The 877858-nt window shown below is 54.8% G+C and carries 936 protein-coding genes, 11 tRNA genes, 1 rRNA gene, 1 other RNA gene, 5 pseudogenes, 6 CRISPR repeat arrays and 1 riboswitch (2 of these 961 running past the window's edge); of the genes and pseudogenes, 488 read left to right on the forward strand and 466 right to left on the reverse strand.

Annotated elements, in window-relative coordinates:
• Positions 1-393 carry the beginning of a hypothetical protein gene (locus FH039_RS06120; protein WP_139681689.1) on the reverse strand. The gene continues 1287 nt to the left of window position 1, outside the view, so 393 of the gene's 1680 nt are visible here — the first part of the coding sequence; the start codon lies at positions 391-393; the stop codon falls past the left edge of the window.
• A gap of 114 nt (positions 394-507) precedes the next feature.
• On the opposite strand from FH039_RS06120, the gene FH039_RS06125 reads away from it, so the two are divergent.
• Positions 508-1971 carry a DHH family phosphoesterase gene (locus tag FH039_RS06125; protein ID WP_139680601.1) on the forward strand — a complete coding sequence of 488 codons (1464 nt, stop codon included), beginning with the start codon at positions 508-510 and terminating at the stop codon, positions 1969-1971.
• Here FH039_RS06125 and FH039_RS06130 read toward each other — a convergent pair whose 3' ends face one another.
• From FH039_RS06130 to FH039_RS06150, 5 genes are read right to left on the reverse strand one after another with little or no spacing between them, the layout of a single operon-like run.
• Positions 1972-2181 (reverse strand): PRC-barrel domain-containing protein, encoded by a 210-nt coding sequence (locus FH039_RS06130; RefSeq protein ID WP_139681690.1) that lies wholly within the window; start codon positions 2179-2181, stop codon positions 1972-1974.
• A gap of 41 nt (positions 2182-2222) precedes the next feature.
• Positions 2223-2759, reverse strand: a complete 537-nt coding sequence (locus FH039_RS06135) for a hypothetical protein (protein ID WP_139680602.1) — start codon at positions 2757-2759, stop codon at positions 2223-2225.
• Positions 2756-3394, reverse strand: a complete 639-nt coding sequence (locus FH039_RS06140) for a DUF120 domain-containing protein (protein ID WP_139680603.1) — start codon at positions 3392-3394, stop codon at positions 2756-2758. Before FH039_RS06140 ends, FH039_RS06135 begins: the two co-directional genes overlap by 4 nt.
• Positions 3391-3966 (reverse strand): endonuclease V, encoded by a 576-nt coding sequence (locus FH039_RS06145; protein WP_240703180.1) that lies wholly within the window; start codon positions 3964-3966, stop codon positions 3391-3393. Before FH039_RS06145 ends, FH039_RS06140 begins: the two co-directional genes overlap by 4 nt.
• 33 nt (positions 3967-3999) lie before the next feature.
• Complete coding sequence (locus tag FH039_RS06150) at positions 4000-4647, reverse strand: translin family protein (protein WP_139680604.1); 648 nt, start codon at positions 4645-4647, stop codon at positions 4000-4002.
• Positions 4648-4974: 327 nt separating this feature from the next.
• On the opposite strand from FH039_RS06150, the gene FH039_RS06155 reads away from it, so the two are divergent.
• A complete protein-coding gene (locus FH039_RS06155; RefSeq protein ID WP_139680605.1) occupies positions 4975-6192 on the forward strand; it encodes a methionine adenosyltransferase in 1218 nt (405 codons plus the stop codon).
• A gap of 68 nt (positions 6193-6260) precedes the next feature.
• Here the strand turns inward: FH039_RS06155 and FH039_RS06160 are convergent, their stop codons facing one another.
• Positions 6261-6482 carry a hypothetical protein gene (locus tag FH039_RS06160; RefSeq protein ID WP_139681692.1) on the reverse strand — a complete coding sequence of 74 codons (222 nt, stop codon included), beginning with the start codon at positions 6480-6482 and terminating at the stop codon, positions 6261-6263.
• A 131-nt stretch (positions 6483-6613) separates the two neighbouring features.
• On the opposite strand from FH039_RS06160, the gene FH039_RS06165 reads away from it, so the two are divergent.
• Together FH039_RS06165 and FH039_RS06170 are read left to right on the forward strand one after the other, a co-directional pair.
• Positions 6614-7162: an adenylate kinase family protein gene (locus tag FH039_RS06165; protein ID WP_139681693.1), complete on the forward strand. Its 549-nt coding sequence runs from the start codon at positions 6614-6616 to the stop codon at positions 7160-7162.
• A gap of 49 nt (positions 7163-7211) precedes the next feature.
• The gene (locus FH039_RS06170; protein WP_139680606.1) at positions 7212-7868 is read left to right on the forward strand and encodes a metallophosphoesterase; all 657 of its coding nucleotides are present in this window, start codon (positions 7212-7214) and stop codon (positions 7866-7868) included.
• A 3-nt stretch (positions 7869-7871) separates the two neighbouring features.
• Here the strand turns inward: FH039_RS06170 and FH039_RS06175 are convergent, their stop codons facing one another.
• The 4 genes from FH039_RS06175 to FH039_RS06190 all read right to left on the reverse strand — a co-directional run bounded on the left by FH039_RS06175 (position 7872) and on the right by FH039_RS06190 (position 11458).
• Positions 7872-9041 (reverse strand): pyridoxal phosphate-dependent aminotransferase, encoded by a 1170-nt coding sequence (locus FH039_RS06175; RefSeq protein WP_139681694.1) that lies wholly within the window; start codon positions 9039-9041, stop codon positions 7872-7874.
• 146 nt (positions 9042-9187) lie between these two features.
• On the reverse strand, positions 9188-9589 hold the full coding sequence (locus tag FH039_RS06180) for a PIN domain-containing protein (RefSeq protein WP_139680607.1): 402 nt from the start codon (positions 9587-9589) through the stop codon (positions 9188-9190).
• Positions 9577-9804, reverse strand: a complete 228-nt coding sequence (locus FH039_RS06185; RefSeq protein ID WP_139680608.1) for an AbrB/MazE/SpoVT family DNA-binding domain-containing protein — start codon at positions 9802-9804, stop codon at positions 9577-9579. Before FH039_RS06185 ends, FH039_RS06180 begins: the two co-directional genes overlap by 13 nt.
• A gap of 40 nt (positions 9805-9844) precedes the next feature.
• Positions 9845-11458: a carbamoyltransferase family protein gene (locus FH039_RS06190; RefSeq protein ID WP_139680609.1), complete on the reverse strand. Its 1614-nt coding sequence runs from the start codon at positions 11456-11458 to the stop codon at positions 9845-9847.
• Between the two features lie 91 nt (positions 11459-11549).
• Here FH039_RS06190 and FH039_RS06195 point away from each other — a divergent pair, with 91 nt between their 5' ends.
• Complete coding sequence (locus FH039_RS06195) at positions 11550-11951, forward strand: pyrolysin (protein ID WP_139680610.1); 402 nt, start codon at positions 11550-11552, stop codon at positions 11949-11951.
• 66 nt (positions 11952-12017) lie between these two features.
• Here FH039_RS06195 and proS read toward each other — a convergent pair whose 3' ends face one another.
• Positions 12018-13466 carry a proline--tRNA ligase gene (gene proS / locus FH039_RS06200; RefSeq protein ID WP_139681695.1) on the reverse strand — a complete coding sequence of 483 codons (1449 nt, stop codon included), beginning with the start codon at positions 13464-13466 and terminating at the stop codon, positions 12018-12020.
• Between the two features lie 125 nt (positions 13467-13591).
• Between proS and FH039_RS06205 the strand changes: the two genes are divergently transcribed.
• From FH039_RS06205 to FH039_RS06240, 8 genes are all read left to right on the forward strand, one after another.
• A complete protein-coding gene (locus FH039_RS06205; protein ID WP_139680611.1) occupies positions 13592-14593 on the forward strand; it encodes a 2-hydroxyacid dehydrogenase in 1002 nt (333 codons plus the stop codon).
• A gap of 10 nt (positions 14594-14603) precedes the next feature.
• Complete coding sequence (locus FH039_RS06210) at positions 14604-15599, forward strand: M42 family metallopeptidase (protein WP_139680612.1); 996 nt, start codon at positions 14604-14606, stop codon at positions 15597-15599.
• Between the two features lie 30 nt (positions 15600-15629).
• A complete protein-coding gene (locus FH039_RS06215; protein WP_139680613.1) occupies positions 15630-16394 on the forward strand; it encodes a sulfite exporter TauE/SafE family protein in 765 nt (254 codons plus the stop codon).
• Between the two features lie 69 nt (positions 16395-16463).
• Positions 16464-17216: a sulfite exporter TauE/SafE family protein gene (locus FH039_RS06220; protein ID WP_139680614.1), complete on the forward strand. Its 753-nt coding sequence runs from the start codon at positions 16464-16466 to the stop codon at positions 17214-17216.
• A gap of 31 nt (positions 17217-17247) precedes the next feature.
• Entirely contained in the window at positions 17248-17529 is a 282-nt protein-coding gene (locus tag FH039_RS06225; protein ID WP_139681696.1) for a hypothetical protein, read from the forward strand.
• Positions 17530-17590: 61 nt separating this feature from the next.
• A complete protein-coding gene (locus tag FH039_RS06230) occupies positions 17591-18805 on the forward strand; it encodes a coiled-coil domain-containing protein (RefSeq protein WP_139680615.1) in 1215 nt (404 codons plus the stop codon).
• Positions 18806-18838: 33 nt separating this feature from the next.
• Positions 18839-19678: a helix-turn-helix transcriptional regulator gene (locus tag FH039_RS06235; RefSeq protein ID WP_139680616.1), complete on the forward strand. Its 840-nt coding sequence runs from the start codon at positions 18839-18841 to the stop codon at positions 19676-19678.
• 188 nt (positions 19679-19866) lie between these two features.
• The gene (locus FH039_RS06240) at positions 19867-21192 is read left to right on the forward strand and encodes an ATP-binding protein (protein WP_139680617.1); all 1326 of its coding nucleotides are present in this window, start codon (positions 19867-19869) and stop codon (positions 21190-21192) included.
• A gap of 55 nt (positions 21193-21247) precedes the next feature.
• Here the strand turns inward: FH039_RS06240 and metG are convergent, their stop codons facing one another.
• Entirely contained in the window at positions 21248-23479 is a 2232-nt protein-coding gene (metG, locus tag FH039_RS06245; RefSeq protein ID WP_139681697.1) for a methionine--tRNA ligase, read from the reverse strand.
• Positions 23480-23638: 159 nt separating this feature from the next.
• Here metG and FH039_RS06250 point away from each other — a divergent pair, with 159 nt between their 5' ends.
• Genes FH039_RS06250 through FH039_RS06260 form a run of 3 tightly spaced genes read left to right on the forward strand, consistent with a single transcriptional unit; the run spans position 23639 to position 24678 of the window.
• Entirely contained in the window at positions 23639-23986 is a 348-nt protein-coding gene (locus FH039_RS06250) for a 6-pyruvoyl trahydropterin synthase family protein (RefSeq protein WP_139681698.1), read from the forward strand.
• 36 nt (positions 23987-24022) lie between these two features.
• On the forward strand, positions 24023-24205 hold the full coding sequence (locus FH039_RS06255; protein ID WP_139680618.1) for a hypothetical protein: 183 nt from the start codon (positions 24023-24025) through the stop codon (positions 24203-24205).
• Positions 24202-24678: a PIN domain-containing protein gene (locus FH039_RS06260; RefSeq protein ID WP_139680619.1), complete on the forward strand. Its 477-nt coding sequence runs from the start codon at positions 24202-24204 to the stop codon at positions 24676-24678. Before FH039_RS06255 ends, FH039_RS06260 begins: the two co-directional genes overlap by 4 nt.
• A gap of 158 nt (positions 24679-24836) precedes the next feature.
• On the opposite strand, the gene FH039_RS06265 is transcribed toward FH039_RS06260, so the two are convergent.
• From FH039_RS06265 to FH039_RS06315, 11 genes are all read right to left on the reverse strand, one after another.
• Positions 24837-25310 (reverse strand): DUF192 domain-containing protein, encoded by a 474-nt coding sequence (locus FH039_RS06265; RefSeq protein WP_139680620.1) that lies wholly within the window; start codon positions 25308-25310, stop codon positions 24837-24839.
• A 48-nt stretch (positions 25311-25358) separates the two neighbouring features.
• The gene (locus tag FH039_RS06270) at positions 25359-25919 is read right to left on the reverse strand and encodes a 2-oxoacid:ferredoxin oxidoreductase subunit gamma (RefSeq protein WP_139680621.1); all 561 of its coding nucleotides are present in this window, start codon (positions 25917-25919) and stop codon (positions 25359-25361) included.
• On the reverse strand, positions 25916-26761 hold the full coding sequence (locus tag FH039_RS06275) for a 2-oxoacid:ferredoxin oxidoreductase subunit beta (protein WP_139680622.1): 846 nt from the start codon (positions 26759-26761) through the stop codon (positions 25916-25918). Before FH039_RS06275 ends, FH039_RS06270 begins: the two co-directional genes overlap by 4 nt.
• Positions 26762-27910, reverse strand: a complete 1149-nt coding sequence (locus FH039_RS06280) for a 2-oxoacid:acceptor oxidoreductase subunit alpha (RefSeq protein ID WP_139680623.1) — start codon at positions 27908-27910, stop codon at positions 26762-26764.
• The gene (locus FH039_RS06285; RefSeq protein WP_139680624.1) at positions 27907-28419 is read right to left on the reverse strand and encodes a 2-oxoacid:ferredoxin oxidoreductase subunit gamma; all 513 of its coding nucleotides are present in this window, start codon (positions 28417-28419) and stop codon (positions 27907-27909) included. Before FH039_RS06285 ends, FH039_RS06280 begins: the two co-directional genes overlap by 4 nt.
• A gap of 2 nt (positions 28420-28421) precedes the next feature.
• A complete protein-coding gene (locus FH039_RS06290; RefSeq protein WP_139680625.1) occupies positions 28422-28799 on the reverse strand; it encodes a HEPN domain-containing protein in 378 nt (125 codons plus the stop codon).
• Positions 28796-29077 carry a nucleotidyltransferase domain-containing protein gene (locus FH039_RS06295; RefSeq protein ID WP_139680626.1) on the reverse strand — a complete coding sequence of 94 codons (282 nt, stop codon included), beginning with the start codon at positions 29075-29077 and terminating at the stop codon, positions 28796-28798. The genes FH039_RS06290 and FH039_RS06295 overlap by 4 nt, the downstream gene beginning before the upstream one ends.
• Before the next feature lie 5 nt (positions 29078-29082).
• The gene (locus tag FH039_RS06300; protein ID WP_139680627.1) at positions 29083-29934 is read right to left on the reverse strand and encodes a 2-oxoacid:ferredoxin oxidoreductase subunit beta; all 852 of its coding nucleotides are present in this window, start codon (positions 29932-29934) and stop codon (positions 29083-29085) included.
• The gene (locus FH039_RS06305; RefSeq protein WP_139680628.1) at positions 29934-31124 is read right to left on the reverse strand and encodes a 2-oxoacid:acceptor oxidoreductase subunit alpha; all 1191 of its coding nucleotides are present in this window, start codon (positions 31122-31124) and stop codon (positions 29934-29936) included. The genes FH039_RS06300 and FH039_RS06305 overlap by 1 nt, the downstream gene beginning before the upstream one ends.
• 2 nt (positions 31125-31126) lie before the next feature.
• Positions 31127-31399 carry a 2-oxoglutarate ferredoxin oxidoreductase subunit delta gene (locus FH039_RS06310; protein ID WP_139681699.1) on the reverse strand — a complete coding sequence of 91 codons (273 nt, stop codon included), beginning with the start codon at positions 31397-31399 and terminating at the stop codon, positions 31127-31129.
• 150 nt (positions 31400-31549) lie between these two features.
• Positions 31550-32524, reverse strand: a complete 975-nt coding sequence (locus tag FH039_RS06315; RefSeq protein ID WP_139680629.1) for an archaeosine biosynthesis radical SAM protein RaSEA — start codon at positions 32522-32524, stop codon at positions 31550-31552.
• A 90-nt stretch (positions 32525-32614) separates the two neighbouring features.
• On the opposite strand from FH039_RS06315, the gene FH039_RS06320 reads away from it, so the two are divergent.
• The 10 genes from FH039_RS06320 (at position 32615) to FH039_RS06365 (ending at position 38678) form a co-directional block, all read left to right on the forward strand.
• The gene (locus tag FH039_RS06320) at positions 32615-32803 is read left to right on the forward strand and encodes a hypothetical protein (RefSeq protein ID WP_139680630.1); all 189 of its coding nucleotides are present in this window, start codon (positions 32615-32617) and stop codon (positions 32801-32803) included.
• On the forward strand, positions 32784-33251 hold the full coding sequence (locus FH039_RS06325; RefSeq protein WP_168188380.1) for a type II toxin-antitoxin system VapC family toxin: 468 nt from the start codon (positions 32784-32786) through the stop codon (positions 33249-33251). Before FH039_RS06320 ends, FH039_RS06325 begins: the two co-directional genes overlap by 20 nt.
• Positions 33248-34024, forward strand: coding sequence for a 5'/3'-nucleotidase SurE (gene surE, locus FH039_RS06330; protein WP_139680631.1), 777 nt, complete (start codon positions 33248-33250; stop codon positions 34022-34024). The genes FH039_RS06325 and surE overlap by 4 nt, the downstream gene beginning before the upstream one ends.
• Positions 34025-34150: 126 nt before the next feature.
• A complete protein-coding gene (locus tag FH039_RS06335; RefSeq protein WP_139680632.1) occupies positions 34151-35485 on the forward strand; it encodes a hypothetical protein in 1335 nt (444 codons plus the stop codon).
• A 4-nt stretch (positions 35486-35489) separates the two neighbouring features.
• The gene (locus FH039_RS06340; RefSeq protein ID WP_139680633.1) at positions 35490-35960 is read left to right on the forward strand and encodes a hypothetical protein; all 471 of its coding nucleotides are present in this window, start codon (positions 35490-35492) and stop codon (positions 35958-35960) included.
• A 51-nt stretch (positions 35961-36011) separates the two neighbouring features.
• A complete protein-coding gene (locus FH039_RS06345) occupies positions 36012-36278 on the forward strand; it encodes a hypothetical protein (protein ID WP_139680634.1) in 267 nt (88 codons plus the stop codon).
• Positions 36253-36726: a hypothetical protein gene (locus FH039_RS06350; RefSeq protein WP_139680635.1), complete on the forward strand. Its 474-nt coding sequence runs from the start codon at positions 36253-36255 to the stop codon at positions 36724-36726. The genes FH039_RS06345 and FH039_RS06350 overlap by 26 nt, the downstream gene beginning before the upstream one ends.
• Positions 36727-37307: 581 nt before the next feature.
• On the forward strand, positions 37308-37721 hold the full coding sequence (locus FH039_RS06355; RefSeq protein WP_240703181.1) for a hypothetical protein: 414 nt from the start codon (positions 37308-37310) through the stop codon (positions 37719-37721).
• A 27-nt stretch (positions 37722-37748) separates the two neighbouring features.
• The gene (locus FH039_RS06360; protein ID WP_139680636.1) at positions 37749-38210 is read left to right on the forward strand and encodes a hypothetical protein; all 462 of its coding nucleotides are present in this window, start codon (positions 37749-37751) and stop codon (positions 38208-38210) included.
• A 258-nt stretch (positions 38211-38468) separates the two neighbouring features.
• Positions 38469-38678, forward strand: coding sequence for a hypothetical protein (locus FH039_RS06365; RefSeq protein WP_139680637.1), 210 nt, complete (start codon positions 38469-38471; stop codon positions 38676-38678).
• Between the two features lies 1 nt (position 38679).
• Here the strand turns inward: FH039_RS06365 and ftsY are convergent, their stop codons facing one another.
• Positions 38680-39663 carry a signal recognition particle-docking protein FtsY gene (ftsY, locus tag FH039_RS06370; RefSeq protein WP_139681701.1) on the reverse strand — a complete coding sequence of 328 codons (984 nt, stop codon included), beginning with the start codon at positions 39661-39663 and terminating at the stop codon, positions 38680-38682.
• Between the two features lie 163 nt (positions 39664-39826).
• Positions 39827-40276 carry a hypothetical protein gene (locus FH039_RS06375; protein WP_139681702.1) on the reverse strand — a complete coding sequence of 150 codons (450 nt, stop codon included), beginning with the start codon at positions 40274-40276 and terminating at the stop codon, positions 39827-39829.
• Positions 40277-40398: 122 nt separating this feature from the next.
• Between FH039_RS06375 and FH039_RS06380 the strand changes: the two genes are divergently transcribed.
• Genes FH039_RS06380 through FH039_RS06395 form a run of 4 tightly spaced genes read left to right on the forward strand, consistent with a single transcriptional unit; the run spans position 40399 to position 45132 of the window.
• Positions 40399-41628, forward strand: a complete 1230-nt coding sequence (locus FH039_RS06380) for a BMP family lipoprotein (RefSeq protein WP_139680638.1) — start codon at positions 40399-40401, stop codon at positions 41626-41628.
• 42 nt (positions 41629-41670) lie between these two features.
• Positions 41671-43209, forward strand: a complete 1539-nt coding sequence (locus tag FH039_RS06385) for an ABC transporter ATP-binding protein (protein WP_139680639.1) — start codon at positions 41671-41673, stop codon at positions 43207-43209.
• Positions 43190-44239 carry an ABC transporter permease gene (locus FH039_RS06390; protein WP_139680640.1) on the forward strand — a complete coding sequence of 350 codons (1050 nt, stop codon included), beginning with the start codon at positions 43190-43192 and terminating at the stop codon, positions 44237-44239. Before FH039_RS06385 ends, FH039_RS06390 begins: the two co-directional genes overlap by 20 nt.
• Positions 44239-45132: an ABC transporter permease gene (locus tag FH039_RS06395; protein ID WP_139680641.1), complete on the forward strand. Its 894-nt coding sequence runs from the start codon at positions 44239-44241 to the stop codon at positions 45130-45132. The genes FH039_RS06390 and FH039_RS06395 overlap by 1 nt, the downstream gene beginning before the upstream one ends.
• Positions 45133-45210: 78 nt before the next feature.
• Here FH039_RS06395 and FH039_RS06400 read toward each other — a convergent pair whose 3' ends face one another.
• Complete coding sequence (locus FH039_RS06400; RefSeq protein ID WP_139680642.1) at positions 45211-46203, reverse strand: metal ABC transporter solute-binding protein, Zn/Mn family; 993 nt, start codon at positions 46201-46203, stop codon at positions 45211-45213.
• A 92-nt stretch (positions 46204-46295) separates the two neighbouring features.
• Here FH039_RS06400 and FH039_RS06405 point away from each other — a divergent pair, with 92 nt between their 5' ends.
• Entirely contained in the window at positions 46296-48083 is a 1788-nt protein-coding gene (locus tag FH039_RS06405) for a DUF4932 domain-containing protein (protein WP_139680643.1), read from the forward strand.
• Here the strand turns inward: FH039_RS06405 and FH039_RS06410 are convergent.
• The 3 genes from FH039_RS06410 to cysS form a co-directional block, all read right to left on the reverse strand.
• Positions 48062-48379 (reverse strand): hypothetical protein, encoded by a 318-nt coding sequence (locus FH039_RS06410; protein ID WP_139680644.1) that lies wholly within the window; start codon positions 48377-48379, stop codon positions 48062-48064. The two genes, FH039_RS06405 and FH039_RS06410, sit on opposite strands and share 22 nt — an antisense overlap.
• 12 nt (positions 48380-48391) lie before the next feature.
• Positions 48392-49039, reverse strand: coding sequence for a phosphoribosyltransferase (locus FH039_RS06415; protein ID WP_139680645.1), 648 nt, complete (start codon positions 49037-49039; stop codon positions 48392-48394).
• Positions 49040-49128: 89 nt separating this feature from the next.
• Positions 49129-50559: a cysteine--tRNA ligase gene (cysS, locus tag FH039_RS06420; RefSeq protein ID WP_139680646.1), complete on the reverse strand. Its 1431-nt coding sequence runs from the start codon at positions 50557-50559 to the stop codon at positions 49129-49131.
• 185 nt (positions 50560-50744) lie between these two features.
• On the opposite strand from cysS, the gene FH039_RS06425 reads away from it, so the two are divergent.
• Genes FH039_RS06425 through FH039_RS06450 form a run of 6 tightly spaced genes read left to right on the forward strand, consistent with a single transcriptional unit; the run spans position 50745 to position 55905 of the window.
• Entirely contained in the window at positions 50745-51779 is a 1035-nt protein-coding gene (locus tag FH039_RS06425; RefSeq protein ID WP_394344264.1) for an FKBP-type peptidyl-prolyl cis-trans isomerase, read from the forward strand.
• Positions 51780-51822: 43 nt separating this feature from the next.
• The gene (locus tag FH039_RS06430) at positions 51823-52731 is read left to right on the forward strand and encodes a hypothetical protein (RefSeq protein WP_139681703.1); all 909 of its coding nucleotides are present in this window, start codon (positions 51823-51825) and stop codon (positions 52729-52731) included.
• Positions 52732-52739: 8 nt separating this feature from the next.
• Positions 52740-53342, forward strand: a complete 603-nt coding sequence (gene mrtA / locus FH039_RS06435; RefSeq protein WP_139680648.1) for a CPBP family archaeomyxosortase MrtA — start codon at positions 52740-52742, stop codon at positions 53340-53342.
• A gap of 46 nt (positions 53343-53388) precedes the next feature.
• On the forward strand, positions 53389-54141 hold the full coding sequence (locus FH039_RS06440) for a heparan-alpha-glucosaminide N-acetyltransferase (RefSeq protein WP_139680649.1): 753 nt from the start codon (positions 53389-53391) through the stop codon (positions 54139-54141).
• 38 nt (positions 54142-54179) lie between these two features.
• On the forward strand, positions 54180-54794 hold the full coding sequence (locus tag FH039_RS06445) for a hypothetical protein (protein ID WP_139680650.1): 615 nt from the start codon (positions 54180-54182) through the stop codon (positions 54792-54794).
• Positions 54772-55905, forward strand: a complete 1134-nt coding sequence (locus FH039_RS06450) for a hypothetical protein (protein WP_139680651.1) — start codon at positions 54772-54774, stop codon at positions 55903-55905. Before FH039_RS06445 ends, FH039_RS06450 begins: the two co-directional genes overlap by 23 nt.
• Here FH039_RS06450 and thiD read toward each other — a convergent pair.
• The 3 genes from thiD to FH039_RS06465 form a co-directional block, all read right to left on the reverse strand.
• A complete protein-coding gene (gene thiD / locus FH039_RS06455; protein WP_139680652.1) occupies positions 55874-57169 on the reverse strand; it encodes a bifunctional hydroxymethylpyrimidine kinase/phosphomethylpyrimidine kinase in 1296 nt (431 codons plus the stop codon). The two genes, FH039_RS06450 and thiD, sit on opposite strands and share 32 nt — an antisense overlap.
• Before the next feature lie 4 nt (positions 57170-57173).
• Complete coding sequence (locus FH039_RS06460) at positions 57174-57923, reverse strand: sulfide-dependent adenosine diphosphate thiazole synthase (RefSeq protein ID WP_394344266.1); 750 nt, start codon at positions 57921-57923, stop codon at positions 57174-57176.
• A 115-nt stretch (positions 57924-58038) separates the two neighbouring features.
• Positions 58039-59628 (reverse strand): hypothetical protein, encoded by a 1590-nt coding sequence (locus FH039_RS06465; RefSeq protein ID WP_139680653.1) that lies wholly within the window; start codon positions 59626-59628, stop codon positions 58039-58041.
• 143 nt (positions 59629-59771) lie between these two features.
• Here FH039_RS06465 and thiC point away from each other — a divergent pair, with 143 nt between their 5' ends.
• The 4 genes from thiC to FH039_RS06485 are packed head-to-tail and all read left to right on the forward strand — an operon-like array spanning position 59772 to position 63234.
• Positions 59772-61052, forward strand: a complete 1281-nt coding sequence (thiC, locus tag FH039_RS06470) for a phosphomethylpyrimidine synthase ThiC (RefSeq protein WP_139681705.1) — start codon at positions 59772-59774, stop codon at positions 61050-61052.
• Between the two features lie 6 nt (positions 61053-61058).
• Complete coding sequence (locus FH039_RS06475; RefSeq protein ID WP_139680654.1) at positions 61059-61718, forward strand: phosphoribosylaminoimidazolesuccinocarboxamide synthase; 660 nt, start codon at positions 61059-61061, stop codon at positions 61716-61718.
• Entirely contained in the window at positions 61715-62647 is a 933-nt protein-coding gene (locus FH039_RS06480; protein WP_139680655.1) for a formate--phosphoribosylaminoimidazolecarboxamide ligase, read from the forward strand. The genes FH039_RS06475 and FH039_RS06480 overlap by 4 nt, the downstream gene beginning before the upstream one ends.
• Positions 62644-63234: an IMP cyclohydrolase gene (locus FH039_RS06485; protein WP_139680656.1), complete on the forward strand. Its 591-nt coding sequence runs from the start codon at positions 62644-62646 to the stop codon at positions 63232-63234. The genes FH039_RS06480 and FH039_RS06485 overlap by 4 nt, the downstream gene beginning before the upstream one ends.
• Here the strand turns inward: FH039_RS06485 and FH039_RS06490 are convergent.
• A complete protein-coding gene (locus tag FH039_RS06490; RefSeq protein ID WP_139680657.1) occupies positions 63224-64519 on the reverse strand; it encodes a sodium:solute symporter family protein in 1296 nt (431 codons plus the stop codon). The genes FH039_RS06485 and FH039_RS06490 overlap by 11 nt on opposite strands.
• Positions 64488-64676 (reverse strand): hypothetical protein, encoded by a 189-nt coding sequence (locus FH039_RS12255; protein ID WP_139680658.1) that lies wholly within the window; start codon positions 64674-64676, stop codon positions 64488-64490. The genes FH039_RS06490 and FH039_RS12255 overlap by 32 nt, the downstream gene beginning before the upstream one ends.
• A gap of 186 nt (positions 64677-64862) precedes the next feature.
• On the opposite strand from FH039_RS12255, the gene FH039_RS06500 reads away from it, so the two are divergent.
• The gene (locus FH039_RS06500) at positions 64863-66713 is read left to right on the forward strand and encodes a prolyl oligopeptidase family serine peptidase (protein ID WP_139681706.1); all 1851 of its coding nucleotides are present in this window, start codon (positions 64863-64865) and stop codon (positions 66711-66713) included.
• Positions 66714-66826: 113 nt separating this feature from the next.
• Complete coding sequence (locus FH039_RS06505; protein WP_139680659.1) at positions 66827-67846, forward strand: adenylosuccinate synthetase; 1020 nt, start codon at positions 66827-66829, stop codon at positions 67844-67846.
• Here FH039_RS06505 and FH039_RS06510 read toward each other — a convergent pair.
• From FH039_RS06510 to fba, 11 genes are all read right to left on the reverse strand, one after another.
• Positions 67843-68643: a hypothetical protein gene (locus FH039_RS06510; protein WP_139680660.1), complete on the reverse strand. Its 801-nt coding sequence runs from the start codon at positions 68641-68643 to the stop codon at positions 67843-67845. The genes FH039_RS06505 and FH039_RS06510 overlap by 4 nt on opposite strands.
• 6 nt (positions 68644-68649) lie before the next feature.
• Positions 68650-69426 (reverse strand): alpha/beta hydrolase, encoded by a 777-nt coding sequence (locus FH039_RS06515; protein WP_139680661.1) that lies wholly within the window; start codon positions 69424-69426, stop codon positions 68650-68652.
• Between the two features lies 1 nt (position 69427).
• Positions 69428-69832 (reverse strand): type II toxin-antitoxin system VapC family toxin, encoded by a 405-nt coding sequence (locus FH039_RS06520; protein WP_139680662.1) that lies wholly within the window; start codon positions 69830-69832, stop codon positions 69428-69430.
• The gene (locus FH039_RS06525) at positions 69829-70113 is read right to left on the reverse strand and encodes an AbrB/MazE/SpoVT family DNA-binding domain-containing protein (protein ID WP_240703182.1); all 285 of its coding nucleotides are present in this window, start codon (positions 70111-70113) and stop codon (positions 69829-69831) included. Before FH039_RS06525 ends, FH039_RS06520 begins: the two co-directional genes overlap by 4 nt.
• Before the next feature lie 101 nt (positions 70114-70214).
• Positions 70215-70868, reverse strand: a complete 654-nt coding sequence (locus FH039_RS06530) for a hypothetical protein (protein WP_139680663.1) — start codon at positions 70866-70868, stop codon at positions 70215-70217.
• 1 nt (position 70869) lies between these two features.
• A complete protein-coding gene (locus FH039_RS06535) occupies positions 70870-71154 on the reverse strand; it encodes an iron-sulfur cluster assembly protein (protein ID WP_139680664.1) in 285 nt (94 codons plus the stop codon).
• Entirely contained in the window at positions 71144-72136 is a 993-nt protein-coding gene (locus tag FH039_RS06540) for an ArsA family ATPase (protein ID WP_139680665.1), read from the reverse strand. Before FH039_RS06540 ends, FH039_RS06535 begins: the two co-directional genes overlap by 11 nt.
• A gap of 9 nt (positions 72137-72145) precedes the next feature.
• Positions 72146-72436, reverse strand: coding sequence for a hypothetical protein (locus tag FH039_RS06545; RefSeq protein WP_139680666.1), 291 nt, complete (start codon positions 72434-72436; stop codon positions 72146-72148).
• A gap of 36 nt (positions 72437-72472) precedes the next feature.
• Positions 72473-74233 (reverse strand): carbon starvation CstA family protein, encoded by a 1761-nt coding sequence (locus tag FH039_RS06550; protein ID WP_139680667.1) that lies wholly within the window; start codon positions 74231-74233, stop codon positions 72473-72475.
• Positions 74234-74406: 173 nt separating this feature from the next.
• Positions 74407-76194: a pyruvate/oxaloacetate carboxyltransferase gene (locus FH039_RS06555; RefSeq protein ID WP_139680668.1), complete on the reverse strand. Its 1788-nt coding sequence runs from the start codon at positions 76192-76194 to the stop codon at positions 74407-74409.
• A 120-nt stretch (positions 76195-76314) separates the two neighbouring features.
• Positions 76315-77160 (reverse strand): class I fructose-bisphosphate aldolase, encoded by an 846-nt coding sequence (gene fba, locus FH039_RS06560; protein ID WP_139681708.1) that lies wholly within the window; start codon positions 77158-77160, stop codon positions 76315-76317.
• Positions 77161-77257: 97 nt separating this feature from the next.
• Between fba and FH039_RS06565 the strand changes: the two genes are divergently transcribed.
• The 4 genes from FH039_RS06565 to FH039_RS06580 all read left to right on the forward strand — a co-directional run bounded on the left by FH039_RS06565 (position 77258) and on the right by FH039_RS06580 (position 81672).
• Complete coding sequence (locus tag FH039_RS06565) at positions 77258-77980, forward strand: biotin--[acetyl-CoA-carboxylase] ligase (RefSeq protein ID WP_139680669.1); 723 nt, start codon at positions 77258-77260, stop codon at positions 77978-77980.
• A 103-nt stretch (positions 77981-78083) separates the two neighbouring features.
• Positions 78084-79376 (forward strand): dicarboxylate/amino acid:cation symporter, encoded by a 1293-nt coding sequence (locus tag FH039_RS06570; protein WP_139680670.1) that lies wholly within the window; start codon positions 78084-78086, stop codon positions 79374-79376.
• A gap of 125 nt (positions 79377-79501) precedes the next feature.
• Positions 79502-80974, forward strand: a complete 1473-nt coding sequence (locus FH039_RS06575) for an exodeoxyribonuclease VII small subunit (protein ID WP_139680671.1) — start codon at positions 79502-79504, stop codon at positions 80972-80974.
• A gap of 59 nt (positions 80975-81033) precedes the next feature.
• Entirely contained in the window at positions 81034-81672 is a 639-nt protein-coding gene (locus FH039_RS06580) for an alanyl-tRNA editing protein (RefSeq protein WP_139681709.1), read from the forward strand.
• 7 nt (positions 81673-81679) lie between these two features.
• On the opposite strand, the gene FH039_RS06585 is transcribed toward FH039_RS06580, so the two are convergent.
• Positions 81680-81907 (reverse strand): hypothetical protein, encoded by a 228-nt coding sequence (locus FH039_RS06585; protein ID WP_139680672.1) that lies wholly within the window; start codon positions 81905-81907, stop codon positions 81680-81682.
• A gap of 102 nt (positions 81908-82009) precedes the next feature.
• Here FH039_RS06585 and FH039_RS06590 point away from each other — a divergent pair, with 102 nt between their 5' ends.
• Positions 82010-82369 (forward strand): hypothetical protein, encoded by a 360-nt coding sequence (locus FH039_RS06590; protein WP_139680673.1) that lies wholly within the window; start codon positions 82010-82012, stop codon positions 82367-82369.
• Positions 82370-82443: 74 nt separating this feature from the next.
• A complete protein-coding gene (locus tag FH039_RS06595) occupies positions 82444-86478 on the forward strand; it encodes a bifunctional RecB family nuclease/DEAD/DEAH box helicase (protein ID WP_139680674.1) in 4035 nt (1344 codons plus the stop codon).
• A 50-nt stretch (positions 86479-86528) separates the two neighbouring features.
• Here the strand turns inward: FH039_RS06595 and FH039_RS06600 are convergent, their stop codons facing one another.
• From FH039_RS06600 to FH039_RS06610, 3 genes are read right to left on the reverse strand one after another with little or no spacing between them, the layout of a single operon-like run.
• Positions 86529-87824: a DNA-3-methyladenine glycosylase I gene (locus tag FH039_RS06600; protein WP_139680675.1), complete on the reverse strand. Its 1296-nt coding sequence runs from the start codon at positions 87822-87824 to the stop codon at positions 86529-86531.
• 40 nt (positions 87825-87864) lie between these two features.
• Positions 87865-89553, reverse strand: a complete 1689-nt coding sequence (locus FH039_RS06605) for a tetratricopeptide repeat protein (protein WP_240703183.1) — start codon at positions 89551-89553, stop codon at positions 87865-87867.
• Complete coding sequence (locus FH039_RS06610; RefSeq protein ID WP_139680676.1) at positions 89486-90469, reverse strand: ADP-ribosylglycohydrolase family protein; 984 nt, start codon at positions 90467-90469, stop codon at positions 89486-89488. The genes FH039_RS06605 and FH039_RS06610 overlap by 68 nt, the downstream gene beginning before the upstream one ends.
• Positions 90470-91129: 660 nt before the next feature.
• On the opposite strand from FH039_RS06610, the gene FH039_RS06615 reads away from it, so the two are divergent.
• Positions 91130-91369, forward strand: a complete 240-nt coding sequence (locus tag FH039_RS06615; protein ID WP_139680677.1) for an addiction module protein — start codon at positions 91130-91132, stop codon at positions 91367-91369.
• Here the strand turns inward: FH039_RS06615 and FH039_RS12580 are convergent.
• The 9 genes from FH039_RS12580 to FH039_RS06660 all read right to left on the reverse strand — a co-directional run bounded on the left by FH039_RS12580 (position 91338) and on the right by FH039_RS06660 (position 105605).
• Positions 91338-91637 carry a type II toxin-antitoxin system RelE family toxin gene (locus FH039_RS12580; protein WP_139680678.1) on the reverse strand — a complete coding sequence of 100 codons (300 nt, stop codon included), beginning with the start codon at positions 91635-91637 and terminating at the stop codon, positions 91338-91340. The two genes, FH039_RS06615 and FH039_RS12580, sit on opposite strands and share 32 nt — an antisense overlap.
• A 1034-nt stretch (positions 91638-92671) precedes the next feature.
• A CRISPR array of direct repeats spans positions 92672-92982; the repeat unit is 29 nt; unit sequence GTTTCCACACAACTCTGTTCTACGGAAAC.
• A gap of 409 nt (positions 92983-93391) precedes the next feature.
• Complete coding sequence (gene csx1, locus FH039_RS06625; RefSeq protein WP_139680679.1) at positions 93392-94672, reverse strand: CRISPR-associated CARF protein Csx1; 1281 nt, start codon at positions 94670-94672, stop codon at positions 93392-93394.
• On the reverse strand, positions 94669-95877 hold the full coding sequence (gene csm5 / locus FH039_RS06630; protein WP_139680680.1) for a type III-A CRISPR-associated RAMP protein Csm5: 1209 nt from the start codon (positions 95875-95877) through the stop codon (positions 94669-94671). The genes csx1 (FH039_RS06625) and csm5 overlap by 4 nt, the downstream gene beginning before the upstream one ends.
• Complete coding sequence (csm4, locus tag FH039_RS06635) at positions 95874-96719, reverse strand: type III-A CRISPR-associated RAMP protein Csm4 (protein WP_139680681.1); 846 nt, start codon at positions 96717-96719, stop codon at positions 95874-95876. The genes csm5 and csm4 overlap by 4 nt, the downstream gene beginning before the upstream one ends.
• Complete coding sequence (csm3, locus tag FH039_RS06640) at positions 96719-97591, reverse strand: type III-A CRISPR-associated RAMP protein Csm3 (protein ID WP_139680682.1); 873 nt, start codon at positions 97589-97591, stop codon at positions 96719-96721. The genes csm4 and csm3 overlap by 1 nt, the downstream gene beginning before the upstream one ends.
• Entirely contained in the window at positions 97591-98151 is a 561-nt protein-coding gene (gene csm2 / locus FH039_RS06645; protein ID WP_139680683.1) for a type III-A CRISPR-associated protein Csm2, read from the reverse strand. The genes csm3 and csm2 overlap by 1 nt, the downstream gene beginning before the upstream one ends.
• Positions 98148-100487 carry a type III-A CRISPR-associated protein Cas10/Csm1 gene (gene cas10 / locus FH039_RS06650; protein WP_139680684.1) on the reverse strand — a complete coding sequence of 780 codons (2340 nt, stop codon included), beginning with the start codon at positions 100485-100487 and terminating at the stop codon, positions 98148-98150. Before cas10 (FH039_RS06650) ends, csm2 begins: the two co-directional genes overlap by 4 nt.
• Before the next feature lie 4 nt (positions 100488-100491).
• Positions 100492-101205: a CRISPR-associated endoribonuclease Cas6 gene (gene cas6 / locus FH039_RS06655; protein WP_139680685.1), complete on the reverse strand. Its 714-nt coding sequence runs from the start codon at positions 101203-101205 to the stop codon at positions 100492-100494.
• 152 nt (positions 101206-101357) lie between these two features.
• Positions 101358-104145: a CRISPR direct-repeat array (repeat unit 31 nt; unit sequence GTTTTCCACACAATTCTGTGACTACTGAAAC).
• Between the two features lie 467 nt (positions 104146-104612).
• Positions 104613-105605, reverse strand: a complete 993-nt coding sequence (locus FH039_RS06660; protein WP_139680686.1) for a TIGR01177 family methyltransferase — start codon at positions 105603-105605, stop codon at positions 104613-104615.
• A 157-nt stretch (positions 105606-105762) separates the two neighbouring features.
• On the opposite strand from FH039_RS06660, the gene FH039_RS06665 reads away from it, so the two are divergent.
• The 6 genes from FH039_RS06665 to FH039_RS06690 all read left to right on the forward strand — a co-directional run bounded on the left by FH039_RS06665 (position 105763) and on the right by FH039_RS06690 (position 109632).
• Entirely contained in the window at positions 105763-106107 is a 345-nt protein-coding gene (locus FH039_RS06665; RefSeq protein WP_139680687.1) for a ferritin family protein, read from the forward strand.
• 156 nt (positions 106108-106263) lie between these two features.
• Positions 106264-106680 carry a hypothetical protein gene (locus FH039_RS06670; protein WP_139680688.1) on the forward strand — a complete coding sequence of 139 codons (417 nt, stop codon included), beginning with the start codon at positions 106264-106266 and terminating at the stop codon, positions 106678-106680.
• A gap of 21 nt (positions 106681-106701) precedes the next feature.
• Positions 106702-107751, forward strand: coding sequence for a hypothetical protein (locus FH039_RS06675; protein WP_139680689.1), 1050 nt, complete (start codon positions 106702-106704; stop codon positions 107749-107751).
• A complete protein-coding gene (locus FH039_RS06680; protein ID WP_139680690.1) occupies positions 107748-108491 on the forward strand; it encodes an ABC transporter permease in 744 nt (247 codons plus the stop codon). The genes FH039_RS06675 and FH039_RS06680 overlap by 4 nt, the downstream gene beginning before the upstream one ends.
• Positions 108488-108925 carry a hypothetical protein gene (locus FH039_RS06685; RefSeq protein ID WP_139680691.1) on the forward strand — a complete coding sequence of 146 codons (438 nt, stop codon included), beginning with the start codon at positions 108488-108490 and terminating at the stop codon, positions 108923-108925. Before FH039_RS06680 ends, FH039_RS06685 begins: the two co-directional genes overlap by 4 nt.
• Positions 108922-109632 (forward strand): ABC transporter ATP-binding protein, encoded by a 711-nt coding sequence (locus FH039_RS06690; RefSeq protein WP_139680692.1) that lies wholly within the window; start codon positions 108922-108924, stop codon positions 109630-109632. The genes FH039_RS06685 and FH039_RS06690 overlap by 4 nt, the downstream gene beginning before the upstream one ends.
• A gap of 3 nt (positions 109633-109635) precedes the next feature.
• Here the strand turns inward: FH039_RS06690 and FH039_RS06695 are convergent, their stop codons facing one another.
• From FH039_RS06695 to FH039_RS06705, 3 genes are all read right to left on the reverse strand, one after another.
• The gene (locus tag FH039_RS06695) at positions 109636-109983 is read right to left on the reverse strand and encodes a hypothetical protein (RefSeq protein ID WP_139680693.1); all 348 of its coding nucleotides are present in this window, start codon (positions 109981-109983) and stop codon (positions 109636-109638) included.
• A gap of 4 nt (positions 109984-109987) precedes the next feature.
• Positions 109988-110560, reverse strand: coding sequence for a molybdopterin-dependent oxidoreductase (locus tag FH039_RS06700; RefSeq protein ID WP_139680694.1), 573 nt, complete (start codon positions 110558-110560; stop codon positions 109988-109990).
• Positions 110561-110654: 94 nt separating this feature from the next.
• A complete protein-coding gene (locus tag FH039_RS06705) occupies positions 110655-111182 on the reverse strand; it encodes a GNAT family N-acetyltransferase (RefSeq protein WP_139680695.1) in 528 nt (175 codons plus the stop codon).
• Positions 111183-111236: 54 nt separating this feature from the next.
• On the opposite strand from FH039_RS06705, the gene FH039_RS06710 reads away from it, so the two are divergent.
• Complete coding sequence (locus FH039_RS06710; protein ID WP_139680696.1) at positions 111237-111716, forward strand: ferritin family protein; 480 nt, start codon at positions 111237-111239, stop codon at positions 111714-111716.
• A 110-nt stretch (positions 111717-111826) separates the two neighbouring features.
• Here the strand turns inward: FH039_RS06710 and FH039_RS06715 are convergent, their stop codons facing one another.
• Both FH039_RS06715 and FH039_RS06720 read right to left on the reverse strand, forming a co-directional pair.
• Entirely contained in the window at positions 111827-112477 is a 651-nt protein-coding gene (locus FH039_RS06715) for a hypothetical protein (RefSeq protein WP_139680697.1), read from the reverse strand.
• Between the two features lie 113 nt (positions 112478-112590).
• Positions 112591-112968 carry a Fur family transcriptional regulator gene (locus FH039_RS06720; RefSeq protein ID WP_139680698.1) on the reverse strand — a complete coding sequence of 126 codons (378 nt, stop codon included), beginning with the start codon at positions 112966-112968 and terminating at the stop codon, positions 112591-112593.
• 103 nt (positions 112969-113071) lie between these two features.
• Here FH039_RS06720 and dps point away from each other — a divergent pair, with 103 nt between their 5' ends.
• From dps to FH039_RS06735, 3 genes are all read left to right on the forward strand, one after another.
• Positions 113072-113623, forward strand: coding sequence for a DNA protection during starvation protein (dps, locus tag FH039_RS06725; RefSeq protein WP_013466635.1), 552 nt, complete (start codon positions 113072-113074; stop codon positions 113621-113623).
• A gap of 43 nt (positions 113624-113666) precedes the next feature.
• Entirely contained in the window at positions 113667-113969 is a 303-nt protein-coding gene (locus tag FH039_RS06730) for a ferritin family protein (RefSeq protein WP_139680699.1), read from the forward strand.
• Positions 113970-114089: 120 nt separating this feature from the next.
• Entirely contained in the window at positions 114090-114539 is a 450-nt protein-coding gene (locus FH039_RS06735; RefSeq protein ID WP_240703305.1) for a ferritin family protein, read from the forward strand.
• Between the two features lie 63 nt (positions 114540-114602).
• Here the strand turns inward: FH039_RS06735 and FH039_RS06740 are convergent, their stop codons facing one another.
• The 12 genes from FH039_RS06740 to FH039_RS06795 all read right to left on the reverse strand — a co-directional run bounded on the left by FH039_RS06740 (position 114603) and on the right by FH039_RS06795 (position 123315).
• Positions 114603-115124: a ferritin family protein gene (locus FH039_RS06740; protein WP_139680700.1), complete on the reverse strand. Its 522-nt coding sequence runs from the start codon at positions 115122-115124 to the stop codon at positions 114603-114605.
• Between the two features lie 3 nt (positions 115125-115127).
• Entirely contained in the window at positions 115128-115478 is a 351-nt protein-coding gene (locus FH039_RS06745; RefSeq protein WP_139680701.1) for an iron-sulfur cluster assembly protein, read from the reverse strand.
• 3 nt (positions 115479-115481) lie between these two features.
• Positions 115482-115841 carry an iron-sulfur cluster assembly protein gene (locus FH039_RS06750; RefSeq protein WP_139680702.1) on the reverse strand — a complete coding sequence of 120 codons (360 nt, stop codon included), beginning with the start codon at positions 115839-115841 and terminating at the stop codon, positions 115482-115484.
• Positions 115842-115874: 33 nt separating this feature from the next.
• Positions 115875-116459 (reverse strand): hypothetical protein, encoded by a 585-nt coding sequence (locus FH039_RS06755; RefSeq protein ID WP_139680703.1) that lies wholly within the window; start codon positions 116457-116459, stop codon positions 115875-115877.
• Between the two features lie 130 nt (positions 116460-116589).
• Positions 116590-116937, reverse strand: coding sequence for a class II SORL domain-containing protein (locus tag FH039_RS06760; protein WP_139680704.1), 348 nt, complete (start codon positions 116935-116937; stop codon positions 116590-116592).
• A 10-nt stretch (positions 116938-116947) separates the two neighbouring features.
• Complete coding sequence (gene rd, locus FH039_RS06765; protein ID WP_088180549.1) at positions 116948-117109, reverse strand: rubredoxin; 162 nt, start codon at positions 117107-117109, stop codon at positions 116948-116950.
• Positions 117110-117188: 79 nt separating this feature from the next.
• Complete coding sequence (locus FH039_RS06770) at positions 117189-117704, reverse strand: rubrerythrin family protein (protein WP_139680705.1); 516 nt, start codon at positions 117702-117704, stop codon at positions 117189-117191.
• 91 nt (positions 117705-117795) lie between these two features.
• Entirely contained in the window at positions 117796-118878 is a 1083-nt protein-coding gene (locus FH039_RS06775; protein ID WP_139680706.1) for an NAD(P)/FAD-dependent oxidoreductase, read from the reverse strand.
• 22 nt (positions 118879-118900) lie between these two features.
• Entirely contained in the window at positions 118901-120130 is a 1230-nt protein-coding gene (locus FH039_RS06780; protein ID WP_139681712.1) for an FprA family A-type flavoprotein, read from the reverse strand.
• Between the two features lie 99 nt (positions 120131-120229).
• Complete coding sequence (locus tag FH039_RS06785) at positions 120230-120682, reverse strand: peroxiredoxin (RefSeq protein ID WP_139680707.1); 453 nt, start codon at positions 120680-120682, stop codon at positions 120230-120232.
• A 45-nt stretch (positions 120683-120727) separates the two neighbouring features.
• Positions 120728-121606, reverse strand: coding sequence for a thiamine pyrophosphate-dependent enzyme (locus tag FH039_RS06790; RefSeq protein WP_139680708.1), 879 nt, complete (start codon positions 121604-121606; stop codon positions 120728-120730).
• Positions 121603-123315 carry a 2-oxoacid:acceptor oxidoreductase subunit alpha gene (locus tag FH039_RS06795; protein ID WP_139680709.1) on the reverse strand — a complete coding sequence of 571 codons (1713 nt, stop codon included), beginning with the start codon at positions 123313-123315 and terminating at the stop codon, positions 121603-121605. The genes FH039_RS06790 and FH039_RS06795 overlap by 4 nt, the downstream gene beginning before the upstream one ends.
• Positions 123316-123503: 188 nt before the next feature.
• Between FH039_RS06795 and msrA the strand changes: the two genes are divergently transcribed.
• The 17 genes and pseudogenes from msrA to FH039_RS06870 all read left to right on the forward strand — a co-directional run bounded on the left by msrA (position 123504) and on the right by FH039_RS06870 (position 137145).
• On the forward strand, positions 123504-124529 hold the full coding sequence (gene msrA / locus FH039_RS06800; RefSeq protein WP_139680710.1) for a peptide-methionine (S)-S-oxide reductase MsrA: 1026 nt from the start codon (positions 123504-123506) through the stop codon (positions 124527-124529).
• Positions 124530-124566: 37 nt separating this feature from the next.
• Positions 124567-125103 (forward strand): DUF998 domain-containing protein, encoded by a 537-nt coding sequence (locus FH039_RS06805; protein ID WP_206206145.1) that lies wholly within the window; start codon positions 124567-124569, stop codon positions 125101-125103.
• Between the two features lie 81 nt (positions 125104-125184).
• Positions 125185-125661, forward strand: a complete 477-nt coding sequence (locus FH039_RS06810) for a hypothetical protein (protein WP_139680711.1) — start codon at positions 125185-125187, stop codon at positions 125659-125661.
• Positions 125600-126739, forward strand: a complete 1140-nt coding sequence (locus tag FH039_RS06815; RefSeq protein WP_139680712.1) for an SLC13 family permease — start codon at positions 125600-125602, stop codon at positions 126737-126739. Before FH039_RS06810 ends, FH039_RS06815 begins: the two co-directional genes overlap by 62 nt.
• A 192-nt stretch (positions 126740-126931) precedes the next feature.
• Entirely contained in the window at positions 126932-127144 is a 213-nt protein-coding gene (locus tag FH039_RS06820) for a FeoA family protein (protein WP_139680713.1), read from the forward strand.
• Positions 127145-127378 (forward strand): FeoA family protein, encoded by a 234-nt coding sequence (locus FH039_RS06825; protein ID WP_139680714.1) that lies wholly within the window; start codon positions 127145-127147, stop codon positions 127376-127378. It abuts the gene before it with no gap.
• Entirely contained in the window at positions 127371-129377 is a 2007-nt protein-coding gene (feoB, locus tag FH039_RS06830) for a ferrous iron transport protein B (RefSeq protein WP_139680715.1), read from the forward strand. Before FH039_RS06825 ends, feoB (FH039_RS06830) begins: the two co-directional genes overlap by 8 nt.
• Positions 129374-129793 carry a hypothetical protein gene (locus tag FH039_RS12140; protein ID WP_168188382.1) on the forward strand — a complete coding sequence of 140 codons (420 nt, stop codon included), beginning with the start codon at positions 129374-129376 and terminating at the stop codon, positions 129791-129793. Before feoB (FH039_RS06830) ends, FH039_RS12140 begins: the two co-directional genes overlap by 4 nt.
• Positions 129790-130980: a coproporphyrinogen-III oxidase family protein gene (locus FH039_RS06835; RefSeq protein WP_168188383.1), complete on the forward strand. Its 1191-nt coding sequence runs from the start codon at positions 129790-129792 to the stop codon at positions 130978-130980. The genes FH039_RS12140 and FH039_RS06835 overlap by 4 nt, the downstream gene beginning before the upstream one ends.
• Positions 130977-132116 carry an ABC transporter substrate-binding protein gene (locus FH039_RS06840; RefSeq protein WP_139680717.1) on the forward strand — a complete coding sequence of 380 codons (1140 nt, stop codon included), beginning with the start codon at positions 130977-130979 and terminating at the stop codon, positions 132114-132116. Before FH039_RS06835 ends, FH039_RS06840 begins: the two co-directional genes overlap by 4 nt.
• Positions 132117-132121: 5 nt before the next feature.
• Positions 132122-133096, forward strand: a complete 975-nt coding sequence (locus FH039_RS06845; RefSeq protein WP_240703184.1) for a FecCD family ABC transporter permease — start codon at positions 132122-132124, stop codon at positions 133094-133096.
• Positions 133087-133518 carry a flavodoxin domain-containing protein gene (locus FH039_RS06850; protein WP_139680718.1) on the forward strand — a complete coding sequence of 144 codons (432 nt, stop codon included), beginning with the start codon at positions 133087-133089 and terminating at the stop codon, positions 133516-133518. Before FH039_RS06845 ends, FH039_RS06850 begins: the two co-directional genes overlap by 10 nt.
• A complete protein-coding gene (locus FH039_RS12480; RefSeq protein ID WP_276607299.1) occupies positions 133515-133646 on the forward strand; it encodes a hypothetical protein in 132 nt (43 codons plus the stop codon). Before FH039_RS06850 ends, FH039_RS12480 begins: the two co-directional genes overlap by 4 nt.
• Complete coding sequence (locus tag FH039_RS06855; protein WP_139680719.1) at positions 133633-134391, forward strand: ABC transporter ATP-binding protein; 759 nt, start codon at positions 133633-133635, stop codon at positions 134389-134391. Before FH039_RS12480 ends, FH039_RS06855 begins: the two co-directional genes overlap by 14 nt.
• Positions 134392-134625, forward strand: a complete 234-nt coding sequence (locus tag FH039_RS06860; RefSeq protein WP_139680720.1) for a DNA-binding protein — start codon at positions 134392-134394, stop codon at positions 134623-134625.
• An 89-nt stretch (positions 134626-134714) separates the two neighbouring features.
• On the forward strand, positions 134715-135071 hold the full coding sequence (locus FH039_RS06865) for an ArsR/SmtB family transcription factor (protein ID WP_139680721.1): 357 nt from the start codon (positions 134715-134717) through the stop codon (positions 135069-135071).
• A pseudogene (locus FH039_RS06870) lies at positions 135071-137145 on the forward strand (heavy metal translocating P-type ATPase). The gene FH039_RS06865 and the pseudogene FH039_RS06870 overlap by 1 nt, the downstream one beginning before the upstream one ends.
• Positions 137146-137157: 12 nt before the next feature.
• Here FH039_RS06870 and FH039_RS06875 read toward each other — a convergent pair.
• Positions 137158-137775 carry a GNAT family N-acetyltransferase gene (locus FH039_RS06875; RefSeq protein ID WP_139680722.1) on the reverse strand — a complete coding sequence of 206 codons (618 nt, stop codon included), beginning with the start codon at positions 137773-137775 and terminating at the stop codon, positions 137158-137160.
• A 53-nt stretch (positions 137776-137828) separates the two neighbouring features.
• On the opposite strand from FH039_RS06875, the gene FH039_RS06880 reads away from it, so the two are divergent.
• The 7 genes from FH039_RS06880 to FH039_RS06910 all read left to right on the forward strand — a co-directional run bounded on the left by FH039_RS06880 (position 137829) and on the right by FH039_RS06910 (position 141352).
• Entirely contained in the window at positions 137829-138074 is a 246-nt protein-coding gene (locus tag FH039_RS06880) for a hypothetical protein (protein ID WP_139680723.1), read from the forward strand.
• Positions 138075-138272: 198 nt separating this feature from the next.
• On the forward strand, positions 138273-138938 hold the full coding sequence (locus tag FH039_RS06885; protein ID WP_139680724.1) for a hypothetical protein: 666 nt from the start codon (positions 138273-138275) through the stop codon (positions 138936-138938).
• A gap of 2 nt (positions 138939-138940) precedes the next feature.
• Positions 138941-139267 carry a hypothetical protein gene (locus FH039_RS06890; RefSeq protein ID WP_139680725.1) on the forward strand — a complete coding sequence of 109 codons (327 nt, stop codon included), beginning with the start codon at positions 138941-138943 and terminating at the stop codon, positions 139265-139267.
• A 66-nt stretch (positions 139268-139333) separates the two neighbouring features.
• Positions 139334-139567: a hypothetical protein gene (locus tag FH039_RS06895; protein WP_139680726.1), complete on the forward strand. Its 234-nt coding sequence runs from the start codon at positions 139334-139336 to the stop codon at positions 139565-139567.
• A gap of 114 nt (positions 139568-139681) precedes the next feature.
• The gene (locus tag FH039_RS06900) at positions 139682-140149 is read left to right on the forward strand and encodes a hypothetical protein (RefSeq protein WP_139680727.1); all 468 of its coding nucleotides are present in this window, start codon (positions 139682-139684) and stop codon (positions 140147-140149) included.
• A 9-nt stretch (positions 140150-140158) separates the two neighbouring features.
• Positions 140159-140551, forward strand: coding sequence for a hypothetical protein (locus FH039_RS06905; protein ID WP_139680728.1), 393 nt, complete (start codon positions 140159-140161; stop codon positions 140549-140551).
• A 243-nt stretch (positions 140552-140794) separates the two neighbouring features.
• Positions 140795-141352 carry a DUF302 domain-containing protein gene (locus tag FH039_RS06910; RefSeq protein WP_139680729.1) on the forward strand — a complete coding sequence of 186 codons (558 nt, stop codon included), beginning with the start codon at positions 140795-140797 and terminating at the stop codon, positions 141350-141352.
• A 209-nt stretch (positions 141353-141561) separates the two neighbouring features.
• On the opposite strand, the gene FH039_RS12260 is transcribed toward FH039_RS06910, so the two are convergent.
• Positions 141562-141744, reverse strand: coding sequence for a hypothetical protein (locus tag FH039_RS12260; protein ID WP_139680730.1), 183 nt, complete (start codon positions 141742-141744; stop codon positions 141562-141564).
• Positions 141745-141759: 15 nt separating this feature from the next.
• Here FH039_RS12260 and FH039_RS06920 point away from each other — a divergent pair, with 15 nt between their 5' ends.
• From FH039_RS06920 to FH039_RS06930, 3 genes are all read left to right on the forward strand, one after another.
• Positions 141760-143688 (forward strand): heavy metal translocating P-type ATPase, encoded by a 1929-nt coding sequence (locus FH039_RS06920; protein ID WP_240703185.1) that lies wholly within the window; start codon positions 141760-141762, stop codon positions 143686-143688.
• Positions 143689-143863: 175 nt separating this feature from the next.
• A complete protein-coding gene (locus tag FH039_RS06925; protein WP_139680731.1) occupies positions 143864-144085 on the forward strand; it encodes an SHOCT domain-containing protein in 222 nt (73 codons plus the stop codon).
• Positions 144086-144230: 145 nt separating this feature from the next.
• Positions 144231-144572, forward strand: coding sequence for a hypothetical protein (locus tag FH039_RS06930; RefSeq protein ID WP_139680732.1), 342 nt, complete (start codon positions 144231-144233; stop codon positions 144570-144572).
• A gap of 4 nt (positions 144573-144576) precedes the next feature.
• Here FH039_RS06930 and FH039_RS06935 read toward each other — a convergent pair whose 3' ends face one another.
• Entirely contained in the window at positions 144577-145167 is a 591-nt protein-coding gene (locus tag FH039_RS06935; RefSeq protein WP_139681716.1) for a TRASH domain-containing protein, read from the reverse strand.
• 115 nt (positions 145168-145282) lie between these two features.
• Between FH039_RS06935 and FH039_RS06940 the strand changes: the two genes are divergently transcribed.
• The 5 genes and pseudogenes from FH039_RS06940 (at position 145283) to FH039_RS06960 (ending at position 152460) form a co-directional block, all read left to right on the forward strand.
• Positions 145283-147682, forward strand: a complete 2400-nt coding sequence (locus FH039_RS06940) for a heavy metal translocating P-type ATPase (protein WP_139681717.1) — start codon at positions 145283-145285, stop codon at positions 147680-147682.
• A 10-nt stretch (positions 147683-147692) separates the two neighbouring features.
• Complete coding sequence (locus tag FH039_RS06945; RefSeq protein ID WP_139681718.1) at positions 147693-147998, forward strand: thioredoxin family protein; 306 nt, start codon at positions 147693-147695, stop codon at positions 147996-147998.
• Between the two features lie 189 nt (positions 147999-148187).
• On the forward strand, positions 148188-150632 hold the full coding sequence (locus FH039_RS06950; protein ID WP_139680733.1) for an NHL repeat-containing protein: 2445 nt from the start codon (positions 148188-148190) through the stop codon (positions 150630-150632).
• A gap of 44 nt (positions 150633-150676) precedes the next feature.
• Positions 150677-150871 (forward strand): annotated as a pseudogene (locus FH039_RS06955) (ABC transporter permease); the annotation flags it as partial.
• A gap of 191 nt (positions 150872-151062) precedes the next feature.
• On the forward strand, positions 151063-152460 hold the full coding sequence (locus tag FH039_RS06960; protein ID WP_139681719.1) for a hypothetical protein: 1398 nt from the start codon (positions 151063-151065) through the stop codon (positions 152458-152460).
• A gap of 43 nt (positions 152461-152503) precedes the next feature.
• Here the strand turns inward: FH039_RS06960 and FH039_RS06965 are convergent, their stop codons facing one another.
• Positions 152504-153154, reverse strand: coding sequence for a peroxiredoxin (locus FH039_RS06965; protein ID WP_139680734.1), 651 nt, complete (start codon positions 153152-153154; stop codon positions 152504-152506).
• Positions 153155-153373: 219 nt separating this feature from the next.
• Positions 153374-155284 carry a molybdopterin-dependent oxidoreductase gene (locus FH039_RS06970; RefSeq protein WP_139681720.1) on the reverse strand — a complete coding sequence of 637 codons (1911 nt, stop codon included), beginning with the start codon at positions 155282-155284 and terminating at the stop codon, positions 153374-153376.
• 98 nt (positions 155285-155382) lie between these two features.
• Here FH039_RS06970 and ribD point away from each other — a divergent pair, with 98 nt between their 5' ends.
• Genes ribD through ribH form a run of 4 tightly spaced genes read left to right on the forward strand, consistent with a single transcriptional unit; the run spans position 155383 to position 158633 of the window.
• On the forward strand, positions 155383-156465 hold the full coding sequence (gene ribD, locus FH039_RS06975) for a bifunctional diaminohydroxyphosphoribosylaminopyrimidine deaminase/5-amino-6-(5-phosphoribosylamino)uracil reductase RibD (protein WP_139680735.1): 1083 nt from the start codon (positions 155383-155385) through the stop codon (positions 156463-156465).
• Complete coding sequence (locus FH039_RS06980) at positions 156446-157003, forward strand: riboflavin synthase (protein ID WP_139681721.1); 558 nt, start codon at positions 156446-156448, stop codon at positions 157001-157003. The genes ribD and FH039_RS06980 overlap by 20 nt, the downstream gene beginning before the upstream one ends.
• A complete protein-coding gene (locus FH039_RS06985) occupies positions 157000-158160 on the forward strand; it encodes a bifunctional 3,4-dihydroxy-2-butanone-4-phosphate synthase/GTP cyclohydrolase II (RefSeq protein WP_139680736.1) in 1161 nt (386 codons plus the stop codon). Before FH039_RS06980 ends, FH039_RS06985 begins: the two co-directional genes overlap by 4 nt.
• Before the next feature lie 11 nt (positions 158161-158171).
• On the forward strand, positions 158172-158633 hold the full coding sequence (ribH, locus tag FH039_RS06990; protein WP_139680737.1) for a 6,7-dimethyl-8-ribityllumazine synthase: 462 nt from the start codon (positions 158172-158174) through the stop codon (positions 158631-158633).
• 100 nt (positions 158634-158733) lie between these two features.
• Here ribH and FH039_RS06995 read toward each other — a convergent pair whose 3' ends face one another.
• From FH039_RS06995 to FH039_RS07035, 10 genes are all read right to left on the reverse strand, one after another.
• The gene (locus FH039_RS06995) at positions 158734-159306 is read right to left on the reverse strand and encodes a DNA replication complex subunit Gins51 (protein WP_139680738.1); all 573 of its coding nucleotides are present in this window, start codon (positions 159304-159306) and stop codon (positions 158734-158736) included.
• Positions 159307-159347: 41 nt separating this feature from the next.
• Positions 159348-160097 carry a DNA polymerase sliding clamp gene (locus tag FH039_RS07000; RefSeq protein ID WP_139680739.1) on the reverse strand — a complete coding sequence of 250 codons (750 nt, stop codon included), beginning with the start codon at positions 160095-160097 and terminating at the stop codon, positions 159348-159350.
• A gap of 2 nt (positions 160098-160099) precedes the next feature.
• On the reverse strand, positions 160100-160270 hold the full coding sequence (locus tag FH039_RS12145; protein ID WP_168188385.1) for a hypothetical protein: 171 nt from the start codon (positions 160268-160270) through the stop codon (positions 160100-160102).
• Positions 160267-160599, reverse strand: coding sequence for a transcription factor S (locus FH039_RS07005; RefSeq protein WP_014011749.1), 333 nt, complete (start codon positions 160597-160599; stop codon positions 160267-160269). The genes FH039_RS12145 and FH039_RS07005 overlap by 4 nt, the downstream gene beginning before the upstream one ends.
• A 159-nt stretch (positions 160600-160758) precedes the next feature.
• Positions 160759-162150, reverse strand: a complete 1392-nt coding sequence (locus tag FH039_RS07010; protein ID WP_139680740.1) for an ATP-binding protein — start codon at positions 162148-162150, stop codon at positions 160759-160761.
• 86 nt (positions 162151-162236) lie between these two features.
• The gene (locus FH039_RS07015) at positions 162237-162665 is read right to left on the reverse strand and encodes an immunoglobulin-like domain-containing protein (protein ID WP_139680741.1); all 429 of its coding nucleotides are present in this window, start codon (positions 162663-162665) and stop codon (positions 162237-162239) included.
• On the reverse strand, positions 162662-163132 hold the full coding sequence (locus FH039_RS07020; protein ID WP_139680742.1) for an immunoglobulin-like domain-containing protein: 471 nt from the start codon (positions 163130-163132) through the stop codon (positions 162662-162664). The genes FH039_RS07015 and FH039_RS07020 overlap by 4 nt, the downstream gene beginning before the upstream one ends.
• Before the next feature lie 13 nt (positions 163133-163145).
• Positions 163146-163658 carry an immunoglobulin-like domain-containing protein gene (locus FH039_RS07025; protein WP_139680743.1) on the reverse strand — a complete coding sequence of 171 codons (513 nt, stop codon included), beginning with the start codon at positions 163656-163658 and terminating at the stop codon, positions 163146-163148.
• A gap of 88 nt (positions 163659-163746) precedes the next feature.
• A complete protein-coding gene (glyA, locus tag FH039_RS07030) occupies positions 163747-165036 on the reverse strand; it encodes a serine hydroxymethyltransferase (RefSeq protein ID WP_139680744.1) in 1290 nt (429 codons plus the stop codon).
• A 133-nt stretch (positions 165037-165169) separates the two neighbouring features.
• Complete coding sequence (locus FH039_RS07035; protein ID WP_139680745.1) at positions 165170-166366, reverse strand: aromatic amino acid transport family protein; 1197 nt, start codon at positions 166364-166366, stop codon at positions 165170-165172.
• 153 nt (positions 166367-166519) lie between these two features.
• Between FH039_RS07035 and cobB the strand changes: the two genes are divergently transcribed.
• The 6 genes from cobB to FH039_RS07065 are packed head-to-tail and all read left to right on the forward strand — an operon-like array spanning position 166520 to position 170084.
• A complete protein-coding gene (cobB, locus tag FH039_RS07040; protein WP_139680746.1) occupies positions 166520-167275 on the forward strand; it encodes an NAD-dependent protein deacetylase in 756 nt (251 codons plus the stop codon).
• Entirely contained in the window at positions 167272-167682 is a 411-nt protein-coding gene (locus tag FH039_RS07045) for a DUF3783 domain-containing protein (RefSeq protein ID WP_139680747.1), read from the forward strand. The genes cobB and FH039_RS07045 overlap by 4 nt, the downstream gene beginning before the upstream one ends.
• Positions 167683-167735: 53 nt before the next feature.
• The gene (locus tag FH039_RS07050; RefSeq protein WP_139680748.1) at positions 167736-168464 is read left to right on the forward strand and encodes a TIGR02253 family HAD-type hydrolase; all 729 of its coding nucleotides are present in this window, start codon (positions 167736-167738) and stop codon (positions 168462-168464) included.
• Positions 168421-169002, forward strand: a complete 582-nt coding sequence (locus FH039_RS07055; RefSeq protein ID WP_139680749.1) for an ASCH domain-containing protein — start codon at positions 168421-168423, stop codon at positions 169000-169002. The genes FH039_RS07050 and FH039_RS07055 overlap by 44 nt, the downstream gene beginning before the upstream one ends.
• 48 nt (positions 169003-169050) lie before the next feature.
• Positions 169051-169626 carry a phosphatase PAP2 family protein gene (locus tag FH039_RS07060; protein WP_139680750.1) on the forward strand — a complete coding sequence of 192 codons (576 nt, stop codon included), beginning with the start codon at positions 169051-169053 and terminating at the stop codon, positions 169624-169626.
• On the forward strand, positions 169623-170084 hold the full coding sequence (locus FH039_RS07065) for a COG2426 family protein (RefSeq protein ID WP_139680751.1): 462 nt from the start codon (positions 169623-169625) through the stop codon (positions 170082-170084). Before FH039_RS07060 ends, FH039_RS07065 begins: the two co-directional genes overlap by 4 nt.
• 10 nt (positions 170085-170094) lie before the next feature.
• Here FH039_RS07065 and FH039_RS07070 read toward each other — a convergent pair whose 3' ends face one another.
• Positions 170095-171375, reverse strand: coding sequence for an MFS transporter (locus FH039_RS07070; RefSeq protein WP_139681722.1), 1281 nt, complete (start codon positions 171373-171375; stop codon positions 170095-170097).
• A gap of 204 nt (positions 171376-171579) precedes the next feature.
• On the opposite strand from FH039_RS07070, the gene FH039_RS07075 reads away from it, so the two are divergent.
• The gene (locus tag FH039_RS07075; protein ID WP_139680752.1) at positions 171580-172779 is read left to right on the forward strand and encodes an MFS transporter; all 1200 of its coding nucleotides are present in this window, start codon (positions 171580-171582) and stop codon (positions 172777-172779) included.
• 11 nt (positions 172780-172790) lie between these two features.
• On the opposite strand, the gene FH039_RS07080 is transcribed toward FH039_RS07075, so the two are convergent.
• From FH039_RS07080 to crcB, 11 genes are all read right to left on the reverse strand, one after another.
• Positions 172791-173870, reverse strand: coding sequence for an AAA family ATPase (locus FH039_RS07080; protein WP_139680753.1), 1080 nt, complete (start codon positions 173868-173870; stop codon positions 172791-172793).
• 143 nt (positions 173871-174013) lie between these two features.
• On the reverse strand, positions 174014-175336 hold the full coding sequence (locus FH039_RS07085; protein ID WP_139681723.1) for a TldD/PmbA family protein: 1323 nt from the start codon (positions 175334-175336) through the stop codon (positions 174014-174016).
• A 10-nt stretch (positions 175337-175346) separates the two neighbouring features.
• Entirely contained in the window at positions 175347-176768 is a 1422-nt protein-coding gene (locus tag FH039_RS07090) for a TldD/PmbA family protein (protein WP_139681724.1), read from the reverse strand.
• 243 nt (positions 176769-177011) lie between these two features.
• Positions 177012-177596: a hypothetical protein gene (locus FH039_RS07095; protein WP_139680754.1), complete on the reverse strand. Its 585-nt coding sequence runs from the start codon at positions 177594-177596 to the stop codon at positions 177012-177014.
• A 35-nt stretch (positions 177597-177631) separates the two neighbouring features.
• Complete coding sequence (locus FH039_RS07100; RefSeq protein ID WP_139680755.1) at positions 177632-177925, reverse strand: MazG nucleotide pyrophosphohydrolase domain-containing protein; 294 nt, start codon at positions 177923-177925, stop codon at positions 177632-177634.
• 41 nt (positions 177926-177966) lie between these two features.
• Positions 177967-178647 (reverse strand): aspartate/glutamate racemase family protein, encoded by a 681-nt coding sequence (locus tag FH039_RS07105; RefSeq protein WP_139681725.1) that lies wholly within the window; start codon positions 178645-178647, stop codon positions 177967-177969.
• A 114-nt stretch (positions 178648-178761) separates the two neighbouring features.
• A complete protein-coding gene (locus tag FH039_RS07110; protein WP_139680756.1) occupies positions 178762-179568 on the reverse strand; it encodes a mechanosensitive ion channel family protein in 807 nt (268 codons plus the stop codon).
• A gap of 61 nt (positions 179569-179629) precedes the next feature.
• On the reverse strand, positions 179630-180844 hold the full coding sequence (gene coaBC / locus FH039_RS07115; RefSeq protein ID WP_139680757.1) for a bifunctional phosphopantothenoylcysteine decarboxylase/phosphopantothenate--cysteine ligase CoaBC: 1215 nt from the start codon (positions 180842-180844) through the stop codon (positions 179630-179632).
• Between the two features lie 125 nt (positions 180845-180969).
• Positions 180970-181494 (reverse strand): hypothetical protein, encoded by a 525-nt coding sequence (locus tag FH039_RS07120; protein ID WP_139680758.1) that lies wholly within the window; start codon positions 181492-181494, stop codon positions 180970-180972.
• 200 nt (positions 181495-181694) lie between these two features.
• The gene (locus FH039_RS07125) at positions 181695-182072 is read right to left on the reverse strand and encodes a DUF190 domain-containing protein (protein WP_139680759.1); all 378 of its coding nucleotides are present in this window, start codon (positions 182070-182072) and stop codon (positions 181695-181697) included.
• 4 nt (positions 182073-182076) lie between these two features.
• Complete coding sequence (crcB, locus tag FH039_RS07130; RefSeq protein ID WP_139680760.1) at positions 182077-182448, reverse strand: fluoride efflux transporter CrcB; 372 nt, start codon at positions 182446-182448, stop codon at positions 182077-182079.
• Positions 182449-182604: 156 nt separating this feature from the next.
• Between crcB and FH039_RS07135 the strand changes: the two genes are divergently transcribed.
• From FH039_RS07135 to FH039_RS12395, 4 genes are all read left to right on the forward strand, one after another.
• Complete coding sequence (locus FH039_RS07135) at positions 182605-183366, forward strand: cation:proton antiporter domain-containing protein (protein WP_240703306.1); 762 nt, start codon at positions 182605-182607, stop codon at positions 183364-183366.
• A 68-nt stretch (positions 183367-183434) separates the two neighbouring features.
• On the forward strand, positions 183435-184745 hold the full coding sequence (locus FH039_RS07140) for an RNA-guided endonuclease InsQ/TnpB family protein (protein ID WP_139680761.1): 1311 nt from the start codon (positions 183435-183437) through the stop codon (positions 184743-184745).
• A gap of 62 nt (positions 184746-184807) precedes the next feature.
• A complete protein-coding gene (locus FH039_RS12390) occupies positions 184808-185080 on the forward strand; it encodes a cation:proton antiporter domain-containing protein (protein WP_240703186.1) in 273 nt (90 codons plus the stop codon).
• Positions 185038-185346 carry a hypothetical protein gene (locus tag FH039_RS12395; protein WP_240703187.1) on the forward strand — a complete coding sequence of 103 codons (309 nt, stop codon included), beginning with the start codon at positions 185038-185040 and terminating at the stop codon, positions 185344-185346. Before FH039_RS12390 ends, FH039_RS12395 begins: the two co-directional genes overlap by 43 nt.
• A gap of 87 nt (positions 185347-185433) precedes the next feature.
• On the opposite strand, the gene FH039_RS07150 is transcribed toward FH039_RS12395, so the two are convergent.
• Positions 185434-186300 (reverse strand): prenyltransferase/squalene oxidase repeat-containing protein, encoded by an 867-nt coding sequence (locus FH039_RS07150; RefSeq protein ID WP_139680762.1) that lies wholly within the window; start codon positions 186298-186300, stop codon positions 185434-185436.
• A gap of 24 nt (positions 186301-186324) precedes the next feature.
• A riboswitch (Fluoride riboswitch) is annotated at positions 186325-186399 on the reverse strand.
• A 95-nt stretch (positions 186400-186494) separates the two neighbouring features.
• Here FH039_RS07150 and FH039_RS07155 point away from each other — a divergent pair.
• Positions 186495-187190, forward strand: coding sequence for a zinc metalloprotease (locus tag FH039_RS07155; protein WP_139680763.1), 696 nt, complete (start codon positions 186495-186497; stop codon positions 187188-187190).
• A gap of 29 nt (positions 187191-187219) precedes the next feature.
• Here the strand turns inward: FH039_RS07155 and FH039_RS07160 are convergent, their stop codons facing one another.
• Positions 187220-187684 carry a peroxiredoxin gene (locus FH039_RS07160; RefSeq protein ID WP_139680764.1) on the reverse strand — a complete coding sequence of 155 codons (465 nt, stop codon included), beginning with the start codon at positions 187682-187684 and terminating at the stop codon, positions 187220-187222.
• A 94-nt stretch (positions 187685-187778) separates the two neighbouring features.
• On the opposite strand from FH039_RS07160, the gene pyk reads away from it, so the two are divergent.
• Positions 187779-189215 carry a pyruvate kinase gene (pyk, locus tag FH039_RS07165; protein WP_139680765.1) on the forward strand — a complete coding sequence of 479 codons (1437 nt, stop codon included), beginning with the start codon at positions 187779-187781 and terminating at the stop codon, positions 189213-189215.
• Positions 189216-189280: 65 nt separating this feature from the next.
• Here pyk and FH039_RS07170 read toward each other — a convergent pair whose 3' ends face one another.
• The 4 genes from FH039_RS07170 to FH039_RS07185 are packed head-to-tail and all read right to left on the reverse strand — an operon-like array spanning position 189281 to position 192465.
• On the reverse strand, positions 189281-190606 hold the full coding sequence (locus FH039_RS07170; RefSeq protein ID WP_139680766.1) for a TldD/PmbA family protein: 1326 nt from the start codon (positions 190604-190606) through the stop codon (positions 189281-189283).
• 2 nt (positions 190607-190608) lie between these two features.
• Positions 190609-190836, reverse strand: coding sequence for a DUF2283 domain-containing protein (locus FH039_RS07175; RefSeq protein ID WP_139680767.1), 228 nt, complete (start codon positions 190834-190836; stop codon positions 190609-190611).
• Positions 190833-191096, reverse strand: a complete 264-nt coding sequence (locus FH039_RS07180) for a DUF4258 domain-containing protein (RefSeq protein ID WP_276607300.1) — start codon at positions 191094-191096, stop codon at positions 190833-190835. Before FH039_RS07180 ends, FH039_RS07175 begins: the two co-directional genes overlap by 4 nt.
• Before the next feature lies 1 nt (position 191097).
• Complete coding sequence (locus tag FH039_RS07185) at positions 191098-192465, reverse strand: TldD/PmbA family protein (RefSeq protein WP_139680769.1); 1368 nt, start codon at positions 192463-192465, stop codon at positions 191098-191100.
• A 370-nt stretch (positions 192466-192835) separates the two neighbouring features.
• Here FH039_RS07185 and FH039_RS07190 point away from each other — a divergent pair, with 370 nt between their 5' ends.
• The 3 genes from FH039_RS07190 to FH039_RS07200 all read left to right on the forward strand — a co-directional run bounded on the left by FH039_RS07190 (position 192836) and on the right by FH039_RS07200 (position 193873).
• On the forward strand, positions 192836-193207 hold the full coding sequence (locus tag FH039_RS07190; protein ID WP_139680770.1) for a hypothetical protein: 372 nt from the start codon (positions 192836-192838) through the stop codon (positions 193205-193207).
• A 68-nt stretch (positions 193208-193275) separates the two neighbouring features.
• On the forward strand, positions 193276-193485 hold the full coding sequence (locus tag FH039_RS07195; protein ID WP_139680771.1) for a hypothetical protein: 210 nt from the start codon (positions 193276-193278) through the stop codon (positions 193483-193485).
• A gap of 34 nt (positions 193486-193519) precedes the next feature.
• Positions 193520-193873 carry a cupin domain-containing protein gene (locus FH039_RS07200; protein ID WP_139680772.1) on the forward strand — a complete coding sequence of 118 codons (354 nt, stop codon included), beginning with the start codon at positions 193520-193522 and terminating at the stop codon, positions 193871-193873.
• Here FH039_RS07200 and FH039_RS07205 read toward each other — a convergent pair.
• Both FH039_RS07205 and FH039_RS07210 read right to left on the reverse strand, forming a co-directional pair.
• Positions 193866-194615 carry a hypothetical protein gene (locus tag FH039_RS07205; RefSeq protein ID WP_139680773.1) on the reverse strand — a complete coding sequence of 250 codons (750 nt, stop codon included), beginning with the start codon at positions 194613-194615 and terminating at the stop codon, positions 193866-193868. The genes FH039_RS07200 and FH039_RS07205 overlap by 8 nt on opposite strands.
• A complete protein-coding gene (locus tag FH039_RS07210) occupies positions 194615-194848 on the reverse strand; it encodes a hypothetical protein (RefSeq protein WP_139680774.1) in 234 nt (77 codons plus the stop codon). The genes FH039_RS07205 and FH039_RS07210 overlap by 1 nt, the downstream gene beginning before the upstream one ends.
• A 79-nt stretch (positions 194849-194927) precedes the next feature.
• On the opposite strand from FH039_RS07210, the gene FH039_RS07215 reads away from it, so the two are divergent.
• Positions 194928-195620, forward strand: a complete 693-nt coding sequence (locus FH039_RS07215) for a cysteate racemase (protein WP_139681726.1) — start codon at positions 194928-194930, stop codon at positions 195618-195620.
• Between the two features lies 1 nt (position 195621).
• Here FH039_RS07215 and FH039_RS12485 read toward each other — a convergent pair whose 3' ends face one another.
• Both FH039_RS12485 and FH039_RS12490 read right to left on the reverse strand, forming a co-directional pair.
• Complete coding sequence (locus FH039_RS12485; protein ID WP_338064615.1) at positions 195622-196002, reverse strand: CorA family divalent cation transporter; 381 nt, start codon at positions 196000-196002, stop codon at positions 195622-195624.
• Positions 195972-196604, reverse strand: coding sequence for a CorA family divalent cation transporter (locus FH039_RS12490; RefSeq protein ID WP_276607301.1), 633 nt, complete (start codon positions 196602-196604; stop codon positions 195972-195974). Before FH039_RS12490 ends, FH039_RS12485 begins: the two co-directional genes overlap by 31 nt.
• A 129-nt stretch (positions 196605-196733) precedes the next feature.
• On the opposite strand from FH039_RS12490, the gene FH039_RS07225 reads away from it, so the two are divergent.
• Positions 196734-197927 carry a redox-regulated ATPase YchF gene (locus FH039_RS07225; RefSeq protein WP_139681727.1) on the forward strand — a complete coding sequence of 398 codons (1194 nt, stop codon included), beginning with the start codon at positions 196734-196736 and terminating at the stop codon, positions 197925-197927.
• Between the two features lie 17 nt (positions 197928-197944).
• Here the strand turns inward: FH039_RS07225 and cyaB are convergent, their stop codons facing one another.
• Genes cyaB through FH039_RS07240 form a run of 3 tightly spaced genes read right to left on the reverse strand, consistent with a single transcriptional unit; the run spans position 197945 to position 199492 of the window.
• Positions 197945-198475: a class IV adenylate cyclase gene (cyaB, locus tag FH039_RS07230; protein WP_139680775.1), complete on the reverse strand. Its 531-nt coding sequence runs from the start codon at positions 198473-198475 to the stop codon at positions 197945-197947.
• The gene (locus FH039_RS07235) at positions 198475-198963 is read right to left on the reverse strand and encodes an Lrp/AsnC family transcriptional regulator (RefSeq protein ID WP_206206146.1); all 489 of its coding nucleotides are present in this window, start codon (positions 198961-198963) and stop codon (positions 198475-198477) included. Before FH039_RS07235 ends, cyaB begins: the two co-directional genes overlap by 1 nt.
• Complete coding sequence (locus FH039_RS07240) at positions 198941-199492, reverse strand: UbiX family flavin prenyltransferase (RefSeq protein WP_139680776.1); 552 nt, start codon at positions 199490-199492, stop codon at positions 198941-198943. Before FH039_RS07240 ends, FH039_RS07235 begins: the two co-directional genes overlap by 23 nt.
• Positions 199493-199597: 105 nt before the next feature.
• Between FH039_RS07240 and FH039_RS07245 the strand changes: the two genes are divergently transcribed.
• The 6 genes from FH039_RS07245 to FH039_RS07275 all read left to right on the forward strand — a co-directional run bounded on the left by FH039_RS07245 (position 199598) and on the right by FH039_RS07275 (position 209324).
• Complete coding sequence (locus FH039_RS07245) at positions 199598-200401, forward strand: DNA integrity scanning protein DisA nucleotide-binding domain protein (RefSeq protein ID WP_139681729.1); 804 nt, start codon at positions 199598-199600, stop codon at positions 200399-200401.
• Between the two features lie 476 nt (positions 200402-200877).
• Positions 200878-206318: direct repeats of the CRISPR family, unit length 30 nt; unit sequence GTTGCAATAAGACTCTAGGAGAATTGAAAG.
• 148 nt (positions 206319-206466) lie between these two features.
• Entirely contained in the window at positions 206467-206766 is a 300-nt protein-coding gene (locus FH039_RS07250) for a hypothetical protein (RefSeq protein WP_139680777.1), read from the forward strand.
• Complete coding sequence (locus tag FH039_RS07255) at positions 206748-207578, forward strand: DNA-3-methyladenine glycosylase family protein (RefSeq protein ID WP_139680778.1); 831 nt, start codon at positions 206748-206750, stop codon at positions 207576-207578. The genes FH039_RS07250 and FH039_RS07255 overlap by 19 nt, the downstream gene beginning before the upstream one ends.
• Positions 207575-207907 (forward strand): hypothetical protein, encoded by a 333-nt coding sequence (locus FH039_RS07260; RefSeq protein WP_139680779.1) that lies wholly within the window; start codon positions 207575-207577, stop codon positions 207905-207907. The genes FH039_RS07255 and FH039_RS07260 overlap by 4 nt, the downstream gene beginning before the upstream one ends.
• A 59-nt stretch (positions 207908-207966) precedes the next feature.
• Entirely contained in the window at positions 207967-208929 is a 963-nt protein-coding gene (locus tag FH039_RS12400) for a HEPN domain-containing protein (RefSeq protein WP_240703188.1), read from the forward strand.
• Complete coding sequence (locus FH039_RS07275) at positions 208926-209324, forward strand: hypothetical protein (RefSeq protein ID WP_139680780.1); 399 nt, start codon at positions 208926-208928, stop codon at positions 209322-209324. Before FH039_RS12400 ends, FH039_RS07275 begins: the two co-directional genes overlap by 4 nt.
• A gap of 119 nt (positions 209325-209443) precedes the next feature.
• Here the strand turns inward: FH039_RS07275 and FH039_RS07280 are convergent, their stop codons facing one another.
• Entirely contained in the window at positions 209444-209950 is a 507-nt protein-coding gene (locus FH039_RS07280) for a type II toxin-antitoxin system VapC family toxin (protein ID WP_139680781.1), read from the reverse strand.
• 59 nt (positions 209951-210009) lie between these two features.
• On the opposite strand from FH039_RS07280, the gene FH039_RS07285 reads away from it, so the two are divergent.
• The 4 genes from FH039_RS07285 to FH039_RS07295 are packed head-to-tail and all read left to right on the forward strand — an operon-like array spanning position 210010 to position 212593.
• Positions 210010-210777, forward strand: a complete 768-nt coding sequence (locus FH039_RS07285) for a LamB/YcsF family protein (RefSeq protein WP_139681731.1) — start codon at positions 210010-210012, stop codon at positions 210775-210777.
• A complete protein-coding gene (locus FH039_RS12495) occupies positions 210774-210905 on the forward strand; it encodes a hypothetical protein (RefSeq protein ID WP_276607302.1) in 132 nt (43 codons plus the stop codon). The genes FH039_RS07285 and FH039_RS12495 overlap by 4 nt, the downstream gene beginning before the upstream one ends.
• Positions 210906-210909: 4 nt before the next feature.
• Positions 210910-211596: a 5-oxoprolinase subunit PxpB gene (gene pxpB / locus FH039_RS07290; protein WP_139680782.1), complete on the forward strand. Its 687-nt coding sequence runs from the start codon at positions 210910-210912 to the stop codon at positions 211594-211596.
• Positions 211589-212593 carry a 5-oxoprolinase subunit C family protein gene (locus tag FH039_RS07295; RefSeq protein WP_139680783.1) on the forward strand — a complete coding sequence of 335 codons (1005 nt, stop codon included), beginning with the start codon at positions 211589-211591 and terminating at the stop codon, positions 212591-212593. The genes pxpB and FH039_RS07295 overlap by 8 nt, the downstream gene beginning before the upstream one ends.
• On the opposite strand, the gene FH039_RS07300 is transcribed toward FH039_RS07295, so the two are convergent.
• The gene (locus FH039_RS07300) at positions 212590-213024 is read right to left on the reverse strand and encodes a UPF0179 family protein (protein ID WP_058939473.1); all 435 of its coding nucleotides are present in this window, start codon (positions 213022-213024) and stop codon (positions 212590-212592) included. The two genes, FH039_RS07295 and FH039_RS07300, sit on opposite strands and share 4 nt — an antisense overlap.
• Before the next feature lie 30 nt (positions 213025-213054).
• On the reverse strand, positions 213055-214095 hold the full coding sequence (locus tag FH039_RS07305; protein WP_139681732.1) for an NAD(P)-dependent glycerol-1-phosphate dehydrogenase: 1041 nt from the start codon (positions 214093-214095) through the stop codon (positions 213055-213057).
• Positions 214096-214167: 72 nt separating this feature from the next.
• On the opposite strand from FH039_RS07305, the gene FH039_RS07310 reads away from it, so the two are divergent.
• The 4 genes from FH039_RS07310 (at position 214168) to FH039_RS07325 (ending at position 216528) form a co-directional block, all read left to right on the forward strand.
• Complete coding sequence (locus FH039_RS07310; protein ID WP_139680784.1) at positions 214168-214980, forward strand: DUF63 family protein; 813 nt, start codon at positions 214168-214170, stop codon at positions 214978-214980.
• A gap of 1 nt (position 214981) precedes the next feature.
• Positions 214982-215752 carry a bifunctional fructose-bisphosphatase/inositol-phosphate phosphatase gene (locus FH039_RS07315; protein ID WP_139680785.1) on the forward strand — a complete coding sequence of 257 codons (771 nt, stop codon included), beginning with the start codon at positions 214982-214984 and terminating at the stop codon, positions 215750-215752.
• On the forward strand, positions 215742-216359 hold the full coding sequence (locus FH039_RS07320) for a rhomboid family intramembrane serine protease (protein WP_139680786.1): 618 nt from the start codon (positions 215742-215744) through the stop codon (positions 216357-216359). The genes FH039_RS07315 and FH039_RS07320 overlap by 11 nt, the downstream gene beginning before the upstream one ends.
• A gap of 61 nt (positions 216360-216420) precedes the next feature.
• A tRNA-Met gene (locus FH039_RS07325) sits at positions 216421-216528 on the forward strand.
• Positions 216529-216646: 118 nt separating this feature from the next.
• Here FH039_RS07325 and FH039_RS07330 read toward each other — a convergent pair.
• Positions 216647-217792 carry a DUF763 domain-containing protein gene (locus FH039_RS07330; RefSeq protein ID WP_139680787.1) on the reverse strand — a complete coding sequence of 382 codons (1146 nt, stop codon included), beginning with the start codon at positions 217790-217792 and terminating at the stop codon, positions 216647-216649.
• Between the two features lie 170 nt (positions 217793-217962).
• Here FH039_RS07330 and serK point away from each other — a divergent pair, with 170 nt between their 5' ends.
• From serK to FH039_RS07345, 3 genes are all read left to right on the forward strand, one after another.
• Entirely contained in the window at positions 217963-218691 is a 729-nt protein-coding gene (gene serK, locus FH039_RS07335) for an L-serine kinase SerK (protein WP_139680788.1), read from the forward strand.
• 148 nt (positions 218692-218839) lie between these two features.
• Positions 218840-219289 (forward strand): DUF835 domain-containing protein, encoded by a 450-nt coding sequence (locus FH039_RS07340; protein ID WP_240703189.1) that lies wholly within the window; start codon positions 218840-218842, stop codon positions 219287-219289.
• A 44-nt stretch (positions 219290-219333) separates the two neighbouring features.
• A complete protein-coding gene (locus FH039_RS07345) occupies positions 219334-220002 on the forward strand; it encodes an HAD family hydrolase (protein WP_139681733.1) in 669 nt (222 codons plus the stop codon).
• Here FH039_RS07345 and FH039_RS07350 read toward each other — a convergent pair.
• From FH039_RS07350 to FH039_RS07360, 3 genes are read right to left on the reverse strand one after another with little or no spacing between them, the layout of a single operon-like run.
• Complete coding sequence (locus tag FH039_RS07350; RefSeq protein WP_240703190.1) at positions 219896-220762, reverse strand: oxygen-binding di-iron domain-containing protein; 867 nt, start codon at positions 220760-220762, stop codon at positions 219896-219898. The two genes, FH039_RS07345 and FH039_RS07350, sit on opposite strands and share 107 nt — an antisense overlap.
• A gap of 1 nt (position 220763) precedes the next feature.
• The gene (locus tag FH039_RS07355; protein WP_139680789.1) at positions 220764-221555 is read right to left on the reverse strand and encodes a hypothetical protein; all 792 of its coding nucleotides are present in this window, start codon (positions 221553-221555) and stop codon (positions 220764-220766) included.
• Positions 221552-221866: a hypothetical protein gene (locus tag FH039_RS07360; protein ID WP_139680790.1), complete on the reverse strand. Its 315-nt coding sequence runs from the start codon at positions 221864-221866 to the stop codon at positions 221552-221554. The genes FH039_RS07355 and FH039_RS07360 overlap by 4 nt, the downstream gene beginning before the upstream one ends.
• Before the next feature lie 232 nt (positions 221867-222098).
• Here FH039_RS07360 and FH039_RS07365 point away from each other — a divergent pair, with 232 nt between their 5' ends.
• From FH039_RS07365 to FH039_RS07400, 7 genes are all read left to right on the forward strand, one after another.
• A complete protein-coding gene (locus tag FH039_RS07365) occupies positions 222099-223115 on the forward strand; it encodes a hypothetical protein (protein WP_139681734.1) in 1017 nt (338 codons plus the stop codon).
• A gap of 5 nt (positions 223116-223120) precedes the next feature.
• Complete coding sequence (locus tag FH039_RS07370) at positions 223121-224017, forward strand: zinc ribbon domain-containing protein (RefSeq protein WP_139680791.1); 897 nt, start codon at positions 223121-223123, stop codon at positions 224015-224017.
• 10 nt (positions 224018-224027) lie between these two features.
• The gene (locus FH039_RS07375; protein WP_139680792.1) at positions 224028-224522 is read left to right on the forward strand and encodes a hypothetical protein; all 495 of its coding nucleotides are present in this window, start codon (positions 224028-224030) and stop codon (positions 224520-224522) included.
• A 1-nt stretch (position 224523) separates the two neighbouring features.
• Entirely contained in the window at positions 224524-225528 is a 1005-nt protein-coding gene (locus FH039_RS07380) for an SPFH domain-containing protein (RefSeq protein ID WP_139680793.1), read from the forward strand.
• 103 nt (positions 225529-225631) lie between these two features.
• Positions 225632-227974: an ABC transporter substrate-binding protein gene (locus tag FH039_RS07385; RefSeq protein ID WP_139680794.1), complete on the forward strand. Its 2343-nt coding sequence runs from the start codon at positions 225632-225634 to the stop codon at positions 227972-227974.
• A 727-nt stretch (positions 227975-228701) separates the two neighbouring features.
• Positions 228702-228920, forward strand: a complete 219-nt coding sequence (locus FH039_RS07395; protein ID WP_139680795.1) for a division/cell wall cluster transcriptional repressor MraZ — start codon at positions 228702-228704, stop codon at positions 228918-228920.
• A complete protein-coding gene (locus FH039_RS07400) occupies positions 228917-229333 on the forward strand; it encodes a type II toxin-antitoxin system VapC family toxin (protein WP_139680796.1) in 417 nt (138 codons plus the stop codon). Before FH039_RS07395 ends, FH039_RS07400 begins: the two co-directional genes overlap by 4 nt.
• A 21-nt stretch (positions 229334-229354) precedes the next feature.
• On the opposite strand, the gene FH039_RS07405 is transcribed toward FH039_RS07400, so the two are convergent.
• The 3 genes from FH039_RS07405 to FH039_RS07415 all read right to left on the reverse strand — a co-directional run bounded on the left by FH039_RS07405 (position 229355) and on the right by FH039_RS07415 (position 235457).
• On the reverse strand, positions 229355-230374 hold the full coding sequence (locus FH039_RS07405) for a M42 family metallopeptidase (protein ID WP_139680797.1): 1020 nt from the start codon (positions 230372-230374) through the stop codon (positions 229355-229357).
• 51 nt (positions 230375-230425) lie between these two features.
• Positions 230426-231307: an AEC family transporter gene (locus FH039_RS07410; RefSeq protein ID WP_139680798.1), complete on the reverse strand. Its 882-nt coding sequence runs from the start codon at positions 231305-231307 to the stop codon at positions 230426-230428.
• Positions 231308-231404: 97 nt separating this feature from the next.
• Entirely contained in the window at positions 231405-235457 is a 4053-nt protein-coding gene (locus FH039_RS07415) for an MMPL family transporter (RefSeq protein ID WP_139680799.1), read from the reverse strand.
• Between the two features lie 117 nt (positions 235458-235574).
• Here FH039_RS07415 and FH039_RS07420 point away from each other — a divergent pair, with 117 nt between their 5' ends.
• The 7 genes from FH039_RS07420 (at position 235575) to FH039_RS07445 (ending at position 241256) form a co-directional block, all read left to right on the forward strand.
• A complete protein-coding gene (locus FH039_RS07420) occupies positions 235575-236063 on the forward strand; it encodes a PadR family transcriptional regulator (protein ID WP_139681735.1) in 489 nt (162 codons plus the stop codon).
• A gap of 144 nt (positions 236064-236207) precedes the next feature.
• Complete coding sequence (locus tag FH039_RS07425) at positions 236208-236618, forward strand: ArsR/SmtB family transcription factor (protein ID WP_206206147.1); 411 nt, start codon at positions 236208-236210, stop codon at positions 236616-236618.
• Positions 236615-237916: a hypothetical protein gene (locus FH039_RS07430; RefSeq protein WP_139680801.1), complete on the forward strand. Its 1302-nt coding sequence runs from the start codon at positions 236615-236617 to the stop codon at positions 237914-237916. The genes FH039_RS07425 and FH039_RS07430 overlap by 4 nt, the downstream gene beginning before the upstream one ends.
• A gap of 6 nt (positions 237917-237922) precedes the next feature.
• Positions 237923-238060 (forward strand): hypothetical protein, encoded by a 138-nt coding sequence (locus tag FH039_RS12150; RefSeq protein ID WP_168188386.1) that lies wholly within the window; start codon positions 237923-237925, stop codon positions 238058-238060.
• Entirely contained in the window at positions 238057-238710 is a 654-nt protein-coding gene (locus tag FH039_RS07435; RefSeq protein ID WP_139680802.1) for a DUF4097 family beta strand repeat-containing protein, read from the forward strand. The genes FH039_RS12150 and FH039_RS07435 overlap by 4 nt, the downstream gene beginning before the upstream one ends.
• Before the next feature lie 63 nt (positions 238711-238773).
• The gene (locus FH039_RS07440) at positions 238774-240015 is read left to right on the forward strand and encodes an MFS transporter (RefSeq protein ID WP_139680803.1); all 1242 of its coding nucleotides are present in this window, start codon (positions 238774-238776) and stop codon (positions 240013-240015) included.
• The gene (locus FH039_RS07445; protein WP_139680804.1) at positions 240012-241256 is read left to right on the forward strand and encodes an MFS transporter; all 1245 of its coding nucleotides are present in this window, start codon (positions 240012-240014) and stop codon (positions 241254-241256) included. Before FH039_RS07440 ends, FH039_RS07445 begins: the two co-directional genes overlap by 4 nt.
• On the opposite strand, the gene FH039_RS07450 is transcribed toward FH039_RS07445, so the two are convergent.
• Positions 241249-241764, reverse strand: a complete 516-nt coding sequence (locus FH039_RS07450) for a cob(I)yrinic acid a,c-diamide adenosyltransferase (RefSeq protein ID WP_139681736.1) — start codon at positions 241762-241764, stop codon at positions 241249-241251. The two genes, FH039_RS07445 and FH039_RS07450, sit on opposite strands and share 8 nt — an antisense overlap.
• Positions 241765-241934: 170 nt before the next feature.
• Here FH039_RS07450 and FH039_RS07455 point away from each other — a divergent pair, with 170 nt between their 5' ends.
• Complete coding sequence (locus tag FH039_RS07455; protein WP_139681737.1) at positions 241935-244385, forward strand: Gldg family protein; 2451 nt, start codon at positions 241935-241937, stop codon at positions 244383-244385.
• 45 nt (positions 244386-244430) lie between these two features.
• Here the strand turns inward: FH039_RS07455 and FH039_RS07460 are convergent, their stop codons facing one another.
• From FH039_RS07460 to FH039_RS07475, 4 genes are read right to left on the reverse strand one after another with little or no spacing between them, the layout of a single operon-like run.
• Entirely contained in the window at positions 244431-245258 is an 828-nt protein-coding gene (locus tag FH039_RS07460; protein WP_139680805.1) for a translation initiation factor eIF-2B alpha/beta/delta subunit family protein, read from the reverse strand.
• A 5-nt stretch (positions 245259-245263) separates the two neighbouring features.
• The gene (locus FH039_RS07465; RefSeq protein ID WP_139680806.1) at positions 245264-245542 is read right to left on the reverse strand and encodes a hypothetical protein; all 279 of its coding nucleotides are present in this window, start codon (positions 245540-245542) and stop codon (positions 245264-245266) included.
• Complete coding sequence (locus FH039_RS07470) at positions 245539-245727, reverse strand: hypothetical protein (RefSeq protein WP_139680807.1); 189 nt, start codon at positions 245725-245727, stop codon at positions 245539-245541. Before FH039_RS07470 ends, FH039_RS07465 begins: the two co-directional genes overlap by 4 nt.
• A gap of 45 nt (positions 245728-245772) precedes the next feature.
• Complete coding sequence (locus FH039_RS07475; protein ID WP_139681738.1) at positions 245773-246528, reverse strand: molybdopterin-binding protein; 756 nt, start codon at positions 246526-246528, stop codon at positions 245773-245775.
• A gap of 156 nt (positions 246529-246684) precedes the next feature.
• Between FH039_RS07475 and FH039_RS07480 the strand changes: the two genes are divergently transcribed.
• Positions 246685-247689 carry a phosphorylating glyceraldehyde-3-phosphate dehydrogenase gene (locus tag FH039_RS07480; protein WP_139680808.1) on the forward strand — a complete coding sequence of 335 codons (1005 nt, stop codon included), beginning with the start codon at positions 246685-246687 and terminating at the stop codon, positions 247687-247689.
• Here the strand turns inward: FH039_RS07480 and FH039_RS07485 are convergent, their stop codons facing one another.
• Genes FH039_RS07485 through FH039_RS07495 form a run of 3 tightly spaced genes read right to left on the reverse strand, consistent with a single transcriptional unit; the run spans position 247690 to position 249905 of the window.
• The gene (locus FH039_RS07485; RefSeq protein WP_139680809.1) at positions 247690-249057 is read right to left on the reverse strand and encodes an ATP-binding protein; all 1368 of its coding nucleotides are present in this window, start codon (positions 249055-249057) and stop codon (positions 247690-247692) included.
• A gap of 55 nt (positions 249058-249112) precedes the next feature.
• Entirely contained in the window at positions 249113-249397 is a 285-nt protein-coding gene (locus FH039_RS07490; protein WP_139680810.1) for a DUF167 domain-containing protein, read from the reverse strand.
• Between the two features lies 1 nt (position 249398).
• Entirely contained in the window at positions 249399-249905 is a 507-nt protein-coding gene (locus FH039_RS07495) for a DUF402 domain-containing protein (RefSeq protein ID WP_139680811.1), read from the reverse strand.
• Between the two features lie 58 nt (positions 249906-249963).
• Here FH039_RS07495 and FH039_RS07500 point away from each other — a divergent pair, with 58 nt between their 5' ends.
• Together FH039_RS07500 and FH039_RS07505 are read left to right on the forward strand one after the other, a co-directional pair.
• Complete coding sequence (locus FH039_RS07500) at positions 249964-250266, forward strand: nucleotidyltransferase family protein (RefSeq protein ID WP_240703191.1); 303 nt, start codon at positions 249964-249966, stop codon at positions 250264-250266.
• Complete coding sequence (locus FH039_RS07505) at positions 250259-250603, forward strand: HepT-like ribonuclease domain-containing protein (protein ID WP_139680812.1); 345 nt, start codon at positions 250259-250261, stop codon at positions 250601-250603. The genes FH039_RS07500 and FH039_RS07505 overlap by 8 nt, the downstream gene beginning before the upstream one ends.
• 2 nt (positions 250604-250605) lie before the next feature.
• On the opposite strand, the gene glyS is transcribed toward FH039_RS07505, so the two are convergent.
• Together glyS and FH039_RS07515 are read right to left on the reverse strand one after the other, a co-directional pair.
• Positions 250606-252318, reverse strand: a complete 1713-nt coding sequence (gene glyS / locus FH039_RS07510; protein ID WP_139680813.1) for a glycine--tRNA ligase — start codon at positions 252316-252318, stop codon at positions 250606-250608.
• Positions 252319-252414: 96 nt separating this feature from the next.
• Positions 252415-254703, reverse strand: coding sequence for an alpha-amylase family glycosyl hydrolase (locus FH039_RS07515; protein ID WP_139680814.1), 2289 nt, complete (start codon positions 254701-254703; stop codon positions 252415-252417).
• 151 nt (positions 254704-254854) lie between these two features.
• Between FH039_RS07515 and FH039_RS07520 the strand changes: the two genes are divergently transcribed.
• The 5 genes from FH039_RS07520 (at position 254855) to FH039_RS07540 (ending at position 257413) form a co-directional block, all read left to right on the forward strand.
• A complete protein-coding gene (locus tag FH039_RS07520; RefSeq protein WP_014011940.1) occupies positions 254855-255085 on the forward strand; it encodes an LSm family protein in 231 nt (76 codons plus the stop codon).
• Positions 255086-255110: 25 nt separating this feature from the next.
• Complete coding sequence (locus FH039_RS07525) at positions 255111-255302, forward strand: 50S ribosomal protein L37e (protein WP_139680815.1); 192 nt, start codon at positions 255111-255113, stop codon at positions 255300-255302.
• An 86-nt stretch (positions 255303-255388) separates the two neighbouring features.
• Positions 255389-256759 carry an MATE family efflux transporter gene (locus FH039_RS07530; RefSeq protein WP_139680816.1) on the forward strand — a complete coding sequence of 457 codons (1371 nt, stop codon included), beginning with the start codon at positions 255389-255391 and terminating at the stop codon, positions 256757-256759.
• Between the two features lie 47 nt (positions 256760-256806).
• The gene (gene vapB, locus FH039_RS07535; protein ID WP_139680817.1) at positions 256807-257028 is read left to right on the forward strand and encodes a type II toxin-antitoxin system VapB family antitoxin; all 222 of its coding nucleotides are present in this window, start codon (positions 256807-256809) and stop codon (positions 257026-257028) included.
• A complete protein-coding gene (locus FH039_RS07540; protein ID WP_139680818.1) occupies positions 257015-257413 on the forward strand; it encodes a type II toxin-antitoxin system VapC family toxin in 399 nt (132 codons plus the stop codon). Before vapB ends, FH039_RS07540 begins: the two co-directional genes overlap by 14 nt.
• On the opposite strand, the gene FH039_RS07545 is transcribed toward FH039_RS07540, so the two are convergent.
• Positions 257410-258504: a VIT1/CCC1 transporter family protein gene (locus tag FH039_RS07545; RefSeq protein WP_139680819.1), complete on the reverse strand. Its 1095-nt coding sequence runs from the start codon at positions 258502-258504 to the stop codon at positions 257410-257412. The two genes, FH039_RS07540 and FH039_RS07545, sit on opposite strands and share 4 nt — an antisense overlap.
• A 132-nt stretch (positions 258505-258636) precedes the next feature.
• Between FH039_RS07545 and FH039_RS07550 the strand changes: the two genes are divergently transcribed.
• Entirely contained in the window at positions 258637-259440 is an 804-nt protein-coding gene (locus tag FH039_RS07550; protein WP_139680820.1) for a PIG-L deacetylase family protein, read from the forward strand.
• Here FH039_RS07550 and FH039_RS07555 read toward each other — a convergent pair.
• From FH039_RS07555 to bgaS, 3 genes are read right to left on the reverse strand one after another with little or no spacing between them, the layout of a single operon-like run.
• Positions 259433-259882, reverse strand: a complete 450-nt coding sequence (locus FH039_RS07555; RefSeq protein WP_139680821.1) for a type II toxin-antitoxin system VapC family toxin — start codon at positions 259880-259882, stop codon at positions 259433-259435. The genes FH039_RS07550 and FH039_RS07555 overlap by 8 nt on opposite strands.
• A gap of 2 nt (positions 259883-259884) precedes the next feature.
• Entirely contained in the window at positions 259885-260094 is a 210-nt protein-coding gene (locus FH039_RS07560) for a hypothetical protein (protein WP_139680822.1), read from the reverse strand.
• Positions 260091-261545, reverse strand: a complete 1455-nt coding sequence (gene bgaS, locus FH039_RS07565) for a beta-galactosidase BgaS (RefSeq protein ID WP_139680823.1) — start codon at positions 261543-261545, stop codon at positions 260091-260093. Before bgaS ends, FH039_RS07560 begins: the two co-directional genes overlap by 4 nt.
• A 207-nt stretch (positions 261546-261752) precedes the next feature.
• On the opposite strand from bgaS, the gene FH039_RS07570 reads away from it, so the two are divergent.
• The 8 genes from FH039_RS07570 to FH039_RS12530 are packed head-to-tail and all read left to right on the forward strand — an operon-like array spanning position 261753 to position 270882.
• Positions 261753-263645, forward strand: coding sequence for an ABC transporter substrate-binding protein (locus FH039_RS07570; RefSeq protein WP_240703192.1), 1893 nt, complete (start codon positions 261753-261755; stop codon positions 263643-263645).
• A 37-nt stretch (positions 263646-263682) separates the two neighbouring features.
• Entirely contained in the window at positions 263683-264675 is a 993-nt protein-coding gene (locus FH039_RS07575; protein ID WP_139680824.1) for an ABC transporter permease, read from the forward strand.
• Between the two features lie 2 nt (positions 264676-264677).
• Entirely contained in the window at positions 264678-265616 is a 939-nt protein-coding gene (locus FH039_RS07580) for an ABC transporter permease (RefSeq protein WP_139680825.1), read from the forward strand.
• A gap of 1 nt (position 265617) precedes the next feature.
• Positions 265618-266589 carry an ABC transporter ATP-binding protein gene (locus tag FH039_RS07585; RefSeq protein ID WP_139680826.1) on the forward strand — a complete coding sequence of 324 codons (972 nt, stop codon included), beginning with the start codon at positions 265618-265620 and terminating at the stop codon, positions 266587-266589.
• On the forward strand, positions 266586-267548 hold the full coding sequence (locus tag FH039_RS07590; RefSeq protein ID WP_139680827.1) for an ABC transporter ATP-binding protein: 963 nt from the start codon (positions 266586-266588) through the stop codon (positions 267546-267548). The genes FH039_RS07585 and FH039_RS07590 overlap by 4 nt, the downstream gene beginning before the upstream one ends.
• On the forward strand, positions 267549-268529 hold the full coding sequence (gene glmD, locus FH039_RS07595) for a glucosamine-6-phosphate deaminase (RefSeq protein WP_139680828.1): 981 nt from the start codon (positions 267549-267551) through the stop codon (positions 268527-268529). It abuts the gene before it with no gap.
• Positions 268529-269920, forward strand: coding sequence for a beta-galactosidase (locus tag FH039_RS12525; RefSeq protein ID WP_338064595.1), 1392 nt, complete (start codon positions 268529-268531; stop codon positions 269918-269920). Before glmD ends, FH039_RS12525 begins: the two co-directional genes overlap by 1 nt.
• Positions 269917-270882 (forward strand): beta-galactosidase trimerization domain-containing protein, encoded by a 966-nt coding sequence (locus FH039_RS12530; RefSeq protein WP_338064596.1) that lies wholly within the window; start codon positions 269917-269919, stop codon positions 270880-270882. The genes FH039_RS12525 and FH039_RS12530 overlap by 4 nt, the downstream gene beginning before the upstream one ends.
• Before the next feature lie 13 nt (positions 270883-270895).
• Here FH039_RS12530 and FH039_RS07605 read toward each other — a convergent pair whose 3' ends face one another.
• The 3 genes from FH039_RS07605 to FH039_RS07615 are packed head-to-tail and all read right to left on the reverse strand — an operon-like array spanning position 270896 to position 273064.
• The gene (locus tag FH039_RS07605; protein ID WP_139681741.1) at positions 270896-272041 is read right to left on the reverse strand and encodes a tRNA (guanine(10)-N(2))-dimethyltransferase; all 1146 of its coding nucleotides are present in this window, start codon (positions 272039-272041) and stop codon (positions 270896-270898) included.
• A gap of 46 nt (positions 272042-272087) precedes the next feature.
• On the reverse strand, positions 272088-272354 hold the full coding sequence (locus FH039_RS07610; protein WP_139681742.1) for a 50S ribosomal protein L35ae: 267 nt from the start codon (positions 272352-272354) through the stop codon (positions 272088-272090).
• Positions 272355-272395: 41 nt separating this feature from the next.
• Entirely contained in the window at positions 272396-273064 is a 669-nt protein-coding gene (locus FH039_RS07615; RefSeq protein WP_139680829.1) for an HAD family hydrolase, read from the reverse strand.
• 119 nt (positions 273065-273183) lie between these two features.
• On the opposite strand from FH039_RS07615, the gene pepQ reads away from it, so the two are divergent.
• Together pepQ and FH039_RS07625 are read left to right on the forward strand one after the other, a co-directional pair.
• Positions 273184-274230, forward strand: coding sequence for a Xaa-Pro dipeptidase PepQ (pepQ, locus tag FH039_RS07620; protein WP_139680830.1), 1047 nt, complete (start codon positions 273184-273186; stop codon positions 274228-274230).
• 215 nt (positions 274231-274445) lie between these two features.
• Positions 274446-275519 (forward strand): mRNA surveillance protein pelota, encoded by a 1074-nt coding sequence (locus tag FH039_RS07625; RefSeq protein WP_139680831.1) that lies wholly within the window; start codon positions 274446-274448, stop codon positions 275517-275519.
• Here the strand turns inward: FH039_RS07625 and FH039_RS07630 are convergent.
• Genes FH039_RS07630 through FH039_RS07650 form a run of 5 tightly spaced genes read right to left on the reverse strand, consistent with a single transcriptional unit; the run spans position 275512 to position 278415 of the window.
• On the reverse strand, positions 275512-275880 hold the full coding sequence (locus tag FH039_RS07630) for a HEPN domain-containing protein (protein ID WP_139680832.1): 369 nt from the start codon (positions 275878-275880) through the stop codon (positions 275512-275514). The two genes, FH039_RS07625 and FH039_RS07630, sit on opposite strands and share 8 nt — an antisense overlap.
• Positions 275877-276194, reverse strand: coding sequence for a nucleotidyltransferase domain-containing protein (locus tag FH039_RS07635; RefSeq protein WP_139680833.1), 318 nt, complete (start codon positions 276192-276194; stop codon positions 275877-275879). Before FH039_RS07635 ends, FH039_RS07630 begins: the two co-directional genes overlap by 4 nt.
• Before the next feature lie 25 nt (positions 276195-276219).
• Positions 276220-277218, reverse strand: a complete 999-nt coding sequence (locus FH039_RS07640) for an AIR synthase family protein (protein ID WP_139681743.1) — start codon at positions 277216-277218, stop codon at positions 276220-276222.
• Positions 277187-278014, reverse strand: a complete 828-nt coding sequence (locus FH039_RS07645) for a 7-cyano-7-deazaguanine synthase (protein WP_139680834.1) — start codon at positions 278012-278014, stop codon at positions 277187-277189. Before FH039_RS07645 ends, FH039_RS07640 begins: the two co-directional genes overlap by 32 nt.
• A 38-nt stretch (positions 278015-278052) precedes the next feature.
• The gene (locus tag FH039_RS07650) at positions 278053-278415 is read right to left on the reverse strand and encodes a DUF4870 domain-containing protein (protein WP_139680835.1); all 363 of its coding nucleotides are present in this window, start codon (positions 278413-278415) and stop codon (positions 278053-278055) included.
• Between the two features lie 221 nt (positions 278416-278636).
• Here FH039_RS07650 and FH039_RS07655 point away from each other — a divergent pair, with 221 nt between their 5' ends.
• The 10 genes from FH039_RS07655 (at position 278637) to FH039_RS07700 (ending at position 288086) form a co-directional block, all read left to right on the forward strand.
• A complete protein-coding gene (locus FH039_RS07655; RefSeq protein ID WP_014011926.1) occupies positions 278637-278864 on the forward strand; it encodes a FeoA family protein in 228 nt (75 codons plus the stop codon).
• Between the two features lie 10 nt (positions 278865-278874).
• A complete protein-coding gene (gene feoB, locus FH039_RS07660; RefSeq protein ID WP_139680836.1) occupies positions 278875-280851 on the forward strand; it encodes a ferrous iron transport protein B in 1977 nt (658 codons plus the stop codon).
• Positions 280852-280860: 9 nt separating this feature from the next.
• Positions 280861-281124, forward strand: a complete 264-nt coding sequence (locus FH039_RS07665) for a DNA-binding protein (protein WP_139680837.1) — start codon at positions 280861-280863, stop codon at positions 281122-281124.
• 188 nt (positions 281125-281312) lie between these two features.
• A complete protein-coding gene (locus tag FH039_RS07670) occupies positions 281313-282554 on the forward strand; it encodes a sugar phosphate nucleotidyltransferase (protein WP_139680838.1) in 1242 nt (413 codons plus the stop codon).
• Positions 282555-282714: 160 nt separating this feature from the next.
• The gene (locus FH039_RS07675) at positions 282715-284067 is read left to right on the forward strand and encodes an NfeD family protein (RefSeq protein WP_139680839.1); all 1353 of its coding nucleotides are present in this window, start codon (positions 282715-282717) and stop codon (positions 284065-284067) included.
• Entirely contained in the window at positions 284068-284913 is an 846-nt protein-coding gene (locus tag FH039_RS07680; RefSeq protein ID WP_014013630.1) for a slipin family protein, read from the forward strand. It begins immediately after the preceding gene.
• 173 nt (positions 284914-285086) lie between these two features.
• The gene (gene minD, locus FH039_RS07685) at positions 285087-285866 is read left to right on the forward strand and encodes a cell division ATPase MinD (RefSeq protein WP_058939462.1); all 780 of its coding nucleotides are present in this window, start codon (positions 285087-285089) and stop codon (positions 285864-285866) included.
• Positions 285866-286114 (forward strand): hypothetical protein, encoded by a 249-nt coding sequence (locus tag FH039_RS07690; RefSeq protein ID WP_206206148.1) that lies wholly within the window; start codon positions 285866-285868, stop codon positions 286112-286114. The genes minD (FH039_RS07685) and FH039_RS07690 overlap by 1 nt, the downstream gene beginning before the upstream one ends.
• 89 nt (positions 286115-286203) lie before the next feature.
• Complete coding sequence (locus tag FH039_RS07695) at positions 286204-286452, forward strand: hypothetical protein (RefSeq protein WP_139680841.1); 249 nt, start codon at positions 286204-286206, stop codon at positions 286450-286452.
• Between the two features lie 122 nt (positions 286453-286574).
• The gene (locus FH039_RS07700; RefSeq protein ID WP_139680842.1) at positions 286575-288086 is read left to right on the forward strand and encodes an AMP phosphorylase; all 1512 of its coding nucleotides are present in this window, start codon (positions 286575-286577) and stop codon (positions 288084-288086) included.
• A 13-nt stretch (positions 288087-288099) separates the two neighbouring features.
• Here FH039_RS07700 and trm5b read toward each other — a convergent pair whose 3' ends face one another.
• Positions 288100-289095 (reverse strand): tRNA (guanine(37)-N1)-methyltransferase Trm5b, encoded by a 996-nt coding sequence (trm5b, locus tag FH039_RS07705; protein ID WP_139680843.1) that lies wholly within the window; start codon positions 289093-289095, stop codon positions 288100-288102.
• Positions 289096-289318: 223 nt separating this feature from the next.
• Between trm5b and FH039_RS12405 the strand changes: the two genes are divergently transcribed.
• From FH039_RS12405 to FH039_RS07725, 4 genes are all read left to right on the forward strand, one after another.
• Positions 289319-289603, forward strand: coding sequence for a hypothetical protein (locus FH039_RS12405; protein ID WP_240703193.1), 285 nt, complete (start codon positions 289319-289321; stop codon positions 289601-289603).
• 37 nt (positions 289604-289640) lie between these two features.
• Entirely contained in the window at positions 289641-290030 is a 390-nt protein-coding gene (locus FH039_RS07715; protein WP_139680844.1) for a hypothetical protein, read from the forward strand.
• Positions 290027-290308, forward strand: a complete 282-nt coding sequence (locus tag FH039_RS07720; protein ID WP_139680845.1) for a type II toxin-antitoxin system HicA family toxin — start codon at positions 290027-290029, stop codon at positions 290306-290308. The genes FH039_RS07715 and FH039_RS07720 overlap by 4 nt, the downstream gene beginning before the upstream one ends.
• A 125-nt stretch (positions 290309-290433) precedes the next feature.
• Positions 290434-290664, forward strand: coding sequence for a hypothetical protein (locus FH039_RS07725; protein ID WP_139680846.1), 231 nt, complete (start codon positions 290434-290436; stop codon positions 290662-290664).
• Between the two features lie 279 nt (positions 290665-290943).
• On the opposite strand, the gene FH039_RS07730 is transcribed toward FH039_RS07725, so the two are convergent.
• Positions 290944-291021, reverse strand: a tRNA-Glu gene (locus FH039_RS07730).
• A 97-nt stretch (positions 291022-291118) separates the two neighbouring features.
• Here FH039_RS07730 and trm10 point away from each other — a divergent pair.
• Positions 291119-292231 (forward strand): tRNA (guanine(9)-/adenine(9)-N1)-methyltransferase, encoded by a 1113-nt coding sequence (gene trm10, locus FH039_RS07735; RefSeq protein ID WP_139681744.1) that lies wholly within the window; start codon positions 291119-291121, stop codon positions 292229-292231.
• Positions 292232-292276: 45 nt separating this feature from the next.
• On the opposite strand, the gene FH039_RS07740 is transcribed toward trm10, so the two are convergent.
• The 13 genes from FH039_RS07740 to FH039_RS07800 all read right to left on the reverse strand — a co-directional run bounded on the left by FH039_RS07740 (position 292277) and on the right by FH039_RS07800 (position 308000).
• Complete coding sequence (locus FH039_RS07740) at positions 292277-294943, reverse strand: valine--tRNA ligase (RefSeq protein WP_139681745.1); 2667 nt, start codon at positions 294941-294943, stop codon at positions 292277-292279.
• Positions 294944-295163: 220 nt separating this feature from the next.
• The gene (locus tag FH039_RS07745; RefSeq protein WP_139680847.1) at positions 295164-295616 is read right to left on the reverse strand and encodes a hypothetical protein; all 453 of its coding nucleotides are present in this window, start codon (positions 295614-295616) and stop codon (positions 295164-295166) included.
• A gap of 81 nt (positions 295617-295697) precedes the next feature.
• Entirely contained in the window at positions 295698-296144 is a 447-nt protein-coding gene (locus FH039_RS07750) for a hypothetical protein (RefSeq protein ID WP_139680848.1), read from the reverse strand.
• The gene (locus FH039_RS07755) at positions 296128-296691 is read right to left on the reverse strand and encodes a hypothetical protein (RefSeq protein ID WP_139680849.1); all 564 of its coding nucleotides are present in this window, start codon (positions 296689-296691) and stop codon (positions 296128-296130) included. The genes FH039_RS07750 and FH039_RS07755 overlap by 17 nt, the downstream gene beginning before the upstream one ends.
• Complete coding sequence (locus tag FH039_RS07760; protein WP_139680850.1) at positions 296688-297497, reverse strand: class I SAM-dependent methyltransferase; 810 nt, start codon at positions 297495-297497, stop codon at positions 296688-296690. Before FH039_RS07760 ends, FH039_RS07755 begins: the two co-directional genes overlap by 4 nt.
• Positions 297498-297546: 49 nt before the next feature.
• Complete coding sequence (locus tag FH039_RS07765; protein WP_139680851.1) at positions 297547-298503, reverse strand: hypothetical protein; 957 nt, start codon at positions 298501-298503, stop codon at positions 297547-297549.
• Positions 298500-299762, reverse strand: coding sequence for a DUF58 domain-containing protein (locus FH039_RS07770; protein WP_139680852.1), 1263 nt, complete (start codon positions 299760-299762; stop codon positions 298500-298502). The genes FH039_RS07765 and FH039_RS07770 overlap by 4 nt, the downstream gene beginning before the upstream one ends.
• Positions 299762-300736: an AAA family ATPase gene (locus FH039_RS07775; protein WP_139680853.1), complete on the reverse strand. Its 975-nt coding sequence runs from the start codon at positions 300734-300736 to the stop codon at positions 299762-299764. Before FH039_RS07775 ends, FH039_RS07770 begins: the two co-directional genes overlap by 1 nt.
• Complete coding sequence (locus FH039_RS07780; RefSeq protein WP_139680854.1) at positions 300733-301770, reverse strand: hypothetical protein; 1038 nt, start codon at positions 301768-301770, stop codon at positions 300733-300735. Before FH039_RS07780 ends, FH039_RS07775 begins: the two co-directional genes overlap by 4 nt.
• Positions 301757-305317: a transglutaminase domain-containing protein gene (locus FH039_RS07785; protein WP_139680855.1), complete on the reverse strand. Its 3561-nt coding sequence runs from the start codon at positions 305315-305317 to the stop codon at positions 301757-301759. Before FH039_RS07785 ends, FH039_RS07780 begins: the two co-directional genes overlap by 14 nt.
• Positions 305318-305440: 123 nt before the next feature.
• Positions 305441-306397 carry an aminotransferase class I/II-fold pyridoxal phosphate-dependent enzyme gene (locus FH039_RS07790; protein WP_139680856.1) on the reverse strand — a complete coding sequence of 319 codons (957 nt, stop codon included), beginning with the start codon at positions 306395-306397 and terminating at the stop codon, positions 305441-305443.
• Entirely contained in the window at positions 306382-307266 is an 885-nt protein-coding gene (gene cbiB / locus FH039_RS07795; protein ID WP_139680857.1) for an adenosylcobinamide-phosphate synthase CbiB, read from the reverse strand. Before cbiB ends, FH039_RS07790 begins: the two co-directional genes overlap by 16 nt.
• The gene (locus tag FH039_RS07800; RefSeq protein WP_139680858.1) at positions 307254-308000 is read right to left on the reverse strand and encodes a uracil-DNA glycosylase family protein; all 747 of its coding nucleotides are present in this window, start codon (positions 307998-308000) and stop codon (positions 307254-307256) included. Before FH039_RS07800 ends, cbiB begins: the two co-directional genes overlap by 13 nt.
• A gap of 60 nt (positions 308001-308060) precedes the next feature.
• Between FH039_RS07800 and cobZ the strand changes: the two genes are divergently transcribed.
• From cobZ to FH039_RS07815, 3 genes are read left to right on the forward strand one after another with little or no spacing between them, the layout of a single operon-like run.
• Positions 308061-308483 carry an alpha-ribazole phosphatase CobZ gene (cobZ, locus tag FH039_RS07805; protein WP_139680859.1) on the forward strand — a complete coding sequence of 141 codons (423 nt, stop codon included), beginning with the start codon at positions 308061-308063 and terminating at the stop codon, positions 308481-308483.
• A complete protein-coding gene (gene cobS / locus FH039_RS07810; protein ID WP_139680860.1) occupies positions 308480-309175 on the forward strand; it encodes an adenosylcobinamide-GDP ribazoletransferase in 696 nt (231 codons plus the stop codon). The genes cobZ and cobS overlap by 4 nt, the downstream gene beginning before the upstream one ends.
• 49 nt (positions 309176-309224) lie before the next feature.
• The gene (locus tag FH039_RS07815; protein WP_139681746.1) at positions 309225-309416 is read left to right on the forward strand and encodes a DUF2281 domain-containing protein; all 192 of its coding nucleotides are present in this window, start codon (positions 309225-309227) and stop codon (positions 309414-309416) included.
• A 46-nt stretch (positions 309417-309462) separates the two neighbouring features.
• On the opposite strand, the gene FH039_RS07820 is transcribed toward FH039_RS07815, so the two are convergent.
• From FH039_RS07820 to FH039_RS07830, 3 genes are all read right to left on the reverse strand, one after another.
• Positions 309463-309693 (reverse strand): type II toxin-antitoxin system HicA family toxin, encoded by a 231-nt coding sequence (locus tag FH039_RS07820; RefSeq protein ID WP_139680861.1) that lies wholly within the window; start codon positions 309691-309693, stop codon positions 309463-309465.
• Complete coding sequence (locus tag FH039_RS07825) at positions 309690-309917, reverse strand: type II toxin-antitoxin system HicB family antitoxin (RefSeq protein ID WP_139680862.1); 228 nt, start codon at positions 309915-309917, stop codon at positions 309690-309692. Before FH039_RS07825 ends, FH039_RS07820 begins: the two co-directional genes overlap by 4 nt.
• Positions 309918-310027: 110 nt before the next feature.
• Entirely contained in the window at positions 310028-311161 is a 1134-nt protein-coding gene (locus FH039_RS07830; protein ID WP_139680863.1) for an MJ1477/TM1410 family putative glycoside hydrolase, read from the reverse strand.
• Between the two features lie 50 nt (positions 311162-311211).
• Here FH039_RS07830 and FH039_RS07835 point away from each other — a divergent pair, with 50 nt between their 5' ends.
• Both FH039_RS07835 and FH039_RS07840 read left to right on the forward strand, forming a co-directional pair.
• On the forward strand, positions 311212-311751 hold the full coding sequence (locus FH039_RS07835) for an NTP transferase domain-containing protein (RefSeq protein ID WP_139680864.1): 540 nt from the start codon (positions 311212-311214) through the stop codon (positions 311749-311751).
• Positions 311752-311787: 36 nt separating this feature from the next.
• A complete protein-coding gene (locus FH039_RS07840) occupies positions 311788-312006 on the forward strand; it encodes a hypothetical protein (RefSeq protein ID WP_139680865.1) in 219 nt (72 codons plus the stop codon).
• Here FH039_RS07840 and FH039_RS07845 read toward each other — a convergent pair.
• Positions 312003-313454 carry a cobyric acid synthase gene (locus tag FH039_RS07845; protein ID WP_139680866.1) on the reverse strand — a complete coding sequence of 484 codons (1452 nt, stop codon included), beginning with the start codon at positions 313452-313454 and terminating at the stop codon, positions 312003-312005. The genes FH039_RS07840 and FH039_RS07845 overlap by 4 nt on opposite strands.
• A gap of 68 nt (positions 313455-313522) precedes the next feature.
• Between FH039_RS07845 and cobT the strand changes: the two genes are divergently transcribed.
• Positions 313523-314533, forward strand: a complete 1011-nt coding sequence (gene cobT, locus FH039_RS07850; protein ID WP_139681747.1) for a nicotinate mononucleotide-dependent phosphoribosyltransferase CobT — start codon at positions 313523-313525, stop codon at positions 314531-314533.
• Here cobT and FH039_RS07855 read toward each other — a convergent pair.
• From FH039_RS07855 to FH039_RS07865, 3 genes are read right to left on the reverse strand one after another with little or no spacing between them, the layout of a single operon-like run.
• Positions 314508-314675 (reverse strand): type II toxin-antitoxin system VapC family toxin, encoded by a 168-nt coding sequence (locus FH039_RS07855; RefSeq protein ID WP_139680867.1) that lies wholly within the window; start codon positions 314673-314675, stop codon positions 314508-314510. The genes cobT and FH039_RS07855 overlap by 26 nt on opposite strands.
• On the reverse strand, positions 314665-314871 hold the full coding sequence (locus FH039_RS07860; RefSeq protein ID WP_139680868.1) for a hypothetical protein: 207 nt from the start codon (positions 314869-314871) through the stop codon (positions 314665-314667). The genes FH039_RS07855 and FH039_RS07860 overlap by 11 nt, the downstream gene beginning before the upstream one ends.
• A gap of 29 nt (positions 314872-314900) precedes the next feature.
• Positions 314901-315494: an adenosylcobinamide amidohydrolase gene (locus FH039_RS07865; protein ID WP_139680869.1), complete on the reverse strand. Its 594-nt coding sequence runs from the start codon at positions 315492-315494 to the stop codon at positions 314901-314903.
• Between the two features lie 101 nt (positions 315495-315595).
• On the opposite strand from FH039_RS07865, the gene FH039_RS07870 reads away from it, so the two are divergent.
• Genes FH039_RS07870 through FH039_RS07880 form a run of 4 tightly spaced genes read left to right on the forward strand, consistent with a single transcriptional unit; the run spans position 315596 to position 317782 of the window.
• The gene (locus tag FH039_RS07870; protein WP_139680870.1) at positions 315596-316111 is read left to right on the forward strand and encodes a MogA/MoaB family molybdenum cofactor biosynthesis protein; all 516 of its coding nucleotides are present in this window, start codon (positions 315596-315598) and stop codon (positions 316109-316111) included.
• 35 nt (positions 316112-316146) lie between these two features.
• Entirely contained in the window at positions 316147-316299 is a 153-nt protein-coding gene (locus FH039_RS12155; RefSeq protein WP_168188387.1) for a hypothetical protein, read from the forward strand.
• Positions 316296-316589, forward strand: coding sequence for a PIN domain-containing protein (locus FH039_RS12410; protein WP_139680871.1), 294 nt, complete (start codon positions 316296-316298; stop codon positions 316587-316589). The genes FH039_RS12155 and FH039_RS12410 overlap by 4 nt, the downstream gene beginning before the upstream one ends.
• A gap of 2 nt (positions 316590-316591) precedes the next feature.
• Positions 316592-317782: a molybdopterin molybdotransferase MoeA gene (locus FH039_RS07880; RefSeq protein WP_139680872.1), complete on the forward strand. Its 1191-nt coding sequence runs from the start codon at positions 316592-316594 to the stop codon at positions 317780-317782.
• A gap of 1 nt (position 317783) precedes the next feature.
• Here FH039_RS07880 and FH039_RS07885 read toward each other — a convergent pair whose 3' ends face one another.
• The 3 genes from FH039_RS07885 to FH039_RS07895 form a co-directional block, all read right to left on the reverse strand.
• The gene (locus FH039_RS07885) at positions 317784-317999 is read right to left on the reverse strand and encodes a hypothetical protein (protein WP_139680873.1); all 216 of its coding nucleotides are present in this window, start codon (positions 317997-317999) and stop codon (positions 317784-317786) included.
• A 348-nt stretch (positions 318000-318347) separates the two neighbouring features.
• Positions 318348-319442, reverse strand: a complete 1095-nt coding sequence (locus FH039_RS07890; protein WP_139680874.1) for a DUF835 domain-containing protein — start codon at positions 319440-319442, stop codon at positions 318348-318350.
• Positions 319443-319695: 253 nt separating this feature from the next.
• A complete protein-coding gene (locus FH039_RS07895) occupies positions 319696-319905 on the reverse strand; it encodes a hypothetical protein (protein WP_139680875.1) in 210 nt (69 codons plus the stop codon).
• Positions 319906-320137: 232 nt separating this feature from the next.
• Here FH039_RS07895 and FH039_RS07900 point away from each other — a divergent pair, with 232 nt between their 5' ends.
• Complete coding sequence (locus tag FH039_RS07900) at positions 320138-321388, forward strand: HD domain-containing protein (protein WP_139681748.1); 1251 nt, start codon at positions 320138-320140, stop codon at positions 321386-321388.
• A gap of 21 nt (positions 321389-321409) precedes the next feature.
• Here FH039_RS07900 and FH039_RS07905 read toward each other — a convergent pair whose 3' ends face one another.
• A complete protein-coding gene (locus FH039_RS07905) occupies positions 321410-322366 on the reverse strand; it encodes a transcriptional regulator (RefSeq protein WP_139680876.1) in 957 nt (318 codons plus the stop codon).
• Positions 322367-322411: 45 nt separating this feature from the next.
• Here FH039_RS07905 and FH039_RS07910 point away from each other — a divergent pair, with 45 nt between their 5' ends.
• Genes FH039_RS07910 through tiaS form a run of 3 tightly spaced genes read left to right on the forward strand, consistent with a single transcriptional unit; the run spans position 322412 to position 325671 of the window.
• On the forward strand, positions 322412-322963 hold the full coding sequence (locus tag FH039_RS07910; protein WP_139680877.1) for a GNAT family N-acetyltransferase: 552 nt from the start codon (positions 322412-322414) through the stop codon (positions 322961-322963).
• A gap of 36 nt (positions 322964-322999) precedes the next feature.
• Positions 323000-324355 carry an alpha/beta hydrolase-fold protein gene (locus FH039_RS12160; protein ID WP_139680878.1) on the forward strand — a complete coding sequence of 452 codons (1356 nt, stop codon included), beginning with the start codon at positions 323000-323002 and terminating at the stop codon, positions 324353-324355.
• 29 nt (positions 324356-324384) lie between these two features.
• Positions 324385-325671 (forward strand): tRNA(Ile2) 2-agmatinylcytidine synthetase TiaS, encoded by a 1287-nt coding sequence (gene tiaS / locus FH039_RS07920; protein ID WP_139680879.1) that lies wholly within the window; start codon positions 324385-324387, stop codon positions 325669-325671.
• Between the two features lie 161 nt (positions 325672-325832).
• Here the strand turns inward: tiaS and FH039_RS07925 are convergent, their stop codons facing one another.
• The 3 genes from FH039_RS07925 to FH039_RS07930 form a co-directional block, all read right to left on the reverse strand.
• On the reverse strand, positions 325833-326990 hold the full coding sequence (locus FH039_RS07925) for an ATP-binding protein (RefSeq protein WP_139680880.1): 1158 nt from the start codon (positions 326988-326990) through the stop codon (positions 325833-325835).
• Positions 326991-327076: 86 nt separating this feature from the next.
• Positions 327077-327241: a hypothetical protein gene (locus FH039_RS12165; RefSeq protein ID WP_168188388.1), complete on the reverse strand. Its 165-nt coding sequence runs from the start codon at positions 327239-327241 to the stop codon at positions 327077-327079.
• Entirely contained in the window at positions 327238-328248 is a 1011-nt protein-coding gene (locus FH039_RS07930) for a deoxyhypusine synthase (RefSeq protein WP_139680881.1), read from the reverse strand. Before FH039_RS07930 ends, FH039_RS12165 begins: the two co-directional genes overlap by 4 nt.
• 70 nt (positions 328249-328318) lie before the next feature.
• Between FH039_RS07930 and FH039_RS07935 the strand changes: the two genes are divergently transcribed.
• The 6 genes from FH039_RS07935 to hepT (FH039_RS07960) are packed head-to-tail and all read left to right on the forward strand — an operon-like array spanning position 328319 to position 332346.
• A complete protein-coding gene (locus FH039_RS07935; protein ID WP_206206149.1) occupies positions 328319-329125 on the forward strand; it encodes an SDR family oxidoreductase in 807 nt (268 codons plus the stop codon).
• A gap of 23 nt (positions 329126-329148) precedes the next feature.
• The gene (locus FH039_RS07940) at positions 329149-329781 is read left to right on the forward strand and encodes an isochorismatase family protein (RefSeq protein ID WP_139680882.1); all 633 of its coding nucleotides are present in this window, start codon (positions 329149-329151) and stop codon (positions 329779-329781) included.
• On the forward strand, positions 329763-330587 hold the full coding sequence (locus FH039_RS07945) for an NAD(P)/FAD-dependent oxidoreductase (RefSeq protein WP_139680883.1): 825 nt from the start codon (positions 329763-329765) through the stop codon (positions 330585-330587). Before FH039_RS07940 ends, FH039_RS07945 begins: the two co-directional genes overlap by 19 nt.
• Positions 330571-331518 carry a radical SAM protein gene (locus FH039_RS07950; protein WP_139680884.1) on the forward strand — a complete coding sequence of 316 codons (948 nt, stop codon included), beginning with the start codon at positions 330571-330573 and terminating at the stop codon, positions 331516-331518. Before FH039_RS07945 ends, FH039_RS07950 begins: the two co-directional genes overlap by 17 nt.
• Positions 331519-331562: 44 nt before the next feature.
• Positions 331563-331976 (forward strand): nucleotidyltransferase domain-containing protein, encoded by a 414-nt coding sequence (locus FH039_RS07955; RefSeq protein WP_139680885.1) that lies wholly within the window; start codon positions 331563-331565, stop codon positions 331974-331976.
• On the forward strand, positions 331945-332346 hold the full coding sequence (gene hepT, locus FH039_RS07960) for a type VII toxin-antitoxin system HepT family RNase toxin (protein WP_139680886.1): 402 nt from the start codon (positions 331945-331947) through the stop codon (positions 332344-332346). Before FH039_RS07955 ends, hepT (FH039_RS07960) begins: the two co-directional genes overlap by 32 nt.
• Here hepT (FH039_RS07960) and FH039_RS07965 read toward each other — a convergent pair.
• On the reverse strand, positions 332340-333482 hold the full coding sequence (locus FH039_RS07965; protein ID WP_139681750.1) for an amidohydrolase: 1143 nt from the start codon (positions 333480-333482) through the stop codon (positions 332340-332342). The two genes, hepT (FH039_RS07960) and FH039_RS07965, sit on opposite strands and share 7 nt — an antisense overlap.
• A gap of 118 nt (positions 333483-333600) precedes the next feature.
• Positions 333601-334500 carry a M48 family metalloprotease gene (locus FH039_RS07970; RefSeq protein WP_139680887.1) on the reverse strand — a complete coding sequence of 300 codons (900 nt, stop codon included), beginning with the start codon at positions 334498-334500 and terminating at the stop codon, positions 333601-333603.
• A gap of 520 nt (positions 334501-335020) precedes the next feature.
• Here FH039_RS07970 and FH039_RS07975 point away from each other — a divergent pair.
• On the forward strand, positions 335021-336685 hold the full coding sequence (locus FH039_RS07975) for an ABC transporter ATP-binding protein (RefSeq protein WP_139680888.1): 1665 nt from the start codon (positions 335021-335023) through the stop codon (positions 336683-336685).
• Positions 336686-336709: 24 nt separating this feature from the next.
• On the opposite strand, the gene FH039_RS07980 is transcribed toward FH039_RS07975, so the two are convergent.
• Positions 336710-337588 (reverse strand): zinc metalloprotease HtpX, encoded by an 879-nt coding sequence (locus tag FH039_RS07980; protein ID WP_139680889.1) that lies wholly within the window; start codon positions 337586-337588, stop codon positions 336710-336712.
• 102 nt (positions 337589-337690) lie between these two features.
• Positions 337691-339343, reverse strand: a complete 1653-nt coding sequence (gene thsB / locus FH039_RS07985; protein ID WP_139680890.1) for a thermosome subunit beta — start codon at positions 339341-339343, stop codon at positions 337691-337693.
• 177 nt (positions 339344-339520) lie between these two features.
• Here thsB and FH039_RS07990 point away from each other — a divergent pair, with 177 nt between their 5' ends.
• A complete protein-coding gene (locus tag FH039_RS07990; protein ID WP_139681751.1) occupies positions 339521-340189 on the forward strand; it encodes a Kae1-associated kinase Bud32 in 669 nt (222 codons plus the stop codon).
• A gap of 125 nt (positions 340190-340314) precedes the next feature.
• Here FH039_RS07990 and FH039_RS07995 read toward each other — a convergent pair whose 3' ends face one another.
• The 3 genes from FH039_RS07995 to FH039_RS08005 form a co-directional block, all read right to left on the reverse strand.
• Positions 340315-341574 (reverse strand): methyl-accepting chemotaxis protein, encoded by a 1260-nt coding sequence (locus FH039_RS07995; protein WP_139680891.1) that lies wholly within the window; start codon positions 341572-341574, stop codon positions 340315-340317.
• A gap of 140 nt (positions 341575-341714) precedes the next feature.
• Positions 341715-343445 carry a P-loop NTPase family protein gene (locus FH039_RS08000; protein ID WP_139680892.1) on the reverse strand — a complete coding sequence of 577 codons (1731 nt, stop codon included), beginning with the start codon at positions 343443-343445 and terminating at the stop codon, positions 341715-341717.
• Between the two features lie 77 nt (positions 343446-343522).
• A complete protein-coding gene (locus tag FH039_RS08005) occupies positions 343523-343894 on the reverse strand; it encodes a DUF2095 family protein (protein WP_139680893.1) in 372 nt (123 codons plus the stop codon).
• Between the two features lie 62 nt (positions 343895-343956).
• Between FH039_RS08005 and FH039_RS08010 the strand changes: the two genes are divergently transcribed.
• The 3 genes from FH039_RS08010 to FH039_RS08020 are packed head-to-tail and all read left to right on the forward strand — an operon-like array spanning position 343957 to position 345392.
• Positions 343957-344394 (forward strand): GIY-YIG nuclease family protein, encoded by a 438-nt coding sequence (locus FH039_RS08010; RefSeq protein ID WP_139680894.1) that lies wholly within the window; start codon positions 343957-343959, stop codon positions 344392-344394.
• Position 344395: 1 nt separating this feature from the next.
• On the forward strand, positions 344396-344584 hold the full coding sequence (locus FH039_RS08015) for an antitoxin family protein (protein WP_139680895.1): 189 nt from the start codon (positions 344396-344398) through the stop codon (positions 344582-344584).
• Between the two features lie 49 nt (positions 344585-344633).
• Entirely contained in the window at positions 344634-345392 is a 759-nt protein-coding gene (locus tag FH039_RS08020; protein WP_139680896.1) for a geranylgeranylglyceryl/heptaprenylglyceryl phosphate synthase, read from the forward strand.
• Between the two features lie 3 nt (positions 345393-345395).
• Here the strand turns inward: FH039_RS08020 and FH039_RS08025 are convergent, their stop codons facing one another.
• From FH039_RS08025 to FH039_RS08035, 3 genes are all read right to left on the reverse strand, one after another.
• Positions 345396-345635 carry a hypothetical protein gene (locus FH039_RS08025; protein WP_139681752.1) on the reverse strand — a complete coding sequence of 80 codons (240 nt, stop codon included), beginning with the start codon at positions 345633-345635 and terminating at the stop codon, positions 345396-345398.
• 108 nt (positions 345636-345743) lie between these two features.
• Complete coding sequence (locus FH039_RS08030) at positions 345744-346469, reverse strand: endonuclease III domain-containing protein (RefSeq protein ID WP_139680897.1); 726 nt, start codon at positions 346467-346469, stop codon at positions 345744-345746.
• Complete coding sequence (locus FH039_RS08035; protein ID WP_139680898.1) at positions 346435-346866, reverse strand: DUF6849 domain-containing protein; 432 nt, start codon at positions 346864-346866, stop codon at positions 346435-346437. The genes FH039_RS08030 and FH039_RS08035 overlap by 35 nt, the downstream gene beginning before the upstream one ends.
• Before the next feature lie 88 nt (positions 346867-346954).
• Between FH039_RS08035 and FH039_RS08040 the strand changes: the two genes are divergently transcribed.
• The 5 genes from FH039_RS08040 to FH039_RS08060 all read left to right on the forward strand — a co-directional run bounded on the left by FH039_RS08040 (position 346955) and on the right by FH039_RS08060 (position 350323).
• The gene (locus tag FH039_RS08040) at positions 346955-347419 is read left to right on the forward strand and encodes a PadR family transcriptional regulator (protein ID WP_139681753.1); all 465 of its coding nucleotides are present in this window, start codon (positions 346955-346957) and stop codon (positions 347417-347419) included.
• Positions 347406-348383: an ATP-binding cassette domain-containing protein gene (locus FH039_RS08045; RefSeq protein WP_139680899.1), complete on the forward strand. Its 978-nt coding sequence runs from the start codon at positions 347406-347408 to the stop codon at positions 348381-348383. The genes FH039_RS08040 and FH039_RS08045 overlap by 14 nt, the downstream gene beginning before the upstream one ends.
• 4 nt (positions 348384-348387) lie before the next feature.
• Positions 348388-349152 carry an ABC transporter permease gene (locus tag FH039_RS08050; RefSeq protein WP_139680900.1) on the forward strand — a complete coding sequence of 255 codons (765 nt, stop codon included), beginning with the start codon at positions 348388-348390 and terminating at the stop codon, positions 349150-349152.
• Positions 349153-349225: 73 nt separating this feature from the next.
• Positions 349226-349768: a hypothetical protein gene (locus FH039_RS08055; protein WP_240703194.1), complete on the forward strand. Its 543-nt coding sequence runs from the start codon at positions 349226-349228 to the stop codon at positions 349766-349768.
• Between the two features lie 48 nt (positions 349769-349816).
• On the forward strand, positions 349817-350323 hold the full coding sequence (locus FH039_RS08060) for a hypothetical protein (protein ID WP_139681755.1): 507 nt from the start codon (positions 349817-349819) through the stop codon (positions 350321-350323).
• Here the strand turns inward: FH039_RS08060 and FH039_RS08065 are convergent.
• Positions 350313-351548, reverse strand: coding sequence for a phosphoglycerate kinase (locus FH039_RS08065; RefSeq protein ID WP_139680901.1), 1236 nt, complete (start codon positions 351546-351548; stop codon positions 350313-350315). The two genes, FH039_RS08060 and FH039_RS08065, sit on opposite strands and share 11 nt — an antisense overlap.
• A 145-nt stretch (positions 351549-351693) precedes the next feature.
• Here FH039_RS08065 and FH039_RS08070 point away from each other — a divergent pair, with 145 nt between their 5' ends.
• The gene (locus FH039_RS08070) at positions 351694-353832 is read left to right on the forward strand and encodes a restriction endonuclease (RefSeq protein WP_139680902.1); all 2139 of its coding nucleotides are present in this window, start codon (positions 351694-351696) and stop codon (positions 353830-353832) included.
• Here the strand turns inward: FH039_RS08070 and FH039_RS08075 are convergent, their stop codons facing one another.
• The 8 genes from FH039_RS08075 to FH039_RS08105 all read right to left on the reverse strand — a co-directional run bounded on the left by FH039_RS08075 (position 353833) and on the right by FH039_RS08105 (position 362980).
• Positions 353833-354456 carry a hypothetical protein gene (locus tag FH039_RS08075; RefSeq protein ID WP_139680903.1) on the reverse strand — a complete coding sequence of 208 codons (624 nt, stop codon included), beginning with the start codon at positions 354454-354456 and terminating at the stop codon, positions 353833-353835. It abuts the gene before it with no gap.
• A 170-nt stretch (positions 354457-354626) separates the two neighbouring features.
• Positions 354627-356636 carry a metallophosphoesterase gene (locus tag FH039_RS08080; RefSeq protein ID WP_139680904.1) on the reverse strand — a complete coding sequence of 670 codons (2010 nt, stop codon included), beginning with the start codon at positions 356634-356636 and terminating at the stop codon, positions 354627-354629.
• Between the two features lie 64 nt (positions 356637-356700).
• A complete protein-coding gene (locus FH039_RS12535) occupies positions 356701-356955 on the reverse strand; it encodes a DUF447 family spectrin-like domain-containing protein (protein ID WP_338064597.1) in 255 nt (84 codons plus the stop codon).
• On the reverse strand, positions 356952-357296 hold the full coding sequence (locus FH039_RS12540; protein WP_338064598.1) for a DUF447 domain-containing protein: 345 nt from the start codon (positions 357294-357296) through the stop codon (positions 356952-356954). Before FH039_RS12540 ends, FH039_RS12535 begins: the two co-directional genes overlap by 4 nt.
• Before the next feature lie 31 nt (positions 357297-357327).
• Positions 357328-358392 (reverse strand): ABC transporter ATP-binding protein, encoded by a 1065-nt coding sequence (locus tag FH039_RS08090; protein ID WP_139680905.1) that lies wholly within the window; start codon positions 358390-358392, stop codon positions 357328-357330.
• A 10-nt stretch (positions 358393-358402) separates the two neighbouring features.
• Entirely contained in the window at positions 358403-360241 is a 1839-nt protein-coding gene (locus FH039_RS08095) for an ABC transporter permease (RefSeq protein ID WP_139680906.1), read from the reverse strand.
• 150 nt (positions 360242-360391) lie between these two features.
• On the reverse strand, positions 360392-361834 hold the full coding sequence (locus FH039_RS08100) for an ABC transporter substrate-binding protein (RefSeq protein WP_139680907.1): 1443 nt from the start codon (positions 361832-361834) through the stop codon (positions 360392-360394).
• 87 nt (positions 361835-361921) lie between these two features.
• Positions 361922-362980, reverse strand: coding sequence for a CGP-CTERM sorting domain-containing protein (locus FH039_RS08105; RefSeq protein WP_139680908.1), 1059 nt, complete (start codon positions 362978-362980; stop codon positions 361922-361924).
• A 162-nt stretch (positions 362981-363142) separates the two neighbouring features.
• Between FH039_RS08105 and FH039_RS08110 the strand changes: the two genes are divergently transcribed.
• The 3 genes from FH039_RS08110 to FH039_RS08120 are packed head-to-tail and all read left to right on the forward strand — an operon-like array spanning position 363143 to position 367409.
• Positions 363143-364270 carry a tyrosine--tRNA ligase gene (locus FH039_RS08110; protein ID WP_139681756.1) on the forward strand — a complete coding sequence of 376 codons (1128 nt, stop codon included), beginning with the start codon at positions 363143-363145 and terminating at the stop codon, positions 364268-364270.
• A gap of 28 nt (positions 364271-364298) precedes the next feature.
• Positions 364299-364772: an Lrp/AsnC family transcriptional regulator gene (locus FH039_RS08115; protein ID WP_139680909.1), complete on the forward strand. Its 474-nt coding sequence runs from the start codon at positions 364299-364301 to the stop codon at positions 364770-364772.
• Positions 364773-364793: 21 nt separating this feature from the next.
• Positions 364794-367409, forward strand: coding sequence for a DEAD/DEAH box helicase (locus FH039_RS08120; RefSeq protein ID WP_139680910.1), 2616 nt, complete (start codon positions 364794-364796; stop codon positions 367407-367409).
• Between the two features lie 4 nt (positions 367410-367413).
• On the opposite strand, the gene FH039_RS08125 is transcribed toward FH039_RS08120, so the two are convergent.
• Positions 367414-368220 carry a DUF63 family protein gene (locus FH039_RS08125; protein ID WP_139680911.1) on the reverse strand — a complete coding sequence of 269 codons (807 nt, stop codon included), beginning with the start codon at positions 368218-368220 and terminating at the stop codon, positions 367414-367416.
• Between the two features lie 101 nt (positions 368221-368321).
• On the opposite strand from FH039_RS08125, the gene FH039_RS08130 reads away from it, so the two are divergent.
• Positions 368322-368708, forward strand: a complete 387-nt coding sequence (locus FH039_RS08130) for a hypothetical protein (protein ID WP_139680912.1) — start codon at positions 368322-368324, stop codon at positions 368706-368708.
• Positions 368709-368759: 51 nt separating this feature from the next.
• A complete protein-coding gene (locus tag FH039_RS08135) occupies positions 368760-369395 on the forward strand; it encodes a hypothetical protein (protein ID WP_240703195.1) in 636 nt (211 codons plus the stop codon).
• On the opposite strand, the gene FH039_RS08140 is transcribed toward FH039_RS08135, so the two are convergent.
• The 3 genes from FH039_RS08140 to FH039_RS08150 are packed head-to-tail and all read right to left on the reverse strand — an operon-like array spanning position 369392 to position 371707.
• Positions 369392-370153 carry an energy-coupling factor transporter transmembrane component T family protein gene (locus FH039_RS08140; RefSeq protein ID WP_139680913.1) on the reverse strand — a complete coding sequence of 254 codons (762 nt, stop codon included), beginning with the start codon at positions 370151-370153 and terminating at the stop codon, positions 369392-369394. The two genes, FH039_RS08135 and FH039_RS08140, sit on opposite strands and share 4 nt — an antisense overlap.
• Complete coding sequence (locus FH039_RS08145; protein WP_139680914.1) at positions 370150-370941, reverse strand: energy-coupling factor ABC transporter ATP-binding protein; 792 nt, start codon at positions 370939-370941, stop codon at positions 370150-370152. The genes FH039_RS08140 and FH039_RS08145 overlap by 4 nt, the downstream gene beginning before the upstream one ends.
• Positions 370928-371707, reverse strand: coding sequence for a biotin--[acetyl-CoA-carboxylase] ligase (locus FH039_RS08150; protein WP_168188389.1), 780 nt, complete (start codon positions 371705-371707; stop codon positions 370928-370930). The genes FH039_RS08145 and FH039_RS08150 overlap by 14 nt, the downstream gene beginning before the upstream one ends.
• Before the next feature lie 70 nt (positions 371708-371777).
• Between FH039_RS08150 and FH039_RS08155 the strand changes: the two genes are divergently transcribed.
• A complete protein-coding gene (locus tag FH039_RS08155) occupies positions 371778-372296 on the forward strand; it encodes a biotin transporter BioY (RefSeq protein WP_139680915.1) in 519 nt (172 codons plus the stop codon).
• A gap of 7 nt (positions 372297-372303) precedes the next feature.
• On the opposite strand, the gene FH039_RS08160 is transcribed toward FH039_RS08155, so the two are convergent.
• Both FH039_RS08160 and mobA read right to left on the reverse strand, forming a co-directional pair.
• A complete protein-coding gene (locus tag FH039_RS08160; RefSeq protein WP_240703196.1) occupies positions 372304-373035 on the reverse strand; it encodes a pyrolysin in 732 nt (243 codons plus the stop codon).
• A 406-nt stretch (positions 373036-373441) separates the two neighbouring features.
• Positions 373442-374038 (reverse strand): molybdenum cofactor guanylyltransferase, encoded by a 597-nt coding sequence (mobA, locus tag FH039_RS08165; RefSeq protein WP_139680916.1) that lies wholly within the window; start codon positions 374036-374038, stop codon positions 373442-373444.
• 114 nt (positions 374039-374152) lie between these two features.
• Here mobA and ppcA point away from each other — a divergent pair, with 114 nt between their 5' ends.
• From ppcA to FH039_RS08190, 5 genes are all read left to right on the forward strand, one after another.
• A complete protein-coding gene (gene ppcA / locus FH039_RS08170) occupies positions 374153-375577 on the forward strand; it encodes a phosphoenolpyruvate carboxylase (protein WP_139680917.1) in 1425 nt (474 codons plus the stop codon).
• A gap of 5 nt (positions 375578-375582) precedes the next feature.
• On the forward strand, positions 375583-375903 hold the full coding sequence (locus FH039_RS08175) for a hypothetical protein (RefSeq protein ID WP_139680918.1): 321 nt from the start codon (positions 375583-375585) through the stop codon (positions 375901-375903).
• A gap of 61 nt (positions 375904-375964) precedes the next feature.
• A complete protein-coding gene (locus FH039_RS08180) occupies positions 375965-376426 on the forward strand; it encodes a DUF1931 family protein (protein ID WP_139680919.1) in 462 nt (153 codons plus the stop codon).
• Between the two features lie 88 nt (positions 376427-376514).
• Complete coding sequence (locus FH039_RS08185; RefSeq protein ID WP_139680920.1) at positions 376515-377318, forward strand: DUF4855 domain-containing protein; 804 nt, start codon at positions 376515-376517, stop codon at positions 377316-377318.
• A 149-nt stretch (positions 377319-377467) separates the two neighbouring features.
• Positions 377468-378166: a hypothetical protein gene (locus tag FH039_RS08190; protein ID WP_139680921.1), complete on the forward strand. Its 699-nt coding sequence runs from the start codon at positions 377468-377470 to the stop codon at positions 378164-378166.
• 55 nt (positions 378167-378221) lie between these two features.
• On the opposite strand, the gene FH039_RS08195 is transcribed toward FH039_RS08190, so the two are convergent.
• Entirely contained in the window at positions 378222-380120 is a 1899-nt protein-coding gene (locus FH039_RS08195) for a dipeptidyl-peptidase 5 (protein ID WP_139681760.1), read from the reverse strand.
• Positions 380121-380238: 118 nt separating this feature from the next.
• Between FH039_RS08195 and FH039_RS08200 the strand changes: the two genes are divergently transcribed.
• The 9 genes from FH039_RS08200 to FH039_RS08230 all read left to right on the forward strand — a co-directional run bounded on the left by FH039_RS08200 (position 380239) and on the right by FH039_RS08230 (position 389348).
• Positions 380239-381384: a hypothetical protein gene (locus tag FH039_RS08200; protein ID WP_139680922.1), complete on the forward strand. Its 1146-nt coding sequence runs from the start codon at positions 380239-380241 to the stop codon at positions 381382-381384.
• Positions 381385-381622: 238 nt separating this feature from the next.
• A complete protein-coding gene (locus FH039_RS08205) occupies positions 381623-384055 on the forward strand; it encodes a tRNA(Met) cytidine acetyltransferase TmcA (RefSeq protein WP_139680923.1) in 2433 nt (810 codons plus the stop codon).
• A gap of 146 nt (positions 384056-384201) precedes the next feature.
• Positions 384202-384714, forward strand: a complete 513-nt coding sequence (locus tag FH039_RS08210; protein ID WP_139680924.1) for a TIGR00288 family NYN domain-containing protein — start codon at positions 384202-384204, stop codon at positions 384712-384714.
• Complete coding sequence (locus FH039_RS08215; protein WP_139680925.1) at positions 384711-385223, forward strand: TIGR00288 family NYN domain-containing protein; 513 nt, start codon at positions 384711-384713, stop codon at positions 385221-385223. Before FH039_RS08210 ends, FH039_RS08215 begins: the two co-directional genes overlap by 4 nt.
• Before the next feature lie 40 nt (positions 385224-385263).
• Entirely contained in the window at positions 385264-386196 is a 933-nt protein-coding gene (locus FH039_RS08220) for a calcium/sodium antiporter (protein ID WP_139681761.1), read from the forward strand.
• A 108-nt stretch (positions 386197-386304) separates the two neighbouring features.
• A complete protein-coding gene (locus FH039_RS08225) occupies positions 386305-387444 on the forward strand; it encodes a thiamine ABC transporter substrate-binding protein (RefSeq protein WP_139680926.1) in 1140 nt (379 codons plus the stop codon).
• A gap of 111 nt (positions 387445-387555) precedes the next feature.
• On the forward strand, positions 387556-387705 hold the full coding sequence (locus FH039_RS12170; protein WP_168188390.1) for a hypothetical protein: 150 nt from the start codon (positions 387556-387558) through the stop codon (positions 387703-387705).
• A 180-nt stretch (positions 387706-387885) separates the two neighbouring features.
• A complete protein-coding gene (locus FH039_RS12175) occupies positions 387886-388041 on the forward strand; it encodes a hypothetical protein (protein WP_168188391.1) in 156 nt (51 codons plus the stop codon).
• The gene (locus tag FH039_RS08230; RefSeq protein WP_139680927.1) at positions 388038-389348 is read left to right on the forward strand and encodes an RNA-guided endonuclease InsQ/TnpB family protein; all 1311 of its coding nucleotides are present in this window, start codon (positions 388038-388040) and stop codon (positions 389346-389348) included. The genes FH039_RS12175 and FH039_RS08230 overlap by 4 nt, the downstream gene beginning before the upstream one ends.
• Before the next feature lie 20 nt (positions 389349-389368).
• On the opposite strand, the gene FH039_RS12415 is transcribed toward FH039_RS08230, so the two are convergent.
• The 3 genes from FH039_RS12415 to asnS all read right to left on the reverse strand — a co-directional run bounded on the left by FH039_RS12415 (position 389369) and on the right by asnS (position 391498).
• Positions 389369-389710 (reverse strand): GNAT family N-acetyltransferase, encoded by a 342-nt coding sequence (locus FH039_RS12415; protein WP_240703197.1) that lies wholly within the window; start codon positions 389708-389710, stop codon positions 389369-389371.
• A gap of 367 nt (positions 389711-390077) precedes the next feature.
• Positions 390078-390154 (reverse strand) — tRNA-Arg (locus FH039_RS08240).
• Positions 390155-390205: 51 nt separating this feature from the next.
• Complete coding sequence (gene asnS, locus FH039_RS08245) at positions 390206-391498, reverse strand: asparagine--tRNA ligase (RefSeq protein WP_139680928.1); 1293 nt, start codon at positions 391496-391498, stop codon at positions 390206-390208.
• Positions 391499-391736: 238 nt separating this feature from the next.
• Here asnS and FH039_RS08250 point away from each other — a divergent pair, with 238 nt between their 5' ends.
• A complete protein-coding gene (locus FH039_RS08250) occupies positions 391737-392999 on the forward strand; it encodes an amidohydrolase family protein (RefSeq protein WP_139680929.1) in 1263 nt (420 codons plus the stop codon).
• On the opposite strand, the gene FH039_RS08255 is transcribed toward FH039_RS08250, so the two are convergent.
• From FH039_RS08255 to FH039_RS08345, 18 genes are all read right to left on the reverse strand, one after another.
• A complete protein-coding gene (locus FH039_RS08255) occupies positions 392980-393399 on the reverse strand; it encodes an NfeD family protein (RefSeq protein WP_139681762.1) in 420 nt (139 codons plus the stop codon). The two genes, FH039_RS08250 and FH039_RS08255, sit on opposite strands and share 20 nt — an antisense overlap.
• Positions 393400-393417: 18 nt before the next feature.
• A complete protein-coding gene (locus tag FH039_RS08260) occupies positions 393418-394374 on the reverse strand; it encodes an SPFH domain-containing protein (RefSeq protein WP_139681763.1) in 957 nt (318 codons plus the stop codon).
• A gap of 171 nt (positions 394375-394545) precedes the next feature.
• Positions 394546-396336 (reverse strand): protein kinase domain-containing protein, encoded by a 1791-nt coding sequence (locus tag FH039_RS08265; protein ID WP_394344281.1) that lies wholly within the window; start codon positions 396334-396336, stop codon positions 394546-394548.
• A 50-nt stretch (positions 396337-396386) separates the two neighbouring features.
• A complete protein-coding gene (locus FH039_RS08275) occupies positions 396387-396692 on the reverse strand; it encodes a PEGA domain-containing protein (protein WP_139680931.1) in 306 nt (101 codons plus the stop codon).
• A gap of 88 nt (positions 396693-396780) precedes the next feature.
• Complete coding sequence (locus FH039_RS08280; RefSeq protein ID WP_139680932.1) at positions 396781-397287, reverse strand: PEGA domain-containing protein; 507 nt, start codon at positions 397285-397287, stop codon at positions 396781-396783.
• Positions 397277-398434, reverse strand: a complete 1158-nt coding sequence (locus tag FH039_RS08285; RefSeq protein ID WP_139680933.1) for an ATP-binding protein — start codon at positions 398432-398434, stop codon at positions 397277-397279. The genes FH039_RS08280 and FH039_RS08285 overlap by 11 nt, the downstream gene beginning before the upstream one ends.
• A 1-nt stretch (position 398435) precedes the next feature.
• Positions 398436-399002: a hypothetical protein gene (locus FH039_RS08290; RefSeq protein ID WP_139680934.1), complete on the reverse strand. Its 567-nt coding sequence runs from the start codon at positions 399000-399002 to the stop codon at positions 398436-398438.
• 5 nt (positions 399003-399007) lie between these two features.
• On the reverse strand, positions 399008-401752 hold the full coding sequence (locus tag FH039_RS12420; RefSeq protein ID WP_240703307.1) for a serine/threonine-protein kinase: 2745 nt from the start codon (positions 401750-401752) through the stop codon (positions 399008-399010).
• Positions 401749-402495, reverse strand: a complete 747-nt coding sequence (locus tag FH039_RS08300; RefSeq protein WP_139680935.1) for a PP2C family protein-serine/threonine phosphatase — start codon at positions 402493-402495, stop codon at positions 401749-401751. Before FH039_RS08300 ends, FH039_RS12420 begins: the two co-directional genes overlap by 4 nt.
• Positions 402495-406217 (reverse strand): PEGA domain-containing protein, encoded by a 3723-nt coding sequence (locus FH039_RS08305; RefSeq protein WP_139680936.1) that lies wholly within the window; start codon positions 406215-406217, stop codon positions 402495-402497. The genes FH039_RS08300 and FH039_RS08305 overlap by 1 nt, the downstream gene beginning before the upstream one ends.
• A complete protein-coding gene (locus FH039_RS08310) occupies positions 406193-407389 on the reverse strand; it encodes an ATP-binding protein (protein ID WP_139681765.1) in 1197 nt (398 codons plus the stop codon). Before FH039_RS08310 ends, FH039_RS08305 begins: the two co-directional genes overlap by 25 nt.
• 132 nt (positions 407390-407521) lie before the next feature.
• On the reverse strand, positions 407522-411454 hold the full coding sequence (locus FH039_RS08315; RefSeq protein WP_139680937.1) for a PEGA domain-containing protein: 3933 nt from the start codon (positions 411452-411454) through the stop codon (positions 407522-407524).
• Positions 411441-412055 carry a DUF342 domain-containing protein gene (locus FH039_RS08320; RefSeq protein WP_139680938.1) on the reverse strand — a complete coding sequence of 205 codons (615 nt, stop codon included), beginning with the start codon at positions 412053-412055 and terminating at the stop codon, positions 411441-411443. The genes FH039_RS08315 and FH039_RS08320 overlap by 14 nt, the downstream gene beginning before the upstream one ends.
• Positions 412052-412648 (reverse strand): chromosome assembly protein, encoded by a 597-nt coding sequence (locus FH039_RS08325; protein WP_139680939.1) that lies wholly within the window; start codon positions 412646-412648, stop codon positions 412052-412054. The genes FH039_RS08320 and FH039_RS08325 overlap by 4 nt, the downstream gene beginning before the upstream one ends.
• 43 nt (positions 412649-412691) lie before the next feature.
• Entirely contained in the window at positions 412692-413081 is a 390-nt protein-coding gene (gene mntA / locus FH039_RS08330; RefSeq protein ID WP_139680940.1) for a type VII toxin-antitoxin system MntA family adenylyltransferase antitoxin, read from the reverse strand.
• Entirely contained in the window at positions 413059-413487 is a 429-nt protein-coding gene (hepT, locus tag FH039_RS08335) for a type VII toxin-antitoxin system HepT family RNase toxin (RefSeq protein WP_139680941.1), read from the reverse strand. The genes mntA and hepT (FH039_RS08335) overlap by 23 nt, the downstream gene beginning before the upstream one ends.
• Positions 413488-413497: 10 nt before the next feature.
• Positions 413498-415345, reverse strand: a complete 1848-nt coding sequence (locus tag FH039_RS08340; protein WP_139680942.1) for a hypothetical protein — start codon at positions 415343-415345, stop codon at positions 413498-413500.
• A gap of 1 nt (position 415346) precedes the next feature.
• A complete protein-coding gene (locus tag FH039_RS08345; RefSeq protein ID WP_139681766.1) occupies positions 415347-415862 on the reverse strand; it encodes a hypothetical protein in 516 nt (171 codons plus the stop codon).
• A 311-nt stretch (positions 415863-416173) separates the two neighbouring features.
• On the opposite strand from FH039_RS08345, the gene FH039_RS08350 reads away from it, so the two are divergent.
• The 4 genes from FH039_RS08350 (at position 416174) to FH039_RS08365 (ending at position 421196) form a co-directional block, all read left to right on the forward strand.
• A complete protein-coding gene (locus tag FH039_RS08350; protein WP_139681767.1) occupies positions 416174-417307 on the forward strand; it encodes a pentapeptide repeat-containing protein in 1134 nt (377 codons plus the stop codon).
• 330 nt (positions 417308-417637) lie between these two features.
• On the forward strand, positions 417638-419533 hold the full coding sequence (locus tag FH039_RS08355; protein WP_139680943.1) for a phosphoadenosine phosphosulfate reductase domain-containing protein: 1896 nt from the start codon (positions 417638-417640) through the stop codon (positions 419531-419533).
• Between the two features lie 47 nt (positions 419534-419580).
• Positions 419581-420441: a helix-turn-helix transcriptional regulator gene (locus FH039_RS08360; RefSeq protein ID WP_139680944.1), complete on the forward strand. Its 861-nt coding sequence runs from the start codon at positions 419581-419583 to the stop codon at positions 420439-420441.
• A 140-nt stretch (positions 420442-420581) separates the two neighbouring features.
• Positions 420582-421196, forward strand: a complete 615-nt coding sequence (locus FH039_RS08365; RefSeq protein ID WP_139681768.1) for an HVO_0476 family zinc finger protein — start codon at positions 420582-420584, stop codon at positions 421194-421196.
• Positions 421197-421272: 76 nt separating this feature from the next.
• Here the strand turns inward: FH039_RS08365 and FH039_RS08370 are convergent, their stop codons facing one another.
• Together FH039_RS08370 and FH039_RS08375 are read right to left on the reverse strand one after the other, a co-directional pair.
• Positions 421273-421743 carry a PIN domain-containing protein gene (locus tag FH039_RS08370; RefSeq protein ID WP_139680945.1) on the reverse strand — a complete coding sequence of 157 codons (471 nt, stop codon included), beginning with the start codon at positions 421741-421743 and terminating at the stop codon, positions 421273-421275.
• Positions 421740-421937 carry a hypothetical protein gene (locus FH039_RS08375; protein WP_139680946.1) on the reverse strand — a complete coding sequence of 66 codons (198 nt, stop codon included), beginning with the start codon at positions 421935-421937 and terminating at the stop codon, positions 421740-421742. Before FH039_RS08375 ends, FH039_RS08370 begins: the two co-directional genes overlap by 4 nt.
• A gap of 115 nt (positions 421938-422052) precedes the next feature.
• Between FH039_RS08375 and rpl7ae the strand changes: the two genes are divergently transcribed.
• The 5 genes from rpl7ae (at position 422053) to ndk (ending at position 424789) form a co-directional block, all read left to right on the forward strand.
• Positions 422053-422424: a 50S ribosomal protein L7Ae gene (gene rpl7ae, locus FH039_RS08380; RefSeq protein WP_139680947.1), complete on the forward strand. Its 372-nt coding sequence runs from the start codon at positions 422053-422055 to the stop codon at positions 422422-422424.
• A gap of 75 nt (positions 422425-422499) precedes the next feature.
• Complete coding sequence (locus FH039_RS08385) at positions 422500-422712, forward strand: 30S ribosomal protein S28e (RefSeq protein ID WP_014011629.1); 213 nt, start codon at positions 422500-422502, stop codon at positions 422710-422712.
• Positions 422713-422717: 5 nt separating this feature from the next.
• Positions 422718-422924, forward strand: coding sequence for a 50S ribosomal protein L24e (locus FH039_RS08390; protein WP_139680948.1), 207 nt, complete (start codon positions 422718-422720; stop codon positions 422922-422924).
• A 103-nt stretch (positions 422925-423027) separates the two neighbouring features.
• A complete protein-coding gene (locus tag FH039_RS08395) occupies positions 423028-424212 on the forward strand; it encodes a V4R domain-containing protein (RefSeq protein ID WP_240703198.1) in 1185 nt (394 codons plus the stop codon).
• Positions 424213-424264: 52 nt separating this feature from the next.
• Positions 424265-424789, forward strand: a complete 525-nt coding sequence (ndk, locus tag FH039_RS08400; protein WP_139680949.1) for a nucleoside-diphosphate kinase — start codon at positions 424265-424267, stop codon at positions 424787-424789.
• Here ndk and FH039_RS08405 read toward each other — a convergent pair.
• Positions 424786-425604 carry a hypothetical protein gene (locus FH039_RS08405; protein WP_139680950.1) on the reverse strand — a complete coding sequence of 273 codons (819 nt, stop codon included), beginning with the start codon at positions 425602-425604 and terminating at the stop codon, positions 424786-424788. The genes ndk and FH039_RS08405 overlap by 4 nt on opposite strands.
• Before the next feature lie 93 nt (positions 425605-425697).
• Here FH039_RS08405 and infB point away from each other — a divergent pair, with 93 nt between their 5' ends.
• A complete protein-coding gene (infB, locus tag FH039_RS08410) occupies positions 425698-429123 on the forward strand; it encodes an intein-containing translation initiation factor aIF-2 (RefSeq protein ID WP_139681770.1) in 3426 nt (1141 codons plus the stop codon).
• A gap of 85 nt (positions 429124-429208) precedes the next feature.
• Here infB and FH039_RS08415 read toward each other — a convergent pair whose 3' ends face one another.
• Together FH039_RS08415 and FH039_RS08420 are read right to left on the reverse strand one after the other, a co-directional pair.
• Complete coding sequence (locus FH039_RS08415; protein WP_139680951.1) at positions 429209-430522, reverse strand: RNA-guided endonuclease InsQ/TnpB family protein; 1314 nt, start codon at positions 430520-430522, stop codon at positions 429209-429211.
• A gap of 163 nt (positions 430523-430685) precedes the next feature.
• A complete protein-coding gene (locus tag FH039_RS08420) occupies positions 430686-432074 on the reverse strand; it encodes a dolichyl-phosphate-mannose--protein mannosyltransferase (protein WP_139680952.1) in 1389 nt (462 codons plus the stop codon).
• Positions 432075-432135: 61 nt separating this feature from the next.
• Here FH039_RS08420 and FH039_RS08425 point away from each other — a divergent pair, with 61 nt between their 5' ends.
• Positions 432136-433287 (forward strand): methyltransferase domain-containing protein, encoded by a 1152-nt coding sequence (locus FH039_RS08425; protein ID WP_139680953.1) that lies wholly within the window; start codon positions 432136-432138, stop codon positions 433285-433287.
• Here the strand turns inward: FH039_RS08425 and FH039_RS08430 are convergent.
• Positions 433282-433470 carry a PCNA-inhibitor gene (locus FH039_RS08430; RefSeq protein WP_139681771.1) on the reverse strand — a complete coding sequence of 63 codons (189 nt, stop codon included), beginning with the start codon at positions 433468-433470 and terminating at the stop codon, positions 433282-433284. The genes FH039_RS08425 and FH039_RS08430 overlap by 6 nt on opposite strands.
• Positions 433471-433629: 159 nt before the next feature.
• Here FH039_RS08430 and glmS point away from each other — a divergent pair, with 159 nt between their 5' ends.
• Positions 433630-435438, forward strand: a complete 1809-nt coding sequence (gene glmS, locus FH039_RS08435; RefSeq protein ID WP_139680954.1) for a glutamine--fructose-6-phosphate transaminase (isomerizing) — start codon at positions 433630-433632, stop codon at positions 435436-435438.
• A gap of 10 nt (positions 435439-435448) precedes the next feature.
• The gene (locus FH039_RS08440; protein WP_139680955.1) at positions 435449-438313 is read left to right on the forward strand and encodes a peptide transporter; all 2865 of its coding nucleotides are present in this window, start codon (positions 435449-435451) and stop codon (positions 438311-438313) included.
• Between the two features lie 6 nt (positions 438314-438319).
• Here FH039_RS08440 and FH039_RS08445 read toward each other — a convergent pair whose 3' ends face one another.
• The 4 genes and pseudogenes from FH039_RS08445 to FH039_RS08460 all read right to left on the reverse strand — a co-directional run bounded on the left by FH039_RS08445 (position 438320) and on the right by FH039_RS08460 (position 439955).
• Complete coding sequence (locus FH039_RS08445) at positions 438320-438724, reverse strand: ParB/RepB/Spo0J family partition protein (protein ID WP_206206150.1); 405 nt, start codon at positions 438722-438724, stop codon at positions 438320-438322.
• Positions 438721-439391 (reverse strand): annotated as a pseudogene (locus tag FH039_RS08450) (class I SAM-dependent methyltransferase). Before FH039_RS08450 ends, FH039_RS08445 begins: the two are co-directional and overlap by 4 nt.
• Complete coding sequence (locus FH039_RS08455) at positions 439392-439673, reverse strand: MTH1187 family thiamine-binding protein (protein ID WP_139680957.1); 282 nt, start codon at positions 439671-439673, stop codon at positions 439392-439394.
• Entirely contained in the window at positions 439674-439955 is a 282-nt protein-coding gene (locus tag FH039_RS08460) for a MoaD/ThiS family protein (protein ID WP_139680958.1), read from the reverse strand.
• 61 nt (positions 439956-440016) lie between these two features.
• Here FH039_RS08460 and FH039_RS08465 point away from each other — a divergent pair, with 61 nt between their 5' ends.
• A complete protein-coding gene (locus FH039_RS08465; protein ID WP_139680959.1) occupies positions 440017-440769 on the forward strand; it encodes a hypothetical protein in 753 nt (250 codons plus the stop codon).
• On the opposite strand, the gene FH039_RS08470 is transcribed toward FH039_RS08465, so the two are convergent.
• The gene (locus tag FH039_RS08470; RefSeq protein WP_139681772.1) at positions 440732-441406 is read right to left on the reverse strand and encodes an adenylate kinase; all 675 of its coding nucleotides are present in this window, start codon (positions 441404-441406) and stop codon (positions 440732-440734) included. The genes FH039_RS08465 and FH039_RS08470 overlap by 38 nt on opposite strands.
• A gap of 109 nt (positions 441407-441515) precedes the next feature.
• Between FH039_RS08470 and FH039_RS08475 the strand changes: the two genes are divergently transcribed.
• On the forward strand, positions 441516-442025 hold the full coding sequence (locus tag FH039_RS08475) for a hypothetical protein (protein ID WP_139680960.1): 510 nt from the start codon (positions 441516-441518) through the stop codon (positions 442023-442025).
• On the opposite strand, the gene moaC is transcribed toward FH039_RS08475, so the two are convergent.
• From moaC to FH039_RS08495, 4 genes and pseudogenes are all read right to left on the reverse strand, one after another.
• The gene (gene moaC / locus FH039_RS08480; protein ID WP_139680961.1) at positions 442010-442489 is read right to left on the reverse strand and encodes a cyclic pyranopterin monophosphate synthase MoaC; all 480 of its coding nucleotides are present in this window, start codon (positions 442487-442489) and stop codon (positions 442010-442012) included. The genes FH039_RS08475 and moaC overlap by 16 nt on opposite strands.
• Before the next feature lie 783 nt (positions 442490-443272).
• Positions 443273-443802: pseudogene (locus FH039_RS08485) on the reverse strand (stage II sporulation protein M).
• A gap of 19 nt (positions 443803-443821) precedes the next feature.
• Positions 443822-444034 carry a hypothetical protein gene (locus FH039_RS08490; RefSeq protein ID WP_139680962.1) on the reverse strand — a complete coding sequence of 71 codons (213 nt, stop codon included), beginning with the start codon at positions 444032-444034 and terminating at the stop codon, positions 443822-443824.
• Positions 444035-444075: 41 nt separating this feature from the next.
• Complete coding sequence (locus tag FH039_RS08495; RefSeq protein WP_139680963.1) at positions 444076-444321, reverse strand: hypothetical protein; 246 nt, start codon at positions 444319-444321, stop codon at positions 444076-444078.
• Positions 444322-444487: 166 nt separating this feature from the next.
• Here FH039_RS08495 and FH039_RS08500 point away from each other — a divergent pair, with 166 nt between their 5' ends.
• The 4 genes from FH039_RS08500 to FH039_RS08515 are packed head-to-tail and all read left to right on the forward strand — an operon-like array spanning position 444488 to position 449493.
• Positions 444488-445465: an ABC transporter permease gene (locus FH039_RS08500; protein ID WP_240703199.1), complete on the forward strand. Its 978-nt coding sequence runs from the start codon at positions 444488-444490 to the stop codon at positions 445463-445465.
• A 4-nt stretch (positions 445466-445469) separates the two neighbouring features.
• Complete coding sequence (locus tag FH039_RS08505; protein WP_139680964.1) at positions 445470-446393, forward strand: ABC transporter ATP-binding protein; 924 nt, start codon at positions 445470-445472, stop codon at positions 446391-446393.
• Entirely contained in the window at positions 446390-448573 is a 2184-nt protein-coding gene (locus FH039_RS08510; protein ID WP_139680965.1) for an NEW3 domain-containing protein, read from the forward strand. The genes FH039_RS08505 and FH039_RS08510 overlap by 4 nt, the downstream gene beginning before the upstream one ends.
• Positions 448570-449493 (forward strand): ABC transporter permease, encoded by a 924-nt coding sequence (locus tag FH039_RS08515; RefSeq protein ID WP_139680966.1) that lies wholly within the window; start codon positions 448570-448572, stop codon positions 449491-449493. Before FH039_RS08510 ends, FH039_RS08515 begins: the two co-directional genes overlap by 4 nt.
• Positions 449494-449563: 70 nt before the next feature.
• On the opposite strand, the gene FH039_RS08520 is transcribed toward FH039_RS08515, so the two are convergent.
• The 6 genes from FH039_RS08520 to FH039_RS08545 are packed head-to-tail and all read right to left on the reverse strand — an operon-like array spanning position 449564 to position 454941.
• Complete coding sequence (locus tag FH039_RS08520) at positions 449564-452377, reverse strand: RtcB family protein (RefSeq protein ID WP_139680967.1); 2814 nt, start codon at positions 452375-452377, stop codon at positions 449564-449566.
• 36 nt (positions 452378-452413) lie between these two features.
• The gene (locus FH039_RS08525; RefSeq protein WP_139680968.1) at positions 452414-452878 is read right to left on the reverse strand and encodes a methyltransferase RsmF C-terminal domain-like protein; all 465 of its coding nucleotides are present in this window, start codon (positions 452876-452878) and stop codon (positions 452414-452416) included.
• Positions 452875-453810 carry a tRNA (cytosine(49)-C(5))-methyltransferase gene (locus FH039_RS08530; RefSeq protein WP_139680969.1) on the reverse strand — a complete coding sequence of 312 codons (936 nt, stop codon included), beginning with the start codon at positions 453808-453810 and terminating at the stop codon, positions 452875-452877. Before FH039_RS08530 ends, FH039_RS08525 begins: the two co-directional genes overlap by 4 nt.
• Before the next feature lie 9 nt (positions 453811-453819).
• Complete coding sequence (locus FH039_RS08535; protein ID WP_139680970.1) at positions 453820-454248, reverse strand: archease; 429 nt, start codon at positions 454246-454248, stop codon at positions 453820-453822.
• Entirely contained in the window at positions 454245-454712 is a 468-nt protein-coding gene (locus FH039_RS08540; RefSeq protein ID WP_139680971.1) for a type II toxin-antitoxin system VapC family toxin, read from the reverse strand. The genes FH039_RS08535 and FH039_RS08540 overlap by 4 nt, the downstream gene beginning before the upstream one ends.
• Entirely contained in the window at positions 454681-454941 is a 261-nt protein-coding gene (locus tag FH039_RS08545; RefSeq protein ID WP_139680972.1) for a ribbon-helix-helix protein, CopG family, read from the reverse strand. Before FH039_RS08545 ends, FH039_RS08540 begins: the two co-directional genes overlap by 32 nt.
• 89 nt (positions 454942-455030) lie before the next feature.
• Here FH039_RS08545 and panB point away from each other — a divergent pair, with 89 nt between their 5' ends.
• Positions 455031-455888 carry a 3-methyl-2-oxobutanoate hydroxymethyltransferase gene (panB, locus tag FH039_RS08550; protein WP_139680973.1) on the forward strand — a complete coding sequence of 286 codons (858 nt, stop codon included), beginning with the start codon at positions 455031-455033 and terminating at the stop codon, positions 455886-455888.
• Positions 455889-456557 carry a glycosyltransferase family 2 protein gene (locus tag FH039_RS08555; RefSeq protein ID WP_139680974.1) on the forward strand — a complete coding sequence of 223 codons (669 nt, stop codon included), beginning with the start codon at positions 455889-455891 and terminating at the stop codon, positions 456555-456557.
• A gap of 30 nt (positions 456558-456587) precedes the next feature.
• Here the strand turns inward: FH039_RS08555 and FH039_RS08560 are convergent, their stop codons facing one another.
• The 3 genes from FH039_RS08560 to FH039_RS08570 are packed head-to-tail and all read right to left on the reverse strand — an operon-like array spanning position 456588 to position 459235.
• Positions 456588-457769: an RNA-guided endonuclease InsQ/TnpB family protein gene (locus tag FH039_RS08560; protein WP_139680975.1), complete on the reverse strand. Its 1182-nt coding sequence runs from the start codon at positions 457767-457769 to the stop codon at positions 456588-456590.
• Positions 457750-458358 (reverse strand): IS607 family transposase, encoded by a 609-nt coding sequence (locus tag FH039_RS08565; protein ID WP_139680976.1) that lies wholly within the window; start codon positions 458356-458358, stop codon positions 457750-457752. The genes FH039_RS08560 and FH039_RS08565 overlap by 20 nt, the downstream gene beginning before the upstream one ends.
• 34 nt (positions 458359-458392) lie before the next feature.
• On the reverse strand, positions 458393-459235 hold the full coding sequence (locus FH039_RS08570) for a DMT family transporter (RefSeq protein WP_139680977.1): 843 nt from the start codon (positions 459233-459235) through the stop codon (positions 458393-458395).
• Positions 459236-459458: 223 nt separating this feature from the next.
• On the opposite strand from FH039_RS08570, the gene FH039_RS08575 reads away from it, so the two are divergent.
• Positions 459459-459896 (forward strand): hypothetical protein, encoded by a 438-nt coding sequence (locus FH039_RS08575; RefSeq protein WP_240703200.1) that lies wholly within the window; start codon positions 459459-459461, stop codon positions 459894-459896.
• A gap of 368 nt (positions 459897-460264) precedes the next feature.
• On the opposite strand, the gene FH039_RS08580 is transcribed toward FH039_RS08575, so the two are convergent.
• Both FH039_RS08580 and FH039_RS08585 read right to left on the reverse strand, forming a co-directional pair.
• A tRNA-Thr gene (locus FH039_RS08580) sits at positions 460265-460341 on the reverse strand.
• Between the two features lie 40 nt (positions 460342-460381).
• Positions 460382-461197, reverse strand: coding sequence for a phosphatase PAP2 family protein (locus FH039_RS08585; RefSeq protein ID WP_139680978.1), 816 nt, complete (start codon positions 461195-461197; stop codon positions 460382-460384).
• A 108-nt stretch (positions 461198-461305) separates the two neighbouring features.
• Here FH039_RS08585 and FH039_RS08590 point away from each other — a divergent pair, with 108 nt between their 5' ends.
• Together FH039_RS08590 and FH039_RS08595 are read left to right on the forward strand one after the other, a co-directional pair.
• Entirely contained in the window at positions 461306-461752 is a 447-nt protein-coding gene (locus tag FH039_RS08590) for an HAD family hydrolase (protein WP_139680979.1), read from the forward strand.
• Positions 461753-461758: 6 nt separating this feature from the next.
• The gene (locus FH039_RS08595; protein WP_139680980.1) at positions 461759-462394 is read left to right on the forward strand and encodes a YigZ family protein; all 636 of its coding nucleotides are present in this window, start codon (positions 461759-461761) and stop codon (positions 462392-462394) included.
• Here the strand turns inward: FH039_RS08595 and FH039_RS08600 are convergent.
• Together FH039_RS08600 and FH039_RS08605 are read right to left on the reverse strand one after the other, a co-directional pair.
• On the reverse strand, positions 462387-463250 hold the full coding sequence (locus tag FH039_RS08600) for a hypothetical protein (protein ID WP_139680981.1): 864 nt from the start codon (positions 463248-463250) through the stop codon (positions 462387-462389). The genes FH039_RS08595 and FH039_RS08600 overlap by 8 nt on opposite strands.
• 49 nt (positions 463251-463299) lie before the next feature.
• Positions 463300-464133, reverse strand: a complete 834-nt coding sequence (locus FH039_RS08605; RefSeq protein WP_139680982.1) for a hypothetical protein — start codon at positions 464131-464133, stop codon at positions 463300-463302.
• A gap of 118 nt (positions 464134-464251) precedes the next feature.
• Between FH039_RS08605 and FH039_RS12425 the strand changes: the two genes are divergently transcribed.
• Positions 464252-464434 carry a hypothetical protein gene (locus FH039_RS12425; protein WP_240703201.1) on the forward strand — a complete coding sequence of 61 codons (183 nt, stop codon included), beginning with the start codon at positions 464252-464254 and terminating at the stop codon, positions 464432-464434.
• A 47-nt stretch (positions 464435-464481) separates the two neighbouring features.
• Positions 464482-465381 carry an AAA family ATPase gene (locus FH039_RS08610; RefSeq protein WP_240703202.1) on the forward strand — a complete coding sequence of 300 codons (900 nt, stop codon included), beginning with the start codon at positions 464482-464484 and terminating at the stop codon, positions 465379-465381.
• Here the strand turns inward: FH039_RS08610 and FH039_RS08615 are convergent.
• The 3 genes from FH039_RS08615 to FH039_RS08625 all read right to left on the reverse strand — a co-directional run bounded on the left by FH039_RS08615 (position 465368) and on the right by FH039_RS08625 (position 469323).
• Positions 465368-468067: a DEAD/DEAH box helicase gene (locus FH039_RS08615; protein WP_139680983.1), complete on the reverse strand. Its 2700-nt coding sequence runs from the start codon at positions 468065-468067 to the stop codon at positions 465368-465370. The genes FH039_RS08610 and FH039_RS08615 overlap by 14 nt on opposite strands.
• Positions 468068-468111: 44 nt before the next feature.
• A complete protein-coding gene (gene cas6, locus FH039_RS08620) occupies positions 468112-468900 on the reverse strand; it encodes a CRISPR-associated endoribonuclease Cas6 (RefSeq protein ID WP_139680984.1) in 789 nt (262 codons plus the stop codon).
• A gap of 183 nt (positions 468901-469083) precedes the next feature.
• Positions 469084-469323 (reverse strand): hypothetical protein, encoded by a 240-nt coding sequence (locus FH039_RS08625; protein ID WP_139680985.1) that lies wholly within the window; start codon positions 469321-469323, stop codon positions 469084-469086.
• 487 nt (positions 469324-469810) lie between these two features.
• On the opposite strand from FH039_RS08625, the gene cas1 reads away from it, so the two are divergent.
• The 10 genes from cas1 to FH039_RS08675 all read left to right on the forward strand — a co-directional run bounded on the left by cas1 (position 469811) and on the right by FH039_RS08675 (position 483528).
• A complete protein-coding gene (cas1, locus tag FH039_RS08630; RefSeq protein WP_240703203.1) occupies positions 469811-470782 on the forward strand; it encodes a CRISPR-associated endonuclease Cas1 in 972 nt (323 codons plus the stop codon).
• Positions 470779-471045, forward strand: coding sequence for a CRISPR-associated endonuclease Cas2 (gene cas2, locus FH039_RS08635; protein ID WP_139680986.1), 267 nt, complete (start codon positions 470779-470781; stop codon positions 471043-471045). The genes cas1 and cas2 overlap by 4 nt, the downstream gene beginning before the upstream one ends.
• A 9-nt stretch (positions 471046-471054) precedes the next feature.
• Positions 471055-472164, forward strand: a complete 1110-nt coding sequence (gene cmr1, locus FH039_RS08640) for a type III-B CRISPR module RAMP protein Cmr1 (RefSeq protein WP_139680987.1) — start codon at positions 471055-471057, stop codon at positions 472162-472164.
• Positions 472161-475007, forward strand: a complete 2847-nt coding sequence (gene cas10 / locus FH039_RS08645; protein WP_139680988.1) for a type III-B CRISPR-associated protein Cas10/Cmr2 — start codon at positions 472161-472163, stop codon at positions 475005-475007. The genes cmr1 and cas10 (FH039_RS08645) overlap by 4 nt, the downstream gene beginning before the upstream one ends.
• Complete coding sequence (gene cmr3 / locus FH039_RS08650) at positions 475004-476059, forward strand: type III-B CRISPR module-associated protein Cmr3 (protein WP_139680989.1); 1056 nt, start codon at positions 475004-475006, stop codon at positions 476057-476059. The genes cas10 (FH039_RS08645) and cmr3 overlap by 4 nt, the downstream gene beginning before the upstream one ends.
• The gene (csx1, locus tag FH039_RS08655) at positions 476056-477588 is read left to right on the forward strand and encodes a CRISPR-associated CARF protein Csx1 (RefSeq protein ID WP_168188394.1); all 1533 of its coding nucleotides are present in this window, start codon (positions 476056-476058) and stop codon (positions 477586-477588) included. Before cmr3 ends, csx1 (FH039_RS08655) begins: the two co-directional genes overlap by 4 nt.
• Entirely contained in the window at positions 477588-478589 is a 1002-nt protein-coding gene (gene cmr4, locus FH039_RS08660) for a type III-B CRISPR module RAMP protein Cmr4 (protein ID WP_139680991.1), read from the forward strand. The genes csx1 (FH039_RS08655) and cmr4 overlap by 1 nt, the downstream gene beginning before the upstream one ends.
• Entirely contained in the window at positions 478589-479155 is a 567-nt protein-coding gene (cmr5, locus tag FH039_RS08665) for a type III-B CRISPR module-associated protein Cmr5 (RefSeq protein WP_240703204.1), read from the forward strand. Before cmr4 ends, cmr5 begins: the two co-directional genes overlap by 1 nt.
• Entirely contained in the window at positions 479152-480231 is a 1080-nt protein-coding gene (cmr6, locus tag FH039_RS08670; protein WP_139680992.1) for a type III-B CRISPR module RAMP protein Cmr6, read from the forward strand. The genes cmr5 and cmr6 overlap by 4 nt, the downstream gene beginning before the upstream one ends.
• A gap of 671 nt (positions 480232-480902) precedes the next feature.
• Positions 480903-481942: a CRISPR direct-repeat array (repeat unit 29 nt; unit sequence GTTTACGCAGAACATAGTTGTTTGGAAAC).
• Between the two features lie 140 nt (positions 481943-482082).
• Positions 482083-483528 (forward strand): CRISPR-associated ring nuclease, encoded by a 1446-nt coding sequence (locus FH039_RS08675; protein ID WP_139680993.1) that lies wholly within the window; start codon positions 482083-482085, stop codon positions 483526-483528.
• Here FH039_RS08675 and FH039_RS08680 read toward each other — a convergent pair.
• The 3 genes from FH039_RS08680 to FH039_RS08690 form a co-directional block, all read right to left on the reverse strand.
• The gene (locus FH039_RS08680) at positions 483515-484000 is read right to left on the reverse strand and encodes a hypothetical protein (protein ID WP_139680994.1); all 486 of its coding nucleotides are present in this window, start codon (positions 483998-484000) and stop codon (positions 483515-483517) included. The two genes, FH039_RS08675 and FH039_RS08680, sit on opposite strands and share 14 nt — an antisense overlap.
• Positions 484001-484242: 242 nt before the next feature.
• Positions 484243-485340, reverse strand: coding sequence for a hypothetical protein (locus FH039_RS08685; RefSeq protein WP_139680995.1), 1098 nt, complete (start codon positions 485338-485340; stop codon positions 484243-484245).
• A gap of 73 nt (positions 485341-485413) precedes the next feature.
• Complete coding sequence (locus FH039_RS08690; protein ID WP_139680996.1) at positions 485414-486532, reverse strand: hypothetical protein; 1119 nt, start codon at positions 486530-486532, stop codon at positions 485414-485416.
• A gap of 61 nt (positions 486533-486593) precedes the next feature.
• Here FH039_RS08690 and FH039_RS08695 point away from each other — a divergent pair, with 61 nt between their 5' ends.
• The 3 genes from FH039_RS08695 (at position 486594) to FH039_RS08705 (ending at position 490899) form a co-directional block, all read left to right on the forward strand.
• Complete coding sequence (locus tag FH039_RS08695; RefSeq protein WP_139680997.1) at positions 486594-488369, forward strand: ribosome biogenesis/translation initiation ATPase RLI; 1776 nt, start codon at positions 486594-486596, stop codon at positions 488367-488369.
• Between the two features lie 222 nt (positions 488370-488591).
• Positions 488592-489767: a cell wall-binding repeat-containing protein gene (locus FH039_RS08700; RefSeq protein ID WP_139680998.1), complete on the forward strand. Its 1176-nt coding sequence runs from the start codon at positions 488592-488594 to the stop codon at positions 489765-489767.
• 139 nt (positions 489768-489906) lie between these two features.
• The gene (locus FH039_RS08705; protein ID WP_139680999.1) at positions 489907-490899 is read left to right on the forward strand and encodes an AIR synthase family protein; all 993 of its coding nucleotides are present in this window, start codon (positions 489907-489909) and stop codon (positions 490897-490899) included.
• 4 nt (positions 490900-490903) lie between these two features.
• Here the strand turns inward: FH039_RS08705 and FH039_RS08710 are convergent, their stop codons facing one another.
• Positions 490904-491776 (reverse strand): type I restriction enzyme HsdR N-terminal domain-containing protein, encoded by an 873-nt coding sequence (locus tag FH039_RS08710; protein WP_139681000.1) that lies wholly within the window; start codon positions 491774-491776, stop codon positions 490904-490906.
• Positions 491777-491859: 83 nt separating this feature from the next.
• Between FH039_RS08710 and FH039_RS08715 the strand changes: the two genes are divergently transcribed.
• From FH039_RS08715 to FH039_RS08725, 3 genes are read left to right on the forward strand one after another with little or no spacing between them, the layout of a single operon-like run.
• Positions 491860-492651 carry a class II glutamine amidotransferase gene (locus FH039_RS08715; protein WP_240703309.1) on the forward strand — a complete coding sequence of 264 codons (792 nt, stop codon included), beginning with the start codon at positions 491860-491862 and terminating at the stop codon, positions 492649-492651.
• A 44-nt stretch (positions 492652-492695) separates the two neighbouring features.
• Positions 492696-493103 carry a CBS domain-containing protein gene (locus FH039_RS08720; protein WP_139681778.1) on the forward strand — a complete coding sequence of 136 codons (408 nt, stop codon included), beginning with the start codon at positions 492696-492698 and terminating at the stop codon, positions 493101-493103.
• A gap of 5 nt (positions 493104-493108) precedes the next feature.
• Positions 493109-494620 carry a metallophosphoesterase family protein gene (locus FH039_RS08725; RefSeq protein WP_139681779.1) on the forward strand — a complete coding sequence of 504 codons (1512 nt, stop codon included), beginning with the start codon at positions 493109-493111 and terminating at the stop codon, positions 494618-494620.
• Here FH039_RS08725 and FH039_RS08730 read toward each other — a convergent pair.
• Both FH039_RS08730 and FH039_RS08735 read right to left on the reverse strand, forming a co-directional pair.
• Positions 494610-495500: a 2-phosphoglycerate kinase gene (locus tag FH039_RS08730; RefSeq protein WP_139681001.1), complete on the reverse strand. Its 891-nt coding sequence runs from the start codon at positions 495498-495500 to the stop codon at positions 494610-494612. The genes FH039_RS08725 and FH039_RS08730 overlap by 11 nt on opposite strands.
• The gene (locus FH039_RS08735; RefSeq protein WP_139681002.1) at positions 495497-496804 is read right to left on the reverse strand and encodes a 2,3-diphosphoglycerate synthetase; all 1308 of its coding nucleotides are present in this window, start codon (positions 496802-496804) and stop codon (positions 495497-495499) included. Before FH039_RS08735 ends, FH039_RS08730 begins: the two co-directional genes overlap by 4 nt.
• A gap of 180 nt (positions 496805-496984) precedes the next feature.
• On the opposite strand from FH039_RS08735, the gene FH039_RS08740 reads away from it, so the two are divergent.
• On the forward strand, positions 496985-497164 hold the full coding sequence (locus tag FH039_RS08740; protein ID WP_014011829.1) for a hypothetical protein: 180 nt from the start codon (positions 496985-496987) through the stop codon (positions 497162-497164).
• Between the two features lie 76 nt (positions 497165-497240).
• On the forward strand, positions 497241-498122 hold the full coding sequence (locus tag FH039_RS08745) for an MBL fold metallo-hydrolase (RefSeq protein ID WP_139681003.1): 882 nt from the start codon (positions 497241-497243) through the stop codon (positions 498120-498122).
• Here FH039_RS08745 and FH039_RS08750 read toward each other — a convergent pair.
• From FH039_RS08750 to FH039_RS08760, 3 genes are all read right to left on the reverse strand, one after another.
• Positions 498109-499386, reverse strand: coding sequence for an ATP-binding protein (locus FH039_RS08750; RefSeq protein WP_139681004.1), 1278 nt, complete (start codon positions 499384-499386; stop codon positions 498109-498111). The two genes, FH039_RS08745 and FH039_RS08750, sit on opposite strands and share 14 nt — an antisense overlap.
• 89 nt (positions 499387-499475) lie before the next feature.
• Positions 499476-500117 carry a CRISPR-associated protein Cas4 gene (gene cas4, locus FH039_RS08755; RefSeq protein WP_139681005.1) on the reverse strand — a complete coding sequence of 214 codons (642 nt, stop codon included), beginning with the start codon at positions 500115-500117 and terminating at the stop codon, positions 499476-499478.
• A gap of 177 nt (positions 500118-500294) precedes the next feature.
• Complete coding sequence (locus tag FH039_RS08760) at positions 500295-500630, reverse strand: PIN domain-containing protein (protein ID WP_139681780.1); 336 nt, start codon at positions 500628-500630, stop codon at positions 500295-500297.
• Positions 500631-500757: 127 nt separating this feature from the next.
• Here FH039_RS08760 and taw2 point away from each other — a divergent pair, with 127 nt between their 5' ends.
• The 10 genes from taw2 to FH039_RS08805 all read left to right on the forward strand — a co-directional run bounded on the left by taw2 (position 500758) and on the right by FH039_RS08805 (position 512962).
• On the forward strand, positions 500758-501597 hold the full coding sequence (taw2, locus tag FH039_RS08765; RefSeq protein WP_139681006.1) for a tRNA(Phe) (4-demethylwyosine(37)-C(7)) aminocarboxypropyltransferase Taw2: 840 nt from the start codon (positions 500758-500760) through the stop codon (positions 501595-501597).
• A gap of 250 nt (positions 501598-501847) precedes the next feature.
• Positions 501848-503749, forward strand: coding sequence for an aldehyde ferredoxin oxidoreductase family protein (locus FH039_RS08770; RefSeq protein WP_139681007.1), 1902 nt, complete (start codon positions 501848-501850; stop codon positions 503747-503749).
• Between the two features lie 84 nt (positions 503750-503833).
• Positions 503834-505384 (forward strand): N-6 DNA methylase, encoded by a 1551-nt coding sequence (locus FH039_RS08775; protein WP_139681008.1) that lies wholly within the window; start codon positions 503834-503836, stop codon positions 505382-505384.
• A gap of 42 nt (positions 505385-505426) precedes the next feature.
• On the forward strand, positions 505427-505612 hold the full coding sequence (locus FH039_RS08780) for a hypothetical protein (RefSeq protein ID WP_139681009.1): 186 nt from the start codon (positions 505427-505429) through the stop codon (positions 505610-505612).
• Positions 505613-505786: 174 nt separating this feature from the next.
• The gene (locus FH039_RS08785) at positions 505787-507061 is read left to right on the forward strand and encodes a restriction endonuclease subunit S (protein ID WP_139681010.1); all 1275 of its coding nucleotides are present in this window, start codon (positions 505787-505789) and stop codon (positions 507059-507061) included.
• A gap of 20 nt (positions 507062-507081) precedes the next feature.
• On the forward strand, positions 507082-507237 hold the full coding sequence (locus FH039_RS12180) for a hypothetical protein (RefSeq protein ID WP_168188395.1): 156 nt from the start codon (positions 507082-507084) through the stop codon (positions 507235-507237).
• A gap of 116 nt (positions 507238-507353) precedes the next feature.
• Positions 507354-508556: a hypothetical protein gene (locus FH039_RS08790; RefSeq protein WP_139681011.1), complete on the forward strand. Its 1203-nt coding sequence runs from the start codon at positions 507354-507356 to the stop codon at positions 508554-508556.
• Between the two features lie 203 nt (positions 508557-508759).
• Entirely contained in the window at positions 508760-509368 is a 609-nt protein-coding gene (locus FH039_RS08795; RefSeq protein ID WP_139681012.1) for a nucleotidyltransferase family protein, read from the forward strand.
• Positions 509361-512309 carry a type I restriction endonuclease subunit R gene (locus FH039_RS08800; protein WP_139681013.1) on the forward strand — a complete coding sequence of 983 codons (2949 nt, stop codon included), beginning with the start codon at positions 509361-509363 and terminating at the stop codon, positions 512307-512309. Before FH039_RS08795 ends, FH039_RS08800 begins: the two co-directional genes overlap by 8 nt.
• On the forward strand, positions 512300-512962 hold the full coding sequence (locus FH039_RS08805) for a M48 family metallopeptidase (RefSeq protein ID WP_139681014.1): 663 nt from the start codon (positions 512300-512302) through the stop codon (positions 512960-512962). Before FH039_RS08800 ends, FH039_RS08805 begins: the two co-directional genes overlap by 10 nt.
• Before the next feature lie 202 nt (positions 512963-513164).
• On the opposite strand, the gene FH039_RS08810 is transcribed toward FH039_RS08805, so the two are convergent.
• The 19 genes from FH039_RS08810 to eif1A all read right to left on the reverse strand — a co-directional run bounded on the left by FH039_RS08810 (position 513165) and on the right by eif1A (position 532236).
• Positions 513165-513250 (reverse strand) — tRNA-Ser (locus FH039_RS08810).
• Positions 513251-513266: 16 nt separating this feature from the next.
• Positions 513267-513575: a 30S ribosomal protein S10 gene (rpsJ, locus tag FH039_RS08815; RefSeq protein WP_012571711.1), complete on the reverse strand. Its 309-nt coding sequence runs from the start codon at positions 513573-513575 to the stop codon at positions 513267-513269.
• Positions 513576-513626: 51 nt separating this feature from the next.
• Positions 513627-514913 (reverse strand): translation elongation factor EF-1 subunit alpha, encoded by a 1287-nt coding sequence (gene tuf / locus FH039_RS08820; protein ID WP_139681015.1) that lies wholly within the window; start codon positions 514911-514913, stop codon positions 513627-513629.
• Positions 514914-515099: 186 nt separating this feature from the next.
• The gene (locus tag FH039_RS08825) at positions 515100-516494 is read right to left on the reverse strand and encodes an ATP-binding protein (RefSeq protein WP_139681016.1); all 1395 of its coding nucleotides are present in this window, start codon (positions 516492-516494) and stop codon (positions 515100-515102) included.
• Positions 516495-516637: 143 nt separating this feature from the next.
• Positions 516638-518836: an elongation factor EF-2 gene (locus tag FH039_RS08830; protein WP_139681017.1), complete on the reverse strand. Its 2199-nt coding sequence runs from the start codon at positions 518834-518836 to the stop codon at positions 516638-516640.
• A gap of 136 nt (positions 518837-518972) precedes the next feature.
• On the reverse strand, positions 518973-520049 hold the full coding sequence (locus FH039_RS08835; protein ID WP_139681018.1) for an HD domain-containing protein: 1077 nt from the start codon (positions 520047-520049) through the stop codon (positions 518973-518975).
• A gap of 9 nt (positions 520050-520058) precedes the next feature.
• Entirely contained in the window at positions 520059-520322 is a 264-nt protein-coding gene (locus FH039_RS08840; protein ID WP_139681019.1) for a type II toxin-antitoxin system RelE family toxin, read from the reverse strand.
• Positions 520312-520497 (reverse strand): hypothetical protein, encoded by a 186-nt coding sequence (locus FH039_RS08845; protein WP_139681020.1) that lies wholly within the window; start codon positions 520495-520497, stop codon positions 520312-520314. Before FH039_RS08845 ends, FH039_RS08840 begins: the two co-directional genes overlap by 11 nt.
• A 52-nt stretch (positions 520498-520549) precedes the next feature.
• A complete protein-coding gene (locus tag FH039_RS08850; RefSeq protein WP_139681781.1) occupies positions 520550-521356 on the reverse strand; it encodes a GTP cyclohydrolase IV in 807 nt (268 codons plus the stop codon).
• 61 nt (positions 521357-521417) lie between these two features.
• A complete protein-coding gene (locus tag FH039_RS08855) occupies positions 521418-522194 on the reverse strand; it encodes a DUF4129 domain-containing protein (protein ID WP_240703205.1) in 777 nt (258 codons plus the stop codon).
• Positions 522195-522217: 23 nt separating this feature from the next.
• The gene (locus tag FH039_RS08860) at positions 522218-523618 is read right to left on the reverse strand and encodes a 5-methylcytosine restriction system specificity protein McrC (RefSeq protein ID WP_139681021.1); all 1401 of its coding nucleotides are present in this window, start codon (positions 523616-523618) and stop codon (positions 522218-522220) included.
• On the reverse strand, positions 523615-525729 hold the full coding sequence (locus tag FH039_RS08865) for an McrB family protein (RefSeq protein ID WP_139681783.1): 2115 nt from the start codon (positions 525727-525729) through the stop codon (positions 523615-523617). The genes FH039_RS08860 and FH039_RS08865 overlap by 4 nt, the downstream gene beginning before the upstream one ends.
• Before the next feature lie 53 nt (positions 525730-525782).
• A complete protein-coding gene (locus tag FH039_RS08870) occupies positions 525783-526181 on the reverse strand; it encodes a DUF1699 family protein (protein WP_139681022.1) in 399 nt (132 codons plus the stop codon).
• 4 nt (positions 526182-526185) lie between these two features.
• Positions 526186-527433: a DUF530 family protein gene (locus FH039_RS08875; protein WP_139681023.1), complete on the reverse strand. Its 1248-nt coding sequence runs from the start codon at positions 527431-527433 to the stop codon at positions 526186-526188.
• Positions 527430-528590 carry a DNA topoisomerase IV subunit A gene (locus FH039_RS08880; RefSeq protein ID WP_139681024.1) on the reverse strand — a complete coding sequence of 387 codons (1161 nt, stop codon included), beginning with the start codon at positions 528588-528590 and terminating at the stop codon, positions 527430-527432. The genes FH039_RS08875 and FH039_RS08880 overlap by 4 nt, the downstream gene beginning before the upstream one ends.
• On the reverse strand, positions 528583-530280 hold the full coding sequence (gene top6B / locus FH039_RS08885) for a DNA topoisomerase VI subunit B (protein ID WP_139681025.1): 1698 nt from the start codon (positions 530278-530280) through the stop codon (positions 528583-528585). Before top6B ends, FH039_RS08880 begins: the two co-directional genes overlap by 8 nt.
• Positions 530281-530282: 2 nt before the next feature.
• Positions 530283-531029, reverse strand: a complete 747-nt coding sequence (locus tag FH039_RS08890; RefSeq protein ID WP_139681026.1) for a KH domain-containing protein — start codon at positions 531027-531029, stop codon at positions 530283-530285.
• An 11-nt stretch (positions 531030-531040) separates the two neighbouring features.
• On the reverse strand, positions 531041-531817 hold the full coding sequence (locus tag FH039_RS08895; RefSeq protein ID WP_139681027.1) for a serine protein kinase RIO: 777 nt from the start codon (positions 531815-531817) through the stop codon (positions 531041-531043).
• A gap of 44 nt (positions 531818-531861) precedes the next feature.
• Positions 531862-532236 carry a translation initiation factor eIF-1A gene (gene eif1A / locus FH039_RS08900; protein WP_139681784.1) on the reverse strand — a complete coding sequence of 125 codons (375 nt, stop codon included), beginning with the start codon at positions 532234-532236 and terminating at the stop codon, positions 531862-531864.
• A 208-nt stretch (positions 532237-532444) separates the two neighbouring features.
• Here eif1A and FH039_RS08905 point away from each other — a divergent pair, with 208 nt between their 5' ends.
• Genes FH039_RS08905 through rnhB form a run of 3 tightly spaced genes read left to right on the forward strand, consistent with a single transcriptional unit; the run spans position 532445 to position 534757 of the window.
• On the forward strand, positions 532445-533239 hold the full coding sequence (locus FH039_RS08905; protein ID WP_139681785.1) for a metal ABC transporter ATP-binding protein: 795 nt from the start codon (positions 532445-532447) through the stop codon (positions 533237-533239).
• Positions 533236-534057: a metal ABC transporter permease gene (locus tag FH039_RS08910; protein WP_139681028.1), complete on the forward strand. Its 822-nt coding sequence runs from the start codon at positions 533236-533238 to the stop codon at positions 534055-534057. The genes FH039_RS08905 and FH039_RS08910 overlap by 4 nt, the downstream gene beginning before the upstream one ends.
• A 4-nt stretch (positions 534058-534061) precedes the next feature.
• Positions 534062-534757: a ribonuclease HII gene (rnhB, locus tag FH039_RS08915; RefSeq protein ID WP_139681029.1), complete on the forward strand. Its 696-nt coding sequence runs from the start codon at positions 534062-534064 to the stop codon at positions 534755-534757.
• Between the two features lie 52 nt (positions 534758-534809).
• Here rnhB and rlmD read toward each other — a convergent pair whose 3' ends face one another.
• The 3 genes from rlmD to FH039_RS08930 all read right to left on the reverse strand — a co-directional run bounded on the left by rlmD (position 534810) and on the right by FH039_RS08930 (position 538043).
• Positions 534810-536075: a 23S rRNA (uracil(1939)-C(5))-methyltransferase RlmD gene (gene rlmD / locus FH039_RS08920; RefSeq protein WP_139681030.1), complete on the reverse strand. Its 1266-nt coding sequence runs from the start codon at positions 536073-536075 to the stop codon at positions 534810-534812.
• Positions 536076-536286: 211 nt separating this feature from the next.
• Entirely contained in the window at positions 536287-537174 is an 888-nt protein-coding gene (locus FH039_RS08925) for a nucleotide-binding protein (RefSeq protein WP_139681031.1), read from the reverse strand.
• Positions 537174-538043, reverse strand: a complete 870-nt coding sequence (locus FH039_RS08930) for a nucleotide-binding protein (RefSeq protein ID WP_139681032.1) — start codon at positions 538041-538043, stop codon at positions 537174-537176. The genes FH039_RS08925 and FH039_RS08930 overlap by 1 nt, the downstream gene beginning before the upstream one ends.
• Positions 538044-538115: 72 nt before the next feature.
• On the opposite strand from FH039_RS08930, the gene FH039_RS08935 reads away from it, so the two are divergent.
• The 3 genes from FH039_RS08935 to FH039_RS08945 are packed head-to-tail and all read left to right on the forward strand — an operon-like array spanning position 538116 to position 539439.
• On the forward strand, positions 538116-538523 hold the full coding sequence (locus FH039_RS08935; RefSeq protein ID WP_139681786.1) for a NifB/NifX family molybdenum-iron cluster-binding protein: 408 nt from the start codon (positions 538116-538118) through the stop codon (positions 538521-538523).
• Positions 538524-538526: 3 nt separating this feature from the next.
• Positions 538527-538958 carry a methyltransferase family protein gene (locus tag FH039_RS08940; protein WP_139681033.1) on the forward strand — a complete coding sequence of 144 codons (432 nt, stop codon included), beginning with the start codon at positions 538527-538529 and terminating at the stop codon, positions 538956-538958.
• Complete coding sequence (locus FH039_RS08945) at positions 538906-539439, forward strand: DUF2250 domain-containing protein (RefSeq protein ID WP_139681034.1); 534 nt, start codon at positions 538906-538908, stop codon at positions 539437-539439. Before FH039_RS08940 ends, FH039_RS08945 begins: the two co-directional genes overlap by 53 nt.
• Here FH039_RS08945 and FH039_RS08950 read toward each other — a convergent pair.
• Positions 539436-540097 (reverse strand): annotated as a pseudogene (locus FH039_RS08950) (MBL fold metallo-hydrolase). The gene FH039_RS08945 and the pseudogene FH039_RS08950 sit on opposite strands and share 4 nt — an antisense overlap.
• Before the next feature lie 83 nt (positions 540098-540180).
• On the opposite strand from FH039_RS08950, the gene tsaA (FH039_RS08955) reads away from it, so the two are divergent.
• The gene (tsaA, locus tag FH039_RS08955) at positions 540181-540669 is read left to right on the forward strand and encodes a tRNA (N6-threonylcarbamoyladenosine(37)-N6)-methyltransferase TrmO (RefSeq protein ID WP_139681035.1); all 489 of its coding nucleotides are present in this window, start codon (positions 540181-540183) and stop codon (positions 540667-540669) included.
• 34 nt (positions 540670-540703) lie between these two features.
• Here the strand turns inward: tsaA (FH039_RS08955) and FH039_RS08960 are convergent, their stop codons facing one another.
• Positions 540704-542182, reverse strand: coding sequence for a sodium/proline symporter (locus FH039_RS08960; protein ID WP_139681036.1), 1479 nt, complete (start codon positions 542180-542182; stop codon positions 540704-540706).
• A 505-nt stretch (positions 542183-542687) separates the two neighbouring features.
• Here FH039_RS08960 and FH039_RS08965 point away from each other — a divergent pair.
• The 7 genes from FH039_RS08965 to FH039_RS08995 all read left to right on the forward strand — a co-directional run bounded on the left by FH039_RS08965 (position 542688) and on the right by FH039_RS08995 (position 546405).
• Entirely contained in the window at positions 542688-543305 is a 618-nt protein-coding gene (locus FH039_RS08965) for a NifB/NifX family molybdenum-iron cluster-binding protein (RefSeq protein WP_139681037.1), read from the forward strand.
• A 56-nt stretch (positions 543306-543361) separates the two neighbouring features.
• Entirely contained in the window at positions 543362-543583 is a 222-nt protein-coding gene (locus FH039_RS08970) for a hypothetical protein (RefSeq protein ID WP_139681038.1), read from the forward strand.
• Between the two features lie 55 nt (positions 543584-543638).
• Complete coding sequence (locus FH039_RS08975; protein WP_139681039.1) at positions 543639-544103, forward strand: NifB/NifX family molybdenum-iron cluster-binding protein; 465 nt, start codon at positions 543639-543641, stop codon at positions 544101-544103.
• Positions 544104-544236: 133 nt separating this feature from the next.
• Entirely contained in the window at positions 544237-544425 is a 189-nt protein-coding gene (locus FH039_RS08980) for a hypothetical protein (protein ID WP_139681040.1), read from the forward strand.
• Positions 544426-544441: 16 nt separating this feature from the next.
• Positions 544442-545458, forward strand: a complete 1017-nt coding sequence (locus tag FH039_RS08985) for a hypothetical protein (protein WP_139681041.1) — start codon at positions 544442-544444, stop codon at positions 545456-545458.
• A gap of 63 nt (positions 545459-545521) precedes the next feature.
• Entirely contained in the window at positions 545522-545821 is a 300-nt protein-coding gene (locus tag FH039_RS08990; RefSeq protein WP_240703310.1) for a nuclear hormone receptor family protein, read from the forward strand.
• Between the two features lie 5 nt (positions 545822-545826).
• On the forward strand, positions 545827-546405 hold the full coding sequence (locus FH039_RS08995; protein ID WP_139681043.1) for a DUF998 domain-containing protein: 579 nt from the start codon (positions 545827-545829) through the stop codon (positions 546403-546405).
• Here FH039_RS08995 and FH039_RS09000 read toward each other — a convergent pair.
• Positions 546402-546824 (reverse strand): PPC domain-containing DNA-binding protein, encoded by a 423-nt coding sequence (locus tag FH039_RS09000; protein WP_139681044.1) that lies wholly within the window; start codon positions 546822-546824, stop codon positions 546402-546404. The two genes, FH039_RS08995 and FH039_RS09000, sit on opposite strands and share 4 nt — an antisense overlap.
• Positions 546825-546880: 56 nt before the next feature.
• On the opposite strand from FH039_RS09000, the gene FH039_RS09005 reads away from it, so the two are divergent.
• Positions 546881-547453 carry a hypothetical protein gene (locus FH039_RS09005; protein ID WP_139681787.1) on the forward strand — a complete coding sequence of 191 codons (573 nt, stop codon included), beginning with the start codon at positions 546881-546883 and terminating at the stop codon, positions 547451-547453.
• On the opposite strand, the gene FH039_RS09010 is transcribed toward FH039_RS09005, so the two are convergent.
• Together FH039_RS09010 and FH039_RS09015 are read right to left on the reverse strand one after the other, a co-directional pair.
• Positions 547450-547881, reverse strand: a complete 432-nt coding sequence (locus tag FH039_RS09010) for a chromate resistance protein ChrB domain-containing protein (protein ID WP_139681045.1) — start codon at positions 547879-547881, stop codon at positions 547450-547452. The two genes, FH039_RS09005 and FH039_RS09010, sit on opposite strands and share 4 nt — an antisense overlap.
• Positions 547882-547976: 95 nt before the next feature.
• Entirely contained in the window at positions 547977-548435 is a 459-nt protein-coding gene (locus FH039_RS09015; protein WP_139681788.1) for a 6-pyruvoyl trahydropterin synthase family protein, read from the reverse strand.
• Between the two features lie 93 nt (positions 548436-548528).
• On the opposite strand from FH039_RS09015, the gene FH039_RS09020 reads away from it, so the two are divergent.
• The gene (locus FH039_RS09020; protein ID WP_139681046.1) at positions 548529-548882 is read left to right on the forward strand and encodes a DUF134 domain-containing protein; all 354 of its coding nucleotides are present in this window, start codon (positions 548529-548531) and stop codon (positions 548880-548882) included.
• A 573-nt stretch (positions 548883-549455) separates the two neighbouring features.
• Here FH039_RS09020 and FH039_RS09025 read toward each other — a convergent pair.
• Positions 549456-549662: a hypothetical protein gene (locus FH039_RS09025; protein WP_139681047.1), complete on the reverse strand. Its 207-nt coding sequence runs from the start codon at positions 549660-549662 to the stop codon at positions 549456-549458.
• A 1001-nt stretch (positions 549663-550663) separates the two neighbouring features.
• Complete coding sequence (purB, locus tag FH039_RS09030) at positions 550664-552019, reverse strand: adenylosuccinate lyase (RefSeq protein ID WP_139681789.1); 1356 nt, start codon at positions 552017-552019, stop codon at positions 550664-550666.
• 192 nt (positions 552020-552211) lie between these two features.
• Here purB and albA point away from each other — a divergent pair, with 192 nt between their 5' ends.
• The 3 genes from albA (at position 552212) to FH039_RS09045 (ending at position 553846) form a co-directional block, all read left to right on the forward strand.
• On the forward strand, positions 552212-552487 hold the full coding sequence (albA, locus tag FH039_RS09035; protein ID WP_014011661.1) for a DNA-binding protein Alba: 276 nt from the start codon (positions 552212-552214) through the stop codon (positions 552485-552487).
• Between the two features lie 109 nt (positions 552488-552596).
• A complete protein-coding gene (locus FH039_RS09040; protein WP_139681048.1) occupies positions 552597-553262 on the forward strand; it encodes an ArsR/SmtB family transcription factor in 666 nt (221 codons plus the stop codon).
• 50 nt (positions 553263-553312) lie between these two features.
• A complete protein-coding gene (locus FH039_RS09045) occupies positions 553313-553846 on the forward strand; it encodes a CBS domain-containing protein (protein WP_139681049.1) in 534 nt (177 codons plus the stop codon).
• On the opposite strand, the gene FH039_RS09050 is transcribed toward FH039_RS09045, so the two are convergent.
• Positions 553836-554378, reverse strand: a complete 543-nt coding sequence (locus FH039_RS09050; RefSeq protein ID WP_139681790.1) for an NTPase — start codon at positions 554376-554378, stop codon at positions 553836-553838. The two genes, FH039_RS09045 and FH039_RS09050, sit on opposite strands and share 11 nt — an antisense overlap.
• Before the next feature lie 56 nt (positions 554379-554434).
• Between FH039_RS09050 and mtnA the strand changes: the two genes are divergently transcribed.
• Complete coding sequence (mtnA, locus tag FH039_RS09055; protein ID WP_139681050.1) at positions 554435-555508, forward strand: S-methyl-5-thioribose-1-phosphate isomerase; 1074 nt, start codon at positions 554435-554437, stop codon at positions 555506-555508.
• Here the strand turns inward: mtnA and FH039_RS09060 are convergent.
• Genes FH039_RS09060 through FH039_RS09065 form a run of 3 tightly spaced genes read right to left on the reverse strand, consistent with a single transcriptional unit; the run spans position 555492 to position 556385 of the window.
• On the reverse strand, positions 555492-555908 hold the full coding sequence (locus FH039_RS09060; RefSeq protein ID WP_139681051.1) for a type II toxin-antitoxin system VapC family toxin: 417 nt from the start codon (positions 555906-555908) through the stop codon (positions 555492-555494). The two genes, mtnA and FH039_RS09060, sit on opposite strands and share 17 nt — an antisense overlap.
• A complete protein-coding gene (locus FH039_RS12185) occupies positions 555899-556063 on the reverse strand; it encodes a hypothetical protein (protein ID WP_168188396.1) in 165 nt (54 codons plus the stop codon). Before FH039_RS12185 ends, FH039_RS09060 begins: the two co-directional genes overlap by 10 nt.
• Positions 556064-556109: 46 nt before the next feature.
• Entirely contained in the window at positions 556110-556385 is a 276-nt protein-coding gene (locus tag FH039_RS09065; RefSeq protein ID WP_139681052.1) for a hypothetical protein, read from the reverse strand.
• Positions 556386-556504: 119 nt separating this feature from the next.
• On the opposite strand from FH039_RS09065, the gene FH039_RS09070 reads away from it, so the two are divergent.
• From FH039_RS09070 to FH039_RS09080, 3 genes are read left to right on the forward strand one after another with little or no spacing between them, the layout of a single operon-like run.
• On the forward strand, positions 556505-557641 hold the full coding sequence (locus tag FH039_RS09070) for an iron-containing alcohol dehydrogenase (protein WP_139681791.1): 1137 nt from the start codon (positions 556505-556507) through the stop codon (positions 557639-557641).
• A gap of 29 nt (positions 557642-557670) precedes the next feature.
• Positions 557671-560436: a DEAD/DEAH box helicase gene (locus tag FH039_RS09075; protein WP_139681053.1), complete on the forward strand. Its 2766-nt coding sequence runs from the start codon at positions 557671-557673 to the stop codon at positions 560434-560436.
• A 53-nt stretch (positions 560437-560489) separates the two neighbouring features.
• Entirely contained in the window at positions 560490-561572 is a 1083-nt protein-coding gene (locus FH039_RS09080; protein WP_240703206.1) for an AAA family ATPase, read from the forward strand.
• Here FH039_RS09080 and FH039_RS09085 read toward each other — a convergent pair.
• The 5 genes from FH039_RS09085 to FH039_RS09105 form a co-directional block, all read right to left on the reverse strand.
• Entirely contained in the window at positions 561553-561903 is a 351-nt protein-coding gene (locus FH039_RS09085; protein WP_139681054.1) for a hypothetical protein, read from the reverse strand. The two genes, FH039_RS09080 and FH039_RS09085, sit on opposite strands and share 20 nt — an antisense overlap.
• 189 nt (positions 561904-562092) lie before the next feature.
• Positions 562093-562533 carry a hypothetical protein gene (locus FH039_RS09090; protein WP_139681055.1) on the reverse strand — a complete coding sequence of 147 codons (441 nt, stop codon included), beginning with the start codon at positions 562531-562533 and terminating at the stop codon, positions 562093-562095.
• 44 nt (positions 562534-562577) lie between these two features.
• Positions 562578-563894: an ATP-binding protein gene (locus FH039_RS09095; protein WP_139681793.1), complete on the reverse strand. Its 1317-nt coding sequence runs from the start codon at positions 563892-563894 to the stop codon at positions 562578-562580.
• 79 nt (positions 563895-563973) lie between these two features.
• On the reverse strand, positions 563974-565038 hold the full coding sequence (locus tag FH039_RS09100; RefSeq protein WP_139681056.1) for an AAA family ATPase: 1065 nt from the start codon (positions 565036-565038) through the stop codon (positions 563974-563976).
• A 66-nt stretch (positions 565039-565104) separates the two neighbouring features.
• Positions 565105-566160, reverse strand: coding sequence for a M20/M25/M40 family metallo-hydrolase (locus tag FH039_RS09105; RefSeq protein WP_139681794.1), 1056 nt, complete (start codon positions 566158-566160; stop codon positions 565105-565107).
• Between the two features lie 148 nt (positions 566161-566308).
• Between FH039_RS09105 and FH039_RS09110 the strand changes: the two genes are divergently transcribed.
• Both FH039_RS09110 and FH039_RS09115 read left to right on the forward strand, forming a co-directional pair.
• Positions 566309-567028 (forward strand): MBL fold metallo-hydrolase, encoded by a 720-nt coding sequence (locus tag FH039_RS09110; protein WP_139681057.1) that lies wholly within the window; start codon positions 566309-566311, stop codon positions 567026-567028.
• Entirely contained in the window at positions 567028-567273 is a 246-nt protein-coding gene (locus FH039_RS09115) for a DUF504 domain-containing protein (protein ID WP_139681058.1), read from the forward strand. Before FH039_RS09110 ends, FH039_RS09115 begins: the two co-directional genes overlap by 1 nt.
• Here the strand turns inward: FH039_RS09115 and FH039_RS09120 are convergent, their stop codons facing one another.
• Positions 567274-568227: a DUF835 domain-containing protein gene (locus FH039_RS09120; RefSeq protein ID WP_139681059.1), complete on the reverse strand. Its 954-nt coding sequence runs from the start codon at positions 568225-568227 to the stop codon at positions 567274-567276.
• A 73-nt stretch (positions 568228-568300) separates the two neighbouring features.
• Between FH039_RS09120 and FH039_RS09125 the strand changes: the two genes are divergently transcribed.
• The 4 genes from FH039_RS09125 (at position 568301) to FH039_RS09140 (ending at position 583667) form a co-directional block, all read left to right on the forward strand.
• The gene (locus FH039_RS09125) at positions 568301-569059 is read left to right on the forward strand and encodes a YchF/TatD family DNA exonuclease (RefSeq protein WP_139681060.1); all 759 of its coding nucleotides are present in this window, start codon (positions 568301-568303) and stop codon (positions 569057-569059) included.
• Positions 569060-569071: 12 nt separating this feature from the next.
• On the forward strand, positions 569072-569371 hold the full coding sequence (locus FH039_RS09130; protein ID WP_139681061.1) for a DUF3216 domain-containing protein: 300 nt from the start codon (positions 569072-569074) through the stop codon (positions 569369-569371).
• Between the two features lie 227 nt (positions 569372-569598).
• Positions 569599-574662 (forward strand): Ig-like domain-containing protein, encoded by a 5064-nt coding sequence (locus FH039_RS09135; RefSeq protein ID WP_139681062.1) that lies wholly within the window; start codon positions 569599-569601, stop codon positions 574660-574662.
• A complete protein-coding gene (locus FH039_RS09140; protein WP_139681063.1) occupies positions 574599-583667 on the forward strand; it encodes a PGF-pre-PGF domain-containing protein in 9069 nt (3022 codons plus the stop codon). Before FH039_RS09135 ends, FH039_RS09140 begins: the two co-directional genes overlap by 64 nt.
• Before the next feature lie 35 nt (positions 583668-583702).
• Here the strand turns inward: FH039_RS09140 and FH039_RS09145 are convergent, their stop codons facing one another.
• Positions 583703-585253, reverse strand: coding sequence for a dihydropteroate synthase-like protein (locus tag FH039_RS09145; RefSeq protein WP_139681064.1), 1551 nt, complete (start codon positions 585251-585253; stop codon positions 583703-583705).
• A gap of 87 nt (positions 585254-585340) precedes the next feature.
• Here FH039_RS09145 and FH039_RS09150 point away from each other — a divergent pair, with 87 nt between their 5' ends.
• The 6 genes from FH039_RS09150 to FH039_RS12190 are packed head-to-tail and all read left to right on the forward strand — an operon-like array spanning position 585341 to position 593262.
• Positions 585341-587011, forward strand: coding sequence for an ATP-binding protein (locus tag FH039_RS09150; protein ID WP_139681065.1), 1671 nt, complete (start codon positions 585341-585343; stop codon positions 587009-587011).
• A 15-nt stretch (positions 587012-587026) separates the two neighbouring features.
• Positions 587027-588433 (forward strand): metallophosphoesterase family protein, encoded by a 1407-nt coding sequence (locus FH039_RS09155; RefSeq protein WP_139681066.1) that lies wholly within the window; start codon positions 587027-587029, stop codon positions 588431-588433.
• Positions 588430-591093, forward strand: a complete 2664-nt coding sequence (rad50, locus tag FH039_RS09160; RefSeq protein WP_139681067.1) for a DNA double-strand break repair ATPase Rad50 — start codon at positions 588430-588432, stop codon at positions 591091-591093. Before FH039_RS09155 ends, rad50 begins: the two co-directional genes overlap by 4 nt.
• Positions 591080-592306: a DNA double-strand break repair nuclease NurA gene (locus tag FH039_RS09165; RefSeq protein WP_139681068.1), complete on the forward strand. Its 1227-nt coding sequence runs from the start codon at positions 591080-591082 to the stop codon at positions 592304-592306. Before rad50 ends, FH039_RS09165 begins: the two co-directional genes overlap by 14 nt.
• A complete protein-coding gene (locus tag FH039_RS09170) occupies positions 592306-593034 on the forward strand; it encodes a DUF72 domain-containing protein (protein WP_139681069.1) in 729 nt (242 codons plus the stop codon). Before FH039_RS09165 ends, FH039_RS09170 begins: the two co-directional genes overlap by 1 nt.
• Positions 593035-593085: 51 nt before the next feature.
• Positions 593086-593262: a hypothetical protein gene (locus tag FH039_RS12190; RefSeq protein ID WP_167890957.1), complete on the forward strand. Its 177-nt coding sequence runs from the start codon at positions 593086-593088 to the stop codon at positions 593260-593262.
• Positions 593263-593319: 57 nt separating this feature from the next.
• Here FH039_RS12190 and FH039_RS09175 read toward each other — a convergent pair whose 3' ends face one another.
• Positions 593320-594630: an RNA-guided endonuclease InsQ/TnpB family protein gene (locus FH039_RS09175; RefSeq protein ID WP_139681070.1), complete on the reverse strand. Its 1311-nt coding sequence runs from the start codon at positions 594628-594630 to the stop codon at positions 593320-593322.
• Positions 594631-594775: 145 nt separating this feature from the next.
• On the opposite strand from FH039_RS09175, the gene FH039_RS09180 reads away from it, so the two are divergent.
• Positions 594776-595036 (forward strand): PIN domain-containing protein, encoded by a 261-nt coding sequence (locus tag FH039_RS09180; protein WP_139681071.1) that lies wholly within the window; start codon positions 594776-594778, stop codon positions 595034-595036.
• A gap of 114 nt (positions 595037-595150) precedes the next feature.
• On the opposite strand, the gene FH039_RS09185 is transcribed toward FH039_RS09180, so the two are convergent.
• The 3 genes from FH039_RS09185 to minD (FH039_RS09195) form a co-directional block, all read right to left on the reverse strand.
• Positions 595151-595393: a hypothetical protein gene (locus FH039_RS09185; RefSeq protein ID WP_139681072.1), complete on the reverse strand. Its 243-nt coding sequence runs from the start codon at positions 595391-595393 to the stop codon at positions 595151-595153.
• A 113-nt stretch (positions 595394-595506) separates the two neighbouring features.
• A complete protein-coding gene (gyaR, locus tag FH039_RS09190) occupies positions 595507-596514 on the reverse strand; it encodes a glyoxylate reductase (protein WP_139681073.1) in 1008 nt (335 codons plus the stop codon).
• 48 nt (positions 596515-596562) lie between these two features.
• Positions 596563-597300 carry a cell division ATPase MinD gene (gene minD, locus FH039_RS09195; protein WP_139681074.1) on the reverse strand — a complete coding sequence of 246 codons (738 nt, stop codon included), beginning with the start codon at positions 597298-597300 and terminating at the stop codon, positions 596563-596565.
• Positions 597301-597382: 82 nt separating this feature from the next.
• On the opposite strand from minD (FH039_RS09195), the gene FH039_RS09200 reads away from it, so the two are divergent.
• Genes FH039_RS09200 through FH039_RS09215 form a run of 4 tightly spaced genes read left to right on the forward strand, consistent with a single transcriptional unit; the run spans position 597383 to position 600292 of the window.
• Positions 597383-599191, forward strand: coding sequence for a PINc/VapC family ATPase (locus FH039_RS09200; protein WP_139681075.1), 1809 nt, complete (start codon positions 597383-597385; stop codon positions 599189-599191).
• A gap of 46 nt (positions 599192-599237) precedes the next feature.
• A complete protein-coding gene (locus FH039_RS09205; RefSeq protein WP_139681076.1) occupies positions 599238-599471 on the forward strand; it encodes a hypothetical protein in 234 nt (77 codons plus the stop codon).
• Positions 599464-599688 (forward strand): hypothetical protein, encoded by a 225-nt coding sequence (locus FH039_RS09210; RefSeq protein WP_139681077.1) that lies wholly within the window; start codon positions 599464-599466, stop codon positions 599686-599688. Before FH039_RS09205 ends, FH039_RS09210 begins: the two co-directional genes overlap by 8 nt.
• A gap of 43 nt (positions 599689-599731) precedes the next feature.
• Complete coding sequence (locus FH039_RS09215) at positions 599732-600292, forward strand: Maf-like protein (RefSeq protein ID WP_139681078.1); 561 nt, start codon at positions 599732-599734, stop codon at positions 600290-600292.
• 454 nt (positions 600293-600746) lie between these two features.
• Positions 600747-602318: direct repeats of the CRISPR family, unit length 30 nt; unit sequence GTTGCAATAAGACTCTAGGAGAATTGAAAG.
• Positions 602319-602440: 122 nt separating this feature from the next.
• A CRISPR array of direct repeats spans positions 602441-602738; the repeat unit is 30 nt; unit sequence GTTGCAATAAGACTCTAGGAGAATTGAAAG.
• A 76-nt stretch (positions 602739-602814) separates the two neighbouring features.
• On the opposite strand, the gene FH039_RS09220 is transcribed toward FH039_RS09215, so the two are convergent.
• Positions 602815-603471: a PHP domain-containing protein gene (locus FH039_RS09220; RefSeq protein WP_139681079.1), complete on the reverse strand. Its 657-nt coding sequence runs from the start codon at positions 603469-603471 to the stop codon at positions 602815-602817.
• A gap of 121 nt (positions 603472-603592) precedes the next feature.
• Between FH039_RS09220 and FH039_RS09225 the strand changes: the two genes are divergently transcribed.
• The 8 genes from FH039_RS09225 to FH039_RS09260 all read left to right on the forward strand — a co-directional run bounded on the left by FH039_RS09225 (position 603593) and on the right by FH039_RS09260 (position 611174).
• Positions 603593-604024, forward strand: coding sequence for a cobalamin B12-binding domain-containing protein (locus tag FH039_RS09225; protein ID WP_139681795.1), 432 nt, complete (start codon positions 603593-603595; stop codon positions 604022-604024).
• Between the two features lie 47 nt (positions 604025-604071).
• A complete protein-coding gene (meaB, locus tag FH039_RS09230; protein WP_139681796.1) occupies positions 604072-605031 on the forward strand; it encodes a methylmalonyl Co-A mutase-associated GTPase MeaB in 960 nt (319 codons plus the stop codon).
• Positions 605028-605429 carry a methylmalonyl-CoA epimerase gene (gene mce / locus FH039_RS09235; RefSeq protein ID WP_139681080.1) on the forward strand — a complete coding sequence of 134 codons (402 nt, stop codon included), beginning with the start codon at positions 605028-605030 and terminating at the stop codon, positions 605427-605429. Before meaB ends, mce begins: the two co-directional genes overlap by 4 nt.
• A gap of 174 nt (positions 605430-605603) precedes the next feature.
• Complete coding sequence (locus FH039_RS09240) at positions 605604-606029, forward strand: DUF835 domain-containing protein (RefSeq protein ID WP_139681081.1); 426 nt, start codon at positions 605604-605606, stop codon at positions 606027-606029.
• A gap of 97 nt (positions 606030-606126) precedes the next feature.
• Complete coding sequence (smc, locus tag FH039_RS09245; protein WP_139681082.1) at positions 606127-609693, forward strand: chromosome segregation protein SMC; 3567 nt, start codon at positions 606127-606129, stop codon at positions 609691-609693.
• A gap of 5 nt (positions 609694-609698) precedes the next feature.
• Positions 609699-610103, forward strand: a complete 405-nt coding sequence (locus FH039_RS09250; RefSeq protein ID WP_139681083.1) for a HEPN domain-containing protein — start codon at positions 609699-609701, stop codon at positions 610101-610103.
• Entirely contained in the window at positions 610093-610509 is a 417-nt protein-coding gene (locus FH039_RS09255; RefSeq protein WP_240703207.1) for a nucleotidyltransferase domain-containing protein, read from the forward strand. The genes FH039_RS09250 and FH039_RS09255 overlap by 11 nt, the downstream gene beginning before the upstream one ends.
• 5 nt (positions 610510-610514) lie before the next feature.
• Positions 610515-611174: a segregation and condensation protein A gene (locus tag FH039_RS09260; protein ID WP_139681084.1), complete on the forward strand. Its 660-nt coding sequence runs from the start codon at positions 610515-610517 to the stop codon at positions 611172-611174.
• Here FH039_RS09260 and FH039_RS09265 read toward each other — a convergent pair.
• The gene (locus tag FH039_RS09265) at positions 611171-611602 is read right to left on the reverse strand and encodes a hypothetical protein (protein ID WP_139681085.1); all 432 of its coding nucleotides are present in this window, start codon (positions 611600-611602) and stop codon (positions 611171-611173) included. The two genes, FH039_RS09260 and FH039_RS09265, sit on opposite strands and share 4 nt — an antisense overlap.
• Before the next feature lie 133 nt (positions 611603-611735).
• Here FH039_RS09265 and FH039_RS09270 point away from each other — a divergent pair, with 133 nt between their 5' ends.
• Together FH039_RS09270 and FH039_RS09275 are read left to right on the forward strand one after the other, a co-directional pair.
• Positions 611736-612152, forward strand: a complete 417-nt coding sequence (locus FH039_RS09270) for a DUF5658 family protein (RefSeq protein WP_240703311.1) — start codon at positions 611736-611738, stop codon at positions 612150-612152.
• A 3-nt stretch (positions 612153-612155) separates the two neighbouring features.
• Positions 612156-614501, forward strand: coding sequence for a DEAD/DEAH box helicase (locus FH039_RS09275; protein ID WP_139681086.1), 2346 nt, complete (start codon positions 612156-612158; stop codon positions 614499-614501).
• A gap of 100 nt (positions 614502-614601) precedes the next feature.
• Here FH039_RS09275 and FH039_RS09280 read toward each other — a convergent pair whose 3' ends face one another.
• Both FH039_RS09280 and FH039_RS09285 read right to left on the reverse strand, forming a co-directional pair.
• Positions 614602-615180, reverse strand: coding sequence for a potassium channel family protein (locus tag FH039_RS09280; protein WP_139681087.1), 579 nt, complete (start codon positions 615178-615180; stop codon positions 614602-614604).
• A complete protein-coding gene (locus FH039_RS09285; RefSeq protein ID WP_139681088.1) occupies positions 615173-615781 on the reverse strand; it encodes a potassium channel family protein in 609 nt (202 codons plus the stop codon). The genes FH039_RS09280 and FH039_RS09285 overlap by 8 nt, the downstream gene beginning before the upstream one ends.
• Positions 615782-615889: 108 nt before the next feature.
• Between FH039_RS09285 and FH039_RS09290 the strand changes: the two genes are divergently transcribed.
• The 4 genes from FH039_RS09290 (at position 615890) to FH039_RS09305 (ending at position 620162) form a co-directional block, all read left to right on the forward strand.
• On the forward strand, positions 615890-617083 hold the full coding sequence (locus tag FH039_RS09290; protein WP_139681798.1) for a magnesium transporter: 1194 nt from the start codon (positions 615890-615892) through the stop codon (positions 617081-617083).
• Positions 617084-617851 (forward strand): sugar phosphate isomerase/epimerase family protein, encoded by a 768-nt coding sequence (locus FH039_RS09295; protein WP_139681089.1) that lies wholly within the window; start codon positions 617084-617086, stop codon positions 617849-617851. It abuts the gene before it with no gap.
• Positions 617852-617954: 103 nt separating this feature from the next.
• The gene (locus FH039_RS09300; protein ID WP_139681090.1) at positions 617955-619373 is read left to right on the forward strand and encodes an acetate--CoA ligase family protein; all 1419 of its coding nucleotides are present in this window, start codon (positions 617955-617957) and stop codon (positions 619371-619373) included.
• A 27-nt stretch (positions 619374-619400) separates the two neighbouring features.
• On the forward strand, positions 619401-620162 hold the full coding sequence (locus FH039_RS09305; protein WP_139681091.1) for an acetate--CoA ligase family protein: 762 nt from the start codon (positions 619401-619403) through the stop codon (positions 620160-620162).
• Between the two features lie 11 nt (positions 620163-620173).
• Here the strand turns inward: FH039_RS09305 and FH039_RS09310 are convergent, their stop codons facing one another.
• The 11 genes from FH039_RS09310 to FH039_RS09355 all read right to left on the reverse strand — a co-directional run bounded on the left by FH039_RS09310 (position 620174) and on the right by FH039_RS09355 (position 626691).
• The gene (locus tag FH039_RS09310) at positions 620174-621127 is read right to left on the reverse strand and encodes an MFS transporter (RefSeq protein ID WP_168188397.1); all 954 of its coding nucleotides are present in this window, start codon (positions 621125-621127) and stop codon (positions 620174-620176) included.
• 23 nt (positions 621128-621150) lie between these two features.
• Positions 621151-621279: a hypothetical protein gene (locus FH039_RS12500; RefSeq protein ID WP_276607303.1), complete on the reverse strand. Its 129-nt coding sequence runs from the start codon at positions 621277-621279 to the stop codon at positions 621151-621153.
• Between the two features lie 37 nt (positions 621280-621316).
• Positions 621317-621658, reverse strand: coding sequence for a hypothetical protein (locus tag FH039_RS09315; RefSeq protein WP_139681093.1), 342 nt, complete (start codon positions 621656-621658; stop codon positions 621317-621319).
• Positions 621655-622473: a cysteine synthase family protein gene (locus tag FH039_RS09320; RefSeq protein ID WP_139681094.1), complete on the reverse strand. Its 819-nt coding sequence runs from the start codon at positions 622471-622473 to the stop codon at positions 621655-621657. Before FH039_RS09320 ends, FH039_RS09315 begins: the two co-directional genes overlap by 4 nt.
• Positions 622474-622633: 160 nt before the next feature.
• Positions 622634-623224: an adenine nucleotide alpha hydrolase family protein gene (locus FH039_RS09325; protein ID WP_139681095.1), complete on the reverse strand. Its 591-nt coding sequence runs from the start codon at positions 623222-623224 to the stop codon at positions 622634-622636.
• 42 nt (positions 623225-623266) lie between these two features.
• Positions 623267-623821 carry a DUF998 domain-containing protein gene (locus tag FH039_RS09330; RefSeq protein ID WP_139681096.1) on the reverse strand — a complete coding sequence of 185 codons (555 nt, stop codon included), beginning with the start codon at positions 623819-623821 and terminating at the stop codon, positions 623267-623269.
• A gap of 11 nt (positions 623822-623832) precedes the next feature.
• A complete protein-coding gene (locus FH039_RS09335) occupies positions 623833-624246 on the reverse strand; it encodes a PIN domain-containing protein (protein WP_240703208.1) in 414 nt (137 codons plus the stop codon).
• Positions 624247-624251: 5 nt separating this feature from the next.
• Positions 624252-624503, reverse strand: coding sequence for a hypothetical protein (locus tag FH039_RS09340; RefSeq protein WP_139681098.1), 252 nt, complete (start codon positions 624501-624503; stop codon positions 624252-624254).
• A 58-nt stretch (positions 624504-624561) separates the two neighbouring features.
• Positions 624562-625707, reverse strand: a complete 1146-nt coding sequence (gene thiI / locus FH039_RS09345; RefSeq protein ID WP_139681099.1) for a tRNA uracil 4-sulfurtransferase ThiI — start codon at positions 625705-625707, stop codon at positions 624562-624564.
• Positions 625708-625711: 4 nt separating this feature from the next.
• Positions 625712-626038 carry a hypothetical protein gene (locus FH039_RS09350; RefSeq protein WP_139681100.1) on the reverse strand — a complete coding sequence of 109 codons (327 nt, stop codon included), beginning with the start codon at positions 626036-626038 and terminating at the stop codon, positions 625712-625714.
• Between the two features lie 44 nt (positions 626039-626082).
• On the reverse strand, positions 626083-626691 hold the full coding sequence (locus FH039_RS09355; protein WP_139681101.1) for a nitroreductase family protein: 609 nt from the start codon (positions 626689-626691) through the stop codon (positions 626083-626085).
• 95 nt (positions 626692-626786) lie between these two features.
• Here FH039_RS09355 and FH039_RS09360 point away from each other — a divergent pair, with 95 nt between their 5' ends.
• The 3 genes from FH039_RS09360 to FH039_RS09370 all read left to right on the forward strand — a co-directional run bounded on the left by FH039_RS09360 (position 626787) and on the right by FH039_RS09370 (position 630349).
• Positions 626787-627500: a maleate cis-trans isomerase family protein gene (locus tag FH039_RS09360; protein WP_139681102.1), complete on the forward strand. Its 714-nt coding sequence runs from the start codon at positions 626787-626789 to the stop codon at positions 627498-627500.
• Between the two features lie 85 nt (positions 627501-627585).
• Positions 627586-628965 carry an ADP-specific phosphofructokinase gene (pfkC, locus tag FH039_RS09365; protein WP_206206152.1) on the forward strand — a complete coding sequence of 460 codons (1380 nt, stop codon included), beginning with the start codon at positions 627586-627588 and terminating at the stop codon, positions 628963-628965.
• A 67-nt stretch (positions 628966-629032) separates the two neighbouring features.
• Positions 629033-630349, forward strand: coding sequence for an ATP-binding protein (locus tag FH039_RS09370; RefSeq protein ID WP_240703209.1), 1317 nt, complete (start codon positions 629033-629035; stop codon positions 630347-630349).
• On the opposite strand, the gene xerA is transcribed toward FH039_RS09370, so the two are convergent.
• Entirely contained in the window at positions 630300-631142 is an 843-nt protein-coding gene (xerA, locus tag FH039_RS09375; RefSeq protein ID WP_139681103.1) for a site-specific tyrosine recombinase/integron integrase, read from the reverse strand. The genes FH039_RS09370 and xerA overlap by 50 nt on opposite strands.
• 1 nt (position 631143) lies before the next feature.
• A complete protein-coding gene (locus FH039_RS09380; RefSeq protein WP_139681801.1) occupies positions 631144-632040 on the reverse strand; it encodes a toprim domain-containing protein in 897 nt (298 codons plus the stop codon).
• A gap of 99 nt (positions 632041-632139) precedes the next feature.
• On the opposite strand from FH039_RS09380, the gene FH039_RS09385 reads away from it, so the two are divergent.
• The gene (locus tag FH039_RS09385) at positions 632140-633378 is read left to right on the forward strand and encodes a glycosyltransferase (protein WP_139681104.1); all 1239 of its coding nucleotides are present in this window, start codon (positions 632140-632142) and stop codon (positions 633376-633378) included.
• Here FH039_RS09385 and sfsA read toward each other — a convergent pair.
• On the reverse strand, positions 633375-634082 hold the full coding sequence (sfsA, locus tag FH039_RS09390) for a DNA/RNA nuclease SfsA (protein ID WP_139681105.1): 708 nt from the start codon (positions 634080-634082) through the stop codon (positions 633375-633377). The genes FH039_RS09385 and sfsA overlap by 4 nt on opposite strands.
• 200 nt (positions 634083-634282) lie before the next feature.
• On the opposite strand from sfsA, the gene FH039_RS09395 reads away from it, so the two are divergent.
• The 3 genes from FH039_RS09395 to FH039_RS09405 all read left to right on the forward strand — a co-directional run bounded on the left by FH039_RS09395 (position 634283) and on the right by FH039_RS09405 (position 637434).
• Positions 634283-635536 carry an ATP-binding protein gene (locus tag FH039_RS09395; RefSeq protein ID WP_139681106.1) on the forward strand — a complete coding sequence of 418 codons (1254 nt, stop codon included), beginning with the start codon at positions 634283-634285 and terminating at the stop codon, positions 635534-635536.
• Positions 635537-635589: 53 nt separating this feature from the next.
• Positions 635590-636636, forward strand: a complete 1047-nt coding sequence (locus tag FH039_RS09400; protein ID WP_139681107.1) for a M42 family metallopeptidase — start codon at positions 635590-635592, stop codon at positions 636634-636636.
• Between the two features lie 99 nt (positions 636637-636735).
• Positions 636736-637434 carry a hypothetical protein gene (locus tag FH039_RS09405; protein WP_139681108.1) on the forward strand — a complete coding sequence of 233 codons (699 nt, stop codon included), beginning with the start codon at positions 636736-636738 and terminating at the stop codon, positions 637432-637434.
• Here the strand turns inward: FH039_RS09405 and FH039_RS09410 are convergent.
• Complete coding sequence (locus FH039_RS09410; protein WP_139681802.1) at positions 637424-637756, reverse strand: hypothetical protein; 333 nt, start codon at positions 637754-637756, stop codon at positions 637424-637426. The two genes, FH039_RS09405 and FH039_RS09410, sit on opposite strands and share 11 nt — an antisense overlap.
• A 49-nt stretch (positions 637757-637805) precedes the next feature.
• Here FH039_RS09410 and FH039_RS09415 point away from each other — a divergent pair, with 49 nt between their 5' ends.
• Entirely contained in the window at positions 637806-639713 is a 1908-nt protein-coding gene (locus tag FH039_RS09415) for a helicase C-terminal domain-containing protein (protein WP_139681109.1), read from the forward strand.
• Here FH039_RS09415 and FH039_RS09420 read toward each other — a convergent pair.
• From FH039_RS09420 to FH039_RS09430, 3 genes are all read right to left on the reverse strand, one after another.
• On the reverse strand, positions 639706-640068 hold the full coding sequence (locus tag FH039_RS09420; RefSeq protein WP_139681110.1) for a hypothetical protein: 363 nt from the start codon (positions 640066-640068) through the stop codon (positions 639706-639708). The two genes, FH039_RS09415 and FH039_RS09420, sit on opposite strands and share 8 nt — an antisense overlap.
• A 156-nt stretch (positions 640069-640224) precedes the next feature.
• Positions 640225-640312: transfer RNA gene (locus tag FH039_RS09425), tRNA-Leu, on the reverse strand.
• A 44-nt stretch (positions 640313-640356) separates the two neighbouring features.
• Positions 640357-641103, reverse strand: coding sequence for a DUF835 domain-containing protein (locus tag FH039_RS09430; RefSeq protein WP_139681111.1), 747 nt, complete (start codon positions 641101-641103; stop codon positions 640357-640359).
• A gap of 114 nt (positions 641104-641217) precedes the next feature.
• Between FH039_RS09430 and FH039_RS09435 the strand changes: the two genes are divergently transcribed.
• The 3 genes from FH039_RS09435 (at position 641218) to FH039_RS09445 (ending at position 643903) form a co-directional block, all read left to right on the forward strand.
• A tRNA-Lys gene (locus FH039_RS09435) sits at positions 641218-641295 on the forward strand.
• Between the two features lie 69 nt (positions 641296-641364).
• Positions 641365-642639: a DEAD/DEAH box helicase gene (locus FH039_RS09440; RefSeq protein ID WP_240703210.1), complete on the forward strand. Its 1275-nt coding sequence runs from the start codon at positions 641365-641367 to the stop codon at positions 642637-642639.
• A 175-nt stretch (positions 642640-642814) separates the two neighbouring features.
• A complete protein-coding gene (locus FH039_RS09445; RefSeq protein WP_139681112.1) occupies positions 642815-643903 on the forward strand; it encodes an AAA family ATPase in 1089 nt (362 codons plus the stop codon).
• A 958-nt stretch (positions 643904-644861) separates the two neighbouring features.
• On the opposite strand, the gene FH039_RS09450 is transcribed toward FH039_RS09445, so the two are convergent.
• Both FH039_RS09450 and tgtA read right to left on the reverse strand, forming a co-directional pair.
• Positions 644862-644938, reverse strand: a tRNA-Val gene (locus FH039_RS09450).
• Positions 644939-644976: 38 nt separating this feature from the next.
• The gene (tgtA, locus tag FH039_RS09455) at positions 644977-646719 is read right to left on the reverse strand and encodes a tRNA guanosine(15) transglycosylase TgtA (protein ID WP_139681113.1); all 1743 of its coding nucleotides are present in this window, start codon (positions 646717-646719) and stop codon (positions 644977-644979) included.
• Positions 646720-646821: 102 nt separating this feature from the next.
• Here tgtA and FH039_RS09460 point away from each other — a divergent pair, with 102 nt between their 5' ends.
• Positions 646822-647451 carry an IS607 family transposase gene (locus FH039_RS09460; RefSeq protein ID WP_139681114.1) on the forward strand — a complete coding sequence of 210 codons (630 nt, stop codon included), beginning with the start codon at positions 646822-646824 and terminating at the stop codon, positions 647449-647451.
• Positions 647448-648698, forward strand: a complete 1251-nt coding sequence (locus tag FH039_RS09465; protein WP_240703211.1) for a transposase — start codon at positions 647448-647450, stop codon at positions 648696-648698. Before FH039_RS09460 ends, FH039_RS09465 begins: the two co-directional genes overlap by 4 nt.
• Positions 648699-648719: 21 nt before the next feature.
• Here the strand turns inward: FH039_RS09465 and FH039_RS09470 are convergent, their stop codons facing one another.
• The 4 genes from FH039_RS09470 to FH039_RS09485 form a co-directional block, all read right to left on the reverse strand.
• Positions 648720-649628: an inorganic phosphate transporter gene (locus FH039_RS09470; protein ID WP_139681804.1), complete on the reverse strand. Its 909-nt coding sequence runs from the start codon at positions 649626-649628 to the stop codon at positions 648720-648722.
• Between the two features lie 92 nt (positions 649629-649720).
• The gene (locus FH039_RS09475) at positions 649721-650770 is read right to left on the reverse strand and encodes a glycosyltransferase (RefSeq protein ID WP_139681115.1); all 1050 of its coding nucleotides are present in this window, start codon (positions 650768-650770) and stop codon (positions 649721-649723) included.
• Positions 650771-650858: 88 nt separating this feature from the next.
• Positions 650859-651560 carry an RAD55 family ATPase gene (locus FH039_RS09480; RefSeq protein WP_139681116.1) on the reverse strand — a complete coding sequence of 234 codons (702 nt, stop codon included), beginning with the start codon at positions 651558-651560 and terminating at the stop codon, positions 650859-650861.
• Positions 651561-651680: 120 nt separating this feature from the next.
• Positions 651681-652985, reverse strand: coding sequence for an RNA-guided endonuclease InsQ/TnpB family protein (locus FH039_RS09485; RefSeq protein WP_139681117.1), 1305 nt, complete (start codon positions 652983-652985; stop codon positions 651681-651683).
• 150 nt (positions 652986-653135) lie between these two features.
• Here FH039_RS09485 and FH039_RS09490 point away from each other — a divergent pair, with 150 nt between their 5' ends.
• Both FH039_RS09490 and FH039_RS09495 read left to right on the forward strand, forming a co-directional pair.
• Entirely contained in the window at positions 653136-653432 is a 297-nt protein-coding gene (locus FH039_RS09490) for a hypothetical protein (protein WP_139681118.1), read from the forward strand.
• A 53-nt stretch (positions 653433-653485) separates the two neighbouring features.
• Positions 653486-654418 carry an SDR family oxidoreductase gene (locus tag FH039_RS09495; protein WP_139681119.1) on the forward strand — a complete coding sequence of 311 codons (933 nt, stop codon included), beginning with the start codon at positions 653486-653488 and terminating at the stop codon, positions 654416-654418.
• On the opposite strand, the gene FH039_RS09500 is transcribed toward FH039_RS09495, so the two are convergent.
• Both FH039_RS09500 and pfdA read right to left on the reverse strand, forming a co-directional pair.
• Entirely contained in the window at positions 654393-656075 is a 1683-nt protein-coding gene (locus FH039_RS09500; protein WP_139681120.1) for a DUF2341 domain-containing protein, read from the reverse strand. The genes FH039_RS09495 and FH039_RS09500 overlap by 26 nt on opposite strands.
• A gap of 88 nt (positions 656076-656163) precedes the next feature.
• Positions 656164-656604 carry a prefoldin subunit alpha gene (gene pfdA, locus FH039_RS09505; protein WP_139681121.1) on the reverse strand — a complete coding sequence of 147 codons (441 nt, stop codon included), beginning with the start codon at positions 656602-656604 and terminating at the stop codon, positions 656164-656166.
• A 270-nt stretch (positions 656605-656874) separates the two neighbouring features.
• Between pfdA and FH039_RS09510 the strand changes: the two genes are divergently transcribed.
• Positions 656875-657585 carry a TIGR02253 family HAD-type hydrolase gene (locus tag FH039_RS09510; protein ID WP_139681805.1) on the forward strand — a complete coding sequence of 237 codons (711 nt, stop codon included), beginning with the start codon at positions 656875-656877 and terminating at the stop codon, positions 657583-657585.
• A gap of 100 nt (positions 657586-657685) precedes the next feature.
• On the opposite strand, the gene pgsA is transcribed toward FH039_RS09510, so the two are convergent.
• From pgsA to FH039_RS09525, 3 genes are read right to left on the reverse strand one after another with little or no spacing between them, the layout of a single operon-like run.
• Positions 657686-658252, reverse strand: coding sequence for an archaetidylinositol phosphate synthase (gene pgsA, locus FH039_RS09515; RefSeq protein WP_139681122.1), 567 nt, complete (start codon positions 658250-658252; stop codon positions 657686-657688).
• A 9-nt stretch (positions 658253-658261) separates the two neighbouring features.
• Positions 658262-658798 (reverse strand): tRNA (cytidine(56)-2'-O)-methyltransferase, encoded by a 537-nt coding sequence (locus tag FH039_RS09520; RefSeq protein WP_139681123.1) that lies wholly within the window; start codon positions 658796-658798, stop codon positions 658262-658264.
• On the reverse strand, positions 658795-660402 hold the full coding sequence (locus FH039_RS09525; RefSeq protein WP_139681124.1) for a transglutaminase-like domain-containing protein: 1608 nt from the start codon (positions 660400-660402) through the stop codon (positions 658795-658797). The genes FH039_RS09520 and FH039_RS09525 overlap by 4 nt, the downstream gene beginning before the upstream one ends.
• A gap of 51 nt (positions 660403-660453) precedes the next feature.
• Here FH039_RS09525 and FH039_RS09530 point away from each other — a divergent pair, with 51 nt between their 5' ends.
• The 8 genes from FH039_RS09530 (at position 660454) to FH039_RS09570 (ending at position 669158) form a co-directional block, all read left to right on the forward strand.
• Complete coding sequence (locus tag FH039_RS09530; RefSeq protein WP_139681806.1) at positions 660454-661233, forward strand: SAM hydrolase/SAM-dependent halogenase family protein; 780 nt, start codon at positions 660454-660456, stop codon at positions 661231-661233.
• Positions 661234-661800, forward strand: coding sequence for a nicotinamide-nucleotide adenylyltransferase (locus tag FH039_RS09535; RefSeq protein WP_014013529.1), 567 nt, complete (start codon positions 661234-661236; stop codon positions 661798-661800).
• A gap of 113 nt (positions 661801-661913) precedes the next feature.
• A complete protein-coding gene (locus tag FH039_RS09540) occupies positions 661914-662591 on the forward strand; it encodes a hypothetical protein (RefSeq protein WP_139681125.1) in 678 nt (225 codons plus the stop codon).
• 367 nt (positions 662592-662958) lie between these two features.
• Positions 662959-664470, forward strand: a complete 1512-nt coding sequence (locus FH039_RS09545) for a radical SAM protein (protein ID WP_139681126.1) — start codon at positions 662959-662961, stop codon at positions 664468-664470.
• Complete coding sequence (locus FH039_RS09550; protein ID WP_139681127.1) at positions 664451-665674, forward strand: hypothetical protein; 1224 nt, start codon at positions 664451-664453, stop codon at positions 665672-665674. Before FH039_RS09545 ends, FH039_RS09550 begins: the two co-directional genes overlap by 20 nt.
• The gene (locus FH039_RS09555; RefSeq protein ID WP_139681128.1) at positions 665671-666351 is read left to right on the forward strand and encodes a hypothetical protein; all 681 of its coding nucleotides are present in this window, start codon (positions 665671-665673) and stop codon (positions 666349-666351) included. The genes FH039_RS09550 and FH039_RS09555 overlap by 4 nt, the downstream gene beginning before the upstream one ends.
• 19 nt (positions 666352-666370) lie before the next feature.
• On the forward strand, positions 666371-667267 hold the full coding sequence (locus tag FH039_RS09560) for an ABC transporter ATP-binding protein (protein ID WP_240703212.1): 897 nt from the start codon (positions 666371-666373) through the stop codon (positions 667265-667267).
• Between the two features lie 514 nt (positions 667268-667781).
• On the forward strand, positions 667782-669158 hold the full coding sequence (locus FH039_RS09570) for an ATP-binding protein (RefSeq protein WP_139681129.1): 1377 nt from the start codon (positions 667782-667784) through the stop codon (positions 669156-669158).
• A gap of 2 nt (positions 669159-669160) precedes the next feature.
• On the opposite strand, the gene FH039_RS09575 is transcribed toward FH039_RS09570, so the two are convergent.
• Complete coding sequence (locus FH039_RS09575) at positions 669161-670333, reverse strand: MFS transporter (RefSeq protein WP_139681130.1); 1173 nt, start codon at positions 670331-670333, stop codon at positions 669161-669163.
• 56 nt (positions 670334-670389) lie between these two features.
• On the opposite strand from FH039_RS09575, the gene FH039_RS09580 reads away from it, so the two are divergent.
• A complete protein-coding gene (locus tag FH039_RS09580) occupies positions 670390-671103 on the forward strand; it encodes a hypothetical protein (RefSeq protein WP_139681131.1) in 714 nt (237 codons plus the stop codon).
• On the opposite strand, the gene FH039_RS09585 is transcribed toward FH039_RS09580, so the two are convergent.
• Positions 671046-671546, reverse strand: coding sequence for a GNAT family N-acetyltransferase (locus FH039_RS09585; RefSeq protein ID WP_240703213.1), 501 nt, complete (start codon positions 671544-671546; stop codon positions 671046-671048). The genes FH039_RS09580 and FH039_RS09585 overlap by 58 nt on opposite strands.
• Positions 671547-671608: 62 nt before the next feature.
• Here FH039_RS09585 and FH039_RS09590 point away from each other — a divergent pair, with 62 nt between their 5' ends.
• Positions 671609-672712: a beta-galactosidase gene (locus FH039_RS09590; RefSeq protein WP_168188398.1), complete on the forward strand. Its 1104-nt coding sequence runs from the start codon at positions 671609-671611 to the stop codon at positions 672710-672712.
• On the opposite strand, the gene FH039_RS09595 is transcribed toward FH039_RS09590, so the two are convergent.
• Together FH039_RS09595 and FH039_RS09600 are read right to left on the reverse strand one after the other, a co-directional pair.
• Complete coding sequence (locus tag FH039_RS09595) at positions 672709-673341, reverse strand: GNAT family N-acetyltransferase (RefSeq protein WP_139681133.1); 633 nt, start codon at positions 673339-673341, stop codon at positions 672709-672711. The two genes, FH039_RS09590 and FH039_RS09595, sit on opposite strands and share 4 nt — an antisense overlap.
• Positions 673319-674167 carry a GNAT family N-acetyltransferase gene (locus FH039_RS09600; RefSeq protein WP_139681134.1) on the reverse strand — a complete coding sequence of 283 codons (849 nt, stop codon included), beginning with the start codon at positions 674165-674167 and terminating at the stop codon, positions 673319-673321. Before FH039_RS09600 ends, FH039_RS09595 begins: the two co-directional genes overlap by 23 nt.
• A 65-nt stretch (positions 674168-674232) precedes the next feature.
• On the opposite strand from FH039_RS09600, the gene FH039_RS09605 reads away from it, so the two are divergent.
• Entirely contained in the window at positions 674233-674736 is a 504-nt protein-coding gene (locus FH039_RS09605) for a hypothetical protein (RefSeq protein WP_139681808.1), read from the forward strand.
• Between the two features lie 71 nt (positions 674737-674807).
• Here FH039_RS09605 and FH039_RS09610 read toward each other — a convergent pair whose 3' ends face one another.
• From FH039_RS09610 to FH039_RS12435, 4 genes are all read right to left on the reverse strand, one after another.
• The gene (locus FH039_RS09610) at positions 674808-675254 is read right to left on the reverse strand and encodes a hypothetical protein (RefSeq protein ID WP_139681135.1); all 447 of its coding nucleotides are present in this window, start codon (positions 675252-675254) and stop codon (positions 674808-674810) included.
• A 12-nt stretch (positions 675255-675266) separates the two neighbouring features.
• Positions 675267-676139 (reverse strand): hypothetical protein, encoded by an 873-nt coding sequence (locus FH039_RS09615; protein WP_139681136.1) that lies wholly within the window; start codon positions 676137-676139, stop codon positions 675267-675269.
• Between the two features lie 252 nt (positions 676140-676391).
• The gene (locus tag FH039_RS12430) at positions 676392-677075 is read right to left on the reverse strand and encodes an MFS transporter (RefSeq protein WP_240703312.1); all 684 of its coding nucleotides are present in this window, start codon (positions 677073-677075) and stop codon (positions 676392-676394) included.
• Positions 676978-677553 (reverse strand): MFS transporter, encoded by a 576-nt coding sequence (locus FH039_RS12435; RefSeq protein WP_240703214.1) that lies wholly within the window; start codon positions 677551-677553, stop codon positions 676978-676980. The genes FH039_RS12430 and FH039_RS12435 overlap by 98 nt, the downstream gene beginning before the upstream one ends.
• Positions 677554-677680: 127 nt before the next feature.
• Between FH039_RS12435 and FH039_RS09625 the strand changes: the two genes are divergently transcribed.
• Genes FH039_RS09625 through FH039_RS09640 form a run of 4 tightly spaced genes read left to right on the forward strand, consistent with a single transcriptional unit; the run spans position 677681 to position 679388 of the window.
• Positions 677681-678217: a class I SAM-dependent methyltransferase gene (locus tag FH039_RS09625; protein WP_276607315.1), complete on the forward strand. Its 537-nt coding sequence runs from the start codon at positions 677681-677683 to the stop codon at positions 678215-678217.
• 25 nt (positions 678218-678242) lie between these two features.
• Positions 678243-678683, forward strand: coding sequence for a winged helix-turn-helix domain-containing protein (locus FH039_RS09630; RefSeq protein ID WP_139681137.1), 441 nt, complete (start codon positions 678243-678245; stop codon positions 678681-678683).
• A 10-nt stretch (positions 678684-678693) separates the two neighbouring features.
• Positions 678694-679176 (forward strand): hypothetical protein, encoded by a 483-nt coding sequence (locus FH039_RS09635; protein WP_139681138.1) that lies wholly within the window; start codon positions 678694-678696, stop codon positions 679174-679176.
• Positions 679173-679388 carry a hypothetical protein gene (locus FH039_RS09640; protein WP_240703215.1) on the forward strand — a complete coding sequence of 72 codons (216 nt, stop codon included), beginning with the start codon at positions 679173-679175 and terminating at the stop codon, positions 679386-679388. Before FH039_RS09635 ends, FH039_RS09640 begins: the two co-directional genes overlap by 4 nt.
• 244 nt (positions 679389-679632) lie before the next feature.
• On the opposite strand, the gene FH039_RS09650 is transcribed toward FH039_RS09640, so the two are convergent.
• Genes FH039_RS09650 through FH039_RS09670 form a run of 5 tightly spaced genes read right to left on the reverse strand, consistent with a single transcriptional unit; the run spans position 679633 to position 682983 of the window.
• Positions 679633-680883, reverse strand: a complete 1251-nt coding sequence (locus tag FH039_RS09650; protein ID WP_240703216.1) for a transposase — start codon at positions 680881-680883, stop codon at positions 679633-679635.
• On the reverse strand, positions 680880-681509 hold the full coding sequence (locus FH039_RS09655) for an IS607 family transposase (RefSeq protein WP_139681140.1): 630 nt from the start codon (positions 681507-681509) through the stop codon (positions 680880-680882). The genes FH039_RS09650 and FH039_RS09655 overlap by 4 nt, the downstream gene beginning before the upstream one ends.
• A gap of 39 nt (positions 681510-681548) precedes the next feature.
• A complete protein-coding gene (locus tag FH039_RS09660) occupies positions 681549-681926 on the reverse strand; it encodes a GNAT family N-acetyltransferase (RefSeq protein WP_139681141.1) in 378 nt (125 codons plus the stop codon).
• A gap of 9 nt (positions 681927-681935) precedes the next feature.
• A complete protein-coding gene (locus FH039_RS09665) occupies positions 681936-682592 on the reverse strand; it encodes a hypothetical protein (protein ID WP_139681142.1) in 657 nt (218 codons plus the stop codon).
• Between the two features lies 1 nt (position 682593).
• Positions 682594-682983, reverse strand: coding sequence for a hypothetical protein (locus FH039_RS09670; RefSeq protein WP_139681143.1), 390 nt, complete (start codon positions 682981-682983; stop codon positions 682594-682596).
• 402 nt (positions 682984-683385) lie between these two features.
• On the opposite strand from FH039_RS09670, the gene FH039_RS09675 reads away from it, so the two are divergent.
• Positions 683386-684264, forward strand: a complete 879-nt coding sequence (locus FH039_RS09675; RefSeq protein ID WP_139681144.1) for a M23 family metallopeptidase — start codon at positions 683386-683388, stop codon at positions 684262-684264.
• Here the strand turns inward: FH039_RS09675 and FH039_RS09680 are convergent.
• Complete coding sequence (locus FH039_RS09680; RefSeq protein WP_240703217.1) at positions 684199-685170, reverse strand: hypothetical protein; 972 nt, start codon at positions 685168-685170, stop codon at positions 684199-684201. The genes FH039_RS09675 and FH039_RS09680 overlap by 66 nt on opposite strands.
• A 111-nt stretch (positions 685171-685281) precedes the next feature.
• Here FH039_RS09680 and FH039_RS09685 point away from each other — a divergent pair, with 111 nt between their 5' ends.
• The 6 genes from FH039_RS09685 (at position 685282) to FH039_RS09710 (ending at position 689848) form a co-directional block, all read left to right on the forward strand.
• Positions 685282-686616, forward strand: a complete 1335-nt coding sequence (locus FH039_RS09685) for a TldD/PmbA family protein (protein ID WP_168188399.1) — start codon at positions 685282-685284, stop codon at positions 686614-686616.
• A complete protein-coding gene (locus tag FH039_RS09690) occupies positions 686617-687822 on the forward strand; it encodes a TldD/PmbA family protein (protein ID WP_139681146.1) in 1206 nt (401 codons plus the stop codon).
• On the forward strand, positions 687819-688124 hold the full coding sequence (locus FH039_RS09695; RefSeq protein WP_139681147.1) for a hypothetical protein: 306 nt from the start codon (positions 687819-687821) through the stop codon (positions 688122-688124). Before FH039_RS09690 ends, FH039_RS09695 begins: the two co-directional genes overlap by 4 nt.
• A gap of 228 nt (positions 688125-688352) precedes the next feature.
• Positions 688353-689018, forward strand: coding sequence for a carbon-nitrogen hydrolase family protein (locus FH039_RS09700; protein ID WP_139681148.1), 666 nt, complete (start codon positions 688353-688355; stop codon positions 689016-689018).
• A 47-nt stretch (positions 689019-689065) separates the two neighbouring features.
• Positions 689066-689395 (forward strand): methionine--tRNA ligase subunit beta, encoded by a 330-nt coding sequence (locus FH039_RS09705; RefSeq protein WP_139681149.1) that lies wholly within the window; start codon positions 689066-689068, stop codon positions 689393-689395.
• Positions 689396-689848: a protein-tyrosine phosphatase family protein gene (locus tag FH039_RS09710; protein ID WP_139681150.1), complete on the forward strand. Its 453-nt coding sequence runs from the start codon at positions 689396-689398 to the stop codon at positions 689846-689848.
• Here the strand turns inward: FH039_RS09710 and FH039_RS09715 are convergent.
• The 4 genes from FH039_RS09715 to FH039_RS09730 are packed head-to-tail and all read right to left on the reverse strand — an operon-like array spanning position 689835 to position 691999.
• Complete coding sequence (locus tag FH039_RS09715) at positions 689835-690398, reverse strand: nitroreductase family protein (protein ID WP_139681151.1); 564 nt, start codon at positions 690396-690398, stop codon at positions 689835-689837. The two genes, FH039_RS09710 and FH039_RS09715, sit on opposite strands and share 14 nt — an antisense overlap.
• Before the next feature lie 41 nt (positions 690399-690439).
• A complete protein-coding gene (locus FH039_RS09720; protein WP_139681152.1) occupies positions 690440-691189 on the reverse strand; it encodes an MBL fold metallo-hydrolase in 750 nt (249 codons plus the stop codon).
• A gap of 44 nt (positions 691190-691233) precedes the next feature.
• The gene (locus FH039_RS09725; RefSeq protein WP_139681153.1) at positions 691234-691611 is read right to left on the reverse strand and encodes a nucleotidyltransferase domain-containing protein; all 378 of its coding nucleotides are present in this window, start codon (positions 691609-691611) and stop codon (positions 691234-691236) included.
• Positions 691583-691999 (reverse strand): HEPN domain-containing protein, encoded by a 417-nt coding sequence (locus FH039_RS09730; RefSeq protein ID WP_139681154.1) that lies wholly within the window; start codon positions 691997-691999, stop codon positions 691583-691585. The genes FH039_RS09725 and FH039_RS09730 overlap by 29 nt, the downstream gene beginning before the upstream one ends.
• Before the next feature lie 51 nt (positions 692000-692050).
• Here FH039_RS09730 and FH039_RS09735 point away from each other — a divergent pair, with 51 nt between their 5' ends.
• Both FH039_RS09735 and FH039_RS09740 read left to right on the forward strand, forming a co-directional pair.
• On the forward strand, positions 692051-692512 hold the full coding sequence (locus FH039_RS09735) for a Mut7-C RNAse domain-containing protein (protein ID WP_139681810.1): 462 nt from the start codon (positions 692051-692053) through the stop codon (positions 692510-692512).
• A 32-nt stretch (positions 692513-692544) separates the two neighbouring features.
• The gene (locus tag FH039_RS09740) at positions 692545-693246 is read left to right on the forward strand and encodes a 6-hydroxymethylpterin diphosphokinase MptE-like protein (protein ID WP_139681155.1); all 702 of its coding nucleotides are present in this window, start codon (positions 692545-692547) and stop codon (positions 693244-693246) included.
• Between the two features lie 14 nt (positions 693247-693260).
• Here FH039_RS09740 and FH039_RS09745 read toward each other — a convergent pair whose 3' ends face one another.
• Both FH039_RS09745 and FH039_RS09750 read right to left on the reverse strand, forming a co-directional pair.
• Positions 693261-694568, reverse strand: coding sequence for an ATP-binding protein (locus tag FH039_RS09745; protein ID WP_139681156.1), 1308 nt, complete (start codon positions 694566-694568; stop codon positions 693261-693263).
• A gap of 93 nt (positions 694569-694661) precedes the next feature.
• Positions 694662-695489, reverse strand: a complete 828-nt coding sequence (locus FH039_RS09750; protein WP_139681157.1) for a hypothetical protein — start codon at positions 695487-695489, stop codon at positions 694662-694664.
• Between the two features lie 62 nt (positions 695490-695551).
• Here FH039_RS09750 and FH039_RS09755 point away from each other — a divergent pair, with 62 nt between their 5' ends.
• Positions 695552-695767 (forward strand): LSm family protein, encoded by a 216-nt coding sequence (locus tag FH039_RS09755; protein ID WP_139681158.1) that lies wholly within the window; start codon positions 695552-695554, stop codon positions 695765-695767.
• Positions 695768-695776: 9 nt separating this feature from the next.
• Positions 695777-696511 carry a molybdopterin-guanine dinucleotide biosynthesis protein B gene (mobB, locus tag FH039_RS09760; RefSeq protein WP_139681159.1) on the forward strand — a complete coding sequence of 245 codons (735 nt, stop codon included), beginning with the start codon at positions 695777-695779 and terminating at the stop codon, positions 696509-696511.
• Between the two features lie 2 nt (positions 696512-696513).
• Here the strand turns inward: mobB and FH039_RS09765 are convergent, their stop codons facing one another.
• Complete coding sequence (locus FH039_RS09765) at positions 696514-696912, reverse strand: M67 family metallopeptidase (RefSeq protein WP_139681160.1); 399 nt, start codon at positions 696910-696912, stop codon at positions 696514-696516.
• 64 nt (positions 696913-696976) lie between these two features.
• Here FH039_RS09765 and FH039_RS12195 point away from each other — a divergent pair, with 64 nt between their 5' ends.
• Positions 696977-697126: a hypothetical protein gene (locus FH039_RS12195; protein ID WP_168188400.1), complete on the forward strand. Its 150-nt coding sequence runs from the start codon at positions 696977-696979 to the stop codon at positions 697124-697126.
• A gap of 193 nt (positions 697127-697319) precedes the next feature.
• Entirely contained in the window at positions 697320-697469 is a 150-nt protein-coding gene (locus tag FH039_RS12200; RefSeq protein ID WP_167889535.1) for a hypothetical protein, read from the forward strand.
• 1 nt (position 697470) lies between these two features.
• Here FH039_RS12200 and FH039_RS09770 read toward each other — a convergent pair whose 3' ends face one another.
• The 4 genes from FH039_RS09770 to FH039_RS09785 all read right to left on the reverse strand — a co-directional run bounded on the left by FH039_RS09770 (position 697471) and on the right by FH039_RS09785 (position 702345).
• A complete protein-coding gene (locus FH039_RS09770; RefSeq protein WP_139681161.1) occupies positions 697471-697968 on the reverse strand; it encodes a transposase in 498 nt (165 codons plus the stop codon).
• A gap of 62 nt (positions 697969-698030) precedes the next feature.
• Positions 698031-700418, reverse strand: a complete 2388-nt coding sequence (locus FH039_RS09775; RefSeq protein WP_139681162.1) for a CDC48 family AAA ATPase — start codon at positions 700416-700418, stop codon at positions 698031-698033.
• Between the two features lie 196 nt (positions 700419-700614).
• Positions 700615-701100, reverse strand: a complete 486-nt coding sequence (locus FH039_RS09780) for an Hsp20/alpha crystallin family protein (protein WP_139681163.1) — start codon at positions 701098-701100, stop codon at positions 700615-700617.
• Between the two features lie 360 nt (positions 701101-701460).
• The gene (locus FH039_RS09785) at positions 701461-702345 is read right to left on the reverse strand and encodes an MBL fold metallo-hydrolase (protein WP_139681164.1); all 885 of its coding nucleotides are present in this window, start codon (positions 702343-702345) and stop codon (positions 701461-701463) included.
• Positions 702346-702407: 62 nt separating this feature from the next.
• Between FH039_RS09785 and FH039_RS09790 the strand changes: the two genes are divergently transcribed.
• The 8 genes from FH039_RS09790 to rpl18a all read left to right on the forward strand — a co-directional run bounded on the left by FH039_RS09790 (position 702408) and on the right by rpl18a (position 709417).
• A complete protein-coding gene (locus FH039_RS09790) occupies positions 702408-703346 on the forward strand; it encodes an ABC transporter ATP-binding protein (RefSeq protein ID WP_139681165.1) in 939 nt (312 codons plus the stop codon).
• Positions 703343-704155 carry an ABC transporter permease gene (locus FH039_RS09795; protein WP_139681166.1) on the forward strand — a complete coding sequence of 271 codons (813 nt, stop codon included), beginning with the start codon at positions 703343-703345 and terminating at the stop codon, positions 704153-704155. The genes FH039_RS09790 and FH039_RS09795 overlap by 4 nt, the downstream gene beginning before the upstream one ends.
• A gap of 87 nt (positions 704156-704242) precedes the next feature.
• Positions 704243-705931, forward strand: a complete 1689-nt coding sequence (locus tag FH039_RS09800) for an acyl-CoA mutase large subunit family protein (protein ID WP_139681811.1) — start codon at positions 704243-704245, stop codon at positions 705929-705931.
• Positions 705932-706002: 71 nt separating this feature from the next.
• A complete protein-coding gene (locus FH039_RS09805) occupies positions 706003-707925 on the forward strand; it encodes a CGP-CTERM sorting domain-containing protein (protein ID WP_139681167.1) in 1923 nt (640 codons plus the stop codon).
• A 94-nt stretch (positions 707926-708019) separates the two neighbouring features.
• Positions 708020-708175, forward strand: a complete 156-nt coding sequence (locus FH039_RS09810; protein WP_014013574.1) for a 50S ribosomal protein L39e — start codon at positions 708020-708022, stop codon at positions 708173-708175.
• Positions 708176-708185: 10 nt separating this feature from the next.
• On the forward strand, positions 708186-708455 hold the full coding sequence (locus FH039_RS09815; RefSeq protein ID WP_088180792.1) for a 50S ribosomal protein L31e: 270 nt from the start codon (positions 708186-708188) through the stop codon (positions 708453-708455).
• Positions 708456-708482: 27 nt separating this feature from the next.
• Positions 708483-709169, forward strand: a complete 687-nt coding sequence (locus FH039_RS09820) for a translation initiation factor IF-6 (protein WP_139681168.1) — start codon at positions 708483-708485, stop codon at positions 709167-709169.
• A 17-nt stretch (positions 709170-709186) separates the two neighbouring features.
• Entirely contained in the window at positions 709187-709417 is a 231-nt protein-coding gene (gene rpl18a / locus FH039_RS09825) for a 50S ribosomal protein L18Ae (protein WP_139681169.1), read from the forward strand.
• 70 nt (positions 709418-709487) lie between these two features.
• Here rpl18a and FH039_RS09830 read toward each other — a convergent pair whose 3' ends face one another.
• Positions 709488-710090, reverse strand: a complete 603-nt coding sequence (locus FH039_RS09830) for a DUF7411 family protein (protein WP_139681170.1) — start codon at positions 710088-710090, stop codon at positions 709488-709490.
• Positions 710091-710186: 96 nt separating this feature from the next.
• On the opposite strand from FH039_RS09830, the gene FH039_RS09835 reads away from it, so the two are divergent.
• From FH039_RS09835 to FH039_RS09865, 7 genes are all read left to right on the forward strand, one after another.
• On the forward strand, positions 710187-710435 hold the full coding sequence (locus tag FH039_RS09835; protein WP_139681812.1) for an AbrB/MazE/SpoVT family DNA-binding domain-containing protein: 249 nt from the start codon (positions 710187-710189) through the stop codon (positions 710433-710435).
• Complete coding sequence (locus FH039_RS09840) at positions 710432-710827, forward strand: type II toxin-antitoxin system VapC family toxin (protein ID WP_139681171.1); 396 nt, start codon at positions 710432-710434, stop codon at positions 710825-710827. Before FH039_RS09835 ends, FH039_RS09840 begins: the two co-directional genes overlap by 4 nt.
• Positions 710828-710889: 62 nt before the next feature.
• Positions 710890-711306 carry a YhbY family RNA-binding protein gene (locus FH039_RS09845; protein ID WP_139681172.1) on the forward strand — a complete coding sequence of 139 codons (417 nt, stop codon included), beginning with the start codon at positions 710890-710892 and terminating at the stop codon, positions 711304-711306.
• A 3-nt stretch (positions 711307-711309) separates the two neighbouring features.
• Positions 711310-711762: a 30S ribosomal protein S19e gene (locus FH039_RS09850; protein WP_139681173.1), complete on the forward strand. Its 453-nt coding sequence runs from the start codon at positions 711310-711312 to the stop codon at positions 711760-711762.
• 208 nt (positions 711763-711970) lie between these two features.
• Positions 711971-712309: a DNA-binding protein gene (locus FH039_RS09855; protein WP_139681813.1), complete on the forward strand. Its 339-nt coding sequence runs from the start codon at positions 711971-711973 to the stop codon at positions 712307-712309.
• Between the two features lie 17 nt (positions 712310-712326).
• Entirely contained in the window at positions 712327-712605 is a 279-nt protein-coding gene (locus FH039_RS09860) for a hypothetical protein (RefSeq protein WP_058938945.1), read from the forward strand.
• A gap of 38 nt (positions 712606-712643) precedes the next feature.
• Positions 712644-713543, forward strand: a complete 900-nt coding sequence (locus FH039_RS09865; RefSeq protein WP_014013583.1) for a transcription initiation factor IIB — start codon at positions 712644-712646, stop codon at positions 713541-713543.
• A gap of 13 nt (positions 713544-713556) precedes the next feature.
• Here FH039_RS09865 and fen read toward each other — a convergent pair whose 3' ends face one another.
• Together fen and FH039_RS09875 are read right to left on the reverse strand one after the other, a co-directional pair.
• Positions 713557-714582, reverse strand: a complete 1026-nt coding sequence (gene fen / locus FH039_RS09870) for a flap endonuclease-1 (RefSeq protein WP_139681174.1) — start codon at positions 714580-714582, stop codon at positions 713557-713559.
• A gap of 48 nt (positions 714583-714630) precedes the next feature.
• The gene (locus tag FH039_RS09875; RefSeq protein ID WP_139681175.1) at positions 714631-715119 is read right to left on the reverse strand and encodes a phosphate-starvation-inducible PsiE family protein; all 489 of its coding nucleotides are present in this window, start codon (positions 715117-715119) and stop codon (positions 714631-714633) included.
• Between the two features lie 196 nt (positions 715120-715315).
• Here FH039_RS09875 and acs point away from each other — a divergent pair, with 196 nt between their 5' ends.
• Together acs and FH039_RS09885 are read left to right on the forward strand one after the other, a co-directional pair.
• Complete coding sequence (gene acs, locus FH039_RS09880; protein WP_139681176.1) at positions 715316-716710, forward strand: acetate--CoA ligase alpha subunit; 1395 nt, start codon at positions 715316-715318, stop codon at positions 716708-716710.
• A gap of 96 nt (positions 716711-716806) precedes the next feature.
• A complete protein-coding gene (locus tag FH039_RS09885; protein ID WP_139681177.1) occupies positions 716807-717514 on the forward strand; it encodes a metallophosphoesterase family protein in 708 nt (235 codons plus the stop codon).
• Positions 717515-717525: 11 nt separating this feature from the next.
• Here FH039_RS09885 and FH039_RS09890 read toward each other — a convergent pair whose 3' ends face one another.
• The 3 genes from FH039_RS09890 to FH039_RS09900 form a co-directional block, all read right to left on the reverse strand.
• The gene (locus FH039_RS09890) at positions 717526-717846 is read right to left on the reverse strand and encodes a PRC-barrel domain-containing protein (RefSeq protein ID WP_139681178.1); all 321 of its coding nucleotides are present in this window, start codon (positions 717844-717846) and stop codon (positions 717526-717528) included.
• Between the two features lie 75 nt (positions 717847-717921).
• Complete coding sequence (locus tag FH039_RS09895; protein WP_139681179.1) at positions 717922-720435, reverse strand: CDC48 family AAA ATPase; 2514 nt, start codon at positions 720433-720435, stop codon at positions 717922-717924.
• Entirely contained in the window at positions 720432-721199 is a 768-nt protein-coding gene (locus tag FH039_RS09900) for a hypothetical protein (protein WP_139681180.1), read from the reverse strand. The genes FH039_RS09895 and FH039_RS09900 overlap by 4 nt, the downstream gene beginning before the upstream one ends.
• A 130-nt stretch (positions 721200-721329) precedes the next feature.
• Between FH039_RS09900 and FH039_RS12205 the strand changes: the two genes are divergently transcribed.
• From FH039_RS12205 to FH039_RS09915, 4 genes are all read left to right on the forward strand, one after another.
• On the forward strand, positions 721330-721482 hold the full coding sequence (locus tag FH039_RS12205; protein WP_168188401.1) for a hypothetical protein: 153 nt from the start codon (positions 721330-721332) through the stop codon (positions 721480-721482).
• 72 nt (positions 721483-721554) lie between these two features.
• The gene (locus tag FH039_RS09905; protein ID WP_139681181.1) at positions 721555-722757 is read left to right on the forward strand and encodes a molybdenum cofactor synthesis domain-containing protein; all 1203 of its coding nucleotides are present in this window, start codon (positions 721555-721557) and stop codon (positions 722755-722757) included.
• A 74-nt stretch (positions 722758-722831) separates the two neighbouring features.
• Positions 722832-724199, forward strand: a complete 1368-nt coding sequence (gene serS / locus FH039_RS09910) for a serine--tRNA ligase (protein WP_139681182.1) — start codon at positions 722832-722834, stop codon at positions 724197-724199.
• 84 nt (positions 724200-724283) lie between these two features.
• Positions 724284-725540, forward strand: a complete 1257-nt coding sequence (locus FH039_RS09915; protein WP_139681183.1) for an ATP-binding protein — start codon at positions 724284-724286, stop codon at positions 725538-725540.
• Here the strand turns inward: FH039_RS09915 and FH039_RS09920 are convergent.
• Positions 725537-726241, reverse strand: coding sequence for a nucleotidyltransferase domain-containing protein (locus FH039_RS09920; protein ID WP_139681184.1), 705 nt, complete (start codon positions 726239-726241; stop codon positions 725537-725539). The two genes, FH039_RS09915 and FH039_RS09920, sit on opposite strands and share 4 nt — an antisense overlap.
• Positions 726242-726322: 81 nt before the next feature.
• Between FH039_RS09920 and FH039_RS09925 the strand changes: the two genes are divergently transcribed.
• A complete protein-coding gene (locus FH039_RS09925) occupies positions 726323-726745 on the forward strand; it encodes a hypothetical protein (RefSeq protein WP_139681185.1) in 423 nt (140 codons plus the stop codon).
• Positions 726746-726760: 15 nt separating this feature from the next.
• Here the strand turns inward: FH039_RS09925 and FH039_RS09930 are convergent, their stop codons facing one another.
• The 7 genes from FH039_RS09930 to FH039_RS09960 all read right to left on the reverse strand — a co-directional run bounded on the left by FH039_RS09930 (position 726761) and on the right by FH039_RS09960 (position 734056).
• Positions 726761-727933, reverse strand: coding sequence for a hypothetical protein (locus FH039_RS09930; protein WP_139681186.1), 1173 nt, complete (start codon positions 727931-727933; stop codon positions 726761-726763).
• An 84-nt stretch (positions 727934-728017) separates the two neighbouring features.
• Positions 728018-729037: an L-threonylcarbamoyladenylate synthase gene (locus FH039_RS09935; protein ID WP_139681187.1), complete on the reverse strand. Its 1020-nt coding sequence runs from the start codon at positions 729035-729037 to the stop codon at positions 728018-728020.
• A gap of 35 nt (positions 729038-729072) precedes the next feature.
• Positions 729073-730116 (reverse strand): glycosyltransferase family 4 protein, encoded by a 1044-nt coding sequence (locus tag FH039_RS09940; RefSeq protein WP_168188402.1) that lies wholly within the window; start codon positions 730114-730116, stop codon positions 729073-729075.
• 38 nt (positions 730117-730154) lie between these two features.
• The gene (locus FH039_RS09945) at positions 730155-731375 is read right to left on the reverse strand and encodes a hypothetical protein (protein ID WP_139681188.1); all 1221 of its coding nucleotides are present in this window, start codon (positions 731373-731375) and stop codon (positions 730155-730157) included.
• Positions 731376-731517: 142 nt separating this feature from the next.
• Entirely contained in the window at positions 731518-732960 is a 1443-nt protein-coding gene (gene asnB / locus FH039_RS09950; protein ID WP_139681189.1) for an asparagine synthase (glutamine-hydrolyzing), read from the reverse strand.
• A gap of 176 nt (positions 732961-733136) precedes the next feature.
• Positions 733137-733706, reverse strand: a complete 570-nt coding sequence (locus FH039_RS09955) for an ASCH domain-containing protein (RefSeq protein ID WP_139681190.1) — start codon at positions 733704-733706, stop codon at positions 733137-733139.
• A gap of 5 nt (positions 733707-733711) precedes the next feature.
• Positions 733712-734056 carry an ASCH domain-containing protein gene (locus FH039_RS09960; RefSeq protein WP_139681815.1) on the reverse strand — a complete coding sequence of 115 codons (345 nt, stop codon included), beginning with the start codon at positions 734054-734056 and terminating at the stop codon, positions 733712-733714.
• A 90-nt stretch (positions 734057-734146) separates the two neighbouring features.
• On the opposite strand from FH039_RS09960, the gene FH039_RS09965 reads away from it, so the two are divergent.
• Both FH039_RS09965 and FH039_RS09970 read left to right on the forward strand, forming a co-directional pair.
• Positions 734147-734314, forward strand: a complete 168-nt coding sequence (locus FH039_RS09965; RefSeq protein WP_139681191.1) for a class III signal peptide-containing protein — start codon at positions 734147-734149, stop codon at positions 734312-734314.
• A 9-nt stretch (positions 734315-734323) separates the two neighbouring features.
• Entirely contained in the window at positions 734324-735538 is a 1215-nt protein-coding gene (locus FH039_RS09970) for an A24 family peptidase C-terminal domain-containing protein (protein ID WP_139681192.1), read from the forward strand.
• Positions 735539-735686: 148 nt separating this feature from the next.
• Here FH039_RS09970 and FH039_RS09975 read toward each other — a convergent pair whose 3' ends face one another.
• The 18 genes from FH039_RS09975 to FH039_RS10060 all read right to left on the reverse strand — a co-directional run bounded on the left by FH039_RS09975 (position 735687) and on the right by FH039_RS10060 (position 751304).
• Complete coding sequence (locus FH039_RS09975; protein ID WP_139681193.1) at positions 735687-736319, reverse strand: HAD-IB family phosphatase; 633 nt, start codon at positions 736317-736319, stop codon at positions 735687-735689.
• Positions 736320-736358: 39 nt separating this feature from the next.
• A complete protein-coding gene (locus FH039_RS09980) occupies positions 736359-737012 on the reverse strand; it encodes a protein-L-isoaspartate(D-aspartate) O-methyltransferase (RefSeq protein ID WP_139681194.1) in 654 nt (217 codons plus the stop codon).
• Positions 737013-737058: 46 nt separating this feature from the next.
• Positions 737059-738993 carry a CARDB domain-containing protein gene (locus FH039_RS09985; RefSeq protein ID WP_139681195.1) on the reverse strand — a complete coding sequence of 645 codons (1935 nt, stop codon included), beginning with the start codon at positions 738991-738993 and terminating at the stop codon, positions 737059-737061.
• The gene (flaJ, locus tag FH039_RS09990) at positions 738990-740717 is read right to left on the reverse strand and encodes an archaellar assembly protein FlaJ (protein ID WP_139681196.1); all 1728 of its coding nucleotides are present in this window, start codon (positions 740715-740717) and stop codon (positions 738990-738992) included. The genes FH039_RS09985 and flaJ overlap by 4 nt, the downstream gene beginning before the upstream one ends.
• Positions 740718-740729: 12 nt before the next feature.
• A complete protein-coding gene (locus tag FH039_RS09995) occupies positions 740730-742367 on the reverse strand; it encodes a type II/IV secretion system ATPase subunit (protein WP_139681197.1) in 1638 nt (545 codons plus the stop codon).
• Between the two features lies 1 nt (position 742368).
• Complete coding sequence (locus FH039_RS10000; RefSeq protein WP_058938576.1) at positions 742369-743067, reverse strand: ATPase domain-containing protein; 699 nt, start codon at positions 743065-743067, stop codon at positions 742369-742371.
• Between the two features lie 51 nt (positions 743068-743118).
• Positions 743119-743595, reverse strand: a complete 477-nt coding sequence (locus tag FH039_RS10005; protein WP_139681198.1) for a flagellar protein G — start codon at positions 743593-743595, stop codon at positions 743119-743121.
• A complete protein-coding gene (locus FH039_RS10010; protein WP_139681199.1) occupies positions 743595-744071 on the reverse strand; it encodes a flagellar protein in 477 nt (158 codons plus the stop codon). Before FH039_RS10010 ends, FH039_RS10005 begins: the two co-directional genes overlap by 1 nt.
• Positions 744072-744098: 27 nt before the next feature.
• Positions 744099-745481 (reverse strand): FlaD/FlaE family flagellar protein, encoded by a 1383-nt coding sequence (locus FH039_RS10015; RefSeq protein WP_206206153.1) that lies wholly within the window; start codon positions 745479-745481, stop codon positions 744099-744101.
• Positions 745482-745484: 3 nt separating this feature from the next.
• Positions 745485-745964, reverse strand: a complete 480-nt coding sequence (locus FH039_RS10020; RefSeq protein ID WP_139681200.1) for a flagella accessory protein C — start codon at positions 745962-745964, stop codon at positions 745485-745487.
• Positions 745965-745978: 14 nt separating this feature from the next.
• A complete protein-coding gene (locus FH039_RS10025) occupies positions 745979-746773 on the reverse strand; it encodes a flagellin (protein ID WP_139681201.1) in 795 nt (264 codons plus the stop codon).
• A 9-nt stretch (positions 746774-746782) separates the two neighbouring features.
• Positions 746783-747448 carry a flagellin gene (locus FH039_RS10030; protein ID WP_139681202.1) on the reverse strand — a complete coding sequence of 222 codons (666 nt, stop codon included), beginning with the start codon at positions 747446-747448 and terminating at the stop codon, positions 746783-746785.
• A 55-nt stretch (positions 747449-747503) separates the two neighbouring features.
• Entirely contained in the window at positions 747504-748199 is a 696-nt protein-coding gene (locus FH039_RS10035; protein WP_139681203.1) for a flagellin, read from the reverse strand.
• A gap of 14 nt (positions 748200-748213) precedes the next feature.
• Positions 748214-748873 (reverse strand): flagellin, encoded by a 660-nt coding sequence (locus FH039_RS10040; protein ID WP_139681204.1) that lies wholly within the window; start codon positions 748871-748873, stop codon positions 748214-748216.
• 246 nt (positions 748874-749119) lie between these two features.
• Positions 749120-749506 carry a DUF2283 domain-containing protein gene (locus FH039_RS10045; protein ID WP_139681205.1) on the reverse strand — a complete coding sequence of 129 codons (387 nt, stop codon included), beginning with the start codon at positions 749504-749506 and terminating at the stop codon, positions 749120-749122.
• Positions 749487-749828: a hypothetical protein gene (locus tag FH039_RS10050; RefSeq protein ID WP_139681206.1), complete on the reverse strand. Its 342-nt coding sequence runs from the start codon at positions 749826-749828 to the stop codon at positions 749487-749489. The genes FH039_RS10045 and FH039_RS10050 overlap by 20 nt, the downstream gene beginning before the upstream one ends.
• A gap of 181 nt (positions 749829-750009) precedes the next feature.
• Positions 750010-750963: a class I SAM-dependent methyltransferase gene (locus tag FH039_RS10055; RefSeq protein ID WP_139681207.1), complete on the reverse strand. Its 954-nt coding sequence runs from the start codon at positions 750961-750963 to the stop codon at positions 750010-750012.
• Between the two features lie 11 nt (positions 750964-750974).
• Positions 750975-751304: a helix-turn-helix domain-containing protein gene (locus FH039_RS10060; protein ID WP_139681208.1), complete on the reverse strand. Its 330-nt coding sequence runs from the start codon at positions 751302-751304 to the stop codon at positions 750975-750977.
• Between the two features lie 375 nt (positions 751305-751679).
• Between FH039_RS10060 and FH039_RS10065 the strand changes: the two genes are divergently transcribed.
• On the forward strand, positions 751680-752759 hold the full coding sequence (locus FH039_RS10065) for a hypothetical protein (protein WP_139681209.1): 1080 nt from the start codon (positions 751680-751682) through the stop codon (positions 752757-752759).
• Positions 752760-752768: 9 nt separating this feature from the next.
• On the opposite strand, the gene FH039_RS10070 is transcribed toward FH039_RS10065, so the two are convergent.
• Entirely contained in the window at positions 752769-753209 is a 441-nt protein-coding gene (locus FH039_RS10070; protein WP_139681210.1) for a chemotaxis protein CheW, read from the reverse strand.
• Between the two features lie 5 nt (positions 753210-753214).
• A complete protein-coding gene (locus FH039_RS10075) occupies positions 753215-754447 on the reverse strand; it encodes a methyl-accepting chemotaxis protein (RefSeq protein WP_240703218.1) in 1233 nt (410 codons plus the stop codon).
• Between the two features lie 242 nt (positions 754448-754689).
• Here FH039_RS10075 and FH039_RS10080 point away from each other — a divergent pair, with 242 nt between their 5' ends.
• From FH039_RS10080 to FH039_RS10125, 10 genes are read left to right on the forward strand one after another with little or no spacing between them, the layout of a single operon-like run.
• Positions 754690-755553 (forward strand): CheR family methyltransferase, encoded by an 864-nt coding sequence (locus tag FH039_RS10080; RefSeq protein WP_139681211.1) that lies wholly within the window; start codon positions 754690-754692, stop codon positions 755551-755553.
• Positions 755528-755890 carry a response regulator gene (locus tag FH039_RS10085; RefSeq protein ID WP_139681212.1) on the forward strand — a complete coding sequence of 121 codons (363 nt, stop codon included), beginning with the start codon at positions 755528-755530 and terminating at the stop codon, positions 755888-755890. The genes FH039_RS10080 and FH039_RS10085 overlap by 26 nt, the downstream gene beginning before the upstream one ends.
• Before the next feature lie 12 nt (positions 755891-755902).
• Entirely contained in the window at positions 755903-757015 is a 1113-nt protein-coding gene (locus FH039_RS10090) for a protein-glutamate methylesterase/protein-glutamine glutaminase (RefSeq protein ID WP_139681213.1), read from the forward strand.
• A complete protein-coding gene (locus tag FH039_RS10095; RefSeq protein WP_139681214.1) occupies positions 756987-759290 on the forward strand; it encodes a chemotaxis protein CheW in 2304 nt (767 codons plus the stop codon). The genes FH039_RS10090 and FH039_RS10095 overlap by 29 nt, the downstream gene beginning before the upstream one ends.
• A complete protein-coding gene (locus FH039_RS10100; protein ID WP_139681215.1) occupies positions 759280-759912 on the forward strand; it encodes a chemotaxis protein CheC in 633 nt (210 codons plus the stop codon). The genes FH039_RS10095 and FH039_RS10100 overlap by 11 nt, the downstream gene beginning before the upstream one ends.
• Positions 759909-760604 (forward strand): chemotaxis protein CheC, encoded by a 696-nt coding sequence (locus FH039_RS10105; RefSeq protein WP_139681216.1) that lies wholly within the window; start codon positions 759909-759911, stop codon positions 760602-760604. The genes FH039_RS10100 and FH039_RS10105 overlap by 4 nt, the downstream gene beginning before the upstream one ends.
• 3 nt (positions 760605-760607) lie before the next feature.
• Positions 760608-761096, forward strand: a complete 489-nt coding sequence (locus tag FH039_RS10110; RefSeq protein ID WP_139681217.1) for a chemotaxis protein CheD — start codon at positions 760608-760610, stop codon at positions 761094-761096.
• Between the two features lie 14 nt (positions 761097-761110).
• On the forward strand, positions 761111-763354 hold the full coding sequence (locus FH039_RS10115) for a methyl-accepting chemotaxis protein (RefSeq protein ID WP_139681218.1): 2244 nt from the start codon (positions 761111-761113) through the stop codon (positions 763352-763354).
• A 46-nt stretch (positions 763355-763400) separates the two neighbouring features.
• Positions 763401-764153, forward strand: a complete 753-nt coding sequence (locus FH039_RS10120; RefSeq protein ID WP_139681219.1) for a hypothetical protein — start codon at positions 763401-763403, stop codon at positions 764151-764153.
• 21 nt (positions 764154-764174) lie between these two features.
• The gene (locus tag FH039_RS10125) at positions 764175-765200 is read left to right on the forward strand and encodes a CheF family chemotaxis protein (protein ID WP_139681220.1); all 1026 of its coding nucleotides are present in this window, start codon (positions 764175-764177) and stop codon (positions 765198-765200) included.
• Positions 765201-765217: 17 nt separating this feature from the next.
• On the opposite strand, the gene FH039_RS10130 is transcribed toward FH039_RS10125, so the two are convergent.
• Positions 765218-766498 carry a CGP-CTERM sorting domain-containing protein gene (locus FH039_RS10130; RefSeq protein ID WP_139681221.1) on the reverse strand — a complete coding sequence of 427 codons (1281 nt, stop codon included), beginning with the start codon at positions 766496-766498 and terminating at the stop codon, positions 765218-765220.
• A gap of 71 nt (positions 766499-766569) precedes the next feature.
• Here FH039_RS10130 and FH039_RS10135 point away from each other — a divergent pair, with 71 nt between their 5' ends.
• The gene (locus FH039_RS10135) at positions 766570-767316 is read left to right on the forward strand and encodes a PH0542 domain-containing protein (RefSeq protein ID WP_139681222.1); all 747 of its coding nucleotides are present in this window, start codon (positions 766570-766572) and stop codon (positions 767314-767316) included.
• Here the strand turns inward: FH039_RS10135 and FH039_RS10140 are convergent.
• Positions 767281-768324, reverse strand: coding sequence for a coiled-coil domain-containing protein (locus FH039_RS10140; RefSeq protein WP_240703314.1), 1044 nt, complete (start codon positions 768322-768324; stop codon positions 767281-767283). The two genes, FH039_RS10135 and FH039_RS10140, sit on opposite strands and share 36 nt — an antisense overlap.
• Positions 768325-768405: 81 nt before the next feature.
• Positions 768406-768527: ribosomal RNA gene (gene rrf / locus FH039_RS10145) — 5S ribosomal RNA — on the reverse strand.
• A gap of 55 nt (positions 768528-768582) precedes the next feature.
• On the opposite strand from rrf, the gene FH039_RS10150 reads away from it, so the two are divergent.
• Positions 768583-770118 carry a hypothetical protein gene (locus tag FH039_RS10150; RefSeq protein ID WP_139681224.1) on the forward strand — a complete coding sequence of 512 codons (1536 nt, stop codon included), beginning with the start codon at positions 768583-768585 and terminating at the stop codon, positions 770116-770118.
• A gap of 4 nt (positions 770119-770122) precedes the next feature.
• Positions 770123-770542, forward strand: a complete 420-nt coding sequence (locus FH039_RS10155) for a ribonuclease P protein component 4 (RefSeq protein ID WP_139681225.1) — start codon at positions 770123-770125, stop codon at positions 770540-770542.
• Here the strand turns inward: FH039_RS10155 and FH039_RS10160 are convergent.
• Entirely contained in the window at positions 770524-771105 is a 582-nt protein-coding gene (locus FH039_RS10160; protein WP_139681226.1) for a cyclase family protein, read from the reverse strand. The two genes, FH039_RS10155 and FH039_RS10160, sit on opposite strands and share 19 nt — an antisense overlap.
• Before the next feature lie 142 nt (positions 771106-771247).
• Here FH039_RS10160 and FH039_RS10165 point away from each other — a divergent pair, with 142 nt between their 5' ends.
• Both FH039_RS10165 and tsaA (FH039_RS10170) read left to right on the forward strand, forming a co-directional pair.
• Positions 771248-772513: an adenosylhomocysteinase gene (locus tag FH039_RS10165; protein ID WP_139681818.1), complete on the forward strand. Its 1266-nt coding sequence runs from the start codon at positions 771248-771250 to the stop codon at positions 772511-772513.
• Between the two features lie 28 nt (positions 772514-772541).
• A complete protein-coding gene (gene tsaA / locus FH039_RS10170) occupies positions 772542-772964 on the forward strand; it encodes a tRNA (N6-threonylcarbamoyladenosine(37)-N6)-methyltransferase TrmO (RefSeq protein ID WP_139681227.1) in 423 nt (140 codons plus the stop codon).
• An 18-nt stretch (positions 772965-772982) separates the two neighbouring features.
• On the opposite strand, the gene FH039_RS10175 is transcribed toward tsaA (FH039_RS10170), so the two are convergent.
• The 7 genes from FH039_RS10175 to FH039_RS10205 all read right to left on the reverse strand — a co-directional run bounded on the left by FH039_RS10175 (position 772983) and on the right by FH039_RS10205 (position 779273).
• Positions 772983-773999 carry an AAA family ATPase gene (locus FH039_RS10175; protein ID WP_240703315.1) on the reverse strand — a complete coding sequence of 339 codons (1017 nt, stop codon included), beginning with the start codon at positions 773997-773999 and terminating at the stop codon, positions 772983-772985.
• Between the two features lie 54 nt (positions 774000-774053).
• On the reverse strand, positions 774054-775088 hold the full coding sequence (gene wtpC / locus FH039_RS10180) for a tungstate ABC transporter ATP-binding protein WtpC (protein WP_139681229.1): 1035 nt from the start codon (positions 775086-775088) through the stop codon (positions 774054-774056).
• The gene (wtpB, locus tag FH039_RS10185) at positions 775081-775833 is read right to left on the reverse strand and encodes a tungstate ABC transporter permease WtpB (protein WP_139681230.1); all 753 of its coding nucleotides are present in this window, start codon (positions 775831-775833) and stop codon (positions 775081-775083) included. The genes wtpC and wtpB overlap by 8 nt, the downstream gene beginning before the upstream one ends.
• 39 nt (positions 775834-775872) lie before the next feature.
• The gene (gene wtpA, locus FH039_RS10190; protein WP_240703316.1) at positions 775873-776886 is read right to left on the reverse strand and encodes a tungstate ABC transporter substrate-binding protein WtpA; all 1014 of its coding nucleotides are present in this window, start codon (positions 776884-776886) and stop codon (positions 775873-775875) included.
• Between the two features lie 146 nt (positions 776887-777032).
• Positions 777033-778382 (reverse strand): ATP-binding protein, encoded by a 1350-nt coding sequence (locus FH039_RS10195; RefSeq protein ID WP_139681232.1) that lies wholly within the window; start codon positions 778380-778382, stop codon positions 777033-777035.
• Positions 778383-778404: 22 nt separating this feature from the next.
• A complete protein-coding gene (locus tag FH039_RS10200) occupies positions 778405-778962 on the reverse strand; it encodes an HD domain-containing protein (protein ID WP_139681233.1) in 558 nt (185 codons plus the stop codon).
• A 2-nt stretch (positions 778963-778964) separates the two neighbouring features.
• Entirely contained in the window at positions 778965-779273 is a 309-nt protein-coding gene (locus tag FH039_RS10205; RefSeq protein ID WP_139681234.1) for a GTP-binding protein, read from the reverse strand.
• A 49-nt stretch (positions 779274-779322) separates the two neighbouring features.
• On the opposite strand from FH039_RS10205, the gene FH039_RS10210 reads away from it, so the two are divergent.
• Positions 779323-779880 carry an Era-like GTP-binding protein gene (locus FH039_RS10210; RefSeq protein WP_139681235.1) on the forward strand — a complete coding sequence of 186 codons (558 nt, stop codon included), beginning with the start codon at positions 779323-779325 and terminating at the stop codon, positions 779878-779880.
• Here the strand turns inward: FH039_RS10210 and FH039_RS10215 are convergent.
• The 3 genes from FH039_RS10215 to FH039_RS10225 are packed head-to-tail and all read right to left on the reverse strand — an operon-like array spanning position 779877 to position 781833.
• Complete coding sequence (locus FH039_RS10215) at positions 779877-780281, reverse strand: secondary thiamine-phosphate synthase enzyme YjbQ (protein WP_139681819.1); 405 nt, start codon at positions 780279-780281, stop codon at positions 779877-779879. The two genes, FH039_RS10210 and FH039_RS10215, sit on opposite strands and share 4 nt — an antisense overlap.
• On the reverse strand, positions 780281-780574 hold the full coding sequence (locus tag FH039_RS10220) for a hypothetical protein (RefSeq protein WP_139681236.1): 294 nt from the start codon (positions 780572-780574) through the stop codon (positions 780281-780283). The genes FH039_RS10215 and FH039_RS10220 overlap by 1 nt, the downstream gene beginning before the upstream one ends.
• Positions 780553-781833: a prenyltransferase gene (locus tag FH039_RS10225; protein WP_139681237.1), complete on the reverse strand. Its 1281-nt coding sequence runs from the start codon at positions 781831-781833 to the stop codon at positions 780553-780555. Before FH039_RS10225 ends, FH039_RS10220 begins: the two co-directional genes overlap by 22 nt.
• Positions 781834-781949: 116 nt before the next feature.
• Between FH039_RS10225 and FH039_RS10230 the strand changes: the two genes are divergently transcribed.
• Positions 781950-783050, forward strand: a complete 1101-nt coding sequence (locus tag FH039_RS10230) for a TRM11 family SAM-dependent methyltransferase (protein WP_139681238.1) — start codon at positions 781950-781952, stop codon at positions 783048-783050.
• On the opposite strand, the gene FH039_RS10235 is transcribed toward FH039_RS10230, so the two are convergent.
• Positions 783047-783475: a CoA-binding protein gene (locus tag FH039_RS10235; protein ID WP_139681820.1), complete on the reverse strand. Its 429-nt coding sequence runs from the start codon at positions 783473-783475 to the stop codon at positions 783047-783049. The two genes, FH039_RS10230 and FH039_RS10235, sit on opposite strands and share 4 nt — an antisense overlap.
• 60 nt (positions 783476-783535) lie before the next feature.
• Here FH039_RS10235 and FH039_RS10240 point away from each other — a divergent pair, with 60 nt between their 5' ends.
• Positions 783536-783979 carry a hypothetical protein gene (locus tag FH039_RS10240; RefSeq protein ID WP_240703219.1) on the forward strand — a complete coding sequence of 148 codons (444 nt, stop codon included), beginning with the start codon at positions 783536-783538 and terminating at the stop codon, positions 783977-783979.
• On the opposite strand, the gene FH039_RS10245 is transcribed toward FH039_RS10240, so the two are convergent.
• From FH039_RS10245 to FH039_RS10260, 4 genes are read right to left on the reverse strand one after another with little or no spacing between them, the layout of a single operon-like run.
• Entirely contained in the window at positions 783951-784346 is a 396-nt protein-coding gene (locus FH039_RS10245) for an NfeD family protein (protein ID WP_338064600.1), read from the reverse strand. The two genes, FH039_RS10240 and FH039_RS10245, sit on opposite strands and share 29 nt — an antisense overlap.
• A gap of 2 nt (positions 784347-784348) precedes the next feature.
• Positions 784349-784996 (reverse strand): M48 family metallopeptidase, encoded by a 648-nt coding sequence (locus FH039_RS10250; RefSeq protein WP_139681239.1) that lies wholly within the window; start codon positions 784994-784996, stop codon positions 784349-784351.
• Positions 784990-786348, reverse strand: coding sequence for a glycerate kinase type-2 family protein (locus tag FH039_RS10255; protein ID WP_139681240.1), 1359 nt, complete (start codon positions 786346-786348; stop codon positions 784990-784992). The genes FH039_RS10250 and FH039_RS10255 overlap by 7 nt, the downstream gene beginning before the upstream one ends.
• A 29-nt stretch (positions 786349-786377) precedes the next feature.
• On the reverse strand, positions 786378-786797 hold the full coding sequence (locus tag FH039_RS10260) for a DUF371 domain-containing protein (protein WP_139681241.1): 420 nt from the start codon (positions 786795-786797) through the stop codon (positions 786378-786380).
• A 108-nt stretch (positions 786798-786905) separates the two neighbouring features.
• Between FH039_RS10260 and FH039_RS10265 the strand changes: the two genes are divergently transcribed.
• Positions 786906-787109, forward strand: coding sequence for a 30S ribosomal protein S17e (locus tag FH039_RS10265; RefSeq protein WP_139681823.1), 204 nt, complete (start codon positions 786906-786908; stop codon positions 787107-787109).
• A gap of 45 nt (positions 787110-787154) precedes the next feature.
• Here FH039_RS10265 and FH039_RS10270 read toward each other — a convergent pair whose 3' ends face one another.
• The 3 genes from FH039_RS10270 to rbcL all read right to left on the reverse strand — a co-directional run bounded on the left by FH039_RS10270 (position 787155) and on the right by rbcL (position 789848).
• Positions 787155-787751 carry an ArsR/SmtB family transcription factor gene (locus FH039_RS10270; protein WP_014013476.1) on the reverse strand — a complete coding sequence of 199 codons (597 nt, stop codon included), beginning with the start codon at positions 787749-787751 and terminating at the stop codon, positions 787155-787157.
• 83 nt (positions 787752-787834) lie between these two features.
• Positions 787835-788416 (reverse strand): thymidine kinase, encoded by a 582-nt coding sequence (locus FH039_RS10275; RefSeq protein ID WP_139681242.1) that lies wholly within the window; start codon positions 788414-788416, stop codon positions 787835-787837.
• 97 nt (positions 788417-788513) lie between these two features.
• Positions 788514-789848: a type III ribulose-bisphosphate carboxylase gene (gene rbcL, locus FH039_RS10280; protein ID WP_139681243.1), complete on the reverse strand. Its 1335-nt coding sequence runs from the start codon at positions 789846-789848 to the stop codon at positions 788514-788516.
• Between the two features lie 391 nt (positions 789849-790239).
• Here rbcL and hpkB point away from each other — a divergent pair, with 391 nt between their 5' ends.
• The gene (gene hpkB, locus FH039_RS10285) at positions 790240-790443 is read left to right on the forward strand and encodes an archaeal histone HpkB (protein WP_014013473.1); all 204 of its coding nucleotides are present in this window, start codon (positions 790240-790242) and stop codon (positions 790441-790443) included.
• A gap of 44 nt (positions 790444-790487) precedes the next feature.
• Here the strand turns inward: hpkB and FH039_RS10290 are convergent, their stop codons facing one another.
• The 3 genes from FH039_RS10290 to FH039_RS10300 are packed head-to-tail and all read right to left on the reverse strand — an operon-like array spanning position 790488 to position 792230.
• Complete coding sequence (locus FH039_RS10290) at positions 790488-790982, reverse strand: metallophosphoesterase (protein ID WP_139681244.1); 495 nt, start codon at positions 790980-790982, stop codon at positions 790488-790490.
• 9 nt (positions 790983-790991) lie between these two features.
• Positions 790992-791903: a transcription initiation factor IIB gene (locus tag FH039_RS10295; RefSeq protein WP_139681245.1), complete on the reverse strand. Its 912-nt coding sequence runs from the start codon at positions 791901-791903 to the stop codon at positions 790992-790994.
• Between the two features lie 6 nt (positions 791904-791909).
• Positions 791910-792230 carry a Gar1/Naf1 family protein gene (locus tag FH039_RS10300; RefSeq protein WP_139681246.1) on the reverse strand — a complete coding sequence of 107 codons (321 nt, stop codon included), beginning with the start codon at positions 792228-792230 and terminating at the stop codon, positions 791910-791912.
• A 122-nt stretch (positions 792231-792352) separates the two neighbouring features.
• Here FH039_RS10300 and FH039_RS10305 point away from each other — a divergent pair, with 122 nt between their 5' ends.
• From FH039_RS10305 to FH039_RS10315, 3 genes are all read left to right on the forward strand, one after another.
• Positions 792353-793201, forward strand: a complete 849-nt coding sequence (locus FH039_RS10305; RefSeq protein WP_139681247.1) for a PfkB family carbohydrate kinase — start codon at positions 792353-792355, stop codon at positions 793199-793201.
• Positions 793202-793268: 67 nt separating this feature from the next.
• Entirely contained in the window at positions 793269-793778 is a 510-nt protein-coding gene (locus FH039_RS10310) for an NUDIX domain-containing protein (protein ID WP_139681248.1), read from the forward strand.
• A 4-nt stretch (positions 793779-793782) separates the two neighbouring features.
• Positions 793783-794139, forward strand: a complete 357-nt coding sequence (locus FH039_RS10315; RefSeq protein ID WP_139681249.1) for an Mth938-like domain-containing protein — start codon at positions 793783-793785, stop codon at positions 794137-794139.
• Here FH039_RS10315 and FH039_RS10320 read toward each other — a convergent pair.
• Both FH039_RS10320 and FH039_RS10325 read right to left on the reverse strand, forming a co-directional pair.
• Entirely contained in the window at positions 794129-795592 is a 1464-nt protein-coding gene (locus FH039_RS10320) for a hypothetical protein (RefSeq protein WP_139681250.1), read from the reverse strand. The genes FH039_RS10315 and FH039_RS10320 overlap by 11 nt on opposite strands.
• A 9-nt stretch (positions 795593-795601) precedes the next feature.
• Positions 795602-796363: an ABC transporter ATP-binding protein gene (locus FH039_RS10325; protein WP_139681251.1), complete on the reverse strand. Its 762-nt coding sequence runs from the start codon at positions 796361-796363 to the stop codon at positions 795602-795604.
• Between the two features lie 314 nt (positions 796364-796677).
• Here FH039_RS10325 and FH039_RS10330 point away from each other — a divergent pair, with 314 nt between their 5' ends.
• Positions 796678-799104 (forward strand): hypothetical protein, encoded by a 2427-nt coding sequence (locus FH039_RS10330; RefSeq protein WP_240703220.1) that lies wholly within the window; start codon positions 796678-796680, stop codon positions 799102-799104.
• Between the two features lies 1 nt (position 799105).
• On the opposite strand, the gene FH039_RS10335 is transcribed toward FH039_RS10330, so the two are convergent.
• The 3 genes from FH039_RS10335 to FH039_RS10345 are packed head-to-tail and all read right to left on the reverse strand — an operon-like array spanning position 799106 to position 800447.
• Complete coding sequence (locus FH039_RS10335) at positions 799106-799543, reverse strand: type II toxin-antitoxin system VapC family toxin (protein WP_139681253.1); 438 nt, start codon at positions 799541-799543, stop codon at positions 799106-799108.
• Positions 799540-799728 (reverse strand): antitoxin family protein, encoded by a 189-nt coding sequence (locus FH039_RS10340; RefSeq protein WP_139681254.1) that lies wholly within the window; start codon positions 799726-799728, stop codon positions 799540-799542. Before FH039_RS10340 ends, FH039_RS10335 begins: the two co-directional genes overlap by 4 nt.
• A gap of 35 nt (positions 799729-799763) precedes the next feature.
• The gene (locus FH039_RS10345; RefSeq protein WP_139681824.1) at positions 799764-800447 is read right to left on the reverse strand and encodes a diphthine--ammonia ligase; all 684 of its coding nucleotides are present in this window, start codon (positions 800445-800447) and stop codon (positions 799764-799766) included.
• Between the two features lie 60 nt (positions 800448-800507).
• On the opposite strand from FH039_RS10345, the gene FH039_RS10350 reads away from it, so the two are divergent.
• From FH039_RS10350 to FH039_RS10380, 7 genes are all read left to right on the forward strand, one after another.
• A complete protein-coding gene (locus FH039_RS10350; RefSeq protein WP_139681255.1) occupies positions 800508-802199 on the forward strand; it encodes a prenyltransferase/squalene oxidase repeat-containing protein in 1692 nt (563 codons plus the stop codon).
• Between the two features lie 3 nt (positions 802200-802202).
• A complete protein-coding gene (locus FH039_RS10355) occupies positions 802203-802946 on the forward strand; it encodes an MBL fold metallo-hydrolase (RefSeq protein WP_139681256.1) in 744 nt (247 codons plus the stop codon).
• 75 nt (positions 802947-803021) lie between these two features.
• Positions 803022-804170, forward strand: coding sequence for an inositol-3-phosphate synthase (locus FH039_RS10360; protein WP_139681257.1), 1149 nt, complete (start codon positions 803022-803024; stop codon positions 804168-804170).
• Positions 804171-804221: 51 nt separating this feature from the next.
• On the forward strand, positions 804222-804824 hold the full coding sequence (locus FH039_RS10365; RefSeq protein WP_139681258.1) for a DUF4443 domain-containing protein: 603 nt from the start codon (positions 804222-804224) through the stop codon (positions 804822-804824).
• Positions 804825-804828: 4 nt separating this feature from the next.
• A complete protein-coding gene (gene pyrF, locus FH039_RS10370; protein ID WP_139681259.1) occupies positions 804829-805476 on the forward strand; it encodes an orotidine-5'-phosphate decarboxylase in 648 nt (215 codons plus the stop codon).
• 2 nt (positions 805477-805478) lie between these two features.
• A complete protein-coding gene (locus FH039_RS10375) occupies positions 805479-805997 on the forward strand; it encodes an RNA-binding protein (protein WP_139681260.1) in 519 nt (172 codons plus the stop codon).
• Between the two features lies 1 nt (position 805998).
• The gene (locus FH039_RS10380) at positions 805999-806457 is read left to right on the forward strand and encodes an adenylyltransferase/cytidyltransferase family protein (RefSeq protein ID WP_139681261.1); all 459 of its coding nucleotides are present in this window, start codon (positions 805999-806001) and stop codon (positions 806455-806457) included.
• 133 nt (positions 806458-806590) lie between these two features.
• On the opposite strand, the gene FH039_RS10385 is transcribed toward FH039_RS10380, so the two are convergent.
• From FH039_RS10385 to FH039_RS10400, 4 genes are all read right to left on the reverse strand, one after another.
• Positions 806591-806935 (reverse strand): CopG family transcriptional regulator, encoded by a 345-nt coding sequence (locus tag FH039_RS10385; protein WP_206206154.1) that lies wholly within the window; start codon positions 806933-806935, stop codon positions 806591-806593.
• A complete protein-coding gene (locus FH039_RS10390; RefSeq protein WP_139681263.1) occupies positions 806922-807692 on the reverse strand; it encodes a ParA family protein in 771 nt (256 codons plus the stop codon). Before FH039_RS10390 ends, FH039_RS10385 begins: the two co-directional genes overlap by 14 nt.
• 34 nt (positions 807693-807726) lie before the next feature.
• Positions 807727-808980, reverse strand: a complete 1254-nt coding sequence (gene ftsZ, locus FH039_RS10395; protein WP_139681264.1) for a cell division protein FtsZ — start codon at positions 808978-808980, stop codon at positions 807727-807729.
• Between the two features lie 66 nt (positions 808981-809046).
• Entirely contained in the window at positions 809047-809238 is a 192-nt protein-coding gene (locus FH039_RS10400) for a ribbon-helix-helix domain-containing protein (protein WP_139681265.1), read from the reverse strand.
• 209 nt (positions 809239-809447) lie between these two features.
• Between FH039_RS10400 and cgi121 the strand changes: the two genes are divergently transcribed.
• The 9 genes from cgi121 (at position 809448) to FH039_RS10445 (ending at position 820150) form a co-directional block, all read left to right on the forward strand.
• On the forward strand, positions 809448-809855 hold the full coding sequence (gene cgi121, locus FH039_RS10405) for a KEOPS complex subunit Cgi121 (RefSeq protein WP_139681266.1): 408 nt from the start codon (positions 809448-809450) through the stop codon (positions 809853-809855).
• 85 nt (positions 809856-809940) lie between these two features.
• Entirely contained in the window at positions 809941-811119 is a 1179-nt protein-coding gene (locus FH039_RS10410; RefSeq protein WP_139681267.1) for a pyridoxal phosphate-dependent aminotransferase, read from the forward strand.
• Between the two features lie 10 nt (positions 811120-811129).
• Positions 811130-811393 (forward strand): TMEM165/GDT1 family protein, encoded by a 264-nt coding sequence (locus FH039_RS10415; protein ID WP_139681268.1) that lies wholly within the window; start codon positions 811130-811132, stop codon positions 811391-811393.
• A gap of 12 nt (positions 811394-811405) precedes the next feature.
• Entirely contained in the window at positions 811406-812611 is a 1206-nt protein-coding gene (locus FH039_RS10420) for an MFS transporter (protein WP_139681269.1), read from the forward strand.
• Complete coding sequence (locus FH039_RS10425) at positions 812601-812930, forward strand: hypothetical protein (protein ID WP_139681270.1); 330 nt, start codon at positions 812601-812603, stop codon at positions 812928-812930. Before FH039_RS10420 ends, FH039_RS10425 begins: the two co-directional genes overlap by 11 nt.
• A 100-nt stretch (positions 812931-813030) precedes the next feature.
• Entirely contained in the window at positions 813031-814155 is a 1125-nt protein-coding gene (locus FH039_RS10430; RefSeq protein ID WP_139681825.1) for a tungsten cofactor oxidoreductase radical SAM maturase, read from the forward strand.
• A gap of 111 nt (positions 814156-814266) precedes the next feature.
• A complete protein-coding gene (locus tag FH039_RS10435; RefSeq protein WP_139681826.1) occupies positions 814267-816084 on the forward strand; it encodes an aldehyde ferredoxin oxidoreductase family protein in 1818 nt (605 codons plus the stop codon).
• A gap of 272 nt (positions 816085-816356) precedes the next feature.
• Positions 816357-818333 carry a S8 family serine peptidase gene (locus FH039_RS10440; protein WP_139681271.1) on the forward strand — a complete coding sequence of 659 codons (1977 nt, stop codon included), beginning with the start codon at positions 816357-816359 and terminating at the stop codon, positions 818331-818333.
• Between the two features lie 38 nt (positions 818334-818371).
• Positions 818372-820150, forward strand: coding sequence for a hypothetical protein (locus FH039_RS10445; RefSeq protein ID WP_240703221.1), 1779 nt, complete (start codon positions 818372-818374; stop codon positions 820148-820150).
• On the opposite strand, the gene FH039_RS10450 is transcribed toward FH039_RS10445, so the two are convergent.
• Both FH039_RS10450 and bpsA read right to left on the reverse strand, forming a co-directional pair.
• Positions 820139-820822 carry a nucleotidyltransferase domain-containing protein gene (locus tag FH039_RS10450; protein WP_139681272.1) on the reverse strand — a complete coding sequence of 228 codons (684 nt, stop codon included), beginning with the start codon at positions 820820-820822 and terminating at the stop codon, positions 820139-820141. The two genes, FH039_RS10445 and FH039_RS10450, sit on opposite strands and share 12 nt — an antisense overlap.
• Positions 820819-821874: a N(4)-bis(aminopropyl)spermidine synthase gene (bpsA, locus tag FH039_RS10455; protein ID WP_139681273.1), complete on the reverse strand. Its 1056-nt coding sequence runs from the start codon at positions 821872-821874 to the stop codon at positions 820819-820821. Before bpsA ends, FH039_RS10450 begins: the two co-directional genes overlap by 4 nt.
• A 109-nt stretch (positions 821875-821983) precedes the next feature.
• On the opposite strand from bpsA, the gene FH039_RS10460 reads away from it, so the two are divergent.
• From FH039_RS10460 to FH039_RS10470, 3 genes are all read left to right on the forward strand, one after another.
• Positions 821984-822724, forward strand: coding sequence for an ATPase (locus FH039_RS10460; protein WP_139681274.1), 741 nt, complete (start codon positions 821984-821986; stop codon positions 822722-822724).
• Between the two features lie 63 nt (positions 822725-822787).
• Positions 822788-823321 (forward strand): metal-sulfur cluster assembly factor, encoded by a 534-nt coding sequence (locus FH039_RS10465; RefSeq protein WP_139681275.1) that lies wholly within the window; start codon positions 822788-822790, stop codon positions 823319-823321.
• Between the two features lie 132 nt (positions 823322-823453).
• Positions 823454-823657 (forward strand): ferredoxin, encoded by a 204-nt coding sequence (locus tag FH039_RS10470; protein ID WP_055430304.1) that lies wholly within the window; start codon positions 823454-823456, stop codon positions 823655-823657.
• Between the two features lie 88 nt (positions 823658-823745).
• Here the strand turns inward: FH039_RS10470 and FH039_RS10475 are convergent, their stop codons facing one another.
• Positions 823746-824918: a nicotinate phosphoribosyltransferase gene (locus tag FH039_RS10475; protein ID WP_139681276.1), complete on the reverse strand. Its 1173-nt coding sequence runs from the start codon at positions 824916-824918 to the stop codon at positions 823746-823748.
• Positions 824919-825006: 88 nt separating this feature from the next.
• Between FH039_RS10475 and FH039_RS10480 the strand changes: the two genes are divergently transcribed.
• Entirely contained in the window at positions 825007-825804 is a 798-nt protein-coding gene (locus FH039_RS10480) for an SDR family NAD(P)-dependent oxidoreductase (RefSeq protein ID WP_139681277.1), read from the forward strand.
• On the opposite strand, the gene FH039_RS10485 is transcribed toward FH039_RS10480, so the two are convergent.
• Positions 825796-826695, reverse strand: a complete 900-nt coding sequence (locus tag FH039_RS10485; RefSeq protein WP_139681278.1) for an MBL fold metallo-hydrolase — start codon at positions 826693-826695, stop codon at positions 825796-825798. The two genes, FH039_RS10480 and FH039_RS10485, sit on opposite strands and share 9 nt — an antisense overlap.
• 63 nt (positions 826696-826758) lie before the next feature.
• Between FH039_RS10485 and FH039_RS10490 the strand changes: the two genes are divergently transcribed.
• The 3 genes from FH039_RS10490 to FH039_RS10500 all read left to right on the forward strand — a co-directional run bounded on the left by FH039_RS10490 (position 826759) and on the right by FH039_RS10500 (position 829162).
• Positions 826759-827715, forward strand: coding sequence for a hypothetical protein (locus FH039_RS10490; RefSeq protein WP_139681279.1), 957 nt, complete (start codon positions 826759-826761; stop codon positions 827713-827715).
• A gap of 369 nt (positions 827716-828084) precedes the next feature.
• On the forward strand, positions 828085-828453 hold the full coding sequence (locus FH039_RS10495) for a DUF302 domain-containing protein (protein WP_139681280.1): 369 nt from the start codon (positions 828085-828087) through the stop codon (positions 828451-828453).
• Between the two features lie 244 nt (positions 828454-828697).
• Positions 828698-829162 carry a hypothetical protein gene (locus tag FH039_RS10500; RefSeq protein WP_139681281.1) on the forward strand — a complete coding sequence of 155 codons (465 nt, stop codon included), beginning with the start codon at positions 828698-828700 and terminating at the stop codon, positions 829160-829162.
• A 21-nt stretch (positions 829163-829183) separates the two neighbouring features.
• Here the strand turns inward: FH039_RS10500 and gltA are convergent, their stop codons facing one another.
• Both gltA and FH039_RS10510 read right to left on the reverse strand, forming a co-directional pair.
• Complete coding sequence (gene gltA, locus FH039_RS10505) at positions 829184-830623, reverse strand: NADPH-dependent glutamate synthase (RefSeq protein ID WP_139681282.1); 1440 nt, start codon at positions 830621-830623, stop codon at positions 829184-829186.
• Positions 830624-831466 carry a sulfide/dihydroorotate dehydrogenase-like FAD/NAD-binding protein gene (locus FH039_RS10510; RefSeq protein ID WP_139681283.1) on the reverse strand — a complete coding sequence of 281 codons (843 nt, stop codon included), beginning with the start codon at positions 831464-831466 and terminating at the stop codon, positions 830624-830626. It abuts the gene before it with no gap.
• Positions 831467-831670: 204 nt separating this feature from the next.
• Here FH039_RS10510 and FH039_RS10515 point away from each other — a divergent pair, with 204 nt between their 5' ends.
• Positions 831671-832456 carry a 4-phosphopantoate--beta-alanine ligase gene (locus tag FH039_RS10515; protein ID WP_139681828.1) on the forward strand — a complete coding sequence of 262 codons (786 nt, stop codon included), beginning with the start codon at positions 831671-831673 and terminating at the stop codon, positions 832454-832456.
• A 2-nt stretch (positions 832457-832458) separates the two neighbouring features.
• On the opposite strand, the gene FH039_RS10520 is transcribed toward FH039_RS10515, so the two are convergent.
• Positions 832459-833190, reverse strand: a complete 732-nt coding sequence (locus FH039_RS10520; RefSeq protein WP_058938382.1) for a helix-turn-helix domain-containing protein — start codon at positions 833188-833190, stop codon at positions 832459-832461.
• A 102-nt stretch (positions 833191-833292) separates the two neighbouring features.
• Here FH039_RS10520 and dph5 point away from each other — a divergent pair, with 102 nt between their 5' ends.
• Together dph5 and FH039_RS10530 are read left to right on the forward strand one after the other, a co-directional pair.
• On the forward strand, positions 833293-834087 hold the full coding sequence (gene dph5 / locus FH039_RS10525; protein WP_139681829.1) for a diphthine synthase: 795 nt from the start codon (positions 833293-833295) through the stop codon (positions 834085-834087).
• 42 nt (positions 834088-834129) lie between these two features.
• A tRNA-Val gene (locus FH039_RS10530) sits at positions 834130-834207 on the forward strand.
• A gap of 823 nt (positions 834208-835030) precedes the next feature.
• Here FH039_RS10530 and FH039_RS10535 read toward each other — a convergent pair.
• The 5 genes from FH039_RS10535 to ffs form a co-directional block, all read right to left on the reverse strand.
• Positions 835031-835108 (reverse strand) — tRNA-Gly (locus tag FH039_RS10535).
• An 8-nt stretch (positions 835109-835116) separates the two neighbouring features.
• Positions 835117-835193: transfer RNA gene (locus FH039_RS10540), tRNA-Phe, on the reverse strand.
• Between the two features lie 89 nt (positions 835194-835282).
• The gene (gene queC / locus FH039_RS10545; RefSeq protein ID WP_139681830.1) at positions 835283-836002 is read right to left on the reverse strand and encodes a 7-cyano-7-deazaguanine synthase QueC; all 720 of its coding nucleotides are present in this window, start codon (positions 836000-836002) and stop codon (positions 835283-835285) included.
• A gap of 155 nt (positions 836003-836157) precedes the next feature.
• Positions 836158-837063 carry a dihydroorotate dehydrogenase gene (locus tag FH039_RS10550; protein ID WP_139681284.1) on the reverse strand — a complete coding sequence of 302 codons (906 nt, stop codon included), beginning with the start codon at positions 837061-837063 and terminating at the stop codon, positions 836158-836160.
• Between the two features lie 96 nt (positions 837064-837159).
• An RNA gene (ffs, locus tag FH039_RS10555) (signal recognition particle sRNA) lies at positions 837160-837473 on the reverse strand.
• Positions 837474-837597: 124 nt separating this feature from the next.
• On the opposite strand from ffs, the gene FH039_RS10560 reads away from it, so the two are divergent.
• From FH039_RS10560 to FH039_RS10575, 4 genes are read left to right on the forward strand one after another with little or no spacing between them, the layout of a single operon-like run.
• Positions 837598-839034: an FAD-dependent oxidoreductase gene (locus tag FH039_RS10560; protein ID WP_139681285.1), complete on the forward strand. Its 1437-nt coding sequence runs from the start codon at positions 837598-837600 to the stop codon at positions 839032-839034.
• A complete protein-coding gene (locus FH039_RS10565) occupies positions 839031-839537 on the forward strand; it encodes a 4Fe-4S dicluster domain-containing protein (protein WP_139681286.1) in 507 nt (168 codons plus the stop codon). Before FH039_RS10560 ends, FH039_RS10565 begins: the two co-directional genes overlap by 4 nt.
• A complete protein-coding gene (locus FH039_RS10570) occupies positions 839534-839806 on the forward strand; it encodes a (2Fe-2S)-binding protein (RefSeq protein ID WP_139681287.1) in 273 nt (90 codons plus the stop codon). The genes FH039_RS10565 and FH039_RS10570 overlap by 4 nt, the downstream gene beginning before the upstream one ends.
• Entirely contained in the window at positions 839799-840965 is a 1167-nt protein-coding gene (locus tag FH039_RS10575; protein ID WP_139681288.1) for an NAD(P)/FAD-dependent oxidoreductase, read from the forward strand. The genes FH039_RS10570 and FH039_RS10575 overlap by 8 nt, the downstream gene beginning before the upstream one ends.
• Positions 840966-840970: 5 nt before the next feature.
• On the opposite strand, the gene FH039_RS12505 is transcribed toward FH039_RS10575, so the two are convergent.
• From FH039_RS12505 to FH039_RS10590, 3 genes are read right to left on the reverse strand one after another with little or no spacing between them, the layout of a single operon-like run.
• Complete coding sequence (locus FH039_RS12505) at positions 840971-841228, reverse strand: type II toxin-antitoxin system VapC family toxin (protein WP_139681289.1); 258 nt, start codon at positions 841226-841228, stop codon at positions 840971-840973.
• Positions 841225-841413, reverse strand: coding sequence for a PIN domain-containing protein (locus tag FH039_RS12510; protein ID WP_168188403.1), 189 nt, complete (start codon positions 841411-841413; stop codon positions 841225-841227). The genes FH039_RS12505 and FH039_RS12510 overlap by 4 nt, the downstream gene beginning before the upstream one ends.
• Entirely contained in the window at positions 841403-841612 is a 210-nt protein-coding gene (locus tag FH039_RS10590) for a hypothetical protein (protein WP_139681291.1), read from the reverse strand. The genes FH039_RS12510 and FH039_RS10590 overlap by 11 nt, the downstream gene beginning before the upstream one ends.
• Before the next feature lie 98 nt (positions 841613-841710).
• On the opposite strand from FH039_RS10590, the gene pyrH reads away from it, so the two are divergent.
• The 8 genes from pyrH (at position 841711) to FH039_RS10630 (ending at position 850265) form a co-directional block, all read left to right on the forward strand.
• Positions 841711-842388 carry a UMP kinase gene (pyrH, locus tag FH039_RS10595; RefSeq protein WP_139681831.1) on the forward strand — a complete coding sequence of 226 codons (678 nt, stop codon included), beginning with the start codon at positions 841711-841713 and terminating at the stop codon, positions 842386-842388.
• Between the two features lie 79 nt (positions 842389-842467).
• Positions 842468-845137, forward strand: coding sequence for a pentapeptide repeat-containing protein (locus FH039_RS10600; protein WP_139681292.1), 2670 nt, complete (start codon positions 842468-842470; stop codon positions 845135-845137).
• 45 nt (positions 845138-845182) lie between these two features.
• On the forward strand, positions 845183-845392 hold the full coding sequence (locus tag FH039_RS10605) for a hypothetical protein (RefSeq protein WP_139681293.1): 210 nt from the start codon (positions 845183-845185) through the stop codon (positions 845390-845392).
• On the forward strand, positions 845389-845655 hold the full coding sequence (locus tag FH039_RS10610) for a type II toxin-antitoxin system RelE family toxin (protein WP_139681294.1): 267 nt from the start codon (positions 845389-845391) through the stop codon (positions 845653-845655). Before FH039_RS10605 ends, FH039_RS10610 begins: the two co-directional genes overlap by 4 nt.
• Before the next feature lie 60 nt (positions 845656-845715).
• Positions 845716-847035, forward strand: coding sequence for an NAD(P)/FAD-dependent oxidoreductase (locus FH039_RS10615; RefSeq protein WP_139681832.1), 1320 nt, complete (start codon positions 845716-845718; stop codon positions 847033-847035).
• Position 847036: 1 nt separating this feature from the next.
• Positions 847037-847966, forward strand: coding sequence for a UbiA family prenyltransferase (locus FH039_RS10620; protein WP_168188404.1), 930 nt, complete (start codon positions 847037-847039; stop codon positions 847964-847966).
• Positions 847944-849689, forward strand: coding sequence for an endonuclease/exonuclease/phosphatase family protein (locus FH039_RS10625; protein WP_139681833.1), 1746 nt, complete (start codon positions 847944-847946; stop codon positions 849687-849689). Before FH039_RS10620 ends, FH039_RS10625 begins: the two co-directional genes overlap by 23 nt.
• 36 nt (positions 849690-849725) lie before the next feature.
• Positions 849726-850265, forward strand: coding sequence for an RNA 2'-phosphotransferase (locus FH039_RS10630; RefSeq protein ID WP_139681296.1), 540 nt, complete (start codon positions 849726-849728; stop codon positions 850263-850265).
• Here the strand turns inward: FH039_RS10630 and FH039_RS10635 are convergent.
• The 5 genes from FH039_RS10635 to FH039_RS10655 form a co-directional block, all read right to left on the reverse strand.
• Entirely contained in the window at positions 850249-851484 is a 1236-nt protein-coding gene (locus FH039_RS10635) for an MFS transporter (RefSeq protein WP_139681297.1), read from the reverse strand. The genes FH039_RS10630 and FH039_RS10635 overlap by 17 nt on opposite strands.
• 241 nt (positions 851485-851725) lie before the next feature.
• On the reverse strand, positions 851726-852886 hold the full coding sequence (locus tag FH039_RS10640) for an NAD(P)/FAD-dependent oxidoreductase (RefSeq protein WP_139681298.1): 1161 nt from the start codon (positions 852884-852886) through the stop codon (positions 851726-851728).
• A gap of 1 nt (position 852887) precedes the next feature.
• Positions 852888-854375, reverse strand: coding sequence for an FAD-dependent oxidoreductase (locus FH039_RS10645; protein ID WP_139681299.1), 1488 nt, complete (start codon positions 854373-854375; stop codon positions 852888-852890).
• Between the two features lie 136 nt (positions 854376-854511).
• Entirely contained in the window at positions 854512-856131 is a 1620-nt protein-coding gene (locus FH039_RS10650; RefSeq protein WP_139681300.1) for a sodium/proline symporter, read from the reverse strand.
• Entirely contained in the window at positions 856128-856307 is a 180-nt protein-coding gene (locus FH039_RS10655) for a hypothetical protein (RefSeq protein WP_139681301.1), read from the reverse strand. Before FH039_RS10655 ends, FH039_RS10650 begins: the two co-directional genes overlap by 4 nt.
• Before the next feature lie 180 nt (positions 856308-856487).
• Between FH039_RS10655 and FH039_RS10660 the strand changes: the two genes are divergently transcribed.
• The gene (locus FH039_RS10660; protein WP_139681302.1) at positions 856488-856973 is read left to right on the forward strand and encodes a hypothetical protein; all 486 of its coding nucleotides are present in this window, start codon (positions 856488-856490) and stop codon (positions 856971-856973) included.
• A gap of 102 nt (positions 856974-857075) precedes the next feature.
• Here FH039_RS10660 and FH039_RS10665 read toward each other — a convergent pair whose 3' ends face one another.
• From FH039_RS10665 to FH039_RS10675, 3 genes are read right to left on the reverse strand one after another with little or no spacing between them, the layout of a single operon-like run.
• Entirely contained in the window at positions 857076-857468 is a 393-nt protein-coding gene (locus FH039_RS10665) for a HEPN domain-containing protein (protein ID WP_139681303.1), read from the reverse strand.
• Positions 857465-857785 (reverse strand): nucleotidyltransferase domain-containing protein, encoded by a 321-nt coding sequence (locus FH039_RS10670; RefSeq protein WP_139681304.1) that lies wholly within the window; start codon positions 857783-857785, stop codon positions 857465-857467. The genes FH039_RS10665 and FH039_RS10670 overlap by 4 nt, the downstream gene beginning before the upstream one ends.
• 58 nt (positions 857786-857843) lie before the next feature.
• Entirely contained in the window at positions 857844-859010 is a 1167-nt protein-coding gene (locus FH039_RS10675; RefSeq protein WP_139681305.1) for an OBG GTPase family GTP-binding protein, read from the reverse strand.
• Positions 859011-859129: 119 nt separating this feature from the next.
• Between FH039_RS10675 and FH039_RS10680 the strand changes: the two genes are divergently transcribed.
• The 6 genes from FH039_RS10680 (at position 859130) to FH039_RS10705 (ending at position 862613) form a co-directional block, all read left to right on the forward strand.
• The gene (locus FH039_RS10680; RefSeq protein WP_139681834.1) at positions 859130-859582 is read left to right on the forward strand and encodes an Lrp/AsnC family transcriptional regulator; all 453 of its coding nucleotides are present in this window, start codon (positions 859130-859132) and stop codon (positions 859580-859582) included.
• A gap of 74 nt (positions 859583-859656) precedes the next feature.
• On the forward strand, positions 859657-860157 hold the full coding sequence (gene pfpI, locus FH039_RS10685; RefSeq protein ID WP_139681306.1) for a deglycase PfpI: 501 nt from the start codon (positions 859657-859659) through the stop codon (positions 860155-860157).
• 109 nt (positions 860158-860266) lie between these two features.
• Positions 860267-860992 (forward strand): hypothetical protein, encoded by a 726-nt coding sequence (locus FH039_RS10690; RefSeq protein WP_139681307.1) that lies wholly within the window; start codon positions 860267-860269, stop codon positions 860990-860992.
• A gap of 33 nt (positions 860993-861025) precedes the next feature.
• Positions 861026-861457: a PspC domain-containing protein gene (locus tag FH039_RS10695; RefSeq protein WP_139681835.1), complete on the forward strand. Its 432-nt coding sequence runs from the start codon at positions 861026-861028 to the stop codon at positions 861455-861457.
• A gap of 1 nt (position 861458) precedes the next feature.
• Positions 861459-861686, forward strand: coding sequence for a hypothetical protein (locus FH039_RS10700; protein WP_139681308.1), 228 nt, complete (start codon positions 861459-861461; stop codon positions 861684-861686).
• On the forward strand, positions 861687-862613 hold the full coding sequence (locus FH039_RS10705; protein ID WP_139681309.1) for a triphosphoribosyl-dephospho-CoA synthase: 927 nt from the start codon (positions 861687-861689) through the stop codon (positions 862611-862613).
• Here the strand turns inward: FH039_RS10705 and FH039_RS10710 are convergent.
• The 4 genes from FH039_RS10710 to FH039_RS10725 all read right to left on the reverse strand — a co-directional run bounded on the left by FH039_RS10710 (position 862597) and on the right by FH039_RS10725 (position 865026).
• Positions 862597-862878, reverse strand: coding sequence for a family 4A encapsulin nanocompartment shell protein (locus tag FH039_RS10710; RefSeq protein WP_058939337.1), 282 nt, complete (start codon positions 862876-862878; stop codon positions 862597-862599). The genes FH039_RS10705 and FH039_RS10710 overlap by 17 nt on opposite strands.
• 48 nt (positions 862879-862926) lie before the next feature.
• Positions 862927-863805 carry a hypothetical protein gene (locus FH039_RS10715; RefSeq protein WP_139681310.1) on the reverse strand — a complete coding sequence of 293 codons (879 nt, stop codon included), beginning with the start codon at positions 863803-863805 and terminating at the stop codon, positions 862927-862929.
• A 122-nt stretch (positions 863806-863927) separates the two neighbouring features.
• Positions 863928-864569 carry a neutral amino acid NAAT transporter SnatA gene (gene snatA / locus FH039_RS10720; RefSeq protein ID WP_139681311.1) on the reverse strand — a complete coding sequence of 214 codons (642 nt, stop codon included), beginning with the start codon at positions 864567-864569 and terminating at the stop codon, positions 863928-863930.
• 40 nt (positions 864570-864609) lie between these two features.
• The gene (locus FH039_RS10725; protein ID WP_139681837.1) at positions 864610-865026 is read right to left on the reverse strand and encodes an OsmC family protein; all 417 of its coding nucleotides are present in this window, start codon (positions 865024-865026) and stop codon (positions 864610-864612) included.
• Between the two features lie 59 nt (positions 865027-865085).
• Here FH039_RS10725 and FH039_RS10730 point away from each other — a divergent pair, with 59 nt between their 5' ends.
• Positions 865086-865928: an SPL family radical SAM protein gene (locus tag FH039_RS10730; protein ID WP_139681312.1), complete on the forward strand. Its 843-nt coding sequence runs from the start codon at positions 865086-865088 to the stop codon at positions 865926-865928.
• Here the strand turns inward: FH039_RS10730 and FH039_RS10735 are convergent.
• The gene (locus tag FH039_RS10735; protein WP_139681836.1) at positions 865855-866742 is read right to left on the reverse strand and encodes a gamma-glutamyl-gamma-aminobutyrate hydrolase family protein; all 888 of its coding nucleotides are present in this window, start codon (positions 866740-866742) and stop codon (positions 865855-865857) included. The two genes, FH039_RS10730 and FH039_RS10735, sit on opposite strands and share 74 nt — an antisense overlap.
• Positions 866743-866808: 66 nt before the next feature.
• Positions 866809-868065 carry an aminotransferase-like domain-containing protein gene (locus FH039_RS10740; protein WP_139681313.1) on the reverse strand — a complete coding sequence of 419 codons (1257 nt, stop codon included), beginning with the start codon at positions 868063-868065 and terminating at the stop codon, positions 866809-866811.
• A gap of 238 nt (positions 868066-868303) precedes the next feature.
• Here FH039_RS10740 and FH039_RS10745 point away from each other — a divergent pair, with 238 nt between their 5' ends.
• Positions 868304-869272 (forward strand): ribose 1,5-bisphosphate isomerase, encoded by a 969-nt coding sequence (locus tag FH039_RS10745; RefSeq protein WP_139681838.1) that lies wholly within the window; start codon positions 868304-868306, stop codon positions 869270-869272.
• Between the two features lie 56 nt (positions 869273-869328).
• Here the strand turns inward: FH039_RS10745 and FH039_RS10750 are convergent, their stop codons facing one another.
• The gene (locus tag FH039_RS10750) at positions 869329-870171 is read right to left on the reverse strand and encodes a hypothetical protein (protein WP_139681314.1); all 843 of its coding nucleotides are present in this window, start codon (positions 870169-870171) and stop codon (positions 869329-869331) included.
• A 331-nt stretch (positions 870172-870502) separates the two neighbouring features.
• On the opposite strand from FH039_RS10750, the gene FH039_RS10755 reads away from it, so the two are divergent.
• From FH039_RS10755 to FH039_RS10785, 7 genes are all read left to right on the forward strand, one after another.
• Entirely contained in the window at positions 870503-871777 is a 1275-nt protein-coding gene (locus tag FH039_RS10755) for a C/D box methylation guide ribonucleoprotein complex aNOP56 subunit (RefSeq protein ID WP_139681839.1), read from the forward strand.
• Positions 871778-871782: 5 nt separating this feature from the next.
• Positions 871783-872463, forward strand: a complete 681-nt coding sequence (locus tag FH039_RS10760) for a fibrillarin-like rRNA/tRNA 2'-O-methyltransferase (RefSeq protein ID WP_139681315.1) — start codon at positions 871783-871785, stop codon at positions 872461-872463.
• Positions 872464-872482: 19 nt separating this feature from the next.
• Entirely contained in the window at positions 872483-872926 is a 444-nt protein-coding gene (locus FH039_RS10765) for a hypothetical protein (RefSeq protein ID WP_139681316.1), read from the forward strand.
• A 111-nt stretch (positions 872927-873037) separates the two neighbouring features.
• Entirely contained in the window at positions 873038-874090 is a 1053-nt protein-coding gene (locus tag FH039_RS10770; protein ID WP_139681317.1) for a hydroxymethylglutaryl-CoA synthase, read from the forward strand.
• Between the two features lie 10 nt (positions 874091-874100).
• A complete protein-coding gene (locus tag FH039_RS10775; protein ID WP_139681318.1) occupies positions 874101-875261 on the forward strand; it encodes a thiolase domain-containing protein in 1161 nt (386 codons plus the stop codon).
• A gap of 1 nt (position 875262) precedes the next feature.
• Positions 875263-875667, forward strand: coding sequence for a Zn-ribbon domain-containing OB-fold protein (locus FH039_RS10780; RefSeq protein ID WP_139681319.1), 405 nt, complete (start codon positions 875263-875265; stop codon positions 875665-875667).
• A 62-nt stretch (positions 875668-875729) separates the two neighbouring features.
• Positions 875730-876590, forward strand: a complete 861-nt coding sequence (locus FH039_RS10785) for a DMT family transporter (RefSeq protein WP_139681320.1) — start codon at positions 875730-875732, stop codon at positions 876588-876590.
• Between the two features lies 1 nt (position 876591).
• On the opposite strand, the gene FH039_RS10790 is transcribed toward FH039_RS10785, so the two are convergent.
• Together FH039_RS10790 and FH039_RS10795 are read right to left on the reverse strand one after the other, a co-directional pair.
• Positions 876592-876885: a hypothetical protein gene (locus FH039_RS10790; RefSeq protein WP_139681321.1), complete on the reverse strand. Its 294-nt coding sequence runs from the start codon at positions 876883-876885 to the stop codon at positions 876592-876594.
• A 9-nt stretch (positions 876886-876894) separates the two neighbouring features.
• Positions 876895-877392, reverse strand: coding sequence for a GNAT family N-acetyltransferase (locus FH039_RS10795; protein WP_139681322.1), 498 nt, complete (start codon positions 877390-877392; stop codon positions 876895-876897).
• Between the two features lie 70 nt (positions 877393-877462).
• Between FH039_RS10795 and FH039_RS10800 the strand changes: the two genes are divergently transcribed.
• On the forward strand, positions 877463-877858 hold the 5' portion of the coding sequence (locus tag FH039_RS10800) for a multiprotein bridging factor aMBF1 (protein ID WP_139681840.1). 144 nt of this gene lie beyond the right edge of the window; 396 of the gene's 540 nt are visible here — the first part of the coding sequence; its start codon is at positions 877463-877465; its stop codon lies off the right edge, out of view.

Genomic DNA, 877858 nt, shown 5'->3' on the forward strand with positions numbered 1-877858 from the left:
TCCCTCGCTGAGGACTTTGAAAAGTTCGCCCAGCGGGACTTTTGGGGTCTGAGTGTATGCGTCGATATTATCAGCCACGGACAGTTTGAGCTCGAGTTCATCGAGGATATAAACGTCAACGACCATTGGTTTGCCAATGGATGACTTCAGCACCCTGATTGCTTCCTCTCCCGAGAGGTTCTGCTTCGTGTCAATCACGAGACACTCCGCTGCAAGCACCTTTGACCTGTCAAGGAGGACGGTTATGTAATACTTACCTTCCGCGCTCCTGGCAAATATCTTTAGAAAAGCCCCGTTGCCCTGGGAAAGCGCCTTTTGAACGAGCGCTCCCAGATCCCCTGCGGAGGTTGCTACCACGTTCTCCATGGAGGGTCCCTTGTCCGGCAGCTGCATATCCATCACCATTAGCTATATATATCCTTCAGCCAAAAAATCCCAGAGAGGAATTCACCGTCCTAGTATATCGGCGCTTGTATTTAAACATTATTGTGCAAAAAGGTGGGGAACATGCGGGTGCTGGTACTCGGAGGCGGGGCAATCGGCAGGGCGATGGCCGATTCTCTTAGGGGGGAGTTTGAAGTTGTGGTGGTAGAGAAGGACGAAATCCGCGCCAGGGCCCTTGAGGAGAGTGGTTTTCATGTTATCCACGGGGATTTTTCATACACCGCCACCCTCCTGAAGGCGGGGGTTGACAAAGCCGAACTCATCATAATAACCACAATGAACGTTGATGTAATCAAAAAAACCGTCTACGTGATAAGGACCAACAACAAAGACGTGCCCATCGTTACGGTTCTTCCCGATGATGTTGGCCTGGATGACCTCGTTTCCCAGATAAACGATGAGTACGAGGCAGAGGTTAAGGTTGACTACGCTGTCTCGCCCAGGAGTGCATTGAAGGATGCCCTAATCAGAACGGTTGGTAGGATTGGCGAGCGGAAAAACGCCAACCTGCTGGTCAAGAAGCTAAAGGAGCTCAGGAATCAAGCAGACTCCCTTCTGATAGTCATGCACGACAACCCCGACCCGGACGCAATAGCCAGCGCGACTGCCCTGAGCGTCATAGCCCAGACCCTTGGCTTCAAGACCCAGATAGTCTACGGCGGCGAGATAGCCCACCACGAGAATAGGGCCTTCGTGAACCTTCTCGGCATCGACCTCAGGAAGGTCTCCCGGGGTTCCTACGAGCTGAAGCGCTACCCGTTTATAGCCCTCGTGGACTGCCAGCCCAACGGCAACCTCACGACGCTTGATCAGTCCGATTACAAGAAGATAAAGATACTCATCGACCACCACCAGATACTCCAGCACCTTCAGGAACTCATCCCGGAGGACGCTTTCCTCGACATACGGCCCGATGTTCACTCCTCCGCCGCGATCCTCGCAGAGTACCTCAGGATGCTCAACATCTCCCTGTCTCCACTCATGGCCACCGCCCTCTTCTACGGCATTTACATCGACACCAAGAAGTTCTCCAAGCTGAGCCACGTTGACCTCAGGGCCATCGAGTTCCTGGCAGGCAAGGTGGACTACGAGCTCCTTGACAAGATAGAGCACCCGGACATAAGCACCGAGACGGCCGAAATTCTGGCGAAGGCAATAATGAACAGGCGCATCTACAAGAACGTTGTCGTCAGCAACGTGGGCTTCATCACCAACCGCGATGCCATAGCGGAGTCAGCTGATTTCCTCCTCCGCCTGGAGGGCATAACCACGGTCCTCGTCTTCGGCATAGTGGACGACAGAATAGAGATCTCCGCCAGGACCCGCGACGTCAGGGTTAACATCGGGGCGGTCCTCAGGGAGGCCTTCGGTGACATCGGAAGCGGTGGAGGCCACTCCAGATCTGGCGGGGCGAGAATCCCGCTTGGAATCTTCAAGCTCGCCAAGGACAAGGGCTCGCTCCTCAGGCTGGCGGAGGAGGCCATAACGGAGAAGTTCCTGGAGGCACTAAAAGTTAAAGAAGGCTGATCACTCCTCTTTTGCCTTTACGAGTATTATATCACCTATCGCGGTGACCCTGTTGTAGGGCACGCCGACCTTTTCACTCGGCAGTCCAAGGGCCAGCACCTTTCCCTGGCCCCTATCAATATCGATCAGAATCTCGTCGACGTAGCCGACGTAGTAGCCCTTGGTGTTGTATATCTGCTTCCCGTAGAGCTTTGAGAGGCGCATCACCATTTTAATCACCGGAGTAGGTTGTGGACGGACGTATTTAAACATTACCTCCGGGGAATGCTCTTGGCCACCTCGAAGGCCCACCTCGCAAATACCGCGAAGAAGGCCAGCACCGCCCCCATGACCCCTACGACGAACAGGCTCGCAACGGCGCCCTCGGTGCCCTGGAGGGGTTCGTACCCTTTGAAGGCCAGCATTGCCACGGCGAAGCCGCCGAAGTAGCCGAGCGGAACGAGGAACATGTCCAGGTAGCTGGAGGGACCCAGGATCATCATGACCGCCATGACGACGGCTATGAACGCGTACGCCCCCGAGGGGCCAACGTCCCTCACCGTCCACAGACCCGCCAGCAGGGAAGTGGCCAGAAAACCCATGGGGAACGCGTATGCAGAGGCCCTGACGTTAACGGGGTATCTGAGGCCCAGCAGGACTCCCGCGAGCAGGCCGACGTATATCAGGTACACGAACCCCTCGTTTCCAGCATTGGGCGAGTACATGGCCACCGCTACCGCAAAGCCTATGAACGAACCCACCCCTGCCCAGGCAAGGAGCGACCTCCAGTTCACATCCCGCGGGTTCATGATTTCACGACCTTTATCGTTATCTTTGAGCCGTCCTGAAGGTTCAGCTTCTCCCTGAGGTAGATGGGGGCCACTATTTCCGCTATCTTCGGTGGATGGACCGTTCGCGAGGGGATAACTATTGCACCCTCAGCGTCCCCTATCCTAACCCGGTATGCTTTGACGTCTCCGAAGGTCCTCCCATCCTTTACGAATCCCGGAAGGATGACCGGCCTGACGCCGCATAAGGCATCGAATACAGTCCTCGGGAAGATAACGCGGATGTTCAGCGTTCCGGGGTACGGTTTGAAGCCCAGGTACTCCTCGATAAGCTGGGAGTACTGCCTTACGTAATAGGCCCCCTCCCCTATTCCAGAGATGACCTCGCCGATTATAACGCCGTTGTAAAGGACGCCCGATATGGCATCGCAGAGTTCCTCCAGAAAGGCCAGACCGCTGGGGCTTATCTCGACGTAGGTTTTCTTCCCCTCGACGGACTTTTCTATGAACCCCTCCCCCTCCATGTCCTCGAGGAGCCTCAGAACGGACTGCGGGGAAACCCCGAGCTCATCGCCCAGGTCCCTTAGCGTCACCTTGACCTTCTCTCCAATAGCCCCCCTTTTGGCCAGCAGGATGAGCAGTCTTACCCTCTTCATAGCGTTTCCCTCTTCGACAGTCTGTCAGCGAGCCTGAGCGGTCTGGGATAACCCCCCTCAAGCAGAGGCTCGATGATTCTCACCGCGGATTCCAAGTCGATTAGATGGCCGACGCTTACATAAGCTTTTCCCATCCGCTTGAACAAGCCTTCCGGCGCACCTCTCAGGGGGCCCTTGGCAACTCCTATGGTTGGCCGTCCGACCAGCAGACCAATGTGAGAGGCCAGTCCGTAGCCACGCGGGTGCGCCCTTCCGTGTCCCTCAACGAGGAGGAGGTCGAATTCCTCACCGCGGAGCACCATGAGAACCGGCCTAGTTTCTCTCAGGAAAAAGTATGTGGGAATGTACGGAAACGTGACATCAACCACGGCCGTTTTTGATCCCAGGACCTCGCAGTCCGGAAAGGTGCAGAGAACCAGGGCCGCCCTTGCCATGTTCCCTCTGTACGACACGTCCACTGCGGCGACAACCCGTACATTCCCGGGATCAACTGGTCTCTCCACGACCCTTCTGGCGAGTTTCGCCTGGGCCGCGGCGATCCTCTCAAGTTTTTTCTGCAATTCGGTAAGCACATAATCACCGAATTATGTTTTTATGCAATTGCTTCATTGGTTTGTTCCGTCTTCCCGTTTTTCCAGCGCCCCGGCCGCAAGGTCGAGTTTTGTCTCCAGGCTTTTACTCAGCTTTGCCCTCATGAGGTCTTCGAGGGTCCTTTCAAGGATGTTCCGTGCCTGGTCCTGCTTTCCCCTTACGTTCACGAGCCCCTTTGGATACTCCAGCGTCATCAGCTCCTCGTAGGTCTTCTCCATGGTGCGGTAGGTTCTCTCCGCCCCCTCGAGGTTCCCGTCGAGGAGGAGCAGCAGGAAGTGCCTCCTGAGCTCACCGATGAAGTCCCCGATACCGAGGGCGTAGTCGGCGTGGGGAACCCCAAGCTCTCCCGGCGATGGCCACTCCTCCCCGGTCATGTACGCGAAGAACAGGCTGGCCTCAACGAACTCCTGATGGGCGCTCTGGACGTAGCCAGTGTGGTAAAGGTCGGGATGGTCCTTCAGCTTCCTCCTCAGCTCCTCGACCTTCTCGCGGACGAGTCTCAGCCGTTTCTCAGCCTCCTCAACCTCTCCCCTGTGCAGGGCCTTTATCGTATCCCCGCTCATCCTGACTATCTCCCTCGTCAGCCTCAGAGCCTCCTCCCTGAGCGAATCCTTCTCATCGAGAACCTCCCTAATCTCGGCGATTATTTCCTTCAGTTCCATGATCTCACCGGAAGAAGTTCAACAAAGGGGTTAAAAATGTGGGCTCGGCCCATCTCCATCCCTCATCGGCGGCCGGACGGCGTCCTCCGGCGGTCCGGAGGGCGAGCCCTGTCCGCCCGGCATCGTCGCACCCGCTCATCGCTGCCCGAACGCTCCCGGGACCGGGCCGCCGGGCGTCGTCGGATGCTCATGCGAATGATTTTCGGGGAAAATTTTAAGGGTTTCGGAATAAATAACTGACAGGAATATTCGGCTCTCGAATTCATGCCGAAAAGTATATAAACGGATGCACAGACCCGACCATACAAACCCCCAGAGGTGACGCTCATGGCTGAGAAGGTCAGGAACATAGTTGTTGAGGAGCTTATGAGGACCCCCGTTGAGATGCAGAGGGTCGAGCTCGTTGAGAGGAAGGGTATAGGACACCCTGACAGCATTGCCGACGGCATAGCCGAGGCGGTCAGCAGGGCGCTCAGCAGGGAGTACGTGAAGAGGTACGGCATCATCCTCCACCACAACACCGACCAGGTTGAAGTCGTCGGCGGTAAGGCCTACCCGCGCTTTGGCGGCGGTGAGGTCATCAAGCCGATATACATACTTCTCTCAGGTAGAGCGGTTGAGATAGTTGACCGCGAGCTCTTCCCGGTTCACGAGGTTGCCATCAAAGCCGCCCGCGAGTATCTCAGGAAGGCCGTCAGGCACCTCGACCTCGAGAACCACGTCGTCATCGACTCCCGCATCGGACAGGGCAGTGTGGACCTCGTCGGTGTCTTCAACAAGGCCAAGGAAACCCCGATCCCGCTCGCCAACGACACCAGCTTTGGCGTCGGCTACGCTCCGCTCAGCGAAACCGAGAGGATAGTTTACGAGACCGAGAGGCTCCTCAACAGCGATGAGTTCAAGAGGAAGTACCCGGCGGTTGGTGAGGACATCAAGGTCATGGGCCTCAGGAAGGGCGATGAGATAGACGTCACCATCGCGGCCGCCATAGTGGACAGCGAGGTTGCCAACCCGGATGAGTACATGGCCGTCAAAGAGGCCATCTACGAGGCGGCCAGGGGAGTTGCCGAGGCCCACACCGAGAGGAAGGTCAACATCTACGTCAACACCGCCGACGACCCCGAGAAGGGCATCTACTACATCACTGTCACCGGAACGAGTGCCGAGGCCGGTGACGACGGTAGCGTTGGAAGGGGCAACCGCGTGAACGGTCTCATAACCCCGAACAGGCACATGAGCATGGAGGCTGCCGCAGGAAAGAACCCGGTCAGCCACGTCGGAAAGATTTACAACCTCCTCTCGATGCTCATAGCCAACGACATAGCGGAGCAGGTTGAGGGTGTCGAGGAGGTCTACGTCAGGATACTCAGCCAGATAGGCAAGCCCATCGACGAGCCGCTCGTCGCGAGCGTCCAGATAATCCCGAAGAAGGGCTACCACCTCGAGACCATCCAGAAGCCGGCCTACGAGATAGCCGACGCCTGGCTCGCCGACATAACAAAGATACAGAAGATGATTCTCGACGATCAGCTCAACGTCTTCTGATTCCTTTCTCTTTCCAGGTTTTCTAAGCCCGAGATCTGATCGGGAGTTTAAAAGTTTTGGAAGAAGCCTCAGACGGCCGGGTAGCCGCTCTGCTTGAGGACCCTTATGAGCTTCGCCTCTTCGAGCGCTATAGCGACCTTCTCTTTCTTGACCTTGGCGAGCTGGGAAGCGGCGGCCTTCTTCTGCCGGGCCATTCTCACGAGGCGGGCCTCCTCGAGGGCGAGAAGCTCCTTCCTCTTCTTAACAACCTCAAGCCTCTTCTGAAGTAGGGTGGATTTCAACTTCTCCATAGATATCACCTAAACTCTTAGGCGCTCCCGGCCCTTATAAGGTTTTCGATAAATGCTACATGTACATTCGGCAATTGACGGAAGACAAGGATATAAGCCCCGGCGTGTATCCCGCACCCGGTGAAGTGAGGATGATAATAGCGGTAACCGGAACGCCGGGGGTCGGAAAGACCACCGTATCAAGGCTCTTAAGCGAGAAACTTGGCTACGAATACGTGGGCGTTAAAGAATTCGCCAGAGAAAAGGGTATCGGCGAGATGGTAGGAGACGAGCTGGAGATAGATGTCGATGAGCTGGCCGAAGCCATGTTGCGGGAGTTTCACGGGAGGGATGTTGTGATAGATGGCCACCTCAGCCACTTTGTACCGGCGGACGTCGTAATAGTCCTCCGTGCCGATCCCAGACTCGTTGCTGAGAGACTGATGGAACGGGGCTACTCGAGGGAGAAGCTCGCCGAGAACGTCGAGGCGGAGCTGGTGGACGTCATCTTGGTCGAGGCCCTCGAGGAAAACGAAAACGTTCTGGAGATTGACACGACGGGAAAGACCCCCGGCGAGGTTGTGGAGGAGATATCCGAACTCCTTGAAAGGGGAATTAAAAGGCGGTTTGGAATCGTTGACTGGAGCGGCGTGTATGACGAGGTGCTGCCATACCTGCGGCTGGGGAGTGGTCGGATGTGAGCGCTTTCCCCACGGAGAAACGGGGGCGTACCAGTGAGGAGGTGGTAACGTGAGGATCGTGGCTGTCACGGACATCCACGGAAACCGGAGCAAGGTCGGAAAACTCGTGGAGACCCTTCGTGGGATGGACTTTGACATCCTGGCGGTGGCGGGAGACCTGACCCACTTTGGAAGTGCGGAGAGGGCCCGCGAGGTCCTGACTCCTCTGATGGAACTGGGAAGGCCGGTGGTTGCGGTTCACGGCAACTGCGATGGGCCGGACGTTCCTCCTTTTCTGGAGGGGATAGGGGTATGGGCCCACGACAGGCGCGTTGAAATCGGGGGCGTTGGAATCGTCGGTATCGGAGGCTCAAACATAACCCCGTTCCGCACGTTCTGGGAGCTCACGGAGGACGAAATTGAGGGGATTCTGGAGCGGAACTACCGCGACGGGGACGTGATACTCTCCCACGTGCCCCCAAAAGATACGAATGCAGACCGCGTTCATTCGGGCCTCCACGTGGGAAGTCCAGCGCTGAGGGGGTTTATAGAGAGGAAAGAACCCCCGCTCGTTCTCACCGGCCACATCCACGAGGCGAGGAGCGTCGATAGAATCGGTGAAACAGTGATCGTGAATCCCGGTCCCCTCTTCAGGGGATACTACGCCGTTGTGGACTATGATGCGGAAAAGAAGAGGGTGGATGGTGTGGAGCTGGAGAGGCTTTAGGCCTCAGACCAGTCCCTTCTCCTTCAGAACTTTTTCCATCCTGTCCATGGCCTCTTCAAGCTGCTCGTAGGCCGTCGCGTAGCTTATCCTGATGTAGCCCTCGCCGGCGTTTCCGAATGCGCTTCCCGGGACGACCGCGACCCTTGCCTCCTTGAGCATCAGCTCGCTGAACTCCTTGCTGCTCAGACCGGTGTCCCTAATGCGCGGGAAGATGTAGAAGGCACCCTTGGGCTTGACTGTTGGAAGTCCCATCTCGTTCAGGCGCTTCCAGACGAGGTTCCTCCTGCGGTCGTACTCCTGCCTCATCTCCTCGACGGCTTCCCAGCTGCGCGGGTCGTGGATGGCCTTGGCGGCGGCGTACTGGACGAACGTAACGGGGCAGGTGGCGTTGTACATCTGGAAGCGCGCCATCTTCTCGATTATCCAGGAGGGAGCCGCGACAAAGCCGAGGCGCCAGCCGGTCATGGCAAAGGTCTTGGAGAATCCGTTTATGGTTATCGTGCGCTCGAACATGCCGTCGAGGGAGGCTATGCTGTGGTTCTTGACGCCGTCGTAGACGAAGTGCTCGTAAACCTCGTCGCTGAAGACGATGAGGTCGTGCTCAACGGCGAAGTCGGCTATCTCCTCGAGGTCCTTCTTGGTGAGAACTGCTCCAGTCGGGTTGTTGGGGCTGTTGATGATGAGCGCGCGGGTCTTCTCGCTCACATGCTTCTCAAGGTCGTCCACGCTCAGTCTGAATTCGTTCTCCTCGTAGGTCGGCACCTCAACGGGCTTTCCGCCCGCCAGGATGACGGCAGGGGCGTAGCTGACGAACATCGGGCTCGGAATGAGGACCTCCTCACCCTCTTTGAGGAACGCGGCGAGGCCCAGAATGAAAGCCTGGTTGGCGCCCACGAGGATCATTATCTCGCTCCTCGGGTCAGCCTCGATGCCGTTCTGCTTCCTGAGCTTCTCCGACACGGCCTCGCGGAGCATCATGATTCCCGCGTTCGGGCTGTAGTGGGTCATTCCCTTGTCAAGGGCCTCCTTGGCGTACTCTTTTATATGCTCTGGAGTATCAAAGTCCGGCTCACCTATCCCAAGTGATATCAGGCCTTCAACACCCTGGGCGAGGTCAAAGAGCTTTCTAATCTCAGAAGGGTTGACGAGTTCTAACCTGTCGCTCAGCGCCATGAGCATCACCGCTCTTCCTTAGAGGCAATGTTTATAACTTTACCTCAACGAAAAGATGTTCATCGAAGTGCTTAAGAGGTCATGAAAGAACCCAATAGGTCATTAAAAGAACAACTTTAACACAAGCCCCATAAGCCCTTAAAGCCCTACGGAAGAACTTTAACGCCCATTCTCCCGGCCAACTTCCTGAACTTAGAGTCGAAGGTTACCAGAACGCCCTTCTCAAGGGCGTGGGCTAAAATCATCGCGTCGTTGAAGCGAGAGAGTGGAAGTTTCTCAACCTTCAGTATCTCAAAAGCCTTTTTCACGATTTGTGGATTATCGTTGAGCCCCCTGAACCTCGGGTCATCGAGGTAGCCCTTCAGAACTTCCCACGTCTCATCAACGGAAAACCCGTTGTTCTTGAAGAACCAGACGAACTCTTGGAGGACTATCGCGGGTATATACCACGTGTCGAGGGACTCCAGGACATCTTCTGCCTCGCTGTGAAACTCGGAGTCCTCGAAAGTGTCGTGGATGAGGACGTTAGTATCTATCACTCCATGCATTCCTTCATGCCCCCCTCGATGCCCCTCTCAATTTCCTCCGGAGGGAGCTTTCTTCCAAGCCTGAGTCTTTTTCTCTTCCGCTCTAGCCTTTTCAGGACTATCCTGTCGCCCTCGAGGTGAACTTCGAGGAGCTCCCCTTCCCTTATCCCGAGCGCCTTTCTAATCTCCGCCGGAATCGTTATCTGATAGTTGCGGGTTACTTTGGTAATGCTCATACTATGCCCACCTTCATAGTAGGTTCATCGGCCTACTATATTAACCTTTCCACACCGCAAACCCTTCAACCATCAGGACATCCAGTCCGGCCGTCCGGAACGTCCTCAGTGCATCCTCAGGTGAGCAGACTATCGGCTCGCCATGCATGTTGAAGCTCGTGTTCAGCACCGCGCCCAGGCCCGTCTCCCGCTCGAAGGCTTTGATTACGCCGTAATAAGCTGGATTGGTTTCCTTCCTTACGGCCTGAGGTCTGGTTGTCCCGTCCACGTGAACAACTGCCGGAGCGGCTTCTCTGAACTCCTCGCTCGCCGTGTAGCTCATCGTCATAAACTCGTTTGGCCTTCCGCCGAGGTCTTCAAGGTATTCTCCAGCTCTTTCCCACAGCAGGGAAGGGGCAAAGGGCTGGAAGACGTCGCGCTTCAAAGCCACGTTGAGCCTTTCCTTGACGCCCTCATTCCTCGGGTCGGCTAAAATGGAGCGGTTGCCCAGGGCCCTCGGTCCAAACTCCATCGCCCCCTGGAAGAATCCAACCAGCCTGCCCTCAACGAGGGCGTCCGCGACGAGGCCCGGGACATCGTCCACCTCCTCAAACTCAACGCCCTCCCCCTTCAGGAACTCTTCAACTTCTTCCCTTCCGTAGGATGGGCCGAGATAGACGTGCTCAAGTTTGAAGGACCTCCACTTCCCGTCGAGCCTCTCGAACTGGGCTTTCACAAAAACCGCGGCGCCGAAGGCCAGACCACCGTCGTCCATCGCCGGAAAGACCCAGAGGCTGTCGTCCCCAAAGACATGGCGAAGAACAGCGTTCGCCTTGACGTTCTGGGCAACTCCACCCGCGTAGGCAACTGGAATGCCCCGTCCCTTGAGCTCAAGGCCCATCTCCTCAATCAGCCTTTCCAGGTGCGCTTGGGCGCTGGCGGCTATCTCTATGGCCTTTTTCTGAAGCTTGCCCTCAAGCTTTCCGCGCTTCATCTGGAGGGCTATCTCCCTGGCGTGTCTGAGGGGGTAATCGAAGAGCTCCGCCAGCTTCCTCGTCGCTTCGACCCCGATTACTCCGAGATGGTTGTCGAAGCTCAGCCCGTTGAGCTCTATTATTGAACTCAGGTCGTAGGCTGGTTTCCCGTATGCCGCCAGGCTCATGACCTTGCCCTCGTGCCGCATGGGCTTGAACCCCAGAAGCTCGGTAACGGAGGCGTAGAAGTCCCCGAGGGAGTCGATGTAGGTGCTCTGGGCTATCCTGACCATCTCTCCGTTTCTCGCCACGTATATCGAAGAGCTCAGCCCGTCTCCCGCGGCGTCTATGCTCACCGCGAGGGCATCTCTCCAGCCGGAGGTGTAGTAGGCGCCCGCGGAGTGGGCCAGGTGATGCTCGACGAAGATGACTTTCTTCTTGAAGTCCTCTCCGAATATTCCCCTGAGGTTCTCCTCCAGCTCAAGCAGGCGTTTTTGCTTCCTGAATATGCCAGCGACCGCTATGGCCTCAACATCCCCCGGCGATGCCCCTGCAATTTCGAGGACTTTCGCCACGCTCATCCTTGGAAAGCCGCGGTACTTCTTGATCCTGTCCAGTCTCTCCTCGTTTACCGCGAATATCCTTCCGTCGTCTATCAGCACCGCACCGGCGTCGTGACCGTCGTGGATTCCAAGTATCATGGTGGTTCGTTCGATGCTCTTTTTTTAAACGTTGGGGGAGGGAAGAATTTAAAAATGCTGCCCGATGAATACATTTGAAGGGGGTGGAAATATGAAGAAAGTTGCAGCAATCCTTGCCATTTTGATGGTTGTGATGGTCCCCTTTGCGGGGGCCGCAACCGCGGCGAAGCCCCAGGACTCAAGGGGCAGCATAATAACGCAGACGAAGCTGTGGTACTACCTCTACATCGGGGGGGAGTCCAAGTTCCACAGGCTCTACAATGAGAGCGTCAGCGCCGGCATCGACAACACCACTCTCCAGGCCGCGATGCAGCTCTACGAGAACGCCAGTGCAGAATACAAGGTTGCCCTGTCCTACGGCAACCCCCTCGAGTCCAAGAACATGGCTTGGCTTCCGTTCATCGTCCACATGAGGAAGGCGTACATTACCCTCAGGGACGCCATTTCGCTCCTTGAAGATGCCCTCAAGGGGCTCGAAGCCCAGAACGCCTGATCCTTCTTTTTTTGCTCCTTGTCTTTCTTAGGATAAAATCAGAAGAAAAAATCTGGGGCTGGAGGCTCAGTAGGTTCTCGCGAACCTCGCTATAAACTTGGCCTCCCTGCCGCAGACGGGACACTTCTTGCCTTCGGGGGCTTTGGCCTTCTCCTCTGGGTAGGGCGTTCCAAGCATCTTGGCATCGAGGGCTTCCTCCATCTCGAGACCGCAGCTCTCCTCGCCGCACCAGGGGATCTCAACAATGCCGCGTCTGTCCTCGAAGACGGCCTTAGCCTCATCTATTGTCTCGACGCGCTTTATGTGGCTCTCAAGGAACTCCTTTGCTCTGCTGTGAAGGTTCTCGTGGATCGCGTCCAGGGTCTTCCTGACCTCCTCAGCAATTCCCTCGCGCTCCACCACGAGCTTCTCAAGGGTGTCGCGCCTCGCAAGAACGGCCTTCTTGCCCTCAACGTCCCTCGGGCCGACTTCCACGCGGAGGGGAACTCCCTTGAGCTCCCAGTCGTAGAACTTCCTTCCGGGCCTTATGTCACGCTCGTCAACGTGGACCCTTATCCCCTCTGCCTTCAACTCCTCCGCTATCTCACGGGCGTAGGCGAAGACATCGGCCTCGGCGTTCTTCTTGGGGATTGGAACTATAACCACCTGTACCGGGGCCACCGTCGGGGGCAGAACCATTCCCCTGTCGTCGCCGTGGATGGCTATGACCGCTGCCAAAAGGCGCTCGCTCATTCCGAACGTTGTCTGGTGGGCGTACTCGTGGTCGCCGCTCTCGGTCTCGTACTGGATGTTGTAGGCCTTCGCGAAGTTCTGGCGGTAGTTGTGCATCGTGCCTATCTGGAGGGTCCTTCCGTCGGGCATCATGACCTCTGCGCCGAGGGAGTAGTAGGCTCCGGGGAACTTGTCCCAGTCAGGTCTCTTGGAGATAATGTAGGGAATCGCGAGGAACCTCGCGAGGTTGTCGAATATCTCGAGGTCCTCTTTTATCTGCCTCTCCGCATCCTCAAAGCTGTCGTGGGCGGTGTGGGCCTCAAAGAACCTGCTTATCTCGCGGACGCGGATGAGCGGTCTCGTGTGCTTGGTCTCGTAGCGGTACGTGTTAACTATCTGGTAAACCTTGAAGGGCAGGTCGGCGTGAGAGCGAATCCAGAGCGAGAACATTGAGTACATAGCTGTCTCGCTCGTCGGTCTGAGGATCAGCCTGATATCGAGCGGGTCGTGGCCGGCGTGGGTGACCCAAAAAACTTCTCCCTCGAAGCCGGCTATGTGCTCGGCCTCCTTCTGGAACTCGGTCTCAGGGATGAGAGCCGGGAACAGAACCTCATCGTGGCCCGTTCTCTCCATCTCGGAATGGACGAAGCGCTCGATGTTTCTCATTATCTTGAGGCCGTAGGGCAGCCAGATGTTCATTCCCTTGACCGGATAGCGTTTGTCCTGAATTCCAGCGGTCTCGATAAGTTCGTTGTACCACTCGCTGAAACTCTCGCTCCATTTCTTCCGCTCAACCTTACTCATCTGCACCACCTAACGGGAGAAACCGAAAAAGTTTTTAAGTTTTCCCGGTGCTGGCTCGGCTTTTTGACGAATCCCATGCAAAAGCCTTATTAGGACCGTTTCGATAAGCATCTTAAGGTGATAACATGAGGCCGAAGGTGGCCGTTCTCTTTAAGATGAAGAGCAAGCCCGTTGAGGAGCTCAGGAAATACGCGGACGTCGAGTTCATCCTGTATCCGGACGTAGATGAGCTGAAGGATCGGATTGGGGAGTTTGACGGCGTCATAATCTCCCCGCTGAACAGGTTTCCGCGCGAAGTCATCGAGGGGGCCGAAAGGCTAAAGGTCATCAGCTGCCATTCAGCAGGCTACGATCACGTTGACGTTAAAGCCGCAACGGAGAGGGGGATATACGTTACCAAGGTTGCTGGAGTCCTCAGCGAGGCCGTCGCGGAGTTCGCCGTTGGCCTGACCATAGCCCTCCTCAGGAAGATCGCCTACTCCGACAGGTTCATCCGCGCCGGGAAGTGGGACTCCCACAGAACCGTCTGGAGCGGGTTCAGGGACATAGAAACGGTCTACGGGAAGAAAGTTGGAATCCTCGGCATGGGTGCCATAGGAAAGGCCATAGCGAGAAGAATGAATGCGATGGGCACGGAGATACTCTATTGGTCCCGCTCTCAGAAGCCCGATATTGAAAAGGAAGTCGGGGCGATTTACAAGCCACTCGACGATGTCCTGCGGGAAAGCGATATCGTGATTCTGGCCCTGCCGTCCACACCGGAGACGTATCACGTCATAAACGCGGAGAGGCTGAAGCTTCTCGAAGGCAAATACCTCGTCAATATCGGCCGCGGGACACTGGTGGACGAGAAGGCCCTCGTGAAGGCCATCGAGGAAGGAAAGCTGAAGGGATACGCGAGCGACGTCTTCGAGAATGAGCCGGTTCAGGAGCACGCGCTTTTTGACTACGAATGGGAGACCGTTCTAACGCCCCACTACGCGGGCCTCTCAAGGGAAGCGATGGAGGACATGGGCTTCCAGGCGGTTGGGAATCTCCTCACCGTTCTCCGCGGTGAAGTTCCAGACACTCTGGTGAATCATGAAGTGCTCGGAATCCGTCCGCCGGAGAAGGTAAAGATGCTCTGAGGTGGTTGTGATGCTCGTTGATGAGCTGAGGGAGATAACTCAAATCCCCGGTATTTCAGGCTACGAGGAAAAGGTCGGGGAGAAGATAGCGGAGTGGATTGAGCCCTACGCGGACTACACGGTTGACACCATCGGAAACCTCACCGTCGAGCTCGGTGAGGGCGAACTCAAGGGCATCTTTATGGCCCACATGGACGAGATTGGGCTTCTCATAACGGGCATAAGACCGGACGGAAAGCTCACCTTCAGGAAAATCGGGGGCATTGATGACAGGCTCCTCTACGGAAGGCACCTTGACGTCATCACCGAGAACGAGAAGCTCGACGGCGTTATCGGAGCACTTCCGGTGCACTTAAACCTTGAAAGAAAGTTTGACACGGTTCCCTGGAGCAAACTGGTCATAGACATCGGCGCCGAGAGCAGGGAGGAGGCAGAAGCCCTTGGCGTTAAGGTGTTGGATTATGCGGTCTTCAAGAAGCACTTTGCCGTTCTCAACAACCGCTATGTCTCGACCCGCTCCCTTGACGACCGCTTCGGTGTCGTCGCACTGGTTGAGGCAATAAAGGACCTCGTTGACCACGACCTCGATGGAAGGTGGATCTTCGCCTTCACAGTGCAGGAGGAAATAGGCCTCAAGGGAGCGAAGTTTCTGGCCGAGCATTACACTCCAAAGTACGCCTTTGCCATAGACTCCTTCGCGTGCTGCGGCGATATAACCGGAGACGTAAGGCTCGGAGGAGGTGCCGTGATAAGGGCAGTCGATAACTCCGCGATTTACACTAGGAAGCTCGCCAGAAAGGTTGCCGGGATAGCGTCGAGGAACGAGATTCCCCTTCAGGTGGGCGTCACAGGCGGCGGAACGGATGCGTCTGTGTTCCAGGGCAAGAGCGAGGTTTTAGCTTTGAGCGTTCCGATAAGGTACCTCCACAGCGAGGTCGAGACCCTCCATCTGGCCGACCTCGAGGCGCTGATAAAGCTTATAGAGGCGATAGCGTTTGAACTATAAGCATTAAATTAGAAAACTGGAGGTGATTCTTTGCTCAAATACCTCGGTTACTTCGCGGTCGGAGTCTTTATCGGCATCCTCGCGGCCCTCTTTGGCCTTGGAGGAGGGTTCCTGATAGTCCCTACACTCAACTTCCTCGGCGTTGAGATACACCACGCCGTCGGAACTTCCAGTGCGGCCGTCGTCTTTACCTCCCTCAGCTCGGCGATAGCGTACTCAAGGCAGAAGAGAATACACTATAAAGTCGGCCTCCTTTTGGCCTCAACGGCCGTAATAGGAGCATACATCGGCGCGTGGATGACCTCCTTTATAAGCGCCGCCCAGCTAAAGGTCATCTTCGGCGCGGCCCTCGTTGTAGTGGCCATCAGGATATACAGGAAGAAGACGGCCGAACCAAGCGAGGTTAAGCTTGAGGAAGTTGAGGTCAACTACAAGCTCGTCCCCATAGGTGGGTTCTTTGCCGGAATTGCCAGCGGCCTCCTTGGCGTTGGCGGGGGAATAATCAACGTGCCGTTTTTAACGTACCTTGGCCTACCGATACACTACGCGGTCGCTACCTCAAGCTTTGCGATAGTCTTCACAGCAACCGCTGGAGCGCTCAAGCACTACGCCATGGGCAACGTGGAGACACAATGGCTGGTCCTCCTCGTTCCGGGCCTCATCATAGGCGCCCAGCTCGGTGCGAGGATAGCGAAGCGGACGAGGGCATCTTCCCTAAAAAAGGCCTTCGCCGTTGTCATGGCCCTCCTTGCCCTGAGGATGATACTGAAGGGCCTTGGACTTCCTGTCCCGTGAGGCCCTCTTCTCCTTTGATTACCCTGCTAAATTATATAAACCCTCCCGGGGATACCGGGCCGATGCGGAATGCTTAACCCCATAATAGCCGTTTTGATGGGTGTTCTCATAGGTGCAATAGCCGGTCTGTTCGGGGTCGGAGGCGGGTTCCTCATAGTCCCCTCGCTGGTGTTCCTAGGACTGCCCATCCACGTGGCCATCGGAACCAGCCTCGCGTGCATAACGATAAGCTCCCTGTCATCGGCCTACGCCCACATCCGGGCAGGCAGGGTTCTCTACCGCGTGGCTTTCCTGAAGGAGGTCTTCTCAATTCCGGCCGCGGTGATAGGCGCGTATCTCTCGGGAATGCTGAACTCAAACGTCCTGGAGGCTGTATTTGGGCTTCTCCTAATCTACGTTGCCTACGTCTTCGTCAAAAGGAACGACTTAAGAAACCGCGGGGAGGCTCTGAGGATAAACTACCGGAAGGTCCCACTGATAGGTGCCCTCTCCGGCCTGACTTCAGGACTCCTTGGGGTCAGCGGGGGCGTACTGAACGTTCCCCTCTTTCACACCCTCGCGGGCCTCCCCGTGAACTACGCCGTCGGAACGTCCAGCCTCGCCCTGTTCTTCACTGCCCTAGTAGGAACGGTTACTCACATAGGACTCGGACAGGTGAACCTCCAGACGGCTCTCCTGCTCTCCCCGGGTCTCATAATAGGAGCCTCCATAGGAGCCAGACTGGTTCCAAAGCTTCATCCAAGGCGGTTTAAGATACTGTTCTCGGCACTTCTGATACTTGTCGCGGTGAGGCTCCTCATCAGGGCACTCAAAGGTTTTTAACGTTCAACCTCAATTTCCCCCGGTGAGAAAGATGTCGGAACTTTTCGAGAAAATCAAGGCCGAGTACGGCGTCGAGATAAAGGATGAGCGCGACATGACGAACGCGTGGAGGCTCGTTGAGGCCCTTAAGGATAAGGGCTGGGTGGTGTACATCATCACCGCTAAGGGTCGCGAGCAGGTCGATGCATGGCACCCGAACTACGGAAGCCTGTACGCCCAGTTCGGCGAGATTCCACATTTTAAAAACGTGGTGGAAGGCATATGCGTTACAGCACTCCATATAAGGGAGCTTGAGAAGAATGGAACGCTCTGAAACGTTCGTTCCGCCGGAGTCCTCAAATAGGTTTGGGGCGTAGCGTTCATCGGTGATGCCCATGAACGGGATGAAGGGCTTTGCACTGGCCCTGGCAATATTGCTGGTTGGAAGTGTGATACCCCTGGGACTGGCAGAGAGCAACGGCACGAGCAACGCCACCGGAAGCTACACCGGAGCCCTGGACAACAGCACCCGGGAGATGGTGATAGCGGGTCAGTTGATTGATCAGCTTCAGAGGCTGAGCAAGTTCGCCGAAGATAAGATAGAACCCATAAAGGACAAGCTGCCCGAGAACTCGACGATACTGACCCACTACGAGCTCGCAGAGGACTACAAGGAAAAGGCAGTGAGCGAATACGAGGCCGGCGACTACTACAGCTCGATACTGGACAGCCTCACCGCTATGCACCACTACAAGGTTGCCCTCTCAGCGCTCAAGGAGGCCAAAGAGAAGGTTCAGGATGTAAGGGAACGCATCAAAATGGAAATCGAGCGCCTCAGTGAGTACTTCAGGTTCGTTGAGAAGACCATAAGGCTGGCAGAGAACCAGGGAATAGACGTGAGCAACCTCACCGCACTTTACAACGAGACCAAGGATGCCTACAAAGTTGTACTGGATGAGCTCAAGGCCGGAGACTACGAAAAGGTGAGGGCAGACTATGAGATTGCCAAGGAGAAGAAGTCCCTCCTCGACGAGGAGCTGAGAAAGGTCCGCGAGGAGCTCGCCTATGCCAACGCCGATAAGATCGTCAAGGATTTCCTGATGAAGGGCGAGAAGGGAATGGAGATAGCTCAGAAGGCAATCGAGGTCGGGGAGGGGAACGGCTACAACGTGACGGAGCTCCAGGAGAGGCTCGATGCATTCTCGGAGGTTTACAGTCAGGTCAAGGCTCTCGCCGACGAAGGCAAGTGGGAGGACGCCCTCACCGTCATGAAGGACAACAGGGAAACAATAATTGAGTTCCACAGAGCTGTTGAGTTCGTACTCAGGAAGGTTCGCGAAAGGGAGCTCGATGAAAAGCTGAAGGACGTTCGCGCCTTCCTCAGGGAGATGAACGAGGGGATTCAGAAGGACGCAAAGGCGCTTCGCGAGCTCAAGAACAGGGGCGTCGACACCACCCGGGCAGAGGTTCAGCTGAAGGTGGCCTCCCAGGAGCTCAGGATAGGCGTCGAGCTTCTAAAAGCGAAGAAGCCCCTCCAGGCCAAGGCACACTTTGCAATAGCGCTGGACATGCTCCACAGGGTGGATGAGTTCATACTCGCCCACTCCTGACCTTTCCTTTTTAGTTTATGGAGGGATGCTTAAATGAGACCCAAATGGATCCCAATCCTCATGATGATAACGCTCATCCTCCTGCCAGGGGTTAGTTCCTATACCGTTTCATCCCTGGTTTTGACGGTTTACAATGACGGCTACGTCAAGGTTGAATATGAACTCCTGCCCGCGGAGTATTCATCCCAGATTGAACTTCCCCTCCTCGGCAACCATTACGAGAACGTCATCGTTGAGGACGGGAGCGGAAACCCCCTCAACTTCAGGCTTGAGAACGGAAGCCTTCTCATCTATTCCGGGGATGCTGAGGTAGTCAGGGTCTCCTACTACACCCCTGACCTGACCGTGAAGCAGGGCATGGTGTGGACGCTTAACGTCGCGACCAATGATTCCTTCACAGTTGTGCTGCCCGAAAACGCCATAGTGGTTGACCTGAGCGACATACCGCTTGAGATAGCCGGGAACTCAATAACCATGCCCCCCGGAAACCAGAGTGTTTCCTACACACTCAACGGAAGAGGGGCTGAGGGTGGAAATGGAACGGGGAGTTCGGAGTATCTGCCAATCTTGGCGGGTCTCGGCGTGGTCGGGGGTTTAGCCTACGCCCTCTGGAGAAGGAAAGGCGGAGGAAAATCAATGCCAAGCCGTGAGGAGTTCCAGGCCAGGCTTGAGAACCTCGACCTCAACGAGGAAGAGAAACGCGCGCTACTATACATCTTTGACAAGGGTGGAAAGGCCAGTCAGGCGGAGGTTCGTGAAGCGATAGGCCTGCCCAAAACCACCGCATGGAGGATGTTCAAGCGCCTTGAGCGGAAGGGTCTGGTGAAGGTTCTTAAGGGCAGGAAGGAAAACTGGGTGGAGCTTAGGTTTTAAGGTTTAAAAAGCTCCGCTTTTCTGAGTTTTCTTTTTTGTTCCAGGGAATAAATGAACATCGGTACTGGTCCATTCAATTCCTTAACGTTCTCTCATCGAAACCATTCCACCGGCCAATAACCGCATGGCCCAAAATGCTGTAGAAAGATTATTATACTTTGCCAACATCATTTCTTAGCGGTGGTCCCATGTTCGTGAACAGGGAACGGGAGCTGAAGTTCCTCGAAAGGAAGTGGAGCGATGATGGAGCACAGCTCATAATCATCTACGGGAGGAGAAGGGTTGGAAAGACCATGCTCCTCAAAGAATTCCTTAAGGATAAAAAGGGCGTTTACTTCCTCGCTACCGCCGATTCCATGGGCGAGAACGTTAAAGGACTAGCAGAAAAATTCTCGGAGCTTACGGGGAGAGAATACTTCAAAGACGTGAGAGATTTCGGAAAGCTCTTCCGCTACCTTGCCGATGAGATAAAAAACGAGAGGGTCGCCGTCGTTCTGGACGAGTTCCAGTATCTCATGAGCCTTGAGTCCGGAATTTTAAGCGTTCTCCAGAAGGCCTGGGATGAGCATCTCAGGGATACCGGAATCTTTCTCGTTCTCTGCGGCTCTTCAATAGGGATGATGGAGAGAACGCTTGAGTACAAGAGCCCGCTCTACGGGAGAAGAACTGGCCAGTGGAAGGTCGAGCCCTTTGACATCAGAGCTATAGCGGAGATGCTTTCTGATAGGGACATGGAGGAGATTGTAAAGTTTTACGCCGTTTTCGGCGGCGTTCCCTTCTACCTCGACATCGTGAAGGATTTAAGCGTTGAAGAGGCCATAAGGGAGAAGGTTCTGAGGAAGGGTGAGGTCCTCTATGAGGAGCCGGAGTTTCTCCTGAGGGAAGAGCTGAGGGAACCAAGGACGTACAAGCTGATACTCAAAGGTCTGTCCCTCGGGTACGAAACCCTCGGGGAGCTGGTTAATTTTACGGGCCTCGACAGGGGGAATCTCTCGAGGTACATTGACACACTTGAAAGGCTCGACCTAGTTGGCTACGAGCTCCCATACGGAAGGAGGAAGAGGGGGCGCTACTACATCAGGGACAACTTCTTCAACTTCTGGTTCCGCTTTGTGTATCCCAACTTAGCCGATTTGGAGCTTGGCATGGTTGATGATGTCTGGGCTAAGATTGAGAAAAGCCTGAACGCCTACTACGGCAAAATGTTCGAGAGGCTCGTGAGGGAGATGCTAAGGATGAAGATACTCGACTTCGGGCAGAAAAAAGTCGCAAGGTGGTGGCACAAGGGGGAGGAGATTGACGCGGTTGTGGAGCTTGAAGACGGCCTGCTCTTCGTCGAGGTGAAGTGGAGCGAGCTGAAGAGAAAGGATGCGGAAAGGGCACTTGAAGAGCTGAAGAAAAAGGCAAACTCCTTTGACGTGAAAGACAAAAGGTTTCTGCTCATTGCCAGAAGAATCAGGGGAAAAAGCAACGAGATGATGGACCTGAAAGACCTTGAGGAGTTAATACGCTGAAATCCTGAGCATTTCAAAGCCTGTTAAAAGTCCAATAGGAGAAAAAGAAAGGGGCTTACCTTATCCCTGCTCCCAGTTTTATCTCCTTGTCCGGCATCAGCAGGGCGACGTTCTCTCCGTCGTCAGCAGCGAGGAGCATTCCCTGGCTCTCAACGCCGCGGAGCTTCTTGGGCTCGAGGTTGGCTATGATGACGACGTAGTGGTTGAGCAGCTCTTCCGGCTTGTAGTACTTCTTCAGTCCGGCGACGAGCTGCCTGACCTCGTCGCCCAAATCGACCTTGACCACGTAGAGCCTGTCGGCGTTCGGGTGGTCCTTGACCTCGATTATCTTCCCAACCCTCAGGTCGAGCTTCATGAAGTCGTCAAAGCTTACGTATCCCATTCTTTCACCTTCCTCCCTTTTCTTCGCCTTCTCCTTCTTCGAGGCTTTTCCGGGCTTTTCAGCTTTAGCCCCCATTTCATCCCCGTAGATGCTCTTAAGGATTGCCATGGCCTCTTCCCGTTTGGCCTCCCCGAAGCGCTCTAGAGCTACCTTCACAACGTCGTCCCGCTTGTAGTACTTCTCAAGGAGCAGTCTCGCGCTCTTCGGGTTGCCCCGGGCTATGTAGTTCACGATGAAGTAGATTATGTCCTCATCCGTCACCTTCTTGAACATCGGAGTGGCTTTTCTAACCCTGTGTCCGGCCGGAATCTCGGTGAACTCCCAGCGCTTGAGTTCCTCGAGGTTGAGGAGGTGCCATATCTTCTCGCTGGCATCGGGGAGGAACGGCTCCAGCAGGATTCCAAGGGCCTTGACTATCTGGAGTGAGATGTTCACAGTGGTTGCAGTTCTTACGCGGTCGGTCTTGGCGGTCTTCCACGGTTTCTGGTAGTCGAAGTAGCGGTTGCCGAAGATTGCCAGCTCCATGACCCTCTTTAACGCGTCCTTGAACTTGTATTGAGCTATCAGCTTTCCGGTCTCCTCGAAGGCCTTCTCGATTTCCTCGAAGGCCCGCCTATCAAGGTCGTCAAGCTCGCCCCTTTCGGGCACGACTCCATCGAAGTAGCGGTTGGCGAAGGTCATCGCCCTGTGAACGAAGTTTCCGAGGTTGTTTACCAGCTCCTCGTTTATCTTGCTCTTGAAGTCGGCGAAGCTGAAGTCGCTGTCCCTCATTTCGGGCATTATGGCCGTGAGGTAGTAGCGGAGGTAGTCCGCTGGGAAGGCATCGAGGAACTCGTGAACCCATATCGCCCAGTTCCTGCTCGTTGAGAACTTCTTGCCCTCCAGATTGAGGTACTCGTTGGCGGGGATGTCATAGGGGAGAAGCCACTCGGCCTCGATGTCCTCATCCCTGTACTTGCCGTAGGCCATCAGGAATGCCGGCCAGAATATCGCGTGGAAGGGCACGTTGTCCTTGCCGATGAAGTGTATAACTTTCGTCTCACCATCGAAGTTGAGCCAGAACTTCTTCCACTCGTTCTCCCTTCCCTCCCGCTTCAGGTGCTCGATGGTGATCGAGATGTAGCCTATCGGGGCCTCGAACCAGACGTAGAGCACCTTTCCTTTAACGTCCTCGTCGTCGAGCGGAACCGGAATGCCCCAGTTGAGATCCCTCGTCATGGCCCTCTCTTCGAGGCCCTCATTAATCCAGCCGAGGACGGTGTTTCTGACGTTGGGCTTCCAGTGCTCCTGGCTGAGAACCCACTCCTTCAGCCGCGCCTCGAAGTCCTGCATCCGGATGTAGTAGTGGGCGGAGTCTTTTGTGGTGATTGGATTGCCGCACAGGTTGCAGCGCGGGTTTATGAGTATCTCCGGTGTCAGTGGATGGCCGCAGACCTCACACTGGTCGCCGCGCTGGTTCTCGGCGCCACAGTATGGGCAGGTGCCTATCACAAATCTGTCCGGGAGGAACATCTTGTCATGCTCGCAGTAGGCCTGCTTGGTGACCTTCTTGACCAGGTGGCCGTTTTCCAAAGCCTTGAGGAAGAACTCCTGGCTTACCCGGTAGTGAACCGGAAGCTCGGTTCTGCCGAAGTAGTCGAAGCTTATCTTGGCCCTCTTGAAGGTCGTCTTTATGTGCTCGTGGAACTCGTCGACGATTTCCCTGGCGCTCCTGTTCTCCTTGAGCGCGCGGAATGTTATCGGCGTCCCGTGTTCATCGGTTCCACAGACGAAGAGCACCTCCTCGCCCTTCAGTCGGAGGTAGCGCACGAAGATGTCCGCTGGAAGGTATGCCCCTGCCAGGTGTCCCGCGTGAATCGGACCGTTAGCGTAAGGAAGGGCTGACGTCACCATGTACCTGACCATTTTAACCACCGTCCGGCAATGGATTCAGAGCCTTATAAGACCTGCGGGTTTTAAACATTACGGTGGGTTATTTTCAGTTGCTCAAAATATGTTGAGTTATGCATAATCTCTGCCCAAAGGTTTTAGTTTGGATGGCATCCATGAAGTGCGGTGACCCTCATGAAAGCCAGAATCATCGAGCGCTTCAAATTTGAGGCGGCCCATGCGGTCCTGATTGACGGAAAGCCCGAGGAGATACACGGTCACACCTTCAGGCTTGAGGTGGCCGTCGAAGGTCCACTGGAGAACGGCTACGTGATGGACTTCCTCGAACTGAGGGGGATTATGAATGAAATCATCGAGAAGCTCGACCACAGAAACCTGAACGCCCTCTTCGAAAACCCCACCACGGAAAACATCGCCCTCTGGATAGCGGGAGAGGTGGAGAAAAGGCTTCCTGACGGCGTAAGGCTCCACAGGATAGTCCTCTGGGAGGGCGAGGAGAACGGGGTGGAGTTTGAGTTCTGAGAAACGTTTTTATCTCCCGTGTGGAAGTTAGAAATGGTGAACGGGATGTCAGAGGCTACGTCAGAACGGATGTTAAAGCTGTATTCTCATCTTTTCAAAGAGGCTCTCGAACTTAAGAAGCTTATCGAAGTAAAGAAAAAGGAAGTTAGACCCGGAATGTTTGGAAAGGGGAACGTTGAGGAGTTCAAAAAGTACCGGCTTGAGGTGTATGAGAGGTGATCTTCATAGACTCAAGCGTTTTCTACAACTACCTTGTCGAAACCAGCCTCACCGAATATGCCATTGATGTTCTTGAGTCCCGGGAAGGGAAACTAACTTCAGACACCGTCGTTGATGAGCTATTCTACGCGCTTATCCGGAAGCTTGGAGAGAAGGAGTACAACGCAAGGTCAATCTGGAAGGTCAAGGAGCTTCTCAGAAACGACGCCGAGTTCAGGAGACGTGCTTCTGATGTTATATCTGACATATTAGCACTCCTTGACGCAAAAGATGTTTTACTTGTCTCTGACTCCCGGGACTGGCTGACCGTTGCCACCCTCGTCCACGACTACTCCTTGCTCCCTCACGACGCCAGAATCCTCGCCACCGCTTTGGAGTATAACTGTGATAAGCTCGCCACCCTCGACGAGGACTTTGGGACGGTGAAGGATGTTATCCGGCTCGCTCCGGAGGGGTTCTGGAGGAAGGATTAAATCTCCCGGGGACGAAGGTAGGTGGGTGAGAAAGAGGCGTGAAGGGGAGCTGAGAAGGCTCGTTGAAGAGCTTGTCGCCCTGATGAAGACCCCGTGAACCACAAGGTTTTTTCATTTTAGGCCCTGTATGTATGAAAAGAACCTTAAGTCCTCCAGTTCTACCGTGACTCTACCCTAACCTCACGCACGCTCTCCGTGAGCGCCATTCCATTTGTTCCCTTCTCGAAGGAGAGACCGTCGGGCAAAGATACCTTAACCGGCACGGCTTTTTTCTTCTCCTCGCTGGGGCTCCAGCTTATTAAATCGCCCTCCTCAACGTCGAGCGTTTTTATCAGCCCCACAGGCCCTTCAATTATATACTTGGCTGGCCCTTTCGGGGCGTAGAGCCGCCATCTCCGGGCGGTTTTGAAGTCCACCACCCGTCTCGCAGAATCAAGCCAGATGACGTCTATATCGCTGAGCATAAAGAACATATGAATCGACGCATTGGCCTTTGTTTCAGCAGGGAGGATAAAAACGAGGGCATAGTTGATGTTTTTAACCAGCATTAATCCCCTGAAGCGCTTAAAGAAGCTGTCCGCCAGCTTCACGGGCCCGTGCCACGTTCTCTCCTTGGTCTCGTTGATGAGCATGGTAAGAAATGGGAGCGTGAGTTGATAAGTTTTTGGGAAAGAAAGGAGCTAGAGATCTCCAGCCTTTGCCTTCTCCCCAAGCTCGAAGCCCCTGTGGAGCGCCCTGAGGTTTATCTCCTCGGTGCCCTTGGGGACCGCATCCAGAACGGCCTTCTCTATGGCATCCCTGCTCACGACGCCGGTCCAGGCCGTCAGGATCCCTAGGGTGAGGATGTTCATGGTGAGGCTCAGTCCGGTGGTTTCCTCGGCTATCTCCGTGAGCGGCAGCGAGACCACTTCAAGGTCCTTCTCGAACTCCCTATCGCGATGGGGAACGAGCTCCTCCTCGACTATTATGCGGGCACCCTTCCTGACGGTGTGGAGGTACTTGTTGTAGGCCTCCTGGGAGAAGAAGACTGCACAGTCGGGATTGAGGGTCTTGGGGTAGTCTATGGGCTCGTCGCTTATGACCACCTCCGCCTTGCTCGCTCCTCCCCTTGATTCCGGCCCATAGGCCTGTGTCTGAACGGCGTAGAGTCCCTCGTAGACTGCAGCAGCTCTCCCAAGAATGACGCTCGCTAAAATGACTCCCTGACCGCCGAAGCCGCTGAAGAGTATCTCCTTCCTCATTCTTCCCACCCCATCATCTTCTTGGCGCGCTTCTTGTAGGCCCCGTACTCCCTCACGAGACCCGGCCTGTCCCTGTCTGCGAACTCGCCGATGACTATCTTGCCCTCGAGCTCCTCCGGCGGCATCTTCTTCGCCTTCGCGAGCGGGACGGTTATCTTCTGGTACCAGCGGAGCAGTTCCGGAGCGGTCTTCATTCTGTTCCTCCTTCCGAAGCTTATCGGGCACGGAGAGAGGAACTCGACAAGCGTGAAGCCCTCCTTCTGGAGTGCCTTCTTGATGCTGTTGATTCCCTGGAGGTAGTTGAAGACGCTCCATCTCGCCACGTAGTTGGCTCCAGCCGAGACTGCCAGATCGGCTATGTCGAAGGGATTCTCGAACTGGCCGTAGGGAGCAGTAGTTCCGCGCAGGCCCTTAAGGGCCGTCGGCGCGACCTGGCCACCGGTCATTCCGTAGGTGAAGTTGTTGATGAGGATAACGGTTACGTCGAGGTTCCTCCTGATGGCGTGGATGAAGTGGTTTCCTCCTATGGCTGCGGCATCGCCATCGCCCATGAAGGCGATTATCTTGAGGTTCGGGTTGGCGAGCTTTATGCCTGTGGCGAAAGCCAGGGCCCTTCCGTGGGTCGTGTGCAGGCCGTCGAAGTTGACAAAGCCAGGAACGCGGGAGGAACAGCCGATTCCGCTGACCCAGACTATCTCGTCCGGGTTCAGCTTTAGGTCGTCTATCGCACGGAGCGTGTACTGTAAAGCTGAGCCAATTCCACAGCCCGGACAGAATATCGTCGGGAGCATGTCCTTTCTCAGGTACTTGTCGCGAATCTCGTAAGCGGATTTCAGGTACATTCAGCCCACCACCCTCTCGACTATCTCCATCGGAGTGTGAACCTCGCCGCCTATCTTTGCTATGAGCTCGACCTCCGCCTTTCCGTTGGCGCCCTCTTTGACGAGGTGGTAGAGCTGTCCGAGGTTCATCTCCGGGACGTATATCTTCCTCACGCGCTCGGCAAGCTCCTCGATCATGTCGAAGTCAAAGGGCCATATCGTGTTGAGCTTGAGGAGGCCTGCCTTAACGCCCCTCTCGCGGAGTATCTTAACGGCCCTCACAGCCGAGCGGGAGACTATGCCGGTGCTTACTATCGCCACCTCGGCGTCATCGAGCTCGAAGGCATCGTAGGAGATGATGTCCTCCCTGTTGCGCTCCAGCTTTTCGATTATTCTACGTATGAGCTTCTCGTGAACCTCCGCATCGACCGTCTTGGGCCTTCCCCTCTCGTCGTGGGTGAGGCCGGTGACGTAGGTTCTGTACCCCTTGCCGAATATCGGCATCGGCGGCACGCCGTCGCCGTGTATGTCCCCGAAGGGATACTTGGCCTCCTCCTCGTTGGCAGGAAGCTTGCGGTCGATTATCTCGACCTCCCCTGGTGTGGGGATGTAAACGCGCTCGCGCATGTGGGCTATCTCCGCGTCGGTGAGAAGAACGACCGGCGTCCTGTACTTCTCGGCCAGGTTGAAGGCCCTTATCGTCAGGTCGAAGGCCTCCTGGACGGTTGAGGGACTGAGGACTATGAGCGAGTGGTCGCCGTGGGTTCCCCAGATGGCCTGCATTATGTCGCCCTGGGCCGCGAGGGTCGGTTGACCCGTTGAAGGCCCACCGCGCTGGACGTCCACGACAACGACCGGGGTTTCAGTCATTATCGCGTAGCCTAGGTTTTCCTGCATGAGGCTGAATCCCGGGCCGCTCGTTGCCGTCATAGCCTTCGCTCCAGCCCAGGAGGCGCCTATTATCGCCGCCATGCTCGCCAGCTCGTCCTCCATCTGTATGCTCACACCGTCCACCAGCGGCATGTAAAGGGCCATGGCCTCGAATATCTCGCTCGCAGGTGTGATGGGATAGCCCGCGTAGAAGCGGCATCCCGCGAGGATCGCCGCCCTCGCTATCGCCTCGTCCCCCTGAATGAAATCGCTCTTACCGACCGGAAACGGGTATCTCATCTGCATCCCTCCTCGTAACCGACCCTGAAGGCTTTGATGTTTATATCCTCGGTCCCCTTGGGAACCCTCCTTCTTATGGCCTCCTCGACGTTTTCCTTCTTCACAATACCGGTTTTCGCCACGAGATAGCCGAGGGCGACCATGTTGACGGTGAGTGCCAGACCCGTGCTTTCCTCCGCCAGGCGCGTGAACGGGGCACCGATGTAGTCCCTATCGGGCTTGACCAAGTCCGTGTCTATGATCAGCAGCCCGTCTTCCTTAAGCTCGTCCTTTACTGTGTCGTAGCCTAGCTGGGCGAGGGCAACGAGAACGTCGGCCTTCGTCACGATTACATCGTAAATGGGCTCCTTTGAGATTATCACGTCGGATATTGAATGACCCCCCCTGCTCGCGGAGCTGTAGTCCTGGGTCTGGACGACGTTGAGGCCCTCTATCGCAGCCGCCTCTCCGAGTATGACACCGGCCAGGACAACGCCCTGGCCACCTATGCCTGCGAACCTAACCTGCATTTTCACACCCCCAAGTAGGATTTCGCAAACTCCAAGAACTCACGGGCGTATTCCAAAACTTCATGTGCTTCTTTTTCGGTGTACTCGATGAATGCGTCGTAGTCAGCCGTGTGTCTCATGTTCAGAGCCTTTGAATATCCTGTGTATAATCTCGGAGGCATCTCTCCAGTTTTAACGAATTCCTTGCCGAGCGCTGCATGGACTCCAGCGTGTCTCCTTGGAGTAATTCCCTTAGCCAGCAAAAGGGCCCTTGCACAGTAGAACATGGCGTAGTATGCACTGGAGATGGCAAGGCTATAGTACCCACTCTCAAAGAGCTCGCCCGTGGCATTTAGTCTTTCTTCAGCCTTCTTGATTAGCGCGTGTATTTCGTCGTTCATACTGCGATGCCCTCCGACTTGGCCGTTCTGTAGAGACTGTCCCTTTTTATGTGCGGCACTATCATGACCGAGACCCCAAGTTCAAGCGTCATATTTGCGCTGAGCTCTGCTATAATCTCCCAGTCCTCCGGTTTAACCTCATCTTTGAGGATTACGAGAATGTCCAGGTCGCTGTCCTCTTTAAAGTCTCCTCTGGCCCTTGAACCAAATATTATAACCTCCTCCACCCTGTCTCCAAAGGCGTCCCTGATTTTCTTTCCAACGCCCGCGAGCTCCATATTCCTCACTCCTTAAGGCCGAAGTGCTCCTGAACTTCGTCTATGAGCTTGTTAAGCTCTGTGATGAACTCGGGCCTCTCCCTGTTGACGAACTCGCCGATGACGAACTTGCCCTCGAGCTCCTCCGGGCTCATGTTTCTGGCCTTGCTAACCGGAACCGAGTTCTTGAGGAACCAGTGGAGCATCTCGGCCGGCTCCTTCATCCTGTTCCTCCTTCCGAACTGGACCGGGCACTGGGAGATGACCTCAACGAGCGAGAAGCCCTTAACCTGGAGGGCTTTCTTTATGCTCTCGATGAGCTGGTAGACGTGGGCGGTTGTCCAGCGGGCAACGTAGCTCGCTCCGGCGGCAGCAACAGTCTCAGAAATCTGGAGAGGGTGTTCTATGTTTCTGTACGGGCTGGTGGTGGTTTTGGCGCCGAAGGGCGTCGTTGGGGCCACCTGTCCGCCCGTCATTCCGTAGATGAAGTTGTTGACGAGGATTACGGTTATGTCTATGTTCCTTCTCGCGGCGTGGAGCAGGTGGTTGCCGCCTATGCTCGCCAGATCACCGTCACCGCTTATGACGACGACCTTCTTGTCCGGAAGGCCGACCTTAACGCCAGTGGCGAAGGCAATCGCCCTCCCGTGGGTCGTGTGGAGGGTATCGGCTAAAAAGTACGGTGAGGCTATCCATGCGGAGCAGCCTATACCGCTGACGACGACGAGATCCTTCGGGTCGAGTTTGAGGCTGTCTATCGCGTTCGCGAAGGCGTTGAGGACGGTTCCGCCGCCGCAGCCGGGACAGAGGGCCGTGGGTAAAGCCTCCTTGCGGAGGTACTTAACCATCGGATAGGTGGAGTATATCTTCTTCGCCATCAGGCAACACCCCTTATCTCGCGGAGGATTTCCTCAACGGTCAGAGGCACTCCGCCAATTTTGTTCACGCCCTTGAGGAGAACGTCGTCGTTGACGTAGCGCTCGACTTCGATTATCATCTGACCGAGGTTCATCTCGGCGACGAGTATTGTCCTAACGCGCTTTCCAAGCTCCCTCATTCTCTCCGCCGGGAACGGGTGGACGGTCTTCGGCACGAAGAGGCCGACATTTATTCCCTCTTCTCTCGCCCTGAGAACCGCCCCAAGGGCCGGACGAGCGCTAACGCCCCAGCTGACGACGAGTATCTCGGCATCGTCCGTGAAGTGCTCCTCGTACTTCTCGTAAACTTCGCGGTTCTTCTCGATCTTGCGGTGGATTCTCCTCACGAGCTTATCGTGGACCTCGGGGGTGTAAACATCTCTCAAACCGTTCTCCTTGTGGGTCGAACCGGTGACATGGGTGAAGTAGCCGTGGCCAAAGAGAGGCATCGGCGGAACGCCGTCCCCGTGGGGGTCGCCGAAGGGGAGCCTTGCCTCTTCTTCATTCTGTGGAAGCTTGCGGTAGGCAATTTCCACTTCCTCGATGTCCGGAATTTTTATCTGCTCCCTGGTGTGAGCTAAAACCCCATCGAAGAGCACCACAACTGGAGTTCTCAGCTTTTCGGCGATGTTAAAGGCCCTTATGGTCTCCCAGAAGGCGTCCTGCCCGCTCGTTGGAGAAACGGCAACGATTGGGTGGTCCCCGTGCGTTCCCCATCTCGCCTGGAAGAAGTCGCCCTGAGCTCCCTTCGTGGCCTGTCCGGTTGAGGGGCCGCTCCTCTGGACGTCGACAAGAACGAGCGGGGTTTCGGTCATCACGGCATAGCCTAGGTTCTCCTGCATGAGGCTGAATCCGGGTCCGGCAGTGGCGGTCATAACCTTAAACCCGGTCCATGAGGCGCCGACCATCGCGGCTATGCTCCCTATCTCGTCCTCCATCTGGAGGTAGTAGCCGCCGAGCTTCGGCAGTTCTCTTGCCATAGTCTCAGCTATCTCGCTGGATGGGGTTATCGGGTAACCCGCGTAGAAGCGGCACCCTGCGAAGAGAGCGCCATAGGCTACAGCCTCATTGCCCTGCATGAAGTAGTTGCCCGGTTTGTAGAGCTTTCTAATGAGCCTGAGCTGTTCAGGCTCGTCTCCACGAATAATCATGCTCACCACCTTACCGCGATGGCGAAGTCAGGGCAGAGCAGTTCACAGAGCTTGCACTTGACGCACTTCTCAGCATTAACCGGAACCGGATAGTGGACGCCCTTCTCGCTGAGCTCTTTGCTCCATTCAAACACTTTTCTCGGGCACATCTCGACGCAAATGCCACAGCCCTTGCACAGAAAAGTGTCCACGTCGATTTCAACGATTCCTTCCGCCTTGCCGGTAACGAGGTAGTCAGACCTCTCAACCACGGTTTTCCCTTCGACATCTGCCATAAGCATCACCCGCGATTTGCTAAGCCCTTTTACGTTTGTCAACATTTAAAGCTTTCGTGAGGGCTCATAAATGAGCATCAAAGAATCACGAGAGACGTTATAAGGCCGGCGAAAAGAAAGCATGAAAATTCTTTCAAAAGCGAAATAACTTCACCACGTCAGCAGTTGCCAGTCGAGGAGGCCGTTCTCAATTATGTACTCCCATCTCTCGCGGCACTCTGGCTTGAGGTTCTCGATGTGGCTCAAATCCTGCGTCGCCGAGAACTTCTTTATCGCCCTTCCTATGGTCCGGTCGTAGTCCGTGAGGCAGTTGTGCGGACCGCGCCTTGAGCCAGCCCCCACTGGGTCGCTCAGGATCCTCTTGTTCGGGAAGCGCTTCTTCGCCCAGATAAGGACCTCGACCGCGCTCCAGAGCCACGGCGGACGGTACTCCTTTTTCTCCCAGAGCCGTTCATAGAGCGTCCCCTTCTGGATGTCGGTGATGTTTATCGAGAAGGTGTCGGTGTATGGCTCGGCTTTTATTATGCTCTCCTTGGCGTCCTCTACCCCGTCGCGTTCGGAAAGGAAGATGGGCTTCAGCAGGAGGTAGGTCTTGACCTTGGCCCCGGCTTTGCGAGTTATCTCTGCAGCCTTAACGAAGTCTTCAAAGGTGTTGCCCTTGTTGATCGAGACATCGGCGATGTCGTCGTTTGCCGTCTCAAGGCCTATTGCCACCTCGAAGTGTTTATCGGGGACTATTTCGGCCAGCTCTTTAACCGCGTCGTAGCGGACCAGCTCACTCCTGCTCTCTATCACTATCTCCTTGACCTCGTCCAGAGCGGCCAGAATCTCGAAGATTCTCCTCCTCGTTTCGGGCTTAAGCTCCCCGTTGTCAAGGAACGAACCGGAGGTAAACATTCTAACCGCGAAGGGTCCCTTTTTGCCTTTGATTTTCTTAAGGGCTTCTCTAACGTAGTCCACTATCGCCTCCTGGCTCCACTTCACCTTCGGTGCGGCCGTTGGGTAGGCGCACATGTAGCAGGCCTGGTTGATCCTGAAGCGATAGCAACCTATCGTGGGCAGGATTATGAAGAGTGCCGTTCCGGGCTTTCCGGCGACGTTGTCCTCGCTCGTCCAGTATGTCATTCTCTCACCTAAGCCTCGCTGGAAGTTAGGGTTTTTAAAGGTGAGGGAAGGTTTAAATCGGTTCGGGTTAAGTTCTATTTCGGTGAGAAGATGGAGGAAGTTGAAAAGATAATCGCCCGCCACAAGAACGAGGATCCGATATGGCTTGATATTCAGCTGGCAATTCTACTGGGCAAGATCGACAAAAAAGAGGCCCTAAAAAGGGCCAAGGGAGTCATGAAAACCTCCAAATCCTGGCAGGAGCTGGAGGCGGAGATGTATGATGAGCTTGTTCCTTGACAGCAACGTCTTCGTCGAGTACATTAAAGGAAATCCAGATGCATCGACACTCCTATCTACGGTAATAGATGGCGAGTTTAGACTGTTCACAAACGAGACAGTTTACAACGAGGTTCTTTTCACATACCTGCGCTCAAATATTGGAGGCTACTGGATCCTCAAAAGGAATAGGGAGGATGTTAAGAAGACCGCAATGCTGTTTATTCATCAGGTTCTGCCCATTTTAAGTTCGACGAATTTCCTCGATACAACTCATGAGATTGCCCTCATGTCGATTAAATTTACCGCCGAATACGGCCTTCTTCCAAGCGACGCCCTAATCCTCGCAACCGCAAAGTACTACGGTCTTGACGGCATCGTCAGCCTTGACTCTGATCTCCTTCAAGTTGCACCCAAGGAGGGACTGCTCGCCATTTCAAAGGTTGATGACTTGAGGGAAGGAGAATGAGAATCCTCATCACGAACGATGACGGGATTTATTCCAGGGGCCTGAGGGCGGCTGTCGAAGCTGTGAAAGACCTCGGGGAGGTTTACGTGGTCGCGCCGCTCTTCCAGAGGAGTGCCAGCGGAAGGGCCATGACCCTTCACCGTCCCCTCAGGGCCAAGCTCGTTGACGTCCCCGGGGCGAAGATAGCCTACGGCATAGATGGAATGCCGACGGACTGCGTAATCTTTGCCCTCGCACGCTTTACCGATTTCGACCTCGCCATAAGCGGGATAAACCTCGGTGAGAACCTCAGCACTGAGATAACCGTTTCGGGAACAGCTTCAGCCGCTATAGAGGCAGCCACCAACGGCATTCCGAGCATAGCGATAAGCCTTGAAGTCAGCAGGGAGAAGTATAAGTTCGGCGAGGGGAGCGAGGTTGACTTCTCCATAGCCTCGCACTTCCTGAGGAAGGTTACGCGGGCCGTTCTAAGGGATGGTCTTCCCGAAGGCGTCGACATGCTCAACGTGAACGTTCCGGACGATGCGACGCCCGAGACTGAGATAGCCGCCACGAGACTTGCCCACAGGATGTACCGACCGACGGTCGAGGAGCGCATAGACCCCAAGGGCAACCCGTACTACTGGATAGTCGGCAGGAAATGCCGGGAGTTCGAGCCCGGAACTGACGCCTACGCCCTCAAGGTTGAAAGAAAGGTCAGCGTGACCCCAATAAACATAGATATGACCGCGCGGGTGGACTTTGAGAACCTATACAAACTTTTAATCCTTTAATACATCTTTACGTTTTATAGTATGCAATTGTATTCATTAAGTTTAGTTTGGGGAAGAGTAATGTGCCGACTTATTAACTTTTGTCCACACAAGATTTATTAAGTGTATTGGAGAATATATCCACTGGTGGTTCCCTTGAAGAAGTGGCGGACGATGGCATTTGCAGTCCTTTTTGCGGTTTTAGTTTTGAGTAGCCTCACTGGAGCTTTAAGCATGGTTCCCCCGAAGGGCCACACTGGTTCCGTCACGCCAGCTGAAGCCACGTCTGTCGCTCAGAGACACCTGCAGTGGGCATCTTCAAACCTGCCCGGATTTGAAGACTGGAAGAACGCAAAGCTTTCCCAGCCTGTGGTGTACTACTTCCCCAACGGAACCAAGAGCGCCTACGAGTTCACCGTGCTGGTGAACGGAAAGCCCAATGGATTCATACTCGTGGCGGCTCAGAGGTACATGCCCCCCGTTCTTGAGTTCAGCAAAGGCGAGGCACCCAGCAAAAGGCTGGGAAGAATCACTGCGACCAGAATAAAGGGCTTTTCAACGGAACGGCACAGGTTGCTCTATTACGGGGCGTTAAGCTATAGTGTGGAGCTAAAAAACGGAAAGGCCATGGACATCTACGGCAGACATATTCCTGTCCCAAAAACTGTAGGACTCTCATTCTCTCCAAAACGTGTAGCAGACGCATGGGGAGCCTTTGAGACTCCCTCAGCAAGTGAACCTATGGTTGAGATTCTCTCAGAAGACATTTATACCAAAATCATACCTAACGTTCCGGTGTGGACAGAGGACTCATACTTTGGAGACCCGGGAAATGGGTATATTAGCTATCCAAACAATGTCGGGCCAAGCGCTGACCCCTGGGACGCATGGGACGGGTGCACTCCAATTGCCGCGGCCCAGATTATAGCGTATTATGAGCACCCAGAAATCTATGAAAACGGTTATTACACTCAGGAATACAAGGAGTACATGACGTCTTTGGTTGATATCCTCCACTACACCATGGGAACGTTTGATAAGGAAGGCAATCCCGGACAGACTTACGTGTGTGGGAGACGGGGCCCTGATGCATGTGATGGCATTGAAGCATTTGCCAGCGAATATCAAAAACTGAAGAACGAAGGAATTGTTTCGTGGTCTCTCGTCCACAGTTACGATGCACAGCCAACATGCACATGGGGTTTGTGCTGGTTGCATGCATACATAAACGCGGATGATGTCATTGATGAAGTTAACGCCCACAGACCTGCCCTACTCCAGTTAGACAATGGTGGAATTGCAGTGGATAGACAAAAAGCATATGGAAACCATAGCGTGGTTATAGTTGGGTACGTTGGAAACAGCTACACCATCGACTACGTAGTGATCCATGATGGGTGGGACATGAGCGAGCATTATCTCGCGTGGGGCAACTGGGGCTCAGATACTCACCTCGTGAAGGTAATTCCTAAGAGGAGGTGAATTCATGAGACTTCGCTCGCTCCTCTATCTTTTCCTCTTCCCTGCATGGGAGTTCCTGCTCATGATCTTACTTTCCCCAGGATATTATGTTAAAGCATCCTGCCTTCAGATACATCCATATCCAATCTGCGGCTTTCACTTTAGCCCGTCGGCAACTTTCGTCCTCCTCGTGACGGCACCGTTCTTAATCTCAATTATCCTCGGTCTCTGGAAGAAATGGGACGAACTCGTAGCATTTGGAGTTCCTTCCTTTGTCGTTGTTTTAGTAACGATTATCCTCCTGTATCTCTTCGAAAAGTCATGGATTTCCTTTTTCGTGCCCGTAATAGTCTCGGTGGTCCTGTATAGCCTCCCATGTATAAGACTGGACGGCCCTATAAAAAGAGCGGAAAGGCTGGTATGGATAGCCACGTCACTCATAGTCTCGTTTATCCTCTGCATTATGGTGTGGAATGGCATATCAATAATGGTATAGAAGAATTTTATAACAAAGGATGTCGTATTTACTGCAGATGGAGGGGGCTTAATGAGGAAATTCCACATTGTCTTCCTGTTGTTGGTTGTCACATTGGCGTTGATTGCCGCGAAAGTCTCTCAACATCCAGAAAAAAGCCAGTGCTTCTCAACGGTGCCTGTGAACGTCAGCGATGTTAAGCCTCCCATCGTCAGCGGGCCGGGGTTCCCGCCGAGCTACAAGTTCGGGGGAATAACATTGGATGAGGTTGTAAACGGAAGCCCCCGACACGTGCTCCCCGGGTTTTTTGGCTTTGAAAACGGCGTCGTGGCCCCTTGAAAAGCCCGCCTGCTACTTTAAATCCCTGGAAGGCGTTTCCGAGAACTGGACTGGGATTATAGCACCCGGCCTGAACGTTGAAGGAGTTGAGCTCTCCGGAACCCTCCACATGGCCGTTTACTTGTATCCGTTGGAGGAAACGGCAATAATATCCAAGGTGAATTACGGGGAAACGCCGGAGAAGTCAAAGATAACCGAAGCATTTCGGCTCAAGTATAAGGAACCCCCCAGTGAGATCGTGGACGCCTACATTTCCAAGCTTAAGGACTCGGGCTATACCGCCGTCAGGGAGCTTTCCGGAGGTCTTTTCAAGGGTTGGATTTTCAGGAAGGGAAATAATTACCTGCTCGTGCTTAAGGTTAGAGACCAGGGCAACCTGTACCTGCTCCTCGCCAGAGGTAATGAGAGGGACATCAAAAAACTCGCTGACTCAATTTCCCTTATGTGAGGTGATGTGGTGGTGAGGCTCAGAGGGCCCCCTCCTCCACATTTTTGTCCTCGTCTCAGCAACGGCGTGGGAGCTTGTACTTGCCTATAATAGTCGGGCCATCAGTGAGTATTATGTTGAGAAAGGCACAATTTTTTTTGAGAACTGGACAGGTGGGACAGGGGGACCCTGCATTTCTTGGAGCAAATACTCCCCCTCATTAGAGTTTGTTCTCCTAGTCCTACTCCCTACACTCGTCCTGATTATCTTATACCTTTGGTTTAAGGAGCCCGCCCTAAAGAAATCGGCACTCTCAATAGGGTTGCCTGTTTTGTCAGTGATTGTTATCTATTTTAAAACTACAGGACCGGGTGTTTTATTGGTTCTGATTGTTGTCTCGGCTGCGGTTGGTGGAGTAGTTGGGAAAGACAAGTGGGAAAAAGTGCTACTCAGTATTGCGGGCTTTCTACCAAGCCTTATAATAGGTATGATAATAGCGGCTGAACTCACAGCCGTATGGTGTTAATAAGGGGTGAGTGAACCCATGAAACTCAGCCCTCTCCTTTACCCTTTCTTCTTTCCAGCATTGGGAGTTCCTGCTGATGGTTTTACTTCCACGGGAGTACTACGTCGGGGTTTCCTGCCTTCAGAGGCATCCGTATCCAATATACACTTTTCACTTCAGCCCATCACCAGCGTTCATTCTCCTCGTGATAGCGCCGTTTATAGTCTCAATTGCTCTTGGCCTTTGGAAAAAATGGAGTGAGTTCATAACGTTTGGAACTTTTTCGCTCGCCGTTGTCGTAGTAACGCTTCTGCTCCTTTACCTCTTCGAAAAGTCTTGGATTCCCGTTGCCAGCCCCATAGTTACATCGGCAGTATTGTATGGCCCCTTCTGTGGGAAGATGAAGTGCCCAACAAGGGAAGAAAAACTAGTGTGGGTAGCGACGTCGCTCATGACCTCGTTCATCCTCTGCATTATGGTGTGGGCGGACATCGGGAGCAGTATAAACTGAAAATCCAGCCAGTATGGGGGTGAGCCTGTGAAACTCAGAGAACTTCACATTTTTGTCCTTGCCTCAGCAATGGCGTGGGAGCTTTTCCTCGCATACAACGCACCCCAGCTGGACGACTACTACATCAAAGGCGGAATGATTCATCTGAGCAGTGGAGTCATCAAATGCTGGAGGGAGTACTCACCATCATTAACTTTTGTTATTCTCGTTCTCCTCCCCGCTCTCGTCTTGCTCGCCCTGTATCTCCTCTTCAAGAAAGCCACCCTAAAGAAATCGGGTCTCGCGATTGGAGTGCCCGTTCTGTTGGTGGTTCTCGTCTCCCTCATAAACCCCGATAGTTCTCTCTTGGCCCTGCCCGTCATCTCCGTCGGCGTTGGTGCTGTGCTCGGGGAAGGAAAAGGGGAGAAGGCGTTGCTCGCTATCGAGGGCTTTTTGCCGGGTTTTGTTGTGCTTACGATAATACTCGGCGGGCTTGCGGTCAGTTGCTGATGGAAGGGGAAGCACCATGAGACGAGTCATGCCATTCCTGCTCCCCATCGTCGAGTTCGCACTTGCCTTTGCCGTCCCGCGAGAGGACTACGTGAAGGCCCTCTGCTGGTCGAGAAGCCCTCCCGCCTGTTCCTTCGAGTTCTCTCCCTCCCCGGTCTTCTTCTTAGCCGTTGCGCTTCCTTCGTCCTTCTCACGGTTCTCTCGCTCTGGAGAACCTGGAGGGAAACCGCCATTCTCTCGGGCTCCGCTGGAGTCGCCGTGCTCATCGGTACCGCGCTCTTAACCTTCCAAGAAGAAACTGCTCTGCTGGCCGTTCTAATCCTCTCGCCCCTTCTCCAGTGGGTGTTTGCAAAAGTTGCGGGGGCTCAAATCGAAAAGAAGGGAGGAGCTCTCCGGACGGTCCCAGCCGTCCTGAGCTTCATCGCCGTCTCGATTGTGGTGCGCATGGGTCTAGCAGTGAGTATATGATTCACCCCTCTCCAAAAATCCTCTCCACAAACCACTTCTCGTCGAAGGGCCTTAGGTCGTCGTAGCCCTGACCAACGCCGACGAAGAGTATCGGCGCTCCAATCGCGTGGCTTATGCTCAGAGCCGCACCGCCGCGGGCGTCAGCATCGAGCTTGGTGAGGATTACGCCGTCTATCTTAACCGCCTCGTTGAACTGCTTCGCCTGCTCTACTACTGAGTTGCCGGCAAGGCTGTCGCCGACGAATATCACCAGGTCCGGCTTGGTTACGCGCGCTATCTTCTTCATCTCGTCCATGAGGTTTCTGTTCAGCTCGTTCCTCCCGGCGGTGTCTATGAGGACGACATCCAATCCCCTGGCCTTTGCATGCTGGATCGCGTCGTAGGCAACCGCAGCTGGATCTGCTCCGTAGGAGTGCTTGATGACCTTGACGCCGACGCGCCTTGCGTGCTCCTCGACCTGCTCTATCGCTCCAGCCCTGAAGGTGTCGCTCGCGGCTATGACGACGCCGAGACCGTTCTTCCTGAGCCAGTGGGCGAGCTTGGCTATGGTGGTCGTCTTTCCGGAGCCGTTGAAGCCCACGAAGGCTATGACGAAGGGTTTCTCCTCCTTGGACTTGATGAGCTCGATGAGGTCTATCTTCTTCTCGGGGGTTAGAATCTCCAGTATCGCCTCCCTGAGGCCGTCCTCAATGAGCTTGCCTTTGTTGGTTCCGATGCGAACTTTCTTCCCAACGAGATTCTCATTGATTTTCTCCCTCAGGGCTTCCACGGTTTCGAGGGCAACGTCCGCCTCCAAAAGTTCAATTTCCAGCTCGTCCAGTGCCTCTTCAACGTCCTTCTCCTTTATCTCAACCTGGAGGAGCTTTTCAATGAACCCCTTTTTTTCCTCTGGAGTCCCCTTTTCAAGGGTCTTCTCTTCCTCCTCTATCTTCTCTTCAACGGTCTTTGTGAACTTCTTGAGCTTTTCCCGGAGTTTTCCGAACATCTTCACCACCTGATGAGCGAGCGACTTAAGCCTATATAATTATTATGATAATTATTATGAAGTGCCCTCGGCGATAGCTGGTGTCATCACACCTCAGACCCGAAGCCACTCGTCATCGGGCGGGGGTGTCTCATCCCCGGAGTTTATAAACCGCACGCGCCATTCAGTACCTCCTGACGTAGGTTTTGCTCTCGACTATTCGCCCGTCCTCCAGACGCATCACATCGACCCTTTCGAACCCGACGGTTTCCCTCTTGTATGCGATTAGATAGTCAATGAAGTCCTTGATTCTGTAGCGCGTTATCGAATCCTTCACGTACTTGTGTTCGTACAGCAGGATGAGCTTGTCCATGTGCTCTCCCAGCCACTTCTGGAGCCTTTCTCTCTCGGCCTTTGAGCGCGAGAGGGGATTGATTATCAGGTACACATCGAAGTCGTCACTCTCAAACGGTGGGCCGATGTAGACGTCACCGTTCACCTGGAATGGAAGGTATTCAGCAAGCACGCGCCTGCCGTCCTTGCTCCAGGCATTGATGTATATTTTCGCAAGCCTCTTCCCGTCTCCAGTTATTAAAACGGCTCCCGAGTTCAGTTCGGCTATTTTCTTCAGCATGGTCATCACAAAAAACTTTTACCGGGTGGTTAAAATCCTTTCTCAAATTTTCGGTTTTTCTGTAACCGCAAACTATATATTCCGTCTGGAGTTATACCTTTGAAAACTCGTGGGGTGTTAGCATGAAGAAATGGTTAAGTCTGTTTTTAATAGGCCTCATGGCCCTCAGTGTCGTGGCCAGCGGCTGTATATCCCCCGGTGGGGAGGAGTCCACCAAAGGCGCCATCGCCATCGTCTATGATGTCGGCGGGAGGGGTGACCTGAGCTTCAACGACATGGCCTACCTCGGTGCCAGCAAAGCGGCGAAGGACTTCAACCTCGACCTCGTTGAGCTCCAGAGCAACAGCGAGGACGACTACGTTAAGAACCTCGAGACCCTTGCCGCCCAGAAGAAGTACCTCGTTATCATAGCCGTGGGCTTCATGATGACCGACGCCGTTAAGCAGGTCGCGGATGAGTATCCCGACCAGAAGTTCGCCATCATCGATGGTTACATCCCTGACAAAGACAACGTCATGAGCATCCTCTTCAAGGAGAACGAGGGATCGGCCCTTGCCGGTGCACTCGCTGGCCTCATAGCGGCCAACGACGGCAAGGACAAGGTCGGCATCGTTCTCGGAATGGAGATACCCGTTCTCTACAAGTTTGAGGCCGGCTACCGCTTCGGTGTTAAGTGGGCCGAGGACTACTACAAGCAGAAGGAGGGCAAGGACGTTACCGTGGACGTTATCTACCAGTACACCGGAAGCTTCGGCGACGCCGCCAAGGGTAAGGCGGCGGCGAGGGCCCAGCTCGCCCAGGGCGCCTGGGTTATCTACCAGGTCGCCGGCGGAACCGGACTCGGCGTCTTTGATGCGGTTGGAGAGGTCCTTGACTCCCAGGGCAAGAAGATGGGTCCGCCCTTCGCCATCGGTGTTGACTCGGCCCAGGACTGGATCAAGCCGGGCGTCATAATAGCCAGCATGATGAAGCGCGTTGATGTCGGTGTCTACACCGCCGTCAAAGACGCCGTCGAAGGCAACTTCAAGGGTGGCATAGTCGAGCTTGGCCTTAAGGAGGACGGTGTTGGCCTCAGCACCGTTGACGACGTTATGGCCATGTTTGACTCCCTGCCCGAGGACACCCAGCAGCAGAAGCTCAAGGATCTCGGCTTCAACAGCAGGGACGAGCTGAGGCAGTACCTCGAGGACACCAGGAAGCAGGTTCCCGACTGGATCTGGGACGCCGTCAAGGAGCTTCAGGGCAAGATCACCACCGGCGTGATCAAGGTTCCGGCTCCCATGGATCAGGACGGAATTGGGGCAGTTAGGAACGCCAAGACCTGGCAGGAAATGATGGAACTCGCCAAGTGACCCTTTAATTTTCTTTTCTCTACTTTCAAAGGGGGTGCGGCAATGGAGAGAACACCAATAATCGAGATGAAGGGAATCGTCAAGGTGTATCCGGACGGCACGAAGGCCCTCAAAGGTGTTGATCTTACGGTCAATAAAGGCGAGATTTTGGGTCTCCTCGGTGAGAACGGTGCCGGAAAGACCACCCTCATGAAGATCCTCTTCGGGATGCTCCATCCCACGTCGGGTAAAATTCTCATCCGGGGCGAAGAGGTTCGCTTTAAGAGCCCCTCCGATGCCATCGCCCACGGCATCGGTATGGTTCACCAGCACTTCACGCTCGTTGAAGTTTTCGATGCCCTCCACAACATAATACTCGGAATGGAGGGCCACGGGGCGTTTTCTAAGATAGACGTTTATAGGGCAAGGGAAAGGCTCCAGAGTCTCATGGACGACCTGAACTTCCAGGTGCCCCTCGAAATCCCCGTCGAGGACCTCCCCGTTGGTGTTCAGCAGAGAATAGAGATCCTCAAGATGCTCTACCGCGACGTTGATGTCCTCATCCTCGATGAGCCCACGGCGGTTCTCACGCCCATAGAGGTTGAGGAGCTTTTCCGTGTCCTGAGGCAGCTCAAGGCGGAGGGCAAGACCATCATCTTCATCAGCCACAAGCTCAACGAGGTCATGGACCTCACCGACCGCGTCACAGTTATCCGAAAGGGCGAGGTCATCGGAACTGTCAACACGAGCGAGGCAACGCCCCAGCTCCTTGCCAAGATGATGGTTGGCAGGGACGTTGTCCTGAAGATAGAGAAGCCTCCAAAGGAGGCAGGGGAGCCGATTCTCCGCGTCGAGAACCTCAAGGTGATGGGTGACCGTGGCGAGATTGCTGTCAACGGCCTCTCGTTCGAGGTCCGCGCCGGCGAGATATTTGGAATAGCGGGCGTCGAGGGCAACGGCCAGACCGAGCTGATTGAGGCGATTTCCGGTCTCCGAAAGGTGGAGAGCGGTAGAATATACCTTCAGGGCAAGGACATCACGGGCAGGGGGCCAAGGGAGCTCTACGACCTCGGAATGGCACACATACCCGAGGACAGGACTCACATGGGCCTCATACTGGACATGACCGTCACGGAGAACTCCGTCCTCGGCCTCCACTGGCATCCCAGGTTCCAGCGCTTTAAGGGCGTTATAAACTGGAGCAAGGCCAGAGAACACGCCAGGTCGCTCATAGAGCAGTTCGATATCTCCGCCCCGGGTACTGAGGCACCGGTTAAGTCCCTCAGCGGTGGAAACCAGCAGAAGCTCATCGTTGCGAGGGAGGTCAGCAAGGAGCCCATATTCATCATAGCGGCCCAGCCGACGCGCGGTGTCGATGTCGCCTCGACGGAGTACATAAGGAACTACCTCGTCAAGCTCAGAAACGAGGGTAAAGCGGTCCTTCTGGTCTCGGCCGATCTGGACGAGGTTCTTCAGCTCAGCGACAGGATGGGAATAATCTACGAGGGCGAGTTCATGGGCGTTGTGAAGCCCGAGGAAGTGAACACGGAAGAGATAGGAATGATGATGGGAGGTATCCGCTATGAAGAAATCAGGAAGTGAGTCCCTGAAGTCAATAAACCTCCGTCCCTTCGTCGAGAGCCTCATAGCCATACTCGTGGGTTTCATCATCGGGGCGCTAGTCCTCCTGGCCTTCGGCTACAACCCGTGGTCCGCTTACTACTGGCTCTTCCAGGGCGCCCTTGGGTCCACGTACGGAATAGCGTCCACGCTCAAGTACGCCACCCCGATAATGCTCACTGCGCTCACGTTTGCAATCGGCACGAGGACCGGAATCTTCAACATCGGTGCGGAGGGCTCCTTCTACTTCGGCGCCATAGCGGCTGTGATATTCACCAACGTCTGGGACAACATGCTCTTTGGCCTCGCCATGGGCATGCTCCTCGGAGCACTCTGGGCCCTCCCGGCGGCGGTGCTCAAGGTCTACCGGGGTGTGCATGAGGTCATATCCACGATAATGCTCAACTGGATCGGCTGGTTCTTCGTGCTCTGGCTCATAGTCGGCCCCTACGCCAACCCCAGCGACCCCAACAAGACCATCAGGATACCCGTTGATGCAAGGCTTCCCATCATCGGCTACGGACTTTCGATAGCCATAGTCATCGCGGTAGTTGCCGCGGTGCTCACCTACTTCCTGCTCTGGCACACCACGATGGGCTTCGGCATGCGCGCCAGTGGAATAAACCAGAAAGCCGCACGCTACGCGGGGATGAATCCAAAGATGGCGGTCATGTGGTCTTTCCTCATCGGCGGTCTCCTCAGCGGCCTCGGCGGTGCCATGAAGATCATGGGAGAGGGACCCAGCTACGCCATCAGCCAGGGCGGTGCGAACATCTACGGCTTCGGTTTCGACGGAATAGGCGTTGCCCTCGTCGGCAGGAACCACCCGGTCGGCATAATCCTATCGGCGATATTCTTTGGAATGCTCCGCGCTGGAACCGCCCTGATGCAGGCCCAGGCCCACGTCCCGCTGGAGATCATCAAGGTCATACAGGGAATCATCGTCATAACCGTCGCCATCCCGAGCCTGTACGACCTGGTTAAGAAAGCAATCCACAGGGGGGCTGCCTGATGGACGTTGGATCCGTGCTCTCCATCCTGATAACCTCCCTAATGGCCATGGTGCCCATAGTGCTCACGAGCGTTGGCGCCGCGTGGAGCGAGAGGGCCGGAGTTGTCAGCATCGGCTACGAGGGTGTTCTGCTCATGAGCGCCTTCTTCGGTGCAATATTCGCCGAACTCACCAGCAACGCAGTGGTGGGACTGCTCGGCGGCATTTTCGTTGGAATACTCCTTGGAATGCTGCACGGTGTCCTCACCGTCTACCTCAAGGGAGACCACGTTATCCCCGGTATAGGCATCAACCTGCTCGCCATGGGTGTCGTCCCCTTCGGTATCCTCGCCTACTGGGGAACCGCCGGCCAGCACCAGCTTCCACACGACGCCCAGATGTGGCACTTAAAGACACCCTACGGTGAGCTCAGTCCGATGGTTCCCGTGACCATCATCATCGCGCTGGTCACCTGGTGGGTGCTCTTCAAGACCCCGCTCGGACTCCGCGTGCGCTCCGTCGGTGAGAACCCGGAGGCAGCCGATGCCCTGGGTATAAACGTCGAGAAGTACAGGTTCTGGTCAACGGTCTACGGACACGCCCTGGCCGGCCTCGGCGGAGCGTTCATGAGCGTGGACTGGCTCGGCCTCGTGCACAAGACCATGTCCGGAGGCAGGGGTTTCATAGCCCTCGCCAACATGGTCTTCAGCGGCTGGAACCCGCTCGTCTCCCTCATCGGCGGCTGGCTCTTCGGATTCTTCGACGCCCTTGCCGCATGGCTCGCCCCGAAGCACATAATCCCCGGGCAGTTCATCCTGATGCTGCCCTACATAATGACCCTCATCATCGTGGCGGGCATCATCGGCAAGGCCAGGCCGCCGAAGTGGGACGGAAGGCCCTACAAGAGGGAGTGACCCATCTCTTTTCTCTGCTCTTTATTCCCTATGATGGCAAAACACGGCCACAATGGGGAAAAGAAAAGTGAATCCGAATCATCTCTTGAGTATGACCCCGAGGGCAACGCCGAGGACTATGCCGACGACCAGGGAGAGCGCCACGTACCTTCCCACATCGTCCCTCTGGGCCGGCAGGGTTTCTCCCGGCCTGCCGCCGAGGGCCTTAATCACCGCCGCGCTGTTCTCGATTAGAACCTCCGTGTAAGGTCTGTCGCTCCAGAAGACCGTTATCTCGGCGAGCGGCTTCCCGCTCTTTGCCGCCAGCTCCTTCGCCGCGTCCTTCATCTGGTCGGGGCTGTCGAGGGCGTAGACCACGAGGTCGGTTCCTTCGGCGGTTCCGAGGAGCTCGTCGATGCCTATCGCAGGAACCTCCTCCTCGGGCTTTATTGAGGCAGCTGCCCTTATCCCGAGCCACTCGATGGCGTACTCGTCGGGCGGCATCTGGATGACGGCGGTTTTGTTGCCCTCAACCAGCGCCCTGTACGCCTCCACTATCGCCTCGACCCTGCTCTCGAAGTCCCTGTAACTCGCCCTGTAGAGCCCCGCTTGGGTGGGGTTGGCCCTCTCGAGCGCCTTTTCAGTCGCCCTCGCTATGGCCAGGGCGTTGGTCGGGTCCAGCCAGACGCCGTGGGGGTTGTCCTTGTCGTTGTACCAGTGCTCGGGGAGATAGCGGAAGCCCTCGCGCTTGTAGTCATCGAGGAAAAGCGCCTCCCCCGTTATCGTTCCCTCCTCCTTCAGCTCGGCTATCTTCTTCTCCACGGGCAGGTGGCCGCCGGTGGTTACTATCACGTCGGCTTTCCTCAGGAGTTCGATCTGGCTCGCGGTCAGCTGGTACTCATGGGGATCCGCGCCGGGGGGAATTATGTAAACCACATCCACGGAGTCCCCGAAGGCGTCCTGAACTATTGAGGCAATCGGGGCTATGCTGGTAACTACGAGGGGTTTCTCTGAGGAGGCCCCGGCGAAGGGGATGAGCCCTGCCGTCGCGGTTAGTAAGATGAGTGTGATAACCAATCCTCCCGCCCTCATTTTCGGTCACCCGAACTCTTCTTCCGAAATCGCTTTAAAAAGCCCTCGGAAGCTTTAAATACCAGTTGCCCGAAATACCACAGGGTGTCGTGATGAAGCGACTGTGGGCTTTAATAATCCTGTCGCTCTTCATCGGAGCGGCCGCGCCGCAGGTGACCGGCTACGATGTGACCGAACGGGTGAGCGTTGAGATAAGTCCCAACTCCGAGCTGCTGAGCGTCGTTTACTACCTCGCCTTTGGCCACGACCCCTTCGTCGTAGACCGCGGGGGCTACCTCGATGAAGTTGATTCATATTTCGCCCCCTACAGGAACCACCGCGCGGTTCAGATGCTGCGGGAGCACCTTGAAAAGGCCTCTTCCATCTCGGAGAGGGACATGAGGCTGTTCTACATCGAGTATTATCTCCTCCTCTGCACGGAACCTCCTGAGCTCCAGCCCTGGGGGAACATCGACGACCCCTGGACGCTCGACTTCATCGGGGCATTGAGGGACTTCGCCAGGGAGAGCGACTTCATGACCTTTTACAGAACCCATCAGGATTACTACCTGGAAGACCTCCGGATATACGAGAACGCCCTCTCGCTCCTCCCGCCGGACGAGTTTCTGAGCAGATACACCGACGCTTCCAACGTCCGCTTCGAGTTCCTGCACCCGTTCCTGGTGGCGATACACGGCCACAGCTTCAACCCCGTCAGGGACGGCGTCCAGATATACGGGGCTGGGGGAATGGTACCCCTCGTTAGGCGCGACCCCCAGAGGACGGTTTGGAGCTACAAGACGGCGAGGGACACGATGTTCGGCCTGCCCCTCAACAGGGACTACGTGAACAACACGGGCCTTGACGAGCTTATCTACCTGGGCTTCGTCTACCACGAGCTGGGCCACGACATCACCCTGCCGGGCCTCTACGCCAACTACGGCGACACTTACTCCCTGGCCTACCTGGAGGACACCATTGAGGAGGACATGCCGTACCTAGCGCGCTACGACATTCACTTCTGGGACCGGACGGGAATGATATACGAGGGCTTCGCTGACGGCTGGCTGGACTTCGCGCTCTCCAACGTGGACCCCGACTACGCGGCCTTGGCGGTGTGGCTCCAGAGGGCCTGGGGCGAGTTCTGGATAGACGAGGTGCTCCGGCTCTACGGCAGGTACGCGGCAATGAGCGTCCAGAACTCCGTTCCCCTCAACGACTACGTGGACGAGATGCTCGTTGATCTGAGGACGATGATTCCCCCCGAGAACGCCGGCAAGCTCTACGACGAGCGCGTCCCGGTGACCCCGCTGAGGGCCTTCGACAGGGGTGCGGTGAAGGGTAGAGTAGTGATAGTTTACGGAACCCAGAACCCCGACCCTTCGGGGGTCGAGAGGGACAGGGAGACGGCCGATACAATAGCCCAGAACCTCAGGGTCTTTTACTCCCAGTGGAACGGGACGGTGGAGGTTTCGATCAAGGCGGACGTGAACGTCACCGACGAGGACCTGAACTCGAACCTGGTGTTGGTCGGAGGGCCCTACTCAAACTCGCTCGTCGATGAGCTGGACGAGGGCTTTCCACTGCGCTTTGTGCCCGCTGGAGACGGCCACTGGATCCTCGAGAGGAACCCCGACTGGGAGGTTTACTCCTACGTTCTAACCAGCAATGAGGAAGACCCCGTTATCACGGGGGAGCTCGAGGACATCACGGGAACCGCCGCAATAATGGCCGTGAGGAACCCACACAACCCGGCCAATTACATCGTCTGGGTGGCGGGGGAGAACAGGAACCTGACGGCCCTCTTCCAGAACCCGACGTACTACCTGAGCAGCTACGAAATATGGAGTGAAAAGGGAATAGAGATGGGGTTCTACGTTCAGCCGCTGGCGTCTTCCTGAGGGAGGCTTTCCCTTTTTCCATTTCCGTTGCTCTTGATGTGAGGCTTGCCGATGGCTATGGTGAAGCCCTTGAAGCTGTCGTCCTTTCTGTTGAACTCTATCGCCAGCGGAAGGCCGTTGTCCTCGTTGAAGACGATCCTCACGATCCTCGCCCGGGAGTGGTCGTTGAGGTAGTCCTCTTTGAGACCGTCGTAGTTCTCGAGCACCTCGTCTATGCTCTCGCTGTGCATTTCGTAGATTTCCCTGGCGTAAACGCTGTGGTTTTTGATTTCCTGAACCCTCTTTTCCCGGTCCAAGCTATCACACCCTCAGGCTTTGCGCCAGGCTCCCTCGCGGAACTTAAAAACTTTCCTGCGCTCCGCCATTCTGAGTGCTTCCTCAAGCTTGCCCTTCGGGACTTCCATCCCGTGGAGCTCCTTGAACAGGTCGATGATTTCATCGGTTGTTAAGGCTTCCTTCTCCTCAAAGAGGTTGCCAACGAGGTTTATCATGTCCTCAACGAAGTTCCACGGGAAGACTATCCACGCCCAATCGATCTCCTCGCCGTAGTAGTCGGGCTTGAAGCGCGAACCCCTGATGGTGAGGAGCGTGGCGACCCTTATCTCGGCCGGCCCCTTGCCCTCGATGTAGTTCCTGGCGAGCGTTAGGCTCTCCCCCGTGTCGCTGATGTCGTCGACGATTAGAACCTTCTTGCCGCCCAGGTCGTAGTTGCTGCCGTACTTGAGCTTTGCCTTCCCGTCCGGGGTCGCTGTGACGCCCCAGTGCTCGACCTTGAGGCTGACGAGGTCCTTGATGCCGAGGTAGTCGCAGTAGAGCCTCGCTGCAACCCAGCCGCCCCTGGCAAGCCCGACCACAACATCGGGCTTCCAGCCGTCTTCGAGAATCTTCCAGGCACCTTCCTTTGCCCACCTTTCTATGTCGTCCCAAGAAGCGAGATAAGCCGGAAACTTCTTCATTGGATTTCCCTTAATTGAGCGGAGGGAAGGGTGTATTTAAGTGTTTTGCTCCCGGGCGTTGATTGGGAGATGATAAAAAAGGTTGGAAATCAGACCTTAACCCTCTTCCAGACCGTTCCCTGCGGGGTGTCCTCGAGCTGAATCCCCATCTCCCTGAGCTCTGCCCTTATCCTGTCGGCCAAAGCAAAGTTGCGCTCCTTCCTGAGCTGGGCGCGGACGTCGATGAGGAGCTGGATAAGGGCCTCCTCCTCGCCCGCCCTCTGCTCCCTGAAGTAGTCCTCGAAGATGCCGAAGACCTCGCTTACGATCCTGAAGAACTCCAGCGCCTTGCGGAGGATGCTCTCCTTCGGCTTTTCAGCCTTCGTTAGATACCTGTTGACTGCGTTGCTCGCCTCGAACACCGCCTTCAAAGCCTCGGCAGTGTTGAAGTCGTCGTCCATGGCGCTGTAGAACTTCTCCCTCGCGTTCCTTATAGCCTCGTAGGCCTCGAACTCTTCCTGACCCCACTTGAATGCTATATCGGCCCGCTCCATGGCCACGCGGATGTTCTCGAGGGTGTTGTAGAGCCTCTCGAGGTTGTTCCTAGCGTGCTCTATGCCCTCCTCAGTGTAGTCGAGCGGCGAGCGGTAGTGCCTCTGGAGGATGAACAGCCGTATGACCTCGGGGTCGTAGCGCTCCAGCATTTCTCTGATGGTCACGAAGTTGCCGAGGCTCTTGCTCATCTTCTCCCCGTTCACCATCAGGAAGCCGGTGTGGAGCCAGTACTTGACCCACTCGTGCCCTGTGCAGGCCTCGGTCTGGGCTATCTCGTTCTCGTGGTGCGGGAAGATTAGATCGTTGCCGCCACCGTGGATGTCGAAGCTCTCGCCGAGGTACTTGGTGCTCATCGTGGAGCACTCTATGTGCCAGCCGGGCCTTCCCTCGCCCCAGGGGCTTTCCCATTTGGGCTCCCCGGGCTTGGCTTTCTTCCAGAGGGCGAAGTCCTCGGGATTCTTCTTGCCCTCGCCGGGCTCAACGCGAGCGCCCTTCCTGAGCTCCTCGAGCTTTATCCCGCTCAGCTTTCCGTAGTCCCTGAACCTCTGAACCTCAAAGTAAACGCCGTCGCTTCCCTCGTAGGCGTAGCCCTTCTCCTGGAGCTTCCTCACGAACTCTATAATGTCGTCCATGTGCTCGGTGACGCGCGGATAGACGTCGGCGGGCTTGACCTTCAGGGCCTTCATGTCCTCAAGGAAGAGGCGGAGGAACCTCTCGGCAAGCTCCCTCGGATCCTCGCCGGTTTCATTCGCCCTGCGGATGATTTTATCGTCGATGTCGGTGAAGTTCATGACCATGAGAACGGTGTAGCCGCGGTGCTCAAGGTATCTCCGGATAACGTCGAAGGCCACGTAGGTTCTGGCGTGGCCGAGGTGAGTGTAATCGTAAACCGTTGGCCCACAGACGTACATCCTGACCTCCCCGTCTCTCAAAGGCCTGAACTCCTCCTTCCGCTTTGTCAGGGTGTTGTACACTCTTATGGCCATCTTCTCACCACCGGGGGAACTTCGTGAAGCCCTTTTATTAGGTTATCGCCTTCATCATGGCCAGATTTGTGTACGCGGCCCGTTCTTTTTTGAAAGTCTGGGAGCGTGTGTGCACGGCCGCCGGCAAAAGCTTAAAAAGCAACCCTCTCAATCCGGGGTAGAGCAGGAAAAAGGAGGTTACGATGATGAAGGTTCAGAAGGGAGACGTCATAAGGCTTCACTACACCGGAAAGGTCAAGGAGACCGGCGAGGTCTTTGACACCACCTACGAGGAGGTTGCCAAAGAAGCCGGAATCTACAACGAGAACGGTATTTACGGCCCGGTTCCGATAGCCGTCGGCGCCGGTCACGTTCTCAAGGGCCTCGACGAGCAGCTTGAGGGCCTCGAGGTCGGAGAGAAGTATGAGATAATAGTTCCGCCCGAGAAGGGCTTTGGAAAGCGCGACCCCAAGCTCATAAAGACCTTCACCCTCGGCCAGTTCAGGAGGCAGGGCATCTACCCGTTCCCGGGAATGCCGGTTGAGATCGAGACCGAGGGCGGCAGGAAGCTCAAGGGCCGCGTCCTCACCGTCAGCGGCGGCCGCGTGAGGGTTGATTTCAACCACCCCTACGCCGGCAAGCACCTCATCTACGAGGCAGAGGTTGTTGAGAAGATTGAGGACCCGATAGAGAAGGTCAAGGCCCTGATAGAGCTCCGCATGCCCCGGGTGGACACCGGGAAGGTCATCATCGAGGTTGGCGAGAAGGACGTTACCGTGGACTTCAGCAACGCCGGACTTGAGAAGAACACCCTAGTCCTCGGAGAGATACTCCTCGAGAGCGACCTCAAGTTCATCGGCTACGAGGAGGTCAACTTCAAGCCGGGCGTTGACGAGCTCCTCAAGCCGCCCGAGGAGAAGGGCGAGGAAGTCGTGGAGCTCGAGGAAGAGGTCAGCGAGCCCCTCCTTGAGAAGGTTGAGGAGAAGGCTGAAGAGGCCAAGGAAGAGCCTGAGGCTGAGGCGAAGCCGGAGGAAGCCACCGAGGAGGAGCCCAAGGAGAAACCGGAGACCAAGGGGGCTGAGGAGGCGGAGAAGGAGAAGAAGCCCAAGAGGAAGACTACGAGAAAGAGCACCAAGGGCAGGAAGACCAGGAGAACGACGACCAAGAAGACCACCAGCAAGAAGAAGACCAAGGTGGTCGAGGAGAAGAAGGGCGAGTCCACAGCCAAAGACTCGGAGTGAGGTTTTTAATCCCTCACTTTTTATATCTATTCTGGTGTGGTGCATGGTCAGCGAGGAGAGGCTTAGGATACTGCTGGAGGACCTCGGCTCGAAGTTCGTTAAGGATGACATTCCAAAGATTCGGAGTGCGCTGCTGGCCCTTCGAAAGGTGAGTGAAATCCCGGTCTCCCGTCTCAACCCTTCGACTGGGTATCATCCGGTGGTGATTTTCAAGAGGAGATTCGGAAGGATTCAAAAGGAGGTTCCCGTCTCCATCGTGGACCTGAAGGTTCTCAACAGATACAACATGCCCGGATGGCGGAGGGAGATTGAATTTTGGCTCGATAATGATGTGGCCCTTCAGGACAGCATCATGGGAATAGAGGCCCTCATGATAGGCGACCCCAGACAGCTGAACAGGCTGGGCGATGTCCTTCGTCGGATTCTTCAGCAGATGAATTATCGTCCGCGGAGGCTGATTCTCTTCTACAGCACAATCTACATGGACTTTGGGGCGGACCGGTACATTCAGATAGACCTCCGCGGGGGAGACATGGAGCTGACGCTGATAAATATGAAATTAAGCGAGGCATCCAGCTATCTCGGAAGGGCCATAACCGGTATAGACTCCTCGTTCGGCAACAAGAACATGGAGTTCTATAAGCTGCTTTTTGCATACGCGACTGAAACACGGAGCTCTTTTGACTGGTTTTTCCACAGATACATATACCCTCGGCTAAATCCGGAGCAGAAGGAGTTCTTTGAGGAGATGCAGGACTACAGGAACTTCCTCACCCTCCTCTACTCCTACATGAACCGTCTCAACAAGGACCGGATTGGAACGGAGGTTGGCATAAGGGTCATCAGAAGGGCCAATCCAAAGAGACCGCTTGAAATAGGCATAGTGTTCACGAACCGGGGCATAGAGATAAGGAGGTACGCAAACAACGTCCAGATAAGCTTCATGGTGTGAATGCCCCTATGAAACTCAGACGCAACCCGTACGTTCTCTACGCGCTTTCCCTACCATTTATCATCGCGGTCCGCTACAGCGGCGGCGGGCTCTTCCTCTGGGCGGGCTACAACGTCCTGTTCTATTTCGCCCTCCCCCTAGTCCTGGCGTATGCCCTCGGTTTCGAGCGGGGGGAGCTGGGGGTTCGGGCGGGCAGGCTTTCTGAGTACCGATGGGCCCTCTTCCTTTTCATCGCCACAATCCCTCTGAGCATCTACGGCACGACGATTCCGTCGATGAAGGAGTACTATCCAATATTCGAATACTCTGGACCGCTTGATTTCATCGTCAAGGAGCTGGCGGTAGGGGTGATAATGTTCGCCCACGAGGCTTTTTACAGGGGAATACTGCTCTTTCCCCTCGCCAGGAGGAACGAGTGGCTCGGGATTCTGGCGCAGGATGTTCCCTACGCCCTCGTCCACATTGGAAAGCCGGGCATAGAGGTTCCATATTCGTTCGTGGCGGGGATAGTCTTCGCCAAGCTTGACCTTCGGGCCGGAAGCTTCCTCCCCAGCTTTCTCCTCCACTGGCTTGGCTCGGTGCTCTTCGACGTCCTGTGCGTCCTCCTATAGGCTAGGATGGCGAAATAGCTATTAGGGATCAGCCCCAAGAAACCTTATGCTGGGCGCCGAAGTGTACCTGAAGGGCCGGTACTGGGAGGTTGACCTCCTCCGCGGCATCGGAATAACGATGATGGTGGTCTCAAACTTTGTCACAGACCTCTGGCTCTTCCTCAACTACTCCGGGCACCGCACGTTCTGGTTCGCCTTCGCAGTTGTCACCGCCTCGATATTCGTCTTCACATCTGGCCTCTCGTTCTGGATAAGCTATTCCCGAACGGTAAAGAGAAACCCCCAACCGTACATGAAGTATTTCCGGCGCTTTCTCAAGCTATTTGGCCTTGGTATGCTCATAACCCTCGTCACCTCCCTTCTCCCGGGTGAAATGACGATTCACTTTGGAATCCTCCACTTCCTCGGCGTGGCGGCTCTCCTGGCCATTCCATTTCACCGGTTCGAGAGAAAGAACCTTTTCTGGGCAGTCTTTTTCATCCTCGGCTATTTCCTGGTGAGCAGCCTCCACGATGGCCTCTGGCTCCTCCCCCTGGGCATTACGCCCGAGAACTACTTCGCTCCCGATTACTTCCCGATTTTTCCCTGGTTTGGAGTGTACCTGCTCGGAATGACCGCTGGGAGCGTTTTCTACCCCGGGGGAACAAGAAAAATGCATCCTTCCCTGCCGCAGAGTCCCGCGATTCACTTCCTAACCTTCGCTGGCAGGCACACGCTGGCAATATACCTGCTCCACCAGCCGGTTCTCGTGGGCCTGCTGAGGCTTGTCCACGGGCCTATCCCGGGGCTTCCAATTTAACCGGAAAATTTAAAAAGTTCGTTCCAACTTTGAATCGTATGAAGGTGGAAATCGAAGCGTTTATGGAGCCTCCTTCCATTGAAGAGTGCCTGAGAAAGGCCGCGCTCGACGCGCTGGTGGACGAGACGGTCAGGGTCAGGGGAGATTTCGTTAGTGAGCTTTTCCACCCAGGTCCGTGGGAGAGGTTTAAGGAATGCACCCGGCCAAAAGCGAGCGTCGAGTTCTCGGTGGGCGGGTTATTCATCGCCCGGGGTGAGGAGGACTACCTACGGTTTGCGGAGGGAATTTTAAGCATCGGGGCCGTCGCAAGGGGCAGGTTTGAGGTGGCCTTAAGGCTGGCGGGGCTTACGGAAACGCACCTCTTGGCGGACCCCGTGGACGATGGAGTCCAACTGTCGTTCGCGGGCTTCTACGGCATGGTAAGGCTCTCCGAAGGCGGGATAACCTTCTCGACGGAAGAGAGCACCGTGCAGGTGCCTCTTGAGGACTACCTCGGCGCCGAGGAGCGCTTTCTCAGTTCCCTCGCCTTCGACCTCAGGGAGCTGTTCGAGACCTGCTCAAAGCACGGACTTGAGAGGGCGTTCCTCGAGAACACCCGGCCGGTGAGGCTTCTCCTGAAGGTGATTGGCTATGAGAACGGGGTGGGACGTTGAGGTAACGCGGGAGTGGCTACTCGAAAATCTCCTGGAACTCTCGAGGTCGGGCGACTTCCTCGAGTACTCCCGGAAGGACTGGGACGACTACGGGGTTCTAAGCCTCTGGCAGGGCGACCTCCTCGTCTTCGGGGCGGACGTTTTCCTCGGCCAAGCTCTCGAAGAGCTGGCCCTCCTGAACTTCCACCTGCTCGGGACTGAGGCACCGCTCGACCTTGGAAAGCCGCGGACGGGAAAGCTTGAGGGGAGGCCCTTCCACCGGGCCCTCGCGGGAAAGAACTTCGACGCGTTCTTGGGGGAGCACCTGATATTTAGCCTCGGCTCCTACGACCCCTGGATAGACCTGCACGTCGTTGATGACGGGAAGACCCTGGGGATCCTTTCCCTCGAGTGGTACGGACCGCACCAAGAGCTGTACTTCGAGGTTCCCAAGGAGGAGTGGCTCGACTCAACGGTGAGGCTCTTCACGATGGTCGTTAGGGACTTCGAGAGGATGCGGGGGACGCTTCTCAGGCACGGCCTCATTGAGGCACCTCAAAAAATCGGGCGCTACCGGGTAATCCTGAGGAGCCTTCTCGACGCGTATCCAATAGACCTCGACGCCCTGCCACCGGCTTACGCCCCCTGGGAGGTGGAGGAAGTCCTGAGAACGGCCTCGAACTTCCTGTTCCGGGGGAGTGCCGAAGGGGCAAAGTGCGTCCTCGACTCGCTCGAAAACCCCAACCACTACTGGCAGGCGCTCTCCAGAATCCACGGGAAACCGGAGACCCTCGAGCGCCTCTACCGCCTCCTTGATGAGCCATACCGCTCTGAGGCTCTGGCCCACCTGGCATACCTATACACTGTGGATGGAAAGCCCGGGGACGGATCGAGGATCGCGGAGGAGCTAAGGAGCGATGCAGCCCACTGGAACCTCGCCTTGGGACTTCTCAGAGTGGAGTGCTATGAAGAGGCCATAGCAACTGCGGAAAGAATCGAAAACGCCTGGCTTAGGGGAGGAGTTCTCATCAGGGCCTACCTCGATCGGCCGGAGCTGGCCGAGGAGATAAAGGGGATAGCGCCGGAGCACGTTAGAGTCTTCATCGAGGAAAGGGAGAAAGGAGGACATTGACCCTTTTCACGACCTCCCGCGCGTCCCTTCCGAAGATTAGAACCATCGGCTCCTTGCCCCAGTCCCCGAGGTGGTAGATTAAATCGGGCCTCTCTCCAGCCCTCTTAACGGCCGTCTCTATTCCCCATTCCATCGTTCCCCTCCCGGCTCTCTTTACCTCCTCCGGCTCCTCCCTGCGGTCGTAGAAGGAAACGACGAGGCCGAGCTCTTTGGCCCGCGCTATCAGCTCTTCCGAATAGCACAGGTTCAGGACGGCCCGGGTTTCTGGGTAGAACTCGCGCATCCTGAGCAAAGCCCTCCTCAGGTGGTCGCTGGCGTTAAGTTCCACGGGGCCAACAGGCTTTACCGTTTTTCCGTAGCGGACGATTCTGCCCTTAACTGCGAAGACTTCGCCGAGGGGAGTCGCGAGCGCGAAGTTCGTTCCCACCTCCGGAACGTGGGAGTTTAACTTTTCCCCGAGCTTCACCAGCTCTCCAACGGCCCCTTCAAGCTCTTCCCTGGCCCTCCAGCGGTAGGCATCTCTCTGGAGCTTCCAGAGGAGATTGACGGCCTTCGCTTCGGCCTTTGAGAACCTTATGGCGCCTTCGACGAAGCTCTTAGCATTTTCCACTGCCTCGGGAAGCTCAAACTCCTTCGCCAGAAAAGCGGCCAAGGCTGACGAGAAGGCACAGCCCGTCCCGTGGGTGAAGCCATCAACCCTTTCCCCAGGAAACTCAAAGAACTCCCCGTTCCAGTAGAGGACGTCGGTGAAGTTGAGATGCCCGCCCTTAACTACAACCGCTTCCGCTCCAAGCTCCTCCGCCATGGCCCTCGCCGCTTCTCTCATGTCTCCAACCGAGCGGATTTCGATGCCCGTAAGTGTTTCTGCCTCGGGGACGTTGGGGGTGACTATCGAGCCACTCACGAGGACCTTGAGCGACTCGACGTCATCAATGAGCCTCTCACCGGTGCTCGAAGCCATCACCGGGTCGAAGACCCTCGTTAAGTCCTCCGTCTCCTTGGCAACGACCTTGGCTATCTCCCCGCTCCCAAGCATGCCCACTTTGACTGCCTTAATATCGAAGTGCCCCTTAACGGCCCGTATCTGGTCCCTCACGACCTCCACTGAAAGAGAGAAATAGCCGGAAACCTTCTCGGGGTTCTGGTAGGTGACCGCTGTAAGAATTGGGAGCGGGTGCTCCCCTAAAGCCGAGACCGTCTCGATGTCAGCCTTCAGTCCAGCTCCCCCGCCGGTGTCGAGGCCCGCTATGATGAGAACGGCCATTCCATCACCTCAGCTTTTCGAGAATTTCGAAGGCCGCTTTCCTCCCGCTGAGGAACATTCCGCCGAATATCGGGCCCATTCTCGGGGCACCGCTTATCGCGTTCGCGGCCATTCCGGTGACGTAGAGGCCGGGGAAGATTTCCTTCGTGTGCTTTACGGTGAGCTCTTCGCCCCTCTCGGCCCACATCGGGCCCTCTCCGGGAACCTCAAGCAGGCCGCGCCTGACGAGGTGTTGCGTAATCTGCGCCCCGTGGCCCGTCGAATCGATTACAAACTTCGCCTCGACGGTGAGCGGGTCCACGTGGAGGCCCGTCATGAGAACCGGCGTCCAGTTGATTACGATTCCGGCCACGCGGTCGTCCTTGAGAACCAAGTCCTCGACCTCAATCATGTTGAAGAACCTCACGCCGGCTTTGACGGCCTTGCTCGCTATTGTCGTTGCTGTTTCGATAGCATCTGCAACGTAGAGGCCGTTTTTAAAGGGCTTGTACGTTATCCCGAACTCGTCGAGGATTTCCCTGGCTTCCTCCTGGACGACTATCCTGTTGAAGCCCATCGCGCCGCCCCAGATTCCGCCGCCGGTGGAGAGCTTCTTCTCGAATATCGCAACCTTTGCCCCGTTCTTCGCCAGGTAATAGCCTGCAACCATCCCCGAGGGGCCCGCGCCGACTATCGCCACGTCAAGGCTCAAACTCTCAAGAAGCTCGGCCGTGTAGGCCTCTATTATCGCCCTGCTTATCTCTATTTCTCTCATCACGACCACCCAAAAACCTTTTAAGGCTCGCTAAAAACTGAGTTTTGAAATTTAAAAACTTTGTTATAAGTGGGTTTTAAACCGGCAGAAAATGCGAGTAGCGAAAAAAGAAAAATCAACGGTCATGCCCGGTGTTGATATTATCCGGGCAGTAACCAGTACGCGGGTCACAGGGCGGGCTGTAGCCAGGATCCCCTGGGATGAAGATATCTCCAAACATTCCAGTTAGGGGGTACTTGTCACCTTTGTACTCAAATGCCACTTTACTGGAATATATTGTGACGCGTACGTTGGTATCTTTGTACTTTTCTTTCAATGCCATTGAAACACTTACTAATGAAGATATCCTCGTTTCTTTAGTTAGCCCCACTCCAATTGCTAATGTGAAAGGTGCGATTTTTGTGTTTCCTCCGCCAATGACTCCCAGCACTGGTGCTGAAGCTGAAAACAGTGGTAGGGTATTTACTCTATGACTAAAGTAATATGTGTTGGTGAGAAGCCCTCCCTCGCTTTCCATAACGCCCTTGGGAGTCCAGTACCTATGTACAAACAGCATCGTCCTGCTCATCGGTCCTCCGTTCTCCCTTGGCCATCCGGGTTCTACGAACTCTCTCAGGCGCATGTCCTTTTCATCTGGTTTCCCCAAGATAACGTACGCGTAGGTGTCGAGAGGTTTTTTGTTCCAGACCTCACCATTGATGTAATCAACTCTATAGAGCTGGTACTTGGCAAACGTCACGCTACCCCTAATTCCGGCCCCAATAACGGAAGGCGAAGTTAACTCTGAACCCCATATCTTAATCGTTGATTCAGGGATCCTGAGGGAGTTTTTATTTATTACATATGAATGCCCAAGTATCTTTCCTTCCACTGAGCCACTGACACTTCCTTTTTCAATGGCTCCCACCGCAGAGAAAGCTAGCTCCGCGTTATTGTCTGATATTGCATCGTAGTTTAAGGAGATAAAAACGTTATTTACCTTATCAGTGTCTCCAGTTACTTGAAACGCAGCCACCGGAATGATGCTGGCTGTTCCTAACGTCTTCTCGTGAAGCCACTCAAAACAGTACCACGTCCGATCGCCACCTTCATAGAACACTGGCGAACAGGAAGACTCAAGAAGTGATAATCTCTCAGAGGAGATGCCAATGGTTTCTCTGGTTTCCTTTGAGGTTACCCTCCCATGATCTCGTAGCATCCTCATGACTTCTCCCTTGTCGTAAAGTCTGTCAATAGCATTGCCGTCGAGTTGGACCTTGATCGTCATTCTGGATACAATCCCGTTAACCGTGAGGGGAACCGTTTTCATGAAGTAATTCAGATTGCCATCTCTGTCAACAGTAGTCCCCAGCAGGAGCAGGGAAGGTTTCACGCTCCCCGGGTCGATGCTTTCGGCCGTTAAGTACTTGCTCCATTCGCGCATGGCATGGAGTACACGGTAAAAGTCTATTGAGATCTTGCCCTTACCGGAATAAACTCCGAGGTCCATCAGAGAGCCGTTGGGCATAAGCATTGAGATCGTAACCGTCGCCGGGTCATCGGTGGGCAGTTCAACCTCGAAGGAGGGCTCGAAGATAAAGTTCCGGTAGTAATCCACCCTCGTCCCGTAGTATTCGGTGGACTTCACTGGAATCTGGGAGGCTGCAAAAACCGACGCTGACACCACGGCAAGTATCAGGAGAAAGACTATTGCCACTCTTTTCACAGGATCACCTAGATAGTTTATAGTATCTACAACTTCAAAAAGTTTTCGGTTGAGCGCCCAAAAACCTTTTAAGCCGCGCTCAAAACTAAGTTTTGAGATTTAAAAACTTTGTTATAAACGGGTTTTAAAACCGGGTGATGGGAATGACCCAGCTTGAGGAAGCTCAAAGGGGAGTAATCACGGAGGAGATGAAGTTCATCGCCGAGAGGGAGGGAATCAGCGCCGAGAAGCTCAGGAGGAGCGTCGCCAAAGGCCATACTGTCATCTTCCGCAACGTCCGCCACGACTGGGTTAAGCCCGTCGCTGTCGGCAACGTCGTCCGCGTGAAAATCAATGCCAACATAGGCACCTCCCGCGACATCGTCGACCTCAAGGCCGAAATAGAGAAGGCTAAGGTCGCTGTCAAGTACGGGGCCGACACCATAATGGACCTCTCCACCGGCGGCGACCTCGATTCGATAAGGAAGGCCATAATGCACGCCGTTGACGTGCCGATTGGGACGGTGCCTATTTACCAGGCGGCGGAGGAGATGTTGGCAAAGGGAAAGGCAATCATCGAGATGAGCGAGGACGATATGTGGAAGGCCGTTGAGAAGCACTTCAGGGACGGCGTTGATTACACGACGATTCACGTTGGAGTCACGAAGGAAGTCGTCGAGAAGATGAAGGGTACGAAGAGAATCGTCGGCATGGTCTCGCGCGGGGGGACGTTTTTAGCTGCCTGGATACTTCACTGGGGCGACGAGAATCCTTTCTATAAAGACTACGACTATCTGCTTGAGCTGGCCAGGGAGTACGACGTCGTTCTCAGCCTCGGCGACGGGTTGAGGCCTGGCGGACTGCCAGATGCTGGCGACGAGCTTCAGATAGCGGAACTCTACACCCTCGGGAGGCTCGTTAGAAAGGCCAGGGAAGCCGGAGTTCAAACGATGGTCGAGGGGCCAGGCCACGTTCCGATAGACCAGATAGGGGCCCAGGTGAAGCTCGCCAAGATCGCCACGGACAATGCTCCTTTCTATGTGTTGGGTCCGATAGTTACCGACGTTTTCCCAGGCTACGACCACATCACGGCTGCCATAGGCGGAGCAATAGCCGCCCTGAACGGCGCCGACTTCCTCTGCTACGTAACGCCGGCGGAGCACCTCGGACTGCCGACGGTGGAGCACGTGAGGGAAGGGGTTATAGCCGCCAGGATAGCCGCTCACGCGGTGAACCTGACACGCTTCGAGGCCGACTTTAGGAAGGACTACCTCATGAGCCTGGCCCGCGGTAAACTCGACTGGGCGGGACAGTTCGAGCTGAGCCAGGACAGAGATAGATTCATCGAAATAAGGAAGGAGAGACCGACAAAGACCGAGGCCTGCTCGATGTGCGGCGACCTCTGCGCGATAAAGCTCATCAACGACATGCTGAGGGATGGGTGAGGCGGAGTGAGGCTCATCTACCGCGGCAAGACCAAGGACGTCTACGAGGACGGCCCCCACCTAATCTTCCACTTCAAGGACACCGTCCTTGGCAGAGCAGGGAGAGAAGACAGCGGGGGCAACGAGGTAATCGGTGAGAGGGAGGGAAAGGGAAGCATTGTCCTGGAGCAGACGGAGTTCTTCTTCCGCCTTCTTGAGAAAAACGGCTTAAAGACGCACTTCGTCGAGCGGATTGACAGCAGAAAAGCCCGCTTCCTGAAGGCAGAGAGGATTCCGCTGGAGGTCGTCTACCGCGAATTGGCCTATGGGAGCTTCCTGCTGAGGTACGGGCGCTGGGTAAAACCCTTCCAGAGGCTTGGAATGGTTGAGTTCACGCTGAAGGACGACTCCCTCGACGACCCGATCATAGCTGAGGAAGCAGTGGCTGCCCTCGGAATCGCGAGCGATGGGGAGCTTAGAGAAATGAAGTCAATCACGAGGAAGGTCGCGGAAATCTTAAGGAAGTTCTTCTCCTCAAAGGGCCTCCAGCTGGTGGATTTTAAGCTCGAGTTCGGGAGGCTGAATGGAGAGATTCTGGTGATAGACGAGCTCAGCGGCGACACTATGCGCGTTGCCAAAGGCGGGAGAATCCTGAGCAGGGAGGAACTGTTGGAGGTGATTGAATGATTATCTCGACGATAGCTTCGCACTCCTCCCTCCAGATTCTCCTTGGGGCTAAGGATGAGGGATTCAAGACAAGGCTCTACGTGAAGCCCGAGAGGAGGGCCTTCTACGCCTCCACGAGGCTCGCGGACGAGCTTGTCGTTACGGAAGAGATGGGCGCGATTCTTGAGGACGATGGAATAGTAATTCCGCACGGCTCCTTCGTCGCTTATCTCGGGCTTGAGGCAATAGAGAACGCCAAAGCCAAGTTCTTCGGCAACAGGCGTTTCCTCAAGTGGGAAACCAGCTTTGAGCTCCAGGATAGGGCCCTTAAAAAGGCCGGTATTCCGATGGTTGAAGTCATCGAGCCCGGAGAGGCCAAGCCGGACGAGCTTTACTTTGTCCGCCTTGAGGGACCGAGGGGTGGAAGCGGGCACTTCTTGGCTTACGGTTATGAACTGGAGGAGAAGACCAAAGACCTGAGCGAACCCTACAGGATTGAACGCTTCACAGACGGAGTTTACCTCTACGTCCACTTCTTCTATTCGCCGATTTTAAACCGTTTGGAGCTCTTTGGCGTTGATGAGCGCCTGGTCATTGCGGACGCAAACAAGAGGCGGCCCTTCAGGACCCTCCCCTACACCATAGCGGGAAACAAGGCAGTAGCGCTGAGGGAGTCGCTCATTCCAGTGCTCTACGATTACGGATTGGCTTTCGTCGATGCCATGGAAGAGCTTGAACCTCCCGGCATCATAGGACCCTTCGCTCTCCACTTCGCCTACGATGGTGAATTCCGCTGCATAGGCTTCGCCTCGCGCATAGACGGCGGCAGCAATGCCAAACACTGGTACTCGGCCCTCTACTGGGAGAGGCCGATGCTCATGGGCGAGAGGATAGCGCGCGAGATTAAGCTGGCCCTCGAGGAGGACCGCCTCAGGGAGGTGGTAGCTTGACGTACACCGGAAGGACCCTCGGAATCGGTCTGATGAACGGCAAGCCCTTCGCATTCTACCTCCTCTGCTCCCGTTCTTTTCCCCAGAGGAGGGCAGTGGTGAGGAGAAACGCGGTTTACATTGAGAACTTAACGGAGACGGACAACCCCTACGTCAGCTACCCAGTCGTGAGGCTCCTCGATGACTACGCCGTCGTGACGAACGGCCTCCAGACGGACTTCATGGCCCAGGCCCTTGAGTGGGAGAGCCCGAGGAAAGCCCTGGTTCATGTCCTGGATGTACTCGACTACGAGCGCGATTCCTACTCAACTCCGAGAATAGCCGGGATAATTGAACATGGAAACGGTAAGGGCTGGCTCGGCTTCGCCGGGAGGGACGAGTTCTGGGTTAAATCGCTGGAGCTGGAGGAGGGGACGGCATTCGTGACGGCGACCTACGACCTTGGCTTCGTCGAGCTCGATTTCCCACCCTTTTCAACGGCGGAAGGGCTTGCTGGGAGAGTCATGGGGCTGCCCTTCGAGAACAAGGTTCTGGCGATTGGGGTCGTGGAAGAGAAAAAAGGATGGAGGCTGGCCGTCAGCCCCTGACCGAAAAGGCCTCCTCCAGCTCCCCCTCAAGCGGCTCTGCCCTGGTGGCGAGGCTCACGAGCACCATAACAACGGCGGATACCAGTGCTCCGCTGACGTAGATGTACTCCCAGTACTGGAAGGACACGACACCGGTTATTCCCAGCACCGCGGCCAGGGAACCGGCCGCCATGCCGGCCAGAGCGCCCTCCTTCGTGGCCCGTCTCCAGTAAATGCCGAGCACGAGGGGTATGAAGACGCCGGAGGTGTACACATCGTAGGAGTATATCAGCAGCTCCACGATCCCCTGGATGGTGAGCGCCGCCACCAGGGAGAGCAGGCCAATGGCGACGGTGGTTATCACCGAAAGGTTCAGCAGCTTCTTTTCGTCGGCTTTGGGGTTGATGAAGCTGGCGTAGATGTCCCTCACCATGTGGGATGTTGCCGCGGATAGAAGGGAATCCGCGGTACTCATCACCGCGGCCAGGACGGCCGCCACGAAGATCGCTCCCACGCCGCTCCCGAAAACCGTAATGACCAGCGCGGGCACGGCGGTCTTCGGTGAGTTTATTATCGACTCCGGGTTGCCGGAGAGGGCTATGGCGAGCATGCCCGCAAGTGCCGGCAGGAACGAGAGTGCCATGAGCAGAGCGCCGGCGTATATCGCGCCCCTCCTTGCCGTCTTCTCGTCCTTCGCCGCGAACAGCCGCTGATAAAAGTCCTGGCCAATGAGGGTGTACATTACCGTGGCCAGGAGCGTCAGGGCCAGGAGAGATGCTCCCAGCGAGGTGAGGCTGAAGTAGCTTGAGGCCGGCTGGGGAAGGCCCTGGATGCCCTCCAGCGCACCCCTCAGACCGTTTATTCCCCCCACCTTTATGAGGCCGAGAACCACGGCCACGAAGATTCCAACGCTTCCGATGATTACCTGAACGAAATCCGTAAGCGCCACCGCCCACAGTCCTGAAAAGGCCGTGTATGCTATGAAGACCAGCGTCGCAAGCACCGCTCCAGCCGTGCCGGGCAGTCCAATCGCCTCGAAGATCGCCGAGGCTGCCCAGACCTGTGCCCCCAGTATGCCAACGAGCGCCAGGAGCGACAGCAGGGCCGCCAGCAAGCGGATGGTCTTGCTCCTATAGCGCATCTCCAGAACGTCCGGCACGGTGTAAAGTGCCAGCGCGCGCATGGGCCTTGCAAGGGTCAGACCGAGAACCAGAAGCCCCAGGCCGCAGGCGAAGCCGTACCAAATTCCACCTAACCCGTACGTTGCTCCCCAGCTAGCTCCGCCCAGGATGAAAGCCACCACCATAGTGAGTGGCTGCAAGGGTTCCTACGCTAAGTCCCAGTCCCAGCCTCCTTCCGGCGAGCAGGAAGTCGGCCGAGGTTCTGATGTACTTCCGCGCGTACGCTGATATCGCTAGCATCGCTCCCATGTAAACCGCTATTGTCGTCCATATTGCGTCCATTTCCAACACCTCAACGGGACGGTCGGGAGAGATAGCATCCCAATATAATTTTTTTCCATGAAATCATGGAAGAACGACTAAATAGACAACTTACTTGCGGCGGTTTCTGTCGTTTTGACATATCACTTTTCGAGCTTCACCGATACTCTTATTAGCGCTAAAGCCTTCATCTTAATGGTGATTCTCATGGAGGACCAGTACATGTGGATGGAGAACCTAGAGGATGAGCGCGTTTTAAAGGTGGTCGAGGAGGAAAACAAGCGTTTTAGGGAGTTCATTGGGGGACTGAGCGACGAGCTTTTCCCCGAGGTCTGGGAGTACTACTCAATGCCGACGCTCTACGGTGCGAAGCTCACCGAGAAGGGCATCATAGCGATGTACAAGGAGAGGGAGAGACAGCTTATCAGATGGCTCGGTGGAGATGTCATAGTTGATTCCAAGGCCCTTGAGGAGGAGCTTGGCGATGAGGTCCTGCTTCAGGGCTTCACCGCCGACGGAAAGGGAAGGTTCCTCGCCTACAGCTTCTCCATCGGAGGCGCCGATGAGGGGATAACCCGAATCATAGACCTCAAAACAGGAAAGCTCATCGACGAGATGAAGCCCTCGGTCTGGAACGTGACCTTCCTTGAGGACGGATACTACTTCTCCCGCTTCTACCGGCACGGTGAAACGCCCGACGGGGTTAAGGCTCCAGCGGTGAGGCTCTTCTGGAAGGATGGGAACGGGGAGAAGATGGTCTTCGGAGAGGGCCTCGGCTCCGGCTACTTCATCGGGCTGAGGAAGAGCACCGATGGAAAGACTGCGATGGTAACGGTGACCTTCGGCTGGAACAGGGCTGAGATATACGTCGGGCCGATAGCGGAGCCGGACCGGTGGGAGAAGGCCTACTCTGCAGAGGTTCCGGCGGAGCCGATCGATGTAATCGACGGAAAGCTCTACGTCCTCACGAGGGAGGGGAGGGGCCTCGGAAAGGTAATAAGGGTGGAGGACGGAAAAGTTACCGAGGTCCCCCCCGAAGGCGAATTCCCGCTGGAGTGGGCGGTCATCGTGGACGGAAAAATAATCGCCGGCAGGCTCGTCCACGCGAGCTACCGCCTTGAGGTCTACTCCCTGGACGGCGAAAAGCTTGACGAGGTGACCTTCGACCTTCCGGGGAGCGTCTATCCACTCGACGCCGACGGGAAGAGAGCTTTACTCCGTTACGAGAGCTTCACGGTTCCCTACAGGCTCTACGGGTTCGATGGAGAGCTCAACCTCATAGGGGGGCAAGAAATTGAAGGTGACTTCAGGGTCGAGGAGGATTTTGCAGTCTCCAAAGACGGAACGAGGATTCACTACTTCCTCGTTAGGGGCGGGAGGGACGAGAAGAAGGCATGGGTCTTCGGCTACGGCGGCTTCAACATAGCACTAACCCCGAGGTTCTTCCCGCAGGCTATACCCTTCATAAAGCGCGGCGGGACATTCGCCATGGCCAACCTCCGCGGCGGTTCCGAGTACGGCGAGGAGTGGCACAGGGCGGGAATGAGGGAGAACAAACAGAACGTCTTCGATGACTTCATAGCGGTTCTGGAGAAGCTCAAGGCAGAAGGTTATAGAGTTGCCGCGTGGGGCAGGAGCAACGGCGGGCTTTTGGTTTCTGCCACACTCACCCAGAGGCCGGACGTTATGGACGCCGCGCTGATAGGCTACCCCGTCATAGACATGATGCGCTTCCACAAGCTCTACATCGGCAGCGTTTGGATCCCTGAGTACGGCAACCCCGACGACCCGAAGGATAGGGAGTTTCTGCTGAAGTACAGCCCTTACCACAACGTTGACCCTGAGAAGAGCTATCCCCCGACGCTTATCTACACCGGCCTCCATGACGATCGCGTTCATCCGGCACACGCCCTCAAGTTCTTCATGAAGCTGAAGGAAATGGACGCGCCCGTCTACCTCCGCGTGGAGACCAAGAGCGGCCACATGGGTGCTTCACCCGAAACGAGGGCGAGGGAGCTGACGGATTTGCTCGCGTTCGTGGTGAAAATCCTTTCTTAGCTTTCTCCATTTTTCAGTTCAACGTTTTTGGAAGGGTAGATGATTTTGATAAATTTCTGTTAAATTCGAAACCGTTATAAGTCCCCTATTGACTTAAATCTGGGTAAGGAGCCATGCCGAGCTACATCGTTGTTGGCGGTCAATGGGGAGACGAGGGCAAGGGCTCCGTTATAGCGTACCTTGCCCTGAAGGACGAGCCTGAGGTCATAGCGCGCGGTGGCGTTGGGACGAACGCGGGCCACAGCGTTTTTATCAACGGCAGGAAGTATGCGGTCAGGCAGCTTCCAACGGCGTTCATCCAGACGAAGGCCCGGCTTCTCGTGGGTGCGGGCGTTCTGGTTGATCCCCGGGTGTTCTTCCACGAGCTTGAGCATCTTAAGGACTTCAACGTCGCCGAGAGGGTTGGCATCGACTACCGCTGTTCCATAATCGAGGACGAGCACAAGAAGCTCGACAGGAGCAACAGCCACCTCCACGACAAGATAGGCACCACCGGAAGCGGCTGTGGGCCGGCGAACGCCGACAGGGTCATGAGGCGGGCGAGGCTTGCAAAGGACGTCCCCGAGCTTGAACCCTACCTGGCTGATGTCGCCGCGGAAGTGAACGACGCCCTGGACGAAGGAAAGCTCGTGCTCGTCGAGGGGACGCAGGGCTTCGGCCTGAGCCTCTACTACGGAACCTATCCCTACGTGACCTCGAAGGACACGACCGCTTCAGCCATAGCGAGTGACGTTGGAATAGGCCCGACGAGGGTCGATGACGTCATAGTCGTCTTCAAGAGCTTCCCGACGAGGGTCGGCGAAGGGCCGTTCCCGACGGAGATGAACCAGGAAGAGGCTGAGAAGCTGGGCCTCGTTGAGTACGGGACCGTCACAGGGAGGCGGAGGCGGGTCGGCTGGTTCGACTTCGAGTTCGCCCGCTACTCCGCGAAGCTCAACGGCGCGACGATGCTCGCCCTGACGATGCTGGACAAGTACGACAAGGATGCCTTCGGTGTCACCGACTACGACAAGCTTCCTAGGAGGGCCAGGGAGTTCGTTGAGGAGATTGAGGAGCGCGTCGGTGTTCCGGTTGGACTCATCAAGACCGGGCCCGAGCTGGAGCACATAATAGACAGAAGGGAAAACATCTAGCCCTCGAGAAACTCCAGAATCATGCCCCTGACCTTTTCTTTCTCCAGTTTTGCTATTTCCTCAAAGGAGAGCGTCTCTTCAAGCCACCTGATGAACCTGTAGCCGAGATAGTAGCCGGTGAACTTCATTCCGAAGAGCTCGTACCACGAGCCAAAGAACGGGTTCAGGGGTTCGTTTTCCCGCACCCTCCTTGCGAACTCCTCCTTAATGCGCCGCTCGTTTCTCGTGCACCATTCGAACCATCCATCATATTCGAGGTGCCATGGCCTCCCCGTTATGCTGTCCTCCACCCTCTGGGCGAACCCCTCCGTATACAGTCCCATAATGGCGTTTTCTTCGAGCTTTTCCAGGTCCTCGTTCCTCATGAGCCAGTGCACAAGATGTCCGAATTCGTGCGCAATCAGTCCAGCAATTCCATCGTACCATCCAAGCTCGGCTACGGCTTCCAGGCCAAAAAGAATTGCAGGCTTTCCTTTGAATTCTGTCACCCACCCGGCCCCGTTTTCAAGGCCGACGTATATGACGATGTTGTAATCGTCCTGTGTGATTCCGAACAGCCGCTCAATATAGGCGGCAATTTTTGGCAGTGCCCCCATGAAGCACTCGTATGCTTTATTGAACTCCTCTGGCTTCCTCTTGTCCAGCAGCCTCAGATAATCCCTCCAGCTTGCCCCGTACCCTGCATAGTCCGCTTTAATTTTTTCAAAGAGTTCCGGATAGCCACTGATGTATGCGATCCAACCCTCCGGGCTCCCGTCCCAGCGTTCCATAAAATCCTGGAAGGTGTCGAAGATCATGAGAATTCACCCTGTGTGCCTCACCATCCACTCAACCACCGTTCGGTGGAGTTCATCCGCCCACTCGGGGTCCTCGAATATCTCGTGGTAGGCCCCCTCGAATTCTTTAATCGCCTTGTCCTCAACTGCCAGCTCCTCAAAAAGCCTCCTCGAGCCCCCGGGCGGTGTTATCACGTCGCCCGTGCCGACGATTAAGAGGATTGGAACCTTTATCATCCCCGCGTCCCTGTGGGCCAGTTCCATGTTCTCGAAGATGCTCCTTCCGAGCTTTGCGGAAATCCTGTCGTGGACGAGTGGGTCTTCGACGTAGCGTTTCACCGCTTCGGGGTTCCTGGAAAGCAGCTCCGGCTTCAATCCGTTGGAGAGAACAACCCCTGGGGCCACCTTTCCAAGGAACTTCGCGAGGGTTACCATGAATCCGGGCGTTTCGGGGCTTTTGGCGAGGGCCGGCGAGGACGCTACCACGCCCAGTATTTTATCGGGCCGTGTCTCAGCGTATCTGATGACGGTTAAGCCGCCGAGGCTGTGGCCGAAGAGGAATGGGTTTTCGCCGATTTCGTCTATTATCCCGTCGATTATTTCCATAGCTTCTTCGACACTCGTATGCCCCCTCTTGCCGGGGCTCTTCCCGTGGCCGGGCCAGTCGAAGGTGTAGACGGCGAAGCCGGCATCGTTGAGCTCTCTGATTAATCTCCCGTACCTTCCGCTGTGCTCGCCGAGGCCGTGGACGAGAACGACCCAGCCGAGCCTCGGTTCGCCGAACCTGGCCTTGTAAACCTCCATCTCAACCACCCAGCCAAATTCTCTTGAGTGGAAGCCTGTCAAAATCCTCATCCTCGCTCACTATTGCCTGAAGGCCGTTGTTCTCTATGACTGCAACGTGAAGGGCATCGGAGGGACGGAGGTTGTATTTGAGGATTATTTCTCTGGCAGTTATGTAATCGAAGACCCCCAGAGGGAGAACTTCGACGTAGGGAAGGACTTTCTCGTCTATGAACTCAATAGAGAGTTTGTATGGGACGTCGTATTTCCTCCTGGCAACGTGGATGGTTTCGTCAAGAACCAGCGCGCTTGTGTAAAGGCTGTGATTCTCAATCAGCTCGGCGTAGAACTCCACGATTTTCCGCTCAGCTTTGGGTGTTCTGGTTAGGAGGTAAACGAGAAGGTTTGTGTCGAGGAAGAGCTTCATTCTCCAATCCCCCAGACCTCGTCGAACTCATCTTCGAGGCTTATACCTTTAAGTTCGCCGAGTTTGGCGGGTTTTCCCTTGGCCCTCTTGTGCTTCCATTCGAGGAGCTCTTCAATCAGCTTTTCTTTACTCTTCTTGGGCATTATTATCAGCCCCCTCTCCGTCGGCTCGACTATCACCTCCCCACCTTCCTTTATGCCATAAGCTTCCCTGAAAACCTTGGGGATGACTATCTGTCCCTTCGGCCCGACCTTGAGGCGGATACTAACCAATGGTATCACCGTGTATAACTTATGGTCTAACCATAAAAACGTTGCCTGATAATGGTTCGGGCTTTCATCCCTTCCCTTTCGGAAAGGAACCTCCTCGATTGGTCAAAATGTCAAGAAGAGAACGGGCTCTCCCTGAGCCTCTCGTTTGCGAACCGGACGATTCTCTCGACATCCTTCCCTATCGTTTCAGGTTCGGGCTTCATCTGGACGTAGAACACGTTGGTCTTCGGCGTTAGTGAGACGTGCTTGATGTTGTGGGGGTTCGATAGGCTCTCGATAAGGGCCCTCAGGTTCTCCACGTCCCGCTTCTTCTCGTACAGGGCCTCGTACTGCTTTCCGGCTATCTCTATGACCTCCTTCCTGAGCAGCTCCTCGTTATCTATTCCCGGCCTCATCCGGTAGTAACCCTTCTGAATGAGGTGGGCCTCCCTCTGTATGTCCGAGAACGGCTTGATAACGAGGTACAGCTTGTCGTGCCGGCTCGTTATCAGCGCTATCGGGAAGTAAAGGAGGCTGTGTCTGGGCAGGAGCGTGAGGGTGTACTCGAACTTCCTGATGTTGTCCCTGTTGACCTTGTACTCGGCGCGGAAGCCGATGTAGCCGCCGAGCCAGGTGTAAAGCTCGTCCTCAGGTTTGATTACATCCTTGACGGCCCGTATGTAGTGTTCCATCAACATGAGGTTCAGCTTCCGCCCCCTGTAGAACTGAAGGGCGGAGATGCCGGCGATAAGGAATATCGCGACAAACAGTACCTGATTGTCCATCTCAATCCTCCTCCAGCGGATAGTACCTTTCGAGGGTTCGTGCATCGAGTACCTCAAGATTGGCGACATCATCGAGGGCATTAACAACATCCCTCACGATCCGCCAGCGAACGGGCCAGCTGAGGGCGTTCTGAAACGGGTGATGCAGGCCCTCGGAGAGGCGGAGGTATACCCTGACGCCCTCCTCGTCGGCTTGAACTTTAACGAGCCCGAGGCTCACTATATCCACCTCGGTTATGGGGTCCTTCACCCTTTTAAGCCTCTCGTAGATTTCTTCACTCTCCAACTATCGTTCCCCCGAGGGTTCTGAGACGCTCCAGCCCGCGGGGTTCCTCCGCGAAGACGGGTATCCTCACAACCTCGATTCCCCTGAACTTCCTCCCCACCTCGCCGAGAACCCGCTCCTGGGCCTCCAGCTTGGCCTTCAGCTCCGGAACCTCCGTCCTCAGCTCCAGGACCTTGTTCATGACGATCATGTTGAAGGGAACCCTAAACTTCTTCAGGCTTTTGTAGGCCCTCTCCGTCTCGTAAAGCGGGAGCATCTCGGGGTTCATCACCGCCACGACGCTCGTTTTCTCGGGGTCGGTTATAACTCCCTCAACGAAGGCCACCTCTTCGCGGTACGACTTCAGCTCCTTCATTACTGCGTCGTCATCCTCCCTCGTGGGCAGCTTTATCTTCTCGCCCTCGACGGTGAACTCCTGATCTCCATGGATGTTGGCTATTGCGGCGCGTCTGTCGAGTATGGCCTTCCTTATCTCGATGAGTTTGTCCGTCCAGATTAGGGAGATTTTGGGGAGCGCGAGAACCCTCAAGGTTAACCCCGTTGGAGGGGTGTCAAAGATTATAACGTCCCACTCATCTCCCTTCGCGAGTATCTCCCTCACAGCCTCCAGCGTTGCGTACTCCTCGATTCCTGGAGAGTAGCTCAGAACCTCGAAGTACTTCTCCAGGTTTATGACCGTTAGGTAGCGGTACGTGTGCTTCATGCTCTCCTCCAGGTGCTTCAGATAGGTCTTTATCAGCTTCTCCATGTCAAGTTCACTTGCATAGAGGTTCTCGGCTATTCTCTTTGGTTTGTCCTTCAACTTCACCATCAGCACGTCACCGAGGTTGTGGGCCGGGTCTAGGGAGACGATGAGGGTCCTGTAGCCCCTCTCCGCGAGCGCCGCGGCGGCCGCCGCCGAACCCGTTGTTTTCCCAACTCCACCCTTGCCTATGAAAAAGACGACGCGGTAGCCCTTTTTGGGCAGGAAGAACTCCCTCATGGGACCACCTCACGTGATTTCAAACATCCCAGCCAGCTCGCCGAGCACGTCGTCCATGTCCACCGCCCTGCGCTGCATTACGTACAGCTCGCGCGTCATGTGCGGCAGTATCCTTATCACGAGCGTCGTCGGCGGACTGGGAATTCCAACGAAAGCTCCCATTAGCGTGAGCGCGAAGACGTTCTCAAGCTCCCTCAGCTCGAATTCGAGGTACTCGGTTGAGTTCTGCTTGAATGCCCCGAAAAAGCCCTTTAAGAAGGCCCTAACGTTCTCTAGCGGGTCTTTTTCTTTCTCCGTCATTTTCACCACCCGAGAATTGAAAAATAAAGAAAGACGTCAGGCCGCGCTCGCGGCGTACTCTTCCCCGGGCCTCTTCCAGGCAACCCAGAAGTCCCAGGCGAGGAGCAGGTTGAGGAGCAGGCTGACCACGAGCGCGCCCTTGACAGCTATGAGGTACTGGCCGACCATCGGCACGTAGATGAGGTACCAGATTATCGCCGCCGTCACCGTGATCCAGAGGAAGAGGGCAGGGATTAGAACCGCCCAGCTCCAGTTTCCAGCTCTCTGGACCTTTGCAACCCAGAGCGCGGCGGTCATCATGGCTATACTGGCGAGCATCTGGTTCATCGCACTGAATGCCGGCCAGATGACCTTGTAGCCGGCTCCCCAGGCGAGGTAGGTTCCAAGGCCGGCGATGATTATCGACGCGACCCACTTGTTGGTAACGAGCTTCATGGCGCCCTTGCTGGTGTCGGAGATCATTCCAAAGAGCTCCTGCCAGGCGAAGCGGCCGAGCCTCGTGGCCGTGTCGAGCGATGTGAGGGTGAACGCTGAGACCCAGAGGGTCGCGAAGGTCTTTCCAAAGGTTTCGCTGACGCCGTAGAACTCGCTGACCGCCTTGGCGTAGCCTCCGAGGAAGGTGCCGAGACCGCCGACGTTGATGTAGTTGAGTCCCCACTCGGTGGGATCACCGCTGAGGCCCGTAAGCTGGACTCCGTAGACGGCTATGGAGGTGATGACGATGGTGGAGAGGAATCCTTCGGTGAACATTCCACCGTAACCCACCATCAGGCCGTGGATCTCATTGTCAAGCTGTTTCGAGGTGGTTCCGGAACCCACGAGCGAGTGGAATCCGCTGAGGGAACCGCATGCTATGACGAGCGGTATCGTGGGCCAGAAGGGCGATGCCACCGGAACGGAGCCGTCGGCGGTGATTCCCTTGATGACGTTGGCGCTCCACATGGTGTACGCGGGGGCGGCAAAGTCCTTGGCCAGGAATATGAGGGCTATGCCGCCGAAGAGCAGGCCGAACCACAGGATGTAGGCGTTGAGGTAGTCCCTGGGCTGGAGGAGTATCCAAACCGGGAGCGAGGCCGCGATTATGATGTAAACCATGAGGATTATGTTCCAGTAGTGGTAGGCGGTTGTGTAGGCGGCCGAGGTTGGGTCGGTCTGGCCGTCCACGAAGACCAGCGGGTACTTGAGACCGACCCACACTGCTATGATGAGCAGGATTATGCCGATTATCGTTGCCAGCTTGAACTCCATCTTGACCTTGTACATTAGGTATCCCAGTATCACCGCGACGAGCAGGAAGAGGAGCGTCGCGGTTGCGGCCTGGGGCGTTACGGTGAGCAGCTTGGCGGTGACGGCAACGAAGGCCGCGACGACGAGCAGCAGGGCGAACCAGATGTATACCTCGAAGGATATGCCCGTTTTCCTGCTCATGAGCTTTCCGGCTATCCACTGGACTGACTTACCATCGTAGCGAACCGATGACATCAGTGCCAGATAGTCGTGGACTGCACCGATGAAGACGTTTCCGAACCAGACCCATATGAGTCCCGGAAGCCATCCCCAGGCCATTGCCAGGGCGGGACCAACGATCGGGCCCGCTCCCGCTATCGATGCAAAGTGGTGGCCGTAAAGGACAAGCGGGTGTGCCGGAACGTAGTCAACTCCGTCGTAGAGCTTGTGGGCCGGAGTCGGCCTGTTGGGGTCGGCCTTGACGACCTTGCTCTGAAGGCTCTTGCCGTAGCTGAAGTACATGGCCAGGTATATAACACCGGCCAGAAGAACTATTACAGCGGAGTTCATGGTTGCACCTCCATGTATATTCTGCGCTGTGATGTACACTTTTTAAATATAAATGCCTTTCGGCAAAAAACTGAACCTTTTTCGTTTTTAAACTGATAGTTGGAAACCCGGCCAGAAGCTTGCTGATAAAACCTTTTGTGTACTCCCGCAAAAGTGAGAAGGAAGGAGATTCCTCACCTTAGCTCTATGAGTGGTTGTCCGGTGTCTACTGTGTCGCCTTCTTTGACTAGGATTTTTTTGACTACTCCATCCTTTGGGGCGGGAATCTCGTTCTCCATCTTCATTGCCTCGAGGACGACCAACCCCTGACCGGTTTTGACCGAGTCTCCCTCCTTGACGAGTATTCTCAAAATCTTGCCGGGCATTGGGGCAGTAACAAGGCCCTCACCGGCAGGAGCGGGAGTCGAGACAGGAGCAACCGAAGCCGGAGCAGGGACCGCCGTGGGGATGGGTACAGGGGCAGTGGCTGTTTTCGGAGCACTGGGTGGAGTCGAAGCCCCCGCTATCTGGGGCAGGTACCTGAGGGCACTCAGGTCGATGCCCTCAACGCCGACCTCGAATTCGACGCCGTCCACGTAGACCTTGAACCTCTGAACCGTGGGCGGCAGCTCAGGCTTCTTCCTGCCCTCCTTCCTGGCCCTGAAGAACTCCCTGGCTATCTGCGGGAAGAGGCAGTAGGTCAGAACATCCTCCTCCCTCTCCAGGTAGCCCAGCTCCTCAAGCTCCTTTCTGCATTTCTCCAGCGCGGGTGCGAGCAACTCTCCAGGTCTTACGGTTATGGGTTCCTCCTCCCCCAGGACCTTTGCCCGCAGCTCGGGGTTTATCTCCCCCGGCGGCCTTCCGTAGAGTCCCTTGATGTAGTTCTTGACCTCCTCGGTTATTCTCTCGTACCTTCCAAAGAGGACGTTGAGAACCGCCTGCGTTCCGACTATCTGGCTGGTCGGCGTCACCAGCGGCGGCCATCCAAGGTCTTCCCTGACGCGCGGTATCTCCTCCAGAACCTCCTGGAGCCGGTCTAAAGCTTTCATCTCGCCGAGCTGGCTTATGAGGTTGGAGTACATCCCGCCGGGAACCTGGTACTTCAGAACGTAGGGGTTCACCATGAGGGCCTCCCTGTGGAGCATTCCTGAGTATTTCTCGTCTAGGAGCCTCTTCAGGTACCTCGAAACCTCGTGGATGAGCTCCCTGTCGAGGTGGCTCCCAACCGCTTCCGGCAGGGCGTGCCAGATGGTCTGTATGCCCGGTTGAGCCGTTCCAAAGGCGAGTGGACTTATCGCGGTGTCTATGTAGTCCGCCCCGGCCTCGACGGCCTTGAGGTACGTTGCGACGGCCATTCCGGTGGTGGAATGGGTGTGAACGTTTACGGGAACACCGTAGCGTTCCTTTATCTCGCTCACCAGCTCATAGGCCTTCCAGGGCGTCAGCAGGGCCGCCATGTCCTTGATGGTGATGACATCAACGTCCAGGGCGAGCAGTTCTTCCACCTTCTTCATGTAGTACTCGAGCGTGAACACCTTGCCCGTCGTGTAGGCTATCGCACCCTGAACCTCTGCGCCAACTTCTTTCGCCTTCCTTATCGCCACCTCCATGTTCCTGACGTCGTTTAGGGCATCGAATATTCTGAAGATGTCTATTCCGTTCCTGTGGGCCAGCTCGACGAATTTTTCGACCACGTCGTCCGGATAGTGGCGGTAGCCGACGACGTTCTGCCCGCGGAGGAGCATCTGAAGCTTCGTCTTCCTTATGTGCTCTCTGAGGAGCCTCAGCCTCTCCCAGGGATCCTCCCGGAGGTAGCGGATGCAGACGTCGAAGGTAGCTCCTCCCCAGACCTCCATGGAGTAGAAGCCGATTTTATCCATCTTCTCGGCTACTGCCAGCATGTCGTCAGTTATGAGTCGCGTCGCTATGAGGGACTGGTGAGCGTCCCTAAACGTTGTATCTATTATCTCAACCCTGCTCATACCCCCACCTCCATCCCGGGCTACAGTCAGCCATTTAAAAGTCTAACGACGTTCGGTGGAGAAGAATTCGACAGAAGACGAAATGATGTCGCGCCGGAAAATTTGAAAATTGGTGAGGGCTCAGAGGAGCCCCTCAGCTTTCGCCGCTTCCTCAGGGTCCTCGTTGCGGTGGACGACGCGGAGGAGTGCCTTTATAAACGGCTCCGGGTCTTCACGCTGGAAGATGTTTCTTCCAACGACTGCTCCGGCTCCGCCGGCCTCTATAACATCCCAGACGAGCTTGAGGAAGTCCACGGGGTTATCGGTCTTCGCCCCGCCGCTCAGCAGGACAGGAACTCCTGCGGCGGCATCAACGACCTTGGCGAAGGTCTCCCTCGAGCCGGTCCAGTAGGTCTTTATCATGTCCGCGCCGCTCTCGACCGCGGCCCTGGCACCGTACATGACGACGCGGTAGTCCTCCTTTTTACCGTACTTCTCGTTTATGTAGGGCCCGCGCGGGTAGGCGAACTGGACGACCGGGAAGCCGAGGTCGTGGGCGTAGCTCGCTATCTCCGCGAACTGACGCATCATGGCATCTTCCTGTGGGGAACCCCAGTAAACGGTGGCAGCGATAGCGTCGGCGCCGAGCTTCACCGCATCCTCGACGTAGCCAAGCTGGCTCTGAAGGAGCTGGTCGTCCTTCGGGCGGAGGTTCGTCTTGCTGGTGAGCTTTATCATCAAACCTCTGTCGGGCTTCACGTCGTTGCCGGCTATTCTCGCGAGCCCCGGGAGCATCATGACGCCGTCGATTCCGGCCCTCATGACCTTCTTTATGATAATCCTCGGGTTAACGTGCTCCCAGTGCTCCTCGAAGTCCGTCGGCCCGTGCTCGAAGCCGTGATCCATGGCGAAGATGAGGGCCCTCCCGTCCCTCCTGAAGAAGCGCTTCATCCTCCTCCTTATACCCACGTTCTGGTATGCATCCATACTAATCACCGGGAGTGATATATTCTTTTGGGGATTTAAGGTTTTCCTTGACGGAAAGTTGTTTAAGTCAGAACTGAGAAGTTCCACCGGTGATTCGATGCCAGAACCGGACAGTAAGCTTATCGGTCGTAAAATAATCCGCCTGCCTGAGGTTGACTCCACCAACGAGTACGCGAAGCGAATAGTGCAGGATGTCCCGGAGGGAACGGTTGTCGTGGCGAAGCGGCAGACCGCCGGAAGGGGCAGGAAGGGCCGCTCCTGGACCTCCCCCGAGGGCGGTCTCTGGATGAGCATTATTCTCAAGCCCCCCAGGGTCGATCCAAGGCTCGTCTTCGTCGGGGCGCTGGCGGTCGTCGATACGCTCGCGGACTTCGGAATAGAGTCCGGGATAAAGTGGCCCAACGACGTGTGGGCTGGTGGCAGGAAGATATCGGGAATACTGACCGAGGGAAAGGCCGGGGAGTACAGCATACTGGGAATCGGCCTCAACGTGAACAACGCCATCCCAGAGGAGCTCAGGGAAAACGCTGTGTCGATGATGCAGTTTACCGGCAGGGAGCTGCCGCTCGACGCCGTTCTTGAGAGGCTCCTGTTCCACCTGGAGGGATGGTATAGGGTTTTCCTCGAGAGGCCGGACCTGCTGATGGCGAAGGTTCGCGAGAGGGCGTTCATACTGGGGAAGGCCGTCACCGTAACCGAAGGTGATGAGAAAATCTCTGGCATGGCACTGGACATACTGGACGATGGCTCATTACTCATGAGCATTGACGGACAGTTAAGGAGGATCCTGTATGGGGACGTTTCGCTGAGGTTCTTCTAGGTTCTTTGTCATTTTGTCAATATTTGGCGGATAAAATTAATATATCATCTCGAACTGATTGATTTTGCTGGCAATCAGTCAGCCCAATAAAGGGGGTGGAACAGTGGGAAAGGGACTTCTGAGGAGGTATCTGGACTACCCGGTTCTCTGGAAGATACTCTGGGGCCTCATTCTGGGCGCAGTGTTCGGTCTGGTGGCGGCCCACTTCGGCTGGCAGGACGCGGTTGAGACGTACATAAAGCCCTTCGGCGACCTCTTCGTCAGGCTCCTGAAGATGCTCGTCATGCCGATAGTCCTCGCGTCCCTTGTGGTGGGTGCATCAAGCATCAGCCCCGCCAGGTTGGGCCGCGTGGGCGTCAAGATCGTCGTTTACTACCTGTTTACCTCGGCGTTTGCGGTGTTCTTCGGCCTGCTCATGGGCAACCTCTTCCATGTGGGGAGCGGGGTTGACCTTGGAACCGGCGCCGGCAAGGCCATCGAGGCCCAGCCGCCGTCCCTGGTTGACACTCTCCTGAACATAGTGCCGACAAACCCCTTTGAGTCGCTCTCCAGCGGTGCGGTTCTTCAGACGATATTCTTTGCGATAGTCCTTGGGATAGCCCTCACGTACCTCATCAACAGGGAGGACGAGAGACTCAGGACGGCAGGAACGACACTTCTCAGGGCCTTTGACGGCCTTGCCGAGGCGATGTACCTCATAGTTGGCGGTGTCATGCAGTACGCACCGATAGGCGTCTTCGCGCTCATAGCCTACGTCATGGCAATCCAGGGTACGAAGGTCATCGGGCCGCTGACAACGGTCGTTCTGGCGGTTTACGTCGGTTTGGTCCTTCAGATACTGCTTGTTTATGCCGTTCTGCTCAAAATCTTTGGTATCGACCCGGTGAAGTTCCTCAAAAGGGCAAAGGACGCCATGCTGACGGCCTTCGTCACGAGGAGCTCCAGCGGAACGCTGCCGGTCACGATGCGCGTTGCGGAGGAGGGGATGGGCATCGACAGGGGAATATTCTCCTTCACGCTGCCCCTCGGTGCGACGATAAACATGGACGGAACCGCGCTCTACCAGGGGGTTACGGTCCTGTTCGTCGCATACGCCATCGGCCAGCCGCTTTCACTGAGCCAGCAGCTCGTGGTTGTTCTCACGGCGGTTCTGGCCTCGATAGGAACTGCAGGAGTTCCCGGAGCTGGGGCGATAATGCTCGCCATGGTCCTCCAGAGCGTTGGCCTCGACCTCACTGCCGGAAGTCCGGTAGCCCTCGCCTACGCCATGATACTCGGCATTGACGCCATCCTGGACATGGGCAGGACGATGGTGAACGTCACCGGCGACCTCGCGGGAACAACGATAGTTGCCAAGACCGAGGGAGAGCTGGACGAGTCGAAGTGGAAGGGCTGATCTCTGGTTTTATTTTCCTGTTCCTGCCCTTTCCAGGGTTTTCCTTTATCCGGGTTCTTGGGATAAAGTTAAATACCCCGGTGAGGCGCTATTTACCAGCAGAGATGAAATGGAGGTAGTGCCTAATGAAAAGAGTCTTTGCGGTTATTTTTGCGGCGATTCTTCTGACGTCTGTCGTTGGCCCGAACTTCGCGCTTGCCGGGGATGCGACCCCCGTGGTCTACAAGCAGGACTTCACGTTCAAAATAGTCCTCCTGCCCAACGGCAGCGCCAACATCACCATGACGAGCATCTGGCTGGGGCCGAAGGAGGAGATCGATAAGCAGATAGAGAAGATTCTCAACGAGACCCAGAACGGCAACATGACGATGGAGGAGGCCATAGAGAAGTTCGAGCAGGAGCAGCTCGCCCGGTACATCCAGGGGCTCACCCGGGCAGGGGTAAAGCTGGTGAACGAGAGCATGAAGTCCTACGGCATAGAGGAGGGCAACAACATAACCCTCGTCTTCAACGCGATAGCCCTCGACTACGCCAGGTACTACTCGTATGACCACTACTGGGAGCTCTGGATCGACCCGACTCGGGGATACGGCTCCATGATGGTTCCAGATACCGGGTTCCCCTTTGGAGTCGAGGCCAACAACACGTTTATAGTTGTTCTCCCGCCCAACGCGACTTTGCTCAGCTACCCCAAACCCTTCGTCAAGCAGTACAACCAGAGCAGGTTCGCGGTCGAGTCGAGTGCTGAAGGCGATACCGTCATCGTTCGCTCCCGCATATACCTCGAGCCCTGGCTGACCCCGGACGGTTTTAAGTCTCTCTTTGGGGACTACGGGGACTACTACATCCGCTACAAGACCCCCTACGAGGGAGTCGAGCACTACGAGAAGAGCGTAACCAACGAGTACGTTACCATTGACGTGTACTCCAACGGCACCGTCAGGCTGCACATGAAGGACGAATACGTGGAGCCCCTCAGGGACGTCATCGCCAGAAAGGCCGAGATAGTGTCGTACGGAGTTCAGAACGTTACTGAGTACATACTCAGGACTTACTCCCTTGCGCTCGGCTACCAGGGTGCCATAGTGGACGGTGGTAAGGTCACCATCCTCGGACTCAACGAGACAACCGCGCCCCTTGTCATCGACGCAGAGTACATGCTGAGGAACTTCACCAAGTACGAGAACGGGTCGTACGTCTACACCTTTGATCCAACAATGGGAATGGCCCAGAGTCTCCAGGACAGGAGCGAGTACGAGGTAAACAACACCCTGCACCTCACCCTCAACCTGACCGACGGCGGGGAGTTCATCGAGGTGCCCGACAACATCAGCACCGAGGTCAAGGGCAACCGCTTTACCATGACCGTTGTCCGCAGGGGAAACACCCTGGAGATTGTCTCCAACGTTTACATCCGCTACGGCGCCCAGCCGGAGGACGTGAAGGAGCTTTTGGCCAACCGCACCAGCGCAACGGTAAGGTACACCCTGGCGGCTGAGGAATCAAACGGGGGAATGAGCGACACAGGGAAGATGGCCGCGGTCATCGTCGCGGCGCTTATCGTGGTTCTGGCGGTGGCCTTCTGGAAGAGGCGCTGAGCCTTTTCTTTTCGATATTCATTTAAATGCTGAAGCCAAACTCTTCTGGGGTGATAAAGGTGACCCGCAAGCTCTACTACGAGGATGCCTACCTGAGGGAAGCGAAGGCGAAGGTTCTTGAGGTTAAAGAGAACGCCCTCCTCCTCGACCAGACGGTATTCTACCCAACCGGCGGCGGCCAGCCCCACGACAGGGGAACCATAAATGGCGTTGAGGTTCTGGACGTCTATAAGGACGATGCCGGCAACGTCTGGCACGTGGTAGCCGAACCCGAGAAGTTCAAGCCCGGCGACGAGGTTGAGCTTAAAATCGACTGGGACTACCGCTACAGGCTCATGAGGATCCACAGCGCGATGCATCTCCTGGAGCACGTGCTGAACGAGGTTCTCCCCGGCGAGTGGGAGCTCTACGGCAGTGGCATGAGCGTCCAGAAGGGCCGCTACGACATAACCTACCCGGAGAACGTGAACCAGTGGAAGGAGCAGATTATAGAAACCTTCAACAGGCTCGTTGACGAGGGCGGCGAGATGAAGATATGGTGGGAGGGCGAAACGCGCTACACCCAGATAAGGGACTTTGAGGTAATCCCCTGCGGAGGAACGCACGTGAGGGACATAAGGGAGATAGGCCACCTCAGGAAGTTCAAGCGCTCCAGCCTCGGAAAGGGGAAGCAGAGGCTGGAGATATGGCTTGAGTAAGCCTTTGTCAGTCATCTTTAACTTTTCTTTTAGTGGGCTTCATCGTGTCAGGAACCGCTACGAAATGGACTCTCCCACTAAACCTCCTAAGAAGTTCCTCGGCACTTTTGATATGATAGTGCTCAAGGAATCTTTTCATAACACCTTCCCGAACCTCCCATATTATCCTGTCGTCTTCCATGATGCCTACTAAGTCATACCCACATCCGGATAGTTCGTAAAGTTTTACCCTCAATGTTACCACCTACTCTCTTTGGACTTGACACTATTTGAATTTAATTATCCCACCAGCCGAAACTTCTTTTAAGTGATGCAGACATCACATAGTGGGGATAGCATGATGAAACTTCCGGAACTGAAACCAAATGAGATTGCCCGCTTTTTTGAGCTTTACGAGTGCCCTCAATACATAAAACTCCTTTATGAGAAAAAGAGTGGCAAACTTGACAACTATTACTGTGTATTGGGTATCAAAAGTCGCGTGGACGATGTTCTCGTTAGTTGGGGTGCCAAATTTGAAGAGATTCTCCTCGAGGAGTTACAGGCATTGTTTTCCAATTCAGAGTTTTACGGCCTCTTTAAGAAAACAAAAACCGAAAAATCTCCTAGTCGAGTATTCTTCGAAAGGAATTATCCCGACACCTGTGTTTACATTGACTCGGAAAAGGATTGTGTAGAAAAAAGCAAGAGCTATTAAGAAATCTATCCCGGGAAGTCCCAACCATAATCTATCAACCCTGTCTAAAAGGAACCATTGGAGCATTTCCCGTCGTGGGAAGGGCAGACTTCATTGTGGCGGTTCCAGAAAACGAACGTTTCACCTTTTACGTTTTGGAGGCCAAATTCACAAAAGAGGAGAAGCTTTTCCATAGATTCCAAGCGATAATTTACGCTTATCTCCTGAATCAGGTTTTAGACGGCCTCAAAATCGATGGAGAAATAAAGTTGGCGGTTGTAACCAAGGGAGCCCCACTAACTGAGTGGCCACCGACGGGAACCCTGAGCTTTCCCCAGGAGGTAGAGGAGTACATTTTAACCCTAGAGAACAAGCTGGGAGAAGACGGCCCGTTTTATGCCATGTTGAACTCAGAAAAAGCCGACCTCTGGCTTACAATGAGGTGCGCTGAGTGTCCATTCGAACCCGTCTGCATAGCTAAAGCCGTTGAGAGAAGAGACTTGGGGCTTCTTGGAATTCAGCCGGGCTATCAAAAAGTTTTCAGAGAGGCGGGAGTCAAAACCATTAATGACCTTGCCGATCTCTACGAGTTTCCCGTTGATAAGAAGGGTCGTTCATGGCCCACTAATTTCAAACGTCCCATAACCAAAAAACCTGAGGTAGTTGCCCACATAGTTGGAAAGACTGAACTCAGCAATCTTCCTAAGCTTTCTAAGATGGCTCAGGTAATAAAAAAGGAGATTGAGAGAAAAACAAATGACGTCAGACCCGAATTTATCCCCGGAACTGGCTACAGCTTGCCTGTAGAGAATGGATATTTTTACCCAGAGAACTCGCTTGTCAGGGTTTATCTCTTTGTTCAGCACAATCCGATACACGACACTCTGATTGGAATATCCGGCGTTGTGGAGAACTCCGATTCCAAGCGGATAAGAGTCTTGGCCGAAGTCGCTGATGAAATTCCAGAGGGAGAAGAAGAGGCCCTCAAAATGGAGAGGAACCTCCTAGTGAAATTTTTCACAGAAGTCCTCTATGCCATCATAGATGTTGCGCCAAACTTAGAGGGACAATATTATCGTGACCCTTACGCGAGAAACAAGAAGGGGGAACCCGCTTTCATGGTGGGTTCACGTGACGATGTGTTTCTCCACCTGTACTTTTACAGTAGATTTCACAGAGACAAGCTAATGGAGGCAGTGAAACGTCATAGGGAAGTCTACGGTATGAATGCCATCCGCTCATTTCTGAGTCTCCGGAAGGCGATTGACCAAGAAGGATATTCAATTATCAAGGATGAACTGATAAAGCGTCATGCCCTTAGGTTCCCTCCGGGACTGGGGATAATTCCTGTGGTTCACCAATTTCAGCTTAACTGGGGGGAGGCTCCAGAAGAGTACCAGGGCAATGCACCCAGTTGTTCACATGGGGGTTGGTTTAGATGGAATGGGTTAGAAGAAAAGTTTGAGGACCTTTTCAGGTTCCTCGTTGAGAAGGATGAAAATGGCCGGTTGATACTGTTTAAGGAAGATAACTCGTGTCCCCTGTACAACATAGGAAAACACTCATTTGGGGGATATGGAAGGATTCCACCCCTTTATCCTATCTTCCATAGGGAAGACGAGCAAGTGCCGCTTTACGTGATATGGAATGCATTTACCAAGAACAAACAGGAGGAGCTGAAACATCTACTCAAGTACTTAGCGCTTGCCGTTAGGCATATTGAGCGTTCAATACCTGAAAGCACAAAGGACAGGTTTGTTAAAAAAACTCCGTTTAGCCTCCAGGACCTCGTCGATTTTAACATAGAGAATGTCAGTCTGGCGGAGGTTCTTGAAGAATACCAGAAACTCGAGTACAGCAAAAGGAAAGAGGAACTCCAAACTCACCACCGGCTTCCTCTCTCAGTTCGCGTGTTGAGTGGACGTAGCATAGTGATTAAGATCTCTAAGGTGGAAAAAGATAAGGGCAGGAAGATAAAAATAATCGGGCATGTAGTCCTTCCGCCAACCGACGATGAAGGTATCTGGAGGGATTATGCCTCATCAGAAGCCCCGTTGTTTAGTTTAGATGAATCCTCATGGGTTGTCATTACCCCCATCAAAAACGAATGTAAAAAAGAAGGGGGCATGTGTCTCAGGCTCGTAATAACAGACAAGAAAGATCCAGCTTTTGAAATATCAAGATCCCCTCTTGCGGTGATCAATAGGTTTGATAGAAAAACAGGGGAGGTTGAACTTTCCTTCCTTCCCCTTCGTCAGCATGGGCCGTTTTTGTTAAGCCACTCCTTCCCGAAAAATGACTATTCCGGAATTCAGATTAATGGTGAAACGATTTCAGGTGGGAGTTATTTAGCCATCGACCCCGCTATGGATGATCTTAACATGAACCGGGCCTACACGGTTCTCGAAGAAATCCTCAAGGGTTCACGTCATCATTATCTCTACAAAAAACTGCAGGACATCTATTCATCAGAGAGGTTTACCCATGGGGACATTAAGAAATACCGGATACATCTGTGGGAGAGAGAACACATTGAAGAGTTCGTGAATCTCCTCGAAAATGTTGGCAAAGTAAGCGATGGGGTCCATGCTCCAAACTCCAGCCAGAAGGGTTTTATTCTTGACATTGACCACTTCTTGGTGAGTCTCCAGGGGCCGCCTGGGACAGGCAAGACTTCGGGGGCTGTTGCGCCCGCGATACTGGCTAGGGCGTATTCTTCAATAAAGCAGAAAAAGAACTCGGTTTTCATCGTCACTGGAGTTTCTCACAGAGCCATTGATGAAGCACTTATTAGAACCGCCAAATTGCGTTTAGCTCTTAGATCCCATGCCAAAGAGCTTGGAAATATTGAGCTCATTAGGGTGGCCAGTAGTGGAGATGCTCTCCCTCAAATAGAAAATAACTTAAGGGCAGAGAACTTCATGCCCGAGGAGTACAATGTCGCTCTAACGTACGCTGAAGGAAATAAGATTCGAGAATTGCTTTCCTCCACTCGGCTTGATGGGTGGTTGTCTCAAACAGGTCGTGTAAAGGTTATCTTCGCAACCCCCGGAACGATTTTCAAGCTATTCAAGGATTTGACTAAGTTCCCACCAATGGCTGAGCTTGTGGTTATTGACGAAGCTAGTATGATGGACCTTCCAATGTTCATAATGGCAACTATGGGTGCTAAAGATAGTTCACAGGTTCTTATTGTAGGTGACCACAGGCAAATGCAGCCGATCCAGACTCATAACTGGGAGGTTGAGGACAGAAAGACAATTGAGGAACACGTTCCATTTCTATCAGCAATAAACTTCTTGAGGTTCTTGCGTGGGGAGCTTGATCCAGAGGAGCACAAGGAGTTCGAAAAGCTCCTTTATCGGAATCCTCCCCTGTGGGAGAGCAAAGAAGTAATGGAGAATTTACTTCCCATTCACCGGTTAAGAGAGACCCATCGTTTACCTCAGATTGCTGCGGAGATGCATTCTGAGCTTATCTACAGCAAGGACGGGATTGAGTTGGTAAGTAAGAAGAGAGGAGATAAGAAAAGACAATTGATGCAAGTTGTGACTAATCTTAAAGTTCCAGAGTGGGTAAGGTGGATTCTTCATCCTGAGTACCCCTATGTCATTATTGAGCACAATGATACTTCTTCCACAAAGGTCAATGAACTCGAGGCAAAAATAGTCTCTGAAATAGTTAAAGCCATTCCAAGGGGGTTGGATGTTGGTGTAGTCGTCCCATATCGGGCTCATAAGGCGTTAATTTACAGGAAATTTAGGGATTTGGGTAGGGAAGTGTTAGTTGATACCATCGAGAGGTTTCAGGGCGGTGAGAAGGATGTCATCATAATATCCATGGCATCGAGTGACCCCACTTATTTAGCAACGGTTTTCGATTTTATTTATGACCAGAATCGGTTTAACGTGGCCGCCAGTAGGATGAGGGAGAAGCTGATATTGATTGCATCGAAGAGTCTCTTCACGGCGTCAGCCTTTGACTTGGAGCAGTTTGAGAAGGTCAAGGTTTGGAAACGGTTTTATTTACGGGTTAAGAAATCCGGGGAAACAAGTCCAATGTTGGATTTCAGAGCAATTGAAGATATCCCTATACGAGTCAGCTTATATAGGCTAAGAGAGTGGAAATAAAAAGAGTCCCAGTTGAAGGCTTTCTTCGGGGGTAATTTGCCATGTCTTTGTTATGGTGGCATTATATAATACTGGCAATAACCCTTTAGTGGGCAGTTGTTGCACTTTGGTGTGCTTGTACATATTCCTTTTTCGATACCAAGGTCGTTGTTTCCACCTTCTTGACAGAATGCCACGAATACCATGTCAACCACTCTTATCCAAATATCAAGCCTTCTGGCGATTTCACTGCAAATTTTGATGGTTTTATCTACGTTTTCTTCCGTAGGTTCCGGAGACTCAAGCCATCCCAAACGGTAGAAGAGCCGCAGGATCGTTGTGTCGGGTTTCATAACTTCAAATCCTAACTCCATTAGGTAGTGGTATGCCGTTACCTTTCCAATTCCCTTGAATCTTCTAATGAGTGCGGGTCGTATCTTCTTCTTAATGCCCTCATAGTCGTAGAAGCTTACGCCAAACGAATCCAAGTAGTTGGCGAATGATCCATATTTCTGAATTATTTTCTCAAACTCTCTTGCGTTGTGGATGCACGCTTCTATCTTTCTCCTGTTCCTAATCATGTTCTTGTCACTTAGCATTCTTTTTATGTCTTCTTCTCCATACCTCGCCACCTTTTTGAAGTCACTAAGGTATTTAAGTATGGTTGGCATTTTTTCTTCCACAATTCTGGCTTTCATGCCAGCGAAGAAGATAACCTGGACAAGGATAGAATACATTTCTTCATCAGTCAGTTCCTTGTATCTTCCAGCGTACTTGTTGAGCTTCTCTAAGTAGGCTTCAAATTTTTTCTTGTCCCTGCTCTCCTCTTTTAGCTTCTTAAGAACCTCTTGAAAAACCCTAACATGCTCCTCGGGGTCGTGTTCAACGCTTACCGCTTGATCCACCCCTGTTTGTACTGGTAAATTCAAAGAGTACCACAGGTTTCCATACTCTTTTAGGACGTCAAGCTGGTGGATTATCGTGCTGTCTTTCAGTGGAACAATTACGAGACCGATATCATACCTCTGCAGGACCTCTCTGGCAACTCTTCTCAGTTCATTAATTTGGTCCCCTGCTCTGTAAAGTTCAACATCACTGTCCAACGGCTTCTTAAACACCTCTTCGGCCAGCTTTCTGAGCTTCCTATCTTTAACAACATGCACACCAATCATTATCAGAGCATCTTCAAGCATTCCCTCGATAGTGGGAATCCAAGTTATTGATGTCTTTCCAAGCTCTGGATAGAGAGGTTTCAGCTCCCAAGCTGGGCGGTTGTTCTCATAGAGCAGTAGAATGTAACCGGGGTTTGGGAGGCCATAGGTAATGTAAGGCCGACTTCCCACGATAATAAAAGCCGTGACACCCATTTAGAGCCACCCCGATGGTTAAGTAACAATTTTCTACCTTTTACTCTTTTTGAATACCCCTCTTCTCGCCCCTTTGAGACTCCTGCAACTTCGACACATTTTCCTTGTCACTTATTTTTGCAACGTCTTGAAGTAGTTTTGTACACTCAGCTATCTCGCTGGATAGTACGCGCTCCTCCCTATTTAGTATTGAGAGCAGAGTATCGGTTAGCGGCCACTTGTCACGGTCAATTTGCTCGAGTATCTTCTTGGCCTCTTCGGCACTTAAATTCCCACTAACCAAGTCAAGCGCAACCTTCATTGTGTAGATATCTGTGTTGGTGTTTCCGGTCATTTTTATTATCCTCTCAATGGCTTCATCGTAAAGTGAAACGTCACCAAAATCGTGTTTCGTAGAGTAATGGATGCATATTGATTTTACCATGCAATCGACTGCCTCTTTCTTCATCCCCAAATCTGCATAAGTTAAAGCCAAATTGTGCAGGACGAGACCCCTTTCATCTGGCGTTCTTGCGTATTCCAATGCTTTTTTGAGCACTGGCAAGGCTTTTTCGGGACGATTAGTTTCATAATAATGTGTCCCAAGATTGTTCAGCGTTATTGAGTGGTATTCCGGAACAACACCGAGCTCTATGGCTTTCTTCTCAAGCTCGACAGCTAGCTGTAAGTACCTCTCAGCTTCCTCAGGACAGTCCTGCTGTGGGAAGTAGATTAAAGAGACTGAAGTGGCAACTCTGGCAGCCTTAATGTAATACTCAGCCGCCAGCTTTTCTGGCGTTGTTCCTTTAATTGAGCTAAAAATCTCGTCCAAAAGCTTGGTTATCCCATCATCACCACTGTTGTCCCTGTGCTTTTCCAGTTGATAATCAGCAATGCTAATGAGTAACTTTATGTAGCCATCGGCATAAATGAGCTTTTCTCGTTGCCAGACTTCCTCGTACGCTTTCTCGAGGTCCTTTAAAGAGTATTCGGAAAATCCTTTTGCAAGGAACTCCTTAACCGTTATCCCCTCAGGTCTCACGAGCTCCTGGAGGTCTTTATAACGTCTTTTGTCCACGTAATCGGATTTTACCCACTTTTCGAGTGCCCTACACCGCTCTGGGGCATCTTTCCCCCGTTTGTTATCAATCTCCTGACGGAGTGCTTCATACCTGATTTCTCTGAGGTACTCCCCCATGTCCAAGCTTTGGGAAAGAAAACCGGGAGAAAGGGATAACAGTTCCCTCACCCATTCATTTGGTGGATTGAGTATGTCATGGCAGATTTTTTCTGCCAGTTTGCATGGTAGTTCTAGGACATTCCAGTATGAGGGTTTTCCATCCTTCCTAATAACTTGCTCTGATTTTGCCAAGTATTTTCCATCAACTGTTTTTTCAATTTTCCATCCGGTAATCTCGTTCAGAGTTTGCTCGATGGGACACCAAGCTATTGATTTAACGACTTTCTCTTCTTTGTCACTTTCAGCAAGGAACATGCAGTAAAGAAAGGCCTTTATTTCCTCTAAAGACACGCCCTCTGTATATCCTACGAAATTTTGAAGGTAATAAACAACCGTGGCGAGCATGGGGAGCCTCCTCATGGAAGCGAAATTCCCCCAGTCTTCGCATTCTTTAGATGTCCTGAGTTTTCTGAGGAGTTCCTCGATGGTGTCTTTCCTCTTTTCATAGAGCCTCATGAGCTGGGATTCCATGCCGAGTCCTCCTTTGTCCTCCTGGGAGAAGGCTATCAACGAATTCGTCGATTATTTTCCTCACATATTCCCCGGCCTCAATCTTCTCAAGCCACTCTTTGGGAATGCTGTCGATTCCATAATACGTCCCAGCCAAGCCGCCAGTAACGGCTCCGGTAGTGTCAGCGTCCTCTCCAAGAGAGACTACCTCCTTTACTGCATCGGCAAAGCCCTCATTTCTTAGAAACGCCCAGAGACTCGCCTCAAGAGTGTGGACAACGTAACCACTGCCCCTAATCTCGCTCCGCTCTACTTTGTGAATTCTCCCGCTCAAGACTCTATCGTAGTGGGTGAGCTCCTTGGCAAACGGCTCTATTGAGTAGAACTTTTCCGCTGTTGCTATTGCCTCGTGGTAAGCTCCCGGCTTGTCCATTCCATCAAGAATGTTCCATATGATTAACGAATAGATGCCACAACCAATGAGTGAGCGGGGATGAGCGTGGGTAATCATTGAGACCTCGTGAATGAGCTTGAGCTTCTCCTCCAGCGGGCTGAGTTTGAAGTAGGCATAATAAGCGGCTGGCAGGATTCTCATTAATGAACCATTGCCATTGTCCCACTCTCCACTACCACCAGCTTCGAGAGGTGGAACACCACTGGCAATGCGCTCTATTGCCATTGAGGTTGTGTTGCCCTGGTCGAAGGGATATCCCCTCGGCGTGAATTCGCCGTCATAATACCAACGGAGGAAGTTTTCTGCAATCTTCTCGACGCTGTAGCCTTTTGTCAGTGCGTGGGCGGTTGCCAAGGTTAAGGAGGAGTCATCGCTCCACAAGCCGTCAAGCATTGGAATTTCCTCGGGTCTTGGATAATCCAGCTCCATCGCAAGTCTGCTGGTGAACTGAAATGTCAATCCAAAGGCATCTCCAACAAGAACCCCCCAGAGGCCGCCTTCAAGCCTTGACCGAAGTTCCATTCCCCTGCCCCCACAACCGTTGCATTCCGCCTCAAATTTTGAGGTGGCATTACGCTCACCAACAACGGCGGGATATTACACAGTAGAAACCAAGGGTATATTTCTTTTACTATTGTTCCACTACGTTGCGGAAATAGTTGCTCATCTTTATATCATCCATGAAGGGTAATTAACATTTTTGCTCGTCACCTCAACTTCACGTGTGTGCGCTATTCGTGTGTGCGCTTTGAATTTTTTCAAAAAAATCTTATATTATCAGTGAACCTGCGTTTGATTCAAACGCAGAAAGTAGCGTTAATCATGTGTTCGCACAATGTTAATGCGCAACAACTCACGCAAAAACGCTACAAGTAGCGTGAAAGATTCACGCTGATTCTTAGAGAATTATAGATTTTTTGAAAAAATTCAGAAAAAATAAAAAATAAACACACACGATGAAATTGTGCACGATTCTAACCGACTTGACGACAATGATAACCTTGTTTTCCTTGCACTGTCGAAAGGTTTCTGACCTCTTCCGCTCTGGGGGTTAAATGCACACGAATCAAGACTATAACTATTATGATCCGTCATCCTGTGCGCACCTCGGCGAACTGATCCAATGGGTTTAGGCGGGTAAAAACGTATTTAACCCGAGGACAAGCCACAATTGGTGGGAGAATGAGTGAAGTTATTAACCCTAACGTGCTTCTCCAAAAGACAGACCAGAAGGAGAAGAAATTAGAAAAACTCAGGCTTGAGGTTCTAAAAATGAGAGCTGAAAGCCTCTCCGTTGAGGAAGTAGACGAAGAAACCATTAAAGACCTCAAAAAGAGGTTTGAGGAGTATAAGAGCGGGAAAGCGGAAGTAGTTAGCGGAGACAAAGCAGTTAGGATACTCTCGGAGATTTTGGAGGATTAACGCTTATAGGCCCTTCTCTCGGCCCTATTTTAGCCAAATAAATAACCTTATCCTCCCAATCAACCCCGTAAAAAACCCTATATCCCCCAAGCCGTAAGACATAGGCCGGAAAGCCCTTAACCTTCATGCTCTTAACTCTTCCCACGTCGTAACCCCTGGGAACAGGAGAATCAGGATCTACCCTTAAAGCCTCGATGGATTCAACCAATTTCTTAATGTGTGCTGGTTCCTTAGTGTCTACCTTAATAAATTGGGCGGGAGGGGACATTAAAAAGTTTTCAGAAGGGGTAATTAATTAAGAAAGGAGATTTACTTTAATACAAACTCTTCGATGCGGTGAAAAATTAAGAAGGTGAAGCAATTAAAAGCTCTTTGATGTGTGGAAAAATTAAGCGTAAAGTATTATTCACAATAGGGCATATACAATCACCTGCACTCGCATGCTCAGCGTTGAGGTCACAAAATCGTGCACAATTTCATCGTGTGTGTTTATTTTTTATTTTTTCTGAATTTTTTCAAAAAATCTATAATTCTCTAAGAATCAGCGTGAATCTTTCACGCTACTTGTAGCGTTTTCACGTGAGAAGTTAAGCGTTCACATTATGTGAGCACACAAAATTATTTTCAAAAAATAAACACACGAGATGTGCACACACGTGGGTTCGCGCTGACTCTTGGAGAATGAGAACGTGTATTCGTTATAGTAGAACCTCTGCAAACCATTGCAAACCTATGCAGACCTGTGCAAACTTCTGCAAAAACCTCTGCAAACCACCGCCAACTCCTGCAGGCCTATGCAAAAAGTTGATTCAACAAACTCGGTCAAAAGTTTACAGAGGTTGACCCTCTGTTTTCCGCCCACTACTGGAAGGTTTTTAGGGAAAAGTGCGCCACCATATGGCGCACTAGATGTTTGTTGAAATCGTCCTTTCTCCTGCTCTTTTCTTTCCGTTTCTGAAAAGTTCTTAATTCATTCTAAGGGCAGCGGGGCCATGTCGTTCGATGTGATACTCCCCTCCTCAGCGAGTACTGAAGCAGTTGACAAACCAGCCACTTCCGTGCAACACCAGGTTGAATTCAATCCCATGAATCCGTTCGCAGAGGTGCGCGCGTTTTCACCGGGATGGTCTTCCGGACGCCATCCCCCTCAAACTGGAGCGTGCCCTTAACGCACCTAAGCGTCCCGGGCCGGGTTATGTAGAGCGGTCTTTTCATCCCGTTTCCCCCAGCTATGCTATACAATTCTGTTCTACGGAAACTGAGCGTGGAAGTTAGTGAGAAATTTATGGCTATGCTGGTTACGTTTCCACACAATCCTGTTCTACGGAAACGGAAATCTGGGTGTGGAAGTTTGAGATACAGGGCTACGAGGTGTTTCCACACAACTCTGTTCTACGGAAACTTACGTTTTCCTCTACAAAGGGATTTCCTCAGGCAGGAGAACGTTTCCACACAACTCTGTTCTACGGAAACGAGGGGTATAAGAGGAGGGATTATCGGTGAAGTCCATCAATGTTTCCACACAACTCTGTTCTACGGAAACGTGAAAGACATGCCGAGAACTTCATACGCCATTAGGTTCGAGTTTCCACACAATCCTGTTCTACGGAAACTCTGGGTGTTATTGCCGTGTTTCTCATGTATCCCTCTCTCTTTGATTCTATTTAAGACTTTCCTCGGAAAGCGGTGCATGGAGGTTGATTTATAACCCCTACACTCATACTTTTCGGGCTTCGCGTTCTTTTCTGGGGTTTTTGAACGTTCCCCGCCCCCTCTGAACGATATTCGGGATGAGCTGGCTTCTCGATGTTAATCGCGGCTGGGGTCTCTGTTTTTCATTTCTGGAGCATATTTTGGAGCGTTTGTCCCAGCTTTTGCCGGCTTTTCACGGTGAAGAAGTTGAGCCCTCCAGCGCTTCAATTCTCCCGGAAACCTGCCCTTGGGATTAAAAATGGAAACGGAAGAAGAACGAAAAGGTATCGCGTCTCGACTGCCCATTTCCCAGGCTTTGCTCTACCCGTGCTACCCTCCGAGGGTCTTTGAGAGTATGTTCTCGATGACCTTCCAAGGCTCCTTCATGGCACCGCCGTACTTCACTTTCTCCCTCGTGTACCTGACGTAGAGCTCGCCCTCGCGCTTCAGCTCGATGAGGTTGGCCTCAAGACCGGCGTGAGCCAAAAAGTTCCTGTCGTCCACCTGCCGGTTGGGGTTTTTGCCCGCCATTTCAAAGAGCTCTACCAGACGGATCCAGCTCGGGCTGTTGAACTTCAGAGCCTCCGACAGCTTGTTTAGCTCTTTCTTGGTGGATGCCCTAACGCTTCCCCTGAAGATTCTCTCGGATACCTCCAGGAGTTCTTCCAGGGAAAGCTCATCCTTTGGGAGGCCAGCGGTTTCAAGGGCTTTGGCCTGGAAGTGGAGCTTGACAAGGACGCCGAAGCCCTTCCCGAGGGAGAGCCTCCTCTCGACCCTTCCGGGTGAGAGGGCTATCGCCTCTGTGTACGCCGCTTCCAGCTCTTCGATTGCCCCCGCCAGTCTATCGACCTCTGGAAACGCCGAGGCGAAGACGAGGGGCAGGCCGTTGATGACCGACGAAATCCATGCGTTCAGCCTGCCCCGTGATTTTCTCACGTTTTCCATCCTTTTGAGACCCTTCATAACCTCGCCGTATTCCCTGCCCGGGAGGGAGTAGTTACCAAGGTATTCTCCGCTTTTCTCTGGGAGGGGCTCCGTAAGGGGCGAGGGGGTTAGCTTTCTCTCCTCAATTACGTTTATCGTCAGCTCGTGGGTTATTTTGGGAACGTAGGGGTCGGAGTTGTAGGCGGTGAACTTTACCTCGTTCACTATGGCCGCGATGCCGAGGAGCTCCTCCAGTGCCCTGTAGGCGAGCAGGGTTATGTAGTTCAGCCCATGGGTAGAATCGAAGTGGACTTCGAGGTCTCCCCTGGGTGGGATTATCTCCGCGAGTTTGTGTAGCAGGTAATGGTAGGCGTCCATGGCGTTTCCCCTGAACGTTCCGTGTGAGAACTGCCCTATGCCGGGGACGATGATGACGTCAACTTCCCTGCCGGCTCCTATTCTGTCGAGGAAATCCATCACCCTGCCCCTCACGTCTTCCCTGAGGGCTTCAAGTGAACTGAAGTCCCTTCCGAGGGTGTCCGAGAGCAGTATGACAGTCCAGTCGGGCTTTATGACCTTTTGCAGGATCGGGAGCGTGGAGGGGCCGACGCTTTCCTCCTCGCCGAAGCAGTACTTTATCTCCGTCCACCTCTCGAAGTCTCCCCACGAAACGACCAGGAGCTTCATCCCAACATCACCCATCCCATTGGCTTCCCATCGGCGAGTCTCCTCGTCTTGGGGAACTCCCTGGACAGACCCCTCCCGCGAGGTTTTTTGCCAAGTCCGAGCTTTTTCCTCAGGCTTTCCCACTTCCTCTCCTTTCCCAGCAGCAGCCCGATGGTCATAGCGAGCCAGCCACTCCCCCATCCGAGCCTTAAGATGCGACCGCCGTAACCCTGGATGGAGGCGTAGAACGCTTTAACTTTCTCCGCGTTTCTTCCGTACCTTCTAACCCCCTCAAGCTCGGTCCTTACAAGCTCGCCGTGGAACTCATCCACGGCCTCCCAAAGGAACCCCTCAAAGACCTTCCACGGTTCTCCGAGGTCTTTCAGGCACTCCCAGAGGAGCCCGTTGAAGTGGCCGGCGTTGAGCCTAAGAGTCTCGGCGTTTACATTGATTTCGACGTTCAGAGCGGTGCCGGGTTCGAGGGCCTCGACCCATATCGGTATTGGCTGGGGATTCCCGATGACATCAACGCGGTAGAGTGCGAGGTGCCTTCTGCCAACCGGCGGGCTGTCCCTTACGATAAGGGCCCTCAGGGGGTCGCGTTTCGGTTCGTACTTCACGCCCCGTCTGTCGGTTTCCATCCCAAAGACTATGGCCTCAAGAAGGTCGTCGGCCTTTTTCGCCTCGAACCGGTATCTCCTCTGGCTCTCAGCCTTTCTCAGCTCCTCCAGGAGATAATCCACGTAGAACTCAGCCAGGCTTCCGCTCCACCCGATTTTCTCGGCCAGCCTTCTGTCTGTTCTTAAAACTACTTTCATGGCCGTTCCCGAATCCCCGCACTCCCGCAGAACTTTGTAGAGAATCGCCGTTCTTAAAGCCCCTTTCAGGCTCGAACCGGGGATGTATGGCCTTCCGTTTACCTTCATGAACTCCTTCACGGTCATGCTCCTCTTTCCAACTTCGCCGCGAACGGGAAGGGAGTAGAGGGAGTATTCCCTTACATCCAGTCCGAGCTCGTCTATGTAACCTTTCCAGATGTAGGAATCGCCGGAAGGGTTTTTGAGCAGGTACAGTATCTCTTCAAGGCTTACCCCCATGTCAGTCAGCTTTTTCATGAGCTTCTCCGTGTCGAGGACGTAAACGACGCCGTCGCCGGGGTAGAGGTCGAGGGGCGTTAGCTCGTTTCCGTTACCGATGTGGAGGGGTGAGAGGACCCTCAGCATCATTCGAGACCCTCCGGAATAATGGCTGGCAGGGGGAAAGTGAGACCGTAGGTGTAGACCTTGAAGGGCAGTCCCATCTCAAGGCCTTCGACCCTTCCGGGGTCGTCTCTTATCACCGAGCCCTCGGCTATGAACGTCATCTTGGGCTTTCTCTTCCCGAAGCTCCAGCCGCCCTTTCTCAGGGTTCTCCAGAGTACCGGCCTCTTCGTAGGCAAGGCATTGGAGAGTGTGACTGCGTAGGGACTTGCGGGGGCATTGATTTTTATGGACTCGAAGGAGGGCTCAAAGAGGCCGAAGCCCCAGGTTGACTTTCCTCCGATGCCGCTGTCCCCTAAGAGCCTCACCGCGGGCTTTATGAACTCATTGAAAACATCTCCGGGGCCGGAATACAGGAAGTACAGGCCGGAGTCGTCCCTGAACCGAACCTCCTCCCAGAAGTAAATTGAAGAATCCTGCGCGACTCTATCGAGGACGACCTTTGGAACGTCTACGATAGAGTGGGTGTTCTCCTCGGGAACCTCGAACGGTTTCAGCCTCAGGGCCTTCTCAAAATTTTCGAGATCGAGATAAGCCGCTCGCTTCATCCTCTTGACCCTGGCTGTGTCGCCCCCAAAATCCATGAGCTCAACGGTGAGGGGCTTTGGGAGGTAGTATGTATCGCCTGAGTATGGAAAGGCCGAGCTTATCCTCGCGCCCTCTTTGAAGGCCCATAACAGTTCCTCAACGGCCTTACCCCCATCGAGCGTGGCGAGGGCGTTCGCAATGGCTCCGAAGAGCGTATCCGCGTGGGGAATCCCCGTTACCGGCCCCTTGGGTCTCAGGCGGACCACTTGGAATTTCCCCATCACTCAGCCCCCAGCCTGCTCTTCACCCCCGAGAAGAGCCCATCGAACTCCTTTAAAACCTCTGAGACTGACTTTTCTCCAACCTCAACTGTGATCTTCTCTTCATCGGCTCCGGTTCTGTAGTACTCTGGAGTCCTGAGCTCGATGTAATCAAACTCGAACTCAACTTTACCATAGCCCCTTGAACCCGAGCCGCCGAGGTAGCTGTCCTCAAGCAGAGCCATCGCCGTGAGGAGGTTCCTCACGTCATCCTCCCAGTGGTCAAGCCTCTCGACGTTGTAGATTATCTCGAACTCAAACTCGGTTCCGGCAACGACACGCTCGTTGGTTCTGGGGTTGGCTTGGGAGGTAACGCGGTCTATACCGACCTCTATCTTTGCCTCCGTTAGCTCTTCACCCGATTTCCACCTTTCGACCCACTCCTCTGTCAAAAATGCGTCTCTAACTATTACCCTAGAGGGGAAGTTGCTCTCGTTTCCGCTCGCTCCGAAGAGCCTGCATACCGGACAGTTAAGAGCGGAATCGTAATCCGGGCAGATGTGTATCCAACCCTTGTTGATTCGCCTGTTGAAGAACTTCCCACAGTTCTCTTGGTTGGTTGGCCTACAGCTTCCCGGAGAGTATTTTGAGAGTACCGGATAGCGCTCTTTCATTCCCTCAAGCTGAGAGTTTACGAAGACTTCGAAGAGTGCCCTTAGACGACCCTTCAAGGACGAACCCGGAATGTACGGCAGCCCAGTGTGGGGGTCCTTTATGACTGGGTTGTCTATCCCCCCAATTTCGGAGATGTCCCTCTGAGAGCCTATATGGAGACCCGTCACGGCCTTAATCCTTCCCCTTACAACAAGCTTTCCATAAAATTCCCTATTCATCACTCCCTACCCCCGAAAAACCTGTGATAGGCGACGATCGCCTGAAGGAAGTCGTAAAACTTATCAAAGTTATCCTTGGTGGGTTCCTGCATGAGAACTTCGAGCATCGGATCAAGGACACTGTGGAAGGCCTCGAGGGGGTATCTCGGCTGTCCGGTTGCTTTTCCAACCGTGTATGCTAAGAGATAGCGCATCTTGACGATGTCGTCTTTTATATTCCCGTCTCCCCTCTTGGCTTTTAACTCCGTGGTCCTTGCCATCTCTAGGATCTTCCTCACTTGGTTAGTCTTCAAGCCTTGGGCAACAAGATACGCCGCAACTGTGATTGCATTGGCCAGTCTCCTCTCCGGACTCCACTCATTGAACTTTCTCGCATCGCTAACCACACGGGTAAAGTAGGGGTTTATACTGTTCCTATCGAGGGTCCTGTTTCCGAGTGCGGTTTTTATCCCCACGACATCTGGGAATTCTCCAAAAAGCTTGGACGCGTCCGTCCGGGAAAACTCCCTCCCGGAGTGCCTGTTCCTACCATATCCGCCTTGATAGCCCACAACCTTCACCTCCTAACGGCCATAAGCACGATTTTCAGAACCCCATCAATCCAGTAAATCGGCTGGGGTTCGTTTTTTTCAACGGCGTTCGCATCAATCCCCACAAGCTCTGGGAAAAGGTCCGAGAGGCCGTGCCTTCCGAGGAGATATGCCGTGAGGTATGCCCAGCGGACATCGTTTGGGGTTCTTACGTAGAGCTCCCTAAGCTCAAGGAGACGCATTAATAAGCCCCTCTTCGAGTCAAAGGGCTTTCTAAGCCTTCCATTCCCGGCATACACTTTTGGTGTGTACCTCTTCCAGAGCTCCCCGTATTCGTCCCAGGTGTACGATAAGGGGTGCCTTCCGTCCTCCGGACGGCTTCTTTCAATTACCGTTACCCTGTTTCTCCCCTCATCCTTTGCCTTCTCAAGCCTCTCGCCCACGACCTCGGCCATCCTGTATATCGGGGTCTTCGGGTCGAAGTAGCCCAGGCCTGCCGAGAGCGTTAAGCCGTTTCCGGTGTATGCCCTGAACGTTTCCCTTATCCTGAAGGCCAGCTCGAAGACTTGGTCCCACGCTCCAACGATGAAGAAGTCGTCGCCACCGGCGTACACAACGACGATGTCCGGTTTCTCAGGCCATCCCCTCAGGGAAGGTACGTACTCCGAAACGTATCCGAACTTTCCTTTGATTATGGCCCCCAGGTATCCCTTGAAAAAGTAGTCCATGAAGCGTGAAGCCGTGGCCAGCTTCGACGGACTGTCCATGGAACGGAAGAAGTCTCCTAGGAAGTCAACGTCTCCCTTGAGGACACCGATTCTTTTTACTCCGGTTGATGCCTCCGCAAGCTCTTCAAAGTCTGCTATTCCTCCCTTCGAGGACTCCCTGTAATAGTCCGCCACGAAGTACGGAACGAACTCGATTTCAGGTGGCAAGTTGGCCGGTGGCTTTAGCGTGTTCTTCAGTAAGAGGGCCTTCCCGGAAGACACTTCGCCGAGATGTGGGACAAAGCCCGAGAACGGGCCTTCCATGAGGGCTGCAGGGTCGTCTTTTCCGGAAAAGACAAAGCCCCCGATCTTCGGCAGGTTCTTCCCCAGCTCCGCGAGACCATTGCAGGTGCTACAGACCCTGACCTCGGGGTCGAGAACAAACGGTTCGAGCTTCCCCTCTGGAACTTCTCTCCCACAAACCGGGCACTCCTCCAGCTTTTCTGCCTTTGGGACATTGAAGAGGCTCTCAACCTCTCCAAAGCGCCTGAGCTTCCTTACGGCGAGCTTCTTTTTCAGCCTTCCCCTTGCCCTCTCAAAGAGATTCTCTGATTTGCTTCTTCCGAGTTCTTCACCCGTCACCGGCTCCCAGTCGAGGGCCAAGTAAAGGGATCCGTCGAATTCATTCCACAGCCACTCTGAAACGTGCTTCCTGATGCCCTCAAGCTCCCCCACTGCTTCCGGTGTATTCTGGGCGATTATTAGAAAGTGACCACCGGCGTTGAATATCACGTTCGCCCTCGTCAGGTTCAATCTCCTGAGAATCTCAAGCACCACGTCCCAGCCAAGGAGCCCCAGGTAGGCGCTCCTGGCGCGCAGGTACTTAAGGGTTCCCTTACCGCTAATGCGGTATATGAAGTCCTGTATTCCGGAAAAGTCGCCCTCAATGAGGAGAAAACGCTTCTCCTTTTTACAGGTTCCGGATTTGACTTCCTCCACGGTGCATCCGGAGTGGAGCATAGCAAGGGCTATGGCAGAGGTCATGCGCATGTGGTCGTAAAGGGAGATGGTGTTCCCCTCAAGCGTTACCGAGCTCACAAAGCTCAGGTACTTTTCGAGAAGGGGCATTAGTCTATCTGTTTTGAGAGGGGATTCAATAAGCTCTCCTGTGAGCCTTCTGATGATATCTCGGTAGTCCGTCCCCGAGATGCGGACATCCCCAGCCGGCATCGGGAGTCCTGCCCCGAAATCCAATGGGTAGAGGGGATACTTTAGGTCTCTGCTAAAGACAGATGCCAACGGTCTGAAAACATAGAACTCTCTGCCTTCCCCTTCCCTCTCTGAGGAGGATAGGTTGTCGGCCTCATAGACTATCCAGAGGGCATTGAAAACATCCTCTTCCGACAGCCCAAACCTCTCGGGGGAAACCTCTCGAATCTTGGCCCTCATACGCTCCTCGTTCTCCATGTGATCCCAGTGATGGAACTCTGAGAAAAGCGCTAAGAGCTCGTATTCTTCCCTCTCTGTGCTTCTGGCAATATCCCTGAGAAAGAGGGCACCCTGAGTGGAATGGTCACCCGAGTAGAGACCGGCCCTCTGGACGGGCTTGCCGACGTCATGTAAAAGTCCGCCGAGGGCCACAAGTTCCCTTAAATCCAAGTCATCACCTCCTTATGGGATTTAAAAATCCAAAGCCTAAACTGTTCTTTTCACCCAGCCCGGCTTCCATGATGAACTCGTAGAACCTTCTTTCCTCGGCTCTTATTCTGTCTTTCTCAAGAAGCTCCCAGTGGGAACCTATCACCGGAAAAGCGCGGCCCCACTTAACGACCCTCACGTAGACGTCCAGCTTTCCATTTTTCCTGAGCTTAGGTATCATGCGGTCGAATATCGGGCCATCGAGATGGAAGTCCTCCCCATAGAAAGCGTTGTACTTCTTCTCGGCGTTTTCCTTAAGTCTATTGAGGAAGAAGTGGAGGTCTCTGTGGGCGTGGAGTTTGAAGTACTCGTTCTCCCGGGAGTTTTTGTATATGACAACGGGAGAACCCGTTTGGAAGTGCTTTCTGGGGGGCAGTTTGAACTTTTTGAGTTCTGCTATTATGAGCTCCTCGGTGCCGAGGTGGACACTCACCCTGTCCTTCAAGCTGGAATGGAGGGCATTGATGAAGTCTTTATCCGGGGATGATACTATAAGGGTTGGTCGTCCGGAGCGGTCAATGAAGAAGTCCGAGAAGGTGAAGAACTTGAACTTCGCCTCGCTGTGGCGCTCCCCGTACTCCGTGCCCCTCAACATGTTGTAGATGAATCCCTGGACAGCGTGTTTGTTGGGTCTGATGCTTCCGTTTCCGTCCGGATAAAACGCCACCTTAAGCCTCATGAGCGTCACCGAAGGGAGGCCTAAATAACTTAGGTTGGTATAGTTTATAACGGTTTTGAGCACGTCATCAGAGGGGTTGAAACAAAGGGTTCCAGACGGTCCCCACCCCGTGTGACTACCAAAACAAACCGTTTTCACCTAGATTGAGAACAGCTGAACACACAATTCTGTAGCTACTGAAACGGCTAAGATCAGGGCCTACATCACTGCCAGGAACTCCTTTCCACACAATTCTGTGACTACTGAAACGACGGATAGTAGTCTATGATTACAGTAACTACTGTGACTTTCCACACAATTCTGTGACTACTGAAACGTTTGATGCCTGCTCAGCCATATCCAATATTTGTGAACTTTCCACACAATTCTGTGACTACTGAAACATATGATGGAGGTCATGGCTATTGAACTGAGGAAGATCTTTCCACACAATTCTGTGACTACTGAAACCTGAAAAATGAGGACGACTGAGCTCGCCTGGAAACTTTTTCCACACAATTCTGTGACTACTGAAACTCCGCGACGCCTCGACCGGAGAAGTCCTGAATGGGGTTTTCCACACAATTCTGTGACTACTGAAACTTAACAGAGAATGATAAGGCCGTTATCCATAGAGTTCGTTTTCCACACAATTCTGTGACTACTGAAACACGAGGATAGTCATTGACCCTGAGACTGGCAAGATAATGTGTTTTCCACACAATTCTGTGACTACTGAAACCTTACTCTGTGTTAGGACTCCCACGAGCGAGATTAGTTTTCCACACAATTCTGTGACTACTGAAACAAAGGGGGCCTCGTCATTGACGTGACATTCGACGATGTTTTCCACACAATTCTGTGACTACTGAAACGCTTGTTGAATCTCTTTGAGCCAGTAGCGAGGTAGTTCGTTTTCCACACAATTCTGTGACTACTGAAACTTGAGCGGGTAAAGCGGGTTGAGGTCGTTACCGAGCCAGGTTTTCCACACAATTCTGTGACTACTGAAACGGTTTTCGTTCTTTATCTTGGGTTTTGGTTTGATTTGGTTTTCCACACAATTCTGTGACTACTGAAACTGAGTTTTACGGTGCGTAGTCAGAGGTATGTGTCTAGGTTTTCCACACAATTCTGTGACTACTGAAACAACGAGGATACAGGTTCCACTCACATGCAGATTTTACGTTTTCCACACAATTCTGTGACTACTGAAACGTTTGATGATGAAATCTATGAGCTTGAAGAGGAGGTGTTTTCCACACAATTCTGTGACTACTGAAACTTCCGCACACCATAGAGAACCCGACCCCTGCCCAGAGTTTTCCACACAATTCTGTGACTACTGAAACCTTCACGGAGAGAAAGGGCTGGTACATCGTTTCGTTCTTTTCCACACAATTCTGTGACTACTGAAACTTATATGCGGGCCTTGGCGTGGCGTCGGTCTCTCCTATCTTTTCCACACAATTCTGTGACTACTGAAACGTCGGTGGCAAGTCCTTTAGAGGTGTGCGCCTCGAAGTTTTCCACACAATTCTGTGACTACTGAAACTGTTTGCACGGTATATGAATTTGCAGGAATGATTGAGTTTTCCACACAATTCTGTGACTACTGAAACTGAAGACCCTTAAGAGTGTTCTTTCAAGGATTAAGAGTTTTCCACACAATTCTGTGACTACTGAAACGCTTACCTTTGGGACGTTGTTCCTACCACCCCACTTGTTTTCCACACAATTCTGTGACTACTGAAACCCGTATGTAGCTGTCCTGCGCCGACTGCACGAAGTTCGTTTTCCACACAATTCTGTGACTACTGAAACTATAAAAACGGACAACTAGTAAGCACTACACAACTTGCTTTCCACACAATTCTGTGACTACTGAAACGACCACTCCCACGAACCCATAACAAAAGTTACAGCATCTTTCCACACAATTCTGTGACTACTGAAACAAGGTGTTAAATGCCCTTTTAACGCCCTTTATCTCTTCTTTCCACACAATTCTGTGACTACTGAAACATCTGCAACTCCCTCCTTGAGCTCGACTTTTGTGAACTTTCCACACAATTCTGTGACTACTGAAACGCGGGTTCTCTGGGGCAGTCGTAGCGGCGGCATTTTCCTTTCCACACAATTCTGTGACTACTGAAACCCGGCTGGCGAGCACATACTGCACGCACTCATAGCCACTTTCCACACAATTCTGTGACTACTGAAACCACTTGAGAGGGACGTTCTAAGGGTCGAGCTCTGGACTTTCCACACAATTCTGTGACTACTGAAACATGACCCTCTTGTGATTATCTGGTTTTATTCTCATGACTTTCCACACAATTCTGTGACTACTGAAACCGCCCCTCTCATAAGCCTCAATCCTAACTTCCACCACCTTTCCACACAATTCTGTGACTACTGAAACTGAAATCGAGGCCAAAAAGTGGGAGTGGTGGTAATAACCTTTCCACACAATTCTGTGACTACTGAAACCCCTCGCCCGTCGCCTCCGGACCGCGAGGGAGGCTATCTTTCCACACAATTCTGTGACTACTGAAACTCGAGATAACACAAAAAGCAATTCAGAAGCTCTTCGCTTTCCACACAATTCTGTGACTACTGAAACTTTTGTGAGCTTTACTAACACTGCCATCGACGTCATCTTTCCACACAATTCTGTGACTACTGAAACTTAACTGCCCCAACTCTGCGAGGAGGGCCTCCGTGTCCCTTTCCACACAATTCTGTGACTACTGAAACTCACCGGCACGGCCCTAAGCTTGCCGGCTTCTATCGCCTTTCCACACAATTCTGTGACTACTGAAACCTGTTGGTGATTGTAGGTTTGTTGGTGTGGTTCATGCTTTCCACACAATTCTGTGACTACTGAAACTATTGTGTTCGATGTTGTATTAACTCGCATTGTAGAGGCTTTCCACACAATTCTGTGACTACTGAAACAGGCGGGAATTTTGCCCTGTTTTACCCATTGGCTTTCTACGCTCTCCAGATATTTAAGGGTTTCTGGAAGCCTCAAGAATTCGAGCTTTTTCCGGTCTTCAATTTCAGGGTGATAAGCCCTGGGACTCTCAATTGGGGCTGTTGTATGGCTTCTCCCTTTGACGTTCATTATTGTTCACGTGATTTCCAAAGGGTTGAGAGGGGGTGTTTTTTGGAGAACACCTCTCTAAGACGACTAATCGTCAAAAGATTCTATCTGGCCCAGATACTACTATTTTAGGGAGCTTTTTAGGAGTTTTCTCAAATTCTCCCTTAGAACGGGTTACAATATTAACCGTGCAATATTACGGATTGTTACATTTTGGGGACGACAATTTTTGACTTCCAGTCTCATCTTGCCCCTTCTATCCCAGTTTTAACCCCGGTAATTCCCCCGTTTGGGAAAAGGAACCTTTTCGGCGTGATACTCACCTCTCAAAAACGTAGAAATACCTCTCCAGGCTCTTGTGCACGCGTTGGTAGTACCTGCCAACCGGCTTAAAGCCGACCCTCTCGGCTTCCTCTTCCCCGTCGAAGTCCGCTGGAAACGCTATCGCCAGCCTCCCGCCCGGCTCGAGAACCCCGTGGATGCTCTCCAGCACCTTCCTGTACAGCTCGTTCCTCCTCCTGCCGGCGAGGGTCGCTGAGGTTCCGTAGGGTGGGTCAGTGGCTACCGCCTCGAACGTTTTATCAAAAAGCTCCGAAAGCCTCGTCGCGTCGCCGAGTTTAAGCTCGAAATCCTTCACCCCGTAGTGCCTGAGGTTCCTTTCGGCCCCTTCAACCATCTCCGGCCTGATATCGACCCCATAGACCTTGAGGCCGAGCAGCCCTGCCTCCATGAGGATTCCGCCGGCACCCATCATGGGGTCGAGGAGTTCCCTTTTGGCCTTCGTGAGGTTCACAAGAGCGCGGGAGATCCTCGGGTGGAGCGAAATCGGTCTGAAAAACGGCCTGTGGTGGGCCTTCCTCCTCTCGAAGTCCTTGGGGTCAAAGAACCTGAGCCTTATCCCCGCGTAGACCCTCTCGCCGCAGTAAACCCTAACCAGAGTGTCCGGCTTTGAGAGGTTCACGTGAAAACCCTGGGCGTGTATCACCGCCCCCAGCTTCCTCGGCAGGTCGAGGACGTCGTGCCGGCAGTTGGCCATCGTCTCGGTATCGACCTTGAAGGTTCCCCGGATCGGCCAGTCCACCTCCTCGGCCTTCTGAAGGAGCTCCCCTATGGAGTCGGCTTCCACGATAAGCTCCCCGTATTCGTGAGCGAGGCCGAGCCGGTCGAGGTAGGGGAAAGCCGTCTCATCCGCATCGAGCTTCAGGAACAGGTAGTCTTGGCCGATTATCCTTCCGCCGGCCAGTTCCAGCATGGCCTTTACCTCGTCCTTCGCCATCTCCGGCAGGTTCCCGAGTATCTCAAGGTAGAGCATGGTTGGAGCTTTTCAGAGGGGTTTTTAAGCTTGTTCCCCTTCGTTTGTTATTCCTGGGAGTGGACCGGGCCATTCCATCGGCGCGATTAAGTTCGTAAATCATCCGCCTGCGAAACGTTAATAGGGGTGTGGGTGAATGTTATATCGGTGAATTTCCATGGAGATAACTGACAAAGAGGTTTTTGAGATTGCCATAAACGCGGAGATACGGGCCAAGGAGGCCTACGAGAAGCTCGCTTCTCTCTCCACCAGCGACATAATACGCGACGAGCTTCTCTTCCTCGCGAAGGAGGAGGACAAGCACCGCGAGATAATCGAGAAGATGGCCGAGAAGTTTGAAGGGGCCAGGACGGAGCCCAAGAAAATAGAGATCGACGTCATGGGCGAGTTCAGGGTCATAGCCGAGAAGCTGTCGGAGCTCGTTCAGAGGCCTGGCTACCCCGACATATACAGGGAGGAGTTCTACGACCAGCTGATGAAGGATATAAACTTCAACTTCTAGCCCGCCTCTTACTATTTCCTCGTATTATGATTACCAAGGTTTTGATGTGTTCACAATTGTTTTTTAAAGTTGTTTACAGAAAACTCCAGAACACCGAAAGCTTAATAAGCGACATTGATGTAACATTAAGTGCAAAACCCCGTTGGGGGGAGGGCGATGCTAAGGAATGTGTTGGCCCTGTTCTTGCTGGGAGTTTTATTCTTTTCAGGAGTGGCCGTGGCACTGGACGGCGACGAGCCGGAGGCAATAACCAGGGACCCCCTCGTCCACGACGAGAACACCTACGCGCCCACCGACGATGGAAGTCTCTACTGCTGGATAAGCGGGTACGCGAGCCAGAGCAAGCCCGGTTACCTCTACAACATACACGGCGACGCTGGTTCGACTGGAGTTTGTGAGCTATGGACTACAAAGTTCAGCCCGTCCACCGCAACCCCACCGGCCGGATACGCCTGGGACTCCGCCCAGATAGCCGCCACCGGCTGGTGCCCCTTATGGCCCAAGACCATCTACGCCGAGATAACCTGGGTTCCGGGAACTACCTACACAAGTACAACCGAGAAAGGTGAGTGAATCGGAATCGGGGGGAATCACATGGAGAGGGTTTCCAGGTTTTTCGTTCTCCTCTTTTTCGTTCTCTTGATCCTAAGCCCGCTCGCCTCGGCAACGCCCTACTGGTTCAAGGAAGGGATATACGCCAAGTACGTCGCCAGGGGCTGGCTGTCAATCGACCTGGACACCTCCGCGGGGAACGTGACCTATTACTGCCCCAGGGTGGAGTTCACGTGGCGCGTCCTCAACGTTTCAGACGATAAGGCCCGGCTATCGCTCCTTCTACTCGGGTTCAACTGCACCCGGGAGGCCTACTCCACTCTCGGCCTGGAGGAGGCGAGGGCCCTTCTCCGGAAGTACCAGGAGCGCTACAACTTCACCGGAGGTGACTGCCTGGAGGTGCCGATCGCCGGCGGCAACGTCACCGTGTGCGAGGAGAGCTACTATGAACGGACGGCGCAGCGGTCAGTTAGCCTGATGATTATGGAAGGTGAGGGCAGGCTGGCCAACAAGTCGTACATACCGGAGAACTTCAGCAGGGCCGGGGTCGTCGAGATCGACCTGACCACGGGGAAAATCCACGTGAACGGCACCCCCGTTGGGGGAAACTTCCTCTGGGCCGAGAATCCGGCCAACGTGACCGGGCTTGAGATACTGCCGGCGCTGAAAGTTGAGAATGTCAAAATGATAAACTCGACCGCGATGACGTACTACGGCGACTTTAACGCCCCGGTTTACATGGCCCACACGAACATGATGAACCTAAAACGGATTGTTGGAAAGGACGTTATCCTCTACGACGGATCGAGCGGCCTGGCGGTGGCTTTCTTCACGCCCTTCAGCCCGCTGTGGAAGGCCCTCGGCGTGAGCAGTACCATGATTCAGGACACCGAGTTTGCCGAGGAGCACGAGGAGGAGATCAAGGAAAGCAACAAGATGCCGCCCTTCGGCCTCGTCCTGGCCAAGACAAACATAGACTTCACCAAGCCAGCAGAGCTTCCCGACGAGGGGCCCTCAAAAACGGCCATCTTTGCTGTCGCTGGCATCGTTGCAGTTCTCGGCGCGCTCTTCCTCTGGAGGTGGAGGAGGTGAAGGAAGTCCTCCGCTGGGAGCTCCGCTCCCCGCTCAATTTGACCCTGGCCTCGGCCGGGGCGGTTCTCGTTGGAACGGTGATGAAGAGGTACTACCTGACCTGGAGCGCTGGTTCCCATGGCGGGCCTCATGGGGTAAATATACTTGGTTCGGTCTTCCGGACGGCATTCACCGGCGACGTTTACCTGATCCTCGCGATACTGGTTCCCTTCATAATAACCCTGGCCGTAAGGCTTGAAAGAGATGAAGGTGTTGCCCTCTCGGTGTACTCCCTCCCGGTTTCGAGGGTTAGGATCCTCCTCGCCAAGTTCCTGGCGGCTTTTCTCGCGCTCTTCCTCTTCGCCTTTTCAGTGTACCTCCTCGTCTTTGGCATGCACTTCTCGGCAACCCCCGGTGCCGTGCTCAGCGTCCTGAAAATCCACACGGCCCAGATGGCGTTCTTCTACTTCTCCGCCCTGCTCTTCATGACCTCCGTTGCGGCCCTGATAGCGATAGCCTCGCCCAACACCTACGTCTCCATCTTCGGGGGATTCATAGCGCTCTATCTCCCCATGTTTTTGGGGACGACCTGGTACGGGCCGGTGCCTTGGCGGAATGCCCTGATAGACTATAGATCCGCGACGATTTCGGTGTGGTCGGACCCAGTGTTCTCGTGGGCTTTCGTGAAGATGACTCTCCTTCCGGCGCTGGTACTTATAGCCTTTTACCTCCTCATCGGCAACTGGAGGGACGTGAGATGAGGCTCCTCCGGGCCCTCCTCCTCACCCTCATGCTGGTTTCTTTGGTCGGCCTTGCCCTTCAGTCGAACCTCAGGCCGAGCGACGTTCACTACAAAACGGCCTTCGTCTCCGAAAGGGATGCGACTGCAGTTTACATATCCTCAATGGCGTCGGTGAAGCTCTACGCCGTTGGGACCGGGGAGTTCTGGATAGAAGACCTGCAGACGGGGGAGACGATATTCACCGGCGAAGTGGAGGGCAACGGGGCGTTCTCGCTCGTCTTTCCCCACCCAGGATACTACGAGTTCGGCGGGAACTCAAGAGGGGGCATCACCATAACGATAACGCCCGTTGATGTCGGCTTCCCGGGGAAGCAGAAGTCGGCACACCTGTGGGTCTCGGCCTTGTTCGGAGGGCTTTTAGCGCTTACCCTGCTTGGGGGTGGGAGGAGATGAGCGCGGTAATCGAGGCGAGGGACCTTCACAAGTACTTCGGCCCGATAAGGGCCCTTCAGGGGGTCACGGTGGAGATACCCGAGGGCCTGACGCTCATCCTCGGCCCCAACGGAGGCGGAAAGAGCACCTTCATGAAGGTCGCGCTGGGCCTCTACAAGCCAACGAAAGGAACCGTGAGGCTCCTCGGAAAGGATCCCTGGCGGCACCCGGAGGTGAGGAAGAGCATCGGTGTGGCCTTCGACCCTGGAAGGTTCCCGAAGCTGACCACCGGGAGAGAGTGGCTGGAGTTCATTGCACGGACGCGGGGAGCGAATCCGGACGATGTTGAGAAGGCAGCGAGGCTCTTCGGCATCGAAGATGCCCTCGACAGGAGGATAGACGGCTACTCCTCGGGAATGGTGAAGAGGCTTAGCCTCGCGCAGGCCTTCGTTGGAGAGCCGGAGGTGGTTTTCCTTGACGAGCCTCTGGCCAACCTGGACTTTGAGAGTGTCGCAGAAATCGTGGGCATCATCGGGAAGTGGAAGGGCAGGGGCAGAAGCTTCGTTCTCATAAGCCACATATGGGAGCCCTTTGAGCGGCTGGCCGACTACGGAGTGGTCATCAGCGGCGGGAAGGTCTACCTGAAGGGGGAGTTTGGAGAGATGGCCGGGGAGATAGCCGCGATGTTCCGCCCACCTGGGACGGATACGGCCCAGAATTCGAAATGAGCCTCATCCTCCGAACTCCCCGTTCAACGCTATCCAGCCCACGTAGATTAGAAACGCTAACACGGAGTACTCCATAAGTGCCGCGAGCCTTTGATGGCCGGTCTTTTCCACCTTCTTTGCTAACACCTCCGTTCCCGCGTAGGTATGGAGGAGCAGGAGGGAGACGAAGCCCAGCTTAACCAGCCGGCTGAGGTGGATCGCCTGGGAGCGGGAGAATGTCAGAAGCCCCAGCGAGGCGTTTCTGGCTGCCTCGCTCGTCAGCCCGTAGCCGCTGATGACGAGAAGCCCCGCTAAGAGGAGCAGGGGCAGGGAGGTCCACTCGACAATCGCAATGGCGGTCTTTGCCTTCATCTCATCACCTGCCCGGGGATAGCTCATCGGGGATGTAAGCGTCGTCAGGATAGCCGGCGCTCTCCCACGTGCCTGTAAAGTCGTAGCTCACGAGCTCGATTCCCGTCAGGTACTTTATCCACTTGTAGCCCCACCTGCCCGGAGCGACTATTCTCGGAGTTATCGGCTCGCCGTTAAACTCATAGGCTATGATTATGTCTTCGTCCTCCCTTACCGCGTCGAGGTAGAGGTCCGTCGTAAAACCGTCGCTGGCGTAGAGGGCCACCTTGTATGCCCTGCTCTTGGGCTTTGCCAGTTCAATGACTGTCCTCAACGGAACGCCCTTCCACGTTCCATTCTTCCTGACCTTTCCCGGTTCGCCGACGCAGTAGAGGGGCGCCTCAACCTCCCTCGATGGGAGCTTCGAGAGCTCGTCGTAGGTGATGTTGTAGGGCCTTTCAACGAGCCCCGTGACCTGGATGACGCCGAGCTCCTTTGGAGCCTCAACCGTTGCTGTGTTCCCATCGTCTCTTGCCAGTAGGTACGTCCCGCCGATGAGGAGAATGATTATAAGAAATGCGAAAACATCTTTTCTCATAATATCACGACCTTCGCCCAGAACAGGGCCTTAATTGCCCTACTCGCGGGCGTATAAAAGGTTTTTTGGGCAGTTCTGGGTACTGGCCATTAACTTACACCTTTTTCAGCACCACGAACTCCTTATAGTCCATCACCTTGACGAAGCCCTTTCTCATATAATATGAATAAGCCTCGAGCTCCGGGAAGGTTATCACGTACGCTTCCTTGCCGAGCTCCTGAAGTCTCTCTATGGCGAACTCCAAGAGCTTTGATCCATACCCCCTGCCTTTGTATGACGGATCCACCATGAAGAACTCGATTAGTCCGGTTCTCTCCCTCCTTATCTCCTCCGGCACCCACCAGACGTCCTTGCCTTCGAGGTTGTAAACCAGGGCCACGGTGCCCATTACCCTCCCGTCACTATCGCGCAGGACGTAGAGCTCGTCGAACTCCTTCCCAAGGCGGAACTCAAGGAACGGTTCGTAAACGCGCTTAAAGCCATCGAAATCATCCGTTGATGGCTTGTTCTCCACCCACTCCAGCGCGGGATACGCTCCGTTCGTGCCCCGGTAAACCCTGAAGACGAAGTGAACCAGCTCCCCCTTAAGTGCCAGTGGCTCATCCACCCTCTCAATCCTCATACCTGTCCACCAAAGGTTATTAGGACCCGAAACCTAAAACGTTTTGGTGATAACATGAATGAACTCCAGGCTTTGGCCCTTGCCCTTGAAGTCGAGAAAGCCGAGTTGAAGTTCTACATAAGGCTGGCGAAAAAGGCCGACGACGAACGGGCTAGGAGAATGTTTCTGTTTCTGGCAAACGAGGAAGCGGGCCACTGGGAGCTGTTCGAGGAAAAGTTCGTCGAGAAGCTCATAGAGGAGTGCGAGCTCCCCGCGGTTGACAGGGCCGCCCTTGAGAGCCTCCTGGTGGAGGCCGACGAAAAGAAGCTGAGCGAGGTGGACGCGGTAAAGATAGGGATGGAGCAGGAAAAGAAGACCTGGGAGTTCTACGAGAGGGCCGCGAGGGAGGCGAAGCACGAGGACGTCAAGCGCGTGTTTGAGGAGCTGGCAAAGGTCGAGAAGGGTCACTACGAGCTTCTGAAGGCCCAGTACGACTCGGTGATGAAGACCGGCATCTGGATGGACTACCAGGACTTCAGCCTCGAGGTGGACTAATCCATCAATGATAAAGCACCGCTGGGATAGGAGCACAGGGCCCTCTGTTCTTGCTTTTTAACCTGGGGGGTATCTGGGCTCTTGTTCCTTACGGCGGGCAGCTTGAGACCTCAGAGCCCTATAATATCGGGCAGAACTTCGGGGGCTTCCAATAGCTGAACGTCCTGCCTTTTACGAAGCTCCCCGCGCAGCCAGTACGAGTGCTCGGCCCCAACTAAGACGAGCATCTTGCCGTCCTTCCTTCTTTCACTTGCTTTGAGGATCTGCTCCAGAAAATGCTGGTTCCATGCTTCCCATGCTGTCCTTTCTTTATCCCCGAACAGTGAGTTCTGGTACCTGCGTTTGATCTCAAAATGGCGGTCCGTTTCGTAGGAGTTAACGTCAATGACCGAATTCCACCAGTTGAAAAGCACCTCATAAAGGGCTTCCACGTAGAGCTTGAAGTGCTCCAGAGCGTCTGGATTGTTTTCCTGCACCTCTTCCATTGATTCCCTCGCCATTCGTATCAGTTCGGAATACTTCGGCTCGGGCGGTTCGAGTGGGAGGACTTTACACTTCAGTCTGTCAATCAGGGGATAAACGCTGTTCTGGTATTCCTGCTTTATCGTCTGCGGTATTCTGCCCTCAACGTCGGAGGGCCTCAGCTCAACGGCGAGAACATCCGGCGAGAAACTCCAGATTATATGCGCCAGGTCTTCATAGGTGTAGTAATTCACGTGGTCGTGGAACTGGTGCAAGGTGGAGAGAACTATAACTTTCATAATATCACGTCCTAATATGGTGTAGAGAAAAGGGGCTATATAAGACTTTGTCTAAAGAACTACTCGCCTTCAAGAAATGGGAAATGATTAATGCAGTCCTTTGTGTCCACACTTCATTCCAGCAAAACGTTGACGAGCTTGACCCTTCTGCCCGTTTTCTCCCTGATTCTTTCTATTATCTCCGGGTCGTTGAAGTCGATAACTTTGCCCCCACTTATCAGGTTAATGTGCGGCTCTGTGTTGAGCTCCACCCTAGTCTCTCCGTCCAGGGAGAATAATTCAATGAGACCCAGCTCTTTCAGAGTTAGGACGTTGGAATACAGTGTGGAGAAGCTCATTGTTGGGAATTCCCCTTTGATCTCGCTGAGGATATCCTTGAGTGAGGGATGTTCGCTTCCGATTCTATCGAGTATCTCCACCAGTTTGAGCCTCTGGGGTGTGAGCTTGTAGTTATGCTCTTTGAGTCTTTTAAGAGCCTTCTCTTTCCACATGGTTTAACCTACACCGCCTAGCTTATAAGGCTTTCTAATTAGAAATTGCTTCTAAATGGAAAGCTTTATTAAGTAGGAACGCTAACAGCGTATGGTGAAAACTATGTCTGAACACAACCGAAGGCTCGTTGAGAAGGCCGGGATAGATGTGGAAAAGCTTTTGGATATGCTGCTTAAAGCTGCAGCCGCGGAGTTTACGACCTATTACTACTACACGGTTCTGAGAAACCATGCGGCAGGTATGGAGGGGGAGACGATAAAGGAAATAATCGAGGACGCCCGTCTTGAAGATAGGAACCACTTCGAGGCCCTTGTTCCGAGGATATACGAGCTTGGCGGTGAGCTCCCGAGGGACATCGTTGACTTCTCCAAGATGGCCTGGTGCCGCGACGCTTACCTTCCGGAGGAACCGACCGTTGAGAACATCCTCAAGGTTCTCCTTGAGGCGGAGCGCTGTGCGGTCGGCGTTTACACCGAGATATGCAAGTACACCTTTGGAAAGGACCCGAGGACGTACGATTTAGCTCTGGCGATACTCCACGAGGAGATCGAGCACGAGGCATGGTTCGAGGAGCTCCTCACCGGCAAGCCGAGCGGGCACTTCAGGAGAACCAAGCCCGGGGAGAGCCCCTTCGTTTCGAAGTTCCTGAGGTGAAAAGTGTTATTAACGTCGGGACGTACTGTGTAGTGGTGATACCATGCTAGCCGAAAAACCCTACCTTCTCGGCAGGGAGAAGCCCCTCTCAAAGAGGGAAATAGCCCAGGCCCTACGCTGGGCCATAGAAGCCGAGCTCGACGCCATAAGCTTCTACGAGCAGCTGGCCGAGCTTATTGAAGATGAAAGGATAAAGCATATCTTCCACGACGTTGCCAATGAGGAGAAGGAGCACGTCGGGGAGTTCCTGGCGGCGCTCCTTGAAGTCGATGAGGAGCTCGTGAAGTACATGAAGGAAGGCTTTGAGGAGGTTGAGGAAGAAACAGGCATAAAGGTCGAACTGTGACCTTTTCGTTCCCCTTTTCCATTCCTTTCCTTCGATTCTCGTGCACTGGACGGTATTTTAATGCACTATTATGCTTGATGAAAAACGTTATTAAGGTTCGATGTCCATATAAATCTGGTGATGCACATGGTTGAACCACTAGTTAAGAGGGCCTACGAGACCGAAAAGAAGGCCGCCGCAAGCTACACGGACGGTCTCGGCCTCATAAGGGGACAGGGACTGAGGTACACCAAGGTTGAGGACGTTGTCGGCAGGATAGCCGTGGACACGATAATACACAAGCACCTGATGAAGGCCATCCTGGAGGCTCAGAAGGAGTTGGAGAAGCTCGCGGGAGAAGGCCCCATAGAGGAGGTCAAGGAGGTCGAACTTGTACCGGAGCAGAAGGCCCTGGTCAAGCGCTTTGCCGAGATGCATCTGGAGATTGAAAAGGACATGATAGAGACCTACCAGAAGATGGCCGAGAAGATGACACACCCGCTGTTTAAAGGCCTCGCCGAGGCCCTTGTCGAGAACGAGAAGGAACACCACAGAATTCTGGCGGAGCTAATAGCAAAGTACAGGGAGTGAATAACGGAGACGTACCCTTTTCTGGCCTCTTTTTAATTTGTGGGTTGAAAAAGAAAAACTGGACTACGGTCCAACGTGCATCATCTGGCTGTACATCTCCCAGTCGAGGAGGAGCTCGTATTCGGCGCGTAGAGTGTAGTAGTGGCCCTTCTCCATGTCGCTGAGGTAGCGCATGAGTCTTTTTCTGTCCTCTGTCTCTACAATTTTTTCGATCTCTTCATAGAATTGGGCGGCTATCTCCTCGGCACGCATAGCCCAGCGGATGAGTTCTATGATGTCCTGAGCACTGTGGAGCTCCCTTGCAACGGGCTGAAGTTCGGGCCCTATGTGCTCCTCGGGGTAGAGAACCTCTTTTCCCGGGAACATAGACCCGTACATCTTTCTCAGGAGCGCTTCGTGCTTGCCTTCCTCTCCCGCGAGCCATGTTATCTTTTCCTTCAGGGCGGGTATCTCTATCCTCTCAGCGAGGCTCTCATAGAACTTCCGGGCCCCGATCTCGGCCTTTATGGCCATTCCGAGGAGCTCCTCAAGGGAGAACTCCTTAACCTTTTCGAGGGGAAGCCCCTCCTCAAGTTCCTGAACCATAAATCACCCCTCCGCAAGCAACAGTCCAATTTCGTTGTAGATTCTTATTCTATTAAACCCTTCCGCTTTCAGGGCGTCCATTATCTCTCCCAGTATTCTGTTCTGGACGTTTATGGCCAGTACCTGGCAGAAGTGACACTCCGGCGTTGACCTGGCCATCAAAAGAAAAACCTCGACCTCGTCCCCTTTCACGGTCAGCCCATAGAGGAGCCCCTCTTCGACGATATTGAGCCCGGTTTCGGGGTCGTGGACTTTTTCCAGAATCCTGACTACCCTGGAGACTTCGGGGGGCAGGTCCTCCCTGGGGCCCCTTTTGGGCTTCTTCTTTGCTTTGAAAAGTCCAAAGAGTCCCAAGGCTCAGGCCTTCTCCGTGCTTATATCCTCAATTGTATACCCCTTCTTGTTCTCAAAAACTCCGACGGGGTTGTTCTTGAGGTCGTAGACGTAGACGTTCTGGAACTTCACCAGGGCAAAGCGCTCTATTATGTCGCCTATTATCTTGGAGTACGCTATCGCACTCGCTCCGGTTATGTTGTACTCGGCGTGGCTCTCGAAGTTGAGCCAGACCTTGAGAGTATCCTCAGTAACCTCCAGACCAGCCACAACACCCGAGTCGAGTATGTCTCCACCCGTGACGGGGTCGGTTATCTTTGCGAGTTCATCGAGAACAGCCCTGTAGTGTTCTGGCCACTCCCTGCCGGGCATATAAACCTTCATTTTTTCTCACCTGAGGAGAGTTGGAGTGCCCCATTATAAGCTTTCCTGGGCAGTTCTGGGGAAGCGTTCCCTGAGGACGCCGTGAAGCGCGACGAGTATTGCAACCCAGAGGGCGGTTGAGATGATGTACAGCCCCATGGCCAGCGGATTTCCGGGTTCGGACGCGTTCAGGGGCACGGAGAGGGTGAACAGCCACGCCGAAAGCCTCGCTCCCCTGCTGTAGGGTTTGGGGGTGTGGACGTAGAAGGCCGCGGCGTCCATGAGGATCACGACGGCTATGGCAGAGAACGATTCGATAACGTACAGAACCCTGTCCCCGCTCAGCACGAGCGAGCCCACTATCACCGCCACCTGGACGAGCATCTCGGGCTTCGCCCTCACGAGGCCGCTTTCCGAGAGTGCGTAGACTATCAGGGCCGGCCCGAGAATGGCGGGGAGTGCCATGACCTCGGTTCCCATACCCAGCATCAGCTCGATGAATCCGAGTGCCGTCAGGAGACCGCCGAGGAACATGAACCGCGAGATGCTCCTGGTTCCGAGCCGGAACTTCTCTATATTCCTTGAAAGGTTCCACGTCAGGAGAATCCCGAGAAGAACAAGGATCCCACCGACCCCCATGATACCATGATAGGGATGCATTCTTTATCATCTCATTCATTGCTTATTGTTTGGGTAGGGCGGTTGCGTAAATAAACCTTCCGGCCGGTTCGCGGCGAATCACTAAAAAATAGGGGTTGGGGCGGAAAATTCACTCAAGCGTGACCTCGTTCTCCCAGAGGCCGTGGATGTTGCAGTAGCTGAGGGCATAGAGCTTGCCCTTCTTCTGGGTCCTGAAGAAGAAGACCGCCTTCGGCTCGGTCAGCGGGTCGCCGTGGTTGGTGAAGGCAACCCTGCCGACGAGAACCGGGAAGTTCTCTCCCTCCGGGTGGAAGTAGAGCTCAATCCAGGCGATGTGGTGCTCGGGGGTGTTCGGGTGCGGTATCTCCTTGCCGACGCTGACCTCGACCTTGACGAGGTCGCCGTCCTTCTCGTACTCTATAACGGGGACGTGCTTCTCCCCCTTCCAGTCTCCACTCTTTATGGTTCCGCTAAGCATCTCAACCACCTCACTCGATCTTTTCAAACATATCCTTTGGTGCACCGCAGAGCGGGCAGACCCAGTCCTCGGGAAGGTCCTCAAACTTTGTTCCAGGGGCTATCCCGGCGTCCTCGTCACCTTCATCCTCATCGTAGATGTAGCCACAAACTATACACTTCCACTTCGCCATTTCTTTCACCACCCTAATGTTATTAGTCCGGCCTTATAAGGTTTGCGCCTCAAACTTGAGAAACGGAAAAACGAAAGATTCATTCAAAGACCACGAACTTGTCCCTGGGGGCACCGCAGACCGGGCAGTACTCGGGGGCTTCATCGACGGCGGTGTATCCACATACCGGGCAGATATAGACCTTCTTTATCTCGATGTCTTTCCCGTTTTCGGCGAGCTCCTTAGCTTTCTTGTAAAGTTCTGCATGTATCTTCTCCGCCTCCAGGGCGTAGTGGGTCGTCCTAACCGCGTCCTTCTCGCCCTGGAACTCCGCGGCGTTCTTGAAGACCGGGTACATCTCCTCGACCTCGTAGGTCTCGCCGTCTATGCCAGCCTGCAGGTTCTCGGGGGTCTTCCCGAGGTGTCCGAGCGCTATGAAGTGGTTCTTCGCGTGGACGAATTCCGCATAAGCTATGGCCCTGAAAAGCTTCGCTATTCCGGGAAAACCCTCCTTTTCGGCCTTCTCGGCAAAAATCAGGTACTTCATGTGGGCCATGCTTTCTCCGGCGAAGGCATCCTCCAGAAACTTCCGGGTCATTTTTCTTTCCACTGCCATACGATATCACCAACGAACGATGCTGCAATATCCCTTCGAGTTTGGAGTATATAACGATTTTCCAAACCTAAGGTTTGAGGAAACCCGCACTTCAGTCAATAGGCAGTCCCTCTTTAATGGCTTTTTCGAGCCTGAACGCTTTCTTCATGTCACCCAGTACAACGGCGCCGCTGACTTTGCCGCCATCGTAGAAGACCCTGGTGTCCTCATCGAGCCATTGCGCCTGGCCCTTGGTCCTTCCGATAATCGCCACACCGAAGTCGGCGAACTTGAAGAATGCAGACCTGAATGGGACGTAATTGGCCTCCTTCCCGGCCAGTATTCTTGCGAGAACCTTCGCCTGCTCCACTGCCGTTTTGGCGGTTCCCCCGATGACTCCTCCCAGTTCAGCGCAGTCCCCTATGGCGTAGACGTCCCTGGCCGATGTTCTGAGGTGGTCATCGACCAGTATTCCCCTGCCGGCATGGATGCCACTCCTCACGGCCAGCTCCTTGTTAGGTACTATCCCGAAGGCGCAGACCTTCAGTCTGCCCTTGATGTAGCCCCTGTCCGTCTTAAGACCCTCCCCGTCGGCTCCCAGGGCGTTCGTTTCCAGATGGAACTCAACTCCAGCACCTTCGAGCGCTTCCTTTATGCGTCCGCTGAGCTCATCGTCAAGGCCGAGCAGGGTTTTCCTTCTGTGAACAAGCCTGACTGTGTATCCTGCCTTGGCAAGGTTTCCCGCCAGTTCGAGGGCTATGAAACCTCCGCCGAGGATCGTTATTTCTCCCTCTTTCTCAAGGCGCTCTTTTATCAGCCTTGCATCGCTGAGGGTTCTGAGCGTTAGGATGTGCTCCCTTCCAGGAATCGAGGGCTCCCTTGCCCTGGCCCCCGTCGCGATCACGAGAACGTCGTAGGGCACCTCCCCGGCACTCGTCACGAGAACCCTTCGCAGTCTGTCAACCAGCTTTGCCTCAGCTCCGAGGAGCAGGGTTATCCCTTTCTTCTCGTACCAGTCCAGGGAATAGGGAAAGAGCCTTTCCTCCGGCAGAAAGCCCGCTATGTAGTGGCTCAGCATGGGTTTTGAGTAGTGGGGCAGGTTTTCCTTCTCGACTATCGTTACCTCGAACTCCTCGCTCAGGTCCTTGGCGAGCTCAACGCCACCGGGCCCGTTACCGACTATGACGAGTCTCATTGAACGCACCTCAAAAAGAGGATTAAGAAAGCCACGCTATTAGTTTTCTGACGCCCTCTCTAAGGCGTTCCTCGTCGTCCGGCCTCGGCATGCCGCGGCTCTCAACTACATCAACGAGGTCAAACTTGCTCCTCGTTATGAGGGTCTCTATCTTCTTGCCAGCGACGCCGGCCCATCCAAAGGCTCCAACAATGAGAACCGGTTTTTCATAGTTGGCCTTGTCCAGCATCTCGTAGAGGGTGTAGCGTATCCTCGGATGTATCTCCGCCTCGTAGGTCGAGGCACCGATGATTATCGCCTCGCTGTCAGGGACTTCGCCGAGTATGTCGCTCACCGCCGGAGCTTCTTTGTCAGTGAACTTGTAGACGACGGGCTTCTTTCCGTGCTTTTTGAGCTCGTCTATGACGATCTCCATCCTCCTCTCGACGAAGCCGTACATCGAATCGTATATAACCAGAACCTTGTCCTTCGTTGGAATTCCGGCCCCAACTCTCTCGTAGTGCTCGAATATCCTGGCCGGGTTCTTCCTCCAGATAAGCCCATGCCCGGGGAGTATCATTTTTGCATTCTCAACTATGCCGAGGCTCTTGAGCTTCTTGATGTTCTGGACGATGTACTTGTGATAGTGCCCGATGACCGTAACGATGTACTTCGTCACGTGGGGGAGGTACTTTTTAACGACCTCCTCGTCGCTGTCGTCTATAGTCTCCGGAATCCCGTAGCCGCCGCCGGCGTCACAGCCAAACAAAAGCCTGTCCTCGACGATATAGGTAATCATAGTGTCCGGCCAGTGGAGCCAGGGGACGGTTATGAAGCGGAAAGTCCTTCCGCCGATTTGAATCTCCTCGCCGTCCTTGATGATGTGGAAGTTCTCGACAGCTTTCTCGCCGTAGAAGCCTTCTAAGAAGCGCTTGGCAAAGTTAGTGCCTATGAGCTTTGCCCGATAACCATTGGCCTCAAGGATCGCTGGAATCGCCCCGCTGTGGTCGGGCTCCGTGTGGTGGATTATAATGTGAGTTATCTCCTTCGGGTCAACGAGCTTCTTCAGGGTCTCAAGGAACTCCTCTGTGTAGTCCTTCTTCCAAGCGTCAAAGAGAACAACCGCATCGCCGGTCTTCATGAGGTAAGCGTTGTAGGTTATCCCCTCTGGGATGTCCCACGTTGCTTCAAAGTACCTTATCCTGTCGTCGTCAATCCTCAGAATGTAGAGTTCGGGTTCGTCGAGTATCTTTTCGACCCATATCTTGGGCATTTTCACCACCGAACCTATTTGGTGCGTGAGCATAAAAAACCTTTCTTAACCAAAAAGTTAGGGACAGAAATGGGTAGGGTTGAAAATTGGAAAAGGAACTCACCCTCCCTCCAAAAGCTTGAATATCTCCTCCAGGTCGGGCACTTCCCTTATCGGATAGACCTTGAAGAACGCAACTTTTCCTTCTTCGTCTATGAGGACGTTTGCCCTCTCCGAAAAGCCCTCCTTTTCGCAGAACAGGCCGTAGAGCTTCGCAACCCCTCCGTGCGGCCAGAAATCGCTCAGGATTCTAAGTTTCTTGAGGCCGATGTGCTCGGCCCAGGCCTTCTTGCTCGGCACGGGGTCAACGCTTATCCCAACGGGAACGACGTTCAGGCCCTCAAAGCGTTCGTGGTTCTCTTCCAGGGCTTTCATCTGCTTCTCGCATATCCCGGTCCACGCCAGCGGGTGGAAGGACAGCAGAACCTTCTTCCCTCTGAAATCGCTCAGTCTGAAATCCTCTCCGTTCTGATCCTTCAGAACGAAATCCGGGGCTTCTTCCCCAATCTTCATATGACACACCTCCAGTGCTTTCAAATTGGAAAAATGAAAGGTTCCTCAGAGCCTCTTACTCTCGAAGAACTTCTCAACGAGGTCCAGTCTCGGCTCGCGTTTCCACAGAGGTCGTTTATCCACCCGGTAAGCAGGAACGCTCTCCTCAAAGGTCGGTTTCTCGTTGATGTAGAAGATTCCTAAGGGTAATGGGTCTGTCTCTATCGCCCGCTTAAATGCCGCTTCCCTATCGTGCGGGTCGTGATCCTCCATCCAGTAGGTGTGCTCCCTGTACCATGCGTAGGTGTTCACCTTGTTGAAGCTGACGCACGGGTGGAGGATGTCGACTATTGCCAGGCCCCTGTGCCGGATTGCCTTCTTGATTATCTCGACGCTCTCCTTGAAGTAGCCCATGAAGGTTCTGGCGACAAAGGAGGCGTTCATGGCTATGGCCAGTGCCACAGGGTTGAAGGGCTCCTCAAAGACTCCCCACGGCTGGGTCGGAGTTTTCATTCCAATCATCGTCGTCGGTGACGCCTGTCCCTTTGTGAGGCCGTATATCTGGTTGTCGTGGATGAGGACGGTTATGTTGGGGTTGCGCCTTATGGCGTGGAGCAGGTGGTTGCCGCCTTCGGCATACATGTCGCCGTCTCCACCCTCGGCTATGACCGTCAGCTCGGGGTTTGCCGCCTTCACGCCGGTAGCTATAGGTATCGCCCTGCCGTGGAGCGTGTGGTAGCCGTTGGCATTGATGTAGTGGGGCATCTTCGCGGCCTGGCCTATTCCGCTAATTATCGCCACTTCACTCGGCCTTAGTCCGAGTTCTGCCAGGGCAGAGATGAGAATATTCCTTATACCGAAGTTTCCACAGCCGGGGCACCAGGCGACGTCCTCGCTTCCCGGCCTTCTGGGCTCAAAGGCCTCCCTGCCGGTGGGCAGATTCATTCTACCACCCCCTTCAGGGCATCAAAAACCTCTTCCACCGAAAACGGCCTCCCGTCGTACTTCAGAACCCTGTGGTGGACCTCGACGCCGAGCTCCTTCCTGAGAAGGTCTGCGAACTGGCCGGTGATGTTGTTCTCGACTACGATCACCGTCTTGTCCTCGAAGAACCGCTTCGTCCCCGGGTTGAGGGGGTAAACCCAGCTGAAGTGGAGCAAAGCAACGTCGTCCCTCCCGAGCTTCTCAAGGGCTTCCTCGACGACGTGGAGCGTCGAGCCCCACGAAACCACTAGGTATTTTGCGTCCTCATTCCCGAAGAGCTTCGGCAGGGGTGCGTTCTTCCTTATCGTTTCGAGCTTTTTAACTGCCCTCTTCTTCTGCATCTTTCTCGTAAGCTTGGCGTCCTCCGTTATGTCTCCCCACTCGTCGTGCTCGTTGCCGTTGGCTATGACTACTTCCTCGCCGTAACCGGGAACCGCTCTGGGAGAGATTCCGTCTTCCGTAAGCTCGTACCTCCGATAGCCGGGCTTTGCCTCAACGATGTGCCTCTCGAACCTCACCTTCTTCAGCTCTGGCTTTGGCAGGTTGTAGTAGGTGTCAACAAAATATTCGTCGGTGAGGATTATCACTGGAACCTGGTATTTATCGGCCAGGTTGAAGGCCTCGGCGCTGAGGTAGAACGCCTCCTCCATGCTCCCTGGCGCGAGGATTATCCTCGGAAAGTCGCCGTGGCCGGCGTAAAGGACGAGGTTTAGGTCGCCCTGCATCGTCCTCGTCGGCAGGCCCGTCGCGGGCCCGGGCCTCTGGGCGAGGTGTATAACTATTGGGTTTTCGGCCATTCCAGCTAAGCTTAGCGCCTCGCTCATGAGGGCAAAGCCTCCTCCTGAGGTGCTCACCATGGCTCTGGCCCCTGCGAACCACGCTCCGAGAGCCATGTTTATCGCCGAAATCTCGTCCTCGACCTGTTCAACCACTATCCCGAACTCTTCTGCGTGCTGTGCCGCGAAGGTCGAGACGCCAGTTGAGGGGCTCATCGGGTAGAAGCTGAGGAAGTTCATGCCTCCAGCTAAAGCACCTATGCCAACCGCTTCCGTTCCGCTGAGGAGGATTTCTTCCCTCACTTTTTCGTCCCTCTCGACCTCCACCCTTATCGTCCCTTCCTCGCAGAGCTTAACGCCCAGCTCGTAGCCCTTCTTTGCCGCTTCGATGTTTTTTCCAACAACGTTCTCGCCCTTGCTCCCGAAGCGCTTCCTTATGTACTCCTCGACCGCTCCAAAGTCGCCGTGGAAGAGGCCGACTATCAGGCCGGCGGCGGTCGTGTTAAGGTAGAGCTGGCTCCCCGTTTCGAGGGCGAGCTTTGTTAGAGGGACTTCCACGAGGTTTATGCTATCGAGAAAGCTCTCCTCGACGTTCTCCCTCTCGCCGAGGACGACGGTGTTCTCACTGATCCTGTGCGCGACCCAGCTCAGGACGCCCTGCTTGAATGGAACGAGGATGTCTATTCTTTTCACAAAAGCCCTGACGCGCCTTGAAGAAACGCGTATCTCGGTGGTGTTTATCCCGCCCCTCACGCGGGACATGTACTCCTTGTTTGCATAGACGTGGTAGCCGGAGCGCTTGAGCGCGTAAGTCAGGATTCCCTCAACGGTCTGAATTCCCTGCCCGGCCGCTCCGCCGAGAACTATGGAAACCTCACCACGGAACTCAGACATGGTACATCACTCCCACAGGTCTTCTGCCGGGGGTCTGCATTTCAATCAGCTTCGCCAGAAGTTCGAGCACAAAACGAAAACCCTTTCGGGCAGATTTCGGAACAAACTTGTTCACTTATAACCACCAAGATGTAATAATGTGCAAAACTATATAAAGATTACCGAGGTAATCAGGTTGGCTGGTCGATATGAACCGAAAAGAAAATGAACCCGAAGTTGCCATCTTTGCAGGTGGCTGTTTCTGGTGCATGGAGGAGGCCTTTGAGAGACTGCCTGGTGTAATTGAGGCGATAGCTGGCTACACCGGAGGCTGGGTCGAGAACCCAACGTATGAGCTGGTCTCTACCGGGGAAACCGGCCACCGCGAAGCCGTCAAAGTCATCTACGACCCTTCAAAGATTTCCTACGAGAGACTCCTGGAAATCTTCTGGAAAAACATAGACCCGACCGACCCGTACGGCCAGTTCGCCGACAGGGGCGAGCAGTACAGGACGGCGATTTTCTACCTAAATGACAAGCAGAGGACGTTGGCTGAAGAGTCCAGGAGGAGGCTTGGGCTTTCTGGAATCTTCGATGAGCCGATAGCGACGGAGATACTGCCTGCCAGGGAGTTTTATCCCGCTGAAGACTATCATCAGGGATACTATCTCACCTTTTCGGAGCACTACAAGCGCTACAAGCTCTATTCCGGGAGGCTCGGCTTCATAAAGGCCGTCTGGGAGGAGAACAGACGCTTCCGCCTGTTCCCGGAGAGGGAGCGCTACTGGCTCGGCTGGAGAAAGCCTGCCGATTCGGAGCTTAGGAAACTGCTGACGCCCCTCCAGTACGCGGTCACACAGCTCGGAGTCACCGAGAAGCCCTTCCAGAACGAGTACTGGGATCATCACGAGGAGGGCATCTACGTCGATGTGGTGTCCGGTGAGCCGCTCTTCAGCTCCCTAGACAAGTTCGACTCCGGAACGGGATGGCCGAGCTTCACTAAGCCCCTTGAGGAATGGGCGGTAGTTGAGGCCGAGGAGTGCGAGGGCTTCCTCTGCGGGAGGGAGGTGAGGAGTCGCTTCGCCGACTCTCATCTCGGCCACGTCTTTGAGGAGCCAACGCCGACCGGAAAGAGGTACTGCATAAACTCGGCCTCGCTGAGGTTTATTCCGAGGGAAGAACTGAGGAGGTACGGGTACATAGCCTACGAGCGGCTCTTCAGGCAAAACCCGTAACCAGAAGGTTTATCGCATCAACCGCAGACTAGGAACCATGTTGCGGTATCTGAAATATTCCGGAATAGCCGGCGGAGTAATCTACTGGCTCTTCGTTGCATGGGCGGTAAAAGAAAACCCGTGGTTCTCCTTCTGGGAAAACGCGCTCAGCGACCTTGGAACTGCCGAGGCGAACTTTCCGTGGATATATAACTACGGGTTGATGTTCACCGCGGTGTTTATTCTGGCGTTCTCGATATACTTAATAATCTCCGCGGAAAACAAGCTCGAAACAGTCGGGGGCGCTTACGTCAGCATCTCCGCCATCTTCCTTGCGCTCATCGGAGTTTTTCCCGGCGGAACGAGGCCCCATACCTTTGTCTCGACATACTTCTTCGTGCAGTTCTTCCTCGGGATGCTCATCTACGGGGCGGGTTCAAAGGACAGAGTTATTCGCTACGGTTCCGGGCTTCTCTTTGCACTCGCCCTGCTGGGGACTCTCGTAAGCTGGCCGTCGGTGGCGCTGATAGAGACCTACGAGATAGTCCTGATAATGGTCTTTACGGCTTTGGTCGCTCTCTCGGGTACCCATTAAAACTTGATCCTGGCCAAAAAGTTATACGGCCTTTTTTCTACATCCCTGTGTACGGGTGTGTTTCGCCGAGGAGGTCTTGCCATGCCGCCCCTTCCACCGCCGATAAGGGGGAGACCCGACGCCTGGAAGGAACTCGCCCCGGAAACTGCTGAAAAGGCCATAGAGACCGTGAAAAACGCTCTTCCCTTCTTCACAGCCGGAACGCCAATAGTCCACCGCGCACCCCATGGAACCCACGTTGATGTGCCCGTGATGTACCTGAGCTTCGCCATAGACAGGCTTCACTACAACCCCGAAACTGGAAACCCCCTCCCCAAGGGACTGCCCGGAGCGTACTCTGGTGAAATCGATCCTGCCGCGGTGAAGGAAAAGGCCGGGGAAATCCTCAAAGAGCTCCGCGTTCTTGATGCTGCAGAGTTTCGCGAGCCGGAGAACTGCTGGGTTGTTCCGGTGGCGTGGAAAAGCTTTATAATCTTGCACGTCCGCGTCTCGGTCGATGGCAGAGAGCTCGTTCCGGATTACGGACTTACAGAGGAGGTCAGGAGACACGGCATCTGAGAGGCTGAAAAGCTTTGCAAGGCGTGAATGGTTCCTTACGGCCCTAATAGTCCTTTACTTAGTCCTGCTCATCAACGACCGCTCTCTGCTCGTTAGAACTCCCTCCCTTATTGACTGGGAAAGCTTAGCCTTGATAACGTCCCTCGTACTGGTTTCAAAGGGTCTTGAGCTGTCCGGGGCATTTACCCGACTCTCGCTGGGACTCATAGGACTGTCCGGAGGTTCGGAGAGGAGGTTAATGCTCCTTCTCATCCCCCTCATAGCCCTCTCCTCGGCAGTGATAATGAACGACACGGCGATGCTCGTTTTCATTCCACTGGTCGTCATCACCGCCCGGCTCGCGGGAATAAACACCGCCCGTGCAGTTACGCTCTCGGCCATAGCGGCCAACGTCGGCTCTTCTCTAACCCCGATCGGCAACCCCCAGAACATCATAATCTGGAACGCCTATGGGATTTCCTTCGTGGGGTTCGTAACCCAAATGCTCCCCTTCGTCCTCCTCTGGCTCGTTATCCTCCTGCTCTTTACCCTAACCGTACAGAGAAAACGGCTTTCTGTGGGGGAACTGCCTCCCGTTGCCATCAGAAAGGGACTCCTCATTTCCTCGGCCTCTCTGCTGGTGGTTAACGTCGCATTGGCGGAAACCGGGAATTCGCTCTGGACGCTCCCCCTGACGCTGGCCGTTCTTCTCGTCTTTGGCAGGGAGGCTCTGCTGGGCTTCGACTGGGCCCTCGTGCTCACCTTTGCGTTTATCTTCATTGACTTCGGTGAAATCGCCCGCCTGATTTCCAGCTCTGCCATGCTCCCCTCCGGAGGGCTGGCGCTGTTCCTTGCCTCGGCAGGTTTGAGCCAGCTCATCAGCAACGTCCCGGCGACGGTGGTCTTCCTCGGTTCAAAACCGGAATGGCTTCCCCTGGCGCTGGGCGTGAACCTCGGTGGAACGGGAATAATAGTAGGCTCCCTCGCGAACCTCATAGCCCTCCGCATCTCCGGAATTGGTATAAAGGACTTCCACAGGTATTCAGTGCCTTATTTTCTTGCTATTTTAACAGTGTCTATTGTCCTCCTTTATTTATAAAGCCTCTCTTCGGGTTCCCAACTAATCCAGTTTCAATGAATCCAAACTTGTGAGCATTAGGCGCCCCTAATTTTTTGGTTTTCAAACTTCTATTTGTATGTTTACAAACAGAAAGTCTTAAATACTTCGGGTGTTCTGACGTTATTAGGACAGCCTAACGGCAATCCTCAAAAGTGTACAGGAGGGGATTCGATGAGGCTCTGCGAAGTTGAACCCGGAAGGAGTGTTCGGGTGAAGAGAATAACCGGTGGACCGGTTGGACGTTTTATGGAGATGGGTCTCCTGCCCGGAACGGAGGTAAAGGTCGTGAAGAGAGCTCCATTGGGGGACCCAATAGAGGTCATTGTCAGGGGATACAGGCTCTCACTCAGACTTGAGGAAGCAAAATATCTGGAGGTGGAGTGAATGCTTCCGCTGACGTTTGTTGAAGAGGGCAGGGAGGTCGTTCTTAGGGCCGTTCACGGCGGAAAGGGAATGGCGAAAAAGCTGACCGAGATGGGCCTCGTGCCCGGGACGAGGGTGAAAATCGTTAGAAACCAGCGTTGTGGTCCCCTGGTAATCAGGGTTAAGGATTCCGACCTCGCGATAGGTTGGCGTATAGCGACGAGAATTTATGTGGAGGTGGACGGAAATGGATGAGCTAACCCTCGCCATAATCGGAAACCCCAACTCAGGAAAAACCACACTCTTCAATGCCCTAACCGGGCTCAAACAGAAGGTCGCCAACTGGCCGGGCGTTACCGTTGAGAAGAAAGAGGGAGAGCTTGAAATCAAAGGCAAAAGGTTCAGGCTCGTTGATTTACCCGGTGTTTACAGTCTCGCGGCTCATTCCATCGATGAAAAAATAGCAAGGGACTTCATACTCAACGAGAGGCCTGAAGTTGTTATAGACGTTGTAGATGCCTCGGCACTTGAAAGAAACCTCTACCTGGCGCTCCAGCTCCTTGAAATGGGTGTTAAAGTCGTCATAGCACTTAACAAGATGGATTTGGCGGAAGAAAAGGGCCTCAGGATTGACCCCAAGAAGCTCGAAGAAGCTCTTGGTGTCCCCGTGGTTCCGACCATCGGAACCAAAAAACAGGGGATAGAGGAGCTTAAAGAGGCCATTTACAATGCCCTGAAAGCCAGCCCCTTGGAAATAAAGTATCCCTCCCTTGAGCCCTACATTGAGAGACTGGCAAAGATAATCGAGAACGACGAGAAATTTTCCAGGATGAACCCCCGTTGGGTGGCTCTGAGGCTTATTGAAGGCGACGAAGACATAGTAAAACTTGTTAAGGATAGCTCGGTGGGTTCACAGGCACTTGAAGAACTCAAAAAAATAATACAAGAGCTTGGCGGTGAGGATGAAGCAAAACTCAGAGTCGCCGATGCGAGGTACAGATTTGCCTCAGAGATTGCCAGAAAGGCCATAGTCGCGAGGGAAGAAAGATTAACGCTCACGGAGATGCTCGATGAGGTATTTACCCACAAGTACTTTGGAATTCCGGTTTTCATAACCTTCGTCTGGATGGCGTTCAAGTTCGCCCTCGACATAGCCGGACCCTTCATAGACATAACGGACATGTTCTTCGGCTGGCTGGCGGAGACGGTTGGTGGTGCGATAGGCAATGAAGTCCTCGCTTCTCTGATTGGTGATGGGATAATAGCCGGTGTCGGTAGCGTGCTCGTCTTCGTTCCCCAGATAGCGTTCCTCTTCCTTGCCTTTGCGTGGCTTGAGGATTCGGGCTACATGGCAAGGGCGGCATTCGTCATGGACAGGATAATGAGCCGCTTTGGCCTGCACGGAAAATCCCTCATTCCGCTCCTGCTCGGCTTCAGCTGTAACGTTCCGGCGGTGATGGCCGCGAGAACACTTGAAGATGAAAAAGACAGAATCCTGACCGTGATTGTGAACCCGCTGATGTCGTGCTCAGCAAGGCTGCCGGTGTACGCGCTCTTTGCTGGAGCATTCTTCGTTGGGAGGGAAGGAATGGTAGTAACGACAATGTACCTCATGGGAATAGCGTTGGCACTGGTCGTTGCACTAATCTTCAGGAAGACCCTTTTCAAGGGCGAACCTTCCCCGTTCGTCATGGAGCTCCCGCCCTACAACAGACCCAACTGGGGGCTCATACTGAGCGTAACGTGGACGAGGACGCAGAAGTTCCTGAAGAAGGCCGGAACCATAATCTTCGGAACGGTGGTGCTGATATGGCTGCTATCCGTTACCGGGCCTGGAGGCTACCTCGGGCCGGAGGCGTTTGAGAGTGCCGAGCTGCTTGAAAAGTCGTGGGTCGGCTTCCTCGGTCATGCTCTTGAGCCGCTCTTCAGGCCGATGGGATGGGACTGGAAAGCGGTTGCAGGGCTGATATTCGGGCTTTTGGCCAAGGAGGTTGTCGTTGGAACCCTTGGAATACTCCACGGCGTTGGTGAAGAGGGCCTGGCAGAGGTGCTAGTCGCGGCGGGGGATTTCACACCGCTTACGGCCTTCGCTTACATGGCCTTCGTGCTGATCTACGTCCCCTGTATAGCCACCATCGGTGCAATAAGGCAGGAGATTGGGGGCAAGTGGGCGGCTTTTACGGTGATTTATGAGATAGTCCTTGCCTACGTCGTTGCCCTCACAATAGTTCTCATAGGGGGTGCACTGCTATGATATTCGCAATAGCCCTGGTACTTGGCATTATCAACGTCGTCTATGGAATAGCAGAACTCATTGCATGGACTGGGAGGGAGCTCAGCCTTGGCATTCCCCTTTCTGGGGATCCATTCGTGGGCATAGCCCTGCTGACGGTTGGGGCAATATACATCACGGGCTTCAAAAAATACACAGAAAGAAACAGCAGGGCGGTAGCGTATCCCTACGCGGGTTCACTCCTCGGAACGGGCCTCGGAATCGTTGGGGCATTCATGATGCTGAGCGATGCCCTCAACGCCTACGTAATAGAGGGAACCTCCTGGAATCCTGTGGAGAGTGTGACCACGTACTTCGTCCTTGGCCTGCTCTCGGCCGCATTTTACATGTTTATAAAGAACCCACGCCATGGGGCATCACCGGGGGGAGGGGCATGAAGTGGGTCAAAACCCACCACTCCGCCCTTTCCCCTCTAAGAAGGTTTAAGAAACCCGTGGAGGTTTCCCTTCCAAAGCTCTACCGGAACAGGAAAGGTTTCGTTTATGTTCATGTGCCATTCTGTTTAAACAACTGCAGGTTCTGCATACTCTATCGGGAAAAGCCAAGTGTTCCCCTTGACTCCTACGTCAATGCCGTAAAGAGGGAACTTCAAAGGTTCAAATCCTTCAAAGCAAAGGTGGTTTACTTCGGCGGGGGAACGCCCACATTGCTGTCGGGTGAGCAGCTTGGAGAGATAATTGATTCGATTAGAGGAAAATCCCGACCGAAGGAGATAACAGTCGAAACGACGGTGAGGGAATTCACGAGAGAGAAAGCCGAGGAGCTCGTATCTCTCGGTGTGAACAGGGTTAGCTTTGGAATCCAGACGTTCAACGAAAAGAAAAGACTTTTCCTCGGCAGAAAATCCGGACTGGATGAGATAATCAAAAAGATTGAGCTGGCAAGGGAGCATTTCATAGTCTCGATAGATTTGCTCTACGATTTGCCCTATGGGAACACGCTCATTGATGACATCAGAACAGCGATAGAACTCGGCGTTGATGGATTATCCATTTACCCGCTGGAGCATACTGGATACACAAAAGATTACCCCCATCCATCGGTTGAAGAAAACGAGAGGGACTTTCTGAAAGCATACGAAATCCTAAGGGAAAACGGTTACGGGCACATCAACATGAACCACTTCACCAGTGGGAAGGACGAATTCTTATATTCGAGGGTATTTACTCGGCCATGGATACCTCTCCTCGGGATTGGATGTGGGGCTGGAGGACATGTGGACTTTTACCAGACCTTCCACCCGCCGGGAGTTAGAGCCTACATCCAAAACCCGTACAGAGTAATGATCTTCGCGAGCGAGTCATTTGAAGTGGAAAGGTTCCTGTCGGGGTTATTTGAAGGTGAGCTTGAATTGGGAGAATGTGGTTTGGAGGAATTTCCCTCCCTGAAGCTGGCCATTGAAAAAGGCTGGGGCGTTTTTGATGGGAACGGGTTTAGGTTAACTCCCAGAGGGCTCTTCTGGGCCAACACTTTGGCGTACATGATGTGCCTCGATTATCTGCGGAACCGCTTTTGCGAGTTTTCCAGCTCATCTTTAAAAACTGAAAGTGGTGAAGTCGTATGAAAAAACTAGTTGGCATATTCCTTGCGGTGCTGATAGTTTTTTCGACCGGCTGTCTGGGTGGAGGAGAAGAGGCTCCCTCAGAGACACTACAGACTAAGGAGGAATCTCCCGTCCAAGAAACGTCCCCCACACAATCCGCCAGAGAGGGATCCCCAACGAAAGTTTCGCCAACTCCCACAGCTCCCGAAGGGACTTCCCTGACCGATGCCGTGGGCAGGACAGTAGAACTCGAACTCCCGGTTAAACGGGCGATAGTGCTCCCCTCAACGGCCCTTGAAGTCGTCCACATTCTTAGGGCTGAAGAGCAAGTTGCTGGAGTTTCTATGGCCGTGATGAGGAACGGTCTCCTGCCAGAAAGCCTGAAGGCAAAGCCCATTGTTTCGAGAAGCGTCACAATAGAGGACTGGGAGAAGGTGATAGAGCTCAATCCGGACGTCATAATAAACCTGCACTTTTCCGGCATGTTCAATCCCGAGGAGTTCGCGAAGAAGGCCGAAAACCATGGAATACCCGTGGTGTTCCTCAGGGAGGAGAAGCTTGAGGACGTGGCCAAGACCTTCGAGATAATGGGCAAACTCTTCAGAAAGGAAGACAGGGCTAAAGAGTTCATGGACTACTTCAATGCCCAGGTAAACGAGGTTAAGGAGATATCGGCACAGATCGGGGAAAGAAGGATGGTCATAATAATCCAGCCGATAATGGGCAAGCTCTACCTAATCAACGGCAACGACATTCTCGCCGAGGTGGTCAGGCTTATCGGCGGTGAATACGCGGTTAACGTAACCGTTCAGGGCAGAATGCCGGTTAGGGTGCAGATGGACAAGGAGAAGATAATAAGCAACTACAAAGACGTGGACGTGATTATACTCACGACCAGCCCCATGACCAAGCCCGAGGACGTTGAGAAGCTGAAGGAAGAGATGCTCAACGACGCGGTCTGGAAGGGTATGAAAGCCGTCAAAGAAGGCAGGGTTGTAGTTCTCAGAAGCGACCTTGGCAAAGGTTCCTACTTCCGCTGGGGTCCGAGGATGGCGGTGGGAATGTGGCAGGTCGGCAGGGCCGTATATCCGGAACACTACCCTGACTGGAAAGATAAGGAGAAGGAGTTCCTTGAGAGGTTCTACGGACAGGGGTGAGCGGGATGGAACACTACAAGAGAATGCCTGTGAGCTCTTCCATATTTGGAAAGGCTTTCTTCGTCTTCCTTCCAATTTTGGCCATTTTCCTCGGGATATTCGTTGGTAGCTACCCGACCAATCCGTTCTCGCTCGATGAAATTGGAAAAACCATCATAATGAACATCCGCCTTCCGAGAACTTTGCTCGCCGTTTCCGCTGGAATAGGGTTGAGTCTGGCTGGAATGACCTTTCAGGCTGTTTTCAGGAATCCCCTCGTTGAGGGTTCCCTCCTCGGCGTGAGTGCCGGTGCGGCGGTTGGTGCGGCCTTGGGCTTTGCCTTTCTGCCCCAGTTTGGGATAACCCCATTGGCGCTCCTCTTTGGAATGGTGGCGGTTGGTTTCGCCTACATGATAGCGAGGATGGGTGGCAGACTAACCCCCGTCTCACTCATCCTCGGTGGCGTCATAGTCTCGGCCCTCTTCTCGGCAGTGCTCTCAATACTCCTGATTCTCCTGCCCAATGAGGGCCTTTCTGGAATAGTCATCTGGATGATGGGCAGCTTCTCAAACGCCGAGTGGTGGATGATAAAGTATTCCCTTCCTGCAGTCTCAATAATCGGGGTTGTGATATACCTCCTCTCCTTCAAGCTCGACGTCCTGAGCCTCGGTGAGGAAGCGGAACTGCTGGGAGTTAACTTGACCCTGTGGAGGACAATCTTTGTTTTCCTTGCCTCGGCGCTCGTTGCGTGCATAGTGTCATTCACCGGAATGATTGGGTGGGTCGGTCTCGTGGTTCCCCACATAGCGAGAATGATTGTCGGGCCTGAACACTCCAGTCTAACCCCGACAGTCGTTTCAATTGGGGTAACCACCACCGTGATGGCGGACGTGCTCGTTAGACTGCTTCCTTTCGACGTTCCGGTTGGTATCCTAATGACGCTAATAGGAGTCCCGTTCTTCGCATACCTGCTCAAAAAAACGGGGGGTGGATGGAGTTGAAGGCACTCGTTGTTTACGCAACCAGGTACGGCTCGTCAAAGAGGGCCGCGGAGATAGTTGGAAAAACCCTCGGAGAAGGAACGGAGATTGTTAACGTGGAAAAGTTTCCATCGCCAGAAAGCTATGACCTCGTGGTCTTCGTCGCCCCAATCTACGGCGACGGGCCGCTAAAGCCGATGATGGAGTACATCGAGAGGTACAAAGAGAAGCTGGAGGAAGTTCCCAAGGCGTTCCTCCTTCTCGCGCTCGATACATCCGGTGTGGTCTTCAGAGGGGAGCTCCACGGGGGAATACTCTACTCAAAGCCGCTGGTTGAAGCCTTCGAGGTGCCCCCTTTTACGGCAAGCTCGTTGGGGGCGAGCTCGACCCGGACAAGCTCGATGACCACGACAGAAAAGTTCTCGAAAGGGTTTACTCAATGATAGGGGGCAAACTTGAGAAGAAGAGTCGTTTCAGCGAGGAAGAGATTGAGGCGTTCGCAAAGAGATTGAAGAGGTTCTACGAGATGTTCGGAAAAGATTTCCGGAGGGGAGGAGATGTTAAAGGCTGAGAACCTGAGCTTCTCCTACGGCTCTTTTTCCCTTGAAGATGTGAGCATTGAGGTGAAAGAGGGAGAAATACTGTCCCTCCTCGGGCCGAACGGAGCCGGAAAGAGCACCTTACTCAAGCTCATGTTTGGAATCCTGAGGCCACATAAGGGGGAAGTGCTCGTTGATGGACACAACGTGCTGGAGCTCCCGGTTAATGAAAGGGCTAAAAAGATCGGCTTTGTTCCTCAGAAGCATCACCCGGCCTTCGCTTTCAGGGCGATTGACTTCGTTCTCCTCGGTGCGGCACCTGAAATAGGCCTCTTTGGAGCCCCAACCAGAAAACACCGGAAAAGAGCATACAAGCTGTTGAGGATGTTCGGGCTTGAAAAGTACGCCGGGAGGCCTTACACTTCCCTCAGTGGTGGCCAGATGCAGCTTTTGCTGATTGCGAGGGCACTCATGATGGACCCAAGATACCTCCTTCTCGACGAACCGATAAACCACCTCGACCTTAGAAACGCCATTCTCGTCATGAAAAAGATTCAGCAGCTCGCAAAGAACGGGGTGGGAGTGGTGATGGTTCTCCACGACCCCAACATGGCAGCACTGTTTTCGGACAGGGTTTCGATAATGAAAGATGGCAGAATTCTGCAAACGGGAACGCCGGAGGAAATACTGAGGTGCGAAGTCCTTGAGTGCGCCTACGAGACTAAGTTCCTCGTCGTTGATGACCCGGTCAGGGTTGTAGTGCCCCAGGTGGTATAAATGCTGAAGGATGTGCTCCGGCTTATTGAAGAGGGAACGAGCAATCCAAAGGAGATTGCCAAAAAACTCGGCGTAGAGGAAGAAAAAGTCCTCGGGGCAATAGAGATTTTAAAGTCTCTGGGTTATCTTAAGTCTAATGAGCAGGAGAGCTGCTCCGCCTGTCCGTTAAAGAACCTGTGCCCGACTTCTTGCTCCCCAGGAGACAGGGTTCTCTACTTTGAGCTCTCGCGATGATTTTTTCTGTTTCTTTGATGTCAGCAGTCCTTATCGGGAAAAGTTTATAAGACATTTGCACAACTGCTCAAATGTAGAGGTGATGAAAAATGACCGAAGTGTGTAAGGTGTACGAGGAACATCTGGACAGAATCCTGGAGGCCCAGGCAAATCTGCCGGAGGATGAGGTTGTGTTGGAGGTAGCGGACTTTTTCGATGCCCTCGGGAACCCGACGAGGCTTAAAATCCTGCTCGCGCTAATGGAAGCCGGAGAGCTCTGTACCTGTGATTTATCCGCGATAACCAGGCTCTCCGTATCCGCTATTTCGCACCAGCTTCGCATCCTCAAGGACAGGAAGATCGTAACTTACCGCAAGGACGGCAAGAACGTCTTCTATCGCCTCGACGACGAGCACATCAGGGATATACTGAGAACCGCCCTCGCGCACCTCTCGGAGGTGAAGTGATGGCTACCAAACTCAAGCTTGAGGGACTCGACTGCGCGAGCTGTGCATACGAGATAGAGGAGGCCCTCAAGAAGGAGGGCTTCGAGTTCGCCGTTGTGAATTTCACCACCAAGGAGGCCATCATAACGGGTGATGTTGAAAAAGCGAAAGAGATCATCAAGAAGGTCGAGCCGGACGTTGAGGTCATGGAGGCTGACGAGCACGGTCATGAACACGCTCACGACCACGGAGAAATGAACTGGAAGACGGTGTACCAGATCGGGGTTTCTCTGGCCCTGTTTGCGATAGGCATAGTAATGCGCTACTACTACGGCATAGACGACGCCCTCGTCTTCGGCATCTTCCTTGCCAGCTACCTCATATCCGGCTGGAGGGTTTTAAGGAGCGCAGTTGTCAATTCTCTTCACGGCAACGTCTTTGACGAGAACTTCCTCATCGCGATAGCCACCATAGGGGCCTTCCTAATCCGGGAGTATCCGGAAGGAGTGGCGGTGATGCTCTTCTACGTCGTGGGAGAGTTCTTCCAGGACATGGCCGTGGACAGGTCAAGGCGCTCGATAAAGGCACTGCTTGCCCTTAAGGCTGAGTATGCAAACCTGCTCAGGAACGGTGAGGTTATTCAGGTAAAGCCGGAGGAGCTGGAGGTTGGGGACGTTATCATTATCAAGCCCGGCGAGAGGGTCCCCGTTGATGGACTCGTGATTGAGGGCGACTCAACCGTTGACGCCTCCGCTTTAACGGGGGAGAGCGTTCCCAGGACGGTGAAGGAAGGGGAGGAAATCCTGTCGGGCATGGTCAACCTATCAGGCGTCCTTAAAGTTCGGTGACCAAGGAGCTAAGCGAGTCAACAATCTCTCGCATCCTCGAGCTCGTCGAAAACGCCAGCGCCAGAAAGGCCAAGACCGAGAAGTTCATAACGCGCTTCGCCCACTACTATACGCCTGCCGTCGTCGGCATGGCGGGGCTCATAGCCACGGTTCCGCCGCTGATTACGGGAGATCCATTTTCAACGTGGGTTTACAGGGCGCTGGTTCTGCTCGTGATTTCGTGTCCGTGTGCGCTTGTCCTCTCAATCCCGCTCGGCTACTTCGGGGGTATCGGAAGGGCCGCCAGGGAGGGCATACTCGTCAAGGGCTCCAACTACCTCGATGCCCTCAAAGATGCCAGCATCGTCGCCTTTGACAAGACCGGCACGCTGACCAAGGGGGTCTTCAAGGTCACCAAAGTGGAAACGAGGAACGGCTTCAGCGAGGAAGAAATCATCAGATTCGCGGCTCTGGCGGAGGCCCACTCGAACCACCCGATTGCCAAGGCGATACGTGAAGCTTACGGTGAGGAAATCAACGAGGCGGAGATAGTCGAGTACGAGGAGATAGCCGGCCACGGCGTCAGGGCGAAGATAGATGGCGTGGAGGTCATGGTCGGAAACGACAGGCTTTTGCACCGCTTTAACATCGAGCACGACACGTGCAGGGTTAAGGGAACGGTGGCCCACGTCGTCATCAACGGAAAGTACGCCGGCTACATAATAATCTCGGACGAGATAAAGGAGGACGCCCCGCTCGCTGTGAAGGAGCTCAAGCGCCTTGGCATCAGGAAGGTCGTCATGGTCACGGGGGACAGCAGAGACGTTGCCGAGGAGATAGCGAGGCAACTCGGGTTAGACGGCTTCTATGCGGAGCTCCTGCCGGAGGACAAGGTGAGGGTAATAGAAGAACTTGAGGCGGAGAAAGGGGACGGAAAGGTCGTCTTCGTGGGAGACGGAATAAACGACGCCCCAGTCTTGGCCAGGGCCGATGTGGGCGTTGCGATGGGCGCGCTCGGAAGCGACGCGGCAATAGAGACTGCTGACGTCGTCATAATGGACGACAAGCCGTCCAAGCTGCCGAGGGGTATCAGGATAGCCAGGAAGACGCAGAGGATAGTGTGGCAGAACATAATCTTTGCCTTAGCGGTTAAACTGTCCTTCATAGGCCTCGGAATCCTCGGGGAGGCGACGATGTGGGAGGCGGTATTTGCCGACGTTGGTGTCGCCCTCATAGCGGTCTTCAACGCGATGAGGATTCTGAGGTGAAGCTCTCTGTTTTTATCTTTCTCTCTTCAGTTCCTTCACCATTCTGTAGAACTCATAAGTCCGCCCCTCGAGTCCTACGGTGTGCTCCCTCTCAACGGAGTAGCCGAGCTTTTTGTAGACGGCAATGGCGACCTTGTTTTCCCTCTCAACGTCGAGGGCTATCCTTTTTGCCCCGCTCTCCCTCGCCAGCTCCTCAGCCTTCAGCATCAGGGCCTTTCCTATCTTTCTCCCGCGAAATTCTGGATAAACGGCAACGTTGCTGACGTAGTAGTCCCCTTCTTCAAGCCTGCCGGAGCCCCCTCCAGCGCTCAGAAAAGCCGGGAGCCTCTTTAGAAAGTCGAAGCCAAGGGTCTTCATCATCAGCCAGCCCGTTCTTTTCTCCTCCCTCTCTTTGGTCTTCCAGTCGTAGCTCAGGAGCATTCCGGCTATTTGGCCTTCGTAAACCGCAAAGACAACGTGCTCGTGGCTGAAGAGGTTGGCCTTTTCAATGAAGAGCCTCTCGAAGACCTCCCGGAATTTCGGCCCGAGGAGTGCCGGAAAGTACTCCGGCGCGGAGATCTCCATAAGCCTCACGAAGTGCTCGGCCTCGGTTTTCTTCCCTTCTCCGGTCGTGAGAATTATCTTGGTCATAATAATTTTTATGAGTGGTTTTCATTAATAATCATTTTGGGAGCGGTGCACCTATGGCGATCAAAATGCAGGTACTCAAGAGGTTCCTCTCCACACTTTCTCTGGGCTACATTCTCTTCTTCTACTCGGAGATGATGTCCTGGACGCGGTGGAGGCTGGATGATACCTTCTTGGGACTCATAATGACGTGGCTTGTCTATTCGGTTCTGGCCTTCTTTGTGCTGCTCATGGTGAATCGATTCAGGGTAGGGGACGTTTACTCAGTTTCCTTGTGGGGCGGTCTTTGGTTGGCTCGTTGATGGCCTCACCAGGTTAGCGAGTTTTGGGTTCTCTTTTACTCAATTTGTTTTCGTTAATTGGAGTCATTTTTCAACGGTTAGAATCTTTTTTTTTCATTTTGGTTATAAATTACTATCAAAGAGAAAAACTTTTAAGGACTTGGATTTTATGTCCATTGAAAACTCTTGGAGGTGAGTCCCTTGAAGTGGCGTCCTTTGGTGGCAGTCCTCTTGGGACTGCTCCTGCTTGGAGTGACGGCTGGAAGTGCCATGGCAATGCCATTTCAGAAGGAGCCTATAAAGCCTCAGAACCAAGTTGGACTTGGAAGTGTAGTTATGACTCGCTTGGAAAGCACTAGTGGGGCAATTATAGAGAAGCACCGCCAGTACATTGGGACAGGAGCTGGTTACGCATGGTATTACAAAGTCAAGCACAACGGTAGGGGCTATATTGATGTCTCTGTATTCAAATGGGTGCCTCTCGGAGGTTATCTCACAATAACAATAATGCCCGACATGACTACATACTCATTCAATGGGCACAATTTTAAACTATACTCAATGAAGTCTTTTGGCGTTGGTAACTACAGGTACAAAGTGGTTGTTGCAAATTACGATAGTTGGGTTAGTCTAGGTGGATGGTGGACCATGGGTGTGAAGTTTGATGCTGGGTATGGGACCCATGGGATTATAACTCTTGGAATGACAGAGTGGCCAATTCTAGACACTATACTCGAAAAATTGGGAATCAAAGGCAGGCTTACAAACAAAGGCAAAAAGTTACTAGAATTTGTTACTAAGGGTAGCACTAGTGCATTAGTTGATATAATTGGTTTGCTTTTAAGTGGCTATAATGTGGATGTTGCAATATTCAAGGAGGTGTAAAAATGATTGCGTTTCTTCTTTCTTTTTTATGTGGTGTTTTAGTCTCGGCAACATTGCTAACGGCACTTGTGGGAATATTTCTTGTAAAGCTTATAGATTTGAAATACCATGTGTTCTCTACATTCCGCGGGAATATGCTTTTCTTGGTAGGGGAATTATTTGGTGCAGGATTATGGTTTTTCATTTATGGTAATTCCTACTTTGAACAATGGCATACCATGTGGTGGGTTCCAGTGTCATTATTTGTTGCATTCTTGGTTAATACTGTGAGAACATTTTCTGGGAATCACAAAAATCTCCGGAGGGAGCCTGATGAAAAATACACCTAGCTCCGCAATTGCACTTCTTCTCTCAGGAGCGAACATAGATGCACTCATATTTGAGGAGGTGTGAAAGTGAAGATCAACAAGAACAATCTCTTTTTATATTTTTTAGGAGGGATACTGGCCGCTATAACTCCCTGGACTTCCCTGCTAATTGGAGTGGTTGTATATATCAAAAAGAATAGATATTATTCAGCGTTTAGTACAAGCGTGGCCTTTTTGCTTGGGGGGTATTTGGGGCACTTTTTGGATATCTTCTATTGGGTGGCACATTTTTGGCCTGGTGGACTTCCTCAGAGGGATTAAGCAGCATGTTAATCGGCATAAAATTGTGGGTTCCAGCATTGTTATTTGGGGTATCTGTGATTGGGATACTTAGGGCGGGTTTTCAAAAATACAAAGAAACTCGGAGGGGTACCGATGAGAATGGTCAGTAAATTGTTCCTCTGGTTTTTACTATTGTTCTTGTGGGGTATTGTTGTCTACTCTTATCAGATTGTAGGTTTTTACTGGATGATCGTTGTCCTAAATGGTGAGCTTTCGCGAATATGGTTGGCCGTGTTGGTGGCGGGATTGAGATTTGTTATCCAGTCTGCATTACTTTTGGGAATACTTAAACTGGTCCTGAAGATTCTACCAAGCTTGGAAACCTACTTAAAATCAACCATGCCACTTGCATTAGCTGGTATTACCGGATCAATATTGAGATTTTTCTACAATGGCTGGATTCCATTCAGGGTGATTATGGAACAGGTGGCTCTGATACTCGGGCTATTTATGGCTATGCTACTGCTAGGCAAACGAATTAGTTCCGGGAGAAAGTCTTACTTATCTTGCGTTTTAGCTGGGCTCTTGGTATTTTTGGTCCTTATCCCGATTCCTCTTTGACCTACGGTGGTGATAATGAAGCTCTACGGGACTGAAGTTCCTTTCATCTTATTTTTACGCTGGTGGATTGCCGAACTGGTTTTAGCACTCCTGGGGGGTTACTTTGGAAGTAATGGGTTTCATCCCGAGTCCCTTCTTGTCACGGGTTTTTACTGGCTGGGCTTCCCGGCCCTGATGTGGCTCATGTGCTCCGCCTACAGAGATTCGGAGTATTGCTCAAGGGAGAGCAGGGTATGGTTCGTGTTCTCTGCCGTTGTTCCTGCCTCCAACATCTTCGTGTGGGTTTTCGGGTTTTATCCGTACTCCACGGCAGTAATTTCGTTCCTCTGGACGCTCCTGCTCTTCAGGGTTGGGCTAGCGGTGGGGGCTGAAAAAACGCTTGGCCTGAATCGGGGCGAATAAAAATTGCCAGCCTCCTCAGGAGCTTTAGGGGAGCTTTCAAGGGAAAATGTAAAACAACAAAATCCATGATGCTGGCCATCTCCTACACAGGCATTGGTCTGTTTCTGAAGGCGGTTTATAAGGAACTTAGAGAATTACCTTAATTCTGGTAATTTTTGCCCTTCCGACTTTCCATAATGTGAAGGACAAGCCTCTTATCTCCTCCAGTAGAGTAAGTGTTGACAAAGAAAAAGGTGATCCAAAATGAAAGGCGAAATGAATGAAATGGAGAAAGGCGGAATGAAGGACCACGAAAAGATGGGTGGCATGAAGGGAATGAAAGGTAAAGGGAAAATGAAGGGCGGATGCAAGGGCCACGGCAAGGGAATGGGCAAAGGGCACCACGGCATGCACGGGATGAAAGGAATGGAAGAGCAAATGGAGTACTCCTACCTCCGCGAGGTAGAGACCGGCTTTGACGAGACTGTGACGAGGGTCAAGGAGGAGCTTAAGAAGGAGGGCTTTGGGGTCCTCAGCGAGGTCAGGGTTGACCGGCTTTTCAAGGAGAAGCTCGGTCTTGACATGAAGCCCTACGTTATCCTCGGCGCCTGCAACCCGAAGTTCTCAAGCCAGCTCGTAGGCATCGACATCAACAGCGGCTTGTTCCTTCCGTGCAACCTGGTAGTCTACGTGAAGGACGGAAAGACCTATGTGGGGCTTCTGCTCCCGACGAAGGCTATGAGCATAACCGGGAACGACGAGCTGTTGAAGGTCGCCTCAGAGGTTGAGGAGATACTGAAGGGTGTTGTGGAGGTAGTTTGAACTCCCGTTTTTCAAATTTCAAATAAAGAACGTTATATAGGTTCGGATAGAAAACTCCCTGGTGAGAAATATGGATGATGGAAGTATCCCTCCAAGTGGGGATGAGCGTAAGGAAGATGAAGAAGAAAAGAATGAAAAAAATACCCAACCCTCAAAGACACGATGATCATAAACATGAGCCCGTTGAAGTTCGGAGACATGGGGGAAACTCAAAGGAGCATAAAGGCAGGCATGAGGAACACATCGAACACGAAGAGCATGAAAAACACGAGCACAAAGAACACGAGATGGCCGCCCACGAGGAACACGCGGAACATGAAGAGCACAAACACGCCCATGAAGAACACGCCGGACACGAACACGAGGGGCACGAAGGACACAAGCACTCCCATGCGGAGCACCACAGGATGATGATGGAGGACTTCAAGAAGAGGTTCATAATTTCTGCGATACTCACGATTCCAATCCTGATTCTGTCCCCGCTGATACAGAGCTTTCTAGGATTTGAGCTGACTTTTCCGGGCGACCACTATGTCCTCTTCGGACTTTCGGCGGTGGTGTACTTCTACGGCGGCTGGCCCTTCCTGAAGGGCATAATGGACGAGCTGAAGAAAAAACTGCCCGGAATGATGACGCTGATAGCGCTGGCAATCACGGTTGCATTTTTCTACAGCGTTGCGGTGACCTTTGGCCTGCCGGGTAAGACCTTCTACTGGGAGCTGGCGACGCTTATTGACATCATGCTTCTCGGCCACTACATAGAGATGCGCTCCGTTCTCGGCGCTTCAAGGGCCCTGGAAGAGCTCATAAAGCTCATGCCGACGGAGGCCCACCTCGTGACACCCGATGGGATTAGGGACGTTCCGGTCAGCGAGCTGAAGAAGGGCGATATGGTCCTTGTCAAACCGGGTGAAAAGATACCCTCCGACGGCATCATAGTGGAGGGGGAGACCAGCATAAACGAGTCAATGCTCACAGGTGAGTCGAAGCCAGTCTATAAGAAACCGGGCGATGAAGTCATTGGAGGCTCCATAAACCTTGAGGGAGCGATAAAGGTCAGGATAGAGAAGACAGGAAAGGACACCTACCTGATGCAGGTCGTCGAGCTCGTCAGGCAGGCACAGGAGACAAGGTCAAGGACGCAGGATTTAGCTAATAGAGCAGCCTTCTACCTCACTCTCATAGCAATAACCGCCGGAACGATAACTCTCGGCACGTGGCTCTACCTCGGCAAGCCCTTCGTCTTCGCCCTTGAGAGAATGGTGACCGTCATGGTCATAACGTGCCCGCACGCTTTAGGCCTGGCGGTTCCGCTGGTCGTCTCGGTCTCGACGTCGATCTCGGCCAAGAAGGGAATCCTCATCAGGAACAGGGAGGCATTTGAAAGAGCGAAGGACGTGCAGGTCGTTGTCTTCGACAAGACCGGAACGCTGACCGAAGGCAAGTTCGAAGTGACTGACATAATAGCGCTGGACCAGCTCGGAGAGGAGGAGATCCTGAAGTATGCGGCGGCCCTGGAAGCCCAGTCCAGTCACCCGATAGCCCAGGGAATAGTCGAGAAAGCCAAGGAGCTCGGCCTTGAACCCTATGGGGTCAGCGAGTCGAAGGTTCTCCCCGGTAAGGGAGTCAGGGGAGTTATCAACGGCAAAGAAGTGTTCGTCGTGAGCCCCGGCTTCCTGAAGGAGAAGGGCCTGTGGAGCGAAGACGAGCGCGTTAAGGAAGTCCTTGAGCAGGGTAAGACCGTTGTCTTCCTGGTCCTTGATGGGGAGCTCGTTGGTGCTTTGGCCTTGGCGGATAGGATAAGGCCCGAGTCAAGGGAGGCCATTGAAAAGCTCCACGAGATGGGTATAAAGGCCTACATGCTCACGGGCGACAACGCCAAGGTCGCGAAGTGGGTGGCTGAAGAGCTCGGCTTAGATGGCTTCTTCGCCGAAGTGTTGCCCCATCAGAAGTCTGAAAAGATAGGGGAACTCCAGAAGCAGGGCTTTGTTGTGGCGATGGTGGGCGACGGTATAAACGACGCCCCTGCTTTGATCCAGGCAGACGTCGGAATAGCCATCGGGGCAGGAACCGACGTGGCGATAGAGAGCGCCGACATAATCCTCGTCAAGAACGACCCGAGGGACGTCATAACCGGGGTGCATCTCGCGAAGGCTACCTACAAAAAGATGGTGCAGAATTTGGCATGGGCGACGGGCTACAACACCTTCGCTATTCCCTTAGCGGCGGGCGTGCTTTACAGCTACGGGATTCTTCTCAGCCCGGCCGCAGGTGCGCTGCTCATGAGCCTGAGCACGGTGATAGTGGCCATCAACGCGAGGTTTTTGAAGGTTTAAACGACCTTCACTTTATTTTTTTGTAAAAATTCCCCATAGCATCTTCCCTTTTGCCAACAATAAGCCCTATAGCCTTTACCACATAGTAGTATTCGAGGAGATCAAAATGATGTTCGAAAGCGTTGGAAACGAATTCCTGGCTCACGCCGGAGAAGGAGAATGAGGGTGGCACGACATGATGGGATTCGGCTACTTTGGTTGGTTCGGGGCGGTATTCATGCTCCTGTTCTGGGTGCTGATAATCGCTGGAATAGTCTGGTTCATTAAATGGCTCGTTGAGCAGAGCTCAAGCGGGAGCAAGAAGAGCGCCCTGGAGATACTCGACGAGAAGTACGCACGGGGCGAGATAGACGACGAGGAGTACGAGAGGAGAAGGAGAAGGCTCCTTGGGGAATGACTGCTTTTCATTATTTCATCTCCCCGGCGCAATTGATTTCTTTTCCGAAAATTTTGGGGGTTTGAATTTTCAAAATGTTAGTAATAAGCCCTATATTCAGGTGAATGAATGCATACATGGAAAACAAAATTTGAGGTGATGCGAAATGGAGTGGAAGTCCCTGTTTATCGGGCTCCTCATAGGAGCGCTCATAGCCGTCCCGTTGGGAATGGCCCACAGCGGAGGGTTTGATATAGCCAGGAAAAGCGGGCCCCGGTGGGGCTTTGGTTCGATGGGCGGCTACATGTACGGCGGAATGATGGGCTACGGCATGCACGGCATGATGGACGACGAGATGTACGCGCAGATGGGGAAGTACATGGCCAGCGACAACTTCACCGAGATGCATAAGGAGATGGAGGAGGAAATGGAGGAGCACATGGGTAGCAACTGGGCCCAGATGCACGAGTACTGCGAGAGGGTGATGGGAATAGAGGAGGACGAGTGAAGCCTTAATGCCTGTGCCCCTCTTTCTCTTCCTTTTGCTTGAGCTTTTCTATGTTCTCCCTTGTCTTTTTGAATTCCCTGAGACATGTCGGACAGCAGAAGAAGTAGACCCTGTTGTGATACTTGTACACGATGGGTTCCCCGACTATCTCCTTGCCGCAGTAGTCGCACTTAAAGGGAACCTTCACCTTTGGCGGATTCGTTCTCTCGATGCTCTCCAGAATTGGCATTATCTCTATGACCTCGAATCCGGCACCCTCGATGACCTTTCTCAGCTCCTCCATGTTCTCAATGGCGATTTTTATGAGGTACTTCCTGCTCGTGAAGCGGTTTATCTCGATTATCTCTTCAAACTCTTCCATTTTTTCAGGTTCCTCTGTCTTGACTATGAGGGCAACTACATTGTGCGCCCTGAGGAGCTCGGGATTGAGTTTGATGGTGTACCTCTCGATTACTTCTTCCTTCTCAAGCTTCTCGAGCCGGGACTTCACCGTCGGCCTGCTGACGCCGAGCCTTTCAGCGAGCTCCGAGATGCTGAGCCGGGAGTTGTCCATGAGCAGGTAGATTAGCTTCAGATCAAGATCGTCTATTTTCATGCCATCCACCGATCACTTTTTGTATCTAAACTATAAAAATTCTCTGGTTTAGCTTTCCAGATTGTAAAAAATAATCCTCATAAGCCCTCAAGTGTAGTAAGTACCGGTGAGGAAGATGGAGCTTACTTTGAAGGTCAACGGCATGACGTGTGCAATGTGTGTTAAAACCATAGAGACGGCTCTGAAGGAGCTCCCGGGGGTGAAGGAGGCAACAGCAAACCTGAATTCTGAGAGCGTCTACGTTAAATTTGATGAGTCAGAAGTCGGGCTTAACATGATCATAGCCACCATCGAGGAGCTGGGCTACGAGGTCGTTAGGGAGAGGAGGGACGCGGTAATTAAGATAGGGGGAATGACGTGCGCAATGTGCGTCAGGACGATAGAGACTGCTTTGAAAGACCTCCCCGGTGTTTTAGAGGCGAGCGTAAACCTTGGCACGGAAACCGCGAGGGTAAGCTACGATCCAAGCGTTGTGACCGTTGAAGACATAAGGAAGACCGTTGAGGACGTGGGTTACCAGTTCATCGGCGTTGAGGGCGAGGAGAGCCACGATCTTGAGGGAGAGCTACGGGAGAGGCACCTCCGTGACATGAAAAGGAAGCTCGCCGTCGCGTGGGGTATCGGAACGGCCCTCTTCGCCTCCATGCAGGCTGAGCGCTTCGGCGTGGAGATACCCTACCTCATGCCCATCCAGTTCATTCTGGCAACGATGGCCATAGTCTACGCCGGCAGGGGAATATTCAGCAAGGCCTGGGGTTCGCTCAAACATAGAAACCTGAGCATGGAGGTCATGTACTCCCTCGGTATAGGGTCAGCTTACCTCGCGAGCGTTCTCGCGACGGCTGGGGTAATTCCGGAGGACTTCAACTTCTACGAGGCCAGCGTCCTGCTGATGGCCTTCCTTCTGCTCGGCAGATATCTCGAAACAAGGGCCAAGGGAAGAACCAGCGAGGCCATCAAGAAGCTCATGGGCCTTCAGGCAAAGAAAGCTACCGTGATAAGGGACGGCGAGGAGCTTGAGGTTCCTATAGGCGATGTTAAAGTCGGGGACGTCGTGATAGTGAAGCCCGGCGAGAGGATTCCCGTTGACGGAGTTGTGCTCGAGGGCGAGAGCTACGTGGACGAGTCGATGATAACCGGCGAGCCGGTTCCGAATCTCAAAAGGAAAGGCGACGAGGTCATCGGGGGCACCATAAACAGGAACTCCGTGCTCAGGATAGAGGCAAAGCGCGTCGGAAGGGACACGGTTCTGGCCCAGATAATCAGGCTTGTGGAAGAAGCTCAGAACACGAAGCCGCCGATACAGAGGCTGGCGGACACCATAGTCACCTACTTCATACCCGCGGTGCTTACAATAGCCCTGCTATCGTTCGGCTACTGGTACTTCATCGCAGGGGAGCCGGTTCTGTTCGCGTTCACGACCCTGCTGAGCGTCCTGGTGATAGCATGCCCCTGCGCCTTCGGCTTAGCAACTCCAACGGCATTGACGGTTGGAATGGGCAAGGGCGCCGAGATGGGGATACTCATCAAGAACGGCGAGGTGCTTGAGGTGGCAAGGAAAGCAACCGTCGTGCTCTTCGACAAGACCGGAACGCTGACGAAGGGACAGCCGGAAGTTACCGACGTGATAGCCTTTGATATCGACGAGAAAGAGCTTATAAGGCTCGTCGCCTCTGCTGAAAAGCGCTCCGAGCACCCCCTCGGAGAGGCGGTGGTCAGGAAGGCACGGGAACTTGGCCTTGAGCTTGAGGAGCCGGAGGAATTCGAGGCAATAACTGGCAAAGGTGTTAGAGCAGTCGTGGGTGGAAGGGAAGTCCTGGCGGGCAACGGGAGGCTCATGGTGGAGAGCGACTACTCCCTGAATGAGGTGGAGGAAACACTCCACAGACTTGAGGACGAAGCAAAGACCGCCATAACCGTCGCCATAGACGGCAAAATAGTTGGAGTAATCGGCATAGCCGACACGATAAAGGAAGGGGCAAAGGAAGCCATCGAGGAGCTCCACAGGATGGGCAAGAAGGTCGGAATGATAACGGGCGACAACAGGAGAACGGCCGAGGCAATAGGGAAAGCCCTCGGGGTGGACTACGTTTTATCTGAGGTTCTGCCGGGAGACAAGGCCTGGGAGGTTAAAAAGCTCCAGGAGAAGGGTGAGATAGTGATATTCGTCGGCGACGGAATAAACGACGCTCCGGCATTAGCCCAGGCGGATATAGGCATAGCAGTTGGCAACGCGACGGACATAGCGATGGAGAGCGGAGACATGGTCCTCATAAGGAACGACCCGATGGATGTGGTCAGGGCAATAAAGCTGAGCCAGAAGACGCTGGCGAAGATAAAGCAGAACATCTTCTGGGCGATGTTCTACAACACGATGCTGATTCCCTTCGCTGCTGGCCTTGCTTTCGTCCTCTTTGGAATCCAGTTCCAGCCCGAGTGGGCGGCTGGAGCCATGAGCATAAGCAGCGTGAGCGTCGTCACGAACTCGCTCCTGCTGAAGAGGGCAAGGATTTGAGGTGATGGGGTTGATAGTCGAGTATGACGGAAAGTTCAACTTCGGAAGCGGAAAGGTCGTGCTGTGGTTTTCCATCCCGGGCTGCCCGCCATGCAGGATAGTCGAGGGCTTCATGGAAGAGCTTAGCGGGGAATTTGAAGAGGTAACCGTCGTCCACATCAACGCAGGGGAATGGAACGACCTCGTGAACCGCTTTGACGTCCTCAACGTCCCGACACTGGTTTACATCAAGGATGGGGAGGAGGTAGCCAGGCAGAACCTCATACGGAGAAAGGAGGAGGTTCTCATAAGGTTTGAGGAGCTCAGGAGGCTCTGACTGCTCCTTTACTATGCCAGACTGGAAAACAAGGAATGTTTGGAATCCTCAAAACTTTTCATAACATTTGCTTTTTGGTGATTCAGCAGAATTAATGAAACTCCTTGAACTGCCCAAATTTACAGATCTCAAACAAAAACCCATATAAATTTCAAAGTAGAAGTGTCCTAAATACGGGGCGGTGGGAACATGTCCGCTGGCAAGTCCATCCTCGCGTTGTTCCTTCTCGCACTCCTTTCGCTCCCAGCAGTATCTTCCTCAAAGGTTGCCGTTTGGTGGATCGGAGGTGCGGTACTCCATCCGAGGCTCTCCCCGGACGGGCTTTATTTCACTGATTTTGATGGAAGGGTCGGCCTGAAGACCAACGAGACGCACTTCATCTTCTGGAACCTTCCGTTCCAGCCCAACGGGATATCCGTGAGCGACCGGGTTTACGTTTCAGTGAACCTCGGCCCTCCCGCCGTTCTCGACCCCCTCGGGGATGTGGTTTACATGTGGGACTATCCGGGGGTATCGTTCGTCCACGTCTTTGCCGTTCCCGGGAGGGCGTACTACGCCGGAAAAATCAACGAGAGCGGCGGAATAGGCGTTCTTAACGGGAACGACCTCGTCTTCTACGACCTCTCATCGGCTGGAATTGTGAACGTTTACGATGCCTACGCCACTCCCGAAGGGATATACTTCACCGCCGAGCTGAACGAGAGCCCCCGCGGCGGCATAGGCATTCTCCAGCCGGAGAACGGAACCTTCCACCTCTGGCGGTTTCCGTCCAACTATTCCTCTCTTATACCGGACGGCATCGTCCTTGGCCACGACGGCTTTCTGTATGCGGCCATAATGGATGGCGACGCGGTTGGACTGGTGAGGTTCTCGCCGAAAAACGGCAGCTTTTTCTTCAAGGAGCTGGGTGAGAGGCCCCTGCACGTGAAGGCCTTTGGAAACAGGATCCTCCTGATGGATTCAAGGGGATTTCTGGCTTTGATAGACCCTTCAGGCGTTCTCTGGACGCTCAACACCACGCTAAAGTCTGAAGTGCATTCCTTCAACACGGTCCCTCTGGGACAGCCAACGGGGGTGAAGAACGCCACCAGGGAGGAGAGGGAGATAAGGCCCGAATACGTTGACGTAAACAAGGAACACCTTGACGGCATCGTACTCTACGACGTCGATGAGACCCATGATTTCGGCGGCGGTTACGTCGGGCAGCCCGGGACCCTAGTTCTCATAGATGAACTCCGCCCGAAGGTTCATCTCCTCTACGAGAACGGAACCGTCAGGGCGTGGGTAACCCCCGAAGAGATATTCACAGCCCCCGTTTTTCTCTACGTCAACGAAAAGCTCGTGAGGTGGGGCGAGGAGATAGTCTGGAACGCAACGTTCCTCGCGGGACGGTACAACCTTACGGCCGTTTACTTCGACGGCGAGGACGTTTACATGAACACGACCACCGTGGTAAGCGACCTGAGACCGAGGCTCCTCTGGAGTCGGTCGCTGAAAGTTGAAGGAGGAACTGTGATCTACGGGATGGCCAGCCATCCGGGAGTGCCTGTAAACGTGTCCGGCAGGACGGTATGGACTGACGGAAGGGGCTACTTCTCCTTCTTCGTTGCGAACGCCACGGAGACCGAAAGAACCCCGGCGGGGGAGGAAGGGGAGCCCAACCACTGGAGTATCGCCCTTCTCATATTCGCCGTTCCAATCGGAGTTGCCGGCGCGGTGCTGATTGGGAGAAGGGATAGGAAGGGCTATGCACTCCTGATAACCGCGCTGATCCTTGCCGCGCTGTACTTCACCGTCCCAAAGGCTCCGGGAGAGGCTGAAGAAGAAAAGCCCCTAACGCTCTCCCTCGTCGTGGTCATGCCCCCCGGCTTCTACGCCTTAAACGTCACGGTAATAGTTGATGGCGAGAGCGCCGGAAGGACGAACTCGACGGGCATGCTTGAGGTTCCCATCGATTACGGGCTTCACGAGATTAGACTTCTGTCTGGAGGTGCGGAGACGAGGTTTGAGGTGGCTATGGCCGAAAACAGGACCTTGGTAGTTCCCTTCTTCCCGGGAGTAAACGCGACGCTGACCAACGGCCCCGGCTACGCTGGTTTCTCGGCTTCGATTGGAAGCGTCACGCTCAGTTCGATGCACTCGGGGACGTACCCGACTGGACCGATGGGGAGCGGGGCTACGGAAGAGCTCGATTCTGGCCGGTGCGACGTCTGCAAGCTTAAGGCGGCGATGGTCGGTGCCGTCGAAGGTGAGGCGTGCAAGCTCTGTTGCCTTCAGAGCAAGAACTTTGGGCCTGCGGTTGTTTTCAACTACTACTTCCACCTCGTATGGGCGGCGATAGAGCGCTTTGACTGTATAATTCCCTGGCCGCCGATGCCCAAAACGAATTCCGTCGTTGGAGGGGCGGCGATAAACAGCTATGCCGATGACCTGGAAAACAGCCTTCCAAAGCCTGGTTGGGGAAGCATACATCCCTGTCTGTCGCCTTTGGATGGCCTTGATCCCGCCGACCCAAGTACAATCTGCAGCGCCCTCGAATGCGCCGACATTAAGTTCGACTGCAACTGCTACGTTACCTGCTTCCTCGGGCCGTTCAAGATGTGGGACGCCTTTATAAAGTGCGTTGGAGGCTGAAGGCTTTTTCTTTTTTAGCCGGAGGTTACTTCCCGTTTTTGGAGGTGGAGCTCGTCCTCATATGGAGAAACCCCACAACGGATTGGAGCGTGCTCACGGCCTTCCTGCCAACGTACTGGACGTACAGGGTCTTCGAGGGCATAGCTCTGAACGATTACGGCGACTTTCCGGTGGCGGTGGCCGTTCACCTGGTCTGGCTCCTCTCTCTTCTCGTGCTCTTCAGGAGAAGGGTGCTATGAATAAGTTGATGATGGACAGGTATGTACACGCCTTTACTTTGGCTTTTTTCAATTTGTTTGGTTCGATGTAACACCGTTAGAATTACATAATTCTACGAAAAAAAAGCAGAAATGATTACTTATAGTAAAAGGAAAAATTTATAAGAATTAGTGTGCCAACATGATATGCCGACGTTGGATAGGTGATTAAAATGGCACCAAAACGAATCCTTGGGACATTGTTTGCGGCATTTTTGTTGGTTGGAACAATGGGGGTATATCTAGCAAATGCCCTCCTGCCACCAGCAATTCAGATTGCGTTGGTCGATGAAAAGGGCAAGCCCCTTACGGAGATATCAAAGGATGTTGAAGTTCAGGTTCAGATAGATGCACTGGTTCCCACGCGGGAAGTTTACAGGACTGTTTTCTATGGAGACCTTAAAAAACCAAGCCGTCTGAAGTTCTGGGACTCAGGAAATACAGTCAGAATCCCACTCTCCGATGAAAAGCTTCAGTCTGTTCTCAACGAGTGGGGAAAAGATTACCCAACTGGGATTGGCTCTTCACTGATGATTTCTGTCTGGATTCTGGATCATGAAAACGAGAAGCTGTACAGAGGCTTTGCTGTGGTTAACTACAACACCGCCAACGTTGCTAAGGGATTCACGAAGACAGTGAAAATTGACATACATAGGTTGCCCTCATCTCCCCTTGAAGCTGCTACGAAAAGTGGTGGGGTAGCACCTTTGGGGTCCAACAGACAGTTCTATTACTGGAAGACCGACTGGGGCCTCTCGTGGAGACCTTCAGACTACATCGAAGTGCCTGCTCTGATCGTGGACAACAAGGATTCTTATTCTGGAGTTGTCACTGCAAGCGTAAACATTGTGACTGACTATTATACCAGATTTGGACTTACGATAGCCTACGGCTACAAAATCTCAGAAAAGGATACCCCAAGTCTAGACATATATGGAAATGACTTCTACACCATTGAGAACAAGTTTTACTTTTATAAAGATCTCCTTCTTGGACCAAACGAGAAAGGATACATATACATCTATGCAAAACCATACCACCTACACCAGAAGGAGTACTACTGCACTGCCAGTATAAACAACTGTGTGCCTACTGGAGAAGAGAGGATCCAGGAAGGGGTTAATGACATTGACACAAGCGGAAATGAAATTCTCGGAGGAAGCAAGTCCGGATTGCCTGATCCCTCCATTATGAACTGGATATACAGTGGAACCGACATGAAGTATGCTACTGCTCTTGGAGTCGGGGACTCAAAAAGCATTGCTTTGCTGGTCTCGGATGCCTCTGGTTCATGCTCGGCAGATTTTGGAATTGGAATTCCAATAGGGGCGCTTGCAGTGGCATTAAGCGGTGGTTCAGTTCCTCCATGGGCTGCAGGGCTCAGTGCCGGAATGTACTATACCTCTTCAAGTTCTCTTAACATATACGGGGGAATTACAAATCATGGGCAGTGGCATAATGTTGGTCAGGATATTTCAGAATACATCTACCTGGGTACCAGCACTTATACGTATCATATAGGAACATGTGATACCAATGTTCCAGTTGGGATCTATATAGAAAGCAATTGACTCTTTATCTTTATTTTTAAAACAAACAAAAGAGTGAAGAAGCTCACTCAAGCTTCTTGTGGCAGAACCACCAGTCGTAGCACTCGATCTCGCCCTTGGCCTTGGCTTCCTCGCGCTCCTTGATGGCATCGACTGTCCCTGCCGGCGGAACGATGGCGCGGTCGCCGATGAGCTCGTTGTTGGGCCACTTGTGCGGCAGGGCAACGCCCTTCTCGGTGCTGGTCTTGAGGGCCTTGACGAGCCTGAGTATTTCGTCCCAGTCTCTGCCGACCTCGGCCGGGTAGTAAACGATGGCCCTGATGACACCCTTGTCGTCAACGACGAAGACGGCCCTGGCGGTGATGGTGGCACCGCTCGGTATCATGCCGAGGGCCTCAGCGAGGTCGCCGCGGTCGTCAGCGATGACCGGGAAGGTTATCTCCTCACCGAGGTTCTCCTTGATCCACTCCATCCACTTGAGGTGGCTGAAGACCTGATCAACGCTCAGCCCGATCGGCTCGACGCCGAGCTTCCTGAACTCCTCGGCGCGCTTCTGCATCGCGTAGAACTCGGTCGTACAAACCGGGGTGAAGTCTGCCGGGTGGCTGAAGAGAACGAACCACTTGCCCTTCTCAGTGAAGTAGTCGGGCAGCTTTATCCTGCCGTGGGTGGTGTTGACCTCAACCTCCGGGAACTTTTCTCCTATCACTACCATCTTCCATCACCTCATTTTTCTATGTTTTCTTCACTATAAACCTCACTGGTTCGAATATATAAATCTTTCGGTTCGTCTAACGGGCAATTTCTTGTCGAATATCCAAACAGTTTAAGAAGACCAAATCAGGACTGCAAAAATACCGGCCGTTAATTGCCACTTTAAAAAACACATCCAGAAATATTTGTCAAAATCTCGAAGAAAAAGTCTATTTTTGCCTCAAACCTTCCTGATCTCGACCCAGGTTGAATGATAAGCGGAGCCGTTACCATACCTTTCGACGGTTTCATCCCCCGTCAGGAAATTCGCGTTCCAGCCGAGAAGTCTAACCCAAAATGCCTTGTAGAGCATCACAACCCCTTGAGGAACGTCCTCCGTAAGCCGGGCCTCCGTTCTGATGCTCCCGTTGTCGTTGAATACCTCGATGGTGTCCCCGTCTTCAATGTCTCTCTCAGAGGCATCGGCAGGGTTGATGTAGAGGTAGGGGTCAATCATTCCGTGTGTGTTGTGGTACTGGCTCGTTATCGTCATTCTGTGTGTTGGGGTGAGGAGCCGGAGGGGATACTTCCCCTCGAACTTCCGGTACTCTGGAAACGGACTCAATCCTCTCCGAACTGCCCTTTGAGAGTAGAACTCGATTTTCCCGCTTGGCGTCTCCCACTCCTTTGGCTTTTCTGGAACTTTGACGAAGCCCTTGGCCTTCAGCTCCTGCCAACTCAGTCCGTTGAGTTCGAGAACCTTCTTTACGATCCCCTCGTCGCTCTCGTAGAGGTAGGGGTTGTTTATTCCAAGGGCCTTCGCCAGAAGCCTCGTTATCTCGCTGTTGCTCTTGCCGTAGAGCCTTGCAACGGGTTCGTTTAAAGCCACGTGGCGGTGGTAGTAGGAATCTGCTATGTCCAGGCGCTCAAAGAAGGTGTTCGCGGGAAGAACGACGTCGGAGTAGAGGGCCGTATCAGTCAGAAAGATGTCGTGTGTAACCACGAAAACGTCGCTTTCTCTTAAAGCCTTCCTCAGCAGGTTCTGGTTCGGCAGGCTTGCGAGGGGATTGGAGTTGTAGACGTAGAGGAACTTTACCTCGCCCCGTTCGATGTACTCCGCAAGCTTCATCTGGGGGATTCTCCTGGCCGGTCTGGTTCGCAGAAAAGCGCCCTCGGCGTAGCTCTTGTCTATCGTCTTCATGTCGTAGATGAAGCCGAAGCGATGGCCCACCAACGCTGGGAGAATCGAAATCGCCCTAACCGCCTCCCCACCAGCTAGGGAGCGCTGGAAGCCATAGCCGATGTGGATTATTCCCCTCTTCTCGGCGAACTCCCTTGCGAAGGTTTCTATTTCCTCAACCCTTATCCCAGTCTCCCTGCTTACATAATCAAGCGATAATGTTTTTACATAATTCTTGAATTCTTCAAAGCCGTAAACGTTCTCGCGGACGAAGACTCTATCGTAGAGTTCCTCCTCGATTATAACCTTTGCAACTCCAAGGGCGAAGAGGACGTCGGTATCGGGCCTTATCCGAAAGAACCTGTCGGAGCGCTTGGCCGTTTCGGTTCTCACAACGTCAACCGTCCAGATTTCGAGGCCGTGTTTTTTGGCGAAGGTGAATCCGTGCAGGTTCGTCCAGAAGGCGTTTATCCCCCAGTAGACGATGAGCTTCTGATTTTTGAGCTCCTCAGGATCCATACCGATTGCCGTTCCATAAACGTCCTTAAGCGCCTCCTGCCCTGCCCTGTCGCAGATACCGTAGTCGAGCATGGCGGTGTTGAGATAATGGAAGAGCCTCAGCGGGAAGGCGTAGTTGACAACTCCCCTATCGCCGGCGTACTGATAAACGAGGACGCTTTCACTCCCGTGCTTTTCGATGATCTCCCTGAGCTTCGTGGCAACGAGTTCAATGGCTTCTTCCCAGCTTGTCTCCAGGAAGCTCCCGCTTCCGCGTTCGCCTGTCCTCACGAGAGGATTTTTGAGCCTGTCGTTGGCGTGGAACCATCTCGGAAGCAAAGCACCCTTCGGGCAGAGGAAGCCGGCCGTTATTGGGTGCTCAGGGTTGCCCTTAACCCTGAGCCGGCCGTCCTTCAGCTCGCTCACCATCGAGCATGTGTCGTAGCAGTCCCTCATGCAGACCGAGAACGGCATATGACATCGCATTTAGGAACATATAATCGGGTATATAAACATTACTTTGTTCCAAATTAGGAACAAAAAGCTTAAAATTTTGGAACAAAACTTCGACCATGAGCACCGGGGATGGAAAGTTCATGCGTCTGGCACTTGAGCTGGCAAAGCGAGGAGATGGTTGGGTTAATCCAAACCCAATGGTCGGTGCTGTCATAGTGAAGGATGAAAAAATCATTGGTCTTGGATGGCACCGGAACTTTGGTGGAAGGCACGCCGAAGTTAACGCGATAGAGGACGCCAAAAGGAAGGGCCACGACGTTAGAGGAGCGACGATGTACGTAACGCTCGAACCCTGCTCCCACTGGGGGAAGCAGCCACCCTGCGCTGACAGGATAATCGAGGAGGGCTTCAAGCGCGTTGTGGTAGCGATGGAAGACCCCAATCCCCTCGTGGCCGGCAGGGGGATCGAGAAGATGAGGAAGGCCGGAATAGAGGTCGAGGTAGGCGTCCTAGGGAGGGAAGCAAGGAAGCTCAACGAGATTTTCATCAAGTACATAACCACCGGAACCCCCTTTGTCTCGATAAAGCTCGCCTTGACCCTTGACGGCTTCATCGCGACCGAAAACGGCTCCTCACAGTGGATTACTGGAGAAGAGGCGAGGCTGAAGGTTCAAGAGCTCAGGAAGAGGCACATGGCTATAATGGTCGGCTCTGGAACGGTTCTGGCAGACGATCCAAGGCTCAACTGCCGGCTTGAAAACTGCCCGGAGAAGGTGAAGGTAATCCTCGACCGCTCCGGAAGGGTTGCGGAAGCAATCAAGGCGGGAAGGAGGTTCAAACTCTTCGAGGACGGGAGGGCGATATTCTTCACCGAGAGGCCGGAACTCTTCGAAGGCATAGCGGAGGCCTACCCGATAACGGAACCTGGAGAAATCCTGAGGAAGCTCGGTGAGCTGGGGATAGACAGCATTCTAATCGAGGGTGGAAGGATAGCGTGCGAGTTCTTAGCTTTTGCGGACAAGTTCTACCTCTTCTACGGGCCAAAGCTCTTCGGAAACGGAATCAAGCCCTTCGAGTGCCTAAAGGTCGAGAACGCCGACTATGCCCTTCTGCTGAGGATCGAGTCCATTGAGAGGCTCGGCGAGAGCTTTCTTGTAACCGCCTATCCAGGTGATGGAGATGTTCAGCGGAATCGTTGAGGGGACGGGAAGGGCCCGCTACTCCTCCGGGAAGCTCTATGTCGAGTTACCCTTCGAGGTCGAACCCGGGGACAGCGTCTCCATTAACGGAGCCTGCCTAACGGTGGTCGAGTTCGATGGGAGGAGGGCGGTCTTCGACGTCGGCGAGGAGACCCTGAGGAGGACGAACTTGAGGGAAGCGCGAATTGTGAACCTAGAGAGGGCTTTGAAGCTCGGCGAAAGGCTCGACGGGCACATCGTTACGGGCCACGTGGACGGGACGATGCGCTTTTTAACTGTCAGACGCTCCGGGAACACGACGTGGATGGCCTTCGAGATGCCACCCGAGAGATGGGGAGTGGCCGAGAAGGGCTCCATAGCCCTAAACGGAGTTTCCCTCACCGTTGCGAGGGTAGAAGCCAACCGCTTTTGGGTCCAGGTAATTCCGTACACCCTCAAAAACACCAACCTCGGTCTCCTGAGGCCTGGTGATAGGGTGAACTACGAGATTGACGTCCTGGCCAGATACGTGAAGCGCATCATGGAGGCGAGAACATGAACTGGGAGGAGATTAGGAAAGCGGTACTCGATGGGAAGCCGGTCGTTTTGATAGACGACAGGAGGGAGTTCGAAGCGGATTTGATTTATCCCGCGGAGATTGCCTCGTCCGAGGTCGTCAGCTTCATGCTCTCGGCCAAGGGGCTTCTCTGCCTCACGATGGACATGGACGAGGCTCTAAAGCGGGGCTTCTTCCCCCTCCCGAGCAAGGAGGGCGAAACGAACTTCCTGATTCCGGTCGATTACAGGGATACGTTCACGGGGATAACCGCGGAGGAGAGGGCTTTAACCGCTCGAAAAATTGCCGAGGGGCTGGGCATCGAGGCCTTCCGCTACCCCGGTCATCTTCCGCTCCTCGGCGGGATTGGACTGAACAGGCGCCGCGGTCACACCGAGAGCTCGCTGGAGCTGATGGGGCTCCTCGGCTTCAAACGCTACGCCCTGATAGTGGAGATTCTCGACGAGAAGGGCAATTCCCACAACAGGGACTACGCGCTCAACTTCGCGAGGGAGCACGGTTTGCCTGTCCTTACAACCGACGACGTCTGGAAGGAGTTCGTGAGGAGGAAGGGACTGATTAAAGTTTACGCCAACGCGAGGCTGCCGACGCGCTACGGCGAGTTCAGAATCATAGCCTTCGACAACGAGCTGGACTTCAGGGAGCACGTGGCGATAGTGAAGGAGCCCTACGGTGAGGTTCCGCTGGTAAGGATCCACTCGAAATGCCTGACCGGGGACACCTTGACCTCTCTCAAGTGCGACTGCGGCAGTCAGCTGGCCCATGCCCTAATGATGATAGCCCAGGAGGGGGGCATATTCCTCTACATGGACCAGGAGGGCAGGGGAATAGGGCTGAAGGAGAAGATAAAGGCCTACGAGCTCCAGGATAATGGCCTCGACACGGTTGAGGCAAACGAGGCGCTCGGCCATAAGGCCGACGAGAGAACCTACGAAGCTGCGTTTCAGATGCTCCGCGCTTTGGGAGTCTCCAAGGTCAAGCTAATCACCAACAACCCGGCAAAAGCCAAAGCCCTCGAGGAGTTCGGAATCGAGGTCGTCGAGACGGTTCCGGCCCCTGGGGAGGTTACGGAGCACAACAGACCTTACCTCAGGGTGAAGGCTGAGAAGCTCGGCCACAGGCTGCCCTTCGAGGTTTAGGAGGTGATTTGATGGAGGTAAAAACAATCGAAGGGGCCTTTATAGGAAAGGGCCTAAGGATTGGCATCGTTGTTGCGCGCTTCAACGACCTCCTGACCGAGGAGCTCCTTAAGGGAGCACTCGACTGCTTCGAGAGGCACGGCGTCGATAGGGTGGACGTTGTGAAGGTCCCGGGTTCCTTCGAGATACCGCTTGCCGCCAAAAAGCTCATTGAGAGTGGGGGGTACGACGCGGTTTTAGCTTTAGGCGCCGTCGTGAGGGGGGAAACCAAGCACTTCGACCTCGTCGCGAACGAGGTTGCCAAAGGCGTAGCCAAGGTCTCCCTCGACAGCGGCGTTCCCGTAATCTTCGGTGTGATAACGGTCGAGGACGAGCTCCAGGGCTTCAACAGGGCGGGGGTAAAGAGCAACAAGGGCTTCGAGTATGCGATGGCAACGCTCGAGATGGCGAACCTCATGAGGGAGCTTCGTTGAGGTTAACCCGGTTGACGTCCTTTCAAAACCGCCGGTTGTGGCGGTCAAAAACTCTGAAGATGGTCTTTAATTTTGTGGTGTCAATCAATCCGAAGAAACCTCAAGGGGCGATCCTTATTCTCTCGGCCGCGTCCCTCTCGACGAGAACCTTCCCGAGGCTCCTGGGGATGACGACGAGGTCGCCGGCCCTGAACGGCCCGTATTCCCTCAGCTCGGGGTCGAGTATCTTCGGAAGGTCAATCTTGATTATGTACGCCTCGCTCGGGGCCGTTCGTTTCAAGGGCTCTGCCGGGCTCTCCGGGACCCTCTCTGGAAGTTCCTCTTCCGCGACCTCGGGAACGGCAAGTTCCTCACGCTCAATGAAGGCCCTCAGAACCGTGAATATCTTCTTCTCCTCGGCCGTCAGCTCGCCGGGTATTCCTTCAACCGCCAGATCGACGATTTTATGGAGCCGGATTTTGATTATCTCCCGCATGAGCTTCTCAGCTATTCCCAGCTGGGCAAGGTAAAGCCTCTCCTCTATGTCCTCGCCCCTCTCGCGGGAGCTCTCCGCGCTGAGCTTTAGGGCTTTAATTAGGCTGTCGAACTCGCGGTAGAATTCCCCGTCCAGCTCCGTGAGGTCCGGAGATGAAAGTTCCTGTTCTAGCAGTTCCCTGAGCTTGACGATGTCCACGCTACCACCAGCCGGACTAAATGGAATGAGAGGGGAAGAAATCAGTCCTCGACGCGCGGGGCGAGGAGGAATATCAGCCTGCCCTCGTCCCTTATCGGGTACTCCATTTGGAGGGGCATCTCGTTGCCGAACCGGATTATGACCTCGTCGGCCTTGCCGATGCCCTTTATCATGTCCGCGAGGTAGCTGATTCCGTAGGCGCTCTTGGTTTCCTCCTCAACCTCAAGGTCGAGCAGGCCTTCGTCCTCAAGGGTGAGCTTTATTTCGACCTCGTTGGTCTCTCCCTCGGCGCGCATTATGAACTCGTTCTCGGTGGCTATGAACTTCATGGCGTCGCTGACAAGGGAAGCGTCCTTGACGGCCTCCTTGAGAACCTCACCGAGGACGATGACCTTGGCGGTGAACGGCAGCTCCGGGAGGTCGAGCTCAAGCTCCTCAACCTCGATGAGCGGGAGCTTGAAGGTTCTCTTGGCGGTGCCTTCGAAGGTGACCTCGAGGAAGTTCTCGTCGCCCTTTCTGAGGATAAGGGTGTCCTTGTTCTTGCCGCGCTTGAGTATCTTCTTGAAGTGGTCCATGTTGATTCCTATGGTTTCCTCTTCCTCGACCTCGTACTTGGAGAAGATGCTCTCCGGGAGGTTGAGGTCGATGAGAACGACCCTGCTCGGGTCCATCGCGCGCATTCCAATTCCTTCCTCGGTTATCTTGAAGGCAGCCTCGTCGATGAGGTTGCTCGCGGTGGCTATAAGATCGGCAAAATCCTTGGCACCATCGAAAACTATTTCGAACGGCATCTCTACCCCTCCTTCAGTATATCGAGCATCAACCTAACCCTCTCTTTTCCGCGGAATAAATAAGCTTTTCCGTTGTCGGTGTCGGGTGTCCTCCGGTAGGCCTCTTCAAGCTCCTTCAGGGCCTTCTCTGCGAGCTTCCTGAGGGTTTCGCGCTCAAGCTCTTTCGCATTCACTCGTAGGCCCTCCAGACGTGGCCGCACTTGGTGCACTTGTAGAATATGGTGCTCGGCTCATCGCCGGCCCTCGTCTGCATCTCCCACCAGTAGGCGGTATCGTTGCCGCACTTCGGGCAGGTGACCTTGGTGGTCGGCAGGGTCGTGACGTCCTGCTCGACGACGATGATTCCCTCGTCGGGCTTGTGCTCGACCTTCTGGGTAATCTTTGTTTTCTCCCTATCTTTCTCTTCATCAAAGGGCTCCTCATAACCGCATGAGCGGCATACCCATACCTTCCTCTTCCTGTCAGGGAGCATGAGGTTACCGCACTTTGGACAGAACTTCATTTTTTCACCTCCTTCAGCCGAGGGTTCGGTATGTGGGAGGAGAATAAAAAGTTTTGCCAGGGGTTGGCTCAGAGGAGGCCGTTAATTTTTGTCCTGAGAACCTCGTGAATGGGGATTACGCTCACTCATTTCTCGACGGGCCTTCCAAACACGAGGTTATCATTTCAATCCTAATTTAACGTTTTCCTCGAAGTCCTCCAAGTCCCAAACCTGCCAGCCTTCATCGTTTAGCTTTTCTTTCCCTTCCACGCCCTTAGCAACGATCCCATAACGCTTCTCCCACCCCTCAAGCCCAACCAGCTCAGCCTTCCTCTCCAACTCCTTCAAAATGCCCCGCGCCTCTCGCCCGCCAAGGTTTTTCCACTTGACCTCAACGAAGAGCGCCTGTCTCTCCCTTTCATTCAAAGCCACCAAATCGACCTCTTCCCCCTTCCTCCACCATCTTCCAATTTTGGTGAAGCGGAAGGGAAGTTCCCCAGCCTTGTTCAGCTCGATTAAAAATTGCCGTGCAACCTCCTCAAAAATCCAGCCGAGGTACTCGTTAAGGTCGCCCATAATGATATCCACGAGAAGCTCTCCCTGTCCGGTCTCCACCAGATCCTCGTTCGGGTGAACGTAGCGGAACCAGAAGGCGAAGTAGGGGTCGGCTATATAGTATCTCCCTCTCCGGCTCTTCCTGCTCGCCGTGACTGGAACTTCCCTCTTTACGAAGCCGAGGTCGATGAGAACGCTGAGGTACTTCCCAACGGTCCCCCTCTCAAGTCCCGTTTCGTTCATAATCTCGCCGAGCGTCGTCTTCCCCCTCGCGATGGATTCCATTATCGCGAAATAGTTCCTCGGCTCGTCGAGTTCTTCCATAAGGACGAAGCGGGCGTCTCCGTAGAGGAAGGAATCCGGCTGGAAGTAGGATTTAAGGTTCTCCTCGATGCTCTTTGAGTCGTCAAACTCAAGGAGATAAGCTGGTGTTCCCCCGAGGATTCCATAGGCTCTAACGAACTCCTCAATCGAGTAGCGGGGCAAAAAAGCCCTCGCCCCGAAGAAGCCCAGCGGATTCACCCTCAGCTGTGCCGTCCTCCTGCCGTATATCGGGCTCTTGTAGCCGAGAAGCCTTTCCATCATCGAGACGCTTGAGCCACAGATGACGAGGTAAATCTGGCTTTTACTCAGCTTTAAGTCCCAGTACTCCTGGAGGATTGATGGCAAAGCGGGGTTGGCCTTCACCAGATATGGGAACTCGTCGATGATGACTACCAGTCTTTTCTCGGCTTTCGTATGGAGGTATTCAAAGAATGCGTCCCAGCTCTGAAAGGGGTTCTTTTCGAGGAAACCGTCGTTAAAGTGCTCGGCTATCCTTTGGGAAAACCGCCTGAGGTTTTCGGCCTCGCTCGTCTCTCTTGCGAGGAGGTAAATTCCACCGTTTCTTTTGAGGAACTCAAGGAGGAGTGCCGTTTTTCCGATCCTCCTTCTGCCGTAGATGACGATGAACTCAGCCTTCCCTCTTTCGAGCCTCTCTTCAAGCAGGGAAAGCTCTGCCTGCCTATTGATGAACATAATTTACTCACCAGTAAATTACTTGCAAGTAAATTATTTAAAAGTTGTGTCCGGATTTACTGTGACTGGGCAGTTCTGCTTTCTCCTCAACCCTCAACCTCAAACTCCACGCTCGCGTTCCTGCATCCCAAGGGCCATCCGCAGATTTCCTTCACGAGCCTGTACCTTCCGGGAGGAAGGTCGGGATAGGGACGGGGTTCCCCTGGGGATTCGTTTTCCGGCAGGTATTTCAGGGCAACACTCTGCCTCCAGGAATGGAATGGGGACAGGTCGTGGAGCACGGCGATAAAGATAAACGGAGTTCTTACTCCAACCCAGCTCCCGTTCTCCCACCGGTAGATGAGGTAGCCCTGGCCGAAATAAATCGGGGTTAGGCCGACGTTCCTTATCGTCAGCTCCGGCTCTTCTCCGGCTGAATACGTGCGCTTATCGAGGCTTATCATGAAGTGCGGTCCGGTGAGGCCCCAGAGGAGAAGCACCAGAAGGGTTATTCCAGCTCCAGTCTTCCACCTCATTCAACCACCTCGAACTCAGCGGAGAGGGTTATCCCGTCACTCCCGCTCCCACAGCGCCCCCTGTCAATGGTCACGGTCTTCGTAATCCTGTACCTGCCGGGCGGCAACGGTTCAAGCTTCCTGGCACCGTCAGAAACGTGTGTAACAAGGGGCACGGTTTGGCTCCAGTTGCCGCCGGGAGGTATCGTGTAGCCTATACCGGTGAACGAGAACCCGAGGTTGAGTTCTTCCCATCTTCCGTTTTCCAGGCGGTAGAGCCTGTACGAGGCACCCACGAGTAAGGTCTCGCTTCCGTTGTTGATTATCGTGAGGGTGAGGTCCTCATCCACGCGATAGGTGCCTTTGTCGAGTCGCATGACGGCGGTTCCAGCATCGGAGAGTGTGTTTTTAGCTGTCTCACGTGTTCCGGCGTAGAGAATTCCAAGAAGGAGAACGAAGACGGCGAAAACAACCAGGATCCGATTCACCAGCCCGCCCCCATCAGCCCCTCACGTCGAACTCGGCCGAGGCTTTAATCCCTATACTCCTCTTATTCACCGGCTCTGTAACCACTACAGTTTTCTCTATTTTGTAGCGGCCCGGCTCGAGGTTGAGGTCAGCCAGGTTCACCCGCTGCTCCCAGCTTTTTCCGGGCTCTATTATGACGGCTATCTCTATGAACATTAGGTTCACCGGAACCTCCTTCCACGTTCCATTCTCCAGTCTGTAGAGGCTGAAGTGGTAGCTCGTGGTGAAGTTGACGTTTCCGTTGTTGGTTATCGTTATGACCATCGTGTCGTTGGGGGAGTAAACCGTCCTGTTGAGTTTCATGAAGTCATTCATCGGCCGGCACTCCGGTGTGGAGTTCTCGATTATCGGACAGCCTCCGGTAGGAGCGTGGGCGATGTTCCCTTCTCCGGGGCCGCTGTTGGCAGATCCTCCCCAGTAGGAAGCGAAGTAATACCCGACCGGAATCAGAAGAACTATCAGCAGGACTGGAATAATTTTCCTCACGCCGCACCACCAGAGGAGAGTGTGCAAAAATCCTTTTAACCCTTCCCAACGCTTCAAACGGGATTGCAGCGAAAAGGAAGAAAAGAGGTCACTCCCTGAGCGGGAGCCCGTGGTCGAAGGAGTAGTAAACCCTCTGGAAGTTCATCCTGAAGTAGAAGACGTCGCGCTCGACCTTCTTCGGGTCCTCCTTGTCTATGAGGACGCGCTTGATGAAGTGCGCTATCTCCTTCATGTCGTCCTCCATCATTCCAACGCGGGTCATCTCCTGGACGCCTATGCGCAGGCCGCTTGGCTTCTCGACCTTCTCGAGCGGGTCCCAGGGCAGGAGGTTCTTGTTGAGGATTATGCCGGCCTCTTCGAGGAGCGGTGCTGCCCATCCGCCAGCCGCTTCGTGGAGGTCGCTGACGTCGACGATGACCTGGTGGCTCTCGGTGTAGCCCTTGTCCTCACCGATGACCTTGAAGCCCTCCTCGGCAAGGGCCTCGGCAAGGGCCTTGGCGTTCTTGACGATCTGGGCAGCATAGCGCTCACCGTACTCAAGCATCTCCGCCGCGGTAACGGTCTTTCCAGCCATGTGGTGGAGGTGGTGGTTGCTGAGCACACCCGGGAAGATGGCCCACTGGAGCTTGGCAATCTCCTCGGTCTCGCCAAAGCGCTTGTAGATGATGACACCGCCCTGCGGTCCCGGGAAGGTCTTGTGGGTCGAGGCGGTGATTATGTCAACGCCCTCCCTGAGCGGGTCCTGGAACTGCTTTCCGGCGATGAGACCGAGAACGTGGGCACCGTCGTACATGACGTAGGCACCGACCTCCTTGGCAACCGGCGCAAGCTCCTTGACCGGGTGCGGGAACGGGAAGAGCGAGCCACCGAAGACGACTATCTTTGGCTCGAGCTCGCGTATGAGCTTCTCGGCCTTGTCCACGTCGATGTTGAACTCCTCGTTGTCGAAGGGCCAGGTATGGACCTCAAGGCCGCGCATTCCGGCGGCACCGAAGGGCATGTGGCTTATGTGTCCGCCGTGGCTGGTGTGGAGAACTATCGCCTTGTCACCCGGCTGGGTAAGGCCGAAGAAGACCGCCTGGTTGGCGTTGGTTCCGGAAATCGGCCTGAGGTCGGCGAAATCGCTTCCGAAGAGCTTGGTGAAGAGCTCGACACCGATGAGCTCGACCTCATCAACGTACTTGCAGCCCTGGTAGTAGCGGGCCCTGGGCCAGCCCTCGGCGTACTTGTGCATGAAACCGCTCGCCACCGCGCGGGTGACGCTCGGAGAAGTCACGTTTTCACTGGCAATGAGGTTTATCGTGTGCTTCCTCCACTTCTCGTGGTCCTCAAGGAAGTCCATAACCCTGTCGCGGTATGCTTTGTATCCTTCAGCCATGTGGAACACCTCGATGGGGATTTGAGCGCGGGGAATATAAATCTTACCGCATGTGTTCACGTGTACAGAAATGGGCAGCACAGTGACGGAGATGGAACGGTGATGAACCCTTTTGAATTTGAAAAAGGGAGACTCAGCGGCGGAGCTTCGCCGCCACCCACATCAGGATTGGAAGCACTATAAACGCCAGCATGTCGCCGGTGTCGCCCGCGAACGCAAGCACGTCGGCGAAGTTCCTGACGCCTGCAAAGTATACCGCGGCGGGGGGAACGACGGTCAGGGCCCACGCGGCTTTTCTGTTCAGCTTCACGAACTCCTCCGTGTTGCTCTGCTGTGCCAGTGCGATGCCTATGTAGCTCGTGGTTATCGCGAGGAGAGGTATGAGGTTGCCGATGATTCTTCCGAGGTGGCCATAGAGCAGCTCGAGTCCCTGCGTGGCTATCTCCGGGGTCTCCTTTCCGAAGACCAGCAGGAAGGCTGCCATGAAGACCGCGTAGATGGCCGTCGGGATGAGGAAGGCCAGCACGATGACCTTCTTGGTTTCCTCGTAGCTCCCGAGTCCCTTGTAAACGTCGGGGATTATCGTGTGGCAGCCGAGGGCGAAGATTGCCACACCGGTTATACTCAGTATTCCGCCCAGTTCTGTGTAGAGGCCGTTCTCAAGCTCGGCGTGGGGAACGAGCATCAGCGTGACGCCTATGAAGAGCGCCAGCATGACGTAGCTCATTATCAATTCGGTCTTTCCACTCGCCTCGAGGCCGCGGTAAACGACGAAGGAAGCGAGGACCCAGAATATCGCCGCTCCAACCGTGTCAGTGACGCCAAAGAGGCTCGCGAAGACGCTTCCCATTCCGGCAATGTACGCCAAAATCGCCCCGAAGCTCATTATGAAGATGCTCACGTACATCAGCCAGCCGCCGGCCTTTCCGAGGGTCCTGTTGGCGATGGTGCTCATCTGCGCTCCGCCCATCTCGGCCGAGAACTTGAGAACTATGAACGCCGTAGCGAGCATCAGGAGCATAACGCCCGTGAGAACCCCCAGTGCGGGGATAAGGCCGACCTTGCTCGCCGCGTAGGGCAGGCCAAGAACGCCGGCCCCTATCTGGGTACCGACGAGTATTGCCAGCGCCTCGTTCTTTGAGATATGCGCTTTTTCCACCCGTATCGTGCTCGTCCTTATCGCCGCGACCCCCTTCCGCTTCCTCATGAGCTGTATCAGCGCGGCCCTCCTTCTCAGCTTCTTCCGTCTCGCCAGCGCCTGCCTCTCGGCGTAGTACCTTCCGTGTGATGTGGTGACCTTTTTCCTTGGGGTTCCATCCGTTATGGGCATCCTCTCACCTCCCTGTTCCCGCGGATGTGTTCATGAATACAATTTAAACCCTCGCACGGAAACATGAAGCGTATTTCAAAGATTATTCGGACGGCAGGGGAAGGGTCCTAAACGGTGGGGAGAATTTTTAAGGATATCCGAGTAGGTGTGAACATGATAGAGGAGGCTGCCAAACTCCTGGCCCGTTCGAGGTTTGCAATTGCTTTTACGGGTGCTGGAATAAGCGCTGAGAGCGGCGTTCCTACTTTCAGGGGGTTCAACGGGCTGTGGAAAAAGCACCGGCCCGAGGAACTCGCGACGCCGGAGGCTTTTCAGAAGGACCCATACCTCGTGTGGGAGTTCTACAAGTGGAGGATGGACCTGATAAAATCGGCAAAGCCCAACAGGGCCCACTATGCTCTGGCCGAGCTGGAGGAGATGGGCATTCTGAAGGCCGTCATAACCCAGAACGTTGACGACCTCCACCGGGAGGCAGGGACGAGAACCCTCATCGAGCTCCACGGCAACATATTCCGCGTTAGGTGCACCTCCTGCAACTATAAGGAAAACCTCAAGGGGAGCGGAAGGCTGGAGGAGTTCTTGGCAGAGAAGGACCTTCCCCGGTGCCCGGACTGTGGCTCTCTCCTGCGGCCGGACGTCGTGTGGTTCGGGGAACCCCTCCCGAGGAGAGCCCTCCACGAGGCCTTCAGGCTCGCAGAGAGGGCTGACCTCGTCCTGGTCATAGGCACCAGCGGCGTCGTTTATCCTGCCGCTTACATTCCCCAGATAGTCAAGGAAACGGGCGGAAAGGTTATCGAAATAAACCCGGATGAGAGCGGGATAACGCCCATAGCCGACGTTTTCCTCCGCTGTCCCGCCGGCGAAGCCATGGAGAAGCTGATGAGAAGGGTTAAGGGGCTGATAGGATGAGCGGAAAGGTTCTGCTGGTTGGATTTCTGCCCGGGGAAGTCGAGCAACTGCGGAAAGCCGTTTCAGTTCCGGTTTTTGAGGTTCCGGAGTACTGCAGGGACTGGGTCGTGAGCGAGGTCGTTGAGAAGGCGGAGGAGCTGAGCGGCTCGAGCTACTGGCACCTGAGGAAGTTCGTGATAATGCACGACGTCGACAACGAGACCCTGAAGGGCATCATAGGAACCGTTAAGTCCCTCGGCCTGGGCAGGGTCATCTTCGCCACGACCACCGAGACCTCGCTAACCTGGAAGCTTGAAGACCTGCTCAACGAACTTATGGCCGAGGACGAGTACTTCAAGGCCGCACGCTGGGCCCGCGAGGAGGCGAAGAAGCGGAAAGGACCATTCCTCGACATCGAGAGGAAGTGAACCCTCCCGAAAGGTTAAATATCTTGAACGAGTAGACTGCGGTGGGTGAAGGGATGATAAAGGTCGTGTTCTTTGACCTGGACGACACGCTCGTGGACACGAGCAGGCTGGCCGAGATGGCGCGCCGAAACGCGATAGAGAACATGGTGCGTCACGGTCTCCCCGTTGACTTTGATACCGCCTACCACGAGCTCCTTGAGCTGATAAACGAGTACGGGAGCAACTTCGGCAGGCACTTCGATTACCTGCTCCGGCGCCTCGACCTGCCCAGCAATCCGAAATGGATAGCCGCCGGCGTCATAGCGTATCACAACACCAAGTTCGCCTACCTGAGAACCGTTAAGGGTGTTAGGAGGGTTCTCCTTGATCTCCAGAGGGCCGGCTACCGGCTCGGGATAATAACCGACGGCGACCCGATAAAGCAGTGGGAGAAGATTCTCCGGCTTGAGCTCGATGCCTACTTCGACGAGGTATTCATATCGGACTACCTCGGCGTCAAGAAGCCCCACAGGAAGATATTCGAGAAGGCCCTAAGGAAGATGAAGGTGGAGCCCCGGGAGGCCGTGATGGTCGGGGACAGACTGTATTCCGATATCTACGGGGCGAAGCAGGTGGGTATGAAAACCGTGTGGTTCAGATACGGTAAATATGCCGACAGGGAGCTTGAATACCTCGAATACGCGGATTCAACCGTGAACTCTCTGGATGAGATTCTGGATATAGTCAGGGGGCTGAACCTTGAAGAGGAAGAGCGTCCAGATAAGGAAGTTCATGCTGATTGACTCCGCCTACAAATCAAGAATCCTCCGGGGAGACAAGGTCACAACGATACGCTACGGCGACTACGAAGCTAAACCGGGGAGCGAAATCTACCTCGTGATAACTCCGAGCGACACGGCCATAGCGAAGGTCAGGATAACCCGCGTTGAGAAGAAGAAGGTTAAGGAGCTCACCAACGAGGATGCAAAGCTCGATGGCTTCTCCGACGTCAGGGAGCTCGTCAGGGAGCTGAGCAAAATCTACGGCGAGCTTTACGGCGACGACGAGGTCACGGTGATAGGCTTTGAAGTCATCAAGCGCTTTGACGACGGTATCCCGCTCAAGTGGCTCAAGGGCCTGAACTATCACGAGCCGGCGGAGATAGCGAGACTTTACCTTGAGAACAAAGAAAAGTTGAACCTCAACCGCGAGACGGACTTCATAATGCGCCGCATCTACAACGAGGGCCTCGGAAGGGCCGTCAGGACCTTCGGGCCAAAGAAGGTCCAGCAGGCGCTCCTCAAGACCTACCACGCCCTCTACGCTGAGGGTGTAATCTGAGCCGGTGAGAGAAAAGCTTTTTTACGGCTTCGCCTTTCTTCAAACGCCATGGTGAAGGTTAAGTTCGATGCCAAGTTTGCCGCGCTTACAGCGGGAGTTTTCATCGTTCTGGTTCTCCAGGCGGCCGGTTTACTCCACGGAATAAACGAATGGGTTAATTCGAGGCTCCCCCTCGTTGATACGCCCCTGATGAACTTTCTCACGGGGTTCGGTGGCGACATATTTCTCGCGCTGTTCGGGGCATTTGCCGTAATCACCGAGTGGAGGAAGAACGGCAGGGTTTCCCGGAACACGCTCCTTTTCATTCTCGCCGTCGCGATAGGTCTAGCCGCCGTCGGTGCCCTCAAGTTCATCTTTGCAGAACCGAGGCCGAGACCCTACGGGCCGGGCATAGGGGGCTACGCCTTTCCCTCGGGTCACACCTTCCGCGCGGCGGTAATAGCGGCCTACGGCTCGGACCGCTGGAGAAAGTACGCTCCTCTCTTCTGGGCCTACGCCGCTGGAATAGCCCTCACGAGGCTGTTCCTTCACTACCACTGGTTCGGCGATGTCCTCTTCAGCCTGCTCTTTGCCCCCTGGCTCTACCTCCTGCTCAAATCACTCCTCGGAGGGAAGTTCGAATGAACGGCTTCCTTGAGGTTTTCCTGCTCTCCCTCGTCCCGACCTTCGAGGGGCGCTACGCGATAGTATACGGCATTGGTATGGGCTACCCACTCTGGGAAACGCTTTTAGCGGCATCCCTCGGTGTTTTGCTCCTCTCGCTGGTTCTTCCGGCGGCTCTTCCTTACATAGACAGGCTGATGCTCTGGCTTGAAAAAACAGCCCTCAGAAAGGTGGCCCACCTCTACCTCTACTACGTCGAAAGGGTTAGGAGAAAGGCCCACCCCTACGTGGAGAAGTGGGGCTTCATCGGGCTGACGATATTCGTGGCGATACCGCTCCCCGGAACGGGCGTCTGGACCGGTGCTTTAGCCGCTTACCTCCTCGCCATAGAGAAGAGGCAGACGGTTCCGGCTCTAATCCTCGGCGGGCTTTTGAGCATGGCGATAACCCTGCTGCCGGCTTTAGGGATTTTTGGGTAAAAAGAGAAGCTCAGGTAAGGCTCTTTCCCCTCGTCTCCTCTCCCAGAGCCAGGACGTCCAGCGCGCCGATTATTGCAACGACCGCTATTACGAGCACCGCCAAAGCGCTCCCACTCAGCTCCATTATCCTTCCGGCAAGGATGGGCGCGATTCCCCCGCCTATCCTCGCCATCGCTCCCGCCCAGCCGGTTCCGGTGCCCCTGACTGCAGTAGGATAGAGCTCCGGCGTGTAGGCGTAGATGGCTCCCCAGGCACCGAGGTTGAAGAAGCTGAAGGCTATCGCGCTCGCGATTATCGCCCCCTCGTTGCCAGCGCTTGCCGCGAAGTAGAAGCCGACGCCCGCTATTCCCGAGAGCAGGAGGTAGTATGAGAGGGTCTTCTTCCGGCCGATTTTTTCGAGGAGATAAGCGGCGCTCCAGTATCCGGGCAGCTGAGCTATCGCCGTGATGATGAAGTACTGGAAGCTCCGGAAAACGGTGATTCCGAGGGTGGCTGAGAGGAACTTCGGAAGCCAGATGAAGAAGCCGTAGTAGGCGAAGGCGATGCTGAACCAGGCTATCGTGAGCATGAGCGTAACCCGTCCATACTTCCTCCAGAGGTCTCCGACCGAGGCTTTCTTTTCCCCTTTCGGGGCCTCAAGCTTGACGCTCACGCCGAGCACCTTTCTGATGGTCTCCTCGGCCTCCTTAACGCGTCCTTTGATGAGCAGGTAGCGGGGCGACTCCGGAAGCGTGAGGAGGAGCGGTAGGATGAGTAATATCGCACCGCCGAAGAGCAGTATGCTCCTCCAGTCAGCCTTTACGAGAACCGCAACGACGCCGATGATTATCGTTCCTATCGCCCAGAAGCTCTCGAGGATCGAAATCATCGCGCCCCTTATCGAGCGGGGCATGAACTCGGCGAAGTACGAGCTCGCGACCGGCAAGGAGCCACCGAGGCCGAGGCCGACGATGAAGCGGAGGACTATGAGGGTGTCCAGATTCCCTGCGAACGAGCTGACTATCGAGCCGAGGGAGAAGGTTGAGACTGCTAAGATGAGCGTCTTCTTCCGCCCAATCCTATCGGCAAGGTAGCCGAAGAGCCACGCGCCGAAGAGCATGCCGAAGAGCGCCGCCGAGCCGAGAGAGCCGAGCTTTGTCAGGCTCCCCTGGAAGGCCGGGTCGTTCTTGAGCAGGGCTATGACGAATCCTGCCGAGATGGTGTTCACCGCTATGAACGCCCATACGGTTCCGAGGATGGCCAAAAGCGTGTAGTGGAACTTATTCAACCGGGAGTTTTCGATGGCCTCCACAGCTCTCACCCGATTTCATTTGCATGAAGATGTTTTTAAGCGTTTTCTCGGTTGTTCCGTCCTGTTACACAGGTTTGGACAATTTCCCGGAGATTTCGGAAAGTAACGTGACTCCTGGTTCTCTGATGCTGGAGATTATGGTCTTTGCGCCATTCAAAAACCTTAAATCCTTCGGGGATTCAACTTCCCATCCCGGGTGGTGAGATGAATCTGCTGGGAAGGTACAGGCTCCTTTTCATTCTCATGAACACGGGCTTCATCGGGAACCTCACGGTCATCTACTACCTTTCGAAGGGCATTACCTACGGTCAGATCGGTCTCGTGAGCGCAATCTCGGCGCTGGGCTTCTTTCTCTTTGAGGTTCCGACCGGTGTCGTGGCCGACAAGGTGAGCAGAAAGACCAGCGTGCTTATCGGAATGGCGCTCTTCTCCCTCGGAACGGTCATCCTGATTCTTCTCCAGAACTTTCCCATGCTGATAGCCTACGCCGTCATCTCTTCCCTCGGGGCGACCTTCGTGAGCGGCAGCCTTCAGGCGTGGCTTTTCGACAATTTGAAGCACATTGGAATGGAAAAGCGCTACCGCGAGGTTATGAAGAACGTTAAAACGCTGACGCTTATTTTCTCCGCGTTCTCGATTTCAATCGGTGCCTTCCTGGCACAGCTTTACGGGTTTACCCTTCCCCTCGTCATGACTCTCATCATGGAGCTCGGCGCCCTATTGACGGCGCTCTCGATACCCGAGTACGAGTTCAAGAAGCCCGAGGTTTCATACCACCTCCACGTTCTACACTCAGCCAGGGAGCTTTTAAGGGCAGACCTTCTTCCTTTGGTTCTCATCTCAATCGCCGTGACGATGTCAATTAACCAGTTCCGGCAGTTCTTCGAGCCTTACCTAGGAGAGATACTGGCGAGAGGTCTTGAGACGACCCTCATGGGCACCCTCGGACTTCTCGGCATCGTCGAGGTTGTTATCAAAACCCTCCCCCGGCTCATTGGGATTAGACTGGGGAAGAAGTGGAGCGTGAGGGCCTACGAAGCCGCTCCCCTCGCGATTCCGGTTTTTACAGCCCTCTCAGTGCTCTTCCAGAACCCGCTCTTCATCGTCCTGCTTGGAGTCCTTGCGACAATCGTCAACACGGCCTTTGGCTTCAACGTCTCCATAGAGTTCCAGCACAGGATACCGAGCGAGAAGAGGGCGACTGTTCTGTCCCTCGAGGTGATGTTCTCCGCGGTGGTGATGGCCCTCTTCTACACCCTCTACGGGTTCGCCGTTGACAGGTTCGGGTTGAGTGAAGCCAGACTGCTGTTCGCGGTGGTTCTTTTCGGCATCGGCCTGGCTTTCAAGCTGGCCAGCCTCGGCCCGCTGAGAGAGCCACTAGAGCTGAGGTATCTGGCGGAGTAACATTTTTGGTTTTACCTCTGAAAGACCCTCTTAACGACTGGATCCGGAATGTAATACTCTCCGTAACCCGTGTGCTCGAGAAAGCCATAATCAACGAGGTTTCTTAGATACTTTCGCATGTCTTTACTGTCTATTCCCCGCCCTTCCCGAAGGGAGAGGGCGTTTAAAATGTCCCTTCTCCTTGCAGTCGGCTGGGATGAAGTAATTGTCGCTACTATCTCCATTATTGCCCTGTACCTCGGACTCAGTTCATCGAGTTCCCGAAATTCTGACTCAACGTATCCGCTGGCCTCTTCGAGAACGCTGTCTATTGCGTCCCAGTGGGAGCTACCATCGATTCGGTATGCCCCATAGTGAGTGAGCCAGCCAGGAACGCCGTCAAGGGTTCTAACTGCGGATAGAAGTTCTCTCGTTGGCACTTCAATACCGTATTCGGCAAAACCCCTCTCCAGAAATTCAAGGCTTTCGGAAGGGTTAAATCGGGGAAGCTTTATCCTGACATGGTACCGCCCGTATAGTGGGGCGCTGTAGTCTCCAAAACGGAGGAATTTCTCAAGAACGCCAACCTGAGATCCCGTTAATACAACTGCGATATTTTGAAGGGTGTCATATACCCACGAAAGGAGAAGGGTAAAATCGTTTCGGGCAAAGCGCAGATACTGGGCCTCGTCGAACGCTATCACAGCAAGTTCGTGTTTTTCATTTATATCTTCAAGAGCCTCCGTTAGTTCCTCTGGTTTCGATTTAAGCCTTATACCGTAACCCCTAACGCTTATCCCCTCGATGCGGGACACTATTCTCGAAAACCTGTCCCTGCTCAGGAGTTCAAGGTCGCTTGTAATGACCTTTGAAGGGTTGTACATATTTATTGAAGCTGCCTTACGTGAGTCAATGATTAGGTAGGGGATTTTTTTTGTACGGTAGAGTTCATTAAGGGTAGCATATAAAAAGGTGGTTTTCCCTATTCTTCTTGGTCCAGTTATCACGAACAAACGTCTTCCGTTCTCAAGCTTTTCAATGAACTCAAGAAACTCTGCCTTCCTACCGAACACATCCTTTATGGAAGTTTTTGGTTCAACACTGAACAACATATCCCTACCCCAAAATGGGGTGGGGTGCTTGAATTATAAAAATCTTGCCCTTTTCAATGAAAGGGCCGAAAAAGCAGGGTACCCCAAAAGGGGGTATGAACTAAACTGTACATCATGCACCCAACAAAAAGAAAGGGAAAGCCTCACTTCGTAGCCCTCGTTATGCCAACGTCCTCCACGAGAACGTACGGCGTTGAAACCGGCGTGCTGACCTCCCACCAGTGGACGTGGTGGCTCTCCTTTCCGAGGGCCTTGATCCCCTCAAGGATCCTCTGGAAGTTGTCGCTGACGCGGATGTTCCTTATCGGCTTAAGCTCGCCGTTCTCGACGAGGAACATCCCATCCCTCGGAATGGTCGAGAAATCGCCGGCGACGTAGTTCTGGAATCTCGTGTACCAGACGTTGGTGATGTAGATTCCCCTCTTCACCTCGCTGAAGAGCTCCTCCTTGGTGTAGTCCCCGGGCTCAAGGACGATGTTCCACGCGTGGGGCATCATTAAGCCAGCGTTGGCCGTTGTTTCGGTTCCGTACTTCTTCGCCATGCTCGTGTTGAGGAGGAAGGTCTTGAAGGTTCCGTTTTCAATGATGGTCGTTTCCCTCGTAGGCACTCCCTCGTCGTCGAACTTTCTGCTGCCGTAACCGTTGGGCATGTTGCCGACGTCCTTTATCGTGACGATTTCATTGGCTACTTTCTGACCCAGCTTGTTCACCAGGAAGCTAAAACCGGCCTCTGCCGCGTAAGCCGATGTCATGAAGCTCATGTAGCTCAGCAGGTTCGCAAAGGCCAGCGGGTCGAAGATTACATCAAACTTTCCTTCCGGCCCCTGCTCCGGGTTCTGGGCGAGCTTTGCAATCTCGCCGGCCTTCCTTCCAGCGCTCTCGGGATCGAACTTCTTGAGAACCCTCACCGAGTTCGTTCCGTGTCCGCTCTCAAGGTCGCCGATGAAGGCCCTAACGCTTATCTCTATCCCCGTCCCCTCGTCAAAAGCTTCAACCCCGTTGCTCGTGGTTAAGTAAAGCTTGTTGTGGTCGGTGTAGAGAACGCCGGCAACTCTCTTGGCCCCTTCCTCAAGCGCCGCATTTATAGCACTCTCAACATACTCGTTCGGCTCGTCGAGTTCGACTATGGCCTTGTCGAAGGTCTCGGGAATGTCCCTATACTCGAACGGCCCTTGGGCTATTCCGTAGTAGTCCTCCTTCGGCGCCATTCCCTTCATGTTGCTCAGAAGGGTCTTCAGAGTCCGCTCGATGTTCTCCTCGCTCAGCTCGGTGATACTCGTTCCGGCAACGCGCTTCTCAAGCTCGACGAACAGCTCCACCTTCCTCTCGTGCCAGTTTTTCGCCACCGTTATCTCGTTGTTGGCGAAGCGGACCTGCCTGCGGTTGGTCTCGTAGGCTAAAACGACAATATCGTTGAAGCCGAGCTCTTTGGCCTTCTTAAGGATGAACCCATTAACGTCGAACATCTCCACCACCTCACGGCCTCCTCAGCGGTATGTCCCTGAGCCTTGCATGCGCTCCGCCCATCCAGACCGGGACGCCCTGTCCGGGCTCGCCTTTACCGCAGGTTCCCGGGAACATCTCGACCTCCCTGCCAACCGCATCGACGCTGCTCCACAGAGCTCTCGTGGTTATCTCAAGGATAGGCCTCCTGACAGGGTGCTTTATCTCGCCGTTCTCGATGAGGTAGGCCTCCCTGCCGATGTACCTCTGCTGGTAGCGCCTGTCGTCGATGTTCCACTCGTTGAACGAGACCATGTAAACGCCGAGCTTGACGTCCTCAATCAGCTCCTCGAAGGAGTGGTCACCGGGAGCGAGATAAGTGTTGGCCATCCTGACTATCGGCTCGCGGTTGTAGTTTATTGCCCTCGCGGCCGCGTTGGAGCGCTGGCCCAGCTTTGCCGCGTATTCTCTGTTCGTGAGGAACTCGGTGATTATTCCGTCCTTGATGAGGTACCTCGGCCTCGCCTTCACGCCCTCGTCGTCGTAGAGGTAGAATCCCCAGCTGTTCGGCAGGGTTGGGTCTTCGATGACGGTAACGGCTTCACTCCCGATCCTCTCGCCGAGCATGTCCGGCTTGACGAAGCTCTCTCCAGCTTGGGCCGCTTCCCTTCCGAAAATCCTGTCTGCCTCGTATGGATGGCCGACGCTCTCGTGGACGGCTATGCCTGCCACCTCCGGGCTTATGACAAGGTCAACCCTGCCTTCGGGTGGCTTCTGGCCTTCATAGATCAGCTTCTTGAGGGCCTGAACGTCCTTCACCGCCCAGTTCCACGGCTCGTCCTTCTCGATTAGCTCCAGGCCACCGGAGAAGGCCCTCTGAACGAAGGGTGCCTGCTCCATCTGGCCGTTCTCGAAGACGACGAGGTTGTACATGACAGAAACGCGCGGGATCTTGCTCTTTACGTATGCTCCTTCGCTGTTGACGAAGATTTTCTTCCACATCTGGTCGGAGTAGCCGAGGTATCTCATCGGGACGTTTACCCCGGTTGCTTTAACCTCCTCCTCGATTTTCCTGAGGAGTTCGAGCTTCTCCTCCGGAGAAATATCCCTGAAGTCCTTCTTCATCTTGACCTTGTAGGACACCCTATGAAAGTCCTCATCACTGAAAACTATCGGTTCCTTCCTCACCCTGGAGGCCGCCTTGGCCAGCTTGACGGCCTTCTTGACGGCCTCGCTCACGCTCTCTTTCGTGAGGACGTTGGTTGAAGCGAAGCCCATTCCTCCATCGACCAAGACCCTGATCCCTATCCCCCTGTCGGCGAGTATCTCAAGGCCTTCGGGGTTGCCGTTCTTCATAGCTAAGGAAGTGCCGTTCTTCTCCTCGAAGCGCGCTTCGGCGTAGCTAGCCCCCAGTTCGAGGGCCTTCTCAACGGCGAACTCCACGAGTTCATGCATGCACATCACCTCGGTTTACTGCATAGAATAGTGCGTCCGGAAGTATAAAAGTCTTTCCGTTAAGATGACGGTCGAAAAGACCTTAGCGGAGAGGAGCTTAAGGAGCTTGAAAAACTTTCCAAAGAAACGCTGGAAAACGGAGTGCCTTGGGAGGAAGCCAAGAGGGAGCTTGGCCTTTGAGGGCCTATTTTTGGAAAAGAGTAAACGTGAGGGGACTAAGACATATCCGCCATACCCTCATTGCTATTTCACTCGTGGTCGCACAAAGGGGTCATCTATAAGCCTGGTTTCAACGCCGTTCTTGGTATACCTTGCCATGACAAAGAGGCCTGATTTTGCGTTGAGTATGACAACGGGTCTGAAAGCGGCTTGGTTATGATGGGAATAGCAGAGTCCCCAGCAGGTGTACTCAATGACGAGTTGAGCCTGGGCACTAGCACCCCGTCTTTCAATCGCGGTTCTAATTGCGGCTTTGACCAGGGGGTACAGCTCGTGAGAAGGTAGTCTCTCGAATTTCTTCGAAAGTTCCTCAAGTGTTCCCTGGTGAATTTTCACAAAGGGGAACTCCCCATACAATTCACGGGAGAGTGTTTTCCCTTCCTGTCTTTTCTTGCATAATTCCAGCTCATACTCTACGAATTCCACGGGTAGATTGTATCTGAAGCTCTTTCCTCTTCGAATCCTAACGTCGTCCACGGTTAGCCCCTTCGACCGAAGCCACTCCATCAAATCCTTTTTGAGTTGATGGTCTGTTATGGTGTATCCTAACAGTTCCCTCACCAGGAGCTTTACATCGCCAAGCGTGATTGGCCCATCTTCAGGCTTCATAACTAATCCCCGACGGAGCATAAAGAATTTAGAAATTAAAACTTCTCCTCACACTCGCACGGCTTCTTCCCGCAGTAGGGGCAGACGCCGGGGTATTTCTTCTTCGCGGCTTCCTCCAGATCAACGCCGAGCAAGTTTGCTAAGCTCGCGAGCCAGGCTAAAACGTCCGCAAACTCTTCCTCCATAGCCTCGCGGTCCTTCTTCCTTATCGCCTCACTTAGCTCCCCCACTTCCTCCACAAACCAGAGGAACGTCCTCTCCACTCCCCTCTTCGAGTCCTTGTGGAAGTAGATTTCCTTGATCATCTCCTGAAACTCGCGTATCTCCACTTCTTTCACCCGGGGGAAAGGGGAAGAAAAGGGCTTAAAAATCACTCGCTTGCCACTTCGATGAGTTTTCTCATGTGAATCTCAACGGTGTCGAAGACCTCCGCCTCAACGTCGCCAGGCTTCACTATCAGCGGAAGCTCGGTGCAGCCGAGAATTACGCCCTCAACACCTTGCTCCTCTATGTAGCGGGTGATGAGGTCAATCACCCAGTCCCTGCTGGCGAAGTTCTCGAACATCAGCTCCTCCGTGATTATCCTGTTCAGCTCGTCCATCTCTTCCTCGATCGGCGTGATGACATCAAAACCTGCCTCGCGGAGGGCGTTCTTGTAGAAGTCCGCCGTCATGGTCGTCTTGGTTCCAAGGAGGAGAACCCTCCTAACGCCCCTCCTCTTCATCTCTTCGATGAGCGCGTCTATTATGCTCACCATCGGGACGCTAACGGCTTCCTGAACGTCCGGAAAGACTATGTGCGGTGTGTTGGCGGAGAGCGATATTATCTCCGCCCCGGCCCTCTCAAGGGCCTTGGCGGCTTTGATGAGTATCTCCTTCCTCCCTTCCCAGCCGTTCGGGTTGTGGATGAACTCTTTGAAGTTTATCGAGTAGATTATCAGCTCCGGAAAGACGTACGGCTCGAACTTTTCCCTGCTTATCTCCAGGTATTTCTTGTAGTAATAACACGTCGCCTCGGGGCTTGTTCCGCCTATTATTCCTATCCTCTTCATGAGAACCACCGAAGGAGTTAGCTTAAAGAGGGATATGAACCTTTTGGTTCAAAACGAAAGGTTTGAGTGAATGGGATTCTCAAAAAGCCGGCGAAAAGAGAGAAAGACCGAAGATCATTCGTTCCTCAGGTGGACGTCCAGCTGCGGGAAGGGTATCTCTATGCCCTCCTTGGTGTACAGCTCGTAGATGCCCTTTGTCAGGTCGCCCTTGACGGCCCAGTAGTCCTCGGTCTTGGCCCAGGCGCGGAGCTGGAGGTTTATTGAAGAATCCGCCAGTGCCGTTATGACCACGCTCGGCTCCGGGTCGTCGAGAACCTGCGGATGGTTTTTCATTAGGTCCATAGCGAGCTTTATGGCCCTGTCAAGGTCTGTCCCGTAGGCGACGCCGATGTCAACATCGACCCTTCTCGTGGGCATTCTGGTGTAGTTCACTATTATGCTGCCCCAGACGAGCTTGTTGGGAATCGTTATGACCCTGTTGTCGGGGGTTTTGAGCTCGGTGCTCATAAGCCCGATGCCGCTGACGCTTCCGGTCTGGCCGGAGACCTCAACGACTTCTCCCAGATCTATGGGCCTGAGGGCGGCGATCCATACTCCAGCCGCGAGGTTCGTTAGCGTGTCCTGCAGGCCAAAGCCCAGGATCAAGCCTACGGCCGCCGATAGGCCGAGGATAATCGGCGAAACCGAGATTCCCACCGCCCCGAGCGCCACTATCACGACCACGATGTAGAGCAGTATCGCCAAAAACCTCCCCAGAAACTCAATCACGAGCGGGGGAAGCTTGGTTTTTTTGAGACTCCTCTTGAAGACTCCAACGAGTATCCTTGCAACGATGTAGCCCACGACCAGGATCACCAGGGCTGACAACAGCTGGAACAGGGTAACCCCTATGTAGGGCAGGGGCTCATCCAGAGCCACCATGCTATCACCTCGAATAGTTTTAGAAAAAATTGGATATTAAAGTAAAAAAGGCTTTCCTTTTTCACCCAAGAATCGATGTTATTTCATTCCAGAGCTTCTCGGCCAGCTCGCGTTTGTCCATTCTGGGCAGTCTCCTGGTGAAATCCTTACCCACAAGGATGACCTCGTTCTCCTCGCTTCCGAAGGCCTTTAGAGTGTTGGCCACGACAAGATCGCTTCCGGCCCTTTTGATCTGCCTTCTGGCAGCTTCGATGAGTTCTTCCTCATCCAAACCAGTTTCGGCTTTGAAACCGACGAGGAATGTCTCGGGCTGAAGTTTCTTTACCCTGTCTATTATCTTCGGCGTGGGTTCGAGCTCAAGGGTCAGGAGTTTTCCGCTCTTTATCTTCACGCTGGCCTTTTCCTTAACGCGGAAGTCGCTGACCGCGGCGGCTAAAACGACGATGTCGTATTTTTTGGCCCTTAGTTCGCTCTCTATCGTTTCCAGCATCTCCTCGACGGTCTCCACTTCAATCTGGTTCTCGACAAAGCTGGGAACGCTCCCCTTTGTCCGTATCAGAGTTACCTCCGCCCCCCTGAATTCGGCTTCTTCAGCTATCGCCACACCCATCTTCCCGCTGCTCGCGTTGGTTATGTAGCGTATCGGGTCTATGTACTCCCTCGTGGCCCCGGCTGTGACCAGAACGCGCTTCCCTTCGAGTGTCTTTGGATGGAGCTTTTTGATTACGTGATAGACTATCTCATCTATCGAAGCAACTTTCGCCTTGCCCTCCTCGAACCTCGGTCCTATGAACTCGACGCCGAGTCGCTTAAGTTTCTCGATGTTCTCAACAACAATCGGGTGCTCGTACATGGTGGAGTGCATCGCGGGGGCTATCATTATCGGCGTATGGGCGAAGGCCGTCGTCACAACGGTTGTAACTGGTGTGTCATCGATTCCACAGGCTATTTTCCCAATCGTGTTTGCAGTTGCCGGGCAGACGAGGATCAGATCGGCCTTGTTTTCGTGCTCTCCCGCGAGCTCAACGTGCTCGATGAAGCCGGTGATTTCCGTCACGACCGGATTTCCGGTGGCGAACTCCATCGCGTAGGGGTGGACTATTTTGGTGGCGTTCTCGCTCATGACTGCGTGAACCTCGGCGCCGTGACGTATCAGCTCCCTGGCGAGCTTGACGCACTCGACGGCGGCTATGCTGCCGGGAATGGCGAGAACGATTTTTTTGCCAACGAGCTTTCGGCTTTTCGTGGCGTGGATCAGTTTAACGTGGTGAAGCATGGAAAACCCTCCGGGTAATTAATAGGGCTGGTGGTTAAAACCTTATCTGGAGGATCCGCCAAACTCGGCAGGATTCACAGGAGTGAACCACCCCCTTCCCGGAAGGAGGCGTCCCGCCCAGCGGGTTAAACGGCAGTCATCCAGTACCGTCGAACGGTATCGTTGTTTGCATCCCTTCTCAGCATGATGAAAACAGCGTTTTTGGTCACGATTCTCTTGACCACTTTTGCGTCTCCTATCCTCACCCGCCCGATTGTTAGATGGGACACCGCGTCTATGAGCTCCTGGGGAGCATTGGGTTTAATCCCTATTGTTATGTCGCTCGGGTAAAATTTGCCGCCGGTGTACTCAAGGAGTACCACCACGGGATAAGTTCTGGACATCACTTCAACGTTAATCAGGAACGCCTCGTGGATGTACATGTGTCCCTCTTTTGCTTCAACCACGCTTACTTCCAGGGAGATTGGGAGGGCGATAGTTAACCTGAGGAGATACTCACATAACTCCTCCCTCGGAACGGATAGTCGCACCACCACACTGTTTCTTTCCTCACTATAATACACCCACTCCAACGAAACCTCGCTTTCAAGTATTGTGTCCATGATGGTATTAAGGAGTTCTACTGGAACCTCAAATTCGAGCGATAGCATGCCCGAACCCCCATTGACTTTAACGTAGGGTTCTATTCAGGAGTTAGTACTTTAATCCTTTATTAAGTTATTGGGTATCACTCTCAGGACAGCGATGGTCAGGACGGGACTGCAATGTTATATTGAACCCACCTCACCACGGAGTTTTGAAGTTTACGGTCCAAGAAAATTGCGGTCCCCAAAACGAGATACCGGACATATTAATGACTAACGGCATCCTCCTCGAACCTCTTGACTTCCTCGGACGTCCCCACCCACACGACTATGGTCGGCTCCACCGTTATCATGCCGTCCCTTATCATGGGCTTTATCTCGTGGATTGCGTTCTCTATTTTGTAGCCCTTGTCAACAACCTCCACCACGATGGGCAGGTCAGTCGAGAGCCTCATGACGTCGGCGGAGTGAACCTTGCTCTTCTTACCGAACCCGTAGATGCCCCTGTAAACCGTTGCCCCGGCGAGGCCCATCTCGCGAAGCTTCTCTACTATAGCTTTGTAGAGGGGCTTTCCGTCAAAGCGGTCGTTCTCGCCTATGTAGATGCGAAGGCGGAGCGTGTTCCAGTGTTCGACCTCAACCACAAAATCACCTCCTTGCAAGGACGAACCCGAGGAATATTAAGCCTATCGTGATTATAACGTTTGCCGCGATGTTGAGGCCCGCTATAAGGTACTCCCTCTCACGGAGGAGCGAGAACGTCTCATACGAGAACGTGGAGAACGTACTTAGGGCACCGCAGAAGCCCGTTCCGAAGAAGAGCCTCCACTCGGTTGAGACGCCTATGCCCCAGAAGAGCAGGCCGTAGAGATAACCGAGGATAAGGCTGGCTATGCTGTTCACGAGGAGCGTTCCAACCGGGAAGTCCCTGTAAACCGGGAGTATTCCCGAGATGTAGAACCTTGCCAGCGCACCGAGGGCGCCGCCGAGCATTATCGCGGTCACTATTCTGAAGTTCATCTTCCCACCCCTGAGATTTTCAATTTCTGCCTTTCCTCCCAGCATGCATCCAATAATCCCTACTTAAGATTTTGGGAAGGCTTTTCTGCCGGAGTGGGCCGCGGTGGCGGCAATACCCTTAAATAATTTCCCGCCGCCCTATGTGATGTGACCGCCATGTCGGGCGTCCCCAGCTTTGAGTTTGGAATAGAGACAATCGCCCTCGCCTCGCTGGTGGTTCTCCTCTCTGGAATACTGGCGATGCTCATCAGCCGGAAGACGAAGTTCCCCTACACGCCGCTCCTCGTTCTTCTTGGAGTCCTCGTGGGGCCGGTTCTGACCCTGATCCTCCCCCAGACGGCCAGGTTGCTCTTCTACTACGTCCGCGCCTTTGGGCTCTTCCTCCTCTTCGCGGCGGGATTTGACCTCAAGCTCCACGTTTTGAAGAGGCACAAGCTGGTGATAGGTCTCCTCGACACGGTTGGCCTCCTGGGAACTGCCATCTTAGCCGGCTGGTTTTTCTCGTGGGCCTTCGGCGTTCCCTTCCCGGTCGGCTTCCTCTTCGGGGCGGTGGTTTCGGGCACCGACCCGGCGACGCTGATACCGCTCTTCCAGGAGCATGAAGTCCCTAAGGATATGGAGACGATAATCATCACCGAGGCCATATTCAACGGCCCCCTCGCGATAATACTCACGATGGTGGCCCTGTTCCTCATAATCCCGGAGATTCCCGGCTACGCCCCGGTCGAGCCCGTCTTGCAAGGTGCCGGTCTCTACGCTGCTGCCATCTTCTACTTCCTCTACCAGATATTCGTCTCCGCACTCATTGGGGCGGTTATAGCCTACGTAGCATACCAGGCCATAGTACGATTCAGCCTCTACAGAAGCTCTTACTTTTTTCTTTTGAAAGCCTCGTCCTTTAGGGCGGGGATGCAGTAAACAACCCAACGGCCATTAAACAGGAAAGCAATCTTTTTTAAAGCCTAAAATTAATACCATACTTTGGAATGAAGCGAACAATAACAGTAAAACTCCAGCCGTCAAAGGAGCAGGCAAAAATCCTCTTCGAGTTAGCCGACACTGGAGCCAAAGTCTGGAACAGAGTAAACTTTCTCAGACGACAACAATACTTCAAAGAGCAAATCGTGGACTTCAACACAACTGAGAAGACTGTTTACGAGGAGTTTAAGCGAGAAATCGGTTCGGCAACCGTTCAACAAATAGCGAGAAAAAACGCTGAAGCTTGGCGTTCGTTCTTCTCACTCCTCCGCAAAAAGCGGAATGGTGAACTTTCCTCTTGGCTCAAGCCAAAACCACCGAACTACTTGAAGGAAGAGGAGAGGAGAAAGCCCTTAATCGTCCTGAGAAACGACCAATACAAGATTGAGGGAAACAAACTAATTCTAAAAGGCCTCGGCAAGTTCAAACGCTTGGAAATCCAATTCAAGGGAAGAATACACCTGAAGGGCAAGCAAGGACGCTTAGAAATCACTTACGACCCCGTAAAGCGGAAGTGGTATGCTCACGTGAGTTTCACGGTGGAGGAAAAACTTGAAAATAATGAATGGGTGAGCGTTCCGAGAACTCCGAAAGGAAACCTTTCTGCTGGAATTGATTTAGGAGTGAATAACTTAATGGCCGTTTATGTCGAGAATGGAGAAGGCTTCCTTGTGAATGGAAGACCGCTCAAGAGCATTGACTTCTACTGGCGGGGGAGGATTGCCGAGTACCAGTCAAAACTCAACAAATCCGGGGCTGAGACGAGTAGAAAACTCAAAAGAATGCACGAGAAGGCCAAACTTCAGGCAAAGCACTACATCAATACCGTCGTGAGACAAACGGTTAGGAGGCTTTACGAGTTGGGAGTTAGCAGAATTGTCGTTGGTTATCCAAAGGGGATAGCTCGGAATTCTGACAAGGGTAAAAAGCAGAATTTTCTCCTCTCTCATGTCTGGCGGTTTAATACCGTGATTAAACGCCTGACTGAGGTTGCTGAGGAGTATGGTATTCGAGTTTTGGTTGTTGGTGAGGCTTTGACCTCGAAAACTTGTCCCGTTTGCGGGAAGCCCCATGAGGGGGCTCGCTTTGTTAGGGGATTATTTAAGTGTCCCGCAACGGGGCTTGTGTTTAATGCAGATTTAGTTGGTGCTTTCAACATTTTGAGAAAGGTTGTGGAAACTATAACCCCGAACTTGGGTGGTTTGTATGCTCAAGGGAGGGGTAACTGGCCTAAGACCGGGCCAGAGGGGTTGAAAACCCACTTTTTAGTGGGTTTGAATGAGACCCCTCAAACCTCCCCGTCAATGGCAAGGGGTTAATTCGTTGGAACCCTCGCCCTTCAGGGCGGGGAGGAGGTCAGACCCAGATACTCGGTCTGGCGATGGCCTTCGGCGGATACGTTGCCGGGGAGTTCATCGGTGCCTCTGGATTCCTCGTCGTCACAATAATCGGCCTCATCCTCGGGAATCACCGCGATTTCTTCAAGAGGGAGAGCAGCAAGGTGGACGATGCCGTGGAGAGGAACATGGAGTTCAACGACGTCCTCTCGACCTTCTCGGTGATATTCATCTTCGTGCTCCTCGGCGCAAGCCTCGACCTCACGGACCTGCAGTGGGGGACGATAGCTACCTCGCTCCTGTGGCGCTGTTCGTGATATTCGTCGCCAGACCGCTGGCTTCCCTCGTTGTTCTTCCCTTCACGGGCTTCAAACGGTTCCTCTTCATCTCCCTGGAGGGACCGAAGGGTGCCGTAGCGGCGAGCATGGCGATACTGCCGGTCGTCCTCGGCAGGGTCTACAACAGTCCCGAGATGATTGCGTGGGGAGAGCTGATACTGAGCGCCGGGCTGATGACGGTTCTGCTCTCGATGCTGCTGGAGTCGGCATGGGTATCGCTCCTCAGGGAGAGGCTCCTGGATTAGTCTTACATTTCTCTTTTGAAAGCCTCACCCTTCGGGGCAGGGAGGAGGTCAGCTCGACGTGTCTCCGATTGGGCCCATTCACACCGCTCAGAGGAAGCGCTCCATGAAATCCAGCACGGCTAAGGCCCTGTACGTGTTCTGGAAGTTCGAGATGCCGAGCTCCAGAGAGCGCCTGAAGCCGCCGTTGGGATTCTGCAGCTGGCGTATGAACCAGACGTGCCTCCTTGGGCAGCTTGGGGTTTCACCTTGAAGTTCCAGCCCCCTGGCCGCGTAGAAGGTCGGTTCAAGGTACGGGGGCAGGCTGTACGGAACCTCCGTGAAGCCGCCCCAGTCGCCGCAGAGCTCGCAGTTCCGGAAGTGAGGACTCTTAGGCGGCCTGTAGCCCAGGGTGCGGAGCGTGTAGAGCGCCTGGTAGGTCATCGTCGTCGTGGGGCCCTTGACGCCGTAACCGTTGCCGTTTCTGAACTTCATAACGAATGCCCTTATGGCTTCCTTTTCGTCGGGGCTGAACTCATATCCTATGGCCTTGAACGCTTTGACCACCCAGTACGTCGCCTCTAAGGGTGTCGCCGTTCCAAATTCCTCGCTTCCGCCGAGACCGACGGCGAATTTGCCCTCCAGTGGGCTGTACTTGATAAAAACGATGTCCAGATGCTCCATCGCAACGTCCTTAGCTCCAAGTATGGCCAGGCCTTCGAGGGCCATCGCTATCGCAACAACCGCCGTCTGGGGCTGTATCGCCCTCTCCAGGAACCCGATTGTTTTTTCCTTCTCCGAAATCTCGAGCCTGAGAAGGTCGTAAATCTTGACCGCGTAATACGTATCGTTGACGTTGGTATCGTTGAGGACGCTGACGAAGCAGTAACCGCCGTCCTCGTGGCGTCTTTCCTCTATGTACCTGATGAGCGAATCAGCGTTAATGAACCGTCCAATTTCATAAAGCTTCGAGCCCATCCTACCGCCTCCTCAAGATTTTGACGGAGAACAGGCGTCATCAGCCCTTGGCGGGCGGTTCGGCTCGAAGCCCGGGCGGACGCCATCGCCCACGTGACCCTTCAGATGGTGATTAAAAACCTTTGTGGTGCAACGGGCTAATCACCTAAAAGCTTAATAAGCTGGAGCGGGATTTTTTAACCCGTGATGAAATCATGGAGTTCATAGCCTTCACATACGTCGGCAACTTCATAAGTGATGGCCTGATAAAAGAGGTTGTCTTTGACGTATTCGACGGGGCTAACAGGTTCTTTGAAGAGAACAATCTCCCCCTGAGGTTCCTCTACGTGGGAAAGCTCAAGCTCGAGCCTGGTTATCTGATAGACATATACACCCCCGAAGGGAAAATCCGGGCCTATCCCCTTGAGGCCCTCGTCGATGTGCTCCATGCCAAGCTCATCCACGAGATTGAGGAGCGACCGGATATCAGGATGGATAAGATGTTCGCCCTCACCACGTTTCCCCTGGTTTCCCGCAATCCGTACTTCGACTTCTACGAGAAGTTCCTTGGAATTCATGAAACGAGACTCGGCCTCAGGATGATGGTGCTTTCGATGAAGCCGTTCGAGCCGCCCGAACTCTCCCGGCTGCTGAAAAAGGCGGGTGTGGAAAACGGTCCGGAGAAGGAATCGCAGGGTCATCTGAAGGCTTCGCTGGAGCTCTTCAAGGCGAGGCTTCTTAAAGGGGTTCTCCACGAGGTGGGCCACGGTTTCGGGCTGGAGCACTGTACCAATCAGTGTGTCATGAACCCGCCCGCCAGTATGGAAGAATGGGATTTAAGGGTACCCGGCTACTGCAGAAAGTGCCTCCTCAAGTTGAAGTCGAACCTTTCTCAAGACCATCGACAGTGAATCCCGACCTTGAATGTCCGGCTTATTCCTTATTTCCCTCCGCTCACCAGCTTCCTTGCCTCTTCCAGCACCTTTGCCGCATGGCCCTTCGCACGAACGTTGGTCTTCTGCCAAACGATTTCTCCGCGAGGGTTGAATATGAACGTGCTCCGTATAACACCCTCGTACTCCCTTCCGTAGCTCTTCTTCCTTCCCCAGGCACCGAGGGCCCGTATCAGCTCCGCGTCAGGGTCGCTGAGAAGGGTCACCTTTAATCCGTGCTTTTCCTTGAAGCTCAGGTGTCTCTTAACCGAGTCTTTTGATACGCCGGCAACCTGGAAGCCAAGCCTCTCAAACTCCGGAAGGAGCTCGGTGAATTCCCTTGCTTCTGTTGTACAGCCGGGTGTGTTGTCCTTTGGATAGACATAGACGACGGTCCATTTTCCGCCGATGACATCCCGGAGGGTTACCTCCCTCCCGTTCTCATCGAAAACCCGGATATCGAGGAGGTTCATATAATCACCGATGAAATTAGGATATCCTAAATCTTAAGCCTTTTGGCAAAGGTTATTAGGAGTCGTAAAAAATTAAACGGATGGGTGAGAGGACATGAGGCTTCCATCTCACAAGACGAAGATCGTGGCCACCATCGGGCCCGCGTCCCTCAAGAGCGAAACGATCGAGGCGATGATAAAGGCAGGAATGGGCGTGGCGCGTATAAACTTCGCCCACGGGGACCTGGAGCAGCACGCCCGCACCATTGAGCTGGTGAGGAAGGCAGCCAGAAGGCTGAACCGTCCCGTGGCGATCCTTGGCGATCTTCCGGGGGTGAAAATCCGCGTCGGCGAGATCGCCCGGGGTTCCGTGACTCTCAGAAGGTGGCAGACGGTAACGCTCACCACCCGGGACGTGGTCGGCAACGAGGGCCTCATTCCGGTCCAGTTCAAGGACTTTCCAAAGATGGTTTCCCGGGGAGACGTCATCTACCTGAGCGACGGTTTTATCGCCCTCCGCGTGGAGGAAGTCCGCGGTACAGACGTGGTCTGTAAAGTCCTTGTTGGGGGAACCCTCTTTTCCCACAAGGGCATAAACGTTCCGAAGGCAAGGATCGCAATAGACGCGGTGACCGAGAGTGACCTCCGGTTCATAGAGTTCGCCATTGAACACGGCGTCGATGCGATAGGCATAAGCTTCGTCGGCTCTGCCTATGACGTCCTCAAGGTGAGGCGCTTTGTTGAGGAAAAGGGCGGCAGGATGTTTATCATTGCGAAGATAGAGCGGCCGGATGCCGTCAGGAACTTCGACGAGATCCTCCGGGCCGCCGATGGCATAATGATAGCGCGCGGCGACCTTGGGGTTGAGATGCCCATAGAAAAACTGCCCATCCTCCAGAAGAAGCTCATCCACAAAGCAAACTGTGCGGGCAAGCCGGCCATTACCGCGACTCAGATGCTCGAGAGCATGACCGAGGAGAAGCTCCCCACGAGGGCCGAAGTCACCGACGTCGCCAACGCCATCCTCGACGGTACGGACGCGGTGATGCTCTCGGAGGAAACGGCGGTCGGCAGATATCCAGTCGATGCCGTGAGGATGATGGCCAGGATAGCCAAGACGATCGAGGCGTACAGGGATTCCCTCTGGTCCGCGCGCATAGTGGAGTGGAAGATGAGCGAGTGGAAGGGCAGGATGCCCAGGAAAGGCACCATAAAGGACACGATAGCGAGGAGCATCATTGAGGCCCTGAACTCTATGGACATCAAGCACATCCTCACCCCGACGAGGACGGGCGAGACCGCGAGGCTCATCTCGCGCTTCAAGCCTAAGCAGTGGGTTCTCGCCTTCGTGAAAGACGAGTGGGTCGGCAACACGCTGATGTTCTCCTACGGCGTCTACCCATTCGTCGTGGAGGAGACCAGCGAGGACGAGATACTGCGCCTGATAAGCGGCCTCGGCCTCGTCAAGGAGAACGACACGATCCTGCTAACAAAGGGAACCCCGATAGGGAAGACAGCAGGAACGAACACCATAAGGATATTCTCCGTTTAGCTTTTCCTTCTTTTAGTCCGCTTTCCAGAGGGGCAAGCTTTCGGGAGAAAAAAGAAAATGGTTTGTCACTTCCCCGCTATCTTCACGTTCTCGAACTTCACAAAGGGCGTTATGATAGTTGTCATGAAGGGCATTACGGTCTGCTCCTTTGAAACTTCACTCGCCCCCTTCAGCAGTTCGTAGACGTTGCCCGCAATGAGGAAGACGCTGGAACCGACGACTTCTCCGTCCTCGATGAGGAATGCCGGGTTTGCTGTTACCGCGAAGTTTCCGTTGTCGGGGTTGCTCGAGTGGGCGCCCTGGAAGCCGTCGACGAAGTAGCCGTGCTCGATTTCCGCTATGATATCCTCCAGCGAGCGCTTTCCGTTCTCGATGACCATGCTGTGGAACCCGATGTTTATTCCCCCGCTGTTCAGGTCGCGCTTGCCGTTTCCGGTGCTCTCGGTGCCGTGGACCTTCGCCCAGTAGTTGTCCCAGACGAAGCCCTTGAAGGTTCCCTTCTCGATAAGGACGTTCTTCCTCGTCGGGACTCCCTCTCCGTCCGCCACCACCGGCTGTATGGAGAGCTCGTGGAACGGGTCGTCGTATATCGTGAGCACGTCGCTGGCTATCCTCTCCCCGATCTTTCCTGCAAGGGGTGTCGTCTCCTTAACCAGGCGCTCACCGCTGAAGGCCGGGAAGAGCGCAAAGCTGAAGAGCCCCGCTATCGCCCAGGGGCCGAGTATTATCGGAACCTCCTCGTTTTTGCTTGCCTTGACGTTGTAGGCCCACTTGACCTTCTGGACAGCCCTTTCGACGACCCCGTCAACGTCCAGGTTGAGGTCTCTCCTGGCGTCGAAGTCGAAGATTCCGGGGGTGACGGTGCCCCCCTTCCTTCCCACCAGCTCGAGGAAGAAAAAGGCTGCACCACCTTCCTGGAAGACGTCTATTCCGTAGGAGTTGACGATGTGGCGCTCCTCCCATGAAACGCCGCCCTCTCCGCCAGCCACGATGACGTTCTCGTCCTTCTCGCGGGCGAGCTTTATGCCGCGGACGAGCATCTCAACGAGCTCATCGGGGGAGGCATCCTTCAGATCGTAGTTGGGCTTCGGCTTCTCCCGGTATTTACCCGGCTCGGGCAGGGAGACCCACTTCTCGTCCCTGCTGTTCAGCTTTGCCATCTTCGCCGCCTGCTCTATGGCCTCCCTTATCCTGGCCGGCTCGTCGCTATCTATTATGGCCAGTCCGAGGCGCCCCTCCTTTATTCCGCGGAGTATCGTGACCGCGCCGCTCCTAGTGGAGGCCATCGAAATCTCGTTGAGCTCGACGTTGGCGCTCACATCCTTGGAGCGGTAAACGGCAATCTCAAGCTCGTCGAAAAACTTCTCGCCGTACCTTATGAGTTCTTCCATAGTCAACCCTCCACTTCCGCCGTCTTAAACTCGATGCCTAGCTCCTTTATGCGTTTGAACATTTCCCCCAGCAAAATCTCGCGGGCACGCCATATCTCTATGCCTACAATATTGCCATTCTTGTCGTAGTCTACAAGAAGGTCATGATCCAGTTCCACGGTTTCTGTTGCCTCTCCCGGGGAGATCTCAATATAGAGTATATCCCCGCTTGGATCATAACGAATCTTCATACTTCAACCCACCTACCACCTTTTAGACGGTTTTCTATTTGAGTCTTCCTGGAAACTTCATAAACGGTTACTATCTCAACGTTCTTTCCGTGGACATCATACACCACTATCAACCACTTGTTGTTCTTCGTCATTGCTATAAAATGGCCAGTCATTGTATCCAATGCTCTAGCATTGGGCGCTTCTACAGTTCTCATGACGTCCTCGGCTTTAATGTTTCGCTTCGCCATCGCCCTAAGGGCATGCTCTGTGAACCGCACGTTAACCAATAATTATCCCTCCGTCAAAGCGCATGTGCGGCCCACCGGAGCTAACAAAGGCCGTCTGTCCCTTTCCGCAGAATCCGACCTCAAGGCCGAAGTCCTTTCCTACGGCGCTTATCTTCTTCAGCGCCTCTATGGCAACGCCGGTGATCGAGGTGTCCCTTATCGACTCGGCGATTTCACCGTTTCTGATGACGTAGCCCTCCTGGACACCGACCTGGAAGGCGCTGTTGAGCTGGGCCTGGCCGCCGCGGAAGTCAACGACGTAGTAGCCGAACTTGATGTCCTCGATGAGCTCCTCGAAGCTGTGGTCGCCGGGTTCGAATATAGTGTTCCTCATCCTGATTATCGGGGCATAGCGGTAGCTCTCGGCTCTGGCATGGCCGTTCGGCTCCATGCCCCACTTTGCCGCGTACTCGCGGTTGAGCATTATCTCCTTGAGGATGCCGTCCTCGATGATGCGTATGTCCCTCACCGGAACGCCCTCATCGTCGTACTTGTCGTTTCCAAAGCCACCCTCAACGTAGCGCTCACTCATCGTGACGTATTCAGGAGCAATCTGCTTGCCGATGAGGTCCTTGAAGGGCGAGTTTATCGTGAGGTCTGCCTCGGCAAGGTGGCCTAAAGCCTCGTGCGCTATGATGCCAACCACTATCGGGCCGGCCACGATTGGGAACTCGCCGCGCTTCGGGGCAACGCCCTTGAGCTGGCTGTGCATCTTTCTCAGCAGTCTCTCGGTGACCTTTTCGTTGGGCTCGTGCTCGGTCATGAGTTCCCAGCCGTAGTCCACCGCACCTATGCTGTCCCTGGCCATGGCCAGCTTTCCGTCCGCCTTTCCGGTGACGTAGGTTCCCTGGTAGAGGTAGTTGTAGTCCCACTCTATGCGTGTTCCCTCACTGGTGAGGAGGATTTTTTGTCCACCGCCGTCCTCGTAGCGGACATTGACGCTCTTGACGGCCTCGTCCTCTTTGAGGAGCCTCTCCAGCTCCCTCAGGTGTGCGACCTTCTCCTCTATGTCAACTTCCGCCGGCTTGACCCTCATCCTGCTCTTCACGAAGTCCTCGACCGGCTTTATCTCGGCCAGCTCTATCTTTTCCCTCTTGGTCTCGGCGGCCGCTTTTGCCAGCTTGTAGGCCTCCTCGATTTTCCTCTCGAGGTTCGAGAGGTCGCTGGTTGAGGCGAACCCCCAGGCCCCATCGGCCAGAACCCTGATGGCAACACCCCTGTTCAGCTTTCCCGTAAAGCTGGTAAAAACGCCGTCTTTGAGGGCGAGTGTCGTCTTTCTGAGGTCCTCATAGCGGAGCTCCACGTAGTCTGCTTTCAGGTTTTCCTCCGCCCATCGGAGGGCCTTCTCCAGTTTCTCCATTAGCCATCACCGCCTGTAGTTGTCCATCAGTGTCTGGGTCCCGGAACTATAAAAGTCTTTTGAACATTTCGATGGAAGTCGAAAGGATAGGTATTACTCGGTTATAGGACAAATGCATAACAACGTTCATTGCTAATTTCTTTTCCGAACGAAAGTGTTATATATTATGAGTGTAAAAAAATCAATGCAAGAGCCCGTTGGGGGGTCGATGCGGAGGCGTGCACTGCTGGCCATGTTTGTGGTTTTGCTGTTGATTGGAGCCTACGAGCTTGCATCGTAATCGAATGCCAATGGTGCATGCAGAACAACTGCTTGGAACGGGGTTCCGAATGCCAGGGAGGATGGGTTCCCGGGCCGTAGGTGGGATACCATGAAGGCTGAAGAAACCGCCATTATTCCATTTATCCTGATTTGTATAGGTCTGATGCTGTCGCTACTTTGGGGAGGAAATAGCGGCTCACTCAAGGAAAATGTGGAGCTTTCTTTTTATATCATTCTCGCAATTCCGGTAGCGCTAGCAATATGGAGGGTAATACACGAGGTATGGAAACACACATCCAACGCAGTAGTTTCCTGCCTGCTGGGAATTGCGGTTTTTATGGGGTTTGGCATCGCCTACGGAATCCTGACGTTCGGCAGAGTTGATAAGCAAGGTCTCCTTGCGGGTCTGGTTATTGGAACGATCGCCGTTATTTCCGAATACTGGAAAAAGAAAAGCAGTGTTATCAATACCAGCAGCTAACCAGAACGTCTCCGGAGACGTAAAGAGACTTTCCGCACTCCCACGCGAGAAAATGGTGGGTGTCACAAATGCGAACCGATAACGCCCGGGCCATGATTGAGGCGTACCGCAGGAACTATTCGCCTTCATTCCAGTCTTTCCTTAAAAGACTGACGGGCTATCTTGCAGCGGCGGCGGTCATATATCTTTATGGCAGGGAAGAAACGGCGTTGTTGGTTCTTCTGGCTCTCCTCGTTGTGGACGTACTTCTGACTGCGGGCCTTTCCAGGGAGAGTTAGCAACCTTTTTATCTTTGACTTTGAATCTTTTCCCATGAAGGCCGAAATCAAGAACCTCATAGACAGGGGCACATACAGAAAGCTCCCGCTCTTCGAGGGAGAACTGCCCGAAGACTCTTACGCCCAGATAGTCGAGGTCAAGCCGGGGCAGACGGTCAAGAAGCACTACCACCTCCACCAGTACGAGCTGTTCTACGTAATTGATGGCGAGGCAAGGCTCGGCATCGGTGAGACTGAATACTTCGCAAAACCCGGGGACATCTTTCTGGTAAAGCCAAAAACCGTTCACTGGGTGGTCAACGAGCGTGACGAGCCTTTCAGGCTCTTCGTGGTGAAGCTGAACTACCGCGGGGATGACTCAATATGGATTGAAAATGAAATTAAATAGACTTTACGAACTCCAGAACCTCATCCTGTCCCACGGATTTGTGGAACGTAATCCGCAGGAACACAAAGCTGGACTCCAGTTTCCGTTCTATTCTTTTTTCTGAGCCCTCTATGCTTTCCACGATTTCCCTTGGAGTTGGCACGTGTAGTACGATAACCGCGCTGTTCTCCTTGTCCACCTTTGCGGTAACGCTCTCCGAAACTACAAGCCTGGTGGCTTTTGCAAATTTTGCAGCCACGGCCCCGACTATCAAACCGAGTACTCCAATCACCCCCGCGCCTTCTGAGGATGAAGCAAGCCCGTAGAACAGCAAAAGCGCTCCAAGACCAAGGATGGCCCAGACCCATGATGGGGTGCTCTCCCTTTCCTCTGCCTGATAGCTGGTCGAACTCGAGATGGATGAACTTAGAGAAAAGCTGTGGACTTCACCCTTCGGCAATGAGTGAACCACACTGCCATAGCTGACCTTACCCCACACCTTGGCTGACCTCGAAGAACTTACAGAGCTTCCCGGGAATATTTTCACCGACGAATCAATCCCCGTGCTGACCAAGAGAAGTCTCCTGTCTGTGTTCACGAGGTAAACATCACTGAAACTCTCACTTATTGGTTCTCCAATCGTTGCGAGCGTCGGGTCTCCATTACGGCTTATCTCAACGGAGCTGGCTGGAATTATCGGCCCCCGTACGCTTTCATCGGGTAGGAGGGCCTTTTTAATGGCTTTCATAACCAACTCCGACATCAGACGCCCCCCGATTGTTTTATAACTTCATCTATCATCGTTAGCATGACTTTAACGAAATCATCAGCAACCCTACGAGCGTTCTCTTCCTTGAAGCCCCTGTTGACAAGCTGGGAGATTATGGCCCCTCTGTATCTGTCCGATATCTCCATCTTCTGGTGGGCGATGCTTGTTTTCTTGGAAAGCTTTTCATCCTGCTCACTGCTTACCAGATCAAAACGTACCGTGGCCATATAACCCCACCGGGTTTCCAGGTACCTCCGGAAATATTTAAATTTTTAGGACCAACACATGTTTGTGGTGAATGAACGTATGACGGAAACCCGGATCATCGGCATCCTCGGCGGAATGGGGCCTTTGGCTACGGCCGAGCTATTCAGGCGAATAGTCGAGAAGACTCCCGCAAAGCGCGACCAGGACCACCCCAGGATAATCATCTACAACGACCCCAAAATACCGGACAGAACGTCTTTCATCCTGGGGAACGGGGAAGACCCGAGACCTGCCCTGGTAGAGGGAGCCAGAAAGCTCGAGAGCTGGGGGGCGGACTTCATAATAATGCCCTGCAACACCGCTCATTTCTTCGCCGAGACCATCCAGAGGGCAGTAAAGATTCCGCTCGTCAGCATGATCGAGGCGACGGCGGATGAGATAGAGAACCTCGGCCTGCGCAGGGTCGGCCTCCTAGCAACAGACGGCACCATAAAGGGGCTCGTTTACCACCGCGCGCTCCTCGGCAGGGGCGTTGGAATCGCCGTCCCAGGAAAGAACGACCAGGAGAAAGTTATGCGGGCTATCTACAAAGGTGTGAAGGCAGGAAACCGTGAGCTTGGAAGGGAGCTTCTATTGGAGGTGGCCAGGAGGCTCGAGCGCAGGGTCGATGGGATAATAGCCGGCTGCACGGAGGTCAGCGTCGCCCTGAGACCGGAGGACCTGAACGTCCCCCTGATCGACCCGCTCGACGTGATAGCCGAGAAGGCGGTAAAGCTCGCCCTCGGGCTTTAACCTAAATCCACCCTTTTCTTCTGAAGTATGCGAGCATGCCGAGGGCAATTCCGAGCATGACCGTCAGAACGGCCGGGTAGCTGTAGCGCCAGGCCAGCTCCGGCATGTAGCGGAAGTTCATGCCGTAGAGGCCGGTTATGAAGGTCAGCGGGATGAACACCGTCGAGACGACGGTTAGTATGCGGATTATTTCGTTGGTCTTCATCGAGATCGTTGAGTAGTAGAGCTCGACGAGGCTGTTGGCGAGTTCTCGTTGCCCCTCCAGGATCTCGAGAACTTCGAGAACGTGGTCGTGGAGTTCGTCTATGAAGGGCTTGGTGTCCTCGCTGAAGAAATCCCCGCCCTCGAGCCTCAGCTTCCTGAACGCCTCCAGAAGGGAAATATCGTGCGGCGCATGAAGAGTATCTCCCGCCTTATTCCGTGTATCCTGCGCAGGACGCCCTCGTCCGCCCTTGAGAGTATCCTGGCTTCAAGCTCCTCCATCTGGGAGCTTATGCGCTCGATTATCGGCACGTAGTTTTCCACTATCGCCTCAAGAATAGCGAAGAGCAGAAAATCGGCACCGTGTTCGCGGAAGAGTCCCTCCCCCTTACGGATGCCTTCCCGTATCGGGTCGAAAACGTCCCCTGGAGTCTCCTGGATGGTTATCACGAGGTTGCCCTTTAGGAGGATGCCCATCCTCTCCCTCTTCAGCCCGCCCTCTATCCCATAGACCTGGTGGAGGAGGAGAAAGAGGTAGTCCGGGAACACCATCACCCTCGCCCTGCCGCTCGCCCGCCTCAACGTCTTCATCGGCGTTTCGTGGATTCCCAGCGCCTTCCTCAGTTCGGGCACGAGGGAGACTGTATCCACGTTCACCCACACGACATCATAGCCGCCTATGGAGAGGGCCTCCTCGATGCTCTCCGCCTTTCTGCTGAGGAACCTGTCCCGTGAGTACGCGATGACCGTTATCCTGGGCTTTTCTCCGGCTTCCCCGGCCATGCTATCACCTCAGATGGGCACGAACATATATCCATGGGTTTCCACCAAAAGAATTGGTGCAGAGGGGGAGTTATAGTTTTCGGGCGAAACCCCTTAAAACCCTCGCGCGAAGTTAGGGCGGTGGTGAGCATGGAGATAGGTGTTGTTGGAAAGCCAAACGTTGGGAAATCAACCTTTTTCTCTGCCGCGACCCTCGTTGACGTTGACATCGCCAATTATCCGTTCACTACGATAGACGCGAACGTTGGGGTCACCTACGCGATAACCGAACACCCCTGCAAGGAACTTGGCTGCCAGCCAAACCCACAGAACTACGAGTACCGGGACGGAAAGGCGCTCATCCCGATAAAGATGATTGACGTTGCTGGGCTGGTTCCCGGGGCTCACGAGGGGCGTGGACTGGGCAACAAGTTCCTCGATGACCTCAGAATGGCCTCGGCTTTAATCCACGTCGTCGATGTTACCGGAAAGACCGACGCCGAGGGCCAGCCGACCGACCACCACGACCCCGTGGAGGACATAGAGTTCCTTGAGAGGGAGATAGACTACTGGATCTACGGCATCCTCCACAAGAACTGGGAGAAGTTCGCGAAGAGGATAAAGCTCCAGCACATCAAGCTCGCCCAGGCCATAGCAGACCAGCTGACGGGAATCGGGGTGAGCGAGGAGGATGCCTTCGAGGCCATTCACAAGCTCGGCCTGGACAACGACCCGACCAAGTGGAGCGATGAGGACTTACTGGCCTTCGTCCGCGAGCTGAGGAAGATAAACAAACCGATAATAATTGCCGCCAACAAGGCCGACGCTGCTGCTGACGCCCAGATAGAGCGCCTGATAAAGAAGGGGAAGAGCAGGGGTTACATAGTCGTTCCGACGAGTGCCGCGGCGGAGCTGACGCTGAGAAAGGCTGCCAAGGCGGGCTTCATCGACTACGTCCCAGGTTCAAGCGACTTCAAAATCCTCAAGCCGATGAGTGGAAAGCAGGAGAAGGCGCTCATGCTCATAAAGGAGAAGGTTCTCGACCGCTTTGGCTCCACGGGGGTCCAGGAGGTAATAAACCGGGCAACGTTTGAGCTCCTAAGGCTCATCCCCGTCTACCCCGTGGAGGACGAGCACAAGCTTACGGACCAGTTTGGAAACGTCCTGCCCCACGTCCACCTGCTTCCGAAGGGTTCAACCCCCAGGGCCTTGGCATACAAGGTTCACACCGACCTCGGGGAGACCTTCCTCTACGCGGTGAACGCGAGAACCCACAGGCGGGTTGGGGAAGACTACGAGCTGGAGTTCAACGACATAATCAAGATAGTCGCCACCGCGCGCTGAGCCAGAAGAGTTTTCTTTTAGATTTCTTCTTGTCCTCCCTTCTTCATCTTCTCTCTGATCAGCTCCTGATATAGCCTCGGCTCCACGTCCTTCTCAGTCAGGCCGAGCCTTTCAGCCACTTCCCAGATCACGCGCTTTGCCTTCTCGACATCATCGGAGATGACCTCTATATCGAGAAATGCCCCAAGCCCCTCGACCTCGCTCAGCTCGAAGGTGACGGTGCCCAGCTTGTAGACGAGGCGGCGCTTTCTAACAACAATGTCCTCCCTGTAACCGAGCCGTTTGAGAATTTCAACGGTGGTTCCGAAGTCCGAGACCTCGACCTCTAGCTCATCGAACTCCTCGTTTCGCCCGGGGTCCGCTATGCGCTTGTAGGTTAGAAAGGACTTCCCGAGGTTCGAGATTCTCCGAACCCGAAGAAGCTCATGTGGAGGAAGGGAGAAATAGAGATCCTCCTGGATTTCCTCCCGCACGAAGTCCGCACCCAGGGATTCTATGGCGGCCCTGGTCTGATTGAAGTCGATGCGAAACTTTACCTCGATTTCCATCAGACGCTCACCAGGAAACCCGCTAAGCTGTCCCCCTTGATGAATTCGTTCACGGGAAACACTTCCACCCTCTTTAGTGTGGGCATGACCTTTATCGTCTCTTCCACGAATTTGTCAATCTGCTCCCGGTTTTCACCGCCGATTATAGCCAGAACCCCGTCCTTATCACTCCGCGCAACAGCTAGCACGTTGGGGAGCAGGGACAGGGTTTTCATGAGGTACTGGATGTACCTTTCCAGAAAATCCTCGATAATGGGAGTCTCGGCCTGGACATAGACAATGGCAAGGGTTTTGGGCCGCAGCTGCTCGCCGAGCACTATGGTGTATTTCTCAATAAAGCTCCTCTCCTGGAGTTTCTTTATCCTGAAGTGTATGGTGGATTCCGGACGATTTAACCTCTCTGCTATTTCAGATATCGTAAGCCTCGCGTCCTCTTTAAGCAGACGGAGTATCGCTCTGTCGAGGTCATCCAGCTGAACCATTCTCATTCCCCCACCGAGGGTAGATTTGATTATCGATCCCAAGAACATCTAGGATTTTTCCTATTATAAAGTTTGTTATATCGTCCAAAGTTTTGGGTTTTGTATAAAATCCTGGGGATGCTGGCATCACCACTGCCCCTGCTTGGGTAACCCTCACCATGTTTTGCAGATGTATCAAGTTCAACGGCGTCTCCCTGACGAGCAGGATGAGCTTTCTCCTCTCCTTCAGCGCCACGTCCGCCGCCCGAGCGATTAGATTGTCAGCGTAGCCGTTCGCTATTGCCGAAAGGGTCTTCATCGAGCACGGGGCTATCACCATGGCGTCGAAGGGATGTGAGCCGGACGCTATGGGGGCAAAAAGGTCGTCATCCATATAATCTGGCTTGAAATCGGCCCCCGTCTCGTGCCGGAGTACGGCGAGGCCCGTCTTCGAGGCAACCGTGATGACCTCGTGTCCCTTTTCTCTGAGCACATCGATGAGCCTGAGCCCGTAGACCGCGCCGCTGGCCCCTGTTATCGCGACTACCACCTTCATCTCTCACACCGATAAAACTACGTGCCGCCCGTTTTAACGTTTTCTGGACGCTCCGGGGCGGTAAGTTTTTATGTTCTCACGAATATCTCAGGACGGTTGGTGAGCATGGGGCGGGAGATTCCTGAAGTTTTAATAAACAGCGCGATAGGAATCGTGAGGGAGCTTGGGGGCAAGGCCCTCGTCATTCTCGAGGATATCGACCCCGAGAGGCTTCGGGACGCGGGTGTTACAATAGTCATAGTCGGTTCCTCCTTTGACGTTGAGGAGGAGAAAGTCAAGCGGGTCTCGATACCCCAGAACCTCGACCTGAACAACATCCTGAACCTCATATCCGCGTTTCTGATAGAACACGACATCCTTGGGGAGGGCGACTCCTTCGTCTACGTCACCCGGGAGATGATAGGGATAAAGACCGTCAAAAAAAGCATATCCGCCATGAGGGGATTTTTTGCCCAGAATCAGAGCGTGCTCCAGCGGCTGCTTGAGATAACCATAGAACTGAGTGTGGAAGGCCGCGAGGGAACGCCCGTCGGGACGATATTCGTCATCGGCGACACCAGGCGCGTTCTCAGGCACTCCCATCAGCTCATCCCGAACCCGTTCAAGGGGCACAGGGTCAACGTTCTGGACAGGGACAGCAAGGAGATAATCAAGGAGTTCGCCCAGCTGGACGGGGCGTTTATAGTCCGCGACGACGGCAGGATCGCGGCCGCCGGCCGCTACCTGGAGGTCGAGCCGAAGGTCATAGACCTCATGCTTCCGCCAGGCCTGGGGAGCAGACACATAGCGGCCGCGGGAATAACGAAGCTCACCAAGGCGATGGCGATAAGCCTCTCCGAGAGCGGCACGATAAGAATATTCAAAAACGGCCTCATGCTCCTGGAGTACAACCCGAGGATAAGGTACTGACCTGGCGTCATCACGTTCTTCTGCCCCATTTCAGGCCTTTTTCTCCTAACCAGGGCCTTTTGCCGGAACAAAGCCCTCAACCGCCCCCGGAAATCGATGTCTGGTGTTTTTTAAATGTAACTTTCAGTTCAGGAAATTGGCTTTTTTCATAACGAATTTTCTTCGGAGTTGGAGGCGGGGCACGTTAGAAGCTGGGTTTTGGCCAAATCCTGATTAAATCATTTCTTTTTATCCCCCGAATGTTTTTAGGTTTTTGTTTTTGGTTCTCTCCCCGCCCAACCCTCTGGAAATCTATTGTATGCTTTTGTTCACTGGTTGCTTTGAGGGCCTTGCGTTTGTCTTTTTGGTATTTTGGGATTAAGAAACGGCTCTGTTTGGAGCGCTGTGCGGGCGTCTTTCGTGACGGTTTCCAGAAAGGTTTAAATATTGGAACGTTATTAGGCCTTTATGGACCAATCGGGGCAAAATCCCCGCCTGTTGCAATAAGACTCCAGGAGAATTGAAAGCTCTCAAGGGGAAAGAGGCTTTGAAGTGTTTTCGGAGTTGCAATAAGACTCCAGGAGAATTGAAAGGATCTGAATTCGTCAATGTTTTTCCCGACGCTTACTGCGTTGCAATAAGACTCCAGGAGAATTGAAAGAAGCGAGCGTAACTTACGACGGCCTCAGGCACAAGGTTGCAATAAGACTCCAGGAGAATTGAAAGATTTTAGAACGGGGGATAATGGTAAGCCGTACGTAAGTTGCAATAAGACTCCAGGAGAATTGAAAGAAATCAGCCCCACAATAGCCAACAAAGTGAAAAGCCCGTTGCAATAAGACTCCAGGAGAATTGAAAGAAAAGTGCCGCTGCCCTTCCTTCCAGTACTGCCTCAGTTGCAATAAGACTCCAGGAGAATTGAAAGAATTAGAGCGTAGTTGTTTTGGGTGAAGAAGGCCTCCGTTGCAATAAGACTCCAGGAGAATTGAAAGTGAATAATGTAACTCCCAGTCCTGCCATACTTAGCAAGTTGCAATAAGACTCCAGGAGAATTGAAAGAACATAGATTACACTCTTATCTGTCCCAACACCATAGTGTTGCAATAAGACTCCAGGAGAATTGAAAGTCGATTATCATGCCGAACAGGCTACCGAGGAAGGTCGTTGCAATAAGACTCCAGGAGAATTGAAAGTCGAATAAACGGGTTCGGGGTGGTTTGGGTGAGTAGTTGCAATAAGACTCCAGGAGAATTGAAAGCTCGCCAACATTTATCATCTCTGACTTAAACATCCTGGTTGCAATAAGACTCCAGGAGAATTGAAAGCGATGCTTCTCCTGATTGGCATTGGAGTGCTCTATATGTTGCAATAAGACTCCAGGAGAATTGAAAGCGAACTCGACCCGAAAAAACTCCCCCTTGATGTGAGAGTTGCAATAAGACTCCAGGAGAATTGAAAGACCTCTCGGCAAGGTCACTAGGATAAACTTGGCCATCGTTGCAATAAGACTCCAGGAGAATTGAAAGGTGATAGCTACCCACAAAAGACCGTCGTGGCGTTTTTGTTGCAATAAGACTCCAGGAGAATTGAAAGATAATATTATCAACCGGAACCTCAGTCCTAACAACACGTTGCAATAAGACTCCAGGAGAATTGAAAGCTATCTTGTCCCTGTCCACCGCTCCGAGGCTCAGGGTTGCAATAAGACTCCAGGAGAATTGAAAGCCCTTCTAATGGCCGTTATCTCCCCGCGTTCTTTGAGGTTGCAATAAGACTCCAGGAGAATTGAAAGAAAGATTAGAGAACTTGGAAGGAGAAGTTAAGGACCGTTGCAATAAGACTCCAGGAGAATTGAAAGACGCTCTCAGGTATGGAAAGGGTCTTAACCCGGACGTTGTTGCAATAAGACTCCAGGAGAATTGAAAGAAGATTATGAAGAGCAGTCCTGTGAGCGTCTGATACTGTTGCAATAAGACTCCAGGAGAATTGAAAGCGAAAAGGCATGTCGTAAAGAAGAGCGACTACAAGACCGTTGCAATAAGACTCCAGGAGAATTGAAAGCGAAGTCGAGGAAAAAGAAGGTTCAAGAGGCCTTGGTTGCAATAAGACTCCAGGAGAATTGAAAGTAACTCTCTCGGCGAGGGCGTCCCTCTCCTTCTTAAGTTGCAATAAGACTCCAGGAGAATTGAAAGTTGAGTACCTGAAGAAGAAGCTGGCCGAGCTGAAGGAGTTGCAATAAGACTCCAGGAGAATTGAAAGCTGTAAAACCGCATCCTCAATGAAACGGCTCCTGTTGTTGCAATAAGACTCCAGGAGAATTGAAAGCTCGCTAAGTTTTCAAATATTGGTTCCTCATGGAGTGTGTTGCAATAAGACTCCAGGAGAATTGAAAGGCCTGGAAGTCTTATCTGCTTCGAGTACGGGGGCAAGGTTGCAATAAGACTCCAGGAGAATTGAAAGAGAATGCCGCTTCGCGGGCCTCAGTGATTTCCCGCTCGGTTGCAATAAGACTCCAGGAGAATTGAAAGGCGGGTCCCAGGAAACGCCCACGTTGGGCGCTGAAGGTTGCAATAAGACTCCAGGAGAATTGAAAGTCGTGTGGGTGTGGACCTTATCGGCGAGGTCCGAGGGTTGCAATAAGACTCCAGGAGAATTGAAAGTGTTCCCACGGCCCCAATTTCCTCAAGGTCTTTCTTGGTTGCAATAAGACTCCAGGAGAATTGAAAGGCGTATTCAACCGCTCCACAAAATCCCACGAGAGGTTAAGTTGCAATAAGACTCCAGGAGAATTGAAAGTAGTTGTCTTCAATATACTATACACATTCAACCTTTGTTGCAATAAGACTCCAGGAGAATTGAAAGGAGGCCTTCCTGGACAAAATCACGTGGTCACCTCTGTGTTGCAATAAGACTCCAGGAGAATTGAAAGGGAGTAGAAGCCCGCCGCTGAAACTACGCTTAGTCCTGTTGCAATAAGACTCCAGGAGAATTGAAAGTCTGGCCGTTCCACTGCAATTCAAGCGTGTAGGAGGTTGCAATAAGACTCCAGGAGAATTGAAAGCTGTACTATCTCCTCCTCCCCCTCTGGGGCGGGCACTTGTTGCAATAAGACTCCAGGAGAATTGAAAGCATTGAAGGTGTCTCTCAGGAGGAGATGCTGAAACAGGTTGCAATAAGACTCCAGGAGAATTGAAAGTCGTGGAGGACTTCATAATCCTCCCCCTCCTCAACCAGTTGCAATAAGACTCCAGGAGAATTGAAAGACAGGCTGACCCAACACAGCAATAGCAGAATAATCCTGTTGCAATAAGACTCCAGGAGAATTGAAAGGTTGATGCCAAAGACACGCCTGAGGCGATGTCATTCACCGTTGCAATAAGACTCCAGGAGAATTGAAAGCCGGTTGAGCGTGTTATTGGGAGTATTAGGGCTGGTGTTGCAATAAGACTCCAGGAGAATTGAAAGTGAAGCCGGTGAATGTTGTAGTATATGTTCTCTGCAGGGTTGCAATAAGACTCCAGGAGAATTGAAAGCGAGGAGCTGCGCCGTATCCTCACAGACGAGTACAAGTTGCAATAAGACTCCAGGAGAATTGAAAGCTGCTCCTGGAGCGCTGGCTACGAGGAGGATGAGCATGTTGCAATAAGACTCCAGGAGAATTGAAAGTGACAGGTACGCGGACAGGCTGAGGGAACAGATTGGTTGCAATAAGACTCCAGGAGAATTGAAAGCTCCTGCGAAGAGGACGTTGTACCTGGTGAATGACATGTTGCAATAAGACTCCAGGAGAATTGAAAGAGGGAATCCTTGAGGCCAAGCTCTACGTCATGATAGAGTTGCAATAAGACTCCAGGAGAATTGAAAGACTTAGCCTCTGCAACCTCCATCCTACCCAAAGTGAAGTTGCAATAAGACTCCAGGAGAATTGAAAGGAAAGAGAAGTTTTATGTTAATGGTCAGTTTGTGGCGTTGCAATAAGACTCCAGGAGAATTGAAAGAACCAATCCAGGAGGAAGAAGGACATAGACTTACCACGTTGCAATAAGACTCCAGGAGAATTGAAAGCACCCCTGGCATGGGAATAGTGTTGGAGGTCCCTAACGTTGCAATAAGACTCCAGGAGAATTGAAAGCTGAACATCAAGCTCCGGGATGTCCCCGGAGACATCCATGTTGCAATAAGACTCCAGGAGAATTGAAAGCCGGGTAGGTCTATCAGCTCGGACTTCTCCTTGGCCTTGTTGCAATAAGACTCCAGGAGAATTGAAAGAACTCCCTGTCCACTATCAAGTATACAGTATAATCAGTTGCAATAAGACTCCAGGAGAATTGAAAGGCAAGGAGCTGACGGAGCCGAGGAGGGAGAGGATTAGTTGCAATAAGACTCCAGGAGAATTGAAAGTCAGGATTCAACAAAGCTTTAATTTTCACTATTTTGTTGCAATAAGACTCCAGGAGAATTGAAAGTCAGGATTCAACAAAGCTTTAATTTTCACTATTTTGTTGCAATAAGACTCCAGGAGAATTGAAAGCAGGGTTCGCAGTTTTCCTCTACAAGGACACCAGCCGTTGCAATAAGACTCCAGGAGAATTGAAAGGAGATATTGAACTCTATCCTCCTAACCAACGCTGGATGTTGCAATAAGACTCCAGGAGAATTGAAAGAGGAGGGGTGAGCATGAACAAGTTCTTCGAGATGGTCGTTGCAATAAGACTCCAGGAGAATTGAAAGTCCTTGAAAAAGCCGCGGAGGAGGTAGAGGTAAGAGTGTTGCAATAAGACTCCAGGAGAATTGAAAGTTCACTATTACGCCCAAGTTCGCCGCGTCAACGGAGTGTTGCAATAAGACTCCAGGAGAATTGAAAGGAAAGCCTGTCTGCCTTCCTCTGTCGTGAGCGAAAAAGTTGCAATAAGACTCCAGGAGAATTGAAAGAGTTTCCCGTCGCCATCTGCCACCGCTAGGAGAATGTTGCAATAAGACTCCAGGAGAATTGAAAGAGGAGTAAATGGAGCTTTAAGGCTCGATTAAAGTTTCGTTGCAATAAGACTCCAGGAGAATTGAAAGGCATCAATGCCGGGTTAATCGGCCGGTGGGCTTACGGTTGCAATAAGACTCCAGGAGAATTGAAAGCGAGGGTTTACAACGCCTGCAAGAGGGCCTATGAGGTGTTGCAATAAGACTCCAGGAGAATTGAAAGGAATTCCCCACTTTCGAAGAGCTGATACGCCAAAAGCCGTTGCAATAAGACTCCAGGAGAATTGAAAGCGCATTCGGCCTCACGAAGAATCAGAAACTCGCCTATCGTTGCAATAAGACTCCAGGAGAATTGAAAGCTGGAGGTTGGGTGATGGATTTAAGCTCGTACCGGCCGTTGCAATAAGACTCTAGGAGAATTGAAAGTGCGCGTGGACAAAAAAACCGGCAAGTGGGTAGTGTATAGTTGCAATAAGACTCTAGGAGAATTGAAAGAGAAAAGAGTCGAGGAGAGGCTCAAACAGCAGAGAAGTTGCAATAAGACTCTAGGAGAATTGAAAGCCAACTGAGTAGTCAATGCCAATGCCGCCGAGGAGCGCGAGGTTGCAATAAGACTCTAGGAGAATTGAAAGAACATACCAAGCAAGGACAAGCTCCCACCATTTGTAGTTGCAATAAGACTCTAGGAGAATTGAAAGAATGAGGAGAAGGATATGAAAGCTCAGCACGAGAGGGTTGCAATAAGACTCCAGGAGAATTGAAAGGTAGTCGCCGGAATCCTGCTCCTCGTGACCGCCATCGGTTGCAATAAGACTCCAGGAGAATTGAAAGTCAATAGTGATATGGTCATTTGCAATCTCAACCTTACGTTGCAATAAGACTCCAGGAGAATTGAAAGCTGGAGGAGTGCCTTGTTCGCGCCGACGGTTGCGAGGTTGCAATAGGACTCCAGGAGGACTGTAAAGAGAAAACTCGGTGGAAGCTCGAGAGGGTGTGGGGGACGGAACGTCCCCCGGACAATAAGACTCCAGGAGCATTGAAACGCTACTAAAGGGTTTAAATCTTTTGCCTGCCCCAAAAGTGATTTATATTCTCGCATCGATTCCCCTATCATGAGTTTGAAGGTCCTCGCCAAGCTCTACCGGGTTGCCAAGGGTGATGAAAAGGTCGAACGGGCCTGGGAGCTCGTCCGTGAGGCCGCCAGATACAGCCTTCACGAGCCGTACTGGGGCTTCCTAAGGGAGAACTTCGATGTCCGTGCGGAAGAGGTTAAAGAGGCCCTGCGCTTCCTGGAGGAGAGGGGTGAGCTTCAAATCAAGCGTTCCATTGACGGCAGGAGGCTCTACGTCTCAACCCTAAAGGATATAAGGGAGAACCCCGTTAGGCTCGACCGATGGCTGGGATTGACCTGAGGAAGACCACGGGTGAGATGATACGCAACGGCACCTGGAAGTTCGAAGGCGATGTCTTCTACCAGGCCTTTGAGAGCGGTATAGCCGGCTACGATGGAGAGAACTTCATCTTTCCGGGTTCATGGTCAAGGGCGGAGCGCAGAGAGGCCAGAGAAAAGCTCTCCTTCATCCTGGGCCTCGACACCGATCTGGATTCCTTCTACGCCGAGATAAGCGGTTCTCCCTTCGCTTTCCTGATAGACGAGTTCCACGGCTTAACGGCTCCTGCCGCTTCGAGCCCGTACCAGGCGTTGGTTGAGACGATAGCCCAGCAGCAGGTCAGCTTCGAGTTCGCCCAGAGGACCATCGCGAACCTCGTGGAGCTCGCGGGCAGGCAGGTGGGAGATTTGCACGCGTTCCCTGCCCCCGGAAGAATAGCGTCCCTGAGCGAGGAGGAGCTGAAAAGGGCCAAGCTCGGCTATCGCGCCGCTTACATAAAGTCCCTGACGGAGCTCTACCTTGCCGGAAAGCTCGACCTTGAACTCTGGGAGTGGAGCATTGATGAGGCCGTTAAGTATCTTACAAAGTTCAGGGGAATAGGAAAGTGGAGCGCCGAGCTCTTCCTTGCTTACGGCCTCAGGAAGAACGTCTATCCGGCCGGAGACCTTGGGCTGAGGCGAGGGATAGCGAAGATTTTTGGGAAGCGCGTTAAGGAAGTACAAGAAAGGGACGTTCGCGAGATAATCGAGCCCTATGGAAAGTGGAAGGGGCTTCTGGCGTTCTATATCCTCTGCTACGACAGAAAGACCGAGATGGAGAGGAAGGGAAAATGAGCGAGATTAAGATTGTCCTAGATAAGGAGAAATTCAAGTCCCTGAAGGGGCGCGACATAAACGCCCTCCTCCGTGAAAACCTTCCTCGGGTGGAGGAAACGCTGAAGGCCGAGCGCGAGGAGGCTCTTCTTGAGAAGATAGCCAAACTCGAGGAGAAGCTCAGGGAGATGGAAGGAGAGATAGAGGAGCTGGGAGAGTTCTACGAGAAGGCTTTGAGGGATAAGGAGTTCATGACCGCCGAACGTGAGAGGTTAAGGAAGGAAAACGAGGAGCTAAGAAAGAAGGTTGAGGAGAGAAAACGGGAGCTTGAGGAGGTTCATGAATCGTGAACAAATCGTTCATGAAGTGTGAACGAAAAGTTCATAAATCATGAACGAGAGCTGGTAACATGCATGAGCTGATATCAACTCCCGAGAGAATCAGGATTCTCAGGTACGCACTTGAGCGCCATAGGGTGGGTGTTGAAGAAACCGCTAGGGCAACGGGTTTGAGCAAAGGACTCGTTTCCAAAACTCTCCGTCTCCTCGTGAATTACGGCATAGCCGAGAAGTCCGGCAGAGGTTTCAGGATACTAAACGTTCCCAAGACCCGCGAGCTTAAAAGGTTCATCAACTTCATAACCCTATCCAAAAAGCTGGAACCCCTGAAAGATGGGTGGGTTATGGCCCTTGGGATATACGGGAGCTTTGCAACCGGAGAAAACACTCCCGGAAGTGACCTTGATGTTTGGGTCTTCGTTGAAAGGCCGAGCATAGCCAGATCGGCTTCCCTAAAAAGGGAGATAGAAAAAGCAACCGGCAGGGAGGTCAACCTCCTTGTCCTCACACCGGAGAGAGTCAAAAAACTTAGAGCCAGCGATCCGGTCTTCTATTACTCGCTCGCATATGGCTCGACGGTGATATGGGGGAGGGACTTGAACGGATTCGAGGGATGTATCGACCGAAACCTGCTAAGAAGGGTTCCCCCATCCGAAGAGAAAGGATGGCTGAGCATTAAACGCGCTGAAGAGTGGCTTGAAGAGGCGAGGAGGAATCTCGCTTATGGTTCATACCGGACGTCCCTTATGGCGTCATACATGGCCATGTTCCACGCCGCCAGGGCGATTCTCTTTCGCGACGGCTGGCGTGAGAAGAGCCACTACTGCACAGCCCGTTACTTAGAGGAATTCTACGTTAAAAGCGGAAAGCTGGAAGAACGCTGGATTGAACTCTTGGACAGGATGAGAGAGTTGAGGCACGAAGACCAGTATGACATAGTCTATGAGCCTGATGCAGAAGAGGTTGAAGAGGCAATCAACATTGCGAAAGACTTTCTGTCGCTTATGAAAAAACTCTTGGAGGAAGAGGCATGAAACTCATCATCAAACCGAATAAGGGCTTCGGAAAAATTGGGGTTGAGATAGACGAAGAGCTGTGGGAGGATATAGAGCACCTCAGCGAGAGATACGGCGTTTCTCCTGGGAGTGTCATCGAGATTGCCCTACGCGGCGAGTTCCGTGAGCCAAAGGGAAACCTTGAGGAGCTTGAGGAGAAGGCGAGGGAGCTTGAGGAAAGGACGTGGGAGCTTGAGAGGGAGTACGCCCCGCTCCGCTTCAAGGCCTACGGCCTGAGCGAGGACAACAAAATCCTGGCAATAGAGCTGTCGGGGTTAATCGCAGAAAACAACCAGCTTAAGAGGTTTCTCCGCATGAAGCCCGAGCGCAACGTCGAGCTGAGAAAGCTTATATCCTACTACCTCCAAGGTTGAACCGCGGATGATGACAGCGAATTGCGCGGATCGGTGAAGAGCAACGCTATCTGACGCCGTCCCGGGCGGGCCGTGACGATTCCAAGACGGGCTGAACCGCTTCGCGGTTGTGACGTACCCTATGAGCGCCGAGCCCTTCCGGGGCGTTTTCTCCTGCTCTTCCTCTTCGGTATCAGCCTCACCGGACTTCCGCAGTCCGGACAGATTCCCCCCGGCGGCATCTCCGAGAAACGCTTTCCGCAGCCGATGCAGACGTAGTTCCAGCGAATGACTCGCTTTATCCCGCGCTTGAGGGTTCTGAACTCTATCCCGAGCGTTTTTGCTATGTTCTGCAGGTTGTAGTCGTCGGTGAAGAGGACTCCTTTGAGCTCATACGCCAGGGCAAGAATCTCGATATCTGCCTCACTCAGCTCGTTTAACTCGCCCGTCTTTCTGGCCGCTTCCTTCACTGCCTCAACGCTCTCCCGGGATGGGGACAGAACCCTAACCTTCCCTGCACTTATCAGTCCCTCTAAGAAAAGCCTCGACTCCGGGTCTCTCACCTCATCGACGACCTTTGGCGTCGTAACGCCCTCTACATCGAACCCCTGAATAAACACTGCCGCATCGATGACCTGAACCTTCATGGCCTAAACTCGGAGAAACCCTTTTTTAGATTTCCGTCGAAATGAAGCCGGTGGTGCGGATGAAGGTTGACCTGAACTCGGACCTCGGCGAGAGCTTTGGAAGGTATAAACTCGGCCTCGACGAGGAGGTCATGAACTACATCACGAGCGCGAATGTAGCTACCGGCTGGCACGCCGGTGACCCGATAGTCATGAGAAGGACGGTCAGGCTCGGGAGGGAGAAGGGCGTTGAAGTGGGAGCGCACCCGGGCTATCCAGATTTGTTGGGCTTCGGCAGGAGGTACATGAAGCTCTCGCCCGAGGAGGCTCGCAATTACATCCTTTACCAGATAGGTGCCCTCTACGCCTTCACGAGGGCGGAGGGAATTGAACTCCAGCACGTCAAGCCGCACGGGGCGCTCTACAACGCTCTTGTCAAAGAGGAAGAACTCGCGAGGGCCGTCATCGAGGGGATAGCGGACTTCGATAGGAACCTGATCTTCGTTACCCTCTCCGGCTCAAGGCCGGCCCAAATAGCGGAGGAGATAGGCGTTAAGGTCGCTCACGAGGTATTCGCGGATAGAGCCTACAACCCAGATGGAACCCTTGTCCCCCGCTCGAAGCTCGGGGCGGTAATCCACGACAAAGAGGAGATAGCCGAGCGTGTGGTCTCGATGGTTAAAGACGGCGGAGTCAGGGCGATAAACGGCGAGTGGGTCGAGCTGAAGGTTGATACAATCTGCCTCCACGGCGACAACCCAAAGGCAGTCGAGATTGCGGCTCACATAAGGAAAGTCCTTGAGGAAGAGGGCGTTAAGATAGTGCCGATGGGGGAGTTCGTAAGATGAAGGCCGAGGAAAGATTAGAGGGGAGAAAACTCAACGAATTCCGGCGGGATTTGGAACTCGCCTTTGGAATATTTGAGAAGGAGATTAGTGCTGAAAGCCTCAGGAGAAAGTGGGACAGAAAAAGGTGAGAGCATGGACTTCAAACCCCTCGGTGACTCTGCACTCTTAATCTCCTTCGGCGAGTTCATTGACGAAGCAACAAACGACCGCGTTCACGCCCTTTTGAGGGCAATAGAAAAAGCCAATTTCGAGTGGCTGGTTGAGGTAGTTCCCGCCTACTCCTCCCTTGTTGTGGTGTACGATTCTATGCTCATAGACCTCGAAGGCGTTAAGCGAGCGATTGGGGAACTTGAGTTCTCGGCCGAGAGGTTCAAGGGGAGGCTCGTCGAGATTCCCGTCGTTTACGGCGGTGAATACGGCCCGGATATCGGCTTTGTGGCGGAACACAACGGCCTGAGCATTGATGATGTTATCGAGATACATTCCAAGCCGACCTACCGCGTCTTCTTCCTCGGATTCCTTCCGGGCTTCGCCTACCTCGGCGGCATGGACGAGAGGATAGCGGCTCCAAGGCTCGAAAAACCCCGCCTGAAGGTTCCCGCCGGCTCCGTGGGGATAGCGGGGAAGCAGACCGGCATCTATCCCCTCGAAAGTCCCGGCGGCTGGAGGCTCATTGGAAGGACCCCGCTCAGGCTTTTCAATCCTGGGAAGGAACCCCCAACGTTGCTGAGGCCAGGCGATAGGGTTAAGTTCGTGCCGATTGATGAGTCCGAGTTCAGGGAGCTCTACGGGGCCGAATGGGGTGAGGAGGATGATTGAGCTCCTCAACGTCCCTTCACTCCTCACCGTTCAGGACTCCGGCAGGAGGGGCTACCGAAAGCTTGGCGTTCCGGTTTCCGGCTTTATGGACGATTACTCCGCAAGGATAGCCAACTACCTCGTTGGAAACCCCGGCGATGCGCCCCTCCTTGAGTTCCTCCTCGCCGGCCCAACCATTCGGTTCAACGCTTCCTGCGTCTTTGCGGTTGCTGGAGACGTTGAGGTGAAGCTCAACGGCGCCCCCATTGAACCCTGGATGAGCCACTGGGCGAAGAGGGGCGACGTCCTTGAGGTTGGCACTTTGGAGAGCGGGCTCTACGGCTACATAGCCTTCGCCGGCGGGATAAAGTGCGAGCCGCTCCTCGGGAACTGTTCGACCTATCCCAGGGCCGGCCTCGGAAGGCCGCTGAAGGCTGGTGATAATCTGAACCTCGGCTACGTGGTGCTAACCGGGAAGGATGGGAGATACCTCCCCCCGGAGCTGAGGCCGGACTATTCTTCCAAGGAAAAGACCGTCTGCGTCGTCCTCGGCCCTAACATCGACCACTTCACCGAGGAGGGAATAGAGACCTTCCTGAGCGAGTCCTATACCGTAACTTCCGAGTCCGACAGGATGGGCTACCGCCTCGATGGAAAGGCCATAGAGCACTCGGAGAGGGGCGCGGACATCGTTACGGAGCCTCTACTGCCCGGAACGGTTCAGGTGCCGGCCAGCGGAAAGCCAATAGTCATGATGCGCGACGCCCAGACGACCGGCGGCTACGCCAAGATAGCCGTCGTTGCAGCGGCCGACCTACCCATCGTTGCACAGAGCCGGCCGGGGGAGAGGCTGAGGTTCAGGGCGATAAGCGTCGACGAAGCCCGGGAGCTTCTGATCAGGCGCGAGAAAACCCTGATGGCAACCAAGGACTTCCTTGACGGGAAGATGCGCGCCTACAGGATCATGGCGGGGGGAGAAGAGCTGATTGCGTTCACAAAAGTGGAAAGAAGGGGTTAATCCTTCTTGCGCATGACCTTGACGTGCTTGTAGGTCTTGCCGTTGCACTCGACGTCTCCGAGGATTTCTATTATCTTTACGTGGTCGCCCTCGAAGAGGCCCTCGGGGCTGAAAAGCTCTGCCTTCTCCGGGTCGCTGCACTCCTCGAACTTGAGCTGTATCACCGAGCCTGCTATCGCCAGTCTTGGCTCTATGGCAACCTCTATGCTCGGCTCGACGACTTCGACAACCCTCACCTTGCCCTCGTGGAGCGGGCAGGAGTGCGAGGGCATGCTCCTCACGCGAAGGATTTTGTATCTCCTACCGGGTTCGAGGTTTCCGACGCAGACTCCTGCTAACTTGCACGTCTTGCACGGTTCTGCCGGGCCGTAATATATGAATTCAACCCCGGGTCTTGCCAGTTTTTCCCCAACTAACGTGATTATTGCCATTCCAAACACCTCCGTAGTGAGTGATGATCTTCAGACGACCCCGGTGATTTTAGCGGCCTTCTCCGCTGCCTCTCGCGTGAGGCCGTCCTTTCCGAGGATCGTGTATCTCTCGGGCCTTATCGTGTGGGCAATCGTGAGGGCCTCGATTATGTACTCCGGGTCGATCCCAAGCTCGTATGCGTTAGTTGGCGCCCCCACCCTCTTTAAGGTTTCCCTAACACGTTCCCACTTCATGCCATGGAGGTAGGCCATTATTATCGTCCCCACTCCGACCTGCTCGCCGTGCAGGGCCGGTTTCGGCGCTATGGCATCGAGCGCATGGCTGAAGAGGTGCTCCGCACCGCTGGCCGGCCTTGAAGAGCCCGCTATGCTCATGGCCACGCCGCAGGAGATGAGGCCCTTAACAACCTTCCTCACGCTCTCCTCGTTGCCGAGCCTTATGATGTCCGCGTTCTTTATCACCATCTTGGCGCTCATCAGGCTCAGCGAGGCCGCGTACTCGCTGTAATACTCGCCCTTTATCCTGTGGGCCAGCTGCCAGTCCTTCACCGCCGTCAGGTTGCTTATCATGTCGCCCACTCCAGCGGCTAAGTAGCGGTAGGGGGCGGTCTTGATGACCCTGACATCAGCTATCACCGCCACCGGCGGCACGGCCTTGACCGATGTCTTGGTCCCGAGGTCTTTGATGGATGCATTTGCACTCGCTATGCCGTCGTGGGAGGCGGTTGTTGGAAAGCTGATGAAGGGAACTCCCGCTTTGAAAGAGGCGAGCTTGGCGACGTCGATTATACTTCCGCCGCCGACGGCTATGAGCCAGTCAAATTCACCTTCCCTGATTTCATCGAGGGTCCGGTTTACCTCCTCCATCGTCGCGCCTTTAACGGGGAGGCCATCTACCTCGTACTCCCCCGAGAGGTTCTCCTCGACCTCCCTGCCCGCTATCTTTTTCGTGTGTCTTCCATAGAGCACGAGCGCTTTTCTCCCCAGTCCGAGCCTCTTCGCGACGTTCACGACCTCTCCCTTGAGATCCCCACCGAGCAAAACCTCTCGCGGGAGCTGCATCAGGTGCACTTTTCTCACCACCCCTACTCATAAGGTGGGAAAAGCTTTAAGGCTATCGGAACAACCGTCTATGGTGGTCAAATGGGGCTCTACGAGTTCTTTTACGAGTACTTCATCAGGCCCATACAGGAGAACCAGGGTTACAACCCCGTGAATACGGTTGTCTACGCTATAATCCTGGGCATAGCGGTCCTGCTACTGTACAGGATGCTCAAGAGAATGGAAATCAGGGTTGATGGCCGCTTCTTCAAGGCCCTCGTCCCGTACATAGTACTCGGCCCGCTGATGAGGAGCATGACGGACGTCGGAGTTCTTCCCAGAACGTACCTCACAGTGAGCCCCGGCGGCTACTTCGTCATAGCGGCCTTTGCGATAGCCTCCCTGTACATCGTCTGGAGGCACGTCGGGCCGGGCGAGAGGTTCTACCCGCTCTACCGTGACTTCGGCTGGGTGCTGGTGGGGGGACTGCTCTTCCTGCTCGTCATAAACCTGGACAAGGTCAGCTTCAACTGGGAGGTTTTCAAGTACTTCATTCCCGCCCTGGTTATAGCGGAGGGGGCGGTATGGCTGCTCGCGAAGAAGGTCCCCGTTATCGCCGACAACAGCGTCCTCTTCTACACCCACTTCTACGACGCGACCACCACGTTCGTTGGAATTCAGTTCTTTGGCTACTGGGAGCAACACGTTCTCGCGAGGTGGCTCATAGACACCTTCGGAACGGCGGCGATCATGTACCTCGAAAAGTTCCTCATCCTCCTTCCAGTGGTCTGGATACTCGACAGGTGGATGGCCGATGAGGATCCCGATCTGATAAACTTCGTGAAGCTGACGGTGTTCATCCTCGGCTTCGGGCCGGGAACGAGGAACCTGCTGATAATGCTGATGGGTGGTTGAGATGGAGATAGCGTGGAACGAAGTGGCCCTTGAGATGGCCCGAGAGGTTGAGAAGGTTGTGATGCCCCTCTTCGGAACCTCCGAGGCAGGGAAGACCGTGGGGACGAACGTGAGCGGGGACGTGACGAAATACGTTGACAAGGTCGCGGAGGACGTGGTCATCGGTCGTCTCGAGCCCCTGGGCGTCAACCTGGTGAGCGAGGAGATAGGCTTCATAGACAATGGGAGCGACTATACGGTTGTGGTTGATCCCATAGACGGTTCCTACAACTTCGCCGTCGGAATACCGATATTCGCCTTCAGCTTTGCGGTTTTCAGGGGGAAGGAACCCGTTTACGGGGCCATCTACGAATTCGTGCCGAAGCACTTCTACGAAGCCGTGCCGGGAAGGGGTGCGTTCATGAACGGCAGGCGGATAACGGTCAGGAAGCCGGAGCGTGGGAAAGAGGCCCTGAGCTTCTACACCCGCGGAAGATGTACCGGACTGATAAAGAGGGTCAAACGCGTTCGCGTCCTCGGTGCCATAGCCGTTGAGCTTACCTACCTGGCAAAGGGGGCCCTCGACGGCGTCCTGGACATAAGGAACTACGTCCGCCCGACGGATATAGCCGCCGGTGCGCTGATAGCGAAGGAGGCGGGGGCCATCGTAACCGACGGGGCGGGAAGGGAGCTGGAGATACACCTGAGCGCGACCGAGCAGACGAACATAATAGCCGTGAACGACCGCTACCTGCTCGATATGATAATGGAGGAGCTGGAAAATGGGCGTTGAAAAATATTTCTACCGCTACGGAAAGGCTACCTTCACGCTGTTCCTGATAAACGTGGCGGTTTACGTGGTCGAGTCTATCCTCAGCGGAAACCCTCTCAGTATAAGCATCGAGGTCTTGGCGAGGCTCGGCCAGTGGAACTACGCCGTCCTCAACTACGGCTGGTGGTGGCAGCTCCTCACCGCGATGTTCGTGCACGTCGGCATACTCCACATAGGCTTCAACATGTACTTCCTCCTGATGATGGGGAGGCAGCTTGAGGGAATCCTCGGGCCGAAGAGACTCGTCATGGTTTACCTTGTCTCGGGCCTTGCCGGGAACCTTCTGACGCTTCTCCTGTTGCCCCCTAACTCGGTCAGCGCCGGCGCGAGCGGGGCGCTCTTCGGCATAGTCGGAACGCTGATAGTCATCATGGGTGTCGTTGGTGGCAACATGCAGGGGGCGTTAATAAACGCCTTCGTGCTCTTCCTGATAAACAGCCTCCTGCCGAGCGTTAACATCTACGCCCACCTCGGCGGGCTCGTCGTCGGGATGGCCATCGGCTACTACTACGGCAAACGGATTAAGAGACACCTGATGGCGAGGATGTATGGGTACGGATATTACTAGGACCATCGCCGAAAGATTTAAAAATGCCCCCCTGGAGGTATAGGTCGAGCGCTCGGGTTGTGCCGGGGTAGCTTAGCCTGGTCAGAGCGCTCGGCTCATAGGGCCGCTCCCCTTCGGGGGAGCCTGAGAAACCGAGAGGTCCGGGGTTCAAAGCCCCGCCCCGGCACCACATTCACGCTTTTCCCGATTGCCTTTGAACTGGGGACAACTGCGGACGATTCTCGAACCGGTTACACCATCACCCACATGTATATCCGGAATATCCTGGAATATCCCTCGATTAAATGCTAAGTCGCCCTCTTCTCTTCCTCCGGGAACTTCCAGTTCTTCGTTATCCGCGTCACGTTCCTCACGAGAGCTTTCTCCTTCGGGTGCCTTGAGACCAGCTCCTCGAGGAAGGAGATAAGCTCGTCGTAGGCGGGTTTGTCTATTGGGAACGGAACCTTATCCTTGCCGCCAACGGCGTAGGTGAACTTGAATGGATCCGGCGGGTGAGTTACCGGGTCCTTCCAGCTCGGGTGGACGTCGTAGACCAGCTCAAGGATGAGCGATAAAGCCCTCAGCGTGCTCGGCCCGAGGCCCTTCAGGAGAAGAAACTCCTCGTAGTTATTCACGCTCAGCTCCCGGGCGAACTCCAGGGCTCTCTTGTTCAGCTCGAATCTTCCCAAACTTTCGTAGCGCCTCAGGATGGAAACCTCATCGACGTCGCGGGGCTTGTAGTAGACGAGCGGTCGGTAGCCCCTGGCTATGGCTTTCAGGCTCTCCAGCTCGCGCTCTATCTTCCTCGGCTTTTCCTGCACCACGTCGAGGAGCGTCCTCTGGTAATCCCTTGACTCCTTCGAGACCGTGTTGAGGGCGAACTCCCTTCTGAGCCCGGAGATGGCATTGTGCGGGTCGAGGATAAAGGTTTTGGCATCGAACCAGTGGAAGCGCCTCGCCATCCTCTCGGCCTCGTTCATGCCCTGCTGTACCACCGCCCAGTTGCCCTCCTCATCGAGGAAGAAAACGTGGTGGTAGAGCTGGTAGCCGGTCTGGAGGGCGACCGTATCGACCTTCGCGACTAGGCGGGAGGTTCTTACGTACGGCTCGGGGTCGAGTTCGTAGAGTTCGGCTATGGTCTTCAGCTCCTCCGGCGTTGCCCTGCTCTTCTTCCCCTTACCCCCTGCCGCCTTGACGCCCAGCTCCTCCCTCCAGAGGGCGTCCTTTATCATGCCCGCCGTTACGGTGGTCGAGCCGGAGGAGTCCCAGTCCATTCCGATGACATTGTTAAACGCCTGGAACCAGACCGGGTCGGAGAGCCTCTCCAGGAGTCCCTTCGTTCCGTACTCCTCAACCGCCAGAACCAGCACTAACTTGGTGAGCTTCCTCATCCTCTGCGCCAGCCACGCCGGAACGTGGCCGCCGTGGAGGGGCAGGTCGGCGATATTCCTCATCGGAGTTATATCTCTCTCCGAGGTTTTAACCATTATCCCCGTAGAATTTTCATAATTTTGGGCTATCATACGCAGAATCATCAGGAAAAACTGGTCATATAAATGGGAAAGCCTTTTTATCCTCCGCTTCGATTTCCGTCTGCTGGTTTAGGCTCACGGAGGTTGTGAAAATGGGAGTTGAGAAGGTTCCGAAGTACGACATCCCGACCGTTAAGGTTGACTACGTTTTTATCGAGCTCGACAAGATGAAGCCCCACGAGCAGCTCGTCCAGAAGGAGCTTGAGGCCTTCATCGAGAGCGTCACCGGCTCCGGCCTCTTCTGGAAGCCCATGCTCCTCGCCAAGGTCCCCGGTGAGGACACCTACCTCATCGTTGATGGTCACCACCGCTGGGCCGGTCTCCAGAAGCTCGGCGCCAAGAAGGCTCCCTCCGTCATACTCGACTACTTCAGCGACGATGTCAAGGTCTACACCTGGTACCCGGCCTTCAAGGGTAGCCTCGAGGAGGTTCTCGAGAGGCTCAAGGCAGAGGGGCTTGAGGTCATAGAGGACCCGGAGGCGGAGGAGAAGGCCGAGAGGGGCGAGATAGCCTTTGCCCTCGTCGGCGAGAAGAGCTTTGCCATACCCGGCGGCCTCGATGAGCAGAAGAAGGTCAGCAAGGTTCTCGACGAGATGAGCGTTGAGGGTAAGATCGAGCTCATCTACTACGGCCTCAAGGAGGACGCCAGAGAGGACATGGGCAAGGGCGAGATCGACTACGTCTTTATCAGGAAGGCCCCGGGCAAGGAGGAGGTCATGGAGCTCGTCAAGCGCGGCGAGGTCTACTCCCCGAAGACCACCAGACACGTCCTGCCCTTCAACCCGGACAAGATAGACGTCAAGCTTGAGGAGCTGTTCTGAAGGTTTTTAACCCCTTTTTCCTACTTTCTCCGCCGATGACGAAGGATCAACCGGCTGATGGGTGATGATCAGTCCAGGATACTGAGGCACCTACATAGGCAACTACAAAAAGGATTTAAATATCCATTCAGGATTTTACCCTTAAGCGGTGAGTGAAGTGCTCAGGATTTCACTTCCTGTGCTGGCACGGTCACGGAAGGAAGGAACCCGGAGGGTTGATGTCCCAGCATTCAGGCTGGTGAGTTCATTCTCCGACATAATCGAAGATAGCGCCGTTGTTATAGGCCGGGCCGGGATGAAGGTTCCTCCCGACTGGAATCTCATTACCGTGAGTTCCGTTAAGGGATATTTTGGTCCGAGGGAACTCCACAGAATTTTGGATGGTATAATCAAAAGTCTCAAAGGGCATCCGGATAGGGCGGTAATTATAGCCTGTCCCGAGTACCTGGCGCTCCATAACGGATTTGAGACGTTTCTGAGATTTTTGAACACCATTCGTGATCACGTTATACTCACCAATACCAAGGTCTACGTTGTCACTGATCCCCTTGCATGGAAACCAAGGCAGTGGGCCCTCCTCAAGAAACTTGAGCTCTGAGCGACAAACTTTAAAGCTCCACCGTTGCCCTCTTTATGATGAGGATGCTCCGCGGTTTAATCTTCGACGTTGACGAGACCCTGGTCTACTACGAGGGCTACGACCACAGGGAATGGTACGAGAAGTGGGTGATGCCGGCCCTTCGGGAGCACGGCATCGAGCTGGACTACGAGACCTACAGAGAGACAGTGACCGGCGAGCTTCCGAGAAGCTACGTCGAGCGCTTTGGAATTAATCACATCCAGTTCTGGAAAATTGTCGACGGCGTGAACCTCCAGTACCGCCGGTGGATGGCCGAACGGGGAAAGATACGGCCTTTCTCTGATGTTGATACCCTTGAAGAGCTGAAGGCGATGGGCCTGAGGCTCGCCGCGGTCAGCAACGCCTCCCAGGAGTGCACGGAGTTCGTTTTGAACCTCTTTGATTTGAGGAAATACTTCGAGGTCGTTTACGGGAAGGACTATTCAAACCTCGACGGCGTCAAGCCAAACCCCTACCTCGTTGAAAAAGCCCTAAATGCGCTCGGCCTGAAACCCGAAGAGACAATGATGGTAGGCGACAGTCATCATGACGTACTCGCAGGGAAGCGCGCTGGAATGAAAGTGGTCAACGTAACGCGCTTCGGTAAAATCGAGGGTGCTGACTACTACGTGAAGGATCTCTGGGAGCTTCTGGGGCGGGTGAGAAAAATTCTGGGGACTCAGTCCACGTAGAACTCCCTTTCGAAGACATCCACGCCAACCTCAAGGCTTTCGAGCCAGTCGAGGAATCTTCCAATGTTTTCGTCCCGGAATATTGCCCCGTGCTGGGGGCTATAAGTTGGGGCTTTAGCCTCCTGACTGAGCGAACCCATGCCATAAGGGCCTTCGTTGAGCTCATGTACCTCATATGGAAGCCCTCCATGTGTTTGATGTGTTCCTCAAAGTCCTCAACGAAGAGGTACCACTCGCCCTCGGGAAATGCCGCCGCCCCTATGTCCGAGCTAAAGAGTATCCCGCTCTTCTCGTCATAGAATGAGAAGTTGCCCGGGCTGTGGAGATAGTGTGAGGGAACAGCTTTTATTGTGGAGTTGCCGAGCTGGAAGTCCATTCCTTTGTCAGGTATCCCCATAGTCCTGCCGGCGCTTAGAACCGCCATGTGGGGTATGAACCTGACCCAGAGCTCCGAAATGGCGACCTTCGCAAGGGGAGCGTACTCAAACCAGAGGTTCAGACCGGCGACCACATCCGGATCCTGGTGGGAGTACATGAGGTACTTTATCTGGGTGGGAGGGATTATCGAGGAAACGTTTTTCAGAACGCGGGAGAAGACGAAAAACCCACCTGGCTCTATAAGGGCAGCTTCGTTGCCGTCCACCACAAGGTATTGGTTTGTGAGGATGCCCTTCTCGTCCTCGGCCTCCTCGATTCCAAGCCAGTACACCCTGTGCTTCCCGTCATCGTAGAGGGGATAAGTGTTCATGTTTCTTATCATCTCAGACACCTCCAACCGGAACCCAGACGTTCACCATATACGCACCCGATACCTTGGAAACAAGCTCCAGTGCCTCTCTTGCGGCCGTCTCGTCCCTGACCTTCAGTGTCTTTACCCCCTCGCCATCACGGTACTCAACCGCAAGGATTTGGCTCCTTCTGAGCAAAAGTTTGAAGCCCTTCACGCCATCCTGGGTTATGCCGGACACATAGAGGACGTCCTCAGGTATGTTCTTTCTAATGTCCATTATAACGTTCAGAAGTTCCCCTGGGGCCACAAGGTGCAGCCCGGTGTGTACCATTCTGGCCTTTGCGAGAAAACTGGCGACGCTCATAGGGTCCGAGAAGTCAAGATTTATTTCCCTTGCAGGGACATTCTGTTTAGCTGGATGTTCTCCTGACTCCGCCAGTTTTTTGAGGCTTTCTGCTATCCCCTCAACAAGGTGCTGAAGTGTCTTCCCAAGAAGGAACTCCCCCGGTCCCTGATACCCAATTTCCACGTTTGCCACCACGTTTTTTTGCCATTCTCTCATTGATACGGTCACTATGAGGTGGCTTTTCCTCCCAACACCCTCGTAGATATAACTGCTTTCATCGCTCATTATCGTGAACCGGTAGATATCACCGAACTTGAAAAGAAACCTCGGGAGCAGTACCTCTGCATTGATTCCTCCCTTCGTGTTTATCCCGACAACGTACGGCCAGTTGGTTATAAACTGGGGGGCGTCTTCCAGGATTTGAACTATATGTTCCTTTGGAGCGTCCATTCTCACGGAGGTGCTCTTTCTCTTCATTGTACCCCCTCCACGAGGGCCTGCAGCCTCAGGTAGGCGCCTTCGACACCCTCCAGCGGGTCGACTGGAAGAAGGACGTACACCTTTTCGCCGTCCTTTAGCAATGCCTCCCTCTCCTTTTCATGGAACACCACGTCGAGATCGAGGTTGATCACCCGGTTCCCGACTATCTCGAGGGTTCCAACGAGATGAGGAACCGCTGAGCTTGCGGGTGCATTCATAACCTCGCCCCATATGGAGTGAATCGCATCAAAGGGATCGACTGTCCAGAGAATTTGTTTGGTTAGAATGATTTTTGCTTTTGGAATCATATCTTTCACCTCCCAATTTCATGAGCATTTAAATCTAATTTTGACTTAAGTGGTTTGGAATTTAAACCTTTTGTTTAAAATTCGTGATGCAAAGCTATGGGAGTTCGAAATTTAAACTGGATCGGGTGTTGTGGACCCTGACCTTCCCCCGGCCCGAAGAGCGAGGCTGGGAAAAGAGAAAAGTCACTATCCTTAAATACTGTCAGGTGTAATAATATCCCCAGTGATGGTGATGGAGGCCGTTGGATTTAAATGTGAGAGGTGCGGTGCGCCCCTCGAAGTATCCCCCGAGACCATTGTGGCCATCTGCCCGTACTGTGGATTTCCGAACCACCTGAGTGGAAACCTGAAGACGGAGAACATCTACATCGTCCCAACGAAAGATAAGAATGCCATAGCCAAAGCATTCTGGGACCGCGTTAACAGGGATTTTGACCTGAAGAGGATGAAGGAGCAGATAGAGATAGTCGATATCGAGGGTCATTACGCCCCGTACTGGGTAGGCAACGTTCACGTTGAGGGTGACGTTAGGTATATGGTGCGCGAAGAGGAGTGCCATACAGACTCCAAGGGAAACACCCACTGCCACACCGTTGAGAGGCACTACCACGACTACGTTGATGAGGTTTTGAACCTTATTGGCTCAGCGAGGAGGCAGGTAAAGAGCTTCGGCGTTGATGACATCATCGTCCACTATTCGAGGGCAAAGCCCAAGGGAAGAAAGCTCCTTGAGCTTGATGAGGACCAGTGGGGCAAAATCAAGCTGGAGATACTAAACACGGAGATAGACGAGACCCAGGCGAAGATGATAATGCGAGAGGACGCGATAGACGTCATAAGGAACCGCTATTCAGCCAAGGCAGACAGGATAGAGCAGTTTGACATAAAGGCCGATGAGCCCCAGAACGTCTCCCTGGTTCTCCTGCCCATGTGGACGGTCTACTACAAGCACGAAAACTCGATATACCATGCAGTCTTCGCCGGCTGGGATGGAAGGGACATTGCCGCCACCGAACCGATGCCGGTATGGAGACGCGCCCAGTACATGACCGGCGTCGTTTTGGGAATCGTCATAGGCGCCGCCGGAGCCGCTTACGGCGGTGCAAACGGCTCTGCCATTCTCTCGGTGCTCTCGCTGATAATTGGGGCCGGCGCCAGCGGCTACTTTGGCTCGCTGGTTCTCGAGGGTCAGAGGACGGAGAGGAGCACCGGTATCATGGGGAGCTTCATGGGAGGTCTCAAGAGGTGATCACCATGGAGGTTCAATGCCCAACCTGTTCGGCCAGGTTCAAGGTTCCGGACACCGTGAGCGTGGCGACGTGTCCCTACTGTGGAACGACCTTCCACGTCCACACCGGTGAGGAGAGCTCCGAGGAGCACTTCTTCTTCCCGCCGATGAGGAAGGACGCGGGTGGAGTCCTGCTCAAGTTCCTATCCAGGCAGTACGGTGCCCCGGCCGACATAACGGGGGCAAAGGTAACGAAGAAGGAGCTACACTGGGTGCCGGTTTACTTCTTCTACCTCCATGGGAAGAGCACGCGCTGGTCAACGATAGAGGAGGTCCGCTTCGTTGGAATCCCGGCCGGCTCGCCTTTCCAGGGTCTTCTGAAGGACTATCCGTTCCCGATAAGGGGCAAACGCTTCTTCGATGAGGCGGTGGTCAAAAAGGGTAAGTACCACGAGCCGAAGATGTCTAAGGAAGAGGCCGAGGCGATAGCCAGGAGCATCATGGAGAGCGCTCTAAGGAGTGAAGCCGCGGAAGAGGACAAATCTCTAGGTGGCGTCGAAATAGAGGTGAAGTACCAGGGACTGGTGCACTATCCCCTCTGGGAGGTTCACTACGAATATGGGGGTCAGAACTTTGTGGGATACGTCGATGGGACCGATGGGAGGGTTGTCCAGGCCGAGTACCCGCTCATGAGCGGTGCCAGAAAGAAAGCCACCCTCCTGGGGGCCGCTGTTCTGGCGATCGGCCTGATAGTCGGAATAGCCGCGGCTGGAGCGTACGAAAGCGCCTGGGGATTCATTGGCGGACTCATTCCAGGAGGCGCAGGAGCCTTCGGGGTATTCCGGAAAGGCGCCGTCAAGAAGAGGAAGGTGAGCGAGGTTATGAGGCTCAAGGAAGGTAACCTGTACTTCAAACCTATATGAGGTGTTGCTTATGGGGAAGGAAACTTCGATAGTTGAGAAGCTTGAGCTCGTCATCCCGGGCTTCCACGGCTACAAGAAGAAGGAGCTCATAAGGGAGGACGACAGGCTCGTTCGGGGCAAGGTAGCGGACACCCTAGCCCTCGCCAGAAGGGAGATGGAGCGCGCCCTACAGCGCTGTGCCATGGTGAGCTGCGCCCAGCTCGTGGCGATAGACAATCTGAGGAAGAAACTCATGGCCCTTGAGAGCAGGGTGAGACACGCGGAAGCCGGCTACCGCGGCTACTTCGACAGGGTGAAGTTCAAGGAGGAGGAGCTGAACAGGCTCATCGAGTACGATGCAAAGATGATAGAGCTGGCCGAGGAGATACTCAACGAGGTCAAGGCTTTGAACGGCCAGATAGCGAACCCTCAGGCCCTGGGCATGGCGGTTCTGAACCTCGATGAGGAGCTGATAAACTTCGAGGAAGTCCTCGGCAAGAGGATGAGCTTCGCGGCGGGTGAGTGAGATGGTGCAGGTAATAGAATGGGTGAACCCTGGAGAGGACGAGATAATCTGGAGGTATCCAAACGAGGTCATCAAGTGGGGTGCGCAGCTGATAGTCCACGAGTACGAGGTAGCGGTCTTCATGCGCGATGGCAAAATCTACGACGTTCTTGGCCCCGGAAGGCACACACTGACGACGCAGAATCTGCCGCTCCTCTACCGGCTCGTCGGCGGTTCAAACAGCCCGTTTAAGGCAACCGTAATCTTTGTCAGCATGAAGCAGTTCCAGGGGCGCTACGGAGGAGAAACGCAGACGAGGGAACTGGCCCCAGTCAAGTACTACGGCGTCTACTGGTTTAAAGTTGCCGACCCGGTTCTCTTCATCACAGAAGTCGTCGGCGGGCAGAGCCTCTACGACACGAGCGACGTCACCAAGTTCATCCGCGCGTACTTCAACGAGGGCATGATGAAGCACCTCAGTGCTTACTCGATAGTTGACCTCTTCCAGAACCTCGACATGGTCAGCACGCAGGTCAAGGTCAAGCTCATCGAGGACTTCCGCAGGCTCGGCCTTGAGCTCGTCGATGTCAAGATTGAGGGAGTCAACACCACGGACGAGTGGCGCCAGAGGCTATTCTGGATAATGCAGACCGGCAACGCTCAGGCAGTCATGCAGATGGACACTGCCAAGCAGGTTGCTGCGGAGCTCGGAAAAAGTGAAGGGGCCGCGATGGGAACCGGTATGGTCATAATGCCCCAGCTCCTCCAGCAGCCGGCTCAACCCGCCCAGCCGGCCCAGCCCTACGCCGGCGGGGGCGTCCCGCCAGCCGGATACCAGCAACCGGCCCAGCCGGGGGCACCGGCTCAACCAGCTGGCCAGGAGATATGCCCCTACTGCGGAAAACCCATCCCACCGGGGGCAAGGTTCTGTCCCTACTGCGGGCACGAGATAAAACGTTGCCCCAACGGCCACATAGTCCCCGAGGGGGCTAAGTTCTGTCCTGTATGTGGAGCCAAGATTGAATGAACTCCATTTTCTTTTTCCTTTGCAGTGGTAAGGTTTATATAGTCACAGAGGGTATATTGTTCTGTCAGATTCACTCCACATGGTAACGCCTCGGTGATGGTTTATGAGGTCAGCAATCGTCCTTTCTCTGCTCGCCCTCGTTCTCCTGGCACCGTTGGCGGAAGCTGATGAGTGGTCTCCTGTAGAAGTAATCGAGTTCCAGGGGATTCAGAGCCCCGGGCCGGTTATCCCCCGGATAGCCAAGGGTGAATACGACGTCGGACTCTTCTCCCTTCCGGCCGGAGATTACCGCGGTCTGCCTAAGGACCTCCTCAAAAATCTCGAACTCTACAAGACCGTCGTCTCGTACACGGATCTGACCTTCAACACCTACCACGACCCGGACAAGGAAGCTCCAATCGTCACCGTGGGGAACGAGACCTACTTCAACCCCTTCGCCATCAGAGAGGTCAGGTTTGCGATGAACTACCTCATAAGCAGGGAATACATCGCCCGGGAGGTTTACGAAGGCAGTGCGGCACCGATGTTTAGCTGCGTAAGGCCCAGCCACCCGGCTGACAAATACTTCGAGCCGGTCTATGCCGCCCTGAACCTCACGGCCGAGGGGAACGAAGAACTCGCCCTCCAGATGATGGAGACGGCGATGGAGGAAGCCGCGGAGGAGGTCGCCAGGTACAGCCACAGGCTGGAAAAGGTAAACGGAACCTGGCACTTCGATGGTAGGCCTGTAACGGTCAAGCTCGCCGTCCGCACCGAGGACGAGAGGGCAAAACTGGGCATATACATCGCCGAACAGCTCAGAAAAGCCGGTTTCGCCGTTGAGAAGATCTTCCTGGACAGGTATAAGGCAGGTCAGCTCGTCTTTGCCAGGCCCCCCAGCAACTACGAGTGGAACGTTTACACCGGCGGCTGGTTCGCTGATAAAGATGCCAGCCTCTGGATAAACGACTACGCCGCCTGGTTCTACTCGGCCTGGTACGGCTACCTGCCCGGAAGGGTTGAACCCAAGCACCTCAACACCGTCACGGTCATGGAGTTCCTTAGGAAAGCCGGCAATGGCGACCCGGACAACGGCCTGAATGCCATCGGCGCGGAGTACTACGGCAAAGCCTCGGAGCTGGGAGGGATTCTCAACTGGACGGAGGAGGAGCTGACGAGATTGCTCACCAACATCAGCGCCGAGGTGAACGGTGAAAGCTACGCGATAACCAGCGCGGGCCAGTACTGGGACCTGCAGAAAATAGCTGTTGGCATTGGAATTATGGAGGGCGCCAGGATCTTCCTTGTCGAGGAGTGGGAGCTGTCGCCCGTGAACAGGGAGAGAGTTAAAGGCATAACCCCCGACCCGACCACCGGAATCCTCAACCGCTGGAGCTTTTTGAACGCGAGAACTCCCGATGGGGTCCTCAAGGTGGCCTACTTCGTCCCAACCTGCGGCCTCTGCGACTCCTTCAACCCGGTCAGCGGCTTCGACACCCACGTCTTCCCTGCCAACCTGTGGGGGCTCGTCCACGACCCCGGAATCTTTCTCGGCCCTGGCGGCCTCTACACTCCTTACCGGTGCAACTGGACGGTCGAGAGGGGCAACTTCACGGTTCCAGGCAGCGCGGTCACCTACAACCAGACCCGGGGCTGGATCGCCGCCCACGCCGGCGAGACAGCTGACGTTAAGGTCACCGTTACCTGTGACCTGGGCGAGTGGCATGACGGGGTCAGGATGAGGATGGCGGACATCAAGTACTACATCGCCTTCCTCTACACCTGGGCCTACCGGGACGGTCCGGACGACCCCTACTACGACGAGAACCTGGGCGACACAGCTGCATCGCTCTCCAAGGTTCTTGGCTTTCAGTTCACCGGCGACGGCTACGTGGTTTACGGTAGCTACGCCCATCCCTTCGCCGATGACCTCACGACGAAGACCTACGTTTTCTACCCGGAATTCCCCTGGGAGCTGTATTACGCCATGGGCGAGCTTGTCGCCAACGCCAGTGAATACGGCATTTGGAGGGGTTACTCCTTCACCCGCAACGGAAGGAATGTGGAGTCCCTTAACATCATGGCCAAGGAGCACGCGGAAGACCTAGCGAGGGTTCTGGAGGTTTTGAAGGAGCAAAAGGCTGTTCCCGGGGCGATCGCCGGTGATGTGGCCGATCCGGGGGAAGGCTACGCCAGGGCGATTGAGTGGATCAGCGTTAAGGGTCACGCGGTGATAAGCAACGGGCCGTTCTACATTGAAAAGTACGAGCCGAGAACCCTGTACCTGGAGCTGAGGGCATTTAGGGGAGTATCTCCGATTCCCTCCCCAGCAGCGGCCCCCACGACGTCCCCCAAACCTGCAGGGGAACCCGGCGGGAGCCAAAGCACCGCCACCAAAGCTATATACGCGATTGGGATAGTGGGCGTCCTTATACTTGCACTGGTGCTTGTGAGGAAACGGGGGTGATTTTCGGGGCCTGTCCGTCGTGAGGTTTTGGGGAGGAAGGTGAATAAACCTCTCCCGTTCGAGTCCACCCTCGCGACGGACTTGGGGTTCATCAGCCTCAACTCCCCTCCCGGGTTCATTGGGGAGTAAATCACTGGCCTCACCCCCGCTCAGGGGGACCCCAACTCCCCGGTAAAACTCCCGAAAACCGCCCGCTTCGGGACTTTAACACACTCCCACATTCCGGGCAGTCATCTAACAAAACCATTAAATAAAACCCTAAAAACCTTACCCCCTGAAGACACACAAACACACAAAAAGAAGAACAGTTCAGCTAGGCATATCCATCACATTTTTATGCTCTCCTCTGCCACCTTAAGCAGTTCTTCAGGTGTTAGAACTTCTATTCCCTTTGGCTTCCTCTCGAGGGACTCCCAGCTTGGCACCACGGGTACTACACAGCGGTCAAAGCGGGAAAGCTTCTCTTCAAGCTCGGCACGTTCACTTCTCCCGGAAATTATTCTTACGGGAATAATTCCGGCGGGAATAGTTAGGGTTTCGCCAGCAATGAGAGTCCCAGCACAGGTATCAAGAAGCCAGGATAGACGAGCTAACGAGAAAAATAGACGAGCCGGCTGAATTCTTCAGGCTCCTCTCGGGGAAGGGACGATTTATTCTTTTCCAGTCGATACAAATTTTTGCCAAAAACTATTTATATCTGGCAGAATCATCAGTAAATGGTGGTTACATGGAGACTTTGGTTAAAAAGTTCGACCCCCAGGGGCGGCTTCTCCTGCCGAAAGAGATCAGGGAGAAGCTCGGCGACGAGGTTATAATAGTCGACCTCGGCGACAGGGTGGAGCTACTGCCAAGGAAAAAGGCGGACTTGGAGAGATTCTTCGACAGCGTTGAGGTGGAGGAGCTGACGGGATGGGAGGAGCTTAAAAAGGAGCTGTGGGCGGAATGAGGTTCATCGACGCCAACGTCTTCATCTACGCGTTCTTGAAGCCGAGAAAGGAACCCCCGGAAAACGTTAGACTCATCAAGGAAAATGCAAAAAGAATACTGGCAAGGATCAGCGAGGGGGAAGGTGTCGCCACAACTGTTGTCCACCTGAGTGAGGTTGCCAACGTCATCGAGAGCAGAGGAGGAAAGCGAAAAGCCGCCGAAGTCCTTTTGGCGATTCTGACGAGCGAGAACATCGAAGTTCTGCCGGTTTCCACGGGCGACTATTTGAAGGCCGCTCTCGTAGCTGAGGAGAGAAACCTCGGGGTGAACGACGCTTTGGCATATATCAAGATGAAGGGGCTTGGTATAGAGGAAATTTACACCTTCGACAGAGACTTTGAAAAGCTCGACGTTAGGGTTCTGCAGGAATGAAAGGCCAAGGGGAAAAGAACATCAAATCCCAAACATCTCCTCAATATAAGCCCTTATCAGCTCCTTCGTCGCGAGCAGCCCCTTGACGTGCGTCCTCTCCATACCGTGGCTCGCGTGGACGCCTTGCCCGATGAGTGCAACTCTGATGTCCCAGCCGGCCCTCAGAGCGGCCGAGCCATCCGAACCGTAGTAGGGGAAGACATCGACCACGTGGGGAATATCGTGCTTCTCGGCCAGCTCGATGAGCCTGGTCGTCATCTCGTAGTCGTAGGGGCCTGTGGAATCTTTCGCCGCTATCGATACCGCCGTTTCCTTGCCCGCGACGCCATCCCCAACGACGCCCATATCGACGACAAGGAGCTCCTTCATGCTCCTTGGATAACCCGCCGAACCACCGTGTCCGACCTCCTCATAGGGCGAGAAGAAGAACGCCACCGGGAGCTTTTCAAGGGCCTCAGCCCCCAGATCGAGCATCAGGTCTATCATAACGGCCACGCTCGCCTTGTCGTCGAGGAAGTGGGCCTTGACGAAGCCGTTCACGTACTCGAACTTCGGGTCGAAGGCTATGAAGTCACCTGGCCTTATGCCGAGCTTCTCTGTATCTTCCTTCTTCTCCACCAGCTCGTCGAGGCGGATGTACATGTTTTCCTCCTTGCGCTCTTTCTTTCCGGCCTCCTTGTTGACGTGGACGCTGGGGTTCTTGAGGAGGAGCGTGCCCCTGAACCTCTTCCCCGAGCGGGTGATTATCGTGCAGTACTCGCCTTCGAAGGCGGGGAGGTGAAGGCCGCCTATTCTGGTGAAGCTCAGGTGTCCGTTCGGCAGGATTCCTTTAACCATCGCACCGAGGGTGTCAACGTGGGCCGCTATCACAAGCTCCGGCTCAGGATGGTTGCCCGCTATCAGGGCGCCCTTGTTGGTGAAGTAGGTTTTCACACCGTTTTCGTTGAGGAGTTCCGCTATGTAGGCCATGACCTCCTTCGTGTAGCCGGTTGGGGACGGTATCTCCAGAATCTCCCTGAGAATCTCGATCATTCTTTCCATTATGACCACCGTTAAAAGAAAGGTCGAAGGGTTAAAAAGGGCATCGGTCTTTCAGCCCATCAGAGCGCTGAGAACCATGAAGAGCCCTATGACGAGCAGGGTCAGCACGAAGGTGACGCTTATCGCCTCCTCGGCCTTCAGGCGGTACTGGGCCAGAATCGCGTTGGCCGCTATGGCCGGGGGCATCGAGGCCTCGACGAGGACCGAGTAGAAAACGCCCGGGGCCGCCCAGCGGAGGGTGAGGAAAACGAAGGTGAAGGGAATCGCTATCCGGAAGGCCCCGACCTCCGCGAGCTTGCGCCAGTCGAAGCTTCTCAGCGTTATCCGCGAGCCGAAGTAGATGATAAGCAGGGGTATGCTGAGCCAGCCGACGGTTCTTATCGGCTCAAGGATTTGGGCAGGAATCTGAACGCCGCCTATGACGAGTGCAAGGGCGAAGAGGTTCGCCACCGTCGGCGGAAACTTCAGCGCCTTCAGGAAGCTGTCCTTAACGCTCGCGCCTCCGCTGGAGTAGTGGGCCGCTATGAAGGTGACGATTGGGATGACTATCATCGAGTTGGTCGTGGAGTAGAGTATCGCGGGCGTTATGTCGTCGAGGAAGAGGCTCGCTATCGGGAAGCCGAGGGCGGCGGTGTTGGGATAGACCGAGAGAACCATCAGCGCACCGGCCCAGGGGTCGTTTTTAAGGACGACGCGGCCGTAGATGTACGAAAACCCAAGGCTTATCGCGATTATCAGGAAGACGTAGAGGAAGACAGTCTTTATGCTCAGGAGGTAGTTCAGGTCCTTGCTCGCCACGTTCCCGAAGATGAACAGGGCGAGGAGAAAGTCGTTCACCAGGATTCGGAGGTAGTCGAAGGGCTTCTCCGATTTGACCAGCCTCTTGAGGACGTAGCCGACCGCTATAAGGGCGAGCATCTCGGCGATGTTCATGCTTAAACCTGGGGTTCAGCGTTTAAAAGTCTGTCGAGTGTGGAAAAATGAAAGGGGGTTGGGGATGAACTTGAAAAATAAAAGCAGGGGTTGAGGCTCACTCCTTCTTCGTCTTGTGCAGGGGCCACCAGGCCTTTTCACCGAAGAGAGCCATCGTGGCCGGGCCGATGAAGTAGACCGCCGCCGTGGCAGTCAAGAGCACTCCGATGGCCAGTGCGAAGCCTATCTCCCTTATTCCCCACGTCGCCCCGGTCATCAGCGAGCCGTAGGTTACCGCCAGCACAGCGGCGAGGCCGACGACCAGCGTGTCCATCGTTCCGGCGGCGACCACCAGCGCGTCTCTCGCGCTCCTGCGCTCGAACTCGTCCCTGGCTTTGACCAGGTAGAAGCTGTTGTAGTCTATGCCCACACCCATGAGCACTATGAAGACCATCATGGGCAGGAACCACATGACCTGCTGGCCGAAGACCCTCTCGAAGAGCCAGCTGGAAACGGTTATGCTGAGGAGCACGCCGACCGCTATGGTGCCTATGGTGGTTATAACTGCGGGCAGTCCCTTGAGTGTCGGTATGAGGGACAGGAACATCAGCAGGAGCGCCACCGGGAAGATTCTGTGCCAGAAGACGTCGTTGATGAGGTCGCTGAGGTCGAGCGCTAGTGCAGTGCTTCCGCCAACCATTCCGGACTTTATTGCTCCCGACTTCTCCTCGTCTTTCACTATATCCCTTATCTCCCTCACCATGTCCTTGGAGCGGTCGTCGGTGGCCTCGTACTTCCCGGTAACCTGTATCAGCACTTTAGTGCCGTCTTCCGAGATGTAGCGGTTTCCGCCGAGGCTCTTCAGCTCGTCCACGCTGACGTTCACCTGCCTTCCGTAGGGACGGGCGAGGGTATAGACGTACTCGACGCCGTCAACCGCTGATATCCTGTCCGCGAGCTCGTTGATGGTCTTGAGGTCGCCGTCGCCAACTGGGTGTCCGAGGTCGACCACGACGTAGGTCGGGGAGGTAACGCCCGCACCGACCGTGCTCTCGCTGAGCTGGAGGAAGTTGTAGGTCTCGCTGTCCTTGGGGATGAACAGCTTTATGTCGTGGGTTCCGTTGAAGTTGACGAAGTTGTAGGCCGCCGGAACCGCCACGAGGAGCGCTATGAGGACAACCACTTTGGCGTGCTTGACGGCCCACTCCGCGATTCTGCTCCTCTCGTGGATGTCCACACTCTCGATGTGATGCTCGATGTGTCTCGGCCACCAGAAGGCTGGTTTGTCGCCTATGAGAACGGTTATCGCCGGAATGAACGTCAGGCTGGCGAGGAGGACTACGATGACCGCCAGGGGTGCTATCATGCCGATGGTCTTGAATATCGGGAACTCCCAGGCCAGGATGAAGCTCGCGAAGGCTATGATGTCGGTTGATGCGCTGGCAAGAACCGCGTCCTTTGCCCTCTTCAGCGCCTCACTCGCCGCTTTCTCGTGGTCGTAGCCTTCCGCCAGATACTCCCTAAAGCGGTGCAGGTAGTAGGTGGAGTAGTCTATTCCGAGGCCAAGTGCCGTCGTGACGGTCAGCATCTGGGCCCAGCTTCCAACGTCGAGGTAGTCGCCCTTCGCGAGCAGATAGAGGATTCCCAGCGCGGTGAGCGTTGCCGTTGCCACGCCGGTGAAGGGCAGGAGCGTCGCTAGCAGTGCCACCCCCATCAGGATAAGGAGCACGAGGAGCGCCCCAGCTATGCTGAACCTGGTGGTCTTGTCGTTGTCCTCCTTTCCGTACTTGATGGCCTCGTAGGTCTGGATGGGAGTTCCGGTAACGTAGGCCTCGACTTTCGGCGACACATTCCCGAACTCCCTCAGCGCGACATCCTTGGCCTTCAGCGAGCTCGCGTACTGTGCTTTACTCTGCTTCTCCAGGTTACTTACACCCTCGAGGCCCTTGGGAACAAAGAGAATCAGCATCGTCCTGTTGTCAGGGCTCTTGAGCATGCCGATGTAGCTCTTCGCGAGGCTGTAAATGGACGGGTAAATTCCCTCCTCTATCGGCCCGACGTCCTCCCTCGTTATCTCCTCCTGATTGTCCTTAAACTTAAAGGCTATATCGACGAGCTCCGTCGTGTTCACATGGATCTCGACGCCGAGGTTTATCTCGTTAATGAACTTCTCGACGAGCTTGGCCGTTTCCTTCGTAACGAGGGCATCAATCTGTGAATCGCTCATCGGGTAGTCCCTGGCAACGGTCAGCATTAGCTCCCTCAGCGTTTCCCTGACGTCCTCAGGAGCGGTTACGTTGGCGAGCTTCTCGTTGACTCCCTGCTCGAAGAGCTCGTAGGCTATCTCTTCCGGACTTCTGCCGGCGTAAACATCGTCCACGGCTTTGCCGAGGTCTATCGGAACGTCTCCGGCCAGGCTCGTGATTATCTCCTTGACGGTCTCTTCAACGCCGATTCCCTCTGCAAGTTCCTTGGGGTTCTTGACGACGGTGTTCACTATTGCTTCCGCCGCCTTCTCGTCTCCAAGCTTCTCGGCGGTCTTCTGGATGAGTATCTCCTCCGCTATCGGTGAAACGTTGCCGTTGGAGTCGTAAACCTCGCCTATAACGCTCTCCGGGAGTTCAAGGCCTTTCTCCTTCAGAATCTCGGCGAGCAGGGACACGGTGGCCTTCTTCAGGGTCTCCGGGTTCCTGGCCAGAACGCCGGTCGCGTTGGGGTCAAAGGCAACGGCCGTCCTGGCTATCGGCTCGGCCAGAGCTTTCTGTTCGCTTGGGAGCTTCTCTTTGAGCGCTCCGGCGAGGAGATTGGTTTCGAGCTCCTTCGTCGGGCCGTACACGAGGAGCGTCTCCAGTATCTCGTCGGCGTTCGGCATCTCGAGGAGCGGGTTTCCGGCCATGAGCGCCTTTGCGACATCAATGGTCGCGTTCTCAACGGTCAAAGCGCTCGTGTTCCTTTCGAGGCCTATCGAGACGTTCACAATGTAAGCTAAAGTCTCCGCCGGAACCTCGCCGAAGCCCGGAACATCATAGCTTCCCCCAGCCCCTTCGATAACGAGCGGGAGGTTTTTGAGGGCGTTGCTTGCTATCCCATCAACGGGCCTAACCGCGTTCTCGCCGAGCTGAATGAGGGCGTAATCACTGCCCGCCTGCTCGTCAAACGCTACAACTCCCCCGTAGAAGGCAACCGAGTAGGCCTCGGCGAGGTTCCTCTGCATCGGGTCGCTAATCTGACCGAGAACCATTGCCTTGGTAACGTTGGCCAGGAAGCCGTCGGTTATTGCACTGGCCCCGTAGGCCGAGTGAGCCGGGTATGTGGCGTTGTAAACCGCGTAAACGAACTCTACCGGAACGCCAAGCTTTTCAGCTATGGTCTGCGCCGTTGCCTGGTCAAGGCCCCTCTCATAAGCACCCGCCTGGAGGAGGGCGTCGTAGGCCCCTATCGTTCCGAGGTAAGTTCTCGCGTAGCCATCGCTCAGGTTGTAGAGGCCTGCGTTAAGGCCCGCTATGGTTGAGTTCAAAGCCCTCAGCTGTCCGCTCGCCTCCGTGAGGTTCTCGTGCAGGCCGACGTACGCCATGTCAGTCCCGTTGAGCGCTTCCCGAAGAGCGGGGCTCTGGTTGTAGAGGACGCTCAGGTTGGCCTCGAGCGCGAGGTAGGCCTTGGCGAGCTGGGGGACGGTCCCGTTGAGGGTCTCGACCTGGCCGCTGAGGTTCTCAATCTGGGTGAGAAGGGTTCCGTAGGCGTTGCTGGCGTTGATTGCCGAGCCGTAGAAGATTCCGGTCAGGTTGGCGGTTGTTTTGGTGAGGTTGAGCGCTATCTCGTAGGACTTGTTGTGGAGCAGATCAACGGCATCGTAGTAGGAGGTGAAATTGCTCCCGTAGGGCTTTGCCTCGGCCTTGAAGCGCTCGTAGGCTCCCCTAGTCGCCGGGTCGTTGATGTCCACGCCGCTCACTATCATATATGTCTGGTTGTCGCTGGTCGCGAACTCCGGGAACTCCTTTGCCAGGGTGTCCTGAGCCTTAACGGACTCCACGTCCTTTGGAAGGAACTGGTCCATGCTGTAGTTGGTGATGTCGTTCAGCTTTGTTGCAAGGGGCATCGCGGCTATGACGGCTATTATCCAGAGGGCCACGATGGCCTTTGCATGCTTAACAATCCAGTCGTTCCAGGCCATATCCACCACCATTGTCGCTTATCAACATGATGAATTCAAACATGTCAAAGTTCGACATGTCGTTGAGAGAAGCGTTTATAAGGATTGTGGTTCAACCTTCGACTATGGGTGGTGACAATGGGGGAGGACGTTGAGCGGAAGATAATCAAGGGCCTCTTCACGGTTCCCCTGAAGAACATTATACTCGTCATCGTCGGCCTCAAGGGCGAGGCCCACGGCTACGAGATTCTGAAGGAGCTTGAGAAACTGGCCATCGGCCTCTGGAAGCCGAGTCACAGCAACCTGTACACGATACTCAACAAGATGGTCGAGGAGGGTCTTCTGGAGCCCCGCGAGGAGTATCGGGGCAGGGTGAGGCGTGTGAAATACAGCCTGACTGAAAAGGGCCTCGATTACCTAAAAACTTCCAACGAACTGGCCCTTCGGGTTCTGTACACCTCCATCAACTATCACGAAGCCCTGAAGAAGAAGCTCGAGGAGATGGGGGAGAGAAAGGTCATGGACAGGGAGACCGTGATTGAGTACCTGGGGCTCCTCAAGAAGATACGCGACATACTGGACGAGGAAATAAAGACTATAGAAGCCAAACTTTCTGCGGAGAATTGATTTCCCTGCTTTTCTCTTCTCCCTTTTCCAGGTACTTGGGGCGGCGCTTATCTTGTGCGGCCACCAACCGATAAACTTTTATATACCTAGCGCACCAGCTAAGTACAGAAAAGTGTACTACAAAAATCTGTACCTGGTGGTATCATGGAGGATCTCAAAGTTCAGCTCGAGGAGCTGAAGAAGAGGCTGGAGGTGCTGGAGGAAAGCATTGACCCCGTTGATGAGGTCATGCTCTCGATAAAGGCCCGCCTCAGGAGAAAGCTCGAAGGCGGAAGCCTGCCCGAGATAGACGAGGAGAAGGCCGCGAAAACCCTCAAGGCCCTCGCCAACCCGGACAGGATAAGGATACTCAAGATGCTTTCCGAGAGGCCCATGGGCTTCAAGGAGATAAAGGAAGCGCTCGGGGTGGAAAGCCCCACCGTTTCCCACCACCTGAAGCTCCTGGTGAAAACCCGGATGGTGAGAAAGGGAGAAGGATACGAAATATCGCCCGACGGACGTCTCTTTTTGCGCTTGCTTGAGATAATAACTGCCCTGGAGGAGGTGGAAGAATGAGTTTCAGCTGGAAGTATCGGGCCGTTCCCCACGAAGGCCCGAGATTTAGGATAGCGGAGTACCTCAAAGCTCTCACGGCGATACTGCTCATCGTCTGGCTGTTCAAGGGGCCGCTGAGACTTGAGGCATACAACGACCAGCTGGTCTACGCCATCGTGGCGCTCCTGTTTGCATTCGAGCTGCTCGCGGTGGGCAAGTGGTTCGGGGTGACGATAAGTGGGATAGTCTTTGCCCTGGCCAAGGGCTTCTTCTGGACGAGCATATTCCTGTTCTTTGGACAGTGGCTGGGTATGAGCGAGTGGCTTCACGACTACGCGGGAACGGCATTCGCATATGCCGTCGTCCTCGTCATAGCGGGAATCCTGCTGGCGAAGTTCGATGAGAAGAGGCTCGACATCAAAGTTGAAGGCAAGGCCTACGAGTTCGAAGGCGCCGATTTCGGCGAGGTGAAGCTCAAGGGAACCGGCAAGGCCTATCCTGTGAAGTTCGGGAGGAAGAAGGTCGGTTGGGTCGTAGACGGCGAGGTCACGGTCGAGGCCGATACGCCGCTCGGTAGGGTAACGAAGAGGCTCCTCAGCCCGGTCATCGTGTGGACCGAGGAGAAGATAGCCGGGAGGAAAGTTTCAGCAGATCAGGACTTCGTCTCGAGGGTGAACGACCTCGTGAACCCTGACAGGCTCTATCAGAAGGGCAAGAGGGACAGCGTGGTGGACCTAGGCTTCATCAAGGTATACGAGGGGGAGGGCTTCGAGTACGTAAAGCTGCCCTTCATTGAGGTCATAGAGACGCCGGGCGGTGAGGAGGTCAAGATAGGCCCGATGAGGTTCCGCGAGGGCAATCCCGAGATGCCTCCCGGGAACATGCTGACCATCAGGGAACTCCGCAACGGCTTCCAGCTCACCAAGGTCGGCGAGAGGCTGAAGATAGAGACCGATGAGTACTCCATCGAGGTCGACGGTGAGAGGGTAACATACAGGAGCGGAAACGAAGTGCTGAGCCTCGGCGAGACCGTCTCGCTCCGCTCGGGCGACGTCTCACTCAGCGTCGGCAGGGGGAGGGCCAAGATACGCATCGAGGACGTCGTAATCTCCGCCAGAGACGGCACGGTCCGCATAAGGACGGGGGGCAAAACGTACACCATAGAGAACGGCGACGCCTACAGGCTGGTGGTCAGGAAGGCGAAGGAGATAGTGGAGGAGCAGAGCGCCGAGCTGATAGAGGGCCTCGGCATAGACAGAACCCTGCTCAACAGGCGCGTGAAGGAGCTCCTCGACGAGCTGACCGCCTACCTGGGGTGAACTGGAGTGGAGAGTGCGGTAATCGCGAAGGCTTCCGACGCCATCACGATCCCCAATGAAGAAAGGGAAGACTGCGAAAAGAAAACGGGGCACGAGGGGCCCCTTTTTGATTTTGAACTTCATCCGCTGGGGGGTTTGATATGATATTTGAAAACGTCCGAGAAGTCGATATAAAGGCCACCAACGGCCGGATAGAGATTGAAGGCTGGGAGAACGACTACGCCGAGGTGAACTACACCGTCCACGGCGAGGTAAACCTGGAAGTCGAAGAGAGGAGCGGAAAGCTCATCATCCGGGAAGAGCCGAAGAAAAGGTTCCTGAACCTGCTCAGGGAGAGCGGCTGGGCGGAGATAGAGGTGAAGGTTCCGCGGAGGGCCATAGTAAATGCGAAGAACGTGAACGGCGAGCTTAGGGCCAAGGGCGTGCGCTTTGAGGACGTCACGACGGTAAACGGGGAGATAGATCTGAAGGACTGCGAGGCCGAAAAGCTTAGCACAGTGAACGGCGAGGTGAGGGCCCACCTAACGGTCGCAGGTCCGCTGAAGGCATCTACCGTGAACGGGGAAATCGAGCTCACCATCGAGGAACTCGAGGGGGACGTCGAGGTGAGCTGCGTCAACGGGGACATCGTGCTTCGCCTGACCGAGTTCTGCGACGCCAAGATCAGGGCCAAAAGGGTGAACGGCGACGTTAAGCTGGTCGGAATAGACCCCGATGACCCGGTTATAGGGACAGGTGAGTTCGAGGTGAAGGTTAGCACGGTGAACGGCGACGTGAGGGTCGAGCTGATTTGATTCTCTAATTCTTCAATTACTTAATTCGGTAATTAAGTGGGAGATTCATGGGGGTTAGAGGGGATGTTCGAGAATGGAATGGGCCGGAACTTCTGGCTCTACACCGTTGGCAGGTGGGTATCACAGGCCGGGTGGGTCGTGCAGGATGTCGCTGTTCCGCTGTACGTGCTCGACCAGACCGGCAGCGGGGCGATGATGAGCCTCTTCATAATGGCCGAGCTGGTTCCGAGATTGCTCGTGAATCCGATAGCGGGGGTTATCGGTGACCGCTACGACAGAAAGAGGCTCATGTACGGTCTCGATATAGCGAGGGGAGTTCTCCTCTTCGCGGTCATAGGGTTCAACCTGCTGGGGATATACCAGCTCTTGGCAGTTCAGATGGCGATGAGCGTTATGGGGGCGTTCTTCTCGGCCGGCATAGTCGGGATGTTCCCGGATCTGGTTCCAAAGGAGCAACTCGCGAGGGCGAACTCGATACTGCAGAGCGGCGGTCAGATACTCAGGATACTCGGCCCAATCCTCGGCGGGTTAATCTACGCCATCGGGGGTTTGTGGCTTGCTATCCTAATCAACGCGGTCAGCTTCTTTGGCTCGGGATTGTTTGAAATCCTTATCGAGTACCGCAGAGAAACGCGGGAGCTCTCAAGCGTCCGCGAAGTCTGGGACGACATGCTCGAGGGCTTCCGCTTCATGAAGAACTCAAGAAACCTCATGGTGCTCGTGAGTTTCGGAATAATCCTCAACACCCTCCTCAACCCCGTGTTCGCGGTGGTACTTCCCTACCTTGCCAGGATTGAGCTGGGCCTCTCCGCAGTCAGGTTCGGCAGCGTCGAGACGGCGGCAACCTTAGGAGCACTGGCCGGAAACATGCTCATCGCATTGAAGCTCGGCGAGAAATCCGAGAACCTTCTCTTCGGGGCGCTGTTTGCCCAGCTCCTCTGTCTGACGGGCCTCGCCTTCGTAACGCGCTCTATCCTCGGGGAACTGGCCTACCCCACCCTGCTGGGAATAATCGGCCTGATAGGGCTCTTCAACACCCTGGTTAACATCCCGCTCTTCACAAAGCTCCAGAAGGCGGTTCCTGACGAGGTCCGTTCCAGATTTTTCACGGCTTTTGAGACGGCGATGATGGCCACAACGCCACTCGGCATGGCCCTCGTTGGACCCCTCCTCGACGTCGCAGGAACCACGGTAATAATCCTCTCCCTCACCGTCCCGAGCGTGCTGATAACCCTGTATTATTACCTCCGCTTTAGGGAAATCGTTATAAACATCGGCTCAGAAAACGCGGAGGTGGTGCCGTGAGCCTCAACAGGAACTTCTGGCTCTTCGCTGTCGGAAGGTTCATCTCCCAGCTCGGCTGGGCGGTGCAGGACGTCGCACTGCCCCTCTACGTGTTAGACAAAACGCACAGCGGCTCGATGATGACCCTCTTCATCCTCGCCGAGATGATACCGGTCCTCATAATCATGCCCTTCGCCGGGGTTGTGGGCGACCGCTACAACCGAAAGCACCTGATGGTCGGCTTTGACCTTGCGAGGGGAGCCCTTCTCTTCGCCGTCATCACGTTCGACCTCCTAGGCATCCACCAGCTTTTGGCAGTCCAAGTCGTGATGGCGGTTATGGGGGCATTCTTCTCGGCTGGGACTGGAGCGATGTTCCCCGACCTCGTGGAACCAGATGAGCTTGAGAAGGCCAACTCCACCGTCTCGTCCTTCGCTATACTCGCCCGTCTCGTCGGCCCTGCCCTTGGAGGGTTCATCTACGCCGTCGGAGGTATCAAGCTGGCCATCCTCATAAACGCGGCGAGCTTCTTCGGCTCCGGCCTGTTTGAGATTATGATAAAGTATGAGTGGCGTACGAAGGAACTGGAGAGCTTTTCTCAGGTTATCGAGGACCTCAAAGAGGGCATCGGCTTCCTCCGCTCCAACAGATACCTCTCGACCCTCATGTTCTTTGCCCTTTTCATGATAGCCCTCGGCCAACCATTTGGGGCGGTTATTATGCCGTACTCCTACAGAGAGGTGCTGAAGTTCTCAAGCTACCAGTTTGGTCTCCTTGAGAGCGCCTTCATGGGAGGGGCGCTCATTGGAAACGGCCTGATAGCGATTAAATTCGGAAAGAAGGCCGGAAGGTATCTTTTCCACACCCTCCTCCTGGACGGGGTGATGATACTCGCCTTCACATGGGCGATAAGTCCCCTCTCCGACCTGGGGAGAAACGAGGCGTTCTTTTTCCTCGCTGGGATAAACATCCTGTGGGGCAGCATAGAGGCCTTCATAGACGTGCCCCTCAATTCTAAGATACAGCGCGCGATACCGAGCGAGCTCAGGGGCAGGGTCATGTCTGCCATGGCCGTCCTGATGCATCTCTCAAGCCCGCTCGGCCTCATTGCCGTCGGACCGCTCCTCGACAGATTCCCAGCCTGGGAGGTAACCCTAGCCATATGGATTGGCATGGCGGCTGTCGTTGCGTATTTCTGGGCCAGATATCGGAAGGTTCTTCTCAGGGAGCGGGAATACGGGGAGAGCGAAGGGGTCACCTGACCTCCTTCAGCTTCCCCTTCCTCTTTTCTATCGCCCTTGCCATTACGAAGAGCAGGTCGCTGAGCCTGTTTAGGTAGACGAGAGCGTTCTGCCCAAAGCCATAGTCGAGGACGAGCCTCGCAACGCTCCTCTCCGTCCGCCTGGCCACCGCGCGGCAGACATCGAGCTTGGCACTCGCGATGGTTGAACCCGGAAGGACGAAGGCCCTAAGCTGGACCTCTTCTTCATACTTATTAATAAGTTCCTCAAGCCATCTAACCTCTTCCCCACCAACCTTCGAGTACTTCCCCTTGCTGGCCAGCTCTGCCATAAGGTCGTAGAGCTGAACCTGTATCCTCTCGAGAATCTCGGCCATCTCCTCAGGAACGTGGTGCTTTGCCTCCCCCAGGAAGCTGTCGAGTTCGTCTATGTTCCCGTTCGCCTCCATTATCGGTGAGTACTTCGCCACCCGGTCGCCTGTGAAAAGACCGGTTAGACCTTTATCCCCGGTTTTTGTAGTGATGGACATTTTGACCACCACCTTTAACGCACGCTCAACGTTTTTAGGGTTTGCGGACATAATCTTTTCCCTGTCCCCACAAAAGAAACGTCGAAAGCCACTTTCGGTGATAAAAAACCGGAGTAATTGAGGGAAAAACTTATTTATACACCAACGCCGTTTTTCTTTAGGTGGTTCACATGAAGCGGTGGAGCATCGTTTTAATAGCGCTGTTGGTTCTGAGCATAGTGCCAGCGTGGGCGATAAAGCCGGTGCAAGCGCAGGAGACAATAATCCCAATTCCCGAAATTCAGGGCTACGGTGATAGCTCACCTTATGATGGACAAGTAGTCACAACTGCTGGAATCGTCACAGGCATCGCACATTGGACCTCCCACGGAAAAGATAGATATGGGTTCTTTATTCAGAACGGTACCGGAGCTTGGAGGGGAATATTCGTCTACACATACAACCAGATGCCAAAATACAATGATGGAACCCCCGTTTCTGTGGGAGACAAAGTGGCGGTTACAGGAAAAGTCCTTGAGAGCAACGGTCTAACGGAAATAGGCTATGTGTCATCAATAGTTAAAGCTGATGGCATAGTTCTTGAGACCCCCAAACCTGTCGTTCTCAAGAGTGGTGATGTTGCACAGGAGCAGTGGGAAAGCGTCCTCGTCGAGGTCCGGGACGTCAGGGTCACTGACCCGGATCTCGGTTACGGCGAATGGGAGGTTGACGATGGGACAGGTCCGGTTCGCGTTGATGACCTCATGTACGGTTACACCCCTGAGGCCGATCAGAACTTGGCCTATGTAATTGGTGTTGTGTACTATTCCTACGGAAACTTCAAGATAGAACCGAGGGATGCAGAGGACGTTGTTCTGAACCTTTCAATCCATGAAATACAGAGCAACACTACCGATGAGGGTGCCTCTATCTACGAGGACAAGGGAGTTGCCACAGAAGGCGTTGTTACCGCAACGGACTCCAGAGGCTTCTTCATTCAGAACGGTACCGGGCCGTGGAGCGGAATCTACGTGTACCTTGGAACCTCTCCCAAAGTTAGCAGAGGGGATTACGTAAGGATTGTAGGAACCGTTGACGAATACTTTGGGATGACCGAGATCAAAACCGATTCGGAAAACGTTGTCATCCTGGGAACAGCAGATGTTCCTGCCCCAGTAGTACTTCCAACCGGAAACGTTTCCCAGGAGAAGTGGGAGGGCGTTCTCGTCGAGGTCAGGGACGTTAGGGTTACTGATCCGGATCTCGGTCACGGCGAGTGGGAAGTTGACGACGGAAGTGGCCCGGTTAGGATAGACGACAAGCTCTACGATTACTCCCCTGGCCACCGCTCCAAGTATGTTTACATCAGGGGCATTGTATGGTACTCCTACGGCAGCTTCAAGATAGAACCGAGGGATAAGAAGGACATTGAGGCCTACCGGCCCAACCCCAATACAATCTCCTACGGCCTGACGATGTATTACAGCGTCCAGTACGATTCCCGGCTCTCAGACCTCGAGAGCCTCTACGAGAACTTTACCAGCACGGTTTCGGAACTCGTCAGCTACGGGGTATCCTTCGACAGCGACGTTGCCGACAAGATTAACTGGGTAAACGACAGCATGTCCGAGGTTATGGAAGAGTACTCGCTCTACGAGCAGTTCAAGAACCGCGCCGATAAGACCGGGTTCTACCTCCCCGCCATGATACACCTTCGTAAGGCGCTGTTCCTTGGCGAGGATGTTAAGGAGGAAATCCAGTTCCTCCTGCCCCACCTTCAGAGGGCCCTGGAGGAAATAAAGGCCGCTCAGCAGGCGCAGGAGCAGGAAAATGAAACCGAAACGGGGACAATCCCCGGCAATGAGACCGAGGGAGTTCCAACCAACACAACCCAGAACGCCAGTCAGCAGACGCCCGCAATCAACATTACCATAACGATCCCCAGGGTTTTGATAGACGCCTCCCACGGGCAGTACTACGTTGAGCAGACTGGGATAAGCTATCTCGTGGACAAAATTGAAAACGAACTCGGATGGGAAGCGGACATCGGGAGCGAGCCCCTAACCTTTGACCTGCTCAAGGACTACGACGTTGTCATAATACTCGACCCGAAAACTAACTTTGGCGAATCCGAGGTTGAGGCCCTCCACCAGTACGTTGAGAACGGCGGAGGCCTGTTAATCGCGGGCGAGTGGTACAGGTATTTGAACACCGAAGACCTCAACGCGATAGTTGGTGACTACGGCATTACCTTCAACGCCGACGAACTCATGGACGACGACCACAACAGCGGCAGGCCCTACTACCCGTTCGTTGGAATATACAACAAGGCACACCCGGTCATGAAGTTCGTGCCAGACGACTGGACGATGTACTACAACGGCGACACCCTGACGATAAGCGGAAACGCTGTCTGGCTCATCAAGGGCTACGACACGAGCTACTCGGTTGATGCCGACGGAAACGTGGTCAGGATAAAGGGAACCAACCCGGTTATAGCGGCCGCCGTTGACATAGGCACCGGCAGAATAGTCGCCTACGGCTCAAGCAAGGCCCTCAGCGACAGCTACAACTTCAAGTACATCAAGAGCAACTGGCCATTCATAAAGGGCGCCCTCCTCTGGCTGGCGCACCAGGAGTGACCCCCTTTTCTTCTCCCCTTTTCTGAATTTTCTGCGGTTTGAGGCTTAGATCTCCTTCGGCGGAATCAAAATCCCGAGTTCCGTTATCACTCCCCTAACGTACCGCCAGGGAGTAACGTCGAAGAGGAGGTTCCTCACCCGGTAGCCCTGTCTCGCGTAGGGTCTCTCGACGATCTCAACCTCGCTTGAGGCCAGCTCAGGGTGGAGCTTGAAGCTCTCGGCGGCGACGTAGAAAGGAACGCCGTTGTCGTGGCAGGCCAAGGCGAGGAGGTACGTTCCGGCCTTGTTGACCACCGCCCCGTCACGGGTAACGTTGTCGGCACCAACCAGGGCAAGGGTGGCCTTTTTGGCAAAGAGACCTATCTGGGCGTCCGTTATTACCTCGAATGGAACACCGAGAGAATCGAGCTCCCTCGCGAGGGCCATCCCCTCGTAGTCGGGCGCACTCTCGGTTAGTATGACCTTGAAGTGCTTGCCCTTCCTCTTGGCGGCCTTGAATATCTCAAGAACTGCCGAGGAGAAAGAGTGGGTTATTATCACCTCGTTCTCGTCTATCAGCTCGCTCCCGATGTTGCCTATCTCGCGCTTTGCCTCCTCCCCGAGCCTGATGAACTCCTCGGCCTTCGTTCTCACCACATCGGGGTCTCCGGTTATCGGAATGAACCTCGCGAGGTTGTAGAGCGAGGCCATCGTCCGGTTCACGGCAGGGATTTCCCTCTTCATCTCCCTTAGAGCACTCTCAAGCTCCTCCCCCTCAAGGAGTTCAGAAAGGACGAGGTACGCCTCGGCGCCTCTTTTAGCCAGCCAGCTCGCGCCCCTGATTCTCTCGGAACGCATCTCCTCGATGATTGAGCGAACCTCCGGGGGAAGCATTGTTATCACTCCAGTAAAACCACTTCAACCCCAAGCTCCTTCTCCAGAAAACTCAAAACGGCGCCAACATTGGCATCTTTTCCGAGTTTCCTGGTGATTAATGAAGATACCTCCACAAGGCCCAAAAAAGGCATGTAAATCTGAAATCCCTCCTCCAAGAAGAAGGAGAGCAGTTCCTTGGACCTCTGGTGCCGTTTCAATTGCTTAAAATACCGGTCATCCTTTTTTCTTCTCCTCGGGACGATGAGGGCATCGACTATAAAAGAGGCATCCGCCACTATCATCTCTCCCTCAGCTCCTCCAGCAGTTCGAGGGTGTCGGGAATGTCATCAGGCACGTCTCTGTTTATAGCTTTAATAACGTCCTCTAACTCCCTCAGGACACTTTTTCTTCGCTCCCCCCGCACTGCCCTGAGTATTTCCCGCACAATGGGTTCTATCTCGCCGGGAACATCTATCTCTACGGGCATGTTTCCACCGTTTCTGGTTATGTAACGGCCTTTATCAGCGTTTCGCTACGGCTCCTCAAACCTAATCCCCCTCTCTTCAAGGAAGGCCTTGGCCCTCTCTATCTCCTCCTCGCTCTCGCCGAAGAGGATTATCCCGATGTACTTCCCGAAGCCCTTTGGCGATGAGTGTATCCTGACGTCGAACCTTTCCAGGGCCTCAATCAGAAGGGGCGCGAGCTTGCTCTCATCGGTTATCTCCGCCAGCAGCTTTCTCTGGATGAACTTCCTCCCACCGAGCCTCGGCAGGACTTCCCGCTCAAGCATTGCCTTCATCTCGCGCGGCATCCCCGGGAGGACGAATATCTTGACCCCTTCGTGCTCGATGTACGCTCCTGGCGCCGCCCCCTCGGTGTTCTCAAGGGGCTCTGCGCCCTCCGGCAGGTAGGCCATCTTCTTCCTCCCCTCGTTGAGCTCGGGGTCGTCTATCAGGCCCCCCTCATAGAGTTCGCGGTAGAACTCTTTGATCCGTTCCAAACACGGCTCGCAGAGGACGAACTTTTTCCCCAAGGCCTCGGCAACGGCCAACATTGTAACGTCGTCGTGGGTCGGCCCGAGGCCACCAGAGATTACCAGAACCTCCGGCTTTCTCGCGAGTATCTCCCGGACGGCGTTCTTTATCTCCTCGACGTCGTCGCCAACGGTCGTCTTCCGCCTCACCCAGTAGCCTCTTTCTGTGAGCCTCTGGGCAATAAAGGCGGAGTTGCTGTCCACGGTGTTTCCGGTGAGCAGTTCGTCGCCTATTGTGAGTATCTCAGCAAACATCTCAATCACCCGTTGACTATCCGGTAAACTGACTTATAACCCCAGCGGAAGTCCTTTGCAGGAAAATGTAAAAATCAGGCCCCGTGGAGGTAGTTTTCACCACGAGTGAAAACAACGTTTAAGTATTTTATCGCGGTAAAATTCTCCGGTGGTAGCATGAAGGTGAAGGTTGGTGTCAATGGATACGGAACAATTGGAAAGCGCGTCGCCTACGCAGTGACAAAGCAGGACGACATGGAGCTCATAGGCGTCACCAAGACGAAGCCGGACTTCGAGGCTTACCGCGCGAGGGAGCTTGGAATTCCGGTCTACGCCGCTAGCGAGGAGTTCCTGCCGAGGTTCGAGAAGGCCGGCTTTGAGGTCGCGGGGACGCTGAACGACCTCCTCAACGAGGTTGACGTCATCGTCGACGCCACCCCCGGGGGAATGGGGGCGAAGAACAAGGTCCTCTACGAGAAGGCCGGCGTCAAGGCGATTTTCCAGGGCGGTGAGAAGGCCACCACCGCGGAGGTTTCCTTCGTAGCCCAGGCCAACTACGAAAAAGCCTCTGGAAAGGACTACGTCCGCGTCGTCTCCTGCAACACCACCGGCCTGACCAGAACCCTCTCGGTCATTCAGGAGTACATCGACTACGTCTACGCCGTCATGATCCGCCGCGCGGCCGATCCGAACGACGCCAAGCGCGGCCCGGTCAACGCCATAACCCCGAGCGTTACCGTCCCGTCCCACCACGGCCCGGACGTCCAGACAGTTATCCCGATAAACATCGAGACCTCAGCCTTTGTCGTCCCAACCACGCTCATGCACGTTCACAGCATCATGGTCGAGCTGAAGAAGCCGGTCGAGGCCAAGGACGTCGTCGATATCTTCGAGAACACCACGCGCGTTCTGCTCTTCGAGAAGGAGAAGGGCTTTGACAGCACGGCTCAGCTCATAGAGTTCGCCCGTGACCTGCACCGCGAGTGGAACAACCTCTATGAAATAGCGGTCTGGAAGGAGAGCGTAAGCGTAAGAGGAAACAGGCTCTTCTACATCCAGGCCGTCCACCAGGAGAGCGACGTGGTTCCGGAGAACATAGACGCCATAAGGGCCATGTTCGAGATGGCCGAAAAGTGGGAGAGTATAAGGAAGACGAACGAGAGCCTGGGGATTTTGAGGTGATCAGGCTTTCAGATCATTAACGTCCCAGAGCAGGAAAACCCCTCCATTTATCCTCTCTTTTCCCTCAACGTCCTTTGCAATCACTCCGTACCACTTCTCCCAGCCGTCGAGGCCAACAAGCTCGGCCTTTTTCTCCAAGCCCCTCAAAATCCCCCGCGCTTCCCTTTCCTTTAGATTCTTCCACTTGACCTCTACGAACAGCGCCTTCCTCTCCCGCTCGTTCAAGGCCACCAAGTCAATCTCCTCCCCCCTGTACCACCACCTGCCAATTCTCGTGAAGTGAAGGGGTAGCTTTTCGGCCCCGTTCAGCTCGATTAGGAACTGCCTGGCGATGTCCTCGAAGGCGAATCCTAAGTAACGGTTGAAATCCATCCTGAAATCCTCGATTGCTCCCTCCGGAAAACCGCTCTCAATCTCCTCAAAGTAGGGGGCAACAAAGCGGAACCAGAAGGCAAAGTAGAGGTCCCTGAAGCGGTACACCCCCCGCTTGGCTTTTCTACCGACGGGGAGTTCCCTCTTTAGTATCCCGAGCTCCTCAAGAATTCTCAGATAGCGGGCGGTGTTCTTCGGCTCAATATACGAGTACTGGGCTATCTCGTTTACCCGGGTTTTGCCCCTCGCGAGGGCCTCAAGGATTGTGTAGTAGGTTTCTGGCTCCCGGAACTCCTCCTCAAGGAGCTCCTTTGCCTCCCTGAACAGGAACGCGTTGGGATTGAAGAAGTTCTCCGTTATTTCCCGTTCAACGTTTCTGCCTTTGAACATCTCCAAGTACCTTGGAACCCCTGACGTAACCGCGTACAGTTTAACGGCGTTTTCCGGTGATAGCCCTTCAAACCACTCGAAAAGGTGCCTGAACTTCAGGGGTTGGAGGTTCAGGGTTGCATCGCTCCTCCCGTAGAGGGGACTTGAGTACTCGAAGAAACTTTTCTTGAGAAGCCCAACAGACGATGCCGAGAGGATGAGCATCAAGTTGCTCTCCGGGAGGATTTCGTCCACTATGCTCTGAAACTCGGCCTCCACCTTCGAATAGCGTAGCAGGTACGAGAACTCATCGAGAAAAACGATTAACCTGCCCCGCGACTGGGAGGCGATGAAGCGGAAGGCATCGCTGAAGGTCGAGAAGTTCGGTTTTGGAATGCCGAAGTGCTCTCCAATAGCCCTGTTGAGCTTTTCGAGGTTGTATTCCCATACCCTCTTTTCGAACTGCACCGCTATGGAGTCCTTGTCGCTCAGGAACTCCCTCACAAGTCGGCTTTTCCCAATTCTCCTTCTCCCGGTGACGAGTACGAGGGTAAAACCTTCGCTCGAATAAAGCTCGTCTAACGTCCTCAGCTCTTCCTTCCTGTTCACAAATTTTCGAATCTTCATAATATAATCGAGGGCCGAAAATGTTTATAAGTGTTTCTCAGCCCAGTCAAAGGAGCTACAATCCCAACTTTCTCTTCACCTCCTCTGGCTTGAGGTTTTTAACGAGCAAATCCTTTTCCCTGCTCGTCTCTCCCCTGACGAGCTCGACCTGGGCATCTAAAAGCTTCGAGAGGAACTTGACGAGCTCTTTGTTCGCCTTTCCCTCAACCGGGGGGGCTTTTATTTTGACCTTCAACCGACCGCGCCACTCGTCAATTCCTTCAATCTCGTTCCTCTTCGCCTTCGGCTGGACGTAGACGAGGAGGAGCGTTCCGTCCTTGGTCTCCTTTAGGAACTTCATCTCAATCCCTCCAGTCGTACTCCCACACGATTTCCGGTGGAAAATCACCACGCTTAAGCTTTTCGAGGATTTCTCTAGCAACGGAGTAGGCGAACTCGAAGGTTTCCCTGTCAATCAGGCCGTAGTTGAGGGCCATCTCAAGCTCGTCCTCGTCGAGGAGGAAGGCCTCTCCGCTTGGAAAGATGAAGATATCCAAGAAAATGTCCAGCATCTCTATCGTGTTTCCCTCCCGCTTCGTGTAGGCTAAAACGTCAACGTAGAGCCCCCTAAAGTTGCCCTCCTCGTCGTAGACCTTCAGGATGTCGTAGTTCTCTCCAACGAAGGTGAAATATAGCATGTAGTAACCGTTCTTGATGACCTCAACGCCGTTCACCCTCAGGGGAGCGAGCATGCCCTCGAAGCGGGATTTGGCGACGATTACATCGCCCAAATCAGCTATAACCTCATCATCACGCTCCAGAATTCTATTGGGAAGGCGGCGGTAGATGAGGTGGATTTTCTCGCTCATGTTTCCTCGGGATGCCTTGGATTAACCTTTTTATATTTTTGTTCCCAAAGACCTGGTAATGGGAATGCGAACCCTAAGGGAGATTGAGGCGATACTCAAGGAGCACAAAGAGGAGCTCCGCAGGAGGTTTGGGGTTAGCTCGATTGCTATATTCGGCTCCTATGCGAGAGGCGAGGAGACCGAGCTTAGCGACGTGGATATACTCGTGGAGTTTGAGAGACCAATCGGGTGGGAGATAGTCGACCTCAGGGACTATCTTGAATCCCTGCTTGGGATTGAGGTGGATCTGATAACAAAAAACGCCGCCATGAGTAGAAACCGCCTCTGGGAGCACATAAAGGAGGACCTCGTTTATGTCTAAGCGGGACCCCTGTTTGTTTTTGAACGACATACTTGAGGCTATTTTTAGAATTGATGAGTACACAGAAGGCCATGAATTTGAGGACTTCGTAAGGGACAGGAAAACCGTTGATGCCGTTCTGAGGAATCTTGAAATAATCGGTGAAGCCGCCAGATACGTGCCAGAGGAAATTAAGGAGGAATATGGCGACATTCCGTGGAGGCGCATTATAGGGCTCAGAAACGTTGTGATTCATCACTATTTCGGCGTTGACCTGAATATTGTCTGGAGGATAATCCGCTTTCAGCTACCTGAACTGAAAGAAAGCGTGGAAAAAATTGTAGAGGAACTCTGCTAAACTTACTCCCCGAAAATCAGCTCCCTGAGCTTCTCGGGCAGCTCTTCAATCTTCACCCTCGTCTGCTCCCTCGTGTCGCGGTCGCGGATCGTAACGGTGTTGTCCTCGGGCGTCTGGTTGTCGATGGTCACGCAGTAGGGCGTTCCTATCTCGTCATAGCGCATGTAGCGCCTGCCGACGGTGTCCTTCTCGTCGTAAACCGCTACGAAGCCGGCCTTCTGGAGCGTCCTGAAGACGTCGTAGGCTATGCTCTTCAGCGGCTCCTTCGCAACGAGCGGAAGCACGGCGACCTCAATAGGTGCCATGTCCTTCTTGAGCTTGAGGTAGGTTCTGTCCTCTTCGATGACGAGGCTGTTCTCAAGGAGCAGGTAGAAGGGCCTGTCTATTCCAAAGCTCGGCTCAAGGACGTGGGGCACTATCTTCTCGCCCGTTATCTTCTCCTCGACCTCCCTGATTATGAAGTCGTCCTTTTCCAGCTCGTAGCCCTCGATGGTGATTCTGCCGTCCCTCGCCAGGACTTCAACCAGGTTCCTCAGCTTCTCCTCGTCCCAGCCCTGGATGAGGTCGTTTATCCTCTTGGCATCCTTCTTCAGCTTCGGTCCGACGCGCTTCATGTTGAGGCTCACTTTGAGGTGCTTGACTATCCTGGGCTCATCGTAGTGGATGAGGACGGTCATGTCCGCGCCGCTCATCTTCAGGTGCTTGCTCAGGTCGTAGTCGCCGCGGTTGGCTATTCCGACGCACTCCACCCAGCCGAAGCGCTCGCTGTGAATCTCGGCATCCCAGGTGTCGCGCGAATAGTGGGCGCGCTCCTCGGGCAGCTGCTGGCGGAAGCGTATCTTATCCTCGGGGATGCCGATATCGAGGAGGACGCGCTTGACCATGACCATGTAGTAGGCGAAGAAGGTGTTCATGATGTAGCCCTTCTCCACGGCCTCCAGCGCGGTCATCTCAGTCGTGCCGAGGTTCTTGAGCTGGTGCTCTATTGAATAAAGGCGCAGAACCTCGTCCTTGACCTCGTCGAAGTGCGGATGCTCCGTTTCCTTCGGGTTGAAGAATATCTCCGCCTCCGCCTGGGTGAACTCCCTCAGGCGGAGCATGCCCTGCCTCGGTGAAATCTCGTTGCGGTAGGCCTTGCCTATCTGGAAAACGCCGAAGGGGAGCCTGTTCCTGGCGAAAGCATTAAGCCTCTTGAAGTTCACAAAGATGCCCTGTGCAGTTTCTGGCCTCAGGTAGCCCTTCTGGTCGCCGTAGGGGCCGATCTTGGTTTCGAACATGAGGTTGAAGTACCAGACCTCGCCGAGCTCACCGCCGCACTCGGGGCACTTTATCCCGTGCTCGCGGATGAGTTCGGTGAGGTGCTCGGCGCTCATGCCCTCGGTGTCTATTCCAAGGGCCTCCTCCACTATGTGATCAGCTCTAAACCTGGCACCGCACTTCTTACACTCAACCAGAGGGTCAACGAACTTTTCAACGTGACCGCTCGCGATGAAGACCCTCTCGGGGGTTATATCCGGTGTTTCCAGCTCAAAGAAGCCCTCCCTCTGGAAGGCCTCGCGTATCTTCCGCTCGATTTTCCTCTTTATCGTCGCACCGAGCGGACCGTAGTCGTAGAATCCGCGTGAACCGCCGTAGATTTCAAAGCTGCCCCAGGCAAAGCCTCTCCTCCTCATCAAGTCCTGAAGAATCTCGTATCTGTCGGGCTTCTCTCCCATTACTCACCACCTGAAACTGGAGTAAGGCCATTTCATAAAAAGCTTTTGGGGATGGAGTCGTCAGGATGGCAATACAGAAAAAGACCGCTAGGAGGGTCAGTCCCTCCCCAGTATGAGAACACTGACCCCCGGCACCTCGATGCTTCCCGACACGGTACCTCCCGTGTAGTTCTCGGGCCAGAGAATCCTCCACTCCCCGGACGGAAGCTGGAGCTCAGGAGACTCCTTCCAGCTGTTTGCCACAACGAGAACTTCATCGTTGTGCCCCCTGAAGAAGGCCATCATGCCGTTCTTCGCGGTGTAGAACCTTATGGCGCTGCTCCTCAGCGCGGGGGTTCTCCTTCTCAGCTCTGCCAGCGCCCTGTAGTGGTTCAGCACGTCCTCGTTCACCTGATCCCACTGTATCGGGTAGCGCTGCTCGTCGTAGTGGTTCTTGTCGCCCAGCAGACCCCTCTCGTCGCCCTGAAAGGTTACCGGAGTCCCGGGAAGCGAGTAGAGGATGGTTGAGAGCAGTTTAAGCCGCTGGATAGATTCGTTGGTAGGTTCATCTCCAAGGTTCCCGCCGCCGAGGTCGGTGAGAACCCTCGATGTGTCGTGGGAGTCAACGAGATTGAATCCCATTGCAACAACGTTCTCACCGTAGGAGGCGTAGTACCTGCCCATCATCTTCATTGCGGCTTCGCCGCTTAGGTAGCCCCTTGCGTAGTTCAGGAGTATATCCCTTCCGAGGGCGTAGTTCATGAGCGAGTCAAAGCGGTCGCCCTTAACCCAATCCGGCGAGAGCGTCCATATCTCGCCGATGAGGTAGGCGTTGGGATGTTTCTCTTTTACCCTCCCTCTCAGCTCGGAGAAGAACGTCGCCGGGTCAAGAACCTCGTTGGGGACGTCCACCCTTATCCCATCAAAGCCGAAGTCGAGCCAGTAGAGGGCGGCACCAATGAGATACTCCCTGACCTCCGGATTCCCTGTGTTGAGCTTTGGCAAACTGCCAATTCCCCACCAGCCGACGTATGCCCCTCCATCGCCCAGCTTGAATGGCCATTTCTCGATGAAGAACCAGTCCCAGTAGGGACTTTGCTTTCCGTTCTTCCAGGCATCGAGGAATGCAGGGTTGCCAATCCCGCAGTGGTTGGGCACGAAGTCGAAGATGACCCTTATGCCGCGCTTGTGGGCCTCATCGAGGAACTCCCTGAGGTCTTTCTCCGTCCCGAACTTCGGGTCTAGTCTGTAGTAGTCGTAGGTGTCATAGCCGTGGGCGCTCCCTGAGAGAAAGATGGGATTGAGGTAGATTATCGTGACGCCCAAGCTCCGGAGGTAGTCGAGCTTCTCGGTTATTCCCTTTATGTCCCCGCCGAAGTACTGGTGGCAGCAGTGGAGAGGAGTTATCGGGTCGCTCCAGTTGGAGAGTAGGGGCCTTCCCGGGTTGACCTGGTTGAGGAGAAGCTCGTCGTGGTCCCATGCCAGGGCGTCGTTGCTCTCGTTACCGTTGTTGAACCTGTCAGGGAATATCTGGTAGGCTATCCCGTTGCTCACCCATTCCAGCTGAGGAAACTTATCAACGCCGTCGAAGCTGAAGAACGGGCTCTCGCTTGTGTTAAGGATGGCGAATCTTCCCCCGTCGGCAGAGTTTATAACGATGTAGTATCGCATAGGTTCGACGAATGGCACCTCGGCGCGCCACATCTCCCCTGAGTCCCACCATACCTGGAGCTTCATAGTGTAGTTTCCTTCCTCGGTCACAAGGACGGCCGAGCTTACGGCCTTTCTCTTTGCTTCGAACCTCACAACAGTCCGGTTGTCGGCAACACTTAGATAGGCAGGGTCCCCAGGGTCGAACTCCACGTAAAAGCCCGCCTTCCCTTCAACGAGCCTGACCGCGTTCTTCCCACCGTAGCCGTCATCGGCATATCCATCAGCGTCGGGGTCGTAGGGTTTTCCTGTGCCGTCATCTGACATGTCCTTGACCCACTGGCCGTTGATGAAGTACTTGTACTCGTACTTCCCGGGCCTGAGGCAGACCGTTGTGCTCCAGGTCCCGTTCTCCTCTTTCATTGGCCACTCGGCCCAGTTGTTGAAACTCCCGCGCAGACTGACCGACTTTACCGTCTCGTTTCCCGGATAATAGGCAAACCTGACGGGAACCCTCCCGGTTGGACATATCCTGCCAAGACCGGTGTAGATGGCTGTGTAGTTGCCCTCCGGCAGTCCGAACTCACCCTTTGGGGGAGGGGAATATGTGGATGTTGAGGTAAGCACCGGAGAAGTGGCTGTCATGGGAACCGCGCTTGAAGTCGTGCCCGTTTGGTTCTGGGTTTCACCCGAGATGCAACCGCTCACTATGGCGGTTAGGAGTATGAGAATCAGAGCCAGGCCACCTTTTTTCATGGAACCACCATAGTCACCCTTGGTGATACATAGTTATATGGTTTTCCCAGGAGGTGTGTTCCAGGAACCCCGGCGAAAAGCACGGGGAAAGAGTTATAAACCGTTTCCCTCGTTATCGTTACGAGCTTTGATTATTTGGAGGTGCGTGAAAATGGCGGAAAGACCACTCGATGTTATCCACAAGTCCCTCGACAAGGATGTCCTCGTGCTCCTCAAGAGGGGTTCGGAGTTCAGGGGCAGGCTCATCGGTTACGACATCCACCTGAACGTCGTCCTCGCGGACGCCGCCCTCATCCAGGAGGGCGAGGAAGTTAAGAGGTACGGTAAAATCGTCATCAGGGGAGACAACGTTCTCGCCATCTCCCCGGTTGAGCTTGAGTGAAGTCGTGGCTTAGCGAGGTGATACCATGGGAGCGGGAACCGAGCCAAAGGGCAGGAGGAACCACACTCCAACTCACATCAGATGCAGGCGCTGCGGAAGGCGCGCCTTCAACGTCCAGAAGGGCTACTGCGCCGCTTGCGGCTTCGGCAGGAGCAGGCGCATGAGGAAGTACAGCTGGTCCCACAAGTGGAGGAAGAAGAGGAACCTCCCATACTGAACCCTTTTCTTTTCCTTTGATTTGGCCCTCAGACCGCAATCCTTATTAACTTCTACAGTCACTTCACCGTTTAGAGGGACGTCTTAATGCTGCGCTTCAACGAGAACCAGCGAAGACTATGGAAGCTGGCGTGGCCGGCAATAATGGGCAACATCTCCCAGACGCTTCTCAACCTAGTGGATATGATGATGGTCGGTCAGCTCGGTGCCCTGGCCCTGGCCGCCGTTGGCCTCGGTGGCCAGGTGAGCTGGTTCATGATGCCCATCATGGCGGCGGTCGCAACGGGAACCCTCGCGCTGGTGGCGAGGTTCGTTGGAGCTAAAGACGGGGCCAGTGCCACCCTCGCCCTCGAGCAGAGCCTCTACTTAGCGTTCCTCCTCGGAATCCCGGTAATGCTCTTCGGCTGGGTCTTCGGCGATGATATCTTGAGGATAATGGGCGCAAAGCCCGACGTGGTGGCCCTTGGGTATGAGTACATCAAGGTTCTCTTTGCCTTCTATCCAATACGCTTTGCCGGTTTCACGGCCTTTTCGGCCCTCCGTGGCGCGGGAGACACAAAGACGCCCATGAAACTCGGCATTCTAATGAACGTGGTCAACGCGGTCCTCGATTACCTCCTCATCTTTGGAAAGCTCGGCTTTCCCAAGCTCGGGCCCGTTGGAGCGGCCTGGGCTTCTGGAATAGGAATCACCACCTCGTTCCTTATCGGTCTCTATCTCCTCTGGAGCGGAAGGCTCGTCCTCAGGTTTAAGCCGAGCTGGAGCTTCCACCCGGACATGGCGGGAAGGATACTCCGCATAGGAATCCCCACCATGGTTGAGCGCGGGATATTCAGCTTCTATAACTTCATATACATGAGCATAGTCACCCGCTTCGGCACGGTGGCCCTTGCCGCCCACCAGGTCGGCCTCCGCGTGGAGAGCATTGCCTACATGCCTGCCTTCGGCTTTAACGTCGCCACCTCCGCCCTCGTCGGCCAGGGCCTTGGAGAGGGGAACCCGGAGAAGGCCGAGAGGACGGTTTACGAGGCCCTCAAGATGGTTGGCCTCTTCATGGCGGTGATGGCGTTCATCCTGATAGCCTTCCCGCGCTACCTCGTCATGCCCTTCATAAGCCCGAGCGACCCGAACTACGGTGAGGTCATGAGGCTGGCGAGCATATACCTCATAATAGTCGGAATAAGCGAGATTCCGCTCGGATGGCTCTTCGTCCTCGGCGGCGCGCTGAGGGGAGCTGGCGATACCAAGACTCCGATGTACATAACCGCCGTCAGCAAGCTCCTCTTCAGGATAGTCCCAGCTTACCTGCTCGGCTTCGGCTTCACGATTGGGCCGATACACTTCGAGGGCCTCGGCGTGATAGCCGCGTGGATAGCGATGAGCCTCGAAACGTTCACAACGGCTGCCCTGTTCTGGTGGGCCTTCAAGAGGGGTAAGTGGAAATACGTGAAGGTATGACGGCAATGTTTATATTTTCGTAATGCGTTTTTGTAAACGGTGGTTGAATGGCGGTGATAAGCGTCCGCGTTCCGGACGAGCTAAAGGAGAAGATGAAGAAGTACGACATCAACTGGAGCGAGGAGATAAGGCGGTTCATAGCCTTGAGGATAAGCAAAGAGGAAAAGAAAAGAACCCTTGAGATGATGCACGAACTGCTTGCCGGAGGAACCCCCGCCGAGGAAGGGACTGCAAAAAGATACGTGAGGGAGGATCGTGATAGTAATTGACGCCTCTGCACTTGCGAAGTACGTTCTCCTCGAACCCGGCTGGGAACGGGTAGAGGAGCTACTTTTTAAAGACGTCGTCTCACTTGACTATGCCTTGGCAGAGGTTTCAAACGCCCTCTGGAAACATCACGTCCTCTACGGTGAGATATCCCGGGAGGAGTTCAATAAGAGATCAAAGGTTGTGGATGCTCTCCCGAACGTCGTCGTTCTTGAGAGTGGAATGCAGTATTTGGAGAAATCAAGGGGGATAGCTGTTAACCACCGAATCCCAATCTATGACGCCCTCTACATCGCTCAGGCCCTGAAGTATGGCGAACTTGCCACGAGCGACGAAAAGCAGGGAGAAATAGCGAAAAAACTCGGCGTTGAGGTGCTCTACCTCTAAAGCGCCGAGACGTTGAAGAGGACCTCCATGAGGCGGCCGAAGAGGTAGCTCAAGAAAGCCGCGCCCAGGCCGGTTGCCACCATCTCAACGACCTTCTTCTTTATCGAGATTCCGGAGAGGAGTGATATCAGCGTCGCCACTATCGCCAGGGCGGAGCCCGCTAAGAGTATCGAGAACGGGAGCGCGGTTAACGAGCTGGAGGCGAGGAAGTACGGCGTAACCGGGAAGGCGACACCGAGGAGGTAGGCGAAGCCGGTGTAGAGAGCCGCCCTTATCTCGTTTTCCTCAGCCTTGGGAAGGAGGAGTTGCATAATTGCCTCGCTGTTGTCGGCGAGTTCCCTCGCAACTTCCTTCGCGACCTCCTCGGGCATTCCTCCCTCGACGAGCTTCTCTACGAGCTCCTCAGCGGCTCTTTCGGGCGAGACCCTGAAGAGGACCTCCATCCTATCGCGGATGGATTCTTTAATCTGCCTCTGGGAGCGGACAGAGACGAAGGTGCCTATGGCCATCGAGAGTGCACCGGCTACGCCTACTATGAGGCCGCTTATTCCAACGAGCTGCGGGTTGTTCGGATACACAGCGGAAAGACCCGTAACAGCACCGAGGATTTCAACCAGCCCGTCGTTCATACCCAGAACGAGGTCGCGGGTGTTCTCGACATGAAAGCGCTCTTTGCTCTCGTAGAAGAACTTCTCGTGCTCCAGCTCGTCCAGTATGACGTCCTTTATCTCCCTTAGTTCATCCTCGCTGAACCTCTCAGCGTAGGTAGTCAGGTATTTGAAGTACTTTTGTATCGCACTGTTCTCGCCCATCTCAAGGAGCGAAGCAACCGATCCCGGCCCAAGGACTCTCCTGAGGAGCTTGACGCTGAATATCGTGAGCCTCTTCACGGAAGGCTTTGGCACCTCCCCTCCGTGCCGCTTTATGAAGTCGTGCCAGAACTTGGCGTGCTTTGACTCGATGTTTGAGAGCCTCATGAATTCCTTCCTTATCTCCTCGTCCTTCTCTATCTTGGCCAGCTGGGCGTAGAGAACCGAATCGGCGTACTCGTCCTCATAAAAGCCCCTCGCCAGTTCCAGCATCTCGTCCATTCCTCCACCCCCGAGGAATAATGATGATTGTGGTTAAAATGGTATTGGAGCAGCGAGATTAGTTCTGACCGCATTATTTATATATCAAGAGAGTTTTGTAAAATTGACGGAAATTGTAATGGGGTGTCATCGATGTTCGAAAACGCCAGTGATTTTGAAACCGCCTTTGAAAGGCTCCTCGACGAGGTTCTCGAGTTCGATTTAAGCGATCCCTTTAAAGAGGTCGATAAAATCCTCTGCATCGAACCGCACCCCGACGACTGCGTCATAGGAATTGGTGGAACCATTAGGAAGCTCATCGAGATAGGGAAGGAGGTCGTCTACCTCTGCCTCACCGACGGCTCTATGGGGACCACCGATGAGAACGTGAGCGCCCACGAGCTGGCCCTTATCAGGAAGCGCGAGGAGGAGGAAAGCGCCAGAATGCTCGGTGTCGAGAGGATTATATGGCTCGGATATAAAGACACAGAGCTCCCCTACACGGTCGGGGTTAGGAATCAGATAATAAAGGTTCTCCGGAAAGAGAAGCCCGACGCCGTTTTGGCTCCCGACCCCTGGCTCCCTTACGAGGCCCACCCGGACCACATAGCGGCCGGAAGGCTGGCCATTGAGGCAGTATCGTTCTCCCCGCTGCCGAACGTTGTTCCCAGTGATGTTCAGCTCGGCATAAAGCCCCACCAGGTAGAGGTCTTCGGCTTCTACTACACGGCCAAGCCGAACTACTTCGTGGACATAACAGACCTTATGGAGCTCAAGCTGAAGGCTGTTAGAGCCCACAAAAGCCAGTTCACCGACGATATCTGGGAGCAGTGGGAGCCCTTCCTCAGGACGGTAGCCCTCTACTACGGTAAAAAAGCCGGGGTGAAGTACGCCGAAGGCCTGCGCTTCATGCCCGGCCTGTTCCTGCATGTAACCCCCTTTGCGGAGCTCATCTGAGCTCCCTCTTCACGATCCTTTCCAGCTCCCTCAGGAACCTGTCCAGGGACATTGTGTCAAGGCCGTACTGCCTCATCGCCTCGTATCTCCCCGGATCGTCGGTGACGAGCAGACTGCCGGTTTCTATCGCCGTCGCGGCGGTGAGAACGTCCTCCAGGTCGAGCATCTGGCCCTTCCCAAGCAGGCTGGCCTCTATCCTCGCGGCCCTTGCCACTATGGAGTCCTCGAGCGGGACTATGGTGTAGATGTCCCTCAGCACTTCAAGCTCCTTCTCCACGTTCCTCCGGAGGTAAGCCCTGGCCGAGAGGTAGCGGTAGGCGGTTATTATGGAGATCGAGACGTTGAACTTGGCCAGGGTTATCTCGAGCTGCCTCTTTCGCTTCGCTGTATGCATCTTGAGGAGCGTTATGCTGTCGAAGGTTATGTCGTCGGGCAGGGGCATGGCTAACTCCCCTTCTTCTTTTCGAGCAGGTTTATCAGGAGTTCCGCCTCTTCCTCGTTCATTATAACTTTATCGACCTTCTTGTCCAGCTCGACTAGGTGCCAGGTCTCGATGAGCCTCTGCAGAACCTCATCGTAGGACCTCGCCTCGAGCTTGTCCTTGAGCTGCTTTATCTTCCTCCAGGTGCTCTCATCAACTGCTATCGTCTTCATTCAACCCCCTCCTCAACAACCTTTCTGTAGGTCTCGACGCTCCTTCTGCGGGGGATCCTCTCCCTGGTTATCAGGTCCACCTCGTAGAGGCCGAAGCGAATCTTGAAGCCCATTGCCCACTCGTAGTTATCCGTGAGCGCCCAGTGGAAGTAGCCCCTCACGTCTATTCCGTTCTCGATGAGTTTCCTCACTTCCCTCACGTGTTCCTCTATGTACCTCGGCCTGAGGACGTCCTTCGAATCAGCCACGCCGTTCTCGGTTATGTAAACCGGCCTTCCGTACCCGGCTGCCTCAGCCGTCGAGTCGTACAGTCCCCCGGGGTAAACCTCCCAGCCGAAGTCGCTCGTCGGGTTGTTGTCGGGGGAAACGCTCTTTGGCTCGCCGGAGTAGCCGTAGCCCTCAACGCCGACGAAGCTCACCATCGGCAGCTCCTCAAATTTCGGCTCGACCCACCTCACGACTTCCCTCGTGTAGTAGTTGTTCCCTATCCAGTCGTTCCTCTCAAGGTGTGGAATCCTGGTCGGGTTGAAGTCGAGCTCCAAATCGACCCTCCCCCTGTTGAGGGCCTCTAGGAAGAGCCTGTTGTGGAAGTAGTCGTAGTTCTCGGCCGCTTTTATGTCCCGCTCGTCTTTGGGGTTCAGGGGGTAGGCGGGTATTATGTTCAGGATTATCCCCACCGGAGCCTTTGTGTGCTCCTTTATGGCCTCGTAGGCCCTCGCGTGGGCGATCATCTGGTTGATGATGACCCGCTTTGCAGCCTTGGGGTTGAGTATTCCCGGTGGCCAGCCGACGTATGGAGCGAGGTAGCCGAGCTCGACGGTAACCATCGGTTCGTCGAAGGTCGCCCAGAAATCGACGAGCTCCCCGAACTTCCAGGCCGAATAGGCCGAGAACTTGACGAACTCGACCACGTTCCTCTCGTCCACCCAGCCCCTCGCTCTACTGCCCTCGAAGTCGCTCCTCGTCCAGAGGGGGTCGTGAACCCATACCGGCAGGGTCTGGTGGTTCAGCGTCACGAAGGTGGTAAAGCCAAGCTTCTTCAGGTTCCTGAGGACGGCCGAGTAGTGCTCCACCTCGCGCCTGTTGGCCAGGGCGTCGAGCTCCTCAAGGGCTTCCTTTGTGACCTTCACGCGCTTTATCAGTCCGTAGGAGTCCCTCTCGACTTTGACCTTAACGCCCCACGTCGGGCAGGGGAAGATTCTGCTCCACTCTATCGTGAGTTGGTAAGCATTCAGGCCGAGGTCCTTAGCCAGGCGGTGGTCTATCTCGTAGAGCTCGTAGTTGTTTATGCCCTCCTCGGGCAGATCGCCGCTCACAAGGTCGTTCTTTATGTTGAATGGGTCGCGGACCCAGTGCCACCAGTCGGTTCTGGCGTCTACGTTCCTCCGGTATAGATCACCCATCTCGAACTGAAATGCCGACTGAACGACGCCCCAGTGAAAACTGACCATCAATTCCACCTCTCCAATTATAGATTCCATCGTTTTTATAATTTTCCATGTCCTCTGATGTTCATCTGTCCCAGCCAGAACACCCGTGAACCAAGGGGACACGTGAACTTTTGTGTACAGCGTAGTGGATATGATGTTCACCAAAAAGCTTATATAGATTCCACCCATGTTATAAAATTGACATTGTTTATAATGAGGTGGGAAACTATGAAAAGGTACCTCGCCCTTGCCGTGGTGGCTCTTCTGCTTGGTAGTTTAGCGGGCTTTGCCAGCGCCGCCGAGGAGAAGGGTCCGGCTAACTTCGGCAACTATTACAACGCTCAGGCCAACGAGCTCCTTAGGGCCCTTGCCACCACCTCCGATGAGAACAAGCAGGTTGAGTACCTGAAGGAGCTTACCAAAATATGGCTCCAGGACGTTCCGGCCGTTCCCGTCTACACCGGTACCGTCTTCTACGAGGCCAGCACCAAGTACTGGAAGGGCTGGCCCAACGAGAAGAATCCCTACGGCGTTCCGATATTCTGGGCCGGCTTTGGAACCTGGGGTACGGCCCTTGCCCTCCTCGGAGTCAAACCAACCGGGGTCCAGGACGATACCGGTGGCGACTTCCCGAGGCACGAGACCATATACACCGCCAACAGCGCTCCCCCGACCAGCGCCAACCCCTTCCAGGGCGGCAACATCATAGGCATCGATGGCCTCGTCTTCGAGCCGCTCTTCATGCTCAACTTCATGACCACCGAGCTGAAGCCCTGGCTGGCTGAGAGCGGGACTTGGATCAGTGACAACACCTTCGAGGTCAAGCTCCGCGATGCCACTTGGCAGGACGGCCAGCCGCTGACGGCGGAGGACGTCGAGTTCTCCTTCGAGTACTACGAGAAGCTCGGCCTCAAGGACTGGAGTGCCGTAGGGCTTAAGGAGATAAAGGTCGTCGATGACAGAACGGTTGATTTCATCTTCGAGGGCAAGCCCAACGTCTGGGCCTGGAGGAGCAACCTCTACTCGGTTCTCATAGTCCCGAAGCACGTCTTCGAGAACCTCGACCCCGAGCAGGTCAAGACCATGACCTTCACCGGCGACGACAAGGAGTACCTCGTCGGCTCTGGTGCTTACAGGCTCAAGGAGGTCGTCCAGCAGCAGAAATCGATCCTTGAGAGGAACGACGACTGGTGGGGAGCCAGGTACTTCAACGAGCCGGCCGCCAAGTACATAATCCAGCTCTACGTCTCCAGCAACGACCAGGCGGCCAACATGTTCCTCAAGGACGACCTCGACGTTGCCACTTACTACCTCGACATAGCCGAGCTGAAGAAGCAGAACCCCAACATAGTCAGCTGGCTCGAGGGTGAGCCCTACTTCCCACCGGTCGTACCGGTCGTGCTCTACTTCAACACCGCCCACGAGCCGCTCAACAACCCCGAGGTCAGGAGGGCGATAGCCATGGCCATCAACCCCGAGCAGATAGTCCAGCAGGGCCCCATAAGCGCCGTCCCCGACCAGACCCCCCTCGGGCCGATAATGCAGGGCTGGAAGGACAGGATAGGCGCCGACCAGCTCATCAAGGAGTACGGCTGGAAGTACGGCGACATAGCCGGGGCCATAAAGATACTGGACAGCCTCGGCATCAAGGACACCGATGGGGATGGCATAAGGGAGTACAACGGCAAACCCCTCAAGCTCACCTTCATAACCTGCTCCGGCTGTTCTGACTGGGTCCAGACCGGCGAAATCATCAAGAACCAGCTCAGGCCCCTTGGAATAGACGTCGAGATAAAGACCGGTGACTGGACCAACTTCTTCATGAAGAACCTCAACGACGGCAACTTTGACCTGGCACTCCACTGGGCCGGAACCTTCAAGCCCGACCCGTACAGCGTCTACTACAGCCTCATGTACAACGAGAACCCGCCGGAAACGCCGACTGAGACTCCGACTACTACCTCACCATCCACAACTTCCCCGTCAAGCACTACTTCGCCTTCGACCACTCCGAGCACCAGCAGTCCAACCACCACAACCAGCGGCGGTGGAGGAATCTGCGGTCCGGCCGCGTTAATAGCCCTCGCCGCGATACCCCTCCTCCTCAGGAGGAGGCGCTGAGTTCTTCCTTTTCTTTTAAATCGATGGGGGGAAACGAATGGGGTTCAGGAAGTACCTGCTCAGGAAGACTGTGGTTTACCTGGTAACCTTCCTCTTCGCGGTTACGCTCAACTGGCTCCTTCCGAGGCTCATGCCCGGCAATCCAATCGAGGCCATGATAGAATCCAACCTCAACCTCGCCCCGGGCGAGAAGGAGATACTCATAAAGTTTTACGAGGAGCTTTACGGGCTCAACGAGCCCCTCTGGAGGCAGTTCGTGAACTTCTGGGTCAGGCTCTTTCACGGGGACCTCGGCTACAGCCTTCTCTACAAGGCCCCCGTATGGGATTTAATCAGGCACGCCCTTCCCTATGACATAGCCATCCTCCTCCCGGCCATAGCCCTGAGCTGGTTAGTCGGGAACTGGCTCGGTGCCCTTGCCGGGAAGAACAGGAGGTATGACCGCTACATGATGCCCCTGTTCTACTTCCTCGCGAGCATGCCCTACTTCTGGTTCGCCATGCTTCTCGTCTACTTCGTCGGCGTCAGGGCCGACCTGCTCCCCTACCAAGGTGCCTACGACCCGGCCCTCGTTCCGGCCCTTTCCTGGGAGTTCATAAAGAGCTTCCTGGAGCACTGGATCCTTCCGTTCCTGAGCCTCTTCACGGTCATGATCGGCAGCTGGGCAATCGGAATGCGCAACATGATAATCTACGAGCTTGAGGCAGACTACGTCCGCTATCTCGAGGCCCTCGGCGCGAGCGAGAAGCTCATGACCAAGCACGCCTACAGGAACGCTATCCTGCCCCAGGTCACAGGCCTGGCCCTGCAGCTCGGCCTCATGGTGGCTGGAGCGATAGCGACGGAGATAGTCTTCAACTACCCAGGAATAGGCATACTCCTGATGAACGCCGCGCTTAGCCAGGACTACTTCCTCCTCCAGGGGGCGTTTCTGATGGTGGTCATCTCGGTTCTGGCTGCCAACTTCGTCATCGACATAGTCTACGCCTTCATAGACCCGCGCGTCAGGGCAAGCTACACGGAGGGTTGAGAATGGCCAGGGAAAGTGCTCTCTCAAAGCTCAGGCTTGCCTTCAGAAACAACAAGTTCCGCTTCGGCTTCGCACTGTTGGCGTTCTTCGTGCTGTTCGCCATAGTCGGACCTCTCTTCACGCCCTTCGCCAGCGACGGCTTGTACTATGAGACCATACCGGGCACCAACATAAGCGTCGCCACCTACTCGACCAAGACCCTCCCCCCGATGACCCACGAGAACCTCACCACCTACACCGGGAAGGGGGTCGAGGTACTCCACATACTTGGAACCGACAAGCTCGGCAAGGACCTCTACACCCTCATCGTCTACGGACTCAGGACGAGCCTCTGGGTGGCGGTCCTGGCGGCGGTGATAGGGACGGTCATGGGAATAACCATTGGCTTCATCGCCGGCTACCGCGGCGGCCTCACGGACGAGCTATTGATGATGTTCGTGAACATAATGCTGGTCATTCCCTCAATAGTGCTCCTTATCCTCGTCGCGGCCTACCTTGAGGCGAGAAGCCCGGAAGTCCAGGCCCTCATCATAGGCCTAACAGGCTGGCCCTGGGTCGCCAGAGCCGTTCGCTCCCAGACGCTGTCGCTCAAGAACAGGGAGTTCGTGAACCTCGCCAAGCTCGCCGGGCTGAGCGACCTCAGGATAATCTTCGGCGAGATAATGCCCAACATGATCTCCTACATCTTCATGGTCGGAATCCTGCAGTTCAGCGGGGCAATACTCGCTTCGGCAACGCTCGACTTCATCGGCCTGGGCCCCACCACGGCCGTCTCGCTGGGAACCATACTCCAGAAGGCGATAGCCCACAACGCCCTCCAGTTCGGCTGGTGGTGGTGGTTCATTCCGCCCGGGCTGATTATAACGCTCATCATCACGGCGTTGTTCTTCATCAACCTGGGAATGGAGGAGGTATTCAACCCGAGGCTTAGGAGGGAGTGAGATGTCACTGCTCACCGTGGACAACCTTAAAATCTACTACGCGACGCCCAGGGGCCACGTCAAGGCCGTGGACGGCGTTTCCTTCGACGTCAGGGAGGGGGAGGTCTTCGGCATAGCCGGCGAGAGCGGCTGCGGGAAATCAACGCTCGTCCACTCCCTTATCCTCAGGAAGCCCCCGATGGTTCACATGGGTGGAAAGGCAATCTTCAAGGGAATGGACCTGATGACGATGGACGAGCGTGAATCCCGGAGGATTCGCTACACTGAACTCTCCATAATCCCCCAGTACGCGATGAACGCCCTGAACCCGACGAAGAAAATCAAAGACATCGTCTGGGACCTGGCCAGGGAGCACGGCCACACAGACAGGGGGGAACTAGAGAAGCTCCTCCGCGAGAGACTGGCCATGGTCAAGCTTTCCCCCAAGGTCGCCGACATGTACCCGGTTGAGCTGAGCGGTGGAATGAGGCAGCGCGCGACTATGGTGGTCTCAACCCTGCTCAACCCCGACCTCCTCATAGCGGACGAGGTTACCTCCGCTTTGGACGTCACGACCCAGCGCGTTGTCATAGAACTCCTCCACCACTTTATGGAGGTCGGCATAGTCAAGTCAATAATCTTCGTCACCCACGATTTGGCACTGCTCGACAAGATAGCCGACCGCGTCATGATACTCTACGCGGGAAAAGTGGCTGAAATCGGCCCGACGGAGGAGATAATCAGCTCTCCGGCCCACCCGTACACCAGGCTCCTCCTCGACTCGCTCCCCAAGATGGGAGTGCAGTACAGGAGGCAGAAGCTCAAAGGGATTCCGGGCTATCCGGTAAGCCTCCTCAACCCGCCGAAAGGCTGCCGCTTCTACACCCGCTGTCCCAACGTGATGGATAGGTGCGGCGAGCTCGAGCCAAAGCTGGTCGAGGTCGGGCCGGGGCACTACGCGGCCTGTCATCTCCTAGGGGGTGAGAACCAATGACCCTCCTTCAGGTTGAGCACCTCACCAAGGTCTTCACTTCGGGATTCATAGGCGGCTTTGAAATCCGGGCCGTCGATGACGTCAGCTTCACAATAGGGAAGGGCGAGATAGTCTCGCTGGTAGGCGAGAGCGGCAGCGGAAAGACCACCGTTGGAAAGCTCATACTCCGGCTTATCCAGCCCACCTCCGGAAGGATACTCTTCGAGGGCAGGGACGTCCTGGAATTCGGCAAGAAGGAGCTCAAGAAGAACTACTACCGCCAGGTTCAGGCCGTTTTCCAGGATCCCTTCGCGAGCTTCAACCCGCTCCACCCGATTGACCGGGCCTTCGACCTGGTGTTTAACTCCTACTTCCCTGGGACGGGCCGGGAGGAAAGGGAGAACATGATAAACTCCGCCCTTGAGGGCGTCGGTCTGAACCCCGCCGAGATTAGGGGCAAGTACCCCCACCAGCTGAGCGGCGGCCAGCTCCAGAGGATTCTCATCGCCAGGGCTTTGCTCCTCAAGCCCAAGCTCCTCATAGCCGATGAAGCAGTTTCGATGCTCGACGCTTCAACGAGAATAGACGTCCTCAACCTCCTCGGCGACTTCAGGGACAAATATGGGACTTCGGTTCTCTTCGTCACCCACGACCTGGCGTTGGGCTACTACATCAGCGACTCGACGATAATCATGTACCGCGGAACCATCGTCGAGATGGGCGACACGGAGAAGGTCTTCCACAACCCGCTCCACCCATACACCCAGATGCTCCTCGAAAGCGTGCCCGACTTGAACGTCAGGTGGGAGTTCAAGGGAATCGAGCCGGAGAAGGAGGAGGGGGCAGTTTATTCCATCCAGGGCTGTCGCTACGCGCCGAGGTGCCCGAGGGCCAAGGAGAAGTGCTTCAAATTCCGTCCCGGGCTTGTTGAGGTCGAGAAGAACCACTGGGTTGCGTGCCATCTCCACGGGGGTGGTTGAATGCACTCGACGATTAGGGAGATTAGAAAGACCCCCGAGGGAATAATCAGGGCCCAGAGGGCCTTCGAGGAATTCATAGCCAATCACGACTTCCGGTTACCGAGGGAGATAGTTTATACTGGCTGTGGCAGTTCACACTTTTTGGCAAAGCCGCTGGCCATGGCAACCACCCGCCTCGGGGGCAGGGGGTTCAGCGCCCCCTGCTCCGAACTTCTCTATTCGAGGGAGTGGTATCCGATAGGGAACCCAGAGCTCCTCGTGGCGATTTCGCGCTCAGGCGAAACGACCGAGGCGGTGAAGGCCCTCGAAGCCCTCGACGTCCCGAGGTTCGCCCTCACAGCCTACGAGAGCGCCCTATCTAGGAAAGCGGATTATGCCTTGATAGTCCCGGCCCACGAGGAGAGTGTCGTCATGACTCACTCGTTCCCGGCCTTCTACTTCGCCTACCTCCAGCTGCTCCTCAGCTCGTTCGGGAAGGAAACACACAATGCGGAGCTCGTCTCCTCCCTGACGGGGGAGGTCTTAGAAAGCGAAGACTACATCAGGGAGCTCGTTGAGGGCTTCGACTTCAGGAACGTTATCTTCTTGGGTTCAGGAATACTCTATCCGGTGGCACTTGAGGCGATGCTCAAGATGAAGGAGATGGCCCTCTTCTGGAGCGAGGCTTACCCGACTTTCGAGGTGAGGCACGGCTTCAAGTCTATAGCAGACGAGGGAACGCTCGTCGTTCTGCTCGTCGATGAGCCCTTCAACTGGCACGAGAAACTGACAAGGGAGTTCCAGGGGCAGAAGGCGAGGGTTCTAACCGTCGGGAGGCGCGACACAGGTGCGGACTACTTCATGGAGGTTCCCGAGGTGGATAAGCTGGTGAGTCCCGCCCTCTACCTCCCGGTTGTTCAGCTTTTGGCCTACTACAAGGCCGTTTCGCGCGGTTTGAACCCCGACAACCCCAGGTTCCTCAGCAAGGTCGTCAAGTGGTGATGGTGATGAGGGTTGGCCACGATGGTAAGACTTACATACTGGACGGTGAGCGCTTCCTCGTCTACGGAGGGACGCTCCAGTTCTTCAGGGTTCCAAGGAAGGACTGGGAGGACAGGCTGGAGAGGATGAAGGGGCACGGCCTCAACACTGTAGACACCTATGTCGCCTGGAACTGGCACGAGCCCGAGAAGGGGAGCTTCGACTTCACGGGGGAAACTCACCCGCAGAGGGACCTAATCGGCTTCCTTGAGCTGGCCGAGAGGCTCGACCTCAAGGTCATCATCAGGCCCGGCCCCTACATCTGCGGCGAGTGGAGGAACGGCGGAATACCCGACTGGCTCATCGACGAACACCCGGAAATCCTGGCAAAGGGCCCCAACGGACCGCTTCCGAGGGATATCTACTACCCGCCGGTTACCTACCTCCACCCGGTCTATCTAAAGGCCGTCTCGGAATGGTACGATGCCGTTCTCCCGGTAATCAGGGACTACCTCTACACCAAAGGCGGGCCGATAATAAGTGTCTCCATAGACGATGAGCCCTCCTACTGGGAGACGATATTCCAGCCCTTCCTGACCGATTACAACGACGTCATCGTTAAACCCGGCGGCCTCTGGGAGGAGTGGCTTAGGCGTAACTACTCCCTTGACGAGCTGGGCGAGCGCTACGGAATTCCCATAGGCGACTACTCCGAGGTCTACGCCCCGGCGAGCGAGAACGAGCCCCTGCCGAAGATACTCGACTGGCACCACTTCAAGATATGGATGACGAACCGCTACGTCGAAACCCTCTACAACCACCTCAAACGCTACATTGACATTCCAATAAGCATACTCGACCCCTACCTGCTCTTGGCGGCGTGGAGGCACTTCTACCGCTACGTCAGGGAGAAGAACCTCGACATACACCTCTGGACCGAGTTCTGGTACTCCTTCTACCGCTCCTTCGACCTGAAGGAGGACAGGCTCGGGCACGTCTATTATAAAACCGGAATCTACCGCTTCTATCGGAGAAAACTTGGAACGCCACCTCTCAGCATAGAGACGCAGGCTTCCCTGGCCCACACGATAGAGCCCGACGAGGCCGAGCACCTCTACTCGCTGATAGCTTCCCTTGGAATCCACAACATCAACTACTACCTCTACGTCGGCGGCGAAAACCCGAGGGGCTACGAGTCCCACAACGGAATCACCTGGGACGTTTACTCGCCGATAGGCCTCGACGGGAGCGAGAGGCCCCACGTTGGGCCAATAAAGTGGCTCGGCGAGTTCCTGCTCAACAACCCGGACTTCGTTAATTCGGAGCTCAGGCCGAGGGTTGCCTTCGGAACCTACGAGCCCTACGAGGCGGTTTCGCTGTTCGGCCTCAGGGGGGCCTTACCGAGAGCGTGAACCTCAACGAGTACATCCTGGGCGAGCGTGGGCTTTTGACGCTCCTCGCCATGAGCAACGTTCCCTTCGACGTCATTGACCTTGAGGAGGCATCTTTTGATGAGATGCTCTCCTACGACCAGCTCTGGGTCTACAGTCTCGACTTTCTCTCAAGGGAAGTCCAGGACAAGCTCGTCGAGTTCGTTGCCAAAGGGGGGAACCTCGTAATCCTCCCGATGCTTCCCTACCTCGACGAGAACATGAAGCCCTATTCGGCCTTGGTGGAGTTCCTCGGCGTTGAGGTTGAGAGAGTCAATGCTAGAGACAACCCGAGGCTGATTCAGTTCACGAGCGTATCATCGGAGGGAATAGACAGGATGCTCGTCAGGAACACCGTGAGGGAAGTTAGGGGTGGGGAACCCTTCGTCTTCCACTACGGAAAACCGGTGGGAACGTTCGTGAGGAGAGGAAAGGGAAGTGCAATCGTCCTCGGCTTCAGGCTGCAGTACTACACCAGCCACCACGACCTTCACAGGAAGTTCGTGGACAAGCTTTTGGCGATGCAGGGAGTTGAGAGGGACTTCGAGGTAACCGACAGGGACATGATAGCGATTCCGCGCGGGAACTACCTCGTCCTGCTGAACCCGAGGGGGCACAGGGTCTTTGGGAAGGTGAGGTACAGGGACGTTGAGATTCCACAGCTCCTCGACGGGATAGAGATGGGGAAGCGCGGTGCCCTCTTCCTGCCCTTTGGAGTTAAAGCTGGGGACGTTGAGGTCGTTTACTCAACGGCAACCCTACTCGGCAGGGACGGGGATGTGCTCCACCTCAGCAACCATCTCTCCGGCATGAGTGAAGTGGCGCTGAGGAACGTTGATGAGGTCCGGGTCATCAGTGGAAAAATCGTGGACGAGTCACTCTCCGATGGGGTTCTTACCATTGTGGTCGAGCACAGGCCTGGAAGCTTTGAGCTGGAGTTCTGACTCCACTGCCCCTTCACGCCTTTTTATTCTGGGCTCTGAGAGTATCGAGGACTTCTTCAAAGGGGGCATTGGTCTTAAGGGCCATTGGCGAGAAGTGGGTCCTCGTCGCGGAGTAGCCTTTCCCGCGAAGAATCTCGATTATATCTGCGAGCTTCCCGACCTGGAGGCCGTTTCTCCTCGCGAGGGCGTGGGTGTCGTAGTGGAACGGAACGTCGAGTTCCCCGGCGAGAGTTTCGAGGAACGGGAGCGTCTTTCTGTGGGCGAGGGAGTATCCCCTGGCCAGATCAAGCATTTCATCGACGAACCCCTGGCTCTTCAGCGGGCCGAGCCAGAGGGGTCCGTGTGTGCCCGGCTTTCCGGGCATGAAGGAGTTCTCATACTCAAACCTGCCGTTCTCGTCCTGCCACAGATAGCCGAGGTTCGAGAGGCTCCCGTCGGCCTTCCTCGCACCGCTCCTTAGCCTCAGAAAGGCCCTGAAGTAGTGGTCGCGGTAGTAAGCCAGCAGAACCTCGACGCCGAGATCGTACTTGGCGGCGTACCTGACGACGGTTCCGATGAGTATCCTCAAACCGACCTCATGGCAGAGCTCGCCCCTTATCGGTTCCGCCAGGTACTTCCTGCGGCAGGCGTGCCGGTAGGCGCCGCAGAGGACGCCGGTATCGGTGGCTGTGACCGCCAAAACGCCCCTTCTCCTGACACTCCTCAGGGCGGTGTCGAGAAACTCCATCGGGGATCCGAAGGGGTCGAGGTCGAGGAAATCAAAGTACCTGAACTTCTCGGCCATGAGTCTGTTGGCATCGTCGAGGTTAGCCACAACCTCTTTCTCTCCTCGAAAAGCGATCCTCTTCTCACTTATCCACTCCCCCTCGATGCCGAGGTTCAGCCGGACGTTTTCCAGGATCAGCTTGAAGGCCTCCTCGCTTATGTCGTTGAGCCAGACCTCCTCAGCCTGCGTTTCAAGGGCGTAGCGGATGCCCCTTATTCCGGTTGCGGAGAGGGCATCGAGAACCCTCTTTGGTTTGAGCACCCCCACGGCCAGGACGCTTATATCCCGGTTTAAGGCCATGACCGGGTTGTAGAAGACCGGGGCGTCGTATATCCTCTCCGCCTTCGGGACAAGGATTTTTGCAAGACCCTCGCGCACCTCGACGAACTCCATCATCTCACCGGAGAAAGAAAAGGTTGGGAGGTTTAAAGGGTTGCGCTCAAAGAATCTCGACGTAGTCACCGACCGCCTGTCCTGGCAGGCCGGGTTTGAAGTAGGCCTTCACCTCGCCCCGGTTGCCGTGGGGCTTGAGAATCTTTCCGAACATCTTCCTGCCGGTCGGGGTCCTCCAGACGACCTTTCTGCCTATGAGCCTTGAAGCGGCGTTCCTGTCATCGATGCCGAGGGGCTTCAGAATCATGTGGTGGTTGTCCTGGTGCTCCTTCGTTCCCGCGTAGGCAAGGATGAGAGCCTTCCCCCTGGCCATCGTCCCCACCTCCACCGGATGGGGTTCGCGGGCAGGTATTTTTAAGTTTTATCCCCTCCAGCGCAGGCTGAGAGCCCGTCGTCTATCTCCAGTATCTCACGGAGGGATTTAATTTTGAGGAAGTTCTGCCTCTCGAAAAGCAGTGCAACGTCGCTTTTGTAGGGGGAAGCCTTCTGAACCAGGAGCGTGTTCTCGTCGAGAATGTAGGTGAACCTGCTCGGACTGTCGTCCACCCAGACGAAGGGCTCGTCGGGGTAAAGCTCCCGTAGGTTCTCAAACTTCTTGAGCATGTCCTTTGTGCCCCTGAAGGTTATCACCTCATCGAACTCGTCGTACCAGTTTGTCTTCTTCATGAAGATGACCTTTCCGCCGGGGTATGTGTGCTCGCCTGAGAAGCTGATGACGTGGCGCCCTCGTTTTCTCAGCGTTCGGACAACGTTCCGGGAGTGTGGGAAATCCTTGATGTACCTGGGCATGAGCTTGTAGTACTCGTGTATCGTGCCCTGGGCAACGAGCTCGTGAATGACTCCAAGGTACTGGTAGGTGAGCTTGCCCTTGATGAAGAGGAAAAGCGCCTTGTAGTAGTCGTCGTAGAGGTCGCTCTCTATGACCGCTGGAACGGTCTTTTCGATTGCTATGCGGAGGGCCTTCTCAACCGCGCCCGTGCTGTCAACGAGGGTTCCGTCGAAGTCGAACAGATAAACCGTCATGTACCTAGTACTCCCGCGGGATTATAACCTTTTCCTGAGGAGAAGCCGCTGGTTTTCGTCGGTAGTCTGCCGAAAGGGTTTTATTGCAATGACGATTACAAATGCCCGGTGATTAAAAGATGAGGATTGACAGGCTCAAGGAGTTCATATCCGAAAACGAACTCGATGGAGTTCTAATTACCGGGAAGGAGAACCTCTTTTACTTCACCGGCAGCTTCCCGGTTCTCGGCGGCTACCTCGTCGTCACCCCTGACGATGCCCTCTTCATCGTCCCCGAGCTGGAGTACGAGGAGACAAGGGAAACCTCAAGGGTTCCCGTCGAAAAATTCAAGACCGGAAAGGAGCTCTACGAGAGACTTTCCTCCTTCAAGCTGAGGAAGCTTGGCATAGAGGGCAGAACGAGCTTCTCAACCATCCAGACGCTCAAAGAGAAGGTGGGCGCCGCGGATTTCGTCCCGGTCGATGACGTGGTGAAAGAGCTCCGCATAATCAAGACCCCCGAGGAGATTGAGGTCATAAAGGCCGCCTGCGGGATAGCGGACATGGCCATGATGGCCGCTTTGGAGGAGATAAGCGAGGGCAAGCGCGAGAGGGAGATAGCGGCGAAAATGGAGTACGTCATGAAAATGAACGGTGCCGAAAAGCCGGCCTTCGACACGATAATAGCCAGCGGCTGGAGGGCGGCCCTGCCGCACGGCCTGGCCAGCGACAAGAGGATAGAAAAGGGAGACCTTGTCGTCATCGACGAGGGGGCGCTTTACAGGCACTACCACTCTGACACCACGAGGACGATAGTCGTGGGCAGTCCGAACGAGAAGCAGAAGGACATCTACTACGCCGTCCTCGAGGCCCAGAGGAAAGGCGTCGAGGCGGCCAGGCCCGGAATGACGGCCAAGGAGCTCGACACCATCGTCAGGGACGTAATCAAGGAGTACGGCTACGGCGACTACTTCATACACTCCACTGGACATGGCGTCGGCCTTGAGATACACGAGTGGCCGAGGGTCAGCCAGTTCGACGAGACGGAACTCAAACCGGGGATGGTTATAACCATCGAGCCCGGAATATACCTGCCCAAGTTCGGAGGCGTTAGGATAGAGGACACCATCCTCATCACGGAGAACGGCGCCGAGAGGCTCACCAGGACCGAGAGGGAGCTTATTTAGTTTTCCAAAACTTTTATTTACGTCTTTTGTAAAGAGTCGCCGGGAGAAGAAATGGGGTTATCAAATTTCATATCACCAAATGCCGAGGATCCAAAGATTAAGAACTTTGATGGTTACTTTGATGTTAGTTCATCAGAACTTCAATTGCTGCTCAATGAGCTTGAGGACGCCAAGAGAAACGGTATTAAACTGGAGCAGTTGATGGAGGTGAGAGAGTGCAGATAATCCACCAGGACGTCAAGGAGGGCAAGATAAAGGTCAAGGCCGAGACACTCGATGACCTCTGGCACCTCTACCACATCATAGACCCGGGCGACGTTGTTTATGCCAAAACGCTCAGGAAGCAGGCCCAGAGGAGCGATTCTCTCAGGGCAGAGAAGGTCGAGGTTATTCCGGTCTTCCTCGGAGTTAGGGCCGAGAAAATAAACTTCCACAAGTTCGCCAACCAGGTCCGCGTCACAGGGCCGATAGTCTACGCCAGCAGGGACGACGTCCCCCTCGGCAAGTACCACACGATAGCGATAGAGGAAGGCACGGTCGTTACCATACAGAAGCCCCGCTGGAAGGAGCACCACATCGAGCGCCTTAAGGAGGCCGTGGAAGCTTCAAAGCGCGCCCGTGTCATGATAGTCGTCATAGACGACGGCGAGGCGGATATGGCGATAATCAGGGAGTACGGCGTCGAGATACTCAAGGGGATACGCTACAACCTCGGCGGGAAGAGGTACAGCACAAACCGCGAGAGCGAGGAGAAGAAGTTCTTCCACGATGTCGCCAAGAGCATGGAGGAGATAATAAGCAGGGAGGGCATAGAGAAGGCCATCGTGGCCGGCCCTGGCTTCGTCAAGGAGGACTTCTACAAGTTCCTGCGCGAGAACTACGGGGAGCTGGCAAAAAAGGTTGCCATCGAGGACACGAGCGTAACCGGGAGGACGGGCATCTACGAGGTCATCAAGCGCGGAACGGTTGACAAGGTCTACCACGAGAACCGCGTTGCTAAAGAGGTCCAGCTCGTCGAAAAGGTTCTCGAAAACGTGGCGAGGAACAACGGTCTGGCCGCTTACGGACTCAAAGAGGTTGAGGAGGCCGTCAATTACGGCGCTGTTGAGACGCTCCTGGTTCTCGACGAGCTCCTCAAGGGGGAGCACAGGGAGAAAATCGAGGAGCTAATGGACGCGGTGAGGTATTCGAGGGGTGAGGTCGTGGTCGTTAGCTCGGAGCACGAGGGCGGCGACAAGCTGAAGGCCCTTGGCGGCCTGGCGGCGCTGCTGAGGTTCAGGATTAGGTGAGTCTGGAACCCACAAATTCAAGGACGAGCTCGGCCAGTTTTATCGCATTTTCTGCCTCTTCTTTGTCCGGTTCGTGAATGGTTGGATATCTCGCCTCGACGGCATAGGCGGTTAGAAGATCCACATCATTATCGAAGAGTTTCAAGAATTCAGAATCCACCTCGGCACACAGGAGTATGAGTTCCCCGATGTCGTGGGTTCGTTTGATGGGTTTCCCCTTTGATATCAAAAACGCCTTCAAAGCCTTTTCAGCGCACTGCTGAGCGTGGAAGGTCGCGTAGTCATAGAAGTCAAGAGAAAGGCTGTTTCTGGCCAGCACAAGGTCTTTTTCGGCCTTTTTGAGCCATTCCCTAAAGCTCAAATTTTCACACCCTCCCGAAGGGCGTAGTAGTAAACAAAACCTGTATCATCCTTGACCTTTTCGAGCTCATCGCTTGAGATAAACAGGACATCCACCTTGATTCCTTTTAACAGAAGCTCCCTGTGTATCATTTTGTACGCTTCCAGCTCTATCTTTCTCTTTAATGGCCTGGATAGAACCACCAAAACATCCCAATCACTGTCGGTTCTAAAATCACCCCTGGCTCGGGAACCGAAGAGGATTATATCATTGACCTCTAGGCCAAGCTGTCTTGATACCTTGAGAATCACATCCCGGATAATCTCCCGGCTCATGGTCAGTACTACGCCCTCTTGGTATTTATCCTTTGCCGTACAGCCCCATGTAGGGGTCGCTCTTAAACGTTGGAAACTCTCTTTCTTCCCCGTTTTCGATTAGGATGCGCTTCTTATCGGCGGTAAACTCGCCCAGCTCGAATGCAATAATTCCATTTTTGTTGAATTCTTTAATCAGGGAACCAACGTTCTCGGGGGGAACTATCGCTATCACCGTGCCGGTGGACGAAACGCCCCACGGATCGAGGCCGTAGAAGTCGAGGACCTTCCTCACGAGGGGGTCCAGGTGGAGCTTCTCGGCGTGAACTGTGAAGCCGACCCCGGAGTTGTCGGCTATCTCGTGGAGGGCGGTTAAACCGCCCTCAGTGGCATCGTGCATGCCCCTGACAAAGGGTCTGGCCGCTAAAGCATCAGGAACTGCGGTTTCGAAGCGGTAGAGCCCCCTGAGGAGCTGGATTTCCCTGGAAGAGAGGAGCTTTCTAAGCTCGTCCTCCCGGAAGTACGCCGCGGAGACCGCGAACTCAAGACCGACCTTGCCGGTCACGACTATCCTGTCACCGGGCTTTGCAAGCGGAAGCCTCAGCTGGTCCTTCTTCACAAGACCCATCGCGGTGGTGGTGACGGTTGGCTCGGCTACGCTCGGATAAACGCCCGTGTGGCCGCCGATTATCGCGCTCCCGTACTTCCGGCATTCCGCGTTTAAGTCGCGCATCGTCTTTTCGAGAAAACCCTTCTCGCTTCCGGGGGGAAGGATGATATCAACCACCAGCCACCTCGGCCTCGCCCCGAAAACCGCCACATCGCTGGCCGCGAAGTGGTACGAGAAAAATCCAAAGGTTTCCCCGGGGACGCCGAGGGTGGGGTCGGTGGCGATCACAAGGTAGTGGTCGTGGTCGTATTCGAGGACGGCCGAGTCAAAGCCCTCCCTGGGCCCGTACACCACGTTCATATCCTCCACGCCCAGGTTTGGGAATACAACATCGTGCAGAACGTCATTCCTCAGTTTTCCGAGCGGAAGCTTCACCTTCATTCCCCCCAAACTTCGAGATGACCTCCCTTACTTCGCGGAGGGTTTCTCCATCGCAGTTCCAGCACATTATCTCAAAGCTTGGCACCCGGACGCTCACGCGGACCCTTCTTGCCCGGGCGATTTTGCTCACCTCGTAGTTCACCCCGAAGGCCAGGTTCATGAGCTCCTCCGTGACGACCTCCTCACGGTCGATGTACTGGAGCGGACAGCCCTCCCTCCACTGCCGCCTCCTCGCGTGCTCGTACATGCGGTAGGGTCTTATCCCCACCTCATCGGCCAGCCTTTCGACTTCCCCGGCAGTGTGCTTGATTAGGGGTCTGAAGAACGGAATTCCAATCCTCGGTATGTCGCAGAGCCTTATATCCCCCGTGCACTGATCCAGGAGGGCGCCTATTATCTTATCGTTGGCGTTGTCCCCCTTGGCAAGGACGTCGAAGCCGTTGTTGATGGCGAACCATTTGGCGTTCCAGAGCATGACCTTCTTGCAGTTTATGCAGATCGGCCCCTTTCTTCCGGCCGCCTCGCGGAGAAGCCCGTCGGTAACATCAACGAGGTAGTGCTCAACTCCGAGTTTTTTGGTGAAACCCATCGCCCAGTTCAGGGTTTCCCTCCAGCTCCAGCGGTGGAAGAAGGTGAGGGCTGAAACGTCAAGGCCAGCTTCCTTTAGGAGGTAGAGGACGAGTGAGCTGTCCTTCCCGCCTGAGAACATAACGAGTATGCGTTTTTCATAAAGGCCGTGTTCCCTGGAAAACCCCGCTATCTCTTCAACAACGCTCTCGATGTCCCTCATGGGGTGAGGTAAAAAAAGGAGGCTTAAAAAGCTAAGCCTCAGACGTTGACCTTTCCCATCCACTCCTCGGCCAGGTTGCCGACGACCGGGAACTTGTAGCGTTCGCCCTGGTAGGCCTTCACCATGCCGAGAATCCAGAGGACAAAGCCGGCGATTCCCAGGAGCCAGGCGATGATGCCCCCTATGTACGGGATGAAGCTGAGGATCACCTGGAGCACCGTGATGCCTATGAAGGTTATCGTCGACTGCATAGCATGGAAACGGACGAAATCGCTCTCCTTCTCAAGCACCAGGAATAGTATCCCCGTAATCCACCAGGCGAGATAGGCAAGCAGTCCCTCAAGGTTCTCATCCATGCCGAGGGACGTCTTCTTGGGTTCTTCAGGCGGAGTCTCCTCCATGATAACACACCTCCGAAATTCAACTCCTTGTATTCTCCCCAATCCCTTAAATACCTTTCCAAGGTTTTAAATTTCGTATCCTCCGGGAACACCTTTCTGGAGCGTCCCGGAACCCGTGGATTTCTGATTTCGAACTCTCTGATTTTGTTAGGCTCACCAAAGCTTTTTAAGGTCATCGAGGGATTGGAATATCGAATTAGGAAAGCCTAACGGTGATGCTCATGATTGTACCTTTAAACGCACTCAGACCCGGGGACAGGGGGATTGTGGTGAACATCCTCGGCGGCCCCACCGCAAGGCAGCGGCTAGTGGGCATGGGCCTCACCCCCGGAGCGACGGTTCAAATAATCGAGTCCCACCAGTACGGCCCGATAATCATCTCCGTCGGCGGCGTGCGCTTCGCTATCGGCAGGGGGATGGCGGCGAAGGTCATGATACGGAAACTGTGAGGTGGCCGTCATGATGAAGGTCATTGCACTGGCAGGGAACCCCAACGTCGGAAAAACAACCATATTCAACGCACTGACCGGGCTGAGACAGCACGTCGGCAACTGGCCCGGCGTCACGGTCGAGAAGAAGGAGGGAGTCCTGGAATACAGGGGGCAGAAGTTTCTCGTGGTTGACCTCCCCGGCACGTACTCCCTCACGGCCCACTCCATCGACGAACTCGTCGCGAGGGACTTCCTCCTGAAGGGGAGCGCCGATGTGGTCGTGAACGTCATCGACGCAACGGCCCTCATGAGGAACCTCTTCCTCACCATGGAGATACTGGAGATGGGCCTCAACAACGTTATCATAGCCCTCAACAAGGTGGACCTGGCCGAGAAGCACGGTATCGAGATAAACGTAAGGAGGATGGAGGAGGTTCTCGGCGTTCCAGTGGTGGCGATGAGCGCAAAGGAAGGTGCCGGCCTCGACGAGCTGAAGGAGAAGATACACCAGATGGCCAACGGGATGCTGAAGGAGAGGCCCGTGATCCCCCAGTACGACCCGGAGGTCGAGAGGGAGATAGAGCATATAATGGCGGTTCTCAGGGACACCGAACTGGGGGAGGAGTACAACCTCCGCTGGCTTGCGATAAAGCTCCTCCAGCGCGACGATGGCGTCATAAAGCTCATCCTCAGGCACCTCGGAAGTGAGAAGCTCGACGAGATCATGGGGCACATAGCGGAGGTTGAGGCGCGTTACAAGCGCGCGATGGACCTTATAATAGCCAGCCAGAAGTACGAGTTCATCGACAGGCTCATGCACCGCTTTGTGCGGTACACAAAGGTGGAAGGCGAGAGCTTCAGCGACCAGCTCGACAGGTTCCTCACCCACCCCGTCTACGGCCTCCTCACCCTCTTCGGCGTCTTCTACCTCATGTTCAAATTCGTGTTTGCCGTCGGGCTGCCCCTCCAGGGATACCTCGACGATGCTTTCACGGCTTTCGGGGAATGGCTCGCGCCGCATATAGCAAACGAGGCTCTGAGGGGGCTCCTGGTCGATGGAATCATAGCGGGCGTTGGTTCCGTGCTCAGCTTCTTCCCGCTAGTCTTCCTGCTGTTCCTGGCCCTCTCCGTCCTCGAAGACGTTGGGTACATGGCCAGGGCAGCGGTTGTCATGGAGCGCATAATGAGGAAGTTCGGCCTGCCCGGCAAGAGCTTCATCCCGCTGGTGCTCGCCTTCGGATGCAACGTTCCAGCGGTGATGGCGACGAGAACGCTCGATGACGAGAGGGACAGGTTGCTGACCATGCTCGTCAACCCGCTGATACCCTGCTCGGCCAGGCTGAGTGTCATAAGCTTCCTGGCGGGGGCTTTCTTCGCCAGCCACCAGGCGCTCGTCGCGGTTAGCATATACGCCACGGCGGTGTTGCTTGCCCTCCTTGTGGCCTGGCTCCTGAGCAGGTTCGTTATCAGGGGCGAGGAGAGCCCGTTCATCATCGAGCTACCGGAGTACCTCATCCCGTCGTGGAAGACGGTGACGCTCCACTCGTGGGAGAGGAGCAAGGAGTTCATAAAGAAGGCGGGAACCATAATCCTACTCGGCTCGATGGCCATCTGGTACCTCAGCAGCTATCCCGTGCAGATGGGCACCGGTGGAAGCTACGCGGAGAGGCTCGGCATGTTTTTCGAGCCGTACATGCGCCTCATGGGCCTCGACTGGAAGGCCGCTGTAAGCCTGCTGTTCGGGATAATCGCCAAGGAGAACGTCATATCGACCTACGGGATAATCTACGGAAGCGAGGAGGCCATAGCGGGAGCGATGACACCGCTCCAGGCCTACGTGCTTGGCATGGTCACCACCCTCTACGTCCCGTGCATAGCCACGATAGGCGCGGTTAGGGCCGAGAGCAACTGGAAATGGGCCGCCTTCACGGTGGTTTACATGATAGCCCTCGCGTCGCTCGTTGGAATCCTGATATGGAACGTGGGGACGGCGCTGGGCTACTGAGGTGTTGGAATGCTGGAGAGGATCCTGGAACTGCTGGAGGAAGGGAAGAGCATAGACGAGATAGCCCGGGAGCTGGACGTTCCGAGGGACGAGGTCGTCGGCGCCATGGAGGTGCTGGCCGACCTCGGCTACCTGGAGCGGGTGGAGGCAGGCAACTCCTGCGCCACCTGCCCCCTTAAGAGCGTTTGCCCCGGTGCCTGCTTCCGCTTCAAGGGGAAGGTGTATCAGCTCCCGGATTTCAGGCTCGGCGGGAAGGAGGTATCGAAACCGTGATGGAGCCTTACAGAACTTATATTTTTTCCGCGGTTAAACCCCGATTTTTGGGGCAAAACACTCATGTGGGGGCCTAAACGCGGATTTTTCGAACTTTTCACCGTCAGTTAAACCTGCCACCGCCGGTTATATATTTTATGGCCGTAAAACATATAAAACCCTTTGTTGAAAGGGTAAACGGTGATACCATGAAGGCAGTTATTCTTGCTGGCGGTTTTGGAACGAGGTTAAGGCCGCTTTCATCGACCAGACCCAAGCCCATGGTCCCGGTTCTTGGCAAGCCAAACCTTCAGTACCTCCTTGAGAGCCTGGAGAAAATCCAGGAGATCGATGAGATAATCCTGTCCGTCCACTACATGAGGGGAGAGATAAGGGAGTTCATCGACGAAAAGATGGCCGACTACCCCAAAACGATACGGTTCGTCAATGACCCGATGCCGCTTGAGACCGGCGGAGCACTCAAGAACGTGGAGGATTACGTGGATGGCGACTTTCTGGTCATCTACGGTGACGTTTTCACGAACTTCGACTTTAAAGAGCTCATCAAGGCCCACAAAGAGAACGACGGCCTCATAACGGTCGCGGTTACCAAGGTCTATGACCCGGAGAAGTACGGAGTCGTCGAGCTGGACGACGGAAACAAGGTCACCCACTTCGAGGAGAAGCCCCACAGGCCGCATACCAACCTCGTCGATGCGGGCATCTACATGGTTAACAAGAAGGTTCTGGAGGAGATTCCGAAGAACAAGGAGGTCTACTTCGAGCGCGAGGTTCTCCCGAAGTACGTGGCCAGGGGACTTGTTTACGCCCACAAAATACCGCGTGAGTACTATTGGATCGACCTCGGGACCCCGGACGACCTCTTCTATGCCCACCAGGTTGCGATGGATGAGATAGCCAAGGAAAACGGCTATTTCGTCATCAAAGAGGGTGCCGAAGTTCCGGAGGACGTTGAGATACAGGGGCCGGTTTACATCGACGAGGGGGTTAAGATAGGCCACGGCGTCAAGATAAAGGCCTACACGTACATAGGCCCGAACACCGTTGTCGAGGACAGGGCCTACTTCAAGCGCGCCATACTCATAGGCAACGACATCGTTAGGGAGCGCGCCGAGATAAAGGACAGCATCCTCGGGGAGGGCGTTGTCGTCGGAAAGAACGTCATACTAAAGGAGACCGCGGTCGTCGGCGACTACGCCAAGATTTACGACAACCTCGTCATCTACGGGGCCAAGGTGCTGCCGTGGAAGAAGGTCGAGGAGTACGAGGCGTACATCAAGATAAAGCTCGACCCGACCAAGGTCAGGCCCGGCGTCACCCCGGACCGTTGCCCGCTCGGCCTGCCGGAGTGTATCTACACCAAATTCAAGGCCATAGCGGGAGAAAAGCCGCCCTGTGACGAGTGCATAGAGAACCAGTGGCTCTTCTGAGTTTTTGTCGGTATTTTCCTTACATTTTTCTTTTGAAAGCCTCCCTTTCGGGGCGGGAGGAGGTCGGGACCCCTTTCAATTCCTCTAAAGTCTTATTGCAACTTGGGGGGCAGGCAAAAGGTTTAAACCCTTTGAGTGGTACTGATATCAGGGGGTAAGTATGCGGCCCACAGTTGCGCTGGCGGCGCTGGTGCTCTTCACAGTGCTCGTTCTCCAGCCGGGAGTACACGCACAGGGGAACACAGTTTACGTTGCAAAGGTCGATGGAATGATAACCGGCTATACAGTCGATCAGTTCGACAGATACATAAGCAGGGCGGAGGATGCGAATGCCTCCGCCATAATTATCGAGCTGAACACCCCCGGCGGCAGGGCCGACGCCATGCAGGAGATAGTAACGCGGATTGAGAGCGCCAGGGTCCCGGTTATCATCTACGTCTACCCCTCGGGCGGAATGGCCGCATCCGCGGGAACGTACATCGCCCTGAGCTCTCATCTCATCGCCATGGCCCCAGGAACGGTGATAGGGGCCTGCAGGCCGATACTCGGCTACGGCCAGAACGGAAGCATCGTCGAAGCCCCGCCGAAGATAACCAACTTCTACGTGGCCTACCTCCGCGAGCTGGCCCGGATGAGCGGCAGGAACGAGACGCTCGCGGCGGAGTTTATAACCGAGGACAGGAGCGTAACCCCCGAGGAGGCCATGAAGTACGGGGTCATTGAGGTCATAGCGACCGACCTTGACGACCTCCTCCAGAAAGCCGACGGCATGGAGACAAAGATGCCGGTCAAGGGCAAGGGGAGGGTCGTGCTGCACATCAAAAACGCAAACGTGGTTTACCTGGAGCCATCCTTCAGGGACACGGTGGTGAAGTACATAACCGACCCAACCGTGGCGTACCTCCTTCTGAACATAGGCTTCATAGGGCTGATATTCGGCTTTTTAACCCCTGGCTGGCACGTGCCGGAGACCATAGGGGCCATACTTCTGGTGCTCGGCCTCATCGGACTGGGCTACTTTGGATACCGCAGCGCGGGCCTGATACTCATGGTCCTGGCGATGATATTCTTCATAGCCGAGGCGCTGACGCCGACCTTCGGCCTGTTTACCGTCGCGGGGATTGTGACCTTCGTCATAGGGGGCATTCTGCTCTTCAGCGGAACCGGAGCTGGAGGTGAGTACCTGGTGACGGGTGAGACGTACTCGGTACTGCGTATAGCGATACTGGTCATGGCAATACTGCTCGGGCTGTTCTTCCTCTTCGGTGCAGCCACTGTGGTCAGGGCCCACCGGAAAAAACCCGAGGCTGGGAAGGAGGAGCTCATCGGGGAGGTCGGAAGGGTCGTGGAGGACATTGATCCAGAGGGCGTCATCAAGCTTCACGGGGAGTTATGGAAGGCGGAGAGCAGGGATGGAAGCATGATCCCTGTCGGGGAGAAGGCCAAGGTTGTTGAAGTCAGGGGATTAACCCTTATCGTCGAAAAAGTTGGGAAAGCAAAGGGGGGAGAATGAATGGCCATAACGGCAAGTACCGTGGTTATTTCGATTGTTTTGTTGTTTGTTTTGATTATACTGGCAACGGCAATAAAGATAGTCAAGGAGTACGAGAGGGCGGTTATATTCCGCCTCGGTAGGGTCGTGGGAGCAAGGGGTCCAGGACTGTTCTTCATCATCCCGATATTCGAGAAGGCGGTCATAGTAGACCTCCGTACGCGCGTCCTCGACGTGCCTGTGCAGGAGACCATAACCAAGGACAACGTTCCCGTTCGGGTCAACGCCGTCGTTTACTTCCGCGTGGTTGATCCCGTCAAGGCGGTTACCCAGGTGGCGAACTACATAATGGCCACCAGTCAGATAGCGCAGACCACGTTGAGGAGCGTCATCGGTCAGGCACACCTCGACGAGCTGCTGAGCGAGAGGGAGAAGCTCAACCTCCAGCTCCAGAAGATCATCGATGAGGCCACAGATCCGTGGGGAATAAAGGTCAGCACGGTCGAGATCAAGGACGTTGAGCTGCCGAGCGGCATGCAGAGGGCCATGGCCAGGCAGGCCGAGGCAGAGCGTGAGAGGAGGGCCAGGATAACCCTGGCAGAGGCGGAGCGCCAGGCCGCTGAGAAGCTCCGCGACGCCGCTGAGATAGTATCCCAGCACCCGATGGCCCTTCAGCTCAGGACGCTCCAGACCATAAGCGACGTCGCCAGCGACAAGAGCAACGTGATCATCCTGCCGCTCCCGATGGAGATGCTCAAGCTCTTCAGGAGCCTGGCGGACACCGCGGAGATGGCCAGGGTAAAGCTTGAAAAGGAAGTCCAGGAGAAGCTGGAGGCCGAGGCCAGGGCAAAGGCGGGAGAGGAGTGAACTACGAATAGTTTTTCTTCTATCTTTTCCCCATGTCTTTAGATGAACCGCAAAAAATAAAAGCATTGCCAGCATAGTTCATACACGCAAACTGAATACTCCGTATAAAATCGAAGGTCACAGTGATTATCGCGGGGAAGCGTCGTTAGCGCTTTACACCGGAGGTGTTAACTTTGGAAGGCCGTTCAATTGTTTTTGCATCTGGAAAAGGTGGAACTGGTAAAACAACGACGGTTGCAAACCTGGGTGTTGCTCTGGCCCAGTTTGGAAAGGAAGTCATTCTGCTGGACGCGGACATCACGATGGCGAACCTGAGCCTCGTCCTTGGAATGGAGGACATTCCAATAACCCTCCACGACGTCCTGGCCGGCGAGGCGGACCTCAAGGACGCCATCTACGAGGGTCCAGCAGGGGTCAAGGTCATACCAGGAGGACTGAGCCTGGAGAAGATAAAGAAGGCCAAACCGGAAAAGCTCAGGCAGCTCATCAGGGAGATAGGCCAGATGGCGGATTTCGTCCTCATCGATGCTCCCGCCGGCCTCGAAATGACATCCGTTACGGCGCTCCTCATCGGTAAGGAGCTCATAATCGTTACCAACCCCGAGATATCCGCGATCACGGACTCCCTTAAAACCAAGCTCATAGCCGAGAAGCTCGGAACACTCCCCCTCGGAGCGATACTCAACAGGGTAACCAACGAGAAGACCGAACTCACCCAGGAGGAGATCGAGGCCATCCTCGAGGTTCCGGTTCTGGCCGTTATACCCGAAGACCCAGAGGTCAAGCGCGCAAGCGCCTACGGTGTCCCGCTGGTAATCAAGAACCCCACCAGCCCGTCGGCAATAGCCATTAAGCAGCTCGCTGCCAAGCTCGCGGGAATCAAGTGGCAGCCACCCGAGCCGGAGAGCCCCATAAAGAGGGTCTTCAAGGCACTCTTCGGAGGGAAGAAGTGATGGCCGACGCCCTCGTGTATGGAATCGTGGTCATCCTCATTATCCTCAATATAATCCTGCTGATGCTCTACTACTCCGCCAAAAGCAATCCCTATTACGTCGTCTACGACGAAGAGACCAAGAGCGCTCTGAAGAGGCGTGTCTCAAGCCTCAAGGAGGACCTTGAGAGCGAGCTGGTGGACTTCGACGTCGAGGAATGGGAGAAGACCCTAGAAGAGTCCATTGACGAGGAAGTCAGGAACCTCTAAGCTTTTTGACCATTTTGTTATTAAACATTTTTGGGGCGTTAAATTTTAAAAGGCCTCTTCTATTAACTCCAAACTGGGGGTGGGCTCTTATGAAGGTCCGGCTCGGCTATCCAGACAGGATAGTCGAGGTCGATGACAAGACCGTTCGGGTCTTCCGGGGCAGACTCGTGAGTGCCCCCCTGAGCGAGGTTGTGAGCTACTACCTGAGGGGCGATGGACTTCTGCCCCCCGCGGTCAGGGAGATCGCGCAGGACATCGTTGGGGTTCTCCTCAGAACAGGTGAGCTCAAGGGCGAGTACCCGGGGGTTGCGGGGCAGGTTCATGGCCTCAGCAGATGATTTCTACATTATCCTGCAAGACCCCATCCATTTTTTAAAATGTTTTTCCCGTACATCAGTTGAAAAAGTTTAAGTATTCTTCCGCACAATACCGAGAACTAAATCCATGGGAGGGAGTGGAAGTGAAGGCAAAGGTAAGGATACTGGACGTGCACAGCGGGAGATATTCGGTTTTCATAAACGAGAAAGAGGCCATGAAGGCCAAGCTTCACCCGGATGATCTTGTAAAGCTTGAGGCCGGCAAGAAGACGGTTTATGGCAGCGTGGTCATAAGCGGTCTTGTCAAGGAGGGGGAGATCGGAATAAGCAGGGACGTTCTTCAGCTCCACAGCTTCTCGGAGGGTGAGGTGGTCACGGTCATCCCGAGCAGCACTCCCGAGAGCGTCCGCTACATAAAGAAGAAAATGAACGGAGAAAAGCTCCGGAAGGTGGAGATAGAGACGATAATCAAGGACATAGTCGATAGGAAGCTCCGTGACATCGAGATAAGCTCATTCGTCACCTCACTCGAGATAAACGGCCTCGATATGGACGAGATAGCGGCACTGACGATAGCCATGGCCGAGACGGGTGACATGCTCGACATAGACAGAAAGCCAATAATGGATGTCCACAGCATTGGAGGCGTCCCAGGCAACAAGACCAACATCCTTGTCGTGCCTATCGTTGCCGCCGCCGGCCTCACCATCCCGAAGACCAGTTCCCGCGCAATAACCAGCGCGGCCGGAACAGCTGATGTTGTTGAGGTCTTCGCGGACGTCAGCTTCTCCCTCGACGAGATAAAGCGAATCGTGGAGAAGATAGGCGCCTGTATGGTCTGGGGCGGTGCCCTCAATCTCGCCCCGGCCGACGACATAACCATCAAATCGGAGCGCGCCCTTAGCATCGACCCGACCGGTCTGATGCTGGCCAGCATAATGTCAAAGAAGTACGCCATGGGGAGCCAGTACGTTCTCATTGACATCCCAACCGGCAAGGGCGTCAAGGTCGAGAGTGTGGACCAGGCCAGGGCATTAGCAAGGGACTTCATCGAGCTTGGTAAGAGGCTCGGCCAGTACGTCGAGGTGGCCATAACCTACGGCGGACAGCCGATTGGACACACCGTTGGCCCGGCCCTCGAGGCCAGGGAGGCACTCCAGGCCCTCATGACAGGTACCGGTCCGGGCAGCCTCATAGAGAAGGCCACAGGGCTCGCCGGAGTCCTCCTGGAGATGGGCGGCGTTGCACCCGCAGGAATGGGCAAGAAGATGGCGCGCGAGATACTCGAGAGCGGAAAGGCCTACCAGAAGATGCGCGAGATAATAGAGGAGCAGGGAGGCAACCCGGACATCAAGCCGGAGGACATACCTATCGGCGACAAGACCTACACTTTCACCGCACCGACCAGCGGCTACATCACCGCCATAGACAACAAGGCCATTACTGGAATAGCCAGGGCAGCAGGGGCACCGGAGGACAAAGGCGCGGGAATCGAGCTGTACGTCAAGGTTGGGGAGAAGGTCAAGGAGGGCGACCCGCTCTTCACCATCCACGCGGAGAGCGAAGCCAGACTCGACCAGGCGATAGTCTTTGCAAGAAGGGCCGAGCCCATAAGGATAGAGGGGATGGTCCTCCAGAGGATAGGCAACATCTGATCCCTTTTCTATTTCACTTCAGTACCTGAAAGTCAATCGCTATGTTGAACTGCCTCGGGGCGTAGGGGCGGACTTTTCTTTCCCCTAGGAACTCAACCCCAAGGCCCAGCTCCCGGGCGACGGTCTTTATCTTCGCCTCGTGCTCTGAGAACAGGTCCCCATCCGGGCCGAAGCCGTAGTAGTGGACAACCCCACCGTCCCTGACGCTCAGCATGGCCTCCCTCAAAAAGCGGTCGGCGAACTTGGGGAGGTTCATTATCACGCGGTCGGCCTTGAGCTGTCCGGCAACCTTCCGCACGTCCCCGAGGACGGGCACAACGTTGTCGACCTTGTTCAGCCCGATGTTCTCCTCAAGGTAGCGGACCGCCCAGGGGTTCAAGTCAACGGCAAAGACGAGCTTTGCCTTCTTGGCCAGAAGCACCGCGTACGGTCCGACGCCGGCGAACATATCGAAGACAACCTCTCCCGGCCGGGTCTTCTCGAAAATCCTCATCCTCTCGGTGGCGAGGCGGGGGGAGAAGTAAACTCTGGCAACGTCGAGCTTCAGCCTTATCCCGTTCTCGCGGTGGAGGGTTTCAGTCCTCCTCTCACCAGCGAGGTGAATAAGTTCCCTCACGCGGTATTCCCCGGAAACCTTGCTCCCCTTGGCGAAGACGGCCTTTATGTGTCGGTGAACCCTGAGGATGGCCTCTCCGATAGCTTTTCCATAGGGCATCAGCTCCTTCGGAAGCTCGATTATCGCTATGTCACCGATTATGTCGAAGGAGCTCGGGAGGAGCGGTCTAACCTCGTCAGGAACCTCGACGACCTCGCGGTAGCTGTGGGGTCTTTTCTCAAGCCTCTCAAAGTCTGCCTCAACGAGCTCAAAGCCCTCAACCGGCTCTATGAGGGGGAAGAGTATAAACTCGCCCTCTCTTCTGATGGCGTATCCTTTAGCCAGGACGCCGAGTTCGATGAGTTTTCTTCTGGCCTTCTCTGCCTCTTGTTTGGGGACTTTGACCGCGAGCATTTTTGACACCTGGTGGCCTCACTGTAAGAATCCACGGTTATTCAAAAAACTTTTGCAGGATTGCATTGGATAATGCCCTCCTAACACAAGCTTCAGCTGTCTCTGGCTGGAGTGAAGTTCAGAAGGAAAGAACGATGTGGCTTCTACCTTCCATTTCTACGGTAGAGAGATCTATAATGGAAGTCTTTTAAATTATATCCGTGGAGCCGATGCTCAAGTTAAGGTGAGAAAGCAGATCAAAAGGCAGAAGAAAATGGGCAAAGTCCATAACATTGAGCAAAGGCTTATCTACGTTCCCTCAAAGGCCGAGCTTCCAGAGGAAGTTTACCTTCTCACTCCCGAGGAACTCAAAGAACTCTTCGAGCTGATTCCCGCAGAAAAGAGGCCGAGCTGGCGGCGAGGGGCTAACTCGCTGGAACCCTCGCACTTTAGGGCGGGGAAGAGGTCAGACTACCACCACTTTCATTTTCATAAGCTTTTTGCTCCTATTTTTTCGCAAACCCTATAAGCGATTCAATCGTATAAGGCAACATAGGGGTGAGCGTATGAGCGAGAGCGTCCAAGTCATCATTCACCGCATCGAGAGGATAGAACGAGAACTCGAAGAACTCAAGCTTGAGCTCATCGAACTGAAGAAAATCATGCCACCCACCCTCGAAACCCTGGAACTGACCGGCGAGTTCGCCGGGTACAAGCTCAAAGCCCCCATCCACCTAACAGTAGAATACAACCGCGAGGAAGACACCTGGTGCGTAGAAAATCCCGAGTTAGAACTCTACGGGTGCGGAGAAACACTAACCAAGGCCCTAAGGGATGCCGAAGAAGTTTTCAAGGCCCTCATAGAAGAATACGTTCTTGAAGGCGAGGATAACCTCGACGAAGACGCCAGAAAACTGAGAGAAGCACTCCTCCGGCACGTAGAGGTGAGCCCATGAAACGCAGAGAACTCCAAAAAGCCCTACGAAAGAAGGGCTTCATCGAAAAGGAAGGCGGGCGACACACCAAATACATCCTAACCGAGAACGGTAAGAAAAAACGCGTGATGACAATCCTCAGCAGGGGAAAGGATAAAGAAGAACTCGGGCCGGCCCTCGTGAAGAGAATAATGAAACAACTCCACTTCAACGATCCTAAAAAGTTTGACGACTTTGTGAAATGCCCCCTGAGTTATGAGGAATACCTCACCATGCTCCGAGAAAAGAAAGTGATTTAAGTGGGAGCTGATGAGCGACGACGCTAAAATCATCACACCGCTGGCGAGATTATTCTGCTGATGGAAAGATAGTGAACCAGAATCGTATTAACCTCAAGAGTATTACTTTTGGTTGGGGTGATACCATGTATTCTATAAAAGATGTTCAGGATATCATCACCCATATAGTCTCTACTAAAGGGCATGTAGGAGTTCGGGACGGAGGCATAGAGATCCACATCCACGGAGGCCTTTCCGGCCAAGAATTCAGAGAGATAGAAAACACGGCCTGGAAAGGTGGGCTGGTCTTAGACAGAATATACTACCACCGGAACAGCGACAGCCTTGCAATTAGGTTCAGAAAGCCAAGGGAATGAAATAAAAACATGGGAAAATATTCAAGGCGTGAACCAATTAGCTACATCCAAATGTGGGGCGCAGGTCAAAATTGGTGGATTTTCATGGATGATCCTGGAGGAAACCGCCATAAAAAGACAGATGTGCACATTACTCTTGACCAGGACGTCGTTCAAGAATTGAGGCGTTTGGATGTCGTGAGGTCTCGTTTCATCAATGGCATGTTGAGATGGGCTCTTTTTGGAGAGGAGCCATCTCTAACTGCAAAGCTCCTCTTAGAAAAGCGAGCAAGAGAATTATGGTGCCCCGGCCGGGATTTGAACCCGGGGCGCGGGCTCGAAAGGCCCGCATGTTTGACCGGGCTACACCACCGGGGCTCGATATTAGGGAAGGGGGAGCGTTTAAAAATCTTTCGTCTGATGGGAGACCTCCGGCAAACTTTTTAAACCTCCGCCCGACCCTCAACCGATGGCCATGAAGACGCTCGCCGACCTTTTCAGGGAAGCACTGGAAGAGAAGGGCATCGATAGCTTCGGGGTGCTCTCCAAGAGATTCAGAAAGTCAAAGAACAAGCTCCAGGACGTGGCAGTGGAGATAGTCAACGGGAAGGGTGCAATATTCCGCGTCCCGGAGAAGACGGCCGTTGCGTGGGACCTGAACGGCAACCGTGTAGAAGGCTCCCTCTACGCCTACGCCCCCCTGTGCATGAAGGAGAAGTTCGAGCCTGTTTTAACACCCGAAGAGCTGAAGGCAAAGCTCCCTGAGTGGCCCTACTTCATAATCGACCTATACCACTGGGACAAGCACACCCAGAAGGAGAAGGGCAAGGTCTGCCTGCAGGTGAGCCAGAGCTACGGCCTGCTGAGGGACTACTTTACGGGAAAGGAGCTGGCCGTAACGTGGGCGAACGATGAGTTTAAATCCATGTTCCACGGCCCGATTGATAGGATAATCACCTACGGAGGCCCAACGGCGGAGTTTTTGAGGGAGAGGGGCATTAACGAAGTTGTTCTCCTCGATCCCTGGGCGAAGGAGGTCCTGAGCGAAAAGGATTTCGACGTCGGGGCTTTTATAATCGGCGGTATCGTTGACACCGGCGGGAACAAGAAGAAGACCACGCCCAAGATAGGCGAGGAGCTTGATAACGCCGGAATACGGGTACGCAGAAGGAAGATCGTTCTCAAAGGCGACGTTATAGGCGTCCCCGACAGGATAAACCGCATCCTCGGCATAATCCTGAAGATGATGGTGGAAGGAAAGTCCATGGATGAAGCAGTTTATGAGTTCCAGGAGCCTCTGCATGCGCGCTGGCGCCTGAGGAAGGAGCTCCCCAAGCGCGCAATCAGATACAAAGTGAACGGCAAGACCTACCGGGTGGTCGAGAAGGAGCTGTTCGACGATTACTCCAGGTGGCTTAAAATCCGCTGGGAGGACTTTGTGAAGGTGCTCCGCGAGCTGGATTTGGTGGCACTTGAGAGAAAAAGGATACACCACCTCAACAAGATTTCAAACGCAAGGATAATAAACGGGAGGCTGTACAGGATCATTCTGCTCAAAAAGGCGGCAATGTTGTGTTACAACTGTTGAAACTTTTTTATCTGTGGCTTAGAAACCAGAAAGGGAAAGAAAGACTCAGAAGAACACTATAACCGCATCCCCAACCACTCCCGTCTCGACCTCTTCACCTTCGCTAAAGACGGCCTTCCTGATGACCACGTCGTCCTTGCCGAGCTCGACCTTTTCTCCATCAACTTCAAACTCGACCTTTCCGGTTTCTTTGAGCGCCTTTGCAACTTCTTCCGCGTTTTCCTTGAGGTAGGCGGTAATCTTCGGCACGAGCTTGCCGTATCTCGGCCCGACCGTTCTGAAGTTGGGCTTTATCTCGGTGATGCGCTCTTCAAGGGCAGGCTCGCCCCTGATGATTTCGAGCCTCTCGATGTTCATCGTTCCGGCTATGTCCTTCTCGATGGCCTTTATCTTGTCGTAGCTGTCGGTTGCATAGATTGCCACGTGCTTCAGCTTGGCGTTGAGAGCCAGGCCGTGGGAGTTCTTGTAGCGCCTTATCGCGCCGACTATCTCGCGAGCGAGCTCGCCGAGCTTCTCGGCTTCGCTATCAATCCTGTCCTCCCTGAACTTCGGCCACTCAAGCAGGTGGACGCTTTTCGCCCCAACCCTCTCCCGGAAGAGGTTCTGATAGAGCTCCTCGGTGATGTGCGGCGCGAACGGGGCGAGGAGGAGCATTATGTTGTAGAGCAGCTCGTAGAGTGCCGCTTTCGCCTTCAGCTTGCTCTCCTCGTCGTCGCCGTAGAGCCTGTATTTAATCATCTCGATGTAGTCATCCGCCACCTCGTGCCAGACGAAGGTCATCAGCTCCCTCGTGAGCAGGTTGAAGCGGTAGCGCTCCATCTCCTCGGTGGCGAACTTTATGAGCCTGTGTAACCTTGAGAGAATCCAGCGGTCGAGGGGCTCAAGCTCCTCCGGGGCGTTGCTCGGGTCGAAGTCTTCCAGATGTCTCTCTGCAAAGCGGTAGATGTTCCAGACCTTCTGCAGGAAGCGGAAGTTGTAGTCAACGGTCTCCCACTTGAAGGGATGGTCCTCTCCCTGTGGCGCCAAGGCCGTCCAGAGCCTTAGGGCATCTGCCCCGTACTTTGGAATCACCTCATCTGGAGCAACGACGTTTCCGTAGCTCTTGCTCATCTTCCTTCCGTCCGGCCCGGCCACCATTCCGTTGATTAAAATGTCCTTCCAGGGCTTCTCGCCGGTGAGCATGTAGGTTCTGAATATCGTGTAAAAGGCCCACGTCCTTATGATGTCCGTTCCCTGGGGTCTCAAAGCGGCCGGGAAGTTGTGCTCGAACCAGCGCTTGGCATTCCCGTCACCCTTGATGGCCTCGTGCCATTTGGTTATTATCAGCGGGGTTATGCTCGAATCGACCCAGCAGTCGAGGACATCGGTGACGGGCTTCGGCTCGCTCCCGTCGGAGCACTTCCTCGGCGGTTTCTCAAAGCGCGGGTCAACCGGGAGCTTGTCCTCATCCGGAAGGATAACCTCGCCGTTATCGCAGATCCAGAAGGGAATCGGCGTTCCAAAAACCCTCTGCCTGCTTATGACCCAGTCCCAGTCCATCGACTCTGCCCAGTCCTTAAGCCTCAGGAACATGTCGCTCGGATACCAGTTGATTTCCTTCGCCACTTTGACTATCTCGTCCGTGAAGTCCTTCACCTTGATGAACCACTGGGTCTTGGGAAGCAGCTCGATTGGTGCCATACAGGAGCTCCTCTCGGTGTGTCTCAGAACGCGGTGCTTTATCTTCTCCTTCTTGTAGAGGAGTTCCATCTTTTCGAGGTCTTCCGCTATCTTCTTCCTCGCCTCCTCCGTCCTGAGCCCCTTGTATGGCCCGGCCCTCTCGTTCATCGTTCCGTCCTCGTTGATGGCTATTATTACGGGCAGGTTGTAGCGCTTCTGCCAGACGACGTCCTGCTCGTCACCGTAGGTACAGTTGTAAACCGCACCGGTTCCGAATTCGGGATCAACGTCCTCATCGGCTATGACCGGCACTTCGCGCTCGAATATCGGCAGTTTGACCTTCTTGCCAACGACATCCTTGTATCTCTCGTCCTCGGGGTGGACGAAGACCGCCACACAGGCGGGCATGAGCTCGGGCCTCGTCGTCGCTATCGGGACGTAGCCGGAGCCATCAGCTAAGGGAAGCTTGATGTAGTAGAGGTAGCCTTCCTCCTCGACGTAGCCGACCTCAGCCTTCGCCAAACTCGTCCTACAGCGGGGGCACCAGTAAACAGGGTGCTCCGCCCGGTAGAGAAGACCTTTCTTGTAGAACTCGATGAGAGACTTCTGCACGGCAGCTTTGTACCAGTCGTCCATCGTGTGGTACTCCAGGTCCCAGTCCGCGGAATAGCCTATCCTTATGAACTGGTTGCGCATGGCTTCGATGGCCTGCCAGGTCCACTCAACGCACTTCTGAAGGAACTTCTCCGGCTGATCCTTGCTTATTCCGAACTCCTTTTCGACCTTCAGCTCGGTCGGGAGACCGTGGTTGTCAAAGCCCTGGGGAAAGAGCACGTTGTAGCCGGTCATCCTCTTATAGCGCGCTATGATGTCGATCCAGGTGTGGCTGAGTACGTGACCGAGGTGGAGCGTTCCGCTCGTGAACGGGGGCGGGGTATCTATCGCGTAGCTCGGTCTCTTCTCGTCGAGCTCGTACTTGTAGATTTTCTCATCCAGCCAGAACTTCTGCCACTTCGGTTCAATCTCGTTCGGGTCGTAGGTCTTGGGAAGCATGGGCATCACCTTTTCGGTTTTTTGAAGATGGGTTACCCTCAGAAGGGCGGCTTAAAAATCTTAGCAACGCCGGTGGTGCCGGAGTAAAGGCTAACCAAGAAGTGCGGAACGCATGGGATTCAAAGGTCGAAATCGGCGTTACGGTGGACGATAGGCACCACCAGGGTATAGAAATGAGCCCGAGGTTTAAAAAGTTTGGGGTCAAGAGCGAAAGGACTTCTCAATCGCGTTCGGGGAGGTAGGCATAGAACCATGCTCCAATCTCTTCAATCCACTCACTCTCTCCGCTAAAGCACTCTTCAAACCTCAGGTTTCCACACTCAAAGATGCCCCACTCCGGCTCAAAGATTTTGAAAAGGCCCACCAGGCGGTAGCGTGGTGCCGGAACTTCAGAATCCGAGGGTTCGAGAGTGATAATTGGTCTTTCAGCGTTTTTCACGTTAAACACTTCAAAGTACGGTGGGTCGATTTCCACATCAATGTACTGGCCTTCGAGTTTTGAGAACTTTTCAGCCTGCTCCCCAACGGGAATGAAGACGCTTATTTTAACACCCGGAGGTTCCGAGAGGAACTCAGCTTCCCCTGAGTGAACCACTCCGTCGTAGTCCCTAAATGGGGTAAAAGAAAGGAGCAAAAGCCTGCTGAGCAGGATATAAGTTGTGCCGTCCGGCAACAGTAGACACCTCCACGTTAGAGTTTTCCCTGAACTTTAGGCAGTTTTCTGCAAAATGCGAAACAGCCCTCGTGGTTGCCTCTATTTTCCCTGGGGAGTTACATCCACCTGTGCAAGTAGGAGTCTTTTCCCCCTCGCAGAAATCCATCCCTTCCAGGATAGCCCTTCAATCCTGAAAGGTATTCCGAGAACATCCACAAGTGATTCTCCCGCGTGATAGCCCTTCACCGAATAGACAACGTCTTCACTGGAGAGAGAAACCCTGAATTCGTACCATTCATCATCAGAGGCCTCGATTTCGCTGGCGTCGAGGGCAAAAACCGGGAAAAGTTCTTTTTTGTTTTGATATGCTGAATCAACCAGCTTCTTAAACTCCTCTGGGATAAGAACATGAGGAACTGGAATCCACGGGTTCCAGCCTCTAATGGCATCCCGTTTGGTTCTTCCGTGATTCCTCTTGACGAGGAAAACCGCCCTTTTGCCATCAAAATAAGCGACTTTAGCAATGGCCTTAAAGGTCTGGCCCATCAATATCCCCTCCTTTAACGGCCCTCGCATAAAACCACGGAAAGGAGACCGTAATGAAGTCGCCAGTCCGAATTTCCAGTCTGCTGAACTTCTCATAAGGAAGGTCTAGATACATTGGAATTCCTGAGGGACGGATTTCGATGAGTACTCTTTCCCCCGATTGGTTGATTTGAGTAACCCTTCCTTCGACGGTGATTCCCTGCCTCACAAAACCTCTCATTTCCTTCCACTTAACTTTTCTTTTCCATCTGCTGTTTTTTGGAGGGTAATAATATCGGTATTCGATTCTCTCCATTCCTATTTCATTTCTCATTATACTCTCCGGAACGGCCATTAAAGCCAGCTCCAAGGGTTCTTTAGTCTTGAATGAGCGGACGACTTCGGAGTGGAGCAACTCCTCATGGTTTCTGATGTCCGAGAGGACTATTCCTGAGGGGATTGTTAGTAGCACAAAGTGTTCGTCCATCACTCCATGAAATTCTGGCAGATCCAGAACGTCAAGGTTCAAGACGATGCCTTTCACGGGAGCGGGCATCATCGGAATCATCTACGGGGTTGTTTGAACGAAGGGAGAAAACCGTTTTCTTTGTAAGTACGCGAACTTCCATATCTCACCGCCACCAGCCAGTACCTCCTGTCGCTGGGCCTCAGCTCGTGAAGGTCCCCGTAGATTTTGACCCGCCTGAAGTGCTTCTCAGCCAAAAGCCTCATCTCTCTTGGGGTGTAGATGTTGAGCTCATCGTCCACCATGAAGGCCCTAACGCTCCCGTCGGGCTTCACTATCTGCACGAGCCTCTTGAAGCGGAGCTTCTGGAAGGCGGGCTCGACCTCGCGCCAGTCGGTTATGATTAACCGCTCATCCCCCTTCCGCTCGTCCCATACTATCGGGCCGTCCCTCCCGCCGTAGAACCAGCATGGGAAGTCGGCGATGAAAATCCCGCCCGGCCTGAGAGCCCGTTTTACAGAATTAAATAATTCCTGAATTGCAGAATCATCGAAATACATAATGGATGAAAAGAACATCGTCACGGCGTCAAATTCCTCCTTAAAATCAATCTCAAGCGCGTTTCCCTGAATGAACTCGACGCTAAGCCCTTCCCTTTCGGCCTTTCTTCTCGCAACGGCAAGCATCTCTTCGTGGAGGTCGAGGCCTGTAACTTGATATCCGCGCCTCGCGAGTTCGAGCGTTGGGATTCCGGTTCCGCAGGCGAGGTCGAGAACCCGCGTTACTTCCCTCTCTGCCTCGTTCCGGAAGAGCTCCTCCACGAAGTCTATCTCTTTCCCAATTCGTTCGGCCCTTCTCCTATAAATCGCGTCGTAGTACTCGGCAAGGGCCGTGTAGAGCTCATGCATGGTACCACCATAAATATGAATATATTTTCAAACAAAAGGTTTTCGGCGCTCAGAACTCAACGGGCCACATGTTGGTGTACAGCAGGAACCGCGTATCCCCGTCGGTGCTCTCCTTAACCTTTCTAAGCGGCACCCTCTTGATGGAATCCTCCCCTTCTCCCACCCCCAGATTCTTGACGTAAAGGATCACCCTCTTTGGCGGTTCTTTGACTTCTGTCTCTATCCTTACCTCCCGTTTCCCCATTTCACCGCCCCGAGTCAGCACGGTTACTACGAGGTCGTCCCCTTCCTCGATTTTCCATGAATAACTCCTGCCCAGCGGCATTCTGGCTTTGATTACCAGCACGTTGCGCCTGGCCTTTCCACGCCCGAAGATGCCCATGCTGAACGACACCCCAAGCGCGAGGAGGAGAAGCGGAGGGGCTAGGTAGTACAGCTCCCCAAAATCCACCCTTCTCCCGGTGAGGTAATCAATCGCCCACAGGAACACCAGGGCAGACGTTACCGTTGCCACGGCCATCACTAAGAGGGAGGGGTAAACGACGCCCGCAACGTCCCCCGCGGGAATTTCCCACTCACTCATAATCCTCTCCTTCTCAAGCAGCTCCCCGATGTAGTCGTCAACTATCGAGACAACGACGAGCACGGGGATGTAGAAGAACGCCCGTGAAATTGAGAGTAGCACGTTTTCCCTCAGTGCATCCATCAGAGGTGGGTACAGGGTCGGGAACGCTATTTCGACCAGGGGGGAGGCCCTCATTATCAGGTACAGCATGTTCGCGAAGTAAGCGAGGGAGATCAACCATCCGGGGGATTCCCCGTTGAGAACTATAAACCCCACCAACGCGGCCACGCCGAGGCGGATCAGCGTTTCTGGAGCTGCGATTCCGAGTCCACCAAGAAACGCCGTCAGGGGTGCTATCGAGGCCAGCATGTCCGAAACTATTAGTATCATTGGTATCAAAACTGCCAGCCTCAGTGTCGTCAGGACGTGATCCGTTCTCATCTTATCAGCCTCACGGTTTTTGTGACGACGGAGGTCACGTCTTCCCTGGTCGGATCCCAGAGGATTGAGTAAACACCCGCCCTTAGAAGGTCGTGCCGAAGGGCCCACTTCTCCAGCAGTATCAGCGAGCTGACCTCCCTCTCCAGAAGCGAGTACGTGGACACATCGAACACGAGCATTGGAAGCCGTTTATCCCTGTATATCGGACGAAGCCTTCTTATGCCCTCCCTAACCTCTGCCAGTCTTTCGGGGAGCAGGTTTGAGACGTAAATCACCAGGGGTGTGTAGCGGATAAGCACGTGCTTGAGGCCCTCCACGGCGCGAACGAAGTCCCCCTTTTCAACTTCAACCTCTTCAAGCTCCAGGAGCGTTTTAACCAGGATATACAGCTGCTTTGACCCGGTGGCGGGAAGGATGAGCTTTCCGTGGCCCACTACGTAGAGGCCAACGTTGTAGTTTCTCTTTGTGAAGTAGTACGCCAGGGAAGAGACGAGCTGGATGCTGTATTCCAGGGGGTTTTCCACGGAGGAGCCAACTTTGGAGCCTGTTGCGTCTATGATGAAAAGCACCGTCTTTTTGCCCTCCTTCTCGAACTCGTTTACCAGAACCTCACCCTTCCTGGCGGACGCCTTCCAGTTTATGAAGCGGACGGGGTCGCCCGCGCGGTACTCCCTTATCTCCCTGAAGTCCGTGGAGGCCACGCCCCTGATGGAGACGCTCGTCACGGGGATGGGAATCTGGGACTTTGTAACGGGCGTTCTGGTCCTCTTCGGAAGGCTTACGCGCGGCAGCACCGATAGGTAGGTTTCTTCACCAAAAACACCCCACCTGCTCGGTTTGAGCCCAAAGACGTGGTAGCCCATCACCTCACTGCGGCCGATGCGGTACCTGCCCCTCTTCGCGGGTTTGATGACGTACTCATACTCCACCACCAGTTCCCGGGGCCCCTTGAAAAACGCTCGGACGTTGCTCCCATCCACCAGCGCGAACTCCTCCGGGAGGGTGTCCCTTATCACCACGAAGCCGAGGCCGCGCCTGACCTTGAGGCGCACGCTGACCCTCAGTTCTTCCCCCACCCGAAGGTTCGTTTTGACGAGCTCCCGCTCAACCGATATTCCCTCCGGGGGATCGGCCAAAAGACCAACCGCCAGCACCGTCATGGGAATTACCGCCAGGTACGCCAGTCCAGGCATGGAGAAAATTATTCCGGCTGCGATGAACCAGAGGGCGGTGGAGATGAAGGAGCGAGCCGCGGCCATCACTCCTCACGCTCGAACTCTTTGGGAACCGGGACCCTCTTAACCGCCGCCTCGACGATCTCCTGGCCGCTTACCCCCTCAAAGGCGTACTCCGCCCCGAGGACGATTCTGTGGGCCAGCGCATCTATGACGTACCTCTTGACGTCATCGGGAACAACGAAATCCCTGCCGTTCATCATGGCGTTCGCCTTGGAAACCTTCAGCAGCGCCAGGGCGCCCCTGGGGCTCGGGCCCGCCTCGACCCTTTCGTCCTTCCTGACCTCCCTGACGATTCCCGCGATGTATTTGAGAACCTCGTCGTGTATAAACACTTCGTGCTCAACGAACGCCTGCATCTCCAGGAACGTGCCCCTGTCCATGACCGGCTCCATGTCCGCCGTTGGGTCGTCCTTGCCCCACGATATCCTGGCCTTGAGGATTCCGACTTCGTCATCTAAGCTCTTCGGATAGCCCACGCTCATTCTGAGGAGGAACCTGTCGAGCTGGGCCTCTGGGAGGGGGTAGGTTCCCTCGTACTCGATGGGGTTCTGGGTGGCTATCACGAAGAAGGGCCTCTCAAGCTTCAGGGTGTCGCCCTCAATCGTGACCTGGCGCTCCTCCATTGCCTCGAGCAGAGCGGACTGCGTCTTGGGAGGAGCGCGGTTTATCTCGTCCGCCAGAAGGACGTGGGTGAAAACCGGCCCCTTCAGAAGCTCAAACGTTCCGAGGTTTTGCCTCCAGACTTTGGTCCCTATGATGTCGCTCGGCAGCAGGTCGGGCGTGAACTGAACCCTGCGGTACTCCAGGCCGAGGGCGCGGCCGAAGGCCTTCGCGAGCAGGGTTTTCCCCAGACCCGGATGGTCCTCAAAGAGGACGTTTCCATTTACGAGAGCCGCCGCCAGCGTTTTCCTCACAACCTCCTCGTTGCCGATGTAAACCCTGGAAACCGCCGAAACGACTTCATCGCAGAGGGTTGCGTAGGACTCCGCGTTCATCTTTTACCCCCCATATACTCTTCAATCTTTTCGATGGCGGATTTAACAAGTTGAAGGCGCCTTTGGAGGCGCTCCCTCTCCCGCTTCCGGATCAGCCAGTTAGGGGTGAACACCGAGTAGCACTCCTCCTTGTACTCCACGATGGGCTCGGTAAGCTCTCTAACGGCTTCGATGTTTCCCAGCGCTTTTATGCCGTAGTAAGTCAGGAACGTCACGAGCGGGCCCTTCTTTTTACGGAGGACGAAGTCTTCCACCGCTCCCTTCACACGTTCGAACTCCTCGTCCCCGGTTATAGATATCTCCATACTGTGCTTTTTCCACTCCCCCACCAGATAGTTCTCGAGGTTCGCCGCCGAGAGGTGGTTCTGCACGGCCATCGCCGCCAGCAGGGTTGCAAAGCCTATCGTCCCCCACTCCAGGTAAAACACGTACCGCGGGTAGTTTTCAAGCATGTAGGGCCTGAGGCCGGCGTACAGCCCCAGGAGTACAAAAAGCAGTATGATCCCGGCGGCGTTTCTCTCCACGAAACGGCTTCCTATCAGGCCGGAGCGTTCAGCGGCAACGAGCGCGTACACGACCACCGACGCCGCCGCGGCGTAGAGGAACGCGGGGGCTATAATGTACCCCTTAACCAGATGACCGCTGAAGAGATAGAGAGCGTAGAAGACGAGGGCCACTCCCAGGCCCCGGGTTAGAAATCCCGGAACCTCCGGGAGCTCCGGTGCAATGCTGGCTACGGTAACCCCTGCCGCAAGAAGGGCCAGTGGGAGCTGGAATTCCAAGCTGGTGTACGGTTCGGATGGCAGGAGATAGAACGCGAGTGCAAAGCCGGCCCCCTTAACGAGGTTGGAGACAACTTCCCCGTAATTGGGGAGCAGAAGCGAGAGCCGGGAGAGGAGGAAAAACAGCAGGAGCACCTCGATGCTCGCCACGAAATCCCCCAGGTATCCGCTCAGGAGAGGGTATCCTGAAAGGGCATAGACGAGCACCATGAGGATGGGGTAGAGAATCAGAGAGGCATCAATCTTCCTCATAGCAGTCACCTCCCACCAGTCGGGACAGGGACTGGTAGAACTCCATGAACTCCCTCCTTCCAACGGGATAAAGACTGTACCTGGCGACCTCGAAAAGGTACGTGACGGTTTTCAAATCATCCCAGTCGTATTCACCCCGCAACCTGTGGGCAAGTTCCTCCGGGGCGAGGTCTTTGCCCCCCAGCCCTTTTCTCCTGGCGAGTTCGAGGAAGCATCTGTCGTAGAGCCTCATTATCTCCTCCCTGTAGTCCACAACCCACACCTTGACCCATCCCATAACTTTCTCCCCCTTTGCGAGAAGTTCGTGAACCCCTCTGGGCAGCACCAGTTCAAATCTATTCCCCGTTCCAGCGGGCTTGCCGTCGACGAAGAGCTCAACGGGAACGTCGCTCGTGACGGTGATTTTTTCGCCCTCGCCGTAAACCGGCGGCCTTCTGTCGGGATGCAGAATTGGCGCGTAGCGCCTTTTCTCCAGCCCCCTGAGGGCGGAGGTAATCCCAATCCTAAGCGCCGTGAGACCTTCCCTCCTCCGGTAGACGAGCACCCCAGCGGGCAGTATGATGAGGCCCGCGAGAATAAGGGCGTAAGGCGGCCGCCTGGCCACGGAAACCTCGAACTCCGCGGTGGAGGGGAGATAAAACTCATCCCCTTCAAAGACCGCCCTGGCCCCCTGTCTCCCGCTTTCACTCGGCCGAACCGCGAAGAGGGCCGTGCCGTTCATGTCGGTTCTGGCGCTGTGGTTGCCGAAGAGGTCGAGGATGATGACCCTTCCCGGGACCGGATTGCCGAACGCATCCACGAGCCTGACCGCGATCGTGGCGTTCTCCCCCTCCCGCATCTCGCCGAATTCCACGGTCATGTTGGTGGGGGAGGCCAGGGTCACGGGGGTGCTCTCCAGAAGAACGTCCTCGTAGGTAAAGAAAACGTTGTAAATCCCCGGAGAAACGTTTACTGGAACGGTGAAGTTAAAGCGCCCCTCCTCTAGGACGCTGGTGAAGCGGCCCATGGGGGTCGAAAGGGACACGCTGCCGGAGTCGATGCCCAGAATCGAGCCGTTGATCGTGATGTTCCTGCCTATTATCCACCTATCAGGAACGGTTGCATTGAGCTCGACCGCGGTGATGTTTACCGCCGCCTCCGCACCCAGATAGTACCTGCTTCCCCCGTACGATATCAGAACGTGGTGTCCCCCTGGCGTTTCCAGAAGCAGGGGAGCCGTGAAGACGCCGGCGGAATCGGTGGTAACGTTGATGCGAGAGCTTCCATCCAGGTTGACCTCAATCGTGGCGTTGGGAACGCCGTTTCCGGCGGAGTCAATGAGCTTTCCCCCGAGTTCGAACTTCCCGGTCTTCGTCACCACCCGCTCCTCAATCTGAATTGTGGTCCTGTCCCTGACGATTACCTCGGGGTCGCTGTTGGACGGAAGGTAGTAATCGTTTCCCTCGAAGTGGGCTACGATCTGATAGTTCCCCAATGGGAGGTCTGGGGGGACGGAGCACTCAACGCTGAAGCGTCCGTTTACAGAGGCACCCATGCCAACCACCACACCGGGCGAGTCCTTGCTCTCGTTGAGGGTCACGTACACCGGGCCGTCAACGGGCCCTCCGTTCTCGCCGGTTACGGTTCCGTTCACCCAGAAGGATTGGTTCTTCAGTATTTCGGAGGGGTAATCCGTTATCCTCGTCCTGGTGCGCCCGAGAACGCGCAGGGGAACCTGAAGGACGACCGCTGTGTCGTTGGAAGTTCCGGTTATTTTGATGGTGTAGTCCCCGGGCCTTGAGGGCGCCGTTAAGATGAGGTCGGATTCAAAGTCCGGGTTTCCTGACTCCTTCAGGAGCCTGTACCTACCGGGGTACTCCACGTCCAGGTTAACCCTTCCGAAGTACCCGTCCCCTATGACGTGTATCTTTAATCTGCCGAGTTCCCCCGTCACGAGGGTGAGGTTTTCAGGTTCTGCCGTCAGCGAGAACTTCCCGCCCCGAACTATGACGGTGAACCCCCGGGATGCGGTTCCGTTCACGGTACCGCAGTATGAGAGAACGACTTTGACCGTTGGATGATACGTGCCCGGCTCCGGGATTTCCTTCATGAGGAAGGATTTCGTGATGTTCGGCGCAATCGTGGAGCTGACCGAATACAATCCACCCATGCTGATTTTAACACCGAGTTCCGGTTTGCAGCCGTTTACCTCTCTGAGGCCGTGCGGAATCACTGTAATGTAAACCCGGAAAGACTTGTTGACATCGGTGACAACAGGATTCGGGTCGATCAAGATGTCGAAATCCGGGCCGGCAGGGCTCCGGTTCTTCGGTTTCTGCGATTCGCTCATCCCGAAGGTCCCGTTACCTTGTCCCAAGAGACCGCCCGCGGGTGCCGTGGCATCGAACGTAACCCACCCAATGCCCTCAAAGGGCACCTCCGCCCACGCGTGGGCCTGTATCGGGTGCACGGCCTGCTCGGCGGGGGTTTCCTTTATCAGGTATCCTGTAACCAGCCTCGCGGGGATTCCGTTCAGTCTGGCCAGAATCACAAAGGCAGTGTTGAAGTCGATGCAGACCCCTCTCTTTGAGTGGAACAGGAACCATTCGAGGGGGTCGATACCATTGGGAGCGGGGGGCGCGTTCATGTCGAATTCGTAGTGCATGCGAAGATAGCTCTCTATTGCCCTCGCCTTCAGGTAGTCCCCTTCGATCCCCGCGGTTATGTTGCGGGCGAGCTCCAGAACCCTCTCACTCACGTTAGGAGTCTGGAGGTACCGGGTAGAAACAGTGGTTTTCGCTCCCTCCAGGACAGTATTCGGGAATATATAGTGTACGGTTTTGAAGGTGTAGTTCCAGACGATCCCAGAGGCTCCGAACAGGTGGCCTTCATCGTAGTATCTCAGATCACCCGGCGCGCTCACCTCTTCGGTATAAAGGGCTGTCAGGAGGTTGTCCGCGATTATTGGGGACGCCAGAACCACCGTGATGTTATCGGACACCTCCGAATGCTCCACGGAGAGAACTGGAAGATTGCCCCGGTTTCCAGGTACTGAGGTCTCGTTCAGGCGGTACCACGTTCCGTTCAGGTACGTGGCATAGACACCACCCCTGAGGTACGCGGTGTGGGCTGCCCCGCTCACTGTCATGACGATTCTCTCGGTGTCTCCCCTGCAGAAGCCGTTCCTGCGGAGGTCTATGGACTCGGGCTCTGTAAGGATACCCGCACCACCGGAGTTGTTCCCGGCCGGTGGAGAAGGGTAGCTCAGGTTGCTGTACTCCGGACTGAGATTGAAAGAAACGTTTCTCGGGGATACCCCACGTGTGCTGCTGTTTAGCCAGGGATAAAACCGGGAGAGATCGAGGGTACCGTTTTTCATCACAGACTTCTCTACAGACTGTTCGGGACTTTTAACCCCCAGAATACTCTCAATGCCTGCAATTGCAGAGCCATTACCCGCAGAAACCCCCTCGGAGGCGCCATAGAGCCTTGTAGGTATCTGATTTATCGACGCTATCAGGAGCAGGGTGAGCAGGAGGATCAGCGCGGAGGATATGTATTTTCTCAACGGAGACACCACTCTTGACTGTGTCCCGTATTATACCTACCCCACCCGAATTATTTAACACAGGAATTATTTAACCGTTGCCCCCGTGTTTCCACAGGACATCCAACGTGTATCAAAGACCGTTTAAACCCGCTTGAATCCTGCAATCAAAATATCATTCTCCTCAGGCTTTCTGACCGAAAAGCGAACGTATTCCGGCAGGCCGAAGCTCTCACAGTTTCTCACGAGGATCCCGCGCCTCTTGAGGCCCTCAACGAATTCCTTCGCATTGCCAACGCGCTTGATGAAGAAGTTGGCGTCGCTTTTAACCTTTAGCGCCTTTTCCAGCCTCTTCTTCTCGCGCCAGATTAGGGGCAGGGTCTTCCGCAGGTGCTCGAAGCCGTCTTCAATCACGAATTCGAGGAAGGCAACGCCCGTTGAGCCTATGCTCCAGGGCATTCTAACACTCCTAAACGCCTCTGGAAAGCCCAGGACGTAGCCCACCCTTATCCCAGGCAGACCATAGCTCTTCGTGAAGGTTCTGAGCTTCACTATGTTCTCTCCTTCCGGACTTTCCCGCCTTTCAACGAAGTCTATGAAGGCCTCGTCGAGGACAAGGAGGGCTTTTCTGTCCTCAACCGCATCGAGGAGCGGTTTGAGCTCCTTAATTCTATAAAACCTCCCGTCGGGGTTGTTGGGGTTGCAGAAAAATACAACGGAATTTCTCTCGACGAGTTCCGCCAGCCTTTCTGGATCGTTGGGGCCTTTGACGACCTTCGCCCCAAAAATTCTCGCCACCCTCTCGTATTCGCCGTAGGTGTGGCCCGGGATTATTACCTTCCTCCCGCGGAGCGCGAGGATTCCTAGGAGGTAGAGCGCCTCAGTGATTCCAGCGGTCACCGTTACAGGTTGGTCGATGAGCTCTCTCAATTCCTCCTCAAGCCTCTCATAGTATGGATAGCGATCGCTTATCTCTTTGGAGCGCTCAAACATTTCGTCAAGCCATTCCGGAGGATACGGGTTCAGAGATGCCGAGAAGTCGAGCAAACCTTCCTCCCTCGCACCGCCGTGGTAGGTCGAGAACTTCACGGGCTCAAGCATGGGAACACCTCCGTTGTTAGGAGTAGAGCAACGATAACCACCCATTCCGCAACAATCACCCAGTAAACCTTCAAAGCCCTCCCTATGTCTTCGTTCCCCGGTTCCCTCCCCGGAAATCTATAAAGGCCGGGCTTCTCAAGCCAGACGCCGAGGACGGCTGACATCGCCGAGATGGGTTTGTCGGAGTTGAGCTTGAACCTCGCGAGACGGTAGTGTCCCAGAACTTTCCTCCAGCCGAGCGGAATGTAAAGGAGAACCGTCAAGCGGGCCGGGACGAAGTTGAGAACGTCATCCAACCTGGCGGAAAACTTGCCAAAATATTCATAGCGCTCGTTCCTGTAGCCGAGCATGGCATCCAAGGTGTTCACCGCGCGGTAGAGCAAAGCTCCCGGGATGCCGAAGAGGAGGAAGTAGAAGAGCGGAGCAATCACCGAGTCGTTGAGGTTCTCGGCGAGGCTTTCTATTGAGGCGGAGTTTAGGTGGGCCTCGTCGAGGGCTTTAACATCTCTGCTGACTATCATCGAAACGGCCTTCCTCTTTTCCTCGATGTTCCCAGTTATCGTCCTCGCGACGTGCTCGTATAAACTTCTAACCGCGAAGGAGCTCTTGAGGATGTAAACCCCGAGGGCGTAGTCCAGCGGGAAGGGGAGGTAGGAAGGGAGAAGTGAGAGCAGAAGGGCGGTGATTATGACGAGAAGGGCCGTGGAGGTTCCGGCCAGAAAATCGAGGGAGGGGTCTCTTCTCCTCCAGCGTCCCTCAAAAAGGTCAGCTAACCTACCGAACCACACGACGGGATGAACCTTAGCCGGCGGTTCCCCTAAGAGCAGATCCCAGAGCAGTGCAAGGAAGAAAACCGTCAGAACCTCCATTCTCCGAAGGCCTCCCTTATCGCCGAGTATTCTTCCAGCATCTCCTCATTTGGCCCCCTCAGCCCCCTTCTCACGTACCAGGCGGGGTGTCTGAGGTAGGTGAACTCAAAGCCGAGCCGTTTCAGGGCCTTTTCGGCGGTTCTGCCGACCGCGAAGATGGCTCTCGGCTTCACAGCTTTAAGCTCCCTCCCGAGGAGCTCAAGCTCGCCCTCACCGAAGCCCCTAAACCTGTTGTCGGGAGGATTGCACTTGACGACGTTGGTTATGTATAAGAAGTCCGGGTTGATGCCGAGGCTGAAGAGCGTCTTCCTCAGCAGCATTCCCGAGGCGTCGCGGTAGAAACAGATTCCAGTCTTTCCGCAGCCCTTTCTCCCCGGTGCCTCCCCGACGAGAACAACGCCGGAGCCGGGCCAGCCGTTGGAGAAGGGCAGACCCCCAAACTCGCCCACCCGGAGCTGATAGCGGTAGTATTCCTCGCGACAGAACCTCAGGGGGTCTTTGAGGAGCTCACGGTAGAGGGCTTCCAGCTCCCTGGCTTTTCTCCCGTCTTCCCCGTTCACGACGAGGAAGCGCTCGTCGGGGTTGTATATCGTTCTCGCGTAGACCCCGTAGGTTTTCTCGTCTAAGCTCAGAAAATCCCTCCAGTCGCGGAGGACTAACGGGATTACCTTAAGATTGGCCGGGTTTACGTAGATCCCGCCGACCTTTTTGAGGTTCTCAAACGGCAAGAGCATAATGGATAAAAAGTCCAGGGGGTTTATAGGTTTGATGGTTCAGTCCCGGTGGGTGGAAGTATGGAACGAAGGGAACTGGTGGAGAAACTGAAGGAAAAGGGAATAACCCTTGACTCCATGCTCGACACGGCTCTGGAGCTTTACGTGGGGGATGGAAGGGAAAAAGTCCGCGAGAGGCTCGAAAAGCTGATGCTAAGGTATCTCGACGACATCAACATCCAAGCGCTTCTCATGGCGGCGCTCCTGCTTGAGGAGAACTTCAAGGTCGAAGGCGACCCCGTGAACCTTATCGCGGACGAGCTGATTGGAATAGACATCGCCGAATACATAGGCGGGAAGATGGCGCTCTTCAACTTCTTCTACTACGACACAAGGAAGCCCGGGATTCTGGCCGAGCTTCCGCCGTTTCTTGACGATGCGATAGGCGGCTTCATAGCCGGCTGCATGACGAGGCTCTTCGAATCGGAGGCGGACTGGCCATGAGGAACCTCCTGCCGTTCTTGACAAGGATTCCAGTGGAAGGAGACTTCGAGAAAGCCCGCGAGGAGCTCTGGGCCTTTCCACTCGTTGCCTTGGTTAGTTCAGCGCTTCCAACGCTCGTCCTCTACTTAGGGCTTCCCCTCTCGAACGTCCTTGCCCTTCTCGCGCTCTACTTCACCATTGGCCTCCTCCACCTCGACGGCTTGGCGGACTGGGCCGATGGGGTAATGGTCAAAGGAGACAGGGAGAGGAAGATAAAGGCGATGAAAGATTTAAACACCGGTATAGCCGGCATCTTCGCCGTGGTGATGGTTCTGCTCCTCCAGGTTTACTCCCTTTCGCTTGTTCCTTTCTACGCGCTTTTTTTATCCGAGCTGAACTCAAAGCTCGGCATGCTCCTCGCTCTGGCAACAAAGAAGCCCCTCGGTCAGGGCCTTGGGGCGTATTTCATGGAAGGGATGACTGGGAAACGGCTCCTCGGCGGGCTCATTTTCTACGCCCTCCTCCTCGTCCCTCTAATTGCCTATGATCCGAACGTCTTGGCCTCGCTCCTCGGCCTTCTCGCTGGGGGCTATGCAATTCGTATTTCCCTGAAAAACTTCGGCGGAATAAACGGTGACTGCATAGGTGCGATAGCGGAGATAACAAGGGCCGGGACGTTGGTGGTTATGGCGTTTGCGTGGCAATTGATTTAAAGGACAACGACAAAAAGAGTGTGGTGGGAGAATGTAAGAGGTAGAGAGAATATTTGCTAAGCTTCCGCCCGAGGCCCGAAGGGAGCTTTTAGACTACGCGGAATTCCTTCTCCAGAAATATGGAAAGCGAGAGAGCAGAGGGTTTAGGTTTACCTGGGAAGGAAAGCTGAAGGACGTCAAGATGACCTCCGTTGAACTCCAGCACAAGGCCTTGGAGTGGCGGGAGAAGGTATCTGATTGACACGAACGTTTTCCTTGGAGAACCCCGTTCCAAGCTTCTGGAATATTTATGGATCCTCAAGGAGTTCTTTGAAGACCTTAACGGAAATCCCCACCTCCCGAAGAATAGCCCTTAAAAGGCCGGTTTTTAGGCTTTTGTGGAGCGGAACTGTTATCATTTTTCCAGAAGGACCAATTAGGATAACGTGAGAACCTTTTTGGCGGGCAGGATAGTATCCCAACTTTCGAAGGGCTTTAATGACTTCCTCTCCGGAAACGTCTCGTGGAAGCTTTGTCATAGGGATACCTCGACGATGTGACTTTTCTCGGAGCGAATGAACTTTTTCATAGTCTTTCCGAGTTCTTTCTCTTCAAGGACTTCAAGGTAGAGCTCGATAGCCTCTTTTATGTTTTTAAGAGCTTCCTCTTTTGTTTCACCCTGGCTAAAGCAACCAGGGAGGGCGGGAACGTATGCGACATAGCCACCCTCCGGTTGAGGTTCAAGGACGACCTTAAACTTCATCAATCTCTCACCACCAAAAGTTTATCCTCACGAGTTAAATAGGTTTTTATCACCATTGTCCACGCAGTGAAGAAACTGCGGACAGACCGTTGAAAAATATTCCGTCAAGGTTATTTTTCTATAGGCGGCTGAACCCCAGGAATCACATCGAGTCTATCCAGCTCCCTGTCCTCGAAGGCCACGTAGGGGAGGTAACCCCTCTCCCGGGCCTTTTCTATAAAGTCGAGGATTCTTGCGAGGTCTTCATCGCTCCTTGTCCCGTCATCAACATAATCAACAACCAGAACAATTTTTCCGGCCTTAACAACCCCATCGAGGAGTGGAACCTTTTCGCTCACCCAGGGACTCGGCTCAAGGCCGTCGTAAAAGACGTCCTCACTCGCCCAGCCGGAGACTGTTCTCAAAAGGCTCCCATTATCGTAGTCAAGGAGCCACTCCCCGTTCTGGGGGATTATTATGAAGTCCTTGCCGGCTTTAGAGCGGGTGTAGTTGGATATCTGGATTATGAATTCGATCATCTGCTTTGCCGTCCAGCTCTCGTTGTAGCCCTTCTCAGCCCAGAACCAGTACTCATCAACTTTGTCGAGGTAAACGCCTGAAAAACCCTGCGCGATGATTTTGTCGAGATACTCGAGGACTACCCTCTTCCAGCCCTCCTCCCAGTACTTGACGGCGTAGTTGCCCTCCCAGTCAGGATTCTCCGGCCCGAGCCACTCGGGAGGATTCTCTTTCCACTCATCTCTCCAGTAGAAGCGATACTCTTCAGCCTCACCGATGCTGATGTAGGCTATGGGAATCACCCCGGCCCTCTTAATCATCTCGATTTCCTCTCTCGTGTAAGCGGTTTCATCGCCCCCGTCCCTCGAGTAGTCCATGACAACCAAGTCGAAGCCACTATTGGCTATCACCTCGGGACTCGCGTTCTGGAGCCAGTAGGCCCAGCTCTTAGTCGAGGAGAGGTTCAGCGTTCTCTTACCTGGGACTTGGCTTGAAGTCTCACCCTCTGGAGCGGTTTGTCCCGTTGACGTTACGTTTTGCTGGGCTGTTTTGAGCGAGGTGGAGTTTGATGGAGTCGGGGAGGAGGTGTGCGATACGGAGGGAGCGGGAGAAGACGTCGTCTCAGGTATGGGTTGGAGAGGGGGCGAGAACGAAGCCGTACTGGTTTTCTCTCCCACTGGAGCGTCTGAAAGGCAGGCGGAAGCAAAAACTATGAGGAGCAGGAGGAACACACCAGCGAGCCTCATGAATGCCGTTGAGTGGAAGGCCTTTTAACCATTGCCCGCTATCAACTCCCATGATAATCATCATGGCAGGCGGAAGGTCGAGCAGAATGGGCCGGGAGAAGCCCGTCCTGAAGGTTGGAAATAGACCAATGCTCCTGCGCGTTTACGAGGAGGCGAAAAAGGTTGACGAAGTTCTTGTGGCCCTCTCAAGGAACACGCCGAAGACGAGGGAACTTTGCCTCCGCGAGGGAATTCCCTTCGTTGAAACCCCCGGAAAGGGCTACGTTGAGGATCTAATTTACCTTCTCCGCGAGTTCGGGCCGTTCATCAGCGTTTCCGCTGACTTGCCCTTCGTGAGGGCGAGCGACTTTCTGGCGATAAAGAAGGCCTTCGACGGAAAAACGAGCCTGACAGGAGTTCTTCCTCTGAGGCTCGTTCCGAAGGACTTAAAGCCAATCGTTTACAAAGGCTACGCAATAGTCGGCCTCAACGCTGTTGGAACCGAAGGCGAGGAATTCTTCGAGCTGAGCAACCCGCTTTTGGCTTTGAACGTGAACACGCCGGAAGAGTTAAAGCTGGCGAACAGAATAGCCTGCCTGGTGGGAAAATGATTTAAGCATCTTTCTTGATCCTGTGGTGGTGATGGGATGGACGGTGCCGGTCGTTCGGTGGGCGGCTTTGTGGTGTTCATTGCCCTCGCCATAATCGGGGTTATCCTAATACTCGGATTCCTGCTCTTTGCGGCGGCGTTCCTGATAGTCTTGGTGCCACTGGTGATAATCCTCATTGTCGTGGGAGCCTTGAAGGGGTGGTGGAAGAGGAGACACCCACCCAAGGAGCTTGAGGGGCCTGAGGACTACTTTTAGAGTCCCAGCTCCCCTAAAATCCTCTCCACGTCGAGGTTTTTCTCAACTACCTTTGCGAACCTCTCGATTTCCTCCTCTATGCTCCACCTCTCAACCGTAACTGGCTCAAGGCCCTTCTCCGCCCTCAGAAAGTTGAGGAAGCGCTCGGTGAAGGCGAAGTTGTGGAAGATGCCGTGTAGATAAGTTCCGAAGGCCCTCTCGCCTATCGCCCCCTCAGGCTCAAAGGTTTTCGCCCCGTTGATGGCAGTTATGATTGAAAAGGGCCTCTCCGAGGTGCTCCTGCCGAAGCGTATCTCGTAACCCTCAACGGCCATTCCCTTAGCCGGTCCCCACAGAACCTCGGCCTTTAGATGGTTCGTCCTCTTGGTTCTCTCGAAGACGGTCTTGGCCGGCAGTAGGCCAATGCCCCTAACGGTTCCGCGCTTCGACTCAACTCTGTCTGTTATCTTCTCACCCAGCATCTGAAAGCCCCCGCAGATTCCGACGACGAAAGAACCCTCACGGTGGGCCTCTATTATGGCATCTTCGAAGCCGTTCTCGCGGAGCCAGAGCAAATCCTCCACCGTGTTCTTGCTCCCCGGAATGATTATGACGTCGCCCTTTAGTTCCTCCGGTTTGGTGACGTAATCAACGCCGTTGGCCCAGTGGAGTGGTTCAAAGTCGGTGAAGTTGCTTATGTGGGGTAGCCTGATTACCTGGATGTGAAGCTCGCCTCTGACTTTCGGGAACTCTGCTAAGGAGTCCTCCTCCGGCAGGCGGTGGCTGATGTAGGGGATAACACCGAAGGTGGGCTTTCCGTAGCGGTTCTCAAGGTATTCAAAGCCCGACTTGAGAAGGGAAGCGTCCCCCCGGAACTTGTTGAAGATGAAGCCGATTATCGCCTCCCTCTCGCGTTCATTCAAAAGCTCCATCGTGCCGACTATTGAGGCGAAGCTCCCGCCCCGGTCTATGTCGGTGACGAGGATTCCTTTCGCTCCAGCGTGGAGCATTACTCTCGTGTTCGCTATGTCGTAGCCCTTGAGGTTAATTTCAACCGGACTGCCGGCGCCTTCGATTATAACGAGGTCGTGCTTCTCCTTCAGCTCATCCAAAACTTCCATAGCCTTCCTGAAAAGTTCTTCTTTCTTTGAGAGCATGTAGTCCTTGGCGGAGACACTGCCAATCGGCTCCCCCATGAAGACGACCTGGCTTCGCATGTTGCCCTCTGGCTTGAGCAGAATCGGGTTGAACTTAACGCTGGGCTTTTTTCTGCACGCTATGGCCTGCAGATACTGCGCCCTGCTTATCTCGCCCCCCTCGATGCTCGGCGCGGAGTTGAGGCTCATGTTCTGGCTTTTAAAGGGCACCACGTCGTAGCCGAGGTTCGAGAAAACCCTGCAGAGGGTCGTGACGAGGAGCGACTTACCGGCACCGGACGATGTCCCGAGTACCATCAATGCCTTTCCCATTCTCCCACCGTTCGGAGTTGGCCGAAGGGCATATAAACCCTTGGATAAAAAGTCCAGCGGTGGTTGGAATGGAGAGCTTATTCCTCCTCGTTCTGGGAAATACTGAGATAAGTACCGTTCCGGGAATCAGCGTTGCCGGGGCAACTCCTGAACTGACGAAGCTGACACCTGTTGCCGATGCGGAGTACCTCTTCCACGAGAAGCCGTTAACCATTGATGTCATTCCGGTAACTCCAGAGGGCCACCCGACGCCGGCCATAATCACGAAAGCGGCGAGAGAACTGGCGAACTTCCCGGTTCTTGTCGTCAGGGGTGGAACGTATCTCGCTCCGCTCGTCCCCCACGTGCACATCAGCGGGCACGTTGGCAGGGACTTTAGGAAGGGGCCCGCTTTACCCGAGTTCGGTGAGATAATCAAGCGGGCCAAGCTTCTCGGCGAGGAGCTTAACAAGTTGCCACTCAAAGAACTCGTCATTGGCGAGTCAACGCCCGGTGGAACGACAACTGCTCAGGCCGTCCTCTGGGCTTTGGGTTACGATGCCAAGACGAGCTCGGCCTCGCCGAACAACCCCCAGAGCCTGAAGGAGAAGGTAATCAGCGAGGCCTTTGGAAGGGCCGGAATCGAGAGGGGTCAGCTGAAGGACAACCCTCTTGAGGCTCTGAGGCAGTTCGGCGACCCGATGATGGCGACGGTGATAGGTATTTCCCTCGGCTTCAGGAAAAACATCGTCCTCGCTGGAGGAACGCAGATGTTAGCTATTTCAGCCCTTTTAAAGGCCCTCGACGAGGATTTGGGCAGGTTCATGATAGCAACAACCAAGTGGGTGGTTAATGATAAGAGCGCGACCTTCCTCGAAACGGCGAAGGAAATAGGGATAATAACCTACGCCGCAGATCTGGACTTCTCGGAGAGCGAGTTCAAGGGCCTTAAAGACTACGAGAGGGGTTACGTCAAGGAGGGTGTTGGCGCTGGAGGAGCGACGTGGCTGGTCGTTAAAGCCGGCTTCTCGCCAGAGGAAGTGAGCAAAAAGGTCGAGGAGCTTTATGGAAGGCTTATGGAGATGAAGTCGTCTCCCTGAGCAGTTCAGCTTTTATCCCGGCTTTTACCGCTTTTTCGTACATCTTTTTGTCGTCGGTTACCAGTTTGGCGTCTGCTCTTTTTGTACATGCCAGGAAGAGAACATCAAAGCCACTCGTGTCGAGGACGAGGTCAGTAGTCATAGTCCCTCTCCCTCATCTCCCGTATCATCTCGGTTATGTCCTCCACTTCTTCCGTGTACTCCGTCTCCTCTTCCGCAAGTCGAATTAGTTCCTCAAGGGTAACCTTGCCCTTCCGGAGTTCCCTCAGCCGGAGTTTCAACAGGAGGTTCTGCGCATCAAGGAAGAGCCTTTCAACCTGAGCCTCCACGTCCTCCATTCTCTCACCGGCTTTAATAGGGGTTGAAACTATTTAACACTCCTCGTCTTCTCCCACGTTCTCAAACTCTCCTCAAGGGCCTTCCTGACGGCTTTCCCGATGTTTATTCCAAGCTCCGTTGCCGTTCCCGCCCACTCGATTTCGCCTTCGAAAGCAAAAATTCCGATGCCGTCGCTCGTCGTTCCGGTGGCGTTGTAGCCGAGGCTCAGAAGTGTATAGGTTTTGGCTTCGGTTGCCGTCATTATTGCGTTGGCCATCGCGCCGACGGTTAGGCCTTCCTCAATTACGAGGGCGATGTTTATCGTTCCAGGTTTCCACGGTGGTGGCTCTTCGCCAGCTATCGCTGGATTTGTAATCCCCGCCGTCACGTAGGCAGTAACGCTTCCGCGCCTTGAAACCGCGAGCACTTTCCCAATGTCGGCGGCGGTCATGAAGCCCACGAAGTTTTTGAGCCCGTGTTCCAGCTCAAAGGCACGGCAGTCGGCTTTGTAATCCCCTGCATAATCCTTGTGCACCATCATGAAGAAGAAGCCATTTGCTTTCGTCAGGCCTCCTCTGTGGGGTGCGTTGCTTAATGCCAGCAGCGGCTCGTCGAAGCGCTTGATGAAGTGATCAAACCTCATGAATGACCGTCCGCTCCGGGGGATATAACGCTTGCGCCGTTAAACGCTTCCGTTTGCTGAAAGGTTATTAAGGTCGGGAAATATTTTACCCTGGTGATGATATGGGCGCTGAGGAGCACAAGAGGAAGGCCCCACGGAAGTTCAAGTTCGCGGTCATAACGGTGAGCGACACGGCCAGCAGGGGAGAGAAAGAGGATAAGAGCGGAAAGTTTCTCGTCGAGGAGCTTGAGAAGGCTGGACACGAGAGGGTTCTTTACAAAATAGTCCCTGACGAGAAGATGGAAATCATTGGGGCAGTGATCGATGCCTTCAGGGCTGGGGCGGAAGTTCTGGTAACCTCCGGCGGAACTGGAATAGCGAGCAGGGACGTTACGATAGAGAGCGTCAGGCCGCTTTTGGACAAGGAGCTGACGGGCTTCGGCGAGATTTTTAGGCTTCTGAGCTACGAGGAGATAGGCACAGCCGCGGTCATGACGAGGGCAACCGCGGGGATAATAAGGAGCCAGGGCAGGGCAATGGCAATCTTTTGTCTGCCGGGAAGTTTGGGCGCGGCGAAGACCGGGATAAGGATTATCCTCAGCGAAGCTGGCCACGTCCTCAAGCACGGGAGGGAGTAAACTTAAATCGTCCTTGGGTCTAAAAAGGTTGAGAGGTGACGGCTGTGGAGAACCTTAATGAGACAAAAGATGCCGCGGCGGAGCAAAAGGGTGGAAAGCTCAAAGGTATTAGGAAGTTCAGGGGGATTCTCGGAACATTTGATGAGAAAACTATACAGTGGGCCATTGAGGAGGCTGAGGAGATTTGAAGGACGTCGTTTTTATTGACACCTCCATCATAGTCGAGTACCTCCTGAACGGGCCGAAGGCAGATTTTGCGGAAATCGTTCTGAGCGGTTCTTCAACCAACGTGACCTCTACCATGGTTTATAGGGAATCTCAGGGAATAAGTGAACTCAAGACAATCATGAGAAAGTATCGCTTGATGCCCTCTGACGCTCAAATAGTCCTAACCTGCAGGAATTATGGCATTGAAAAAATAGCCACGTTTGATTCCGACTTCAAGAGGGTTGATTTTCTAAAAACAATGGGGGTTTGAAAATGAGGGAGTTCAAACGTCTAACTCCTTATCGTGAGGCATTAAAGATGCTTCTTAACGATTTGAAGGAGCTTAATGAGATCGAGGAAGTTCTCCTTTCCGAGGCCCTCGGCAGGGTTCTGGCCGAGGATATCGTTTCTCCCATAGACAGCCCTCCCTTTAATAGGTCGGCCGTGGACGGCTATGCTTTGAGGGCCGAGGACACGTTCCCTGCGAGGGAATACAGTCCGGTCGAGCTCAGGGTTATAGACGAGATAGTCGCCGGCGAGGAGAGTAAAGCCAAGGTGGAACCCGGAACGGCGGTAAAGCTCATGACCGGCTCAAAGATGCCTGAGGGAGCAAACGCCGTACTCATGCAGGAGATGGCGGAGCGAGATGGGGACATCATAAGGGTCCTTCGGCCTGTTGCTCCCGGACAAAACGTGGCCTTCGCCGGTGAGGACGTAAGGAAGGGAGAGATAATCCTGCGGAGGGGACAGATTTTAAGGCCCCAGGACCTGGCGTTGCTCAAAAGCGTGGGCTTCAAGACCGTTAGGGTCAAGAGAAAGCCCCACGTTGGGATAATCGTAACGGGGGACGAGCTGATAGAGGAGTTTGATGAGGACGCGCTGAAGGCAGGAAAGATTATGGAGAGCAACTCGATTATGCTCACGGGGCTGGTGCGGCAGTACTTTGGGCAACCGGTTTTCTACGGGGTCGTCCCCGATAAGGAAGAGGCTATCAAATCGGCGATAGAGACGGCAAGGGGAGAGTGCGACCTCGTTCTCGTCACCGGTGGTTCGGCGTTCGGCGACCGGGATTTTGCCCACCGCTTCGTTGAGCTGCTCTTTCACGGTACAACCATAAAGCCCGGCCGGCCGGTGGGCTACGGCGAGAGGGTCTTCATAATGAGTGGCTATCCGGTAGCGGTCTTCGCCCAGTTCCACCTGTACGTCAAACACGCCCTGGCGAAGCTGGTGGGGGCTAGGAACTACGAGGTCAGGGTTCGGGCAAGGCTCACCGAGCGCGTTTCGAGCCAGCTCGGGAGACACGAGTTCGTGAAGGTCTGGTATGAGAACGGAGAAGCCAGGCCAATCAAGAAGAAGGGTAGCGGCATAATAAGCTCGCTGGTGGAGAGCAACGGGTACATAGAAATCCCGGAGGACAGTGAGGGACATCTGGAAGGAGAAACAGTGGAAATCGTGCTCTACTGAGCTATGCCTCCTGGAGAAAAGACTCAAGATGGACGAACTTCAGAATGGCTCGGACGTCTTCAGGAATATCCTCAAGTCTGCGGGGGTCTGCGAGCATCTCAAATACCTCGATAACTTCCGTTGTTTTCCTCTCTCTTCTCTTCTTGGGTGAGTATCCCTGCCAGGGGGGATAGTGGCGAAGGAGCAGTTCCCATTTTTTTCTTCCGGATATCCTCATGCCCTCCCCCGGTCAACTTTAGCGTCCATCATAAATAAACTTTTTCTATTCGGATTTTGCATACTATGATTAATAGTTTGCAAAAATCGTAGAATTCCTATGGCCCGCCCGTAACTCCCGCCCTCATCGATGCCAGACGGCGGGCTCAGGCGGGCTAACCCAGGCGGGCCGTCTGTGCCCGGTCTGGGTTTCCCGCGGTCATCGCGCTCCGTAACGCGGAAGGCCCTCCCGCGGGGACCTCGCTGTAAGACCGGGCTGTGGCCCCCGCATCGCACTCTGGTTCATTCGTCCCCAGAGTCCTCGCGCGGGGGCATTAACACGTTGAAAAAGAGGGTATATAAAGCTGCCTCACTCCATAAGCCGTACAAGCTGGGAGTACCTTTGGGGGTCGAAGCTGGTCTTCTCAACAACCAGTATCAGGGTACCATTGTTGATGACAACAATGTCCCGCAGTTTCGAGAGAAATTTCATAAGGCTCTCCCAGGAGTTGTAAACCGCGAGGTATTCCGGGCAGTCAATAACAACAACGCCCCTGCCGCCGGAGGCGGAGACTTTCTCCATATAGCGGTAGGAGATTTCCACCATCTTGGCCAGATCAGTTGGGTTAAGCGTTTTGGCAGCCCTTTCAAAGGGAACCGTTGTCACGAAGTAGTATGTCCACGTCTCCGGAATGTCGGAGACATTGCGTATAAATGCAAGGACCGGGGAGTTCGCAAGGACGGATTTGAGCTGAATGTAGCTCTTCTGATCTATCACCATCACTCCAGGGCTCATGTCTATCTCCGATGGAACGCTTTTTGAAATGTTCTCAAAAGTGTCCATGTGCACTAGACGAAGCATGGCCCATGCCATCTCAACTATGAGGACCGTTGAGAGTGTGAACCCCACAGGCATGTACCAAGTATGGATACCCAAAATTGAGGCGGGAATCAGGTGAAGTCCAAAGAAGATAATGCCCATTGAAAGGTACTTCACGGCACTATGATAAATCTCCCTCACGTCCCACAGCAGAGTCCCCGCCCCAACGACGAAAACTCCGCTTATACCAAAAGAGGCGGCCACAGTGGCGGTCCACAGAGCGTTGTTCGTGTAGTAATATGTGGCGTACATATAAAACATGAACATAACCGGCATGAGTCCCATTTTTCCCAAGTTGCCGTGGCGTATTCCAAGGCTTTCCTCCCCCATAAACAGAACCGAGCCGTAGAACATCAATCCCGCAAATAGGGGCAGTGAGATCAATCCAACAACCTCAAGCCAGCCCACATCCTGGAAGGCACTGGCAAGGACAAAGATAAAATCGAATATCCACGCCAGGGAAAAGGCAAGTACCGACTTCCTGCGGGTTGAGAGGTACTTTTTAAATATCACCGTTGCGGCGGTTAAATCCGCCAGCATAACTATGGACGCCTCAACCACGAGGACCGTTTGGGTACCGTCCATTGGTTCACCCCATACCATATGTAACGTTCAAGCAGTCCCATTTGAAGGAGTTCAAAGGAGACACCCTGGCCACGCCTCCCCTTCTCAAACCCGGCGGCGGATCGCGACGGGTCACGACAGTTTGAAGATGTCCTTATTCCTAGGACACATTCTGCAGCCATCGCCACTATTCCTGGTGAGGAAATGCGGTATCGTCCACTCGATGAGCCGTGTGCGTTTCTGTTCGATGCCCGATCTCCGGTAAAAACGAACCCTATTTCTGCAGTATCTGGACACGACCCAGGGCTGCCCCCGGGTTCAGAAGGCCTTCAGAGACTTCGATTGAACTCCTGTCGGAGATTTCTTTAAGATTTTGGGTCGCCATACCATGTAGTTTTTTCCAGTACAGGGTATGTCCAGTAGTGAGCTCAGGAATGTTCAAAGGGCCAGCGTAAACTCCCTCCAGCAAGCTCATACAGTCCATGGCATAATAATAGGCGCCGATGTATAAAAACCTTCCCTATAACAACCCAGCCGAGATCGCATTTTTCCCGTGGAAAACTTGCCCCGGGGGGTGGGAAAGGACCAGGCACGCGGGATGAAAGGCCATAACCCCGAAAAACCCCGGACATTCCCTTTCCGCTATTTCACCGTGCCATTGTCACAATGCCGAAAATTTATTTAAGCCTGTTCTCAAATTTTCAGCGGTGATAGCGATGAATGGGAAAATTATTCACGACGGTATCCACGGCAGCATGAAGCTCACAGGGCTCATTCTTGACCTCGTCAAAACCCCCGAGTTCCAGCGTCTCAGGAATATAAGACAGCTCGGCCTCGCGTACCTCGTTTACCCTGGTGCCAACCACTCTCGCTTTGAACACTCCCTCGGCGCGTGGAGCATAGCCCGAAGACTCGCCGCGGAAGTTGGACTGAGCGAGGATGAAAGTATGCTCCTCCAGGTCGGGGCTCTCCTTCACGACATCGGGCACGGGCCCTTCAGCCACACGTTCGAGAGCATATACAAGCACTACGTTAAAGAGCACGACCATATGCGGCTCGGACAGGATATAGTTCTCGGCAAGATCAACATAACCGAGAGCGAGAACGGCGGCAGGATTCCAGAGATAATTGAGGATTACGGCTATGACTTCGAACCGGCGGACGTGGCGAACCTCATCCTCGGCAAACACGAAAAGCGCTACCTCGGCCAGATGCTGCACGGCGATGTGGACGTTGATCAGCTCGACTACCTGGTCAGGGACGCGCACTACACCGGCGTCGCCCACGGCATAATCGACCTGGAGAGGCTCATGAAGGTCCTCCGGATTCACGACGGCGAGCTCGTTGTCGATGAGAAGGGCATCGAGGCAGTTGAGGGCATGATGGTAGCAAGATCCCTCATGTACTCCCGCGTTTACTTCCACCACACCGTGAAGATAGCGGAGGGAATGCTCACCCGGGCCCTGGAGTTCGCCCTGGAGGAGGGCCACCTCTGGGACTTCTGGAAGATGACCGACTGCCGCGTTCTTGTGGAGCTGGAGGATCTCGAGGGCTTCCCCGCGGAGATGGTGCGGCGCGTGAAGTACAGGGAGCTTTACAAGGCCGCAGTTCTGGCAAACGCCGACGAACTGAGCACCGAGGAGAAGAGGGAGCTGCTGACGGCGTACAGGAACGTCAAAAGGAGGCAGGAGATAGAGAGGGCACTCGCAGATGAGGTTGGTGCGAGGGAAGGGGAGGTGATCCTGGAGTTCAGCATAGCGGACCTCATGCTCAGCGAGCCGAGGCTTAAGGCAACGGAGATAAACGTTCTCCTGGACGACGGAGGGATACAGCCGCTGACCCGGGTTACGCCCCTGGCCAACGCCCTGAAGAGGCGTCAGACGCCGCGCTGGGCCGTCCTCATAGCGTCACCGGGGGAGTACGTACCCAAACTGCGGGAGACCTGGAGAAAGGTGCTGTTCAGCTGAAGGGGAACAGCCGGAACGCGATCAGCCGAAGAGCCCCTTCTTTATCTCCTTCTTCAGCTCCTCTATGAGGTCTATGAGCTCGTCGGCGTCCCTCACCTCGTCGAGGCTGTCCTTCGGGATAAGGGGGACCTCCCCAACGACCTCGGTCCTGGTCTTCTCGAGTATGAAGACACCGTCGCTGTTTATTATCCTGCCAACCTCCGCCACCATCTCGGCGCGCTTGACTGTGGAGCGGGTCTTGCGCTCGTCTATGCCCGTCAGGATCCTGAACTCCTCCTCCCTCGACACAGCGTTGAATGGGGCCTTCTTGACCTTGACAACGCCGAGGCCCAGTTCCTTGAGGCGGTCGAATATCTCCCTCTCAAGCGGTGTCTCGGGGGTAACGTCGAGGTTGGCCTCAACGGTCGAGTGGAGAACGTCGATGGGCTCCGCCAGGGGCTCGTCGAAGAGCTCCTCAAGTCGTATGGCGACCTCGAGTGAGACCGCCTGCTCACCGCGTTCGTAGTTGGTGAGGCTCTTTCTGGAGACGCCGAGGAGCTGCGCCAGCTCGTTTATTGAGTATCCGTACTTCTCCCTCAGTTTCCTCAAGAGGCCGCCGTTTATCCTCACGTAAAAGCCGCCGCGCTCGGCAAATATGGCCGGCATCTCGTTCTCGACGAGGACGTCGTAGAGGGTCTCGGGCCGTAGGGCGTAGATCCCAAACCTCTCGTAAACGACGCCCTCCTCAAGCTCGGCGTTTTTCGTCTTTAGGCCGACGATCAGGGGCGAAGCCTTGAAGAAGCGGGCCAGTCTCTTTAAATCCTCCGCCTGCTCCCCGGTGACGGCATCTATGTTGGTGGCCACCTTTATGAAGAGCAGGAGGAATAACCTGCTCGCCACTATGTCAAAGCACGAGCCCTTAAACTCCATACGCGCCGTTTTATACCCCGTGCCCCTGAGTATCGCCTCAACCGTCCGTATGAGCCTTTCCCTGTCCATCACCCTTAAATACGCAAACGGCTTATATAAAGTTAAGGTGTCGCTATGAGGCCGATCATACTCAGGGGAAGCCTCGTGTCGATAGGCATGCTTCTGAAGGACGACCTGCGGCAGGTCTGGCTCTGGTACAACGACCGCGACGTCAGGAAGTACCTCTCCTTCCCGGAGGAGATATTCTTCTACGAGGATGAGCTGGAGTGGTACGAGGCTCTGAGGCGGGAAAAGAAGCACGAGAAGGTATTCGCAATCATAGAGAACTCCTCGCGCTCCCTCGTTGGACTTGTGGGGCTGCACAGAATAGACCACCACAACGGGCGCGCCGAGCTTGGCTACTTCCTGGCCAGAAGGCACTGGGGCCACGGCTATGCCAGCGAGGCTGTAGAGCTCGCCCTTGACTACGCCTTTGAGTGGCTCAACCTGCGGAAGGTCTATGCCCACGTCTTCGAGACAAACATTGCATCGATAAGGGTTCTTGAGAAGAACGGCTTCACCCTCGCGGGCCGCTGGAGGAAGCACCAGTACGTCCCGGGGGAGGGCTTCGTTGATGTGCTGATGTACGAGAGGTTCAGGGAGACGAAAAAACCAGACGGACGGTAAACTGGTACGCTCCATTTCTCACCTGGGGTGATTCGTATGGTAAAAAACATCCCAACCATACCTATCATTGTGCTGCTCGCGGGAATGCTCGTCCTCTCCGCTGGATGTCTCAACGGCGGCGGAGCCACGCAGACGACCTCAGGACAGTCCAACGAAAGCACCACCCTCCAGGCCAGTGAGACGACCGATTCTCCCCAGAGCACCCCGATGCCAACTAGCTCCATTTCAACGACGGGAACAGCGAGCACCGAAGTACTCGAAGGGGACAATGAAACGACCTCCACCGCTACGGGAACCCCCAATGTGGTCACGGTCACGTTCATCGTCTCGGTTCCTAACTACACTCCGGAAAACGACTCGATTTATATCGCAGGTGACTTCAACGGCTGGAATCCGGGTGATGAAAACTACAGGCTCAGAAAGCGCGACGACGGGAGGTGGGAGATAACGCTGGAGTTCAGGGAAGGAACCGGGATCGAGTTCAAGTTCACCCGCGGCTCGTGGGAGACCGTTGAGAAGGGCAGAAACGGTGAAGAGATTTCGAACAGACACTTCACGTTCAAGGAAAACGGAATCTACGAGTTCACGGTTTATCACTGGCGCGATTACGTGGAGGAGGTAGGGGTCGGCACGCACACGATAGTCGGGAACGTGACGACTTTCAAGATGTTCATGCCCCAGCTCAACAGGACGAGGAGGATATGGGTCTATCTGCCGCCCGACTACGGGAAAAGCGACAGAAGATACCCCGTCCTCTACATGCACGACGGCCAGAACCTCTTTGACCAGGCGACCTCCTTCGCCGGCGAATGGAATGTGGACGAGACCCTGGAGAAACTCTTTCGGGAGAGAAACTTCTCCGTCATAGTGGTCGGCATAGACAACGGCGGTGAGAGGAGGATAGACGAGTACTCGCCGTGGAGGAACGAGGCCTACGAAGGGGGCGGGGAGGGAGACGCCTACGTCCGCTTCATCGTCGAAACTCTCAAGCCGTACATCGACTCCCATTACAGAACCCTCCCGAACGAGACAGGGATAATGGGCTCCTCCCTCGGGGGGCTCATCTCGATCTACGCCGGCTTCGCCTACCCGGAGACCTTCCGCTACGTTGGGGCTATGAGTTCAGCCTTCTGGTTCAACCCGGAGATCTATGACTTCGTGAGGAACGCCCCGGAAGGCCCGGAAAAGATCTACATCGACTGGGGGACCCTTGAGGGAAGCGACCCGAGCGAAATGGTGGAGACCAACAGGAGGATGGTGGAGGTATTGAGGGAGAAGGGCTACATTGAGGACGAAAACCTCCTCGTCATCGAGGATAAAGGTGCAGGGCACAACGAGTACTACTGGTCGAGGCGCTTTCCGGACGCGGTGCTCTGGCTCTTCGGCGGTTGATTTTTAAACCCATTCCCATTTCTTCAACCATGCTCCTTCACATCGGCATCGATGACACCGACTCGCCCAACGGCATGTGCACCACCTACCTCGGCGCGCTCCTCTACCGCGAGCTGTCCCGGATAGCGGAGCCCATCGACCTGCCGAGGCTGATAAGGCTCAACCCAAACATCCCGTACAAAACGAGGGGCAACGGAGCGGTCGCGATGACCTTTGAGGTCGATGAGGAGTTTATTCCAGAAATCAAAAACACGGTTCTCTTTTACGTGAACCAGCTGGCAGATTTCACCCACGAGAACACCAACCCCGGCGTTGTCTTCTTCGAAGGCGAAATCCCCGAAAAACTGACCGAGTTCTCACTCAGGGCGTTGAGGGAGCACGTCACCATAGAGGAAGCCGAGGAAGTTGCAAGGCAAGTTGGAGCCGAGGTCTTCAAGTTCAAGCTCGGTCGCGGAATAATCGGCGCGCTCGCTTCAATCGGCTACCCCCTCGAGCGCTTCACTTACGAGCTGTTGGCCTACAGGGAGCCTGAAAACTGGGGGACGCCGAGGAGAGTCGATGGGGAGAGCGTCTTTTTAGCTGACGGGTGGAGTTATCCATTCACCTACGACAACGTTGACCCATACAAGAGAACAGTTCTGATAACGCCCCACGGCAAGGACCCTGTCCTCGTTGGAATCCGCGGGATCGATGCCGGGAAGGTCCTCCGGACCTTCGAGCGGGTTGAGTTTGAGGAACCTGTCGCTTTCTACCAGCTCTACAAGACCAACCAGAACACCGACGACCACCTAACGCCGAAGAAAATCAACGAGCTGAGGCTCTACGACAGTGCGGTTGTCAGAGGTAAAGTAGCCGGCCCCTACTGGGAGCGCGGGAGGCACGTTTTCTTCGAGCTGGAGGACGAGACCGGGAAAATTAGAGTGGCAGCCTTTGAACCCACCAAAAAGTTCCGTAACTATGTGAGGAAGCTCCTGCCGGGCGATGAGATTATCGCGGCGGGAGGAGTTAAGGAGCACGAGGGCGTTTTAACGCTCAACCTTGAGAAGTTCTACCCGGTCAAACTCGTCCCCAAAATCGAGTATCAGAAGCCCAAGTGTCCGCGCTGTGGAGGGACGATGAAGAGCAAGGGTGATTACCTCAGGTGCAAGCGCTGCGGTTATAGAATGCCGAAGAAGATCATCCCGGTCGAAGTCCCGCGAGAGCTGGAGAGGAAAATCTACGAAGTGCCACCAGACGCGAGGAAGCACCTGTCGAGACCGCTGGTGCTGCCGGGCGGGGAGGAGAGGATTTTGGAGCTTGTGAGCGAAAGGGTTTAAATTGATAATTGCGATTATCATAATCGCAGTTATCATCCCCGATGCGGGAGTTCCAATTTTATTTGAGGGGCGCTGAAGGGAAAGGGGCTGAAGGCTATCTCGTCCTGCTAAACTCCTCAGACTGATTCAGAAAAGGGACGTTGAGGGGATAAGGGAGTTCGCTAAGTAAGGGAGTAGAGGAACCCCGGAATCTCGGAGCCCTTCAGAACCCTGACGTCCCTCAGATAGCGTCCCTTCCTTTCCCCCGACTTGACCTCGACCTTCAGGTTTCCTGCTATCGCATCAACCTCGTAGGAGTTCCGGTAGTAGTAAACCTCGCCGAACTTCCGGTAGAGGTGCTCCTGGACGAGCCATTCGTAGAGAACAGCCTTATCAACCCCCCTCCTCGTCCACAGCTCCATCGCCCTCGCGAGGAGCTGGTCGCGGAGAATCAGTTTTCGTTCCTTCCTCGGATAGACCTTTCCGTCGCCACCGAGGTAGAGAACCTGCAGGAGAACGTGGAACGCCTCGAAGAGCTCGATGTAATCCCTCGCCGTGTGAGGGGAAACGCCGACGGCCTTCGCCACTGCGTTGAAGGAAGTTGGAGAGGGGGCTTTATCAAGCACAGCCCCCACAACGTCCCTCGCGAGGTCGGTGGAGCGGTCTAAAGCTTTCAAATCCGCCTTCAGGAAGCCCACCAGCTCCTCGACCTTCAGCGTTCCGTTGAGGTATGCGAGGTAGCCGCCGGTTTCGAGGTATCGCTCAAAAACCTCCTCGCCCTTTGAGGGAAAGAACTCGTCGTGGAAGAGCCGGTAATAATCGCGGAAGCTCAGGGGCATTACCTCGACGGTCTTTCCCTTTCCCCTCCTGCCCCCGAAGGTCTCGAAGTGCCGTCCAACCGTCAGGGAAATCGAGCCCGTTACGGTAACGACGTCGCCCCTTAGCTCGCCCCTGTCTATGAGGAATTTCAAAGCACGCCACCAGTCATCAACCAGGCTGACCTCGTCGAGGAACACGAAGGCAGTTTTTATGCCTTTCCGCCTCTTCAGTTTGAGGTAGTCGTTGAGGACCTCCAAAAGCTCCCTGTAGTCCTCGAGGACGTCGCAGCTGAAATAAAAGACCGCATAGGGACTATCGACCCGTTTGAGGAGCTCCCTGATAAGGAGCTTTATCCCGAGCGTTTTCCCGACCCGCCTTGGTCCAACGACGAAGTTGAGGGCGAAAGGCTCCGTTGAAAGCTCGTCGAGCCACCTCGGCCTAATCCTGTAGGTGAGCTTTTCAAAGAGCTCCCAGTCCCTGTCCGGCTCGTTAAACCACCATGGGTTTTGCATTTCAAGCATGTGCAGTTATAGTGCAAAGATATTTATAAAGATTTTGCACTCGGACTGCAAAGGTATTTAAAAAGAGTTTGCAGTGGAGGTGCAAACTATTGGGGAAACCAGAACTCGAGGGCGTACCCGTTGAGCTCCTCGGGCGATGCCTCCCCGAACACGCCCATGTAGTCCTCAATCGGGAGATTCTTCCTCCGCTTTCTGGAACTCAGGATCAAATAAACCCGCAGAGCTCTAAGCTTCAACTTTCTGAGTCTCACCCCTTCATCACCTTCCACACCAGCATGGGGAAGACCAGCGTCGCGTCGGCCCAAATCTCAACGTAGTCAGCCTTAGCCCTTATCTTGCCCCAGCTGACACCTTCGCTCGGCGGTGCACCGCTCAGCGAGCCGTCCCATGGAATAGCCGTCGTGATGTAAATCGCGTAGTCGGTTCCTCCGCGGAAGAGGTTGGCGTTGATTATCGCGTGCTTTGGCAGGGAGCCTCCGAGAATTATCGAGGCGGTCTCTTTAGCCGTAACGGCTAGATTGTTGAGCTTGACTATATCGTTGGCGATGTCTATAATGAGTTCCCTGTCCCCGCGCTCCTCCTTGAAGAAGTAGAGCATGTCCCCTATCGAGCCGTCGGTTATGGCGGGACAGAATATCGGGACGTTCCTCTTGTAGGCCCAGTAGATTACCGAGCGCTCCTTCTCTTTGCCGAGCTTCTCGTCCATGTAGCGGCCCATCTCGTGGATGAACTCGCTCGCCGTCAGGGGCTTTCCGGTTTTTCGCTCCATCTCAAGGACCCGCTCGAAGAAGGGAATCATGTACTTCTCGAACTCGATGTAGCGGTCGTTGGGCACGAAGATGTTGCCGATTCTATTGATTCCCTTCTCGCGCATTAAAGCGTCATTAACCTGCCAGTCGCCGAGGATAAATGGCTTCAGGGCCTTTATGAAGTCCTCCTCGATTCCGCCAGCGGTGGTTACGATGACGTCCACCTTGCCCTCTTTGACGAGCCACGCGATTATCTCCCTCAGCCCGGAGGAGATTATGTTGGAGGTGTAGCCAAGGAAAACTCTAACCTCCTCGCCGCTGGCGCGCTTCTCCTCTACCTTCTGCCAGATCTCTATCGCCCTTCCGAGGTGCGTCGCCTGAAAGCCTATGCGCTCGTAATAATCGAGAACCTCCTCAAGACTCGAAACCTCGTCGGGCCAGGGCCCCTCGATTGGAAGGCCCTCGACCTCCTGGCTCTCCTTAAGCACTATATCCTTCGGCTCGGTCATGGTTGGCACTTCGAGGGTGGACGTATAAAGTTTTGGGAAGGTTTTTATCCCTCCCTGCGTAGCTCCAATCATGAGGGTGGAGATAGACCTGAACGGCATCGGCGTCATCGTCACGGCATCATCGCGGGGCATAGGGTTCAACGTTGCAAAGGAGCTGTTGAAGAGGAACGCGAGAGTTGTTATAAGCTCCAGGAGTGAGGAGAATCTGAAGAAGGCCCTGGAAGAGCTTTCGGGCTACGGCGAGGTTTATTCCGTTAGAACCAACCTCTTCGACCAGCGCGATCTGGAGAACCTCGTCAAGGAGGGATGGGAGCTCCTCGGTGGAATCGACGCCCTCGTCTGGAACGCCGGCAACGTCCGCTGTGAACCCTGCCTCCTCCACGAGGCTGGTTATATAGACTGGATTGAGGCCTCTGCTCTTCATACGGTCGCTCCGGGTTATTTAACGACGCTCCTTGTCCAGACGTGGCTTGAAAGAAAAAAGAAGGGCACGTTGATTTACCTCAACTCCGTCTCGATAAAGGAGCCGATGCCGCCGCTGGCTCTGGCAGATGTAACGCGGGCGGGTCTGGTTCAGCTCGCCAGGAGCGTTTCGAGAACATACGGAAAGCGCGGGATAAGGGCCTACAGCGTTCTGCTCGGAAGCTTCGATACACCCGGTGCACGGGAGAACCTCAAAGCCGTCGCCGAGGCGAGGGGAGAACCCTTTGAGGAGACCTGGGAGCGGGAAGTGCTTGGAAGAACGCCCCTCCACAGGACGGGAAGATGGAGCGAACTCGGTTCGCTGGTGGCTTTTCTCCTGAGCGAAGAGGCGGAGTACATGCTCGGCTCAACAGTTGTGATAGACGGGGCAATGACGAGGGGGATAGACATTTAAGCCCCCCATTCCTTTCCAGAACCATGAAGGAGGACTACTTCACCCGGGGATTCATAGCCGAGATGAGGGAGCGGTATTTCAGGCCGAGGAAGTGGGAGAAGGTCAGGCCGTTCCGGAAGTCGGCGGTTCTGGCGATAGACCTTCAGAGATACTTTCTCACGCCGGAGAGCAGGGCGTTCCTGCCTTCCGCGCCTCGATTCGTTCCGGGGCTGGTGGAGTTTTACAGGGAGGTGGAGAAGCTTGGCGTTCCGCTAATCTTCACCCGCCACTCCCACCAGGACGACATCATGACCCGCTGGTGGGGCGGAGACATGCCGAAGAACGACCCGCTAAACGAACTTCTTGAAGAGTTCAAGCCCTTTGCCGGAACAGTCATCGAGAAGAGAACCTACGACGCCTTCCACGGCACTAACCTTGAGGGAAAGCTCAGAAAGCTCGGCATCGAGACGGTAGTCATCACCGGCGTCATGACGCACCTCTGCTGTGAAACAACAGCCAGGGAGGCCTTCGTGCGGGGCTTCAACGTCGTCTTTCCGGTTGACGGGACGCTGACCCAGAACAGGTTTTTCCACGAGGCAACGCTTAGAAACCTCTCCCACGGCTTCGCGGTTACGCCAACGCTGGAGGAGGTGCTCGAATGGCTCTCGTCGGGATAATCGGGGCCGGGATCGGAGGCATAGCGACGGCCGTCCAGCTGGCGCGCTACGGGATAGAGAGCGTAATCTTCGAGAAGGATAGAATCGGGGGACTGATAAGGAACGCCTACTCCGTCGAGAACACGATGTTCTTCCCCGACGGAATCAAGGGTGAGAAAGTTGTTGAAATCCTCGAGGAGTACGTGAGGAAGTACGACCTGAAAATCCTCTACGAGAAAGTCAGAGCCGTGAGAAAGACCGGCCAGTTCTTTGAAGTCCAAACGGATAAAGGAACTTACCGCTTCAAGTACCTGGTCGTTGCGACGGGGACGAGGCCGAGGAGGCTTCCCTTCGAGGGGATAATCTACCACGTCGCTGAAGTCCCGAGGCGGCACTATGGGCGAGTTCTCATCATTGGCGGCGGCGATGTGGCCTTTGACTACGCCTTAACAATGAGCGAGACCAGCGACGAAGTGATAATCCTCATGAGGAGCGAGCCGAAGGCTCTGCCCCACCTCCAGGAACTCGTGAAGAAACGCTCAAACATCAGGACGCTGATGGGACAGGTTCGGGAAATACAGCCCACAAACGGAAAGGGAAAGCTTTTAGCTAAAACCAGCGCTGGCGACTTTGAGGTTGAGATGGTGCTCGGTGCCATCGGCAGGGTGCCGAACATCGAACTGGTTGAGGGCATCGAGGACGATAACCTTTTCCTCGTTGGGGACGTTAAGAACGGAATCTACCGCCAGACGGCCCTGGCGATAGCGGACGGAATCAAAACCGCGATGGTGATATGGAGGAGGGAGAGGTATGGAGATACTGAGTGAGGTTGGCGACCCCAACGTTGCGGTGGTTTACATCGGGAGAACCTTCAAGGGGAACATCGTCGAGTTCGTCGAATCGATTCCGACCTACAATCCGGCCGAGAAGTGGGTGCTCATCGTCTCATCGCTCAACGGCTGTCCGGTCGGCTGCAAGATGTGCGACGCCGGCTTCTTCTACAAGGGAAGGCTGAGCCTTGATGAACTGATGGAGCAGATAGAGTATCCAATCCAGAGGCGCTGGAACGGGAAGCCGAAAACCAGGAAGTTCAAGGTGCAGTTCGCGAGGATGGGCGAGCCGAGCTTCAACATGGCCGTCATAGAGGCAATGCGGCTTTTGGGTGAGCGCTACGAGAACTTCCATCCCTCGCTCTCGACGATAGCCCCGATAGGAACCAACAAGTTCTTTGAGAGGCTCCTCGAACTCAAGAAGGAGATGTTCCCGACCAACTTCCAGCTCCAGTTCTCGATACACTCCACGAATCCGGAGCAGAGGGACGAGATAATCCCGGTCAGGAAGTGGGACTTCGAGAAAATCGCGGAGTACGGCAAAGCCTTCTACGACGAGGGCGGCAAGAAGATTACGCTAAACTTCGCCCTCGCGAGGGAGAATGAGGCCGATGCAAACGTTATAGCCGAGTACTTCCCGAAGGAGTACTTCCTCATCAAGATAACGCCCCTCAACCCGACGGTGAGCGCTCTGAAGAACAGGCTAACCAACGACGTTGACCTCGAAACTGGCCTTCCGATGAAGCACAAGAAGTTCGTGGACGACCTGAGGAGGCTCGGCTACGACGTCATTATCTCCGTCGGCGACACGAGGGAGAACCTCATCGGCTCGAACTGCGGCCAGTACATCCTCAGGTTCCTGAAAGAGAGGCCGGAGCTTAGGGAGGCCTACACCTTCGCGAGGGGCTTTGAGTTTAGGGTGAGCTGACGAAAGGCTTATCTTATTCTTTCCCCATTACCTCTGGTGGTTCGATGAGCCTCATGGCACAGCTCCGCGGGGACTTCAGGAAGTTCAAAGACTCCTGCATGGGGATCCTTCTCTACGGCTCCCACGTCAAGGGGGAAGCCACAAGCAGAAGCGACGTTGACGTCTGCCTCGTGAAGCCAAAGCCCGGTGTATACCGGGAAGTCCTCAAAAAGCTCGGGGGAAAATACGATGTTAAGGTCTTTGAGGAGCTCCCACTTTACGTTCAGATTGAGGTAATCAAAAATCACAAGGTTATATACGGCGACGAGCTTGAGCTATCGGAGTATTTCTACCACTTCCGAAAGCTGTGGAGGGACATGGAGCACAGGATAAAGGAGAACCAGTTCGAGAGCGTAAGGGAGAAGATAAGACTCAGGAGGCGTGCCCATGAGAAGGCGGAGGTACTTAGAGAAGCTTGAGCGGTTTGAAGAGGAATACGAGTTCATAAAAAACCATGAGATGAAGGACGAAGTTACCCAGAGAGCCCTCCTTTACTCTCTCCAGCTCTGCGTGGACATCGCAATGGATGTCGTTGCAATGCTCGTTAAGGACTTGGGAATGACAGTCGAAGACGATTACACAAACATCGAACGGCTCAGGAAGGCGAAGGTTATCCCCAAAGATGAAGCCGAACTTTTGAGAGCCTACAACGGACTTAGAAATGCCATTGTTCACAAGTACGACAGGCTCAACCTCGATACTGTGAAGGAGGGCCTCGATAGAATTGACGAGCTATACGAGATCGTTATAAAGCTCGTGGAAAAGTATGAAAAGCTGGAAGGTCAGTAATCCGCCTCGTGAATAAGCTCTCCCTCCGCGAAGACGTGCGTCGGGTAGTTCTCAAGGTTAAACGGATCGCCGTTCCAGACGACAAGCGAGGCCCACTTGTCCTTCTCTATGCTTCCGAGCCTGTCGTCAACGCCGAGGATTTTCGCGTTGTTGTAGGTTATGATCTTTATCGCCTCTTCCTTGCTCATGCCGAGCCTTATGAAGTGCCTGAGCTGGAGGTAGAGGTTCGCCTGGAGCGTGACCGGGTGGTCGCTCATCAGTCCAAAGAGAGGCCTGACCTCGAGTAAATACCTCGCGTTCTTCCAGTCCTCGTGCTTCAGCTCGACCTTGTAGGGGTGGGCGTCGAAGGGGCCGTAGATTACCGGAACGCCCTCACGCTTTATCTTCTCGAAGGTCTCCCTGCTGTGGACGTCGCCGGCGTGCTCGATGGTAATCTTCAGCCCGAACTTCCTCTTTATCATGAGGAGCGCCGCGATGTCGTCTTCCTTGTGGACGTGGACGCGGAGTGGGACTTCGCCCTTGAGGACTGGTATGAGCGCCTCAACGGTAGGTTCGACCTCCTCTGGGTCCTTCTTGCCCTTCTCAAGGAGCGCTATAGTGTTCCTGGTCTTTATGAGCCAGTTGAGGAGTATCCCTATCGCCCCCATCCTCGTGCTCGGCCTGGTCCCCTTCCAATCCTTCGTCGAGCGCGGATTGTAGCCGAAGGCCACTTTAACTCCCGCGTACTGGATGAAGGCATCCTCTATGTCCCTGCCGTAGTTCCTTATGAAAACCGCCTTTCCGCCGATGATGTTCCCGCTCCCCGGGAGGACGGACGAGTACAGGACGCCGAACTCTATCGAGTGCTTGAAGGCCTTGTCGTCCATGTAGATGGAGTAGAGAGCATCCACGAGCGGTAGAACCGCGTCCATCTGTTCGTTTGCTTCCCCTTCCTGATAAGGCTCTCCGTAGCGTTCCATTCCTATGTGACTGTGGCCGTCTATGAAGGCCGGCGTTACGACGCCCTCGGCTATTATTTCCGCTTCCTTCGGCTTTTCCTTCGTTACGTCCATGATATTCCCGTCAAAGACCACATAGACGTCTTTCAAAACGTTGCCTAAGCCGTCGTAGAGAAGGGTTGCCTTTACAGCTTTCATGCCCATCACCGCTCAGAGATATGCACTAACGTTTAAATGTCTGTCGATACCAGGATTATCGAATTAAACAATTGCATAGTTACTGAATTAAAGAAGCCAGAGCGGGCGGAAAAGGAAATCAGTACGGGAACTCGACGCCCATGTCCCTCGCTATCTCCCTGAGGTGGGCTATCCTCTCCCCGGTCGGCGGGTGGGTTGCGAAGAGCCTGGAAACTTTATCGCCCTCGAAGTGGTTCACTATGAAGAGGTGAGCCAGTCCTGGGTTGCCGAGGGGCTTTTTCTTCTTGGCCTTAGCTTCCTCTTGGAGCTTTTTAACCGCCTCGTCGAGCTTGAGCAGGGCACTTGCCAAGGCCCAGGGCTTGCCGCTGAGCCTAGCGCCGCCCTCATCAGCGGCAAATTCCCTCCGCCTGCTTATCGCCGAGCGGATTATTATGGCCGCTATCGGGGCGGTTATGGCGATGAGGAGGGCGTATATAAAGCGGTCGAGGCTGAGGTCGCCGAAGATGGCCTTGAAGAAGGCCAGGTACTTGGTTATGTAGGCTATGTAGACAACCGCCCCTGCCAACGCTCCAGCAATCGTTCCAACGAGTATGTCGTGGTTCTTCACGTGGGTAAGCTCGTGGCCGAGAACGCCCTCGAGCTCATCTCTATCAAGAAGCTCCATTATTCCGGTGGTGACGGTGACGAGGGCGTGCTTTGCGTTTCTGCCAGTGGCGAAGGCGTTCGGCGTTGGGTCGTCTATTATGGCAATCCTCGGCATCGGGAGGCCCGCTTCCCTGCTGAGCTTCTCGACTATCTCGTAGAGCTCTGGGGCCTCTTCCCTGCTCACTATTCTCGCCTTCATCATCTTAACCACGAGCTTGTCGCTGTACCAGAAGGAGAGGAAGCTCATGCCAACGGCGAACCAGAACATATAGGTCATCCATCTGGCGCCGCCGAGAAGGTAGCCCATGGCCATTAGAAGGCCCGTGAGAAGGGCTATCATGAAAGTTGTCCTTAGGAACAGCATTAACTTCACTTAACTTCACCTTCTGCTTTATACCTCGGCGGGTACCTTTAGAAACCTTTCGGTCGCTTCAAACGAACCATAAATTGAGGTGAAAAGAACCTCAGAAGTAGATTCCCATCTCCTCGGCTAGGATCCAGTGGTAACTGAAAAAACAGTGTGTTCTGGGCAGCTTCCTGTGGCGATCGCTGGGCACTAGATCCTCTATTATCCCTATCTTTGGCATCGAGAGATGGCTTTGGCTGTCCTTTGATTGGTTGTCTTCCTTTCACTGGCTTCTTTCTTATGTAGAGCCAATACTCATCACGATTTTTAACCTTTGCCTTGGCCATCAAATTAACCACCACATTTTCTCTTGTTTTTTCTTTGCTTTCATTTATGACAAATTATGATCAAACCATTAGTTTACAACAATAATTTTACGAAAACATTAAGTTTATTCTTATTGAACAGTAATATGCTGGAGATTATCAAAAATCACATCGCAACGTGGGATATGAAGTCCTTCATAAAAACTTAGGTGGGATGTTAATTGAATAATAACGTCCGCAGGGTTCTCCAGATTGGACTCGCACACAAGCATTACATGGCCCTCCTCATAATCCTGGGGGCAATCTCAACGCTTCTCTCGGCGATGGTGCCCTTCTACCTCAGGGACCTTCTCGCAAACCTTGAAAGACTGGGCACACGGGAAATCCTTGAGTACATCGGGATAATCGTCCTCCTTTACACGGCCTCCACAATTGTTTACCTCTACTCTGGCTTCGTGAGCAACTTTGCCGAGACCAAAGCCGCTGCCTGGCTAAAGAGGAAGCTATTCATCTCAACGCTCCTGGCTGAAGACCTCGACACCGGCGATGCCCTCTCTCGCATCCAGTCTGACACGGAGATAGTTGGCAGGATGGGCATGTCCCTGATTCCGGCGGTCATCATCGAAGCCTTCTCGCTCCTCGTTTCCATCATCGTCGTCTTCAGGCTGAACTTCTACCTCGGCACCATTACGCTTCTCACCCTCCCCGTCTATGGTCTCTCGCTCAGGGCCTTTATCCACGGTCTCAAAACCGCCTCGGCCGAGGAGAGAAAGAGGTACTCAGAGACGGTTGAGTACTTCAAGGGGGGCCTCGACGGCAGGCTCGATGCAAAGTCCCTGGATGCCTTCAGTTACCTGGTGGAGAGGGTTTCGAGGAAGCTAGACGAGTGGGTTGAGGCCTCGAAGAGGGTTGCATTCTACAGCAGCGCCAACTACGGCCTGCAGTCGTACCTTTCGACGATTCTCCCGCTCCTTATCCTACTCTCCGGCGTCGTCCTCGTCAAAAATGATATGGCGACACTCTCATCTTCTGTGGCCGTTTTCTCGTACCTTGGCAGGGTTTACTACCCGGTTGAGCGCTTTGCCTTCTTCTGGAGTAGCTACCATCGCGCGGTTCCGGTTATAGAGAGAATATGGGATATCATCGAGCGGGAGATTCCAAAGCGGGAGAGGCCGGCCTGCCTCCCGGACTCTCACGAAGTCAAGCTGAGGAACGTCTCCTTGTCCTACAGGGATTCGAGAGTCCTCGAAGGAATCAACGGGAAAATCCCCGAGGGCGGAAAGCTCGGGATAGTCGGGCCCTCAGGCGTTGGAAAAACAACGCTCGCCTTAATCCTCGCCGGAGTCGTCGAGCCGGAGGACGGGGAGGTGAGCGTTGGTAACTGCCCCCCGTCTGCCCTGCTCGGCGACTCCCTTATATACGTTCCCTCTCACCCATACCTCTTCACCGGAACCCTGCGCGAGAACCTGACGCTTGGAAAGGAAATCCCTGACTGGAGGCTCAGGGAATTGCTCGGGGCTGTGGAGCTCAGCGATTTTGACCTCGACTACGTGATTGAAGAGGGTGGTAAGAACCTCTCGCTGGGACAGAGGCAGAGGATTGGTCTCGCCAGGGCTCTGGCACGAAACCCGAGGATTCTAATCCTCGACGAGGCCACCTCGGGTATGGACTCAGAAAGGGAGGCAAGGATCCTGAAAAGGCTCCTGGAGAGCGAGATGACTTTAATCATAATCTCTCACAGGCTCTCAACGGTCAGAGAAATGAAGGAGATATGGGTTCTTGACAATGGTCGGATTGTCTGCAGGGGCAGGCACGAGGAGTTGTTTGGGAACTGCAGACGCTACCGTGAGCTGTTTAGGGAGCAAGAAAAAGCAACCAAACCATAAAAGATGAATAGAGACTACAAGAAATCAGAAGGTGGGAGAGTAGCCCATCTCCTCGGCGATCTTCCTGAGCCTCTCTATCCTCGCCTCGGTCGGCGGGTGTGTGGAGAAGAGGTTGGCTATGCTCATGCCCCGGAAGGGGTTGACGATGAACATGTGCGCAGTGGCAGGATTGCCGTTCCTCATGGGCCTGTAGCGGACGGCCTGCTCTATCTTCATCAGTGCGCTAGCTAAAGCCCAGGGCTTGCCGCTTATCTTCGCCCCGCCTTCATCGGCCAGGAATTCCCTCGACCTGCTCACGGCCGCCTGTATGAGCATCGCCGCTATCGGGGCGAGGACGGCTATGAGTATCGCAGTCAGAACGTTTCCGGCATCGTCTTCATCCCTGCCGAAGCCGCCGAATATGGCTATCCACCTGGCCCAGTAGGCGAGCTGGACTATCGCTCCGGCCATTGCAGCGGCAAAGGTTCCGATGAGCATGTCCCGGTTCTTTATGTGGGTCAGCTCGTGGCCTATAACACCCTCCAGCTCATCCCTGTCAAGGATTCTGAGCAGACCCGTGGTCACAGCGACGACAGCATGCCTCGGGTCTCTGCCGGTTGCAAAGGCGTTGGGCGTCTCGCTTGGGATTATCGCAACCCTCGGCATCGGCAAGCCGGCATTCTCGGCGAGCTTTCTGACTACCGCGTAGAGCTCCGGTGCTTCGTTCTCATCAACTATCCTCGCGCGGTACCAGCTCAGGACGATTCTATCGCTGTACCAGTAGGTTATGAAGTTGAACGCCATCGAGAACAGGAACATCAGGAAAGCCACGTTGGGGCCTCCGAAGACGTAGCCGATGGCCATCAGTAACCCGGTCAGCACGGCCATCAGCAGACCCGTTCTGAACCACAGACCAAGCCCCATTCTCTCACCTCCGGTGAACTCTCACTCCCATAAGGATAGATGGATTCCAAAATAAAACCTTGTTGGTACAAGATTGAGTATAAGGAAAGAGAATAGAGGGCATCACATGCCCATGTCCATGCCGCCCATACCGCCCATACCGCCGGGCATTCCACCCTGGCCGCCTTCGGGCTTGCTTATCTTGGCGGCGATGACGTCGTCGATCCTGAGGATCATTATGGCAGCCTCGCTGGCGCTCTTGATGGCCTGCTTCTTGACGCGGAGCGGCTCGATGATGCCCTTGGCGAGCATGTCGGCCGGCTCTCCCTCAAAGATGTCGATGCCTATGGCCCTGCCCCTGTTCTTGTGCTCGCTGATGACCTTGACGAGCATCTCGACGGTGTCGAGACCGGCGTTCTCGGCGAGGGTCTTCGGGATTATCCTGAGGGCCTCGGCGAAGTTCTCGATGGCAAGCGCCTCCTTGCCGCCAACCTGCTTGGCGTACTCGTCGAGCTTGATGCTGAGCTCTATCTCGCCAGCACCTCCGGCCGGAAGGACGTAGCCATCTTCCATGACGTCCTTGACAACCTTGATGGCGTCCTCAAGGGCGCGCTCAACCTCGTCGATGACGTGCTCGGTGCCGCCGCGGATGAGTATGGTGACGGCCTTCGGGTTCTTGCAGCCCTCGACGAAGATCATGCTCTCGCCGGCAATCTTGCGCTCCTCAACGAGGTCGGCGTGGCCGAGGTCCTCGGCGGTGAGGTCCTTAACGTTGGTAACGACCTTAGCACCGGTGGCTTTCGCGAGCTTCTCCATGTCGCTCTTCTTGACGCGCCTGACGGCGAGGATGCCGTACTTGGCGAGGTAGTGCTGGGCGAGGTCGTCGATACCCTTCTGGACGAAGAGAACGTTCGCACCGGTGGCGGCTATCTGATCGACCATCTCTTTGAGCATCTTCTCCTCCTGCTCGATGAACTGGAAGAGCTGATCCGGGCTGGTGATGTTTATCTTGGCGTCGGTTTCAGTCTTCTTGACCTCGAGGGCCTCGTTTATGAGCGCGATCTTGGCGCCCTCGATCCTGGTCGGCATCCTCGGGTGGACGCGCTCCTTGTCGATGACGACACCCCTTATCAGCTCGCTCTCCTCGACGCTCTCGCCGGCCTTCTTCTCGATCTTGATGTTGTCGATGTCCACGGCGAACTTTCCGTCCTTCTTCTCGGCGACCTGCCTGACGGCGTCAACTGCGAGCCTCGCGAAGAGCTCCTTGTGGCTCTCGGCGTTCTTGCCGGTGATCGAGGTCATGGCTATCCTCATGAGGGTCTCTTCGTCGTCCGGGGTGACCTCTATGGCGATGTCCTCGAGTATCTCCTGGGCCTTCTCGGCGGCCATGGTGTAACCCTTAACGATGATGCTGGGGTGGATGTTCTGGTCGAGGAGCTCCTCAGCCTTCCTGAGAAGCTCGCCAGCGATGACAACGGCGGTAGTGGTTCCATCACCGGCCTCCTTGTCCTGGGTCTTGGCAACCTCAACCATCATCTTGGCGGCCGGGTGCTGAAGGTCTATCCTGTCGAGAATCGTGGCTCCATCGTTGGTGACAACAACGTCACCGAGGCTGTCGACGAGCATCTTGTCCATGCCCTTCGGGCCGAGGGTCGTTCTAACAGTCTCCGCGATTATCCTCGCGGCGAGAATGTTGAGCCTCTGAGCATCCCTACCAACGTACCTCTGGGTTCCCTCAGGCAGAATAACAACCGGCTGTCCGCTAAGCTGTGCCATTTGACATTCCTCCTATCAAATTGCTTTTTGCAGAAACGCTTCGTCAGCACTGCATATAAGTTTTTGGGTCAAAAATTTCAATTAACGCGATAAATTTTGGAAAAATGACAAAAATTTCTCCTAGAAATGGGGGAAAGGCCTAAAACCCCAGCGCACAACTGGGAGCGGGTGGATGAGGTGAGGATGATAAAGCAGGGCGCGGAGGCCAAGATATACATCTCCGAATTCGGCGAGTATTTCGGGGCGGAACTCATTCCCGGCGAAACGGTAATCGCCAAGCACAGGATTCCAAAGCGCTACCGCATAAGGGAGATCGATGAGAAGCTGAGGAAGGAGAGAACGGTTAGAGAGGCGAGGGTTCTTCACCGGGCCAAAGAGTTCGGTGTGAACTGTCCCCACGTTTACGAGGTCAATCTGAGGGACATGGTAATTGCGATGGAGTTCATCGGCGGGGAGAGGCTGAAGGAGCACCTTGAGGAGGTCCCGATGGAGGAGCGCCTAAAGCTTTGCCGCGAGATTGGAAGGCAGATTGGAAGGCTCCACGAGGCAGGTATAGTGCACGGCGATCTAACGACCTCCAACATGATACTCCGGGAGGGAAAGGTTTACCTGATAGATTTTGGCTTAGCGGACTTTGACTCTACCCTGGAGGCCCAGGGCGTCGATCTACACCTCCTAAAGCGGGCCATGGAGAGCACGCACTACACATGGTTCGAGAGGGGCTTTGAAGCCGTTCTAGAAGGCTACGCCGATGTCAGGGGTGGGGAGAAGGCCGAAGAGGTCAGGGCGAAGATAGAGGAAATCGAGAGCAGGGGAAGGTACAAGGAGCGTAGTTGGATGGGATGACTCACCACCGGCTGTTCTACATATTTTAGACGCCCAGCAAGCCAAGAACGCGCCTGAGCAACAAAACAAGATGATGGATATCAGAGAAAAATGAGGGCTGAAATCAAAAGGTAGAAGATAAAAAATCAGACCTTGAACTTGTTGGCAACGTCCACAAGCTCCTCCACAACGCGGTCGAAGTCCGATATCGCGGCCCTGACCTCCTCGAGTGCGGACGTCTGCTCCTCCGCGGCGGCGCTGACCTGCTCTGCCGCTGCGGTGGTCTCCTCGGCGCTCGCGGCGAGGTTCTCAAGGAACCTCAGCCCCTCATCTATCTTCTCGCCCTCCTCAAGCACCTTGCTCTTGAGCTCGTTGGCCTTGACCTCCATCTCGGCCATAAGCTCGGCTATGTGGGTGAGGTACGAAACGCTCTCCTTGAGAACCTCCGTTGAGTTGGAAACGGTCTCCACGCTCTTTCCTGTGACCTCCACGCTCTCCTGTATCTTCTCCATGATCTGGCTCACTATGTTGCGTATGTCATCGGCGGCGTTCTTGCTCTCCTCCGCGAGGTTTCTAATCTCCTCGGCGACGACGGCGAAGCCCTTTCCAGCTTCTCCAGCACGGGCGGCTTCGATGGCGGCGTTCAGGGCGAGAAGGTTGGTCTGCTCGGCAATGCCGGTGATAACGTTGGTGATGTTGGCGATGTTCTTACCCATCTCGGCGACGCCCTTGACCGTCTCCTCGATCATGAGCATCATGCTCCTTATCTCCTCTATCTGGCCGACGGCCTCCTCGCCCTTCTGGCCACCCTCCCTGGCGAGTCCAACGACCTCGCTCATCGATCTCTCGAAGTCCTCCATGGTGCTTATCGTTTCCTTGCCTATCTCGTCGATGTAGCGCATGGTCTCTGTCATGTGGTTGATGTTCTCCTGCTCCCTCTGAGCTTCAATGCTGACCTGGTTGATGGCCTCGGCAACCTGCTGGATGGCCTCGCTAATCTGGTCAATGTTCTCCCGTATCAGACGGCTCCTCTCCTGAACCGTGGCGGTGGCGTCCTGGATTTCGATCACCATATCCCTGAGGTTCCTGCGCATCTTCTCGATCGCGTGGCGGATGTCCTCGAGATGCCCCGTAAGTTCGGTGTCCTGGACGGAGAGGTCGCCTTCAGCAATCCTGTCAAGTATGCGGACGATAGCGTCGATCTGTGCCTCTATCTCCCGCTTGTATTTCATAACATCGGGAGGTATTTCCTTCTCCTTCGTGACACTGCTCGTGATCGCAAATGCCACCAGTACCCCCACGGCACCTCCAACCAGTCCGGCCAGGGGGCCGAAGACTGCGGAAGGCACCAGCGTGAAGATAAATGCCACAACCGGGGACAGTATCACTGCGGTTTTCTTGTCCATGGACACCCCTCCGGGGAAAATAAGTCGCGGGGCTACTTAAATGTTTCTAATGTGTAGGAGTAATAACCTGACTTTCTACAGGTTTAGTAACCACCTACACAGGGACCTACACACTGCCGTCTCCAGGGAGCACGATGCGGTTAGGAACGTCCAAACGCCCTCAGAACCCTCTCGAAAATTTCCCGTTCCTTCCCGCGCTTTCTCCTCGCGAGGCTCTCGACTATCAGCTCCGGGGTGCTCCTGCCGAGCTTTCCAAAGGCCGGCTGCCTGTCAACGATGAGGTTGAGTTTTTCGTCAAGGCCCCTGGCCTCTATCCCGTCGATCCTGGCGAAGGGGAGTTCCTTCCTTAGGTCCTCCCCGAGGTGGGACACTATAACGACGTAAAAGCCCTTCTCATGGGCTATCCTGAGAAGCTCTCCGATTATCCTGACCGCCGCACCGGGTTCGGTTATGGCCTCGAACTCGTCTATGAGGATGAGCTTTCTGCCTTCCCCGCGAAGGGCCCTCACGAAGGAGCGCAGGGCCGTCTCAAAAGCACCGGCGCCGTAGGTACTCCTCTTCCTTCTGAAGAAGAACAGCTCATCGAGGGGCTCGACCCAGGCCTTCTCCGCCGGAACCGGAAGTCCCATATGGGTGAGAACCGTTATCTGGGTTATGAGTTCCAAAAGGCTGGTCTTTCCGCCGCTGTTAGCGCCGGTCAGTATGACCACCCTCTCATTGTGGATAACATCAGAATCCGGGACGCCGAAGTTTTCGGGTTTTTCTCCCACGACGTAGCTCACAGGTTGAGGGTTCTCGATGAAAAGGTGTCTCCCATTGATAAACGCGATTCCGCCTTTCCAAAGCTCCGGGAAGGAGAGGCCCTCGGTGAATTCCTTGATGGCCTGAAGGAAATCGAGTTCATTGACCCTCGACAGCTCATCTCGCAGGGCTGGAAGCAGGGGACGCACGCTCTCAAGGATTTCCCTGCTCTTGAGGTACAGCTCAACCTTAAGCTCTCTTTCCAGTTCCTCACGGAGCATCTCGATGCTTTCCGGGGGAACCGCCACGGGGTACAGCTCTTCCCGGGAGAAGAGCTCAACGGTAACACCGAGCTTCTCGCTCAGCTCGTCCTCGGCCTCGTTGATCAGGTCGAGGATTTCCCCCTCAACCCCGCCGAAGTGCCTGAATATCGCCTCGTAGTTCCCGGCTTTAAGCTCGCCGAGGAAGTCCAGCAGCTCCTTCCCGCTCAGAGTCAGGCTGAACTTTTCCAGTTTCTCGGATATCCTCTCGTTCAGCTCGCGCTCTTTCGCGGCTACCAGCTCCTCAAGACCGTCGAGGAGGTTCCGCTTTTCCATAACCTCCCCAAGCCCGTCCAGCTTTCGGAGGATTTCCGAGGCAACACTGCCTTCGCCGGTTAGCTCGCCGATTCTGGCGAGGGCATTAAGCGTTTCCCGGTTCTCCCAGAGGGGCATTATGTACAGCTCCGGCGCTATCTGGGAGGGGAGGAGTTCAACGTCGATGCCGTAGCCGACCGTGCTGAGAACCAGGGAATATCCCTCAGAGTCCTCCAGGCTCGTCGAGACCTCGCAGAGACCCAGGTTCAGTGCCCTCTCGAGCTCGCCCTCATCAACTATCAGAATCCTGTCGTGGAGGTAGTCCCGGCGGAACTTGATTGGCTTGACCCTGGCGATCTGCTCCCTCAGCTCGGAGCGGATTTTGGGTAGGTTTTCCCTGAGATAGTCCTGTCTGCGGAGGATTTCCCCGCGGTCGGAAGTGGGTTCAAACCTGTCCAGCATGGAGGAACTCCCAGGGAGGACTAACCTCCTCCTTATCTCCTCCCGGATTGAGCGGTAGACCGCTTTAGCCTCGGGGTTCAGCTTGAGCGCCATCGCTTAGGGAATGTTTTAGGGGGCTAAAAAAGTTACCTCTTTCCTTTGGCAGAACATGGTTTTCAGCGCTACTTAGGTTATTGTCTTTTCCTGTGCCTCTCGTACCAGCCCCACTCCTTCTTGGAGCCAAAGGCCCTGACCCCCTTCTCAACCAGGGTTATCCTGAGCTCCTTGGCCATCTCGTGGGTTATCTCACCGCGCTCCTCCATCCAGTTTATTATCTCAAGCGCCTCGTCATCAGTACTGCATCTCCTGAGGAAATCTATGACAGTGGGGTTGTAGCCGGAGAAGTCCATCTCCTCCCCCTCGTCGGTGCGGTAGGCCTCTATCGGAACGCCCTCCCCCTCGAGCTCCCTCGCAAGGGCCGGGAAGGTCCGTTCAAACTCCTCCCTCTCGTACTCCTGCCAGGCGAAGTCGTCCGCGGGTTTCTTCTTTTTCTTTTCGTCCATTCTTCACACCAGACTCGGTTTGGGGCCAGGGGTTTATAAATGATGAGTAGAATCCTCCCACCATGAGAGGATCATACCTCCTCGTCATTCTGCTGGAGAACGATAAAACCATCAAAACCAAGGGGCGGGAGTTCCATCTAAGGAAGGGCCACTACGTGTACGTCGGCTCGGCGATGAACTCCCTTGAAAAACGCGTTGCCCGACATTTCAGTGAGAACAAGAGGCTCCACTGGCATATAGACTTTCTCCTGAAGGAGGCAGAGCTCCTGAGGGCGTACCTTATTCCAAGCGAGGAGCGGCTGGAGGAAAAGCTCTCGCTGGAGGTGGCAAAGTACGGGGAGCCCGTTGAGGGGTTCGGCGCGGGGGACGTCATGGTCAGCACCAACCTCTACCGCTTCGAGGGAGAACCTGACGAAACCTTGACGGAAATCCTGCGGAGCCTCAGCTTAAACTGGAAAATTGTTAAAAGCGGGGCCGACGTAAAAGACATACGGTGGTAGTATGGGGACGATTATCGAGGCGGTCTATGACGGCGAGACGTTCAGACCTCTCAGGCGAGTGAACATACCGAAGGGAACAAAGGTCAGAATTATCGTTGGTGAGACTATCTGGGACCTGCTTGATGAGATTAAAGGGATTCCCGTCGATGTCAGCGTGGAGGAAGTGCTGGATAGCCTGTCTCATGATTGACAAGACCACCGAAGAGCTGGAGATTAGAAGCTTTATGGAGGTGTGAACGATGCTGGAAATTGGAAAGGTCGAGCGCTACATTCACGAGAAGCTTGAAAGGGAGAAGCTCCACTTCGTTCTCCTCGATCCAGATGATGTTACGCCCGAAGAAGCCGCCAGGATAGCGGAGATGAGCGAAGAAGTTGGCGTTGACGCCATAATGATAGGGGGCTCGACGGGGGCGGAGGGGGATGTCCTCGACGGTGTTGTGAGGGCGATAAAGGAGTCCTCCAGCCTGCCAACGATACTGTTCCCCGGCTCCCACGGAGGAATAAGCAAATACGCGGATTCGATATTCTTCATGAGCCTGCTCAACTCGACCAACCCGTTCTTCATAACCGGTGCTCAGGCCTTAGGAGCCTTCCAGGTCAAGCGCTACGGCATAGAACCGATACCAATGGCATACCTCATAATAGAACCGGGAGAAACCGTCGGCTGGGTCGGCGATGCCAAGCCGATTCCCAGGCACAAGCCCAAGATAGCGGCGGCTTACGCTTTAGCCGGCCAGTACCTCGGCATGAGGCTCGTCTACCTCGAGGCCGGAAGCGGGGCGAGCCAGCCCGTTCCCCCCGAGATGATAGCGCTCGTGAAGCGCGTCATAGACGTTCCACTCATCGTCGGCGGCGGCATAAGGACGGCCGCGCAGGCGAGGGCGGCAGTGGAGGCCGGTGCCGACATAATCGTCACCGGGACCGCGATAGAAAAGGCTGGCTCCCTGGAGAAGGCCAGGGAAAAGCTGGTGGAGCTGAACAGGGGAATAAAGGGATGAGGCTCAGACCTCGGAGAGAACCCTGAGGGTTATCTTTCCGTTCCTGACTATCTTTTTGAGGTCGGAGAGAAGCTTTGGAGCGTTGTCCTCGACCACTTCCATCTTAATTTCGCTTATGCCCTCCGCATCGGGCGGGAAGAAGTGAATGTCGCGAATCCTGCCCCTAACCTTGCCATACAAACGGCTCAGAATCTTTCCCCTTCCTTCGTAGGGCAATTTTATGTCGAGTTCGACAATTTGCATGCATATCACCGCTTTATTTTATGAAAGAAGGCCTATATAACCCTTTTCATGAACGGGAATTATCGGGCAAGTATGAAAATAGTCTCGGGGGTTATAAATATGGGAGCGTCATCGGCGCCCCTTTAAGTCCTCATCCGTTACCATCCCCTTCGCGTAGGGACAGAGCTCCCTGAGCGGGCAGTTCTCGCACTTCGGTCTTATAGGATTGCATATCCTCTTTCCGTGGTTCACCATCGCGTGGTTCACGTATATCCACTTCTCGCGGGGAATCAGCTCCGCGAGGTACTCCTCGACCTTCTCTGGCTGAACCCTGGGCGGAGCCAGGCCGAGGCGCTTGCTTATCCTGTTCACGTGCGTATCAACCGGAATCGCCTGCCTCCCAAAGCCATAAGCGAGAACTATGTTGGCGCACTTCCTCCCGATTCCGGGAAGCCTCATGAGTTCCCCGATGTCATCCGGGACCCTTCCGCCGTACTTTTCGAGTATTATCCGCGAAGCCTTCACTATCCACTCGCCCTTGGTCTTCCAGAGGCCGACACCGTTCTTTCTCAAAAACTCCTGCATCTCCCCGATCGGAGTGCTGGCTATCACCTGGATGTCCCTGTATTTCTCAAACAGTCTCTCCCAGACCTTGTAGGTTACCTCGTCCCTCATGCGCTGTGAGATTATGCAGTGCACCAGCGTCCTGTACGGGTCGCCTATAAGGAGCTTCTCCCTCGGGTAAGTTTCCATCAGAATCTCGACGATTCTCTCCGCACGCTTCCTCTTCTCCTCCCAGCTTTCATCGAATGTGAACTTTTCAAGGCTTAACGAGCCTGATTTTGCTTTCGCCATGGATTATCACCACCGAGTTTTTGGAGACCCTAACTCCTTTCAGGTCATCAAACTCATCGCTATAAATCTTTTGCCCATCCTGGTTTAGAATTAGAACCTTCCTTTCGAGCACAATGACGAAGCCACCCTCGAAGGATATTACCTCCCTAACTGGCTCGTCGAACTCAAAATCAACCACCTCAATCTCGCCCCGCGGGAACTCTATCCTCGTGCTTCTGCCTACCTTCAGCGGCGAGGGCTCCGCCAGGACGACCTTGAAGCGGAGGGACTTTCCGAGGAGCTCGACTTCGATTTCCTCACCCGTCCTGAGTTCCTTCCCCATAAGCTTGCCCCTTATGACCTCGCTGAAATCCGCCGGCAGTTCGGCCTCGAAGAGGGGCTTTAGAACAACCCTCATGGTATCACTCCCATTCCGCATGGATGATAAGCGTTTCGAAGGGAAGGTTTATAAGGATGACATATCGAACGATATATCGGTGAAGCAAATGGAGCGCCCCAACTTTCGCGGCCACATGAAGGTACTTATCCTCGACCTCCTCAGGAAGCCGATGCACGGCTACGGCATAATGGCGGAGCTGGAAGGGAGATACGGCATGAAGCTGAGCGCGGGGACTGTCTATCCTATCCTCGCGTCCCTGCGGAGAAGCGGCCTGATTGAGGTGGCCAGCAAGGGTGAGAGGGAGAAAAAGACCTACGTGATCACCGAGAAGGGGCTGGACTACCTCGCGGAGCACGCCGATGAGCTCGCCGAGGCAAAGCGCAGGATGCGCGCTTACAAGGCGTTCCTTGAGCTGGGGGGCGACGAACTTAGGACTGCCTTCAGGGAGCTCTTTGACTCGGTGGATGAGCTGACGGACGAGCAGAGGGAGAGGATCAGGGAGCTCTTCACCGGCTGTGCGAGGGAGCTGAGGCTGATTCTTCTTGGAGGTGAAAGGTATGAACGCGATTGAGGTTGAGAATCTGGTGAAGAAGTACGGCGACTTTAAGGCCGTCAGGGGAATCTCCTTCGAGGTTAAAAAGGGTGAGATATTCGCTTTCCTGGGTCCCAACGGGGCGGGAAAGACGACGACCGTTCACGTGCTCACAACACTCCTCAAGCCGACCTCCGGCAGGGCGGTGGTTGCGGGCCACGACGTTGCCAGGGAACCTATAGAAGTTAGGAGGAAGATAGGGATAGTTTTTCAGGACCCGAGCGTTGACAGGGAGCTTACCGCCTATGAGAACATGCTCATCCACGGCAGGATATACGGCGTTGAGAACCTGAAGGAGAAGATAGAGCGCCTTTTGAAGTTCGTCGAGCTCTGGGAGTTCAAGGACAGGCCCGTTAAGTTCTTCTCCGGCGGAATGCAGAGGAGGCTTGAGATAGCGCGCTCCCTTCTTCACGAACCCGAGATACTCTTCCTCGACGAGCCGACGATAGGCCTCGACCCCCAAACCAGGGCACACATCTGGGACTACATAAGGGCCATGAAGGAGGAGCACAACATGACGATATTCCTCACGACGCACTACATGGACGAGGCGGAGCAGCTCGCCGATAGGATAGCGATAATGGACCATGGAGAGATAATCGCCGAGGGAACGGCCGAGGAGCTCAAGAAACTCGTGGGCAGCGACATAATCTACCTGAAGCTCCAGGCAAGGGAGGAACTCAAGTGCCTCAAGGCTGACTTCATAAGGGGCTGTAAGGTTCTTCCCGACGGGAGGGTGAGGCTCGACGTTGAAAACGCCGCGGAGGCGCTTCCAAGGCTCTTCGAGCTGGCTAAGGAATCGGGCATCAAAATCCTGGAGGTCACCTATCACCGGCCGACGCTCAACGACGTCTTCCTGCATCTGACGGGCAGGGAAATCAGGGAGGAAGGCGGTGAGGGGAACGTGGCAAAGATGATAATGAAGGCGAGGATGAGGAGGTGATGGCATGCAGGTCTTCTTCACGATGATATACCGCGAGCTGAAGCGCTTCTCCCGCTCAAGGGCGAGGGTCATCGGAAGCCTCATCAACCCGCTCATCTGGCTCATATTCTTCGGAAAGGGCTGGAGCGGTGTCTTCAACAACCCCGCCGCGGCGCCAATCTTCGGCGGCGTCGACTACATGACCTACCTCGTGCCGGGTATAATAGCCATGACGGTCTTCAACATGAGCTTCATGCAGGGTATAACGCTCATCTGGGACAAGCAGTTCGGCTTCCTGAAGGAGATTCTCGTCGCCCCATCCAGCAGAACGGAGGCGATACTCGGCAGAATCACAGGTGGTGCCCTGATGGCCATGATACAGGGCGTGGTAATCCTGGCCCTCAGCTTTTTCCTGGCCGACCTCAAGGTGAGCGGAATCCTTCCGGCGCTAGGCCTCAGCTTCCTGGTGGGCCTCGCCATAGCCGGAATGGGCGTTGCAATAGCCCTCAAGATGAGCAGTATGGAGGGCTTCCAGATGATCGTCATGATGATAATGCTTCCCATGACGTTCCTCAGCGGAGCCTTCTACCCGATAAAGACGATGCCCGATTGGATGCAGTGGCTGGCCAAGGTGAACCCGCTCACCTACGCGGTCGATGGTTCCAGGTATTACCTAGCCGGAGTCGAGCCGACCTTTGGAATCGTCACCGACTGGCTGGTGCTCATCGGCCTGGCGGCGCTGTTCGCCGGAATCGCGGCGCTGGGCTTCAGGAAGGCCACGATAGACTGAGAGGCACACCCCTTATTTCTCTTTTCAATCGAAATCTTTTTAATCTTTCAGGTTCTAAAAACCTCGATGCGGAATGGGTGATGAAATCCTCGTTGCAATCTTGCTGGGGGTTGGCGTTCCTTTCTTCGGAGTCTATCCAACCTACCTCTTCAGAAAGGGGCGGCTCTCAATGGAGTCCCTGGTAGTCTACCTGGCCTTCACGACATGGGTCGTTATGCTGGCCTTCGGGGCAATCTTCAACAGCGGGCTCCTCATAATCGGCTCCTTCGCTGTTATGCTGCTCACGGCCGGCCTCGCGATTGCGTTCCGAAGGGAGATGCTGAGGGACGCCTACTCGGTGGAGGTTTCCCCGGATGAACCCCTCAGGCTCCGCTGGCTGGTAACGCTCAACTCGTCGTTCTGGGTGTGGCTCGCGTACCGTCGCGGGGCAACGTTGGCGGCGGCCCTCGACGTTCTCACAACCTATCTGGCCGTTCTGGGGACTATAGCCCTGCTGAATCACTTTCTCGGCGGTAACTTCCCCCTGAAATCCTTCGCGGTGCTCTACGCGGTTATAATGGTTTTTCAGTTCAGGGGTGCCTACAGGAGGCTCTACGAGAAAACTGGGATTGATTGAACGCGATAGCCTTAAATTCCGAAGCGCATAGGAAAGACAGTGAGTTCGATGGTGGAAGGGGCCGAAGCGAGGAAAGAAGTCTCCAGATGGGAGGAACTGGAGGAGCTTGAGGAGGCCCTCAGCATAGCCGACCATGTCCACGGCGTCTTCGTGATGGCCCTCATAGTCTCCACCATAATCTCGGGGGTTATATGGATTTACGAAAGGGCCGTTCACTCGAAAGCGATTCCTATTCCCCTCGAGATACAGGCGATGGTGGTTTTCCTCGTGGCCTTCGCCGCGACCTTCTACATAACCAACGCGGGAAAGATGAGGCGCGGCTACGCCATCACAGGGGCCCTTCTGCTGTTTCTGGCCCTCTGGGGGGTTAAGACCCTTCTCGGCAGGGTCGAATCGGAGGAGAGGATACTGATAGTCTCATCCCTCGTCCTTGGAATCATAGGCCACGTCCTCTACTCGAACAGAAAACTTATGGAAAGGGCGGAGTGGCTCCTGATGTTGCTTCTTGGGGGCACTGTAGCCGCGGTGCTCCTCGTCTGGCTGTTCACCCTTTAAGCAGATCCTTGAAGCGTTCGTAGCTCTCTTTGAATGCCTCCAGGACGGGAAGCTTTTCACCGGCGAAGAAGCTGAGCATTGCTCCTCCGCCCGTTGAAACGTGGCTTATGCCCGTTATGTTGTGCTGGTATATGCTCGCTATGGAGTGGCCTCCCCCGACTATGCTGAAGGCCGGACTCCCCCCTATCGCCCTGAAGACGCCGACGGTACCTACCGCGAACTCCTCGCGCTCAAAGACGCCCATCGGCCCGTTGGCGACTATTATCTTTGCCCCCATGAGCACCTCGCGGTACTTCTCAACGGTCCTTGAGCCTATGTCGAGTATGGGATACTCGTCGAACAGCCATTTCTCCTCGCTCAGCAGGTCAACTTCCACCCGCTCCCCCTTATAATCGACGGCAAAATCAACGGGGGTTCTCACGTAGGGGTAGAACTCGTTGAGTATCTCCTCGGCCCAGTCCACCAGTTCGAGAAGGCCCTTCCTCTCCATGAACTCGAGGTTGGCATCGCCGAGGTGGAAGCCCTTGGCGAGGGTGAACACGTGACCGACCAGTCCTCCGGTGAGTATGACCTCGGCCCTGCCGTTCCTCAGCACGTTTTCAGCAACGCGCAGGGAGTCGTCAACCTTCGCGCCGCCGAGCACGTAGACCCTCGGCTTCTCCCCGGTCTCGTAGGCCCTTGTGAGTGCCTGGATTTCCTTCTCCATAAGGAAACCCATTATCATCGGCTTTAGCCTCGCGAACCCGACCAGGGAGGGCTGGGAGCGGTGGGTCGCCGCGAAGGCATCGTTCACGACGTAATCGATCAGGGGCGCGAGTTTTCTCACGAAAAACGTCTTCTCGCAATCTTCAATCGGCTTGTATTTGACCTCCTCCGCGGCAAATCGGAGGTTCTCAAGGACGATGGCCTCGCCGGGCTTTAAGGCTTGTATCTTCTCGCGAGCATATTTTCCAAAGACGTCCTCAACGTATTCCACTTCCTGGCCGAGTAACCCGCTCAGTATCTCGGCATGCTGCTCTGTGGTGATGTAGTCCCCCTTGTAGGGCTTACTCTGGTGCGTTCCTATGACCAGTTTGGCCCCGTGCTCCAGGAGGTATATTATCGTCGGGAGGACCGCCCGAAACCTGGCGTCGCTGATTATCTTCCCGTCAGTGACCGGCGAATTTAGGTCTGCCCTCAGAAAGACGGTTTTTCCGTGATAGTCAAAGTCGGTGAGCCTGAACATTCCATCACCGCGTGGGTGTTAAATCGGCGGGGTTAAAAACTTATTTTGAACACCTGCGGTGATAACAGTGCCTCCGGGGAAAGAGATTTATAAAATAAAGACGAAAGAACGGTGATAATGGACTTCACTTTCATGGGTGAGACTGATGCCGTGGACCCAGGATTTAATAAGACTGGCACCCAGGGAAACGCTTGTTGGAGAGGTAATCGAGCTGCTGAAGAGAATGGGCTTCAGGGACTACGAGAGGGTGGCGGGCAGGAAGGAGTGGGGAATAGACGTCGTGGCAATAAGGGACGACCCCATAGCGGGGATCGAGAAGGTTGTTCTGGCGGTTCATCCCAAGGGACTGGCCTCTTCGAGGGACGTCAACGTCTTCGCTGACCTGGTGAACAAGTACAAGGCGGATAAGGGAATACTGATATCCCCCGCAGGATTCACGAAGGACGCCAAGGTTCTGATATCCAGGGAACACAGAGGGAGGGTGGTTCCATGGGACGGCGAGAAGCTCGCCTCCCTGTTCAACAACTACCGGATGGAACCGCCCGCGGATCTTGTGGAGCGGCTTAAGGCTGAGGCGGAGGAGGGAGAAGAAAAAGGCCCCCTGGAGGAGTTCGAGCTCGATGCCCCGCTTCTCCAGGACTTCTCACCCGAGGCCGTGCTGGGGAAGGTGGCCTCGTTCGCGGCCTCCAAATACCCCGTGAAGCCGGAGGAGGTGAAGCTTGAATCCATCGCGGTCTCCCTGTCCAGTGCGTACATATTCTCCTGGTCCGTCGAGGGGGATGGCGAGAAGGACAGGGCGGCGGTGTTTTCAGAGGACCGTATAGTCCTCAGGGCAACGCAGGACAAGAACCTGAGCGTTCCCATAACCAGGGCCCTCCTTAATGACCGCTCCATCGTACGTGCCACGGAGCGGGAGGTGGAGGTCCCCCTGAGCCCAAGCGAGGCGGTCTTCGTCCTTAAAGCCGTCGCCGCAAAGGAGCTCGGCGTTCCCGAAGGCAGGGTAACCATCCACGAGAGGAAGAAGGTCTACGTTCCCAAAGAGGCCAGACTCGAGGTTCGGGTGGGTGAAAACCTGGCCGGGGCCAGGGTCGATCTGGAGCGCGGAGAGGTAACCTTTGAGATGAACCCCCTGCCGGATGACTACTTCGTTGAGAGGGTCCGAGACATCGTTCGGAAGCAGACGGGGGAGGAAATCGGCGAGTACGAGCTAAAGAGGACAAACGGAAAGGTCAAGATATCGGGAAAGACGGGGCGCTTCTCGTTTGAGGCCCAGTTCAACGGCTACACCGGCAGGCTCCTCGGGATGGAGATTCTCATGAGCGACGATGCCCTCAGCGAACTCCTGAGAAACGCCTATCCTCAGGGCAGGGTCATCAACCTCGAGAAGGGCAAGAAGGCCGCGGTGGCGGACATACTACTGGATGGGGGTGTGGTCGTTGTCAGCGTCGATCTCACCGACGGCAGCTACGAGGAGGCCAGGAGGCTCCCATCACCCGAGGACGCCTTCGAAAACGCCAGGACTGTCATAGAGGACAACTTTCCGCTGAGAGACCTGGTCATGGAATCATACCGTGTGCTGGAGCACAAATACCTGGAGCTGGTTCTTGAGAGCGCCGATGGAAAGGCCATCGTGAAGGTGGACGGCTCGACGGGGGACGTCCTCGACTACCTCGTCGAGGTGACGGCGGAGAGGGCGAAGGAGATAGTCTCCGAGAAGTATCCGGACTTCGAGATAAAGTCCGTCGAGGCCACCGAAACCGAATACACCGTTACCGCCGAGAACGACCGCCACATGGTAACCGTCAGGGTCAGCAGGGACGGCAAGCTAATCGAGGAGGCGGACCGTGTTCTGAGAAGGGACCTCGCCGAGAGGATGGCCGCCGAGGCCGCAAAGGAGATAGATGAGGAGGCTGCGATAAGGTCCGTAACGCTCAACGAGAACTGGGAGGTCGAATTCGCCGGAAGAACGAAGGTTGGAAGGTTCGTCCTTCACAGAACCACGGGGGAGGTTCTGAAGAGCGACGTCCGCTTCACAGAGATGGCGATAAAGGAATCATACCTAACGCATGTGATGGAGAAATACGGGGAAGAACGGCCAGCGGTGGAGCGCCTCGTCCTCTACGAGGAGAGGGGCTACGTCCACATCAAGGTGGCGGGGAAGGAGACCCTTTACTACGCGAGAATAGACACAAGAACCGGGAAGATAATAAGTGAAGACAGGGCGCCGACAAAGGGAATAACGGCAAAGCTGAAGCAGCTTCAGCTGGACAGCAGATACAAGTGATCAGGCCATCAGCATGCTTTCTATCATCCTTATGGCTTCCATTATCTTCCTCTCGGGCTTTTCTTCGTTCTTTGGTATTTCGAGGTTTATAACGAGCCGCTCCTCCTTGTCGTCCTCGAAGTCGTATATCTCCAGCTCCTCCACCTCGACGTCCTCGAAGATGCTCTCCAGCTCCGGGCTGATGATCTTCTTGTCGTTGCCGTAGACCTCGACCCTGACAACGTCGTCCGTCGTTGAGGCGACGACCACTATCTCGTAGGCGCCGACCTTCTTGACGAAGCGCAGCGCACTCCCGTAGCCTTCAATCTCCTCCCTGAAGCCGAGCTGGCGCATGGTGCTCCTTATTGCCTCCGTCTTGCTCTTTATCCTGTTGAGAATCCTCTCACGGAGTTTGTAGCTCTCGAGGAGGGCCTTCTTTATTCCCTCTCCGGCTTCCTCGACGGTACCCTCCCATATGCCGGTAACCCGTATGCCGGATGATGTGGGCTTGAGCTCGATCTTGATGGAATCAACGTCAAAGTCTCGCAGGTCGTCTATTTTAAGCTCGCTGAGCGTGAGAATGTCGAACTCCATCCTCACGATGTTCCCGAAGGCTTTGCCTTTGAACTTCACCTTCATCACCATGGGGGGCTTATGGGGACTCTTTAAAAACTCTTCCCCTGGTGAAGAAACTCGCTGACGGCTTTATCTGACCTTGGCCACCGCCATGGAAGTGCTCTGGAAACGAAAAGGATCCGGTACCCTCAGTTTGGGGCTGGGACTTTTGGAAGAGAAAATTGAAAAGCGGGGGATGGTCACTTCCTCTTCCTGAGGAGAACCGGGAGGAGTGCGAGGCCCACGATGAGGGCCGGGCCGCAGGTGCTTCCACCGCTCTCAGTGGTCGTCTGGCTCGGGCTGCTGGTGCTAGTGCTTCCGCCGACGGTGTAGGTGGTCTCGCAGGTGTTGCCGTAGAAGTCGGTCGCGATGACCTTGATGGTGAACTCGTTTGCATCAACGCCCGGGATCTCGGTGTAGTAGGTGGCCTCGACCTCTGCCGGCTTCATCGAGAACGCCGGGTACTCTGCCAGAACCTTACCGTCGCTGATTATCTGCACCCTCATGTCCCTGATTCCGACGTTGTCGCCCGCGATTATGTAAACCTTGAAGTTCTGCCCGGGTTTTGGCTTGCTGGGGGAGAGGTAGCCGATTTTGACCTCGGGTGCCTGGGTGTCGGCTTCCTTGACGATGGTTATCTGGCTGACGCCGGTCGGGACGGTGACGTTGAGGAGCATGTAGTAGGTTCCGCCGATTTCTCTCTCGCCGAGGACGGTGTAGGTTATGTTGGTGTGCTCCGGATCAACCTTGGCTCCCGCAGGTATCTCGAGGACGAAGGGCCCGCTGACGGTGTTGTCAAGCTCGTTCACGAACTTGACGGCGGTTCCGTCTTCACCGTTCTGCCTGTAAACGATGAACTTCTGCGGTATCGGGAGGGAGCTTATGCCCTCGTGGAGGACGTCCCCCGCGAGCGGGAACTTCACGGTGCCGTTTTCATAGACGTAGATGACCTGCGAGCCGTACCAGCTCGGAGTGGTGTAGCCCCTCTTCTTATCGGTCTCGCTCGGCGGGTTGCTGGTCTTGTCGGGTGCGCCGGTGGTGGTGACGGTGTAGAACCAGTGCTCGTTGCCCTCCTTGTCGATGTAGAGAACCGGCTTGTCCTTGTGGATGTGTCCAGCAAGGACGAGCCTGACGTTGTACTTCTCGACGAGCTGGAGGAAGGTTCTGGCTATCTCATCGTACTCGCCGCTCTTGCCCTCCCAGTCCCAGCTTATGAATTTGGTCAGGGCGTTCCAGTCGCCGTCGTCAAAGGCCGTGTAGCCCTTTATGGTTCCGCCCCACTTGCCGTCGGGGGTGCTGTACCAGAACGGGTGGTGAACGAGGACTATGACCGTCTTGTTGGGGTGGCTCTCAAGCACGTTCTCCATCCACTGGAGCTGCTCGAGTTCGGGGTGCCTCTCCTCGCCGCGGCTGTCCAGGCCTATTATGAGGAAGTCGCCTATGACCTCGTAGAAGTACCTGGGGCCAACGTACTTGTTGTAGTAGGTCGGCGGATGGTCGTGGTTGCCCTTTATGCTTATGAAGGGCATGCCGGCGGCGGTGCCGTGGATTATGCCCGTGTCGAACATCTTGTAGCCCTCGCTGTCGCCGTTGGTATCGACGTCGTCACCGGTGCTTATTATGATGTTAACAACGTTCTCACCGCCCGCTCCCGTCATTGCGTAGTACGTCATGAAGCTGTCGTGGGCGGTGTAGCTGTGCATCGCGTAGGGGTGCTCGCAGTACTTGAGTATCTCGGGGATGCTCTTCTGGAAGTAGTCACCGCAGACGAATCCCGTCTTGGAGCCGCTGGTGACGTGGAGGTCGCTGCCGTGGGCTATCCTGAGAACCGTTGGAGTCTTTTTCATGACCCACACGCCGTTGGGTATCGTGACCTCGCCCTTGTCGCTCTTGACGACGAGGAAGTAGACGTCCGGAACCGCGTCCTCCGGTATCTTGGCCTTGATGACGCCGTTCTCGGTGCCCACTATCTGGAGGTCGTAGGGCCCGTGAAGTATGGAGACTATCTGAAGGGAATCGATAGCAACTCCCTCAACGGGGTGTATTTCAACTATGTCTCCGGGCTTCCCTATCGCTGGAACTCCCGGGAGCGGCTGAACCAGGATCTCCCCCGGTGTCACACTGCTTGAAGCGGCCCAGACCGTGCTCACTGGGACTGCCACTATGGTAAGCAGCGCCACCAAAAGGGCCATAAGCCTGCCTGCCTTCATAGTATCACCAAGAAAAGCTGAAATAAATCGGTTATAAGCTTTCCCTTGTCTGAGGGACGCTCCTTTACCCACTTCCGTCCAGTGCCGCCATCATAGTCTCGGCCAGCTTCGAGCTTCCCCCGAACCGTCTGTAGGAGGAATAGTTCTCGACTATCCTTCCGCGCAGCTTCCTGGCGGCCTCCATCTTCCCGTTCCTCAGGGCCACCTCCAGCCGGGTGAAGTCCACGGCCATCTCGAGGAGGTGCCAGTCCGCCCTGCTGAGGGGCCTTGGGGGCAGGACTCCAGCGATGACTCCCGCGGGTTCCAGCGAACACCTCAAAACGGATGTTTTCCCCAGATTGTCCTCATAGACTTCCTCGGTGAACGTGACCCGTCCGTAAACCCCGGGGAGTCCCCGTATCCACCTGTGCGCCCCCTGTCCTCAAACTCAAGCTCCATCTGCAGGTTGAGGGCGAGCTTTACAATAAGCTCGACATCGTTGGTGACCTGCAGAGAGGCATACGGGTGCTCCCTCAGCTCTCCAGCGCTCTTTCCACCGAAGAGCTTGAAGAACAGCCTGTTCCCTCTTTTTACAACACCCACCGGGGCGGCATTTGATCTCGTGACGAGCAGAACCTCGTAGACCTGCCCCTCGTTGAGGAATTCCAGAAATCCACGCATGCGACCACCTAAATGAAATGGGAAAAGGGGTTTAAAGCTGCTGCTTTGGAAGGACGATTATGTCGTCCCTCTCGACGTAGAACGTCACCTGCTGGAGCGGCCTGAGTCCTGCTATTTCCCTGTCGCTGATGGTTCTGGCGATGATCCTGGTGTCTCCGAAGAGGCCAACGACCTCGATGAAGAAGCCGTAGTACTCGATGAGGTCAACGGTCCCGGTGAATGAGACCGCGTTCTCGACCGGCTTAAGCTTTATCCTCTCAGGCCTGATGACTATGACGACGTCGTCGCTCTTCTCGGTGTAGTAAAGACCGTCGAGCCTTATGCCCTCGAACTCGACGGAAACGCGGTCGCCGTTCCTCTCGACAACCTTGGCCGGGATGACGTTGGTCTTGCCCATGAAGCTGGCGACGAACTCCGTCCTCGGGGTCTCGTATATCTCCTTCGGCGTTCCGACCTGCTCGACGGTTCCGACGTTCATGACGGCAATCCTATCGCTTATTGCCATTGCCTCCTCCTGGTCATGGGTGACGTAGATGACGGTAATGCCGAGCTCGCGCTGGATTCTCCTTATCTCGGAGCGCATCTCAAGCCTGAGCTTGGCGTCGAGGTTGCTTAGCGGCTCGTCGAGGAGGAGAACCTTGGGCTCGACGACTAAAGCTCTAGCTATCGCGACACGCTGCTGCTGGCCGCCGGAAAGCTGGGTCGGGTAGCGGTCCGCGAAGCCCTCAAGCTTGACGAGTTCGAGGGCCCACTCGACCTTCTTCTTTATCTCGTCCTTTGGAAGCTTCTTGAGCTTGAGTCCGTAGGCTACGTTGTCGAAAACCGTCATGTGTGGCCACAGGGCGTAGTTCTGGAAGACGAGCACCGCACCGCGCTTGCTGGACGGGAGGTAGGTGACCTCCTCGTCGCCGAAGTGTATTGTGCCGCTGTCCGGGAAGTCCAGACCCGCTATTATTCTCAGCGTCGTGGACTTTCCACACCCGCTCGGCCCGAGCAGGGTGAAGAGCTCTCCGGCCTTTATATGAAGGTCTATCCCCTTGAGGGCAACCGTTTCTCCGAAGGTTTTGACGATGTTCTCAAGCTTGACGTCAACCATCTCAACCACCTCATGTGAGACCTATGAATGAGTACCTCTGCTTGGTTATCACGTTTGCCAGGACTATGGCCACGATCTGTACCGTCATGAGGAAGACACCGAGCGCAGCGGCGAGGTTGGCGCTTCCAACGGCGCTCGTCATGAGCTCGACCATCCTGGCGGTTATCGGGTAGTACTCTGGGTTGATGGAACCGAGGGTGATGCCGACGCGGGTCTCGCTCATACAGTAGACGAAGCTCAGCATGGCTCCTCCGAGGAGGTTAAGGAGTATCAGCGGTATGAGGATTCCGGTCAGTGCCTTCCACCTTCCTGCGCCGAGGTTGAGCGCCGCCTCCTCGAGGGACACGTGAACCTGCTGGATTCCGGCCGAGATGGAGCGCGCTGCGAAGGGCAGACGCCTGATTGAGTACGCCAGCACGAGAACCATCGCAGGGTTGAAACCGAGCAGGTTCGTGGGGTCGAGGGGCGTGTCCGGGAACACCTTGGCAAAGAAGAAGAAGTAGCTCATTGCGATGACGATACCTGGAACGGCTATCGGGATCGTGGAGAGGCTGTCGAGAACCGGCCCGAGCTTGCTCTTCTTGAACCTGCTGGAGGCGTAGGAGGCGGTGAGGGAGAGCAGGAGTATGACAACTATGGCCGCGGTGGAGTACATTATGCTGTTTATGATGACCCTCTCGATGTCCGGCTGGGTGATGATGCTCTGTATGTGGGCGGTGGTGAAGCCCTGGGGCCAGGTTCCGGCCCAGCTCTCGCTGAAGGCCAGGAGAACAACACCGACCTGCGGGAATATCGAGATGAGGAGCATCGGAAGGACGACGAGGTATATGAGCGCCGCCTGCCAGCCCTTGGGCTTGGCAACCCTCGGCTTCCACCTGCCGCCCTTGCTGAGCATCGCGTACTGCCTCATGCTGACGTACTTCCTGATTCCAAGGAACATCAGGATAGCTATTGTGAGCATTATGAGCGCGAGGGCAGCGAGCTGCGGGCTTCCAACGTTGAAACCGCTCGTGAAGGCGCTGTAAATCTGGAAGGACATGAGCTTCCTGGCGAGCGGGTTGCCCTGGAAGACTATCGGCGCCGCGAGGTCCTCGAGGCTGAAGATTCCGACGAGGGTTGCTCCCGCCGCGATTCCCGGGAGGGCAAGGGGGAACGTTACCGTCCTGAAGAGGTGGAAGCCCCTGCTTCCAAGGTTCTCCGCCTGCTCCTCAAGGGTGGGGTCGATGTTTATGAAGCTCGCGTAGGCGTTGAGGTAGACTATGGGGTAGTAGGTCATGGTCTGGGCGACTATGACGCCCACGAGGCCGTCAATGACTACCCTGTGCGGGAAGATGTGGAGCATGTCGTAGAATATCCAGTTTATAAGTCCGTTGGGCAGGAACATCTTCTTGACGATGAAGACATTCACGAACGGCGTAACGAGGAGCGGGACGAAGAGGAGTATCCTCACGATGTTCTTGCCCGGGAAGTCGTAGCGCGCCATGACGAAGGCGAAGATGGTTCCCAGTATGGTGGTGAGGATCATGACGCTTATGGAGACTATTATGGAGTTGAGGATAACTCCAAAATCAACGCCCTGAATGTAGTATATCTGCTCCCCGTTGGGCATCGTGACAAGCTTGGCGAAGTCTCCGGTGGGCCAGCTTACGTAGTACTCCGAGGTCAGTATGCTGGTGAACCAGTGGAAGGAGAAGTGTCCGTTGTACTCGAAGGCCACCGCCAGCATCGCCAGCACTGGGATTATAAGGAACGCCACGAGGTACAGGAGAGGGAACAGGAACGAGAAAGTCACGACAGGATCGAACAGTGGGGTTCCAAAGAGTCTCTCGCTCCACTTGCTTACCTTCATCGAGCATCGACCTCCGTTCTGCTTCTGACCATACCCGCCACTCTGAGTTGGTCGAGGTGGAGTCTATTTAAAGATTTCCAAAAATTTGTTGATTTGCCGGTATTGAAAAAGTGTCAAAAAAGAATGGAAATTCGCAGGGGGATATCAAACTCAACCCAGCATGCTCTTGAGGTCGTCGAGTACCTTCTGGTACTTGTCCATGGCGCCCTGGCGCCACTCCTGGACGAGCTGGTCCTGGAAGTTCCTGTCCTTGACGATCCTGTCGTTTATCTTCTTGGCGTACTCCTCGGTGAAGGTAACGGTCTGGCCGGTCTCGGGGTCCTTGAACTCTATCGGGGCGGTGAGCTCGTCCTTGAGCTGCTCGAACTGCCCCTTGGTTATCTTGCCGTCCCTGTAGGCCTGGACTATTGCCACCCACGCGTCGTGGAGCTCCTGGTTCGGGTCAACGAGGGTGGCTTTGAAGTAGTACTGGAGGGCGCTGATGGTCTCGAGGGCGCGCTTGTCGTCAAAGGGTATTCCCTCGGCGTTTATGGCGTCCTGGTAAGCCTTCTCGAGGGCAGGCCTGGCCTCACCGTAGGTCTTACCCTCGTTCTCGCCCTTGAAGATGACGTCAGCGTAGGGCTTGGTGATGGTCATGTCGAATATCTGCGGGTTGATCGGGAGCCTGTTCACGTCGGGGCTCATCCAGACGGCCTGGCCCTCGGTGAGAACCCAGTAGATGAAGGCCTGCGCCGCCTCGGGGTGCTGAGCGTTCTTGAGGAGCGCTATCGGGTCGCCGTTTATGATGCTCTCTCCCTTAGGGACTATGTACTGGCAGTCGGGGTTCTGCTGCATGGCGGTGTAGCCGTAGAAGTCGATGGTGTTTCCGGCCGCTATCTCACCGTTTATGACCGCGTCCCTGACGGCATCGCTCTGCATGTAGACCTTGGAGTTGGCGGTGATTAGGGTCATGATGCGCCAGCCCTCCTCCCAGCCGAAGGCCTGGAGGATAATCTGGTATATCCTGGTGTTGGAGGTGCTCCTGGTCGGGTCGGCTATGCCGTACTGGGGCGGATTGAGGGCCCAGTCCTCGCTCGCTATGTCCTCCCACTTCTGCGGAACCGGGAGGTTCCACTTCTCAAGCTGCTTCTTGTTCACGGTGAATCCGAACGACGAAAGGGCCGCGGCGATCCAGTAAACCTTATCGCCGTCCTTCCTTATCATCGGCATTCCTGCCAGCTCGGTCGGAATTGGGTTCCCGATGAGGCCGAGAACCTTCTCGTCGGTTATGGGAGCGAGGTAGCCTGCCTTGTAGAGGTCGTCGAAGAGTGTAGGTCCGCCACCCCAGCCAACGTCGGCTCCTTTCTCGATATAGCTCGGCCAGAGGCTCTCCGGAACCTTGATGAACTTGATGTCCTCGATGTTGTACTGTTTGGCGACATCGCTCTGGAGGAAGGTCTGCTTGACCATGTACTGTATGGTCGCGTCGTGCCTCGTGACGATGACAAGGGTTATTCCGGAGGTTTCACCGCCGTTTCCTCCGCTTATGCAGCCGCTGGCCACGACGCTGAGGGCAAGAAGCAGGATAAAGCCGATTGCCACGGGCTTCTTCATGGTTTATCACCTGGTTATGTCAATCGTGGGTGGTTCGAGAAACTCAATAAAAAATTAATGGTTCAACGGGCAAAAAAATGGAGGAGATCACTTCCTCCTCCTGTAGAGGGCAAGAGGTATGAGGGCAAGGCCTATCAGAGCCGCCGGACCGCAGGTGCTTCCGCCCTCGCCGGTCTCACTAGTCTCGGTCTGACCGAGGTTCTGCTGGACGCTGACGGCCCAGTGAATGAAGTTGGTGACGAACTGCGGGCCGTCGAGGTCAACGCCGTGGTAGGTCGGGCTCCACATCGGCTCGTAGCCGCCGTAGGGGGTCTCACCGCTGACAACGAGGACGTTCTTCTTGTCCTCGAAGAGCTGGACGGCCATGAGCGGGAACTCGCCAACGTCACCGGCGGTGTAAGCCTGGGCCGCCGGGTCGGTGTTCTCAACGATCTGACCGTCGGCGCTGGTGGTGACTATGATGTATATCCCATCGGCTATTCCGCCGTGGAGGCTCTGCCAGTTGCCGTTCTCATCGACGTAAGCAACGACACCCGGTCCGTGGAAGAGGACCTTGCCGCCGTTCTTGAAGTCCTTGGTGAGCATGTCCTTGTCGGGGGTTCCACTGTCCGGGTTGACGAGACCGACGACACGGTAGCCGGCTCCAGCGTTGCTGGTGGCGTCCTCGGCGGAGCACTGGTCGAGCCTGAGGTTGGCACCGATGGCGTCGAGAATGGTGTCCACGAAGTCGATCCTCTGCGGGCCGTCACCGTAGTCGGAGTCGCCAGCAACCCAGAGGATCCTGTTTCCGTCGTTCCACCACTGGACGATGGCCTGAACCTCGTCCGGGCTGAAGGCCTGGGTCGGCTGGCCGAGGATGAGGAAGTCCACGTCCTTGATGGCGTCGTAGGTTATCTTCTCGCCGAGCTGCTTGATTCCAAGCTCATCGGCCTTCTCGGCCGGCCCAATGTATGCCCAGCTGACGTCGCTGATGGTCTTTATCATTCCCTCAGCGAGAACGTTGCCGTCCTTGTCGGTCAGAACTGCCAGACCCTTGTCGCTCTCGCCGTGGGCGAGGTCAACACCGACGGTCGTAGCACTGGCCATGGCAAATCCAAAAACACCAAAGAAAACAAACACCGCAAGTATTATTGCAGCCTTCCTCATGGTATCACCGGGTTATCTAAGGCTCAGGAAGTTATAAATCTTATGAAGTGGGAAGTTTTTCGATTCGGTTAAACTTTTAAGCCATCCCCGAAGCCGTCGGCTGTACTTTCCCTGCAGTAAAACCCTTAAAGGCTTGTGCCGTTCAGGCTTCAGGTGGTGAGTATGGACATCGAAAAGAGGATGGAACTTATCGGGAGAAAGCCAACGGAGGAGCTCCTGACCGCGGAGAACCTCAGACACCTGCTCGAAGTCGGCGTTCCAATGCAGCACTACATCGGATTTGAGATAAGCGGTTACATTCACCTCGGAACCGGACTCATGGCGGGAGCAAAGATAGCCGACCTCCAGAAGGCTGGAATCAAGACGAGGATTTTCTTAGCGGACTGGCACAGCTGGATAAACGACAAGCTCGGTGGAGACCTCGAGGTCATCCAGAAGGTCGCGCTTAGCTACTTCAAGGAGGGCATGAAGCAGAGCATAAAGGTCATGGGCGGCGACCCGGACAAGGTCGAGTTCGTTCTCGCGAGCGAGATACTGGAGAAGGGTGACTACTGGCAGACGGTCATAGACATCTCCAAGAACGTCACCCTCGCGAGAATGATGCGCTCCATAACAATCATGGGCCGCCAGATGGGTGAGGCCATAGACTTTGCCAAGCTCATCTACCCCGCCATGCAGGTGGCGGACATCTACTACCAGGGCGTCACCATAGCCCACGCGGGGATGGATCAGAGGAAGGCCCACGTTATAGCAATCGAAGTGGCCCAGAAGCTCAAGTACCACGCCCTCGAGTGGAAGGGCGAGAAGCTCAAGCCGGTCGCTCTGCACCACCACTTGCTCCTCGGCCTCCAGGAACCGCCGGTCTGGCCGATTGAGAGCGAGGAGCAGTTCAAAGAGCTGAAGACCCAGATGAAGATGAGCAAGAGCAAGCCCTACTCGGCGGTCTTCATCCACGACACGCCGGAGGAGATAAAGCAGAAGCTGAGAAAGGCATTCTGCCCGGCCAGGGAGGTCAAATACAACCCCGTCCTCGACTGGGCGGAGTACATAATCTTCCGTGAGGAGCCGACGGAGTTCACAATACACAGGCCCGCCAAGTTCGGCGGCGACGTCACCTACACGACCATCGAGGAGCTTAAGCGGGACTTCGCCGAGGGCAAGCTTCACCCGCTCGACCTCAAGAACGCAGTCGCTGAATACCTCATCGAGCTCCTCAAGCCGGTCAGGGACTACTTCGAGAGGAATCCCGAGCCGCTTGAGCTGATGCGGGAGATAAAGATCACCCGCTGATTTTCCTTCCTTTTAGCTGGTGAAACCGATGCCGGGAATAGACGAGAAGGACAGGGAGATACTCAGAATCCTCCGGAAGGAGGGCAGGATAACCCTAACCGAGCTCGGGAAGAGGGTTGGCCTATCCCCGGCAAGCGTGAAGAACAGGGTCGAAAAGCTGGAGAAGCTCGGGGCCATCAAGGGCTACTCCGCCATCGTTGACCCGGCTTTCCTCGATGAATACGTCCAAGCGTTCTTTGAGCTCAAGCTTGCCATAGACGACCACACGGTCGACCAGATTCTGATGAGGATTGCCCGCATGGATGAGGTTCAGAGCCTCTACCGGCGCAGCGGCGAGAGGCAGATACTCGTGAGGGCGAGCTTCCACGACACGGATGAAGTCAAGGCCTTTGCCGGAAGACTCAAACGATTCTTCGGCAAAAACCTCGAACGGGTGGAGGTTACGCTCATAATAGACACCTTCAAGGAGAACTGGGTGTCCCGTGAGACGGGAAAACGCTGATCGCTTGGCGAGGGAGTGAGAATGCTCTTCGTCGTGAGACCCGGGAGGAAGAAGAACGAGCTTGAGGCGTTCTTTATCGAGAACGAACCCGAAAAACTCACCGCAATGAAGAACCTGAAGGCTAACAGAATTTACCGCTTCATAATGCGTGAGGGAAGGCTCTTCAAGGTTCTTGAGGGCAGTCAGTACCGCAACCCTAAGGAGATCGAGAAGCTCCTCCGGGGGGCGAGGATAGTCCTTGTGAACGCCGACGAGTGGGAGGACTACTTCAAGCGAAGGCTCCAGAACAAGATGGTTGAACGCGCCGAACTCTGCCGCCTCTGCCTCCTCGACGGCAGGATAACCGTCCTCACAGAGGGCAACCGCATTAGATACCAAGGCGAGTACATCTGCGAGCGCTGTGCGGAGGATGAGCTGAAGAGGGAGCTCCGCTTCAGGTTCAAGAGCGTTGCCATGTTTGACCAGGCAAAAAAGCTCCTCGACAGGTTTAGAGACCTCGACAAGGTTCTCTACGCCTTCGACCCCCGCTTCGATCCGACGAGGCATCCGGAGATAACCAGGTGGGACGAACTGAAGGCCAAACACGTGCGCGTTGAAAAAATCCACCTCGACGAGCTCCCGCTTCCCGAGGAGTTTAAATCCGTTCTCAAGGCGGAAGGCGTTAACGAGCTCCTCCCGGTTCAGAGTTTAGCTGTAAAGCACGGCCTCCTTGAGGGCGAGAGCCTCCTCGTAGTCTCTGCCACCGCCAGCGGCAAAACCCTCATCGGCGAGCTGGCGGGAGTTCCCAAGGCGATGAAAGGCAGGAAGATGCTCTTCCTCGTTCCCCTCGTCGCCCTGGCCAACCAGAAGTACGAGGACTTCAAGCGGAGGTATTCGAAACTCGGCCTTCGCGTGGCGATAAGGGTTGGAATGAGCAGGATTAAGACGAGGGACGAGCTTGTGGTCGTTGACACGGGCATCGATGCGGACATCATAGTGGGAACCTACGAGGGAATAGACTACCTCCTCAGGGCGGGGAGGAGGATAGGGAACGTCGGAACCATCGTGATAGACGAGATACACACCCTCGACGACGAGGAGCGCGGACCGAGGCTGGACGGTTTAATCGCTAGATTGAGGAAGCTCTACCCGAGCGCGCAGTTCATAGGTCTCAGCGCCACCGTCGGGAACTCCGACGAGCTGGCCAGGGAGCTCGGCCTGAAGCTGGTGCTCTACGATGAGAGGCCGGTGGACTTGGAGAGGCACATAATCATAGCGAGGAACGAGTCCGAGAAGTGGCGCCACATAGCGGTTCTGTGCCGTGCCGAAGCGATGAGGAAATCCCGGCAGGGCTACAAGGGGCAGACGATAGTCTTCACCTTCTCGCGCAAGAGGACGCACGAGCTTTCTGCCTACCTCACGAGCAAGGGTCTCAAGGCGAAACCCTACCACTCCGGCCTGCCTTACAGACAGAGGAAGCTCACCGAGATGGAGTTCCTGGCTCAAAGGCTCGACGTTGTGGTCACCACAGCGGCCCTTGGAGCCGGGGTTGACTTTCCAGCCTCCCAGGTAATCTTCGAGAGCCTCGCCATGGGCAACAAGTGGCTGACCGTCAGGGAGTTCCACCAGATGCTTGGAAGAGCAGGAAGGCCCCTCTACCACGAGAAGGGCAGGGTCTACCTCATAGTTGAGCCGGGACGGAAGTATTCTGCCCAAATGGAAAGCTCGGAGGACGAGGTTGCATTCAGGCTTTTGACCGCTCCAATCGAGCCCGTGATGGTGGAATGGAGCGACGAGCTGGAGCAGGACAACGTTTTGGCTCATTCCTGCGTCTTCAACCGGCTCGACGTCATCGAGGAGGTTCAGAGCAAATGCCTCGGTGCCAACCAGAGCGCGGAAAAGGTCCTCGAAAAGCTTGAGGAGTACGATTTCGTCCGGCTTAAAGGCTCCTTGGTCGAGGTTACACCCTACGGAAGGGCCGTGAGCATGAGCTTCCTCCTCCCAAAGGAGGCGTCCTTCATTAGGAACAACCTTGGAAAGAAGCCGGCCCGGTGGATAGCCGTCAAGCTACTGCCCTTCGAGAACCTCTACCTGAGCGGGACGCTCCAGAGGGAGCTTGAGGGCGCAGTGAGGGGGAGGCTGAGCGCCAACGTCTTCTCGCCGAGCTTTTCGTCTATCCTTGAGGAGCTCGACAAGGTCATCCCCGAACTCAGTCCAAACGCCGCTGAGAGGCTCTTCACGCTCTACCAGGAGTTCTTCATGTGCGGTGAAGACGACTGCACCGACTATGCCATGGAACGCGTCAGCGACATGATAATCGAGCTGAGGAGGAACGGAAGGCACCCGACCCAAATAGCGGAGCACTTCAGGAAGGTCTACGGGCTGATAGTCTATCCGGGCGACGTCTTCACGTGGCTCGACGGAATAGTCAGAAAGCTTGAGGCGGTGGAGAGGATAGCCAGGGTTTTCAGAGTGAGGAGCACTGAGAACGAGGCAAAGCTTCTCAGGAGGGAGATTGAGGAGGGCAGAACGATACGCAGGGACCGCGGGGAGGAGAGAAGCCACCAGGGGTTTGCGGGTAGGAGAGACAATGGAAAACCGGAGAAGAGCGGTCACACTCGGAGAAGACCGGGTGGAAGAGGGAAGAGGGGCGGCTGAAGGCTCAGCCCCCTATCTGGAGTACCAGCTGGGCCGGATCCCTTATGGCCGGCCCCAGGCCGAGAACGTAGACCATGAGGTACCACAGGCGCCTCTCCTCCTCATCAGGAACCAGTTTCTGGAGGCCGTAGTAGACCACAACGAGAATGAAGGTTATCCAGGGGTAGTAGAAGTAAGCCCCGAAGTGCTGGACCAGAATGTTCTCCAGCCAGTGTACCTCGCGGTAGCCGTAGAAGTGTATGGCAACGACCGTTGAGCCCATGTCGTAGAGGTGCGCTAAAACCGCGTAGAGGTAGAGCCTGTCGAAGGGCCTGTACTTGTATATCAGTAGCGCCGGAATCCACGAGACGAGCGTGTGCAGGAGCGTCAGCTCGTAGGGCTCCCAGCTCTTCGCGTGAGTTACGAGGAGGTAGTTGGCCCAGAGGGCCAGGATAATGCCCCAGCCGAAGGTCAGCTTGGGGTAGGTCTTCAGCTTCGCGTCCAGGACTATGGCGGGGAGCATTATGAAGAACGTCGTGAAGAAAATTCCCGGAGTGAGTATCAGGGGGTTCTGTGGAAGTATGCCCCCATCGACGAGGGCCCTCACCGTGGAGCCGAAGACGACCATCAGGGTGACCGCGATGAAGAGCGTCCTGTCGATTTTAATCTTGAGGGGTTTCAGTATATACCTATATGTATATATGGCTCCGAAGCCGAGCATAAACGCATACACGAGCGTGTTGATTGGGTTGTAGCCGCTTCTCGTGAACATCGGCTCCCAGAAGTATTTGTAGATGAAGCCCCAGAGCTCGTTCCACAATGATTCCAGCATCTTTCTCCCCCTGCCTGAGTCGCCCTTCTCCTTTAAAGGCCTTTTGGACGAGAACGGGAACTTTAATAAATCGTGCTCTAACAATGGTTGGGGGTGAGAAAATGGTGCATGGACCTGCGATGGTCTTTGGAATCGGCGCCGCGATGATACTGGGCTTTCTGCTGGCGCTGTTCATAGCGGCCCTGTTCCTGTGGATGGCTGCGAAGCTCATCGGCATCAAAAACGCCTCTATAGGGAAGGCGATGATCGCGATACTCGGTGGTGGAATACTGGCCGCCATCGTTGGCTCTCTGGTCGGAGCGGTTTTGGGACCCCTTGGCCCCATAGCGGCGTTCCTCACGAACCTGTGGGTCATCAAGGCGGTTTTTGACACCGGCTGGCTCAGGGCCTTCCTCGCGTGGATACTCTCGGCCGTGATAGCCGGCATCGTAATGGGAATCCTTGCGTTCTTGGGGATATTCACGATCGGCGCCCTCGCGGCGCTCTGAGTTTCTCTTTTTGGGTAAGGTATAAATATCCCCAGCGCGCTAAGCTATGTGATGCCTATGTTTTTCAAACCGGCCGAGCTCCAATCCAGGGAGGTGAAGCCCTTCGAGGGGTTCCCCTTCGGTCTCAGCGAGGGGAGCCTAGCGGGGGTAATCTCAACCGACGAGCTGGCCGAGACGGCTTTTCTATACCACCTCGTAGCGAACGCTCTTAAGGATGGCCCCGTTTACCATATAGGCCCAGGGGCATCGTTTTCGGTCAAGGTTCTGAAGCGCCTCGCGGAGGACGTTTCCAACCTCTACGCCGGCAACGTCTACTCGGTTGAGGAACTCCTCCAGGCTCTCAACGTCGTTGATGATGGCTCCCTAGTGGTGGTTTCTTCGTTCCCTGTGCTCCTCAACCGCTCCGCCGAGAGCGTGGTTGAGGTCAGGAAGCTGGTTGACAGAAAGGGGCTCATCCTGGTTCTGGGACACAGTACCATAGAGCTCAACGAGCTCGACCTTCCCGGCGAGTTTAGGCGCCTCTACGACCTGCCGGAGATATTCGAGGCGCTGGCCGTTCTGAGAACCAGCTCCTACCGCGGTCACTACAGGCTCAACATGACCGTCCTGAAAGCGCCCCCCGACTACGTCTCCGCAGTTGGGGACCACTCGATACCCATAGACTCCCTGATAAAACCCCTTCTCTAGCCGTATATGCTCACGTGGCCGAGTCCCAGGCCGTAGCGGACGTAGAGCGCCAGTCCGAAGAGGATTAATATGATCGCGGTGGCCGCGTAGTCCCTGCCCTTCATCTCGATATCGTAGAGGAACGTTCTCTTTTTGCCCGCCCCGAGCGCCCTGCTCTCGAGTGCTATGCTCAGCTCGTGGGCGGTTTTGAGGGAGGCAACGAGCAGGGGGATGAGAACTGCCGTCATCTTCTTTGCCCTCACCAGGAAATTCCCCTTCTCGACTTCCCAGCCGCGGCTCCTCTGGGCATCGGTTATGTTTCTGGACAGCACGTAGAGTGTCGGAATGTAGCGGAGGGCTATCGAGATCGTCAGACCAAACTCGTAGGGCATGCCCAGCCTCACGAAACCAAGTATTAGGTCGTGCTGGGTCGTCGTCATCAGCAGGAGGAACGTTATCAGCGCAAACGTGAGCAGCCTCATGGCGAAAGAAACACCGAAGAGCAGCCCCCTGAGCCTCGGCTCGTAGATGATGGGCCACACCACGAGGGTTATGATGACTATCGGCAGGAGGGGTTTGAGGAGCTTTATCTGCTCCCGTATCTCTACCCCGCCGAGAAGCCTTCCGACGAGCAGGAAAGCGAAGAACAGGGGTATCAGGATTTTGGGGTCGTTGTACAGCATAATCGCCGCTATCCCGGCGATGGTTCCGATTATCTTGACCCTGGGGTCGAGGGAGTGCAGGAGTGAGTCCTTCTCAGTGTAGAATGGGTAGATCATCTCGCATCACCCGCCAGGGCATCGACCAGCTCACGAACACTTCTCACGAAGCCCACTCCCGCGCCCTCGCTTATCCTGAGAAGTTCGGGCTTCTCAAGTCCGAAATCATGAAGCTCAAGCGAGAAGAACTCCTCCACGGGGCCATCGAAGACCTTTCTGCCGTCGTGCAGCAGGAGGACCCTCTCGGCCAGCTCCAGAACCAGGTCCATATCGTGTGTTATGAGCAGTATCCCGTGCCCCTCGGAGCGGAGCTTCCTCACGGCATCGATGACACTTGAGGAACTCCTCGCGTCCAGCCCGGTCGTTGGTTCGTCCAGGATGAGGTACTTCGGCCTCATCGCCAGAACGCAGGCTATCGCCAGCCTCTGCTTCTCGCCGCCGCTCATTGAGTACGGTGTCCTCTCCCAGTACCCCTCCAGATTGACCGCCCTCAGCGCCCACCGAACCCTCTCTTCAACCTCCTCTTCACCCAGTCCGAGGTTCCGCGGCCCGAAGGCAACCTCGCGGAACACGTTCTCCTCGAAGAACATGTGCTCGGGGTTCTGAAAGACGTAGCCCACCTTTGTGCTCAGCTCGGCGACGGTGTGTTCGCGCGTGTCCATGCCATCAACCGTCACCCTTCCCCGGGTGGGCTTCAGGAGGCCGTTGAGGTGCTTCGCAAGGGTGGTTTTTCCGCTCCCGTTGGGGCCAACTAACGCGACTATTTCCTCCCCCATCTCGAAGCTTACTCCCTTCAGAGCTTCCCTGCCATTCTCATAGACGTGCCAGACGTCTTCAGCCCTCAGCATCGCTTCCCACTTCCGTCCCGGGATTTAAAAAAGTTCCCAGCGAACTCATGAGTTCACCGAACAGAACCCTCGAAACCTCCAGGAGGGACGGTGCGTTCCCGAGTATCTCCGCAACCGAAACTGCGCCCGCCGGCACGGGGTTGGAGACGTTGAGGCCCACTCCAATGACGGCGTACCTCACCCTGTCCAGCTCACCCGCGGCCTCCACCAGCACGCCGGCCGTTTTTCTCCCCTCCACATAGACCCCGCATTCCCGCCGCTCCGCTTCGATTCCATAGCGGGACAGTGTCCGAACAATCGCGTCGAGCGTCGGGGGCACCAGTTCGGACACATCCGCCAGCCTCATCTCCGGCCTGAGAATAACTGAGAAGTACAGTCCTCCCCTCCTGGATGCCCAGCGGCTCCCCCTGCGTCCCCTGCCCGATGTCTGCTCCCGGGCTATGACGAACGTCCATTCGGGCTCCCCCTCCTCCGCGAGCTTCCCTGCAACGTCCATGGTCGAAGGCGTTCTCAGGACGTAGTAGCTCCTCACGTTCAGCTCCCACGGGTACGGCTCTCCTGGCTCGGAGAGGAGCATATAGCCCTTCCTGGAGGAATCTATGGTATAGCCAAGGGCGGTCAGCTCTTTCACATGCTTCCATACGGCGACCCGGGACACCTCCAGCTCCGCAGCCATGGTGTCGCCGGATACCCTCTCACCCCTCCGGAGCATGCCAAGGATGCCCCTCTTAACACGGCTGTCCCTGATGAGTCCCCTCACGGCCATCGATTTTCGTTAACTAAAATATTTTAAAGATTAACGTCTGCCTGCGGGTAACGGGAAGGAGGGTGGCAGGATGGACAGTAGGAACGTGGCGTTTGCGGCGCTCTTTGCCGCCCTTACGGCGGTGGGTGCTCAAATAAGCATCCCTATAGGCCCGGTTCCGATAACGCTTCAGGTTCTGTTCGTTCTCCTCGGGGGACTCGTCCTCGGCGCCAGGCTCGGCTTTTTAAGCCAGCTCGTTTACGTGGCCATGGGTACGGTGGGGATCCCCGTGTTTGCGGGCCTTCAGGGCGGCTTCGCCATCCTCTACGGGCCAACCGGGGGTTACATAGCTGCGTTTCCAATAGCGGCTTTTATAGCAGGATACCTAACGGAAAAAACGGAGAAAAAAGCGGGCATGCTCGCGGGCTCCCTGGGCGGCATCGCGGTCATCTATCTCCTGGGCTGGCTCAGGCTCGCTTTCTTCATGAACGGGGACTTCGAGAATGCTTTCAGGCTTGGGGTGCTGCCCTTCATGCCGTTTGATGTCCTAAAGGCTGCCGTGGCCGTGAGTGTAGCACAGATGGTCAGAAAAATTGTGGAAACGGTGTGATGGCTGATCAGGGCTCCGCCATCGCATCTTTCAGGGTTTTTACTGCCTGCTTCTGATGAAGCGCCGCTTCCCGCATATCAGGCAATATCTGGAGTTTCCTCAGGTTCCCAAGAACCGGTCCGTATCTACTTGCATTGGTGTAGTACTCCGCCGCGGTTGAATTGTAGCCCTGCGCCATCATGAGTGTCTCGTTGTCCAGCCCACCCTCAACGGCCTCGAGATAGAGTGCGTTGTATTTTTCAAGAAGGGCCGTGTAGCGGCGGTAGTAATAGAAGTTGAGCATCATAAAGCTCACTCTCCGGGAGCTTACGACGGGTGCCGGGGTTGAATAACCGAGGTTCAGGGTCACCATTTCCTTATAGAAAGCGACCCAGTCGGATCCCATTCTTGCAACGCTGTACTCAATGGTCAGACCCGTTACTAAGACCTTACCGCTCCCAAGGGGGTACAATACTGTGCTCGGCTTGGTGTTGTCGGGGGCCCCAGTGGGAGCCTGTACGGTTATTATCTCCGCATTAGCGGGCAGGCCGACGAAGTAGCCGTGGCTTGCGTAGCTGCTGGTGAGGGTTGTACCGTTGGCAAGTACATAATCGTGGCTTGAATAGCTCCTCCTTATCTCCACCCCACCGGGAAGCGGTGTGGTCCACAATCCGCCGCCCCATCCCCAGTTGGCAGCGTGTATCTCAAGGACATTTCCGGCCCGTACATATTCCTCAAGTTTGTCCATCTGAGACCCCATCTCATCGTAAAACTGCTGTCCCTGGTCACTGACAATGACGATCATATCGTATGCGCTTATAAGATCCTGGGATGTCCTGCTTTGAAGTTCAGTACTCGTCATAACGTCGTATGGTACCCCCATATCCGTGAGGGTGTCCTCGACAGCGGGCGTACCCCACGCATCAGAATTTTTCAAAATCAGTACGTTGTAATCCGTCAGCGGTTTGGCCGAGGCGGATGGCGGGCCAGCCATGGCCATTAAACTAAACAACACAAGCAGCGATAACGCTGCGCTTAAAATTTTTTTCATAATAATCTCTCCCTTGGTCCGAACCGAGCAGAAGAACTTTAAGGACTTCTACCCTTAATCTATTGTATGCTTTGCACTATTTAAGTCTTTTTACACAATTTTGGAAGATTTACAATCAAATTTGTTTCAGTTCTCTAAGGGTCTCCGCCGCGAACCTGACGTCGAATGAGTTCCTCACCCTGAAAAAGCTCAGCGTCACCTTTGGGTTCCTCTTCGCCAGTTCCTCAATGGACAGAGGCTCGTAGTCGAGGAACTCCGTTATTCGGCTCAAACTCCTGTAACCCTCGGCCAGGGCCGCGTTTATCGCGTCTTCCAGGGCGTCGGGCTCGTAAACCGCGTGCGTAACCTCGGCCGTCCCATCCTTCCAGAGGGGTATCAGCGCCTCCGGCTCGTTCTCGTAGAAGAGCCCTGTCATGTAGTTCACGAGAAAGGGCATTATCAGGGGCATGTTGCCCTCGGCCAAGAAGAACGGCTCCCCGGGGAGGGCTTTCAGGAGGGCCTCCATTTTGCTCTTCGCGGAAACGGGAAGGGGGTTCGAGACGTGTAGGGAATAGGTTTTGAGTTTGTCCCTCCTGACCACCGTGATGACCTCGTCTATCCTCTTGCTCGTGAGGAGCCTCATCTCCGTTAGTCTAACGACGGGATCGTCCGCAACGGGGAGGGTGTAGTTCTCCCACCGCTTCTCCGGAAACGCCAAGATGTACGCCCTCATGGGCCGAAGTAGGGCGGGTCGTTTAAAAACCTTTTTCCAGCTTTCTGTCATTTGTGCGAATTTCTCTCCAAAAATCTTAAATCCTGCCGGTTCTTTGCCACTTTGGTGGGATAAATGATACCAAGAACTATGAGCACTCAGCATCCTGACAACGTATTTATTCCCTTTTTCACGGGCAGTCCGACGATGGGCGGTGAGGACGAAGTTACTGAGGCTTTCTACGCCTTCAGTGTGCTGGGGATAGACGAGCAGATGTGGGACTTCGAGGGCAAGGAGGTTGACGAGTTCGTCGTCAAGAAGTTATTTGAACGCTATGGCTATTTCTTCAAGCGCAAAAAGCTCGGGAAGGAACTCAGACTGACACCGCGCGTTCCCAACCCCAGCGTCGAAAAGGCTGAGGCAAAACTCCTCCTCGAGACCTTAGAAGCCATACCCCGCTCGGCGGACTACGCGAGGCTGTTCTACGGCGAGGAGCTTCCGCCGATATTCGAGGTCATCCTCCCGATGACGACATCTTCCCAGGAACTGAACAGGGTTTACGAGCTCTACAGGCACTACATAGCCGGAAAGCAGTACAAGCGGGTTCACGACATCAAGCTCCATGAGTGGATAGGGGAGTTCTATCCCTCAGAGATAGGCGTCATTCCCCTCTTCGAGAGCAGAGAGGCCATATTGGGCGCGGCGGACATCGTGAGGGAGTACCTCCAAGGGAAAGAGGTCGAAGGTCAGCGCGTTTTCCTTGCCAGGAGCGACCCTGCGATGAACTACGGCCTCATAAGCGCGGTGCTCTACGACAAGCTGGCGCTCTTCGAACTTCAGGGGCTTGAGGAAGAGCTGGGGATTCCAATCTACCCGATAATAGGCGTCGGCGGCGCGCCGTTCAGGGGGCACTTCACGCCGGAGAACGTCGAGGGGGTTCTGGCAGAATATCCAAACGTCCAGACCTTCACAATTCAGAGCTCGTTCAAATACGACAGGACGCCGAAGGACGTCATAAAGGCCGTTGAGCGGATCGGGGAATCCAAAAGAGGAAAAGCTCAACCCGTTCCGGCAGAGGCGTTTGAAATCCTTAAGAAGTACGAGGCCAGATACTCGGAGGAGCTCAGGGCACTCGCCCCCTTCATCAGGGAGGTCGCGAAGTTCGTCCCGTCGAGGAGGCGGAGGAAGCTCCACATTGGCCTCTTCGGCTACTCGCGCGAGGTGAACGGCTCGGCGTTACCAAGGGCGATAAAGTTCACGGCCTCTCTCTACTCCCTCGGAATCCCGCCGGAGCTCCTCGGCCTGAGTGCACTGAGCGAGAGGGAGCTCGAATTCCTCGGCGACTATTACTTGGGCCTTTATCGGGACATCGAGTTCGCCTTCCGTTACTTCAACCCGGAGGCCGCCGAGAGGTTCCCGTTCCTTAAACCCCTCGCGGAAATGGCTGGGGACTACGAACTGGACGAGAGGCACCTCGAACTGACGACAAGGGTTTTAAGGGGCGAAATCGAGGAAACCCTGATAGTAGAGGCGGCCGGGATAAGAGGCTTCTTAGGGTGATTGGCATGTTGATGGAAATGGTCCTGGGCTTCCTCTTCACCGTGGCCTGGGCACTCTCCTACACCCTCGTCATCAGGCAGAGGAGCGCGGCAAGGGCACTGCTTGGTGTAACCCTGCTCTTCGGGGCAATGCTTCTCTTCAACCGCTACCGGTTCAATGGGAGCCTCTCGGGCTGGTTCATCGGCATCTCTGCCGGCTTCTTCGCTGGCCTCTGGCTCGTCCAGCACTACGGTCCAGAAGAACCGACAGAGGAATCCGCCGTGGCGGTATTCCTCATGGGGCCGGTCGTGATGGTTCTCCTCATGGTTCTTGTGCTCCTTCTCTGAGCGAAATTTTTATATACCTAAGGTTACTAAAAACTCTCCAGAAAACCGAGGGGTGGTAGCCATGGCCGAGATGATAATTCCCTATCCGCAGCTCCAGAAAATCCTCGAGAGAACCTGCGAGTTAGCGGTCATCAAGCCGAGGGCAGAGGAGATGATGGAGATAGTGGAGAAGAAGCTGAGCGACCTCTTTGAGGTGGCCTACGAGAACGCCAAGGCCGAGCGCTCGAGCACGATAAAGATGCGCCACATACCGATTACCAAGGGCTTCAGGAACAGCCTCAACCTCTTCAGGGCCGTCATCGAGGACGAGAAGGTTCAGATTGAGCCCATCAGGAAGTACGTCCTCAAGAAGATACCCGGCGACATCCCGCTTGAGGAGGATGTCGTCAACGAGCTCCCCATCATCGCGGGAACCCTCTTCGTGCTCGTCGGAAGGGTCATCAAGGCCCTCCACCCGGAGATCAAGAACGTTTATCCGGAGCACATCGAGGAAGCTGGGAAGGTTCTGGACTATACGCTTTGATTTCCCTTGTTGTGATATTTTCTTTTAAATACTGTTCACAACGAAAAGTTTATATATTATTAAGCAAGTAATTATTAATGGTGATGCTATGACTCGATTGGCATTGTTCTATTATGCTGGAAAGAAAATTACACCTAAAGAACAAATTGCAGAGTTTATAAAATATTTCGATGGAGTTGTGCTATTGTCCACCGACGAAGGAAAATATTCGGATTTTTCTACGCTCTTGGGTGACATGAAAAAGTTCGTAGCAGAATCCGGTTTGAGGTTTGAAATATGGGTGGAAATTCCATATTATGATGCTACTAAAACACCCAGAACTCTAGAGGATATGAAGGATTGGATAATTAAAGTTGAATCCTCTACTGTGGCTAGGAGGGTAACAGGATACTACTTCAGTCTAGAGGGAGCAGGGGCTGTGTCTAGTGATTCTACCAAAATAAAAAACGTTGTGAGTTACATTAGAGACACTTACAAAAAACCTGTACTGTGGATACCCATAGAAAGATGGGAGAACCGTGATCCGTTGTATTTAACAAGAAAATGTGTACAAAAAGTAGGATTTACTCATGTAGCTCCGCAACCTCATTACTACATGGTCACCGACACTAAAGGTGATTACTACAGACCAAATGGTATGAATTATCAAGATTTAAACGAGTTCATGTGGTTCTGCCATGAAAATGGATTTGGTGTCGAGATGGAATGGGACTCAGCAGTTAGAGGGTATTGCGAGCACTGTGGGTACGGATGTAATGCTACAAAGTGTACGGAGCGAGCAAGAGATTATTTAGTGTCACTTCGTGACATTGAGAAAAGGTTCGGGAAGTTCCCATATGTAGTTTACTATTTTAGCACAGACCTCAACGACTATCTAAAAGTGGTGAGGTAATGAAAAGAATCAATGTATTTAGAAGTGTCATTCTCCTCCTGGTTACTTTTGAATTATTTACATTAGGCCTAGGAAATGCAATAAGTGTATCTTGGAACGGAACAACCTGGGCCCTCCTGAGCGAAGAAAACGGGAACTATTACCTAACGATGGTTTCAACTAACGGACATCTCTCAAAGGTTCCGCTCCACCTCAACGGGACTCCCTGCGGTTTAGCGTGGAACGGACGCGAGTGGCTTGTGGAGACGTTTATCCCCGACAGCGTGGTGGTTCAAACCCCAAACGGCTCCGTTCTCTTCAGATTCCACAGCTACGACTGCAGGGGCTTCGCGTACTTCAACAGAACTTACTACGTCCCAATCTCGGAATCAGCAATGATGGGAGACTGCTCTCTTCTCTTGGTTTCCCCGAACGGAAGCGTCGAGAGAAGGATTCCCTGCGGTTTCATTAACGGCGTGAGGGTAAAGATCGTCGGGAAAAAGCTCTACCTTATGAACTGCACAGGAATCTACGTTTACTCCAACGGGGCTTTTAAGAGGGCTCTACAACTTGACAACTGGGCGGAAGATTTTGATGTCCTTAACGACAAAATCCTTCTGTGTTCCAACGGTCTCATCGAGCACTCCAAGAACGGCACGAGGGAGATAACAGATTCCTGCGACGCAATCAGTTGCAACGGGTGGGAATGCCTAATCGCGTCAAATGGGGCGCTCTACATCTACGACGGAAACCTGAGTACTCTCGAGATAGAGGAGAACACACGAAACATCAACCCCAAAACCGTCGCAGTGGGGGTATTTCTCGTTTTCCTAACAATCTGGCTCCTGATGAGGAGAAAATCAGCCTGAGAGCTTCAACTCTCTGAACTTTCCCTTTATCCACCCAAAGTAAAGAAAGGGAAAATCACCCCTTCAACCACCTCTTAAACCACCCGGCAATCAGCTCCAAGCGTTTGACCCTGTGCTTCGGCTTTCCGCCCCTGCTGAGGTCGTGGTTCTCGCCGGGGAAGAGCGCCAGCTCAACGGTCTTGCCGAGGTATTTGAGCGCCGTGTAGAACTGGAGAGCCTCCGGAAGCCAGCAGCGGTAGTCCTCCATGCTGTGGATTATCAGCAGAGGCGTTTCAACGTTCGGCGCGTACTTCAGCGGGCTCTTCTCCCAGTAGCCTTCAGTGTTGCTCCAGGGGTCGCCGCCTATCTGGTCCGGGGCGAAGAAATAGCCGATATCCGTCGTCCCGAAGAAGCTCACCCAGTTGGAGATCGACCTCTGGGTTACCGCCGCTTTGAAGCGCTTCGTGTGTCCGACTATCCAGTTGGTCATGAAGCCGCCGTAGGAACCGCCGGTAACTCCTATCCTCTCCCCGTCAATGAAGTCGAAGCGCTTCAGCGCCTCGTCAACGACCTCCATCAGGTCCTGGTAATCTCTCTCCCCGTAGTGCTCCCTTATGTCTGCGAAGTCCTCGCCGTAGCCGTCGCTACCGCGCGGGTTGGAGAATATCACGACGAAGCCTTTGGCAGTAAGAACGTGGAACTCATGCATGAAGGAGTAGCCGTAGGCAGTCTTTGGCCCCCCGTGAATCTCCAAAACAGCGGGATACTTCTTCCCAGGCTCGAAATCAACGGGCTTCATTATCCATGAGTCTATCTCAACGCCGTCGCTCGCCTTGACCTTGAATTGCTCCGGCTTCGAGAGGGGGTAGTCTTTAATCCAGCCGTTGAAGTCGGTAAGCTTTTTCTCCTTTCCGTCCTTCAGCATGTAGAGCTCCGTCGGAGTGACCGCGTCCTGGGCGGTGAAGGCTATGTGGTCGCCTATCGCGAAACTCTCGACGCTCCTGTCGCCACCGATGACACGCTCGATTTTGCCTTTAAGGTTTACCCTAAAGAGGTTCGCCCTCGGGCCGTCCGTTGCCACGTAATAAACCCAGCCGTCTTTGAAAACCAGCTCGGCCCTTTGAGAGCCACGGACGTCGCAGTTTAGGGAGTTGTATGCAGCCCTGTCGAGTTCCGCGGTGAGCTTCCTCATCTCGCCCGTCTCTGGGCTGTAGTGGTAGATGTGGGTGTTCGTCGGAATCCCGCGCTCGCGGGTGTTGGCCTTGAGGATGAAGGTTCCATCGTCGAGGGGTATGAAGTCCTGAACGCTCCACTCCCCAGGGGTCAGGCGCTTCGCCTTCCTGCCCTCAAGGACGTGGAGGTCGCTTACCATCGGCTTCCTCTCGCGGTCTTCTTGAGCTATGAAGTAAAGCTTTCCTTCATAGAACCTAATCTGCGAGACGTCGAGGTTCTTCGGCGTTATGCGCCTCTTCCTGCCGGTCTCAAGGTCAACGAGATAGACCACGCTCCTCTTCCCGTAGACCCAGCCGACGCCGTTGAACCAGAAAGGAATTTCCTTGATGACGTGGACGTCGTCCTTCGGCTTCTTCTCAACGTCTATTGGCGTAACGACCGCTATGCTCTTCCCGTCCTCTGTGAAGCGGAGGTTCTTGATTCCGTACTTGAACTTGGTCAGAAGCCTCGCCTCGCCGCCGTCGGTTGGAATAACGTACAGCTCGGCCTCCTTGCTCTCCTTATCGCGCTTTGAGGTGAAGGCTATCAGCTTCCCGTCCGGAGAGAAGCGCGGGTTTCCGTCCTTCTTTCCGGAGGTGAAGGGCTTAACCTTTCTGCCGTCGTAGAGGTAGATCCTTGAGAAGTAGTCGTCCTTTTCAACGCTTATCTCCGTTACCTGGAAAACGAGCTTTCTCCTGAAGGCGTCGATGTTCCCGACGAGCTTGAACTTTTCGAGGTCTTTCTCGCTCAGGCCTTTCGCCATAGAAACCACCGAACTAATTCGGTTCTTTTCGTATAAAAGCTTAGCGTTTCGATAGCCGTCTCCGCGGCGTGTTTGCAACTGCGAAAGGTATTTAAAGACATTAACTTTGGTTGTTTTGATGAAACTCTTTACGAGAAAATACCTCGCGGTGCTCGTAATAGTCGGCGTGACCCTCCTGGCCGTCGTCCAGTGGTGGAGCTATCGTCAGGTCGGCGAGGTTCTGGAGGACTGCCCCGCTACATCCGTCGTTGCCCGCTACCGGGCGAACGTCAGCCCGCTTCTGCCCTCGATGTACGTTCGTTCCATTAGGGATTCCATAGTGGGATACTCCTACGAACCCTCTGATGGCACGTACGTTCTCCTCGTTAGGGGAAGGGCTGGGAAGCCCGACGAATACTACCGGTTGGAGCTTCAGTCTCTCGAGACTTCCTACTTGGATTACCTAAACCTCACGGCAGAGTACATCGAACTCTGGTCTGAAACGGGGAACGAATCAGTCCTCATCCAAGCCGCGAGCCTGCTCAGGAGAACCCTTGGGGTCAGGGCCGAGCTGGAGAATTTTAAACGTGGGGAGAACGTGACGGCGGTTTTAATGGAGCCTCCCTACCCGTACAGACTTTTCTACAGGGGGAATCCACTTCCGGGGGAGATTGTGCTTTCCCTGCTTCTCATCGCGGGTACGATTCTTCTACTTTCTAGGCTTGACGTCCTGATTGAGGTGCTCTCGGATTCCAGGAACCTGGCGCTCATTCTTGCCGTTATCGTCGGGGTTTCCCTTGTCTCCTACGGCCTCCTCCAGGAACACGACCCACTCCTCGGTGTCAGGTCAAAATGGGTGGATAGGTTGAATTTCTGCGGCGAGAGGGATTATTACGTCCGTCGCAATGCCGCGGTAGACTCCATTCTGCTCGACGCCATCGGCTCCACGGAGTACGTCCGTGTCGAGAGGTGGAACGGGAGGGTTCTCTCGATAACGCTGGCACTTCTCCTGGAGAGGGCGGAAGGGCTACTCGACAATTTGTCCGAAGAAACCACTGTGCTCTACGTCTATTCTCTTCCTTCGTGGCCCGAAAGGCTGGAAATCGATGACGCCTTGGTATCGCTGGTCCGGGAAGACCTGCTCGGGGCAGGGGAACTGGACGAGGGTGCCGTTGATGCCGTGATGTCCGCTTCCCTCGAGGGGCTGGAGAGGTCATGGAAAGAGTTCAGGTTCTGTGAAAACATAACGATCATGACGTTTGAATTCGGGAGGGGCGGGTGGTGAAGTATGCGTCTGAGGTGCCCGAAGGAGACTGAGACTCTTAGAAAGGAACCGCTCGAAAGGGGCTAACATCAATGAGGGTGACTACAGGAAGCCTGGGAGGAAATAGCAGGGAGGGGCGAGCGGATTCTTTAGATGAACTTCCCGACCCGGTGCGCCATAGGGGTCCACTTCCGCAATCAAGACGGTTGAGCTATCTTTTTAAATCCCCCTTCTCCCCTTTATCCGGGAGGTGGCGGCCGTGACCGTCAAGGTCCGCTTTGATAAGGAAGTGAGAGAATACGCCAAAGGCGAGAAGGTTAAGGACGATGTTCTCAGGCTCACCGAGACTGCCCTGGCGCAGGCGCTTGAGAAGTTCCACAGAAGGATGATTCTGATAGAGGGCGATACGCCGCGAAAGGCGGAGCTGGCCGGAATTCTGGCCGGGGCTTCAGCGCGCGTTTTGGGCGATGCCCTGGAGGAACTAAAGAAAAAGCGCCTCCGCGATGAGAGTGAGGATGGGATACAGGTCCTCTACGCGACGGACGCCCTGGGAGAGGACACCTTCGGGCGGAAGCGCTACGAAGCATTCAGAAAGCACTTTGACGTCTTAGCAGGCTCAAACGCCGATGTGAAGGCCGTGACCTTCAAGCATACCCGCGACATACTCGGAAGGACGTACGACCTGCTCGTCCTGGACATGAGCTACGACTACTCCCCCAACGACCTCGGGAGGATAATCGAGACCGTCCGCGGAGGGGGGCTCATCTTCATCCTGGCCCATCCCTTTGAGAAGTGGAAGAAGATGTGGACGGGCTTCCACAAGAGCCTCGTCACGCCGCCCTACACGATAGACGACGTGAAGAAGCGCTTCAACAGGCGCATCATCCGTAAGTTCACCGAATACGACGGGATATACATCATCACCGAGAACGGCAAGCTCAAGAAGAAGCCGAAGCGGAACAAGACCCAGGCAAAGATTAAGGGCCGCAGGGGCGTTGAGATTCCAGGCGAGACGGTTTTCCCGCGCGAGCTGTACGAGATGGCGCTCACCGAGGGCCAGGTCGAGGTTCTGAGGGCCTTCGAGGGGCTGGTCGAGGAGGAGGGCATGCTCGTCCTCACGGCGGACAGGGGTCGTGGAAAGAGCGTCTCCGTCGGGATAGCTGCGATAGGACTTGCCCTCGCCCTTAACAAGCGCACCCGCATCGTTGTAACCGCCCCCGAGCCGGAGAACGTCCAGGCCCTCTTCCGCTTCGCAAAGCGCGCCCTCGAGAGACTGGGCTTTAAGCCTCACGTCGTGGAGGAGAAGGGCCTAATAAAGGAGCTCTACGCGAGGAAGATTGGACTGCGCTATTACCCGCCGGCCGAGGGATACCGCAAGAGCGCCGACCTCTACATCCTGGACGAGGCCGCTGGAATCCACGTTCCCATACTCCGCAGGTACCTCGACAAGCCCCGCGTCGTTTACTCCTCCACGATTCACGGCTACGAGGGAGCCGGAAGGGGATTCTCGGTCAAGTTCCTGAAGAAGGCCCGTGAGAAGCGCAGGTTCAGTGAGCTTCACATGGACGAGCCGATACGCTATGCGGAAGGTGACCCCATCGAGAAGTGGCTCTTCGACGTCCTCCTGCTCGATGCGGAGCCGGTTGAGCTCACGGAGGAAGATTACAGGCTGATAAAGAACGGCGAGGTGTACTTTGAGGAGCCCGACCTCGATGACTGGTTTGAAAAGGACCGGGAAGACCTCAGGAACTTCGTCGGTATCTACATCCTCGCCCACTACCGCAACAGGCCGAGCGATGTGGCCCTGCTCGCCGATGCGCCGCACCATGAAGCGAGGGTTCTCCGCCTCAAGAACGGCAAGATAGTGACGGCGATTCAGATAGCCAGGGAAGGTAACATCCCCAAAAAGGTCGTCGAGAAGATGGTCAAGGGCTACAAGCCGCGCGGCAACATAATCCCCGACATGATGGTCAAGCACCACATGCTCAAGGAGTTCGCCAAGCTGAAGGGCTACCGCATCGTCCGCATAGCCACGCATCCAGACGCGATGGACATGGGGCTGGGCAGCAAAGCCCTTGAGCTCCTTGAAAAGGAAGCGCGTGAGAAGGGCCTCGACTGGATTGGCTCCGGATTCGGTGCAAGTGAAGAGCTTGCCCGCTTCTGGGTCAGGAACGGCTTCGCGGTGGTGCACCTCAGCCCGGCGAGGAACCCTGTCAGCGGTGAGTTCACCGCGATAGTCCTCAAGCCGATAAGCGAAAGGGCGAAGAGGCTCATTCGCCAGGCCAGCGATGAGTTTAGAATCAGGCTCACGGAGTGGCTGGGCGACACCCACAGGGAGCTTGAGCCCGAGATAGCGCGCTGGCTTTTCGAAACCCCCTTCGGTGAGGCCGTGGATTATCAGATACACCTCACTGACGTCCAGAAGAAGAGACTGGACGCCTTCACGGGCAAGGTTCTCACCTACGACACCGTGCTCGACGCGGTCAAGCCGATAGTGAAGCTCTACTTCCTGGACGGCTGGATGAAGCCCTACCTAGACGAGAGGCAGATAAAGCTCCTGATCTACCGCGTGCTCCAGGCCCACAGCTGGGAGGAGACCGCGAAGCTCATAGACAGAACCGAAACCTTCACCATGATAGAGGTGCGCGACATCATCAGGGGCCTCTGGTACTACTACAAGCGGCTCCTTTAAGTCCCTCTTTTTTGTGCGGCTTGTATCCCCGCACTCGATAACGACATACGATTTCCGGGAATCAACCTTTTTATAGGATTGTCCCGTAGGTAGGGTGTATCACTCTGATCGCGTGATTGATTGGACAATTTCAACGGTGACTCCCTATGGCGGGCAGCAACTGGGAGCGGATAATATCGATGACGAAGGATGGGATGAAGAGCATCGGAATGATGCGGCGAAAGATGAGCCGGGGAAAGAGGATAGCCCTTCTCATTGATGGCCCGAACATTCTTCGCAAGGAGTTCGGGATAAAGCTCGAGGACATAGTCGAGGCCCTTGAGGGACTCGGCGACCTGCGCGTTGCCAAGGTTGTTCTCAACCAGTACGCCCCGCAGGGACTCATCGAAGCCGTCTCGAACCAGGGGTTCGACACCATGGTCGTCTCCGGTGAGACCGGGGTGAAGCTCGCGGTGGAGGCGATGCGCGAGATATACAACCCGAACATCGATGCCATAGCCATAGCAACCCGAAATGCGGAGTTCCTCCCGGTCATCCTCAAGGCCAAGGAGAAGGGCAAGGAGACGATAGTGCTCGGCATAGAGCCGGGCTTTTCCGCGGCCCTCAAGCACGCGGCGGACTACACGATAATCCTGAACCCAAAGGGTGATGAGGAATGAAGGAGACCCTCTTCAAGGTGCTCCGCAGGGGCGAAAAGGAGGTCGAGGCCGAGCCCCCCAAGCACGTGAGGGGCAAGAGCATTGGCCTGATAATCGACGGTCCGAATATTCTCCGCAAGGAGTTCGGGATAAAGCTCGAGGACATAGTGGAAGCGCTTGAGAGGATAGGCAAGATACGCGTTGCCAAGGTTGTTCTCAACCAGTACGCCCCCCAGGGACTCATCGAAGCCGTCGTCAATCAGGGACTCGAGCCGATAATCGTCGCCGGTGACACGGACGTCAGGATAGCGATAGAGGCGATGGAGCTCATCTACAACTCGGACGTCGAGGTCATCGCCCTGGCCACCCGCGATGCGGACTTTCTCCCCCTCATCAACGAGGCCAAACGTAAAGGCAAAGAGACCATAGCCATAGGCGTTGAACCCGGCTTTTCAGTAGCCCTTCAGAACGCGGCCGACTACGTGATAAGGATGGAGGGGAAGGGCACCGAGGGACACGGGTTCAAATAAACTTTTAAGCACTCTTTCCAGTCCTGTTCTGGTGAGAGAGTTGATAGTTGAAATAATCCTCTTCGCCGTGGGTCTGGTCCTTCTCATCAAGGGTAGCGATTACTTCGTGGAGGCGGCCTCCCGCGTCGCCAAGGGGTTCGGCGTCAGCGAGTTCATAATAGCACTCGTCCTCGCGAGCATCGCCACCACACTGCCGGAGGTAACGGTCTCTGCCATATCATCATACCAGGGAAACCCCGACATCGCCCTGGGAAACGCCATAGGGAGCGCCCTCGCCAACATAGCCCTCATCCTCGGGGTCTCGGCCCTGATAATGCCCCTCAGCGTTGAGAGAACCGCCTGGAAAAACGCCCTCTTCATGGTGGCCGTCACCGCCTACGCGGGCCTGCTCATGCACGACGGGACCATAAGCCGGCTCGACGGTGCCAGCCTCATACTCATCTACTTCGGCTTCCTCTACTACCTCTACCGGAAGCATATGACGCTCGAGGAACTCCCCGAGGGCGGAACCCGCGACCCCCGCAGGGATGCCCTGATAATGCTCGGAAGCGGTCTGGTCGTGGTCATCGGCGCCAAACTGGTCGTGGACAGCGCCGTAACGATAGCCAGGGCATACGGTGTTCCGGAAATCGTAATCGGTCTGACGATGGTGTCCATAGGAACCTCCCTGCCGGAGCTCACGAACTCCCTCATGGCCACCCTCAAGAGGCTGCCCAACATAAGCGTCGGCAACATAATCGGCGCCAACATACTCGACGTGCTCATGGTCATAGGAATAGCGTCCCTGATAAACCCCATAAAGGTGGATGTGACGGTTTACACCTTCACCCTGCCGCTGACCCTCCTCGTTATGGGGCTCCTAACCGCCGTCCTGAGGCTCACGGGGAGGATAGACAGGGTTACCGCGGGTGTTTTTCTGGCTGTGTACGCCTACTTCCTGTACGCCTACACCACCGGGGCCGTAAGCCTTTGATCCCTTTCTCAACTTTTTCCGACTTCCCGAAACTGGGAAGCAAAGATTTATTAATCCGGTTATTACCCCATTATTGGGAATCAAAACCGAGTATTTGGAGGTGTTGTCATGAGGAAGCTTGGTGCGTTCCTCGCCGTGCTGCTGCTCCTGGGGCTCCTGGTTCCAAAACCGGTCGCGGCTGAAGAAACGCTGACGGTTTACTCCTACGACAGTATCGAGTGGTGGATGAAGGAGATAGTGCCGATATTCGAGCAGAAGTACGGGGTCAAGGTGAACCTCGTCCTCATCGGTGACGCTGGCGAGGTTCTAAACCGGCTCATCCTTGAGAAGGACAATCCCCAGGCCGACGTCGTTGTGGGCATAGACAACAGCTACCTGGCGAAGGCCATAGACGCGGGTGTGCTGGAGCCGTACAAGCCGGCCAACGCCGACGTAATTCCGGACTGGATCGTTGAGAAGTTCGACCCAACCTACCACCTCACGCCCTACGACTACGGCTTCATAGCCATCAACTACCGCAAGGACATGGTCCAGAACCCGCCGACCAGCCTTGAAGACCTCACCAAGCCGGAGTGGAAGGGCAAGCTGATAATCGAAGACCCGCGCACGAGCTCGCCGGGAATGGCATTCCTCCTCTGGACGATAGCGGTCTACGGCGACGACTGGCTCTACTACTGGGAGAAACTGAAGGAGAACGACGTTCAGATAGTCAAGGGCTGGAGCGAGGCGTGGGGTGCGTTCAGCGAGGGTGAGTACCCGCTCGTCCTCAGCTACGCCACCTCCCCCGCCGCCACTGTTTACTACGACAACAACACCAACGTCGGAGCCGTCGCCTTCAGGGAGGGCAACTACCTCCAGATAGAGGGTGCCGGAATCGTCAAGGGGGCCAGGAACAGGGAACTGGCGGAGAAGTTCATCGAGTTCCTCATCAGTGCCGAGGCTCAGGAGAAGCTCCCCCTCAACCAGTGGATGTACCCCGTTAACGGGGACGTTGAGCTCCCTGAGGTCTTCCAGTACGCGGTTAAGGTGGATAAGCCCGTCGCAATAGACTCCAGGGAGATAGAGACCAACTACGAGACCTGGCTCACGCAGTGGACCCAGCTCATGGTCGAGGGCAAGAGCCCGGATGAGATACTCGGGAAGACGACCACCGAAACCGGCGGAGAAAACGACAACACCGGCATATGCGGACCGGCCCTGATGGTTGGCCTCGCCGTGCTCCCGCTCCTCCTCAGGAGGAGGCGGTGAGGTTTCTTCCTTTTCTCATTTAGTGTTTTGTATCTACAGTTCAGAATGCCAGGTCACAGCCTACAAAAACCTTTATTATAAATCCTTCCGCAAGAGACTATCGGTGGGAGAATGGCCAAATTTGACGGTTATGAACTCATACTGGAGACTCCGGAAGAGCTCCAGAATTTCGTAAAGGCACTCGAAAAAGCCAAGGAGCGAAATCCCAGAGAGGTAGAAGATACAGTCAAGAGAGCCTTGGCTATTGTGGGTATTGTCTGAATTCTTCAAGCCTTATACTTCCGGTTAAGGCTCTTCTAACAGCCTCGGCCTCAGTGACTTTTCTCTTTTTCAAGCCTCGCCGTTCACGGCGGGGTGCATTGTTCGAAAATTTAGTGGTTGAGCAGGAAAGCAAAAGAAAGGTTTAAATACTTGTATGTATTAATACTTAATGGTGAGAGCATGGGAGTCATAACTGTTTCCGTTGATGATGAGGTCGAGGAGAGGTTTAGAAAGCTCGTGGCAAAGAAGTATGGACGGATTAGGGGGGCATTGGGAGTGGCAATTACTGAAGCTATGAAGCTCTGGATTGAAAAAGTTGAGCGGGAAGAAAAATGAAGCGGACAGTAACAGTAAAACTACAACCTTCAAAAGAGCAGGAAAAAACACTTTTTGAATTAGCCCACGCTTCAGCAGTAATCTGGAACAAACTCAACTACCAGAGGCTCAAACAGTTCGAAGAATTCGGCAAAATAGACTTTTCAACAACTGAAAAAGAAGCCTATCACGAGTTAAAAAACTGGATTGGTGGCTCGACAGTTCAACAATTGGCCAGAAAGAACGCTGAAGCTTGGAGGAGTTTCTTCTCACTCAACAGGAAGAAAAAGAATGGAGAACTCCCCGAATGGTTCAAGCCAAAACCACCAAAATTCGTCAGGGAAAAGAACGGCAGAAAACTCTTTGTAATTCCCCTCAGGAACGACCAGTATCGGATTAAGGGAAACGTTATCGAATTGAGACGCCTCGGCAAATTTGGGAAACTTGAAATCCAGTTCAAAGGAAGAATACACTTGAAGGGCAAGCAGGGACGCTTAGAAATCACTTATGACGAGGTAAAGGGAAAGTGGTATGCTCACATTAGCTTTACGGTAGAGGAAAAACTTGAGGGTAACGAATGGGTGTGCGTTCCGAGGCAACCAAAAGGAAGTCTCTCAGCAGGGATAGACTTGGGAGTGAACAATTTAATGGCAGTTTACGTTGAAAATGGTCAGAGTTTCCTCGTGAACGGAAAGCCTCTCAAAAGCATTGACTTCTACTGGCGGAGGAAGATTGGTAATTACCAGTCCAAACTTAACAAATCTGGAGCCAAAACGGGTAGAAAGCTCAGGAAAATGCACGAAAAGGCCAAACTTCAGGCCAAACACTACATTAACACTGCCGTAAGGCAAACCGTGAGAAGGCTTTACGAGTTGGGCGTTTCTAAAATCGTCGTGGGTTATCCGAAAGGCATTGCAAGAAACTCCGACAAGGGTAAAAAGCAAAACTTCATCCTCTCCCATGTCTGGCGGTTTAATTACGTAATTAAACGTCTCAAGGAAGTTGCGGAGGAGTATGGTATTCAGGTTTTGGTTGTGGATGAGGCTTTCACTTCGAAAACTTGCCCCCTCTGTGGCCAACGCCATGAGAGTGCTCGCTTTGTTAGGGGTTTATTCAAGTGCCACAGAGAGGGCGTTGTTATGAATGCCGACCTTGTTGGGGCGTTTAATATTTTAAAGAAGGCGGTAAAAACCATAACCCCGAGCCTTCCGATCTTATCGGGAGGTAGGGGTAACGGGGGGAAGACCCTCCCTGAGGGGCTGAAAGCCCACTTTTTAGTGGGTTTGAATGAGACCCCTCAAACCTCCCTGCCATTGGCGAGGGGTTAACTCGTTGGAACCCTCGCCCTTCAGGGCGGGTAGGAGGTCAGAAAGGGATAAAACAGTTCATAGGTGCTACCCGCGGAAACAATCTGAAACCCCGCTGCAAGGGGATTCTTTTTATGGTCAAGGTAAAACTTCTTGGCAACTTCCTTTTTTGCATGGAGGGACAAACCAATTCCACCGATTTGAGCAGCATAAAGAACTGCATAGGGCTTGATGACCTTCGCTAGTATTTCACCACCCACACCCATTCCACGGTATTCCCTCTGGATGCCAAACTGTCCAAGGAGTATTGTGGGCACGGAAGAATATTTAATATCCATCCCCAAAAGCTCCACAAGCCGAGTCCGTAACTCTTCAACGAGCATCCTTTTGTTTTCGGCGTATTATCGCGGATTTTAAGGCTAACAATAAACGGGGAAAGCGTGAAATATGATATCAGAGAATCCTCATGCAGGATGACAAAGACGGTAGAAAGACACCGCTCATGAGATTTCCATGCCATATTCCTTGCAAACTCCGTCTGTTCTTCCCCACCCTCGCCGGAGTCAAAAGACCTTATTAACTCCACATGGTCCGTTCTCAGAAACTCAACGCGAACTATTCCTCCGAGTGTCTCTAATTCAACCTCGTATGGCTTTAGCATCATGACACCGGATATTACAAACCACTTCCCATTTAAGTAAATTACGGAGGGAGATGTTACTTCACTCCAAGTTTACTATCAATCAAGAATGGCGGGCCCGGCGGGATTCGAACCCGCGACCTTCGGCTTAGAAGGCCGACGCCCTATCCTGCTAGGCTACGGGCCCTCGGGCTAATGGTCTTGGGAGAGTTTTATAAAAGTTGTGGTGGGAGCAGGCTCACGGATACAGCCTGCTCGGTGTCCTCGGGAACAGGGTTGCCCAGCGGACGTGGTCGAGCTTCAGCACCCAGGCGACGAGCCTCTCAAGGCCGAGGCCGAAGCCGCTGTGCGGAACGCTGCCGTACTTCCTGAGGTCGAGATACCACTCGTAGTCCTCCGGCTTCATGCCCTCCTCCAGAATCCTCTGCACGAGCTTGTTGTAGTCGTCCTCACGCTGGGAACCGCCGATGATCTCGCCATAGCCTTCTGGAGCAAGCATGTCCGCGGCGAGAACCTTGCGCGGATCCTCCGGGTCCTCCTTCATGTAGAACGCCTTAATGCCCTTTGGATAGCCGTAAACGAAGAACGGGGCCTCGAACTCCTGGGTCAAAATGCGCTCCTCGTCTGCGCCCATGTCCTCGCCCCACTCTATCTCGACGCCCTTGCTCTGGAGGATGTCTATGGCCTCGTCGTAGCTCACCCTCGGGAAGGGCGGAACCGCGTTCTTGAGCGTGGTCAAGTCCTTCCGGAAGGTCTCAACTTCGCTCCTCCTGAGCTCCAGGGTGCGCTGAACCATGTAGCTGACGAGCTCCTCCTCGACCTTCATGATGTCCTGGAGGTCCATCCAGGCGGCCTCGAGCTCAAGGTGCCAGAACTCGGTGAGGTGCCTCCTGGTCCTGCTTTTCTCCGCTCTAAAGCTCGGCGTGAGTGACCAGACCTTTTCGAGGCCGAAGATGGCGGCCTCAAGGTAGAGCTGGGCCGACTGACTGAGGTAGGCCGTCCTGTCGAAGTACTTGAGCTTGAAGAGCGTCGCTCCTCCCTCAACGGCACCGGTGACGAGTATCGGCGGGAAGACCTCGTACCAGCCGTCCTGGAGGAGCCATTCTCTAGCCGCTTGCATCATTGTCGCCTTGACCTTCATTATCGCGGCGACCTTGGGTGAGTGAAGGTGCAGGTGCCTGACGTCGAGAAGGAACTCCTCGCTCGCGTCCTTCGTTATCGGGAAGAAGTCCACGTTCTGCACGATCTCAATTCTGTCCGCCTGAATCTCAACACCGGTGGGCGCGCGGGGGTCGGCTTTGACGGTGCCCTCGATGATGACGCTCGACTCTATGCCCGCCTTTTTGGCCATTTCGTAGGCTCCCTCACTCAGCTCTTTCTTAAATATTGCCTGAACTATCCCGGTCGAGTCGCGGAGGACTATGAAGACCTTCTTTCCCACTTCCCTCTTTCTGTAAACCCATCCTGCGAGCTTGACGCGTTTACCTTCCATATCGGGCTGAACATCGACACAGTAAATCTTATCAATCATCCTTACCACCTCCAGAGGCTTTGAAGGGGGCTTTATAACGGTAGCGATTTGGAGCAACGGCTCCCAGAAGAGCGTCAATTCGGCCACAGGGTGACCGTCCCAATCCCGAGTCTGACGATTATCAGTAGTGGCATGGGGGATATTCGGAACGTTCTCCATTTAAATCCTTTGGGCAATTTTATGTCGATATGTCAAAATATTTAAGTATCTGCGCGTCAGATGTCCAAAAGGTGATGGGATGTTCGCACTTATAGGAACCGCCGTCGATGTGGAGTCCGTCAGAAGGAACGCCGCGGTGATAGTGGAAGACGGGTTCATCCAGGACGTCATCCCCCAGGAAAGGGTCGGTGAATACGCCGTTGATGAAGTTTACGGGGGAGACGGTTACATAATCCTGCCCGGCCTTATCAACGCCCACACCCACGTGGCGATGGCGCGCTTTAGGGGCCTTGGCGAGGACATACCCATAGAGAGGTGGCTCAGCGACGTTATATGGCCCGCGGAGCTGGAGTGGGAGCCCGGGGACGTTCGCCGCTGGGCGCTCCTCGGAATGGCTGAGGCGCTGGCCAACGGTTCGACGACGATAAACGACCACTACTTCTTCGCCGACGAAATAGCGAAGGCCGCCCAGGAAGTTGGAATAAGGGCCTTCATCGGTCAGACCGTTATGGATACGATTGACTTCCCTATAGCCGCGCCCGAGGGGGGCTTCAGGTTCTTTAATGACTGGGTGGGGAAGGATGAGCTCGTTACCCCCACCCTCGCGCCCCACGCCACCAACATGGTGTCCCTTGAGCTGATGAGGGAAATCGGCGAGTTTGCCCGTGGTAGGAACGCCCTGATTCACGTTCACCTCTCCCAGAGCATGGGGGAGGTGCGGGAGGTCAAACGCCGCTACGGTCTCCCCCCCGTGGAATACCTCGAAAGGGCCGGCGTACTTGGGGACAACCTTATCGGCGTCCACGGTATCTATCTGAGCGATTCCGAGGTTTCCCTCTACGCGAAAAGCGGTGCGACGCTCGTCCATTGCTCCCTGAGCATGACGAAGCTTGAGGGAAGGATAGCTCCGATAATAGAACTCTTTGAGAGGGGAACGAACATCGCCCTCGGAAACGACTCCCCGAATCCGGTGGGCCTGATGGACATGTTCACGGAGATGCGCTTTGCGGCGGTTCTGAACAAGGTCTGGAGGAGAAGAACCGACGTCGCCTCTGCGAGGGAGGTTTTCCGCTGGGCCACGGTCGGGGGTGCAGAGGCCCTTGGGCTGAAGGCGGGCCTCATAAAGCCCGGCTACCTCGCGGATCTAGTCCTGATAAACGCCAGAAAAGCCCAGTTCCTTCCCGGGGAGAACCCGCACTCCCATGTGGTTTACTCGGCCCGGGGAAGCGACGTCGAGCTGGTCATGGTGAACGGGGAGATCGTTTACAGAAACGGCCTGTTCACGAAACTTGGAAAAAGGATGGAGGATCTGTGGGCGGAGTTCAGACCTTCCGGACCATGAGCTTGACGCCGTCCACATCGACGACCTCGACGGTGTCGCCGATCCCCGGCTTCTTGTCCCCCTCGGCCAGCGCTATCCACCTGTCCCCCTCGAGCTCCACTATGTAGTGCTCCTTTCCTATCTCGACGACCTTCCCGCGCTTGCCTTTCAGCTCAAAGGTGTACTTGCCCTTTCCGGCATCCGGGACGTCCCTCCGTATGTACCTTTCAACGAGAATGTAAGTCACCACAGCGGAGATGAGTGCCGCGACGAAGCTTTCGTTGAAATTGACTCCAAAGCCGAGCAGGACACCCATAACGACCATGGCAACCCCTATGGGGGTTATGAAGACGGCCACCATCATGTCGAGGGCTATCACGAGCAGTCCAAGAATCAAAAGGGAAATGGGGAGTAAGTCCATCTCCACCACCGGAATAATTCACTCCACCAGATTCTTAAGCTTTTTCAGTTCGTCCTCTGAAAGATTGGCCGATGCGCTTTTCTCTTTGGGGTCTTCTCCCTTTGGAGGGCTCTGTAGTGGCGTCTCCTTGACCTTCTGGAGTATCCTCAGCAGGCCGATCAGTGCCTCGGTGTCGTACGGGACGATGAGGTTGCCGTACTTGGCCAGCTCGGGCATCTTCTCTATGTACTGGAGTGTTAGGTACTTCTCGTCAGCTTGGCTTAACGCCTCGAGAACCTTCCTTATCGCCTCGGCCTGGCCCTCAGCCACGAGTATCTGCCTCTGCTTCTCTCCCTCTGCCTTGAGTATGGCAGCCTGCTTCTGGCCCTCCGCCTCCTTAATGGCCGCCTCCTTTTTACCCTCGGCGAGGAGTATCATCGCCCTCTTCTCCCTTTCGGCCGTCATCTGCTTGGCCATTGCGTCCTGGATGTCCTTGGGCGGGTCTATGCGCTGTATCTCGACGCGCGTTATCTTGACACCCCAGCGGTCGGTTATCTTGTCAAGCTCTTCCCTCAGCTTGGCGTTGATTATGTCCCTTCCAGAGAGCGTCTCGTCGAGCTCCATCTCACCTATGATGGCACGCAGGTTGGTCTGGGCGAGCTTGATGATGGCCATGAGGAAGTTGCTGACGTTGTAGATGACCTTTACCGGGTCGAGGATCTGGTAGTAAACCACCGCATCGACTGTAACCACGACGTTGTCCTTACAGATGACCTCCTGGGGCGGCACATCGACGACGTGCTCGCGCATGTCCACGACCTTGACGCGCTCCATGAAGGGGATTATGAAGTGTATTCCCGGCTCTAAAATCCTGTTGAACTTTCCTAGCCTCTCCACGAGACCCTTCTGGTACGGGCGGATCACCTTCACGCTCAGCAGGAGCATTATCAAAAGAAAAATCCCTATGATGACCAGCGCCGCTCCGGCAAAGGGCATTACCATCGCCTCCAGTTGTTACTCAAACTTGGAAAGATAAAACTTCTTATAAATATTTTCGTTCAATAATTCACTGAAGAATGTAAGAAAAATGTCCGAATCTAAAATATGGAAAATAAATGTCGGATATGCCTTTGCCCAAACTAAAAATACGAGCCTATTAGACTTCAATTATGCCTCCTTCTCAATTTTGTGCAGCAGGATTCTTAGGGAGTCGATAAACCCTTCAGGTATAACAAGCCCCTCCTCGATGAATAATTGTACCTGCCTTATTGCCTCTTCAAGTTCGGCTCTGTATTTCCTTGTAAACGGTATCAGGTCATAGAGTGCGTTCAAGACTTCCTCCTTATCATTGATTCTCGCTGAAAGTATCGTGTTTTGGATTAGCAGTCTCAGAAGTTCTGAATTAAGTTTCTTAACTTCCAGTTCATCTCTTGTCTTAGTTATCGTCTCTTTTGTGACTCTAAGACTCTCTTTAAGCTTCTCCCTCTCTTTGAGGAGCTCGACCAGCCCTCTGAACTCCTCTAGGAATTCATCCAAGCTCTGATACCTCTTCTCCTTCTGCTTTGCGAGGAGCTTCCCAAACATCTTATCATACTTAGCCAGCGTTAGGTTATACATGGAGGGTGGCTTAGGCTTTATCTCGGGGGTTGTGATTTTTGCCAGGACAACAACGTGGGAACTTCCCTCGTATGGCAATTTGCCTGTTAGAAGCTCGTAAAGAATCACACCGAGTTGGTATATATCGGTTCTGTGGTCTGTATGGCCGTAAGTTCTCTCGTCAATCTGTTCCGGAGCCGCGTACAGCGGTGTTAGGGCCTTCGTGGTTGTAGTTGTGCTTTTTGAGCCGATTTTGGCCAGTCCGAAATCGGTTATCTTTGGCGTCAGATCGCCCTTGAGGAGAATATTCGATGGCTTCAAATCCCTGTGGTAGACCTGCATTGAATGTGCATGTCTCAATCCCTCGGCAATCCCCTCGATGAATTTCAACGCGAGTTTTTCATCAACAGGCTTTGGATAGTGCTCCAAATCCCTGATGAGCTTTCCGTCCATTGTGTACCCTTCGACGAACTCGATTTCAAGGTGAGGTATTGGTTTGTCAAAGGCATTATACAGCTTAACTATGTTGGGATGATCGAGGAGCTTCCAAGCTCTGACCTCCTTAGTAAAGAATTTCTTGGCTTTTTCGTCAGCTGGGAATACTTTGAGAGCTACGATTTTCTTGTCCTTTTTTCTCTTTACTTTGAAGACCTTAGCGAAGCCGCCCTCTCCTAGGAATTCAAGGGGTTCGTATTTTTTCAAAAGCTGAGGAGGAAAAGTTGGGATTTGAAGTTTCTTTCTACGTTTTTTAGATCGGATTGCAATCAATACAAGAAATAAGAAAAACAGAGTGCCTGCATAGGGAATGTAGGAGGATGAGATGTACAGTGCATTTGTTGTCAAATACGATGAGGTGGTTGATAAGGTGGAACTCAAAGGTAAAAGCTTTGCATTTATTGTGAGGTTTTCCTGGGGTCTTATCACTATGGTCTGAGAAAATACTTTATGCCCACTTGCTTTGACTTCGAGAGTATGGTTTCCTGGGGTGATTTTATGTCTCTTTAAGGGGGTTTCCCCAAGATATCTTCCATCGAGATAGACATTTGCGCCCACGATATTTGAATAAACATTTATAAAAGCATAAATTGGTGAGAGATTTGCGGTAATTTTCAACTCTTCTCCAGGATTTATCGTTATGTTTAGGAGAAATGGTGAATACCCTTCTTTGGTTACTTTGAGGGTGTGGGTTCCAGTTAATAGTTTATAATTTTCAACTGGAGTAGTCCCTATTTCTTTGTCGTCTATGTACACTTTGGAGTCAGTTATATTACTTTCGATGGATAGATAGCCAAACTTTGGTATTAAAGTCGCATTTATTGTTACATTTTTTCCCGCTTGGATAGATATGGAGGTTGAGTACACTTCATATTCGGGTTTTGCCAACTTGATTTCATGTTCTCCTTCAGGTAGCGTTATTTCAAGGGAGTATCTCCTGCATATTCTCCATCAACATATACCGCCGCACTAGTAGGATTGGAGATAACGTTAAGTTGCCCTTTTGATGGAGTTAATATAACTGAAATATTTATGGGGGTATTATTGGTAACGTGCAATATGGTGGTATACTCCTTAAATCCATCTTTGGAAATGGAAAGTATGTATGTCCCTTTCTCGACCATATACTTCAGCAAAGGAGTTTTTCCAATGTAAGTTCCATTTAACAAAATGTCTGCCCCTATGGGACTTGAATTTATATTTAACGTGCCTTTGCTCTCCAAGAAGTTTACATAAATCTTTTTAAGAAGTCTTTTTTGGATGTCTTCAGAAGTTATGGAGAGCTTGGTAGTGTACTCCTTATCTTGATACCTACATTAGTATGTAGTAATCACCGACACTGGCAAGATAGGTCAAAGGAGTGTACCCCACTCTTTCCTGATTTATGTAGACCTCCGCTCCAATGGGGGTAGAGTTTATTAACAATGAGGAGTACCCTTCAACAGCACGTAGGCCATAAATTAAAAATATGGCAATAACCTTGCCATTAATAGCAATATAAGTATCTTTTAGTGTCACTATCATAGTGCCTAATGACAGTTCCTGGTTTTTTGCCAGTGTAGTAGTTTGTGAGTTACCACTTGGGTATACTATGTGAATTAATGCTTTTCCACTGCCAACATTTACGTCTATAACTTTTATTTTATATTCATCTCCATTTTGGTCTATCAGTGTTTTAATTTCCCCGACTGAAACTGGAAGAGTGTATCCAAGCTCATCCTCTGCTGAAACATATGGATGAGGCACTTCCAAGAAGAAGAGTATGCTTACAATAATGATCATCATAACAAATGCCGAACCCACACTCTTATCTTTCATACAGGCTCCCCCCGAACTGCCTGGCCCACTTCTCGTACCTTTCAATTTCTTTCCTCGTCAGCGGGCTTTTAATCCTCTTAAACGCCTCCTCAAAATCCTCCATCTCCAGCGGTCTGACCTTGAGCTTGAGGCCCTCAACCTCGATGCTGGAAAGTCTTTCCAAGTCGGCGAGCTCGGGGTTCTCCTCTTCGAGCATGTGATGTATTGCCAGGTTGCACAGGTTCGCTATCTCCCTGCCTGAATACAGGCGCTTCACGCTCTCCTCTGCTATAGCCTCGAGGTCGAGCGTGCTTGTGTCCAGACCCCTGGTGTGTATCCTCACGATCTCCTTGACGGCCTCCTTGTCTGGCAGTGGCACGTAAATCCTCAGTGGAAACCTCGAGAGCAGCGCCTCGTCGAGGTCCCAGGGAGTGTTGGTTGAGGCCAGCGTGAGGACGAACTTTTCTCCCCCTCCTTTGAAGCCGTCTATCTCGGACAAGAGGGTTGCTAAAGCCCTCCTGGTGGCCTCGTGGACGTTCTCGCGTCTCAAGCTCAATGCATCGACCTCGTCGATGAAAACTATGCTGGGGGCCTTCTCCCTCGCCAGCCCGTACAGGGCTGTTATCAGCTTTGAGGACTCGCCGTAGTACTTGCTGAGTACGTCTGAAGCTTTAACATTGAAGAACGTGGCCTTCAAGCTCCCAGCCGCCGCTGAAGCGAGGAGGGTCTTACCCGTCCCCGGTGGACCGAAGAGGAGGATTCCCTTCCACGGCTTTATGGCTTCGGGCCTCTTTGCAAAGGCTATGGCCACGTTCTTGGCGAGCAATCTCTTGACATCATCCAGCCCCCCTATGTCCCTCCACGTGACGGTGGAACTGGTTATCAGCCCCTCCACCTGTGCCCTGTACTCATCGGCGGGTGCTCCTTCCCTGGGACTGGCTCGCTCTTTGCGCGATGATGGGATCTTGAGTTCCTCGGCTACCTCTTCCCAGCGCTTTGCCTTTTCCAGGTAGAATTCTCTCCTGTCGGGCGCCTTCTCCGCCAGTGCCTTCAGGATCTCCGCGCAATTGAGGGCGTACTTTCTGGCCTCGTCTACCTTGCCCCTCGCCAGCTCCGCCTCGTACCCCTTTCTGCATTTCTCAAAAAGGGAGAGGTAGAGTGACTGCATCTCAACCCCTCATCATGTCCTCTATCTGCTTCAGCCGGCTCTTCGGCTCAAGGTCGGAAGATGCCGAGGCCTCAAAGAGAGATGCCGCTTCTTCGATAGTTTCAGCGTCAAAGTCCCCCGTCAGAATGCTTTCACTCGTCAGGTCAAGCATCGTGCTCAGGGCCTCGTCGAGACCTTCCACCTTCGCCATGGCCTTCTCGAACTCCACCTGCATCTTTGCAACGTCTTCAGCACCGGGTCCTTCTGCAATACTCTCCACGATGTCCCGGCTAAACTGGATGAAGTTTGCCGAGACCTTCACCAGCTCCCGCTGGATTTCTGCTTCTTCCATGAGGAGGAGAAGCCTCTTGGCTTGCTTTATCCTTTCCTCAAGGGCGAGGTACTTCATGGCGCTCCTCTTTAAGAGGGCTTCATCACCGATTTTTGCCGCTTCTTTTCCCTGAAGGAAAATTTTACGCTTTAGGTTTTCGAGATTGCTAATGTATTGCTTCAAGGCCATCTTGGCCTTTCTCATCCTAACTTTGCGTTCGATTTCTCTTTCCTCCTTGGATTTCCAAAACTTGACCACAGGGATCACGCCCCGTTTTCCCTCTTTATGTTGTGCACCAAAACCTTAAGCCTTTCCATAAAGTCGTCACTGATGGGAACGTTCTCCTTAATGAGAATCTCCACGGTGCTTATCGCGTTGGTTAGATCCGTCAGGTTCCGAACTGTGTAAAACTTCAGGTCGTTGAGCGTGTTCAACAGTTCAGCCTTCCTGTTAAGCTCAGCATAGGTCAACGCCAGTTTTCCAAGGGTCTCAACAACAATGCGCCTGTTCCTCAGGGTTTCCTCGGCCGTCTTGCTCCTCTTTAACGCTTCTAAGCTCCTTGCCAGGGACTTCTTCAGCTCCTCAACTTCCTTCTCGAGCTCGACTTTTCTCTTCTCAACTTCTTGAAGTATTTCCAGGCCTTTGAGGAACTCCTCAACCGATTGATAGCGGTCTTCCTTTCTCTTCGCGAGGAGCTTCTCAAAGATCCCATCGTACTTCGCCAGCCCCGGATTTATCTTTGAGGGCGGAGTGAACTTGTAGTTCTCGTCAACTATCTTGCCGAAGACCTCCTCATAGGTGTAGCCCTCGAAGGGCAGTTTACCAGTTAATAGCTCGTAGAAAGTAACCCCCAGCTGCCAGATGTCAGTTCTATGGTCCGTGTGCCCGTACTTGCTCGGCATTAAGTGCTCCGGAGAAGCGTAAAGCGGGGTATAGCCCAAAACACTCCTGCTCGAACTCATTGTTCCGAGCTTTGCCAAGCCCCAGTCCGTTATCTTCGGCGTTAGGTCTGCCTTGAGGAGGATGTTTAAGGGTTTTAGGTCGCGGTGGTAGATTCCCTTACCGTGGGCGTGCTTGAGTCCGTCGGCAATGCCTTTGATGAGCTTTAAGGCGGTCTTCTCATCGAGGGGCTTCGGGTAGCCGTCGAGGTCCCTAACGGTTTTTCCGTTGAGTTTTACACCTTCGACGTACTCCATCTCGAGGTATGGAATCGGGAGAATGTCCACGTCGTAGAGCCTGGCGATGTTCTCGTGGCTTAGGTGGAGCCAGGCGGAGACCTCCTTTATGAACGTCTTGCTCGTCCTTTCGTCTATGCGCGGGATTTTTAAGGAGACGACCTTGCCGTCTTTCTTCCGCTTAACCTTGAAGACCTTTGCAAAGCCTCCCTCGCCGATGAACTCAAGGGGTTCGTAGCGGGAGAGCAAGGCAGGTGGAAAGCCCGGGACCGGAGGTTCGGGAAGGTCGGGCTTCTTCACTTCTGGCACAGCTGGTTCTTCGGGCTTTTCAGCTTTAGACTTTTTGACTTCTACCGGCTTTGGTGCAGGTTTTCTGGGTTCCGCCCTAATTTCTTGGGCTGGTGCGGGCTTTTCTTCCGCTTTAACCTTCGCGCTCTTCGGTTTCTTCCTGGACTTTCCGCCCTTGGCTTTTGCTACAACTTCACCAATGACAACAAGGGCTAAGAGCGCACCGATGATGTAGGCTGTGTTGATTCCTTCCGCCTTCATTTCTCCCCCGCCCAGAATCACACTACCCGATACCCTGAGGGGAAACTTGGAGACCTGGATTCCCGTGGAGTCGGGAACCAGCGGCGGCACCGAGGGCTGGTCGGGTTGAAGGAACCTATCCGAGCTGATGGATATAGAAGCCTGCATCCCGGAGACGTTGGAGTCCCTGCACCCTCTGCATTCCCTCGGCATTGCCCCCGGATCCAGGGTTAGGAGTGCCACTTGCGCCAGGCTCGTGTTCAGGTACGACCTCATGGCTATCGTTAGCGTTTCGTCTCCCGGCGACGCGTCAAGCACGCGACCGCTCAGGGGGGCGGTGTAGGCTGCCTGTTCCTTGATCTTCCCGCTACCGTCCGTCAGGAGGACTACGATGTCTCCGGAGTTGAAGATGCGCGTTGCGGTCCCTATCAGCACTAGGTTTTCTTTCCCTGGAAGAACCCGTTCGATGGATAACCTCACGTCCCCCCAGGAGTACGTTTCCGCCGAGGCCACCGCGCCGTTCGGCCTCAACTTCACCAGGAAACCCTTCTCCCCTCCACCGGATTCCACGTTGCCCACGAGAATGATTCCATCGTCCGTTATGGCCACGTCCCTCAGCTCCGCCCGGGAATAGATGCCGTACACCTTCCCCCACATCACGACGCCACCGGGGGAGAGCACTGCAACCGCTGGGCTTTTCCCCCTGTTGCCGGCCAGCAGGAGGTAATCGTTTTCCAGTGGCTCTATCTTCACGAGCTTGAGGTCGTATGTCCCCTTGTACCTGCGAACCCACTCCAGACTTCCAGAGGGATCGAGCTTGAAGACGAGGTACTCGTCCTGGGATTTCAGTCCAACCAGCCCGAAAACGTTCCCATCTCCGTCCACCCCTATTGCAACCAGATCCTTACCCTCAAGCGATAGGTAAACCCTGGACCACACAACCTTCCCGTTTTCGTCGAGCTTGGCGAGCCACACTCCCCTGCCGTCCCCAACGGATCCCCCGATTATGATGTGCCCATCGGGTCCTCCTTCCAGTGCTTCCCCTTCTAGATCATAATCACCCTTGATGAGCTTGGACCAGGCGACTTCCCCGTTTTCCGTTATCCTCGCTATCACCACGCCCTCCCTCGAGTTTCCAAGGAGAACCGAATCGCCATTTAGATTGACTACCCTGACTGTTTCCTCGGGGTCGATGTCAGAGTAAGCCTTTGCCCACGATTCCGTTACAGCCTGTGAGATTGAAGCCGCAAAGAGAACTGCAATGATTCCTAGGAGAACGCCCATTTTTAACGCGGCTGATCTCATTTCCACACCACCACCGTCACGTTATCCCTTGTGACGGGCAGGGCCTCTTCAATCAGCTCCTTCGCTATCTCTTCAGCGTTCTCGCCCCGCGAGGCTATCTCGACTATTCTTTCTTCGTCCACGTAGTCGTGCAGCCCGTCGGAGCTAAGCAGGAGAACGTCCCCGTGTCTCAGCTTCCATTCGTAAAAATCAACCTCAAATTTGGCCCCAAGGGCCCTCGTTATGATGTTCCGCATCGGGTGCCTCCTCGCTTCATCAGGAGTTATCTCACCTTTATCAACGAGCTCCTGGACGAGCGAGTGGTCTTTCGTCCTGGCGATGATCCTTCCGTTCCTTATCAGGTAGGCCCTGCTGTCGCCAATGTTGGCTACGAGAACCCTCCCCGGGGAAACAAGGGCGGACACCAGGGTTGTCCCCATTCCCTTCCTCTCTCCCGTGGCGTTCTCCACTATTCTAGAGTGTGCCAGCTCGTACGCTTTCTTGAGAGTTATCCGGGTGAGATACCGGGGAGCGCCAGGTTCGTACTCCCCGAGAAACGTCTCTTTCAGAACCTCTATTGCAATCCCGGAAGCCACCTCGCCGGAGCTATGACCCCCAAGCCCATCGGCCACCGCCAGGAGGTATGCGTCGGGCAGTTTCAGGATTAAGAAGTTATCCTCGTTGTTGTATCTTCTCCCAACGTGGCTTATGCCGGATAAAAATGGAAGAAAAATTGCCATCGTTCCCCCATTGGACTCGGCCATTAGCCCTCAACCTCCCTCTGAACTTTGTGAAGGAGAACCCTCAGCTCATCCAGCGTTGACTTGCTTATCGGAACGCTCTCCCGCATCATCAGCTCGAACTGGCTTATGGCGTTCTCAATTTCGTCTTTGTGCTCTTTAGTGAAGGCCCTTAAGTCCTCAAGCGCGTTTATTAACCCCGCCTTGTCGTTGAGCTGGGCGTGGAGCAGGGCGTTCCTGCTCAGCTGTTCCACGAGCTGGCGCATGAGCTTTTTAAGCTCTCTGCTGTCGGTTGTCATGCTCATCGTCGTCTTCGTCCTTTCAATCTCCTTTTCAAGGGCTTTCCTCTCCTCGTCGAGCTTCTTCATCAGCTCAAGATCGCGGAGGAACTCCTCAACGCTCCCATAGCGGTCCCCCTTCCTCTTAGCTAAGAGCTTCTCAAAAATGCCATCGTACTTCGCCAGGGCCCTGTTGAAGTGGCTCGGCGGCTTTGGCTTCACGGCGGGATTAATAACCTTGGCCATCACCACCGCCGGAGAAGTCCCCTGATAGGGGAGCTTACCCGTTAGAAGTTCGTAGAAGATGAGGCCGAGCTGATAGATGTCCGTCCTCTGGTCGGTGTGGCCGTAGGTCTCGTCGTCGAGCTGTTCTGGAGCGGCGTAGAGAAGCGTTAAGCCCTTTGTGGTTGTCGCCGTCGTGGAGACGGCGCCGACCTTGGCCAGCCCCCAGTCCGTTATCTTGGGAGTCAAATCGCTCGTTATGAGGACGTTCTGGGGCTTCAAATCCCTGTGGTAAACCTGCTTGCCGTGGGCGTGCTTCAGTCCTTCAGCAATACCCCTGATGAAGCTCAACGCCTTCTCCTCATCGACGGGCTTCGGATACTTTCCAAGATCCCTTATGACCTCACCGTTAATCTCAATACCATCAACGAACTCTATTTCAAGGTGTGGTAGTGGTTCATCAAAGGCGTTGTAGAGCTTGACGATGTTCTTATGGTCGAGCAGGCGCCAAGCTTTAACCTCCTTGAGGAAAAATCGTTTGGCCTTCTCATCCAGGCGGGAAACCTTGAGGGCTATCACCTTTCCGTCGGACTTACGTTTAACCTTAAAGACCTTTGCAAAGCCACCCTCGCCGAGGAATTCGAGGGGCTCGTATTTGTCTAAAAGCTCTGGCGGGAAGTAGGGGACGGGGTTTGACGCGGGTTTTGGTGCTGGTTTCTTTGCTGGGGCCGGAGTCACGGCTCTCTCCGCCAGTGGAGAAGGCTTGGGCTTTCCGCCTTTAGCTTTAGCGGCGATGCCGCCGACTGCAATAAGACCGATGAGGGCGGCGATGAGATAGGTAGGGTTCAGTCCCCCGTCAGTCCTGCCAGCTTCCGTCGGGGATGATTGTTTGGTTTGTGAGTACACGGTTTCGGAGTGAGTAGTGGTTGTTTCCTGTATTGTTTGAATCGCCACCAAGCCCGCAGAAACGCTGACGCTCTTTCCGGCCTCAACGCTAACGGTCTTCGTATATTCTTCGTATCCGTCTTTCTTGATTCTGATGGAGTGTTCTCCGGGGGAGAGTTTGTAATCGGTTATGGGGGTTGTTCCGATGTAGTTACCGTCGACGTAAACCTCGGCTCCGGAAGGATCGCTTTCAACGCTCAGATAGCCGTAGGCGGGCTTTAAGGTCGCGGAAAGACTTTTGGTTTCTCCCGGCGAGAGGGTCACGGTAGTGGTGTAGTCCTCGTAGTCCTTCATGGTAAGCTTAACATCGTAAGTTCCGGGCGCTAAATTGAGTGTTAAGGGTGTCGTTCCCTTGTAATCGCCACCTATGTAGACCTTCGCTCCGGAGGGTTCTGAGGTTATTTTAAGCGTTCCTGGCTCTTTTGAGAGAGTCACCTCAAGCTTCTCAGTTTTGCCCGGTTCGATGGTTACCGTTGTTTCGTAATCCTGGTAATCGTTCTTCTTCACCACAACGCTGTGTTCTCCAGTGGAGAGCTTGTAATCCTCCAGGGGTGTTGTTCCAATGTAATTGCTGTCAACATAAACTTCAGCTCCGGAGGGAGATGATGTGACGGTTAGGTAGCCGAACTTCGGCGTGAGGGTTGCGGTAAGTTTCTTTTCACCTCCTGCTTCCAAGGTTATTTTGGTTGTGTAATCCTCATAATCCTGTTTTGTTATCCTTATTGTATAAGTTCCAGCTGATAGAGTGGTCTCAATAGGTGTTGTACCGTAATAGTCACCATTAATATAGACTTCTGCTCCGGATGGTGTTGACTCTATTCTCAAACTTGCTGGTAGCTCGTTAAGATTGACATTGAGGGTTGTTGTTTCTCCTGGGTTTATTGTGACCTTTTGTGTATATTGGGAGTAACTCTCCTTTTTGATTTCAATTTCATAAGTTCCAACATCAAGTTTGTGGTTCTCTACGGGTGTGGTTCCTATGTATGTTCCATTAAGATAAACCTCAGCTCCAGAAGGAGAAGAATAAATTGTTAAATACCCAAAAGTTGGCGTTAGCGTTGCTGAGATAGTCTTAGACTCCCCTGCATCCAGCGTTACTGTTGTCGTGTAGTCCTGGTAACCTTCTTTAATGATCTTAACTTCGTAAGTTCCTGGGTCAACTTGGTAGTTCTCAATGGGAGTTTGGCCTATTAATCTGCCATTTAAGTATACTTCTGCCCCTGATGGATAAGACCGCACTGTTATATGTGGGGGTATGATAGTATACATCTGTAGCTCCTCCTCATTAATTACAGCAAGATTATTGCCATTCTTCGTTATTGCTACATACACTGGTCCCCTTCCGACATCACCCTTTAGTAATTCATTTCCTCTGATATCCAATATGACTACACTGGTAAAGAATGTTGCCGCTATCTTATATGGAGGTCCAGATATTGACACAGAGTGTATACTTGATGAATAATGATATTCTCCCACGAGTAGTAGGGTACTCCTGTCTAATATCAAGAGATCTCCATTTGTTAGCCCCACACTTATATACTTACCATCAGGTGAGATGTCAATTGAATCTACGTTTGCTGATGTTATATATTGGTTTATTATATTTCCACTTTTATCTAAAATGTAAATCTCACCACACTGTGAACTACTAATCTCTCCCGTTCCACTTAAACAACCTGTGCCAGCCACAATGTATGATCCATCATCACTAATTGCTACTGCAGTGATAGATTTACCATCAATGGTTTTCTTCCATGTTATACTTCCACTTGAGCTTACTAAATATATTTCTCCCCATTGTTTTGGACCTTCATTTGTATCTGCCATGATTCCTGTTCCTACTACAGTATATTCTCCGTAAGATGTTGTGTCAACAGATACATAATCACCGCCCCATATAGACTGTTTGTATAATGTCTTACCTTGAGGCGTTAACGCAACTAGCTCCTGTTGGCTAATTGCTACAATGATATTATTCTCCGAAGAAATTGCAATGTCTATTAAATATGAAATATCCTGAAATTGATAGCTCCAAAGCATATTTCCCGTGATATCCACTAGATATATCCTTGAAATCCCTCCTGTAATCCAACCATCTTGGCCAATTGCAATGTATTGATCGTTCATTGCTATGGCACAACCAGCAGGGTTATCCCGTTGCCATAACAGATAATTGCTGAGATTACTCGATGCACTGGATACATTATTTGCTGAAAGTATTATTGCTAAAAAAAACAAAATTACAGCGCATAGTTTTTTGTTTTTCATAAATACTACCCCCCAAACTCCTCCGCCCACTTCTCGTACCTCTCGATTTCTTTCCTCGTCAATGGTGATTTAATCCTCTTGAAGGCCTCCTCGAAGTCCCTCATCTCAAGCGGTCTCGTCCGGAGCGAGCGCTTTCTCAGCTCGTGGAAGGGAAGTGAGGCCAGCTTGTGAAGATCCCTGTTCTCCTCGCGTATCATGTTCCATATCGCCTCCTGGCAGAGGTTCTTTAAATCCCTGCCAGAGTAGAGCCTCCTGACGCTCTCCTCGGCTATCGCATCGAGGTCGAGCCTGCTTATGTCCAGCCCGCGGGTGTTGATTTTGATTATCTCCTTGGTTGCCTCTTTATCGGGCAACGGCACGTATATCCTGCGCGGGAACCTCGACAGGACTGCCTCATCCAAGTCCCAGGGAGTGTTTGTTGCCGCCAGCGTCAAGACCAGAATGTCGCTCTTCTTGTCCTGGAAGCCGTCGAGTTCGGTGAGGAGCGTTGAAAGCATCCTCCTCGATGCCTCGCTCTGGTCGCCGGAGCGCTTGGTCGTTAGGGCATCAATCTCGTCCATGAAGACTATGCTCGGGGCCCTCTCTCTGGCCACTTCGTAGAGGGCCGTTATTATCTTGGTCGACTCGCCGAAGTACTTGCTGAGAACGTTGCTGGCCTTTACGCTGAAGAACGTTGCGTTTAAACTGCCCGCGGCGGCCGAGGCGAGTAGTGTTTTACCCGTTCCCGGCGGGCCGAAGAGGAGGATACCCTTCCAGGGCTGAATCGATTCTGGCCTCTGAAGGGCCGAAATCACGACCGTTTCCATCATGAGCCTCTTTACATCATCGAGACCGCCTATGTCGCTCCACTTGACCTTGGACTTCGTTATCAGGTTCTCGACGTATTGCTTGAACTTGTCCTCCTCTTCGCTCTCCGTCCCGGCCTCCTTTCCACTTCCACCTTCCTTCATCGGTCTGTGCTTTCTCTTTACCCCGTAGCGGCCGGTCTCAACGTCCCTCGCTATGGTCTCCCACTTCTTGGCCTTCTGGAGGTAGCTCTCGCGGTTGAACTCGTCATACTTCGCGAGCTGCTTCAGTATCCTGGAGCATTCGAGAGCCTTTTTTCTGGCGGTCTCCCTGTCGCCCTTCTTTATCGCTTCCTCAAACTCCTTCTTGGCTTTCTTAAAGGCCGACATCAGGGGACCTGAAAGATCGACGGGCATTTCAATCACCACCATAGGTTACTCAAGTTTCATTTGCTTTGAGACTCCTATAACAAAAGGAAAGAACGGCATCCCACACGTTGAGTGTCGAGACTCCGTATGCAGTGTTCATGTCGTTTAAGCTCAGACCCATCAAATGTCCCCCCGACGGAGTTTTATTTTGTGTACTATTAACTCAGCCTTATCGACGAGCTCTGGGGGGATATCCAGTCCTTCTTCGAGCCTCATCTTAAGCTGTTGCACCAGCTGTTCCAGCTCGGTTCTAACTTCTCCTTTAACGTACTCCAGTAAGTCTGTGGCATACTTGTACGAGTCCACCTTGTTACCGACTTTCATGCTCATCAGCAATAGGTCACCCAGGTAAAAGGCTACCTTCCATTTATCCCCAACTGTTGTACTTTTTCTGAGTTCTTCCTTCATCGACATCCCGAGATATATGGCAAGGTCTCTCTGGAGCTCAAGCATGTTCCTGTACCTCAGTTCCTTGTCCTTTGATAGCATCTTCATTATTATATGTTCCACATCCTTTGCCTCGGGATTTATGTCACTGGGCGGAAGTGGGTCCTCTGTGGTTATTTTTGATGCCAGTTCCACGAAGTCCCTAGCCTCAAATGGCAGTTTTCCGGTGACGAGCTCGTAGAACACAACACCCAGCTGCCAGATATCCGTTCTCTCGTCAGTTTCTCCAAACTTTTTGCTTATCTGTTCCGGGGCGGCGTAGAGCGGCGTAAATCCTGCCATTGTTGAGCTCCTGCTGCTGGTCATAACCTTACTTAGTCCCCAGTCCGAAACTTTTGGAATGCCCTGCTTGAGGAGGATATTGGAAGGCTTCAAGTCCCTGTGGATTATACTCTTCGAATGTGCGTACTTTAATCCCTCTGCAATATTAAAAATCAGCCACGCAGCTTTTCTAACATCCATGGGCTTCTCTTCTTTTTCCAGGTTCCCTTCACAGTATTCCATTTCAATGTAAGGTACGGGAAGTATGTTGTAGTCGTAAATCTCAACTATATTCTGGTGTTTCAGACCGGCCCAATTCTGGAGTTCCTTTACGAAGCTCTTACCAGTTGCTTCGTCGAGGCTTATGGGAACTTTAATCGCCACGACTTTTCCGTCGTTTACCCTTTTTGCCTTGAAGACCCTTGCGAATCCACCTTTACCTATAAATTCAACGTCAGTGTATTTGTTTGAAAGTTCTTGAGGAAACGTTGTTTGAGATGTGGGGCGTGGAGCGAATTCTTCAATGGCCTTTCCGGTCGTTTTTTCTTCTATTTCCTTGAATTTCCTGTTCATGAACAGGACAATCAGGGCTATCGCGAGCAGTACTCCACCACCCAGATAATAGAGAGTTTCAGTGCCTAACGTGGTCCCTCCAACCTGAATTCCCCCGACCATATTCTGGGAAAGGGCGCTTAACTTAACGTTGATGCTTGTTTTCTCGCCACTTTTGACTGTTGTATTCCTGACGGCATCCTCATAACCGTCTTTTATCACTCTGACGGTATAGTTTCCAGGAGGTAAAGTGAGCTGTAGTGGTGTTAGCCCGCGGTAATCCCCGTTTACGTATACCTTTGCCTGGTCTGGTTCAGACGTTACCTCGAGGATACCATTGGCCTCACTGAGAATGGCGCTTATCTTCTCAGAGGAACCGGCGGTTAGGGAGACCGTTTTAATCCAATCTAGGTATCCATATTTGACTAGCTTTACTTCGTAGTCGCCAGCTTCAAGCGTTAGGTTTACGGGGGTGACCCCGGCGTATTCTCCGTTTATATATACCTTGGCCCCGCTGGGAGTCGAGTCCACTTCAAGAGTTGAAGCGGTATCTATTGCGACTTTATTTAGTGTTACGTTTAAAGTCTTAGCTTCACCCGCGAGGAGTCTGATCGTTGATGTCCAACGGGAATAGCCTATTTTTTCAATTGCTATCGAATACGTTCCCTCTTCAAGCTTAAGTGTCAGGGGAGTGTTGCCTTTGTAGGAGCCATCTACAAAAACTCTTGCATTGGTGGGGAAGCTGTGGATTTCCAGGGTTGCCATGGAGGCGGGTGATACAAAACTGCTCTCAATCTTGTAGTACTCCACAGTTCCGTTTTCATAGCCAAGGAGGAGGTAATTATTCCAGCTAACCGCAAAATCTGATACTAATCCTGGGAATGTTGCTCTAAGAACCTCTGTACCGTTCTTTATTGAGAAAACTCTGAGGGTGCTTATCAGCCTGTTGTCATCCCGTAGACATGCCACTAGGAAGTCCCTCGAAAATTTGAAGCCCACTACGACCCCTGATACTCGCTTAGTCCATAGGACTCCCCCCGTTATGTTTTGAACGCGAATAATACCGTCTCCTGGTAGGGGGAGATATACCATAATCTTGCCGTTCTTGTTGATGTAAATGTATCCCCTTTCTCCGCTCTCCCACAGGGCTTTACCGTTCGACGAGAATATTAACGTGTTGTTGTATCCCCCATCTACACTCACGGCCAGAAGATCGCCTCGGTAGTCCATGGAAATTCCCCATACTCTTGTCCCCCAAGTTGGACTGGGAAATACTCTTTTCCACCTCTCTCTGAGGGTTGAACCATCAAACGTAAAATAGTGAAGGCTGGCATTTGCTACCTCTGTCATACCCTTGTCAGTCCAACCCGCAAAGGTTCCGACGGCTATTCTACTGCCATCTTCCGAGATGGCGACGGTATAGGCTCCGCCACTGTAAAAGTCAAAAAATCTGTTCGCAACTTCGTCGCCTTTTGTGTTGAGCACGTGTAGGTAATGATCATCTCCCGTGATGGCTATGTAGTTTCCGTTACCACTGACTGCAATGTCTCTGAGAACGTGGTTAAACGTTTTTGATCCAGTCTTTCTGCCCGCGCTGCTCAATATGGCGGCTTCGCTTATGAAGTCAACCGAACCTCCAGCGGGATTTAGGTAGTAACTTAAAACCGCAAGCACGGTTCCATCATCGTTTATATCAACGGCATTAATTGTTCCTTCAACTTTCGCCGTAAAAAGTTTAATTAGTTCCGCCCCGTTGTCCTCAACGCTGAACTTCACGGTAGGCACAAACTCGTTGATAAAGATCACCGTCTTATCTTCAAAGGCTACTGCTATGTACCTCCCGCTCCGTGATATTGCAATATTCTTTACCGTTCCAAAGTTATTCCTGAAGGAGCCCTCCCACAGGACATTTCTGCTTCCGGAGAGAACGGTAACCCTTCCATCCCTCTGTCCGACTACTATATACTGCTCCCCCCAGTCAAATGACATAGACACGGGGTCTCCAAGAAGGGGAGTGGAAAACTGATACTGGCCGTCCTTCAAGCTTAATCCAATCACCATTGGAACCTCCCCTGAGAGGGAGATGTAAACCTTGTCGGTTCCTACAGTTAGGGACTCCACAGTACCATTTAATTCCCTGCTCCACACTTCGCTTCCCGTTGATATTTTCTTGACATTGATTTTGCCTCCGGAACAGATAATGATATAGTTTCCGTCATACGTCATTCCAACTATCGGTCTACGTGTTCCCAATGGGAGCTTTGCGTAAACCTTTGTGAACCCCTTGTCTGTGATATACACGTAGTAATTGTTACCATCACTCAGAAGGAGGAGAACTCTATCAACCCATGGAGCTGGCTGAACTTTGAGAACATTTAACGAATCCGGAGCGGCAAATCTGGCGTACCTGCCATCCCTATAAAAAACATGGATAAACTTCCCAGAAGCGACGTATAAATTCAGTTCCCAGGAATTACGCTCCAGTTCAACATCCTCTATAGGATATCCTAAATCTCTAGACCACAAGAACTCTCCGTTTAGTGTATAAACTGTTATTACACTCCCTGAGGCCAGGATAACCTGATTTAGGGCCTCCCTGATAACCACATGGGAAGCGGATTCCGCGGACCATAGAACATCCACTGTCTTTTCGGCAGCTGTTTGTGTGACAAAGCTTAAAGTCAAAAGGACAATGAACACGTAGACCGCAAATTTTCTCATTATTGTCCCTCCAATGGTCATAATGCTTGCCTCTTGTAGGTACCTGAAAACAGAAAAATCAAAACTCCTCAATCCACTCCTCCTTTTTCTTCTCGCGTTCCTCTCCCGTTACCTTTTCCGCCGCAACTTCGGGCTCCAGCTCGCCCTCCTTGACGGCATGTATCGTCCTCATTATCTCCGCCAGCTCCTCGTCCTCCTCGAACTCAACTCCAGCCCCAATGGTCTGGTCTGTCATGCCCAGCATCTGGTTGAGGTTTTCGTTGAAGTTCTGAGCATCCAACTGCAGCTCTGTCAGGCGCTCCTCAAGCTCCTCCGGCGACATGTTCCTGAGCAGGTTCCATGTTGGGGTGTCCTTCAACAGGGTCTCGTTCTCCTTGATTATCATGAGGTTGCTGATGAGCATCAGCTGCTTGTTGAGCTGGGCGTGGGTCTTTTGGAGGTTCTGCTTTCTCCTGTTGAGGGTCTTTATCTTGGTGGCTATCGTGAGTTCCTCGCTCTTGGTTCTGGCCATCTTGGCCCTCTCAAAGAGCCTCGCTATTTCCTGGTCTATCGAGGCTATCTCCTTCTCCACCTTCTCTATCTGGTACTCCAGCTTGATCCGGCTCTCCCTGAGCTTTGGGAGGGGTATGTCAAGGGGGTTCTTTCTTCCAAAAAAGCGGGAGAGGACGCTCATAGCTCCTCGTCCTCCAGCTTCCTGTCTATGGAGACGACCTTCTCGGCGACGTCCTCGACGTCAGCCTCCCCCGCCTCAACCTGGCTCCAGGCCTTCATCAGCTCCCTCTCGGTCTGGTCCTCGGTCTCCTCGAACTCCGCGACCTCCATCTCGAAGACTCTGTTCAAGCTGTCCACCATCTCGTCGAACTCCTTGCCGTCGAGGTTTATCTTTATCAGCGCCTGCTCCAGCTCCTCCGGCTCGACGCTGTTGAGCTTCTCCCAGACCCCGGTCTTTCTCAGCTCTTTCTCGTACTTCTTCACGATTATCAGGTTCTTTATGAGGGTGTACTGCTTCTGGGCAGTGGTGAAGTCCTTGAGCTTGAGCTTCTGCTCCATGTCGAGGCTCTTGATTTCCTGGGCGAGCATCTTCTTCTTGAGCTTGTCAGCTCCAATTCCCTCCTGGAAGAGCTGCTTCTTCTTCTTTTCAATCTGGTTGATGTCCTTCTTGAGCCTCTCGAGCCTGTTCCTCAGCCTTATCTCCTCGGCCTGAAGCTCCCTAAGGGAGAGCTTCTCTATCGTGTTCTTCCTCCCAAACATATTGCGTATTCCCATTTCCAAACACCTCCGTGAGAGTTAGAGGGGAAAACGAAAGGGATTACATCGCGAGGATCTCTCTCCTCGCGATCCTTTCCAGGGGTTCGAAGTCGAGGTACTCCTCAACGGTTCTTTCGATGAACTTCAGCCTCTTCTCCTCGTCCCTGCTGAAGATGACTTCCCCCCTGCTAACGACCCTGTACCTGAAGGAAGGTGGAGCGTCGTTCAGGGTTCTAACGTCCACTTCCTTTCCAAGGTACCTCTCGAGTTCGGCCGAGAGCGAAAGCTCATATTTGAGGGGGTTATCAACGCCCTCCACGTACACCGCCACGTCTATGTCCCTTGGGTGCCCGGTCTCAAGGACGCTGCCGTGGAGGTAGGCGAACACCACCTCCGGATGCCCCTCGAGTGCCCCCCTGAGCTTTTCCTTAACTTCCCTGACGTTCAACATACTTCCCCACCGCCCTCACGAACTCCTCGAGGTCCCTGATGTCGTTCTCCATTATCTCAAAGACCAGCCCGTCGTCTATCCTCCAGTACCTGTGGACGAGCACGTTCCTGAACTTTGCCATCCTGGCGAGCCTTTCGGCGAGTTCCCCGTCAATGGCTCCAATATCGGCGAGCGTTCTGAAACAGTCGGCGTAGCTCTTGGGCACCCTCCCCCTTCTGACGGAGATGTGGTTGCAAACCGAAAACGCCCCCTCTATGGCCGTTATCAGCAGGTACTTGGCCGCGTTCCTCAGCAGGCTGTTTGAGAGGAACTCCTCCCTTCCGGCGTTGACTATCTCTCCAAGCTCCACGAGGGTTTCTTTTATTTCTGCAAGTCTTCTTTCAACGAGATCCCTGTCTATCTCCACCCCTTCCACCTCAGAGGAACCCCTCCTTGACGAGGACGTAGCCCACCCCTTCAACGAACTTGGTTATGTAACCCTTCTCCCTGGACAGCTCGTGGAAAGCCCTCTTTACCGTCTCCTCCGCGAAGTGCTCTAGGGCCTCTTCGAGCCTCACGTAGCCCCTCATTATTATCTTCTCCTCCAGGAAGTCCTTGACCTTGGCGAGAAGCTCCTCGTCCCTCTCGAGGCGGAGCATCGGCTCGAATGCCTTTGCGTACTCGTCGTGGGGGTTGTATATCAGCTCGCCGCTCTCAAGGTCGAGCAGAGCTAAAGAGACGTTCTCGGATATGAAGTTCCTGTGGAAGTCGCCCGAATTGACGTAGTTTGCTATCCTCCTCTCGAAGCCCGTTGGGGAGGCAACGAGGAGGACGATGCGGCCGTTCTTGGCCTCATCACGGGCATCAACCAGGAGCGCGTTGATATCTGCCAGCTCGAGGGGGTCGGTGTCGAAGCCGACCTCGGCGTAGCGCTCGGGCCTTCCATAGAAGAGCGCCCTTACGGTTATCTCCTCCTTCTTTCCGAGGAGCTTCTTCTCCTTGAGTCTGACCTCCACCAGTCTGTTGTCGGGGACGTTCTTGAGGTCCCTCTCGCTCAGCTTTCCTGTGTAGCGGCCCTTGTCAAAGGTCTTCCTCTCCTCGACGGACTCCACCTTGAAGGTCCTGCCCAGGAGCTTCACCTCGTCCCTGAACTTGCTCCTTATCCTCCCGACGAAGTTCATCTCGAGCATTCTCGCCTCGTCGAGCCTGACGAAGCGCGAGCCCTTCTCGACCTTGCCGGCCAGGCTCATTACCTCCTTTATCTTTCTCGAGACCTCGTCCTCCTTTTCCTTCAGCTCAAGCTCCCTCTTCCTTAGCTCCATCTCCTTTTCCTTAAGCTCCAGCTCCTTCCTCCTTATCTCAGCCTCCATGGCTTCAATGCTGGCCATCATTTCCCTCTGCATTCTCTCCAGTTCCGCCTCGAGGGTTCTTCTTGCCTCTTCGTCCTTCATTCTGCTTATCTCCTCGATGAGCCTCTGCCTCTCCTCCTCGAACTGTCTTCTCATCTCCTCCTTCTCCTGAATGAGCCTCGATATCTCGGCTTCCTTCGCAGTTTCAAGCCTTCTCCTGAGCTCTTCTTTCTCCCTCTCGAAGTTCCTGCGCATATCCTCCATCTGTCTCCTCAGCTCCTCCATCTCCCGCTCTTTAGCTTCCAGTCTTCTCTGGTACGTTCTCTCCACCGCCTGCGTCTCCTCTCCGGCCATCGTGAGGAAGTCCCTGAACCAGTCGAAGCGCATCGTTGCTTCCGCTATGGCCGCGTTTATCTTGCCCTTGTAGGAGTCCCACTTGGTCTTGAGGAACCCCCTCAGGGGAAGCTTTATCGAGGGGTCGTTGAGGGCATCATCAATCCACCTGTCCACGCCGTGGTAGTACTCCCTGAGGAGGCCAAGGACGTTGTTATCCCTGTGCATTATCTTCTTCATTATGTCCTCCTTGGAGTATATCTCGAAGACGTTGTAGCGGAGAACCCTCTCGAGGGCCTCCAGCTCCCTGTCCCTGTACCTCCTGCTCGCCGGCAGGTAGGTTTCCCCGTTCTGCCTGAAGCTCCATGCGAGTATGGCCAAAGCTCCCTCGAACTTGCCCCTGAAGTGCATGTCGAGGTCCTTCAGGAACTCCCCGCACTCGCCGTCGAGGTAGCGGTCGTAGTTCTCCTCTATCTGGAGCCAGAGCCTTTCCCTTCTGGAGAAGCTCTCCACGCCGATGTCGAGGCCCTCCTTCAGGACGCGCTCGGCGGGCTTCAAAAGCTCCTTAACACAGTCGGTTCGTCCTTCCTCAAATACCCCCATCTCAACCACCCGCGAAGAGCTTAAGCTCTTCATCTATCCTTTCGGCGAGAAAATCAACGGCATCGCCGTAGCCTTCAATCTCCAGGGTTACCTTTGTCCTTCCGTTTCCTTCGATGGTGGCCCTTATGGTGGCCCTTCCCTTTCTGGTGTACACGCTGTAAACCTTCGCCTCGTTCTCGGAGTGGGAGTAGCCGGCGTTCATCTTGGAGAGCAGGTAGTCGATGAACCTCTCGACGACCTTCTTTTCCTCGGCTATGGTGTATTCAAGGGTCCTCCTCTTTGCCCTGACCCCCTTCTCGACCCTCTTTGCGCTGTACACCTCGACCTTCTCCTCGGCGTTGCCCTCAAGCCTCGAGAAAAGCTCCTCCAGGAACTCCTGGGGCTCGTCCGTTTCGATGTAGAAAACCACCCCTCTGGGCTTTTTCACGGTGGCTCGTGAGGACCATTTGTCCAAAAGATAGTCTATGCGCTTTCTCTCGGCATCGTTATCGTACGTGACGAAGATTATGTAGCCCATAAGCACCACTGCGATGAATTAGTCGTTCATCTTATTTAAAGTTTTCTCCGATTTGGAGGATACTCTGTGCCTCTGTAATGCCCTTGACTGGATTTAGCTGGCTCAATCATAACGAAGTTTTACCGTGTTTGGCGGACTGCTGGAACCTCCCGTGGTGACGTTGCGTTTCCCAGACGTTAGGGCGTTATGGAATAAATGGTTTTCGCCCCATGAAAAGTTCAGCTGTTATAGAGTCCACAAAACAAATAAATACGTTTTGCGAGATATAAAATGCTTTCGCACCCCACCCACAGCTTTCCGGGCTGGTGTCCATGAGGTGCGTCCACGGCTACCGCCACAACCCCATCAAGGAGTGCCCCAGAGAGGCGGAGGAGGACTCGGCATTCTGCCCCTTCCATGAGCCCGTTGGCGGGAAGGATTTTGAAAGAGCCGACCTCTCCGGCGAAGATCTGGAGGAAGCTTATCTCTCGGGCGCCAACCTGAGAAAGGCCAACCTGGAGGGCAGCAACCTCCGCTATTCAGACCTCAGCGATGCCGACCTCTCACACGCCAACCTCTCCTGGGCACATCTTGAGGGCTCGGATCTAAGCGGCGCGGACCTCTCCCACGCCAGCCTGGGCAGTTCCCGCTTGGACGGTGCCGACTTAAGCGGAGCAAAACTCATTCACGCCGACCTTTCTCTCGCGAGCCTTGAGAACGCCACCCTTGCCAGCGCTGACCTCCGGGGTGCGGAGCTCTACGGGGCAAACCTTAACGGGGCGAACCTCTTCAGCGCGGACTTCAGGGGTGCGAAGCTCTACGGGGTCTCCTTGACCGGCGCCAAGAACCTGCGCTACGCGAGGTTCGACGAGATCGTCGTTGAGGAAGTCATCGGCGACCGGCTCGTTCGGCAGGGTAAGTATTCGGAAGCCCTCGAATCGTACAACCGGGCGATAGACGTCTACCTCCTCCTCAAGAAGCTCTTCGCGGAACAGGGAATATACGAGGCCGCGAGCAGGTACTCCATAGGCGAGTGGCGCGTTCGCGGGAAGATTCAAAGACTGGCCCACGAAGCTCTGGAAAATGCTCACGTCGAGGCGTTTCTTCCCCTCACCGCGAGGTTCAGGAAGAGGTGGCTGGCGTTTCTTGAGGGAAAGTTGAGATGGCTCGCCAACCGCTTTCTCTGGTACACCTCCAGCTACGGCGAGAGTCCCTGGCGGGTCTTCCTGACGACGGTGGGAGTTATACTCGCCTACGCCGCCCTTTACAGCCATCTCGGCGCGGTTGAGGGAGCGGAAAGCTTCGCGGAGAACCTCTACTTCAGCGTGGTAACCTTCACAACCGTCGGCTACGGCGATTACGTTCCGAAGCCCCGCTACCACCTTCTCGCGGTAAGCGAGGCCTTCCTTGGGGCGTTCATGATGGCCTTCTTCGTCGTCGTGCTGAGCAGGAAGGTGATAAGGTAAAAGAAGTCAGACCTTTTCAAAGCCCACCCTTACCTTGTGCACCATTATCTCGGCCTTCCCCATGATTTCTTTCAGATCCTTCAGCTCATAAGCCACCGTCGGTTTTTGCCTGTTATCCCCTCGCTATGAGGGTTTGGTCATACCCAGTGGAGTACTATGCCTGCCATGAAAACACCCCATTGCTTGCCGGTTGAGAACCGGCTACTCTTTAAAAACTCTTGCCGATTACCATTCGGCAAGACCTTATAAATCCCTGCCGAACGCCGTTCCGCAAGGCCGACCAATCGCCTTTATAAACCCCCGCTCCCTTTTCGCCTCAGGTGAGAGAAAATGGGAAGGCCAGTCTTCCTCGGTAAGGCTTACATAAACTGGTGCGAGAAGTGCAACGTCCCGCTCATCGGCGATAGCTGTGCCGTTCACGGAAAGGAGGGCGTTTTCCGCCTCAACATCACACCTCCCGGCGATTTGAGATTCGCCTTCGAGAAGGACATCGAGTTCATACGCTCGGTGTTCAAGGAGCACTACGGCGTCGATATCGGCGAGCTGTTCGAGGGGAAGGTGGTTCTCCTCAACAAGACCCCCGGGGAGGACGACTCCTACGAGATAATCCTCGACGGCTACGTCTTCGGCTGGATACGCTTCGACCCGCTGGAGCTGAAGTGGAAGCCGGGCTTAAAGGTCGAAGGAGCGATAGCCCTCTGGAAGCGCTTCGGAAGGTCCATGCGCAAGTGGATAATCGTCGATGAAGGGGCCATAGAACCGATTCTGAGCGGCTCCAACCTCCTGCCGGTTGGTATAATCGAGGCCGAGGGGAGCATAAGGCGGAACGACGACGTAATCCTGGTTTCGGAGAGCGGTGAGGTCATCGCGACCGGCATAGCGAAGAAGGACTACGAGGGGCTTGCCAACAAGGAGCGCGGAACCGGCGTCAAGGTCAGGCGGCAGAAGAGCGTGAACTACCGCGAGGGAAGGAAGGCCACTATGGAGGACGTGCTGAGGGCCAACTCCATCGAGCTTGAGAGGAAAGTGATGGAAGCGAGGCGCTTCATGAAAAAGGTTGCCGCTAAGTACTCCGACCTCCCGATAGCGGTTGCCTTCTCGGGAGGGAAGGACAGCTTAGCTGTTCTCGGCCTTGCTCTGGAGGAGTTCGGCGACGAGGGCTTCACCGTCTTCTTCAACAACACGGGCATAGAGTTCCCCGAAACGCTTGAATACGTCGAGGAGCTGAGGAGGGAGCTTGAGCCGAAGGGGATAAAGTTCATCGTTGCCGACGCCGGCGACGCATTCTGGCGCGCTCTCCACGTCTTCTCCCCGCCGGGCCGCGACTACCGCTGGTGCTGTAAGGTAACAAAGCTCGGCCCCATAACGATGGCGATAAAGGAGAACTACCCCGAAGGAGTTCTCATGTTCGTCGGTCAGAGGAAGTACGAGAGCATAAAGCGCTTCAAGCAACTCCGCGTCTGGAAGAACCCCTGGGTGCCGAACGAGACCGGGGCATCGCCGATATTCCACTGGCGCGCGCTGGAGGTCTGGCTCTACATCTTCAGCAGGAACCTCAAGTACAACCCGCTCTACGAGGACAGGCTCGACAGAATAGGCTGCTTCCTCTGCCCGAGCGCCTCCTTAGCGGAAATCTACACCCTCAGGGAGGAGAAGCCAGAGCTTTGGGAAAAGTGGGAGGGCGAACTTGAGAGGTGGAAGAGGCGCTTTGGAATGCCCGACGAGTGGATAACCTATGGCTTCTGGCGGTGGAAGAAGCTCAGCAGGGGCGAGAAGGCGATAGCGAGGGAACTCGGAGTGGAAATGCCGGAGGAGCGCTCCTGGGAGCCCGTGAAGTATTCGATGGTGGAGAACGACGACGGCACCTTCACGGTTCGCTTCAACACCGTCGTGAACCTGAGGAGGATTAAAGAAGTTGCCCCGATCCTTGGAGAGGTCGAAGAGGGCGAAAACTACATAAGAGCGGGGGAGGTTACCTTTAGGGAGGACGGCGCATACACAGGAGACTTCGGCGAGGGAGTCCAGGCGTACTACCTCATAAAGAGGGCCTACGAGTGCGTCGGCTGCGGCGTCTGCGTCGGTAAGTGTCCGGAAGGGGCGCTCAGTATCGACCCGAGGAGCAAGAAGATCGTCGTGAACGGTGAGCTCTGCACCCACTGCAGGGAGTGTATGGACGTATGCCCTCTGCTGAAAATCAAAAACCCCGAGGAAGGAAGCCAGCTTTAATTGGGTTAGTCTCCATTCTCCTCTTCCTCTCCTTCGCGCTCCACGGTGTGGGGGCGCAGGAATACGACTACGAGATAAACGCCTACGCGGTCTATTTCGACGTGGTTACCCCCAGCCAGGTGGAAGAGACAATTGAGATCGATTTAACTTCCCACACAAACCTCAGCCAGTATGTTATCTACACGGACTACCCCGTGGAGGATCCGCGGGCCGTTCTAGACCTTCCGAGCGGCGTGAAACCGGTAAACGTGACGGTCAGGGAGGTCCTGGGGGGAACGAACGCAATCTACATGTACTTCCCAACCCTTGGTCCGGGCGAGAGCGCGAGGATACGGCTGACTTTCACGACCAGGGGCATGATAACAGAGGACGAAGGGAAGAAGCAGTTCACCTATTACATACGCTTCAGCCAGCCTGTCGGGCTGTTCCACATGCAGCTGGTCGTTCCCAGGGGCTACGCGGTACTCTCCCCGATAATTCCATCGCCGGACCGGGTCGAGAGCTCCACAAGCCGGCTCCTGCTTGAGTGGACGCGCCGCGACCTCCGCGCCGGCGATGAGTTCTACTTCATAGTGGGATTCTCGGGCGAGATAACGGCCCCTTCCCAGCCATCCCCGCTCATCTACGTGGGAACCTTCCTGGCGGGCCTCCTCATCGGCGGCGGCTCCGTTTACGGCTACATCCTCTACCGCGAGAGGAAGCGCGAGGAGGAGAAGGCCCACCTGAGGAGCGATGAGGAGAAGATACTCGCCCTGCTGAGGGAGGGCCCGGTTCTCCAGAGCGAACTCGCCGATAAGCTCGGCGTTTCGAAGGCGAAGGTCAGCATAATCCTCCGTGAGATGGAGGAAAAGGGCCTTATCACGCGCGTGAAGGAGGGAAGAACCTACAGGGTCTTCCTGAGGGAGTGAGGCAAAAATGGTAAAGTCCACTTTACCAAAATCCTTAGATGTGGTAAAGTTTAGTTAGACAATTCCCGATGCTCCGGCGGATTCGCCTCGAAAGAACACCTTTATAAACGCCTCCCCTCTTCTTCCCACTGGTGAGAGACATGGAGGAGTATTTCATCTGTCCGGAGTGCGGTAGCGATGACGTTGAGGTCATCAAGGAGAGGGGGAGGGAGCTTACCCTTCGCTGCAACGAGTGTGGCAACGTGTGGCACGTCACGCTTCCAAAGCTCATTAAGGTCCCGCTGATAGTCAGCAAGCACGAGAGGAGTTTCAAAACCTCCGTCGAACTGCCGGAGGGCGAGAAAATACGGGTGGGTGACGTAGTCGAGACCGAAGACGATGAGGTCAGGATAACCGGCATAGAGCTTGATGGGGACAGGCGCGTGGAAAGGGCCGAGATAGGCGAGATAAGAACCCTCTGGGGCGAGAGCTTAACCTATCCTAAGGTCATCAAGGTCTCCATCTATCTGCCGAAGGGCGTAACCCAGGCCTTCAGGGTCAAAGTCGGCAGGGACGAGGAGTTCGTCGTCGGAGAGGTTCTTGAGGTCGGCGGCTACACCTTCCGGATCGAGAAGATAAAGACGGAGACCAAGATGCTCCGTCACGGTGGAGCGAGGGCCGACAAAATCGTCTCCATCATGGGACACTCGATCCCCCGTGCCCGCGCAAGGAGGAGTCTGGAGATATACAGGGGCTATGGCAGGGAATCCCGGTGAGAACACCGGAGATGATGAGGTTTTCTTTCCTTTTCTGACCCCTTTGGGGAATGAAGAGCTTGGCCGCTGCTGACTTTTATCTCCAGAAACTTTTTGGGCATAATTCTACAACACCGGACACATTCTGAAAATCTTTATCCAGAGTTGCCAGTTTGTCCGCGCCGTTGGTCAGTAGCGTTGCAAGGATGCGGGCATCATTCGGCAGCAGATGGTACTTTTGGGCTAGTATGATGGTGTCCTCCCAACTGACGTTTTCGGGTATTGTCACAACGTTGTGGAATACCAATGTTGCCTTCACGTAGCTGTATGACTTTGAAAGGATCTCTGGAGAAACCTTGTTGGATTTCAGAGCTTCTCTTAGGCTTTTTGTCGAGGTTATCCCGTACTCGTCTTTGGCAAGTTTTCTGAGGGTTACGAAAATGGCCTCACTTATGACAGTGTCGGAGATGATCTTTGGCTCCGGGGTGGAAAGGACCTCGGTGGCGTACTTTGTTAGTTCCGTTTCAAAGATATAATTGCAGATTATGTTGGTGTCCAGATATATCAAGACTCATACACCTCATCGGCGTACTCATCAAGTTCTTTTGAGGTAGATTTTCCCCCAAATCCGGGCTTTAAAGTCTTAATGAGGTGATTTATCTCCTCCTCCAGTTCTGCCTTCATGATGTCTGCCTCAAACCTTTCCCTGAGTTCTGGGGGGAGGGTCTTAAGGAACTCGTACATCTTTATGACCTCAGACATGGTATTTGCTTCGGTTTAAGGCTTAAATCGTTTCCTATCGAAATCCTTTTAAAGCCTCCCCCAGAATCGAGCATGCACAACTCGATGAACGATGAGGATTCCGGAGGGATGAAAAATGGCCAAGCCAAGCTACGTCAAGTTTGAGGTTCCGGCTGAGCTTGCTGAGAAGGCTCTCGAAGCTGTTGAGCTCGCTCGCGACACCGGAAGGATAAGGAAGGGTACCAACGAGACGACCAAGGCCGTTGAGAGGGGCCAGGCCAAGCTCGTTATCATCGCTGAGGACGTTGACCCCGAGGAGATTGTTGCCCACCTCCCGCCGCTGTGCGAGGAGAAGGAGATTCCGTACATCTACGTTCCGAGCAAGAAGGAGCTCGGTGCTGCTGCCGGGCTTGAGGTTCCAGCGGCCAGCATAGCCATCGTTGAGCCCGGCAAGGGCCGCGAGCTCGTTGAGGACATCGCTATGAAGGTCAGGGAGCTCATGAAGTGAGCTCCTTTTCCCTTCATTCACGGAAAGGTTTAAGTTCATCCGTGCGAGGGATTTTTAGGTTAAGGGGTGTGAGAAATGAGCGACGAAGGATACCCGGCTGAGGTTATTGAGATAGTCGCCAGGGCCGGCGTCACCGGTGGCGTTACTCAGGTCAAGGTTAGAGTTTTAGAGGGCCGCGACAAGGGCCGCGTCATCAGGAGAAACATCAAGGGCCCGGTCCGCGTCGGCGACATAGTCATCCTCAGGGAGACCGAGCGTGAAGCCAGGGAGATCAGGACCAGGAGGTAATCGCGATGGCCAGGTGGAACGTCTGCTCCTACTGCGGAAAGGAGTTCGAGCCGGGAACGGGCAAGATGTACGTCAGGAACGACGGCAGAGTCCTGTTCTTCTGCTCGGGCAAGTGCGAGAAGTACTACTTCATGGGCAGGAACCCGAGGAAGCTCAAGTGGACCAAGGCCTTCGAGGAGGCCCGCCTTCAGAGGGCCAAGAGGAGGAAGTGATTTCTTTCTTTTCTTATGTTTGCCGGCTTCCGTTCTAATAACTTATATTGAATATTCGCAATTGTTATAAATCCTTCAATACACTTTAACCCGGGGGAATCCTATGATCCCGCTGGGAATAAAGCGCCTGGATGAGGTACTGGGTGGGGGTATTGAAGAGGGATCCAGCCTCGCATTTGTAGGTTCGATCTGTCGAGACAACATTGTCCTAATGCATCAGCTTGTTTTCAACCTTCTGAAAGAAGGATACAGGGTTTTGCTCGTGGAGTTCCGGCAGTCTACCGACATGCTTAGAAAAGAGCTCCTTCACTACAATATAGACTACTCCCTTTTTGTGGAGAACGGTCAGCTGCGTATCCTCGATGGTTTTTCAAACCTCTACGGGGTTGAGAAAATTCAGGGAGCCAACGTTCTCTCCAACCCCCTAGACCTTGGAATAACGTCCGCGGTGATAAGAGACACAATGTCCGGAGGGGGGTTTGATTTCCTCGTTATAGACGACCTAAACGTTCTTTACACCCTCCAGTCCAACTCAAAGGCGTACCTCAGGGCAATCGTGAGGCTGGTGAACTCAATAAAGAGAAAGGGGTTCCAAACCTTCGCGGCTTTTTCCGAGGATGTCTTTGAGAGAAGCGACTTAACTGCCGGTTTAATGCCCTTTGATTATGTGTTTGAGGTCAGGGACGGGTACATAACCCTGCGTCGTTCTCTCCAGCCCCTCAAAATACCCTCCCCAAGGATGCCGTATATAAAAACCGAACGCGGTGTTGAGGATATTCTGGAGAGACACACAGCCCTTGAATCCATAAAAAGGGACCTCTGGCTCGATGAGGACGGCAATCTATGGCTGGGTGATACAAGGGTTCAACTCATAAATGAGGACAGCGAGGCGTCGCTGGTTGAGTTCGTCTACGAATACCTCGGCCCGGAGGACGGAAAACGCTTCCTTTACCTCTGGGGAAGAAAGGAGTTCATAGGTATCGGCAGAGCAACACGGAATCAGTACGACAACCTTCACGATGCCCTGATGTCGGTTAAACTCGCAACTGAATCCAGCGGAGGCGGACGGATAGAAATTGTGGAAATTCAGGAGGATTTCGTCGTTCTCCGGGGCAGAAACCTGTTTCCATTCCGGAAGGGCTATTCGTACCCTTTCCACATTAACTATGTGGGAGAACTTTCCCAGTTTTTGACGGAGTTCACAGGCGAACAGTGGGAAGGGGAAGAAATCAAGTGCCAGTCAATGGGTTCTGAATATTGTGAATTCGTGTTTAGGCGTAAAAGGTGAAGTCCAAAAACCTATTAACACTGTTCCATGTATATTCATCGAGGTGTTGCCGATGGCGGAGAAGAAGATAGAAAGAACACTCGTTATACTCAAGCCCGACGCAGTCGTCCGCGGGCTGATGGGCGAGATAATCTCCCGCTTTGAGAAGAGGGGACTTAAAATCGTCGGGATGAAGATGATATGGATCGACCGCGAGCTGGCGGAGAGGCACTACGAGGAGCACAAAGGAAAGCCCTTCTTTGAGCCGCTCATCGACTACATAACCAAGGCCCCGAGTGTCGTCATGGTGGTTGAGGGCAGATACGCCATAAGCGTCGTCAGGAAGATGGCGGGGGCGACCGATCCGAAGGACGCCGATCCCGGAAGCATAAGGGGCGACTACGGCCTCGACGTTGGGGACGCCATCTACAACGTTGTCCACGCCTCAGACAGCCCTGAGAGCGCCGAGAGGGAGATAAACCTCTACTTCAAGCCGGATGAGCTCTACAGATACTGCAAAGCCGCAGACTGGTTCTATCACACGCACGCCAAGGCAAAGAGGGAGTACCTCGACAGCATGGACTGCCTTGAGCGTTAAACTGCCACATCAATCTTCCTCTTTCTTTTCCTGAGGAACTCCCTGTACTCCCTTGCGACTTCGGGGCACGGCGTGGGGTGCCCTTTTGTAACAAACGCGGCCCCAATGAGCGTGGAGAGATAAGCCGTTGTCAGGCCGACTATAACGGTGAGGTCTCCGGGAGGCAGCAACACTGCTAGAAGGGGCAACAGGGAAACCAGAAGCCCCGTGGCTTTTCTTAAGCTCGAGGGCTTTCCGGCGCGCTTCATGCACTCCACGAGCTCCCTGGCTCTTGGGAACTCCTTCAGCGTCCTACCGCCTATGAGGACGGTATCCCTGATGAGGGCGCCCATAAGGCTGTCTTCGTCGGTCATGCAATCCCCTATCTCCTGTGGGCACGGCTTCACATTTAGTCCTCTGAGCGGGTTTTTCAGGGATAGCACCACCACAATGCCTATCAGCACAATTCCGATTGCCAGAAATCCGGACCAGAACTGGGACGCCAGAGCAACCCCGAGGGAGATGTAGGGCAGTGTGATAAAGCTGATCTGGATGAAGTCGTCGATTCTCAGTCCTTTTCTTGTCCTGAACTCCACATACGCCAGCGCCACGATTAGCCCCAGGAATGTTTCGGTTCCCGCTATGAATTCTGGAGAAAATCCATCCATTGAGACATTAAGGCCGGCGAAGAGCCCGAGCTCGTGAAGGGCGATGGCATAGGTTACGAGTGGAACTCCTATGATGGCGATGAGAACCTCGCTGGCCTTTCCGAGGAGCTTCCCTAGAATAAGGGCTGTTGGAATTCCTATAACCACTCCCATTACGAGCGCTATCATGCAACCACCGCTGGACTTTACTACGGAGCTTTTTAATTCTTGCCCCGAACCCTTTAAAAACCTACGCCGGATTTAACCCCAGAGGTGAGGAGAATGAGGAGGATAAGACAGCCCATCATAGCGGTTCTCGGTCACGTTGACCACGGCAAGTGCCTGCTTCCGAGTGAGACCGTGGTGGTTCCAGAGCTGGGCAGGATAACCCTCAAAGAGCTCTTCGAGCTCGGTGGGAGGGTCATCGAGAGTGACGAGGAGAAGGAGATAAGGGAGCTCTTCCTCCCGGTGACGTCCGCTGGAGCTAACGCAAGAATATCGGTCGGGACTGGAACCCACGTGTGGCGTCTCAGGCACAGGGGAAGGATGGTGAAGGTCAGGCTCAAGAACTGGCACTCGGTCGGCGTCACGCCGGAGCACCCGTTCCTGACGACAAAGGGGTGGAAGAGGGCAGACCAGCTCAGACCCGGTGATTACGTTGCTGTTCCAAGGTTCCTGCACGCCAACGAGAGCAGGGACATCTTCGTTCGCTTTGTGAGAAAGAAGCTCTCAACGCCGGAGCTGATAGCGAAGCTCAGGGAGGATGCTCTTGAAAAAGTCAAGGAGAAGTTCAGGGGAGAGAAGGAATACAAGGTTCGGTCAAACGTGTTCCGGGCCGAGGATCTTGACGGGCTCTGGGATGCCGTTGAGAGGATAGCGTTCACCCCAAGGATACACCGCTCCGGAAAGCCCCTGCACTACGTAAGGCTACCGGAGACTGACGAGGAGTGGAAGGCGCTCTTTTACTTCGCCGGCGTTATGTTCGGCGATGGAAGCCAGGACAAGATAGCCAACAACGACGTCGAGGTCTTCGAGAGGCTCAAGGCTGTGGAATCCCTCGGGGTCGAGCTCTTGAGGGTTAGGCGCAGAACGTCCTGGGAGATTGAAATCAGAAACGGTAAGAACGCCCTGATAAGGCTCATCCGCGTTCTCTTTGATTATCCAGAGAGACAGAAGGCCAGGAGCATAACGGCTCCGGATATCCTGTTCATAGCCCCGAGGGAATACGTTGCGGAGTTCCTCCGCGGATACTTTGACGCGGATGGCCACGTTAGCCTCAAGGATGTCAGGATTGAAATAACCAGCGCGTCGCGGGAGTTCCTTGAGGAGCTCTCCCTCGTCCTCCTGAGGTTCGGCATAGTCTCAAAGCTCTACCGCTCCGACTACACGACCCTCGTGATTTCCGGAAGAAGGAACCTTGAGGCGTTCAGGAAGCTGATCGACTTCACGGTTAAGGAAAAGGCCGAGCGCCTTGAGAGAGTCGTTGAGAAAAGTAAAAAGAGCGAAACCTATCCAATATTCGAGGAACTCAAACGCCTCAGGCTACTCTTTGGATTCACGAGGACGGAGCTGAACTCGTTCGTTCCGTTCTACTCAAAGTATGAGTCCAGCGAGGCGCCGAGCTACGAGACCCTAATGAGGATTCTCGACGCTATAGAGAGGGGCTCGCCTACGCTCGTCAAGAAGCTTGCTGTGCTTGAGGGAAAAGCCAGGAACCACAACTACCTCCTCGCCCTCGAAAAGGACGGCCTAATAAAGGGCGGAAAACTCACCGACCTCGGAAGGGAGCTCCTTGAGGTCTGGCGCAACAGGGAGTTCGATTCGAGAGATGTTGCCTACGTCCGCAACCTCGCGGAGAACTTCGTGTTCGTCCCGGTTGAGGAAATTGAGGAGTTCGACTACGACGGCTACGTCTACGACCTGACGACCGAGACCCACAACTTCGTCGCCAACGGAATCCTCGTGCACAACACAACTCTCCTTGACAGAATCAGGCGCACAAACGTCGCCGGCAAGGAAGCCGGTGGAATAACCCAGCACATTGGTGCGACTGAAGTGCCTATTGAGACCGTCAAAGGGCTCGCCGGCCCGCTGATGAAGCTCTGGAAGGGTGAGATAAAGCTCCCGGGACTGCTCTTCATCGACACTCCCGGTCACGAGGCCTTCACGAGCCTGCGCGCGAGGGGAGGGAGCCTGGCCGATCTGGCGGTTCTCATCGTGGACATCAACGAGGGCTTCCAGCCGCAGACGATAGAGAGCATCGAGATACTCAGGAAGAACAGGACGCCCTTCATCGTGGCCGCCAACAAGATAGACAGGATAAAGGGCTGGAAGGTGGAGGAGGATGAGCCTTTCCTCGTGAACATCAAGAAGCAGGACCAGCGGGCGCAGCAGGAGCTTGAGACCAAGCTCTGGGAACTCATTGGAAAGTTCTACGAGATGGGCTTCCAGGCAAACCGCTTCGACCGCGTCCAGAACTTCACCCGCGAGCTGGCGATAGTCCCGATATCCGCCAAGTACGGTATCGGCGTCCCCGAACTTCTCGTCCTCATCGCAGGTCTCAGCCAGAAATACCTCGAGGAGAAGCTCAAGATCGAGGTTGAAGGGCCGGCGCGCGGCACCATACTGGAGATACGCGAGGAAGTCGGCCTGGGAACCACGCTTGACGTCATCATCTACGACGGAACCCTCAGGAAGGACGACACCATCGTGGTTGGGGGCAAAGATAAGGCGATAGTTACAAAAATCCGCGCCCTCCTCAAGCCGAAGCCCCTCGACGAGATACGCGACCCGAGGTTCCGCTTCGACCAGGTTGAAGAGGTCGCCGCCGCGGCGGGTATAAAGATAGCCGCCCCGGGACTTGAGGAGGCTTTAGCCGGCTCGCCAGTTATAGCGGCCCGCTCGGAGGAGGACGTTGAAAAGGCCAGGCAGGAGATCCTGAGCCAGATACAGAGCGTCGTCATAAGCACCGGCAAGGTGGGCGTCATAGTCAAGGCGGACACCCTCGGAAGCCTCGAAGCCCTCAGCAAGGAGCTCCAGGAGAAGGGGATCCCCATAAGAAAGGCCGACGTAGGGAACATCAGCAAGACCGACGTGATGGAAGCTTTAAGCGTTCGCGAGGAGGAAGAGAAGTACGGCGTTGTTCTGGGCTTCAACGTCAGGGTGAACGAGGACGCTGAGGAGGTCGCCAAGGCCAAAGGCGTTCCCATATTCACCGGCAACATCATCTACAAGCTCATCGAGGACTACGAGGAGTGGATCAGGGCTGAGGAGGAGAAGAAGAAGCGCGAACTCCTCAGCAAGGTCACCTTCCCGGGCGTCATAAGGCTCTACCCGGACGAGAGGTACGTCTTCAGGAGGAGCCACCCCGCGATAGTAGGCGTTGAGATCGTGGAGGGCCGCATAAGACCCGGAGTGGCGCTCATCAAGCAGAACGGCCAGAAGATCGGCGTCATCAAGTCCATCAAGAACAAGAACGACTTCGTCCAGGAGGCCAGGAAGGGCGACGCCGTTGCGATAGCCATCGAGGGCGCGATGGTCGGCAGGCACATCCACCCGGGAGAGACGCTCTACGTTGATCTGAGCAAGAACGACGTCATAATCCTCGCCAAGCAGCTCAAGAACGAGCTGGACGAGACCGACATAAAGGCGCTGAAGATGACGGCGAAGGTGAAGGCTCAGCAGGATCCGTTCTGGAAGGCGGTTTGAGGTATCTTACATCCCCATTTTATTTTGTATTGAACTGGGGTTCTCTGACCTCCTCCCCGCCCTGAAGGGCGAGGGTTCCAACGAGCTAACCCCTCGCCACAGACAGGGAGGTTTGAGGGGTTTTCATTAGGGAACCCGTTAGAACGGGTTCTTCGAACCCCTCGGGGAGGGCCTTCCCCCCGTTACCCCTACCTCCCGATAAGGCCGGAAGGCTTGGGGCTATCGTTTTGAGAGCCTTCTTCAAAATGTTGAAGGCACCAACCAAGTCAGCATTGAAGATAAGTCCCGTTGCGGGACACTTAAATAATCCTCTAACAAAGCGAGCCCCCTCGTGAGGCTTCCCGCAAACGGGACAGGTTTTAGAAGTGAAAGCCTCATCCACAACTTCAACAATAATACCATACTCCTCGGCGACTTCTTTGAGTCGTTTGATGACGTAATTAAACCGCCAGACGTGGGAGAGGAGGAAGTTTTGTTTTTTGCCCTTATCAGAGTTCCTTGCGATCCCCTTAGGATAACCCACGACAATCCTCGAAACTCCCAACTCGTGGAGCCTCTCTACGGTTCCTCTTATGGCGGTGTTAATGTAGTGTCTTGCCTGAAGTTTGGCTTTTTTATGCATCCTCCTGAACTTCCTGCTCGTCTTATAGCCGGAAACGTTGAGTCTCAACTGGTAATCAGCGATTTTCTTCTGCCAGTAGAAGGTGATACTCTTGAGTGGTCTTCCGTTCACGAGGAAGCTCTCACCGTTTTCAACGTAGACCGCCATAAGGTTGTTTATCCCCAGGTCAATTCCAGCGGAGAGGTTCCCTTTAGGCTGTCTCGGGATTTCAACCCATTCTTCACCCCTGAGTTTTTCCCCGACAGTGAAATTGATATAGGCGTACCATTTCCTTCTTGCATCGTCGTAAACCACCTCGAGGCGTCCCTGCTTACCCTTCAGGTGAATTTTCCCCTTGAACTGGATTTCGAGACGTTTGAATTTGCCAATACCCATCAAGATGAGTTTATTCCCCTCAATCCGGTATTGAGTATTTCTCAGGACAATGAACGGCGTTCTTTTCCCGTTCTTTTTCAGGTAACCTGGTGGAGAGGGTTTGTTATACCATTCGGGGAGTTCTCCGTTTCTCTTCTTTCGGAGAAGGGAAAAGAAGCTCCGCCAAGCTTCGGCGTTCTTTCTGGCGATGGTTTGGACTGTTGCGGAACCGATTTCCCTTTTGAACTCCTCGTAAACGATTTTCTGAGTCTTCAAGAAGTCTATTGGTTTTCCTTGGAAGTACTCCTGTCGCCTGAGGTAGTTTACTCGGTTCCAGGCTCTGGCTCCAGCGTCGGCTAACTCAAAAAGGAGTTCTTCCTGAGTTCTGCTCGGTTGGAGTTTTACCGTCGCCGTTCTCTTCATTTCAAGTCCTATTATGGTTTTTAGGGTTTAAAAGACTGTTGCTTCCCTATTCAACGACTCGTTGGGGCGTTTACTACATCCCCGCCCTAAAGGGCGAGGTTTTCGGAGGAAAGTATATAAAAAGCTAAACCCGTAACTCTCCGTAGTTTCGACGTTGAACGTCTCACCTCCCCAGCCTCAGCCTTATCCTGTCCTTTATCTCCAGCAGCCACTCCAGGTAGAGCCAGACTGACTCTCTGAAGGCCTCCCAGCGAAGGAGCTCGTTGAGGGCCACGCCCATGACCACCGCCGCGGGGGGAACCAGGGCGGTTGCGTAGAAGCTGAACTGTGTCGTGCCCCCGAGTGCGTACTGCAGGAGGAACACAGCCACGGTGCTCCAGAACACCCCGAAAGATGCCAGGATTCCGGATTTTTTCCTGTAAAGCCATGGGAGGGCAAGGATGAAGAGCACCATCGCCAGGAGGAGGAAAGGATCGGTCTGGGCGAAGATGTCCGGGTTGTAGTGCAGGGCGAAGGCCTTCTTGTTTATGAACCACTCCCAGACGGGAGAGGCGGCGGGATGGCTGCCTTTGTTGGAGAGATGCCATCTGAAGCTTCCGAGGAATTCGTCGAACCACTTCTTCGGCCCGATAGCCGCCATCGCCGGAACGTTCGGCAGGAGGAATCCAACCGCTGGAAGAACCGCTATCGTCACGAGAAAGCTGATGAGGTTCCTCTCCCTTTTGAGGGCCCTCCCGAGGAGGACGGGCCACCCAAAGGCGCCGCTGAGCTTGGTGGAGCCGGCGAGTCCTATGGCAAAGGCCGCGGGGCGGTCCCTGTCGTAGGCCAGGAAAAACACGAACAGGGCGACGAACAGGGCGACGTGGATGTCAAGCATGGCCACCACGGACATAGCCTGGAGGGTGGGGTCCGCTACGGTGAAGGCCAGGGCTATGAGGGCCGCCAGATAGCTCCCGCTTACCCGGTAAGTCGCGAGGACGACGAGGAGCTCGATGAGGGCGAAGGCGATGATGCCGGGTATGCGCCAGTTTATCGGGCTGTCGCCGAGGAGAAGCATGCCGAGCATTATGAGGTCCTTCCCGAGGAAAGGATGCTCGGTGTTGAGGTAGTTCTGGATGTTGTCCTTGTCGGGATACCAGTAGCCGGGAACCGTATAGTAAGCCTCCTCGGGTATTTCCCTCCGGACCTCTTCAAGGAAGGGCCCGAACTCGTCGGGGGGGAGCTCAAAGTAAACGCCCGGGAACTTGAGGTACTCCCTCTCGTAGGTTGCCCCGTGCCCCATGGCGATTTTCTCCACCCGGTATTGGTATTTTATCCGCATGCTCTGGTTGGAGAAGATGACGTTTACCCCCCGGGAGCCCGTGGTCTCGTTCACGTAGGTCAGATCAACGCCGAGCCTGTGGAGGATGTTCCTGCCCGCGGGAACGTACCAGACCTCATCCCCCACGTAGTCACGAAAAACGGGCTGAGAGGCAAAATCGTAGAGATACCACAGGGAGCCGATGATGGTGACGGCAACTATCAGAATGAAGGCTATCCTTCGCCACTGCATTCTACCACCAGGCAGGAATATCGCGGGCAACGTTTTTAAGCCTCTCCCCTTAGGCGAAAACATGTTCGAAGGGATAAGCGAGGAGAAGGTCAGGGAAGCTGTGGAGCTGATTAAAAAGGGCTATGACGAGAGGAAGCTCCGCGCAAGGCTCGGCAGTGACTGGGAAATCATTGCGGAGATAGCCAGGGCACGGATCAGGGCGAAGGACAAGTTCTCGCGAGACGACCTCTGGATGGACCTTGAGGGCCTGCGCTACTCGACCCATGAGATAGTCGCGAGGTACCGCTCGGAGCGCCTTGAGAAGGCTGGCGTGAGGAGCGTAGCGGACGTTTCCTGCGGTATCGGAATTCAGCTTATATTCTACGCCATGAAGGTTGAGAGGGCATACGGGATTGACATAGACCCCGCAAAGGTCGAGTTCGCCAGGAGAAACGCCGAAAAGTACGGTGTCTCGAACATCGAGTTCATCAACGCCGACTCGCTCGCCCCCGAGACGGTCGAGAGAATCGACGCCGAGGTGGTCTTCTCAGACCCCGCCAGGCCCCCGGAAATGCCCGAAAGGCGGCTGGAAGACCTCCTGCCCAGTCCGCTGAGAATCTACGAAGCGTACAAATCCAGGGCAGATGCGTTCATCTTCGACCTCCCGCCGCAGATAAGGCGCGAGAGGATACCCTGGAAGGGGGAGTTTGAGTACATAGACCTCTTCGGGGCCCTCAACAGGCTGACCTTCTACACCGAACCCCTCGCCGGGGCGGAGAGGAGCGCGGTTGTTCTTCCCGCGGGGGCAAGGCTGGAGAGCAATCCAGACCTTGAGGACATCCTCGAATGGACAGAGGAGCCCGGCGAGTACCTCTATGAGGTTCCGCAGGCCGTTGACTACGCCGATCTGCTGAACGAGCTGTTCCACGTTCTAAATGGGGAGGCCAAAATGCTCCTCCGCGAAAAGAGACGCGTTCTTGCAACGGGCGACGCGCCCCTGAAAAGCCCGTACCTCAAGAGAACCTACGCCGTGGTCGGCGTTGTCCCGTTCCACCCGGTGAGGATAAACGATTTCCTCAGGAAAGAGGGCTTCGGAAGGGCCACGCTCAAGCTCAGCGTCCCCCAGGAGGAGTACTGGCAGGTTAGGAAGAGGATAGAGGCCAACCTGAGCGGGGACAGAAGGGCCTTCGTCTTCAGGGTCGGGGACATGGCAGTTATTGCGGAGGCCTTATAATTCTTCTATCCTTGCGTTTCGTATCTTTTTCGACCCTATGCGGAGCCCCTTGAAGTAGTCCACGTATTCCTGTGGAAGAAAAGACTCCAGACTGGTTGATTTCAGCCGCTTCTTTTTTCTCCTCCGCTCCCCAGGAACCTTCGGGGGAGCCGCCTCGAGGAACTCATCGAGCGTCCCCTTCATCCAACCACCCTGAATGGGTAGCCCAACAACTATAAAGGCTTTTTCCCAATCGACGGATGAACCAAAGGACATATTAATGCCTGAAAATAGCCCCCCTGAGAAAGGCTTTTAACTCTCGACGGTTTATCAGGGAAGAGAGTAATAAAGCGGGTGGTTGCCGTGTGTGGAATAATAGGCTACATCGGAGATAGGGCCGCGTGCGAGGTAATAGTCAAGGGGCTCAAGAGGCTCGAATACAGGGGGTACGATTCCGCCGGTGTTGTAACTGAGGACAAAGGAAAGCTCTTCATAAAGAAGGGGGCCGGCGCCATAGACGAGCTCACCGAAAAGCTCGGCCTCCTTGAGATGCCCGGGAAGAGGGGAATAGGCCACACCCGCTGGGCCACCCACGGCGTTCCAAGCGATGTTAACGCTCATCCCCACACCGACTGCACCGGGAAGATAGCGCTCGTTCACAACGGTATAATCGAGAACTTCGCCGAGATTCGCGAGTACCTGCTCTCCAGGGGGCACGCCTTCAAAAGCGATACCGACACCGAGGTTATAGCCCACCTGATAGAGGAGGAGCTTAAGAGCGCCCCCAGCTTCGAAGACGCCATGAGGAATGCCCTCCTGAAACTGAGGGGCTCCTTCGCGCTTGGCATAATCTACGCCGGGGAACCGGACCGGCTCTATTTCGTGAGGAACGAAAGTCCCCTCGTCCTTGGAATAGGGGACGGCGAGAACTTCGCGGCCAGCGACGTGCCGGCCTTCCTCGAGTACACAAACAGGGCCATCTTCCTCGACGACGGTGAGTACGCAGTCATAGGAAAGGACTTCTACGTTATCAAAAAGCTCGCAACCGGCGAGGTCGTTGAAAAGCCTGTCCAGAGGATTGAATGGACGCTGGAAATGGCCGAGAAGTCCGGCTATCCACACTTCATGCTCAAGGAGATATACGAGCAGCCGAGGGCGATAAAGGACGCAATCCACGGCAACATCGACGCCGTGAAGAGGACGGCGAAGGAGATAGCCCGCTACGAGAAGATATTCATAATCGCAATGGGCACCTCCTACCACGCCGGTCTCGTGGGCAGGTATCTCTTCCAGAGGCTCGCGAAGAGGGTTCCGATCGTTGAAGACGCAAGCGAGTTCCGCTACGAGTTCGAGGATCTGATAGACGAGGACACCCTCGTGATAGCGATAACCCAGAGCGGGGAAACCGCCGACACCCTCGCGGCGATGAAGCTGGCGAAGAAGAGGGGTGCCAAGGTTCTCGCGATAGTCAACGTCGTCGGCAGCATGGCCACCCGCGTGGCGGACATGACCCTCTACACCCACGCCGGACCGGAGATCGGCGTTGCCGCGACCAAGACCTACACCACCCAGCTCACCGTCCTGACCATGCTCGCCATCGAGCTCGCGAGGGTTCTCGGAACGGCGGATGAGGCGTATCTCTCCTCCCTGGAGGACGGCCTTCAGAGGGTTCCCGACCTCGTGGAGAGCGTCCTTAAGCACGACGCTGCCCTCAGGGAACTCGCCGAGAGTCTCGCGGATAGGAGGGACTTCTTCTACATTGGAAGGGGCATAAACGTGCCAACCGCCCTCGAAGGGGCTCTCAAGCTCAAGGAGATAAGCTACATCCACGCCGAAGGTCTCAGCGCCGGCGAGCTGAAGCACGGACCGCTGGCCCTCCTCGAAGAGGGCGTCCCGGTCGTCGCGGTGGCCCCGAGCGGGAAGACCTTCGACAAGATGATGGGCAACGTGGAGGAGTCGAGGGCGAGGGGAGCGTTCATAATCGGCCTGGGGGACAGGGAGGAGCTGAGGCGCGTCTCCAGCGCCTTTATCGAGATGCCCGGCATCGACGAACTGCTAACCCCCATCGTGTACATCATACCGCTCCAGCTCATCGCATATCACCTGGCGGTTTTGAGGGGCAACGACCCCGACAAGCCGAGGAACCTGGCAAAGTCCGTTACCGTTGAATGAGGTGATCCGGATGGTGAAAACAGAGATTAAGGAAAAGCGGAAGAAAAAAGGGGAAACCACTCCCCTCCCTGGGTACTATCAAAAGTTCAAGAGCTACGGCCTTCCGCTGATAGCACTCCTGCTCGCATATCTGGGCTTCAAACTGAGAAACATAACCTCGAACTACAAGACCTTCCTTGACCCAGATACGTTCTTTCACTACGAGATGTACAGGCAGGCCATAACCGAGTGGATTCCCAAGTATTTCGCCTACGCCGACCCGCCGGCAGGAGTAAAAGCAGGCGGCTACCTCGGTCTCTACACGGTCCAAGCAATATTTTACAAAATCGTATCCATATTCGGCTACGACCAGCTGGGAGCGTTCAAGCTCTGGCCCCCGTTCGTTGGGGCAATGACCATTATAGCAGTTTATTTCCTTGGAAAGAAGCTCCACTCCAGCTGGGCCGGCCTCTGGGCAGCCGCGTTTATGATGTTCTCCTACGCCAACTTCAGCAAGACCTACTCCGGCAACAACCGCGGTGAAGGTCCGTTCATGATGTTCTTCCTCTACGCGGTGCTTTTCCTCCTGATATACCTCGATGAGAAGAAGTGGAACTGGAAAAAGGTAGCGGGAGGGGTCCTCTTCCTCATAACTAGCGTTCTCTACATGGCGGTCTGGACCGGAAGCCAGTTCGGTGTCGGAATTCTGCTCCTCTTTGCAGGGCTTACAGTGGTGGTCTTTTTCACCTTCGGAATGATGGACGCCCTTAAAAGGTTCGTGGGGGACTTTTTCCCGCTCTTTGGGCTTTCCCTTGTTATGGGACTGGCGTTCTCGTACACCAGGCTAGTGGGCATCAGAAGCTTCCTCGTGTTTGCTATTGAGGGCCTTGTAGCCCTGAGCGCTCTTGTCGCAATAATGATCTACGGCGAGCGGATAGGCCTCAACTACTCCGACAAGAAGCACCGGTTTGGAACCATCATCGCCATAGCAATCCTTGGGTTCCTGGCTTTCTATGGCTACTTCGGCAGAGACCTGCTCAAGTTCCTCGGAAGCGCCTCCCAGTCCAACCCCCTCTACCAGACGGTTGCTGAGCTCGCCAGGACGGACTGGAAGACGATAGCAGCTTACTACAGCGTCAAGAGCAATGACGCCATAATCTTCATACTATCCGTCGCCGGATTCATTACAGTGGCTGCGAGGTTCGTGAGGAAGCTCGTTAAAAACGACCTGACAGGCCACAGGGAGATATTCATGGTGTCATACTACGCCGGCTCCCTCTACCTGCTCCTGCTCGCGGTTCGCTTCGTGTTCCAGGCTTCGGGAGCCATACTCCTCATGGCAGGCGTTGCGATAGGCGAGGCGTTCCTCTTCGTGGAGAACATGAAGGAGAGCGCCACGACCAAGGCCCTCTACGCAATCCTGCTGATAATCCTGTTCCTGCCACTGCCCATAATCGGGGCCCAGTACACCGGCAACATCGCCAAAAGCACGGCCAAGGGGCAGGGTTCCGTACCCGCGGACTGGATGAACACCCTCAACTGGCTGAAGGAGAACAGCCACCCGCTCGACAGCGCAACGAGCTGGTGGGACTACGGCTACTGGATTGAGTCAAGCCTCCTCAGCCACAGGCGCTCCGCCACGGACGGTGGTCACGCCTACGACAGGCGTTACATAGTCGCGGACTTCTTCTCCCACTACGGCAACGAGAGCGAGCAGGACTTCGAGGCCTGGGAGCTTAACTACCTTATAGTCTGGCAGCAGGACATATACAAGTTCAACGCCATAAGCTACCTCGGTGGTGCCATAACCTACGGAGAATACCGGAACGCACCGATGTTTCAGGTTGTACCAATGCAGTACATTCAGTATGCCAATGAGAGCGGAAAGATAGTGGTGTACATAAACACCGGCCAGGCAGCATATCAGCCCGTCATGACGGTTGATCTCTTGGACGGCAGGATAATAAACGGCAGGGGAGACATACCCTACGTCCTCTATCTCTCCGGCAACTACGGCCTCCTGGTGTACCACAAGATAGCTTTCAGCAACTTCGTCAGGCTCGCCTTCCACATTCCGTACTCCTTCGAGCCGTGGGACGCTCAGAAGCTCTTCGCCAACTTCAAGCCGGTCCACAATGACGGTGGAGTTTCCACCTACGAGTTCAGGCCGTTCGCGGTTTACAGAATTGACAAGTACGAGAACGGCACCTGGAAGGCCTTCTACAGCACGACTGGAGGAGGAAAACTCCCGCTCGGAGAGCAGAAGCTCAGACTCTGGATTTCGGCCTTCGGCAGGGACGTTAAGGACGCGACGCTCATCTTCGAGGCCTACAACGGAACCGAGCTCATCAAGAGGGAGACCCTCGCCGAGGGCCTCAGCATAAACCACCTCAACGAGAGCCCGGTCGAGGTCAGCCTCTTCGTGCCGAACGCCACGGGCTACCGCTTCATCCTGGTTCAGGACGGCCCCGTTGGGGTGCTCAACGGCGAGCCCAAGGTGGACGGGAAGGTCGCCAATCCGAGCTACATACTCGACGAAGGGCAGAGCGGCCAGCTCGAGCTTAAGGCTGCGTTCAGGAAGGACTACAGCGACGTGGAGCTTGCACTCAGGGCGAGCATAGTTTACTACGTCGCCCCCAACGGCAAGGACATAGAAAAGGACGAATTCTACCTCGAGCCCCACCAGGACATCATAACTTACGTTCCGGTCAAGGAGCTGAGCGTCAAGGCCGGCGACAACGTGATAAGGGCGCAGGCATCGATGCCGTCCGATGTTTTCAGTGCGTACATCGAGAAGCTCTACCAGGAGTACGGAGAGGACAAGGTTGTCATAGTCAAGAAGCGCGTGGAGCCGGTGTTCATAACGAAGAAGGAGTACGTAATCTGGGAGGGCTGAGCCCTCCTAATCCCTGACTATTTTTACCCCTCCAAGGTCCTTAAGCCCGCTCTTCTCCGCGGTCCTCACAACCCCCGGCAGGAACCGAACCTTCGGCCTTAGCACGAGCGCCTCCACCTCCCTGAAGCCCAGCTTCCAGAGGGCAAAGGCCCTGTGGTGGCCGTCGAGGATATAGTAGCGCCCCCCGTAGGGTATGACCGTTATCGGGGCATCGTACCCGTGTTTTATCTCCTCCAGCACCACGAGAAGCTTCACCTCACTGAGCTCCGCCTGTGTTGGGACGAGAAGCTCCACAGGTAGGAAAGAATGCTCTATCTCAAAATCGATACCGTAGGCCGCCCTGTATTCGTTCATTATGTGCTCCGCGCGTTTAAACGCCTCCTCGCGGGTTATGAGCCGTATTCTCCTCAAACCTTCCTCCCCCTGACCGCCACGAACGCCGCGAGATTCTTGCATTTCCTGTGGCACTTCCTGTCCGTTTTCTCAGCCAGCCCCGTGAAGGGCCAGAACGATGGGAAGAATATTACCCCCGCGCTCTCAACTTCCCCGAATCCCGCCCCCAGGAGGAGCTCCTCAAGCTCGTCGGGAGTGTAAAAGCGAGCATAGCGATAGGCGGTTTCAACGAAGAGGCTCTTAAGCCGTTTGAAGAGGAACCATGCGCTGCGTCCGTTCATGGTGCCGATGACCGCCTCACCCCCGGCCTCAGGACGCGGTAAATTTCGGAGATGACTTTTTCTGGCTCGTGGATGAACTCGAACATCGTGACGCTCAGAACGAGGTCAAAGCTCCCCTCCGGAAACGGCAGGCTGTAGGCGTCTCCCCTGACGCAGTTCAGACCCTTCGAGCGCGCTACCCTCAGCATTCCCTCGCTGGCGTCGAGGCCGACGACGTCGAAGCCCATTCTTTTGAGTTCCAGGGTGTAGTTCCCGGTCCCGCAGCCGAGGTCGAGGGCCCTTCCCCTTCCGGTCCGCAGCATGGAGAATATCAGCCATTTCTCCGTTCTGTCCACGTAGCGGCCCGTCTTCGTCCGGTACCACCCATCGTAGCGTTCGGCTATCCTGTCAAAGTACTCGACCATTCAGACGCCCACCTTGCCCTCGATTGTCAGCGGCTTATCAACGCGGTCGTCGATTTTGAGGCTTATCACGACGCGCTTTGCCCCAGCTTCCAGAATCGCCCTGTGGCATCTTTTAACCAGTTCGAGGATCTCATCCACCGGACCCTCCACCACCGTCCCCATCGGACAGACTTGGTACTTCAGCCCGCTGGAGGCTATAACGTCGATAACCGGACGCAGGTACTCCCCGACGCTGGGACTCTCCGTGCCGAGCGGGAAGAGGCAGAGCTCCGCGACCGCCATTCAACCACCCCCCGCGGGAGGGAATATGTGAACCACATCTTCCTCGTTCAGCTCGGTATCGAGGCCCTTGAGGTGAAGAACGTTGTGACCGTTGACGAGGACCATGCCGTCTATGGGCTTATCCGGGCCGACGCGGGGCGTTCCAAGGAGCTGCCTCTTTATCTCCGGAGTATAATGCTCGGCGAGGTAATCTATGAGCTCGTGGACGGTCCTCACCCCGTGAACCTCAATCTCCTTTTTCCCAATTATCTCCCTGAAGGTTGCGTAAAACTTCACCCGCATTAGGTTCACCGAAAGGATTCCGATGGAAACCCTTAAAGTGATTTCGCCGTAGAATCATCAAATGACAGCGCTAACCGTTGAACCCCCCGAGTACTATCCCGTGGTCGAGAAGCTCTTCGCGGGCCCTATACAGGACGCCCTCGAAACCCTAGGTGTGGAGCTCGTTGGCATGAAAGTCGGTGTGAAGCCGGTTGGGAGGGTTATAAAGCTGGCATTCCTCTTCGAAATCCGCAGGCCCGAGACGTTTCTTCCCGGCGAGCTGGACTCGATAATATCGGGCCTCCTTGAGAAGCTGGCCGAGGACGCCACCCGCACGTTTGGGAGGCTGTACGACGCCAGGTTTCAGGTGGCGGGATTCAGAACCATAGAGGCGGCCAGAAAGCCGCGGAAGGAAGAAGAAATCAGCCTCGTGGTGAACTGTCCCGATGATATCCGGAGAACGATAGAACGGCTGGGGAAGGGACTTGTAATCTACCTGAAGGACAAGCGGGTTGAATTTTCCACCATCACGTTAACAATGCCAGTGGATGGAAGGCCCAAACTGACGATCACCTTGCTCGTTCCGGAGAAAAAGTCACCGCATGATAAGGAGGCCCTAGCAAAAGAACTTGAACGCAAGTCAACCTCATACCTCAGGACCCTCAACGCTGGATACATATCCGTAGAGGCCAAGGTTCTGGACCCGGGCGACAAAAAGATAGGAGTAATCATGAAAAAGCTCGACGAGATAGAAAAGGAAGCGGAGGAACTCTCAAGGATGGACGACATAAGGGAGCTTATGAGCGTCCTTGGAAAAGGGACTCCCGAGAACTGATGTAATCCAGTAGAGGACGTATCCTCTTCCACACCTCTTCCACTCCCCCGTTCCCGTCCACTCTGACGTATATTCCCTTCCCCCTGTAGAACTTTATTATCGGTTCCATGTTTTTTGCGTATATGCTGTATCTGCGCTCGACGATCTCAGGCATGTCGTCCTTTCTTTGAACAAGCCGTCCCCCGCAAAGGTCACATATACCTTCCCGCTTTGGTGGATTGAACCTAACGTGATAGACGGCACCGCAGCTGGAGCATATCCTCCTGCCCGAGATCCTCTCGATGCTTGTTTTCAGGTCTACGAATATCTCCATCGCAAGGTCCAGCTTGATTCCATGATCATAGAGGTAGTTCTCGAGGGTTATCACCTGTTCGGGAGTTCGTGGGTATCCATCGAGGATAAAGTTGTGTCTCTGCCTGCGGAGCTTTGATATTATCAGGGTGTTCACTATCGTGTCGGGTATCAGCTCACCCCTCGACAGGTAGTTGTCCATCTCAACGCCAAGGGCGGTTCTCTTTTCGATCTCCGAGCGGATTATGTCCCCCGAGGAGATATACGTCAGACCGTAGCGCTCGACTATCCTTTTGGCATGGGTGCTCTTTCCACTCCCAGGAGGACCAAAGAGGAGTATGTTCACGGACACCACCAGTGATTTTCTCTGTACTTCTTCATTGAAATATTTTTTGAACCTCCACCCGATAAATTTAAATCCCCGATAGTGTCTCCATACTAATGAGCTGAGTACTATGATAATCTGGAGGTTCCTGGGCCCGAGCTATCACATAAGGGTCCTCAAACTCGACAAGTTCAAACCGGAGGAGATAGTTGATGGGTTCCGCCGGAAAGGAGCATACGTCTTGGAATTTCAAAGGGACATTGATATCGAGCTCGCCATAGAGTCGTTCATAGCCTCGAGCTACGGGGACTACGTTTACGTGCTGAAGTTCCCGAAGGGCCGGCTGTTCTTGGCGAGGCACACCAAACGGCTCCATGAAAAGAAATGGCCAAGCTCAGGGCGCTACATCGCCCGCGATGAGAACGGGCTTAAGCGCCTCCTTCTGAGGGAGGTCTCCAGGAAATCCATGGTCGTCATGGAGGTGCCCCGCATCATAATCTGGGGCACCGTGTGGTGGCTCGTCTGGAGCTACTTCAAGGAATATCCGCTCGGAACGTTCCTGCTGTTCTTCCTCGGTTTCCTCCTCGACGACCTCTCGAAGGCCCTGGAGTACTTCGTCCTCGGCTACTGCAGGGATTGATTCGTTCCTTTCACCTTCTCGACCACGTGAATGCCCTCGATCCTCGTGAACGGATACTGGCCGTTCTCATCCTTCTCGACGGCTTTTACCATGTCCCAAATCGTCAGCAGGGCGGCGGTAACGCCGGTTAGGGCTTCCATCTCAACCCCCGTCTTGTAGGTGGCGCGAACCTCGCAGGTGGCCTCTATGTAGTCATCACCGAACTCGAAGGAGATATCAACCCCAGTGAGCGGTATCGGGTGGCAGAGCGGAATCAGCTCGGGCGTTTTCTTAACGGCCAGGATTCCCGCTATCTGGGCGGTGGCTATGACGTTCCCCTTCTGCGTCTTCCCGGATTTTATCAGCTCGATGGTCTCGGGCTTCAGTTTTATCCTGCCCCTGGCGGTGGCCTTCCTGAAAACTTCCGTCTTATGGCCGACCTCCACCATCTTAACGCCCTTTTCATCAACATGGGTCAACTCCATGGTCTCACCACTCCCCCTCTGTTCGGGGAGGATATAAAAGTATGTGGAGCATGGCTAAGTTTTGTTGTTGAAGTATGCGAATAACAGCCCGGATATCCTTGAGAATAAAACCCACCATAACCCAGGGAAGCGCATCCCAATGGAGATTTTTGGGATCTTCTCCCCAGTCAACCGGTAGCCTGCGAGGACTATCAACGCCAAGGTAGCCATTTCTAAGATTACCACCATCGAAAACCTGCACAGGAGGGTATATACCCCTAACTACTTTCAGCTGCTTCTTCTCATTGAGACACCTTCGGAGTCCTCGAAAATGATATTGGTGAAGCTAACCCCCGGTGACAGATCAGCGTGGCCCGAGTGCGGCTGCCATTGCCCCGGCAGGTTGTGCTCCTCAACATTTCGGGGCTCTTAATTATGTGCACTCAAACAAAATCCACAGGAAACCGACCAAAGCTCCAATACTGAGTTTCGCGAGCTCCGTACCAAGCTCCTATTCACTCATCCCGGCTTTCGACAATTCAGGTTAAGATTAAAAATGCCAGAGAAGCTATGACCTCAGTTATACCTGCAATTTTTAATACCACTGGTTTCTTGGGTCCACCGACATCCTCTCCCTAAACGCAAGGTATCTAAAAGAAAAATGGTGCCAGTAAAAGTTGGTCCCCCAGTAGACATTAGTATTGCATTGATTTTTCCAAACATTTTTCTCTCACTGCCATTAACACTAAATTAGTGTCTGGTCATTATAACAAATCCTATTCCGAGCCTTCTTCCACATTCCAATCACGCTAAGCTTTCGGCGATTTTAAGTGTTATCGTGCTCTCAATTAGAGCAGCGATGAAAATCAAGACTACTGAAATCGCCACAAGCTTGAAGAACTCTTTAGCGTCTTCTTCGCCAATAATCTCTTCCTTCTTGCCCAAAGCAAACCTTAACAGTTCGCAAGGAATTTTAAAACCAGCAGCACCAGCAATAATTAAGGCTGGAATCTCAAAAATGCCATGAGGGAGGATTAGGAGTAGGTTTTTATTAAACCTATCTGCTCTATAGTAGTTTTAACGGCTGAACCTAAAATCATGCCGTTAAATGCTAAATCCAGCAAAGTTATCCCTCCAAAGGTTAAAGCGCCTGACCAGAGTAAAAGTGCAACTTTAATGTTGTGTTTGAAGAAGAACAAAAAGCCCGGATTAGAATTATCAAAAGGATCAAAGCCAAAATAAGCGGAATAATCATTGTGAGAAGCTGAAAATAAACCAGAAATAATTCCAAAAATAAAGAAAAGCATGGATGCATAAATCAATCTTCTAATCATTTTATCACACCATTCTGCATTATGTGTTTGTCTCTTTGCCTTTGTAATGTTTTAATATGACTGCTCCCCCAACGGAATGAAAAGCTAGTACTGGTAGGAGCACCATTAATGCTACCTTCGTCATGTCTTCAGTGGTGTAGCCCTTGATCCTCGTTAAATATAGAAAAATCGTTATTGCCATAATCAAACTAGCCCCGTAGAGTGTCAGGAATGCTTTCTTCTCATCCTTCATTGACCTTCACCTCAAAGACTAAAAAAGTTAAAAAGTTGAAGTCACAACCCAATCCCTACAGCTGCTACAATGCCTACTCCGGTTGCCCCAAGCAATGCAAGACCAGCAAGACTACTCTTAGAAATAGCAGCGGCTATTATGGCCCCAGAAGCTCCTGTAGCTGCAGTTCCCATGGCTTCTGAGTGTGTGATTTTCCATACTATAAAGCTTTCATGCTCAGCAGCTCCTCCAACTACCATCCCAATTGCCATCAACACCAATCCTATAACTAAAGCCTTCCTCCACATTTGAGACACCTCCAATTTTCCATCCGCAGATACCATATATACTATTTAAAGTTTCCTCCATAATTATTGTCGCTGTGTTTTTTTTTCTTATAATTTTGTTTGAACAAGTGACAATATACAAAAGGTAACTATTTTAAACAAATTAATCGCCATTCAAGAACCGGTGATGAGTGTGAAAGCCATCAATATAGCGATGAAGGATTTCGAGGTCAGTATCAGAACAAGAAAATTTCAAATAATAATAGCTCTCTTTGCAATAATCTCTCTGGGGATGATTTACAGCTCAAAAAGACTTGGAATAAGTGCGGACTTATATAAAACGCCTTTCCAAATGCTCTTTCTCTCAAGCTTCTCCAATGCGTTCAACTACTCAGTGGCTTTGTTGGGAATTCTCCTCGGAGTAACTGCAATAAACGAAGAAATTGAAAAAGGAACCCTGAAATTGGTAGCTTCAAGGCCAGTATATAGGGACGAAATAATTGCTGGCAAGCTCCTGGGGGGTTTGTTAACCCTTAGCGTAGCCCTAGCGTTGTTCTATATCTTAACAGTGGCTTTTGCACTAATCTCAGGAGTTCCAATAACCAGGGATGACCTGATGAAGTTTTTAGCAACTTTTCCCTTCAGCACGCTCTATGGATTAGTTTTCTTGAGCTTAGGGCTGTTAATTTCAACGCTCATTAAAGAATCTAAAAATGCTCTAATAATGTCAATTTTCCTGTTTGTCTTCTTTGGCTTTTTACTTTCAGTAATCGCTGGGATAGTAGCATTTGCAGTGGCTGGCTTGCCTCCAGTTCCCAACATCCCGGAGAACACTACAGATCTAACCGAAGATCAACTTCAGGAGATATTCCTTAAAGACCCAGCATATCAGGCATGGTTAACCAAACTGACAATAACAGCGGAGAGAATCCTTTATATCTCTCCAAACTATCATTATCAGGAGATAATCAGGATGCTCTTTGGAGGAAGGCCTCAAATTAGCGATATAATATCGGCCTTAGCTTATGAGCAGAGTGTCGTGGAGGAAAGGTCAATCGTAGAGAGCCTTGAACTGGTGTGGGAAAATATCGCCACACTACTTGTTATGCTCATTTTGCCTTTTGCAATGGCTTATACAAAGTTCATGAAAGCTGATTTGAGGTGATAGCATGTACGCTATAGAGATTGAAAACCTCGCGAAGAGTTATGGGAATTCTAAAGCTGTCGACGATTTAAGTTTGAATGTGCATCAGGGAGATGTTTTTGGATTTCTTGGACCAAACGGCGCTGGAAAAACTACGACGATACTAAGCATGTTGGGTCTAGTAATCCCTGACAGTGGAACAGTAAAAATATTGGGATACGACATCTTTAGAGATCCCATAAAAGTTAAGGATAGAATTGGGTTTCTCCCGGAGAATGCCACTGTCTATGGCGAGCTCACCGCTTGGAAGAACCTCGAATTCTTCGCAAACTTTTACAGAATGAGCAACGCTGAGAAGGAAAAGCGCATAGGGGAGCTTCTCAAGCTGGTCGGTCTGTGGGACGCCAGGTACAGAAAGGCCAAGACTTTCTCCAAGGGTATGAAGCAGCGCCTTCTCCTCGCGCAGGCGCTGATAAACGAACCGGACGTGCTCATCCTCGACGAGCCGACCAGCGGACTCGACCCGGAGGGAGCGTATCTGGTGAAGAGCATAGTGAGGGAAGAAAGGCGCAAGGGGAAAACAGTCTTTTTCTCGTCCCACATACTGAGCGAGGTTGAGGAGCTGAGCGACAGGGTGGGGATCATCGTCGGTGGCAAGCTCAGGGCCGTTGGAACGCTGGAGGAGATAAAGAGGGAGTTCATGGAGCTCGAGGGCTACGAGATAAAGGTTGAGACCAAACAGCCAATTCCGGAGCTTGATCTTGACGGAATAATAAGGATGGAGAGGATTTCCAACAACAGGGCCATAATATTTGCCACGGACGATATAAGGGAAGCCGTATCCGAGTATCTCGCCGGTAGGGGGATAACCATTGTCAGTCTTGAAATAGAGGAGCCGAGCCTTGAGGACGTGTTCCTGAAGACAATCTACCGGAGGGGGGAGAAATGAAAAAGGTTGCGCTGGCCGTTTTAATGCTCCTGGTTGTTTCAACCCTCCCAATGGTCAGTTCCGAGCCGTGGATAAAGGTTTTTGAAGGCCGGGTAAAGGTGGGGGAGAGTCTGGTTATCGGAAATTACACTATTGAGGTTACGCTGGAGAAACCCACCATGGAGCCGTGTGCCATAGTTTACCGGGGGAAGGATATTCTCGACATAGCAAGGCAGTACGAAGTTAAAACCACAGGGGATCTAAGGGTCGTGGTGGGGAGCCACGACAGCTCCCGCGATGATGTTCTGTTGCTGGTGTACTACAAATCCACTGAGGTTAGGGAGCTTAAACCTTCTCCGGGCGGGGTCTTCAGCGTGAATGGATACAGGGTAAAGGTTGTATCCTCAGCCGAGAATGAGGTGGTTCTGGACATCAACGGAAGCCGTTTGAGCGTTGGTTCCAACTCCACCAGAACTTATGAATCGCTGGCCTTCGCCTACAACAATTCAATACTTAAAGTGTACGCCGTGACTGTAAAACCCACCCTTGAAGCGAACGGGGATTACGAGGTTTACTATCCGTTCAACGAGGTAACCCTTCCGCCCTCGGGAGAGGCGGACATTCCCATCACCGTTCACAATACCAGAAATGAAGAGCTCACGCTCCTCGTAAATGTTCTGGAGTTCCCGAAGGGATGGAAAGTTACTGTTGTTGGGGGCAACGGCTATGCGGTTGGCTCCATCAACGTTCAGCCAGGAGGATCCACAACCCTCACCCTCCACGTTGAAGTTCCGGATTCCTACGAGGGAACGGGAAGTGTGGTCGTAACAGTGGGGGACCATGTGGTAACCCTAAAGATTTCCGTCGTTGCGGAGGGCTCCCTGAAGGTTGATGTCCCCGTAACCGTCGTGGAGGTGGAGGCCGGAGAGACCGTCGAGTTCCCTGTAAAAATCACCGGGGGAAAGGCTCAGCTGGTTAGCCTGAGCGTCGACGGGATGCCATCTGGATGGAGCGCCTACTTCCTCTTGGGGGACAAGAGGGTCAGAACGCTGTCCCTGGACGGTGCCGTCCAGGTTTTCCTGGTGGTGGAAGTTCCCAGGAATGCGAGCGTTGGAAACCACTGGGTGGACTTTTCAGTTGGTGGAAACGAAAAACGCGTCGGAATCTACGTCTACAAAACCCACAGGGGAGAGCCGGGAGAAATCGAGGTAACGGTCAGGGACGAGGAAGGAAACGCCGTGAAAGGTGCGAAAATAGTGGCCGGTGACAAGAAGATTCTAACCGATGCCTACGGAAAAGCCAAGCTCAAAGTGCCTCCTGGGAAATACGAGCTGAGGGTGGAAAAGGAAGGCTACGAAGGCACCACCGAGGCGCTGAGCATTGACGATGGGGAGAAGAAAAGCCTTGAAGTGACCCTGACCAAGTTGCCCTACTACTTCCAGGTCGAGGGCGAGGGGGATACACTCACTGTCTCCACTGGATCCGTAGGCTCGTACTCGCTGACCATAAAGAATCTCGGAAAGAACGAGGATACCTACTCCTTATCGGTTAGGGGGCTTCCCGAGGAGTGGTCCGTCGAGTTTTACTACGCCCAGAGTCCCGTTAGGAGTGTGAGGATAAATCCTGGGGAATCAAAGGACGTGACGCTGAGGATAATACCCCCTTACAACGCCCTCCCAGGCGACCACAACCTCACCGTCGTCATCAGGGGTTCGGATGGCGAAAAGACGGTCGAGCTCCTTGTGAAGCTCATCGGTGAGTACGAATTCCACATGTACCCCGACAATCCAGTGGTGAGCATAAAAGCCGGGCGCGAGGGAGTCACGTACGTTTCGTTGGACAACACGGGCACTGCTCCAGTAACCAACGTGAAATTCGAGGTCAGCACTCCCCAGGGATGGGAGGTGAGGGTGGTTCCGGAGGTTGTTCCGGAGCTGGGCTCGATGTACATCAGTCGCCCAAGCGGTTCAGAGGTGATTTCGAGCACCCAGAGAATAACGCTCACCATAAAGGTTCCAAAAACGACACCCGCCGGGACGTATCAGATCACCATCACGGGCAAAGGAGATCAGGCGCAGGCCAGCACCCAGATAACGGTAAGGGTGACCCAGAGCTCAAAGTCCGCCTACATCGGAGTCCTGATACTCATCCTCACTTTCGGCGTCGTGATATGGATGATGAGGAGGGTCGGCAGGAGATGAGCGTCGTCAATATAGCCACAAAGGAGCTTTACACCGCCGTCAAGAGCAAACGTTTCGTTATTTTAATCTCCATATACGTCCTCTTTCTTCTTTTGCTGGCCTATTCAATCAAGGACGATGTGACGAGGTTCACCGAGCCTTCCGTCGGTTACAACAACCTGGGACTGTTTGGGGCTGGGGGCAACATGTACATGACCCCCCTATCGTTCATGCTCTCGGTGAACTTCACCTTCTTCACGATACTCGGCGCGATAATGGGGGCGGCCCTGGGGGCGGATGCAATCAACAGGGAACTGGAGACGGGAACGGTTCGCGTGTTGCTGGGCCATCCGGTTTACAGGGACGAGGTCATAAACGGGAAGTTCCTCGGCAATGCCATTCTCCTTTCCGTGGTCGTGTTCTCAGGTTACGTATTCACGGTGGCCTTTTTGATGATACTTGGCATTCCCCTGGACGGTGAATCCGTGTTCAGGGGTTTTCTGGCTTTTCTGGTCACGCTGATATACACCCTCGTGTTCCTGAGCTTCTCACTCCTCCTCTCGACGGTGTTCAGAAAGTCCGAGAGCTCCATGCTTGTGGCAATTGGAACCGCCGTTTTCATGACGATGATATACGGCCTTCTGGTATCGCTGATCGCGGAACACCTCGCCGGGGAGATGCCCCCGTATGGAACCCCGGCTTTTGAGGCCTGGAAGGAGGGGGTAAAACTGTGGGAGGGGCGACTCCACTTCATAAACCCCGCCCACCATTACGCTTCCCTCATGATGGCAGTGTTCTCAGGCGACCCCGCCGCCAACTACTACACTCCCATGGGGGAGGCATTTGCACTCGCCATCAACAACCTGGCCATGCTGATGGTCTTTCTGCTTCTTCCCTTTGCAGTGGCGTACGTCAGATTCATGACGCAGGATCTTCGTTAGAACTCTGGAATTTCTACCTTTATTGCCTCAATAACGAAATTTGAACAGAGGAGAAACGTGAAATGGGGAATCAGCCCTTGGCGACGCCCATCGGGCGCATCCTCGCGACGAGCTTAGCTATGCCGGCCCGGTGGACGACGTTGACGACGTTGTCAACGCTCTTGTAGGCTCCTGGAGCCTCCTCTGCGACGACCCTCAGTGAAGCCGCGCGGACGTAGATTCCCCTCTGGAGGAGCTCGTTTCTAAGCCTGTCACCACGGTACTGCCTGGTTGCGGCATGCCTGCTCATCAGCCTCCCCGCACCGTGGCAGGAGCTGCCGAAGGTCTCCTTCATCGAGCCCTCCGCACCGGCCAGGACGTAGCTCGCGGTTCCCATCGAGCCTGGAATCAGGACCGGCTGTCCGACGTCGCGGTAGGCCCTTGGAACGTCGGGGTGGCCGGCAGGGAATGCCCTCGTTGCTCCCTTCCTGTGGACGACCACCTTGACTTTCTTCCCATCGACCTCGTGCTCCTCGACCTTGGCTATGTTGTGGGCGACGTCGTAGACGATGCTCATCTCCATGTCTTCAGCCTTCCTCTTGAAGACCTCCTCGAAGCTCTCCCTGACCCAGTGGGTTATCATCTGCCTGTTGGCCCAGGCGAAGTTGGCCGCTGCCTTCATCGCGGAGAAATAGCGCTGTCCCTCTTCGGTCTGGAAGGGAACGCTCACGAGCTCACGGTCGGGCCACGGAACCCCGTACTTCCGGTTGGCCTTCTCCATTATCCTGAGGTAGTCGCTCGCCACCTGGTGGCCGAGGCCACGCGAACCTGTGTGAACCATGACAACGACCTGTCCCTCGTAGAGGCCGTAGGCTTTGGCTGTCTCCTCGTCGTAGATCTTATCAACGACCTGAACCTCGAGGAAGTGGTTTCCTGAGCCGAGGGAACCGAGCTGCGGAGCACCCCTCTGCTTCGCCTTCTGGCTAACGGCGTTGGGATCGGCGCCCTCCATCCTCCCGCCTTCCTCAAGGTGCTCGAGGTCCTCCTTCCATCCGTAGCCGTTGTCGACGGCCCACTTGGCTCCATCCGCCAAAACATCGTCGAGCTGGGTCCAGTGGAGCCTCACGCGCCCCTTGCTTCCAAGACCGCTCGGAACGTTCCTGAAGAGGGTATCGACGAGCTCCTTTATCTTCGGCCTCACTTCCTTCTCGGTGAGGTTCGTTCTGATTAGGCGAACGCCGCAGTTGTGAACTACCACACCGTTGGCTATGAAGTTGTGGGCACCGTGATAGACGCCGATATCGTAGAGCTTTTTGGAGTCGCTTTTTATCTTCCTAATTTCGATTACCCTATCAAGCACGAAGCCGCCTTCAAGCCCGTAGGTTTTGAGGAAACTCTCGAAGTCAGGTAGAAGTTCTCTCATCTTTCTGTTTCTCCGGACTAAGTTGCTCTCTGAGATGTTTTCTCCTATCACAATTTTTCTTCTCAAGTATTCCGCGAAAATCAGTGCGTAGGGTTTCTGGGCGGTGTATTCGTAGCCAATCTTGGATAGGAAGTTGTATATCTCTCTTGTGTTGGAGTATATTACAAGCCTGTACATTACCCGATTGCCGTATTCTTTGACTTTCCTTACATGCGAGGTAACCCCAAACTCTGCCAGCAGTTCTTTAATCGAATTCATGAACTTTACAAGGCTTTCTTCAAGTTCCTTGGTCTTAACTGCGGTTAAGGATATAGAATTCGGAGTGTACTTGTAATCGCTGGATATTAATCTTGGCTTGCTTCCGTCCGCGCCGAAAAGTCCTGCCAAGAAGTTCCGCTTAATCCATTTGGGAGCCTTTTTAACCCACTCTGGGACGTCGAAGTCAACATCAGTTTTCTTGCCCACAGGGGCACCCAGCTTGATAAGAAGCTTTGAAAACGCCTTTGATGTAACCTTTATTGAGTACTCAGTTCCTGTGGTCTCAAACTCCCCCCATGCAGTCTTGATGTTTTCCTTTCTGGTTCTCTTGTAAACTCTGGATGCCTTGATGTTAAAGTAGAACTCAAGATCCTTCCTAAGGGCCTCCAGCCCTTCCTCGTCTCCGTAGAAGACTGTGACTATCCTTTCCCTTCCATTTTTCTCACGATAAATGTCAAAGGATCCATCACCTATAAAGTATCCCAGTATCCTCGCCAGAATACCTATCCTTGGGTCGTCCATCCTCAGTGGAAGAAGTTCCCTCTCTTCCAAGTACCTAACCAGCTGCCTGCCCTCGTTTTTGAAATCTTCGTGAGTTAAAAGAACCCTTGGTTCTGGTTCTTCGTACTCGACTCCTTCGAATGGATAGACTGCTACCAAATCACCGGGCTTTAAGTCCTCTGCCTTTATGTAACCATTCTCAGTAAGTATAGGGTGGTCTCCTGAGGCCTTAAGAACCCTCCCACTTGCGAGTTTTATTTCATATATCTCCTCGTCGCTATCCCTTTCCGCGACCAACATTATTCTGGAGTGGTCGTTGTGGCCTTCTTTTGCGTCGTAAACCTTTAGTGGAACCCTTTTGAATGATTCGGGAAGATCCTTTACCTGAATCTTGAACCCCAAATCACTTATGACCTCGGTTTCTTCATGGAGACAATTCACATCGTATCCCACACCCCCGGGGCTTATGACGCCCTCTTTCGCGTCAAATGCCGCCACTCCCCCAATCGGGAAGCCGTAGCCCTGGTGACCGTCGGGCATGACGATGGAGTACTTGTAGATGCCTGGGAGCATCGAAACGTTCGCTGCCTGCTCAAGGGTTCTGTCTCCCCTCATCTTCTCTATCAGCTGGTCGTCAGCGTAAACCCTTCCCGGAACCCTCATACGCTTGTCGAACTTGGGAATCTCCCAGCGTATTTTATCTATCCTCTTCAGCGGCACCATCCTCCCACCTCCTGTTTAGATTACCCTAACGTTATTTTAAGCTTTCGCGGGGTCTTCGAGCTTCAGCCTCCTCTCCTTCGGCACGTAGTTGATGAGCCTGCCTTCCTTGGCCTTGGCCGAGCCGAGGTAGTAGGAGCGCCACTTGACTATCACCCATCCGTGAAGGTTCTTATCATCGATCTCCACGCTCTCGCCGGCCAGATACCGCTTGGCACTCCCGTCGTCCAGCTCAACGACGTTCTTTGTGGCCTTCGGCCCAACGAGGAAGGAGCCTTCGATGCTCAGCCTTATCCCGTCGCTCTCCACCCTGCCGAAGTACACCCCGTTTCTGTCGGGGCCCCTGATTTCAAGGGAGCAGGGCTTCCATGCGTAGACCTTGTGGTACCTCCCTCGTATCTCATAGCGGAGATCCGGCGCATAGCCGTAGTTCTCGATTAGGAGCCTTTTGACGAGTTCGGCGTCATTCGTCTGCCCTATCTCCGCCCTCGGATTGTCACTCATGCTCCTCCCTCCGGCTTTGCAATCTTTGCGATGAAAAACGCCTCGGTGTCGTTGTCGTTGGGATGAATCCTCAGGGCCTTTCTCAGCTCCTCCGAGTAAGTTCTCCCCTCCCACTCAAGAACCGGCTCGCTGGTCTTCACGGGCAGGTCTATACGCTCGAGCCTCGCGTCGGTCTTCCGGAGCAGGTAATCGACGACCTCCTCGTTCTCTATGGGGTCTATGGTGCAGGTGGAGTAAACCAGCGTTCCACCGGGCTTGAGCGCCCTATAAGCCGCCATGATGAGCCTCTTCTGGATGTTCATGTACCTGACAACCTCTTTCATGCGCCACTCCGTCAGGAACCTCCATTTCTTCCGTATCATGCCAACCGAAGAGCACGGGGCATCCAGCAGGATCCTGTCAAAGCGGTTCTCAAAGCGGGCAAAGTAAACGCCGTCCTTCACACTCACCCGGGTGTTCAGAACCCCCATCCTGTTGAGGTTCGCTATGAGAACGTTCGCCCTGCTTATTTTGGGGTCGTTGGCAATTATGCAGCCCTCGTTATTCATGTACTGGGCCATCTGGCCCGTCTTCGAGCCCGGCGCGGCGGCCATGTCGAGAACCAGCTCACCAGGTTTGGGGCCGAGGACGACGGGGGGTATCATGGAGCTCGCTTCCTGACCGAAGACGAGGCCCAAACTGTGCTCCGGCACCTTCGCGAGGTTGTCAACGTTGATGAAAAAGCCCTCGCGGACCCAGGGAATTTGCTGGAGTTCAAACTCCTCCTCAAGCCTCTCAACCACCACTTCAAGCGGTGCCTTGAGGGTGTTCACCCTTATGCTCTGCCGCAGGGGTCGGATTATGAACTCCCAGAACTCATCGGTGTCTTCGAGCATCGAATAGCGCTCGTAAAAGGCGGGATTGGTCTCCTTAATCCTGTCCCTCGCGCTCATGGAACCACCTCAGATGTCCGGAACCAGCTGCGCCATCCATCTCCCGTCCGGCAATTGCTCTATCCTCATCTCGTGGTAGGTTATCGCCTTCACCTCTTCCTTCGGCCCATGCTTCTCGTAGTCGAGAACCTCGCCGCAGGCCTTCGCCCTGAGCCGGTAGCCTTCCTCGGTCTTCTCTATCTCGACGTCAACGTCCCCGAAGACAAGCCCCTCCATGTCATGGAGAACCAGGAGCTCCTCAAGGAAGTTGTAGAGGAGCGCCATCAAGTCTTCGCCCTCAACTTCCACCTCGCGACATTCTCTGCTCTCGACCTTTTTCACGTCAACCATCACGTCAAAGAGCGCCAGGGCAACCGCTTCAAATGCCCCCTCGAGGCTCTCGCCGTAGCCGCGGATGCCCACATCGGCCGTGTGCTCGTAGTGCTCCCACTTTCTCATGTCCTCCCCCCCACGAGAAGTATTGAGTTCAAACCCTCTTTAACCGCCGCTTCATGAAGCCTCTTATCTGCGGTGTAGAAGCTCTCGGCTCCCACGTACTTTGCGGACACTATCTGCAGGGCGTCGGCTTGGTACAGGTGGTGCCTTTCAATCAACTCCCACGCATCGGCCAAGAGCAGGGAATGAACGGGGACGACCTCCAGGACACCTAACCTCGTGAACCTCTTTACCTCGGCCAGAAAACCCCTCTTCAGAAAGTCAAAGTCCTCCCAGCTGAGATGACCCCTCCTCATCTTCTTGTCGAGTATCCCGATTACCTCCCCAATGTTCCAGAAGCTGAATGCCAGCTTCACCTCACCCCTGTAGGCGTCCCTGAAGGCTTTCCTCACGACGTCGCTTCCCTCTTCGTTCAGGTACCTCTTCAGGATTGCGCTACTGTCCAAGTAAACGCTCTTCCCGGTCATCTCTCATCTCCCTCAGGAGCTTTTCACTGCTCTCTCCCCCCACGTCGAGTGGCTCGAACCACAGTGGGATTTCGGAGTCGTCAATGTCCCTCAGAACCTCGTTTATGAGGTAGTTCATCAGCGCCTCCTCCAGCAATTTGCTGACCTCGCTTCCCTCCCTGATTGCCAGCTCCTTGAACTCCCTCCACAGTTCTTCATCGACGTAAACGCTCGTCTTGACCTTGCCCATGCCACCACCTGTAGGTAATTACCGACGTTGGTATATAACCCTATCGAAACCGTTAATTAGATTGCCGCCCGAGTGTCCACGGTGGTGTTATGAGGGAGGTAACGCCGAGGAAGATCCGGGAGATGAAGGGAAAGGAAAGGATCACGATGGTGACGGCTTATGATTACCCTTCTGCGCTTTTAGCCGATAAAGCAGGGATTGATATCGTGTTCGTTGGGGATTCTATGGCTATGGTGGTTTATGGTGGGGAGAACACGCTAAATCTCTCCATAGACACGGTTGCCATCCACACGAAGGCTGTGGCAAGGGCCGTTAGGCGGGCGCTTGTTTTGGCGGACATGCCCTTTGCAAGCTATGAAATCAGCGTGGAGGATGGGGTTAGAAACGCCGTTAAGCTGATACAAGCTGGAGCCGACGCCGTCAAAATCGAAGGTGGCGCTGACCACGAGAGGCTCGTGAAGAAGCTCGTCCGCATGGGGATACCGGTAATGGGTCACACCGGCCTAACGCCGCAGCGTTATCTCAGGCTCGGTGGGTACAGGCTCGTCGGTGAGACGGAAGAGGAGATAGAAGAGATCCTCCGCGACGCGAAGGCCCTGGAGCGTGCAGGAGCTTTCGCCGTTGTCCTTGAGTTCGTTTTGGCGGACGTTGCAAAGCTCGTAACGGAGGAGGTTTCGATCCCAACGATAGGTATCGGAGCCGGTCCCTACGTGGATGGACAGGTCCTAGTCTGGCACGACCTGCTCGGCATCTACGAGCGCTCGCCTCCATTCGCAAAGCGCTACGTCGATTTAAGGGGGATGATCCTGCTGGCCCTCGAGAACTACCGTGATGAAGTTAAGAGCGGTGCCTTCCCGTCTGGCGAGCACTACTGGGAGTTCCTCGATAAGGATGACTTCAGGAAAAAGGCCGCGCGTGCCCTGGAGAAACTAAGCGAGGAGGATTGAATGCTGGATGGAAAACGGGTAAGCGTTGTGATTCCAGCGTACAACGAAGAAAGGCGCCTTCCCAGCGTTCTGGATAGGGTACCAGGCTTTATCGATGAGGTAGTGGTCGTGGACGATGGCTCAAAGGATGGGACTTACGGGGTGGCACGGGCGTTCTCAGAGAGGGACCCCAGGATAAAGGCGATTAGACTCGAGAGGAACTGCGGCAAAGGCTGCGCAATGAGAAGGGGCGTTGAGGAGGCCTCTGGGGACGTGATAGTTTTCATAGACGCCGACGGGCAGCACAGGCCGGAGGAGATAATAAAGCTCGTCGAGCCCATAGTCCGCGGTGAGGCCGATCTGGTGATCGGGGCAAGGAAGGTTGAGGAGGCTGGAAAAAGGCCGCTGCACAGGAGAATCAGCAACATCCTGACGACACGGCTTATACGCCTCAAACTGGGGCGCTATGTCTATGACACCCAGAGCGGGTTCAGGGCCTACAGACGGGAGTTTCTTCCGGAAATAGAGAGCGACCGCTACGAGGTCGAGACGGAGATGCTCCTGAAGGCTGCAAAGATGGGCGCCAGGATAAAGGAAGTTCCTGTGGGCATGATATACGACCCCTCGAGGGAGGGCCGCTTCGGGGTCAGGGACGTGTTCCGCTTCATCAAGGCGTACCTTCGGTTTTGATTGCACTTTTAACCTTTATCGCCGTTCTGGTTATCCGCTACTTTTGGAACTTTCAAACCAATCGTAGCGGATAACCTTCCCCACTCCCGTCTTCATCGTGGGGCTTTCGGGGGGAACGGGAACTCCCCACATCTTCAAGGCCCTCAAGCGAATATTCCAACTTCCAACCATATCACGGTCGGCTTCAAACCCACACTTTGAGCACTTCAAAACCCTGCCCCCATTCGGGCTTAACTTATCCCCACATACCGGGCACAGGGAGGAAGTGAGAGCGGGATTAACAAAAACAACGTTTATTCCTCTCAACTTCGCCTTGTATTCGATAATGCTTTGAAGCTTCCTAAAACTCCACCTGTGAAGCCTTCCATTCAACTCAGCCGAATACCTGATTGAATCCCTGATTTCCATCAAATCCTCCAAGGCAATTCCACCGTATTTTTCCGCCAGCTCAACAATCTTGTTCGCCAGCTTGTGGTACAAGTCGTTCAGCCTGTTCTTTTCCCTCAGCCCATACTTTTCGAGGAGTTCTTTTCTCATCTTCCCAACCTTGATTTTCTGCTGTATTCTCCTCCTCTTCACGAAGTAACCTGTCCTAATCTCCCGCTCGTGGGTGATGAACTGGACAAACTTCCCGTTAGGAAGAGAAAGCGTAACGTTGTTCTCGTTCAAATCCACTCCGACAAAAGCTTTCAGCTCTTTAACCTCAACCTCCCCGGAGAAAACAACGTTTAGAAAGACGCCTTTTGACGTTCTAACCAACCAAGCCTGCCCAACCTTCCACTCCCTAAACTTCTCGTGATACTTGGCAGGATAAAATTCCAACTGGACTCTTCCTTTGGGAGTGGAGAGTTTTACGGTTTTATTCTCCAAATCGAGTTTGAAGAGATGGTCGTCGAGCATAATGACGTCTTTTTTGAATACCGGCTTCCCCTTGGCTCTGCCTTTCTTCTTCCTTTTCCTAAAACTCTTGAAGATGGCTGTTGCCATTTGGCAGGCCGTGTAGAGGTAATGGCTCGGGAGTTCTGGATATTCCTTGCGTAAGCCTTTGTAAGTTTCTTTCTTTAGCCGGTAAAAACTGGTAACGTTGTTTTCAAAAGCGTAAGTGATGAGAAGGTTCACGATTTCTCGATAGGTTTGGAAAAGCTCATCTAATCCTTTGAGGGTTCCCTTGAGCTTGAATTTTGCTGTTAGTTTAATAGTCTCTGAGGGCATTCTTTACCGCCTCAACGAGGCGTTTTTTCTTGTGCGAACGCATACCATAAAGCTTTCCAGCGAAGGAAGTTACTATGGCTAACAAGTCCTCCACGAGTTCCTTTTCTGGTGTTTTCTCCTCATCATCGAAGATTACTTCAATTTCCACCCCGTGAGAGTTAAAGTATTGTTCGAGGTATTTGAAACCGAAGCGTGTAATTCTGTCCCTGTGAGTTATGACGACCTTGGTAACTTCTCCGCTTTCGATGAGTTTGAAAAGCTGTTTTAATCCTTTCCTGTTCTCGTTCAGGCCGGAGGAGATATCCGTGAGTATTTTGGCCACTTGGTAACCTTTTGAAGAAGAGTAATTTTTGAGGTATTCGACTTGTCTTTCGAGGTCTTCCTTCTGGTCTCGGCTTGAGACTCTAGCGTAAATCACAACCTTGTTGGGGATTTTGCCCTCAAGAATTCTTGTGATTTCACTTTCAGGGACTCGGTATTCTTTGCCGATTCTGTGGGCTTTGAGTTTGCCTGCTTTAATCCAACGGAGGACTGTCATCTTGGAAACTCCAAGTTTCTTTGCGACTTCACCAGTCCGGTAAAGCTTCACCCCTCTCGCCCAAAAAAATTAGTGCCAAAAATATTTAAAAGTTTCGCTTGTTACAATTTATGGAACAACCCAGAGTCCCAGCGGTTATGAGGGCGAAACCAGCGACGTGATAGAGGGTCAGCGTCTCCCCCAGCAGCACACTGACGCCTATTGCAACCGCCGGGGCCGGGGTTATTATGGCCGTTGCCTTGGAGAGGTTGATGCGCTTTATCGACCCGTACCACACGAGCTGGCCAGCCGCTATAACCAGACCCTCGGCGATTACAAAGCCTGAGAACTCAAGTCCAGACGCAGCCGCCAGAGGCAGGAGAAGGAGGAAGCCGAAGGTGTTCCGCAGGGCCGCTATCGTCTGAGGGCTGTAGGGAAGCCTCTTGGCTATAACGTGACCCAGCTGCCAGAAGAGGGGCACGAGGAGGAGCAGAAGATCACCCAGCCTGAGCTCAACCGAATGTCCGGGAACCATGATAAGAACCAGGCCAGCCAGGATAACGAGGGAACACGCCACAAGGCGCTTCGTTATCCTCTCTCCCAGGAGGAGCCACGCTAGAAGGAACGACCACAGCACCTCGCTCCTCGTTATGAGGGCGGCGTTTATTGCGGTGCTCATCCGGGCCCCAAAGGAGTACGCAAGATAAGCGAGCGCAGTTCCGAAGAAACCGACCAGAAACGCCGGTTTTATTCCTGCGGGATTTTCACGGATCTCATCCAGCCCTCCACCCCAGCCGACCGCTGTCCAGAGAACGAGTGACGCAACGAGGGCCGAGAGGGCGGCGAAACTGATGGGGCTGGTCGGGTTGGATTTTATAACAACTGGCTCAAGTCCGTATATCCCCATCCCCAAGAGCGCCAGGGCGGTCCCCAGAGCTTCGCGCCGCATGTTCAGGTTTTGGTTCCGGGAGTTTATAAATCCCCCAGTAACTCACATGAGGCCGACCGCCAGTCGATGGTACCTGCCGCCGCGGTGCTCCAACATCCTGGATTTTGTCCAAGTACGTGATAAAACAGCAAAAATCGAGAATATTAGTGATAAAATCGTCTAAAATCAAGACCTTGAGTCACAATGTTTAAATAGGGCAGATACTATTTTGTAAATCGAGGGAATGAAGATGGCCGCGATAGCCGTGAGGCCCCTGACCCTGAAAAAAATGGAAGCTCTCGGTTTCTCCCTCATGATAGTGGTAGCCGTGCTTATGGCCGCCGCGGTGTGGGGGGGCTCTCACAGGTTCCAAGAGGACGTCGTGCTGAACTCCGGGGAGTACTATCTTTACACGCTCAACGGCCATCAGTGGAGCACCGTGTACTTCTCGATAAAATCCACGGGGCCGGTGACTATCTGCATCACCGATGGAACCGGCGTTGAAATGCTCAAATCCGGAGAAGGCCCCCTGTGCTTCTTTAAGGCGGAGGGCTTAACCAGCATTGAGAAGATCTGGAGGTTCCCGGAGAAGGGTCCGCTCTACCTGGTGCTAGTCCCGGCCCCAGGTACTCGGCAGGCCAGGGTCTCAATTACGGTAAAGAGCGGGCTGGTTCTGTGGTGAGATTCAGAGTTTTGAGTAACGGCAATCAGAGGGCAAACTTTTGAAAATCATGGGTACTTTCCAGTTAACGCTGAAACTTTGTCAGACAAAGTCAAGTTAATGATTCCTCAACAAAGAGTCAAATGAGAAAAGTTTGCGATCCCAATAAGAGTTTCAAGCAGGAATCCACTTTTAGAGCTTTCTGAAATGGGGGGTTTAACTTTAAAAGTGCTCCACGGGAGCACAGGAGAAGCAACCCACTCAGATAAAACAACTTCAAAATGGATTCTCCATTAAAAGACCATTCAACAAGGCAAACTTTCTCAAAGGAGCACCTCAAAAAAGAATCACAACTTTTGATCAAACTTTTGCTTGGCAAAAGTTTGTTGTGGAGCCGGGAGCGGGATTTGAACCCGCGACCTGCGGATTACGAGTCCGCCGCCCTGCCGAGCTAGGCTACCCCGGCACCCGATGTTAAAGACCAGCGGGGAGTTTATAAGCTTTTCTCAGGGGGCACCGAGGAGCCCCCCGAAGATGGCCAGGGCCCTGGCGGGATCGGCCGCCACTATCAGGACTATGACCGCGAGGAGGAAGTTTAAGACTGTGACCCTCTGGAGCGAGGAAACCTCCCACCGGTATATGCTCGCGGATATCCTCGCGCCCCATTCCCAGGAGGTTCTTGACACGGCAATACCCAGGAGAAAGCCTGTGAGGACATCATAGATCCAGTGGTGCCCCAGGAACACCGTTGCGAGCGGTATGAGGCTGTTCGTGAGTATCAGGGCCTTTCCGCCAAGGCGCTTCCGGTATTTCCACAGGGTGATTATGTTTATCATTATGAACGTGTTGTGAAGGGAGGGGAGGACAAATTCCTGCCTCGTTAGGAGGGTATTGGTGGAGGTGTAGCCCGGCAGGTTGTAGACTATATGCGGGGCGTAGATGTGGGCTATCAAATATACCGAGCCCGCGACGGCATACGCCATCAGATACCGGGCAAGCAACCGGTCGGACGCCTCCAGATCCCTCAGGTACAGCAGGAGGTATGCAACGATAAGGGCTATGGAACCGGCAAAGCCGAGATAGTACACGACGGTAAAGAGTGCGTGGAGGGGCGGCACGCTCTTGGTGAACTCCACCAGGCCAACGACCAGATCCTCCGACGTGAGGGGGAGTCTGAGAAACTGTGGCGTCAGGTCCAGGCTCCAGCGCCCGATGACGCCGTACAGAACGCCGAAGGCAACCCATCCAAAGTAGCTGAGGAAGAACGCGTTCAGCCGTACAAGCACCTCCGGATCTTCAAGGCGCCGCTGGAGCATATTCATAACTTCTACCCCCGAGTAGTCAGGCCCTTAACTCCACCTTCTTGAACATTGCAGGTTTAACTCCAAGCCTTAAAAACCTTACACTCCAACCTGTGATGGTGAAAGGGTATGGAGATTCCGAACTACGGTAACCTGGAGATAAATGCGGTACTTTTTGACCTGAACGGCACCCTGGCGGAGGGCGGAAGGATCGATGCCGAAGTTAAACACCTCCTGGAGAGGCTCGCGGATAAATACACGGTCGTGGTTCTGAGCGCGGACACCTTTGGAACGCTGGAGGAGGAGTTCAAGGGGCTTCCCGTGAGGATAGAGAGGGTTTCGAGCGGTGCCGAGAAGGTGGAAATCGCGAGGGGCTACGAACCGTACATAGCCGTTGGAAACGGAAACAACGACGTGGCCATGCTAGAAGGGGCTGAGCTGGCCTTCTGCGTGATAGGGCCGGAGGGAGCGACAACCGACGCCATCCTCGCCAGCGACGTGATTGTGAAGGACGTTAAGGACGCCATAGGCATGCTCCTCGACGAGAGAAAGCTCATCGCGACTCTCAGAGGGTGAATTCCCTTGGACGGCTACCGGACGCTGAAGGGAATTGGAACGGCGGAGCTGGTGATCAAGAAGTCGGTCTTCATAGGCTATGCCTCACCTGCCAGTACAGAGGAGGAAGCGAAGGCCTTCATAACGAAGATAAAGACCTACCACAACGACGCGACCCACAACGTTTCAGCCTACCTCATCAACGACGGAAAGAACTTCGCGGTTCGCTACGATGACGACGGGGAGCCGAAGGGCTCCGCTGGAAAGCCCGTGCTCAAAGTGATCCAGAACAGGGGGCTGAGCAACGTTGTCGTGGTCGTTACGAGGTACTTCGGCGGGATAAAGCTCGGCTACGGTGGTCTGGTCAAGGCTTACAGCGATGCCGCCAGCTTGGCCATCGAAAACGCGGGCATCGTTGAGGTTTACGAGACGGAGCGCTTCCAGGTCACATTCCCCTACGGCCTCTTTCACCTCGTCAGAGAGACCGTTGAGAACACTGGAGGACGGGTCGTTGGGGAGGACTACGGCGAGCTGGTGACATTCACCATTGAAACGAGGAAAGGGGAGGCGGAGAAGCTGATGGAGCTTTTGACGGAGAGGACAAGGGGAAGGGCAAAGCTCAGGGCGCTCTTTTGGAGGTCCGCGGGGAGGGTTTTTAAGTAGGCCCGCTCCGGCCATTTCTTCCCAATGCCCTTAGCTTCAGGTAGATCAATGCCAGCGGGTAGAGGAGTTTGGGGACAGCATAGAAGACTGCCCCCTCCGGGGTTTTAAGGGCGACGAGCTTGTAGAACCGCGGATTTAGCCCCTTCGCCTGGAGGAGTTCCTTCTCGTACTCCATGTGGGCCTCTATGACCAGGTCAAGGGCCCCCTCCGCCGATACCCTGCGCTTTTTGAGTGCCTCCACAAGCTCCCTGCAGGTCGATATCTCCCCCTCGATTTCATCGTTGGGGATAGTTTCCCTCAGCACATCCCGCCTGGTTTTGCTTCCCATGGCCTCACAGGCCCTCTCGGCGATGTCCCACTGTTCCAGGTCCCGGGCCTCGTTGAAGACCATCTCCAGTCGCCAGTCCCTGTTCGAGCGGCCCCTAACGTGTCTCGCCCACTTCAGCGCCAGTTCCAGTGCGTTCCGGGCGAGGTCGGGCTTCTCTTCCCCGGCACACCTTGCGATGTCCAGGAGAACCTCTGTCTTGCTCTCGGGTTTTATGAGGCGGTAGTGCTCTTTGAAGGCATTCACAGCCTTTTCAGGACTGCACTCGTCGAGGTATTCCCGGAAAACGCGCCACAGGGCCCAGTCAAATTGCTCCCCGTCCAGGATTCCCACGAAGTCGAGGGCCCCCTTGAGGTCACCCCCACTTGCGAGGGCCACAGCCGTATCAACAACCTCGTACGTGAGTTCCTCGTTCACGTATTCCCTCGGGAGGCCTTTTATGAGTGCGATTGCTCCATTAACCTCCCCCTTCTCAACCATCTCCCCGATTCTGCTCCTTAAATCCTCGGGCAGTTCGTTATTCGCCTGCATAGTTTTCGAAAAATCAGGAGGAATAAAAGTTTTTCGCTGAAATTAAACCCTACCACTTAAAAATTAAGTAAACCGGGCGGCCCCACCTGTGCGGAGACAGCGCCAGGTAAAGCAGGGCCCTCCAGAACAGCTCCATACGTGCGGCCCTCAGGACCTCACCCGGTCGTTTGAAGAACCCCCTAAGGAAGTAGGCCTTGAGCGCCTCGACGGACGCTCCGTGAGGGTCTCTGACAAGGTCTAAGGCCTCGCTCAGCTTACCTTCCTCGGCGAGCTCCACGCACCTGTTCCAGAACCCCTCCTCCCGGTTTGCCTCGATAAGGGCCTCGGCAAGCTCCCTGCAGCCGGTTGCCCTGAACTCGGAGAGGAGCTTCATTCTCGTTGGTTTTAAAAGGGAGGAGCAGGCCTCTTCAATCAGCTTTTTGTCCCCTAAGAGAAGGCCGTAACGAACAACGGCGAGCCTGCAGAGTTCCCTGGGGTAGTTTCCCCTGGCCAGGGAGCAGAGGTCAAGCACCTCCTTAGGGTCAAGGTATCGGAAAGTCCCGGCCACGGTGCTGAAGACTTCCTCTGGCCCTTCTATGAGGTGGAGGGCCTCAAGCGTACCAACGACGTCTCCGGTGTTCCACAGGTATTCCAGGACCGCCCTGTTTCCGGGGAGGTTGCAGGCTTCCAGTACTCCAAACGCCCTCCTGTCGCCCGTTTTGGCGAGCAGTTCGGCCTCCCACCCAATTGACACCTTCAGCCCTTCAGGACAGCCGTATCGTCTTAAGAGCCTTATGAGTTCGTCGTACTGTCCCTTCCTCATGAAGCGCCTCGCGAGCTTTTCGATGATGGGGTCCAAATCTGCCTCAGAGATGATTATTTCAGGCAGTAGAATCCTCTCCATCACCGATGGTTGGTCCCATCGAATTAAAACCTTTGCGCCTTTCCCGCTGTGTACCCTGTTTTCTGCCCAGAAACCTTTAAATTTACATGGCATGTAATTTACATTGGGTGTAAATTACATGGGGTGTAAAAACTTCTTCTGGACGAGGCCCGTGATGGAGGAGGAGTGCCTGTGGGGGGAGGGGCATAAAAGGGCCGTTGAAGACCTTCTTAGAGCAGTCCTTCGAGGCAACACCGCGGTTCTCCTCGGCCCGAGAAGGGTGGGGAAAACGAGCGTGGTCAGCGTGATGGCGGAAAACTGAGGAGAAAGAGGGGACACCACTACGTCTATTTCAACTTCTCCCGCTTCATGGGCTCAAGGGCGATTTCAATATCGGACATAGAACCAAAGAGGGCATCGCTGAAGATGATAACGACGAGCAAGAGCTATACAATATCCTTCAGGGGTCTCAGCGTCGAGGTGAGAAAGACGAGCATCGAGGAGTTCAGCAGTGACTTTTCAACGCTGGTCAGGGCCCTATCTCAGAACGCCAAACTGGGTGTTTTGATATTCGATGAGGCCCAGGTTCTGGCGAGGCTGAAGAACCTTGACTTCAGGGGCCTTCTCCAGGAGATAACGGACAGTTATCCGAACATCTCCCTCGTTTTCACCGGCTCAATGCCTGGTATGCTGGTCGAATACCTGAATCCAAGCGCTGAAAAGCCCAACTTCATGCGCTCGGCGGAAATCTTCACCCTTCCGAGGTGGAGCATCGAGGAGGGGAAAGGTTACCTCATGGAGGGGTTCAGAAGTTATGGAATAACCGTGACAAACGAGCTGGAGCTATCGAGGGCCGTTGAAGAGCTGGGAGGGGTTCCAGGGTTTATCTCCCACTACGGTATGACTGCCGTTAACTTCGTGAGGGATGGAAAAAGCCCGGAAGAAGCGCTCCCCATGGCCCTTGAGGAAAGCAGGAGGTATGCCCTTGAGGAATGGCGGAAGGACATAGAGGCCTTTCTAAACGTCTACAATAGTGATGTTTACTTAGGAGTCCTCAGAGTTTTAGCTGAGGCTTACCCCAGCGCCCTCAGGGGGGCTGAGATATACAGGAGGCTTCAAACCCTCGGTCTTGCCCCCACCAGGGTGCAGCACGTCTATAAATACCTTGAAACGCTGGAAAAGATGGGCTTCGTTCGTTCATCGGAAAGAAGGTACTGGGTTGAAGATCCACTCCTAAGGGAGGCAGTTAAGGAATTCATTCCCTACTGAGGCCCTCTTCTTTGTTTTCCAGAATCTTTTCCCACACCCTTATCGCGGTCCACTTGTCTAAAAACTCGTTGAAAGTGCCGCACTTCGGGGAGAGCGTGCAGACCGGACAGCCGTCCTGGCAAGGGCAGGAACGGAGGTGCTCAAGGCTCTTCTCCATCAGTCTCTCGGCGTTCTCGTAGATTATCTGCGCGAGGCCCGCCCCTCCTTCGTTGCCGTCGTAGATGAACACGACCGGCCTTCCGACGTGGGGTAAGCCCGGGAAGCTCGCGTAGCTGTAGCCGCCTAGCTCCCTTGAATCCACGTAGGTGAAGATGGGGGCGATCTTTATCATGTTGTGCTCTATCGCATGCAAAGCGGAGCCGATTCCGTCCTTGCTGTCAACCATCTTCTTTATCGCAAAGGCCAGCTCCCCGTCGCTGATTCCGAGCCTCTGGAGGGTATCACCTATGGTTTTCCTTATGACGTAGGTGGTCGTCCCGAGATAGAGAGGGAAGAGCTTCCTCCTGTCGAGGTTGCTGTAGAGGGTGAAGGCGGGGTCTTCAAGGCCCTTCTCAACGGTCACGTTGAAGAACTCCCTGAATTCCTCGCTCGTAACTTCCCTTATCGAGTCCGGAAAGACGAGCCATATTCCCTCCGTCTCGAACTCCCGGACGTAGGGCTCCTCGAACTTCACCTTCGCGAACTTCTCCCAGTTGAGGATCGAGAAGTCCTCCTCCACATCTACACTCTCGCCCGTCATCGGGGAGTGTATCTCTGCCCTGAGGATTCCACTCTCCCTCAATTTCAGGAGCTCCTTGACGTAGTTCCCGGTGTCTGCCCCTTTGACGGCGAAACCTGTATAGACATGCCTGACCCTCAGCCTGCCGAGGTGTATCTCAACTCCCCGGTGGGTTTTCTCCTCCCTGCTCTCCAGTATCTCGACTTCCTCCCTCTTGGCCACGAAGGTCTCCACGTCCCAGAAGCGGTTAAGTCCCCTTGCGAAGACGAAGTGGAACTTTCCGAGGGAGAGCCTGTCCCCGGCCATGTAAAGCTCTCCCCGTGAGAAGTAGGCCATTCCCGGGAGGAGCGAGCGGTGGTACTCGTCGGAATCTACCTCCTCGATTATGTATCCCTTGAGCTTGAGCCAGTTGATGAAGTTGAGCAACTCTCTGAGTGAAGACTTCTCCATCAGCCTGCCCCGCATCCACGGCTCGTCCCTAACGAGGAAAAAGGTCTCGTCGCTCGCCGTTCTCAGGGAAGAGTAGCTGAAGGCCGGCTTCCTGAGGCGGAGCTCCAGCTTCCCTGTGATGGGGTTCTTCCGGAGGTCGGCCTTCCGCTCGATGACGAGCCTCTCTGCAATCTTCCTCTCGAACTCGTCAAGCTCGTCCCAGTCGATTATTCCCAGCTCGGTGAGAAGGTAGTGGATGTGCTTCTCGGCTATGCGCTCGTTCTCCAGGTTAACCGGCATGTACTCGATTATTCCGCGCTCAAGCCTCCCGATGAGCTCCTCAAAGTGCTCCCGGTAGTAGTAGTCGAGCCCGTTCTTCCTGAGGACTACGGCGTTCAAGGCTTCCCTTTCCGTTTTTCTCCCGGCCCGGCCAAAGCGCTGAATCAGCGAGAAGAGCCCGTCCGGGGGAATTCCATAGTTGATGACGGCATCGAGGTCGCCGATATCTATGCCGAGCTCGAGGGCGTTGGTCGTTAGGAGAACGAGCAGCTTGCCCTCCTTGAAGTCCCGCTCTATCTCCCAGCGGACGTTCTTGGGCAGGGTTCCCTTATAGGTGGTCACCTTCGAGAAAACCTTCGAACCGAGGAGGAAGCGAAGGAGCTTTTCAGCCCCCCTGCGGCTGTCGAAGAACACCAGCGTCTTAACCTTCTCCCCGGCGAGTCTCTCGATGGCCATCCGAAGGAGCTGCCTCTCGTCCAGGTTCCTCGGCTCGAAGAGGACGAGGTATCTACTCGGAAAGGGGTTGGTGGCGTGGCTTATTGCACTGAACCTCCTCCTGAAGAGCTTCTCGGCAAACTCCCGGGGGTTCCTCAGGGTTGCCGAGAGCGCTATTATCTGGGGCTTTGCTCCAAGCCTCTTCAGCCTGAAGTCAAGGCGGCGGAAGAGGTACGCGAAGTTGCTCCCGAAGACGCCCCTGTAAACGTGAAGCTCGTCAACAACCAGGTAGCGGAGGTTCCTGAGGAGCCACTCGTAGTCTCTCCAGCGACGCAGAATGTTGTAGTGGAGCATGTCCGGCGTTGTAAAGATAACCCTCGGCTTCTCGCGGATTAAAGTTCTCCTCTCCTCCCACGGGACATCGCCTGTCAGGATTCTCGCGCTCACGAGCTTTCCGGTGAGGCGGTAGAAGACGAGGTTCTGGATGGAGAACTTTTCAAGCTGGTTGTTTATGAGGGCCCTCGTGGGGTATATGAGCAGGTAAGTCGCGCGGGGGTCGGAGAGGTAGGAATCGAAAATGGCCAGCCGGAATATCTCGCTCTTGCCGCTGGCGGTCGGGGTTGTTACAACGATGTTCTTCCCGGAGTAGAGCTTCTCCAGCGCCTCAACCTGATGGCGGTAGAGGGTGAAGCCCAGCTCGTTGAGGAGCTCGTTTATCTCGGGGTTGTTGAACCGAAAATCGGAGAACTCGCCTTCCTTGGGCGGGAAAACGTGAACCCTCGCTATCTCCGACTTGAGGGGTTTGAGCGTCTCGAAGAGCGACATGGAGATAAGTTCGGTTGGATGGCTAAAAAAGTAGCGGACTGACGTTATGGCCTTTTCCTGTTTCGTTGCTCCATTTTTCTTTTAGCCTTGTACTTCCGGGCGGGGGATGAAGCCAGTGGATTCAGGAACCCAAAACCCAGGGAGTTCAGCTCGCCTATTCCGGTGTCCATGAGGAAGGCGTAGAAGTCCCTGTTGTCCGGAGTTATCTTCTTCTCAAGGAGTCTCCAGGTGCTGCTGGGGATTAAAAAGCTAGAACCGTGCATCCTCACCCTGACGTAGATGTCCACCCTGCCGTTCTTCCTCACCCTAGGAATCATTCTGTCGAATATCGGCCCGTCGAGCTCGAAGTCCTCCCCCGTGAACACTCTGTACTTCTTCAGGGCGTTCTCGGTGAGCCTGGTTATGAAATACTCCAGGCTCTCCTCGTGGTAGAATGAGAAAAAGCCCTTCCTTTCCCTGTTCATCGAGCGGACGACGACTGGAGAGCCGGTTATAAACCTTCCCGTTGGCCTGAGGGAGAACCTCTTGAGCTTTACAACCTCAACCTTCATCTTTCCAAGGTAGAGACTTTCCCTCTCGTTAAACCTCTCGTAAAGCGTCTCTATGAAGTTTTCATCGGGGGAGCTGATGATAAAGCTCTTTTCCTCGCCCGTCCTGAAGTCCTCAGGAGGGAAAATGTCTGAAAAGCAGAAGAACTTGAAGCGGGCCTCGTCGTGCCTCCTCCAGTATTCGGTGTCCCAGAGGTGGGAGTAGATCAGACCTTGGACGGTGTGCTTCGTTACCGCATCGGCTGGAAGGCTTTCGACTGGCCGAAAAGTGAGAAGCAACCTCATGCTTGACGGGAGGAGTTGGAGTTAAAAAGGCTTTCGGGAATTTTGACTCTCGATAATTGTAATTCTTTTAGCAGAATCTCGATTACAAATATTGGGATTGGAGCCTGTTTTCGGTTTTTGGAGTCGTTTTGATTTAAACTTTTTTAGAAAGTAAAGTGCTAAGTCTTTAAAAATTGTAAAATTTCAGACATTTTGGGAAACGCCTTCCGGAACCTCTTCAAACCAAATCAGGTTTCTAAGAGCGTTTTCGGCCCGGTTAATCGTTCTGATCCGAGCTTTAGAATCCGGACTTTTTAATCCCTTTTTGAGGCTTTTCAAGGCTTTTCCAGGAATCCCGATTACGAATTTCTTGAGGCGGAAGTGTGTTGACGGTTTAAGGCTTTTTCCTTCCGGACTTTTGTTGTTCGTAAAGCGCTTGATCAAAGGCAGTATTAAAATCTTCGATGGGGCTTTGTTTGGCGGTTCGGAAATTCTGGGTGGTGTTCTGGGGTTGTGGGGCTTTTTTATTCCTTTGTTTTATTCGTTGGATCCTTTTCTCTCTCCGTGATGCCTTTGGGGTTGTTCCAGTTGAATTCCTTTCTGGAGAGCGCAAGTTTTTTAAGAGGTTGTTTTGTATTTTTATTCGCCCGAAGGGACTTTCGGAAGTATGGTTTACGCAGAACATAGTTGTTTGGAAACTACTGTACCGTCTTTGAGTAGTCCAATGTTCCCATTGTATGTTTACGCAGAACATAGTTGTTTGGAAAAAGCGGGCCAAGGTTAGCTACTATTTCGAATCCCCACTGGGGAGAAACAGGTAAAGCCAGTTGCCCCGCTCTCAAGAACCCCTGTCCCCGAACGTGCTACCGAGTTCTCTTCTGTTCCTCAGTGCCCACACTCAGAAAAATTTATATATCCTAATCTCTGCCTTATGAAGAGGGCTTCCGCGATGAAGTATCCCCTCTTTATAACCCAGCATGGTGAACTGAGGCGCGAGAGCAATGCCCTCATCTTTTCGGGTGAACTGGTGAAAAGACCAATCCCACTCGCCCAGATTAACGAAATCCACTGTTTGGCCAGGGTCTCACTGACGAGCGGTGCCATCGACCTGCTCAGCGAGAAAGGCATTCCCGTCCATTTCTACACCACGAGGGGCGACTACAAGGGGCCGTTCATCAACGACGCCTCACCGAGGGGAAAGCTCCACCTGAGCCAGGCCGAGCATTACCTGAACCCTGAAAAGAGGCTTTACCTGGCTAAAGAAATCGTCGAGGGAATCCAGAACACGATGGCCTTCGTTCTCTCGCGCTGGGGTGTCAATCCGGTAAAGCTCAACTCCGTAACTGTTGATGGAGAGAGCGTCGAGGAAATAATGGGCAAGGAGGCCGAGCTGTGGAGCCACTTCTACCGCTACTTCGGTGAGGCCATAGAAGTTGATGACTTCAGGAGAACCAGGAGGCCTCCTGAGGACGAGGTGAACGCGCTGATAAGCTACGCCAACGCCGTAACCTACGGACTGGCCTTCTCCTCCAGCGTTAAGGCCGGCCTCGATCCTTCGATAGGCTTCCTCCATGCTGTGAACGACAGGAGGCATTCCCTTCCCCTCGATTTAGCAGACATCTTCAAGCCCCTCTACGTCTTCTCCACGGTCAAGGCGATGCTGAAAACAAACGGGCTGAAAAGTTCCGACTTCTCGAAGAAAGGAAAAGCCGTCTACCTCTCCAGGGAGGGCAAGAGAAAGCTCCTATCTGCCCTGACAGACACCCTCAGGAGAACTGTCTACTATAAGCCCTGGAAGAGGAGCATGAGCTACCGCTTCATGATGGATTACGAGGCCCGAAGACTGAAGAGGCATCTCCTCGGAAGGGGTAAGTATAAGGCCTTCAGGCCGTGGTGGAGATGAGGTACTACATAGTCGTCTACGACGTCAACGAGAAGAGGGTCGTGAAGGTGCACCGCGTGCTTAGGGCTTACCTCCAGTGGCGCCAGAGGAGCGTCTTCGAGGGCTACCTGAGCGACGACGAGCTGGCGGAGCTAATCCGGAAGCTGGACAGTATAATCAACGAGTCGGAGGATTCCGTTGTCTTCTACTCCCTCCCGAATGATAAAATCGTCAGGAGCTTTCACATTGGCGCTCCTCCCGATAGGTTTGAGAACGTCCTGTGAGGTGTTCGCATGTATAGGGCCGAGTTCGAGCTCGAAACGATTACGCCCCTTTTCATGAGGGGTGCCGACCAGAGTAAGGCCGAGTTCCGTCCAGCGAGCGTCAAGGGAGTGATGCGGTGGTGGTTCAGGGCTCTCACTCATGCTGTTCTCCTGGGCAACGTCGGGGAGAAGGATGCGCTTTCCATTGTGAAGGGCCTGGAGTCTAAGCTCTTTGGGAGCACTGGCCAGAGGTCTCGTGTTTTGATCAGAACGTCATTCAAAAAGAAAGGGGAAGTTGATGTTCGGGAACTGGGGGCGAGGTATCTGAGCTTCGGCCTCTCTGGCGGGGGGCTCGTTGGAACGGCAAGGATCGAACTTCTCTCCCACAAACGCGAATACCTTGAAATGGCAAAGGTAGTTGCGGAGGTTGCCTTTGCCTTCGGTGGACTGGGGGCCAGAACGACCCGTGGAATGGGGAGCGTTCAGCCCCTCGGTGAGGGAGTAACACCATTATACCTTAAGAATGTTTATCAATCGGCCGTTGAGGTCGTCGGTGATTACTTTGGGTATAACCTGAATAGAGCATCCAAGGCTGAGCTTCCCGAGTTCCCTGCGCTCCACCCGAGGTTCTTCAGGGTTAAGCTCGGCTCGGAGAAATACACCGTCCCCTACGGCAGTGGCAGTGCCCTCTCGGCAATAGAAAGAGAGTTTCACAGATTCAGGCACAGTGGTCCAGAGCACGAGAGAATGATTAAGGGTAGATGGATATCGTACAGGATCACAGCGCAGTATGATGCGGTTAAGAAAGCTTATAATGGCGATTCCAATGTTGAACTTCCCTACTCAGCCTTTGGTCTTCCCCACCAGTACAACTTCTTTTCCTCCAATGTTAGGGGTCTGATGATAGAGGGTGAGGTTCATGGAAGACGGGCCTCCCCGGTCAGGTTCAAGGTGGTGAGGGACTCTAACGGAAAATACCGTGTGATGATCATCTACCTTAAGTACAGGTTCCTGCCTGCGGATGAAAGGTTAAAGGTAAGGATTAGGCGGAATACCTTGGCAAAGGGCATCCCACAGCCAGATTACAGCGCAGTCGAACGCTTCGTTGGTAATTTTTCAGGTTTGGAGGTGTTCCAATGAACCCCTGGAACTCCTACGCTCGGGCCCTCAGGGAGGTTGCTCCTTCAAAACTTCTCGGGAGCTTGATTGGGAGAAACGACCTCCCAGAGGAGTGGAGGCACCTTTCAAGCTATCCGGCTCTGGAAAACCCAGAGCTTGATAAGTTTGTTCTCAAGCACCCCATAAGCGCCGACGGGAAGCCCCTTGAGAACCTCAGCGTTTTCTGGTTCAATGCCAGCGATGAGCAAAGGGGGCGCTTCTTGGAAGCAATATCGAGGGCGGAGGAAAGAATTGCCACCGAAATAGAGAACTCTTCCTCTGTCGAAAAATTTGCAAAGCTATGGAACGGCCTGCCAGCGAAGCTGAAGGAGGAATACAGGAAAGTTCTTGAAGAGGGGAGATTTAAAAACGCCGATGCAATCGCTGAAGAGCTCGTTCATTTTCCAGCCGAGCCGGCTTTACCCGACCACGACTGGCTGAGCAGGCTGGACGTTTACGCCCTCGTGAGAACAGGAAAGGTCAAGCTTCTCCGCTTCAAGCTCTCGCCGGTTCAGGGGTTCATAGCCAACGCGAGAACCGAGCGGGACCTCTGGGCCGGCAGCCACATGCTGAGCCTGCTCACCTATCTCGCCATCTCGGAAATCTGGCGCTCCTTTGGACCGAACGCCCTTGTGATCCCCCATCTAAGGGGCCAACCTTTCTTCGAGCATGAGCTTGATCTCAAGTCCCTGGAAGAGGAGCTTCACGTCGCCAACATGCCCAACAAGATCCTGGCTATGGTCCCAGAAAGTGCCAATATTGAGGCATTGAGGCACAGGATAGAATCCAGGCTCAGGGACTTCATGGAGACCATCTTCCGCTCCGCCTGGGAGTTCTACGACATGGACCTGGAGTTCAAAATGGAGAGCGTTTACCTTGACACCATTAGGGGACACTTCTCCGTAACCGTTGAGACTGTTCCTCTGGTGAAGCTCAATGAAGTCATAGAGGAGCCTCTTCGAGCTTACCTTGAAAAGCTCCCCGACGAGTTTGAGGGAGACGTTCACCATTACCCAGAGCTATTTGCGGTTCTTGACCAGAAGACCGATTTCTCCTCCCTCAACCATGAGAAACCTGAACAGCCAATGGGATTCCGGTGCACGCTGTGCGGTGAGCACCTTGCCATAGGGGGAAGAGCCAACTACAAGGCTGTCTCAAAGGCGTGGGAAGAACTCAGGAAGCGCCTCACGATCAGGAAGGTTTACGACATCAAGGACAAGGAGCGCCTCTGCCCCGTCTGTCTCGCAAAGCGCTTCTATCCGAGGTTCTACTCCCTGTGGGTAGATGACTTCTCATGGGTTTCACGGGACTTCGGAGCGATTGCCAAAAAGACCAAACAGTCCGGGAATCTCAGGTTGAAGCGCTTCCGCTCGGTCAGTGAGGTTGCGATGAGGAGGCCAACGGAGAAAGCCTGGAGGCTCTTTGAGAGGGGCGAACTGGAGGTAAACGGAAGGCCCGTTACCTGGTACGATGTCTTCCTTTATATCGCCCTCGACTTCGTCCAGGAATGGCGCGGAACCTTCTCAAAGCCTACCTTCTCGGGAACCATTGCGGGGGAGTTTGAATCAACGCTGAAAAATCTGGAGAAAGAGTTTGAGCCACTCTTCAGGAATCTGTCCCCGAACTCTGAGGCCCTCTACGTGGAGAACATCAGAGACACCGAAGCCCTGGCCAAGGTATACGGGGTCGGGATTCAGGAGTTGCCTGAGAACGTCAGCCTGGACTCAATAGCAGCGATAATTTCCCGGATATCTGAACTGATAGGGGAACCCCCCAAGTACTACGCGGTTCTCAAGATGGACGGCGATAACATGGGAAAGGTTCTCAGTGGTTCAAAGGCTGTGAAGGACGTTGGGGAATACTTTGTCAGTGAATCTAAAGTCGGCGCACTCAGACCAGTCACACCGGTAATCCACACAGCGATAACCCGTTCCCTGAGCAGGTTCGCCGTTGGACTGGTGCCGAACGTTGCCGAGACCCACGACGCGGAGCTTCTCTACGCGGGTGGCGACGATGTTCTGGCTCTCGTGCCCATTGACAGAGCGTTTTCCCTGTCCTACGATGTCCGGGGAGAGTTCAGCGAGAACTGGATTGGCCACGAGCCCCTCCAGGGCGACACAAGAAGCATGAGCGGCGGGCTTTTAATAAGCTATTACAAGGAGCCTCTCTACGCTATTATCCCGGATGTTAACAAACTCGAACACCTCGCCAAGGAATCCGGGAGGAACGCCCTGGCCATCGGCTACAGGAAGCACAGTGGAGCGTTCTACAAGGTGGTCGTGAACTGGGAGACCTTCGAGAATGCCCGCTACGTCTATCTCCTCGATGCCCTTAGGAATGGAAAGCTCAGCAGAAAGCTGGCGTACGAACTGAACACGGAAACGTGGCCCAACGAACCATGGGCCGTTCTCAACCTGCTGAAGTACGAGTTCAGTAGGCACTCGAATTACGGGAGGGACGAAAGAGAAGAGTTCACCAAGATCCTGGCGTCTTTCCTATGGCTCGTAAAAAACGTGAGGGTGGTTCTAACGAGGGAGGAGCTGGGGGCAACAACGGAAAAGTCCCCCGAGGAAGTGAACAAGGAGATAGCGAAAGTCGTGGCCAGCGACCCGGAGAGAGAATTCATCAGCCCGTTTAATAGCGTTGTCAGCGTTGCCAGGGCGCTGGTGGAGAACAGAATGCCAGAGGCGATTGCAGAAAAGCAGTGGTTTGACGTGCTCTCCGAGAAGGTAGGGAGCAGAGTAGCTGGGATGGTGGTGAAAAAACAGGTCGCCGGAGCGGCCGTGCTCCTCAAAGTTCTCCTCGAAACGGGGGTGAGGAAATGATTGAGATAATCCCCAACGACGTTCTCTTCTTCAGAGAGAGCCGGGACTTCACAGCCGGTCAGAACCACGTGGGCAGGACGATTGAGCCACTCCCCCACACCGTTGCCGGAGCGCTGATGGGAGCGCTCTTTGTGAGGGATCATCTGGAGATTCTCAACCTGGAAATCTCAGACGGTAGGATCGTGAAGGTTTCGGAAAACGGGGGCAACTGGCATCCAGGCTTTTCAATAGAGGGAGTTTTCTTCCACGACGGCACGGGACCACTCTTCAGAATTCCGATGGACATCGTTGAGACCGAGGGCGGCATCGCCGAGCTGAGGCCATATAATCCCATTGAAGGGGAGCGTGCCGTTTTCGCCCGCGGAAATGATGGTTCCAGAACTCTGAGGTTCTCACCGCTCAACGGCTTTACGAGCTGGGATTTTATCAGGGGATACCTTGAAGGAAGGCCAAACTTCGATGGAATTCACGCCGAGATACCATATGTGAAGGAGGAACGCGTTGGGATAGCCCTTGACAGATCAAGAACGACGGTGCGAGGGTTACTCTACAGGGCCGAGTTCCTTAGACTCCTTGAGGTGGAAAGAAGGTTTAGAATAGCTGTTTACCTTTCCCAAGGTGACGAAGAGAAATTGATGGAAGCGCTAGGGAAGGAGGGGAAGCTGAAGCTCGGGGGCGAATCGAGGTTCGCGGGCTTCAGGTTCACCGACGGAAAATTGCCCGCTGCCATGGGCAGAAGCGTCAATGCAGGCGACATCATAAGGGTTTATCTGGCCACGCCCGCCGTTGGAAAGGTGGAGGAACTGAAGGAAGGGATAACCTCCAGGCTGGGAGGTAAGGTCAGGTTCCTTAGGCTCTTCACAGGACGGAGAATACTGGTTACAGGATGGGACATGGTTGAGAGGATGCCAAAGCCCCTCAAGTACGCCCTGCCAGCAGGGACGGTCCTCTGGTTCGAGGCAAAGGAGCCCCTTAACATTTCCGGAAAGCTCCGTATCGGCGAGATGACATGGGCCGGTTACGGTCTTGTCTTCATGGGGGTGCTAGGTTGAAAAGGGTTCTTGTGGCTACCTGGGGGAACCCGTTCCAGTGGGAGGCCATAGAATACAGCGCTGATTGCAAATCGCTAGGACTCAGCGACTGTCAAAATGTGAAGGAGGAAAACGTGAGCACGCTGCCTGTTCTTTTGAAGGCCTTGAAACCTCAGAAAACCATAATACTCGTCCTTGACACCCTGGCGAACCTGACGCTCAGGAACGACGTCCCAGCTAGGAAGATGGAAAGCTACGATAACGTCAAGGCGGACGTCGAGGAAAGGGTCAGGTGGTTCATAGAGAACCGCGTAAATCCATACATGAGTGAAGAGGACCGCGCCCTGCTCGATGACGTCGAGATAGTGGTTCTGCCTGGTGTTGGAGAGTTCAGCAACGTCAGCGTGGAGGGCGACGTTCTTGACTTCTACTCCTCTGTCCTGAAGGTTCTCGCCGAGAGGCTCCCGGTTGAGGACACCGAAGTAATCCTTGACTTAACCCACGGGATAAACTTCATGCCTGTTCTGACTTACCGGGCGCTCAATGCTCTGCTCGGTATACTAGCTTACCTCCGCACCGCGAGGCTGTACGTGGTAAACTCTGAACCCTTCCCTCAGGGAGAAAGGGAGTGGAAGGAGAAAATAAAGCCCCTCTCTGTTCTCAACATGAAGCTCGTGGAGTACCTTGAGCTGAGGCCCAGACCGCTCTACTCGACGATTTCGAGCAGGCCAAAATGGTCGGCCTTCATAAGCTCCGTTACCAACGGTTTTCCGCTGGCGTTCGCAACTTTCTATCCTTCGCAGAAGGAGGTTGAGGAGTACTTGGAGAGAGAGCACCTCGATTTCCTCAACAACATTGTGGTGTCCTTTAGACCCGATCCCACTGGGGTAATGAAGCTCCACGTTCTCCGCGGAAAATCCCTGAGCAAGGACTTCAGAACCGCTGTAAAGCTCCACTACATGTTAAGGGTCTTTGGAACGGAGTTCAAAGGTTACCCGAAGAAAGAGGTTACCCTCGACGAGCTCGTGAGGATAACGAACAGGCTCTTCTCCAGGATGCCCAGGATTGGCATAGTCGTTGGAGACCAGCTGAGGGAACTCTGCAGGCTCATCAAAGGAGGCTATGAATACGTTAATGGCACGAGCCGGTTCAGGCCGGGGGTTCTCGACAGACTTTCGGGGAAGCATGTTGATAAGCCATTGCTTCCCCTCAAGAGGGGCAAGAAAATAGCCCTTGGGAAACTGAGGAGTGCCATGCGATTAACTTCCCCGTCGGTGGGTTCAGTGAACCCCACCCCTGACATCAGGAACTTCATAGCCCACTCCGGCTTTGAGTACAACCTGGTCTTCGTGAGGTACGATGGAACGGACATCTACTGGTCATACGGAAAAATGGGGTGTGGCAAGCTCGTGAAGGCCGATGAAAACTGCGAGAGCAGGTGCGCGAGAATTGACGAAACCCTCTCCACGTGCTCCTGCTCAGACGACGTTGTTGTTTGCTTCCTCATAGGCGCGCTCAAGATGAAAAATTCAAAGGGGGTGGTCTGCTGATGAAGAGCCTAGTCTTGGGTCTCTACGCCGTGACTCCCCTGCACCCGGGGAGCGGCTCGGAGATAAGCGTTATCGACCTGCCGATACAGAGGGAAAGACACACCGGCTTTCCCGTGATATGGGGTCAGAGCCTCAAGGGTGTTCTCAGGAGTGCATTCGGAGATTATGAACTTGAAAGTAGGGAAGAAAGCGGACAGAAGCTCCGGGAGATCATTAAAGCAGAGCTCTTAGAGATAGAGAAGAAACTAAAATCTGACATACCCGAAGAAGAAGTCAAGGAGCTGATAACAAGGAAAACCGAGCTAGAAAATCTCCTTCTCTCACCACCGATGACGACGGCAATATTCGGACCCCCAACCAACAGAGCCAGCGAACACGCGGGAGCGATAGCTGTCGGCGACGCGAAGATACTCCTCTTCCCTGTCAGGAGCGCAAATGGCGTCTTCGCCTACGTCACCAGCCCGATGGTGCTTGAGCGGTTTAAGAGAGACCTCCAGCTCGCGGGCCGCAACGCTGATTTTGAAGTCCCTGCGGTCGGGAAGGGCAAGGCGCTCGTTACCGGTAATTCCGACGTTGAAAACAACGGCAGGGTAATTCTTGAGGAGCTGGTTCTCGACGTTGAGGACAGGGTTGACGAGAAGGTGATAGATGCAATCAAACTCGTCCTCCCGGAGGGCATCGACGTTTCCAGGAGGATCGTCATAGTGGACGACGACGTCTTCTCAACCTTCGTGAGGCTCTCCACCGAGATAGTGGCAAGGGTTGCGATAGACGCCTCGAAGGGGACGGTAAAGCAGGGTGGCCTCTGGTACGAGGAGTTCCTACCCAGCGATACGCTGCTCTACTCTGTGATAATCGTTGGCAACCCAAGGGGAGGGGCGCTGAAGAGCGAAGAGGAAGTAGAAGAGACTCTGAGGGGATTCATCACGGATACCAGATACCTCCAGGTCGGGGGCGACGAGACTGTTGGGAAGGGCTTCGTTCTGGCGAAGCCGGGGTGATGAGGATGGACATCAAGACGCTTGACCAGGAGCGGGCCGAGTTCGCCTACAGGAGCGTTCTTGAAGTTGCAAACCTCTCAGTAAAGGACAGTAAAGGCAATGATAGAGGCTCTGAGGTTGGGAGCAAGTACCGCTCTTACGTCAAGAGTGCCCCTGTGCTGATCCTCACCAACGGCCTTGGGCAGGCGCTGGCCTTTTACAGATCAAAAATAAAACCTGAAGCTAACATTGTTGGACCTAATGAGAACACAGACAATCAGAATAATTCAGTACTCTACACTAAGCTTCCAGAATGGATAATCAAGATGATGACTGAGACCAAAACTGATAAGACACCAAAGTTCTCAGCTGACAGACTTGCTTATGCCTACCTCTACAAGCACATAGCCGAGTGGCTCGGCGAGAGGGGTCTCACCGACGGAAAGGACCCGCTGAAGGCCTACACCGAGAAGAACGCCCTCAATGCTGTCCTTTTGACCGAGGAGACCATAGCCTTTCTCAACTGGTTGAGACGCTTCGCAGATGCGATGCTGGAGGAGGACAAGGAAAGCGGTGAAGGGGCATGAGGAGAAACTTCAAAGACAGCGCGTGGGGGAACAGGAGACCCGATAGAAAAAGCCGAGGCTTCCACCGTAAGGTGAGGAGGAAGGGGGAAAGCAGGAATCGAAACGCCTGCTACTATCTCCCAAGAGACACCTTGAGTGCCCTTGAAATCTCCAACCCGAGTGAAAAGTTCCTAAACACCAAAGACGTCAAAAACCTCTCCCTGCTCCTCGACAAGTTTGCCCCCTATTCCAAAGAAAAGGGCTTAGTAAACGACTGCCACTCCGAAAACCCCAAGGCCAGCGGGAACGTTCTCAAAACCCTCCTCGGGGAAATAAAGGTGCCTGGAGAAGCAGTCTCGCTGTACAAGGACTACTTCAGGCTCTATGAAATGTTTGTGAACAGTATCGGGGCGGAAAAAGAAATCCTTGCTTCAAGGACGAGGCTCGTGGTTGGCCTCGGCGATGAGAGCGTCTATGAGACCAGCATAAGGCTCCTCAGGAACTACGGCGTTCCCTACATCCCCGGCTCGGCACTGAAGGGAATAACGAGGGCATGGGCAACGGAGATGATGGCGGAGCTGTTGGATGGGGCCGGTGGTTTCAGCGGGGACTTCTACGAGCGCGCGGGCCAGGTTCAGAAGTTTCTCAGCGAGGGAAAAGCCGGGAAATTTCCGGAGAATTCTGAAGTAACTCCCTCCGGAGAGATTGAGGAGTTCGTGAACACCGTTGGGGTCGGAAATAGCCCCAGAAGAATAGCAGAGAAACTCGTTGAACTCTTTGGAACGACTAAAAACCGGGGCAAGGCCATCTTCCTCGATGCTCTGCCGGTTCCTCCTGGCAGGGGCGACTGGCACCTTTTCGAGTGGGACATAATGAACCCCCACTACGGGCCGTACTACCAGAGAGGTGAACCTCCAGGCGACTGGCACAGCCCCGTTCCGGTAATCTTCCTGACGGTAAAGGCCAAAACGCCGTTCCTCTTTGGAGTCGCTGGCGAGATGAAGGAGACCGCCTGGGAACTGCTCAAACTGGCCATCGAAAATCACGGCGTTGGGGCTAAAACGACCCTCGGCTACGGGCGTTTCAACGTTCCCTGAGGTTTCCATCAATTTCCCCATAACGCCAGCATCAACGAAACCCAGCGTTGTTGCCCTGTCCTTCTTAACTTTTCTTAATTGTAATTTATCTGGTGGGATCCCGATTATGGATGTCTGGGTTTGGCCCTGTTTCTAGATTTTAGTATTTTATTGGCCTAGACTTTTTGCTATAGTAAAGCGCTGAGCTCGGCAAGATTGTAAAATTTTGGAAGAGCTAAAAAACATCTTTTTAGGACTTTTTGGGCTGAAATGAGATTTTAAGAACGTTTTAACGTGAGTTGGGAGTTTTACTCATAGTTTAGAGATTGAGGGATTTTTGTCCCTTTTTTCAGACCTTGAAGGTTTTTGCAGGAATCCCGATTGTGGATTTTTGAAAACTTCGGAGTTTTTGGATTTTGAGACTCTGTACCTCTAGACTTTAGGCGCTCGTAAGGCGCTTGATTAAAAGCAGTCTTAAATTTCTTGGGAGGGATTCTCTCGGCTGTTTAAGGATTCCAGTCGAAGTTCCAAGTTTGTAGGCTTATAGTTTCTTCCCGTTTTTCATACCGGTTCCATTTCTTCTTTCGTGTCCATTTTAATGTTTCTTCCATTGAATTCGTCTCCCGCAAGCGTAATGTTTTTAAGAGGTTGATTTGCATCTTTACTTACCTAAAGGGGTCTCCAGAGGCATGGTTTACGCAGAACATAGTTGTTTGGAAACCTCGTATGAGATCGTTTTTGGGACAGCAAAAACATGTCTTATGTTTACGCAGAACATAGTTGTTTGGAAACCCAACCCTGTAAAAGTAGCCATTCATCAGTTTCTCCATCCCATGGTTTACGCAGAACATAGTTGTTTGGAAACAAAATATCCTTGTCCAAGGCCACCATGATTATTTTGGCTTTGATGTTTACGCAGAACATAGTTGTTTGGAAACCTTCTCTGCAACTCCAGGAATTTTCGCACTCACTGGTGAGTCAACATGTTTACGCAGAACATAGTTGTTTGGAAACCTCTATGTACTCCCGGTCACAGCTTAAGAGCCACTTTGCCCGTTTACGCAGAACATAGTTGTTTGGAAACGCCTTTGAAGGAACTTACGGGCCATTTGAACTTGGGAAGTTTACGCAGAACATAGTTGTTTGGAAACCCCCTCCGGATCAAAAAATACGTAAATCCTATCACTTTCTATTTTCACGTTTACGCAGAACATAGTTGTTTGGAAAATGCCGATCATACGCGATAAGCCCCAGTCTGATTGCTCTTCAGTTTACGCAGAACATAGTTGTTTGGAAAAGTTTGCTTCCGTTGGCTCCTTCAACGCGTCCTCCATGAGCTTCGTTTACGCAGAACATAGTTGTTTGGAAAAGTCTTATTTTTTCGGTGAGATTTCTCGCTACCTCCTCCGCGTTTACGCAGAACATAGTTGTTTGGAAAAGCATCCCATTCCTTGTCCGCCCACCTTCTGCTATCTTGTCTGTCGTTTACGCAGAACATAGTTGTTTGGAAACCTCCTTGGCAGGCTTTCCAGAATCATAGCAAATGTGGTCGAAAGTTTACGCAGAACATAGTTGTTTGGAAACACCCATGTGCCCTTCTCTGGGAGCTCCGGGGCTTCTGTTTCAAGTTTACGCAGAACATAGTTGTTTGGAAACTGCAAGCCTGTGCAAGTCGGCGATATGCCTGCCCAACTTCCATTGACGTTTACGCAGAACATAGTTGTTTGGAAAGCTGCTTAAGAACCCGTCAAGAGTCTTTTTAACGATCTCTTGTGGAGTTTACCAAAGACATGGTGTCCTTTAGGCGGGGAAAGCATTCCTCCCCAATGGACGCTGGGAGGGTTTGAGGCTGTGCTCCAGTGGGGTGGTGCTATGAGGGCCTACGTTACCGTCGTTGGAACGACCCCCGAGGCGGTCTTCAACCCCCTCTGGTATCTGGCCGAGGTTTACTCGTGGATTCCCGAGAGGGTCTACCTCCTCTGGAACGATGACGTAACCGAGCAGCTTGAGCTGGTGAAGAGACTTATCGGGAAGCTTTCAGAGGCCTACAGGGTTTCTATTGAGGTGATAGCCGACGAAGGCATGAGCTTCACCGAGGAAGACCCCGTCCAGTTCAGGGAAAGGGCTGGGGAGCTGATAAGAAAGCTGAAGGCAGAGGGGCACGAGGTCGTCGTTGATATAACCCCCGGCAGAAAGTTCATGAGCGCGCTCCTCCTCGGCGCGGCGATCTCTATGGGCGCGGATGAAGTTACATACCTCCACCTGGGGAACTTCAGGAGGTACGCGGGAAGGCTTCTCTTCGAGGTCCCGATGGCGGAGCAGAGGCTCTTCCGGAGGGAGGAACTCACCGGGAGGAAGGGCGCGCTGAAACTCGGCCGGCGGAAGAAAGATTCCCCTAAGAGCCTGGTGGTGAGCAGAGAGAACCTAATGGCCCTCCTCAACTCCCTTTACCTCGACGGTCAGCGGAGGTTCAGGCTGGCAGTCAGGAGCGAGGAGATAGCGTCCGTGAAGCTGGGCGAGCGGGCGAGGATACGGGTCGGGGAGTACATAACCCTCGACAGGGAACTCCACGGCGGGCACTCGATGGTGAAGGAGGCCATAATAGCTGGAATGGGGAGCTTCCGGAACTGGGACGGGCTGAAGGAAGAGGTTAAAGCTCTGCTCCACTCGGGAAGGCCGCTCTACATCGGCTTCGACACCAACGCCCTCCTCTTCCGCGTTCCATCGAAGCTCTTGGCCGAAAATGACTTTTACCGCAACGGTAACCTGGTCTTTGACTTCGTTTACTCCGACGAGGTTCAGGTCGAGATAGGGAGGCAGGTGAACGAGAAGTTACCCTTCGATCGGGAGCTTGGGTTTTACTCCAACCAGCCGACGCCAAGGGCGAGGTTGGCCTCTCTCGGCAGGGTGGAGCTTTACAGGCTGAGGGAGATGGGTGCGGAAAGAGCCGACAGCAGGAGGGGCGAGAGGGGCGACACCAAGATAGCCCTGGACTACAAGTCCTTCGCGGAGGAGAAGGATGCGAACGTTCTGGTTATAACCCTCGACGACAGGGCTTATGCGGAAATGGACGCGCTCAGGGGGAGCGGGCTGGTTCCCTTCAGGCTGGAGTGGGACTTTTCCTTTGGGGGAACCATTGAGGGGACGTGGGAGGGGCTAAGGGACACGCTTTACACGCTGGCGTCGGTTCTCGGGGAGCTGAACGTCCACACCTACAAGCTCTACGGTCTCTGGCACGGAAAGAATTCGGAGGACTGGAAAAGAGAAATGGTGAAGCTGAACGGCTTTGAATATGGCAGGATTTTCAGGGTTCTCTAAGCCTTTTCAGCCTCTCGTTTATTATCTCCACGTGGAGGCAGCCGTCTATCTCCTCCGGCCCGGTCTGGACGTCGCGGCACCGGTTTCTGGGCAGAATGGTTGAAAAACTCGCCAGCTTCACGCGGAAGAGCTTGAGCTGAAGCTCAAGGTCCCTTGGAAGGGCATCGTCGCAGTTGAGCTTCTCAATCCCAGCCATTTTCAAGTTTCTTGCTGTCGAATTAAGGAGTCCCTCAAACTCGTCGAACCACCTTACGACCTTAATCATGAGCCTTTCGGCCTCCTCTTGTGGCAGCAGGCAGAGGGAGCAGAAGCCCCGGAACTCCCTCAGTCCGCCGAGATACTCCCTCGCCTCCCTGCCGAAGAAGGTTCTAACCGCGGGGTAATCGGAGATGGAAAATACCATAACCGAGTGCTTGAAGACGAAGAAAATGTCGCCGCCGACCGATCTCTTCCGACAGTGGCCGACCAGCAAGGCACCACCCCCGGATTTGGATTGGAGCGCGTGATTTAAGAAAAGAAAGGGGTCAGCGCCTGCGGAGCCAGCGGAGCAGGAGAAAGTCCCTGGTGAAGTCGGCGTCGCTGAGGGGCGAAGCAACGAAGAACCGGAGCAGTCTAAGGAGCCTCCTAATCCCCATCACCTCCGGGCGGTTGTCTCACACCTTCGCCCGGAGGCGATTTATCCCTGACAACTTTTGGTTTTATAAGTTTTTCGGTTCATAGGATGGATATACCGAACAACCCCGATAACCATATCCCAGCTAACAGGACTTCAGGTATCCCCAGGAAAGAGATGTCCTCTTTTTCAATCCTAGAGAGCAGGAGGACCCAGAGGGAAAAAGTTATCGCTATAACGGGGACAATGAGGGTAGCGTGTTCGAGAACATAGGGTATTGTTAAGAAAACCGCGATGCCGTCAATTAGTGCCCTCAGCTCACCCGGCGTTACCGTGCTGAATCCATGGTAGTGGAGGAATCCGCCGGCAGTCTTTCTTACCGCAATCATCGCAATTCCAAAGGCCGGAAGGAGTAGTGGTATTCCTCCGCTTATCGCCCACAGGGGAAGGAACACAATGAAAGTCAAAAAGAAAAAGGAAAAGAGCATCGCCCCCTGTCCGTATCTGGAGATGTAGATCAGCGCCAACAGGCCGACAACTGCGGAAAGGGCCGTAAGCGTATCGTTTGGATACCCTAAAGAGACAGGGCCCGTTTTGAGAACTGGGACCGAGAGCACGAACATAGCCGCCCCCACAGGATAGAAGCGAATCCCGTAGGAATCCTTCAAGAAGAACGCATAACCTACGGCATCCCTCGCGGCATATTGGATGACCGCCAGTGGACCGAGAAGCGCGAAATACAGGGCGGTCAGGTATATGTCGCCCTCCGCTGTGTCCTCCATCACGACGTTCTCCGTGTAGCCGATCATCAGTCCGACAAGCATCCATGAGGCAGTCTGTGAGGCGGGCCAGAGTCTTGAGCTTATGAATGCCGCGGGCAGGGCTATGACGGTGAGGGCATAGGCGATCCTTTCCTTTCCAGATGTCAGCGCCAGGGTGAATGCCCAGAACAGAGGGAGCAGAAAGTACGAATGAAGAAACGATTCGAAGCTGATTATGGACATCGAGATGAACGCCGCGTAGATGATTTTCGTGGGAACTGCTTGGTTCAAATAGTCGCTCCATGCCGTTGCCGCGATTACCAGAACTGGGAAAATCGTCGAAGGGGATCGCCAGAAATGGGGTTCAAGGATAACCCACAGGCTTGCAACGGCCATTATGATGAAAGAAACGTAGCGCCTGTAACCTATGCCCCCCATACAACACCCCCATTAGTGAGCCATCGTTACCTCATAGGGATAAATAAAGTTTTCGGGGATGTGGAATTTCCCGCTACAGCCTCCGGTTGAGATTTCTCGCGACTTCGTTCAGAAGGTCCTTAAGGGAGTGTACGTCAAGGTCAACGCGGTAGAGGCTCTCCTCCGGTTCAACGTCTTGAACGTCTTGCCTCGTGTACTCCGCCTGGCAGTCGCCCTTTATCGCTTCAAGAACCATCGCGGCGCTTACCAGGGTCTTTCCGCCGGTTATGTCAAATGTCACCTCCCAGCTTTCCTCTTCGATGTGCCCTCCCACCGCTTCTTTTATGGCATCCCTGCACTCTTCAATGTCGTTGAAGTCCCCCGCGGAAACCAGTATGAACTCAATGACTCCTTCACCACTCCCGAGGCTCTCCCTCCTGCCATCGGACCATCTGACGAGGATAGGCCTTCTGATGCATTCGGAGAGCTTTGTGAGAAAGGCCTTGAACTTGGTCTCGAAGGGGGACCTTCCGGTGTTGATTCCCCTCTCTTTGAGGTAATCCTCCTCGAACGAGACGTTCCCTCCCCATTCTAAAATGGACTTGGACACGAGGAGATAGACCCGCTCAAGCTTGGGCAGGTGATAGCTCACCGCTTGGAAAAGAGGCACTATGTTCTGTCTCCTTTCGTTCTCGTTCAACTCTGCGCTGTTCCTCCTGAGCTTTTCGCAGTTCGCGTTGAGAACAATCCCGGCGTTCCAGTTCGGCATGCTCAGCGCGGTTACGAGGTACTTTGTCCTCTTTAGCTCCCGGTTTTTGGTCTTTCCGGGGACAGGCTCCACCAGCCAGTATGTCAGCAGGAGAACCGAGAGTGTGTAAAGAATCGTCCCCGCGGTTTTCAGGGGTTCGCCATCGGAGATGCTGTCGGGAAGCCAGGCAGTTAAAACCCCCGCAAGGAGTATGAAGAGCAGGACACCCATGAGGCTCTCCACCTGCCCCAGGATCAGACCGATGAACTGCACCGAGAGAAACGTCTCAAGGCTAACGTCAGACCGCTTTCTGGCTCTATGATACAAGATCACTGAGACGAGAAAAACCGCCATCGATGCTATCAAAAACGGTAGATACGCTATCCTCTCCAAGGGCACGTAAAAAGCAGCTGGGGGAATCAGCAGAAGCACCGTCCAGAGGAGGGTTCTCCTGTCAGGCCGCATGGATTAGAATATCCCGCAACCCTTTAAAAGGGCTTTCGGTAGGCTAAGTCGGTGGTGAGTGATGAGGATAGCGGTCATCGATTACGACAGGTGCAATCCGGACAAGTGCGGCAACTTCCTGTGTGAGAGGGTTTGCCCCGTCAATCGAATGGGCGGAGAGGCGATAATCATAGACGAGGAGAACTACCGCCCGGTGATTCAGGAGGCGAGCTGTACCGGCTGCGGAATCTGTGTGCATAAGTGTCCCTTCAACGCGATAACCATAGTGAACCTCCCTGAGGAGCTTGAGGAGGGCTGTGTGCATCGCTACGGAGTAAACGCCTTCGTCCTCTACAGGCTTCCGGTTGTCAAGGACGGCATGGTGGTCGGTATCCTCGGACCGAACGGAACCGGTAAGACTACCGCGGTTAAGATACTCTCCGGCCAGCTCCTGCCGAACCTGTGCGGCGACAACGAGGACTGGGACAACGTTATCAGGGCATTCCGCGGCAACGAGCTCCAGAACTACTTCGAGAAGCTCAAGAACCGGCAGATTAAACCTGTGGTCAAGCCCCAGTACGTGGACTTAATCCCCAAGGCGGTCAAGGGCAAGGTTCGGGACCTGCTCAAGAGGGCCGACGAGGCGGGCAAGTTCGAGGAGGTCGTAAGGGAGCTCGAGCTGGAGAACGTCCTCGACAGGGACATAAAACACCTCTCCGGCGGTGAGCTTCAGCGCGTGGCCATAGCCGCGGCGATACTCAGGGACGCGCACTTCTACTTCTTCGATGAGCCGTCCAGTTACCTCGACATAAAGCAGAGGCTCAAGGTGGCCAGGATAATCCGCCATCTGGCAGATTCGGGCAAGGCGGTTCTCACCGTTGAGCACGACCTGGCGGTCCTGGATTACCTCAGCGATGTTATCCACGTCGTCTACGGTAAGCCCGGCGCCTACGGTATATTCTCCCAGCCGAAGGGCACGCGCAACGGAATAAACGAGTTCCTGCGCGGCTATCTGAAGGACGAGAACGTCCGCTTCAGGCCCCAGGAGATAAGGTTCACAAAATCCAGCGAGAGGAAGAGCCAGGAGGGCGAGATACTGGTTGAGTACCCGAGGCTGGTGAAGGACTACGGCGGCTTCAGGCTCGAGGCCGAGCCCGGAACGCTCTACATGGGCGAAGTTGTGAGCATCGTCGGCCCCAACGGAATCGGTAAGACGACCTTCGTGAAGATGCTCGCGGGCGTCGAGAAGCCCACCGAGGGAGAGGTCGATTGGGAGCTGAAGGTTTCCTACAAGCCGCAGTACATCAAGGTTGACTACGAGGGGACCGTTTACGATCTCCTGAGCAAGATAAACGCGGGGAAGCTCCTCAACAGCTTCTACAAGACCGAGCTCCTGAACCCGCTCGGCGTCCCGGACCTCTACGACAAGAAGGTGAACGAACTCTCGGGCGGTGAACTTCAGAGGGTTGCAATAACCGCCGCCCTCATCCGCGACGCGGACCTGTACCTGCTCGACGAGCCCTCCGCTTACCTCGACGTCGAGCAGAGGTTGGCGGTTTCGAGGGCGATAAGGCACCTGATGGAGAAGGAGGGCAAGACCGCTCTCGTCGTCGAGCACGACGTTCTCATGATAGACTACATCAGCGACAGGCTGATGGTCTTCGAGGGCGAACCCGGAAAGCACGGCAAAGCTTTGCCGCCCACCGGGATGCGCGAGGGAATGAACCGCTTCCTCGCGGGGGTCGGCATAACCTTCCGCCGCGACCCGGACACGGGCAGGCCCAGGGCCAACAAGGAGAACAGCGTCAAGGACAGGGAGCAGAAGGAGATGGGCGAGTACTACTACGTCGCCCCGTGATTCTTTTTTCTGTTTACTCCCCTTCACATCCTCCACAGCCAAAACCACCGGGTTCTGTACCTCTGTAAACTTAAATAAACGTTGGCTAACGTTGTTTAACGATAAGCTATGAAAAAGCCCGCAAAGAGGGACTATGCTGAACAAACATGAATCTAAGACTACGATTTCGTGAAAAAAGCTTAAATATGACTGTCTTCAAAAAGAAAAGCGAGGTGAAGCGCCATGGTATGGAAAAAAGCTATTGCATTGCTCTTTGGTTTGATGATGGTGGCGACGACCGCCTCCTTCGGCCACGTGTCCGCCGCAGATACCAGCGTGACCGTCATATTCGTCAGCGACAACGAGGCTGACTGCACACTGGCCCAGTACCTCGCCAACATGACCGGTGCGGTGGTCGTGACGACCCCCTGGGGTGTCTATGACCCGAACGTCACGGCGAGCGTGATGAGCTACGGCCCTGATAATGTTATAATAATCGGCGGACCCGATGCCGTCGTCGACAGGTACCTGGATGATCTTAATGAGCTCAACATCACCGTCGAGCGCTGGTGGGGCAGGAACAGGTACGAGACCAACCTGGCGGCCATAGGAAACGCAACCGCCAAGCTCAGGATAAAGTTTGAGAACCACGTGATAGTGGTTCCCGGCAACGACACCGCCGCGATCAGGGTCGCCCTCAGGAAGGCCGTGAAGGTTCACGGGGTGATAATCTTCGCCAACGACACCACCAACGTAACCCGGGTCATGATGAAGATAGAGGCCCACCCGAAGAGCATGACCCTAGTCAGGAGCCAGGTCATGAGGGGAATGGCCTGGCGGCTCGGGGAGAGGTTCGGGGCCAACGTCACGGAGGTCAATGTCAACATAACCCCGGAGATGGCGATGGAGGCCATCAACACGAGCGAAGAGCGCATTGCATCCGCCGAGGAGCTGCTCGCGAACGTTACCCTGCCGCCTCAGATGGAGCGGGTCGCGGGGAAGATGCTGGACCTTGCCAAGAGGGAGCTTGAAAGCGCCAGGGAAGCCTATGACGAGGAGAGGTATGGAAAGGCCTACGGACAGGCCATAGCCGCCAAGGCCCACGCCGAGTTCGTCATAAGGATGGCCTCGAAGGAGTGGCAGAGCAGGGTAAGGCTGGACGCTACCGCCATGGCAACGGTGTTCCTGCACCGCGTGGAGATACAGCTCAGGATCATGGAGAAGTCGGGGATGAACGTCACCAAGATAGAGGCCCTCGTTGACCAGCTCAGGATCGCCATCGAGAACAAGGACTACGACGCTATCGATGCCCTGATGGGACAGATCAGGCAGGAGCTGCTCCAGATGTACGCCCACGGAAAAGGCAAGTTCAGGGAGCACATTCGTCTTCCGGACCGTGCCGGACGCTGGCAGCCGTGAGGGCTGCCTCTCCCGTTCTTTCATATTCTCGCCGCTCCGCCCGACAACCGCCTGTTCTGAAACCACGCATCCCCGGGCAAAGTCTTTAAGCATTCACCCGCTATGTCGTACAGACACAGCGAAATTCAGGGGGATCAAGATGCTGCCTGCGGGTAAAATTCCACCGGAAAAGCTCAGAGAGATTGTTTTCAACCGCCTCGGGGCCAGGGGAGAGAGGGTGATAATCGGAGCCGACCTCGGGGTGGATGCGGCCGCGATAGACTTCGGAGAGACTGTTCTCGTTGCATCGACAGACCCAATAACCGGTGCCGGGGAGGGAATAGGTTTCTACGCGGTTCACGTCAACGCCAACGACGTGGCCACCTTCGGGGCCAGGCCGAAGTGGTTCCTCGCTTCAATTCTCCTCCCCGAGAACTCCGACGAGGCCATTCTCTCGGGGATAATGGAGGAGCTCCACAGGAGTGCCGCAAAACTCGGCGTCGCCATAGTGGGCGGCCACACGGAGGTGACGCCGGGCCTCGACAGACCGATAGTCGTCGGGACGATGCTCGGAGAGGTGCAGAGGGAAAAGCTCGTGACGTCGAACGGCTCGAAGCCCGGGGACGCGATAATACTCACCAAGTGGGCCGGCCTGGAGGGAACGTCGATAATAGCGAGCGAGAGGGCGGAGGAGCTTGAGGGGGCCTTCGGAAGGGGGTTCGTCGAGAGGGCAAGGAAGTTCATCGAGATGATAAGCGTCGTGGAAGACGCCCTCACGGCCAACGAGGTCGGCGTTCACGCCATGCACGACCCGACGGAGGGGGGAATAGCGAACGGCCTTCACGAGATGGCCGACGCAGCCGGCCTGGGCTTCAGGGTTTACGCCGAAAGAATACCCATACGGGAGGAGACGCTGGAAATATGCCGCTTCTACGGTCTAAACCCCCTAGCCCTGATAAGCTCCGGGGCCCTGATGATAGCCGCCCCGAGGGACGGCGTGGATGATATCCTGAACGCCCTTGGAGAGAAGGGCATAAACGCCTCCGTCATAGGAGAGTTTGTGGAAGACCCCGGCGTCAGGGTCATCGTTGAGAACGGCGAAGAGAGGCCCCTTGAGAGACCTGAGAGCGATGAGCTCTGGAAGGTGGTCTGAACAATCAAATCTCGACAGATATCCTGAGCTTTTCCTCTTCCTCCAGCTTTTTGAGTACCTCCAGGGCGGTCTCGGGGCTGAGCGACATTCTCCTGATGTGCTCGTAGGCCCTCCGTATCTCCTCCCGCTCGTACCCCTGGGCGCGCTTCTCCAGATACAGCAGGATGGAGAGAAGAACCCCCTTGATGCTCCTTTCCTGGAGGGGAAGGAGCTTCCATCCACCGTCATAGACATAGGCCGCCCTGGGCGTCTCGTCCCCTTTCAGCTCCCCAACGGGAACCGTGTTCATGCCCTCCCGCGACGTCAGGTACTCGATCAGCATCTCCTCGGAGTAGCCCTCTCCCCTGAGCCCCAGAAAGCTCAGTTCAAGCGCCCTCAGAAGGGAGGCAATCCGCTCCATCTCGGTTATCCTGGACTTCGAGAGAATGGACAGCTTCAACACGGCCTTCTCAATGGGCTCTTCCTCGATGTTGACGGTGACGAGAACCCTGTCCCTCAGGCGTGAGCCCTCTTCAAAGGCCTTCACCGCTATCCACACGGCACCGTTCGTGAGGATGCCGTATTTAACGCCGGAGTTGAAGCAGTAGCGCGCCAGCTGGCGGAGGGGCTCGTCCCGCTTGATTATGTTGACCCCGAGGTTCTTGGCCTCGACATAGGCAAAGACCTCTCCGTCCAGGATGAGCGCGTAGTCCGCCCTCCCGTCCTCCGTCCGCTCCTCCGGTCTGACCTCCTCCGGGTTGTTCCAGTCCCATCCCAGTGCCTGAAAGACCTCCCCGATGAGGTGCTGCTTCACCGCCTCCTCGTTCTTGGCGTAGAGTTCCCGGTGTGAACGGATTTTCCTCCTGACGCTGGCCACGGCCTTGGTAAGCCCCTCCATGCCCATACCCCCGACCGCTTTAGTGCTCTCCCCACGACCTAAAAGCTTTTGGGCGGTGGGTTCAAATTGCTCCGGTGGGACACATGTGCAGGATAATGTTTGCGGCGGGTGACGGAAAGCTGATTCGTCCGCTGCTGGATGCCCTGGTAAAGTCCTCCGAAAATGACCCGTACAAGGAGCGGAGGGGAAGGGGGGATCAGCACAGGGACGGATGGGGGTACGTCCTCCTGAAGGAGGGTTCGGTGAAGCACTACCGCTCGCTGAGGCCAATATTTGAGGACGCCGCCGCCCTCGGCTCCCTCAGAGAGGAGCTTGAGGGCTTCACCGTTCTGATGGCCCACACGAGGGCGGCCAGCCAGGGGGCCAGGAGTCTCTTCAACGTCCACCCCTTCGCGTTCTCGTCCAGACACGGCTTCACGTTCTGGCTGCTTCACAACGGCGACCTCGACAAGGAGAGGATTATGGAGCTCGCCGAGCTGGACGGGAAGGAGCTGGGGAACACTTCAGACACCTACGCCTTCGCCACCTACCTGTGCAGGAGGCTCCCCAGCCCGTCGCTCGATGACGTTCTGGAGCAGTACAGGATCATCAACGGGACGGTGAAGTCCCTCTTCAACACCGTCACCCTGTTCCAGGATTCCGAGGGAAGCTTCTCCGCGTTCATAACCGCCAGCATGAGCGAGAAATATGCCGAGAACCAGCTGAACTACGACTACGGCAGGCTGCTCCTCGTTGAAGGTGAGGACCTCTTCGCGGTGACGTCCTCAACCTTCGAGCTGTACCACCCCGCGGACTACCGGGTAATACCAAACGGAACCGCGTTCTACGTCAGACTTGGTGAGGACGGCTTCGACGTTGAGACCGTTCACCTGTGAAACGTTATATACGATGCCGTCCCACTTTTATTTTGGGTGGGAATATGGAGGGGGATGCCCCGATCAAGGTTTACATGACGAGAAAGCTGATAGGCGTTTCTCCGGACGACAGCGTAAAGCGAGCCTGCGAGGTTATGGTGGAGTTCGACATAGGCTCCCTCGTTGTCGTTGAAGAAAACAGGGTGGTGGGATTCTTCACGAAGAGCGACATAATCCGACGCGTCGTCATCCCGGGGCTGTCGAACGGCACCCCTGTCAGGGAGATAATGAGCGGGGAGCTGATAACCGTTAACGCGAACACCCCCGTGAGGGACGTCCTCGACCTGATGGCCAAGAAAGGGATCAAGCACATGCTCATAGAGGAAGAGGGAGAGATAGTCGGAATATTCAGCCTGAGCGACCTTCTGACCGCCAGCAGGCGGCGGCTTGAGACAGCAATAGCGGCCGAGTGATGGCTATGATACGGATAGCGCACATAAGCGACACCCACATAACCGGCGAGAGCGCCTACAAGGGCTACGCCTACGACCTCATAGTCAACGACGTGAACCGCGGGGACTTCGACTTCGTGATACACACCGGCGACGTGACCAACCAGGGCCTCCGCGAGGAGTATGAGCGGGCCTCGTACGAGCTTGGAAAAATAAAGAAGCCGCTCGTTGTCATTCCTGGTAACCACGATGTCAGGAACGTCGGCTACAAGCTGTTCGAGAAGTTCATAGGCCCGCTTAACGGCGTTTACGAGTTCCGTGATGGGGTCGTCATCTGGGTTGACTCGACCATACCCGACCTGAGCGACGGCAGGGTGGGCGGTCACAAGTTCCGGTGGCTCAAGGCGAGACTCGAGGAGTACTCCGAGAAAAAGTTCAAAATCGTCGCCGCACACCATCACCTCGTCCCGCTGCCCGACACCGGGCGGGAGAGAAACGTTCTGTACAACGCCGGCGACGTCCTCGACCTCCTCCTCAGGCACGAGGTGAGCCTCTACACCTGCGGCCACAAGCACGTGCCCAACGTCTACCGCATCGAGGATATGGTGGTTGACAACGCGGGGTGCACATCCTGCAGGAAGACGAGGAAGGGGGACGTGAACAGCTACAACATCGTCACCATCCACGACGACGGCAGGATCGAGGTTACGATAAAACGCGTGACCGGGGACAAGGTGCGGAAGGAACACAGACCCATAAAGCCGAAGATCTTCGTGCCCCGCGGGGAGCGCCTGCTCCGGATAGTCCAGATGAGCGAGAGCAACGTCTCGGAAAGGATGTACTTCAGAAGGAAGGTACTTGAAAACGCTATCAGGACTATAAACGAAAAGCTGAGGCCCGACATAGTGATCCACAACGGTGACATCGTGGATATGGGGATAGAGCGCTACTACGAGAAGGCCTACGAGTTCTACGAGAAGATCAAAGCTGAAAAGCTCGTCGTTCCCGGCCACAACGACATAACCTACCTGGGCTACGACCTGTTTCTGGAGTACTTCGGCGAACCGGAAATCGTGGAGATGAAGGGATTCACGTTCCTTCCGGTGATAAGCGCCCAGTACGAAACTCCAATAGGAGTCGTCGGGCGGATAGGCCAGCGAAAAATAGCGAAGCACCTCGAGGAGTATCGCGAGAACTTTACGGTGGTCGTCCTGCACCACAACATCGTTCCGATTCCACGGAGCAGGGAGGTGGGATTCCTCGAAGACGCTGGCGACGTGCTGAGGACACTGACGCGGGGAGAGGCCAACCTCGTGCTGACCGGCCACGGGGGCAACTCCTTCGCGGTCAAGGTTGAGAAAACACCCATAGTCAACGCGGGCTCGATAAGCTGGGAGCTCCACAGGAATCCCTTCGGAAACAGCTTCAACCTTATAGACGTATACCCCGGAATGATAGTCGTCTTTGAGGTTCAGGCCACGTGGGGGAGCGGAAGGCTCCTTGGAATATGGAAGGTAAAGGGCCCGTTCACCCCCTGACGTCCCTTCCCACCTTTCTCATCAGCCGCTCCATCATGTCCTCCATTATGGCATCCACCGTGCTCTCGAGTTCGACGTTGTTTATCACCCGAACCCCGTGCTCCCTTGCCATCTCCACGATGAAGTCCTGTATCTCCATAATGGCGTCTATGTGCTCGATGTAGTACTCGGCGGGCCTCCTGCTGTAGCGCGCCCTTTCGTAGAATCTGGCCTCCAGGTCCCGCTTGCTGCCCACCGTTATCACGTACATGAAGTCCCTGTCGTCCAGCTCCACGTAGCCGGGAACCAGGTGTATGCCCTCGATGACCGTGTTGAAGCCCTCCTTGTGGGCCCTCTCAAGGACCGCCTTGAGGCCAACGGATACGTGACGGACCTGCTCCTCGAAGCCCCTGATCAGGGGGGAGTCCTTTCCCTTCACCCTGCCAGCGGCCGTCCAGGCGAGGAAGGACGACGTGTGGAGGTCGGGGAGAAGTTCGGGTGCTATTATCTTCCTCATGACCTCCCTTACCGTGTCCGTCCCTATAACGCTCCTTATGCCGAGGCGGAACGCCAGCTCGGTCGCTATCGTTGACTTACCTACACCCGTTGCCCCGCCAAGGAGAATAGTTATTGGCACCTTCAGGCGGCGGAGCTGGCGCCAGAACAGGTAGCGCTTCGCTGCCTCCCTGAGGCCGTGGTCAATGAGCTTCCTGTACGTCAGTTCCCGTATCTCCTCCGTGGTGACGAACTTGGCCTTCCTGGAATTCAGCTCCTTCTGAACCTCCGTGGCTATACCGTAGGCGATGCCAACGTCAACCCCCGCAAGGGTTATGGAGCGCGTGAGGATCCCCCTCGAGAACGGGAGTCTGGCCCTGCTCTCGGGGTCGGTTACGATTATCATCCTCTCCCCTCCAGTATCGAGTGGCCGAGCCTCAAAACGGCCCCTCTCAGGTCCTTCCCATCGATGTTGACCGGCTCGTTGTCCAGGTAAATCACCTCGATTCCCCTCTCAAGTGCCCACCTGGTAACAACGTCCACTGCGGCTGCCTTGAGCTCAACGGCCACCGCGTCGATGCCCTCGAATCCCTCCAGGTCCCTTCTCAGTGCGGGCCTTCTAGACAGGTTGCCGGAGGTGTAAACCACATCCGCCCCCATATCCTCGATGTACCTCCTTGCCCCCTCGAGGGCCAGCCCCGACGTCATCACGAGGGCCAGCCTCTTCCCGGAAACGTCCCCGAGGGGCCTTGGTCTGAACGCGGTCAAATGCACGTCCGCGTCGGGGTTCGTCTCCCGGATTATTCCCTCAAGCTCCCTCAGCCGCTCCTGGGGTACCGAGTCGGCCATCGTGACGACAACTATGTCCGCCAGAGAGAGCCTGAAGGGGCTGAAGTAGCCGCCTATGAAGTCGGGCTTCTGGGCGGCGCTGACCATGAGGACGTACCCATCCGCACGGTAAGCGGGAAACGTTGCCCCGCTGCCCTCGAGGATTATGAGGTCGTTTGGCAGGCTCTCGGCCAGCTTAACTCCCTCGTCCACAACATCGAAGAAGGAAAACCCCGCCATGCCTCCCCCACAGCGGCGGCACCCGATGGTCACCACGCGTGAAGTGAGCGCGTTCTCAAAGTGGTCAGAGGCGGCGTGCTTCCCGCTCTCAGCGAGCTTGAGGAGGAACTCGGGGGTTATCTCAAACTTGTCCCCCTCTATCAGCTCCGGCTCTTCAGGACCTCCGCGGCCCATCGTGACTATGACTGGGTTGGCTATCTCCTTGAGGGTCCTGGCTATGAAGCCGCTTACGGCTGTCTTGCCGACCCTCTTCCCCGTCCCTATGACGGCAAGGCTCGGCTTTCCCGTCCTCTTCAGCGGCCTGGGGGTGAACGTGAAGTCCGCCCCCCTGTAGGCCACACCGTGGAGCATGCACAGGGATGCAATCCTAAACCTGTCCTCGTAGTTCAGGACGGGCTCGTCGCTCAGGTCAACGACCTCGCAAACGTTGTTCTCCCTGAGGGCCCTCGCGAGGGCGGCAAGATAGTCCCCCGCGTAATACACGGGGATCCTTAACCTCTCCTCGATGTCCCTAATGTCCCCAATCTTCTCGCTTCCGCCCAGAAAGACGGCGCAGCAGACACCACCGAGCCTTTCCACCGCCCACGCGGTAACGTCCGGATAGTGCTCGCCGTCGATAAGGACGAGCCTCCGATTTTTCATGCCACCACCGTAACCACTATCTTCATGGAGCATTTAACATTTTGGAGTGTGGCTCCAGTGGCACCTCTCCGTAGGGGATAGGTACACCACCCCGGGAACCGCAGGAAGGGTTATAAACCCCAAGGAGGTATGATTATTGGCGGCCGCCCAAAGCGGCCCCGCTGAAAGGAGGTGTGTGGAATGGCTGAGATGATTGTTAAGAGCAAGGTTAAGGAGGCCATTAAGGCCATCGACCCCGAGATGAGGGTCAACCCGGAGTTCTACGAGGCCCTTGAGGCCGAGATCAAGACCCTCGTTGAGAAGGCCGTCAAGAGGGCCAAGGACGAGGGCAAGAAGACCCTCTACCCGAGGCACGTCTGAGGCCTCCCCTTTTCCTGCTTTTTCCATTCCATCGATGGCCTTTTATTCTCCTTTTCCTAACTTTCGCGGTGGTAACATGGCGCTCAGAAAGCTCGGAGATTCTACCTACCTGTACCCGGGCAGTCCCTCCACCATGATAAAGGTTCTCAAGGAGGGGGCGGTTCTGATCGACCCCGGCCACGGGAGCGGGCGGCACAAGGATCTGAAAAGGGAGGTTCGGAAGCTCTGGGTCGAAATAAAGGCCCAGCTTGCGACGCACGGCCACGCAGACCACATATCGGTTGCGCCGAGGATCGACGCTCCTCTGTTCATGCACCGCTTCGAGTTCTCGGTAGCCGAGAGTCCGCTGAACAGGGAACTGCTCACCTTCGGCTCGAAGGCGCCGAAAGGGTTCCTCGTCTTCCAGTTCCCCGAGGAGGTCAAGGTTCATGCGGTTTTCGAGTGGGGTGACAAACCATTTGGCTTAAAGGCCATCAAGCTAAACGGCCATTCGCCGGGGATGACGGGGTTCTTAGACGGAGAAAACGGGGTTATCTACGCGGGGGATTCTTTCTTCGGGGAGCGGGTCATAACCTCGGTCGGCCTGCCCTACCTGGTCGATCCAGAATTGTTCAAAGCTTCAATTACAGAATTAAAGAATTATGCAGAGGACGGCTTTCTCCTGATACCCTCCCACGGCAGGCCGGTGGAGGGGGAGGAGGCGCTCGAACTGCTCGACTTCAACCTCAACCGTGTCGAGGAGACCGAAAGCCTCATCCTGGACATCCTGAGGGAGGGCCCGATGGGCATCGACGGTATCGCCTTCCGCATAATGAAGCATTACGGGGCCGAGGTCACGCCCCAGAAGCTCGCCCTCAACCTCGTTCCGATGAGGGCATTCATTGCAAAGCTTCACAACGAGGAAAGAATAGAAGCGGTAATAGACGGAGGGCTGAAGTGGAGGATCAGAAGGGATTGAAAACCGTGAGGAACTTCCAGAGGGGGACCACGTCTATTTTAACCCCTTCCCTGGTTATCTCTTCTTCATCTTCCCACGTGACAACCAGACCCCTCCTCATCCCGAGCGATTTTGCCACGCGGATTATGTTTCCGACCTCCCTATCGGTGTTTCCGTCCAGTTGGTACGTCACTTGAATTGGGAGAAGCTCACCGTTGCGTTTAAGTATGAAGTCAACCTCGCCCCTCTCATCCCTCCAGTAGAAGATCTCACCGGAGGTGAATGAATAACTCATCCTTCTCATCAGCTCAAGGTACACCGCAAGCTCAATTATCCTGCCCCTTTCCGGATGGGCTTTCATGGATAGGGTTCTGGCGAGCCCAACATCGACGGGATAAACTTTACGGGGAGAATTAAGCTGGGCCTTTGGCTTGAAGGAGAACCTCCTGACCTGAAAGAGCAGATAGGCTTCTTCGAGGTATGATACGTAATCTCGAACGGTGTGCACATCCCTAATGCCGACCAATGACCCGAGTCTGGAATAAGTGAACTCGTTGGAATAGTTTGACATAAGATATCTGGCCAGCTCCCTGAGGGCACTTCTGTGCCTTACCGAATGCCTGAGCATGATGTCCCTTTCGACTATATCCCTGTATATAAGTGACAGGTAGACCTTCCCGAATCTGACAGACTCGGGGAATCCACCGGCCTCAAGGTACTCTTCGAGCAGGGAAATTACCCTGGATACCATCCTGTCGGAATATGTCCATCCGAGGTCCAAATTAAAACCTCTGAAGAGCAGGAACTCCCTGAAGGAGAACGGAAAGAGCGTTAAGTCAATGTGTCTCCCAGTTAAATACGTTCCCAACTCTCCGGATAGAAGCCTCGAAGAGGAACCGGTCACTATGACTTTATAATTCAGCCCCAACCTCGAAACGAACCGTTCCCATCCAGTTATCTCCTGCACCTCGTCGAGGACTATGAACTCCGGCTCTCCCCAGAGCTGCCTCGCCGCGTTTAAGAGCCTTTCAAAATCGCTTGCTTTAAAGTTGGACAGTCTCTCATCAAAGAAGTTCACATAGAGCTTCTTCTCCCCACTTGCCCGCCAGGAGAGAACGGACTTCCCGGAGCGTCTGACGCCAAGGATAGCAAGAATGCCACCGGAAGAAATTAGGCTCACAACGTCATTTTCAGGCTCCCTTGAGACTATCCGTTCCCTTCTCACGAACTCTTCCATCTCCTCCCTCTGAGAAACCAGCACCCTCTTAATCTCCTCAACCCGCATGATTTGAACTTGGCTTTGAACCTCTTAAAGTTTGTGATTAGCAACCACAAGCTTTTCCAAAAAGTTTGTGATTAACAACACCAAATACCTCACTCCTCGTCGGGATAGCACAGGTAGCGGTAGGGGCAGAACTTACACAGGTAGGAGTACTCCCCCTTAGGGGGCTTTCCCCTTTCGTAGGCCTTCTTGACGGAGTAGAAATGCTTGAGGGTCTCGCGGAAGAGCTTGCCGTCGTAGGGGACTTCAAAGGCCCTGAAGTTCGGCCCCTTCACGATGGGGAAACGCGAAAAGTCGATCTTGCTTATCACCTTCATGGGTTCCTCGTGGAGCTTTATGTAGTAGAGATAGCCGTACTCCGCCTCCGCCCAGCGCATGTAAATGTTGAGCTGGGCCATGTGGTAGTCGTAGGGTTTGCTGGGGAGGCTGGTCTTGCCCTTTATCTCGATCGGGAAGTCCCCTATGGCGTCTATCCTGCCGTGTATCTCGAAACCGAGTCTCTGGGACCTGAGAACGAGGTGCTTCTCAAGCTCGAAGCCGAAGCGTTTCTGCAGGATCTCACCGAGGACGTTGTGGGTATTTACCCCCTGGTTCAGCCGCACCTTTACAAACTCCGGCCATCTCTCGGGATAGCCCTTGAGCCTGAAGTATATCCTCCGCGGGCACGTCAGGGCCTCGCTGGCGTAGAACTCGATGAGACTATCGTTCCCGTTGCTTCCGTCATTTCCGGCCATTCCGCTCCCTCCAGGAAGGGGGCGGGTCATCGGCCCGCGAACCTCTCCGCCCCTGCGTCAGCTAATACCGACGTCATCACCCATCAGACTGGGCAAGGGTCGTCATCCGCTTGGAGGGTTAAGGCTAACCCGGCATTTAAACCTTTGGGAAAAAGGTCGAACGAAGGGAGAAGGAAATCAGAGTATGGTACCCTTCTTCCTCTTGAGCGAGTAGCTCAGCCCGTACGCCGGCCAGATACTCGGCGGCTGCTCGTAGTGGTGGAGGTTCCTCAGTATCTTCTCCGCGGTCTTTTTATTCCTGGCCTTCACCCTCAGAACGCCGTCCTCGAGCTCAACCGTCCCGTTGGACAGCCTCAGGGTGAGCTTTGAGCCGTTCACCTCGGGCCGGGCCTTCATTAAAAGCGCCCTGTAGTCCTCGTATGCCTCCCTGCTGAGCTTCTGCTCAAGAAAGACGGGTTTCTCACGTGACTTAAACAGGCGGGAGAACCAACTACTTGAAGGTTCTTCATCCATACTCCTCATCTACCTCCGGAGGATTTCTCGTTTTAAATTCGCCGTTCCGCTTTTTAAGGCTTTCTCCTCGCTTTTTGCCGAAATGACGGGAGAAGGCTTTTTAAAGTTTCCCGGCTGAGTAACGCCGATGAGAAGCACCAGAGTCATAAAGCCCCGCATTCGGGAAACGTTGTCCCGTGAACTCCCAGGAGGGTTAGTTGAACTGCTCCCAAAACATTGGGTCCAGATAGGGGATGTCCTAATCCTCCCGCTTCGGCCAGAGCTTGAGCCGTACAAGCACCGCATCGCCGAGGTCTACGCCCAAGTAATTGGAGTCAAAACCGTCCTGAGGAAGGGCAGAATAGGCGGCGAGTTCCGCGAGACGAACTACGAGGTTCTCTACGGGAGCGATACGGTAACGGTGCACGTTGAGAACGGAATCAGATACAAGCTGGACGTTGCCAAAGTCATGTTCTCCCCGGCCAACGTCAAAGAGCGCGTTAGAATGGCAAAGGTCGCGAAGTCCGGGGAGCTGGTCGTGGACATGTTCGCCGGAATCGGACACCTCAGCCTCCCGATGGCCGTCCACGGGAAGGCCAGGGTCATTGCAATAGAGAAGAGCCCATACACATTCCAGTTCCTCGTCGAGAATATCGAGCTGAACCGGGTTCAGGACAGAATGACGGCCTACAACATCGACAACCGCGACTTCCCGGGGGAGAACATAGCCGACAGGATTCTGATGGGCTACGTCGTCACAACCCATGAGTTCATCCCCAAGGCCCTCAGCATAGCAAAGGACGAGGCGGTGATCCACTACCACAACACCGTGCCGGAGAGGCTGATGCCGGAGGAGCCCTTTAGGACGTTCAGGGAAATCGCGAGGGAGCACGGCTACGAGGCCGAGAAGCTCAACGAGCTGGTCATCAAGCGCTACGCCCCCGGGGTCTGGCATGTCGTCGTTGACGTGAGGGTCTTCAAGAAATGAACCTTTCTTCTATGTTCCCGTTGGAATGCCCCATCCATCCGAACGGCGGCGTTCCAGCGACCGTTTAAACCTTCCCCTTGGGTTCATCCATGGAACTTTCTGTCCCATCGGACAAACTTTTGGTCCGTTGTGCCGGAGGCGGTTCGCCGGTGGTTAACAATTGAACTTAACTTAACATATACTGTGAAACGCTTCCTTTTGCGAAGACCTTATATCCTCCAACCCGAAAATCTTTCGAGGTGATTCTGGTATGGAGGCGAAAGGTGGTTACTGGGGCAGGATTCTGAGGGTCAACCTGACCACCGGGGAGATAAAGGTGGAACCCCTCTCCGAGGAGTTCCCCAGGAAGTACCTCGGAGGCGTCGGCTTTGGAACCAGACTTCTCTACGACGAAGTTCCGGCCGGAGCTGATCCGCTTGGGCCGGAGAACAAGATGATAATCACACCTGGCCTGTTCGTCGGAACCGGCATCGGAACCGGCTCAAAGACAGCCTTCAACTTCAAGAGCCCGCTCACCGGTGCCTATGGCCGCTCGATGGCCGGAGCCAAGATGGGCGAGGAGCTCAAGAAGGCAGGCTACGACGTCCTTATCATCGAGGGCCAGAGCGAGAAACCTGTTCTCCTCGTTGTAGAGGACGACGAGGTTAAGCTCGTTCCGGCCGATGGTTACTGGGGTCTCACGACCGGCGAGGCCAGGAAGAAGGCCAAGGAGGAGTACCCCGGCTTCGCAACGGCCTTTATCGGCCCGGCCGGTGAGAACCTCAGCAGGATAGCCACGATAGAGACCGACGACAGGCAGGCCGGTAGAGGTGGCCCCGGTGCCGTCCTCGGAAGCAAGAAGCTCAAGGGAATCCTCGTAAAGGGAACCAAGAAGATACCGATAGCCCAGCCCGAGAAGCTCCGCGAGCTCATCAAGGAGTGGGCGATGGTCTTTAAGGACCACCCGGCCACCAAGGCAGACATGGAGTACGGAAGCGGCGAGTTCCTCGACTGGATGAACCGCGAGAGGGGAACCTTCCCGGTCAGGAACTGGCAGATGGGCTTCTTCAAGAAGGCCTACGAGAAGGCCAAGGAGGAGGGCAGGGAGCACATCGGAATCGACCCCTACTTCTGGGCGCCGAAGTACCGCGCCGGCAGGAGGCCGTGCCCGCTCTGTAACAAGCCGTGCAGCCAGTACATCAAGGTCGAGAGCGAGCGCTGGGGCACCTTCATGACGGATGGACCGGAGTACGAGACCCTCTACTCATTCGGCGGTGTGCTCGAGCTTGACGACTTCGAGACGGTAGCGTACCTCAACTACCTGGCTGACGAGCTCGGCCTCGACACCATCTCGGCCGGTGTCACCATCGCCTGGGCCATGGAGGCCTACGAGAGGGGACTGCTCACCAAGGAGGAAGCTGACGGCCTTGAGCTCACCTTCGGAAATGGCGAGGCCGCCGTCGAGGCCCTCAAGAAGATGGCCTACCGTGAGGGCAACCTCGGAAAGCTCCTCGCCGACGGTGTCAAGAGGGCCAGCGAGAGGCTCGGCAAGGGCAGCGAGAAGTTCGCCATGCACGTCAAGGGCATGGAGCCGCCTGCCTATGACGTCCGCGGTATAAAGGGAATGGCCCTCGCCTTCGCCGTGAACGTCCGCGGTGCCGACCACCTCACCAGCGGCGCCTACGGAACTGAGCTGGTCGGCAAGTGGTGGAAGTTCGATGGCGTGGACAGAACCAGGGGCGAGAACAAGGGCTTTGAGATTGCCTTCCACGAGAACCTCATGGCGATCTATGACGCCACCGGCGTCTGTAAGTTCTCAAGGCACATGTACTTCCTCGAGGGCTTCCCGCCGCTCGTCGAGGCCGTTACCGGCATGAACATCGGCGAGGCCGAGCTGATGGTCATCGGCGAGAGGATAATGAACGTCGCCAGGGCCTTCAACGTCAGGGAAGGCTTCACCAGGAAGGACGACACGCTCCCGTACAGGATCATGTGGGAGCCGATTCCTGAAGGAGTCAGCAAGGGCTTCCACGTCCCGCCGTGGGAGCTCGACAGGATGCTCGACGAGTACTACCAGGCCCGCGGCTGGAGCAGGGATGGAATCCCGACCAAGGCCAAGCTCATCGCCCTCGATTTACCGGACATCGCCGAGGACATTGGGGCTGGTATTTGAAGGTCCTTACCCCCTCTTTTCTTTGCTTCTTCCCGGAGTTAAATATAAGAACCTGGGGGGAGTATCCTCCCGTTGGTGTTAATCATGGAGAGGAAGCTCACCGATTTCATCGGCCATGCCTCCAAGAAGGATAACGGTTTAACCCGTGAGGAGCTTGAGAGGGTTCTTAAGAAGGCCGCGGATTTAATCAGGACGAGAGTTGATTACAAGTACATCCTCCTCCTGCTGTTCTTGAAGAGACTGAGCGACGAGTGGGAGAAGGAGTTTGAGGAGTACGTTAGGAAGCTCACCAAGGAAGGCCTGGACAGAAAGACCGCCGAAGAGCTTGCCCTCAAAGACAGGGAAGCGTACACGATTAACTATCCACCCGAATACCTCTGGAGGAAGCTCCGCGAGAAGGACATCGAGAGCCTTCCCCAGAACCTTTCGCAGGCCCTCAAGAAGCTCGCCGAGCTCAACCCCAACCTACGGGGTGTCGTTGACCGCTTTGACTTCATGGAGTTCATGCTCCACAGGGACAACGCCGAGATACTCAGGCAGCTCTTCGAGCTCTTCAGCGGGCTTGACTTAAAGAACGCCTCTCCAGATGTCCTTGGCGATGCCTACGAGTGGATTCTCCGCTACTTTGCCCCGCAGAAGGCCAAGGAGGGTGAGGTTTACACTCCAAGGGAGGTTATCAGGCTCCTAGTTGAAATCCTTAAGCCGGAGCCGGGGAATGAGGTTTACGACCCTGCGATGGGTTCCGGCGGCATGCTCATCGGGGCTTATCTCTACGTTAAGGAGCACCGCGGAGCGGATGAGGCTAAAAAGCTCTTCCTCTACGGCCAGGAGGTCAACCCGACCACCTACGCTTTAGCCGAGATGAACATGATACTCCACGGCATTAAGTCGCCGAAGCTTGCTGTCGGCGATACACTTCTCAGGCCAGCCTTTAAGGAGGAAGAAAGGCTCAAGCGCTTCGATGTGGTTATAGCAAACCCGCCCTGGAACCAGGACGGCTACGGCGAGGCGACCCTCAAAAAGGCCGAGTTTACCGAGCGCTTCAAGTACGGCTATCCCCCGAACAATTCGGCAGACTGGGCGTGGATACAGCACATGCTCGCGAGCGCCAAAGATGATGGAAGGGTCGGCATCGTCATAGACAACGGCGCGCTCTTCAGGGGCGGGGCCGAGAAGAAGATAAGGGCGAAGATACTCAAGGACGACCTACTTGAGGCGGTAATTCTGCTCCCCGAAAAGCTCTTCTACAACACCGGCGCGCCGGGAGCTATAATGATATTCAACAGGAACAAGCCGGAGGGCAGGAAGGGGAAAGTCCTCTTCATCAACGCCTCGCAGGAGTATGAAAAGCACCCCGAGATAAGGAAGCTGAACAGACTCGGCGAGGAGCACATCAGAAAAATCGCTGAAGCCTTCGAGAAGTTCGAGAACGTTGAGGGCTTTGCGCGCGTCGTTGAGCTGGACGAGATAAAGGAGAATGACCACAACCTAAACGTCACCCTCTACGTCTTCCCGATGGAGGAAGAGGAGGAGATCGACGTTAAGGCCGAGTGGGAGGAGCTGAAGAGGATTAACGAGGAGCTTGCGAGGGTTGATGAGAAGATTGAGGGATATTTGAGGGAGCTGGGGTATTGAGAGAAGGGTTTATTAAATTCTCAACCCAAAAAATTATCAGGTGTGAGGAAAATGGCAACAAAAAAGAAACCTAAGAAAAAGTACAAGCGCATCCACAACCCGCTCACAGGAAAATACTACCTCGCCGAGATTCAGCCCGATGGGCGGTATAAAATAGTGGGACTATGGCATCCTCCCAAGAAGAAGAGCACAAGGAAAAAAGGGTCGATTTGGGATCTTCTGGGTTGATGGACTATGGTTAAGGTGTTCGTTGATACGAACACAATAGTCCACTGGGCGATTTTAAAGAAGGGCATCGAGAGGCTTTTGGTCTGCATTGAGCGGGTTATTTGTCATTGTCGAGCTTATCGTGGGTTTGATAGTTTTGGGAGTTATTATTCTCATAATTAGAGGGGATGCTTAATGGCAGGACTCAAGAAAACTCCAATCGGCGAGATTCCCGAGGATTGGGAGGTTGTAGAGCTTGAGGAGATTGCGGAGAGGTTCGTCGGCGGAGGAACGCCATCAACAAAGAAACCAGAATACTGGAATGGTGACATTCCATGGATCACAAGTGCCATAATTTCTGGATACTACATAACTGATGGGGAAAAATATATCACTGAGAAAGGTCTCAACAACAGCTCCACTAATATCGTTCCAAAGGGCAATATAGTAGTAGCCACCCGAGTGGGACTTGGAAAGGCAGCGATAACTAAAATTGACGTGGCAATAAATCAAGATTTAACCGGTGTAATTTTGAAAAAGGAGCTTGTAGATCCTGAATATCTCGTTAGGTATGTCACTTCTCCGTTTGTTGTTAAATTTATTCTCTCGGCGGCTAGGGGAACAACTATAAAGGGGATCTCTCGAAAAGAGCTTGCAAAACTAAAAATCCCCCTCCCACCCCTCCCCGAGCAGAAGAAAATCGCTGAAATCCTGCGTACCGTTGATGAGGACATCGAGAAGACCGACGAGGCCATCGAGCGGACGGAGCGTCTAAAGAAGGGCCTCATGCAGAGGCTTTTGACCAAGGGGATCAAGCACGAGCGGTTCAAGAAGACGGAGCTGGGCGAGATTCCGGAGGAGTGGCGGGTTGTAAGGTTGGAAGAGATTTCAAATATTTATTATGGTCTCTCACAGCCTCTTCCAGAGTTAGAATCAGGAGTCCCCATGATACGTGCTACAAATATAAGAGCAGGTAAGGTTTATCGGGAAGGGTTGATAAAGGTTGATATTTCGGAGCTTCCTGCTAATAAGAGGCATGTAATACTCCAAGAAGGAGACATTATAGTCGTCAGGAGTGGAGCGTACACCGGAGACATTGGTATAATCTCTAGAGAATTCGAGGGTTCAATTGCAGGCTACGACCTAATTGTCAGACTTAATCACGAAAAAGCTTACCCCGAATATACCACATATTACCTCCTCTCTCCACATGTTCAGTCCTATTTTACTACACTCAGGACTAGATCCGCACAACCTCATTTGAACTCAAAGCAACTGAAGAATACAAAAATCCCCCTCCCACCCCTCTCCGAACAAAAACAAATCGCCGAAATCCTTTCCACTGTCGATAGAAAGCTCGAACTCCTGAGGAAGCGCAGGGAGAAGCTTGAGAAGGTCAAGAAGGGCCTGATGAAAGATTTGCTGACGGGAAGGAGGAGGGTGAAACATTACGGTGACCAAAAAATTTAAATATACTACATGGAAAAGTTATGTTAGTCCCGGTGGGTTTCCTCCTCTTGATGACAAAAGGCATGCTGCCCCCAGCAACAGTTACAGCAGTGGTGGAGGTGATGGACATGGTTTTCAAAGTTACAGAGAACGTCCCGAAAGTGGGGGCGGCCCTCCTCCGGGTTGTGGGGGCGTAGGGACCAATGCTTTCGAGGGGGAAACCCAGGGCTACAGCCCGGGAGGGCTGCCCTAGGAGGGCGTGGTGATGGGGGTTCGAATCCCCCCGCCCCACGAAAAAGTTTGAGGGAGAGTCATGTCAAATAATAGCATCTGGAATTCTTGGATTGAGCTCACAAAAAATGGTGCTCTCCCACTAGTTGCACTTACTTATTTGTTAGCAGTCTGGAAAATAAGTGAAACTTGCACCACTAACAAATGTTTTATAGAGTCTTTCGTAATCGTTTCAATTGTTATCATGCTCTTGTTGTATCCGATGCTCAGATATGCTAGGACCGTTTTAGGTCTCAAGATCAAGGTGGAAAAAGAACAAGTAAAGAAATCCACACTGAAAATTATTGACAAGCATTTTTCTCCACGAATTAGAGCATTTTTTGGAGTTCTAGAGCGCAGAGGAGTCATGAATTTAGAAAAGCTGGAAAATGATATTTTCAAAAATCTCTCTTTGGCATTTATTATGTTAGAACGAGGGGAAGCTCTTGATGGTCATTTGAAATATCGCATTAGTAACGTTCTTGAAGGAAAGGCACCTAATGAATACAGAAGGATACCTAGCCTCTCAACTCTATTTAGACATTTTATGTTGAATGAAGTAGTAACATGGCAAGAAGTGGATAATGTCATCCCCATAAAGATTAGGCAGGGTTTTTCTATATTTCTTGTTATACCATCAAAACATGCCCCCCATCTTGGAGATCTTATTATAGGCGGGTATAGGAATTATGTTAGGAATATCTATGATAAGATACAAAATAACCCTGACATCTCAGAGGAGGATAAGCAGAAATTTCGTGAATGGTACAGCAAGTTTAACCCTCCTATAAATCCGGCCATCTTGGTTTTGTTCCCTTATCAAACATCTATTGAGGTCATACTTGAATATCTTTCTGAAGGTAGCTCTGAGGACATTAAACTAGTTTTTGCTCCTAAGATTGAGACCATTTTAAAACAAACGCTAGATGTTGGCAGGATTAAGCTCGCTTATTTATTTGAAACAGTTGGATATGCTGATAAAATTGTCAACAGGTTGATAGAGTTAGACAGAGATATCAAGGTAAAGATCAACGGAAACCCTGAATTAACTCTAAATGATTTCCTAGCTCTTTCTCAGCCATATAAACATCTAATGAGGGCAATAAAGTTAGTTGATCCTTCTCTATTCAATGAGGTTGTTCAATATGAGGGGTATCTAGGGGAACTTAGAAATCTCATTAGAGATTTAGAAATTACAGTTCATGGAAAGACATTAACTCCTGATAATACCACCATAACACGCTAGAACCAGCACACAACCTCCTAGTTATTTGATGATACAAGAACTATTTTGCTGAATTTCATTTTGTTAATCTCTTAACATCCCTTCGTTATTTTGTCTCTTTTGTTAATACATTAACCACAACTCTTTTATATGGCTTTAATGTTAACCCATTAACATGATAGTATGGGTAGCAGTCGACGACCGCATTTTGGTGGCGATTAGAAATGATGTCATCAGACTTAAAGAAAAAATTGAGTGAGCTTGCTAAGGATTTCAAGGAGAAAAATCCGAACGTTTGGGATATCCTTCTCTACGGTTCCATAGTTAAGGGAAAAGAAGCCCCCAACGACATAGACATTGCCGTAATTTTGACCGAGGGGGATCCGTTCGAAGTGGCGTTCCACTTTAAGAGGGTGCTAGAAGAGAGGGGCTTCTCTCCTGAAGAGCTGGACGTCAAAGGCTTCCTGATGGGCGAACTTTTCAGCGAGAACAACCTGATAAGTTTTGCACTGCTCGTTGAAGGTTATTCCCTGACAAAAAACGAATTCCTCCATAAGGCTCTCAACGCCAAAGGATACACCCTCTTTAAGTTCTCATACTCTGGTCTTACTGGCAGCGAAAAGGTGAGGTTCATATATAGCCTGAGGGGGAGAAGGGGAGGTGAGGGGATACTCAAAAAGCTCAATGCCGTGGAGCTTGCCGCAGGGGTAGTTTTGGTGCCGGTGCATGCGACGTTTGAATTCAGGGAATTTCTGTCGCTCTGGGGACTGAGTTACGAGTACGCACCGATATTAGTCGGAGAGTTCTCCCGGGAGGTGCCTTCCCTTGAATGAAACCCCCGAATACCTCCAGTGCGAGAAGCCCATCATCGAGCGGCTGGAATCGAAGGGCTGGACTTACAGGAGGGGCATTGAGGTTCTCGAAAACGAAAACGAGCCCCTCTTAATCTCAAGGTTAAAGGATGCAATAATGAGGATAAACGGAGTTGGCGAGAGGGAAGCGGAGGAGGCAATCAACCTCCTTGAGGCTGCTCATTTTGGCGTTGAAGGGTCGAGAAGGGTTCTCGACTACCTCAAGAACGGCGTTCCCGTGAAGGATGAAGAAACCGCTCAACCGAAGAGGCTGATGCTCATTGACTATGAAAACCTCGGAAACAACGAGTTCCTCGTTGCCAACCAGGTCGGCTACCCGTTTAAGACCAAGATACCCGACCTAGTCCTCTACGTCAACGGCATCCCGCTGGTCATCATCGAGTGCAAAAAGCTCGATGTGAGCTGGAAAAAGGCCTACGAGCAGATTAAAAGCTATGAGAAGGAGATGCCCGAGCTCTTTAAGTACGTGCAGATCGGCGTTGCGGTTGGAGATAAACCCGTCTATTTCCCCATAGTGCCGTGGCTCGGGAGCGTCCCGGTCTACGAATGGAAGGGCGAGAGCTTTGATGAGCTGGACAACCTGGTTGAGCTTTTAAAACCTGGGACTCTCCTTGACGTCCTCCGCTACTTCACCTTTTACCGTGAGAGCGGTGGGGCTTTTACAAAGGTTCTGCCGAGGTACATGCAGTACCGGGCGGTTAGAGAGATAGTGAGCATCGCTCTGGCCTACGCGAGGGGAGAAACCGAAAGAAACAGGGGCTTAATATGGCACTGGCAGGGAAGCGGAAAAACCTTGACCATGATATTCTCCGCCTATAAAATCAAGCGCCTGCTCGGCAACCCCACGATTTTCTTCGTCGTTGACAGGAAGGAACTTGAGAGACAGCTGAGCGGCGAGCTTAAAGCCGTGGGGCTGAGCTTTGAAGTTATAGATTCAATTGAGAAGCTCAGGGAAGTCCTAACCCACGCCGATGGAAAGAGGGGAACGTTCATCACGCTCATCCACAAGTTCCGCGCCGAGGACCTCAATGACGTGCTGGAGGGCCTCAAGAGGGAAAGCCGGAGAAGAAAGACTATAATGAACCGGCGCGATGTGGTCGTTCTCATAGACGAGGGACACAGAACCCAGTACGGCGAGCTTGCTTCGACTATGCGCTCGATACTCAAGAGCGCGTCCTTCTTCGCCTTTACGGGAACGCCGATAGCAAAGAAAGGGCGCGACACCTACGCCACCTTCGGCTATAAGGACAGGCCCTACCTCGACAGGTACTTCATAACGCAGTCCATAGAGGACGGCTTTACCGTGAAGATAGCCTACCAGGCGAGGCTTGAGGAGGACGTTCACCTAAAGAGGGAGCTCCTTGAGGCGTTTCTCTCATCGAAGCTGGAGGAAATCCCAGAGGAGTACCGCGGAAGGGTGGAGGAGAAGCTCAAGAAGAGGCTCAACGCGATAAAGGTATTCCTGAAAAACCCGAAGAGGATCGAAACCATAGCCCAGGACATAGCAAGGCACTATAAGGAGAGCGTGGAGCCGTTTAAAGCAATGGTGGTAGCGGTTGATAGGGAGTCCTGCGTCTTATACAAGCGCGCCCTCGACAAGTATTTGCCAAGGGAGTACACAGAGGTCGTTATGACGTTCAACCGGGACGACAGCGAGGTTATCAAGGAATATCAAAAAGAGCTTGAGGAGCGCTTCCCCGGAAAAGACATGGCCGAAATCCGCGAGAGAATTCGTGAGGATTTCAGGAACAAAAGCTTTCCAAAAATCCTGATAGTTACCGACATGCTCCTCACGGGCTTTGACGCCCCAATCCTTCAAACCATATATCTGGACAAGCCGCTCAAGGAGCACAGGCTCCTTCAGGCGATAGCGAGGACCAACAGGCCCTTCATTAAGAACGGCGAAAACATCAAGCCCTTCGGCCTCGTTATAGATTACGTGGGGGTATTCAAGGAGCTGAAGAGAGCGCTGGAGATTTACGATGAAGCTGATATCGAAGGGGCCGCCTACAGCGTCGAAGAGATAAAGGAAGAGCTCAGGAAAAAGATCGCCAAGGCTATGGGATACTTTGATGGCCTTGAGCCGAGAAGGGACAGGGAAACGATAATGAACGCAGTTGAGATACTGTTCAGAAACAACAAGGGCGAGGAGTTCGGGAGGCTATACAGGGAGATAAGGCACCACTACAAGCTCCTCAGAGAGGACAGGGATGAGTTCAGAGAGGCCTTCAAATGGCTCACGGAGGTCTACTATGCATACAGAGCGAAGGTTGATGGCCTTCCGCCGGAGGTCGAACTCAAAGCCGACGAATTCTTGGGGGAGGCCCTCAAGTTCATACACGAGACAGTGGACATAGAGGAGATAAAGACCGACTTTCCAATAATTGAACTTGACGAGGAGTTCCTCAAGAAAGTAATGAGGGAGAGGGATAAGCGGAAAGCGTTTACCAACCTCCTGTTCTCGGTCAGACACTACGTAAACACCCACAAGGGACCTTTAACGGAGGACCTAGTTGAGCAGGTAGAGAGGATAATCGAAGCCTGGAGACACAAGAAGGAAGAAATCGAGAAGCTCTATGAGGAGCTCCTTGGAATAGCACAGGAAATAGAAAAGCGCTCGCAGGAGCAGAGAAAGCTCGGTTTGAACGAGCTCGAATACGCCCTTCTGATGGTGCTCAAGAAGCACGTAAAGACCAATACTAACGAGCTGATTAAAGGGGTCAGAAAGTTGCTCAAGGAGACCGAGGGGCTTAGGTTCACCCGTTGGACGGAGAAAACCGAGGTCGTCAGCGAAGTCTCGCGGAAAATTATGTTCTTCATTGTAAGGGAGTATAAGGAAGAATGCGACGACATCATCAAGACGCGCAACGAGCTCCTAGAGGTGCTCAAAAGGTGGGGATAGAGTACCGCGTAATTCTGAGGGACGTTAAGTATCCACGCATCGAGATAAGCCCCCTCGGGGAGGTTAAGGTAATAGTCCCACCAAACGCAGACGCCGAGGATCTGGTGAAGAGGAAGAAGGAGTGGATAGAGAAGAAGATAAGGGAAATCGAGGAAGCCAAGATGAAGTTTCTCCCGCTTTCCAATAAGCTCCTACTCAACGGCGAGTTCTACGAACTCATCGACTCAGAGGAATTCGGAGTTAATCCAAAGTTTCACGTGATTCTCCTGCCCAAGGACGATTTGGGAACCCTAAAAAGATGGCTGAAGAGTCAGCTGAGGGAAGAGCTGGAATTCAAGGTGAGACTCTTCTCATCGGTCTTCGGGGTAAAGTACAGAAAAATCTACATCCGTTTTCAGAAGACGAAGTGGGCAAGCTGCTCTGAGAAAGGAAATCTGAGCTTTAACCTGATGCTTATGGCTTTGCCGGAGGAACTCAGGGACTACATCATAATCCACGAGGTGGCTCACCTCAAGTTCCAAAAGCACTCCCGCGCATTTTGGGAGCTCGTGAGGGAGTATTATCCAGATTACATGCGTGCCCAGAAGGAACTGAGGGAGTACTGGCTTGCACTCCAGTACAACGAGGTGTGGAGAAAGCTTAGAGAGGTTTAGACAAACTTAAATTAGTCTGTCATGAAGTTTTTCACCGAAGAATCTGCCCTTTTACCAGGTTTCTCCATTTTTAGGCGCTTGAAGAGCGCTGGGCCAGTGAAGCACTGGGAAACGGGATTTGAACTAGAAAACCACTTTGGAAAATTACGGGTCCAAAAGAGACGTACAAACTTTGATCAAACTTTGCACAGGCAAAGTTTGGTGGCGCCGGGGCAGGGATTTGAACCCTGGTGGGCAGAGCCCACTGGCTCTCCAGGCCAGCGCCTTCCCAGGCTAGGCTACCCCGGCGCATAAAGGAGAGGAATCAGGAGATGAGCTCGATCTCGATGGTGACGTCCTCGGGGACGCGGATGCGCATGATCTGGCGCATGGCCCTTTCATCGGCCTCAATGTCAACGAGCCTCTTGTGAACGCGGAGCTCGAACCTGTCAAAGGTGGCGGTTCCTTCTCCGTCCGGGCTCTTCCTGGTGGTGATCCTTATCCTCTTGGTCGGGAGCGGTATCGGACCGCTCATCCTGACGCCGGTCCTCTCGGCGATCTGCTTGATCTGGTCGGTGACCTCGTTGAGGGCCTTAATGTTGGTGCTCGCGAGCTTAATCCTTGCCTTCTGCATTTCCGTCCCTCCTAAGGCTTAAGGAAGTAAAGGAAAGGTCAGAGAAGGCCTTCACTCGGCCTTCTGGATGGAGATAACCATACCGGCAGCGACGGTCTGGCCCATGTCACGGATGGCGAACCTGCCCATCTGCGGTATCTCCTTGACCGGCTCGATGACCATCGGCTTGGTCGGCCTGAGGACGACGATGGCGGAGTCACCGGTCTTGATGAACTGCGGGTTCTCCTCGACGATGTTACCGGTCCTCGGGTCGAGCTTGGCGAGGAGCTGCTCGAACCTGACGGCGACCTGGAGGGTGTGCGCGTGGAGGACCGGGGTGTAGCCGACGGTGATGGCGGTCGGGTGGTTGAGGACGATGATCTGGGCCTTGAAGGTGTCCTTCGGCCTGACGACGGTCGGCGGGTTGTTGGTGTGTCCGGCAACGTCACCGCGCTTTATGTCGTTCTTACCAACGCCACGGACGTTGAATCCGATGTTGTCACCCGGAAGGGCCTCGGGCATGGACTCGTGGTGCATCTCGATGCTCTTGACCTCACCCTGGATGGCCTTGTGGAAGATGGTGCTGGCCGGCTCGAAGATGACGACGTCACCGACCTTGAGGACACCGGTCTCGACACGGCCGACCGGGACGGTACCGACACCCTTAATGGAGTAGACGTCCTGGATCGGGATGCGGAGCGGCTTGTCGGTCGGCTTCGGCGGCTCCGGTATCTGGTCGAGGGCCTCGAAGAGGGTCGGGCCGTTGTACCAGGGCATCTTGTCGCTCTTCTTGACGATGTTGTCGCCCTCCCAAGCGCTGGTCGGGATGACCTGGACGTTCTTGTAGCCGAGCATCATGAGGAGCTTCTTAACCTGCTCGGCGACCTGCTTGAACTTCTTCTCGTCGTAGTTGACCATGTCCATCTTGTTGAGGGAGACGATGATGTGGTTGATACCGAGGGTCTTGGCGAGGAAGGCGTGCTCCTTGGTCTGCGGCATGACACCGTCGGTAACGGCGACGACGAGAACGGCGGCGTCAGCCTGGCTGGCACCGGTGATCATGTTCTTAACGAAGTCCCTGTGGCCCGGAGCGTCGATGATGGTGATGTACCTGTGCGGGGTCTCGAACTTGGTGTGGGCAACGTCGATGGTGATACCCCTCTCACGCTCCTCCTTGAGCCTGTCCATGACCCAAGCGAACTTGAAGGACTTACCCTTCTCACCCATCTGCTCGAACTTCTGGATGATGTTCTCCGGAATGTTCTGGCTGTCGAACAGGAGCCTTCCAACGGTGGTGCTCTTTCCGTGGTCGACGTGTCCGATAAAGACAATGTTAATGTGCGGCTTCTCCTTAGCCATTTCCATACACCTCCAAACTTTGGTCTAGTCCGATTGACTAGGATGGCTTTTTAAATCTTTCGAACCTCGGCCCCCTCGGGCGGGAAACCCGCCGTTTATCGGGGAGGCCTCACGAGTTCCGTGCTTAACTTACGAAGCGGGTTTAAAAAGTTAACTAATGGGTTTTGGACGGGAATTTGTTAATTTTCAGGACGGCACTTTAAAATCGGCCAAATCCCAAACCTGCCAGCCTTCGGCGTTCAACCTTTCCTTTCCGTCAACTTTCCTGGCGATTAGTCCACAGTACTTTTTCCAGTCTTCGAGGCCAACCAACTCGCCCTTCCTCTCCAAGTCCCTCAAAATCCCCCGCGCTTCCCTCTCGCTCAAGTCCTTCCACTTCACCTCGACGAACAAAGCCTTTTTCTCGCGCTCGTTTAACGCGAGGAGATCAATCTCCTCCCCCTTGTGCCACCAGCGACCAAGTTTCGTGAAGTGGAAGCCGGTGAGCTCGATGAAAACCTCCGGACTTCCAACAAGTCGTTCGAAGGCCGAACCCATATAGGTGTTGAAATCCTTCTGCGAACGCTTCCAGACGTCCTTCGCCAGTCCAGCCTCAAGGTAGCTCCTGTTCGGGAGGACATACCTGAACCAGAAGGAGAAGTAGTTGTCGTCTATGGAATAGAGCCCCCTTTTGCTGGCTTCTTTGGCCGTTGCGGTGACGGAAACCTCCCGCCGGACTATTCCAAGCCTCTGGAGGACGCTCAGATACTTGGAAACGAGGCTCTTGTCGAGCCCAGTTGCGTTCACGATCTCCCCGAACCTGCTCCTCCCACCCGCTATCGCTTCAAGTATCGCGAAGTAGTTGGCCGGCTCCCTGAGCTCTTCCCTCAGGAGTATCTCGGCCTCCTCGTAGAGAAAGGCACCCTTTGAGAGGACGTTGTCAACGACGTTTTCGTTAAAGTCCTTCCTAGGCTCGAACTTCAGGAGGTAAGCCGGAATCCCTCCCACCACACCCCAGACCTTCACGAGGTCTTCGATCGGATAGCCAGGAAGGAACTCACCAATGTGGAAGAAGGGAATCTCCGTTAAGCGCCACTGTCCGGTCCGTCTTCCGTAGAGCGGGCTTTTGTAACCCAAAACCTCCGTTTCCATCGCCGAAACACTCGAACCGCAGAGAATCAGCATTATTCTGCCCTTCGAGAGCTTCAAGTCCCATGCTCTCTGAAGGAGCGAGAGAACCGGCCGGTAGCGTTCTATAAGCAGGGGAAACTCGTCAATCACTAGGACAACGCGTTCATCACGTACTCTCTCCACGAAGGCCATCAGAAGCTCATCAATATCGTGGAAAGAGATTCTGCTGAATAGTTCATCGCCGAGAAATTCTGAGAGGAGCTTTTGAAGCTCGCGAAGATTCTCATGGTACGGCTTTTCCGTTGCGAGAAAATAAACGTGGGGTTTGTCCCGAGCGAACTGGAGGAGCAGCTCGGTCTTCCCAATCCTCCTACGACCGTATACAATGAGCAGTTCGGCTTTGTCACTGCGGTATCCCTTCTCCAGAAACTCGAGCTCCCTCTCCCTATCCACGAAAGTTTGTCTACTCATGAGTATAATACTCGTACTTCAACTATTTAAGAATTTCGCGAAAGGCACCGAAGGTGGCGTGCCTCAACATGTTGGAAAAAGACCAATCAGCCTTCCAAAAGTCCAAGACAAGAGAAGAGAAAAGTTCAGAGGGCAAAAAGCCCTCACTGCTGCGGGCAGACGTCCTGCTCCTTCGGCGGGTTCGGGTCGAGGCCCTTCCTCTGGCGTATCTGCCTGATGATGTTGGTGGCCAGCTCTCCCGGAACCCTCTTGAAGCCGGCGTGCTCGGTGCTCCAGAGGGCCCTTCCGCTGGTGGCGCCGCGGATGGCTCCGGCGAATCCGAACATCTCGGCGACCGGGGCCTCCGAGATGATGATCATGACCTCGCCCTCCTGCCTCATGTCGATGAGCTGGCCGCGCCTCTGGTTGATCTCCCTGCTGACGGCACCCATGTACTCGTAGGGCACGTTGATGATGACCTTCTGGTAGGGCTCGTAGAGGATCGGCTGGGCCTTCATCATGGCGCACTGGATGGCACCCCTGATGGCCGGGTAGATCTGGGCCGGGCCGCGGTGAACGTTGTCCTCGTGGATCTTGGCGTCGTGCAGGCGGACCATGACCTTCATAACCGGCTCCTTGGCGAGCGGGCCCTCGTCCATGGCCTGGTGGAATCCGTCGACGAGGAGATCCATGACCTCGTTGAGGTACTGGATACCCTTGGTGTTGTCGAGGAATATGTTGCCGTGGTATATGTCAACTATGCCCTTGGCGACCTCGTAGTCCATGCCGAGCTCGGCGAGCTTCTTGGCGACGGCCTTCGGGTCCTTCGGCCTGCCCTCGGGGATGAGTCCCTCGTGGATGGCCTCGTATATCTCGTCCGGAAGCGGCTCCACGGTGATGTAGAACCTGTTGTGCTTGTTCGGGCTCTTTCCTTCGACTATCGGGCTGATCTTGCTGACGCTCTCGCGGTAAACGACGATCGGCGGGCTGACATCGACGTCGAGCTTCCAGTCCTCCTTGAGCTTGACAAGCTTGACCTCGAGGTGGAGCTCACCCATACCGCTGAGGAGGTGCTGGCCGGTCTCCTCGTCAATCTTGACGTGGAGCGTCGGGTCCTCCTTGGCGAGCTGGCGGAGGGCCTCGATGAGCTTCGGAAGGTCCTTGACGTTCTTGGCCTCGATGGCGACGGTAACGACCGGCTCGCTGGCGTAGTGGAGGGCCTCAAACGGCTCGATCTGCTCCTGGGCGACGGTCTCGCCAGCCATAGCATCGCGCAGTCCGGTGACGGCGACGATGTTACCGGCCGGAACGGCCTCCATGTTGACCCTCTCGGGACCCATGTAGATACCGACCTGCTGGATCCTGGCCTTCCTCTTGGCGTTGATGAGGTAAACCTCCTGGCCGGTCTTCACGGTACCGCTCCAGACACGGCCGGTCGAAACCTCACCGGCGTGCTTGTCAAGGATGATCTTGGTGACGACCATGGCCATCTTGCCCTTCGGGTCGCACTTCATCATGGCCTGGCCAACCTCACTCTCAATGTCGCCCCTCCAGAGGTGCGGGATCCTGTACTTCTGGGCCTCGAGCGGGTTCGGGAGGTGCTTGACGACCATATCGAGGACGACGACGTGGAGCGGAGCCTTCTGCCTGAGGGTCTTGAGGTCGCCGCTGTTGGTGAGCTCAACGATGTCCTTGAAGGAAACGCCGGTCTTCTTCATGTAGGGAACGCTGAGGGCCCAGTTGTAGTAGGCACTTCCGAAGGCGACGCTACCGTCCTCGACCTTGACGAACCACTGGTTCTTGAACTCGTCCGGGGCGTACTTCTTGATGAGCCTGTTGACGTCGGTGATGATCTTGGCGAACCTCTGGAGGATGTCGTTCGGGCCGAGCTTGAGCTCCTTGATGAGCCTGTCCACCTTGTTGATAAAGAGAACCGGCTTGACGTACTCCCTGAGGGCCTGTCTCAGAACGGTCTCGGTCTGGGGCATGACACCCTCGACGGCGTCGACGACGATGATGGCACCGTCGATGGCACGCATGGCCCTGGTAACGTCACCACCGAAGTCAACGTGACCCGGGGTGTCGATGAGGTTGATGAGGTAGTCCTGGCCCTCGTAGGTGTGAACCATCGAAACGTTGGCCGCGTTGATGGTGATACCTCTCGCCTGCTCCTGCTCGTCGAAATCGAGGACGAGCTGCTTTCCAGCTAACTCCTCGCTGATCATTCCAGCGCCGGCGAGCAGGTTGTCGCTCAGCGTCGTCTTACCGTGGTCAATGTGAGCGGCGATACCCATGTTCCTGATCCTCTCGGGCTGGGTCATGAGCTCTTTAATCTTCGCAACCATCTCTTCCCTTCTTCCCATTTACACCACCTTCTAACCTGATGAGCTTGTTCACCACTCACTTAAAAGGTGCGGTTATAAAGCTTTTCCCGGTTGAGAAGCGGCAGCGCGGGAACGCGTTCAAACTACTTAAGGGTTTTGGATGAAAAAATCCCCCTCAATCAAAGAATGCCCTCAGAAACCTTTCAACCCGCTCCCTCACGTCGGCCCTCGCGTAAACTCCCCAGCGCCAGTGGGTGTCCTTCAACTCAACCAACGAGCGGACGAGCGGCGAGACCTCACTGAGGCGCTTCAGTCCCCTTTCGGTCTCCACAAAGGCGTTCTTCTCCTCGAACTTGGGTTTGGGGGGATAGTCAACGATGACGAGGTGTCCGAACTCGGCCTCAAGCTCCCTCCGGAGTTCGGCGACAGCGTCCACCCCCGGGTCGCTGGCGCTGTAGAGAACGCGCTTGTAGAGTCTCCTGTCGTCCACCGCCCGAACGAGCTCCCGAACCTCCGCTCTCTCACTCGCTCTGAGCCGTGCTATCAAATCAACCTCGTCCATGGTGCGTATTTCATCGGAGGGAATCCCTTCGAGCTCAACGGCCGTTATGAGCATGGCACTTGCTATCTTCGAGACGTGGTGCTGGTAAACGGTGGGATACATCATGCTCCTCGCCAGGAGCAGGTTCTGGGCGGCCATTACTCCCTTCCCCCCAACGACGAGCATGCCGTCCCTCCACAGCAGGTTCCTCACGAGCCTGTCCAGATCGACCAGGCCGTAGGCCACGCCGGTGTAGTAGGCGTCCCTCACCAGGTAATCCATCCTGTCGGCGTCTATATCTCCGCTCACGAGGGGGTGCTTGAGGAGCTTGAGGAACTCCCTCACGGAATAGCGCTCCCCGATCACGTCCCCGATTTCGCCGTGCATTATAAACCACTTCGTGTTCTCCTCGTGCCGCGGGTAGAGGGCCTCAAGCGTGTGGCTGAAGGGATAGTGGCCGAGGTCGTGGAGCAGAGCCGCGTAAACGGCGCCTTCCTCGATTTCAGGGTTGTGCTCGGTTATCCTCTTCGCAAGATAGAAAGTCCCCAGGGAGTGTTCGAAGCGCGTGTGCCTGGCCGAGGGGTATGCGAGAAAAGCCAATCCGAGCTGGGTTATTCGCCTGAGCCTCTGGAACTCTGGGGTATCCACAAGTCCGACCGCAAAGTCATCCAGCTCGATGTGGCCGTGTATGGGGTCGTGGACGAGCTTCACTGGGAACCCTCAGTAGACGTTTTCTCTCTTCCCAATTTTCAAAATTCTCACTATTCTCTCGCTCTTCTCATACTCAAACAGCACTCTGTAATCCCCAACCCTAAGACGGTAGATGTTTTCATACCCCCTGAGCTTTTGGACGTCTAGGTGAGCCAGAGGAAAGAAGGCCAGCTTTGAAATCCTGTCCTTTATTAGATCCCTCTCGCTCCTTGGAATGCTCTGAAGTTCTTTCAAGGCCTTCTTGCTTATCAGAACCCTGTTTTCAAAGCTCATCTTTTACCACGTCCCATTCAAGGAACTCGTCATTTCTGCGCTCCTCGATGGATTCTCCCTCCCACTCTTCAGGCTCAACCTCCTCGATGAGCTGGAGGTTAACCTCGACAAGTTCTCTCAAGAACTGCTCTATCTCCTCTATCCGGTGGATAATCTCACTGAGAGTGCCTTCCATTCTCTCACCTCGGGCATTGTTAGGGATTCAAATAATTAAAATTTTCGAGCCTTCAGCTCCACGTCTCGGCTATGACGTCGTGCTTGTGGATGCTCTCGTTGCTGATGACCTTCACGTGGATCTTCCCGTTGAAGCGCTCCTTGGCTTTGGCGAATATCTCCCTGGCAACGTCCTCGACGAACTTAGGGTTGCTGTGCATCCCCTGAACGACCGCGTTCTCGTCCACCGTCTTCAGCAGCGTGTAAGTCGGGTGGCTGAAAGAGCTTTCGACGACGTCTATCATATCCTCCAGCGCTATCTCCTCGTCGAAAGCAGTCCTGACCTCAAGATCTCCAATGGCTCTCTGGATGTGAGTCTTTCCGGCGTTGTTGGCCATGGCGTGGGGGCAGGCGGTGTTGCCTATCACCTTGACGCGGAGAACCTTCTCAAAGGAGCCATCGTAGTTCTTAATGACCCCAACCTCGACGTCGTAGGGCTCGTAGGTGGTCTTTCCACTGGCCGGGGTTTCCCTCGGAATGATGAGGTGGGTTCTTATCCACACCTCAGCCCTCTTATGCGGGTGCTTGCCCTCCAGGCGGCCGATTATCGCCCTGCCAAGCTCTTCGAGCGAGGAATGGGCCTCCATAACCTCCTCCTCGACGGCCTCGCTCATGGCCTCGGTTATGCTCTCAACGAGCCTGCTCATGTGTATCCCCTTCTTCTCCTCGGGGACGTCGATGGTTATCTCGAAGAGCGGGAGGAACGTGTAGACCTTCCCCTTCCAGTTTATCTTCGCAACGCTCCTCAGGTTGGTGATTCCGACGCGGTGAAGGCGCTCCTTTATTTTCGGGGTCTCCTCCTGGGTCTCAAATATCGGCATTAGCATCACCCTCACTTTTTGGTTAGGTTGTTCTAACCGCGGCCCCTTTTAAAGCTACCCGCTACCTGAGGAACTCCATGAGTCTGTCGTAGCTCTCGCGGGCGGCAGCGACGTCCCCATCGCTCAATCTCTCGGCGTACCTGGCTTTCTCGAAGAGCCGGGTAAGAACGTCCAGGTCCTTGAGGTCTGGGAATATCTCCTTCAGCCTCTCCTCGTGCTCCCAGTGGGTCCAGCTGCTCTGGTACGGGTAGCCCTTCTCTACGAGACCAGCGACCACGTTCTTGTACATTCGAATAACCTTTTCCGCGGGGGTTCCCTCTATGGCGTCGTAGGTTAGTCCCGGTTCGAACTTGACCTCAGGCATGGGCCGGGATTTCCTCCTTCTCCTGGCGGTGAACACGATGGCCACGAAGAGAAGGAACGGAATCAGGTAGGCCCAGCCCGGGAACTGCCTCCACACCACCACGAAATCGCCGGGGGTGACGTTGTACCAGACTCCCTCGAGGGTTCTGCCCACTTCCCCACCATCCACCAGCTTCTCCGGCTCCCTTTTGAAGAAGAGCAGGTACACCGCGACCATCAGCGCCAGGAACGTTATCATGTCCGCGAAGATGTTTCTCTTCCCCTTCCTCGCGCTGCGGGTGTTGAGATGGCCCTCGATGGCCAGCTTGACGACGTAACCGGCGGCACCGAAGAGGAAGAGCGCGGAGAGGAAGAAGTACCACTCGAAGTTAAAGGCAGTCGTGCCGCCGTGGACTGTCGATGACTGGAGCAGGGAGAAGATGACCACGAGGGCAAGCATGGTGAGCGCTGTGGTTTTCTTCTGATCCATGCCCATCAGTGAATGTAACGTGCACGACTTTAAACCTTTTCCCCATTCGGCACGCACACGGACTCGAGGAGGTTCCTAACGTTTCCTGCGATTTTTCTGTCGAGGATAACCCCCCTCCGTGCTATGAAAACTTCCCTGCCGATGCGCGACAGCTCGTACCCGACTATGCCGAGGGGCGTGCCGTCGAAGAAGCTGAAGGTCTCCACTCCCTCCTCGAACATGTCGGGAAGCCACCCGTTGTACTGCCCCCTCAGCCTCGGGTAGACAATGAGCGCTCCTCCGCCGGAGATGCGGGAGTAGGAGTAGGCCTGGTAGAGCTCGCCACTGCTCCTGACGAGCTTGCGCCACCGGGTATCGCCCATCTTCACACTCAGGTTCCTGTACTTCACCTCCAGAATGCACCTGCCACCAGGCATCTGAACGAAGATGTCAGGCCTCGGGGGACCGAAAGTGAACACCGCGCCCATTTTGGCCTCTATCTCAGATGCGTTCCTGACGATATGAGGTAGGGGCTGCTGCCTGTGAACCCTTCCCCTCCCGGAGAGGGCCGTTAGGACAGTGTGGTAAACGAGATCCTCGAACAGGCGGTCCATCTCTATGAATATCCCTGGAACCGTAAGACCAGGTGAAAGCTTCCCAAAGCCCGCGAGTATCATAGTTGCCAGGTGGAAGGTCGGCCGAAACCTCTCATTCAGCGGGTTGAAGGTGACCCTCTCTATGTCCCCCTGCCTGAGCGGGCCGACGTCGGCAAAGTATCGAATCAGAGCCTCCGCGGCCCTGGCTATGCCCTCCCACGCTGAAACCTCCACTACCACCTCCAGGGCCGCCTTCAGAACCCTGTTGAGGGCGGTGTCCACGTCGAGAACCGTGTGCCTCACCGGAACGTCCCTGCTGAGGGGAGGTCTTCTGGCAAGGCGCGAGAGGAGAACCCTCCCCCGTATCGTCTGGAGTTTCTCCTCGACCTCCGAGTACTCCCTGTAGAGGCCGTGGAAGAGTTCCCTGCCCAGGAGGTATGCGTAGAGATACAGGAAGAGCTCGTGAACGCCTCCCTTGCCCCTCGTGTACGTCGATACTGCCTCATCGATCTCCCGCCTTCCCAGCCCCAGTCCGCCGCTGAGGTTCATCAGGCTGAGGAAAAAGCGCAGGGAGCGCGCCTCGTCGGGGTCGCGTTTGTAGGGCCTCGGGAGAACCTGGATCATGAAACTCGGCTCCCCCAGGTGGTAGGCGAAGCCCACGCTGCCGTGGGCCCTGATGTAGTACTCCCCCCTCCGGGTGTCGTACTTGAGGCTCAAAACCTCGTGCTCCCTGCCGTAAAGCCCGTTTATGACCTCGAAGAACTTCTGAAGGCTCTCCGGGGTTACGTCCACCCCCGCGGTGCGGATCGTGCTGAGGTACTTCCTCTGAAACTCGTAGAGGGTTATCCTCTTCATTCCGCCCTCACCAGCCGACGAAGGGCCTCCATGAAGGACTCCATGTCCATCATCACTATCCTGCCCCTGTCGTCTATGAACTCGAATCCAGGATAGAACGACCCCAACTGCTCCCAGCTCCCGTAGAAGTACTCCTGGAAGAGGGGCAGTATCTTGTGGTAGAACACCAGGTAGAGGTCCTCCTCGGGGTTCTCTGACGAGGCTATGTCCAGGAAGTAGCCGTGGCCGATGGTGTAGTCCTTGCCCTTCTCCCTCTCGATTATGGAGTTCAGCCTCGAGAGAAGGTGTTCGAGGTTCACCCCGCCGACTTCCATTCCAGCCAGCAGCTCTGGCCTCGGAAGAATCTCGTAGAACGCGAACCTGCGCCTCAGGGCTATGTCGAGCAACGCTATGCTCCTATCGGCCGAGTTCATCGTGCCGATGATGTAAAGGTTGGGCGGAACGGCGAAAAGTTCGCCTGAGTACGGAAGCCTGACTATCGTCTCGTTCGGACCGCTAAGTCTCTTGTCGGGGTCGAGAAGGGTTATCAGCTCCCCGAAGATCCTGCTGATGTTTCCACGGTTTATCTCGTCTATGACCAGGTAGAACTCCCCCCTCGGTGTGAGCTTCAGGTTTTCTCCCGCTTTCCTCCGCTCAAGGAACTCAAGAACCGCTTTTTTCATCTCCCAGTACGTGGCATTCTTTTTCCTGAACTTCTCGGGCAGGGAGTCGTATATCGCCTCTATCGCGATCCTCTTGAAGACGCCATCGACAACGTCGTAGGTAACCCCCCCGCTTCCCTTCGTCGGCCGGAAGCCCTCAACGAAGTCCTCGTAGCTGAATGACTGGTGGAAGGAGACGAACTCCGGCTTAGCGGCCACCTTCCTGGCCAGGTAGGTCTTTCCGGTGCCTGGGGGGCCGTAGAGTATGACCTGCCTGAACCTCCGGAGCAGGGCCCTTATGGACTCCACCTCGGCTCCGGTTTCATCCGATTCAGGGGATGCCATTTCTTCCCCGTGGGCCTCACCCGTGCCCCAGTGTATCCTGTAGAGGTAGTCCACGTCCCTGCGGAGGTAGTAGTAGAACCTCTGCCCCATCGCCCTGTAAGATGTCCTTCCGAAGTATAGAACCCTGGAGTCGTCGGAAACCCCCGCATATTTTGGATCCACGACGCCGGGTACGTATCTTCCAAGCGAGAAAAATCCCTCAAAATCGTCCCTGCTTATCTCCCCCACCTCGAGGAGGCGTTCCAGGGGCACCATTCCGGCGTTTATCCCTTTACTGTGGACTCCAAATACAAGGAACAGCCCTTTGGATGTGAACCTAAGGTAGATCAGCTCGCCGGGTAGAAGGATGCTACTACTTTTCTGCGGGGAGAGCAATATTAGCTCCCGGTTCCCTTTGGTTCCAAGGACCGAAACAAAGGACCCATTTTCCAGAATGTGCAGATCTCCAACAGTCTTCTTACCACTTGGGGACACCCTGGTGCTTGCAAGAAGTTCCATTCCCTCCCAGAACTGACGGGGGGTGTAGTACGGAAACAGGGGCAGGGTTATTCTGCCCACCCTGAGCTCATGTCCACCTTCGGTTTTCCATGTATGAAGAACATAGACTGAATCTTTGTCGTCGGTGATTGAGTGAAGGTAGGCATACCCATCAATAGGTGTAGGAAGTCTTACAACTTCTATACCTTCTGGTGAGATGTAGTCCAGATATGGATCGCCAAAAACTATGATTCGTCCGTTGGGAGTAAAGCTTACGTACAGGGGTAGTTTTGAAAATTCTATCACCCCTGACTCCTTCTCAGGCTCCCTTGAAGTGGCAGGGTAAATGATCACCCTTCCGGGACTGCATTTTGTGAAAACTATGAACTCGTTTTTTCCGGAAAGGAGAACAACCTCATCGGCGCATGTAATGGGCACTCCTCTTTCCCACCCCGGAACGACTGCTCCGTCTATGTCAAAAACGTGGAGGAACCTGGAGTCATCTTCAAGCCTCACAACGACCGCTATGTGGCTTCCAGTTGAGGTTATGGCCGCTTCTTCGATAACGAAGCCGAATTCATCGTACTCGGTTTTCAGGAATGTGTTGATAGAATAAACGGAATTCCTCAGGGGCTCTATATCCATCATTACGATCACCAAAAGAAAATCGGAACCGCGGTATATAATATTTGCGATGGAGATCAGCCCCGTTCGGTTTGCTCAAAGAGGTAGTAAACCGTCCTCAGGGGGATGCCCATGCGGATGCTTATCTCCTTGGCCGGCACCCCCTTCATCAGGAGACTCTTAACTTCGCGGATGGTTCTCTCGTCGTACTTCCGCGGCCTTCCGCGGGGGTAGCCCTCGGGAACGAGTTCTATGCCCATCTGGGCGAGCGCGGCGATGACCCTCTTGGAGACCTTGGGGTAGAGGCTGGGAGGGCAGGAGATTTTGCGCACGTTGGGTGCCCGCTCGAGTATTCTGACGAGTATCTCCTTGGTGGGGCGGAGGTTAATGTAGACCTCGGTGACCTCCTCGTCCAGGGTCTCCTGGAGCTTTGCTATCAGCTCCGCATTGTTGCGCGCCTTTATCTCCACCCTCATACCCTCACCCCTGGAGGAGGGCCAGGAACTGTTTGGCCTTGTCGCTCTTGGGCATGAACTTCTCGAACTTCTTCGTGTCAGCAAAGAGCCTCCTGTGCAGGCCGGAGATGACGAACTTCTTCACGGCCTCAACCAGCTCGTCGGCCTGAATGCCGAGAAGCTCCGCGACTCTGTCCTCGCTGTACTCGCTCATTCCGTAGAGGAGCACTCCCCCGAGGAGGTGGTTGGGAACGTTGGCTATGTCCTTCCTTCTCCCGACGAGGGCCTTTTCCATCTCACACTTCCTTATGAGGAGCATGCTGCCGTGGCCCGTTCTGAACCCTTTCTCGTCGGCGAAGGGAAGGTCGAATATCGAATAGTGACAGTCGATGCAGAGCCTTATGTCAGGATAGAGGCCCAAACTTTCCCTGTCGTTCTCGGAGGTCAGGAAGTAGTAGCGGAAGAGGTCGAGGCCGAGCTTCCTGGCGCCGTTCTCCGGATCGAGGATGGAGTAGGCCAGGGCCAGGTTGTCAACCGTGTAGTGGTTGTTTATGAGCACCCCACGCGTCTTGACGAAGCTCAGCACACGCCAGCGGAAGCGCCTCCCGTACCTCTGGCGGAGCTCAGCCTCTATGTCCGCATCGGCGGGAAGGTCGAGGCGGGCCTTCTTCAGCCGGTTGTTCTCCCAGTACTCGACCTCTATCCTGAGTCCGCGGTTCCTGACGGTTCCCTTCTCGCGGAGCTTGCCCTTTATGAACTTGAACGACTCCCTGACGTCCACGCTCTCCCTGGCGAGCAGACGGAGGACGTCGCCGGAGTAGGCGAGGTGGGGAAGAACCTCAACGCGCCCGAGTTGAACCGGGTTGGGAACGGCCTTGATCCGCTCAACGTTCTCCCTTGTGAGCTCCCTGAGGCTCACGAGTTTCTTCCCCATGAAGAAGGTGTAGTTGGCGGAGATGAGTGCGAGGGCCATCTTGTGGGCGGTTATGGCCGAGCGGAGCCTCTCAAGGGCAAGGACGCGGTTGCGCTTCTTCTTGTATATCCACTGGATGTGGGGGTCCTTGTTCTTTTTGTCCGAGAATCCGGCCGAGGGTGTGGTCTCACCCACGCGCCTTGAGAGGTCGTCCTCAAGCTCCTGAAGGAGCGAGAGATTCTCCTTTAAACGGAAAGAGATGGACGGGACGTCGAAGGTCTCGAATAACCCGTCCATGTCTATCCCGATATCGTCCAGTATCTTGTTAACCTGTGCGACGAGCTCTTCAGTCGTCGTCATGGCAGCAGATCACCGCTGTTTATCTTTTCAGGAAGGTATCTCTTGGCCACGAACTCAAGGCTCTTGTTGGCGAGGGCCTGCTGCTCTATCCTGACCCCCATCTTAACGGCCATCTTGAGCTGCCTCTGCCACTCCCTGTTCTGGAACCAGGGGTACTCCATCTCCTCCAGGATTCTCTTGTAATCCGCCGTCGGGCCGCCCTTCTTGTTCGGCGGGATTCCCTTGAGCTTCTCAGTGACGTTCTCAAGGCCGTAGCGCTTTATGTCGTCCATCGTCATTCCCACGAACTTCGCCTCCGGGGTTGCGAGCTTGTCGCTCAGATAGGCGAGGTTGATGGAGCCCTGCTTTATGGTCGAGTAAATGTACCAACCGTAGGGGTCACCATCGGTGAAGACTATAATGGGAAGTCCTTCCTCGTAGTGGAGCCTGTGGATGAGCCTCCTAACTCCACGGGAGGCCTGTCCCTGTGTGGCTATGATTAGAGCTTTTTCCTTCTTCGGGAACTTTTCCTCGATGAGACGGTCGGCCATAGCGGCGGTCTCGACTACGAGGGCGTAGTCAACGTTTATCTCCGGGAACTGAAGGTGCTCGACGGTTCCGGGAACCGCCCAGCCGCCCATACCAAGCTTGCTGGTGTTGAACTCGTCTTCACCGTCTCTGATCACGATGTCGCCGTAGATGTAGCCGCGCCTGTCAGCTGTGAGGTGCATCTCCTCCCTCAAAACGCCCATCATTCTCTCGAGGTCCTCTATGATGGGGTCGCTCTCGCGCTGGTCCTCGAAGGTGTTCTCCTTCGTTCCGGGGATGGTGTGCTTGTTGGCGTAGTAGGCTTCACGAAGGCTCGCGTGCTTGTTCTCGCTTACCAGCCTTTTGACGTAGGCCATTATGAGGAGCGTCTGCATGAACTTCCTGGCGTGGGCGACGTTGAGGAAGTATCTCCTGGAGAGCTTGTCGCCCATCCTGATGACGCGCCTCTTCTCGTCGAAGTAAACGTTGCCGATGCCGCGCATGGGGATGTCAAAGTAGGGGTTCTTTCCGATCTTTATGTCCTCAAGGATTCTCTTTCCGTACTCCTCGAGCCTGGTGAGCACTTTGGTCGGGTCATAGGAAAAGCGCTCCCTCGGCTTCTCGCGCCTGACTGCTTTGGGTTTAGGCATTCTCGCTCACCTCCTCAGCTCCACCTGCCTCCTTGGCCGCGAAGTGGCCCTCTATGTAGGACAGGAAGTAGTTCTTAACCTCCTCCTCGGGCTCCCCGGTGAGTACGCTCAAGGCTTTAGCTATCTCGGGCACGTACTTTTCGAAGGTCCTCCTCCTCTTGGCCTGGTGGAGCCTGCGGTGCTTTCCGCTGAGGTAGGTCTGAAGCCTCCTGGCCGCGTCCATTATCGCCAGCCTTATCTCGTTCTGAATCTCCTCCACGTTGGCTATGCTCTGCTTTCCTGTGCCGGTGTAGGGCACGTGGACGCTGATGACGTTTATCATGAGCACGAGGGGGGCGCGGTCGAGGTCATCAACCTTGTAGCGCCTCCAATCAACGGAGCGCGCCGCCAGCGTCGTCACACATGAGCCGGCATCGAAGAGCAGCGGCACGCGGTTAGCGTAGCGGAGGAGCTCGAAACCTCCGGGAATCTCACCGCCGTAAGCGAGGCCGACCTCGACCTGGAATGGGATACCTCCGGAGTAGACCTTCGGCGACCTGGTAACCGCGGTGACGAACTCCGGCTTGAGGATGTTGGTGAGGCCCTTCTCTATGTTCTCCTCGCCGATGGGCCTGAGGCCGTGGGTCGGCGGGGCCAGGAACTTCATGTACCTGAAGGCTTCGACTATCTCCTCGGCCTCGTGCCAGCTCAGCTTCTCGGGGGGCTTGTCCATGAGCTTCGCAACCTGCTTTACGACCTTCGTGTAGCCCTTGAAGGAGCGCAGGACGGCCTTTACCTCGCCCTTCATGAGCCTCTCGTAGAGCTGCTCCTGGACGTTCTTGTCGTCCTCCGTCTTTATGAGCCTCAGCGCCGCGATGTACTCAACGAGCTCGTCGATTTTCTTGTCGCTTATCCTTGAGAACTCCCCAACGAGGAAGCGCTTGACGGAACTCCTCCTCGTCTTCTTGGCCATCCTGTAAACGTCGTCGGTGAGGACGCCACGCGGATGGGGCTTCATCTCCACCGGGGGCTCGGGAATGTCCTCGCTGGAGCGCGGGAATACTATGAGTTTTCCGTCAGGTTCAATTAGCTCTATGTGGGCGTGCGGGTTGGCTATCGCGGTGAGCTTGAGGTACCAGTAGATGCCCTGCTTTGAGCGCACGTAGCGGACGTTCTTTACCTCCAGCTCTATCCTCGTCCCGCGCCAGCCCTTCGGGTTGGGGTGCTTCTCCTTCTTGACGATTTTACCCTCGTTCCTGTCAACGTCTATCTTAACCCATGCCTCAATGATCCTGTCGTCGCCCGTGGAGGTAATGACGCGCGTTGCCTTTCCGCTCGTTATCTGGGCGAACATGACGGCGCCGCTTATACCGATACCCTGCTGGCCGCGGCTCTGTATGTTCCTGTGGGCCTTCGTACCGGCCAGCATCTTACCAAAGACGTGGGTTATGTACTTCTCGGGGATTCCCGGTCCGTTGTCCTCCACTATGACCTTGTAGTGCTCCCTTCCAAGCTCCTCTATCTCCACGCGGACGTAGGGAAGTATGCCAGCCTCCTCACAGGCGTCGAGTGAGTTGGTCACTGCCTCATGAATCACCGTGGTGAGGGAGCGTATCTTGCCCGTGTAGCCGAGCATTGCCGCGTTCCGTCTGAAGAACTCGCTGACGCTCTGGATTTTGAACTCCTTAAACAGCTGATTCGCCTCGGCCATATTCAGTCCTCCCAAAAGTCTTCGTCATCGTAGTCCTCATCGGGGCCCTCGTAGTTCTCCCCGAAATCGCCCGGCTCCCCTTCAAGGGCCTCGTAGTAGGCCGTGCTCTCGAGTTCGAGGTCCTTCTTTCTGCGCTCGAGGTACTTGTAAACGACGCCGTGCGGGGAGCCCCTGGCGAGCTTCTCTATGGCGGTCTTGGCAACCTCGACCTGGATCGGGTTGCCGATTATCGCGACGGTCTTTCCGTAAACGCTCACATCCGCACCGCTCATTTCCTCGATTATCTCGCGCGTCCTTCCCTTTCTTCCGATTATCCTCCCCCTGACACGGGGAAGGGCGTTCTTATCGTTGCCGATTATCACGTCCGTCAGGTTGACGACCTCAAGAACCTCCCCCTCGTTGAAGAGCCGGAACGCCCTTTCGGGGGAAAAGCCCCTGCCTATGGCCATCACCACGTCGCGCGCCTTCCAGACGGCCAGGGGGTCGTCGGTCTTCCCGGTGGCGGTTATGAAGACCTCGCCGGTCTCGCTGTCCACCTCTATTCTGGTTCCGGTCCTCTCCTCTATCTCCCTCTTGGTCTGTCCCTTTCTGCCTATGACGACCGCAACCCTGTCGCGGGGGATTCTTATGAACTCCTCCTGCTCGCCCTCCGCGGCGTAGGTTATCTCCTCATCGCGACCGCCCCTGGTGGGCCGGCCGTCCTTGTCTATCCGCTCATATTTCCTCAGCAGTCTCTCAAACTCATCCATGCTCTCACCCTCTAAACCCCAACCAGCTCACGGAACTTATCGTCGAAATCATCAACATCAACGCCTTTCCTTCCAAAGTAGTTTATGACGTTCCTGAGGTCGCGTTTAAGCAGCTCCACGCTCATCCTGTTCCTCCTCACCGTCGCCTGCGACCAGTCTATCACAACGGGCCTCTCGTGGAGCAGTATGTTGTACTCGCTCAGGTCGCCGTGCACCATGTCCCCGCGCTTCCAGAGCCTCTCGATGACGCCCATCGTGAAGTCGTAAAGCTCCTCAAAGTCCGAAGGCTCGAGCGAACGCTCAACGTCCTTGATACGGGGTGCGGGGAGCTCGTCTCCGATGAACTCCATCACGAGGACGTTGTTGCGGAAGATAACCGGCTCGGGAACGCGAACCGCATATTTTATCGCCCGCCTGAGGTTCTTAAACTCCCTGCGGGTCCATACGAAGACCAGCTTGCGCATATCCTTGGGCAGGTATCCGACACGCGGGTCCGCCGCGAGGTACTCCCATATGCGCCGGAACTCGGTCGTGTACGTGCGGTATATCTTGATGGCTATCCTGTTCCCCTCGGCGTCCACGCCGGCAAAGACGTTCGCTTCTTTGCCCGTGCTGATGACGCCGTGGAGGGCCTCGATCTTTCCCCTCCTGTGGAGGTAGGCGAGGGTTTCCTTGGTGGTTCTGTCGAATACCTCGTTGGCTATCTTGTAGAGGTCGCTGTCCTTCTCCCGCCTCTCCCGGAGGCCCAGCATCCCCTCGATTTCGCGTTCTATTGCATCCTCGCGCATTCCCCATCACTCTGCCGGCGGGTGGAATTTTAGAAGAAGCGGGCTCAGAACAGGAGCTCGCCACCGCTGAGGAATTCCTGACTTATCTTGCCCCTTCTCAGGAGCCAGTCCACCTGGGTTCTGGTGTAGCGGTAGACTATGTCCCCGCGCTCCTCGGTCTGGACCTCCCAGGGCTGGACTATGACGACGTCGCCCACGCGCATCCACATGCGCCTCTTGAGCTTGCCCGGTATCCTGCACCTTCTGATCTTCCCGTCGGAGCACCTCACGTCCATCCATCCTGACCCAAGGGCCTGCTCGATTACACCGAACAGCTGTCCTTCCTTCGGGAGGGGAACGCGGATGACCTCGTCACCCTGAACCTGCCTGTTCTTTTTCTTCCCCCCACTTCTTCCGCCTCTTCCTCTGTGGTACGCCATGATCATCACCTCCAGCGAATAGACCCGAGCCCTTATAAACCTGAGCCTTGCAAAAATTTTCTAACGAGAGTACAGGCATGTGCTTTTAAAATTTTTGCACAAATCCAGGAAGGTGCAAAAACCCTGCCCTCCCATTACCCACCTCTGTCCAGTAGAGGCACATGAAGGTTTAAAAACGCACCGCTTAAACTGGAGTCTGGAGATGACCATGGAGGCAATAACCGCCGAGAGCCTCACGATACGCTACGACGGAAAACCCGCCGTGGAGGGGGTAGACTTCACCCTCGAGGATGGCGAGACGCTTCTCCTCCTCGGCCCCAACGGTGCAGGTAAGACGACCCTGCTCAAGGCAATCGCCTGCTTCCACAGGGACTACTCCGGACGGCTGGAGGTCTTCGGTAGAGAGCCCTGCGAGGCGAAGGAGCTCATAGGCTACGTCCCCCAGAGCCACAGCCTCAACGAGAGGGTTCCCCTCACCGCCCTTGAGGTCGTTGCGATGGGCGGTGTCTACCGCCGCGGCTTCGTCCACTTCAAGCTCCCGCCGGAGACGATGGAGAAGGCGGGGGAAGTCCTCGGCTTCGTCGGGCTCGCTGAGGTGGGCGACAGGCTCTTCAGCGAGCTGAGCGGCGGTCAGAAGCAGCGCGTCCTCCTCGCAAGGGCCCTGATGAGCGACCCCAAACTGCTCCTCCTCGACGAGCCGCTCTCAGCCCTGGACCCCAGCGCAAGGGTGGATGTCGCCAGCGTTCTGGCCAAGATAAAGCGCGAGAGACGGGTGACGATGGTCATCACAACCCACGACATCAACCCCCTAATCGAGGTCGGGGACAGAATCATGCTCCTCAACAGACGCCTGATAGCCTTCGGAAGGCCGGAGGAGGTTCTTCAGGACCCGATAATCAAATCCGTATACGGCCCGCTGGCAAGGGTCATACCCGTTGAGGGCAAGCTCTTCTGCATAACCGGCGACGTCCACCTGCACAGGCATGGGGGTGGCGGGCGGTGATTCCGGAGTATCTGATCAGGGCCCTCCTCGCCAGCGTCATGGTAAGCGTCCTGCTCGGCATGCTCAGTCCGCTCATCAACACGAAGGGGCTGGCCTTTCTAACCCACGCCCTCTTCCACTCCCTGCTGTTCGGTGCGGTCCTTGGAATGATACTCGGCCTGCTGTTCGAGAACCTCTCCCTGGTTATGCTCGTTGCACTCATCGTCACCGTCATCGTCGTGCTCACGATAGCGGAGCTTGAGAAGCTCGGGTTCTCCCCCGACTCCGCCGTTGGAATAGTGGCCAGCTTTGTCGCCGGCCTCACGGTCCTCGGCTTTGGCGTGCTCTACAAGGTGATGGCAACCAGACCATACTTCCCGCTCGGCGAGAGCATAGTCTCCTACCTCACGGGGGACATCTTTCTGATAACCCTCGACGACCTCACGGTCCTCGTTCTCGGAGGCGCCCTTCTTTTCTTCGTCGTCCTCTTCCTGTACCGCGATTTCCTCTACCTCAGCTTTGACCCCGAGGGCATGGAGAGCTACGGGGGCAACGCGAGGGCCTACCTCATGATCCTCTACGTCCTCGTCGGTGCCATCGGCGCCCTCATCGTCCAAACCGTCGGCCTCATAACCCTCCAGGTGGTGGCCGTTCTTCCGGGCGCGATAGCGCTGATGGTCAGCAACGACCTGCGCAAGGTCATCGGGGCCAGCCTGTTCCTCACCCTGGGAGTCCAGGTGTCCTCCGTGATCCTCGCCTACTTTACCGACATACCCCCCAGCGGCCTGGCGACGATAATGCTCGGCGTCATCTACGGCGCTCTGCTCTTCAGGAGGTGAAACCTTGAAGCTCGCTGGAATCGACGAAGCCGGCAGGGGGCCCGTAATCGGCCCCATGGCCATAGCGGCGGTTGTTGTGGATGAACAGAACGTTCCAAAGCTCGAGGAGCTCGGGGTTAAGGATTCGAAGAAGCTCACCCCCAAACGGCGTGAGAGGCTGTTCGATGAGATAATCTCTCTGCTGGACGATTACGTGGTTCTGGAGCTTTGGCCGGAGGAGATAGACTCCCGCAGGGGCACTTTAAACGAGTTCGAGGTGGAGAACTTCGTTAAAGCCCTCAACTCGCTCAAGGTGAAGCCCGACGTGATATACATAGACGCCGCCGACGTGAAGGAGGCCCGCTTCGGCGAGGACATCGGAAAGAGGCTGGATTTCAAGGCAGAGATAATAGCGGAGCACAAGGCCGACGACAAGTTTGTGCCGGTCTCAGCGGCCTCGATAATAGCGAAGGTGACCCGCGACAGGGCGATAGAAAAGCTGAAGGAGGAGTACGGCGAGATCGGGAGCGGCTATCCCAGCGACCCGAGGACGAGAAAGTTTCTTGAGGAATATTATAGGGGGCACGGTGATTTCCCGCCGATAGTCAGGCGGAGCTGGAAGACGCTGAAGAAGATAGAGGAGAAGCTGAGGACAGAAATGGAAACGAAGAAACCATCGAGGAGAGGACAGCTCAGCCTTGAGGATTTCATGAAAGACTGACCTCCTCCTGGCTAAGGGCGAGGCTTTCAAAAGAAAAAAGTAACCTTCGTCCCTAATTTTTCCTCTCCAGCAACAGAACCGCCTCAACGTGAGGTGTGTGGGGAAACATATCGACCAGGAGAACATCCTGAACCAGATACGCCCTCCGCAGATAGTTCTCATAGTCCAGTCTGAACGCCTTCGGATTGCAGGAGACGTAAACGATCCTCTCAACACCGCTTCTGACTAAAGGCCTGGACGCATCCCTCAACCCCCTCCGCGGCGGATCAACTATAACCGTACCGTAATCACCGATTGAGGTCTCTTCAGCCCTCCCAACGTGGAACCGGGCGTTTACCCGATTCAACTCGGCGTTTCTGTTGGCCATCTCAACCGCAAATGGGTTCAGCTCCACCCCCTCAACGGCAAAGCCTCTCTTAGCCAGCCAGACCCCGAAGGTTCCAACGCCGGAGTACAGGTCGAGAACTCTCTCACCATCAGCAAAGCCATCGACTGCATTCAGCAGGAGGGCCAATGCGTAGCTGTTGGTCTGGAAGAAACTGTTTGGGTGGATGAGGTACGTCACGTCCCTAATCCTCTCCCGGATGTAGGGCTGGCCGGCCATGAGCCTCGGCTCTCCCCTGGGGTCATCCCTCTCATCTGCCTTGATGCTCCAGTAGAGGGAATCCGCAAAGGAAAAGTAGTCCCCGAAGGCCCGGAGGGCATCTCCTTGTGGCCGAACGTGGGCTACAAGGTTCACCATAACCTCGCCAGTGAATTTCCCCTCCTTGATCTGGAGATAATGGACGTCTCCACGCTTTTTCCTCAGGCTCCATGGACTCAGGCCGCTCTCTTCAAGAAAGCCCCTGAGGGCGTTCAGATACTCGCGCGTCCTCTTTGAGAAGACCGGGCACCCCTCCAAATCAACAACACGAAGGGGGTTCCCGTACTCTTTGAGCCCGATTCCAGAGGTAGTGACGATAAAGTTGCTCACGTTCCGAAAATCCCAGATCCGGGGAGAACCTCTTACATCACTGCTTATTCCCGTTATTCGTTCGAATATTTCAGCTTTAAGCCTCAGCTGATCCCGATATTTCATCCCCTGCCAGAGGCAGCCGCCGCATTCCCCGAAGTGCGGGCAGCTAGGGGTTTGCCTGAGCGGGGAAGAGCCAAGAAGCTCAAAATCGGTGACTATTCTCCTGCCGAAGCGTCTCTTCGCCGAGACAACCCTAACCACATCACCCGGATAGGCAAATGGGACATAGACCTCCCTTTCATTGGCCTCAAGAACCCCTAGTCCATCGCCGCTGATACCCCTTATCTCCCCTCGGATACGCATGGCTGAAAGTCAGCACAGGGGTTTTTATATCCTCCGGAAGCGCCGCTTCCCTCTGGAGGCAGCACAATAGGAATAAGAAACAAAGGAGACCAAATATCCGCCTTCCAAAAACCTCCTCTGAGCGGTTTAAAACTCCGAAGGGTGTCCCCAAACGATAACCCCCAAAATCTGCTTTGCGATAAAGATAACGGGCCCGAGACCGGGCCCGGAATCACTTGAGTATCTCTTCCTTGACCCTCTCGGCTATCTCCCTCATCGCGTCGGCCGCCTTTGAGTCGGGGAAGGCCTCGACGAAGGGCTTGAGCATGCTCATGCTCCTCGGAATGGCCCTGTCGTAGGGTATTTCTCCGAGTATCGGGATTCCCCCGGCTTCAGCCCACTCCCTGAGCTTAGTGAAGCCGGGATTGAAGTCGGCCTTGTTGATGATGAGGTAAGCCGGCTGCCTGAAGTGCTGAACGACCTTGTAGGCCCTCTGCACGTCGCTAAGGGAAGCGGGAGTAGGCTCCGCCACGAGTATCGTTAAATCGGCCCCGCCTATGCTCGCTATGACCTGACAGCCGATTCCGGCGGCGCTGTCTACAATCATGTGCTTCAGGCCGAGCTCGCCCATGAGCTTCTTCGCCCACTCCTTCTCCTCGGTAACGAGCTTTCCGCTGTTGGGCCTGCCGACGTCGAGCTGGGCCGAAATCAGCGGGAAGCCGTAGCGGGTGGTCGTCTTTCTGACGACTCCAGAGCGAACCTCGTCGAGACTTATCGTCCCCGGAACCGGACAGACCAGACCGCAGACGTTGCAGCCCTCACAGGTCAGCTCGCTGACAACGTAGTCGCCGTCTATGACTTTAATGCAGTCGTAGGGGCAGCGCTCCTGGCAGATGCCGCACCTTATGCAGCTCTCCGTGTTTATCCTTGCCACCTTCGCCCCTACCAGCTCCCTCTCCTCCTCCCAGCGCTCCACGCCGAGGAGCAGGTCGAGGTTCGGCGCGTCCGCATCTGCATCAACAGCAACGAACCGGTACTCGTCCTTCAGCAGGTAGAGGAGCGAGGCCGTAACCGTGCTCTTTCCAACGCCTCCCTTGCCGCTCGCTATGACCAGCTGCATCACTCACCACCTCCGAGGAACTCAACGACCCTGGAAGCAATCTCCCTGAAGAGCTCCGCCTCGGGATAATCCGTCAGAACTATAGGCCTCCCCTCAACGTAGCTCCTTATGATGTTCTCGCTGTACGGAATCTCCGCGATTACCTCCGCACCGTACCTCCCGGCAATCTCGCGCACCTTAGCCACGTCGCCGAGGTCCGAGCGGTTCACGACGACCATCGCCGGGATGTCCATCAGCTTCGCAAGTTTTAGAATCAGTTCGCCGTCGTGGATGCCGAGGGGTGTCGGCTCGGTGACGGCTATGATGAGCCTCGAGTCCTCAAGGGCCTTTGAGACGGTGTTGCTCGTCCCCGCGGCGGTGTCAACCATCAAAAGCTCCTTCTCAAGCCCCTGGGCGCGCTTCTTTGCCCTGGAAACTATCGGCATCGCCCTCTCCTCGCCCTCGAGGAGCCTTCCCGTGACGAGCGGGAAGCCGTAGGGGGTCTCCGTAAGGTAGGTGTGCCCCATCAGCTTCTTGCCCGGCAGAATCGCCCCCGGAACCGGGCAGACTATCTCACAGGCGGCGCAGCCGGAGCAGAGATTCGGCATGAGGAATGGCGTCCCGTCGCGCATGGTTATTATTGCATGCTCCTCGCAGACTTCGGCGCACTTCCTGCAGCGGGTGCACTTCTGATAGTCGAAGCGCGGCATGAACAGTTCAACCGGCTCTTCGTTGGCCAGCTCCACGCCGAGGAGGAGGTGGTCGTTCGGAGCCTCGACATCGAGATCCGCCAAGACAAGGTCGTAGCGCTCCCTGAGCGCTATCGCCAGGTTAATTGCGACCGTGGACTTTCCAGTCCCTCCTTTTCCACCGCTCACCGCTATCTGCAAGCTCTCACCTCCAGAATTAGGCTAACCTAAAAGCTTTTAAGCTTTGTGCATACGCTCAAAACGGTGATGCTCATGAGGTGCCTGAAGGTCGCGTTTGGAATGGAGAGCGATGAGACGCTCATAGATGCCCACTACGGGGATTCGGAGTTCTTCGCGATATACGAGGTCTGCGAGGATGGGAGCGTTAAGTTACTCGAAAAGAGACACAACAAGGCCAAGGACTTCGAGGAAGAGGACGATGGCCACGGCGACCCCAGGAAGTTCAAGGCCGTCGTGAGCCAGCTCCTCGACGTTGACGTTCTCGCTGCCTTCAGAATGGGGCCGAACTTTTTGCGCATAAGGGACAAAACCAACAAGGTGGCCTTCTTCACGAGGACGAGGGACTTAAAGCTCGCCCTCCAGAGGCTCATCGAGAACTTCGACGACCTCTGGGAGCAGGTTCAGGCCAAGAAGGCCGAAAAGCCGCCGATAGAGGAGTGAGCTATGAGGTTCCTTGGGATAGTCCCCAAGGTTTCCTTTTTCGCGGTTCCCTACGCGGTTTTGGCCTTCTACTTCAATTCGAGGCTCAACTTCTCTTTTGCCAGGTTTCCGGCCATTGGGGTTATCCTCCTCACTGCAGGCATAGCTCTCTGGCTCCTCTGCTACCGGCAGGTTTCGAGGGCCTACCGAAGGGGCGAGCTGCTCACAACGGGCTGCTACTCCAGAGTCCGCCACTCTATCTACTCAATCTGGGGCTTTCTTATAGTGCCAGGCTTCTCACTTGCCATCGGAGGCTTTATGCTGGGTCTGCCACTCGTCTACTGGCTCGCGCTGGTGAGGTTTATAGGGGAAGAAGAGGAGGCACTTGAGGAGAGGTTCGGCGATGAGTGGCGGGAATACGCGAAAAGAACGGGCAGGTTCCTACCGAGGATTTGAGCTCCTTCCGGTTCACCTCTACGTCCTGACCCACCTGAAAAGGGCGGGCGTTGATTACGCGAAGATGATGGCAAAGATGAGCGGCCTTCCGCTTGAACTCATAACGGATGCAATCGGCGACCTCCTTGAAGTTGGATTAATTGAGAGGGACCCAGGGAGCGCGATAAAAAGGAGCAGGGCGCGCTTCAAGAAGGCCTTCGAGGTGCACAAGCACCACACCTACTACCGCCTCTCCAGAGAGGGTGAGCTCTTCGTCCGTTCAATTGATGGGAAATGGGTGGAGAGGTATTTTAACGCGCTCCTTTCAAACGGGTGGAAGATCGTCGGAGCACTCGCCGAAAGCAGGGATACAAAGGAAGCGGGCAGAAAGGTAAGCATTGACGACGAGACCCTCGAAGAGCTAAGGGTTCTCCGCTTCGTTACGGAAAAGGGCAGGAAGACGGAGTTCTTCAGGCGGCTGTGGAAATTCCTCGGGATTTAAAGCTCGATAACTCTTCCGGTTCTCACTTCCACGAACTTATCGGGATATTTCTTCCGCACGTACACCTTCGCCTCCTCGCCGGAACAGTGGGCAGGGGCTATGAACTCAGTCAGCTCCGACAGCCTGTCGAGGGTCCTAGCCGAAGGACCGTGAAAACCACCGATTACGAGATGTGCTTTCTCATGTCCGGAAACCTCAAGGACCGCCTTAGTGAGCCTGTCAACGCCCGGATGGGAACAGCCAACGATGACGACGAGACCGGAGGACGTTTCCACGCCAACCGCCTGCTCAAGCCCGTTCAATGGTCCTGAAGTCCAGATTCCGGGCCCAATCCCACCGGCCTTCGTGACCTCCCTGATATGGAGCCTCCAATGCGTTCCCCCCACTCCCCTTCCCGGCGGAGCATAGAGAGGAATCCCCGGATTAAGCTCGCCTACGAGAGGTAAACCGCCGTAGTGGTCGTAGTGCCAGTGGCTGAGAACGGCGAAGTCAAGCCCCCTAAGGAAACGCCGAGGAGTTTAGCGTTGTGGAAAAGTATTTCTCCCCTCGTATCTGCATCGAAGAGGAAGCGGCCTTTCCCTTCGACCAGAACGCTCCATCCCCAGTCGTTGAGAAAGCCCTCCGAAGGGGCGTTGTCGTTGAGGACGAGGAGCCGCATAACATCGCCCACCGGTACCTCCAAGGCAGTGTATCGCTGGAAGGGTTTTAAACTTCCCCTGCCAAACAAGTTGGGGAGAGAAAGTGAAGGAAGTAACATACCACGTTATTGGAATCATCCACAGCCCGTTCAAGGAGCCGAAGGGCGTTCCAATACAGCCTTCAGCCGCCAGAGGAGTCAGAGGAACCGTTGAGGTTTTCCCGGAATACTTGCCAGGACTGAAGGACATCGAAGGGTTCTCGCACATCATCCTGATCTACCACTTCCACCTCGCAAAGCCGGGGAGACTTCTCGTTAGGCCCTATATGGATGAAGAGGAACACGGAGTTTTCGCCACCCGCGCCCCCAGCAGGCCGAACCCGATAGGCATCTCGATAGTGAGACTCATAGGCGTTGAGGGCAACGTGCTCCACATCGAAGACGTTGACATCGTTGACGGAACACCGCTGCTTGACATAAAGCCGTACGTGCCGGAGTTCGACATCAGGGACGTTGAGAGAACAGGCTGGCTGGAGCGAAACGTTCACAAGCTCCCAGAGGCCAGAGACGACGGCAGGTTTGCAGGGAAATAACTCAGAAAAGCCCAGAAGAAATAAGGAAGAGCTATCATTTCATAGCCTTCATTATCTCCTCAACATCCTCCGGCGGCTTAGTAAGGAGGCTTACAACTATCGTCGCCAGCAGGGCGAAGGCAAAGGCCGGGACGAGCTCGTAGATGCCGGTGCTTGCCTTGAGGTAGAGCTTCCAGATAATGGTGGTTAGGGTCCCCACGACCATCCCTGCAACAACGCCCCACTTGGTTGTCCTTTTCCAGTAGAGCGAGAGTATCAGTGTCGGGCCGATTGAAGCTCCCAGACCCCCCCATGCGAAGAGCACGAACCAGAATATAATCTCCTTCGCAAAGTACGCCATAATCGCTGCGAGGATTCCTATGACAAAAACGGTTATCCTACTTATCCTCAGGGCCACTTCCTCGGCCAGAGGTTCGCCTTTTCTGATAATCTCCTGGTAGAAGTCCTTGACGATGGTCGAAGAGACAACGAGGAGCTGGGAGTCGGCCGTTGAGAGTATGGCCGCAAAGATTCCGCCCATGAGGATCCCGTATATGACCGGGTTGAAGAACTGGGCGCTGAGGAGCGGATATATCATCTCGGCGCTCTCGTTGGGAAGCGCGGCAACATCAGGGTACATAGCTCTTCCGGCGAGACCTATGAAGACAGCACCCCACGCCATGACAACGTTCCAGAATGTACCGATGACCGTGGACTGCCTAAGCCTATCAGGGTCATCGATAGACATATAACGGACGAGTATGTGGGGCTGGCCCGGTGAGCCAAGACCGATCCCAAGGAAGCCTATGACAACTCCGGCACCGAAAGCCCAGGGATCAACGAGCTTTGGGTCGAGGGCATGGAGCGTGTCAAGAATCATCCCAACACCACCGACGTGGGCCACCGCCACAACGGGAAGAACGGTGAGACCGATTATCATTATCACCGCTCTGATGACATCGTTGTAGGCTACGGCAACGAATCCGCCAAGTACCATGTAGATGACAATCATGAACACCGATATCATCAATCCCCAGAAGATACTGATTCCAAGGGAAGCGCTGAGGGTTTTAGCGCCTGCATTGAACTGGGCTCCGACGTACGAGGTGAGGAAGATGACTATGATTATCGAGACCACCAGGCGGACTATTTTCGCCGTGTCCCTGAAGCGCGCCTCGTAGAAGTCCGGTACCGTTATCACGTTGAACTTCTCGGAGAATCTCCTCATGCGGATACCCATGTAAACGAACTGGAGCATCTCAGCCGTTATGTACCCTACCACCGCCCACACCGCGGCGGTTCCCATCTTGTAGGCCATTCCGCTGACGGCCAGAACGAGCCAGCTCGACCTTCCGGAGGATACGGCAGAGAGGGCAACGGTAATTTTGTCCATTGCCCTACCGCCTACGAAGAAGTCCTCCTCGGTTCTTGTCCTCCGCATCGCATAGAATCCAACGAATATTGGCAACAGCAGGGTAAACAGGAACGCTATAAACGCCGCAGGTTCTTTGAGCATTTCGTAACCAGTGGTCATGCTCTCACCCCCTTGGGGGCGGTTATGTAGTATATCACCACGGAAGCCAGCACTATAAGCACCGGCAGAACCAGCAGTACGAACTTAGTCCATCCGTACATCATACCACCTCCAGCATATAACTCCACCAAATATGCAAATAATGTCAAGGGACGGACATTTAATATGTACAATGAACCTATATAAGCATTATGGTTCATTAAAGGGCACTACTGCCAATTATATGGGAGAAAAATAAAGCCTAATCGCAGTAGTTTTGAAGGAACAATCGCAGTAGGTATTCGATTAGCCTTATCTAACCCACTGAAAAGTCCGAATTCCATTAACAAGGTAAGAGAAATTCAGAATAATTCCGACAAAAACAAAACCCTGCATGCCAAAGTCCGTTTGTCTCAGTTATGATATCGGATTTTTAACAGTAGGAACAAATTGCGATTAGGGTAACCGAAAACTTTAAATGCTGTGCATATGCACAAAATAATAGAACGAAAGTGAGGTGGTTGAGATGAGAATCGCGGTACCCACCAACGGAGGGGGACTCGAGGACACAGTTGCCCCTGTATTTGCCAGAGCACCTGCGTTCCTCATAGCGGACGTTGACGAAAACGGCAACGTCACCAACAGCAAGGTCATCCAGAACGGTGCCGCCATGGCAGGTGGCGGAGCCGGACCAATGGCCGTCCAGACCCTCATCAACGAGGGCGTCGAAGCGGTGATAGCCCCGCAGGTCGGTCCCAACGCCCTTGGGGCCATACAGGCCGCAGGAATAAAGCTCTACCAGGTCGCACCTGGGACTCCAGTTGAGGAGGCCATAAAGGCCGTCGTCAGCGGAAGCGTTGGCCAGTTCACGGCACCAGTGCCGCCGGCTCCAACAGCCCCGACAACGCCGGCTCCCGCATATGGCCCGTACCCGGCGACGCCCACATACCCGGCCTATCCAGCTTACGGCTACGGCTTTGGCCCGGGCAGAGGCTGGGGTCGCGGTGGCGGCTGGGGAAGAGGAAGAGGCTTCGGCCGTGGATGGGGCAGGGGAGGAAGAGGCTGGGGAGCCAGACTCGGCTACTGCCCATGGACCGGCCAGCCCAGCAGGAGAACCCTTCGCTGGCTCTACGGCTGGTGGTGAGCCCTTTCTTTTTACCTTACGGACATGAGCTTTGAGAACGTATCGGAGGAAGGAGAATGCCTAGGGGAATGGGAAGGGGATACGGCAGGCCAGGGTACGGATTTTATCCCTTCGGCGGCATGTACGGCCTAATCGACCTGCTATTCCTAGTGGGGATACTGTATTTCCTTTTCAAGCTATTCGTTGTGGCGTTCCCATACGCTCTGGGTCTCGTGGCACTCCTGATCCTCAGGTCGTTCCTGAGGCCTCGTTTCTGGGGGTGGGGGAGACCATTTTGAGCGTATGCAAACTTTTTTAAGTTCGGTTTTCCTAATTCCTCCGGAGGTGATGTGAATGAGGATCATAGTCTCAACAGTAACCGGCGGTCTCGATGACAGGGTAAACCAGGCTTTTGGGAGGACGCCAACCTTTACGATAGTTGACGTCGAAAACGGGGAAATAACCAACGTTCAGGTCGTCCAGAACCCCGGCTACAGCCAGCCGAGGGGAGCCGGAGTTACCGCGGCGCAGTTCTGCATAGACCAGGGAGCAAAGGTTGTTATAGCCGGTCAGTTCGGACCAAACTCCTCCGGAGTACTCCAGGCCGCAGGCATAAGGATGGTCTCGGCCCCGGCTACGATGAGGGTTAGGGAAGCGGTCGAAGCCTTCCTGAGGGGCGAGCTCACCCAGGCCGTTTTCGGCCCCGAAGGAGGAGCCGGCGGAGGAATGGGAAGAGGTATGGGACGCGGCATGGGAAGAGGCAGAGGTATGGGCCGTGGAATGGGCGGCGGCCGCGGTGGAGGAAGGGGTGGCTGGTGAGCCACTATTCTTTTCTCCTCTACACGCTTTCAGCATTCAATGGACTCGTCGAAGGGTAAATTCTGGTTGATTCTGACTCAGGAGAGACCGAAACCTTAAAATACTTCACCGTGGAAAAACCAACGGTGATCCCATGCGCGGTCCTTTTCCCGACCAAGTTACCCTCAAGAGGTCAGACGCCCTCGCCCGTGAAAGAGAGGAGAGGTTCCTGCACGAGAGCAAGGAACTCAGGAAGTATTCAACCCTTGAAACCGTGATAGTCATCATCCTTGGAATACTCGCTCTGGGGTTTGCAGTTTTCATTCTGAAAAACTACCTGTAAGTGTAGTTCGCAGACCATGCGCCCGATAAACATCCACATGAGACAGATAACGGGCGGGCAGGGAATGCAGAGGTACTTCTTTTGGTTTCTCCTTGCCTCGCTCTCCGTATTCTTCGCCGAGGTGACGGTGGCTTCGTACCTCTACCCATACTTCACGCCATGGGGAATAATCTCCCTCCTCCCGCTCTACGGCCTCCACACACTGGTTCTCGCGGGAGTCGTCTACCGCTTTGGAAAGCCCAGGTTCGAGACCCTATACTTGGCAGGGATACTCTTTGGCCTCTACGAGGCGTACATAACCAAAGTGGTGTGGAACCCGGAGTGGGGCCCCTTTCTCAAGATAGGTGGCGTCGGAATCTTCGAGGTTCTCGTCGTGGTGCTCTTCTGGCACCCGTTCATGTCGTTCATAATCCCGGTTGGAGTCGCGGAGCTCCTGACTTCGGGAAGGAAGATTCTCCCGGATATCGTGCTCAGACATCCGTACATCACTGCTGCACTCCTCGGCATCGTCGAATCTTCAAACGCTCCTACCCCGCTCCATTCGTTCCTATCCACGTTCTCCTCCTCGGCGTTCCTGATCATACTAACCTACCTGTGGCTGGAGCGTTTTAAAGGCAGGAGCCAGGATATGAGGAGACTCCTTCCAGCATCGAAGGAGCTAAAAACTCTGTTCATCGCCCTCGTAGCATACTATATCATCTTTGGCTCCCTGCTGAGAAGGGAAGCCCTCCCTGAGGTCTCCGCCCAGGTTCCGATCTGGTTGATTTATGCGGCCACGTTTTCCCTGCTGTACCGCGCCCTCAAAAAGTCGCAGAGGGAAGAGTATGCAGCTCCGATAGGATGCCGGCTCGAGCTTAGGAGGCTGACAACATTGGCCGGGATTTTCACCCTGTTCGCGGTCATATTTACATCGATCAAGACGTTCGTAGTGCCCCAGCTCGGCGCTGCTACCATCATGACCCTCTGGGCCCTTGGTAGCGTTATCGCGGTCGTGAGTCTTGGGAAGGCCGCCAGATGGGCGCTTACCCCGTAAAGGCACGGGAGGTTTTTATACGATGCCCCCAAGAATAATGCTGGGGTGATTTCAGTGGCCGTTATGAGGCTCTGGCATGGAAGGGTACCGATCGAAAAGGCGGACGAGTACGAAAAGTTCCTCGTCGAAAGGGCGGTTCCGGACTACGGCTCCGTTAAGGGCCTTCTAAAGCTCTACTTCACGAGGAAAGACGAAGGCGATGTTGCCCACTTCCTCCTCGTCACGATATGGGATTCAATGGAGTCGATCAAGAGGTTCGCCGGTGAGAACCCCGAGATAGCGAAGTATTACCCCGAGGACGACGACTTTCTGCTGGAGAAGGAGAAGTACGTCCAGCACTACAGGATCTTCTACGAAGGGTGAAGCTAATGAAAAGGAGCCAGCTGTGGGCTGGCATTCTTTCTCCTCCAATTGCCCTCGGCGGGATAGGTGTGGCAATCCTGATTAACCGCTCCTGGTGGAGACTCACGGACAACGCGATAAGCGACCTGGGAAAGGTCGGTCTTCCGTACAACTGGGTAATGAACGTTCCGCTGTTCGTATCCGCGGCTCTCGCCATCTATTATGCGAGTGGCCTCTTCGAGGAGTTTAAAAATCCCGTCTTCAACCTTGGAATCGGCGTTTTCATTCTTGGACTGGCCTTTCTGGCTGGAATAGCGGTCTTTCCGGAGGGAACTTGGCCACACTACCACGTCAGCTGGGGCTTCTTCCTGGCCGGGAGCCTCGGATACCTGATAGCCGGAGTGGGTCTGTGGCTCGAAGGTCTGAAGAAATTTGGAGCCTTCACAGGCCTGCTCTTCACCGCAGAAGTTCTCCTCGCGAGGTGGGCATTTAAGACCTTCAATGGCGTTGCGATTGCCGAGTTCGTTGGAATCTTCGCCATGATGACATGGCATTACGCGCTGCTGTGGGGCGTAGTCCGGCCAAAAAGGTTAGGAAAGGCTTAGAGGCTCGCCTCATCCCACAGCGCCAGTCCGTTCTCCTGAGGCTTCCTTTCAAGCAGCTCTCCAAGGAGCTCCTGCATGAAGACCTCCGCCACGAAGACCTCACCCTCAATGAGGTGCCCGCCGTAGAGCATGCCGTCGGAGTCGCCCAGGGCAACGTGGATGTGGGCGAAAGGCTCCCCGTCCTTAACGCTTATGTTACCCGCGAGGGAGACCAGCTCATAGGTGCCGGTCAGCTCAATGACCTTGTACTCACCAGCATCCTCATCGAAGTAGCCTATTTTCGGGTTCTTCAGACTCCCGATGGCACTGACAGTCCCGATCAGGACGTTGTTTCTCCTTGCGAATTCGTTTATGAACTTCAGGAGCTCCTCCCCCTCGGGAACCCTGAACAGGAAGTTCCTGCCCCTCGAGAACCTCACGGTACTCACCTCAAAGCTAATAAGCCTCCCGGGATTTAACGGTTTGGGTGAAAGGAATGGAGACCAAAAAGGCAATAATGCACGTCTTCCCGGAGATTCCGGAATTCGGTGAAGTTGACTTCTCCCAGTACTCAACACCCTACGCGACGGTGCTGATGGCCTTCCTCGAGAGCGGGAAAAACGGCTTAAGGGAATTCGAGGAGTTCGTTGAGGAAAACGGCGGAACAAAGGCCGACGTTGGAAAGTTTCTCATCTCAATATTCCAGTATCTCCTCATCAGGTACCGCCGCTACGGAGACGAAAAGGTTGAGGTGCCGGCGTTTAAGGTCTTCCTGACCCTTAAAGGCTGGCTCAACGAAAACGGCTTCGAGAACGATTACAGGCAGCTCCTCCATTCGTTCGTCGGCTACCTCGTGGATATAGCGGGGAAGATTGCGGAGAGCTCCGACTGCGAGCTGGGTCCAGCATACATGAAAACGGCCTACCTGCTAACGGTCGAGGCGGAAGAAACCTTCGGAGAGGAGTATTTCGGCGAACTCAAGAAGAAGGCAGGGGAAATGCTTGCAAAGGTCTACAAGAACTGCGGAATTGATGAGGGGCTCCCCGAAAAAAGGGAGAAGGGCTGTTAAGCCTTTCCCTCCTCAATTTGCTTCTTAAAGTAGGCGTACATGGCGTCGTATAGGTAGAACTCCTTCTCGAGGGTCTCGTGGTCATCCTTGCATATCATCCTATACCCCCTCGCGAGTATATCGAGGGCCACCGCCAGGGGCTGGGGGTTCTCGACGTGGGTGTCGGCCTCCCGAACTATCTCTGCAATCTTCAGAATGGCCGGGTCGGTTATGTTGTACTTCTCAACGAAAGCATCGAAGGAGCATTTCCCGTCGTGATGGCCGAGCTCAACCCCTTTAAAATCAAAGGGTATTCCCTCGGTGATGGTCGCAGGGTCGGTGTCGCGGGGCACGAAGATAAACTCCGCATCCGGGTCTATGAAACGCTTTATAAGCCAGGGGCACGCCACACGGTCAACGTGGACGTGTTCACGGGTCACCCACTTCATAAAATCGCCTCGGAGAAAAGTCGACGTCTTTCTATTTACGGGTTTCCTTTCCACCATGTTTCGAAAATAAGACAAACACAAAAAGGGGCTAAAGGTCATCTCTCGAGGGTTACCTCCGCGTAGCTACGCGGGTCTTCCCAGATTTTCACACGGATTTTCTTTACGTTGTCCCCGGCCTTCTCCGCTATCCTCTCCGCGAACCACTCCGCTATGTACTCTGCGGTGACGTTCGGTTTGTCGAGGATTACTGCCTCATCCCGAGGCAGTTCTAGGCGTTTTCCATTCTTTTCAATGACAACAAAGTCCTCTTTTCTCTCCACAATCCAGCTCTCGCTCACCAGGATCCTGTGGTCGAGGAGCTTGATAAGCCTGCTGAGGTGGTTGAAGTCGAATATCATGCCGTTCTCATTAAGGTCACCCCATATCTCGACGTCCACATTGTAAGTGTGTCCGTGTATCCTGAGGCACTTGCTCTCGTAGGGCAAGGCAAGGAAATGCGAGCTGTCGAAGTCCTTGTGCCATCCTATCTTCCTCTCGGTCACGTGAAATCCCATGTCTCTCACCACCCGGAAGTTAGGGGAAGGGAGTTATAACCATTACTGGGGGGAAAGCCTATAAACCCCAAGGCTCAAAGGTCTTTGATAGCCATGCCGATGGGAATGGGACCCGGCTGGGGCCGCGGAAGGGGAAGGAGAAGGAAGCTGAGGATGATAGGATTCGTTCCGGAGGTTAGGCATTTCTATCCCGCGTTGCCTCCGATGGGCCAGCCAAAGCCTCCGATTTTCATGACCTACGAGGAATTCGAAGCTCTCAGGCTGGTGGATCACGAGGGGCTGACACAGGAGGAAGCCGGAAAGAGGATGGGAGTTTCCCGCGGCACCGTGTGGAGAGCACTCAGCTCGGCCAGGAAAAAAGTCGCCCAGATGCTGGTGGAGGGACGGGAACTCGTAATCCTGCCTCAGGGAAATGAGGTTCCAAAAAACCTCATTGAAAAGGAATGACTGTCCTCTTTTCTAACCACCGGATGGTGTTATAGCCTGTTTTTGTCCGACGGGGTTTCTTGGCCGTTTATTCTTTTTTAGGGTTGCCTAATTTTTGTGCGGAGTTCATCTCTCAAATTTTTGGGTGAATTCTTACTTTTTAAAAAAGTTGTTGGAAGTACTTGTTTTTATGTTTTAGTAGATACACTATAAAAAATTGTTGAAATTAAGATAACACAAAATAAAAATCCCAAAATTTTCAAAAATTATAATATTACAATTTTAAAAATTAGCAACCTCAAAAAATCTACTCCCTAAAAAAGTAAAATCTCAAAAGATGAACACATTCATACAGCCCAAACGGGTTCGGACCCGTTCATGCAGCGTTTGTTAAAAATATACGGGAGCAGGCTCCCGCACGGTACAGTCAAACTACGTGGCCCTGCTCAGATCACATCCGCCGATACGCGGATAGTATTGCCTCCGCTAGCCCAGGGGAAGTGCCCTCAATTGCCCGCACATCGATAACGAAGGCCTTAGCTAGCCCCGCATTCCCATCTCCCCGCACAAGCCTCTCGGGATATCCCGCCTCCTTCAGGACATGCTTCTCCATACTGGTGAGAGCTTTAACCGGTATGACAAATTCAATGTGCTTGTTCTGTAGTTCTCTCTGAAGAACGGGCCGACCGAATCACGCGGGGAAGAGGCACGCTCAAGCTTCGCGAGGATTATCTCCTCAGCCAGCGGTCCTAGGCACTTGTATCCATAGCCGGAGTACTTGAGAGTTTTGGCATCTTTCATTCGTTGGACACCTCCGGGATACAAAAGCGGTGAAGTATTCCCAACGAGGCCGTATTCATGAGGGTCTTTATATGGGTATCCCCACAATCCAAAATCTCAAGCCCACGAGCCGGCACACCGGTACAGACACGGGCATAGCTACCCGCCCCCTCACTGTCACGCCCTTGTTAGTATTACTACTTTATTTAATTTTCCTATAATGTGCCTTATATCCAAAACTTGTGAACATATAAGAACATCAAAATGAGCAGAAACCGAGTGCCGAGGGACAAACTGCACGGGGGCCCATTACATGCTCAAAGTTTTATGAGTTTATGTTTCAGCTAACTGCCGCCAGCGCCATCCACTAATTCCACGGCGGATTGAAGTGACCCCCACGGAGGTAGTGCCGGAGACGTCAAGAACTCTTAATTTGCACCTGATTCACCGGAGACAGAGCTACAGCTGGCATGAACTACAAATAAGATTATAATGATGTATGGAGCATAATTGAACAACAACACAAGCTAAGCATATATAGCCGCAACCAAATTATTACCTCAACAGAATATTGAGGGCACAACTATAGACACCCTCTTCGAATTGGAGAAATTTTATTGACAAGGTCGGGCTTCTACAGACCAAAAATTGGTTACAATTAAAGGTAGTGTCAATCCAGTCGTGAATGCTACTGCTACTGTCTCTGAGTCCACTGGTGGGGACAAAGTCAATCGTCGGTATATGTCAGTCGCACATCTTGCCCTATCTAAGACTATTGTGGAAATTACGCTAAGAAAAAGTTAAAAATCCAAATTTTTTAATATTTTAACAAGTAATTTTTAGGTTGAACAAATAAGAATTAAACGCACAATATAGTTTAGGTGCAAATATCAACCAAATAAAGAACATAAAAATTACTATAATTAAACGTAATAATTAGCCCAAAAATTTGAGAGATAAATTCGACGATGATGACGGGCAACAAAGACGATGAAGAGAATAAAAAGCAAGGAATCAAAGCCTCACAGCACTTCTTTTCGTTCTTTCGCCTCTATCCACGCGATTACATTATCGACTATCTGTGGGGCCATCCCTATGTAGTTCTCCGGCTTCAGACTGTCGAGATCGTCCTCATCTAGGAACCTTCTCACGTCTTTGTTTTCCCTGACAACCTCGATTAGATCTCTGTTCTCCTCGAACGCTTTCATGGCAAGCCCTCTAACGAGTTCATGTGCCTCCTGCCTTCCCATGCCCTTCTCAGTTAACTTCAGCATCAGCGGCTCGGCCATGATGAGGTTGTTGGTCATATAGAGGTTCCTCTCAATATTCTCTGGGAAGAACTCCAGCCCGGAAAGGACCTTCTTCATGCTCTTGAGCATCTCGTCAAGCAGGAGGAAGCTCTCCGGAAGGATGACGCGCTCAACGGAGGAGTTCGTGAGGTCTCTCTCGTGCCAGAGGGGGTTGTTCAGCAACGCGGGAACCACATTTGAATAGAGAACCCTCGCCAGACCGCTCACCTTTTCGCTCCTTATGGGATTTCTTTTGTGGGGCATTGTTGAAGAGCCAACCTGTTTCCTCCCAAAGGGCTCGCTGATCTCAAGTATCTCCGTCCTCTGAAGGTTCCTTATCTCCAGGGCAATCTTATCAAGGGTCGAGGCGATGAGAGCGAGAACCATCATGAGTTCCGCATAGACGTCGCGCTGGATTATCTGGTTGCTTATCCTGGCTGGCTTTAGACCAAGGTCTTTCATAACTAGACGCTGTATCTCAAGGCCCTTATCCACAAAGCTTGCCATCGTCCCAACGGCGCCGCTGATCTGGCCGACCAAAACCCTTTCCTTTATCTCTTCTATCCTGTCTATGTGCCTCTGTATCTCGTCGAGCCATATCGCGAACTTCATGCCGTAGGTGGTCGGCACCGCGTGCTGGCCGTGAGTCCTGCCTATGCAGACGGTGTACTTGTGTTCCCCAGCGAGGTTCTTGAGGATCGAGCGCAGCTCTTTGAGGTCGTTCTCCACTATGGCGAGGCTTTCTTTTATGAGGAGGGCGTTGGCCGTGTCTATTATATCGTTGGAGGTCGCCCCCAGGTGGACGTACTTTCCATGCTCCCCGCAGACCTCGCTCAATGCTTTAACAACGGCCATTATATCGTGGTGTATCTCGGCCTCTATCTCCTTGACGCGGTCGAGCTTCACCCACTTCGTGTTAGCCCTTTCGGAGATAACCCGTGCGCTCTCCTCGGGCATGTTTCCGACCTTTGCATGGGCCCTTGCCAGAGCCGCCTCGACGTCGAGAAGCTTTTGAAGCTTGTTCTCCTCGTCCCAGATGCGCCTCATTTCCTCGCTCCCGTAGCGGTAATCAATCGGATGAACGGCCATATTATCACCAACCATATGGCAATTTCCGGACCTTAAAACCTTTCGCTTAACATAAATTTGCAGGAACATGGTTGGTCATTTGATTCGCTCATCGGAGCCACAGGAGTGTTCAATAACGCTATTAAACGACCGAAAAGTATTTAACCGGAACCCAACGATAGCCTAACGACAAAACTTCCGGAGGTGCCAGAAATGGCTGAGGAGCACGTCGTCTACATTGGAAAGAAGCCGGTTATGAACTACGTCCTCGCTGTGATAACCCAGTTCAACGAGGGCGCCAAGGAGGTCAGCGTCAAGGCTCGCGGTAGGGCCATCAGCAGGGCCGTCGATGTCGCCGAGATCGTCAGGAACAGGTTCCTCCCAGAGGTCAGGGTCAAGGAGATCAGGATCGGCACCGAGGAGCTCCCGACCGCCGACGGCAGGACCGCCAACACCTCGACCATCGAGATCGTTATGGAGAAGCCGTGAATTTGACCCCCTTTCCTTTTCCTTCGGAGCTCTTCTGACGCTTCAAACTGGCTTGAAGCTGTGAAAAGCTTTAATACGTCCTCACCGTATTCTCCCCAGGTGGCGCCGTTTGGACTATGAGACGATAGACATACACGACGAAAGGGCCAAGGAGCTCGCTCAGATTCTGATGAACGACAAAGCGATAGCCATCCTGCATCTTGTGGAAGATCGGGCGCTGTCAATAAGCGAGATATCCCGCGAGCTGAACCTCCCCATCTCCACGGTCTCATACCACATAGACAAAATGCTCAAGGTCGGCCTCATCGAGGTGGCGGGGAAAAAGTACGGGAAGAGACTCCAGGAGGTCAAGCTCTACCGCGCCTCCAACAGGCCCATACTTCTCGTACCTCGCCGGAACATTGCAAAGGTGAGGAAGAAAGCTGTCATGAGCTTTGAGAAGCTGCACGTTATAAGCCTGGGCCTCGCCGGGCTGGTAGCGGCCGGTGTATACGCCGCGGCGCGGAACGTACTCGCCCCAGTGAATTCCAGCGGCACAACCGAGTCAATCACGAAGTCTGCGGCGGACAACGTCTCGATGATGATGGCATCCGAAAGGGCCGCCGTTCCATCGGCAACGAACACGAGTACCGAATCCGTGCTCCATGCGATTCACTCCACGGTGCCCCGTTCCGGCCTTGAAGCCCATGCAACGGCCGTCCAGGTGGGCTTGGCCATTGCTGTGTTCATCTTAACGTTTCTCCTGATTTCGTACATTATGAAGCGCAGGAGTTGAAGAAAAGGTTTTTAAGTTTCTTCTCCAACCCCCGTTGGCGAGGTGATAAGATGGCACCTAGGATAGCCGTGGGACAAGTGGTTAAAAGGAAGGCAGTCATCGTCAAGCCGGACGACACCGTCCACAGGGTCGCCAAGATTCTCTCGAAGAACAAGGTAGGGAGTGCCGTCGTGGTTAAAGACGACGAGATCGTTGGAATAATAACCGACCGCGATATACTCGACAAGGTCGTCGCGAAGGGAAGGGACCCCAAGACGGTCAAGGTCAAGGAAGTCATGACGGAGAACCCGATAACCATCGAGGACGACTACGAGGTCCAGGACGCGATCGACAAGATGATGGACAAGGGCATCAGAAGGCTCCTCGTTACCCGGCTCGGAAGGCCGATAGGCTTCGTCACCGCGGCAGACCTTCTCGCTGCGCTCAACACGTACAACAGTGAGAGTGAAGAGGAGACCAGCGAGGAGACCGAGGTCTACGGCATCTGCGAGCTCTGCGGTCAGTACGGCCCGCTCTACAAGGTCTACATCGAGGGCGGCGAGAAGTGGATATGCGAGAGCTGCAAGGACAGCCTCAATCTCTGACCCCCTTCAGTTCTTTCATAACTTCGTCCATTACCTCAGCGAAGGCTCTGTTTCTGTTCTCGACGCTCAGCGTGTAGAGCTTTCCAAGGGGGCGGAACTTATCGGCCATCTTTCTGTGGACGACGGCCAGGAGAGGCTTCTCAGATTTCAAAACCTCGCCAACAACGCGGATGAACTCGTCGCTCTTGTACTCCATCGGACCGATTTCGTCTATGACTATCAGGTCGGCCTCAACCAGGGCGCGTTTTATCGCCGAAACGCCGACGCGGTTTATTTCGTCAACGTGGACGACGTACTTCCCGAAAGGAACGCCCGGGAGGTGCGAGGTCCCCCTAAGGCTGGCCAGAGTTCCTTCTTCGCCGGTGTCGAGGGCCGTAATCCTGAATCCCACGCGCCTTCCTCCCCTCCGCACTTCCCTCGTTATCATTCCGCCGACGAGGTAGCCCCAGCGGTCGGCCTCCCTAGCAACCCTCTCCACCAGCGTTGTCTTTCCGACTCCCGCCGGACCGGTAACGAATATCCTCAGCGTCATTCCAATCACCGAAGGAGATTTAAGCTCCTCCCTTAAACCCTTTGGGGTGGTGGTAAATGGAGATAAGGTACAGACCGGAGGAACTAACGAGGCTCCCGAGGAGCGTGGAATACGAAAAAGGAAAAGTCATCATGATCGACCAGACCCTTCTCCCGGGGGAGTTCAAGACGATTGAGCTGAGAACCGTTGATGAAGTCGCCGAAGCGATAATCACGATGAAGGTTCGCGGTGCCCCGGCGATAGGTGCAGCTGCTGCTTTTGGCCTGGCCCTCTACGCGGACACGGCGAAGGCTAAAACCAAGGACGAGTTCATGGACGGCTTTTACAGTGCATACGACAGGCTGAAGAACACCCGGCCAACCGCCGTGAACCTCTTCTGGGCGCTCAACAGGATTAAGAAGCTGGTAGAGGAGAACCTTGAGAGTCCGCTCGACGAGATTAAGCGCATGATTGTCGCCGAGGCACAGAGGATAGCGGACGAGGACGTCGAGGCCAACCTCAGGATGGGCCACTACGGTGCCGAGGCTCTCCCGGAGGGGAACGTTCTAACACACTGCAACGCTGGCAGCTTAGCCACCGTTCAGCTCGGAACAGTTGGGGCAGTCCTGAGGGTCATGCACCGCGATGGGAACCTCAAGCTCCTCTGGGTGGACGAGACGAGACCGGTTCTTCAGGGCGCGAGGCTTTCAGCGTGGGAGTACCACTACGACGGCATCCCGCTGAAGTTAATAGCGGACAACATGGCGGGCTTTGTCATGCAGCAGGGAAAAGTTGACGCGATAATAGTCGGTGCCGACAGGATAGTGGCCAACGGTGACTTCGCCAACAAGATAGGTACTTATACCCTCGCGGTTCTCGCGAAGGAGCATGGAATACCGTTCTTCACCGTCGCGCCGCTGTCAACGATTGACATGAGCCTGAGGAGCGGGAAGGAGATACCCATCGAGGAAAGGAAGCCGGAGGAGGTCCTCACCTGCGGCGGCTGTAAAATAGCTCCTGACGTGGACGTCTACAACCCGGCCTTTGATGTCACGCCACACAAGTACCTGACGGGCATAATAACCGACAGGGGCATTGTTTATCCGCCGTTTGAGAGGAATTTGAAGAGGCTGTTCAAGGAAGAACCGTAAAACCCTCTTTTTCCGCGGCGTTTTTCAATTTTTCATCGAATGTGACAAAAACTGAAACTTCGTCTTTAATCTTCAGCGCGGAAGCCAGCTGGAGAGAATCAAGTGTTTTAAGTCCATGCTTAAGGACAAAGGACGTCGCAAGGCTTATGGTCTCGCTTGAGATTGTAACGACTACGTAGTTTTCAAGGTCGGAGTAGAACCTTTCAAGGACCCATTCAAGCTTTCGTTTCGTGAGTTCCCCACTGAGAAACCGCCTGTTTAGCGCCGACGTCATCTCGAGTATGGCCAGCTCAGAAATAGCAACAACGTAATTTTCCATGAGCTCGTTAACGATGGAACTACCGCGTTCGATATGGTAATGCTTCACCAAGGCACTTGTGTCAAAAAACGCTACCTCCACTCTTCATCCCTCTCCCGGAGGATGTCATCGCTAAGCTCGCCCTTAATGGATTTCAAAATATCCCTGACTTCATCGATGGGAGGGGCCTTTTTCAGGAACCTCCTCAGGTGGGGATAGGTTATCATGAGCTGAACGCGCCTCGCCGAAAGGGGCATGGCATCACCACTTAATGCTTGGTTATCAACCAATAAAACGTTTTCCTCACCTTCCGGGAAGTAACCTCCCAAGCCGTTCTAATAGAGAGCTCTTTTCCTCAACCACCTCCTCAACAAAAACGCCCTTTATCTCCCCGATTTCCTCCTCTATGGCAGGCAGGAGGAGGCCGAGAAGCTCAAGGGGCTCCAGGCAGGAGCAGTCCGTCGAGTATTCAAAAGGTTCACCCGGAAGTTCAACCCTGAGAGAGACCCCGTTTCTGGTCTTTAAAATCTCAAAGGGCGCGGTAACCTCCTCGCCGAGGATCTTACCCCTCACGAGCATCGGGTATAAGCTAAAACGGCGAGAATTAAAGGATTTCTTTACCGAAAGGTTTCGAACCTCAAGTTAAATCGGCCGAGAACGTTAAAAGTCCACACACCCAATTCCAACCGGTGGTGAAGATGTTCTGGCTGAAGACGAGGATTATTGAAGGTGAGGGCTCCCTCGCAAGGCTATCGGATGAGACCAGAGGCCACGAGCGCGTTCTCATACTTTCCTCACGCTCGATGAAGAGGCACGGCTTCCTGAAGGAGGCTGAGGACTACGTGAAGGATGCCGGAGCGGAGGTCTTCTCGATAGCCGGCCTTCCGGCGGAACCTAGTGTCGAGGTTATAGAGGAGTTCCTGCCAAAGGTGCGGGAGTTCGGGCCGGACCTGCTCGTGGCCATGGGAGGAGGCAGTGTCATCGACACGACGAAAGCCCTTAAGGTCTTCTACGATGCCCCGGAGCTGAACTTCGAGGAGATAGCCTTCATGGACCGGTTTTCAAAGCCTAAGCCCGTTCCCAAGCTGAGGACGAGGTTAATAGCGATACCCTCGACGAGCGGAGCCGGAAGCGAGGTTTCTGGAGCGAGCGTGCTGAAGAAGGGTGGAGTAAAGTACAACATAGTCACCCCAGAGATAGCGCCCGACGTGGCTATACTCGACCCCAGGTTACCGAGGACGATGCCCGCTGAAGTCGCAAGGAATTCCGGCCTCGACGTCCTCGTCCACGGGATAGAAGCGTACACGACAAAGGCAGCAAATCCCTTCAGCGACGCCATGGCGATTAAGGCCATAAAGACCGTTTACCGGTGGCTTCCGCTGTCGGTTAGAGGTGATGAGGATGCTCGGGAGAGGGTTCACTACGCGGCGACGATGGCTGGAATAGCTTTCCTTAACGCACGCCTCGGCCTCTGCCACGCGATGAGCCACAAAGCGGCATGGATTGGCCCTCACGGCCTGCTCAACGCGATATTCCTCCCCCATGTGATGGAGTTCAACGCGAGCAAAAGCGACTATGCGAGGAGGCGCTACGCTGAGATAGCGAGGGAGCTTGGCTTCCAGACCGCGAAGGACCTGGTCGAGGTGGTGAGGGAGCTCAACGAGATGCTCGGCGTTCCGAAGCTGAGCGAACTGGTCGATGAGGAGACTTTCACCGAGAGGGTCGAGGAGATGGCCGAGAAGGCCTACCGCGACGGGCTTGTGGCATTCAACCCCGTCGAGCCAAAACCTGAGGAGATAAGGGAGCTCTATTTGAAGGCCCTCTACGGGGAGTGATTTATAAACTTCCCATACCTTTTTCCACCATGCACCTCCTCCTTAAGAAGGCCATCAGGGAGCGCTTCGGGAGGCTCAATAGACTCCAGCAGGACGCGTTTAAGGAGGTTAGCTCGGGAAAGAGCGTTCTAATCATCGCCCCCACCGGTTCCGGCAAAACCGAGGCAGCTGTTCTTCCAGTCTTCAACGAAATCCTTGAGGAGGGACTCAAACCAATCTCTGCACTCTACATCGCGCCGCTCAAGGCACTTAACAGGGACTTGCTTGAGAGACTTGAATGGTGGGGGAGAAAGCTGGGAATAACGGTCGAGGTCAGGCACGGCGATACCTCGGCCTACAGGAAGGCCAAACAGACGAAGAATCCGCCTCAGATGCTCATCATAACTCCCGAAACCCTCGGCGTGATCCTAACCGTCAAGTCCCTCAGGAAGCACCTCGAGAACGTTAAGTTCGTCATCGTCGATGAGATAGCCGAGCTGGTCGATAACAAGCGCGGTACGCAGCTCCTCCTCGGCCTTGAACGTTTGGCGGAGATCGCGGACTTCAGGAGGATAGGCATGACGGCAACGGTGGGCAACGAGGAGGAGGTGAGGGAGTGGCTGGGCGCGGACCTCATCGTAAAGCCGAGCTGGAAAAAGCGATATCGCTTCCACGTCCTCTATCCGAAGCCTGGCAGGGAAGACTTGGAGTTGGCCAGGGAGCTGAGCCTTTCCCCTGAGATAGCGGCGAGGCTGAGGCTCCTCTGGAGTATAGTCGAGAGGCATGGAAAGGCGCTGATATTCACCAACACAAGGCAGTTCGCCGAAATCCTTGCCCATCGACTGAAAGCATGGGGAAAACCGGTTGAAGTCCACCACGGCTCACTTTCCAAAGAGGCCCGAATAGCGGCGGAAAAGGCCCTCAAGGAAGGGAAAATCAGGGCCCTGATATGCACCTCCTCGATGGAGCTGGGCATAGACATAGGCGACGTTGACGTTGTGATCCAGTACATGAGCCCAAGGCAAGTAAACAGGCTCGTCCAGCGCGTTGGTCGAGCCAAGCACCGCATAGGCGAGGTCAGCGAGGGTTACGTCATAACCTCCAACGTCGAGGACTACCTTCAGAGCCTCGTCATAGCGAAGCACGCCCTTGAAGGCCGCTTTGAGGCGGTTGAGCCGATCGGAGGCCTGGACGTTTTGGCCCACTTCATCGTCGGCCTGCTCATAGAGTACAAGAAACTCCCGCGCGAGAGGCCCTACGAGATAGCGAGGCGGGCCTACGTTTACCGGGAGTTGAGCTGGAACGATTACCTCGATGTTCTCCGCGTTTTGGAGGACGCCCGGCTGATTGGCCACGACGAGGAGAGCGGCCTGCTCTACCTGAGGAGAGGGGCCTTCCAGTACTACTACGAGAACCTCTCGACGATTCCAGACGAGGTCTCGTGGAGGGTCTTCGACGCGGGTAGCGGGCATGTCATAGGCAGGCTCGACGAGAGATTCGTGATGGACCTGGAGGAGGGCATGGACTTCGTGATGAACGGACGGAGCTGGATAGTACTCAAGATAGACGACGAGGCGAGACTTTTGAAGGTCCGCGAGAGCAAGAGCCTGGAGAGCGCCATACCGAGCTGGGAAGGCGAAATGATTCCCGTTCCCTTCAGCGTTGCCCTCGACGTCGGCAGGCTGAAGAGGGAGCTAAGTTTCGACTTCGAGAAGGCGAAGGAGCTTTTGGAGGGGGTTGAGTTCAGCGAGGAGGAACTGAGGAGGGCCTTCGAGGAAATCAGGAGCGAGCCATTCTCAACCGACCGCGATATCGTCATCGAGAGCACGCCGAAAGCGCTCGTCATACATGCCGATTTTGGAAACAGAGCTAATGAGGCTCTGGGAAGGCTGGTTCACTCACTCCTGATTCTGCGCTACGGAAGGGTCTTCTCAGTGAGGAGCCAGGCCCACGCGATAGTCTTCAAGACGCCCTTCCAGCTGAACCCGGAGGAGGTGAAGGGCTACCTCTACCAGGAACCGGAGAGCCTGGAGTTCATAGTCTCCCGCGCCATGAGGGATTCGCACGCCTACCGCTGGAGAATGCTGAACGTGGCGAAGCGGTTCGGCGCTCTGAGGAGGGACGCGAAGATAAGGAGAATAGAGAGGCTCTTCGAGGGGACGGTCATTGAGCGGGAGACCCTCAACGAGCTATACCACGACAAGGTGGACGTGAAGAAGGGCGAGCTCGTCCTGGAGATGCTCAAACGGGGCACGATGAGGGTGAAGACATCCTTAAGGAAAGAGCCTTCAACGCTCGCCCGGCTGAACATGACCGTCGGCGGTGAGTTCCTGCTCTCCGGCGTCCTGGAAAGGGACGAGATACTGGAGCTGTTCAGGGAGAGATTGCTCGACCACGAGGTCGTTTTGGTCTGCACCAACTGCGGCTGGCACTCGAAGACGAAGGTCGTAAGGCTCCAAAACGTAAAGCTGAGACAGTGTCCGCGCTGCGGCTCGAAGATGTTAGCTGTGGCCCACCCGATAGATGTGGAAGAGTTTCTTCCCATTCTGGAGAAAGTCCGCCACGGGAGGCCGCTGGAGAGGAGGGAAGAGAGAACCTACAGGAAGCTTTTAAAGGCGGCAGATCTCGTGGACAGCTATGGCTTCGAGGCGGTCTTGGCGTTGGCCAGCTACGGGACCGGCCCCGACACGGCGGCGAGGATTTTAGCCCAGTACAAAGGAGACGCCCTCCTCGTCGCCCTCATGGAGAGGGAGAGGCAGTTCATAAGGACGAGAAGGTTTTGGGTGGACAAGAAGAAGAAAGACGGAGACGACTAACGAGTTACCAATACAGAAAGTTATTTAAGTATCGCCCCAATACTTGTATATGGGTGTTTACGTTGTTCAGCACACGGCCCGTGAGAAAAGAGGGGGAGCTGTTTGGCGAGGCACATAAGAAAGCCATTGAGATGCTTTGGGAAGCTATCCAGAACGGGGAGTTTGTGGCGGTTCTCGGGCCCAGACGGGTGGGAAAGACCAGCGTCATAAACGTTTTCCTGAACAAGTACGGTTCGAGATTTTACTATCTGTACTACGACCTTGCTTTTGGGATGGGGCGGGGAGCAATAAGCTATACAGAGCTGACACCAGTCAAACTCAGGATTCCCCAGAGAAAACTTGAGTATTCGGCTTTATTGAACTTGGGTATCGTTAAAATGGACGTCCGCCCGGGGAGCATCGTGGAGTTCCAGAACGCGTTTTTGGGCCTCTTAAGGTTTCTAAACAAAAAGGGAACAAAAACCATAATCGTTTTTGATGAAGCCCAGGTTCTTCCACGATTCACACCCCTAAACATGCTCGGATTGCTCCAGACGATCTCAGACTCATTCGAGAACATCTCCGTTGTTCTCACTGGTTCAATGCCAGGCCTCCTTGAAAGGATGATAAACCCAAGCGGGGAGAAGCCTTTCTTTGCCAGGTATGTGGAGAGAATCAACATAGAACGCTGGAACGCCGAGGAAGGTTTTGAGTACCTAAGGCGGGGCCTGCCCAGCGCTGAACCGGAGGAGCTGAGAGAAGCCACCACCGAACTCTCGGGGGTTCCTGGATTTCTCGCGTACTACGGAAAACTGAGGACAAAGGGCCTGTCCCATTCCCGGGCCCTTGAGGAGACCATGAACTACGCGGTCAGGCTTTGGAGCGAGGACCTGAGAAACTTTATCCGGATATACCATTCCCCGGGCTACATCGTCGCGCTCAAGAGGGTTGCCAAGGGACCTTCCTCCGGAACGAGCACGGAGGAGATAATAACCGAGGTGAAGGCAGTTCTCGGGCTCTCGGAGGTGAGAATAAAGAACATACTAAGAAACCTCGTGGATGCGGGTTTGCTTCTCCGCCCAAGAAGGGGCCGTTATGTAATTCCCGAAAGGCCGCTCAGGAAAGCCGTTCTCAGGTTCAGCCTCCGAACCTTTTAATCCCCTCCACGTTCCCCTTCTGGACGAGCCTGAGAAGCTTGACCGCGTGGAAGAGAGCCTGAGCGTCTTTCTCCTTGAGAAAGCGGTCTATGAGCTTAATAAGCTCTTCCTCGGCCTTCTCCATCGCGCCCTTTGAGAAGTCCGAGAATTCGAGGGCCTTTGCCACGGCGAGGACCTCGGGCGGAATTCCAGAGTTCCCTAAGGAAGGATGGACCGATTTTGCCTGTTCTATCTTCTTCCCGCTTATCTCCGCCAGGAACTGCCTGAACTCTTCAAGTTCTGGCTCTACCTCGATGCCGTTTCTCTTGAGGATGCCTACAGGATCATCCACCTCGTGAAGAGCCTTCCTATTACTCTCAGGTTTGGATGGTTTGGTTCGGGCCACATTTTATCTATTATCTTAAGGTAATCCCCTCTTGATCGCTTGCTTTAGCTTTTCCTCATCGGCAACGGGTATTTCCTTTGTGGCTTATCACGAACTGTGCTATCATGTCAGGGTTTTCTTTTAGGCGATCGTAACTCATATTTTCAAGAATAGGCTATCCATCGCATCCCCGATGGCATGGCCGACAGAAGGGTGATACGTGCTCTCGTGGTTTGCTACTATGAGCGCGAGCAATCCGTGAATGAGCGAATACCCCTTCAGCCGTGCATCTTCCTTCATTATGATGTAGTCAGAGTATTTTTTACTGATTGAATGTATTTTATGCTTGTTGATTTGATCGTCGTATTTAGCATCCATTAGTTTCTTTATCTTTTCAAAGTTTCCTTCCGGATCCATACGCGCAAGGAGCAGGAGGTACCCTTTCTTTGGATATCCTGTTGTGGAATATTCGCTCGAATATTCTGGTGCGATCTTTGGGAAATCTTCTTTTACCATTTTAGCGTCTTTTTTCTTCTTCTCCTTCTTCCCCCCAAAGATGAACATCCCGAACAAAGGCAAAAGCGACAACCTCACCACCCACCCAACTACGGCGATGGAAAAGAAAAGGTTTTCGAAATCCTTCAGAAGAAGTCCTCTAAATCCCAAGCCAAGTATCCTTCCTCCCTCAGCCCATCCTTGTTCTCAATCACCCGCGCAATAATGCCAAACTGGAAACTTCCATCAAAGCGGACAAGCTTTGCTTTACTCTCCAGTTCCCTTAAAACCCCCCTCGCGTCCCTCTCGCTCAACTCCTTCCATTTGACCTCAATCAGCGTTGCGGTGTTCCCATTCAGGACCACGATGTCGATCTCCTCTCCCCTGAACCACCATCTGCCGAGGGTCTCGAACTCAATCGGCCTTTTGAGGAGGAGAAACTCCCTTGCCAGGTCCTCGAAGCGAACCGAAAAGACCCTGTAGAGGTCGTCGAGCTTGGCAGTTCCCGAGGCAATATCGACCATCTGGGGATAAACCAGAAGGAACCAGCTCAGTAGAACCGGGTCGCTTATTTTGTAAAGGCTCACCTTCCTGCTCCCGAGGATTGGGGTTTCTTTCTCAACGAACCCGAGCCTCATCAGCGTTTCGAGATAGGGGTAAACGCTCCTTGCGGGAAGGCCGAGGTAGTTGGCAATCCGCTCGAGCCTTCTGTTTCCTTCGGCGATTGCCCTGAGGATTGAGAAGTAGGTCTTCAGCTCCCTCAGCTCCTCGCCGAGGATAACGTATGGCTCGTCGTAGAAGAGGCCGTAGTCGCTCAGGAACTCCTCCCCAATGAACTCTTCAACTGAGGAATAACGCGAGGCGAGCCTCAGATAGGGTGGAATCCCCCCGACGAGCATGTAAGCTTTTATACCGTAGGTCTTATCGTCAAAGAACTTCAGGGCATTGAGGTAGTTCAGTGGCTTGAGGTGAATGCTCCTCGTCCTCCTCCCGTAGAGGGGCGACGCGTGGCTTAGAACATCGTCCCACATCATGCCAAGCAGAGAGCCAGATATCACGAGCATGACGTTCTTCTCGCTCAGAACCCCATCCCATACCCTCTGAAGGTCGCTGAGGATCTTTCGGTCGGACTTTATGGCGTAGGTGAACTCGTCGAGGACTATTAAGCAGCCATCAACACTCCCGGCGAGGTAGTTGAGCAAGTCGAGCCAGTTATCCGTCTCGACTTTCAAGATTAGCTCGTCTCCAAGGAATGAGGCAATCGCACGCTTGAACTCCCTCATCTGGACCTCTTTGATGGCCTCGGGAAACGTGAAGAAGAACGTCTTCCTGCCTCTGGAAAACTCCCTCAGAAGCCTTGTCTTTCCAACCCTTCGCCTGCCGTAGAGAACCACGAAAGACGGCCTGTTCTCCCACTCCCTTTCGAGAACTTTCATTTCTCTCTCGCGATCTATGAACTGCACAGCCTTCACCATTTTTTTCTAAGCACGATTATATATAAATACGTTTCGACTTAACTCCCCACCAGTTACTGGTGACCCCCTACCTAAAGGCGTGCTCCACCAGTGGGTCAGGGATAAAGTAGCCCTCAACCGTCTTTTCCAGATAGCCGTAGCGGACGAGGCTGTTGAGGACGTTGGAGAAGTTCTTATCGTCTATTCTCTTTCCCTCAAGGAGCTCTACGGTCTCCTTTATCTCCTTCCAGCGGTGTTTTCCGTTTGCCACGGCCCTCATTGCCAGCTCGTAGCGGTGGGAGAGCTTTTTTAGGGCCGAGAATTCTGCGAGGATTAGTCTTCTCGCGTCCTCTTTGAGCCTGTTCAGGGCTTCCCTGTGGGACATCCCAAGGTAGCGATTGTAGCCGTAGAGGGTCAGCCAGCCAACTATTCCGTCGAGTTCGCCAACAGCTTCCTCGATTTCATCTTCCGGGACGTTCAGCCCTATTTCCTCAAAACCTTGCCTGAGGAAATCTCTGCTCTGCCTCCTCTCAAACCTTTTCAGTCTTATCTCCCTGTGGGCCCTCCCGAAGAGGGCTGATTCTGGGTCATGAAGGCCCAAAAAATCCTCCAGCAGACCTATCTCCGAGCCAGTCAAGATGAAGCTCACGTTTTGAAGTTCGTCCATCGCCCAGGCTATTAGCTCCGCGTACCTTGAGTTCGAGAACCTCAGGTACTGGGCCTCGTCGATGGCTATTATGAAGCGCTCCCCGATGGTGTCTATGCGTTCAAGGACCTCGTGGAGACTCACACTCCTATCAACGCTCAGTTCTATCCCCAGACCCCCAATGCGAACCCCCTTGAGGGATTTCAATGCTTCTTTGGCACGTTCCTTCGTGGAGCCCTTGAGGTAACCCTCAAGTATGAGCTTTCCGATGGCCTCCTTTGGAGCGCTTCCGAACTCGGAGTACACCTTTCTCGCATCGATCTTAACGCTCCTGTAAGAGAGCTCGTTCAGTGCAACGTTCAGAAGGGAGCTCTTGCCGAGACGCCTGATCCCAAGGAGTACAACGAGTGGCAGACCCTTCTCTATCGAGTTTTCAATCAGAGAAAGCTCCTCCTCGCGGTCATATAGCTCCTCCCTTCTCATCTTGGGTTTAGGGTTGAACAGCATACCCTCACCAGTAACTGGTGGGGGGTCCTGCTTAAAAAGGTTGGGTCAAAAGGAAAAAAGAAATGCTCACTCGGCCTTCCCGTAAATCTCGTTCAAAGCCTTCAAGAACTCGCTGGCAGTGACAACGTCCCTGACGTCGATGTGCTCGTTCTTGGTGTGCGATATGTCGAGGTTGCCCGGGCCAAAGACTATGGTTCTGGTTCCGTTGTACATGAAGTTTATGGCATCCGTCCAGCTCCGCATTCCGCCGAACTCGTCTATCTCGGTAACCTCCATCGCCTTTTTCGCCAGCTGGACGATCTCCTCGTCCGGTTCGAGCTCGTAGCCGTCCCATATCTCGGTGTACTCGTACTTCAGGGTGTACTCGTCGAATATCGGGTCGAGCAGGTCGAGAATGTCCTCGACTTCCTGGTCAGGGAGGAGGCGAGCCTCCAATCTTCCCCTGCAGAGGGCCGGGATGAGGTAGACTGGGTTCTCGCAGACGAGCTCCTGGATGCCGATGTGAGGGTCGAAATACTTGCCCTTGGCCTTAAAGGGTTCCAGCTTCTTCATCTCCTCCAACATCTTGTAAGTTTCCTCTATGGCGTTGACACCGCTCTCCGGACAGGCGCCGTGGGCTTCTTTGCCGTCCACCTCGAAATACGCTTCTATGTTGCCGGCGTGGGCGATGTGAACCTCCAAGTCGGTCGGCTCGAGGACAACGGCCATCTTTGGCTTGTAGCGCTCCATAAAGAGCGCGCTTCCTCTCCCGCCGTGCTCCTCATCGCTGACGAAGACGATGCCGACGTTGAGGTCCTTTCCTTCCTTGCGGAGGTTCTCAAGCATGAGTAGTATCGCAGCGGCACCGCCCTTTATGTCGCTCGAGCCAGTTCCGTAGACGATGTTGCCCCTCACGAATGGCTCCGCGCGGATCGGTATCGTGTCGATGTGAACCTCGTAGAAGAGCTCGGCCTCAGGGTTCACGACGAGGTCTATTATCTGCCCGTCGCTCTCGATGTGGACGTCGTAGTCGAGCTTGTGGAGGAACTCCATGATATGGAGCATTATCCTGTCTTCCTCTCCGGAGGGGGAGGGTATTCTCAAAAGCTGAAGGAGTATCTCCTTCGCGCGCTCGGTTTTCATTTGGGTCACCTAATTCAAGTTCGCGGTTGAGTTTATAAACATCCCCTGCGTAAGCCGATGGGGCGATGAAGAGTTTAACCCCTCCCGACGGGGTTTGCTCCCCGTATGAGGAGGCGGTCCTCCTCGAGCCCCTTTTGGAGGTGAAAGCGTGAGGATAAGCTCCATCGAGGAGTTTCCCAGAAATATAGTGCCGGTTGAGGTTCCTCCACATACCGTAATGCTCAGGGGCGTAGGCTGGGACTCGAACGTTTACCTGGTGAGGGACGGTGGGGATGCCCTCATAGTGGACACCGGGACCGGCGTTAACTGGCACGTCTACGCCGAAATCTGGGAGAGGGAAGGCCTCCTCAACGGCGTTGAGAGGGTCACGATATTCAACACCCACGAACACTTCGACCACGTTGGCGGGAACGCGGTGCTAAAGAGATGGCTCGAAGATAGGGGAGTCGAGGTCCTCTTCGCCGCCCACGAAACGACGGCAAAAACACTGGAGAAGGGGGACGACTACGTGATCCTGGCATATTCCTACGGGAGGAGGTTCGAACCGCAGAAGGTTGACATTCACCTGAAGGATGGAGACGTGCTTAAAATCGGCTCCCTGGAGCTTGAGCTGATCCACACGCCCGGCCACACCGCCGGAAGCTCCTGCCTCTACTTGGACGATGGAGAGACGAGGATAATGTTCACCGGAGACACGGTGTTCAGGGGAACCGTTGGCAGGACCGATTTGCCAACCGGAAACGGGTGGAAACTCCAGGAGAGCCTCGAGAGGCTCAGGGATTACGACGTTGACTTCGGCCTTCCTGGGCACGGCTGGGTCATAAAGGAGTGGGGAGAGAACATCGACGAAATCCTGGGGTGGCTCTGATGCGGAAAGGTTCTGTGAAGGAGGTTCTGGCGAAGCTCAAATACGATCCGCGGGAAAATGAGAACGACTACTACGTCGTAATCGAGCACCGCGGTGCCTACGGTGACGTCAAGAAAATCCCCGTTGAGATGATAGAGCTCGGTCACGGCTACTTCTTCGTCGGAGATGCTCAGATACCGTACCACCGCATCCTGAAGGTCGTTAGAAAAGATGGGAAGGTAATATGGGAGACGAGGAAACTCTGATCAGGAGACCTCCATGAGCTCCGAGGTGAGGAGCGCCCACTCCTTTCTTTCAAAGGCGTCTGGATTGGCCTGTATCAGGAGGTAGGAGCCGGCAGTCATAGCCACGTCTCGAAGGGTCGAGAGGGTTTTCATAAGCTCCGTAAAACCGACGTGAAGGGCTATGTACTCACAGTCTTCGACGAGCATGAGGACGTTGCCCTCCTGGAGAACCTCATAGAGTGCAGGTTTGGATGAAACGAAGGTGTTAGGTGTCAAGGCATTTTTCACAGGGGCGGAGCTAAGCCATATTATGTCCATGTCCCCACTCTTGAACCACTCTTTAAGCTTCTCAGGATGTTCCCTGGAGATTACCATGGCCCTCTTACCCTTGGACAGAAGGTCGAGGAAAACGTACCTGGCCTTCACCTCATCGGAGAACAGATACCCACCTGGCCTCAGGTCTTCCGGAACCTGGTTCCTGGAGGTAAATCCCGCCAGAAGTTCGTAGGCCTTCTTGAGTCTCTGATAGTGACCCTCTTCCATAAGTGCGAGCTGGGCAAAGAGTGCCCTGGAATCCTCGTTTAGAGCCTTCTGAGCAAGTATTTCATAGGTCTCCTTGGCAAACAGCTCGCTCTCCATACAGTACTCAAGTGCGGCAAGATAATCGTCCACGGTCTCGAACTCAGGGTAGAATGGCGCCACCTCAACGGGCGGCGCCTCGACCTTAACCGGCTCCTCTCCAGGATAGAGCTTCCTGAAGAGGGACATGAGGGTCTCGTAGTGCTCCACACTCTCATCGGCCATCTGGATGAAGAGCACCCTTATGCTTTCCCTCCTGGCCCTCTCGGCGAGCTTTCGGTAATACTCGACCTCCTCAAGTTCGTTGAATATCGCATAGCTCAGTATCTCCCTCGGATTCTTGTCCCGAAGAGCGTTCACAACGGTTTCAAGATACTTCTTCAGTTCGGGCTTCATATCACACCATCCTGAAATTTGGTAGCACAAAGCAACAAAAAAGCTTTTCTACCAACCGACTGAACGTGTATCCATGATTGACGCCCACGCCCACTTCGAGTTTTACAAAAAGGACGCACCGCGTATGATAGAAGAGTGCAGGGAGGAGCTTAAAGCCGTCGTGGACTCGATAACCGAGTACAGAAAAGCCCACGTCTGGAAGAGCTGGGAGCTACTAAGACCCCATTTCGGCTTCATCTTCCCAACGCTCGGCTACCATCCCAACGAAGCGAGGAGGGGCAACTGGGAGAAGGTGAAGCGGGTTGAGGAGTTCATACTGGACCACAGGGACGAGATAGTGGCGATAGGGGAGATAGGACTCGACTATCACTACGCGGAAAACGAAAGGCAGAGGGAGAACCAGAGGGAGATATTCAGGCACTTCCTCGAACTCGCTTTGGAGCTTGACCTCCCCGTCGTGATACACGCGAGAGAAGCTGAAAAAGAGGCCTTTGAACTCGTCCAGAGAGCTGGCGTTAGGGCGTACTTCCACTCCTTCGCGGGAAGCGTTGAGCTGGCGAGGGAGATAGCGGAGAACGGACATCCCCTCGGGATAAACACGGGGATAGTCTTCATCCCTGAAGTCAAGGCAGCCGCGAAGGCCCTTGAAATCGAGAACATTATGGTGGAAACGGACGCTCCCTACATGAGCCCCATCAAGGGGGATAGAAACAGACCATGCAACGTCCGCGTTGCCATTGAAGAGGTGGCAAAGCTTAAGGGACTGGGGTTCGAGGAGGTCGAGATGGTCACCGAGAGGAACGCGGTGAGGTTCTTCAATTTGAAGCCCTGAGGTGATGGCAGGATGATCGATGTGCCCGAGGTGACTGAGGTTAGGAACCTGCTGGAGGAGCTTGGGGAGAATGCCCTAATAACGAGGCTCGATTCGTTCGTGGCCCTAAACGAGGGGCTGGAGAGCAAGAAAGGGGAGGACTTCATTAAAGTCTCGATACTCGGTTTCCTGGAGGGCATAACCACGACCCTGAGGATGAAATACCCCGGTGACGAGCGCGTGGCCAGGCTCCACGAGCGGGTAAGAGCCAGAAGGGCGGAGCTGGATGAGCTCTTCAGGAAGCCGAAGATGAGCAACCTCGGTGAGTTATAGGCAGGGAAGATGCGCACCGAAGGCCGCATACGCCCCAAAATGCCCTGTTGTATATTTTCCAGCATTTCGCAGCCACACCAAAAGCCTATTATACCTTAAACTCGTTATATGAAGCATACATATTCACATACGGGAGGGGCCCTAACTGTTGCCTCCAATCATGGCCCCTCGAATCACATTACCATCTCCCCCCACAGCTAGGGTCTCTTCTCCAAGAGGGTGAGAAAATGAGAAAGCGGGTTGTGTTTCTGATTTATCTCCTTCTTAGTTCTTACCTAAACGTTGGATTCGTCGGATTTTCTTCTGTCAGCGCAAAAGAAAACATCGTTTTTTACGACGACTTCAACGACAACAGCCTCGACACAACCAAATGGACGGAGGACGTTGTGGGGAGTGGAAACAGCTACACAGAGGCCAACGGGGAGGCGCAGTTCATAACAAAGGGTAGCAGAACAGGAAGCTACACAACAGAGCACTCTTTTCTCAGGAGCACCACCATAAACATAAACGACTGGAGCTACATTGTTTTTTCAGGGAGCTGGAAGTTTACAAACCCTGGAACCGCTGAGATGTGGTTTAGAATCCATGATGCCGACACAGGAAACTACATGGGTGTGCGCTATGTGAGCTGGCCCTCGGACAAGATAACTTACGACCGGCCAGAGGGCTCGATAACGGACTACAGGACAATACCCCGGAGTTACGTTCCATTCAAAGTCGTTCTCTACAGGGACAGGTTCGAGTACTGGGAGAGTGGAAGTCTCATCAAGACTGTACCAACGAGCGTCATGGAGAACACCACCAACTTCCAGCTTCTTATAGGCGGATGGGATGATACTCCAACGTTCTCATACATCTACTTCGACAACATCACCGTGGCATACGAGCCGGCCGCTCCGGAGGGGCTGAAGATAGCGATCACCTCGCCGGAAGAAAGAACCTACAACACCTCCACAATAGACCTCAACGTCACCGCCAACAAGCCCGTTGATGAGTGGCGCTACTCCCTCAACGGCGGGGAGAACGTTACGTTCGAGCCCAACACCACGATAACTGCCGAGGAAGGAGAAAATCTCCTCGTGGTGTACGCCTTGGCCGGAGACGAGAGGGCCGAGGCGAGGGTGAATTTCTACGTTGATACGACCCCTCCGGGAACGGTGGAAAACCTGACCCACGAGGTTGGGGCCGATTACATCCACTGGACGTGGGACAACCCGAGTGATGAAGACTTTGAAACGGCGCTGGTGTACATCGACGGTAAGTTCCAGGGCGAGACTGAAGAGGGCGAATGGTGGCTCGAGGAGCTTTCGCCCGGCGAGACTCACACCATTGGAATCCTTACAAGGGACTACGCCGGAAACGTGAACACCACGTGGGTGAACGACACGACAACCACGCTCACCCCCTCTGAAACCGTCTACGTCAACGAGAGCGGCTGGTGGTACGAAGGGAGTAGCTTTAACCCGAGCGAGACGCCGCTCCAGGACGGCGTAAAGGCTGCACTCGAAGGGGGGACGGTGATAGTCCTCTCCGGGACGTATCCGGAGAGCGTTGAGATAGACAAATCCCTCACGGTGGAGACAGACGAGGGAGCCGAGGTTCGCGGCGATGGAGAGGAATGGGACAACGGAATGAAGCCGGTCTTCTACGTGAGTTCGGACAACGTTACGCTGAGGGGGTTCACCATAAACTCATCCGTTTCTAACATCGGCGTCTGGATCGACGGGGTTGGGAACTGCACCGTCGAGGGGAACGCGATAATCGTGACCGAAACCAGCGAGACCGTCCGTTATGGTGTTTACCTCAGCTACGGTGGCAACAACGCCGTGAGGAACAACGAGATAAGCGTCTCAGGCTTCCAGGGGATCGGAATCTACGTCTACGAGGAAGAGAAGGAGAGCACCGTCAACGGAAACACGGTGACCGTCATGGGGGACAGCGCCGATGGAATAGAGGTCTTTTACACTTCATCCGATGTCTACGACAACGTGGTTTCCATAGACGGGGTTGCTGAGAACGGGGGTTACGCCCTCTATCTATACCTCGCGGGAGATTCCTCCATCAACGCCAACAACCTGACCACCAACTTAAGCGAGGCCAGCGCCTGGGCGATAAACGTCGTTGCAGAGTTCAGGGGCTCGCTCAACGGGAACAGGATAAACGGCGTTCTCACCGAGATTACCTGCCCCGGGGACTGCATGATACGGGGCGTTTCCCAGGAGGAGAGACCCGCACCGCCAGAAGGCTACGGGGACGTCGGGGAGTATCTCGAGGCCGAGATGGACTCGTGGCTCTGGCTGGCGTTCTACTACGAGGATGATGCCCTAACAGGTCTTCAGGAGGACACCCTCCAGGTGTGGCGCTTCATCGAGGGCTGGACTCTCGAGGGAACCTCTGACCACCAGCTCGAGGCCTCGAAGAACCTCGTTGGGGCGAACCTCACGCAATCGGGGATCTTCGCGCCGCTCGCCCAGGAGGAGAATGATGTTACCCCACCGGTTCTCACGTTCGCCGAGCCGACGCCGGGGAATGGCTCCCTGATCGAGCAATCGCACGTGATCTTCAACCTCACTTCGAACGAGAACCTCAGCTCAGCAACCATCGAGCTTGACGGGGTAAACCACACGATGACCGGTTCGGGAAAGGAGTGGAGTTACGAGACGGACGTCGCCGATGGAGTCCACACCTTTAGAGCCTACGGCCGGGACCTGGCCGGGAACACCAGGACGAGCGAGAAGAGGAGCTTTGAGGTTGATACGAAGGCCCCTAAGTATTCAAGCGTTGGCCAAGACAGGGATGGAATCCCACAGGGAGGAACGGTCAATATCCATGCCCTCTGGAGCGACCCCCATCTTGCCGGAGCGGTCCTCTACACGAACGTAACCGGCTCCTGGGAGGACTTCGATGAGGTAACCTTTGAGGGAACGGAGGGCTGGAGCAACTTCTCGGTAACCCTCGACGAGCCGGGCCTCTACTGCTGGAGGATAACGGGCTACGATGCCTTGAACCACGAAAACACCACACCGGTTTACTGTTTCGAGGTGTACGCGCCCCCGGAGATAATCTCGCACTCCCCGGAGAGTCCCGTTGAGAGCTACGAGGGGCAGGAAGTGAGCTTCTCAATTACTGCAGACCAGCTCGTAAACGTTACCTGGTACGTCGGTGAGAGGGAGGTTTTCTCGGAGGAGAACGTCTTCACCTCGACCTACACGAACTCCACGCCTAAAGCCGGTGAATACGGCGTTACAGCCATTGTTCAGAACGCCAACGGGAGCGCGAGCTGGAGCTGGGTCTGGTACGTCTATCCGAGGCCGAGCCTTAGCTTAGAGTTCGTTCCCCCGACGCCTGAAACCCGGGCCATGCTGAACGTCAGGACGGTAACGATAAACGTCACGTCCTCGATGGAGCTTGACGGGGCAACGCTGGAGTGGAACGGCGTCAACGAGAGCATGAGCGGCGAAGGGACGAACTGGTGGGTTTCAAAGGAGAACCTGCCGGACGGAACCTACACCTTCCGCGTTTACGGCTCATCGGGGGATCTAACCAACTCCACCGAGGAGAGAACCGTGGAGATAGACGCCACTCCACCCAGGGTTCTCGAGGCCGGGCAGGAGAGCGAGAGGGTAATAGCTGGAGAGAGCGTTGAAGTCTTCGCACTCTGGAGCGACTCTCACCTCGACAGTGCTGTTATGTGGACGAACGCGAGCGAGGGCTTTGAGTGGGTCGAGATTCCGCTCGAGCCCTCCAACGGCTGGAGCAACCACACCATACAGACCGATGAAAGCTTCGCCGGAAAGACCCTCTGCTGGTACATCGAGGCGAACGACACCTTCGGGAACGAGAACGAGACGGAAACCCTCTGCTTCAGGGTGGTCGAGCCGCTGAGAATCGTCTCGTTCTCGCCGGAGGCGGAGGAGGTAACCTTAGGAAGCGACGAGACCGCTGATTTCTCGGTGGAGCTGAGCAGGGAGGCCAACGTGACGTGGTACGTGAACGAAAGCGAGGTCCTGAGGGAGGAGGGGAGTTCCTCGACGTACTCGAACTCAAGTCTCATTCCCGGAATCTGGAACGTGAGCGTTGTGGCGAGGGTCGGCGAGGAGATGATAAGCCACTGGTGGCTCATGAGGGTTGGAAACGAGGACACCACACCTCCAAGGCTTGTTTTCGTGGAGCCAACCCCGGAGAACGGAGGGCTCGTTGGGCGTTCCGAGGTGGTGTTCAACCTCACCTCAAACGAGGAGCTTTCATGGGCGGTCCTTGAACTCGATGGGGAGAACCACACGATGAGCAGTAACGTGGACGGGAAAAACTGGTGGCTCGAGATGGAGCTGTCCGAGGGGGACCACCACTTCAGAGCCTACGGGAGCGACGTTGCTGGAAACACGAACTCCACCGGGGAGGTGAGGTTCAAGGTAGACTTAACCCCGCCGGATATCGAAGTGAGCGTTCCCTCGAAGGTGGAGATGAACTCCGAGGCCGAGGCAAGGGTGGTCATCACCGATGCCGCTCCCGACAGATACGAGGTGAGGCTCAACGGAAGGACGATAGCAAACGGCACCTACGCGAGCGGCAACCCCATATACGTTCCGATAAACACGTCAAAGACCGGCAACCTGACCTACCACGTCTATGCCACGGACGTTCTCGGGCACGGCAGCGAAAGGAATTTTACGGTTGAGGTAGTGGACACAACGCCCCCCATGATGTGGTTCATTGAACCAACCCCCGAAAACGGTTCACTCCTTGGCTGCTCCACCGTTCACTTCGTCCTGACCTCCAACGAGCCCCTGGCATCGGCTTCTCTTTACATAGACGGTGTCAGGTACTCACTCACCGGCTCCGGATACGAGTGGAGCGCCTCAATCACCCTTGAAGACGGCGTGCACGTGTTTTATGCGGACGGAAGGGACGAGCACGGTAATGAAAACGAGACCCCGCTCGAAACGTTTGAGATCGACACCACGGCCCCGGCCTACCTGCGGTACGGGCTGAGCGAGTATTCGGTCGTGAGGGGCAGTAAAGTTACAGCGTACTCCCTCTGGGGCGAGGAGCATCCGTGGAGGGCGTTTCTTGAGACCAACGAGAGCGGCTCGTGGGAGGTCGCCGGAGAGGTGGAGTACTCGGACTGGGCCAACTTCACCGTGGATACCGGAGGCCTCACTCCAGGTGTCTACTGCGCAAGGATCCGGGCGCTGGATGAACTGAATCATGAGAACCTGACTCCCCCATGTGCCTCATCGTCAGAGAACCCCTCAGCCTTCTGGCATTCTCCCCGGAAAGCCAAGAAATAGCAATCCTGGCCAACGAAACGGCAACTTTTGAGATAAGCCTAAACCAGATCGCCAACGTTACGTGGTCGGTGAACGGAAGCCCCACCCTCAGCGAGGAAACCTCAATTTCCATGTACTCCAACTCAAGCCTGATACCGGGCAATTGGAACGTCAGCGTTAGGGCGGAGAACAAGAACGGCAACGTTACCCTCTGGTGGCTCATGAGGGTCAGAGAAGCCGATAGAGCGCCTCCCGCTTTGATGTTCACGGAACCAACCCCGGAGAACGGTTCCCTGATTAACACGTCGAGGGTTACCTTCAACCTGACCGCCAACGAGGAGCTTTCAAAGGCCATTCTTGAACTGGACGGGGTCCCATACACCATGCAGGGCTCGGGGAGAAACTGGTGGGTCACGCTGGAGCTGCCGGATGGCCTCCACACGTTCAGGGCCACGGGAGAAGACGTCCACGGAAACACGAACTCCACCACCGAGGCAAGCTTTGAGATAGATACCGCCCCCCCGGAGATAAGCGTAGAAGCCCCCGAGGTCGTGGAGAGGGGAGAAGAAACCAGGGCAACGGTTGTAATAACCGATTCTCACCCGGACTTTTACAGGATAATCCTAAACGGCGAGGTCATTGCAGAGGGGCAATACTCCAGCGGGGAAGGGATTCAGCTCGAACCAAACACATCATCCTCCGGAAACCTGACCTACACCGTTGAAGCCCGGGACGGGGCAGGAAACGGGGCAAGCCTTGGCTTCACCATCCGGGTTGTGGACACGACCCCACCAGAGGTGTGGTTCATTCCACCCACCCCAGAGAACGGCTCCATTTTGGGAAGGTCACGGCTCACCTTCAACCTCACCGCCAACGAGAACCTCTCGGCGGCGGTTCTTGAAATAGATGGGAGCAACCACACGATGGAGGGCAGCGGGACCGCATGGGTCCTGACCCTTCAGGTTCCCGACGGGGAGCATGTTTTTAGGGCCTACGGGACGGATGAGAGCGGGAACGTTGGGCACAGCGAAACCAGGGTCATCGAGACCGACACCACTCCTCCTATCGTCCATGATCAGTTCGTAAACCTCACCCTTGAGTGGGAGAGGGACGGGATATACTCGACTCACGCAGAGAGGGGAGTCCGGGCCGGACTGCTCATCAACGTCACCGAGCCCCACCCTGGCCACTACGACGTCTACTTCAACCCGGACGCGAACGACCCCAACAACGGCTGGGTGATGCTCTACTCCGGGAACTACACCGATGGGGTTCCCTTCTTTGTGCCTTTCAACACGAGCGAACCAGCGTACGTCATGTACTACATCACGATATACGATGCCCTCGAGCACGGGGCCTACGGAAAGTACTTCTTCCTGCGCGTGAGGGACACGACTCCCCCGGCAAAAATAGAGGTTCTCGTCGTCACGACGTTCGTGGGCGGTGCGGAAGTGGCGTGGATCAACCCGAGCGACGACGACTTCAACCACACGGAGCTGTGGCTCGATGGAAGCCTTATAGGGAACTTCTCGGCGGCCCCTGGCTTGTGGGACGGGACAACCCTCACGCTCACTCCCGGGGAGACCTACAACATCTCGGTCGTTCCGGTTGACAGGTATGGAAACAGGGGCGATGCAACGTGGAAGGTCGTGACGATACCGTATCCGAGCCTTAACGCCGGCTACGTTCCCCCAACTCCCCCCGATGGAACCGAGCTGCCCCCGGACACTGACGAGATAAAGATACGGATAGAGTCGGAGGACAGTTTTGCATCGTGCGCCCTTTCGTGGGACGGCCAGTACTACAACCTCCAAGTCAAGACGGCGTGGAGGAACTACGTCGACGACAGGGGGCACATCCACACGAAGCTCATCTACTACTGCGAGAAAACCTTCTCCGGGCACCTGAACGGGGAGCACAGCTTCTTCGCCGTTGTGGGGGACGGCTACGGGCACTTCAGGTCGCTACCAACGAGGCACCTAACCGTTCTGTGGCCGTGCTTTGAGAACTGCCGGCTTGAGCTGAACTCGGTTGAGATGAACTACATGACGCTCCGCATACCCATCAACTTCACCCTCGACACCAACGCCATGCCATCGGGTTACTCCTATTCACTGAGTAACCTTGGCCTGGAGGAAACATTTGAGCCAAACGTCACGAGCCGGTGGGTCGGCGAGAGGCTTCTCGTAACCGGTAGCTACGTTCTCGACCTCCGGGAGATTCTCCCGAATCTCGGAAAGAAAGACCCCGAAAGCCTGGAGAGGATACTTAGCGGGGAGGAACCGCTGGAGCTCCAGATTACCGCGAGGGGGCCCTGCGGAAACGAGGTGTCTGGGGGAGCAGCTTTCACGGTCTGCCGGGGCAACGAGAGGCCGAGCCTCAAGGTAAAGCTCGACGGAGAGTACCGGCCGGGCGAGAGCGTCGTTCCGGTGGTTGAGGCCACCGACCCGAACGGCAACCTTGAGGGGGTTTACATATCGATCAACGGGGCGGAGTACATGGAGTACACGGCCGGCATGGACATCTCGAGCTACCTCGTCCCCTACAGCACCAACGTCGTCCGGATAAAGGCAGTTGACCTGTGCGGAGCTTCAACGGTGGTCACTGTGAAGGTCAGAATAACCGGGCCACCGGTGAACGGGAGCTGGGTGGTTGATGGGCCCCAGAACTGCGTAAACAAAGAATACACAGTGAACGGGAGCCTTCTAATAACTTCGAGCGGCTCCCTCGAGATGAGGAACTGCAGGATTCACGTTTTGGGAAGAAAAGTCGAAGTGAACGGCACCCTCAGGGTCCTTGAAGGCTCTCTGATAGAGGGCGGCAGGCTGGAAGGCTACGGAGGCAGCGTTAGCATCGAAGACTCAGCCCTGAAGAGCACGGGTGGCGGAACTCTTGCTGATGGAACGTTCACGGCCATCGACTCGTTCCTGGCCGGGGAGTTCTCCTTCGACATGACTCCGATTGAGATAGAGGAAAGCACGGTCGAGGGAGGCGTGAGCGGAAACTGGGAGGTCACCGTGAGGAACGCCATGTTCACGAGCGGAAGCGGGCTAACGCTCGTCAACCCCTCCTCGGTCACCGTCGAGAACGTGAGCTTCATTGATTGCGACTACGGGTTAAGGCTCCTCGACGGGCTTCCGTTGGAGATGACCTTCAGGAACATCAAAATAGACAGCCCCAGGGGGGCGGGGATAAAAGTAGATGTCTTCCCGGCTTTTGGGGAGGTCGAGTTCGTCAACGTGACCATCGAAGGAGGCGGCGTTGAGCTTTCGGGGGTAACCGTTCGCTTCGAAAACTCCAGGATAAGCTCGGAGGGAAGCGCCTTCACCCTGGACATGGCGGGGAAAGCCCTGACGCTCGTAAACTCCTCCGTATCGGGCGATGAAGCCTTCCGGGCAAGCCACCTCCAGACCCTCGAGCTGAGGAACACCAACGTGACCGGGAGCATTTCGGGTGAGATAGCGAACCTGGAGATAGACGTTGAAAAAGGCGCGGAGGCATTCATGAAAAGCGGGGAAGCTCGGAACGCCGACCTTCTCGTTGAAGGAATCATGACCCTGAGGAGCTATACCCTTGACGGAGGACTCGCGCTCGTCCTGGGGAACGGAACCTTCAAGATGGAAGACCTCGACGGAGTGCCCGCCACCAGCGATTTGGACGAAGATGCGAGCGTTTTGAGGAACATCAGGGTAGAATTCCCGGAGGAGGGGCACCTGAGTCTCCTCAACTCCAGGCTTGAGAACGTCACCCTCGTCTCGAACTCGAAGTGGGTCTTCATAAGGGGGAGCGTTGTAAACGGATATCTCAGCCTTAGCTCGAACGAAGATTCCATGGAGCAGGAGATATCCACCGAGAACCCCATAATGCAGGAGAGCAGCTGGTACTACTCAAAGAGCACCCCCTCCGCAGACTGGTATCGCTCAACCTCGACGGACGGCATGAGCGAGGGGAATGGTCCCTTCGTTACCGACTGGAGCTACGATCCCCTCGGCTGGAGTGGGGTGTACTCGGAGATTCGGGAGTTTTCGGAGCTCTACCTCAAGAGAACGATAAACGTGGAAGAGATGCCCCTGAGGGCCCTTTTCTACTACAGCGCGGTTGGTAGGGTTGAGGTGTACGTGAACGGCAGAAAGGTGGTCAGCGAAGAAGATTACACCCCCGACTACCGGGTGAACTTCTGGACCGGCCTTCACGGCGTTCCACACACCAACGTAGTTGACATAGCGGCCTACCTGGTTCCCGGGAGGAACCTGATAGCGGTAAAGGTGACCCTGCCAGATGAGTATCCCTACACCTCAATAGGGGCCTTTAAAGCAACCCTGCAGACGGAAAGCGGGGTCGCGGGGATAACCGACAGCATCATCAGGGGAGAGGTTAAAGGCTACGGAACGAGGGCGATATTCGCCAGGGACGACGTGAACGCGGATATTGAGTTCGGCTACCTCTCGTGGGTCTCCATCTCGGATTCCAAGGTTCACGGGGGAATCAAAGTCCTCGGAAGGCTCAGCGTTGAGAACTCCGAACTAGAAGGAAACGGCTCCGGAAACGGAATAGACACCGGTCGGGACTGGTCGCACGTGAGCGTCAGGGATTCCACGATAAGGAACTTCGAGCGGGGCATCAAGGCAATAGGCGAGCTCACCGTGAACGGGAGCGAGATAAGCGGGAACAGGATAGGTATAAGCACCAGGGGCTCGGTTGTTCACATCGAAAGCTCCTACATAACGGACAACGACATCGGCATTGAACTGTCAAACGTCACCGGAGAAATCCGCAACAACGTGATATACTCCAACGGAATCGGGATACACCAGTGGATGGGGAGCGACGACGAATACGGCTACGACAGAGGCAACCACCTCACGATATGGCACAACACGATCGTGTCCAACGACCTCGGCGCCCGTTTCGACGGGAAGCCCTACAGCATCGGAGGGGTTGGCTTTTACTACAACCTCGTCCAGAACAACGAACTCGGCCTTTACATCAACGACACCACCGGTCTCGGAATAAGGAACGACTCCCTGATCAACGAGAAGGACGTCTACATAACCTCGGAAACCCGGCTGACACCGTCCCTCATGGGAATAGACTGGGGCGGGCACCTCCCGGTTCGGGTCCTCAACTACTCCGCCGGCGTGATGTACACGGAGAGCGGCGACGTGGAGGAAAACTACGACGTCCTGGATATGTCCTGGAGGGCCCTGGTGGCCAGGGAAGGAACGACGGAGGAGGACTGGGGTTCAAACCTTCTCTCGGCTTTCCTCGATATAGAGCCCATGGAGGGGAACACCGTTCAGGGAGTAATCACCCTCAGGGGAAGGGCATCCTCACGGAACGGGCTGTCGAGGGTGGAGTACTGGGTCGTCCACGATGGGAACGTGACGACCGTACTGAACGCCACCGTGAACGGAAGCCTCTACGACGACTACGTGGTTCTCGACACCGCAGGGATGAACCTTACAGGAAAGGGCCTCCTCGCATTCAGGGCAACGGATTCCAGAGGGAGGACTTTGAGCTGTCTCAGGGGAGTGTACTTCGACAACGGGAGGCTGGTCATCACCAACGTTACGGTCAGAAACGCGACCAACATCTACACCCTCTACCGGGTGATATACGAGACCTTAGAGGACGGAACGGAGTATCCCGCAGAATGGCTACCATACACGGACAGGTTCGCCAACATCACCGTTGGGCTGGAGAACATCGGCTCCCTCAACGGTACCGCCAGGATAGAGATAGACCTGCCGGAGTTCATCGAGAGCCACACCGGAAAGGTGGATCAGTGGATAGCCCTGCCGCCCAACACCTCCGGGGTGTTCTACGCCGCCATACCGATAGTCGACTACGACTGGACGACGCTCACATGGACGGCTACGCCCGACGAACTGCCGCAGTACGACCGGTTCCAGGCGACGGTGAGGCTCTACGACCTCGACAACAACCTGCTCGACGAGAGGGAGATAACTGTTGGCTTCACCCTCGGCCCAGTCTTCGAGATAACCAGCTACAACATGTATGCGTACAGCAGGGCGTACTGCGAGAGCTATCCCGACTACTGCCACCAGGAGCCGCCCTACGACGGGGACGGCGACGACGTGGTCGAGGCGGCCGAGAGCCACCACTTCGACTTCGGCTACAAAAACGTGGGCGACGTCAAGGCCATCGTGAAGATAATCGACGTTGACGACAACATCCTCGAGAAGTCCAGAGAGACGGGCCGTATGATGAGCAAGAGCGCCTACCTCTTCCCAGGCTCCTCGGCATTGAAGGACGCTGGTTCCTCTGGAACGAACCTTTTTGGCGAGGTGGGAATAGACGAAACCAGGCTTGCAATGGACCTGTACATGGACTGGTGGACCGACCTGCCACCGGTTTTCATACCCCCGGTGAACTACAGCGGGCCTTATATCACCAACGCCCTCTTCTACTACGGCATAGGGGATAACAACGATACCGTTTACTACAGCCCGAGCCTGAACTACAAGAAACGGTCCGTCAGGGCCCTCAACAAGACCTTCGTTCCGCAGACGGTTTTCCTGAACCCGCTGGAAATTAAGGTGGTGGCCGTCAAGGACGGCAAAACGTACCTAACGCTCCGCAACACCCACGACGAGGTCTACTACGACTACTACGCCTACGGCTACTTCGGTGCGATGGAGGGATGGAAGTGGTACAACCTCCTTCCACCGGGCTTCACGATGAGGGCCGTTGCAGAGGACAGCCTCGAGCCCAACAAGGTGATTCCCCACTACCGGGTGATAGTCGGGACCAAGCCGTCCCTCATCGGGAACGAGTTCAAGGTGATAGCCACGGCAATAGAGGGCATCCTGGGCATTTTGGGGGTTGACGTTCCCGTTGAACTCATAGCGGTCACCTCCGGAAAGGTTCTCCTGAAGATGGTGAACCTGGCGGACACCGTTGACTTCCAGAGCGAATCGGAGACGTTCTCGGACCTGGCCAAGGGCTCCCAGAAAAATGAAACCGACGAGGCCCTCGTTTCGAGCAATGAAACGGTCATAGCGGTCGTTGACACCGACACCTTCGCCAGACTGGAGGAGAACTACGGGATGGACAGGAGCTACTACCAGAAGGTCAAACATCTCGACGAGCTCGATTTCGACGAGCAGATGGACGTTCTGGCGAAGTTCGGTAAGGCTGTTGTCATGGACGACGACATGCAGACCCTGTTCCTCGACACCCTCTTTGAGGTCCTCTTCAGCTTCGACCAGCTGGAAACCTACAAGACCACGTACGACGTTATCAAGGCGAGCTACCAGGTTGGAGCCGGAGTGGCCCACGGGAACGCCGGGGAGAGCGCCGGCGGTGCGGCATCTCTGTTTGCGATGGGCAGCAAAAAGGCCGCAAAAACCCTCGCCAAGGAGCTGGTTCTCAGTGAGCTCAAGAAAAGCAAGAGCTTCAGGAGCCTGAAGCCTGCAGATCAGAAAAAAATGCTCAAAAAGACCAAGAAGGGCGTGGCTTCTTTAGTCGCAACGACCCTGGAAATCTCGGAGTTCGTAGCCACTGTTGTCCTGGCTCCCCAGGGAGGCTCGAAGGTGATATACGTCCTCGATCCCCCCGGCAACTACACCGTTAGAGCCGAGGAAAGTGAGGGGATGCTCGTCTTCGGAGGTTCCGGCGGTGAAGGCCTGGGAAGGGGGAACGTCTCGCTGACATTCGGCGAGAGGGACGTTTACAGGGCCAGCTACGTTGCCCTGACCCAGAGCCTTCCGCTGGGGAGGCTCTTCAACGGGACGCTCGAGGAGATGGCCGTTAGGCTTGATGGGAGAAGAAACGGAAACATGACCGGCAACCTCACGATGGTCATCAAGCCGGCACCGGAGAAGGCGAAGTACGTTATAGCGGCGTTCCGCGATGAGGAGGTTGCAAAGGGCTTTGCGGGAAGCTATCTCTCGGGCATCTCCAGCCTGAGCGTCTCCATGGAGGGCAACCTTATCCTCCTGAGGGCTAAAGGCACGGTTAACGCCCAGCCCGAGGACGAGGAGATACACCTAAACGTTACTGTTAACAGAGACACGCTCCGCGCGAGCATCGTCAGGATAGGCTACTACCGCAACGTCGAAATCAGGTCCTCCTTCGGGGTTCCGCTCAACGAGACGACCGTGGAGGTAAGGGGGGAGAACGTCACCGTCGGGAGTGGCCAGGAAAGTGTGGTGATATCCAGAACCGAGGAACGCCCCAACATCACGATATCCTCCGAGAAGGTTATTGAGGGCGAGAAGCTGTTTATCCATACCTCAACCCCGTGTTCGCTGAGCTGGAGGCTCGGCAACGTTTCCGGTTCCGGGAACTTTGTGGCCACAGCAGGCGTTGAGCCAGGCAACTACTCGCTCCTGGTGGAATGCACCTACGGCGGCGGGAAGGCCGAGGAGAGGTTCCCCGTCCGCGTGGTTTCAAGACCTCTCGTCAGAAATGCCACCGATGGAGCCCTGGTGAGCCTCAAAGAAGGCTTGCAGGGCTTCTTCGAATTCGGAACGGACCTATACTTCCTGAGCTTCAAAGCCCTGAGCGACCTGGGAGGAGTTCTCGGCGTTTATCAGCGCTCAGGAAGCGTGGAAGCGCCGGAGGGATACAGGTACGTCACCTACGCGCTCTTTAACGTCACCCACCCGGCCAACTGGTCGGTGGAGAACGTTACGATAAAGTTCAGGGTCTCAAAGGAATGGCTGAGGGAGAACAACGTAAGCCGGGAGGAGGTTCTCCTAATCCACCGCGAGAACGGCTGGGTGGAGTACAGACCAAACCTCGAGCGCGAGGATCGGAGGTACGTTTACTACCGCGCCAAGGTTCCATCGCTTTCCCTCTTCGCCGTCGCGGGCAAGGTAAAGGTCGAAACGCAGGAGGAGCCCACCCAGACGGAAACGGAAACGCCCACCCAAAGCGGGAGCCAGGAAAGCCCGTCCCAGACAACGCCGGCACCGGAAAGGGGAAACGCCCCCTACTACCTCCTCGCGGCGCTGGCAATCCTGGCGCTGGTCGGGATTTACCTGTACAGGAGGGGGTAAGGTTTAATTTCCAAGAAAGGGGCGCTGTCCCCTGGTCACTTTTTACCCCAGTAGAAACCCTTGAAAAGCTCAACCTCCTGGACGTAGCTCCTGCCGAGCTTCAGCGCAGTTTTGGCCCTCTCAAGCTCCCTGCCGAGGTAGAAGGCGTGCCTTGGGGAGATTTCAAAGCGCTCAAGAATCGTGTCGATTATCGCGTTCGGTTCGTCGCCCACTACCGTCAGAACCGCCTCCGTTCCGCGGTGGGCGTTCACCCAGATTCTGCCGTTTTCAACCCAGATACGGAAGTAAACCGGTTCAAGCTCGACCGGTTTTTCCTCGGCCTCAACTATCGCTCCGGCGGGTTCAAACCTCCAGTCTGAGGCTCTCTTCTCCTTAAGGATCAGCAGGTCGAAGCCGAGATCCTTGGGCATATCGAAGAGGTTCATGTCGATTGCTCTCCTCAGCTCCCTCACAGAACCCCTGGCTTTGGCGCTGGTCTCAGTTGTCAGGAGCAGGTTTATCGAGAGTTCCTTGGCGATTCCGGCGAGGAGGGCGTTCATTCCAGGACTGTCCGCGTCGTATAGCTCGACCACGTTGCCGACGCCGGCCAAAAGAACGTCGTCCGGATTCCTCTCGCGGTAGAGCTGGAAGGCAGTAACCGAGCGCGCCAGGTGGGGAACGTGCTCAAGGATCAGGTCGGGGATTACGGTTTTGTAACCCAAATCGAGGGCCCTCTCCTTCAGCCTCTCCAAGAATTCAACCCTATCCGCCGGCTTCACAGGGAAAAAGCCCTTCCTCTGGTTGGTAGGGATTAAAACGACAGGCTTCTCCGTTACGGGCTCCTCAAGGTTGCCCTCGTCAACGCTCAGGAAAAGGTCCGCATAGTTCAAAGCCGCCTCGATTTCAGCAGTGTTGAGCGAGTCGAAGCTCACCGGGACGTGGAAGCCTTCCTCACCAAGCCGCTCCCTTATCTCGGGGATTTCCTCGATGAAATCGAGATTCGTCTCTCCCGCCACCATGCCGATGTCGATTATATCCGCCCCCTCGTGGAGGTAGTAGAAGGCCTTCTCAACCGTTTTTTCAACGCCCAGCCTTGGGGCATCAACCACCTCTCCAAGAACCCTCGCCGGAAAGTCTCTTCCCGCGGGAAGGTTGCCTATGAGGACGTTCCACGGCCTTTTGAGGGCCTTCTCAATGTAGCGCCTGTTTCTGGTCTTATTTCTGATGTCATCGACCCTTTTGAGGGCATCGAAGGAGAAAAGATCATCGGCCGGGAGCTCCTTGCTGAGTCTGAAGCCTTCGCTTAGGGCCTTGAGAGTCTGGGGGATGTCCATTGCGTTCCTCGGCCCCTTAAAGGCCGGGATTCCGAGTTCGTCTTCGATGAGCCCTGCAGAACCCCTGACGAGGCCGGGGATGAGGATCAGGTCGTAATCCTCGCTATTTACGCGGGCCTGTTTCAGGTAGCGGACTATCATCTCGGGAGTCAGGAAAGCGGCGACGCTGACCGGCGTGACGAAGACGTCACAGCCTTTGCCATACTTCCTCACGATGGGTTCCGCGAGCCTGCCCGTAACCAGGAGCATCCTTTCACAGGGGATTCCGCTCATGTTACCACCTAGCACCCGGGGCCTTTTAGGGTTTCGGCCGGCGAAAGGTTTTTGTTCATCCCCCTCCAATCAACTTAGGGTGGTAATATGGTCGGAGACAACGCCGTTGGAATAGTTTTTGGCGAATCAAGCACGGATCACTTCACGTTCATAGTGAACCCGAGGAACGAGCTGCCGCGCTTCGGGGAATTTCTGGTCGTTAAAAACCGGGACGGTGACGAGGTTTTAGCACTTCTGAAGTCGATTAGAAACATAAACTGGCTGATGGAAGCAGGCAGGGGGAGCTACGATTACGTTGAGAAGACAGTGAACGTATTCTCAAAGGGCGTCCTGGACAAGAGCGAGGCGATTCTGGCGACGGCGAAGGTTCTCGGCGTGCTGAGGAGGCACGACGGCGAGTTTCTAACGAAGCCCGCCCCGAACCGCGTCCCGATAAAGCCGGGCGAGAAGGTCTACCTCGCGAGGGATGAGGACCTCCAGAAAATCTTCTCGGAAGGGCACATACGCCTCGGCAGGCTCATCGCAAGGGAGAACATAGAGGTGGGGCTGGACGCCAACAGGCTCGTCTCGAGGCACTTCGCGGTCCTGGCCGTCACGGGTGCAGGAAAGTCCAACACGATAGCGGTTCTCACGAGGGAGCTGGTCGGCAACGTCAACGCGACCGTGGTTATACTCGACCCGCACGGAGAATACCAGAGGCTCAGCTGGCCCGGCGCGCGCGTGAACCCGATAAAGGCAACGATAGATCCGGGGAGGATAAGGCTCAGCGAGTTCGCCACACTGCTCGGGATAGCTGAAAACGCCAGTCTGCAGAGACGCTTCCTGGGGCTGGTTTACAGGACGGTCAGGGAGGAGATGCGGAGGAAAGGACAGGTCGTCGGCGGAATTGCCTTCATCCACGAGATGGAGGACAAGATAGAGGAGTGGATAAGGGTTTACGAGAACACCGACGACAAGATCATCCACTACTACGACGAGAAGGGCATAGAGACGCCGAGGAAAATACAGTCAAGGGACATAGAGGCCCTCATAAGGCTGAAGGACTACCTCAGCGAGCTCAGGGCCAATTTCGGCGAGTTCATAAGCCCCGTCAACGTGCTGAGCGAGATAAGGCCGGGGATGGTGAACGTTATAGACCTCAGCGGAATGGAAGAGGAGCAGATGATAACGCTGGCGAGCTTCGTCCTCCGCGGAATCCTCAAAAACAGGATAGACTACGTTAAGGGCGTCAGAACCAACGACAGGGCCCTCGTCAGGGAGGTTTCCGAGAGGTATCCGGCTTTAACGAGGCCCGTGCTGATCATAGTGGAGGAGGCACACATATTCGCGCCGAGGGGCGAGAAGAACCCCGCAACTCTGTGGCTCGGCAAGATAGCGCGCGAGGGCAGGAAGTTCGGAGTCGGCCTCGGAATAGTGTCCCAGAGGCCGAAGAAGCTGGACGACGACATACTCAGCCAGACGAACACCAAGATAATCCTCAAGCTCGTTGAACCGAACGACCAGCGCTACGTCCAGCAGGCGAGCGAGCAGATAAGCGAGGATCTGCTGAGCGACATTGCCTCCCTCGGCGTTGGCGAGGCCGTCCTGGTGGGCTACGCGATAACGATCCCGGCGATGGTGAAGATATACAGCTTCGAGAGGGACATGAACGGCCACTACGGCGGCGGGGACATAGACATCGTCGGCGAGTGGCTCGCTGGGAGGGACGAGGAAGAGGAGATAACCGAGGAGGAGGCCATAGAGGCCCTCCCGCTGTGAAGTCGGTGATGAGCCATGAAGTTCGCGCACATCGCTGACGTCCACCTCGGCAGGGAGCAGTTCAACCAGCCCTTCCGCTACGACGACTACCTCAATGTCTTCAGAGAGTCCATCGAAAAGGCCGTAAAGGCCAGGGTGGACTTCATACTCATCGCCGGCGACCTCTTCCACGTGAGCCGGCCGTCCCCGAGGACTATACGCGACGCGGTCGAGGTGCTCGAGCTCCCGAGGCGGAGGGGAATCCCGGTCTTCGCGATAGAGGGCAACCACGACAAGACCATAAGGGAAACCTCAGTCTTCGACCTCCTTGAGCATCTCGGGCTGATATACACCGTCGGGCTGAAGAGGGAGCCGAGGGAGGGCGAGTTCCAGAGGAGCAGGAAGATAAGTGAAAATCGCTACCTCGTCTGGGGGCAGGTTGGGGACGTTGAAATCCACGGCCTCAGGCACCACACCCGCTGGCAGCTCATAAGGCAGGACGGTGCCGTAAACGTCCTCAAGGCACTCTTCAAGGGAAAGAAGGGCATCCTGATGCTCCACCAGGCGGTCGATTACCTCGCCAAGGACACGCCATACCAGGACGCCTTCGACCTGAAGCTCAACGAGCTCCCCGACGGCTTTTCCTACTACGCCCTCGGCCACATCCACGTGCGGAGGATAGCGGAGACGGCCCAGACGGGCCTGAGCGGGCCCCTGGTCTATCCGGGCTCGCTGGAGAGGACGGAGGTAAGGGAGGCGAGCCACATAGTCCGCTACTCCCTTAGGGACAGGAAGCCGAAGGTGATGGAGAACCGAGAGGGGCCGAAGGGCTTCTACATCGTTGAGGACTTCCAGCCGGAGTTCGTTGAGGTCGAAACTAGGCCCTTCTACTCGATCAGAGTCGAGGGAAACAGCAAGTCCGAGCTGAGGAGGAAGGTCGAGGAGGTCTCCTCGCTGATACCAAGGGACGCGATAGCGGTCATAACGCTCGAAGGAACGATTAAGGGCGGGGTGAGCCTGGCCGAGTTCAACGACCTCCTTAAAGATTCGGGGATAATGTACTACACCTTCCGGAGCAGGGTCGTCGGGGAGACGGTGCTTTCAGGGGAGAGGCTGAGCGAGGAGGAGCTGTTCACCGAATGGGAGAGGGAGCTCCTACTGAACCTGAGGGTCTCCCCGAAGGAGTTCTCCGAGGGGCTCACCGAGTTCGTCTCCTGGCTGATCGGGAGGTACGAGAAGGGAATCCCTGAAAAAGCCCGGAAAGTTCCGGAAACTGAAAGGAAGGAAAGGCCAGGGAAGAAGGTGTCTGAGAGCACCGCCAAGCCAGAGAAGCCCAAACCGGAAAAAGATCGGGAAAAAGAGCCTCCCAAGAAACCCAAACCCGTTTCTAAACCCAAAAACCCATCGAGCCTCGACGCCTGGCTGAGGAGGGGTGGACAGTGAGGGTAAGGAGGATAAAGATCAGGAACTTCAGGGCACACGAGATGAGCGAGGTGGAGTTCAGCGACGGCATAAACCTGCTGATAGGGCAGAACGGCGCCGGCAAAAGCTCGATCCTCGAGGCGATTTTCGTGGCCCTCTACATGGGGCACCCGAGCTTCCCGAGGGGCTACCTTCAGGCAAACACCCGCGTCAACTCGACCGGGGGACTGGGATTGATACTGGAGTTCGAGCACAACGGAAAGAGCTACAGAATCGTCAGGGACTCCAAGAAGAGCGAGCTCCTTGAGGGCAGGGAGATGATAGCTGAGAAGAGCTCCGACGTGGCGCGCTGGGTCGAGAGGAACGTCTACCCGATCCAGGTATTCACCAACGCGCTCTACATAAGGCAGGGTGAGATAGAGGGTATAATCACGAACCGCGAGGTAATGGAAAAGGTTCTGCGCAAGGTTCTGGGCATAGAGGACTACGAGAACGCCGAGAGGAACGCGGCGGACGTGATAAGGGAACTCAAGCGGAGGAGGGACTACCTCAGAAAGCTCATCGAGAGAAAGGCCGAGGTGGAGGCGAACCTCCGCGAGGCCGAGAAGCGCTTCTCCGAGACGCTGAGGAGGATAAGCGGGCTCCGGAAGAGAGTTGAAGAACTCGAAGGTGCCTTCAGGAAAGCGGAGGAGGATTACTCGCGCCTCAAGGCCCTGAAGAGTGAGCTTGAGGGGCTGGAGAAGAGAAGGGCAGTCCTGGAGCAGAGGATAAAAGCCGAAAAGGGTAGAATAGAGGACTACAAAGCGCAGATCGAGGAAGTGAAGAGGGAGATAGGAGAACTTGAGGAGAAACTCGCACGCCTCAGAGAGCTCGAACCCCTCGAAAAGGAGTACCTGAAGCTGAAGTCGCTCCTCTCCCTCAAGGACGAGCTGTCAAAGCTTGAAACCGCCGAAGCAAGACTGGCGGAGAAGAGAAAGGCGCTTGAGGAGAGAGCCGCCAGGATCAAGGAGGTCTCCGCAAGGATAGCGGAGCTCGAGGGGGAGGAAAAGTCCCTCCGCGAGACCTACGAGGAGCTGAAGAGGAAGAACGGCCTCTACCAGCGCGCCCTCCAGAGGAAGGCCGAGGCGGAGAGGTATCTGAAAGAACTCGAGCGGGCAGGGGTCACCCCCGAGAGCCTGGAAAAGGAGCTAAAAGCTGTCGAGAACTCCAAGGAGGAGCTTGAGAGCCTCCGCGAGGAAGTGACCGGGATAAGGGAGGAGATCGCGACTCTCAAGGGACTGAGGGAGAGCCTCATCGAGAACCTCTCGAAGCTGGAAGGCGCCAGGGTCTGCCCGCTGTGCAAGAGGCCCATCGGGGAGCACGACGAGGAGGAGATACGGGCAGAGTACGACGCCGAGATAACCTCCATCGAGAAGAAGCTGAATAGGCTATCAAAGAAGCTCAAAAAGCTCAATGAACGGGAAATTGAGCTCAGGGGGGTTATTCGGAAGGAACCAAAGCTCATAAGGCTGAAGAAGACGGCGGACCTCCTGAGGGAGGTCGAGGAGAAGCTGGCGAAGTACGACCTGGAAGAACTCGAGAAGGCCGCGGAGGAGTTTGAAAAGGCCAAGGCAAGGCTCATCGAGATAAAGAAGGAGCTGAGGCACCTCAGAGAGGAACTTGAGGAGCTTGAGAAAGCAAAAGACGAGCTGGGGAGGATAGAGAAAAAGCTCCAGGAGATAGGCAGGGAAACGAGGAGGATAATGGAAAGGCTGGAGAACGAGGGCTTCGGCTCGTTCGAGGCCGTCGAGGAAAGGATGAAGGAGCTCGAGCCGGCCTACCGCGAGTACCTCTCGCTCAGGGACGTCCCGACCCAGCTTGAGAGGATGAAGAAGAAGCTCTCCCTCCTGGATAAGAGGCGCGATGAGAGCATCGAGGCCCTCAGAAAACTGGAGGGGGAGTTCAGGGAGCTGGGGGCGGAGATAGAAAAACTCTCGCGGGAGTTCTCGGAGGAAGCCTATGCCGAGGCAGAGAAGAGGTACATGGCGACCGCGAGGGAACTTGAGAAAGCCAGAACGGAGCTCAGAGGCGCTGAAGAGCTGAGGGACGAGGTAATGAAGCTCCTCGACGAGCTGAAGGCAAAGAGGAAGGAGATAGAAGGGGCCGAAAGGGAGCTGGAGACCGTCGAGAAGGCCATGGCAGACATGACCGCTTTCAGGGAGAAGGTGGCGAGGCTCAAGGCAGAGGAGGAACTCAGGGGTCTCGAGGAGGTACAGAAGCTCGCCGGCGAGACCTTCTCGGAGATGACGGAGGGCAAGTACCAGGGGATAAAGCTCAAACGCGAGAAGAAGTTCGGAAAGGAGCGGATAGAGCTGAAGGTGCTCTACGCCGGCAACGAGGTCGGTCTGGAATTCCTGAGCGGTGGGGAGAGGATAGCGCTCGGTTTAGCATTCCGCCTGGCGCTCTCGCTCTACAAGGTGGGGAACCTTGAGCTTCTGATCCTGGACGAGCCCACGCCCTTCCTGGATGAGGAGCGCAGGAAGAAGCTCGTGGAGATAATATCGAGCCAGCTGAGGAAGATACCGCAGGTCATAATCGTTTCCCACGACGAGGAGCTGAAGGACGCGGCGGACTACGTGATAAGGGTCCTGAACGTCGGCGGCAAGAGCCGCGTGGAGGTGGAGAGCATTGGAGCGTATTAGCGACGCCCACGTAAGGGCGATGAGGGACTACCTGAAGAACCAGCTGGAGCTCATGGAAGAACTCACCCGGGAAATATCGAAGAGCTATCAGTGGCTGCCCTTTCCCGAGCCTAAAAGGGCCAGCGTTTACGCCGTTGACGGCAGCAGAATGATGAAGCGCCTCAGCGGGGCGATAATCTACGGCGTCGCCTCGGTCGCTATCGGGGAGAACCTGTACCACTGGAGCGAAGTCGGCTTCGTGTCGCCGTACAAGCACGTTGATGAGAGGATAAGGATTCACATGGAGCTCCTTGAGAAGCGCATAGGGGCCATGGCATCGGAGATGGGGGCCGAGCTGGTGCTGATGGACGGCACGATAAGCGGCTCGATAATCCGTCCCCCCAGCTACATAGGGAGCAACACGGATAAAATGTTCAAGAGGCACAGCGACGAGCTGGTTGCCCTGGCGGATGGCTTTCTAAAGCTCCTGGATGAGAAATGGGAGTCCTGGCTGGAGACGCTTGAGAGGGACGGCATCATAAACGCCCCGACCCTCGTTGCGAGGGGGGACGGCAGGAAGGGAATATTCACGCTGCTCAAGGAGAGGGGTGTCGAGGAGGCCAAGATAACCCGCTGGCAGGACGATTACGAGGATGTGATAATCCTCCTGGAGTACCTCGAGTTCCTCCACGCCCTCGACAGACTCCTTGCCGCCAGAACCGCCGCGATAGCCAAAACCTTCTACCGCGACGACATAGTGAGGCAGGTAAGGCCTGGCACCCCCATGCTCGACGTCCCGGTCCTAGACATGATTTCGAAGGAGGCGGGCTACGTACCGTTCAGGTACTCGAGGGAGGAGAAAAGGAAGTTCCCTGACGTCGTGGAGAGGCTCATGGACATGGGGCACTTCGGGAACCTCATGAGGCTCCTCGACAAGACCAAAGACGGCTACAGAGTAAAGGTGCAGCCGTTCTACGTCCGCTTCGTGGACGGCGGCGTCATATACCTCCTGGAGGTGCCCGGTGAGAGCGAACGGGATGCCCTCGAAACACTCTCGATGATGCTCTCCGTCGCGGAGGATGAATACGTCATCCCGCTGGAGTACGCCCACCACTCAGTGGTCATCAAAAAGCAGGAGTTCGACGCATACGTGAGCGCGGTGCTGAGCGCGCTGGTGGGAGAAGACGAGAGGTTCCTAAGCTTCCTGCGCTACGGGAGGGAGCCGCTGGAGTGATGGGAACGATACGGGTCGGAACCTGCGGCTTCTGCGAGGGCCACGCGAAGTACTACCGCGACTTCGACGCGATAGAGGTGCAGCAAACCTTCTACCGCATTCTCCAAGAGAAAACCCTAGAACGCTGGCGGGAGGAAGCTCCAGGGGGCTTCACCTTTGCCGTCAAGGCCTTCCAGGGCGTGACGCACCCACCGAACAGCCCGACGTGGCGCAGGAGCAACGTAAAGCCGGGCAGGGAAGTCGGCCTGCTCAGGCCAACGAGCGAGGTGCTCCACTTCTGGCGTTTGACGCTGAGGGAGGCCGAGATTTTAGGGGCACGTTTTATTTTAATCCAGTTGCCGAGGAGCTTCAGGGAGAGCGAGGAGAGCTTCGCCAACGCGGAGAAGTTCTTTGCGAGGATAGACAGAGGGGGCTTCGAAATAGCTGTTGAGCTCCGCGGCTGGAGCGAGAAGGGAATTAAGCGCTTCGTCAGGGAGTTCGACGTTATAGACGTTACCGACCCGCTCGTGAGGATTCCTCTCCATAACGGGGAGACGAACTACCACCGCCTGCACGGCCGCTACGAGAACGGGCGGATAATCTACAGACACTCCTACGGCGACGGGGAGCTGCAGAAGATAAGGGAGAGGGTTCTCGGCTGGAACCGCGGGGAGGGCTTCGTCTTCTTCAACAACTCGGACATGTGCAGGGACGCGAGGAGGTTCAGGGCGATGGTGAAAGAAATGTGAAGCTTCGATAAGGCTTTATACAACCTCATTGAATTCCATTTAGGTGGGAGCATGGGAGAGATAATGATAAAGGTTCCGGCGGGAGTTGACCTCGAAAGGCTGAAAAAACTCCTCGAAGCTGATGCAGAGTTCCTTGCAAAGGCCATGAAAAAGAAGGTTCACCCAGGAATACTCGGAAAGGCGAGCGTTGAAGAACTCGAAGAATACGCCGAGGAGGTCGGCCGGTGATATACATCGACTCAAACCTGACCTCCTCCCCGCCTTGAGGGCGAGGGTTCCAACGAGCTAACCCCTCGCCAAAGGCGGGGAGGTTCGAGGGGTTCTCATCAGGGCAACCCTTGAAAAGGGTTCTTCGAACCCCTCGGGGAGGGCCTTCCCCCCGTTACCCCTACCTCCCGATAAGGCCGGAAGGTTCGGGGTTATGGTTTTCACAACCTTCTTCAAAATGTTGAAAGCTCCAACCAAGTCGGCATTAAACACAAGCCCCGTCCCTGGACACTTAAACAAACCCCTAACAAAGCGAGCCCCCTCATGGGGCTTCCCGCAGACAGGGCAAAGCTTAGACGTGAAAGCCTCATTAACCACCTCAACCACAATACCATACTCCTCAGCGACTTCGGTTAAACGTTTGATAACGTAATTAAACCGCCAGACGTGGGAGAGGATGAAGTTTTGCTTTTTGCCCTTCCTCGGGTTTTGAGCAATGCCTTTAGGATAACCAACGACAATCCTCGAAACGCCCAACTCGTAAAGCTTCCGGACTACTTGTCTAACTGCCGTGTTAATGTAATGTTTAGCCTGAAGTTTAGCCTGCTGGTGGAGTTTTCTGAGCATTCTACTCTTCTCTCCACCACTCTTGTTGAGTTTGGATTGGTACCTTGCAATCCGCTTTTGAAAGTAGAAGTCAATCGCCTTAACAGGTCTTCCGTTCACGAGGAAGCTTTCTCCGTTTTCCACATAAACGGCCATCAAGTTGTTCACTCCCAAGTCTATCCCCGCTGAGAGGTTTCCTTTCGGAGTTCTTGGAACGCTCACCCACTCATTATTTTCAAGTTTTTCCTCGACAGTAATGCTGGTGTGGGCATACCATTTGCGTTTTACCTCGTCATAAGTGATTTCTAAGCGTCCCTGCTTGCCCTTCAAGTGTATTCTGCCCTTGAATTGAACTTCCAAGCGTTTGAACTTTCCAAGACCTTTTAGAATAAGCTTGTTGCCTTCAATCTTGTACTGGTCGTTGCGGAGAATGATTAAGGGTTTTCTTTTTCCGTTCTTTTTGTGGTATTTGGGCGGTTTGGGTTTGAGCTGGTCGGAGAGTTCCCCGTTCCGCTTTTTCCTTAATAAGGAGAAGAAGCTCCGCCAGGCTTCAGCGTTTTTGCGACATATTTGTTGAACGGTTGCGGAACCGATTTCACGTTTAAACTCTTCATAAACGGTTTTCTCGGTTGTATTGAAGTCCACGATTTTGCCCTCGAAGAATTGTTGTCTCCTCAGGTAGTTCACCCGGTTCCAGACTTTGGCTCCAAGGTCAGCTAACTCGAAAAGAACTTTTTCCTGCTCTTTGCTCGGCTGGAGTTTGATGGTTACTGAGCGCTTCATTCCAAAGTATGGTATGGTTTTTGGGTTTTAAAAAAGATTGCTTTCCTGTTTGAAGGCTTGTTGATTGCTTACTGCATCCCCGCCGTGAACGGCGAGGCTCTCAAAAGTAACCTCCTTCTCCACCATCGAAGAGAGTGCGTATGTAGTGCTGAGAAAACTGCTCTCGGAAAAAGCCGGAATACGAAATAGATACGACGCAAAAAGATATTTGAGGACTCCAGAAGGCAAAGTTCTTATTGACGAGGCGTTTACTTCCGTTCTGACACTGATTTTCCAGTATGATGTTGAGTTGATTGAAGACGCCACGAGTTCTGGAATCGTTCAAAGCTATGCGGTCAGGTATGGTTTAATGCCAAGAGACGCCCAGATTGTTGCTACATGCGTCATGAACGGAATAAAAAGATAGCAACTTTTGATGAGGATTTTGACGACGTTGCAGAAGTCTTCATCATCAGGTAGGCTCAGCCACGGGTCCAGCTCATCACGGGTCAGACGAGGGTGCTGTCATCATCGCCAGTGTTCATTGTTTCCCCCTTAATTCTCCCTTCATCCGGAGGTACTGCTCCCTGCTCAGCGGAAAATTTCTGGCCGAAGCGAGGAAGGAGTTCACAAGCCTCACCTGCTGTTTAAAGACCTCATCAGGGTCTGCCTTCAGCCTCTTCACGTAGAGCCTGATGAAGGAGAGCCTCTCCTCCAGATCACGCTTAGAACGGAACCTCAACGCCGAGCCGCCCCGCGTAGTCATTGAGAGCCCTCCGGTCAATTACCTCCTTGAACGAATCCGATGTATTTAGCCCTTTTGGAGTATTAAAAACTAAAAGCCCAAGCTATGCATATGAAACACCTGAAAACAAAATCACAAATAAGGACTGAACTTTATTTGCCAAACCCAGGCTCCCTTACCTCCAGCACCTCCCGATTGACCGGCGTGGGCGGAACCTCGCCGTTCTTGAATGCTATCAGGTTCCTGGCCACGAGTTCGGCCATTCCTTCTCTGGCACCGTGGGTGGCGCTGCCTATGTGGGGGGCCAGAACCACGTTGTCGAGGCTGAAGAGCTCCTCGTGGTAGTAGGGCTCCTCCTCGTAGACGTCCAGGCCGGCCCCGGCAATCCAGCCCTCCTTGAGCGCCTTTACGAGCGCCTCCGTGTCGACGACCTTGCCCCTCGCTATGTTGACGAGTACCGCGGTGGGCTTCATGAGTTTAAGCTCCCGCTCGCCTATCATGCGGTGGGTCTCCCTCGTCAGCGGGACGGCCAGAACCACGAAGTCGCTCTCGCGCAGGAGCTCGTCGAGGGGCCTGAACTCCGCGTTGAGTTCCTTTTCTACCTCCGGCTTCCTCATGCGCGAGTTGTAGAGTATCCTCATCCCGAAGCCCTTAGCGCGCCTCGCTATCGCCTGGCCGATTCTCCCGAAGCCGACTATGCCGATGGTCTTCCCGTAAACGTCGTGGCCCAGCAGCATCCTTGGGTGCCAGGCTATACCGCGCTTTTTCCATTCGCCCGAGCGGATGAATCCGTCCGCCTCCACGAGCCTCCTCGCAGTAGCTAAGAGGAGGGTCCAGGCGAAGTCCGCTGTGGCGTTGGTGAGGACGTCGGGGGTATTGGTGACGTATATCCCGCGCTTGGTTGCCTCCTCAACGTCTATGTTGTCGTAGCCGACCGCGTAGTTCGCCACTATCCTCAACCTGGGGGCACTGTCAAAGACTTCAGAGTCCACCCTCTCGCTCAGCATAGTGACGAGTGCATCGACGTCGCGAACCTTTTCGAGCAGGACTTCCCTCGGAATCTCGTGTTCGTCCTCCCAGACCTCGACCTCGAAGTGCTCCCTCAGGAGTTCGATGCCGTTTTCGGGAATTGCACGGGTGATGAAGACCTTTGGCCTCACGATTTCACCTCCGCACGGGATTCATGAGTTTGAAATGGAACGATAAAATCACACCATAACCCTTGCCTTGAACCCAGCTATCCGGGTTATCCTCTCCGCCAGCTCCATGAATGCCCTGGCACCGGCAGAGTTCGGCCTGTACTCGACGACCGGGACGCCCTCAAGCGTCGCCTCCCTTACAGGTGGATCCTCAGGGATGACCGCCAGCAGGGGGATCTCCATGACCTCCTCCGCTACATCCGGCGGGATATCGTTATCGCTCCTGCCGTAACGGTTGAGCACGAAACCCAGAACGGCGAGACCTGCTTTTTTAAGAACAATCCCCACCTTCATCGTGTCCGTGATGCAGGATATCTCAGGGTTCGTTACGAGCAGAACCTCCTCGCCGCTCAGCATTGCGTTCATGGCGTCCATCTGGAGCCCCGCTGGGGAGTCGATTATCACGAAATCGAAGCTCTTTTTGAGGGGTTTTATGGTCTCGGGAAGCTTCCTCGGGTCCGCACGTATGACGTGTTCCCAATCTATCGAGGCGGGGATGACGTGGACGTTCTCGTATGTCGTGGCGTATATGGCGTCGTTTATGTCCGCCCTACCGGAGAGGACGTCATGAATTGTGGTGTAAGCGTCGTCTATTCCCATAACCAGGCTGAGGTTTGCCATGGTTAAATCCGCATCGACGGCACAGACCTTGTATCCCATCTTGCCGAGGGCTATCGACAGATTCGCGGTAGTGGTGGTTTTTCCGGTGCCCCCCTTGCCGGAGGCTATTGATATAAGCCTTCCCATCTTCCCACCCACCCTATTTTCGGCTAAACCTTTATGAACCTTTAGCAGCAGAGGGCGTTGAGAGAGAAAAGGGGTGGGAGAGATGAAGGTATTCGTTGCAGATACGAGCGTTATCGTCGATGGCAGGCTCACGCAGTTCCTTTCGTCGTTTGGCGAGAAGGTCAAGGTCGTGGTTCCCGAAGCCGTCATCGCCGAGATAGAGCACCAGGCAAACGAGGGAAAGGCCATAGGCCACGTGGGCCTCGAAGAGCTCAAAAAACTCCGCGAGATGGCGGACAGTGACAGAATCCTCCTCGAGTTCTACGGCGAGAGGCCCGAGCTCTGGCAGATACGGAGGGCGAAGTCCGGCGAGATAGACAGCATGGTTCGTGAGGCCGCACAGGCCCTCGGAGCGACGCTCATCACGGGCGACAGGGTTCAGAGGGACGTGGCCATCGCCAAGGGCATAGACGTGGTCTATCTGACCGCGAAGAAGGAGGTACGGCACCGCCTCGAGGACTTCTTCGATGAGACCACAATGAGCGTCCACCTCAAGGCCGGAATGAGGCCGTTCGCAAAGAAGGGCCGGCCCGGCGAATGGAGGCTCGTGCCCGTCCGCGATGAGGTTCTGAGCGATGGGGAGCTTGAGGAGATAGCGGACGACATAGTGGAGAGGGCCAGACGCGACCCCGAGAGCTTCATAGAGCTCGACGAACCGGGCGCCACCGTCGTCCAGCTCCGCAACTACAGGATAGTCATCGCCAAGCCGCCCTTTGCGGACAGGATAGAGATTACGGCAGTCAGACCCGTCAGGAAGCTGAGCATCGAGGAGTACGAGCTCAGTGAAAAGCTCTTGGAGAGGCTGGCGGACAAGGCGGAGGGCATACTCATAGCGGGAGCGCCGGGTGAGGGCAAGACGACCTTTGCACAGGCATTGGCGGAGTGGTACGCGGGCATGGGTAAGATAGTGAAGACCATGGAAAAGCCCCGCGATCTCCAGGTGGGTGAGGAAATCACCCAGTATACGGCCCTGAGCGGCAGGATGGAGCTGACCGGCGATATACTGCTCCTCGTCAGGCCGGACTACACGATATTCGATGAGATGAGGAAGACGAGCGACTTTAAGATCTACGCCGACCTCAGGCTCGCCGGCGTCGGGATGGTCGGTGTCGTCCACGCAACGAAGCCGATAGACGCCGTCCAGAGGTTCATCGGAAGGGTCGAGCTGGGAATGATTCCCCAGATAGTTGACACGGTCCTGTTCATCAAGGCAGGGAGGGTCGCGAAGGTTCTCACGCTGGAGTACCTCGTCAAGGTGCCGAGCGGCATGAGGGAGGAGGACCTCGCCAGGCCCGTCATCGAGGTTCGCGACTTTGAGACCGGCGAGCTCGAGTACGAGATATACACCTACGGCGAGGAGATAAGCGTCGTCCCGGTAAAGAAGGAGGAGAAGGCCCCCGCACTAAAACTCGCGGAGAAGAGGCTCAAGCAGGAGATAAAGAAGTTCCTGCCCGATGTCTATGCGGAGGTCGAGATAGTCAGTCCCCACAAGGCGGTGATCTACGCGGACGAGTTCGACATCCCCGCAATAATCGGAAAGAAGGGCAAGAGAATCACCGAGCTGGAGAAGAGGATAGGGATAAGCATCGACGTCAAGAGCTTCACCGAGCGCGAGGAAGCCAAGCCCAAGGAGAAGCTCCCCGTGGAGATCGAGGAGAAGAAGAAAACCATAGTCCTCCGCGTCTCGCCGGACTACGCGAAGAGGCCGCTCAAGTTCTACGGCGGGGAGCAGTACGTCTTTACAGCAACGCCGAGCAAGAAAGGGCTCGTGAAGGTCAGCAAGAGCACTCCCATAGGCAAGGAACTCAAGAGGCTCCTTGAGGCGGGGATACCCATCTGGGCGACCGCCTGAGCAAACTTTTTATAGTTTGCTTTCTTCTTTTCCATGGTGGTAAGCAGTGGGGGAGAGGTACGACCCCCTTGAAACGCTCGGTGCCGTTTTGAGCGCCCTTGGGCTGGCGGGTATTCTGATAACAGAGGGCCGTGCCCTAGGGCTTGGTCTCCTCGTCATCGCCTTTGGCACCGTCGTCTGGAAGATGGGGGAGATGAGGAGGGAGTTCAACGAGAAGCTCGAATCCCTGAGGACGGAGCTGGAATCCATGAAAGGCCGGGAGGATGTCGTCGATGGCTGATATCTCCACCCGGGGGTTTGCCATAATCGCCCTTTCAATCCTCACACTGGTGTATCCCGTGGGATGGTTCTTCGCCCTGATGACGGTGCTGATCTTCTCCGCGGTTGGATGGACGATCCTGGGGATAGCGGATGAACTCGGGGGGCTGAACTCGGAGATACGGGAGCTGCGGCGCGAAATAAAGGCGCTGGAGAGGAAGGTTGATGGGATGGGGTGAACCGTCTCGCAAGATTTTTTAACCCTTTCCGGAAGGGGATACCATGCTGGTTCTGGCATCGGCTTCACCGAGGCGGCGGGAGATACTCGCCAGGTTCATACGGGAGTTCGAGGTTATTCCCAGCAATGCGAGCGAGGAGTGCAGCCTGGAAAACCCCGCCGAGTACGCGCTCGAGCTGGCGAGGAGGAAGGCGAGAGAAGTTCACGGCCGCGTGGGCGGAACCGTCATCGGCGCCGACACCGTCGTCAGCATAGACGGCCACATCCTCGGCAAACCGGGGAGCAGGGAGGAGGCCTTCGAGATGCTCCGGCTCCTCAGCGGCCGAGTCCACCAAGTCACCACGGGGTACTGCATAATCCACGGTGGGGATGAGCTCTGCGGGGCCGTGACGACGGACGTGAAGTTCCGCGAGCTGGACGACGGCATCATTTGGGCGTACATCGACACCGGCGAGCCGATGGACAAGGCTGGAGCGTATGGCATACAGGGGAAGGCGGGCCTCTTCGTTGAGTGGATCCGCGGGGACTACTACAACGTCGTCGGGTTCCCGCTTGAGATAATCTGGAAGCTGAGGGAGCTGGGGTTTAAGGTTCTATCACGTTAATACCCCCCGTTTTCTGGTTTTGGACTCCCTTTGGGCAGATTTTTGGTTTCGAAGCCCCGCTGTGACCTTGGAAATCGATTTTTAGGTTTCCCGAATTGTGACCCTTAGTTATGTCTTTGCCGCATTTTTGTAACGAATTTTTTTCGGAAATCGGAAAGAGGGTAGTTCTGGCCCACGCTGTGGCAAATCTCCACTTAAATCGTGTTTTATATCATTCTGACCAATTTGATGGGCCAGCTTCCAATTTTCCATTGTGACAGCCCCCGGGAAATCTCGGGTCTGTTTTCGCGCATCCGGAAACCGGCTCGAACGTGTCTTCTTATATCCCTTTGGACTTTTTCAGAGGCTTTGCTTAATGGCCTCTATGGGTTTCTTTTGCCCGGGTTCTCAGAAAGACTTAAATATTTGAAGGTTCTTAGGGCTTCATAGGCCAATCTGGGCAAAATTCTCGCCTGTTGCAATAAGACTCTAGGAGAATTGAAAGAGGCTGAGGAACGCATCAAAGTCTTGGCCGTAGAAGTTGCAATAAGACTCTAGGAGAATTGAAAGAGGTTCGCTCGCTCTTCCACTTCAACTCGAAAGCCCCGTTGCAATAAGACTCTAGGAGAATTGAAAGCTGGCTCCCTCTCATACTCCCCGACATCGTAGATTTTTGTTGCAATAAGACTCTAGGAGAATTGAAAGAGGTGCTCCTTTCTCGAAGAGATAGGCCGGGTAGTCGAGTTGCAATAAGACTCTAGGAGAATTGAAAGGTTCACGAGGGGCTACTCGTCCCGCCGCCTTGACCAGTTGCAATAAGACTCTAGGAGAATTGAAAGAGAGGTTGGGCCAGGGACGAGAAGATAAGGGCAAAGGTTGCAATAAGACTCTAGGAGAATTGAAAGTGTGCCTTGAGGTTAGGTTATATCTGTAGAATACGGGTTGCAATAAGACTCTAGGAGAATTGAAAGTTGTGACCTTCACGACAAAGAATTGGGTTAGATTATGTTGCAATAAGACTCTAGGAGAATTGAAAGCCCACAAAATCTTATAATCACCATCAACTTCCTCTTTGTTGCAATAAGACTCTAGGAGAATTGAAAGACAATCATACACTCCACAATACCATCCTCATCATCATGTTGCAATAAGACTCTAGGAGAATTGAAAGTTGTAACCTGTCCTGACGTATGTCACGAGCTTCCGCGGTTGCAATAAGACTCTAGGAGAATTGAAAGGGCTCAAGGCTGTCAGTTCTGATGAGGTAAAGGCTTGTTGCAATAAGACTCTAGGAGAATTGAAAGGGCTCAAGGCTGTCAGTTCTGATGAGGTAAAGGCTTGTTGCAATAAGACTCTAGGAGAATTGAAAGAGAATGCCGCTTCCCGCGCTTCCTGAATCTCCTGCTCAAGTTGCAATAAGACTCTAGGAGAATTGAAAGGAGAAAGAAGCTCGCGTCTCTAAATAAACGCAAAAAGGTTGCAATAAGACTCTAGGAGAATTGAAAGAAGCTGGGACTTTATCCACCTCGGATACCACCCAGCCGTTGCAATAAGACTCTAGGAGAATTGAAAGTAGGGATTATTAAGTTCGTTAGGGGAAAGCGGGGCGACATCATGTTGCAATAAGACTCTAGGAGAATTGAAAGGATTGACGACATACAGAACCTGCTGGCCACCTTGTTGCAATAAGACTCTAGGAGAATTGAAAGAGGAGCCTCTGAATAGCCCTCACCGAGCGAGCACCATTGTTGCAATAAGACTCTAGGAGAATTGAAAGATAGTGTTTCCTGTCGTTTTCCACTTCACCGACACCCTGTTGCAATAAGACTCTAGGAGAATTGAAAGTTAGAACCGCCTCCCGAACATAGTCCAACCCCAACCTCGTTGCAATAAGACTCTAGGAGAATTGAAAGATGGCCTCGATTGGCGTGGAGAAAGTGAACCTGCCACGTTGCAATAAGACTCTAGGAGAATTGAAAGATCGTGAAAGACAGGAGAGGGCGTTTTTAGCCAAAGGTTGCAATAAGACTCTAGGAGAATTGAAAGAAGGCCCCCGACAATAATCCCGGTTATGACGCCCATGTTGCAATAAGACTCTCCCATGTTGCAATAAGACTCTTAGGAGAATTGAAAGTGAGGTCTCAACCACAGTTCTTAACAGGGTGTCCGGTTGCAATAAGACTCTAGGAGAATTGAAAGACAATCTCTTTTTGGTAGATTGGATACCCCCCGAAGGTTGCAATAAGACTCTAGGAGAATTGAAAGTTTCGTTAAGGATTAGAGAGGCCTTTTTGTAGCTCAAGTTGCAATAAGACTCTAGGAGAATTGAAAGGAGAGGGAAGGGTGTTGATTTCATAGTGGCGGTATTTGTTGCAATAAGACTCTAGGAGAATTGAAAGCTGAGCGGAAGGTTAATAGTGTAATTGATGATATGGAGGTTGCAATAAGACTCTAGGAGAATTGAAATGAGAACCAGCGGCTTCGTCTCGCTTTTTCAGGTTGCCGGTTTCACATACAGAAAATCCAATCTGAAATGTTGCGTCTCACAGGAACTCCCCAAACAGCAGGTCTTCCCTCGCCCCGCCCGCCTTCTTGAATATCCTTTCACTCCAGGAAACGCCGCCCACCTCCCCCGGTGAGTGGGCATCGCTCGCGAAGGTGAGCTTTATCCCGCGCCTTATGCACTCACGGATGAAGTCGATGTCAGGTACCCGGTAGCGGGAGCTTATCTCAAAGGCCTTGCCCCTGGCCTCCGCCAGATCGAGTATTTCCTCCAGCTCGTCGGCGGGCGGGAAGCCGATGTAGGGGAAGCTGGCTCCGAAGTGGCCGATGATGTCAACGTTGTCGTCTTCGAGGGCGAGCTTCACCAGCTCCACGTATTCCTCCGGCCTCTCGAGCCACTCGTGGACGCTCGCTATCACGTAGTCGAGCTTCTCCGCCATGAAGTCAGGGACATCGATGCCCCCGGCCGTTATGTTGCCCTCCACCCCGACCAGAACAGTCAGCTCTGCGTCCTCGCTCCAGTACCTGACCTCCCTGACGTAGCGACCGAGGGTTCCGGGTTCGAAGTAGTGGCTGTGGTCGGTTATTCCGAGCAGCGCCAGCCCCCTCGCCTCCGCCGCGGCCACGCTGTCGGCTATTGATCCCCTGCCGTCCGAGTAGGTGGTGTGGGTGTGGGCATCGTGGGGAAACCTGAGCATGCTCTATCCTCCCGTGGAGACGTTATAAAGCCTTCTGGACAAAATATCCAACGTAAAGCTTAACCTTGAGTTTTGACAATCTTTAAATACCGCGGGAAACAAAAGTGGGGCGGTGGTGAAGATGGTCGAGCGCTCCAAGGTTAGGGTTCTCGTTGCGAAGCCGGGACTTGACGGTCACGACAGGGGGGCCAAGGTCGTCGCCAGGGCCCTGCGCGATGCCGGTTTTGAGGTCATCTACACTGGAATCAGGCAGACCCCCGAGCAGATAGCCGAGAGCGTTGTTCAGGAGGACGTTGATGTCCTTGGAATAAGCATCCTCTCCGGGGCCCACATGGTTCTCATACCGAAGATACTCAGGCTCCTCGAAGAGCGCGGCCTGAAGATCAACGAGGACGTTCTCGTTATAGCCGGTGGAATAATCCCGCCCGACGACGCTGAACAGCTCGAAAAGATGGGTGTGGCCAGGGTTTTTGGCCCCGGCAGTCCGATTGAGGATATAATCGGCTTCATAGACGAGAATGCGCCGAAGCTGAAGAAATTCAGGGAGAACTGAGCAAACTTTATAATTTCTTACCTGGATAATTTGTCCTAGTGGTGGCGATGTTAGACGGTCTCATAGAGAGGATGCTCACCGGCGACAAGCGCGCCACTGCGCGCCTCATAACCCTCGTTGAAAACGATGAGGAAAAGGCGAGGGAGATAATCTCGAAAATCTATCCCCACACGGGCAACGCCTACATCGTTGGCATCACCGGCCCGCCGGGGGCCGGAAAGTCCACCCTTCTCGACAAGCTCATCCGCGTTGCGAGGGAGGAAGGCAAGGTCGTCGGCGTTATAGCCATAGACCCAACCTCACCCTTCACCGGCGGTGCCCTTCTCGGGGACAGGATAAGGATGCAGAGGCATTCGACCGACCCGGGCGTCTTCATCAGGAGTATGGCGACGCGCGGCTCCCTCGGGGGCCTTGCCAAGGCCACGGCCGATGCCATCAAGGTCCTCGATGCCTACGGCTGCGACGTGATCTTTGTGGAGACCGTCGGCGTCGGTCAGATCGAGATCGACATCGTCAAGACCGCCGACACGGTCGTCCTCGTCACGGTTCCCGGCCTGGGTGACGACATACAGGCAATAAAGGCCGGGCTCATGGAGATAGCCGACGTGTTCGTCATCAACAAGGCCGACAAGGAGGGGGCCGATGCCACGTACTTCGAGCTCAGCATGATGCTCGACCTCGAAAAGGAGCGCTGGGAGAGGCGGGGCTGGCGGCCGCGGATCGTGGAGACGGTCGCGACGACCATGCGGGGAATACGCGACCTCTGGAGCGCGATCAGTGAACACAGGGAGTTCCTTGAGGGGAGCGGGGAGATAGAGCGGAAGAGGCAGTTCAGGGCCGAGGAGGAAGTCAAGACGATAGTCTCGGGGAGGATATCAAGGATAGTGGGGGAGAAGCTCGGCGAGGAAGAGATTTCGTCTTTGATAGGGATGGTTGTGAGGCGCGAGATCGACCCGTACTCTGCCGCGGATAGGATACTCGAAAAAGCCCTGGGGGTGAAGGTATGATAAAGAAGATAGACCACGTTGGTATAGCCGTTAAGAACCTGGAGGAGGCCATCAAGGTCTGGGAGGGCCTAGGTCTCAAGGTGGAGGAGATCGAGGAGGTGCCCGACCAGAAGGTGAGGACCGCGATAATCCACGTCGGCGAGAGCAGGATTGAGCTCCTCGAGCCGACCGCCGAGGACTCGCCCATAGCCAAGTTCATCGCCAAGCGCGGTGAGGGGATACACCACATAGCCCTGGGCGTTGATGACATCGAGGGACAGATTGAGAAGCTCAAGGAAGAGGGCTACAGGCTGATCGATGAACAGCCCAGGATCGGGGCGGGAGGTGCCAGGATAGCCTTCGTCCACCCGAAGGCCGTGACCGGTGTGCTTCTCGAACTGTGCGAGAGGAAGGAGTAACCAACGAAATCATCGGTTCTAAGGTTCCTGCTTTCCTTTTCTCTTTAACCCGATGGGTCATGTATTGGTCTGTTCAGTCCCATACAGTAACGTTTATAAGAGGATTAACAAACTCACTGTGCCGCGTAATATGATACGCGTGAACCTCATTGAACCCACGCGAAGTGATGGCTTATGCTGTTTAGGGGGCGACCCCTTAAAAAGGACTCAAGGATACTGGATTACCGGCGTCTCAACGAGATTCTGGAGAAAAACCCCAGCAAAGGAAAGATTCTCATAACCCGAAGGCCTCCCTTCGAAGTCAGCCGCCCCAACGTCTACCTGATGTGGATCACCAAAGTCTCCCACCCTAACGCGGTATCTCCATCAAAACTTCATGCCATCGAGCAGATGGTGTGGGAGCAGCTTCAGAATGAGGATGTGGACGTCATTCTGGATGCCATCGAGTACCTCATGATTGAGAACGGGATTGAGCCGACGCTCAGGTTCGTCAGCAAACTTCGAGACATGACCCTCCTCACGAACTCCGATTTTTACGTCACCGTCAGCGACGGCCTCGACAGCAGGGTCCTGAACATCCTCCGCAGGATAGTCGAGTGAGCATGCAGCCGAGTACTCCTCGCCCCAAGGGACGGGGCTTTCAAAAGGAGTAAAGTTATATAACCTTCTTCGCCATTCTCCCGTTTAGGTGTAGGGCATGCCGTACATTGAGAAGATTGAAATGAAAGGTTTCAAATCTTACGGTAACAGGAAAGTCGTCGTTCCGCTTTCTAAAGGGTTCACAGCGATCGTCGGTGCCAACGGTTCTGGAAAGAGCAACATCGGTGACGCCGTACTCTTCGTCCTCGGTGGTCTGTCCGCCAAGGCGATGCGTGCCACGAGGATAAGTGACCTCATATTCGCGGGCACCAAGACGGAATCGCCGGCAAAGTACGCCGAGGTTGCCATGTATTTCAACAACGAGGACAGGGGATTTCCCATTGACGAGGACGAGGTCGTCATAAAGCGGCGCGTCTATCCCGACGGCAGAAGCACCTACTGGCTCAACGGCAAGAGGAGCAGCAGAAGCGACATCCTCGACGTCCTCAGCGCGGCGATGATTTCGCCTGAAGGATACAACCTCGTTCTGCAGGGGGACATCACCAAGTTCATCAAGATGAGCCCCACCGAGAGGAGGATGCTCATAGACGAAATTTCCGGCATAGCGGAGTACGATGCCAAGAAGGAGAAGGCCCTGAAGGAGCTCAAGCAGGCCGAGGAGAACCTCGCGAGGGTCGATCTGCTCATCCGCGAGGTCAAAACCCAGCTTGACAAGCTTGAGAAGGAGAGAAACGACGCGCTCCGCTACCTTGACCTTAAGGACCGCGTCGAGAGGGCGAAGGTCACGCTCCTCCTCGGAGAGATAAGAAAGCTCGAGTCCCTGATAGAGGAGAGCAACCTGCGCGACAAGGAGATAGAGGCGGAGATAGCCGCCATGGAGGCCCGCCTCACGGATATCGCCAGGGAGATCGTGGCAAGGGAGAAGGAGCTGAACACGATCGAAAGGGAGCTCGAGGAAAAGAGCGAGGACAGCATCCTTGAGGTAACCAGAAAGATAAGCGAGGTCAAGTCTAAGATAGAGATGGCAGGAAAGAACATCGAGCTGGCCCGGAAGGAAATCGAGGACGGCCAGCACCGCCTTGCCAAGGCGAAGGAGGAGCTCAAGAAAGTTTCCGAGGAGATAGAGAAGAGCAGAAATGCCATAAGTCGCTGGAGCAAGAGACGCGAGAAGCTCAAGGCGGAAATAAAGGAGAAGGAAGTCATCAAGAACGAGCTGGTTGTTAAGCTGGGCGAGATAGACAGGGATTTTGCCATCGCGAAGCAGGACTTTGACCGGGTAGTTGAGGAGCTGGAGGAGGCCAAGAAGGAGCTCTACATGAAGGAGAGCGATATCAAGAAGTTCGAGGAGGAAATAGAGCGCGCAAAGGGCAGGATAGCTCAGAACAACGCCAGAAGGATTTCTCTCAAGGCCCAGATTGAGGAGGCCAGAAGGTCTCTGGAGGCGAAGCGCTCCGAGCTCGGCGATATTGACGGGAAGATGTCAAAGGCCGAGGCGAGGCTGAAGAAGGCCGAGAAGGAGCTGGAGGAGAAGAGCAGAAAGCTCAAGAAGCTTGAGGGTGAACTCTCGAAAGCCAGGGAGGAGCTTATCAAAGCCGAGGCGCAGCGCGAGGTCCGCGGGAACCGTGCCATAGAATTCCTCAAGGCCCAGAACATCCCGGGCCTCTACGGCTCCCTCGGTGAGCTGATCACTGTTCGCGATGAGAGCTACGCCCTGGCCGTTGAGGTCGCCCTCGGTGGAAGCTACGACAACGTCGTCGTTGAGGACGACCGCGTTGCAGAGAAAGCCATAAAGCTGCTCAAGGAGAAGAAGCTCGGCAGACTGACTTTTCTCCCGCTCAACAAGATAAAGCCGCGCTCCATGAAGGGGGAGCCCACTCTCGGAGTTCCGGCCCTGGACGTCGTTCAGTACGACCCGCGCTTCAGAAACGCTGTAGCTTATGCCCTCGGAGACACGCTGATAGTGAACGACATGGACGAGGCCAGGACCGTCGGCATAGGGAAGGTCCGCATGGTGACCCTTGGCGGGGAACTCCTCGAGCGGAGCGGGGCGATAACCGGTGGTCACTACAGGCCCAGGGGCAAGCTCGGGGTCAACGTGGATGAGATACGGAAGCGTGTTGAGAAGCTGGAGCGCGAGAAGGAGGCCCTGGAATCGGCCGTTAACGCCCTCAGGGTTGAGGTCAGAGGTCTTCAGAACGAGCTCTTTGAACTCCGTATGAAGAAGAGCGAGCTGGCCAAGGACCTCCAGGTTGCCCAGAAGGACATGGAGCGACTTCTGGCAGAGGACCGTGCGCTTAAGGAGGAGATCGAAGAAAACGAGAGGCTTATCGAGGGGCTGGAAAAGAGGATCCACGAGGCCAGGGGCGAGATGGCAAAGCTCCGCGGCAGGATTGAGCGGCTGGAGAAGAAGAGGGAGAAGTTAAAGAAGGCCCTGGAGAACCCGGAGGCCAGGGAGCTGAACCAGAGGATCAGGGAGGTCGAGGCAGAGATAAGCAAGCTCCGCGAGGAGCTCGGCAAGGTCGAGAGCAAACTGGAGGGCCTCGACGTCAGGATAAACGAGGAGCTGCTCCCAAGGAGGGCGGATCTGGAGGAGGAGATAGAGGGTCTGATCAACAGGATAAACGCTCTCAAGGCCAACATCGAGGAGAACGAGAGGGCCATAGCCGACTTCAAGGCCGAGCTGGAGGAGCTCAAGAAGGCCGAGGAGAACGTCAAGGATGAGCTCAAGGAGCTCCGCGAGAGGCGCGAGAGGCTCAGGAACGAGATCATCGACCTCCGCGCCGAGAAGGACGAGCTGAGCTCCAAACTCCAGGAGCTCCGCATAGAGGCCAACACTCTCAAGATAAAGCTGGCCCAGTACGAGGCAACGCTGAAGGAGAAGAGGGATGAGCTGAGACACTACGATGCCAAGCTCATCAAGAGCATCAAGGAGGTTCCCCTGGAGCTCGACGCCCTGAGCGAGCAGATAGAGAAAATGGAGGAGGAGATACGTGCCCTCGAACCGGTTAACATGAAGGCCATCGAGGACTTCGAGGTCGTGGAAAGGCGCTACCTCGAGCTGAAGAGCAAGCGCGAGCAGGTCGTTGCCGAGAAGGAGAGCATAGAGGAGTTCATCGAAGAGATAGAGGGGCAGAAGAAGCAGGTCTTCCTCCAGACCCTCAATGAGATAGCCAGGAACTTCTCCGAGCTCTTCGCCAAGCTCTCCCCGGGAGGAAGCGCCAGGCTCATCCTTGAGAACGAGGACGATCCCTTCGCGGGCGGTCTTGAGATAGAGGCCAAGCCTGCCGGAAAGGATGTTAAGCGCATAGAGGCCATGAGCGGTGGAGAGAAGGCTTTAACGGCTCTGGCGTTCGTCTTCGCCATCCAGCGCTACAAGCCGGCGCCGTTCTATCTCTTCGATGAGATCGATGCCCACCTGGACGATGCCAACGTCAAGCGCGTTGCCGACCTCATCAAGGAGGCCTCCCAGAACAGTCAGTTCATAGTCGTTACCCTGAGGGACGTCATGATGGCCAACGCGGACAAGATAATAGGCGTCAGCATGAGAAAGGGCGTCTCGCGCGTCGTTGCGCTCAGCCTCGAGAAGGCCATGAAGATACTGGAGGAGGCAATGAAGAGGAGCGAGGCCGAGCATGCTGAGATGTTCGGCCATCTGAGCGGGTGAACCCAATGTTTGACAGAGAAGAGTTCGAGCGGTGGCTGTCCCAGGCTGAATATACCCTCAGAAGTGCCGAGAATGACCTAAATTTTAAATTTTATTCATGGGCCTGCTTTAAGGCCCAGCAGGCGGCGGAGTATGCCGTCAAGGCTTTGCTCTTTGGGCTGGGGATCATGGCTTACGGCCATTCAATAAAGAAACTGCTCGACATACTATCCAAAGAGATCGAGGTTCCAGAGGAGCTTTTTGACAATGCCAGGATGCTGGACAGGCATTATATCCCCCCACGATACCCGGACGCGTACATAGAAGGTGCTCCCTACGAGTACTACGGAGAAAGGGATGCCCTTGAGGCCATTAATTCAGCACGCGAGATAATCGCTTTTGTGAGGAGGGTGGCGGATGATGTCAAGTGAACTGCCGTACGGGGGAGACATCCAGAAGTACGTGGAAGCCATCAAAGCGTCACTCCGGCCTAAATTAATACTGCTATACGGTTCACTGGCAAGGGGAACCTTCGGTCTGGGGAGTGACGTTGATATCCTTGTGATAGCCGAAAGCCTCCCCAAAAACCCAAACGAGCGGTTAAAACTTCTCTACGACCTCGATAGAACCCATGCTCCGATCGATGCCAAAGCATACACTCCAGAGGAAGTTAAGAGGATGCTTCTCAAGGGACATCCCCTCATCATGGACGCCTTGGCAGATGGGAAGGTTCTCTACGCCGATGAAGGTTATCTAAGAGAGCTTATGGCGATGTTCAAGGCAGCCAGGAGAAAATTCCGCCGTTTTGAGAGGGGCTGGATTAGGATTGAGAGGTGATAACCATGGAATCGCGCCGTGAGGAGGAGATAACGCCCGTTGACATTCTCCTCCAGCTCGTCACCATGGGAAAGGTTGATCCCTGGAACATCGACATCGTTGACCTGACCGAGAAGTACATCGAACGACTCAGGGAGATGAAGGAGCTCGACCTCCGCGTTTCGGCGAGGGCAATCCTTGCTGCATCAATCCTCGTCAGGATGAAGAGCGAGGCCCTGCTCTACGGCGACGAGGAGGAAGAGGAGGAGCACGAGGAGAAGCTCCACGTTGATGTCGAGCCGCTGGCCCCGCCCCTCCGCAGGGTGGAGCGCTACTACACCTTCGACGACCTGCTTGATGCACTCATGGACGCCCTTGAGGAGGCGGAGAAGAGAAAGCCGCGGAAGAAAAAGAAGGTCGAGATAGAGGAGGAGGTCTTCGTCGTCGATGACTTCCGCGTTGACATCGAGAAGCACGTCTATCGGCTCCACGAGATAGTCGTGGACATGTACAGGGAAACCAGGGAACCCATAAACTTCTGGGACCTTGTCTTCGACCCAACACCGAAGATAGTGGCCAGAACCTTCCTCTACCTCCTGTTCCTCTCCAACATGGGGAAGGTGGACCTCATTCAGGAGGAGCCCTTCGGGGAGATATTCGTCGTGCCCGTGGAGGAGAGCGCCTAGTCCGCGCATTCCCTTTCGCTTTTCTTCGCCGGCCGCAGGGTTATCGCAAGCAGCGGCGGGGCGCTGCCTATGTAAAGGCTCCTCTTCTCCCTGTTGATGTAGAAGCAGTACTCGCCGTCCGGGACGGACTCGAGAAACTTCCTGGGAATGGTTTCTCTGGCGGTTCTCCCGTCGAGAAAAACGCACTCACAGGCTCTGGAGATGCCCCCAACGCGCTCTTTTATTTCCCCGAGTGGAAGTCTCTCGCATTCGAGCTTAGCACAGACCAGGCTCTTTCTCCCGTCCGTGAAGATCACCACTTTCTCGTTCACGTCAATCCTCCGCGAGCGGTCGAGGAAGGCCCATAGGGCAGAATACACCCGTTCGAGCTTCTTCCTCTTTGCCAGTCTCTTGACGAGCCTCTCCTTGGCGTGTCTCGTGAGGAGCATGGTGGCCGGTGAGGTGAACAGCTTAAATCATTTGCCCATCAATAGTGTACGTACCTATGTTTGTACACATGTAGGTTCTGACTACGTAGTAAAGTATTTAAAGGGAACAACGTAGAAAACATTGGTGAAAGGGATGCGCGGAAAAGTGTACGCAGGATTTTTTGTGGCGTTTTCGGTTCTTGATATGTTTACAACCTGGTTTGGCGTGAGTAGAGGGTTCTCCGAGGCAAATCCTGTCATAGCCCAGAGACTCTCTGACCCGGTTCTCTTCTTCGGAAGCTTCGCCCTCTTCACGGCCCTGGGTGTTGCCCTGATCCTTGCGTCCTCCGCCTTAACAGGCATCTCCGGTGTTTTCGGATACTTCCCCGCGGTCTTTGTGCTCCTTAAAGCCGCTCCCGCGGTCAACAACCTCTACCTGCTGTTCGGCTTTGGATTCCTGATACCGTTTGTTTCAGTGCTTCTTCTCGCGGCGATGTTCATCTTCAGGCCCGAAAAGCCCGCATGCACCCGGGGCGTCAGGAAAGCTTTTATTCGCTCCCTCCAAGCTTAAACCATGTACCTTCGCCGAGACCTCATCGAGCCCCGCGTTTACCAGGAGGTAATTTACGCCCGCTGTAAAGAGACCAGCTGCCTCGTCGTTCTCCCGACGGGGCTGGGAAAGACGCTGATAGCGATGCTCATAGCCGATTACCGGCTCTCCAGATACGGCGGCAAGATCCTCATGCTCGCGCCAACCAAACCCCTGGCCATCCAGCACGCGGAGAGCTTTAGGCGCCTCTTCAACCTCCCTCAGGAAAAAATAAACGTCCTCACCGGAGAACTCTCCCCCGAAAAGCGCAGACGGGTGTGGGAGGAGAGCGTGATCATCACCGCCACCCCCCAGACCGTCGAGAACGACATCCTCACGGGCAGGATTTCGCTGGAGGACGTTTCCCTTCTGGTAATCGACGAGGCCCACAGGGCCGTTGGCGGTTACTCGTACGTTTTCATCGCCAGGGAGTACCTCAAAACCGCCAGGCACCCGCTGGTTCTCGGCCTGACCGCATCCCCGGGGAGCGACGCCGATAAGATCCGCGAGATAGTGGAAAACCTCGGCATCGAACACGTCGAGGTGAGAACCGAGGCTTCCCCCGACGTTAAACCATACGTGCAAAAAATGAGCTTTGAGTGGGTGAAGGTCGAGCTGCCCGAGATATACAAGGAGGTTAGAAGACTACTCCGCGAGATGCTGAAGGAGAGTCTCAAGCCCCTCGCCCAGTTCAAGCTCGTCTCGACTTACTCGCCGGACATATCAAAGAGGGAAGTGCTTCAGGCGGGGTCAAAGATCAACCAGGAGGTCGCGAGGGGCAACTATGAGATCGGCCGCCTCAGACTCCACCAGGCCAAGGCCGTCAAGCTCCAGCACGCGATCGAGCTCCTCGAGACCCAGGGGCTGACCGCCCTGCGCACCTACCTCAGGAAGCTCCGGGAGGATAAGCGGGCGAAGTCGAGCAAGCAGCTAATGGAAGACCCGCGCATGAGGAAGGTGGTTTACCTCCTCGTTCAGGCAAAGGAGAGCGGGGTGGACCATCCGAAGATGGAGCGGCTGAAGGAGCTCGTCAAAAGGCAGCTCGAAAGAAAGCCGGACTCCAAGGTAATCGTCTTCACCAACTACCGGGACACGGGGAGGAGAATAGTGGAGGAACTGGAGGCGATGGGGATCGCGGCCGAGAGGTTCATCGGTCAGGCGAGCAGGGGGAAGGACAAGGGCATGAGCCAGAAGAAGCAGAAGGAAGTCCTCGACCGCTTCTCCCGCGCCGAGTTCAACGTCCTCGTCGCCACAAGCGTTGGCGAGGAAGGACTGGACGTTCCGGAGGTGGACCTGGTCGTCTTCTACGAGCCGGTGCCTTCGGCCATAAGGAGCATCCAGAGGCGTGGCAGGACCGGCAGGCATAGACCGGGGAAGGTTGTAATCCTGATGGCCCGGGGAACGAGGGACGAGGCATACTACTGGAGCTCGAAGCGAAAGGAGAAGGGTATGTTCGATGCAATAAGGGCCATAGCGAGGGAGCTCGAAAGGGCCCGCCCCAGGGAGCGGTCGGAACCTGCTGAAATCGTTGAAAAAACACCGGAGCGTGCCGGAATGAGCAGGGGGAAGATAACTTCCCTTGATGCGTTTCTGAAGCCCAAGGGTGCCCCGAAAACTGAGGAAAAATCCGGGGCTTCCGAAAAGCCTCCGAGGAAAGGGGTTTTCGTAAAGAAACCGAGGGTTATAGTGGTCTACGCCGACAGCCGCGAGCTGAGGAGCGGGGTGCCGAAGCACCTCCGCGAGCTTGGCGCCGAGGTTGAGGTCAGGACGCTCGACGTTGCCGACTACGTGGTGAGTGAGGACGTCGGCATAGAGCGCAAGAGCGCCAACGACTTCATCCAGTCAATCATCGACGGCAGACTCTTTGACCAGGTTGAGAGGCTCAAGAGGGCCTACGCGAAGCCGGTCATAATCATCGAGGGCGAGCTTTACGGGGTGAGGAACATCCACCCCAACGCCATCAGGGGTGCCATAGCGGCGGTGACCCTCGACTGGGGGGTGCCCATTCTTTTCTCCTCCGGAACAGAGGAGACGGCACAGTTCATATACCTGATGGCAAAGCGCGAGCAGGAGGAAAGAAAGAAGGAGGTTCGCCTGAGGAGCGAGAAGAAGGCGCTAACGCTGGCCGAGAGGCAGCGCCTGATAGTCGAGGGCCTGCCCAATGTCTCCGCAACCCTTGCCAAGCGCCTCCTCGCGCACTTCGGCAACGTTGAGCGAGTTTTCACCGCGACGGAGGAGGAGCTGAAGGAGGTCGAGGGAATAGGGCCGAAGAAGGCGAGGGAGATAAGGAAGGTGATAACCGCGCCCTACGTAGGGGAGGATAAAATTTAAGTTCCCGTCGGAATTACAAGATAGCGCCCCCGGAAACCGCGGGGAGGGAGCGTCCTGGCGAGCCGTGACCTCCCTTCGCTCCCCGGGGGCACAAACGCTACTACTCCTCCTCTTCCACCTCTTCCCCGGCCAGCTTCCTCAGCTTGTCGAGATCGGAGCCAACCGCTATGAGAACGTCGCCCTCTTTTAGGACGTCGTTTCTTCCAGGGTTGTAGATGTACCTGCTCCCGCGCTTTATGGCGAGTATCCTCGTGCCTATCTTGCTCGGAAGCTTGAGCTGGGCGAGGGTCTTGCCATGGAGAACGGAGCCCTCGTGGATAACCACCCTTCCCAGTTCTTCCTCCGTGTCCTCCATTATCCTCAGGATTATCGGGTGGGGCTCCACATCGCGCAGGATCAGGTCGGATATCTTGTATGCCGCGTCGCTTATCTGCTCGTTTATCTCCGCCATGTCTATGACGCTGAGGAGCTTCACCGGATCCTCCTCGTTCTTGGCGAGCCTCAGGGCGAGTTTCTTGACCTTCAGGGTGAGCTCGTCCATGCGCTCTTCAAGCAGGTAAACCTCCTCCGCGATGTCTTCACTCTTGTACATGACGGAGGAGAACGCCAGGTCAACCATCAGGGACGAGAGATCCTTCATCTCGATGAGGCAGTTCCTGATCTCCTCAAGCTCACTCATTGGACATCACCTTGATGTTGCCCCGGGCTATCTCCTTGAGGTAGTCCACCGAGGTGTTCGTCCCGCGCCCGATGAGTATGTCCCCGGGGAATATCTTGAAGTCCCCGTCGGGGTCGAAAATCCAGCGTTTGCCCCTCCTCACCGCCACTATCCAGACGCCGGTGTTGGCCGCGAGGTCCAGCTCCTCCAGCGTTTTTCCGACGAGTATGGACTCAGCGGAGACGTAGATTTTGCCTATTATCTCCTCGCTCCCCAGTATGGCCTCGGTTATGACCGGGTGAAGCTCGACGCCGTCGATGACCATTTTCGCGAGGTCCGCCGCCGCGTTGGACATGTCGTCTATGGCGTGCGCCATGTGGAGGATGGAGGTTATCTGCTCCGCCTCCTTCGGCCTGCGCGCGGCAAGAACCGCATGGACCATGAGGTGATAGTTGAGCAGGTCGAGGTACTCCTCAAGCTCAAGCACCTCCTCGGCCATCTCCTCCTCGTTGAAGAGTATGGAGGAGTAGGCCAGGTCAACCATCAGCTCGGCGGTGTTCTTCATTTCAACGAAGATGTCCTTAACGTTCCTTGGAACCTCGATTTCGTCCCACTCTTCCACCCGGATCTCACCGATGGGGGAAAGGGGGGAAATCTTATTTAGTTTTCGCCTCGAAAAGTTTAATACCCGCGAGGGTCAACGTCTACGGGGTGAGGGCGATGGAGAGTGATGGCAGTGATCGGCGGAGAGGTCAGGGGGGAACTGAAGGAGAAGGTCAGGGAAGCCTACAGGGTTACGCTGCCGTCCCTGTTCACCTCCCAGATATTCGGCCTGTTCGGCGGCACGTTTCTGGGCAAGTACTTTGAAATCATCAGAACCCAGTTCCCGGGTTTGCTCGTGGTTCTGCCGGGCATAATGGGCCTCCGCGGAAACGTTTTCGGCTCGATGGCCTCGCGCTTCTCCACAATGCTCTACCTCGGTGAGTTGGAGCCTTCGCTGAGGGACAAGAAGGTTCTCAAGGAAATAGTACTCAGAATGCTCATCTCGCTCATTCCAATCTTCCTGCTCTGGGCCATCGGTATTGCCACGGGAATAAAAAAGAACGCCCTCGACGTCCTCCTCATAGTGGTTACCTCGACGATACTCGTGTCCTTCATACTCGGCTACTTCACCTCCTTCGTCACCATCTTCGCTTTCAGGCGCGGCACCGACCCTGACAGCGTGGCCGCTCCTTTGGTGGCATCAATGGGCGACTTTCTCACGGTTCCCTCCTTGGTGTTCTTCATACTACTCATCGAGCGCTCACCGGGGGGATTCAGGCTCTTCAACTACTCTATGATAGCCCTCTTCGCCATCGTGGCAGCAATAAGCCGGGTCAGAAAGGCGGAGTTCATCGAGCTTAAGCAGGTGTTCCTGACGATAACGGGGCTGGCGCTCCTCTCAACGGTATCCGGTTCAATACTTGCCAGGTTCAGCGGGATAATCCAGGCCTCGGTCGTACTGAGCTTCATCTATCCCTCGCTCCTCAGCAGCTTCGGAAACTACGGCTCCATAATAGCCGCGAAAACCTCGACAAAGCTCCACCTAGGTGAGATAGAGGGCCTCATCTGCCCGAAGGCCTTCACCGACATACTGGCGCTCTTCACCACGGCGCCGGTCATCGGAACGACGAAACTCCTCATAGGCATCGCCCTTGTGAAGTTAACCACCGGAATGGCCGTTCCAGGCTCCGCGTGGATGATAGTCCTCACGTACCCGTTCATGGTCCTGTTCATCATGCTCTACTCATACACGGTTTCCTACTTCCTCTTCCAGAAGAACATCGATCCGGATCACGTGGCGATACCCCTCATCTCGAACAACAGCGATATATTCGGAACGGCCTATGTGGTTTTGATGGCCAAGCTGATGGTGGGTGGTTGAATGATAGGTCTCTCCATGACGGCCTACCCGGGAAGGAACCTCCTCGAATTTGAGGGCTGGGTGGGCAGGGCGAAAAAGCTGGGCTTTGATTTCGTTGAGATACTGAGCGAATGGCCCCACTACCTGACGAGGGACAACTGCCGCCACTTTGCAGAGGTTCTTGACGGCTGGGGCATGAAGAGAACCGTCCATGCGCCCTTCAGCGACGTCAACATAGGCTCCTTCAACGAGAGGCTGAGGAGAACATCGCTGGAGGTAATCCGCGAGGCCATCGAACTGGCGGCCGAGCTCGATGCCCTCTCCGTCACGATACACCCGGGCCACTGCTCGCCGGTCAGCGTAAAGAACAGGAGGAAGTACCTGGAGATACACCGGGAGTCCCTGAGGAAGATCTCCGAATGGGGACTCGAGTACGGGGTGAAGATCGGCGTCGAGAACATGCCGCGCTTCGTGATCCTCGATGCACAGACGTGCGAGAGGCTCTGGGAGATACTCGGGGACGTCGAGATAGGGGTAACCTTCGACGTAGGACACCTGAACACCACAACGGGGAAGTTCGAGCGTTTCCTGGAGGTCCTCGGAGACAGGATAGTCCACGTTCACCTCCACGACAACCGCGGCGAGAGGGACGAGCACCTGGCCCTGGGCGACGGCACTGTTCCCTGGGTTAGAGTGTTCCCAAGGCTCCCGAGGGTGACCTGGGCCCTCGAAGTCAGCGACATTGAATCCGCCCGGAGAAGCCTCGAATTTTTGAAAAGCCTGCATTGATGGACGTTTCAGTTCATTGGCGTCCGATTTTTACAAAACGCAACTCTTTTATACATTTAACCTGAAGTTCTTGCGAGAAGCAGTTTCTGGCGGAGGGATACCAATGGCGGAAAAGATAGTGGAGGAAATGAGGCCCTTCTTCGACCCGAAGGCGGTCGCTATCATCGGCGCAACGAACAAAAAGGGAAAGGTTGGGAACGTTATCTTCGAGAACTTCAAAATGAACAAGGAGCGCGGAATCTTCAAGGGGAACATCTACCCGGTCAACCCGAAGCTCGATGAAATTGAGGGCTACAAAGTCTATAAGAGCGTTAAGGAGCTCCCCGATGATACTGATCTGGCCGTTATATCGATTCCGGCCCCCTTTGTTCCGGCAACCATGAAGGACATAGCTGAGAAAGGGATAAAGGCCGTCATCATCATCACCGGCGGCTTCGGTGAGCTCGGCGAGGAAGGAAAGAAGCTGGAGCGCGAGATACTTGAGATAGCCAGGGAGAACGGGATAAGGATCATCGGCCCGAACTGTGTCGGTGTTTACGTGCCAGACACCGGTGTTGACACCGTTTTCCTGCCGGAGAGCAAGATGGACAGGCCGAAGAGCGGACCGATAGCCTTCGTCAGCCAGAGCGGTGCCTTCGCGGCGGCTATGCTCGACTGGGCGGCTATGGCCGGGATAGGAATCGGCAAGATGGTCAGCTACGGCAACAAGCTCGACGTCGACGACGCCGACCTTATGGACTACTTCATCCACGACGACGGCATAAACGTCGTCACCTTCTACATCGAGGGTGTGAAGGACGGAAGGAAGTTCATAGAGGCCGCCAAGAGGATAACCAAGGTCAAGCCAGTCATAGCCCTCAAGAGTGGAAGGACCGAGTACGGAGCAAAAGCAGCCTCTTCCCACACGGGTTCTTTGGCTGGAGCAGACACGATTTACGATGCCGTCTTCAAGCAGACCGGCGTCATCCGTGCCGAGGACTTCGAGCACATGTTCGACCTCGCGAAGGCCTTCGCTGCGCTCAAGGACAAGCTCCCGAAGGGGGCCAGGATAGGAATAATCACCGACGGCGGTGGAGCCGGAGTCATGGCCAGCGATGCCGTTGCCAAGTTCGGCCTCAAGATGGCCGACCTCAGCGAGGAGACGCTCAAGTTCCTCAAGGAGAACTTCCCGCCGCACGCGGTTGCAGGAAACCCGACCGACGTCGTCGGCGACACCGACGCCGAGCGCTATAGGATAGCCATCGAAGGCTTCGTTAACGACCCCAACGTTGACGCAATACTCGTCATAGTCCTCTTCCAGGTCCCGCTCCTCGAGGAGGAGAAGATAATCGACATTCTCGCCGAGTACCAGAAGAAGAGCGACAAGCCGATCGTTGCCGTTGCCATGGGCGGTAAGAAGACCGACCACTACGCCAGAATCCTCGAGGACAAGGGAGTTCCCGTTTACCCGACCCCCGAGAGGGGTGTCCGCGCCCTGGCGGGCCTTGTTAAGTACGCCCAATACCTCAGGAGGGGGGCCTGACCCCCCCAATCTTCCGGTGGTGATATCATGAAGGAGGAAGCCCTTAAAGTTATTGAAGAGGTTTTGAAGTCCGGAAGGACTTCGCTCGTTGAGTACGAGGCAAAGCAGGTTCTCAAAGCCTACGGCCTCCCGGTTCCGGAGGAAAAGCTCGCCAAGACCCTTGATGAAGCGCTCAAGTACGCGGAGGAAATCGGCTATCCCGTCGCCATGAAGCTGATGTCCCCCCAGATTCTCCACAAGAGCGACGCGAAGGTTGTGCTCCTCAACATCAAGACCCCCGAGGAGCTGAAGGAGAAGTGGGAGCTCATCCATGAGAACGCGCGCAAATACCGCCCGGACGCTGAAATCCTTGGCGTTCTCATAGCCCCGATGCTCAAGGTGGGCAGGGAAATCATCATAGGCGTCACCGAAGACCCGCAGTTCGGACACGCACTCATGTTCGGTCTCGGTGGAATCTTCGTCGAGGTTCTCAAGGACGTCACCTTCCGCATAATCCCGATAACCGAGCGCGACGCCAGGAAGATGATAACGGAGATAAAGAGCTACCCGATTCTCGCTGGGGCCCGCGGCGAGGAGCCGGCAGACATAGACGCCATAGTCAACCTCCTCCTCAAGGTCAGCGAACTCGTCAACGACCTCGACGATTACATCAAGGAGATGGACCTCAACCCGGTTTTCGTCTACGAGCAGGGCAAGGGTGCCGTCGTCGTCGATGCGAGGATAATCGTCAAGGAGCCGACCGAGAAGAGGGAGGAGATAAGCACCGAGTACAGGGAGAGGTGCGCCTGACTCCTCTCTTTTCAAGTTTTCCTCCTCTGGCGGGCGAGGAGAAACAGCCCCAGCGACAGGATTCCGAATATTCCGATGAATGTAAAACCGGTTCTAAGGCCAAGAAACCCTATCAAAACCGGCCCCAGCGCCTGGCCTACGTCCTTTATGCTCTCCAGGAAACCCAGCGCAGTTCCGCGGAGCTTTGAAACTTCCGTGGCCAGGGGTTTCGTTGAGGCCTCGCTTATCGAGGCGCCCACCGAGAAGACCACCGCACCCAGAACCACCAGCGGAAGTGAGTCCGAGAGGGCAAAGGCAAACATCGCCAGGCCAACCATTGTCATGCCCACCACTATCGGCTTCGTTCTGCCAATCCTATCGCTGAGATAGCCCGCATAGGGCTTAACGACCGCCATTATAGCGATTTCCACCGTCAGTATCAGCCCGGAGAGCCAGGCCTTGTCCTGGAGGTAGTAGAAGAGGGGCAGGAAGGTTTCTATGCCCTGGTAGGCCATGTACACGGCCGCGTCCAGGAGACCTATCAGGAGGAGCTCCCCACTGAACGTGAACTCAAATCTCCCGAGCCCGCCCCCGGTCTTGGGGAACCTGAAGGTGAGGGCAAAAACCACCAGCCCAGTCAGCGAGCAGAGGACGAAGACCACGGAAAATCCAAGGAAGTATATTATGCTCCCCGCAAGGACCGGGGCAAGTGCACGGCCGACTAGGGTTGACGAGCTCAGGAAGCCCATGAAAGTGCCCTTCCGGCCTGGATAAAGGTCGCTGACCAGGGCGAAGGACACAGGGACGAAGATGGCCGTCGCAACGCCGTAGTAAACCCTGACGAGGGCGAGGGTCAAAGCGTCGCCCGCGAGGAAGTACAGCAATGGTGCGCTGAGAAAAACGAAGCCGCTCATCTTGAGAAGTTTCTTCCTCCCGTAAACGTCGCTGAGAAGACCCGACGCGAAGTTTATGAAGATACCCGTCACCGTCGAGGCGGCAGCGACGAGGCCTATCCCCCCTTCCCCAGCCCGATGCTCCAGGCGTAGAGGGGAAGCGTGGGGGACTTGCTCATCGTGGAGCCTAGGATCGCGAAGAATCCCGCGATAAGGATGAGGTAGAGGGCCTTGGAGGTTCTCATACCCTGCATCCCCAGTTGCTGACGAGAGACAACTCACTCATTCCTCCACACCGGATTCGGGTTCCTCTCCCGCCTCTTCCAGAGTCACCTCTTTGATGTAGCCCAGGATGTCGTGGAGTATGAAGAAGCTTATCGCGGCATCGATCGCTGAAAAGAGGTTGCCGGCGATAAGGAACAGCAGGGCGAAGAAAAACTCGATGGCCGCGTAGATGAGCGCCACCTTTACTGCAGTCCTGTTCTCCGCTCCCACACCGTATGCAAGGACAAGGCTCAGGAGGGCAAAGGCCAGGTAAATCATGGAGCCCCAAGAATAAGCGTAGTACAGCAGCAGTACTCCATTGATTGAAAGAAGGAGAGTGGCAAGGGCAAGTCGCTTCATGTCATCCCCAGATAGCTCTCAAATACCTCGACGTATTTAAACCCATCGTCGGGGAATATGAGAACGTACGTCCCCTCGCCTAGCTCCCCGGCAACCTTCTCATAGCCCTTAACAACGGCACCGGAGCTGAGGCCTATGAGAAGGCCGTCTCTCCTCGCAACGCGGATGGCCCCTTCGATGGCCTCTTTCCTCGTTATCTCCAAGACCCTGTCTATCTCGACCTGGAAGTACCACTTGGGCCTCGTCTCAAGCCTCTTGATGCCGGGTATCTTCTCGCCCTTCGCTGGAACCACACCGATAACCTGCGTATCGTAGCGCTCCTTGAAGTAGCTAGCTATGCCTGCTATGTGTCCGGAAGTTCCGATGCCTGCTATTATGACGTCGGGCGTCTTCCCTATGCTCCTCAGCTGTTCGTCTATCTCCCTGGCCGTGAAGCGGTGAGCCAAGAAGTTGTCGTCGTTCTCAAACTGGTTGAGGTTCACGGCTCCTGCCTTTCTGGCCTCCCCCTGCACAAAGCGCACCATCGTCGGGTCTATCGTCTCGAAGTCCGTCATAACTACTTCAGCACCGAGAACCTTCAGGAGAACCTGCGTGGCCTTGGGCGTTGGCTTCGGCAGATAGGCTCTGAACTCGATGCCAAAAACGTTGCTCAATGCCGCCAGAGAAATCCCGACGTTGCCGGATGTGGCCTCAAAGAGCTTTCTTGTGCCGTTGATGTCGCCGCGCTCCAGGGCCTTCATAAGCATGTTAAAAACGGTCCTGTCCTTTATGCTCCTGCTGAAGGGGTTAAAGAACTCTAATTTGGCAAAAGACATCCCCCCTCTCGGCTGAGAGTCTGACCAGGGGGGTCGGCTTGTACTTCTCAAACAGCTCTAAGGTGCTGTTAAACACGTTCATTTGCCCTCACCGTAAAAGGCTCGGAAAAATCCTTTAAAAGCTTTCCCAAAACGAACAGTTATGGACAAAATTGGGTAATCAGAGCGCCCCTTCCCTCACGAGCCTCTCCTTTATCTTCTCAAACTCACCGAGCGAGCCCCTCACCACAGGATACCTCGGCACAAACGGGCACGGCTCCTCCTGCTCGATGCTCACCTCGAACGTCCCTATCTCCTTTGCGATTCTAACTATCTCCTCCTTGTCAAGGCCTATGAGCGGCCGCAGAATCGGGAGGTCGCTCGCGGTGCTTATGATGAGCAGGTTGTCGAGGGTCTGCGAGGCGACCTGGCCGAGGCTGTCCCCGGTGATTATCGCTTTCGCCCCTACCAGGTGCCCTATCCCGCAGGCCTTCCTCAGCATCGTCCACTTGCAGAAGAGGCACGTCCACTTTCCCTTTCCAATCTCCGCCAGCTTCGAAAAAACCGGTGCCTGTTCCTCGTAGGCATCTACTATAACCGGCTCATTCAGCTTTCCGTACTTTCCGAGAACCTCGCAGAGCTCAAAAACCTTGGACTCCTTCGTACCGCTCTGTCTGAAGTGAACGGGGGTCACTTCAAAGCCCTTTCTAAGCATGAGGTAGATCGCCACCGGCGAGTCAATGCCTGAACTTAAGAGCGCCACTGCCTTCATGATTGAGGAAAGCGGGGAAGAATATATGAAGCTTTCCTCAACTCAGAGTTTGAAACCCTTGAGCTGGAGCAGGCCGATGTATGTGAACCACGCAAGTATCGTGGCGGCGCCAACCAGCTCTGGAATCGCGAGCCCCTTGAAGACCCTCGCCTTAACGAGATAGAGCATCAGGGCAAAGGTGAGGACCGCCAGAACGCTCCAGGCATAGCCGGCCAAAAGTCCATTCCTCCCGAGTTTCAGACCGATAATTGTTATGTCCGTTAAGGCAAGAACGTAGAAGAAGACCGCCGCCGGGGCGTGGGGCGCGTACTCCTCGGGAAAGACTCCCACGAGGAACAGGAGAACCATCGCGAGGGGCATCAGGTAGGACAGCCCGTTTCTCAGGGCACCGATGGAGGCGATGAAGCCAATGACCGCGAAGACCATCAGGAAGCCATTGAAGTAGTAGTTAACCGGATTCCGTATTGACCCCATGTCGCTGAGGGCGTTGTCCGTGAAGGAGAACCACGGGTTCTGGCTCAGTACGATGAGCAGACCCACGATGAAGACGAGGGGAAGGGATAGACTGAGAGATGGAGAAAATTTTAACGGCCCCACAGTTGCTCACCTCAGGGTAACTTTATGAAGCCAGCGGTTTCAAAGTCATCGTCAAAGGTGAAGGCTTTTCTGATTCCAAGCCGCCTCATGATTGAGAAGCTCAGGCAGTCAAAAACGTCAATCCCGTTGTTATCCACGTATTTTTCAAAACATTTCCATGCATCCTTCCAGTCTCCGTCTTTTTCCGCCACGATCTCTATGAACTTGCTCTCCAGCAGTTTTTCCCTGATTAAAATTGCCCTTCTTTTCCCGACCCTCTTCGAGGCACCGCTCAGAAACTCAAGGAGAGTGTGCCTTCCAATGATGAAGCTGCTTCCCTCAAGAGCCATTTCTCGAAAGAATGATGTGGCAGCCTCGTGATTTCTATCCCTGGGGTTAAAGAACGCAATCAGCGCGCTTGTGTCCATGTAAATCTTCTCGTTCATTCGCTTCACCATTCCGGGACACCCCAGTCGTCCCTTTCGCTGGCGTCCTCCTCGTTCGTTTCCAGCAACCCAACGGCTTCCCATATGGGGTCTTTTTCAACCTCCTCAAGAAGCTTTTTCTTCTTTTTCTCCGCGTAGTCCCTTAGTATCTCCCGGATAATTTCCTTGAGGGGTTTTTTCTCAGCACTGGCCACGGCTTTCAGGGTTCTGTAGACCTCCATGTCCACCTCCGTCTGCACGACTTTTGTCTCCGACATGTTTTTCCCCCTATTTTTGATGTTGAATGCAATCGCAAATAAACCTTTTGTTAAATGTCTAACACCCTCCTCGCTTTGGTTCCTCTCCAAAGACCGCCCTGTAGATCTTCCTGAACTCCTCCCAGGAGCCCCTTATGACGGGGTGCTTGGGAATGAACGGAATCTCGTCCTCCTGCAGGGTCGAGAGCTCGAAGGTTCCTATCTCCTTCGCTATCCTGACGATTTCCTCCTTGTCAAGCCCCACGAGCGGACGGTATATCGGTAAATCAGTCGCCTGGCTGACTATGTACATGTTCTCAAGGGTCTGGCTTGCCACCTGTCCAAGGGAATCGCCCATGACGATGCCCTTCGCCCCGAACTCCCGGGCTATTCTATCGGCGTGCCTCACCATCATGTACTTGCAGAATACGCAGGTGTACTTCTCCTTCTTCATCTCGCGTAACTTCTCGATTATTCTCTCGCGCTCCTTAGGTTTAACGACTATCAGCTCGCCCTTTCCGCCGTAGCCGTACCGCTTGAGCTGGTTCCATATCCTCCTGACCTTTTCGAGGGTTTTCTCGCCCATGTAGATGTGGACGGGAATGACCTCAACGCCGCGCTTCATCATGAGGAAAGCGGCGACCGGTGAGTCTATGCCCCCGCTGAGCAGTGCCACCACCTTGCCCTGGGTGCCAATCGGCAGGCCGCCCCAGGAGTAGATTTTATCAACGAAGACGTAGGCTTTACCCTCCATCAGCTCGATGCCGACCTCGATGTCGTACTCGTGCAGATTAACCTCGCTCTCCTCGTTTTCAAGGATGTACTCGCCGACCTTGGCCTGAACCTCGGGGCTCTTGAGGGGGAACTCCTTGGTTATACGTCTCGCCGTGACGCGGAACTTCGGCTTCTCAAGCCCAACTTCACGCTTCTTCCTCCTGAAGAGCTTCAAAGCCGTCCTGTTGATCTTATCAAGGTCTGCGTCGGTTTCCATCGCAGGGGAGAGCGACACTATGCCGAAGACCCTCCCGAGAACGTCAACGGCTTCTCTCGCTTTGTTCGTCTTCACGAGAATCCTTCCGTGCTTCGCCTCGACCTTCTTGAACTCTATATCCTCGCTCACCAGGGCCTCGCGGATGTTGTTCATGAGTATACTCTCGAACCATCTTCTCGTCTGTCGGGATTTCGTTCCTATCTCACCGTATCTGACGATAACCACGTTGAACATCCTATCACCCCACCATGTGCGGGAACTTGATTATTATCTCCACGTACTTCTGTATGCCCTCGTAGAGTAGCAGGGAAACCAGGTACGAGGAGAGCAGGATGAGTTCGTTCATCTCAAAGATGTGCGCCGCTATGGCCTTGGCCCTGGGCGTCGCATCGACTATCGTGCTCATGTACTTCCTCTTGAGGGAGTGGTTGACCAGGATGAACCCGATGAGCAGGGCGACGCCGACAAGGCCCCACGTCTGACCCAGCGCGAGCATCAGGAAGAGGGTCGAGGCCACTATTATCCAGCCGCCTATGACCCCGAGCAGTATCACGAACTCTATCATCGTCCCACCGGAGGTTGGTAGGGTGGGGGGAATAAAAAGGTAACTCAGACGAACCTGAGCACCTCGTCGATGCTTTTTCTCCGTCTTCTAGGCCGTGTCTCCTCCCGCGGATAGCCGACAGGGATGACCCCAACGAGGTAGTGGTTCCCGTCGAGGCCCGCAAGCTCCCTGACTTCCCCCTCTATGCCCGGGAAATTGGTAACACCGATGTAGACCGTTCCGAGGCCGAGCTCAACGGCCTTGAGCATGAGGTTCTGGATGGCCATGGCTGCGCTTTCCACACTCCAGACGAACTCAAGCTCGTCGAACTCACGCCCCTTGAGGAAGCGAACGCGCCTGTCAATGAAGACCGCCACGTAAACAGGTGCGCGGTACATCCCGCTTTCGTACATACGTTTCTTTAGCTTCTCTATCTTCTCATCGGGCAGGTTCACGGCGCGGTAATACCGGATCATGCCCTCCGCTATGAGGTTGTAGAGCCTCTCCCTCGCGTTTTCACTTTCGAAAATCACGAACTTCCAGTTCTCCAGGCCGCTCGCTGTGGGCGCCCTCACCGCGGCCGCGATGAGTGCCCTAACTTGCCCCTCGGGGACGTTCCTCTCCTCAAAATACCTCACGGAAGTCCTGTTCGATATCGCGTCGTCGAGCTCCACGCTATCACCCCCAGAGATTTCTCGCCGGCCTTAATCAGCCTTTCCGAAACCAAAGGTTTAAGAGAACTCCCGAGTAGTCCCCAAGAGGTGAAAGCATGTACGGATGGAGAGGCAGGCTTGGTCTTATCGTTCCATCATCGAACACTACCATGGAGATGGAGCTTCACTCCGCGCTCCCCGAAGGGGTCTCCCTTCACACGGCGAGGGTTCCGCTGAAGAACGTAACGGAGGAAGAGCTGGTCAAGATGAACGCCATGGCCGTTGAGAGCGCCAGGCTTCTGCGTGACGCGGGCGTTGAGCTTATCCTCTACGGCTGCACGAGCGGCTCCTTCATCGGGGGAAAGGACTACGAGAAGGAGATCGAGGCGAAAATCGAGGAGGAGGTAAACGTCCCCGTTGTCAGCACGAGTACGGCCGTTGTCGAGGCCCTCAAGATACTCGACGCCCAGTCGATCCTTGTGATAACCCCATACACGGACGAGATAAACGCGCGGGAGAGGGAGTTCCTCGAGGCCAATGACTTCGAGGTCCTTGACATCAGGGGGCTGGGAATAGAGGACAACACCCAGATTGGAAAGCTCGAGCCCCACGAGGCCTACCGCCTCGCCAAGGCGAGCTTCATGGACGAGGCCGATGCGATTTTCATCAGCTGCACCAACCTCAGAACCTTCGAGATAATCGAAGTTCTCGAGGAGGACCTCGGCGTCCCGGTCGTTACGAGCAACCAGGCCTCGCTGTGGCTGGCCCTCCGCCAGATGGACGTTATGGAGCGGATCCCGGGGCTGGGTAGGCTGTTCCTTGATTTCTGACCCTCTTCCTTCCGCCCCTTCATTCCGAAACCCTTTTAAGAACTCCCCCACATTTCTTAGGTGTTAGTCACTGAGGGTGATACATATGGGGCTCCTGGACGAGGCAAGGAAGCTTTCGGTATACACGGCCTACAACACGAACGTCGATGCGATAACCTTTCTGAAAGGGGAGGTAGTGCAGAGGCTCATAGACGAGTTTGGGGCCGAAGCGGTCAGGAAACGGATGGACGACTATCCGAGAGAGATAAACGAGCCGCTGGACTTCGTTGCCAGGCTGGTACACGCCCTCAAGACTGGCAAGCCGATGGCAGTGCCCCTCGTCAACGAGGAGCTCCACACATGGTTCGATTCCCACTTCAAATACGACGTTGAGAGGATGGGCGGTCAGGCAGGAATCATAGCCAACCTCCTGGCGAATCTGGACTTCAGGCGGGTGATGGTTTACACCCCCCACCTCGCGAGGAAGCAGGCCGAGATGTTCGTGGACAGGCCCAACTTGGCGTATCCTGTCGTCGAAGACAGCAGGTTGGCCTTCAAACACCCGCGCGAGGCTTACCGCGAGGGCGATCCGATAAAGGTGAACCGCATTTTTGAATTCCGCGCCGGGACGACCTTCAGGCTCGGAGACGAGACGATACAGGTCCCCTTCTCTGGCAGGTTCATAGTCTCCGCCCGCTTCGAGAGCATAAGGATCTACACCGACCCCGAGCTGAAGCGGTTCCTGCCGGAGATAGGTCTTCAGGTTGATGGGGCTATTCTGTCGGGCTACCAGGGGATAAAGCTCCGCTATTCCGACGGAAAGGATGCGAACCACTACCTGAGGGAGGCTAAAAAGGACATACTCCTGCTCAAGCGCGAGAAGGACGTTAAGGTTCACCTCGAGTTCGCCTCGATACAGAACCGCGAGCTGAGGAAGAAGGTCATCTACAATCTCTTCCCCCTCGTTGACAGCGTCGGCATGGACGAGGCGGAGATAGCCCACGTCCTCAACGCCCTCGGCTACTCCAAGCTCTCAGACAGGATCTTTACCTACAACCGCATCGAGGACACGGTTCTCGGCGGAAAAATCCTGATAGATGAGATGAACCTCGAGGTGCTCCAGATACACACGATTTACTACATCATGTACATCACCCACTCGGACAACCCGCTGAGCGAGGAGGAGCTGAGGAGCAGCCTCGAGCTCGCCACGACCCTGGCCGCTGCCCGCGCGTCCCTTGGGGAAATCCGCTCGCCCGAGGACTTCAGAGTAGGTTTAAGCGTACCGTACAACGAGCGCGGGGAGTACGTCAAACTGCGCTTCGAGGAGGCGAAAAGGCGCCTGAGAACCAGGGAGTACAAGGTCGTCATAATCCCGACGAGGCTCGTCAGGAACCCTGTCTCAACCGTCGGTTTGGGCGACACCATCTCCGCTGGAGCCTTCACGAGCTACCTCGCGATGCTGAGGGGGAAGGGGGAGCTCTGAACCTTCAAATTTTTGGTACGGTGTGGCGTACCAAATGCTTTTAAAGATTGGTACTGTATACTGTACCATGAATCCCGAAGACATCAAACGCTATATCCGCCTCTTTCACGAGAGGGATTTGCCACGGGTTGTGGGGAGGGAGTTAGAGCTTTCTCTGAACAGGGGAAAGGCGACGGTGATAATCGGTCCAAGGCGCTCCGGGAAGACGTATCTCCTTTATTCGATGGTTAGGGAGGAAAGGGAACGCTACGTTTACCTGAACTTTGAGAACCCGCTCCTGTTCGGGATAACTGGACGAGACTTTCCGGGAATTGTTGATGCCTACTTTGACCTCTATCCGGAGAACGTTGGGGGCAAGGTTTTCTTCCTTCTCGATGAAATTCAGAACGTCCCCGACTGGGAAATCGGCGTAAGGTATCTGCTTGACGAGGGTTTCATGGTGGCGGTTACAGGCTCGTCCTCGCGGCTGCTCTCGAGGGAGGTCGCGACCCAGCTGAGAGGACGCGGAATTTCATACACTCTCCTCCCGCTCTCGTTTCGAGAGTTCATTCGATTCAAGGGTGTGGACTTTAAAAAGCGCGACCTCTACGGCAGAAAAGTGCACGTGATAAAAAATCTTTTGGATGAGTACCTAAAATACGGCGCCTTTCCAGAGGTGGCCCTGCTCAGCGATAAGGTCAGAATACTTGAAGAGTACCTTTCGGTGATGATAACGAAGGACGTCGTAGAGAGACACGGGATTCGGAACGTGGCCCTTATTGAGGCCCTTGTCAAGCTTCTGCTTTCGAACTACGCGAAGTACACATCGTACAGCTCAATCCACCGCTTCCTTAAGTCCGAGTTTGGAACGTCAAAAACGACGGTCCTCGAATACCTCAGAGCACTTGAAGACTCATTCTTCGTCTTCTTCCTTCCGAAGTTTGCCCGCTCCGAAAAAGAGTCCCTCCGAGCCCCCAAGAAGGTTTACCTCGTTGATACCGGCCTGGCCCTTTTCTCAAGGAAAGACCCCGCAAGGGATATTGAAAACGCCGTGTTCCTTGAGCTTCTCAGAAGGAAGCACTATCTGAACCCGCTTCTCAACGTTCACTACTACGGAGGTTCCGGTGAGAAAGAAGTTGATTTCGTCGTCTCAGAGTCGGGGAGGGTTGTGGAACTGATTCAGGTGACCCTGAGCCTTAATGATGCACGGGAGCGGGAGCTGTCTGCCCTATCCATGGCCGGTAGAAATCTTGGCTGCGAGAACCTCACGGTTGTGACGCTTGGGGAAGAGGAAATCATTGAAAGGGACGGCCTCAGAATAAACGTCCTTCCCCTCTGGAAGTTCCTGCTGGGGCTCACTCCATCAGCCCCTCTATCAGCCTCGCCTTCTCCTGCGCCTTCCTGAGGTGCTCGACGGTGACTTTGGTGTAAATCTGCGTCGTTGAGAGGTTCGAGTGGCCGAGGAGCTCCTGAATGGCCCTTATATCGACGCCGTTTTCGAGCATGTGGGTCGCGAAGCTGTGGCGGAGCCTGTGGGGAGTAACTTCAACGCCGGCCCTGACGCCGTAGCGTTTCAGGAGGTACCATACTGTTTTGGTGGAGAGCTTATCCTTTTCTCTCCTCCTCTCCTCGACGAGGAGGTACTCGCTGTCGTCGGAGCGCGTTTCAAGGTATGCCCGTATCTCCCTCGCAAGGAACTCCGGAATTGGTATGACGCGGTCCTTGGCACCCTTGCCGCCACGAACCACGATGATGGAGCGCTCCAGGTCAACGTCGCGCCTCTTGAGGTTGCACAGCTCGCTGACGCGCAGACCGGCGCCGTAGAGGAGGAGGACTATGAGCCTATCGCGCTTTTTTGTCGGTGGAATAACCGAGAGGAGCCTCTTAACCTCATCGCGCGTCAGAGCCTTTGGAAGACTCCTGGGAACCTTCGGGGGCTTGAGCTTCTCGGCCTCTTCATCGTAGCCCTCGAAGCGGAAGTAGGAGCGCAGGGCCTGGACGACCAAGTTTAAACTCCTGTTGGAGTAGCCTTCCTTTCTAAGCCTCGCGAGAAAACGGAGGGCGGAGCGGGCGTTTAGCTTTCCGCCCCACTCCAGATACCGGCGCACGTAGTAGGAGTACATCCTAATCGTGTTAGGGCTCTTCCCCTCGAGGTCGAGGTACGTCTCGTACTCCTCCATCAGCTCGGGGACTTCCATCTCACAGCCCCTTCAGGAGTCCCTCGATGTCCTCGGGCTTTACCTCGGCGTTCTCAATCACTTTAGGCTCGCTTCGCTTGGGCTCGGAGGTTTTCGGTGGCTCTTCAACCGGTGGCTTGGGCGGCTTGGGAAGCTCCTCCTTTATACTCAGGCTCAGGTAGACCGTCTTCAGCAGCTCCTCCACGAGCTCCTTCTCTTCGGCGAAGATGTAGCCCTGCCCGACTATCACCTTACCAGCCAGACCGAGCTTCTCTACGGCCAGGGCTATGACATTTTCATCCGGCACAGGCTCCGCAGGGAAGAGGGACTTCCAGGCATCATCTATTCTGAGGGGTCTGCTCTTTTTCTCCAGCAGTTCCCTCAATCCCTCGTTCTCGTTTCTAACCCTAACGTATTCGGCGTGAAGCTCCTCGTACTTTTCCTGGAGTTCCCCATGCTCCTTTTCAAGGTTCTCGTATTCCTGAGCCAGCAGGTCGTGCTGTCCCTTCACATCCAGCAGCTGTTTCCTCAGCTCCACATACCCAGGGAGAAGCTGGAGGGTCTTCAACCCTGCGCGGACGAGGGTGTTCTTGAGCTCCTTCCTGACGAGCTCGACGTCGACGTGCTCCAGGTCGTGACCGAGGGGGAGCTTCATCCTTTCAACGTGCCCGACCATCTCCCCCAGCTCGCTGAAGAGCCTCTCGGCCAGGTCCCTTCCGACCCTGTCGGCGTCGGTCGCTATGATGAGGAGGTCAGCGCCCGCGGCGGCACTCTTCGCTATCTCAACGTTGGTCGTCGGGATTATCGCGGAAATCGTGATGTTGTACTCGCTTCCCAGAGCCAAGCCCTGAAGGGCCTTACTTACAACCTCAACGTCGCTCGCACCTTCCACGAGGATTCTAACATCGACTATGGCCATACGCATCACCTGACTTTCTCTCCCCCTTCGGGTTTAAAACGCTTCCGCGTTGGAGGCAGGCTTATAAGGAATAAAGAACATAACAACCGGAAGGGGCGTATGGAACTGTTTGCTGAGACCGTTGAGCTCTTGATGTCAATTCTTCGCCTCATCTGGCTGTTCTCAGCCGCGGTTATCTACCCGGTGTTCCTCTACTACATAGCCCTGACGATAGCAGGGTTGAGATACAACTCAAAGTTTAAGGAGCCCGAGATTCCGGACGGGCTTCCCTCCGTCACCATCCTCATCCCGGCAAGGAACGAGGGGCTCGTCATAAGGGACACCCTCCTTGCGATGGCAAACCTCGACTATCCCAAGGACAAGCTGGAGGTTCTTCTCCTCGATGATGGCTCCACGGACGACACGCTGGGGATAGCCGAGGAGGTTGCGAAGGAGTACCCTTTCATCAGAGTAATCCGCGTTGAGGGCGGCGGCAGGGGAAAGAGCTACGTCCTGAACTACGGCTTAAGGCTGGCCAGGGGGGAGGTCATAGCGGTCTACGACGCGGACAACAGACCAGAGCCCGGGGCGCTCAAGGCTCTGGTGGCGATGCTGAGCGATGAGACACCCGCGGTTACCGGAAAGGTCCGGACGATAAACTGGGACAGGAACGTCCTCACGCGGTTCATATGCATGGAGTACCTCTACTTCCAGCTGGCCGGCCAGAGCGGAAAGAGCAGGCTCTACAAAACCGCGGTGCTCCCAGGGACCAACTTCGTAATCAGAAAAGACCTGCTCGAAGAGCTCGGCGGCTGGGACGAGGAAGCGCTTGCAGAGGATCTGGAGCTGTCATTCAGGATAATTGCCCTTAGAAAGAGGATAGCCTACAACCCACTCGCCGTCACCTGGGAGCAGGAGCCCGAGAGCTGGCGCGTGTGGTTTAGGCAGAGAACCAGGTGGGCGGCCGGGAACGTCTACACCGTGAGGGAGCACATAAAGAGGTTCCACGAGATTCCAGGCTGGGGCCTGCGCTTTGACCTGCTTCTCACTCTGATGGTGTACTATCTCCTGGCGATAGCGGTCATAGTGGCTGACGTGGCTTTTGTGCTCCTGGTTCTGACTTCGAGCGGTACCACCTGGTTCACCAGCTTCGTTCTGAGCTTCGTTTACGTATCATTCCTGCTGGAGATATTCGCCGGCCTCTACGACGGAAAGATAAGGAGCGTTGGCTGCTGGCTCCTCGCGCCGCTCATGTACTACACCTACTCCCAGATATGGATATTCATTTCGCTAGCCGGCCTGTGGGAGGCTGGAAAAGCCAAGAAGGTATGGTACAAGACCCCGCGGACGGCGGTTTAGAGCTCTATCCCCAGACTCGGCCTCTCAAGAACGACCCTCCCATCGGGCAGGAGAGAGATGCTGAGCGCGTGGATTTCAACGCCGGCTTTTTGTGCCTCCCTAAGGAGCCTCGCTATCTCCGGATCCCCTTTCTCGTACGGCCTGAACTTCTCAACGGCAGGCATCGCGCCGATGAAGAAAATCATAGCCCTATTCCCGGCTTTCGCAAGTTCGATCAGCTCCTCAATGTGCTTCTGTCCCCTCAAGCTCGGGCAGTCCGGATACATCGCGTACTCGCCCTTCCTTCCCCCGCGCAGGACGGCGCTCTTCATCTCGGCGTAGACCTCGCCCTCCGGGCACTCAAAGAGGTAATCGAGGCGCGACTTGCCGACGCGGATTTCCTTCCGCTTTATCCTGCAGTCCTTCAGCCAGGGGACCATATCGAGCTCGACTGCCCTCTCAAAGGCCCTGGCCTGGGTTCGGGTGTCTATCACCGCCCCCCTTCCGTCCAGGTCCTCAAAGGCGACCAGAACGAAGTCCGTCTTTCCGCCGGTCTTGGGCGTGCAGAAGGCCTTCCTACCCGGAACCATGAACTCCTCCAAGCGACCTGTGTTGGTCACTAAGGCCCTTCTCTCCTCACCGCCAACCTCAACCAGCGCCACGAAGCGGTTGAGCCTTTTGAGGAAGGTACACGGGATGACCTTGAGCTTGAACAGGACGTGCATGGTCTAATCTCAGGGGAGGTGGATATAAGTTTTTGGAACATCCAAACCCTCGGAAACTTTATATCCAGTTACAGGATAATCCAGTTGGTGGTTACAAATGTGGTTCTACGACAGGGAGCGCGAGATGGAATCCCCCAGGAAGGCGCTCGAACTGTCCCGCTCCCGGCTCGTGGTTGTGACTATAACCGGACGCCGGCGAGTTGGAAAGACGAGGGCTGGTCAGGGAGTTTTTCAAAAGGGAGGGCGTTGATTATCTCGACTTCTTCATTCCAGTCAAAAGCGAAAAGCTCATCCTTGAGGACTTCTCTAGGGAGCTCAGGGCAAAGTTGAGGTATTCTCCGCGGTTTGAGACCTTCTCCGAGATGTTTGAATACCTGGAAGTGGCCGACGTCGAGGCAGTTTTCTTTGACGAGTTTCAGAACGTTCTCCGGGTAAATCCAGCCATAGCCTTCGACCTCCAGCGCTTCATAGACAGAAACCGGGATAAGCCGCTCCTCATAATTCTATCGGGTTCATACCTTGGAATGATGAGGAAACTGTTGACCTCCAGGAAAGCCCCCCTCTACGGCAGGAGCACTCTCTTCATAGAACTGCAACCCCTGCGTCCAAGATGGGTTTTCGAGATGCTCAAAGATCTTGGAATCACAGAGCCCGTCCAGCAGGTTGAGTTCTATGGTATTTTCGGCGGAATCCCAAAGTACTACGAACTCTTGGAGGTGTTCGAAGCCGGCAATCCTCCGGACCTCATTGTTGATGCGGTTCGGTACTCCACCCTACTTACGGCCGAAGGAGAAGGCCTTCTCATAGACGAGTTCGGTAAGGCGTACAGGACTTATTTCTCCATCCTCGATGCGATAGCCTCCGGAAAGAACAGGCTCGTTGAGATTGCTAACGCCGTGGGGATGAAGCCGGGCAGCATAACGAAGTACCTTGAGGCCCTGGAAGACTACTATGGAATAATAACCCGTGAAAGGCCCCTCCTCGGCGGCAGACGTTCGAGGTACGTAATCAGCGATTACTTCCTGAACTTCTGGTTTAGTTTGATAGAACCGAACCGCAGGCAGGTTGAGGCAGGGGACTTTAATGCCTTCAGAAGAAACCTCGAAGGGAAGTTCCCGGAGTTCTTTGGGAGGGTCTTTGAGAGGGTCGTTCTCGACCTCCTGCACGACCTGAACGGGGAGCTAATTACCTTTGATAGTATCGGCCCTCATTGGGGGAGAAACTACGAGATAGACCTCGTTGCCATCAACAGGGAAGAGAACATCGCCACGTTCATAGAGACGAAATGGAAAACCAACGTCGATGGCCCGAGGGAGATCGGCAGGCTCATCGCCAAGGCCCAAAACGCCCCGTGGAGAGGGGAAAAGCGCTACCTTCTCATAGCAAGGGGCTTTCGCCGGGAGTGTGCCGACTGCATTACCATTGATGGAGTTCTGGAGCACCTAAAACCTTAAATATCCCAGACATGACCATTTAGATGGAAATCTAAACGAAAGGGGTGGTTGTGATGGTTGACTACGAACTTCTCAAAAAGATTATAGAGGCGCCGGGTGTTTCCGGCTACGAGTTCTTGGGAGTTAGGGACGTTGTTATCGGGGCATTCAAGCCCTACGTCGACGAGATTAAGGTTGACAAGCTCGGCAACGTGATAGCGCACAAGAAGGGCAAGGGCCCGAAGGTCATGCTCGCCGGACACATGGACCAGATCGGCCTCATGGTGACCCACATCGAGAAGAACGGCTTCCTCCGCGTTGCACCGGTTGGCGGTGTTGACCCAAGGACGCTCATCGCCCAGCGCTTCAAGGTCTGGGTCGGCCCGAACGAGTTCGTCTATGGCGTCGGTGGAAGCGTTCCGCCGCACATCCAGAAGCCAGAGCAGAGGAACAAGGCCCCAACCTGGGACGAGGTCTTCATAGACATAGGCGCCGAGAGCAAGGAAGAGGCCGAGGAGATGGGCGTTAGGATAGGCACCGTCATCACCTGGGACGGCAGGCTCGAGAGGCTCGGAAAGCACAGGCTCGTCAGCATCGCCCACGACGACAGGATAGCGGTCTACATCCTCGTCGAGGCCGCGAGACAGCTGGCCGAGACCGATGCAGATGTCTACTTCGTCGCCACCGTCCAGGAGGAGGTCGGTCTCCGCGGTGCGAAGGTCTCGTCCTTCGGCATAGACCCCGACTACGGCTTTGCTTTGGATGTCACCATAGCGGCCGACGTTCCCGGAACACCGGAGCACAAGCAGATAAGCCAGCTCGGAAAGGGCGTCGCGATCAAGATAATGGACCGCTCCGTCATCTGCCACCCGACCATCGTCCGCTGGATGGAAGAGATAGCCAAGAAGTACGAGATTCCCTACCAGTGGGACATCCTCACCGGCGGAGGAACCGACGCGGGAGCGATACACCTCAACAAGGCCGGCGTTCCGAGCGGCGGAATAAGCATTCCAGCTCGCTACATCCACTCCAACACGGAAGTGGTCGATGAGAGGGACGTCGATGCGGCCGTCAAGCTGACCGTCAAGGTTCTCGAGGAGATTCCGGAGCTGAAGCTCTGAACCCCTCCTATTTTCCCTATTGTTTCGGCCCTTTCCCATCGCCAAATTTAAAAACCCGTTCGAGTACATTCTGGGGACGAATGCACAAGGGTGCGCCCCATGGAATCAAGGACGGCAGAGGCGCCCTTCTCGGCAGGGTGGGAAGCGCTTGTGGGGGTAGCTTCAAGGCCGGAAAGGGTTTTCTCGACGTTTCCGTACGAGGCGGAGGTAACCCAGAGGGGGGAGAAGGTTTTCGCCAGGTTTGCCATCAGGAAGTTTCTGCTCAGGTTCGAGTTTGAGGGGGTCCTCGAGTTCACATTTAACGAACCCCACGTCACCTACGTCGTTAAAGGACCCAGGGGACTTCTGATACTCTCCTTCGCCGCAGAAGGGGGGCTCATCGCGAAGGCCTCCGCCGACATCCCCGGTGAGAGAATGCTGGGCAAGAAGCTGGCCCATCTCGCCGAAGGAGCGGGGCTCAGTTTGGCGAAGATGGCCGAGAGCCACGGCATCATAGCGGCGAGGGCCTTCGGCTCACCGAGGGACTTTATAATCAGGAACTTCGAGCCATCCCTCCTGGCCCACGCGATAAGGTACGTCCGGTTCAATATCGGAAGCTCCTCGTTCACCCTCAGGGGCGAGAACGGAGGGGAGTGGTTCACGGTCACGGTGGAGAACGACATTGTGAGAAGGGTCGAGTACGGGTCGGATTCCGGAAGTTCGATCATCGAGGTGGAGAAGGGGATTCTAAACGTGGGGGCGGAGGATTTTGAGGGAATAGATGCGAGGGGAGAGTACGTCATCAGGATCAGGGAGTAGTCCCTTCGCTTTCTTCCGTCTCCGAGGTCCTTTCGGAGGGCTCCTCTGGGGAATTCGAGCTTCTGGAGACCACGGGGATCGCAGACTCACTGGCGGCTTCCTCCCTCTTAGCGAGCTCTTTCTCGAACCTGTTCCACTCGTACCAGAAGAACAGAATCCCAAGGATCACTCCGAGGAGGATGAACGGGAATCTGGAGGGTAGCGGGAGACCACGGTGCCACCGGTAGAGCAGGTAGTTCTGATAGAGGAACAGGTACCCCAGCCACGTCACCACGAGGGCCTCAACCGCGTATTCGATGAACCTGCCCGTCTTCTCGTCCATTACTGTCACCTGGGGAAAAGTTAAAAGCGAGCCGTTAAAACTCTTTCCCATGACCGACTACTTTCCATACGAAAACCTGCGACCGAACCAGCGCGATTTCATAGAACTGGTCTCAAAGGCAGTTGAAAACGGAGAGAACGTCATCATCGAGGCACCCACGGGATTCGGAAAGACCGTGAGCGTCCTGGCGGGAGTACTCCCCCACGCCAAGGAAATGGGCTACAAGGTGCTCTACCTGGCCAGAACCCACAGGCAGATGGACAGGGTCATAGAGGAGCTAAAGGCGATAAGGGGGAAGAGCCCCGTTTCCGGCGTTGAGCTCAGGAGCAGGAAGGACCTCTGCCTGCACACGTACCTCACCCAGTTCACGAGCGACGCCTACACCGCCATGGTCGTCTGCAAGAACCTCAAAAAGCTCGGGAAGTGCGAGTTCTACGAGAACGAAAAGAAGAAAAAAGCGGAGTTCGACGAGCTGGTGCGCTTCTTCCTCGGGGAGCCGAGTCACCCCGCGGAGATACTCGACTACTCGCAGACCCTGGAGCTGTGCCCCTACGATTTAACCAAGAGGATAGCGGAGAAGGCGGACGTGATAGTCGCCAGCTACCTCTATCTCCTCAGCCCCACCATACGGGAGAACTTCATAAGCTCGCTCGACGTCGATTACTCTGACCTCATAGTGGTCTTCGACGAGGCCCACAACCTTCCGGATCAGGCGATTTCAGCACTCAGCGATAAAATAAGCATAAACACGATTAACAGGGCAATAAAAGAGGCCGATGAGTACAACGAGCACGAGATAGCAAACTTCCTGAGCATCCTGGGCAGGGGGCTGGAGATACTGTTCCAGGAAAAACTGGCGAACAGGGACGTCCAGGAGACCGCCATCCAGCCAGAGCTGGTGTTCTCTCACGTTGTCGAGGTTCTTGGATTGGACACGAGGTGGCTCGTCAAGACACTCAACGACATGGTGGCGGTCGGGGATTCGATAAGGGAGGACAGGATAGAGAAGGGCAAACCCCCCCGCTCCTACATCGGGCGCGTCGGCGAGTTCCTTCTCCTGTGGCTCTCCCTCATCGGAAGGGAGGACTACCTGTTCCTCATGAGCAGGGACAGGGGGCTGAGCCTCGAGCTCGTTGCCCTTGATCCATCCAAGGCCCTGGGCTTCATAAAGGATGTCCAGAGCGCGATATTCATGTCCGGAACGCTCACCCCGCTTGAGGCCTTCCGCGATGTCATGGGCGTGGAAAACGCCCGCCTGAAGAAGTTCCCGAGGATGGTAAAGCGCGAGAACGCCCAGGTTCTGGTGGCCAAAGACGTCTCGACGAGGGGCGATGAGCGCTCGCTCCAGGTTTACAGGAAGATGGTGGACTACATAGTGGAAGCGGCGAAGATAATCCCAAAGAACGTCGGGGTTTTCGCGGCATCCTACGAGGTTCTCCAGGGTCTTCTATCGGCGAACCTCCAGGTCAGGCTGGAGGAGACGGGAAAAGCAGTCTTCATCGAGAAGCAGGGTGTCTCTTCGGCTGAGAACGACCTCATGGTCGCCCAGTTCAAGGCCCACGCGAGGGGCAACGGGGCGGTACTGCTCGGCGTGATGGGTGGCAGGAACAGCGAGGGGCAGGACTACAGCGGGGACGAAATGAACGGCGTGGTGCTCGTCGGAATCCCTTACGCGAGGCCAACGCCGAGGGTTCAGGCCAGGATAAGGTACTTCGAACGCAAGTTCCCGGAGAAGGGCAGGTACTACGGCTACTACCTGCCGGCCCACAGAAAGCTCGTCCAGGCTGCGGGAAGGGTGCACCGCTCGGCCGAGGAGAAGGGTTCGATAGTGGTCCTCGACTACCGTCTGCTCTGGAGAGGGATAAAGAAAGACCTGCCGGACTGGATGGTGGAAACGGTGAGACCCGTTGATCTGGGAAGAATGCGGCTCTACCTCAAGAGGTTCTGGGCTACCTAACCGTGAACTCCCTCTCCACCCTAATTTTGGCGCCCTTAACGTACGCAAACTTAACGACCTTGTAGCGTCCGGGAGGCAGATCGACGGGGATGCGCTGTTCGATGGTCTCGCCGGGAATTAAAACAACCCTCCGGTTCAAAAAAACTATTCCCGGATCCAGCTTCTGCCAGAACCCGATGTACTCATACAGTTCAGCCTCATTGTCGATCTCAACCTTCACAGTGTTCGGGTTGGATATCCAGAGAACCAGTTCCCCCCTGCGCGGTTTAACCTCGATGTCCAGCTCAACCTCTAAGGGGGTTCCAACGGTTATGACGCCCACACTGTCATTACTGGGGATTTTTATTATCTTCATCGCCACTAAATGATGCGTTTCTAACGATAAATGTTTCGGTACACACAAATTTTTATACACATTCTCGAGGGTTCTTTCCGCAGTACAACCTGCTGAAACAACCGTGTTAGCGCTTAAATTCCAGATGAAGATTCTCGGAACCAGAAAAGCGCCGTTTGGTGCGGGGGCGGGGATTTGAACCCCGGAACCCCTACGGGACGGGACCCTCAATCCCGCGCCTTTGACCAGGCTTGGCAACCCCCGCGTCGCCAAATTATAAGGCTCGGGGAGCCTTTATAAATTTTACGGTCACATGGGGAGCTTTCTGAACTCCCTCTCAAGCAGGGTTACCATCTTTTCGCCCAGCGTCTCGGGGGAAGCGATTATAACCAGCCCGGCACCTTTGGTCAGCAGTATATCCTTCAGATGGAGAACAAAGCGCAGAACAGCATCCTCTCCGTTGTGCAGCACAAGATAATCCACACTGTCCAGTATAACAAAGGTGTCCCTGTCAACGCTCGTTGTTACCGCATGGAGGAGCGGTGCGAGGGCAGTGGGAGACACGGCATTCGATCCCCCAACGTTGCTGAGCCAGATGTAGGAGGCACCACAGCGAAGGTACACCTCCGGGAAGCGAGTAACGCCGAGAATTTTCTTGCCCGAGAGGAGGCGTAAAACCGAGTCAACAGACATCGATCTTACGAGGTACGGCCCGGGCGAGATGGTGGACGTGCCGTCAAAAACAACATGGGGTTTGACGTGCGTCGCAATCGCCCGCCTCGTGGTGATGGAGCAAACCATAACAATCCCCATGCCGAGGGCAACCAGGACATCATCCAGAATCTTCAGAAACTCCGAGGATACCACATCATTAAGCACATTGACCCCGTAACCCAGCAGAAGTAGCAGGCTTCCAAGGGTAAGGGCACGAAAAACGCCCTCACCAAGGGTGTCTCTGATAACCCTACGTAAAGCCATGAAGGAGTAAATCGCCCCCATCACCGCAATAAATGCCACAACCTCTGCCGCAAGTTTCACATGTTCGTAAGTGATCATCGTTTCAACATGATGGGCGGGGTTTATATCCTTTTCGCGAGGGTAAGATGTGGCCTTTGAAGCTCCACACCGAAAAATTTATAAAGCAACCTCCCGTCTATGACTTCGGGTTAAGGGCCGGTAGCTCAGCATGGTTAGAGCGCGGGACTCTTAATCCCGTGGTCGGGGGTTCGAATCCCCCCCGGCCCGCCAGACCGCGTTTCTTCTCGACGCGTTCCGTTTGAGAAGGGATGCGTTTGAGTAACGTAAGGAGTTAGGAAAATGAGTTTTGAAAGATTGGGCTTATCGGAGGCCACGTTAGTGGCGGTTAGAGAGAAGGGTTTTGAGACCCCAACGGACATTCAGAGGGAGGTCATTCCACGTCTTCTATCGGGCGACGTCGATATAATCGGCCAGTCCCAGACCGGGACGGGAAAGACTGCCGCCTTTGCGCTCCCCATAATCGAGGCGATTGATCCGAAGATAAAGGCCGTTCAGGCGATAATATTGACCCCCACGAGGGAGCTCGCCCTCCAGGTGGCTGATGAAATCAAGAGCCTCCGCGGGAGGAAGAGGGTTTACGTTTACGCCGTCTACGGCGGTCAGCCGATAGGGCCGCAGATAAGGGCACTTGAGAGGGGAACCCATGTTGTAGTGGGGACTCCTGGCAGGGTTCTCGACCACATAAGGCGCGGAACCCTCGACCTGAGCTCCGTAAAGTTCTTCATCCTCGATGAGGCCGACAGGATGCTCGACATGGGCTTCATAGATGATATAGAGGCGATTTTCAGGGAGACGCCGAGAAAGAAGCGCGTGCTGATGTTCTCCGCCACGATGCCGCCGGAGATAAAGAGGCTCGCGAGGCGCTACATGGGTGACTATGAAGTCATAAGCGTCAGCAGCGACGAGCTCGTCCCGGAGATGGTGGATCAGGAGTACATAGAGGTCGTTCCGGCGAGGAAGCTCACGATGCTCAGGAAGATACTCGATGACACCGGGGACTTCTACGGCATAGTCTTCTGCGCCACCAAGAGGGAAACCCGGGAGCTGAGTGAGAAGCTCAGGAGGGCCGGCTACAGCGCCGAGGCACTCAACGGCGACATGAGCCAGGCCGCGCGCGAGAGAACCTTCTGGCGCTTCAAGACCAAAAAAACCAGGGTTCTCGTTGCGACGGACGTCGCCGCCAGGGGCCTCGACGTGCAGGACATAAACTGCGTCGTGAACTACTCCCTGCCCATGACGGCCGAGGACTACGTCCACAGGATAGGCAGAACCGGCAGGATGGGCAAGAAAGGAAGGGCGGTGACCTTCATAATGCCCGGCGAGTTCAGGAGGCTCCGCTACATCGCCCAGACCGCGGGCGTTGAGATACGCAAGTCCGAGCTGAGCGAGGAGATTCCGCGCGAGTACCGCGAGAGATATGAGAGGGAGAGCCAGAGGAACAGCGGTTCAAAGGGCTACCGCAGGAACCCGGGCCACTCGAGGAGCTACGGCAGGGACGGAAGAGGCAGAAGGAGAAACTACTCCGACGGCTACTCCCACGATTACCGCTATTGAGTAGCCAGGTAGATGGTGACGACCAGGTCGTTGCCCTCTATCTCAACCCATATTCAGACCGCATCGCTCTTCTTAACAGCCTTCCCCCCCAATTTCATTCATTGGGGAGAGGGGAGTAGAGGGCAACTAAATCCTTTTAACCATCGGGGTGATAGTATACTATCGGGGTGGTAGTTTGTACTTCGATGAAAGACCCAAGGCCAGGAGGGAGGATCTCTATGACAGGGAGAGGGAGTTGGAAGATATACTGAACTCCATAAACTCACGGAAGCCCCTCATACTGCTCAAAGGAATACGCAGGCTTGGAAAGACTTCCCTCCTAAGGGTGGCCCTCAACGAAGCGAAACTCCCTCACGTTATAGTTGACCTCCGGGGAGTGAACCCCAACTCAAGGCGCGACCTCTACCTTCGATTTCAGGCGGCGCTCAATGAATACCTCCTGAAAAACGCGCCCCTGCTCAAAAGATTGAAGGACAAGATTAGACTTATAGACGGCGTGAGAATTTCCGGTGTTGGAGTCTCGCTCTCGTGGAAGAACCCCGAAACGTTGTATTCACTGGTCTCTGCCCTTGAGAGCGAGGGGTTCCTAATAGCGTTCGATGAGGTTCAGGAGATTAGAGGGCCGGCCGGAAAGGGGCTGGCCTCATTAATAGCCCATTTCTACGACTACGGAGAGACGAGCTTCATATTAACTGGAAGTGAGATTGGACTGCTCTATGAATTCATAGGTATTGAGGACCCCACCGCCCCCCTCTATGGAAGGGTTTTTCACGAGATAGAGCTTTCACGGTTCTCAAGAGAGCAGAGCATCGATTTTTTGCGTAAAGGCTTTGAACAGGCAGGGATAGAAGCCCCCAGTGAAATTCTGGAAGATGCAGTTAATAGGCTTGACGGCATAGTTGGGTGGCTCGTTAAGTTTGGGACGATCTCTCTCAGAGAGGGGCTGAGCAAAAAAACGGTAGATATAGTTCTTGAAGAGGCTTCAAAGATGGCTTTGGGAGAGCTTGATCGCTTCCTTGAGAAGAGACCCCTCGCAAGAAAGCGATATTTGACGGTTCTCCATGCGATAGCCCGGGGGAGAAACACCTGGAGCGAGCTAAAAAGGGAGCTTGAAAAAGCGGAAAAGCGTGAGATAACGGATGCAACCCTTGCAAGACTCCTCGACGCCCTCCTAAAGGCCTCGTTTATAGAGAAAAGGGTTAACGGCAGGAACATCACCTACCACATAGCCGACCCCGTGTTAGAGTTCGCGTTGAAGGGATGAAAGCTTTTAACTCTGCGGGACTCTATCGGTACACGGGACGTTAGCTCCCCAGCGACCTTTGCTTTTACAAAGTTTAACCAAAATAATTCTCAAAAAAGCATCTGAACCCCCATCAGCACTTGTGAAGATTCGTGGCTTCTTTGTAAAGGCCTCTTGAGAGGCTGATTTTCATTGGGAGTTCGCGTTGAATTATGGAGCTCTTCTCAAACTTGCAATTCTGGGTAGGGTTTTCTCCTCGGACGCCCTTCGGGCGTCTATTTAGAGCAACCCCTCACAAAGAGAACACTCCAAGAAGGTTCCACAAAAAGGGAAAACGGTGAGTAAGGAAAATCAATGTCACAATGGCATTCTAAAAAGAGAGCTACGAACTTTGATGAAACTTTCGCTCGGCAAACAAGCTTTTGGGAAAAGCTTGACCAAAAAAGTTCCCTTGTCGTTTAAAAATGGATAAAATCAGGTATGCACTCTTAAAAATTACACTTAAAGCGTTGGTTTAATGTCAAAAATCAGCCCTTTAAAAGGTTTCACTTTTGTTCTGGCGTTCTCCGAACGCCTTGTGGTGAGTGAAACCCTGTAAGCTTGCAGTTGAAAGGTAAACCACTTGAAAAACAAGCATTTTCAAAATCGCATGCAGTCTTTCCGCCAGCGCTTGCGAAGGAAGCTTTTGGGAAAAGCCTCACCAAAAGTTTGTAGCTCATCGTTAAAGGCGTCATTACAATCCAGTTTTCCAAATTAAGGACTTTTCTGAGCGAGAACAAATTGCAAAGAGCCCCTTAGAGGGGGTTTGCTTTCCTCTGACGCCCTACGGGCGTCTTTTTAAGGCTAAACCAAACCAAAAGATGCAATCTCGTGCGTTCTCAACATTCAAACACACATTAAAGAGAAACCACTCAAGGACTTGGCTTCGAGAAGGAGCTACAAACCTTGATCAAACTTCGCGAAGGCGAAGTTTGTTTTCTGGTGGGCCCGCGGGGATTCGAACCCCGGACCTCCACCTTGTAAGGGTGGCGTCATAACCATCTAGACCACGGGCCCGCCCGAAATAGGAGAAGGGAGGGACGTTATAAAATTTTCTACTTCTCGACGCCCCTGCGAACCTTCACGGCTAAACCACTCTGGAAGACCTTTAGCTCCTCGCCGTTGAGGAGGGTCTGTCCGGTCGCGAGAAGCTCATCGCGCTCGTTCACCACCAGAACCTCATCGTAGGGCCTTATCTCCGGATCGGCGTCCACCACAAACTTGGCGAAAACGTTTTTTCCGCGCTTCGCGAACGGCTCCGCATCTGAATTGACCACTACCCTCATCCTCGGGAACGGCAGAATCTCGTGAAGCCTCTTTGCACCTTCGATGCCAAGTGTTAAGAGGCCGTCCTCAGCCCTGAAGGTCGCGAGGTGTTTACCTCTGGCCTTTATCTGCCTTGGCATTCCTGTCTTCCGGGAAAGCTCGACGAAGGCATCTTTGAAAGCCTCGCCGGCACCTTCGCCGAACTGGTACTCAGCTATGGCCATAATGTAGCTCCTCGCCTCTCCCCCGGCGGGCTTGGTTATGGTGAAGTCCTCCTCGCCCTCGCTCTGGGCGAATGGATAGCTCAGGCTGAGGTACTTCGGAATCTCGCCGAATATAGGGTGTTCTATTACCTCAGAGAACTTAGTCTTAACGCGCTCTGCCCTCTCATTAGCCCTCACCGCAGTCGGCCAGCGCAGTGCCTCCTCGCTCACCTTGAGGAATGCACTCGCTTTCGTCACCGGCTCGTTCTTTTCGAGGTAGTCCCTGTACTCCAGCAGTCTCTTGTAGGCGGCGAACATCTTCGGGTGGGAGCGAGCCCTCTCATCGACGAGCTCCCAGAGGGTTCCCTCCTTTATCGCCTGCTTGACTCTGTTCAGCTCCTCACGGATTACCCAGAGGTTGTGAAGAGCCAAGAGCCTCGTCCTCTCTTCCTTCGGCATCTCGCGGAGTTCCTGGGGAGTGTAGCGGGAGCACACGGGGCAGGAGCAGGGGAAGTATTCAAGCTCCTCAAGCCTCTTCGTCCCCTCTGGCGTCAGGTAGCGGTCGTCCTTCGCGTAGAGGGCATAGCTCGCCGAGTCGAAGAGGTCGATTCCCATCGCGACCGCTAAAGCAAAAATCATCGGGTGTCCTGCTCCGAAGAGGTGGACGGGCCTGTCGGGCCTGAGGCCGAGCTTTGAAGCTATCACAACGTCCACCAAATCGCGGTAGCGATAGCTCTCCATGAGTGGAACGACGGCTCCGACCGGGTGAATCTCGAAGTTCATCTCGCTGAGTTTCTTGGCAGCGTAGGTTCTCAGGTCGGGATAGGTTGAACCCTGCACGGCTGCGTTCATGGCAATGTTCTTGACTTCCTCAGCTTCCTTTGCCCTTTCGAGGGTTATCCTGAGGTCTTCCTCGGCCTTCTCCCTTGGCGCGTCTGGTGGAGTGGGAATGTCGAGGAAGGTGCCTATATCTACGCCTATCCTCTCCTGGAACTCGATTATCTCCCTGTTCGTGACGTCCACGCCACCGTAGCGCATGAGCTGGAAGGAGCCAGAGTCAACCTCGATTATGCCGTCGTAATCGAGGAGCCTGTGGATTCCAAGCTCAAGGGCTTTCTCTCTGAGTTCGGGCGTCTTGTAGATGATGTACGAGTTGGTGATCACCATTCCAAAGCCCATCTCCTTTAGCTCCCTGGGTGTCACTATCAGCTGCTTCGGATTGATGACGGGCATTATGGCGGGTGTTTCTATCGTCTTGCCATTAACGGTCAGCTTTCCTATCCTCCCGGCGGCGTCTCTCGCCTTGACCTCAAACTTGAACTCGACCATCTCTCAACACCGCTAGGCCCTTCGGTGGGGGGTTTAAAAGCCTTCGCTAACTGTTCTTTTTGAGCGAAAGTTTTAAAAGTTTTTGTGATTAAATGTGAGCATATGGTGGTGAAAGAGAAACTCTACACGCTCAAACAGGCGAGCGAGATACTCGGAGTCCACCCGAAAACAATCCAAAAATGGGACAGGGAAGGAAAAATCAAAGTCGTCCGAACCCCCGGCGGGCGGAGAAGAATACCAGAGAGCGAAATAAAACGCCTTCTTGGCATAAAACCCCAAGAAGGCCTGATAATCGGTTACGCGAGAGTCTCCAGCCGCACGCAAAAGGGCGACTTAGAACAACAAATCAATGCAATAAAAGAATACGCAAGAGAAAAAGGCTGGCAAGTCCAAATCCTTAAGGACATCGGCTCCGGATTGAACGAGAACAGGAAAAACTACCACAAACTCCTTGAATTAGCCGCAAAAGGAGAAGTCTCAAAAGTCATCATCACTTACCCCGACAGGCTCACCCGTTTCGGGTTTAGAACACTACAATTCTTCTTCCATCAACACGGGGCAGAAATAATAACAATCCACGAGAAGGACAAAACACCAAAAGAAGAACTCATCGAGGACTTAATAACCATAATCAGCCACTTTGCGGGTAAACTCTACGGAATGCGTTCCAACAAGTACAAAAAACTCAAAGAAGGTGCTAAAAAACTCATCAAGGAGGTCGAGAGTGAGTGAAAATCGTCCTCACCTACAAGATGAATCACAATTGGAGCGTTGAGGACTTACTCACAGAGTATCAGAAACTCCTTCAGCGTGCGATTGACGAGATTTGGGAGAACACGACTTGGAAAGAAAAGAAGGCAAAACACCGCTACCCCATCGGAAACGGAAAATACAAGTATTATGAAACAACCAGACTATTCCCTTATTTTCCAAAATCCAACGAGTTCAAGAGAGAATTGAGGAATAAACTCCTCAAGGACTGGCCTTTTGCGAAACACTACGTTGATTCTACCATAAAGACTGCCTACTCAATCCTTGAGAGCTGGAGGCAGAACTACCTGAAGGGGAGGAGGAAGAGAAAGAAACCAGTCGTGAAGAGGAAGTTCGTTCGGGTCAAGACAACGTTGATGAAGGTTGAAGGTTCAAAAATCAGGATAACCGTCAAACCGAGAAAGAAATACCTTGAACTCGACTATTCTAACGAGTGGTTCTACGAAAGGATTAAAGACTGGAAGGTTGGTGAGCTGATAATCAGGGAGAAAGACGTTTACCTCACCTTCTCAAAGGAAGTAGAGTTTTCGAGAAGGATTAAAATCGGAGTTGATAGTAACTTAATGAGCCTCGATGTTTATCACCCTGAAAAAGGCTGGATTAAGGTTGATTTGAGCGAGTTGCACGGGATTGCAGAAACTTATGATAGAATTATTGATAGGCTCAAGAGTATCCAGAAGAAGGCTCCTAAGAGGATTTCGAGACTCCTTCAGAAATATTATGCCCGCAGGAGGAACAGGATTGAGGATTACCTGAACAAGCTGGTCGTTCAATTATCAAGGGAGTTTCCCGATACGGTTTTCGTTTTCGAAGATTTAAACAAGTTTAAAATGCTGGAGAACGGTTCGAGGGATTTTAATCGCAAACTTTCCCGCTCGACTTGGGGTAAAATTGTCCAAAAACTCTCTTACCGTGTTCCAATCGAGTTTGTTAATCCCGCTGGCACTTCCTCCACCTGCCCGAAATGTGGGAGTAAGTTGGAGTCCCGAAACGGGCAGGTGGAGTGCCCCAACTGTGGGTTTAAATCAGATGGGCAGTTTGTTGGAGCGTTCAATATTTTCGTGCGGGGACTTGGGGCCGCCCTGAGAGGGGGTGAGGCCCGTGATTTACTCCCCTATGAACCCGGAGGGGAGTTGAGGCTGGTGAACCCCAAGTCCGTCGTGAGGGTGGACTTGAGCGGGAGGACGTTCACTCACGTTCCTTCCTAAAAACTCACGACGGACAGACCCCTAAGCCAGAATGGAGATGAGAACATAAGATACCGCACCCGCGAAAACAGGCGCGATTACCCAGCCCTTAACGATTCCCACGAGGAGTTTGAGGTTCACGTGCTCGCCCTTGTAGAGGCCCAGACCGCTTATGGCGCCGACTATGGCCTGACCCGAGCTGACGGGCAGGCCTATCAGGTTGGCCGAGCTGACGGCCAGAGATGCCCCAAACTGGCTTGAAAAGGCCGAGGTCGGCCCGAGGGGTGAGATGTCCCTTCCAACCGTCATCATCACGCCGTAGCTGAAGGTCAGCGCTCCAAGGGTTAGGGTGAGCGCCAAAAGGAGCTTAAATGGTCCATTCACTCCGAGCCCTTCCATCAGCCCGGCGACGTTGGAGAGCTCGTTGGCGCCGAGGTTGAAGGCTGAAAAGGCCGCGGCAGTGAATACGAGCCACTTCTGGGCAAGCTCGAGGTTCCGCAGGCCTTTGATCCTCTTTAGAATCGGCTTATAGAGCCTGTAGATTGCCACCGCAAAGAGCGCGGCGACGATCGGTGAGAGAACCCACGCCGATGCTATCCTGCCGACAGTCCACCAATCAACCGGCAGTCCGAGGGCGAGGGAAGCCCCGACAAGGCCACCTATTATGGACTGGGTCGTTGAGATTGGCCTTCCCCACAGGCTCGCGATTGTTACGGCCGAGGCTGCGCTGAAGAGAACGAGACCAACCTCGCCCGCTGACATGCCCCTGGCCAGCCCGGAGACCGTTCCGGAAACTCCGGAGCCGCCGAGAAAAACGCCTAAGGTGGTGAATATCCCTATGAGGAGCACGGCTCTCTTGAAGCCTATAACCCCTGACCCAACGGCTGTCCCAACGGCCTTTGCGCTGTCGTTCGCGCCTATCGCCCAGGCCATGAAGAGCGCCGTTATCATCGTCATCACTATATTCTATTTGTTGCCCCATAATCTATATAGTCTATGTAGTTCAGGAATGAGGGCTTAAAAGGGTTTCGCCGGGCAAAGTCTCATATCCTTCGGAGGAGGACGGAGAGATAGCCGTATATGTGGAGGACGAGATAGAATGCCGCCCAGAACCAGACTATAACCGGAAATAGGAGTGCGTTTATCAGCCTTCCGCCCTCGAAGAGAGTCGGTAAGAGCATCGTGAAGGTCTCGAAGAACCACCAGAGGGCGAAGAACTCAAACTGCCCTGTGAGGAGGAGAAGCGGCGGAACGATCACATCGAAAAACGCCACGACGTCCGAAAGGAGCAGAAACGTCAGGTCCTTCGTGAAACCTCCCCCGAGATTCTTCAGGTCGCCGAGAAACCAGCGCCTCCTCTGGCGCCAGAGAACGGCGAGGCTCTTTGGCATCTCCGTCCAGACCCTCGCGCGTGGGGCGTAGACGACCTTTCCAAGCGCCTTGACGGCCCTTGTGGTGGCGTAGTCCTCGACGATGTCCTCAACGAAGCCGCCGATCCCCTCAAGGGCCTCTCTGCGGAAGGCAGCTATCGGGCCGGGGGCGAGGCTCAGGTCGTCCAGCTCCTTCGCCCTGCGGAACATCGCTATCCTGAGGTGCTCCGCATCTTGAGCAATCTCAAGGAAAGAGCCCCCAGCGACGCGAACCTGTCCGCCAACGCCGAGGACTTCATCCGAATAGAAGCGCCTCACCAGCTCCTTAACCGCATCGGGTTCGAGTCTGCTATCGGCGTCGGTCGTTATTATAATCTCTCCGGAAGCCTTCGAGAGGCCGAAGTTCAAGGCTCTGGCCTTTCCACCGTGCTCCATCCTGTAAACCTTCAGCCGGGCGCTCTTGACCGAGGAAGCTACCTCAAAGGTGTTGTCCCCGCTCCCGTCGTCGATCACTATAACTTCAAAGTCAGGGTAATCCTGAGAGAGGGCGGACTCTATGGCCCTGAGAACCCTCTCCCCTTCGTTGTAGGCGGGGATGAGTATCGACACCGCGGGAAGCCATCGTCCGGTTTGGTACTCTCTGAAGATGTGCAGTATGTAATTAACGAAGAAGTACCCATCCCAGAGCAGGAGAACGGCAAGGCATGGAAGGAGCGGGTCCATGGCGGATGAATCGAGCGGAGACTTTTAACTTTTGCCACTCCACGTATGACCGACAGTCCACCTCCAGTTCCATAACGGCGAGGGGATATCAGGGCAATGGCAGTACGTGATCAGGGTAAACAACAATCCCGCTGTCGGTTATCTTATACGGCCGGATGGTACCGTCGAAGGAACTACCCCGGAACTTTGTTATCCTGATGCCCCTGGCAAGCTTCCCCTGCAGCTCAAACATCCTGAGTTCGATAACCCCGCTAACCAGGTACTCCTCAACATCCGTTCTCTGAAGTTCGGAGGTTAGTATCACCGTGGTCTTTAACCTCCCCACCGCTTTGACAAAAGTAAGAAACGACCTCCGGTACTCGATATCGTCCTTCGTGGCCACCTTGAGCATGGTTATCGGGTCGATAACAACCCTGTGATAGTATCTCTGTTTGAACTGCTCCTTTATGGCGGCCAGCATCTTGTCCATGCTCTCCGCAAAGGACTCAAAGAAGTTCTCCATGAGAACGTACCTCTCCGCGGTCGGGGTGGCGTCTATCATCGTAAAGTGCAGGTCACTGAGGTTGAAGCCAAAGTTCATCATGTCCGCCTTAAGGTTCTCCGCCGGTTCCTCCAGTGTTACGTACAGCACGTTTTCACCGTTATGCACTCCCGCCATTGCAAAGTGCATCGCCAGGGTAGTCTTACCCGTACCCGGCGCTCCCTTAACAAGATACGTCCTACCGGAGACAAGGCCCCCGTTCAGCATGAAGTCCAGCCCGGGGATTCCAGTAGAAACCCGCTCCCCCATGGTTCACTTCCCCTAGATTATTCTGTGATGGCTGGTGTATAAGAATCTTTCGAGACCGTTCGAAGGTCCGGCCCGACCTCCTCCCCGCCCTGAAGGGCGAGGGTTCCAGCGAGGAACCCCCTACCCAACTGGCAGGGAGGTTTGGGGGGCTTCATTAAAGCCCAATTCAAAGTGGGCCTTCAGCCCCTCGGGGAGGGTCTTCCCCCCGTTACCCCTCCTCTGAGCATAAAGACCGCTCAGATTCGGGGTTATGGTTTTCATCACCTTCTTTAAAATGTTAAAGGCACCAACCAAGTCAGCATTGAAGATAAGCCCCGTTGCGGGACACTTAAATAATCCACGAACAAACCTCGCCCCCTGGTGGGGCTTCCCGCAAACGGGACAAGTTTTAGAAGTGAAAGCTTCATTAACAACCAAAACTCGAATACCATATTCTTCCGCAACTTCCGTCAGGCGTTTGATAACTGTACTAAACCGCCAGATGTGGGAGAGGATGAAGTTTTGCTTACTGCCCTTCTTGGAGTTTCTTGCAATGCCTTTCGGATAACCAACAACTATTCTGGAAACGCCCAAATCGTAGAGCTTCTTAACTGTTTGCCTTACGGCAGTATTAATGTAATGCTTCGCCTGAAGCTTAACCTTCTCATGCATTCTCCTAAGTTTTCTACTCTTTTTAGCTCCACTCTTATTGAGTTTTGACTGATAATCGGCAATTTTTCTTCTCCAGTAAAAGTCAATGCTCTTTAACGGCCTCCCATTGACCAGAAAACTCTCCCCATTCTCAACATAAACGGCCATTAAGTTATTCACTCCCAAGTCAATTCCCGCTGAAAGGCTTCCCTGGAGAGTTCTCGGAAGCTTAACCCATTCCGCACCCTCAAGTTTTTCCTCTACCGTGAGGCTTAAGTGAGCATACCACTTCCTCTTAACGGAGTCGTAAGTGATTTCTAACCGCCCTTGCTTCCCCTTCAAGTGTATTCTGCCCTTAAACTGAATTTCCAGACGTTTAAATTTTCCAAGGCCTTTTAGAATTAACTTGTTGCCTTCAATCTTATACTGGTCGTTTCTGAGGACGATCAAGGGTCTCCTCTTTTCATCTTCTTTGAGGTAGTTTGGTGGTTTTGGTTTAAGCCAAGAGGGGAGTTCTCCGTTCTGCTTCTTCCGAAGGAGTGAGAAGAAACTCCGCCAGGCTTCCGCGTTCTTCCTCGCTATTTGTTGAAGGGTTGCTGAGCCTATTTCTCTCTTAAACTCCTTATAAACGGTCTTCTCGGTTGAATTAAAGTCCACGATTTTGCCCTCGAAGAATTGCTGTCTCCTCAGGTAGTTTACCCTGTTCCAGGCTTTAGCTCCAGCGTCGGCTAACTGGTGGAGGATTTTCGTCTGTTCTTTGCTTGGTTGGAGTTTTACCGTTACCGTTCTCTTCATCCTGAGGTATTGTATGAATTTTAGGCTTTAAAAAAGTATCGCTTTCCTGCTCGAAGGCTGGTTGGGTTGTTTATTGCATCCCCGCTCTGAAGGGCGAAGCTTTCAGAAAAAAGAGTAACCTTAAAGTACCATTGAGGATACAAAATAATCGTGGTCATTATGGCGGGGGAGAAAGAATTCCTGCTTGTGCTGAAGGAGGGGAGTCTCAAAATAGTGGACTGCGAAACCAGAGAAACGGTATACAGCTTCACAATCGATGAGCTAGCGGAGATGATCGAGTTCCGCTACGCAACCCCGTGGAACAAGAGCAAGGACATTCTGGAAAAGTTAACGTACGTTCTGAAGGACATTGAAGATGCATACAGGTCCTCCAGAGCAGTATCTCCCAATAAAGAGGACATCATGAGGGAGGTAAAACTGAGGATGCACGGGACGCGGGAGGATTAAACCGGCAGGAGATAAATTTATGAACCGCCAGGTTATTTTTCACAGGTGAGCATATGAGGGACAAGCTTGTCGTCATCACAGGAGGGGCAGGATTCATAGGCTCCCACATCGCCTGGGAGCTCGTCAAGGACAACGAGGTAATCATAATCGACAACCTCTACACCGGGAAGGAGGAGAACGTTCCACCGGGGGCAAAGCTCGTAAGGGCCGACATAAGGGATTACGAATCAATAGCCGAGCTGATAAGTCAGGCGGATTACGTTTTTCACGAAGCCGCTCAAGTCAGCGTCGTCGAGAGCATTCGCGATCCGGTTTTCACCGAGGAAGTCAACGTCATCGGCACGCTCAACATACTGAGAGCCCTCCTGGAAGGTCAGGGAAAGCTGATTTTTGCATCCTCCGCGGCGGTCTACGGGGACAACCCGAACCTGCCCCTGAGGGAGACCGAGAGGCCGAAACCGCTCTCACCGTACGGCGTAACCAAAGCGACCGCGGAAGAGTATCTTCGGGTCTTCAACGAGCTCTACGGAGTTCCAACCGTCGCGCTGCGCTACTTCAACGTTTTTGGCCCGAGGCAGAGCGCCAACCAGTACGCGGGAGTTATAAGCATCTTCATCAACCGCGCGCTGAAGAACGAGCCGCTCGTCATCTTCGGCGACGGCAAGCAGACGAGGGACTTCATCTACGTTAAGGACGTCGTTAGGGCGAACATACTTGCCGCCGAGAGCCGGAGGAGCAACGGAAGGGTTTTCAACGTCGCTACCGGAAGGCAGACAACAATACTCGAGCTGGCAATGAAGATAATCGAGATAACCGGGGCGACAAGCTCAATACTCTTCGACAAGCCCAGACCAGGGGACATAAGGCACAGCCTCGCGGATATAAGCGAGATCAAGAGCCTTGGCTTCGAGCCGGAGTTTTCGCTGGAGGAAGGGCTGAAGAAAACGGTGGAGTGGTACTCTAGGGACCACCCCGCGGGGGAGTGATCAACTCCCGGATTCTTTTTTCAAGCAGATTTTGCCCGTATCTTTCAATCAAGGGGGATGTTAAATTGAGCCCCACCAGGTTCCATTTGTCGGAATATGGAGTTATGAGAAGGGTTTTCTGTGAAATCTGCTGGGAAGGCGATTCAGGGGGGATCGTGGGAAGAGAGGCAATGCTAATAGATTTCGAGCTTGAGAGGGTTATGGAAGACGTCGTCTGGGGAGGTTGGGGGTTAAAGGTAAGGTGATAGTAGAAATTCCCCAGATCCCATGCGGGCTCTGGATTAACGTACTTCCTGACGAAGAGATAATCGATCAACAGGGGGCCTCCGCTGTACTGGCCGAGTCCAACCGAGCCGTATTGGCCAGGAGGGACGTTGTAGTAGGCCATTGAATTCCCGTTCTGATAAATGGCAATGGCATCGCCGAGGGAAATCATATCAACGAAACTCCACCGCCCCACAGTGTACCGTGAACCGGAAATTCCGTAGTTCCAGGACACACTGTTTTTATCCAGCTGGAGGGAGTTAACATTGAACTGAGTCTCTCCATTCAGGGGAATCTGCGTGAACCAGTAAGCAGTACCAATTCCCTCACCGTATCCTTCTCCAGACGGCAGTATCCAAGGAAGGAAAAAAGAACCAAGGGAAACCGGAATGTCCCCGAATATAGATGAAATGACGTCATAGGGATTCGTCATATCATCCGGCCCCAGGGAGACTACAGCTCCGACATGGTATGGTGCAGGGAATCGACGCTTCGTCCAAATCCACTGCCCCGGATAGAGTGACAGAACGCCGTTCGAAGGAGGAGAAACACCCCCCCGCGAATTCCAGTTGGAGAGGTCGTTAAAGTCATCGTAAAGCAGGAAAACTTTGTCCGGATCGTTGTGATCAGCACACGGGTTTCCTGAGCCACCGTAGTTGATGTATATCTCCGTCTGGGAATTAGCGGGAATGTTGGTAACATTCAGCCAGAACCACGCTGAGGAACCCTGCGAATCAGCCCCCTGGCTCTCCATCCAGTAATACAAACAATCTCCCGAGGCGTTTGTGAAATAGACGGTGTCCCAGTTGAAGTTGGGATCCGAAATCCCAAGCCCGACTGGGATCGTATACCAATTCAGCGGAGCATTGCTTCCAGTTATAATCATGGCCTGAGAATATTTTTCGTCATAGGTACCCAATCCGACCTTTTGAAGAGCCACAAGGATTGGTTTACCCGCATCGGAGGCATAATCCTTTGAGAGCACCACCACCCTGGTTTTTGACACATCAACCCACGAAGCGGGCACCTGTGATACGCTGACGTTAAATGCAGTTCCCCCGGGAAGACCTCCCTGAGGCACAACAAGCGTACCATCGGAAATACGCTGGCCGGAGGAATTATACAGCACAACCGTAACTTCGGAGCCCTCTGGCAGATCCCCACCAAGAATCAACTCCACATGTACCACATCACCAAGCGGGGTATACGGATTGTATCTCCCGTCAGTGGTCCAGAGGGCGTACCTTCCCTCACGAACAGGGCTCACGAGGTAGTTTGAGCCAGCCCCAATCTCCTGAGCGCTGATGTTAATCCCAGGCACGGCTAATCCAAACGTTCCGAGAATTATGATTAAAACCAGCGCAGTTGAAGCCGTTCTGATCCTTGTTAGCATCTTAAAAACAGCTATGGACGGAAAAGTTTAAAATATTATCCCCCGGGTTTCGGTTTCCACCCTGAAAAGGAGGAAGAAAGAATCTCAATCACTTCCTTACGCTGAAGCCCATGGCCTGCCTCTGCTGAAGCTCCTGTGCCTTCTGGGCGAGCTCCCCCAGCTGTCCCTCCAGCTTTCTGAGAGCCTCCTGAGTCTTGGCTATCGCCTCGTCGTACTCCTTTATCCGCGCGTCCAGATACGCTATCGCGTCGTCGAGGTTCTTCTCGATTGCGTAGCCGGCGCCGACGCTGACTATCGCGTTCTCCTTGTCGTCTATGTGAGCCTTCAGGAAGGAGCCGGCCCCGATCGGCACCAGTATCTCAGGTTTCTCCTCCTCAACCTTCTTGAGTTCCTCCAGCGTCTCCTTGACCGCCTGGAACTCGTTCCTCCCGAGGGTGAGCAGTTCGAGGTTCTGAGCTAAGAGCTGCGCCTGGGCCTGAAGGAGCTGGTACTCGTAAGCGAGTTTCTCCATCTCGTTCATCTCGGCCATTTCACACCACCGGGGAGACTACGCGGGGAGGCTTTTAAGGTTTAGGTCAGGTTAACCTCTTCCCGAAGAGCAGGAACCATTCGATGGCCCTAATGTGGAACATGGTGGTGATACCCTGTAGTTCGGCCCCCCATAGAAATCGCCGACAACCAAAAATTTTCAGCTATCCCGCAGTTCAAACGGCAAATTTTGGAAAACTTCCCAACAGAACCTGTAATTCTGCCGGGCAAGGGTTTTAACGTCCGTCCCCAATTCCCTCCGGTGGTTGTGATGCTCAGGGCAGTCTTCTTCGATTTCGTGGGCACGTTCATAACGAAGGAGGGCGAAAACGTTACCCATCAGAACATCGTGAGGGAGGTTCTCAGAAGGGCCGGGAGGGAAGACCTCGACTATGTGGGGCTATGGGAGGAGTACGAGGCCGAAAGCTCCGCCATGTTCAAGGAGCTCGCAGGCAAGCCCTACGTCAAAATCCGGGACGTTGATATCGAGGCCATGAGAAGAGTGGCCGGGCGCTACGGTTTCACCGTCCCCGGCGACTTCTGGGAGATAAGCATCGCCATGCACGAGCGCCATGGCCAGCTCTTCCCCGATGCCGTTGAGACGATTGAGGCCCTCAAAGAGCTCGGCCTCCACGTTGGAATAATAACCGACTCGGACAACGACTACATCGAGGCCCACCTGAAGGCACTCGGCATCTACGACCTGTTCGACTCGGTAACCACCAGTGAGGATGCCGGCTTCTACAAGCCCCACGAGAGACCCTTCAGGCTCGCCCTCGAGAGGGCCGGCGTTGAAGCGGGCGAGGCCCTCTACGTCGGCGACAACCCGGCCAAAGACTGTACTGGGGCGAAAAACGTTGGAATGCCAAGCGTTCTCCTTGACCCGAATGGAACAAAGAGAGAACTGTGGGGAAACTGCGACTTCGTGGTATCGGAGCTTAGGGAAGTCGTCGAAATCGTGAGGGGACTGATGGAAAAATGAGTTCTGAATGGTAAAAAAAGAGTAACGGGGGTCGGCAACGGCAGGGTTCTTCATCGCCTTGGCGGCTCGCCTAGCGAAATTCTCGTCATTCCCCTCCTCTTCATTCCTTGAGCCTCTGGTAGGCCGCGTAAAGCCTCTGGAGAACGGTTATCCAGGCCAGGACTGCAACTGCGTAAAGGCCGTACTCAACGTGGCCGAAGAGCGCAGTGATGATTATTATAAGCAATCTCTCGGCCCTTTCGGCTATCCCAACGGCCAGCCTTCCGGAGCCGGCCAGCTCGGCCCTGCAGCGCTCGTAGCTAACCAGGTAGCTCCCCATGAAGGCGATAAAAGCCACACGCCAGTCGGCGAGGTTTCCAAGGGCTATTCCAAAGAGCACAGCGCCGTCGCTTATCCTGTCGAAGGTGGAATCGAGGAAGGCCCCAAACCTGCTCGTCTTCCCGGTTAATCTCGCGAGCGTTCCGTCGAGTGCATCTACCAGCGAGCCGAGGAGCAGAACGAGGGCCGCTATGACCTGCTCGCCGCGGTAGAAGAAGTACGCGCCGGCGAGGCTTATCAGCAGGCCGAGGACGGTTATCGTGTTCGGCGTAACGCCGGCCCTCGCGAGGGGCCTGACGATGGCCTCAAGGTAACCCCTAACGTTTTCGCGGTAGTTATTGAGCACCATCCGCAACCCTCACTCAAGCTCGATTATCTTTTTGCCCCTCTCCTGCGGGATTATCTTGAGCTTTGCGTTCTCAAAGCTTTTCCTCAGGCCCTGCCCTTCAAGGAGTCTGTCCAGGAAGACTGCCAGAGCGGCAACCTCGCTGTGAGGCTGGTTTCCGACGCCGACGTTGTAGTCCGCCATCTCGTAGACCTCCCTGGGCACCTTCTCGGCGCCGACGACGACGAGAACGTCCCTGCCTCCCTTCAGCTCCCCCTGTATTTGGGCCATCGCGTCGTCGATGTGGATTCCATACATCGTGAGGTGGACTATCACCCCACCATTCTCCTTCCATTCCCTCAGGATTCTCTTCCAGCTGGGGTCGAAGGCTATCTCAAAGGGTCCCCCCCAGCGCCTCACGACGTCCTCGACGCTGTCCCTCACGTGCTCGTCCACTTCGGCCGCGATGATGATTCTATCTGCCCCGAAGGCCCTCGCCGTCAGGGCCACGTGGGTCGTTATCCTCTTATCCCTCTCGGGTCTGTGTCCAAGGCGAAGGACGGTTATCATCCCACATCACCCGCGAATATTTTCCAGTAGCGCGTGAAATCGTCGCTCCACTCCATGTCCCTGTAAAACTCGTACATGGCTTTTATGCTTTGCTCCATCTTGCCCACACTGTATTTCTCCACCACCAGGTTCAATTCATCGTCGCTGGGGGCAGACGAGAGGATGAAGAGCGCGTAAAGCCTCTCATTTTCGTTGAGGTTGTTGACCAGCATCATCAGCTTCGAGCGCAGCTCCGGCTTCAACCTTCCGCTCACGACGCTTATGAGTCTGTCTTCGATGTTCGCGATGAAGTCCCCAGTAACGTCAACATGCTCATGACCGCTGAGCTCCGTCGGGCTCTGTGCCACCATCCTGTAGCCGTTCTCGGTTATTATCTGATACAGTCTGGGGAAGTACGGACTGGCCAGGTACTCCTCCAGGGAGCCTATGAGGCCGTGCTCTATGTCCACAATGTACCAGCCGTCCGCGGTGTAGAACTCCGTCACGGGCCTCCGGGTGCAGTCCGTCCCGTTGTAGAGAGTTACGATCCTCGCGGGGATGTCTATGGAGCGCAGCATTGCAGTCATGAGTATCTGGCCCTCCGCGTAGCTCAGCCTGTCTTGGAGAAGTATCTTATCCGGCTCAAGGGTGGAGGTCGTGTCTCCGAAGGAGTAAGTGCGCATTATCCAGTCATAGATGGCCTTCGCAGCACCTGGCTCGGAGCTGGCGTTTCCAATTATCCCAAGGGTGAGGTTCCTGAGCTCCCCCCTGTTGAAGGAGGGGGTTGAGTTGTAGCGCTCGGACCAGTAGCCGTCAACGAGGTATCCGTCGGTGATCCAGTGGTACTTGAGTTCATATGCGTCCTTAAGTGTTCCGCTGTCCGCGTTCCATGGCCTCCATGTTACCTCCAGGGGTACGCTTTCGATGACGCTCTTCTCGGAGCCGCCTATTCTGTACCGGAGCATCGCCGAGATGTACCCTTTCCTGTATGCGTACGGGGCCTTCACAGTGTACCGGAGGACTATCTTACCGTTCTCGCTGATGCTCTCCGGAAGCGCATCTGCACTGAGCACCTTCATTCCATCGAGGAGGTCAAGCCGGATGTCCACCAGGTCGATCGGAGCCTCCAGCTTGTTCTTCACCGTGACCGTTATCGTGGAGGTCTCACCGCCACGGAGGGTCTCTGGCCCGCTTATCCCTAGTCCGATTTCGTCCGAGGGCGTGGCTCCCGTGGAAACGAACACCCTGAACTGGCCGTAGAAGCCGGTCCAGCTCCGCTTAAGCTCATCGGTCAGTTCGAGGGATAGCTTGAGGTTGTAGTGGCCGGGTATGGTCGGGGCCTTGAGTATCCAGACCAGCTGGACGGACTGGCCCACGGGCAGAACGTCGGGGAACTTCGGTTCCTGGAGTATCTGGAAGTCCTCGTCGCCCAGGACGAGAGTCGCCCCGGTCAGGCCCACCTTCCCGGTGTTGTTAACGAACACGATGACGTGGAGCGTTCCATCGGGCGCGACGACCGTTCTGTCAACCGAGAACCTAACCTCCGCCGGCGGCTTGAAGAGGCATCCCGAGGCCACCACTATGAGAATGAGGAGAGGAATCAGGATGGCTTTTCTCATTTTCATCTTCCAAACCCTTTAAAGCCCCCAACCGTTAATAAGTTTTAGGTGGTGGCGATGATAACCCTGACGACGGACTTCGGGCTTAAAGGGCCTTACGTCGGCGAGATGAAGATGGCGATGCTGAGGGTCAATCCCAACGCGCGGCTCATTGACGTTACCCACTCGATAAGAAGGCACTCCATCGTTGAGGGCTCCTTCGTCATGGAGCAGGTGGTGAAATACTCCCCGGAAGGGACCGTTCACGTCGGCGTTATTGACCCCGGGGTCGGAACGGGCAGGAGGGCGGTAATAATCGAGGGGGAGCAGTTTCTCGTCCTTCCTGACAACGGACTAGCAACCCTCCCAATGAAACACATCAAACCCCGGCGAGCCTACGAGATAGATTTCGAGAGGATAAGGCGCTTCACGGGCTGGCGGATAAGCTCTACCTTCCACGGCAGGGATGTGTTCGGTCCCGCCGGGGCGCTCCTCGACGCCGGCATTGAGCCCGGCCAGATAGGAACTGAAATTCCCCTGGAAAGCCTTGTCAGGCTCAACGTGGAGCCGCGGCGCGAAGGAGAGAGCTGGCTGCTCACGGTACTCTACATTGACGACTTCGGCAACGTGATCCTCAACCTCGAGAACTATGGGACGCTGAGGGTGGTGGAGCTTCCCGACTTGGGGGTCAGGGTTCCATACCTCGACACCTACGGCCAGGTGAAGCCCGGAGAACTGCTTGCACTTCCTGGAAGTCACGACTACCTCGAGATAGCCGTCAATCAGGGGAGTGCCGCTGAAAGGCTCGGTCTGAAGGTCGGGGATGAGGTGAGGGTGAAGTTGATTGGAGGTGATTGAATGGTCAAGCGCGGCCTATTCGTCGGCCGGTTCCAGCCGGTTCACAACGGCCATATAAAGGCGCTCGAATTCGTTTTTTCACAGGTTGATGAGGTGATACTGGGCATCGGAAGCGCCCAGGCGAGCCATACGCTGAAGAACCCCTTCACGACGAGCGAAAGGATGGAGATGCTGATCAGGGCGCTGAACGAGACGCACCTGGCGGACAAACGCTACTACCTGATTCCGCTCCCGGACATAAACTTCAACGCCATCTGGGCGACCTATGTAGTGAGCATGGTGCCGAGGTTCGACGTCGTCTTCACTGGCAACTCTCTGGTTGCCCAGCTCTTCCGCGAGAAGGGCTACGAGGTCATCGTCCAGCCGATGTTCAGGAAGGACATCCTCTCTGCGACCGAGATCAGGAAACGCATGGTTGAAGGACAGCCCTGGGAGGAGCTCGTGCCCAAGAGCGTGGCCGAGTTCATCAGGGAGATAAAGGGCTGCGAAAGGATAAAGATGCTCGCGACGAACCTCGAAAAGAACGAGAAGGAGTTGCAGGCGCCGATAAGAATTCCGGAGTTCTAACCCCCTTTAGCACTGTCCTTTACTCCCTTATCACTAATCGAGTTAGCTTTTTAACTGTTCTTAGGTAGAAACATAACGGGTAAATATGAAAGTCACGACATGTTTTTCGGCCGGTGAAGGAGATGTCCATAATATTCACCCAACTCCACGAGGAAATTAAGTATACAGCAAAGCAGATTGGGCTCAACCTGATTTCCATCCCATGGCTCATGGCGGTTATCTACCTCTTCACCAGCTGGACTCCCCTTTCGAGCGCCGCCATTGTCGGAACCTCCAGCTTCTCCATCGCCGTTATAGCCGCTCTATTCTTTGGAGGTTCTATAGTCCGGGAAAAGTTCCTTGGAATCCACGAGATGCTCCTCAGCCTTCCGCTCGACCCGGTCAGGCTCATGCTCACGAGAACCCTCGCGAGCTTCGTTATTGGAATAACCGGAATTGCACTGGGGAGTGCCGTGGGATGGTTCATCACACTCCACGTGAGCACTCCAATACCCCTAACAACTGTGCTCTTCGGGATTCTAATCTCGGCTCCAGCGCTCTTCAGCTTCACTTTTTTGGTGATTTTAATAACGCTCCTCTTTCAGTCAAGGTACCTCGACATAGCGAAGTTCATCATTTTCTTCACGGCATATTTTGCACCCGCGTACATTCCCAAGTACTTCGGAGTTGGCCTCTCGTTGGAGACCGCACTGGTGTTATCGCTCCTGCTGTCTATAGGGGCACTCGCGGTCTCGTTTTCGATTATCCGTCCCTTAGGGGAGAAGCTTGCCGAGAGGATAGTGTTAGTGTGAGGTAGCGACGCCTTTGATATCCAGTGGGGCTGCATAAGTCCAAAACAATGAAAACTACCTAAAGTTGTAAAGTTTTACGTTTTTGGCATTTCTAAAATAGAGTTCTTGAAGAATTACTTTTTTTTTAAAAATTTAATAACTCCATGTTGCTAACCCTTAGTTTAGGAAAGAATTAAATACTCAAAATACCATTAGATATCGGTGATCCCTGTGGGATGGCTGTGCTACGCGATATGTGGAACAATTTGTGTTGGGGGTTGTACAGCAGCTTGCGGTGTTACTTCAGGGGCAGCACTGGCCGTAGCTTCCCAAGGATTAATGGCAGGAGGAACTGCAGCAGCATTTGGGCGTTGAAAGGTGAGAAGCAGTGTCTCAGTTCATTCGTTCTTTTACTTTTTTCCGAACGAATTCTGGTAACGAATATCTATTCGATGATATAACCGGAGTGGTACTTCAAATTCCGGCGGAGATTAGCTCACGAATTAAACATATACTCTTCGATAGTACAACACCTGCTGAGGCCTTAATAAAGGTTTACAAAGAAGCACCTGAGGAAAATAATTATGCTAGAATTTACAAAATTTTAGAAACTCTGATCTCTAATTTTGGAGCATTTTACAGGCTTCCTATGAAGATCAGTACCTCTGAAATAGAAGAGGGTATTTTGCAGTATATGATCCTAAGAGACGGGCTTTATGAGCTACTTCTGGAAGTTACTGATAACTGCAATTTCAGATGTCGGTATTGCGTATTCGGGGGTAATTATAAAGATTTCAGGACCCATGGATATTCGTTCATGACACTGGAAACTGCAATAAAAGCCATTGACCTGTACTTTGAGTACCTAACGGAGGGAGCGTTATTGAATCCAATGAGAGAGCCAACTATAGCTTTCTATGGAGGAGAACCTCTTCTTAACTTTAAACTTATTGAAAAGTGTGTTGAATATGTGAATCAGACTTATTCTGATGAATTTGCCCCTCGATACACAATTACAACTAATGCTTCCTTGATAACTAAAAAAATAGCAGAATTCCTTGTCAAAAATGATTTTGATGTGTTTATAAGCTTGGATGGACCTCAAGAGGAACATAATCGGAATAGAGTCTTGGCTAACGGCAGAGGTACTTTTGACCTAGTGATAAGGGGCATATCTAACCTTAAGAATGCCCAGAGAAAACACGACGGCTCTAACAAGGAGTATTTCGCCCTAATCACATATGATCCAAAGTCAAATTTATATGATATCACGAAGTTTTTTGGTGAGGAATCACCAATAAAGCCAATATTTGCAAATCCCGTACGTTCTATGGGTACTACGTATTATTTGCCATTTACTGAAGAAGACTACATGAATCACGAGAAGATGTTACGGGAACTCTTTAAGAAATTCCTCAATGATTCTCGGAACGGTCACAAGTCAGCCTTTTCTGAAATTTTATTTGGTGGTCCTGGATCTTTAATGTTCTATCGGAACATGTTAAGCCGTAAGAATCCAACGGCAATATTCACCTCAACTTGTATTCCAGGGTTTAAATGGTATGTAACCACCGGTGGGAAGATTCAGGTATGTGAAAGGGCACCCTATAGCACCATAATCAGAGACGTCAATAAAGGTCTGGATTTCTCTGCAATAAAAACACTAATTCAGAGGTACTTCAAGTTGATAGTGGATAAATGCAATTACTGTGGCCTAGCCCACAGTTGCGCAAGATGCTTTGCATACATGGATTCAGAGGACTGTACTCTCTTTAAACGCTGGGTGATTGACGGATTAAAAACAGCATTTACAATATATGAAAATAATCCCGAGTATTTTGAAAAAAGATTGTCAGTGCTAAAAGAAAAAGGTGGAATCTATGCCGTGGAAATTCTTTAAGCTATACCCCTGGGTATATTACTGTAAGGGAACAAATGGAGCAACACTCTACGACTGGTTGAACGGGAAAATACTGAGTCTAAACAATGAGCAGGCAAAAGTGCTGGAAAAACTAATAAATGGGGTCTTTGAGGAGGATATTCTCAAGCAGGATAATATACTGGCCAAGTTGAGGGACTTTGGGTTTGTTTCTTCGGATAATATTTACATTGACAATCTCACCTTAGGTTCAAAACTTCAAAAAGTGATGCAATTTATAAATACTTTCCATGTACAGAGACTTGATTTAGTACTTAACACGCCATGCGACAGATATGAGTCATGTCCCATAAGAAATTCTATGGTTGTATCTCATGCATGTGAATCCTGCTTAGGATGTGCAAAAAAGGATATGCCAGACAGAAATATTAACCCTAAAAAACTGGCAGAGCTGTTAAATGTGTTTAGGCCTCAGGTGGTGACTCTAAGCGGGGGAGAACTGTTTAGTGATGTTCCTTTAGTCAATAATGTGTTATCTCTGCTTTTAGAGTCTAAATATCCCGATATAGCCGTTTTAATAATGCCTTTGCATTCCATTGTGAAATTCAGAAGTGAAGTTGCTAAACACACGAGTATGTTTTTAGAACGGGGCAAAAAGCTTGCACTGACTGTTGTACTTACCAAGCATGAGTTCGAAGGCATCCCGAAAATCTTAGGAATGATGAAAGAACTCAATATTACTCTGACATTTGTGGCGTATATGAATCTTGATAAACCCCCTGCAGAGATACCAGAATTGAACAGCTTACAAAAAACTGTCACAATAGTATCCGCTTTCTATTCTCTCAGCGGGCGGAACGTTCTTGAGAATCTTGAGAAATTTTTAAACATGCAATACGTGAATCCCTACATAGTTAACTCTCCAGCAATTGAGAACTTAATAAATGCCATCGAGTATGGCTATGCCAGTTGTTTATATGGAAATCTCATGATAGACCTTCCTAATGGGATTATAACTCCATGTAAAGGATATTGCCTCCTGAATTATATCCAGAAAGAATTAAACCGAAAAGCACTTCAGAAGGTTATGTTGTTATGGGAAGACCCATGCCGAGATTGTTCCCTAAAAGGAGCGTGCACTATATGCCGTTCGATAGTTGAATCCATTAATATCACTCCCCACTCATGTCCAATATGGGAAAAGCCTTGGAGGTTTAAGAAATGACTCACAAGATGATCAAATCTCCTTTAATGGAGGAAGTTAAATACACTGCGAAAGAGCTGGGAACCCTTGGAGTGAGCGCCCTGGCGAACGTAGCTATAATCTACACGGTAATCCCCATTCTCAGCCCCGGTCTTGAGAATGGACTAACCCTTGGAATGCTGGCAGTAGCGTTCTCCCTCATGGTCAGTATCATCGTAACCTCCCCCGTATCATGGGCCAAGACGATAGGAACACTGGAGATGCAGCTCTCAGGCCCCTTCTCTCCTCGGGGAATCCTTCTCCTAAAGGCTGTGGTCGCTTCCATCTATGGACTCCTCCCTATCGGGGGAGGCCTTGCAATTGGAAGCATAGTCAGAACGTTTATTGGAGCGAAAACCACCCCGTCCTTGCTATTCTTTACCATGATCTCCTGCATTCCCCTGCTCTTTGCCTTCAGTCTGCTGTTCACACTGTTGTGTGCCCTCGTGGAGCAGAAACACCTCGATTTTCTGAAAGTTGCTGTGTTCATGGTAGCCTACCTCCTTCCCCTGTACCTTGCGAGATACTTTGGAGTCGGCCTTTATCTCTCAAGCGCCCTGTTCATCGCTCTTCTCATCCTGTCGCTTGTGCTGGCAGTTTACTTTGCAGTACTCAAGTACTATGGAGAAAGGCTCTCGGAAGCCATAATCTTGGTGTAAAATATGGTGAGGTGATTCCATGATAGTGCTCGAAAACGTGAGGAAGACCATTAGAGGAAAGGAAGTCCTCCGCGGGATAAGCCTGACTGTGAAGCCCGGCGAAATCCACGCCTACCTCGGCCACAATGGAGCCGGCAAAACAACAACCTTCCGCCTGATTCTCGGCATCCTCGTCCCGGACTCCGGCAGGGTAGAAGTCCTCGGCGTCAATCCCCTCAAGAACCCGGAGGTGAGGGCCAAAATCGGCTACCTGCCCGAGTACGACCTCCTCTACCCAAACCTCACGGTTCTTAACAACCTCAGGCGCTACGCCCTGCTGAAGGGAGTTTACGATGAGAAGGAGCTTAAGGACCTCATTGAGTTCTTCGAGCTTGAAGGGTACGCTAAAAAGAAGGTCTCAGCCCTCTCAAGCGGGACCCGGAGGAGGGTTGCGATGGCGAGGGCCTTCCTTGGGAGTCCAGAGGTTCTAATCCTCGACGAGCCCACGAGGGGCCTCGACCCCGAATGGAGGCTTAAATTCAAGCGGTTTTTGGGGGAATACGCGCGGGAAAACAACGCCTCAGTTATTTTCTCGACGCACATACTGAGCGATGTCGATGAGGTGTGCGAAAACGTCACTGTAATCATGGAGGGCAGAATACTCTTCTCGGGAAGCCTTGGGGAGTTCAAAGAACTCGCCCCAAGCGGCGAGACTGTCCTCGTGAAGGTGGCAGAAGTGAAGGGGGCCCTTCGGGTGCTTAGGGAAAACGGTTACTCACCCGAGCTGAGGGGTGAGTACATAGTGCTGGAGGACGCCGAGTCTCCGGAAATCAACGCCCTCCTCGTGGGGGCCGGCCTGAAGGTTGAGGAGGTTAAGAGAAAGGAACCGAGCCTTGAGGAGGTTTACACCATGCTCCACGGGAGGTTGGCACAATGAAGCCCCGGGAAGTGGCACTCTGGAAGTTCCTTAAACCTTGTCTTCCCGGATAATGAGTTCATCAGTCTCTTCCTCCGGGCCATGCGGGTGGTCAGAACAGAAAACGCCGAGGCGTTAATAAGGCACGTCCTTAATAAGATGGGCAGGTTCAGCATAGCCGGGTGAAAGTTGAGGACGGGGGTTTAATTTTCTCCCCAATTAGTCCAGAATTTCGTAGCTTTTGACTGCTGAGCTCTTCTCAAGCTCCTCAAGCCGTGACGTTATTTCAATGTATATTATCGTACACTTTTAGAAATCGCTCCTTTGGTTTTGGCAGTAGTAGTCCGTTTCCGTGGGGATTCTTTCTAAGCAGATATATCGTATGATCCGCTGTTGTCACCTCCATGGTAAATGTCAAGAAACGGCACCATTCTTCTCCACCCTCTTCTGTGATGGCTTAATTACACAGTCTGGGACTTAAATGGCTTTCCTGCTTGGAGGAAGGTTTAAATAACATAATCGCGATTATATAACCATGATTACGCATAGGTTCATTGACAGGGAGGAGGAGCTGAAAGCCCTGAGGAACGCCTTTGAAAGGGGAGCACTCATCGTCGTCTACGGCAGGAGGAGGGTCGGGAAGACGAGGCTCCTCGTGGAGGCGTCAAAGGACTTCAAGACCCTCTATCACCTCTGCAAGGAGGAAGAGGTCGGTGAAACCCTGAAAACGCTCAACGCAAAGCTCCTCTCCCTCACGGGTGACGTTTCCCTCCTAAAACATCCAATTCGCTCCTTCGAGGAGTTCTTTGAGAGGGTTCCCGATGATGCGGTGGTCATCTTTGATGAGTTCCAGATTCTTGCCAAAAACCATCCAAGAATCCTCGGGGTGATTCAGGAGCACCTCGACTTCAGGAGAAGCGGGAGCATCGTCCTCTGCGGCTCAAGCATCTCGATGATGGAGGAGCTTGTTTCCTACGGGAGCCCAATCTACGGGCGAAGAACGCTCTCGCTGAAGGTCAAACCGCTGAAGTTCCGGCACATCGGCGGGTTCTTTCCAGGTTACAGCCTTGAAGACCTCGTCAAGGTCTACGGCATGGTCGATGGAATCCCCGAGTACCTGCTTCGCCTTGACCCGTCCCTTTCCCCTGAGGAGAACGCACGCGAGGAGTTCTTCGGCAGGGGCTTCCTCTATGATGAGGCCGAGTACCTGCTCCGCTACGAGTTGAGGGATTTGAGCACCTACAACACAATCCTTGAGGCGATAAGCTACGGGCACCGCTCCTTTGGTGAGCTAAGGAACTCCACCGGAATCGACGGTTCAAAGCTCACCAGATACCTTAGCATACTCATCAACCTCGGTATCGTCGGTAGGGAAGCGCCGGTGACGGAGAAGCCGAAGAAGCGGACGAGGAACTCCCGCTACTTCATAGCGGACAACTACTTTGCCTTCTACTACACCTTCGTCTACCCCTTCAAAGAGAGCATAGAGCTCGGCCTTCCGGAGGATGCAGTTGAAAACTTCGAGAGGAACTTCAACCGCTACCTTGGCTCCGTCTTTGAGGGGATAGCAAGGGAGTTTCTGATTGAGCTCAACAAAGCTCAAAAATTGCCTTTCCGCTTCACGAAAATTGGAAGATGGTGGAGGAAAGGAGAGGAGATTGACCTGGTGGCGTTGAATGAAAGGGAGAGAAAGGCCCTGTTCGTGGAAGTCAAGTGGAAAGACCTCAGCGGGCGGGAAGCGCGGGGGATTTTGAGGGACTTGGAGAGAAAGGCCGAGCTCGTGGGACTCGATGAATGGGAGAATTTTTACGGGCTGGTGGCCAAGGATGTTAGGGGGAAAGAAACCCTCAACAGCGAGCGTTTTTCGGTCTGGGATTTGAAGGACTTTGAGGGCCATTCAATCAAAAGTTGAAACTACGGTGAGATTATCCCTTTTTTCGCCAATCCCCAGAACATCACTCCAGACACCAAAAACAGGGCTAAGCTAACCGCATACGGTAGCGTCGCGTGGACGCTCGCCAGAGCGCCGACAACAAAGGGCGTGAAGAGGTCGAGGAGCTTCCGGTAACTCGATATAGCCGCGTGGAACTCACTAGCCTTCTCTTTCGGAATCAGTTTGAACATCCAGGAGCGGTAGAAGGGGAACCAGAGGGTGTTCCCGAAGTCGCCGAGGGCATACACCACCAGCGCCAGCCAGAAGGGCGGTGAGAGGGCCATTACCAGCGCGTAGACCGCATTGATGAACATCCCTATCCCAATGACCTGGAAGCCTCTCCCCTTTGGAACCCTCTCGCTGGCATAGGTTCCTATTATCGAGGCTAGACTGCTCGCACAGGCTATCAGCGTCACCTCAAAGACCGTTTTGTGGAGCACGAAGACGACGTAGTTGATGAGCACCAGCTCCGGGGCGAGCGCCCAGGCGAGCGTTAGTAAGGCCTCGAAGGCGAGGAGAACCTTGAATTCCCCCACCTTAAACGTGAAGCCCTCTGGCGTTACCCTCTCCTCTTTGCCAACCGAAGGCAGGAAAAACCAGATGTACGCTACTGTAACGGCTGAGAATAGGCCGAAGAAGATGAAGGCCCAGCGGTAGCTCTCCGGGCCTGGATAAACGTAGCCGAAGATGTAGCCGAGAATCGGGAAGGTTATTAGGCGGGCCATCTCCGGCAAACGGAGGTGCCAGGCGAATATCTCCTCATACTTGTCCTCAGGATAGATTATCTGCTCGTATGCACGGTAGAGGGGGTAGAGCACGGTTGAAAGCTTTTCCACAGTCCTTCCGACGAAGAGGATAACTGGGGCAATTGCTCCTTTCGCGAGGCCATACAGAACGTAGGCGATGCCGTCTAAGACGTCTATCGCGATGAGGCCCTTCTTGATGTCCCAGCGGTTGAAGAGCCGGCCGAAGAGGTAAGTGAGAGGGATAGCGACGATGTTGACCGCCGTAAAGAACGCTCCGACCTCAAGGACGGAGTAACCGGTCTCCATGAGGTAGAGCGGGAAGAGTATCCAGACTATCAGGCCGGGAGCGATGAGTGTGTGGTAGAGCATGTACGCTTTGGCTTCCCTCGGAATCTCGCTCCAGCGCATCTGAAGCCCCGTTCATATTTTTCGGAGGTCTTTTAAGGTTTAACGCTGATTCTTGAATGAGTGATTCCATGCTCAGGGGCATCGGCTACCTCCTCTCCATAACGCTCGTGCTCTACGCCCTTTCCTCGCTCTCTAAAGGGCAGGGATTTTTTGCAACGTCAGTTGGGCGGCTCTTTGGGCTTCTTGTGGCCATTCTGCTGGCATATTTCATCTCCCGAATTTTCTATGGCCTTCCCTTGGACTGGGGAGCTGACGGGAAGAGCCTATCCCACGCCGTGGCACTCATGTTCCCCCTGTACGCGTTCTCCTTTGTGGCCGTGCTCTACTTCGGCGCGGAGAGATTCATGGACATGGCCAGGCCGGGTTTTGTGGACGAATGGAGCCTCTCACTGATTCCCTATTCCCTCGCCTTCTGGATTCTGAGCGGGATTCTGACGGCGTTCTCCTACGATGCGGTGCCCTACGAACTCTTCGGTGAACGTGGGAGAACCGCTGGAATAGCCGGCGCCACAGTCGTCTTTGCCCTCAACTACAACCAGCCCCTGCTTACGGGCTTCTGGAGGCCGGAGGACATAGTCTTCTTTGGGGCGGCCTTTGCCTACTCCTATTCGGTCAACGGGAAGGCGTCTTCCCTCGTCATTGCCTATCTCATCTCCGAGCTCCCTCTGTGGTGGTGTCTCCTCTATCCGCTCGGGGGGACAGTCTTCGTCGGCTACATGACGGCGCGGTTTCTTCTCTCTGCCTGCTTCCTTTTCAGGCATTTGGCGTAAATCAGCGCCGGCTCGCCCCATTGGGGATAGGGGTCGATCAGGGCTATCCTCACAAATCCATTCCACTCGTAGAAGCGCCTTGTCTCGTCGTAGGGTTTGTAGGTTAAATCGCCCGAGCTCTTGACGACGAGGAGCTCGAAGCCCCTCTCCCTCGCCCATCCCTCAACGAAGCGGAGCATTTCCGTCCCGATTCCTTTTCCTCGGTGCTCCCTCCCCACGGCCATCCAGAGGATTTCAAGGGCTTTTCCGTTGAGCGGTTTGATGGTAATGAAGCCGAAAACCTCTTCCCCTTCAATGGCGATGAAGGTCGTCTCTCCCATCAAATCCCGCTCCATTGCTCTGAGGCCGGCCTCGTTGAACCACTCTGGGAGCTCGCGGGCTATTTGAAGGCATTTTTCTATATCGTCCTCCCCTACAGCCGTGACGATGTTCAATGCACTCACCAATTTGATTCCTCAAGAAGCTTTAAATGGAGTTTCCCCAAGTTTAGTGGGCGGTCGGCGTGTTGAAAAAACTAATTCCACTCACGGCTTTTTTAGTGGTCCTTCTGCTTATCCTCGGACTGCTGTTCATCAACCAAACACCCAACCTTCCGCCCTGCGAGGACAATACCACGTACGCCCTTGCCCCTGGCGCTAACGGCTCTCTCGGCGTCCTGATAGTCTACATGGACCCGGGTATAAGCCACGGGCGGGCGGAGGCGGTTTTCGACGCGGCGAAGAAAGCGGGTGCAAAGTGGGTGAGGATAGGCTTTATCTGGGCGCTGGCGGAGCCCTTGCCAGGCGAATACAACTTCACAGAGTTCGACTGGATAATCAACGCCGCCCTGGAGAGGAACCTCTCCGTGCTTCCCGTTGTGATGTTCACGCCGAGGTGGGCCTCGGGACGGCCAAACGCGAAGGACTACTACCTCTATCCACCGGCCAGGGGCGAATATCTCCGGGATTTCGCAAAGGCCATTGCCACGCACTACAGGGGAAGAATAACCCACTGGGAGCTCTGGAACGAGCCGGACATGCGGGGCTTCCTCAGAGACCTCGACGGGGACGGCTCGACCGCCGACGAGTACGCGGAGATGTTGGCTTACTTCCACAGCGGCATAAAGGCCGGAGACCCAAATGCAGGGGTCGTTCTCGGTGGACTTGCCAATTCAAAGGTCGAACCCTCCTGCGAGAAGGACTACCTCAGAAAGCTCCTGAGCGACCCGGACTTTCCGGCCGGGAAGAACTTCGATGTCATGAACATCCACACGAACTTCCGGAGTCCGCGGGAGATTATCGAGGAAATCCGGGAGACCCGGGCGACTCTGGAGGAGTTCGGCCTCGAAAAGCCCCTCTGGATAACGGAGGCGAGCTACACGCCCGTTAGGAAGTTCCAGACTCTGCCGTGCTATTTAGGAGATGAGGGATTTGACCGCTACGTCCACGATGCACTCGTGGTGGAGCTGAACGAGGGTGCCGAGGTGGTCTTCTGGGCGGCCCTCCACGACTACGGGAGCGACCGGCCGGAGAGCGACCCCTACAAGCATTCCGGACTCTACACCTACGACCTGAAGCCCAAGAGGGCGGCGGAAGTATTTAAAGGGTTAAGCAAGGAGCTCGGAAATTAACGCCGCTCCAGCCACTTTTCCAGAGCATTATTGGCAAGCCTTAGGAGCTCTCCTTTCGTTCCTCCCTTTTTGTAAAACTCCTCCAACAGCTCCATGAAACGCTTTTCCTCCTCTGTGAACTTCTCGCCCTTCCAGCGGAAGATTCTGAACCTCTCACCGAGCAACTCTACCGTGTGGAATCCGCTATCCCTGGGCGTCGGCTCTAAATCCTTCACGAGCTCGATGGTGTTTATTGTGTCGTAGCCGAGCCTCTTCCAGAAGGCTATCGCATTCCTGTCCTGGGGTAGGACAAAAAGGTAGAGCGCCGAGTCCCACTTCAGCACCTCTTCCTCTGTCTTTTTCACGAGTCCTCTGCCTATTCCTCTCCCTCTGAACTCTGGCCTCACGTATATTTCCTCCACCCAGAAGGACCCTTCCCTGCTCGAAACCCTGATGAAGCCTATTGCCTTTCCTTCATCGAAGGCGAGGAATATTAAATCGCCCCTTTTGAAGTAGTGCACCGCCTCGGCCCTGTATTCTGCCTCTGCATAGGGGCTCCAGCCCTGCTTAGCCCTCAGCTCCTTGAAGAACTCAATGTACAGCTCCTGGAAGTCCCGAAGGTGTTCCTCATCGAGACGGAGTATCTCCATTATCTTCACCTCTCAGGGCTATCTTCTTCCTGAAAACCAGGACGTTAGGCTCCTCGGTCTCGTCCCAGAGGTGGAGGCCGAGCCTCCTCAGTCCCGGCAGGAGCGGTTTAACCCCGCTCGGAAGCATCAGGTCGAACTCTTTCTGGTTCCTCTCATTGGCCACCCATGCCATCGCCGGGAGCATCGCTTTAAGCGTGGCTAAGCCAACGTCAAGGGGAGTGAAGGTCGTCCCCTTCTTTGAGACGAGGAAGCGGAAGCCGTTGAAGTCGTAGAGCTCCGCGTTTCTCTTAATCCACTTTAGGGCCCCCTCGCTTCTCCTCACGAAGCGCCAGCCGACTGGGATGATCCCGAGGGTTAGGTCCTCCAAAGTGGGCTCGACTCTCTCCGGCTCTTCTAGCCCAAGATCCTCTGTTTTAGCCCCGAGGACGAAGAACTTGGCCTTAACCTGAAAGCCCGTCTTTTCAGCCATCGAGATGCTCTCACGGTTGAGGAAGTAGGTCGCGAACTCCAAAGCTTCAATTCTTCCCCCTTGGGCGAGCCTTTCGCCGAGTTCGAGCATAAAGTTGTGGAGCTTTCTCCCATACCCCCTGCCCCTGTGATCCGGGTGAACCCTCAAACCCTCAAGCCAGCCGACCTTTCCAGGCAGGAGGGTTAGCTTTGCCGTCCCGATGACCCTTCCGTCCAGCTCAAGCACGTAGAAGTAGCCGTCTCTAAGCCATTCGTCAAAGACTCTCGCCAGGTAGTCATCCCCACTCCAGGTCAGCCTTGCAATCTCCTCGATGAAGGGCTTATCCTCGGGCCTTGCCTCGCGTATGAGCGGTTCCATGTTATCACCAATGATGGTTGGGGAAACCTTTTAAGGCCCTTTCCCAATTACGCTCGGTGGTGTTAATGAGGCGCATCGCGTCGCTCATCCTCGCCGTGCTCTTGGTCATTGCTGCCGCCCTCAGTTACTCGTACCACCGGCAGGAAAGAGGACTCAAGACCGCCGTGAATGGGCTGTTTGAGGTTTCAAACACCGCCCTCTTCTGCCTTGAGGACATGGACGCCCTCGGAATCATGCTCGAGAGCAACGTGAGCAATGACGTCCTCCGGGAGAGGCTGAGCAGGTACGATTACTGCTCTATGATGCTGGAAAAGGCGTCTTTCTCACTCTACTCCATAAATAGGGAGAGGAGGTACTGGAAGCTCCATGTGGCGGCCAGTAACATGGAGGTCTACTTCCACACGGCCATGAACAGTCAGAATCCCCGGGAGAAACTACCCGAGAATGTGGAGCTTATCACGGAGATATCCCGGGAAATAAACGCGATACTCCAGAACGGGGGAGTGGAAGGGCTGAGTGATGCCCAAGCGGAAAAGCTCTTCAATCTGACCCAATCCCTCTCAGGTTAAATCTTCCTAGTTCACGAGGTGTTCCATGGATTTCACTGAAATCTGTAATTGACTTTACTGATACCGCTACCCTACAGACCTCGGACTCTCTTAAGCGCTTGGTACAGAGTCTTTCCCAACAGGAATGAAACAACAGGCATAATGTATGCTCCAACTATCAGTACCAGACTGTTATCACTGTAGCCAGAATGATTGGAGAGTGAACTAATGACAAATGCAAACACTAATGTTATCAACGGGATGACCAGTGCCAGTATCCCGAATTCTTTAAGAGATACTTTTGTTTTCCATAGAAATATTAGCGTAAACACTAAAAGTAGCAGTGTGGGATAGACGAGCTCATAACTTCCCCTGACCAGGTACCTTCCTGAAATCGGATCGTACTGCACTGAGATTAAGGGAATAGCATCCATGGCGTGAGGATAGTACTGGGCGAGCTTATCTATTCCCAGTATTGTAATTGACCACAGAGGGGATGCAAAGAGCAAAAAGAGGACAATTTTCCAGTAACCCTTCATGGCTGTTCACCATTATCTCAAGGACGTTTTCTTAATTTTTGTTGCATACCCATCATTGTACGGATTGGAGATGTAGTTGTAGAGGTAGTAGTAGTCTGGAGTTATGACCCATGGTGAGGAATAGTATGACCAGACCTTTTCTTCAGCTTGCTCAAAGGAGATGACGTCATGATCTCTGTCTTCATAATGGGCAGAGCCAATAACTTTTCCGTTATATATCACCCATAGCCTTATGTGGTATCTCGGCCCGAGTGTTCTAGTGGTGGCCATGTCGTCTCCTTCTTCCCATCCACTGCCTCCATATTGAGGTGGATCATAGATGTATTGACTGGATGCTACCACCCAATCATACCATCCTGCATTGCCAAGTACTTCCTTAACCTCACTCTTTGTCCCACCCTCCCAGACTATGTTCACAGGATCTGCTTTTTCATAGTAAATATGACAGATAAGATACCCACATGACTCTAATTTCTTCCAAGTCCACCTTGGTAGATATGGATACGACTTCCACCATTGGAATGGATCGTCGCTTGTGGTTATGACTGTTGTTTTATAGTAGATCCTTTTTATAGTTTTACCTATACCCAGAGAGTGTGCCTCTAGTGGATAGAGTTTTGCCAGAGTTTTCATGTCTATCTTAACCTTTTCAACCCTTGAAAGTTTGTTGACTCCAAATTTGGCTTTTAGCTTATCTCCAGTATATTCAATTCGCTTGACAAGCTCCCCGTTTTTGTATGTGAGCTCTTCAACAACAAGTACTCTGACGGTATGTTCTTTTGCCCATTCTTCCCAGGAATCCTCGGATTTGCCTGCCGCCACAGAGCTAATGAAGCTTAAAACCACTACGCCCAGCAGCAAGATGCTTACTAATTTCCAACGCATTAGTATCACCCCAGTAGCTTTTCACATTATTATAGACAGTTCTGGATTATTTAAGTTTTCCTCTAATTAACGTAAAATAAATTTAAAAAATAAGTAAGCTGTAAAACGCTTCATTATCTGAAATGGGAAGATATTAAGACAGAAAAACTCCAGAAAGTTACCAAAAACTGAAATTTATTGTGAACTCTGGGATTATACTCAAGAAATATGATAGCAGGTGCTCCTTGAAGCGTCATGTGGTATCATAGAGTTTTATACGCTGGGCCCTTTAAGGATATATCGAAGTGAAAACGTTGCCAAGAACGCCAGCACTGTGGTTATACTCGTGGCTAAGAAAACTTTCAATCCTCCTTCAATCAGCCACGCAAAGACCAGCTGCGAGAGAGGAATCACCAGCGTTGCGAGAGCATCAAAAACTCCCCTCGCAGTTCCAAGGCTCTTTAGAGGGATGAACTTCTGCATCAGGCTGTCGAAGGAGACGTTGAGGAGCTCCCCACCAAAGCCGAGCAGAAAGACCGCAGGGAACAGCGCTATCACCGCCGGAACGCCGACGATGAGAAGTGCAAGGCTCTGGATGAGCATTCCGAGGATCAGCGGCCTCTTTATTCTACCCAGCCTTTTGGTGGCCAGGTAGGTCAGACCAGCCGCCGCAATCAGACTTCCAGCTGTCGTGAGAGACTGGAGAAGGCCGTACAGAACCCTGCCCTTTGCTAGCTCCCTCAGCGAGGCGAAGACGAATATCCTGAAGGAACCTATAGCGAAGTTGAAGAGCAGCACCGAGGCGAGTATTCCAACTACGAGCCTTTTGCTGATCTGCAACCGCTTCTCTTCTCCCCGTTCAGCGGTTCCTTCGCGCTTCACCTCGATGTTCAGGTAGGGGAGGAGCGTGAGCGCGCCGATTAGAAGGAGAACCGCGTCGAGGAACATTGCCCCGATTCCGAAGCGATACGCTAAGAATCCGGCCAGTGGAAACGCCACCAGGGAGACCCCCGTTCCCCACAGTCGCCAGCGCCGCGTTCAGCCCCTGAAGCTCAGACTCGTCAAGGGTCATCGAGGCTACCAACGAGAAACCGTAGTAGCGGTGGAGGATGTCGAGGGCTGAAATACCCGAGACTATTAGGTAGAAAGCCCAGACGTTCGAGGAGAGCGGCACTATGAGAACCGCCAGCAGGGCTTGAAGGATGAGCGCCAGAAAGGCCAGCCTCACCTTTTTGGCCGTTCTATCGAGAGTTCTTCCGAGGATTGGAGGGAGAATAACCCACGGCAGGTGAGTGAAGAGCGCAAAACCGCCGATGCTCACCAGCGAGCCGGTTGTGTCCAGCAGGCTCCAGGGTAGGGCGACGCTTTCCACTGCATCCCCGATGATTCTGAGAGATGATGTGAGCATGTGCAGGCGGTAGAGGGTTTGCCTCATGAAAACGGGTCAGAGGGAGAATTTAAAAGAATTGTGAAATAGAATTCATACGGGATTCAAAATGGAGAAGTGAGACTTTGACGGCTGGACTGAAAGCTACGATGAGGACGTAAGGAAGGAGGACTGGATACACAGGGACTACTGGAAGGTTCTCAGGCTCGTTACCGAACGAGCCAGAGGTATTGTCGTGGACATTGGTTGCGGCACGGGCAACATACTGCGCTTCCTTGACTCAGAAAGCTACATCGGTGTCGAGCCTTCAGGGGGTATGCGTGAGAAGTTCAGGGAGAAGCACGGCTTTGAACCGCTTGACGGCCACTTCTTGGCACTTCCCCTGCCTGATGGAGTAGCTGACACTGTAATAACGACCTACGCCTTTCACCACGTGCCAGATAAACAAAAGGAGGACGCAATAAAGGAGATGCTCCGCGTTCTTAAGCCCGGCGGGAGAATCGTCATCGCCGACGTGATGTTTGAGTCAGAGGAGGAAAAGATGAGAATCGGGGAGGAGGACGATCTAAAGGAGGAGATAGAGGACGAGTACTTTGCGACACTTGAACACCTGCAGAAAATTTGTGGAAAGCTTGGGCTGGAGTGCTGGTTCGAGAGGATAAACAGATACGTCTGGATTGCCGAACTGCTCACCCCTGACCGGAAAGGCTAAAGGATTGACCACCCTATGGAGGATCATGCCCGATGAAGACCTTGCCAGGGAAGTTCAGGAGCTCAGGAAGGCACTTGAGGAGCTCAGGGAGAGCTTCGCCGTCGTTTCCCAGATGGCGCAGGCCTACCTTCGGCTCATCAACATATACGCCCAGTACGGTGGGCTCAGAATAGACCTAGTTGTCCCGGAGGTCAGGAGCGACCCGATAGCGCGTGAAATCGTCCGGATTCTCTTCGACCTGAAGAGGGCCAACGTGAGTCAGATAGCGCGGGAGCTGAAGGGAAGGCGCGGAAAGGCCTCACGGAACACCGTCAGGGCGAAGCTTAGGGAATTGGTTGAGCTCGGCATCGTCATCGAGGTTCCTGGTGAGAGGGGGAAGGTCTACGCTCTCTCCCGCGAGGTGGTCAAAAAGTGGCTCGAAATGATCGGAATGCCGATTAGGCTTGACCACACTAATGATTATTGAGGTGGTTGATATGGTGGATGAGAAGATGGGAGTCCCGAAGAAGCTGGAGGAGCTCCTCGACGAGCTGGTCGAGGGGATAAGGAACGCAAAGACCGAGGAAGAGGTCGAGCTCCTCAAAAAGAAGGCCGAGATCGTGGAAGATCTCATCGAGACCTACGAGGGCGACAAGGACCTCGAAAAGATACCGGCCATCATGGACAAGGTTGGAGACATGATCGAGGACATCCTCCAACCGCTCAAGGAGCTCCTTAACGAGCTCTACAGCCCGGAGAGAGTCCAGGCTATGGGCAGGAGCGTGGCGGAGTTCTACAAGAACCTGGCCGAGGCAGGGATGGACAAGGAAGCTGCCCTTGAGCTGACGAAGGAGTACATGGACGCGATAAATCCCGGCAAGAAACTGATGGAGATGTTCGGTGGGTTTATGAAGATGGGCAACCACGGGGGCTGGATGGACTTCCACGGACCCAGAAAACCGGAAAATGGGGAGGAGTGAGCTTGGGGCTCTTTCGCTTTTTTCTTCGACTGCCCATGATAGCGTTCAGGATGGCTGGTCTGGTCAGGATAACGAACCGGGCGAAGCGCCATTTTAGGTGGGCACTTCTCCGTGAAGGTCTTCCGGGCGAGGTCGTGGAGGAGCTGGTTGGAGAGCTTGACCCGTCCGCGCCGCTCAGGGAGACGCTTTTAAGACCTTCTGGGAGACAATAGTCTATTTATCGCCAAATCCTCCTTTCAAGTTGTTTTGGTGTGTTGTTTGTAGTTCCTTGTGAACCGTTCGTAGATCAGCTCGTCGAGGTATTGCCCGTTACTCCATACGTGCTCTCTCAACCTGCCGGCAAGAGTGAAGCCGTTCTTCTCAAGAATTCGGATTGATAGCGCGTTGTCCTCGTGCACCTTGGCCCAGACCTTGCGGAGGTTGAGGTGAACAAAGGGGTCTGTCCGTCGTGAGTTTTTAGGGAGGAACGTGAGCGAACGTCCTCCCGTTTAAGTCCACCCCCACGACGGACTTGGGGTTCATCAGCCTCAACTCCCCTCCGGGTTCATCGGGGAGTAAATCATCGGCCTCACCCCCGCTCAGGGCGACCCCAAGTCCCCGCACGAAAACGTTGAACGCTCCAACAAACTGCCTATCGGCCTTAAACCCGCAGTTGGGACACTCCACCAGCCCGTTTCGGGACTCTAACCTACTCCCACACACCGGGCAGGTGGAAGAAGTGCCAGCAGGATTAACAAACTCAACCGGAGCACGATAAGAGAGTTTTTGAACAATCTTACCCCAAGTCGAGCGGGAAAGTTTTCGATTAAACTTCCTCGAACCATTCTCCAACATTTTAAACTTGCTCAAATCCTCGAAGATGAAAACTACGTCTGGAAACTCCCTTGAGAGCTGAACGGCGAGTTTGTTAAGATAATCCTCAATCCTGTTCCTCCTGCGTGCATAATACTTCTTCAAGAGTCTTCCAATCCTCTTTGGAGCCTTCCTCTGGACACTCTTGAGTTTGTCAATAACCCCGTCGTAAGTTTCTGCAATTCTGTGCAGTTCGCTCAAATCCACCTTAATCCAGCCCTTCTCCGGATGATAAACGTCGAGACTCATAAGATTGCTGTCAATCCCGATTTTAACCCGCCTGTCGAACTCAACTTCCTTCGAGAAGGTGAGGTAAACGTCTTTCTCCCTGATTATCAGCTCGCCAACCTTCCAGTCTTTAATCCTTTCGTAGAACCACTCGTTGGAATAGTCGAGTTCAAGGTATTTCTTTCTCGGTTTAACGGTTATCCTGATTTTTGAACCTTCAACCTTCATCAACGTGATTTTAACTCGAACGAACTTTCTCTTCACGACTGGTTTCTTTCTCTTCCTCCGTCCTTTCAGGTAGTTTTGCCTCCAGCTCTCAAGGATTGAGTAGGTGGTTTTTATCACCGAGTCAACGTAGTGTTTGGCAAAAATCCAGTCCTTGAGGAGTTTATTTCTCAACTCCCTTTTGAACTCGTTGGATTTTGGAAAATAAGGGATTAATCGAGTGGTTTCATAATACTTGTATTTTCCGTTTCCGATGGGGTAGCGGTGTTTTGCCTTCTTCTCCTTCCAAGTCGTGTTCTCCCAAATTTCATCAATTGCTCGCTGGAGGAGTTTTTGATACTCCGTGAGGAGGTCTTCAACACTCCAGTTGTGATTCATCTTGTAGGTGAGGACGATTTTCACTCACTCTCGACCTCCTTGATGAGTTTTTTAGCACCTTCTTTGAGTTTTTTGTATTTGTGGGAACGAGCTCCGTAAAGTTTACCCGCAAAGTGGCTGATTATGGTTATCAAGTCCTCGATGAGTTCTTCTTTTGGGGTTTTGTCCTTCTCGTTGAGGGCGATTATTTCTGCCCCGTGTTGCTGGAAGAAGAATTCGAGAGTTTTGAATCCAAAACGGGTGAGTCTGTCGGGGTAAGTGATGATGACTTTTGAGACTTCTCCTTTGGCGACTAATTCGAGGAGTTTGCGGTAGTTCTTCCTGTTTTCGTTCAGGCCAGAGCCGATGTCCTTGAGGATTTGTATTTGCCAGCCTCTTTCTCCTGCGTATTCTTTTATCGTCTTGATTTGTAGTTCTAAATCGTCTTTTTGCGTGTGGCTGGAGACCCTTGCGTAGCCGATTATCAGGCCTTCTTCGGGTTTTATTCCGAGAAGGCGTTTGATTTCGCTCTCTGGTATTCTCCTCCGTCCACCGGGGGTTCTGATGACTTTGATTTTTCCTTCCCTGTCCCATTTTTGGATTGTTTTCGGGTGGACTCCGAGTATTTCGCTCGCCTGTTTGAGCGTGTAGAGTTTCTCTTTCACTACCATACACTCACGTTTAATCACTAAAACTTTTAAACATTTCGCTCAAAAAGAACAGTTGGCTAAGGCATATTCGCAGAGGAGTCTTACAATTTCGGTTCCATAGCCCTTTCCCCGTTCTTCCGGCGAGAGATAGTAGAGTATCTCCCCCCACCTTGCTTGCCAGTTAATCCAGTTGAATCCGGCTATGCCAACGAGCTTTCCGCTCTCGTTTTCTATCACCGCGAAAGTTGGAGTTTTCTCCTTGTTCTTCTTCAGCTCCTCGTAGAACTCCTCCTCTTCCTCCGGCAGGGTGAAGTGGGCCGAGCTGAAGAGGTGCCGAACGGTGCTCCTCCCGTTGAACCACTCCCAGCTTTTGGGGAGGTCTTCCTTGAGGAGTATTGCCAGCGAAACCTTCTCTCCCGTCAGGATTATCGGGCGCATGAAACCACCTCACAGAGCCATGCTGACCAGCCAGATGAAAATCGGAACTTTAAGGCTTCCAGTTTTTTGGGTAGTAGTATAGATCAAGAACGCAAAGACAGTCATGTACACCGCAAGGAGAAGCGCTTCGATGGCGGGCATAACTACGATGTTGAGGGCGTGGGCAGAACCCCAGAGGACGGTGGGCAAGAGAACGGCTAACCTTTGGTTGCCCAGCCTCAACGCCCCAACGTAGAGCAGGTTTACCGCGAGGATTTCAAGCGTGTAGTAAACGTACTCCGAAGCCAGCGAGGCGAGGGCAAGCCATGTGCTCTGGGAAATCCTGAGGTGGTAGTGAAACTCCCGGAGAATCTGAGGCGAGTAGCTTTCCAGGTAGATCACCTCAACCAAGAGAACCGCAAAGACAACGAGCAGTGAAAGTCTCAGCTCCCTTGTACCAAAGCTCCCCTCAGTCAGGTCTCTAAAACTTAGACCGAGCCACCTGAGAAGGGCAATCACGGCCAAGAGCCTCAGGCAGTTTATCGTCCACACCTTTGAGAGGTACACCAATGAGCTCTGGGAAATCCAGGAACCGGTTATCGATTTAAAAACCCACACCACCCCAAGCTCAAGGCCCCATACGACGAAGACGAACCACATAAGAGCGAAGGTGAGGAGCTTCTTCAACTCAACCCCTCCCCGCCCTGAGCTTCAGCTTTATCAGTTGGGTTTCGTTCAGCTCGTTTTTAATCACGAGGTAGAGCCTCTCGTCGTAGGTTCTGAAGTCAAAGGAAACGTTGGCAACATGCCGCCACGAATAGACAGCCTCAAAGTCCAGACCGCTCTTGAACCTCTCCAAGTTTTCTTTGTCGAGAACGTATAGCGAGAAGTTCTTTCCCTCGGCGTGGCCAACTACATGGGTGTTTTTTGGTAGCGATTGGATTTCATACTGGCCCTTGAGGTAGAGCCTGTTCTCGTTGATGTACTGGTATCCGAGGGCGTCCATGATGAGGGGCCCGGCAATCCCGATGAGAACGAGGGCCAGACCAACAATCCCAGCAACCACGACCCTCCTCATGGAACCACCGATGTTACTATGGAAGAGGGTTTTAAAGCTTTACCTGTGAAGTTTAATTCAGTAGTGTCTATGAGGCAAAATCCGCATCGCCTGCCTCTACACGAGGAGCCTTCTCGTAGTTATGGCCATCCATTGGCTCGGGAACATGGTTCCGTAGCTCTAATAAAGTACGAGCGGGCTAGAAAAGTCATTCTGGCAGGAGTGGTCCTTTCCCCCTATCTCCACTGATCTTTTGGGGAGAAACCGTAAAGATGGTCCGCTATCTGAGGGAATTTACTCGCCTTTGGGCTTTTCTGGGGTGCCCTCATCGGAGTTACGGTGCTCACGGTTGTTTATGCGAGAATTAAACTTCTCAAAAAACTTAAAAAGATACTTGCTCCGATATAAAAAGGTGTTATTCCGATGGATAAGCTGGCAGAAAAGCTCCAGTATCTTGGACTTTTGGGGTTCTTTGGTTTCTTGTATCGGCCCCTCATGCTGCTCTTCCTGTTCTTCCTGGTTCCATGGGTCGCGACACTTTTAAACATCCTCCGGGATGGTGATAGAAAAAGGGAGCACTGGATCGAGCTTCAGATTTTGCTGATTTCTCTCCTTAACCCGTTCATTTTCCGTCAGACGTTTCTCCATTCCATCGGTCAGCTCTTGGCCATGAGGAAGAGTCACCCATCACCCGGTGAATACGTGCAGAAAACTGAACTCTACCTGCCCTTTGAGGGTTTCTGGACGGCAGAAAACGGCGGAATAACAAAGGAAGAGTCCCATTCGTGGGAAATAATCAACCAGCGCTACGCCTACGACTTCCTCGTGAAGGACGAAAACGGAAAGACGCACCGAGGAAGCGGAGAAAACCTCGAAGACTACTACGCCTATGGGAAACCAGTATTGGCTCCTGCCGATGGTGTAGTCACAGAGGTTCGGGATGGCGTACCAGATAACCCACCCAGGAAGGTACTCTGGACAATAAGGGACTTCCGCGGTAATTTTGTCCTGATAAAGCACGATGAGGGAGAATACAGCTTTTTAGCGCACCTGAAGAAAGGCAGTGTTTGGGTGAAGCCTGGGCAGAGAGTAAAGAAGGGTGATGTGATTGGCCTCTGCGGTAACTCCGGATTCTCAACCGAGCCGCACCTCCACTTCCACGTTCAGGACAGCCCAAACTTCTTCTCCGGCGTTGGTCTGCCAGTGAAGTTCAGCAGGTTTTACAGGAAGGATAACTCAGGGGTTGTCTTCATCGAGAGGGATTACATCAGAAGGGGCTGGGTCGTCGCCCCTGCGGAGTGAACACGTTACCATATCTTTCCCCCTCACCCCGACCGCGAGGTTCTCTCCTAGAGCCTCAACCCAGCCGTTCTCCCAGAGCTCCCTTACCTTCGGCTCCCCTCCCCCGGAAATCTCAACCACAACGGCCTTTCCTTCAAGCTCGCCCCCAACGAGAAGCTTATCGCCAATTGGTAGCAGTGAGGTTGCCGCTCCCTCGCCGGGAACTACGTCGGCGTTACCAACGCGAACCCAGAAGTTCTCTCCCCGATAGCCGGCTAAGACGAGCTTTCCGTTCCAGCGGCAGGCGATGAATGCTACTCCCTCCGCGAGGGTTTCCTCGCCGAGCGGCTCACCCTCTAGTGTGAACTCGAAGGCCTTAACTTTCCAGCCGCCCTCTTTGACGCTCCCGATGAGGAGAAGGGAATCCTCAGACCGGAGCAGGGCGGTAAAAACGGCATCTTCCCAGCTCCCAAAGTCATTCAGCCAGAGGAGTTCGCCGTCAAGCGAGAGTTTTCCGAGGAAAAAGCCTTTGTCCCCGGGCCTCCCCGTTTCACCGGCGATGAAAACCCCACCTTTGGCCGGAAGAATCGAATAGACTGCTTCGTTGTTTCTGGCGTTGAGCTTCCTCTCCCAGAGGACGTTCAGGCTTTCATCGAGCCTCGCCACGTAGGCCTTCCAGCCCTCACCGCCGTCCGGCGCGGCCTTTCCTTCGACAGCCCCGCCAATGAGGTAGCCGTCGTTTAGTTCTGCTACGCTATGTCCTTCCCAGTCGTTTTCTCCGACCAAAAATCGGGTCTCGGTTATTTCCTCTCCGTTAATCCTCGCGAGCATTGTCCTGTAGTTCCTCCCGTCGTGGACGCTTCCAACGATGAGGTCTTTAGCTATAGCAACTGGAACGGTCTCGAGGCCGAAGGAGTAGGTTCTCATGGGATCCCCTCCAAGGAATTTTTGACTCAACTCCAGGTTACTCCCGAAACCAAATTTACAATGTCGAATTGTTTTTAAGGCTTATCTATGATTAAGAATTCAGGTGATAACATGGACGCCGAAAGGGCCTTGGAGCTTGCACTCTCCCTCGGTGCGGAGTACGCGGAGGTGAGGGAAGAGAGGGTTCTGAAGACGAGGATAACCGCCTCCGAAGATGTAAACGTCTCCACCCGCTCCGCCGGTGGCTTCGGCGTGAGGGTTCTCGCGAACGGTTCCTGGGGCTTCGTCTCAGTGAACTCAGAAAAGGATCTCGAGTGGGCGGTTAGGAACGCCGTAAAGCTCGCCGGAATTCGGCGCGGGGGAGTTAAGCTGGCCGAGGTTAGACCGGTTCGCGACACCGTAAGGAGTGGGATAAAGAGAAGGCCCTCCAATGTTCCTCCTGAGGAGAAAGTTGAGGTTGTGAAGGATTTGTATTCTTTAGTTCCCGATGAGGCCGTTTCTCGAAAGGTCGTCAAATACTCCGACTTCTCCGGCTTTAAAAGGCTCACCACGAGCGAAGGAACGGAAATCGAGTGGGAGCTTGAGGGGATTTCCCTTGAGGCCGATTTAACAGCTTTCTCAAACGGGCGGAGCGCGTGGCTCTTCAGCCTGACTGGTTCTATTGAGAGGGGCTTTGAGGCCGTTGACGAGATGCGGGAAAGGGTTCTCGGAGAACTCAAAGGGCAGTTAAAGTGCTTCCTTCACGGGAAGAGGCCGAAGCTGGCCGATGCCCCCGTCCTCCTCTCACCGCGCTTTGCAGGGATGATTGCCCACGAGGCCTTAGGACACCTCGCCGAGGCGGACCAGTTGCCAAACACGCCCCTAGCCGGGAAGCTCGGTGAGAGGATTGCGCCAGAGTTTGTCAGCTTAAGTGACGGGAACGTTGAGAACGGCCACGGAAACGATAGATACGACGACGAAGGCGTTCCGGTTAGGAAGGTCAAAATTCTAAAGAACGGGGTTTTCAGCGAGCCCCTCGTGGACAGGGAAAGGGCCGTTCTACTCGGCATTGAACCAAACGGGCACGCGAGGGCCGAGAGCTACGCCTTCGAGCCGATGGTGAGGATGAGGAACACCTACTTCGAGCCAGGTGACTGGACTTTCGAGGAACTGCTCGAGGAGGTCAAGAACGGCTACTACCTTGTAAGTCCCGGCCCCGGACAGACCGGGCTCGATTCGTCCTTTACTGCTGGCATCCTTGAGGGTTACACAATTAAAGACGGCGAAATAGCTGAACCGATTTTCGGTGCGACAGCGAGCGGAAGGGCTCTTGATGCACTCCCTGGGATTAGGGGGCTTGGGAAGGAGCTCGACTTCGAGAACTCCCACTGCGGAAAGGGCCAGGTGGTGAGGGTGAGCATGGGCGGGCCGCACGTCCTCTTCGAAAGGGGAATAAGGGTGGTGTGAATGGAGAGGGAAGTCTACAGGCTGAGGGAAATGAGAACGGGCGTTTCCCTTGAAGGCCACATTAAGCCCTTCGCTCGAGTTAGGGAGCTCACCGCGGTTAGACTTATCGAGGGCGGGAGGATGGCCTCTGCACTTGTAGAGGGCAGCGATGAGGGTGAAGCTTTAAAGCTTGCCCGCGAAACCCTCCGATTCGCTAAAGAGGAGGACTACCACCTCCCCACAGGATGCAAAGCCCGCTGGGAGAGGACGTTTGAGGCAGACGTCAAAGACCTCGCAGAGGAGCTCTCCTCGCTGGCCGAGGAGCTTGGGAAGCGGGGCCTTCCGCTCTCCGGGACGATAGAGTTCGTAACACGGCACTTGGCAATAGAGAGCACGAACGGGGCAGACGTTGAAGGCTCTTACTCCTTCATGAAGGTCGAGCTTGAAATAGGTGGTAGAGTTCCCTTCTCAATCATGGCCGGCTCCTTTAGGAAAGCCGAGCTTAAAGAACTCCTTGAGCCCTATCTGAACCTCGTGGAGGGTTTAAGGGGGGTTAAGCCGCCAGAAGGGGAGGTCGAGGCAATTTTTGCTCCCACACCCCTCATGGAGCTCCTATTTGGTCCAGTTCTCTGGAAGTTCCGCGGGAGCACTGCACTAAAATCACCAGGAATGGAGGCGAGGGAGGGGGAAACCACCGCATCTTCCCTCGTTACCCTCTTTGACGACCCCCTCGACGGAAACTCGCTCCGGTACGTTAAGGCCGATGACGAGGGTGTTGAGACGAGAAGGAACGTTTTAATCGAGAAAGGAACCGTGAAGGGCCTGCTCTGGGACAGCTACACCGCCTGGAAAGCTGGAAGGGAGAGCACGGGCAACGGAATAAGGCTCGGCGAGAGGATTTTCGACGCTTTTCACAACTTAACGCTTGCCCCAGGGCGAAAAGACCTTGATGCGCTGATAGGGGAAGTCGAGAGAGGCTTTATTGCACTCGGCCTGAGGGGAGCTAATGCTCTCGACCGGGCAACTGGAAACTTTTCCGTCGTCGTGACGCCTGCCCTCATAATCGAACGCGGCGAGATTACCGGCTTTTCTCGCTTTGAACTCAGCGGAAACGTGTGGGAGTTGCTCAAGAACACCACGGGAGTTGGGAGTGAGCTCACGAGAATCTGGCCTGGGGAGGAGGTCTCGTTCTCGCTCCCCTTCCTGAGGGCGGAGGTGGTTCTTTGAGGGATTCGCTGGCCCTCTTCACGGCTCTCTTCCTCATCGTTCTCTTCTTCCTGCCTGCCTACTACATAGGGCCGCTCTACTTCCTCCTCGTCGCAGTTTATCTCCTCTCGCTCTACGCGGTGGAAAGGCTCTGCCCAGGCAGAAGCGTTGTAAAAATTGTTGAGGTGACGTTTTTTCTCACCGTGATGTTCATCATGGCGTGGAAAGCAGGACGTCCACGCTGGGAGGTGCTTGCTCTCGGGGCCATTCTGCTCGCCCTTGAGGCCGCAAAGAACTTTGCCTCGCAGAGAAGTTCTAGATAGTCCTAAAAGGCATTAACAGCACTGCCCTGGAGCACTTTAGGGAGCTTGGCGGGAGCGAGGAGGAGCTCAAATGGATCGTTGCCACGAGGCTTGCCTGGTCTGACCTTTATCTGGACGGGGTTAGACTGAGGCTCAAGCTAATCGAAGAAGTCTCCGAGAGAGCCCTCGGCAGGGCCATTCCCATGGAAAAGAGGCGGACGCGTTCATCATGGTGATGGAGGCTGAAGAATGAGGGTCGCTTTGGTTCCAATGCGCGTTGAAGTTGGGAACTTCGAGGCGAACTGGAGAGAATTCGAGCGGAGGTTCAGCGAGGCATTAACGCACAAACCCGACTTCGTCCTCTTCCCGGAATACTGCCTGACCGGCTTTGCCGAATGGGACTTCAGCGGAGCGGCGCTTTACGGTGATATAGTGGAAAGGGTGAGCGGGCTTGCCAGGGAGGCTGGTGTTTACGTAGTATTTGGACTTTTAGAGCCCTACAAAAACTGTGTCTACAACTCGGCTCTGCTAATCGGCCGGAACGGTGAGGTTCTGCTGAAGCACCGCAAGTTCCAGGAACCGATGAAGTTCTGCACCGGCAACACGGTGAGGACTGCAAGGACTGAGTTCGGAAAAGTAACCATAATCATCTGCGGCGACCTCTACAACAAGAGGATAGCGAAGTGGGTTCGGAGAAAGAAGCCGGACTTCTTATTTGTCCCGATGGAGTACTCGCCGGACTACGGCGAACTCAGGGGGGAAGACGTTGAGACGATGGCCGAACGGGTAAAGTTGCTCGGCGCCAGAACCTTCATCGTAAACAGCTACCCGCCGGGCGGAGCTTGGGTCTTCGACTCCGATGGAAGGCTCTTGGCGTCCTCCAGGGAGGATAAGATTCTGGTTGTTGAGGTCTAATCCGAAACCCTTAAGCCCGGCCCTTCCAAAGATTATCGGGTGGTTTCATGGAGCTCTACGACGTTTCCGAATTCTGGAAGTTTGACCTCCGGGTCGGCCTTGTTAGGAAGGCCGAGAAGCTGAGGCGCACTAAAAAGCTGATAAAGCTCGACGTTGACTTCGGAACCGAACGGAGGACAGTAATAACGGGTATAGCCGACCAGTATTCTCCGAAGGAGCTCGAAGGAAGGAAATTCATCTTCGTTCTCAACCTGAAGCCGAAGGAGTTTTCGGGCGTTAAGAGCGAGGGCATGCTCATAGTTGCGGAGACCGAGGATGGGAGGGTTTACCTCCTGCCCGTTCCGGAGGAGATTCCAGAGGGGGCGAAGGTGTGGTGAATGTGGCGCCCGGCCAAATTCGTTGACGATAACGTTGCCTTCTCGCGGATGCCGACAAGGGGTGAAATAGACGAAGTTGCCAAAACCTTCGATGCGGTGGTGGTTCTCGTCGAGGAGTTTGAGCTCCCCTACAGCCTAAGTGAATGGCAGAACCGGGGCGTTGAGGTTCTCCACAGCCCAGTTCGGGATTTCTCGGCCCCGTCTCTGAATCGGCTCCTCGAAATCCTCCGCTGGGTTGAGGAGAAAGTTGCGAAGGGCAAAAAGGTCCTGATCCACTGTATGGGCGGCCTGGGGCGGAGCGGAACGGTGGCAGTTGCCTGGGTGATGTACTCTAAGGGGCTCCCCCTGAGGGATGCCCTGAGAAGGGTTCGCATGTTAAGGCCCGGTGCGGTTGAAGTGGAGGAGCAGATGGGGGTTTTAAAAGAGCTGGAAAGGTTCCTCAGAAGCCGTTGAAACTCACCACCTCTTCGAGCTTTCTCCTCTCATACTTCGGCTTCGGGTCTGCTGGATAGCCAACGGGCAGAATCGTCTGGAGTTTGTAGCTTGGGGGAGCGTTGAGGAGTTCTTCGATTGGTTTGGGGTTAGGAGGGGTGTATGTGACGGTTCCGAGGCCGAGCTCTTCGAGCGCAAGGAGAAGGTATCCAACCGCTATCCACGTTGACTGGAGCCAGTAGGGGGCTTTGGTGTGGCCGAAGACGAGTATCAGATAGGGCGCCTCGCTCAGGAAGGGCTTCTCCGGCTTAAAGCCCTTGGCGTTCAGCCACGCCATCAGGTCGCCCTTCGTCCTTGAGTAGAACTTCTCCTCTTCCTCCTCGCAGAGCTCCCTTATCTTCCCCTTCAGCCAGTCGTCGTCTATGATTACAAACTTCCAAGGCTGGGCGTTCATACCGCTCGGAGCTTCCTTTGCCGCCTTGATGGCCTTCATCAAATCTTCCTTTGGAGGCTTATCCGGGAGAAACTGTCTGACGGTCTTCCTCCTCTTCGCCAGCTCAAGAACGCGCATGGCATCACCGGTTTCTTTTGGTTGAAAACGGATAAAAACGTTTAGACGTAGAACACCATGCCGTCGTAGGCTACCAGGACCTTATTTTTCCACTTCTTCCTCACGTACTCGGTCAGCTTGAGGAAGGGAAGGTTCTTGTGGGAGATGTGGCTGAGAACGGTTCTCTCGGCGAGCCTAAGCCCCATCTCGGCCGCCTCGTCAACGTTGTTGTGGTAAGGGTCGTCCGTTCCCGGTGGATAGGTCGCGTCAACTATCGCCAGCCTGAGGGGTGAGTTCCTCCTCAGGAAGTCCTCCGTTGATTCCGGCAGACCCTTGGTGTCGTAGATGAGTGCCACCCTCTTGCCGTCCTCCTCTATGAGGTATCCGAGGGTCTCAACCTGATGGTTGAGCTTGAAGGCAGTGATTTTGAGCGTGTCAAGTTCAACGGTGTCTCCTGGCTTTATCGTTTTTGGTTGAAGGTTCTTGGGCTCGCGGAGGATCAGAGCATCGGCGTGTCCCTCCGGCGCGTAGAGCGGCGTTTCCATCGCCATCCAGCGGAGCTTGTAGAGGCCGTAGATGTGGTCGTGGTGCCAGTGGGTGAGGAAAATCGCCTCAAGCGGGACGTTCAGAAAGTCCCTTATGTCTGTTCCGACGTCGAAGAGAACGGCTTTTTTGTTTTCGGTAATTACCGCGAGGGTTGAAGGTTTTCTCTGGGCGAAGCCGAACTTCCTGGCCTCGCTACACGTCGAGCAGGTGCAGAGGTGCGCCGGGATTCCCTCGCTCCCGCCGGTGCCGATGAAGTAGACGAGCATAAGAACCACCGCAATATTTTATGAGGACAAAATAGCGGCCGACTTTATAAAAGTTCCTCGACTTTAACAGGTTTCACCTTCAGAACCTCAACGTACCGCTTAAAGCCGGCCTCATCAACGATGTGGAACTCGAAGGGATGATAATCCGGCAGGCCCGCAAGTTCTTCGATTTTGACTTCAACCTTGGCTCGTTCACGGAGGCTTTTTGGGACCTCTTTCACCTTTATCAGCAAATCGACGTCGCTTCCGGCGGTGAACTTTCCGGTTAGAACGCTCCCGAAGACGTAGAGCTCGCACTCGCCAAGAACATTCTCGCAGGCCCGCTTTATGGCGGGGAGGTACCTACGGTAATTTTTAATCATGAGGTAGCGCTTTCTTCCCCTCCTGATGAGTTCACTCCTCACTTCTTCTCTCGAACGCATCCACGAGCCCCTCCACGAAGTCCCTAACCTTCTGGGCAAAGCCCATCAAATCCTCGGCATCCTCCAGGTAGTACCTTCTCGGCTCGTAGCGGGCTTTTATGTACGCATCTTCCAGTTCTCTGAGAAGTCCTCTGTTTTGCCTCACAAACTCGGCCACCTTGTCCTCTGAGCCCAGTGCATCGCCCACTCCCCTGAGCAGTTCCCTTATCGAGTGTGTCCTGAGCCTCACGCCGGAGTACTTTATTATTACCGCCTTGAGGTAGAGCTGAAGGGCCTGCTCGGTCAGGAAAACGGCTGTGTCGTACTTCTCACGCTCGAACGCCTCGTTTGCCAGTTCAAGGTAATCCTCCGAGCGCCTCAGGAGGGTCTCAACTTCCTCGTAGTGCATTCCACCACCGGAACTACTTTAACGGCCTCCCCTTAATACCTTTCGATGGGGATGAGGTTCATCGCCGACATGATGCTCGGAAGGCTGGCGCGCTGGCTGAGGCTGTACGGGTACGACACACTCTACGGCGTTGAGGACGACGATGAGATACTCAGGGTCGCCCTGGCTGAGAACCGGGTTCTCCTGACCAGGGACTCTGGATTGACTGATAGGGCTAAAAAGCTCGGCGCGGAGGTAATCCTGCTGAGCTCGAACTCCCTTGAGGGTCAGATTGAGGAGCTTAAGAAGCACGGCCTTGAGTTCAGGGAGCTTTTCCCCGCCAGCGCGCGCTGTCCGAAGTGCAACGGACCGATAAGGCCGGTCGGAAAGGAAGAGGTTAAAGGAAAAGTTCCGGAGAGCGTTTACGAGCGCTATGACGAGTTCTACGTCTGCGAGAACTGCGGCCAAATCTACTGGCCAGGAAGGCAGTGGAAGGAGATGCTGAGGATAGACGAAAAGCTGAGAAGGGTTTAAAAGGTATTCATCCATCATTGGCTGGTGTTGGAATGGAGTGGGAGGAGTGGAAGCCGTTCTATCTGAGGATCGTTCGTGAGATGGGCTACTCCGTTGAAGAAGACCGCAGGGCAGCGGAGCTGTTGAGGGCACTGCTGCTTGAGGGGGACGAGTACATCTTGAGGGACGAACTGGCCGCAGTCGTGGAAAAGAGGGCCTACGTCTTTGGCTGCGGGCCCAGCCTGGAAACTGCTCTTCGGAGGTTTGATTTCTCCGACGGGACGCTGATAGCGGCCGACGGGGCAACTTCTGCACTCCTGGAGAGGGATATGGTACCGGACATCATAGTCTCCGACCTCGACGGCAGGATTCCCGACCTGAAGCTGGCGAACGACCGGGGGGCGTTCATGGCAGTCCACGCCCACGGAGACAACGTGGACAAACTAAGCGCCTACGTGCCGCTTTTCTCAAGGGTTCTGGGGACGACCCAGACTGAACCACTGGACATCGTCTACAACTTCGGCGGCTTTACCGACGGTGACAGGGCCGCTTTTCTGGCCGAGGAGCTGGGCGCGAGGGAGATAGTTCTGGTCGGCTTCGACTTCGGCGAGACCGTGGGGAGGTGGAGCAAGCCTGGCTTGAGGGAACACGCCCCGATATGGGAGAGCAAGAGGAAGAAGTTAGAGTTCGCGAAGGAACTGCTGGAATGGCTGGGGAAGAATGGGAGGGCGAGGATCAATTATCTGACCCTCTGAAATGGTGTGCCCTGTTAGAACCCGGCTACAAAGGCCTTCCAGGGGTAAAACGCCACCCTCTCGCTTATCTCGTATCTCTCGCCCAGTACGATTCCCCTCTCTGCCCCCAGGCGTTCCATGCTCCTCTCTACCTGGTTTTTCCGAACCTTGCCGAGACCGACCTCGACGACAACCCGCTCCCTGTTTAGCTCAAGGACGAAGTCCGCTCCGCCCCTGCCTGGCTCGTAGCACAGCCTGCCGTTTCTCGATTTTGAAAGGAGGAACAGGTAGAACGCCACGACGTCTTCGAGCAGAGAAGCGAAGACCTCCTTTCTGTTGAGATTGAAGCCTGAACCGAAGAGCAGGGCCGACTTGATCGGAACTGCGAGGAATTTGATCTTGGGACTTTTTCTCACAGCTTTCGCGGGAGGACCGCAGGCCGGAATCCTCTGCACGAGGCCGGCCTTCTCCAAAGCATCGACCAGCTTCATAACGGTCCCCTTGGCCAGGCCGAGGGTTTTTGAGAGCCTCTCGTAGCTGAAGCGCTCGCCCTTGGGGGCCGCGAGAAGGTGGAGCAGGTCAAAGGCCCGGTCGAGGGTCTCGGCGTCGAACTCGTGAACCTCCCGAAGGTCGCGGTAGACAACGCGGTCTAGCATCGCCGTCAATCGTTCGTAAACTTCCCATTCTTCCATTTCAAGGGCGAGCGGCATCGCGCCGGCCCTGACGTAGGTCTCGACGTCCACCATTATGGGGGGCATTGAGATTTCGTCCCCCCTCATGATTCTCCCCGTGAGTTCCGGCAGTTCCAGACCCGTCCTGAGGTGATGATACTCCCTGAAGGTCATCGGAAATAGTTCCCTGTGAAGGGCCCTCCTCGCGAGATCAGGGCTTTCCCTGAGCTTTATCGCTGAAGAGCCCGTTGCTATTATGAAGAACCTCCGCTCGTCGTGCAGGAGCTTGATCTTCAGGTCCCAATCCCTCTCGTACTGAACCTCGTCGAGGAGGAGTATCGCCTTCTCGGGCCTTACCAGCCGCTTGTACGCATCAATCACCTCCAGAAGCTCCATGCCGAGGGCCCTCAGCCGGTCAAGGGAGAGGTAGAGAACTCCGTTGGGACCGACCTCTCTCATGGCTTCAAAGTACAGCTGGGCGAGCAGGGTTGTTTTTCCAACCCCTCTGATTCCAAGCAGAAGAATTGTGTCGGGGTTTCCACCTTCCAGGTACGTCCTAACCTTTGAGTACAGCCAGCTGTGGAGGTGCCTCCGGTGGGGCTTGTTATATGGAGCGAGAAGAGAGGGGGTGTTCGTTAAGTGCTCCACAGTTAGGTCATCTGGTTGGACCATAACACCACCTATTTGGTCATTATATTGAACCAACTTATAAAGGTTTGTTTCCCGAGGGGTGATTATTGAGTTTAAAAGGTGAAGAAAGGTTGGTTAGACCAGGTCCCTGAGCTTCTTGACCTTTCCGGCTTTTATCTCAACGTAGCCGGCCCTCTTGAGGAAGCGGAGGACCTCCTCGACGGCCTTTGGGGAGTAGTTGATGACGAGGGTTCCCTTCTCCGTGGGTATCGAGATGGGCGAGGCCCTAACGAAACCCTTGACCAGGTCCTCCTCGGGAACCTTCTCGCTACCGAGGGACTTGAGTATCTCCCCCGAGAGAATTGAGCGGCCTATCAGCGCGAAGTAAACCCTCAGGAGGTAATCCTCCGGGAAGTAGCGAGAGGCTATCTTTCCGAGGGTGTTTATCTTGGCTATGTCCAGCTCGAGTATCTCGAACTCGTACTCCATTGTGAGGTCCGTGAACGCGAACTGCTTGGCTATCCTCTCGGCGCTCTCCGGGCTGTGGACGAGGTTGAAGGGGAACTTGAACTCGAAGCGGAGTTTGGTTACGTCGACGCCTTCCCTAAGCTTGATGATGCCGTCGCTGTAGTCTATCGCCCCGTTCCTCGTGAGCTGATCGAGAAGCTCGGCAACCCACGGACCCTCTTGGAGGAGGGTCTCAAACCTCTCGCCGACCTTGATGTGCTCCAGTATGTGGTTTAGGCTCTCTTTGAACGAAACAAAGCCCTCCCTGAGGGCCTCCCTGTCGGCGCCCTCGATGACGTCTATCTGCGCGCTTATCTCCTCAAGCGTTCCCTCGAGCAGGTATCCAACGAACGCCTCATAGCCAAGTCTCTCGTGAAGCTCGAACTTGATACCTTCCCTTCTCAGGTCTTCCAAAAACGATTTCTTTACGGATTCACTCTTCGTGACGAACCTCATTCTATCACCGAACCGGAAACGGTTAAAAGCCTTATAGGTTTTTGGTTTCTGGAGGTGAGCGCATGGGCGAGAAGCAGTACCTGCTCGACAAGACCCTTGAGACCTGGAAGGGGAAGAGGGTTGCGATAGCGGTTAGCAACGAACACTCCTTCACCGGAATCCTGGAGGACTTCGATGAGGAGGTCATACTCCTGAGGGACGTGGTGGACATAGCCGGGAACAAGGCAAAAGAACTCATCGTGAAGATAGACGACCTCAACTGGATAATGCTCCTGTGAGGGATTTGAATGAGGGGGGTAGCTTTCGTTGGCTTCAAGAAGAGCGGAAAAACGACGACGGTTGAGGCCGTTGCGAGAGTTCTAAAGGAGCGCGGTTACCGCGTTGCCATAGCGAAGAGCATGCACGCCGACTTCGACAGGGAAGGGAGCGATACGTGGCGCTTCTCAAAGGTCGCCGATGCAGTCCTTGTCAGGGCGAACGATACCGATGCCCTCCTCTTCAACGCCAAGGATATAAACGCGCTGTTCTCTATGGTTTCAGCCGATTTCCTCCTGCTCGAGGGGTTTAAGTCTATCCAGCACGTTCCCAAGGTGATATGCGCGAGGAACGAGGAAGAGGTTAGGGAGCTCAACGACGGCCTTGCCATAGCGGTGAGCGGTGTTATAGCCTCAAGCGGAGTGGAGGAGATAGACGGCCTTCCGGCCATAGACGCAACCAAGGAGCCGGAGAGGCTCGCGGATTTGGTGGAGAAGAGGGCATTCATGCTCCCCAACATAGACTGCGGCCTCTGCGGCTTTGAGTGCGCCGAGATGGCGAGGATGATAGTGAGGGGCGAGAAGACGACCAGGGACTGCGTGGTTCTGAGCTCGAAGCCCAAGGTCACGGTCAAGATAGACGGCCAGGTTCTGCCCATGAAAGACTGGGTGCAGGAGCTGGTGGAGAAGACGATAAAGGGCATGCTCTCGGCGATGAAGGGCTACCGCGAGGGGAGAAGGATAGAGATAGTGATCAGGGACGATTGAATTCAGACGACCTCAACCCCCACCTCTCGAATTCTGTCTCCTTCCAGCACAAAGGCCCCGTAGTTCCCCTTCTCATCGACTATCAGCCAGACGACCGGCCAGAGCCTCATGCCCTTTAAATCCCTCCCGCTCGGGACCGGTGGGCACTTCAGGTGGGAGTGGAAGATGCCGACCACCTCAAGGCCCCGTTCCTCGGCCTCGTCGATAGCTTGCAACATCTCGACCGGCTCCATCTCGAAAGCCGTTGGAGAGTTCAGCCTGTTGGGGACGAAGCGGACTTCCTCGACGATGAAGTTTCCACCCTCCCCCCTTCCGAAGAGGAAGCCGCACACCTCGACGGCACTCTTTTCTGCCATTTTGATAATTGCCTTTAAATCTTCTTGTCGGATTATCAGACCCATGGTCAAAACTCCCCCGTTAGACTTATAAAGCTTGGAGATATGACAAAGCTCTGCCGGTGATACGATGAAATGGGCTCTTACACTCCACGGTGGGGAAAACCACGGTGAAACCATGATCCTCCACGCCGAGAGCGCCGATGAGGCACGGAGGATGGCGGTAAGGGAGATGAAGCGGAAGGACGCGAGGGTCTTCGAGCTGGAGAAAATTGAGTGATTCTTCTTCCTCAAATTATTCTTCCTGGCACCCTCAGCGGTGGAGCGACACTTATGGCTACCATGACGATTATGCACGCCAATGCATATTTTAGTTTGGACTGCTATGTACTTTGATGTCCATATGGGTGCAACAATGTTTTTAAATCCTTCCAGCTTTTCTATCACTCGCAGTGATATATTGGGGTGATGGCATGCTCGTGAGGATCGTCTACTACATGAACAACACCCTCCCAAAGGAGAGGATAGTCGTCACCAACGACATAAAGAAGGCGGAGAGGATAGCGAGGGAAGAAATGGAGAAGCTCCGCGCGAGGGGCTACGAGCTGGAGTGGGTGGCCTGACCTACGCCCTCCCGATGTTGGGCGGACCGACCGTCTGCTCAAACCCGTAGATTATCAGGACGAGGCCAAGCCACGTCGCCACGAAGTAGGCGGTTATCGTGACGAAGTGGAGCGGTATGGCAGCCAGGGGCATGAGCCCGCCGGTCTTCAGCATCTCCGCCCCGGTGTCGTCGGACATCCGCGAGAGGGCGCGGTAGAGGAAGTAGAGGCTCAGGAACTGCAGGGCCAGAAAGACTACATGGACGGTGTTCACCACCGCGGGGCTTGCCTCCACAGGGGTTATTCCGAGGGTCTTGCTCCACCCGGAGATTCCGAGGACGATCTTCGCCCCGTAGAGGGGGAGTGAGACGATGAAAACAACCAGCGATCTTTTGATGGTCTCCCTGTACTCAGCCATCTCCCCCATGAGGAGCCAGAGGCCCACGATGGCCAGCGGGTAGATGTACATCATCAGAATCAGCGTGAGCGCGAAGAGAACCTCAAGCCTTCTAACGTTCATGGAACCACCGTAGAAGAGTCGGTCTCAAAAGTTAAAAGGTTGAGGGGAGCACATCCCTCAAATCATCCACGCGACTGCTTGAACTGTTCCTGGATCTTCCTGTAGTACTCCATGGTCTCCTCGCTCACGCTGGGGCCTATCTTCTTCATGGCCTCCTCGAAGTCCTTCATCGTCACCTTGACCTTTTGCCTTATCTCGTCGGCCTTCATGCCGGGCCTTATGATGCCCTCCTGGAGTGCCCTCCTCATGGCCAGCATAGCGGCCTCTCTCACCACAGCCTCGATGTCCGCTCCGGTGTAGCCCTCGGTCCTCTTGGCGAGCTCTTCGAGGCTGACATCCTCGGCGAGAGGCACGTTCCTGGTGTGGACCTTGAATATCTCAAGTCTTGCCTTCTCGTCGGGTGCTGGAACGAGTATGAGCCTGTCGAACCTGCCCGGCCTGAGCAGTGCCGGGTCTATTATGTCAGGCCTGTTGGTGGCGGCTATGACGACCACGCCACTGTTCTCCTGAATTCCGTCCATCTCGGTGAGGAGCTGGTTAATGAGCCTGTCCGTAACGCGGTTAACGTCGGTTCCCCTGCGCGGAGCGATTGCGTCAATCTCATCTATGAATATCACCGTTGGAGCCGCTTGTCTTGCCTTCCTGAATATCTCCCTGATGTTCTTCTCGCTCTCGCCGACCCACTTGCTGAGCACCTCTGGACCCTTGATGGCTATGAAGTTCGCTTCACTCTCGTTCGCCACGGCCTTCGCGAGCAGAGTCTTGCCTGTTCCGGGCGGGCCGTAGAGGAGTATTCCCTTTGGCGGGGTGATTCCAAGCCCCATGAATGCCTCAGGGTACTTGAGCGGCCACTCGACGGCCTCTTTGAGCTCCTCCTTCACCTCCTCCAGTCCGCCTATGTCGTCCCAGCGGACGTTCGGAACCTCAAGGAGCACCTCCCTCAGGGCGGAAGGCTCGACCATCTTGAGGGCCTCGTAGAAGTCCTTCCTGGTGACCCTGAGCTCCTCAAGGACCTCCTTGGGTATGTGCTCGGCCTCAAAGTCTATCTTGCCCTCCTTAATGAGCCTCCTCAGAGCGGCCATCGCTGCCTCTCTCGCCAAAGCCGCAAGGTCCGCACCGACGAAGCCGTGGGTGACCTCGGCCAGCTCCTCAAGGAGTCCATCGATAAGCCTGGCCTTGACCTCGTCGTAGAGCTTCTCGTCTACCTCCTTGAGTATCTCGGGAATCTCTTCGTCCCTCGCGTTTTTGACCTTCATCAGGGCCCTCTCGGCGCTCTCGCGGTAGGCGTCGTTTCTCTCCAGCTCCTCGAGTATCTCGATGACCCTGCCCTTTCTGAACTCCGGGTCGATGGGCATTCCTCTGGTGTGTATCTGGAGTATCTCCTTCCTGCCGGCCTTGTCGGGAACTCCGACCTCAAGCTCGCGGTCGAACCTTCCGGGCCTCCTCAGGGCAGGGTCTATGGCGTCCGGCCTGTTGGTGGCGGCGATAACTATGACCTTTCCGCGGCTCTTGAGACCGTCCATGAGCGTGAGCAACTGGCTGACGACCCTCTTCTCGACCTCACCGTGGGTCTCCTCCCTCTTCGGAGCTATTGCGTCAATCTCGTCTATGAAGATTATCGCCGGCGCGTTCTCCTCGGCCTCCTTAAAGACCTCCCTCAAACGCTCCTCGCTCTCGCCGTAGTACTTGCTCATTATCTCCGGCCCGTTGATGGCTATGAAGTGGGCGTTGGCCTCGTTGGCAACGGCTTTGGCGAGTAGCGTCTTACCGGTTCCCGGCGGACCGTAGAGCAGGACACCCTTGGGGGGCTCGATACCGAGCTTCTCGAATATCTCCGGGTGCTTGAGCGGGAGCTCTATCATCTCCCTGACCTTCTGAATGACGTCCTTGAGGCCGCCGATGTCCTCGTAGGTCACTCCTAGCGCGGCGGTCTTGGAGACCTCCTTGACTGGCTTCTCGCTGACCTGGAACTCGGTGAACTCCGTTATCTGGACTATCCCCGCTGGAGTCGTCGCAGTAACCACGAAGGTCAGCTCCTGGCCGAGTATTCCGACCTTGATGTAGTCGCCCCTGACGACGGGCCTGCCGACGAGCCTGCTGTGGAACCACTCAACGAAGTCGTGGCCGAAGCGAATAGGCTCGGTTGGTGCAACGATGACCTTCTTCGCCTCCTTGACCTCGGCCTTCCTCACGGTAACCTCGTCACCAAGGCCGACACCGGAGTTTTTCCTTATGGTTCCGTCCATTCTGATGATGCCCAGACCCTCGTCCTCCGGATAAGCCGGCCAGACTACTGCTGCCGTGTTCTTGGTTCCGATTATCTCGATGATATCACCGCTCTGAACGCCAATCTCGCGCATTGACTTGCGGTCTATCCTAACTATTCCCCTTCCAACGTCCCTCTGGTAGGCAGAGGCGACCTTGAGCTTAACCTCCCTCTTTTCGGTCATCATTAACCACCTCCAAACTTTTCGTGTCCGATGATCGTGAGATTTAATGTTTTTATTTTACTTGGGGGTTGTAGGGGGCAGAGCCCCCTCCGGTATTAAATTAAAGCGGGGTCGTGGGGCGAAGCCCCACATCGGGGGTTTGATGGTAGAGGAAGATAAGGGGGTGTCCCCCTTGTCTTCCCTTACAACGAAAGGATCACTCGATCTTGACCTCGAAGCCCTCGCCTTCCTCCTTCTTTGGAGCCTTCTTGGGTATCTCTATCTCGAGGACGCCGTTGTTGTACCTGGCTTTCGTCTTCTCCGGGATGACCTCCTCCGGCAGTCTGATGACCCTCCTGTAGCCGCTGTAGTAGCGCTCGATCCTTATGGCTCCCTCGGTCTCAAGCTCCTTCTCGCGCCTCACCTGGGCCTCGAGGTAGACGGTATCCTCGGTAACGCGGAGCTTGATGTCCTCCTTCCTGACACCCGGGAGCTCGACGGTTATGACGAACCTGTCACCGCGGTCGAATATGTCCACGAAAGGCTCACGCCAGGTCTCGCTGACGAGCTCGTAGCGCTCTGGCTCTCTGGTGCTCCAGAGCCTTGGTCCGCGCATGATGTCTCTGAAGATGGCGTCGATCTCCTCCTGGATCTCCCTCATCAAGTCGAAGGGGTCCCAGTAGCGGTCCCTCTTCCAGACCATACTACCACCCCCGGCCTTTTGGTTACCAGTAGTAACTAAAAGAACAGAGTTTAAAAAGTTTTGTGTCCATAAATGAGCATTAAAGAAGAGTCAGGGACAGAGTAGGGATCTGGAAAAACTACAACATTACATGGACTGCAATTGGAAGAAGTACAAAGAGGGAGGGGGGAAGCTTGGGACACCACCTCCATCCATTTTTCGGAGGACACCTCAAGCTTCCAGGCGGCGGGCGTTTCTGCCAGGGCCCGCAACGCTGCTACGTATAAACTTGAATGTTGGCCATCCACGTCTCCTGCACTGTAATGTAGGTGCAGGATATATATTAATCTTTCGCGTTCTTTATTGTACATTCAACAACGATTAAAAAGTTTGGTTAAAAAAGCTACAACCCCCTGAGAATGTTGTGGTGGATTCGATAGCCACTGATTCATATCCAATTCCATTAAGGATCCTTGCAAACTCCTCGGCGAAGCCGTAAACCGTGAAAACCCTCTCCGGCTTTACTCTCTCCACAATCCTCACCAGCTCCCAGAAATCGGCGTGGTTGCTGAGTTTAAGCTCTCCAAAACCGGAAACCGTAAGCTCCCAGGGGGATAGGGAGTTCTCAACCCGGGGCGAGCGGTAGGAGCGCAGGACGACCTCGCCATCTTCGCTAATGTTGCCGAAGGAGACCCCGAACTTTGAGTAAACGCGTGCCACCTTGACCATCTCCCTCGATGCTTTGACGGTGTAGCCGTGAAGGTCGAGTATCTTCATGACCTCTTGAGCTTTCCCCATCTGGTTGACGTAGAGAACAGGTCTTTTACCCCTCTCAAAGGCCTCCTCGACGAAGGCTATCAGCTTCTTCTCGGCCTCCCTCGGTGTTGGGAACGTGAAGTGGGGAACTCCGAAGGTGGCCTCGATTATTAGAAAATCCGCCCTCGGAAAGCGGCTCTTTTCAGCTGTCCTCAGCTTGAACCACTTGGTGTCGCCGGTGTAGAACAGCGTCCCGTTTTCGAGCCACAGCTTTATCCCGGCCGAGCCGAGCATGTGGCCGGCTGGGTAGAGCCTCGCTTTAAAATCACCGAGGTAGAAGGTCTTTCCGAACTCGATTTCCCTGTAAAAGCCGCCCTTCCGGAGGTGGCTGAGGAACTTCGTGGCTTTGGTGGCAAATATAACCTCACCGCTGACGAAGTGGTCGGTGTGGGCGTGGCTCTGGAAGGCGATCTTTGCGGAGCTGTCGAGGCCGACGTTGCCTATTATCATTACTTTAATAAGCCCCCGAAACCCTTATTTAGCTTCGTTTCGATATCCCTCTGGGTGTTGAGATGTCCACCTACATCATCGAGACTGAGAAGCTCACCAAGTTCTTCGGCAGGATGAACGTTGTGTATCATCTCAACCTCAAGGTTCCCAAAGGTGCAGTCTATGGCTTTCTCGGTCCCAACGGCGCCGGTAAGACTACCACGATAAAGATGCTTACCGGGGCTCTGAAGCCAACCTACGGCGAGATAAGGATTTTTGGCCTCGATATGCCACGCGAGAGGGTTGAGATAATGCGGAAGGTCGGCTACATGCCCGAGAAGCCCCTCGCATATGAAGACATGACGATCTTCGAGTTCCTGACCTATATGGGTCGCCTCTTGGGACTCCCCAAGGGGGAGGCAATAAAGCAGGCGAGGGAGCTCATGGCCTACACCGGGGTTGGAAAGCTGGCCTTCAACAAAATCAAGGAACTCTCGAGCGGCCAGAGGCAGAGGGTTACCTTTGCCATGGCCCTCCTCGGAAACCCGGAACTTCTCACCCTCGACGAGCCGACGAGCAACCTCGACCCCCTCGGGAGAATGGAGTTCATCGGCAAGGTTCTGGAGCTGGCCAAAGCCGGGAAGACCATCTTCATAAGCTCTCACATAGTCAGCGAGATAGAGAGGATGTGCAACCATGTCGGCCTGATCAAGGACGGCCAGCTCATCGAACAGGGGCGCGTCAGGGACCTGGTGAACGTGGAGGGAACGGATTACGACGTCCTTGTCTCGGACAACGGGAAGCTCCTGGAGTTTCTGAAGGATAAGGTCTACGTAAGGGAAGCCTGGGAAGAGGAGGGAATCCTCAGGGTGAAGCTCGACGAGAGGTTTGCGGAGCGGTTCTTCGTTGAGCTTCCCGCCTTTCTGGCCAAGGAGGGGCTCGCTCTCAAGCTCTTCAAGTCCCACACGAGCCCGCTGGAGAGAATCCTGATGAAGCGCTTCAACGTGGGGTGGAAGGAATGAGCGATGGGCTGGAGCCCTTCCAGAGCGCCCTCTGGGTGGTCTTTGAGAGCGAGTTCAGGAGGTTGATCCGTTCGAGGAAGCTCAAGGTTCTCTTCCTCGTCACGTTCTTTCCCGCGTTCATCTACCTCCTCAGCCCGAACGCATCGGGAACCGGCGGTGATGCCATGCTCAAGTCGTTTCAGGCTCTCATGCTCGACCTGGTTCCCAACTACTGGCTCGGCATAATCGGCCAGCTCATCGCGATAATCCTCATGAGCGACCTCCTCGCGGGCGAGATAGACAGGGGGACGATAAGGCTTCTCCTTGCGAGGCCGGTGAGGCTCAGCGAGGTTGTCGTAGCCAAGTTCCTCGCCGGACTCGGCGCCCTCGCGGTTCTCTTTGGGGTTCCCTACACCGTCATCTGGGTTTACAACCCAATCGTTTATGATACTGGCGCGGAGGGTCTCTGGAATGGCCTGCCAGACCTCCTCCTCGCCCTTGGAGCGACGCTCCTCGTCCTGGCCGCCCTCGGAGCCTTAGCGATGATGGTTTCGGTCCTCATAACGCGCCCGCTCTATGCCTCGCTGGCTACCTTCGGGGTAGTCTTCCTCCTCCAGTTTCTCCTGCCCCAGATTCCCTACGTCAAAAACCCGGAGCGCTACACCCTCGGCTATCAGACGGTGGTTCTGCTGAAGGCCGGGTTCGATAAGGTTGATCTGGGCACCTTCGTTGGGAACTCCGCCCACACTGCGGTCTTCTTCGGGGCAGTTGGGGTTATCTTCCTGGCCGCTGCCTGGGCGGTTCTAGCAAACCGCGACTTTCCCGATTGATGGATAATTTATCCAACGTCAAGCCATACCTTTAGGTATGTAAAAGCTTTTTATAGGCCGGGACCCAAATAGGGGCAGGTGGTAGGCATGACTTTCGATAAGGAGAAGCTCGCAAAGATTAGGGAGGAGGAAAAGCGCTGGGACGAAACGACGGTTAAAAAGTTCATCGAGAAAAGGCCCGAGAGAAAGGAGAAGTTCACGACCGACGACGGTTTTGAGATAAAGCGCGTTTACACTCCGGCCGACCTCGGCGAGGACTGGGATTACCTTGAGAAGCTCGGCTTCCCGGGTGAGTACCCGTTCACCCGTGGTGTTTACGCCACCATGTATCGCGGCAGGTTCTGGACGATGAGGCAGTACGCCGGTTTCGGAACGGCAGAGGAATCCAACAGGCGCTACAAGTACCTCCTCGAGCAGGGGCAGACGGGCTTAAGCGTCGCCTTCGACCTGCCGACCCAGATTGGCTACGACTCCGACCACCCAATGAGCGAGGGTGAGGTCGGAAAGGTCGGTGTCGCAATCGATTCCCTCTGGGACATGCGCGTCCTCTTCGACGGGATCCCGCTCGACAAGGTTTCCACTTCGATGACCATAAACTCGACCGCGGCAAACCTCCTCGCCATGTACATCCTCGTGGCTGAGGAGCAGGGCGTTGCCCAGAACCAGCTCCGCGGAACGGTCCAGAACGACATCCTCAAGGAGTACATAGCGCGCGGTACTTATATCTTCCCGCCGCAGCCGAGCATGAGGCTCACAACCGACATCATCATGTACTGCGCCGAGAACGTCCCCAAATGGAACCCGATTTCGATAAGCGGATACCACATCCGCGAGGCCGGGGCAAACGCGGTCCAGGAGGTTGCCTTCACCCTCGCCGACGGTATCGAGTACGTCAAGGCCGTCATAGACAGGGGCATGGACGTTGACAAGTTCGCCGGAAGGCTGAGCTTCTTCTTCAACGCCCACAACAACTTCCTTGAGGAGATCGCCAAGTTCAGGGCCGCCAGAAGGCTCTGGGCCTACATAATGAAGGAATGGTTCAACGCCAAGAACCCGCGCTCAATGCTCCTGCGCTTCCACACCCAGACGGCCGGCTCAACGCTCACCGCCCAGCAGCCGGAGAACAACATAGTCAGGGTTGCCATTCAGGCCCTCGCGGCGGTTCTCGGCGGAACGCAGTCGCTCCACACCAACTCCTACGACGAGGCTCTGAGCCTTCCGACCGAGAAGAGCGTCAGGATAGCCCTCAGAACCCAGCAGATTATCGCCTACGAGAGCGGCGTCGTTGATACGATAGACCCGCTCGGCGGTTCCTACTACATCGAGTGGCTTACCGACCACATCTACGAAGAGGCCTTGAAGTACATCGAGAAGATTCAGAAGATGGGCGGCATGATGAGGGCCATTGAGAGGGGCTACATTCAGAAGGAGATCGCCGAGAGCGCCTACAAGTACCAGAAGGAAGTCGAGGAGAAGAAGCGCATCATCGTCGGCGTCAACGAGTTCATCGTTGATGAGCCGCTCGACGTCGAGATACTCAAGGTCGACCCTAGCATCAGGGAGAAGCAGATCGAGCGCCTTAAGAAGCTCAGGAGTGAGAGGGACGGCAAGAAGGTCGAGGAGGCCCTCGATAAGCTCAGGAAGGCTGCCGAAACCGACGACAAGAACCTCATGCCCTACATCATCGAGGCCCACAGGCACCTCGCGACCCTTGGAGAGGTCACCGACGTCCTGCGCGAGGTCTGGGGCGAGTATCGCGCTCCGCTGATATTCTGACGCATCGTTTCATTTTCTTCTTCCATTCCAAAACGTTTTTAATTCTCTGCCGTAGTTAAACCGGTGGTGGTATGAGAACCTCCCGCTTCCTTGTCCTCCTGCTCCTCATCGGTACCGTTCTCCCCCAGCAGGTTACTGCCGAACCTGCACCCGGGTATCGGTTTCCGGACCATCCCGTCATGATGCACCTCAGCGTCGCCAGCAACGGAAGTTTTGCCCTCATTGGGATTACTGTATCCGAGTACGGAAAACTGCCCGACTATATGTGCCCGATAGACTCTCCCGACACTTACATAGGCTGCCGCGAGCTCTCCGGAAGGGGATACCTCCTCTTCGAGGTCGGTGACGGCATGAGGTACCTCAACCTCACTGACTCGTTGGCGAGGTTCAACTTCACCGTCCTTTCAGTTGCTCCCCTCGGGAGGGAGTGGTTCCTCATCGGTGTCCGCCCCCTTTCCCCCTGCGAGTTCGACGTCTGCACCAACGTAAGCTACACCGTCATGGAGTACCTTCCGGAGGAGGAACGGATTGGGAAACCCGTTCGCCTTTCTCAAATTGACTCGGACGTTCTCTTCAACCTGCCCGGTGTTATGGCTGTGGGCGGAACGGTCTCCAACGGTTCGCTGATATTCTCCTTCCCCTACGCCAACGAAACATACTCAGTTCCGGTTGAGGCTTTCGAGAAGTACCTCCGCCTCCTGGACTTCAGCGACTCCAGCGGCCTGAATGCGGAGAGCCTGCTGAAGCTCTTTCGGGCGGTGCCCTTCCGCGGAGGAATCATCCTCTACCTTCCAAGCTACGGACTTGAGGCCTACACCTCAGGGCCATACTCCGTCAGGGAATACCTCCTCATCGGGAACGGGTCCAGCGTTTACTTCCCCCACATGTGGGTTGGGCACTCCGGTTTCGTCTGCTCCCCCAATAACGCCAGCGCGACGCCCTTGACGGGACGGCTCTTCCCGCCTTTACTGTACTACCACAACGGAAAGCTCAGCCCCCTTCTGAACCTCTCGGTTGAGACCTATGTCTGGGATCCCGATGGTTCAGGCGGGACTTTTACCTGTGCTCAGCCGGTTCTGAAGCTTTCAAACGGGACCCCCGCCCGGGTTGGGGGAAACTCCTCCGTTCCCGAGCTGAAACTTCCCCCCGATGAAGGCAGGGTCTATGTCTCCATCGTCCGCACCGTACCCCATTACTCCCCCGAAAACTTCACTTTCGTGGATCTCTGCGTTAACAGAGGAGAAATCCTCCATGCCAGGCTTGGTGAGTCATCGGTGTCCTTCCTCCAGACACCGTTTCCAGGGCTGTTCCTCAACGTCAATGGCTCGTGGGTGTACGGGAGGCTGAGCGGTGGAGGATTCAGAAACTTCTGCATCTATTACTGGGGACCAGCTTTCAACGAAACCTTCGTCTACGATCCCGTTGGGAGGGTTCTCCACCCCATTGAAGTGAACACGTTGGGGCGTGATTCCTCCAATGAGTTCCGTGTTTGGAAGGCCAACCGGAGCGCCGTTAGTTTCATAACGCCCTCCCTCGACATCTCCGTGATCCCTCTGGAAAACCTCTCTCGGTGTGTTCCCTCTTCAAAAGCTGCGTCAATGCTCCGCGGGGTTAAAGTGGGGGAGGGAATGCTCTTTTATTACCCATTCTACGTTACGGGAATCACGCTCGAGAGGCGCGGCTGGGCAACCGTCTGGGGCGACTACTCCTCAAACGCCCCCACCACACTCGACGGTACCTGCCTGGCATTCTACTACTCGGACGGCAGAATAACCTCCGCTCTGAAGGCAGAGGCCGCCGTTGTGAGAGTGCCAGTCGGGAACTGGAGCGTTAAACTCGGCATTCCATATATTGACACGGGCAACGCCCTCAATGCCTCCCTGGAGCTCCCCACTCAGACGTCACCAGAGGACGATCATCGCGTTTGCGGCCCGGCCGCGATAATTGGGTTCTCGGTAGTTCCACTCATGCTGAGAAGAAAACGCCGCGGATAGCTCCGGGTGGAAAACCTTAAAACCCCACGAAAAAGCTTAAAAAAGAATACCCAAAGCATCAACAGGCATCATGATAATCCCGGGAGGTGTAGTTATGGCGAGAAACAAGCCGCTTGCGAAGAAGCTCAGACTTGCCAAGGCCGCCAAGCAGAACAGGCGCATTCCGGTCTGGGTCATCGTCAAGACCAACAGGAAGGTCATGACCCACCCGAAGAGAAGGATGTGGAGGAGAACCAAGCTCAAGGAGTGAGGTGATTTAGATGATCAAGCCCGGAGAGGAAGTCATATTCGTCGTTCCCATCAAGAAGATAAAGAAGCGCGTTCCGCGCTGGAAGAGGGCCCCAAGGGCTGCTCGCTTCGTCCGCGAGTGGATAGCCAGGCACGCCAAGGCCGACGAGGTAGTCATCGGCACCGACGTCAACGAAAAGCTCTGGGAGCGCGGAGCGGAGAAGCCGCCCAACAAGCTCCGCGTTAAGGTCGTTGTTGAGGAGGAAGAGGGCAAGAGGATTGCCAAGGTCTCCCTCGCTTGATTACTTTTAATTTAACGAGGTGACGAGATGCACATAGAAAGGCTCGATTTTGAGAACTCTCCGTACCTGGGCGTTTACGGCACCGCCACAGACAGGCTAGCCCTTATCAGGGAGGGCCTCGGCGAGAAGAAGCTCGAGGTTCTCAGGGAGGTTCTCAAGGTTCCGCTCATTGAAACGAGCATAATGAAGTCCCGCATAGTGGGTATATTCGCGGCCGGGAACTCCAACGCAATGATCGTCCCCTGGTACGTCTGGGACGCCGAGCTGGAGAGGATAAACGGCCAGCTCAGAGAGCACGGGATTGACACCGAGATAGTCCCGTTCCAGAGCACCCTCACCGCCTTCGGCAACCTCATCCTCGCCAACGACAGGGCGGCGCTGGTGAGTGCCAAGTTCAGCCGCGAGGAGGCCAAGAGGCTCGAGGACATCCTCGGCGTCGAGGTCGAGAGGGGCATGATAGGCGACTTCCACGCCGTTGGAAGCGTTGGAGTGGTCACCAACAGGGGCGGACTCGTTCACCCCGAAGCAACCGACGAGGAGCTCGAGTGGCTCCGCGACCTGTTCAAGGTTGATATCTACGTTGGAACCGCCAACATGGGCGTTCCCTTCGTTGGTTCCTGCATGCTGGCGAACTCTCACGGTGTCGTCGTTGGGCACCTCACAACTGGACCCGAGATAGTGAAGATTGAAGAGGCTTTAGGCTTCCTTGACTGATGATGGAGGTGTGAGCTATGGAGGTTAAGGTCTTCCGCGTTAAGGGCGTTTTCGAGAGGAACGGAAAGAGGGAGAGGTTCACCAGGGAATACCGCGGCCTCAAGAAAGAAGACGTCGTTGAGATACTCTACTCCGAGGTCGGCAGCAAGCACCGCGTTCCGAGGAACAAGATATGGATCGAGAGCGTGGAAGAAATAGCTCCCGAAGAGGCCGAGAACCCGATAGTCAGAAAGCTCAGCGGGCTCTGATTTCCTTTTCTCTTCCCCCCAGTCCGAACTCAATCCGGGCATTTCTTCGCGGGGTGAAAAAGATAGGGAATCAGGTCTTCTCCCTCCAGCCGAGAACCCTCGACTGGTAGTGCCTCTTTGGGAATATCTCCAGCGGGTCGACTCCCCTCTCACGGAGAAGATATCTCAGCTCGACCTCGTAGTCCGCCTTCTCCAGCTCCTCGCTCTCCCTGATTTCAACGATGAAGAGCTCCTCGGTCAGCTCTCGTATCGTCTTGTAACCGAGGCCGAGGAGGGGCCTTATGTAGGCGACGTTGAATCTGTCCTCCAGCGAGCGGGCCTTCGGAAGGTCGAGGAAAGGAACCCTGTCGTCCCTCCTTGTCCCGTCGCTCACGCGCTCGACTTCCGGCATTGAAGCCACCGCCTCGAGGGCTCTCTCGTGGATGAACTGTATCGCGTTGTTCGGATGGCCGTCTTTGATTGCCATGTCCGCTGCCTTTTCCAGAATCTCCCGCGGGAGATAGACGACCTGATGCTCGAAGCCCAGCCTCTCTGCCGTTTCTCTGGCGAAGCTCCAGTTGTCGAGGAGGCCGAAGCTGACGGTTACCAATCTCACCTCGTAGCCGAGTCTGGTTAAAATCCACGCGCTCAGGCTTGAGTCCTTGCCACCGGAGTAGAGATGATGGACTTTCATAGGGATCCCCCACCTCGGGGTGTCATGAGTGCCTTATTAATCTGACCCCGAAAGGGTTATTAGGCCGGAAAGGGTAATACTACCTCGGTGAGAGTAATGCCAGTTGTGACGAAGAAATACCAGGTGACGATTCCCAAGGAGGTGCGGGAGGCGCTGGGAATAAAGGCCGGGGACGAGGTGGTTTTCGTCCGTGAAGGAAACAGGTATGTTCTTATGAAACTGACGGACCTCCTCCGGGAGCTGAGCGAAATAACAAAGGACATAGACGAGACCGTTGAAGAGGTCAGGCAGGGGCTTGCGAGGGGCATAGAGCGCTCTCTCCGCGAGCTGGAGGGAGGGGAATGAAGATAGTCCTGGACACAAACGCCTTCAACAACGTTACTTTTTTGGAATGGTTACGGGAATCGAGCCTTGAACCTGTTACGAGCTCCGTTGTCTACATGGAACTGCTCTACAGGTACGCCCGACGCAGAGGCTTGCCCGAAGCGAGGAGCAAGCTAATGGCGATTTTTGGCTCTTTGGCAATCGAGATTAGGAGCTTTGATGAAACATGTGCTGAACTCGCCGTTAATTCAGCTATCGGCCGCTGGGACTTCTCCAAAAACGCGAGGGACTACATGATAGGGGCCTTAGCTCTGAAACTCAACGCCCCACTAATTACATACAACAAGAAGCACTTCGGATGGCTTCCTGAGGTCTTCACACCGGAAGAAGCTATGGAGCGCTTCGGCAAATAGCTTTAAAAGGCCAACCTTTATAAGGCCTTCAGCAAACCGCGAGAGGCTTAGAGGTGAGAGAGATGGAGAAACGCTTACCCGGAAAGGTGAGACGCGCCGTGCGGGCGAGATACTACGATATCCCTCCACGGGCGTGGATAGGCAAGCGAGGGCTTGATGAGGGTGTCATCGAAGAGATAAGGACTCAGCTGGAGAAGGACGGCATCCTCAAGGTTGAGATAAGGAAGGGCGCCCTTATCAACACCGGACTCGACAGGCAGGCCCTGGCCAGAAAAGTCGCGGAGATGACGGACAGCGAACTCATCGACGTGCGCGGCAAAAGGTTTATATTGTTCAAACCGAGGGAAGGTTGGGAAAAGTATTTAAGGAAGCTCCAGAGAAAGGAGCTTTCGAAGGAAAAGCGGGAAGAGAAGCCCGTTAAGAAAGTCAAGCTCGATATCGCTCAATTCAGGAGGAAATTCAAGAAGGGGAGGGATTGAAGGATGGCGACTGTTTACGACGTTCCCGGTGATTTGCTCGTTGAGAGGGTTGCGCAGAAGCTCAAGGAGATAGAGGCTATAAAGCCGCCCGAGTGGGCCCCGTTCGTCAAGACGGGCAGGCACAAGGAGAGAATCCCGGAGCAGGACGACTGGTGGTACTACAGGGTCGCCAGCGTCTTCAGGAAGGTCTACGTCGACGGTCCGGTCGGCATCGAGAGGCTCAGGACCTGGTACGGCGGCAGGAAGAACCGCGGCCACGCCCCGGAGCACTTCTACAAGGCTGGGGGAAGCATCATAAGGAAGGCCCTCCAGCAGCTCGAGGCTGCCGGCTTCGTCCAGAAGGTTCCGGGCGAGGGAAGGGTCGTAACCCCGCAGGGACAGAGCTTCCTCGACAAGATCGCCACCGAGCTCAAGAAGGAGCTTGAGGAGCAGATCCCCGAGCTCAAGAAGTACTGAGCTCGGCCTTTTTTCAAACCTCTGTCCCTTCTGCCGGCTTTCTATGCCAGGAAATGCTTTTAGGGTCGCCCCGGATTTTTCATATGGGTTCCGGTTGATACTCCGAACGCTACTCTCGGGTTCTCATCCCGGCCCTGGGGAGAAGGTGAAGCCCCGAAACGCAAAGCCTTTTAACCCCCTCCCCAATCATAACCCGGAGGTGAGGGCCATGGCTGAGGACATAGAAGAAATCAGGAAGCGCAAACTCATGGAACTCCAGAAGAGGTACCTTGAACAGCAGAAGGCCCAGGAGGAGGCTTTGAGGCAGGAGATGGAGCTTGAGGCCCAGCTCGATGCCATAATGCGGAGAATCCTTACCCCCGAGGCCAGGGAGAGGCTCGGCAGGGTTAAGCTCGTCAAGCCAGAGCTTGCGAGACAGGTTGAGCTCGTTCTGGTCCAGCTCTACCAGGCGGGCCAGATAAGGGAGCCGATAGACGACGCCAAGCTCAAGAGGATTCTGGCCCAGATAGACGAGAGAACGCGCAGGGACTACACGATTAAGTGGTGAGCCCGGAAGGTGACCCAATGGACGCCAAGCAGATAGTGGAGATTCTTGACGAAAAGGGAGAGGTTAGTCTGGACACCTGGAAGGCCGTCTCTGTGAAGAAGAACAAGGACGGGACGGTCGATCTTCTCTACCGCAACCTCCACGTTGGGACCGACGACGACCCGGTTTTCCTCTGGATTTACGCGAACATCGTTGAGGAGGACTGGGACGTCCGGGTTCTGGAGCGGATAACCTTCAAGCGCGAGGACCTCGCCTGGTTACTTCGCTACGTGGTTAAAAAAGGCGAAGGTTTATAAGGGCTATATAAAATAGCCGGCCGGTTGGGGGTGTTGGAGTGAGCAATCGTAGGGTTTGCCCGGTCTGCGGCTCGACGGAGTTCATATACGACCCGGGTAGGGGCGAGATAATCTGTAAGGTTTGCGGTTACGTTATTGAGGAAAACGTCGTTGATACGGGACCGGAGTGGCGCGCTTTTGACGCCAGTCAGAGGGAAAAGCGTGCCCGCGTTGGAGCCCCGGAGAGCATTCTCCTTCACGACAAGGGACTCTCAACCGACATCGGCATCGACAGGAACCTCTCCGGACTGATGCGTGAGAAAATGTACAGGCTCCGGAAGTGGCAGAGCCGCCTCCGCGTCAGCGACGCCGCCGAGCGTAACCTCGCGTTCGCACTGAGCGAGCTGGATAGAATCGCCTCCCAGCTGAAGCTCCCGAGACACGTGGAGGAGGAGGCCGCGAGACTCTACCGTGAGGCCGTGAGAAAAGGGCTTATAAGGGGCCGTTCAATTGAAAGCGTAATAGCGGCGTGCGTTTACGCATCCTGCAGGCTTCTGAAGGTTCCGAGAACCCTCGACGAGATAGCCGACATATCCCGCGTTGACAAGAAGGAGATAGGAAGGAGCTTCCGCTTCATAGCCAGGAACCTGAACCTCACCCCGAAGAAGCTCTTCGTCAAGCCAACCGACTACGTCAACAAGTTCGCCGACGAACTCGGCATGAGCGAACGTGTCAGAAGAAGGGCCATCGCGATACTGGAGGAGGCCTACGACCGCGGACTCACCAGCGGAAAGAGTCCGGCTGGCCTGGTCGCGGCGGCTCTCTACATCGCCGGCCTCCTGGAGGACGAGAAGAGAACCCAGCGCGAGGTGGCCGAGGTAGCGCGCGTCACAGAGGTCACCGTCAGGAACCGCTACAAGGAGCTCGTGGACAAGCTCAACCTGAAGATTCCGGTTTGAGGAAAAGAAAAGGTCAGCGCTTCCCGAACCAGCTTTCCAGCGTCGCCTGCTTCCCTGCCTTTACCGCCTTTTTCAGCCTCTCAAGGCCGTTCTTTACCCTCTCCTCACTGAAGTCGTGCTCGTCGCAGAGGAACTTTAGAATCCCCTCCTCGTCCGGCTCGCGCCACTTCAGTTCGTACTCGTCCGTGACCGGCGGGCTGAGGAAGAACTCCTTTATCGCGTAGAGGTCAACCTCGCCCTCCCTGTTGTACTTCTTCAGCGGGTCTTTGCTGCGCTTGACTATGGTGAGAGCCTTCTTGGGCCCGATGCCCTTTATCCCGCCTGGGTTGTAGTCCGTGCCGACAAGTATGGCCATCTCGATGAGCTTCTCCCTGTCTATGCCGAGCTCCCTGAGAACCTCCTCCAGAACTATAAGCTCGGGCCGGACATCAACGTAGACGTTCTTCCCTGGGAGCTTTCTCCGGCCGGTTATCGTGACGTTCCTCACCAGCCTGGGCGCGCCGAAGAGGAGCGAGTCGTAGTCCTGGCTGGCTGAAGCGTAGACCTTCTTTTTAGCGGCCATGTATGCGGCCTGGGCCTCACCCTCGCTCGGCGCCTGGATCACAGGGATGCCCATCAGCTCAAGGAGCCTCTTGGCGTCGTTTATCAGTTGCTCATTTACCCTGGTCGCACGCATCGCGTACTTCTTGGCCTCATCAAGGTCGCCGCGCTCCAGGGCCTCGTACCACTTCTCCTCGGCCTCTTCCCTGACCTCGCGGCGTTTCTCTATCTCCTTCTTTTTAAACTCCGGTGGTTTTCCGTCGAACACATAAGCCGGCTTTATCCCTGCCTCCATGAGGTTGATGTTCCTGTAGAAGAGGCCGCTAAGGTGGGAGGTTATCCTCCCGCGGGAGTCCATGAGAGGCGTCCCATCGCGCTGCCTTATGGTGGATAGGAACTGGTATATCGCGTTGAAGGCATCGATTGCGACCTTTCTCCCGTAGAGGTTCTCCAGCTCTATCTCCTTCCTCGGAACGAGCTCGCCTATCTGTACACCCATACAATCACCCCTTGGAGAAAGAAAGTCATGGGCCTATTTAGGGTTTGTCTATTCCCTGGCCTCACCCAGAGTCTTCGTCAGGTCGTCAACATCCTTCTCAGTAATGCCGTGTTCGATGAGGAACCGGTTGTAGTTGTCCTCCCGCTGTCTCTCCCGCGTGTACACCCAGCCCATCGCGGCTATAAGAGCCGCCATGCCGAGGAGTACCTGCCAGCCGAGTTCCGTGAGGTCGAGTGTTATGAGGAGCTCCTTCACGAGCGCCAGCACGCCTATCTCCACGACGTTTTTCATCGGGACGTGGTGGTAGATGATGTACATGACGATTATCTCGAAGATCTCCAGGAATATCAGGACGAGAACTATGCCCTGGAGGGCATCCTCCGGAGCAAAATGGATGAGCGAGTTTACCGCGAGGTCCCATATCATTCTGACGACGTAGAGCATGGTCAGGGTGCCCAGGGCTATCACGACGAAGTCGAAGAGAACGCTCAGCAGGCGGAGGGCCCTGCGCTCTATCCTGTTTCCAAAAGTTCTCACCTTACCACCTAAGGCTTGTATTTGGACGAGGAACCTAATAAGTATTTCGACGTTCCAGGGGGTTCTGAATCAACGGTGTCCAACCTCTGGTTCTTTAACGTCCGTCGAGTTTCCTATCGTCAAAAAGAGAGGAGAAAAGTTATAACCGCTTTTACGGACGGGAAAATGTGACTCTCATCGGAGTGAGGTGATTGAGATGGACAGGAACCTTGAGGCACTTTTCAGACCGAAGAGCATCGCCGTTATCGGCGCTTCGGAGAAGCCGGGCAAGATCGGCTACGCTGTTATGAAGAACCTCGTCGAGTACGGCTACGAGGGCAAGATATACCCGGTCAACGTTAAGGGTGTTGAGATAGAGATAAACGGGAAGAAGTTCCAGTCGTACAAGAGCATCCTCGACGTTCCGGACGAGGTTGACATGGCCGTCATAATCGTCCCGGCCAAGTTCGTCCCGCAGGTCGTCGAGGAGTGCGGCCAGAAGGGTGTTAAGGTCCTCCCGATCATCAGCTCGGGCTTCGGCGAGCTCGGTGAGGAGGGCAAGAAGGTCGAGAGGCAGATAGTCGAGACCGCCCACAAGTACGGCATGAGGATCCTCGGCCCGAACATCTTCGGCGTCGTCTACACGCCGGACAAGCTCAACGCCACCTTCGGCCCGACCGACGTCATGCCGGGCAACCTGGCCCTCATCAGCCAGAGCGGTGCGCTGGGAATAGCCCTCATGGGCTGGACCATCCTCGAGAAGGTTGGCCTCTCGGCCGTCGTCAGCGTCGGAAACAAGAGCGACATAGATGACGCCGACCTGCTCGAGTTCTTCAAGGAGGACGACAACACCAAGGCCATCCTCATCTACATGGAGGGCGTCAAGGACGGAAGGCGCTTCATGGAAGTTGCCAGGGAGGTCAGCATGGAGAAGCCGATAATCATTATCAAGGCCGGAAGGAGCGAGCGCGGTGCCAAGGCCGCAGCTTCCCACACCGGTTCGCTCGCCGGCGCCGACAGCATCTACACCGCCGCCTTCAAGCAGAGCGGCGTTCTCAGGGCGCTCACCATCGGAGAGGCCTTCGACTGGGCGAGAACGCTCAGCAACCTCCCGGAGCCTGAGGGAGAGAACGTCGTCATCCTCACCAACGGCGGTGGAATAGGAGTTATGGCCACCGATGCCGCCGAGGAGGAGGGACTTCACCTCTACGACGACCTCGAGGAGCTCAAGGTCTTCGCCAACCACATGCCGCCCTTCGGAAGCTACAAGAACCCGGTTGACCTCACAGGTATGGCCGGTGCGGAGAGCTACGAGGGCGCGGTCAGGGATGCCCTTGCGAACCCGAACATGCACGCCGTGGCCGTGCTCTACTGCCAGACGGCAGTGCTCGACCCGCGCGACCTTGCGAAGATAGTCATCCGCGAGTACAACGAGAGCGGCAGGAAGAAACCCCTCGTTGTCGCCATCGTCGGCGGCATAGAGGCCAAGGAAGCCATCGACATGCTCAACGAGGAGGGCATTCCGGCCTATCCGGAGCCGGAAAGGGCTATCAAGTCCCTCGCGGCCCTCTACAAGTGGAGCAACTGGAAGGCCAGGCAGAGGAAGGAGTGATTTCCTTCTCTTTCTTCTAATCCTCTGTACCATTTCCATGTTCTTCTCGGCAAGCGTTTTTAACATTCATCCCTCAGATAACTACGGGGAAGTGCCATGCTCATCGCCCTCATCTCAGACATCCACTCTAATCTGGAGGCTCTTAAGGCTGTCTGGCGGGAGGTAAGGCATGCCGACGCCGTTCTCTGCATGGGCGACCTGGTCGGCTACGGGGCTTCGCCAAACGAGGTCGTTGAGTTCGTGAGGGAGCGGATGGAGAAAAGAACCTTTCTCTGCGTCCGCGGCAACCACGACAACGCTATAGCCTTCGGGGCGGAGTGGGGCTTCAACCCCTATGCGCGGCAGGCGGTTCGCTGGCACCAGAGAATCATGACCGTGGAAAACCTCGAATTTCTCAGAAGACTCCCCGTGAGGCAGCTCTTTACGGACGACGCTGGGCGGAGCTACCTCCTCATCCACGGCTCCCCGAGGGCCCCGCTGGACGAGTACCTCTTTCCATGGCTCCCGGATGAGGAGTTCAAAGCGGTTTTGAGCTACGTCCGTCAGGACGACCTCCTGGTCGGCCACACCCACGTGCCCATGCTGAGGGTGATAGACGGCAGGAGGATCATCAACCCCGGAGGCGTGGGGCAGCCCAGGGACGGGGACTGGAGGGCGGCGTATGCGTTGATCGACACCGACCAGAAGCCCCCGGATAACGTTGAGTTCCACAGGGTGGAATACGACGTTCAGGAAGCGGCGAGAAAGATACTCGATGCAGGCCTGCCCCGCTTCCTGGCGGAGAGGCTGTACGATGGGTATTGAAAAGGAGGGAATCACTGCCCGAGGCCGGAGGATTCCCCGGAGGCCTTCACGGGGGAAGGCGGCCTTCTGAGCTTGGATTTGACGGCGAGTTTGCTCGAGTCGATGATTATGACCTCGCCGATGCTCTTAACGGCGCTTACGGGAATGAGGAGCAGACCCTCGTGATCCGTGACGAACTCGCCGGTGTCGAGGTCCTCATCCGGCTCGGCCACTATCACGAGTATGTCCCCGGTCTCCTCGTCAAAGCTGAGGTCGTAGACCCAGCCGAGCCTCACACCGGTGTCGGTTATCAGTTCCACGTCCCTAAGCTTGGAAGCCATTATCTTGACCATTTTCGCCACCCCTCGGTTTAATCGTGTAAGTTCTTGGGCACCAACGTATAAAACTTTTTCCAAAAGGAAAGGAAATCAGAAGGTGTAGTAGTCGGGCCCCTCAGTTTTCTTCTCGCCCATCTTCCTCCTGTTTTCATCGAAGTTCCTGTAGTACTCGAGCATGTAGGGCGTTATGCTCGGGCGTACCTTCTTGAGGGCCGCCTCGAAGTCCTTCCTGGAAACCCTGAGCCTCTCAAGGAACTCCTCGCTCTCCTCCTCAACCAGCTCCACCGGCAGCTCCCCCATTATCCTGCGCATTGCCAGCAGGGCCGCTTCCCTCACGAGGGCCTCTATGTCCGCACCGCTGTATCCCTCGGTCTTCTTTGCGAGCTCCCTGAGGTTGACGTCCCCTGCCAGGGGTACGCGTTTCGTGTGGACCCTGAGTATCTCCAGTCTGGCCTTCTCATCGGGGGCGGGGACGAGTATCAACCTGTCGAACCTTCCTGGTCTCAGCAGAGCTGGGTCGAGGATGTCCGGCCTGTTGGTGGCGGCTATAACGACCACGCCGCTGTTGCGCTCTATGCCGTCCATCTCGGTGAGGAGCTGGTTGATAAGCCTGTCCGTAACGCGGTCGCCTTCCATACCCCTGGCGGGGGCTATCGCGTCAATCTCGTCGATGAAGATTACCGTTGGCGCGGCCTGGCGGGCCTTCCTGAATATCTCCCTCACGCGCTTCTCGCTCTCGCCCACCCACTTGCTGAGAACCTCCGGGCCGCGGATTCCGATGAAGTTGGCCTCGCTCTCCGTCGCCACGGCCTTGGCTAGGAGCGTCTTGCCCGTTCCGGGCGGGCCGTAGAGGAGCACACCCCTCGGCGGTTCAATGCCGAGCCTCTGGAACGCCTTGGGATATTTCATCGGCCATTCGACGGCCTCTTTGAGCTCCTGCTTTACCTCCTGGAGGCCGCCTATGTCCTCCCAGCGGACGTTCGGCATCTCGATGAGCACTTCCCTGAGCGCGCTTGGGTCCACCATCTTGAGGGCCTCGTAGAAGTCAGCCTTCCTCACGCGGAGTTCCTGGAGGACCTCAGGGGGTATCTTCTCGTGCTCGGGGCTTATCTTGCCCTCGTTTATGAGCCTCCTGAGGACGACCATTGCGGCCTCTCTCGCCAAAGCGGCAAGGTCTGCACCGACGAAGCCGTGCGTTTTCTCCGCGATCCTCTCGAGCATTCCCTCGATGAGCCTGGTTCTGACCTCGGGATAAACCTCGCTCGCGCTCTTCAGAATCTCCTTTACCTCGTCGTCGCTTCTGGCCCCCTCAACGCGCTTCATCAGCTTTTTGAGAACCTCCTCGTCAAAGGCTTTCCGTTTGAGGAGCTCCTTCAGAACCCTGAGAACGGTTTCCTTATCGTAGTCCGGCTCAAGGGGCATTCCCCTGGTGTGTATCTGGAGTATCTCCTTCCTGCCCTTCTTGTCGGGAACCCCCACCTCTATCTCCCTGTCGAAGCGTCCGGGCCTTCTGAGGGCCGGGTCGAGGGCGTCGGGCCTGTTGGTGGCGGCGATAACTATGACCTTCCCGCGTCCCTTGAGGCCGTCCATCAGGGTGAGGAGCTGGCTGACAACGCGTTTCTCGACCTCTCCAACGACCTCTTCCCTCTTGGGCGCTATCGCGTCAATCTCGTCGATGAATATGATGCTGGGGGCGTTTTCTTCAGCTTCCTTGAATATCTCCCTCAGCCTCTCCTCGCTCTCACCGTAGAACTTGCTCATTATCTCCGGTCCGTTGATGGCTATGAAGTGCGCGTTTGCCTCGTTGGCGACGGCCTTCGCGAGGAGGGTCTTACCGGTTCCCGGCGGACCGTAGAGGAGTACGCCCTTGGGCGGCTCTATTCCAAGGCGCTCGAAGAGTTCCGGGTGCTTGAGCGGGAGCTCCACCATCTCGCGTATCTTCTGGATGGCGTCGCTCAGACCGCCGATGTCCTCGTAGGTAACCTCCGGAATCGCCTCCTCGCGCACCTCAACCGCCTGTGGAAGAACCTCGACCTCGGTGTTGTAGGTTATCTGGACGACGCCCTTGGGGCTGGTGCTGACCACCACGAACTTCAGCTCTCCAAAACCGAGGGGCATCGTCTCGAAGAGCCCCCTGAGCAGCTCGTCGAAGGGTGAGCCGCCGTAGTAAGTCTCTCCCCTGCTGCTCGCAACGATGAGGTCTCCCTTCATCACGGGCCTTCCGAGGAGGTTCTGCTTCACCATGTCGCCGGGTATCTGGATGAAGACGCCCTTCTGGGCCGGGGCAAGGGTGACCTTCTTCGCCTCCTGCACCTCGGCCTTCGCCACCGTCACGTAGTCGCCTATGCTGACCCCGGCGTTTCTCCTGATGTAGCCGTCCATTCTGATGATGTCAAGTCCTCTGTCGTCCGGGTGGGGGTTGGCCACTATCGCGGCGGTTGTGCGGTCGCCTATCAGCTCCACGATGTCCCCAGGCTCCACCCCAAGCTGCTTCTGGAACTTCCTGTCGAACCGGACTATTCCCCTGCCAACGTCCCTCTTCAAGGCTTCCGCCACGCGGAGCTTAATCTTCTCGTACCTCTCCTCATCCTTACCGAAGATCATCCTGACCGCCTCCTTTTCCTTTGCCTCTCTATCGCCTCATCCAGCGTCAGGTTGCCCAGCGCAACTTCGCGGGCCAGTCTGGAGGATATCGTGATGTTACCGCTCAGCTCGCGGCTCCGCCTCTTTATGTCATCTATCTCGCGCTTTGTCGGTTCCTTAACGTCGAGCAGCTCGCCTATGGGAACTTCCTTCCCCTCGCGCAGGCCTATGTTTATGGCCGCCACGATGTCCTGCACCTGGGAAACCTCTATACCTCCCACCTTCGGGGTGGTCCTCGACTCATTCACGACGATTAGGGGGTAATCGTAGCCGAGCACGTCCGCGAGGGCCTTGAGCATGAGCACCCTCTGCCTCTTCGCCCCGTGGCCGATTTTGATTTTAGCGCCGGGATACTTATCCAGCAGGTCGAGGATTACTCCAACGTCCCGCGGGCTCTTCAGGTGGTGAACCTCGAGCACACGGTTATCAGCGACGACGCTCAGTCCCGGCCTTTCCCCGGGGTCTATGGCGATGTAAATCCTCTTAAACCTCTCCCTGCCTTCGAGCTTCGCCAGGAGTTCGTCTATGAAGTTCTCATCCCTGACAACGACCTTTACGGGAAACCTGACCCTCCTGTAGTCCCTCTCCCCCGTCAGGACTACCTCGACGTCGAAGGGTATCTCCTCACCCACCTGGAGGCTGTGGAAGGGTATGCCGTACTCTTTCAGCACCCTGGTGGCGGTGTAGTAAACGCGGGCGTCGCTCGTTACAATGGCCACTCTCATGATTTCCACTTGGCATCATCAATTAAAAACCTTTCTAACCGGCCGAATCACAGAATTTGGCCACGAAATGCTTTAAATTGGTAGAAAAAAGTTTATAAGACATTATCCGCAGGTAGAAACGGGGATCGGGATGCAGCCTCCTAAGAAAAAGAAGAAGGTCGAGGAGTTCGAAGGGGAAGAGCTTTTCGAGGAAGAGGCGGAGTGGGAGCTGGAGGAGGACGAGCTTGAGGACTGGGAGGAAGAGTGGGAGGAGGAAGACTGGGAAGAGGACGAGGAATGGTGAGCTTTCCTGTTAAACACTCCCGCTTACGCAACCCATTTATAGAAAGGTGCTCTTTTTTCTCCCGGTGATAGAATGGCGTTCCTGAAGGTCGTCCCCCTGGAAAAGGCACTCGAGGTCATAAACTCATTCCAGCTGGAGCCAAAAATCGAAAGCGTCCCCCTGAGCGAAGCCCTGGGCAGGGTTCTGGCGGAGGATGTGGCCTCCCCCGTGGACGTCCCACCCTTCGACAGGGCCACCGTCGACGGTTATGCAGTTCGCGCGGAAGACACCTTCATGGCGGGCGAGAGCGAGCCGGTCAGGCTGAAGGTCGTTGGAGAGATAAACGCAGGAGACACTCCAACTGTGGAGCTCGAGCCCGGTGAGAGCGTTTACATCTCCACGGGCGCACCCCTTCCGGGGGGAGCAGATGCGGTTATACAGTTCGAGGACGTGGACAGGGAAGGGGAAGAGGTCATCATCTACAAGCCGGCCTACCCCGGCCTCGGCGTCATGAAGGCCGGAGCAGATATCCCTAAGGGGAAGGTCCTTCTCAAACGTGGAACCCGGCTGACCTTCAAGGACACCGCGCTTCTCTCTGCTGTCGGCTTCTCGGAAGTCAAAGTCTTCAGGAAGCCAAGGGTTGCCGTGATAAGCACCGGCAACGAGCTCGTTCTACCTGGGGAGGAGCTAAAACCAGGTCAGATTTACGACATAAACGGGCGCGCCATAGCGGACGCGGTCAGGGAGCTCGGAGGCGAGGCCGTTTTCCTCGGCATAGCCAGGGATAACCGTGAGAGCCTCAAGGCGCTCATCGAGAAGGGAATCGAGTGCTGCGACATTGTGCTCCTCAGCGGCGGCGCGAGCGGTGGGATAAGGGACCTGACCAGTTCGATAATCGAGGAACTCGGCGAGGTAAAGATTCACGGCATAGCGATTCAGCCCGGAAAGCCGACGATAATCGGTCTGATCAATGGAAAGCCCGTCTTTGGCCTGCCCGGCTACCCGACCAGCTGTCTTACCAACTTCACCCTGCTCGTTGCACCGCTCCTGAGAAGGCTCCTCGGAAGGGAGAGCGAGGTCAGGAAGGTCAGGAAGAAGCTCGCCCACAAGGTCTTCTCAGTCAAAGGCAGGCGCCAGTTCCTCCCGGTCAGGGTAGAGGGCGAAAAGGCGGTGCCTATACTCAAGGGAAGCGGAGCGGTCACGAGCTTCGTGGATGCCGACGGCTTCATCGAGGTTCCGGAGAACATCGAGATACTGGAGGCCGGCGAGGAGGTCGGGGTTACTTTCTTCGGCTGACTTTGTCGTACCTCCAAATCCCCTATCAAAACCTTTTTTAAACTCCTTCACCTTCTTTCCCCAGGTGGAAGACTATGCTGGACATAAAGCTCATCCGTGAAAATCCCGATATCGTCAGGGGCGACCTCATAAAGCGCGGGGAGATAGAGAAGCTCAAGTGGATAGACGAGATTCTGGAGCTCGATGCCAGATGGCGCGATAACCTGAAGAAAATCAACGCCCTCCGGAAGGAGCGCAACCAGCTGGCGGTTCAGATAGGCAAGCGCAAGAAGGCCGGCGAGCCGATAGACGACCTCCTGGCAAGGAGCAACGAGATAGTGAAGCAGATTGAGGAGCTCGAGAAGGAAGTCGAGGAGCTGAGAAAGAGGATAGACTACTACCTCTGGCGCCTCCCGAACATCACCCACGAGAGTGTTCCCGTCGGCAAGGACGACACCGAGAACGTCCCCATCAGGTTCTGGGGCAAGGCCAGGGTCTGGGAGGGCTTCCTCGAGAGCTTTAAGGAGCAGAGCCTCGGGAAGATGGAGTATGAAGTCCTCGACTGGAGGCCGAGGCTTCACGTGGACATGCTCGAAATCCTCCGCGGTGCGGACATTGAAAGGGCCGCGAAGGTCAGCGGTGCGAGGTTCTACTACCTCATGAACGAGCTGGTTCTCCTCGACCTGGCACTCCTCCGCTTCGCCCTCGACAAGCTCATCGAGAAGGGCTTCGTCCCGGTCATACCGCCCTACATGGTGCGCCGCTTTGTTGAGGAGGGCGTCACGAGCTTCGGCGACTTCGAGGACGTCATCTACAAGGTTGAAGGTGAGGACCTCTACCTCGTCCCGACGGCCGAGCACCCCCTCGCTGGAATGCACGCCAACGAGATAATCGAGGGGAAGGATTTACCTCTCCTCTACGCCGGCGTGAGCCCCTGCTTCCGCAAGGAGGCCGGAACCGCTGGAAAGGACACGAAGGGAATCTTCAGGGTGCACCAGTTCCACAAGGTCGAGCAGTTCGTTTACGCGAGGCCCGAGGAGAGCTGGGAGTGGCACGAGAAGCTCATAGCCAACGCAGAGGAGATATTCCGGGAGCTTGAGATTCCCTACCGCGTTGTGAACATCTGCACCGGCGACCTCGGCTACGTTGCGGCAAAGAAGTATGACATCGAGGCATGGATGGCGGGCCAGGGCAAGTTCAGGGAGGTCGTCTCGGCGAGCAACTGCACCGAGTGGCAGGCGAGAAGGCTGAACATCCGGTACCGCGACAAGACCCACGAGAAGCCCAAGTTCGTCCACACGCTCAACTCGACTGCCATAGCCACCTCGAGGGCAATCGTTGCCATCCTCGAGAACTTCCAGACGGAGGAAGGCGTGGTAAAGCTCCCGAAGGCCCTCTGGAAGTACACGGGCTTCAAGGAGATCCTGCCCGCGAGCATGAAGGAGAAGTGTTGCCAGGATTAAGCCCTCTCCATTTTCTTCAATCTTGTACTGTATGGAGTACAAGGGTTTATAAAGGGTTGTACTGTATGTAGTCCATGATGGGCCATGATTGAAAGGGAAACTTGGGCCGAGGTGATTCTCGATTACCGTTCACTGCCCTTCGATGGGATTGAACGAGAAATTGATGTGAGAGTCCCCAACACCCAGATGGCACTGGCGATAATCGGGCCGAGACGGGTAGGGAAGACCTACCTCATGCGTCAAATCATCGAGAAACTCAGGGCAGAGGGCCTCCCGGAGGAGAACATCGCCTACGTGAACCTTGAGGACCCGAGACTTGTGGGGGCTTCCCTTGAGGATTTGATGACACTCCTGGAAGTCCTGAGGGAGATGGGTGGGGAAAAATTCCACCTCTTCCTCGACGAGGTTCAGGTCGTTGATGGCTGGGAGCGCTTCGTCCGCTACCTCCTCGACGTTGGCTACAGGGTTTTTGTTTCAGGCTCGTCTTCGAAGCTCCTCTCGAAGGAGATAGCGACCCAGCTGAGGGGGCGTTCCATAGCGGTTCGCGTCTTTCCCTTTTCCTTCGGGGAGTTTTTGAAGGCAAGGGGATTTGCGGCTAAGCGCTACTTATCAAGCGCGGAGAAGGCGGAGCTTAGAAGGCTCCTCCATGAGTACCTCGAATGGGGAGGCTATCCAGAGGTCGTGCTCAACCCCCACATGAGGATTGAAGTCCTCAGGGGAATCCTCGACCTCGCAATCTACCGCGACATCGTGGAGCGCTGGGAGGTTAGGAACCTCTCGGCTTTGAGGCTCCTTTTGAAAATCCTGGCCCGTTCAAGCCATCTCACACTTACCAAGGCGTATTCGACGATGAAGAGCCTTGGAGTTTCGATAGGTAAGGGAACCCTCGCCGATTATCTCGAATACCTGAGCGATGCGTTCATTCTGCACCGTCTTCCTCCCTATGTGAAGTCTTACAAAAAGGCGGAACTGCTTGGCTTCAAGCCCTACCTTGCTGATAACGGCCTGCTGAGGATTACTGGGGTTAAGGACAAAGGAAGATTGCTTGAAAACCTCGTCATGGTTGAACTTTTGCGTAGGGGCTTTGAGCCAGGAGAGGATTTGTTCTACGTTCCCGGCGATGGCTGGGAGGTAGATTTTCTCGCTGGGGACGAGCTGATTCAGGTCAGCTACGAGCTTCATACCCTTAACTGGGAGCGCGAGCTTAAGGCACTTCTCAACGCCACAAAGAGGGTTGATGCTAAGAGGCTTACCGTTATCACCTTCGTCGATCGGGAGAGGGTCGAGCTGAATGGAAAACGGATTGATGTCGTTCCCCTCCAGGATTGGCTCCTTCGCTAAACCCCTCCCCGCTCCCGCACCTTTCTCCTGACGTTCGGGTCGCGGTCGGTTATGAGCTTCAGCGCCTCCTCAAAGCTCATCCAGTCGGGAACTTCCTCGTTGATGTAGATTCCGGTTCTTCCTATCGCGTCCCTCCTCGTGAGCACATGGACGCGCTCGGTGACGATGTCCACGCTGACCCCGAGGATTCTGGCGACCTCGCTCTCCCGCCCGACGACTTCCCTCTCGATGTGCCCCCTCTCGGTGGGGACTATGAGTATCAGCTTCTTATTGACGCCTGGGACGCGCTCATTCGTTTTCATGCCCCACAGATCAACCGCCCCGCCCCATCGGTAGAACTCAAGCTCCCTGTCGGTGGGGTCGATTAACGGGAACGTGACCGTCGTCTCCTCGTCTATCTCGATGACCCCCTTGATGAGGTGCCACGGAGTCGCCATCACGATTTTCCTCCTGCTCACCAGCCCCTCCAGGGCCAGTTCGATGAGGTAGCTCGGCACCCGGTAGGGGATGAAGATGTCTATGTCGCTATCCTTTCTCACGTCCCCCCTCGCGACGCTGCCGTAGAGCTGAGGATCGAACTGGCCCAGACGCTCCATTATCTTTAGCGCCCTCTCCCTCTTCTCCAGGAGGTAGCGCCATCTCTTTGGAGGATAGACCACTTCCCGTTCATCCCATACCCTGACAACTTTTTCCCTCGGCATCTGAGGGAGTTCGGGGGAAAGTTTAAAGGCCTACCGATAGCGTTTTATACAAACCCATCAACTTCGAGGTGGTGAAAGAAAATGCCAGTGCTCGGGTTCAACATAACCAGGGTTGAAATGAAGAAGGTTTCCTTTTCCGTCCCAGCCGGCCAGATTGAGGTCAGGCTCTCGCCGAAGATTGAGGAGATTCGCCTCGGTGAGATCAGGACCCCGACCGGCAAGCTGAACGGCATAGAAATCCTCTTCAGATACGAGATAGAGTACAACCCCAAGATAGCCGAAGGTGCGATCGACGGCGTCATACTCTACCTACCGCCGCGGAAGGAGAAGATGGACGAGATACTCAACCTCTGGGAGGATGAGAAGAAGATAGACCCCATAACCTTCGCGGAGGTCGTCAACTTCATAACCAAAGAAGTCTCCCCGATGCTGATGCTCCTCGCGAAGGAGATGCGTCTTCCGTACCACGTACCCCTCCCGAGGGTCGAGGTCAGGTCATCCTAATCTCTTTTAATTCCCTCAGAGAGAGCGATAGACTCCCTCCGCCTCATGTATTTTTTCCAGAACATCAGCGAGTTCCTCCAGCTTCATGGCGTTCTCTCCGAGTTCCAGGGCCTTCGTGTATTTTCCCCTGTCCGTGTAGTACTCTATGTTCTCGATGTCCTCCAGCACATCCACGCGGCTGTTTAGAGCAGCGAACCGCTTGAGTGCAGCGAGCCTGACGCGTACCCTGAACTCCATACTGCTCTTGCCCTCAAGGGCGCTTTTGTAAGTCCCCATGGCATCGTCAAGCTTTCCTATCCCGATGAGGGCCTCGGTCAGTTCCACTAGCTTCTCCGATGCCATCTCGTCGTCGCCCCTTGAGCGGTGGGCATTTATCACCTGGTACAGTATTCTGGCGGCGTTGAGGCCGATGAGCTTGGCCCGGTTGAAGTTTCTCGCCAGCAGGTACGAGTACTGGGCCTTGACGAGGCAGGTGGTGGTGCCGTCCAGGTCACCATCGGAGTAGGCCATCTTGCTCGCCCTCTCAAAGTTCTTTGCAGCGGTATCCATCATCTCGATGAAATGGATGTCGTAGCCAAACAGCGCTCGTATAAATGCAGCAAGGCGGTAAAACGCTTCCGCCGCCCCCTTGATGTCCCCGCTTTCCAGCCTGCTTTCCGCGACCTGGCCGTATAGGGTTATCATCGTCTCGGCTATCCTCTTGTACGCCTCGATGTTGTCCACCAGCCGGTAGTACCTGTAGGCGGACTCGTACGCCTTTATAGCCATCTCTATGTCATCGTTGTCCTGATAGGACGCTCCAAGGTCCTCGTAGATTCCGGCGAACTCCTCCGCGTACTTCGTCAGGCTCCTGCGATCGTCCAGTGTGGCGAATATCTCAAGGACACTGAAGCAGTACTCATCGAGAAGATCGATGTCGACCTCCGGCCTGGATATCTCGCCGTCTATAAGGTCGAGATAGAGGTAGGCGCTCTTCAGAAGAGAGGGCCGGGCCTTTTCGACGGACTTCGTTCTCTCCAGAAGAACGTAACCGAGGTATTTGTACAGCCTGGCCGCGTCCTCACTCATTCCAGCCTCCTCATAGCCCTTCGCGGCCCGCAGCATAAGTTTAAGCCCCTCTTTCACCTGACCGCCGTTGATTTTTTTGATGGCGAGCTGTTCGAGGTCCTCTGGCCCTTCCAGCCCCATGCTACCCACCAAATTTCTCACCCCATATGATTCAAGTCCGGGACGGTTGCCTAAATCTTGACCCTCCAGATATTTAAGCGTTGTCTATGCCCAGACTATTCTGTACCCCGCTGCCTTTCTCAGTCTGTTCATCACCGCGAATCCCAGTCCCCTCTCCTCGATTCCCTCCGCGATTATGACGTCCACACCGCGTTTATCCAGCTCCCTGAGCGCCCTGAAGAGGTTCCTCGCCACTTCCTCCTCGGTGCTCCCCAGGTGGAAGAACTCGTCCGCGTCGTACTCCTCCGTGGCCATCACCCCAACCCTGAGGCCCTCCGCGCGGTACCCGTGCACCAGCTCGGCTATCTTACTCCTCACGTTCTCCCTCTTCCCTTCGACCACTATAACCTGGGCGTTCGGCGAGTAGTGCTTGTACTTCATCCCGGGGGAGCGGGCGACGTCCACGAGCTTGCCCCTGACCGCCGGATGTATCTCGACCCCCCCGATGACCTTCTCGATCTCTTCCAGTGGAAGACCGCCGGGCCTCAGCAGGGTCGGCCTCTCCGAGCTGAGGTCTATCACCGTTGATTCAACGCCTATCCTGGTCTCGCCGCCGTCGATTATGCACTCTATCCTCCCGTAGAAGTCGTCTATGACGTGCTCCGCCAGGGTGGGGCTCGGCTTTCCGCTTATGTTCGCCGAGGGTGCCGCCACTGGAGTGCTCGCCCTTATAAGCGCGAGCGCTATCGGGTGCGCAGGCATTCTGACGGCCACGGTGTCGAGGCCTCCTGTGGTGACGTCAGGGACGTTCTCGTTCCTCGGCAGGACCATCGTCAGGGGGCCCGGCCAGAACCTCTCGGCGAGGAGCCCTGCCTCGCTGGGAACGTCCCTCGCGAGCCGCCCCAGGTCGCTGAAGTCAGCTATGTGGACGATGAGCGGGTTGTCCGCCGGCCTGCCCTTGGCCTCGAATATCCTCCTCACGGCCCGGGCGTTCAGGGCATCCGCACCGAGGCCGTAAACGGTCTCGGTTGGAAACGCAACCAGTTTTCCCTCCAGTATGAATCTTGCGGCTATCTTTATGCCCCTCCCATCGACTCCGTCTCGCATGTTGATTACCACCGTCATGCTCTCACCCCTCAGCCTTCACGGAGTCGGGGCCGTTAAAAACGTTGCCCAACCACCGAGGAGTACACCCCCTCAACCGCCGCCGCGACGGCCTCCCACGAGTAGAGCGCCGCAATACCCTTCGCAACGGCCCCGGCTTTCCGGTTCCTTTTCGGCTCGATAAGAACCTTTACGGCCTCAACGAGCTCATCGAACGTCCCGAAGGTGAGTCCGTTCTTTCCCGCTCTGATCAGCTCGGGAACCGCGCTCACGCGCCTTCCCACCGCAGGGACGCCCAGGCTGTTGGCCTCCAGGATGACGAGGCCGAAGCCCTCCCTCCTGGAGGGCAGGACGAGGAGAACGCTCTCCGACAGAATCTTTCCAACGTCACGTCTGTACCCAAGGAACCTCACGTTTCCGGGTGCATCCGCTTCCAGGCTCCTCCTGAGCGGGCCGTCACCCACCACAAGGAATTCCCTCTCGGGAAACGCCCTCGCCAGCTCTATGAAAGTCCGGGGGCTTTTGTATTCGCGGAGGGCGCCGATGAACGTGATGTACCTCCTGTTCCCCGGTTCCCCGGCCCCTTCGAGTTCACGCACCCCGTTGGGTATGACGCTCACCCTTCCCGCCCCGAGGGCCAGTGCCTTCCCTGCCAGCCAGTGGCTGACCGCTATTACCGCGTCTGCCTCGGCGAGGGTTTTTTTCACGTAGAACCTTCCGAGGGCCAGCTTTGCCGTGTGCTCCAGGTCGCTTCCGTGGGCCGTGACGACGAGGGGAAGGCCGGTTTTCTCCTTCGCGAGAACGCCCGCGAAGCTGGTCGTTCCAACGAAATGGGCGTGGATCAAATCGAACCCCAGCTCCCTGTGGAGCCGGACGATTTTCCTGGAACCCAGAAAGGCGAAGCTCGTCCCCCTCAGCCCGTAAATCGGAGGAACCTTGACCTGGTGGACGAATTCTCGCTCGAACTCCCTCGGCTCAACCGGCCCGTAGGTCAGGACGTGGACCTCGTGGCGTTTTCTGAGCTCCCTCACGAGGTTGTCCAGGTGATTGGCAACGCCACCGGCGTGGGGGGGATAGTGACCGACCATTAGAATCCTCATTTTGACCGGGAAGAATGGAGAAGAGGCGTTAAAAAGACTTATGGTCTGCCCCTGTCCCGTCCCACGGGGCGGGGCGGGTGAGGTACACTGCGCTTCCAGACGGTTTTCTCAGCCAGCATCTCCTTTATGCGGGGTATGAGGTCGTTGATTACCTCGGAGTAATCTCCCCTCTTGAGGGCATCCTCCGCCTGCTGGAGCAGGCTCTCTATCTCGTCCACATCGTAGCCCTTTTCCCTGAGGACTGTTACCATGACCTCAAGCTGTGAAAGCCTTCTCTGGAGCCTCACCGCCGCAGAGCCCTGGTACACGGTCCTTATTTCCACGTACGTCCTCGCTATCACAAAATCCGCCTCTCCCCCCGCACGTATGGCCAGCAGGTATGCCCCCGAGTAGTCGCCCGCGTTGTAAGCGCTCCACGCCTCCTCGAGCAGGCCCCTGGCGGCTTCGAGCTTTCTTCTGGCGGCGGGTATCTGAAGGCCGTCGAGAAGCTTCTCCGCCCTGTCCGTCTTGTTCTGGACTGCCGTGAGAACCTCGAGGGTGTCCCTTGGCCCCGGCGAGGTCGCTTTCTCCTCGGTTCCTATGTCGTTCCCGAAGCGCTCCCGGGCAAATTCCAGAACCCTCTCCCGGTCCAGGGGAAACAGGGGCCCTCTCCCGTCCGACGTTGTCATGTACACGACTTCCCTCAGCCCGCTGAACTTTGCCAGCGCCTCGAGTGTCTCGTTGGTTTTTCCGTCGTCCGTCAGGATGATGAGCCTTCCATGCGTCCCGGAGGGTCCGATTTTAACCGTCCGGATGTACTCCCTCAGCGCGAGTCCGTCCCTGCCGTTGGCGATTACCACGGTCTCGATGCCCTCGAAAACCTCCGGAAACTCCTTCTTCAGTCCATCTATCACGGCCAGATTTGTCTCGTACCTCGTCTCCCCGTACCAGCGCTCGTAGGGGATTCCGAAGTCGTCCAGGTCGCCCGTGTAGTCCTCGGGGATTGCGACGGGTCCGCCGATTATTATCACCCTCCCCGGCTCCTCGCTGAGAATCTCCGCGCTGACCTCGGGGCTGTACGTTCCCCAGGGACTCACGATAACCCTGGCACCCAGCAGGGAGGCCACGCTGTACGCCAGCGCCTCGTCGGCCTCGTTGTCCGTCACGAGGATAACGATGTCCCGCTCCGAAGCGAACGCATACCCGACGCTTCCCCCGGGGATGACGGCCAGGGTGAAGATGAGTCCGATGAAAATGACGGCAGGTTTTTTCAGCTCCACGTTCTCTCACCGGTTTACCGTTGGAAACGGGCCTATTTAAGCCTTTTTCACGAAACCGTTCCGCGGCGTTAGCCCCGCTGGCAGGAAAAAACGTGGAGGTGCCCCATTTGGGGCGGGACCATTAAAGAACGTTCAGGAACGTTTATTCCCGTTTAAAAATCTCCCTGAAGACTTTCTCCGCGTATTCCCTCAGTCCCAGACCCTCGCTCTTTGCGAGTTTCTCCAGGAGCTTCTGGGAACCGCTGCCGTACTGGGCGGCTTTCTTCTCCCTCATGGCAATCTCCTTCGGCAGACCCAGCTCCAGCGCCGCCTTTCTCAGAACGGCCTTCCTCACGCCCCCGGATATCTTTGCATCAAGCGGTGTGTTGATCGCCGCGGAGACGACGGACAGGCTCAGGAAGGGGAAGCGCCCCTCCACCGAGTTCAGCATGGCTATCTTGTCGTCCCTGGCGAGGTTCCTCTCACCAAGCCCCTTCAGATCTTCCTCCATAAGCTCGGGCCTCTCCAGGTACTTCGCGTAGCCACCGAAGAGCTCATCCGCCCCCTGGCCGCTCAGGAGAACCTTGACACCGTCGTCCCTCGCGAGCCCAGTGGCGAAGTACAGGGGTATCCCGATGGCCAGGTTCATGGGGTTCGGCTCCTCTATCGCGAAGGCAACCCTCGGAACCGCCTCCCTCACATCGTCCAGGTCGAAGACGTACTCCCTGAGCTCCAGGCCGAGCCTGTCCGCGGCCCTTCTGGCCCATTCGATGTCGGGGCTTCCCTCCACCCCCGCGGTGTAGAGGACGACGTCGGAGTACTCAGAGGCGATGAGGGCGACAAGGGAGCTGTCCAGTCCCCCGGAAAAGAGAACCCCGGTTTTCTTCCCCACCCTGTGGCGGACGGAGCAGGTCAGGGCCCTGCCGATGGCCTTAACCGCCCTCTCGGGGTCGAGGGGCTTCCTCCTCAGCTCTTCCAGCTGGAGGGCTTTCCTAACTTCAACGCCCTCCCTCGAGATTGTGACCAGCTCGCCGGGTTCTACCGGAATGGCCTCCTGCCCGATGGCCCACAGCACCTTTTTCTCGCTCGCGAAGAATCCCTCCGGGGAGCGGTACAGCGGTCTTACACCCAATGGGTCGCGGAAGAGGTGAATCCTCTCCCCGTCGGAGAAGGCCACGGCGTAGTCGCCCTCCATCATCAGCATCGCCTTCCGAACCGCCCCGAAGGCGTCCAGCCCGCGGTCGAGGAAGAACTCGATGAGCCTGAGGATTACCTCGCTGTCCACGTCCGTCTCGAAGGATACCCCCCGTCCCTCCAGCCACGCCCTCAGCTCGCGGTGGTTGTATATCTCGCCGTTGTGGACGAGGGCCAGCTCATTGACGAAGGGCTGGGTAAAGCCCGGGGAGCCCGTCATGGCGAGCCTGCACTGTATGAGACCTATCTTCCCGTCGGGCATTTCGGGAACCTTTGAGAAGTCGCTCGATTTCAGTACGCCCTCGTCCGTCCAGACGCCGAAGCTGTCCTCTCCCCTGTGCTTTCCGGCGTTTATCATGACGATGAACCTGTCCCTGAGATTTGAACCGAGTCCACCAGCCACAAGGCACATGCTCTCCCACCGCTGGAAGTTGGTCGTCGTTAAGAAAAGACTTCCCGCTTTCGAGGTGGGATAGTGATAGAAAGCGGCCCGAAATTCTGAACATCCGTCCAAATCTGTGCCGGATGGCTGAACCATGGGCTCCGGGACGTCACAGGGAGAAAAATCAGGAGGGCAGCTCACGGGCATCAGAGCCTTGGCCCCATGATGCCCCTCCTTTTCAGCTCCCTGTAGGCCCTCCTGAGGGTGTCCCTGATCAGATACCTCTTGTTCATGCCCCCCAGCCGGTGGGCGGCCTTTCTGAGACTCCCCGCCTGGAGGAAGAGTTCGAGGAGTTCCCTGTCCTCGTCGGAGAGGTCAAGATGTTTGAGGGCCTTCTCGGCTATCTCCACCGGGAGGTTGCCCTCGTAGGCGTAATCCGAGCTCATGACCGGCTTTTCAAAGCGCTCCACGAGACGGAAGACTATAACGTGAGCGATGGAGTCGTCGTCCACGTGTTTGTAATGGCTTTTGAGGGCCCTTATAAGCTCCTCCCTGCTCGAAAAACCGTCCAGAAGAGCGTCCTCGTCGGTAAGCTCACCAACCGTTTTACTCTCAACCCTCTCGATAACCGCCTTCCCTATCGCGTAGCCGCCCGAGTGCAGGAGGACCTCATCTCCGGGCTCCAGATTCGGCCTCCTGCCGAGCCTCACCGTTGCCCTCTTCCTTCCGCTCAGTATCGCCTCGGCGTAGCGTCCGTCGAACTCCAGGTGGCGCACCGGGATCACCGCCCGCCTTTCTCACCCACGAGCTTGAACCTTATGGCGATGACGCCGTAGCGGTTCTCCTTCCACTTCGGGTACATACCGTGGAACCTCTTCACCGCCCTCTCAAAGCTCGGCTCATCCGGAAAGATCTTCTTTATGGGCTCTTCCCTCAGAACCTGACGGAACGTCTCGTATTCCTTCACGCCCGTGATCACTGCCGGAACCTGATCGTTGAAGATTATCTTGTCGCCGGGCTTCATCCCCCTGAACTGGGGGTAGGCAACCCTGACCTCTATCCTCTTCTCGCCGGACTTTATGTAGTCCAGGTATTCCTCGCGAACCCTCAACCTGTACACTCTCATCTTCACCACGACCCCCGTTCCACTCCCCGCTTAAAAGGCTGATGGAAACTTTTAAATCCTTTAGCGCCGAATTGAAGTCAGGTGTAAACGATGAGACACAGGGGGCAGGGAGCGCTGGAGTACCTTTTCATGCTGGCCGCTGTTCTGATACTGGTCACGATGGCAATCCGGGTCATCATGAGCAGTGTCCATGACCTCAACAGTGCGATTTCCAACTACACTGCGGAGGTTCGGAAGCAGATACTCGAAGACCTGTGAGGTGGAATCATGGAGACGATCCCCCTGGTTCTGGGTCTTTTAGCGGGAGTACTGACCTCATACACCGATATTAAAACGGGTTTCATCTTCGACAACCACGCTTTTCCAACCCTCACCCTCATTGGACGTCTCCTCGGGTGGGAGGAAGAGGAAGAAGAGGAAAGCGAGCTTCCCACCTGGCTCGGCAGGATTGTGATTCCGGCCGCCGAAGTCGGCGTCCTTTACTACCTGTACCGGGGGATAATGGCCCACGATGGCCTGATGACCGCCTCCGGATTCATCGGACTGATACTGGGCTTCGTCCTCGGTCTCCTGCTCTATTACATCGGGGCCTGGGCCAGCGGCGATGTGGTCCTTCTGGCGGCGTTCTCCGCCCTCCTGCCCCTCGCCCCATCCACCGCCGATGTGGTCCCTCCCTACGGAACGACGTACCCCCTGTATCCCCTGGCAGTGCTTTTCAACAGCATCCTGGCGGTGTTTCCCTTCATCTTCGTATACTCCCTTGCTGTCCTCGTGCTCAGGAGGAGGTTTCACGCCCTGAGGGAGGTCTTCGTGGGAGGGCTGCGCACCACCGTTGAGTTCACCCTGTGGATAGTTGCCGTCATAACCGTTCAGGCAATCCTGGGGAGCGCCGGAATCTCAAGTCCCATAACCGGAATCCTAGTGGCGCTCGTCCTGCTGCCGGTCTTTATGAGGCTCCACCACCTCGGTAACGCCGCCGGTATCCTGTCCCTCGGGTACCTCATGTACCTGGAGCCAACTGTCGCGCTCTTAACAGCGGGGAAGGTCTTTGCCCTCGTCTACCTCCTGAAGGTGCTCCTCTCCACCGTCAGGTTCATGCGCCTGGATGTTCTGATGGAAGAGGTCCCCGTGGAGGAGCTGAAAGAGTGGGACATACTCGGCGAGGTCATCCACGAGACCAACGGGGAGGTAATGCGGGACAGGGAGGACGGCATTGAACGCATTAAGCGCGCCCTGGTCTCATGGGACCTGAGATTGCTGAGGCCAAGGAGGGGGCGGATCATAGCATCTCCCACTGCTGAGGGCCTCAGGAAGGAGCAGATAGAGGAGCTCAAGCGCCTCGTGGAGGAGGGAAGGCTTGAGAACTCATTCCTCAGGAAAAAATCAATGCCCTTTGCCCCGGCGCTCTTCATGGGGTTCCTGCTGGCGTACTTCTGGGGGGACATATTCTGGTGGCTGGTCCTGAGGGTCGCAGGGCTCTGAATCAGGGTTAGACTTTTAAGCCCCTGCGCGGAGAAGCCACCGCCGGCCCGGCGTCCGCCCACCCCGCGGAGGAGTGAGGCGGGGATTCCGGCCGGGCCGACAGGGGGATGACGAGCTTTTGCTTTGCTGACTGTGATGAGCACGCCCTTCACTGACCCCGTTCTCCTATGAGCCCCCTGACTATCTCCATAACCTCATGGAGGCTCTCAACGTTGTGATCGCCCTCGACGCCCTCGTGCGGGTTTATTGCTATGCTGACGTCGGCCTCTTTGAACATGCTCAGGTCGTTGAAGCCGTCCCCAACCGCCACCGTCAGCTCAGGTTCAAGCTCGGCCTTCAGTTCCCTGAGTATGGTCCCCTTGCTCCTGAAGTCAACGATGGGGTTGACCTTACCGGTAACGACGCCGTTCTCAAAGACCAGCTCGTTGGCATAGACGTAGTCAACTCCAAGTTCCTTGGCTATCCTTCCCGCGAGGCACATGAGGCCGCTGCTCAGTATCGCTATCCTGAAGTCGTTCTCCCTCAGAAACTCGATGAGCTCCTTTGCGCCGTCCATGTACTCAACCGAGTCCGCCCATTCCATAATCTCTTCCCTGGTGTGGCCCTTCCACAGAGAGGCGTCGAGCTCGGCCCACTTCACGTAGTCTATTTTTCCCGCAAAGAAGAGCTCGGCGTATTCCTTTCCCTTCTCCCAGGTCCCAAAGCGCTTGTGAAGCTCAACCCAGCCCGAGACGGATTTTACAAGGGTTCCCTCAAGATCGAAAGCTATGAGCCTGACCATCTTACCACCCCAAAAGAGAGCGAGGGGAAACTTAAAAGCCTACCCTCTCCAGCCGTGCTCCCCTATGAGCGGCACGAAAGCGACGCCACCCCAGCGCTTTTTTCTTATCCTCCCGTCCTCGGTCTTTTCCACTACGTAAAGGTCCTGCCACAAGTGGTGGCCTCCCACAGGTATTATCAGCCTCCCGCCGGGTTTGAGCTGCTCTAGAAGGGGCTCGGGAACCTTCGGCGCCCCAGCTGTAACGATTATCCGCTCGTAGGGCGCCTTCGGGGGAAAGCCCTTCGTGCCGTCGCCGAGGAAAACGTGAACGTTCTTCACTCCCGCTTGCTCAAGGTTCCTCCTCGCAAACTCGACCAGCTCGGGAATCCGCTCGATGGTGTAAACATCGCCCTTCACGAGCTCCGCGATCAGAGCCGCGTTCCATCCGCTACCGGTTCCCACCTCGAGGACGTTCATTCCCGGCCCAAGCTCGGCCAGTTCCAGCATTATCGCCACCATGTGGGGGGCACTTACCGTCTGCCCGGCGGGAATCGGAAGGGGCTCATCAACGTGGGCGTAGTCCCGGTAGCGCTTTTCAACGAAGAGGTGGCGGGGATACCTGAGGAAAGCCTCCCTGATGGCGGCACTTTTGATTATTCCCTCCCTTACGAGAGAAGCCACCCTCCGGCGCCACAACCCATCCAGTTTTTCCATGGTGTTCACCAGATAAACATAAAGAAAAAAGGCGTATCAACCTTTCTCATGATCTGTGGGCCTGGTACCAGGCGAAGATTATGATGGCCAGGGCGCCGATGACGATTCCGATTACCGTCCACACGACCTTGGAGGTCGCCGGTGTGTACGGTACCGTCTGAACCTCTGTCACGGTACTTTCGACGGGCACTGTCTCGGTGCGGGTCTCGGTGACGGTCACGGTGCCGTTGGAAGGTGCGGTGGTCGTCACGGTGATGGTCCTCGTTATCACCACCGTATCGTTCCCGGTTGGAGATACTATGTCCAGCGCGATCGTGCTTGAATTGACCGTCCCCGCGATGGTGTTCAGGGCAACCCTGAACGTCTTTTTCCCGGGGGAGTATGGGATTACCATGACGCTGAGGGTCGCGTTCTCCCCGGGCCCCAGGCTCAAGGGAGCAACCAGCCCACCCCGGTAGGACTCAAAGGTGCCGTCGGGCTCAACGGCCACGCCCTCAGGAACGCTCACCGTGAGGTTGGCCGGTACAGACACGTCCCCGGTGTTTCTGACGATGAACCTCAGGGTCACAGGATGATACGTTACGGGGTCTCCTTCCCACGATGCGTTGAGGAGGTAGGCGACCCTCGACGGCTCCACGTACGCGGTGACGGCGTTGGATGAGAAAGTCAGCCTGGTGTAGCCCCCGCAGGCCAGCTCAAAGGGGGCAACGACATCGGCCACCAGCCTTCCGAGCGTAACGTTACCGTCGTCCATCGGCATGACGGTTACCCTGAATGTTTTCTCCTGACCCGGTTTCAGGAGGGATACCTCCATCGTGCTCCCCGAAACAGCCCGCACTCCAGCGCCGGGAACGAAGCGGAGCGTGACGTTCGAAAGGGCCACCGTGCCGGTGTTCTTTACCCGGAAGGAAATGTCCATCGGGAGGTATCTCTTCCCATCCGTGGCGGTGCCCTCAATCAGAAGGTTGGCCACCCTGCTCACGTCGGGAATTCTGGACCTGTCGAGGAAGACCTCAAAGGCGGCCTTTCCGTCGTCCTCCACACCGTCCAGGATCACGGTTGCTCCCTTGTAGTACAGGCTCGCCGCCACGGCACCGCTTGAGAGTTTGGAGGTGGCCAGAACCGCGCCGCACGAGTTGAGCAGGGACGCCCTTATCGAACCATCGAATCTGTAGTCGTAGCGTAGCACGTAGGGGCCAACGTTCTTGGTCTGGCCAGGGGAGAGGGAGAAAGCCTCATCCGGAACCATCTCAACGTCGAGGGAAGCCCCCCTGAAAAACACCGTCACCTTGGCGTATTCAACCCCCGCCAGATCCTCCGCCTTAACGTGGAACGGGCCGATGTCCGCCTCCTTCCCAACGACCACTGAATACCCCTCTCCGCCGTATTTGAAGTAGAGTGTTTCTGTGAAGCCGTCAGGGGATTTCTCAACGGTGGCGTTGGTGAAGGTCAGCACATGGTTCGAGACCGTCACGTTCTGGCCCCTCTGGAGGTACCCCTCAAAGACCTTTGGATAGGCGCTCACGGCAACCTTGATGTTGCCGAAGGTGAACTTTCCGGAGGTGAAGTCCTTGGACTCGTTCCCCCTGGAAACGCGCACCTTCGCGCCCTTGCTGCTCACGGAAAGAAGCTCAATCGAGTAGTCACCCAACTGGATCGTCTCTCCCTCAACGATGTTGGGAAACGTCACGTTCAGGAAAACGAGAGGTTCCTCCGCCGCGGTAGCCCTGACGTACCGCACCACAACGTCCCTGACGGTGAGACCCTCCCCGGGACGGAGGGACAGGTCACGGTACGAGGACCCGTCATACGCGGTGCCGACCAGGACCCCGTCCAGTGAAACGTCCGTAAACTCCAGGGTCACGTTTCCAACCGAAATCGAACCGGGCAGGGAAAGCCATCCGTTGAAGGACGACGCCGAGGCAAAGCCCGTGGGGAGCAGAATCATGAGCACCAGTACGAACACTACGGCCCGTCTCACGGTATCACCCCCATAAGGTGGAGAAACACCTGGGCGGTCTCACCGCCACCCATCCCCATCATCCTCTCCATGAGCGTCTGGCCCAGGTACATGCCGACCGCGAATATCCAGGACATTATGACGAAGTACCTGGCGGTGCCAAGTATGTGTCCCCCGTCCGCGAGCTTGATGACGAGGGATGAGAGAAGGGAGTGCATAACCATCAGTACGAGCATTATGTAAAGGAGGAACCTCATTCCGGACGGCGGGATAACGTGAATTATGTCCCCTATGTACTCTGTGGGTATCTGCATCTGGGCGAACATCTGGCTTATCGAAACTGCGACCTGGAACGAGGCGGCGAGGGAAAAGGCAAACGCCCCTGTCAGACCGTAGATTATTCCAACGAAGCTCGCTATGCTCTGCTGCCTCTTCCTCCTGAGACGAACGAGCCTCTCAAAGTTCCTGCTGATGATGAGGCCAACGTAGTCCGGTTCCGCACCCATGCGGAGGCTCTCACGGAATATCTCCGAGAATATGCCTATGAGCCAGCTCCCGGTTCCCGTTATAAAGAAGTCCCACGCCCTGTCCCTGTCAACCCTGATGGCGAGCCTCCTGTAGAGCGCCCTGATGTCCTCGGTGAGGGAACCGAAGTCGTGGGCGCTGAGGTACTTGAGAACCAGCACAAGGGAGGCGCCGCTGGCGGCAAGGGATGAGCTCAGACTCCTGATGAACGCGGGAAAGTTCTCGTCCTTCCTGAATATCTTCTTCTCCTCGCTGTTGACGACGTGTCCGAGGTAGAATAGGGGCGTCAGGATGAGGGCGAGGGCGAAGGGCTCCGGTATATCAAACCTCACCCTGATGACGGTGAAGTAAAGGAGCGCGACTATAACGACCCCCATGCCCGAATAGACTGCGGCCCGTACTATTCTCTTCCTCCTCACGTCGTCTATACCCCTGTTCTCGGCCCAGAGGGGGTCCTCGGGCATCCTGAACTTGACAACGAGAAGTATGCCCACCTCGGCGGCGAGGGTCATCGCGACCGAGTACAGCCCCATCTTGCCGATGTCCATGCCGGTGATCAGAGGGCCTATGATGACGAAGGCGGCGATGAACACGACCGAGATAATTATCGACTCGTATATCTCCTTGAATATATCGAGGTCGTAGAGCGCACCCTCGTAGAAGGTCTGGTAGTCATCCATGACCGTCTGCTGCTCCTGGAAGAGGTACTCCTTTAGGTCAACACCGCTGTCGAGGGAGTAGGCAAGTCTGTCAAGAAAGTCGGCGAACATTATACTGGGCGTCCTTCTCGCGAGGAATCGGAGGGCCTCGGGCATCGAGAGGTGAAGCCTGTTGACCACGGTGTGAACCTTTTTGAGCTCGCTCGCTATCGCTCCGAGCTTTGGATCGCTGGACAGGATTTTGATGAGGTCGCTCCTCTTCATCTCACTCGTCGAGAGAACCGCGAAGTACGTGATGAAGTACGGCATTTTGGAGTTTATCGAAATCTTCTTGGTATCGGCTATTATGTAAGGGTAAACCGCGGCGTAAACCAGCAGAACAACGGGAATCAGAAACATGAGGACCTTGAGGGCGCTGGGGAGGTAGAAGATTCTTCCGATTACACCAACGGCGAGGAACAGAACAGCTGAAATAGCCATGTACGGCAGGAGAACCTTCCTGAGGTACGTGCCCATATCCAGGTCAGCCTTCGTGAAGATGCTGATGCCTTCCTCGGCCATGCAATCACCCCGTTAGATTCTGAAGCTCAGGCCCTCGATTCCGCGCTGGTAGAACGCCTTGATCTCGCGGTAGACGTCCCAGTAGTTGGTTATGCCAAGCTCGACCATCCTCTGGAGGATCCTCGCGCGGAGGAACAGCTCGTTGTAAATCTCCTTGGGATCCTCGTAACCGGCTATCTCCGCTATCTTTCTCTCAAGGATGTACGAGTTGTTGAAACCGCGGAAGATGTGCTTGTCCTGAACCGGGTCCCATTCAAAGACGTTCCTCGTGGCGACGCCACCCAGCTCCTCGTAGTAGCCCTCGATCTCGACGACGTTGACCGTCCTCCTCAGGAACTTGCCCTTGACATAAACGGCCTGCTGGAAGACGGCTATGTTAAGGTTGTCGATGAAGGTTATCGGCACGTTTATCGGGTGGCCGGTGAAACGCTGTATCATCTTCTTGATATCGCCCGCGTGGAAGGTGCTCATAACGGGGTGGCCGGTCTGCATGGCCTGGAAGGCTATGGCACCCTCGGCACCACGGATCTCACCGACGATGATGTAGTTCGGCCTTGAACGCAGGGCCGCTTTGAGGAGGTCGAAGAGCGTAACCCTGCTCTCCTCGGGACCCCTCTCACGGGTTATGAGCCTCTGCCACGTGGGGTGTGGCACCTGAACCTCGGGGGTATCCTCGGCGGTGTAGATCTTTGAACCGGGCTTGATGAACGGGACTATCGAGTTGAGGAGAGTTGTTTTACCGGATGCCGTCTCACCACAGACGAAGACACTCATACCGTACTCAAGGGCTATCCAGAGGTAGGCGGCAACCTCCGCACTCAGAGTTCCCCACGCTATGAGCTGGACGATGCTTATCGGCGTCGCCGAGAACTTACGGATGGTGGCGCTCGGACCCTTGATGGAGATGTCCGGGGAGTAGATGATGTTGATACGCGAGCCGTCCGGCAAAGCACCGTCAACTATCGGCGTCCTGTCGCTTATCGGCCTTCCAATGCGCTCGGCGATGTTCTTGAAGTAGTCCGCGAGCTTGACGTCGTCGCCGAAGGTTATGTTGGTCGGCATCATCTCGAATATCTTGTGGACGAGGGAGACGTTGTTGGCGCCGATGATGTGGATATCCTCGATGTAGGGGTCCCTCGCTATCGGCTCAAGCGGGCCGATACCGATGATGTCGCGCTTGATTAAGTAGCGAAACTTCTCCATCTCCTCCTTGGTTATCAGGAACTTCTGACCCTTGCCCATCAAACCGCCCTTGCCTGATTTGACCAGTGCGAGCACGGCCTCATCAAAGAGGGCATCCAGAAAGCGCTCAAACTCCTCCTGCTCCTCGGGAATATCCCTGGTCGGCGCGAGCTCCAGGATTTTGTCCCTTATCCTGTTGTACTTCTGCTCCTCCTCGCGGCTCTCTATGCGCGGCTCGATGACGATGTACTTCTTGTCGGTGGTCGCGTCCCCGTAGATGTGGATGAAGATGGGGTCACCCACAGGGTAAAGGATGTTCGGGTACATTATCTCCTTCATGTCCCTGCTGAGCTGGGGGTGGAACTCCGGGAGCTTTCCGTACTTCCTCCTGAACTGATCAACGTACTTTCTAAGGTGGGGGTTTCTCGCCATTGCCTCCTCAAGGGTGTCGCTGACCACCTGCGCCATGTCACACCACCGCCGCTATTTCTACTATCAGCCCGACCTTCGGCTCGACACGGAACGGGATAATCTTCTGAAACAGTCCCTTGGCGTTGTTGTACTTGACTATCGTGGCCGAGTTCTTCAGGTCACCACCGAACACCTTGACGCTCAGGCGGACGAGCATGCTTGCCGCTTCCTCAAGGACGAAGAGCGAATCACGGTCTATCTCCTCAGTGTTCGCGGTGAGGATGATGACCTTATCCAGGGAGGCCATTTTCTTGACGTACAGCAGAAAATCCCTAACAGCACTCGGCTCCTGCTCACGGGAAAGGAGTGATGAGAATGAATCGATTATCATTATGTCCGGCTCCCACAGCCTGGGCTCACCGAACAGTCGGCTGAGAAACTTCCTTTTCTCGCTGACGCCGGTGAGAAGTGGGTACAGGGAGACAAACATGAGCTTCTTCCTGATTAGAAAAGGGATTATATCGTAGCCGAGGGACTCCATCTGCTTGATGTACTCAACCGTGGTGTACTGGCTGGAGATGTAGCTGGCGGTGTACCCGTTCATGAGGAAGCCGTAGAGGAGGCGCTGGACGAAGATGGACTTACCGCTACCCCTGTCTCCCTCGATGAGCATGATGGTCCCGGCGGGGATGCCACCGCCGAGACGCCTGTGAAGCTCGTCGCCTTTGAGCTCGATCTTGAGGAGTTCCTCGACCAAGATGACCACCACCGTCTCGCGTTATTTTAACCGCTGAAGGCGTCCCTCATATCAGGACACCCTGAAGACAAAGCTCCTGCGCTCGCCATTCTCAAGCACAACGATGAGGGTGTGGTATCCCTGAGCCAAGGCGGCGCCCCTGGTGACCTTTATCACACCAACCCCGTAGGCGTCGAGTGAACTTATCGGGACCCCACCAACGTCGGTGAAGGTGAGGTTTGCCGCGGGCACCATCTCACCGTCAATGAACACCTGGACCGCACTGGAGGTGAACGCAATCGAATTTTTCCCGATGTTCTTTACGTAAAACGTGTAGTTGTAGGGGCCCGTGCCCTCCACAGGAACGTTGTTGGGGTCGTTTATTATGGCGAAGTCAGTTCTCAGTTTGTCCGCCAGCATGGCGCCCCTGTCGTTCATGCCGTGGGCTATGTCGGTGGTGACGTAGGCGAGACCGCCGGCAACACTGCCCGCGACGATGACTGCGACTATGAACAGTATGAGCTCGCTCGCCGGCCCTCCTGCGGCCATCAGCTCACCTCCAGCGGACACTGAACGGAATAGGCATCGGTGACGTATTCACCGGTGGCGGTGTCGTAGTGATACGTCACCAGCAGGATGCAACCGTTGTCAAAGCCGAGTGCGGCGTAGTTTGCGATGCCGCTGGTATCGGCGCCACCGTTAACGGTTACCGCGTAGTTATCATTCGGGATCAGATACCCAAGATCAGCGGACGAGGCGTAGCTACCGTTGTGAAGCACCACAACGTTCCCGGTAATGGTCTGACCCATGTAAGTGAACGTGACCGTAACATCGGAGGTACCCGAAGCCACGACACCAACGTTACCCACATCAAAGTGAACCTGGGAGAGCCTCAGATTGTACCAGTCCTCCCGGGCGGCCTGGACGTTGGCGTAGCTGTTGTCCCACGCCGTGTAGAGGGTGGTGGCCGCTACTAAAAAAGAAATGAAGATGATCGCAGCGCTCGCCGATACGCTGAACCCCATAGGCCGCCCCCCGTCCTTACAGCTGCTTCAGATGCCGTAAAACTCATCGAGGGTCTTCTCCAGCATTTTGATTTCCCTTTCAAGCTTGTCGAGGACGTTCCTGTTTATCCTGAGTCCCCTGAGCCTCTCGATGAAGAGGAGGCTTATGAGGTGGTCCTGAACGGTGAGCTTCTCCGCCGGCTTCCACTCGGGGTCCCTGTGGTGCGGCCTGGTGCCCTTGGCGTAGTGCAGGAGGTTGTTGAGGACACTCTCGCTTATCCAGCCTATCTCGTAGTAGAACTCAAGGACGCGCTCGAGGTTCTGGATGCCGACCCTGTCGATGAGGAACCCGAGCCACTTGAGTGCAATCATTGTCGAGACGATGTCATCGGGCAGCTTCTCCAGCCTGGCCTTCCTCGGCTCCTCCTCGAAGAGCAGGCTTGCGATGTCCTCCGGGATCTGGAACTTCTCAGCCATCTTAACACCACCTTCCTCCTTTTCAACCTCAACGGATTCTTTCTCTTCCTCCTCAACAATTTCAACCTCGTGAGCGGGAACCTCTTCAGGGGCTTCAATCTCTTCGATCTTCACCGCCTCAGGGGCGGCCTCTTCAACAACTTCCTCCGGTGCTTCAAGCTCCTCCTGAGCCTCCTCCGGGAGTTCCTCAATGGGCACCTCTTCAACCTCGATGGTCTCGACTTCCTCCTCGGGAAGTTCCTCGACAGCAGCCTCTTCAGGAAGCTCCTCCACTTCCTCCTCAGCCGTTACCTCCGGGACCTCCTCGGAAACCTCCTCGATGACCTCAACTGGAGCCTCCGCGGCCACCTCTGCCTGGGCCTCCGCGACGGCCTCCTCCGCCGCCCTGAGCTCCTCCTCCGAAATGGCTTCCCCAGCCTCTATCTTCTCCTGGAGTTCCTCGAGCTTCTCCTGGGCCTCCTCGAGCTTCTCGGCGGCGGTCTGCGCCTCAACCTTCTCGGCTATCTCCTCAACCTTCTCCTGAAGCTCATCGAGCTTCTGGGTCAGCTCCTCCGGAACCTCCTCTTTCTCCTCTTCGAGGAGCCCCTCGAGCTTCTCAATCTTCTCGTGAACCTCCTCAACCTTCCTGGAGACCGTTTCGGCCTTCTTCTCCTGGACGTCGAACTTGGCGCTCTCAAGGGTCTCGACGAGTCTGCCCAGCTGCATGCTGAGGTCGGTGAGCCTCTTACCCAGCTCATCAACGCGTTTGTTGAGCTGCTCGTATTTGGCGGCCTGACTGCCGTAGGTGTCGAGCACCTTCTGGACGATCTTGTCGAGCTGGTCGTAGGTCAGATTCTCCTTCCTGGCGATGAGCTTCTCCCTGAGGTCGTTGATGACCACCGTTGGAACCCTGCCCTTGAGCTCAGCGAGCTTGGCGTTTATGTCTGCCTCAGTGACGAGCCTCGTCATCTCCACGCCTCACACCTCCGCGAGCACCTCGTAGATTATCGAGTCAAGGTCAAGCCCGTAACCTGCGAGCACCTTAATGTCGTTCTTTATTTGCGCTATCTCCAGCTTTAAGTCTTCCAGTTCCTTTCTGAGGTCCTGGATCTCACTGGTGAGCGGGTTCTCCTGACCCATCTGCTCCTTGAAGGGGTTTATCTCCTGGCTGATGACCTCGTAGAGCATCATGACGTCCTTGATGGTCTTGTCGAGCCTGTCGATGTCGTCCCTAAGCTCCTGAATCTGCTTCTTGAGGGTGTCGATGCTTATCTTTATCCTCGGGATGTCGTTCTCGATCTCGTTGACGCGCTCCAGCACCTGGGTCAGCTGCTCGTTCTCCTCCCTGTTCTCCACGCGCTCCTCAAGCTCCTCCTCAAAGACGGGCTCCACTGTCTCAGGGGTGGCCTCCTCCTTGGGCTTTTTCTTGAATAATGATGAAAGGAAATCCAGCGCCACCGGAGCCACCCCCTTCACTGAAGCTCCATCAGGTTGTCGGTGTAGGTGCTCGGCGAGGTGAAGTCTATGACACCTCCAGCACCGTTCTCGGGTATGACCTTGCCGGTGACCTTGGTGCCGGGGCCAATACCGTAGCCGTTGGTGTGGTCGTTATCGTCATCAAAGGGTATCGTCCAGAGGGCTATGCCCGCCATGTCGCCCCAGCTGAGGCTGGGGTGCTGCCAGCTTCCGCTGAGGCTGTCGTCGTTGTCGGCCACAACTATAATGCCGAAGAGCATCTTGGGCGAGGTCTGGGTTATCGCGTAGTAGAGGTTCTTCCAGAGGTTTTCAACCGTGTTGTCCGCCCCTGTAAGCTCGGTATAGCCGGTCGGGGCCGGGGTGAGGACACCGTCATTGTTCTCGCCGACATCGGCAAAGACGTTGTTCACGTCGCCGCTGTAGAGGAAGTAGTTGGCACTGATACTGTCCTCCTGCGGGTCAACGTAGCGGTAAACTGCCATCCTCTTGCCGTCGCTGAGGACGACCCTGACGTGGGCGAGGTCTATGCCGCCGCTTCCCGCGTTGGGACTGACGTAGATGACCATCCTGGTTATCTTACCGCTCCCGGGCGGGTCGGCCGGGGTGTAGCCGTAGACGTTCATCACCTTGATTCCGCTCGCGACCTCCTGGGTGGTCTGCCTTCCGGTGGCCATGGCCTTCTGCTGGAGGTAGCCGCTGGTGCTGATGAGCACTCCCGCGGCCACCGCCGCCACAAGGACCATTGCTATGAAGACGATGAGCGTTCCAATACCGATGGCACCGCGCCTCATGTTCTCACCTCACTGGAGCACCATCACGTTGTAGTTATACGTCGCGGGGGTCGTGAAGTCAATAACTCCCGCGGAACCTACCTCGGGTATGACCTTGCCGACCATCTTGGTGGCTGGCCCTATTCCCTTCTCCCCGTTCTCGGCCTTAAATACTGTGGTCTTTATGAGGAGTGCCACCATGTCGCCCCACTCGAGGTTCGGATGGTTCACGTCCATCTCGCTCGCGCCGTCGTGGATAACCACTATCGCGAAGTTCGTATCGGTGAAGGTGGTGTTGTCCCATATCTTGTTCGATATCTCCGTGCTGTTGAAGAGGTCATCGACGACGCCCTTGTAGAGTATGCCGCTGTAGTTGTACACCACGAGCTTGGCGCCGTCGCTGAGGACTATCTTAACGTTGCTGAGGTCTATGCCCTCACTTCCGGAGTTGGGGGCTATGAATACCGCCATCCTGCTTATCGTCCCCTTGCTCGGCGGGGTCGCGTTGGTGTAGCCGTAGATGTTGATGACCTTAAGCCCGCTCGCGACCTCCTGGGTGGTCTGCCTCCCGGCCGCCTGGGCCTTCTGCTCGAGGTAGCCCGCTGTTCCGATGATGACGCCCGCTGCAACCGCTGCCACGAGGACCATTGCTATGAAGACGATGAGCGTGCCGATGCCTATTGCTCCCCTCCTCAACGTATCACCCCCTGAAAATTTTCAAAGAACGAAAGGGAAAGAAAAGCGCTGGGCCTCACTGGAGTTCCATAGTGCTGGAGGTGTAGGTGCTGGGAGTGGTGAACTCGATGACGCCCGGGGCACCAAACTCCGGAACAACCTGGCCGGTAATCTTGGTCCTCGGAGCGATTCCACTAGTAGTGCTGAAGACGCTGTTAGTGTTAACGGCAAGGACGACGAGATCGCCCTTGTTAAGGGTCGGATAGGTCTCTTTCACAGACTGGTCTGCGTCCTGGAGGACGATGATACCAAAGTGAGTGGCATCAAGCTTGCTCCAGTTGAACAGCGTAGTTCCGCTACCAATGGTCTCGTTGAAGATGTCGCTGACTGAGGTGTCGGTGTACGCGTCGGTTATAGTATCTGGATCATAGGCAAGGGCAGCCTCGACAGTACCATCTGAGAGCAGTATCTTAGTGTGCTTGAGGTCTATGCCAGCGGAACCAGCGTTCGGGCTGACGTAGATAGCCAGGCGGGTGATGTTGTTATAGGTCCCGGTACCAGAGTTGTAAGGGGCATAGCCGTAGACACTAATGACCTGTATTCCACTAGACACCTGCTCTGTGGTCTCTCTACCAGTGGCCTGGCTCTTCTGCTGGAGGTAGCCGCTGGTGTTGATGAGCACGGCCGCCGCAACAGCGGCAACCAGCACCATGGCAATGAAAACTATAAGGGTACCGATTCCGACGGCACCCCTCTTCTTAACCAGCCTCACTCACATCACCTCCTTCACTGCAGGGTCATAACCTTGTCGGTGTAGGTGCTGGGAGTGGTGAACTCGATGACGCCCGGGGCACCAAACTCCGGAACGACCTTGCCGATTATCTTGGTCCTTGGCTTGATACCGTTGGTTCCAAAGACACCGCTGTCGCCAACCTGAACCGTCAGGACAACGAGGTCGCCCTTGTTAAGGGTCGGATAGTTCTGCTTGACTGAATTGTCGGCGTCCTGGAGGACGATGATACCGAAGTTCGTGGTCTTGCTGGTCAAGTTATCCCATGCATACAGAGTCGTATCAAAGATGTCCGAAACAACCCCACTGGTGTACGAATCAGTGTCGTAGCTGAGAACTGCCTGGACTGTTCCGTTGCTGAGTATGACCTTGGTATTCTTAAGGTCTATGCCAGCGGAACCAGCGTTCGGGCTGACGTAGATAGCCATGTACTGGATGTACTCCTTGTTGGTGTCGGTCTTGCCGACGATCTTCTCAACCTGTATTCCACTGGCAACTTCCTCAGTGGTCTCCCTGCCCGTGCTGGAAGCCTTCTGCTGCAGGTAGCCGCTCGTGTTGATCAGCACGGCCGCCGCAACAGCGGCAACCAGCACCATGGCAATGAACACTATCAGGGTTCCAATACCAACCGCACCTTTCCTGGTCCTGGCCTTCATTCTCCATGCACCCCCTGGGGGTTCTTTGCGCTGGAGATTACGTTGATTCAATATAAAGCCCTTTTTTGTTCTTAGTAGTGTAGGTGGTTGTGTAGGTGCATATGTAGGTACCGGTAGAATGTGTTATGGGGGCCGATGCTTGGAGTCTGAAGGGGGGCAGATTGGAAGGCAGAGAAAGGTCCTCAATCCCAAAAACATCAACTAAACCGCCGCCACGGATAACCTGAAAACAAAGATCAGGGGAACTCAAACACTAATCGAAGAAGCCACCTGGGGGACACCTGAGTTAGCGACCTCAAGGATCTTAGAACGCTTTTTCTCCTTCCGGTGCTGGACGAGAACGAGCGAAACCACCAGTCTCACCCGCTTCTCATTAACGGTAATCTCTGCATGGAGCCGTTTGATGCCCTTCAGCAGGTATTTGTCCACTCCAAACTTCCTGGATGCATCCAGTAATTCAAACCCAACAACATCCAGCTTATCCCCGCCGGGGAGCCTTCCAAAGTCCAGGATAAGGTCATTTCCAATCATTATGGAATACTCATACCTCCGGTCGGGGACACTTACAAACAACGAGTCCACGAGAGGATCGTAGTCCACAGGCCGGAACTTTTTATCTTCCATCTCGCTCATTGTCCACCACCCGAATCCTCCTGCTTGAAGGTTGAGGAAACACCGTCACCACAGTCAGCTTCATTCTGCTCCTCCGCTCCTTCACATCAACAACAATGATTAAATCCATACCTTCCTTCTCGGGGTGCAAGTACGTTAATTTAAACCTGCTATCCCCCTGCTGTTCAACTCCCCTTAGATCCTTCTGGCGCTTTCTTAATATGTCCTCAACAGTCCTACTACCAATTCCTCTTTCATCCAATCTCCATTTCACATGGTCAGTGAATATAATTTCCGCAAGGCTGCTCGAGTCGAGTAACCGGATGAACTTCCTGAAGTCCATGAATCCTCATAACGGGATTATAACAGTTTCTCTTAAATACATTACGGGCGGATTTTCTTTTATGAAAGGCCTTACCTGCCGGGGCAGAGGCCGGGCAGGAGAACGGCCCAGTTTTCCTGAATTTTTGAAAACCCTGCTTAGAACCGGCACCGTCGAAATTGGAAACAGAAAAGAAATGCCTTCATCTCTTCCTGATGACCATTATGCTCCCCGCGGGCCGGCTTATCTCGACGTCGAAGCCCTCCTCCAGGATGATGTCCCTGATCTCCCCCGAAGAGGGGAAGCCAACAAAGTCCTTGTTGAGGCTCTCGAAGAACTCGAGGGCCTGGATGTGGGCGAAGGCGTCCCTGAAGGGCTCAAGCACCACCATCTTTCCGCCGGACTTGAGCGTCTCAAGGGCGCCCCTGAGAACCCTCTCCCTGTCCTTGACGTACTCGAGGACGAAGCTCATGAGGACCACGTCGTACTCGTTGACCGGACGGATGAGTTTCGCGTCCATCTCCTTCAGCTCAACGGGCAGGTTCTTCAGCTCGACCCTGGCCCTCGCTATCTCAATGAGCGCCGGGGAGTAGTCAATTCCCAGGTAGAAGCCGTTGTAGCCTATCATCTCGCCGAACTGAACCGGGGACACCGAGCCGCAGCCGATGTCGAGCACGTGCATGCCCGGCCTTACGCCGGCGACCTGGGCCATTGCGTTGCGGTACACCCCGGAGAAGCGGGTGCTCATGCGCATGTCCCAGAAGTCGGCGTCCTTGTCGAAGTCCATGAGGACGTGCGGGTGGACGGGGGTTATGAACGCGTAGTCAACCATGCGGTATATCTCCTCAAGAACGGGCACCCAGTCATGGATCAGGAGGTCGTACCTCTCCCCCGGGACATGCACGGTGTACGTGAAGCCGTTGAGATGAAGCCTGCCCCCCTTTTCGGTCACGATACTCAGGCGCTCAAGCGTGTCGATAAAGTCCAGGAGAAGGCGCCTGTTGGGAAGGTCAACGTGGTCAACCAGCTCCTGCACCGTTGGTGCCCTGGAGAGCAGGGGAAATATGCCGTGCTTTGTTCCGAGCCCGATTATCTGGAGCACGGAGAACTTGACCATCTGCTCGATGTTGGCATCGACGATATCGACGGGATTCATGGCATCCCACCTCACATGAACCTCCTGTAGTAGCGGTAGTACTCCTTAAGATAATCGACAACCTTTTTGCCGTAATCTGTTAAACGATAGTACTTGAAGCCGTTGTTTGATATCTCCTCCACAAGGCCCAGATAAACGAGGGAACTCTCCCCGTTGTACCTGTTGCCCAGACCCACCAGTGCTCCCCTGACGTTGGATGGATCAGAACTGACGACCCTGGCGATCTCAGAAAGGTACGTCGCTGACGGGTATATCTCGCTCAGGTACATCAGTATCTTCTTCCTGAGTTCGCTACGGTGAAGGGAGCGCAACACCTGCGGATCCACGATTACTGTATCCATATTCCCCCCTCCCAAAGTTGGTGGTTCCAGGATCAATCACTGTGATTATAGCAGAGGCAGCCACTGAAACCCCTCCTGAATATCAATGCCCCGCCTGAGTATGGTTGTAGCTCCCGTAAACCAAATACGGTTGTAGAATATATAACGTTTTTGGTCTTCCCCTGGGTATAATTCCGCGTAAATTTGCTCCATTTGTAGAATCCCCACCCAAAAATTGCATAAATCAGGCTAATGGGTAGAGGCTTCAATTTGTTGAAAATTATGCAACAGATGGAAATTCGGACAATGGCTTTGGAGGCAACGTGCCGGAGAACATTCATAAAATCTTAAATACCATCGAAACAAATTGGAGTATGCTGAAGTCAGGTGAGAGTAATGCTGGCCGAAGTGACAATCACCGCGGCGGTCGCAGTGGTTCTTGCCTACTACGTCAAAGACGTCACGGGCAAAGTTCTGGCCAGGCACTTCGAGCTGAAGGAAGAACTCGGGGAGCTGGAGTCAAAATTCTCAAAGCTCAAGGAGGAGCTTGAATCGGAGATCCGGGCTGTCCGGGCCAGCGCTTCTTCCGGGGAGGAGGACGTACGCGGGGAGCTCATCCAGAAGCTGAACGAACTCCAGAAGAAGCTCAGGGGAGTGGAAAAAGGGCTCAGGGACCTCCAGAAACTCGAGACCAAGGTGGACTACGAAATCGGCAGCCTGAAGAGGGAACTGGACAGAACCGGACGCAGGGTGGAGGAGCTGGAAGAGGCCGTGATGGCCACAAAGGACGAGCTTAAAGAGGAGCTTAAAAGAGAGATTCTGGCGGAGCTTGAGGAGGAGATAGAGCACCTGGAGGACGTCATAGAGAGAAGGAAGAAGTCGGAGGTTGAGGAGTTCCTGGAGATCATAACCGCCGCCGTGACGCTTCAGCCGGAGAAACTCAGGGATGGGATGGCCGAGGCGAAACGGGCACTCCTCTCAATGAGGGACATAGCCAAGGTCTACGTGCTCACCGGGCAGGGGCAGAAGGAGTTCCGGAGGTTAAAGGAGAACCTCATAGAACTCCTCAAGAACCTCCGCAAACTTGCCGTTGTCTCGGTTCCGGATGAGAGCGTTTACTCAACCTTCAACGAGATAGTGGTTCGCGTGAAGCGCCTCGACCTGCCAATGAGGGTTGTACGGGACGGCAGGGAGAAGGAGCTGAACCCGGAGAAGAGCTTTATTTACATCCACCGGGCCGTCTACGAGCTGGCGGGAGAGCTGGACAGGATAGCGGAGGGACTTAAGGAGCCGATACCGGTAACCCCCGTTGAGAAGGAGTTCTACGAAAAGCTCAGGCATCAGTTCGAGGAGCTGCGGAAGCTGGAGGAGCAGGTCCAGAGGCTCATGCTGAAGCTCGGCGCTGAGAAAGAGGAGACGGAAGACACGAAAGACCGGGACGTCGAAGAGCTGCTGAAGGAGCTGAACCTGCTGTGAGTCCCGGGATTAGAACTCCTCCCCGAGGAGCTTGTCAAGGTCGACCATTATGAGGAGCCTCTCCCCGTCGTTTATCTTCGCTATGCCCTTTATGTAGCGGATGTCCACGCGGCTCGTGAGGGTCTTGGGCGGCTGGTCTATCTGGTCGTCGGTCAGGGTTATGACGTCCGAGACGGAGTCGACTATAATGCCTATAACCTCGTCCTTAACCTCCGCGATGATTATCTTCTTCGTGGAAAGGTCCTCGTCCATGTCGTAATACCCGAGGAGCTTCTTGAGGTTGACGACGGTGGTGATCTGACCGCGGAGGTTTATGACGCCCTCAACGAAGTCCGGGGAGTTGGGCACGCGCGTTATGGGCATCATTTCCTTGATTTCCCTGACCTTCGAGATGTCGAGGCAGAACTCCTCGTTTCCAACCATAAAAGCCACTACCTGAATTTCGGCCATTCACATCACCTCCGGGCACTACCAACGTTTTCCAGCAGGGTTCTGGATTCGTCTATAGATTCTTCAAGGGCCTTAAGACCCTTTCGTATTTCATCCAGACGTGAATGAAGCGTTGAGAGGAAATCGACAAGGGGCAGCATCACGTCCGAGATGTCGTTCTGGATGGCGTAAACACCGTCTATGGTGTCCATGAGCATCTGAACAGACTGGGCCTGACCCTCTATGCTGTCGGAGAGCTCTTTAATCATGTTCGCGGTCTCGTTGGCACGCCTGGCGATGTCGTCGAAGGCCGCTATGAGCTCCTGAACGGCATCCTTTATCTCCTCTGTAACCTTGAACTCCTGCTTTATGGAGCTCACAACGGTATCGATACTCTCCTGCATGTCCCTGATGAGCTCGGTTATCTGGTCGGTCGACTTCTTGGACTGGTCGGCGAGCTCACGGATGTTCTCGGCAACGACCGCGAAGCCCCTGCCGTGCTCTCCACTCCTGGCGGCCTCAATGGCGGCGTTGAGTGCCAGGAGGTTGGTCTGGTCTGCGATGCCCCCTATGACCTCAACTATCTCCCCGATGCGCTTGGAGTGCTCGACGAGAATTGAAACCGCCCGCTCCATGTCCTGGTTGACCTCGGTTATGCTGGCCACGTTGAGGGCAACGTTGTCGGAAATCTTCTTGCCCCTCTCGGCCATGTCGGCGGTTTCGAGGGCGTAGTCCGTCAGCGCCTGGGCCTGGGTGTTCATCTCCTCTATCCCCGCGGTGAGGGTCTGGATGTAGTCGCCAAGCTCGGCGATGCTGGAGCGCTCCCTCTCCACCAGGCCCGCCAGGGAATCCGGGTCCACAGAGGTCTCCATCTCCAGCATGGGGAGGAGGGAGGAGAGCTTTTCCCGGGCACCTTCAAGATTTTTCAGGGCGGCATCCACTCCATCGACATCGATGGAGCAGGGCTGTGAAACGGTTATCCCGCGTTTTCTTATGGCCTCGGCCTTGTGTTCGATGGATACGAGGCGAGTGGCGATCTCCTCATCGAGGCCCCTTACGTCGGGATGCCTTCCCTCAAGGATGTCCTCAACCGCCCCGAGAATCCGGAGGGAGCTGTCCCCTCTTCTTGAAACGTACGCGCCAACGACCGCGGATGCACCAAGGCCAAGAATGAGACCCAGGGATGGGGCCACCAGGGTACCTGCGAGGGTTATCAGAGGGATTGAGCCAACCGCCACTATGGCAACGATGCGATTCACCGGCCACACCTCCCACCAGCACTATTTAACCATGGAGACAGGGAGATAAAAGAGTTTCGCATGTAGGTAATAACCTTTAATACGCGTTACAATAATAACCGGAGGAGTCGTAACGATATACCTATGCACCTACACAACCATCTACACACAAAGATTTTTTATGCCAAAAGCGCAAGGCTTTTGTGGAGTCTGCAATATCCAGCCCCGCACCTGGGAGACCCCCCAACGGATGCGTGAGATAGATGATGGATGTTAAGGATCCTGGCTATATAGGGATTAAGAGGGAGCTGTTCCGCCACCTCAAGGTTAGCAGTGACGCCTACAAGGACACGTACCTCGTCAGGCGCATAAGGGCAAGGATGAGGAAACTGGGAATCACCAGCTACACCGAGTATTACAGACTTATAAAGGCGAACAGGAGCGAGCTCGATGAGCTGCTGCTGACAGTGGCCATCAACGTCACGGAGTTCTTCAGAGACCCCGTGGTCTGGAGAACCCTTGAGAGAAAAGTCCTGCCTGAGCTGGTCGAGCACAAGCGGAAAACCCACAGCAGTTCCCTCAAAATATGGAGCGCCGCCTGCTCAACCGGGCAGGAACCGTACTCAATAGCCATGACGCTGTACGAGACGCTGGGGGAGAACCTCGGCGGGTTCCGGGTCAGTATACTGGCAACGGACATAGACAGGGAAGCGCTGGCAGTGGCCATGAAGGGGGAATATCCCGCCGACGTCATCGAGAAGCAGATACCGAAGGCCATGATACCCAAGTACTTCACCCGCGTAAGCGACGAGCGGTACCGCGTCTCGCCGAAGATAAAGCGCCTCGTCAAGTTCCGGCAGTTCAACCTCTTCAGCCCAACGTACCCGAAGGGGTTCGACATCATCTTCATCCGCAACGTGCTCATCTACATAAAGCGGGACGCCCAGGAGGAGATATTCGCCAAACTTTATGATTCGCTGGAGGATCACGGGTATCTCGTGCTCGGTAAGACCGAGACGATCCTCGGCAATGCCGCGAGGATGTTTAAGCTTCACGACCTCGTCGCGAGGATCTATCGCAAAAATCTGGAGGTGAAAAAACATGGCAAAGGTTTTGGTGGTGGATGACGCCGCCTTTATGCGCATGCTCCTGAAGAAGATACTGACCCAGGGCGGCCACCAGGTCGTTGGGGAGGCAGGTAACGGAAAGGAGGCCGTTCAGAAGTACCAGGAGCTGAAGCCCGACGTGGTCACCATGGACATAGTCATGCCCGAGATGGACGGCATCACCGCGGTCCAGGAGATAAAGAAGCTGGACCCAAACGCCAAGGTGATAATGATCACCGCGGTCGGGCAGGAAGGAAAGGTCATGGAGGCCCTCAAAGCCGGAGCTTCAGGGTACATAGTCAAACCGTTCCAGGCCCCGAAGGTGCTCGAGGAGATAGCCAGAGTACTGTCCAGCTGAGGGTGGATTTTGATGCCACTGAGCTCCCCCTCCCGAAAAATCCGGGTACTGGTAGTCGACGACTCAGCCTTCATGAGGAAGATACTTCGGGACATCATAAACTCCGACCCGGAGCTGGAGGTCTGCTGCGAGGCCAGGGACGGCGTTGAGGCAATAAATATGGTAAAGCTCCACAAGCCCGACGTGGTAACGCTCGATATCGAGATGCCCAGGATGAACGGCCTCGACGCCCTCCGGGTTATAATGAAGCAGACCCCCCTCCCGGTTATAATGGTGAGCGCCCTGACCCAGGAGGGCGCCGAGGCCACCATCAAGGCCCTTGAGTACGGTGCGATAGACTTCATCCCCAAGCCGAGCTCCTCCATCTCCATCAACATGAAGGAGATTCGCGGGGAGATAATAGCCAAGATAAAAGAGGCCGCCAAGGTACCCAGGCGGTTCCTTGAGCTAAGGAGGACGAGACTGCTCAGGGCGCAGAAGATCAAAACCAGAAAGCCCAGCGTCCCGGCAAAGACGGTCGTTGCCATAGCCTCATCAACGGGCGGCCCCCAGTCCCTGCTTAGGGTCATACCCAAACTTCCCGGGAACCTGAGGGCCGCGGTGCTGCTCGTACAGCACATGCCGCCCGGGTTCACAAAGTCCTTCGCGAAGAGGCTCGACAGCCTGAGCAAGATAGACGTCAAGGAGGCAGAGGATGGGGACCCCATAGAGGAGGGGAAGGCCTACGTGGCCCCCGGCGACTACCACATGGAGGTCGAGATGAGGCGCGGAAAGCCGGTTATAACGCTCAACAAGAAACCCAAGATACACGGGGTAAGACCCGCCGCCGACCCCATGATGACCACCGCCGCAGGGGTGTTCGGGCGCAGAACCGTCGGCGTCGTTATGACCGGCATGGGCAGGGATGGGGCACAGGGGACGGTAGCCATCAAGAAGAAAGGGGGAATAACCATCGCCCAGGACAAGGAAACTTCGATAATCTTCGGCATGCCCAAGGCCGCGATCGAGACGGGCATGGTGGACTACGTCGTCCCGCTGGATAAAATCGCAGAGACAATTGTGATGGCAGTAAACAAGGTTAACCGGGGTGGTGCCGGTGGAGGATCTTTCGCAGTATCTAGATGAGTTCCTCGCCGATGCGAGGGATAGGATAGACAGCCTCAGCAACGCAATACTCACGCTGGAGAAGATAGTCAAGGAGGGCGGGAGCGAGGAAGAGAAGAAGGCCATGATAGACCAGATTTTCCGCGATGCCCACACGCTAAAGGGTACCGCCGCCACGATGGGATTCATGAAGCTCAGTGAAGTGGCCCACAAGATGGAGAACCTCTTCGATCTCGTGAGGAGCGGGAAGGTGGAACCAACTCCCGACCTGATAGACGTGCTCCTGGAATTCCTTGACGCCATTGAGGGTATGGTGGACAGCATAGAGGAGAGCGGCAACGAGGGAGACTTTGACGTGGAGGAACTGTTCGCCAAGGCGGAAAAATTCTTCAGCGGCGGGGGGAAAACCAAAAGCGAGAAGGAGGCCCCGAGGGCCCAGGAAGAGGAAGCCCCGCAGGCGAAGGAAGAGGTCTCTCCAGCGGAGGAAGTTCCCGGCAAGAAGTACGTGGTCAGGGTACGCTTCCACAAGGACGCCCAGTTGAGGGGCGTAAGGGCTTTTCTCATACTGTCCGACCTCGAGGACATCGGGGAGGTCATCAAAACCAACCCCGATAGGAGCATCATCGAGGACGGAAAAGCCGACGTGGATGTTCTTGAGTTCGTAGTCGCAACCGATGAGGACCCGGAGAAGATAAAAACCCTTGTGACCAGGCATCCCGAGGTTGAGGACGCGGAGATAGAAGAGCTGAAGCAGGAAGAGGGCGTAAAAACCTATACCGTCACAGTGTACATGCAGAAGGACGCCCCCCTCAAGGGGGTACGCTCCTATCTCGTTCTCCAGGATCTCCAGAAGATGGGAGACGTCATCAAGACCGTACCCGACAGGGTCTCAATTCAGAATGGAGAACTCACCGACGGGTACTACTTCGGGGTTCTTCTGACATCGAGCCTTTCCCCGGAGGACATCAAAAAGGTCATCCTTAAACACCCGGATGTCCAGGACGCCGACGTCCAGGAAGGAGAGGGCAAGGAAGCCCCGAAACCAAAGGAAGAAACGGCCCCCAGCGGGAAGCCCGCCGCGGCCTCAGCGAAGAAGGCATCCAAGAAAAAGCTCCCCTCAACCCCCAAGGTCAAGGTATCCAAGATAATCAAGGTCGACGTCGGCCATCTCGACAGACTCATGAACCTCGTCGGCGAGCTGGTCATCACGAAAGGCCGGCTGGAGCAGATTGCGGAGAGACTCGGAGACCGCGAGCTGCTCGAGACCCTATCAACCCTATCGAGGCTCCTCACCGAGCTGCAGGACGAGATAATGGAGATGCGCCTCACGCCCGTTGCCGAGGTCTTCAACAAGTTCCCGCGCATGGTCCGCGAGCTGGCGAGGAAGATGGGCAAGGAGGTCGATTTCATCATCGAGGGTGCGGACATAGAGGTCGACAGGACAATACTCGACAAGCTCGGCGACGTCCTCGTCCACCTGCTGAGGAACGCCATAGACCACGGCATAGAGCCACCCGAGGAGAGGGAAAAGGCAGGGAAACCGCGCGCCGGCAGGCTCGAACTCATAGCAAGACGCGAGAGGAGCCACGTCGAGATTATAGTGAAGGACGACGGTCGCGGCATCGACCCCGAGAAGATAAAGAGAAAGGCGCTGGAGAAGGGCCTCATCACCCCCGAGCAGGCGGCAGAGATGAGCGACGAGGAAGCGATAAACCTGATATTCCTGCCGGGCTTCAGCACGAAGGAACAGGTCACCGACGTGTCAGGCAGGGGCGTTGGAATGGACGTCGTCAAGGACGTCGTCAAGAGCCTCAACGGCAGCATATCCGTCCAGAGCAAGGTCGGAGAGGGTTCGGTGTTCGTGCTCAAGCTGCCGGTCAGCATGGCCATCATCCAGGCGCTGCTCATTGAGGTCCAGGGTGAGGTCTACGCGGTTCCGATAAACAACATACTCGAGAGTATCGAGATCAAGCGCGAGGACACAAAGAGCATAGGCGGTAAGGAGGTCATAGTGCTCCGCGGTGAGATAATACCGGTCGTTATGCTTCACGAACTGTTCGGCCTGCCGGTTCCAGAGATGAACGAGTTCCCGGCGATAATAATCGACCTCGGAGCACAGAAGGTGGCGGTCGGCGTTGATAAGCTCCTCCACAAGAAGGACATAGTCATCAAGAGCCTCGGAAAGATGCTCTCCCACATCAGCGGCTTCGCGGGGGCGACGATACTCGGAGACGGTAGCGTGGTACTGATTATTGAGATAAACGGACTGCTCGGTGGTGGTAGGGGTGGACTCTGAGAACTACGAGGAGTACATCAAAAACCTGGACGAATTCGCCAAGAGTGCGCTGGTTGAAACCTTCAATATAGGTGCCTCCAGGGCAGCAGACGCGCTCAGCGAAATGACGGGTCTAACCGTCAACATCACGGTTCCGGAGATAGAGATAACCTCCATCAAAAACGTGCCCGAGAAGGTCGGTGAGGACGTAAAGGTGGCCGTCTACATCGGGCTCAGCGGCGGCTTTGACGGCCATGCGTTTTTCTTCCTGGACTTCGAAGACGCACTCAAAATGTTCGATATGATGATGGGAATGCCGCCCGGCTCAACGGCGGAGTTCGATGAGATGGTGCAGTCCGCGGTCATGGAGGCGGGCAATATTCTGATCTCCGCCTTCGCAAACGCCCTCAGCGAGTTTCTGGGAACGAGCATAAACCAGACCCCGCCGGACATGGCGGTTGACTTCACCCCGGCCATACTGGACTTCGCGCTCGCGGACATCGGCCGGCACTGTGACTACACCATGCTGCTCAAGACCACCATCCACATGGAGGGTGTTCAGTTCAGGGAGCACTTCATGATACTGCCCCACCCCGCCTCCATGAAGAGGATCATCGAAACCCTTCTGGGGGGATTCGCATGAGCGAGCACAAAAGCTGGTCGTCGAAGTGGTATCAGGACATATTTAGGGAGGCATCGAACATAGCGATGAGCCACGCGCTCACAGCGCTCTCAAACATGATAGGAGAGATTGAGATGGAACCCCCCGCGGTGGAGGTCCTCCCGCGGGCAAGGTTCCTCGCGATGATAGCGAGCAGGGGCATCAGGGACAGCTTCGTCGTGATGTTTGACATAACGGAAGGCCTGAGCGGCCTCACTATACTCCAGTTCCCGAAGAAAAGCGTCAGGGCGCTGGTATCACTCCTGCTCGGGATGGATCCGGATGACGAGGGCATGGACGAGATGGGACGCTCCGCCATCATGGAGATAGGCAACATACTCATCTCCGTCTACACCGACATACTGGCCCAGCTCATAGGGGAGCCCGTCTCACTCAGTCCGCCCAAACCCGTGGAGAGCCTGTACGACGCCGAGAGGGAACTGGCGAGGCCGGACCTCAGGGATGTCACCGAGGTACTGGCGTTCAAGACGCGGTTCTACCAGGCCAACACCGACGTGGAAAGCTTCTTCTACCTGATTCCGACCAAAGATGCCTTTGACAAGCTCGTGAGCAGGCTCGAAGCCCAGATAGAGAGCGTCGGGGCGAAGGAAGATACCCCCGAAAGCAGCGGGGGCGAGGCGGCGGCCGAGGAAAACGGTTCCGGCGAGGGTTGAGTCTTGGGGGAGATAAAGGTCGGAATCGGGGACTACGCGGTGGGCAAAAAGGCCGGAATAATCAGCACCTACGGCCTGGGCAGCTGCGTAGGTATAACCCTCTACGACCGCCTGACGAAGGTGGGCGGTCTGCTCCACGCCCTCCTGCCGGAGGCGAGCTACTACGGCAACAAGGGCAACCCCGCGAAGTACGTTGATACGGGCCTCCAGCTCCTCATCAAGGACATACAGAAGCTGGGCGGGAACCCCAGGCGGGCGGAGGCAAAGCTCTTCGGTGGGGCGCACATGTTCAGCAACGTCAGCAACGAGAAGCTCATGATAGGAAAGAGAAACGTCGAGGTCGCAAAGAAGGAGCTCAAAAGGCTCGGAATACGGCTGGTAGCCGAGGATACAGGCGGAAAAGGCGGGAGGACGATTTATCTCGACCTATCCACAGGCAAGGTTAGAATGAGACGTGTCTCAAATGGAACCATAACCGAGCGCACCTACTAACCCGGGTGGTGCCCATGGAGTTTAAGAAGAAGGTGATAGGCATAGTTGTTGTGGCGCTCCTGCTGGTGACAGCGATCGCCGGGGCAATGATGCTCTACACTGGCAACAACACCGCAAAGCTCATCGAGACCAAGATGGCTCCCCTCGTTGAGGAGCAGGCACAGGATGCAGTGATGGCCCAGGCTACCGCCATAGCCGCTGAGTTCCAGGGGTTCTTCAGCACCGTGGAGGCCCTTGGCAGTGCCACCGCGGGCTCCGTCGAGCTGTCCCTCAAACAGCTCCAGCTTGAGGGTGTGGACTTCGGCGACCCCGGCTACGCCGACAAGCTCAGGCCGCTTCTCATGGAGCACTTCGCGGTCATAGCGGACTCGGAGAAGGCCCTCAGTGGCGTGTATTTTGGCGATGCAAACGGCAACATGTTCATATACCCTCACCAGGACCTGCCCGAGGGTTACGACCCGAGGGTCAGGCCGTGGTACCAGGAAGCCGTTAAGAAGAACGGCCCGACGTGGAGCGAGCCGTACCAGGACGCGTCAACCGGAAAGTGGGTTGTTACCTACGCGATTCCCGTCCACTACAACGGCAGGCTCGTCGGCGTCGTGGGCCTGGACGTCTATATAGACACCCTGACGAAGAGGATAGACGAGGTCACCATAGGGGACACCGGCTACGTGACCGTGGCGGGAGCCAATGGGATGACCTACATGCACCCCAACCACGACTACATAATGAACCTCAACGTCTTTGACGTGCCGGCACTCAAACCGATCGCTAATATCATACGGAGCGGAAAGGACAGGGACGTCGTGACGTACACGTTCAACGGAGTTCAGGCCGTCTCGGCAGGCGTCAAAATACCCAGCACCGGGTGGTACGTCTTCGCCAAGGTCCCGGTCAGCGAGGTGAGTGGAGGGGTAATCAAGGTCATAGAGGACACCAAGGAGACCACCTCAAAGTCAGCCCTCATGCTCAGCCTCATCATCCTGGTAATATCAGCGGTGCTGATAGGGGTCTCCTACAGGATGGTGTCCCACTCCATTAAGCCGCTTGAGGAGTTGAGGCGGGTCGCGCAGGCTCTCGCCGAGGGAAGATTAAGCGACGTGAGCAAACAACTCAACCAAATCCACTACATTGAAGACGACGAAATCGGAGCCCTCATAAAAGCCTTCGAAGCCGTCGGAAAAGACCTAGTCGGAACACTCAACACCATAGCTGACAAGCTGGAGCGCCTGGCCGAGGGCGATTTGAGCAACGGCATGAGCATGGAAGCCAAGGGAGAGCTCAAGGAAATTCTCGAAGACCTGAGGGACACAACCCATAAGCTCAAGGGCCTCATCGGCGAGATAGTGAACGTCACCAACGAACTCGACAAAAAAGCCAACATCCTCACCCAAATCACAACCGACGTAACAGAAGCCATCAATCAGGTTAATGAAGCAGTACAGCAGGTTAGCATTGAGGCCCAGAGGCAGCAGGAAAGCATCAACGAAATAACCGAAGGAATGCGCTTCGTCTCAGAAACAAGCGCCGAAAGCGTCAGAGCAATGGACGAATTCGAAGCAGCCGTAAACGAAGTCGTCACAATAGCCAACGAAGGCAGACAAAAAGGCGAAACCTCTGCCAGACAGATAGAGAGCATCCAGCAGACGATGAGCGAAATCGAGGAGTCCGTCAGGAAGGTTGCTGAGATGAGTAGGAGTATTGAGGAGATTACGAATGTGATTACCAACATTGCCGAGCAGACGAATCTCCTGGCTTTGAACGCTGCGATTGAGGCGGCGAGGGCTGGCGAGGCTGGAAGAGGCTTCGCTGTGGTCGCCCAGGAGATTAGGAAGCTTGCGGAGGAGAGTAAACAGGCTGCGGACAACATCAAGAACATCATCGACCAGATTACCGGCGAAATCCGCGACGCAGTAGACAGCACCCAGCGCGGCGTTTCGGTGGTCGGTGAGAGCGCCGAGACCCTGCGTGAGACGATAACCTACCTGGGCAACATAGCTGATCTGCTTCAGGATGCGAGTTCGAGGATGGGTGAGGTTAAGGAGCAGATTGTTAGGACGCAGGATGAGGTTGAGAATGCTTTGAGGTCTCTTGAGAACCTGGCTGCGAGTGCCGAGGAGACCACGGCTTCAGCGGAGGAGGTAAGCTCGGCAGTTGAGGAGCAGACTGCGGCAACGGAAGAACTCGAAAGAGCCGCCAAAGACCTCAAAAACATCGTGGAAAACCTGAGGGACATAATCGGCAGGTTCAAACTCTAAGGCCCTTTCGTTGTTTCCTTCTTTACACAGCATCGGGGGTGAGAAGATGGACTGGGTGATGATAGCGGTCATAGCCGTCGTGGTGCTGCTCGGAACCGTGCTCTCGGCGTACATCATATCCAACACACTCAACAACCAGATGGGCGAGCTGTACGCGGTGCTTGTGGAGCGCGAGCTGAGGGAGAGCAGTGCAGCCTCCCGGCCAAAGGAAACGAAGCAGCAAAAAGCAGAGCCCGCGGTGGAGCATCCGAAAAAGATGAGCGTCTCCGGCGTCAACGAGGAGGAACTGATACAGAAGCTCCGCAAGGTTATAGACGAAAAGGTGCAGAACGTGCTCAGCGAGGCCAAGAGGAAGAAGGAGAGGCTCGGCATGCTGCTTGATGTCGCAAGGGGTTACACCCTGGGGTACGTGAGCGAGGAGGAGTACAACGCGTTCCTCATGAAGGTGCTGGCGGAGCTGGACGAGTTCAAGCGCCTGTGGCTGGCCCGCTTCCCGAGCCAGAGGGATAGGGAAAGGCTGAACCTCATGATGAACTACGTTGCAAAAACTAAGCTCCCCGTCGTGGTCAGGAGCAAGGACGGGAAGAGCCAGATGACGCTCCCTCCCGAGGAGGCCCTCATCAGAATCACAAGCAATATAAACAGTGCCATGAATATCCTCGACGAGCTGATTGAGGGCAGGGGCGAGAATCCCGCCGTGACGCCCCTGGAGGTGAAGCTCACCCAGGAATGTGAGAAGCTCCGTGCCAAGGTCGAGAAGCTGGAGAGACAGCTGGAGGAGTACAACGCCCTCACGTGAGGGTTCCAAAGGGGATGAACCATGGCAGTGACGGAAACGAGGGTCAAGGCGACCATAATATCATCGTGGAAGGGATCGGGCAGGGTTACATGGAGGGATGCCATAGGCGGAATACAGAACGACCGGCTTATCCTCAGGTACCTCAAGATGGGGGAGGTTGTGGGGGAGGACAATTTCCCGTTTTCGTCACTCACCGACCTCAGCGTGAATGTGCCGGATAACTACAAGCTCAATCCCGAGAAGGAGCACTTCGGGATGAAGTTCTACCTGCCCGGCAGGGGAGAGCTCACCCTTATCCTCACGATAGGGGACAACCTCCTCATATACGACGAGAACAAGTTCCGCGAGTTCGTCCATACCCTCTTCGAGACGCTCATAAACGGAAAGGCCGTGAAAATTCAGCTGGCCAGAATGAAGGGTGGAGCGATAAACATGGAGTCCACGTGGCAGGACGGCTCCCTGAGGATAGTTTCGGTAAAGTCCGCCAAGAGGGGCAAAACCGAGCGCAACATAGTCATCCTCGACCAGGACAGAAGGCCGATACCGGTGTTTTCCGACGTCGAGGACATGGACATCGAACAGGTTGACCTGAACGGGAAGAAAATCGAAGCCTGGAAGGTGAAGCACTTCTACATCAACGAGACCGTTACCTCGTATCTCTACATCCCCGAGAAGAAAACCCGCCTGTTCGTACTTCGCTACCTCCTAAAGTACATCCCGAGCTATTTCGAGTTCATCCTCAAGGTATCGAAGGAGTTCCCAACGCTCCAGGCGGAGTTCAAGGAGGTCATGGAGAAGGAGCTGAAGGAGCTGGAGAGCCTCGACGAGACCGAAAAGCAGATACTCATGGCGCTGTACTCGGGACTCAACCCCCTTGAGGTTCACCAGTTCCTCGGGCTAAGCGAGAGGGAGATAGAGGAGATATACGACAGGATGATAGACAAGGGGCTCCTAAAAATCGTCATGATAAGAAAGGTCGTTGACCTGACCAGGGACGGCAGGAAAATAGTCAACAAGCTCATAGAGTACGGACTCGTGGCGATGTAAATAGAAAACGGAGAGAATCAGCGCCTCCTCACGAGAAGGCCAATGAGCGCCAGCGCCACAATGACGGCTGGCCCGCAGATGCTCTTCTCACCCCCCTTCCCCGCGAGCTTCTCAACATCAACTGCATAGAACGCCGAGCTGGCGGTTCCAACCACCGCGGTTCCGTTCTCAACCGCAATGCTGCGGACGTAGCCCAGGTTCGGGAGCTCCCCAAGGATATCGCCGCCGGTGGGGTCGACCGCGTAGAGCGAACCGACGCTGTAGATAACCGTTGTCCCGTTCTCGTTCCTGCTTTCAAACTTACCCGTCCCCACCAGGAGAACACCGTCAGCGTATCTGACCACCTTGACCCTGTAAGGAAAGCTCTGGTTCCACAGAACCTTTCCAGAGGAATCCAGAGCCACGAGTTCCCCACCACCCGGGCCCATTCCTCCAACGTAGGCGGTGTCACCTTTCACCTCGATGTCCTCGGTGTAGAACAGCTTCCTCTCCCAGAGCACCTTTCCGTCGGAGCTTATCATGTAAACGCGTCCCTCGGAGGTACCGTTTCCTGTCCCCGCAAGCACGCCACCGTTCCATAACTCCATGTCCCTGACCCACTGGCCCGTCTCCACGGTCCAGGCAACGGTCCCGTTGGGCAGGACGCCGTAAACGTAGCCGAACTGTCCGGGGCCAACGTATCCTGAGGGGAAACCCGCGCCAACGTAGATTATCCCGTCCCCGACCCTGACCCTGCTGACGAGGGAGGTGAAGTTCAGGGTCCAACCGTTCAGTATCACGGTATCGTTCAGAAGGGTTCCACGGTACAGGTGGCCAACGTACAGCTTACTACCATTCTCAAGGAAGAAGTCGCCGTCAACCGCGTAAACATCCTTCCCGGTTATCTGAAAATCGTAAAGCTTGTTCGTTGTGAGGTTCCTGGCCACGAACCTGCCGTCCGGGTCAAAGGTGATGAAACCCCCCATGCTCCCCACCAGAACGCTCCCATCGGGCAGGGGGTACAGCTTCACAACGTAGCCGGAGTCGTTCTGCCACAGGAATGTGCCGTTGGACGAGTACGCGGCGGTGGTTCCCAGGTAGTAGATACCCACCATGCCGCTGGCGTTGGCCAGCTGCCTGTAGGAGCATCCAGCGTAAACCCTGCCGTTGAGGATCGCGACCGCCTCAATGCTCTTCTGGTACTGGACGTCACCGCATACCTCACCCTTCCAGAGCACGGCTCCCTGTTCCGCAAGCACCTGTGCGGACAGAGAAAAAACCAGCAACAGCATTAGAATCACTGGAACTCCCCGTTTCATGGTTTATCCCCCCAAATAGGCTGGGTGAAAAGCTTATATAAACCTTTGCAGTAACCAACAGTGGTGGTTGAATGAACGAAGACCTAGACATCAGGGAGGCTCTGGCAACCGGAGAGGGCCTGGAGGAGGTGCTAATACGCGCCACTGCAAGCGAGGAGACCCTCAAAGAGATCCTCCACCTTCTAGACGACGACCTGTGGACGGTACAGAAAAACGCCCTGAAGGTAGTTGTGGAAGTGGCGAGGGACAGGCCGGAACTCCACGAGTCCCTGATAACCAAGCTAATGGTAATGCTGAGGAGGAGCGAGGCAGTGCCCCTCACACAGGAGATAGCCAGGGCATTTGGGGTCCTCGCTGAAGTCGCGCCGGACAGAATATCGCGCGTTCTGCCGGCGGTGTTCGCCAACTACCGCATTGGAGACCCCAAGATAAAGGTGAACATGGCCTACGTTCTCGAGGAGATAATGAGGGTCAAGCCCGCACTTCTCAGCAACATCTTCAGGGACATCGGGTACATGCTGGTCTCCAGAGACACCACAGACAAATTGACGGCTCTGAACTTCATCTCGGCACTCGGTGAAAACGGGGTAAGGTACGTGAGTCCGTTCCTGCCCAAGCTCTTCAATCTGCTCCACGACAGGGACGAGATCGTGAGGGCCAGCGCAGTTGAGACCCTGGTTCGTATAGCCGAGCTGAACGAGAAATTAAGGAAGATTATACGGACAAAACTGGAGGAAATAGACGACCGGAGCGACCTCGTAACGAAGAAGGTTGAGGAGGGGCTAACCAGACTCGCCATCCTCGACAGGGGAGGATGAATCCTCAAGCCTCTCCTGAAGGAACGTCTTCAGTGCCTCCTTGAGCTTCTCGTTCTCCTCGCGGAGCCTGGCGTTCTCCTGCCGTATTCCCTCGACCTCCTGGAGGATGTTCTTAACCTCCTGAAGGGTGCTCTCGAACTTGGACCTGGGGATGAACTGCGTCTTCAGGATGGTAAGCGCGGCATCTATGTCGCTCGTGCCCGTTAGCGCCGCAAGCTCCTTGCGGATACGGTTGATCTCGGCGAGCTTCGCCTCGTACTCCGACAGTCTCTTGCCCAGTACATCAACCCTCCGGGACATGTCTTTAAGGGCGGCAAGTTTTCGCTTCAGATCCTCTATCTCCCGTTCCTTTTCGATGAGGGCCTTCTGGAGTCTCTCTTTCTCATGAAGGGACGACTTAAGGCGAACGTTTTCAGCAACAAGCTCCTCGTACCTCTCCTGTATCTTCAGGAGAGTCTCGGCCAAGTCCACGCTCACCCCAAAAACGTCCTTCTTCATCTGCTCCTCAAAATCCTTAAGGCGTTCCTCCACGTACGCCCTCACGAACTCATCCATCTTCTTTCCATACCGCTCCTCGAGGCGTTTCATGATCTCCCCCGGGAGACGCTCCATGCGCTCCTCCATCTCGCCGATACGGGGCACGAGCATCTCAACGCTGTCGAGGAAAAGAGTTCTACGCTCAAGTTCCATCAGCTGGTCTTCCAGGCTCTTAATGCGTTTCTCCAGCGCGCGGGAGGATTCCCTGCTTGAATTGCTCAGCTCCTCAAACTTGCGGTTGAGAATCTCAATGCGCTCTGCGAGCATCTCCCTGTCCATGCGAAGCTCCCTGATGAGTGCGGCTATTGCCTCCAGCGCAAGAATGGAGTAGTCCGAAGCCGTCTCGGATTCGGGAATAGCGGACTTAACACTGTCCCAGTCACGGAGGGTTTTCAGCTCGTCGATGACATCCGGATGCCTTTCCTTGAGGTACTCCCAGTTGACACTGCCCCTTTTGGACTTCTTGAGCATAACCACCAACCGTTAAAAAATACCCAGGGATATTTAAATAACTTTTGTGTAGGTGATTATCCAGAGAACAGGTAAGATAGTGGCCGGCGGCGTCCCCGGTTTCCCGCCCCCTCTCGGAGGGCAGTACACCCGGGATCGCTGGCGGGCTTAACTTCCGGGGTCGAAACGAGACCGGGTGTGACCCCGCCGCTATGACCGCCGTACCGATACATACCTGCCGCGGAGGGTTTATAAACTTTACGGTCAATAGAACCGTCGATGGAGAGGGAGATACTGGAACTGCTGAGGCTGGAGAGGGCAAGGGAGCCGCTGAGTCCCGGCAGACGGCTCAGGGAGTTTCAGTCGAGAATCCAGCGGTTTAAAAACGGCGAAGACGTTGAGATAGAGGGTTTTCTGCTGGGCAGAAAGCCCCCCAACGCCCCAAGGGACGCCGCATACTACCTCCTGTCCCCCCTCTCCCCCTCGGAGCTGGCGGGGCTCGGGAGGGACGAGTTCAGAACGTACCTGGTGGTACGGGCAACGGAAGGCACGAGGGTCAGCGGGGACGTCAGGCCAGGAAGCTACGTCGCGGTGAGGGGAACCGCGGACGCGTACCGCTGGGGGAACCTGAGGATGGTTCACGCCACTTCAATCGAAGGAAGGGACTACTCGGAGTACTGGAAGGACCACCGGGAGTTCGCGCTGAGCAGGCGCGAGGTGGTTGACCTGTTCGAGAGGACCATCTACGTCCGCAGGGACATGATGAAGGCCCTTATCTATTCACTCTACGGTGTGCCGTACATCCTCTGGGGAAGCGAGGCCCCCCAATGGGGCGAGGGTTTTGAGTACACCGTCTACAAGTACGGGGAAAACATGGGGCTCCTGGCCCTCTGGAAGGCCCTGAAATACTTCCAGTCGAGCCTGCCGTGGGAGGTCCGTCTGAGGAAAGAAACCGCCCTCGAGATAATCGACCCGGCACTGGACATCGATTTCCGGATACGCAACCCCAACGGGACGGATATGCGGTACTACACCCCCTCCTCCAGGAGAGGACTGGTTAGAGTGCCGAAATGGAGCGAAGGGCACGTAGTAAACAAAAGGGCAATCGGTCTGCTGCCCCGGGATGTCGAGGCAACTCCAACAGACCCCCTGGCCAAAATCTCCGAAACCCCCTTTGTGCTCATGCCGTGGGATGAGAAGCCGTACTTCGAGGAGAACCGGGAATTCCGGCAGCTGATTCCCAACCTTCTCGTGACCATTTTCATCAACAGGGAGCGCTATCTCTCAATGAGCCACGGGGAGCTGAGCAGACTGAGGGACGAACACCTGAAATGGAGGAGATGGGGCAGGAAAGAGTACAGCGAAACGTTCGAGAAGCTGACGACCCCAAGCGGCGTGCTCCACCTGGGGATGAGGTTCTACCTTGACAGCAGGCTCTTTGGAGCCATAACCCGTTTCTACGGGAGGGTAACTGACAGGGCGGTTAAAGACGTCAGGGAGATCGACGATACGATACTGAACGAGTGGAACGTGGTTTTTGGCGAGCTTGTTAGAAAGCGGCCGGAGGTCATAATGAAGCTCGAAAAGGAATACGAGCGCTACATCCCCTACGACGCCCGCGCCCAGAAGGCTCTGCAGATATTCCACGACCTCGCCTCCACAAGCCCTCTTGGAGAAGTCACCCGGGAGGAGTTCCTGAGCGAGATGCTGAAGAACGGCTTTAACGAGCGGGACGCTCTCAACCTGATTGAAAAGTTTATAGCCACCGGCTACATTTACGAGCCGTTTCCGGGAAAGCTGATACTGATACGGTGATACCATGAGCAAGAAAAAGTTCATCCGCCAGAGGGAGCAGAGGGAAAAGCGCAGAATTGCCCGCGAGAGGATTGAGACACTCTTCACCCTTGCCGAGCGCGTCTTCCCCTACGAGCCCGAGCTGGCCAACCGCTACGTCGAGATAGCCCTCGCGGTTCAGCAGAAAGCGAGAATAAGGATGCCGAGAAAGTGGAAGCGCCGATACTGCAAGCGCTGTCACACGTTCCTCGTCCCGGGCGTCAACGCCAGGGTGAGGCTCCGGAACGGCCACGTTGTCATCAAGTGCCTCAACTGCGGCCACATCATGAGATACCCGTACATCAGGGAGCAGAAGGAGCGTAGAACCGCTTCTCTCACAGGGAAAACCGTCGAAAATGGACAGGGAATCAAAGCACCGTCAGAGAATCATTCCAATTCCCTCTGAACTATCGCCACCGCCCTGACGGGGCTTCCTGAGCCACCCTCTATTCTCAGGGGGAACGCTGCGAAGGTGAATTCCGCCCCAATGAGGACTTCCAGGTTAACCAGATTCTCGAAAACAGGAACCTCTGCACTCAGGAGTATCTTGTGAACGGCCTCGTCGCCTATGCTCATGGAGTCCGTGCCCACGGCCTTAGCCCCCTCCGCCACGAGAAACAGCGCCACCTCGGGAGATAGTTCCCTGCCGCCCGTCAGGAAAAGCACCATCTTTCCAAAGTAGCCGCCATCAGGAATCTCATCGAGTCCTACCGGCCCCTCCCCCTCCCTGACGTCCAGAACGATGCCCGCACCGATGAACTTCTCAAGCGGCATCTCATCGATGGTCTTCCCCCCGGGCACGAAGTGCGCCGGCGCGTCAACGTGGGTGCCGGAATGCTCCCCCATCTTCAGAACGTTCATGTAGTAGCCGTCCCTGTCGATGACGGCCCAGAGCTTCACACTCACGGGCGGGTCGTCCGGATAAACCGGGGTGTTTTCCGAGATGGAGAGGGAGAGGTCTATTATCATGGGAACACCAACAGTTATAACGCCATCAACCTAAAAACCTTTCCGGAGATTGAATGAGCCACTTTAAATATGAAATTGAATACACAAAAATGGTAGCCCAAGTGTTTTAAGGTATGGCCCTAAAGGTTCACCGGTGATGGTGATGAACTGCACGAGGGATTACTGCGTTAAGGACATCAACCTGGCCCCCAGCGGCGAGAAAAAGATAGACTGGGTTTCGCGCTTCATGCCGGTGCTCCAGCACATAAGGGCCGACTTCGAGAAGAGAAAGCCATTCAAAGGGGTCAGAATCGCGACGACGCTTCACCTTGAGATGAAAACCGCCTTCCTGCTCCTTACGCTCAAAGCTGCCGGTACAGAGGTTTCAGCGGCAGCCAGCAACCCCCTTTCAACCCAGGACGACGTTGTCGCGGCACTGGCAAAGGCAGGCGTCAAGGTGTATGCCATTAGAGGGGAGGACAGGGAGCAGTACTACGAGTTCATGCACAGAGCTTTGGACATAAAGCCGAACATCATCATAGACGACGGCGCGGACATGGTGAGCACCGTCCTCAAGGAGAGAACCGAGCTGATAGACGGGCTCTGGGGGGCGAGCGAGGAAACGACAACGGGAGTGATAAGGCTCCGCGCCATGGAGAAGGACGGCGTTCTGAAGTTCCCCATCATAGCGGTGAACGACAGCTACACCAAATACCTCTTCGACAACCGCTACGGCACCGGCCAGTCAACGTGGGACGGAATCCTGAGGACAACCAACCTGCTGATAGCCGGCAAGAACGTCGTCGTTATCGGCTACGGCTGGTGCGGCAGGGGTATAGCGATGAGGGCAAAGGGCCTCGGAGCGACTGTGATAGTGGTGGAGGTTGACCCGATCAGGGCGTTGGAGGCGAGGATGGACGGCTTCCTGGTCATGGACATGATGGAAGCTGCCAAGGTTGGGGACATCTTCGTCACCTCAACGGGCGACATCAACTGCATAAGGAGGGAGCACTTCGAGGTCATGAAGGACGGCGCCATAATGGCCAACGCCGGCCACTTCGACGTGGAGATAAGCAAACCGGACCTAGAGAGCTTAGCCGTCGAGATAAGCGAGCCGAGGCCGAACATAACCGAGTACAAGCTCAAGGATGGAAGGAGGCTCTACCTCCTTGCCGAAGGCAGGCTCGTAAACCTCGCCGCGGCAGATGGACATCCGGCCGAGATAATGGACATGAGCTTCGCCCTGCAGGCGAAGGCGGCCGAGTACATACTGAACAACCACGAGAGGCTTGAGCCAAAGGTCTACGTGCTTCCGAGGGAGATAGACGAGATGGTTGCAAGGATCAAGCTTGCCTCGATGGGGATAAAAATCGAGGAGCTCACCGAGGAGCAGAGGAGGTACCTGGAGAGCTGGGAGCACGGGACCTGAGTCCCTTTTTTCTTTCCGGGTGGTGGCCATGAACTTCGAGCCCTTCAAACTCGTTCCCGTCGGCCACGTGAGGAAGGAGGGGGAGACCTTCATCGAAATCCTACCGGAGTTCGGAGAAGCCATGGATGGTCTCAACGAGGGCGACTGGATAAAGCTGATCCTCTGGTTCCACGCCAGCGACAGGCCGGAGAGGAGGAGCATCCTGAAGGTTCACCCCTACAACAACCCGGCCAATCCCCTCAGGGGAGTCTTCGCAACGCGCTCGCCGGTCAGGCCCAACCCACTGGCAATATACGCAGTTAGAATAAACCGCGTCGAGGGAAACAGGCTCTACATCGACTGGATAGACGCGATGGACGGGACGCCGGTTGTTGACATCAAGATTCTCGTGGAGAGGCTGGATTGCCCCGAGAAAAGCCCCGAAGGGGTCGTTAATAGAAAAGGGACATAGTGAAACCATATCGCAAGGTCAGCTACCGAGATCAGCACGTATATCCTGGAGTATATCCCCAGCAGCTGACAGAGGCGAGACCCTGTAGCTCAGCTTCTCCCCCCTCTGGAGGTGAAAAATCTTCCCATCATCCTTCCCCGGAACATCGCACGACGCCAGCAGTTCAATGAGCTCCGGGCTGTGGGTGGTCATGAACACCTGGACGTTATGACTAACGGCACCGTTCAGGAGGGTTTTTGCCATCACGCGGAGGGATTTTGGATGGTGGAACGTTTCAGCCAAGTCAATGAAAAGATACCCGCCCTCAAGGAGGGGCATTAAAAACGATATCACCATCGCACTCTTAAACCCCTCACCCATGAGGTAATACGGATAAACACCATCCTCGGTCTCAACGTGGAGAACCCAGAGGCCTTCCTTGAAAAGGGGGCTGAATCCCTTGGTGCCGGGATACGCCTGCCTGAGTATCCTTATGCTGTCCTTCACAATCCGTTTCTCATAGGCGTGTGAGTAGAGAACTTCGGCATAGCCAAACTTCCTCAGCGTCGTGGGTATCAGGAACTCAAAGCCATGGTGCGGAAGGAATACCTTTGGAGTGACCTCATGCTCATCAAACCCACCCGGGGCCAGTTCCTCCCTTGACACAACGGCCTTAAACTTGGGAACCACCTCATCTTCCCTGTCTATCTCCAGATACGCCACCAGCTTGCCTCGGAGTTCATCGTCCCCCCTCCTGATTGTGAGGGTAACCGACTCGTCCTGCATTCTGGCGGTCAGGTTAATCGTATCCGTGCCCCTGTGGAACAGATCATCCACTGCAAGAGCCCCGTACCAGCCCCTCCAGAGCAGGGCCTGCCGAAGGGTCTCGGCAAAGACCATTGCCCCCTTTCGAGCTGCCATGAGAACGGAGAGCGCTTCAAGCACGCTTGATTTGGAGGAGTTGTTTCTCCCAACCAGCACGTTGATCCGGCCGAGGCCGGACAGCTCTAAACTACGGATCCCCCTAAAGTTCCGGATGCCCAGCGACTCGATCATCCCACCCACCACCAAATTCTCTGAACGTTCACCAATTAAACGTTATCGACCCGACTAAAACACGTGCAATGCACTCGCCTTGAAGCTGACGTAAACTTCCTTCCCCTTCGTTATTCCCATCTCCAGCATCGAGGACCGGGTTATGAAGGCCCTCAGATGCAGGTCGCCAATTCTCAGATGAACCCTGACGAGCGGGCCGAGTTCTTCAACCGACTCAACCAAGGCCTTGAACTCGTTCCTCGCTGACGTTCTAATGGGGCCCAAGGAGAGGATTATGTCCTCAGGGCGAAGGCCGACGCGAACCCTTCCCCTCGCCTCAGCCGGAAGCTCTATCTCGACGCCGTTGCTCCTCAGAATCCTTCCCTCCGCGGTGCCCTCTATGATGTTCTCGAAGCCGAGGAACCGCGCCACCTCCTCGCTCGCCGGTCTCGAAAAGACGTTCCTGACCGAACCTGTCTGGACGAGCCTTCCATCGAGCATGACGCCCACCCTGTCGCCCAGGCTCACCGCCTCCTCGAAGGAGTGGGTAACGTGCAGCGCGGTGAAGCCAAGCTCTTTCTTCCAGCGCTTCATCTCACCCAAGAGCCTCGCCCTGGTCTGAACGTCGAGGTTGGCGAAGGGCTCGTCCATGAGAAGAAGGGCAGGCTCCACGACGAGGGCCCTGGCTATCGCCACGCGCTGGCTCTCCCCGCCGCTCAGGGTTTTCGGCCTTCTGTGGAGGAGGTGGGCTATTCCCAGAACCTCGACTATTTCCTTGACTTTCCTCTCGATTTCCGTCCTCGGAACCCTCCGGAGCTTAAGCCCGAAGGCTATGTTGTCGAAGACGCTCATGTGGGGGAAGAGGGCGTAGTTCTGTGGGATGTAGGCTAGGCCACGCCTCTCCGGAGGTAGAGCGGTTATGTCCTCGCCGTTGAGAAGAACCCTTCCCCCGTCGGGTTCGATTATCCCAGCTATTATCTCCAGCAACACCGTCTTCCCGGCCCCGCTCGGGCCGAGGATTATGAAGTGCTCGCCCTCGCTAACGCTGAAGCTTATCTCCCTCAGCCGGAACTCCCTCCAGTCCTTGGAGATTCCCTCAACCTCAAGCATTGGCCTTCCTCCCCACGAGCCAGCGCAGGATAACGAAGACGGTGAGGCTCATCACGATTAGAATCACGGAAATCGGCCTCGATGCCCTCAGGCCGTAGTTGTTGAAGTACTCCATGACGAGAACCTGGGCCGTTTTGGGGTAGTAGGCGACGATTAGTATCGCACCCACCTCGCTTATGGCCCTCGCCCACGTCATTATGACCCCGCTCGCTATAGCCGGAAACGCCATCGGGAGTGCCACGGAGAAGAACGCTCTTAGGCGGGAGGCACCGAGGGTTCTGGCAACGTGCTCCAGCCCCTCATCAACCGCCAGAAAGCCATCGCGCGCGGCGTTTATCGCGAACGGAGCTGAAACGAAGAGCATCGCGGCTATTATTCCCGTGTAGCTATCGAGGATCGCGCTTGAAAAGGCCACGAGGAGCATTATCCCGACGACCGAGTGCGGGATGACGATGGGAACGTCAACCAGGGCCTGGACGAGGCTCTTCCCGGGGAAATCCTTCCTGGCCAAAACGTAGCCCAGTGGGACGCCGAAGAAGAGCGCGATTAGAGCTGTCGCCGTCGCCGTGAGGAGGGAGTTCCTGAGGGCCTCGATGACGTAGGCGTCGTGAAGGGCCCTGAGCAACATTTCGAAGTCCGAGGCCTGCTTCGCCAGTATGACGATGAGAGGGAGAGCTATGTAGACCACGAGAAAGCTCCCCATCGCAGCGAAGAAGTAAAGCGTGTAGTCGCGCCTCGTCCCCATGGCGATCCCTCTGGATTTGGGAGGAGGGGAATAAAAACCTCACCCCTCCACCTTGACGAGGGGCTTTATCTCGTCCGGGACGCTGCCGAAGGCAACCGGCGGCCAGATGAAGTCCTGGTGGTTCTCCTGGAAAACGCGCCTGCCGTTCTCCCCGAGGAGGTACTTGAGGAACTCGATGGCAAGCTTCCTGTTAGGCGCGTCCTTGGGAACGGTGACGCCGTAGACAATGGGCTTGGCCTTGATGACCTTGCCGGTGGAACCGATGTATATGCTCACCTTCCCGTAGAAGTCGGCCTTGTTGAAGTCCTTGAGGTTTATCTCATCCGGAAGGGTTATGTAGCTGAGGTCGTGCTGCTCGGCAACGCTCTTGTAGATGAAGTAGTAGTCGAGGCTTCCGCTCTCGACGAGGGCGGTAAGGTCCGTCTCCTTGGGCCTGATTACAACCTTGTCGTTCTTTATCTGGATATCCTTGGGGGCGACTATCACGCTTCCGTTGAAGTATATGTTCGTGTTCTTCTCCACGAGCGTCTCGAATACCGGTTTGTCGTAGTAGTAATCCGCCAGCTTCATGACCATGACGCTCCTGTAACCGCAGGGGTCCTGGTTCGGATCGCTGAAGCCGAAGGAAACATCGTCCCTCGCCAGTATCTCGTACCACTTATCCGGATGGGCCCTCATCTCCTCAGCGTACTTGCTGTGCTCGGTGAAGGCTATGACGATCTCGTTGGTGGCGAAGAGGACGTAGAAGTCGGTAAAGTTCGGCACCATCAGCTGAGGGATCAGCGTGTAGTCGGCGACCGCCACTATGTCGGCCTTCTTGCCCAGGTCAGTGACCTTCCTCACGGCTTTGACGCTGCCGCTGGCCTCGTCCTGGAAGGTCACCTTGTAACCGAGATTCTTCTCCGCGTAATCCGAGAACTCCTTCTCAAGTTGCTGGAAAGGTATGCTCAGCGAACCCGCGTGAAAGACTATGAGGGTAGCTTCCTTTAGTTCTGAGTTTCCGGAGCCGTTTATGCAGCCGGCGGCGACAACGGATAGCACGAGGAGAGCCATAAGTGCAATGCCTTTCCACCTCACTGGAACCACCAATGGAATGGGCAGAATCGGGTATTTAAACATTTTGAGAAAACAAAAGGATTAACGTAAGCGAAAGTGTTTTCTCAACTTAGCCTGAATTCCCCAAGGAAATCAAGGGATATCTATACGGAGAACAGGTCGCCGATCTCAAAAACAATAAAACCCTTTTCCTCGAGCATTTTCCTTCCCTCAACAGCCCTCGCAACGAGTCCAAGTTTTCTCTCCTCCGTCCTGGTTCTAACGTTCTCCGCCTTCTCCTCTAGATTCTTAAGAATCCCAACGGCTTCCCGGTAGCTCAAAGTGCCCCATTTAGCCTCGAAGAAGTAAGCTATCCCATCTTTCACGCCGACGAAGTCGATCTCCTCGCTCTTACTCCACCACCTTCCACCTCTCTCAAAGGCGAATTTTATCCAGAGGAAGTCGGCAGCGGTCCTTTCAAAGACCCGCCCCATGTAGTGGTCGAAGTTCGCCTTGACCTCCTCAAGAACCTCGCCGTAGAACTCCCGCTCAATCCTCTCCCTGTTCGGATAGACGAAGCGGAACCAGAAGCGGAAGTAGTTGTTGGCGAACTCATAACGGAGGTTTCTCCTCTTTTCGGGCTCAAAGGCCGGGTGAACCTTGCGTATAACCCTTATCCTTGCGAGGTTGTCGAGGTAGCGCGAAACAGTTCCCCTGTCGAAGCCCGTGAAGTTCACTATCTCGCCGAAACTCGTCTTCCCTAAGGCTATAGCTTTTAGTATCGAGAAGTAGCGCGCCGGCTCCCTGAACTCCTGCCTGAGGAGGAACTCCGCCTCGGTGTAGAGGGGGCTTTCCTTCCGAGTGAACAGCCTCTCGACGTTCTCCCAGAATGGCAACCTTTCATCAAACTGCCTCAGGTAGGCGGGAATCCCATCGGTTACGCCGTAGACCCTAAGCAGGTCCTCCGGGGAATAGCCCTTAAGGAACTCCCCAACGTGCCAGTACTTCAGGGGTTTAACGTCGAGCTGCATTGTTCTTCTCCCGTAGAGGGGGCTCTTGTGGCCGAGGAGCCTCTCCATCATGCCGATCGAGGAACCCACGAGCACGAGCTTAACCCTTGAGTTCTGGAGGTGCAAATCCCACGCTTTCTGGAGAAGAGACGGAAAAGCGGGATTTCCTTCAACGAGATAGGGGAGTTCGTCTATTACGATGACCCCCTTTCCTCGCTCCCCAAGGAGGCGGAACAGCTCGACCCAATCAAGGTCGGAACGGCCTATTACATCGTCCCCCAGAAGCTCAGCAACCTTTTTCCGGAACTCCGCAAGGTTCTCCCCCTCGCTCCTCTCGTCCACGAGGAAGTAAAGGTACCTGAACCCCCCGACGGACTTCAGGATGAGGGCTGTCTTTCCGACCCTCCTCCTGCCGTAAACCACTATCATCTCTGCTTTATCGCTCTCAAACGCCCTCCTCAGGGCTTTAATCTCATACTCCCTGTCCACAAATTGTTGCATCATGATTAGACTAATCGTGTTGCAACTATTTAACTTTTTCCCTCATCTCAAAGAGGCCTTCCACAATCTCCCTGAAATGCTCATAGAACTCGCTCTCCCGGAGGGAATCCATGGCCTTCCAGAACTCCTCGAGGTTGGCAAAGCCGGCCCTTTCGTATTCGAGTGCCTGAATCAGCATCTCCAGCTTGTCGGCGAACTTTACGAGCCTGCCCTCGAGGCTGAGGCCCTCCTCGTACTCCCTCCACAGCCGGAAGTACTCCCTCGGATTCGATGTTTTGATGAAAAGCTCCATCGCGGCCTTCTTCTCGGCCTTGTCCTTGTCGAGGTAGTACTGCGCCGTCAGGGGTATGTCGGTGACCCTCGCCTCGACGAGGTCATGAAGGAGGGCTATCTTGAGGGCCCGCTCAACGTTTATCTCAACGCCCTTAGCCTTCAGCTCATCGGCCAGAAAGAGGGTTATCAACGCCACGCGGTAGCTGTGGTCGGCTATGCTCTCGGGATTTGAAACGCCGCGGAGGAGCCAGCCCGTTCTGGGAAGCCTTTTCAGGTTCCCCGCTTCGATAAAAAGGTCGATGAGGGACATTTTTATTCCTCCGTCGTGTAGAGGGTTCTTTCAGTTTCGATGGCGCTGGCCATTATGCAGTCGCCGAGGAAGCGGCCGTAGACCTTCACCCACTCGCCCTTTCCGAGGCACGGGCTCCCCGAGAACTCAACCATGAGGCCAGAAACTTTAAAGGTAGTCCGGTAACTAGGCAACTCCATGGGGAGGAACTCAACCAGGGGTTTGTCCTCGATGGTGCCCTCGATGACGACGTTCTTACCCCTGAATGAATTCAGCTCATCAACCGTAACGATGTAATAGTAATGATGACCGAGTTTGACCCGCTTGGGCATGCTCACCACCTTTATATGCCAGCCTTGTAAATATCTGCGGGGTGAGGGTATGATAAAGGTTGCGATTATCGGTGCCGAGAACGCCGGCAAGTCAACGCTCATGAACGCCCTCATAGGCGGCAAAATATCGGAGGTGGAGAACCTCCCCGGAACTACCAAGGGGACGATACGGAGACGCTTCGGAAAGCTCAAGATACCGAAGAGCATGAAGAACCCGCTCGGAGGGGCCGACGAGTTCGTCCTCATAGACACCGCCGGCCTCTTCGACCCCCAGAGGGAGCTGAGGGGCAAGGTTCTGAGCGAGGAACGCTTTAGGGAGATAATCAACGAAATAGTCTCCTCGGATATAATCATCCACATGGTCGATGCCACGGTCGGCCTGCACAGGGGCATGGAGAAGCTCCATCACATGCTCAAGTTCCGCTACGAGAAGCCGATAATCGTCGTCATCAACAAGATAGACCTCGTCCCGCCGGAGAGGGTGGAGGAGATAAAGGAGATAATAAAGAAGCGCCTTGAGCAGGATGCAATACCCCTCTCGCTTGTCACCTACGAGGGGTTTAACGACCTGCTCGAGAGGCTGGCGTATTACGCACAGTACGTCTAACAGCGGCAGATCTTCACCAGAACCTTCCTGTGCCTCGGGCCGTCCAGCTCAATGAACAGGATTCTCTGCCAGGTTCCAAGGAGCAGCTCGCCGTTATCTATCGGGACGGCGACTTCTGGGTTCAGAAAGAGGGTTGCCCTCAGGTGTGAGTGGGCGTTGCTGTCTATGCGGTCATGGACATATCCCGCCCCTCTGGGAACAAGCTCTTTCATCTTCGCCTTAATGTCCTCAAGCAATCCACTTTCGTTTTCGTTTATCACCAGTCCCGTCGTGGTGTGGGAGGTAAAAACGACCGCGATGCCGCTGGTCACGTCGCTCTTCCACACGAGGCGCTGAATCTCGTCGGTTATGTCAATTATCTGGAACTTCTCCGTTGTGGGAACCTTAACCTCGAACAGCATCAGCCCCACCGGCCGAGTCCTTTCTTTATCTCGAGTAAAAGCTTATCGGGGGCCTCAATCGAACCGGAAACAACCGCCCTCAGGAGGACCGCCTTCTCGTAGGCATCAATCAAGTCCTTTCTGCCGTTATCCAACACCTCCGAGCGGAGGGTTCTGTATATCTCCTCAACTGCGTCTCTGAACAGCACCTCGTCGGAGTACAGTTCCTTGTTCGTCAGGAGGATTGTTATGAGATAGCTGACGAAATCAACCCTATCCTCTTTTCTGCCTATCAATGCCTTGAGCCGTTCCATGACTTAACCCTCCCAGGGAGCTCCTGTTCCAGGGCCTTAAGCAATATCTCCGAAATCAGAATTGAAGAGAACCTCGCGTCCCTGACCTCCAGGGCAACATCTATAGCATCCTCCACCCTTCCAGCCTTAACCAGGTTATGGGCTATATCTGCCATTGTTATCGAGCGCAACCTCTCGGTTCTCAGCGACCTGGCGATCCTCATGGCCTCACCGAGCTTTCCGGTGACAATATAATACCTGGCCACCTTAACCAGCACGTCCTCACTGCCTGTGGAGTTCTCAACGGCCCTCACTATTGAATCACTGCCCAGAGAAGGCCGTTCAAGGATGGCGTTCATGACGGCTTTCCCCACAGATTCAGCTTCTTCCTCATTCAGGGCTCCCAAAAAGCCAGGAAGTGCGTCCCCGTCCCGGAGGAGAAGCTCAAGCGCAATATCCTCAAGGACCTCCTCACCCCCAACTTTCCTTACAAGACGCACTGCAGAGAAGCCCTGACCACTTAGGGCAAACGCAAAGGCCAGGCTCGGAAGAAAATCCCTGCCGAGCTTTTCGGCCATCTCATCCGCAACGTTCTCAAGGAGGTCTATGTGGTGCCCCAGCACGCCCTTGTCCTTGAGGTAAAACACAACCTCCTTGAAGATATGCTTGGCAAGGTTCCTGTCCACAATCTCCCGGAGGCTCAGTATGGCGTTCTCATAGTTCCCGCTGTAGAGGTAACCCTTCACGACCTCGGCCAGTGCCCTGGAACGATACGGCTCGCGTGTCACGTATTCCAGGACCAGCTTATTCCGCCTGAGGCGGTAGGCGGCTTTCAATGGGTCCCTACCAATCAGGGCAGTGTTCCTTGCTAAGATCTCAACCAGAACCTTGTTTCTGAGTTTTTCGTTATGTATCTCCGACGCAAACAGGATGGCATCCCCTATGTAACCGAGAGAAAGAAGGTACTCCACAGCGGTCTTCATAACGACATCCCTGTGGGACTGCGGGAGCACCTTTGAGTCCTCGAGGACACTGTTGTATACCCTTCGGAAGGATTTAATCCCTGCTTTAGCCATGGAATACCCGATAGAGAGAAGCGCTCGAAACATCGTCGGGGGATCGTCTATTTCCCTGGCGGCCTCAACGGCCATTACAAATGCCTCTCTGTACAGTTCATTATGCGTCCTGGCAAGCCTTTCACCAATTTTAGCGTACGTTGTGGATTTTACATAGCCATCAGCGATGACATCCACCGAGGAAAGAATCTCCTTCACTAGCATGGACAGACCCCCGGAATCGACGGAAACGATTACTACCGCCAAAATTTGATTGTAGGCCGATTCTTATTAACTTAACCCTCGGAACGTTTTTAAGAGGCTCCGATCAGTGCATAAACATGTACGCGGTCATATTTGGCAAGAATCCGGCGCTCAGCGAGGCGGAATTTTATTCATTCAGCAGAAGATTCGGCCTAAAGGTTAGCCCAATTGAGTCAAGCCGTTACTGGTTGTTATTCGATTCATCGTCTCACGTTGAAAGATATTTCCACTGGCTCGGTGGCTCTCTAAAGCTCGTTAGGATAGCCGGAGAGGGTGAGGAGGCCATAAAGGACCTCGAATACGCTAGGCTCTTCACGGTCAGCCTCTACGGCAGAAACGACTGGAAGCTCTGGCGGAAGCTGGGGAGCGCGGTAAAGAGGGAATTCAAAGCCGAAGGCCCCTCAAAGTTCTTCAAGCCGGCAAAAGTTTACTCCATGCCCGCCGAGCTTATCCTTAAGGGCTTTCCAGAGGTTAAGGACTTCGTATTTCTCCTCCGCGAGGACGGGAGCTTTCTTGTAGGTGAGACCGTGAAGATCACCGACCCGTTCGAGCTGAAGAAGCTCGATGTGGGGAGGCCGGTTCAGAGGCCGATACTCTCAATCCCGCCCAGGCTCGCGAGGATAATGGTGAACCTGACGGAGGTGGGGAAGGGCTCCTTCCTCGACCCCTTCTGCGGGATAGGGACGATAGTTCAGGAGTTCGTCCTCCAGGGACTTTCAGCCTACGGGGGCGACCGAGACCCGGAGAGAATACGGGACGCCAGGAAAAACCTGGCATGGCTCAGAAAGGAGTTCCGGATCAAGAACTCCGCTCACCTTGAGGTCTGCGACGCGAGAAAGCTGAAGCGGTGCTTCCGCCAGCGGTTCGACGCGGTAGTTACGGAACCCTACCTCGGAAAGCCCCTCCGGAGAAACCCGAACAGGGGGGAGGCGATAAAACTGGCCAACGAGCTGGACAGGTTCTATTATTCTGTCTTCGAGAGCTTTGGTGATGTCCTCAAGAGAAACGGAAAGGTGGTCTTCGTCTTCCCTGCCTACAGGCTGAGCGGTGGGGGAATATACAGAAAGGAGAGGAAGTGGCTGGCCAAGCTCGGCTTCGAGGTCCTTGGGAGGTACACGGACTACGAGGAGAGGCATAAACTCGTGAGGGACATCCACGTGCTGAGGTATCGGGGCTAACCAATCAGCCTCGCGTGCTCCTGCTTTATGCAACGATGTGCAACAGCCGTTAAACCTGCCTCCTTTGCCTTTTTGAACGCCTCCCTGTTGTAGGTGTTGAACTGGAACCACACAACTTTTGCCCCCTTCTCTATCGCCTGCTCGACGTAGTCTATTGTGAACTCCGGCCTTACGAAGAGGTCGACTATCTCGACGTCATCGGGGATATCAAGAACGCTCGGGTAGCACTTTCTTCCAAGGACTTCATCGTAGCGGGGGTTCACGGGATAGACCTCATAGCCGTGTTCGAGGAGGTAGCGCATCACGTCGTTTGCGTCGCGTTCGGGCTTCGGTGAAGCGCCCACAAGGGCGATCTTCCTGTACTTCGTCAGGATTTCTCTAAGGTCATCGTCACTCAGCCTGTCAACGGGCATTATCCTGACCATCATACCACCGGTAAAGCTTGGAGGGTCAAACTTTAAAGACCTAACCGAGAGGTTTCTTCGGTGGGGGGTTTGCTTTACGAGGAAAGGTTTTCGGCGAGATGGGTCTTCCTGCTCCTGCTTCCCGCGCTCATCGCACTGGGCATTGGACTCTACATGACGTACAAGACTGAAGAAGGTATATGGGGCATCGCGGTGGCGTGGATCATAACGCTCCTGATAACCGTCGAAGTCTCGTCCTTCAAACTCCAGATTGATGAGAATTCCGTGAGGATCAGGGGAGGTCTCGGTCTCTTCGTCAGGATAACCGTTAGAATCGAGGACATCGAGGGATTCATTGTGAAGCATGACTGGAAAGCCTGCGGGGGCAGGGTTCACTTCAGTCTACCAGCGAGAGGATGTGTACTTCTCAGAAAGAGAAACGGAGGCACCGTCTCGTTTTCAACGAACAACCCGGAGGAAGTTGCGAGGGTTCTGGCTACCCTCGGCGTTCCACGAGAACCCTAGTGCCCTGAACCGATATTATTCTGACCTTTTCGCCCTTTTCGGCCCTTCCGTTTAAGCATTCCGCCTTCCAGAGCTCGCCATCGAGCTTAACGACTCCTTCTGGAGAAAGGTCTTCGACAACGAGGGCCGTTCTCCCGACCAGACTCTCGGGGCCGGTTTCGGGCCTTTTGTCCACTCCACCTCCGAGAACGAATGGCGCTATGAGAAAATCCTTGGCCAGAAGAATTAGCATCACAGGCAACCCCACCCATAGGGGAATCTCCATTCCCATCCCGGGGAGCACCAAAAAGATGAAAACGCCGACGATAATCTCATCGGCCATCAGTGCGAGGAGCTTGAGCAGATTCCCGGCTTTTATACGCCACATTTTTAGACCTCGCCCCTTGCCAGCCACTTCCAGTACGGGTTCAGCTCGACTATCGTCCACCACGTCTTAAGTTCCTTTCTGGCGTTCTTGTAATCAGGGTAAAACTCCCCCACCAGCCCCCAGAAGGCCTTCGAGTGGTTCATGTGCTTCAGATGGGCAAGCTCATGGATTACAACGTACTCCCTGAGTTCGGGCGGAATCGCTATGAGGCGGACGTTGAAGTTCAGGTTCCCCTTTGGGGAGCAGCTCCCCCACCGGCTCTTCTGGTGTCTGATGTACACCTTCCCCGGCTCCACCCCCATTCTGCCGGCGTAGGAATCCACGAGGGGCAGGAGTTCCCTTCGGAGGATTTTCTTCAGGTAGCTAACCATATCGTTGGGGTTGGGGGAAAGGACGACGGTTTTGAACTTCTCGTGAACCTTGGGCTTTCTCCCGTGGATGACCTGGTAGAACTCGCCATTGATGGGAAAGCCCGATTCGGCTATCTCGCGAAGGCCCTCTATCTCGGCCAGCTTGCCTTCAAGCCAGCCGCGGTGCCTCTCGATTAGGTTATCGACGTCGAAGCCCTCTGGGGCGGTAACCACGACCGTCCCGTCCGGCCTCACCTCAAGCCTCGCGTACTTGACCGGCCGACGGCGAACCCTCAGCATCCCCGCTCACCTTTCGATGGGTAATGAACATGCCAGCGTTCTTTCGGGATGACCGCCACCACCAGAGAGTTCACGTTGGTTCCGGTCGGCCCGATCTTGAGGAGGGCTCCGACCCTTTCCAGTGCGGGATAGGCGTCGTGCCTCCTGAGGGCTTCCTCGACGTCTATTCCCGCTTCCCTGAGAAGCCCAAGCGTTTTCCCGCCCACGATTCCGCCGGCGGCATCGGTAGGGCCGTCCGTCCCGTCGGTATCTACAGCAAGAACGACGGCGTTCAGGCCCGCTATCTTCCGGGCGATGCTCAGCGCGAACTCCTGGTTCGGCCCGCCAAGGCCGGCTTTTCCCTCGATGGTCACAGTCCACTCGCCACCGGCTATCAGGACGGTGGGCTTTGGAATCGGGCGGTCGTATCTGGCTATCTCCTGGACTACCGAGCCTATCGCCAGGGCTATCTCTCTTGCCTCGCCTTCGAGGGTCGTGGTGAGTAGCAAAGCATTGTAGCCGAGTTCCTTCGCCTTTGCCAGCGCGGATTCGCAGGCGAGGGTGTTGCTTCCGACTATGAAGTTGTGGACGTTGGGCAAATCCTCCTTGAGGGTCTCCTCGGCCTTCCCCTCAAGTCCCAGCTCGATGTGTCTCTTAACGCTCTCCGGCAGCTTTTCCCAGACGCCGTAGAGCCTCAGGATTCTGAAGGCGTCTCCGAAGGTGGTGGGGTCCTTTACGGTTGGGCCCGATGCTATCGCCTCAAGCGGGTCGCCGACGACGTCCGAGAGGATGAGACTTATCACCGTCCCCCTCACGCGCTTGGCCAACTTACCTCCCTTGACGGCCGAGATGTGCTTTCTTACTGTGTTTATCTCGTATATCTTTGCCCCGCTCTTCAGAAGGAGCTCGTTCGTTCTAATTTTGTCCTCCAGGGTTATTCCCCTCTCCGGGAGGAGGAAGAGCGCACTCCCGCCGCCGGAGATAAGGACGAGGAGGATGTCGTTCTCTCCAACCTTCTCAGCTAGTTCGAGGCCAAGCTTTCCAGCTAAGATGGAGTTCTCGTCCGGAACTGGATGGCCGGCCTCGATGACCTTCAGCCTTCCCAACCCGGGACAGTTTTCGGCGTAGCCGTACTTGGTGATTATCACCCCTCCCTCAATCCTCTCTCCGAGGGGGTCAACCACCGCTCGCGCCATTGAGCAGGCGGCCTTGCCGAAGGCCAGGAGATAGATCCTTCCCCGAACCGGAAACATCTCACCAGAAACGACCAGGTGGTTTCCCTCAATCCCGAGGTTCCTTTTCACCGCGAGGTACGGGTCAGCGGCTTTCAACGCCGCGTCCATCAGGGCGAGCGCCGTTTCTTTAGGTGTCATGTGAAAAGATAGTTTGCGGAGCTTAAAAATCAGTCGAACACCACCAGCTCAATCTCGGCGGTCGTCTCGGGGTTCTTCAGAAGCTCCACGATGCGCCGGTCTATGTCCCTGGCGGCCTTGTTGGCCCTTATCGCGAGGGTTCTGGCGTCCACGTAGGTGCTCTTCCTGATGACCATCGAGTACTCGTGCTCGAGAATCAGCTCCGGGCTCCCCTCGGCCAGGACCTCATCGGTGAGGTCGCCCACCCTGATGCGGATCAGGAGCTTCTTTCCGGCCTTGAGGGCACGTTTGAAATCCTCGCTCAGGTCGTTTATGCCCCTGTCCGCTTCGATGCACAGTATGCAGTCCCCCCTTGGGGTGAGGTAGTTTTCCTTCGTGAACTCAAGCGTCGATCTGTGGGTTGCCCTGACGTTCTCGTGTCCCCTGCAGCGGATGATCTCCCTCATCATGGCCATGAGTTCGAGAGAGGGTTTATAAGTTTGAAGAGGGAAAAGCTTTAAAACGGCTTTCGAGATTGGGGTATGGTTGTCAGAGTCAAGATAACGGGGGGATTGATGATGGGAAACATCAAGCAGACTTTCATCAAGAGAACCGCTCGCGAGCTGTTTGACCGCTACCCGAACGAGTTCACCAGGGACTTCGAGCACAACAAGAAGAAGGTCGAGGAGCTCACCAACGTCACCAGCAAGACCATCAGGAACAGGATAGCCGGTTACGTAACCAAGCTCGTGAGGATGAAGGAAGAGGGCAAGATGCTCTGAGCCCTTTTCTAGGATTTATTATCTTCGGACCCTTCCAGCCGATTCTTAAAAGCTTTCCAGGTCCTCAAGTATCTTTCTCGGCAGCCTGGGGGCGAACTCCTTCAGGAGCCTCTCGAACTCCCGTTCGTTTTCCTGAGCCACCCTTCTGAAGAAATTCTCTATGTACGTCTCCGTCAGCAGGCGGACTTCCTCCAGCTCCTGCTTTGTCCGGATTATCTCATTTATCCTCTCCTGTATTTCCGCCAGAAACGTTAGGAGCTCGTCTATTTTGGCGTCCGCGGGCTCGGTGGACTTTATGAGCGCCCTGGCCTGGTTGTACTCCCTGGTTCTCCTGGGGGCCTTCGGCTCGTACATCTCGGTGCCGAAGGTGTACGGAGTGAGGAGTACCTCCATTCTGAAGCCCCTCTTTATCGTGTAGTACTTCCTGGGCCTGCCGCGCGGTATCTTCTCGGTCCTTCCCTCTATGAGCCCGGCGCTCTCGAGTATCCTCAGATGCTCAAGGACCGCCTTCTGACCGACCCCCAGCTCCTGGCTCAGCTCGCTCACAAAGTAAGGTCTCTTGGTGAGCAGGATGAGTATCCTCCTGCGGGTCTCGTTTCCCAGTATGTCCAGCAGCCTCCCCATGTTCTTATTTGACTCCATGGCCTCTCACCCCCTTTCCCTAACCTGATGTAAGAAAAGATTACTTTAAGCTTTTCGGTGGATCCGGGAGAAAAATTGGGGGATTAGGGAACAACGTGGTGCTCCCTGCATCTGGCTTCATAGCTCTCGCTGCTTCCGACGAGGATTATCGGGGAGTCCCTCGGGGCCGGCTTCCCATCAATAAGACGCTGGCTCCTGGTCGCGGGTTTCCCGCAGACCGTGCAGACGGCGGTGAGGTAGACGATGTTATCCGCACGGACGAGGAGGTCCCTGGTCACCGGGAAGGGGTCCCCCTTGAAGTCGAGGTTGAGGCCGCTCGCAATCACGTAGATTCCCTCGTCGGCGAGGCGGTTCAGCGTCTCGACTATTACCTGCGGAAAGAACTGAACCTCGTCCACCCCGATTACCTCGAAACCCTCATCCAGGGTAATCCTCTCAATGAGTTCGACGCCTTCCTCATTCGTGGGGACGACAAAGGCCTCATACCTGAGACCGTTGTGGGCAACCACGTCATCCTCGGAATATCTGTTGTCGATGCTGGGCTTGAAGAGGGCGGCCTTTCTCTTGGCGAAGGTCTGCCGCTCTATCCTCTTTATAAGCTCGGTGGTTTTGCCCGCGAACATCGGCCCAGTTATGACCTCCAGGAATCCACCAGGGTGAACCATAACACCACCGGGAGAAGAACATCCCTACCCGTTAAATCTCCTCCGGGAGAAAAGTTGAACGGAAGACGAAAATAGAGAAGAAAAGCCGTCAAACCTGTCAGACCGGGGTGACGTGGCCCCACTTCTCCAGGGCACGGGCAAGTTCCCTGTGGCTCTTGGCGTATTCGTCGAGGGGGATTCCCTGCATTATGGCATCTATCGCCTGCCTGACGGCCCTTGCACCCGCAGCAGGCCCATCGGGATGTCCGAGGGTTCCTCCACCGAGCTGGAAGACGATGTCGGTTCCGAGGGCATCCACAACGGGCTGGATGTTGCCGGGGTGGAGGCCGCCGGAGCTCGTCGGGAACGCGGCCTTTATGCCGTAGAACTTCTGCTCCATGTGGAAGACGTCGTTCTCGTCCGGCTTGTAGTGCTTCTCCCTGAGGATCCTGGCGTTCTGAATGACGTCCCACTTTCCGCCCTCGAGCTTGCCTGCTCCGGCCGTTCCAACGTGGAGCTGGTCGATACCGACGAGCCTGTAGAGCTTCGCCAGGACGAACATCGAGATGCCGTGATGCTTGTTCCTGGTAAAGGCCGCGTGCATGGCCCTGTGGCCGTGGACGGCCAGGCCGTAGTCCGCCGCCAGCTCGGTTATGTACTCGAGCGCTCCCCAGCCGGTTATGACGACATCGACCATCGCGTGCTTGAGGCCAAGATCGGCCAGAACCTCAAGCCTGCGCTCCATCTCAAGGAGAGGAGCGGTTATGTTGGCGAACCAGGTCTTCTTCTCGCCGGTCTCGTTCTCAACCTTGTCTATTGTCCTGGCCATTATCTCGGCGCGCTCATCGAAGCGGTTGTACCAGGGGCTCGTGAGATTCTCGTCGTCCTTCATGTAATCGGCACCGTTTGATAGGAGGTCGTACGCGAGCTTTTCGAACTCCTCAGGGGAATAACCCACCTTGGGCTTTGGAACGACACCGTAGAGCGGCCTGTCCTTGATATCGAGCATCTTCCTGACGCCCTCGATACCAAAGGCCGGACCGTTAAACTCCCTGATGAGCTTCTCGGGGAAGTAGAGATCCTCAAGGCGAAGACCCCTGACGCGCTTCATCCCGAAGACGTTGCCTGCTATGCTGGCCAGAAGTCCTGGAAGGTTCACCTCCTCAAAGGCGTGGAACGGGTAAGCTATCCTGACTATCCAGCTTCCGTCGCCCATGTCGTGGAAGTCGTAAGCCTTGGCCGAAAGGTCGGCCCATCTCTCCTGCTCATACCACTCGTAAAGGGTGGTCCAGGTTCCGGTCGAGCTCTCGGCGGCGACTGCACCGGCGGCCGCCTCGATGGTGTACCCCTCGGCGGGGGTTACGCGGAACACGGCTATGATGTCCCTCTTTTTATTGGGCTCATAGGCCTTGTCCACGTAGTAGTCGTATATCTTGTCAAACTTCTCTACCATGCTTTCACCTCCTGAGTAACTCGGAGATTATACGGCCACCTATAAAAATGCTATGGTTCATTATTGGGACACTCCTGCCCCCATATGAGTATCGGGGACACTTTTACCGCACCAGCGCCCCAAACTTCCGCCCCGCTTTTGAAAATCAAAGCTGTGTTCCTCCTGCAAACTGGGTTTCAAGGGCAGATAGCCCTTTTCAAAACTTTGCCCTCGGGTTTGTATTGGGCCGTTCATAAGGTGGCAGGCGAAGGATGCCGAATTTCTAAACACCCCACCTAAAAACAGCCGATTATCGCCCCCAGAAGCCCCTGTTTCCGAAAAGTTTATATAGGCCTTCCTTCCTAGAATAGAACGCAGATACCTGCAAAACAACGTTTAGGAGGTTGGGAAAATGGCTGAGTTGCCGATTGCCCCAGTTGACAGGCTGATAAGGAAGGCCGGCGCCGCCCGCGTCAGCGAGGACGCCGCCAAGCTCCTGGCCGAGCACCTCGAGGAGAAGGCCATGGAGATCGCCAGGAAGGCGGTCGACCTTGCCCACCACGCCGGCAGGAAGACCGTCAAGGCCGAGGACATCAAGCTCGCCATCAAGAGCTGATGGCCTTTCTTTTCCTTCCTTAGCTTTTCTGAAAGTTTGAATCTTCACCAGAAGCGCACCCTTTCGACCCGGACGCTTTCTCCATTGACCTCAAGGAGTGCAAAGCCGGCCGAATCCATCCTGGGGAACGTCGGCGAGCCGGGGTTGAGGAGGATCACCCTTTTCCCGTGAACCGAGTAGGTATCGTGGTAGAAGCGGTGCGTGTGGCCGAATACGAGAATGTCCACCCCCAGGTCGAGGGCTTTGAACGTCAAGAACTGGGCGTTGAGCGAGAAGAACCCGTGCCCGTGGAGAAGACCGATTCCAATATCCTCTGCATCGATGACCCTTTCCTCTGGGAGGTTGAGGTAATCAGCGTTCCCCCGAACGGCCACCACAGGAGCGAACCGCTCAAGCTCCTCCAGAAGCTCAGGAGACGTAACGTCACCCGCGTGGAGTATCAAATCCGGCGTTCTCTCCTCAAGGTGCTGGAAAAGAAGGGAAGGAGGGTTTCGGGTCTTATCGCCGTAATGGGTGTCGCTCGTCACAGCTATAAGCACGGACATCCCTCATATCGGGACGTTTATGTTGAGCTTCTCCACCAGCTCCTTGTAGCGGTTCCTCACGGTGACCTCGGTTACGTGCGCTACCTCCGCCACCTCGCGCTGGGTCTTCTTCTCACCCTCCAGGAGGGAGGCAACGTACAGGGCAGCCGCGGCCAATCCCGTCGGCCCCTTACCGCTCGTTATGCCCCTGTTTATCGCCTCCCGGAGTATCTCCTTGGCCCTCTTCTTCGTCCGGGCACTCACGTTTAGAGCGTCGCCGAAGCGGTCAACGTACTCAATCGGGCTGGTCGGGCGGAGGTTGAGGTTGAGACCCCTCGCTAAGAAGCGGTAGCTCCTTCCTATCTCCTTCTTCGTGACCTTTGAAACGGCCGCTATCTCATCGAGAGTCCTGGGAATGCTCTCCATCCTGCACGCCGCGTAGAGTGCCGCGGAGACCATTCCCTCAATCGAGCGCCCGCGGATGAGCTTCTTCATGACGGCCTTCCTGTAGAGGGAAGCGGCGACCTCCTTGACGCGCCTCGGGAGACGCATCTGTGCCGCCATCCTGTCCAGCTCGCTCAGCGCGAACGCGAGGTTACGCTCGGCCGCGTCGTTTATGCGCATTCTCCTCTGCCACATCCTCAGACGGCGCATCTTGGTCCGGTACATGCCGGTTATCTGGTTCCCGTGTATGTCCTTGTCGCGCCAGTCTATGTCGGTGGAGAGGCCCTTATCATGGATCATCAGCGTCATGGGCGCACCGGTCCTGGCGCGCTTGGCCCTCTGGTCGGGGTCGAAGGCGCGCCACTCAGGACCCTCATCGACGACATTCTGCTGAACAACGTAACCGCAGACAGAACAGACAATTTCGCCTCTCCTCGGGTCATAAAACAGCTTATCGGAGCCGCAAACCGGACATACATTCTTATCAGCCAAAAGCTCTCACCCCCTCTTTCTGGGGGCAGGGCGTCTTGCCTTTCCGCCCTTGTAACGCTTCTTCCCGGACCTGGCTTTTCTGCCGGGCCCGGATTTCTTCCTGGAGGAATCAACGTACAGCAGCGCACCGATGTAGCTCTCGGGATTCTTGACTCGCGGCTTGACGGCCACATAGGGCCTCTTAACCGGCCCGAAAACATCCTTCACTACCCCGACCACGGTGAGCTTCTTGTCAACAACCGGGTCGTTGAGTGAGGGAACCCAGTCAGTCCTGAGAACCAGGAACCCCTGCTTTGCATAGTGAGAAACTTTACTCAGGCGCTTCATAGCCCCACCCCAAAAGGACATATCCTTTTAAGCTTTTCGTTTTTGCCCTTATAAACTTTTCGGAAAATTTCCAAAAGGTTTTTATGGATAGTGTGGCTAACAACAAAGATTGGGCGGGTAAAATGAGGTGCCTCATCGTCGGCCATCTCGTGAGGGATATCATCGTTAAGGGTTCCGGAATAGAACACCGCATCGGGGGCGGGGCGTACTATTCTGCGATGGCCCTGTCCAGATTCTGCAGGGTCGAGATCCTGACCAGTGTCGGGCGGGATTTTCCCGAAAGCTGGCTCCAGGGACTTGAGGAAGCGGGCATAGTGCTCCATACGATACCCGCGGAAAGCAGCACTTCCTACCGTCTCCGTTATCTCGACGGGAACACAAGAGAACTCAGCCTCCTCTCCGTCGCGGAGAGAATAACCAACATGCCACACGGGAGCTACGATATAATCATCCTCAACCCCGTTGCGGGCGAGGTTACACCCGAAACCGTTGCACTCGCCAAAAGGAGGAGCAACTTCGTTGTCGCAGACGTTCAGGGGTTCATCAGGTCCCCCCACCCCGGAAGACTGAAGCTGACGGGGGTGGACGGCGGCATCTTTAACGGACTGAAGGTTCTCCACTCCGACGTCTCTGAGGCACGGCTTGTAAGAAACCTCAATCCGGAGGGGATAGAGGTGCTTCTAATCTCCCGGGGTGCCGATGTTGGGCAGGCGTACCTCCGGGGACGAAAATACACCTACACTCCGGCCAGGGTTGCGGTGGAGGAATCAACCGGTGCGGGCGACGTTTTTCTCGCGAGTTTTTCGTACTTCTACCACAACTGTCCCTTTATCCAGGCCCTCAAGAGGGCCAGCGCGTTCACGGCCCTTTTTCTCCAGCGCAGAAGCTTCGACTTCCCGATGGACGAAGTGAACGAGCTGGCGATGCGGGTAAAAGTCGAGAGGCTTAATGATATAAATCTCCATGAATAACTATGCCCACCGATGATGAAACGTCAGCATACTGAGAAATGATGAGAGACTTCCCTGAGGTGGTGTTATGGACCGGTACGTTCTGCTCGTTAAGGCCCCGAGGGGCTACGACATAACCCCCGTGCGGGAGGAGCTCCAAGAGTTTCTCTCTAAGACCCATCCGGAGCTTAAGGTCGAGGCGCACAGATGCATAGGTCTCACCGCCGACATCGTCATTCTGTACGGGGGCGGCGTCGTACTCATAAAAAGGAAGCACGAACCATTCAAAGACCGCTATGCCCTGCCCGGAGGATTTGTGGAGTACGGAGAAAGGGTTGAGGAGGCGGCGGTAAGGGAGGCGAAGGAAGAGACCGGCCTCGACGTGAGGCTCATCAAGCTCGTTGGAGTCTACTCAGACCCCAACCGCGACCCGAGGGGACACACTGTAACGACGGCGTTCCTTGCCATCGGAACCGGAAAGCTGAAAGCCGGGGACGACGCCAAAGAGGTTCACGTTATCCCCATAGACGAGGCGCTGAAACTGCCGTTAGCTTTTGACCACGGGAAGATTCTGAGGGATGCACTGAGCCCGAGGTGATGTCATGAGGGTCGAGTTTCCGGAATTCGGCAGGATAGTCGTGGACGGGAAGGTTTACAGCCACGACATCGTGATCTACCCAAGCGGAAAAATCGGGGAGCGAAAAAAGTGGCTCAGCAAGAACAAGCACGGAACCAGTCATAAACTCGACCCGGATGAGCTGAGGGAGTACCTAACGGAGGACTTCGATGTTCTCATCGTCGGTACGGGAGCATGGGGGGAACTGGCACTCCTGCCGGAGAGCAGAAAGCTGGTGGCCAACAAAGAGGTAATCGAAAGGCCAACAGAGGAAGCGGCGGAGCTCTTCAACGAACTCTGGGGAAAGAGGAAGGTTCTTGCGATATTCCACATCACCTGCTGAGGAAAGCCTGAACCGCCGCGAGGCCGACGGTGGCCAGAGCCAGCGCGTAGGGATAGCCGAGGAAGTACCAGAGGCCGGCGATTGCCCCGAGGGTAACCCCATTGATTATCATAAGGGCCAGAACGTGGCCGAAGTTCGTCTCCGGCACTGACAGCTCGCTTTCACCGTGGTAGAAGAAGGCCAGCGCCACTGACGAGGTCAGGAGCGGAAGAATAACCGCGGCGGGGAGCAGGGCGAGGGTTCCAACGTCGCGGTACGAAGCCGCGAGGACGAGAGCAACGCTTGCAGTAATTGGAACGGCGTTCATGACGAGGAGCTTTGCCCGGACGAACTGACCGACCGTTATGGGCAGACTCCTCAGGAACTCGAACTCCTGACCGTCTATCTTAAGGACGGTGTCGATGCCCACCGAAGCCACCCACCCAATCATAAAGAGCACCGAAACCACACTCCACTCCCTAATGGAGCCAGAAACGAGGATGTTCAGGGCACTCGGCAGGATTATGAAGAGCGGAAAGACGAGGCCGACGAGAAGGGCACTCTTTCTGAAGGCTATCCTCAGGTCCTTCAGGGCGATAGCCACGATTGGGTGGTGGGTTTCGGCCTTAAAGCCCACGATTCTCGCCCTGAAAACCTTTGCTCCCTCCCCAAGCCTGCCCCAGAGCCGCCCAAGGATGAAGAGATAGAGCGGAACCAGAACCAAGAGGTAGCCAAGGAGGATGAGGAAGGAGTGGAACGGGTCCGTTATCGAGGCAACGGAGAATGGATAAGCCAGGGAGTACTTCGAGAAGAAGGGCAGAACCTCCTCGTAGTGCTCGTTGACGTATTGCTGAAGATAATTGATGGCGTAGAACATGCTAATGAACAGGATAACTCCAAGGGTTCTGGCGAGGGTTCTGAGCTTCGAGAACCTGCCGCCAACGCTGGCCGAGCCGAAGAAGGTGAACACCACTAGGCCGAGGACGTGGCCGAGGAAAGCGCCTACGAGTACCCAGAGCAGGCCCACAAGGCCGGGGGTGCCGTACTTGAATGCCATCGCCGCCGCCACAGGAAGGAGCGCAACGACTGCTGGGACGTTGTCTATGGCAAGGAGAACGCTGAGGTACTTGGCGCCCGTCTCAACCGGGAGCGGCTTGAGCGGCTCGAAGATCCCCATGGAGGTGGCATAGGAGGCATTGACGGTCGTCGTGTAGAGGGCCATTATGAAGGGGAGCATCGCGTAGGTCGCGAACATCACCGCCGCCCGGGCTTCGTCCTCAGCTCCGAGCACCGCTCCCGCCATCATAAACCCAAAGAAGAGGAACGCGACCGATTGGAGGGCTATACCCCGCTTTATATCGCCCGCGTTCCTGAGCTGCTTCCTGAACTTCTCCGGATCGGCGGCTATCTGCGGGTTGCTCTTCAAACGCCGGTAGTGGAGCTCCTTGTAGAGGATTCTGACTATCTCGAACATGCTCCCACCCTACAGGGCATCCTTGAGGGCCTGGACTATTCCAGCAACCTCGTCCTGACTCTCGGTGAGCTTGAGGAAAACGTCCTCCAGGCTCTCCTCATGGGCAAACTCCTTGAGCTGCTCCACCGTCCCCTCGGCGATTATCTCGCCGTTGTAGATGACGCCAACGCGGTCGCATATCGTTTCCGCGAGAGCTAAGACGTGGGTGGAGAAGACAATGCTCCTGCCCTCCTCCCGAAACTGGAGGAGGAGTTCCCTCAGAATTCGGGCGCTTTTTGGGTCCAAACCGTTCATCGCCTCGTCCAGTATGAGAACCTTCGGGTCGTGGAGCATAGCGGAGATGAGGGACACCTTCTGCCTCGTTCCAAAGCTGAGCGAACCTATCATCTCGCCGAGGTAGCTTTCTATCCCAAAGGCCCTGACGAAGGTCTCAACCCTTTCCTGGAGCTCCTCCCTAGGAATCTCCCTCACGCTCCCCACGAAGTTGAAGAACTCGACCGGGGTGAGGCTCTCGTAGAGAACCGGCGTTTCGGGGACGTAGCCGACTATCCTCCTAACCTCCAGAGGGTCTTCGGCAACGTTCACGTTCTCGACGATAACTTTTCCGGAGGTCGGCCTCAGTATTCCGGCCAAAATCTTCATCGTCGTGCTCTTCCCGCTCCCGTTCGGCCCGAGGAGGCCGTATATCTCGCCGTTGCGAACGGTGAAGGTTATTCCGTCTACGGCCCTCTTGGAGCCGAAGGCCTTGACGAGGTTCTCGACCTCTATCATTCTACCACCAGATGTGATAATAACCCGCGATTAATAAATTTTGTCCCCTGAATGACTCTTCATCGAAGAAACTCTTAAATAAAATAAGGGACACATTTGAATAAAACACAAACCCGTACGGGCTTCAATTTCTTTTCTTGCCCCGGGTTTGGGTTGGAGGTGTAGATATGAGAAACCCATCGCGGATTTTTCTGTTCCTTCTTTTGAGCGGGTTAGTTATCATTAGCGGATGTATCGGCAACACTCCTTCACATACCGAAACGGGCCCAACAGCCAGCGAGAGCCCAACGAGTAACACGGGCGAGACCTCCTCAATGGAAAGCTCTCCCGCGGAAACCGGTAGTGAAACCGGAACCGAGACCCGGACTTCAACTGAAACCTCCACCGGAACTGTAACACAAACCGAAACCCAAACGGAAACCCAGACCGAAACGGCCACTGAGACTCCAGCTCCAAACGAGAGCCTCAGCTATGATGAGGACGGGAACGTTGTATGCGAAGGCAATGACCCCGACCTGGGCTGTGAGGCCGGGGAAACGAACGAGAACGGAACCGGGCCGGGCTTTACCTTAACCGGGGGAATAAACGTCACCCTCCAGCCTGTTATAACGCCCGTTTACCTGCTCAACCTCAACTTCACCTACGCGGGGCCAATAGGGAGCCAGGCCTCCGAGCCGAACGGTGAAGTGATAAAGCGGGTCTCGGTAATCACGAGCTCAACGAACCCCGGAAAGAGCGTTACCTTCACGATAACCTTCGAGAACGAGAGCCTGGCGAACGCATACATAAGCCTGAAGGAGTTTAAAAACGTCTTCACGGGGGAGGTCTACACCTACAGGCCGACGGTCATAGAGTTCACCGAAGGGGACGAGTTTGGAAGGCGCTGGGAGCTCCACCTCTACCGCTACGGCTTCGAGCTCTACGAAGTCACCGGCGACGGGCTGGTTTCCCTCCAGAACGGTAGTGTGGGCGTTGACGGGGCCGATGTGAGCTTTACCGTTGAGAACTTCTCAGGCATCTTTCCAGAGAGGGTTTTCATGAGGATACGCCTCGACTGCGGCTCATCTGCCTGCGAGGAGCGCTTCCCGAGGAGGACTTATCCAAGCACCGGAAACTTCGTGATAGAGGCAATGAGGGGCTGGATTGACTACCACACCTCGGCATCCTACGGCAGTCCGGACGACCCGAAGCTTTCCCTGTACGTCACGGCCACCGAGGACGACCTGACGTTTAAGCTTAGCTTTAGAGATGAGAACGAGTTCAAACGGGCAATGCCGATGAGGCTCTACATTGACGCCACCGACGGGGGAGGAATCGACTGGTGGGGCCTGATAACCTCGGACAACTTCACCCTCTACGACATGAGCGACAACGTTTACAGGGAGTCTGAAGTCAGGGTCACGAAGACATCGGCCGGGGAAGTAGAGGTCGAGTTTACCGTGGAGAACATCTTCAGCATAATCCCGTGGAGGGAGTTCCGCTTCTGGTTTGCGGGCTACTACTACCGCTTCCCAGCAAAGAACAACCTCTGGCTGGACGCAACTCACGGGGTTAAGGTCGAGGAGGACGTTGATAAATACTTGGTCGTCGTTGTGGAGGACGTTTACGTTAGGGAAAACGGGGACTCAAGGGAGGGCGAGATTCAGCTGGTTTCCTGGGCGTTCCCCGTTTACTGGGAGCACGAGAACGACTGGAACTGGACCTACGGGCCAATCTATGCCGTCAGCTACCCGGGAAGGCGGTGGGTTGAGGCCAAAGACAACAGCAGGCTCCTCTACCACGATGAGAGGGCCATAAGCGTCGAACACCTCTACGTGAACGGTTATCCAATATTCGTCATGCCCCTGGACGAGGCGAGGGAATACAAGAAAATTTACGTCCACACCGCCGGCTGGGACGTTGACGACCCCGGCGAATACATCACCCTCGGGGCGGGCTTTCTGGTGGATTTGGCCCTCGGACTCGCAACCGGGGAGATAGGGACGGCAATGAAGTACGGTTATTCCGGAGCGATGCTGATTAACCAGCTCTTCACAGGCGAGAGCGCGAGCGACTTCTTTGGTTCGAGGCTGATGGAGGCCTTTGGGTCCAAGCCCGACCCTGTAGGTTACAACGCCTTCACCATAGACCCCCGCGATGATTACCGCTACGGCAAGCTCATCGAGGTCTGGGATTTCGGCAAGAACCTGAGGGTTACCTATCTGGTTTACGAGGTTGATGTCCCCAGAACGCTCCGCTACGACACCCTAAAGGCATACCTGACAACGGTGAGCTTCACGAAGGACACAGAGATTGGAGACGACGAGTACTACCTCTACGCGAGGGCCTTCACGCACTTTGAGCCGGTCGAGATTGCGGACGTTCCCGACATCACTGCTGAGGAAACGACCGGAATGGTTCCGGCGGAGGCTTCATACCGCTATCCGGCAGGGAGGAGGGTTGTCTCGGGCAACAAGGTAACGGTGAGGCCAAACCTTCTCCTGATAGAGCACACCATGGCGAACGTTCCCTTCATCTACCTTGAGTACAACGCCTGGGAAGAAGACGCCGGAAAGTGGGGCAACGACGACGACCCGATGGGACAGGTGGCGATAACTGTCCTCCTCGACAACGACGCACTCAGGTGGGACGAAATCTCGGCCGTTCCAAAGATGGTCTGGAGCCTTGAGTTCCAGTCGTGTGGTGTCTCTGGAGGTTGCTCAAAGGCATGGTTCTGGGTGAGAGTGAAGGGGGAGAACTAAGCTAACTCTCCTTTATCTTTTTAATGGCCTTTTCAAAATCGTCCGGGAGGCAGTACGCCTCGACGCCGGCTTTTCTCGCGTTTTTCACCTGAAGTCTGTCACAGGATATTAGCATTGCGGACGTCTTGAAGGCAAGCGCAATGTAATACAAATCCACGGCCCTTCCGTGAACCTTGGGGGCTATGGCCTCGGCAACCTGGTAGAACTCATCCTCCCCTACGAAAGTTACACCTTCTCCAAGTGAGTCCACTACAGCTATTGCTTTAGCCCCTATCTTTCTGCTGAAAACACTCAGGAGTTCGATTTTGGCTATCCTCAGCATAATGACCTCATGTCTCTCCTCAGATATGGCTTTCAGTAGTTCCTTTGCAAGCATGTGTCTCTCGCCAAGCTTTGGAAGGAGTGAATCAACGATTACCGATGCATCTAGGACAATCACTTTCTCTCCCTCACGAGTGTCTCGGTGAGGTCTTCTTCGATGCCCTCGAACTCCTTTTCAAGCTCTGAAACTATCTCATAAAGGGAACGCTTTATGATGAGCTGAACCTTTTCCCCCTCCTTGAGGTTGATTCTTTTTAAGGGTCTCAGCGCCCCGTGGTCGTAGACGGCTTCAACCTTTTCCATGACAATCCCCTTTTGAACTTTGGCTTTAATGCAAATTAAACTTGTCCCTTCGGCTCAAGGTGTGCCCTCTTAACCTCAAGCACGCCGGAGTAGTTGCACTCGCTCCACCTCTTTTCCACCTCGTCGAAGACTACCCTCGCTTTGAAGAAGGGCGCATCCCTCACGAACGTCTCGAACTCACCGCCTTCCCCTGCCACGTGGATTTTATACTTCTCGTGGAGCCTAACCAGTTCCTTCAGGGCATCCTCGTCTATCCTCCTTCCAAGCCAGCTCTCATCGAGGCCGTAGGCGGCCGTTCCGACCATGACCACGTCGAAGATGCCGATTATCTCGTGCATGTACTCGATTGGGTCGCGGTGCCAGGCGGGGGCGAAGCTCTCCAAGCCGAGCTCCTTTGCTACCCTGTCAACGCGCTTCTTCTGGTACTCGCTGGCCAAGGCACCGGCAACGACGCCGTCTATCCTCAGCCCCTCAAGGACGGCCTTCATGTCCTCTACCTCTTTCTCCTTCTCGCCGCTCGTAAAGCCCTTCACGAGGGGAATCCCTACCGCCTTCGCCTGGAGCTCGGTGAGGTGAATGTTCGGCACGTGGTACATGTAGCTCTCGTCGCTCTCGCTCACCATCGAAACGAGGTATTTGACCTCGAAACCCTGCTTCAGCGCCCAGTAGAGGGCGTAGTTTGAGTCCTTTCCACCGGAGTAGAGCACAGCGACGCGCATCTTCACCACCGTTCCGGTTATAGAAAGCAATAAAAGAGCCCCCTTAAAAGTTTAGTCCGTATGGGGAGGGTAGAGACCAACGTTCCCCACCTCAAGATCAACCTCGGGGTGTGGCGGAAGCTCTACGCCCTGACTGGGGGGTACGTAGATAACATCGAAGATGTTAGCAGGGGCCATCTGTGGAGCGTTGGATTGAGTCCTGACTTCTGGGTAGTTATAGACGCTATGAAAAGCTGGAAGGTGCCTTTCCATGTAGTTATGATTCTATGGGCACTGCGAGAGAGACAACTCGATAACGGCGGCTTCCTAAGGCTCGGGGAGCTGAGCAGGTACGTTGAGACGGGGAGCGTTTACCGCTACGTTGAAATCGCCGCTCTGGCCGGGGAGACGTTGAAAGATGATACCCACATGCGGAAAGCCCTCGACTGGCTTCTGGAGCACCAGCTAGAGGACGGCTCTTTTCCGACGCACGAGATGTCCAGCATCGGCGAGGTAGGGACGACGGGACGAACGGTGAGGATTCTGGCAATGGCGATTGAGAATGAAGCGGGGCAGTCCACTGAAAAGATACTCAAGGCCATCGAAAGGGCCCTAGCCTACCTGAAAGAAAGGCACCACAGGAGTGTAGACCTTGGTTGGTGGTCCCGAACCGAGCGGGATAATGGAAGAAGCATAGTCGGAGCGTCTTCCCTTGCCGTCTTGGCAATTCTCAAGGTGAGGGAGCTCTCCAGGAGATTCCCCCTTGAGGTTCCCCTTGAAACCGTGGAGCCGACTTTGAGATGGCTTTTGAGGGAGTTCGAGGAAACGACCGGCTGGCCGGAATCTGCAGGCGAGGTCTCAAAAATAGACACGACGTTCTACGCTTCGTGGGCCCTGCTGTGGGCCTGGGAAAGCGGACTGCCCGTGGAGAAGGGGAAAGTCCGCTCAAAGATTCTCGATGCCTTTGAGAGACTTCACTATCTGACGAGGGATACCCTCTACGACACGAGCTTTGTACTTCGCTTCCTGGCGCTCCTGGTTCGGTACAGGCGTTTGCTTGGAATCAAAGAGGAGCGGTTGAGGGCGTTGATAAGAAAGTACCTTCGCCGTCTAATGGGCGAAATCGGAAGGGTTTTCAAAAGCGATTCCGATACTTACCTTATGGAACTCGTCGGTATAACCCTCCTCGAAGCAAGCAAAGCTATGAAAGAACTTGGCATGAACGATGAAGTTCGGGAACTCAGGCGGTTTCCGGGTATGCCACCGAGCTTTATATTAAAGGAGATACTTGAGAAGTCCAGCAACGCCAGCGACGTTCTCTACCTCCTGATTGGTCCGAAGACGAAGTGGAAACCTTTCGTAAGTCTCATCGACACTCTGGTGAAGATGGACATATTAACAACTCTTATCGGCGTTACCCTGGGCCTCCTTGTCATCATTAACGACTTCTCCGATGCGTTCTTTAGGGTGATGCTGTCCCCACACCCCTCCTCCGCGGGACTGCTGTCGTTTCTCATGGCGCTGATGCTAACCCTGGTTTGGATAGGGATAAAGGTGGTGCCCGAAAAATCGAGGCTTGAGGCGGTTATGAGCTACACCCTCGCCATGCTTGCGGCCTACCTCTACCTCAAAACCTTTCTGAAGGCGTCAGGTATTGAAGCGTCCCCAGATGCCTTCGCTTTCCTAAAGGTTCTGCTCCTGCTGGCAATAGTAATAGACGTCACTGTTAAACTTCTCGATACAGCCGTCTTCAGCAAAATATTGGGGGGATAACTTGTGATAGTCAATCTGCTCGGAACCGGAGGATCTGAGGGCATTCCGAACTACCTGTGCAGATGTCCCGCCTGCCAGGAGGCCAGGAGGTTAGCCTTCGCGAGAAGAAAGCCCACCTCGGTTTTGATTGTCTCTGAGGAAGGAACGACGATTTTGGTGGACGTTGGCTTTGACGTGACACCCTATGTGGAGGAAAAAATCGACGCTATACTGCTGACTCACTGGCACCACGACCACATAGCTGGACTCTTTAAGCTTCGCTGGACGTCGGAGAGGATAGAGCTCCATGCACCCTCAGGCAGTGCCAACGGGGAGATAGTAGAAAGTCCAAAGAACCTTCGAGTGGTTCTCCACGAGACGCCTCCAAGCCTAAAAATCGGGGACGTCAGGATAAGGGCTTTCCCCCTCAACCACAGCGTTCAGACCTTTGGATACCTCATAGAGGACGGGAGCGGGACTCTAGCGGTGGTCTTTGATACGAAGGGTCTGCCACCCAAAAGCCTAGAGTTGCTGAAGAATGAGAGCCCCCACGTGGCACTGGTAGATGCAACCTTTTCCCCGGGAGTACATGACGAGAACCACAACAACATCGATGATGCCATTGCCTTAGGCGAGAGGTTCGCTGAGCTGACTGTTCTGACCCACATAGCCCATCACAACCTGCCCTTCACGGAAGCGGTGAAGTACGTCAGGGATAGAAGTGAACGGGCCGTTCTCTCTTACGACGGAATGGTTATAGTCATCTGATTTTGCAAAAATTTCATAACCAAAAACTATTTAACTACTGTAAAATATCTTAGACCAACAAAGGAGGTGGAGGAAATGGTCAGGGTTGTCATACTCGGACAGGGCTACGTTGCCAGCATCTTCGCGAGCGGCCTTGAGAAGATAAAGGCCGGAAAGATGGAACCTTACGGTGTTCCGCTTGCCGATGAGCTTCCAATCAAGATTAAGGATGTTGAAATAGTCGGTTCCTACGATGTCGATGCAAGCAAGGTCGGCAGGAGCCTCTACGAGGTCGTCAAGGCCTACGATCCGGAGGCGCCGGAGACCCTCAAGGGCATCACCGTCAGGAAGGGAATACACCTGAGGAGCCTCAGGAACCTTCCGCTCGAGGCCACCGGCCTCGAAGACGAGATGACCCTCAAGGAGGCCGTCGAGCACCTCGTTAACGAGTGGAAGGAGCTCAAGGCAGAGGTCTTCATAAACGTCTGCACCACCGAGGCGTTCCAGCCCTTCGGAAGCAGGGAGGAGCTTGAAAAGGCCATCGCCGAGGACAACAGGGACAGGCTCACCGCGACCCAGGTCTATGCCTATGCCATAGCCCAGTACGCCAGGGAGGTTGGAGGAGCGGCCTTCGTCAACGCCATACCCACCCTCATAGCCAACGACCCGGCGTTCGTCGAGCTCGCCAAGGAGAGCAACATGGCCATCTTCGGCGACGACGGTGCAACCGGAGCCACCCCGCTCACCGCGGACGTTCTCAGCCACCTCGCCCAGAGGAACCGCTACGTCCTCGATATAGCCCAGTTCAACATCGGCGGAAACAACGACTTCCTGGCCTTAACCGACAAGGAGAGGAACAAGAGCAAGGAGTTCACCAAGAGCTCGGTCGTCAAGGAGCTCCTGGGCTACGATGCACCTCACTACATCAAGCCCACCGGCTTCCTCGAGCCGCTCGGCGACAAGAAGTTCATAGCGATGCACATCGAGTATGTCAGCTTCAACGGCGCCCACGACGAGCTCGTCATCACCGGCAGGATAAACGACAGCCCGGCCCTGGCGGGCCTGCTCGTTGACCTAGCGAGGCTCGGAAAGATAGCGATCGAGAAGAAGGCCTTTGGAGCCGTTTACGAGGTCAACGCCTTCTACATGAAGAATCCTGGACCGAAGGATAAGGGCAACATACCGCGCATCATCGCCCACGAGAAGATGAGGATGTGGGCGGGTCTGGAGCCAAGATGGCTCTGATTCTCTAAAACTTTTTAATCTCCTTGCCCTATTTTTCTCGGAGGGAAGCCGATGAGCTGGAAGAGGGGAGCCTATCCTGAGTTCACGCTTGAGGATGCCGTTGCGGTTCTGTTCATGCTCCAAAACCCGACCGGGAGAAAGGCCATATCCGAGGCCCTGAACCTTGGCGAGGGCAGTGTCAGAACGCTCCTTAGGAAGCTCGGAAATATTGAGGCAATATCATCGGCCCAGCGCGGCCATTCGCTCAACAGGAGAGGAATGGAACTTCTTGAGGGGATTTCCAGGCATTTCTCAGAAGCCCGCCGTATAGGGAAAATTGAGGGCCACCCAGCATTCGCACTGACCGTGAGAGAGCCGGGGGAGTTCAAAAGCATCGAGCTCAGGGACGAAGCGATACGATTCTTCGCAAAGGGTGCAATGATACTGGTAGTCAAGGAGGGGGAGCCGGTCTTTCCGGAGGACGGAAGACCGCTGAGCGAGACCATGCCCGAGCTTGCGGAGAGGGTTAAGGAAGCCTTCAGGCTGGAGGACGGCGAGCTGGTGGTAATCACGTGGGCGGAGAAGGAAGCGGACGCCATGAAGAGCGCCTACCACGTGGCACTCTCCCTGAAGGGGGAGGTTCTTCCGGAGGAGATAAAGTCCCTCGTGAGGTGACGAAATGAGCGGGAGTGAAGACCGCAGACTAATCCTGGCCCTTGACGTGTACGAACGCGAGAGGGCGCTTGAGATAGCCGAGCACACGGCCGACTACCTCTGGGCGATTAAGGTTAACTGGCCGCTGATAATTGGCTCAGGGTTGGGCATCATCACCGAACTCAAGCAGGTTACGGGGCTGCCGATAATAGCGGACCTCAAGCTGGCGGACATCCCAAACACCAACCGGCTGATAGCGAGCAAAGTTTTCGAGGCCGGGGCGGACTACATCATAGCTCACGGCTTCGTCGGGAGAGACAGCGTTGGGGCCGTCATGGAGCTTGGGGAGACCATAATAGTTGTCGAGATGAGCCATCCTGGCGCGAAGGAGTTCATTCAGCCGGTCACAGACAAACTAATCGAGCTGGCCAACGAGCTTGAGCCCTTCGGCGTCATAGCCCCCGCCACCAGGCCCGAGCGCGTTTCGTACATACGCTCGAAGCTTAAGCATGGAATCAAAATCCTCACCCCTGGCGTTGGTGCCCAGGGCGGCAGGGCGGGGGAGGTTTTAAAGGCGGGGGCGGACTACGTAATAGTCGGCCGCTCAATCTACGCGAGCGAGAACCCGAGGGAAAGCGCCAGAATCCTGTACGAGGAGACGTTGGGGGTGTGAGAATGGAGCTGAAGGTCAAGCATCCGCTCAGCAAGAAGGAGATCAAGGAGATAATCCGGGAGATGAGCGAGACTTTCGGCGGGGAGATAGCGGGGAAGATGCTCAACAGGAAGGACAGGGTTGAGGTCGCGGAATTCGATAAAACAACGGAGATACTCCTGGTTAACGGGAAGCCGTTCTTCATAAGGAGGAAAGGACTCATATTCCCGCTGGTCATAGCGCTCTACGAACTATCCAACGAGGAGGACCTGAGGGCGTGGCCTAGGCGCGTCGTGGTCGACGCCGGCGCCGTCCCGTTCGTCCTCAAGGGTGCAGACGTCATGGCCGCGGGGATAACGGACGCCGACGAGAGCATAAAGGAGGGCGATTTCGTCTTCGTGGTCGAGGAGGACTACGGAAGACCACTGGCGATAGGCATTGCCCTGATGGACGGAAGGGCTATGAAGGAGAGGCCCAAGGGGAAGGCAGTAAAGAACATTCACCACGCCAAGGATAGGATCTGGGAACTGACGGTGGGTTGATATGGACGGGGAAACGGAGGGGAGGAAGAGAATTCGCGTCCTCGTCGGCGGGGTTTTTGACCTCCTTCACGTCGGCCATATTCACTTTTTAAGCCAGGCCAAGGCCCTGGGGGACGAGCTGGTGGTTATAGTTGCCCACGACGAAACGGTGAGAAAAAGGAAGCGCAGAGATCCGGTGAACACGGCGGAGGACAGGGCGGAACTTCTAAGGGCACTGAAGATGGTGGACGAGGTTTACATCGGCTCCCCGGGGGGTATAGATTACGAGCTGGTGCGCAGGATAGACCCGGATATCATTGCGATAGGCCCCGACCAGGACTTCAACTGCGAGCGCCTCAGGGATGCTCTGAGGAACCACGGAATAGAAGCGGAGGTCATACGGATCCCCTACCTCTACAGGAGCGACAGGGCGAAGACGAGCAAAATAATTCAGAGGATAGTGGAGGCGTACTGCGACTGATTTCAGGGTGTTATTCCAGAGTCTGATTCGAGCGGATTATTCCGCGGTTGCCGCTAGGTGTCCATCCATCGGGAGTTGGGGCCTGATTTAAGCGGGCTTATTCAACGGGTGAATCTAGGCATCTGGGTTAACGTTAAAGTTTGAACCTGCCCATGTAATCCCGAAGGAACTCCGGGTCTTCCCTCCTCACGGCGCTTAGAAGCTCCTCGAACTTCTTCTCGCCCAGTGCCATTCTAAGGTAGTAGTAAAGGTTCACCGCATCTTCCACGATTGTGCTCTGCCTCCTCCCCTCCTCGCCGTACAGCTCAATGAGCTTCCGGTTCATGTCCCTGCTTATGTAGAGGGTCTTCTGCATCTTTTCTTTCTTCATGTCCTTGGATTTCAGGGTGCCCTTCTCATCCTTCTTCCTCGGCCTGGAAGGCCTCGTGAGCTCGTTAACGGAACCGTCAAAAAGCTTGGGAATTTTATCCTTCGACAAGCTCAACCACCTCGCGGGCAAGCTTTGAAAAGGCCTTCGCGGCCCTTCCATCACCCTCGAACTCGAATATGCTGATCCCCTGGCTCTGGGCCTTCTCCAGGGCTATGGCCTTCGGGATGGTCGTCAGAATCGGGGCATCGGGATAGGTCTCCTTGAGTTCCTTGAGGCGCATCTTTGGAACCTTCGTTTGACGCGTGAACTTGTTGGGAACCAGGCCCAGGAGCTTGAGGTTCTCGTTGGTCTCCTGACGTATCATACGCATCAGGTTGAACATCAGCTGCATCCCTATGACGCCAAAATAGCTGAGCTCCAGGGGTATGAGGACGTAATCCGAGGCCGTCAGGGAGTTGACCAAGAAGATGCCCATACTCGGAGGGTTGTCAATGAGAACGTAGTCGTAGTCCGGCAGAACAGGAAGGAGGGCCTTTTCAAGCCTCCGCTCACGGTTGTATGTGTTGATTATCTCAATCTCCTTGGCTGAGAGGTTCAGGTGGCTGGGTACCAGATGGAGGTTCTCCCTGACTTCAACTATAGTACTGTCGATGTCGCTCTCCCTCGTCATCAGCGTCCCCACGTTGCTGTCTCCATGCTGAAGGACGTTCATGCCTATGAGACCAAAAGTGAGGTTGAACTGGGGGTCTATATCCACCACGAGAACCCTTCTGCCCATCGCGGAGAGAGCGTAGGCGAGGTTCATCGTCAGAGTGGTCTTTCCGACCCCACCCTTCTGATTGGCTACGCTAATAACCACTGCCATAGAACCACCCGTGCCCAAATGATAAAGAAGAAATTCAGGCAATATCCAGGAAGTCGTCTAGAATTCTCTTCGCGTAGGGCGGAAGCTCCTTCCCCTTCTTCTCGGGTTTACCAGATATCGCGTTGAAGATTCTATCAAAATCCCCGTCCTTGGACTTGAACGGCTTGACCGGCTCTGGGGTTATTATGTTGTCCCTCATCGATGAACCAACCTGGAGGGCGTGCTCGCCGCCGAGTATGTGCGGGCTTTTAACGCCGGTCATGATGACCATCGCCCTGACGACCTTGCCCATGTCCTCGTCTATCCTCGCACCCCACTTGATTTCGCTCTTCTCGCCGAGCTTCTCGTAAACGATGTTCATGGCGTCGTTTATCTCACCGAGGCTCACGTCAGGACCAACGGTGAAGTGAACCAGAGCCCTGTCGCCGCTGCCGTACTCGACCTCGAGCATCTTGTTTTCGAGCGCGTTCTTGACGGCATCAACCGCCCTGTTGCTGGAGTCGCTCTCACCGATTCCTATCAAAGCCGCACCGCCGTTGTGCATGACGCTGTAGACGTCGGCGAAGTCGATGTTCACCATGGAAGGCAGCTTGATCGTCTCGGTGATGCCCTTGACCATCCTCGCTATTATCTCATCCGCGAAGCGGAAGGCAGCATTGATGGGGAGCTTCGGAACGAGCTTGAGGAGCTTGTCGTTCTCGATGATGATGACGGTGTCAGAGTAGTACATGAGGGCCTTTATGCCGGCCTTGGCCTTCTCAATCCGTATCTTACCCTCGTTCTTGAACGGGTAGGTTACAACGCTGACGACGAGTGGCTCCCTAAAGCGACCGTTGTGCCTGGCACGCTCCTTTATGACCTTGGCAACAACCGGAGCAGCGCCCGTACCGGTGCCGTTACCCATACCAGCGGTTATGAACACGAGATCGGCATCACCGATGGTCTCGGCAATCTCGTGGGCGCTCGCCTCTGCCGCGCGGTAGCCTATCTCGGGGTTTCCGCCCGAACCCTTGCCCTGAGTTATCTCCTTGCCGAGGAGAAGCTTCCTGTGCGCCTTCGTCCTGGCAAGGTGCTGGGCGTCGGTGTTCATGGCTATGAGCTCCGCGCCCTGGACGCCAAGCTCGTAGAGTCTGGTAATGGTGTTGTTTCCAGAACCGCCAACGCCAACGATGACGATCTTTATGAGATCCTCAAGGTTCTCATCGGAAAACCCATCAACCTGTGCTGCCCTCGGCTCATTGTCAAGATCAAGTTTTATCCCGGCCTGTTCCAGGAGTTTAAATACCATCGCCCCAACCCCCAATTCAAGTCTGACTGTCTCTGGAGTTTGATTTTAACCATTGATTTCAGCGGCTTATTTTAGGATGTACTCAGGCGTTGAGCGTTCCTCAGTCTCGAGCTGGTAAAGCTCCTTCTTCAAAAGCTCGCGGATGGCCTCTCTGATTATCTCACTCCTGTTGGGATAAACCCCCTTCCTAACGAGCTGATCCATGGCGTTGATCAGTCCCTGGGGAAGCTGTACACTGATGATACGCATTTTGGTCATCCCTGCACCACCCAGTTCAGCAAGCCGCTGGGATAAATAGTGATTTAATTAGTTAAATACTTTGCGCTTGCTTGATATTATTTTGGTAATATGATTTTCAAAAATTTTTTTAAAAATCTCAGATTCGCAAAAAATTTATAAACAACCTCATGGGAAGGGCTCAGAAAGGGTTTTAACGTCGAAGAATCCACCGGGGATGGGGTGGCCCGATGAAAGAAATAACGGAAAATCTCCACATCACTAAAGTGTTCGTCAAAAATGCCGGGGAACTCATACCCTTGATAGGCGGCGACTTTCAGATAGTGAACGGCGAATGCTGGGAGGAGATAGCGTTTGCAGCGCTTCTGGCCCTCCGTTCGTTTGAGCGAGGTACCAACCACGCCAGAACCCTTGGAGGCGAGCTACTCCTTCGCCTCGCCGGGACACTCCAGATAAAAGATGCAATAGCAAAGCACGGCGTCAGGGAGGGGGAGAATTACCTGGTGGTCTTCGGGAGCCGCAACAGGGCGGGGGAGATTCTTGCGGGGCTGAACCTGGAGGAGCTACCCATGACCGACTGCGGGGCAGAAAAATCGAAAAGATTTTTTGAAAAGGCGGCTCTCGTTGAAGTTTTATAGGCAGCCGATGGCCATTCATGTGCTTTATGGTGGATAGGTTTATAAAATCGCTCCCTCATTCCCGACTGCCTGAGGTGATGTCCTCATGAGATACAAAAAACGCAAATACTTCCTTGCGGGCAGAATAAACCTCATCCAGCGCTCAAAGATTAGGGAGCTCTTCGAAAAGGCAAAGAAGATGGAAAACGTTATCTCCCTCGGAATAGGCGAGCCAGATTTTGATACCCCAGATGTCATAAAGGAGGCCGCGAAGAGGGCGATAGATGAGGGATACACCCACTACACCCCCAACGCGGGCATCCCCGAGTTCCGCGAAGCGATAGCTGAGTACTACAAGACCCACTACAAGGTTGATATCTCCCCCGATGATATAATCGTCACCGCGGGTGCCTACGAGGCCACATATCTGGCCTTCCAGACCCTTCTGGAGCAGGACGATGACGTTATCATTCCTGACCCGGCTTTCGTCTGCTATGTTGAGGACGCAAAGATTGCCGAGGCCGGCATCCTGAGGATACCCCTCCGCGAAGAGAACGAGTTCCAGGTCGACCCCGATGAGCTCGTTGAGGCAATAACCAAGAGAACAAGAATGCTCGTTATCAACTATCCAAACAACCCCACCGGCGCAGTTCTTAAAAAGAAGACTGTGAAGGCAATAGCGGACATAGCGGAGGACTACAACCTTTACATCCTGAGCGACGAGCCCTACGAGCACTTCCTGTACGAGGGGGCGAAGCACTACCCGATGATCAAATACGCCCCGGACAACACGATTCTGGCGAACAGCTTCTCCAAGACCTTTGCCATGACCGGCTGGCGCCTCGGCTTCACCATAGCCCCAACCCAGGTTATCCGAGACATGATAAAGCTCCACGCTTACGTCATTGGAAACGTCACATCCTTCATTCAGATAGCCGGAATCACCGCCCTCCGTGACAAACGCAGCTGGGAGGCCCTTGATGCAATGCGCCAGACCTATGCTGAGAGGAGGAAGCTGGTTCTCCACCACCTCAGCAAAATGCCCCATATCACGCCGTTCAGACCGAAGGGCGCCTTCTACCTCTGGGCCAAGATCGACCCAGAGCTCGGGATGAGCAGCGAGGACTTCGCAAACTGGCTCCTCGAGAACGCCGGCGTTGTCGTCATACCCGGAACAGCCTTCGGCAAGGCCGGGGAGGGCTGGATAAGGATAAGCTACGCCACAAAGAAGAGCCAGCTCACAGAGGCAATGGAGAGAATGAGCGAGGCACTTTCAAAGCTTTGAGGGAGGCGCGATGGACGGCATCTTAGCCATATTCTTCGCCATTTTCCTGGCGGAGATGGGGGATAAGACCCAGCTGGCAACCATGGCCTTCGCTGCTAAATACGGGTGGAAGGTATCGTTTGCGGGGGCAATTCTGGGCCTCGCAGCGGTTAACCTCATCGGTGCGGTTCTCGGCGACAAGCTCGGCGACATGGTGCCCCTTGAGATTGTCCACAAGTTTGCCGGAGCACTTTTCATTGTTTTCGGAATCCTCATGATATTCGGAAAGCTCTAGGAGGGATAAATCATGGACAAACGGTGGAGTTCAGTCCTGCTTGACACGCTGGTCATGACGGCCGGCTTTGGAACCCTGACCATGATGGCCGTCGCAAAGCCCGATATAATCGCCCACTTCGGGATAAGCAGCGCCGAGTACGAATGGCAGCACATAGCTTACGTCTTTGGTCTGTTCATAGCGTTCCTTCTCGGCCACACCAGGATATACGAGGGGAGCTTCAAGAAGAGCGTTGCCATAGCACTCAGCTGGGCGGCGATAGCGCAGGCACTCATTCCGCTCGCCCCCAACTGGTACGTCGTCGTCTTCCTCAGGTTCATCCAGGGTTTCGTGGTCACGCTCGTGCCGCTCTTCAGCACCCAGATAGCCCAGTTCTTCGTTGCCGAGAGGCCCTTTGCTAAGGGTATAATCCTCTCCGGTATCTTCTGGGGCGGCGTGTTTGGGAGCATGAGCGCCAAGTACGCCGTCGCGGACTTCGGATGGAGGGGCGGTTTCTGGGTTACAGTACTCATAATGTACGCCGTTCTCGCCCTCTGGTGGTTCTTCGTCGAGGACTTCGAGATAATCCACAAGACCGAGGGGGTCGAGAGGGTAAGCGTCTGGAAGATGCCCTTCACCTGGGTGCTCGGCTTCACGTTCTTCCCGGCCCTCTGGGTCATATTCACCATCATAGGGTTCTCCGCATCCCTCGGCTATGAAATCGGATGGACCAAGGAGCACGTGGCAACTCTCAGCACGAGCCTCAACATATCCAAGGCACTCTGGAGCATAGGCATGGGCTACGTCGGCTACATGCTCTCCAGGAAGAACCCGAACGCAAGGGGTCTCTTCAAGGCCATCGTGCAGGTCATGATATTCTCCTACGCGGTTGCCTTCATAGGACTGCTGGTCTACGGCAAGGCCATGCTCGCCGGCAACTACACCCTGGCACTCGCATCGGTGGTCCTCATCGGGGCCCTTCAGGGAACCGGACCGGCGTTCTGGACCAGTGCCCCGGCCACGTATCCCAGGAACATCTTCCCGAAGGCCAGCTTCGCCCTCGGTCTCATCTCCAACTCGGCCAACGCCATAGCCCCAACGATAACGGACGTACTCGCGAGGCAGAGCACCGGCCTGGCCCTGGGAGAACTGGCCCTCATGCCGCTCATAGGAATCCTGACCCTTATAGCGGTCTCGAGGATGAGGCTCCCCGTGGAGGAGCTCGGAGATGCGGCCTAAACCTCTCGTCGTTTCTTTCTTTATCCTTCTCGCGGTATTCTTCTACGGCATAGCCGCGATGAGCTTCGGAGAGGAGTACACGTTTTTTGGCTACATCCTCGTGGGGAGCGTGCACCTGCTCTTCGCCTACGGGGTTTGGGTTGGACACGAGACAATCGTGGACCTCTCGGCGTACATAGCCCTCCTGGACCTTCTCTTCGGGCTCCTCTGGGTGATGGTGGGGCTGTCTCTTCCGGCGGTGACGCTGGCCCTCCTCTCGGCGCTGATACTCTTCGTTCTGATGGACGAGGACGTAAGAACCGAGCTCAAGATGCCGTGAGGAAACTTTTCTGGCGAAAATTTTGTCATACTATATTGCCCAAGAATGTCCACCAACCGTTATAAGGGGTTGTCAAAAACTCCACTTTCAGGTGTCAGTTATGGAGGGCCACCACCTTTTCGATTTGTCGGACTACAAGGTTTTAATACCCAAAAAACCGGACCTTAGATACCTCTACCTCGAGATAACCAACCGTTGTAATCTCCGCTGTGAGATGTGCTTCAAGCAGTACTGGGAGGATCCCGAAGGCGATATGGACTGGGAGCTGTTCCTCAAAATCCTCGATGAAGCGGAGGAGCTTCCTGAGCTGGAAATGATATACTTCGGCGGAATCGGAGAGCCGACCGTTCATCCGCGCTTTATGGATATGGCCAGAGAGGTCAAGAGGCGTGGCTTCGCCCTCGGTATAAGCACCAACGGTTTCCTTCTCACTGACGAAAGGATTGAAGAGCTTGTAAAGCTCGGCCTCGACCTGATTTACTTCTCCATAGACTCCGTGCCGACCCAGCCGGTTGACATCGGGCACATAAAGCCCGACTACACTAGCTCCCGCATAAGGAAAATCCAGGAGGTAAAGAAAGAACTCGGGAGCGACGTCCCGCACATCGGCGTCGAGGTCGTCGCAACGAAGGAGAACTACAGGGAATTACCTGAGATAGCCCACTACGTCGGCTCTCTCGGCGTTGATACGCTCCTGATCTCGAATCTGATTCCGATAACCAAGGAGCACGCGGAGCTAATAGTTTACGATGGGAGCGTCGATATGAAGCCCGTCGTCGATAAGCTGGAAGCAATCTACCACGGCTACCTCCACAAGATAGCTGAGTTTTCCTTAAGGACCGAGAGGAAGTGCGAGTTCGTTGATAAAAAGGTCGCCGTCGTCCGCTGGGACGGTGAGGTAGCACCATGCTACCGCTTCCTGCACACCTATCCGGAGATAGTCTTCGGGAGGGAGAAGAAGGTCTACGCCCACTCCTTCGGCAACGTGAGAAAGAAGAGCCTGTCGGAGATATGGACTGGCAGGGAGTACAGCTGGTTCAGATATGTCGTTAAAAACGCCCTCTACCCAAGCTGTACGGACTGTCCGCTCAATGAGTCCTGTTCCTTTGTCCAAGATACCAACTACGACTGCTGGGGCAACACGCCGAGCTGCGCTGACTGCCTCTGGGCAAGGCGTATAGTGCTCTGTCCGATTCCGGAGAAGGGCATGAAAGGCTTCTGGTAGTTAAACGAATGTGCTTTCCACATCCAGCAATGCACATTTCTTTTGCTTTCGTCAAACTTATTAACATCGATGTACAAAAATGTTTCCAAGAACTACCGGAGGCTTCAGGATATGTTTGCGTATTGGGGGAAAATTTTGAGGGTGAACTTGACAGACGGGACCATAAAGGAGGAGCACTTCGACGAGAAGTTCGCGAGGAAGTGGCTGGGAACGAGGGGATTCGGTATCTACTACCTCCTCAGGGAGATGGATGCCACAGCGGATCCGCTGAGTCCTGAGAATAAGATTATATACACCACCGGCCCTCTGACAGGAACCACTGCCCCAACGGGCGGAAGATACATGGTCATAACCAAGAGCCCTCTGACGGGCTACATAGCCATGGCGAACTCCGGAGGCTTCTTTGGGGCAGAGCTCAAGTTCGCCGGCTGGGACGCGATAATAGTTGAGGGCGCCTCCGATCACCCGGTTTACCTCTACATCAACGACGAGAGCGTCGAGCTCAGGGACGCTTCCCACCTGTGGGGCAAGACATCAACCGAGACAGAGGAGGCACTCAAAGAAGAAATCGGCGACAAGAGGATTCGTGCGGCGCTCATAGGTCCGGCCGGTGAAAATCTCGTCAAGTTCGCGGCGGTGATGAACGACGAGCACAGGGCAGCCGGCAGAGGTGGCGTTGGAGCTGTCATGGGTAGCAAGAAGCTGAAGGCCATCGTCGTCCGCGGCCACAAGCGCGTCGAGGTTGCAGACAGGGCGAGGTTCACGTCGGTGGTCAAGGAGAAGACCGACAAGCTCAGGAACGACCCAACAGCAGGCGGCGGACTGCCGAAGTACGGAACCGCTGTCCTCGTGAACATAATCAACCAGAACGGCCTTTACCCCACGAGGAACTTCCAGTACAGCCAGTTTGAGTACGCAGAGGAGCAGAGTGGAGAAGCGATGGCGGCCAAGTACCTTATCAGGAACAAGCCGTGCTACGCCTGTCCGATCGGCTGTGGTAGGGTGAACAAGCTCCCAACGACTGGCGTCACCGAGGGACCGGAGTACGAGAGCATCTGGGCTCTCGGAGCACACAACGGTATAAACGACCTCGCGAGCATCATCGAGGCCAACCACTGGGCCGACGAATACGGCATGGACACCATCAGCCTCGGTGGAACGCTCGCGACTGCCATGGAGCTCTACGAGAAGGGCATCCTCAAGCAGGAGGACCTTGGAGAGGAGGCTCCGCCCTTCAGGTGGGGCAACACCGAGGTTCTGCACTACTACATCGAGAAGATCGCCAAGCGCGAGGGCTTCGGTGACAAGCTGGCAGAAGGCGGCTACCGCCTGGCCGAGATGTACGGCCACACCGAGTACTTCATGGGCGTCAAGAAGCAGGAATTGCCAGCATATGACCCGCGTGGAGCTGAGGGCCACGGTCTCGGTTACGCCACCAACAACCGTGGCGGCTGTCACATCAAGCAGTACATGATAAGCCCCGAGATACTCGGCTACCCGTACAAGATGGACCCGCACGACATCGGCGACGAGAAGGTCAAGATGGTCATACTCTTCCAGGACCTCACGGCTCTCATCGACGCCGCTGGACTGTGTGTCTTTACCACCTTCGGTCTCGGCGCCGATGACTACCGCGACATGCTGAACGCGGCCCTTGGCTGGGACTTCTCGACCGAGGACTACCTCAAGATCGGAGAGCGCATCTGGAACGCCGAGAGACTCTTCAACCTGAAGGCCGGCCTCGACCCGCTCAAGGAGGACACACTGCCGAAGAGGCTCCTCGAGGAGCCCGTCAGGAACGGGCCGAACAAGGGCCACGTCGTCAGGCTCCACCTGATGCTTCCGAAGTACTACAAGTTCCGCGGCTGGACCGAGGACGGAAAGATAACCGAGGAGAAGATGAAGGAGCTCGGTTTGAATGAGTTGTAATTTTTCCAATTTGTCATAAATTCTTTTCTACTTTGTTTGTTTTGAATGCGAGCATATTGTCTCCGCCGTTAGTGATCTGCTGGACGTAATCAGCGATTCTCCAATTATTCCGAACATCATGTTTGGAAATTTTGACAAATCAGGTTAAAAACATGTACATTATCTCAATGTACTAGTACTAAAGGTATACTGTTGCACAACATTTTTAACCTCTGACCGGTTCATTTCTAAGATGGCCCATATAGTAGGGCCATGTACATGGAGGTGCTACAATGAAGAGATGGAATGTATTGTTGGTTGCCCTGGTACTCGTCGGAATGATGGCGGGCGCTGTTGCAGCCGTGCCGGCCAAGCCAGCGGTTGCCCCGCAGGTCCAGAAGAACTACGGTTTACTGACCCCGGGATTGTTCAAGAAAGTTCAGAGAATGGACTGGAACCAGGAAGTCAGCACCGTCATGATGTTCAACAGCCCGGCCGACAGGGACAGGGCCCTCAGGGTCCTCAAGGCCATGGGTGCTGAAATTAAGTACACCTACAAGATTATCCCGGCAGTTGCCGTCAAGATGAAGGTCAGAGACCTGCTCATGATCGCAGGTATGATAGACGCCGGCTTCTTTGGCAACACCAAGGTTTCTGGAATAAAGTTCATTCAGGAGGACTACAAGGTTCAGGTCAACGTTGAAACCGAGGGTCTCGACGAGTCCGCTGCCCAGGTTATGGCCACCAACATGTGGAACCTCGGCTACGATGGCTCGGGAATAACAATCGCGGTAATCGACACAGGTATAGACGCTTCACATCCCGATCTCCAGGGCAAGGTGATCGGCTGGAAGGACTACGTGAATGACCGTTCGAGCCCCTACGACGACAACGGCCACGGAACCCACGTCGCTTCCATTGCAGCGGGAACCGGAGCGGCCAGCAACGGCCAGTACAAGGGAATGGCTCCCGGAGCAAAGCTCGTTGGAGTGAAGGTCCTCAACGCAGACGGTTCGGGAAGCATCTCCGACATCATAGCCGGTGTGGACTGGGCGGTCCAGAACAAGGACAAGTACGGAATAAGGGTCATCAACCTCTCCCTCGGCTCGAGCCAGAGCTCCGACGGTACCGACTCCCTCAGCCAGGCAGTGAACAACGCCTGGGACGCTGGAATAGTCGTTTGTGTCGCCGCTGGAAACAGCGGCCCCGACAAGTACACCGTCGGTTCCCCGGCCGCGGCCAGCAAGGTCATCACCGTCGGCGCCGTCGATAAGTACGACGTCATAACCGACTTCTCAAGCAGAGGACCAACCGCCGACAACAGGCTCAAGCCCGAGGTCGTCGCTCCGGGCAACTGGATCATAGCCGCCCGCGCCAGCGGAACCCAGCTCACCGACGTTACCATCGGTGACTACTACGTCGCCGCCCCCGGAACTTCGATGGCAACCCCGCACGTCGCTGGAATCTCCGCCCTCATACTCCAGGCCCACCCAAGCTGGACCCCCGACCAGGTTAAGACCGCCCTCATAGAAACCGCCGACATAGTCAAGCCCGACGAGATAGCGGACATAGCATACGGTGCCGGTAGGGTGAACGCCTACAAGGCATCCAACTACGATGGCTACGCCAAGCTCGTCTTCACAGGCTACGTCGCCGACAAGGGAAGCGCCACGCACTCCTTCGACATCAACGGAGCTTCATTCGTTACCGCCACCCTCTACTGGGACAACGGCGGAAGCGATATTGACCTCTACCTCTATGACCCCAACGGCAACCAGGTTGATTACTCCTACACCGCCTACTACGGCTTCGAGAAGGTCGGCTACTACAACCCGACCGCCGGAACCTGGACGCTCAAGGTCGTCAGCTACAGCGGTGCGGCAAACTACCAGGTCGATGTGGTCAGCGATGGCTCCCTCAGCGAATCCAGCGGTGGTGGAGGCGGTGGAAGCGAGCCGACGGTTGACGAACAGACCTTCACCGGCTACGTCCACGACTACTACGACAGGAGCGACAGCTTCAAGATGACCGTTAACAGCGGAGCCACCAAGATAACCGGTGACCTCGTCTTCGATACCAGCGCCCACGACCTCGACCTCTACCTCTACGATCCGAACGGCAACCTCGTTGACCGCTCCGAGAGCTACAACAGCAACGAACACGTCGAGTACAGCAACCCCGCCCCGGGTGACTGGACGTTCCTCGTCTACGCCTACAACACCTACGGCTGGGCCTCCTACACCCTCTACGGAAAGGTCTACTACGGGTGAACCCTTTTAACTCCCCCTTTTCTTTCGTTTCTGGGGTGGTGGAAGTGAGAAACCTGCTTGCAATAACCCTGCTCACGCTCATGCTTTTATCGGCTGTGCCGGTTCATGCCGAAAAGTCTCAAATCAGTCCCTACGTCTACGAGCCGACCGTTCCGGACACGGCCTTTGCAGTTCTGGCCCTTTATCGGGCCGGGGACTACGGAAAGGTTCTGGAAGGCTGCGAATGGCTTATGCAGATAAGGACGCCCTTCGACTCGTGGGGCTTCGCCAACGGGGAGGAGCACGAGGCCAAGTACACTGCCATGGCGATGCTCGCTTTGATGAGGGGTGAGAACATAGCGGGGGGAAGGTACAGCCCAACCCTCAACGGCGCCGCCTACTGGCTGATATACAAGCAGAACCCGGACGGCTCTTGGAACGACTACACCGACACAGCACTCGCTTTGATAGCCCTCAGGGAGTTCGTTAACGGGGGCTACATCAACGAGAGCCTTACGGGCTTCGAAAAGGGGGTGGAAGAAGCCATGAACCGCGCCCGGGGCTGGCTGATGGGAACCGAACCGAAGATCGATACGGAGAGGATATTTGGCTACATGGCGCTCGGTGAAAAGGAGAAGCTCAGGGAGATGGAAGTGAAGGGCGAGCTGAGAGCCTACCGCGCCTTTGCCCTCGCGTACCTCGGTGAAAAAGTGGAACTTGGAGATGACTTTAATTCGACCGTCGCTCTCGCTATGGCCCTCTACGCGACGGGAGATGAGAAATATCGCGAGGAACTGCTCAAGAGGGAGCACTTCGGCTTCTGGGGCGTTCTGCACTACCGCGTCCTCGACCTGCTGAGCGTTTCCAAAGTGGGGGGCTTTGAGAACCTCCGCCCCATAGCCTGCCCGTACCTCTCCAGGATACACCCCACGGACGACTGGGAGAAGGTCATTCTCGCCGATTACTACCTCCTCTGCAACGAAACCCCCGAACTGCCCTCCAACCTATCCGCCCTGCTCCCGTGGCAGGTGGCCGAGCTGGCGAGAGTTAAGGCCCTGATGGGTGAGGATTACAGCGGGGAGGTGAGCTACCTCCTCTCGACCGGAAAGAACGGCGTCTGGAGGGACTTCTACAACACCGAGTACGTTGTGGAGGTCTTCAGGTTCCTCAACGTGAGCCACGACTACTCGCTCTCGCTCGACTACCTCAGCAGGAACCTGACATGGATGCTCGAAACCACAGATTCAGAAACCGGAAACCCGGTTTACTACAACGTTCCGACTTACTACCTTGCCCACGCGGTCATAGTTTTCAGCGAGTTCGAGATGGAGAAGGAGCTAAACGAGACCCTGGGCCTGCTTGCGGAGAGGCAGTACGACAACGGGGCCTTCCCCTACACCCAGGGCTCGGTAGCCGGAATAACATCAACGGCGAGGATTGCTTGGGCGCTCCAGAGGGCCGGACTTGAAGACACGGAAATCCACGTCAAAGCGGTCTCGTTCCTAAGGAATCTGCTCTACGCTGAAATCCCCTCCCCGGAGGTAGCTGGTGAGACCGCCAGCCTGGCTAACGCCACCTTCCTGCTCGTGAGGGACGGTTCCTACATCGGCAACGCAACGGGGAAGGCAACTATTACCGGTCTGGACGGCTACGTGGTGATATATCCAGCCGAGAGCCCGCTCTCCATAACTGCCTACGAGGTCAACGGCTTCGCGGCGGTAAAATCCGATGGAAGGAACGAGGAAGCGGCATACGTTTACATCGGAGTCGGGGCCCTTTTGGTGGCTCTTGCCCTCGTTATCGTGCGGAGGGGAAGGAGAAAGGAATCACAAAGGTGAGTTTCGTTTTTTCTTAAGTTCTTCCACCCTGGAGGTTATGAAGTCCCTCAAAAACTCCCCGCTGAACTCGGTTCTCCTTCCGTCGAGGTAGGCCAGGTAGATTTGGAGTGCCCCCTCATCGCCGAGTTCCTGGAGGGTTCTCAGAACGTCATCCTTCGCAAGGGTGGAACCGTTCAGGAAGGCCATCAGCCTTGCCGTCTCGCCGGCCAAGATGTGGAGCATCTTTCTGTTCTCCGAGAAGCGCTCGAGATTCCTCAGAATGCCCTCCAACCTGCCGGGGAGGAGCTCGTCCAGAGGGTACTCCGGGATCATCCCCACAACATCTTCCCCGATCACAACGACGTGATTTTCTCTAAAATCCCGCTGGTAAATCGTGAGGAACTTGTAGGGATAGCCGAGATTGAGCGGGTCGCGGAGGTTCGAGAGCCATTCCCAGGCGATGTCAACCTCCACCGGATTGAGGAACGATGAGCACTCCTCGAGAATCGGCTTTATCTCCCTGAGAACGGACTCCGGGTCTGCCCCATCATCAAGGACCGCAAAGAAGTCCACGTCGCTCGTCCCCGGGACGAAGTCGCCCCTAACGAGGGAACCGTACAGAATGAGGGAATGGAGGCCGGAAACCCGGCCGAGTTTCTTTCGTATGCAATCCGCGAGCCTTTCGGCCCTCATGTGGTCGAGGCCTCTTCGTCGTTGTAGAGCTCGTCGCCAAGCTCTATCTTCTCCTCGAAGCCCTTCGAGCCCTCGAGGGTCTGTATCCTGAACATGTAGCTCTTGTACCAGTTGTAGGACGGCCTGACCTTTACCGGAAGGAGCTTCCAGGCCCTGGTTTCCTCCTCGTAGCCCCAGTTCACGTACTCGTTGAAGTTCCTGATGATGTCGGTGATGACAACCCCGAACTCGTTGAGGAGAACCCTCTGGATTTCCCTCCACTTGTCGAGGGAGCTCTCGCGCCTCGTTATTCCGAAGTAGCCGGCGCAGCCGGGCCCCTTGAGCGTCGCTATTCCCCTGCCGACGAAGGCCCTTATGGCATCAACGGTTTCGGGCGGGTCGGTGATGAAGGTGTCGAACTTGTGGAGCGCGTAGTCGGGGAGCGGCTCGCGGAGGTCAAAGGTGAACATCTCGATGTTCTCGTAGCCGAGCTCGTCGGCGGTCTTCTCGATGAACTTCACGAGGCGCTCGTCTATGTCGAGGACGGCAATCCTCTTGGGAAGGCCGCTGAGCATGAGGGCTATGCTCGTGAGGTCGTCGTCGCCGAGGACGAACACCTCTTTGTTCTCAAGGTCCCCGCGGGTGTGCATGAGGGCTATCCTTGCCACGGTCGTCTCGGGGGTAACATAGGCCTGGTCGAAGTCGTGTTTGGGCTGTGGGCGGTCTTTGACTATCTCCTTGAACTGCTCGAGGAGGTCGCTGAACGCTGAAAGCTCAACCGTCTTGCCCTCGCAGTGGGAGCAGGTGTAGTCCTTCCTCGCGCCTATTCCATACTTCTCCACCAGCTTCCTGCCGCTCTGGGTGAGGACAACGCTCGGGCCGTCGAAGGCAACGTAACCCATCTCGTGAAGGGCCGTGATGACGGCAACGACGAGCGGGAGCGGCTCCTCGCTGAGGTCAACGATTCTCCAGACGTCCCCACTTGCCTGGATGGCACTCAGAACGTTCTCGACGGTTCTCTCGTAAACGGGGATGCTCGTCTTCTCCCTAACCTTCTCCACTATCTCCCTCATCGCAAGCACCTCCAGAAGCATTTTAGGTTCGTGAGCGGGGTTAGGGTGGGCCTCTTTTAAGGTTTTTCCCGGCGGCAAGTTTAATAAGTGGCCCGCTTAGTGGGCTTCGATGATAGGGCCAGTGAAAGACGACTTCGTCAAGTGCTACCGTCTCGAGTACAACCTCGAGGCCCTGGAGAGGGTTAGAGGAGAAATCGGTGAAGAAGCCTACTCCCGCCTGAAAGCCCTGGTGGAGTACCGCCTCCACGGGAAGGAGTTTGACCGCTCACCTATCGACGTCAAGATAGCCCTTGCCTTTTCTGCCGGTTCGGACAGCACGGCGGCTCTTAAAATACTCCGCTGGGCGGGCTTTGAGGTGGTGCCCGTAACAGTTCGGCTTCCCCAGATGAATGAGGCGGTCGTCGAGAGGGCCCGCTCCTTTGGGGCGGTCTTCGTCGAGGTTCCCGGATACCTTGAGGTCATCAGCGCCCAGATGGAGAAGGGCGCGCCCATATGCGGCAAGTGCCACTCGATGGTGATGAGAGCCGTGGAGGAGTACGCGAAGGAAAGCGGGATAAAAATCCTCGCCAGCGGGGACCTGCTCAGCTCGGGACTGATATCGATCTACGAAACCGGCGAACTCGTGACCCTGAACCTCCCCGCCTTCCTCGCCCTTGATAAGGGGGAGATAATCGAGCTGATAGGGGGAAAGTACGATCTCAAGTTCGGCTGTCCCCTGCTCTGGGAGACGTTCAAGAGGGCACCGGGCGTAAAGCGCTTTGCAATACAGCGTGTTCTCCGCGAGCTGAGGGCCAGGGCGATAACGCCAGAGATAGCCGAAGCTCTGATACTCGACGTCCTCGCCCGCTGATTCCACAATTCTGACCCAAAAGGTTTAAATCTGTCATTCTGAATCCCACCCAGGTGGTGAGTAATGGTCACGAAAGAGGAAGTCGAAAAGGTCGTTAATGAGGTAGTCGATGAGAAGTTCGTCAAATCCATCGAGGTGAACGAGAAAGGTGACGTCACCGTTACGCTCGCGAAGGACACCCCAGACATAGACAACGTCCTCATAAAACTCCACTCGGAGCTCGGGAAGCTCGAGGGGATCGGTCTGATAACCATCAACCGCGAACGCGAGGTTCAGGAGGGCGGCGAAAGCGTCGAGCTGACGGAGGAGATCATACTCGAGAAACTCAAAGAGGTCATAGACCCCGAGATAGGAATCGACGTGGTGAACCTGGGCCTCATATACGAGCTCAAGATAAACCAAGACAACACGGTCTACGTCAAGATGACGATGACCACTCCGGGCTGTCCGCTCACGATGTGGATTCTGAGGGCGGTTGAGGACAAGATACTTGAGATACCTGGCGTCAAGGACGCCGAAATCGAGCTTACCTTCGACCCGCCCTGGACGCCCGACAGAATCAGTCCGGAGTACAAGAAGAGGCTTGGACTTTACTGACCCATTCTGTCAATTTTTGTTCATCAACGGGCGGTTTGCTCCCTTTTTCTACGTATTTTCGTCCCTCAGCGTCCGTTCCTCCGACGAAAAGTTTATATTCGCCTGGGTTCATCTAACTCCGGTGATGTTCCCATGGCTTGGAAGGTTAGGGTTGACCAGGACGTTTGTATCGGAGATGCCATCTGTGCCAGCCTCTGCCCGGACGTCTTCGAGATGAACGACGAGGGCAAGAGCGTTCCGGTCGTCGAGGTTATCGAGGACGAGAACCTCTACAACTGCGCCGTTGAGGCCGCCGAGGCCTGCCCGGTCAGCTGCATCTACATCGAGGAGGCCTGAAGCCTCTTCTTTTTCCCTTCATGAACGCCGCTTTTCTGAAAAGTTCCGGAAGCTCTGGAAGATAGAAGTTTGAAAGATAGAAGAGAGGTCACTCCAGGCCAAGTCCGAACTTCTCCGCCTGCTCGAGCACGTAGTCCCTTATCTCCCTGGCCTTTGGCAGTTCAGCCACTATCTCCCCGTTCTCGATGAGCGGCTTGAGGAGGGGTTCAACCTTCGCCCCGCAGACCGGGCAGCGTTCGAGCTTCTTCTCAGCCGGAACGCGGTGGTAGTGGCCGTTCTCACAGCGGTATATCTGCTTCCTTCCGCTGAGTTTGCCGCGCTTTGTTATCGGCTTCCCCTCGATCTCAACTATGTCGAGGGAAAAATCTACTGGCTTGGCGCTGGCTATCGAGCCTCCAACGCCGAAGGCATCCGCCAGATCAACTATCTCCCTTATGCTTTCCTCGTCCAAACCGCCGCTCACGAAGATTTTGACGTGCTCATAGCCCCTCAGGTCGAGCTCCCAGCGAACCTCCTCGATTATTCTCCTGAAGTTGCCCCTCCTCGAGCTCGGTGTGTCGAGTCTAACTGCCGTCAACCTCTCGCCTAAAGTCTCAGCCGCCATCAAAGCCTCGAACTTCTCGTCGCAGAGCGTATCAACCAAAGCCGTCCTCGGAACCTCGGACTCAACGACCTCGTCGAAGTACTCCCAGGCCTTAACCTGGTCGCCGACAACGAGAATGAGCGCGTGGGGCATCGTGCCGACGGGCTTTTCACCCATCATCTCCGCTCCAAGAACGCCGCTGACGCCGTCGCAGCCGCCTATGAAGGCCGAGCGATCTATCATCGGCGCTATTGCAGGATGCATGTGCCTTATTCCGAAGGAATAGACTGGCTTGAAGTTCGCCGCTATCTTCGTCCTGAGTGCGGCGGTGGCTATGCCGCTCGCCTGGCTGAGCATTCCAAGCAGAGCGGTCTCGTAGATTCCAAACTCCTTGTAGTAGCCCTCGATCTGAAGAACGGGCTCGTAGGGGTGGAATATGGTTCCCTCTGGCATCGCGTAGACGTTAACTGGCAGCCCCTCAAGGAGCTTTGCGACCTCTTCAATTCCCGCTAAGACTCCCCACTTCCAGCCCTTTGGAAGGGAAGTCGTCGTCACGTCGGCGAAAACCTTCCTGTGGATGCCCTTCTCGACGAGTATCTTCTTCGTTCTGATGAAGTAAACATCAGTGGTCTTTCCAGCTTTGATATCGTCCTCATGGGCGATGTAGAAGTCCCTCATTTCTCCTCACCTGATGGGAAGTTCTCGCCATACGATTTAAGGCTTTCCGGGGAAATGTTTATTGGGAGTAAGGTCAAAACTACAAACCATGAGCGGGCCGAGACCTATCTCCGAACTCCTCTCCCTGAAGGGGAGGAAAGCCCTTATTACTGGCGCGGCTTCGGGAATAGGCCGCGCGACTGCACTTCGCTTCGCCGAGGCCGGAGCGAACCTGGAGCTCGTGGATATAGACGAGTTCGGCCTGAAGGAGACCAAAGCTCTGGCTGAAGAGTTCGGCGTTGAGGTTGGCATTCACCGCGTTGACCTCTCAAAGAAAATTGAGGTGGACGCGCTCTGGGAGGCCCTGAAGGGCGGGGAGCCTGATATCCTGGTGAACAACGCCGGCGTCTACTGGTTCAAGGACTTCACGGAGGTCGATGAAGGGTTCTACGAGAGGGTAATGGCGATAAACCTCGACTCCGTCTTCTGGATGTGCCAGCACTTCGTCCGGGCAAGGAAGGAGAGAGGAGGCGTGATAATCAACGTGAGCTCGATAGAGGCTTTTCTTCCGTTCGCTAAGGGCCTCGCCCACTACGACGCGGCAAAGCTCGGCGTGGTTGCTCTCACCAGGGCGATAGCGAGGGACTACGGCAAGAAGATCAGGGCAAACGTCGTTGTTCCCGGGGGCATAGAGACCGAGGGAGTAAAGAAGCTCAAGAGAGAGGCCATAATGAAGCTTGACGTGGAGAAGATAAGCATCTCCTTCAACTTCAACGCACGCCTTCCGATGGGGCGCTTTGGAGAGCCGGACGAAGTAGCGAGGGTCATGCTCTTCCTGGCGAGCGATCTAGCCAGCTACGTCAACGGGGCGGTTATTCCAGTTGATGGCGGCTTCCTCTCAACCTAACCTGAAGGGCAGCTGGACGCTTTCCCCGCTTTCCATTTTGTGAAGTTCCCTCCTGTATGCTTCGAGCGGTCTGTCCTCAACTTTCAGAAAGCCTGCGAAGGTCTTGGGCCTCTTCTCAAGCTCATCGAAGAACCTCGGATAGTTCCTGTCCCTGACGATGTGGTGGTCGAGTATTACCTCCGCTCCCGTCTCGCGGATTATCTCGTTGAGGTTTTTAATCCCCGTCTCCCAGCTTCCCTCGGCGCGCTTACCCAAATAAGTCGGCGGCCCGCCGGTTATGAGCAAATCTGGAACCTTCTCAATTATCCACTCAACGGCCTTTCTGTTGAGGAGCTGGATGTCGCTCGCGTGTATTAAGCGGAAGCCGTCGTCGATCATAACCATTACCACGAAGCCGAGCTTCGAGCCCTCGCTCCCGTGCGGCACTGCAGGGGAGAACTCCAGCGTAACGCCGCCGAGGTCAAAGGTTCTGCCGTCTGCGAACTCTATCTTCTTCGCTATCGGCTCCGCGTTTTTCAAAAATGCCCAGGCGCGCTTCCTCTGGCTGAAGTTGATGTTCTCCCTCGGGTGCTTTATTAGGAGGAGCTTTCCCTCGTATATCTCCCTCGCAAAGGCTTCGCTGGAGCTCTCGTAGAGGCCCTCAAAGAATGGCGTGTGGTGGTCGTAGTGGTAGTGGGAGATAGTTACAACGTCGGTCCTCTTGGCGTAGCCCCGGAGCTTGCGGCGCATCCTATGGAGTGCCTCTATCTCGGCCTTCGCCGGTGGAAGGCCGTAACGCTTAGGCCCGAGGGCGACACCCGGGTCGATGAGGATTTTTACCTCTCCAGCTTCCACGAACGTTGCCAGGCTCCTCACGCCGAGGCTTTCGGAGGCGAGTGGGATGATCCTCATGTTACCACCGAGTTTCCCCTCGACATAAACATTAAAATCCCTTTGGGACAAACTATTTTTGCAATGGGAGTGTACCGCGCAGCTGCAGTTCCCATAATAATCCTCTTCCTCACAGTTAGCCTTGTGGGACACAACACGGGGAGGTTAAGGGAGATTCCAATAGTCGGAGAACCCTGGGATGGCTTGACAACGGGGATGATAAACGCCGTTTACGAGACAATCGGGATCTACCTCGGGATGGTCGGTACCGTTGATGAGAGCGTCTCCTCAAAACTCCCATTCTATAGCTCAGATAAATACATTGCACGAGTCCACAACTCCTCCTACGTTTATCCCTACTGGAGTTATACGGCATTCCCTCGTGAGAAACTGCCGGAGATTCTAAAATCAAAAGCCGTTCAGGATTTTGTGAACTCAGTTATAACGGAGGCCCAGAGCAGGTTGGATGGAAAAGATATTCCCCCGGATCAGTTTCTTCCCTACCTCCGTGGAACAGCTTATGAAGCGATGGTTGAGAGGGTAAAGTACTGCGCTGGAGGCCCCACAAAGGATCCGAGGTATGTTGTGACCCGTTGTGGGGACTGCGACGATTGGCACGTGGTTGCCTATGCCATAATCTCGAAGATCAACGAGGAACATGGAATAAATGCGGATTACTTTTTGGCAGTAACTTTGGATCATGCGTTTTTGGTTGTCTACTACCCAGATGAAAAGAAGTGGGAGATCTACGACTGGTTTCCACCGATAGGATACCTTGACGCAAAAACGAGTAAAGGGGAGGTCAAGGAATACATAGAACTGAACAGATGGTACTGCACCCAGTATCTTGGAGTGGAGAAACAGAAATGCGTAGTGAAGATACGAAGGTTCTCCAAGTATTCATCACTCTCGGCATTCTATGCCCGCAATGGTGCGGGCGGTATACGATACCTCTTTGAGTTCCCTGAGCTTAGGTACGTATCTCCCGACGATCTACTTGCCTTGGATGGGAACCCCATAATAAAGCATCTAAACCCGTAGAAAACCTTAGCGTCCTCTCCCAAAGGGCCCGAAAACCTTCAGTATAGCTGGACTTTTCTTTAAGAGTTTTGGGATGATATAAATCCAGCTGTTTATCAAATATTTTTGGAGTCCCTGCTGTGTCATGCCCCCGTTCGAGATAACTAAAACCTCCGTACATCTTGTTTCATTTTCGAACCCAACAAACGGGATTGCTCGGCCCCATTTTGTTAAATTGTGTCAAGTAAAAAATCCTTTACTGGTGTAAGACAAATACCTTACACGTAAATTTTATAAAGTCCGAAATCCCGATTTTTCTCTGCCGTTTGGCCGTTTACTCAATCCACAGCCTTTCCACAAACCAAAAAGGGTTAGTGGAGGGTGTATCAGATGATTGAGGCAAAGTTGGTGTTTAACGGAACCTTCGATGAGGCTGAGGCTAAGGTCAAGGAAGTTCTCCCGCAGGCCGGCTTCGCCGTCGTCTGGGAGCAGGACTTCACGGCTGTCGTGAAGAACAAGCTGGGCATTGATATGCCGAAGTACAAGACCCTCGGCCTCTGCAACGCTAAGATCTTTTACGACCTCTGGAAGAGGAACGAGGAAATTGGAATGGTTGCCCCCTGCCACCTGCTCCTGTACGAAGATGACGGTAAGGTTCACGCGAAGATGGCCGTGCCCGAGGAGTTCTGGGACGAGGAGGTTCTGGCGGAGCCCTTCAACAGAGTTGTGGAACTCCTCAAGGAGATTGGCTTCAACTGACTTGTCTCTTTTTCTCCCCCACCTCCCATAATTTTAAAGTTGCAACAAAGTTCGGTGGAGGCGATGTAATGTTTCTTTGCGGAACTTGAGCTTATCTGAGATTTTAATGCGTTACTCCTGCTGGAAACGCAAAGTTTTTAAACACTCGTGTATAGTACTGTACTGAAATGTGCACGCCACCAGTGATGAGTGTCATCCCTCCTGATGCCAAGATGATGACATTATCCCCACCTGAGGTGGTTTCATGCTTGGATTCTTCAGAAAAAAGAAGAAGGAAACCCACGGCCCGCTCGTATATCTGAGCGAGCCGACCATACTCTACCACACCCACACAGAGCGGGCTATCCTGGAGATACTCGAGGAGAAGCTCGACTCCAACAACTTTGTAATCCCCTCCGACTACGGCCTCAGAACCACCGACCACCTGATTCCCGAGGCGGAGATATTCGTGGCGATAGCCATAGTCGGCAAGTTCACCTCCCTCGTCGTCAGGGAGATTGAGATAGCCAGGGAGTACGGAAAGAAAATCTACACCCTCGATGTGGCCAGAAAGGACGACGAGATACTCTACCTCTTCGAGGAGGGGATTCCGGAGAGGATCGAGTGGCTGACGCCGGAGGAAACCCAGAGCCTCTACGCGGCCTTCCGCGGCGAGGACTTCTCGGGCTTCATGAAGTTCTTCTTCGGCGACAGGAAGAGGCAGTGGTAAGGGCGGAAAGAAAGAAAGGGATCAGGCGTTGGCCTTTTTGCCCCTTATGTATTCGTCTATCGCCTTTGCAGCCTTCTTTCCGTCTCCCATGGCAAGGATAACCGTTGCCTCTCCCCTTATCGCGTCGCCGCCTGCGAAGACTCCCGGGATGCTGGTCATGAGGTTCTCGTCGACGATCAGCGTTCCGTCCGGGTTTGCCTTAAATCCACTGGCCTCAACGAGTATCCTGTTCGGCTCAAGGCCGATTGCTATGATGACGGTGTCGGCTTCGAGGGTCACGTACTCGCCGGTTCCGACTATCTTCCTCTTTCCGCGCCTGTCCCTCTCCTCGAGCGGGCGCATCTTCTCGAACTTAACCGCCTTAACCTTGCCGTTCTCGTCGCCTATGAACTCCACCGGGGTGAGGAAGAACTCAAACTTGACGCCCTCCTCCTCGGCGTGGCCTATCTCCTCTACCCTGGCCGTCATGTCCTCCCTTCCGCGGCGGTAGGCGATTGTGACCTCGGCACCGAGCCTGAGCGCGGAGCGCGCCGCGTCCATAGCGGTGTTTCCCGCACCGATGACTATGACCTTCTTTCCAACGGCTATCGGTGTGTCGTACTCTGGGAACAGGTAGGCCTTCATGAGGTTGACCCTGGTGAGGAACTCGTTGGCGCTGTAAATCCTGTCGAGCAGTATTCCCGGTATGTTCAGCAGCTTGGGTGTTCCAGCCCCGGTGCCTATGAAGACGGCGTCGTACTCTTGTAGGAGCTCCTCGATGGTGACGGTCTTGCCGACGATGTAGTTGGTCTTGACCTCGACCCCGAGCTTCTCAAGTTTCTCCAGCTCGGTCTTGAGGATGTCCTTCGGGAGCCTGAACTCTGGGATGCCGTACATGAGAACTCCGCCCGCCTCGTGGAGGGCCTCAAAAATGGTGACCTTGTAGCCCATCTTCGCCAGCTCGAGGGCACAGGTCAGACCGGCGGGTCCAGCTCCGACGACCGCCACCTTGACCTTTCTGTTACTCTCGGCTATGAACTCCTCGAGAAGCTCTTGGTCGATTCCCCTCTCGCGTGCGTAGTCAGCCACGAACCTCTCGAGCTTGCCGATGTTTATCGGGTCTCCGACCTTGCCCATGACGCACGGGGCCTCACACTGGTCCTCCTGCGGGCAGACACGGCCGGTAACTGCCGGCAGGGTGTTGTCGTTCCATATGACGCGCAGAGCGTTCTTGACGGCCTCGTCCGGGTTGTCCGCGTTCTCGCGGAGGGCCTTCAGGAAGCCGGGAATGTTGATGTGAACCGGGCAGCCCTTGATGCACGGTGCGTACTCCGGCGGGCACTGTATGCAGCGCTCCGCCTCCTTCAGCGCGGATGCGAAGTCGTAGCCGAGGTTGACCTCAACGAAGCTTTTAATGCGCTCCTCAACGGGTTTCTCGGGTGTAGGAACGCGCTCCTTGATGAGCTTTGGCTTTACCGCCATTCAGACCACCCCCCTGGACTCGAGGTAGTGCTTTTTGGCTATCTCCTGCTCGCGGACGAAGCGGGAGTCACGCCTTATGACGTCGTCCCAGTCCACCTTGTGGGCGTCGAACATCGGCCCGTCCCTGCAGGCGAACTTTATCTCGCCGTCGTAGAGTATCCTGCAGGAGCCGCACATGCCGGTTCCGTCCACCATTATCTGCCTGACGGTGACTATGGTCGGAATTCCATACTCCCTGGTCAGCTCGGCGAGCTTCTTGAGACTTCCGAGTTTTCCCCCGCCGAAGACTATGTCCACCTTGTCCTTCTCGATGAGCTCCCTCAGAACGTCGAGGTAGTGTCCCTTGATTCCGCGCGAGCCGTCCTCCGTGGTGAGGTAGTGCTCGTCGGCGACGGGCTTCGCCAGGAACTTCTCGGGGTAGGAGTGGGCTTTGTCCTCGAAGGTCTGTATCGAGATCGTGTAGTTGCCGGCCTCCTTCATCGCCTTGAGCGTGGCGTAGTTCTCGGCCTGGCCGCAGACGGCATCGGAGACGAAGACGACGTTCCCGTAGTACTTGACCTCAATTGGCATCCCGAGCGGGCCCGCGACCGCGTAGAGGGAGTCGCCAACGTCGAAGTTGTCCCAGAGGTCGAAGGTGGTCTTCCCGTGCCTCCTGATGAACATTCCAAGCCTTCCGGTTTCCCTGTCGGCGTAGTAGATGGACATTGGAATCCTCTCGCCCCTCTTGTGTATCATCAAAACGACGAACTGGCCCGGCTTCCATGCTTTGGCCACATGTGGCGCCTCAACCTCCATAAAGAAATCCCTTACATCCAGTTCTTCTTTCGCGGTAATTCGGTACATGGATGAAACCTCCCGTACATATGAACAGTTTTGTTCACCTTTAGTTTTGAACTTCGGGTTTATAACAGTTTTTTGAACCAAAGGTTTGGAACCCATTTTCGCCCGAAATAAGCCCGGAGCGTCCTTTTTTCAAGCAGGCAGGGGAGACATTTTAGATTGGGAAGCCTTTTTAGCATGAGCACATAACCCCAATCGGTGATTGAGATGGTGGAGATACCGAAGAGCCACCCACGCTACTGGAGTTTATACTACAGGGAGAAGATCATCGAGGGAATGGAGAAGGGGATGACGGCCAAAGCGGGCCTCATAGCCCACGGCCGCGGTGAGGCTTTCGACTACCTCATAGGCGAGAAGACCATAGAGCCGGCCGAGAGGGCCATGCGCGCCGCCATCGCGAAGCTGATACTGGCAAAGCACCCGGTTATCTCGGTCAACGGCAACGTCGCGGCACTCGTCCCAAAGGAGACGATAGAGCTGGCAAAAGCGCTGAACGCCAAGCTCGAGATAAACCTCTTCTACCGCACGGAGGAGCGCGTTAGAGCTATAGCGAAGGAGCTGAGGAAGCACGACCCCGGCGTGGAGCTCCTCGGAATAAACCCCACGAAGCGCATCCCCGGCCTGGAGCACGAGAGGGGGAAGGTCGACGAAGAAGGCATCTGGAAGGCCGACGTGGTGGTTGTCCCGCTGGAGGACGGCGACAGGACGGAGGCCCTCGTCAGAATGGGCAAGTTCGTGATCACCATTGACCTGAACCCGCTTTCCCGCTCGGCGAGGATGGCGGACATAACGATAGTCGACAACATAGTCCGCGCGTATCCGAGGATGACTGAACTGGCCAGGGAGATGAAGGACTACAGCAGGGAGGAGCTCCTCGCTATACTGGAGGAGTACAACAACGAAAAAACACTGGGCGATGTGCTCATCCACATGGAGCAACGGCTGACCAAGCTGGCCGAAGGAGGGGTCTGGAGGAAGAAGACGCTGGAGTGAGCTCAGAACTCCTTCTCCGTCTTTTCCACCAGCCTTCTGAGGCCGGCAATGAGCTCCGCCTCACTTCCAACGTTCGATATCACCAGCGGAACCCTCTCGCGCTCGGCCAGTTTCACCGCGAGCTCGTCGAGTTTTTTAACGCCGTGAAGGACGACAACTGCCGGCTTGAGTCCCTGAACGCGAACCGCTATCATCGGGCTCCTTCCGGTGGTGACCTTGGTGAATATCAGCGCCCTTTCGGTCGTCCAGCCATACAGCTTGAGGAACTCCTCGCTGCTCATCTCGAGGATCGCCTTTATGCTGTCGACGACCGTGTAGCCGTAGATGCGCCTGTCGAGGAGGTGCATGTTGGCGACGACCTCCCCCCTGACGGCCCCAACGAGATCCTTTATGGTTATCGGAAGGGCGAACTCCCTGATGTCGAGTATGGCGCTCGTGGGAAGCTCGCTGCCGAGGGTCTTGCTGAACGCACGGATCACGTTTCCACCGCGCTTCTCGTCTATCTCGAGGAGGGCCTCGACGAACTTCCGTATCGTGGACGCGCCGGGGCTCTTTCTCCTGCCGCCCTCGTAGTCGCTTATGACCGAAGAAGAGACGCCAAGGTATTCGGCCAGCTCCGTCTGGCTGATTCCGAATATCTCACGCCATTTGCGCATGGTTTTACCGGGGTCGGAGGAGAGGGTTATTTCCCCCGCTATCCTCTTTGCCAGGGCTTCTTTCTCCTTTTCAAGCATGTTGGTAAAGTGTTCGTCAATCGTTATAAGCTTTTCGGCAATTGCCTAACACCCTTCCCTCAAGCTTAAAAACTCCCCGCCCTACGCTCCCCGGTGAGGCTCATGGCGATATACTTCATAGGGCTTGGCCTTTACGACGAGAAGGACATCACGCTCAAGGGGCTTGAAACCGCCAGAAAGTGCGATCTAGTCTTCGCCGAGTTCTACACGTCATTGCTAGCCGGGACAACGCTGGACCGGGTCGAGGAGCTCATCGGGAAGCCAATCCGGCGGCTGAGCAGGGAGGAGGTTGAGCTCTACTTCGAGCACATCGTGCTGAGCGAAGCTAAGGAGAGAGATGTGGCCTTTCTGACCGCCGGCGATCCGATGGTGGCGACGACGCACTCCGACCTCAGGATAAGGGCCAAGGAGCTCGGAATCGAGAGCTACGTCATCCACGCCCCGAGCATCTACTCGGCGATAGCGATAACCGGACTGCAGATATACAAGTTTGGCAAGAGCGCAACCGTCGCCTATCCGGAGAAGAACTGGTTCCCCACGAGCCACTACGACGTGATAAAGGAGAACATGGCAAGAAACCTGCACACGATGCTCTTCCTCGACATAAAGGCCGAGCAGAACCGCTACATGACGGCCAACGAGGCGATGGAGATACTCCTCCAGGTGGAGGAGATGAAGAAAGAAAACGTCTTCACCCCAGACACGCTGGTCGTGGTTTTGGCGAGGGCCGGCTCCCTGAACCCGACGCTCAGGGCGGGATACGTCAGGGACATGCTCAAAGAGGACTTTGGAAGGCAGCCCCACGTGATGGTCGTTCCGGGCAGGCTCCACATAGTGGAGGCGGAGTACCTGGTGGCCTTCGCGGGGGCCCCGAAAGAGATACTCGACGGAATCTAGCGAAAGCTTTATATTTCTCTCCCCACCCATTATTCCGGGGACGGGCCCGTGGTCTAGCCTGGTTATGACGCCGCCCTCACACGGCGGAGGTCCGGGGTTCGAACCCCCGCGGGCCCACCAGTTACAAACTTCGCCTGCGCGAAGTTTGATCAAGGTTCGTAGCTCCTCTTAAAAAGCAGATTCTGAGTGATTTTCTACCCAAACGGTTGGTTCAAGCGTGAGAACCCTCCAAGTGCTCCCTTAATATGGGGGTTTAACTCTAAATCGACGCCCGAAGGGCGTCAAAAGAGAGCAAACCCCGTGCCAAGGTCTGTTTAAACGTGTTCTCCTTGAGAAAAACGAGCCTTCTGAGTGCAAAATCCTTGTATTATGGTCTTTTTAGAGGGTGAGCTACTAACTTTTGGTGAAGCTTTTTCCAAAAGCTTCAGCGCTGGCGGAAGATTGGGTGCCTTTTTGGAATTTGCCAACTGTTCATGTGGGTTTATCCCCAATTTGCTCTTTTGGGAGTGTTCCACCTTTAAACGGCGTCCAAAGGACGCCTTCTTGAGTGAAACACTCTCCAAAAAGCACGTGGAAAAGAAACCCAACTCAAAAGGGACACTTTAGAAAATGCATCTTGTTTTCCGCCAGCGCTTGCAAAGGAAGCTTTTGGAAAAAGCTTCACCAAAAGTTCGTGATTCCCGTTAAGGCTCCTTTGCGGAGGGGATTTCAAGTCCAAACTGACCTTTGAAAGACTGAATCCACTGGACTAAAGCGTTTTCCACACGGGTTCCACTTAAACCGCGCTCCTTCGGAGCGCAAAAACCCTTGAACCCCTACAAAAAGGGCATCTCTGTTATGGATTCATTCTCTCAAAAACAACTCGTAAAGAAATCCACCCAAAAAACGCTTTTTCAAAAGGAATCATAAACCTTGATCAAACTTCGCGCAGGCGAAGTTTGTGTGGTGCGGTGGCCGGGATTTGAACCCGGGTCACCGGCTTGGAAGGCCGGTGTCCTAGACCAGGCTAGACTACCACCGCACAGAAAGTGGTGGGGCGAGGGGGATTTGAACCCCCGACACCCGGATCTTCAGTCCGGCGCTCTCCCAGGCTGAGCTACCGCCCCACGCCCAAAGATAAGGGGCAGACAGAGATTTATAAATCTTGCGGTGGGCCGGGGCGAGACTGCACTGCTGTGGGGATTTTGAGCGGACGTCATATCTTCGGCTCAACCGCGTAAACGGTCCTGTCCTCTCCGATGGCTCCAATCAGACCGCGGTGGCGCCTCACACAGCTCTCGCATTCGCCGCAGTGTATCGGTTTGCCGTCCTCGGTGAAGCCCTTCGGCATGTAGCAAGAGTTGGAGTACTCGTACTTAGCGTCCAGCTCCCTCAGAAGCCTGGCTATGCCCTTCTTGTCGAGGTCTATGAGCGGTGCAACGACTTTTACCTCTGCCATGGTGCCGTACTTCAGCATCTCGTTCATCTTCTCAACGAATTCAGGCGTGTTGTCCGGAAAGGTTGCCCCCTCCTCGGCGTTGAAGCCGACTATTATGTCCCCTCCGCCAAGGGCATCGAGGAGCGAAGCCGCGACCGCTATTAGAACCACGTTTCTCGCCGGAACCCAGACGCTCTTGGCGGTCTCCTGTGCAACTTCCATGTCCTCGAGCTCCTGGGCTGTGACCCTTGGCGTCTCTCCCCCAACGAGCGTCGTTCCCCTCAGCTTCGAGAACTCCTCGAGGAAGTCAAGGCGAACTATCTTCAGCGGAACATCCAGCTCTTTCGAGAAGAACTCGGCAACTCTGTTCGTAACGCGCTCCTCATTGCTTCCGTAGTTGATTACCAGCATCATGACCTCATCGTAGTTCCTCTTCGCCCAGTAGAGGCAGGCGGTACTGTCAAGTCCGCCGGAGAACAAAACCACCGCGCGCTTCATTTTTCTCACCCAGCTCAAATCCAATTTTGATGGCTTAAAGTTTTCTGGAAGTTTGATGTCACTTGTAGCCTCATTGAGCGCTTCTTCTGTGGCTTTTTCTATTTCTTCGGGACTCAGATCTCTTCCCAATGAGACTGTTTTCCACCTCTTCATGTTTATTCCTCCAGCGCCAGACCGACTATATCATTCACACCCGAAAAGCCCTCGCTTTCGAGGTATGCTTTGATGCCCTCGTTTATCTCCCGGAATACTCCCCAGCCGCGGAGAGAGACGGCTGTGCCGATCTGGAGGGCCGAGGCGCCGGCGAGCAGAAACTCTACGGCATCCCGCCAGGTGGTTATGCCTCCGATTCCAATAACCGGGATTTCAAGAGTTCTCGCGAGGTCGTAGACGGCCCTTAGAGCTACCGGCTTCACTCCGGGCCCCGAATAACCGCCGACGCGGTTACTGAGAATCGGCCTTTTCGCGTAGACGTCAATGGCGATGGCTTTCAGCGTGTTTATTGCCGAGACCGCATCGGCTTCAGCTTTCTCGGCGGCAAGACCGAGCTTCGTAATGTCGTCTATGTTCGGCGTCAGTTTCGCTATAACTGGTTTATCGGTGGCGTCCTTAACGGCCTTAACGACTTCATAGACGTTCTCCGGATTTTGGCCTATCTCCATGCCGTAGCCCTTCGCATGGGGACAGCTGAGGTTGAGCTCGAAGGCATCTGCCACATCGCTCAGTTTTTCGGCGAGAAAGGCGAACTCATAAGGCGTTCCTCCGAAAATCGAGACTATCAGCGGGAAGTCAAAGGTGTATCCTTCCACCATCTCCAGGAAGCCCTTCCAACCTGGGTTGGGAAGGCCCATCGCGTTTATCAGCCCGTAGGGGAGCTCGACGATGGTTGGATTATCGTAACCCGCCCTCGGTTCGATTCCGATGGACTTGGTAACGACCCCGCCGGCGCCCTCCTCGTGCGCCCTAATCCACTGTTCTGGAACCTTGTCGTTTACCCCCGAGGCAAGAATGAGCGGGTTCTCGAACCTTATCCCGAAAAGCTCCACTTCAAGGCTCGCCATCTTGACACCCCAAAGGCAAAAGATGTCGCTGGACTATTAAGGTTTTGCATTTTCCACGCATACAGAACATCGCGAATCCAGAAGCACTGTTAGTGGCGGCGGGCGCGCCCGGGGGTGGGAACCCTCCACCGTCCCCTTCCACCGGGGCTCGCTCACCCCCGCTACCCCACGAGCGCCGAACGTCCCGCCTACCGCTGCTCCCTTCCGGGCCTGGCGGGGTTCGGCGGGTAAAGGGCGTTAGTCCGGCCCTCCAGCCGGACCCCGCCCACCGCCGGCCCCGTGGGACGAGGGATCACCGTTGTGCCCCGGCTTCCGGGGACGGCTTCGGGAACCGCCCCCCGGGCTTCGGCCCCGGCATGTCGACGGTTTCCGGTTACAGGGGACGCCGAACCCCCCGGCCTAGCCCGCCGCCAGCTAACTTATCCGCCGCCCGATATATAAAGCTTTGGGAGTCCCTGAAACCAAAGGTGAAGAACCTTCGGATTGAAAAATTTTCATAAATGCGTGAACGAATAGGTGCATGGGTGATACACCGTGCGCTTAACTGAGCATCCTGTTCTGCGTTTTGAGCGTGGCAGGGAGGTTACAATATACTTTGAAGGACGGCCGATCAGAGCATACGAGGGGGAAACCATAGCCACTGCTCTTCACGCCGCTGGAATCAGGGTTCTCAACTATTCAGCCAACGAAAAGCGCCCCAGGGGTCTCTTCTGCGCGATAGGCAAGTGCTCCTCCTGCCTGATGGTCGTGAACGGAATCCCCAATGTCAGAACGTGCATAACCCTCGTCGAGGATGGAATGAGGATCGAGCCCCAGCACGGGAAGGCCAAACTGCCGAGGGAGGCTAAGCCTCCGGAGTTCAAGGAGGCAAAGGTAGTAAGGGCGGACATCGTGATAATCGGTGGCGGGCCGGCAGGCCTGATGGCGGCGATTCACGCGGCCGATGCCGGGGCGAGCGTCGTTCTCCTTGATGAAAACCCCATGCTCGGCGGCCAGCTCGTCAAGCAGACCCACAAGTTCTTCGGCAAGCGGGAACAGTTTGCGGGAGTCAGGGGTGTGGAGATAGCGAAAATCCTTGAGGACGAGGTCAGGAAGAGGGAGAACGTCGAGGTCTTCCTCGAAACCTCCGCCGTCGGCATCTTTCAGGAGGGCGACGAGAAGCTCGTTCTGGCCGTCAGAAACAACCGCGAGCTGATAGAGTTCCGTGGAAGGGCGGTTATCGTGGCAACCGGCGCGATGGAGAAGATGATACCATTCGAGAACAACGATTTACCGGGGATCTACGGTGCCGGCGCGATTCAGACGCTCATGAACACTTACGGCGTCAAGCCCGGCGATAAGGTTCTAATCGTTGGAGCCGGAAACGTGGGACTTATTCTGGCGTATCAGCTCATTCAGGCCGGCGTTGAGGTGAAGGCGATAGTCGAGGCCATGCCGAAAGTAGGCGGCTACTTCGTGCACGCGGCGAAGGTCAGGCGCCTGGGCGTTCCGATACTCACGAGGCACACCATCCTGCGCGCCGAGGGCAGGGAGAAGGTCGAGAGGGCCGTCGTTGCCCAGCTCGATGAGAACTGGCGGGTCATTCCTGGAACGGAGAGAACCTTTGAGGTCGACGTCATAGCGCTCGCCGTTGGCCTGAGGCCCAGCATCGAGCTCCTCCACCAGGCCGGCTGTCAGATACGCTACGTCCGCGAGCTCAGCGGGCACGTGGCAGTTCGCGACGAGTGGATGGAGACCACAGTCAGGGGAATCTTTGTTGCCGGCGATTCGGCCGGAATAGAGGAGGCCACAACTGCAATGCTCGAAGGAAAGATAGCGGGCATAGCCGCCGCCCTGAGGCTCGGCATAGCTGACGAGGGCTGGCTCAAGGAGATGGAGAAGGCTCAGAAAGACCTCCTGGAGTTCCGCTCCGGGCCCTTCGGCAGGCACGTGCTTGAGGGAATTAAGAAGGCCCTGGTGGTGAGAGAATGAGTGAAATTCCCTCCTACCTCAGAACCGGCTACATCACCCCGGAAGAGCTTGAAAAGTTCATTCCAATGCCGAGCGAGGAGAGGCTGAGGAAGAGGCCCGTTGCCGTTCCGGAGTGCCCGCAGGAGATACCCTGCGCCCCGTGCAGGGAGATATGTCCCACCGGAGCAATAAGCATGCCCACCCCGAACGATTTACCAATAGTGGACTACGAGGAGTGCATCGGCTGCTCCCTCTGCGTGCAAATCTGCCCCGGTCTGGCCTTCTTCATGGTGCACTACGTGGGCGACAAGGCGAGGATAACGATGCCCCACGAGCTCCTTCCGGTTCCCGAGAAGGGCGAGGAGGTCGTTCTCCTCAACAGGGTCGGCGAGCCGGTCGGGAAGGGAAGGGTGCTCACCGTCGTGCCGAGGGAGAAGAGCAAAGGCGATACTCCGATAATCATCGTCGAGGTGCCGATAGAGCTGGCCTGGGACGTCAGGGCTGTTAAGGTGGTGAGAGAATGAGCGGAAAGAAAATCGTCTGCCGCTGTAACGACGTCACCGTTGAAGATGTCGAAGCGCTAATCGATTCCGGCGTCACGGACATCGAGGAACTGAAACGGCTCCTCCGCATAGGAATGGGTCCCTGCCAAGGGAGGACCTGCATTCCCATAGTGCTCTCGATCCTCGCAAGGAAGACCGGGAGGAGGCAGGAGGAGATACCGCTTCCAAGGGCAAGGGTTCCGATTCGGCCCGTTCGCGTAGAGGTCATAGTGGGTGGTGCCGATGAGTAAAATCGCCGTAATCGGCGGGGGAATAATAGGCGTGGCAACGGCCTACGAGCTGGCCAAGCTCGGGGAAGATGTCATCCTCTTCGAGAAGAACTACTTCGGCTCCGGCTCGACCTTCCGCTGCGCCACCGGAATCCGTGCCCAGTTCACCGACGAGGCCAACATCAGGCTCATGAAGCACTCCGTTGAGAGATGGGAGGGGCTTGAGGAGGAGCTGGGGAGCGACATCGTCTTCAGGCAGACCGGCTATCTGTTCCTCGCCACGAGCGAGGAAGAGGTTGAGGCCTTTAAGGCCAACATAAGGCTCCAGAACAAATTCGGCGTCCCGACCAGGCTCATCGATATGGATGAGGCCAGGGAGATAGTGCCCATCCTCAACACCGAGCCCTTCCTAGCTGGAGCATGGAACCCGAAGGACGGAAAGGCGAACCCCTTCAAGACGCTCTTCGCTTACCTCTTCCGGGCCAGGGAGCTCGGTGTTGACGCGAGGGGGCACACCGAGGTTATAGGCTTTGAGCGCGCGGGTGATGCCATAACCGCCGTGAAGTTCAGGAGCAACGGGAAGGTCGAGAGCGTCAGAGTTGACGCAGTTCTGAACGCGGCCAACGCATGGGCGCCGCTCATCAACGAGATGGCCGGCCTCAGCAGAGGCCTCGTTCCGATTACGGCCTACAAGCACCAGCTCGTCAAGACCGAGCCGCTCGAACCCGGCCAGGTTGAACCGCTGGTCTGCCCCCCGAGCTGGAACGACGCCTACATAATCCAGGACGGGGAGGACGGCGGAATAATCTGCGGTGCCGGAATAGAGCACAAAGCCAGGAGCCTCGAGGACTACGAGCCGACCTACGACTTCCTGCGCGGCGTTCTGGAGTACGCCGTCAGAATCGCCCCGCCGCTCCGCTACGCTCACGTCGTCAGGCAGTGGGCAGGATTCTACGCTAAAACTCCGGACAGCAACCCGGCCATTGGAAAGCTCCTCGAAAACTTCTACATAGCGGCAGGCTTCAGCGGGCACGGTTTCATGATGGCCCCAGCGGTGGCTCAGGCAATGGCTGAGCTGATTTCGAAGGGCCGTTCCAGGGTTCCGCTCGACTGGGAGTGGTACGACCCGTACCGCTTCGAGAGGGGTGAGCTGAGGAGCTCGGCATTCCAGATTGGATGAGCTTTTTATTCTTCCACTTTGAGAAGCTCAATTATTGGGATTTCCTGGAAGTCTTTATCAAGAGTTGCAAGCTTTGTTATTCCATTTTCGATCATGGAGCCGATTATCTTTGCGTCGTGGAGTAAAAGGCCATACTTTTCGGCAATGCTGAGTGCAAGGAATATGTCGGGATCTTTGACAACCTCCATCCGATAGCTGGCGATGAATGACAGAACTTTCTCCGTTGATTCCTGGAGGAGGGCTTTCCCCTGCTCCGTCTTCAGGAATCGTTTGAGATCGTGATATTCTTAACTCCAAGCTTTGAAGCGTTTCTCCTCAGGGTTACGTAAACGCATTCATCAATGACGGTCTCAGAAACAGCGGGGTATTCCGAAAGCGAGATGAGTCTTAGCGCCTTCTCCGTCAGCTCGGTCTCAAAAATCAGGTTCAGCAATACGCTACTGTCCACCAAGGTCGCGGTACTCCTCAAGGTACTCACGGAGTTCCCTCCACGAGGCCTTTTCCCGCTCCACGCTTTTTCTCCCCATCGCCAGAGATTTTAGGGCCTGTGCCCGGGTGAAGATTTCGACCAACTCACCGATTATTTTCCTGTCGGTTCCCTCGGGGACGCGCACCCGCACGGTGATCTCCATTTTCCACACCGGCATAGGTTCGCTCTCAATGTTGATAATGTTTTCGGAGTTTGACAGTTTAAAGGCAAGAAAAAGGTTATAAAGGGGCCTCGATTAGCATCGTGAGGGTCATCATGAGGATAGTCTTCGATATAGGCGGATCGGTTCTCGTTCCCGACGACCCGGACGTTGATTTTATCGGCAAGATGGCTTACGAGCTCATCAAGATAAGCGAGGACCACGAGGTTGCCGTTGTGGTCGGCGGCGGAAAGGTCGCCAGAAAATACATCAGGGCCGCGAAGAGCTTCACGCCCAACGAGACCTTCAAGGACTACATCGGCATACACATCACCCGCGCCAACGCGATGCTCCTCATAGCTGCCCTCGGCGAGAAGGCCTATCCCTTCGTTATCCAGGACTTCCGTAAGGCCTGGGAGGTCATCCAGCTCAAGAAGATACCGATAATGGGCGGAACTCACCCCGGCCACACGACCGATGCGGTTTCGGCTCTCCTCGCTGAGTACCTCCAGGCCGACCTTCTCGTCGTGGTGACAAACGTTGACGGCGTCTACGACAGCGACCCGAGGAAGAACCCGAACGCGAAGAAGCTCGACAGGATAACCTTCGATCAGCTCGTCGAGATAGCGATGCAGGCCGAGAGCAAAGCCGGCGGAAGCGGAGTTGTGGATGCCCTCGCCGCCAAGTTCATCCAGCGCGGCAAGATAAAGACCTACATCGTGGGCAAGAAGGACGCCTACCACCTCTTCGACGTGGTTAAGGGGAAGCACAGCGGGACTGTGGTGGAGCCGTGAGGCTTTTCTTTTGATTTTAATTGCAGATTCATTTTGAGAGCCAAAATGTTTTTATTGTCGAGTCAAGTAACATACAACCATGTGCAAGATGGAGCACTTTGGGAACTGCGACCCTGAGACAGCTGATCGGGAGTATTGTATTTTTCACAAGCCGAACAAAGACGAGAAAGATGCTGTTAAGTTCTACACGAAGTTTCTGGAGGAGTTCAGGCCGAGGGTCGAGGAAATCAAAGTTGATAAGAAGATAAAGAGGTTGGTTTTTGAGAAGCCTGTAAATGCCGCGGGATTTGTGTTTCCAGAGATTCCAGACGAACCCATTGTATATGTTGATGAGAATGGAAATGTGTGGAATCAGAGGTTTACGTTTGAGTATGCCATTTTTGAGAAGGGAGCCATTTTCTATCAATCCATTTTTGAGGGCATAATTTCATTTAGCTATGCGACATTTCAGGGGAGGTCATACTCCCTTAATGAGATAATCCGAGATAAGCCCCTTTTGGGCATAATAGGAGAACTCATCACCAATGAGATGATCCGGGATGTAAGCATGGGTGCTGTATTTGATGAGGCAGACTTTTTGGACATTGTAATTTTTGAAAATACCACCTTTAAGTCCAATGCCTCATTTTTTAGGACAAAATTCAGAAAAGGAGCATTGTTCAACTGGAGCAAATTTAGGGGAGAATTAACCGTATTTTCAAGTGTAGAGTTCTTCAGTTTTAAAGATGAGGAAGTTCTGGACAGAATGTTGTCGTTAACCACAAGTGTAAACCCCATAGAAGTTGTGATTTATTCGAAGTTAGGAATTGGGGTATCCTTTAATGGTTCTGAATTCAAGGCCAAAGCCATGTTTGACAGGACAGCATTCACAGGAGCGTCATTTATGGATGTACATTTTTTGAGGGAGTCAACGTTTGATAATGCTAACTTTAACGGGCCTGCAATTTTTATCTCTTCAGTGTTCTTGGAAGATACATCCTTCAGAAAAGCCACCTTTGAGGGGGAGGCAACGTTTTCAGGGAGTTCTCTGAATTGGGTACAAAATCTAAAACCGAGTTTGCCCATGTATGAAAAGATTAATATGCCCTCCGCAATGTTCCATGGGTTTGTAACGTTTACAGAAGCTGAATTTAATTCAATGGCTAATTTTTCCAGATGTCATTTTAAAAAAGGTGCTGACTTTGGTAATGTTAAATTCAATGCAGATGTAAATTTTCAGTGGAGTGTGTTTATGGAGGAAAACCTGAGTATAATTAATGGTAATTACCAACTTCCAGAGACGACCTTTGCCCATTCCCGCTTTAAGGGCCGGGCACACTTTAACTTTGCAACATTCGGAAAAGTTATTTTTAATTTTGTACGTTTCTTAGATCCGGTAGGCTTTCAAGGGACCATATTCAACGGACATCTTCATATTAGAGAAGCAGTTTTTGAAGACGTCCTTGCATTTTCTGCTCATAACTTTGTAGATGTTGATATAGAGGGCTCTCGCTTTCAGGGGGCTGTTATCTTTAGTGGGGCAAAACTAACAGGGGATTTCCGAATAGTTCACTCGACATTTGAGCGGGAGGTCTTGTTTGGAAAAGGTGGATATAAAGAAGAAAATTATTCTCCAATCACATTTAGTGAAAGTGTAAAATCCTTTATTATAGAGAGAACTACTTTTGAAGATTCAGTGAGCTTTCGCGATATTGAGTTCCAGGTTCCGGTCAAAATCGTTGAGTGTTCATTTAATAGTCACGTCTACTTTGATGAATCTGTGTTTAAAAATATCTGCGATCTGTCTGGAAACTTCTTTAAGTCGAAAACATCGTTCAAGGATACCATTTTTGAGGGAGACGTTATATTTGATAGGTGTTTACTTTCTGGAATTTGGGATTTTGCAGAAAAGCAGAATAGGCCATATAAATTTTACAAATCTTTGAGCTTTGATGGTGTTTCAATTTCAGGTACTGTATCATTCGTAAGTCTCAATGGTAAAGAGGGACTGGAAGAATTCGATACCAAGAAATTTGAGGGTCTCTTTAATGAACCTCGTTCAAAAATTGAAGCCGCCCGCATACAAAGGATAAGTCTTGAGAGAGAAGGCAAACGCGACGAAGCCGACAGAATGTTCGTCCTTGAAATGCGAGCCAAGAGGAAACTACGACTAGAACAAGCAAACGGTAATAGTTGGAATGCTAAAATCAGAGCAAAAACTATTAATTTTTTTGAATGGCTTCTGGGGGATCTGCCCTCGGAATACGGCACTAGCCTTGAACGAATTGCAATAGCAGTAGTGGCAGTTGTTGTATTGTTTGGCTTCTTGTATTGGCTTACGTTGGTTTCAAATATTGTGGGGATAACCAGTGTTTTCGTTATTATTTCACTGCTAATATCCATTTGGTACTATCAGACATTTGATACTTACCCTGACAAACTCGCCGAGACATTAAGATTTCCTGTTGGACTAATAATGATTATCGGAATGTTGTACACTACCGTGTCTCCTAAGGTTGACCCAATAATTGCACGCCCAGGAATATTATTATCAAATGGGACTGCAATAACACCCACGGGCGGTATTGGAAATTGTCTCGGAACACTCCTCAACGCCCTCTACTACTCTCTCGTCACCTTCACGACCCTCGGCTACGGCGATATGCACCCGACCGGCTGGCTCAAAGCCCTCAGTGCAATCGAAGCCCTAACCGGAGCCGTCTTCATGGCGCTCATCGTCGCGGTGATAGCGAGAAAATGGATGCGCTGACCCAACCCTTTTATATCTCTGTGCATAGTTAGAAACGGTGAGAGCATGGAAGCTGACCCGATAAACGTCCTCCTCTACGACATCCGCGAGATGAAGAAGAGGCTAGATGAGATGGAAAAGGAGCTCCTAAAGCTCAGGGCAAGGCTAATTGAGGAGGAAGAGGGCGAAAGCCCCGAAGAAATCGAGGCACTCGAAAGGGAAGCACTCGAGAACGGAAAAGACTGGGAAGAACTGAGGAAGGAGCTCGGCCTATGAGCTTCAGAGTAATCATCGGCAAAAGGGCCGAGAAAGGAATAAGAAACCTTCCTCCAGCGCATCTAAAGCGTTTTGCCGAGCTTGTGGAGACACTGAAAATCAACCCGGTTCCGGTGGAAAGCTTCGACGTTAAGAAGATACGCGGTTCGGAGAGGGCTTATCGCGTTAGGCTCGGCAATTACAGGGTTCTCTACACCGTTCGCTGGGATGAGGATACCGTTGTTATCTTGAAGGTTGAACCCCGCGAGAGGGCTTACCGCTGATAACCTTCGGTTAAGGCCAACTTTTTATACCTCCTCGACCTTCTTCTTCCGGTGGTGTTCATGAAAGTCGTCGTCATCGGTTCTGGCACAGCCGGAAGCAACTTCGCGCTGTTCATGCGCAAGCTCGACAGAAAGGCCGAGATAACGGTTATTGGAAAGGAGCCCACGATGCAGTACTCCCCCTGCGCCCTGCCGCACGTGATAAGCGGCACGATAGAGAAGCCCGAGGATGTCATCGTCTTCCCAAACGAGTTCTACGAGAAGCAGAAAATCAACCTCATGCTCGGAACAGAGGTTAAGGCAATAGACCGCGGGAGGAAAGTGGTTATTACGGACAAGGGCGAGGTCCCCTACGACAAGCTTGTCTTGGCGGTTGGCTCCAAAGCTTTCGTCCCGCCGATAAAGGGCGTTGAGAACGAGGGAGTATTCACCCTCAAGAGCCTCGACGACGTTAGGAAAATCAAAGCCTACATCGCCGAGAGGAAGCCGAAGAGGGCCGTTGTGATAGGGGCTGGTTTAATCGGCCTCGAAGGGGCTGAAGCATTCGCCAAGCTCGGCATGGAGGTTCTGGTTGTAGAGCTCATGGACAGGCTCATGCCAACCATGCTCGACAGGGACACCGCCAAGCTCGTCCAGAAGGAGATGGAAGAGCACGGCGTCTCCTTCCGCTTCAACGAGGGGGTCAGTGAGATAATTGGAAGTCCTGTGAAGGCTGTCAAGATCGGTGAGGAAGAGGTTCCCGCTGACCTCGTTTTGGTTGCCACAGGCGTTAGAGCGAACGTTGACCTCGCAAAGGCGGCAGGCCTTGAGGTGCACTGGGGCATAGTCGTCAACGAGCACCTCCAGACGAGCGACCCGGACATATACGCGATAGGTGACTGCGCCGAGGTAGTCGATGGCGTGACCGGCGAGAGAACCCTTAGCCAGCTCGGAACCTCCGCCGTTAGAATGGCCAAGGTCGCGGCGGAGCACATAGCCGGAAATGACGTTTCCTTCAGGCCGGTCTTCAACACGGCAATAACCGAGCTCTTCGGCCTCGAAATAGGCACCTTTGGAATAACAGAGGAGAGGGCAAAGAAAGAGGGAATAGAGGTAGCGGTCGGCAAGTTCAAGGGCTCAACGAAGCCCGAATACTATCCCGGAGGAAAGCCCATAACGGTGAAGGTCATCTTCAGGAAGTCGGACAGAAAGCTCATCGGCGCCCAGATAGTCGGCGGCGAAAGGGTTTGGGGCAGGATAATGACGCTCTCAGCTTTGGCCCAGAAGGGGGCAACGGTGGAGGATATCGTTTACCTCGAGACAGCATATGCGCCGCCGATAAGCCCGACCATCGACCCGATAACTGTTGCAGCCGAGATGGCCCTCAGGAGGTTCCGCTGAGTTGGCCCCTGCCATCTTCTCTCTTCTTCGTCCCAAGTTCGCCCTCCCCTCGCTCGTTCCAGGGTTAATTGCGTTTACCATAGCGCGCTACCACTACGGCGTCTCCTTCACGGTGGATTTTCTCATTGCGATGCTCGTAATCTTCCTTGTGGCCTCCGCCGGCCTCGTCATCAACGAGTACTACGACTACGAGCTGGATCTCCTTGCGAACAGAACCGAACTCCCACTCGTGAGTGGGGAGGTGGGCCTTAGAACGGCGAGGCTCCTCGGTTATGGCCTCTTCCTTCCGGCAATTCTTCTCGCCGGGCTGATATCCATCCGGGCCGTCGCGATAACCCTCGTTGCGTCCTTTCTGGCCATAGCTTACTCCGCTCCACCCCTGCGCTTCAAGGCGAGGGCTTTCCTTGACTCCCTCACCAACGGTCTCACCTACGGACCGGTTACCATGGGGCTGGTCTTCGAGTCGCTCGGTTTGTCTGCCAGATGGGCGGTTGTGTACTCGCTTCCCTTCCTCGTTCTCCTGTCAGCGGGCCATATGCTCCTCGCGGTGCCGACGATAGATGAAGACCTGGCCCTTGGTGCGAGGACTTCGGCGGCTTTTCTCGGAAAGGAGAGGGATATAAAGGTGGGGATGTTCCTCTTCGCGGTCTCCTCGCTCATGGTGGTCGCGTACTGCCTCTTAGGCTATTATCCTCTGCCCTCGCTATCCTTCCTCCCATTTATGGGCTATTCAATCCTTCAGCTTCGGAACTGGCTCATGGGGCGGACAGGCGAAAGGTCTTCAGAAAGATGGAGGAGGCGTTCCTTCTCGGGGCTCTGGCATTCCTGCTGCCCTTCTTCCTCTGAGCAATTGGAACATCAACAAAGTTTAAGTGCCCTCCCAACAACTTGGGTTTTAGGTGATGGATATGAACGTGGACGAGAGGGATAAAATACTGCTCGGTCTTGGAACCGGGGTGCTGCTGGCATCGTCCATGAGGATCTTCGTTTCAGGGGCCTACTCGAGCCTCGAGAAGACCTTCTTCTATGGGATGAACTTCCCATCCGGGCTGGGAATCCTCCTGCTCCTTCTCGCTGCCTTCCTCGTCGGAAGGATGAGTAGAAAGGCTGGAGCGGCCATAATAGCGGCCTACGCGATAGCCGTTCTGATAACCGATGCGACCGAATACACGCATCTAATAGCGGCCTTTGCCCTTCCGGTCGCTCTGGCACTCGTCAAGGAGCTCGACGTCAAGTACCTAATCATGGGACTCGTCGCCGACCTGAGCCTCCGCGTCTTGGCTGTGGGAACCGAGCCGGTCGACTTCCCCTACACACGAATACCTCTGGCGCTCTTTCTGCTGCTCGGTTCCTACGCCCTCTGGAAGGAACCCGGAACCCTCAAGAAGCCGGGCTTCGGTCTCTACGCCTTCGCCGCTCTGCTTGAGCTCGGTCTCATCTACCCCAACGCAATCATGCGCTATTCTGGAATAACGGTCTACTACCTGCCCCAATTCATAGGCTTCTCCTTTGTCGTGGCCTTAGCCCTCCTCCTGGGGCCGTATCTTGCGAGAAAGCCTGAAATAGCTATGGCGCTCCTCATAATCGGCTCGGCGACGCTCTTCCTCAAGCCTCTCTCGCTCCTGGGCCTTCCCGTAGCCCTCGCCTCAGCCATTGCACTCGTTGAGAGCGCAAAGGGAAGCAGGGGAGGTGTCATCGGGGCATTTTACCTCTTCCTGACGGCAACGCTCGCGATAGGTGCCTACGTGGGCAGGGACATCGGTCTGCCATTCATGGAGGACAGACTCGAGGCGCTGATTTTGGTTGCATCGATGATCTACATCCTCTCCGCCTACGGGAAAAAGGTGGAGGTGGAACTTCCGAGGGCAAGGGAGATAGCCGGCCCCCTCGCCGGCCTGGCCCTTGCCTCTGTCATAGTTCTGGCGCTCTTCAACGCTGGACCGACCTACGTGGAGGCCAAGAAAGACGTCCTGATCTGGACCTACAACGTCCACCAGGGCTTCGGCCCCTATGACGGCACCTTCAACGGCTACGAACTGGTTAATCTCCTGTCAGAGCAGAGGCCTGACATCTGGCTCGGCCAGGAAGTTGTGGGAGGAATGATTGCAAACGCCTACCAGGATGTGCCCCTCTTCGTATCGGCCCACCTCGGATACGCCTACGAGTACAAGCCGGCCGTTGAGGGAACCTATGGAATAGCGGTCTTTTCCCACTGGCACATGAAGACGGAAGGCGAGCTCAACCTCGAGAGCGTCGGTCAGGCGAGGCCGGCCCAGAAAGTAACAATCGAGGAGCTTGGGATTACCATCGTCAACGTCCACATGGGGCTCAGCGAGGAGGAGCGCGCGATGCAGGCGGAAGAGCTTTTGAAGTTCGCCGAAGCGGCACCGACGGCTCAAATAATAGCCGGCGACACCAACGCCGAGCCGGACGAGAGGACGATAGAGATGCTCACGCGCGATTACCGCGATGCTTTCCCCGAGAGGCCGCCGTATACGTTCCTCTGGGAGCGCAACGGGGTGGTCGACAAGGAGAACATCGACTACATCCTGCTGAAGAACGGCTGGCCGGCGAGGGCCAAGGACTACGGCTGCCTCTGCGACGTCCTCGTGTCGGACCACAGGCCGGTGTGGGCTTTGGTAGAACTGCCGTGAGGTTTGGTTTTTAACCTCTTTCTCCAACTTTTCTCCATGCCGCCGAGGGTTAAGGTCAGCAGGCTGATGGCCTACATTCTCCGCCACTCGCCGGAGGAGTTCGGCCTAAAACCCGACGTTGAGGGCTTCGTCCCGCTTGACGAGTTAATCGGGGCGCTCCGAACGGTCTATCCCGGCGTTACGGAGGAGCTCGTAAGGGAGATTGTTGAGAATGATCCGAAGGGGCGCTACGAGATTAGGGGAGATAAAATCCGCGCACGCTACGGCCACAGCTTTGAGGTTTCTTTAAACCACGAGGAGGACAGAGAGTCAAAAATCCTCTACCACGGCACGCCGAGGAGGAACCTTAAGCGGATTATGCGAGAGGGGCTTAAGCCGATGAGGAGACAGTTCGTCCATCTAACAACGAGCAGGGAAGAAGCTTTAGAAACCGGCAGGAGGCACGGGAGGGACGTCGCTCTGCTCATCATCGATGCCGACTGCCTGAAGAAGAGAGGATTAAAGGTTTACAAAGCTGGAAAGAACGTGAGGATAGTGAAGCGCGTTCCGCCCGAGTGCATCACCCTGGAAGTCTGAGCGCTAAGAGGAACGCCAGTCCAAGGGGGATCAGCGTGCCCACGAAGTTCAGGGTGAAGCTTATCCCCGAGAGGTAGCCGCCGATTAGCGGTCCAACAACCCAGCCGAGGCTCATCATAGCGTTGAGCATGCCCATCCCCTGGGCCCTCTCACCCACCTTGACGTTTTGAGCTACGTAGGCAGAGGTGGAATTTATCGTCAGAACCCATTTAACGCCCGAGAGAAAAGCGACTCCAAAGACGAGCCAGACGTTTTTGACCAGAGCGTAGAGCAGGAAGGCCAAGCCATAACCGGCTATCGCTGTGAGATAGAACCTTTTTGCCCCGTGTCTGTCTATCAGCTTTCCGAGGAAGTAGCCCGTTAACGCGGCCGCGAGGCTCTCTATTCCAAAGATAACGCCAACGCTCCACTCTCCGAAGGCCTCCCTGAAGTAAACCGAGGAGACGCTGTAGAACTGCCCGCTGGCAACCATGACGAGGAAGACCGTAACGTAGAAGAGGCCGAGATGACCGCGCATGAGCCTTCTAAAGGCCGAACCCTTAACTGTTGAACGCCACCCCTTTCTTCCCTCCTGCACGAGGATTATACCGAGGAGCGAACGTCTTCCTGTGGGGCGCTCCCTGATCAGGAGGACTATTCCAGCTGAAAGGAATAAGAGAAAGCCGGAAATCAGAAAGAGTTTCCTGACGCCGAGGTAACGGACTATGGCAGAACCCAAAAAGTTTCCCACCATGTAGCCTGCGTTCTCAATGGAGTTGAAGAGGCCGAATATAGAGCCTGCCCTCGTCGAGAGCTCCGAGATGAGCGCGGAGTGGGCCGGCATCATGGCGGAACCGAAGATTCCCTGAAGAGTTCTGAGGAGCAAGACTCCAGTTGCAGAGCCGACGAAAGCCATAACCATGTAAAAGAGACCTATTGAAGCCGTTCCAAAGGCTATGAAGCTCTTTCTGTTGCCGGATGAATCCGACAGCCAGCCGAAGGGGTATTGAAAGATCGTTGATGTGAGGTTAAAGGCGACGCTCAAGAGACCGACCATAAACATGCTCGCGCCGAGGAGGCGCATGTAGACGCCGAGGTAGGGAAAGGCCATTCCAAATGACACGTTTGCCATAAACATGGCTACGGCCAAGATGAGGACGTTTTTCCTCTTAATTTGAAGCTTTCTGAGCTTTCCTGCCTTCTCCCTGCGTCCCTGAAGGACAACCCGTTCCCTCTTCATCGAGCGCCCCTATGGAAAGGCTCTTATAAAATTTCTCCCGAACTGACCATCTTCCCGCCCCGAGGGGCGAGGCTTTCAAAAGAAGAAAGTAAATCCTAACTCCCCCTTTCTTCTGGGAGTAATAACTGTGTAGAGGTCTATAGCCATCAGCATGACCTAGGAGAATCAACGCGGTACATGATTCCACCCAGAGGTGTTAGGCTCGAAAATATTTAAGGATAGCGAGAGAGAAAAGGAAAGTTCAGCCCATCTGAATCGCCGTCGTTCTCAGTTCTCCCCTTTCGAAGCGGTAGGGGTCGTACCACTCCACGGGTAGGTCGGTTCTTCCCTTCGTAACCAGGTCCGCCACCATCTCCGCCACAGCCGGCGCCATCATGAAGCCGTGCCCGCTGAAGCCTGCCGCTATGTAGTAGTCGCTCAGCTCCTCTATCTTTCCTATGGCGGCGTTGCTGTCGGGTGTCTTCGCGTAGTAACCGGCCCACGTCCTCAGTATGAGGAGCTCCCTCAGTGCCGGGATAATCTTGGTGAAGTAGTAGCTCACCTCGCGCATGAACTCGTAGGTCGGGTTGAGGTCATAAGTTGGTCCCAGCTCGTAGCCTACTCCGCCAACGACACCGCCGTGGGCGGTCTGGGTGAGGTAGGCGTGGCCGTACTTGAAGGAGATGACCATCGGATTTATCGAGCCCTTCTTTATCGGCTGCGTGATGACGGCCTGGTGCTTGTAGGGCTCTATGGGTATCCGGGTCTTTATCCCGGCCATCGCGTTTATGAGCTTGGCCCAGGCGTTGGTGGCGTTGATTACCGTGCCGGTCCTGATGACTCCCCTGTTTGTTTTCAGTCCCTTTATCTCGCCGTTCTCGATGAGGAAGTCCTTAACTTCAGTGTACTCCACAAGTTTTGCCCCGAATTCCTCCGCGTGGAGGGCAAACTTCGCGGTCGAGTGGAAGGGGTCAGCTTTTCCGTCGGTCGGGTTCCAGGACGCCGCTATAACCTCGCTGATATCTAAAAGCGGGACTATCTCCTTCGCTTCCTCGGGCGTTATTAGCCTCGTTGGGACGCCGAAGCGGTTCTGAATCGCTATGTTGCGCCTGAACTCCTCAACCTCATCGTCGTCGTAGAGCAGGAAGAGGTAGCCCGTCTGCTCGAAGGAGAAGCCGTATTCCTCGCTGTACTTCTTCCACAGCTCGACGGAGCGCTTCATGACCTGGACGTTCGCTTCATCGTTGAACTGCTGCCTTATGCCCGTTCCGCAGCGGAAGGTGGAACCGGAGCCGATGAAGCGCTTCTCTATTACCGTGACCTCCTCACCGCGTTTTGCCAGCTCGTGAGCTATGGTGACCCCGATTATTCCCCCACCGATGATGACGATTTCACTCCTCCCGGGAAGCTCTTTGCTCGGCATTTCAGTTCCCCCCCGCAGTGACCTTCATCTTAACGTTCTTGAGCGGCGGTCTCGCGACCGGTATATCGAGCCTGTCCATTGGCGTTCCCGCCCTCTGTGAAACCACGACCGCTCCGTTGAAGAGGCAGAAGCGGCCCTGGCAGAAGCCCATCGCGAGGTGCGTTAGGCGCTTGATTATCTGCAGGTCGGTTATTCCGGCCCTGACCACGTCATCCACCTTCCTCAGAGAAACGTCGCAGCCGCATATCTGGACGTCATCGAGGTTGAGGCTTCCGAAGTCTATGCTCTGAACCTGCACCGCCTCCGGTTCGTACTCCTCCAGTTTCTCCGCGTAGATGCACGGCTCGGCGTCGAAGCCGAACTCCCTCAGAATGTACGCCCCGACGAGCCTGCCCTCCAGGTAGTTCGCGTAGTGCGGCTTTATGCTGACGGCGCTGCCGGCGACGTAGATTCCGTCGCGGATCCTGTGCTGGGAGTCGAGAACCGGGGTGTAATAGCCGTGCTTGAAGGCCAGCTTTCCGCCGGCCTGGGTCGGCGGGTTGATGTCGGGCCTTCTTCCCTCGGCCATCACGACGGCATCGACCTCGTAGGTGTTTCCGTTCGTGTCGATGAGCCTCTCGACCTTTTCGCTGCCTTCAACGCGCCTGGGATTCGGGATGACGATGTACTCGATGCCCCAGCGGTCGAGCTCGGCCGTTATCTCCCCCGGCTTGCTTCCCACGACCGCGACCTTTCTTCCCGGGGCAACTCCCCAGACGTTGAGAACCTCCAGGAGGTCGGAGCGCCTGAACACACCCGGCATGTCGTTGTTCTCGAAGAGGTGGATGTTGTCAACTGCCCCAACGGCCAGAACGACGCGCTTTGCCATGACCTCGATGAGCTGATCTCCCTTGACTATAGGCACGAGGAAGTACTCTCCCTTGTCGAAGACGCCGAGGGCGATCGTACCCTTGAAAACCCTGACGTTCTCGTTGAACTTCCCGGTGAGCTCCCTAACGACTTCCTGGGGGGACTTCTCCCCAAAGCCCTCCTGGGACAGGCCCTTGAGCCAGAGGTCGCCTCCGAGCCAGCCTTTTTCCTCGATTATCGCGACGGTGAGGTGCTCCTGAACCTCGAGAACGGTTCCGATTCCAGCCGGTCCAGCCCCGATGACGGCCACATCAACGACCATCCTTTCAACCGGCTTGCCTTCGTCTACCTCAACGGTCTCCTGGAAGTCCCCGTAGCCCTGTCTCTCCAGCCTCATACCGTCTCTGACCTTCGTCTTGCGCGCGTTGATGTTCTTGATTCCGTCGATGACCATCGGAACCGGACCGAAGGTGAACGCTCCCCTCTTCCTCCCTTCGGTGCTTGTGGTGAGCCAGTACACCCCGTTGGCGAGGAGTGCGACTGTAATCTTTTCTCCCTCGTAGGCCTCGTAGGGCTTTCCTTCAAAATAGATGGTGATCCGCTTAGAAGGGTCCTTCTCGGTCAGGTCGAGTGGCCTCATGTTCCCACCTCGAAAATTTTACAAGAGCATCCTCCTCTATACACCAATGCTTATAAATGTTAGGTTGACCAAAAATGGTTCAAAACCATTGGTTTAATAGCCTTTTTAGTCCAAAAATAACGGGGAAAGAAGGGAATCAGGCGATTCCCTTGGCAAGGACGAACTCGGCGACGTTCTCGACCTGGCTCTTGGCCCTGGTCTCGGTGATGCTCTTCTTGCCGGTGCCCTCGATGGAAACCTTCTTGAATATCTCCTCGTGGAGCTTGACGACGTCTTCGGGCGGCTTCGTGAGCAGGCTGACGATTATGATGACTATCAACGTCACGAAGAAGTTGATGAAGAACACTGGAATGCCGTTGAACCATCCGCCGATGGTGCCGAAGAAGCCCGGAGCGTCCGGGTTGAAGGCCCAGCCGTATATCTTTGCCTCGAAGATGACCTCGCTGATGAGACCGTAGGCCATTCCGACTATCGCTCCCTCCTTGGTCGTCCTCTTCCACCAGAGGCTCAGGACAAGGATCGGGCCGAAGCCGACCGCGAGACCGCCCCAAGCTGTAGCGACCATCTGGTAGATGACCTTCGGGCCGCTTATGGCGAACCAGAGGCCGACGAGGGCAACGCCGGCAACGACGAGCCTCGATATGTTGACCATCTGCTTCTTGCCGAGCTCCCTTCCGAGGACCTTGTGGTAGAAGTCCCTAGCTATAGCGGAGGACGCGACGAGGAGCTGTGAATCTGCGGTGCTCATGACGGCCGAGATTATACCCGCGATGACGAAACCTGCCAACCAGCTCGGCATGAGCTCAACCGCCATGGCCGGGATGATCTTCTCGGGGTCGCTGACCTGGAGCATTCCGGCGTGGTACATCGCGAAGCCCAGGAAGCCCGCAAAGAACGCGCCCCAGAGGACGAGTATGGTCCAGGTACCGCTGATGAAGATACCCGGTCTCCTGAGCTTCCTCGGGTCCTCAACGCTCATGTAGCGGGTGACGATGTGGGGCTGGCCCAGGTAGCCGACTATCCAGGAGGCGTAGCCTATCGCGAAAACTATTGCCGCCATTCCTGTGGCGCCGCCGAACGGGTGCAGCTTGGCCGGGTCCGCGCTGGCTATTATCGCCGTGGCCTTATCGAAGCCGCCTATCTCTGAGAGCGCAAGGAACGGCACTATGATGAGCGTCAGCAGCATGAACATTGCCTGAACGACGTCGGTCCAGACGACCGCGAAGAATCCACCGGTGATAACGTATGCCGTCAGGATGATGACGGTTATGATGATTCCGGTGTTGTCGCTTATGCCGAAGCCCTCCGCGAAGGTCTTTCCTCCGGCCGTGAACTGGGCGGCGACGTAGGCGGTCATGAAGATGACGATTATCAGCGCGCTCAGAATTCTTATCAGCTTGGTGTCGTCCTTCAGGCGAGCCTCGAGGTAGTCGGGGACGGTTATTGCCCTGAATTTACCGGCGTATATCCTTAACCTCGGCCCGATAAGGACGTAATCGGCGAGGGTACCGAAGAGACAGCCGATTCCGGCCCAGAAGGCACCGAGACCGCTGGAGAACGCCGCACCCGGATAACCGAGCATCAACCAGCCCGAGAAGTCGCTCGCCTTGTCTGAGAGGGTTGCCGCTAAAACGTGCACCTTTCTTCCGCCAACGAAGTACTGGTCCTCCGTTTTGGTGTAGCGGTTGGCCCACCAGCCTATGTAAGCCAGGAGGGCGAGGTACACCAGGAATCCGAGGAGAATTCCGCTGTTCATGCCTTACCCTCCTCCTTGAGCTGTTCCATAAGGTCCTCGTCGTAGGCCAGAATCTCGTCGTCCACGTAGTACTCCTTGCCGGTTATCCTGTCCCAGTAGCCGTAGAGCAACATCGTCAAAATCCCAAGAAACGTTGGCACAAGCAGCGTTGCCCAGGCTTCACCACTCAACCCCATTCCAACCCACCTCAATACACCAATGTAGATTAAAGAGCATCAGCTCACTAATATGTGTTTGACGAATATAAATTTATTGGTTTAATTATTCCGGATTATGAACGCAATATTCTGAAACTGTGACAAAATTGGCGCAATCGTTAATAATACAGTCCGATGTATAATTAACGGTGCTGGAATATGAAGGTCAGTATAATGAGGCCTATATTCAGACCGGAGGATGTCCCGGATCCCAGCTTTGTGCTGTACCCGTACCACATCTTCCATCTGAAGCTCTTCTACAAACGCCTGGGCAAAAGCGACCGCGTTCTAGATTACTTTGCCTACGTGGACCTCTACCGCCTGGGCGCGGAGAGGGGGGACGGGTTCATAGACCTCTACGAGTGGGACGTGGAGGAGAGGAGCATCATGGAGCCGCTCGTCGATTACGAGGAGGCCAGGATGAAGGCCTTCGAAAGCGCGATAACCTGGGGGAACTCAAGGATCGTCTCCTGGTGGCTTCCCAGAATAGAGATAGTTCGGGAAGCGCGGGCCTACAAGGTGTTCTGGCTCTACGAGAGAGATAGGGAAAAGCTCCTCATGGACAGCCTCGACGGGAAGGAGTTCAGCCTCGACGCGGTAACCGGAAAGGGCGGGAGGAAGTGCAAGGGGGCATGGTGCAGGTAAACGAAAGACAAGGGGGCTCCGCCTTCATCTTCTCCAGAAGAGCATCGAGGTTGACGCTGGCCTGCAACGGACACCACCCGTAAGAGTACGGCGTGGGAGTATTTAGGGGCTTCGGCCTTTCAACCTTTCCAAGACGAACTCCCGCACTTTTGAGGCCAGTTCAATGGCTTCTCTGGCCTCCTCAATATCGGGCTCAAAAAGACCCGGGTACCTAGTCTCGACAGCGTACTCCGCGAGCCGGTCAACCTCTTCCTTCAGCAAGTCTTTGAAGGAAGGGTCTATCTTGGAGCACTCCAGAATGAGGGCCTTGAGGTCATGCGTTTTTGAAACCGGCCTGTAGTGATGGATGAGGAATGCCTTCAGGAACTTCTCTGCGGCCTGCTGTGCGTGGAAGCATATTATCCACGGTGCAGGCTTCTTAAAACCTATGAGGGCTTCCGCCGTGAAGAGGTCTTCTTCGGCCCGCTTTATCCACGCCGCCACGTCGGGCCTCATATCTTTATTCCCTCCCTGGCGGCGTAGTAGTATATGAATCCCGGAGAACTCTCGTATCTTTCAAATGCTTTCTTTGACACTATCACAAGGTCAAGGGGAACGTCAACACGCCTGTAAACGCTGTACCACAATTCCCTGTATTTCTTTCTGTCTACCTCTTCTGAAATTATGACGAGAACGTCCCAGTCTGAACTCTCCCTGAAGTCTCCCCTTGCCCTGGAGCCAAAGAGGAGAACTTCCTCTACATTAACACCCCTCTTCGAGAACTCCTCCAGAATAATGCTTTTTATCCTCCTTGCAACTTCCCTGCTCCCCATCAGTGAAACTTTCCCCATTAAATTATTTATGGGTTTCGCCGAGGGAAAAAAGGAAGCCTCACCTCGCGTGAATCTCCACTATGTCCCCGTCCTCGAGCACGTGGTCGGCTCCAACGCGCTGGCCCGGGAACTTGACGCTCTTGCCCCAGACGCGGGCGTAGCGGAAGTTCTTGGCGAAGTCCTTGTGGATTCTCTCGGCTAAGTCCATAACCGTTGAGCCCTTCTTCAGAGGCACCGGCGGATAGGCCGGCTCCTCGCCGGGGCTCTTGGTGAAGACGCGGATGATTCCGGCCAGGTCGTAGAGCTCGTCCTTGAGCTTGTCCAGCTGTATCTTCCTCTTCGCCGAGACGGGGATTATCTTGAACCTGTCGCCGTAGGCCTCAACGAGCTTCTCGTAGTTCTCCTTGCTGCCAGGAGCGTCGCCCTTGTTGGCTATGATTATCGCCCTCCTCCAGACGAGGCTCTCGTCGAGGGCATCCGCGAAGTCCTCCAGCGTTACAGGTTCTTTCACCGTTATCTCCGCGGAGTGAATCCTCTCCTCGCGGAGCATCTTCATGACCTCGCTTATATCGCCCTTGATGTTCTCCTGGCCGTTGATGACAATTCCGCCCATCGCGGTCCTCTTTATCTCAACCCTCGGGCGGCGCTTGTTGAGCTTTATTCCCGCCCTCTCGAACTCCTTGAGGAGGGTTTCCAGCTGCTTTACCGGGTCCTGGGACAGGTCAACGACTATGGCTATCGCGTCGGCGTTTCGGATAACGCTGAGAAGCTGCGGCCCCATGCCCTTTCCAAGGGCGGCGCCCTCAACGAGGCCCGGAACCTCGACGAGCTGTATCTGAACGTCCCTGTGGTGCATCATTCCCGGGATGGGTTCGACGGTGGTGAAGGCGTAGTCCGCGACGTCGGCGTCGACGTTTGTGAGGGCCTTCATGAGTGAGCTCTTTCCAACGTTCGGGAGGCCAGCGAGGACTATCTGTGCCGCGCCCTCTTTCCTGACGCTCAGCGATGGGCCGCCACCGCCCTTCTTCATCTGGCGCTGCTTCTCCAGCTCCTTTCTCAGCTCGGCGAGCTTTCGCTTTATCTGGAGTCTGAGCTTTTCCGTTCCCTTGTGCTTGGGGACGGTGGCGTACATCTTCTCAAGGGCGCGGATCTTCTCTGGAATAGTCTTGGCGTTCCTGTACTCCTCCTCCGCCGCCAGATACTCCGCTGTGACGTTCGTTGGCATCGCTGACCCTCCCAGAACTTCTAGAGGTAAAAGGTGAGCGGCGTTTTATAAAAGTATGGTTCTCCAAAATCGGCAAGTTTATATAACCCTTCGAAAATTTTTTACCGGCGGTGATGCTCATGCGAATGGGTTTGGACGATACCGACAAGAGGATCCTCTCAATCCTCCAGAAGAACAGCAGAACGCCCCTGAGGGAGATTTCCAAGGAGGTCGGGCTGGCGGAGTCGACGGTCTATGAGAGGATCAAAAAGCTGAAGGACAGGGGCATAATAAAGAAGTTCACGGTCATACTTGACCCCGACTCCCTCGGTTTCCAGATCCTGGCGTTCATCCTCATAAAATCCAAGGCCGGCATGTACGCTCACGTCGCCAACGAGCTCAAGCAGCACCCCCAGATCGTCGAGATATACGAGACCACCGGCGACTACGACATGCTGGTCAAAATCAGAACCGGCGGGAGCGACGAGCTCAACGAGTTCCTCGACACCATCGGGGAGATCGACGGCGTCGTGGCAACCCACACCATGGTCGTCCTCAAGATACACAAGGAGACCACGGAGCTTCCCCTTTGACCACTTTTGGCCAGAAAGGGTTATAAATATCCCATTTCTATTTCCCTCTAAGCGTTTGGATGGAGGTGTTTGAGATGAAGGTGCTGTTTCTTAGTGCCGACGGTTTTGAAGACCTGGAGCTTATATACCCCCTCCACAGGCTCAAGGAGGAGGGGCACGAGGTCTATGTGGCGAGCTTCGAGAGGGGCAAGATAACCGGCAAGCACGGCTATTCCGTCGAGGTTCAGCTGGCATTTGAGGAGGTTGATCCGGACGAGTTCGACGCCCTCGTCCTGCCTGGAGGAAAGGCACCGGAGATAGTCAGACTCAACGAGAAGGCAGTTGAGATAACCAGGAAGATGTTCGAGGCCGGTAAACCGGTCGCCAGCATCTGCCATGGCCCGCAGATACTCATCTCGGCCGGCGTGCTGAGGGGCAGGAAGGGGACCAGCACGATAACCATCAGGGACGACGTGAAGAACGCCGGAGCCGAGTGGGTGAACGAGGAGGTAGTCGTTGACGGCAACTGGGTGAGCTCGAGGCACCCCGGCGACCTCTACGCCTGGATGAGGGAGTTTGTGAAGCTTCTCAAGTGATGTTTACTCTATTTTCTGTTTCCTTTGGTGCTGGTTACAATGCAGGGGTGACTTTCAACAGGCGTAACCTTTATACGGGCTGGTGGTGATACCGTTCCGGTGGGATGGAATGAGAAGAGAAGGTGGTTTCTCCACGGTTCTCCTCGGTGGGGTTCTGCTCGCGCTCCTGGTTGGAACCATAGTGGTTGTCCTCGCCCTCAGCGGGCATATCCAGATAGAAGGCCTGGCCCCCAGGAAGGTCGCCGGGAAGCTTGAGGAGGTTGGCAGGTTCAATGCCGGTGCGATAGTTGTAACGAACGTGGTCGGCGACGTCCGCCTGGTCGAATCGAACGTCAGCGGGGTGGTGGTCAGGAGCAACATCCCGCTCAACGCCAGCTACCGGGACGGCCTCCTGACAGTGTACTGTCCCGACAAGAAGACATTTCTGGGGAGACACAACGTGTGTTCTGACTACCGGAACGGTACGGTGGTCATTGAGGTCGGTTCCACCCTCGCCGACGTCTGGTTCCGCGGGCTGGTTGGGAACGTTGAGGTCGATGTCGATGCAACCAGGATAATAGTGGAGGACATGGTGGGGGACCTCGTTTCTACTCCCGCGGCAGAATACCGGCTTGAGGACGTGGTTGGCGATGTCTCGATAGTCGCCGGAAACGACGTTACGATAAAGGACGTGGTCGGTGACGTGGCCATCTCCGTTCCGGTCAACCTCTCGGTTCAGCTCAACGCCGAGGACATCGTTGGGGACGTCAGGAACTCCCACTCGGGGGAGGGGATGCCGATCCTCATCACAGTCTCGGACGTGGTTGGCGACGTCGAGGTGGGGAATGACTTTTAAGCCTCCGGGACCTTTCTTCCCCGGGTGAGAGAGATGGTGAGAAAACTCGTGAGGTCCAATCGTAACAGGATGCTCCTAGGCGTTCTTGGGGGCATAGCCGAGCATCTCGAGCTGGATCCGGCCCTCGTCAGGCTGCTCTTCGTTGTGCTCCTCGTCTTCAACCCGGTTGCAATGACGCTCCTCTACTTTGTGGCGGCCCTGGTAATACCGGAGGAGGGGGAGGAGAAAGAAAAGCCCCTCCCGGACAGGTTCAATGAGCTCGTGGACGAGACTGAGGAAAGGCTTGGGGAAGTCTTCTCCGGCGATGAGAACTCGAAGGCGATAGCGGTTGTTCTCATAATACTCGGTGCGGTGCTCTTAGCCGGGCCCTTCATGCCCGTTCTCCTCCCGGCCATGGACTTCAGGACGCTATTGGCCGTTGCGTTCCTGGTGATAGGAATCATCCTGCTCGTTAGGGGGGACTGAGATGAGGACTCTCGGCTGGATTTTCGTTTTCCTGGGCATTCTCCTTCTTCTGAGGGAGTTCCAGCCATCTTTCCTGGACTGGCTCAGACCGTATGCACCGTACATAAGGGATGCTTTCTGGGGTGTGACTTTGGTGGCCTTTGGCCTCTACACCCTGACGAGAAGAGCCCTCAGAAGGGCCGTGCTGGTGCTCTACCTCATCTACCTGCTGCTGTACCTGGTGGTGTGAATGGAGCGGTGGAGAATAGTCCGCGCCTTCACCCTCGGTCCGCTCCTCGAGGCGGCCGTTCCGAAGCCTGGCAACGTGAGCAGGCTCAGGGACTTCGACGACCTCACCCTCTACCACTTTCTCTTCGCAGATACCGCCGTCACCGGGGTGTACTATGAGGCTGTGAAGACGGCGGAGCTCCTGAGGAAGGGCATCCTCGAGCCCCGGGAAGCGGGACTCGGCGAGCTGATAAAGCGGGCGGTTCAGGCATCGCGCGAGGCTCAGGACGCCAACCCCAACTTTGGTATCATTGCCCTCTCGCTTCCCCTCATCATGGGGATGACGATTGGGAGGAACATGCTCGATGCGAGGAAAAAGGCGAGGCTTCTGATAGAGGAATCAACCGTCAGGGACACGATGGAGTTCTACCGGGCGATAAGGATAGCCAACCCCAAGGGAATTCCCAGCGGGGTCAAGTACGACGTCTACTCCGACGATTCCTTCAGGGAGCTTTTCCAGGACGGGATAAACTTAGCCAAGCTAGCAGAGATGAGCTGCGAACGCGAGCTGATATTCTGCGAATGGCTCAACGAATACGAGCTGAGCTACTCCACCTTCGGAAGGCTCTACGAGCTGATAAAGGAGCTCCCGCTGGAGGACGCCGTCGTGAGGGCCTTCGTTGAGCTGCTCGCGACAAACCTCGACACGCTGATAGTCAGGAAGGCAGGCCTGGAGGAGGCCAAGCTCGTTCGGGAGAACGCCGGGAAGGTTTTCGCCGGGGAACTCAGCGTTGAGGAGTTCGATGCTTTCATGCGCGAGAGGGGCGACCTGAGAAATCCCGGCAGCCTGGCGGACGTCATGGCCGTCTCGCTCAGCCTGCTCGTTCTCAGGGGATTGAGGATAGAATTGAGAAACGGAAGGGTCTGGGGAATTATAGGACGACCTTGAAGCGCTTCGCCCCGCCCAGGCCGAGGCCCAGCGCCTTGCTGTCAATGACGACGGCGTCGCCGCCGAGTTCGTCGAGCATGCGTATCTTTAGACCGGAGAGCTCGAAAACCTCCTCCTCGTCGCCGAACTCCTCGTTTATCTGCGCCTTTATGAACTCGTAGGCCTCTTTTCCTAGAAGGACCACGTCTGGCTCGTATCCGTCGAGCTTCAGCTCGTTTGCCTTCTCCTCCGCGGTGCTCAGAACACGGATCAGGTCGCCTCTCATGGCTTACACCGGAGGAAGTTGTCGTGAGGGACTAAAAATGTGCCGGTTCTAACTTTCACCGGAACAGTTCTCCCCACCGGCGGTGAACGCCTCGGCGTATGCCTTTACGACTTCCTCGTCACCCATTATCATGAGGACTCTCACCAGTTCCATGCCCTTGACCTCAGAGAATTCGACGTAGAGGCAATCGTCGCCTCTGCGGTAGAGTTTGGCACTCAACGGCCTGAAATACTCGTTCTCGGCGGGTTTTCTCTCCAGGGCGACTTCCCCAAATCCCTTAGCCTTTATGGCATCATCGAGTTGCGCAATCACCGCCTCAACCGGACACGTGCAGGTCCCGGTGAGCCCTGTTCTCCTTCTCTCCGAGATGCCGCCGCTCATCAGGAAGTCCGTCCCGTTCGAGTTCGCGAGGTTCTCCGTTACCTCCCAGGTGGCGTTTTTCACTGGTATCACGTAGTGGGCGAAATAAACGTCCCCAGCAGGCAGTTCGAGGTCCTGCCTTTTTATCGCCCCCCTGTTTCCGGCAACCACCGGGTAGTACATTCCCCTCGCGGTATCGTTGTTCTCGAAGAAGACGGCACTGCCGGCCAGGGTGCACTTTGGTGCTATCCCCATCTCAGCCGGCCAGTCCTCCGCGTGCAGGAAACCGCTGCTCTTTCCTTCGCTCAGTGATACCTTTGGAACGAACTCCAGGAAATCAGTAAACTCCACCATGCGGTTGTCCACGAGCTCCCTGACGCTCCAGCCGGTCCAGGCGTTTGCGTGGGTGAACTGGGGCTCCGTCTCAAGCGTGCAGGTTACGGTGGAGTAGTCCACCCCGTCGCTGGAGTCCTGGCTTGGTAACTGGTTCCCGGATATGTAGTAACCCAGCGTGAGAACCACAACAATAGAAAGAATCAGGGCGGCAACCTTTACGTTCCTGTCCATTTTGGAGCCACCTTATTACACGATAGGGCATTCTGCTATTTAACCCTTCCTATCATCAAAAGTGAAAATCTAGCCAAAATGAGGCTATAAAAATTTAAGTCCCGGGCAATAAATATGAAACTCTAAAGCCCGAACGCCCCCTTGATGCCGTTGATTATCATCTGAACGGCCATCGAGGTGAGTATGAGACCCATCATCCTCGTCATCACCTTTATTCCCACCCTGCCGAGCCTCTCCTGTATCCTGTTGGAGGAGCAAAGGACCAGCCAGACGGTCAGGCCTATCGCGAGTATACTGGCTATCACCGTGGCCTTTCCCGGAACATCGTGGCTCTTCGCCATGTAGAGCATGACCGTGGTTATGGCTCCGGGGCCCGAGATAAGGGGTATGGCGAGCGGGATTATGGCGACCTCCTCCAGCGTAACCACTTCCTCGCTGAACTCCTCCGTCTCCTCCCTGCTTATCTTGACCGTCGAGAGCCGGCCCGAGAGCATGTCCATCGCCATCTTGAAGAGGAGTATTCCCCCGGCTATCGCGAAGGCGTCCGTGCTGGAGCCGAAGAACTTGAATATCCACTCCCCTATGAGGGCGAAGACGATGAGGGTCACGATGACGGTGGTGGCGGTTTTCTGCGCTATCTCCCTTCTCTGGCTCCAGGAAAGGTCGTGGGTGACCCCGAGGAAGACTGGAACCGCTCCGACCGGATTCGTTATCGCGAACAGGCCGCCGTAGAGTATGACGAAGTACTTCAGGTACTCGAGCAAGCTACCACCCTTCCGGGCCGGAGAAGAGGGGGTTAAAAAGTTAATCCTTCCCCCCGCGGATAATCTCGAAGGAGTACGTGACCTCAGCACCGCTCAGTTTAACTTGGGCAGAGGCCGAGCAGTATTTGTTCTGGCTCAGCTCTATCGCGCGCCTGGCCTTCTCCTCCTTCACGTCGCCATATATCCTGTAGTGGAGGTGAATTTTCCAGTATATCTTCGGGTGCTCCTCCCTCCTCTCGCCGCTGATCTCGACCTCCAGCCCTTCGATCGGCTCGCGCATCTTCTGGAGAATCATGACGACGTCGTAGGCGGTGCAGCCAGCAACACTCAGAAGGAGGAGCTTCATGGGGCTTATCCCGCCCTCCCCAAGTATGACGGAGCATTTGTCGCTCTCCACCCTGCCGATGAACTGATAGTCCTTGAACCACTCAACCTTTCCCCGCACAGGTTCGGTCATGAGCATCACCGGTTCCACCTCGGGCAAGGCCTTTAAAGGGGTTTCTGAAACTTGAGGTGATGTACATACGTCCCTTTGATCCCTGGAAGGCGAAGCTCTGCACCTGCCCCTTCAAGTACACGCTGAACGTCTACACCGGCTGCGACCACGCGTGCGTTTACTGCTACATAACCTCCTACATCCCCAACGCCTTCCGCGTGCGGACAAAGGAGGGGCTTCTGCCAAAACTGGAGCGTGAGCTGAGGCGTTTTAACCGGCGCCACATAATAGCGCTCTCCTACTCCTCGGACCCGTATCCAACCATTGAGCGCGAGCTGGGGGTAACCCGGAGCGTTCTCAAGCTCTTCAAACGCTACGACGTCCGCTGCCTGCTCCTCACGAAGTCGGAGGTCTTTGAGCGCGACCTGGACGTTCTGAGCGAGCTTAAGTGTGCCGTCGGGATAACGGTGACCACGGTGGATAAAAGGAAGGCGAAGCTGCTGGAGTCGAATGCTCCCTCCCCAAGGGCGAGAATCCGGGCGCTTGAGAGGGCCAAGGATGCTGGTATTCCAGTTTACGCCCGCATTGACCCCATAATACCGTTCTACACCTGGGAGGACTTCGAGGAGACGCTCGACGCCCTGAGCTTCGTGAGCCATATCACGGTCTCGACCCTCAAGCTGAGGCCAGATTCAAAGGGGAGGATGTTCGCTAAGTTTCCGGAGCTGATGGAGAGGCTCTGGCCCCTCTACGAGAGGGGGGAGAAGATTGGGGGATACCACTACCTGCCTCGCGAGCTGAGGTTTGAGATCCTAAGGGAAGCGGAGAGAAAGATTCTGGAAAGGGGAATCACGTTGGGGTCGTGTCGGGAGGGTTATCGGTCGTTTCCGAGCTGCGATGGCTCTCACCTTGTTCCTCCGTAATGGATGGGGCTTCTTCGATTTCCGCCTTCCCGAGCTTTTCCTTGAGCTCCGCCTCTATCTCGACCCTCTCAAGCTCGAGCCTCCTCGCCCGATACTCGGCCGCTGCCCTTACGAAGGCCTCGTACAGTCTCTCCATCTCGGGCAGGTATTCGGGCTGCCACTGGACCCCCATTATGAAACCCTCTGCATCCTCGGCGCCCTCTATTGCCTCTATCAGCCCATCGACCGCGTACGCAACCGGCCGGATTCCCTCGCCCACCCTCTTGACGGCCTGGTGATGGAAGCTGTTCACCCGGAGATAGACCTCGTTGGTGCCCTCTATGTCCAGCTCGTCCTTGAGTATCCCGTAGAGCTTTGAGCTCATCTTTATCCTGACCCCGTGGACGCGCTGGCTTGGTCCTATGAGTTTGAGCTCCCAGTCGTGCTTTATTGCCTTGGGTATCTCGGTGAGGTCCTGGTAGAGGGTTCCGCCCAGGGCCACGTTTATGACCTGCATGCCCCTGCAGATACCGAGTATTGGAACACCCCTCTCAACGGCCTTTTTCACGAGGCTTATCTCAAACTCGTCCCTGTCAACATCGACGTACTTGATGGCACCGGAGGGATCCTCCCCGTAGAAATGGGGGTGAACATCGGGCCCCTCTATGAGAAGTACCCCATCGACGTGCTCCAGAACCTCGTCCGGTGAGGCGGCGGTGTTGAAAACCGCGGGGATTCCGCCGGCCGCCGCGATCTTCTCGATGTGGGTTTTGTCCAGAAACAGTCTGTTCCTCGAGTGGTCAATCTGACCGATTATACCGATCAGCGGTTTCATGACTATCACCTTAACTGCAGTTCTAAGAAGGGGATAAAAAGCTTTGCGAAAGGAAAAGAAGAGTGGTCAGCCCTTGAGGGCCTTCATCTCTTCCTCTATGACCTCGGCGAGCCTCTTGACGCCCTCGCGTATCTTCTCCTCGGGCACGTAGGTGAAGTTCAGGCGCATCGTGTTCTTGACGTCACGGTGGGCGAAGAACGCCTCACCGGGAACGTAGGCGACGCCCTTGGAGACGGCTTTCTCCATCATGAGCTTGGTGTCGATGCCCTCCGGAAGGGTGACCCAGATGAACATTCCTCCCTCGGGCTTGGTCCACCTGACGCCCTCGGGCATGTACTCCTCGAGGGCCTCGAGCATCGCGTCCCTGCGCGGCTTGTAGAACTCGATTATCTTCGGTATCTGCTCGTCGAGGTAGCCCTCCTCAACGTACTTCCAGGCGATGAGCTGCGCGAGAGTGTTGGCGCAGAGGTCAACGGCCTGTTTGGCTATCTCCATCTTCCTTATGAAGTGCGGGTGTGCCGCTATCCATCCGAGCCTGAATCCTGGTGCGAGTATCTTTGAGAACGTTCCGAGGTACATGACGCGGCCCTCGTCGTCGAAGTGCTTGATCGGCGGGATGGGCTCCCCGGAGTAGCGAAGCTCGCTGTACGGGCTGTCCTCAATGATAAGGAAGTCGTATTCCCTCGCGAGCTCGATGAGCCTCTTCCTCCTGTCAAGGCTCATGGTGACGCCCATCGGGTTCTGGAAAGTTGAGACCGTGTAAACGAATTTGATCTTCTTGCCCTCGGCGTTGAGCTTTCTGAGCTTCTCCTCAAGGAGGTCGACCATCATTCCGTTGTCGTCCATCGGGATGCTGATGAACTCGGGGTCGTAGTACTTGAACGCGTTGAGGGCGGCGAGGTAGGTCGGTCCCTCGACGACTATGAGGTCGCCAGGATTGATGAACGTTCTTCCGATGAGGTCGAGGGCCTGCTGGCTGCCGGCGACCATCATTATCTCAACCTTGCTGGTTGGAATACCGTAGCGCTTCTCCATCCAGTCCGCGAGGGTGAGGCGGAGCGGGGTGAAGCCCTTGGTGGTACCGTACTGCAAAGCTTTGTCGGCGTGGTGGGTGAGAACGTCCTGGGCTATCTCCTTGATCTTCTCAACCGGGAAGGTCTCCGGGGCGGGGAGGCCGCCGGCGAGTGAGATAACGTCCGAGCTCTCGACGAGCTTGAGAAGCTCCCTTATCTCGGATGCCTTCATTGATTTGGCCTTATCGGAGAAGTACGTTTCAAAGTCCAGTGAACCTGAACCCAGCTTGCGCATGAGTTTTTCCTCCACTTCCGTTCCCCCCATTAAATGCACACTTTTGAGCACGTCACCAATTCTATACACTTAACGATGGCGGCGATTGGTTATAAATCTTTCTGCAATGGTCGTTAGGGTGGTTTACAAATGTAAACTAAACCCTGTGGGTTCTTTTCAGAACATCAACGAACCTAAACCTCCACCGGTGAACATAAAAACACCTATAAACCCTCCCGACATAATATGGGGCTACCAGTAAGGGGGGATGGAAATGCCTGTGGTGAATGAAGTGCTCGAGATTGCCCAGGAGATCAGGGATATGAGGATAAGGGGTGCGGGCAAGATAGGGCGATACGCGGCCTACGCCCTTCAGATTCAGGCTGAGAAGAGCGGAGCGACGGACGTTGATGCGTTCTGGGACGAGATGAAGAAGGCCGCCAAGCTTCTCTATGAGACGAGGCCCACCGCCGTCTCGCTCCCCAACGCGCTCCGTTACGTCATGCACCGCGGGAAAGTGGCGTACGCCGGCGGGGCGGACCTTGAGCAGCTCAAGTTTATCGTCATAAACGCCGCGAAGGAGTTCATCCACAACTCCGAGAAGGCCCTTGAAAGAATCGGAGAGATGGGGGCGAAGAGAATAGAGGACGGCGACGTCATAATGACCCACTGCCACAGCAAGGCAGCAATAAGCGTCATGAAGACCGCCTGGGAGCAGGGCAAGGACATAAAGGTCATAGTCACCGAGACGAGGCCCAAGTGGCAGGGCAAGCTCACGGCAAAGGAGCTGGCGAGCTACGGCATCCCGGTAATCTATGTCGTTGACAGCGCCGCGAGGCACTACATGAAGATGACCGACAAGGTGGTCATGGGCGCGGACAGCATAACCGTGAACGGCGCGGTGATAAACAAGATTGGAACCGCCCTCATAGCCCTCACCGCCAAGGAGCACAGGGTGTGGACGATGATCGCCGCGGAGACCTACAAGTTCCACCCTGAGACGATGCTCGGCCAGCTGGTCGAGATAGAGATGCGCGACCCGACCGAGGTCATTCCGGAGGAGGAGCTCAAGACCTGGCCGGAGAACATAGAGGTCTGGAACCCGGCCTTCGACGTCACGCCGCCGGAGTACGTGGACGTCATCATAACCGAGCGCGGGATAATCCCACCGAGCGCGGCCATAGACATACTCAAGGAGGAGTTCGGCTGGGCCCTCAAGTACACCGAGCCCTGGGAGGACTGATGGCTTTCCCGGTCTCTTTATTTTCATGCCATGGAAATATGGAAAGTGAAAGGGCCTTAACCCTCGATGCTTCCCGCGGTGAAGGCTTCCGCGTAGGCTTTCACGGTTTTCTCATCGCCCATTATCATGAGGACTCTCACCAGATCCATGCCCTTGGCCTCAGAGAATTCGACGTAGAGGTAATCGTCGCCTCTGCGATACATTGTTGCCCCCAGAGGCATGAGATGCTCATTGCTACCCGATATATCCCAGGAAGGGACTTGTACAAATCCCGCTGACTTTACGGCATCATCGACCTTGGCCATTAGTGTTTCAATTGAACACGTGCACTTCACTTTAACGTCTTCGAACTTCACGGGGCCGCCCCACGCTATCGACTCGTAAACCCTAAATTCCCCTTCTTTGGTTGGGACAACATAGTAGGCGAGGTAAACTTTGCCAGCGGGAGCCAGGGAGCTCTTTAGTTTCTGTGGGGTCACCTCACGCGGTCCGTTGCAGTCCACATGGTTGAGCACCGGCCACAGGAGTAGGTATCCCGGTTCCCTGAGATCGACAAGCCCGCTCTGTCCCTGGAGCACACATGGGGGTTTAATACCCAGTTCCTCGGTCCAGTTGCTCTCCTCGGTGAATATCTGGGGGCCTCCTTGGGGAGGACTTTCGTTTATCACCATTCCCCTCAGGTACATCTCCGCGAAATGCACGGCCGTTCCGTTCTGGTGGTACTCGACGACGTCCATTCCTTCGTCCGCGAACATAACGTGAACCGCCGGACACTCGATTTTTGTCTCTGACTTCTCCAGAAGACAGCTTTTTTGGCCCCGTTCCTCCCTTGCAAAATAAAAAAGCAACAAGATGACGAGGAATCCAGTAAATAGAAGAGCCAAGCGTTTGGACTCCATCAGGGCACCTCCCGTGAAGGTTGGAGCAGACCCGCTCCTCACGCTTTTGACCCGGGGAGCTTCCAGGTCTGTAAACCGGGTCCGGGTGAAATTTTTATTACGTAAAGTGATGTCGAAATATTTAAGCGTTTCTTTCATTAACAGTAACAAGCTGCATATGACATAGTTATACAGTGTGGAATCCTAAGCCATTGCGCATACATAAAAACTGGACCAATTTGGTTCTCAATTGCCCGCATGCATTTATGTTAATACCGAACGAACACACGCAAGGGTTTAAAACTCCCAACCCTTTTATACTTCGGAAACAAAAACTGAGAGGGTGATGATGATGAAAGCGTACCTTGCCGAGAACGTCAGGGGCATCTACGCCTTTGACGAGAGCGGTAATCTCATTGATCAGAGGGTCTTCTCCGGAAGGCCGGAAGCGAGCCTTGACAAGCTCCTGAAGGGCGAGCCAAGCGACGAGCTGGTTTCTTTCCTCGACGAGCTTAGGGAGAGGGGCTACGACGAGTTTGTGGTGGAAGACTCCGAACTGGGGAGGGCGCTGAAGGAGCTCGGCTACAACGCAACCGCCGAGTTCCCGAACATCGCCGGAGAGAAGCTCCGCTCAAGCCCGGAGGAGTTCCTCGGCGAGAACTGGTTCGACGAGTACTTTGGGGTTGGCGTTGCCCTGACCAGGCTCCGCATACAGGAGCAGAGCGGAGCAAGGGACAAGATGATAATCCAGGCCATCGAGGCCCTTGACGATATAGACAAGGTCACCAACCTTCTCGTCTCCAGGCTGAGGGAGTGGTACGGCCTGCACTTCCCGGAGCTCGATGAGATACTCCCGAGGCACGAGCAGTACGTGGCGTTCGTCAAGACCGTTGGCTCGAGGGACAACGTCAGCGAGGAGAGGCTCAGGAGCCTTGGTTTCCCGGATTCCAAGGTGGAGAAGATACTGAAGGCTGCTGAAAAGTCAATGGGCGCTCCGCTCGGCAAGTTCGACAGCGACATCATAATGAAACTGGCCAGCGAGATAAACGACCTCTACAAGCTCAGGAAGGAGATAGAGGACTACCTGGAGACGGCCATGGACGAGGTCGCACCGAACCTGAAAGCTTTGGTCGGCGCCAAGCTCGCCGCCCGCCTTATGAGCCTCGCGGGGGGACTCAAGGAGCTCGCCATAATGCCCGCATCGACGATACAGGTCCTCGGTGCAGAGAAGGCCCTCTTCAGGCACCTGAGGAGCGGTGCCAAACCTCCGAAGCACGGCGTCATCTTCCAGTATCCAGCTATAAACCGCTCGCCGTGGTGGCAGAGGGGTAAGATCGCGAGAGCTTTGGCAGGAAAGCTCGCTATAGCGGCGCGCGTTGACTACTTCTCCGGCGAGTACATAGCAGAGGAGCTGAAACAGGAGATAGAGCAGCGCATCCAGGAGATAAAGCAGAAGTACCCGAACCCGCCCAAGAGGAAGGCCAAGCCGGAAAAGAAGAAAAAGAAGAAGTTCAAGGGGAAGGAAAAGCGGGGCAAGGGCTTCGGCGGCAAGAAGAAGGAAAAGGCCGGAAAGGGTAAGAAGGGCGAGAAGGGCGGAAAGAAAAAGAAGAAGGGCGGCAAGAGGTGAGGTAGATGAGGATTAAGAAGGGCAAGTTCCCCGGTGTTTACGTCTTCGTTGATGAGGACGGGAGTGAGAGGATAGCCACCAAGAACCTCGTTCCGGGCCAGAAGGTCTACGGCGAGAGGCTGATAAAGTCCGAGGGTGAGGAGTACAGGATATGGAATCCGAGCAGGTCGAAGCTCGGTGCGGCCATACTGAACGGTCTCGAGAACTTCCCGATAAAGCCAGGCTCAAAGGTTCTCTACCTCGGAGTCGCGAGCGGAACCACCGCCAGCCACGTCAGCGACGTCGTTGGCTGGGAGGGTAAGGTATTCGGCGTTGAGTTCTCCCCGCGCGTCCTGAGGGAGCTGGTGCCCCTTGTGGAGGAGCGCAGGAACCTCGTCCCGATACTCGGCGACGCCACCAAGCCGGAAGGTTACCGCGCACTCGTGCCGAAGGTTGACGTTATCTTCGAGGACGTCGCCCAGCCGACGCAGGCAAAGATACTCATAGACAACGCCAGGGTCTTCCTGAAGAGCGGCGGCTACGCCATGATAAGCGTCAAGAGCAGGAGCATCGACGTCACCAAGGAGCCCGAGCAGGTCTTCAAGGAGGTCGAGAGGGAGCTCTCCGAGTACTTCGAGGTCGTTGAGAGGCTTTCGCTCGAGCCCTACGAGAAGGATCACGCGCTGTTCGTCGTGAGGAAACCGTGATTCTTCGGGGGAGCAGGGAATGGATTGGGGTTTGATTACCCCCATCTTTCCCGTTTTGCTGCCCTTTTTGTTCATAACCCTCTTTGTGGTCCTCAGGATAAAGAGGGAGTTCGATGAATACGTCCCCATGAGGATTGCCGTCAGAATGGGTGTGAAGAACAGAAAAGTGCTGATAGAGACCCGGAAGAAACGCTTTGAGATAGCGGTGAAGGACTTCAGAGAGGCCTCTTCAAAGGAGGTTCTGGAGGTCAGGATCAACGGCCTCTCGTTCGGGAAGTACAGGCTCGGTCTCTACAAGGGCCCCTACGGCTACGTCGAGTCGTATGCCACCTCGGACTCTGGAATCCTAATAGACGGTGAGGAGGGAAAGAGGTACTTTCTTGCCTTCAAGAACGTTGGGGAGCTCGTGGAAATGCTGGGAACTGGAGAGGGAACTGGAGGAGTTATCTCCGTGAAGTCATGAACGTTTCTATCGCTAATCGTCGAAAAACCCTTTTACTTTCACCGAAAGGCTTTTATAACTCGCTCCTGAACCATAGCCGAAGTCACGTTCAGCTTTTGTGGGTGATGCACCATGAAAAAGCTCCTGAAGCCAAGGCGCGAAGTCGGCATCGTCGGCTACGGTGCCTACGTTCCGATGTATAGAATCAAGGCCGAAGAGATAGGACGCGTTTGGGGAGTTTCCAGCTTCCCGATACAGGAGAAGGCCGTTCCCGGTCTCGACGAGGACGCGCTCACGATAGGAATTGAGGCCGCGAGAAACGCCCTCAGGAGGGCTAAGATAGACCCGGCGCTCATCAGGGCCGTCTGGTTCGGAAGCGAGAGCAAGCCCTACGCGGTCAAGCCAACTGGCACGGTCATAGCCGAGGCAATCGGCGCCACGCCGGATGTAAGCACCGCCGATTTTGAGTTCGCCTGTAAAGCGGGAACCGAGGCTCTGCAGACCGCTATAGGTTTCGTTGGCTCGGAGATGGCCGACTACGCCATGGCCATTGGAGCGGACACCGCCCAGGGAAGGCCCGGCGACCATCTGGAGTTCACCGCGGGAGCGGGTGGAGCGGCCTTCATAGTCGGCGAGAAGAGCAGCGAGACCGTTGCCTACTTCGAGGGAAGCTATTCGTACGTTACCGACACGCCGGACTTCTGGAGGAGACAGCACGAGCACTACCCGAGGCACGGAAACAGGTTCACCGGCGAGCCTGCCTACTTCCACCACATAGTCAACGCGGCCAAAACCCTCATGGAGGAGCTAGGTCTCACCGTGGACGACTTCGACTACGCTGTCTTCCACCAGCCGAACGTCAAGTTCCCGCTCACTGTTGCCAAAATCCTTGGAATCCCGAAGGAGAAGGTTCTCCCCGGCCTGCTCACCGGAATAATCGGAAACACCTACAGCGGCGCAACGATGGTCGGTGTTTCAGCGGTTCTTGACATAGCCAAGCCCGGCGACAGGATCCTGTGGGTTTCCTTCGGCTCCGGCGCTGGAAGCGACGCCTTCAGCATAGTCGTTCAGGACGCCATCGAGGAGAAGCGCGAGCTGGCTCCGAAGACCATGGACTACGTGAACAGGAAGAAGTACATAGACTACGCCCTCTACGCGAAGGCGAGGAGGAAGTACATCCTGTGAGGTGGTTGAGATGAGGAAGGCAGTCATAATCGGTGCCGGTATGACCCCCGTTGGTGAGCACTGGAAGCTCGGATTGAGGGACCTCGCAGTCGAGGCGCTCCTCAACGCTATGGACGATGCCGGGATAGACAGGGTCGATTCACTCTACGTTGGAAACATGGTTTCCGGCCCCTTCGTGGAGCAGGAGAACCTCGGCGCGCTCATAGCCGATTGGGCAGGACTCGGGAACATCCCGGCCGTTAAAATCGAAGCAGCATGTGCCAGCGGCGGTGCCGCCGTTCAGGAGGGAGTCAAGGCAGTCCTCAGCGGACTCGAAGATGTGGTGGCTGTAGTTGGCGTCGAGAAGATGACCGATGCCTGGCCGAGCGACGCGACCCGCTATTTGGCCTACGCGGCCGACGCCGAGTGGGAGCTCTTCCACGGGGCGAGCTTCGTAGCTCTGAACGCCCTCATCATGCGCTACTACATGAAGGCCTACGGCTACACCGAGGAGGATCTGGCGCTCTTCGCGGTCAACGCCCACGCCAACGGTGCCAGGAACCCCTACGCCATGTTCAAGCGCCCGATTAAGGTCGAAACCGTCCTCAAGAGCCCCTACGTTGCCGACCCGCTCAAGCTCTTCGACGCCTCGCCCGTCAGCGACGGTGCGGCATCGGTGATAATCACCACGCCCGAGAAGGCCAAAGAACTAGGCGTTCCGAAGGAGAAGTGGGTAGAGGTTGCCGGAATGGGGCGCGCCATAGACACCATAAGCCTCGCCAGCAGGGAGGACCTCCTTGTTCTGAAGGCCGCCAAAGTCGCTGCCGAAAGGGCCTATAAGATGGCCGGAGTTACCGCTAAGGATATCGACTTCTTCGAGGTTCACGACGCCTTCACCGTCATGGCCGCGCTCAGTCTCGAGGCCCTCGGCGTTGCCGGGAAGGGCGAAGGCGCCAAACTCGCCAAGGAGGGACAGATAGCCATTGACGCAGACTACCCGATACAGACCATGGGAGGCCTCAAGGCGAGAGGTCATCCGGTCGGAGCCACGGGAGTTTACCAGACGGTCGAAGCTGTCCTCCAGCTCCGCGGCGAGGCGCCGAGCCAGGTGCCGGATGCCGAGATTGGCCTGACCCAGAACATAGGTGGAACCGGTTCGAACATAACCGTTAACGTCTTTAGGAGGGTCTGAAATGGCGCGCCCGATGCAGGTTTCCCGCTACTGGAGGCACTTCCGCGAGAAGTACATGCTCATAGGCGGAAAGTGCGAGAACGGCCACGTGCACTTCCCGAAGAGGTCTGTCTGCCCGGTCTGCGGCTCGAGGAAGATCGAGGAAATCGAGCTGAGCGGTAGGGGCAAGGTCCTCAGCTGGACCATCGTCAGGAACCCGCCCAGCGGCTTCGAGTACTACAAGCCCTTCCCCCTCGCTCTGGTTGAGCTTGAAGAGGGACCCGTCGTCCTCGCCCAGCTGACAGATGTCGACCCCGAGGAGATAGACTTCGGAATGGAGGTCGAGGTCGTCACCAAGAAGATAAGGGAGTTCGAGGAGGACGGAATAATCCTCTACGGCTACAAGTTCAGGCCTCCGGTGGAGTGAGGTCTCTTTCTGCTTCTTTTTCAATCGTTACCCTTATTAGTTCCAATGCGCCATTCCCAACAATGTCGGTCATCCTCGGTGTGATACTCGCTCTTTCAGCGGCGTTCGTGTGGGCCCTTGCCTCGGTCCTTTCCAAGGTTTCGATGAGGGGGATAAGCCCGCTCACCCTGAACGTGGTTAGGCTCTTCATGGGTTCGGCCTTCTACATCCCCCTCGTCCTCTACCTCGGCCCCCCGAAACTTTCTGGTTTCGAGTGGGTTATTCTGGTAATCTCGGGTGTCGTTGGCTTTACACTGGCGGACTGGTTCTTCCTAGAGGGCATGAACATCCTAGGTGTCTCGAGGGCGGCTATACTCGTTACCTTCCATCCGATACTGACGATGTTCGTCGCCCACTACACCCTCGGCAGGCCGCTGACTGCTGGCCTCTTGGCAGGGGCCTTTGCCATCACAGTAGCCGTCGTAATAACGGCCTCCGAAGGCCGCTCCACCGGAGGGGTGAGCTGGAAGGGAGTAGTCTACGTCTTCCTCGCCCAGCTCCTGTGGACGTTCGCGGTAATCGTCACGGACTGGCTCGTCGAAGGTTCAAGCGCATTCTCGATAATCGGCCTGAGAATAGGGTTTGGAGCCCTTGCGGGGCTTCTCTTCCTACCGCGCATCGGGGAGGACGTTAAAAAGCTAAACCTTCGGGGCTGGGGCCTGGTTTTTGTTATAACACTCTTTGGAACGATACTGGGCCAGTACTTCTTTGCCCTCGCCCTGAAGTTTGCGGGCTCAAGCATAGCCACGCCGGTCACCGAATCGACCCCGATAATGGCATCGCTTATGGCGGTGGCCTTCCTCAAGGAGCCCCTCACGAAGAAACTGGCCTATGCGATGGCCCTCACGACGATTGGAATATTGGTCATAGGGCTCTGGGGCTGAGCTATGCCTTCTCGATCCTCATCCTGTCCCCGTTCTCGAACTCCATCTCCAGCCTTCCGCGCTCCATTCTGACCCTGACGCCGTCAACGGTGGTCTCCAACCTCCCGTCCTTTGCCTCGACGCCCAGCATCTCGGCTATTTCCTCGACGCTCTTCAGTGAGCCTTTAATGGTCGTTTCCAGGGTTTCACTCTCGCTCTCTATGACGATCTTCAGCCTGCCTCTACCTTCGCGTATGAAGCTCTCTTCCTTCAAATCTTTCACCCTCTCAGGCTGGGGTGGTTTTATGCACGGCATCAACATCCCTCAGCGGTTTTTATTATCCCCCTTTCGCAGGTCTTTCACCATGCGCACCCATATTCCGCTCTGACCGACGCGCCTGAAGCCGTAGTCCTCATAGAACCTGATAGCACCTTCGTTTTTCTCCCCGACCCACAGCTCCACCCTGTCGGTGCGTTCCGCGAGGTACTCCAGGCACTTCTCCATAAGCTTATGTCCTATGCCGTGTCCCTGAAACTTCTTGTCGAGCACGAACTCGTGGACTGCCCCGACGGTTCTCCCCTCGTACTTGCTGTACCAGTCCGCGTCGCAGACTATGAAGCCCGCTATCTCGTCGCCGATCTTCGCGATGAAAAAGCCGTCCTTCGCCTTGTTCCAGCACCATCGAAGGTAGCGCTTCGCGTAGCTCTCCCCTTCACCGCCGTACTCCCGCATGCCCTCGTAGCCCCTCATGTATATTTCGATGAGCCTTTCCAGCGTTTCCTGGTCAAGCTCGGGGAGCCGCTCTATCTTCACTTCCGCCATCGATATAAGCTCATCGTGGGGTTTAAAAAGCATGACTCCCAGCCTTAAGTGGAGCAAGAAGGTGATTGAGATGGGGAAGGCCAAACCGAGGTACTGTGAGATATGTGGGGCGCCGATAAGAGGTCCCGGTCACAGGATAAGGATCGAGGGGGCGGAAGTTCTCGTCTGCGACCGCTGTTATGAGAAATACGGCGGAAAGAAGCCCGGAACCTTCAGCATAATGCCCACCGGAAGGCGGCCGGTGAGGAGGACGTACTCGCGGCCGGCCTCCAGGCTCGCTCCAAAGCCAAGGACGGAGAGGCCGCTGTACACGGAGGAGATAGTTGAGGATTACGCAGAGAGGGTTTATAAGGCGATACAGCGCTCGGGGAAGAGCTACGAGGAGCTCTCCCATGAGATCGGGCTCTCCATGAACGACCTCCGCGCCATCGCCCACGGCCACCGCGAGCCGACGATAAAGGAAGCG

Source organism: Thermococcus indicus, from assembly GCF_006274605.1.
GTDB lineage: Archaea > Methanobacteriota_B > Thermococci > Thermococcales > Thermococcaceae > Thermococcus > Thermococcus indicus.

What these genes read in the sequence shown, in the direction of transcription:
- FH039_RS06125 (WP_139680601.1), top strand. Translation starts at nt 508, where the DNA reads ATGCGGGTGCTGGTACTCGGAGGCGGGGCAATCGGCAGGGCGATGGCC.
- FH039_RS06130 (WP_139681690.1), bottom strand. Translation starts at nt 2,181, where the DNA reads ATGGTGATGCGCCTCTCAAAGCTCTACGGGAAGCAGATATACAACACC.
- FH039_RS06135 (WP_139680602.1), bottom strand. Translation starts at nt 2,759, where the DNA reads ATGAACCCGCGGGATGTGAACTGGAGGTCGCTCCTTGCCTGGGCAGGG.
- FH039_RS06140 (WP_139680603.1), bottom strand. Translation starts at nt 3,394, where the DNA reads ATGAAGAGGGTAAGACTGCTCATCCTGCTGGCCAAAAGGGGGGCTATT.
- FH039_RS06150 (WP_139680604.1), bottom strand. Translation starts at nt 4,647, where the DNA reads ATGGAACTGAAGGAAATAATCGCCGAGATTAGGGAGGTTCTCGATGAG.
- FH039_RS06155 (WP_139680605.1), top strand. Translation starts at nt 4,975, where the DNA reads ATGGCTGAGAAGGTCAGGAACATAGTTGTTGAGGAGCTTATGAGGACC.
- FH039_RS06160 (WP_139681692.1), bottom strand. Translation starts at nt 6,482, where the DNA reads ATGGAGAAGTTGAAATCCACCCTACTTCAGAAGAGGCTTGAGGTTGTT.
- FH039_RS06165 (WP_139681693.1), top strand. Translation starts at nt 6,614, where the DNA reads ATGATAATAGCGGTAACCGGAACGCCGGGGGTCGGAAAGACCACCGTA.
- FH039_RS06175 (WP_139681694.1), bottom strand. Translation starts at nt 9,041, where the DNA reads ATGGCGCTGAGCGACAGGTTAGAACTCGTCAACCCTTCTGAGATTAGA.
- FH039_RS06180 (WP_139680607.1), bottom strand. Translation starts at nt 9,589, where the DNA reads ATGCATGGAGTGATAGATACTAACGTCCTCATCCACGACACTTTCGAG.
- FH039_RS06185 (WP_139680608.1), bottom strand. Translation starts at nt 9,804, where the DNA reads ATGAGCATTACCAAAGTAACCCGCAACTATCAGATAACGATTCCGGCG.
- FH039_RS06190 (WP_139680609.1), bottom strand. Translation starts at nt 11,458, where the DNA reads ATGATACTTGGAATCCACGACGGTCACGACGCCGGTGCGGTGCTGATA.
- FH039_RS06195 (WP_139680610.1), top strand. Translation starts at nt 11,550, where the DNA reads ATGAAGAAAGTTGCAGCAATCCTTGCCATTTTGATGGTTGTGATGGTC.
- proS (WP_139681695.1), bottom strand. Translation starts at nt 13,466, where the DNA reads ATGAGTAAGGTTGAGCGGAAGAAATGGAGCGAGAGTTTCAGCGAGTGG.
- FH039_RS06205 (WP_139680611.1), top strand. Translation starts at nt 13,592, where the DNA reads ATGAGGCCGAAGGTGGCCGTTCTCTTTAAGATGAAGAGCAAGCCCGTT.
- FH039_RS06210 (WP_139680612.1), top strand. Translation starts at nt 14,604, where the DNA reads ATGCTCGTTGATGAGCTGAGGGAGATAACTCAAATCCCCGGTATTTCA.
- FH039_RS06220 (WP_139680614.1), top strand. Translation starts at nt 16,464, where the DNA reads ATGCTTAACCCCATAATAGCCGTTTTGATGGGTGTTCTCATAGGTGCA.
- FH039_RS06225 (WP_139681696.1), top strand. Translation starts at nt 17,248, where the DNA reads ATGTCGGAACTTTTCGAGAAAATCAAGGCCGAGTACGGCGTCGAGATA.
- FH039_RS06230 (WP_139680615.1), top strand. Translation starts at nt 17,591, where the DNA reads ATGAACGGGATGAAGGGCTTTGCACTGGCCCTGGCAATATTGCTGGTT.
- FH039_RS06235 (WP_139680616.1), top strand. Translation starts at nt 18,839, where the DNA reads ATGAGACCCAAATGGATCCCAATCCTCATGATGATAACGCTCATCCTC.
- FH039_RS06240 (WP_139680617.1), top strand. Translation starts at nt 19,867, where the DNA reads ATGTTCGTGAACAGGGAACGGGAGCTGAAGTTCCTCGAAAGGAAGTGG.
- metG (WP_139681697.1), bottom strand. Translation starts at nt 23,479, where the DNA reads ATGGTCAGGTACATGGTGACGTCAGCCCTTCCTTACGCTAACGGTCCG.
- FH039_RS06250 (WP_139681698.1), top strand. Translation starts at nt 23,639, where the DNA reads ATGAAAGCCAGAATCATCGAGCGCTTCAAATTTGAGGCGGCCCATGCG.
- FH039_RS06265 (WP_139680620.1), bottom strand. Translation starts at nt 25,310, where the DNA reads ATGCTCATCAACGAGACCAAGGAGAGAACGTGGCACGGGCCCGTGAAG.
- FH039_RS06270 (WP_139680621.1), bottom strand. Translation starts at nt 25,919, where the DNA reads ATGAGGAAGGAGATACTCTTCAGCGGCTTCGGCGGTCAGGGAGTCATT.
- FH039_RS06275 (WP_139680622.1), bottom strand. Translation starts at nt 26,761, where the DNA reads ATGTACCTGAAATCCGCTTACGAGATTCGCGACAAGTACCTGAGAAAG.
- FH039_RS06280 (WP_139680623.1), bottom strand. Translation starts at nt 27,910, where the DNA reads ATGAGATACCCGTTTCCGGTCGGTAAGAGCGATTTCATTCAGGGGGAC.
- FH039_RS06285 (WP_139680624.1), bottom strand. Translation starts at nt 28,419, where the DNA reads ATGCAGGTTAGGTTCGCAGGCATAGGTGGCCAGGGCGTTGTCCTGGCC.
- FH039_RS06290 (WP_139680625.1), bottom strand. Translation starts at nt 28,799, where the DNA reads ATGAACGACGAAATACACGCGCTAATCAAGAAGGCTGAAGAAAGACTA.
- FH039_RS06295 (WP_139680626.1), bottom strand. Translation starts at nt 29,077, where the DNA reads ATGGAGCTCGCGGGCGTTGGAAAGAAAATCAGGGACGCCTTTGGAGAC.
- FH039_RS06300 (WP_139680627.1), bottom strand. Translation starts at nt 29,934, where the DNA reads ATGGCGAAGAAGATATACTCCACCTATCCGATGGTTAAGTACCTCCGC.
- FH039_RS06305 (WP_139680628.1), bottom strand. Translation starts at nt 31,124, where the DNA reads ATGATTATTCGTGGAGACGAGCCTGAACAGCTCAGGCTCATTAGAAAG.
- FH039_RS06310 (WP_139681699.1), bottom strand. Translation starts at nt 31,399, where the DNA reads ATGGCAGATGTCGAAGGGAAAACCGTGGTTGAGAGGTCTGACTACCTC.
- FH039_RS06315 (WP_139680629.1), bottom strand. Translation starts at nt 32,524, where the DNA reads ATGACATACTGGACGAGCGAGGACAACGTCGCCGGAAAGCCCGGAACG.
- FH039_RS06320 (WP_139680630.1), top strand. Translation starts at nt 32,615, where the DNA reads ATGGAGGAAGTTGAAAAGATAATCGCCCGCCACAAGAACGAGGATCCG.
- FH039_RS06325 (WP_168188380.1), top strand. Translation starts at nt 32,784, where the DNA reads ATGATGAGCTTGTTCCTTGACAGCAACGTCTTCGTCGAGTACATTAAA.
- surE (WP_139680631.1), top strand. Translation starts at nt 33,248, where the DNA reads ATGAGAATCCTCATCACGAACGATGACGGGATTTATTCCAGGGGCCTG.
- FH039_RS06340 (WP_139680633.1), top strand. Translation starts at nt 35,490, where the DNA reads ATGAGACTTCGCTCGCTCCTCTATCTTTTCCTCTTCCCTGCATGGGAG.
- FH039_RS06345 (WP_139680634.1), top strand. Translation starts at nt 36,012, where the DNA reads ATGAGGAAATTCCACATTGTCTTCCTGTTGTTGGTTGTCACATTGGCG.
- FH039_RS06355 (WP_240703181.1), top strand. Translation starts at nt 37,308, where the DNA reads ATGGTTTTACTTCCACGGGAGTACTACGTCGGGGTTTCCTGCCTTCAG.
- ftsY (WP_139681701.1), bottom strand. Translation starts at nt 39,663, where the DNA reads ATGTTCGGAAAACTCCGGGAAAAGCTCAAGAAGTTCACAAAGACCGTT.
- FH039_RS06375 (WP_139681702.1), bottom strand. Translation starts at nt 40,276, where the DNA reads ATGCTGAAGAAAATAGCCGAACTGAACTCGGGAGCCGTTTTAATAACT.
- FH039_RS06380 (WP_139680638.1), top strand. Translation starts at nt 40,399, where the DNA reads ATGAAGAAATGGTTAAGTCTGTTTTTAATAGGCCTCATGGCCCTCAGT.
- FH039_RS06385 (WP_139680639.1), top strand. Translation starts at nt 41,671, where the DNA reads ATGGAGAGAACACCAATAATCGAGATGAAGGGAATCGTCAAGGTGTAT.
- FH039_RS06390 (WP_139680640.1), top strand. Translation starts at nt 43,190, where the DNA reads ATGAAGAAATCAGGAAGTGAGTCCCTGAAGTCAATAAACCTCCGTCCC.
- FH039_RS06395 (WP_139680641.1), top strand. Translation starts at nt 44,239, where the DNA reads ATGGACGTTGGATCCGTGCTCTCCATCCTGATAACCTCCCTAATGGCC.
- FH039_RS06400 (WP_139680642.1), bottom strand. Translation starts at nt 46,203, where the DNA reads ATGAGGGCGGGAGGATTGGTTATCACACTCATCTTACTAACCGCGACG.
- FH039_RS06405 (WP_139680643.1), top strand. Translation starts at nt 46,296, where the DNA reads ATGAAGCGACTGTGGGCTTTAATAATCCTGTCGCTCTTCATCGGAGCG.
- FH039_RS06415 (WP_139680645.1), bottom strand. Translation starts at nt 49,039, where the DNA reads ATGAAGAAGTTTCCGGCTTATCTCGCTTCTTGGGACGACATAGAAAGG.
- cysS (WP_139680646.1), bottom strand. Translation starts at nt 50,559, where the DNA reads ATGGCCATAAGAGTGTACAACACCCTGACAAAGCGGAAGGAGGAGTTC.
- FH039_RS06425 (WP_394344264.1), top strand. Translation starts at nt 50,745, where the DNA reads ATGAAGGTTCAGAAGGGAGACGTCATAAGGCTTCACTACACCGGAAAG.
- FH039_RS06430 (WP_139681703.1), top strand. Translation starts at nt 51,823, where the DNA reads ATGGTCAGCGAGGAGAGGCTTAGGATACTGCTGGAGGACCTCGGCTCG.
- mrtA (WP_139680648.1), top strand. Translation starts at nt 52,740, where the DNA reads ATGAAACTCAGACGCAACCCGTACGTTCTCTACGCGCTTTCCCTACCA.
- FH039_RS06440 (WP_139680649.1), top strand. Translation starts at nt 53,389, where the DNA reads ATGCTGGGCGCCGAAGTGTACCTGAAGGGCCGGTACTGGGAGGTTGAC.
- FH039_RS06445 (WP_139680650.1), top strand. Translation starts at nt 54,180, where the DNA reads ATGAAGGTGGAAATCGAAGCGTTTATGGAGCCTCCTTCCATTGAAGAG.
- FH039_RS06450 (WP_139680651.1), top strand. Translation starts at nt 54,772, where the DNA reads ATGAGAACGGGGTGGGACGTTGAGGTAACGCGGGAGTGGCTACTCGAA.
- thiD (WP_139680652.1), bottom strand. Translation starts at nt 57,169, where the DNA reads ATGGCCGTTCTCATCATAGCGGGCCTCGACACCGGCGGGGGAGCTGGA.
- FH039_RS06460 (WP_394344266.1), bottom strand. Translation starts at nt 57,923, where the DNA reads ATGAGAGAAATAGAGATAAGCAGGGCGATAATAGAGGCCTACACGGCC.
- thiC (WP_139681705.1), top strand. Translation starts at nt 59,772, where the DNA reads ATGACCCAGCTTGAGGAAGCTCAAAGGGGAGTAATCACGGAGGAGATG.
- FH039_RS06480 (WP_139680655.1), top strand. Translation starts at nt 61,715, where the DNA reads ATGATTATCTCGACGATAGCTTCGCACTCCTCCCTCCAGATTCTCCTT.
- FH039_RS06490 (WP_139680657.1), bottom strand. Translation starts at nt 64,519, where the DNA reads ATGGTGGTGGCTTTCATCCTGGGCGGAGCTAGCTGGGGAGCAACGTAC.
- FH039_RS12255 (WP_139680658.1), bottom strand. Translation starts at nt 64,676, where the DNA reads ATGGACGCAATATGGACGACAATAGCGGTTTACATGGGAGCGATGCTA.
- FH039_RS06500 (WP_139681706.1), top strand. Translation starts at nt 64,863, where the DNA reads ATGGAGGACCAGTACATGTGGATGGAGAACCTAGAGGATGAGCGCGTT.
- FH039_RS06505 (WP_139680659.1), top strand. Translation starts at nt 66,827, where the DNA reads ATGCCGAGCTACATCGTTGTTGGCGGTCAATGGGGAGACGAGGGCAAG.
- FH039_RS06510 (WP_139680660.1), bottom strand. Translation starts at nt 68,643, where the DNA reads ATGATCTTCGACACCTTCCAGGATTTTATGGAACGCTGGGACGGGAGC.
- FH039_RS06515 (WP_139680661.1), bottom strand. Translation starts at nt 69,426, where the DNA reads ATGGAGGTTTACAAGGCCAGGTTCGGCGAACCGAGGCTCGGCTGGGTC.
- FH039_RS06520 (WP_139680662.1), bottom strand. Translation starts at nt 69,832, where the DNA reads ATGAAGCTCTTCCTCGACACAAACCTTCTCGTTTACCTCCTAACCAGA.
- FH039_RS06530 (WP_139680663.1), bottom strand. Translation starts at nt 70,868, where the DNA reads ATGGACAATCAGGTACTGTTTGTCGCGATATTCCTTATCGCCGGCATC.
- FH039_RS06540 (WP_139680665.1), bottom strand. Translation starts at nt 72,136, where the DNA reads ATGAGGGAGTTCTTCCTGCCCAAAAAGGGCTACCGCGTCGTCTTTTTC.
- FH039_RS06545 (WP_139680666.1), bottom strand. Translation starts at nt 72,436, where the DNA reads ATGACGGAGAAAGAAAAAGACCCGCTAGAGAACGTTAGGGCCTTCTTA.
- FH039_RS06550 (WP_139680667.1), bottom strand. Translation starts at nt 74,233, where the DNA reads ATGAACTCCGCTGTAATAGTTCTTCTGGCCGGTGTTATATACCTGGCC.
- FH039_RS06555 (WP_139680668.1), bottom strand. Translation starts at nt 76,194, where the DNA reads ATGAGCAGGGTTGAGATAATAGATACAACGTTTAGGGACGCTCACCAG.
- fba (WP_139681708.1), bottom strand. Translation starts at nt 77,160, where the DNA reads ATGGATGCATACCAGAACGTGGGTATAAGGAGGAGGATGAAGCGCTTC.
- FH039_RS06565 (WP_139680669.1), top strand. Translation starts at nt 77,258, where the DNA reads ATGCCAGAACCGGACAGTAAGCTTATCGGTCGTAAAATAATCCGCCTG.
- FH039_RS06575 (WP_139680671.1), top strand. Translation starts at nt 79,502, where the DNA reads ATGAAAAGAGTCTTTGCGGTTATTTTTGCGGCGATTCTTCTGACGTCT.
- FH039_RS06590 (WP_139680673.1), top strand. Translation starts at nt 82,010, where the DNA reads ATGATGAAACTTCCGGAACTGAAACCAAATGAGATTGCCCGCTTTTTT.
- FH039_RS06600 (WP_139680675.1), bottom strand. Translation starts at nt 87,824, where the DNA reads ATGGGTGTCACGGCTTTTATTATCGTGGGAAGTCGGCCTTACATTACC.
- FH039_RS06610 (WP_139680676.1), bottom strand. Translation starts at nt 90,469, where the DNA reads ATGGAACTTCGGTCAAGGCTTGAAGGCGGCCTCTGGGGGGTTCTTGTT.
- FH039_RS06615 (WP_139680677.1), top strand. Translation starts at nt 91,130, where the DNA reads ATGAGTGAAGTTATTAACCCTAACGTGCTTCTCCAAAAGACAGACCAG.
- FH039_RS12580 (WP_139680678.1), bottom strand. Translation starts at nt 91,637, where the DNA reads ATGTCCCCTCCCGCCCAATTTATTAAGGTAGACACTAAGGAACCAGCA.
- csx1 (WP_139680679.1), bottom strand. Translation starts at nt 94,672, where the DNA reads ATGAAGCTCCTGGTCGTTTCGTGGGGAGACTTCGAGAGGTGGACGGAG.
- csm5 (WP_139680680.1), bottom strand. Translation starts at nt 95,877, where the DNA reads ATGATGCTGAGGGTCCTCTCACCCCTCCACATCGGTAACGGAAACGAG.
- csm4 (WP_139680681.1), bottom strand. Translation starts at nt 96,719, where the DNA reads ATGGGGAAATTCCAAGTGGTCCGCCTGAGACCCAAGGGGCCGGTAACG.
- csm3 (WP_139680682.1), bottom strand. Translation starts at nt 97,591, where the DNA reads ATGAATAGGGAATTTTATGGAAAGCTTGTTGTAAGGGGAAGGATTAAG.
- cas6 (WP_139680685.1), bottom strand. Translation starts at nt 101,205, where the DNA reads ATGAGGCTTAAGGTGGCGTTTTATCCGGACGGAAACGGAAGCATCAGA.
- FH039_RS06660 (WP_139680686.1), bottom strand. Translation starts at nt 105,605, where the DNA reads ATGCTCTACCTTGAGATACTCGGGAACCTGCCGGAGATGGCGAAGGAC.
- FH039_RS06665 (WP_139680687.1), top strand. Translation starts at nt 105,763, where the DNA reads ATGGAGATAACTGACAAAGAGGTTTTTGAGATTGCCATAAACGCGGAG.
- FH039_RS06670 (WP_139680688.1), top strand. Translation starts at nt 106,264, where the DNA reads ATGCTAAGGAATGTGTTGGCCCTGTTCTTGCTGGGAGTTTTATTCTTT.
- FH039_RS06675 (WP_139680689.1), top strand. Translation starts at nt 106,702, where the DNA reads ATGGAGAGGGTTTCCAGGTTTTTCGTTCTCCTCTTTTTCGTTCTCTTG.
- FH039_RS06685 (WP_139680691.1), top strand. Translation starts at nt 108,488, where the DNA reads ATGAGGCTCCTCCGGGCCCTCCTCCTCACCCTCATGCTGGTTTCTTTG.
- FH039_RS06690 (WP_139680692.1), top strand. Translation starts at nt 108,922, where the DNA reads ATGAGCGCGGTAATCGAGGCGAGGGACCTTCACAAGTACTTCGGCCCG.
- FH039_RS06695 (WP_139680693.1), bottom strand. Translation starts at nt 109,983, where the DNA reads ATGAAGGCAAAGACCGCCATTGCGATTGTCGAGTGGACCTCCCTGCCC.
- FH039_RS06700 (WP_139680694.1), bottom strand. Translation starts at nt 110,560, where the DNA reads ATGAGAAAAGATGTTTTCGCATTTCTTATAATCATTCTCCTCATCGGC.
- FH039_RS06705 (WP_139680695.1), bottom strand. Translation starts at nt 111,182, where the DNA reads ATGAGGATTGAGAGGGTGGATGAGCCACTGGCACTTAAGGGGGAGCTG.
- FH039_RS06710 (WP_139680696.1), top strand. Translation starts at nt 111,237, where the DNA reads ATGAATGAACTCCAGGCTTTGGCCCTTGCCCTTGAAGTCGAGAAAGCC.
- FH039_RS06715 (WP_139680697.1), bottom strand. Translation starts at nt 112,477, where the DNA reads ATGAAAGTTATAGTTCTCTCCACCTTGCACCAGTTCCACGACCACGTG.
- FH039_RS06720 (WP_139680698.1), bottom strand. Translation starts at nt 112,968, where the DNA reads ATGTGGAAAGAGAAGGCTCTTAAAAGACTCAAAGAGCATAACTACAAG.
- dps (WP_013466635.1), top strand. Translation starts at nt 113,072, where the DNA reads ATGTCTGAACACAACCGAAGGCTCGTTGAGAAGGCCGGGATAGATGTG.
- FH039_RS06730 (WP_139680699.1), top strand. Translation starts at nt 113,667, where the DNA reads ATGCTAGCCGAAAAACCCTACCTTCTCGGCAGGGAGAAGCCCCTCTCA.
- FH039_RS06735 (WP_240703305.1), top strand. Translation starts at nt 114,090, where the DNA reads ATGCACATGGTTGAACCACTAGTTAAGAGGGCCTACGAGACCGAAAAG.
- FH039_RS06740 (WP_139680700.1), bottom strand. Translation starts at nt 115,124, where the DNA reads ATGGTTCAGGAACTTGAGGAGGGGCTTCCCCTCGAAAAGGTTAAGGAG.
- FH039_RS06750 (WP_139680702.1), bottom strand. Translation starts at nt 115,841, where the DNA reads ATGAAGGTTTATATGCCCGGCAGGGAGTGGCCAGAACACTACAGGGCT.
- FH039_RS06755 (WP_139680703.1), bottom strand. Translation starts at nt 116,459, where the DNA reads ATGGGGGTCGGTGGGATCCTTGTTCTTCTCGGGATTCTCCTGACGTGG.
- FH039_RS06760 (WP_139680704.1), bottom strand. Translation starts at nt 116,937, where the DNA reads ATGCTTAGCGGAACCATAAAGAGTGGAGACTGGAAGGGGGAGAAGCAC.
- rd (WP_088180549.1), bottom strand. Translation starts at nt 117,109, where the DNA reads ATGGCGAAGTGGAAGTGTATAGTTTGTGGCTACATCTACGATGAGGAT.
- FH039_RS06770 (WP_139680705.1), bottom strand. Translation starts at nt 117,704, where the DNA reads ATGGCAGTGGAAAGAAAAATGACCCGGAAGTTTCTGGAGGATGCCTTC.
- FH039_RS06775 (WP_139680706.1), bottom strand. Translation starts at nt 118,878, where the DNA reads ATGAGACTCGTCATAGTCGGTAACGGGCCCGGTGGCGTTGAGCTCGCC.
- FH039_RS06780 (WP_139681712.1), bottom strand. Translation starts at nt 120,130, where the DNA reads ATGCCCAAGATATGGGTCGAAAAGATACTCGACGAACCCGAACTCTAC.
- FH039_RS06785 (WP_139680707.1), bottom strand. Translation starts at nt 120,682, where the DNA reads ATGAAGATTGGGGAAGAAGCCCCGGATTTCGTTCTGAAGGATCAGAAC.
- FH039_RS06790 (WP_139680708.1), bottom strand. Translation starts at nt 121,606, where the DNA reads ATGAATCTGCCCACCGGCAGGGAGGCCTTTGAGCCCAGAAGGCCGGGA.
- FH039_RS06795 (WP_139680709.1), bottom strand. Translation starts at nt 123,315, where the DNA reads ATGTCTGAGTTCCGTGGTGAGGTTTCCATAGTTCTCGGCGGAGCGGCC.
- msrA (WP_139680710.1), top strand. Translation starts at nt 123,504, where the DNA reads ATGAACCGAAAAGAAAATGAACCCGAAGTTGCCATCTTTGCAGGTGGC.
- FH039_RS06805 (WP_206206145.1), top strand. Translation starts at nt 124,567, where the DNA reads ATGTTGCGGTATCTGAAATATTCCGGAATAGCCGGCGGAGTAATCTAC.
- FH039_RS06810 (WP_139680711.1), top strand. Translation starts at nt 125,185, where the DNA reads ATGCCGCCCCTTCCACCGCCGATAAGGGGGAGACCCGACGCCTGGAAG.
- FH039_RS06815 (WP_139680712.1), top strand. Translation starts at nt 125,600, where the DNA reads ATGGCAGAGAGCTCGTTCCGGATTACGGACTTACAGAGGAGGTCAGGA.
- FH039_RS06820 (WP_139680713.1), top strand. Translation starts at nt 126,932, where the DNA reads ATGAGGCTCTGCGAAGTTGAACCCGGAAGGAGTGTTCGGGTGAAGAGA.
- FH039_RS06825 (WP_139680714.1), top strand. Translation starts at nt 127,145, where the DNA reads ATGCTTCCGCTGACGTTTGTTGAAGAGGGCAGGGAGGTCGTTCTTAGG.
- feoB (WP_139680715.1), top strand. Translation starts at nt 127,371, where the DNA reads ATGGATGAGCTAACCCTCGCCATAATCGGAAACCCCAACTCAGGAAAA.
- FH039_RS12140 (WP_168188382.1), top strand. Translation starts at nt 129,374, where the DNA reads ATGATATTCGCAATAGCCCTGGTACTTGGCATTATCAACGTCGTCTAT.
- FH039_RS06835 (WP_168188383.1), top strand. Translation starts at nt 129,790, where the DNA reads ATGAAGTGGGTCAAAACCCACCACTCCGCCCTTTCCCCTCTAAGAAGG.
- FH039_RS06840 (WP_139680717.1), top strand. Translation starts at nt 130,977, where the DNA reads ATGAAAAAACTAGTTGGCATATTCCTTGCGGTGCTGATAGTTTTTTCG.
- FH039_RS06845 (WP_240703184.1), top strand. Translation starts at nt 132,122, where the DNA reads ATGGAACACTACAAGAGAATGCCTGTGAGCTCTTCCATATTTGGAAAG.
- FH039_RS06850 (WP_139680718.1), top strand. Translation starts at nt 133,087, where the DNA reads ATGGAGTTGAAGGCACTCGTTGTTTACGCAACCAGGTACGGCTCGTCA.
- FH039_RS12480 (WP_276607299.1), top strand. Translation starts at nt 133,515, where the DNA reads ATGATAGGGGGCAAACTTGAGAAGAAGAGTCGTTTCAGCGAGGAAGAG.
- FH039_RS06855 (WP_139680719.1), top strand. Translation starts at nt 133,633, where the DNA reads ATGTTAAAGGCTGAGAACCTGAGCTTCTCCTACGGCTCTTTTTCCCTT.
- FH039_RS06860 (WP_139680720.1), top strand. Translation starts at nt 134,392, where the DNA reads ATGCTGAAGGATGTGCTCCGGCTTATTGAAGAGGGAACGAGCAATCCA.
- FH039_RS06865 (WP_139680721.1), top strand. Translation starts at nt 134,715, where the DNA reads ATGACCGAAGTGTGTAAGGTGTACGAGGAACATCTGGACAGAATCCTG.
- FH039_RS06875 (WP_139680722.1), bottom strand. Translation starts at nt 137,775, where the DNA reads ATGACCAAGATAATTCTCACGACCGGAGAAGGGAAGAAAACCGAGGCC.
- FH039_RS06880 (WP_139680723.1), top strand. Translation starts at nt 137,829, where the DNA reads ATGGCGATCAAAATGCAGGTACTCAAGAGGTTCCTCTCCACACTTTCT.
- FH039_RS06890 (WP_139680725.1), top strand. Translation starts at nt 138,941, where the DNA reads ATGATTGCGTTTCTTCTTTCTTTTTTATGTGGTGTTTTAGTCTCGGCA.
- FH039_RS06900 (WP_139680727.1), top strand. Translation starts at nt 139,682, where the DNA reads ATGAGAATGGTCAGTAAATTGTTCCTCTGGTTTTTACTATTGTTCTTG.
- FH039_RS06910 (WP_139680729.1), top strand. Translation starts at nt 140,795, where the DNA reads ATGAAAGGCGAAATGAATGAAATGGAGAAAGGCGGAATGAAGGACCAC.
- FH039_RS12260 (WP_139680730.1), bottom strand. Translation starts at nt 141,744, where the DNA reads ATGGGAGTGCTTGTGTCCTTCGTGCCCCTCGTGTTCGTGTCCGGCGTG.
- FH039_RS06920 (WP_240703185.1), top strand. Translation starts at nt 141,760, where the DNA reads ATGATGATGGAGGACTTCAAGAAGAGGTTCATAATTTCTGCGATACTC.
- FH039_RS06925 (WP_139680731.1), top strand. Translation starts at nt 143,864, where the DNA reads ATGATGGGATTCGGCTACTTTGGTTGGTTCGGGGCGGTATTCATGCTC.
- FH039_RS06930 (WP_139680732.1), top strand. Translation starts at nt 144,231, where the DNA reads ATGGAGTGGAAGTCCCTGTTTATCGGGCTCCTCATAGGAGCGCTCATA.
- FH039_RS06935 (WP_139681716.1), bottom strand. Translation starts at nt 145,167, where the DNA reads ATGAAAATAGACGATCTTGATCTGAAGCTAATCTACCTGCTCATGGAC.
- FH039_RS06940 (WP_139681717.1), top strand. Translation starts at nt 145,283, where the DNA reads ATGGAGCTTACTTTGAAGGTCAACGGCATGACGTGTGCAATGTGTGTT.
- FH039_RS06950 (WP_139680733.1), top strand. Translation starts at nt 148,188, where the DNA reads ATGTCCGCTGGCAAGTCCATCCTCGCGTTGTTCCTTCTCGCACTCCTT.
- FH039_RS06960 (WP_139681719.1), top strand. Translation starts at nt 151,063, where the DNA reads ATGGCACCAAAACGAATCCTTGGGACATTGTTTGCGGCATTTTTGTTG.
- FH039_RS06965 (WP_139680734.1), bottom strand. Translation starts at nt 153,154, where the DNA reads ATGGTAGTGATAGGAGAAAAGTTCCCGGAGGTTGAGGTCAACACCACC.
- FH039_RS06970 (WP_139681720.1), bottom strand. Translation starts at nt 155,284, where the DNA reads ATGCCGTTCTCGGTCTGCATGAGGGACTGCTACGACACATGCTCGATG.
- ribD (WP_139680735.1), top strand. Translation starts at nt 155,383, where the DNA reads ATGAGCACCGGGGATGGAAAGTTCATGCGTCTGGCACTTGAGCTGGCA.
- FH039_RS06980 (WP_139681721.1), top strand. Translation starts at nt 156,446, where the DNA reads ATGTTCAGCGGAATCGTTGAGGGGACGGGAAGGGCCCGCTACTCCTCC.
- FH039_RS06985 (WP_139680736.1), top strand. Translation starts at nt 157,000, where the DNA reads ATGAACTGGGAGGAGATTAGGAAAGCGGTACTCGATGGGAAGCCGGTC.
- ribH (WP_139680737.1), top strand. Translation starts at nt 158,172, where the DNA reads ATGGAGGTAAAAACAATCGAAGGGGCCTTTATAGGAAAGGGCCTAAGG.
- FH039_RS07000 (WP_139680739.1), bottom strand. Translation starts at nt 160,097, where the DNA reads ATGCCGTTCGAAATAGTTTTCGATGGTGCCAAGGATTTTGCCGATCTT.
- FH039_RS07005 (WP_014011749.1), bottom strand. Translation starts at nt 160,599, where the DNA reads ATGAAGTTCTGTCCAAAGTGCGGTAACCTCATGCTCCCTGACAGGAAG.
- FH039_RS07010 (WP_139680740.1), bottom strand. Translation starts at nt 162,150, where the DNA reads ATGTTCATCAATAGGCAGGCAGAGCTTTCCCTGCTTGAAGAGAGGCTC.
- FH039_RS07015 (WP_139680741.1), bottom strand. Translation starts at nt 162,665, where the DNA reads ATGAGGTGGAAGACTGGAGCTGGAATAACCCTTCTGGTGCTTCTCCTC.
- glyA (WP_139680744.1), bottom strand. Translation starts at nt 165,036, where the DNA reads ATGGCTGAAGGATACAAAGCATACCGCGACAGGGTTATGGACTTCCTT.
- FH039_RS07035 (WP_139680745.1), bottom strand. Translation starts at nt 166,366, where the DNA reads ATGCCCATAACGGATGGAACCCCAAGGAAAAAGGTCACCACATCACAC.
- cobB (WP_139680746.1), top strand. Translation starts at nt 166,520, where the DNA reads ATGATAGAGGAGGCTGCCAAACTCCTGGCCCGTTCGAGGTTTGCAATT.
- FH039_RS07045 (WP_139680747.1), top strand. Translation starts at nt 167,272, where the DNA reads ATGAGCGGAAAGGTTCTGCTGGTTGGATTTCTGCCCGGGGAAGTCGAG.
- FH039_RS07050 (WP_139680748.1), top strand. Translation starts at nt 167,736, where the DNA reads ATGATAAAGGTCGTGTTCTTTGACCTGGACGACACGCTCGTGGACACG.
- FH039_RS07060 (WP_139680750.1), top strand. Translation starts at nt 169,051, where the DNA reads ATGGTGAAGGTTAAGTTCGATGCCAAGTTTGCCGCGCTTACAGCGGGA.
- FH039_RS07065 (WP_139680751.1), top strand. Translation starts at nt 169,623, where the DNA reads ATGAACGGCTTCCTTGAGGTTTTCCTGCTCTCCCTCGTCCCGACCTTC.
- FH039_RS07075 (WP_139680752.1), top strand. Translation starts at nt 171,580, where the DNA reads ATGAATCTGCTGGGAAGGTACAGGCTCCTTTTCATTCTCATGAACACG.
- FH039_RS07080 (WP_139680753.1), bottom strand. Translation starts at nt 173,870, where the DNA reads ATGTTGTTCAGTGTTGAACCAAAAACTTCCATAAAGGATGTGTTCGGT.
- FH039_RS07085 (WP_139681723.1), bottom strand. Translation starts at nt 175,336, where the DNA reads ATGTTCGACGTTAATGGGTTCATCCTTAAGAAGGCCAAAGAGCTCGGC.
- FH039_RS07090 (WP_139681724.1), bottom strand. Translation starts at nt 176,768, where the DNA reads ATGCATGAACTCGTGGAGTTCGCCGTTGAGAAGGCCCTCGAACTGGGG.
- FH039_RS07095 (WP_139680754.1), bottom strand. Translation starts at nt 177,596, where the DNA reads ATGAAGCCTGAAGATGGGCCAATCACGCTTGGCGATGTAAAGCTCCTG.
- FH039_RS07105 (WP_139681725.1), bottom strand. Translation starts at nt 178,647, where the DNA reads ATGAAGAGGATAGGAATAATAGGCGGAACAAGCCCCGAGGCGACGTGT.
- FH039_RS07110 (WP_139680756.1), bottom strand. Translation starts at nt 179,568, where the DNA reads ATGGTGGCTCTGGATGAGCCCCTGCCCTACATAGGGGTTACCCTGTTC.
- coaBC (WP_139680757.1), bottom strand. Translation starts at nt 180,844, where the DNA reads ATGCTTCACCACGTTAAACTGATCCACGCCACGAAAAGCCGAAAGCTC.
- FH039_RS07120 (WP_139680758.1), bottom strand. Translation starts at nt 181,494, where the DNA reads ATGCTATCGCTCGAATTTGAGGTTCCAGTAGAACTCCTTAATACCATC.
- crcB (WP_139680760.1), bottom strand. Translation starts at nt 182,448, where the DNA reads ATGAACTTCAGAATAGTGACCGCGATAATGCTCGGCGGCGCCCTCGGT.
- FH039_RS07135 (WP_240703306.1), top strand. Translation starts at nt 182,605, where the DNA reads ATGTCGGGCGTCCCCAGCTTTGAGTTTGGAATAGAGACAATCGCCCTC.
- FH039_RS07140 (WP_139680761.1), top strand. Translation starts at nt 183,435, where the DNA reads ATGAAGCGAACAATAACAGTAAAACTCCAGCCGTCAAAGGAGCAGGCA.
- FH039_RS12390 (WP_240703186.1), top strand. Translation starts at nt 184,808, where the DNA reads ATGGCCTTCGGCGGATACGTTGCCGGGGAGTTCATCGGTGCCTCTGGA.
- FH039_RS07150 (WP_139680762.1), bottom strand. Translation starts at nt 186,300, where the DNA reads ATGGGCTCGAAGCTTTATGAAATTGGACGGTTCATTAACGCTGATTCG.
- FH039_RS07155 (WP_139680763.1), top strand. Translation starts at nt 186,495, where the DNA reads ATGGAGTTCATAGCCTTCACATACGTCGGCAACTTCATAAGTGATGGC.
- FH039_RS07160 (WP_139680764.1), bottom strand. Translation starts at nt 187,684, where the DNA reads ATGAACCTCCTCGATATCCGGGTTTTCGATGAGAACGGGAGGGAGGTA.
- pyk (WP_139680765.1), top strand. Translation starts at nt 187,779, where the DNA reads ATGAGGCTTCCATCTCACAAGACGAAGATCGTGGCCACCATCGGGCCC.
- FH039_RS07170 (WP_139680766.1), bottom strand. Translation starts at nt 190,606, where the DNA reads ATGGAAGAACTCATAAGGTACGGCGAGAAGTTTTTCGACGAGCTTGAG.
- FH039_RS07175 (WP_139680767.1), bottom strand. Translation starts at nt 190,836, where the DNA reads ATGAAGATTCGTTATGATCCAAGCGGGGATATACTCTATATTGAGATC.
- FH039_RS07185 (WP_139680769.1), bottom strand. Translation starts at nt 192,465, where the DNA reads ATGGAGAAACTGGAGAAGGCCCTCCGATGGGCGGAGGAAAACCTGAAA.
- FH039_RS07190 (WP_139680770.1), top strand. Translation starts at nt 192,836, where the DNA reads ATGAAGGCTGAAGAAACCGCCATTATTCCATTTATCCTGATTTGTATA.
- FH039_RS07195 (WP_139680771.1), top strand. Translation starts at nt 193,276, where the DNA reads ATGCGAACCGATAACGCCCGGGCCATGATTGAGGCGTACCGCAGGAAC.
- FH039_RS07200 (WP_139680772.1), top strand. Translation starts at nt 193,520, where the DNA reads ATGAAGGCCGAAATCAAGAACCTCATAGACAGGGGCACATACAGAAAG.
- FH039_RS07205 (WP_139680773.1), bottom strand. Translation starts at nt 194,615, where the DNA reads ATGTCGGAGTTGGTTATGAAAGCCATTAAAAAGGCCCTCCTACCCGAT.
- FH039_RS07210 (WP_139680774.1), bottom strand. Translation starts at nt 194,848, where the DNA reads ATGGCCACGGTACGTTTTGATCTGGTAAGCAGTGAGCAGGATGAAAAG.
- FH039_RS07215 (WP_139681726.1), top strand. Translation starts at nt 194,928, where the DNA reads ATGACGGAAACCCGGATCATCGGCATCCTCGGCGGAATGGGGCCTTTG.
- FH039_RS12490 (WP_276607301.1), bottom strand. Translation starts at nt 196,604, where the DNA reads ATGGCCGGGGAAGCCGGAGAAAAGCCCAGGATAACGGTCATCGCGTAC.
- FH039_RS07225 (WP_139681727.1), top strand. Translation starts at nt 196,734, where the DNA reads ATGGAGATAGGTGTTGTTGGAAAGCCAAACGTTGGGAAATCAACCTTT.
- cyaB (WP_139680775.1), bottom strand. Translation starts at nt 198,475, where the DNA reads ATGGAAATCGAGGTAAAGTTTCGCATCGACTTCAATCAGACCAGGGCC.
- FH039_RS07235 (WP_206206146.1), bottom strand. Translation starts at nt 198,963, where the DNA reads ATGAGAATGGTTCAGCTGGATGACCTCGACAGAGCGATACTCCGTCTG.
- FH039_RS07240 (WP_139680776.1), bottom strand. Translation starts at nt 199,492, where the DNA reads ATGAAGGTGGTAGTCGCGATAACAGGGGCCAGCGGCGCGGTCTACGGG.
- FH039_RS07245 (WP_139681729.1), top strand. Translation starts at nt 199,598, where the DNA reads ATGGGGCGGGAGATTCCTGAAGTTTTAATAAACAGCGCGATAGGAATC.
- FH039_RS07250 (WP_139680777.1), top strand. Translation starts at nt 206,467, where the DNA reads ATGAGTTTGAAGGTCCTCGCCAAGCTCTACCGGGTTGCCAAGGGTGAT.
- FH039_RS07255 (WP_139680778.1), top strand. Translation starts at nt 206,748, where the DNA reads ATGGCTGGGATTGACCTGAGGAAGACCACGGGTGAGATGATACGCAAC.
- FH039_RS07260 (WP_139680779.1), top strand. Translation starts at nt 207,575, where the DNA reads ATGAGCGAGATTAAGATTGTCCTAGATAAGGAGAAATTCAAGTCCCTG.
- FH039_RS12400 (WP_240703188.1), top strand. Translation starts at nt 207,967, where the DNA reads ATGCATGAGCTGATATCAACTCCCGAGAGAATCAGGATTCTCAGGTAC.
- FH039_RS07275 (WP_139680780.1), top strand. Translation starts at nt 208,926, where the DNA reads ATGAAACTCATCATCAAACCGAATAAGGGCTTCGGAAAAATTGGGGTT.
- FH039_RS07280 (WP_139680781.1), bottom strand. Translation starts at nt 209,950, where the DNA reads ATGAAGGTTCAGGTCATCGATGCGGCAGTGTTTATTCAGGGGTTCGAT.
- FH039_RS07285 (WP_139681731.1), top strand. Translation starts at nt 210,010, where the DNA reads ATGAAGGTTGACCTGAACTCGGACCTCGGCGAGAGCTTTGGAAGGTAT.
- FH039_RS12495 (WP_276607302.1), top strand. Translation starts at nt 210,774, where the DNA reads ATGAAGGCCGAGGAAAGATTAGAGGGGAGAAAACTCAACGAATTCCGG.
- pxpB (WP_139680782.1), top strand. Translation starts at nt 210,910, where the DNA reads ATGGACTTCAAACCCCTCGGTGACTCTGCACTCTTAATCTCCTTCGGC.
- FH039_RS07295 (WP_139680783.1), top strand. Translation starts at nt 211,589, where the DNA reads ATGATTGAGCTCCTCAACGTCCCTTCACTCCTCACCGTTCAGGACTCC.
- FH039_RS07300 (WP_058939473.1), bottom strand. Translation starts at nt 213,024, where the DNA reads ATGGCAATAATCACGTTAGTTGGGGAAAAACTGGCAAGACCCGGGGTT.
- FH039_RS07310 (WP_139680784.1), top strand. Translation starts at nt 214,168, where the DNA reads ATGGGGCTCTACGAGTTCTTTTACGAGTACTTCATCAGGCCCATACAG.
- FH039_RS07315 (WP_139680785.1), top strand. Translation starts at nt 214,982, where the DNA reads ATGGAGATAGCGTGGAACGAAGTGGCCCTTGAGATGGCCCGAGAGGTT.
- FH039_RS07320 (WP_139680786.1), top strand. Translation starts at nt 215,742, where the DNA reads ATGGGCGTTGAAAAATATTTCTACCGCTACGGAAAGGCTACCTTCACG.
- FH039_RS07330 (WP_139680787.1), bottom strand. Translation starts at nt 217,792, where the DNA reads ATGAGGAATATCGCCGACCTGCCCCTCCACGGCGGCCACGTTCCGGCG.
- serK (WP_139680788.1), top strand. Translation starts at nt 217,963, where the DNA reads ATGGGAGTTGAGAAGGTTCCGAAGTACGACATCCCGACCGTTAAGGTT.
- FH039_RS07345 (WP_139681733.1), top strand. Translation starts at nt 219,334, where the DNA reads ATGCTCCGCGGTTTAATCTTCGACGTTGACGAGACCCTGGTCTACTAC.
- FH039_RS07350 (WP_240703190.1), bottom strand. Translation starts at nt 220,762, where the DNA reads ATGATAAGAAACATGAACACTTATCCCCTCTACGATGACGGGAAGCAC.
- FH039_RS07355 (WP_139680789.1), bottom strand. Translation starts at nt 221,555, where the DNA reads ATGAAGAGAAAGAGCACCTCCGTGAGAATGGACGCTCCAAAGGAACAT.
- FH039_RS07360 (WP_139680790.1), bottom strand. Translation starts at nt 221,866, where the DNA reads ATGATTCCAAAAGCAAAAATCATTCTAACCAAACAAATTCTCTGGACA.
- FH039_RS07365 (WP_139681734.1), top strand. Translation starts at nt 222,099, where the DNA reads ATGGAGGCCGTTGGATTTAAATGTGAGAGGTGCGGTGCGCCCCTCGAA.
- FH039_RS07370 (WP_139680791.1), top strand. Translation starts at nt 223,121, where the DNA reads ATGGAGGTTCAATGCCCAACCTGTTCGGCCAGGTTCAAGGTTCCGGAC.
- FH039_RS07375 (WP_139680792.1), top strand. Translation starts at nt 224,028, where the DNA reads ATGGGGAAGGAAACTTCGATAGTTGAGAAGCTTGAGCTCGTCATCCCG.
- FH039_RS07380 (WP_139680793.1), top strand. Translation starts at nt 224,524, where the DNA reads ATGGTGCAGGTAATAGAATGGGTGAACCCTGGAGAGGACGAGATAATC.
- FH039_RS07385 (WP_139680794.1), top strand. Translation starts at nt 225,632, where the DNA reads ATGAGGTCAGCAATCGTCCTTTCTCTGCTCGCCCTCGTTCTCCTGGCA.
- FH039_RS07395 (WP_139680795.1), top strand. Translation starts at nt 228,702, where the DNA reads ATGGAGACTTTGGTTAAAAAGTTCGACCCCCAGGGGCGGCTTCTCCTG.
- FH039_RS07400 (WP_139680796.1), top strand. Translation starts at nt 228,917, where the DNA reads ATGAGGTTCATCGACGCCAACGTCTTCATCTACGCGTTCTTGAAGCCG.
- FH039_RS07405 (WP_139680797.1), bottom strand. Translation starts at nt 230,374, where the DNA reads ATGGAAAGAATGATCGAGATTCTCAGGGAGATTCTGGAGATACCGTCC.
- FH039_RS07410 (WP_139680798.1), bottom strand. Translation starts at nt 231,307, where the DNA reads ATGAACATCGCCGAGATGCTCGCCCTTATAGCGGTCGGCTACGTCCTC.
- FH039_RS07415 (WP_139680799.1), bottom strand. Translation starts at nt 235,457, where the DNA reads ATGGCCTGGAACGACTGGATTGTTAAGCATGCAAAGGCCATCGTGGCC.
- FH039_RS07420 (WP_139681735.1), top strand. Translation starts at nt 235,575, where the DNA reads ATGGGGGAGGACGTTGAGCGGAAGATAATCAAGGGCCTCTTCACGGTT.
- FH039_RS07425 (WP_206206147.1), top strand. Translation starts at nt 236,208, where the DNA reads ATGGAGGATCTCAAAGTTCAGCTCGAGGAGCTGAAGAAGAGGCTGGAG.
- FH039_RS07430 (WP_139680801.1), top strand. Translation starts at nt 236,615, where the DNA reads ATGAGTTTCAGCTGGAAGTATCGGGCCGTTCCCCACGAAGGCCCGAGA.
- FH039_RS07435 (WP_139680802.1), top strand. Translation starts at nt 238,057, where the DNA reads ATGATATTTGAAAACGTCCGAGAAGTCGATATAAAGGCCACCAACGGC.
- FH039_RS07440 (WP_139680803.1), top strand. Translation starts at nt 238,774, where the DNA reads ATGTTCGAGAATGGAATGGGCCGGAACTTCTGGCTCTACACCGTTGGC.
- FH039_RS07450 (WP_139681736.1), bottom strand. Translation starts at nt 241,764, where the DNA reads ATGTCCATCACTACAAAAACCGGGGATAAAGGTCTAACCGGTCTTTTC.
- FH039_RS07455 (WP_139681737.1), top strand. Translation starts at nt 241,935, where the DNA reads ATGAAGCGGTGGAGCATCGTTTTAATAGCGCTGTTGGTTCTGAGCATA.
- FH039_RS07460 (WP_139680805.1), bottom strand. Translation starts at nt 245,258, where the DNA reads ATGCTTCCCCCGGAGGTTCGCTCAATCATCGAGGAGATGCGTTCCGAG.
- FH039_RS07465 (WP_139680806.1), bottom strand. Translation starts at nt 245,542, where the DNA reads ATGATAGTGGCGGATGCCTCTTTTATAGTCGATGCCCTCATCGTCCCG.
- FH039_RS07470 (WP_139680807.1), bottom strand. Translation starts at nt 245,727, where the DNA reads ATGCCCGTAGAGATAGATGTTCCCGGCGAGATAGAACCCATTGTGCGG.
- FH039_RS07475 (WP_139681738.1), bottom strand. Translation starts at nt 246,528, where the DNA reads ATGTTTGCTGAGATACTCACAATAGGCGACGAACTGCTCACCGGAAAC.
- FH039_RS07480 (WP_139680808.1), top strand. Translation starts at nt 246,685, where the DNA reads ATGAAGGTGAAGGTTGGTGTCAATGGATACGGAACAATTGGAAAGCGC.
- FH039_RS07485 (WP_139680809.1), bottom strand. Translation starts at nt 249,057, where the DNA reads ATGAAGATTCGAAAATTTGTGAACAGGAAGGAAGAGCTGAGGACGTTA.
- FH039_RS07490 (WP_139680810.1), bottom strand. Translation starts at nt 249,397, where the DNA reads ATGAAGTTCCTAAAGGAGACCAAGGACGGAACGCTCCTCCTCGTCTAC.
- FH039_RS07495 (WP_139680811.1), bottom strand. Translation starts at nt 249,905, where the DNA reads ATGAGCGAGAAAATCCACCTCATCTACCGCCGCCTTCCCAATAGAATT.
- FH039_RS07500 (WP_240703191.1), top strand. Translation starts at nt 249,964, where the DNA reads ATGGGAATGCGAACCCTAAGGGAGATTGAGGCGATACTCAAGGAGCAC.
- FH039_RS07505 (WP_139680812.1), top strand. Translation starts at nt 250,259, where the DNA reads ATGTCTAAGCGGGACCCCTGTTTGTTTTTGAACGACATACTTGAGGCT.
- glyS (WP_139680813.1), bottom strand. Translation starts at nt 252,318, where the DNA reads ATGGGAGAGAAGCCCGACAGATACGAGATTCTTCAGGACTTGATGAGG.
- FH039_RS07515 (WP_139680814.1), bottom strand. Translation starts at nt 254,703, where the DNA reads ATGAAAAAAGGTGGCCTGGCTCTGATTCTCATACTCCTAACCGCCATA.
- FH039_RS07520 (WP_014011940.1), top strand. Translation starts at nt 254,855, where the DNA reads ATGGCGGAAAGACCACTCGATGTTATCCACAAGTCCCTCGACAAGGAT.
- FH039_RS07525 (WP_139680815.1), top strand. Translation starts at nt 255,111, where the DNA reads ATGGGAGCGGGAACCGAGCCAAAGGGCAGGAGGAACCACACTCCAACT.
- FH039_RS07530 (WP_139680816.1), top strand. Translation starts at nt 255,389, where the DNA reads ATGCTGCGCTTCAACGAGAACCAGCGAAGACTATGGAAGCTGGCGTGG.
- vapB (WP_139680817.1), top strand. Translation starts at nt 256,807, where the DNA reads ATGGCGGTGATAAGCGTCCGCGTTCCGGACGAGCTAAAGGAGAAGATG.
- FH039_RS07545 (WP_139680819.1), bottom strand. Translation starts at nt 258,504, where the DNA reads ATGGACGAGATGCTGGAACTGGCGAGGGGCTTTTATGAGGACGAGTAC.
- FH039_RS07550 (WP_139680820.1), top strand. Translation starts at nt 258,637, where the DNA reads ATGTTCGAAAACGCCAGTGATTTTGAAACCGCCTTTGAAAGGCTCCTC.
- FH039_RS07555 (WP_139680821.1), bottom strand. Translation starts at nt 259,882, where the DNA reads ATGCCCCTGCCCGACGACATAACCTTCGACAGCATAACGCTCCTCAAG.
- FH039_RS07560 (WP_139680822.1), bottom strand. Translation starts at nt 260,094, where the DNA reads ATGAAGACGATAGCAGTTGATGAGAGCACCTGGAGGAAGATAAAGCAG.
- bgaS (WP_139680823.1), bottom strand. Translation starts at nt 261,545, where the DNA reads ATGGTCAGTTTTCACTGGGGCGTCGTTCAGTCGGCATTTCAGTTCGAG.
- FH039_RS07570 (WP_240703192.1), top strand. Translation starts at nt 261,753, where the DNA reads ATGAAAAGGTACCTCGCCCTTGCCGTGGTGGCTCTTCTGCTTGGTAGT.
- FH039_RS07575 (WP_139680824.1), top strand. Translation starts at nt 263,683, where the DNA reads ATGGGGTTCAGGAAGTACCTGCTCAGGAAGACTGTGGTTTACCTGGTA.
- FH039_RS07580 (WP_139680825.1), top strand. Translation starts at nt 264,678, where the DNA reads ATGGCCAGGGAAAGTGCTCTCTCAAAGCTCAGGCTTGCCTTCAGAAAC.
- FH039_RS07585 (WP_139680826.1), top strand. Translation starts at nt 265,618, where the DNA reads ATGTCACTGCTCACCGTGGACAACCTTAAAATCTACTACGCGACGCCC.
- FH039_RS07590 (WP_139680827.1), top strand. Translation starts at nt 266,586, where the DNA reads ATGACCCTCCTTCAGGTTGAGCACCTCACCAAGGTCTTCACTTCGGGA.
- glmD (WP_139680828.1), top strand. Translation starts at nt 267,549, where the DNA reads ATGCACTCGACGATTAGGGAGATTAGAAAGACCCCCGAGGGAATAATC.
- FH039_RS12525 (WP_338064595.1), top strand. Translation starts at nt 268,529, where the DNA reads ATGGTGATGAGGGTTGGCCACGATGGTAAGACTTACATACTGGACGGT.
- FH039_RS07605 (WP_139681741.1), bottom strand. Translation starts at nt 272,041, where the DNA reads ATGGAGTTCGTCGAGGTGCGCGAGGGTCTTGCAAAAATCCTTGTCCCG.
- FH039_RS07610 (WP_139681742.1), bottom strand. Translation starts at nt 272,354, where the DNA reads ATGGCCAGGGGGAAGGCTCTCATCCTTGCCTACGCGGGAACGAAGGAG.
- FH039_RS07615 (WP_139680829.1), bottom strand. Translation starts at nt 273,064, where the DNA reads ATGACGGTTTATCTGTTCGACTTCGACGGAACCCTCGTTGACAGCACG.
- pepQ (WP_139680830.1), top strand. Translation starts at nt 273,184, where the DNA reads ATGAGGATTGACAGGCTCAAGGAGTTCATATCCGAAAACGAACTCGAT.
- FH039_RS07635 (WP_139680833.1), bottom strand. Translation starts at nt 276,194, where the DNA reads ATGAGCCGGGAGATTATCCGGGATGTGATTCTCAAGGTATCAAGACAG.
- FH039_RS07645 (WP_139680834.1), bottom strand. Translation starts at nt 278,014, where the DNA reads ATGAGGGACATCGAGAGCGTTGTTGAAGAGATAGCGGGGTTTTCCAGG.
- FH039_RS07650 (WP_139680835.1), bottom strand. Translation starts at nt 278,415, where the DNA reads ATGGAGGAGACTCCGCCTGAAGAACCCAAGAAGACGTCCCTCGGCATG.
- FH039_RS07655 (WP_014011926.1), top strand. Translation starts at nt 278,637, where the DNA reads ATGATTGTACCTTTAAACGCACTCAGACCCGGGGACAGGGGGATTGTG.
- feoB (WP_139680836.1), top strand. Translation starts at nt 278,875, where the DNA reads ATGATGAAGGTCATTGCACTGGCAGGGAACCCCAACGTCGGAAAAACA.
- FH039_RS07665 (WP_139680837.1), top strand. Translation starts at nt 280,861, where the DNA reads ATGCTGGAGAGGATCCTGGAACTGCTGGAGGAAGGGAAGAGCATAGAC.
- FH039_RS07670 (WP_139680838.1), top strand. Translation starts at nt 281,313, where the DNA reads ATGAAGGCAGTTATTCTTGCTGGCGGTTTTGGAACGAGGTTAAGGCCG.
- FH039_RS07675 (WP_139680839.1), top strand. Translation starts at nt 282,715, where the DNA reads ATGCGGCCCACAGTTGCGCTGGCGGCGCTGGTGCTCTTCACAGTGCTC.
- FH039_RS07680 (WP_014013630.1), top strand. Translation starts at nt 284,068, where the DNA reads ATGGCCATAACGGCAAGTACCGTGGTTATTTCGATTGTTTTGTTGTTT.
- FH039_RS07690 (WP_206206148.1), top strand. Translation starts at nt 285,866, where the DNA reads ATGGCCGACGCCCTCGTGTATGGAATCGTGGTCATCCTCATTATCCTC.
- FH039_RS07695 (WP_139680841.1), top strand. Translation starts at nt 286,204, where the DNA reads ATGAAGGTCCGGCTCGGCTATCCAGACAGGATAGTCGAGGTCGATGAC.
- trm5b (WP_139680843.1), bottom strand. Translation starts at nt 289,095, where the DNA reads ATGCTCGCGGTCAAAGTCCCCAAACAAGAGGCAGAGAAGGCCAGAAGA.
- FH039_RS07715 (WP_139680844.1), top strand. Translation starts at nt 289,641, where the DNA reads ATGAGCGAGAGCGTCCAAGTCATCATTCACCGCATCGAGAGGATAGAA.
- FH039_RS07720 (WP_139680845.1), top strand. Translation starts at nt 290,027, where the DNA reads ATGAAACGCAGAGAACTCCAAAAAGCCCTACGAAAGAAGGGCTTCATC.
- FH039_RS07725 (WP_139680846.1), top strand. Translation starts at nt 290,434, where the DNA reads ATGTATTCTATAAAAGATGTTCAGGATATCATCACCCATATAGTCTCT.
- trm10 (WP_139681744.1), top strand. Translation starts at nt 291,119, where the DNA reads ATGAAGACGCTCGCCGACCTTTTCAGGGAAGCACTGGAAGAGAAGGGC.
- FH039_RS07740 (WP_139681745.1), bottom strand. Translation starts at nt 294,943, where the DNA reads ATGCTTCCCAAGACCTACGACCCGAACGAGATTGAACCGAAGTGGCAG.
- FH039_RS07750 (WP_139680848.1), bottom strand. Translation starts at nt 296,144, where the DNA reads ATGGGCCAGACCTTTAAGGCCATTGCTAAAGTCGCTTATTTTGATGGC.
- FH039_RS07755 (WP_139680849.1), bottom strand. Translation starts at nt 296,691, where the DNA reads ATGATTCCGATGATGCCCGCTCCCGTGAAAGGCATCGTCTTGAACCTT.
- FH039_RS07760 (WP_139680850.1), bottom strand. Translation starts at nt 297,497, where the DNA reads ATGCATGAGCTCTACACGGCCCTTGCCGAGTACTACGACGCGATTTAT.
- FH039_RS07765 (WP_139680851.1), bottom strand. Translation starts at nt 298,503, where the DNA reads ATGAGAACGGATCACGTCCTGACGACACTGAGGCTGGCAGTTTTGATA.
- FH039_RS07770 (WP_139680852.1), bottom strand. Translation starts at nt 299,762, where the DNA reads ATGGCCGCGGCTCGCTCCTTCATCTCCACCGCCCTCTGGTTCATCGCA.
- FH039_RS07775 (WP_139680853.1), bottom strand. Translation starts at nt 300,736, where the DNA reads ATGAACGCGGAGTCCTACGCAACCCTCTGCGATGAAGTCGTTTCGGCG.
- FH039_RS07780 (WP_139680854.1), bottom strand. Translation starts at nt 301,770, where the DNA reads ATGAGGAAGATTGATGCCTCTCTGATTCTCTACCCCATCCTCATGGTG.
- FH039_RS07790 (WP_139680856.1), bottom strand. Translation starts at nt 306,397, where the DNA reads ATGCTTGAGCCCGTGAAGTTCTCGACCTACCACGGCGGTGCGAGGGAG.
- cbiB (WP_139680857.1), bottom strand. Translation starts at nt 307,266, where the DNA reads ATGGAGGTTCTGACGGTTTTCTTCCTTGCACTGCTCTGGGATCTGCTC.
- FH039_RS07800 (WP_139680858.1), bottom strand. Translation starts at nt 308,000, where the DNA reads ATGCTCTTGCCGTTTGAGAACCTCAAAAAGGTCGGCGGGATCTACGTA.
- cobZ (WP_139680859.1), top strand. Translation starts at nt 308,061, where the DNA reads ATGGAACGAAGGGAACTGGTGGAGAAACTGAAGGAAAAGGGAATAACC.
- cobS (WP_139680860.1), top strand. Translation starts at nt 308,480, where the DNA reads ATGAGGAACCTCCTGCCGTTCTTGACAAGGATTCCAGTGGAAGGAGAC.
- FH039_RS07820 (WP_139680861.1), bottom strand. Translation starts at nt 309,693, where the DNA reads ATGACAAAGCTTCCACGAGACGTTTCCGGAGAGGAAGTCATTAAAGCC.
- FH039_RS07825 (WP_139680862.1), bottom strand. Translation starts at nt 309,917, where the DNA reads ATGAAGTTTAAGGTCGTCCTTGAACCTCAACCGGAGGGTGGCTATGTC.
- FH039_RS07830 (WP_139680863.1), bottom strand. Translation starts at nt 311,161, where the DNA reads ATGAGGCTCGCTGGTGTGTTCCTCCTGCTCCTCATAGTTTTTGCTTCC.
- FH039_RS07835 (WP_139680864.1), top strand. Translation starts at nt 311,212, where the DNA reads ATGATAATCATCATGGCAGGCGGAAGGTCGAGCAGAATGGGCCGGGAG.
- FH039_RS07840 (WP_139680865.1), top strand. Translation starts at nt 311,788, where the DNA reads ATGGACGGTGCCGGTCGTTCGGTGGGCGGCTTTGTGGTGTTCATTGCC.
- FH039_RS07845 (WP_139680866.1), bottom strand. Translation starts at nt 313,454, where the DNA reads ATGGGAAAGGCATTGATGGTACTCGGGACATCGTCCGGTGCCGGTAAG.
- cobT (WP_139681747.1), top strand. Translation starts at nt 313,523, where the DNA reads ATGGAGAGCTTATTCCTCCTCGTTCTGGGAAATACTGAGATAAGTACC.
- FH039_RS07855 (WP_139680867.1), bottom strand. Translation starts at nt 314,675, where the DNA reads ATGACTACTGACCTCGTCCTCGACACGAGTGGCTTTGATGTTCTCTTC.
- FH039_RS07860 (WP_139680868.1), bottom strand. Translation starts at nt 314,871, where the DNA reads ATGGAGGACGTGGAGGCTCAGGTTGAAAGGCTCTTCCTTGATGCGCAG.
- FH039_RS07865 (WP_139680869.1), bottom strand. Translation starts at nt 315,494, where the DNA reads ATGAGGTTTGATCACTTCATCAAGCGCTTCGACGAGCCGCTGCTGGCA.
- FH039_RS07870 (WP_139680870.1), top strand. Translation starts at nt 315,596, where the DNA reads ATGGGCGCTGAGGAGCACAAGAGGAAGGCCCCACGGAAGTTCAAGTTC.
- FH039_RS07880 (WP_139680872.1), top strand. Translation starts at nt 316,592, where the DNA reads ATGAGGGAGTTCAAACGTCTAACTCCTTATCGTGAGGCATTAAAGATG.
- FH039_RS07885 (WP_139680873.1), bottom strand. Translation starts at nt 317,999, where the DNA reads ATGAGGATATCCGGAAGAAAAAAATGGGAACTGCTCCTTCGCCACTAT.
- FH039_RS07890 (WP_139680874.1), bottom strand. Translation starts at nt 319,442, where the DNA reads ATGGACGGTACCCAAACGGTCCTCGTGGTTGAGGCGTCCATAGTTATG.
- FH039_RS07895 (WP_139680875.1), bottom strand. Translation starts at nt 319,905, where the DNA reads ATGGACTGTATGAGCTTGCTGGAGGGAGTTTACGCTGGCCCTTTGAAC.
- FH039_RS07900 (WP_139681748.1), top strand. Translation starts at nt 320,138, where the DNA reads ATGAATGGGAAAATTATTCACGACGGTATCCACGGCAGCATGAAGCTC.
- FH039_RS07905 (WP_139680876.1), bottom strand. Translation starts at nt 322,366, where the DNA reads ATGGACAGGGAAAGGCTCATACGGACGGTTGAGGCGATACTCAGGGGC.
- FH039_RS07910 (WP_139680877.1), top strand. Translation starts at nt 322,412, where the DNA reads ATGAGGCCGATCATACTCAGGGGAAGCCTCGTGTCGATAGGCATGCTT.
- FH039_RS12160 (WP_139680878.1), top strand. Translation starts at nt 323,000, where the DNA reads ATGGTAAAAAACATCCCAACCATACCTATCATTGTGCTGCTCGCGGGA.
- tiaS (WP_139680879.1), top strand. Translation starts at nt 324,385, where the DNA reads ATGCTCCTTCACATCGGCATCGATGACACCGACTCGCCCAACGGCATG.
- FH039_RS07925 (WP_139680880.1), bottom strand. Translation starts at nt 326,990, where the DNA reads ATGCTTGAAATGCAAAACCCATGGTGGTTTAACGAGCCGGACAGGGAC.
- FH039_RS07930 (WP_139680881.1), bottom strand. Translation starts at nt 328,248, where the DNA reads ATGACCGAGCCGAAGGATATAGTGCTTAAGGAGAGCCAGGAGGTCGAG.
- FH039_RS07935 (WP_206206149.1), top strand. Translation starts at nt 328,319, where the DNA reads ATGAGGGTGGAGATAGACCTGAACGGCATCGGCGTCATCGTCACGGCA.
- FH039_RS07940 (WP_139680882.1), top strand. Translation starts at nt 329,149, where the DNA reads ATGAAGGAGGACTACTTCACCCGGGGATTCATAGCCGAGATGAGGGAG.
- FH039_RS07945 (WP_139680883.1), top strand. Translation starts at nt 329,763, where the DNA reads ATGGCTCTCGTCGGGATAATCGGGGCCGGGATCGGAGGCATAGCGACG.
- FH039_RS07950 (WP_139680884.1), top strand. Translation starts at nt 330,571, where the DNA reads ATGGAGATACTGAGTGAGGTTGGCGACCCCAACGTTGCGGTGGTTTAC.
- FH039_RS07955 (WP_139680885.1), top strand. Translation starts at nt 331,563, where the DNA reads ATGAGCCTCATGGCACAGCTCCGCGGGGACTTCAGGAAGTTCAAAGAC.
- hepT (WP_139680886.1), top strand. Translation starts at nt 331,945, where the DNA reads ATGAGAAGGCGGAGGTACTTAGAGAAGCTTGAGCGGTTTGAAGAGGAA.
- FH039_RS07965 (WP_139681750.1), bottom strand. Translation starts at nt 333,482, where the DNA reads ATGAAAGCTGTAAAGGCAACCCTTCTCTACGACGGCTTAGGCAACGTT.
- FH039_RS07980 (WP_139680889.1), bottom strand. Translation starts at nt 337,588, where the DNA reads ATGGGGCTTGGTCTGTGGTTCAGAACGGGTCTGCTGATGGCCGTGCTG.
- thsB (WP_139680890.1), bottom strand. Translation starts at nt 339,343, where the DNA reads ATGGCACAGCTTAGCGGACAGCCGGTTGTTATTCTGCCTGAGGGAACC.
- FH039_RS07995 (WP_139680891.1), bottom strand. Translation starts at nt 341,574, where the DNA reads ATGGACAAGAAAACCGCAGTGATACTGTCCCCGGTTGTGGCATTTATC.
- FH039_RS08000 (WP_139680892.1), bottom strand. Translation starts at nt 343,445, where the DNA reads ATGGCGCTCAAGCTGAACCCCGAGGCTAAAGCGGTCTACCGCTCAATC.
- FH039_RS08005 (WP_139680893.1), bottom strand. Translation starts at nt 343,894, where the DNA reads ATGGACGAAAAGAAAAAGAAGAAACCCGCGGACGACTTCGCCTGGCAG.
- FH039_RS08010 (WP_139680894.1), top strand. Translation starts at nt 343,957, where the DNA reads ATGAGAGGATCATACCTCCTCGTCATTCTGCTGGAGAACGATAAAACC.
- FH039_RS08015 (WP_139680895.1), top strand. Translation starts at nt 344,396, where the DNA reads ATGGGGACGATTATCGAGGCGGTCTATGACGGCGAGACGTTCAGACCT.
- FH039_RS08020 (WP_139680896.1), top strand. Translation starts at nt 344,634, where the DNA reads ATGCTGGAAATTGGAAAGGTCGAGCGCTACATTCACGAGAAGCTTGAA.
- FH039_RS08025 (WP_139681752.1), bottom strand. Translation starts at nt 345,635, where the DNA reads ATGCAAATTGTCGAACTCGACATAAAATTGCCCTACGAAGGAAGGGGA.
- FH039_RS08030 (WP_139680897.1), bottom strand. Translation starts at nt 346,469, where the DNA reads ATGGCGAAAGCAAAATCAGGCTCGTTAAGCCTTGAAAAGTTCACATTC.
- FH039_RS08035 (WP_139680898.1), bottom strand. Translation starts at nt 346,866, where the DNA reads ATGAGGGTTGTTCTAAAGCCCCTCTTCGAGGCCGAACTGCCGGCGGAT.
- FH039_RS08040 (WP_139681753.1), top strand. Translation starts at nt 346,955, where the DNA reads ATGGAGCGCCCCAACTTTCGCGGCCACATGAAGGTACTTATCCTCGAC.
- FH039_RS08045 (WP_139680899.1), top strand. Translation starts at nt 347,406, where the DNA reads ATGAACGCGATTGAGGTTGAGAATCTGGTGAAGAAGTACGGCGACTTT.
- FH039_RS08050 (WP_139680900.1), top strand. Translation starts at nt 348,388, where the DNA reads ATGCAGGTCTTCTTCACGATGATATACCGCGAGCTGAAGCGCTTCTCC.
- FH039_RS08055 (WP_240703194.1), top strand. Translation starts at nt 349,226, where the DNA reads ATGGGTGATGAAATCCTCGTTGCAATCTTGCTGGGGGTTGGCGTTCCT.
- FH039_RS08060 (WP_139681755.1), top strand. Translation starts at nt 349,817, where the DNA reads ATGGTGGAAGGGGCCGAAGCGAGGAAAGAAGTCTCCAGATGGGAGGAA.
- FH039_RS08065 (WP_139680901.1), bottom strand. Translation starts at nt 351,548, where the DNA reads ATGTTCAGGCTCACCGACTTTGACTATCACGGAAAAACCGTCTTTCTG.
- FH039_RS08070 (WP_139680902.1), top strand. Translation starts at nt 351,694, where the DNA reads ATGCCGTGGACCCAGGATTTAATAAGACTGGCACCCAGGGAAACGCTT.
- FH039_RS08075 (WP_139680903.1), bottom strand. Translation starts at nt 354,456, where the DNA reads ATGGTGATGAAGGTGAAGTTCAAAGGCAAAGCCTTCGGGAACATCGTG.
- FH039_RS08080 (WP_139680904.1), bottom strand. Translation starts at nt 356,636, where the DNA reads ATGAAGGCAGGCAGGCTTATGGCCCTTTTGGTGGCGCTGCTTACCATA.
- FH039_RS12540 (WP_338064598.1), bottom strand. Translation starts at nt 357,296, where the DNA reads ATGCGTGGATTTCTGGAATTCCTCAACGAGGGGCAGGTCTACGAGGTT.
- FH039_RS08090 (WP_139680905.1), bottom strand. Translation starts at nt 358,392, where the DNA reads ATGGTTGACGTCAAGCTTGAGAACATCGTCAAAACCTTCGGAGAAACG.
- FH039_RS08095 (WP_139680906.1), bottom strand. Translation starts at nt 360,241, where the DNA reads ATGAAGGTAAGCAAGTGGAGCGAGAGACTCTTTGGAACCCCACTGTTC.
- FH039_RS08100 (WP_139680907.1), bottom strand. Translation starts at nt 361,834, where the DNA reads ATGAAGAAGCCCGTGGCAATCGGCTTTATCCTGCTTCTTGCCCTCAGC.
- FH039_RS08105 (WP_139680908.1), bottom strand. Translation starts at nt 362,980, where the DNA reads ATGAGGAAGGCTGCAATAATACTTGCGGTGTTTGTTTTCTTTGGTGTT.
- FH039_RS08110 (WP_139681756.1), top strand. Translation starts at nt 363,143, where the DNA reads ATGGACATCGAAAAGAGGATGGAACTTATCGGGAGAAAGCCAACGGAG.
- FH039_RS08115 (WP_139680909.1), top strand. Translation starts at nt 364,299, where the DNA reads ATGCCGGGAATAGACGAGAAGGACAGGGAGATACTCAGAATCCTCCGG.
- FH039_RS08120 (WP_139680910.1), top strand. Translation starts at nt 364,794, where the DNA reads ATGCTCTTCGTCGTGAGACCCGGGAGGAAGAAGAACGAGCTTGAGGCG.
- FH039_RS08125 (WP_139680911.1), bottom strand. Translation starts at nt 368,220, where the DNA reads ATGCTGGAATCATTGTGGAACGAGCTCTGGGGCTTCATCTACAAATAC.
- FH039_RS08130 (WP_139680912.1), top strand. Translation starts at nt 368,322, where the DNA reads ATGGTGCATGGACCTGCGATGGTCTTTGGAATCGGCGCCGCGATGATA.
- FH039_RS08135 (WP_240703195.1), top strand. Translation starts at nt 368,760, where the DNA reads ATGCCTATGTTTTTCAAACCGGCCGAGCTCCAATCCAGGGAGGTGAAG.
- FH039_RS08140 (WP_139680913.1), bottom strand. Translation starts at nt 370,153, where the DNA reads ATGATCTACCCATTCTACACTGAGAAGGACTCACTCCTGCACTCCCTC.
- FH039_RS08145 (WP_139680914.1), bottom strand. Translation starts at nt 370,941, where the DNA reads ATGCTGAGGGCTGAAGACGTCTGGCACGTCTATGAGAATGGCAGGGAA.
- FH039_RS08150 (WP_168188389.1), bottom strand. Translation starts at nt 371,707, where the DNA reads ATGGCCGTGAGGGGACTCATCAGGGACAGCCGTGTTAAGAGGGGCATC.
- FH039_RS08155 (WP_139680915.1), top strand. Translation starts at nt 371,778, where the DNA reads ATGGACAGTAGGAACGTGGCGTTTGCGGCGCTCTTTGCCGCCCTTACG.
- FH039_RS08160 (WP_240703196.1), bottom strand. Translation starts at nt 373,035, where the DNA reads ATGGGGTCTCAGATGGACAAACTTGAGGAATATGTACGGGCCGGAAAT.
- mobA (WP_139680916.1), bottom strand. Translation starts at nt 374,038, where the DNA reads ATGAGGGCGTACATCTTGGCGTTTCCGGAGAAGCGGTGGGAGAACTAC.
- ppcA (WP_139680917.1), top strand. Translation starts at nt 374,153, where the DNA reads ATGATACCAAGAACTATGAGCACTCAGCATCCTGACAACGTATTTATT.
- FH039_RS08175 (WP_139680918.1), top strand. Translation starts at nt 375,583, where the DNA reads ATGTTGATGGAAATGGTCCTGGGCTTCCTCTTCACCGTGGCCTGGGCA.
- FH039_RS08180 (WP_139680919.1), top strand. Translation starts at nt 375,965, where the DNA reads ATGGCCGAGATGATAATTCCCTATCCGCAGCTCCAGAAAATCCTCGAG.
- FH039_RS08185 (WP_139680920.1), top strand. Translation starts at nt 376,515, where the DNA reads ATGACTCGATTGGCATTGTTCTATTATGCTGGAAAGAAAATTACACCT.
- FH039_RS08190 (WP_139680921.1), top strand. Translation starts at nt 377,468, where the DNA reads ATGGTTTCAACTAACGGACATCTCTCAAAGGTTCCGCTCCACCTCAAC.
- FH039_RS08195 (WP_139681760.1), bottom strand. Translation starts at nt 380,120, where the DNA reads ATGGCGAAAGGCCTGAGCGAGAAAGACCTCGAAAAGTTCAAGCTCGTC.
- FH039_RS08200 (WP_139680922.1), top strand. Translation starts at nt 380,239, where the DNA reads ATGAAACTCTTTACGAGAAAATACCTCGCGGTGCTCGTAATAGTCGGC.
- FH039_RS08210 (WP_139680924.1), top strand. Translation starts at nt 384,202, where the DNA reads ATGGCGGGCAGCAACTGGGAGCGGATAATATCGATGACGAAGGATGGG.
- FH039_RS08215 (WP_139680925.1), top strand. Translation starts at nt 384,711, where the DNA reads ATGAAGGAGACCCTCTTCAAGGTGCTCCGCAGGGGCGAAAAGGAGGTC.
- FH039_RS08225 (WP_139680926.1), top strand. Translation starts at nt 386,305, where the DNA reads ATGAGGAAGCTTGGTGCGTTCCTCGCCGTGCTGCTGCTCCTGGGGCTC.
- FH039_RS12170 (WP_168188390.1), top strand. Translation starts at nt 387,556, where the DNA reads ATGGCCAAATTTGACGGTTATGAACTCATACTGGAGACTCCGGAAGAG.
- FH039_RS12175 (WP_168188391.1), top strand. Translation starts at nt 387,886, where the DNA reads ATGGGAGTCATAACTGTTTCCGTTGATGATGAGGTCGAGGAGAGGTTT.
- FH039_RS08230 (WP_139680927.1), top strand. Translation starts at nt 388,038, where the DNA reads ATGAAGCGGACAGTAACAGTAAAACTACAACCTTCAAAAGAGCAGGAA.
- FH039_RS12415 (WP_240703197.1), bottom strand. Translation starts at nt 389,710, where the DNA reads ATGCTCGTTGAAGAGTTACGGACTCGGCTTGTGGAGCTTTTGGGGATG.
- asnS (WP_139680928.1), bottom strand. Translation starts at nt 391,498, where the DNA reads ATGATTGATAAGATTTACTGTGTCGATGTTCAGCCCGATATGGAAGGT.
- FH039_RS08250 (WP_139680929.1), top strand. Translation starts at nt 391,737, where the DNA reads ATGTTCGCACTTATAGGAACCGCCGTCGATGTGGAGTCCGTCAGAAGG.
- FH039_RS08255 (WP_139681762.1), bottom strand. Translation starts at nt 393,399, where the DNA reads ATGGACTTACTCCCCATTTCCCTTTTGATTCTTGGACTGCTCGTGATA.
- FH039_RS08260 (WP_139681763.1), bottom strand. Translation starts at nt 394,374, where the DNA reads ATGCCCTTTGCCGGAGCGGCGCTGGTCATCATAGGGATTTTTCTTTTG.
- FH039_RS08280 (WP_139680932.1), bottom strand. Translation starts at nt 397,287, where the DNA reads ATGAAAGATAAGAGTGTGGGTTCGGCATTTGTTATGATGATCATTATT.
- FH039_RS08285 (WP_139680933.1), bottom strand. Translation starts at nt 398,434, where the DNA reads ATGCAGTCACTCTACCTCTCCCTTTTTGAGAAATGCAGAAAGGGGTAC.
- FH039_RS12420 (WP_240703307.1), bottom strand. Translation starts at nt 401,752, where the DNA reads ATGAGATCAGCCGCGTTAAAAATGGGCGTTCTCCTAGGAATCATTGCA.
- FH039_RS08300 (WP_139680935.1), bottom strand. Translation starts at nt 402,495, where the DNA reads ATGGCCGAGTCCAATGGGGGAACGATGGCAATTTTTCTTCCATTTTTA.
- FH039_RS08310 (WP_139681765.1), bottom strand. Translation starts at nt 407,389, where the DNA reads ATGCCCGTCGATCTTTCAGGTCCCCTGATGTCGGCCTTTAAGAAAGCC.
- FH039_RS08320 (WP_139680938.1), bottom strand. Translation starts at nt 412,055, where the DNA reads ATGAGCGTCCTCTCCCGCTTTTTTGGAAGAAAGAACCCCCTTGACATA.
- FH039_RS08325 (WP_139680939.1), bottom strand. Translation starts at nt 412,648, where the DNA reads ATGGGAATACGCAATATGTTTGGGAGGAAGAACACGATAGAGAAGCTC.
- mntA (WP_139680940.1), bottom strand. Translation starts at nt 413,081, where the DNA reads ATGTTGAACGTCAGGGAAGTTAAGGAAAAGCTCAGGGGGGCACTCGAG.
- FH039_RS08340 (WP_139680942.1), bottom strand. Translation starts at nt 415,345, where the DNA reads ATGGGGGTATTTGAGGAAGGACGAACCGACTGTGTTAAGGAGCTTTTG.
- FH039_RS08345 (WP_139681766.1), bottom strand. Translation starts at nt 415,862, where the DNA reads ATGGGCTACATAATCTTCGTCACGTACGATAACGATGCCGAGAGAAAG.
- FH039_RS08350 (WP_139681767.1), top strand. Translation starts at nt 416,174, where the DNA reads ATGAGGTGCGTCCACGGCTACCGCCACAACCCCATCAAGGAGTGCCCC.
- FH039_RS08355 (WP_139680943.1), top strand. Translation starts at nt 417,638, where the DNA reads ATGGGAAGGCCAGTCTTCCTCGGTAAGGCTTACATAAACTGGTGCGAG.
- FH039_RS08365 (WP_139681768.1), top strand. Translation starts at nt 420,582, where the DNA reads ATGGAGGAGTATTTCATCTGTCCGGAGTGCGGTAGCGATGACGTTGAG.
- FH039_RS08375 (WP_139680946.1), bottom strand. Translation starts at nt 421,937, where the DNA reads ATGTCTGAGGTCATAAAGATGTACGAGTTCCTTAAGACCCTCCCCCCA.
- rpl7ae (WP_139680947.1), top strand. Translation starts at nt 422,053, where the DNA reads ATGGCCAAGCCAAGCTACGTCAAGTTTGAGGTTCCGGCTGAGCTTGCT.
- FH039_RS08385 (WP_014011629.1), top strand. Translation starts at nt 422,500, where the DNA reads ATGAGCGACGAAGGATACCCGGCTGAGGTTATTGAGATAGTCGCCAGG.
- FH039_RS08390 (WP_139680948.1), top strand. Translation starts at nt 422,718, where the DNA reads ATGGCCAGGTGGAACGTCTGCTCCTACTGCGGAAAGGAGTTCGAGCCG.
- FH039_RS08395 (WP_240703198.1), top strand. Translation starts at nt 423,028, where the DNA reads ATGATCCCGCTGGGAATAAAGCGCCTGGATGAGGTACTGGGTGGGGGT.
- ndk (WP_139680949.1), top strand. Translation starts at nt 424,265, where the DNA reads ATGGCGGAGAAGAAGATAGAAAGAACACTCGTTATACTCAAGCCCGAC.
- FH039_RS08405 (WP_139680950.1), bottom strand. Translation starts at nt 425,604, where the DNA reads ATGATAGCGCTCGTAATGGGAGTGGTTATAGGAATTCCAACAGCCCTT.
- infB (WP_139681770.1), top strand. Translation starts at nt 425,698, where the DNA reads ATGAGGAGGATAAGACAGCCCATCATAGCGGTTCTCGGTCACGTTGAC.
- FH039_RS08415 (WP_139680951.1), bottom strand. Translation starts at nt 430,522, where the DNA reads ATGAAGAGAACGGCGACGGTAAAACTCCAACCGAGCAGAACTCAGGAA.
- FH039_RS08420 (WP_139680952.1), bottom strand. Translation starts at nt 432,074, where the DNA reads ATGCAGTGGCGAAGGATAGCCTTCATTCTGATAGTTGCCGTCACCATC.
- FH039_RS08425 (WP_139680953.1), top strand. Translation starts at nt 432,136, where the DNA reads ATGTTCGAAGGGATAAGCGAGGAGAAGGTCAGGGAAGCTGTGGAGCTG.
- FH039_RS08430 (WP_139681771.1), bottom strand. Translation starts at nt 433,470, where the DNA reads ATGAAGGGGACGCTCGATGAGTTCCTCGAGGCGGCTCCCCCGAAGGTT.
- FH039_RS08440 (WP_139680955.1), top strand. Translation starts at nt 435,449, where the DNA reads ATGGTGAAAACAGAGATTAAGGAAAAGCGGAAGAAAAAAGGGGAAACC.
- FH039_RS08455 (WP_139680957.1), bottom strand. Translation starts at nt 439,673, where the DNA reads ATGGCGGTCGCGGAGCTCTGCCTCTTCCCGCTCGGCACGGAGAGTCCC.
- FH039_RS08460 (WP_139680958.1), bottom strand. Translation starts at nt 439,955, where the DNA reads ATGCGGGTGAAGTTTTACGCAACCTTCAGGGAGATAATTGGGAAAAAG.
- FH039_RS08465 (WP_139680959.1), top strand. Translation starts at nt 440,017, where the DNA reads ATGACAGCGCTAACCGTTGAACCCCCCGAGTACTATCCCGTGGTCGAG.
- FH039_RS08475 (WP_139680960.1), top strand. Translation starts at nt 441,516, where the DNA reads ATGATAATCTGGAGGTTCCTGGGCCCGAGCTATCACATAAGGGTCCTC.
- moaC (WP_139680961.1), bottom strand. Translation starts at nt 442,489, where the DNA reads ATGGAGTTGACCCATGTTGATGAAAAGGGCGTTAAGATGGTGGAGGTC.
- FH039_RS08490 (WP_139680962.1), bottom strand. Translation starts at nt 444,034, where the DNA reads ATGAAGGATGAGAAGAAAGCATTCCTGACACTCTACGGGGCTAGTTTG.
- FH039_RS08495 (WP_139680963.1), bottom strand. Translation starts at nt 444,321, where the DNA reads ATGTGGAGGAAGGCTTTAGTTATAGGATTGGTGTTGATGGCAATTGGG.
- FH039_RS08500 (WP_240703199.1), top strand. Translation starts at nt 444,488, where the DNA reads ATGAGTGTGAAAGCCATCAATATAGCGATGAAGGATTTCGAGGTCAGT.
- FH039_RS08505 (WP_139680964.1), top strand. Translation starts at nt 445,470, where the DNA reads ATGTACGCTATAGAGATTGAAAACCTCGCGAAGAGTTATGGGAATTCT.
- FH039_RS08510 (WP_139680965.1), top strand. Translation starts at nt 446,390, where the DNA reads ATGAAAAAGGTTGCGCTGGCCGTTTTAATGCTCCTGGTTGTTTCAACC.
- FH039_RS08515 (WP_139680966.1), top strand. Translation starts at nt 448,570, where the DNA reads ATGAGCGTCGTCAATATAGCCACAAAGGAGCTTTACACCGCCGTCAAG.
- FH039_RS08520 (WP_139680967.1), bottom strand. Translation starts at nt 452,377, where the DNA reads ATGGTGCCGCTGAAGAGGATAGATAAAATACGCTGGGAGATTCCCAAG.
- FH039_RS08525 (WP_139680968.1), bottom strand. Translation starts at nt 452,878, where the DNA reads ATGAGTGACAATCCGAGGGCGGAGATAGGGCAGACGAATGACGCCGAA.
- FH039_RS08530 (WP_139680969.1), bottom strand. Translation starts at nt 453,810, where the DNA reads ATGAGCGCGAGGGACAGGATTAAGGAGACCAATCCCGCCTTTTACGAG.
- FH039_RS08535 (WP_139680970.1), bottom strand. Translation starts at nt 454,248, where the DNA reads ATGAGAAAGTGGGAGCACTACGAGCACACGGCCGATGTGGGCATCCGC.
- FH039_RS08540 (WP_139680971.1), bottom strand. Translation starts at nt 454,712, where the DNA reads ATGACCGGGAAGAGCGTTTACTTGGACAGTAGCGCAATCCTGAAGAGG.
- FH039_RS08545 (WP_139680972.1), bottom strand. Translation starts at nt 454,941, where the DNA reads ATGGGCAAGGTCAAGACGAGCGTTTACGTCGATGAAGAACTGTGGAGG.
- panB (WP_139680973.1), top strand. Translation starts at nt 455,031, where the DNA reads ATGAGGGAGGTAACGCCGAGGAAGATCCGGGAGATGAAGGGAAAGGAA.
- FH039_RS08555 (WP_139680974.1), top strand. Translation starts at nt 455,889, where the DNA reads ATGCTGGATGGAAAACGGGTAAGCGTTGTGATTCCAGCGTACAACGAA.
- FH039_RS08560 (WP_139680975.1), bottom strand. Translation starts at nt 457,769, where the DNA reads ATGCCCTCAGAGACTATTAAACTAACAGCAAAATTCAAGCTCAAGGGA.
- FH039_RS08570 (WP_139680977.1), bottom strand. Translation starts at nt 459,235, where the DNA reads ATGCGGCGCGAAGCTCTGGGGACCGCCCTGGCGCTCTTGGGGATGGGG.
- FH039_RS08575 (WP_240703200.1), top strand. Translation starts at nt 459,459, where the DNA reads ATGAAGATGGCCGCGATAGCCGTGAGGCCCCTGACCCTGAAAAAAATG.
- FH039_RS08585 (WP_139680978.1), bottom strand. Translation starts at nt 461,197, where the DNA reads ATGAATATGCTCCAGCGGCGCCTTGAAGATCCGGAGGTGCTTGTACGG.
- FH039_RS08590 (WP_139680979.1), top strand. Translation starts at nt 461,306, where the DNA reads ATGGAGATTCCGAACTACGGTAACCTGGAGATAAATGCGGTACTTTTT.
- FH039_RS08600 (WP_139680981.1), bottom strand. Translation starts at nt 463,250, where the DNA reads ATGCAGGCGAATAACGAACTGCCCGAGGATTTAAGGAGCAGAATCGGG.
- FH039_RS08605 (WP_139680982.1), bottom strand. Translation starts at nt 464,133, where the DNA reads ATGGAGAGGATTCTACTGCCTGAAATAATCATCTCTGAGGCAGATTTG.
- FH039_RS12425 (WP_240703201.1), top strand. Translation starts at nt 464,252, where the DNA reads ATGGGGTGTAAAAACTTCTTCTGGACGAGGCCCGTGATGGAGGAGGAG.
- FH039_RS08610 (WP_240703202.1), top strand. Translation starts at nt 464,482, where the DNA reads ATGGGCTCAAGGGCGATTTCAATATCGGACATAGAACCAAAGAGGGCA.
- FH039_RS08615 (WP_139680983.1), bottom strand. Translation starts at nt 468,067, where the DNA reads ATGTCGCTCTTCGAGACGCTCAAACCCCTCAAGTCGGAGATAGCGAGG.
- cas6 (WP_139680984.1), bottom strand. Translation starts at nt 468,900, where the DNA reads ATGAGGTTGCTTCTCACTTTTCGGCCAGTCGAAAGCCTTCCAGCCGAT.
- cas1 (WP_240703203.1), top strand. Translation starts at nt 469,811, where the DNA reads ATGAAGAGGGCTTCCGCGATGAAGTATCCCCTCTTTATAACCCAGCAT.
- cas2 (WP_139680986.1), top strand. Translation starts at nt 470,779, where the DNA reads ATGAGGTACTACATAGTCGTCTACGACGTCAACGAGAAGAGGGTCGTG.
- cmr1 (WP_139680987.1), top strand. Translation starts at nt 471,055, where the DNA reads ATGTATAGGGCCGAGTTCGAGCTCGAAACGATTACGCCCCTTTTCATG.
- cas10 (WP_139680988.1), top strand. Translation starts at nt 472,161, where the DNA reads ATGAACCCCTGGAACTCCTACGCTCGGGCCCTCAGGGAGGTTGCTCCT.
- cmr3 (WP_139680989.1), top strand. Translation starts at nt 475,004, where the DNA reads ATGATTGAGATAATCCCCAACGACGTTCTCTTCTTCAGAGAGAGCCGG.
- cmr4 (WP_139680991.1), top strand. Translation starts at nt 477,588, where the DNA reads ATGAAGAGCCTAGTCTTGGGTCTCTACGCCGTGACTCCCCTGCACCCG.
- cmr5 (WP_240703204.1), top strand. Translation starts at nt 478,589, where the DNA reads ATGAGGATGGACATCAAGACGCTTGACCAGGAGCGGGCCGAGTTCGCC.
- cmr6 (WP_139680992.1), top strand. Translation starts at nt 479,152, where the DNA reads ATGAGGAGAAACTTCAAAGACAGCGCGTGGGGGAACAGGAGACCCGAT.
- FH039_RS08675 (WP_139680993.1), top strand. Translation starts at nt 482,083, where the DNA reads ATGAGGGCCTACGTTACCGTCGTTGGAACGACCCCCGAGGCGGTCTTC.
- FH039_RS08685 (WP_139680995.1), bottom strand. Translation starts at nt 485,340, where the DNA reads ATGGGGGGCATAGGTTACAGGCGCTACGTTTCTTTCATCATAATGGCC.
- FH039_RS08690 (WP_139680996.1), bottom strand. Translation starts at nt 486,532, where the DNA reads ATGCGGCCTGACAGGAGAACCCTCCTCTGGACGGTGCTTCTGCTGATT.
- FH039_RS08695 (WP_139680997.1), top strand. Translation starts at nt 486,594, where the DNA reads ATGAGGATAGCGGTCATCGATTACGACAGGTGCAATCCGGACAAGTGC.
- FH039_RS08700 (WP_139680998.1), top strand. Translation starts at nt 488,592, where the DNA reads ATGGTATGGAAAAAAGCTATTGCATTGCTCTTTGGTTTGATGATGGTG.
- FH039_RS08705 (WP_139680999.1), top strand. Translation starts at nt 489,907, where the DNA reads ATGCTGCCTGCGGGTAAAATTCCACCGGAAAAGCTCAGAGAGATTGTT.
- FH039_RS08710 (WP_139681000.1), bottom strand. Translation starts at nt 491,776, where the DNA reads ATGGAGGGGCTTACCAAGGCCGTGGCCAGCGTCAGGAGGAAAATCCGT.
- FH039_RS08715 (WP_240703309.1), top strand. Translation starts at nt 491,860, where the DNA reads ATGTGCAGGATAATGTTTGCGGCGGGTGACGGAAAGCTGATTCGTCCG.
- FH039_RS08720 (WP_139681778.1), top strand. Translation starts at nt 492,696, where the DNA reads ATGGAGGGGGATGCCCCGATCAAGGTTTACATGACGAGAAAGCTGATA.
- FH039_RS08725 (WP_139681779.1), top strand. Translation starts at nt 493,109, where the DNA reads ATGATACGGATAGCGCACATAAGCGACACCCACATAACCGGCGAGAGC.
- FH039_RS08730 (WP_139681001.1), bottom strand. Translation starts at nt 495,500, where the DNA reads ATGATAATCGTAACCGACCCCGAGAGCAGGGCCAGACTCCCGTTCTCG.
- FH039_RS08735 (WP_139681002.1), bottom strand. Translation starts at nt 496,804, where the DNA reads ATGAAAAATCGGAGGCTCGTCCTTATCGACGGCGAGCACTATCCGGAC.
- FH039_RS08740 (WP_014011829.1), top strand. Translation starts at nt 496,985, where the DNA reads ATGGCTGAGATGATTGTTAAGAGCAAGGTTAAGGAGGCCATTAAGGCC.
- FH039_RS08745 (WP_139681003.1), top strand. Translation starts at nt 497,241, where the DNA reads ATGGCGCTCAGAAAGCTCGGAGATTCTACCTACCTGTACCCGGGCAGT.
- FH039_RS08750 (WP_139681004.1), bottom strand. Translation starts at nt 499,386, where the DNA reads ATGCGGGTTGAGGAGATTAAGAGGGTGCTGGTTTCTCAGAGGGAGGAG.
- cas4 (WP_139681005.1), bottom strand. Translation starts at nt 500,117, where the DNA reads ATGGCCGGAAATGACGGAAGCAACGGGAACGATAGTCTCATCGAGTTC.
- FH039_RS08760 (WP_139681780.1), bottom strand. Translation starts at nt 500,630, where the DNA reads ATGGATGAAGAACCTTCAAGTAGTTGGTTCTCCCGCCTGTTTAAGTCA.
- taw2 (WP_139681006.1), top strand. Translation starts at nt 500,758, where the DNA reads ATGAGAAGCACCAGAGTCATAAAGCCCCGCATTCGGGAAACGTTGTCC.
- FH039_RS08770 (WP_139681007.1), top strand. Translation starts at nt 501,848, where the DNA reads ATGGAGGCGAAAGGTGGTTACTGGGGCAGGATTCTGAGGGTCAACCTG.
- FH039_RS08775 (WP_139681008.1), top strand. Translation starts at nt 503,834, where the DNA reads ATGGAGAGGAAGCTCACCGATTTCATCGGCCATGCCTCCAAGAAGGAT.
- FH039_RS08785 (WP_139681010.1), top strand. Translation starts at nt 505,787, where the DNA reads ATGGCAGGACTCAAGAAAACTCCAATCGGCGAGATTCCCGAGGATTGG.
- FH039_RS12180 (WP_168188395.1), top strand. Translation starts at nt 507,082, where the DNA reads ATGTTAGTCCCGGTGGGTTTCCTCCTCTTGATGACAAAAGGCATGCTG.
- FH039_RS08790 (WP_139681011.1), top strand. Translation starts at nt 507,354, where the DNA reads ATGTCAAATAATAGCATCTGGAATTCTTGGATTGAGCTCACAAAAAAT.
- FH039_RS08795 (WP_139681012.1), top strand. Translation starts at nt 508,760, where the DNA reads ATGATGTCATCAGACTTAAAGAAAAAATTGAGTGAGCTTGCTAAGGAT.
- rpsJ (WP_012571711.1), bottom strand. Translation starts at nt 513,575, where the DNA reads ATGCAGAAGGCAAGGATTAAGCTCGCGAGCACCAACATTAAGGCCCTC.
- tuf (WP_139681015.1), bottom strand. Translation starts at nt 514,913, where the DNA reads ATGGCTAAGGAGAAGCCGCACATTAACATTGTCTTTATCGGACACGTC.
- FH039_RS08825 (WP_139681016.1), bottom strand. Translation starts at nt 516,494, where the DNA reads ATGAGTAGACAAACTTTCGTGGATAGGGAGAGGGAGCTCGAGTTTCTG.
- FH039_RS08830 (WP_139681017.1), bottom strand. Translation starts at nt 518,836, where the DNA reads ATGGGAAGAAGGGAAGAGATGGTTGCGAAGATTAAAGAGCTCATGACC.
- FH039_RS08840 (WP_139681019.1), bottom strand. Translation starts at nt 520,322, where the DNA reads ATGAGCTTTGAAAACAGGGTTCTGATAAGCAAGAAGGCCTTGAAAGAA.
- FH039_RS08845 (WP_139681020.1), bottom strand. Translation starts at nt 520,497, where the DNA reads ATGGAAGGCACTCTCAGTGAGATTATCCACCGGATAGAGGAGATAGAG.
- FH039_RS08850 (WP_139681781.1), bottom strand. Translation starts at nt 521,356, where the DNA reads ATGCCGATATTTGAGACCCAGGAGGAGACCCCGAAAATAAAGGAGCGC.
- FH039_RS08855 (WP_240703205.1), bottom strand. Translation starts at nt 522,194, where the DNA reads ATGGGCATGGATCAGAAGAAAACCACAGCGCTCACCATGCTTGCCCTC.
- FH039_RS08860 (WP_139681021.1), bottom strand. Translation starts at nt 523,618, where the DNA reads ATGAAGAGGATAACCCTCTACGAGTTTCAGAGGAAGTACCTCAGCACG.
- FH039_RS08865 (WP_139681783.1), bottom strand. Translation starts at nt 525,729, where the DNA reads ATGATGGATATAGAGCCCCTGAGGAATTCCGTTTATTCTATCAACACA.
- FH039_RS08870 (WP_139681022.1), bottom strand. Translation starts at nt 526,181, where the DNA reads ATGAGGGTGGAGATAAAGGCGCGCAACAATGCGGAGCTGATAGCAAAG.
- FH039_RS08875 (WP_139681023.1), bottom strand. Translation starts at nt 527,433, where the DNA reads ATGACGACGACTGAAGAGCTCGTCGCACAGGTTAACAAGATACTGGAC.
- FH039_RS08880 (WP_139681024.1), bottom strand. Translation starts at nt 528,590, where the DNA reads ATGCCTAAACCCAAAGCAGTCAGGCGCGAGAAGCCGAGGGAGCGCTTT.
- top6B (WP_139681025.1), bottom strand. Translation starts at nt 530,280, where the DNA reads ATGGCCGAGGCGAATCAGCTGTTTAAGGAGTTCAAAATCCAGAGCGTC.
- FH039_RS08890 (WP_139681026.1), bottom strand. Translation starts at nt 531,029, where the DNA reads ATGGATGAGTTTGAGAGACTGCTGAGGAAATATGAGCGGATAGACAAG.
- FH039_RS08895 (WP_139681027.1), bottom strand. Translation starts at nt 531,817, where the DNA reads ATGCGCGAGGATGCAATAGAACGCGAAATCGAGGGGATGCTGGGCCTC.
- eif1A (WP_139681784.1), bottom strand. Translation starts at nt 532,236, where the DNA reads ATGGCGTACCACAGAGGAAGAGGCGGAAGAAGTGGGGGGAAGAAAAAG.
- FH039_RS08905 (WP_139681785.1), top strand. Translation starts at nt 532,445, where the DNA reads ATGGAGGCAATAACCGCCGAGAGCCTCACGATACGCTACGACGGAAAA.
- rlmD (WP_139681030.1), bottom strand. Translation starts at nt 536,075, where the DNA reads ATGCGTATCCGAGGGGAGATAAGGGGTATCAGCGGCGATGGACTAGGG.
- FH039_RS08925 (WP_139681031.1), bottom strand. Translation starts at nt 537,174, where the DNA reads ATGCAGCTGGTCATAGCGAGCGGCAAGGGAGGCGTTGGAAAGAGCACG.
- FH039_RS08935 (WP_139681786.1), top strand. Translation starts at nt 538,116, where the DNA reads ATGAGGTGCCTGAAGGTCGCGTTTGGAATGGAGAGCGATGAGACGCTC.
- FH039_RS08940 (WP_139681033.1), top strand. Translation starts at nt 538,527, where the DNA reads ATGAGGTTCCTTGGGATAGTCCCCAAGGTTTCCTTTTTCGCGGTTCCC.
- FH039_RS08945 (WP_139681034.1), top strand. Translation starts at nt 538,906, where the DNA reads ATGAGTGGCGGGAATACGCGAAAAGAACGGGCAGGTTCCTACCGAGGA.
- FH039_RS08960 (WP_139681036.1), bottom strand. Translation starts at nt 542,182, where the DNA reads ATGACCACTGGTTACGAAATGCTCAAAGAACCTGCGGCGTTTATAGCG.
- FH039_RS08965 (WP_139681037.1), top strand. Translation starts at nt 542,688, where the DNA reads ATGAGAATCGCGGTACCCACCAACGGAGGGGGACTCGAGGACACAGTT.
- FH039_RS08970 (WP_139681038.1), top strand. Translation starts at nt 543,362, where the DNA reads ATGCCTAGGGGAATGGGAAGGGGATACGGCAGGCCAGGGTACGGATTT.
- FH039_RS08975 (WP_139681039.1), top strand. Translation starts at nt 543,639, where the DNA reads ATGAGGATCATAGTCTCAACAGTAACCGGCGGTCTCGATGACAGGGTA.
- FH039_RS08980 (WP_139681040.1), top strand. Translation starts at nt 544,237, where the DNA reads ATGCGCGGTCCTTTTCCCGACCAAGTTACCCTCAAGAGGTCAGACGCC.
- FH039_RS08985 (WP_139681041.1), top strand. Translation starts at nt 544,442, where the DNA reads ATGCGCCCGATAAACATCCACATGAGACAGATAACGGGCGGGCAGGGA.
- FH039_RS08990 (WP_240703310.1), top strand. Translation starts at nt 545,522, where the DNA reads ATGAGGCTCTGGCATGGAAGGGTACCGATCGAAAAGGCGGACGAGTAC.
- FH039_RS08995 (WP_139681043.1), top strand. Translation starts at nt 545,827, where the DNA reads ATGAAAAGGAGCCAGCTGTGGGCTGGCATTCTTTCTCCTCCAATTGCC.
- FH039_RS09005 (WP_139681787.1), top strand. Translation starts at nt 546,881, where the DNA reads ATGGAGACCAAAAAGGCAATAATGCACGTCTTCCCGGAGATTCCGGAA.
- FH039_RS09010 (WP_139681045.1), bottom strand. Translation starts at nt 547,881, where the DNA reads ATGAAGTGGGTGACCCGTGAACACGTCCACGTTGACCGTGTGGCGTGC.
- FH039_RS09015 (WP_139681788.1), bottom strand. Translation starts at nt 548,435, where the DNA reads ATGGGATTTCACGTGACCGAGAGGAAGATAGGATGGCACAAGGACTTC.
- FH039_RS09020 (WP_139681046.1), top strand. Translation starts at nt 548,529, where the DNA reads ATGCCGATGGGAATGGGACCCGGCTGGGGCCGCGGAAGGGGAAGGAGA.
- FH039_RS09025 (WP_139681047.1), bottom strand. Translation starts at nt 549,662, where the DNA reads ATGAAAGATGCCAAAACTCTCAAGTACTCCGGCTATGGATACAAGTGC.
- purB (WP_139681789.1), bottom strand. Translation starts at nt 552,019, where the DNA reads ATGGCCGTTCATCCGATTGATTACCGCTACGGGAGCGAGGAAATGAGG.
- albA (WP_014011661.1), top strand. Translation starts at nt 552,212, where the DNA reads ATGGCTGAGGAGCACGTCGTCTACATTGGAAAGAAGCCGGTTATGAAC.
- FH039_RS09045 (WP_139681049.1), top strand. Translation starts at nt 553,313, where the DNA reads ATGGCACCTAGGATAGCCGTGGGACAAGTGGTTAAAAGGAAGGCAGTC.
- FH039_RS09050 (WP_139681790.1), bottom strand. Translation starts at nt 554,378, where the DNA reads ATGACGCTGAGGATATTCGTTACCGGTCCGGCGGGAGTCGGAAAGACA.
- mtnA (WP_139681050.1), top strand. Translation starts at nt 554,435, where the DNA reads ATGGAGATAAGGTACAGACCGGAGGAACTAACGAGGCTCCCGAGGAGC.
- FH039_RS12185 (WP_168188396.1), bottom strand. Translation starts at nt 556,063, where the DNA reads ATGCCCCTTTCGGCGAGGCGCGTTCAGCTCATGATAACCTATCCCCAC.
- FH039_RS09065 (WP_139681052.1), bottom strand. Translation starts at nt 556,385, where the DNA reads ATGCTCGTGAGGGGTAAGATCCTCGGCGAGGAGGTTACCGCGCCCTTT.
- FH039_RS09070 (WP_139681791.1), top strand. Translation starts at nt 556,505, where the DNA reads ATGTTCTGGCTGAAGACGAGGATTATTGAAGGTGAGGGCTCCCTCGCA.
- FH039_RS09075 (WP_139681053.1), top strand. Translation starts at nt 557,671, where the DNA reads ATGCACCTCCTCCTTAAGAAGGCCATCAGGGAGCGCTTCGGGAGGCTC.
- FH039_RS09100 (WP_139681056.1), bottom strand. Translation starts at nt 565,038, where the DNA reads ATGCTGTTCAACCCTAAACCCAAGATGAGAAGGGAGGAGCTATATGAC.
- FH039_RS09105 (WP_139681794.1), bottom strand. Translation starts at nt 566,160, where the DNA reads ATGAAAACCGAGCGCGCGAAGGAGATACTCCTTCAGCTTTTGAGAATA.
- FH039_RS09115 (WP_139681058.1), top strand. Translation starts at nt 567,028, where the DNA reads ATGCGGAAAGGTTCTGTGAAGGAGGTTCTGGCGAAGCTCAAATACGAT.
- FH039_RS09120 (WP_139681059.1), bottom strand. Translation starts at nt 568,227, where the DNA reads ATGAAGCCCGAACTGAAGAAGTATCTTGAAACCGTTGTGAACGCTCTT.
- FH039_RS09125 (WP_139681060.1), top strand. Translation starts at nt 568,301, where the DNA reads ATGATTGACGCCCACGCCCACTTCGAGTTTTACAAAAAGGACGCACCG.
- FH039_RS09130 (WP_139681061.1), top strand. Translation starts at nt 569,072, where the DNA reads ATGATCGATGTGCCCGAGGTGACTGAGGTTAGGAACCTGCTGGAGGAG.
- FH039_RS09135 (WP_139681062.1), top strand. Translation starts at nt 569,599, where the DNA reads ATGAGAAAGCGGGTTGTGTTTCTGATTTATCTCCTTCTTAGTTCTTAC.
- FH039_RS09140 (WP_139681063.1), top strand. Translation starts at nt 574,599, where the DNA reads ATGTGCCTCATCGTCAGAGAACCCCTCAGCCTTCTGGCATTCTCCCCG.
- FH039_RS09145 (WP_139681064.1), bottom strand. Translation starts at nt 585,253, where the DNA reads ATGAGCGGAATCCCCTGTGAAAGGATGCTCCTGGTTACGGGCAGGCTC.
- FH039_RS09150 (WP_139681065.1), top strand. Translation starts at nt 585,341, where the DNA reads ATGGTCGGAGACAACGCCGTTGGAATAGTTTTTGGCGAATCAAGCACG.
- FH039_RS09155 (WP_139681066.1), top strand. Translation starts at nt 587,027, where the DNA reads ATGAAGTTCGCGCACATCGCTGACGTCCACCTCGGCAGGGAGCAGTTC.
- FH039_RS09170 (WP_139681069.1), top strand. Translation starts at nt 592,306, where the DNA reads ATGGGAACGATACGGGTCGGAACCTGCGGCTTCTGCGAGGGCCACGCG.
- FH039_RS12190 (WP_167890957.1), top strand. Translation starts at nt 593,086, where the DNA reads ATGGGAGAGATAATGATAAAGGTTCCGGCGGGAGTTGACCTCGAAAGG.
- FH039_RS09175 (WP_139681070.1), bottom strand. Translation starts at nt 594,630, where the DNA reads ATGAAGCGCTCAGTAACCATCAAACTCCAGCCGAGCAAAGAGCAGGAA.
- minD (WP_139681074.1), bottom strand. Translation starts at nt 597,300, where the DNA reads ATGGGAAGGCTTATATCAATAGCCTCCGGCAAGGGGGGCACCGGAAAA.
- FH039_RS09200 (WP_139681075.1), top strand. Translation starts at nt 597,383, where the DNA reads ATGAAGGTATTCGTTGCAGATACGAGCGTTATCGTCGATGGCAGGCTC.
- FH039_RS09210 (WP_139681077.1), top strand. Translation starts at nt 599,464, where the DNA reads ATGGCTGATATCTCCACCCGGGGGTTTGCCATAATCGCCCTTTCAATC.
- FH039_RS09215 (WP_139681078.1), top strand. Translation starts at nt 599,732, where the DNA reads ATGCTGGTTCTGGCATCGGCTTCACCGAGGCGGCGGGAGATACTCGCC.
- FH039_RS09220 (WP_139681079.1), bottom strand. Translation starts at nt 603,471, where the DNA reads ATGCTCAGGTTTCCCCACGATGCCCACACCCACACCACCTACTCGGAC.
- FH039_RS09225 (WP_139681795.1), top strand. Translation starts at nt 603,593, where the DNA reads ATGGTCGAGCGCTCCAAGGTTAGGGTTCTCGTTGCGAAGCCGGGACTT.
- meaB (WP_139681796.1), top strand. Translation starts at nt 604,072, where the DNA reads ATGTTAGACGGTCTCATAGAGAGGATGCTCACCGGCGACAAGCGCGCC.
- mce (WP_139681080.1), top strand. Translation starts at nt 605,028, where the DNA reads ATGATAAAGAAGATAGACCACGTTGGTATAGCCGTTAAGAACCTGGAG.
- FH039_RS09240 (WP_139681081.1), top strand. Translation starts at nt 605,604, where the DNA reads ATGCTGTTTAGGGGGCGACCCCTTAAAAAGGACTCAAGGATACTGGAT.
- smc (WP_139681082.1), top strand. Translation starts at nt 606,127, where the DNA reads ATGCCGTACATTGAGAAGATTGAAATGAAAGGTTTCAAATCTTACGGT.
- FH039_RS09250 (WP_139681083.1), top strand. Translation starts at nt 609,699, where the DNA reads ATGTTTGACAGAGAAGAGTTCGAGCGGTGGCTGTCCCAGGCTGAATAT.
- FH039_RS09255 (WP_240703207.1), top strand. Translation starts at nt 610,093, where the DNA reads ATGTCAAGTGAACTGCCGTACGGGGGAGACATCCAGAAGTACGTGGAA.
- FH039_RS09260 (WP_139681084.1), top strand. Translation starts at nt 610,515, where the DNA reads ATGGAATCGCGCCGTGAGGAGGAGATAACGCCCGTTGACATTCTCCTC.
- FH039_RS09265 (WP_139681085.1), bottom strand. Translation starts at nt 611,602, where the DNA reads ATGCTCCTCACGAGACACGCCAAGGAGAGGCTCGTCAAGAGACTGGCA.
- FH039_RS09270 (WP_240703311.1), top strand. Translation starts at nt 611,736, where the DNA reads ATGCGCGGAAAAGTGTACGCAGGATTTTTTGTGGCGTTTTCGGTTCTT.
- FH039_RS09275 (WP_139681086.1), top strand. Translation starts at nt 612,156, where the DNA reads ATGTACCTTCGCCGAGACCTCATCGAGCCCCGCGTTTACCAGGAGGTA.
- FH039_RS09280 (WP_139681087.1), bottom strand. Translation starts at nt 615,180, where the DNA reads ATGAGTGAGCTTGAGGAGATCAGGAACTGCCTCATCGAGATGAAGGAT.
- FH039_RS09290 (WP_139681798.1), top strand. Translation starts at nt 615,890, where the DNA reads ATGGCAGTGATCGGCGGAGAGGTCAGGGGGGAACTGAAGGAGAAGGTC.
- FH039_RS09295 (WP_139681089.1), top strand. Translation starts at nt 617,084, where the DNA reads ATGATAGGTCTCTCCATGACGGCCTACCCGGGAAGGAACCTCCTCGAA.
- FH039_RS09300 (WP_139681090.1), top strand. Translation starts at nt 617,955, where the DNA reads ATGGCGGAAAAGATAGTGGAGGAAATGAGGCCCTTCTTCGACCCGAAG.
- FH039_RS09305 (WP_139681091.1), top strand. Translation starts at nt 619,401, where the DNA reads ATGAAGGAGGAAGCCCTTAAAGTTATTGAAGAGGTTTTGAAGTCCGGA.
- FH039_RS12500 (WP_276607303.1), bottom strand. Translation starts at nt 621,279, where the DNA reads ATGAGAACCTCCAAGGCCCTCTACCTCATCCTTATCGCGGGATTCTTC.
- FH039_RS09315 (WP_139681093.1), bottom strand. Translation starts at nt 621,658, where the DNA reads ATGAAGCGACTTGCCCTTGCCACTCTCCTTCTTTCAATCAATGGAGTA.
- FH039_RS09320 (WP_139681094.1), bottom strand. Translation starts at nt 622,473, where the DNA reads ATGTCTTTTGCCAAATTAGAGTTCTTTAACCCCTTCAGCAGGAGCATA.
- FH039_RS09325 (WP_139681095.1), bottom strand. Translation starts at nt 623,224, where the DNA reads ATGAAGGCAGTGGCGCTCTTAAGTTCAGGCATTGACTCGCCGGTGGCG.
- FH039_RS09335 (WP_240703208.1), bottom strand. Translation starts at nt 624,246, where the DNA reads ATGAACGAGAAGATTTACATGGACACAAGCGCGCTGATTGCGTTCTTT.
- FH039_RS09340 (WP_139681098.1), bottom strand. Translation starts at nt 624,503, where the DNA reads ATGTCGGAGACAAAAGTCGTGCAGACGGAGGTGGACATGGAGGTCTAC.
- thiI (WP_139681099.1), bottom strand. Translation starts at nt 625,707, where the DNA reads ATGTTCAACGTGGTTATCGTCAGATACGGTGAGATAGGAACGAAATCC.
- FH039_RS09350 (WP_139681100.1), bottom strand. Translation starts at nt 626,038, where the DNA reads ATGATAGAGTTCGTGATACTGCTCGGGGTCATAGGCGGCTGGATAATA.
- FH039_RS09360 (WP_139681102.1), top strand. Translation starts at nt 626,787, where the DNA reads ATGTACGGATGGAGAGGCAGGCTTGGTCTTATCGTTCCATCATCGAAC.
- pfkC (WP_206206152.1), top strand. Translation starts at nt 627,586, where the DNA reads ATGGGGCTCCTGGACGAGGCAAGGAAGCTTTCGGTATACACGGCCTAC.
- FH039_RS09370 (WP_240703209.1), top strand. Translation starts at nt 629,033, where the DNA reads ATGAATCCCGAAGACATCAAACGCTATATCCGCCTCTTTCACGAGAGG.
- xerA (WP_139681103.1), bottom strand. Translation starts at nt 631,142, where the DNA reads ATGGAAGTCCCCGAGCTGATGGAGGAGTACGAGACGTACCTCGACCTC.
- FH039_RS09380 (WP_139681801.1), bottom strand. Translation starts at nt 632,040, where the DNA reads ATGGCCATAGTCGATGTTAGAATCCTCGTGGAAGGTGCGAGCGACGTT.
- FH039_RS09385 (WP_139681104.1), top strand. Translation starts at nt 632,140, where the DNA reads ATGGAACTGTTTGCTGAGACCGTTGAGCTCTTGATGTCAATTCTTCGC.
- sfsA (WP_139681105.1), bottom strand. Translation starts at nt 634,082, where the DNA reads ATGCACGTCCTGTTCAAGCTCAAGGTCATCCCGTGTACCTTCCTCAAA.
- FH039_RS09400 (WP_139681107.1), top strand. Translation starts at nt 635,590, where the DNA reads ATGGTTGACTACGAACTTCTCAAAAAGATTATAGAGGCGCCGGGTGTT.
- FH039_RS09405 (WP_139681108.1), top strand. Translation starts at nt 636,736, where the DNA reads ATGGAATCAAGGACGGCAGAGGCGCCCTTCTCGGCAGGGTGGGAAGCG.
- FH039_RS09410 (WP_139681802.1), bottom strand. Translation starts at nt 637,756, where the DNA reads ATGGACGAGAAGACGGGCAGGTTCATCGAATACGCGGTTGAGGCCCTC.
- FH039_RS09415 (WP_139681109.1), top strand. Translation starts at nt 637,806, where the DNA reads ATGACCGACTACTTTCCATACGAAAACCTGCGACCGAACCAGCGCGAT.
- FH039_RS09420 (WP_139681110.1), bottom strand. Translation starts at nt 640,068, where the DNA reads ATGAAGATAATAAAAATCCCCAGTAATGACAGTGTGGGCGTCATAACC.
- FH039_RS09430 (WP_139681111.1), bottom strand. Translation starts at nt 641,103, where the DNA reads ATGATCACTTACGAACATGTGAAACTTGCGGCAGAGGTTGTGGCATTT.
- FH039_RS09440 (WP_240703210.1), top strand. Translation starts at nt 641,365, where the DNA reads ATGAGTTTTGAAAGATTGGGCTTATCGGAGGCCACGTTAGTGGCGGTT.
- tgtA (WP_139681113.1), bottom strand. Translation starts at nt 646,719, where the DNA reads ATGGTCGAGTTCAAGTTTGAGGTCAAGGCGAGAGACGCCGCCGGGAGG.
- FH039_RS09460 (WP_139681114.1), top strand. Translation starts at nt 646,822, where the DNA reads ATGGTGGTGAAAGAGAAACTCTACACGCTCAAACAGGCGAGCGAGATA.
- FH039_RS09470 (WP_139681804.1), bottom strand. Translation starts at nt 649,628, where the DNA reads ATGATAACGGCGCTCTTCATGGCCTGGGCGATAGGCGCGAACGACAGC.
- FH039_RS09475 (WP_139681115.1), bottom strand. Translation starts at nt 650,770, where the DNA reads ATGGACCCGCTCCTTCCATGCCTTGCCGTTCTCCTGCTCTGGGATGGG.
- FH039_RS09480 (WP_139681116.1), bottom strand. Translation starts at nt 651,560, where the DNA reads ATGGGGGAGCGGGTTTCTACTGGAATCCCCGGGCTGGACTTCATGCTG.
- FH039_RS09485 (WP_139681117.1), bottom strand. Translation starts at nt 652,985, where the DNA reads ATGAAGAGAACGGTAACGGTAAAACTCCAACCAAGCAAAGAACAGACG.
- FH039_RS09495 (WP_139681119.1), top strand. Translation starts at nt 653,486, where the DNA reads ATGAGGGACAAGCTTGTCGTCATCACAGGAGGGGCAGGATTCATAGGC.
- FH039_RS09500 (WP_139681120.1), bottom strand. Translation starts at nt 656,075, where the DNA reads ATGCTAACAAGGATCAGAACGGCTTCAACTGCGCTGGTTTTAATCATA.
- pfdA (WP_139681121.1), bottom strand. Translation starts at nt 656,604, where the DNA reads ATGGCCGAGATGAACGAGATGGAGAAACTCGCTTACGAGTACCAGCTC.
- FH039_RS09510 (WP_139681805.1), top strand. Translation starts at nt 656,875, where the DNA reads ATGCTCAGGGCAGTCTTCTTCGATTTCGTGGGCACGTTCATAACGAAG.
- pgsA (WP_139681122.1), bottom strand. Translation starts at nt 658,252, where the DNA reads ATGGTGCTCAATAACTACCGCGAAAACGTTAGGGGTTACCTTGAGGCC.
- FH039_RS09520 (WP_139681123.1), bottom strand. Translation starts at nt 658,798, where the DNA reads ATGATAACCGTCCTTCGCCTTGGACACAGACCCGAGAGGGATAAGAGG.
- FH039_RS09525 (WP_139681124.1), bottom strand. Translation starts at nt 660,402, where the DNA reads ATGAAAATGAGAAAAGCCATCCTGATTCCTCTCCTCATTCTCATAGTG.
- FH039_RS09530 (WP_139681806.1), top strand. Translation starts at nt 660,454, where the DNA reads ATGATAACCCTGACGACGGACTTCGGGCTTAAAGGGCCTTACGTCGGC.
- FH039_RS09535 (WP_014013529.1), top strand. Translation starts at nt 661,234, where the DNA reads ATGGTCAAGCGCGGCCTATTCGTCGGCCGGTTCCAGCCGGTTCACAAC.
- FH039_RS09550 (WP_139681127.1), top strand. Translation starts at nt 664,451, where the DNA reads ATGCCGTGGAAATTCTTTAAGCTATACCCCTGGGTATATTACTGTAAG.
- FH039_RS09555 (WP_139681128.1), top strand. Translation starts at nt 665,671, where the DNA reads ATGACTCACAAGATGATCAAATCTCCTTTAATGGAGGAAGTTAAATAC.
- FH039_RS09560 (WP_240703212.1), top strand. Translation starts at nt 666,371, where the DNA reads ATGATAGTGCTCGAAAACGTGAGGAAGACCATTAGAGGAAAGGAAGTC.
- FH039_RS09570 (WP_139681129.1), top strand. Translation starts at nt 667,782, where the DNA reads ATGATTACGCATAGGTTCATTGACAGGGAGGAGGAGCTGAAAGCCCTG.
- FH039_RS09575 (WP_139681130.1), bottom strand. Translation starts at nt 670,333, where the DNA reads ATGCGCTGGAGCGAGATTCCGAGGGAAGCCAAAGCGTACATGCTCTAC.
- FH039_RS09580 (WP_139681131.1), top strand. Translation starts at nt 670,390, where the DNA reads ATGAGTGATTCCATGCTCAGGGGCATCGGCTACCTCCTCTCCATAACG.
- FH039_RS09595 (WP_139681133.1), bottom strand. Translation starts at nt 673,341, where the DNA reads ATGGAGATACTCCGTCTCGATGAGGAACACCTTCGGGACTTCCAGGAG.
- FH039_RS09600 (WP_139681134.1), bottom strand. Translation starts at nt 674,167, where the DNA reads ATGGAACCGCTCATACGCGAGGCAAGGCCCGAGGATAAGCCCTTCATC.
- FH039_RS09605 (WP_139681808.1), top strand. Translation starts at nt 674,233, where the DNA reads ATGAGGCGCATCGCGTCGCTCATCCTCGCCGTGCTCTTGGTCATTGCT.
- FH039_RS09610 (WP_139681135.1), bottom strand. Translation starts at nt 675,254, where the DNA reads ATGAAGGGTTACTGGAAAATTGTCCTCTTTTTGCTCTTTGCATCCCCT.
- FH039_RS09615 (WP_139681136.1), bottom strand. Translation starts at nt 676,139, where the DNA reads ATGCGTTGGAAATTAGTAAGCATCTTGCTGCTGGGCGTAGTGGTTTTA.
- FH039_RS12435 (WP_240703214.1), bottom strand. Translation starts at nt 677,553, where the DNA reads ATGAGGCAAACCCTCTACCGCCTGCACATGCTCACATCATCTCTCAGA.
- FH039_RS09630 (WP_139681137.1), top strand. Translation starts at nt 678,243, where the DNA reads ATGCCCGATGAAGACCTTGCCAGGGAAGTTCAGGAGCTCAGGAAGGCA.
- FH039_RS09635 (WP_139681138.1), top strand. Translation starts at nt 678,694, where the DNA reads ATGGTGGATGAGAAGATGGGAGTCCCGAAGAAGCTGGAGGAGCTCCTC.
- FH039_RS09655 (WP_139681140.1), bottom strand. Translation starts at nt 681,509, where the DNA reads ATGGTAGTGAAAGAGAAACTCTACACGCTCAAACAGGCGAGCGAAATA.
- FH039_RS09660 (WP_139681141.1), bottom strand. Translation starts at nt 681,926, where the DNA reads ATGCGCCCGATAATCCTGACGGGAGAGAAGGTTTCGCTGGCAATACTC.
- FH039_RS09670 (WP_139681143.1), bottom strand. Translation starts at nt 682,983, where the DNA reads ATGAGGAGGGTCGTGGTTGCTGGGATTGTTGGTCTGGCCCTCGTTCTC.
- FH039_RS09675 (WP_139681144.1), top strand. Translation starts at nt 683,386, where the DNA reads ATGGATAAGCTGGCAGAAAAGCTCCAGTATCTTGGACTTTTGGGGTTC.
- FH039_RS09680 (WP_240703217.1), bottom strand. Translation starts at nt 685,170, where the DNA reads ATGAGAACCTACTCCTTCGGCCTCGAGACCGTTCCAGTTGCTATAGCT.
- FH039_RS09685 (WP_168188399.1), top strand. Translation starts at nt 685,282, where the DNA reads ATGGACGCCGAAAGGGCCTTGGAGCTTGCACTCTCCCTCGGTGCGGAG.
- FH039_RS09690 (WP_139681146.1), top strand. Translation starts at nt 686,617, where the DNA reads ATGGAGAGGGAAGTCTACAGGCTGAGGGAAATGAGAACGGGCGTTTCC.
- FH039_RS09700 (WP_139681148.1), top strand. Translation starts at nt 688,353, where the DNA reads ATGAGGGTCGCTTTGGTTCCAATGCGCGTTGAAGTTGGGAACTTCGAG.
- FH039_RS09705 (WP_139681149.1), top strand. Translation starts at nt 689,066, where the DNA reads ATGGAGCTCTACGACGTTTCCGAATTCTGGAAGTTTGACCTCCGGGTC.
- FH039_RS09710 (WP_139681150.1), top strand. Translation starts at nt 689,396, where the DNA reads ATGTGGCGCCCGGCCAAATTCGTTGACGATAACGTTGCCTTCTCGCGG.
- FH039_RS09715 (WP_139681151.1), bottom strand. Translation starts at nt 690,398, where the DNA reads ATGCGCGTTCTTGAGCTGGCGAAGAGGAGGAAGACCGTCAGACAGTTT.
- FH039_RS09720 (WP_139681152.1), bottom strand. Translation starts at nt 691,189, where the DNA reads ATGCTCGTCTACTTCATCGGCACCGGCGGGAGCGAGGGAATCCCGGCG.
- FH039_RS09725 (WP_139681153.1), bottom strand. Translation starts at nt 691,611, where the DNA reads ATGCGTTCGAGAGAAGAAGTGAGGAGTGAACTCATCAGGAGGGGAAGA.
- FH039_RS09730 (WP_139681154.1), bottom strand. Translation starts at nt 691,999, where the DNA reads ATGCACTACGAGGAAGTTGAGACCCTCCTGAGGCGCTCGGAGGATTAC.
- FH039_RS09735 (WP_139681810.1), top strand. Translation starts at nt 692,051, where the DNA reads ATGAGGTTCATCGCCGACATGATGCTCGGAAGGCTGGCGCGCTGGCTG.
- FH039_RS09740 (WP_139681155.1), top strand. Translation starts at nt 692,545, where the DNA reads ATGGAGTGGGAGGAGTGGAAGCCGTTCTATCTGAGGATCGTTCGTGAG.
- FH039_RS09745 (WP_139681156.1), bottom strand. Translation starts at nt 694,568, where the DNA reads ATGGTCCAACCAGATGACCTAACTGTGGAGCACTTAACGAACACCCCC.
- FH039_RS09750 (WP_139681157.1), bottom strand. Translation starts at nt 695,489, where the DNA reads ATGAGGTTCGTCACGAAGAGTGAATCCGTAAAGAAATCGTTTTTGGAA.
- FH039_RS09755 (WP_139681158.1), top strand. Translation starts at nt 695,552, where the DNA reads ATGGGCGAGAAGCAGTACCTGCTCGACAAGACCCTTGAGACCTGGAAG.
- mobB (WP_139681159.1), top strand. Translation starts at nt 695,777, where the DNA reads ATGAGGGGGGTAGCTTTCGTTGGCTTCAAGAAGAGCGGAAAAACGACG.
- FH039_RS09765 (WP_139681160.1), bottom strand. Translation starts at nt 696,912, where the DNA reads ATGGGTCTGATAATCCGACAAGAAGATTTAAAGGCAATTATCAAAATG.
- FH039_RS12195 (WP_168188400.1), top strand. Translation starts at nt 696,977, where the DNA reads ATGAAATGGGCTCTTACACTCCACGGTGGGGAAAACCACGGTGAAACC.
- FH039_RS12200 (WP_167889535.1), top strand. Translation starts at nt 697,320, where the DNA reads ATGCTCGTGAGGATCGTCTACTACATGAACAACACCCTCCCAAAGGAG.
- FH039_RS09770 (WP_139681161.1), bottom strand. Translation starts at nt 697,968, where the DNA reads ATGAACGTTAGAAGGCTTGAGGTTCTCTTCGCGCTCACGCTGATTCTG.
- FH039_RS09775 (WP_139681162.1), bottom strand. Translation starts at nt 700,418, where the DNA reads ATGACCGAAAAGAGGGAGGTTAAGCTCAAGGTCGCCTCTGCCTACCAG.
- FH039_RS09780 (WP_139681163.1), bottom strand. Translation starts at nt 701,100, where the DNA reads ATGGTCTGGAAGAGGGACCGCTACTGGGACCCCTTCGACTTGATGAGG.
- FH039_RS09785 (WP_139681164.1), bottom strand. Translation starts at nt 702,345, where the DNA reads ATGATAATAGGCAACGTCGGCCTCGACAGCTCCGCAAAGATCGCCTTC.
- FH039_RS09790 (WP_139681165.1), top strand. Translation starts at nt 702,408, where the DNA reads ATGTCCACCTACATCATCGAGACTGAGAAGCTCACCAAGTTCTTCGGC.
- FH039_RS09795 (WP_139681166.1), top strand. Translation starts at nt 703,343, where the DNA reads ATGAGCGATGGGCTGGAGCCCTTCCAGAGCGCCCTCTGGGTGGTCTTT.
- FH039_RS09800 (WP_139681811.1), top strand. Translation starts at nt 704,243, where the DNA reads ATGACTTTCGATAAGGAGAAGCTCGCAAAGATTAGGGAGGAGGAAAAG.
- FH039_RS09805 (WP_139681167.1), top strand. Translation starts at nt 706,003, where the DNA reads ATGAGAACCTCCCGCTTCCTTGTCCTCCTGCTCCTCATCGGTACCGTT.
- FH039_RS09810 (WP_014013574.1), top strand. Translation starts at nt 708,020, where the DNA reads ATGGCGAGAAACAAGCCGCTTGCGAAGAAGCTCAGACTTGCCAAGGCC.
- FH039_RS09815 (WP_088180792.1), top strand. Translation starts at nt 708,186, where the DNA reads ATGATCAAGCCCGGAGAGGAAGTCATATTCGTCGTTCCCATCAAGAAG.
- FH039_RS09820 (WP_139681168.1), top strand. Translation starts at nt 708,483, where the DNA reads ATGCACATAGAAAGGCTCGATTTTGAGAACTCTCCGTACCTGGGCGTT.
- rpl18a (WP_139681169.1), top strand. Translation starts at nt 709,187, where the DNA reads ATGGAGGTTAAGGTCTTCCGCGTTAAGGGCGTTTTCGAGAGGAACGGA.
- FH039_RS09830 (WP_139681170.1), bottom strand. Translation starts at nt 710,090, where the DNA reads ATGAAAGTCCATCATCTCTACTCCGGTGGCAAGGACTCAAGCCTGAGC.
- FH039_RS09835 (WP_139681812.1), top strand. Translation starts at nt 710,187, where the DNA reads ATGCCAGTTGTGACGAAGAAATACCAGGTGACGATTCCCAAGGAGGTG.
- FH039_RS09840 (WP_139681171.1), top strand. Translation starts at nt 710,432, where the DNA reads ATGAAGATAGTCCTGGACACAAACGCCTTCAACAACGTTACTTTTTTG.
- FH039_RS09845 (WP_139681172.1), top strand. Translation starts at nt 710,890, where the DNA reads ATGGAGAAACGCTTACCCGGAAAGGTGAGACGCGCCGTGCGGGCGAGA.
- FH039_RS09850 (WP_139681173.1), top strand. Translation starts at nt 711,310, where the DNA reads ATGGCGACTGTTTACGACGTTCCCGGTGATTTGCTCGTTGAGAGGGTT.
- FH039_RS09855 (WP_139681813.1), top strand. Translation starts at nt 711,971, where the DNA reads ATGGCTGAGGACATAGAAGAAATCAGGAAGCGCAAACTCATGGAACTC.
- FH039_RS09860 (WP_058938945.1), top strand. Translation starts at nt 712,327, where the DNA reads ATGGACGCCAAGCAGATAGTGGAGATTCTTGACGAAAAGGGAGAGGTT.
- fen (WP_139681174.1), bottom strand. Translation starts at nt 714,582, where the DNA reads ATGGGTGTACAGATAGGCGAGCTCGTTCCGAGGAAGGAGATAGAGCTG.
- acs (WP_139681176.1), top strand. Translation starts at nt 715,316, where the DNA reads ATGGACAGGAACCTTGAGGCACTTTTCAGACCGAAGAGCATCGCCGTT.
- FH039_RS09885 (WP_139681177.1), top strand. Translation starts at nt 716,807, where the DNA reads ATGCTCATCGCCCTCATCTCAGACATCCACTCTAATCTGGAGGCTCTT.
- FH039_RS09890 (WP_139681178.1), bottom strand. Translation starts at nt 717,846, where the DNA reads ATGGTCAAGATAATGGCTTCCAAGCTTAGGGACGTGGAACTGATAACC.
- FH039_RS09895 (WP_139681179.1), bottom strand. Translation starts at nt 720,435, where the DNA reads ATGATCTTCGGTAAGGATGAGGAGAGGTACGAGAAGATTAAGCTCCGC.
- FH039_RS09900 (WP_139681180.1), bottom strand. Translation starts at nt 721,199, where the DNA reads ATGAGAGTGGCCATTGTAACGAGCGACGCCCGCGTTTACTACACCGCC.
- FH039_RS12205 (WP_168188401.1), top strand. Translation starts at nt 721,330, where the DNA reads ATGCAGCCTCCTAAGAAAAAGAAGAAGGTCGAGGAGTTCGAAGGGGAA.
- FH039_RS09905 (WP_139681181.1), top strand. Translation starts at nt 721,555, where the DNA reads ATGGCGTTCCTGAAGGTCGTCCCCCTGGAAAAGGCACTCGAGGTCATA.
- serS (WP_139681182.1), top strand. Translation starts at nt 722,832, where the DNA reads ATGCTGGACATAAAGCTCATCCGTGAAAATCCCGATATCGTCAGGGGC.
- FH039_RS09915 (WP_139681183.1), top strand. Translation starts at nt 724,284, where the DNA reads ATGATTGAAAGGGAAACTTGGGCCGAGGTGATTCTCGATTACCGTTCA.
- FH039_RS09920 (WP_139681184.1), bottom strand. Translation starts at nt 726,241, where the DNA reads ATGCCGAGGGAAAAAGTTGTCAGGGTATGGGATGAACGGGAAGTGGTC.
- FH039_RS09925 (WP_139681185.1), top strand. Translation starts at nt 726,323, where the DNA reads ATGCCAGTGCTCGGGTTCAACATAACCAGGGTTGAAATGAAGAAGGTT.
- FH039_RS09930 (WP_139681186.1), bottom strand. Translation starts at nt 727,933, where the DNA reads ATGGGGCTGGAAGGGCCAGAGGACCTCGAACAGCTCGCCATCAAAAAA.
- FH039_RS09935 (WP_139681187.1), bottom strand. Translation starts at nt 729,037, where the DNA reads ATGACGGTGGTAATCAACATGCGAGACGGAGTCGATGGGAGGGGCATA.
- FH039_RS09940 (WP_168188402.1), bottom strand. Translation starts at nt 730,116, where the DNA reads ATGAGGATTCTAATGGTCGGTCACTATCCCCCCCACGCCGGTGGCGTT.
- asnB (WP_139681189.1), bottom strand. Translation starts at nt 732,960, where the DNA reads ATGTGCCTTGTGGCTGGTGGACTCGGTTCAAATCTCAGGGACAGGTTC.
- FH039_RS09960 (WP_139681815.1), bottom strand. Translation starts at nt 734,056, where the DNA reads ATGAGAGTGTACAGGTTGAGGGTTCGCGAGGAATACCTGGACTACATA.
- FH039_RS09965 (WP_139681191.1), top strand. Translation starts at nt 734,147, where the DNA reads ATGAGACACAGGGGGCAGGGAGCGCTGGAGTACCTTTTCATGCTGGCC.
- FH039_RS09970 (WP_139681192.1), top strand. Translation starts at nt 734,324, where the DNA reads ATGGAGACGATCCCCCTGGTTCTGGGTCTTTTAGCGGGAGTACTGACC.
- FH039_RS09975 (WP_139681193.1), bottom strand. Translation starts at nt 736,319, where the DNA reads ATGGTCAGGCTCATAGCTTTCGATCTTGAGGGAACCCTTGTAAAATCC.
- FH039_RS09980 (WP_139681194.1), bottom strand. Translation starts at nt 737,012, where the DNA reads ATGGAAAAACTGGATGGGTTGTGGCGCCGGAGGGTGGCTTCTCTCGTA.
- flaJ (WP_139681196.1), bottom strand. Translation starts at nt 740,717, where the DNA reads ATGGCCGAGGAAGGCATCAGCATCTTCACGAAGGCTGACCTGGATATG.
- FH039_RS09995 (WP_139681197.1), bottom strand. Translation starts at nt 742,367, where the DNA reads ATGGCGCAGGTGGTCAGCGACACCCTTGAGGAGGCAATGGCGAGAAAC.
- FH039_RS10005 (WP_139681198.1), bottom strand. Translation starts at nt 743,595, where the DNA reads ATGGCCGCAGGAGGGCCGGCGAGCGAGCTCATACTGTTCATAGTCGCA.
- FH039_RS10010 (WP_139681199.1), bottom strand. Translation starts at nt 744,071, where the DNA reads ATGGGGTTCAGCGTATCGGCGAGCGCTGCGATCATCTTCATTTCTTTT.
- FH039_RS10025 (WP_139681201.1), bottom strand. Translation starts at nt 746,773, where the DNA reads ATGAGGCGCGGTGCCATCGGTATTGGAACGCTCATCGTCTTCATAGCA.
- FH039_RS10040 (WP_139681204.1), bottom strand. Translation starts at nt 748,873, where the DNA reads ATGAAGGCCAGGACCAGGAAAGGTGCGGTTGGTATTGGAACCCTGATA.
- FH039_RS10045 (WP_139681205.1), bottom strand. Translation starts at nt 749,506, where the DNA reads ATGAGCGAGATGGAAGATAAAAAGTTCCGGCCTGTGGACTACGATCCT.
- FH039_RS10050 (WP_139681206.1), bottom strand. Translation starts at nt 749,828, where the DNA reads ATGGACTTCAGGAAGTTCATCCGGTTACTCGACTCGAGCAGCCTTGCG.
- FH039_RS10055 (WP_139681207.1), bottom strand. Translation starts at nt 750,963, where the DNA reads ATGAATCCCGTCGATATCGTCGATGCCAACATCGAGCAGATGGTCAAG.
- FH039_RS10060 (WP_139681208.1), bottom strand. Translation starts at nt 751,304, where the DNA reads ATGGATACAGTAATCGTGGATCCGCAGGTGTTGCGCTCCCTTCACCGT.
- FH039_RS10065 (WP_139681209.1), top strand. Translation starts at nt 751,680, where the DNA reads ATGCTGGCCGAAGTGACAATCACCGCGGCGGTCGCAGTGGTTCTTGCC.
- FH039_RS10070 (WP_139681210.1), bottom strand. Translation starts at nt 753,209, where the DNA reads ATGGCCGAAATTCAGGTAGTGGCTTTTATGGTTGGAAACGAGGAGTTC.
- FH039_RS10080 (WP_139681211.1), top strand. Translation starts at nt 754,690, where the DNA reads ATGATGGATGTTAAGGATCCTGGCTATATAGGGATTAAGAGGGAGCTG.
- FH039_RS10085 (WP_139681212.1), top strand. Translation starts at nt 755,528, where the DNA reads ATGGCAAAGGTTTTGGTGGTGGATGACGCCGCCTTTATGCGCATGCTC.
- FH039_RS10090 (WP_139681213.1), top strand. Translation starts at nt 755,903, where the DNA reads ATGCCACTGAGCTCCCCCTCCCGAAAAATCCGGGTACTGGTAGTCGAC.
- FH039_RS10105 (WP_139681216.1), top strand. Translation starts at nt 759,909, where the DNA reads ATGAGCGAGCACAAAAGCTGGTCGTCGAAGTGGTATCAGGACATATTT.
- FH039_RS10115 (WP_139681218.1), top strand. Translation starts at nt 761,111, where the DNA reads ATGGAGTTTAAGAAGAAGGTGATAGGCATAGTTGTTGTGGCGCTCCTG.
- FH039_RS10120 (WP_139681219.1), top strand. Translation starts at nt 763,401, where the DNA reads ATGGACTGGGTGATGATAGCGGTCATAGCCGTCGTGGTGCTGCTCGGA.
- FH039_RS10125 (WP_139681220.1), top strand. Translation starts at nt 764,175, where the DNA reads ATGGCAGTGACGGAAACGAGGGTCAAGGCGACCATAATATCATCGTGG.
- FH039_RS10130 (WP_139681221.1), bottom strand. Translation starts at nt 766,498, where the DNA reads ATGAAACGGGGAGTTCCAGTGATTCTAATGCTGTTGCTGGTTTTTTCT.
- FH039_RS10135 (WP_139681222.1), top strand. Translation starts at nt 766,570, where the DNA reads ATGAACGAAGACCTAGACATCAGGGAGGCTCTGGCAACCGGAGAGGGC.
- FH039_RS10140 (WP_240703314.1), bottom strand. Translation starts at nt 768,324, where the DNA reads ATGCTCAAGAAGTCCAAAAGGGGCAGTGTCAACTGGGAGTACCTCAAG.
- FH039_RS10150 (WP_139681224.1), top strand. Translation starts at nt 768,583, where the DNA reads ATGGAGAGGGAGATACTGGAACTGCTGAGGCTGGAGAGGGCAAGGGAG.
- FH039_RS10155 (WP_139681225.1), top strand. Translation starts at nt 770,123, where the DNA reads ATGAGCAAGAAAAAGTTCATCCGCCAGAGGGAGCAGAGGGAAAAGCGC.
- FH039_RS10160 (WP_139681226.1), bottom strand. Translation starts at nt 771,105, where the DNA reads ATGATAATAGACCTCTCCCTCTCCATCTCGGAAAACACCCCGGTTTAT.
- FH039_RS10165 (WP_139681818.1), top strand. Translation starts at nt 771,248, where the DNA reads ATGAACTGCACGAGGGATTACTGCGTTAAGGACATCAACCTGGCCCCC.
- tsaA (WP_139681227.1), top strand. Translation starts at nt 772,542, where the DNA reads ATGAACTTCGAGCCCTTCAAACTCGTTCCCGTCGGCCACGTGAGGAAG.
- FH039_RS10175 (WP_240703315.1), bottom strand. Translation starts at nt 773,999, where the DNA reads ATGATCGAGTCGCTGGGCATCCGGAACTTTAGGGGGATCCGTAGTTTA.
- wtpC (WP_139681229.1), bottom strand. Translation starts at nt 775,088, where the DNA reads ATGCTTGAGGTTGAGGGAATCTCCAAGGACTGGAGGGAGTTCCGGCTG.
- wtpB (WP_139681230.1), bottom strand. Translation starts at nt 775,833, where the DNA reads ATGGGGACGAGGCGCGACTACACGCTTTACTTCTTCGCTGCGATGGGG.
- wtpA (WP_240703316.1), bottom strand. Translation starts at nt 776,886, where the DNA reads ATGGCTCTCCTCGTGCTATCCGTTGTCGCCGCCGGCTGCATAAACGGC.
- FH039_RS10195 (WP_139681232.1), bottom strand. Translation starts at nt 778,382, where the DNA reads ATGATGCAACAATTTGTGGACAGGGAGTATGAGATTAAAGCCCTGAGG.
- FH039_RS10200 (WP_139681233.1), bottom strand. Translation starts at nt 778,962, where the DNA reads ATGTCCCTCATCGACCTTTTTATCGAAGCGGGGAACCTGAAAAGGCTT.
- FH039_RS10205 (WP_139681234.1), bottom strand. Translation starts at nt 779,273, where the DNA reads ATGCCCAAGCGGGTCAAACTCGGTCATCATTACTATTACATCGTTACG.
- FH039_RS10210 (WP_139681235.1), top strand. Translation starts at nt 779,323, where the DNA reads ATGATAAAGGTTGCGATTATCGGTGCCGAGAACGCCGGCAAGTCAACG.
- FH039_RS10215 (WP_139681819.1), bottom strand. Translation starts at nt 780,281, where the DNA reads ATGCTGTTCGAGGTTAAGGTTCCCACAACGGAGAAGTTCCAGATAATT.
- FH039_RS10220 (WP_139681236.1), bottom strand. Translation starts at nt 780,574, where the DNA reads ATGGAACGGCTCAAGGCATTGATAGGCAGAAAAGAGGATAGGGTTGAT.
- FH039_RS10225 (WP_139681237.1), bottom strand. Translation starts at nt 781,833, where the DNA reads ATGCTAGTGAAGGAGATTCTTTCCTCGGTGGATGTCATCGCTGATGGC.
- FH039_RS10230 (WP_139681238.1), top strand. Translation starts at nt 781,950, where the DNA reads ATGTACGCGGTCATATTTGGCAAGAATCCGGCGCTCAGCGAGGCGGAA.
- FH039_RS10235 (WP_139681820.1), bottom strand. Translation starts at nt 783,475, where the DNA reads ATGGTCAGGATAATGCCCGTTGACAGGCTGAGTGACGATGACCTTAGA.
- FH039_RS10245 (WP_338064600.1), bottom strand. Translation starts at nt 784,346, where the DNA reads ATGTGGCGTATAAAAGCCGGGAATCTGCTCAAGCTCCTCGCACTGATG.
- FH039_RS10250 (WP_139681239.1), bottom strand. Translation starts at nt 784,996, where the DNA reads ATGCTGAGGGTTCGCCGTCGGCCGGTCAAGTACGCGAGGCTTGAGGTG.
- FH039_RS10255 (WP_139681240.1), bottom strand. Translation starts at nt 786,348, where the DNA reads ATGACACCTAAAGAAACGGCGCTCGCCCTGATGGACGCGGCGTTGAAA.
- FH039_RS10260 (WP_139681241.1), bottom strand. Translation starts at nt 786,797, where the DNA reads ATGATGAGGGAGATCATCCGCTGCAGGGGACACGAGAACGTCAGGGCA.
- FH039_RS10265 (WP_139681823.1), top strand. Translation starts at nt 786,906, where the DNA reads ATGGGAAACATCAAGCAGACTTTCATCAAGAGAACCGCTCGCGAGCTG.
- FH039_RS10270 (WP_014013476.1), bottom strand. Translation starts at nt 787,751, where the DNA reads ATGGAGTCAAATAAGAACATGGGGAGGCTGCTGGACATACTGGGAAAC.
- FH039_RS10275 (WP_139681242.1), bottom strand. Translation starts at nt 788,416, where the DNA reads ATGGTTCACCCTGGTGGATTCCTGGAGGTCATAACTGGGCCGATGTTC.
- rbcL (WP_139681243.1), bottom strand. Translation starts at nt 789,848, where the DNA reads ATGGTAGAGAAGTTTGACAAGATATACGACTACTACGTGGACAAGGCC.
- hpkB (WP_014013473.1), top strand. Translation starts at nt 790,240, where the DNA reads ATGGCTGAGTTGCCGATTGCCCCAGTTGACAGGCTGATAAGGAAGGCC.
- FH039_RS10300 (WP_139681246.1), bottom strand. Translation starts at nt 792,230, where the DNA reads ATGAAGCGCCTGAGTAAAGTTTCTCACTATGCAAAGCAGGGGTTCCTG.
- FH039_RS10305 (WP_139681247.1), top strand. Translation starts at nt 792,353, where the DNA reads ATGAGGTGCCTCATCGTCGGCCATCTCGTGAGGGATATCATCGTTAAG.
- FH039_RS10310 (WP_139681248.1), top strand. Translation starts at nt 793,269, where the DNA reads ATGGACCGGTACGTTCTGCTCGTTAAGGCCCCGAGGGGCTACGACATA.
- FH039_RS10315 (WP_139681249.1), top strand. Translation starts at nt 793,783, where the DNA reads ATGAGGGTCGAGTTTCCGGAATTCGGCAGGATAGTCGTGGACGGGAAG.
- FH039_RS10320 (WP_139681250.1), bottom strand. Translation starts at nt 795,592, where the DNA reads ATGTTCGAGATAGTCAGAATCCTCTACAAGGAGCTCCACTACCGGCGT.
- FH039_RS10325 (WP_139681251.1), bottom strand. Translation starts at nt 796,363, where the DNA reads ATGATAGAGGTCGAGAACCTCGTCAAGGCCTTCGGCTCCAAGAGGGCC.
- FH039_RS10330 (WP_240703220.1), top strand. Translation starts at nt 796,678, where the DNA reads ATGGAAAGCTCTCCCGCGGAAACCGGTAGTGAAACCGGAACCGAGACC.
- FH039_RS10340 (WP_139681254.1), bottom strand. Translation starts at nt 799,728, where the DNA reads ATGGAAAAGGTTGAAGCCGTCTACGACCACGGGGCGCTGAGACCCTTA.
- FH039_RS10345 (WP_139681824.1), bottom strand. Translation starts at nt 800,447, where the DNA reads ATGCGCGTCGCTGTGCTCTACTCCGGTGGAAAGGACTCAAACTACGCC.
- FH039_RS10350 (WP_139681255.1), top strand. Translation starts at nt 800,508, where the DNA reads ATGGGGAGGGTAGAGACCAACGTTCCCCACCTCAAGATCAACCTCGGG.
- FH039_RS10360 (WP_139681257.1), top strand. Translation starts at nt 803,022, where the DNA reads ATGGTCAGGGTTGTCATACTCGGACAGGGCTACGTTGCCAGCATCTTC.
- FH039_RS10365 (WP_139681258.1), top strand. Translation starts at nt 804,222, where the DNA reads ATGAGCTGGAAGAGGGGAGCCTATCCTGAGTTCACGCTTGAGGATGCC.
- pyrF (WP_139681259.1), top strand. Translation starts at nt 804,829, where the DNA reads ATGAGCGGGAGTGAAGACCGCAGACTAATCCTGGCCCTTGACGTGTAC.
- FH039_RS10375 (WP_139681260.1), top strand. Translation starts at nt 805,479, where the DNA reads ATGGAGCTGAAGGTCAAGCATCCGCTCAGCAAGAAGGAGATCAAGGAG.
- FH039_RS10380 (WP_139681261.1), top strand. Translation starts at nt 805,999, where the DNA reads ATGGACGGGGAAACGGAGGGGAGGAAGAGAATTCGCGTCCTCGTCGGC.
- FH039_RS10390 (WP_139681263.1), bottom strand. Translation starts at nt 807,692, where the DNA reads ATGGCAGTGGTTATTAGCGTAGCCAATCAGAAGGGTGGGGTCGGAAAG.
- ftsZ (WP_139681264.1), bottom strand. Translation starts at nt 808,980, where the DNA reads ATGGTATTTAAACTCCTGGAACAGGCCGGGATAAAACTTGATCTTGAC.
- FH039_RS10400 (WP_139681265.1), bottom strand. Translation starts at nt 809,238, where the DNA reads ATGACCAAAATGCGTATCATCAGTGTACAGCTTCCCCAGGGACTGATC.
- cgi121 (WP_139681266.1), top strand. Translation starts at nt 809,448, where the DNA reads ATGAAAGAAATAACGGAAAATCTCCACATCACTAAAGTGTTCGTCAAA.
- FH039_RS10410 (WP_139681267.1), top strand. Translation starts at nt 809,941, where the DNA reads ATGAGATACAAAAAACGCAAATACTTCCTTGCGGGCAGAATAAACCTC.
- FH039_RS10415 (WP_139681268.1), top strand. Translation starts at nt 811,130, where the DNA reads ATGGACGGCATCTTAGCCATATTCTTCGCCATTTTCCTGGCGGAGATG.
- FH039_RS10420 (WP_139681269.1), top strand. Translation starts at nt 811,406, where the DNA reads ATGGACAAACGGTGGAGTTCAGTCCTGCTTGACACGCTGGTCATGACG.
- FH039_RS10425 (WP_139681270.1), top strand. Translation starts at nt 812,601, where the DNA reads ATGCGGCCTAAACCTCTCGTCGTTTCTTTCTTTATCCTTCTCGCGGTA.
- FH039_RS10430 (WP_139681825.1), top strand. Translation starts at nt 813,031, where the DNA reads ATGGAGGGCCACCACCTTTTCGATTTGTCGGACTACAAGGTTTTAATA.
- FH039_RS10435 (WP_139681826.1), top strand. Translation starts at nt 814,267, where the DNA reads ATGTTTGCGTATTGGGGGAAAATTTTGAGGGTGAACTTGACAGACGGG.
- FH039_RS10440 (WP_139681271.1), top strand. Translation starts at nt 816,357, where the DNA reads ATGAAGAGATGGAATGTATTGTTGGTTGCCCTGGTACTCGTCGGAATG.
- FH039_RS10450 (WP_139681272.1), bottom strand. Translation starts at nt 820,822, where the DNA reads ATGAGGGCCGAAAGGCTCGCGGATTGCATACGAAAGAAACTCGGCCGG.
- bpsA (WP_139681273.1), bottom strand. Translation starts at nt 821,874, where the DNA reads ATGAGGGAGATAGTGGAGAAGGTTAGGGAGAAGACGAGCATCCCCGTT.
- FH039_RS10460 (WP_139681274.1), top strand. Translation starts at nt 821,984, where the DNA reads ATGATAGGGCCAGTGAAAGACGACTTCGTCAAGTGCTACCGTCTCGAG.
- FH039_RS10465 (WP_139681275.1), top strand. Translation starts at nt 822,788, where the DNA reads ATGGTCACGAAAGAGGAAGTCGAAAAGGTCGTTAATGAGGTAGTCGAT.
- FH039_RS10470 (WP_055430304.1), top strand. Translation starts at nt 823,454, where the DNA reads ATGGCTTGGAAGGTTAGGGTTGACCAGGACGTTTGTATCGGAGATGCC.
- FH039_RS10475 (WP_139681276.1), bottom strand. Translation starts at nt 824,918, where the DNA reads ATGAGGGACTTCTACATCGCCCATGAGGACGATATCAAAGCTGGAAAG.
- FH039_RS10480 (WP_139681277.1), top strand. Translation starts at nt 825,007, where the DNA reads ATGAGCGGGCCGAGACCTATCTCCGAACTCCTCTCCCTGAAGGGGAGG.
- FH039_RS10485 (WP_139681278.1), bottom strand. Translation starts at nt 826,695, where the DNA reads ATGAGGATCATCCCACTCGCCTCCGAAAGCCTCGGCGTGAGGAGCCTG.
- FH039_RS10490 (WP_139681279.1), top strand. Translation starts at nt 826,759, where the DNA reads ATGGGAGTGTACCGCGCAGCTGCAGTTCCCATAATAATCCTCTTCCTC.
- FH039_RS10495 (WP_139681280.1), top strand. Translation starts at nt 828,085, where the DNA reads ATGATTGAGGCAAAGTTGGTGTTTAACGGAACCTTCGATGAGGCTGAG.
- FH039_RS10500 (WP_139681281.1), top strand. Translation starts at nt 828,698, where the DNA reads ATGCTTGGATTCTTCAGAAAAAAGAAGAAGGAAACCCACGGCCCGCTC.
- gltA (WP_139681282.1), bottom strand. Translation starts at nt 830,623, where the DNA reads ATGGCGGTAAAGCCAAAGCTCATCAAGGAGCGCGTTCCTACACCCGAG.
- FH039_RS10510 (WP_139681283.1), bottom strand. Translation starts at nt 831,466, where the DNA reads ATGTACCGAATTACCGCGAAAGAAGAACTGGATGTAAGGGATTTCTTT.
- FH039_RS10515 (WP_139681828.1), top strand. Translation starts at nt 831,671, where the DNA reads ATGGTGGAGATACCGAAGAGCCACCCACGCTACTGGAGTTTATACTAC.
- FH039_RS10520 (WP_058938382.1), bottom strand. Translation starts at nt 833,190, where the DNA reads ATGCTTGAAAAGGAGAAAGAAGCCCTGGCAAAGAGGATAGCGGGGGAA.
- dph5 (WP_139681829.1), top strand. Translation starts at nt 833,293, where the DNA reads ATGGCGATATACTTCATAGGGCTTGGCCTTTACGACGAGAAGGACATC.
- queC (WP_139681830.1), bottom strand. Translation starts at nt 836,002, where the DNA reads ATGAAGCGCGCGGTGGTTTTGTTCTCCGGCGGACTTGACAGTACCGCC.
- FH039_RS10550 (WP_139681284.1), bottom strand. Translation starts at nt 837,063, where the DNA reads ATGGCGAGCCTTGAAGTGGAGCTTTTCGGGATAAGGTTCGAGAACCCG.
- FH039_RS10565 (WP_139681286.1), top strand. Translation starts at nt 839,031, where the DNA reads ATGAGTGAAATTCCCTCCTACCTCAGAACCGGCTACATCACCCCGGAA.
- FH039_RS10570 (WP_139681287.1), top strand. Translation starts at nt 839,534, where the DNA reads ATGAGCGGAAAGAAAATCGTCTGCCGCTGTAACGACGTCACCGTTGAA.
- FH039_RS10575 (WP_139681288.1), top strand. Translation starts at nt 839,799, where the DNA reads ATGAGTAAAATCGCCGTAATCGGCGGGGGAATAATAGGCGTGGCAACG.
- FH039_RS10590 (WP_139681291.1), bottom strand. Translation starts at nt 841,612, where the DNA reads ATGCCGGTGTGGAAAATGGAGATCACCGTGCGGGTGCGCGTCCCCGAG.
- pyrH (WP_139681831.1), top strand. Translation starts at nt 841,711, where the DNA reads ATGAGGATAGTCTTCGATATAGGCGGATCGGTTCTCGTTCCCGACGAC.
- FH039_RS10600 (WP_139681292.1), top strand. Translation starts at nt 842,468, where the DNA reads ATGTGCAAGATGGAGCACTTTGGGAACTGCGACCCTGAGACAGCTGAT.
- FH039_RS10605 (WP_139681293.1), top strand. Translation starts at nt 845,183, where the DNA reads ATGGAAGCTGACCCGATAAACGTCCTCCTCTACGACATCCGCGAGATG.
- FH039_RS10610 (WP_139681294.1), top strand. Translation starts at nt 845,389, where the DNA reads ATGAGCTTCAGAGTAATCATCGGCAAAAGGGCCGAGAAAGGAATAAGA.
- FH039_RS10615 (WP_139681832.1), top strand. Translation starts at nt 845,716, where the DNA reads ATGAAAGTCGTCGTCATCGGTTCTGGCACAGCCGGAAGCAACTTCGCG.
- FH039_RS10625 (WP_139681833.1), top strand. Translation starts at nt 847,944, where the DNA reads ATGAACGTGGACGAGAGGGATAAAATACTGCTCGGTCTTGGAACCGGG.
- FH039_RS10630 (WP_139681296.1), top strand. Translation starts at nt 849,726, where the DNA reads ATGCCGCCGAGGGTTAAGGTCAGCAGGCTGATGGCCTACATTCTCCGC.
- FH039_RS10635 (WP_139681297.1), bottom strand. Translation starts at nt 851,484, where the DNA reads ATGAAGAGGGAACGGGTTGTCCTTCAGGGACGCAGGGAGAAGGCAGGA.
- FH039_RS10640 (WP_139681298.1), bottom strand. Translation starts at nt 852,886, where the DNA reads ATGCCGAGCAAAGAGCTTCCCGGGAGGAGTGAAATCGTCATCATCGGT.
- FH039_RS10645 (WP_139681299.1), bottom strand. Translation starts at nt 854,375, where the DNA reads ATGAGGCCACTCGACCTGACCGAGAAGGACCCTTCTAAGCGGATCACC.
- FH039_RS10650 (WP_139681300.1), bottom strand. Translation starts at nt 856,131, where the DNA reads ATGAACAGCGGAATTCTCCTCGGATTCCTGGTGTACCTCGCCCTCCTG.
- FH039_RS10655 (WP_139681301.1), bottom strand. Translation starts at nt 856,307, where the DNA reads ATGGGGTTGAGTGGTGAAGCCTGGGCAACGCTGCTTGTGCCAACGTTT.
- FH039_RS10660 (WP_139681302.1), top strand. Translation starts at nt 856,488, where the DNA reads ATGAAGGTCAGTATAATGAGGCCTATATTCAGACCGGAGGATGTCCCG.
- FH039_RS10665 (WP_139681303.1), bottom strand. Translation starts at nt 857,468, where the DNA reads ATGAGGCCCGACGTGGCGGCGTGGATAAAGCGGGCCGAAGAAGACCTC.
- FH039_RS10670 (WP_139681304.1), bottom strand. Translation starts at nt 857,785, where the DNA reads ATGGGGAGCAGGGAAGTTGCAAGGAGGATAAAAAGCATTATTCTGGAG.
- FH039_RS10675 (WP_139681305.1), bottom strand. Translation starts at nt 859,010, where the DNA reads ATGCCAACGAACGTCACAGCGGAGTATCTGGCGGCGGAGGAGGAGTAC.
- FH039_RS10680 (WP_139681834.1), top strand. Translation starts at nt 859,130, where the DNA reads ATGCGAATGGGTTTGGACGATACCGACAAGAGGATCCTCTCAATCCTC.
- pfpI (WP_139681306.1), top strand. Translation starts at nt 859,657, where the DNA reads ATGAAGGTGCTGTTTCTTAGTGCCGACGGTTTTGAAGACCTGGAGCTT.
- FH039_RS10690 (WP_139681307.1), top strand. Translation starts at nt 860,267, where the DNA reads ATGAGAAGAGAAGGTGGTTTCTCCACGGTTCTCCTCGGTGGGGTTCTG.
- FH039_RS10695 (WP_139681835.1), top strand. Translation starts at nt 861,026, where the DNA reads ATGGTGAGAAAACTCGTGAGGTCCAATCGTAACAGGATGCTCCTAGGC.
- FH039_RS10700 (WP_139681308.1), top strand. Translation starts at nt 861,459, where the DNA reads ATGAGGACTCTCGGCTGGATTTTCGTTTTCCTGGGCATTCTCCTTCTT.
- FH039_RS10705 (WP_139681309.1), top strand. Translation starts at nt 861,687, where the DNA reads ATGGAGCGGTGGAGAATAGTCCGCGCCTTCACCCTCGGTCCGCTCCTC.
- FH039_RS10710 (WP_058939337.1), bottom strand. Translation starts at nt 862,878, where the DNA reads ATGAGAGGCGACCTGATCCGTGTTCTGAGCACCGCGGAGGAGAAGGCA.
- FH039_RS10715 (WP_139681310.1), bottom strand. Translation starts at nt 863,805, where the DNA reads ATGGACAGGAACGTAAAGGTTGCCGCCCTGATTCTTTCTATTGTTGTG.
- FH039_RS10725 (WP_139681837.1), bottom strand. Translation starts at nt 865,026, where the DNA reads ATGACCGAACCTGTGCGGGGAAAGGTTGAGTGGTTCAAGGACTATCAG.
- FH039_RS10730 (WP_139681312.1), top strand. Translation starts at nt 865,086, where the DNA reads ATGTACATACGTCCCTTTGATCCCTGGAAGGCGAAGCTCTGCACCTGC.
- FH039_RS10735 (WP_139681836.1), bottom strand. Translation starts at nt 866,742, where the DNA reads ATGAAACCGCTGATCGGTATAATCGGTCAGATTGACCACTCGAGGAAC.
- FH039_RS10745 (WP_139681838.1), top strand. Translation starts at nt 868,304, where the DNA reads ATGCCTGTGGTGAATGAAGTGCTCGAGATTGCCCAGGAGATCAGGGAT.
- FH039_RS10750 (WP_139681314.1), bottom strand. Translation starts at nt 870,171, where the DNA reads ATGGAGTCCAAACGCTTGGCTCTTCTATTTACTGGATTCCTCGTCATC.
- FH039_RS10755 (WP_139681839.1), top strand. Translation starts at nt 870,503, where the DNA reads ATGAAAGCGTACCTTGCCGAGAACGTCAGGGGCATCTACGCCTTTGAC.
- FH039_RS10760 (WP_139681315.1), top strand. Translation starts at nt 871,783, where the DNA reads ATGAGGATTAAGAAGGGCAAGTTCCCCGGTGTTTACGTCTTCGTTGAT.
- FH039_RS10765 (WP_139681316.1), top strand. Translation starts at nt 872,483, where the DNA reads ATGGATTGGGGTTTGATTACCCCCATCTTTCCCGTTTTGCTGCCCTTT.
- FH039_RS10770 (WP_139681317.1), top strand. Translation starts at nt 873,038, where the DNA reads ATGAAAAAGCTCCTGAAGCCAAGGCGCGAAGTCGGCATCGTCGGCTAC.
- FH039_RS10775 (WP_139681318.1), top strand. Translation starts at nt 874,101, where the DNA reads ATGAGGAAGGCAGTCATAATCGGTGCCGGTATGACCCCCGTTGGTGAG.
- FH039_RS10780 (WP_139681319.1), top strand. Translation starts at nt 875,263, where the DNA reads ATGGCGCGCCCGATGCAGGTTTCCCGCTACTGGAGGCACTTCCGCGAG.
- FH039_RS10785 (WP_139681320.1), top strand. Translation starts at nt 875,730, where the DNA reads ATGTCGGTCATCCTCGGTGTGATACTCGCTCTTTCAGCGGCGTTCGTG.
- FH039_RS10790 (WP_139681321.1), bottom strand. Translation starts at nt 876,885, where the DNA reads ATGCCGTGCATAAAACCACCCCAGCCTGAGAGGGTGAAAGATTTGAAG.
- FH039_RS10795 (WP_139681322.1), bottom strand. Translation starts at nt 877,392, where the DNA reads ATGGCGGAAGTGAAGATAGAGCGGCTCCCCGAGCTTGACCAGGAAACG.